Raw genomic sequence first — 907,942 nt, forward strand, 5'->3', positions numbered from 1 at the left:
CGCCACAAACGGGGCGCAGCGATACGGACATGTAGACGCGTGGAACCGCGCCAAGGAAACGATGAGCCAGCCGATGTCATTGCCGCCGGAACTGCCGGAAATCCGCACGAAGATCGTGCGTTCCCGGTTTGGCGCAAGGACGAAGGTTCGGCGCGGAATAGTAGAAGTGATGCCGAAGTCCGAGTTGATGCCGATGAAAGTAGTGGTATTGGGTCTTTGTCTTTCGCTCTCCTTCGGAGCGGCGTCCCAGGCTCTCGCATTCGATCCCCAGTCCGGCGTCAGCAAGGAAAGCGGGCCCTTCGATCTCTTCAAGTTCGGCTTCTTCTCCTACAAGGAGGGGCGCAAGAGCGACGCCGTCGAGGCCTATCGCTATGCCGCCGAAAAGGGCCATACGGGCTCGCGCTGGGCGCTCGCCAACATGTATGCCGACGGCGACGGCGTGCCGGAGAACGACCTCGAAGCCTTCAAGATGTACAGCGAGATCGCCCGGGCCGGCGTGGAGCCGGGCTCGGAGGATACGGGCTACTTCGCCAATGCGCTGATCGCGCTTGCCAGCTACTATCGCCGCGGCATTCCGGACAGCCCCGTCAAGGTCGACATGACGCAGGCCCGCCAGCTCTATTTCCAGGCTGCCTCCGCCTTCGGCATTCCCGAAGCCCAGTTCCAGCTCGGCCGCATGATGCTTTCGGGCGAGGGCGGCGGTGTCAGCGTGCACCAGGCCAAGAAATGGCTGAACCGTGCGCGCAACAACGGCCATGCCGGCGCCATGGGCCTTTTCGGCAACATCCTCTTCCAGGAAGGCCAGACGGCCCGCGGCCTTGCCTTCATGACTGCCGCGCTCGACCATTGCCCGCCGAAGGACTGCGGCTGGCTGCAGGCCACGCAGGAAGAAGCCTTCTCCGTCGCCAGCGAGGCCGACCGCCGCAAGGGCGTGGCACTCGCCCAGAGCATCCGGTTCAGCCCGGAAGAATAGCGGCAGGATAACAGCCCCTCATCCGGCCTGCCGGCCACCTTCTCCCCGCAGGCGGGGAGAAGGGACTTGTGGCAAGGCCGTGCGCCATCTTCCTTCTCCCCGCCTGCGGGGAGAAGGTCGCGGCAGCGGGATGAGGGGCGGCTCTGTCCCTTACGCCGCGTAATCCAGCACCGCCACGACCGGCACATGGTCGGACGGCTTCTCCCAGTTGCGCACATGCTTTTCGACCGCCGTCGAGACGAGGCGGTCCGCGGCTTCGGCCGACAGCATGAGATGGTCGATGCGGATACCGAAATTCTTCGGCCAGCAGCCGCCCTGGTAGTCCCAGAACGTATAATGCGGCACGGCATCGGTGGAGGCGCGCACGGCGTCCGTGAGGCCGAGATTTTCCAGGCGTCGGAAGGCCTGGCGGGTCGGCGGCAGGTAGAGCGCGTCCCGCTCCCAGACCTTCACGTCCCAGCAGTCGTGCGGCTCGGGAATGACATTGTAATCGCCGGCAAGGATCAGCGGCTCCTCGAGCGCCAGCCGGTCCTCGGCAAAGGCGATCAGCCGGTCCATCCAGGAAAGCTTGTAGGGATACTTGACCGGGTCGTCCGCCGGATTGCCGTTGGGCAGGTAGATGGAGCAGAATCGGATTGCGCCGCCCTTTACGGAGAACACACCCTCGATGAAGCGGGACTGCTCGTCGCCGTCACCGCCGGGAAGGCCCCGGTTCACCTCGTCCGGCCGGATCTTCGAGAGGAGGGCGACGCCGTTGAAGCCCTTCTGGCCGTGCGTTTCGACATGATAGCCGAGCGCCTCGATCTCGCCGCGCGGAAACCCTTCGTCGATCGTCTTGATTTCCTGGAGCCCGACGATGTCGGGATTGGAATCTTTCAGCCAGGCGACGAGATTGTCGATGCGCGCCCGCACGCCGTTGATGTTCCAGGTGGCAATCTTGATCGGCATGCGGGTTCCCGTGATTTTGATTGATTAGATCGAGAAACTGGTGCCGCAGCCGCAACTGGCGACGGCGTTCGGGTTCTTGATCTGGAAGGACTGGCCGAGCAGGTTGTCGACGAAATCGATCTCGGATCCGTCCATGTAGACGAGGGAGAGCTGGTCGATCAGCACCTTGGCATTGTCCCGTTCGAGCACCAGGTCGTCGTCCTGCTGGTCCTCGACGAGGTCGAATTTGTAGGAAAAACCGGAACAGCCGCCACCCTCGACGGAGACGCGCAGCGCCTGTTTTTCGGGCGAGGCCGTGAGGATCGACGCGATACGCCGGGCGGCGGCGTCGGAAATGGTAACGGACTTGTCGGTCATGTCTGCCTCCTGCCGGGGTCAAGATCCGGAGAGAATCGCTATCCTGCACGAACGGCGACTTTGCCGTTCCCGGCGCGGCCTGCTGCGAACCGTCTCACACAAATCCTTGAAAAGGCTTGTATTTCAAGCTCGGCTTGCAGCCGGACTTGCCGCTGTGCACACTATAGGTATGAAGGCATTGCGGCCGCGTCAATGGGCGGCGTGAATGCAGGTGAAGAATGACGTTCGACAGACATGCGCTGGGTTTCGGCGCGGGGCAACGCGCCATCTATGCCTCCGACCCCTGGGCGACCCGTGGACGGCTCCATCCCGAAGCGGAAAGCCCGACGCGGTCGGATTTCCAGCGCGACCGCGACCGCATCGTGCACACCACGGCGTTCCGCCGCCTCAAGCACAAGACGCAGGTCTTCATCGCCGCCGACGGCGACCATTACCGCACGCGCCTGACCCACACGATCGAGGTGGCGCAGATCGCCCGCGCGCTGGCCCGTGCCCTGAAGCTCGACGAGGACCTCGCCGAGGGCGTGGCTCTGGTGCACGATTTCGGGCACACGCCCTTCGGCCATACCGGCGAGGACGCGCTGCACGAGGTGCTGAAACCCTTCGGCGGCTTCGACCATAACGCCCAGTCGCTGCGCATCGTCACCAAGCTGGAGCGACGCTATGCCGAGTTCGACGGGCTGAACCTCACCTGGGAAAGCCTCGAAGGCCTCGTCAAGCACAACGGGCCGCTGATCGGCCCGACGGGCGAATGCACCCATGGCGACGAGGTGCCACGGCCGATCCTCGACTATTGCGCCACGCACGATCTGGAGCTCGGCAGCTTCGCCAGCATGGAGGCGCAGGTCGCGGCGATCGCCGACGACATCGCCTACAACACCCATGACATCGACGACGGCCTGCGCTCGGGCTATCTCACCTTCGAGATGCTGGAGGAGGTGCCGTTCCTCGCCAGGCTGATGCACGACGTGCGCGCGCGCTATCCGGGCCTCGAAGCCTCGCGCTTCACCCACGAGATCATGCGCCGCCAGATCACCGCCATGGTGGAGGACGTGATCGGCTATACCCAGCAGGCGATCCGCGAGGAGCGGCCGGAAAGCGCCGAGGACGTGCGCAGGGCGCGCCGCTGCCTTGCGACCTTCTCCGCGGAGATGGCGGTCACCGACAAGCAGATCAAGAAGCTGCTGTTCTCGCGCATCTACCGGCACCCGGAGGTGATGCGGGTGCGGGCGAACGCCGCCTCGATCCTCACGGACCTCTACCACGCCTATATGGACGACCCGCAGCTCATGCAGGGACACTACTGGGTGGACCGCATCGCGACCATGCCGGAATCGGCCCGCGCCCGCCATGTCGGCGACTATCTCGCCGGCATGACCGACAATTACGCGGTCAACACGCACCGTCGGCTGTTTGACCATACCCCCGATTTGCGATAGTCAGCCGGCCACCTGAACTTCTTCGCAGGAATGGCCCGGAAGGGCTTGCTGCGCGCGGATGGATGAGATGAACCTTTTTACAGACTTCGACAGCAGAATCAAAAACGTACTCGAAGGACTTGAGATCGTCCGTGAAAAGCGCGCCGACCTCGACTTCGGCCGTATCAGCGTCGAACCGCCGCGCGATGCGAGCCATGGCGATGTCGCGACCAATGCCGCGATGGTGCTGGCAAAGCCGCTCGGGCTCAACCCGCGGGCGCTGGCCGACCTCATCGTCGCCGAGCTGAAGAAGGATCCGGAAGTGGCTGATGTCGGCGTCGCCGGCCCCGGCTTCATCAATGTCCGCCTCTCCGTTCCCTATTGGCAGAAGCTGCTGGCCGCGATCGTCCGGGCCGGCACCGATTACGGCCGGGGTGCGCAGGGTGCCGGCCGCAAGGTCAATGTGGAATATGTCTCGGCCAACCCGACCGGCCCGATGCATGTCGGCCATTGCCGCGGCGCCGTCGTCGGCGATGCGCTGGCCAACCTGCTCGCCTTTGCCGGCTATGCCGTGACCAAGGAATATTACATCAACGATGCGGGCTCGCAGATCGACGTGCTCGCGCGCTCGGCCTTCCTGCGCTACCGCGAGGCGCTCGGCGAGACGATCGGCGACATCCCGTCGGGCCTCTATCCGGGGGACTACCTGGTGCCGGTCGGCGAGGCGCTGGCCGAGGAGTTCGGCACGACGCTGCGCGCCATGCCGGAGCACCAGTGGATGCCGATCGTCAAGGAAAAGACGATCGACGCGATGATGGCGATGATCCGCGAGGACCTGGCCGCCCTCAACGTCACGCACGACGTCTTCTTCTCCGAACGCTCGCTGCATGCCGGCAACGGCGCGCCGATCCGCACCGCGATCAACGACCTCACCTTCAAGGGCCATGTCTACAAGGGCGTGCTGCCGCCGCCGAAGGGCCAGTTGCCGGAAGACTGGGAAGACCGCGAGCAGACGCTCTTCCGCTCGACGGAGGTCGGCGACGACATCGACCGCCCGCTGATCAAGTCGGACGGCTCCTATACCTATTTCGCCGCCGACGTCGCCTACTTCAAGGACAAGTTCGACCGCGGTTTCGACGAAATGATCTATGTGCTCGGCGCCGACCATGGCGGCTACGTCAAGCGCCTGGAGGCCGTCGCGCGCGCCGTCTCCGAAGGAAAGTCGAAGCTGACCGTTCTGCTCTGCCAGTTGGTCAAGCTGTTCCGCAACGGCGAGCCCGTGAAGATGTCGAAGCGCTCCGGCGACTTCGTCACGCTCCGGGACGTGGTCGACGAGGTCGGCCGCGATCCGGTGCGCTTCATGATGCTCTACCGCAAGAACAGCGAGCCGCTCGACTTCGACTTTGCCAAGGTGACGGAGCAGTCCAAGGACAATCCGGTCTTCTATGTGCAATATGCCCATGCGCGCTGCATGTCGGTGTTCCGCCAGGCGGCCGAGGCGTTTGCGGACCTCGATCTCGCCGGGCTCGATCTCGCCGCCGCGATCGAGGGCAACATCGCCGATCCGGCCGAATTGCAGCTTCTTGCGAAGCTCGCAGAATATCCGCGTGTGGTGGAGGGCGCTGCACTGGCGCACGAGCCGCATCGCATCGCGTTTTACCTCTATGATCTTGCCAGTGCATTCCACGCGCACTGGAACAAAGGCAAAGAGCAGCCGGAATTACGGTTTGTTAACGATAAAAATAGAGAATTGAGTATCGCCAGACTTGGGCTGGTGCACGCTGTCGCCTCTGTTCTTAAGTCGGGCCTGTCCATTACAGGCACGGCTGCGCCGAACGAAATGCGGTAACGTCACCATTTGCCCACAATAAGCTGGCAAACGCGTTTTTGTAGCTTGTGAGTGGGAAGCAGTATGGCAGACAAGAACTTCGCGCGAAGCGGAACCGCTGACACGGATCTCCTGGCGGACGACGACCCGTTGGCCGAGCTTACCCGTCTCGTCGGCTACGAACCGCGTCCGGTCCAGGACGTCAGCAAGTCTTCCTCCGAGCCCGCTCACGCGGTCCCGCGGATGGACAATCCCGTGCTCGCCCTCGAGGACGAGCTGATGCGGGCCTTCGAGCAATACGATACGCCGCGCCGCGAGAGCGTCGAGCCGGTCGTCGCCGAGCGCGCCGCGCCGCACCATGTCGAGCCCGTCTTCGATATGCCCGAGCCGGTCGCCGAGGAGCGCGACGCCATTCTCGACGAGGTGCCGACGCGTGATACGACGCCGCGTGATGCCGCTCATCGCGACCCCTCCTTCGAGGAGCAGTTTTTCGGCGCCGAGCCTTCCTTCGAGGAGGAGCGCCCGGTCGAGGTGGAGCAGCCGGCTGTCGCCGTGAGCGATGCCGATCGTGCGCCGGCGTTCGAAGAGCCCGTGGTCGAACAGTCCTACGCCGAACGGTCCTACGTGGAAGAGGTCGCCGCCGACGCGGCGCCCGTCGAGGCCGAGCCGGAGCTGGAGTTCGATCCGGCCCTGCTTCTTGCCGACGAGCTCGAAGCGGCCGTACACGACGTGCCTGCCGTCGATGCCGAGCCGACGGTGCATGTCGGCCGCCAGTTCGTCGACCGGCTGGAGCCGCGCTTCGAGCCGCCCGTGCGCAGCGAACCCATCGTCGAGACCCCGCTTGCCGCCAGTGCCGACGAGCGCCAGCCCGTCGTCCTCGGCTTCCAGCCGCTCGCCCCGGAGGAAAACCCGATCGACGAGATCGGCCTCGATCTGGAACGCGAACTGGAGCTTTCGATCGGTGACGGCTTTGCCGACGACCTGCTCTCCGAAGTCCACGGCACCGATGCCAGGCAGGCCGGCAACGAGCCGACCCTGCAGGACTGGATGTCCGACGCGGCGAGCCACGCTGTTTCCGAGCCTTTCCATGCCGAGCCGGCCTATGCCCGGGACGAGCCGCACTTCGTCGCCGAAATGCCGTTCGAGACGCCGGAGGACCGCGCCCGCGCCGTGGCCGCAGCCGAGACGCAGTGGCAGGACGCCGAGCCGGTACACGATGCCGCGCCGGACTACCGGCTGGAATCGGTCGAGCCGGGCCGCAATTACGATGCGGATTCCCTTTTGGCCGAGGTCGAGCGCTATCCCGTTCCCGACAGCCGCTCTCCGCTCGGGACGGCCACGCTCGCTGCTGCCTCGCTCGCCGCCGTGAGCGCGACGCCGCGCAGCGGCATGGCCAACGTTTCCTCGATCTTCGGCCGCGCAACGCCCGTCGCGCATCGCCAGCCGTCCGTCGAGACGGCCCGCACGCCCGTGGTCGAAACCGCGCGTGAACCGGCGATCGAGCCCGTCCAGAGCCCGGCGGTGGAAGCCTATCGCGAGCCGGTCGTCGAAGCCCGCCGCGAGCCCGTTGCCGTGTCGACCCCGGCGGCAGCCGAGCCGGAACCCGATTTCGACAATCTGGAATTCGACCTCTCCGATATCGACCTCGATCTTTCCGATTTTTCGCTCGACGAGGAGCCGGTGCGCCAGGAGGCCAAGGTACCGGAGACGCGCCTTGAAGCCCGTCCGGAGCCTCGTATCGAGGCCGCAAGGTCCGTCGAGATGCCGACGCCCGTGCGCCGCGAGCCGGCCGTCGCCGTTCCCGTCTCGACCTACACCGCGCCGCAGCCCGTGATCGCCGAAACGGCCGATGGCGCGCTGCCGTTCGATCCGACGATGATCGCCGAGACGGACGAGGGCGTTTCCCCGGTCACCGAACTCGACGTGCCGCAGCTTCCCGTCATCGAGAAGGAAAAGCCGCCGGCCTACCAGCCCGACTACGATTTCGACATCGACGCGGAAATGGCGCAGCTCTTCACCGAGCCGGCCGCCAAGACGCGCGGCGAGGACCTGTCGGCGGGCGTTGCCGTCGGCGCGGTTGCCGCGGCCGCCAGCCAGCCGGTGGCACAGATCAACGATGTCGACGATTTCGAACGCGCCCTGGAAGAGGATTTCCGCCGCTCGCTGAACCAGCCTGAGCGCATGGCGATCCCCGTCGACCCGGGCCAGGCCAACACGCTCTATGCCGGCGACGGCTATGATGATGAACAGTCCCGCCCGCGGCGCGGCCTGCTGATCGCCGCTTCCATCGCGGCCCTGCTTCTGGTCGGCGGCGGGGGCGTCTATGCCTGGACGGCCTTTACCGGCGGCACGGCTGGCTCCGGTGAGCCGCGCGTCATCCTTGCCGACAAGGACCCGGTCAAGATCGTGCCCGAGGAGAAGGGCGGCAAGACCGTGCCGAACCAGGACAAGGCGGTCTATGACCGCGTTGCCGGCGATACGGCCGCAACGCCGCAGCAGGAACAGCTCGTCACCTCGACGGAAGAGCCCATCGATGTCGTGCAGCGCACGCTGACGCCGGAAACCCTGCCGTTCGACGGCCCGGAAGACGGCGTCGAGGCGGTCATCGCGGCGGAAAACGAAAACCGCGTCCTGCCGGGCGTCGACGAGCCGGAAACGGCGACGGCCGAAGGCGGCAACAAGCCGCTGGTCTCGCCGCGCAAGGTCAAGACGATGATCGTCAAGCCGGACGGCACGCTCGTCGCCCGCGAAGAGACGGTCGGCGAAGCAGCGACGGAAGTCGCCGGCCTCGACGCCAAGGCGACCGCCACCACCGGCAGCGCCTCGGGCGAGGCCGCCGCCACGGCCAATGCGACGGTCGACACCAATGCCTCGCTCAGCGCCGAGCAGGCGGCGAGCGAGGGCCAGCCGCGCTCCGTGCTGGCGGAAGTCGCCGATGCCGAGGTCGAAGACACCGCGCCGGTGCGCACCGTGAAGACGACGACGATCGGCGCCACGACCGGTTCGACGGACGGCAATGCGCCGGTTCCGGGCACCCGCCCGATCGACCAGCCGGTCACCGTGGTCGGCACCGTCACCGAAAACGGCAATGTCTCGGGCACCCAGACCGCCGAAGCCAGGCCGACGCAGACGGCGGAACAGACCCAGGTCGCGGCCGTCGCGCCGGGAAGCTACGTCATCCAGATCGCCTCGCTGCCCTCGGAGGCGGAAGCGCAGAAGAGCTACAATTCGCTCTCCTCGAAGTTCTCCTCCGTCATCGGCGGGCGCGGCGTGGACATCAGGAAGGCGGAGATCCCGAACAAGGGCACCTACTTCCGCGTCCGCATCCCGGCCGGCTCGCGCGAGGAGGCCAATGCGCTCTGCAACCGCTACAAGAGCGCCGGCGGCAGCTGCCTCGTCACCCGCTGAGGGGACACCGATTTCCTGGAGAGGCGCGGGCATGGTCCGCGCCTCTTCGATTCCGACCGGCCGCTGCCGCATGGGCGGGCAGGGCGCACCCTTCGTTTTCCCCACCGAACCTTTAAGATTGCGGACATGAGCGAATCGAAATCCTTCCTTTCCGGCTGCAAGGGCCTCAGCCTGACCGCCGACGAAAAAGCCTTCTTCCGCAGCGAGCGGCCCTGGGGCTTCATCCTGTTCGGCCGCAACATCGGCGAGCCGGCGCAGGTGGCGGACCTCACCGCGGAGATGCGCGACTGCCTCGGCGGCGGGGCGGACATTCCGGTGCTGATCGACCAGGAGGGCGGCCGCGTCCAGCGCATCAGGCCGCCGCATGTGCAGCAATATCCGAATGCCGCCGCGCTCGGCGCCATCTACCGCGCCGACGTGGAGAAGGGGCTGCGCGCCGCCTGGCTGATGTCGCGCCTGCACGCCTTCGATCTCCTGCGCCTCGGCATCAATGTCGATTGCCTGCCGGTGCTCGACGTTGCCGTGCCGGGCGTGCACGACGTCATCGGCAACCGTGCCTACGGGCAGGAGCCGGAGATCGTTTCGGCGATGGGCGGGGCCGCGGCCGAGGGCCTCAAGGCCGGCGGCCTGCTGCCGATCATGAAGCACATGCCCGGTCACGGCCGCACCATGGTCGATTCGCACCATGACCTGCCGGTGGTGCACGCGAGCCGCGCCGAGCTGGAGGCCTGCGATTTCGTGCCCTTCCGGCGCATGAAGGACGAGCTGATGGCGATGTCCGCCCACATCGTCTTCACCGCCATCGATGCCGACAACCCGGCGACCACTTCGGCGAAGGTGGTGAGCGAGATCATCCGCGGCCATATCGGCTTCGACGGGCTGCTGATGTCCGACGACGTGTCGATGAACGCCCTGAAGGGCGATATTGCCGCAAGAAGCCGGGGAATCATTGCCGCCGGCCTCGACATGGTGTTGCATTGCCATGGCATCATGGAGGAAATGATCGTGGTGACCGAGAACGTTCCGCCGCTCACCGGCGACAGCCTGCGGCGGGCGAATGCGGTGCGCGCGGGCTTCCCGGCGCCGGACGGGGCGGACGAGGCGGCGCTGCGCGAGGAATTCAACGCCATGATCGCGGTGGCCTGACGGTCGCCGCAAGCGGGGTCCCGCGGTCGCAGGCGCGCGGGACGAAGAAAGGGGCGACGTGCAGGGAACGGGGTCGAAGCCACCGAAGAAGGGACGCGGCGCAGGGGCGCCGATGGCCGACCTGTGGCAGGACGCCGAGGCGCGGGGCCTTTCCGAGGAAAGCCTCGTCGTCGATCTCGCCGGCTTCGAAGGCCCGCTCGACCTCCTCCTGCATCTTGCCCGCACGCAGAAGGTGGACCTCACCCGCATCTCCGTGCTGGCGCTCGCCGAACAATATCTCGTCTTCATCGAGCGGGCGCGCAAGATCCGCATCGAGCTTGCTGCCGACTATCTCGTCATGGCGGCCTGGCTTGCCTATCTCAAGTCGCGCCTGCTCATTCCCAGGCAGGCGAAGGACGACGGCCCCTCCGGCGAGGAGATGGCGGCCAGCCTCGCCTTCCGCCTGAAGCGGCTGGAGGCGATGCGCGATGCGGCGACGCGCCTCGTCAACCGCAACCGCCTCGGCCGCGACGTCTTTGCCCGCGGCATGCCGGAGCACATTCCGACCGAGCGGCGCTCGTCCTTCGAGGCCTCGCTCTACGACCTGCTCAGCGCCTATTCTTCGCTGCGCCAGCGCCACGCGGTCACCCAGGTCACCATCGAGAAGCGCACGGTCTGGTCGCTTTCCGATGCGCGCGAGATCCTGTCGCTGCTCATCGGCGGCTTCGAGGACGACTGGGCGGCGCTCGACAGTTTCATCCTGCGATACCTCAGCGACCCGGCGGAACGCACCACGGCGATCGCCAGTGCCTTCGCGGCGACGCTGGAGCTGGTCCGGGAAGGGCGCCTGGAACTGCGCCAGGACGGCGCCTTCCAGCCGATCTACCTGCGCCGCGGGCCGAAGCCCGAGGGCGACGATGACGGGGGCGACGGGCGTGGCTGAACCGGGGGACGACGCACCGCGCGAGACGGACGGCGGCACGATCGTCGATCCGCGCCGGCTGCACGAGGCGGCGCGCATCGCCGAGGCGCTGGTCTTCGCCTCCGCCGGGCCTGTGTCGCAAGCCTATATCGCCGAGCGCCTGCCGCGCGGCGTCGACGTGCTGCATGTCATGCGCGAGCTGAAGGCGCTCTATGCCGGCCGCGGCGTCAATCTCGTCCAGCTCGACGATAGCTGGGCCTTCCGCACGGCGCCGGACCTCTCCTTCGCCATCCGTACCGACGAGACGGAGGTGCGCAAATTGTCGCGCGCCGCGCTGGAGGTCCTGTCGATCATCGCCTATCACCAGCCCGTCACGCGCGCCGAGATCGAGGATATCCGCGGCGTGCAGACGTCCAAGGGCACGCTCGACGTGCTGATGGAAGCGGGCTGGGTGCGTTTCCGCGGCCGCCGCCGCTCGCCGGGCCGCCCGGTGACCTTCGGCACGACGCGCGATTTCCTCGATCATTTCGGCCTCGAAGACCTGCGCGACCTGCCGGGCCTCGAAGAGCTCAAGGGCGCCGGTCTCCTGTCCGGCCGCATCCCCTCCAATTTCCAGGTGCCCATGCCGCTGCGCGAGGACGAACTGGCGGAGGACGAGGACCCGATCACCCAGTTCGACCTCGAAGAACTCGGTCTCTTGACACCGGGCGGAAAAGAAGACGAATAGACGAAGCTTATAGAGCGGTTCCGGCAAAGCGCGTCGCGGTTTTGCGCGCGCAGCCGTGCCAGAACAAACGGTTGGAGCATTTTCGCGCTTCGAAGGCGCGCAGGATGCGCCCGCAGGACTGCATCGTCGGCCACGGCCGGCGACAGGGAAAGACTTCGGCCCATGGTTTTGGATCCGTCAGGCTCCAACGGTATCGAGACGAGGCGGGCATCGGCGGTGACCTTCGCGGCGCGCCTGTCCTTCGAGGATATCCACCACAGCTACCACAACAAGGAGACGATCCGCGGCATTTCGCTGACGGCGGAGCCCGGCGAGGTCCTCTGCCTGCTCGGCCCCTCCGGTTCCGGCAAGACGACGCTGCTGCGCATTGCCGCCGGCATCGAGGCACAGACGGCCGGCCGCGTGCTCCTGAACGACCGCGAGATTGCCGGCCCCGCCGTCTTCCTGCCGCCCGAGCGGCGCGGCGTCGGCCTGATGTTCCAGGATTTCGCGCTCTTCCCCCACATGACGGTGCTCGACAATGTGCGCTTCGGCCTGACGGCCCTGCCGCGCGCCGAGGCCGAGGCGGAGGCGCGGGTCGCGCTCGAACGCGTCGGTCTGTTGCACTACGCCCAGAAGTTTCCACATGTTCTTTCGGGCGGCGAGCAGCAGCGCGTGGCGCTCGCCAGGGCGCTCGCACCGCGCCCCTCGGTGCTTTTGATGGACGAGCCGTTCTCCGGGCTCGATTCGCGCCTCAAGGATTCGATCCGTGCCGATACGCTGGCGATCCTGCGCCAGTCGCGCGCCAGCGCCATCGTGGTGACGCACGATGCGGAGGAGGCGATGCGCATGGGCGACCGGATCGCGCTTCTGAAGGACGGCCGGCTCGTGCAGGTGGGCACGGCGGAAGAGCTCTATCTGCACCCGAAAAACATCTTCGCCGCCGCCTTTTTCTCCGAAATCAACGAATTTCCCGGCCGTGTGCGCGGCGGCGTGGTCGAAACGCCGCTCGGCAATGTCGACGGCACGCGGTTTTCCGATGGCCAGAAGGTCCATGTCGCGGTGCGCCTTTCGGGGCTGCGCGTGATGGAACGGGGTGGCGAGATCCCCGCGCGCATATTGTCGCGGCGCTTTCTCGGGGTGGTCGAGCTCCTCGATCTGGCCGTGCCCGGCACCGACCGGCCGATCCGGGCGCGCGTCAGGGCCGATCAATTGGCTTCCGGATTGCGCGACGTCACGCTTTCGGCTAACCACCGCGACATTCTAGTGTTTGAAAAAGACGGCTGAACGTCTTACATCGGGGTACGAGTTCGAAAGGGAGTCGAGATTATGGGTTCTTTCAGCATCTGGCATTGGCTGATCGTTCTGGTGGTGGTGCTGCTGCTGTTCGGCCGCGGCAAGATTCCGGAACTGATGGGCGATGTCGCCAAGGGCATCAAGAATTTCAAGAAGGGCATGTCCGACGAGGAAGCCGCCGCCGCCGACAAGGCCAAGACCGTCGACCACAAGGCTGACGAGGTCAAGTGACCGGCGCTCGGCCGCGGACGGTGGTTCGCGGCCCATGAGGACAGTACCCTATGCTTGATGTCGGCTGGACCGAAATACTCGTCATCGCGATCGTCCTGATCATCGTGGTCGGTCCGAAGGACCTGCCGCAGATGCTGCGCACGTTCGGCCGCATGATGTCGAAGATGCGCGGCATGGCGAGCGATTTCCGCCAGCAGTTCGACGAGGCGCTGCGCGAAGCGGACCTCGAGGACGTCAAGAAGACGATCGGCGAGGCGCAGAAGCTCAATCCGCTGAACACCATTCGCGATGCGGTCAATCCGCTGCGCCAGATGGGCGACGAGATCAAGGCGGACCTGCAGAAGTCGACGAGTTCCGTCTCCTCGGCAACGCCCGCGGCCGTGCCGGCCGAAAGCGTCACCGGCAGCACGCCGGTCGCCGTACCCTCCGAAGCGCAGAAGCCTGCCTCGGCCGAGCCCGTTGCCGCCGTTCCGCTGAAGGCGGGGCCGACCAGGAAGACGGCGACGAAAAAGCCTGCCGAGGGCACTGACAAGGCGGCAAAGCCGCGCAAGGCGCCCGCCAAGGCCGAGGGCGGCGTCAAGGCCGAGGGCGGCGTCAAGGCCGCCGCGAAGGCCTCCGGCGAGAAGAAGGCCGCGCCCGCCAGGGCCAGGACTGCAAAGACCAAGAAGGGCGACGCATGAGCGGCGACATCGAAGACAAGCCCCAGCCGCTCATCGAGCACCTGATCGAGCTTCGCCAGCGCCTGCTGTGGGCCGTCGGGGCGTTCTTCGTCGCCTTCCTCGTCTGCTTCTATTTCGCCAAGCAACTGTTCAACCTGCTCGTCCTGCCGTTCAAATGGTCGGTGGAATGGGCGGGGCTCTCGCACCGCAATGTCGAGCTGATCTATACGGCGCCGCAGGAATTCTTCTTCACGCAGATCAAGGTCGCCATGTTCGGCGCGCTGGTCATCGCGTTTCCGGTCATCGCCCAGCAGGTCTACAAGTTCGTCGCGCCCGGCCTCTACAAGAACGAGCGCGCCGCCTTCCTGCCGTTCCTGATCGCCTCGCCGATCCTCTTCCTCATCGGCGCCGCGCTGGTCTATTTCTTCTTCACGCCCATGGTCATGTGGTTCTTCCTGGCCATGGAGCAGGGCGGCGGCGAGGGGCAGGTCTCGATCCAGCTCCTGCCGAAGGTGTCCGAATATCTCAGCCTCATCATGTCGCTGATCTTCGCCTTCGGCCTCGTCTTCCAGCTCCCGGTGGTTTCCTCGCTCTTGGTACGGGCCGGCTTCATCGATTCGAAGGTGCTTGCCGACAAGCGCAAATACGCGATCGTCATCGCCTTCGTGGTCGCCGCCGTGCTGACGCCGCCCGATCCGGTTTCCCAGATCGGCCTTGCACTGCCGGCCATCCTTCTCTACGAGATTTCCATCTATACGGCCCGACTCATCGAACGGCAGCGGGCGAGCGCCTCGAACGCGCAGGATGCGGAGAACGAGGTCGTTGCAACGCCGGAAGAGGCCGACAAGGCCTGATCTTCGGCGTTGCCGCACTGTGCTGCCGGGCGCGGGTGGGCCTCAATCCACGGAACGCCTGGAACGACAATGCTTGATATCAAATGGATCCGCGACAACGCCGCCGCTCTCGACGCCGCCCTGGCAAAGCGCGGCGCCAGCCCCCTGGCCCAGGCCCTCATCGATCTCGACGAGAAGCGCCGCAGCGTCATCCAGAAGGCGCAGGACATGCAGTCGCGCCGCAACGCCGCCTCCAAGGAGATCGGCGCGGCGATGGCGGCGAAGAACAGCGAACTTGCCGACAGGCTGAAGGCCGAGGTCTCGGCCATCAAGGACCAGCTTCCCGCGGCGGAAGAGGAAGAGCGCCAGGTCACCGCCGAGCTCAACGACGCCCTGTCGCGCATCCCGAACATCCCGCTCGACGACGTGCCGGTCGGCACGGACGAGACCGGCAATGTGGAAAAGCTGAAATGGGGCGAAAAGCCCGGCTGGAACCACAAGGCGCTGGAGCACTACGAGATCGGCGAAGCCCTCGGCTACATGGATTTCGAGGCCGCGGCGAAGATCGCCGGCTCACGCTTCACCGTGCTGAAGGGCCAGCTCGCGCGCCTCGAACGCGCCCTCGGCCAGTTCATGATCGACGTGCATACCGGCGAGCATGGCTATACGGAAGTGCATGCGCCGCTGCTGGTGCGCGACGATGCCATGTTCGGCACCGGCCAGTTGCCGAAATTCTCCGAGGACCTGTTCCGCACCACGGACGGCCGCTGGCTGATCCCGACCGCGGAGGTCTCGCTCACCAACCTCGTGCGCGAGGATATCCTCGACCAGGAGAAGCTGCCGCTGCGCTTTACCGCGCTGACGCCGTGCTTCCGCTCGGAAGCCGGTTCGGCCGGCCGCGACACGCGCGGCATGCTGCGCCAGCACCAGTTCATGAAGTGCGAGCTCGTCTCGATCACCGATGCGGAAAGCTCGATCGACGAGCACGAGCGCATGACGGCCTGCGCCGAGGAGATCCTGAAGCGCCTCGGCCTGCACTACCGCATCATGACGCTGTGCACCGGCGACATGGGGTTCGGCGCCCGCAAGACCTACGACCTCGAAGTCTGGTTGCCGGGACAGGACACGTTCCGCGAGATCTCGTCCTGCTCGGTCTGCGGCGATTTCCAGGCGCGCCGCATGAACGCGCGCTACCGCGGCAAGGACGACAAGGCGACGAAGTTCGTGCACACGCTGAACGGCTCGGGCACGGCCGTCGGCCGCGCGCTGATCGCCGTTATGGAGAACTACCTCAACGAGGACGGCTCGGTCACCGTGCCGGACGTGCTGCTGCCCTATATGGGCGGCCTGAAGAAGATCGAGAAGGCCGCCTGAGGCGGAAGGCGGAGACGAGATGCGCATTCTTCTGACGAACGACGATGGTATCCACGCCGAGGGCCTCGCGGCCCTCGAACGGATCGCGCGCGAACTGACGGACGACGTCTGGATCGTCGCGCCCGAGACGGACCAGAGCGGCCTTGCCCATTCGCTGACGCTCTCCGAGCCGCTGCGCCTCAGGAAGATCGACGACAAGCGCTACGCGCTGCGCGGCACGCCGACGGACTGCGTCATCATGGGCGTGCGCGAAGTGCTCGACGAGAAGCCGGACCTCGTGCTGTCGGGCGTCAATGTCGGGGCCAACATGGCCGACGACGTCACCTATTCGGGCACGATCGCCGGCGCGATCGAGGGCACGCTGCAGGGCATCAAGTCCATGGCGCTGAGCCAGGCCTACAACCATGCCGGCGGCCGCGTCGTGCCGTGGGAGGTCGCCGAAAGCTTCGCGCCGAAGCTGATCCGCCAGTTGATGGATGTCGAGCTGCCGGACTGGACCTTCTTCAACATCAATTTCCCGAACTGCGCGCCTGCGGAGCTCAACGGCGTCGAGGTCACCAGCCAGGGCAAGCTCGATTTCGGCCTGACGATCGACGAGCGCATGGACGGCCGCGGCTACCCCTATTACTGGCTGCGCTTCGGCGAGCGGAAGGGCGATTTCCGTGCCGGAACGGATATCCATGCAGTGAAGAACCACAAGATCTCCGTGACGCCGCTCAAGCTCGACCTCACGGACTATACGGTGCTGGACCGCGTGCAGCGCGTGCTCAACGGCGAGGATGCGGATTGAACACGGGACGGGTGATCGAGAAAGAGGGTTTTGCCGCGCTGGCCCTGCGCCTGCGCGGCCAGGGCATCAACAATCTCGACCTGCTGACCGCCGTGGAGCAGACGCCGCGCACGCTTTTCGTGCCGCCGCAATTTGCCGGCGAGGCCTATTCGCGCCGGGTCCTGCCGCTCGACTGCGGGTCCTTCATGGAGGGGATCGACCTTTCCGTGCGGCTCCTGCACCTCCTGAACCTCAAGGCCGGCCAGCGCATCCTTGAGGTCGGCACCGGCTCCGGCTTCACCGCCGCGGTCATGGGACGCCTGACGGAGCGCGTGCTCACCGTCGACCGCTACCGCACGCTCGCCACCAATGCGCAGCAATCCATCGAGAAGGCCGGCATCCGCAATGTCATCGTGCGACAGGCCGATGGCAGCAACGGCATGCCGGGCGAGGGCACCTTCGACCGCATCCTCGTCACCGCTGCCTTTCCGGCCCTGCCGCGCTTCTTCGCCGAGCAACTGGTGTCCGGCGGCATGCTGATCGCCCCCGTGATGGTCAGCGAAACCGAATGTCGCATGCTGAAGCTGGTCAAGACCGGCAGCCGCTTCGATCGTGAGGACCTTTTCGAGGTGCCCTACCTGCCGATCGTTCCCCAGATGGCGCAGGCCCTCTGATCCACTTCCATAAACCGTTTCTTCTCGTCCACCAGGCGAACGCCCGCTGAGTCTTTCGGCATTTTTGCCGGAAAACCAGCGCATCCGTCCTGCGCGGTTGCTCGTTTCGCGCGAATTCCTCATGCGAATACAGCGCGTTAACCTTTTGTTAACCAGCGCAAGCTTCGCGCAAGCTTCGGGGCGTAGGCCGGTAGCGAAGCAGAAACTTCCACGCAGGACGCCGGTTTTCCAAGGGTGCGGCCGTTCCGATGGAGAGGGAAATGCACGTCTCGAACAGGATCGCCAGCAGCTCGACCAGCGACAGCCTCGCCTATCTCGCGACCAAGGCTGCGGGCAAGGTTGCCGAGGACAATGCCGAGACCGGCTCGACCGCGCAGTTGGCCGGCGGCAGCTACGATCCCTCCGCCCATGTCGGTCTTTCGGTCGATGCCCTGCTCGTCCTCAGCGTCGCCAAGGAAGAGACGGCTTACAGTCAGCCGGCGCTTACCGAGGCTGAGCGCGCGAACCTCGATACGGCAGCGCTGGAAAAGCGCGAATATACGGCCTTCGGCCACTTCCTGGAGGAGGGCGACCGCAAGGCCTATTACCGCGCCTATATCGAATATTTCGACAGCATGTCGGCCGAGGACCAGCGCAGCGCCCGCTATGCCGGCACGCGCGAGCCTGCCGTCGCCGCGCTCCGCGCCATCGCCTACAATGAGAGCGCCCTCGACATGACGGCGCCCGATGCCGCCCTCGAAAACGTGACGGCCGCCGACGACAGGGCGACCCGGCGTGCGACGCCCATCTCCGCGATCTTCCAGCCGAGCCAGGCGGATTTCGAGAATGCCGCCCGCGTCGTCACCAGCCGCATCTCGCGCGCCGACACCATGTACGCGACCGGCTTCTGAGCCGTCTCCATGGCTCTTCCGCCACGGTGCGGATGCGCCATGGTTATCAATTCATCAAAAAAACAATGCGGATAGGCCTGCTTTAACCGGGCAGTAACTCTAACGCGCTTTAATCGGTACTCATCAAGTAGCGTACCGATTGGGTAGTCACATGCGTAAGAGTGTATCGCCGAGTTTTGCCAGGACCGCGACCCGCCTCGTGGTTGCCGCCTTGCTGGCCAGCGTCGCGACCGGGTGCAGCTCGGACGTGTCCCGCTTTGGCGGCCTCTTCTCCTCCTCCGGTCAGGATAACATCACGACGAGCTCGGTCCCGCGCCGCACGCTGCTCGGCGGCAATCCGGTCCCGCGCGGCAATGTCGGCAACGGCCAGCAGTTCGCGACGGCCGACCAGCTCGGGTCGCGCGAGGAAGCGCTCAACCAGCCGTTCCCCGATCAGGGCGCCGTTTCCTATGATCCGATCAACACCGCGACCACCGGCGGCTCCGGCACGCGGCTGGCGACGACGCCGATGAGCGTGCAGCGCGGCGAGCTTGCCGACCCGACCGCCGGCGCCCGCCAGGCCGCCGAGCGCGAGGTCGCCCTCGGCCAGCAGCTTCCCGAACGCAAGGCGAAGGCCATCGCGGAGGGTGCCGACACCCTGACGACGTCGACCGTCAACAAGGGCAAGGCCGGCTGGTCGACGGCGAATGCGCCGGTCGTCATGCTGCGCCAGGGCGAAAGCGTGAAGACGCTCGCCAACCGTTATGGCGTGCCGGAAAAGGAAATCCTCGCCGCCAACAACCTCAAGCGCGCGTCGGATGCCGAGCCTGGCCAGAAGATCGTCATCCCGACCTTCAGCACCACGGCAAGCGCCGCCAAGGCCTCGACCGACAGCACGCTCAAGGTCGACAACAAGCTGCCGACGCCCGAGCGCAAGGGCGAGCAGAATGTCGCCATCCTGCCCACCACGTCCAGCCGTGAGAAGCTGAAGTCGGAAAGCGGCCAGACGAGTTCGAACGTCGCCGATGCCGGCGAAGGCAAGGGCAAGGGCAGCTATGAAGTGCAGCCGGGCGATTCGCTCGCCAAGATCGCCCGCAGCAACGGCGTCTCCGTCGATGCGCTGAAGAAGGCGAACGGGCTGACGACCGCATCGATCCGCATCGGCCAGAACCTCGTCATCCCGGCCGGCGGCAGCGTGGCCGCGGCCGAGACGACGACCGACAAGACGGTGACCGCATCGGTTCCGGCCAAGAAGGAAAAGGCCGTCGAGACGGCGGAGAAGAAGCCGGAAGCCTACAAGGCGCCGGTGAAGACCGTCTCGGTGACGGAAGTGGCGGAAAAATCCGATGTCACGGACGAAGCGCCCGAATCGACCGGCATCGGCAAGTATCGCTGGCCGGTGCGCGGCGCGGTCATCGCCGGCTACGGTGCGAATGTCGAAGGCAACCGCAACGACGGCATCGACATCTCCGTCCCCGAGGGCACGCCGATCAAGGCCGCCGAGAACGGCGTGGTCATCTATGCCGGCTCCAGCCTGAAGGAACTCGGCAACGCCGTCCTCGTGCGCCACGACGACGGCACGGTCACGGTCTACGGCCATGCCGGCGAGCTCAACGTCCAGCGCGGCCAGAAGATCCAGCGCGGCCAGACCGTCGCCACCTCCGGCATGAGCGGCAACGCCACCCGCCCGAAGGTTCACTTCGAAGTGCGCAAGAACGCCACCCCGGTCAACCCGATGACCTTCCTGGAATAGGGACGATCGTCCGCGAGAAAAACAGAAAGGCCCGGCTCGACCGGGCCTTTCTGTTTCCGACAATGCCGTCCGACCTCTCCTCCGTAACGTTCGGGCCTGCCGACCATCCACCCAAGGGTAAGTCGCGGATGTGGACCCTCGGCTCAAGGCCGAGGATGACGTCGGGGGGAGCGCCTCGGGCTGCCGACAAAGGCACCGAACCGCTCCTTCGTCATGGTCGGGCTTGACCCGACCATCCATGCCGCAGGCACGTCGGTTGATCCTTGGCGAAGGCCGAGGGTGACGGTCGAGGATAAGCGGCAGACGGAGGCCCGGCTCGCTGCCTTTCTCATTTGACGAGCGGCTTGCCCAGCCTGCCTGCAAGGTCCTGCACATATTGCCAGGCGACGCGGCCGGAGCGGGAGCCGCGGGTCGTCGACCATTCCAGCGCCTCGGCGTGCAACTGCTCTGCCGGGATGTCGAGGTCGAAATGCCGCGCATAGCCGTCGATCATTTCGAGATAGTCGGCCTGGCTGCACTTGTAGAAGCCGAGCCAGAGGCCGAAGCGGTCGGAGAGCGAGACCTTCTCCTCTACCGCCTCCGACGGGTTGATCGCCGTCGACTGCTCGTTCTCCATCATGTCGCGCGGCAGCAGATGCCGGCGGTTGGAGGTGGCGTAGAGCAGCACATTGTCCGGGCGGCCCTCGACGCCCCCGTCGAGCGCCGCCTTCAGCGACTTGTAGGACGTGTCGTCATGGTCGAAGGACAGGTCGTCGCAGAAGATGATGACCGGGCAGGGCGCTTCCTTGAGGATGTCCATCAAGGCCGGCAGCGTGGCGATGTCCTCGCGGTGCACCTCCACCAGCTTCAGCTTGCTGTCCGTCTCCCTGGCGGCCAGTGCATGGACGGATTTGACCAGCGACGACTTGCCCATGCCGCGCGCGCCCCACAGCAGCACGTTGTTCGCCGGCAGGCCGCGGGCAAAGCGCAGCGTGTTGTCGACGAGGATGTCGCGGACATGGTCGACGCCGCGGATCAGGTCGATCTCGATGCGGTTCGGCCGCCTGACCGGCTGGAGGTGCTGGCGGGCCGGCGACCAGACGAACACCTCCGCGGCATTCCAGTCGTTGACGGCGGGGGCGGGGCCGGCGAGGCGTTCCAGCGCGGCGTTGATGCGGCCGATTTCGGCGAGCAAGAGCTTGACGTGATCTTCCTGCAATTTCTCTCTCCTCATGCGTCCCTGCCGGGTAGCATGCGGCGGTGGGTCGCGAAAAGGGGGAAAGCGCTTGAAAACAGGCCGCTTCGCAAGGACGTGTGTTGCATTCAAGGCTCGCTTGCCTATATTCCGGCAACCGAAACGGCCCCGCAGGCCACCCGAATTCACGATTTCAAGGAGTAGTTGATGTTCATTACCGAGGCCTTCGCCCAGACGGCACCCGGCGGGGCAGGCGGCGCAGACATTCTCATGTCGGTCCTGCCGTTCCTGTTGATCTTCGTGGTGATGTATTTCCTCATCATCCGCCCGCAGCGCGCTGCCATGAAGCGTCGCGATGAGCTTCTGAAGAACATCCGCCGCGGCGACCAGGTCGTCACCGGCGGCGGCATCGTCGGCAAGGTCACCAAGGTCGTCGACGACAACGAACTCGAAGTCGAGATCGCCGAAGGCATCAAGATCCGCGTCGTGCGCAGCGGCGTCAGCGAAGTCCGCGTCAAGGGCGAGCCCGTCAAGGAATGACTTGGCCTGCCGCCTGGCCGGGCTGATCCCCGGCCGGACGGCCCGACTGGTTTTCAGCCGGCGGCGCGCCGGATTAGTCGAGATCGCGATGCAGCCATCCGCCCGCTGGAAGACCTTTTCCCTCTGGCTCGTCCTTGCGGCGAGCCTTCTTGTCCTTCTGCCGAGCCTTCTGCCTGCCCGCCTCACCGCAGGCTTTCCCGGCTGGATGACGGACCACCGCCTCGTTCCCGGCCTCGACCTCACCGGCGGCTCCCGCCTCGTGCTGGAGATCTCGCGCAGCGACATCGCCGCCGAGCACCTGCGCGCCGCCGTCGAGACCATCGGCAACACCCTGCGCGCCGCGCGCATTCCCCACAGCGACCTCAACGGCGCGGAAGACACGATCGACGTCACCGTGACGGCGCCCGACCGTCTCGACGCGGCCCGCACCGCGCTCACCGGCCTCGGCCTCGGCGCGCTCAGCGAGCCGGAAAGCGGCAAGTTCCGCATCGTGCTTGCCGCCGATGCCGTGGACAGCGCCGCAAGCGCGGCTTCGCTCGGCGCCGTCGATGCGGTGCGTCGCCGCGTCGAGAGCCTCGACATTCCCGAACTCCTCGTCGGGCGCGGCGAGCATGACCGCATCGTCGTCGCCATGCCGGGCCTCACCGACCCGCAGCGCGTCAAGGACATGCTGGCGACGGTCGGCAAGCTTTCCGCCCGCCTCGTCGACGACAGCGTGCCGGTCGACACGGCCATCGAGGACGGCGTGCCGGCGGGCTCCGAAGTGCTCTACTCCACCGGCGAGCCGCCGGTCGGCTATGTCGTGCGGCAGGACGATCTTTTCACCGCCGTGGATGTCGCCTCGGCCGAGCCTGCGGCCAATGACGAACCCTTCATCGAATTCGTGCTGAAGGCGGATGCCGCCGAACGGCTTGCCGCCTTCACGCGGGAGAACAGCGGGCGCACCATCGCCATCCTGCTCGACGGCCAGGTGATCTCGACCTCGCGCATCCAGGGCGCCATCACCGACGGCGTCGGCCGCCTTTCCGGCGATTTCGACGCGCAAGGGGCGGCGAACCTCGCGCGCATCATCGCGAGCGGTCCGCTGCCCGCCCCGCTCACCATCATCGAGGAGCGCTCGATCGAGCCGGCGCTCGGCACGACCTCCGGCACGACGGTCATCGTCGCGCTCACCGTCGCCATCGTCGCCGTCGTTGCCTTCATGACCTTCTTCTACGGCGTGCTCGGCGTCATTGCCTCCTTGTCGCTGGCCTTCGCCATGGTCCTCTCCTTCGCGGTGCTGGCGCTTGTTGGCGCGCCGGTCTCGCTGTCGATGATCGCAGGCATGGTGCTGACCGTCGGCATCGCGGTCGATGCCAGCGTGCTGATCTTCGAGCGCATCCGCGAGGAGGTGAAGGGCGGACGGGAGCTCTCCCGGTCGGTCTTGACCGGCTTCCGCCGTGCCCGTGCCACGGTGCTCGATGCCTCCGTCACCATGTTCATCGCCATCGCGGTCCTCTTCCTGCTTTCGGCAGCTCCCGTGCGCGCCTTCGCGCTTGCCGTCGGCATCGGCCTTTTCGCGACGCTCATCACCACCTTCACGCTGACGCGCCGCCTTGTCACCGTCTGGCTCAACCGCAGCCACGCGACGCACCTGCCGAAGGGCGTGCGCACCGGCCTCTTCGATCGCCTCAACCTGCGCTTCATGGCGGTGCGCAACGGCGTCTTCCTGCTGACTGCGGTGCTGTCGCTCGCCATTGCCGGCCTGCTCGTCGCCGGCAAGCTCAAGCTCGGCATCGATTTCACCGGCGGCGCGGCGCTGGAAGTGCAGGCGAAGGCCGGCAATGCCGATCTCGACGACATCACCGCCCGCCTGAACGATGCCGGCGTGGACGTGCTGACCGTCACGAAACGACGCGACGCGCGCCATGCACTGGTGCGGCTGACATCGGCGGGCGAGGGCGAGAACGCCGAGCAGACCTCCGTGCTGGTCGCCCGCGGCGAGCTGGAGGACGATTACGACTTCCGCCGCGTCGAGGTGGTCGGCCCGGCGATTTCCGGCGAGCTGATCGACACGGCGACGCTCGGCTTCGTCGTCGGCCTGCTTGCGCTTGTCGCCTATATCTGGATCCGCTTCGAATGGCATTTCGCCATCGGCGCGATCATCGCGCTGGCACATGATGTGTTCTTCACGCTCGGCTTCCTGGCGCTCGCCAAGATCGAGTTCAACGTGACCGCCGTCGCCGCGCTGCTGACGGTCGCCGGCTATTCGCTGAACGACACGATGGTCGTCTACGATCGCATCCGCGAGAATCTCCGGCATTTCAAGCAGATGCCGCTGCCGATCCTGATCGACGACGCGATCAACCGCACGCTGTCGCGCACCGTGCTGACATCGGCGACCACGCTGATCGCGCTGGCCGCGCTCGCGCTCTTCGGCGGCGAGGCGATCGGCACCTTCGCGCTGACGCTGCTCTTCGGGGTGGCGATCGGCACCATATCCTCTATCTACATTGCCGGACCGATCCTCATCCTGTTCCGCCTGCAGCCGGAGTGCTACCGCCCGGGCAAGGGCGGCAAGGGGCCGGTCACGGAGGCGACGGGAGCCAATGGCTAAAGGCATCGAAATCCGGGACGCGCATTTCCCCGGGCGTGCGCCGATCGACGCATATGGCAATGGCGGTTTCCGCTTCGCCGACATGTCGCATCGCGGCTCCATCCTCTGCCTGCCCTCGGGCATCCACGGCTGGGACAAGGAGGAGGGCACGCCGCTGACGGTGGCCGACCTCCAGCGCGTGCTGGACGAGGCCGGCGAGATCGAGGTGCTGCTCGTCGGCACCGGCAGGGAGATCCGTCCGCTCTCGGCCGAGATTAAGGCGGCCCTCACGGAGCGCAAGGTCCGCTCCGACCCGATGAGCACGGGCGCCGCCGTGCGCACCTTCAATGTCATGCTCGCCGAGAGCCGGGCCGTCGCCGCCGCGCTCATCGCGGTATGATACGGAAAACGGTATTCTCGACGTGACCGAAACGCGGCAAGCCCATTACGCGCACTGTCTGACGATGCTTCGCGAGACCGATCGCGACCGCTATCTCGCCTGCCTGCTGGCCCCGGCGGAAAAGCGCGGCGCGCTCGCCGCGCTCTACGCCTTCAATGCCGAGATCGCCCGCGTGCGCGACGTGGTGCGCGAGGCGCTGCCCGGCGAGATCCGCCTGCAATGGTGGCGCGACGTGCTTGACGGCACCGCCGAGGGTGACGCCATGGCCAACCCGCTCGCCGCGGGCCTGATAGCCTGCGTCGAGGAGCATCGGCTTCCCGTCGCCGTGCTGACGGACATGACCGAGGCGCGCATCTTCGACGTCTACAACGATCCGATGGAAAGCCGCGCGGCATTCGAAGGTTATGCCGGCGAAACCGCCTCGGCGCTGATCCAGCTCGCAAGCCTCATCCTCGATCCGGCAGGGGCGCCTGCATCGGCCGAGGCCGCCGGCCATGCCGGCGTGGCGCAGACCGTTGCGGGCACCCTCCTGATGCTGCCGATCCACCGGCGGCGCGGCCAGGTCTACCTGCCGGCCGATCTTCTCGCTGCCACGGGCCTAACGCCGGAAGCCCTGCTCGCCGGCAACGACGCGGCCGCGGCCGCGCGCGCGGTGGATGCCTTCGTCGGCCTCGGCCGGGAGCATCTCGCCAAGGCGCGGGCCGCAGGCGGCATTTCACCGGCCAATCGACCGGCCTTTTTGCCGGTCGCCCTCGTTTCGCCTATACTGGATGCAGTGGAGAAGGCCGGCGCGGCGGCACTGGAGCGTTCCCTCCAGCCCGCCCAGTGGCGGCGGCAGTGGTGGATGTGGCGGGCGCTGCGCCGCGGCCCGTTCTAAGGCGCGTCGCGATCCTTCGGACTTGTTGCCCGCTCAGGCACCTGGCAGGACGCAAAACTGGCGCAAGCCTTGTCCGCTACAGCGACAGGACGTTTTTCGGGAGGAGTCGCGCCGATGCTCTGGACCATCACCATCGTCTGCCTGCTTTTGGCCGGCCTCGTCTTCCGCCAGGTGTTTCGCCGGGAGGAGGAGCAGGAGATGGCCGGCGAGGATGCCGGGCTTGCGATCCTCGAATTCGGCCGGGCCTTCCCCGACGAGGCGATCCGCGAGGTCATCACCACGGCGGACGGCCGCACGGTGTTCCTGCGCCTGCACGACGGCAAGGCCGGCTGCATGCATGCTCATGGCCACCACTATTCCTGCCACCGGATCGAACCCGGCACCGTGCGCGTCGAAAGCGCCGGCCCGAAGCGCCTCACCGTGAAATTCGCCAATGCCGCCTTCGAGGGCGGCGTCTTCGAGTTCCGCGACGAGCGGGAGGCCGCGGAGGTCTCCCTCTGGCTGCTCGGCAGCTTCATGCCGGCGGTGGCCGGCCTTGGACCGGAGGCCGCGGGCCGACCGGTTTAAAGGCAGGGCAATCGCATATGGCACGTCGTTGCCGTCTTGCCTTCTCCCCCGCAGAGAGGTGGCCCGAAGGGCCGGATGAGGGCGCGCGTGCCATCTTTCGCCACTGCCGCGATGTTCTGCCCGCGCGGGAGGGGTAGGAGGCGCGCTCCGGGCCTTATATGCATATCCTGATCTCGAAGGTGAGGCAGCAGCCCCGCCCGGCCGGGAATCAGCGGCCGAGCCAGCGGGCGCAGTCTTCGAGCGCGCGGGCGGCCGTCGCCTGCTTCTTGGCGAGGGCCTTGTCCTTGCCGCGGAACCGCTTCATGCCTTCCGGCTTCGTCACCGTGCCCGGCTCCAGCGGCGGGAACAGACCGAAATTGATGTTCATCGGCTGGAAGGAGCGTTTGCCCGGCTCGTCGTCCGAAACGATGTGGCCGCCGGTGATGTGGCCGAGCAGCGAGCCGAAGGCCGTGGTTTCCGGCGGCAGCGACGGCGTTTCGCCGCGCCGTTCGGCAACCGCGAAGCGGCCGGCGAGCAGGCCGATGCTGGCGCTCTCCACATAGCCCTCGCAACCGGTGATCTGGCCGGCGAAACGCAGGCCCGGGCGGCCCTTCAGCGTCAGCGAGCGGTCGAGCAGCGTCGGCGAGTTGATGTAGGTGTTGCGGTGCAGGCCGCCGAGGCGGGCGAATTCCGCATTCTGGAGGCCGGGGATCAGGCGGAAGATCTCTGCCTGCGCGCCGTATTTCAGCTTCGTCTGGAAGCCGACCATGTTGTAGAGCGTGCCGAGCGCATTGTCCTGCCGCAACTGCACGACGGCATAAGGCTTGACCGTCGGATTGTGCGCATTGGTGAGGCCCATCGGCTTCATCGGCCCGTGGCGCAGCGTCTCGCGGCCGCGCTCCGCCATCACCTCGATCGGCAGGCAGCCGTCGAAATAGGGCGTGCCTTCCCATTCCTTGAAGCCCGTCGTGTCGCCGGCAATCAGGGCGTCGATGAAGGCATTGTACTGCGCCTCGTCCATCGGGCAGTTGATGTAGTCCTTGCCCGTGCCGCCGGGGCCGACCTTGTCGTAGCGCGACTGGAACCAGCAGATGTCCATGTCGACGCTGGCCGTGTGCACGATCGGCGCGATGGCATCGAAGAAGGCGAGCGAATCGGCGCCGGTGCGTTCCTGGATCGCTGCGGCGAGCGAGGGGGCGGTGAGCGGTCCGGTGGCGATGATCGCCTGGTCCCAATCATCGGGCGGCAGGCCGGTGACTTCCTCGCGCGTGATGGTGATCAGCGGGTGGCTTTCGAGCGCGGCGGTGACGGCGGCGGAAAAACCGTCGCGGTCGACGGCGAGCGCGCCGCCGGCCGGCACCTGGCTGGCATCGGCCGCGCGCATGATCAGCGAACCGGCGAGCCGCATTTCGGCGTGCAGCACGCCGACGGCATTGCTGGTCGCGTCGTCCGAGCGGAAGGAGTTGGAACAGACGAGCTCGGCAAGGCCGTCCGTCTTGTGGGCATCCGTGCCGCGCACGCCGCGCATTTCATGCAGGATGACGGGGACGTCGTTTTCGGCGATCTGCCAGGCGGCTTCCGAGCCGGCAAGGCCGCCGCCGATGACGTGGATGGGAGCGAGGGAGGAGGTCTGTGTCATGGGCGGTTCGTTACCATGCCCGCGGACTGCTTTCCATCACGGAGATGCAAAAGCCCGAATCAAAAACGGCACCGGATGGTGCCGTTTGAAGCGTCCCTCGCGCGTCGCCGTTTCCGGCCGCAGCGGCGGAAACCGGCTATGTCTTAGCGGAAGGAACGGGCTGCGATGTCGCGGATGTCGTAACGGGTCAGGCCGATGTCGGACAGCGTGTGGTTCGACAGGTTGCCCAGTTCGTTCATCGTGCGGCGGTAGGAAATCCAGTTCTTTGCAATGCGGATCGGGTTCATGGTCATCTCCTCGAAGGGTTGGCCGGGAGGTCTGTCTCACCGGTGTGTGAGCTCTATATAGGCGATGCCCTTGTTAATGTGCAGTGCAAAGAAAATGCAGCTGCTATGCATTTGTGCAATAAGACGACCACCAATCGGGCAGATGGATCGCCTGCAGGCAAAATGGGCAGAAAATGCCGCCATTCCAGGCAGATAGAAAAAACACTTGTCGGCGGAGGGGCGGCCCTGCATGTCGCGGAAGGAAAATCGCGACATTGTGCGGCGCAAAAAGACGCGCAAACGAAAACGCCCTCCGGCGGGAGCCGGAGGGCGTTCGAAACGGGACCGTTAAAGGTCGTTCGGCTTAGTTGGTGGCCTTGCGGGCGATGTACGGGATATCGCTGCGGCCGATGCCGAGGTCGCGCAGTTCACGGTCGCTCATGCGGCCGAGTTCGTTGACGGTCTGACGGTACTTGCGCCAGTTGTTGAAAGAGCGTGCCAGGTTCATGTTCTTACCCCTTTCTTGGGCTTCCTGCTGGGCGGCCGCTCGTCCTTGGCGCCGCCCCGATCTGATGTTTTGAAATATACGCTGTGCCGCCGAAAAGAACAGCGCTGTTACAGCACGGCACCTATGCGTTTTGAGCATGTCAAGCAGAAATTTTGACAAAATTCAGGCCAAATTCCGGGCGTTCGGCCACAAAGGTTAAGGCCGCTATGCATCACTGGTTGGGTGCGGTGCAAAAGAAACAACGCCCGCCGGGGGAGGAGATCCGGCGGGCGTTGCTGATATCGATTGGCAGCCTGGGAGGAGGAGGGAGGGCCGCCAATCCTGTCGGGGACGTTGGGAGGAGGAGATCGTCGCCCGACCGATGGGATTTATATAGACCGTGAGAGCCGTGCGCGGAAGCGCAGGATGGGAATGGCACCCATGCGTATAGTGCATGCGTCATGCGGCGCAACAGGGTTCTTTGCCCAGGCCTTGGGCAGAATGGCGGATCATCTGGGGTGTTTGGCCGCTTTGGCGCGGCCTGCCATGCGTCTTGCGCAAATAATAACGCCCGCTGGGGGAGGAGGTCCAGCGGGCGTCACTAAGATTGATTGGCAACTGGGAGGAGGAGTGTTGCCAATCGTATCGAAACGACACTGGGAGGAGGAGTGCGTCGTTCCGAATTCCTGTCGATCCCGTTTCCAGGGCTCGGGTCATTCGGCATCATGCCGGGCGTTCGACCAGTCCGCCTTTCCCGTTTGTCTGTCGCCTTACGTTACGCGGCGCCTTGATGTGCGGGCCGGATCGCTTCTGATCCGATGTCTGAACTATAGACCCGGCCGTCGATTTTGTGCAGTGCAATATGAGCATGGATGATATGCGCCATCTGCATGTCCGAAATCACCGGGCCGAACGGCCTTTCGAGGCCATTTTTATCAGGCCTTTCCTTGTTTTCCGTTAATCTTGGTGGCCGCAGGCCCGTCTTCAAGGGCGAGAGGAGCGAATAAATGCTCTTTTTGCGAATTTTTGCTCCGATTGCGAATTTCCGGCCGATCTGTATCGTTCCTGTTGACAAAGCCCGAATCGGCGTGAAGCACGGGCATTTTCCGAACGGAGCGGGAACGGATGTACAGAGGCAGGCTGGAGCGCGACCTCAAACACTGGACGGCACAGGGCCTGCTCGACGCCCCGACGGCCGGGCGCCTGCTGCAGGAGTATGATTCCCGTCCCAGTTCCTTCAGCCTCGGCCGCGTGCTGATGATCATCGCGGCGCTGCTCGTCGCCGCCGCGGTGCTGCTGCTCGTCGCGGCCAACTGGGAGGCCATCCCGCGGATCGTGCGGCTCGTCGGCATCGTCGGCCTGATCTGGGGCGCCTATCTCGGCGGCGCGGTTCTGATCGCTCGCGGCGCGGAGCGGCTGGCGGCCGCCTTCCTCGTCTTCGGCACGCTCGCCTTCGGCGGCGCGATCGCGCTCGTCGGACAGATGTACCATCTCTCCGGCGACACGTTCCAGGCGATGCTCGTCTGGTTCGCCGGCGCGGTCGCCGCCGCCGCGCTCTTCCGCTCCGGCGCCGTCACGGCCGTTGCCGGGTTCCTCGCCTTCGTCGTGTCCGGCGCGGACTGGACGTCGTCTTATAATGTCGACGAGACGGTGCTGCTCTGGCTGATGCCGCTGATGGCGCTGATCATCATCCTTCTGGTGCGTTATACCGGCGCGGCGCGGGTGCGGCATCTCGCCTATCTGCTGCTCGTCGCCTGGCTCGCCTTTATCTATGGCGAATACCAGACGCCCGAGACCGCCATCGCGATCGCGGGGTTCGGCGCGGTCGCCTATCTCCTTGCCGCCGTGCCGCAATCGCCGCTCCATGCGCTCGCCCGCAGCGCCGGCGCCGCGCCGGCCTTCTATTCCTATCTGGTGCTGGTGGTCGGCCTTCTCGTGCTGCATGCCGAATTCGACGACATGGCGAACCGGCTGTTGCTCGGCATCGTCACGCTCGCCGCCGCCATTGCCGGCATCGCGCTGTCCGGCAAGGAGAACGGCGCCGTGCGTTACCTCGGTTATGCGACCTTCGCCGCCGAGACGCTCTATCTCGCCTCCGAGACGATCGGCTCGATCATCGGCACGTCCGGCTTCTTCCTGGTGTCCGGCCTGGTGGTGGCGCTGGTCGCCTGGGCCGTGATCGCGCTGGAGCGGCGCTTTTCCAGGGCTGAAACCAAGGCGGAGGCCTGACCATGACGACATCCCGCTTTTTCCGCGTCCCTCCGCTCGTCGCCGGCATCCTCGCCGCCGCGCTGCAGACCGCCGTGCTCGGCTACATGGTCGAAAGCCGCGCCTCGATCCTGCGCAGCGGCGCCGACATCAGGCTGAAGACACTGCCGGTCGATCCGCGCGATCTCCTGCGCGGCGACTACGTCATCCTGTCCTATCCGATCTCGACCATCCCGAAGGCCATCGTCACCGGCGAGGTGCCGAAGGCAAGCGGCCGCCAGCGCCTCGCCGTGCGGCTGAAGCCCGGCGCGGACGGCCTGTGGACGGCGAGCGAGGCGCGCTTCGGCGACCTTGCGCCGGAGGCGGGCAGCGTCATCCTGCGCACACTGCCCTTCGACTACTATTCCGCCGGCGACGGCGGCCTGCCGGAAACCCTCTTCGTCACCTACGGCCTGGAGCGCTACTATGTGCCGGAGGGCGAGGGCAGGGTGCTGGAGGACGCCCGCAACCAGGAGGAACTGGAGGTGGAGGCGCGCGTCTCGAAGGACGGCACGCCGCAGATCGCCCGGCTGGTCCTTCGGGGCGAGCCCGTCTACGACGAACCGCTCTATTGAACGCGGCGCCCGAAAAACCCCGCATTTTTCCTTTGATCCGCCGGAAACGGGTGATATAGAGACGCCGCGCTCGGAAGGCGCCACGGTGCGCGGTTACGCTGCCCGTGGCATAGCGGTTTCTGAGACGCGGGTATGGTGAAATTGGTAGACACGCCAGATTTAGGTTCTGGTGCCGCAAGGCGTGGGAGTTCAAGTCTCTCTACCCGCACCAGAGCCACCAGACGTGGAAATGGAGGTTTCCGCGGCTGTTGGTGACCGCTGCATTATCCCTTAAATCGCCTGGGATTTAAGGGATAATGCAGCAGATTCTAGAGTATGACAGCGTCCTTTGCGCGCAGTGAATGGCGCGCGGCGCTGTCGAGAGCGCCATTTTGCTTGCCAAAAGGCCACCGAATTCAGTAAAGCCACTGCCGGCAAATGGACCGGCGGGGTGTTCGCCATAACCGGCAGGCCGGTTTGAGCACCGCCAACTCGAAATGAAGGTTTGAACATGCAGGTTATCGAAACGCTCGCTGAAGGGCTGAAGCGCGAAATCAAGGTCGTCATTCCGGCCAAGGACATGGAAGCTCAGATGAACGAGCGTCTTGAAGACGCCAAGGGCCGTGTCCGCATCAACGGCTTCCGTCCGGGCAAGGTGCCCTTCGCCCATCTCAAGAAGATGTACGGCAAGTCCATCATGGCCGAACTCGTCAACGAGATCGTCCGCGACCGTCCGTCGGCCATCCTTTCCGAGCGCGGCGAAAAGTCCGCGACGCAGCCGGAAATCGCGATGACCGAGGACCAGGCCGAGGCTGAGAAGATCCTCGCCGGCCAGGCCGATTTCGAATTCACGCTCTCCTATGAAGTGATCCCGGCCATCGACCTCAAGGACAATTCCGGCATCGCCGTCACGCGCGAAGTCGTCGAAGTCGACGCCGCCGAAGTCGACGAGCAGATCCTCAAGATCGCCGAAAGCGCCCGTTCCTACGAGACGAAGAAGGGCAAGGCCGCCGACGGCGACCGCGTCACCATCGACTATCTCGGCAAGGTCGACGGCGTGCCGTTCGACGGCGGCAAGGACGAGGACGCGGAACTCGTTCTCGGCTCCAACCGCTTCATCCCCGGCTTCGAGGAGCAGCTCGTCGGCCTGAAGGCCGGCGACGAGAAGGTCATCACGGTCACCTTCCCCGCTGACTACCCGGCCGCCAATCTCGCCGGCAAGGAAGCCACCTTCGACATCAACGTCAAGGATGTCGCCGCCCCGGCAGACGTCGAGATCAACGACGAGCTTGCCAAGAAGCTCGGCCTCGAATCGGCCGACAAGCTGCGCGAGATCGTCCGCGGCCAGATCGAGAGCCAGTACGGCTCGGTCACCCGCCAGAAGGTCAAGCGCCAGATTCTCGACCAGCTCGACGAGATGTACAAGTTCGACACGCCGGAGCGCCTGGTCGAAGCCGAGTTCGAGAACATCTGGCGCCAGATCAACACGGACCTCCAGCAGTCCGGCAAGACCTTCGCTGACGAGGACACGACGGAAGAGGCTGCGCGCGAAGAATATCGCAAGCTTGCCGAACGCCGCGTCCGCCTCGGCCTCGTTCTCTCGGAAATCGGCGAGAAGGCCGGCGTCCAGGTGAGCGACGAGGAAATGCAGCAGTCGCTCTACCAGCAGCTCCGCCAGTTCCCGGGCCAGGAAAAGCAGATCCTCGAATACTTCCAGAAGACCCCGGGCGCTGCCGCATCGCTGCGCGCGCCGATCTTCGAAGAGAAGGTCGTCGACCACCTGCTCGGCGAGATCAAGGTGACGGACAAGACCGTCTCCAAGGACGAGCTGATGGCGGACGACGAGGCCGAAGGTTCCGAGAAGGAAACCAAGAAGGCCGCGCCGAAGAAGAAGGCTGCCGCCAAGGCCGAAGCTCAGGACGGTGAAGACGCCGCCCCGAAGAAGAAGGCCCCGGCCAAGAAGAAGGCCGCCGAAGGCGACGCCGAATAATCGGTCCGACCGGATATCATGCGAAGAGGCCGTCCTTCGGGGCGGCCTTTTTGTTTGGCTCGGGTTAGGGCCGCGTCCCCGCTGTTTTCGCACCACCGTCCACGCAGCGGTTTCCGCCCGTGGTTTTTCAAAGAGCATCGGACGGGGCGCTGGAAGGGGCCGCGTCTGAATGTATATGTATGGCGCCTTTCAGCGCCCCGTTCGGCGGTTTCTGCCCGCGACTTGGGTCTCTCTGCAAAGGCCGGGCCGGGCGGACGTTTCCCGTCGGTTTCCGGGAGAAGGCCGTTTTCCGTTTTTGCATCCGCCATCGCGCGCCTTGGCGACGGGGGACGGAAAGGCAAGCCTTTCCGGACGGTCTTCATCCCGGCGGACGATGCCGACGCATCCGCCAGACCAGCCCCCTTGTGTGCCGCACAGGCACGCCCGGCGCGCCGTTCGGGGCGTGAAACGGAAGGCTCGGTCCGACGCCCGCCGCTTCCCCCGTGTCGCCGGAGGGAGACCATTTTCCGCAAGCCCGGTGCATGGGGTTCTGCGTCTTCCCCCCACGCCCCGCGCCGACCCCGCCTCGCCACGACGCCTCGCGGTGTATCCGCGGCGGGATGGAGGATTATAGGCATGGGTGGCGGGGGCGGGGAAAATGTGCGGCGGGAACGGGGATGAGAAAAGGGCGCGATGGAGGCCCGGATCCCCGAGGATCGCAGCGATCGTCTCAGGCAAAACTCTTCCGGCGCGGGGCGACGGCCTGGGTTTCGGTGACGGCGGGCAGGCTCTGCAGCACGCGCTTGGCCGGCAGGATGGCGATGGCCTCGGTGCCCTCGCGCAGCTTGGATTTCAGGATGAACTCGCCATTGTGCTTGGCGAGGATCGCCTGGACGATCGGCAGGCCGAGGCCGGTGCCCTGTTCGGCGCTCTTGATGGCGATGGAGCCCTGGCCGAAGGCGGAGAGCACGACGGGGATCTCCTCCTCCGGGATGCCGGGTCCGTTGTCCTTGATCGAGATGTACTGGCCGCCGCCGGCGGTCCAGCCGGCCTTGACGAAGATCTCGCCGCCCTGGGGCGTGAATTTCACGGCATTCGACAGGAGGTTCAGGATGACCTGGCGCAACGCCTTCTCGTCCGCCCAGACGGCCGGCATGTCGCCTTCGACCTGCTCGGAAATGGCGATGTTCTTCGCCCGGGCGCGCAACTGCACCATGCCGATGCAGTCCTCGGCGATGTCGACGAGATGCACGCTGTCCTCCGACAGGTCGTATTTGCCCGCCTCGATGCGCGAGAGGTCGAGGATCTCGTTGATGAGGTTGAGCAGGTGCTGGCCGGAGCGGTGGATGTCGGAGGTGTATTCCTTGTAGACCGGATTGTTGAGCGGCCCGAGCACTTCCGTCGACATGACCTCGGAAAAGCCGAGGATGGCGTTCAGCGGCGTGCGCAGCTCATGCGACATGGAGGCGAGGAAGCGGGATTTGGCAAGGTTCGCCTCTTCGGCGCGCCGGCGGGCCTCGTCCGACATGGACTTGGCCACTTCCAGCTCGGCGATCAGGTCGTCCTTCTCCGATTGCGAGGAGAGCAGCTGCGCGCTGGTGCGGTGCAGGCGGTTCGTCATGAAGATGAGGAAGATCAGCGCGGCGGAGATGATGGCCGCCATGCCGAAGGTCGCGGGGTCGGGGCGCAGCAGGACCGAGACGGAGAGCGCGACGACCGTCGGCAGGAAGGCATAGAGCACCGCATGGCGCAGCATCAGCGTGCTGATGGCGGTGACGGCCAGCGCCACGAGCAGGGCGGACCCCTTGTAGAAATCGAAGGTGACCTCGCCGCAGGGGCCGCAGGTCTGCAGGGAGAAGGCGGCCCAGGTGAGGCCCATGGCGACCTGCGCGGCCAGGAAGACGCGCTGCCAGCGGCGGGTGTTGTCGGCGGTGATCTCCTGCTTGTACGCGCGGCGGGCGACGATCATGCCGAGCGCATGCACGCTGAGGGCCAGGATCGCCCAGGCGAGAAGGCCGATCTCCTGCGTGAGGTAGACGCCGACGGCGGCAATCAGCATGACCACGACGGGAATGGCGAGCGCGCTCTGGGCGGCGGAGGCGACATGCAGTTGCAGCATCTCGCGCTCGAAGCCGGGCGCGATGCCCGTGGCGGTCTGCAGGCGTTCCCGGGTCGCGCGAACGGTGCGCGAAACAGCCTTGTTTCTATGGCTGCGCGACTTGTCGACGATGATCTTGTCGGTCGATGTACTGACGCCGGTACTCATCACGATTGCAACTGTTGCGGACGGCATTGAAGTCTAGGGGGGAATCCTTAAGAAGATGCTGCCGCGCATAAACCATTTGCGAACCATTCCGGCATTTTCCGGAACAGTCCGCCGGCAGCGCGCCAACATCGTGCCGTAACGGCATGACGCCGGGGTATTTGCGCCTTTCTCCGAATCGCGAAAACACCCTATCTCTTTCATCTTTCGCAGTTCCGGAGGCAGGCTGCCCGCGCGCTTCCGCTGGAACTGTTCTTCGCAAGGAACGGAATTCCATGGGGCTTACCAGGCGGGCGCGCGATGTCGGCGTGGCGGTGGCGATCCTGGCGCTGACGGCGCTGGTCGTGGCGCGCGTCGGCGGCGAGGGCGGCGAGACCTTCACCGGTGCGGCGCGGGCGGCGGACGGCGACACGCTGACGCTCGACGGCCACCGCATCCGGCTCGTCGGCATGGACTCGCCGGAGCTGACGCAGGTCTGCCGGCGCGACGGCGCGGACTGGCGCTGCGGCGTCGCCGCGCGCTCGCGCCTTGCCGAGCTGCTGCGCGCCGGACCGATCACCTGCCGGACGCAGGGCACGGACAGATACGACCGCTGGCTGGCGCGCTGCGAGAATGCGGCGGGTGACCTTGGGGCGCGCATGGTGCGGGAAGGGCTCGCGGTCGCCTATGGCGGCTACGAGGACGAGGAGCAGTTCGCGCGGGCGGAGCGCAAGGGCCTGTGGGGGGCGGAATTCGACATGCCGCAGCAATGGCGCAGGACGAACGGCCGGCCGCAGGAGGACGCCCATGACGCGGAACCGGGCATCCTCGACGGGATCCTGCGCGTGTTCGGGCTTTAAACCGCTTCGCACCTTTGCAGGATTTGCTTTAGAACGGAGGCATGATGGACGATGCGGAACCCGACGGCGCGATTGCCGCCCTTCGCGCGGCGATCGCGGCCTGCCGGCTCTGCCGCGACGCGCCGGCGAAGGGGCCTGAGGACCGGCTGCCGCACGAGCCGCGGCCCGTCGCCGTCCTCTCCGAGGCCGCGCGCATCCTGATCGCCGGCCAGGCGCCGGGGCTGCGGGTGCATGAAAGCGGCCTGCCGTTCAACGATGCCTCCGGCGACCGGCTGCGCGACTGGCTCGGTGTGACGCGCGAAGCGTTCTACGATCCGCGGAAATTCGCCATCGTGCCGATGGGCCTCTGTTTCCCGGGCTACGACGCCCATGGCAGCGACCTGCCGCCGCGGCGCGAATGCGCGCCGCTCTGGCGCGCCCGGGCGATCGCCGCCATGCCGCAGATCGAACTGGTGCTGGCGATCGGCCAGTATGCCCAGGCCTGGCATCTGGGGGCGGCGAAGGCCGCCAGCATGACGGAGACGGTGCGCGACTGGCGCCGGCACCTTCATCGCAATGCGGGGCCGGCCGTGCTGCCGCTGCCCCATCCGAGCTGGCGCAACACCGGCTGGTTGAAGCGCAATCCGTGGTTCGAGGCGGAGGTTCTGCCCGAGTTGCGAAAGCGGGTGAAAACCCTTACGGAATGAAATGCAATTCTTTCAATTTGTCGCCATCGCGGTATATGAGGGAATTAAATTTCTTAGGGGAAGTCAATGGACCGTCTGGACCGCAAAATCCTGCGCCTCTTGCAGGAAGATTCCACGCTCGCCGTGGCCGATCTCGCCAAGAAGGTGGGGCTCTCGACCACGCCCTGCTGGCGGCGCATCCAGAAGATGGAAGAGGACGGCGTGATCCGCAAGCGCGTCGCGCTGCTCGATCCGGTCAAGATCAACACCAAGGTCACGGTCTTCGTGTCGATCCGCACCAACGCCCATTCCACGGAATGGCTGAAGCGCTTTTCCGAGGTGATCGTCGAATTCCCCGAAGTGGTGGAATTCTACCGCATGAGCGGCGAGGTGGATTACCTGCTGCGCGTCGTCGTGCCCGACATCGCCGCCTATGACGCCTTCTACAAGCGCATGATCGCCCGCATCGAGATCCGCGACGTCTCCTCGGCCTTCGCGATGGAGCAGATCAAGTACACGACCGAGCTGCCGCTCGACTACATGGTCGTGGACAACCAGAAGAGCGGCGAGGAATAGGCGCTTTGCGCCGCTGCGGCCGGGCTTTCAGGAATCCGGCCGCCTGAAGGTCACGACCACCGTCTTCCACGAGTCATAGGGCGCAAGCTCCGACAGCCCGGCAAAGGGCGCGCAGCGCACGACCGCGCGCACCGCGCTGGCGGCGAAGGTCCTTGTCGCCGTATCGCCGCCGACCGGGCCGTCGATTTCCGGCGAGCCGTCGAGCGCGCCCGCTTCCGTCAGCGAGAATTTCACCCGGATCGCCTGCACATGGTCCGGCAGGTCCGCGGGCAGCACCCAGCACGCGGCGATCTTGCCGTGCAGGGCGGCGGCGAGCGCCTGCCGGCCCGCATCGTCCGCCAGCGCCGGGGCGGCAAGCGCGGCCCCGGCGATCAGGGAGACGAGGGCGCGGCGGAGCGCCACGTCATTTCCTCTGAAGGCGCGCGAGCAGCGAGGACGTGTCCCAGCGATTGCCGCCCATGTCCTGCACGTCGCCGTAGAACTGGTCGATCAGCGCGGTGACGGGCAGTTTCGCGCCGTTGAGGCGGGCTTCCGAAAGCACGATGCCGAGGTCCTTGCGCATCCAGTCGATGGCGAAGCCGAAGTCGTACTTGCCGGCGATCATCGTCTTGTGGCGGTTGTCCATCTGCCAGGAGCCGGCCGCGCCCTTGGAGATGACCTCGATGACCGCCTCCATGTCGAGCCCGGCCTTCATGCCGAAATGGATGCCCTCGGCAAGCCCCTGCACGACGCCGGCGACGCAGATCTGGTTGACCATCTTGGCAAGCTGGCCGGCGCCCGCCGGCCCCATCAGGCCGACCATGCGGGCATAGGCGTCGATGATCGGCCGCGCCTTGTCGAACGTGTCCTTCTCGCCGCCGCACATGACCGTCAGGACGCCGTTTTCCGCGCCGGCCTGGCCGCCGGAGACGGGCGCGTCGAGGAAGGCGAAACCCTTTTCGCGGGCCGCGGCGTCGAGTTCGCGCGCGACTTCCGCGGAGGCGGTGGTGTTGTCGATGAGGACGGCGCCGGGCTTCATGCCGTCGAAGACGCCGTCCTCGGCGGTGGTGACGGAGCGCAGGTCGTCGTCATTGCCGACGCAGGTGAAGACGAAATCGGCACCCTCGGCGGCTTGCGCCGGGGTGCGGAAGGCCTTGCCGCCGAATTGGGCGGCCCATGTCTCCGCCTTGGCGAAGGTGCGGTTGTAGACCGCGACCTCATGGCCGCCCTTGACCTTGAGGTGTCCCGCCATGGGATAGCCCATGACGCCGAGACCGATGAATGCAACCTTTGCCATGCTGTAACCTCCTGCAATCGTTGGCAGGAGGTGTAGCGGATCATCGGTTTTTGCGAAAGTGTTTCTCGATGAGTGTGTTCGATGAGAGCAGCGCGACAAGACAGACTTCGCCTGAACACAGCTGCCACGGTACCGGCGCCTCCAGGAGGAAACCGGGACATGGTTTCAGCCGGTGCTGAGAAGCAGCGCCCGATGATCCGATACCTCCGGCGATTCCACCACCGTGAAATCGGCAACGCGGACCGTCGCGTTCACCAGCATGTAGTCCGCATAGCGGCCGGGCTTCGTGTAGAGCGAGGTCCGCGTGTCGGTGAAGCCGCGGGTGGTGACGAGGTCGGTGAGGCCGATCTGTGCGAGTGTCTTGAAGGTATGGCTCTGCGGCAGCAGGTTGAAATCACCGCAGAGGACGAGGCCTTCGTCCTGGCGCTGCAGGCGCGCGATGAGGGCGGCGAGGGCTTCGGCCTGCGCCGCGCGCTCCGGCGTGTCGCCCTTGCCGTCGACGGTTCGAAGGCCGTGGAGCTGCGCGACGGTGAGCGCGCGGTCTGCGGCATAGTCGTAGAGGCGGAAGGCGTGGGCGTTGCGGGGACGGGGGTGGGGGCCGAAACCGTGCGGGGAGAACGCGCCGTGCACGAAATCGAGCGCCTGGCCGATCACGGCGATATCCTGGCGGATGAAGGTGGCGAGGCCGAATTCCTGCCAGCAAGGGCGGTCGCCATCCGTCAGCTCGCCGCGCATGGCCGGCGCGAAGAAGCCGTCATGGCCGGGCAGGGCGGCGGCGATATCCCGGTAGAGATTGGCGCGCTGCTGGAGCTCCACCGCGCCATCGCGATAGGTCAGCCATGCCGACCGCGCGGCGATGGCCCGCGGGACCTCCTGCAGGCAATAGACATCGGCGTCGACGGCCCTGAGATAGTCGATGAGCGGCGCGTGCAGCATGCCGCCCCAGACGTTCAGCGACAGGATCCTCATGCGTGCCGCTCCTCCCGCGCGTTTCCTGCGAACCCGGACGCATGATGTGGATCCGCATCGGCATGTGAACCGATCGTCTTGGCCGGCGAAGGATCACTTCGCCTGCGACAGGTCGCCCATGCGGTTCCAGGCGTCGAGGCCGGCGATCTTGTAGGCTTCGGCGAGCGTCGGATAGTTGAAGGTGTTTTCCACGAAATATTCGACGGTGCCCTTCAGGTTCAAGACGGCCTGGCCGATATGGACGAGCTCCGTCGCGCCTTCGCCGACGATGTGCACGCCGAGCAGGCGGCGTGTCTTCAGCGAGAAGATCATCTTCAGCAGGCCGGAATTGAGGCCCATGATGTGGCCGCGCGAGGTCTCCCGGAAACGCGCCATGCCGCATTCATAGGGGATGCCGCGTTCCTTCACCTCTTCCTCCGTCAGGCCGCAGGTCGAGATTTCCGGCACGGCGTAGATGCCGTAGGGGAAATATTTTGGCGGCTCCTTGGCGATGGCGCCGACAGCGACACGGGCGGCGATACGGCCCTGTTCCATCGAGGTGGAGGCAAGGCTCGGGAAGCCGACGACGTCGCCGGCGGCGTAGATATGCGGCACGTCGGTCTGGAAGGTTTCCGGGTTCACGCTGAGGCGGCCGCGCGAATCGGCCGTCAGGCCCGCTGCGGCGAGGTTCAGGCTGTCCGTCGCGCCGACGCGGCCGGCGGCATAAAGCACCATGTCGCAGGTGACGTGGCGGCCGTTGTCCAGCGTGATCTCGCATTTGCCGTTTTCCAGCTTCTCCACCTTGTCGGCCTTCTGGCCGAGGATGAGCTTCATGTTGCGGTCGCGCAGATCGTGGATGAATTCCTCGACGATCTCCCTGTCGATGAAATCGAGGATCGTCGGCTTGGGATCGATGACGGTGACCTGCGTGTCGAGCGCGGAGAAGATCGTGGCATATTCGATGCCGATGACGCCGGCGCCGATGACGGCCATGGAGCGCGGCAGGTCCTTGATATCAAGGAGCTCGTCGCTGTCGAGAACGCTGACGCCGTCGAAGGGGATGCTTTCCGGGCGGTACGGCTTGGTGCCGACGGCCAGCATGATGCTCTTGGCCTGGACGTGAACGGTCTCGCCGTCGTCCCTGGTGATCTCCATCGTCTCCGGCGTGACGAACTTCGCCTTGCCGCGCATGTGCTGCACGCGGTTGCGGGCGAACTGGTGCTCCAGCACCTCCACCTCGTGGTCGAGCGTGATGAGCAGGCGGCGGCGCAGGTCGTCGGCGCTGATCTCCTGCTTGACGCGGTAGGCGCGGCCGTAGAAGCCGCGCTCGCGCCAGCCGGAAAGGTTCAGCGCGGTCTCGCGCAGCGTCTTCGAGGGGATCGTGCCGGTGTGCACCGAAACGCCGCCGACGCGTTTTCCCTGTTCGATGACGAGGACTTTGCGCCCGAGCTTTGCCGCCTGGATGGCGCCGCGGCGGCCTGCGGGGCCGCTGCCCACGACGACGAGATCATATTCCTGCATGTAAGATGGCCCCAGCCTTTTGCGGGAAGAATCATATTGCGATGCAGCAATTGTCTTCGCCGTGCAAATTTTCGTCAACCGAATGTGGCAGCAAACCGTTTCAATCGGATGAAGGAACGCTCACCCGATTTCGTTGTTTTGTAACGCGATTCGGCGGTTCCCCACAGGGCGCCGCCCTTCCTTTCAGATCAGTCTCAGCCCCTTGAGGCTGGCATGCCCGTCCTTGCCGATGATGATGTGGTCATGCACCGTGATACCAAGCGGTCGGGCGGTCTCCACGATCGTCTTCGTCATATCGATGTCCGCGCGCGACGGCGTCGGGTCGCCGGACGGGTGGTTATGGATCAAAACAGCCAACAAAATAAGTCGTTGTTTATCAGGATGTTATGCATGCCTGCAGATAAACTGGGGTATGGGTTTGGTGTCTGAAACAAATGACATTCCGTGACCATCCCGCCGTATTCCGCCCGATCCTTCCAGCTTCCGGAAACGCATGCAGGAGCACGAGTTACTGTGGCCACTACGGTTATGCGTGACCAGCAATGAGCGCTTATGCGTCGAGTTATTTGGGCTCGACAAAGCCAACCATTCCGCTCAGCTCAACTCGCAATATAGACCGTTCCAGCAGGCCAGCAGGATCTGCGAACGGCTTTGCGACTGGATTTGTCGTGTGTGCTTCGTAGACACGCCAGAGAATGTATCGGTCTCGTTCACGAAGTGCTTTTTCAAACTCACGTTGCGACCATTCGAAACGGCCATCGACGCCCATCGTCGATTTCACTTCGAGCCAAAGCGGCTTTCCCTCCCTGTCGATGGATCGAATGTCGTGATCGGCACCAGGCAGGTCTTTTGACACCCAGATTACGTGCTTCTCGGGTTCTTCATAGCCAAGAAGCCGAACCCGCTCCAGCTCAGCGAGATATACAATTTCTTCGCCGCGGGTACCGACCTTTTGATCCCGTTCTATGTCGTAGGCATCCGGCGGACGCCAACCGCTCGCTCCGCCAGAATACCAGGTGCCGCCGGCGTCGGGGCGCGGTCTGGCCGCTACCGCCTGAGCGCTCGGCTGCTCGATGAGTGGGAGAACCGACTCAATAGGGGGCAAGGCAAATTGGGGCCTAGAGATCGGTGGGATCGAACGCACTGCCGGCAGTTGCGCCGGCGTTAGTGGCGACGGCAGTTGGTCTGGACCGGAGGCTTTGGCATGGTCGAACATCTCGGTCAAAAGTGACTGTATCATCGCCTGTTGTGGCGACTCTGCTGGCTCAAAGTGCGAAGCAGGTTCCTCAGGGTATACCGCGGTCTCGACCCAGGCTGGGGGCTTGAGCCCTTGGCGCTCCAGATAGGCGTACGTATCCGCGCCAGACTCGCACATCAGAAGTGGTAGAAGCGCGACCGACAATCGGCGCGCGTCGGTCATCTGAGTGGCGCCGAGAAGTTCGGCCAAGGCATAGGTTAAGTTCTGCTCAAACTCAAACTTGGTCCGCGTTGGCCTTAGCGCTATGTCGCCGTCGATTGCAGCGGCCTCAGTGGTGATCGCGACCGTCTTGCCGCCTACGCTGTACTGCCGATCAATGCCGGTCACAAAACGGACACGTTCGATGGAGGCGAGGCGTGTCATCACTTCTGATTGGCGAAGAATTCGCACGCTGCCGTACTCCCGCCGATAATCGTAGAACAGAAGGTCGACCGCGGTGCGAAAGTCATCGCGCCTTAGAATTGTCAGTATACGGTCCGAATGGCTACTCTTGAACCAAGGCGGCGGCTTGCTCTCGAGGCCGACAGCGAGCTTGGGCGCGCCCGAGATCGAGGTGAGCCGACGCAGTGATAGGGCACCAAAAAAATGTCGGGTATCTTCCGTGATCGCGGCAAACCCCGTGGTGGCGCCCGCCTTCGCGAGCGCGGTAGCAAGGGTAGGAAAGTCGTCTTCGACGAAGGCTCCGGAGCGAATGTCGGCGACACTGAACAGGCGGCCGTCCTGCCCGAGAAGGCAACGGGTGTCCTCTGGGAGAGATTCGGGCAAACCCGAGGAGCCACGCCGATGATACGCCTCACGTAGGATCTGACGGATCTCGGTGACCGCGATCGAGGTCCCTGCCACTTGCTCTTCAGCCCATTGAAGGAGCTTGATCCAGTGGTGGTCCAACGGCGTCGTAGCGGCGCCCAAGGCTTCGAAACTGTCGACTATTCCCGGGGAGCTGCGCAAGAGCGGCGTCGCTTTTTGAAACCACAAAGGTATGCGCATGCCTACGAGGAGGTCCTTTGGAGCGTGGTAGGCGCCATGGGCCCAGAGGATCGGTCGATCGGCGAGGCCGCCGAGGGAAATCTTTTCCGCTCGAAGTGCGTGAACAAGAGCCGCGTAGAACGTGGCGATATCATTCGGTGGACGAGCTTGGCGGTAGCGTCCGCGCAGATGGTGTAATTTCGGAGGCGCATTGAGGTGGAAACGGCGGTGGAGAATGGGCTGCCGTATTCGTTGAGCGCAAGGTGGGCACCGGGCCTGTCGGAGAAGGTGGAGTTGCAAAGCTTCAACCAGACCGAAAGGAACCCCGATGACCGACGATAGATTACCCCTTGCCGAGCTTGCCGCGAAGAGCGGCGACAGTGATTTTCTGCGAGCGATTGCCGAAAGCGTGCTGCAACTGATCATGGAAGCCGACGTTGACGGTCTGATCGGCGCTGGCCGCTATGAACGTGGTGACGGCCGCCAGACATGGCGCAACGGCTACCGCGACCGCTCGCTCGACACCCGGCTCGGCACGCTGAACCTGAAGATACCGAAGATGCGGCAGGGAGCCTACTTTCCCGGCTTCCTGGAGCCGAGGAAGATGGTGGAGAAGGCGCTGGTCGCCGTGATCCAGGAGGCGTGGATCAACGGTGTCTCGACGCGCAAGGTCGATGAACTGGTGCAGGCGATGGGCATGACGGGCATCTCCAAATCCTCCGTTTCCAAGCTCTGCAAGGACATCGACGAGCGGGTGAACGCCTTCCTCAAGCGCCCCCTTTCCGGCGACTGGCCATATCTATGGCTCGACGCCACCTATCTGAAGGTGCGCGAGGGCGGGCGCATTGTATCGGTGGCGGCGATAATCGCGGTGGCAGTCAACACGGACGGGAAAAGGGAAATCGTCGGCCTGCATATCGGCCCCTCCGAAGCCGAGCCGTTCTGGACGAGCTTCCTGCGCGATCTGGTGCGCCGGGGCCTCACCGGCGTCAAACTGGTGATCTCCGATGCTCATGAAGGGCTGAAGGCCGCCATCACCCGCATCCTCAGCGCGACATGGCAAAGGTGCCGCGTTCATGCAATGCGCAACGCGCTGGCCTACGTTCCCAAGGGCCAGCACACCATGGTCGCCGCCGCGATCCGCCAGGCCTTCATCCAGCCCGACCATGACAATGCCGTCCAGACCTGGCGGCATGTCGCCGACCAGCTCCGCGTCAGATGGCCCAGGCTCGGCACCTTCATGGACAACGCCGAGGCCGACGTGCTGGCCTACATGGCCTTCCCCGCGCAGCACCGCACGAAATTACATTCGACGAATCCGCTGGAGCGGCTGAACAAGGAGGTGAAGCGCCGCGCCGATGTCGTCGGCATCTTTCCCAACGAGGACAGCATCGTCCGGCTCATCGGCGCGGTCCTGCTCGAAGCCAACGACGAATGGCAGCTGCTCAGCCGATACATGCAGGTCGAGGCGATGGCCGAGCTGAATCCATCGACAGTCGAGGAGGAAACCACACTTCAAATTACACCCAGAGCCGCCTGATCATGACGGCCCGGAACCACACCCGAAATTACACCAACTTGACGGACGCGGCCGAGCTTGGCCCTTCAACTCCTCGATTGCGTTTAGCATGACGGCGGTGGAGGGGCGCTCCTGACATCCTAGGCGCATGTAGAGTGCATGATTTCGGCCCGCGACGATCCTGCTGTCATTTGCTGCACAGATTCGGTTGACCTCATTGTCGAGGAACAAATCTCGCGGGGGTGCCAGCCCGCCGGCGCGGGTCGTTAGGATTGGAATTGCCCTCAGTCGTTTCACTACGCCAGGGGTGAGATACTGAATGTTGTTCTTGAGTAGGGCTTCAAAGGCCGAAGCTTTTCCCGGCTCATTGGTGAGATGCTCCGCGAAATCCACGAGATCATTGCCCGTTAGCTTCTCCCGCAATCGAAGCGCAGCTAGTAAATTTGTGCGCTTGGCCACGGCAGGCGCAGGCGCGTGGATGGTCGGCGAGAGGAGCTGAGCCTGTGCGGCTGGGAGGACGACCATGTCGATGGGCGCTGTCCAGCCGCCACGATGATCACGGAGCACAGGGCTTGGCTTGATTGCCGCGATAAGCGACCGGCTGAGGGTTAGATCAGCGGAGAGTAGGTGATTGTATAGTTTCTGGCGCTCCTCTTCGTCGATCGTGCCAGTCCGTGCGCGCTCGGCGGCGGCACGCACCCAATTGTCGAGATCGAACGGCGTGCAAAGATCGGTCAGTGCTTTCTCGCCGTTCAACGAACGGTGTAGTCGCGTAGCGAGCGGTGCTTGGCAAATGTCCCAGATATCGTCTTCAACCACCACTAGCGTATCAGCCGCCTGCAGAGACCCATCGGCGGCCAAGGTCGACTTGGTGAACCGCAAATCCCGTCGGTTTTCATTTGATAGCCGCCGGCGTACAGCGGCTATAGCCTTGGCCATAGTGCGTTGTCGCTGCAGGTCTGAAAGCGTACTAGCATATTCTGAAAAGTGAAGGTTTGCGTCGTCCTTCGGGACCTTAGTTGCCAAGCCGGACAGATCCTTCCCAGCGCAGCGCAGGCGGATCATGGAGTTGCGAGTGAAGGGTTTGGCCCCACATTGCCGCACGAAATCACGTAGCTCGGGGACATCAGCCAAATCTGTACGAAGGTATCGTGATGCCGACAGCAGAGCTGCAAAGGTTGGATCCTCAGGAAGGACGAGGTCTGCGGCCTTTGCAAAGCGGCCCGATAATGAGGTTGGCCAGCATGCTTCCTCCTCGAGGTGCCTCCTCAAAGCAGACGCAAACGCTGCCGGCTTCGCCTCCGTGATACCCCTTATCGCGAGAAAGGCGTCTGATCCAAATCGGGCAATCCAGTCACCGGTTAACAATGCCACTGTTAGCTCGGCCGCCTGGCTCATCAGCCAGTTGTTCCACTCGCAGTCCAAGAGGGCCGAGCGATCCGCTACAAGCTCGAAGGGTGCGCTCACGCTTACGACGGACCCGGTTGCAGAGCTTGGCGCTTGTAACGGGTAAAAAAAGCGACCGGTGATAGTGAGGTCGGGGCGCTTAAGGCGAATGGGAAGCGAAATTCCGATCCGGGCGGTGCCTCCTGCCGCCGCGTAATAGGATCCTATAGCTTGATCGGCGAATTTCGCCGGCACCGGCACCGTGCGGGTGAACTCGATCTCCTCGAATCGCCGGGTTGCTGGCTTTCCGCCTCGGTCGGCTCGATCAGTCAGTCTACCGACCCGCCGAAGGGCGCTCACGCCCAACACTTTGCAGGGCTCGGGTTCGACGTCTTGGCGCCACGACAGGGTCCGCTCCTGCCGGTCAGAGCGCAGAGTCATCTCACGGATTCCGCGCTTTCGCCCCGGGAGCGCCAGCTTGACCATCGTCGCGAGGAGTCCGCTCGCCATCTTGTCAAAGGTTTCGGCCTCGCGTTCGGGCGTAAATGGTTGCAGCTTGGCGAAAGCCTTTGTGCGATAAGGGACGTGGATGCTGACGCCACGCTGTCCCTTCGATCCGACATCGGTTTCGATTTTTGTGGCCAACCGAATGAGATTCTGAACGGCGCGTCGACCGTTCGAACGAACATAGATCCGGTCACCGAAGAGAAAGAGTGATCGAAGGCCAAAATTCTTCGAGCCAATCCCATTTTCTTTTGGCTTGATCTCCGCGCCGCTTGTGTCGCCGGCCACCCTCCCGGTGCCGATCACAACATCTAGGCGCTCCCACCCCTTCTTGTTGATGGGCCTGCCAGAGCCCGAAATGGACAACTGGTCGGTTCCAAACGTCACGGCCATAACGTCGCCGTTGGCATCGAATTCATTCTGGACGAGCTCGCGCAACACGTCCGTCGGGTCGTGCCCGAGCACGAACTGATCAATGATGCTGCCGCCGATCTTGGTCTCGTAGCCGGCGTCGCTATCGTCGGGTGGAGACCAGTTTTGATGGGTCGGAGTTGCCGTCGTCGATACCGGTTTGGCTCGGCGCCTGCTGTTGGGAATTGAACCGGAACCTTCCATTCATCTCACTTGTCTTCGATGCAGACAGCGCTGATCTTCTTCGCTGCCAGAGGAATCTAAGGCGATCTGAATAATCGCTATTGGCTTGTACTTGAAAGATACTCGTGCGGTCCACATGTGCGTTAAAGGGGCGGCGAGGGGCCGGCCCCGCTGAAGGGCGCTGCCTGCGCACGAGCGGGAATGTAATTCCCTTCTTACGCAGCGCATAGGGAGCTATTTGTCTTGCCGACTGTCAGCGTCAGGCCTAATGATCTTATCGAGAGTTAGGAACAATGGTGCGGACACGGCTTCTCCTAAGGTCATGAAATTGTGCAACAGCTTGTTGCACAATTTTGAATGGCGGACCTTCACCGAGGCTGTGTGATTTACTCGCAATTGATGCTGAGCCGTGCATATCGTTGCGTTTCTCTTATCTAGGTGTTCGCCGGTATCGTCCTTTCCGGCGTGATCCGACATACTCAAGCAACTGGGCTTTCTGAAGAGCGCCTATGTCGCGTCGGGCGGTTTTCAGGCTCACCTGCCATACCGCTACGATCTCCCTAGCTCCGCACCGGCTTCCTTCTGCGACTCGAGCCAGAAACCAACGTTGTCGATCATTGAGTTCTATCGGATCAGGGACATTTATAGGGTCGCGTTCAAGGACACGTTCAGGGTCATTTTTTTGCGCAGCCGTTGCCGGTCCAAATCCAGCGGCTTCGCCGGCGGCGTAGGCTTCTCTGGCCTTGGCAAGCGAGAGGCGATCTACCGGAGCGGTGAGCGGATTTGCTGCTGGGCTTTCGATCAGACCGAGAACGAAGGCCCTGATGACTGGTGATGAGATCACGAGACGTAAGAAATATACTGTATCAGGGCCGTGTTGGGCCGAGAGCCAGTGCTTGACGGTTCTCTCGCTTGCGCCCGTCTGGCGCATGAGTTGCTTGATCGCGCGATGGCTATCGCCGTGCTCTTTGCGCAGCAGCCCGGCAATAGTCTTGGCATAGGCCTCACGTCCTCCAAGAACGCCCGTCCATAGGGGTAATTTCCTGCCCTTTTTCGGCAACATCTTCCGCTTCCTCCGCAGTTAGACTGACTTCAGTGCGGAGTGGCGGCAGAGCCCCGTCATGCGCTGCGGCGGTTGGTCGCCCGGACCACCGCAGTCCGGGGTCGGAGGGGCGAATTTTGACGATCCGGAAACTTTACGACGATGATCAATCGGAGCAACCGGAGCGTCCTGTTCGGGCTGCCGAATACGTCCGCATGTCAACGGATCATCAGAAATACTCAACGGAAAACCAGTCTGATGCGATCCGGAAATATGCGACCGAGCGCGGGATTGAGATCGTTCGGTCTTATGCGGACGCGGGCAAAAGCGGTCTCAAAATCGAAGGGCGTGACGCACTTCGGCAGTTGATTGAGGACGTGCAGACTGGCGTCACGAATTTCACAATGGTCCTCGTCTATGACGTCAGCCGTTGGGGCCGATTTCAGGACGCCGACGAAAGCGCCTACTATGAATATATCTGCCGACGCTCAGGCATCTCCGTAGAGTATTGCGCCGAGCAGTTCGAGAACGATGGCAGTCCGATTTCGACCATCGTCAAGGGCGTCAAGCGTGCAATGGCCGGCGAATATAGCCGCGAACTTTCGACCAAGGTGTTCGCGGGGCAGGGGCGGCTGATCGAAAAGGGCTATCGTCAGGGAGGCCCTGCGGGCTTCGGCCTTCGACGGACTCTGATCGACGAGCACGGCGTCATCAAGGGCGTGCTTCAGCGGGGTGAGCATAAGAGCATCCAGACCGACCGCGTGATCTTGACCCTCGGCCCCGCGGAGGAAGTCAATCTGGTTCGCGATATTTACCAGGCATTTGTTCATCAGGGGCGCGGTGAGAACGAGATCGCGGCCGATCTCAATGAACAGGGAATCCCAACCGATCTCGGACGTCCTTGGACCAGGGGCACGGTCCATCAACTCCTGATCAATGAGAAATATGTTGGAGACAACTGAATTAGCCCCCGAAAGGCCCGGACATGCTCCCCCACTTAGCTAAGTGGGTAGGAGTAATGTTGGTAATATGACTGGTAGCAATTTTAAGATGGAAGTTCTCTCCGGGCCGGAACGTCGGCGGCGCTGGAGCACGGCAGAGAAGCTGGCGATCATTCAAGAGACCTACGAGGCGGACGCAACGGTGAGCATCGTCGCGCGTCGGCACGGCATCCAGCCGAACCAGTTGTTCGCCTGGCGCAAGCTGGCATCCCAGGGAGCACTGACGGCGACGGCCGCCGAAGAGGAGGTCGTTCCGGCATCCGAATACCGGGCGCTTCAGGCCCAGGTTAAGGAGTTGCAACGCCTGCTGGGCAAGAAGACGATGGAGAGCGAAATCCTCAAGGAAGCCCTCGAAATCGCCGGTGGCCCAAAAAAACGGATGTTGCGCTCGATCTCTCTGCCGAGAGGGATTTTGGAATGAAGACCATCTGCGAAACCTTGGGTGTCGCCCGCTCGAATATCGCTGCGCGTGCCACGGGTTCCGCTTCCAGAGCCAGAGGACGGCCGCCACTCCCGGATCGGGAGCTGGTGGAAGAAATCAGGGCCGTCATTGCCGACATGCCCACCTACGGCTATCGGCGGGTCCATGCCATCCTGCGCCGGAATGCCCGGAAAGACGGGCGTTCGTGGCCCAACGCCAAGCGCGTCTATCGGGTCATGAAGCTGCACAACCTGCTTCTGGTGCGCCACACCGGAGCGGTCGATGATCGCCGCCACGATGGTCAGGTCGCTGTCGAACGCTCCAACATCCGATGGTGCTCGGACGGCTTCGAGATCGGCTGCGACAACAAGGAGAAGGTCCGTGTCGCCTTCGCCCTCGACTGCTGCGACCGTGAGGCAATCGCCCATGTCGCCACCACGGAGGGCATCAAGAGCCAGGACGTGCAGGACCTCGTGATCACCGCCGTCGAGAACCGCTTCGGTCGCATCAACATGTTGTCCGAGCCCATCGAATGGCTCACCGACAACGGTTCGTGCTTCGTCGCCAGGGATACCGCATCCTTGCTCCGCGACATCGGCATGGAGCCGTGCACGACGCCCGTGCGCAGCCCGCAATCGAACGGCATGGCCGAGGCCTTCGTCAAAACCTTCAAGCGCGACTACGTCGCGGTGAACCCCACCCCGGATGCCGAAACCGTCATCGCGCAACTGCCGCTCTGGTTCGAGCACTACAACAATCTTCACCCGCACAGTGCTTTAGGATATCAATCACCGCGCGAGTTCATCAGCTCGCAATCTCAAACCTGAGCATGTCCGGTCTTTTGGGGGCAACTCCAACAACATATGGAACCGCCGTTCCTTCAAGCTGAAAAAGATGCGTGTCCGCAATGGGCCTGAGATGTGGATCAAGGCTCAGGATGCATTCGAAGCCATCGTCGAGCGCGAGCTGTTCGAGGCAGCCAGAACCATCATCAATGCGCGCTCGTTTCGCCTGAGTGACGATGAGATGCTGGAATCCCTAAGGGCGCTCTACCGGCGGAGAGGTCTGCTGTCGGGCATTGTCATTGACGAATGCGACGATCTGCCGTCCAGCAGCACCTATAGCTCTCGCTTCGGCAGCCTGCTTCTGGCTTACCGCCTCGTCGGGTTCACGCCGGATCGCGACTATCGCTACGTCGAAATCAATCGCGAGCTGCGCAAGCTACATCCCGGCATCGTCCGTGAAGTACTCGACGGATTACGCGCCACCGGCAGCGATGCCTGGCAGAATCCTCAGACCGACCGGGTTAACGTCAACGGCGAATTCAACCTTTCGGTAATAGTGGCCCGATGCTTCGAAACCTCGACCGGGCTTTTGCGTTGGAAGCCGCGCTTCGACACTTCCCTCGCACCGGATATCACCATCGTCGTCCGCATGGACCGCACCAACCGCGTGCCGCTCGACTACTACCTATTTCCGCGCATCGACATGCTCTCCGAGAAGCTGCGGCTGATGGAGGATAACGCCCTTAGTCTCGACGCCTATCGCTTCGACGACCTCGATCTTCTCTACGACATCGCAACACCCATTCCCTTTTCGGAGGCCGCTTGATGCCTGCCGTTCATCTAAATCGGATCGAAATGATTCCGATCTCCCGGATCACGGTCCTGAATCCACGCGCGCGTAACAAGCGTCAGCATCGGGAGATCGTGAACAACATCGAAGCCATTGGCTTGAAACGGCCGATCACGGTGAGCCGTCGTGAAGGGGCCGGTGGTCCAAGATATGATCTTGTCTGCGGCGAAGGACGGCTGGAAGCTTTTCAGATGCTCGGCCAAACCGAGATTCCAGCCGTGGTGATCGAGGCCAGTGAGAACGAATGCCTGGTGATGAGTCTGGTCGAAAATATCGCCCGTCGCACGCCTCGTCCCATCGATATCATGCGTGAGATCGGCGCTCTGCGATCGCGCGGATATAGCGACGCCGCGATTGGCGAAAAGATCGGCGTCGGGGCATCCTGGGTCAACATGATCGCTTCGCTCCTCGAACGCGGCGAGGAGCGTCTGGTGGCTGCGGTCGAAACCGGCCTCATTCCGATCACTCTGGCGATGGAGATTTCCAAGGCGGAGACGGAGGAGGCGCAGAATCTGCTCCTTGACGCCTATGAAACCGGCAAGCTGAGAGGCAAGAAGCTCGCCGCCGTCCGGCGCATGCTCGATATGCGTATGCGGAGCCAACGCAAGGGACTGTTACCGACTGGGCGCCTCGGCAGGAAGGCTAACAGCCGGCGACTGACAGCTGCCGATCTCATGGAGATTTATCAACGCGAAGCCGAAAAGCAGCGCCTCCTGGTCAAAAAGTCTGATTTTACCCAAACCCGACTGCTGTTCATCGTTGAGGCGCTGAAGGATCTGCTCGCGGAGGACGGCTTCGTCAACTTGCTGCGAGCGGAAGGACTGGCAACTATGCCTCGGGCACTCGCCGCTCGGGTATCGGGAGGCGATCATGACTGACGGGCCGAGAGATCAGGAAGATGGCCATATTCATCTGGCTTTCGACCGAGACTTCCTAAAGATTCCGGTAGCTGCGATCGTGCCGCTCAAGACGTTGCCGGACGGCGCCAGAGCGAGCCGGTCGTATTCGCAGGTTCTCAGTTCCATCAAGGCTATCGGCCTGATCGAAGCGCCTGTCGTCTTGGCGGACCCCAACAACGCAGGAACATGGTTTCTCCTCGACGGCCATCTCCGGTTGGAGGCTCTCAAGGAACTTGGCGTCACGGAAGTCGAATGCCTGCTCGCCACCGATGATGATACCTACACTTACAATAAGCGCGTCAACCGTATTCCGCCGATTCAAGAACATCGAATGATCGTGCGTGCCATGGAGCGCGGTGTCTCGGCTACTGACATTGCTGATGCCCTGAATCTTCAGGCCGAATCTGTTCTGCGGCGATTTAAATTGCTCGAGGGGATCAGTCCCGAGGCGGCCGAGATGTTGAAAGATACACCTTGTTCGATGAAGGTGTTCGACATTCTGCGTCAGATGTCCGCAGTCAGGCAGATCGAGGCCTCCGATCTGATGATCGGTCAGAACAATTTCTCGATCATGTTCGCCCGTGCGATCCGCGCGGCCACGCCCGATAATCAACTTGTTGCCGCAAAAAAGGGAAAGGGAGCGGCAGTTCCCACCCCTTCCGGTCAGCAGATGGCCCGCATGGAGAGAGAGCTGGCGGCGCTTCAGACTCAGGTAGAGTCGGTTGAAGAAACCTATGGCATCGACAATCTGCATCTGACGGTGGCACGCGGATACATCGCCAAGCTTCTTGCAAACAATCGCGTCGTTCGCTGGTTGGCGACCCATCAGCAGGATTACCTGAGCGAGTTTCAGAAGATTGCAGAGATCGACATGCTCGGCCCGATCGGCGAAGCCCCGGACGCCTGAACAGAAAACGGGGACCCGGACCCGATAAGCGCGGGGACCATGGGAGAAGCCGCACTGTGAGGCGGATCAAGCATGGTGGTGGGAATGGCGGCGAACCCGCATGAAGCCCACTAGGCCGGCCGTCATATGGTCGGCCGCATGTGGGATTGTTACGTCGCATGATGTGACGGGCGAGCCGGGGTGCCGTCCGGCTCGCCCGTCGTTTGTCGCTTCCCTCTGGCGCCAGTTTGAATATTGCGTTTTTATACCTACCATTGATGGGTCGAAAGCGCGTAACTCCGAACTTGCCCCGCAGTTTGGACTCATGCTATTTTCACCCACTAATGGTAGGTCAAAAAAACGAAAAGATAAACCAACTTCATCGCCTGCTCCCCGAGGGGCTGGTGGTTGACACCGCTTGGCTGGAAAAACACGGATACCGTCGGCAGTGGCGCGAAAAATACGTAGCGCAAGGCTGGCTCGAAGGTGTCGTTCGTGGCGTCTATCAGCGACCGACCGGCAACGTTGATCAGGCGATAGCCTGGCAGCGCGTGATCATCTCGCTCCAGCGACTTCTGGACAAATCCGTGCACGTGGGCGGCCGCAGTGCCCTCGAGCTACAAGGCCTGACGCACTACCTCCGCTTTTCTGGCAAGCCAGAAATCCACCTCTATGCCTATGGCAGTCTGCCTGGCTGGGTCGAGCGGATACCGACCGACGCTCAGTTCGTCGAACACAAGGCAGAGAAGCTCTTCGATGCCGACGCACCTGGAAGGACACGCATCGTGTGGGGACATTGGGGATGGGAGCTCGATGTCTCCGCGCCCGAGCGCGCGCTTTGCGAACTTCTTGACCTGCTCCCGTCCCGGGAGACGTTCCATCAGGCCGACGTCCTAATGGAGTCGGTCCGCACACTGAGCCCGAAGCGGGTTCAGGCCGTGCTGGAAGCGTGCCGCAGCGTAAAGGTGAAGCGGCTGTTTCTCTGGTTCGCCGAGCGGCACGCCCATCCATGGTTCGGCCGGCTCGATCTCAAACGTATCGACCTCGGTCATGGCAAGCGTCAGATCGTGGTCGGCGGTCGACTGGACAGCAAGTATCAGATCACTGTGCCGGAGACACTCGATGCCGGCGTCTGAAGCCTATCGCGCGCAAGTCAGTCTCCTCGTTCGGGTTCTGCCGCTTGTTGCAGAGGAGAACGTCTTTGCGTTGAAGGGCGGCACGGCCATCAATCTCTTCGTCAGAAACCTTCCACGCCTGTCGGTCGATATCGATCTGACCTATCTGCCGGTCGAGGATCGCGCGACGTCCCTCGCCAATATCGATGCCGCCATACGACGGATTGCTGCTCGAATAGCCGAGAATGTACCGCGTAGCCGCACCCAGGCCGTGCCGTTGCACAGCGAAGGCGCTGCAACAAAGGTGCTGGTTGCCTCCGACGGCGTGCAGATCAAAATCGAGGTGACGCCCGTCATTCGTGGCTGCGTCTACTCTCCGGAGACACGGGCGGTTTGCGACCGGGTTGAAGAGCTCTTCGGATATGCCGAGGTGCCCGTTGTGTCCTTCCCGGACCTCTATGCCGGCAAGATCGTCGCCGCCTTGGATCGGCAGCATCCGCGAGATTTGTTCGATGTCAGGGATCTGCTCGCGAATGAGGGAATATCCGATGAGCTGCGGCGTGCCTTCATTGTCTACATTCTAAGCCACAACAGGCCGATGGGCGAGGTCTTGGCGCCGACGCGCAAGGATTTGCGCCACGAGTTTGACGCGGGGTTTGCCGGCATGACGGAAGAGCCCGTGACCCTCGAGGCGTTGTACGATGCTCGTGAAGCTTTAATCGCCGAGGTCGTTGGCAAGATGCCTGCCGAGCACCGGCGCTTTCTTCTCTCCTTCAAGGCCGGCGAGCCAGATTGGGACTTGCTTGGCGTGCCTGGAGCCGCGGACTTGCCGGCGGTGCGCTGGAAGATCGACAACTTGGCCAAACTTTCGGAGGGCCGACGCGAAAAGCTACTGTCTAATCTCAGGCGGGTGCTCGCGACATGAGATACGGAGGACGCATTGGGAACGCCGAAGTGAAAAGGAACAAGACGACGATCTGCAGGCTTCGCTCCGCAGTAGTTGGCTCTCGGGCTGCGGCGCTGACAATGTGGATTGCCAGAACGTCGGCGCTTCAAAACACAGCCGAGCTGAGAGGCTAGACCATGGTCCGTCTCTTCGTCGGTGTTACGGACAAGGCCTGGTTCGATCAGTTGAGCGCCTCTGTTCCACATGACGAAGTCAATTTCTGGCAACCCAGCGGGACGACGCAGTTTCGCGCGCTTCAGCCCGGCGAGCTATTCCTCTTCAAGCTGCATTCGCCAAACAACTTCATCGTTGGCGGCGGCATCTTCGGTCACGCGTCAATCGCGCCACTGTCTCTGGCCTGGGAAGCCTTTGGCCTTAAGAACGGCGTTTCCAGTCGCTCTGAAATGCGGGCGCGAATTGCGAGCTATCGCCGGGATCCAATTGCTCTGGATGATAAACAGGATCCCGTCATTGGTTGTCGAATACTGACCCAACCGTTCTTTTGGCCGAGGGAGCTCTGGCTGCCTGTTCCGGAGAGCTGGTCGCCAAACATCGTGACCGGCAAGGGATTCAGCGCGGAGGAAGGGGATGGGCAATATCTATGGTCAGCAGTCACAGAGCGATTGAACACGGTTCCTGAGATTCGCAATACAGAGCCGGTCATGGCTGAGCGCTTCGGCAAGCCGACGCTGATCAAGCCGAGATTAGGGCAGGGCGCGTTTCGCCTGACGATCACCGATAGCTATGAACGCCGTTGCGCTGTCTCGGGTGAAAAGACCCTGCCGATTTTGGATGCCGCCCACATCCGCGCTTTCGAGGCCGGCGGAGAGCACGCCGCTTCGAACGGTTTGCTCCTTCGCACTGACATCCACCGGCTTTTCGACCTCGGATATGTGACTGTCTCGACGGATGGCCGGTTCGAGGTCAGTGGCCGCTTGAAAGCTGACTTCGATAACGGTCGGCATTACTATGATCTTCACGGAACGCCCATTCGCCCTCCCAAGAACCGCCATGCGGCGCCATCAGTCGACGCCCTGTCGTGGCATCGAGAGCATCGGTATCTGGGATGAACACTTCTCTCACCCCTTTGCTACCGACTGGACGATGCCATGAGTGAAGCTCCGATAGATGCGCGCATTCGATTGGCAGCCGTCGAGCACATCCAACGTGCGAGCGCTGGTGGGGTAATCACGGCAGACGACCTACGGGCGGGATTCCTTGTAGACGGGCAGCGCGTTCCGCTGATCAACCCCCAGCGCGGAATATTCAAGCCCGCGTCCATGAAGTATTTGCTCAGTGTCCGAACCGTCTATCCGCGAACTGGCGCGCGTGTCTGGTATGACGATCAACGCACGGTTCATGCACAAATTGAGCGTGGCGATGAACTCATTGACTATGCATTCATGGGTAAGGACGCGGGTGCCGCGGACAATCGGTGGCTGCGCGAAGCACGAGATGGTCAAATTCCCATCCTCTACTTCCTTGGTGTAGCGCCTCTGCGCTACACATTCATCTGGCCCACTTATGTCGCCGAATGGTCAGCACCGGATTTGAAAGTACGCCTTGCTTTCGGCGCTCCAGCCACAACGAACAAGGATTGGTCCATTCCAGATGCACCGGAGCGACGATACGGTTTGCGGCTGGTTCGGCAGCGTCTTCATCAAGCTACTTTCCGTGAGGCCATTTTAAGCGCCTATGGCAATAGATGCGCGATCACCGGGTTGCCGGAGGCGCGACTGCTCGACGCTGCCCACATCATGCCAGACAAAGACGAAGATCTCGGACAACCGATCGTCCAAAACGGCCTTCCGCTTTCGAAAATTCATCATGCGGCGTTTGATGCCAATTTGATTGGCATCGATGCAGATTACCGGATCCACGTGAGCGACGCTCTGCTTTCGATAAACGACGGTCCTATGTTTGAGTATGGGCTTAAAGCGATGGCGGGGCAGCTTATCAAGCTGCCGACCCGTGGTCAGGACTATCCCGACAGAGGCCGTCTTGAAGAAAGGTTTTCTCAATTTGCCCGACGCTGACGTCAACGATTTTGGTGAAGGTTAAGCGGTATTAAGCAAATCATCGGCGCGCTTTATGGGCTGAAACTTACAAATCGCTACTTCTATGTAGACGCGCACAGCGAGCAGTCGATGAAGTAAATGGGTAAATTTATTGACGGGATCAGGTGTTGTTGCCTTTTTAAAATTGGGAGTTGCGCGATAATACTTAATTTACCAAGATCATGATTAGCTCTTCCGACGAAGATCGTAAGGGAGACCGACGTGCAGGTTGTTCAAACTGCGTTTGATACCTACAATGTTGAGACGCGTGCGCTTGCGACCCAATTCGGCGTCACTGAGGAGAGTTACTACCCCAGTATCCGGCAGCTTCTTACTACGGTTTTGGCGCATACGCAGCTTCCATTTGAGGTGCGAACTGGAACCAGTGAAGTCCGCCCTGGCAAGGGGCGCGATCGACCGGATTTCGTGGTTGCTGACGGTTCGCTCATTGTTGCATACGGTGAAGTGAAGGCTCCGGTCATCGATCTTGTCCAACTTGCTGGTTCAACGGAAAGAGACGACCAAATAGGTCGCTACCTTGCCAGAGTCGGAGTTGTGCTCGTCTGCAATGTGCGCGAAATCGGCATAGTACTATGCCGTAGCGGCGTCAGTCGGGTCGGATTGGATCGTGTGCCGCCAGTCGACCGAGAGCTTGTCCGCACAGCGCCGTTATGGTCCGCGGAGAGTGATAGGCCGCGCTTCGCGAACGAACTCATCGAAATGCTACAGGCAACATTGCTGGATAGCACTCCGATCGGGGAGCCGGCGACACTTGCTCGGATCCTTGCGTTGCAGGCCAAGGCCGCCAAGGCTGCCCTTCCAAGAGATTTGCGTGATCTTGAGTCACTACTTGAAGACTATAGGGATGCGCTGGGTCTTAGTTTCGATCTCGACGACGAGGACGGGCGTGAATTCTTCAAGTCGACGCTGATACAGACGGCCTTCTATGGACTTTTTGCTGCTTGGGCACTTTGGCAGCGTGATCGCGACGGGACCGCGTTTACCTGGGACCGGATAAATCGGTATCTTCGCATCCCATTCCTAGCGGGACTTTTTCACGAATTCCGAAACCCAAGCCGACTACGACATCTCGATCTCGAGCGGCATCTAGACCGTATCCATCCGGCGAAGGCCGCGGGGTTTATGATTTCGGCTCGTCTGCCATGATGCGTTCGATCCTTGCAGAATCGCATTGCTCGTCCACAAGGAACTGTCGGACACCGCCATCCCAGGTGCGGATATCGGCGAGGAATTCCTTTAGACTTTCGATGCCCCGGTCGGTGAAGGTCGTGATGCCCTCTTCGCTGCCGTCATAGGCATGGATCTGTTGGTTTCCACGCAGAACTGAGCCGGTTAGGCGCATAATTTCCATTGAGAATTGAGCCATGTGAACCTTCCCCCAACGCGGAGAGCGACGGGGGCAACGGAGTGATCCACATGGGACTTTTAAATATCATTCGTCGGATGGCGCTGCGTGAGAAGCAGTCGATCCGCGAGATCAGCCGGCGAACAGGGCTGTCGCGGAACACGATCGCGAAGTATCTGAACGCTGGTACAATCGAACCAACATTCACCGTACCGGAACGACCGAGCAAGCTTGATCCGTTTGCCGACAAGCTGGCGGCCTGGCTGAAGACCGAGGCCGGGAAGTCGCGCAAACAGCGACGAACACTGAAGCAGGTTCATGCCGACCTGGTGGCTCTCGGCTTTACCGGCTCCTATGGTCGGGTTGCCGCCTTCGCCCGTGATTGGCTGTGTTTCGGCATGGAATAAGGACCCCGCAAATGGGGTGATCGGCGTCCAAACGGGACCCCCATCTGCGATGGGGTTACAACAGCCTCCGGTTTCATTGGAGGCTTTTTATTTGGATGCTTGTTGTGGAGACAATTCTGAAGATACGTCGGCTTTCCCGTGTGCAGGGCAAGACGATCAAGGCGATCTGCCGGGAGTTGGGTGTATCGCGGAAAGTGGTGCGGAAGGTTCTGCGCAGCGATGAGACGGAGTTCAAGTACGAGCGGACCCGTCAACCTCAGCCGAAGCTCGGCCCCTGGCGCGATCAGCTCGATGGAATGCTGCTCGCCAATGCGGCCAAATCCTCTCGCGAACGGCTGACACTGATCCGGCTGTTCGAGGACTTGCGCGACCTCGGCTACGAGGGCGGTTACGACACCGTCCGGCGTTACGCCCGAACCTGGGCGAAGGAACGCGGCTCGGTTACGGCGGAAGCCTACGTGCCGCTCTATTATGCGCCGGGCGAGGCTTACCAGTTTGACTGGAGCCACGAGATCGTCGTGCTGAACGGCGTGACGACGACGGTAAAGGTGGCGCATGTCCGGCTCTGCCACAGCCGGATGATGTATGTGAGAGCCTATCCGCGCGAGACGCAGGAGATGGTCTTCGATGCCCATGACCGGGCATTTGCGTTCTTCGGCGGGGCCTGCACGCGCGGCATCTACGATAACATGAAGACGGCGGTGGAGACGGTCTTCGTCGGCAGGGAACGACAATACAATCGCCGCTTCCTGCAGATGTGTAGCCATTACCTGATCGAGCCGGTGGCCTGCACGCCGGCGTCGGGGTGGGAGAAGGGCCAGGTCGAGAACCAGGTCAACCTGGTGCGGGAACGCTTCTTCACGCCACGGCTGCGCTTCAAGTCCTACGATGAACTGAATGGCTGGTTGCTGGACAAGTGCATCAGCTATGCCCGCGCCCATAAGCATGTCGATCAAACGGAGCGCACGATCTGGGAGGTGTTCGATGGGGAACGGCCGCACCTGGTCGGCTATCCCGGCAAGTTCGACGGCTTCCACGCGGTGCAGGCCTCGATCGGCAAGACCTGCCTCGTGCGTTTCGACAACAACAAATACTCGGTGCTATCCACGGCAGTCGGCCGCCCGGCCGAGATACATGCCTATGCAGATCGCATCGTCATCCGGCAGGATGGCGTGGAGATCGGCCAACACGATCGCTGCTTCGGCCGTGGCGAGACGATCTATAATCCCTGGCATTACGTGCCGGTCCTGACCCGCAAGCCGGGAGCACTGCGCAACGGTGCGCCATTCCACGACTGGGTTTTGCCCGCCGCCATGGAGAAGGTGCGCCGCCGGCTGAAGTCCATGCATGACGGCGACCGGCAGATGGTGTCGATCCTCGAATGTGTGGGCCTGGACGGGCTCCCCGCCGTCGAAGCGGCCTGCCAGGAGGCGCTCGATCAGGGCGTGTTCTCGGCTGCCGTCATCATCAACATCCTGGCCCGCAAGCGTGATCCGCAGCCGGCCGCCATCCTTTCCATTCCCGATGCGCTTCGCCTGACCCACGAGCCTCTGGCCGATTGCGCGCGTTACGACAGCCTCAGGAGGGCAAGCTGATATGGAACGATCCCAAATCCTCGACATGATGGGCACGCTGAAGCTGTTCGGCATGCGCAGCGCTTATGACGAGATCATGGCCTCCGGCATCAAGCGGCAGCACGAACCGCCGCGCATCGTGGGTGACCTGCTACAGTCGGAGATCGCCGAGAAGCAAGCACGCTCCATCAAATACCAGATCACCGTCGCCAAGCTGCCGCTGGCCAAGGACATCGACGACTTCGACTTCACCGACACGCCGGTCAACGAAGGGCTCGTGCGCCAGCTTGCGACAGGAGCCTTCCTCGCCGAGCAGCACAATATCGTTCTGGTCGGCGGAACCGGCACGGGGAAGTCCCACTTGTCCATCGCCCTTGCTCGTGCTCTGATCCGCAACGGAGCACGCGGTCGCTTCTTCAACGTCGTCGACCTCGTCAATCGGCTTGAGACGGAGGCACGTAGCGGAAAGCAGGGGCGGCTGGCCGACTTCATCACCAGGCTCGACTTCGTCATCATGGACGAACTCGGCTACCTCCCATTCGCTCAGGCCGGCGGCCAGCTCCTCTTCCATCTGATCAGCAGGCTCTACGAGCGGACCTCGATCATCGTCACGACAAACCTGGCGTTCGGCGAGTGGCCCGCCGTATTCGGCGACGCCAAAATGACCGCCGCTCTGCTCGACAGACTAACCCACCATTGCGAGATCGTGGAAACCGGGAACGAATCCTGGCGCTTCAAAAACCGCTCTCAAAGCTAAAGCCGAAAAGACAAACAACCCGCGCCCGCAGGCCCCTGCGCTAAATGGAGAGCTCCGGGCCTACGCGCGCTGACCCGATGCAACCAGAGGCAGGGGTCCCTTTTGGGAGCCGATAGGGGGTCCCGTTTCGATGCCGATTGACATATCGGCCATCTCACGATCGCCGCCCAGGCGACGCAGCATCTGGTCCTGCAACTGTCGAAAGGCCAGCGGCAATTCCAGGAAAGGCGCACCATTGCGCAAGGCACCGGGCTTGCGCTGAATGACGGCAAGGTAGTGTCGCCAGTCGTAAATCGTCCGCGGCGGTTTGTCGTGGCTGCGCTCAATCACCCTCGGATGTTCGCATAGGACATTACCCTCGGCCGCAACGACCAGTCGCTCGGGATAGATTCGCAAGCTGACAGGCCGGTTCGCAAACGATGCAGGCACGCTATAGCGGTTCCGCTCGAAGGTGATCAGGCATGTCGGAGAGACACGTTTGCCCTGCTCGACGAAGCCGTCAAACGCAGCGGGGAGCGCCATCAATGCTGGCTGTTCCGCGGACCAGACGTCCGCGATCGTGCCGGGCAAGGTGCCGTGTGCTGTGTCGCGCCACAGGTCCTGGCAATGCTGTTCCAGCCAGGCATTCAATGCCGCCAGATCAGGAAAGTCCGGCATCTGTTGCCACAGTCGCGGCCGGGCATCCTGGACATTCTTCTCGACCTGGCCCTTCTCCCAGCCCGCGGCAGGATTGCAAAACTCAGGCGCAAAGACGTAGTGGTTCGTCATCGCGAGGAAACGGATATTGACCTGTCGCTCCTTGCCACGACCGACGCGATCGACCGCGGTTTTCATGTTATCGTAAATGCCGCGAGCAGGGACGCCGCCGAACACACGGAAGCCGTGCCAATGGGCGTCAAACAGCATCTCGTGCGTCTGCAGCAGATACGCCCTGACCAAAAACGCGCGACTGTGCGATAGCTTGATATGCGCGACCTGCAGCTTTGTGCGCTCGCCGCCAATGACGGCATAGTCCTCACTCCAATCGAATTGGAATGCTTCGCCTGGGCGGAAAGACAGCGGAACAAATATGCCGCGGCCCGTCGTCTGCTGCTCACGTTGTCGTTCCGCTCGCCAATCACGGGCGAAGGCGGCAACCCGACCATAGGAGCCGGTAAAGCCGAGAGCCACCAGGTCGGCATGAACCTGCTTCAGTGTTCGTCGCTGTTTGCGCGTAAGCGCCGTCTGCGTCCCATTGGGTTGGCTATATTTTGAGGCTTTCTGCGTGTGCGAGAAGGTTTCCAGGACTATCTGGAGATTGGCATGGCAGATGATGGATTTGTTGGGCGCTACGAGGTTGTCGAGCCGCGTCGTGGGAACCGGCGTTGGCCGGATGATATGAAGGCGCGGATTGTCGCGGAAAGCTTTGAGCCTGGTGTTCGAGTTGCTGATGTCGCACGCCGTCACGACGTTGTTCCGCACCAGCTTTCCTTCTGGCGCCGGCAAGCGCGTGAGGGCATTCTGGCCCTGCCTTTTGAGGCTATGTCGGGCCCGTCGGAGATCGGGGATGGCGAGCCTGCCTTTGTACCTTTGGCGATTGCGGTGGAGCCGAGCGAGACTGTGAATGTTTTGGCGCCGCCGCTGCCGGCGGCGGTTTTGCCGGTCTTGACGCTGGAGATCGGCCCGGACGTTGTGATGCGGGTTCCTGGCGATGTGCCGGTTGAGCGCGTAGCGGCTCTGGTGCAGGCAGTACGAGGGACGACATGATCGTCGCTGGCCAGCGACTGCCAATCCTGATCGCAACGCGTCCGGTGGACTTCCGCTGTGGGCATCAGGCGCTGGCTTTGATGGTGCAGACCGAATTGAAGCTCGACCCGCATTCCGGGGTGACGGTTATCTTCCGGTCGAAGCGCGGGGATCGCTTGAAGATCCTGGTATGGGATGGCACCGGAATGGTGCTGATCTACAAAATCCTTGAACAGGGAAGCTTTGCCTGGCCCAAGGTGCAGGATGGAACAATGCGTCTTTCCAGGGCTCAGTATGAAGCTTTGTTCGAAGGTCTCGACTGGCGACGGGTCATGGCGCAACGGGTGACGGCGCCGTTGGCGGCAGGGTGAGCATCCGGTTGTCTTTGCATTGTTTTGTTTGGTTTTTTTGTGCTGTCTTGCTATAAGATAGCATGTCATCGCCGCTTGATCTCAGCCTGTTCCCGGACCTTCCGCCAGAGGTGGTGAAGGCGTTCGATGCGATGCAGTTCGAGCTGTCGGTCGAGCGTGCTGCCCGTCAGCATGAGCAGGCTGTGGTGGCCGAAAAGGATGCGTTCATCGCAGAGCTGAAGGAACTGGTCGAGAAGCTTGAAGGTCAGGTTCACGACTATCGGCGCACGAAGTTCGGGCCGAAATCGGAAAAGCTCGATCCGGCGCAGATGGAACTGGCGCTGGAAGACCTTGAAACGGCGATTGCCGAGACACAGGCGCGGATCGCCGCCGTTGAGAAAAAGATCGAAGCCAGCGCACCCGATCCGGGCAAGGCTGCTCCTCGCAAGGAGCGTAAGGTCCGTGCACTTCCCGAACACCTGCCGCGGGTCGAGAGAGTGATCGAGCCCGAGAACATCGTTTGTCCCTGCGGTTGTGGCAACATGGTCCGGATCGGCGAAGACCGGACGGAACGGCTCGACCGGATTCCGGCACGCTATCAGGTGATCGTCACGATCCGCCCGAAATACGCCTGTCCCAAGGGTCGAACGGGCGTCGTCCAGGCCAGAGCGCCGGCACATCTTTTGGAAGGGAGCTGGCCGACGGAAGCCCTTCTGGCTGAGATTGCCGTCTCCAAGCATTCCGAACATATGCCGCTCAACCGGCAAGCTGAGGTCATGGCGCGACACGGGGTGCCGATCGACCGCACGGTCCTTTCCGACTGGATGGGGCGTACGGGTCGCGAAATCGCACCGGTGGTCGACCACATGGCCAAACGACTGCTGTGGGAAAGCACGCGCCTCTATGTCGACGAGACAACGGCTCCGGTGTTGGATCCGGGGCGAGGCAAGACAAAAACCGGCTATCTCTGGGCCGTGTTGCGTGACGACCGCGGCTGGAATGGTTCGGCGCCGCCGGGCGTGGTGTTCCATTACCGGCCCGGGCGTAAAGGCGAATATGCCGCTGAAATCCTCAACGGGTTCAACGGCACGATCCAGGTCGATGCCTACGGTGGCTACTCTCACCTCGCCACATCGGACCGCATCGGTGGCAAGCCCTTGAAGCTGGCTTTCTGTTGGGCACACGGGCGCAGGAAGCTGATCAAGGCCACACCGAAGAGCGGATCGCCCATCGTCGACGAGGCGCTGGTTCGCATCGCCGCGCTCTACAAGATCGAAGACAGTATCCGGGGCTCAGATCCCGAATATCGCCGGGCAGTTCGACAGGACCTGTCCCTCCCGCTGGTGGACGCGTTCTTCGCCTGGCTGGCAGCGCAAGCCAAGCGCATCTCACGCAAATCTGACCTTGGAAAAGCCTTGGCCTATATGCTGACGCGGCAGGACGGCTTCCGGCTGTTCCTGGACGATGGCCACGTCGATATCGACTCCAACCTCGTGGAAAACGCGATCCGCCGACCGGCCATGAATCGCCGCAATGCGCTCTTTGCCGGGCACGATGAAGGGGGCCGCAATTGGGCTCGGTTTGCCAGCCTCATCGGCACTTGTAAAATAAACGGCGTCGAGCCCTACGCCTACCTGTGCGACCTCTTCACCCGCCTCGCGAACGGCCACCTCGCCAAAGACATCGATGCTCTGATGCCTTGGGCTTACGCCGCCCGCGGCAAGGCCTCACAATGAGCTCGCCAGGTACTATTCGGTGAGCTCATTTGACGGCCGATATCGTCGTCAGATCGCTGCAACCGAAAAATCCATGGGGCGTGGACGCCGCATACGTTTGCGCGACTTCCCGGCCTCGGTCTTCAGCCAGGCCGCCAGCTTGTCGGCAAACGGATCAAGCTTGCTCGGTCGTTCCGGTACGGTGAATGTTGGTTCGATTGTACCAGCGTTCAGATACTTCGCGATCGTGTTCCGCGACAGCCCTGTTCGCCGGCTGATCTCGCGGATCGACTGCTTCTCACGCAGCGCCATCCGACGAATGATATTTAAAAGTCCCATGTGGATCACTCCGTTGCCCCCGTCGCTCTCCGCGTTGGGGGAAGGTTCACATGGCTCAATTCTCAATGGAAATTATGCGCCTAACCGGCTCAGTTCTGCGTGGAAACCAACAGCGAACCCCTTGCGACCAGTTGATTGCTCGCCAGAGCCGACCGCGCAGGAAGGCGGTCACCTGGGAGGCGCCGTCGCGTGTTGCGGGGACATAGATCATCTGAATGCGGGCGCGGTCTGTCGCCTTGAGCTCGGTGCAATCTGCGTCAGCGAATTGCCCGAAGGTCCGAATCGCCCAATATTTCTGCTCAATCGTTCCGTCGAGCGATCCGTCGTCAGTCCATGTCGCCTCGAGACGCAGACGGCATTTAAGCCTTCCAGCCTCGTCGGCGGCCATCTGGTGGAAGAACTCGGGAACGGCGGCCCCACCAGCGCCGCCGGCATCGAGTTCGGGAAAGGCGATAATGGCTTCCAGCGTGAAGCTTCGCTGCAGCGGGGAGGCGAGCTCGGCCGAAGGAATGTGAAAATCCTGGCGCCGAAGCCGTCGCTGATCGCCGGTCACGCCGAAGAGACGCTGCAGGGCCTGCATTACGGCAGTTTTTCCCGCGCCGTTGGCGCCGACAAAGGTTGTGAGACCGCTGGTTAAATCAATCGTTGTCGGAGCCGGCCCGAAGCAACGGAAATTGGTCAAGATAAGCTTTTCGATGAACATCGGGTGCGGTCCCCCAAGAGTTGTGCCCGAAGGCTGAATTGCTGATGGCAGGGGAGCGCGAGCATCATCTGGCGATGCGTTTCCGAACCACGGTTTGGCTCACGATCCGCCAGTTTGATGAGTAGTTGAGAGCTGATCGGCGGGCAGATGTTTGGAATGATCACGACCGCTCCTCACTGTCTGGCCAATTACCGCCAGTTCGAAGGTCAGCGATGTCGGTTGAGTTCTTGGGAATCTGCAATGAGATGCGCCAGTCCTTTTCCCTTGACCGGCGCGAAGCAAACTCGACACGCTGTATCGCCGACGTTTCGTCGGACGCGTATTCCATCTTCCTGGCGGCATCGAGAAGGACCTGCTCAGCCTCCATCCAAAGCGCCATGGTAACGATGACATCGCCAAGCAAGCAGGACCCATCCGCAGAAACGAGGGTCACTGTTCCAGGATAGGGAAAGCACGCGGTACGGAATGCGGGCGGCTGCGCCTTCTCAATCCCTTCAAATGGATCAGTAGCCTCTTGCAGTTGGTGCCAAAGATCGTTCAAAGACCAAGTCCCGCCGGTCTCATCGTTGCGGAAGATTGGCGCGAACGGATCGGTATTCTCGGGCAGGACGAAGTCGACATCTTCGGAGGAGGGCATTTTCCAATCGAGAGAACGAAATTTGCGAATGCCAACCCGCGAGACGGCGCAGGCTTTGTGCCAAAAGAGCACGAAGTCTAAACGCAACAGAGAATTTATATCGTCAGCGGTGATATCGGATAGTTTCCGAAGAGAAATGCCATTCTGATCGGCCAGTGATTTCGTGGATTCTGTGAAGCCTGCCGCACTCACCGCTATCGTTCGGTCGGCGCCGATCGCGCTCTTTTTGGTAGCAAGTTGTTCGATCCAGGTGATGTCTTGAATCTTCGTTCTCCGACGGCACTCTATGGTGACAAGCATTTCGGCCGTGCCGATCCGGCAGCGGATGCTTGCGTCGACCTCCCGCAGCCGACCAGTGATCTTACACCTGATGCGATCAGGGGATTTTACAACGATTCCACGCGGGCCAGCGTCCGTCTCGATGCGCGCAACCAAACGCTCGAATTCGCGCCATTCGGGATCTTGACGGCGCCGGGCGGTCACTGCTTGTCACTCTTCTCTGTTCCCGCGCCCAGGAACATGGGGAAGAAGCTTCGCTGCATCTTGACCTTAATGACGTCATTGACGGCAATTGTGTTGGCCTTCCGTCGCTCTCCACCTGCCGGCGTGATTACCTCAAGATCGGGGTTCTCGATGATTGCTGCATGCACATCATCCGCATGCGCAGGGGTGATGTTGTAGATGCTCCCGTAGAAGTCCATGACGGACATGGCATCGCCTGATTCCGTCACGAGGCGCGGAATATCCCCCAAGAGCTGGTTCTTCGCGGACGCGCGACCGCTCTCGTCAAAGAGATAGAGCATGCCCTCATCGTGCCTCGGATCGTAAGACAACATGTCGAGGCCGGACCGACCGAAATGAGCCTGAAGGCTCGCGTTGTCATGAAGGATGTTGTTGTAGACCTGCCTCGCGCGATAGGCGTTGGCAAAGTGGATCAACCAATACCGCCATCCGCCCGGATTGTTGATCGAGAAGGGGCTGACATAGGGAGCGCACAGGCGAAAGGTGTCAAAGACGATCTTCTCCGCCGTCCCGAGCCAGTCATTCTTGCTCATGAGTCCATTAAGCGCATCGACATTCGCGCTCGTTAGCCCAAGATGAGCAAGCCGCACCCTTAGCTGCTCCGGCTGGTTCTTCTGCAGGAACGCCAGAAGCGAACTGATCATAAAGGTGTAAAAGATCTCAGCGGCGGGATAGGAGCGCATAATGTCGAGAAGCGTATCTCGCTCGACGTGACTGTCTCCACATTGATCCAGATTGAAGAGGACGCTTTTGTAGCGCCCTTGCTCCAGAAAAGTCTTGATCTTTGGATAAGCGACCTCGAAAAACTCGTTTAGATACTCCACGCGAAGGTGTAGCTTCGGGCACGTCTGAACAATGTCGGCTTGCATCGGTCCGACATGTGTCTTCAGCAATTCTATGGCATCGCGGCTAGCATCGTTGAAGATAAGAAGACACTCGACCTCGATGGCGCCGAGGCCTTGAACTGCACGATGCGTATTCACTGCCTCGACGGCACGTTTCAGCTCTTCGATGAATATCAGTGGTGACCCAGGCGTGCCGCAGTGATATCGTCCACCACCGGCAAATCCATCGACAATTGCTAGCCGAAAGCGCTCCTGTTGCGGCAGCCTGCAGCGGACGGTCAGATAATCGAAGACGTATTCGCGCAGGATTTTATGTTTGCGCTTTGAATGCTCTTCGAGCTTTGCGCCATCAGCCCATTCATATCGTTTTTCGACCACGTCGCCCCCCGACCGTATTGCGCCTCAAGGAACAGCGGAGGGAACGGTGGGCATCTCATCCCAGGTCCGCCCCCTATATTCGCGTCCGTTGGCCTTTTTTGACCGCTTCTTGTTGTCTTTGCCCCAGGTGCCCCATTGTTTGAAAAAGAAGGCCGTCCCGGCTGATAGGCACTGCACATAAATTTCGTCGATCCACTCCTCACGGATTGGTCGCGCTGCCTTCCCACTTTCGCCACCGACGATCGCCCAATGGATGTCCGCGAGATCGACATTGCCAACGGCTCCGATAAGAGGCTCGAAGGAAATGAACCGAATGGCTGCCGGCACCTGGCGTAGGTGCTCTATGCGACCGACCACGTCCGCATTCTCGATGCTCGTCCCGAGCCAGACATTGGGCAGGACGTCGCCGATGAGGGTGGCGACCAACTTGGCCATGCGTTCGGGACGCTTCGTGAGGATCTGATAGTTGTGATGCGGTGTTTCGCGCATCACCTTCCAGACGTCTCGAATGAAGGCGTCGCTAACGCGCTCATGAAAGAGGTCGCTCATCGAGTTAACAAATATTTTGCGGGATTTGCGCCAGCGGTGCGGAATCGAGAGCGCATCGCGATCCTCGCGCACGACACCATTCCAGACGGTCCGTTTTCCGGTTCTGCGGGTCAGACCGGCATATTTCTGTACACCCATCGCTTCGAGGCGTTTGGCCATCTCCATGGCATAGCAATGCGTGCAGCCGGCGGTTACGATTGAGCATCCCGCGACGGGATTCCAAGTGGCGTCCGTCCACTCGATCTGAGTTTCAGCCATCTTGTCCCCCGTGCTGTTTTTGTGTCGGCCCGCGCATTAGACAGTTCTCAGTCATCGGGCGCCGGCTTGCTTTCGACGGCGCGCTACGGTGCGAACTGGGGCACTGCTCTCGACGCCGACATCGCCGAGGCTGTGCAGCCGAAGCGCAGGGCGCGCTGGAAGCTTAACCGTCAATTCGAGCTTCCCGCCGATCGCCTCGACATAACTGCGCAGCGTCGAGAGATACATATCCGCCTGCTTCTCGATCTTGGAGACCGAGGGCTGCTTGATGTTCAATGCGCTCGCGACGTCTTCCTGGGCTTTGCCGGCGATCTGGCGCAGTTCGCGGAGTCCTTCGACTTCCTGCCGGAGTTCGTCGTAGCGAGCCTCGATCTGCTCCTGCTGGTCGCGGGGCAGCGAAGCTATAACTTCATCCAGGCTCCGTCCCATAGGATCATCCCTTCTTTACGGATTTCAGGTTTTCCAGATGGTCGGAAAACCGGCTATCCGCCTTTGCGATAAGCTGCTTGTAGAAGCGCTTCTGGCTAACGCCCGACTTGTCGCCCGCGATCAGGAGGATAGCCTTCCGTTCGGGGTCAAACGCGAAGGCTGCGCGCCATTCGCCGTCGGCGGCCGAGAAACGCATCTCCTTCATGTTGGTGTGTTTCGAGCCCTTGAGCGTGTCGACATAGGGCCGACCGAGCTGCGGGCCGTATTCGGCGAGCAGCTTCGCGACGGCCAGCAATTCGGTCTGGACCCCGCGCTCGAAAGCCAGAAACTCCGCCTCGAAGGCATCATGCAGTCTGACGTCCCAGTTCATATAGCTTCCAAGCTATGTCGGGTCAAGAGCGAACGTGCTGGCATCAGTTGCCACCCGCGACGACGCCGGCCTGGCGAAGAAGATCTCCGATGCTGTCGGTGCCGATCCGGCAGCGCGCGATCACGCGATCGAATGAGACGACACGGCCGCTGCGGCCGCGCTCCGCGGTGCACGTGATCTCGCGATGTAAGGCTATGCGCTCAAGCGCCGCCTTGGCCGCTGCGCCGCCGGGTTGGTGAAGCTCAGGCGCGTCGAAATCGGCGAGGCGAACCTCGATCCACTCGTTGGGATCGGCCGTCCTGCCGACGCACAGGCCGTCGCCGTCGCCAACGTATTGGACCGTGCCGGAGAACCGCACACCGGGTTGGGCTGGCAGAGGCGCTTTGCACGGATCTGCAAAGGCGGGCGCGACCGAGCAGAAGAAGACAAGCACGCCGGCAAGAAGGAGAGACCGGCGGCTCACGCGGCAGCCTTCAACGTGCTGCTGCCCTTCTTCTTTTTCAGGAGCGCGCGGACGAACTTGTCCCAGCGCGCCATGCCGGCGCGCTTCTCGGGCATGTAGTTCCAGCGATCGTAGTTCTTGGAGCTGACGTCCTGCAGCGCGTGGTTCTGGAGGCGGTCCCGGATCTCTTTCGGCACCCCCGCCTTGCCGGCGAGCGTCTTGAACGTTCGCCGCAGGTCGCGGTTGGTCGCGTAGGGTATGACGCCGCGGTCGCGCTGCCGCCAGACGAAGCTGTAAAGCGTGCCGTGGCTGACCGGCTTCGACGGATCCTTCGCCGAAGGAAAGTACCAGCCGAATTCGTTCGGCTTAATCGACTCGATAAGCTCGGCTGCAAGCGATGGGACCGGGACGGCGTGCGGTTGAAGGTTCTTGGTCTTTGACCAGTCGATGATGCGCTCGGCCGCGTCCCACTGATCGATATGAAGTCGCGCGATCTCCTCCACGCGCTGGCCGGTGAGCATGATGAGCTGCACGGCGCGCGGATATGAGGGGTGGACAGGAGTGTCGGGGCAATCCAGCCAGCGATAGAGCTGGACGAACTCATCCTCGCTGAGCCAGCGTGTGCCCTGGACCTTCGGCTCAGTCGGGATGTCTGAGGCCGGGTTGAAGGGAAGCCGGAAGCGGCGAGGAGATGTGTTCCGGTAATCGTTGTCCGACTTCATCCCCCAGCTAAAGGCAGCATGGATATAGGACCGGACATGATCAGCCATCGATCGAGCGCCGCGCTCATAGATCGGCCGGATCAGCTCCACGATTTCATCGGCTTCGATCTCGCGGGCGAGGCGATTGCGTCCGAGCGTGTCGGCAATCTTGTTGAGGCCTTTCTCCGTTTCCTTCCAGGAGGGCTTGCCGGCAGCTTTCAGCCCTGCAACGTAGCCCTCGAATAGATCGGCGACGGTTCCCGGCCGAGTGTCGGTCGCGATCTTGATGCTGCGACCTTTCTGGATCACGTCGGCGAAGTCGCGTTTGAAAATCTCACGCGCTTGGGCGAGTGACATTGAGGGATACGAACCGAGCTTCTTCTTCGAGCGTTTCCCGTCTCGCCATTGCTGCGCCATCCAATCGGCCGTAACGCGCTTCGGCATAGGCTTGAGCACGAGCACCAGACGGCCAGTGCCGCGTCCTTCGCCGTCTGCGAGATTCTCCTGCTTCTGGCTCAGTTCGACGCGCTTCAGTGCGTGTCGGATCGTGGTGTCGGTCAGGCTTGGCATGGCGTTCCTCCTACTCCCCACAGGGATCGGTCGAGGAGAAACGGGGATCGTTTGCTGGGATCGGAAAGCCGTTTTCAATCCCTCTAACCGCCCCCAATTTGCCATAACCACCCCCTGTACGCAATGCGCAAAAAGCGGCTATGCGCTTGATGATTCAGCGGTATTGAGCGTGATCCAACGTGACGTTGGAGGGGGTAGTGGGGTGGTTGTGGACGAGGATGATCGCCGTCGACGACAGTTCCAGCGCGCGGCGCACCACCTCGCGCGGATAGACCGGCGTGTGGTCCACCGTGCCGTGGCCCTGCACCTCGTCGGCGATCAGCGTGTTGCGCTTGTCGAGGAAGAGGATGCGGAACTGCTCGCGCGGCTCGTGCGCCATGGCGGCGTGGCAATATTGAATGACCGAGGACCAGGAGGCGAGCACGGTCTTGTTGCGGATCTCGCTCTTCAGCGTGCGCTGGGCGACGGCCGAGACGAGCTTCAGGTCCAGCGCCACCGCCTCGCCGATGCCCTTCACCTCCTGCAGCAGGGCGGGTGTCGCGCCGAAGACGCCGGCCAGCGTGCCGAAGCGGTCGAGCAGGGCCTTTGCCACCGGCTTCGTGTCGCGGCGGGGGATGAGGCGGAAGAGGAGGAGTTCGAGGATCTCGTAATCGGCGAGCGCCCCGTCGCCGCTGTCGCGGAAGCGCAGGCGCAACCGCTCGCGGTGGCCGTGATAGTGCTTGTCTTCCGCTGCCGGAAGGGCCTTGGCGGGCGTCGCATGGGTGGGGCGCTCGAAGAAATGGCCCCGCTCGTCGAGCGCATCGAAAAGGTCGTCGGCGGTCGTCGGGGCGTTCCCCGTCCCATCGGGGTGTGTCGAGTCCGTGCGTCCGCGCGATCCCGTCATGGGCGGCCTTAAGCGGAAAGGCCGGGGCGGTCGAGGCCGCCGGGCGAAAGCGTGAAGATCTCGCAGCCATCCGCCGTGACGCCCACCGTGTGCTCGTACTGGGCGGAGAGCGAGCGGTCGCGCGTCACCGCCGTCCAGCCGTCGGAGAGCACCTTCACATGCGGGCGGCCGAGATTGATCATCGGCTCGATGGTGAAGATCATGCCCTCCTTCATTTCCGGCCCCTCGTTGGCGCGGCCGTAGTGCAGGATGTTCGGCGCGTCGTGGAAGAGGCGGCCGACGCCGTGGCCGCAGAAATCGCGCACCACCGAGCAGCGTTCGGCCTCGGCATAGGCCTGGATCGCCTCGCCGATGGCGCCGGTGCGCGCGCCGGGCCTGACGGCGGCGATGCCGCGCATCAGGCATTCGTGGGTGACTTCGAGCAGGCGCTCGGCGGCGCGCTTGATCTCGCCGACGGGATACATGCGGCTCGAATCGCCGTGCCAGCCGTCGAGGATGAAGGTGACGTCGATATTGACGACGTCGCCCTCGCGCAGCGGCTTCTCGTTGGGGATGCCGTGACAGACGACGTGGTTGATCGAGGTGCAGCTCGACCTGGTGTAGCCGCGGTAGTTCAGCGTCGCGGGCAGGGCGCCGTGGTCCATGCCGAATTCGAAGACGAAGCGGTCGATGACATCGGTGGGAACGCCCGGCTTGACCAGCGGGTAGAGCTCGTCGAGGCAGCGCGCCGTGAGCTGGCAGGCCTTGCGCATGCCGGCAAAGGCCTCGGCGTCGTAAAGGCGGATCACGCCCGTATTCTTCAGCGGCGCGGAGGTCGCGTCGATATAGGTCACCATGGTCGAACTTTCGCTAGTCTGTCCGCATGTTCATAGATCAGCCATACCGGGTTCGTCCATGGCGATCGACGCCACGGGCCGGATTTGCTGGGATGTAACGGCGCATTTGACCGCATAGGCCTCGACGCCGCGCGAAAGCGCCCGGCGGAAGCCGGCCGCATAGACGGGGTCGAGATCGGCGCAGATGCGGAACCGCGTGCAATCCTCCCGCTGGATCAGGTAGAGCATCACCGCGCGAAAACCCGCCTCGGCCATGTCGCCGAGCTCTTCGAGGTGTTTTGCGCCGCGCGCCGTCACCGTGTCGGGAAATTCCGCAAGGCCGGCGGCGCGGCGGAAATGCACGTTCTTCACCTCGACATAGGCGAGGGGACGGTCCGGGCCGGAGAGGAGGATGTCGATGCGCGAGTTGCGGCCGTATTTCTTCTCCCGGTCAAGAATGGGATAGCTGCCGAGATCGGCGACCAGGCCGGCGCGGATCGCCTCCTCCGCCAGCCGGTTCGGCAGGCCCGTATTGATGCCGACGACGGTGTTATCCGCCTCCACCAGTTCGAGGCGATGGCGGTGCTTGCGCGTCGGGCTGTCGCTCTGCGACATCCAGATGCGCGAGCCCGGCGCCGTCAGGCCGCGCATCGAGCCGGTATTGGGGCAGGAGCCGGTGATCGCCGAGCCGTCGTCGAGGATGGCGTCGAACAGGAAGCGCTTGTAGCGCTGCACAAGGGTGCCGGAAACGAGCGGCGGATCGAACTTCATGGGCGTCGACGGTCAGGCGCGCACGCGCACGTAGGAGCCGGGCGCCTCCTCGATCGAGTTCATCGTGCCGCCGGTCTTGCGTGCCGGCACCATGCGGTCGTCCTGCGCCTTGATCCAGTCGTGCCAGTGCGGCCACCAGGAGCCGGGCGTCTCCTTCGCCTTTTCCACCCAGTCCTCGAATTCGCCCTTCACCGGCCCGCCGGTCCAGTACTGGTATTTCATCTTGTCCGGCGGATTGACGACGCCGGCGATGTGGCCGGAGCCGGCCATCACATAGGTCACCTTGCCGCCGAAGAACTTGCTGCCGACGAAAACCGATTTCGCCGGCGCGATATGGTCCTCCCTGGTGGCGAGGTTGTAGATCGGGATCTTGACGTCCTTCAGCGACAGCGTCTTGCCGGCAAGCGTCATCTCGCCCTTGGCAAGGGTGTTGTTGAGATAACAATTCCTCAGGTAAAACGAGTGGTTGGCGGCGGGCATTCGCGTGGAATCCGAATTCCAGTAGAGCAGGTCGAAGGGCATGGGATCCTGGCCCTTCAGGTAGTTGTTGACGAAATAGGGCCAGATCAGCTCGGAGGCGCGCAGCATGTTGAAGGCGGTCGCCATCTTCGAGCCGTCGAGATAGCCGGTCGTCTTCATGCCGCGCTCGATGAGGTCGATCTGCTCCTCGTCGGCGAAGACCTTCAGGTCGCCGGCATGGGTGAAGTCGACCTGCGTGGTGAAGAGCGTCGCCGTGCGGATGCGCTTGTCGCCCTCCTGGCCGTGCAAGGCGAGGGTGGCCGCAAGCAGCGTGCCGCCGACGCAATAGCCGATGGCGTTCACCTCGTCCTCGCCGGTTGCCTGGCTGATCGTGTCGAGCGCGAAGCCGATGCCCTCGCGGGCATAGGATTCCCAGTCCTTGGTCGCATGCCGCTCGTCCGGGTTCACCCAGGAGATGACGAAGACCGTGTGGCCCTGGTCGACCGCCCACTTGATGAAGGATTTCGCCGGGTTGAGGTCGAGGATGTAGAACTTGTTGATCCAGGGCGGGCAGATGAGCAGCGGGCGCTTCAGCACCTTTTCCGTCGTCGCGTCGTACTGGATGACCTGGCAGACATCGCTCTGCGCCAGCACCTTGCCCGGCGTCAGCGCCATGTTCTCGCCGATGGCGAACTTGCTCGTGTCGGTCTGGCGCAGCTTCAGGTCGCCGCGGCCGGCGGCGATGTCCTCGGCCAGCATCTTCATGCCGCGCACGAGGTTGGCGCCGTTGGAAGCCACCGTCTCGCGGTAGAGCTGCGGATTGGTGGTGACGAAATTGCTCGGCGAGATCGCGCTGGCGATCTGCTTCACATAGAAGCCCGCCTTGTGGCGCGTGTGCTCGTCGAGCCCTTCGGCATCCGTGACCAGCTTCTCCGCCCAGTCGGAGGTGACGAAATAGGCCTGGCGCAGGAAATCGAAGAAGGGGTTCTTCACCCAGTCTTCGTCGGCAAAGCGCTTGTCCTTGCCGTGCGGATCGGGCGCGGCGTCCTGCGCCTCGCCGGAAAGGCGCCCCAGCGTGCGCGACCAGATGTTGAAATAGCCGCCGAGCAGCAGCGTCTGCGCCTCCAGCGTGCGGCGCGGGTCCGTCAGCCAGTATTCGGAGACTTTGGAGAGGGTTTTCACCATGTCGACCATCGGCTCGGAAACCGTGTCGACCTTCTCGCCGCTTTCGCGCGGGGCAAGCCAGGCGGAGGCGGCCTTGCCGAGCTGTTCGATGGTGCGCGCGAAGTTGACCGTCAGCGCCTCGGGATCCTTGACGATGTAGGGCTCGATCGTCGCGGGGTCGAAGGGCTGGAAACCGGGTTTGTTTCCGGCCGCATCGCGTTCATTCGCCTTGCGTTCGTCGGCCATGGTTCCCTCCCGATTTTATTGTTACTTTTGTATTTTTACATTCTCTACGAAACAGATTACAAGGGCCTGACAGCCGCACAAGGCAATATCGGGAACCGGTCGTTTCGACAGGAGCATACAGCCACATGGCGTTCGAAATCAGGCGCTTGCGCGCCGCTCTTCTCATGGCCGCCGCCGCGGCGGCGCTCGCCTCCTGCGCCTCGAGCGAGACGACGTCGACCGCGACGGTGAATGCCGGCGCGAACCGGGCCGACGTCTACCCCGACATCACGGCGATCGTCAGCGCCGAGACGCAGCAGATGAGCGACGAGGAGGCGGCCAGCTACAGCGCGCGCCTGACGGCGCTCTCGGGCAGCCGCCGCTCGGGCGCGATCTCGGAAGCCGAATACCGCCGTCAGCTCGCCGAATTGCAGGCGCTGCGCGACGGCCATGGCAAGGCGGCGCTTTCGCAAATCGAGAAGACGAATTAGCGCTTGCGTTTCTTGCCGTTTGGCAGCAAAGCGGATGACGGCCAATTGGCCGTCGGCCGGGCGGAGCGCCTTCATTTCGAACGCTTTCGTCCGTATCCGATTTCTTGATTCGCACGGAGTTTTGCGCCGTCCGGCAAGGCCGCCGGAGGGGCTTCGTGCCTAACGGGGTTGAAGATGGAAGAGTTTCACAAGGTCCGGCGTCTGCCGCCGTATGTTTTCGAACAGGTCAACCGTTTGAAAGCAAGCGCGCGAGCGGGTGGCGCCGATATCATCGACCTTGGCATGGGCAACCCCGACCTGCCGACCCCCAAGGCCATCGTCGACAAGCTCTGCGAGGTGGTCCAGGACCCGCGCACGCACCGCTATTCCTCGTCCAAGGGCATTCCGGGCCTGCGCCGCGCCCAGGCCGCCTATTACGCCCGTCGCTTCGGCGTGAAGCTGAACCCGGAGACGCAGGTCGTCGCGACCCTCGGCTCCAAGGAGGGCTTCGCCAACATGGCGCAGGCGATCACCGCGCCGGGCGACGTCATCCTCTGCCCGAACCCGACCTATCCGATCCACGCCTTCGGCTTCCTGATGGCCGGCGGCGTGATCCGCTCCATGTCGGTCGAGCCGGACGAGAGCTTCTTCCCGCCGCTCGAAAGGGCCGTGCGCCACTCGATCCCCAAGCCGCTGGCGCTGATCATCAACTATCCCTCGAACCCGACGGCGCATGTCGCCTCGCTCGATTTCTACAAGGACGTCATCGCGTTTGCGAAGAAGCACGACATCATCGTGCTTTCCGACCTTGCCTATTCGGAAATCTACTTCGACGACAACGCGCCGCCGCCCTCCGTTCTGGAAGTGCCCGGCGCCATCGACATCGCGGTGGAGTTCACCTCCATGTCGAAGACCTTCTCCATGCCCGGCTGGCGCATGGGCTTTGCCGTCGGCAACGAGCGGCTGATCGCCGCGCTGACCCGCGTCAAGTCCTACCTCGACTACGGCGCCTTCACGCCGATCCAGGTGGCCGCGACCCATGCGCTGAACGGCGACGGCTCGGACATCGCGGAAGTGCGCAACGTCTACAAGCGCCGCCGCGACGTGATGGTCGACACCTTCGGCAAGGCCGGCTTCGAGGTACCGCCGCCGGCCGCCACCATGTTCGCCTGGGCGAAGATCCCGGAAAAGTTCCGCCATCTCGGCTCGCTGGAATTCTCCAAGCTGCTCGTCGAGAAGGCGGATGTCGCCGTGGCGCCGGGCGTCGGTTTCGGCGAGCAGGGCGACGATTACGTCCGCCTCGCGCTGGTCGAGAACGAGCACCGCATCCGCCAGGCGGCGCGCAATATCAAGAAGTTCCTCTCCACGGCGGACGAGACGATGCACAACGTCATCTCGCTGAACGCCCATCGCTGAAAAATCCGCCCTCCGCGTCTCTGCGGAGGGCTTTCTTCCAAAACGTTATAGGACATGACCATGGCTGATGCCCTGAAGATCGGCATTGCGGGCTTGGGAACCGTTGGTGCCTCGCTCGCGAAGATTCTCGTCGAACGCAGGGACATGCTTCAGACGACGTGCGGCCGGCCGATCGAGATCGCCGCCGTGACGGCTCGCAGCAAGGGCCGCGACCGCGGCGTCGATCTTTCCGCCGCCGAATGGTTCGACGATCCGGTCGCGCTCGCCCGCGAGGCAAGGATCGACGTCTTCGTGGAACTGATGGGCGGGGCCGGCGATCCGGCCCATGCCGCGGTCAAGGCGGCGCTTTCGCGCGGCGTGCATGTCGTGACGGCCAACAAGGCGCTGCTCGCCGCCCATGGCGTGGAGCTTGCCGGCATCGCCGAGGAGAACGGCTGCATCCTCAACTACGAGGCGGCCGTCGCCGGCGGCATTCCGGTCATCAAGGCGCTGCGCGAGTCGCTGACGGGCAACACGATTTCCCGCGTCTACGGCATCATGAACGGCACCTGCAACTACATCCTGACCAAGATGGAGAAGGAGGGCCTCAGCTTCGAGGCGTGCCTCAAGGAAGCCCAGCGCCTCGGTTATGCCGAGGCCGATCCCGCCTTCGACATCGAGGGCAACGACACGGCGCACAAGCTGTCGATCCTGACGACGCTCGCCTTCGGCACGAAGATTTCGGCCGACGACATCTATCTCGAAGGCATCACCAACATCTCCATCGACGACATCCGCGCCGCCGCCGATCTCGGCTACCGCATCAAGCTGCTCGGCGTCGCGCAGAAGACGGATACGGGCGTCGAACAGCGCGTGCACCCGACCATGGTGCCGCTCGACAGCGTCATCGCGCAGGTGGACGGCGTGACGAATGCCGTGGCGATCGAATCGGACATTCTCGGCGAGCTGCTGATGGTCGGCCCCGGCGCCGGCGGCAATGCGACGGCCTCGGCCGCGCTCGGCGACATTGCCGACATCGCCAAGAGCCGCCCGGGCGCGCAGACCGTGCCGGCGCTCGGCCGCCCGGCCGCCTCGCTTGCCCCCTACAAGCGCGCGCAGATCCGCAAGCACCACGGCGGCTACTTCATCCGCCTTTCGGTGGAAGACCGCACCGGCGTCTTCGCCAGCATCGCCAAGCATATGGCGGAAAACGGCATATCGCTGGAATCCATCGTGCAGCGCGCGCAGTCGACGACCGAATCGACCGATCCGAAGACCATCATCCTCGTCACCCACGCGACGATGGAGGATTCCGTCCGCAAGGCCGTGGGGTCCGTCAAGGGCGAGGGCTATCTTGTCGGCGAACCGCAGGTGATCCGCATCGAGCGGCCGAAGACGGCCTGATTTGAGATCCTCTTGACGCGGCACAAGATTATCGAAGACCTCGGCAATGGTTTTCGGTAACCTGTGCGACACGCTCCGTCATCCTCGGGCTTGACCCGAGGATGACGAAGGAGAGGTTTTCGAGGGAAAGGTCTTCGCGACTTGTCTGCAGTCCAGAGCATTTCCAGCAAAAGTGCGAAGCGGTTTTGCGTCCGGAAATGCGGCAAAACAAGGAGATAGAGCGTTTTCGCGATTCGGAGAAAAGCGGAAAAGCTCTCGTTGCCGGAGCCGCCATGAGCATGCTGGAAAACGCCGACCCCGTCAGCCGGGCCTTCCTGAATGTCGAGCGCTCGGTGACCGGCCAGCGCTGGGTGGCGCGGCTCGACCAGGCGGGGGAGAACCGGGCGCTGGCAATGAGCCAGAGCCATGGCCTGCCGGATCTCATCGCGCGCGTGCTGGCGGGGCGGGGCGTGCCCTTCGAAGGCGCCGTCGAGTTCCTCGACCCGACGCTGCGCCGCCTGATGCCCGAACCCTACAGCCTGATGGACTGCGAGGCGGCCACGGAGCGGCTGGCGCTGGCCATCGAAAGGCGCCAGCGCGTCGCGATCTTCGGCGACTATGACGTCGACGGCGCATCCTCCTCGGCGCTCCTCTATCGTTTCCTCGCGCATTTCGGCGTGCAGGCGGAAATCTACATCCCCGACCGCATCTTCGAGGGCTATGGCCCGAACCCCAACGCCATCGCCCAGCTCATCGAGCGCGGCGCCGAGCTGATCGTCACGGTCGACTGCGGCTCGACCAGCCACGAATCGCTTGCCGTGGCGAAGGCGCGCGGCGTCGACGTGGTCGTCATCGACCACCACCAGGTGGGCGAGGCGCTGCCGCCGGCCCATGCGCTGGTCAATCCGAACCGCGAGGACGACCTGTCGGGGCAGGGGCACCTGTCGGCCGCCGGCGTCGTCTTCCTCGTCCTGGTGGCGCTGCAGCGCGTCATGCGGGAAAGGGGCGATGCACGGGCGAAGACCTTCGATCTCCTCGCCATGCTCGACCTCGTGGCGCTCTCCACCGTCTGCGACGTCGTTCCCCTGAAGGGGCTCAACCGCGCTTATGTGGTCAAGGGCCTCGTCGCCGCGCGCCATCTCGGCAATGCCGGGCTGACGGCGCTCCTGAAGCAGGCGGGCATCGGCGGGCCGGTGACGCCCTATCATCTCGGCTTCCTCGTCGGCCCGCGCATCAATGCCGGCGGGCGCATCGGCGATGCGGCGCTCGGCAGCCGGCTTTTGACGATCGACGAGCCGGGCGAGGCCGAGCGAATCGCAAAGCAGCTCGACGACCTCAACCGCGAGCGCCAGGCCATGGAGGCCGCCATGCTGGCCGAGGCGGAGGCCGAGGCGCAGGCGGAATACGGCACCGGCGAAAGCGCCTCCGTCATCCTGACGGCCCGCGAGGGCTGGCATCCGGGCGTCGTCGGCCTGCTCGCCTCGCGCCTCAAGGACCGATTCCGCCGGCCCGCCTTCGCCATCGCCTTCGATCCCTCCGGCAAGGGCACCGGCTCCGGCCGCTCGATCAGCGGCTTCGATCTCGGCCGCATGGTGCGCGCCGCCGTGGAGGAGGGCATCCTCGTCAAGGGCGGCGGCCATGCCATGGCGGCGGGGCTGACGGTGGAGCGGGAAAAGCTCGGCCGTCTGCGCGCCTTCTTCGAAGAACGCGCCGAGCGGACCGTGCGCGACCTGGTGGCCGTGGAAACGCTGAAGATCGACGGGGCGCTGAGCGCCGGCGGCGCGACGCTGGCGCTCGCCGACCAACTGGAGCAGGCCGGCCCTTATGGCTCCGGCCATCCCCAGCCGATCTTCGCGCTGCCGGCGCACCGGGTGCGCGACGTCAGGCCCGTCGGCGTCAATCACCTGCGCCTGGAGCTCGAAGGGCCCGACGGCGGGCGCCTCGGCGCCATGGCCTTCCGCGCGGCGGAAGCCGATCTCGGTCTTTTCCTGATGCAGCAGCGCGGGCAGGCGGTGCACATCGCCGGCACGCTTTCCGCCGATAGCTGGCAGGGCAGCCGGCGCATACAGTTCCGCGTTCTGGACGCCGCAAAGGCGTTCTGACGGGACGGTCTCGATTGTCGAATAAGGAGGAGGGGTGGCACGCCCTAGGGGAGTCGAACCCCTCTTTTCAGAATGAAAATCTGACGTCCTAACCGATAGACGAAGGGCGCGTGCGGTGGGCGTTATCTAGTCGGGACCGCTGATTTGCGCAAGCCCCAAATGCAGGAATTTTCAATTTTTCCCGCGGCTTGAAGAAACATGGCCGCCGGTCGTCGCGCTGCCCCCCGCAAGCACTTCGGGACTTCGATCGATATGTCTCAAGGGAGGGTGGCACGCCCTAGGGGAGTCGAACCCCTCTTTTCAGAATGAAAATCTGACGTCCTAACCGATAGACGAAGGGCGCGTGCGGTGGGCGTTATCTAGTCGGGCCCGACCGGATTCGCAAGACGGAAAATCGCGTCGGCGGCAACTTTTTCACAGGGCAGGAAAGACGCAGACGGGGGCCGTCGTTTCCATGCGGGCCAGCCCGCCCGAGGGGCAGGGGCCGGCCTGCCGGCGCGGCTTGCCGGCATCCCGATTTGACGACTGGCAATCCGGCGGGCGCCTTCCCATATATCTGGTGCTGAGGACCTGAGGCTGCCGCCGTTCGACCCTCCCGGTGGCGCCCGCTGGCTCAGCCCCGTTGCCCCGTGGGCAACACGCAGCCGCTCGTCCGGCAGCTGGGCCGGGCGGGCGGCGCGACCCCGCGCGGTTCGAGACCCCGGAGCGCTGGGCCAAGCTCGACGGGGCCTCTCGCCCGGCCGCGCAAGATCGCAGCCGTGGATCGTAAACGTTCCTGGCCATGCTTCGTTCCGCACGCCCTGCGGGCACTACGGTGCCTTGAGCGTCGAACAATCGGCGGCAATTCATTTCAGGGGGAGGGGGTGGCACGCCCTAGGGGAGTCGAACCCCTCTTTTCAGAATGAAAATCTGACGTCCTAACCGATAGACGAAGGGCGCGTGCGGTGGGCGTCTTATAGAAGGGCGTTTGGCCTTCTGCAAGCCGGAAAAAAGCCGTTGTGACAAAAAAATGAAAAGCCGCCCCGGGGGCGGCTCCTCATGCGAAAAGGCATCGATCACAGAGGGTTAGGGTACTGCCTACTTGCGCCGCCGGCAGCGCCAGTTCCAGTCCCGCTCCGGGCCGACGTCGATATGCACGGATTCGGTGTGGCAATAGGTGCCGACGCCGCCGCGGCCCGGCATGCTGCGCAGATATTCCGCAAGCTCCCATTTGCTGACGCCGGAAATCTGGATATCGGCCGCCTCGCAGCGCGTGTGCAGCGACTGCTTGGCGCGGTTGACCTTCAGGTCGCGCAGGCCCGATGTCACGATGATCGGCTTGTCGTAATGCTTCTCGATCGTCTTCAGCACCTGCAGCAGTTCCGGCTTGAAACAGCCGGTGCGCACCTTCTCCGTCTGCAGCCACAGGCCGTTCGGCGCAAGCCGGGCGAGGCCGGCGAGCGAGGCGACTTCCTTGAACTGCGGACCGTCGTCCTCGACCTCCTCGGCCTCCGAATGATCCGTCGAGAACATGGAACTGGCCACCGAAACGCCGGGCAGCGTGCCGAGCGAGGCCTTGCGGGTGGCGTTCGCGCTTTCCCGGTTGAGCACGCGGCGCGGCTGCTCGGCAAAACGATCGCCGTCGAACTGCGGCTTGGCCTCGCGCTTGTTGGCGAAGAGCGAGGCGAGCGTCACGGTCTTTCGCGGCTCGTCCTTCTTGATGTCGGTCGCGGTTGCCTGGCCGGCGGCGCCGTCGTTTGCCGGCGTCGCAAGCGCAAGATCGGCCGCGTTGCCCGCGGCGGCTTCCGCGGTGAGGGCCGTTCGCGCGGTCTTGGGGATCGGCCCGTTTTCCGGCAGCGTGATCTCCGCCTGCTCGTCGCCGAGCGTGGCGAGCGGCTGCTGGCCGGTCGATCCGACCGGCGGCATGTCCTCGACCGGCAGGCGGCCGGACTGGTCGGCCGCCTGTGCGGCGCCGGTCGTGGCATAGAGGCTGTTGACGGCGGCATTGGCGCCCACGGTCTGCGTCGCATAGGCATTGCCGGTCGCGACCGCCTCGCTGCCATTGCCGTAGATGCTGGCCCTGCCGGCATTCAGCGTCGTCGGCTGCAGGACGAGGCCCGCCCGCTCGGCGGCGGCATCGCCCGCGACCTGCTGGTCCGCCGCAACCGCCGCGGCGACATCGACAGGGGCGTCCCCGGTCGTCCGGCCGGCAGCGCCCGCGCTCACCACGGGCGTGGTGGTCTCGTCCGTGCTGCCTTCGGCAACCGTGTCTTCGCTTTCCTGCGCGCCCATGCTGTCCGCGCGCATATCCGTGGAGACTGCGGAAACGCAGCCCGAGAGCGTGGCGACCGAAACGGCCAGCAGCAATCCATACCGCAGCGCCTTCAGGCCTGGCCACTTTCCCTGCATGTCCTGCAAAGGCTTTCCCCCGCTTTCGACGTTCGTGCCCTCGGTCTTGCCGCCGATGGGGCCGTTTCTTCAAACAGTCGCAACCGCAATCGAGAAAAGCCACAGGCCAGGTTGCGGTTGCTGCGATGTTAACGTTTCGGCCGGTGGTGTAAAGGCCGAAGCGCGTAAAGCCGTGAAACGCAGAACGGGAAGCTGTCCGGCCCGAATCGGCCAAAGCACCCCTCTCGCTGGCGATCGACCGGATGGGCAAGAGATTTCCGGTCAAATACGGCGGAACGATGATCGTTGCACGGATGATAGGGCGCAAGCTTTGCCCGGAGCTTGCGTCCGGCTCTCGCCTACCAGGCGCCGGTATTGCCCATGGAGGCCCAGGGCTCGGCCGGCGGCAGGCTTTCGCCCTTCTGCAGGATCTCGATGGAAATGCCGTCCGGCGAGCGCACGAAGGCCATGTGGCCGTCGCGCGGCGGGCGGTTGATGGTGACGCCGTTGTCCATCAGCTTCTGGCAGGTCGCATAGATGTCGTCGACCTCGTAGGCGAGGTGGCCGAAATTGCGCCCGCCGGTATAATCCTCGCTGTCCCAGTTGTAGGTGAGCTCGAGGCAGGGCGCGGCGTTCGCCCGCGCGGCCTCGATATCCTCGGGCGCGGCGAGGAAGATCAGCGTGAAGCGGCCCTTTTCGTTCTCGTAGCGGCGCACTTCCTTGAGGCCGAACAGCGTCGAATAGAAGTGCAGGGACGTGTCGACGTCTTTGACGCGGACCATCGTGTGGAGATAACGCATTGGAATATCCTCTGAATGTGGAATCGTCCGAAAGAGTAGGGTTTTGTCAGCCTCAGGCAAGCCTTGCAGCCTACCAATGGGGCCGGCAAAACTTTCAAAGGGGCTTGCGCATTCGCATCGGGACAATGTTATTCTGGTTATCAAGAATCAGTTAACCGTAACTCATGTGACGCGTAAACGAGGGGCTGGCAGGTCATGGCGGATAGGGTGTCTTCAAAGGAAATCACGGGCCGTGATGACCAGAGCAATGACGCCGTCGATCTGATCGAGATCACCGGGGTCATCAAGTGGTTCGACGTTGCCAAGGGGTTCGGCTTCATCGTGCCCGACAATGGCATGCAGGACGTGCTGCTGCACGTCACGTGCCTGCGCCGCGACGGCTACCAGACGGTCCTGGAGGGCACGCGCGTCGTCGCGCTGATCCAGAAGCGCGACCGCGGCTACCAGGCCTTCCGCATCCTTTCCATGGACCAGACGACGGCCGTGCATCCCTCGCAGATGCCGCCGGTCAAGACCCATGTGCAGGTCACCCCGTCGAGCGGGCTGGAGCGCGTGCTGGTCAAGTGGTTCAACCGCACCAAGGGCTTCGGCTTCCTGACGCGCGGCGAGGGCACGGAGGACATCTTCATCCATATGGAGACGCTGCGCCGCTTCGGCCTGACGGAGCTGCGCCCCGGCCAGGTCGTTCTCGTGCGCTTCGGCGACGGCGAGAAGGGCCTGATGGCGGCGGAGATCCATCCGGACATGCCGGTTCCCGGCAACAGGGCCCACTAATGGGCCTTTTCGCGCGGGCGGCCGGTTTCGCGCGCCTCGCAAGCGCCGCCCTGGCGCTTTTCTTCTGTTTTTCCCTTTCGGTCCTTGCGGCGGAGACGTTCGACACGCAGCCGCTGACGATCGTCACGAAGGACGGCAAGCGCCACGCCTTCACGGTGGAGCTCGCCATCACGCCACGCCAGCGCGAGCAGGGGCTGATGCACCGCCGCGAGATGGCGCCGGACCACGGCATGCTCTTCGCCTTCGGCGAGACGCGGCAGGTTTTCATGTGGATGAAGAACACCTATCTGCCGCTCGACATGCTGTTCATCGCCAGGGACGGCAAGGTGCGCGCGATCAAGGAGAACGCCGAGCCGCATTCCGAATCGATCATCGATTCGCAGGGGCCGATCGACTACGTGCTGGAACTGAACGGCGGCACCGTCCGGCGTCTCGGCATCGGCGCGGGCAACCGCGTCGAGAACGCGCTGATGGATTCCCTGCGCAAGGCGCAGTAGCCCGCCATTTCCAGCGACAAGCGCTTGAAGACGCCCATTTCCTGTTGCGGCAGAGGGCGGATGCGTGTATCTCCCCATCGCCGGGACGGACGGAGTGTAGCGCAGTCTGGTAGCGCATCTGGTTTGGGACCAGAGGGTCGGGAGTTCGAATCTCTCCACTCCGACCACGTCCGACGGGCTGAAAAGCCCGGGTTCCGGCAGGTTCTGCCCAATTTTCTGTTGCGAACGGGCGCCGGCCGATGACCGCCAGCGACAACTCCCCCTTGAACTGCGGCGAACGCGAATTCGTCCCATGGCGATTGCGAAAGCGCTTCGCCCTTCCTCGACACCAGGACTGGATCTCGCTCGGCGCTGACCGGGCGTGGCGCAAGCGCGGTTTCTCGAATGCCGAGCGCAGAGATCAGAAAAATAAAGATATAAACATTTCTTTATGTCTATTGACATTCCCGTCGCGATGACGAGAACTGTCCTCGTCGTGGTTCCCTGGGGCGGTTTTGGCTGCTTCAGGGCTAAGAGGGAATCCGGTGCGCCGATCATTCGGCAAGGCCGGGGCTGCCCCCGCAACTGTGAGCGGCGAGCCGCTGTCCACCCATGTCACTGAGGCGAAAGCCTTGGGAAGACGGACAGCGGCGACGACCCGTGAGCCAGGAGACCTGCCAAGACGAAACAACGTCCACGGGCGGGGTGTCCCGGTGGTTGCTGCGGCCCGCCTCGCGCGGGTGCCTGCATGCGTCCGCTTACCCATGCCCCCAGAAACCAATGGGGTATGACAATGTCCAACAGAACTCTCCCGGTCGCCTCCCTCGGCTTCCCGCGCATCGGTCGCCATCGCGAATTGAAATTCGCGCTCGAAGGTTACTGGTCCGGCAGGATCGCCGAAGGCGACCTCCTCGAAACGGCAAAGACGCTGCGCGCCGAGAACTGGGCGCTCCAGCGCGACAACGGGATCACGCAGATCCCGTCGAACGACTTCTCCTTCTACGACCATGTGCTGGATACCGCCGTCATGGTCGGCGCGATCCCCGCCGTCTATGGCTGGACGGGCGGCGAGGTGCCGCTCTCCCTCTATTTCGCGATGGCCCGCGGCAGCGAGGGCGACGGTCCCGTCGGTTGCGGCCATGCCCATCGCGGCCATGGCGTTCCGGCGCTCGAAATGACCAAGTGGTTCGACACGAACTATCACTACATGGTTCCTGACATTGTCGAGGACCAGGTCTTCACGCTCACCTCGCAGAAACCCGTCGACCATTTCCTGGAAGCGAAGGCACTCGGCATCCATACGCGTCCGGTCGTGCTCGGCCCGGTCACCTTCCTCAAGCTTGCCAAGGCCCGGCCGGCGACGTTCAAGCCGCTCGACCTTCTCGCAAGTCTGCTCCCCGTCTACGAGGAACTGTTCCGCAGGCTCGCTGCGGCCGGTGCGGACTGGGTGCAGGTCGACGAGCCGATCCTCGCGCTCGACCTTACCGAAGGCGAACGCCACGCCTTCAAGCTTGCCTATGACCGCCTTGCCAAGGCTGCGCCCGGCCTGAAGGTGATGCTGACGACATATTTCGGTGCGCTGGCCGACAATCTCGAAGCGGCCGCCGCGCTTCCGGTGGCCGGCCTTCACATCGATCTCGCGCGCGCCCCGGAACAGCTCGACGCGGTCGCAAGGACGGTGCGGGCCGATCAGGTCCTGTCGCTCGGCGTCATCGACGGGCGCAACATCTGGCGTGCCGATCTTGCCGCCATTCTCGATCGGCTGGCGCCGGTCGTCGCCGCACGCGGGGCCGATGCCGTCGCGGTCGCGGCTTCCTGCTCGCTGCTGCATGTGCCGATCGACCTGGAGCTTGAAACCGCGCTGGATGCGGACCTCAGGACCTGGCTTGCCTTCGCCACGCAGAAGCTCGGCGAGCTTGCAACGCTCGGCAGGGGACTGGCGCAAGGCAAGGATGCCGTGCGGGAAGCGGTGAACGATGCCGCGCAGGCGATTGCCGCCCGCGCCTCCTCCCCGAAGGTGACGGATCCGCTCGTCCGGGGGCGCGTCGCCGGTATCGACGCGGGCATGAAGACGCGTGCAAGCGCTTTCGAGGACCGCCGCGCGGCGCAGGCGGATGCCATCGCCTTGCCGCTCTTCCCCACGACGACCATCGGTTCGTTCCCGCAGACCAGCGATGTCCGCAAGGCGCGCTCGGCCCATGCCGGGGGCGCGCTGAGCTACAAGGACTACGAGGCCTTCCTGCGCAGGGAAACGGCGGCCGCCATCCGCTGGCAGGAGGAGATCGGCCTCGACGTGCTGGTGCACGGCGAGTTCGAGCGCAACGACATGGTGCAGTATTTCGGCGAGCAGCTTTCCGGCTTCGCCTTCACCCGGCATGCCTGGGTGCAGAGCTACGGCTCGCGCTACGTCCGCCCGCCGATCATCTTCGGCGACGTCTCGCGCCCGAACCCGATGACCGTGCGCTGGTGGCAATATGCGCAGTCGCTCACCCGCAAGCCGGTGAAGGGCATGCTGACCGGGCCGGTGACCATCCTCAACTGGTCCTTCGTGCGGGACGACATACCGCGCAGCGAAACGTGCCGGCAGATCGCGCTTGCCATCCGCGACGAGGTGTCGGACCTCGAAAAGGCCGGCGCGAAGATGATCCAGATCGACGAGGCCGCCCTTCGCGAAGGCCTGCCGCTCCGCCACAAGGACTGGCGGCACTATCTGGACTGGGCGGTCGAAGCCTTCCGCCTGTGCTCCAGCGGCGTGGCGGACGGAACCCAGATCCACACCCATATGTGCTACTCGGAGTTCAACGACATCATCCCGGCCATCGCGGCGATGGATGCCGACGTGATCTCCATCGAGACCTCGCGCTCGAAGATGGAGCTTCTCGATGCGTTCCGGAACTTCCGGTATCCGAACGAGATCGGCCCCGGCGTCTACGACATCCACTCGCCGCGCGTGCCCGGGACCGAGGAGATGACCGGTCTCCTGTCGCTCGCCCGCCAGCGCCTTCAGGATCGCCAGCTCTGGGTCAATCCGGATTGCGGCCTCAAGACCCGCAAGTGGGAGGAGGTGAGGCCGGCGCTCGTCAACATGGTCGAGGCCGCTCGGCGCCTGCGCGATGCCGACGGCCCGCAGGACGCCGCGGTGACGGCGCGATGAGCCGCGCGCTCGAAGACACGGCGGTGCCGGGAGCGATCCCGGCACCGCCCAGCCGTCTCATCGCCCTGGTCTTTCCCGGCGATACGAACCATCACGGAACGCTCTTCGGCGGCGCGGGGCTCGCGCTGATGGACCGTATCGCCTTCATCGCCGCCACCCGCCACGGGCGCGTGCCTTTCGTGACGGCGTCCGTCGATCGCGTCGATTTCCAGGCCCCGGCGCGTGTCGGGGAACTGGTCGAACTCGTGGCACGCGTCACGCGCGTCGGCCGCAAATCCATGACGGTGGAGGTGGAGATGGTGGCCGAGGGCCTCGTCAGCGGCGAGCGGCGGCTGTGCACGCGGGGCAGCTTCAGCATGGTCGCCGTTCCGCCGCCGCATGCAGCGCCGGGCTGGTGCCTTCCGCCCGTGGCGGCGGTGCGGGAGGAGGCCGGCCTCGGCCCATGCGCGAGCGACATCGTTTTCGCCGACCAGGCGAACAGTTTCGGCCGCATGTTCGGCGGCGAGGCGCTCGCCGCCATGACCAGGGCGGCCTTCGTCGCGGCGACACGCCACGGCCGGCGCATCACGGTGCTCGCCGCTTCGGAACGGGTCGATTTCCGCGCGCCGGTCGCGGTGGGGGCGATCGTGGACACCGTCGCGACCGTCGTTCGCGTCGGGCGCACGTCGATGACCGTCGCGGTCGAACTGTGGTCGGAAGACCTGATGAGCGGCGCGCGCGCCTGCACGGCGAAGGGCCGCTTCGTCATGGTCGCGGTGGACGGCCGGGACCGGCCCGTTCCCGTCCGCCGTGACGAAACCGTTGATAAGCCATCATAGTGATTGACGCATTTTTTACCTCGTCTACTATATCTTGTGTTCGAGGTTCCTTCGATTCGAGAGGATCGAAGGCTAAGACGGGAATCCGGGGCGGCCATGATGGCCGCGATTGTCCGGAGCTGCCCCCGCAACTGTAAGCGGCGAGCATTCGTTCGAATAAGCCACTGAGGCGCCAATGCCTTGGGAAGGCGAACGGATGCGGCGACCCGCAAGCCAGGAGACCTGCCTCGTCCATGAACGTCCACGGGCGGGGTGTCCGGATGGCGAGCGTCGGGCTGCGGAAGGATGCCGCCCCGCCGTCTCCCCGATACCCTGCTGCAATGTCTCGGGGTGAGGTCATGTCGATCCTGTTTCCAGTTCCTCCGCGCGAGTAGGCGGCGCCCCGCGCCCGGCCGTCGGCAGACAGCCGCCCGTACCCTTTGAAATTCATCGCACGGCCATCGGCGGATGGCCGAACGATTTCCCATGCCTGATTGAAAAAAAACGAGGAAAGCCATGTCGATCACCGTCTATTCCAAGCCCGCCTGCGTCCAGTGCACCGCGACCACCCGCGCGCTCGACCGCCAGGGCATCGACTACAGCATCGTCGATATCTCCGAGAATGCCGAGGCCTTCGCCCTCGTGCAGGGCCTCGGCTACCGCCAGGTTCCGGTGGTCATTGCCGGCGAGCGGCATTGGGCCGGCTTTCGCCCGGACATGATCAGCGCGCTCGCCTGAGCCGGGGCCATGGCCGGGCTCGTCTATTTCTCCAGCCGGTCGGAAAATACCCGCCGCTTCGTGGCAAGGCTCGGCATCGACGCCCTGCGCCTGCCGGTCGATGCGGCGGAGGAACCGCCGGAAGTCGAGGAGCCCTTCGTGCTGGTCTCGCCGACCTATGGCGGGGGCGGGGAGAAGGGGGCGGTGCCGAAACCGGTCATCCGCTTCCTCAACAATCCGCGCAACCGAAGCCTGATCCGCGGCGTGATCGCGGCGGGCAACACCAATTTCGGCACGGGATACGCCGTCGCGGGCAACATCATCGCCGCGAAATGCGCCGTGCCGTTCCTCTACCGTTTCGAACTGCTCGGCACGGATGAGGACGTCGACAACGTCAGACAGGGACTGGAACGATTTTGGACACGATGAACTCTTTGGTGCCGCGCACGGGCGAGAAGCCGGCGAAGGTCCCGGAAATCACGGCGCTGGACTACCACGCGCTGAACGCGATGCTGAACCTCTACGACGAGGAGGGGAAGATCCAGCTCGACAAGGACAGGCAGGCGGCCAAGCAGTATTTCCTCCAGCACGTCAACCAGAACACCGTGTTCTTCCATAACCTCCGGGAGAAACTCGATTATCTGGTGACGGAGGGCTATTACGAGCAGGAGGTGCTCGACCAGTATGCCTTCAATTTCGTGCGCGATCTCTTCGACCGCGCCTACGACAAGAAGTTCCGCTTCCCGACCTTCCTCGGGGCGTTCAAGTACTACACGTCCTATACGCTGAAGACCTTCGACGGGAAGCGTTACCTGGAGCGCTACGAGGACCGCGTCTGCATGGTGGCGCTGACGCTGGCGCGCGGCAGCGAGGCGCTTGCCCGCGACCTCGTCGACGAGATCATGTCCGGCCGCTTCCAGCCGGCGACGCCCACCTTCCTCAATGCGGGCAAGAAGCAGCGCGGCGAGCTCGTGTCCTGCTTCCTGCTGCGCGTGGAGGACAATATGGAGAGCATCGGCCGCTCGATCAATTCGGCCCTCCAGCTTTCCAAGCGGGGCGGGGGCGTGGCGCTGTCGCTCACCAACCTTCGCGAGATGGGGGCGCCGATCAAGCAGATCGAGAACCAGTCCTCCGGCGTCATCCCCGTCATGAAGCTCCTGGAGGATTCGTTCTCCTACGCCAACCAGCTCGGCGCACGGCAGGGGGCTGGCGCGGTCTATCTCCACGCCCATCATCCTGACATCATGCGCTTCCTCGACACCAAGCGCGAGAATGCGGACGAGAAGATCCGCATCAAGACGCTGTCGCTCGGCGTCGTCATTCCCGACATCACCTTCGAGCTCGCCCGCAACAACGAGGACATGTACCTCTTCTCGCCGCATGACGTGGAGCGAGTCTACGGCGTGCCCTTCACCGAGATCTCGGTGACGGAAAAGTACCGCGAGATGGTCGAGGACGGCCGCATCCGCAAGAAGAAGATCAAGGCGCGCGACTTCTTCCAGATCATCGCCGAGATCCAGTTCGAGTCGGGCTATCCCTACATCATGTTCGAGGACACGGTGAACCGGGAAAACCCCATCGCCGGCCGCATCACCATGAGCAATCTCTGCTCGGAAATCCTGCAGGTCAGCGAGGCGAGCGAATTCAACGACGACCTGTCCTACGCCAGGATGGGCAAGGACATCTCCTGCAATCTCGGCTCGCTCAACATCGCCGCCGCGATGGACTCGCCGGATTTCGGCCAGACCATCGAGACGTCCATCCGCGCGCTGACGGCTGTTTCCGAGATGAGCCACATCTCCTCGGTTCCCTCTATCGAGAAGGGCAATGACGACAGCCACGCCATCGGCCTCGGCCAGATGAACCTGCACGGCTACCTCGCCCGCGAGCGCATCTTCTACGGCTCGCAGGAAGGCATCGACTTCACCAACATCTATTTCTACACGGTGACCTACCACGCCATCCGCGCCTCGAACCGGCTGGCGGTGGAGAAGGGCGTCAGCTTCAAGGGCTTCGAGAACTCGAAATACGCCTCCGGCGACTATTTCGACAAATATACCGAGGCCGAATGGCTGCCGGCGACGGAAAAGGTGAAGGCGCTCTTCGAAACGGCCGGCATCCATGTTCCGACCCGGGAGGACTGGCTGGAGCTGAAGGCCGCGGTCATGCAGGGCGGGCTCTACAACCAGAACCTCCAGGCCGTGCCGCCGACGGGGTCGATCTCCTATATCAACCACTCCACGTCCTCGATCCATCCGATCGTCTCGAAGATCGAGATCCGCAAGGAGGGCAAGATCGGCCGCGTCTACTACCCGGCCGCCTACCTGACCAACGACAATCTCGATTATTACCAGGACGCCTACGAGATCGGCCCGGAGAAGATCATCGACACCTATGCGGCGGCGACGCAGCATGTCGACCAGGGCCTGTCGCTGACGCTGTTCTTCCGCGACACGGCGACGACGCGCGACATCAACCGGGCGCAGATCTACGCCTGGAAGAAGGGCATCAAGACCATCTACTACATCCGCCTTCGCCAGATGGCGCTGTCCGGCACGGAAGTGCAGGGCTGTGTCTCCTGCGCCCTCTGATATCGGTGACGACCATGAACATCCAAGTGAAGACCAAGGCCCCGAAGGCCGCCAGCGCCGTGCGCGCCATCAACTGGAACCGCATCGAGGACGACAAGGACCTCGAAGTCTGGAACCGCTTGACCGGCAATTTCTGGCTGCCGGAAAAGGTGCCGCTCTCCAACGACATCCCGTCCTGGGCGACGCTCAAAGCCGAGGAGCAGAAGCTCACCATCCGCGTCTTCACCGGCCTGACCCTGCTCGACACGATCCAGAACGGCGTCGGCGCGGTGACGCTGATGGCGGATTCCGCCACGCCGCACGAGGAGGCGGTGCTCTCCAACATCGCCTTCATGGAGGCGGTGCATGCGCGCTCCTATTCCTCCATCTTCTCGACGCTGTGCCTGACGCCGGATGTCGACGACGCCTATCGCTGGTCGGAGGAGAACGAGTTCCTGCAACGCAAGTCCGCGCTGATCCTGGAGCAATACGCCTCCGGCGACCCGCTCAGGAAGAAGGTCGCTTCCGTCTTCCTCGAAAGCTTCCTGTTCTATTCCGGCTTCTACCTGCCCATGTACTGGTCGAGCCGCGCCAGGCTCACCAATACCGCCGACATGATCCGCCTCATCATCCGCGACGAGGCCGTGCACGGCTATTACATCGGCTACAAGTTCCAGCGCGGCATGGAGCGCCTGAGCGCCGAAAAGCGGCAGGAGATCAAGGACTTCGCCTTCGACTTCCTGCTGGAGCTCTACGACAACGAGGCCAAATACACCGAGGAGCTCTATGACGGCGTCGGCCTCACCGAGGATGTGAAGAAATTCCTGCACTACAATGCCAACAAGGCACTGATGAACCTCGGCTACGAGGCGCTCTTCCCGCCCGAGGCCTGCAAGGTCAATCCCGCCATCCTCTCGGCCCTCTCGCCGAACGCCGACGAGAACCACGACTTCTTCTCCGGCTCCGGCTCGTCCTATGTCATCGGAAAGGCGGTGGCGACCGAGGACGAGGACTGGGATTTCTGAGAAAAGGCGAGGGGGCGTCGCCAGATCGCTCCCGTCCCATGCGAACCTTCGCTCCGAACGCCTGTTCACTGGGCCGCGGCCTGGCGCGGAGGGAAGGAAGAGCGCAGGGCTGCGTAACTGAAATGCCTGCTTGACTCCCGCGGATCGAGCGGGCATTTCCACGGACAAGGAAGCAAAGCGTGCCCGGCACGGTTTGCCGCCGAAACAACGGAGCACAACGGGCATCAACGCTCGCCCGGTGTGGGCCGAAACTGAGAATCTGATACCTCGCATAGGCCGTGTCGGTCGTTTGGGACCACAGGCCGGGAGTTTGAATCTCTCCAGTCCGGCGGGCGTTTCGATGCCAAATGCGCTTTCGGTCATTCCCCCTTTACGGAATCCGGGTTATGCATTCTCGAACGCGCGCCGGCGGAACGGTGCGCCGCTATGCGAGAATTCTGGAGCCGCTTCGATGACCGCGAAGATCTATCGTCCCGCCAAGACCGCCATGCAGTCCGGCAAGGCCAAGACTCATCTCTGGGTCCTGGAGTTCGATGCCGAGAAGCCGCGGACGATCGACCCGATCATGGGCTATACGAGTTCCGGCGACATGTACCAGCAGGTCAAGCTGACATTCGAAACGAGCGAAGAGGCGATCGCCTATGCCACGCGCAAGGGCATCGACTTCCGCGTGATCGAGCCGAAGGAAGCGACCCGCAAGCGCGTCGCCTACCCGGACAACTTCCGCTTCAACCGCATGCAGCCCTGGACCCATTGAGGTTTCGCTGGCCCGCCAGCCCCGGCCCCTTAGCTCAGCTGGATAGAGCATCTGCCTTCTAAGCAGAATGTCGCAGGTTCGAGCCCTGCAGGGGTCGCCAAATCGCCTTCGCAAAAAAAGGGCAGCCGGATGGCTGCCCTTTCTGTTTGTCCACTTGCGTCTTGCTTACGAATAGGGCGAGACGCACTGCTGGCGCGGGCCGTTGTAAGGCTGGAACGTGTTGTCATAGGCCCGGTACGAGCGATAGCGGTTGGCACACCAGCTCTGGTGCGATCCGCTGCCGGCCTGCGGCTGGTTGGCGATCGCGCCGCCGATTGCCGCGCCGAGGCCGAAGGCGGCGAGCGGATACCACCAGCCGTCCGAATGGCGGCGATAGCCCGGGCGATAGTCGCGGGAGCCGCGATGACCGTGCCAGCGCCGCTCGGTGCGCCGCTCATAACGATCACGGCGGTCGCGGCGATCGGAACGATACTGCACCTTCTCGACGGCGGAGGCTTCCGGCACGGGCACCCGTGCGAAGGTCACCGCCTGGGCCGGGATGACGGAGGTCAGGGCCAGCGCGAGGGACAGCGCCCCTGCGGCAAGACCAGTCTTGAAATTCAACATGGCAAAAACCTTTCCTGCTTTTCCGAAGACAGAACGCGGGAAGGACGGGGTGGTTCCAGCCGCATGTGTGGAAAGCCATGATCCCGCAGGCAAAAAAAAAAAACGGGTTGGTCCGCCTTGTCGGCTCGCCAACCCGTTCCGGTAAAATGCGGATCAGGGTGTTCGGGGTACAGGGGTTCTCACCACAATCCGGCTGCATCTCCAGATATCCTGTGCGGCCGATCATGCCCGAACGCAATTTTCTCGATTGACATAATGCGCATACTTTTTGACGATTTCCACATGAGCAAAAAAGCGCCGCGGCAGGGGCCGCTCGACATCACGATTGTCCTTCTGCCGGAGTCCTCGATCATGTCGCTCGCCTCGGCGCTCGACCCGATGCGCGCGGCAAACCGCGTCGTGCCGGAGCCGGTGTTCCGCTGGACGATCCTGTCGCCGCTCGGCAAGCCGGTGCTGCTGACCTGCGGCGTGGAGATCCGCGTGGACGGCGCCTTTGCCGACGTGACGAGTGGCGACGCGCTGCTCGTCATCGCCGGCTTCAACCAGGAGCGCCATGCCGACCGGTCCTTCGTGTCGCGGCTGAAGAAGGTGGCGCGGCGGTTCGACGTGGTGGCCGGCATCGAATCGGGCTGCTGGCTGCTGGCGCGCTCCGGCCTGCTCGACGGGCGCGATGCGACGGCGCATTGGGAGGAACTGGAGGATTTCGCGGCGGCCTTTCCGGCGCTCAACGTGCGGGCCGACCGGTTCGTCACCGACGGGCCGCTCTGGACCTCGGGCGGCGCCTCGCCGACCTTCGACATGATGCTGCATCTGGTGCGCGAACGGTTCGGCTCGGCGGTGGCGCTCGATGTGGCGAGCGTCTTCGTCTATGACGAGACCCATGCGGCGACGGATGCGCAGCCGCTCGTCTCGCTCGGCCGGCTGGGCGAGCACCAGCCGGAGCTTGCCGCCGCGATCCGCCTGATGGAGCGCACGATCGACCGGCCGCTGACCATTGCCGCGCTTGCCCGGCGGCTCGGCTTTTCCACGCGCAAGCTGGAGACGCTGTTTACCGCGGGTCTCGGCACCGGGCCGGGGAAATATTACCTGCGCCTGCGGCTGACGGCCGCCCAGCGGCTGGTGCGCGATACGTCGCTTTCGATCCAGGACGTGGCGTTGCGCAGCGGCTTTGACAGCCTTTCCGCCTTTTCGCGCGCCTTTCGCAATCACTTCGGCGCAAGCCCGCTCAAACTTCGGGCCGAGCAGCGGGCCAAATAGAGCGCGGCCGGTTCCGGGACAGCAGAACCGGCCGCAGGGCCATGGTCGGGGACGGGGATTGGGGGACTGACCGGGCCCTTTCTCGCGCCCGGCGGGATCGCCGGGCAATCTCGTCATGCGGCGCCTTGCGGCGGCCGGATGTTACTTGACACTACCGACGGCGTCGGCACGACCGTCCTGAAGCTTGACCCACTTGCCGGCATTCACCGAGGACTGGCGCTTCAGGTAGCGGTATTCGGTCTGCGACCAGAGCAGGACCTTGTTGCGCATGTTGTCGAGCACGAAGTCGCCGCGGTCGGTGCGCACGGTCAGCACGGCATGGCCTTCGCCGTTCGGCTGCAGCACGACGGTGATCAGCAGGTTCGACGGCGAGATGCCGGCTTCCATCAGGCGCTTGCGCTTGATGAGCACGTAGTCCTCGCAGTCCGCCGCGCCGTCGGGATAGGTCCACTGTTCTTCCACGCCGTAGATCTCCATGTCCGTCAGCGGCATGAATTCGGTGTTGGCGGTGTAGTTGACGTTGAGGATCGTCTTCCAGTTTTCCTGCGTCAGCTTGAGCGGGCCGGTGTCCTTGCCGGTCGGGCCGCATTCGTCGCTGTACTTCTTGCAGAATTCATAGTGCCCGATGGGCTGGTTGGTCGCGCCGGCCAGCGGAATGTTGGCGGGCAGGGCCATCGCGGCGCCTGCGGCGGCAAGAGAGAAGAGGAATGCAAACGTCCCTGTCTTGATCGTTTTTGTCATTGTGTCCGTCCCCGTTTGATGAGGTCACAATGACAGCTATGTTTTGATCTTGCGCGAAAAGCCGAAGTATAACTTAGTTCAAATCAAGATGGTATAAGAATAAAATAAGAATAGAATTTGATGTTGTTTTGAACTGTATTTTAGGTGTATTTGACTAAAATTTGAACGAAATTCCGCCTGTGTCGAAGCCGCTGCAGGCGGTCTAATTTGCTGATTATAAAAGGGATATTTCGTTTTACGCCGCGCTTTTCAAGAGCCTGTTTGCGGTCTGGAGGCGATGGCGAAGGACGCAAGGCGCCAGCCGCGGCACCGATCGGGCCGACGGAAAACCGATGGAATCGCCAGAAAGGACAGCAGAACGCTTTGGCGGGCCGAAAATTTTTTTGAATCTATTTTCGCGACGATGGCCTGTGCCATGCTGAAACAGCAAAAGGCCCCGCAGGGCCCTCCTGGAACAGATCGGTGTCGTATCCGTCCCGGAATGTTACAGGAAGGCGGTCAGGGCTTCCTTCGACTGCACGGAGGAGAACTCGATGGCGACGCCCTCCTGGAAGTGGCGCACGACGCGGCCCTTCATGTTGCCGAGCTGTATGGGCGTGCCGAGGGCCGGCCGCACGTCGATATCGACGGCGGCGCCGGAGAGCGACAGGTCGATGATGCGGCAGGGATAGCGCCGGCCGTCGTCGAGTGTCAGTTCCGTGCGGGTGTTGCGCGGCGTCAGGCGGTTGTGGCGGCGGTCTTCCGGCAGGCCCAGTTCATGCTTGTTGGCGATCCAGGTGAGCTGCGCGGCGAGTTTCTCGCGCTTGCGGTCCGTGGCGGTGAGGAGGATGGCGAAGCCGTTGTCGTTGAGGACGGCCACGCTGCCCTCGATGCGGCCGAGGTGGTCGACATAGGCGATGATGCGCTCGCCCATGCGCGGGCGGGCGGCGCAGACGAAGCTGGCATCGCCGGGCGACATGTCGAGCACGGTGCACTCGTATTCGTCATGGTTGGGCAGCATCAGCCGGCCCGGCAGGTTCACCGAGACGCGCTGGAAGCTGCGCTGCTCGGGCTGCGGCTTGCGGGCGGCGGGCGATGCTTGCTGGAATGAGTACATGTGCGCGCTGGCCTGGTGATCCTATCTCTTTCCAACTCTTAATCTTTCTGGGTTAACAGAAGGTTTGTTGCCCCATGGAAAAGTCATCACGAGCGCGTTCTTCAACAACTCTGAGGCGTTTTCGGTTGTATTGGCGCCGCCAGCCTCACGCATCGTCAGCCGGACGGCCGCCCTCGAAGATGCGAAGATGCAGCACGCGGTTCACCGTCTGCCCGAGGCCGATCGGTCGCACGGCCATGACGGAGGTGGGCATGGGAACGGCCGGCCGGTTGCCCTTGAGGCTGCGCGCACGGTTCGGATCGATGACCGAGAGTGCGCCGAGCGTCGCATAGCGAAAGGCGCTCAGCGGCTGGCGCTGGCCGGGCAGGGGCGCGAAGGCGCCGATGATGCGGTCCGCCACCTTGCCCTTGCTGGCAAGCGGCAGCAGCACGATCTCGGCCTCGGTGGTCTCCAGCCGCCCGTCGACGAGCGCGACCTGCATGACGGCGGGCGCCGCATGCGCCATCACGTTTTCCGTGATCCGCGCGATGCGGGTGCGCTGGTCGGGGGCGAAGAGCGCGTCGAAGGCCGTCGCCTTCAGCTCCCGGCCGAACTGCGCGCAGAGGCGCGTGCCCGCCAGGCGAAAGCGCGGATCGTGCAGCCGGCCGTGTTCCAGGATGAAGACGTCGGGCAGGATCGGGGCGATGTCGGCGGGCTCGATGGCGCTTCGCAACGGCACGCTGCGCTCGCCGCGCCGGCGCGTCCAGTAATCGTAAAGGGCCGTGATGGCCTTCGTCTGCATGCTCATTTCCAATCGATTCTGTTCCGTTCCGGCACGAAAGGCCGGGCATACGGAGCTCATGCGGGGGAAGGAGCGAGTTTCGTGCCAGCGCAATGTTAAGGTTAACGATTGGTTTCGATTGCGCCGGTCGCCGGTTTGGGGGAACATCCGGGCATCCCTCCATGAGGGAATGGTTTACTGCACATCGATTTCAGCCCCGGGGATTGGGGGCGCCGGCCGTCAGCGAAAGCTGCACGGCCTTTCTTTTCTCTGTATAAGCGCGATTCGTATTTTATGAGTTTGGTGGTTCGGTCATGAGTAACGACGGCGTCGACGTGCAGGGTGGCAGTGCGGATATCCGCAAGCGGGAGCCGGCCTTCAACCTGCCGGGCAGTCTCGTCGCGGTCCTGGCATTCCTCACCGCCATCCATGTGATCCGCACCTATCTTCTCTCCGCCTCGGCGGACGAGTTCGTGCTCCTGCATTTCGCCTTCATTCCCGGCCGCTATGTCATTCCCTTCGCCGAGCAGGATCTCGGCTGGCTCTGGGGGCCGGTCACCTATTCGCTGCTGCACGGTAGCTGGGAGCACCTGATCTTCAACGCGTTCTGGATGGTCGCCTTCGGGGCGCCCGTGGTACGCCGCATCGGCCTCGCGCGTTTCTTCCTGTTCTGGTGCCTTTCGGCCATCGCCGCCGTCGCCTTCCACAGCGCGCTGCACTGGGGGGCGATGATCCTCGTCGTCGGCGCCTCCGGGGTCGTGTCCGGCCTGATGGGCGCGGCGGCCCGCTTCGTCTTCTCGCCGAGCGGGCGCATCAGCCGGCAGTTCGCCCATCTCAACCGCCGCCTGACGATAGCGGAGGCGCTGTCCAACCGCTCAGTTCTGGTCTTTTCCGGCATCTGGTTCCTGACGAACTTCCTGATCGGCTTCGGCCAGATCTTCGGCTCGGATGCCGGCGGGGCGATCGCCTGGGAGGCTCATATCGGCGGGTTCCTGTTCGGCTTCCTCTTCTTCCCGCTGTTCGACGTCGGGGTGGCGGAAAGCCGCCGGGATTAACGTTAGTTCATTAGCGGTCTTGCAATCGCCTCTTTCGTGGCGCACCATGGACGTGTTCCGGTTCGCACATGCACACCGGAACGGGGCGGCATCTTGCAGGAGGAAGCGGGTGTCGCCGGTACTGTGGCAGGGCAACCCCCGTGCGGGTGTCCCGCCTCTCTGCGTCATGATGCACACGGGAGGTACGCATGTATGTAAAGACGATACTGGACGAAAAAGGCCGCAACGTCGTTACCGGCGGCCCGCAGCTCACCGTCAGGCAAGCCGCCGTCTACCTGCATGAAAACCATATCGGCGCCATCGTCATCCTCGACCGCAACGACCGCATCGCCGGCATTGCCACCGAGCGCGACATCGTCGCCGCCGTCGCCCGCAACGGGGCCGAATGCCTGGACAAACCCATTTCCTCCATCATGTGGGGCAATGTCCATCGTTGCGGCGAGAACCAGACCGTCGACGAACTCATGGAAATGATGAGCACGCTGCGCGCCCGCCATATCCCGGTGGAGAAGGACGGCCGGCTCGTCGGTATCATCTCGATCGGCGACGTGGTGAAATCCCATATCCGGGCGATCCAGCACGAGGCGGATGCCATCAAGGCCTATATCGCCGGCTGACGGCCGATCTCCCGACGGTTTCGGGCGGAGCGATTTCTCGCCCCGCCCGCTCGACTATTGACGATGAAATCTCCTCTTCAGCGCATCAGCACCACTTCCTGCATGCGCTTGATCTCGGTAATGCGGGCCTTGGCTTCCAGGTAACCGCGATCGATCGCTTCGCCGGCGCGGTGGAACTCCGACAGGCCGATATCCGAAAGCTTGGGGTGCAGCGCGAGATCCGGCGGGTCGCCGGCAAGGCGTGCGCGGGAAATGCGGTCCTGGATGATGTTGAAGGATTGCACCATGACACCCGTCAGGCCGAGCCGGGCGGCGCTGTCCTCCTGCCTCGGTTCGTCGATCTTCTGCTCGCTGGCGCTGTGCTTGATCACCGCCGAGCGGCCATAGAGGTCGTAGTTGAGGTTGACGGCGACGACCAGCGGCTCCTCATGGGCGCGGCAGACCGACACCGGCACCGGATTGACCAGCGCCCCGTCGACCAGCGTGCGGTTGTTGCACTTGATCGGCTCGAAGATGCCGGGCAGCGCGTAGGAGGCGCGGATGGCGGTGATCAGCGAACCGCTGTTGATCCAGACCTCGTGGCCGCTGTTGACCTCGGTCGCGACGGCGACGAAGGGACGGTCGAGGCTCTCGATCGAGAGGTTCTCCAGATGCTCCTGCATGCGTTTGGTCAGCCGCATGCCGCCGAAGAGGCCCGAGCCGCGAATGGTGAAATCGAGGAGGCTGGCGATGCGCCGCATGGTGAGCGAGCGGGCGAAGGCTTCCAGCTCGTCCAGCTTGCCGGCGAGATAACAGCCGCCGACCAGGGCGCCGATGGAGGTGCCGGCGATCATCGAGACCTCGATGCCTTCCTCGTCCAGCGCCCGCAGCACGCCGATATGCGCCCAGCCGCGGGCGGCGCCGCCGCCCAGGGCCAGCGCGATCTTCGATTTGCGCGGCGGGGCCGGCGCAGGAATATGGGACATGTCGTTCATGGAAGGGCCGCCGGGGTCGGATGCATCCGCCGTTACAAGACTACGATTGAAACTCCAGTTCAACATTCCGGACCTCCATTACCAAGAGGAATTCGCGGCGGGGCAATCGGTTCCGGCGCCACGCCACCCTCGGCAACACAATAGATGACAGGATAGACGCACTCTGTGACCCGGGGAACTTTGCCGGAGGAAATCTGCCGGCGGGCGGTCCCGTGTGCGTCCGGTCGCGGCTGGAGGAGGGCCCGGGCCCGCAGGATCGTCGCCCCGGTGGGGGTGGCCTTGGAAACCGGTCGTGACGCACGAGAGCGATGGGGTTCCATGTCCTGATCCGCATGGCGGGGACAGAGGCCGCCATGCAGGACATTAGGCGTCGGGACCGGTTGCCAATTGGTGAATCCGTGCCGAAACCGGACGGAATTCGCCGGGATGCTTAATTTTTGCCGTAGATCGCCGCCGGGTCGAACTGCGGCGCGCCGCCCGTGATGGTCAGCACGGCGCCGTCGGGACCGTTCGAGACCGTGCGGTAGAAGCAGGAGCGGCGGCCGGTGTGGCAGGTCGCGTCATGGCCGGCGACCGAGACCTTCAGCCAGACGGCATCCTGGTCGCAATCCGTCCGCAATTCCACGACGGTCTGCAGGTTGCCCGACGTTTCGCCCTTCTTCCACAGCGCCTTGCGCGAGCGGCTCCAGTAATGCGCGATGCCGGTCTCGATGGTCAGCGCCAGCGATTCGGCATTCATGTGGGCGACCATAAGCAGTTCGCCGTCCTTCGCATCCGTCACCACGGCCGTCACCAGGCCGTGCTCGTCGAAGCGCGGCGTGAAGGCCGGGCCCGTTTCGAGCTCGGCCTTGTCCTTGGGCGGGGTCTTGAAGGTCATCGGCATCGCGGTCGACTCTGGAGCATTTCGTTTTCTTCGAAACGCGAAATGCTCCATCTTTCTGTTTGGCGCAATCCCGGACGCAAAACCGCTGCGCACTTTTGCTGGAATTGCTCGGAAGGAAGCCGGCCGTCGCCTAGCTCCGGATCATCGTCATGAACCGGACCTGTTCGGCCGGTTCGGTCTTGAAGGCACCGGTAAAGGTGGTGGTGAGCGTTGTCGAGCCCTGCTTCTGGATGCCGCGCATCGCCATGCACATATGCTCGGCCTCGATCATCACGGCGACGCCGCGCGGGTTCAGCGTCTCGTCGATCGATTTGGCGATCTGCGCCGTCATCGTCTCCTGCGTCTGCAGGCGGCGGCCGTAGATCTCCACCACGCGGGCGATCTTGGACAGGCCCAGCACCCGGCCGTTCGGCAGATAGGCGACATGCGCCTTGCCGATGATCGGCACCATGTGATGCTCGCAATGCGAGAAGAACGGGATGTCCTTCACCAGCACCATGTCGTCGTAGCCGGCGACTTCCTCGAAGGTGCGGCCGAGCACGTCCTCGGCGGCGAGGTCATAGCCGGAGAAGAGTTCGCGATAGGATTTTGCGACGCGGGCAGGGGTGTCGAGCAGCCCCTCGCGCTCCGGATCGTCGCCCGCCCAGCGCAGCAGGACGCGAACGGCATCCTCCGCCTCTTTTTGCGAGGGACGGCCCGACTGATCGTCGACGCGCGGAAAATTGGTGACTATGGCGTCCATGGACCCATTGACCTTTCTGCAGGTTACCTGACGTGTTTATCGGACTCGCCACTGGCCATTCGCCTAACCCTGCAGGCTTGGGTTCCGTTGGCGGGCTCCGGGGCTTTCGGGTCTTCGCTTCTCAGTGCGCATGACCGTCCGGCACGGTTTCCCAAACAACAGGTGAACGACTTGCCCTTTGCCTTCACAATTCCCGACGGAAACCGCTTCGCACGTTTCCTGGAATTGCCCGCATCTTGCAAAACGCTCACCCCAATACGAGTTATCATATAGTATCGGGCGAGGCCTGCGAAAGAGGCTTGAGACGACACGCCGTGCTTTTTTACCGACGAGGCCGGAATAATCTCCTCGGATCATTGAAGATTCCGCAAAAAATGCGGAAAACGGGACCATGATGGACGATATCTACAACAGCCGTATCCTCGAATTTGCCGGCAACATCCCGCGCATCGGCACGCTTGCCGATGCGGACGGCGAGGCCGGCGCCCATTCCAAGCTGTGCGGCTCGCGCGTCAAGGTCTACCTGAAGCTCGACGGCGACCGGGTCACGGATTTCGCCCATGAGGTGAAGGCCTGCGCGCTCGGCCAGGCCTCGTCCTCGATCATGGCGCGCCACGTCATCGGCGCGACGACGGCGGAAATCCGCGACGCGCGCGACAAGATGCTCGCCATGCTGAAGGCCGACGGCGAGGGGCCGGACGGCCGCTTCGAGGACATGCGGTTCCTGCGGCCCGTCAAGGACTACAAGGCCCGCCACGCCTCCACCATGCTGACCTTCGACGCCGTGGTGGACGCCATTGGCCAGATCGAGGCGAAGCGGCTGGAAAAGGCCGGGTGAGGGGCGATGTGCGATGCGCCCGACTGCCGGCATGCCGATGCGCTGCCTGCCCATAGGGGGCGCAACTGGCAGGGGCCGTTCCGCCGGACGCCGGGCCGCCTCCTCGGCATGGGCCTCATCCGGTTCTACCAGTTGACGCTTTCCGGTTTCATCGGCAATGGCTGCCGTCACCTGCCGACCTGCTCGGAATATGGCTACGAGGCCGTCGCCCGGCACGGCCTGTGGCGGGGCGGCTTCCTGGCGCTGTTCCGCGTCGCCCGCTGCGGCCCCGGCGGCACCCATGGCTTCGATCCCGTGCCGGAGGCGCTGGCGCCGCGCTTTCGCTGGTGGGCGCCCTGGCGGCTCTGGCGCGTTGCGGAAAAGAGGCGGTGACGCCATGACCGTGCCGATGGAATACCGCCAGGCTTCGCGCGATTTCGACGCCTTCCTCGTCGATGCGCGCGACACGGCCATGCTGCAGACCACCAACCAGGCATACACGATGATCGAGGCCGTGCTGACGGTGTTCCGCCGCCGGCTTTCGGTGGCGGACGCGCTTGCCTTTGCCGCCGTCCTGCCGCCGGTGCTGCGCGCGATTTTCGTGTCCGGCTGGGATATCGCCGAGCCGGTCCGGCCCTTTGCGGAACGGGACGTGCTGACCCGCGAGGTGCAGGCGTTTCGCGGCGACCACAATGTCTCCCCCGAGACGGCCATCGCCGATGTTGCCGCCGCCCTCGGCCGGCATGTCGATCCGGCGGCCTTCGCGCGCGTCCTCGACCGGCTGCCGCCTGCCGCACGGGAGTTCTGGCGCGCATGACGGTCTATGTCGCTCTTCTGTATTCCATCGTGCTCGGCCCCGGACGGCGGCTCGTGATGGCCGACCTCAGGGCCATGGCCGAAGGCCTCGGCTTGCGCGGCACGCGCACCCTGGTCGCCACCGGCAACCTGATCTTCGAGGCAGAGGACGAACCGCTTCGCGCCATCGAGGACCGGCTGGAAGCGGCGTTTCGCGCGCGCTTCGGAAAACATGTCGACATCATCCTGCGCACGGCGGAGGCCTGGCGGCGGCTGGCGGCCGGCAATCCTTTTCCGGGTGGCAACGGCGCGGATGTGGGCATCCGCGTCATGCGGACGCCGCTGGGGCCGGAGGTTCTGCCGGGGCTCGAAAGGATCGCCACGCCCGGCATCCGCCTTGCCGTCGTCGACGGCGATCTCTGGGTGGACTTCTCGCAAAAGCCGAGTGAGACGAAGCTCCTGTCGCACCTGACGACGAAGAAGCTCGGCATCGGCACCCTGCGCAACGCCAACACCGTCAACGGCCTTGCGGCCATGCTCGGCTGACGTCACAGCCACCGGGGCACCCCCGCTGCCGGTGGGCGCGATGGGCTGCCATGAGGGCCGCGGAAAGAACGGGCAACGGTATGTATCGGGCCTCCGGTCTTGGTCGCGGCTCCAGTGCCTGGAGGGTCAAGGCCCGCGCCGTGCGATCCAGTATGCGGCCGGCCGGCGGCGCGGGGAAAACGCAGTCGCGGTGCTCAGCGCCGGACGAGCCGGCGAAGCCTCTTGACTTCCGCCTCCGTCAGCGGGCGGACGGCGCCCTTTTCGAGATCCCCGAGCACGAGATCGCCGATGGCGACGCGCACGAGGCGAAGGCATGCGATATCGAGTGCTTCCAGCATGCGGCGGATCTGGCGGTTGCGGCCCTCGTCGAGCACGATTTCGAGCCAGGAGTTCCGTTCGCCGTCCCTGAGCCTGCGCACGGACCTTGCACGCAGGAATTCGCCGTCTTGGTGGACGCCCTTCTCCAGCGCGTCGAGGACCGGCCGGTCGGCGATGCGGTCGATCTGGACATGGTAGGTCTTGGCGACATGGGTCTTCGGATCGAGCAGGGCGTTGGCGAATTCCGTGTCGTTGGAAAAGAGCAGCAGGCCCTCGCTCGCCTTGTCGAGCCGGCCGACGGGGGAGAGATGCGCGGGATCGAGGTGCTTCAGGCAATCGAACACCGTCGGGCGGCCCTCCGGGTCGTGCCGGGTGGTGACGAGGCCGCGCGGCTTGTTCAGCATGAGGTAGACGGGTTTTTCCGCGACGACCGCCGCGCCGTCCACCGTGATGCGCGCGTCGGCAAGGTCGATCCAGGTCTCGGGATCGGTGACGATGCGGCCGGCGACGGCGACGCGGCCGGCCGAAATCAGCCCTTCCGCCTCCGTGCGCGAGCAGAAGCCGAGCTTGGAGAGGGCGCGGGGCAGGGTGACGCGCTTGCCGGCGGAGGGAGCCTTGGGCCTTGCGGCCGCACGGGCCTTCGGGGCGGTGTCCGCCCTGCGCGGGGGGGCCGGTATTGGCCGTTTGCGTGTGTCTTTCGCCATGCTGCCCGTAAAACCCCTGATCGCCGCGGTTGACCGGCCAGCCCATGCCATTCTAAAGCCGGGTCCGTCCAGAGCCTTTCCGCCGGCCCGCGGTTCGCGAAAAGGCTCCGCCCGTCCGGCAAGGCCGCCGCGCCTTTTGCCGGCCGGCTCCGATCCACTATAGCCGAAGCGAGGCCGCCGTTGACCAAGGACGACATCACAACCGAACTCGTCACGCTGCGCGACTACTGGCGCTATGCGATCTCCCGCTTCAACGCGGCCGATCTCAGCTACGGCCACGGCACGACGACGGCCGGCGACGACGCGGCCTTCCTCCTGCTCGACACGCTCGACCTGCCGATCGACACGCTCGATCCCTTTCTCGACGCCCGCCTGCTGCCGGCCGAGCGGCAACTGCTCGCGGCACGCATCGAGGCTCGCGTCACGACGCGAAAACCCTCGGCCTACCTTACCGGCCGGTCCTATATCCAGGGCGTGCGCTTCCATGTCGACGAGCGGGTGATCGTGCCGCGCTCGCATATCGGCGAGATCCTGTTCTCCGAATATCTGGGCGAGCACGGTTCGTCCTTCCTGCCCGATCCGATGCTGGTGGAAAGCGCCGTCGACATCTGTACGGGCTCGGGCTGCCTTGCGGTGCTGGCGGCAAAGTTCTTCCCGCAGGCGAGCGTGGACGCGGTGGACCTGTCGGCCGATGCGCTGGAGGTCGCCAGGCTCAACCTTGCCGAACACGACGTGGAGGACCAGGTGACGCTTATCGAGGGCGATCTCTTCGCCCCGCTTGCCGGCCGCACCTACGACCTCATCATCACCAATCCGCCCTATGTCGACCATGCGGCGCTCGCCGGCTACCCTCCGGAATTCCGCGCCGAGCCCGTCATGGCCCATGACGGCGGGGAAGACGGGCTCGACCTCGTTCGAAAAATCCTCGCCGAGGCGGCCGATCACCTCAATCCGGGCGGCGGCATGATCTGCGAGATCGGCTCGGGCCGCGAGATCCTGGAGGAGGAATTCCCGCATCTGGACTTCGTCTGGCTGGAGACGGCCGAATCGCAGGACGCGGTGTTCTGGATTTCTGCCGAAGCGCTCGGCGTGGCCTGATCGCCACGCCTCTCCTGGACCTTCGCATCCCCGTCCCGTGCGTTACGGTCCGCCGGTGTGGGCCGGGCGAGGTCGCGGAGCGCCGCAAGCAGCCCCAGCGCGTCGGCGTCGTCAGCGATGCAGGGCGGCAGCGCCGGGTCGAGGGCGTCGGGGCGGCATGCCTAGCCCGGGCGCCAGCCGATGCAGCGCCGCGCGCGCCGGCATTTGCGCCAAGAGCGGCCGCTTGCGCGAAGGCCCGTTCCGGCCCCGTTTATGGATCACTTGAAACTGGCGAGGATCGTTTCCTTTAATTATACGGCAGTTGATTCCGCGTCTGGCGAAAGCGTCGCGGCCAAATCGATTCTACGAGGCTGGAATGAACAATCGTTACGGAACACTCGCGTCCTGGGTCTATAATCTGGATAAGCCGGTCGGGCGTTCATTCGGAGATGTAGAATATTATCAGCAACGCCTTGGGGAATCCGAAGGCCCGATCCTGGAGCCTGCTGTCGGCAACGGTCGTATTCTTGTGCCGCTGCTCGAATCCGGGTTCTCGATAGAGGGGTTCGATGCGTCTGACGAGATGCTTGGCTACTGCCAGGAGGAATGCAGCAAGCGCAATCTTTCCGCGAACGTGACACGACAGACGTTCGAAGAGTTCTCCTATGGCAAAGGCTTTGCGGCCATCATCATCCCGGCGGGGTCGTTTCAGTTGGTCACGGATACGACATCGGCGACCGCTGTGCTGAGGCGGTTTTACGATCACCTGGTTCCCGGCGCGAAATTGATCATAGACCTCGATCCCATCGGCAGCTTCCTCGGGCCGACCGGCTCGGTTCGGCGTTGGACGACAGAGGACGGCGATCTGCTCACGCTCACAGATCATCGGGTTGAAACCGACTATGTCGCGCAGACCACACTGGCCCATCTCCGCTATGAACACTGGCGGGATGGAAACCTTGTGAAATCCGAACTCGATTTGTTCAAGTTGCGGTGGTGGGGCGTCGAAGAGTTCTTGATGGCGCTACAGCGCACGGGCTTCGTGGATGTCGTGGTGTCGGGCAACTACCAGCATGGAAGAGCGCCGCACAAGGACGACGAGATCATCAGTTTCGAGGCGCGGCGTCCCAGATAAGCCGAGAGGCGCTTTTTGGCTGCCCGGGGACTTGAATGTCCGCAATGGGCCGAACCAGGTCTTCGCGTTCCCCCTTCCAATCCCCCGATTTTCCCCGTATACCGCCCTCCGCAACGCGCCGGCGCATCCGGCCATTCCCCCGCATACCACCCGCATTCGTTGGCGGGACTGGATAGGAGATTTTTGATGTCTGCACCTGTTTCCCTGACTTTTCCCGATGGCTCCGTCCGCGATTATCCCGCGGGCTCGACGGGGCGTGACGTGGCCGAGGCGATTTCCAAGTCGCTGGCCAAGAAGGCGATCGCGATTGCGCTCGATGGCGAGCTGCGCGATCTCTCCGATCCGGTTTCGAACGGACGGATCGAGATCGTGACGCGCGAGGACGACCGGGCGCTGGAGCTGATCCGGCACGATGCCGCGCATGTGATGGCCGAGGCGGTGCAGGAGCTCTGGCCGGGCACGCAGGTGACCATCGGGCCGGTCATCGACAACGGTTTCTACTACGATTTTGCCAAGGACGAGCCTTTCACGCCGGACGATCTGCCGAAGATCGAAAAGCGCATGAAGGAGATCATCCAGCGCAACAAGCCGTTCACCAAGGAGGTGTGGTCGCGCGACAAGGCGAAGGAGGTCTTCTCCGGGAAGGGCGAGAAGTACAAGGTCGAGCTGGTCGATGCGATCCCCGAGGGGCAGGACCTCAAGATCTATTACCAGGGCGACTGGTTCGACCTGTGTCGCGGGCCGCACATGGCCGCGACCGGCCAGATCGGCACGGCCTTCAAGCTGATGAAGGTCGCGGGCGCCTATTGGCGCGGCGATTCGAACAATCCCATGCTGACGCGCATCTACGGCACCGCCTGGCGCACGCAGGAAGAGCTCGACACCTATCTCAACATCCTCGCCGAGGCCGAAAAGCGCGACCATCGCCGGCTCGGGCGCGAAATGGACCTGTTCCATTTCCAGGAGGAAGGGCCGGGCGTCGTCTTCTGGCACGGCAAGGGCTGGCGCATGTTCCAGACGCTCGTCGCCTATATGCGCCGTCGCCTCGCCGGCACCTATGAGGAGGTGAACGCGCCGCAGGTGCTCGACAAGTCGCTGTGGGAAACCTCCGGCCACTGGGGCTGGTATCGCGACAACATGTTCAAGGTGACCGTCGCGGGCGATGAGACCGACGACGAGCGCGTCTTCGCGCTGAAGCCGATGAACTGCCCGGGGCATGTGCAGATCTTCAAGCATGGCCTGAAGTCCTATCGCGAACTGCCTGTTCGCCTTGCGGAATTCGGCAATGTGCATCGCTATGAACCCTCGGGCGCGCTGCACGGGCTGATGCGCGTGCGCGGCTTCACGCAGGACGATGCGCATGTCTTCTGCACCGACGAGCAGATGGCGGCGGAATGCCTGCGCATCAACGACCTCATCCTCTCGGTCTACAAGGATTTCGGCTTCGACGAGGTCGTGGTGAAACTTTCGACCCGTCCGGAAAAGCGCGTCGGCTCCGATGCGCTGTGGGACCGGGCGGAGAGCGTCATGATGGACGTTCTCAAGCAGATCGAGGCGCAGTCCGGCGGGCGCATCAAGACCGGCATCCTGCCGGGCGAGGGCGCGTTCTACGGGCCGAAGTTCGAATATACGCTGAAGGACGCCATCGGCCGCGAATGGCAGTGCGGCACCACGCAGGTCGACTTCAACCTGCCGGAACGCTTCGGCGCCTTCTATATCGACCAGGCGTCGGAAAAGCGCCAGCCTGTCATGATCCACCGCGCCATCTGCGGCTCGATGGAACGCTTCCTCGGCATTCTCATCGAGAACTTCGCCGGGCACATGCCGCTGTGGATCGCGCCGATGCAGGTCGTCGTCGCGACCATCACCTCCGAGGCGGACGATTATGCCCGCGAGGTGGCGGAGAAGCTGCGCGATGTCGGCCTGACCGTCGAGACCGATCTTCGCAACGAGAAGATCAACTACAAGGTCCGCGAGCATTCGGTGACCAAGGTGCCGGTCATCATCGTCTGCGGCAGGCGCGAGGCGGAGGAGCGCTCCGTCAACATCCGCCGGCTCGGGTCGCAGAACCAGACGGCGATGTCGCTCGACGAGGCGATCGAGACGCTGTCGCTGGAGGCCATGGCGCCGGACCTGAAGCGCAAGCTCGGCAAGGCGTGAGCCTTCCCGGCAACTGTCGGAAAACTGCAATAATCCCGTGCTAGCCAGTGCGGGATCAGGCTGGCGACAGGCCGTGCTCCGCCGCCGTCATCCTCGGGCTTGACCCGAGGATCCAAACCCTTGAACGAAGGTGGATCCTCGGGTCAAGCCCGAGGATGACGGAGGAGAGGGCGCCGCAGGTCGAGGGTCGAAGGTCTCGTGCACCCGGCACGGGATTTCTTTTTTGGGGAACGCCGTGCGGTTCAAGGAACTGTCCTACGCCAACGAAAACGATCCGCGCCTCAAACGATGGTTCATCCGCTCCATGGAAGGCCTTGCCGGCCGTAACCGTTACGCCCGGCTCTACCATGTCTGGCGCAGCTCCGTCGTCGGGCAGAGCGCGCGGGTCTTCGGCGACATGCTCGACCTCATCGATGTCGGGCTGCGTGTCGAGGGCGCCTGGCCGCCGCCGGATCTGCCCGAGGGGCCGGTCGTCATCGTCGCCAACCATCCCTTCGGCATCGGCGACGGCATCGCGGTGCTGGCGCTCGCCGAGCAGCTCGGCCGGCCGTTCAGGGTGATGATCCACAACGACCTGCTGAAAGTGCCGGAAATGCAGCCCTATGCGCTGCCGGTCTCCTTCGAGGAGACGAAGGAGGCGCTGGCGCTCAACATGAAGACGCGGGCGGAGGCGGTGCGGCTTCTGAAAGAGGGCACGACGGTGATCGTGTTTCCGGCGGGGGGCGTCGCGACGGCAAGGAAGGTGTTCGGCCGGGCGGAGGACCTGCCGTGGAAGATGTTCCCGGCAAAGCTCATCCAGTCGGCCAGGGCCAATGTCATCCCCGTCTATTTCGAGGGGCAGAACGGCCGGCTCTTCCATCTCGCCAGCAAGGTCTCGCTGACGCTGCGCCTGTCGCTGCTGATTCGCGAGTTCCGCAAGCTCTCGGGCTCGACGATCGCCGCGCGCATCGGCGGCGTCATTGCCTGGGCGGAGCTGGATGCGGGCGACCGCAGGAACATCACGGCGCGGCTCCACGAGGCCGTCTTCGCGATGGCGCCCCGGCCGCGGTCGTTCCTGCGGCGCGCCGGCTGAGGGCCGGGCGGCAAGGGCGCGCTCTATTTTGAATCCGGAGCCTCTTTCCTGCACTCGGGCGATTTCGCCTGCGTGCAGCTTTAGTCCACCACGTCCTGGGCGGCGGCCTTTTCTCCGTTGGCGTTCTCGTCGAGCAGCACCTCGACATCAGTGTTGACGCCGGCCTTCACGGTGAAGTCGCGCTGGTAGATCTTGTTCTTGTTGCGGGCGACGGCGATGTAGCTGCCCTCGGCCAGCACCAGCGTCGGGAAGGCGCCGACGCTTTCGCTGACCGTGTCGCCCGAGGAGGTGAGGATCGACCAGGCCGTATCGGCGATCGCCTCGCCGCCGGGCTCGGAGACGAGCTTCAGCGTGAGCTTGGCGGCGCGGTGCTGGATCGTCGCGCGCGTCAGCTTGCCGGCCTCGACCTGGATGTCGGCGCGGATGACGGCGTTGACCGTGCCGTAATCGGAGACGACGTGGTAGGTGCCGGCATTGAGGCGCACGACGGAATTCGGCTTCACCTCGGCGACGACGAGGTTGCGCTCGCCGTCCTCGCGCACGTCGGCGGCGAAGATGGAGAAGCTGAGCTCCTTCGGCGGAATGCGCACGTCCGAGCCGGAGACGGCGTTCAGCATGATGCCGCCGGCATCGAGCACCATGACCTGCTTGTCGACATCGCCCGTATCGGGAACGACGAGCTTCTTGGTGGCGCCGGCGCGGCCGAAGGCGACATTGACGAAATATTCGCCGGGCACCAGCTGGAAGGCGGCCGAGCCGCCCTCGGAGGTGGCCAGCAGCGGCAGCTTGCCGTCGGCGCCGGGGATCGGCGAGAAGACGCGCCAGGTCAGCCCGTGCTGCATGGGGCTGCCGTCCTTCGTCAACAGCGCCTCGCAGGTCACGTCCCTGAGGTTCGCCGGCGTCGCCTCGCCCGTCACGATCGGGTTGAACGAGGTGAGCTTGCCGCCCTTCATGGGCGTGGTGACCTGCGAAAAGCTGTCCAGCGCCTCCTGCGCGCGGGCCGGAACGAGCGACGTGACGAGGCTGGCCACGGCAAGGCTCACGGCGATGGCGGGAGGGAGGGGCATGCGCATGGGGACGGTTGACTTCCTGACTGTAAGGCTCCACTTGAAGACCCGGCTAATGGCATTTTCAAGGCCGCGTCCGCGCGCCAAGGTATTGGAACTCCCACCCGATGAAAACCGAAATCAAGCTGATCGATTATCTTTCGACCCGCCGGTCGATCCCCGCCTTCCAGATGAGCGAACCCGGCCCCTCGAAAGGCGAGGTGGAGGAGATGCTGACGCTCGCCTCGCGCGTGCCCGACCACGGCAAGCTCGCGCCCTGGCGCTTCATCGTCTATCGCGGCGAGGAGCGCCGGCGGATCAGCGAGGCGCTGGCCGCCATCGCGATGGGCGACAAGCCGGACCTTTCGGACGAGATGGTCAAGGTGGAGAACACCCGGCTCACCCGCGCGCCCGTGGTGATCGCCGTCGTCAGCCGCGCGGCGCCGCATTTCAAGATCCCGGAATGGGAGCAGGTCATGTCGGCGGGCGCCGTCTGCCTCAACCTGGCGATGGCCGCCAATGCGCACGGCTTTGCCTCGAACTGGCTGACCGAATGGTACGCCTTCGACGAACGCGCCTATCCGATCCTCGGCGTGAAGCCGGGCGAGCGGATCGCCGGCTTCATCCATATCGGCACGCCCACCGTGCCGCCGACCGAGCGGCCCCGGCCGGAGCTTTCCGAGATCGTCACATGGGTCGGCGATGAGGCCTGACGCGTTGTTCTACGAGACCGCGGAGAACGCCCACGGCCTGAAGCACGATCCCTTCAAGGCGATCGTCGCGCCGCGGCCGATCGGCTGGATCGGCACGAAGGCGGCGGACGGGCGGCGCAACCTTGCGCCCTATTCGTTCTTCAACGCGGTGAGCGACAGGCCGAAGCTGGTGATGTTCTCCTCGAACGGCCACAAGGACAGCGTGGCGAATATCGAGGAAACCGGCGTCTTCACCTGCTCGCTGGCCGGCCGGCATCTCGCTGAGGCGATGAATGCCAGCTCCGCCGCCGTGCCGCGCGGCGTCGACGAGTTCGCGCTCGCCGGCCTCACGCCGGTCGCCGGCCGCCTCGTCGATGCGCCCTATGTGGGCGAGGCCCATGCGATGCTGGAATGCCGGATGACGCAGGCCCTCCGCCCGGTCGACATCGATGGGCGGGAATCGGACAACTGGGTGGTCTTCGGCCAGGTGCTCGGCATTCATATCAGCCCGGAGATCCTGCGCGACGGCATGATCGACATGGGCGTCGCGCGCCCGCTGGGGCGCATGGGCTACATGGATTACTGCGACGGCGGGGCGGAGGTTTTCGCCATGATGCGGCCGAAGGCGGGGTGAGGGGCGCGGGCGGTCATCGCCCGGGCCGATCCTCTCCGGTCAATCAGCTTCCCAGACGGTTCGGATCGTCGCTACCTGCGCCGCATCCGCCGCAAGCCCGCCGAAGAAGCCGTCGCCCCGCGACCGTTCGCACGCCGTCACCAACGCCCCGCCTGCCAGGTCCGGCAACGAATCATAGGCCGGTATGCCGGCTGCCGCGGCGGCAAGGAGGGTTGCGCTGCGGGCTGCGGCGAAGGCCGCGGTCCATTCGCCGGTTTCGGTGAGCGCGCGGCTTGCGTCGAGGGTCTGCTTCAAGAGCCCCTGGTCCCAGATGAGGGCGGCGAGGCGTTCGGATTTGCCGGCAAGGCCCTGCGGCGAGACGGGGGCCGGCAGGATGCCGTCGGTGATCGCGAGGATCCCGGTGCGGCCGTCTTCCCCGCCTTCCTCGGCCTCGGCGACGGACAGGAGGGTGGCGAGGCGCTGGAGGTCCGCGCCGGTCCGCCAGCCGGAAAGGGCAATGCCGGCCGCGCCGCCGGCGATGGCGCGGCGGAGGGTTTCAGCCTCGACCGCCCTATCAACGATGACGACGCTGCCTTTCATCCGTGAGTCGCCGGCGGTGCCGGCGCGCACCAGCACGCCGCAACCTTCGGGGAGGGCGGGAGGGGTGTCGGTCGCTTCGAAAAGGGCGCGGGGCAGCGGGTTCATGGCCCTTCATAGGCGCAGGCCCGCGGGAATGGCAATGACGATCCGGTTAACGGATATGGTGAACCAATCTTAAACACTTTGGCGCTAACGTGTTTCCAGTAGCGTTTTGCAGGCGTTTGGGGCGTCCATTGATCGTTCATGCTTTTCTCCGTTGGGTCGAGACCGCACGGGCAGCCGACCGGGCGAAGGCGGCCAGTGTGTTGGCGCGGGCTTACGCACGGGCGCGCATTTCGCCGGACGACCGCCGCGCCGCGGAAATGGCGATGATCTTCCTGCTCGACGATCCCGCGCCGCAGGTGCGGCTGGCGCTCGCCGAAACGCTCGCCGGCAGCGAGGATGCGCCGCGCGCCGTCATCCTGCCGTTGGCGGAAGACCAGCCGGAAATCGCCGCCCACATCATCCTGCGTTCGCCGCTGCTGACGGATGGCGACCTCGTCGATCTCGCCGCCAAGGGCAGTGCGACGACGCGCATGCTGATTGCCCATCGCGCCTTCGTTTCGCGCCCCGTTTCGGCGGCGCTGGCGGAAATCGGTGATGCGCCCGACGTGCTGGCGCTGCTGGAGAACGAGGGCGCCGTCCTTTCGCGGCGCAGCCTGGCGCGCATTGCCGACCGGCTCGGCGACGATGCGGAAATCCGCGCCCTGCTGCTCGACCGCGACGACCTGCCGAGCGATGCGCGCCATGCGCTCGTGGAGAAGATCGGCACGGCGCTGGCCGGCTTCGGGCTGATCCAGGCGGCTGTCGGCACGAGCCGCGTCGCGCGCATCACGCGCGAGGCCTGCGACGTCGCGACGATCGGCATGGTGGGCGAGGTTTCGGCTGCCGAAATGCCGGCGCTCGTCGAGCACCTGCGGCTGACCGGCCGGCTGACGCCGGTCTTCCTGATGCATGCGCTCTGCACCGGCCGGGTCGAGTTCTTTGCGGCCGCCATTACCGATCTCTCGGGCCAGGCGGAGCGGCGCGTCCGCTCGATCCTTTCCGACGGGCGCGAGGCGGCGGTGCGCGCGCTCTATGAATCCGCCGGCCTCGGCCGGGACATCAGTGCGCTTTTCGCCGAGGCGACGATGCTCTGGCGGCGCGAGGCCAAGGGCGGGGACGACGGGCTGTCGGTCTCCGAGCGCCTGCTTTCCCGAGCCCGCGCGGCGGGCGATGCCTCCTGCCAGTCCATGCTGGAACTCGTCGAGCGGCTCGCCATCGCCGAGCAGCGCCAGACGGCGCGCAGCTACGCCCTCATCGCCGCGCGCGACGCGGCGTAAGCCCACGCTGTCGGTGAACAATCCTTAGTCGGCAAAGCGTTTGACCACCCAGGAATAACCGTCCTCGGCATAGCGCACCGGCGTGGTGACGGCGGCTTTCAGGGCAGCCTTGTCAGGGATGGCCTTCTTCACGAAATCCAGCGTGCGGGCCGCAAGGCCCTGCCTGGTCTCGGCGGTCTCGGCCGGCACCGGGACTTCGGCCGCGGTTTTGGCCGGCGTCGCATCGGGTGAGGGCTTGGCGATGCCGGCGGTGATGCGGTCGCCGGCGCTTTCGCAGACGGCCACGATGACGGGGTAGTTCTTGTCCTGGTGGCGGTTGATGTAGGTCTCGGCCTGGGCATCGCACAGCGCCACGGTCTGCCAGCTCCTGCCGACCGTATCGATATAGTGGCACTGGGTCGCGCTGTCGTCGCAGCCCATGATCGTCATGACGATGAGCGCAGCTTTCATGGCCGTCCTTTCCCGGTTTGTTCCTGCCGGTTAGAGGCGTGCATTGCCGCGAAAATAAGGCGCGGCACCCTCAGATATCGAGGTTGTCGGCGAAGACGGCGCGCTCCTGGATGAAGCGGAAGCGGGCTTCCGGCTTGGTGCCCATCAGGTCGTCCACGGCGGTGCGCGTGCCCTCGAAATCGACGTCGTCGATCGCCACCTTCAGCAGCGTGCGCTTCGCCGGGTCCATCGTGGTTTCCTTGAGCTGCGCCGGCAGCATCTCGCCAAGGCCCTTGAAGCGGCCGATCTCCACCTTGCCGCGGCCGTTGAACTCGGTGCGCATCAGCTCCTCGCGGTGCGGGTCGTCGCGCGCATAGAGCGTCTTGCCGCCCTGGCTGAGGCGGTAGAGCGGCGGCACGGCGAGATAGAGATGGCCGCCGCGGATGAGGTCGGGCATCTCCTGGTAGAAGAAGGTGATGAGGAGCGAGGCGATGTGGGCACCGTCGACATCGGCATCGGTCATGACGATGACGCGCTCGTAGCGCAGGTCGTCCTCGCGGTATTTCGAGCGCGTGCCGCAGCCGAGCGCCTGCACGAGATCGGAGATCTGCTGGTTGGCGCCGAGCTTTTCCCGGCCGGCGCTGGCGACGTTGAGGATCTTTCCGCGGAGCGGCAGGATGGCCTGGTTGGCGCGGTTGCGCGCCTGCTTGGCCGAGCCGCCGGCCGAATCGCCCTCGACGATGAAGAGCTCGGCGCCCTCGGCGGAATTCTGCGCGCAGTCGGCGAGCTTTCCCGGCAGGCGCAGCTTGCGCACGGCGGTCTTGCGGCTGACTTCCTTTTCCTTGCGGCGGCGCAGGCGCTCTTCCGCGCGCTCGATCACCCAGTCGAGCAGCTTGGCGGCTTCGCCCGGATTGTCGGCGAGATAGTGGTCGAACGGGTCGCGCAGGGCGTTCTCGACGATGCGCTGGGCCTCGACGGTGGCAAGCTTGTCCTTGGTCTGGCCGACGAATTCCGGCTCGCGGATGAAGACGGAGAGCATGCCGACGGCCGAGATCATCACGTCGTCGGTGGTGATAGCGGCGGCGCGCTTGTTCTGCGTCAGCTCGGCATAGTTCTTCAGGCCCTTGGTGAGCGCGATGCGCAGGCCCGCCTCATGCGTGCCGCCGTCGGCCGTCGGGATGGTGTTGCAGTAGGAGTGGATCAGCGAATCGCCGCCATACCAGGTGACGGCCCATTCCAGCGAGCCGTGCCCACCGGATTTCTCGCTCTTGCCGGAGAAGATCTCGCGGGTGACGGTGTGCTCCTTGCCGAGCGTCGCCTGAAGGTAGTCCTTGAGGCCGCCGGGGAAGTGGAAGACGGCCTTTTCCGGCGTTTCTGAGCCTTCCGGCAGCAATGCGGGATCGCAGCTCCAGCGGATCTCGACGCCGCCGAAGAGATAGGCTTTCGAGCGGGCCATGCGGAAGACGCGTCCCGGATCGAAATGCGCGTGCGGGCCAAAGATCTCCGGGTCCGGGTGGAAGCGCACCTTCGTGCCGCGGCGGTTGTGCACGTCGCCGAGCTCTTCGAGCGGGCCGAGCGGCTTGCCGCGGGAGAAGCGCTGGCGGTAGAGCTTCTTGTTGCGCGCGACCTCCACTTCGAGAAGGTCGGAGAGGGCGTTGACGACCGAGACGCCGACGCCGTGCAGGCCGCCCGAGGTTTCATAGGCCTTGCCGTCGAACTTGCCGCCGGCATGCAGCACGGTGAGGATGACCTCCAGCGTGGATTTTCCCGGCATCTGCGGATGGTTTTCCACCGGAATGCCGCGGCCGTTGTCGGTGACGGTCAGAAAGCCCTCGGCGTCGAGATTGACCTCGATGAAATTGGCGTGGCCGGCGACGGCCTCGTCCATCGAGTTGTCGATGACTTCGGCGAAGAGGTGGTGCAGCGCCTTTTCGTCCGTGCCGCCGATATACATGCCGGGACGCATGCGGACCGGTTCGAGGCCTTCCAGCACGCGGATCGCCGAGGCGTCGTAGCCGCCGGTGCCTTCGCTCGGCGGCGCGGGGCGCGCCTCGCGGGTAGGGGCGGCCGCTGCTGCGGGCTTTTCGACCGGCGGCGTTGCGGGCTGGGAGGGCATGTTGGCGAAGAGGTCGTTGCTGTCGTCTTGCATGGGCCGTTCAGATTTTGTTCCGTTTGCCGGTTTCCCCGCCGGTCCATGGCGGACCGGGGTCTGGCGCAGAAGATGTCGTTACGCGAATCACTTGCGATCCTGCCAGATTCCGCGGGCTTTCGCGATGCCGCGGCGGCGTGCCGCCCCGTCCGTCCACGGCCGCTTTCGTGCGGTGCAGGATGCGCCAAGCCGCGCCAACCGCTGGCGGAGGATTGCGTTGCGGGCGGGCGGATGGCAAGTATCGCAGCCTCCAGGGAGCCACAGTTCATGCGTCAGTCCACAGTTCATTGCCTTTCCCGGCTGGTTTTGGCCGCGATCTTCACCGGTCTTGCCGCCGGAAACGCCGCCGCGCTGACGCTGAAGCCGTGGAAGGACGAGCTTTTCGGCTATGGCACCGTCATCGAGACGGCGGACGACGGCGCGCTCAGGGTCGTCGACTACCAGGAACTGCGCGACATCAACGGCCGCGACCAGGTGCCGGAGCGCCGGGTGAAGGCGGCCTATGTCTCGACGGCGGTGAAGAAGGCGCAGAAGAACGCGACGGTCGCCACGCCCGCCGGGCCGATCGACGTGGCGATGACCGGCAAGGCGGAGGGCGCGGCCTTCACCGTCATCTTCATCCATGGCCGCGGCGGCGACCGGCGGCTCGGCAACAACGACTGGAATTTCGGCGGCAACTTCAACCGGCTGAAGAACCTCGCCGTGCAGAACGGCGGCGTCTACTACGCGCCGAGCGTGCCTTCCTTCGACGACAAGGGCGCGGCGCGCATTTCCGGCCTCATCCTGACGGCCAAGGCGCTGTCGCCGGAGGCGCCGGTCATCCTCGCCTGCGCCTCGATGGGCAGCTTCATCTGCGCCCGCGTGGCGCGCGATCCGGCGGCGGTGAAGAGCCTTGCCGGCATGGTGCTGATGGGCGGGGCGGCCGACGGCGACTACGGCGGGACGCCGGCCTTCAAGGCGAAGCTGCCGGTCTTCTTCACCCATGGCGACAGCGACAGCGTCTACCAGGCGAACGACCAGATCGCGGTGTTCCGCCGGCTGCGCAAGGCCGGCGTGCCGGCGCGTTTCGTGCTGTTCCAGACGGGGGGGCACGGCACGCCCGTGCGCATGACCGACTGGCGCGAGACGCTGAACTGGCTGTTTGCGCAATAGGCGCCGATTTGCTACGCCGCAAGCCACGCGAATTTCAAGGACAGGGAGGTCTCATGACACCGGATGTAACCCCGCTCGTTGCCGGGAACTGGAAGATGAACGGCACGCGCGCATCGCTCGACCAGATCAAGGCGATGGCCGAAGGCGTGAAGGGGCCGCTTTCCGACAAGGTCGAGACGCTGATCTGCCCGCCGGCGACGCTGCTCTATGTGGCCACCGCGCTCTGCGACGACAGCCCGCTGATGATCGGCGCGCAGGACTGCCACGAGAAGGCCTCCGGCGCCCATACCGGCGATGTCTCGGCGGAAATGATCGCCGATTGCTTCGGCACCCATGTCATCGTCGGCCATTCCGAGCGCCGCACGGACCACAAGGAAAGCGACGCGCTGGTGCGCGCCAAGGCGGAGATCGCCTATGCGAACGACCTCGTTGCGATCATCTGCATCGGCGAGACCGGCGACGAGCGCAAGGCGGGCAAGACGCTCGACGTGCTGAAGGCGCAGCTTGCAGCCTCCGTGCCGGACGGTGCGACGGCGGAAAACACCGTCATCGCCTACGAGCCCGTCTGGGCGATCGGCACGGGGCTTACGCCGACGGCGGCCGATGTCGAGGAGGCGCACGCCTTCATGCGCGCGGAGCTGACCGGCCGCTTTGCCGGCGAGGGCGCCACGATGCGCATCCTCTACGGCGGCTCGGTGAAGCCGGGCAATGCGCAGGAACTGATGGGCGTCGCCAATGTCGACGGCGCGCTGATCGGCGGGGCGAGCTTGAAATCGGACGACTTCCTTGCCATCTACCGGGCATACGAAGCACTGACCGCCTGACGGCTTTGCGCCGGTCCCGCAAAAGGGCCGGCGGATTGGCCGGTAAGGGCTTGGAATGGTGCGCGGCTTGGTATATTGAGCCGCAAACCTGACATTTGGGCCATCTGGCCGGGATACCGAAAACATGCAGACCATCTTGCTCGTCATCTATCTCATGGTCGTCGTCGCGCTGATCGGCGTCGTGCTGATCCAGCGGTCTGAAGGCGGCGGCCTCGGCATCGGTGGCGGCTCCGGCTTCATGTCGGCGCGCGGCACGGCCAATGCCCTGACGCGCACCACGGCGATCCTCGCCACGCTGTTCTTCGTGCTGGCGCTCGGCATGGGCATCCTCGCCCGCTACGAGACGCAGCCGACCGACATCCTCGACCGCATCCCCGGCACGACCGGCACCGGCGGCGTGCTCGACGCGCTCGGCGGCGCATCGCAGGGCGAAGGCACCCAGAACAGCAACACGACCAACCAGACGCCCGCGACGACCGGCACCGACGCCGTTCCGACCGATGGCGGCACGACGACCGGCACCGGCGACACGCCCGCGACGGGCACCGGCACGGGCGCTGCAACGGGCACGGAGCAGAATTCCGGCGTCCCGAGCGGCCAGTAAGCCGCAAGGACCGAAAACGAACCGGCCGGTTGGCGAAATCCAACCGGCCTTCTTCTTGTGTAAAACGCCGATTGCGACTTCCGAAATCACGTCCAAGGTGATTTTTCGGTGGCGGAATCGATTTTGAAAAGGTATCCGGTGACTCCCATGGCGCGATATGTATTCATCACAGGCGGCGTGGTTTCCTCCCTCGGAAAAGGCATTGCCGCCGCTGCACTCGGAGCTCTCCTGCAGGCCCGCGGTTACCGCGTCCGCCTGCGCAAGCTCGACCCCTATCTCAACGTCGACCCGGGCACGATGAGCCCGACCCAGCACGGCGAGGTGTTCGTCACAGACGACGGCGCGGAAACCGACCTCGACCTCGGCCACTACGAGCGCTTTACCGGCCGCTCGGCCACCAAGACCGACAACATCACCACCGGTCGCATCTACAAGAACATCATCGACAAGGAACGCCGCGGCGACTATCTCGGCGCGACCGTGCAGGTCATTCCGCACGTCACCAACGAGATCAAGAACTTCGTCACCGAAGGCAATGACGACTACGACTTCGTGCTGTGCGAGATCGGCGGCACCGTTGGCGACATCGAGGCCATGCCCTTCATGGAGGCGATCCGCCAGCTCGGCAACGATCTGCCGCGCGGGACCGCGGTTTATGTGCACCTGACGCTGATGCCCTATATTCCGGCGGCGGGCGAACTGAAGACCAAGCCGACGCAGCACTCCGTCAAGGAGCTGCAGGCGATGGGCATCCACCCGGATATCCTCCTGGTGCGCGCCGACCGGGAAATCCCGGAAGCCGAGCGCAGGAAGCTCTCGCTCTTCTGCAACGTGCGCCCGACCGCCGTCATCCAGGCGCTCGACGTCGCGTCGATCTACGACGTGCCGCTCGCCTATCACAAGGAAGGCCTCGACGACGAGGTTCTCGCCGCCTTCGGCATCGAGCCGGCGCCCAAGCCGCGCCTCGAAGCCTGGCAGAACGTTTCCGACCGCATCAAGACGCCCGAGGGCGAGGTGACGATCGCCATCGTCGGCAAGTATACCGGCCTCAAGGACGCCTACAAGTCGCTGATCGAGGCGCTCTATCACGGCGGCATTGCCAACCACGTCAAGGTCAAGCTCGAATGGATCGAGTCGGAGGTCTTCGAGAAGGAGGATCCGGCGCCCTACCTCGAAAAGGTGCACGGCATCCTCGTTCCCGGCGGTTTTGGCGAGCGCGGGTCGGAGGGCAAGATCAATGCGGCGCGGTTCGCCCGCGAGCGCAAGGTGCCCTATTTCGGCATCTGCTTCGGCATGCAGATGGCGGTGGTGGAAGCGGCGCGCAACCTCGCCGGCATCGAGAAGGCCTCCTCGACCGAATTCGGCAAGACGGCGGAACCCGTCGTCGGCCTGATGACGGAATGGGTGAAGGGCAACGAACTGGAGAAGCGCTCGGCTTCCGGCGATCTCGGCGGCACGATGCGCCTCGGCGCCTATCGCGCGGCGCTGAAGGGCGGCACGAAGATCGCCGACATCTACAGCTCGACGGATATTTCCGAGCGCCACCGCCACCGCTACGAGGTGAATGTCGATTACAAGGACCGGCTCGAAAGCTGCGGCCTCGTCTTCTCCGGCATGTCGCCGGACGGCGTGCTGCCGGAGACGGTGGAATATCCCGACCATCCGTGGTTCATCGGCGTGCAGTATCACCCGGAACTGAAGAGCCGCCCGCTCGATCCGCACCCGCTCTTCGCGAGCTTCGTGGAAGCGGCGCTGGAACAGAGCCGCCTCGTCTGAGGAAAGCCTCCTCCGCGTCTGTCGGGCCAGACCGACCGGCCTCGCCGCGGGGGCGGCGGTGGATCCTCGGGTCGAGCCCGAGGATGACGGCAGAGGGCGGGGAGAGGCTTGTCAAAGAACCGAGCCCGGTGGCGACACCGGGCTCTTGCTTTTGGAAGGACCACCTTTCCCGTCATCCTCGGGCTTGACCCGAGGATCCACACGCACCCGTGGTTCGGAGAGGTTGATTGCCTTGGCGCTAGAAGGAGCCCGGCATTTTTGCCGGGCTTCCCGCTTTTGTCATTCGGCCGCCTGGGCGAGGGCGCCGATCCCGTCGTCGGGATCCTGGCCGGCGAGGACCCGCTGGCCGATGCCGATGGTGAGCGCAGCGCCGAGGCCGGCGGCGACGGAGACCCAGAAGCCGTTCTGGGCGCCGAAATTGTCCACCGCCCAGCCGGCGACGAAGGCGCCCAGCGCCATGCCGATGCCGATGCCGGTCGTCACCCAGGTGACGCCCTCCGTCAGCATGGCGGCCGGCACGCGGCGTTCGACGAGGCCGAAGGCCGTGATGAAGGTGGGCGAGATGGCGATGCCGCTGACGAAGACGGCGAAGGCCAGCAGCGGCACCGTGCCGGCGAAGGGCAGCGGCAGGGCGGTGAGCGCCAGCACGGCGACGGCGATCATCAACTGCTTCTGCAGCGCCATCCTCGGGTTCAGCGCGCCGAGGACGAGGCCGACGACGAAGGAACCGATGGCATAGACGCCGATGACGAGGCTGGCGGCATTCGGCTGGCCGAGATCCTTGGTGATCGCCACGGCCGAGACCTCGGCGGTGGCGAAGGTGGCGCCGACGAAGACGAGGGCGAGCGTGATGATCTGGACGGGGCGCAGGCGGATCGCCGATTTCTGCGGCGCGCTGCCGGCGACATGGCGCACCGCCGGTTCCGTCGCGCGCTGCAACACGAAGGCGAGGGTGCCGACGGCGAGGAAGGCGGTGCTGATCAGCATGCCGGCCTGCGGGAAGAGCGCGACGGCAAGGCCGACCGAGAGCGAGGCGCCGGCGATGTAGACCAGCTCGTCGGCGGCCGATTCGAAGGCGAAGGCCGTGTTGAGCTCGGGCCGGTCGCGGAAGAGCTCCGTCCAGCGGGCGCGCAGCATGGCGGGCATCGAGGGCATGGCGGCGGCGAGGAAAGCGGAGGCAAAGAGCGTCCAGACCGGCCAGCCCTGGTGGGTGGCCGCGATCAGCGCCAGGAAGGCAAGGACGGAGACGATCGTGGCGGGCGTCAGCACCGCGGCCTGGCCGAAGCGGTCGACGAGGCGGGAGACCTGCGGGGCGATGAGCGCATTGGTGAGCGCGAAGGTGGCGGAGACCGCGCCGGCGAGCCAGTATTCGCCATGGGTCTGCGAGAGCATGGCGACGATGCCGATCGGCGCCATGGCGATGGGAAGGCGGGCGAGGAAGCCGGCGGCGGAGAACGCCTTCGTTCCCGGCACGCTGAAAATTTCCTTGTAGGGGTTGGACATGGCCTGCTCCTGGAAAGGGACGGGTTCGATAATTACATACGCGGCGTATGTTGAAGAGATAGTTGCATACGTGGCGTATGTCAAATAAAATACGCGGCGTATGTGAATGAGGAGACGCCATGCGCAAGCCGCGTGAGGAAATGATCGCCGAGACACGGGCCAAGCTGATCGCCGCCGGGCGGCAGGCCTTTGGCACGGTGGGCTATGCCGCCGCCTCGATGGACGATTTCACCGCCGGGGCCGGGCTGACGCGCGGCGCGCTCTACCACCATTTCGGCGACAAGAAGGGGCTGCTCCAGGCGGTGATCCAGCAGATCGACGCGGAAATGACCTTGCGGCTCAACCGGATCTCGGCCGCAGCGCCCAACCGCTGGCAGGGTTTTGTCGCGGAATGCGTCGCCTATATCGAGATGGCGCTGGAGCCGGAAATCCAGCGCATCATGTTCCGCGACGGCCCGGCGGTGCTTGGCGACGTCTCGCAATGGCCGACCAGCAACGGCTGCATCGCCGCCCTCAGCCGCAGCATCGAGCAACTGAAGGCTGACGGCGTTATGGGGGACATCGACACGGAGGCGGCGGCCCGGCTGATCAACGGCGCGAGCAGCCATGCGGCGCTGTGGATCGCCAAGTCGGACGATCCGGAGGAGACCTCCAGGCGCGCGGTCAGGGGATTCCGAACGCTGCTGGAGGGGCTGCGCGTCAAGGGCTGAGGGGCCGCCTACGGCCCCGCCGGGGCTTCCTTCAATTCGCAGGCCGTCGTGCCTATCGTCATCGTGTTGCCGCGCCAGTCGATGGCGCCGCCGATCCAGGCGCGCAGCCAGATGGCCGGCATCATGGCGTCCCGCACCATCATCGCCGGCACGGACCACAGGGAAAGCCGCCAGCCCTTCGCAAGCGCAAGGGCGGCTTCCGGCAGGTAGAGGCCGGCGAGCACCAGCAGCACGGCGGGCAGGAGCGGCACATCGCCGAGAAGCACCGCGGCGAGCATGAGAAGCAGCGGCGGGACGGCGCCGAGCAGGATTTCCGGACTGAAGAAGGCGGGGAAGGTGACGCGGCGCAGGCGCGACCAGCGGCACTGGCGCGACCAGACCTCCTGCCCGGAGCGCCGCCCCAGCGGCTGCTCGAAGGGCGCGGAGACGAGGTGCACCTTGAGTCCGAGACGGCTGACCAGCTTGGTGGAGGCGGCGTCCTCGGCGATCTCGGCGTTCAGCGCCTGGATGCCGCCATTGGCATCGAGCATCGGCTTGTACCAGAGCATGCTCTTGCCCTGCGCGAAACCGAGGCCGAGTGCCTCGCCGGCATATTGCCAGCGGGCCTGCTGGGTGTTGAGGAACATGCATTCGACCTCGGCCCAGAAGCCGTCCGGCCGCGAGCCGAGCGGCGTCGAGCAGACGAGGCCCGAATCGCTGCGCCAGCCGCCCATCAGGTGCTGGATATAGTCGGGCGGCATCAGGACGTTCGAATCGGCGAGCACCACCCAGTCGTGCCGCGCCGCCTGCCAGCCCTTGACGCAATTGTTGAGCTTCGGATTGGCGCTGATGCGATCATCGCCGACGAGGATGCGCGCGGCGACATGGGGATGGGCGACGGCGGCCGCCTCGATCAGCGGGATGATGGGATCGCCCGCATGGGCGACGCAGAAGAGAAGCTCGTAGTCCGGCCAGGTGAGGCGGAAGGCGCGGTCCAGCGTCTCCGTGGAGAAATTCTCGATGCCGCGCACGGGGATGACGATGGAGACGGGCGGTCTCTCCTCGATCTCGGGCGGCGCCGCGCCCGTCGGCTTCAGCCGCCTTCCGGCGATGAGGATGCTGAGGAGATTGGTGGCGACGAGGGCGCCCGAGGCAAGGGCCAGGGCCTGAGCCGTATCCATTCACGCGTACTCCGCTGGGCGCCGGATCACGATGCGGCCGCCGGGGTGCATTCACGCGCGAAGAGACACCACCGTCCCATGACAGGGGAATGACGGGCGGCGCGACGGGCTCTGGTGGGGGCTGTCGTATAGGAAGGAAACCGTCGCCCCATCCCCTTCTCCCCCGCGGGGAGAAGGTGCCGGCAGGCGGATGAGGGGGATGGCGAAGGCGCAGACGATCCGTCAGAGCCACCCCCTCATCCGACCCGGAGCCTGTCCTCGGGCTCGCCCCTGGCGAGACCCGTGGGGACCACCTTCTCCCCGCGGGGGAGAAGGGAAGAACAGCAATGTCGAGCGCCAGATAAGATCGCCCTGCCGTCGGGGACTACGACAGGAAATCGGCGGTCGTGGTGACCTTGCCGTAGCCGAATTCCAGCGCCGACATGATGGTGGCGTGGACCTGGGCGGCCGGAACGAGCGAATCACCGAAGGCCTTGTCGCGCGTGGCGCAGGCATCGTGCACGACGGTGAGGTTGTAGCCGAGATCGGCGGCGGCGCGCGCCGTCGCATCGATGCAGACGTCGCTCATCGCGCCGACGACCACCACATCCTCGATGCCATTGTTCCGCAGCGTCTCGTCGAGCGCCGTCCCGCGGAAGGAATTCGGGTGGTTCTTGACGATGACCGTGTCGTCTTCCCGCGGCGTGACGGCCGGGATCGGCTCGATGCCCTCCGTGCCCGGGGCGAAGAGCGGCGAGGTGGCCTCCCTGGCGATATGGTGGACATGGATGATCCGGTCGCCCCTGCCGCGCCCGGCCTCGACGACGCGCGCGGCATTGGCGGCGGCGTCGTCGATGCCGGTCAGCGCGAAGCTGCCGGTGGCGAGATAGTCCTTCTGGAGGTCGACGATGATGATGGCGCGCTTGCTCATGGCGTTTCCTTCTTGCAGGCGATGGACGATGTGGACATTCTGACCCCGGCCTGCCACAGGCAAGAGACAGGGGGCAGATCGACTGATGGTTTGCCTTCATAGGAGAGGTACAATTAGCATCTTCGAACAAAAGTAGTTGCAGTGGCTATCTGGCTCGTGGCCAGATGATTTCACCAAGATCGAACAATGTCGTTGCCCGGCTTTGCCAACCGTCGATGTCAATCTTGCGCAGATCACTTTCCGCATGAAGAAACGTCAGCGTCAAAAGACGGCGGCGCATTGCGTCGTCGCATTCGCCATTCGCTATGCCGAACCCCCTTAGAAGAGACTGGGTTCGACCGTGCAACCCCGCACACATGAATGCAGTAGGAGCAAGAAGATCGTACTCGCCCAAACCCGTCATCACATCGCCGAAATCGATGACCCCTGCGAGTGTCCATCTACCGCGATCTTCTGAAAGCAAAATGTTCTGGGGAATCCAATCTCCGGTGAGGATGACATTTGGCGCATCGTGGGGAATGACCGATGGAGCGTCGGCAAGAAGTAGTCGGAGGTCGGAGAGAAAAGCCGGCGGCATTCCTAGGTGGCGATGACGCGCAAGGCAGATGTCGATTTGTTTTTCAATAAAATCCTGCCAAGAGGGTTTTTGCCCAATCAGGTCGCCGGGTGGAAGTGTCTGCAAATGGGAAATCGCGCGCCCGATTTGCTCAAGTACACGCTGTTTCTCCGCTTCTGGCAAAAGCGGCCAAGCCACTGAGCCAACCAGACCGTCCAGCTTGGTGATAATAAGCCAGCCCCATCCGTCGCATTCACCCTCGGCCTCGACCAGGGGAATAGCGATCTCCATTTTTCCTTCCAGATACCGAAGGGTTTTGCGCTCGCTATCGAACTGTACGCGATAGATGGGGGGGAATAGCTTCAATATCGACCGATCGTCGAGATTCACAACGAGGTTGGTGCTGTTGTCGAACTGGGCCAGAATTTCCGCTGTGATACTGGCCTCACGCGCAAGGTGGTGCACAACGGGCAACCATAGATCCGGGCGGGACATCCACCTGTCAAAGTCGGCTTCATCAGCGATAGGTGGCAGGCTAAGCATTCGAATCGCGTGCTCCTAGGGTGAGGTTTGAGAACGTACCGTATCGCCACCGTCTTTTGATGCCGCTACGGAACAATTCCGGTGAAGTCCGGATCCGACACGAAAGCAGCGCGGCGGCGGCTGGAAAGGCTTCAGGGTGCCGTTTCCAACGTGTGTAGACAAGAATGAAAATCAGCCTGAGCTTCGGGCAATTCGTTGTACAAATCGTCGAGCTCACGAAGCCGGCGAGAGGTGATTCTATCCTCGCAGTTACAGCTAATCCCTCGCTCCACCCGGCCGCGGGCGGTTGCGCACCACGGTGACGGTGCAGGGGGCGTGGGCGGCGACCTCGCCGGAGACGCTGCCGAGCATGGAGCGCATGGCCGATTCGGCGCGCGCGCCCATCACGATGTGGTCGACATGGTTTTCCCGGGCATAATCGAGGATGGCGTCGGCCGGCGAGACGGCCTCCAGCACATGGAAGGTGATGCCGCCGCCGGGGACGGCAAGGCCCGTCGACCAGGTGCGCAATTCGACGAGGCGCAGCACATGCTTGTTGCGGCCTTCCTCGTCCAGCGAGGTGTCGATGGCGATGCGGTTGATCTTCAAGACGTTGATGCAGGCGATGCGGGCGTCCGGCGTGTTCTCGATGACGCGCGCGACGGTCCTGTGCATGGCGTCGGCAAGGTCCGGCGTGCTGGCGGCAAGGTCGATCGCCACGGCGACGATCGGCGCATTGGCGAGCTGGGCTTCTGCCGTCTGCGGCTTGACGGTCTCGATAAGCACCGGGTTGAAGCGGCGGCGCAGCACCATGCCGAGCGGGTCCCGCTTCATCTTCTCCGCCCGCGCCGTCAGCTTGACGGCGGAAAGGTCCTGCAGGTCGAGCGCGAGCTGGGCGGCGCTCGGATAGCGCCAGGCGGGGTTGACCTCCAGGCAGCGCAGGATGACCTCCTGCAGGGCGGGCGGAATGGCGGCGTTGCGGGCGCGCGGCGGCAGCGGATCGCGCCACAGGCGGCGCTTCAGGCCCTTCAGGCGCTGCGGATCGCCGAAGGGACGCTCGCCGGTCGCGAAGAAGTACAGGAGGACGCCGAGGGCGAAGAGATCGCTGCGGAAATCGCTGCGCGTGCCGAGAACCTGTTCCGGCGCCATGTAGGGCGCGGTGCCGTAGGGCAGGCGGAACTGCTCGTCCATCAGGTCGGGCAGGTGGATGTGGCGGGCAAGGCCGTAGTCGATCAGCACGGCCTCGCCGCTTTCGCGGAACATGACGTTGGAGGGCTTCAGGTCGAGATGCACGACATGCTGGCGGTGCAGCGAATCGAGCGCGACGGCGATCTTCGCGCCGAGCGCGGCGACCTCCTCCGGCGGCAGCGGCAGGCGCTCCAGCAGCGGATAGAGCGAGGTGCCGGGCAGGCGCTCCATGACGATATAGGGCAGCGTCGCGAAATCGCCGTTGGCGACGAAGCGCGGCACATGCGGGCCGGACAGGCGCGGCAGGATCATCTGCTCCATCTCGAAGCCGACGATGGCGGCCGGATCGTCGCCCTCGCCGATGACCGGCACCTTCATCAGGATCGGGAAATCGATGTCGGGGCGCGACACGGTCCAGATGCGCGCCATGCCGCCATTGTGCGCGATGGCCTCGATGAGGAAGCCGTCGATGACGTCGCCGGGTTTCAGCCGTGCCTTGACCATCAGCGCCCCCTGAAAAGCCGGTCGGCGAGCGAGGCCGGCAGCCCGGCCGCGCGTATCTTCCCGGCCGCACGCTCCACGTCATAGGCGGCGCGCTGGAAGCGGAGCTCGGCGCTCTGCGTGTCGTAGAGCGCATAGGCGGCCGCGGGATCGCCGTCGCGCGGCTGGCCGACGGAGCCCATGACGGCGAGCCAGCGGCGCTGCGGCAGGAGCGGCACGGGGGTGGCGGCGACGGGGCGGAAATGCGTGACCCTGCCGCCCGGCGCCGTCGAATAGAGCGCCGGCTTGTGCACATGGCCGCAGAAGCTGACGCGGGCATCGCAGGCCGCAAGATGCCGTCCGGCATCGCTGGCGTCGAGCACATAGTTCCAGGCGGGCGGCGCGCTGGCATCGGCATGCACGAAGAGACAGTCGCCCTCGCGCGCCTCGAAGGGCAGGGCGGCGAGGAAGGCGCGGGTCTGGCTGCCGAGCTGGCGGCGCGTCCATTCGAGGGCGAAGGTCGCGGTCGGGTTCATCGAGACGGCGGGATTGCCGACCGCCTCGTCATGGTTGCCGCGCAGCACGATGGCGCCGCCTGCGGCAAGCGCCATCGCCCGTTCCGCACACCATTCCGGATCCGCCCCGTAGCCGACGATGTCGCCGAGCAGCACGAGGCGGTCGGCTCCGGCGCCTTCGACGGCGGCGAGCACGGCCTCGAAGGCTTCGCGGTTGGCGTGGATATCGGAGAGGATGGCAAGCAGCATGGCAGTCCGGCTTCATCGATGTCGGGCGAGCATAACCCGGCTTTGCGCCCGCAGCCATTCAACGGAAGGGGAATATCGGCCGGCCGGGCCTTCACTTCGTCAAGTCTGGCGGCTGGGGAAGGCGAAGAGGTCGGCATCCGGATCGGCATGGCCGGCGATGTCGGCGGTGACGATCTCGGCGGCGATCTGGCTGAAGGTGATGCCGTTGCCGCCGAAGCCCATGACGGCGAAGACATTTTCGAGGCCCGGCACGTGGCCGATCAGTGGCAGGCCCGTGCGCGTGGTGCCGAAGGGGGCCGCCCAGACATGGTCGGGCTCGGGCAGGGTGAGGCCGAGCAGGGTTTCGGCCTTGCGGCGGATGGTCGCCGCCTTCTTCCGCAGCGTCTTCTCGGACGCATAGGCCTCGGCGCTGTCCTCGTCCTCGCCGCCGACGATCAGCCGCCCGTCGCGCGTGCGGCGGAGATAGAGATAGGGATCGGCGCCCTCCCAGACGATGCATGTCTTCAGCCAGTCCGGCAGCGCCGTGCCGGGCGGCGTGGCGAGCGCCCAGGTGGAGACGATGGCATGCTCCTTGTCGGCGACGGCCTCCAGGAACTCGTAGCCGGAGCAGAAGACGGCGTGGCCGGCGGACAGGATCCGTCCCTCCGCCGTCGCGAGGAACACCCGGTCCGCCGTCGTGCGCAGGTCGGTGATCTCCAGCGGGCTGACGAGCTCCACGCCGCGCGTCATCGCCGCGCGCAGGACGCCGGCGGCCATCTGCGCCGGGTTCGCCGCGGCGGAGATGTCGCTGAGAATGGCGCCGGTGCGCGTGATCGCAAAGCGTTCGGCAAGGGTGGCGGCGTCAATATATTCGGCCGCGATGCCGGCGGCGCGGCGCGCCTCGGCCTCCGCCTGCAGGGCCCGGCGGCCATAGGCCTCGCCGGCGAGGAACAGGGTCTGCTTGCGCTCGAAGCTGCAGGACAGGCCGAGATCGGCGACGATGCCCGACAGGCGCTCGACGGCGCGGGCGGAGCGCTGCCAGGCGCGGCGGGCTTTTGGTGCGCCGATCATGCCGGAAAGCCGGGAAAGAGGAATGTCGATCTCGTGCTGGATCATCGCGGTGCTGGCAAGCGTGCTGCCATGCACGGGCACGCGCCGGTCGACGACGAGCACCGAGCGCGTGCCGTCCGCCAGCGCATGGGCCATCAGCGCCCCGGAAATGCCGGCGCCGACGATGATGACGTCGTAGTCGGCGCGCGACGGCCTTGGCCGCGCGCGAAGAGCAAGGCGCGGTGAACCGGCCCAGAGGGGGCGGGATTCGTGGAGGTCGCGCTGGCGGGTGATGTCGCGGGATCTGGGAATGGGCGGGCTCCGGTCGAGGGACGCTGCGGGAATGGCCGACGGGCGGAAAAGTTCCCGCAGGGCGCGGCGGACCTTGCTGGCGCTTGCATTGCGCGCCGAAAGCGGGCAAAGCACGGGGCGCCTGAAACATGCCGGATTTTTCGCCATGACCGTGAGTTCGAGAACGCCCCGCCCGATCGACCATCTGGTGCTGCCGGTGTCCGACCTCGGGGTGGCCCGCGCGCGCCTGACCGCGCTCGGCTTCACCGTCGCCGGGGACGCCCGCCATCCCTTCGGCACGGAGAACTGTTGCGTCTTCCTCGCCGACGGTTCCTATCTCGAGCCGCTCGGCATCGCCAATCGCGAGGAATGCGAGGCGGCGGCGCGTGGCGGCAATGTCTTCGTCGCGCGCGACCAGGCCTTCCGCTTCCGCCGCGGCCTCGAAGGCTTTTCCGCCATCGCCATGGCGAGCGGCGATGCCTGGGAGGACGACCAGCGCTACACCAATGCCGGCCTTTCCGGCGGCGAGGTGCTGGAATTCTCCCGCGACATGCTGCTGCCCGACGGGACCAGCGCGACCGGCAGCTTCCGCCTTGCCTTCGCCGCCGACCTGCGCAGCCCCGATTTCTTCTTCTTCGCCTCGCAGCGCATCCTGCCGCTGCCGGCCGACCGCGCGTCGCTGGAAACGCACGAGAACGGTGTGATCGCGCTGTCGGAGGTCGTCCTGTCGGAACAGAACCCGACGGATTTCCAGTATCTCGTGCAGGAGGCGGCCGACGAGCGCGAGGTCGAGGCCCTGTCCTTCGGCATGTCCGTCGATACGCCGCGCGGCCGCATCACCGTGCTCAACGATGCGGGCCTGGAGGGGTTTTACGGGGTCGCGCCGGTCGCCGGCACGGATCGCGGCCTGAAAGGGCGCGCGGTCGTCTTCAGGGTTGAAAATACAGCGGAATGCGAGCGTCTCCTGACGGAGCGCGGCGTCGCCTTCCAGAAACGGGACAACCGCCTCCTCGTGCCGCCGGCACCGGGGCAGGGCGTCCTCCTTGTCTTCGGAGAATGAGATGAACACCAATTCCACAGTCGTCGTCGGCGAAGGCGCCAAGAAGGTCACCTTCGCCCAGGACAAGCGCTTCTCGCTGATCGCTGGCCCCTGCCAGATGGAGAGCCGCGACCATGCCTACATGATGGCCGAGGCGCTGGTCGAGATGACCGAAAAGCTCGGCCTCGGCCTCGTCTACAAGTCCTCCTTCGACAAGGCGAACCGCACCTCGCTCTCCGGCAAGCGCGGCATCGGCCTTGAAAAGGCGCTGGAGATCTTCGCCGACCTCAAGAAGGATTTCGGCTTCCCGGTCCTCACCGACATCCACACGGAAGAGCAGTGCGCCATTGTCGCCGAGACGGTCGACATCCTGCAGATCCCCGCCTTCCTGTCGCGCCAGACGGACCTGCTCGTCGCCGCCGCCAGGACCGGCCGGGCGATCAATGTCAAGAAGGGCCAGTTCCTGGCGCCCTGGGACATGAAGAACGTGCTGACGAAGTTCACCGAGAGCGGCAACCCGAACGTCATGCTGTGCGAGCGCGGTGCCTCCTTCGGCTACAACACGCTCGTTTCCGACATGCGCTCGCTGCCGATCATGGCCTCGCTCGGCGCGCCCGTCGTCTTCGACGCGACGCATTCGGTGCAGCAGCCGGGCGGGCAGGGCGGTTCCTCCGGCGGCCAGCGCGAATTCGTCGAGACGCTGTCGCGCGCCGCGATCGCCGTCGGTATCGCCGGTCTCTTCGTCGAGACCCATGAGGACCCAGACAACGCCCCCTCCGACGGCCCGAACATGGTGCACCTGAAGGACATGCCGCGGCTTCTGGAAAAGCTCGTCGCCTTCGACGACATCGCCAAGGCCTGACGTTTCAAACGGATGACATGGAGACATGCCATCCGTCTTTCCCAGGGCGACGGACGCCATTGTAATTTCTGCATCCTCGATTAAAAGTGGATTTTAATCGATTTATAAACCCCGGAACAGGACGATCTCCATGACTGCAATCATCGACATCATCGGCCGCGAGATTCTCGACAGCCGCGGCAATCCCACCGTCGAAGTGGACGTGCATCTCGAAGATGGCAGCTTCGGCCGTGCGGCCGTTCCCTCGGGCGCCTCCACGGGCGCGCATGAAGCCGTCGAACTGCGCGACGGTGGCCAGCGCTACCTCGGCAAGGGCGTCGAGAACGCCGTCGCCGCCGTCAACGGCGAGATCTTCGAGGCGATCGGCGGGCTCGATGCCGAGGACCAGATCGCCGTCGACCAGACGATGATCGAGCTCGACGGCACGCCGAACAAGGCGCGCCTCGGCGCCAACGCCATCCTCGGTGTGTCGCTCGCCGTCGCCAAGGCCGCCGCGGAAGCCGCCAACCTGCCGCTCTACCGCTATGTCGGCGGCCCGAACGCCCGCGTCCTGCCGGTGCCGATGATGAACATCATCAATGGCGGCGCGCATGCCGACAACCCGATCGACTTCCAGGAGTTCATGATCGTTCCGGTCGGCGCCGACACCGTGCGCGATGCCGTGCGCATGGGCTCGGAAGTGTTCCACACGCTGAAGAAGCAGCTTGCGGCCGACGGCCACAACACCAATGTCGGCGACGAGGGCGGCTTCGCGCCGGGCCTTGCCTCCGCCCCCGCCGCCCTCGACTTCATCATGAAGTCGATCGAGAAGGCCGGCTACCGCCCGGGCGAGGACATGTTCATCGCGCTCGACTGCGCCTCGACCGAATTCTTCAAGGACGGCAAGTACGTGCTGGAAGGCGAAGGCCGCACGCTGGAGCCGGGCGCCATGGCGGACTATCTCGCCGAGCTTGCCGGAAAATACCCGATCTTCTCGATCGAGGACGGCATGGCGGAAGACGACTGGGACGGCTGGAAGGCGCTGACCGACAAGATCGGCAAGACGGTGCAGCTCGTCGGCGACGACCTGTTCGTGACGAATTCCGCGCGCCTTCGCGACGGCATCAAGATGGGCGTCGGCAACTCGATCCTCGTCAAGGTGAACCAGATCGGCTCGCTCTCCGAAACGCTCGACGCCGTCGAGACCGCGCACAAGGCGAGCTACACCGCCGTCATGTCGCACCGCTCGGGCGAGACCGAGGATTCGACGATCGCCGACCTCGCCGTCGCCACCAACTGCGGCCAGATCAAGACCGGCTCGCTCGCCCGCTCCGACCGTACCGCCAAGTACAACCAGCTCATCCGCATCGAGGAGCAGCTCGGCGCCCAGGCGAAATACGCCGGCCGCGGCATCCTGCGCGGCTGATCGGTCCCACGGCATCTTCCGGCGGCAGCGTGAACCAGCGCTGCCGCCGGTTTTTTTGTGAAGGGCAGGGCTGCGGCATGTGGCAAAGCACCCCCCTCTGCCCTGCCGGCCATCTCCCCCTCAAGGGGGGGAGATTGGCAAGACGTGCAAACCTAGCTTGATCAGCACCGTTGGACAGAGGCGAAGCGCTGCTCCATCCGATCTCCCCCCTTGAGGGGGAGATGGCCGGCAGGCCAGAGGGGGGTGCCACAGCCGCAGCCTGTCCATCCTTGTGCAATCCACCCCAAGCAAAGGGCAGGTCACCCCCGGGGCCGGGACGGCTCAGTCCGCCAGGGCCACGGCGATTTCCGCCGCCAGCCGTGCATTGTTCTCGACGAGCGCGATGTTGGTCTTGAGGCTGCGGCCGTCCGTCAGGCGGAACAGGCTGTCGAGCAGGTAGGGCGTCACGGCCTTGCCGGCGATCTCGTCGCGTTCGGCATTGTCGAGCGCGCGGGCGATGTAGATCTCCATCTCCTCGCGTTCGATCTCGTCGGCCTCCGGCACCGGATTGGCGATCAGCATGCCGCCGTCGACGCCGAGCTGGTCGCGCACCTTCTGGAAATTGGCGATGGCCGCCGGGCTGTTCAGCGTCAGCGGGCTCTTCAGGCCCGAATCGCGCGACCAGAAGGCCGGGAAGACCGGGCTGTCATAGGTGACGACGGGCACGCCGCGCGTCTCCAGCACTTCCAGGGTCTTGGGGATGTCGAGGATCGCCTTGGCGCCCGCGCAGACGACGATCACGCCGGTGCGCGACAGTTCATCGAGGTCGGCGGAGATGTCGAAGGTCTCCTCCGCCTTGCGGTGCACGCCGCCGATGCCGCCGGTCGCGAAGACCTTGATGCCGGCGCGTGCCGCGCCGATCATCGTCGCCGCCACGGTCGTCGCGCCGGTGCGGCGCTCGGCGATCGCGAAGGCAAGGTCGGCGCGCGAGAGCTTCATCGCACCCTCGGTCTGCGCCAAAGCTTCCAGCAGCGCATCGTCGAGGCCGATATGCAGGATGCCGTCGATGACGGCGATGGTCGCCGGCACGGCGCCTTCCTCGCGGATGATGCGCTCGACGCTGCGGGCCATGTTCAGGTTGCCCGGATAGGGCATGCCGTGGGTGATGATCGTCGATTCGAGCGCGACGATCGGCGCGCCGCGGGCCTTGGCGGCGGCGACTTCGTCCGAATACTGCATCGGCAGGAGGGCGGAAACGGGTCTGGTCATGCGAGGTCCTTGCAGGAATTTCGGCAAAAAAGTCTCATGCCATCCCTTCGGCCTCCGGCACAAGGGAAAGTGCGGCCTGAAGCGCCGCCTGCGACATTTCTTCGGCGACGGCAAGCGGCGAACGCACGGTGATCGCCGCGGCGGCGACCCCGTGGCGCAGCGCCTCGCCGATATCGTGGCCGGCCATCCAGGCATCGAGGAAGCCGGAGGCGAGCGAATCGCCCGCCCCGGTGACGTCGGCGAGCGCGGGCGCTTCCGGCGGCATGACGAGCACGGCCTTTTCCGCATCGAAGGCGACGACGCCCCGGCCGCCGCGCGTCACGACGCCGGCGCAAAGGCCGGCCGCGCGCAGCGCCTTCGGCCAGTCGGCCGGGTCTTCCGGCGCGACGCCCGCCAGCGTGCGCGCCTCCGCCTCGTTCATGAACAGGAAGGCGAGGGCGGAGAGGCTTGCCGCAAAGCGCGGCACCTTGGCCGGCGAAATGGCGATGCCGGCGATCGGCACGCCGGCCGCCCGCGCCGCCGCCGCCATGGCCGCCAGCGTCTCGGCCGGCAGGTTGGCATCGGTGAGGATCAGCCCCGCCGCCGCGACCGCCTCGCGCATCGCCCGCTGCTGCAGGCGGCGCGGCGAGAACAGGCGGTAGAGCTCCATGTCCGCCAGCGCGATGACGAGGTTGCCGTCCCGCTCGATGATCGCCGTATAGCTCGGGGTCGCCCGGTCGAGGAAGGTAAAGGGCGTGTCCTCGACGCCTGCCGCCTCCGCCGCCGCCGCGACGATGGCGCCGTCCGCATCGCCGCCGCGCGGCGAGACGAGCCGCACCGTCCGGCCGAGCCGGGCCAGGTTGCGCGCCGCATTGAAGGCACCGCCGCCCGCTTCCACGAACCAGGCGCCGGGATTGCTCGCCCCCGGCGCCGTCTCGCCGGCAATGCGCCCGCGCCTGTCCACATGGGCGCCGCCCATCACCAGTATCGTCTTTCCCGTCATCGTCTTCCTTCATTCCCGTGGGCGCGATTCGCCGGCAAGAGCGAAGCGTCCGCGCGGGTACATCCTTGTTCCGCCATGGCTTTCAGCAGTCGTAAACGAAAAGAGAACACACGCTCGATTCACGAAATCATTCAAATGGATGAATGGACCTTGCAAGAAGAGAACAAAATGTGTACATAGCTTTCATCGACGGCTTCGTTGCCTGTCTTGCTTCAATAACCTAAAGGTGGACCAAATGGCACAGAACACTTTGCGGCTCGTAGAGGATAAAGCAGTGGATAAAAGCAAGGCACTCGAAGCGGCACTCTCCCAGATCGAGCGCTCCTTCGGCAAGGGCTCCATCATGAAGCTCGGCTCGAAGGACAGCGTCGTCGAGATCGAGACGGTGTCGACGGGCTCGCTCAGCCTCGACGTCGCGCTCGGCATCGGCGGCCTGCCCAAGGGCCGCATCATCGAGATCTACGGTCCGGAAAGCTCGGGCAAGACGACGCTGGCGCTGCAGACCATCGCCGAGGCCCAGAAGACGGGCGGCATCTGCGCCTTCGTCGATGCCGAGCACGCGCTCGACCCGGTCTATGCCCGCAAGCTCGGCGTCGATCTCCAGAACCTGCTGATCTCGCAGCCCGACACTGGCGAGCAGGCGCTCGAAATCACCGACACGCTGGTGCGCTCCGGCGCGATCGACGTGCTGGTCGTCGATTCGGTCGCCGCGCTGACGCCGCGCGCCGAAATCGAGGGCGAGATGGGCGAGAGCCTGCCGGGCCTCCAGGCGCGCCTGATGAGCCAGGCGCTGCGCAAGCTCACCGCCTCGATCTCCAAGTCCAACACGATGGTGATCTTCATCAACCAGATCCGCATGAAGATCGGCGTCGTCTACGGCTCGCCGGAAGTGACGACGGGCGGCAACGCGCTGAAGTTCTATGCTTCCGTCCGCCTCGACATCCGCCGCATCGGCGCCGTCAAGGAACGCGACGAGGTGATCGGCAACCAGACGCGCGTCAAGGTCGTCAAGAACAAGATGGCCCCGCCCTTCAAGCAGGTCGAGTTCGACATCATGTACGGCGAGGGCGTCTCCAAGACCGGCGAACTCATCGACCTCGGCGTCAAGGCCGGCATCGTGGAGAAGTCCGGCGCCTGGTTCTCCTACAACAGCCAGCGCCTCGGCCAGGGCCGCGAGAACGCCAAGACGTTCCTGCGCGACAATCCGGATCTCGCCCGCGAGATCGAGATGGCGTTGCGTCAGAATGCCGGCCTGATCGCCGACCGCTTCCTGGAGAACGGCGGGCCGGATCCGAACGACGCCGACGACGCGGCCGGCCTGTAATCGCCGCGCAACGTTTTCGCAAAAACATGAAAGACCGGCCTCTTCTTCGCGGAAGGCCGGTTTTTTGATGTCTGGACAGGGGCCGAGGCGGGCGATAAAAGCCTTCAGTTCTCGCGCGCGCCAAGGTTTTCGACCTTTCCGCATCCCAGGCGGCAGGCGCGGGCAGTTTCGACGGAATTCGCGGAAGGGCGACCTTGAGGGGTCTTCCGGGCGGGCACTCCGGCCGGCGAGGCGGTTTCGCCATCGTTGCAGTGATATTGGGTGGGTGATGCGCCGGTCTTCCGGCGCAAAAGGGCACAGATGAAGGACGCGATATGAGCGGCGTGAATGAGATCCGGTCGACTTTCCTCGACTATTTCCGAAAGAACGGCCACGAGGTCGTGCCGTCCAGTCCGCTCGTGCCGCGCAACGACCCGACGCTGATGTTCACCAATGCCGGCATGGTGCAGTTCAAGAACGTCTTCACGGGCCTGGAATCGCGTCCCTATTCCACTGCGGTCACCGCACAGAAATGCGTGCGCGCCGGCGGCAAGCACAACGACCTCGACAATGTCGGCTACACCGCGCGCCACCACACCTTCTTCGAGATGCTCGGCAACTTCTCGTTCGGCGATTATTTCAAGGAGCGCGCGATCGAACTCGCCTGGAACCTGATCACCAGGGAATTCGGCATCGACAGGAACCGCCTGCTCGTCACCGTCTACCATACGGACGACCAGGCCTTCGACCTCTGGAAGAAGATCGCCGGCCTTGCCGACGACCGCATCATCCGCATCCCGACCAGCGACAATTTCTGGGCGATGGGCGATACCGGCCCGTGCGGTCCCTGTTCGGAGATCTTCTACGACCACGGCGACCATATCTGGGGCGGCCCGCCCGGCTCGCCCGAGGAGGACGGCGACCGCTTCATCGAGATCTGGAACCTCGTCTTCATGCAGTTCGAGCAGATCACGAAGGAAGAGCGCGTCGACCTGCCGCGCCCGTCGATCGACACCGGCATGGGTCTGGAGCGCATCGCGGCTCTGCTGCAGGGCAAGCATGACAATTACGACATCGACCTCTTCCGCGCGCTGATCGAGGCCTCCGTCGAGGCGACCGGCGTTCCGGCCGAGGGCGAGGCCCGCGCCAGCCACCGGGTCATCGCCGACCACCTGCGCTCCGCCGCCTTCCTGATCGCCGACGGCGTTCTGCCGGCCAAAGACGGCCGCGGCTACGTGCTGCGCCGCATCATGCGCCGCGCCATGCGCCATGCGCAGCTGCTTGGCGCCAGGGAGCCGCTGATGTGGAAGCTGCTGCCGACGCTGGTCGGCGAGATGGGCCGCGCCTATCCGGAGCTGCAGCGCGCCGAAGCGCTGATCTCCGAAACGCTGAAGCTCGAGGAAACCCGCTTCCGCACCACGCTGGAGCGCGGCCTGACGCTGCTGTCCGACGCGACGACGACGCTGCACAAGGGCGACACGCTCGACGGCGAGACCGCCTTCAAGCTCTACGACACCTACGGCTTCCCGCTCGACCTGACGCAGGACGCGCTGCGCGGCCGCGGCATCGGCGTCGACCTCACCGGCTTTACCGACGCGATGGAACGCCAGAAGGCGGAAGCGCGCGCCCATTGGGCCGGCTCCGGCGAGGCGGCGACGGAAACCGTCTGGTTCGAGCTGCGCGAGAAGCTCGGCGCGACCGAATTCCTCGGCTACGACACCGAGACGGCCGAGGGCGTCGTCCAGGCGATCGTGCGCGAGGGCAAGACCATCGATCAGGCTGCGGCCGGCGACACGGTGCAACTGGTGCTGAACCAGACGCCGTTCTACGGCGAATCGGGCGGCCAGATGGGCGATACCGGCACGATCACCACCGATGCGGCGCGCCTGCGGGTCACCGACACGCAGAAGAAGGGCGATGGCGTCTTCGTGCACAGCGCGGTCGTCGAGGAAGGCACGATCAAGGTCGGCGATGCGGTCGCGCTCGCCGTCGATCACGCCCGCCGCGCGCGCCTTCGCGCCAACCACTCCGCCACCCACCTCCTGCACGAGGCGCTGCGCGAGGTGCTCGGCACCCACGTCGCCCAGAAGGGTTCGCTGGTCGCGCCCGAGCGCCTGCGCTTCGACGTCTCGCATCCCAAGCCCATGTCGGCGGAGGAACTGCGCGTCATCGAGGACATGGCGAACGAGATTATCGTGCAGAACGCCCCGGTCACCACCCGCCTGATGACGGTGGACGATGCGATCGCGGAAGGCGCCATGGCGCTCTTCGGCGAGAAGTATGGCGACGAGGTGCGCGTGGTCTCCATAGGCACCGGCCTGCGCGGCGCCAAGGCGAACCGGCCCTATTCGGTCGAGCTGTGCGGCGGCACGCATGTGTCGGCGACCGGCGAGATCGGCCTCGTGCGCATCCTCTCCGAAAGCGCGGTCGGCTCCGGCGTGCGCCGCCTCGAAGCACTGACGGGCGAAGCGGCCCGGGCCTACCTTGCCGAACAGGACGAGCGCGTGAAGGCGCTCGCCACGACGCTGAAGGCGCAGCCGGGCGACGTGCTCGCCCGCGTCGAGGCGCTGGTCGAGGAACGCCGCAAGCTGGAACGCGAGCTGACCGAGGCGAAGAAGAAGCTGGCGCTGTCGGGCGGCACTGCCGGCGGCGATGACGGCGTCCGCGAGGTGTCGGGCGTGAAATATCTCGGCAAGGTCGTCACCGGTGTCGAGCCGAAGGACCTGAAGAGCCTTGCCGACGACGGCAAGAAGAGCCTCGGCTCCGGCATCGTCACCTTCGTCGGCGTTTCGGCCGATGGCAAGGCGAGCGCCGTGGTCGCCGTCACGGAGGATCTGACCGGCCGCTTCAGCGCCGTCGATCTCGTGCGCCGCGCCTCCGAAGCGCTCGGCGGCAAGGGCGGCGGCGGGCGTCCCGACATGGCGCAGGCCGGTGGCCCCGATGGCGCCAGAGCGGGCGAGGCGATCGAGGCGGTCGCCGGCGCCATCGCCGGCTGATCGGTCCGGCCGGAACGCGAAAGGATCACGGCGGCGGGCTTCGGTCCGCCGCTTTTGTTTGCGAAGTCTTCAGGGTTTGCCCCTAGCATTCTGCGCGAGCGGAGTGCTTGTTTTGATTGAAGACTTCATCAGTATTTCAACCTTGATGGTCTGTACCTTCCTGGCGACGACCGCCGTCGGGATCTTCATGCTGCAGGTTTGGCTGACCGACCGGCGGCACAGGGCGGCCGGCTATTGGTGCCTGTCCATGTGGGTCGGCTCGCTCTGCACGCTGCTGTTCGCGCTGCGTCCCATGGGCCTGCCCCTCCTGACCGTCGGCCTCGGCAATGCGCTCGCTGCCTTCGGCTATGCGTTCATGTGGGCCGGCTTCCGCGTCTTCGATCGCCGCCGCGTTTATCTTTCCGTCGTTCTGGCCGGTCCCGTCCTCTGGAGCTGCGTCTATCTTCTCGTCCCGCAGGTGTCGGAGGATGTGAACAACCGCATCATCGTCAGCTCGATCATCATCACCGCCTATTGCCTGTGGATCGGCGTCGACATCTGGCGCGGGCGCCGCACCGAGCCGCTGCCGACCCGCATGCTTGCCGCGGCCTTCTTCGTCAGCCACGGCATCATCTATGGCCTGCGCATTCCCATGGCGATCGCCCTGCCCACGGCGTTCGGCCACGGCACGGCCTATTCCGCCTGGTTCGCGCTCTTCTCGCTGGAGCTCTTCGCCCACACGATCCTGGCCGCCGTCGCCATGCTGGTGCTGATCAAGGAGCGGGGCGAGGCGCTCTACCGCCAGGCCTCGCGCACCGATGCGCTGACGGGCATCGCCAATCGCGGATCGTTCCTGGACGACATACAGAAGCTGCTGGCCGACCGGCCGCAGGGCACGCTGATGATCTTCGATCTCGACCGGTTCAAGGCGATCAACGACACCTACGGCCATGTCGCCGGCGATCTCGTGCTGAAACGGTTCGCCGCGCAGGTCGCCGCCCGGCTGGAGGCGAGCATGCTGTTCTGCCGCTTCGGCGGCGAGGAATTCGCGCTCTTCGCGCCGGGACGCGATGTGGCCGCCGCCGAGCCGTTTGCCGAAGGGCTGCGGCGCGCGGTGGAGGCCCTGCCGGTGCCTGCCGGAGACCAGGAGATCGCGGTCTCGGTCAGCATCGGCCTTGCCGATGTCGCGACCTTCGGGCCGGATTTCGACCGTCTGCATTCGGCTGCCGACGGCGCGCTCTATGCGGCCAAGGAGGCCGGCCGCAACCAGGTGAAGCGCGCGGCGCCTTCGCTGGGGCTTGCCGATGTCGCCGGGCGCATGAGAGCCTCCACCGCCGCGGACATCGCCCGCGCAGGCGAGGGCGCGTCGCGCTCTTTCAGCGTCGCGCCCTGATCTTCCGTCTGTCGTTCTCGCAAATCGCCGCACGCCTTTGCGCGGGCGCGCTTCAGTGCGCCGCCGCCGCGATCTCGTTCGTCGCGCTTTCCACCGTCGCCGCGAAGGTGACGCGCGGGGCGTGCAGCTCGTGGGCTTCCAGCAGGCGGCGCATGTCGGGCTTCAGCCCGGTGATGAAGACGCGCACGCCGGCCCGCTCGGCCTTGCGTACCAGGCCCTCGATGACGCTGGCGGCGGTGGAATCGAGCAGCGGCACGTCGGAGCAGTCGAGCACGAAGTTGCGCCGCTGGTCGGCGATGCGGTCGAGCACCGTGCCGACGCTGGCCGCCGCGCCGAAGAAGAAGACGCCGCTGATGCGGTAGATCACCGTGTCCGGATCGTCGCCGGCGACCGGCCGCTCGGGCAGGCCGCTGTCCTCGCCGGCATTCTCGATCGCCCGCACGACGCGCGGTACCGTCTCCTCGCGGATGTCGACGGATTTGCCCATGCGGTCGATGAACAGCACCGCGCCGAGCAGGAAGCCGACGACGATGCCCTCCGTCAGGTCGCGGAAGACGACGAGCAGGAAGGTGACGACGAGCACCGCCGCATCGCCGCGCGAGGAGCGGAAGAGGGCGGCGATGGCCGGGCGCTCCACCATGTTGAACGCGACGACCGCCAGCACGCCGGCAAGCGCGGCGAGCGGGATATAGCTGGCGAGCGGCGCGGCGACGAGCATGAAGAGCAGGAGGAAGAGCGCGTGCAGCATGCCGGAGACCGGGCTGGTGGCGCCGGAGCGCACGTTCGTGGCGGTGCGCGCGATGGTGCCCGTCACGCAGATGCCGCCGAACAGCGCCGAGCCGACATTGGCGACCCCCTGGGCGACCAGTTCCATGCTGGAGCGGTGCCTGCGCCCCGTCATGCCATCGGCGACGACGGCCGAGAGCAGCGATTCGATGGCGCCGAGCAGCGCGAAGGCGACGGCGTCCGGAAGCACGGCGAGCACGAGGTCGGGCGAGAAGGAAGGCAGCGCCGGCAGCGGCAGGCCGCGCGGAATGCCGTTGAAGCGGGTGCCGATCGTGTCTGCCGGCAGGGAGAGAAGCGCGGTGGCGAAGGAGGCGACGGTGACGGCGATGAGCAGGTTCGGCCAGCTCGGGCGGAAGCGGCGCAAAAGCAGGATGACGGCGATGGTGAGCCCGGCGACGCCGAAGGCGGCCGGGTTGAAGGTGGGGCGGGCGGCCCAGAGCGCTTCGAGCTTCTCGACGATCGGTCCCGGCTCGCGCCCGTCCAGCTTCAGGCCGAACAGTTCGCCGATCTGGCTGGCGAAGATGATGAGCGCGATGCCGGCCGTGAAGCCGACCGTGACGGGATAGGGGATGAACTTGATGTATTTGCCGAGCCTGAGATAGCCGGCCAGCGCGAGAAAGAGGCCGGAGAGCAGCGTTGCGAGCAGCAGGCCCTCGACGCCGTGGCGGGCGACCGTGGCCGAGACGAGCACGATGAAGGCGCCGGCCGGCCCGCCCACCTGGAAGCGGCTGCCGCCGAGCGCGGAAACCAGGAAGCCGCCGATGATGGCGGTGTAGAGGCCGCGATCGGGCGTCACGCCCGAGGCGATGGCGATCGCCATGGACAGCGGCAGCGCGACGATCGCTACCGTGAGGCCGGCCAGCGCATCGGCCTTGAAACGCGCGGGGCCATAGCCCTCCGCGAAAACGGTGGCGAGCTTCGGCGTCAAGGTATCGGTCATGGGTGCCTCGGAAGGCCGGAGGAAGGAGGAAGGGGGCCGGCGACGGCATCTCACGCCGAGTCGCCCGTTTTTGCAATGGCACAAGGTAAGGCCATGCATAAATTGCAGGGCACGGCAGAAGCGCAGGATTTGTGAAATCGCTTCGTGCTTGGTTGAATGCGTTCCGGCAAGAGGAAAACGGCATGAGCGAGAGCGAGATCTGGGCGGCCTATGAGAAACGCCTGCTCAGGGTTTCCGCCTATATCCACGAGCATCTGGAAGAGGATCTCGACCTCGACCGGCTGTCGGAGATCGCCTGCCTTTCGGCCCATCACTGGCACCGCGTCTACCGCGCCGTGCACAACGAGACGCTGGCGGCGACCGTCCGCCGGCTGCGTCTGCACCGTGCGGCGGGCGACCTGGTGCGCAGCGACCGCACCGTCCGGGACATCGCCGCGCGCTGGGGCTATCCCAACCTCCAGTCCTTCACGCGTGTCTTTGCGGCCGCCTACGGCCTGCCGCCGGCACGCTACCGCAGGGAGGGCTCCCACCGCGCCTACGAACCCGAAAACGCCAAGGAGTCTTCCCGCATGTTCGACGTGACCATCCGCACCATCCCCGAGCAGAGCCTGCTCGCCATTGCCCATACCGGGTCCTATATGGGCATCGGCAAGGCCTTCGAGACGCTCCATGGCACGCTCTTCTCGCGCAACCTCTTCCGCCCGGACATGCGCATGATCGGCGTCTTCCTCGACGATCCTGATCTCGTGGCGGAGGAGGAGCTTCGTTCCTTCGCCTGCGTGACGGCGGGCGAGGGCGTTCCCGCCGAGGCGCCGCTCGTGCGCCGAACGCTGGCAGGCGGCGACCATGCGGTGCTGCGCCACCAGGGCCCCTATGCCGATATGGGCGTGGCCTATCGCTGGCTCTACGGCACATGGCTGCCGGCGTCCGGCCGCTCGATTCGCGACGAGGTGATGTTCGAGGCCTATCTCAACAATCCGCGCGAGGTGCCGCCGAACGAGCTTCTGACGGAAATCTGCCTGCCGCTCCAGCCGGCGGCCGAAGCCGCGGCCTGAACGGCAGGGGGCGGGCGGTAAGCCCGCCCTAACCCTTCGCCGCCTGGAGCTGGCGGTGCATCTCCTCGTCGTCGAGGGCGGTCGCGCGCTTGCTGGCCGGCCGCTCCTTCAGGCGGTCCCAATAGGCCTTGAATTCCGGCCGAGGCTCCAGCGAGCCGAATTGCAGGCCCCAGCTGATATGGGCGCCGACATAGACATCGGCGGCGGTAAAGCTCTCGCCGGTGATGTAGGGCTGGCGCGTGACGGCCAGCGACAGGCTGTCCATCACCGCGCCATAGCTGCCGCAGCCGATGCTGCGCTCGCGCTCCCTGGGAACCTCGATGCCGAAGGCCTTCAGCGAGACCGCCATTTCCAGCGGGCCGGCGGCGAAGAAGAGCCAGCGGTAGTAATCGCCGCGCTTCTCGACCGGCGGGGCGAGGCCGGCTTCGGGGAAGGCATCGGCGAGATAGGCGCAGATCGCCGCCGCTTCCGTCACCACGGTCTCGCCGTGGCGGATGGTCGGTACCTTGCCCATCGGGTTGATCGCCAGGAATTCCGGCGACTTCATCGAGCCGTCGAAGGTCAGCCATTCGATGCGGTAGGGCGCGCCGACCTCCTCCAGCATCCAGCGGGCGATGCGTCCGCGCGACATCGGGTTGCTATAGAAAACCAGTTCCTCGGCCATGCCGTCCTCCTCTTGCAAGCGCGGTCGGGAGGATAGGGCAGACGGATCCCTCCGCAAGAGGCCGCAACGAAAAAGCCCGGCGCTCGGCCGGGCTTTCCCTGGTGTTTCTGCTTCAGGCCGCCATGGCCTTCCTGAGGTTCTCGTCGATCTTGTCGAGGAAGCCGGTGGTGGAGAGCCACGGCTGGTCGGGACCGATGAGGAGCGCGAGGTCCTTGGTCATGAAGCCCGATTCGACGGTCTCGACGCAGACGCGCTCCAGCGTCTCGGAGAACTTGGCCAGTTCCGCATTGCCGTCCAGCTTGGCACGGTGGGCAAGGCCACGCGTCCAGGCGAAGATCGAGGCGATCGAGTTGGTCGAGGTCTCCTCGCCCTTCTGGTGCTGGCGGTAGTGGCGCGTCACCGTGCCGTGCGCGGCTTCCGCTTCCACCGTCTTGCCGTCCGGCGTCATCAGCACCGAGGTCATCAGGCCGAGCGAGCCGAAGCCCTGGGCCACGATGTCGGACTGCACGTCGCCGTCGTAGTTCTTGCACGCCCAGACATAGCCGCCGGACCATTTCAGCGCCGAGGCGACCATGTCGTCGATCAGGCGGTGTTCGTACCAGATCTTGGCTTCCTTGAACTTTTCCGCGAATTCGGCGTCGAAGACCTGCTGGAAGATGTCCTTGAAGCGGCCGTCATAGACCTTGAGGATGGTGTTCTTGGTCGAGAGATAGACCGGCACCTTGCGCTGCAGGCCGTAGTTGAACGAGGCCCTCGCGAATTCGGTGATCGAATCGTCGAGATTGTACATGCCCATGGCGACACCGGCCGACGGCGCGTCGAACACGTCGTATTCGATCTCCTTGCCGTCCTCGCCGACGAACTTCATCGTCAGCTTGCCCTTGCCGGGGAACTTGAAGTCGGTGGCGCGGTACTGGTCGCCGAAGGCATGGCGGCCGACGATGATCGGCTTGGTCCAGCCCGGAACGAGGCGCGGCACGTTCTTGGCAATGATCGGCTCGCGGAAGATGACGCCGCCGAGGATGTTGCGGATCGTGCCGTTCGGCGACTTCCACATCTTCTTCAGCTTGAATTCCTCGACGCGGGCCTCGTCCGGCGTGATCGTCGCGCACTTGACGCCGACGCCGTGCTTCTTGATCGCGTTGGCCGCGTCGATCGTCACCTGGTCGTCGGTGGCGTCGCGGTTCTCCATGCCGAGGTCGTAATATTCGAGGTCGATGTCCAGGTACGGATGGATCAGCTTGTCCTTGATGAACTGCCAGATGATGCGCGTCATCTCGTCGCCGTCGAGTTCGACGACCGGGTTGGCGACCTTGATCTTTGCCATGGAGAGCCTCGTATTTTGTCGGGGCCTTGCGCCCCGGATCGTGGACTTGAAAGGAATGTTTGGCCCTATAGCACTCGCGGCCGGGAAGGCAAAGCCAACCAATTGCCGAGACGGTTTATTTTCGCCGGGGTTGAGAATAAGTTTCGCCGGAATTCCGTTTCAGGAAGGCTCTCGGGCGGCCGTTCCGGTCCGCCGCCATTCAATGGAGAACATGATGTCGCGTCTCGGCCTCGTTGCGCTTGCCCTTTTGCTTCCCGTTTCCGTGGAGGCTGCCGATTTCAAGGCACCCGTTTCGGAGGTCATGGCGGCCGCGGCGGCCAACTGGCAGGATCTCGGCGCGGACACCGATACGCCGCCGCCCTATGCCGACTACTTCTCCGAGGACTTCCTGAAGCGCCTCTACAGCAAGGATTTCGTCGCCAAGTACAAGGAAGCGGCGAAGTATCCCGCCTATGAGGACGACGGTTCGCCCTTCGACTACGATCCGGTCATCGGCGGCCAGGACGGCTGTGCGCTGAAGGACGTCACGACCACCGAGGGGCAGCCGGCGAACGGCGCGGAAGACGTGACCGTGACCTTCGACAACAGCCATTGCTTCGGCGAGCGGGCCGCCGACTGGCAGCCGGAAACCCTGGTCTTCAAGGTAATCGAGGAGGACGGCCGGGCGGTCATCGACGACATCGAGCGCCCGAGCTTCGAAGAAGGCGCCTCCCTGAAGAAGGAAATGGTGGAGATCGCCGAGGCCGGCGCCAATGACGGCAACGGCAGCGCTGCCGAATCCCCCGAATGAGCGGCTTCATGCTTTTCATTTGCTGCTTATTGTGCCAGTGAAGCCCGAACTTTCCAGGGATATTTGGGCATGGCAGGCACGAACAGCGAACGCACGCTGATCGCCGAGGGACCGGCGATCATCCTCGTTCATCCGCAACTCGGCGAGAATATCGGCATGGTGGCGCGCGCCATGGCGAATTTCGGCCTTGCCGAACTGCGCCTCGTCAATCCGCGCGACGGCTGGCCGAGCGAGAAGGCGATCTCCGCCGCCAGCAAGGCCGATCACGTCATCGAGGCGGCGAAGGTCTATCCGTCGCTGGAGGCGGCCGTCGCCGACCTCGAATTCGTCTATGCGACGACCGCGCGCGACCGCTACGGCTACAAGGAGGTCCGCTCGCCGGTCGTCGCCGCCGACGACCTGCGCGTGCGTTTCCGCGCCGGGCAGAAGACCGGCATTCTCTTCGGCCGCGAGCGCACGGGCCTCACCAACGAGGAGATCGCGCTCGCCGACGAGCTGGTGACCTTCCCGGTCAACCCCGCCTTCGCCTCGCTCAACCTCGCCCAGGCCGTGCTCCTGATGAGCTACGAGTGGATGAAGAGCGGCCTTGCCTCGGTCGAGGACACGCCCTTCGACGCGCTGCCGCAGCGCCCGGCCAAAAAGGAGGAACTGCAGGGGCTGTTCGACCATGTGGAGGAGACGCTGGAGGCGCGCGGCTACTTCCGGCCCGCCGAGAAAAAGCCCAAGCTGGTGGAGAACCTGCGCGCCATCCTGACGCGCCCGTCCTTCACCGGCACGGAGATCCAGGTCCTGCGCGGCATCATCTCCTGCCTCGATCGCTTCACCCGCGAATCGCCACGCGGCGTGACCAACCCCAACCGCACCCGCAACCGCCGGCCCAAGGTGCCCCGTGACGACGCATAGGCCCTTTCCGGAACAGGCGTCGGCCAAGCCCATCCTGATGTTCGACAGCGGCATCGGCGGTCTGACCGTGCTGCGCGAGGCGCGCGTGCTGATACCCGAGCGGCACTTCACCTATGTGGCCGACGATGCCGGCTTTCCCTATGGCGGCTGGGAAGAGCCGGCGCTGAAGGCGCATGTCATCGACCTCTTCGCAAGACTGCTCGCCGAACACGACCCGGAGGTCTGCGTCATCGCCTGCAACACGGCCTTCACGCTCGTCGGCGCGGACCTGCGCGCCGCATTCCCCCACATGCCCTTCGTCGGCACCGTGCCCGCCATAAAGCCCGCCGCCGAGCGCACGCGCTCCGGCCTCGTCTCGGTGCTGGCCACGCCCGGCACGGTGAAGCGCGCCTATACGCGCGACCTCATCCAGTCCTTCGCCAGCCAGTGCGACGTGCGCCTCGTCGGCTCTGAGAACCTCGCCCGCATGGCCGAGGCCTATATCCGCGGCGAGATATTCTCCGACGAGGCCGTGCGCGCCGAGATCATGCCCTGCTTCGTCGACGAGGACGGCCGCAAGACGGACATCGTCGTGCTCGCCTGCACGCACTATCCCTTCATGGCCAACCTCTTCCGCAAGCTCGCCCCCTGGCCGGTCGACTGGCTCGACCCCGCCGAGGCCATCGCCCGCCAGGCCCGCCGCCTCGTCCCCCCGCTGGAAACCCTCGCCCCGGGCGAGGACATCGCCGTCTTCACCTCCGGCAAGCCGGACTTTTCGACACGCCGGCTGATGCAGGGGTTCGGGCTTCGGGTCGTCTGAGGCTTGTATCGCGTATCGATACGCGATACACTGCGCCATGATCGTCAGTTTCCGACACAAGGGTCTGGAACTCTTCTACGCGTCGGGATCGACGAAAGGGATCCAGGCATCGCACGCCGCCAAGCTGGGACGCATCCTTGGCTTGCTGGATGTCGCGAGCGCACCTGCCGATGTCAACCTGCCGGGCTTCAGGCTTCATCCCCTCAAGGGGACGATGAAGGGACATTGGCTGGTTTGGGTGAATGGCAACTGGCGCGTGACGTTCCGCTTCGTCGGGACCGATGTCGAGCTGGTCGACTACCAGGATTATCATTGAGAGGAACACGGCGATGATGAGACTTCCGCCCCATCCCGGTGAATTGCTCCGCGAGGACGTGCTTCAGCCGCTCGGCCTTTCGGTGACGGACGCGGCCGGCCGGCTCGGCATGTCCCGGGTTGCGCTTTCGCGCGTGCTGCATGGGCGTGCCGCCGTCAGCCCCGATCTTGCCCTGCGCCTCGAACGGGCAGGGGTCAGCACGGCGCGCGCATGGCTCGCCATGCAGGCCAATTTCGATCTTGCGCAGGCGATGCAGCGCGCGCAGCCCGAGGTACAGCCACTCGATGACAAGGCCGCTTGAGCGCGGCCTCGGCGAGAACCTTGTGGATTTTTTCAAAAAGCCGGGCGTGACGGCTGAAGGTTTCGTGTTAGGGCTTGCCGGATATCCGGTGGCGGCCGGCGAATCAGGAATTTTGGAACGAGGAACGGGATGAAGGTCGGCATCGACATGGGAACGGTGCAGGGCGGCGCACCGGCCAGGCTCGATATCGAGGAACTGCTGGCGACGCGCCTGCTCGTGCAGGGCAATTCGGGCTCGGGAAAGTCGCATCTCTTGCGGCGCCTGCTCGAACAGTCCGCCCAATGGGTCCAGCAGGTCATCATCGATCCCGAAGGGGATTTCGTCACGCTTTCCGACCGGTTCGGCCATGTCGTGGTCGATGGCGAGCGCACGGAAGCCGAACTCGTCGGCATCGCCAACCGCATCCGCCAGCACCGCGTCTCCTGCGTGCTCTCGCTGGAGGGGCTGGAAGCCGACGAGCAGATGCGGGCGGCCGGCATCTTCCTCAATGCGTTGTTCGATGCGGACCGGGACTTCTGGTATCCGGTGCTCGTCGTCGTCGACGAGGCGCAGCTCTTTGCGCCCGCCGTCAGCGGCGAGGTCTCCGAGGAGGCGCGAAAACTGTCGCTCGGCGCGATGACCAACCTGATGTGCCGCGGCCGCAAGCGCGGCCTCGCCGGCGTCATCGCCACGCAGCGCCTTGCCAAGCTTGCCAAGAACGTCGCGGCTGAGGCCTCCAACTTCCTGATGGGCCGCACCTTCCTCGATATCGACATGGCGCGCGCCGCCGACCTGCTCGGCCTCGATCGCCGGCAGGCGGAGATGTTCCGCGACCTGCCGCGCGGTTCCTTCGTCGCGCTCGGCCCGGCGCTGTCGCGCCGCCCCTTGCCGGTGACGATCGGCGCGGTCGAGACCTCCGCGCGCTCGACCAGCCCCAAGCTGATGCCGCTTCCGGATGCACTGCCGGACGTGGAGGACCTGATCTTCACGCCCGATCCGGACGAGTTTTCCCGCCCGCTCGTCCGCCGCGCGCCGCCGGCGCCGCGCCCGACGACGGACATCCTCGCCGAACTGTCCCGCGCGCGTCCGGAGCCGGTGCAGGCGGAGGCGAAGGCCCCGGCGCCGGAAATCTCTGCCGAAGAGCGGGAAGGCCTTCTCGACCAGGCGCTCGCCGAAATCCTCGGCAATCCCGATGCGGCCTTCCGGGCCGATGCCGAACTGTTCCAGGATTTCCTCGTGCGCTGCCGCATCCGCCGCGTGCCGGGCGCGCCGCTGTCGCTGCCGGCCTTCCGCCGCAAGATGGCGGTCGCGCGCTCCGGCGTCGATGCCGAGACGGCGGCGAGCGAGATCTGGAGCAGGGCGCTCGACCTTTCCCGCAGTGTCACCGAGGATCTGCAGGGCGTGTTCCTGCTCGTCGCACAGGCGGCGGTGCGCGGGCTTGCCTGCCCCTCGGATGCCCGGATCGCGCGCGCCTACGGCACGCATTCCGCCCGCCGCGCCCGCCGGCTGCTCGGCTATTTCGAGGAGCAGGGGCTGGTGGTCGTGCACAGCGATCTTGCCGGCCACCGCATCGTCGCCTTCCCGGATCTGAACTGCGAGACGCTGCCGGGGGACGCCAACGGGCCGGACCTTGCCGATTCCCACCGCGATGCGGCGGAATTGGCGGATTTTCCGGGCCTTGCTCGTTGACAGTCCTGTAAAACTCCCCTAATGACCCCGCCAGCGCCGGGCAGAAATGTCCGGTGTTTCATTTGACATGTCCCGTGGATTCTCCGGTCGCGATCGTGAGAAGCCTGTCGGAACCCGAAAGGTTCAGAGGAGGGCGTGTTTCCTTCAGCCGGTCCGGCAACGGCCCGGCATAACAAGACCAAGAGGAAATGCGATGAGCAAGCGCGCTGCATCCAAGTACAAAATCGACCGCCGCATGGGCGAGAACATCTGGGGCCGTCCGAAGTCCCCGGTCAACCGCCGCGAATACGGCCCGGGCCAGCACGGCCAGCGCCGCAAGTCCAAGCTTTCGGACTTCGGTGTCCAACTCCGCGCCAAGCAGAAGCTGAAGGGCTACTATGGCGACATCCGCGAGAAGCAGTTCCGCGCGATCTTCGCCGAAGCCGAGCGCCGCAAGGGCGACACCCCGGAAAACCTGATCGGCCTGCTCGAATCGCGCCTCGACGCGATCGTCTACCGCGCCAAGTTCGTTCCGACGGTCTTCGCTGCCCGTCAGTTCGTCAACCACGGCCACGTCAAGGTCAACGGCGTGCGCGTCAACATCGGTTCCTACCGTTGCAAGCCGGGCGACGTCATCGAAGTCAAGGAAAAGTCCAAGCAGCTCGTCACGGTTCTCGAATCCGTGGGCCTCGCTGAACGCGACGTTCCGGACTATATCGAAGCCGACCACAACAAGATGACCGCGACCTTCGTTCGCGTTCCGATTCTCTCCGACGTGCCCTATGCCGTCGTCATGGAACCGCACCTGGTCGTCGAATTCTACTCGCGTTAATTCGCGGGCGACACCTTGCGCAATCCGGAAAAGCCGCCAAGAGATTGGCGGCTTTTTCGTTTCGGGGGAACGGGATGACGGACTTGCAGGGCATTGTCGAGGAGATCCACGCGAACCTGTCGCCACGATGCGGCGAGGGCAGGGTGGCGGACTACATTCCGCAGCTTGCCCATGTGGATCCCAAAAAGTTCGGCATCGCCGTGGTGACGGTCGATGGCGCGGTGCATCTTGCCGGCGACGCGGACGAGGCCTTTTCCATCCAGAGCATTTCCAAGGTCTTCACCCTCACGCTCGCCCTCGGCAAGCATGGCGAGGCGATCTGGAAGCGTGTGGGGCGCGAGCCGTCGGGCTCGGCCTTCAACTCCATCGTCCAGCTCGAGCACGAGGGCGGCATTCCGCGCAATCCCTTCATCAATGCGGGCGCCATCGCCATCACCGACCTCGTGCTCGCCGGCCATACGCCGAAGGAGGCGATCGGCGAGATCGTGCGGTTCCTGCGTTATCTCGCGGACGAGGACGACATCATCATCGACCAGGCCGTGGCGCGCTCGGAGCAGGCGACGGGCTTCCGAAACGTCGCGCTGGCCAATTTCATGCGCTCCTTCGGCAAGCTCGACCATGCGGCCGAACTGGTGCTCGGCGTCTATTTCCATCAGTGCGCGCTGGCGATGAGCTGCCGGCAGCTCGCCAAGGCGGGGCTGTTCCTTGCCAACAACGGCACCAATCCGCTGACCGGCCACCGCGTCGTCTCGCATCTTCGGGCGCGGCGTATCAACGCACTCATGCTGACCTGCGGCCATTATGACGGCTCGGGCGACTTCGCCTACCGCGTCGGCCTGCCGGGCAAGAGCGGCGTCGGCGGCGGGATCCTGGCCGTTGCGCCCGGAAAGGCCTCGGTCGCCGTCTGGTCGCCGGGGCTCAACGAGAACGGCAATTCGCTGATCGGCTCTCTGGCGCTGGAAATGCTGGCGGCGCGCACCGGCTGGTCGGTGTTCGGGGCTTGATTGTGCGGCCGGTTCGGGGCATTGCAGGCCCATGACCTTGGCCTTTGCTGATACCGACGACGACGCACCGGATGCCGGCCGCCATCCGCTCTTTGCGGATGCGCCTTCCAGCGTCTCCTTCAACAAGCTGCGCAAGCGCCTGCTCAGGCAGGTCCGGCAGGCGATGGACGATTTCGCGATGCTGAAGGGCCAGAGGCGCTGGCTCGTCGGCCTTTCGGGCGGCAAGGACAGCTACGGCCTGCTCGCCCTGCTGATGGACCTGCAATGGCGCGGCCTTTTGCCGGTGGAGCTCGTCGCCTGCAATCTCGACCAGGGCCAGCCGAATTTCCCGAAGCACATCCTGCCGGATTACCTGAAATCCATCGGCGTCAGGCACCGGATCGAATACCGCGACACCTATTCCATCGTGAAGGAGAAGGTGCCGTCGGGGGCGACCTATTGTTCGCTCTGCTCGCGCCTCAGGCGCGGCAATCTCTATCGCATCGCCCGGGAGGAGGGCTGCGATGCGCTGGTGCTCGGCCACCATCGCGAGGATATTCTCGAAACCTTCTTCATGAACTTCTTCCATGGCGGGCGGCTTGCCGCCATGCCGCCGAAGCTTCTGAACGACGAGGGCGACCTCATGGTGCTGCGTCCGCTCGCCTATGCGGCGGAGGACGATCTTGCCAAATTCGCCGTCGCCATGCGGTTCCCGATCATCCCCTGCGACCTCTGCGGCTCGCAGGACGGCCTCCAGCGCAATGCGATGAAGGCGATGCTGGCGGATATCGAGACGCGCATGCCGGGCCGCAAGGACGCCATGCTGCGCGCGCTCGGCCACACCAACCCCTCCCATCTTCTCGACCCGAAGCTTTTCGATTTCTCCTCCCTCGAAACGGTAAGGCCCCATGACGACGATTGACATCAATGCCCTCGCCCTCGTGCTTGCACAGGCGGCGGAGGCGGAAATCCGCCCGCGCTTCCGCGCGCTCGCCAAGGGCGACATCCGCACCAAGGCGGACGCCAACGACCTGGTGACGGAAGCCGACGAGGCGGCCGAACGCTTCATCAGCCGCGAAGTGAAGGCGCAGTTTCCGGGCGTTCTCTTCGTCGGCGAGGAATCGGTGGCGGCCGATCCGGCGCTCTTGCCGAAGCTCAAGGATGCGGATGTCGCGATCGTCGTCGACCCGATCGACGGCACCTTCAACTTCGCCGCCGGCGTGCCGCTCTTCGGCGTCATGGCGGCGATCGTCTCCGGCGGCGAGACGGTCGGCGGCATCATCTACGACCCGATGGGCGATGATTTCGTCATGGCGGAAAAGGGCGGCGGCGCCTGGCAGACCGGTGACCACCGCCCGGCCGTGCGGCTGAAGACGCGCGGCGGCGCGCCGCTCGAAGCGATGACCGGCATGGCCTCGACCAGCTTCCTCGACCGGGCGCGCCGCGCCCGCATCCTGTCGAACCTCGCCAAGGTCGCCTTCGTCTCCAACTATCGCTGCGCGGCGCACGAATACCGCACCCTTGCCGGCGGTCACCTGCATTACCTGATGTACAACAAGCTGATGCCCTGGGATCACCTCGCCGGCACGCTGATCGCGGAGGAGGCCGGCGCCTATGCCGCGCGCTTCGACGGTTCGGCCTACAAGCCGCACCATGTCGAGGGCGGCCTCCTGGTCGCGCCGGACAAGGAGAGCTGGGAAATGCTGCGCCGCGAGGTCTTCGTCGACTGAGGCGCGGTTCACATCAAGGAAAAGGCCCGGCTGCATCCGCAGCCGGGCCTTTTTCATGGGTAGCTCTCGCCTCAGCGCTTGGAGACCGGCAGGTAGTCCCGCTTCGGGGCGCCGATATAGAGCTGGCGCGGACGGCCGATGCGCTGTTCCGGGTCTTCGATCATCTCGTTCCACTGGGCGATCCAGCCGACCGTGCGGGCGAGCGCGAAGAGCACGGTGAACATGGTGGTGGGGAAGCCCAGCGCCTTCAGCGTGATGCCGGAGTAGAAGTCGATGTTCGGATAGAGCTTCTTCTCGATGAAATACTCGTCCGTCAGCGCGATGCGCTCCAGTTCCATGGCGACTTCCAGCATCGGATCGTCCTTGATGCCGAGTTCGCCGAGAACCTCGTGCGTCGTCTTCTGCATGATGCGGGCGCGCGGGTCGTAGTTCTTGTAGACGCGATGGCCGAAGCCCATCAGGCGGAACGGATCGTTCTTGTCCTTGGCCTTGGCGACATATTCCGGGATGCGCTCGACGGAGCCGATCTCGGCCAGCATGTTGAGCGCGGCCTCGTTCGCGCCGCCATGGGCGGGGCCCCAGAGGCAGGCGATGCCGGCGGCGATGCAGGCGAAGGGGTTGGCGCCGGAGGAACCGGCGAGGCGGACCGTCGAGGTGGAGGCGTTCTGCTCATGGTCGGCGTGCAGGATGAAGATGCGGTCCATGGCGCGCGACAGCACCGGGTTCACCACATAGTCTTCACACGGCACGGCGAAACACATGCGCAGGAAGTTCGACGCGTAGTCGAGGTCGTTCTTCGGGTAAACGAAGGGCTGGCCGATATGGTATTTGTAGGCCATGGCGGCGATCGTCGGCATCTTGGCGATCATGCGCAGCGAGGCGACCATGCGCTGATGCGGATCGGTGATGTCGGTCGAGTCGTGGTAGAAGGCCGACAGCGCGCCCACGACGCCGCACATGACGGCCATCGGGTGGGCGTCGCGGCGGAAACCGGTGAAGAACTTCGACATCTGTTCGTGCACCATGGTGTGGTGCGTGACGCGATAGTCGAAATCGTCCTTCTGCGACTTGGTCGGCAGTTCGCCGTACAGCAGGAGATAGCAGACTTCGAGGAAGTCGCCGTGTTCGGCCAGCTGCTCGATGGGGTAGCCGCGGTGCAGCAGGACGCCTTCATCGCCGTCGATATAGGTGATCTTCGATTCGCAGGAGGCGGTGGAGGTGAACCCGGGATCGTAGGTGAAGGCGCCTGTATTCTTGTACAGCGTGCCGATGTCGATCACATCGGGGCCGATCGTACCGGATCGCGTCGGCAACTCGATTGTCTTGCCACCGATCGATACATCCGCGCTTGTTCCTGTCATAACGATCCTCCGTTGTTTCCAATGGCGGCACGAGGTTGTGCCGGAACCATGAACATGCTCGTTTTGCTAGCCCATTTGCACCTGACTGCCAAGCGAGACGAAAGGCAAATTGTGCATTGCGGAAATGGGCTTTCCGGCAACGCAATATCTACCCTTTCCCGCAAGTTTCAAGCAACTTTTACGCGTGTTTCGCGAGATATGGAGGGGGCATCCTTTCTGCCTGGCTTAGCATTTTCCGCGCCTACTGTTGATTGAAGATTTTTCCGTTCGGTTGCACAATGGGACGGGAACGGGTGGGGCCGGGGTCATGGAGAAGGTCGGCGTCGCGGAACGGCGGGAAATGCCCGAGGCCGATGCCTGGCGGGTGGCGCCCGATGACGCCGCCGTCCCGCGCGCCCCGGTTCGCGATCCCGTGCGCCGGGGAGCGCTGGCCACACTGCGGCGGGCAGCGGGGCGCTTCAAGGCTGCGGTGGCTGCCAAGCAGCCAAGCGCGGCCGCATTCGCCGAAGAAAGGGCGCATGGCCACTTCTTCCTTTTCGTTCCGGTCTTCCTCGGCGCGGGGGCGGCGCTCTGGTTCGCCGCCGCCACCGATCCGCCGCTTGCCACCACGCTTTTCGTCATTGCGCTCGCGCTCTGGCCGGCCTGGCGCCTTCGCCATCGCGAGGACTGGATCGCGCTTGCGGCCGGCGCCGCGCTGCTCGTTCCAGTGGGCATGCTGCTGGCGGCGCTCGAAAGCGCCCGGCTCGCAACGGTCCTGCTCGACGCGCCTGTCACCACCGAGATCAGCGGGCGGGTGCTGGCGCGCGAAAGCGACGAGCGGGGTGCGATCCGCTACCGCATCGCACTGGAGGCGACGCGCGACCCGGTGCTGAAGCGGCCGCCCGGCATGGTGACGCTCCTGGCCCGCAGCCGGCACACGCCGATCCCGATCGGCGGCGGCATAACCGGGCGGGCGCGGCTCGGGCCGCCCTCCGGCCCGGCGCTGTCCGGCCTCAACGACTTCGCCTTCGATGCCTATTTCGCCGGCACCGGCGCTGTCGGCTATTTCTATCGCGCGCCGACCGCGATTGCGGTGGCCGGGCCGGGATTGGAGGGGCGGATCCGGCAGGAGATCGCGACCTGGCGCAACAACCTCACCGAGCATATCCGCGGCCGGATCGGCGGCGATGCCGGCGCGATCGCCGCGGCGCTGGTGACGGCCGAGCAGCGGGCGATCGGCGCGCAGACGGTGGAGGCGCTGCGGCAGGCGGGCCTTGCCCATGTGCTCGCCATTTCCGGGCTCAACATGGTGCTTGCCGCCGGCACCTTCCTCGTCGGCGCGCGTGTCCTGATGGCGCTCGTCCCGGGGTTCTCCGAGCGTTACCCCGCCAAGAAGATCGCCGCTGCCGGCGCGCTCGTCATGGTCACGCTCTACATCCTCGTTTCGGGCGGCGCGATCTCCGCGGTGCGCTCCTGGATCATGATCTGCATCATGCTGGTGGCGGTGCTGTTCGGCCGCGCGGCGATAAGCCTGCGCAATGTGGCGCTCTCGGCGATCCTCATCCTTGCCGTGACACCCTCTGCCGTCACCAATCCGGGGTTCCAGATGTCCTATGCCGCAACGCTCGGTCTCGTCGCCGGCTATGCGGCCTGGCGCGAGCGTCCGGTCCGCCGGGAGGGCGGGGGAGAGCGCCTGAAACTGTTCGGCGGCGCGCTCGGGCGCTTCTTCGGCGGGCTCATGCTGTCCTCGCTGATCGGCGGGTTCTCGACGCTGATCTATTCCATCGGCCATTTCCATCGCATTCCGGCCTATGGACTTGCCGGCAACCTGCTTGCCATGCCCGTCATCAGCGCCGTCGTCATGCCCTTCGGCCTCATCGCCGTGCTGCTGATGCCCTTCGGCCTCGATGCCGTGCCCTTCGCGATTATGGGCAAGGGCATCGACTGGATGATCGCGCTGTCGACATGGGTTGCAGGCTGGAAGGGCGAGATCGTCACCGGCCGCATTCCGCCGGCCGCGTTCCTGCTGGTCGGCCTCGGCGGCGGGCTTGTCTGCATCCTGCGCACGCGGCTGCGCCATGCCGGAACGCTGCTTGTCGGTCTCGGCCTCGCGCTTGCCTGCTTTCCGGTCGCAAGCGCCACGCCGGAAGTGCTGGTGTCCGAGGACGGCCGCCTCGTCGCCATCCTTCGCGGCGAAACCGTCGCGACCAACCGGGCGAGACCGCCGGACTTCATCTATGCCCAGTGGCGGCGCGCCCTCCGGCTCGGCGATCTCACGAAACCGGAGATCCGCAGGAGCGCCGGACTGACCCTCGAGGACGCCGGCGAAACCACCGGCATGACCGCGGGGCAGAAACGGCCGCGGCGCAAGGCCGACCGGCAGAAGGCGAAGGATGCCATGGTCTCAGCGCTCGCGGCGGCCCGGACCGGCAAAGGTTTCGTCTGTGAAGCAAAGGCATTCTGCGCCGCCGTCTCGCCGAGCGGCTGGCGGATCGTCACCCTGGACGACGTCGCCTTCCTGGGCACGGCCTGCGATGCGGCCGACCTTGTCGTCGTGTCCCTGGCCCTGCGGCTGGAGGCCTGCCGCTCCGGCGCGCGCCTTGTGACGGCGCGCCACCTGAGGCGAACCGGCGCCCTCGAAATCCAGCCGGCCGACGGGGACACATCCCGCGCCGTCTCCGAAGCGCGCATCCTGCCGGCCGTGGAAAGCCTCGACCGGCCCTGGACCCGCCACCGCACCTATGACTGGCGCACCGGCAGCTTCGATCCGTCTTGAGCATTTCCGCTTTTCCTCGAACCGCGAGAACACTCCAACTCTTTGTTTTAACGCAATTCCGGACGCAGGACCGCTTGGCACGTCTGCTGGAATTGTTCCCGGGATCAGTGATAGCGGCGGATGAGGCCGACCAGCTTGCCCTGGATCTTCACCCGGTCCGGCCCGAAGATGCGGGTCTCGTAGGCGGGGTTTGCCGCTTCGAGCGCGATGGAGGCGCCCTTGCGGCGGAAGCGCTTCAGCGTGGCCTCCTCGTCGTCGACGAGCGCGACGATGATCTCGCCGGGATTGGCGCTGCTCGCCGTGCGGATGATCACCGTGTCGCCGTCGAGAATGCCGGCCTCGATCATCGAATCGCCCTTGACCTCCAGCGCGTAGTGTTCGCCGTTGCCGATCATCTCGGCCGGCACGGTGATGTCATGGGTGTTGTTCTGGATCGCGGAGATCGGCACGCCGGCGGCGATGCGGCCCATGACCGGAACGGAGACGGAAGAGGAAACCTCCGCCACGGGCGTGCGCTGCGGCGGGGCGGCGACGGGCGGCTGCTTGCCGCGGCTGCCCTCGATGACGGCCGGCGAGAAGCCGCGGCGCGGCTGCAGGCTCTGCGTATAGGCTTCGGGGAGCTTTATCACCTCCAGCGCGCGGGCCCGGTTGGGCAGGCGCCGGATGAAACCGCGCTCTTCCAGCGCCGTGATGAGGCGGTGGATGCCGGATTTGGAGGCGAGATCCAGCGCATCCTTCATCTCGTCGAAAGAGGGGGGAATGCCGGATTCCTTCATCCGTTCATGAATGAACAGGAGGAGTTCCTGTTGTTTCCGCGTGAGCATGGCCCCTCCACCGAGAATCGTGAAACAAATCCAGAACAGACACTATCTGTTCCATATGTGTTCTGCAAGGGGCTGCTGAAACAATAATACCGTTCAGGCGGACGGTTCGCGCAGGAGCAGGACCGTGCAGGCCGCGCCCGCGGGGCCGCCGGGGCATGCGGCGGGCGGATGAGGAGGCCTTCGGCGGTGGCGAAGGCCTTCATCATGGAGGAATCCTGCTTTTCGAGGGGCGTGACGCGCAGTTCGCCGGCGGGGCCGCGGGTGATGCGCGCGCGGACATAATCCTGCCGGTGGTCGTTTTCCTTGAGCGGGACGACGGTGATGGCCGGATGCTCCAGGCTCTTCGCCGGCAGGTGGGCAAGACGGCGCACGAGAGGGACGAGGAAGAGGTGGGAGCAGACGAGGCTCGAAACGGGATTGCCGGGCAGGCCGATGACCTGGACGGCGCCGAGGCGGCCGACCATCAGGGGCTTGCCCGGGCGCATCGCGATTCGCCAGAAGTCGAGATCCATGCCGGCCGCGCCGAGCACGGGCTTCACGAGGTCGAAATCCCCGACGGAGGCGCCGCCGAGCGTGACGAGGGCGTCGATACCGAGCGTCAGCGCGTGGCGCACGGCCGCCAGCATCGCTTCCTTGTCGTCGGCGACGATGCCGAGGTCGATCACCTCGGCGCCGGCCGCGCGGGCGAGGGCCGCGACGCCGTAGGTGTTGGAGGCGATGATCTGGCTGGCGCCGGGCGGCGTACCTGCCGGCACGAGCTCGTCGCCGGTGGCGAGCAGGGCGATGCGCGGGCGGGCACGGACGGTCAGTTCCGCATGGTTCATGGCCGCCGCGACCGTCAGGCGGCCGGCATCGAGCACGTCCCCGGCCTTCAGGACGATCTCGCCTTCGGCAAAATCCTGGCCGCGCGGGCGGATGTGGCGGCCTTTCGGCGTGAGGAAGGTGGTGCGGATGCGGCCGTCTTCCAGCACCTCGGCATCTTCCTGCAGCAGCACGGTATCGGCGAAGGCCGGCAGCGGGGCGCCGGTGAAGATGCGCACGGCCTCGCCGGGACCGGCGGTGCCTTCGAAGGCGTGGCCGGCGGAGGAGAGGCCTGCGACCCTCAGGATCGCGCCGAGCGCGGCGATATCCGCGTGGCGCACGGCATAGCCGTCCATCGCGGAATTGTCGAAGGGCGGCTGCGTCAGCCGGGCGGCGACATCCTCGGCAAGCACGCGGCCGTCGGCCTCCTGCAGCCGGACCGTCTCCGTGCGCCGGATCGGACGGGCGGACAGAAGCAGGCGGTGGAGGGCGTCCTCGACGGGAAGCAGCGCCGCCATCAACCGGCGTCCCCGCGCCGGTAGTCGCCGGAGCGGCCGCCGGATTTTTCGACGAGGCGGATGCCGCCTATCTCCATTTCGCGGTCCGCGGCTTTCGCCATGTCGTAGATGGTCAGGCACGCGACGCTGACGGCCGTCAGCGCCTCCATCTCGACGCCGGTGCGGCCGGTGAGCCTGGCCATCGCCTCGACGCGCAGGCCCGGAAGGGCGCGGTCCTCGCGGATATCGACGGCGACCTTCGTCAGCATCAGGGGATGGCAGAGCGGGATGAGGCTGGCGGTCTGCTTGGCGGCCATGATGCCGGCAAGGCGCGCCGTGCCGATCACGTCGCCCTTCTTGGCATCACCCTTGAGGATGAGGTCCAGCGTTGCCGGCGCCATGCGGATGGACCCTTCGGCAACCGCGATGCGCACCGTCTCGGCCTTGTCGCCGACATCCACCATGCTGGCTTCGCCGGACGCGCCGATATGGGTGAGCGTGCGGGCCTCCTCGGCCATCATTCCGCTGCCAGCATGCCGGCCGAGCCGGTGAGGAGTTCGCGGGTCGCCGCCGCCACGTCATCCTTGCGCATCAGGCTTTCGCCGACGAGGAAGGTGGAGATGCCGACCTTGCCGAGCCGTTCGCAATCCGCATGGGTGAAGATGCCGCTCTCGCCGACCAGCAGCCGGTCCTCGGGCACCATGCCGGCGAGCTTTTCCGACACGGCGAGATCCACCTCGAAGGTGCGCAGGTTGCGGTTGTTGATGCCGACGAGCTTGGACCTGAGCTTCAGCGCGCGCTCCATTTCCGGGGCGTCGTGCACCTCGATCAGCACGTCCATGCCGAGCGAGAAGGCGGCGTCTTCCAGCATCTTCGCGTCGTCGTCGCTGAGCGAGGCCATGATGAGGAGGATGCAGTCGGCACCCCAGGCGCGGGCCTCCAGCACCTGGTAGCTGTCGAACATGAAATCCTTGCGCAGCGCCGGCAGGGCGCAGGCCGCACGCGCCGCCGTCAGGAACTCCGGTGCGCCCTGGAAGCTCGGCGTGTCCGTGAGCACGGAAAGGCAGGCGGCACCGCCGGCCTCATACGCCTTCGCCAGTGCCGGCGGATCGAAATCCGGCCGGATGAGGCCCTTGGACGGGCTCGCCTTCTTGATCTCGGCGATGAGGCCGAAGCGGCCCTCGGCCTTTTTCGCCTTCAGGCTGGCGAAGAAGCCGCGCGGCGGCTCCTGGTCGCGGATGCGGGCGCGAAGCTCGGCGGGGAAACGCGCGTCTTGGCGGCGGCAATCTCCTCCAGCTTGTAGGCTTCGATCTTCTTCAGGATATCGGTCATGGACAATCCTACTCCGCCTGGCCTTCGTTGGAAACCGCGACAAGGCGTTCCAGCACGGTGCGGGCGCGGCCGCTTTCGAGCGCATCGACGGCAAGGCGCATGCCGTCCTTCAGCGTTTCCGCCTTGCCGGCGACGACCAGCGAGGCCGCGGCATTGGCGAGCGAAATGTCCCGGTAGGGCATGTGCGCGCCGCCGAGCACGGAGAGGAGCGCGGCGGCATTGTGCGCGCCATCACCGCCGCGCAGGTCGTCGAGCGTCACCTGGGGCAGGCCGAAATCGGCGGGCGTCAGCTCGAAGGTGCGGATCTTGCCGTCTTCGAGCGCGGCGACCCGGGTGGTGCCCGTCGTGGTGATTTCGTCGAGGCCTTCGCCATGCACGACCCAGATGCTCTCCGAGCCGAGGTCGCGCATCACCTCGGCGATCGGCAGCAGCCAGTGCGGCGAGAAGACGCCGAGAAGCTGGCGCTTGACGCTGCCGGGGTTGGACAGGGGCCCGAGCAGATTGAAGATCGTGCGCGTGCCGAGCTCGACGCGCGACGGGCCGACATGCTTCATGGCGGGATGGTGCAACTGGGCGAACATGAAGCCGAGGCCGGCATCGTGCACGCAGCGGGCGATCTCGGCAGGGCCGATGTCCAGCTTGACGCCGAGGCAGGAGAGGGCGTCCGCCGTGCCCGACTTCGAGCTCAGTGCCCGGTTGCCGTGCTTGGCGACCGGAACGCCGGCACCGGCGACGATGATCGCCGCGAGCGTCGAGATGTTGTAGGTGCCGGCGCCATCACCGCCCGTGCCGACGATGTCGATCGCGTCGGCGGGAACATCGACCGGCAGCATGCGGGCGCGCATCGAGCCGACGGCGCCGTAGATCTCGTCGACGGTCTCGCCACGCACGCGCAGCGCCATCAGGAAGCCGCCGATCTGCGAGGGCGTGGCGGCGCCGGACATGATGATCTCGAAGGCGCCGCGGGCGTCCTCGCGGTCCAGCGCCGCGCCCCCGGCGACCTTGGCGATATAGGGTTTCAGGTCGGACATGCGGTTCCCGTCTCCCTATCGGGCGATGCTCTGCTCGGCGAGCGTGCGGTTGATCGAGACGCCGTAGGAGGCCTGCAGGGCGCTCACCATCTGGTCGAGGATGTCGTCGCCGCTGGCGCGGGCAACGGCGGCGATCTGCTGCTCGTCGCCCGACAGCGCGTCGGTGGCGGTCTCGGCGTTCACGTCCGTCACCTTCAGGAGGATCTGGCCCTCGCCATCGACGCCGGGCGTGTTGGCGACATGGCCGACGGGACCGGCGAAAGCGGCGGCGACGGCCGCCGGGCTCAGCACCGGATCCTGGGCGCCGCGGTTGAGGCCGGTCTTGTTCTCCACGACCATGCCGAGTTCCCCGGCAATGGCGGCAATGTCGCCGCCCTTGCGCACGCGCTCGGCCAGCTCTTCGGCCTTCCTGGCAAGCGTCTGGCGCTGCTGCTCGGCGGTCCAGTCGGCGATCACGCGCTCGCGCACCTCGTCGAGCGTGCGGTCACGGTCCGGGATCACGTCGAGCACCTCGAACCAGGCATAGCCCTCGCGGCCGACATTGATCGGCTGCGTTTCCGTGCCGACATCCGTCTTGAAGATCTCGGCGATGAGGGCGGCCTTTTCGGGCAGGCCGTCGATCTCCTCGCCCTTCTGGTCGTTGCCCTGGGCGTCGATGGCGTCGATCGTCACGGCCTTCAGGTTGTTCTTGGCGGCGGCTTCCGCAAGGGCGAGGCCCTCGGCACGCGCGTCTTCCAGCCGGTCGTGCACGGCGAGGATGCCGTTGGCGGCCTCGCTCAGCGCCAGCTCGTTGCGCAGCTCCTCCTTCACCTCGTCAAAGGTCTTGAGGTTTTCCGGGCGGATGTTCGTCACGCGCAGGATGATCGGGCCGAAGGTGCCGTCGATGACCGGCGTCGTGCCGCCGTTTTCGGCAACGGCGAAGGCGGGTTCCGCGAATTTCTGGTCCGGAACGTTCGCCTCGGTGAAATCGCCGAGCAGGACGTCAGCGGCCGTCTTGCCCTGTTCGGCGACGATCGCGTCGAAGGTCGTGCCGGCGGCGAGCCTGGCGGCGGCATCGTCCGCGCTCGCGCGGTCGGCGAAGGTCAGCTGCTCGATCGTGCGCGTGGCCGGCGTGCGGTACTTTTCCCTGTTCTTCTCATAATCGGCCCGGAGCGCCTCGTCGGTGATCGCGGCCGTATCGACGATGTCCTTCGGCTCGAGCGAGACATAGACGACCTTGCGGTATTCCGGCGCGCGGTACCTGGCCTTGTTCTCTTCGAACCAGGGGGAAAGCACATCGTCGCCCGGCGTCTTGACCGGGTCGATATTGGCATTGCTCAGGATGAGATAGTCGATGGTCCGGGATTCGTTGCGGTACTGGCGCAGCGCCGCCGTCAGCACGTCCGGGGCCTTGTAGCCGTCCGAAACCGCCTCGACGACCTGCGCGCGGATCGCCACCTGGCTGCGGTTGTTGATGTAGTCGTTCTCGCGAAGGCCCGCATTGCGCAGCACGGCGGAGAAGGCCAGGCGGTCGAACTGGCCGTTGACGCCGCGGAAGGCCGGATCGTCGGCAATCAACTGGGCGAGACGGCCTTCGGAAAGGCCGAGATTCATGTCGCGCGACAGCTGGTCGAGCGCGGCGCCGGCGACGAGTTCGGCGAAGACCTGATTCTCGATGCCGAAGGCGCGGACCTGCTCGGCGTTCAGCCGCATGCCGAAGCGCTGCGACATGGTCGCGACCTGGCGCTCGTAGGCCAGGCGGAAATCCGTCGGCGAGACGCTGACATCGCCGACCGTGACGACGGAATTGGCCGAGCCGGTGATGAGAGAGCTCGAAACGCCCCAGACAGCGAAGGAACCGACCAGAACGATCAGCAGGGCTTTTGCCACCCAGGTATGGGAGGCGCGTCTCAGGGCTTCGAGCATCGTCTAAATTTCCTCAATCTCGGCGGCCATGCGGCCGGAAATCGTCTCTTAACGGAAAGTTCGCGGGAATTGAAGTCCGCCCGGGGCGTGCAATGCTTGGGAAAAGCCGGCTTGACGCAAATGTGTCGGGCGTTGCCGATTTATTTTGCCGGCAAACAAAAGTTTTCTGAAATTATTGACGGAATGCCGCCAAAATGGCCTATCACGATAGGAAAGTTCGTGCTCGGATGCGCGATCAGGCCGGTGAGTCCCGTTTTCACTGGCCGGAAGGAGGACAGAACGTGGAATCCACGATCGTCATGATCAATCTTTTCGGCGCGGTCGCGCTGCTGCTCTTCGGCCTTGCACAGGTGAAGGACGGCATGACGCGCGCCTTCGGCGTACGCCTGCGCTCGGGCCTGGCGCTCGGCACGCGCGGGCCGTTCCGCTCCTTCTTCGCCGGTTTCGTCGCCACCGTCGCGCTGCAGAGCTCGACGGCCACGGCGCTGATGATCGCCTCCTTCGTCGAACGCAACCTCGTCAGGGCGCGCATGGCGCAGATCGTGCTGCTCGGCGCCAATGTCGGCACGGCGGTGACGGCCTGGCTGGTGGCGACGGGCATCGAATCGATCTCCCCGCTGATCATCCTCGTCGGCATCGTCTTCTACAAATCGAGCAGTTCCACGGCCCGGCAGGGCCTCGGCTCCGCGCTGGTCGGCATCGGCCTCATGCTGCTGTCGCTGCACCTGCTCAGCCTTGCGACCGAGCCGATGCGCCAGTCGCCCGCGCTCGGCGCCTTCCTGACGCTGCTCGACGGCGCCTGGCCCGTCGCGCTCGCCTTCTCGACGGTTCTCGCCATCATTTCCTCCTCCAGCCTCGCCGTCGTCGTGCTCATCCTCTCGCTGACGGCGATGGGCATCCTGTCGCCGGCGCTGACGGTCATCCTCGTGCTCGGCGCCAATCTCGGCGGCGCCGTGCCACCGGTCATCGCCACGCTGAAGGCGGCGGCTTCGGCCCGGCGCGTCACGCTCGGAAACCTTCTCGTACGCGGGGTCGGCTGCCTTGCCGTGCTGCCCTTCGCCGGACAGGTCGCCGAGCTGCTGGCGCTCCTGCCGATTCCGGCCACCAAGCTTCCCGTCGATGTGCACCTTGCGTTCAACCTCGTGGTGGCGTTGATCCTCTGGCCGCTGTCCGGCCCGCTTTCCAGGTTGATGGAAAAGCTCGTGCCGGAAGAAAAGCAGCCGGAGACGGGGCCGAAATATCTCGACGATTCCGCGCTTTCGAACCCGGTCGTGGCGCTGTCCGGCGCAACGCGCGAGGTGCTGCGCGTCGGCGACATCATCGAATCCATGCTGATCCGCACCATGCGGGCGTTCAACGACAACAACCTGGCGCCGCTGAAGGATGTCGGCGAACTGGAGCGGCAGGTCGACGTCCTGCAGCAGGAGGTGAAGATCTACCTCTCGCGCCTCGGCCGGCAGGGCATCACCGGCGAAAGCGCGGCGCGCTCCATCGTCATCATCGACTATGCGATCAACCTCGAACATGTCGGCGACATCATCGAGAAGGGCCTGCAGGAGCAGGTGCGCAAGAAGATCGCCAACGGCCTGAAATTCTCCGACGACGGCTACAAGGAGCTGGCCAACCTCTTCAACCTGACGATCGAGAACCTGCGCATCGCCCAGACGATCTTCGTCACGCGGGACGAGGGGCTGGCGCGCCAGCTCGTCGAGGTGAAGGTGGATGTGCGGCGGATGGAGAAGCAGTCCTCCGAGCGGCACCTGGAGCGCCTGCGCGACGGCCGGCTCGACAGCCTCCAGACGAGTTCGCTGCATCTCGACATGCTGCGCGACCTGAAGCGCGTCAACGCCCACCTCGTCTCGGTCGCCTACCCGATCCTCGACGAGAACGGGCTCCTGACGGAGAGCCGCCTGCGCAGCAGCGCCGGCTGAAACGGCCTCGGTCCAGGGGCGGGGTCGGGCGGCCTTTGCCGGCCCGCCTGAGAAATCCCTTTGTCTCCTGCGTTCCGTTTTTGCTAAGGAACGGCGTCTATTTCGGGTGAACGAGGATTCCCATGACTGCAACGAAGCGCACCTGCCTGGCCGTCATCCTGGCTGCCGGCGAAAGCACGCGGATGAAATCCTCCCGCTCGAAAGTGCTGCATCCCGTGGCCGGCCGGCCGATGATCGCCCATGTGGTCGACGCGCTGGCCAGGGCCGGCATTTCGGATATCGCGCTGGTGCTCGGCCGCGATGCGGAAAAGGTGGAAGCGGCGGCCCGCAATCCGGCGGTCGAAAACTCCGTGCATATCCAGACCGAACGGCTCGGCACCGCCCACGCCGTGCTCGCCGCCCGCGAGGCCATCGCCAAAGGCTATGACGACGTGCTCGTCATCTTCGGCGATACGCCGCTCATCACCGAAACGCCGCTGACGGCGGCGCGCGAAGGGCTTGCGGAAGGCGCCGACGTCGTTGTCATCGGTTTCAAGACGGCCGATCCGACCGGCTACGGCCGCCTGATCGTCGAAAACGGCGAACTGCTGGCGATTCGCGAGCAGAAGGACGCCAGCGAAGCCGAACGCGCCATCACCTATTGCAACGGCGGCCTGATGGCGATCGACGGGCGCAAGGCGCTCGACCTGATCGGCCGGATCGGCAACGGCAATGCCAAGGGCGAATATTACCTCACCGACATCGTCGAGGTGGTGCGCGCCGCGGGCAGCCATGCCATCGCCGTCGAGGCGCCCGAGGAGGAACTGACCGGCTGCAACACCCGCGCCGAGCTTGCCGTCATCGAGCGGCTCTGGCAGCAGCGCCGCCGCCACGAAATGATGCTCGCCGGCGTGTCGATGATCGCGCCGGAGACCGTCTTCCTCTCCTTCGACACCGAGATCGCGCAGGACGTGACCATCGAACCGAACGTCTTCTTCGGCCCCGGCGTCACCGTGGAAAGCGGCGCGCTCATCCATTCCTTCTCGCATATCGAAGGGGCGCATATTTCCGCCGATGCCGAGATCGGCCCCTATGCACGCCTGCGGCCGGGCGCCAATCTCGGCCCGCATTCCAAGGTCGGCAATTTCTGCGAGGTGAAGAAGGCGGAGATCGGCGCGGGCGCCAAGGTCAACCACCTTACCTATATCGGCGACGCCATCATCGGCGAAAAGACGAATATCGGTGCAGGCACCATCACGTGTAACTATGACGGCATCAACAAGCACCTGACCCGCATCGGCGCGCATGCCTTCATCGGCTCCAATACGTCGCTCGTCGCCCCCGTTTCGATCGGCGATGGCGCCTATATCGCCTCGGGCAGCGTCATCACCGCCGACGTGCCCGACGATGCCGTCGCCTTCGGCCGGGCCCGGCAGGAGAACAAGGAGGGCAGGGCCGTCCTCGTGCGCGAGCGAAACCAGGCGATCAAGGCCGAACGGAAGAAGGCCGCAGAATAGGCCGCTGCCCGCGTTAACGCTTGCAATCGAAAGTGAGTGCGGTCGTGTTGCACCGCCGCGAAAAACCACTACGAAACGAATGCAGTAGAACGAATTGAACCTGCGGAGCGCTCCATGTGCGGAATTGTCGGTATCGTCGGAATCCAGCCTGTTGCCGGCCGTCTCGTCGATGCCCTGAAGCGCCTTGAATATCGCGGCTATGATTCCGCCGGCGTCGCCACCATCGTCGAGGGCAAGCTGGTGCGCCGCCGCGCCGAAGGCAAGCTCTTCAACCTCGAAAAGCGCCTCGCCGAGGAGCCCCTGTCAGGCACGGTCGGCATCGCCCATACCCGCTGGGCGACGCATGGCGCGCCGACGGAGGCCAATGCCCATCCGCATTTCGTCGAGGGCGTCGCCGTCGTGCACAACGGCATCATCGAGAATTTTTCCGAGCTGAAGGACGAGCTGATCGCCGGCGGCGCGACCTTCGCCACGCAGACCGACACGGAAGTCGTCGCCCAGCTGGTGGCGAAGTACCGCCGCGACGGCCTTGGCCGGCGCGAGGCGATGCATGCCATGCTGCGCCGCGTCACCGGCGCCTATGCGCTCGCGGTGATCTTCGAGGACGACCCGTCGACCATCATGGCGGCCCGCAGCGGTCCGCCGCTCGCCATCGGCCAAGGCCGCGGCGAGATGTTCCTCGGCTCCGACGCCATCGCGCTTGCCCCCTTCACCAACGAGATCACCTATCTCGTCGACGGCGACTGGGCGGTGATCGGCCGCGACGGCGCGTTTCTCTTCGATATCGACGGCAACCGCGTCGAGCGGCCGCGCCAGGTCTCGTCCGCCGCCGCCTATCTCATCGACAAGGGCAATCATCGGCACTTCATGGAAAAGGAAATCCATGAGCAGCCGGAAGCGATCTCGCACGCGCTCAGCCACTATGTCGATTTCCTCGCCCATACGGTACGGCCGATCGCCTCGGAAATCGATTTCTCCAAGGTGCCGAGCCTTGCCATTTCCGCCTGCGGCACGGCCTATCTCGCCGGCCTCGTCGGCAAATACTGGTTCGAGCGCTATGCCCGCCTGCCGGTGGAGATCGATGTCGCATCGGAATTCCGCTACCGCGAGATCCCGCTGAACCCGGCCTCGGCCGCCCTCTTCATCTCGCAGTCCGGCGAGACGGCCGATACGCTCGCCTCGCTGCGCTACTGCAAGGAGAACGGCCTGAAGATCGGCGCGGTCGTCAACACGCGCGAATCGACGATCGCCCGCGAATCGGATGCCGTCTTCCCGATCCTCGCCGGCCCGGAAATCGGCGTCGCCTCGACGAAGGCCTTCACCTGCCAGCTCGCCGTGCTGGCCGCGCTCGCGGTCGGTGCCGGACGGGCGCGCGGCACGATCAGCGAAGCCGAGGAGAAGGCGCTGGTGCGCAATCTCGCGGAAATGCCGCGCATCATGGCCGGTGTGCTCAACACCATCCAGCCGTCGATCGAGCAACTGTCGCGCGAACTCTCCAAATGCAAGGACGTGCTCTATCTCGGCCGGGGCACCAGCTATCCGCTGGCCATGGAAGGCGCGCTGAAGCTCAAGGAAATCTCCTATATCCACGCCGAGGGCTATGCCGCCGGCGAACTGAAGCACGGACCGATCGCGCTGATCGACGAGAACATGCCGGTCATCGTCATCGCCCCGCATGACCGCTTCTTCGAGAAGACCGTGTCGAACATGCAGGAAGTGGCGGCGCGCGGCGGGCGGATCATCTTTATCACCGACGAGAAGGGCGCGGCCGCCTCGAAACTCGAAACCATGGCGACGATCGTGCTGCCGAATGTCGACGAGATCATCGCGCCGATGATTTATTCGCTGCCCATCCAGCTTCTCGCCTACCACACCGCCGTCTTCATGGGCACGGACGTCGACCAGCCGCGCAACCTCGCCAAATCCGTGACCGTCGAATGATCTTTCTGCGCCCGGAACGACCCGACGACGTGGACGCCATCCGCACGCTGACGGAGACGGCCTTCAGGACGGCGCCGCATGCCGACGGCACCGAACACCTCATCATCGACCGCCTGCGCGCCGCGGGCGCCCTGACGCTCTCGGTGGTGATGGAATCGGACGGCGTGATCGTCGGCCATGTCGCCTTCTCGCCGGTCACGGTTTCCGATGGCAGCGCGGGCTGGTACGGCCTCGGCCCGATTTCCGTCGATCCGGCCCGCCAGGGCGAGGGCATCGGCGGCAGGCTCGTCAAGGACGGGCTGGAGCGGCTGAAGGCGCTGGGTGCGGCGGGCTGTGTGCTGCTCGGCGATCCCGCCTATTACGGCCGGTTCGGCTTTGCGGCCGATCCGAAGCTGACGCTCGACGGCGTGCCGCCGGACTATTTCATGCGTGTGGCGTTTTCACCGGTTTACGGCGGAGGAACCGTTTCCTATCATCCGGGTTTCTACGGCTGAGTGCCCTCCCACGCTCGCCAGATGCTGGATATCCGATGACCGACCTTGTCCCGAGGCAGTCGCTTGCCATGCGGCTGCGCAACAATTTCCTGACCGGCCTCGTCATCTGCGCGCCGATCGCCATCACCATATGGTTGACCTGGACCTTCATCCGCTGGGCCGACAGCTGGGTGAAGCCCTATATTCCGGCGCAGTACAACCCGGAAAACTACCTCCAGTTCGCCATTCCCGGCTTCGGCCTCTTGACGGCGCTGGTGCTGATCACGCTCGTCGGCTTCCTCGGCAAGAACCTCATCGGCCGCACCATCGTCGAGTTCGGCGACGGGCTGTTCAACCGCACGCCGCTGGTGCGCACGGTGCACAAGAGCCTGAAGCAGATCTTCGAGACGGTGCTGAAGGACAAGGGCACCTCGTTCAACAAGGCGGCGATGATCGAATATCCGAGCCCGGGCCTTTGGGCGATCGTCTTCGTGGCGACGGATGCGCGCGGCGAGATCGCGACGAAGTTCAAGGCGATGGGCAAGGACATGGTCGCCTGCTTCCTGCCGCCGACGCCGTTCCCGACGGCCGGGTGGCTTGTCTATGTGCCGCGGGAGAAGATCGTGCCGCTCGACATGAGCGCGGAGGACGCCGCAAAGCTCATCATCTCCGTCGGCCTCGTCACGCCGCCGGAAAAGCCGCTTCAGCTCGTCGAGAGCGAGGAACAGAAGATCAAGGCGAAGAGCAAGAAGAAGGGCTGACGGACAAAGAGGTTCGTTTGCCGCGAGCCAGCCCCGCCCTCGACGTCATCCTCGGGCTTGACCCGAGGTCCACGCGTCAAGGCACGCCCCACTTTGCGGCATGAATCCTCGGGTCAAGTCCGAGGATGACGGAGGGCAGGTTTGCGCATGATATCGGCGTTCAGCCTTCGAGCCGCCCCGCGAAGGGGCGGCCGGAAAAGCCTATTCAGTGACGGCGGCGTCCGTCTGGTCTTCCAGAATGATCTTGCTTTCCTCCGCCGGCAGGCGGGACTGTTTCTGGGTGGTGGTAACGCTTGCGGTGGTGATCGTCTTGTCGACCTTGACCTCCGCATTGACCTTGTTGTGCCAGGCGCAATCCGCAAAGGCGGCGGACGCCGAAAGGCCGAGCGTTGCTGCGACTGCGAGAACTGTCTTCATGGCATTTCTCCTTCTTCGCTGAGGCAGGAGGAAGTATGCCTTCACGACGGATATCGGCGAAATCACGTTTTTGTGGCCGGAGCGTTTGCGGCTGGACTCTAGCCGGCGCGCAGGAACCGGATCGCCTCGTCGCGGCGGTAGAGATAGAGCAGCGTGCGGATCGCTTCGCCGCGTTCGCTGGTCAGGTCCGCATCGCGTTCCAGCACATAGGCGGCGTCCTTGCGGGCGATTTCGAGAAGGTCGCCATGCGCTTCGAGGCTGGCCACCAGGAAGCCGGGCGTGCCGGACTGGCGGGTGCCCAGAAGCTCGCCTTCGCCGCGCAGCTTCAGGTCCTCCTCGGCGATGCGGAAACCGTCCTCCGTCTCGCGCAGGATGGAAAGCCGCGCCCGGCCGTTCTCGCTGAGCGGCCCCTTGTAGATGAGGATGCAGCTCGACGCCTCCGCGCCGCGCCCGACGCGCCCCCGCAACTGGTGAAGCTGCGCGAGGCCGAAACGCTCCGCATGTTCGATCACCATGATGGAGGCATCCGGCACGTCGACGCCGACCTCCACCACGGTCGTCGCGACAAGCAGCCGCGTCTCGCCGTTCTTGAAGGCGAGCATGGCGGCATCCTTCTCCGGCCCGCTCATCCGCCCGTGCACGAGCCCGGCCGCATCGCCGAAGACGCTGGCGAGCGTTGCATGCCGTTCCTCGACGGACATCAGCTCGCTCTCTTCCGTCTCCTCCACCAGCGGGCAGATCCAGTAGGCCTTCTTGCCCTCGGCAAGCGCCGTGCGCAGCCGGTCGACGATGTCGCCGATGCGCTCCTGGGGCATGACGACCGTCTGGATCGGCTTGCGGCCGGCGGGCTTCTCCGTGAGCTTCGACACGTCCATGTCGCCGAAGGCGGCGAGCACCAGCGTGCGGGGAATGGGCGTCGCGGTCATGACGAGCATGTGGGGCGAGATGCCCTTGGCCGTCAGCCGCAGGCGCTGGTGCACGCCGAAACGATGCTGCTCGTCCACCACGGCGAGCACGAGGTCCCTGTAGGCGACATTGTCCTGGAAGAGCGCGTGCGTGCCGATGACGATCTGCGTCTCGCCGGAGGCGATGCGGTCCAAGATGGCGTCGCGCTCGCGGCCCTTGGTGCGGCCGGTCAGGACGTCGATGGTGACGCCAGCCGGCGCCGCCATGTGCGAGAGCGTGGCGAAATGCTGGCGCGCCAGGATTTCCGTCGGCGCCATCAGAACGGCCTGTCCGCCCGATTCGACGGCCGCCAGCATCGCCATCAGCGCCACCGCCGTCTTGCCCGCGCCGACATCGCCCTGGAGGAGCCGCAGCATGCGCTGCTCGCCCGCCATGTCCTTCAGCACCTCGGCGATCGCCGCCTGCTGGCTGCCGGTCAGCGAGAAGGGCAGGGCATCGATCACCGGGCGGCTCAGTTCGCCGGTCGCGATCACCGGCCGTCCCGCGACCTTGCGCAGGCGCTGGCGCACCAGAGCGAGCGAGATCTGGCCCGCCAGGAATTCGTCATAGGCGAGCCGGCGGCGGGCGGGGGCCTGCGGGTCGAGATCCGTCTCGTCGCGCGGATCGTGCAGGCGGTGGATGGCGTCGAAGGCGGAGGAGAAACCCTGCCGCTGCAGCAATGTCGGCTCGATCCATTCCGGCAGGTGCGGCACGCGCGCGACGGCCGCCTCCACCGACTTGCGCAGCACGCGCGCGGTGAGGCCGGCGGTAAGGCCGTGCACGGGCTCGACCAGCGGCACGCTGTCCGCCTCGCCGAGCCGGGCCATATAGTCCGGATGCACCATGGAGGGACGGCCGTTGAACCAGTCGACCTTGCCGCTCACCACCACCGTCTCGTCGATCGGCAGGGCCTTTTCCAGCCAGTTGCCCTTGACGCGGAAGAAGGTGAGCGCCAGCTCTCCGGTCTCGTCGTGCAGGAAGACGCGGTAGGGCTGGCTCGATTTGCCCGGTGGTGGCGGCTGGTGGCGGTCGACGCGGCCGGTGATGGTGACGATGACGCCCTGCGGCGCATGGGCGATGCCCGGCTGGTTGCGCCGGTCGACGATCGAGTGCGGGAAATGGAAGACGAGGTCGATGACCCGGCAGTCCTCGATGCTTTCCTGGCCGAGCAGGCGCGCGAAGAGATCGCCGAGCTTCGGGCCGATGCCCGGGAGCGAGGAGAGGGGAGCGAAGAGCGGATCGAGCAGTGCGGGTCTCATGGCGGCCAAAATCGCCGGACCAGGACGCTTTGGCAAGGCTGACAAGCGGCTTTTGCCGGTCTATAGAAACGCGGAATTATACCTGAGTGAAAGAAAAGCGAGCACGATCATGACGGGCACGACACGCTCCAGCGCCGAGATCGACCCGCGCCGCAAGCGCATCCTCTTCCGCTGCTGGCACCGCGGCATCCGTGAGATGGACCTGGTGCTCGGCGCTTTCGCCGATGCGGAGATCGAGACGCTTTCCGAGGCCGAGCTCGACGAGCTGGAGCGCATCATGGCCGAGGAGGACAACGACCTCATCAAGTGGGTGACGGGGGAAAAGCCGGTGCCGGAGGCGTTCCGCGACGGCCTCTTCCCGCGCATCGCCGCCTACCGCCCCGATTTCTCGCCGCTCTTCAAAGACATCAGCGCATGATCCCCGGATTTTCCCCCGAACGCATTGCGGCCGCCGGCCGGCCGATGACCATCGGCGCCGTGCCGTCCGGCGTCGAGCCGCTGATCCTTGCCGAACTTGCCCGCAGCTCCGGCCCGCTTGCCTATGTGCTGTCGGACGGCCAGCGCATCTCCGATCTCGAACAGATGCTCGGCTTCGTCGCGCCTGATATTCCGGTGCTGACGCTGCCGGGCTGGGACTGTCTGCCCTATGACCGCGTCTCGCCGAGCGCGGAAGTGTCCGCGCGTCGCCTTTCCGCCCTCTCGGCGCTGATCGCCCACCAGAAGAAGCCGCATGCGGCCATCGTGCTCGTCACCGTCAACGCCATGCTGCAGAAGACGGCGCCGCGCGCGATCATCGAGAGCCTTGCCTTTTCCGCCCGCCCCGGCAACCAGGTGCGCATGGACGACATCGCCGCCCGGCTGGAGCGCAACGGCTTCGAGCGCGTCGCGACCGTGCGCGAGGTCGGCGAATATGCGGTGCGCGGCGGCATCCTCGATGTCTTCGTGCCCGGCAGCGGCGAGCCGGTGCGCCTCGATTTCTTCGGCGATACGCTGGAGAGCATCCGCTCCTTCGATCCCGCCAGCCAGCGCACGACCGGCCAGGCGCGCTCCCTCGACCTCAACCCGATGAGCGAGGTGACGCTGACGCCGGAGACGATCTCGCATTTCCGCAAGCACTATCTCTCTTCCTTCGGCGCCGCGACGCGCGACGACGCGCTCTACCTGGCCGTTTCCGAAGGCCGGCGCTACGCCGGCATGGAGCATTGGCTGCCGCTGTTCTACGACGGCCTCGAAACCGCCTTCGACTATCTTGCCGGCTTCCGTATCGTCACGGACCATACGGTGCGTGAGGCGGCCGTCGAGCGCTCCCGTCTCGTGCGCGACTACTACGATGCCCGCGTGGCGTCCGCGACGCCCGGCAAGGGCCAGGTGGCGCAGGCGACGCCCTACAAGCCGGTGCCGCCGGGCCTTCTCTATCTCGATGCCGAGCGGTTCGCCCGCGAATTCGACGAACGCGACGCCATCCGCCTCTCGCCCTTCAACGAGCACGAGGGCGAGGCGCGGCATGTCGAGACCATCGCGGCGCGGCCCGGCATGCGCTGGGCACGGCCGGCCGGCAGCGAGGATGCGGACAGCGCCCGGGTCAATGTCTTCGACCAGGCGGTGAAACACATCGCCGACAAGCGGGCCTCCGGTGCCAAGGTGCTGGTCACCGGCTGGTCGGAAGGCTCGCTCGACCGCCTCTTGCAGGTGCTTGCCGAACACGGCCTCGGCAATGTCGTGCCGGTCGAGAGGTTCTCCGATCTCCGCAAGCTGAAGCCCGGCGAGGCGGGCTCGGCCGTGCTCAGCCTCGAAAGCGGCTTCGAGGCCGGCGACGTCGTCGTCATCGGCGAGCAGGATATTCTGGGCGACCGCATGGTGCGGCGCTCGAAACGGCGCAAGCGCGGGGCGGATTTCATCACCGAGGTCGCCGGGCTCGACGAGGGCTCGATCGTCGTGCATGCCGAGCACGGCATCGGCCGCTTCGTCGGCCTTCGCACCATCGAGGCCGCCGGCGCGCCGCATGCCTGCCTCGAACTCGTCTATGCGGACGAGGCCAAGCTCTTCCTGCCCGTCGAGAACATCGACCTCCTGTCGCGCTATGGCGGCGAGGGCACGGACGCGCTGCTCGACAAGCTCGGCGGCGTCGCCTGGCAGGCGCGCAAGGCCAAGCTGAAGAAGCGCCTGCTCGACATGGCCGGCGGACTCATCCAGATCGCCGCCGCGCGCCTCGTGCGCCATGCGCCGGTGCTCGTCTCCACGGAGGGCGTCTACGACGAATTCGCCGCCCGCTTCCCCTATGACGAGACCGACGACCAGGCGAACGCCATCGATGCCGTACGCGACGATCTCGGGGCCGGCCGGCCGATGGACCGGCTCGTCTGCGGCGACGTCGGCTTCGGCAAGACGGAAGTGGCGCTGCGCGCCGCTTTCATCGCGGCGATGAACGGCGTACAGGTCGCCGTCGTCGTGCCGACGACGCTGCTCGCCCGCCAGCATTTCAAGACCTTTTCCGACCGGTTCCGGGGGCTTCCCATCCGTGTCCAGCAGGCCTCCCGCCTGGTCGGCTCGAAGGAACTCGCGCTCACCAAGAAGGAACTGGCGGAAGGCAAGACGGATATCGTCGTCGGAACGCATGCGCTGCTCGGCTCGTCGATCAAGTTCGCCAATCTCGGCCTCCTGATCATCGACGAGGAGCAGCATTTCGGCGTCAAGCACAAGGAGCGGCTGAAGGAGCTGAAGAGCGACGTGCATGTGCTCACGCTCTCGGCGACGCCGATCCCGCGCACCCTGCAGCTTGCCATGACGGGTGTGCGCGAACTCTCGCTGATCACCACGCCGCCGGTCGACCGCATGGCCGTGCGCACCTTCATCTCGCCCTTCGATCCGCTCGTCATCCGCGAAACGCTGATGCGCGAGCACTATCGCGGCGGCCAGAGTTTCTATGTCTGCCCGCGCCTCAGTGACCTCTCGGAAATCCACGATTTCCTGCGCCAGGATGTTCCCGAACTGAAGGTCGCCGTCGCGCACGGCCAGATGCCGGCCACCGAACTCGAAGACATCATGAACGCCTTCTACGAGGGCCGCTACGACGTGCTGCTCTCGACGACCATCGTCGAATCCGGCCTCGACGTGCCGACGGCGAACACGATGATCATCCACCGCGCCGACATGTTCGGCCTTGCCCAGCTCTACCAGTTGCGCGGCCGTGTCGGCCGGTCGAAGGTGCGCGCCTTCGCGCTTCTCACGCTCCCGGTCAATCGAACGCTGACGGGTACGGCGGAGCGGCGCCTCAAGGTGCTGCAATCGCTCGATACGCTCGGCGCGGGCTTCCAGCTCGCCAGCCACGACCTCGACATCCGCGGCGCCGGCAACCTGCTCGGCGAGGAACAGTCCGGCCATATCAAGGAGGTCGGCTTCGAGCTTTACCAGCAGATGCTCGAAGAGGCGGTCGCGGAGATCAAGGGCGACGAGGAGGTTGCCGACAGCGGCTGGTCGCCGCAGATCTCCGTCGGCACGCCGGTGATGATCCCCGACGACTACGTGCCGGACCTGCACCTGCGCCTCGGCCTCTACCGCCGCCTCGGCGAAATCACCGAGCTCGGCGACATCGACGCCTTCGGCGCCGAGCTCATCGACCGCTTCGGGCCGCTGCCGGTCGAGGTGCAGCATCTCCTGAAGATCGTCTACATCAAGTCGCTCTGCCGCGTGGCCAATGTCGAGAAGCTGGATGCCGGCCCGAAGGGTGTCGTCGTGCAGTTCCGCCACAAGGAGTTCCCGAATCCGGCGGCGCTCGTCGGCTATATCGCCAAGCAGGGCACGCTGGCCAAGATCCGGCCCGACCAGAGCCTGTTCCTCGCCCGGGACTACCCGACGCCGGAAAAGCGGCTGACGGGTGCGGCGCAGGTGATGACGCAGCTTGCGGGACTGGCGAAGCAATAGGGCGTTTTCGCGGTTCGGAGAAAAGCGCACATGCTCCGGTGCGCTGCGCCGGGATGGAGGATGAAGATGTCTGCCGCCGATGCATCCGTCACCGTCTACGGCGCCACCTACAGCGTCTATGTCCGCATCGTGCGGATCGCCCTCCACGAGAAGGGCGTGCCCTACGATCTCGTACCGATCGACGTGTTCGCCGAGGGCGGATTGCCGGCGGACTATCGGGCGCGCCATCCGTTCGGCCGCATCCCCGCCTTCGAGCATGACGGTTTCGGCCTCTACGAGGCGAGCGCCATCACCCGCTATGTGGACGAGGCCTTCCCCGGCTCGCCGCTCCAGCCGCGTGGCCTGCGCGAGCGGGCACGGATGAACCAGATCATCGCCATGCTGGACAATTACGCCTATCGGCCGATGGTGTGGGACGTCTATGTCCAGCGCGTGGAAACGGCGCCTGCGGACGAGGCGCGCATCGCCGCCGGGCTGGAAAAGGCGCGCACCGTCCTTGCGGCGCTTTCCGGCCTATCCGGCAAGGGGCATTGGCTGGCCGGGCCGGACGCGTCGCTTGCCGATTTTCACGCCGCGCCGATGTTCGCCCTGTTCGGTCAGGCGCCGGAAGGCGCGGCGCTGCTTGCGGATTTTCCGGAAATCCACGCCTGGTGGGAGCGGGTCAAGGCCCGCCCCTCCGTCATCGCCGCCGGGGCGTGAGGCCGGTCAGTTCTTCCCGATGCGCTCCTGCGCCTTCAGGGCCGCGATCTCGCGGAAGGCATTGGTCAGCACGTCCACCGACTGCGCGCCCATCACGGCATATTTGTTGTCGATGATGAAGCAGGGCACGCCCGTCACGCCCATGTCGCGGGCCATGCCGATCTCTTCCTTGACCGAATCGACATCCGCGCCGGCCGAGAAGAGGGCGGTGACGACGGCCCGGTCCATGCCGCAGGCTTCGGCGATGTCGAGCAGGACGGTGCGGTCGCCGACATTGCGGCCTTCCTCGAAATAGGCCTTGAACAGGGCGAGCGCGACCCGGTTCTGCACCTCGGGACCTTCGATCATCGCCCAGCGCAGCAGCCGGTGGGCGTCGAGCGTGTTCGGGCTGATCTTCACCGCGGGAAAGTCGAAAGCGATGCCGGCTTCCTGGCCGAGGCCCGCCAGCATCTCGTGGGCGCGCGTCACGGCCTCGTCGCCGCCGAGCTTTTCGGCAAGGTGCGTCTTGTGGTCGACGCCTTCGGCCGGCATGTCGGGATTGAGCTGGTAGGGGCGGAACGTCACGGCGACGGCGAGATCGTCGCCGACGGCCTCGATCGCCTTGTCGAGCCGCTTCTTGCCGAGATAGCACCATGGGCAGACGACGTCGGAGACGACATCGATCGTAATGGCTTCCATCTGCGTTTCCTTTCAAGGCGCCGGACAATCCCGGCCGCCGCGCCGCCGCGTCCTGCGGGCTGCGTGGCAGTGTCTGACATCTGCGGCGGCGGCTCGGCGTGCCGCTCTCACCGCCGAGATAGGCCGGCTTGCGACGGCTTTCAACAGGTTACCTTGCGGTAACCCCAATTCTGGGGATAGCCCCTTTTCATTGCACCCGTTCATCCCACCAGACGGGGAGCTGGAAGCCCCAGAGCGGCGTCACCTCCGGACGGCCGATGGTCTTGTTGCGCGCGATCCATTGCTCCCCGAGGTGATAGAGCGGGACGACATAGTTGCCGGAGAGCAGCATCCTGTCCTGGGCCCGAACGGCCGAGCGGAAATCCTCTGCCGTGCGCGCGGAGAGAATGGCCGCCATGACGCGGTCGAGGTCGGGATCGGCAACGCCGGCAAAGCTCTCGCTGCCCTCGGTGTCGCGCGCCTGCGATCCCCAGCGCCGCACCTGTTCGAGCCCCGGCGACAGGGACGAAAGGAAGGCCTTCATGATGACGTCGTAGTCGAAGGTCTGGCTGCGGCTCTGGTACTGCGAATCATCGACGGTCCTGAGGGTGATGTGGATGCCGAGCGCGCCGAGGAAGCGCTGGTAGGCGAGGGCGAGTTTTTCCTGGTCGGCGTTCTGCGTCATGATCTCGAAGGCGAGCGGCGTACCCGACGCATCGACCATCCGGCCGTCCTTGATGGAATAGCCGGCATTCTTGAAGTGGTTCATCGCCTCGCGCAGCACCTTGCGGTCGCGGCCCGAACCGTCGGTCACCGGCAGGCGATAGGTGCCGTCGAGGATGGCGGGATCGATCCGGTTCACCGCCTCGCCGAGGATTTCGCGCTCACGCGCATCGATCGGCGCGTTCATCGAGGACAGTTCGGTGTTCTGCCAGAAGCTTTCCGTGCGCGTATAGGCGTTTTCGAACAGGCTGCGGTTGACCCATTCGAAATCGAAGGCATAGAGCAGCGCCTTGCGCAGTTCCGCGTTCTGGAAGACCGGGCGGCGCGTGTTGAAGACGAAGCCGAACATGACCGGTGGCAGCTTCGACTTCACCGCATCCTTGATGACCGTGCCGGACTGGACCGCGGGAAAATCGTAGCCGCGCGCCCATTTCGTCGGATTGCCTTCCTGGTAGACGTCGACGGCGCCCTTCTTGAAGGCCTCGAACAGCGAATTGTCCTGCAGGAAATATTCCACGGAGATTTCGTCGTAATTGTCGAAGCCGATCTTCGAGGGAATGTCCTTGCCCCAATAGTTCGGATCGCGCTCGTAGACGATGCGCTCGCCGGGCTTCACGGCCTTGACCTTGTAGGGACCGGAGCCGAGCGGGAAGGTGAGCGACGACCGGTCGAAGGTCTCCACTTCGGTGGCGTGCTTCGGCAGGATCGGCGACAGCGCGATCAGGAGCGGCGCTTCGCGGTCGCCCTTCTCGTTGAAGGTGAAGCGGACGCTGTTTTCACCGGTCTTTTCGAGTTTCTCCACGCCGTTCAGGCGGATGCTGAAGGGGGCGCGGCCCTTGTCCCGCATCAGCTCGAAGGTGAAGATGACGTCCTCGGGCGTCACCGGCTTGCCGTCCGCCCAGCGCGCCTTCGGGTTGAGGTGGAACTCGACGAAGCTGCGGTCGTCGTCCCATTCCACGCTTTCGGCGAGCAGGCCGTACATGGTGAAGGCCTCGTCGCGTGAGCGCACCATCAGCGATTCGTAGACGAGGTTGCCGAATTCCGGGTCCCACATGCCGCGCGCCGTGGTGCGCATGCTTTTCAGGATGAAGGGGTTGAGGCTGTCGAAGGTGCCGACGACGCCGTAGGAGATGCGCCCGCCCTTCTTCACGTCCGGATTGACGTAGCTGAAATGCTTGTAGTCCGCCGGCAGGGCCGGCTCGCCGTGCATGGCGATGCCGTGCACCGGGGCGGCATGGGCGAGGGGGGCGGGCAGGCCGAGAAGGCAGGCGGCAAAGGCCGTCAGGAAGGGGCGCAATTGTGTCTCCTCGTGGGGTCCGGATGATTCTCGTCCATTATACGCGCTCGAAACGGGACGGCAGCGTGGCAGGTGCGGGAAATCCGATGCACGCGGGAATTTCATCAAGAAAGGCTGGATATCCGGCGCGGCCCATTGTAACAGGGTTCCCCGAAGCGGGTCATGCAAATGCCTCATTTCGCCGACAGGAGAGCGCACGGCTGACCAAATCGCCCGAAAGGGCCCCAAGGGGGCGCTGTCGCTCCGGCACCGGATTTTCAGGAGACCGAACTCGTTATGATCTTCACATCGCACCTCATCAAGCGGACCGTGCTTTCCGCCTTTGCTGCTTCCGTTGCCCTGGCGGCTGCTCCTTCCGCTTCGCTGGCACAGCAGCAGGCTGCGCCGCCGAAGGGCTGGTTCAAGGTCTGCACCAAGCAGGAAGACAACGACGTCTGCATCGTGCAGAACCTGCTGACGGCCAACAGCGGCCAGCTCATCACCGCGGTCGGCCTCATCACCGTTGCCGGCAAGGCCAACCGCAAGATCATGCAGGTTTCTGTGCCGAGCGCCCGCCTGATCCCGCCGGGCGTCCAGATGCAGATCGACGGCGGCAAGGCCCAGAAGCTCGACTACGCCATCTGCATGCCCGACAAGTGCGTCGCCGAAGTGCCGCTGACCGACCAGATGATCTCCAGCCTCAAGAAGGGCGGCGAACTCGTCCTGACCTCGGTCAACTTCCAGCGCGCGCCGAACCCGATCAAGATCTCGCTCGAAGGCTTCACCGGCGTCTTCGACGGCGAGCCGATCGAACAGTCGCAGCTCGAAGAGCGCCAGCGCCTGCTGCAGGAAGAAATGCAGAAGAAGGCGGAAGAAGCCCGCAAGAAGCTCGAAGAGGCCCAGAAGGCCGCCAAGAGCCAGTAAGCGTCCCGCTTGATGCGATCACGAAAAACCCGGCCAAAGGCCGGGTTTTTTGTTGGGCGAAGCGGAAGCGCGGCGACGGGCGCGCTTCAGTGGAAAATGCCGCTCTGCTCCTTCCAGCGATAATGCCCCTTCTCCACATCCATCAGGGCGCGGACCTGCGGATGGCGGATCGGCTTGCCGCTGTCGTCGGGAACGAGGTTCTGCTCCGAGACATAGGCGACATATTCCGTATCCTCGTTCTCCGCGAAGAGATGATAGAACGGCTGGTCCTTGGACGGCCGGATTTCGGCGGGAATGGCGTTCCACCATTCCTCCGTGTTGGCGAATTCCGGATCGACATCGAAGACCACGCCACGGAAGGGGAAAACCCGGTGGCGGACGATGTCGCCAATGGCAAATTTTGCGTTACGCATCTTCATGTCGTACCTACCTTTCCTCCTATATTTGGGTAAATACGCCGAAACATCAATAGTTCGGCCATCTCGCACGTCTTTATCCAAGGGAGCGGGGCGCTTGCGCCACCGATGGTTTCGGCGTACCCCAAAGGGGGCGTCTCATGTGGGTCGGGTGGCATGAACAATCAGTGGGGCAGGAGCGGTAACGGACCGGCAGCAGGCGGCGGCATCGGAGGCATCCTGTTCGCCTCCGTGGTGTGCCTGGCGCTCGGCGCGGCCGGCGGCTACGGCGCCTTCCGCATGATGGACGACACGGTTCCGCACAGCGAGCTCGAAGCGCGCGACACGCGTATCGCCGACCTTCAGCGCGACCTCGACGCCCGCACCGCCGAGGTCGAGGAAAGCACCCGGAAGGCGCAGGCGCTGACGCAGGAGAACGGCACGCTCAAGCGCCAGCTCGAGACCCTGCGCAAGGATGCGAATACGTCGGGCGCGGATGTGGCGGCGATCGCCGCCGAACGCACCAGGCTTGCGCAGGAGGTTGTGCCCGCGCTCGAAGAAAAGCTCCAGCTGCTCGGCCAGCGCGTCGCGGATGCCGAAGCGCAGCAGAAGAAGGCCGAGGAGGCCGTCAAGGACCGCGAGCGCCGGCTTTCGCTCCAGACCGACAAGATCGCCGGCCTTGAAAAGTCCTGCACGCAAGAGGCCGCCGCACGCGGCGCGGAGGCCGAGGACCTGAAGACGCAGACCGCCGGCCTGCGCGCGGAACTGGACAAGGCCCGCACGGCCGAAGAGGCGCTGCGCACGAAAAACCTGCCGGCGCTTCAGGACGAGATCGACCGCAAGGACAAGGAGATCGCCGCCCTCGGCGAGCGCACCAAGGCGCTGACGGGGCAGGTCGAGGCTCTCGAGGCGGCCAACTGCATGCCGCTGCCGAAGGAGCCGAACGACAATGGCAGGAAGGCGGTGCCGGACAAGCAGGCGACCGACGATGCCGCCCGGGACATCACCATCCAGGCCCTCAACCCGCGCAACGGCGCGCGTGTGGCCGAGGTGATGCGCGAAACGCCCGGCCTCGATGCCCTTACCAGCGTGCAGCGCGAACAGCTCGAACGTTCGCTTGCCGCCGGCGAATGCGTGACCAGGGCGCTCGGCGGCGTCTTCCGGCGCATTCCGGTGCTTGCCCTCAGAAATCTCATGCGCGACCTCGATGCCGACTGCTGAACCCCTCACTGAACCTGCCTTGGATGGGAGAAAAGGAATGAAGCGATCTGTTCTTTTGGCCGCGCTCGGGCTGGCGCTTTCCACCGCAGGCGTCCTTGCCGCGGATTTCGAGCGCAACATCATGACCGGCGGCCCGCAGGGCACCTATATCAAGATCGGCCGCGACATCGCCGCGCTCGGCGCCGAATGCGGCCAGACGCTCAATGTCCTCGAAAGCGCGGGATCGCTGGAGAACTTCGTCGGCGTGCGCAACCGCCGCAACACCCAGTTCGGCATCGTGCAGAGCGACGTGCTCGAATACCTGAAGACCTTCGAGAAGAACGATCCGGAAGTGCAGAAGGCGGTCAAGGGCGTGCGCATCATGTTCCCGCTCTACAACGAGGAGATCCACGTCCTCGCCCGCACCGACATTGCGGGCCTCAAGGACCTCGCGGGCAAGAAGGTCGCCGTCGGCAAGAAGGATTCGGGCACCTTCCTCACCGCCACGCTCATCATGGACATCCTGCAGGTCAAGGCCGGCGAGCGCATGGACATCAACCCGGACGAGGCGCTGCCGAAACTCCTCTCCGGCGAGATCGACGCCTTCTTCTACGTCGCCGGCGCGCCGGCCTCGCTCTTTACCGGCAACACCATCGACAGGGCGAAGTTCCATCTCGTGCCGATCACCGAGGCGCCGCTGCTCGCCACCTACACGCCCTCGCGCATCGAGGCCGGCACCTATTCCTTCCAGGACACGCCGGTCGACCTCATCGCCGTCAAGGCCGTGATGATGACCTATGATTACGACACCAAGCGCAACGCCTATCACCGGGACAGTTGCAAGACGGTGGCGGATTTCTCCAACCTCATCGTCACCGGGCTCGACAAGCTGAAGACGACGGGCCATCCGAAATGGAAGACGGTGGACCTCACCGCGCTGCCGCCCGGCTGGCAGGTCGGCGTCTGCGTGAAGGCCGGCATGGCGCTCGATTACAAGCCCGCCTGCAAACCCGCCGCCGCTGCCGCCACGAGCGCCACGGACGACAGCAACGAGGAATATCTCAACCTGCTCAAGCAGCGGCTCCAGCCGTAGCGCGCGCCTTTCTCAAGACGGGCATCGCGCGTGTGGTTGGATCCTCGGGTCGAGCCCGAGGATGACGAAAGAAGGGATGACGGGCGAAAACAGGCGAGTGAACCGCATGCCGCGCCGTTCGATAGGCCGCCAGCTTCTCCTCCCCGCCGTCATCCTCGGGCTCGACCCGAGGATCCAAGCGCCACCCACAACGCTCCCCGACAAACAAAAAACCCGGCCAGAAGCCGGGTTTTTCGTCACAAAAACGCTGCCGATCAGGCGGAGTAGTACATGTCGAACTCGACCGGGTGCGGGGTCATTTCGTAGCGCATGACCTCCACCATCTTCAGCTCGATGTAGGAATCGATCTGGTCGTCGTCGAACACGCCGCCGGCCGTCAGGAACTTGCGGTCCTTGTCGAGGCTTTCCAGCGCTTCGCGCAGGCTGCCGCAGACGGTCGGGATCTTCTTCAGCTCCTTCGGCGGCAGGTCGTAGAGGTCCTTGTCCATGGCCTTGCCGGGATGGATCTTGTTCTTGATGCCGTCGAGGCCGGCCATCAGCATGGCGGCGAAGCCGAGATAGGGGTTGCCGAGCGGGTCGGGGAAGCGGATCTCGACGCGCTTGGACTTCGGACCGGTGCCGAACGGAATGCGGCACGAGGCCGAGCGGTTGCGGGCCGAGTAGGCGAGCAGGACCGGCGCCTCATAGCCCGGGACGAGACGCTTGTAGGAGTTCGTCGTCGGGTTGGTGAAGGCGTTGATCGCCTTGGCATGCTTGATGATGCCGCCGATGAAGTAGAGGCAGGTTTCCGACAGGCCGGCATATTCGTCGCCGGCGAACTGCGGCTTGGAGTCCTTCCAGATCGACAGGTGCACGTGCATGCCCGAGCCGTTGTCGCCGAAGACCGGCTTCGGCATGAAGGTCGCCGTCTTGCCATAGGCATTGGCGACCTGGTGCACGACATACTTGTAGATCTGCACCTTGTCGGCGCTGCGCACCAGCGTGTCGAACTTGACGCCGAGCTCGTGCTGGGCGGCCGCCACCTCATGGTGCTGCTTCTCGACGGTGACGCCCATCTCGGTGAGCACGGTCAGCATCTCCGAGCGCATGTCCTGGCAGCTGTCGACCGGGGGAACCGGGAAGTAGCCGCCCTTGACGCGCGGGCGATGGCCGAGGTTGCCGGTCTCGTAGTCGGTGTCGTCGTTGGACGGCAGTTCCGAGGAATCCAGCTTGAAGCCGGTATTGTACGGGTCGGCCTTGTACTTGACGTCGTCGAAGACGAAGAATTCCGGTTCCGGGCCGGCATAGATCGTGTCGCCGATGCCCGAGGCCTTCAGGTAGGCTTCGGCCTTCTTGGCCGTGCCGCGCGGGTCGCGGTTGTAGCTCTCGCCCGAGACCGGGTCGAGGATGTCGCACATGACGACCATGGTGGACTGCGCGAAGAACGGGTCCATGTGCACGGTCGCCGGGTCGGGCATCAGCACCATGTCGGACTCGTTGATCGCCTTCCAGCCGCCGATCGAGGAGCCGTCGAACATGACGCCATCGGCGAACATGTCTTCGTCGACGACGCCGACGTCCATCGTCACATGGTGCATCTTGCCGCGCGGGTCGGTGAAGCGCAGGTCGACGAACTTGACGTCGTTTTCCTTGATTTGCTTGAGGATTTCATTGGCAGTCGTCATTTTATGGAGTCCCTGTGTGAGATGACGAGGTGGAAGCCTCGGCCGGACGGCCGGGCGGGATCAGATGGCGTCGACGCCGGTTTCGCCGGTGCGGATGCGGATGACTTCTTCGACGTTGGAGACAAAGATCTTGCCATCGCCGATGCGGCCGGTCTGGGCCGCGTTGCGGATGGCCTCGATGACGGCCTCCGCGTTTTCGTCCGCCAGGACGACCTCGACCTTCACCTTGGGCAGAAAGTCGACGACGTATTCGGCCCCGCGGTAAAGCTCCGTGTGGCCCTTCTGGCGTCCAAAGCCCTTCGCCTCGGTGACGGTGATACCCTGCAGGCCAACTTCCTGGAGGGCTTCCTTCACTTCATCGAGCTTGAAGGGCTTGATGATCGCTTCGATCTTTTTCATGAGAAAATGTCTCTCCGCTTCTCCCGTTTGCGCGCGGTTTGCGCCCGCTGCACATTCAAATGCACGTATCATGCCAATTTGAGCAGGGTGCGTGCCGGATCAGATGAAATCCGCTTCCGGTGCGATCCTGCCCGTCCTCACACGGCGGATGATGCGGCTTTCCGGGCAAAAGGGCCAGCGGAATTTGCCTAAAAATTGTCACTTTCCACCCGGGCCGATGCCTCTGGAGGGCCGGGCCGGCGGACCTGCCGCGTAAAGCTGCAATGTTGAGCGCATGGAATGTGCAAATGCACAAAAAACGGTCGTTACGCCGGATCGATCCGCGGGCTTGTCTCCACCCCGGCTTTGCGCGCATGGTGGCGGCATGCACAAGGATATAGACACACTCATCGTCACGCCCGAGGACATGGGCCGGATCGACCGCGCCGCCGCCCTCGATCTTTCGAGCTACGGCCTGATGGAGCGGGCGGGACAGGCGGTTGCCGCCGCGGCGCTGCGCCGCTTTCCCGGCGCCCTGCGCTTTGTCGTCCTGTGCGGGCCGGGCAACAATGGCGGCGACGGCTATGTTGCCGCCCGCGCCTTGCAGGAGGCGGGGGCCGCGGTCGCCGTCCATGCGCTCGGGGAGACCGCGGTGCTGACGGGAGACGCGGCGAGCGCCTTCGCCTGTTTTTCCGGTTCCGTCGCGCCGCTTTCCGCCTATGTGCCCGCCGCCGGCGACGTGGTCATCGATGCGCTGTTCGGCGCGGGCCTGTCGCGCGACGTGCCGCAGGCGGTCGCCGATATCATCGAGGCCGTGTGCCGCAAGGCGGCGCTGCCCGTGCTGGCGGTGGACCTGCCCTCCGGCGTCGACGGCCGGACCGGGCAGGTGCGCGGCGCGGCCTTCGAGGCCAGCGCGACCGTCACCTTCATGTGCCGCAAGCCCGGCCACCTGCTGCTGCCCGGCCGCAGCCTCGCGGGCGACCTGGAGGTCTTCGACATCGGCATCCCCGCACGCCTGCTGGCCCGGCATGCGGACCACATGCGCGTGAATGTGCCGGCGATCTGGCGTCTCGCGCTGCCCGAACAGGAGGGGGCGATCCACAAATACGGGCGCGGCCATCTTGCCGTCTTCTCCGGCCCGGCGACGGCCACGGGCGCCGCGCGCCTCTCCGCCGCGGCCGGCCTTCGCGCTGGCGCCGGTCTCGTCACGCTGCTCTCGCCGCGGGAGGCGCTTTCCGTCAACGCCGCCCACCTGACCGCTGCGATGCTGAAACCCGTCGACGGCGACGATGACCTTTCGGCCCTGCTCGACGATGCGCGGTTGCAGACCTTCGTGCTCGGCCCCGGCTTCGGCGACGGCGCGCGGGCACGGGGCCACGTCCGCCTGCTTGCCGAAGGCGGCCGTCGCCTGGTGCTCGATGCAGACGGCATCAGCGCCTTCCGCGACGATCCGGCGGCGCTCTTCGCGCTCTTTTCCGGCGAAAGCCCGCGGCTGGTGCTGACGCCGCATGACGGCGAGTTCGCCCGCCTCTTTCCGGATCTTGCGCAAGACGGCGCCCTGTCGAAAATCGATCGCGCCCGGAAGGCGGCCGCGCGCAGCAACGGCATCCTGATCCTCAAGGGCGCCGACACCGTGATCGCCGCGCCGGACGGCCGGGTCCTCGTCAACGGGAACGCGCCGCCCTGGCTTGCTACGGCCGGCTCCGGCGACGTGCTCGCCGGCATCGTCGGCGCGCATCTCGCGCAGGGCATGCCCGCCTTCGAAGCGGCCGCCAGCGCCGTCTGGCGCCATGGCGAGGCGGGCCGGATCGCAGGCGAGGGACTGACGGCGGAGGATCTGCCGGACGCCATTCCGCCCTGGCCCGAATAGGACAGGCATCGCATCCCTGCATGGGATCAAACGCAACCAGACCCGGGGAGACCGGCATGATCGTTCAAGCCTGCATCAACGGCGCGCGCCCCGCCGACTACCATCCGCGCCTGCCCCTGACGGCACAGGCGATGGCGATCGACGCCGCCGCCTGCATTTCCGCCGGCGCGGCGGAACTCCATATCCATCCGCGCGGGCCGGACGGACGCGAGAGCCTGGCGGCTGTCGACGAGACGGTGCGCGCCGTGCGCGAGACATCCCCCGGCACGTTCATCGGCGTGTCGACGGGCGCGTGGATCGAAGGCGACGAGGAGCGGACGCGCGATCGCATCGCGGCATGGCGAGAACTCCCCGACTATGCCTCCGTTAACCTCTGCGAACCCGATGCGCCTGCCGTCATGGCCCTGTTGCACCGCATGGGCGTCGGCGTCGAGGCGGGGCTGGCCAGCGTGGCGGATGCCGAACGGTTCGTCGCCCTGCCGGATTGCCGACGGGCGCTGCGCGTCCTCATCGAGATCGATCACGAACAGGATTTTGGCGACGCGGACGCCACCGCCGACGGGATCGCAGAAGTTCTCGCAAGGGCGAATGTCCGCCGGCCGATCCTGCTGCATGGGGCCGATGCGACCGTCTGGCATTTCGTCCGGCGCGCCCACCGACAGCGCTGGTCCACCCGTGTCGGACTGGAGGACGGTTGCCTGCGCCTCAATGGCGAGACAGCGGCAGACAATGCCGACATCGTACGGGATGCCACCGGGCTCTTCCGCTCCACGGCTCCGGGCTGACGCCCGCGCCGAAAGACATGGGCGAAGGCGAGGGACCCGGCAGCCGGCGGCATCAGCCGGTGCGCCGCTGCAGCTCGCGCGCGCCGTTCGGCGCGTTCACCTTGCCCGACGTGATGAAGAAGGCAAAAACGTCGCGCGGTTTCTGCGCCGGCTTGGTCGCCGGGTCGATCTTCGGCAAATCGGCCGGCTCGCCGCCGCCGGACCAGGCCTTGAGCCGCTCCGCCCATTCATCGAGCGCTTCGGGCGGGTAGCAGGTCTTGATGTCGTCGGAGCCCTTCTGCAGGCGGGCATAGACGAAATCCGCCGTCACGTCGGCGATCTCGGGATAGTCGGCATGCTGGGCGTAGACGATCGCCGTCTTGTACTTGCGGGCGAGCGCCGCGAATTCCGGCACGAGGAACGTATCGTTGCGCACTTCCAGCGCATGTTTCAGCGCGAGGCCGTCCAGCTTTTCCGGCAAAAGCTTCAGGAAACCCTCGAAATCATCCGGCTCGAACTTCTTCGTCGGCGGGAACTGCCAGAGGATCGGGCCGAGATGGTCGCCGAGTTCGGTCAGCCCCTGCGTCAGGAACTTTTCGACGGATTCGCCGCCATCGGCCAGGACCTTGCGGTTCGTCGTGAAGCGGCTCGCCTTCAGCGAGAAGATGAAGCCGTCCGGCACTTCGGAGGCCCATTTGGCGAAGGTTTCCGGCTTCTGCGAGCCGTAATAGGTGCCGTTGACCTCGATCGCCGTCAGTTCGCGGCTGGCGAATTCGAGCTGGCGTTTCTTCGCCAGTTTTTCCGGATAGAACGTGCCTTCCCAGGGATCGAAGGTCCAGCCGCCGATGCCGGTTCTGATGGTGCCGGATGTGCTCATGTCAGTTCTCCTCGACAGACAGATGGCGGCGCCTCTCAGGCGGGCGCGATAAAGGGCTGGGAAATGTCCTGAAACACCGGCAGCGCCTCCATGCCGGCGCAATGGGCCGCGAGCGCGGGATAGGCGACGGAGTCGATGAGACCGGGATGGGCCTCGCCGACATGGCGCCAGGCGCAGGCGACCGCGATATCGGCATGGGTGATGCCGCCGAACCAATATGTTCCGGGCCGCGCGGCCCGCTCGGCCTCCAGCGCGGCAAGGACGGTTGAAATCTGCAAGCGGCAGCGCTCGACGAAAAAGGCCGAAGGCGTTTCGTGCAGGTGCAGCTCGTAGAACAGGCCGACGCCCTTGTCCGCAAGACCGGTCGCGAAGGTCATCACCTTCAGCGCCTGCCGCCGTGCAGGCTCGGCCTGCGGCAGGAGGCGCTTTTCCGGCGGCACGAGGCCGTCGAGATGATCGAGGATCGAGGAGCTGTCGGCCACCACGTCGCCATCGTCCAGCACCAGCGTCGGAACCCGCATCAGCGGGTTGACCGCCTGCACCTTGTCGCCCTCGCCGAACACCGACCAGGGCCGGTGCTCGAAGGGGAGGCCGTAGAGCCGCAGCGCAATGCCCACACGGCGCACAAAGGACGAATCGTACTGGCCGATCAGGATCATGGGTTACTCCGCCGCGACCTTCTTCATCGGCCGGCGTTCCAGCAATTCCCGGAGGAAGTGGCCGGTATAGGAGCGCTCCACCTTCACCACGTCCTCCGGCGTGCCCTCGGCGATCACCTCGCCGCCGCCGTCGCCGCCTTCCGGGCCGAAGTCGATGATCCAGTCGGCGGTCTTGATGACCTCCAGATTGTGCTCGATGACGACGACCGAATTGCCCTGGTTGACCAGTTCGTGCAGCACTTCGAGCAGCTTCGCCACGTCATGGAAGTGCAGGCCCGTCGTCGGCTCGTCGAGGATGTAGAGCGTGCGGCCGGTCGAGCGCTTCGACAGTTCCTTGGCGAGCTTGACGCGCTGCGCCTCGCCGCCCGACAGCGTGTTCGCCTGCTGGCCGACCTTGATATAGCCGAGGCCGACCTGATTCAGCGTCGTCAGCTTGTCGCGCACGGCCGGCACGGCGGCGAAGAACTCGACGCCTTCCTCCACCGTCATGTCGAGCACGTCGGCGATCGACTTGCCCTTGAAGGTGACGTCGAGCGTCTCGCGGTTGTAACGCTTGCCGTGGCAGACGTCGCAGGTGACGTAGACGTCGGGCAGGAAGTGCATCTCGATCTTGATGACGCCGTCGCCCTGGCAGGCCTCGCAGCGTCCGCCCTTGACGTTGAAGGAGAAGCGGCCGGGCTGGTAGCCGCGGGCCTTCGCCTCCGGCAGGCCGGCGAACCAGTCGCGGATCGGCGTGAAGGCGCCGGTATAGGTCGCCGGGTTGGAGCGCGGCGTGCGGCCGATCGGCGACTGGTCGATGTCGATGACCTTGTCGATATATTCGAACCCGTCGATGCGCTCATGCTCGGCCGGGATTTCGCGCGCGCCCATGATGCGGCGGGCGGCCGACTTGTAGAGCGTCTCGATGAGGAAGGTCGACTTGCCGCCGCCCGAAACGCCCGTGACCGCCGTGAAGACGCCGAGCGGGATCGATGCCGTGACATTCTTCAGATTGTTCGCTTTCGCGCCGACGACCTTGATTTCCTTCTTTTTCTTCGGTTTGCGGCGCTCCGCCGGAACCGCGACGGCAAGTTCGCCCGACAGGTATTTCCCCGTCAGCGAGGCCGGGTTGGCGATGACCTCGCCGGGCGTGCCCTGCGCGATCACCTCGCCGCCATGGATGCCGGCGGCGGGACCGATATCGACCACGTAGTCCGCCGTCAGGATCGCGTCCTCGTCATGCTCGACGACGATGACGGTGTTGCCGATGTCGCGCAGGTGCCGCAGCGTATCGAGCAGGCGCGCATTGTCGCGCTGGTGCAGGCCGATGGAGGGCTCGTCCAGCACGTAGAGCACGCCCGTCAGGCCCGAGCCGATCTGCGAGGCGAGGCGGATGCGCTGGCTCTCGCCGCCCGACAGCGTGCCGGAATTGCGCGAGAGCGAAAGATATTCGAGGCCGACATCGTTGAGGAAGCGCAGACGCTCGCGGATCTCCTTGAGGATGCGGACGGCGATCTCGTTCTGCTTGGCATTGAGGTGCTCCGGCAGCGCCTCGAACCAGTCGCGCGCGACGCGGATCGACATGGCCGTCGCCTCGCCGATATGCAGCCTGTTGATCTTCACCGCCAGCGCCTCCGGCTTCAGGCGAAAACCGTTGCAGGCCGGGCAGGGGGCGGCCGACATGTAACGCTCGATCTCTTCCCGCGACCAGGCGGAATCGGTCTCCTTCCAGCGCCGTTCGAGGTTCGGCACGATGCCCTCGAAGGTTTTCACCGTCTTGTAGGAGCGCGCGCCGTCCTTGTAGTTGAACTCGATCTTCTCCTTCGTGCCGTTGAGGATGGCGTCCTGCGCGGCTTCCGACAGTTCCGACCAGCGGCTGGAGAGCTTGAAGCCATAGGCGGCGCCGAGCGCTTCCAGCGTCTGGTTGTAATAGGGCGAGGAGGATTTGGCCCAGGGCGCGATGGCGCCGTCGCGTAGCGTGCGCTCCGCCTCGGGCACGATGAGGTCCGGGTCTATCTTCTGCTGGCTGCCGAGGCCGTCGCAGGTCGGGCAGGCGCCGAACGGGTTGTTGAACGAGAAGAGCCGCGGCTCGATTTCCGGGATGGTGAAGCCGGAAACCGGGCAGGCGAACTTTTCGGAAAACAGCACGCGCTCGTGCGTGTCGTTCAGCGACTTGTTGGCCGAGCCGCCGGCCGACGTCTCCTCGACGGGCAGCGGCTTGTCGGCGAATTCGGCGATCGCCAGGCCGTCTGCGAGCTTCAGGCAGGTCTCGAGGCTGTCCGCCAGGCGCGAGGAAAGGTCCGGGCGCACGACGACGCGGTCGACCACCACGTCGATGTCGTGCTTGTATTTCTTGTCGAGCGCCGGCACGTCGGCGATCTCGTAGAACTGGCCGTCGACCTTAACGCGCTGGAACCCCTTCTTCATCAATTCGGCGAGTTCCTTCCTGTACTCGCCCTTGCGGCCGCGCACGACGGGCGCGAGGATGTAGAGGCGCGTTCCCTCGCCGAAGTCGATGACGCGGTCGACCATCTGGCTGACCGTCTGGCTCTCGATCGGCAGGCCGGTCGCCGGCGAATAGGGCACGCCGACGCGCGCGAAGAGCAGGCGCATGTAGTCGTAGATCTCGGTGACCGTGCCGACGGTCGAGCGCGGGTTCTTCGAGGTCGTCTTCTGCTCAATGGAGATGGCCGGCGACAGGCCGTCGATCTGGTCGACATCCGGCTTCTGCATCATCTCCAGGAACTGGCGGGCATAGGCCGAAAGGCTCTCGACATAACGCCGCTGGCCCTCGGCATAGATCGTGTCGAAGGCGAGCGACGACTTGCCGGAGCCCGAAAGCCCGGTCATGACGATCAGCTTGTTGCGGGGCAGGTCGAGGTCGATGCCCTTGAGATTGTGTTCGCGCGCGCCGCGAATGGAAATGGTCTTGAGTTCGCTCATGGTATCCAGCGTCAGGGGTCGTTGCGCATCAATTTCGGATCTGGCCCCTATGTAGGGATGGGTTGGGGCGTGTCCATGCGCGGTCTTGAGAATTCCGTGCCCGTTTCCGATTCGGTTGACAAGAGTGTAGGGAATTATTAGAACAAAAAAAGAACGAATTTTTGCAATTGATCTGTGGATTACCACTCGTGCGGGGCGGCGCCGGCGATCGGCAGCCGATAAGATGCCGCATTCGTGTAGTGAAATGATGTCGGGCGCCATGTGCCCGGCGCGATAACGGGAAGTTACGGGTATGGCTGGAAGCGTCAACAAGGTGATCTTGATCGGCAATGTCGGGGCGGACCCGGAAATCCGGCGCACGCAGGACGGTCGGCCGATCGCCAACCTGCGCATCGCCACCTCGGAAACCTGGCGCGACCGCAACAGCGGCGAGCGCCGCGAGAAGACCGAATGGCACAATGTCGTGGTCTTCAACGAGGGTCTGTGCAAGGTCGTCGAGCAATATGTGAAGAAGGGCGCGAAACTCTATATCGAGGGCGCGCTGCAGACCCGCAAGTGGCAGGACCAGACCGGCAACGACCGCTATTCGACGGAAGTCGTGCTGCAGGGCTTCAACTCGACCCTGACCATGCTGGACGGCCGCGGCGAAGGCGGCGGCGAGCGCCGGGGCGGCGGCGACTTCGGCGCGGCGCCGAACTACGACGACTACGGCTCGCGTCCGGCTTCGGGCGGCGGCAGCAGCAGCAGCCGTTCGAGCGGCTCGCTCTCGCGCGACATGGACGACGACATCCCGTTCTGAGGATAGGGAGCGAGGCCGGCTGTCGCCGGCCTTCCCGGGCGCTTTCGACGGGCAGGCACGCCAGGAAAGGAAGCGTCATGGACTTTGAAAAGACGGCCGCAGACGTGTTGTTCCTGCGGCCGGGCGAGGGACGCAGCTATCCGCTCGGCCGCATGAGCGCGGTCTTCAAGGCGGACCATGGCGAGACCCGCAATGCCTACAGCGTCTCCGAATGGTGGCTGGAGCCCGGTGCTGCCGGGCCGGGCGCCCATTCCCATGCGGACAATGTCGAGCTTTTCTACGTGATCGCCGGTGTCGCCAGCATCCTGGCCGGCGAGGAGTGGCTGGAGGCGTCGGCGGGCAGTTTCGTGCGCATTCCGGCGACCGTGCTGCATGACTTCGAGAACCGCACGGACGAGCGCATCGGGCTGCTCAACGTGTTCCTTCCCGGCGGTTTCGAGGAGAACATGCCGGCCATCGCAAAATGGTTCGCCGAAAATCCCTGACCGGCGGACACCCGCACGAGGCGCCGGACTATAGCCTGTGGAATGACGACACCACGCCTCTCTCCCTGCGGGTGCCTCCCAGGCTTCTCCCAGGTGAGCGTATGGAATCCGACATCGCTGATCTTCCCTTCTCCCCTGGGAGAGAAGGTGGCCCGAAGGATCGGATGAGGGGCGGGTGAAATCCTTGGCTTTTCTTGCCTTCGGCATCCCCCTCATCCGCCTGCCGGCACCTTCTCCCCGCAAGCGGGGAGAAGGAGGATGTGGCGGCGGTTTCCTTCCCCGTGCGATCGCTCCGCGGGGAGCGGGGCATCCTCAGCCGATGAACACCGACTTCACGCCGTCCACCACGAACTGCACGGCGAGCGCGGCGAGGATGACGCCCAGCAGGCGTGTCAGGATGGCGCGGCCGGTCTTGCCGAGGAAGCGGTCGATGCGCTCGGCGATGACCAGCGACAGGAACAGGATGGCGATGCAGAGCGCGATGACGCCGATGAGGGCGCCGCGTTCGAGCGCCGAGGGGAAGGAGCCCGAGGTGAGGATCGTCGCGGAGATCGCGCCGGGGCCGGCGATCAGCGGCAGGGCGAGCGGGAAGACGGCGATGTTGTGGATGTGGTCGCGGGTAATCGCCACCTCGCTGGTCTTTTCCTTCCGCTCGTTGCGGCGCTCGAAGATCATCTCGAAGGCGATCCAGAACAGGAGCAGGCCGCCGGCGATGCGGAAGGCGCCGATGGAGATGCCGAGCAGCGAGAGCACGCCGGCGCCCGTCAGCGCGAAGACGGCGAGGATGCAGAAGGCGATGATGCAGCCGCGCAGCGCCACCTGCGTGCGCTGCGGGCGCGTCATGCCGACGGTGAGCCCCAGGAAGATCGGGGCGAGGCCCGGCGGATCGATGGTCACGAGCAGGGTCGTGATCGCATTGATCAGAAGATCGATATTGAGCATGTCGGGCGTTCCCCTCGCCGTTGCGCGGCCGATTTTTCCCGGCCTTGTCCGGCTATTGTTAGGGGAGGGCGCCGCGCAAGGGAAGGGCGGTCGGACCAATGCGGCGCCACGGCCATGAAAATGCGCAAATTGGCGGATTTTACTTGGAAAAGCCTGTTCAAAACCCCCGGCAAAATTGGCGCTCCCAGCGCCGGTAGGCTATAAAATTCCCTTCTGATTCTGAACAACGATCGTGACCGAAATTGACAGAGCAATCGACACCCGGCGGAAAAAACCCTCCCGGCATTGAGCCTATTTCCATCATCGAGGAAATGCAGCGGTCCTATCTCGACTACGCCATGAGCGTGATCGTGTCCCGCGCGCTGCCCGATGTGCGCGACGGCCTCAAGCCAGTGCACCGGCGCATCCTCTACTCGATGAGCGAGATGGGCGTCGACTGGAACAAGAAATACGTGAAGTCGGCGCGCGTCACCGGTGACGTGATGGGTAAATACCATCCGCACGGCGACGCGGCGATCTACGACGCGCTGGCGCGCATGGCGCAGGACTGGTCGCTCCGCCTGCCGCTGATCGACGGCCAGGGCAATTTCGGCTCCGTCGACGGCGACCCGCCGGCGGCCCAGCGTTATACGGAATGCCGCCTTGAGAAGGCCGCCCATTCCCTGCTCGACGACCTCGACAAGGAAACGGTGAACTTCCGCGACAACTATGACGGCACGATGAGCGAGCCTGTCGTCGTTCCCGCGAAATTCCCCAACCTGCTCGTCAACGGCGCGGGCGGCATCGCCGTCGGCATGGCGACGAACATCCCGCCGCACAATCTCGCCGAGGTCATCAACGGCTGTATCGCGCTGATCGACAATCCGGCGATCGAACTGCTCGACCTGATGCAGATCATTCCCGGCCCGGATTTCCCGACCGGCGCGCTGATCCTCGGCCGTGCCGGCATCCGCCAGGCCTACGAGACCGGCCGCGGCTCCGTCATCATGCGCGGCCGCGCCCGCATCGAGCCGATGCGCGGCGACCGCGAGCAGATCATCATCAACGAGATCCCGTTCCAGGTGAACAAGGCGACGATGATCGAGAAGATGGCGGAACTCGTGCGCGACAAGCGCATCGAGGGCATTTCCGACCTTCGCGACGAGTCCGACCGCGACGGTTACCGCGTCGTCATCGAACTGAAGCGCGACGCCAATGCCGACGTCATCCTCAACCAGCTCTACCGCTACACCCCGCTGCAGACCTCCTTCGGCTGCAACATGGTGGCGCTGAACGGCGGCAAGCCGGAGCAGATGACGCTGCTCGACATGCTGCGCGCCTTCGTCGCCTTCCGCGAGGAGGTCGTCAGCCGCCGCACGAAATACCTCCTGCGCAAGGCGCGCGACCGCGCCCACGTCCTGGTCGGCCTTGCGATTGCCGTCGCCAACATCGACGAGGTGATCAGCCTCATCCGCCGCGCGCCCGATCCGCAGACGGCGCGCGAGCAGTTGATGGAGCGCCGCTGGCCGGCCAAGGACGTCGATGCGCTGATCCGCCTCATCGACGACCCGCGCCACCGCATCAACGAGGACCTGACCTACAATCTCTCCGAAGAGCAGGCCCGCGCCATCCTCGAACTGCGCCTCGCCCGTCTCACGGCCCTCGGCCGCGATGAAATCGACGAGGAGCTGAACAAGATCGGCGAGGAGATCAAGGACTACCTCGACATCCTGTCCTCGCGCCTGCGCATCATGACCATCGTCAAGGACGAGCTCGGCGCGATCCGCGATGAATTCGGCACGCCGCGCCGCACCGAGATCGCCGAGGGCGGCCCGGACATGGACGACGAGGACCTGATTGCCCGCGAGGACATGGTCGTTACCGTGTCGCATGCCGGCTACGTCAAGCGTGTGCCGCTCGCCACCTACCGCGCGCAGCGTCGCGGCGGCAAGGGCCGCTCCGGCATGGCCATGAAGGACGAGGATTTCGCGACCCGCCTCTTCGTCGCCAACACGCACACGCCGGTCCTGTTCTTCTCCTCGCGCGGCATCGTCTACAAGGAGAAGGTCTGGCGCCTGCCGATCGGCACGCCGCAATCCAAGGGCAAGGCGCTGATCAACATGCTGCCGCTGGAGCCCGGCGAGCGCATCACCACCATCATGCCGCTGCCCGAGGACGAGACGACCTGGGAAAACCTCGACGTTATGTTCTCGACGACCCGCGGCACGGTGCGCCGCAACAAGCTCAGCGATTTCGTCCAGGTCAACCGAAACGGCAAGATCGCGATGAAGCTGGAGGAAGAGGGCGACGAGATCCTCAATGTCGAGACCTGCACGGAGAACGACGACGTGCTGCTGACGACGGCGCTCGGCCAGTGCATCCGCTTCCCGGTCGACGACGTGCGCGTCTTCGCCGGCCGCAACTCGGTCGGCGTGCGCGGCATCACGCTGGGCGCCGGCGACCGCATCATCTCGATGACGATCGTCAGCCATGTCGATGCCGAACCGTGGGAGCGCGCCGCCTACCTGAAGCGCTCCGCCGCGGAACGCCGCGCCAGCGGCGTCGACGAGGAGGATATCGCGCTGGTCGGCGAGGAGGTCGGCGAAGTCGGCGACCTCTCCGAAGAGCGCTACCAGGACCTGAGGTCCCGCGAGCAGTTCGTGCTGACGGTGTCGCAGAAGGGTTTCGGCAAGCGGTCGTCCTCCTACGACTTCCGCACCTCCGGCCGCGGCGGCAAGGGCATCCGCGCCACCGACACCTCGAAGACCAACGAGATCGGCGAACTCGTCGCCGCCTTCCCGGTCGAGGAGAAGGACCAGCTCATGCTCGTCTCCGACGGCGGCCAGTTGATCCGCGTGCCGGTCGACGGCATCCGCATCGCCAGCCGCGCGACGAAGGGCGTCACCATCTTCTCCACCGCCAAGGACGAGAAGGTCGTCTCGGTCGAGCGCATCAGCGAGCCGGAAGGCGAGGACGATGCGGACGGCAACGGCATCGAAGGCGATGTCGACGCCGGGGATGCGACGCCGCCGGCCGAGGAATAGGCCGGAAACGGTCCGGCCTTCGCAATCGAAACAAAACAGGGCCTTTCCGGCACGCGCCGGAAAGGCCCTGTTTTCTTGAAACGGAAAAGCCGGACGGGCAGGGAACGACCGTCCGGCTTTTCAATTTTGCGGGCAGCCCGGAGGAAAGGCTGCCCGCTCTGACGGCGGCATACGTGCTGCGGCAGGTCCGACGCCGGGGGCGGCGCGCCGCAGGGAGACGTTCTCAGACGCCGAAGCCGCCTGCTTGGGTTTTCAGCCTGGCCGCCTTCAGGGCTGCGCGGTCCCGTTTCAGTTCAAGGATCGTGCGCACGAAGTCGAAGGTGAAGACGGTGCTGATGAAGATCGTGAAGAAGATGGTGAGCGCGGCCATGGTGCTGTTCCGCTCAACGCAGCCACTTGCCGCGGGCGGCGATTTTCGGCGTTGCCGGGCGATCCTCTTCCCGCAGCGCATGGATGGTCGCGGCGGTAAGGGCGATGAACATGGTCATGCAGAGTAGAGCGAGGGCCATTTTCGTGTTCCTTCAAGCCTAAGGAAACGCATTACTTGTTTCACTGTATTCAGCCGGGAGAATGCGCGAGGGCGACCTTTGTTCCCGGCTCCGATGCTGCTATTTAGACATGGCCCGCCTGAAATGGTCTTGAACGGCCCGTTCATGCCGCGTTCATGTTCTTGGCAGGGGACAGTGCGGGCTGCGACGGGCCGCGCCCTTGCGGAAAGGGGCCGTCCGTGACAAAAGGCGGCAAACGGGACCCCGCCGATGACAGTCGCCTTCTACCCTGGCTCTTTCGATCCGATCACCAACGGCCATATCGACGTGCTCGTGCAGGCGCTGAACGTGGCGCCCGAGGTCATCGTCGCGATCGGCATCCATCCCGGCAAGACGCCGCTCTTCTCCTTCGAGGAGCGCGCGGACCTCATCCGCCGGTCGATCGCCGAGGCGCTGCCGGCGCGGTCAGGGGACGTCAGCGTCGTCTCCTTTTCCAATCTGGTCGTCGATGCCGCGCGCGAGCACGGTGCGCGCCTCTTGATCCGGGGCCTGCGCGACGGCACGGATCTCGACTATGAAATGCAGATGGCCGGCATGAACCGCCAGATGGCGCCCGACGTGCAGACCGTCTTCCTGCCGGCGGGCGTCGCCTCGCGGCCCATTACCGCCACATTGGTCCGCCAGATCGCGGCCATGGGCGGCGATGTCAGTGCCTTCGTTCCGGCGCCCGTCTTCACGGCGCTGAAAGCCCGCAAGACGGGCTGAGCCCATCATCCTGAACCCCTCAAGGGAGCTATCATGACCATCCTCCGTTTTGCCTTTGCAGGAGCCCTCTTCCTTGCGACCACGACGAGCGCCGTCGTTGCCCAGGCCGCCGAGTTCATCACGATCCAGCTCAAGGACGGCCCCGTCGTCGTCGAGCTGAACGATAAGGTCGCGCCCAAGCATGTCGAGCGCATCAAGGCGCTCGCCGCCGCCGGCGAATACGACAATGTCGCCTTCCACCGCGTGATCGAAGGCTTCATGGCACAGACCGGCGACGTGCAGTTCGGCGACATGGAAGACGGCTTCCAGCCGGGCGCGGCCGGCACGGGCGGTTCCAGCCAGCCGGACCTGCCGCAGGAATTCTCCGACGTGCCCTTCGAGCGCGGCACGGTCGGCATGGCCCGTTCGCAGGACCCGAACTCCGCCAATTCGCAGTTCTTCATCATGTTCGCCCCGGGCGACTTCCTGAACGGCCAGTACACGGTCGTCGGCAAGGTCGTTTCCGGCATGGAGAACGTCGACAAGATCAAGCGCGGCGACGAGGCCAATAACGGCGCGGTCACCGATCCCGACCGGATGATCAAGGTCACCGTCGGCAAGTAATCCACTTTTTGCTGTGTCGCCCGTTGCAATCGCAGAACGGCGACACACCTTTTGCGCAACATGCCTTTGAAGGAGAAAGACCATGGCCGAGATCAAGGATCCGGAAAACACCATCATCATGGAGACCACGAAGGGCAAGGTGGTCATCCAGCTGCTTCCGGATCTCGCACCGGGCCACGTCGCGCGCATCAAGGAGCTGACGCGCGAAGGCGCCTATGACGGCGTCGTGTTCCACCGCGTCATCGAGGACTTCATGGCCCAGACCGGCGACGTGCAGTACGGCAAGACCGGCGGCAAGGACTTCAACCCGGCCCGCGCCGGCATGGGCGGCTCGGAAAAGCCGGACCTCAAGGCCGAGTTCTCCAACATGAGCCATGTGCGCGGCACCTGCTCCATGGCCCGCAGCCAGATGCCGAACTCGGCCAACTCGCAGTTCTTCATCTGCTTCACCGACGCTCCCTGGCTCAACAAGCAGTATTCCGTCTGGGGCCAGGTCGTCGAAGGCATGGAAAACATCGACAAGATCAAGCGCGGCGAGCCGGTGCGCGATCCCGACACCATCGTCTCGATGAAGGTTGCCGCCGACGTGGCGGCCTGATAGAGAACCTTTCGTTTTCGACCGCGCTCGCCCCGGCGGGCGCGGTTTTTCTTTGTGCGCTTTTCAAGAGACAAGTCGATATGGCTGCTTTCCTCTGGGCGCTGCTCGGCATTGCGGCGGGCGCGTGCATCGCCATCCAGGCCCCCATCAATGCGCTGCTTGGCCGCGGGCTCGGCATGCCGGTCGCCGCCGCCTGCGTCTCGTTCTTCTCGGGCGCGCTCGTCCTCGCCCTCGTCGTCTTCGCCACCGCCGCCTTTGAGGGCCGGGCGCCGGACTGGCGCGGGCCGGATGCCTGGCTCTATTTTGCCGGCGGCGCGCTCGGCACGGTCTATGTGACGACCGCCATCTTCCTGACGCCGCGCATCGGCGCGGCCGCCGTCATGGCCTTCGCCGTTTCCGGTCAGCTCATGGCCGGCATCCTGCTCGACCGCATCGGCTTTCTCGGCATGGCCGTGCGCGAAATCTCCCTCGGCCGCATCGCGGGGGCCATGCTGCTCGTCGTCGGTGCGCTGCTGATCCGCTTGTATTGAGGCCGGGCATGCGCGTCGATCTCTTCGATTTCGATCTTCCGGAAGACAATATCGCGCTTCGTCCGGTGATGCCGCGCGAGGCGGCAAGACTGCTCGTCGTGCGCCCGGGGCAGGAGACGCCCTACGCGGACCGCACCGTCGGCGACCTGCCCTCGCTGCTCCGGCCCGGCGATGCGCTGGTCTTCAACGACACGCGCGTCATCCCCGCCCAGCTCGAAGGCATCCGCCATCGCGATGGCGCCGGTGGCCAGAAGGTGTCCGCGACGCTGCACATGCGCATCGCCGGCGACCGCTGGAAGGCCTTTGCCAGGCCCGGCAAGCGCATCAAGCGCGGCGACCGCATCACCTTCGGCGCGGCGGAGGCGCTTTCGGCGACCGTCGAGCAGAAAGGCGAGGGCGGGGAGGTCACCCTGCATTTCGACGTCTCCGGTCCCGATCTCGACCGCGCCATCGCCACCGTCGGCCATATCCCGCTGCCGCCCTACATCGCCTCCAAGCGCGAGGACGACGAGGCGGACCGCCGCGACTACCAGACGATCTACGCCCGCGAGGAGGGCGCCGTCGCGGCGCCGACGGCCGGCCTGCATTTCACAGACGCCCTCTTCGAAAAACTCGACGCGCTCGGCGTCGAACGGCATTTCGTGACGCTGCATGTCGGCGCCGGCACCTTCCTGCCCGTGAAGGCCGACGACACGACGGACCATGTCATGCACGAGGAGATCGGCCATGTCTGCGAGGCGACGGCCGCCGCGCTCAACGCCGTCAGGGCGAGGGGCGGGCGCATCGTTTCCGTCGGCACCACCTCGCTGCGCCTCCTCGAAAGCGCCGCGGACGAAGACGGCACGATCCGGCCCTGGTCCGGCGCGACGGGCATCTTCATCACGCCCGGCTACCGCTTCCGCACGGCCGACATGCTGATGACCAACTTCCACCTGCCGAAATCGACGCTCTTCATGCTCGTCTGCGCCTTTTCAGGCCTGGAGACGATGCGCGGCGCCTATGCCCATGCGATCGCCACCGGCTACCGCTTCTATTCCTACGGCGACTCCAGCCTGCTTTTCCGGAACGACCGATGACCGAAACCTTCCAGTTCAAACTGCTTGCGACCGATGGCAAGGCGCGCCGCGGCGAGGTCTCCATGCCGCGCGGCACGATCCGCACGCCGGCTTTCATGCCGGTCGGTACGGTGGGCACCGTCAAGGCGATGTATCTCGACCAGGTGCGCGACCTCGGCGCCGACATCATCCTCGGCAACACCTATCACCTGATGCTGCGCCCCGGCCCGGAGCGCGTCGCGCGCCTCGGCGGCCTGCACGAGCTCATCCGCTGGCCGCACCCGATCCTCACCGATTCGGGCGGCTTCCAGGTCATGTCGCTCGCGGGCCTGCGCAAGCTCGACGAGAAGGGCGTCACCTTCAAGAGCCATGTCGACGGCGCGCTGCACCATATGTCGCCGGAGCGCTCGATCGAGATCCAGGGCCTGCTCGACAGCGATATCCAGATGCAGCTCGACGAATGCGTGGCGCTGCCGGCCTCGCCGAAGGAAATCGAGCGCGCCATGGAAATGTCGCTGCGCTGGGCCGAGCGCTGCAAGACCGCCTTCGGCGACCAGCCGGGCAAGGCGATGTTCGGCATCGTGCAGGGCGGCGACATCCCGCATCTGCGCGTGCGCTCCGCGCAGGCGCTCGCCGAATTGAACCTCAAGGGCTACGCCATCGGCGGCCTTGCCGTCGGTGAGCCGCAGGAGGTCATGCTCGACATGATCGACACGACCGTGCCGCACATGCCGACCGAAAAGCCGCGCTACCTGATGGGTGTCGGCACGCCCGACGACATGCTGAAATCCGTCGCCCGCGGCATCGACATGTTCGACTGCGTGATGCCGACCCGCTCCGGCCGCCATGGCCTCGCCTTCACCCGCCGCGGCCGCATCAACCTGCGCAATGCGCGCCACGCCGAGGACATGCGCCCGCTCGACGAGGAATCGACCTGCCCGGCGGCGCGCGACTATTCGCGCGCCTACCTGCACCACCTCATCCGCGCCAACGAATCCCTCGGCGGCATGCTTCTGACCTGGAACAACCTCTCCTACTACCAGGACCTGATGGCCGGCATCCGCACGGCGATCGAGGAGGGGCGTTTTGCCGATTTCATGGCGGAGACGCAGGAGAACTGGGCGAGGGGCGATCTCGCCCCCCTCTGAGGGCGCTCCGGCGCGCCTCCCTGGTCAGATCTCCGGTTGGTCAGATTTCCGGCCCCGGCGCGGTGCGCACCATGTGCACGCCGTTGATCTTGTAGCTGCCGTCCGGCTGCTTCACGACCTGGTAGAGCGCCGTCCAGTCCTTGCCATCAGGCCCCGAGATCAGCACCTCCTGCACCACCGTGTCGTCCGCGACCTTGAAGCGGCCGAAGGCGAAATTGCCCGGGCGGTAGACCGGCGCGTAACCCTTCTTCACCATGTCGAAGAAGGCGTCCTCGGTCGGGAACTTCCCGCGGATGGTCGGCGAGGCGAAGGAATAGGCGGTCTTCGCGTCGTCGTTCAGGAAGGCGGTTATCTGGCTCTGGATGATGCCCTGAACCGTATCGACGGGTTCGTCCGCCCGGGCATTGGAAAGCGGGAACAGCGAAATGCAAAGGAACACGGCGGCAAGCATTTTCATGGCGCACTCTCCTTTTCGGACGAAACTAGAATAGCATGGACGTCGGAAAAGAACTGCCACGCGGCCATATGTGCCGGCCGTCGAATATTCAAGACAAAAATGTCTTTTGGAAACAGTGGTATGTCGTAAAAATCTAATAATTTGATTTAATATCACTTATTTGTGATATGCGCGCAACCCGCAGCAGCGGGTGGCGCGCAAACACCTATGACGGGACCTTCCGGAAGACGACGATCTCGGTTCCCTGATAGGTCGACCGGGCGAATTCGCGGAAGCCGTGCCGCTCGGCAAGCCGGATGGAGGCCGTGTTTTCCGGGTCGATGATGCAGGTCACCGGCAGGTCGCCGTGGTTCGCCGCCGCCCAGGGCAGCATCACATCCAGCGCCTCGCTGGCATAGCCGCGGCCGCGGAAATCCGGGAGCAGGCCCCAGCCGGCTTCCAGCGTGTTCTCGATGCTGGGCGACATCTCGCGGCGCATCTCATGGAACCCGGCTTCGCCGATGAGCCGGCCGGAGGTCTTTTCGGTGACCGCCCAGAAGCCGAAGTTCATGACGCTCCACATGCCGATCTGGCGCAGCAGGCGGGTCCACGACTGTTCGCGGGACAGCGGCACGCCACCGATATAACGCACGACCTCGGGCATGGCCCACATCGCGGTCATGGCATCGAGATCGTCCGGGCGAAAGCCGCGCAGGACGAGACGGTCGGTTTCAAGCACAGGGATATCGGGCATGGGATCGTGCGGGGTTGGACGACATGGCGAGCTGGAGCGGGTGTTCGCCTTGACGCCGAAGGCCGGGATTCGTGGCATTCTACTACGAATTGATCGGAACCGTCGATATCGCGTCAGCGAAAGGGGCGGCTATCCGCGCGGGCGGGATGCAAATGGCGTCGCGGTTCCAGCACGACGCCGTCCAATTCATGCGGGTGCAGCACCCGGAAGGAGGGCGTATTCGACCATATCCAAGTATCACATAAGATAGATTATGGAACTATACGATGCTCGCAAACGTCCCAAACCCTCTGGAAATCCGGTTTCCGCCTTGACCCTTCACCACCCGTGGCCTTAAGCGAAACGGCAGACGAAACCAACAGCGAAAGCCCGCCACGATGAGCGATTTGCGCATTCTCTCCGACGCCCATATCCCGGAACTGCCGAACCGCTACAACGGCAAGGTCCGCGAGAACTACGACCTTGCGGACGGCAGCCGCGTCATCATCGCGACGGACCGGCTCAGCGCCTTCGACGTCATCCTCACCGCCATTCCCTTCAAGGGCCAGGTTCTCACCCAGACGGCGCGCTACTGGTTCGAGGAAACCGCCGACATCTGCCCGAACCACGTCATCTCCTATCCGGACCCGAACGTCGTCATCGGCACGCGGCTCGACATCCTGCCGGTCGAGATCGTCGTGCGCGGCTATCTCGCCGGCACGACCAGCACCTCGATCCTGACGAAATACCGCAAGGGCGAGCGCGAAATGTACGGCATCACGCTGCCGGATGGCCTGAAGGACAACGAGAAGCTGCCCGAGCCGATCATCACGCCGACCAGCAAGGCCTTTGACGGCGGTCACGACGAACCGCTCTCCGGCGCAGAAATCCTTGAGCAAGGCCTGCTGACGCCCGAGCAATGGGAAACGGTGTCGCGCTATGCGCTGGCGCTCTTTGCGCGCGGACAGGCCCGTGCGGCCGAACGCGGGCTGATCCTCGTCGACACCAAATACGAATTCGGCACGGACAAGGACGGCCGCATCGTGCTGGCCGACGAGATCCACACGCCGGATTCGAGCCGCTACTGGATCGCCGACAGCTACGAGCAGAGTTTCGCCACGGGCGGCCGCCCGGCGAGCTTCGACAAGGATTTCGTGCGTGCCTGGGTCACCGAGCGCTGCGATCCCTACAAGGACCCGATCCCGGAAATCCCGCGCGAACTCGTCGAGCAGACCTCGAAGGTCTATATCCAGGCCTATGAGCAGATCACCGGCAAGACCTTCGTGCCCGACCTTTCGGGCGCGACGGTGCTGGAACGGATCCGCGAGAACCTGAAGCCCTATTTCGCCTGATCGTCCGGAAGTTCGATCTCGAAGCTGAGCCCGTCAAACGCCGGTTCCACATGGGCCGGCGTTTCCCTTTGCACCGTGTCGTAATCGAGCGGCACATGCATATGGGTCAGGATGGCGCGCGCCGGCTTCAGCCGCTCGATCCATTCCAGCGCCTGGCTGAGCGACAGGTGGCTGGAATGGAAGCGGTATTGCAGGGCATCGACGATCAGCATGTCGAGGTTTTCGAGCCGCGGGATCGTCTCGTCCGGGAAGTCGCTGATATCGCTGCAATAGGCGACGTCGCCGATGCGGAAGCCGAGGGAATGGATGGAGCCGTGCACCTGGAGGAGGGGCTGGAAGGTGATCGCGCCCCCTCGCCCGTCGATCGTCACCGGTGCATCCATCGGCTCGATCAGGTTTTCCGTCACGATGGGCGGATACATGCTGCCCGGCGGCGTCTTCAGGCAGTAGCCGAACCCCTCGCGGATGCGCTCCATCGTCACCGGATCGGCCCAGATCGGCACCTGTTTGTGGTTCTGCAGCACGAAGCCCCTGATGTCGTCGATGCCGTGGATATGGTCGGCATGGGCGTGGGTGTAGAGCACCGCGTCGATGCCTTCCACGCCCGCGGCGATCATCTGCATGCGGAAATCCGGCCCCGTGTCGATGACGACGGTCGTCCTGCCTTCCGGGCCGATCTGCTCGACGAGGAAGGCGGCGCGGGTGCGGCGGTTCTTCGGGTTGGCGGGATCGCAGGCGCCCCAGTCGCCGGTGATGCGCGGCACGCCGGGCGACGAACCGCAGCCGAGAATGGTGAAGCGCCGCGTCGTGGCCACGGCTACACCCGCGGCATCTTCGAGAAGATGCGGAAGGCGTTTTCGGTGGTGATGCGGGCGATCTCGTCCTCGCTGACGCCGACGGTCTCCGCCAGCACGGCGGCGGTGTGCGCCACATAGGCCGGCTCGTTGCGTTTTCCCCGATAGGGTTTCGGCGCAAGGTAGGGCGCGTCGGTCTCGACCAGCATGCGCTCCAGCGGCACGGTTTTCGCGATCTCCCGCAGCTCTTCCGATTTCGGGAAGGTCAGGATGCCGGAGAAGGAGACGTAGCCGCCGAGCGCCACGCCGGTGCGGGCAAGCTCCGGCCCGGAGGAAAAGCAGTGCAGCAGGAAGGGAAAGGCCCCCTTCCCCGTTTCCTCGGTCAGGATCGCCGCCATGTCCTCGTCCGCCGAGCGGCTGTGGATGACCAGCGGCAGGCCGGTTTCCCGCGCGGCGGCGATGTGGTTGCGAAGGCCGATGGCCTGCGCCTCGCGCGGTGCATTGTCGTAGAAATAGTCGAGCCCCGCCTCGCCGATCGCCACGACGCGCGGGTGCTTCGAGAGTTCGACCAGCTCCGAGACCGGAATGTCGAGCTCCTCGTCCGCATTGTGCGGATGGGTGCCGACCGAGCAGAAGACGGACGGGTATTTTTCCGCGATCGCCAGGATCGCGGGGAATTTCTTCACCCGCGTCGAGATCGTGATCATCTGCGTCACCCCGGCCGCGTGCGCGCGCGCGACGATAGCGTCGCGCTCCGCTTCGAAGTCGGGGAAATCCAGATGGCAATGGGTATCGATCAGCATTTACGCCTCGGGCGCGACGTAACGCGGGAAGACCGGGGTCGGCGCTTCCAGCGGCGTGCCGCTGACGAGACGACCGGCCTCGCCGAGCGCCGCGAAATCGCGTTTTTCGACGGGCGCGGCAACGAGATCGAGCAGCTTGCGGCCGGATTTCGGCATGAAGGGCTGCAGCAGGATCGCGATCTGCCGCACGACCTCCGCCGTGACATAAAGCACGGTGCCCATGCGGACGGGATCGGTCTTCTTCAGCGCCCAGGGCGCTTCGCCGGCGAAATAGCGGTCTGCCTCCGAGACGACGGCGATGATCGCGGCCAGCGCCTTGTGGATCTGCTGCCTGCCCATCTCCTCGCGGGTGATGGCGTGCAGCGCATCGACGGAGGCGAGCATGGCGCGGTCGGCGTCGGAGAGGTCGCCGCACTCCGGCACCTTGCCGTCGCAGTTCTTGACGATCATCGACAGCGAGCGGCTGGCGAGGTTGCCGATGCCGTTGGCGAGGTCCGAGTTGATGCGGGTCGCGATGCCTTCCTCGCTGTAGCTGCCATCCTGGCCGAAGGAGACTTCGCGCAGGAAGAAGTAGCGGATCGGGTCGAGGCCGAAATGATTGACGAGGTTGACCGGGTCGACCACGTTGCCGAGCGACTTCGACATCTTCTCGCCCTTGTTGAGCAGGAAGCCATGGGCGAAGACGCGGCCCGGCAGCGGCAGGCCGGCCGACATCAGGAAGGCCGGCCAGTAGACGGCGTGGAAGCGGATGATGTCCTTGCCGATGATGTGGATGTTGGCCGGCCAGTATTTGGCGCGCGGTCCCTCGGGATCGGTGAGGTAGCCGGTCGCGGTGATGTAGTTGGTCAGCGCGTCGACCCAGACATACATGACATGATCAGGGTCATCCGGAACCGGGATGCCCCAGTCGAAGGTGGTGCGCGAGACCGAGAGGTCCTTGAGGCCCGACTTGACGAAGGAGATCACCTCGTTGCGGCGCTCGGCCGGGCCGACGAAGTCCGGATTGTCCTCGTAATGCTTCAGCAGCCTGTCCTGGTAGGCGGAGAGGCGGAAGAAGTAGCTCTCCTCCTCCACCCATTCGACGGGCGTGCCCTGCGGGCCGTAGCGCACGCCGTCGTCGCGCATCTCCGTCTCGTTCTCCTGGTAATAGGCCTCGTCGCGCACCGAGTACCAGCCGGCATAGCCGCCCTTGTAGATGTCGCCATTGGCGGCCATGCGGCGCCAGATCTCGGCGCAGGCCTCGTAATGGCGCTCTTCCGTCGTGCGGATGAAATCATCGTTCGACGCATTAAGAAGAACAGCCATCTCCTTGAATTCTTTTGAATTCCGATCGGCGAGCTCGCGCGGCGAAATGCCTTCCTTGCGCGCCGTCTGCTGCATCTTCTGGCCATGCTCGTCCGTGCCGGTCAGGAAGAACACGTCGCGCCCGTCCAGCCGCTGGTAGCGCGCCATGGCATCCGTCGCGATCAGCTCGTAGGCATGGCCGATATGCGGCTTGCCGTTCGGATAGGAAATGGCGGTCGTGATGTAGAAGCGGGACGTGTCGGTCATGGGAGCGTTCTGTCTTCGGTTGTGCAATGCCGCAAGGTATTAGACCATGCGGGCGGCAAGGGAAACAGCAAGTTCACTTAAAGCGAGGCGCGAATGTCGTCGAGCACGGTGATGATCGTCTGCTTGCGATCGAGATTGTAGCCTTGCGCGACGGCGATGCGCTCGCCGAGCTGCGAGGAGAGCTGGGCGAGGCGGTCGGCGCGGGCGAGGTCGCCGGACAGCGCTGCGGAACGCGCGGCGTCGGTGACGAAATCGGTGGCGTGCTGGCAGAAGAAGGAGAAGACCGTGTCGCTGTCCTTCGCCGAAAGCACGTCGGCGAGCTTGTGCACGTCGCGGCGCGGCGGCTCGGCCGGGATGGCGACGATGGCGCGGAAGGCCTCCACGATGTCGAAGCCGCCATAATGGGTGAGCTTCAGCGCTTCGGAGACGCTGCCATGGGCGGCGGCAAGCACCTCCCCTGCCCGCGGGCCGGATGGCGATGCGCCCAGGCTGTCGAGGGCGGCGGCGAGATCGTCCTGCGACAACGGCGACAGCGCCAGCGGCAGGCAGCGCGAGCGGATGGTCGGCAGGAGCTTTCCGGGGGCGTGGGTCAGCACGAGGAAGAGCGAGCGCTTCGGCGGTTCTTCCAGGATCTTCAGGATGGCGTTGGCGGCGTTGCGGTTGAGGTCGTCGGCGGGGTCGATGATGACGATGCGCCAGTTGCCGGTGCCCGATGTCTGCGCCAGCAACTTTCCGGCCCTGCGCACCTCGTCGACCGTGATGAAGGCCTTCACCTTGCCGGTCTTCTCGTCGACCGGGCGGGTGAGATGCAGGAGATTGTGCGAGGCGCCGGCGGCAAGCTGCCGGGTGACCGGCGAGGCGGGCGACGGATCGGCGATCGTCTTCGGCGCCTCGGCGGGTTCCGGGTGGTGGAGAACGTGGTTGGCGAAGCGGAAGGCGAGCGTCGCCTTGCCGATGCCGTTCGGCCCCTCGATCAGGATGGCATGGTGCCCCTTGCCGGAGCGATAGGAGCGTGCAAGAAAAGCCTCCGCCTCGGCATGGCCGAAGAGTTTCGTCTGTTCGGCAGGATGCACCGCGCCGTCGAGAATGCCGGGCCGCTCCTCGCTCACGAGACGTGCTCCGGATCCTGCCGGCCATGGGCGGTGATGGGCAGCAGCGGTTCGACGAGGGCGAGCACCTGGGCGGCGATCGCCTCCGGGGCCTGCGTCGCATCCACGACGCGGCAGCGCAGCGGCTCGCGCTCGGCAATGTCGAGAAAGGCCTCGCGGCGCTTTTCGTGGGTCTCCAGCTCTTCCTTCTCGAAGCGGTCGGGCGCCGCGCTCTCGCCGGCGCCGCGCTTGCGGGCGCGCTCCAGGCCGATGGCGGCGGGCAGGTCGAAGACGATCGTGCAATCGGGCACGACGCCGTTGATGGCGACGCGCTCCAGCGCCTCGATGAAGGGCTGTTCCAGGTTGCCGGTAATGCCCTGGTAGACGCGCGAGGAATCCATGAAGCGATCGCACAGCACCACCGTGCCGGCGGCAAGCGCCGGGCGGATCACCTCTTCGACATGGTCGCTGCGCGCGGCGGCGAAGAGCACCGCCTCCATGCGGATGCCATAGGGTTCCGCGGCGCCCGAAAGCAGGACGTGACGCACCGCCTCCGCGCCCCTGGAGCCGCCCGGCTCGCGCGTCATCAGCACGGTGAGGCCGCGCGCGCGCAACGAATCGGCCAGAAGTCGGATCTGCGTCGACTTTCCGGCGCCCTCGCCGCCCTCGAACGTGACAAACAAACCCGGTGCGGCCGACAAATCCTGTTTCCGTTTTTACGCGCGATATCCGGCAGGGCCGGGATGACTCGGGACACTACTAACCCATGTTTCCGGCCGGCGAAACGCTTTTCGCCCCGCTCCGCCCCGTCAGATCCAGAAGAAGAACAGTTCGATCAGCGCATCGAGCGCGCGGGCGCGCAGCGTGCCGACGCCGACGGTGCCCGCCGTCTCCACCGGCACCTCGCGCAGGAGCTGCTTGTCGTTCCAGATCTTCAGCGTGCCGACCGCCTGCCCCGGCGTCACCGGCGCGCGCACCGGCCAGTTGTAGACGACGCGCGCAACGAGGCGCTGCGAATTGTCCTTCGGCAGGAAGACGTCGACCTGCTCGCCGGCGACCAGCGGCACCGTCGAGGCATCGCCGCCATAGACGCTGGCATCGGCGATCGCTTCGCCCTCCTTGAACAGCGTGCGGCGTTCGAAGGAGGAGAGCGCCCATTCGATGATGCGGCGGGATTCGTCGATACGCGTCTTGTCGTTTTCCATCCCGCCCATGGCGAGTACGAGATGCTTGCCGTCCCGGTTCACGGCGGCGACGATGGAGTAGCCGCCCTCCTCCGAAAACCCGGTGACGAAGCCGGTGACGCCGATATTGAGCGCCAGCAGCGGATTGCGGTTGCGCTGCCTGATCTTGTTCCACTCGAATTCCGGCTCGAGATAGTAGCCCATGTGCTGGGGATAGGTCGTCTGGAGGTGCCGGGCGAGCGCCACCATCTCGCGCATCGTCACCGTGTTGCCGGGGTTGGGCAGGCCGGTCGCGTTGGCGAAGGTCGCGTTTTCGAGGCCGAGCGCCCGCGCCTCCGTTGTCATCCGCTCGGCAAAGGCCGTCTCCGAGCCGGCAAGGCCTTCGGCGAGGATGATGCAGGCATCGTTGGCGAACTGCACCGTGACGCCGCGGATGAGGTCTTCCACGCGCGGCGTCGATTTCAGGGCGGCGAACATGGTGGAGGTGCGCGACGGCGCGCCGCCCGTGCGCCAGGCATGTTCGGTGACGGGATAGGTCGTGTCGAGCGTCGTCTCGCCGGCCGCGAGCGCCTTGAAGACGCTCGCCATGGTCATCAGCTTGGCGAGCGAGGCGGCCGGCACCGCCTCGTCTTCGGCGCGTGCGAACAGCACCGTGCCGGTTTCCGCCTCGATGAGGTAGACCTGCTTCGCCTTGACGTCAAAACCGGCCTGCGGCGCGGCCGACTGGGCAAACGCAAGGCTCGCGACGGACAGGAGGAGAACAAGGGCGGCGAAAAGGCGGCGATGCATGGCGACTCCGGATGTCGTCACACTCCCACAGCCGCCTGCCGAGCGCAAACGGCTTCGGGAACGCGGGCGATCAGCCCGCGTTGTCGGCAAGCGCCGAGAGCGGCGTCAGCTTGCCGTCGATCGTCAGGATGGCATCGAAGGCGCCGGCGGCATCCCGCACGCGCTCGTCCGCATAGGCTGCGGCATAGCTCGGATCGGCGGAAAGCTGCGGCACGAAATTCGGCCGCTCGATGGGCAGCGGGCCGATGTCAGGCAGCATGACGAACTGCTCCATGACCTGGAAGGCGTCGCTTGCCGGCGCTGTCTTGGCAAGGGCCGTCATCGTGCTTTCGGCGGGAACCCTGAGGATGCCCTCGCCCTGGCCGACGCCCGGCAGCATGCTGTTGTCGGCCGAGGCCACCATGACGCCCGTGGCGATCTGGCCGCCCGGATCGACCGCCGGAACGCGCGAGCCCTTGGTGACGTAGGACGCCATGAGATAGGGCATGTCGTTGCCCTCGAGCGGCGCCTTGCCGACATATTGAACGCGCACCTTGGCCGTGCCGGTACGCTTCATGTCGAGCAGGTCGGCCGTCTTGGAGGAAACGTCGATCACCCGGCCCTCATGATAGGGGCCGCGATCGTTGACGCGCACCACGACGGAGGTGCCGTTCTCCAGATTGGTGACGCGCGCGTAGCTCGGCAGCGGGAAGGTCGGATGCGCGGCGGAGAGATGATACTTGTCGTAGACCTCGCCATTCGCCGTCTTGCGGCCATGGAAGGCGGAACCGTACCAGGAGGCAAGGCCGGTCTTGTTGTAGCCCGGCTCTTCCTTCGGCTGATACCACTTGCCGCGAACCTGGTAGGCCTTGCCGACCTGGTAACGGCCGCCGCCCTTGGGCACGGGCTGGCCTTCCTCGACGACGCGCGGGCTGGCCTTCACACCGTATTCGGCCTCGGAGAAGTATTCCTTGCTGCGCACCTTCTTCTTGGGCGCCGGCGTGGTCGTCGCACAGGCGGCAAGACCCGCGCAGACCAGCGGAATAGTCAACAACCGCAGGCTCGTGCCGAACCGGGTCGCAATGATCTTCGATTTTTTATGTCCCACGCCGCTATTGTCCCCGACGGTGCGCCAGCCAACTGCCTTGCCCCTGCAAGTCGGCCGTCAATGCCACTCAGTAAATAACAGTCCGTTAATCATGCCAATAAGATGGCAAAATTGCGAATGGATGGGAACCCCGCCGCAAGCTTCCATGATTCATGGTTTATGTCCGGTTAATCCGGGGCCGACCCGCCCATCGTCTTCGGTCTCAGGAGGCCTGGACCTGCAGCACGTCGAAGAGTTGCTCAGGGTCGCGCACGCCGTGTCTATAGAGGGTGATGATCGACCGGGCCAGCGACCGGGCGCGGTCTTCGTCGAGACTGGGGGTTTTTGCCGCCGCCAATCGGGTGAAGACGCCTTGCAGGACGACAAGGTCCTGAGGCTCGAACATGCCGATATGCGTGGGGTCTCGAAGCACGTCCATGGCTGCCTCCCCTGTTCCGCATCCAGCCGGCAGGATTTCTGTCGGGTGCGCCGAGAAGTCTAGGTGCAGAATGCGTCAGCAACAAGTCGGGAAATCTTGCAGGATTGCGCCCCGGCGCCGGACGGATCTGATGCACCGGATCGCCGATCTCAACCAAAAATTAACCCTGTTCACAGAGGCTCCGCACAGGGTCGAGGCGGCGGAAGAAGCCGATTCCGGCCAGACCATCGAAGGCGGAAGAGATGACAGCGGCAGCGACCGGCAATGACGAACATGTCCCCCTCATCTCCCATCGCCTTCTGACGCGCCTGACGATCGGCGTCGCCGTGCTGGCGAGCCTGACGGTCGCGATCAGCGTCGCCGGCCGCGTTCTCGGTGAACGCATCGCGCTGGCGGGGCACACGGAGAATGCCGCACTCGTCGACATCGTCATCGGCCAGGACCAGATCCGCCTTCCCGCCAACACGATCCGCTTCGAGGAGCAGCGCCAGACGGGCCGCGCGGACCGGGTCGACCTCTATCTCACCTGGCCGGAAATGCGGGGCTATTCGAATGCCCAGCGCAGCCGTTTCAACGATGCCAGCCGCCCGGAAAGCCTGGTCTTCCTCAATCTTTCGCAAAGCACCATGTCGAAGGACATGTCCGGCCGGCTGGAGCCGATCTACGGCCATCTCTTCGCCGGCACGTTCGAGCCCGGCCCGGCCGGCCTCGTCCTGCGGCGCCTGAAGGAGAACTCCGGTTATGGCGACGAGGTGTTCTTCACGGGCCGCCTGCCCGACGGTTCCGACTATGCGGTGCGCTGCATGATCCCGGCCGAGGAGGCGCAGTCGACCAGCGCCGATTGCCAGCGCGATATCCACATCGGCGAGGACCTTTCCGTGCTTTATCGTTTTTCGAGCAGACTTTTGCCGCAGTGGCAGGCCATGGAGGCGCGCATTCGCGACTATCTCGGCCGGTCGCTGATCCGCAACGGCCGCCCCTCGTCCACCGGCCCCGGCCAATAAAACACCGCCAATCTCAGAAACCAATGATTCATCATAAACCGATTGGTAACGCTATCCCGCTACTGTCCCGGAAATGGTCGATCCGGCAGGTCACGCCCGGACAACATGTGCAATCCGAGAATGAAGAGTAACGTAGTGTCCCGTTCCGTATTCCTCGATTTCCTCCCCCGCTCCTGCCAGGCATTTGCCATTGCGGCGAAAGGTCTGGTGATGATCGGAATGGTCGCCACCGTCGCCGTCGCCACACCGGCAGAAGCCAATCCGAAATATTCCGGCATCGTCATCGACGCCAAGACGGGCAAGGTGCTCTACAGCGAGGATGCGGACGCGCTGCGTTATCCCGCATCGCTCACCAAGATGATGACGCTGTACCTCACCTTCGAGGCGCTGGAGGCCGGGAAGATCCGCCTCGACACCCGCGTCCCCTTCTCCAAGAACGCCGCGAGCGAGCCGCCGACGAAGCTCGGTGTCGGCGCCGGCAATTCGATCACCGTCGAACAGGCGATGCTCGGCCTCATCACCCGCTCGGCGAACGACGCCTCCACGGCGCTCGCCGAATTCCTCGGCGGTTCGGAAGAGCGCTTCGCCCGCATGATGACGCAGAAGGCGCGCGCGCTCGGCATGACGCGCACCGTCTACCGCAACGCCAACGGCCTTCCCAATACGGCGCAGGTGACCACCGCCCGTGACCAGGCCCGCCTCGGCATCGCGCTGCGCCAGCATTTCCCGCAATATTACGATTATTTCTCGGTCCGCAGCTTCCGCTTCGGCAAGCAGACCATCAACGGCCACAACCGGCTGCTCGGCACCGTGCGCGGCGTCGACGGCATCAAGACCGGCTATACCCGCGCTTCCGGCTACAACCTCGTGACCTCGGCCGTGGCCGACGGGCGCAGCGTCGTCGGCGTCGTCATCGGCGGCCGCTCGGGTGCGGCCCGCGACCAGCAGATGCGCAAGCTGATCGCCACCTACATGCCGAAGGCCTCGCGCCGCGGCAGCGGCGACCTGATCGCCGAAACCAAGGATGCGCCGACGTTGACCGCCGAAGTCGCCAGCAAGGCGACGACCGCATCGGTTTCCGGTAGCCTCGACCTGCCGGAGAACGGCCCGATCCCGACCTATCGCTACAACGAGGCCCGCATCGAGACGGCCTATGCCGCAACGTCGAGCTCGGAAGTCGTCGGCAAGCGTGCGCTCGCCGCAACGCTGAAGATCCAGCGCGACGCCGCCGTGCCGCCGGCGGACCTGACGGAACAGGGCGATACGGGCGGCTCGCTCGACGAGCTGACCACCTCCTCCACCGTCGTCTCGAATGCCGTGCCCTCCGGCTGGGTCATCCAGATCGGCGCGACGCCCGACAAGGGCCAGGCACAGGATCTGCTTGCCAAGGCGAAGAGCCAGGGTGGCAAGGCGCTTTCCAGCGCACAGCCTTTCACCGTCGCCGTCAACAGCGGCAGCCAGCAGCTGTTCCGCGCCCGCTTCGGCGGCTTCGACAACCAGAACGGCGCAACGGCAGCCTGCAACGCGCTGAAGCGCAAGGGTTTCGCCTGCTGGGCCAGCCAGCAGTAAGAACGACCGGACGCGCCGGCGGTTCGGCGCGCTCCCTCAACTACCGCCTTGCCCCAGCAACGTCACCGGACAGGTAGTGCGTCCCGGGACTGCGGAGCAAGGCAGGCGGAATGCCGCGAAAGCGGCTCTGCCATCCTCGATTGGGTAATGCGTACGAGGCAGATCATGGCGATGAACGAGAACCTGTTCGATGTCCCTCCCGCGGCCAGCGCGGAAAAGCGCAGGTCGCTGAAGGGCACGCTCCATCCGCTGCACGAGGCGGCGATGCGGATCGCGGATATCGGGCTCGGCCGTTCGCGCAACAGGACGAAGGATCTCGTCGGCATGCTGCTCGCCCACGGCGCCAGGGCCTGGCGCTCGGGCCAGCCGGCCGCCGGGATCCATCTCCATGTCGGCGTCAGCGAACGCCGCCATCCGGTTCGCCTGCGCCTGCGCTGAGCGCGGGATTCTTCAGAGCAGGCCGAGTTCGGCGAGTTCCCGCCGCAATTCCAGCGGCAGGTCGGCCGTCCCGTCACCCATGTTCTTCAGGTCGCGCGGCGCGTCGTCGTCCGTCAGGTAGCGCCAGCCCTGGAAGGCGCGGCGCGGCTGCAGCTCGGTCTCGACGACCTCCGGCCCGAGCACCAGCTCGCAGCGCGAAATGCCGTCGGCATCCGTGAAGGTCTTGATGTCGAGCAGGCGCTGGCGCGCCTGCACCTGGCCCTTGATCACCCAATAGAGCGAGCCGCCGTCGAGCAGGTCCTGCTCGCGCTTGGGCACCATGCGGGTGATGTGGCTCGAATGCGGTTCCATGCCCGCCGCGATCGCGATCAGCGAGCGTTCGGACACCCATTCGCGCAGGTCCTCGATCGAGTCCGCGCCGACACAGAGTTTGATGAGATGCAGGGCCATGCCCCTTTGAACGCTCTTGCGGCGGCCCGGTCAAGGGGCCGCCGTGTCGCACTCCACAGCGTTCGCGGCGAAAGCCTCAGCACTCCACCACATTGACGGCAAGACCGCCGGTGGAGGTTTCCTTGTACTTCTCGTTCATGTCGACGCCCGTCTGGCGCATCGTCTCGATGCAGGCGTCGAGCGGCACAAAATGCACGCCGTCGCCCTTGAGCGCGAGCGAGGCGGCCGTCACGGCCTTCACCGCGCCGAGCGCGTTGCGCTCGATGCAGGGCACCTGCACGAGGCCGGCAATGGGATCGCAGGTCATGCCGAGATGGTGTTCCAGCGCGATTTCCGCGGCATTCTCCACCTGCTCCGGCGTGCCGCCCATCACGGCGGCAAGGCCGGCGGCGGCCATGGCGGAGGCGGAGCCCACCTCCCCCTGACAGCCGACTTCCGCGCCCGAGATCGAGGCATTGTGCTTGATGATGCCGCCGACGGCGGCCGCCGTCAGCAGGTAGTCGCGAATGCCGTCCTGGTCGGCATCCTCATGGAAATGCAGGTAGTAGCGGATCGTCGCGGGCACCACGCCGGCCGCGCCGTTGGTCGGCGAGGTGACGACGCGCCCGCCCGCCGCATTCTCCTCGTTGACCGCCATGGCATAGACGGAAAGCCAGTCGTTGGCGAGCAGCGGGTTCGCCTTGTTGGAGCGCCACTCCTCCTGCAGCTTGTCATGGATCGAGCGGGCGCGGCGGCGCACCTTCAGCCCGCCCGGCATGATGCCCTCGTTCTTGAGGCCGCGGTCGATGCAGCTCTTCATCGCGCCCCAGATGCGGTCGAGGCCGGCATCCAGCTCCTCGCGCGACATGGTGGCTTCCTCGTTGGCGCGCTTCATCTGGGCGATCGTCATGCCGGAGCGTTCCGCCATATCCAGCATCTGCCTGGCCGAGGCGAAGGGGAACGGCACCTTCTTGTCGCTGGAGCGCGCCTTGCTGGCGCGCATCTGTTCCAGTTCGGTGTCGGTGACGACGAAGCCGCCGCCGACGGAATAGTAGATGCGCTTGAGGAGCAGCCGGTCGTCGCGGTCATAGGCCGAGAAGGTCATGCCGTTGGCATGGCCGGGCAGCGGGTTCTTCTTGTCGAAGATCAGGTCGTCCTTCGGCCGGAAGGCATAGCCGGGATGGCCCGGCGGGGTGATGCGGCCGGTGCGCTCCACCTCGGCGACGATCGCGTCCATGCGGTCCGGATCGACCGAATCGGGCCGCTCGCCCATCAGGCCGAGGATGACGGCGCGGTCGGAACCGTGGCCGACGCCGGTATAGGCGAGCGAACCGTGCAGGCTCATGCGGATCGCCGTGACCTGCGCGCCCGACGGGCGCGGCCAGTCGGCGGAGAGGATCAGGTCGAGAAAGCGGTTGGCGGCCGACATCGGTCCCATCGTGTGGGAGCTCGACGGCCCGATCCCGATCTTGAAAACATCGAATACCGAAAGAAACATGTCCCGAACTTCTCCCTTGCCTTGGCAGGCGCACTGATCCCTGAAGCTACGTCATCATGCGGCGCACTTAAGGCGATCTCCCGACATCGGGTTTTACCTGCGCGACATGTCCCTTCCAACAGGCCACGAAACAAAAACAGCGTGCTTCGCGGGGAAGCACGCTGTTCATGTAAGGATGCCAGACCGGTGTTTTCAGATGCCGCCGAAAAGATAGGCGATGACCAGAACTGCGCAAAAACCGAGGACTGCGCGGGCGGTGACGCCCCAGCAGGATTTCTGAACGGTACTTTCCATGATTTCCCCGATTGGAAGATGTCGTTGCAACGGCCGCGACGGCCCTGCACGGCGCCCTGTTTAATGAAGAATTCATGAAACCGCAATCGCGAAAGATGGCGAAACCAAGGCGTCCTGATCATAGGAGCCCCGCGCCAGGCGCATGACATATCGCAAAATCAGACGGTTGGACGGCACGGCCGCGGCGGCGGATTGCCGCCTTTTCGCCCAAGGTCTGAACAGGCCCGTGCGGGCGTCCGGGCGACGCTTGCAAAATGCCGAATCCGTGGCACAACGCTTGCCATGAGCATATCGGATCTTGTCGCCCTTGCCATCTTCCTCCTGCTGTGGACGGGATATTCCTGGATCACGGAGCGGGCGAAATTCTTCGACCGTGTCAGCCTCACCCGGGCGATGAGCTCGCAGCGCGCCGTCTGGATCCGCAACGCGATGCACCGCGACCTGCGCATGATCGACACGCAGATCATGGCCGGCCTGCAGAACGGCACGGCCTTCTTCGCCTCCACCTCGATCCTGGCGCTCGGCGGCTGTTTCGCGCTGCTCGGCGCCACGGAACAGGTCTTCGCCATCTTCAGCGACCTGCCGCTGGTCTTCCAGGGCAGCCGCGCCGGCTTCGAGCTGAAGGTCGGCGGGCTCGCAGGCATCTTCGGCTACGCCTTCTTCAAGTTCGGCTGGTCCTACCGCCTCTTCAACTACTGCACGATCCTGCTCGGCGCGATCCCGATGAGCGGCGACATCCACAAGGACCCGGCCGGCGCCGACCTTGCCGCCGACAAGGTCATCCGCATGAACATCCTCGCGGCGAAACACTTCAACATGGGGCTGCGCGCCATCTTCCTGTCGATCGGCTATCTCGGCTGGTTCGTCAGCCCCTATCTCTTCATCGCGACGACCGTCGGCATCATCATCGTGCTCGTGCGCCGGCAGTTCTATTCCGAAGCGCGGCTCGCCGTTCTCGAACGGATCGACTGACGTCCCCTCCCGACGGCCACCTTTCGGCCATCCGCCCGGCGCAAGCTTGGCGTGACATTCTCCCATGGACCAAAGCAATGCGGCGACCCCGACCCATGACGACGACGGTGATTGACGGCAATGTGGCAGGAGAAGGCGCGGCACCGCGCCGCCTTCCGCGCATCCCGCTGATCGACCAGCTCCGTGCCCTCGCACTGGTCGCCATGGCGGTCTACCACTTCACCTGGGACCTCGGCTTCTTCGGCTATATCGAACCGGACACGGCGACGACCGGCGGCTGGAAGATCTTTGCTCGGCTGATCGCCGGTTCCTTCCTGTTCCTCGTCGGCTTCAGCCTGGTGCTCGGCCATGTCCAGGGTTTGCGCGCAAGGCCCTTCCTCATCCGCCTCGGCAAGATCGGGCTGGCGGCGGCGGCGATCACACTTGCCACCTGGTTCGCCTTCCCGGAGACCTTCATCTTCTTCGGCATCCTGCATGCCATCGCCGCGGCGAGCCTCGTCGGCCTCTTCTTCCTGCGCCTGCCGCTCGTCGTGACGCTGCTTGCCGCCGCCGCCGCCGTCGCAGCGCCCTTCTATCTGCGCGCCCCACTCTTCGATCACCCGGCGCTCTGGTGGGTCGGGCTTTCGGTCGACATCCCGCGATCGAACGACTATGTGCCGCTGCTGCCCTGGCTGGCGCCGGTCCTCATCGGCATCGTGCTCGGCAGGCTCTTCGTTTCAAGCCCGCTTCCCGAGCGGCTCGCGGGCTTCGGAGGTCAGACGAAAGTCTGGTGGAAAAGCCTTCTGGAAAAGGCCGGCCGCCACAGTCTCGCCATCTACCTTATCCATCAGCCCGTGCTGATCACACTGGTCTACGGCTTCTCCCTCGTGGTGCCCGCGCCTGCAGCCGATCCCGTCGTCGGTTATACGAAGAGCTGCATGCGCGCCTGCGAAAGCGAGCGCGGCGACGGGTTCTGCCGGAGCTTCTGCGGCTGCACGCTGGACCGGCTGACGGAAGAGAACCTGTTCACCGACCTTGCGCGCGGTGCGATCGATGTGACGAAGGACGAGCGCATCGCCGCGATCTCGTCGCAATGCACGATGGATGCGGAAACGAAGACCGACCTGAAGGAGTAGGATCATGAATGCCTATCGCATGAAGCCACTCGCCTTTCCCTGGCCCCCGCTGATCTACGGCGCGGCGCTCGCGGCGGCCTTCCTGCTCCAGGCGTATTTTCCGCTCGCGGCGGCCGAGACGAACATCTGGATCGCCCGCACGGCCGGCGGTCTCCTGATCTTCATGGCCATCGTGCTGGATGTCTGGGCGATGCGCACGCTGCTCGACTGCCATACGACGATCCTTCCGAACCGCTGCTCGACCCATCTCGTGACGTCCGGCCCCTACCGCTTCACCCGCAACCCGATCTATCTCGGCTATACGCTGGCGACCGCCGGCATCGGCCTTGCGGTGCTCAATCCCTGGTGCATCGTGACGGCGATGATCGCCGCCGTGCTGACGAGCATCGTCGCCATCAAGCGCGAGGAGCTGCACCTGCTCTCGCGCTTCGGCATCGATTTCGAACGTTATTGCAACGGAACGACGCGCTGGATCTGACGAGGGTTCAGGTGCCGACGCCGATTTCGGCGAGGCGGGTGAGGCAGGCCTCCTCGACATTGTCGAGCTCGGCCAGCGTCTCCTCGATGTCGCGCCGCTTCTGGCGCAATTCGTCACGCTTTTCGCTGACCTTCGCCATCAGCAATTCCAGCTGCCCGACCTCGCCCGGCGGATCCTTGTAGACGCGGATGATGTCGCGGATCTCGGCGATGGTGAAACCGATGCGCCGGCCGCGCAGGATTTCCTGGATGAGGCGGCGGTCGGCCGGGCGGAAGAGACGCGTGCGGCCGCGGCGCTCGGGGTTGATCAGCCCCTCGTCCTCGTAGAAGCGCAGCGTGCGGGTGGAAACCCCGAATTCGCGCGTCAGCTCGGTTATGGTATAAAACTTGTCCACGCCTGCTCCGATCTCGTCTGGGCGGGCATTTTATTGACTTTTACGTATAAGTCAATTTTCGCTCTTTTCGACGTCTATCCGAACGCAAAATCGCACCGTGCGTTCCCGGAAAAGCCTCAGCGGATGGCGAACCACCAGGTCGCGATCCCGAGGAAGGCGAAGAACCCGACGATATCGGTGACGGCGGTCACGAAGACCGCGGAGGAGACGGCCGGATCCGCCCCCGCCTTGTCGAGGAAGAGCGGAATGGCGATGCCGGCGAGCGCCGCCGCGCTCATGTTGATCAGCATGGCCGCCGCGATGACGCCGCCGATATTGGCATCATGGAACCAGATGCCCGCCACAAGGCCGATCATCAGGCCGAAGGCGACGCCGTGCAGCAGGCCGACGCCCGCCTCGCGCCGCACGACGCGCCAGGCATTGTGGATGTCGAGATTGCGGGTCGCCAGCGCCCGCACGGTGACCGTCATCGTCTGCGAGCCCGCATTGCCGCCCATGCCGGCGACGATGGGCATCAGCACGGCGAGCGCCACGATCTCCTCGATCGTCGCCTCGAAGAGCGAGATCACCGAGGCGGCGATGAAGGCCGTCAGGAGATTGACGAGCAGCCAGGGCGCGCGCGAGCGCACGGTCTCGATGGTGGTGTCGGACAGCTCCTCGTCACCAACGCCGCCGAGGCGCATCAGGTCTTCCTCGGCCTCTTCCTGGATGACGTCGACCACGTCGTCGATGGTCAGGACGCCGACGAGGCGGCCGTTCTCGTCGACGACCGCGGCGGAGAGAAGGTCGTACTGCTCGAAGAGCTGGGCGGCCTCTTCCTGGTCCATCTCGGCCGGGATCGGATGGTTCGTCTCGCGCATGATCGCCTCGATCTTCGTGCCGCGCTTGGTGCGCAGCACGCGGTCGAGATCGATGGCGCCGAGCAGGCGGAAGGTCGGGTCGATGACGAAGATCTGCGAAAAACTTTCCGGCAGGTCGGCATCCTCGCGCAGGTAGTCGATCGTCTGGCCGACCGTCCAGAACGGCGGCACGGCGACGAATTCGGTCTGCATGCGGCGCCCGGCCGTGCTTTCGGGATAGTCCAGCGAGCGGCGCAGGCGGATGCGCTCGGTGAACGGCAGCTTGGAGAGGATCTCCTCCTGGTCCTCCTGGTCGAGGTCTTCCAGGATGTATACGGCGTCGTCCGAATCCATCTCGCCGAGCGCGGCGGCGATCTGCTCGTTCGGCATGTGCTCGACGATGTCGAGGCGGATCGCCTCGTCGACCTCGGTCAGCGCCGCAAGGTCGAAGTCGTCGCCGAGCAGGGAGACGAGCTGGCGGCGCTGCTCCGGCTGGATCGCTTCCAGCAGGTCGCCCATTTCCGATTCGTGCAGCCGCGCGACGTGCCGGCGCAGGAACAGCAGGTCGCGGTCGGCGATCGCCGCGCCGACATGCATGAGGAAGTCCGAGCGGATCGAACCGTCCTCGGCATAGATGTCCTCGCCGTCGAAGGTACTGTGCTCTGCCTGTCCCCGATGGATACGGTCGTCGTCGCCGGTGTCGTCCATCGGGCCGCTCCTTGTATCGGGCTCGTCCCGCCCGGCATGTCGGTGGCGCTGGGACGACAGGGATTGCGTAGAGGGTTCGGGTGCAGCGCGCCGCTCAAGCTTATGCGCTGCTTTGCTCGTGCTAAAGCAAAGAACGCGGTCGGTCCATCGCCGAAAGCGGCAAAAGCCGGCCGGATGCAAAATTTTCGCAAGCTGTTGCAATTTCACGAAAATCACACGAATCGCGACGCCTCGCGCCGGTGCAGCGTTTTCCCCTTGCCGCAAACGGGCTAGGAAAGCGGCTCAACCGGCATCCGGAGAAACCATGGCGATCCTTCCCATCCTGCGTTACCCCGATTCGCGCCTCCGCCTTCCCTGCCAGGCGGTCGAAACCTTCGATGCACGGCTGGCGAGGCTTGCCGACGATCTCGCCGCCACGATGCGGGCCGCCCCCGGCATCGGCATCACCGCGGCCCATGTCGGCATTCTCGAACGGCTGACGGTGATCGAGCTCGACGGACCAGGTTCGCTCAAGGCCTATGTGAACCCGCATATCGAATGGTTCTCGCCGGAAAAGCAGCGCCATACGGAAGGCAGCGTCTCCATGCCCGGCGTGACCGACGAGGTGGAGCGCCCTGCCCGCATCCGCCTTGCCTACCAGGATCTTTCCGGTGCCCCGCAGACGGAGGAGGCCGACGGCCTGCTCGCGGTCTGCCTGCAGCACGAAATCGACCAGCTCGACGGCATCTTCTGGATCGACCGCCTGTCGCGGCTGAAGCGCGAGCGCATCGTCAGGAAGTACAGCAAGGGCAAGGCCTGAGCCGCGCAAACCCTTCTGCACGAAGCGGAATCGCCTCGCATTTTTTTTTGGGAACCATCGGTCCCGCCCCGCATTCTAACGCGCGAATGCAAGGGACGAGACCAATGCCGACCACCCACTGGAACCGAAAATTGGGCATCCTGCTGCCGGGCGCCCTGCGCCCGCGTTTCATCGAGGATATCGGGAACGCGATGTATGTCCTGGCCGAACTCTGGCCGGTAACCTACGGCAAGGCCTACCAGCGGGCGCTCGCCTTCTGCGCCCGCGCGCTGGAGGGCCGCGGCAGTGCCGTCCGCGCCCGCCTCGCCTTCATTGCCGCAGCACGGGAAGCCCGCGTGCAGATCGTTTCCTGAGAAACGGTCCAGCGTTTCGGTGCCGTTGGACCACGCGCAAATCGAAACACGAAACGAAAACAAAAAACCCGGCTTTTCAGCCGGGTTTTTTTGGTGCGGTCGAGAAGACTCGAACTTCCACGGGTTGCCCCACAGCGACCTCAACGCTGCGCGTCTACCAATTCCGCCACGACCGCATCGTGGTAGGCGTCGTCTTGCGGCGACGGGGGTGCATGTAGCAAAAGCATTTGGGGTGCACAAGGCCGTCGCGAAAGAAAAATGACGAAAAGCGAACAATTTCAACAGAGCCTGTGCAAACACCCTGAAACCCCTGAAATCCTTGCAGGATCGCGCCTATATCTGGCACAAAGGAACGAAAAGGACGGCCCTCATGCAGCGTCAGGACATTTCCACCTCCCTTCTCGCCATTCCGGGCTCGCCGCCGGTGCGCTGGCGCGTCGCGCAGGACCTCGTCGCCTATGACGAGGCGGTCGAAACCATGGAAAGGGAGGCGGCGGCGATCGCGAACGGCGAGGCCGACGAGCTCGTCTGGCTGGTCGAACATCCCCCGCTCTATACGGCCGGCACCAGCGCCGACGCGGCCGACCTCGTGGCGCCCGATCGCTTCCCGGTGTTTTCCACGGGCCGCGGCGGCGAATACACCTATCACGGCCCCGGCCAGCGGGTCGTCTACGTCATGCTGGACCTCAAGCGGCGACGGCAGGACGTGCGCGCCTTCGTGGCGGCACTGGAGGAGGTCGTCATCGACGCGCTGTCCGCGATGAATGTCCGTGGCGAGCGGCGCGAGGACCGCGTCGGCGTCTGGGTGCGCCGGCCGGAGCGTCCGCCGCTGCCGGACGGTTCGCCGGCGGAGGACAAGGTGGCGGCCATCGGCATCCGCCTGCGGCGGTGGGTGAGCTTTCACGGCTTCTCGCTCAATGTCGACCCGGATCTCGACCATTTCTCCGGCATCGTGCCCTGCGGCATCCGCGGCTACGGCGTGACGAGCCTCGTCGACCTCGGCCTGCCCGTCATGATGAGCGATGTGGACATGCGCATCCGTGATTCGTTCGAGCGCGTCTTCGGCCCCACTGTTTCGGAGGCCGACTGTCAGCCCGTCAGCCTGTCGCAGGCGTAGATGATCGCATAACCGTGCAGGACGATGGCGGCGTAGAGGCCGAAGCCGGCGAGCAGGCGCTGCGGCGCCGTCATCGGGTCGAGCGCCATCCGCGGCTTCACGCCGCCCGCGCCGATGAGGCTCAGCACGGTGAAGACCGCAAGGCCGGCGATCAGCAGGCCGACCGGCAGGCCGATCCGCCAGCCCACCCAGAGGATCGCGAGCGTCACGAGAAAACTGGCCGCCAGAAGACCGAGCCTGCTCGAAAAGACCTGCCGCAGCACCTGCCCGCCGTCGAACCGGTGCATGGGCAGGAGGTTCAGGAGATTGAAGGCGCCGAGAATCAGCAGGAAGATCAGCAATACGGCATCCGACGGATGGCCCGCCGCATCGTGCAGCGCGATGAGCGGCGGCACGAGGAAAGCCGGCATGCCGGCGCCCATCAGGGCGCAGACCGCCACCTCGAATCGCGAATTGTACGGCCGCCCGCCGACGGCGATGCCGCCGAGCAGCGGCACGAAGATCATGCGCACCCGCCGGTGCCCGAAGGTGCGGTAGGCGGCCATGTGGCCGAGCTCGTGGAGGACGATCACCACCGTCAGCAGGGTCGACAGCAGCAGGCCCCGCGCGTTCAGCCCGAAGAACGGCCAGAGCAGCAGGGTGGAGAGCACCGCAAGCCCCGCCTGCGTCGCCGGGCGCTCCAGCACGCCCCGCACCTCGCCGCTCCCGGTCTCCAGCCATTGTTCGAGCGCCTTCATCTCCCGGCGGAGCTGGATGTAGCGGAAGAGGAGGAAGGCGACGCCGCGGTAGCGGTCGGTCTGCTCGACGGTCAGGGCCGTGCCGCCCGGCACCGGGCGCAGCGTGCGCCGCTCCACATAGTTTTTCCAGAAGGCGGCATCGAGCGCGCTGTCCTCGATCACCCGCGTTTCGCAGGCGATGTTGTCCGCCTCCGCCGCCTCGTTGACCGCCAGCGTGCGGATGATCGGGTTTCCGCGCCGGTCGGGATGGGAAAAGGTCTGCCGGACGCGGTCGGCCGACAGCCTTTCGCTGGAGATGACCGAGGGATGCCAGTCTGCCTGCCTGCCGAACGGGCTGACGAGGGCGGCGATTCGCGGTGGCGGGGCCTTGAAGATGCGGGTTATCTGCAATGTCCGGCGACCGACCGGTGCGGCGATCAGCAGCCAGATCAGGCCGAGATTGATCGCCAGAAGCAGGATCACCGAAACCGATGTCGACATGCCGTCCTCCCCGGCCGTCATGGCAGGTGGCATCGAGGCTAACGGCAATCTCCTAACAAATGTTAAGGTTCCCCGGCGTGAAAAACCTGTCAGTCGAAGGCGATGTCGGCCCTGAGCTTGCGGCTCCTGTGCTCGCGCCAGATGATGAAGAGGCCCGAGGCGACGATGATGGCGATGCCCAGCCATTTCGAGGGGGTCGGGAAGTCGCCGAAGATGGCATAGCCGAGCACGGTCGCCGAGATGATCTCGAAATACTGGAACGGGGCGAGCAGCGAGAGCGGCGCCATGCGGAAGGCGCGAACCACGAGCATGTGGGCATAGCCGGAGAGCGCGCCGAGGATGACGAGCAGGACGAGGCCGAAGAGCGAGCCCGGCAGCGAGGGTTCGAAATCGGCGATGCCGGCGGAGGAGCCGAGGAAGAGCGCCGCGCCCATGAAGATCGTGCCGCCGAAGCCCGCGATGGTCTGCATGGTCAGCGGCGAATCGGCATTGCCGATCGCGCGGTTCATGAAGAGATAGATGGAATAGAGGAAGGCGCAGGCGACCGGCAGCAGCGCCGTCCAGCCGAACAGCACGAAACTCGGCTGGATGACGATCAGCGCCCCGCCGAAGCCGACGACGATGGCGAGCCAGCGCCGCCAGCCGACCCTGTCGCCGAGGAAGGCCGCGGACATGGCGGTCAGGATGAAGGGTTCGACGAAATAGATCGCGAAGACGTCGGCAAGCGGCATGTATTTCACCGCTGCGAAGAAGAGAAGGCTCGCCGCCCCGTGGATCGCGCCGCGCAACAGGTTGAGCCACGGCCGCTTCGGCCGCAGCATGGCGCTGCCGGCCGCCGTGAAGATCAGCGGGATCGTGCAGACCACCTGGAAGAAGAAGCGGTAGAACGTCACCTGGCCCGGCGACATGTCTGCGAAGGTCGCCATGTATTTGGCGATGGCATCCATGCAGGGCAGGAGCAGCATGGCGACCGCCATCAGCGCCACGCCCTGCATCGTGCCGGCGCCCGACGGATCGGTGGTGCTGGCCGTGGTGTTCATGCTGCGACTCCTTCGTTCGCCTCTGCATAGTCCTTTTCCGCACACTGGCAATGCCGGAAATCGCGTCATCGGGGCGGCGCATTTGAGGTAGCCCGGCCTTGCGCCTTGCCTGTAGACTTGCGGCAAGGACAATGGAGGCCGCGATGACCTTTCCCGGCGAGAGCAACACCATCCCCTTCCCTTCGGGCCGCGCCGACGGCGACACGCTCGGCGGGCGCATCTGGCGCGCGCGCGATGCGCTGGGCCTCGGCCTGGAAGACCTCGCCGCCCGCCTCGGCCTGCCCGAGGGCACGGTGAGCGGCTGGGAGCGCGACCATGCCGAGCCGGAGACGAAGGCGCTGTTCATGCTGGCCGGCGTTCTCTCGGTCTCCCCCTCCTGGCTGATCGCCGGCATCGGCGAGGCGCCGTCGGACCCCTCCGGCGAGGAGCACCTGCATCCGCTCATGCGACAGTTGCAGGAAATCCATAAGTTGCACGACCAGGCCGGCAAGGCGATCGCCGTGCTCGAAGCCGAGGTCGCAAAATTGATCAAAAAAGATCAGGGCTGATTTTTTCCGGAAACCGCACTTGAGAGGCCGGACCTGCTCTGCAATGGTCGGCCCGACACAGAATCCGCATAGGGAGACGAAGATGGACGTACGCGCCGCCGTTGCCGTTCAGGCTGGAAAACCACTGGAAATCATGACCGTGCAGCTCGAAGGCCCGCGCGCCGGCGAGGTGCTGGTCGAGGTGAAGGCGACGGGCATCTGCCACACCGACGACTTCACCCTGTCGGGCGCCGACCCGGAAGGCCTCTTCCCCGCCATCCTCGGCCATGAGGGCGCCGGCATCGTCGTCGATGTCGGTCCCGGCGTCACTTCGGTGAAGAAGGGCGATCACGTCATCCCGCTCTACACGCCCGAATGCCGCGAATGTTATTCCTGCCTTTCCCGCAAGACGAACCTGTGCACCGCCATCCGCGCCACCCAGGGCCAGGGCCTGATGCCCGACGGCACCTCGCGCTTCTCCATCGGCAAGGACAAGATCCACCACTATATGGGCTGCTCGACCTTCGCGAACTACACGGTGCTGCCGGAGATCGCGCTCGCCAAGGTCAATCCGGACGCCCCCTTCGACAAGATCTGCTACATCGGCTGCGGGGTCACGACCGGCATCGGCGCCGTCATCAACACGGCCAAGGTCGAGATCGGCTCCACCGCCATCGTCTTCGGCCTCGGCGGCATCGGCCTCAACGTCCTGCAGGGCCTTCGCCTTGCCGGCGCAGACATGATCATCGGCGTCGACATCAACCCGGACCGCAAGGCCTGGGGCGAGAAGTTCGGCATGACGCATTTCGTCAATCCGAAGGAGGTCGACGGCGACATCGTGCCCTATCTCGTCAACCTGACGAAGCGGAACGGCGACCTGATCGGCGGGGCGGACTACACGTTCGACTGCACGGGCAACACGAAGGTGATGCGCCAGGCGCTGGAATCGGCCCATCGCGGATGGGGCAAGTCGGTGATCATCGGCGTTGCCGGCGCGGGGCAGGAAATCTCGACGCGTCCGTTCCAGCTCGTCACCGGCCGCCAGTGGATGGGTACGGCTTTCGGCGGCGCGCGCGGGCGCACGGACGTGCCGAAGATCGTCGACTGGTACATGGAGGGCAAGATCCAGATCGACCCGATGATCACCCACACCATGCCGCTCGACGACATCAACGAGGGCTTCGAGCTCATGCATTCCGGAAAGTCCATCCGCGGCGTCGTGGTCTATTGACGGACACGGTTCCCTATACAATCGACGTGCGGAGGATGGCAGCATTTTCCGCCGTCGAGCTTTATGCTCTCTTGAGGCTGCGCGTCGATGTCTTCGTCGTGGAGCAGGCCTGCGCCTATCCCGAACTCGACGGCAAGGATGAGGACGCGCTGCATCTGCGGCTGCTGATCAACGGCGAGACGGCCGCTTATGCGCGCCTGTGGCAACCGGAGAACAAGGCGCCGCGCATCGGCCGCGTCCTCGTTTCGCCCGGACACCGGGGCAAACGCCTCGGCGAGGCTCTGATGCACGAAGCGATATCGGCCTGCGAGGCGCATTTTCCGGGGCAACCCATCGCCCTTTCCGCGCAAGGCCATCTGGAGCACTTCTACCGATCCTTGGGTTTCGCGCCGACATCGGGGGAATATGTCGAGGATGGTATTCGCCATATCGACATGCAGCGTCCTGCCGGCCATTCTTGAGCCTGTGCGGAACCACGACATACAGGAAATTACGGCGCCATGATTTACGTTGACGCGGATGCGTGCCCGGTAAAGGCCGAAATCCTCAAGGTGGCGGAACGCCATGGCATGGCGGTGACCTTCGTCGCCAATTCGGGCCTGCGCCCGTCGCGCGACCCGATGGTGCGCAACGTCATCGTCTCGGGTGCCTTCGACGCGGCGGACAACTGGATCGCCGATCATGCCGGCGCCGACGACATCGTCGTGACGGCCGACGTGCCGCTGGCCGTGCGCTGCGTCGAGAAGGGCGCGCATGTCACCGGCCCCACCGGCCGCCTCTTCGACAAGACCAATATCGGCATGGCGAGCGCCATGCGCGACCTCGGCGCGCATCTGCGCGAAACGGGCGAGAGCAAGGGCTACAATGCCGCCTTCTCCCCGCGCGACCGCTCCGCCTTCCTCGAAATGCTCGACCGGCTCTGCCGCCGGGCAAAGAACGCGCAGGCTGGCCCGTCCCCATGAAAAGCGCGCCGGGGCCGAGGATCTACGGCAGGCACCTGCCCTTCTATGTCGGCATCGGCGCGGCGGCGCTCGGCCTTGCACCTGCGCTCTGGTTCGAGCCGGATTTCGCCATCGGTACCGCGGTTGTCGTCTTCTTCCTCTGCTATCTGCTCTTGACCGCCTGGCGCGTGCCGCGCCTGACCGCCGCCCATCTCGAACATTATGCGACGGACACGGACGAGCCGGTCGCGGTCATCTTCGCCGTCACCTTTGCGGCCGTCGCCGTTTCCACGGGCTCGCTCTTCGTGGTGCTCAACCGGCCCGCCGTCTCTAGCGGCGAATTCGTGCTCGCCTTCGCCTCCGTCGCACTCGGCTGGCTCACCATCCACACCATGGCGGCCATGCACTATGCCCATCTCTACTGGCGCCCCGGCAGCGCGGAAACGGACCCCGACACCGGCCGGGGCCTCGATTTTCCCGGCAAGGCCGCGCCCGGTGCCTACGATTTCCTCTATTTCGCCTTCGTGATCGGCATGACCGCGCAGACCTCGGACGTCGCCATCACCTCGACGGCGATGCGCAAGGTCAACCTGCTGCACGCGATCGTTTCCTTCTTCTTCAACACGGTGCTGGTCGCCGCCGCCGTCAATGCGGCGGTGTCGCTCGCTTCCTGAACCCATGCGGAGTTTCCAGATGAAAGTGCTTTCCCAGAACACGGCCTTCGGCGGCATGCAGGGCGTGTTCGCCCACGATTCCGAGGCGTGCAAATGCGAGATGACCTTCGCCGTCTTCGTGCCGCCGCAGGCGATCCACGAGCCGCGTCCCGTGCTCTGGTATCTGTCCGGCCTCACCTGCAGCCATGCCAATGTCATGGAGAAGGGCGAATACCGGCGCATGGCCGCCGAACTCGGCCTTATCGTCGTCTGCCCGGACACCAGCCCGCGTGGCAACGACGTACCGGACGAAATCACCAACTGGCAGATGGGCAAGGGCGCCGGCTTCTATCTCGATGCGACCGAGGCGCCCTGGGCGGAACACTACCAGATGTACAGCTACGTGACGGAGGAGCTGCCCAATTTCGTCAGCCAGCATTTCCGCATGGACATGGCGCGCCAGGGCATTTTCGGCCATTCGATGGGCGGCCACGGCGCCATGACGATCGCGCTCAAGAACCCGGAGCGCTTCAGGAGCTGCTCGGCCTTCGCGCCGATCGTCGAGCCGTCCACCGCCGACTGGTCGGCCCCGGCCTTCGAAAAGTATCTCGGCGCCGACAGGGCGGCGTGGCGGCAATACGATGCCTGCGCGCTCGTCGCCGATGGCGCCCGGTTTCCGGAATTCCTCATCGACCAGGGCAAGGCGGACGGCTTCCTGGAAAACGGCCTGCGCCCCTGGCTCTTCGAGGCGGCGGTCAAGGAGACGGATATCGGGCTGACGTTGCGCATGCACGAGCGCTACGACCACTCCTACTATTTCATCTCCACCTTCATGGACGATCACCTGAAGTGGCATGCCGAGCGTCTCAGCTAGAGCAATTCCAGCAAAAGTGCGGAGCGGTTTTGCGTCCGGAATTGCGTGAAAACAAACAGATAGAGCGTTTCGCGATTCGGAGAAAAGCGGAAATGCTCTAAGCCATCGCCATGGCGGGGGCGCATGGCTGGCATGCCGACCCCGTCCTTGCCCTTCCCCGCGACAGCGGTATAGTGCGTCCCGGTAGACGGCTACCGCCGGATGACATCCGGTCACGAATGCGGGGACGGCCTCGCTCCCTTGATACGGAGTGGGCAATGCCCTGGATCTACCTCACCCTCGCCGGCCTGTTCGAAATCGGCTGGGCGATCGGCCTCAAATATACCGACGGCTTCACCAGACCCCTGCCGACGGCCCTCACCGCCGGCTCGATGGTCGTTTCCATCGTCCTGCTCGGCCTTGCCGTGAAGACGCTGCCGATCGGCACCGCCTATGCGATCTGGACCGGCATCGGCACGGTCGGCACCGTGATGCTCGGCATCTTTCTCTTCGCCGAGCCGGTGACGGCCATCCGCATGGGCTGCATCGCCCTCATCGTCACCGGCATCCTCGGCCTGAAATTCGCGGCCTAGAGCAATCGTCCGCAGTTGTTCTAACGGCGATTGTCGAGGGCGAAGGCGCCCGGCCCTGCGGCTGTCAGGTAAAGGAAGACGAAGCAGAACAGGATCGCGGCGTCGCCGCGATTGTTGATCGGAAAGAAGCTCTGCGGCGCATGCGCCATGAAATAGGCGACCGCCATGAAGCCGCAGAGCACGAAGGCCGCCGGCCGCGTGAAGAGGCCGAGCAGGATCAAAAGGCCGCCGGCGATCTCCAGCGCGCCGGCCAGCCCGATCAGGTTCATCAGGTCGCCGAAGGGCTGATCCGACGGCGGGAAATTGAAGAATTTCTGCGTGCCGTGCTCGATGAAGAGCAGCGCCGTCATGATGCGCAGCGCCGCCAGCGCCTGCGGCCGATAGGCCGATAATCCCTCGAACATGCCGTTCACTCCCTCCGTTTCAACGAAAGGAGGATGCTATCACGCTTGCTGTCCGGTTTCGCCTGGTCGCCGCTCCCGGCCAGGCGATCAGTCGCAGCTGATCGCCTGCGTGACGACGCAGGGTGCAACCTTCTTCGTCGAGCCTTCCGGCAGCGCGCGCGAGCGCACGTTCAGCGCCGCCTCGGTGGGGATGACGAGCGGGCGGTCCTGCCCGCCCGAATAGGACTGGACGGACGTGGTGGTCGCCGTGCGGCGCTTGCCGCCGGCATGTTTGCGACCCTTGCCCGGGCGCTTGCCCTCGGGCGCCTTGGCACCTGCGACCGGCGCCAGATGATAGGCGAGCGCCACGCGCCTGGCGATGGCATCGCCCAGCGCCGCATCGCGGCCCTTCTGCTGCGGCATGAAGCTGTTGATCGTCAGCGTCCTCTTCGACGATGCGCCGGGGCCGGACAAGGTCACCGTCACCCGCGCAGTGCTCTGGCCATTGCTGCCCTCCCGGACGCCGGAGACCCGCACATCCATCGTCGCCGGGTCGATCGCGACGGTCCGGCGCGTCGCCCTGGCGGCCCGCTTCAGGTGCTCGCCGATGCGCTTCAGCACCGTGGCGGACGCGCTGTCGTCGCCGCTCACCACGATCTTGCGGATATCACGGACCGGAAAGGCCTCGTCGGCGCTGGCGGCAAAGGGCGTGGAAAGGAGAAGGGTGGCGGAAAGAAGCGTGCGAACAAGGAACTGCATGAACTCGATACCGGTATGCTGGAGCATTTCCCGCCGAGGCGGCATCGCTCCGGCGCAGGACAATGCGATAAAAACAGGCGTTTAGAGCAATTCCGGTAAACCGGATTTCACCGGAACTGCTCCATGTCGGATTTCGGCCGCGTGCCAAAATGGTGCGGACCTCTTAACAAAGTCTTTTCAGCGTGGAATTTCCGCAAGCACGGCGGCGGCGACGTCCATTTCCGCGCGGCGCAGCTCGCGCCGGCGGAAGGCCTCCTCGTCCGTGCCCCAATGCTCGATCTGCCAGTCCTCGTCGACATGGGCGAGCGTCCAGGCGCGGTCGGCGTCGACGACGTTCTCGGCAAGCGCCAGCGCCAGCAGCGCCGAGCCGGTGAGCGTCGTCACCGTGTGCAGGCAGGCGAGCGCCAGCGGATCGCGGAAGGCGGCAAGCGCGGCGGAAAAGGCCTCGATCGCCGGGGCCGGCTGTTCCTGGTGCATCACGCCTTCGACGAGGATGAAGCGCGCGCCCCTTGCATCGGCCGCCCAGCGGATGACCGGATCCCAGCCCTCGCGCTGCCGCTCGACCAGCCCGGCCGGCGAATCCGCGCGGTAGCAGAGCATGTCCGTGCCGGCAAAGCGCACGATCTCCTCGAAGACCGCATCGAAATTCTCCGCGACGCCGTCGACGGCCGTGTTGACGAGCCGCGTCACCGGCATCTTCGCCGGGTCGATCTCCTCGCCCTGCCCGTCCCATTCGGCAACGAGACGGTCGGCGATCGGCCTGGCCGGCACGGCGAGCAGCTTCTTGCCGGGCGTGCGCACCGGGCGGCCGTCGAGCAGGATGCGGTGGCCCTCCTCCGCCTCGTCCGTCGAGACGGCCTTGTAGAACCGCTTCGGCAACGGGCGCTTCATCTGGATCTGCGCGCGGCGCACCGGATCGGGATCGCTCATCGTATCGGAAAGGTCGCTCAGGATGTCACGCATCGGAAATCTCCAGCCATTCGAGAAGGTCGGCGGGCGTGCGCAGGATGTGGTCCGCGCCGGCCTCGACCAGTTCGGGCACGGTGGCATAGCCCCAGGAAACGCCGATCGCCTTCGCGCCCGCCGCCTTCGCCATCTGCATATCGTAGACCGCATCGCCGATGACAACCGTGCGCACAGCATCCACGCCCGCCTCGCTGCAGCATTCCGTCACCATGGCCGGGTGCGGCTTGGAGGGGCAGTCGTCGGCCGTGCGCGAGACGAAGAAGGTCTTGTCGAAGCCGTGTGCGGCGCGGATGAGATCGAGGCCGCGGCGGGACTTTCCCGTCACCGCGCCGAGGATCAGGTCGTCCTGCCGCTCCAGCCGCGCCATCATCGTGGCGATGCCCGGAAAGAGCGGCTCCTGGAAGCCGGGTTCGGCGCGCACGCCGGAATAGGCCGCCTTGTAATGCGCGGTCATCGCCAGCGCCTCGTCGTCGACATGCGGCTTGCCCTGCATGCGGGCGATGGCGATGTCGAGCGTCAGGCCGATGATCGCCTTGGTTTGCGCGATATCCGGCCGTGCGAAGCCGAAATCGACGAAGGTGCGCGCCATGACCTCATGGATCAGGTTGACGCTGTCGACCAGCGTGCCGTCGCAATCGAAAAGGACGAGCCGCATCAGTCTTCCTCGTCCGCCGCGTTCTGGTCGAAGCCGAAGAGGTTCCAGGTCTGCACCATGTGCGGCGGCAGCGGCGCGGTGACGCGCAGGCGCCCGCCGGACGGGTGCGGGATGTCGATATGGCGGGCATGGAGATGCAGGCGGTTCTGCACGCCGCCCGGAAAGCTCCAGTTGACGTCCGCGTCGAAATATTTCGGGTCGCCGAGGATCGGGTGGCCGATATGGGCGGCGTGCACGCGGAGCTGGTGCGTGCGCCCGGTATAGGGCTCCATCTCCAGCCAGGCAAAATTCTGCCCCGCCTGCTCGACGACGCGGTAGAAGGAAACGGCGTGGTCCGCACCGTCCTCGCCATGTTTGGCGATGCGCATGCGGTCGCCGTCAGGCGTCTGCTCCTTCACCAGCCAGGTCGAGATCTTGTCCTCGCGCTTCTTCGGCACGCCCTTGACCAGCGACCAGTAGGTCTTCTTGGTGTCGCGCTCGCGGAAGGCGGCGGTCAGCTTCTGCGCGGCGCCGCGCGTGCGGGCGATGACGAGCACGCCCGACGTGTCGCGGTCGAGGCGGTGCACGAGGCGCGGTTTCTCGCCCTTCTGGTTCGTCCAGGCTTCCAGCATCTTGTCGATGTGCCGGGTGACGCCCGAGCCGCCCTGCACGGCGATGCCCGCCGGCTTGTTGAGCACGAAGACCTTGTCGTCCTCATGCAGCAGCATGCGGGCGAGCAGTTCGCCATCGGGGGAATGTTTCAGGTCGCGGCCGGCGATGGGGCCGGCCTTCGGCCCCTTGGCATCCACGTCCATCGGCGGGATGCGGACCATCTGGCCGGGCTGGATGCGGGTGTCGCTCTTGGCGCGACCGCCATCGACGCGCACCTGGCCGGAGCGCAGCAGCTTCTGCAACTGGCCGAAGCCGAGGCCCGGATAGTGGACCTTGAACCACCGGTCGAGCCGCATGCCCGCCTCGTCATTCTCCACCTGCTTATGTTCGATGCCTGCCATCTTCGCCTTCTTTCGTTGCGCCGTGCTTTAGCGCAAGAACGGGCGAAGGGGAATATTGGAAACGGCGCGCGTCAGAATGCGCGGAAGGTCAGCGTCGTCAGCGAGCGCACGATGCCCGGGATGGAGGCAACGTGGTCGTTGATGAACTTGCCGATATCCTCCTCGCTGTCGACATAGATCTTCAGGAGAAGGTCGTAGTCGCCGCTCGTCGAATAGAGCTCCGAAATGAGTTCCGTAGCGTAAAGCGCATCGGCGACCTCGTAAGTCTTGCCCGGAGCGCATTGCAATTGCACGAAAATCGGCTTCATCGGTCCTCCCGCGCCATCGGCGGCATGCTTGTTCCCGCCCGATTCCGGCGGCGTTCCACATCTCTTATGGCGGAATTCCGCCGGCAAAGGCAAGGCCGGCCGATAATCGTACAGACCGTTAAAATTCGATGAAAATGCAACCATGGCAATTCATACACCGGAAAGATGCAACTGTTAAATTGCGACAACGAAAACCAACTCCGTTGAACGCCATGACACAGATCGTGACAGTTTCGCCGGCAACGGCCGCCTATGCATCGCAGGGGATGCGGTCGCAGACGCGTGCGAACACGCTTTTCGAGGAGCGCATCCACGCCTGGAGCGAGGATGCGAAGGTGCGCGGGGATGCCCGCGCGATCGCCGCGCTCAACGTCATCCATCCGCCGGCCCTCGCCCTGGCCTTGATCACCGGTCCCGGAGGCGCGCCGCAGGTGACGGTTGCCGAGGCGCAGCGCCTCTATGACGAGAACGAGCTGCCCGCCTTGCCGGAATCGGCCTGATCCTCCCCTCGGAAACAGCCGTCCTGCGACCTCAGGCCCCCTCGGGGCTTTTTCTTTTCGCAGCCTCTTTCCCCGGCCCTTTCCCGCTACGACAAAAATTCGCTTGGGAGCGACGCAACGCTCTTGCCAAAGCGCAGGCAACGCCGTTATCTGGGGGCGACCTCGCTGGGAGAAGCCGGCCGCCCGACCAAGGGCATGGCCGGTGCCGAAGGAGCAACCGCCCCGGAAACTCTCAGGCAAAAGGACCAGCAAGGTGCCGTCGGAACTCTGGAGAGAAGCGTTTTTCGAGCGCTCGCCGAAGGGATAACAATCTCAGGCGAAGGGACAGAGGGGGCTCAGGAGAGCGGCGCGAAAGCGCCGGGATTGTGAGCCGGTGCCCGTTGGATAGGGGGCGCCACAGGACTGGAGGGCGCCTTTTGGACGGATCGTCTGAACTCAAGAAAACCCCACTTCATGCGCTGAACATTTCGCTCGGCGCCCGCATGGTGCCGTTCGCCGGCTACGAGATGCCGGTGCAATATGCCGCCGGCGTGATGAAGGAACATCTGCATACCCGCGCGAGCGCCGGCCTCTTCGACGTGTCCCATATGGGCCAGGTCACCGTGCGTGCCCGCTCCGGCGACAATGCGGACGCCGCCCGTGCGCTGGAGACGCTGGTGCCGGTCGATGTCCTCGGCCTCGGCGAGGGCCGCCAGCGCTACGCCCTCTTCACCAATGACGCGGGCGGCATCCTCGACGACCTGATGATCGCCAATCGCGGCGACCATTTCTACGTCGTCGTCAACGCCGCCTGCAAGGAGGCGGATTTCGCCCATATGCAGGCGAAGATCGGCGACACCTGCGAGCTGACGCTACACGACGACCGCGCCCTCATCGCGCTGCAGGGCCCGCATGCCGAGGCCGTGCTCGCCGAACTGTGGGCGGACGTCTCCTCCATGCGCTTCATGGACGTGCGCGCCTGCGACCTGCACGATGCCGACTGCATCGTCTCGCGCTCGGGCTATACGGGCGAGGACGGGTTCGAGATCTCCATTCCCGCCAGCCTTGCCGAAGCGGTCTGTCGCCGCCTGCTCGACCATCCGGACGTGCTGCCGATCGGCCTTGGCGCGCGCGATTCGCTGCGTCTCGAAGCCGGTCTCTGCCTCTACGGCAACGACATCGACACGACGACGACCCCGGTAGAAGCCGGTCTCGAATGGGCCATCCAGAAGGTGCGCCGCACGGGCGGCGCGCGCGCCGGCGGCTTTCCGGGCGCGGCCGTCATCCTCGACCAGCTCGAAAACGGCGCATCCCGCCGCCGCGTCGGCCTGAAGGCGGAGGGCCGTGCGCCGGTGCGCGGCGGTGCGGTGCTCGCCACCGACGCCGAGGGCGAGGACGTCGTCGGCACCGTCACCTCCGGTGGCTTCGGCCCGAATGCCGACGGCCCCGTCGCCATGGGCTACGTTACCAAATCCGCCATCGCGCCCGGCACGCAGCTCTATGCCGGCGTGCGCGGAAAATTCCTGCCCATCACCGTGGCGGCGATGCCTTTCGTGAAAAACACCTTCAAGCGCTGACCATGACCCGATCCGCCCAGCTATTGCCCTCACCCCGCCCTCTCCCCGCAAGCGGGGCAAGGGAGACGCGAGGGCGCGGCAGGTTCCTTCGCACCGCTTGCGGGGCGAAGGTGCCGGCAGGCGGATGAGGGGCGAAAGAACAAACGACCCTTCCCATAGAGAGGAACGAACATGCTGAAATTCACCGAAGAACACGAGTGGCTGAAGATCGAAGGCGGCGTCGCGACCGTCGGCATCACGGTCCATGCGGCCGAACAGCTCGGCGACCTCGTCTTCGTGGAACTGCCCGAAGTCGGCGCGACCTTCGAGAAGGGCGGCGATGCGGCCACCGTCGAGAGCGTCAAGGCGGCCTCCGACGTCTATTGTCCGCTTGACGGCGAGATCGTCGAGGTCAACGAGGCGATCACCGCCGATCCCTCCCTCGTCAACAGCGACCCGCAGGGCGCCGGCTGGTTCTTCAAGCTGAAGCTCGCCAACCCGGCCGATGCGGACAGCCTGCTCGACGAAGCCGCCTACAAGGAGCTTGTCGGCTGATGTCTCTCCCCAAGGATTTCGCCTTCACCGATTACCAGCCCTACGACTTCGCCAACCGTCGCCATATCGGCCCCTCGCCGAAGGAGATGGAGGCGATGCTGAAGGTGATCGGCTATGACAGCCTCGACGCGCTGATCGACGACACCGTGCCGAAATCGATCCGCCAGGAAAAACCGCTCGAATGGGGCGCGCCGATGACCGAGCGCGAGGCGCTCGACAAGCTGCGCGAGACCGCCAACCAGAACAAGAAACTCGTCTCGCTGATCGGCCAGGGCTATTACGGCACGATCACCCCGCCGGTCATCCAGCGCAACATCCTGGAAAACCCCGCCTGGTACACGGCCTATACGCCCTACCAGCCGGAAATCAGCCAGGGGCGCCTGGAAGCGCTGCTCAACTACCAGACCATGGTCTGCGACCTCACCGGCCTCGATGTCGCCAATGCCTCGCTGCTCGATGAGGCCACGGCCGCCGCCGAAGCCATGGCCATGGCCGAGCGCGTCTCGAAGTCGAAGGCCAAGGCCTTCTTCGTCGACGAGAACTGCCACCCGCAGACCATCGCGCTTCTGAAGACCCGCTCCGAACCGCTCGGCTGGCAGATCATTGTCGGCGATCCCTTCACCGATCTCGACCCCGTCGACGTCTTCGGCGCGATCTTCCAGTATCCCGGCACCTACGGCCATGTGCGCGATTTCTCGGGCCTGATCGCCCGCCTGCACCAGACCGGAGCCATCGCCGTCGTCGCGGCCGATCCGCTGGCGCTCGCCCTCCTCAAATCGCCCGGCGACATGGATGCCGACATCGCCATCGGCTCCACCCAGCGTTTCGGCGTTCCGGTGGGCTATGGCGGGCCGCACGCGGCCTACATGGCCGTCAAGGATGCCTACAAGCGCTCCATGCCCGGCCGCCTCGTCGGCGTCTCCATCGATGCGCGCGGCAACCGCGCCTACCGCCTGTCGCTCCAGACCCGCGAACAGCACATCCGCCGTGAAAAGGCGACGTCGAACATCTGCACCGCGCAGGTGCTGCTCGCCGTCATGGCCTCGATGTACGCCGTCTTCCACGGCCCGCAGGGCCTGAAGGCGATCGCCCAGAGCGTGCACCAGAAGACCGTGCGCCTCGCCAAGGGCCTCGAAAAGCTCGGCTATACCGTCGAGCCCGACGTCTTCTTCGACACGATCACCGTGCATGTCGGCAAGCTGCAGGGCATCATCCTGAAGACGGCCGTCGCGGAAGAGGTGAACCTGCGCAAGATCGGTGACGACCGCATCGGCATCAGCCTCGACGAGCGCTCGCGCCCCGTCACGCTGGAAGCCGTCTGGCGCGCCTTCGGCGGGAATTTCGAGGTGGCCGAGTTCGAGCCGGACTACCGGCTGCCCGAGGACCTGCTGCGCACCAGCGAATACCTGACGCATCCGATCTTCCACATGAACCGAGCGGAAAGCGAGATGGTGCGCTACATCCGCCGCCTCTCCGACCGGGACCTGGCGCTCGACCGGGCGATGATCCCGCTCGGCTCGTGCACGATGAAGCTGAACGCCACGGCGGAAATGCTGCCGATCACCTGGCCGGAATTTGCGGAGATCCATCCCTTCGTTCCCGCCGACCAGGCGCAGGGCTACCGATACCTCATCGAGGACCTGTCACAGAAGCTCTGCGACATCACTGGCTACGACGCCGTCTCCATGCAGCCGAATTCCGGCGCGCAGGGCGAATATGCCGGCCTGCTGACGATCCGCGCCTATCACCTCGCCAATGGCGACACGCACCGCGACGTCTGCCTCATCCCGACCTCCGCGCACGGCACCAACCCGGCATCGGCCCAGATGGTCGGCATGAAGGTCGTCGTCGTGAAAGTGTCCGACAATGGCGACATCGACATGGAGGATTTTCGCGCGAAAGCCGAGCAGCATGCGGACAACCTGTCATGCTGCATGATCACCTATCCCTCCACGCATGGCGTCTTTGAAGAGAACGTGCGCGAGATCTGCGAGATCGTTCACAAGCACGGCGGCCAGGTCTATATCGATGGTGCCAACATGAACGCCATGGTGGGTCTGGCCCGTCCCGGCGATATCGGCGGCGACGTCAGCCACCTCAACCTGCACAAGACCTTCTGCATCCCGCATGGCGGCGGCGGTCCCGGCATGGGCCCGATCGGCGTCAAGGCGCATCTTGCGCCCTTCCTGCCGGGCAGCCCGACAACCGGCGAGGCGGGTGCGGTCTCGGCCGCCCCCTTTGGCTCGGCCTCCATCCTGCCGATCTCCTGGAGCTACTGCCTGATGATGGGCGGCGAGGGCCTGACGCAGGCGACGAAGGTGGCGATCCTCAACGCCAACTACATCGCCGCCCGCCTGAAGGGCGCTTACGACGTGCTCTATGCGTCCTCCAAGGGCCGTGTGGCGCATGAATGCATCATCGACACGCGCCCGCTCGCCGACAGCGCCGGCGTCACCGTCGACGACGTTGCGAAACGCCTGATCGACAGCGGCTTCCACGCCCCGACCATGAGCTGGCCGGTCGCCGGCACGCTGATGATCGAGCCGACCGAATCGGAGACCAAGGCCGAGATCGACCGCTTCTGCGAGGCGATGCTGGCGATCCGCGAGGAGGCCCGCGCCATCGAGGAAGGCCGGATGGACAAGGTCAACAACCCGCTGAAGAACGCCCCCCATACGGTGGAAGACCTCGTCGGCGAATGGGATCGCCCCTATTCGCGCGAGCAGGCCTGCTATCCGCCGGGCGCCTTCCGCGTCGACAAATACTGGTCGCCCGTCAACCGCGTCGACAATGTCTATGGCGACCGCAACCTCGTCTGCTCCTGCCCGCCGCTGGAGGATTATGCGGAGGCTGCCGAGTAGGACGTCGCTTCGACCCTTCCTTCGTCATGGTCGGGCTCGACCCGACCATCCCCTGGCCGACACGCCGCGGATGTGGATTCCCGGCTCAGGGGCGAGAATGACGACGGTGGAGGGGGCGAGGTTTTCCCTCAGCTTGATGAACCCCGGCCGATGCCATCGGCCGGGGTTTTTCATTGCGGGCAGGGAAGGATCAGGGCGAGACGGCGACGTCCACCCAAAAGCGGGTAAAGCCTTCGGCGAAATCGCGGTAGCCGCTCAGCGTCGAGGGTTTGACGGCATAGGCATTGGCGCCGTTCTCATAGGCGCGGTTGACGTCGGCGGTGCTGGAGGACGAGGACAGCATGATGACGGGCGTCACCGCCGTGCGGGCGCGCCCGCGCAGCCGCTTGAGCAGGTCCATGCCGCTGGTGCCGGGCATGTTGATGTCGAGAAGGATATAGTCGAAGGCCTCGCGGTCCAGCCGGTCGCTCGCCAGTTCCGCGTCGGCGACATGGGTGATCTCGATCATGCTGCCGGCATCGCTGAAGGCACGCATGACGAAGCGCACGTCCACCGGGTCGTCGTCCACGACGATCAGCTTTCTAGCCGAGCCTCCCACGATCGTTCCCCTTCGATTTTACGGGTTTCGGAAACGTCACGATGAAGCGTGCCCCCGGACCATACTGCGTGTCAAGCGTTATCACCCCGTTGTGGCTCTCGACGATCCGGCGCGCCAGCGCGAGTCCGACACCGGTGCCCTGATACACCGTCTCGTCGCGGTGAAGGCGTTGGAACACCTCGAAAATCCGCCCGACATGCTGTGGATCGATACCGATGCCGTCATCCTCGACGATGAACTGCGTGCCGTCAGCGCTCTCGCGGCAATAGACGCGCACGACGGGAGGATCGTCGGGCCGGCGATATTTCAGCGCATTGCCGATGAGGTTCTGCGCCAGCCGCTTCAGGAGCTCGGGATCGCCCATCACCTCCGGCATCGGCGCAACCTCGACGCGCCCGTCGGCCTCCCGCACATGGCTTTCCAGGAGTGCCAGCGCATCGCGCACCACGTCGGAGAGCGAAACCGGCTTCGGCGCGACGATGCGATAGGCGATCTGCGAGAATTCCAGCAGGCTGTCGATGATCCGGCGCATGCGCGCGGCGCTCTTGCGCACATGGTCGGCATAATGCGGCAGCTCGGCGATGTCGCCGCGATGCAGGTCCTCCGAGATCATCTCGGCGAACATGGACAGATGGCGCAGCGGCGCCTTCAGGTCATGCGAGACCGTGGCGGTGAACTGGTCCAGCGCCTCGTTCTTGCGGCGCAGCTCTTTCGTCTGGGCTTCCACCTGATGCTGCTGGCGCTTGGCCTCGGTGATGTCGCGCCCGACGCAGACGACCTCGCAGACACCCTCCCCGTCGAAGATCGCGACGGCGGTCCAGAGCATCCACATCATCTGGCCGTCATGCCCCTCGATGCAGATCTCCACGGTCTTGACGGGCGCGGCGCGGGTGTAGTTTTCAACGTCCATCAGCGCCGCGGTCGTTTCCGGTGCGCAGGCGATATCCGGCAGGTAACGGCCGATCAGCTCGTCCGTCGTCGAGCCGACGAAATGGGCGTACTTGTCATTGGCGAAACGGATCGTCAGGTCGCGATCGAAGCGCAGGATCATGTCGGGCAGGATCTGCAGCAGCGACAGGTATTCGCGCTGCTTCTTCTCCAGCGCCGCCTCGGCGCGCTTCAGTTCCGAGACATCGACGCGCAGCGCGACGATGTCGCCGGTCTCGGCCACATGGCTCTCGCCGCGGATCCACCGGTCCTTGCCGAATTCGAAGACCGTTCCGCCGCTGCCGGTCCGTCTGTGGCTTTCCAGGCGCGCCTGCACCATCGCCTCGGCCTCCGGCGTTCCCTCGCGGATGCCGGGAAACATGCCGGCGCGGATGTTGGCGCGCGTAATGCTTTCGAGGGTGACGCCGACGCGCACGGCGTCGCGGGCCGGCCCGCACCGCTCCTTGTAGGAGCGGTTGAACATGACCAGGCGCTCCGCCTCGTCGAAGATCGCAAACCCCTCGGTCATGGTGTCGAGCGCTGCGGCGATACGCTGGCCGAGCAGGATCTGCTCGCCATGGCTGCCCCCGCTCAGGAGGCTGCGCAGGAGGATCGCATAGGCCGGTCCGCCGGCTGCATCCGGCAGGGCGATCACATGGGCCGTCGCGTCGAAGGTGGTGCCGTTGTCGTGGCGGAAGCAGAGGGCATGGGTGTTTTCGCGTCCGCCCGCGGCCTGGCGGGCAAGGCGGGCAGCGGCCCCTTCGCCCGCGAGCACGGCCGTGCCCGCCGGATCCCGGTCGTCGCGATTCCAGCCGAAGGTGCGGGCGGCCGCATCGTTATGGGAAAGGAGACGCGCCTCGGCATCGACGAGGACGACGGGAAAGGGCAGGTTCTGGTACAGTGTCGCGGCAAAGCCGTCCATCGCTCGCGCCCCTCTCCCTGGCGATCACGCGGCACCGGATTTTCGGGCCGCGTGGGAGACTAGGCAAAACCGCCGCCAAAGAAAAGCCGCAAGGCGCGCTGTTCGCGCGTCCCCGGCGTGCCAGACTCAGCCGGCACGAACCGTCGGCTGGCCGGAGGCGGCAAGGGCCGCGAGATCGGCGGGCTTCAGCTCGACCGATTCGCCGCAGCCGCAAGCGGATGTCTGGTTCGGGTTGTGGAAGGTGAAGCCGGAGCGCAGCGTCGTCACCTCGAAATCCATCTGCGTGCCGAGAAGGTAGAGCACCGCTTCCGGCGCGACCCAGACGCTGGCGCCCTTGTGCTCGATCAGGTCGTCCTTGGCATTGGGCTCGGTGACGAGGTCGATGGCATATTCCATGCCGGCGCAACCGCCCTTCTTGATGCCGACGCGAATGCCTTTTGCATCGCCGCCGGCATTGTCGACGATCGCCTTGACGCGGTCTGCCGCCGCATCGGTAAGTGTCATCACTGCAAAGGCCATGGGCCGATTCTCCTTCGCCGGCCGGGTTCAAGGCCCGGCGGTCTGCGACTCTGAATCTAGTGTTGGCGGGTTAACGGATCAAGTCACAGCGCTGAGAGTTTGCCCCTCGCTTCAATACCAGCCGACGGCGACCTGGGCCTCTTCCGACATGCGGTCCGGCGTCCACGGCGGATCGAAGGTCATCTTGACCTCGACGCCGGACACGCCCTCGACCGCGCCCACGGCATTCTCCACCCAGCCCGGCATCTCGCCGGCCACGGGGCAACCGGGCGCCGTCAGCGTCATGTCGATCTTGACCATGCGGTCGTCTTCGATGTCGATCTTGTAGATCAGGCCGAGCTCGAAGATATCGGCCGGGATTTCCGGGTCGTAGACGGTCTTCAGCGCGGAAATGATATCGTCGGAAAGGCGCGCCAGCTCGTCGGCCGGGATCGCCGAATGCACGATGCCGTCGCGGACGTCGCTCTTGTCTTCCGTTGTGTCGAGGGACATGGGCCTACTCCTCAGGCGAAAAACTTGCGGGCATGGTCGAGCGCGTCGGCCAGGGCATCGACTTCGGCGCGCGTGTTGTACAGGCCGAACGATGCCCGGCATGTGGAGGTGACGCCGAAGCGTTTCAAGAGCGGCTGGGCACAATGGGTGCCGGCGCGCACCGCCACCCCTGCCCGGTCGATGACCATCGAGACGTCATGGGCATGGATGCCTTCCAGCTCGAAGGAGAAGATCGAGCCCTTGCCCGGCGCCGTGCCGAAGATCTTCAGCGAATTGATCGCCGACAGCCGCTCATGGGCATAGTCGCGCAAATCCGCTTCATGGGTGGCGATCGCCGCGCGGCCGATCTTCTCCATGTAGTCGAGCGCATGGCCGAGCCCGATCGCCTGCACGATCGGCGGCGTTCCGGCCTCGAAGCGGTGCGGCGGGTCGTTGTAGGTGACGATGTCCTCGGTCACGTCGACGATCATCTCGCCGCCGCCCTGGAAGGGCCGCATCTCCTTGAGGCGATCCATCTTGCCGTAGAGCACGCCGATGCCCGACGGGCCATAGAGCTTGTGGCCGGTCATCACGTACCAGTCGCAATCGATGTCGCGCACGTCCACCGGCATGTGCACGGCGCCCTGCGAGCCGTCGACCAGCACCGGAATGCCGCGCTCGCGGGCGATACGGCAAATCTCCTTGACCGGCACGATGGTGCCGAGCGCGTTCGACATATGCGTGATGGCGATGAGCTTGGTGCGCTCCGTCAGGCACTTCTCGAAGTCTTCGATGTGGAAGGCGCCCGTATCGTCCACCGGCGCCCAGACGAGTTTCGCGCCCTGCCGCTCGCGGATGAAGTGCCAGGGCACGATGTTGGAGTGGTGCTCCATGATCGACAGCACGATCTCGTCGCCCGCGCCGATCTTCGGCATGCCGTAACCGTAGGCGACCGTGTTGATCGCTTCGGTCGAGGATTTCGTGAAGATGATCTCGTCGACCGAGGAGGCATTCAGGAAACGGCGCACCTTCTCGCGCGCCGCCTCGTAGGCGTCCGTGGCGGCGTTCGACAGGAAGTGCAGGCCGCGATGCACATTGGCGTATTCGTTGGAATAGGCATATGCGATCGCGTCGATCACGGACTGCGGCTTCTGCGCCGAGGCGCCGTTGTCGAGATAGACCAGCGGCTTGCCGTAGACCGTCTTCGTCAGGATCGGGAAATCCTTGCGGATCGCCTCGACGTCGTAGGCCAGTGCGGGGGCGTGTTCCATCTCGTTCGTCCTATGTCAGGCGTGCCCTGGAGCGTTCCTGTTCCTCAGAACCGCGAAAACGCCCTTTGCTTGTTTGCGCGATCCCGGACCGGCCACCATGCGGGTCCCGCCGGGATCGCGACCGATCAGGCGTGCTTGTCGAGCCAGCCGGCGATGACGCCTTCCAGCGCCTCGACCAGCGGCTCGTCTTCCAGCTCCTCGACGATCTCGGCGACGAAGGCGTTGACCAGCATGGCGCGCGCCTTGTTTTCCGGGATGCCGCGGGCCATCAGGTAGAAGAGCTGTACGTGGTCGATGTCGATCACGGTCGCGCCGTGGCCGCACTGCACGTCGTCGGCGAAGATCTCCAGCTCCGGCTTGGCCGAGAAGTCGGCTTCGTCGGAAAGCAGCAGCGTGTTGCACGACATCTTGGCATCGGTCTTCTGGGCGTCCGGCGCCACGCGGATCTGGCCCTGGAAGACACCGCGGGCGCGATCGAAGATCACGTTGCGGATCACTTCCGTCGACGTCGTGTTCGGCACGTCGTGGCCGACCGTGAAGGTCACGTCGGTATGCGTCTCGCCGCCGAGCAGGTTGATGCCGCGCAGGATGAGGTCGGAGCCCTCGCCCGCCACCACGACATGGATTTCCTGCCGCACGAGCTTGCCGCCGGCATTGATCACATAAAGGCGCAGTTTCGCATCCGTGCCGAGCGTGACGCGGATCTGGCCGAGATGGGTGTCGGCCGCGCCCTGCCCCTGGAAGATGACCCAGGTGATATCGGCGCCCTCGGCAAGCGAGATGTCGCTGATCGTCGTGACAAAGGCGGCATTGTCGCCGGCCGCCGCATGGCGCTCGATGATGGTTGCCCTGGCGTTCGCGCCGAAGGTCACCGGGAAGCGCGTATGGACCTGGCCGGCATTCTGCACCGTCTGGATTTCGACCGGCGCTGCAAGTTCGGTGCCGGCGGGGAAATCCAGCACGAAACCGTCGCGCACGAAGGCACCGTTGATGCGGCCGATCGTGTCGTCGCTGTCGCGGGCGACGAGGCCGCCTGCGGCCGTGCCGTCGGCAAGCGCGTCGGCAAAGGTGCGCAGCGTCACGCCCTCGACCGAGCCCCGCCCATCCGCAACGCCGTTGACGACGGAGAGCACCGTCGAGCCTTCGACCAGCGGGTCGAACCTGGCGGCTGAGGCCGCCGGATCGAAGGCCGGCACGGCGCGCAGCAGCGCCTTGAGGTCCGTATAGTGCCAGGCTTCGACGCGGCGCGTCGGAAGGCCGGCATCCTTGAAGTCGCTGATGAGGACGTCGCGGGCGGCGAGCACGGCGCCATCGCCCGGCAGTTCGCCGATAGCGTGGTCGTAGGCTTCGCAGAGCGCCGTCTCGGCGACGGAGAGCTTCATGCCTGTCTGCATGTTCATGAGATCACTCCTTCGCCAAGCCGTCAGGCGGCGGCGCCGATGATGTCGGCGTAGCCGTTTGCTTCCAGCTCGTGCGCCAGCGTCTTGTCGCCGGACTTGATGACCTGGCCCTTGTAGAGAACGTGCACCGTATCGGGCACGATATAGTCGAGCAGGCGCTGGTAGTGGGTGATGACGACGACGGCGCGGTCGGGCGAACGCAGCGCATTGACGCCGTCGGCCACGATCTTAAGCGCGTCGATGTCGAGGCCGGAATCCGTCTCGTCGAGGATGCAGAGCTTCGGCTCCAGGAGCGACATCTGCAGGATTTCGGCGCGCTTCTTCTCACCGCCGGAGAAACCGACATTCAGCGGACGGCGCAGCATTTCCGGCGCGATCTTCAGTTCCGCGGCGGCGTCCTTGACGCGGCGCATGAAGTCCGGCGTCGTCAGTTCCGCCTCGCCGCGCGCCTTGCGCTGCTCGTTCATCGCGACCTTCAGGAACTGCATGGTGGCGACGCCCGGGATTTCGACCGGGTACTGGAAGGCGAGGAAGATGCCCTTGGCGGCGCGCTCGGACGGATCCAGTTCCAGGATGCTCTCGCCGTTGTAGAGGATGTCACCTTCGGTGACCTCGTAGTCCTCGCGGCCGGAGAGGATGTAGGAGAGCGTCGACTTGCCCGAGCCGTTCGGGCCCATGATGGCGGCGACTTCGCCGGCCTTCACGGAAAGGTTCAGGCCGCGGATGATCTCGGTGCCGTCCTCGGCGATGCGTGCGTGCAGATTCTTGATTTCAAGCATGTTCTCGATCCTGGCTTCGGAGCGCGTCCCGCGCTCCCGTCTTCGTTTCAGAAGCCGAGGAAGAAGTGGACCACCGGAAGGAGCGTCGCCGAAAGGGCACCCACCCCGAACCCCAGCGCCAACCGCACGATCCTGTTCGTGAGCGTCGGCGAATAGGCTGCAAGTCCACCGCAAACCACGGCGTAGTACGTCAGATTGACCGGATCCATGTCATCGCCTCCAGATGAGAGCCGCATCCGCTACTATAACGGATCACGCGGAAACTTCATCGAAAGGCCTGTCCGGCCCCCCGGCGGAACCCGCCGGGACATTCCTTCACCCGATCAGCCGACCGAGCCTTCCAGCGAGATGCCGATCAGCTTCTGCGCCTCGACGGCGAATTCCATCGGCAGTTCCTGGATGACTTCCTTGACGAAGCCGTTGACGATCAGCGCGATCGCCGCTTCGGTCGGGATGCCGCGCTGCAGGCAGTAGAACAGCTGGTCCTCGGAGATCTTCGAGGTGGTCGCCTCGTGCTCGAAATGGGCGGTCGCGTTCTTCGCCTCGATATAGGGCACGGTGTGCGCGCCGCACTTGTCGCCGATCAAAAGCGAGTCGCACTGGGTGAAGTTGCGCGCGTTCTCCGCCTTGCGGTGGGCCGAGACCTGGCCGCGATAGGTGTTGTTGGAGAAACCCGCGGAAATGCCCTTCGAGACGATGCGGCTCGACGTGTTCTTGCCGAGATGGATCATCTTGGTGCCGCTATCGATCTGCTGGTGGCCGTTCGAGACGGCGATCGAGTAGAACTCGCCGCGCGAACCGTCGCCGCGCAGGATGCAGGACGGGTACTTCCAGGTGATGGCGGAGCCGGTCTCGACCTGCGTCCACGAGATCTTCGAGTTCTTGCCCCGGCAATCGCCGCGCTTCGTCACGAAGTTGTAGATGCCGCCCTTGCCGTCCTTGTCGCCCGGATACCAGTTCTGGACGGTGGAATACTTGATCTCGGCATCATCGAGCGCCACCAGTTCCACGACGGCGGCGTGAAGCTGGTTCTCGTCGCGCTGCGGCGCGGTGCAGCCTTCGAGGTAGGACACATAGGCGCCCTCCTCCGCGATGATCAGCGTGCGCTCGAACTGGCCGGTGTTCTTCTCGTTGATGCGGAAGTAGGTGGACAGCTCCATCGGGCAACGAACGCCCTTCGGCACGTAGACGAAGGAGCCGTCGGTGAAGACCGCGGAGTTCAGCGTCGCGTAAAAATTGTCGGTCGTCGGCACGACGGTGCCGAGATACTTCTTCACGAGATCGGGATGCTCGCGGATGGCTTCCGAGATCGACATGAAGATCACGCCGGCCTTCTTCAGCTCTTCCTTGAAGGTCGTGACGACGGAGACCGAATCGAACACGGCATCGACGGCGATCTTCGAGGTCTGCACGCCGGCGAGGATTTCCTGCTCGCGCAGCGGAATGCCGAGCTTCTCGTACATCTTCAGAAGCTCGGGATCGACCTCGTCGATGGACTTCGGGCCGGTCTGGTTCTTCGGCGCGGCATAATAATAGAGGTCGTTGAAGTCGATCTTCGGATAGTCGACGCGCGCCCAGGTCGGCTCTTCGAGCGTCAGCCAGCGGCGATAGGCCTCCAGGCGCCATTCGAGCATCCAGTCGGGCTCGCTCTTCTTGGCCGAGATGAAGCGGATGATCTCTTCGGACAGGCCCTTCGGGGCCTTGTCCATCTCGATCGTCGTCTCGAAGCCGTATTTGTACTGGTCGACGTCTATCTGACGGACCTGATCGATCGTTTCCTGCACCGCAGGCATATCGTTCTCCAATCTTGCCGGATCCAAGGTCCGGCAGTTTGTCAACGTGTGGCGGGCCTCCCGCCGGTTATGTAAGCGCCAAAGGCGGCTTTTCCCACCCTTTGGCAAGCGAAAACTTGCGTTCTCGCAAGATTCCCGTCAGGCCGCCCGCCGTCGTGCCACGACGCGCGAAAAGGCAGCCAGAAAACGGTCTATATCCGCCTCGGTCGAGGCGGGGCCGAGCGACACGCGAAGCCCGCCGAGCGCCGCATCGAAACCCATGGCGACAAGCACATGGCTTTGCCCGACCTTGCCGGAGGAGCAGGCGGAGCCCGCCGAAAGCGCGATGCCTTCAAGGTCGAAGGCGATCTGCCCCGTCTCCGACTTCAGGCCCGGCAGGCTGAAGAACGAGGTGTTGGCGATGCGCTCGACATCCGCGCCATGGATGACGACGTCGTTCGTCGCCGCCCGCATGCCGTTCTCCAAGGCATCGCGCAGCGCGGCGATCCGCGCATTGCGCCCCGCAAGATCCGTCGCAGCGGCGCGGGCGGCCGCGGCAAAGCCGGCAAGCGCCGCCGGGTTTTCGGTGCCGGAACGGTGCCCCTTCTCCTGCCCGCCGCCGCGGATCAGCGGCACGGGCATCAGCACCTCGCCGCGCGAGACCAGCGCGCCGGCGCCCTTCGGGCCGCCCAGCTTGTGCGAGGAGACGATCAGGAAATCGGCGTCGAGCGCCGTCATATCGACCGGCATCCGCCCGGTAGCCTGCACCGCATCGACGACGAGGAGGCCGCCATGGCGGCGCACGATCTCGGCGGCCGCCTTCACCGGCTGGACGATGCCCGTCTCGTTGTTGGCGAGCATGACCGCCACCATCGGCAGGCCCTTCGCCTTGTCATGGCCCGCAAGAAGCGTTTCCAGCGCATCGAGATCGACGAGGCCGGCGCGGGTGACGGGGATCGTCGTCACGGCATCGCGCGCAAAGCGCCCGCCCTCGCGGATCGCCGGGTGCTCGATCTCGGACACATAGAGATGGCCGATGGCAAGCGGCGTGCGGCCCATGCGGTAATCGGGCGTCAGTACGAGGTTGGCCGCTTCGGTCGCGCCGCTCGTGAAGATCACATGGGCCGGAGCCGTGTTGACCAGCGCGGCGACGTCGCGGCGCGCGGCCTCCACCAGCATGCGCAGCGCCCGGCCCTCGCCATGCACGGAAGACGGGTTGCCGACGCTGTCGAGCGCGGCAAGAACGGCCTCGCGCGCCGCCGGCAGCAGGGGCGCCGTGGCGTTCCAGTCCAGATATGTGCGCTCCGTCTTCGTCATTTCTCACCCATGCACGCACGATACATTCGGTGCGGCGTGCATTTTCCTTGAATTTTCCGTCGGGCTTGCCTTATGACACCAAGCTCACGGCGTCCCCTGGACGCCTATACAGTTTCGAATGGTTCTAAACTAGGTTCTAGAAAAGCTGACTGGTTTCGTCAAGACTTCAGTTGACAAGAATCCGTTCCAGAACGCGAACTTGCCGGAGTAAGAATGCCCGAAATCATCTTCAACGGACCCGCCGGTCGCCTTGAGGGCCGTTACCAGCCGTCCAAGCAGAAGAACGCCCCGATCGCCATCGTGCTGCATCCGCACCCGCAGTTCGGCGGCACGATGAACAACCAGATCGTCTACCAGCTCTTCTACATGTTCCAGAAGCGCGGTTTTACGACGCTGCGCTTCAATTTCCGCGGCATCGGCCGCAGCCAGGGCGAATTCGACCACGGCGCGGGCGAACTGTCGGATGCGGCCTCGGCGCTCGACTGGGTGCAGAGCCTGCATCCCGATTCGAAGAGCTGCTGGGTCGCCGGTTATTCCTTCGGCGCCTGGATCGGCATGCAGCTCCTGATGCGCCGCCCGGAGATCGAAGGCTTCATGTCGATCGCCCCGCAGCCGAACATCTACGACTTCTCGTTCCTCGCCCCCTGCCCGTCGTCGGGCCTCATCATCAACGGCGATTCCGACAAGGTGGCGCCGGAGAAGGATGTCAACGGCCTCGTCGAGAAGCTCAAGACGCAGAAGGGCATCCTGATCACCCACCGCACGGTGGCGGGCGCCAACCACTTCTTCAACGGCCAGACGGAAACCCTGATGGCCGAATGCGAGGATTACCTCGACCGCCGCCTTGCCGGCGAACTGACGCCGGAACCGGCCGCCAAGCGCATCCGCTGACCGGCCGAGAAGAGAACAGAGAACAAAGAAGCCCGGTGACGTCCACCGGGCTTTTTCTTTGCCTTCCGGTCGCACGCCTCAGGTCGCGCGCTTGATTACCTCCAGCACCACCGCGGGCGGCTCCGCCTCGCGCACGCAGTCGCGCCCGGCATTCTTGGCCGCATAGAGCGCGTCGTCCGCCCGGCGCATGGCAAAGCGCAGCGGCTCGCCGCGCGTCACCTCGGCGACGCCGAAGCTGGCGGTGATGCGCACGGCCGGCGGCAGGCCGGGAATGGGGGCGACGGCGCGGGTGGCGCGCAGGGTCTGGGCGAAGAGCAGCGTCGCCTCCCTGCCTGTGTTCGGCAGGAAGAGCGCGAACTCCTCCCCGCCGATGCGCGCCGCGAGTGCACCTGGCGGCGCCGCGACACGCAGCGCCTCGCCGAAGGCGCGGATGGCACTGTCGCCGCCCTGGTGGCCATGGGTGTCGTTGACCGACTTGAAATGATCGATGTCGCACAGGATGAGGCCATGTGGCCCGGCGCCCGCAAGCAGCGCGTCGATGCGGTTGTCGAAGCCGCGGCGGTTGAGGAGGCCGGACAGCGGATCGACCTCCGCATTGCCCTTCTCCTCCGCGACGATCTCCAGCACGAGCACGCAGAGCAGCATCAGGCCGACCGCGACGATCAGCACCGCGCCCATGCTCTGCGAGACGAGCGCGAACTGGCTGGCGAGATAGTCCTCCGCCGTATTGCCCGCCCCGGCGAGCACGGCGGCGAAGGCTTTTGCGAGGAAATGCACGCTGGTCAGCGCAAGCAGGACGATGAGCGCCCGGTCGACGAAACTGGCCGGACGCGCCCGCCAGGCGGCGAAGGCGCTCATGCCGAGCGCCACCGCGAACGGCGTCTGGTAGGGCAGCGCATGGGCGAGCGTGCCGCGCGGCAGGTCGTAGATGGCATAATCGAGCGCGACGAAGGCGACGAAGATACCCGCCAGGCCCCAGCGGTTGGTGCGAAGGCCGTAGAGATGACCGATGCCGACGCGCAGCATCAGCATGCCGCCGAGCATGGCGGCGAAGGCGAGAATCGCCCAGAGCTTTGCCGGCGGCACATAGGCGACGAGGAATTCGAAGATGGTGGCGAGCGAGGCGACGGCATAGGTGCCGGCAAACCAGCGGGCGGCAACGCGGTTGCGGCTCCTGGCGGATACCGCCAGGAAAAACATGCAGAAACACTGCGCGATGAGAAAATTCACCGCCAGCAGGAAGCCCGCGCCACTCATTGGCCACCCTACGCAAGATAAAAGCCGCTCCGTGCAAAAGCGCCCGGAACGATCCTGACGAATCCTAGAAGGCGCCCGCGAAAAAAGCGTTAATCGCGGGCGGCGTGTTTCCGTAAGAGGCCACCGGAAACGGGCGCCGTCACGCCCGTCGTGCCCGGGAAGGTGAGCGGCAGGCCGCCGAGCGAGCGGACGGCGAGATAGGCCCAGGCCTCCGCCTCCATGCTGTCACCGTCGAGACCGAGCGCCTCGGCCGTCACCACCTCCGCCCCCTCCGTCTCGGCAAGCGCCGCAAGGTCGCCCATGATCACCCGGTTGAGCCGGCCGCCGCCGCACACGACATAGAGCTTCGGCCGCTCCGGCAGGTGGCGGGCCGAGCGCAGGATGGCCGCGGCCGTGACATGGGCCAGCGTGCGCGCACCGTCCTCAAGGCTCGCATCCGCACCCTCGGGCGGGCGGAAATCGTTGCGGTCGAGCGAGCGGCGCACCGGATCGGTGAAGAAGGCATGGCCAAGGTAACGCTCCGCAAGGCCGGGATCGACGCGGCCTTCCGAGGCGATCATGCCGCCCTGGTCGTAGGGAATGCCGGCATGGGCCTCGACCCATTGGTCGATCAGCGTGTTGCCGGGACCGCTGTCATAGGCGACGATCGCCCCGCCCGCGCCGATGAAGGTGATGTTGGAAATGCCGCCGATATTGACGAAGACGACCGCCTTGCCGGTGGCGCCGGAAAGGCCGGCGGCAAGCGCGGCGTGATAGGCGGGAATGAGCGGCGCGCCCTGCCCGCCATGCGCCATGTCGTTCGCCCGCATGTCGTAGACCACGTCGATGCCGGTCTCGCGGGCGAGCAGCCCGCCGTCGCCGAGCTGTACCGTCAGGCCGGCATCCGGCCGGTGCAGCACGGTCTGGCCATGAAAGCCGATGATGTCGATGTCGGATGCCGCGAGCCCGTTCTCCACCAGGAAGGCGCGCACGGCCTCGCCGTGGCGCAGCGTCAGCGCGCGCTCGACCGCGGCAAGATCGCCCGGCCGTTCGTCGCGCTTGCCGATCCCCTTGGCAGTCTCCAGCGCGCCCTGAAGGCGGCGGCGGAAGGCGGCATCGTAGGGCCGCGCAAGACAGGGGCCGCGCTCGACGACGGCCTCGCCATCCGTACGCAGCAGCGCGACGTCGATGCCGTCGAGGCTCGTGCCGCTCATCAGACCGATCGCCGTCCGCAGTCCCGTCATGCCATCCGCTCCAGAATCACTTTTGAAGTGATTATGCGGTGAAACAGTGCTAAACGCCCGGCGGTCCGCCGGAAAATTATCTCCGGCCGCCAACATCCCGCCCAAAGCATCCCGGCAAGAGAGACAGGCCATGTCCGAATTCAAATCCGATTTCCTTCGCACGCTGAAAGAGCGCGGCTTCATCCACCAGATCTCCGATGAAACCGGCCTCGACGACCTTCTCGCCAAGGAAACCGTGACGGCCTATATCGGCTTCGATCCGACGGCACCGAGCCTGCATGCCGGTGGCCTCATCCAGATCATGCTGCTGCACTGGTTCCAGAAGACCGGCCACCGCCCGGTCTCGCTGATGGGCGGCGGCACCGGCATGGTCGGCGACCCGTCCTTCAAGGACGAGGCGCGCCAGTTGATGACGCCGGACACGATCAACAGCAACATCGCCAGCATCAAGAAGGTCTTCTCGAACTACCTCACCTATGGCGAGGGCCCGAAGGACGCCCTGATGATCAACAATGCCGACTGGCTGCTCGGCATCAACTACCTCGAATTCCTGCGCGATGTCGGCCGGCATTTTTCCGTCAACCGCATGCTCTCCTTCGACAGCGTGAAGCTGCGCCTCGACCGCGAGCATTCGCTGTCCTTCCTCGAATTCAACTACATGATCCTGCAGGCCTACGACTTCGTCGAACTGAACAAGCGCTACGACGTGCGCCTGCAGATGGGCGGCTCGGACCAGTGGGGCAATATCATCAACGGCATCGACCTCGGCCACCGCATGGGCACGCCGCAGCTCTACGCGCTGACCTCGCCGCTCCTGACGACCGCGTCGGGCGCCAAGATGGGCAAGTCGCTCTCCGGCGCCGTCTGGCTCAACCCGGACATGCTGTCGGCCTATGACTTCTGGCAGTACTGGCGCAACACCGAGGATGCGGACGTCTCGCGCTTCCTGAAGCTCTACACGACGCTGCCGATGGACGAGATCGCCCGGCTCTCCGCGCTCGGCGGCGCCGAGATCAACGAGGTGAAGAAGGTCCTCGCCACCGAGGTGACGGCGATGCTGCACGGCCGCGAGGCCGCCGAGCAGGCCGCCGAGACCGCGCGCAAGACCTTCGAGGAAGGCGCGATCGCCGAAAACCTGCCGTCGATCGCGGTGTCCGCCGGTGAGCTCGAAGCCGGCATCGGCCTCCTCACCCTCATCGTCAAGGCCGGCCTTGCCGCCTCCAACGGCGAAGCCCGCCGCCATGTGCAGGGCGGCGCGGTGCGCATCAACGATGCCGCCGTTTCCGACGAGCGCCGCGTCATCGGCACCGCCGACGTTTCCGCCGACGGCGTCGTCAAGCTGTCGCTGGGCAAGAAGAAGCACATCCTGGTGCGTCCGGCCTGACCGGGCAAACGAAACTGAAGGCCCCTCCAGGCGGCCTTCAGTTTGATGGCAGACATCGCTCCAAGCACTCCGTCATCCTCGGGCTCGACCCGGGGATCCGTTCTTTTCAACGGGTTGTGGATGGTCGGGTCAAGCCCGACCATGGCGTAGGAGGAGAGGTTTGCGGACCTTGCCACCAGATCGAAGGCCGCCTCCGGGCGGCCTTTTTCATTGGAATTCGAAGATGTTGCGGAAGACGCCGGGGGCGATGATCGACAGCGGGTTGATCGTCAGCTTCGGCTTGTCGAAGGGACCGGAGAGCTTGAAGGTGATGCCGATCAGGCCGCGGTCGTTGCCGTTGCCGAGGAGGATGCCGATCAGCGGCAGTTCGGCGAACAGCCGGTTGAGGCCGTAGGCCGGCATGAAGGTGCCGGTCATGTCCGTGCGGCCATTGGCATCGCGCACCGTGCCCTGGAAGGTGGCGCCGACCGTTTCGCCGCGCACCACGCCGTTTTCGAGGCTCAGCGCACCGCCGCCGGTGCGTATCTGGGCAAAGCCGCGGGAGAATTTCACGGCGCTGACGTCGATCTCGCGGCGCACCGCTTCGTTGAGGCTGCGCCCGCTTTCGCCGGCCGGCGTCGAGACGAGCGAGCGCAGGCGCTCCTCTCCGACGAGCGAGAAGTTCCTGATATCGACGGATCCGCGCCAGCCGCTGCCCGCCGTCTCGCGCAGTCGGACATTGAGGAGACCGCCGCGCATGTGGCTGTAGACATCGGCAAAACGCGCGACAGCACCGGCATCGCCGCTGGTGAGCTGGATAGCGTCCGCGCCGCCATTGCTGGCAAGCTGCGCCACGACGGGCGCGCCGCTCTTCGTCACCGCCGAGAGGTCCACGCCCGAAATGCGGCTGCCCGCCGTGCTGTAGCGGAAGCTGACATTGGAGAGCGTTTCGCCGTTGAAGCCGACGGCCCGTGCGAGATCGGCCCGGATGGTGACGTCCTGCTTCTCGCCGCCACCGCCGGTCGCATTCTTGAGGCGCGCCAGTACGGCGCGCACATCGGCCGCCTCGCCATCCGCCACGACCGAATAGCCGGACTTTCCGCGCTCCACCTTCAGGCGGAACCGGTCGTCGGCCGAAAGCCGGACGGTGGAGAAGTTCGCCGCGTCAAGCCGCGCGCCGCGGAAGGTGAGATTGCCCGCCACGTTGAACCCGTCGCCGGCAAAGCGGAAATCGGAGACGCGGGTGACGCCCTCCTTCGTGTCCGCCGTCAGCGTGACCTTGCCGCCGATGCCCGCGCCCTTGGTCCAGCCGATCCACGGAATGGAGACCGCGGCGGAACCGACATCCGCCTCCACCGTGCGCGGCCCGTCGCCCTCCTGCTCCAGCCGCACCTCGACAGGCCCCTCGACCACGTCCTCAAGGCCCGGCAGCAGCTTGCGGCGGTCCTTGTTGTCGAGCGTGCCGGACAGCACCGTCCTGCGCTTGAAGCCGGCGGCCTTGCCGACGGGCTCGGCCAGTTCGAGGTCGAGCGTCACGCCATCGATATCGCCCCTGGCCTTGAGGTCGGCCTTCTGGGGATCGATGGCGAGAAGGCCGCGCAGGCCCGTCACGGTGCGCCCGGCGATCGGCTTGGCGAGGTCGACATCGTCGAGCGTCAGGGCCGCCGTCCATTGCGGCGGCGGCGGGTCGTGGGCGGCGATGACGCCGAAATGCGCCTGCACCTTGGCCTTCACCTCGCCGCTGAAATCATTTGGCGCAAAGCCGGTCGCCGGCAGGGCGCGGATCGGCCGGTAGGTCACCAGTTCGGCGATGGCGTCGGCATTGCCGGCGACATCGATGTCCATGTCCGCCATCAGCGGCTTGCTGTAGTTGTCGGGCAGCACGAAGGTGCCGCCGGTCAGCGCGACGGAGCGGCCGGACGGGAAATAGGCCGTGCCGCCGTTGATCGCGATCTCCGTGCGCGGCCCGCGCAGGCGGAATTTGCCGGACGTGTCGCGCAGCGGCGGGATCTCGCCGGCGACGTTCATGCGCGCACCCTCGATGTCGAAGTCGATCTTCAACTCCTCCGGACCGAGATGCATCGGCACGCCCGGCAGGCGCTCGCGGCCTTCGGCAAGGTAGAATTCGATGCGGCCATTGGTGACGGTGCCGCCGAAAATGTTCTTGATCACCCAGCTACGCGCCGTCTTGGCCATCCAGAACGGCCAGAACTGCTTGACGGCGGCCGATTCCAGCTCGCTGGCGATCATCACGAAGCTGATCTCCGGGTCCCGCTCGCCGAAGCGCATGGCCAGCGAGCCGGCGACATTGCCCTTCTCGCTGGAGACGGCCATCTCCTCGAACAGCAGGTTCTTCGTCTTCGGCAGATAGTAGCCGTTGACCTTGGCATCGAAACGGATCGGTGCCTCGCTGGAATCGACGGGACGGCTCACCGCATTGCTGAAGACGAGGTCGATGGCGAACCCCTTGTCCGGCCGGTCGGAGACCCGGTCGAGGTCGATGAGGCCGCCGGTGAAGGGAAAATGCGACTGGCCGACGCCGGCATCCTGGGAGGCGAGCTCGATCGAGCCCTTGTCGAAATTGTAGCCGACCGTGAGGGTGGACGGGCGCAGCTCCGCCGCAATGCCATCGCCATAGACGGAGCCCGCGGCGAGCGCGACGTCGAGGCCGAGTTCGGGCTTCGTCCCGTCGATCTCGCGCACCGCATGGACCGAGACATCCGCCGTCGTGTCGACGCCGGCATGCACATTGCCGTTGACATCGTTGCCGAGCAGGAATTTCCCGAGCGCCACATTGCGGATCGACCCGTCCAGCGTGCGCACGGATCCCTCGGCGCCCGAGGCGGTCAGGTCGATCTCGCCCTCGGCGCCATCCATCGTGAAATGCCCGTCGATCGACATGGTGCCGTCGCCGTCGCGGGTGAACTGCAGGCTGGCGATGGCCAGCGTCACCGCCTTGCCGTCCGGCCCCTGGAAGGTCGCGCCGAGGTCGGACGCCTTGACGGTCTGCATGCCGTTCGTGTCGATGAGGTGGCTGACGCCGTCGAGCCGCTCGAAGGTGGTTTCGAGATAGTCCGGCACGTCGGAAATGCGCAGCGCCGCCAGGTCGAGCGGCTTGCTCTTCGGCAGCAGCGCGGCATTGAACATCGCGCCGTCCACATCGAGCCGCGAGACGGCGATGCGGCCGGAGGCGAGCCCGAGCGGGTCGAGCACGATGCCGATCGAATCGGTCGTCGCCAGTTCCTTGCCGGATTCGACCTCGACGATGCGGACATTCTCCGCCTTCAGCGCGAACCCGTTGAAACCGGCAAGCCGCAGCACGGTGTGGTCGACGGAGGCGCGGTAGCGCGTGCCGAGTGCCTGGTTGAGCGCGGCGACGGCCCGTGCGTTCAGCGTGCTGTCGAAGAGGCCGGTCTCGACGAGGCCGATGAGCACGGCGCCGAGAAACAGGACGAGCGCGACGGTGGCGGCAATGATGCGGCAGGCGATGCCGGTGCGGCTCGCCTCGACCGCGTGCAGGACGATGGGGTCATGCGCCTGCGCAGACGGCAGTTCGTGCAGCGGAACGATGTCCTTTCTGCGGAACACGACCTTCTCGTCGCGGAGTTCTGCCATCTCGTGCTGGTTTCCTTTGCCCCATTGCGCAGCGTTATCCCATGGAATCGCTGCCTGCCGTCCGCTCGCCGCTGGACGATTCTGCCTGCCACTATATATCGGGAGGCCGGCTCCTTGACTCAAAAAGCCGGCCAAAGAAAGGAAATCCCATGGCAGAACTGGCTCCGGGCGTCGAAGCTCCGGACTTCACCCTTCCGCGCGATGGCGGCGGCACCATTTCGCTCTCCGCATTCCGCGGCCGGCCCGTCGTCCTCTTCTTCTATCCCAAGGATGACACGGAAGGCTGCACGACGGAAGCGAAGGATTTTACCGCCGCGAAAGCGGATTTCGAGGCCGCCGGCGTCGCCCTCATCGGCCTTTCGCCCGATCCGGTGAAGAAGCACGACAAGTTCGTCGCAAAACACGCGCTCGGCGTGCCGCTCGCCTCGGACGAGAGCCTCCAGACGCTGGAGGCTTACGGTGTCTGGAAGGAAAAGAGCATGTATGGCCGCACCTACATGGGCGTCGAGCGCACGACCGTGCTCGTTGACGCCAACGGCAAGATCGCCGAGATCTGGTCGAAGGTGAAGGTCAAGGGCCATGTCGAGGCCGTGCTGGAAGCCGCCAGAAAGCTTTAAATTTTCAAGGCAAATAATTGAAATGACGGAACTTCCCCATATCGAAAGCCTTCGGGGCGGCACCACGGCGGCCATTGCGGCCGCCGATCTCGACCTGAAGACGGCGCTCGCGCAGGAGACCGCGCGCCGCTGGTTCGCCCGCACACTTTCGATGCGCTCGCCGCGCGACCCGGTCCTGCCGGCGCGGCCCGGCCGGCCGGAAAGACCGGAGCTCATTCCGCCCAGGCACATGGAGAAGCGCTCGCTGCACACGCTCAAGGGCCGCATCGCGCTTCTCCATGCGCTGGCCCATATCGAGCTCAATGCCGTCGACCTCGCGCTCGACATCGTCGCGCGCTTCACGACGGAGCGCGTGCCGCATTCCTTCTTCGACGGCTGGATGCAGGTGGCCTTCGAGGAGGCCAAGCATTTCCGGCTGATCCGCGATCGCCTGCGCGAGCTCGGCGCCGATTATGGCGACCTGCCGGCCCATGACGGGCTCTGGCAGGCCGCGCACGACACGCGCAACGACCTGACCGCCCGCCTTGCCGTCGTGCCGCTCATCCTGGAGGCGCGCGGGCTCGACGTGACGCCGACGCTGCAGGCCAAGATGCGCGAGACCGGGGACGATGCCAGCGCCGACATCCTCGACGTCATCTACAACGACGAGAAGGGCCATGTGGCGGTGGGCGCCAAATGGTTCCGCTTCCTCTGCGCCCGCGAGAAGAAGGACCCTTCGGCCACCTTCAGGGAACTGGTGCGCACGAACTTCCGCGGGCCGCTCAAGCCGCCCTTCAACGATGTCGCACGGGCCGAAGCCGGCCTGACGCCTTCCTTCTACCGCTCGCTCGTTTCCGTCAGCCAAAGCTGATATTCCTCGCCCGCAACCCCGCCGGGAAAGCCTTTGTTAACCCTAACAATGTGTAATTCCGGCACGAGACCTTCAAGAATCGGTCGGGGAGCAAATGGTGGCGGAGCGTCCTGAAAACCGCGTCTTCGGAAAGCGTGCGCAGCAGCATATCGTGATCTTCGCGAGCGGCGACAAGATCCGCCACATGACCATCCGTCCCTGGATGGCTGCCGTCGCCTTCTGCTTTGCCGGCATGTTCACCGTCGGCTACCTTGCCGCCACCTCCTATCTCGTGCTGCGCGACGACCTGATCGGCGCCACCATGGCGCGCCAGGCCCGCATGCAGCACGACTACGAGGACCGCATCTCCGCGCTGCGGGCGCAGGTCGACCGCGTCACCAGCCGCCAGCTCCTCGACCAGCAGGTCGTCGAGGAGAAGGTCGAGAAGCTGATGCAGCAACAGCTCGCCCTCTCCGCCCGCCATGGCAAGCTCGACGCCCTGCTGAACCGCGCCGAAAATGCCGGCGCAACCGCCCCCGTTACCGATGGGATTTCCGTCACGGACGGGCGCCGGGCCGATGCGGTGGGCGCCATCAATGCCATCATGGGCGCGACCGGAAGCGCTTCGCAGAAGACGGCGCAGCTTGCCTATGCCGCGACGAACGAATCGGTCGCCGATCGCGCCGACCGGCTCTTCTCCAAGGTCACGCTCTCACTGAAGGACCTGGAACACGAACAGATCAACCGCATCCAGTCGCTGACGGCCGGCGCCTCGGAAACGGCCGACGCCATCCAGACCATCCTGCGCCGCACCGGCTTCGACGTCGCCGAAAAGGCGGAGGGCGGCGATTCGGAAACGGCGATCGGCGGCCCGTTCGTCGAGCCGGTCGATGTCACCGATCCGTTCGAAACCTCGATCAACGATCTCGACACCGCATTGGACCGCCTCGACAATGCCCGCCGCACCGCGCGAAAGCTGCCCTTCGGCAATCCCTCGCCCGCCAGCAGCATCACGAGCCGTTTCGGCAACCGCACCGACCCGTTCCTCGGCCGTCTCGCGCTGCATGCCGGCATCGACTTTCGCGCCCGCACCGGCACGCAGATCGGCGCAACCGGCGCGGGCACGGTCGTCGTGGCCGGGCGCAACGGTGGCTATGGCAATATGGTGGAAATCGACCACGGCAACGGCCTGACGACGCGCTACGCCCACCTTTCCCGCGTGCTCGTCAAGGTCGGCGACCATGTGGAAGCCTCCACCCCGATCGGGCTTTCCGGCACGACGGGCCGCTCCACTGGCCCGCATCTGCACTATGAAGTGCGCCGCGACGGCAAGGCGCTCGACCCCATGCGCTTCCTCACGGCCGGCATGAAGCTGACGACCTATATGGATTGACGTAACGCAAGGTGAAGCGCTCTGGTATGACAAAAATATCGGCCATGGGCTTCAAATCGCTCGCGCATTTACCAAATTCGCTGATTTCCTTGACTTTCCGGCACTTTCGGCATATTTGCGCTGCATCCTCGCGGCGATAGGGCCGCTGAAACCCATTGCGTTCGCAAGAACCGGAACGGAAACTGTTTTCCCTTTGACCACTTTTGCTGATCTTGGCCTGAGCCCGAAAGTCCTGTCCGCCGTCACCGACGCGGGATACACGATCCCGACCCCGATCCAGGCGGGTGCCATTCCGCCGGCGCTAGCGCGGCGCGACATTCTCGGCATCGCCCAGACGGGCACCGGCAAGACCGCGTCCTTCGTTCTGCCGATGCTGACGCTGCTCGAAAAGGGCCGTGCCCGCGCCCGCATGCCGCGCACGCTCATCCTGGAGCCGACGCGCGAGCTTGCCGCCCAGGTTGCGGAAAACTTCGAGAAATACGGCAAGAACCACAAGCTGAACGTCGCCCTCCTCATCGGCGGCGTCTCCTTCGACGAGCAGGACCGCAAGCTGGAGCGCGGCGCAGACGTGCTGATCTGCACCCCCGGCCGCCTGCTCGACCATTGCGAGCGCGGCAAGCTGCTGATGACCGGCGTCGAGATCCTCGTCATCGACGAGGCGGACCGCATGCTCGACATGGGCTTCATCCCGGATATCGAGCGCATCGCCAAGCTCATTCCCTTCACCCGCCAGACCCTGTTCTTCTCGGCCACCATGCCGCCGGAAATCCAGAAGCTCGCGGACCGCTTCCTGCAGAACCCCGAGCGCATCGAGGTGGCACCGCCCTCCTCCACGGCCAAGACCGTGACGCAGCGCCTCGTCGCCACGCACGGCAAGGACTACGAGAAGCGCGCGACGCTGCGCGATCTCATCCGCGCCCAGGACGACCTGAAGAACGCCATCATCTTCTGCAACCGCAAGGTCGACGTCGCCGAGCTCTTCCGCTCGCTCGACCGCCACGGCTTCTCCGTCGGCGCGCTGCACGGCGACATGGACCAGCGGGCCCGCACGACGATGCTGGCCAACTTCAAGGAAAACAAGCTTACCCTTCTCGTGGCATCCGACGTCGCGGCCCGCGGCCTCGACATTCCGGATGTGAGCCACGTCTTCAATTTCGACGTCCCGATCCATGCCGAGGACTATGTCCACCGCATCGGCCGCACCGGCCGTGCCGGCCGCTCGGGCGCCGCCTTCACCCTGGTATCCAAGCGCGACGGGAAGTTCCTCGACGCCATCGAGAAGCTGATCGATCAGAAGATCGAATGGCTGAGCGGCGGCATCGAAGACCTGCCGCCGCAGGCCGAGAGCGAGGAGCGCGAGCGTCCCCGCGGCGGCCGCGATCGGGGCGGTCGTGACCGCGACCGCGATCGTTCCCGTGGCCGCAAGGGCGAACCCCGCGCAACCGAAACGCGCATCGAGACCAGCGAGAGCGAAGAGAAGGTGGAAGCCGTGAAAGCTGAACGCAAGGCGGAAGGGCGGCCGCAGAATCCCGCTCGCAATCCGCGTGCCGCAAACCATGCCGCACCGCGTCCGGCCAATGACGACAGCCGCGATCGCCGCAGCCGTTACCGCCGCGACGACGATGACGGCCCGACGCCGCTCGGTTTCGGCGACGAGGTTCCGGCCTTCATGCTGATCGCCGGCAAGGCCTGATCTCCCGGAATGTCCATTCCAGGCATCGATGTGCCAGGCCTCGGTTGCGGCCTGGCGATTTTGCGTGAGGGCAAGCTCCTGCTCTACCGGCGCCTGCGCGCGCCGGAGGCCGGCGCATGGAACATCGTCGGCGGCAAGATCGACCACATGGAGCGCGCCGTGGATTCCGCCCGCCGGGAGGCGGAGGAAGAATCGGGGCTGACCATCGGCGCCGTCGATTTCCTGTGCATTTCCGAGCAGATCATCGCGGACGAACGCCAGCACTGGCTGTCGCTCATCTATGTGACGGAGGATTTTTCCGGCGAGCCGCGCGTCATGGAGCCGGAGAAGCTGCCGGAATTCGGCTGGTTCTCCCTCGACGCCCTGCCCGCGCCGCTCTCGCGCTTTGCCGCCGATGCGGTGAAAGCCTTGCGGAAATGATCAGAACCGGGCGGTCGCACCGATGATGAAGGTGCGGCCGCGGCCGTTCTTGACGCCGCCGTAATTGTCCATCAGGCCTGAATTCGCCTTCATGTAGGTCGTGTCGAAGACGTTCTCGACATTGAAGAAGATCTTGGCGTTCTCGTTGACCTGCCAGGAGGCATGCGCGTCGAACAGCGTATAGGCGTCGACGTCGAAGGCCATGCTCTGGTTGATATAGGCCTGCTTGCTCTTGCCGACATAACGCATCCGGCCGCCGACGGTGAGCGTTTCCTCCAGGAAGCGCATGCCGGCGTCGATGGTCAGGAAATCGTCCGGCAGCCGTCCCGTGTCGCTGCCGACGCCGGCGGCGGAACCTTCCGGCTGCTTGGTGTCGGCGAGCGTCAGCGAGAAGCCGGCATAGTAGCGGCCGGCATCGTAGCCGCCCTCCACTTCCAGCCCTTTCATCACCGTCGTGCCATCCACGTTGACCCAGCGCGCCGCGCCGTCCGTGTCGATGTCATAGGTGATGTAGTCGCGGATGCGGTTGTGGAAATAGCCGACCTTCAACCAGGCGGAATCGCCCGGCGTCAGGAGGTCGTCCGTCGTCATGTTGACGCCGAACTCCCAGCCGCGGCTCTTTTCGGGCACGAGGTTGGGATTGTTGTTGACCGGGTCGGAGGAGCCGTCGAAGCTGTGGCCGCCGGGATAGAACATCTCGGCCGCCGTCGGCGGGCGGGCGGTATGGGCATAGGTCACATAGGGCTGGAGCCATTCGAGTGGGCGCGCCGAGAGGGTGACCTTCGGGTTGAGGTCGCCGCCGTCGCGCGACAGCGTCTCCATCGGGCACGGATCACCGCCGGCAGCGCAGCCGTTCGTGCCCGGCGCGTCGTAGCCGCTGACGCCTTCGAGCGACCAGTAGTCGTAGCGCAGGCCCCCGGTCAGGTCGAAGATGCCGTGCGAGATCGTCGCCTCGCTGAAGACGCCCGCCTTCACCAGCGTCCCGTCCGGATTGGCGCCGCGCTTGGCGTTGCCCTCGTAGCGGTCGCGGCTGTAGGCGCCGCCATAGGTGAGCTTCAGCTCCGTTTCCTCGCCAAGATCGAAGCGCATGCGGTTGGAAATGTCGAAGCCGGCCGTCGTGTTGGTGCCCTTGCGGCCGTCGAACGTGCTGACATTGCCGTTGGTGCCGTCGAATTCGAGATCGGTGATGTTGAGATAGGCGTTGATCGAGAGGTCGATCAGGTCGCTGCCGGGCTGGTAGCTGTATTTTGCCGTATAGGTCTGGTTCTCGACGATCCAGTTGTAGCCGGAGCTGCCCGGCAGGAACTCGTTGCCGTACCAGATGCCGCCGAGCGACAGCTTGTGATCGGCGTTCGGCGACAGGTTGACCTTGAAGAGGCCCGATTTCGGATGCTGGTCGCCGGCATTCGGGTAGAGGATGCCCGAGCCGTTCTCGTAGGGGCTCTTCTTCGTGTCGCTGAGCGCGCCGACGATGCCGATCTCGCCCTCGCCCATCTCGGTGCGCACGGCGCCGCTGAGGAGGCGCGAATAGTCGAAGCCGTTGGTACCGGCGCGCACCGAGGTCATCACCCCGTAGTCCCTGCCGGGCAGCAGCACGTCGTCGACGTCGAGCGTGCGGAAATTGGCCGCGCCCGCCAGCGTGCCCATGCCCTCGGCACCCGAGACCGCGCCCCGCGTCACGTCGATGCCGACCAGCATGTTCTGTTCCACATAAAGCAGGCTGTCGAAGGTGCCGCCATGGCCGGACAGGTTGCTGAAGGTCTGCGGCACGCCATCGATCATGCTGTTGACGCGGCCCATGCCCTGCATGCCGCGGATGTTGACGGTGATGCCCGGCTGGTCCGCCGGCTCGCGCGTGAAGGTGCCCGGTGCGGAGCGCAGGACCTGCATCACGTCGCCGGCATAGCGGTCCTGGATCTTCTCGCGGTCGGCGGTCGAGACGCCGGCCGGAACGTCGACGATGCCGTCGCCATTGCCATCGCCTTCCACGTTGATCTGCTGGAGGTCGGTCGCCGTCGCGTCCTGCGCGGTGGCGGGTCCGGCGGCTGCCAGCAGCGCAAGCGCCATGGCCGTGCCCGCAAGAAGCGTTGACGCGTGAAAACGAACCTGTTTCATGGAGACCTCACCGCACTCTGCCCGCGCAATTTTGACGCGCGGACCGATCGGTAATGGACAACATGACAATATAAGTCAAGTTTTAATGCCGCGTTTTCCGGGCTGCGGTTATTTGGCCCGCAGCGCCGCCTCGTAGGCCCGGCGCACCCAGAGTGCCATGAGGTCGGGATCGTCGAAGGCCTCGTCCGGAATGGACCAGTAGGGCATCTTCACCGGCTTGCCGCTCTTGCCGTCATAGAACCATTGCCGGCAGCCGGCGGCCGCGAAATCCGGGGCGCTGACCGCGTCGGCCTTGAGCAGGATCTCGTCATAGACTTCCAGCGCCAGGATGCGGCCCTGGTGGTAGATGCCCTTGCCGCCGAACATGCGCTTGATCGTCACCGGTCCCAGCGCCTGGAACATCTCCTCGATCGCGTCCCGATCCATGCCCTACCCTTTCAGGACCCCGCCCGCGGCCAGCACCGCCTCCGGCGTGTCGACGTCGATATGCGCCGCCGCGCCGATCTCCACGTCGACGATGTCGAGCCCGGCGCTCTCGACGATATGGCGCGCGCCGACATCGCCTTCAAGCTGCAGGATCGCGGCGAAGGTGGTGCGCGGCAGCACGACGGGATTGCCGCGCTTTCCGCCGGAGACGGCCCGCACGATGGCATGGCCGCCGGCCGCGGCAAAGGCATCGAGCAGCCGGCGCACGTCCTCGCCGGTGACATGCGGCATGTCGGCCAGCATGACGGCGACCCCGTCGCAGCCCGGGCCGAGCGCGGCGACGCCCGCCCGCAGCGAGGTCGACATGCCCTGCGCATGATCGGGATTGCGCACGAGATCGACCTTGAGGCCGGAAAGCTCCGCCTCCACCTCCTGCGCCCGGTGTCCCGTCACCACCAGCACGCGCGCCGGCCGGGCTGCCAGCGCCGCCTCCGTCGAACGGCGGACGAGCGCCTTGCCGTCGAAGGCGGCGAGCAGCTTGTGGCGGCCGTGCATGCGGCTGGCGCGGCCGGCGGCGAGCACCAGTGCCGCGACGGAGAGCGGCCGTTCCTCTGCCCGGACATCGCGCGGCTGTGGCCGGCTCGGGATCTCGGCGAGAAGGCCGCCGACGCCCATGCCGGTGATCTCGGTGGGGCCGGGCGTTTCCCCGGCGAGGATGCGGGCGAGGATCCAGTCGAAACCGTTTTCCTTCGGGCTGCGCGCGCAGCCGGGCGCACCGATGACCGGCACCGCGCCCACGCGGCCGAGGACCAGCAGGTTGCCGGGATCGACCGGCATGCCGACATGCTCGACCACGCCGCCGGCGGCCCGGATGGCCGCGGGGATGACATCGTTGCCATCGGTGACGGCGGAGGCGCCGAAGACGAGCACGAGGTCGTTGTCTGCCACCGCCACACGGATCGCCTCGGCGACGCCGGATGCCTGGTGCGGCACCCGCACCTCGCCGGTCAAGCGGCTGCCGGAGGGATGCAGGCGCTGTTCGAGCAGCCGGCGCGTCTTGTCCATCACGGAGGGTTTCAGCGTCGGCAGTTCCGTCGCGACGAGCCCGACGCGGCGGGGCACGAACGGCTTGACCTCCAGCGCCCGGCTGGAGGCCAGCACCGCCGCCGCCTTGCGTGCGAGATCGCCGGCCACCGCCAGCGGAATGATCTTGATCGTCGCCACCATGTCGCCGGCCGTCACGCTGGCATGGTCCGGCAGGGTGGCGATGGTGATGGCCGGATCGACCCGGTTGAACCGGTCGATGGCCGCCCGGTCGGCGACGAAGAGCCCGTTGGCGGCGGCATGGAGATTGATGCGGCCGGTCGTGGGCGGGGTGAAGGTCAGGTGGTCCGGCGGTATCGCCTCGGCGATCAGCGCCGCCGCCGCGTCCTCGTCGAGATCGCCGGCTTCGAGGCGCACGGCGATGACGGTCGCGACACCGGCGGTAAGCAGCCCGTCGCAATCCGCCTGCGTCACCACATGCCCCTTGTGCAGCGACAGGCCCGCCACGCGCACGCCATGCGCCAGCCGCGCGCCCAGCGCCCCGGACACCGGAACCTCCCCGAAGATCATGGTCCGGCCCCGAGGAGGGGGCGCCGGCGCAGATGCGCCACGATGTCGGCCAGGATGGCGACGGCGATCTCCGCCGGGCTCGCGGCGCCGATATCGAGGCCGATGGGCGCCGAGATGCGGGCGATCTCCGCCGCGCCGTGCCCCAGCGCCGTCAGGCGCTCGACGCGCTTGGCATGGGTCTTCCGGCTGCCGAGCGCGCCGACATAGAAACAGCCGGTGGTGAGCGCCTGCGACAGCGGAAAATCGTCGATCTTCGGATCGTGCGTGACGGCGACGAGGGCGGTATAGGCATCGAGCGGCCGCACCTTCAGCACATCCTCCGGCCAGTCGGCGGCAAGGTCGATGCCGGCAAAGCGCTCTTCCGTGGCAAAGGCGGTGCGCGGGTCGATGATGGTGATGTCGAAACCGGCGACGCCGGCCATCCGCGCCAGCGCCTGGCTGATATGGACCGCGCCGATGGCGACGATGCGGGCGGGCGGCAGGTGGACATTGAGGAAGAATTTTCGATCCTCGACTTCCACAAGGCCGGACCGGCCGGAGCGGAAGGCGCGCGTGATCGCCTCGCCGAGCGGGCCGGCGACCGGATCGCCCTCGCGGATCACCCGGTCGCGGCCGTCGCCGAGATCGGTCAGGTGGATGACGGCACGGCGGGCGGCGCGCTCCGCGTTCAATTTGCGCAGGAGATAGGGATCCATCAGCCGACGCGCTCCACATAGACCCGGATGCGCCCGCCGCAGGACAGGCCGACGCGCCAGGCGGTCTCGTCGGCGACGCCGAATTCCAGGAGCCGCGGCTCGCCGTCCGCAATCACCTCCATCGCCTCGCCGATGACGGCGCCCTCGACGCAGCCGCCGGAAACCGAGCCGTGGAAATTGCCCTCGCCGTCGATCACCAGATGGCTGCCGACCGGGCGCGGCGCCGAGCCCCAGGTCTCGATGACCGTGGCGAGCGCCACCATGCGCCCGTCGTCCATCCAGCGTTCCGCGATGGCCAGCGGATCGAACACGTCGTTGGTCTCCATTCTCCCCTCCTCATGCCGCCGGCAGGAAACGCCGCGGATCGCCGGTGCCGCGCGGCGCCTCGCCGGAAAGCGCCGCCACCAGGTCGGCCATGGCCTCCAGATTGTGCACCGGCCGCAATTCGTCGACATGCGGCAGCATCGCCCGCACCCCGCGCGCCCGCGCCTCGAACCCTTCGAAGCGCAGGAGCGGATTGAGCCAGACGAGCCGCCGGCAGGAGCGGTGCAGCCGGTCCATCTCCCTTTCCAGGAGGTCGATGCCCTCACGCTCCAGCCCGTCGGTGATAAGCAACACGACCGCGCCCTGCCCCAGCACGCGGCGCGACCAGAGCCGGTTGAATTCCTTCAGCGTCTCGCCGATGCGCGTGCCGCCGGACCAGTCGCTGACCGACTGGCTGCACGCCTCCACCGCGATATCGGGATCGCGGTGGCGCATCTGGCGCGTGACATTGCTGAGCCGCGTGCCGAACAGGAAGGCGTGCAGGCGGCGGCGGTGTTCGCCGAGCGCATGCAGGAAATGCAGGAAGATGCGCGTGTACTGGCTCATCGAGCCGGAAATGTCGGCCAGCACCACGAGCGGCGGATGCACCGTCTTCGGCCCCCGGTGGCGCGGCAGGATCAGCGCGCCGCCGGTGCGCATGGCATGGCGCATCGTGGCGCGCGCGTCGATCGCCACCGGCCGGGTGGAACGGCGGAAGCGGCGCGTGCGCACCTCGTCGAGAGGCAGCACGAGGCCGGCGATGGCGCGCTTGGCGGCGGCAAGCTCGGCCGCGGACATCTGCGCGAAATCCGTCTTGCGCAGCACCTCGCTGCCGGAGGCGGTGAACCGGGCATCGACCTCGATGTCCGGCTCGTCGCGCAGGCGCCGCTCGTCCTGCCGGCCGCCGAACAGCGCATCGGAGACGCGCGTCTCGCCCGCCTTGCGCTTCTCCCGCTCCGCCTCGCGCCGCACCACCGGCGACATCAGCGCGATCATCTTGCCGACGAGCTCGCGCGAGCGCCAGAACAGCCGGAACGCCTCGTCGAAGACCGCGTCGTCCTCGTGCCGCTTGACCAGCGTCGCATGCAGCGCCGTATAGAATTCCTCGCGCTCGCCGATGCCGATCGCCCGCACCGCCTCGATGGCATCCGTCACCGCCGCCGGCCCGATGCGCAGGCCCGCCTTGCGCAACACGCGGGCGAAGAACACGATATTGTCGGCAAGCCGCCCCTCGAAGGCCGCGCCCGATAGGCCGTTGTCCGCCGCCGCCGTCATCGCTCAGCCCGCCGCCGCCAGATCGGCCTTCACGCCATCCAGCAGCCTGCGCCCCTCCGCGCCCTCGATGCGGGCGATGTCGTCCTGGTACTTGAGCAGCGTCCCGAGCGTGTCGGACACGGTTTCCGGGTCGAGCGCGACGCGGTCGAGCTCGGTGAGCGCGCTCGCCCAGTCGATGGTTTCGGCGACGCCCGGATTCTTGAAGAGATCGAGCCCGCGCAGCTTCTGTACATAGGCGACGACCTCCCGCGAGAGCGCCGCGTTGCAGCCCGGCACCTTGCGGCGGATGATCTCCAGTTCCTGCGCGGCGGCGGGATAATCGACCCAGTGGTAGAGACAGCGGCGCTTCAGCGCGTCGTGCACCTCGCGGGTGCGGTTCGTCGTGATGATGACGATGGGCGGCTCGGCGGCGCGGATGGTGCCGAGCTCCGGCACCGTCACCTGGAAATCGGACAGCACTTCGAGGAGGAAGGCTTCGAAGGCCTCGTCGGTGCGGTCCAGTTCGTCGATCAGGAAGACCGGCGCCCGGCCATCCGGCGAGGAGAGCGCCTGCAGCACGGGGCGGCGGATGAGATAGCGCTCGGAGAAGATGTCAGCCTCGATGCGGCCGCGATCCGTGGTTCCGGCAGCCTCGGCAAGGCGGATCTCCAGCATCTGCGCCGGATAGTTCCACTCATAGACCGCCGAGGAGATGTCGAGGCCCTCGTAGCATTGCAGGCGGATCAGCGGGCGGTCGAGTGCGGCGGCAAGCACCTTTGCGATCTCCGTCTTGCCGACGCCGGCCTCGCCCTCCAGGAAGAGCGGCCGCTTCATGCGCAGCGCGAGGAACAAGACGGTCGCCAGCGACCGTCCGGCGAGATAGTTGCCCGCCGCCAGCATCTCCACGGTTTCGTCGATGGATTGCGGGATGTTTCCGCGTTGATAGGCCACGCCGTTCCTCCGTCTGGAAGAACGAACTTATAGCGTGCGGTAGCCCCGGTCCATATAGAGAAGGGCCTCTCCGGGCTCGCCGAAGGAGACGCCCATCACCTCGCCGATCAGCACCATATGCGTCGCCATGACCTTGAGCTCGACAAGCCGGCAATCGAAGGCGGCCAGCGCATCCTTCAGCACGGGCGCGCCGGTCACCAGCTCCTGCCAGTTGCCCATGGAGAAGCGCTGCTCCGCCGTCAGCGCCGGGTCGCGGCCGGAAAAGGCGTTGGCAAGGTCGATCTGGCCGGCGGAAAGCGTGTTGAGCGCGAAATTGCCGCTTCTGGAGAAGATCGCGTTCTTCGGATTGGAGGCGTTGACGCAGGCGAGCACCATGGCCGGATTGTCCGACACCGAGCAGGCGGCGGTGATCGTCACGCCGCGCTTTTCGCCCGCATGCGCCGTCGTCACGATCTGCACATGGCCGGCATAGCGGCTCATCGCATCACGGTAGAGCGACGGGTCCAGCATCAATCTGTCCAACACGGCATTCTCCTTCACCACAGGAGATACATGGCGAAAATGAAGCAAAATGTAACCCCCGTTCCCGAATTTTCCTGTCCTGCCGGAGACGAGGCGGCCATATTTCTCTTTGACGCTGCCGGCCCGATCCTTACAAAGAGCGTCATCGCGATCGATGGATTGAGAATGAGAACCGCCTTCCTTGCCAGCCTGCTCGGCGCCTCGGTGCTTGCCGCCTCTCCCGCAGCCGCGGCCGGCCTCACCTTCGCCGTGGTCGCGCCGGCGGAAGGGCCGCTCGCCATCCTCGGCCAGCAGGTGCGCGACGGCGCCCGCTTCGCCGCGCAGGCGAACGGCGACACGGTGGTGGAAATTCCCGAGGCCTGCGATGAGAGCGACGGCGCGGCGATCGGCAAGGCGATCCTGGCGGCGGATGCCGTTGCCGCGGTCGGCTTCCTCTGCACGGAGGGGCTTGCCGCCGCCCTGCCCGCCCTTGCCGAGGCGAAGGTGCCGGCGATCACGCTTTCCGTGCGCTCGGGCATCCTCATGGAGGATGCGCTGAAGAAGAATTGGCCGCTCTTCCGCCTCGCCCCCGGCCCGAAGGCGGAGGCCGACAAGGCGGTCGAGATCATCGTCCGGGACTGGAAGGCCGAGCCCTTCGCGCTCATCGACGACGGCACGATCCATGCCCGCGAGCTGGTCGAGACGATCCGGCTGCGACTGGAGGAGGTCGGCATGAAAGCCGCCTTCGTCGACACCTATCGCCCGGCGCAGGAGCAGCAGCTCACCCTCGTGCGCCGCCTCGCCCAGACAGGCGTCACGCGCGTCTTCGTCGGCGGCGACCGGACGGATATGGCGGTGATCGCGCGCGATGCCGGGACGGAGAAGGTGGCGCTGGCGCTTATCGGCGGCGAGGCCCTGATGGGCGCCGATCCGCTCGTGCCGATGACCGACGGCGTCGGGGCGATCGCGCTGCCGGACTACCAGGCCTTGCCGGAGGGCGAGGCCGTCGCGGCGGCGATGAAGGAAAAGGATATTTTCGCGGAAGGCTATGTGCTGCCCGCCCATGCGGCCGTCACCATCCTTGCGACGGCGGCAAGCCGCGGCGGCGATCTTGCGGCGGCACTTTCCGGCACGCCCTTCGCGACGGCGATCGGCACCGTCGCCTTCGGGGCCGACCACGAACTCGCGGAAAATCCCTATCGCCTGCTCGTCTGGCGCGCCGGCGCCTTCGTGCCGGCCGACACGGCAACGGGGAGCGAATGATGCGGCCCGGCCCGAGAAACCGCCTGACGGATGTCGCCGGGCTCACGGTCGGCAACGCCACGGATCATGTGCTTCGCTCCGGCGTCACCGTCGTCCTCTGCGAGGAACCGGCGACGGCCGCCGTGCAGGTGCTGGGCGGCGCGCCCGGCACGCGCGAGACCGATCTCCTGGAACCGCACAACACGGTCGAGGCCGTCGATGCGCTGGTGCTGTCCGGCGGCTCGGCCTTCGGGCTCGATGCGGCATCGGGGGTACAGGCGGGCCTTCGCGAAAGGGGGCGCGGCTTTGCCGTCGGCCCGCACCGCGTGCCGATCGTGCCGGCCGCCATCCTCTTCGACCTGATGAACGGCGGCGCCAAGGACTGGGGCCGCTATCCGCCCTATCGCGAGCTCGGCCATACGGCGCTTGCCGAGGCGACGGCGGATTTTGCCACCGGCAGCGTCGGCGCCGGCACCGGCGCGCTGACGGCGACCTGCAAGGGCGGGCTCGGCACCGCCTCCAGCGTCGTCGAGGGCGGCTTCACCATCGGCGCGCTTGTCGCGGTCAATGCGCTCGGCTCCGCCACCATCGGCGATACGCGGCATTTCTGGGCGGCGCCGTTCGAGGAGGCGGACGAATTCGGCGGCCTCGGCCTGCCCTTCCCCTTCCCAGCGGATGCCCGCACGCCGCGCACGAAACTGTCCCGGCGGCAGAGCGGCACGGAAAACACGACGATCGCCGTCATCGCCACCGATGCGGTCCTCACCAAGGCCGAGGCCAAGCGGCTGGCGATCGCCGCCCATGACGGCTTCGCCCGTGCCCTCTGGCCGGCCCATACGCCGCTCGACGGCGACCTCGTCTTCGCACTTTCGACCGGCAGGAGCGGCCGCCGGCCGGCGCCGGAGGACTTCATCACGCTCTGCGCCACTGCGGCCGCCACCATGGCCCGCGCCATCGCCCGCGGCGTACACGATGCGACGCCGATGCCCGGCGACATGTTGCCGAGCTGGGCGCTGCGGTAATTCGACCGTTGTTCCCCCCTGCCGGGAATGGTATGGCGACGCCAAATTCCTTCTTGACGGAGCCTGACATGACCCTTCCCATCCGGATCGCGCCCTCCATCCTCGCCGCCGACTATGCCAAGCTGGGTCAGGAAGTGCGCGACGTCGTTTCGGCCGGGGCGGACTGGATCCATCTCGACATCATGGACGGCCATTTCGTGCCGAACATCTCCTTCGGTCCCGATGTCATCAAGGCGCTGCGCCCGCACACCGACGCCTTCTTCGACTGCCACCTGATGATCGCGCCCGCCGATCCCTATCTCGAAGCCTTCGCGAAGGCCGGCTGCGACGGCATCACCGTGCATGCCGAGGCCGGCCCGCACCTCGACCGCTCGCTGCAGGCGATCCGCGCGCTCGGCAAGCGCGCCGGCGTGTCGATCAACCCGGCCACCTCGGAAAGCGTGCTGGACTACCTGCTCGACAAGATCGACCTCATCCTCGTCATGACGGTCAATCCCGGCTTCGGCGGCCAGAAGTTCATCCCGGCCATGCAGGAAAAACTGCGCCGCGTTCGGAAAATGGTCGGCGACCGGCCGATCGACATTGAGGTCGACGGCGGCATCGCCGTCGATACGATCGCCCTGCCCGCCGCGGCCGGCGCCAATGTCTTCGTCGCGGGCTCGGCGATCTTCAGCGGCGGTCATGTTGACGCCTATCGCAAAACCATCGACACTCTGCGCAGCAATGCGGAGGGCGCGCGGGCGTGACGATGTTCCGGAAGGCGGCAAGCGCCCTTGCGGCATGCCTGCTGGCGGCGAGCGCGGCCACGGCCGGCGATTTCTCCACCTTCCAGTCGCTCGGCTTCTCGCCGGACGGCAAGGTCTATGCCTTCGAGGAATTCGGCGTCCAGGACGGCTCGGGCTTTCCCTATTCCAACGTCTATTTCATCGACACGGAAAAGGACACCTATCTCTCGGGCACGCCGATCCGCGTGCGGATCGACGACGAGGCGGCGGATATCGCCCAGGCGCGCGCGCAAAGCCGCGACAAGGCCGGGGCGCTGATCGAGACGCACAAGGTGCTCTCCCATCCCGGCGTGATGGCCGCCTTCAACCCGATGGGCGAAGTCGGCGCCGACAGGAGCCGCATAGAATATCTGAAACACGCCATCGAACCGACGCCGGGCGGCAGCTTCGCCCTCGCGCTGGAGGAAATCCCGCTTGCGCTCTCCGAAAAGTGCCGCGACATCACGCCGGAGGGCGGCAAGGGATTCCGCCTGACGCTCGTCAGGCGCGACGGCGAAGCGGCCGACACGGTGGTGCATGAGGATGCGCACGTGCCCGACAGCCGCGCCTGCCCGCTTTCCTACCAGGTTTCCGGCGCGTTCACCTTCAATCCGATCGACGGCGACCCGGTCCATGTCGCGCTCGTCCTGGTGCGCAGCTTCGGCTTCGAGGGCAGCGACGGCCGCTGGATCGCCGTGCCCTTCCGGCCCTGACCATGGAGCTGGCCGCGACGGGACGGGACGGGCCTGATGCCGCAAGGCGGCAGCCGTCCGCGCCGATCTTCCCGTCGCTGCCGGTCTGTCTCGGCGGCGCGCTTGGCTGGGGCGCGCTGATGGCGGCCGGCGCCCTTCTGTCGCTGACGCTGCAGGGGCGCGCCGAAAACTTCCAGCTCATGCGGATCCTCGTAATCTATTTTGCCGGCGGCCTTGCCGCCTGGCCCCTCGCCCTGCCGCTGGCGCGGTTCCTCACCCGCCACCGGCCGTTCGAAACCCGCTTTGCCGCCCATTTCGCGCTGCTCAGCCTCGGCACCATCGCCGTGACGGCCTTCCTCTTTGCCCTGGACTACCGGCTGTTCTACGCGCAATGGCACCATGCGCCCGGCACGCGCATCTGGATCTACCATTTCGTCTTCACCATTGCCGGCGCTGTCTACCAGTTCCTCGTCATGGGCCTTAGCCTGTACCTGCCGGTCGGATTGCCCGTCGTTGCGGGCGCCAGCCTGTGGCTCTCCCGATCCATCCCCCGATCCATACGTTGAGCTTGCCGGCCATCTTTGCTAAAGCGGCGGCAATTCCCACCCTGCCAAGGAAAGCCAAGAGCCGATGATCCCTCGCTATTCCCGACCGGACATGGTCGCCATCTGGTCGCCCGAAACGAAGTTCCGCATCTGGTTCGAAATCGAAGCCCATGCCTGCGATGCGCTCGCAGAGCTCGGCGTCATCCCGAAATCGGCCGCCGAGACGATCTGGGAGAAGGGCGGCAAGGCCGAATTCGACGTCGCCCGCATCGACGAGATCGAGGCCGTCACCAAGCATGACGTCATCGCCTTCCTGACGCACCTCGCCGAATTCGTCGGCCCGGACAGCCGCTTCGTGCACCAGGGCATGACCTCCTCCGACGTGCTCGACACGACCTTCAACATCCAGCTCGTGCGCGCCGCCGACATCCTGCTTGCCGGCATGGACCGCGTGCTCGCCGCGCTGAAGGCCCGCGCCTTCGAGCACAAGGACACGATCCGCATCGGCCGCAGCCACGGCATCCATGCCGAGCCGACGACGATGGGCCTGACGCTCGCCCGCTTCTACGCCGAGATGGACCGGGGCCGCGCCCGCCTCGTCGCCGCCCGCGCGGAAATCGCCACGGGCGCGATCTCCGGCGCCGTCGGCACCTTCGCCAATATCGACCCGCGCGTCGAGGAACATGTCTGCGCCAAGCTCGGCCTCGTGCCCGAGCCGGTCTCCACGCAGGTCATCCCCCGCGACCGCCACGCCATGTTCTTCGCCACGCTCGGCGTCATCGCATCGTCCATCGAGAACGTCGCGATCGAGATCCGCCACATGCAGCGCACGGAAGTGCTGGAGGCGGAGGAATTCTTCTCGCCCGGCCAGAAGGGCTCGTCCGCCATGCCGCACAAGCGCAACCCGGTGCTGACGGAAAACCTGACGGGCCTCGCCCGCCTCGTGCGCATGGCCGTCACCCCAGCCATGGAGAACGTGGCGCTCTGGCACGAGCGCGACATCTCCCATTCCAGCGTCGAGCGCGGCATCGGCCCGGATACGACGATCACGCTCGACTTCGCGCTGAACCGGCTTGCCGGCGTCATCGAGAAGCTGGTGATCTACCCGGACAACATGATGAAGAATCTCAACAAGTTCCGCGGCCTCGTTCACTCGCAGCGCGTCCTGCTTGCCCTTACGCAAGCCGGTGTGTCGCGCGAGGATTCCTACCGCCTCGTGCAGCGCAACGCCATGAAGGTCTGGGAACAGGGCAAGGACTTCCTGGAAGAACTGCTGGCCGACGCCGAGGTGCGCGCCGCCCTCACCGAAGAGCAGATCCGCGAAAAATTCGATCTTGGCTACCACACCAAGCACGTCGACACGATCTTCCGCCGCGTCTTCGGCACCGTGTAACCCACGCTTTCGCGATCGGCCGGCGAAGCCTCTTCGCCGGCCGGCCCCTCTGTATTAGACTTCCCTTGCGTGCAATGGCGCACGCCTTCCCGGGGGCTGAACATGAGGTTTCCTGCTGCCGTGCTTCTCGCCGTGGCTTTCTTCGCCGGAACGGCGCAGGCACAGACACCGCAATCCGTCGTCGAACTCCTGACCGCCGGCTACGACATCATCAATGTGTCGCCGATCGCCGAAAGCTATGCGGTCTTCCTGGAGAAGGACGACACGGTCGTCATCTGCCAGATCGGCTTCAAGGACGGCGCCTTTTCCACCGACAGGTGTTATCCGCTGGACAAATGAGGGCCGGAAACGGCGATGGCGCCATTGGCGCCATCGCTCCCCTCTGACGGGCGGCCTTGCACTCTCCTCCTGGCGCGTGCCGCCCGCAAAACGGCGTCATCGCTGCTCGTCGACGACGATCTTGCGATAGAGATGCCAGGTGGCATGGCCGAGGATGGGCATGATCACGGCGAGCCCCACGAAGACCGGGATGGAGCCGACGACCAGCAGCGCGGCGACGATCAGCCCCCAGCAGGCGACCGGCACCGGGTTCACCAGCGTGGCGCGCAGCGAGGTCTCGATGGCCGCCACGGCGCCGACATCCCGGTCGAGCAGCAGCGGAAAGGTGACCACCGTCGTCGCCAGGACGACGAGCGCGAAGCAGAAGCCGATGGTATTGCCGGCCAGCATCAGCAGCAACCCGTTCTCCGAACCGAAGACGGAGGCGAAGAACAGGGCGAGCGACTGCGGCGGCTCCGGCCCGAACAGGCTGGTATAGAGCAGTTGCGCGAAGACCAGCCAGGCGATGAACAGCGCCATCAGCATGGCGCCGACGGCAAGGATGGACGGCAGAGCCGGCGAGTTGCGCACCTCCAGCGCATGGCGCCAGGAGGCATCCATGCCGCGCTCGCGCCGCCGGCTGATCTCGTAGAGGCCGATGGCGAAGAACGGTCCGAGCAGCGCAAAACCGGCCACCAGCGGAAAGATCAGCGGCAGCATGTTGACGCCGGAACTCCAGGTGACGAGCACCACGCCCGCGATCGGATAGATGAGGCTGAGGAAGACGTAGTGCGACGGCTTGGCGCGAAAATCGTCGAAGCCGCGGCGAAGCGCATCCATCACGTCGGAAATGCCGATCCGCCGGATCGCCGGGCGCGCCGCCATCTGATCGTGGCCTGCCATCACATGAAAGGTCGCCATGACAATTCCTCCTTGCCGGTTCGAGACCGTCTCGGCGCGCGCGCATGGAAGGCAATCGTCCGCCACCAGGGCGTGCCGTGATTGGCATTGAAGGGATCGGATCATACACCCGGGCGGTTGATTTGTCCCTCCCCCTTGACTTCAGCACTTCGTGAACGCACATGCCGGCGCATGAAAGCCTCAGAAGCAGAAATCCTCATCATCCCCGGCTACACCAATTCCGGGCCCGAGCATTGGCAGAGCCGCTGGCAGTCCAAGCTCGGTTCGGCGCGGCGCGTCGAGCAGGCAGAATGGTCCAAACCCGTGCGCGAGGACTGGGTGCAGCGCGTGATCGAAGAGGTCGCGGCCGCCAGCAAGCCCGTCGTGCTCGTCGCCCATTCGCTGGGCGTGGCAGCGGCGATCCATGCCGCCCCGCATCTCGGCAACAAGGTGGCCGGCGCCTTTCTCGTCGCGCCGCCCGATGTCGCCAACGAGGGCATCCGGCCGAAGCACCTGATGACCTTCGGCCCCTATCCGCGCGAGCCGCTCCGCTTCCCCTCGCTCGTCGTCGCAAGCCGCAACGATCCCTTCGGCACCTACGAGCATGCCGACGACATCGCCGCCGCCTGGGGGGCGCTGCTGCTCGATGCGGGAGAGGCCGGGCATATCAACACGGAGTCCGGCCATGGCCCCTGGCCGGAGGGCACGATGGTCTTCGCCCAGTTCCTGAGCCGGCTCAAGGCGCCCGAATGACGGGCACCTTCCGGCCTCATTAAGAGGAATTTCATAGAAATCCTGCACGCTGGCCCCGTTGAGTTCCAAGCAGGCGCCGCGTTTCATGGCCAAACCATCCGGTTCGACCTCCATTGCCGTGCATGAAACGGAGCGCGAGCCGTTTTATCGCTGGCTTTTTGCGCGGTCCGGATTCGGTTTCGCCGCGCTCGATGCCGAGGGGCGCATCCTCGAGGCGAACGGGGCGTTCCTGCGGCCCTTCGGCGTCTCCTGCCCCTCCGCCCTTCCTCCCTTCCCCGATTGCGTCTCGCCCAAGGACCGCGCCGTCATCGCCTTTGCGATGCGTCCAGGCCCTGCCGAACAGGCGCCGTGGGAAATCCGCCTGCAGCGGCCCGATGGCACCGAATTCTGGGTGCTGGCATCCTTCGTCGAGGCGCCGGTCCTGCCCGGCGAGCCGCCAGCGCCCGCCCTCCTCATCCAGACCACCGACATCGACGAGCGCAAGCGCAACACGCTCGAACTGGCGGAGCGCGAAAGCCGCTGGAACCATGCGCTCGAATCCGCCGGCCAGGGCGTCTGGGACCATGATTTCGCCCGCGGCGACCTCTTCTATTCCCGCCAGTGGCGGGCGATCCGCGGCCTGCAGCCGGACGACCCCATCGAATCCTCCCTGGAGGACTGGCTTCAATGCGTGCATCCCGACGACCGGGCGCATGTCCTGGAGGAGATCCACAAGCAGGAAACCGGCCAGACGCCGTTCAACGTGTTCTCCTATCGCGAGCGTCACAAGGACGGTCACTTCGTCTGGATCGAGAGCCGCGGCGCCGTCGTCGACTACGGGCCGGACGGCAAGCCGAGCCGCATCGCCGGCACCGACACGGACATAACCGAGCGCAAGGAGGCGGAAGAGCGCCTCGCCCAGCTTTCCCGCCGGCTGGAACTGGCGCTCGGCGTCTCGCGCATCGGCGTCTTCGATGTCAACCTGCAGACCGGCGACGTGCGCTGGGACAATCGCATGATCGAGATGTACGGCGTGACGGAAAAGCCGGACGCAGGCACCTGGGAACGGGCGCTTCATCCGCAGGACCAGTCGAAGGCAAAGGCAAAGGTCAGCGACAGCCTCTTCCGCAGCCAGGATTTCGCCAACGAGTTCCGCATCATCCGCGGCGATGGCGAAATCCGCCACATCCGCAGCCGCGCGGCCCCCTATGTCGACATGGCAGGCGCGCCGCGCCTCATCGGCGTGAACTGGGACATCACCGACGACATGCGGCTCCAGGAAGAGCTGCAGCATGCCAAGGAACTGGCGGAAGCGCGCAATGCCGAACTGGAGGCCGCCCGGGCACGCATCGAATACACGGCCCTGCACGATCACCTGACCGGCCTGCCGAACCGCCGTTATCTCGACGCCGCCATCGAGGCGGCCGCACGGGAGGCAAAGCAGAGCGGCAGCCGCCTTGCCGTGCTGCATATCGATCTCGATCGCTTCAAGGAGATCAACGACACGCTCGGGCATCTTGCCGGCGACCAGATGCTCGTCCACGCCGCCGGCGTGCTCAATGAGCTGAAGGGCCCCGGTGATTTCGTCGCCCGCATCGGCGGCGACGAGTTCGTCTTCCTGTCGACCGGCTCGGCCGGACGCAACCTCGCCATGCTCGCCGAGGCGATCGTGGCGGCGATGCGCAAGCCCGTCACCTTCAACGGTCATATCTGCCGCTTCGGCGCGAGCGTCGGCATCGCCAGCCAGTCAGGCGACGCCATTGACGCCAAGCAGCTCCTCGTCAATGCCGATCTCGCGCTCTATCGCGCCAAGAACCGCGGGCGCAGCCGGCATGAATTCTTCACCAGCGATTTCCAGGCGCAGATCATCGTCAACAAGAAGACGGCCGACGAAATCCTCACGGGCATCGAGCAGCAGCGCTTCCTGCCCTACTATCAGCCGCAGTTCTGTGCCCGCACGCTCGACGTGGTCGGCGTCGAGACGCTGGCACGCTGGGACCACCCGACCCGCGGCATCCTCGCGCCCGATACCTTCCTGAAGATCGCCGAGGATCTCGACTGCGTGGCGATGATCGACCGCATCGTGCTCGAAAAATCGCTTGCCGACTATGCCTGCTGGCAGGCGCTCGACCTCGGCATCGAGAAGATCTCGGTCAATGTCTCCTCCAAGCGCCTGCACGATCCGGAGCTGGCCCGCTCGCTGCAAACGCTGGCCATCCGCCCGAAATCCCTGTCCTTCGAACTCCTGGAATCGATCTTCCTCGACGATTGCGACCGCACCGTGCTGGAAAACCTCGCCGAGATGCGCAAGCTCGGCATCGATATCGAGATCGACGATTTCGGCACCGGCCATGCCTCGATCATCAGCCTGATGAAGCTCTCGCCGCGCCGGCTGAAGATCGACCGGCAGCTTGTCAAGCCGGTCAGCCGCTCGCCCGGCCAGCGCAAGCTCGTCGGCACCATCGTCGAGATCGGCCGCTCGCTGAACATCGAGGTGGTGGCCGAAGGCGTCGAGACGCCGGCCCATGTCGCCATCATGCGCGATCTCGGCTGCGACATCCTGCAGGGCTATGCGCTCGCCCGGCCCATGCCGGCAGGCGCCATTCCGGAATTCGTGCAGCGCCAGGAATGGCGCCACCAGGGCGGCAATGCACGCGACCTCCAGAACGAGGTCCGCCGCGCCGTCACCCGCTAGAACGAGAAAAGCCGCCCGGCGGACCGGACGGCTTTGAATGGCACGGCCTGATGGCGGAAATGCCGTCAGCCCACTTCGAGCTGCGCGATGGCGACGGCCAGGAGCTCGATCATCTGGACGCGAATCTCGTCTTCGCTGCGGGCAACGCCGGCCGCGTCGAAATCGGCCTTGATCTTGCGCACGACGTCCTCATGGCCGACTTCCTCGAAATCGGCGGCAATGACTTCCTTGGCATAGGCGTCCGCATCGCTGTCCGTCTTGCCGAGCAGGCCGGCAGCCCACAGGCCGACCAGCTTGTTGCGGCGTGCTTCGGCCTTGAAGCGCAGCTCCTCGTCCAGCGCGAACTTGGCCTCGAAGGCCTTTTCCCGATCCTGCATGCTGGTCATCTATGGCTCCCGTAGATTCTCTGACCCGTTAGGCTTTCCGCCCATAAATCAAAACAACGGCAAAAGTGCAATGCGAACTTTCGTGAGGTCCGTACTTCCCGGAAAACGGGGGATCGGCCGTGACAGCGATTGTTAAACTGCGGCATTTCGTTTATGGGAGCGCAAACGAACGACACCTGCGCGGCCCAAGCGCGCCAACAACAGAGATAAAATCCATGAACCGTCGCCGCCGTATCTACGAAGGCAAGGCCAAGATCCTGTACGAGGGTCCCGAGCCGGGCACGCTGATCCAGTTCTTCAAGGATGACGCCACCGCCTTCAACAAGAAGAAACACGATGTCATCGACGGAAAGGGTGTGCTGAACAACCGGATCTCCGAGTACATCTTCACCCAGCTCAACAAGATGGGCATCCCGACCCACTTCATCCGCCGGCTCAACATGCGCGAGCAGTTGATCAAGGAAGTCGAGATCATCCCGCTGGAAGTGGTCGTGCGCAACGTCGCGGCCGGCTCGCTCTCCAAGCGTCTCGGCATCGAGGAAGGCACCGTGCTGCCGCGCTCGATCATCGAATTCTATTTCAAGGCCGATGCGCTGGAAGACCCCATGGTCTCCGAAGAGCACATCACCGCCTTCGGCTGGGCAAGCCCGCAGGAACTCGACGACATCATGGCGCTCGCCATCCGCGTCAACGACTTCCTCTCCGGCCTCTTCCTCGGCGTCGGCATCCAGCTCGTCGATTTCAAGATCGAGTGCGGCCGGCTCTACGAAGGCGACATGATGCGCATCATCATCGCCGACGAGATCTCGCCGGACAGCTGCCGCCTCTGGGACATCGCCACCCAGGAGAAGATGGACAAGGACCGCTTCCGCCGCGACATGGGCGGCCTGGTCGAGGCCTACCAGGAAGTGGCCCGCCGCCTCGGCATCATCAACGAGAACGAGCCCGTGCGCGGCACCGGCCCGGTTCTGGTGAAGTAACACGCCTTCCAAGGATGGACAGACAGACATGATCAAGGCACGCGTAACGGTTACGCTCAAGAACGGTGTTTTGGACCCGCAGGGCAAGGCGATCGAGGGCGCCCTCGGCAGCCTCGGCTTCGACGGCGTCGGCCAGGTCCGCCAAGGCAAGGTCTTCGACCTGGAGCTCGCCACCGCCGACCGCGCCAAGGCCGAAGCCGACCTCAAGGCCATGTGCGACAAGCTGCTGGCCAACACGGTAATCGAGAACTATACTATCGCCCTCGCCTGACGGTTGAAGGAGATGGCAAATGGCGGATGCGACAAACGACCTGCTCCATGAATTGCTGAAAAGCTTTCATGTCCGCATGGACAAGTTGGACAGGGGTTTGGCCGACCTCCGCAGCGAGATGATCACGATGCGCGGTAACATCGTGACCATCCAGCAGGATGTGCATCACATCTACTCGCGCCTGGACCGCGTGGACCAGCGCCTCGACCGTATCGAAAACCGCCTCGAACTGCGTGAACTCGCCGAGGCCCAGGCAAGGTTTGAACCACACCCATGAAGTCCGCCGTCGTCCAACTTCCCGGCCTCAACCGTGACCGCGACATGATCGCGGCGCTGACCAAGATCTCCGGCCAGGCGCCGGTCACCGTCTGGCAGACGGAAACGGAGCTGCCCGACGTCGACCTGATCGTCATCCCGGGCGGTTTCTCCTACGGCGACTACCTGCGTTGCGGCGCGATTGCCGCCCGCATGCCCGTCATGCAGGCGATCAAGGCGAAGGCCGAGGCCGGCGTGAAGGTGCTGGGCGTGTGCAACGGCTTCCAGATCCTGCTCGAATCCGGCCTCCTGCCCGGCGCGTTGATGCGCAATGCCTCGCTGAAATTCGTCTGCCGCGAGGTGAAGCTCGAAGTGGCCAATGCCGAGACCGACTTCACCCGCGCTTATGAGAAGGGCCAGATCATCCGCTGCCCGGTCGCCCATCACGACGGCAACTATTTCGCCGACGCCGAGACGCTGGCCGCCATCGAAGGCAATGGCCAGGTCGTGTTCCGCTATGCGCAAGGCACCAACCCGAACGGCTCGATCAACGACATTGCCGGCGTGATGAACGCAAGGGGCAACGTGCTCGGCCTGATGCCGCACCCGGAAAACCTCATCGAGGCCGCCCATGGCGGTTCCGATGGCCGCGGCCTCTTCGCCTCGGTGCTCGACGTCATCGCGGCCTGACAACCGCAGGAAATCTTCGGGCCGGGATGATCGCGGATCGTCACCGGCCCGCAGATGTATACCGATGCTGAGAGCATCGGCTCGGATGACGGAAACGGATGCCGCCGGCCCGCGCGCCGTTTCGTCAGGCTCTCTTAACGCCCTGTTGCTATCAAGGGCGCATGTCCACCCCCGAAAGGCCCTCCATGCACTCTTTTCCTGCCGCCAAGCTCTTCCTGCCGCTTCTCGCCGTTGCGGCTCTGGCGGCTTGCCAGGCGAAGACCCCGGCACCGCAGGTCAACGGCGCCGCCCTGCCGACCATGGAGCGCGTCGCGCTCGCGGCGAACAGCTGCTGGTTCAAGTCGGGCGACCCGGCCTTCAAGGCCTATCGCCTCGCGCCGGAGCTGAACTCCTTCTCCGGTCGCCCGCGCATCCTCGTCGTCCACCGCAATTCGCCGGAATCGCGCCCGCTGCTCGTCGTGCAGGCGGAGGGCAACCCGGCCAGGCTCGATACCTTCGGCCCGATGATGGGCGAGGCCGTCGGCCCGCGCATCGCGACCGACGTCAAGCGCTGGGCCGCCGGCGGCAAGGGCTGCTGACGGCAGCCGTCAATCCCAATAGATCGACTTGCGGATCTCCCGCGCTGCTTCGGCACGGCTGACGCCGATGTCGCGGAGCTGATCGTCCGTCATTTCCACCAGCGCGTGGCGCGTGCGCCGCGTGACGCTCCAGGCACGGCCTGCGTGCCAGGCGCGATGCAGCATCGCGCGCAGGCCGCCGGGCCTGCGGGGCCCTGCCGCGGTGAATATTGTATCGATTGCCATAGTCGTCTCTCCTGAAGCGTCACAAGCTCTCGTGACAAACGGTGCATTCAGGAAATAATTGACTTTCACTGCGGTGCAATCTAAGAATTGGCACCATGACAAATTGGCTTCCCGACCTCCAGGCCTCCGACGGCCCGCTCTATGTGCGCATTGCCGACCAGATCGAGCAGGCAATCAGCACCGGCGCGCTCGCCGCCGGCAGCAAGCTGCCGCCGCAGCGTAACCTCGCCTATGACATCGGCGTGACCATCGGCACCGTCAGCCGCGCCTATACGATGGTGCGCGAGCGCGGCCTCGTCAGCGGCGAGGTCGGCCGCGGCACCTATGTGCTCGGCTCGACGCAGGACAATGATCCGGCGGCCATGGATCCGGTCAGCGCCCGGCTGGTCGGCACCCGTGCGGCCAATGCACCACCCGGCAAACTGCGCTTCGACACGACGGCCGCCACCGATGTCGGCCAGTCGACCGCGATCACCGACATCCTCACGGACATCTGCCGGGAGCAGCCGAACGAGATCGCCAGCTACACCCGGAACTTCCCGGTCCAATGGCTGGAGGCCGGGCGGCGCTGGTTGAGGCGGGACGACTGGCAGCCGGCGATCGAGAGCATCGTGCCGACGCTCGGCGCCCATGCCGCCGTCATCGCCGCCGTCTCGGTCATCACCGCGCCCGGCGACCGCATCGTCTTCGAGCACGTCACCTATTCGCAGGTGAGCCGCGGCACCGCCCTCATCGGCCGCCAGACGGTGCTGGTCGAATCGGATGCCCATGGCGTGATCCCGGAGGATTTCGAGCGCGTCTGCGTGCAGCAGCATCCCAAGCTCGCCTTCCTGATGTCGTCGGGCCAGAACCCGACGCTCGCCGTCATGCCCGAAGAGCGGCGCCGCGCCATCGCCGCCATCGCCCGGCGGCACAATGTCTTCCTCATCGAGGACAATCTCTATGGCGGCACGATCGACGCCGGCATTCCGCTCCTGGCGGAAATCGCGCCGGACCGGACCTTCCTCGTCGGCGGCCTGTCGAAGAGCGTGGCGGCGGGCGTGCGCGGCGGCTGGATCGCCTGCCCGCCGCACCTTGCCCAGCGCGTGCGCATCGCCCACAAGATGGTGAGCGGCGGCCTGCCCTACCTGCTCGCCGAACTCGGCGCCCGGCTGGTGCTGTCCGGCATGGCGGACGCCATCCGCGCGAAGGTCTCCGCGGAGGTCGAGGCGCGCGAGGCGCATGCCCGCGACATCTTCGCGGGGCTCGATTTCAACTCGCACCCGCGCGTGCCCTTCCTCTGGCTGAAGCTGCCGGACCCGTGGCTGTCCGGCACGTTCCGCCAGGCGGCCTTCGCCGAAGACATCCTCATCGACGACGAGGACGAGTTCAAGGCCGGCCGTTCGGAGAAGACATTCTACCGCGTGCGTATTGGCCTCTCCTCGCCGGAAAGCCGTGCGGATGTCGTCACCGGCCTCTCGCGGCTGCGCCGCCTCATCGCCCATGGCCCGACGGGCTATGACAGCCCGGCCTGAAAACGCGCCGTTTCGCCTGTGATCGGGGACATTTTCCTGTCGCACTGCCGGGCGGCATAGGTTAAAGAGACCGCAATCCTGCCCTCCACGACAAGACGAGCGACGATGACCATTTCGAACACCCGCCCGATCACCCCGGAGCTGATTGCCGCCCATGGGCTGAAGCCGGATGAATACGACCGCATCCTCTCGCTGATCGGCCGCGAGCCGACCTTCACCGAACTCGGCATCTTCTCGGCCATGTGGAACGAGCACTGCTCGTACAAGTCCTCCAAGCGCTGGCTGCGCACGCTGCCGACCAAGGGTCCGCGCGTCATCCAGGGCCCCGGGGAAAATGCCGGCGTGGTGGATATCGATGACGGCGACTGCGTCGTCTTCAAGATGGAGAGCCACAACCACCCGTCCTATATCGAGCCCTACCAGGGCGCGGCGACGGGCGTCGGCGGCATCCTGCGCGACGTCTTCACCATGGGCGCGCGCCCGGTCGCGGCGATGAACGCGCTGCGCTTCGGCGCACCGGACCATCCGAAGACCCGCCACCTCGTTTCCGGCGTCGTCGCCGGTGTGGGCGGCTACGGCAATTCCTTCGGCGTGCCGACCGTCGGCGGCGAAGTGGAATTCGACCCGCGCTACAACGGCAACATCCTCGTCAACGCCTTTGCCGCGGGCCTTGCCAAGTCGAACGCGATCTTCCTGTCCGAAGCCAAGGGCGTCGGCCTGCCGGTCGTCTATCTCGGCGCGAAAACCGGTCGTGACGGCGTCGGCGGCGCCACCATGGCATCGGCCGAATTCGACGAATCCATCGAAGAGAAGCGCCCGACCGTGCAGGTCGGCGATCCCTTCACCGAAAAGTGCCTGCTGGAAGCCTGCCTCGAACTGATGCAGACCGGCGCCGTCATCGCCATCCAGGACATGGGCGCGGCCGGCCTCACCTGCTCGGCCGTCGAGATGGGCGCCAAGGGCGACCTCGGCATCGAATTGAACCTCGATCTCGTGCCGGTGCGCGAAGAGAGAATGACCGCCTACGAGATGATGCTGTCGGAAAGCCAGGAGCGCATGCTCATGGTTCTCGAACCTGCCAAGGAGGAGATCGCCAAGGCGATCTTCGTCAAGTGGGGCCTCGACTTCGCCATCGTCGGCAAGACGACGGACGACCTGCGCTTCCGCATCCTGCACCAGGGCGAGGAAGTCGCCAACCTGCCGATCAAGGACCTGGGCGACCAGGCGCCGGAATACGACCGCCCCTGGCGCGAGCCGGGCAAGCCCGCGCCGCTGCCGGCAAACCTCGTCGCCGAACCGGGCGATTACGGCCAGGCGGTGCTGAAGCTGGTCGGCTCGCCGAACCAGTCGAGCCGACGCTGGGTCTACGAGCAGTACGACACGCTGATCCAGGGCAATTCGCTGCAGATCCCCGGCGGTGACGCCGGCGTCGTGCGCGTCGAGGGCCATCCCACCAAGGCGCTCGCCTTCTCCTCGGACGTCACCCCGCGCTATGTCGAGGCCGATCCGTTCGAGGGTGGCAAGCAGGCCGTCGCCGAATGCTGGCGCAACATCACGGCAACCGGCGCGGAGCCCCTCGCCTCCACCGACAACCTCAACTTCGGCAATCCGGAAAAGCCGGAAATCATGGGCCAGTTCGTGAAAGCCATCCAGGGCATCGGCGAAGCCTGCCGCGCCCTCGATTTCCCGATCGTCTCCGGCAACGTCTCGCTCTACAACGAGACGAACGGCATCGCCATCCTGCCGACCCCGACCATTGCCGGCGTCGGCCTGCTGCCGGACTGGTCCGCCATGGCGAGGATCGGCGGCGCGAAGGACGGCAACCAGCTCGTGCTGATCGGCGTCGACGGCAGCCATCTCGGCCAGTCCGTCTATCTGCGCGACGTGCTCGGCCTTGTCGACGGCCCGGCGCCGGAGGTCGATCTCCACGCCGAACGCCGAAACGGCGATTTCGTGCGCTCGGCCATCCGCAACGGCCAGGTCACCGCCTGCCACGACATCTCCTCCGGCGGTCTCGCCGTCGCGCTCGCGGAAATGGCGATGGCCTCCGGCAAGGGCGCCAAGGTCGACCTTTCCGGAAGCAACGGCCCGGCCCATGCGCTGCTCTTCGGTGAGGACCAGGCCCGCTACGTGATCGCCGTCCCGGCCGATCTCGCCAACTTCCTGTGTGCCAATGCGGAAGGCGCGGGCGTGCCGTTCCGCCGCCTCGGCACGGTCGGTGGCGATGCGCTCGTGGTGGACGGCCTGCTGTCGCTGCCGATTGAACAATTGCGCGACACCCATGAATCGTGGTTCCCTGACTTCATGGATGGCAACGGCACCGTCGCTGCCGCCGCGGAATAACGATAAGGGAGCAGTTCACATGCCTATGTCACCCGGCGATATCGAAGACATGATCAAATCCGGCATTCCCGGAGCAAAGGTGGTCATCCGCGATCTTGCCGGCGACGGCGATCACTACGCCGCCGAAGTCGTCGCGGAAGCCTTTCGCGGCAAGACCCGCGTGCAGCAGCACCAGATGGTCTACGATGCGCTGAAGGGCAATATGGGCGGCATCCTGCATGCCCTTGCCCTGCAGACCTCGATCCCGGACTGATCTAGCCATGGCCGATCTCATCAAGGAACTCGTCAACGGCGTGGTCGATGCAGCCCTCAAGGAGGTGCTGAAGAAGACCGGCGTGCGCAAGGCCTCGACGAAGCGCACGCGCCGCAAGACGACGACGGGCAAGAAAGCGTCCGGCGGGCTCCTCGGTGACATCATAGAAGCCGTGCTGAAGCCGGAAAAGACGCCGGCCAAGCGCCCGCGCAAGCAGGTGAGCCGCCGTCGCACGGCGGCAAGCCGCAGCCGCCAGCGTGCCGGATAGGCCGCAAACCGGGCGCGGCGAACGCGCAACACCGCTGAAATGGTAAGGAAGCCCCGCACTTTTTTGTGGCGGGGCTTCTGGCATTTGTCACACGAGGTTGTTATCTAGGGCGAATGGTTCATCGCATCGGCCCTTGAAGCCGATTTGCTAGGGAATACGGCTATGAGTGGCATCCACGATTTCATTGAAAACGAAGTGAAGACGAACGACGTCGTCCTGTTCATGAAGGGCACGCCGGAATTCCCGCAGTGTGGGTTCTCCGGTCAGGTCGTACAGATCCTCGACTACGTGGGCGTGGGCTACAAGGGCATCAACGTGCTGGCCGACGCCGACATCCGTCAGGGCATCAAGGACTATTCCAACTGGCCGACCATCCCGCAGCTTTACGTGAAGGGCGAGTTCATCGGCGGTTGCGACATCGTGCGCGAGATGTTCCAGTCGGGCGAATTGCAGTCGCATCTGCAGGAACAGGGTATTTCGATCAAGGGCGCTGCCTGACGCTTAACGGTCTTCCCGAAGACCCCAAGCTTTTCAAAGGCGCCGCATCCAGCGGCGCCTTATCTCTTTCATGGAATATAGTGATTATGTCTGGACTTTCCCCTGAATCGGCCCAGCGCCTCAAAGGCATGGGCAAGATGGAATTCATTGCGCTCATGGCGCTCCTGATGGCGCTCAATGCACTTGCCATCGACATCATGCTGCCTGGCCTGCAGGAAATCGGCGCCAGCCTCGGCGTCGAGAACGAGAACCACCGGCAATATGTCATTTCCGCCTATCTGATCGGCTTCGCCTTCGCACAGTTGCTCTACGGACCGATCTCCGACCGGTTCGGCCGGCGCATCCCCATGTTCGTCGGCCTTGGCATCTATGTCGTCTCGTCGCTCGCCGCGATCCTCGTGCCGAGCTTTGCCGCGCTTCTTGCGCTGCGCTTCATCCAGGGCATCGGTTCGGCCGCCATGCGCGTCATCACCATCTCGATCGTCCGCGACATTTTCGGCGGCCGCGCGATGGCGGAAGTCATGTCGCTGATCATGATGGTCTTCATGGTCGTTCCGGTTCTGGCGCCAGGCACGGGCCAGGTCGTCATGCTGTTCGGCGACTGGCACCTCATCTTCGTCTTCATGGCGGTCATGGCCGCCATAATCTGGGCCTGGATGTATTTCCGCCTGCCGGAAACCCTGCATCCCGAAGACGTGCGGCCCTTCACGGTCCGCTCGATCCTCGGCGGCTTCCGCATCGTCCTGACGGACCGCGTGGCACTTTGCTACACGCTCGCCAGCACCTTCATCTTCGGCGCGCTGTTCGGCTTCATCAACTCGGCGCAGCAGATCTATGTCGGCATCTACGGCCTCGGCGTCTGGTTCCCGGTCGCCTTTGCCGGCGTCGCCGCCTTCATGGCGCTGTCGTCCTTCGTCAACGCCCGGCTCGTCGGCAAGTTCGGCATGCGGCGCCTGTCGCATGGCGCGCTGCTGGGCTTCCTCGGCGTCAACGCGCTGTGGCTGCTCTTGACGCTCGTCTGGATGCCGCACCTGCCCTTCCCGATCTTCATCGTGCTCTTCGCGCTGTCGATGTTCCAGTTCGGCTGGATCGGCTCGAACTTCAACTCGCTCGCCATGGAGCCGCTCGGCCACGTCGCCGGCACCGCCTCCTCGGTGCTCGGCTTCATGGGCACGGCCGGCGGCACGATCCTCGGCGCCCTCATCGGCCAGGCCTTCAACGGCACGGCCCTGCCGCTGGTCATGGGCTTCTTCGTGCTGTCGATCATCGGACTGATCTTCGTCTTGATCGCCGAGCGCGGAAAGCTGTTCCAGCCGCATAACAAGCCGGTTTGAGGAGGGCCATACCCCTCCCTCCGGCAAGGCGCGCGAGAGAAAGCCACCTTTCGGGCGCCTCAAGCCAAAGGGAAAGCCGGCAAAACTCGCTATCGTCGCCATGCGAGAACACGGAGCGGCGGTGCTTGACGTCTAACGGCCCTGCTTTTTCGTTGCGAGCAGATCGAGGATGACTGCCGCGCCGGTCTCGCCGGGTGGGCGGGTGGTCTGCATGCGCGCATGCACGAGGTCGTAGCCTTCCAGCATGGCGCTGCGCTGCGCGGTGTCGGTCGAAAGCCGCTCGAACCAGCGGGTCAGGCTGCCGGGGCGCACCATGTCGTTCAGGTATTCCGGCACGACGGCATAGTCGGCGATGATGTTGGGGATCGCCGCCGTCCAGATCTTCACCTTGCCGAGGAAGAGGTTGGCGAGCCAGTCGAAACGATAGGTCGAGACGACGGGCACGCGGGCAAGCGCCAGTTCGAGGATGACGGTGCCGGATGCCGCGATCGCCGCATCGGCATCGATGAAGGCCTGCCATTTCTGCGCGGTGGACACGGTGATCTGCGGCTTCACCGGCCAGTCGGCCGTCAGTTTGCGCACCAGCGCCTCCTGCCGCGGCACGGTGGGCAGGAGGAAGCGCGTGCCGGGGTTTCGTGCGGTGATCTCCTGCACGGCCTCGCCGAAGACCGGCAGCAGGCGGGTGATTTCGGTGCCGCGTGAACCGGGAAGCAGCAGGCAGACGCGCTCGCCGGGCACTTGCCCGGCGCGGGCAAGGCGCGCGGCGCGGATGTGCTGGATGTCGGGATCGCCGATCAGCCTGTGGCCGACATAGGTCGTCGCCGGGCCGCCGAGCCGCTCCATCACGGCGGGCTCGAAGGGCAGCAGGGCGAGTACATGGTCGACATAGGCGCGCATGCGCGGTGCGCGCTCTTCCTTCCAGGCCCAGACGCTCGGGCAGACATAGTTGACGACCGGCAGGCCTGGCAGCGCCTTGCGCACGCGGCGCGCCACGCGGTGGGTGAAGTCCGGACTGTCGATGATGAGAAGCACGTCCGGCCGTGCGGCGATCAGCGCATCGGCCGTCTGGCGGATGCGGCGGATGAGCGACGGCAGGCGTTTCAGCACCTGCGAGATGCCCATGATGGAGAGTTCGGAGAAATCGAACAGGGATGTGAGCCCCTGCCGCTCCAACGCCTCGCCGCCAACACCGACCAATGCCACCGGCCCGGCATGGGCGGCCCGCAGCGCCGCGATCAGATCGCCGCCGAGCAGATCGCCGGAAACCTCGCCGGCAACGACGCCGATCGTCAGGGGCCTTTCCGTCATCGTTGCATCTCCGTCCTGTCCGGCACGATGCCCGTCACGAACAGGCCATGGGCATCCGCTTCTGCAACGAGCGTCGCGCGCTCCAGCACCAGCGAGCGCCCCGCTTCCACCGCAATGCCGGCAAGGCCGGCAGCACGGGCGCGGTGCAGCGTTTCCATACCGATCGACGGCAGGTCGGCACGCAGGTCCTGCTCCGGCTTGCAGAGCTTGACGAGAACACCCTTGCGCCGCGCGGAGATGCGCCCAGCCGCACGCAGGCCCGCCACCCGCTCCAGCATCGCATCCGTGCCCTCCGCCCCCTCCAGCGCCACCACGCGCCCGCCGAGCGCGACGGCGCCCTGCCCCACGTCGAGGCGGCCGAGCGCCAGCGCGGCGGCGGCGGCGGCGGCGATATCGGCCTCGGCCGCCGCATCCGGCGCGACGGCGCCGAGTGGGCCTTCACTGCCGAGCAGGTCCGGCACGATCTCATGCGCGCCGACGACACGCACCCCTTCGGCCTCGATCAGCCGGATGACCATCTTCAGCACCGCGTCGTCGCCGCCCTTCAGCAGCGTGCGGATGATGGAGGGAACGGCGGCAAGGGCCTTCAGCGGCGCATGGATGTCCCGCCATTCCGGCCGGCGCCGGACGGAACCCGACAGCACGGCGCGGCCGATGCCCTTCGACCGGAAGGCGGCGCCGATGCCGGCATAGTCGCCGATGGAGGTGACCTGATGGTCGAAGCCGGACCAGTCCGGACCGGATTCGTCGCGCAGCGCCAGGATGTAGGGATCCTCGCCATGCGCGCGGGCCGCATCCGCGACGTAGCGCGGCAGGAGGCCGCCGCCGGCGATGATGGCCAGCCGGTCGCGCACGAGGGGCCGGCCGTCCGCCATGCCGCTCAGCCCTTGCCGCGGTTCGGGGACGAGAGCGCGCGGTCGCTTTCGGCCGCGATGAAATCGAGGATGTGCATGACGGGCACGCTGTCCGCATAATCCGCACGGATCGCGGCCGCATTGGCGCGGATCGAGCCCTCGCCGTCGAAGATCTGCTTGAAGGCGCGACGGACCGCGTGGATCGTCGCCTTCTCCATGCCGGCGCGGCTCATGCCCACGACATTGAGGCCGCCGAGGATGCCCGGATTGCCGTTCAGCATGCCATAGGGAATGACGTCGTAGGACACCGCCGAAAGGCCGCCGATGAAGGCCTGCCGGCCGATGCGAGTGAACTGGTGCACCGCCGAACCGCCGCCGAGGATCACCCGGTCCTCGACAGTCACATGGCCGGCGAGCATGACATTGTTCGACAGGATGATGTGGTTGCCGAGCTGGCAATCGTGCGCGACATGCGAATTGGCGAGGAACAGGTTGTTGCTGCCGACGACGGTCCTGCCGCCGCCCTCGGTCGTGCCGGTGTTCATCGTCACGCCTTCGCGGATGACGCACATCTCGCCGACGGAAAGCGTCGTCTCGGCGCCATCGTGATGCACGCTCTGCGGATCGCCGCCGATGACGGCATTGGCGAAGATGCGCGTGCCGCGGCCGATATCGGTACGGCCGGTGACCACCACATGCGTCAGAAGCTCCACGCCCTCGGCGAGAACGACCTTGGGCCCGACATGGCAGAAGGGTCCCACGACGACGTTCTCACCGATGACCGCCCCGTCCTCGATGACGGAGAGCGGGTGGATCTTCGCGCTGGCGGCAATCATGATCAGGCGTCTTCCTTCTTGACGATCATCGCGCCGATATCAGCTTCCGCGACGAGTTGCCCATCAACTTTTGCATCGCAGTGAAACTTCCAGATATTGCCGCGCTGCTTCTGCTTGACGACATGGAACTCGACGCGGTCACCGGGCACGACCGGCTTGCGGAAGCGGGCATTGTCGATCGTCATGAAGTAGACGAGGTTGGAGCCCGAGCGCGTCTTGCGGGCGCAGATCGCGCCGGCCGTCTGCGCCATGCCCTCGATGAGCAGCACGCCCGGCATGATCGGGTGGTCGGGGAAATGGCCCATGAACTGCGGCTCGTTGACCGTGACGTTCTTGATGCCGACAGCCGAATCGTCGCCGTCGATGTCGATGATCTTGTCGACGAGCAGGAATGGATAGCGATGAGGAAGCAGCGTCAGGATTTCACGCAGATCAGCCACGCCGAGCGTCGCCTTGGTCTCTTCACTCATCGTTGCCCCCCTTTTTCTGGACTCGAGTGCTGGAACGCATGGCGATCTCCGCCATGTCGCGCAGGAAATCGCGCATCGGGCGGGCGGGAATGCCGCCGTATTTCTCGCCCGGTGGAATATCGGCGACGACACCGCTCATGGCAGCAATCTGCACGCCGTCGCCAATGGTGATATGACCGTTGATGCCGGCCGCGCCGCCGATCATCACGCCGTCGCCGATGCGCGTGCTGCCGGCGATGCCGACGCCGCTGACGATGCCGCAATGGCGGCCGATGCGCACATTGTGGCCGACCTGCACCTGGTTGTCGATCTTGGTCCCCTCGCCGATGACGGTGTCGTCCATCGTGCCCCGGTCGACCGTCGTGTTCGCGCCGATCTCCACATGGTCCTGGATGATGACGCGGCCGATCTGGACGATCTTGATCATGCCGGGCTTGAGGCCGGGCGCATAGCCGAAGCCGTCCTGGCCGATGCGTGCGCCGGGATGGATGATGACATTGTTGCCGATCAGCGCGCACTGGATCGTGACGCCCGCGGCGATCGTGCAGTCACGGCCGATGCGCACGCCCGCGCCGATGATCGCGCCCGGGCCGATGCGGCTGCCCTCCCCGATCTCCGCACCCCTGCCGATCACCGCCATGGGTTCGACGGAGACATTGTCTTCGAGACGCGCCTGCGGATCGACATAGGCACCCTGTGCGATGCCGGCCGGCGCCGAGGTCATCGCCTCCGGCCGCATGGCCGAGGGGTGCAGCATTTCCCCGGCACGGGCAAAGGCGGTGTGCGGGCGGGCCGAAATCAGAACGGCGATCTTCGGCGGAACGAGCGAAGCCAGAGCCCGGTCGCACAGGATCGCCGTCGCTTCGCTCGTCTCGAGCTCGGCGCGGAATTTTCGGGACAGGATGTAACAGAGATCGCCGTCCTTCGCCCGGTTCACGGGCGAGACGCTGCGCACGACACGGTCGGCCTGCGCAGGATCGGCGAGTTCCGCCCCAAGCCGTGCGGCAAGGTCACCCAGGCGAATGCCGTCATGGGGCGGAAAAAACCAGTTATGCTCCATAGGCATGACTCCAGAACGTCCGTCTTCTCGCAGTTCTGGACTGCCTACCTCAGAACTGGGTCGCGATGCCGAACTTGAAGCGCTGCACCTCGTCGAAGGATTCCTTCTTGATCGGAACCGCATAGTCGACACGCAGCGGACCGAACGGCGACGCCCAGATGATCGAGGCACCGACCGAAGCGCGCAGGCTCATGTCGTCACCGCGAACCCTGTCGGCCGCCACGGTCTTGACGTCATTGCCGTAAAGCGTGCCGGCATCGACGAAGACAGCACCGCGGAAGCCCGAGTCACGGGCGATGAACGGCAGCGGGAAGGAGGCTTCCGCGGACGCCGTGAAGTAGGTCGTGCCGCCGAGCGAGTCGCGTGTCGAGGTCGCCCGCGGGCCGATACCGGCCGATTCGAAGCCACGCAGGTCGTTCGCCGACAGCGTGAACTGGTCGAAGACCTTCACGTCGTTGCGGCCCCACATGTGACCGCCGCTGACCGCGATCGAGCCGATGACGTCGGCGTCTTCCAGCAGCGTATGGAAGTAACGGGCCTTGCCCGAAATCTTGTAGAAATCCGAATCGCCGCCGAGGCCGGCAAATTCCTGCGTGATCTGGGCGAAGATACCTTCGCGCGGCAGCGTACGGTCGTCGATCGTGTCGTAGGTCAGGCTGTGCGAGATCGAAGAACGAACCCAGGGACCATTGACCACGGCATGCTGGTACGGCGAGGACAACTCGTCCAGGTCGCCCGAATTGTAGTCGAGCTTGGTGTAGTTGTAGCGCAGCGATGTCGACAGGTCTTCCGTGATCGGAGCCGTCACGCGCAGGGTGAAGCCCTGCGTATCGACGCTGTAGTAATCCTCGCTGTCGTCCTCGTTCTTGAAGACGTCGAAGCCGGCCGCCAGGCGGTAGCCGAGGAAATAAGGCTCGGTGAACGACAGGTTGTAGTCGCGCGAGTTCTCGCCACCACCGGCAGCAACACGGATATACTGGCCGCGGCCGAGGAAGTTCTTCTCCTCGATCGAGGCCTCCAGCTTGAAGCCGCCCTTGTTGCCCGTCTCGTAACCGGCGCCGATACCGAACGAACCGGTCGACTGGTCCTGGACGTCGACGACCAGAACCACGCGGTCCGGCGAGCTGCCCGGCGCCGTGGAGATGTTGACGGTCGAGAAGTAGCCGAGCGCCTCGAGGCGGCGCTTGGCGCGCGTGATGACTTCCTGGTTGAAGGCATCGCCTTCACCGATATCGAACTCGCGGCGGATGACGTAGTCGCGCGTGCGGGTGTTGCCGCGGATCTCGATGCGCTCGACATAGGCGCGCTCACCCTGGTCGACGAGGTAGTCGACGGCGATCGTGCCGTTGCCGAGGTCGCGGTTGCCGCGCGGCGTCACGCGGGCGAACGGATAGCCGTTGGCCGCAACGCGCCTGGAAATCTCGGACATCGTGTCCTGCACGTCGCGGGCGCGGTAGATCTTGCCCGGGCGCGATTCGACGAGGCCCTTCAGTTCGTCCCCGTCGATGCCCTCGACCGTCGATTCGACGTTGATCTCCCCGAAATCGTAACGCTGGCCTTCCTCGACCGTGAAGGTCACGACATATTCGTTGGACGCTTCGTTGAGGACGGCTTCCGACGAGACGACGCGGAAGTCGGCATAGCCGTTGTTGAAGTAGAACTGGCGCAGCGCCTCTTCGTCGGCGCGCAGCTTGTCTTCGCTGTAGACGTCCTTGCGGGTCAGGAACGACAGGAAGTTCGACTTCTTGGTGACGATGACGGCCTGCAGACGGCTGTTGCTGTAGGCCTGGTTGCCGACGAAATTGATCTGCGAGATCTTCGTGCGGTCACCTTCGTCGACGACGAAAGCGACGTTCACGCGGCCGTTGCCGAGCGGATAGACCTGCGTCGTGACGGTGGCGTCGGAACGGCCGATCGAGGCATAGGCATCGCGGATGGCCTGCTTGTCGGCCTCGATAGCGGTTTCGCTGTACGGGCCGAGCGACTGCGAGCGCAGAACGGGCGTGAGCTTCTCGTCCTTGATCTTGCGGTTGCCGTTGATGACGACCTGGTTGATCAACTGGTTTTCATCGACCGTGACGACGAGCGTGCTGCCGGAAACGGAGATCTTCACATCCGAGAAGTAGCCGGTCGCGAAGAGACGGCGCACGGACGCGTCGATATCGGTATTGGAGAAGTTCTTGCCGGGCGTGATGGTGATGTTCGCCTTGACCGTATCGGCGCTCACACGGCTGGCACCACGCACCTGAATGCTACGGATAACGGCCGCTTCCGCGACGGTGGCGGAGACAAGCGTGGCAAAAGAGCCGCCCGTGACAACCATACTGGCCGACAATGCAACGGCCGACACGGCGTTCAAAAAGTTTGAACCAGCTTTCATCTTCACTACTTACCTTCGTTTCAACGTCCCGGCAGGCGCGCGCCCGACTCCGGTCACGTTTGCCGTTTTAACCGCTTTTGCCATACAAGCAAGCGCACGCGTTAATTTCTGTTTACTTCAATTCCAACCGTGGCCCGAAGGCCACTACATCCGTTTCATTACGGTAAACAGAGCGTTAGCGCGACTGCCCCAGCGTAAGCGGCCCCCTTTTTTGATTCCCTGCCGGCAATGCGGCAAACCTCAGCCGAGGAGCATGGAAATGTCGTTCCAGGTCGCGAAAACCATCAGCATGAGCACCAGCGCCATGCCGATGCGGAATGCGATCTCCTGCGCCCCGGGCCCGACAGGCCTGCCCCGGATAGCCTCCACCGCATAGAACATCAGATGGCCGCCATCAAGTACCGGAACCGGCATCAGGTTCAAAAGTCCAATGGAAACAGACAGAACGGCGGCAAGCTGCAGCAGGGCGGCAACACCGAGCGTCGCCATCTGGCCGGAAGCCTGCGCCACGCGGATGGGCCCGCCGAGTTGGTCGGCCTTCATGCGCCCCATGACGAGGTTGGACAGATAGTCGAACGTCCCCGTCACGATGTGCCAGCTCTGCAGCGCGCCCTGCCCCACGGCCTCGACCGGACCGTATTCCACGACGCGGAAATTGCCGCTTTTCTGGTTGGTCACGATGCCGATCAGGCCGAGTTCGATCTTGTTGCCGAACTGGTCGGTGATCTCGGTGCGCTTGGGCACCATGGGCAGGTCGAGGTCCTGGCCGTCGCGGCGCACCGTCACCGTGATCGTCAGCTCCGGACGCACGCTGACATAGCGGCGCACGTCGTCGAAGGTCGCGACCGGGTTGCCGTCGAGCGCGACCAGCAGGTCGCCCGGCCGCACGCCCGCCTCCTGCGCGGCGCTGTCCGGCCGCACCTCCGCGACGATCGGATCGGCGATCTGGCGGCCGTAGATGGAGAACATCACGGCGAAGATGGCGATGGCGAGGATGAAATTGGCGATGGGACCGGCGGCGACCGTGACCGCCCGTTTCCAGAGCGCGGCGCCGAGGAAGGTGCGCTTGCGCACATCGTCCGGCAGCGCGGCGACGGCATTGTAGTCCGGTATGGAGGCCGGGTCGTCGTCGCCGAGGAACTTCACATAGCCGCCGAGCGGGATGGCGGAGAGCTTCCAGCGCGTGCCGTGGCGGTCGGTGAAGCCGAGAAGCTCCGGGCCGAACCCGACGGAAAAGGCCGTGATGCCGATGCCGGACCAGCGGCCGGCAAGGTAGTGGCCCATCTCGTGCACGAAGACGATGAGCGTCAGCACGACCAGGAAGGGAAGGATGTAGCCCGTCACGAATCCAACGGAGCCAGCCAGCATGTCCATGAACCCAATCCCCAATGTGTCGCCGCTACGGGCCGAAAAGGAACACGCCGGCCGGCGTGTTGACGGTGCCCGAAACGATCGCATCGCCAAACGCAATGAGGAACGCGGCGAAGCAGGCAAAAACAAGGCCGTCGACCCGGTCCATGACACCGCCATGTCCCGGAATGAGGCGGCTGGAATCCTTCACGCCGAAACGGCGCTTGATGAAGGACTCGAAAAGGTCGCCCACCTGGCTGAAGACCGACAGAACGAGCGCGATCGCCGGCACCCACAGGCCGTTCAGCGGGAAGAAGATCATGTGTACGAGCGTGCCGGCGATAACCGCCGAAATCGCCCCGCCGATCGCCCCCGACCAAGTCTTTCCCGGCGAGATGGGCGGGGCGAGCTTCGGCCCGCCGATCGCCCGGCCGACGAAATAGGCAAGGATGTCCGTCGCCCAGACGACGGCGAAGATGAACAGCATGGCGGCAAAGCCATGGCCGGTGTCGCCGCGGATGGCGGCGAGCGAGATCGCCGTCAGGCCGGAATAGACGATGCCGCCGGCAAGCCAGCCGCTGCCCTTCAGGGCAAAAGCATAGGCGATGCCGATCAGGGTGGCGCCGATCAGCGCCGGCAGCGCGAGCTCGTCGAAGCCGAAGAGCACCAGCGCCGCGACGAGCACGACCGACAGCCAACCGAAGGCGTTGGCGCGAAAATCCGTTTCCGGAAGGCGGATGATCGTCGACCACTCGTAGTAGACGAGCAGCGCGATGGCCGAGGCGAGCAGCCGGAAGGCAAGGCCGCCGAGCCATGTCGCGGCCAGAACGACGGCGGCAAGCACGATGCCGGAGAGGATGCGCAGGCGCAGTTCGCTATGCATCACGACCCCACCGCAAGCGTCTTTGCCGCCTGCAGGCCGCCGAAGCGGCGCTCGCGCATGGCGTAGCGCGACAGCGCGGCGACAAAGGTGTCGCGCGAAAAATCGGGCCAGAATTCGGGAATGAACATCAGTTCCGCATAGGCCGCCTGCCAGAGCAGGAAGTTGGACAGCCGTTCCTCGCCGCTGGTGCGGATGATGAGGTCGGGGTCGGGAATGCCCGACGTGTCGAGCGAGGCGCCGATACGGTCCGGGGTGATCTCGGAAGGATCGAGGCGGCCGGCGGCGACATCGGCCGCAAGCCGGCGCATGGCGCGGGCGATCTCGTCGCGCGCGCCGTAGTTGAAGGCGATGACGAGGGTGATGCCGGTGTTTGCCCGGGTCGTGTCCTCGGCCTCCAGCAGCAACGGCAGGATGTCGCTCGAAAGGTTCGACTTGTCGCCGATGACGCGGATGCGCACGTTCTCGCGGTGGAGGATCGCAAGATCGCGCCGGATGAAAGTCTTCAGCAACCCCATCAGGTCGGAAATCTCGCTCTCGGGCCGGCTCCAGTTTTCCGAGGAGAAGGCGAAGAGCGTGAGGTAGGAGACGCCGCATTCGGCGGCCGTGCGCACGGCCTCGCGCACCGCTTCGACACCCTTGCGGTGCCCCATGGCGCGCGGCAGGCCGCGTGCATTCGCCCAGCGTCCGTTGCCATCCATGATGATGGCGACGTGTGCCGGTGCGGTGCTGGGCGAGAGCTGGTTCATGAACGATCCGGAAAGGAGAAACGGAGGCAGGTGGCCGGAGCCCTAGACCTGCATGATTTCCTTTTCCTTCTCGGCAAGCAAGCGATCGACGTCCAAAATCGTCTCGTCCGTCATCTTCTGCACCTTTTCGGACTGGCTGCGGGAGAGGTCCTGCCCGATATCGCCATCCTTTTCGGCTTTCTTGAGGTCGTCCATACCGTCGCGGCGCACATGGCGGATCGCGACCTTGGCCTTTTCGGCATAGTCATGGGCGACCTTGACGAGCGACTTGCGGCGCTCCTCGTTGAGCTCCGGCAGCGGAATGCGCAGATTCTGGCCGTCGATGATCGGGTTGAGGCCGAGATTGGATTCGCGGATGCCGCGCTCGACGGCGCCGACCATGCCCTTGTCCCAGACGGAGACCGACAGCATGCGGGGCTCGGGAACGGAGATGTTGGCGACCTGGTTCAGCGGCACGCGCGACCCATAGGCCTCGACCTGCACCGGATCGAGCACGTTGGCCGAGGCGCGGCCGGTGCGCAGCGACGCGATGTCGTTCTTGAATGCGGTGATCGCGCCGTCCATGCGACGCTTCAGTTCCTTCAGGTCAATACCTTCACTCATCGGATGCTCCCGTTTTCATAGAGCGGCTGCACGCGCTCCGCGTGCGCGCCTCAAGAATCAGTTGTCGGTTACGATGGTCCCGCGTCCGCCACCGGTCAATATTTCGGCAAAGCCGCCTTTTTCATGGATGGAGAAGACGATGATCGGAATATGGTTTTCACGCGCCAGCGCGACGGCGGCGACGTCCATGACGGCAAGGCCCTTTTCCAGGACTTCGCTGTGGCTCAGGCGGTCGAAACGGGTGGCGGTCGGGTCCTTCTTCGGATCGGCCGAATAGATGCCGTCGACCTGCGTGCCCTTGAAGATCGCCTCGGCGCCCATTTCGGCGGCGCGCAGCGCGGCGGCCGAATCGGTCGTGAAGAACGGGTTGCCCGTGCCGCCGGCGAAGATCACCACGCGGCCGAGCGAGAGGTGATGAAGCGTCGCACGCTGGGAGAAGCTCTCGCAGATCTCCGGCATGGCGATCGCCGAGAGGACGACGGTGTCGATGTCGAGCTTGCGCAGCGAGGTGGCCAGCGCCAGGGCGTTGATGACGGTCGCCAGCATGCCCATGTGGTCGCCGGTGACGCGATCGCCCCCCTTGGAGGCGACAGCGACGCCGCGGAAGATGTTGCCGCCGCCGACGACGACGCCGACCTCCACGCCGAGCGCGCGGGCCTCGGCGATGTCGGAGGCGATGCGGTCGGCGACCGCCACGTCGATGCCGAAGCCCTGCGAGCCCATCAGCGCTTCGCCGGAGGCTTTCAACAGAACACGTTTGTAGATTGGCTTGGCCGTCATGATCGCTCCTGAACTCGTGCGCCTGCTCTCCCGAACCGGCAGCCGGGCGGAACCGGGGGCGGTCCCGCTTGAGGGCAGCCATCGCCGCTTGAGAATTTCGGGGCAGGCATTTCGGCAAGCCGGATACACGAAGGGCGCCGCGTTGTCACGCGGCGCCCCGTTCTTTTCCCTAACGGGATTAAGAAATCAGCCCTTGGCGACGGCTGCGACTTCGGCGGCGAAGTCGGTTTCTTCCTTCTCGACGCCTTCGCCGAGCAGCAGGCGGGCCATGCCGACGACTTCGATCGGCGCGCCGACGGTCTTTTCCGCTTCCTTGACGGCAGCGCCGACCGTGAGGTCGGGGTTCATGACGAAGGCCTGCGACAGCAGGGCGACTTCCTCGAAGAACTTGCGCATGCGGCCTTCGACCATCTTCTCGATGATGGCGTCCGGCTTGCCGGAGGCGCGCGACTGCTCGATGAAGACGTTGCGTTCACGCTCGGCGACGGCAGCGTCGACTTCTTCGGCGCGGATGGCGAGCGGCGCGGTGGCGGCGACGTGCATGGCGACCTGGCGGCCGATGGCGTTCAGGGCTTCCTTGTCGCCGGTCGACTTCAGCGCGACGAGAACGCCGAGCTTGCCGAGACGGTCGGCGGCGGCATTGTGGATGTAGGTCGCGACGACGCCGTCCTCGACCGACAGCAGGACCGAGCGGCGCAGGTTCATGTTCTCGCCGATGGTGGCGACGGCGTCCTTGATCGTATCGGTGACCGACTTGCCGGTTGCCGGGTAGGTGGCGGCGCCAACGGCTTCGACGGTGCCGTCAGTGGTGAGCGCCACGTCGGCAACGCCGCGAACCATGGACTGGAAGGCATCGTTGCGGGCAACGAAGTCGGTTTCGGAGTTGATCTCGACGACGACGGCCTTGGTGCCGGCGCTGGCGATGCCGATCAGGCCTTCGGCTGCGGTGCGGCCCGACTTCTTGTCGGCCTTGGCGATGCCCTTGGCGCGCAGCCAGTCGATTGCCGCTTCGATGTCGCCGTTGTTTTCCGCCAGCGCCTTCTTGCAGTCCATCATGCCTGCGCCGGACTTTTCGCGCAGTTCCTTCACCAGTGCAGCGGTGATTTCAGCCATTGTGAGCCTCTTGTCGGTTCTTGTTGCGTGTCGCCGGAAAACCTCGGCGAACTCAAGGTTTTGGGAACGAATGTACCCGGAAGTGTGACAGGGTGATGAAGATCACCGCCGACCTGTCGCCGCAAAAGCGATCCTTCGGGATCGTGGCAGACAGGGTCTTCAAACAAGCCGAGGCCAGGGATCGTCTCTCTGGCCTCGGTTGGATAGGAAAGCAGGAACGAAACCTCGCTCCGACCTCGGCCTTACGCTTCGGCTTCGAGAGCCGGCTCGACCGGAACCTCGGCGGACGCGCCAAGGTCACGGCCCGATGCGCCCTGCTGGCGGGCGATGCCGTCGATGGCGGCGCGCGCGATCAGGTCGCAGTAGAGGGCGATGGCGCGCGAGGCGTCGTCGTTGCCGGGGATCGGGAAGTCGATCGGGTCCGGATCGCAGTTCGAATCGATGATGGCGACGACCGGGATGCCGAGACGCTTGGCTTCCTGGATCGCGATCGATTCCTTGTTGGTGTCGATGATGAACATCAGGTCCGGCGTGCCGCCCATGTCGCGGATACCGCCGAGGGCCTTTTCAAGCTTCTCGCGTTCGCGCTCGAGGTTGAGGCGTTCCTTCTTGGAGTAGCCGGAGCCTTCCGAGGACAGGATCTCGTCGAGCTTGCGCAGGCGCTGAATCGAGTTGGAGATGGTCTTCCAGTTCGTCAGCATGCCGCCGAGCCAGCGGGCGTTGACGTAGTACTGGGCCGAACGCTTGGCGGCATCGGCGATGATGTCGGACGCCTGGCGCTTGGTGCCGACGAAGAGCACGCGGCCGCCACCGGCAACGGTGTCGGACACGACCTGAAGGGCGCGCGACAAGAGCGGAACGGTCTGTGCCAGGTCGATGATGTGGACGTTGTTGCGGTCGCCGAAGATATACGGCTTCATCTTCGGGTTCCAGCGGTGGGTCTGGTGGCCGAAGTGAACGCCGGCTTCCAGGAGCTGGCGCATAGAGAAATCGGGCAATGCCATGCCTTGTCATCCTTTTCCGGTTGAACCTCCGCAAGGCGATCAGCGCTTCCTTCGGAAACGCCACCGGCGGAACCGCCCGGATTTCTCCCGGACAATCCCATGCCTCACGTGTGGAATGGCTGCCCCTTAACCGCAGTTTCCCGGCAAATCAAGGGCAGCGGGGTAAAAAAGTGGGTATGCAGGACATTGCCCTTGGCATTTGCCCGGTAGTCGGCGCCCCTTTTGCGTCTCCAAAGAGGCCACATCGACAACGAACGTCGCCCATCCACTGTCGTCATCCTCGGGCTCGACCCGAGGATCCACCTGGCGCCCGCGGCGTGGATGGTCGGGTCAAGCCCGACCATGACGGAGGAGAGGTTGAGCGGACGTCCTTCGCCCGCCGCCCTATTTGCATTCCTGCGGCTTGAACATCTCAAGCTTGGCAAGCTTCCCGCTCAGCACGAACTCGCCGTAGTCCATGGTGAGGTCACGGGTGATTCCGTTCTCGTAGAGCTTGAAGGACATGCGGTAGACCGGCAGCGCGTCGCCTTCGCTCGTATCGTTGTAATAGGCGATCGACACCGGCCAGAACGCTTCCTTGGAGAAGCTGCCGGCCTTGTCGGCATCCGGATCGCCCGCCTTGGGCATTTCCTTCTTGCCGACGACGGCGGTCGTCATCAGCGTCTTGTCGCCGGCGTCCGAGCCGTCGAAGAGGCGCGCCTCGAAGAAACGCTCGCCCTTCCTGGCGTGTTCGATGACGTCGAGCATGTGCTCGGTCGGGAAACGGCTTGCGGCAAGCTCCACCTGCTTCGTGTCCGGCGCGGTGAGATCGACGCTGACGCCTTCCTTGTCCTCGCGCGCCGTGCCGCGCACCTCCTTGTCCAGCTTCTCGTCGGTGAAGGAGCGGGTGAGGAAGCGGAAGCTGCCGTTCTTCAGGTCCTCGTAGGTGGTCGTCTGCTGGTCGGTGAGGCGCGTTTCCTCGCCGGTATTGACCTGCGTGACGAAGCGGAAGCTCACCGTGTAGCCGTCGCACGGGCTGCCGTTGAACTCGTAGACCATGCGGCCGTACATGCCGGCGATGCCGGAGCGCTCGGTCGCGTCCTTCAGCTTGAGGTCATAGACGGCGCGGTGCGGCGCAAGCCCGGTCGCCGGCGTGGCAAAGGCGCTCGGAACGCCGCTGCCGGCGAAGCATGCCCCGGCCGTCAGGGCGGCGACAAAGGCTGAACGAAACATCCGTTTCCTCCTGTTGAAGTCGGTCGTGATGTTATATGAACTCTTCCGGCAAAAGCGAGGCAATATCCACGTCTTGCCAACTTCATTTCCACCATTGCGACGATCCGCGCCGCAATGCCCCTCACAGCCGCCCCTCGCCGCTCCTATCTATGGACCGGCGACAAGAAACGGAGACCGGAATGTCCGCTGAAATCGAAAACCGCGTCAAGGAACTGGGCTACGACATTCCCGTGGCCGCAGCGCCGGCCGCCAACTACGTGCCCTTCGTCATCAGCGGCAACGTGCTCCACATTTCCGGCCAGTTGCCGATGCTGGATGGCAAGCTCGCCGTCACCGGCCATCTCGGCAGGAATGTCGACGTACCCGGCGGCCAGAAGGCGGCGGAATTGTGCGCGCTCGGCCTTCTCGCCCAGGCCAAGGCCGCCCTCGGCGACCTCTCGCGCATCAAGCGCATCATCAAGATCAACGGCTTCGTCGCCTCCGCGCCGGATTTCGTCGAACAGCACCTCGTCATCAACGGCGCGTCGAACTTCCTCGTCGCGGCCCTCGGCGATGCCGGCAAGCATGCCCGCGCCGCCGTCGGCATGGCCGCGCTTCCCCTGAATGCGGCCGTCGAGATCGACGCCATCATGGAAATCGCCTGATGCAGAAATTCCACTGGCTGACCGAGCGGCCGATCGCCCATCGCGGCTATCACGATCTCAACCGCAAGGTCTGGGAAAACACGCTCTCCGCCTTCGCCCGCGCGGCCGATGCCGGCTTTGCCATCGAATGCGACCTGCACTATGCCGCCGATGCCATTCCCGTCGTGTTCCATGACGACGACCTGAAGCGGCTCTGCGGCATCGAGGGGGACGTGCGCCAGCGCACCGCCGCCGAACTCGGCCTCCTGAAGGTCGGCGGCACGCAGGACGGCGTGCCGACGCTCCGGCAGCTCCTCGACCTCGTGAAGGGCCGCGTGCCGCTCGTCCTGGAGCTGAAGGGGCGCGAGGGCGATGACGACGGCTTCGCCATGGCCGTGCTCGACACGATCGAGGACTATGACGGCCCCGTCGCGCTGATGAGCTTCGACCATTGGCTCTTGAAGGACCTCAAGGCGATCGGCACCAGCCGTCCCGTCGGCCTGACGGCGGAAGGCGCGCGGCCGGAAAACTTCGCCGTGCACGAGGAGGCGATGCAGCTCGGGCTCGACTTCATCTCCTATTATTACGGCCACCTGCCGAACGCCTTCGTCAGCCGGCAGCGCGACCTCGGCCGGCAGGTCATCACCTGGACCGTGCGCGACGACGAGGCGCGCACGATCACGGCGCTCAACGCGGACCAGATGACCTTCGAGGGCTTCGATCCGCGCGAGCCGCTGACGGCATAACATGGCCGGGACGGTGCGCATCCGTGTCGAAACCAGCTTCGCCGATATTCCGGCGGGCGACTGGGGGCGTCTTTCCGGCGCCTCCAGGGGCGACGCACAGGTGCCGTACAATCCCTTTGTCAGCCACGCCTTCCTCTCCGCGCTGGAAGAATCGGGCTGTGCCGTCGCCGAGACCGGCTGGCTCGGCCAGCACCTCCTCCTGGAGGGCGACGACGGCGCCCTTCTCGGCGCCCTGCCCGTCTATCTGAAGAACCACAGCCAGGGCGAATATGTCTTCGACCATGGCTGGGCCGACGCCTTCGAGCGTGCCGGCGGGCGCTATTATCCCAAGCTGCAGGCCTCCATTCCCTTCACCCCGGCCACCGGCCCGCGCCTCCTCCACCGGGCGGACCAGCCGGTCATCGCGACGCAGGCCGCGCTGGCCGAGGGACTGAAGGAACTGTCGAAACGACACGGCGTCTCCTCGGCGCATGTCACCTTCGTGCCGGAAGCGGAAATGCCGGTCTTCGAGGCCGCCGGCTACCTGCACCGCACGGACCAGCAGTTCCATTTCCTCAATGCGGGCTACGGCTCGCATGCGGATTTCCTGGAAACGCTCGCCTCCCGCAAGCGCAAGGCGCTGAAGAAGGAGCGCCGCACGGCGCTCGAGAACGGCATCGAAATCGACTGGCTGACCGGCGGGGACCTGACCGAAAAAATCTGGGACCAGTTCTTCACCTTCTACATGGACACCGGCAGCCGCAAATGGGGCCGGCCCTATCTCAACCGACGCTTCTACAGCCTGATCGGCGAGCGCATGGCGGACGACATCCTGCTCGTGATGGCAAGGCGCAACGGCCGCTACATCGCCGGCGCGATCAACTTTATCGGCGGCGGCACGCTCTTCGGCCGGCATTGGGGCTGCATCGAGGACCATGCCTTCCTGCATTTCGAGGTCTGCTACCACCAGGCCATCGATTTCGCGATCGAGAAGGGGCTGGCGCGGGTCGAGGCCGGCGCGCAGGGCGAGCACAAGCTGGCGCGCGGCTACCTGCCCGTCACCACCCATTCGGCCCACCACATCACCCATCCGGGCCTGCGGCGTGCCGTCGCCGATTATCTCGAGCGCGAGCGCCGTGACGTCGAGGCGACGGGCGAATATCTTGCCGAACACGGCCCCTTCCGCCGCATGAGCGACCAGGACGACCACGACTGAGCACATCGGAGACGAGCATGACCGCCTACGACACGAACAACATCTTCGCGAAGATCCTGCGCGGCGAGATCCCCGCGCACCGCGTCTACGAGGACGACGACACGGTCGCCTTCATGGACGTGATGCCGCAGGCGAACGGGCACACGCTCGTCATCCCCAAGACGCCGTCGCGCAACATCCTCGACGCCGCCCCGCAGACGCTGTCGCGCCTGCTGCCGGTGGTGCAGAAGGTGGCGGCCGCCGCCAAGGAGGCTTTCGAGGCCGACGGCGTCACCGTCATGCAGTTCAACGAACCGGCCGCCGGCCAGACCGTCTACCACCTGCATTTCCACGTCATCCCGCGCGTCGAGGGCCAGCCGCTGAAGCCGCATTCCGGCACGATGGAGGACCAGGGCGTGCTCGCGGCCAATGCGGAGAAGCTGCGCAAGGCGCTGAAGGGCTGACATATCCGCCGCGCCCCCTCATCCGGCCTGCCGGCCGCCTTCTCCCCGTAAACGGGGCGAAGAGGATATGCCGCGCCCGCTTCCCCAGCTCCTCACCGGTTCTTTGGGCAAGTCCCTCTCCGCGCGTGCGGGGAGAGGGACAGGGTGAGGGGCAAACCCCACACGGAATCGCCCGTTTCAAACACCCAGCAAGGCCAGCCCCGCGGCAAGGAACGCGATGGCCGCGGCGATGCCGGCGATCTGGCGGAAGCGGCCACCGATGAAGAAACAGAAACCGCCGAATACGACGGCCCCGAGCCGCAGCCAGAGAGGCGAGGCCTCCAGCGTGCCGGTCGGGAAGGCGATCAGCTTGGCGATGACCGCCGCCACCAGCGCCGTCGCCACTGCCCTCACCCAGTTCAGGAGCTCGGACCGTTCATCGATGCGGTTGCCAGCGATGACGCCTGCCCAGCGCCAGAGATCCGTCGCCAGCCAGCCGGCGATGGCGATGTAGATATAGGGCCAGAGACCGTCGAAGCTCATCGCGCCGCCTCCCGGCGGCGCAGCGCGCGCTCGCCCCACCAGGCCGCGGTGCCGCCGATGACGCCGGCCAGCAGGATGTCGTATTCGGGCGCGACCACCGCGAAGATGGTGCCGAGCGCGAGCCCGATGCCGAGCGCCCAGTAGATCACCCGGTGGCGCGCGGAAATCCAGATCGAGGTGAGGAAATAGACCGGCGTCAGGAAGAACAGGCAGCCGGAGACGATCGGCGGGAACTCCGAGACCGCGCCATAGACGAGGCCGACGAGCACGATATTGGTGAGCGTCAGCGTCACGCCGAAGCCGGCGAAGAAGGCGACGCGGCCGCCGCGCGGCACGTCCCGCACCTTCTCCATCGCGAAGACCCAAGCGGTGATGGCGACGAAATGCGAGACGATCAGCAGCAGCCAGGTCGGTGTGCGGCGGTCACGGATTTCCGGGATGAGCGCCGCCACCATCGGCATCATGCGCACCGAGGACAACGTCACCGCGAGGAACGCCGTCGCGATATGCGCGCCCGACAGCATGGAGCCGACGAGAATCACCTTGGCCGGCAGCGCCCAGACCATGCCGGTCATGAACATCACCTGGTCGACCGGCACCTTCGCCTCCGCCGTGAAGGCGGCGAACCCCACGAAGGACAGCATCAGGATGATCGCCGGCAGGCTGAAGATGCCGCGCATGCCGAGGAGGAACCAGTGGCTCTGGGATTGGGGTTCTGGCGGGGCGGTCATTCAATTCTCTTGCAGAAAAACAAAGCCGGACGGCTACCCCTCCGTCATGGTCGGGCTTGACCCGACCATCCACGCCCCGCCCGCGCTTGTGGATCCTCGGCTCGGGGCCGAGGATGACGGCAGAGGGTGGGCGCGGTTTGCGATCGTATGGGACCGGCTTGGCAGGATGGCTTGCGCCATTTCTTCAACAATATGGGCCGGGCAGTCGCCTGCCCGGCCCCTTCAATCTGCAAACCGTTATTTCTTGCGCGGCACCTTGGGAACGGCGCCGGACGCCTTGCGCGGCGGCTCGTCCTTCGGCTCCTCGGCCTTGGCCTCCACCGCCTTCTTCGAAGCGCGGGCCTTGGCGGGCGCGGCCTCGGCGGCGACGGTCTCCTTGGGCTTGCGGGGCTTGGCCTTCTTGGCGGCTGCCTCCTCGACCTCGGCCTTCGGCTTGATCGGCGCGGTTTCCGGCACGGCGTCAAGGATCAGGCCCTTCGAGCCGTCTTCCTTCAGGCCGACGGTGACGCGCACGACGCCGCCCTTCTTCAGCTTGCCGAAGAGGATCTCGTCGGCGAGCTTCTTCTTGATGTTCTCCTGGATGACGCGCGCCAGCGGGCGGGCACCCATCTTCTCGTCGTAGCCCTTCTCCGCCAGCCAGGAGATCGCCTCGGGCTGGAGATCGAAGGTGACGTTGCGCTCGGCAAGCTGGGTTTCCAGTTGCATGACGAACTTCTGCACGACCTGATGGATGACCGGCGTTGGCAGCGAGCCGAACGGGATGATCGCATCGAGGCGGTTGCGGAATTCCGGCGTGAACAGGCGGTTGATCGCCTCCATGTCCTCGCCCTCGCGCTTGGACGAGCCGAAGCCGATGGCGGCTTTCGCCATGTCGGAAGCGCCCGCATTGGTCGTCATGATCAGGATGACGTTGCGGAAGTCGATCTTCTTGCCGTTATGGTCGGTCAGCGAGCCGTGATCCATGACCTGCAACAGGATGTTGTAGAGGTCCGGATGCGCCTTCTCGATCTCGTCGAGCAGCAGCACGCAATGCGGATGCTGGTCGACGCCGTCGGTCAGGAGGCCGCCCTGATCGAAGCCGACATAGCCGGGAGGTGCCCCGAGCAGGCGGGAAACCGTGTGCCGCTCCATGTATTCCGACATGTCGAAGCGCAGGAGCTCCACGCCGAGCGACGCTGCGAGTTGCTTGGCGACTTCCGTCTTGCCGACGCCGGTGGGGCCGGAGAACAGGTAGCAGCCGATCGGCTTGTTCGGTTCGCGAAGGCCGGCCCGCGACAGCTTGATCGCCGACGACAGCGCCTCGATGGCGAGGTCCTGGCCGTAGACGACCGAGCGCAGCTCCTTGTCGAGGTTGGCGAGCACCTGCTCGTCGTCCTTCGACACGGTCTTCGGCGGAATGCGGGCCATGGTGGCGATCGTCGCCTCGATCTCCTTCTCGGTGATCAGCTTGCGGCGCTTGCCGGCGGGCAGCAGCATCTGGGCCGCACCGGTCTCGTCGATCACGTCGATCGCCTTGTCCGGCAGCTTGCGGTCGTTGATGTAGCGCGCCGACAGTTCCACCGCCGTCTTGATCGCCTCGTTGGAATAGCGGAGCTTGTGATACTCCTCGAAATAGGGCTTCAGCCCCTTCATGATCTCGATCGTGTCGTCGATGGTCGGCTCGTTGACGTCGATCTTCTGGAAGCGGCGGACAAGAGCCCGGTCCTTCTCGAAGAACTGGCGGTATTCCTTGTAGGTCGTCGAGCCGATGCAGCGGATCGCGCCGGAGGAGAGCGCCGGCTTCAGGAGGTTCGAGGCGTCCATCGCGCCGCCCGAGGTGGCGCCCGCGCCGATGACCGTATGGATCTCGTCGATGAAGAGGACGGCGCCCGGATAGTCTTCCAGTTCCTTGACGACCTGCTTCAGGCGCTCCTCGAAGTCACCGCGATAGCGGGTGCCGGCGAGCAGCGTGCCCATGTCGAGCGAGAAGATCGTCGCGTCGGCCAGCGCTTCCGGCACCTTGCCTTCGACGATGCGCTTGGCGAGGCCCTCGGCGATGGCCGTCTTGCCGACGCCGGGATCGCCCACATAGAGCGGGTTGTTCTTGGAACGACGGCACAGGACCTGGATCGTGCGGTTGACCTCGGCGTGACGGCCGATCAGCGGATCGATCTTGCCGCCCTTCGCCTTCTCGTTGAGGTTGACGCAATAGGCCGTCAGGGCGTCCTGCTTCTTGGCGGGCTCCTCCTGCTCGTTGGCGCCGCGGGTCTGCTTCTGTTCGTTCTCGGCGTCATCCGCGCCGCGCACCGGGCGCTGCTCGGAGGTGCCGGGGCGCTTGCCGATGCCGTGCGAGATGAAGTTAACGGCGTCGTAGCGCGTCATCTCCTGCTCCTGCAGGAAATAGGCGGCATGGCTCTCGCGCTCGGCGAAGATCGCGACGAGCACGTTGGCGCCGGTCACTTCCTCGCGGCCGGAGGACTGGACATGGATCACCGCGCGCTGGATGACGCGCTGGAAGCCGGAAGTCGGCTTGGAATCCTCCTCGTAACCTGTCACCAGGTTGGCAAGATCATGGTCGACATAATCGGTGACGGTCTTGCGCAGAACGTCGAGATTGACGTTGCAGGCGCCCATCACGGCGGCCGCGTCGCCGTCGTCGATCAGGGCGAGCAGGAGATGTTCGAGCGTCGCATATTCGTGATGGCGCTCGTTCGCATAGGTCAGTGCCTGGTGGAGGGCCTTTTCAAGGCTGGCAGAAAATGTTGGCACGTTCGTTCCTCATTTCTTTTCCATGACACATTGCAGCGGATGCTGGTGCTGGCGGGAGAAATCCATCACCTGTGTCACTTTGGTTTCGGCAACCTCGTAGGTGAACACGCCACACTCGCCTACGCCATGATTGTGCACATGCAGCATGATCCGCGTGGCCGCTTCCCGGTCCTTCTGGAAGAAACGTTCCAGGATGTGGATCACAAACTCCATGGGCGTATAATCATCATTGAGAAGCAGGACGCGATACAGGCTCGGCTTCTTCGTCTTAGGTTTCGTGCGGGTAATGACGGAGGTGCTGCGACCGGGAGTGTCGCCGCCGCCTTCCCCATCCTGCATTCGAACCCGTCTCACATCCATTTTCGTCTTCATTCCCTTGACTGTGCGGGCCCTTGATCGCGGTCGCTTACCTGTGGCGTACCGCCTGTCCGAGGTTGTCTTCTGGACCTGTTATCTAATGTCTCGGCACACGATTGTAAGACCCCCGCTTCGCACTGCAATCATAATCGCGGGTCATCCGAAGGAAATAGCGAAATTTGCTGCCGCTGCGTCAGCCTCGCGCAATCCCCGGAACGCGCGAAGGCCGGCTGCGGTTGCCCACAGCCGGCCCATGAACGCTATACGCGTACGCAGTACTCTGAAAGATCAGGCGGCGACGGCGGCCTTGGCGGCAGCAGTGGCCTTGGCGACCGGCGCTTCGTAGGGCTTGTAGGCGCCCTTGGCGAGATCGGCATACATTTCGCCAAGCTTGGTGGCTTCGGCGACGAAACCTTCATAGGAGGACTTCACGAAGGCGGTCTGCAGTTCGAGAGCGGCTTCGACGCTCTTGACGCCCGAGAGCTTCTCGAAGTGGGCGAGGCCGTTTTCGAAGGACTTCTTGGAATAGTCTGCCGTTTCGGTGGCGATCGCCTGCCAGCCCTGTGCGGCCGTCGTGTAGCTCTTGACGAACGTGTCCACGGCTTCCTTGCTCTTCTTGTTTGCCTCGTCGAAATTGAACATCGAAGTCTCCTTTGGATCCCGGTGATATGGTCCAAAATCTATATGCGATGCACAAAAAAGTCAATGAATTGCTGCGATGCAATATTTCGCAGGCAAAGCAAGACCTTGCGTCATAGGTATGATTATTGGGGCTGACAAAAGCCTAGTTGTCGCAAAATTATAATGAAAAGGCCCGGCGCCAAGGGCTACCGGGCCTTTATTCCGTGCGATTGCCGGCAGATCACAGATCGATGTCGAGGATCGCCATGGAGAAGTTGTAGGAGAGTTCCCCGTCCTCGTCGTCACGGAAGATGACGCCCAGGAATTCGTCGCCGAGATAGACTTCCGCGGACTCGTCCTTGCGCGGACGGGCCTTCACGACAATCTCCTTGTTGAGATTGCGCTTGAAATAGGCTTCGAGCTTCCTGATTTCTTCCGGCTTCACGATCTGTCTCCGTCATCGGTTGAGTTGCCGCGCTTCTCGCACCTGCTTCCGGTCCTGTAAACCCTCGAATTCCGGAAGAAAGCGACTTTTCCCGCGTTGGCGTGTTCGCGCAGCGCCGAGCGGCAAAACCGCCCGCCCGTGTTCCGCGGCCCGTCAGAGGTCGTAGTCGAAGGCGGCCAGAAGCTGGTCCATGGCGCGGGACGGCTCGTTGCAGCCCGCCTCGCCGATCACCTTGGCGGGCACGCCCGCAACGGTCGATTTCGGCGGAACAGGCTTGAGCACGACGGAACCTGCGGCGATGCGCGAGCAATGGCCGATATGGATGTTGCCGAGGATTTTTGCGCCCGCGCCGATCATCACGCCGTCGCCGATCTTCGGATGGCGGTCGCCGCCCTCCTTGCCGGTGCCGCCGAGCGTGACGTTGTGGAGGATCGAGACATTGTCGCCGATGACGGCCGTCTCGCCGACGACGAGGCCCGTCGCATGGTCGAGGAAGAAGCCCTTGCCGATGCGCGCGGCCGGGTTGATGTCCGTCTGGAAGACGCTGGAGGAGCGGCTTTGCAGATAGAGCGCAAGGTCGCGCCGCCCCTTCGCATGGAGCCAGTTGGCCAGGCGATGGGTCTGGATGGCGTGGAAGCCCTTGAAATAGAGCACGGCATCGAGGAAGCGCAGGCAGGCGGGGTCGCGGTCGTAGACGGCCTGGATGTCGACGCGCAGGATGCCGCCCCATTCCGGCCACTCGTCCAGCATCTCGTCGAAGATCTGGTGCAGGAGGTTGGCCTGCAGGTCCGGATGGTCGAGCCGTTCGCAGACGCGGTGGATCACGCTTTCCTCGAGCGACCGCTGGTTCAGCACCGTCGAATAGAGGAAGGCCGCCAGCAGCGGCTCGGCCTGGGCGGCGACGCGGGCTTCCTCGCGCAGGCTGTCCCAGATCGGATCCATGGCCTTGAGCTTCTCGCCGGCCCGCAGTTCGTTCATCGCGACCATCGCCGCACTCCTTGTCGTCTGTCCCACTCTATATAGAGCAAATGGCGCCGGCGCGAAATGGCCGGCGACCATCGTCGTAAACGGCCGCTCAGCGGTCGCCGATCTGCGCATAGAATTCCAGCACGGCGCGCTTGAAGACCTTGTCGCCGACGGCCAGCATGTGGTCACGGCCGGGAATGTCGAGCGCGCGTGCATCCGGCATGAGGTCGGCGAGCGGCTGCGGGCTGCCTGCAATGTCGTCCTTCGTGCCGACGCCGATCAGCGCGGGCATGTCGATGCGGGCCATGTCGGCTGCCGTCAGGAGATCGCGCGAGGTCATGATGCAGGCGGCAAGCGCCTGCCGGTCGGATTTCGTCTGGTCGGCGAAGGCGCGGAACATGCGGCCGCGATCATGCGTCACGGCGTCGAGCGAGGGCGCCAGCAGCGCGTCGGCGATCGGGTCCCAGTCGCCGACGCCTTCCACCATGCCGATGCCGAGGCCACCGAAGACGACGGAGCGCACGCGGTGCGGATGGGCGAGCGCCATGAAAGCGGTGATGCGCGCGCCCATGGAATAGCCGAAGACATGGGCTTCGGGGATCGCCAGGTGATCGAGCAGCGCGGCGGCGTCGCCCGCCATCAGCGGCGGCGTGTAGAGCGCGGGATCATGCGGCTTGGCGCTCCTGCCGTGGCCGCGATTGTCGAGCGCGATGACGCGGTAGCCGGCATCCCCCAGCGTCTTCAGCCAGCCGGGAAACACCCAGTTGACATTGGCACTGGAGGCAAAGCCGTGGATCAGCAGCACGGGAGGCCCCGACGGATCGCCCTCATCGAAGAAGGCGAGCTCAAGGCCGTCGTGGGTGAAACGGGAAAAGGGCGGGGGATCGAGGTTCATCGCGGGCCGTCTTTCGTTTGCATGTCCCCGCTCTTACTGCCCTTTGCCCGCGGAGAAAACGGCCGGCAGGCGGAAATCTCCCGGGGCGCGGCGGTTTTGCATCTACACATTTGCGGCGAAGGCGACTATGGTCCGCGCCAGAAAGACGGCATCCCAGGAGCATCGACATGGCTGGCCACAGCATTCCCCATTTCCAGAACGACGGCGGCCATCGCTCGATCGAGATCGGCGTGAAGGAATTCATGTGCGTCGGCGCTTCCGTGCCCTACGACCACCCGCATGTCTTCCTCGACATGGGCGACGACAACGAGAAGGTCTGCCCCTACTGCTCGACGCTCTACCGCTACAACCCGGCGCTCAAGGCCAGCCAGACCGACCCGGCGGGCTGCACCTTCACCAACCAGGTCGCGGCGTGACGGCCGGAAGGCCGCCGCAACCATGCCTTCCGTAAAATCCGCAAGCATCGTCGGCGCCGGCATTGCCGGCCTGACGGCGGCCCTTGCGCTCGCCCGCAAGGGCGTTGCGGTGCATGTCCTGGAACAGGCCCCCGCCCTCGAAGAGGTCGGCGCCGGCCTGCAGCTCTCGCCCAATGCCTCGCGCATCCTCGCCGAGCTCGGCCTGCTCGATGTCCTTGCCGCGCGCTGGAGCGAGCCGGACCATATCCTGCTGTCCTCGGGCCATGCGCTCGCCCCCCTCGCCTCCGTCCCGGCCGGCGCCGCCGCACGCGGACGCTGGGGGGCGCCCTACGGCGTGCTGCACCGCGCCTCGCTGCAGGCCGTGCTGTTCGACGCCGTCAGCCGGGAACCGCTCTGCACGCTGACGACCGGCCGGCGAATCGAAACGGCCGAGCATGCCCTGGAGCAAGTCCAGCAATGGCGCGCAGCGGCCTTGCATCCGGAATTGCGGGAAACCGAAGGGCCGGGGCGTTTTAACGGTTCGCAGAAAAGCGAGAATGATCTGGCCGCCGCACCGGCCGATCTGGTGATCGCCGCCGACGGTGTCTGGTCGCAGTTGCGCCAGGGGGTGCCCGGTGCCCTGCCCGCGCGCTATTCCGGCACCATCGCCTGGCGTTTCCTCGTGCCCTATGGCGCCGCGCCGCCCTTCCTCAATCCACGCACCGTTACGGCCTTCCTAGGCCCGCAGGCCCATCTCGTCGCCTATCCGCTTGTCGAAGCGCAGGCGTTCAACATCGTCGCCCTCCACGCGCATCGGCAGGCACCGGCGGCCGGCTGGTCCCGCAAGGGCGATGCCGCGGCCCGCGCCCGCCTGCTCGATGCCTTCTCCGGCTGGCATGCCGATATCCGCCAGTTGCTTGCCGAGGCGCGCGATCCGCTGATGTGGCCGCTCTTCGAATGCCCCGACGGGGCCTGGACCGATGGTGGGAAGACCGTGCTGATCGGCGATGCCGCGCATGCCATGACGCCCTTTGCCGCCCAGGGCGCGGCGATGGCGATCGAGGATGCGGCGCTGCTGGCAAACCGCCTCGCCCGGGCATCCGACACGGGACAGGCGCTGCGGCAATTCGAGGCGACCCGCCGCGAACGAATCGCCAGGGTGCGCAGCCGCGGCGCCTTCAACCGCTTCGCCTACCATGCCCGCGGCCCGATCGCGCTGACCCGCAATTTCATCCTGTCGCTGCGCGGCCCCGAAAGCCTCGCCGCCGATCTCGACTGGCTCTACGGCTACCGCACGCCGGACTGATCAGGCCCCTCAGACGGCCCGCGCCGCCGCGAGCCCGCGCTCGATATCAGCCTTGATGTCCTTCACGTCCTCAAGGCCGATCTGGAGACGAAGCACCGGGCCTTCCTCCGGCCCCTTGGCGACGCGGCGGTCGTTGAGATTGACATGCACGGCAAGGCACTCGAAGCCGCCCCAGGAATAGCCGAGGCCGAAAATGCCGAGCGCGTCGAGGAAGGCATGGGCCTTCGCCTTGTAGCGCTCCGGCGAACCGCCCTTGAGAACGATGGAGAAGATGCCGCTCGCGCCCTTGAAGTCGCGCTTCCAGAGCGCGTGGCCGGGAAAGCTCGGCAGGGCCGGATGCAGCACGCGGGAGACGTCGTCGACGCCCTCCAGCCAGCGGGCCAGCTCCAGCGCGCTTTCCTGGTGCCGCTCCAGCCTGACACCCATGGTGCGCAGGCCGCGCAGCACCTGGTAGGCGTCGTCCGGCGAGGCGCAGGTGCCGAGCGTGATCTGCGCGTCGTGCAGTTGGGCCCAATGGGCCGCATTGGCCGAGACGGTGCCGAAAAGGATGTCGGAATGGCCTGCCGGGTATTTCGTCGCCGCGTGGATGGAAATGTCGACGCCGAAATCCAGCGGGCGGAAAAAGAGCGGCGTCGCCCAGGTATTGTCCATGCTGACCACGGCGCCATGCTTGTGGGCCACTGCGGCGATCGCCGGGATGTCCTGCATCTCGAAGGTGTTCGAACCCGGCGCCTCGGTGTGCACCAACCTGGTGTTCGGCCGGATCAGCGCCTCGATGCCGGCGCCGATCGCCGGGTCGTAATATTCGACCGAAACGCCGAGGCGCTTCAGCATCGTGTCGCAGAAATGGCGGGTCGGGTGATAGACCGAATCGACGATGAGCGCATGGTCGCCGGCCGACAGGAAGGCGAGGAACGGCACCGTGACGGCGGCAAGGCCCGAGGGAACGAGGATGGTGCCGGCGGAACCCTCCAGTTCGTCGATAGCCGCGCAGAGCGCATCCGTCGTCGGCGTGCCGCGCGTGCCATAGGTGTATTTCTGCGCGCGGCTTTCCATCGTCGCCGCATCCGGGAAGAGCACGGTCGAGGCGTGCACGACGGGCGGATTGACGAAACCATGGTAGTCCGCCGGGTCGTTTCCGGCATGGGCAAGGCGGGTGTTCACGCCGGCGCCGGCGAGGATTTCGTCTCTGTTTTTCATGATCGATCCGAAGAAGATGCGAGGGGGTTTGTGGCGCCGACTTTTGGACAGGCGGGGCGACAGGTCAACCCCATGCGACGATGCGATCCCGGCTCCCAAAGCGCTTCAAGTGTTAAAGACGCGAATTTTTTGAGCGATTTACTGCACAAATCCCCGATCTTTCGCCCAAAATCCGGTCACAGGCCGACAAATTTAGGTTACCGACCGGAAAATGGCCGCCCTCACTTGACCCTGTGAAATTTTGAGCATGAGATAAGCAACCTCGCGCCGGGAGGGTGGCGAGTTCCATGGGCGCGCCCGACAAGGGCGCGGGACCTGCGGACAAAACAAAGACAACAGAAAAAGGTTGTGAAAAAATGGCAAAAAAAATCGTGACGGCGCTCGTCGGCGCTGCCGTACTGGGGCTTGGCGCAACGGCAGCACAGGCGGACACGCTCTCTGACGTGAAGGCCAAGGGCTTCGTGCAGTGCGGCGTGAACGGCTCGAACCTCGCCGGTTTCGGCGCGCAGGATTCGTCGGGCAACTGGGCGGGTCTCGACGTCGACCTCTGCAAGGCCGTGGCCGCGGCCGTCTTCGGCGATGCCACCAAGGTGAAATTCACCCCGCTTTCGGCCAAGGACCGCTTCCCGGCCCTTCAGTCGGGCGAAATCGATCTTCTGGCCCGCAACACCACCTGGAGCGTCAGCCGCGATTCGCAGCTCGGCTTCGATTTCCGCGCCGTGAACTACTATGACGGCCAGGGCTTCATGGTGAAGAAGGAACTCGGTGTGAAGTCCGCGCTGGAACTGTCCGGCGCCTCCGTCTGCGTGCAGTCCGGCACCACGACCGAACTCAACCTCGCCGACTACTTCCGCTCCAACAACATGGACTTCAAGCCGGTCGTCTTCGAAGCGCAGGACGAAGCGGACGCCGCCTACAATGCCGGCCGCTGCGACGCCTACACGACCGACGCCTCGGGCCTCTACTCGATCCGCCTGAAGATGGCCAACCCGGACGACCATTTGGTTCTGCCGGAAATCATCTCCAAGGAGCCGCTCGGTCCGGCCGTCCGCCAGAACGATTCGCGGTGGCTCGATATCGTGAGCTGGTCGCACTATGCGATGGTCGCCGCCGAGGAATTCGGCATCACGACGGCCAATGTCGAGGAAATGAAGGCATCCGCCAACCCGGATATCAAGCGCTTCCTCGGCGAAGAGGCTGACTCGTCGATCGGCGCCGACCTCGGCCTGCCCAAGGACTGGGCCGTGCAGATCATCAAGGCTGTCGGCAACTATGGCGAATCCTTCGAGCGCAATGTCGGCGAAGGCTCCCCGCTCAAGATCGCCCGCGGCCTGAACGGGCTGTGGACGAAGGGCGGCCTGCAATACGCGCCGCCGGTTCGCTGAGCGGCCTGCGCCAATCCTTCCGGGAGGGCGGATAACCGCCCTCCCCTTTGAACAAACGCCCGGAAAACAGGGCGAACCAACGTCAGGGGAAATGCATGGCTCTTGCGGATGCCCGAACAGGGTCCGGCGAACCGCCGAAGGTATCTCTTCTCTACAATCCGGCACTGAGAAGCATCGTCTATCAGGTCGTCACGCTCGTCGTGATCGTCGCGGTCGTCTGGTATGCGTGGAACAACGTCGTCCAGAACCTCGCGCGCGCCAACATGACGGCCGGTTTCGGTTTCCTGAACAGCCGCGCCGGCTTCGACCTCGCGCAAAGCCTGATCGACTATTCGAGCGACTCGACCTATTTCCGGGCGCTGCAGGTCGGTCTCATCAACACGCTTGTCGTCGCCGCCGCCGGCGTCATCACGGCGACGATCGTCGGCCTCCTGGTCGGCATCGGGCGCCTCTCGCACAACTGGCTGATCGCGCGGCTCTGCACGGTCTATGTGGAAATCTTCCGCAACATTCCGCCGCTGCTCGTCATCTTCTTCTGGTATCTCGGCGTTCTCGCCCTGCTGCCGTCGATCCGCTCCATCTTCCAGCACCTGGAGGAAAACCCGGACGCGGTCTTCTTCATCTCGAACCGCGGCATCTACATGCCGGCGCCGGTCTTCGGCGAAGGGTTCGGCGCGGTGGTCATCGCCTTCGCGATCGGCATCGTCGCGGCCATCGCCTTCACGGTCTGGGCCAATGCGCGCCAGCGCGCCACGGGCCTGCGCCCGCCGGTGCTCTGGGTCAATCTCAGCCTGATCGTGCTCCTCCCCTTCCTCGTCTTCCTCGTCATGGGCAGCCCGATGACGCTCGACTATGCGGTGCCGGGCTCCTTCAACATGCGGGGCGGCATGGTGATCGGGCCGGAGTTCCTGGCGCTCTACCTCGCGCTGTCGCTCTATACGGCCTCGTTCATCGCCGAGATCGTGCGCGCCGGCATCCGCGGCGTGTCCAAGGGCCAGACGGAAGCCTCCTATGCGCTGGGCCTTCGGCCCGGCCAGGCGACCCGCCTCGTCGTGCTGCCGCAGGCGCTCAGGATCATCATCCCGCCGCTCACCTCGCAGTATCTCAACCTCATCAAGAACTCCTCGCTCGCGGTCGCCGTCGGTTATGCCGACCTCGTCGCGGTCGGCGGCACCATCCTCAACCAGTCCGGCAAGTCGATCGAGATCATCTCGATCTGGATGCTGATCTATGTCTCGATCAGCCTCATCACCTCGCTGTTCATGAACTGGTTCAACGCCAAGATGGCCCTGGTGGAGCGCTGAGATGGCTGAAAGCATCACCTATGTCCGCGACCGCTTCATCGAAGCGGAAAAACCGCCGACCTCCGACAGTTCGGCCCTCGCCTGGATTCGTCACAACCTCTTCGCCTCGGCCACCGACGGCGCGATGACGATCATCGCCATCCTGGCGATCGTCTGGTACCTGCCGGCGGCCATCAACTGGCTGTTCATCTCCGCCGTGTGGACCGGCGCGGACCGTACCGTCTGCCTCACCACCGAACAGGGCGGGCAGCTTCCCGCCGGCTGGAGCGGCGCCTGCTGGGCCTATGTGAACGACCGCTTCGTGCAGTTCATGTTCGGCTCCTATCCGCGCGGCGAGCTGTGGCGGCCGCTGCTCGTCGTCGCCATGTTCGTCGGCCTGCTCATCCCGTTCCTGATCCCCAAGGTGCCGCGCAAGGGGCTGAACGCGCTCCTGCTGCTCGTCGTCTTCCCGATCGTCTCCTTCTTCCTGCTGCTCGGCGGCACGTTCGGCCTGCGCCATGTGGAGACCTCGCTGTGGGGCGGGCTGATGGTGACGCTCATCATCTCCTTCGTCGGCATCGTCGTCTCGCTGCCCGCCGGCATCCTCCTGGCGCTCGGCCGGCGCTCGCAGATGCCGATCCTGAAGACGGTCTGCATCGCCTTCATCGAGCTGATCCGCGGCGTGCCGCTGATCACCGTGCTCTTCATGGCGAGCGTGCTCCTGCCGCTCTTCCTCGAGCCCGGCAACAACATCGACAAGTTCCTGCGCGCGCTGATCGGCGTGTCGATCTTCGCGTCCGCCTATATGGCGGAGGTTATTCGCGGTGGTCTTCAAGCCATTCCGAAAGGGCAATATGAAGCGGCCGACGCTCTTGGTCTAAACTACTTCCACAAAATGACCTTCGTCGTGCTTCCGCAGGCCATCAAACTCGTGATCCCGGGCATCGTGAACACCTTCATCGGCATGTTCAAGGATACCTCCCTCGTCACGATCATTTCGATGTATGACCTGCTCGGCATCGTGAAGGCGAGTTTTGGGGATTCGGGCTGGATCACGCCGGTCACGCCGTTGACGGGTCTGATCTTCGCCGGCTTCGTGTTCTGGATTTTCTGCTTCGGCATGTCGCGCTATTCGGCCTTCGTGGAACGCCGGCTCGACACGGGCCACAAGAGATAACTGAGAGGAAACAACAACAATGGCAAACCAGGCCCAGGCGCAAAAGATGACGGTCTCCGCGACGGATGTCGCCGTCGAGATCGTCAACATGAACAAGTGGTACGGCGATTTCCACGTGCTGCGCGACATCAACCTCAAGGTCATGAAGGGCGAGCGCATCGTCATCGCCGGCCCGTCGGGCTCCGGCAAGTCGACGATGATCCGCTGCATCAACCGCCTGGAAGAACACCAGAAGGGCCAGATCGTCGTCGACGGCATCGAGCTGACCAACGACCTGAAGAAGATCGACGAGGTGCGCCGCGAGGTCGGCATGGTGTTCCAGCACTTCAACCTCTTCCCCCATCTGACGATCCTGGAGAACTGCACGCTCGCCCCGATCTGGGTGCGCAAGATGCCGAAGAAGGACGCCGAGGAAGTGGCGATGCACTACCTCAAGCGCGTCAAGATCCCCGAGCAGGCGAACAAGTATCCCGGCCAGCTCTCCGGCGGCCAGCAGCAGCGCGTGGCGATCGCCCGCTCGCTGTGCATGAAGCCGAAGATCATGCTGTTCGACGAGCCGACCTCGGCGCTCGACCCGGAAATGGTGAAGGAAGTGCTCGACACAATGGTCTCGCTCGCCGAGGAAGGCATGACCATGCTGTGCGTGACGCACGAAATGGGCTTTGCCCGCCAGGTCGCCAACCGCGTCATCTTCATGGACCAGGGCCAGATCGTCGAGCAGAACTCGCCGGCCGAGTTCTTCGACAACCCGCAGCACGAGCGCACCAGGCTCTTCCTCAGCCAGATCCTGCACTAACAGGCTGCCAAGCCCCGCGGCACGACACACGGCCGGAGCACTCTATGATGCTCCGGCCTTTTGCATCGCATGCCGACCCCGTGGTGTATCGGCGGCAATTCGCGCAGGAGCCTTGAGGACCGGCGACCACCATCCCGTTTCCTGGCGGTTCCGCGATATCGTATTCCATGGAAGACAATTGGCCGCCAATGGCGGAAGAGGTGGGATTCGAACCCACGGTACGGTTTCCCGCACGCCGGTTTTCAAGACCGGTTCCTTAAACCACTCGGACACTCTTCCCCTGTGAAGCGGCGCTTTCCGGTTTTGGGAAAGCGGCGGAACCTCGTTTCGAGCGGTTCCCCCTTCAGGCGATGCCGGCTTTGTAGCAGCTTTGGCTGCATCGTCAACGTGCGAGGAAGGGGCTTGCAGCAGACTTCGTCGCCGAGACCTTGTTTTGAACACAATGGCCTCCTATATAGCCGTCATCGGCATTGCTGATGAGCGCTGGAAAGCTTCTGCCGCTCGCAATTGCCGCATCACCTGATGCCTTTGACCACGGATGTACTGGCACTGGTGAAAAGGGTGATGATGAGGAAGGTCGGTGCGTTTTCGCCCCGGCCTTTTTTGTTGCCGGAACAATCGCCGGCGGGAGAGGTTTCGTTCCGACACCAGAGGAGACTGGTCATGGAACAGACACACACCGCAAGGCTGGCAGCCGAATATCTGCGCCTCGGCGGCGGCCGGCGCGCCAAGATCGACGACAACCTCGTCGGCACCCGCCAATGGTCGCACGATACACCGGCAGCCGAAGCGTTCTGGAACGAGCATATCGCCCCGCTGGACGACAGGCGCCGCGACGAGGTGATCACCCATCTGCCGACGATCAATCGCGTATAGGCCGTCGGCGCGCCTCCGGCATGTGATCGAAAAGCCGCGCCCGGCACGCGCCGTGCGGGGCCGTCGGCGCAATGTGTTATCAAACCGTTACCCGCCCACACTCTGCCACGATCTTCCCCATGAGATGACCTGCGGCCGGGAACCAATGCACCGGATTCGCCATTATCGTGCCAGTTAGAAGGAGTGCACAGATGAACACGAAGCTTGGAACTGTCCTTGCGCTGGGCCTTGCGCAGGCTTTCGCTACGACCGCTGGCGCGGCAGACATGGTCATCCGCGAGGAGGCGCCGACCTATGCCGAGCGCGGCGGCGATCGCGATGGCGTGAAGATCGGCATGCTGACCTGCGATGTCGGCGGCGGCGTCGGCTATGTCATCGGCTCGGCCAAGAACGTCGATTGCGTCTTCTCGTCCACCCGCGGCGAGCAGGACGCCTATAGCGGCGTCATCCGCAAGATGGGCGTCGACCTCGGCTTCACCACGCAGGGCCGCATCGTCTGGGCGGTCTTCGCGCCGACGGCCGGCTACCATCAGGGCTCGCTCGGCGGCCTCTATCAGGGCGCGACGGCCGAGGCGACGCTCGGCTTCGGCGTCGGCACCAATGTGCTCGTCGGCGGCACGTCCGGATCGATCCACCTGCAGACGATCAGCGTCAGCGGCCAGATCGGCCTGAACCTTGCGGCCACCGGCACATCGGTGACCCTCACGCCGCAGGGCTGAGACAGGGAGACGGGCGGCCTCGGCCGCCCTTTTCTTTTGCCGCGCGCCGGCGTTCTGCTAGAGTTGCACGGGAGGAGTTTACACATGACCCGCATCGCCCTCGCCTTTTTCGCCGCGCTTTTCCTTGCCGCCTGCACGACGGGCGGACCCCGCGCCGTCGAACCCATTCCCGGCAGCATTACCTATGGCGGCCAGCCGCGCACGAAGCTCACCAAGGCGCCGATCGGCAGCACGTTCGAACACACGTTCAACGACCGCTATGGCCGCCCCGTGGTGGAAACCTACCGCATCCAGCCGGATCGTTCGCTCCTCCTGATCCACCGCTACACGCGAATCGAGTATTTCTGATCTGAGGTGACGCAGGCCATGGAGACGACAATGCTGGAAAGCACCGACATCGAACTGGAAGACGAACGGCTGAGGCAGCTCGACATTCTGGCGCGGGAGCGCGCCATGACGCCGTCGGAGCTGCTGTCGCATTATGCGTCCGGCTCCTTCGGTTTCCACGAGGCGGTGCATACCGCCTCCATCGTGCTCGATCTCGTCGACGACCAGCTTCTCCATCACCCCGCCATCGCCGGCAACGACGAATGGTTCCGCCTGGCCGCCCGGGCGAGCGAAGCCCTGTTCAACCTCTACCAGTCGATGGGCGCGGCCCAGCTTGCCACCCGTACGGCGGACGAGGGCAAGCGGCCGGAAGAGCTGAATGCCAGCAACGACGACTGACACTTTTCCCGCCTTGCGCGACGGGGCCGGCGGCCCTACCCTATCCTCTTGAATTCTCACGGATTAAGGATAGACGCGCTTGCCCCATGCGACACCGCTGATCGCAACCCTCGTTGCCGGTATCTGCCTTGCCTTCCTGGCGGGCTTGGTGGCGCATCGTTTCCGCCTGCCGCCGATCGCCGGCTATCTTCTCGCCGGCGTCGTCATCGGCCCGTTCACGCCGGGTTTCGTCGCCAACCAGAATCTGGCGAACGAGCTCGCGGAAATCGGCGTCATCCTGCTGATGTTCGGCGTGGGCCTGCATTTCTCGCTGAAGGACCTCCTCTCCGTGCGGGCGATCGCCATTCCCGGCGCGATCGGCCAGATCGCCGTCGCGACCGTCTTCGGCCTGCTGCTTGCGCTGGCCATGGGCTGGTCCGCCGGCAGCGGCTTCGTCTTCGGCCTGTCGCTTTCCGTCGCCAGCACCGTGGTGCTGCTGCGCGCCCTGCAGGAACGCCGCCTGGTGGAGACGGAACGGGGCCGCATCGCGGTCGGCTGGCTGATTGTAGAGGACCTCGTCATGGTGCTGACCCTCGTGCTGCTGCCGCCGCTTGCCGGCGTGCTGGGCGGCACGGCGCAAACGGCCGATGTCGACCCGGACCTGACGCGGGCGCTCGGCATCGGCGCGGTCTGGACGGCGGTGGGCGTGACGGCGCTCAAGGTCTCGGCCTTCATCGCACTGATGCTCGTCGTCGGCCGCAAGGTCATCCCGATGATCCTGCATTACGTGGCGCATACGGGCTCGCGCGAACTGTTCCGCCTGTCCGTCCTCGCCATCGCGCTTGGCGTCGCCTACGGCTCGGCGAAGCTGTTCGGCGTCTCCTTCGCGCTCGGCGCCTTCTTTGCCGGCATGGTGCTGGCGGAATCGCAGCTCAGCCAGCAGGCGGCGCGCGAGACGCTGCCGCTGCGCGATGCCTTCGCGGTGCTCTTCTTCGTCTCCGTCGGCATGCTGTTCAACCCGCTCAACCTGATCGAGCGGCCGCTGGCGATCCTCGCGACCTTCGTCACCATCGTCTTCATCAAGTCGGCCGCCGCCTATCTCATCGTCAAGGCCTTCGGCTATCCGCGCACCATCGCGCTGGCCATTGCCGCAAGCCTGGCGCAGATCGGCGAATTCTCCTTCATCCTCGTCGTGCTCGGGGTCGGCCTCGATCTGCTGCCGGCCGTGGCGCAGGATCTCATCGTGGCGGGCGCGCTGTTTTCGATCCTGGTCAATCCCCTGCTCTTCATGGCGGTCGATCACTACGGCGCCAAGCTCGATGCCGCAGCGGCGCAGGAGCCGGACGGCAGCGCGGACGCAGCCCCCCAGCCGGAAGAGCCCGCCGACGACATGCCGGAACCGACGGCGCTCACCGACCATGCGATCGTCGTCGGCTACGGCCGGGTCGGCAGGCGCGTCGTCGAGCGGCTGCACGCCGCCGGCCTGCCCGTCCTGGTGATCGAGGAACGGGCCGGCGTTGCGGAAGCCCTGCGGGAAAGCGGCATCGAGGCGATCGGCGAGCCGGCAGGCGGCCGCGGCGTGCTGGCGCAGGCGAACATTGCCGGCGCGCGCTGGTTCGTGACGGCCATACCGGATGCCTTTGCGGCCGGCACGCTGATCGAGCAGGCGCGCTCGGCCAATGGCGCGATCCGCATCGTGGCACGGGCGACATCGCAGGCCGAAGCCGACCACCTGCGCCAGTTCGGCGCCAACCATATCGTGATCGCCAAGGAGGAGGTCGCCGCGGCCATGGCCGACCGGCTCCTTTCCGGAGAGGCGCGTCCCGTACCGAGCGGCGACAGCGCGCAAGGAGAACTCGACCTTCCCGCGCCGTCCCCGGTCTGACGGGCGCGCCTGTCGCCCCAAACGCAGCGCAAGGCTGCCGGACGCGCTATTTCCCCTCGCGCAGCGTCTGCACGACGCGCTCGCGCCCGACCTTGATGACATTCTCCATCGCCCGGCGCGCACCGTCCTCGTCCCGCTTGTCGATCTCCTCGACGATGCGGATATGGCTGGTCGAGACGTCGCCGATCTTGCCGCGGTCGGCAGCGGGGGAGGAAAGCTTGAAGGCACCGACGAGGCCGGCCTCGATGAGGCTGCCCAGCGTGCGCAGGAAGGGGTTGCGCGAGGCCTCGAGCACGGAGAGATGGAATTTCAGGTCGGCCATGGCCAGCGTCTCGGCCGTATGCTCCGGATCGCCCATCGCGACGGCAAGGCGCATCATCTGGCTGATATCGGCCTCCGTCGCATGGCGCGCCGCCAGCGCCGCCGCCTGCGGCTCGAAGGCAAGGCGCACTTCGGACAGGTGCAGCAGGAATTCCTCGTTGACGCCGACGGCGAAGTACCAGGTGAGGATATCGCTGTCGAAGAGGTTCCACTGGGTGTTCGGCGTCACGCGCGTGCCGATGCGCGCGCGCGGCACGACGAGCCCCTTGGCGGCGAGCGTCTTCATCGCCTCGCGCAGCACCGTGCGGGAGACCTTGAAGCGGGCGGCAAGCTCGGCATCGCCCGGCAAGGTCGCGCCCACCGGATAGTCTCCCGCGATGATCGCCCTGCCCAGCTCATTGACGACCTGCGCGTGACTGGTACGCGTGTTCATCCCGCTGATGACGGTTTCAAGCAAACCCCTGCGCAATGACGTCCCCTCCTCCGCCAAGGACCACCCATTTTGGTCCAAAGCCACCCGGCAGGTATAGAGCGCGCCGCCGATTCCGCAAAGGCCGTTCGCGTCATCGATCCTTTACAAACGAAAAAGGCGCCCCTCGCGGGGCGCCTCCTGTGCCGTCGCGGATCAGTTGCGGCTTACTTCGGCAGCTGGTCGTCGACGCCGGCGATGTAGAAGTTCATGCCGAGCAGCGTGCCGTCGTCGGAAACGGCGCCCTCCGCCAGCCAGTCCGAACCGTCCTGCTTCTTGATCGGGCCGGTGAAGGGGTGCAGCTCGCCGGAGCGGATCTTGGCTTCCGCCTCTTCCGCCAGCGTCTTCACGTCGTCGGGCATGTTGGTGTAGGGCGCCATGGTGAGGATGCCGTCCTTGAGGCCGTCCCAGACCTGCTCCGACTTCCAGGTGCCGTCGAGAACCGCCTGGGTGCGCTTGATGTAGTAGGCGCCCCAGGTGTCGACGATGGCGGTGAGCTGGGTGTTCGGGCCGGCGGCGATCATGTCGGAGGCCTGGCCGAAGGCCTTGATGCCGCGCTCGGAGGCGACCTGCATCGGCGCGGTCGTGTCCGTGTGCTGCGTCAGGATGTCGACGCCCTGGTCGATCAGCGCCTTGGCGGCATCGGCTTCCTTGCCCGGATCGAACCAGGTGTTGGCCCAGATGACCTTGACCTTGAAGTCCGGGTTGATCGACTGCGCGCCGTGCACGAAGGCGTTGATGCCCATCACCACTTCCGGGATCGGGAAGGAGGCGATGTAGCCGGCGACGCCCTTTTCGGACATCTTCGCGGCGATCAGGCCCTGGATATAGCGGCCTTCATAGAAGCGCGAATTGTAGGTCGCGACGTTCGGCCCCGACTTGAAGCCCGTGGCATGCTCGAATTTCACGTCGGGGAACTTTTCCGCGACCTTGATCGTGGCGTCCATGAAGCCGAACGAGGTGGTGAAGACCAGTGCGCAGCCGGAACGGGCCATGCGCTCGATCGCGCGCTCGGCATCCGGGCCTTCCGGCACGTTTTCGAGGAAGGGCGTTTCGATCTTGTCGCCGAAATGCGCCTGCAGTTCCTGGCGGCCGATATCATGCGCCTGGGTCCAGCCGCCGTCGGTCTTGGAGCCGACATAGATGAAGCAGATCTTCGTCTTGTCCTGGGCGCTGGCGGCGGCGGCAAAGCCGAGGACGGCTGCCGAGGTTGCGAGAGCGAGAATGATTTTCTTCATTTTATCCTCTGTAGGTTATCAGGAGTGGTTTTCCCGTCTTCTTGTTCTTGGTCACCGGTCGGGCACGAACGGTTTTCCGAGCGAGGCAGGCGTGTTGATCAGCGTCATCCGCCGATTGTGCGATATCAGGATGAGGACGACAACCGTGGCGATGTAGGGAAGCGCCGACAGGAACTGCGAGGGGATGCCGATGCCGAGCGCCTGGGCGTGCAGCTGGCTGATCGAGACCGCGCCGAAGAGATAGCCGCCCGCCAGCAGCCGCCAGGGCCGCCAGGAGGCGAAGACGACGAGCGCGAGCGCGATCCAGCCGCGCCCGGCGGACATGTTCTCCACCCATTGCGGCGTATAGACCAGCGAGAGCTGCGCGCCGGCAAGGCCCGCGCAGGCGCCGCCGAACATCACCGCGAGATAGCGCGTGCGGATGACATGGATGCCGAGGGCATGGGCGGAGGCGTGGCTGTCGCCGATCGCCCGCACCTTCAGGCCCGCGCGGCTGCGGAACAGGAACCAGTTGACGCCGAAGACGAGCGCGATCGACAGGTAGAAGATGATGTCCTGCCTGAAGAGCAGCGGACCGAGGAAGGGAATGTCCGACAGCAGCGGGATCGCGATCGGCTGGAGCTTGATGCCCGACATGCCGACATAGGGCTCGCCGATCTGGCCGGAAATGCCGAGGCCGAGAATGGTGAGCGCAAGGCCGGTCGCCACCTGGTTGGCGACGAGCGTCAGGGTCAGGAAGCCGAAGAGCAGCGAGAACAGCGCGCCGCAGGCAATGCCGGCGAGAACGCCGATATAGGGCGAGCCGGTCGCCTGCGTCACCGCGAAGGCCAGCACGGCGCCCATGACCATCATGCCCTCGACGCCGAGATTGAGCACGCCCGCCCGCTCGCTGACGAGCTCGCCGAGGGAAGCCAGCACCAGCGGCGTTGCCGCGGTGATGACGGTGAGAAGGATCGCTTCGATGATACCCATCAGTGCGCTCCCCCTTCGCTGGACTGACCGATCCGGGAGAAGACCAGCCGGATCTTGTACTGGATGAGCGTGTCGCAGGAGAGCACGAAGAACAGGAGCAGCCCCTGGAAGACGCGCGTCACCTTGTCGGAGACGCTGAGCGTCAACTGCACCGCCTCGCCGCCCACATAGGTGAGCGCCAGGAAGAGGCCGGCGGCGATGATGCCGAGCGGATTGAGTCGGCCGAGGAAGGCGACGATGATCGCGGTGAAGCCGTAGCCGGGCGAGATGATCGGCTGCAGCTTGCCGATCGTGCCGCTGACCTCGGAAATGCCGGCAAGACCGGCGAGCGCGCCGGACAGCAGCATCGAGAACCAGATCATGCGTTTCGACGAGAAGCCGGCGAAGCGCCCTGCCCGCTCCGACTGGCCGAGCACGGTGATCTCGAACCCCTTCAGCGTGTAGCGCATCATGAGCCACAGGCCGACGGCCGCGAGAACCGCGAAGGCGAAACCGAGATTGGCGCGGCCCGAGGCGATGAGCTCGGGAAGGATCGCTTCCGGCGCGAAATCGCGCGTCACCGGGAAATTGTAGGCGTCCGGGCTGCGCCAGGGGCCGCGCACCAGCCAGTCGAGGAAGAGCTGGGCGATATAGACCAGCATCAGGCTCGTCAGGATCTCGTTGGTGTTCATGTGCGCCTTGAGGAAGGCGGGGATGGCGGCGTAGAGCGCGCCGCCGATCATGCCGAAGACCAGCATCAGCGGCAGGACGAGCGGCGAATGCCAGTCATGGAAGACGACGGGCACGATGGCGCCGGCAATGGCGCCCATGATGAACTGGCCCTCGGCGCCGATGTTCCAGTTGTTCGAGCGGTAGCAGATCGAAAGGCCGGCGCCGATGAGGATCAGCGGCGCGGCCTTGATGGCGATCTCGTGCAGCGACCAGATATCGAGCAGCGGCTCGATGAAGAAGCTGTAGAGCGCCGAAACCGGATCCTTGCCGATCAGCGCGAACATGATGCCGCCGGCGATCACCGTCAGGCCGAGCGCGAGGAAGGGCGAGAGGATGGAGTAGGGCGTCGAGGGATTGGCGCGCTTTTCCAGTTCAATGCGCATGGGCTACCTCGCCTTCCGTCTTGCCGTACATGCCGCCCATCAGGAGGCCGATCTTCTCGCGGGTCAGGTCATGCGCCGGATAGGCATCGGACAGCCGCCCCTCGCTGATCACCGCGATCTCGGTCGCGACCTCGAAGATCTCGTCGAGGTCCTGGCTGATGACAAGCACGGCCGAGCCGGCCTTGGCGAGATCGACGAGCGCCTGGCGGATGCGGCTTGCCGCGCCCGCATCGACGCCCCAGGTCGGCTGGTTGACGATCAGCACGGCCGGCTGGCGGTCGAGCTCGCGCCCGACGATATATTTCTGCAGGTTGCCGCCGGAGAGCGAGCCGGCCGCCGGGTTCTCGCCGCTCTTGCGCACGTCCATCGTCTCGGAAATGCGCTTCGAGGCGATGCGCACGACCGCATGGCGGATGACGCCGAGCACGCCGCCGGCAAGGAACGTCTTGCGGTCCGACTGGTTGCGCGCCAGGACGAGATTGTCGGAGAGCGGCAGCGCCGGCACGGCGGCATGGCCGTGGCGCTCCTCCGGCACGAAGCCGGCGCCCATCAGGCGGCGCGCCGTGATGCCGAGATTGCCGGCCGCCTTGCCGCGGATGGAGACGGCGCCGGCATCCGGCACCGGATATTCGCCCGAGAGCGCATCGAACAGCTCGCCCTGGCCGTTGCCGGCAACGCCGGCGATCGCCAGAACCTCGCCGCCACGCACCTTCAGACAGACATTCTTCAGCGCGACGGCAAAAGGCGTGCGCGCGGGAACGCTGAGGTGCCGGGCTTCGAGCAGCACGTCGCCCTTCGTGTTGGTGCCGGCCGCGCTCACCGAGGCGACGTCGCTGCCGACCATCATGCGCGCCAGCGAGGCCGGCGTTTCCTGGCGCGGATCGCAGGCGCCCGTAACCTTGCCGTGGCGCAGCACCGTGGCACGGTCGCAGATGCGCTGCACCTCTTCGAGGCGGTGGCTGATATAGAGCACCGAACGCCCTTCGGCCTTCAGCTTGGCCAGCGTCTCGAACAGCCGGTCGGCCTCCTGCGGCGTCAGAACCGAGGTCGGCTCGTCGAGGATGATCAGTTCCGGGTTCTGCAGCAGCGCGCGCACGATCTCGATGCGCTGGCGCTCGCCGACCGAAAGGTCCGCGACATGCGCCTTCGGATCGAGCGGCAGGCCGTAGAGACGGGAGAGGCGCGAGGCCTCCTCCGCCACCTTGGAGAGCGAGATGCCGGGGCTCAGCGACAAAGCGATGTTCTCGGCGACCGTCAGCGCCTCGAACAGCGAAAAGTGCTGGAAAACCATGCCGATGCCAAGCCGGCGGGCAGCGCCCGGGCTCGGGATCCGCACGGGCTCGCCCTTCCACAGGATCTGTCCGCTGGTCGGCGCCAGCACGCCGAAGAGCATCTTGACGAGGGTGGATTTACCGGCGCCGTTCTCGCCCAGCAGGGCGTGGATTTCGCCCGGCTGGATATCGAGATCGATGGCGTTACACGCGGCAAACGAACCAAATAGCTTTGTCAGGCTGCGGACAGCCAGCAACGGACTGCCCCCGGACGCTCCAACGGCTGACACTCTTCCCCTCTTTCCTGCAAACCCATCCTGCCGCCCGTTCGGGTCGTGTCAGGGAATGAGCAGCGTCGTTCCACTCGTTTTTCTTGCTTCCAGATCCGTGTGCGCGCGTCCCGCCTCGGCCAACGGATAAGTCTGATGAATATTGATACGCACTTTGTTGCTTTGCACAACATCAAAGAGCGAGTTTGCACATGCATCCAGCGCCTCGCGCGTGGCGATATAGGCAAAGAGCGTCGGGCGCGTGGCGTAGAGCGAGCCCTTCTGCGAGAGCAGGCCCATGTTGAAGGCCTCGACCGGGCCGGAGGAATTGCCGAAGCTGACGAAGAGGCCGCGCGGCTTCAGGCAGTCCAGCGATTGCGGGAACGTGTCCTTGCCGACGGAATCGTAGACGACGTCGACGCCCGCCCCGCCCGTCAGTTCGCGCACGCGCGCGACGAAGTCTTCCTTCGTGTAGTCGATGACATGGTCGTAGCCATTCGCCAGCGCAAGTTCGACCTTCGCCTGCGACCCCGCCGTGCCGATCACCGTCGCGCCGAGCGCCTTCGCCCATTGCCCGGCAATGAGCCCGACACCGCCGGCCGCCGCATGGAACAGCAGCACGGTGCCCGGCTTCACCTGATAGGTCTGGAGCAAAAGGTATTGCGCCGTCATGCCCTTGAGCATCATCGCCGCCGCCGTTTCGAGCGAGATGCCGTCAGGCACCTTCACCAGATGTTTCGTCGCGACGTTGCGCTCGGCGGCATAGGCGCCGTCCGCCGAGGCATAGGCGACGCGGTCGCCGACGGCGAAATCCGTCACGCCCTCCCCGAGCGCGGTGATCGTGCCCGCCCCCTCCTTGCCGGGAATGAACGGCGGATCGGCCTTGTAGAGGCCCGTGCGGAAATAGACGTCGATGAAATTGAGCCCGACGGCGGCCTGCCTGATCTGCACCTCGCCCGGGCCCGGCGCATCCAGCGGCACGTCCTCAAGCTTCAATACTTCCGGTCCGCCGAGACTGCGGACGACGATCGCCTTGGTCATCAAAAACTCTCCCGATTGTTGTTTCTACCGGCCGAGATTGGGAAAGACCTGTAGAACGGCTCCGACGACATAAAGATAGATCCCCGTCGCCACCACGCCCCAGACCACCCAGGCCGGCGTATCGAAATGCAGGAGCAGCGCATAGCCGCCGAGCAGCGCCCAGAGGAAGAAAACGGCAAGGTTCAGCGCCCGCAGCCGCTCGACGCGCACCGGATGCAGGAAGTTGATCGGCATGAAGGTGAGGAAGACGGAGACGAAGACGATGATCGACGCCGTCAGTTCGCTCGCCTGGATGACGAACAGCGTGAACACCACCATGTTCCAGACGACCGGGAAACCGGAGAAGAAATATTCGTCCGTCTTCATGCCCATGTCGGCATAATAGATGGCGCTCGACACGACGATGGCCCCCGCGGCCACGAAGGACCAGGGCTCGCCGATCATGCCGCTCTGGTAGAGCGCAAAGGCGGGCAAAAGCACGTAGGTCACATAGTCGATGACATTGTCCAGCGTATCGCCGGACCAGTTCGGCAGCACTTCCTTGACCCGCACCTTGCGCGCGATCGGCCCGTCGATGCCGTCGACGAGCAGCGCCAGGCCAAGCCACCAGAACATGTCGACGAAACGATGCTCGCCCGCGGCCACCACGCCGAGAAAGGCGAGGAAGGAACCGGACGCCGTCAGGATATGGACGGAAAAGGCACGGATCTCCGCGTAGGGTACGCGTTTGTAGTTGAAAAACTTCATAGCCCTTCGCAGTCCATCCCTGGGGTTTTCATCGGCGGCGCGCCGACATGCCCTCTTACGCGGTCACTGCCCGTAATATGCATTGATTGCCCGGCATCGCCAGTGCAAATCGGCCACCCGTCCGGCGACTTGGCGCCCTGCGCCGATTCATCCCATGGAAATTGCCTCTTTCCCGGCCTAGATTCTGCCGGTAGAAGCGACCCCGATCCTGTGGGTAACGCTTGCCGCTTCGGAGGTCGGGCATGAGACAATTCGATATCGCGGTCGTCGGCGCCGGCCTTGCCGGCAGCCTCGCGGCGCTGGCGCTCGCCGATTCGGGCGCAAGCGTCGCGCTGATCGCCCCGCCCGCCCGCGCAAATGACGGCCGCACCACGGCGCTGATGGACCAGTCCATCGCCTTCCTCAAGACGCTCGGCCTGTGGGAGGAGATCGCCCGCCATGCCGCCGCGCTCGAAACCATGCAGATCCTCGACGGCACGGCGCGCCTGCTGCGCGCCCCGCCCGTCGCCTTCCGCTCCAGCGAGGTCGGGCTGGAGGCCTTCGGCTACAATATCCCGAACGCGCCCTTCCTCGCGGTGCTGGACGCCCGCATCGCAGCGACCGGCAATATCGCGCGGATCGAGAGCGGCGTGACGGCCGCCAATGCATTCGAAGAGGGCGTCGAGCTGACGCTTGACGACGGCGGGCGCGTCCTGGCCGGCCTTGTCGCCGGTGCCGACGGCCGGAAGTCGAAGATCCGCGAGAGCGCCGGCATCGGCGTCAAGGCCTGGTCCTATCCGCAGGCCGCCCTCGTGCTCAATTTCTCGCACGAACGGCCGCACGGCAATGTCTCGACGGAGTTCCACACCGAGAGCGGCCCCTTCACGCAGGTTCCCCTGCCCGGCCGGCGCTCCAGCCTCGTCTGGGTGCTGCCGCCGCAGGAGGCGGCGCGCCTCGGCGACCTGTCCGCCGCCGAACTTGGCCATGCGGTCGAGGCACGCATGCAATCCATGCTCGGCAAGGTCACCGTCGAGGGCGCGGCGCAGCGTTTCCCGCTTTCCGGCATGACGGCCGAGCGGTTCGGCAAGGGCCGCATCGTGCTCCTCGGCGAAGCCGCCCATGCCTTTCCGCCGATCGGCGCGCAGGGCCTCAATCTCAGCCTGCGCGACATCATGGCCTTGAAGGCGCTCATCCAGGGAGCGACACCGGCGAACGACGCGGGGATCGGCGAGCGCTTCGACCGCAAGCGGCAGGCGGACATCCGCTCGCGCACGCTCAGCGTCGACCTGCTCAACCGCTCGCTGCTCTCCGATTTCCTGCCCGTGCAGTTCCTGCGCTCGGCCGGCCTGCACCTGCTCTCCGCCCTCGGCCCCTTGCGCAGCATCGTCATGCGCGAAGGCATAGAACCGCTCGGCTCGCTGAAGGCCTTTCGCGACGGCCTACGGGAACGGGTCGCCCGGAAGCGCGCCTGACTTGATGAGATAGAGCAGGATCGTCACCGTCGCGACGGACAGCACCGTCGTGATGAGGATGGTCGCCGACGCCCGCTCCTGCCACACGCCATATTGCTGGCCGATGACGAAGACGTTGGTCGCCGTCGGCAGGGCCGCGAGCAGCACCGCGGTGAAGACCCAGACCGGATCGAAATTGCCGGCAAGTCCGAGCACCAGATACATGGCGACCGGCAGCAGCAGGAGTTTTGCCGGCACGATATAGCCGATCTCCACCGGTACCCGCTTCAGGGGCCGGAGCGCCAGCGTGACGCCCATGGCGAAGAGCGCACAGGGTGCCGCCGCCTGCGCCAGGTAATCGATCAGCCGCTGCAGCGGCGCCGGCGGCTCGAAGCCGGCAAAGGCCGCGACGAATCCGGCCGCCGTCGCGATGATGAAGGGATGGGTGACGATCTTGCGCAGCACCCCGCCGGCGATCTTGAGCGCCGGCTGCTTCTCCCCGCCGGCAAGCGCCATCAGCGCCGGCGCGACCATGAAATGCAGCATGTTCTCGAAGCAGAAGACCAGCGCCACCGGCACCGCCGCCGGCTCGCCGAAGGCGAGCAGCGCCAGTCCCGGCCCCATATAGCCGATATTGCCATAAGCGGCCGCCAGCCCCTGGATCGTCGCCTCGCTTATCGACGCCCGCCGCAGCCAGAGCCCGATCGCGAAGATCAGGCCGAAGACCAGGTAGGTCGCGCTGATATTGGCGAGGATGAAGTCGATGCGCGTCAATTGCTCGATCGGCGTCTTGGCGACCAGCTTGAAGAACAGCGCGGGCAGCGCGATGTAGATGATGAAGGTGTTGAGCCAGCCGAGCGCCTCGACCGGCTGCCGCGTGATGCGGGCGACCACGTAGCCGAGGAAAATCATGCCGAAGAACGGCAGCACCAGTCCGATGATGTCAGCCATGGGCCGAAGCCTGCTCCCGCTTGCCTGGGGCATATCGCGCAAGAGCGTGCGGCGGCTCTGCGCGACATGCGAAAAATCGAGGGCCTGACGCGTGACGGCGCGAATCCGGTGGGATCGCGGTGCCTCAAGCTTCGTCCCGACTAGCCGATTTGCGAGAGAATGGGAAACGTTTGCTGGAACCAGATGGCGACAGTGCTGATATAGCCGAAGATGAAGGCAAGGCCGGTGAGGACGAGCAGCACGCCCATCACCTTCTCCACCGTGCCGAGATGGCGGCGGAAACGCATGAGGAAGCGCATGAACGCGCCGGAAAAGCCGGCCGCGATCCAGAACGGCACCGCAAGCCCCAGAGAATAGATCGCAAGCAGGACGGCCCCGTCGCCGACCGTCTCGCGCGCCGCGGCGACGCCGAGGATCGCCCCCAGCACCGGCCCGATGCAGGGCGTCCAGCCGAAGGCGAAGGCAAGGCCCATGATATAGGCACCGGACGCCGTCGCCGGCTTGCCGCCGCCCTGGAAGCGCGCCTCGCGGGCAAAGAGCCCGATCCGCAGCACGCCGAGGAAATGCAGGCCCATCAGGATGATGATGACGCCGCCGACCTGCGCGAGAATGTCGAGATGCCGGCGCAGCACCATGCCGATCGTCGAGGCGCCGGCCCCGAGCGCCACGAAGACCGTGGCGAAACCGAGCGTGAAGCAGAAGGCCGCCAGGAGAACGGCCCCGCGCGTCTCGCGCCGCACCGCCACCGCATCCCCGCCCTTGAACTGCTCGACGGAAATGCCGGCCATGTAACAGAGATAGGGCGGAACGAGCGGCAGGACGCAGGGCGACAGGAACGAGAGGGCCCCGGCAAGAAGCGCGCTCAACAGGGAAATATCGGCGATCGACAAAGAACTACTCCGCAGCGGCGGGCAAAGGCGGCCAGGCCCGAAACCGGCCATACCCGCCCCTCCAATGGCGCTTCCTAGTATCCGCCGAAACCCTCTCCTGCCAATCACCTTTTGGAGAACGCGGCGAAATGCAGCAAAAGCTGTTTTTCGCCGCATTTTCCGGGTTGACCCGGCAAATCCTCCTGCCTATGTTCCGCGCACTTCCGCGGGGCGCCTTCGCACCGCCAGGGAGCGCGTAGCTCAGCCGGTAGAGCAACTGACTTTTAATCAGTAGGTCCAGGGTTCGAATCCCTGCGCGCTCACCACAGACGTCTCAATAAATTCGATGCGGTAAGCTATAATACCAGGGACACGTTACCTGAATTTGCCGTCGCTTTCCGCGTTTTTGCAAGCATTTGAGGCACATAGCGCACGCATGAGAAATCGCCCACCCCCTCAAGTCAGGCAGCTTGATATTCCCTGTCCGGTTGCGGCTCAATGCGTCGGATTTGCCGCAGCGGCCAAGCCGACCATCCCTGCCTGATCCCGACTCGCGGCTTCCGCCTCTTCTTCCTGGATTTCCCGTTCCGCCTGAAGCCAATGGCCCAGTGTGCGCCCGTCAGGCGACCCTTCCTGCTGCCATAGCTCGAAGGCGCGCGCCTTGATCCGCCTTTCGCGTTCGTCGTTCATGGCCGCTTACCTCAAGCCGAAGAAGGACAGGACGATCAGGACGATGACGACTAGTCCGACGATATAGATGATCCGGTTCATGGGAGCTCTCCTTTGCTGGGAGCGGAACTCTCACTGAAAACAGATGTTCCAACCGGATGCCGCCCACTCGGACCCTGAAGGCTAGAAATCCTCTGCTCCATCCATTGGGCTAGTGGGCCGGATCGGTCGGATCAAAGCGTCCGCACCAGATGCACGATGGTGATGCCGGCGCAGTATGCGGAAAACAGAACCACTTTTCATCAGATTACGACATGCGAACCGAGTTCCACCACGCGGTTGGTCGGCAGGCGGAAATAATCGGAGGGGTCGGTCGCGAGGTTGGCGAGCCCGATGAACAGCCGGTCCTGCCACATGGGCATGCCCGACTGCGCATCGGGCACCAGCTTGCGGCGGCCGAGATAGAAGGAGGTGGACATGATGTCGAACTTGTGCCCCGCCTTGCGCATCAGGCCGAGGGCCTGGGAGACGTTCTGCATCTCCATGAAGCCGAAGCGCATCTCGATGCAGGAAAAGCGCTCCGAGATCTTCTCGACCGAGAAGCGCTCGGCCGGCATGACCCGCGGCGTGTTGGCGGTCCGCACCGTCAGGATGAAGTTCCGCTCGTGAAGCACATGATTGTGCTTGATGTTGTGCAGCAGCGCGGCGGGGGCGAAGTCCGGATCGCTGGTCAGGAAGATCGCGGTGCCGGATACCTGCACGGGCGCATGCGCCCCCTGCTTCTCCACGGATTTCACGAAGGCCGGCAGCGGCACTTCGATACGGCGGGTCTTCTCGCGCAGGATGCGCGTGCCGCGCGTCCAGGTCCACATGACGAGGACGACGGCGGCTGCGATCGCCACCGGCACATAGCCGCCGTCATGCACCTTCAGGAGGTTCGCGCCGAGGAAGGTGAGCTCCAGAAGGAAGAGCGGCAACAGCACGGCGCCGGCGGCAAGCGGCGTCCAGCGCCAGCGCATGCGCAGGAACTCGAAGGCGAGCACGGTCGTCACCACCATCGCGCCCGTGACGGAAATGCCGTAGGCAGTCGCCAGCGCCTCCGAGGAGCCGAACAGGAAGACCAGCAGCATCACGCCGAAGAGCAGCACCGTGTTGACGGCCGGCAGATAGATCTGCCCGGTCTGGGTTTCCGAGGTGTGATAGATCTCCATGCGCGGCAGGAAGCCGAGATGGATCGCCTGGCGCGTCAGCGAGAAGGCGCCGGTGATGACGGCCTGGCTGGCGATGATCGTCGCGGCGGTGGCAAGGATGACGACCGGCAGCAGCGCCCATTTCGGGAACATCAGGAAGAACGGATTGCCAATCGTCTCCGGATGGGCGAGCACCAGCGCGCCCTGGCCGAGATAGTTCAGCGTCAGCGCCGGAAAGACCAGGCAGAACCAGGCCCACTGGATCGGCCGGCGGCCGAAATGGCCGAGGTCGGCGTAAAGCGCCTCCGCGCCGGTGACCGTCAGGAAAACCGCGCCCAGCACGACGAGGCCGAGATAACCCTCGTTATACATGAACATGACGGCGTAGTAGGGATTGAAGGCGGCGAGGATGCCGAGGTCGTCGCTGATATGGTTGAGGCCGGCAAGGCCCATGACGATGAACCAGATGGCGGTGATCGGCCCGAAGAACTTGGACACCGCTGCCGTGCCCCAGGACTGCACGGCAAACATCGCGACGAGGATGACGACGGAGATCGGCACCACGTAGTCGGCGAGTGTCGGCGTCACCAGCTTGGCACCCTCGACGGCCGAAAGCACCGAGAGCGCAGGCGTGATCATCGCATCGCCGATGAAGAGCGCGGCCCCGGCCGCCCCCAGGAAGAACAAGAGCGCCGTGCGGCCTTTCGTGGCTTTTGTCAGCAGGGCGAGGAGCGAGAGCGTGCCGCCCTCACCGTGGTTATCGGCGCGCAGCAGGAAGAGGACGTATTTGATCGTCACGATGACCGTCAGCGTCCAGATCATCAGCGAGATGAGGCCGATGACCTCCGTGCGCACGAGGCCGTTCTGCGAGATGGGGCGCAGCGCCTCGCGAAAAGCATAGAGCGGGCTCGTGCCGATGTCGCCATAGACGACGCCGACGGATCCGAGGGCGAGAAGGAACAGCGTGCGCGACCTGCTGCGGGAATGCGAGGCACTTGCGGCATGTGCTTGCATGGGCGTTCGGGCTCTAAAGCCAGCCTTTCAGCGGAAAAAGAAGAACGGGAGGATTGCCGACATCACGACAGCCCCCAGCGTGTGGGGGTGAGCGCAGGCGTTCTGCAGGACTCGAGCATCGACAGGCCCGGCAGGAAGTGCGCAAGCGCGAATGCGACATGAGGCTGTCGCAGGTCCTGGCGAGGAAAAACGGTGATCACCGGCGAATGGCTCCGCGGCGGACCATCGCTGACACTCCTGTTGAACGCCGCCCTTGAGCGGCCGGCCGCGCATATTGCGCGCCGCAACATAAAAAGCAAGGACCAGCCCCTCCTTGTCCGCCATGGAAATGGAGACAGGGGGCTCGTTGAAGCCGCCGGCAACCGGGGTGCCGTCTCAGCCGAAAGCGTCGATGATGACTTGAACATGGACAATCCGACCCTCGAGCCGGGGCCTTTGCCCACGTACCGCTTCAGCGTGATTGAACAGGCGTCGGTCGCGGCAGCGATGCCGTCGAGCGACTCCCGCCTGGCGAGCGCCTCTGGACAACCAAGTCTGGCGGTGAGAAGCTATTGCAATCAGAGGGAGGAAGAAATGTCGAACTACGTGGACGATATCGAGAGGGCGCTGGATCGCCTTGTTGAGGTACGACGCACACTCATTCCAAAGCTCGGAGACGACAAGGACGCATATGCCGAGCTGGCCGCCATCCAAAGTAGCCTGGTCCATTTGGTCAAGGCGCGTGACCAAGAGCGCAGCATCGCGAAGGGTTCGTCCGTGGCGCAGTCCATCGGGGTCGTGGCTTAGAAGCGGCGCCCGACGACATCGCCAGTCCGCACGCATTGCTGCGGGGTTGGATCGACCATGGTCGAAGAGCGCAACGAGGCCGTCATGGACAGGGAACGGCTCATTCTTCTGGTTACGGTTGTCGCTTTCGCACGCGGCGCAGGCCTCGTGATCGGCGGCGCTGTCAGTAGACCGCGTATTTCAAAAGCCCGAGCGACCAGTTGACGCTGCGGTTTTCCGTGTCGCGGGTCCAGGTCTGCTGCAAGGTGCCGGCGATGTCCGCGATGGTGGTGCGGGCGTCGAGTTCCTTGGTCAGGCCGTAGTCGTTGGGGGCGACCTTGGTGAGGTCGACGTCGTCGGCGATGACGATGGCGACCAGCACATTTTCGCTCGGGCCTTCCGCCTCGAAATCGAAGCCGTAATAATCGTCCGGAATGGTGAGCGGGGCATTGGCGGAGAGCGGCGTGATCTTGCGGGCCGCTTCGTTCGGGAAGATCTGGGTTGCCTTGCCCTCCTTGTCGACGTCGTAGAGGATGAGGTGCCCGCCCGTGCTGCTGGTCACGGTGATGCGGAAGACGTCGCCGGTCTTCAGGTACCCGGAGGAGAGCGCCACCTTGACGTCGCCGGTCTCGGCCTTGCCGAGGATATCGCCGACGGCATCCACCGGGTCGGCGGCGACATAGGCGGTCTGCTGGGTGTTCTCGACCTTCACCTCCTCGACCTTGCCGTAGTCGGGCGTCTGCTGCTGGGTGTCGCCGCCCGTCTGCGGCTGCTGGTATTGCTGGGCGTCGGCGGTCGGGGTGACGGCGCTGGCGCCGAGCAGGGCGTAGTTGACCTCCAGTTGCGGGTCGAGAGCCTGGCACTGGGTCTGTGCGGCGCAATAGGTCTGCGACTGCTTCTTCACATATTCGAGCAGTTCGGCATTGGAGACGATGCCGTTGCCGTTGCTGTCGCCCGCGGTGATCTCGTGGCCGTTCACATAGGAAAGCGTGAAGACGCCGTGGCGCTCGTCCGGCGGCAGGCGCGTGTCGTCCCAGGCGACCTGGTAGGAGGAGGCGGCGCTCCAGGCCTCCACCCCGTTCTGCTTGGCGATTTCGGGCTTGTCGACCACCGCGACGTCGATGCGCAGGCCGCGCGTCTTGACCGCCTCCACCGGCTTGGCGAAGGGGCGCGGCAGGAAGCGCGCGCTTTCCAGCACCTCGCCGACCTTGGGCGAGAGCGAGCGCGAGATCGTGCCCGAATGGCAGGCATCGATGACGATGGAGACGGCGCGGTCCTTGAGCTTGGCGAGCATCGCGTCGATCTCGTCGTCGAGGATGACATTGGTCCAGTCGCCGTCGCCAGCGGCGATGTCGAAGGTGGAGAGCGCCTCGTCCAGCCCGTCCTCTTCGTCGCCGCTCTGGTCCTTCACCTGCAGACCATGGCCGGAGAAGTAGAAGTAGACGCGGTCGCCGGGCTGGGTTCCGGCGATCAGCCATTCGTCGATGCTGGCGAGAATGGCGGCCCGGGTCGCGTCCGCGTCACGCAGGATGCGGATCGATTCGGGGGCGAAACCCTGCTTCTCCTTGAGCAGCTTCTCGATCAGCGGCACGTCGTTCTTCGGGCCTTCGAGGAACATCTTCTCGGGCAGCGTGGCATAGGTGCCGATGCCGATCAGAAGCGCCCGGTCGGCCGCCTTGGCGCCGGAAACGAGGCAGAGCGAGAGGAGAAGAGCGGCGGCATAACGGATCATCAGAGCGTTTCCCGCGTATAGAGGGGCTGGATGGCGACGCTCGCCTCCTTGCCGTCGAGCCGGGTCAGGAGCGCCTTCAGCAGGGTTTCGGATGTCACGGCCTTGTCGGCGAGCACCGCGCCGATCGCGTCGACCGGTTCCGCGGTCCAGATCGTGATCAGGTGATCGGCGCCGAAGGGCTTGACCACCTCGACATCGGTCAGCTTGAACTGCGAGCTGGCGGTGCCGGCCACCTGCATGTCGAGGAACTGCACCTCGCCCGTATTGGCAAGGTTGAAGACCAGCATGTTGGGATAGCGGCCGGGCGGGGCGTCGAAGCGCAGGCGGTTTCCGGCAGCGTAGATGTCTTTCACCGGCGTCAGCGAGACGGAGCCGGGGTTCTGGCTGGCAAGCGCCTTCAGGAAGTCGAGCAGGACATATTTGTCGACCACCGCCTGGATGCGGTCCGCCCCGACATTTTCCGCCGCCACGTCGCCGTTCGGGGTGTAGAAGACGCCGCTCGCCACATCCCAGCGATAGGGCGTGCCGGCGCCGTCCGCGTTCTTCGGCCTGTCGGCGGTGCCGTCGATCTGGAGCGCGATGCTGCCCGTCCAGCCGAGGTCCTTGGCCGGCTTGATGGTTTTCTGCGTGACGGTTGCGGTGCTGCCGGTATCGGTGGTCGTGTCGGTCGTGTTGGCCGCAATGGGAATGCCGCGTGTCAGGGTGACGACGACCTCGCTCTCCGAGCGGGCGACCTGCGGCATGAAGTTCGGCACCTGCAGGGCTTCCGAGCGGTTCTTCACGTTGGAGAAGATGTAGTCCTCCAGCTCGATGCGGGTGATGACGCCGTTGCCGTCGCGGTCGGCGCTGCCTTCCACGGCGCGGGCGAAACTCCAGCTGAGCGCGCCGCGCGGCTCGCCGTCGATGATGACCTCCGGCGTCGGCTGGCTTTCCAGCGAGGCGGCCAGCACCGTCACCTGCTTGAAATCGATCTCCTTGAGGTTGGCGCCGGCCAGCGCCTCCTGCGAGGGCGGCGCAAGCTTGACCGTGACGGCGGGCGCAAGCCGGCTCTTGCCGGTGACGGAACGGCTCATGCCGCCGGAAAAGCAACTGTCGGACACGAAGAGCACATGCACGCCCTTGCTTTCCGCCTCGCCGAACCAGGCGTTCATCTCGTTGTCGACGATGATCTCGTTCGAGGTCTCCGCATAGCGGTTGCGATCGAAGCCCGGCAGCTGGAGGAATTCGTCGAGCCCGTCGGCCTCGTCGCCGGCGACGAGCTCGGGCATCTGCGCGCCGTGGCCGGCATAGGTGAAGATGATCGTATCGCCCGCCGCCGCCGCCGCGACCATATCGATCCAGGCCTTGCGGATATCGTCCTTGCGCGCCTCGGCATTGGTGAATTTCCTGACGATGAAGCCCGCCGCGCTCATCGCGCGAGAGACGTCCTCCGCATCGCGCACCGCGCCGTCGAGGCTGACATCGTTGGGATACTGGTCGACCCCGACGACGAGCGCGTGGGTCTGCGCGGCAAAGGCCGGCACCGGCAGCGCGGCGGCAAGGGAAAGCGCAAAGGCGGCTCCGGCAAGGATGCGGCGCGGCCTTGCGCCCGGCCATGCGGGGAGCCGGGCGGTCAAGGCGCTTTCGCTCTTCGAGGAAAAGCGGGCATGCTCCGGCAGGGGAGGCAGCATCCTCATCACTCCACGTCCACTTCCACCCGGCGGTGCAACTGGTTCAGCGTTTCCGTGTCATAGGCACTGGCGTCGTCCGGCGTGAAGGGCTGGTCCTCGCCCTTGCCCACCACGGTGATCGCGCCGGCATAGCCGTTGCTGGAAAGATAGCCCTTCAGCGTCTCGGCGCGCGCGACGGACAGCCTGTAGTTGGCCTCCGCCGAGCCGACGGGGTCGGTATGGCCGATCAGCGTGATCGATGCGGGCTTGACCGCCTTCAGGCATTCCGCGAGGTCCTTCGCGGCCTCGACACCCTCCGGCGTGAAATCCGCCGTGCCGAAGACATAGCGCACGGGCGTCGACTTCTTCTTGATCTTCACGCCGCGGAAGGAGACCTTGCAGCCGCCGCGCATGGCAAGCTGCACGGGCCGCGGCGCGGCAAGGCGCATTTCGCTGGCGAGCTTGTCGAGGCGCAGGATGTACTGCTCGTCCGGTGCCATCCAGTCCGGCGTCATCGTCTCGTTCGAGCCGTCCTCCAAAGCGAGCTGGTAGAAGCGGGCGGCCTGTTCGTAATCCTTGCGCTCGCGCGCGAGATCGCCCAGCGCATCCAGCACCTGCCAGGGACCGCCATACCGGCGCTGCAGGTCTTCCAGCGCCTGCTGGTGGTCGGAAAGCTTTCCGCCGGCGCCGACAGCGGCGACGATGCGGTTGAAGGTGACGAGCGACGCGACACGGCCGGTGAGCGCGCGCTCGTTGGCGCTGCAATTGGCCGTGCTGGCCGTTTCGGCGAGCGCATGCGCCTTCTGTTCGTCCCCTGCATTGAGCGCCTCGACCACGCCGGTAAAGGAGTCGCAGGCCGCGGCAGCCGGAGCCGCTCCGGCCAGTACGAAAAGTGTCGCTGCAAGGGATCGCTTCAGCATTGTCGGTCCAGCCCTCATGTCCTCATGGAAGAAACGGACAGGGGCCCGAAGGCCCCTGCCCCATGCATCATTTGATCTCGAACGTCACCATCTGGACGCCGCTTGCCCCGTTGTCCTTCTCGGCCTGCTTGGCGAGATTGATGGCAAGGCCCCGCGTCACCGGCTGCTTCGTGCTTGCGGCCAGTTCCTTGGCCTTCTCGGCCGTCAGCTTCTGGTCGCCAAGGCCGCCGATGCGGCAATAGGCGATCATCGTTTCGCCGGGCGACGGCGAATCGAAGGTGAGGTTGCCCGTGCCCGGCTGCGGGATCAGGCGGCGTTCCCCGGCATTCAGCGTCGTATTGCCGATCATCACGTCCGGAATGATCTCCACGTTGCCGGTATCCTCCACATACATCACCTGCAGCTCGCAGGCATGGTTGGTGCTCAGTTCGAAGGCAAGGTAATCCCCAACCTTCGCACTTGTCGATGCCACATGCACGGCAAGCTTCACCTTCTCGGCCTGCGCCTTGTCGTCCTGCTTGTAGGCCGGGACATAGGCCTTCTCCTCGGGCTTGGCATACTGGTCGCCGCCCGCAGCCTGGTCGGCCGGCTTCTGCTGGTAGTCGGTGCCGGAGGCCTGTTCCTGCTTCTGTTCCGGCTGCTGCTGGTAGGCATCGTTGCCGGCCGCCTGCTCCTGCTTCTGCTCCGGCTGCTGGTAGCCGGACTGCTGCTGTTGCTGCTGGTAGGCCGAATTGTCGGCCGACTGCTGGCCGGCATAGGCATCCGAATTGACGCCGCGCTTCAGCGGTTCGAGCTGGAGCAGCGGCTGCAGCATGTAGGCATATTGCTCCTCCACCTCGACGCGCGGGATGGTGGCGCCTGCTTCAAGCGTCGCGACCCAGTCGAGGCCGATGCGCAGCGCATTGACGTCGGTGAGGCGGCGGATGTCGGACGAGAACTCCTCCGGCGTCATGTCGAACTCTGCCGCAAGCTGCTCGAAGTTCAGCTCGTCCTCGTACTTGTCGGCGAAGTAGGTGAAGATCTCCGCGCCGCCGGGGGCCTTCAGGCTGGTCTTGCCGCCGCCGGCCGTCGGCTCCGTAATGCCGAGGCGGTCGAGCGCGGCGACGAAGCGATCCGTGTCGCGCTTATAGACCTCGTTCAGCTCCTCCTGCGGCACGTAGACGGCGAGCAGCTCGTCCTGCTGGTCCTTGGAGAACAGCGTCGACGTCTCGATATGCTCGCGGATCTGGTCCCGCTTGGAGAGAATGCCGTCGAAATGGCAGTCGAAGCACGAGCGCGCATTGATGATCTCGACGCCCTTGCCGATCGGCCGCTTGCGGAAGGAGACGATCGACGTCGGACCGACATCGAGCTGGTCGCCCTTGTTGGTCGACAGGTAGTAGCCCTGCATGCCGTTCGGGAGCGAGAAGATCATTTCGCCGCCGTCATGCTCGAAGGCCTGGAGGCCGGCCTTGAGGCGAATACCCTCCGGTCCTGCCGGGAAGCGCTTCAGCACCTGCCGGCCGACATCGCCGGCGAAGTCGTAGGACTTCCAGTAATAGCCGCCGAAGGGCATGTCGTGCCGTTCCAGCATGCGGTTGTGGTCGGAAACGCCGGACGAACCGTCGGCAAAACCGGCACGGACGATGCGGCGGCGCTCGATGTTCTGCTCGACGGGCACGCCGAAGCGCTTTTCCAGCTCGGCAATGTTCGTCGGCAGCTTCATGAGGCGGTTATAGACCTTCGGCCGGGCGCCGTTGCTCATGAACCAGTCGACGCGCATGATCGGCAGTTGCGTCTGCGTCGCCTTGGCAAGCGAGTGCAACTGGGCATCGCTCACCGGATCGACGCCGTAGAAATACTCGTTGATCAGGAAGTCGTAGTCCTGCTGGCTCCATTCGAGATCGCGCAGGTCGACGCGCACGAGCAGGCCGTCGGAGCCTGCCACCTCTTCCGGAAGCACCAGGTCCGGCCCGTAGGAGAGCGAGTTGAGCAGCTTCTTGAAGCCGCCCGCCAGCACCCTCATGCGCTTCAGGAAGGTCTCATGGCTCTCGCAGCTCATCATGCCGTTGTACTGGTCGCGATAGCTGAAGTAGCGCATGAAGGGCTGGTCGTGCTCGTCGACCTTGGAGATGTCGCGCAGCGCCAGCTCGACGAAATCGAGATATTTCAGCATCGGCCGCGAGCGCTCGGTCTTCGTGGCGGAGACGGCCGTCGGGATGGCTTCCTTGTTCAGCGAGTTGATCCAGTTGGCAAGGCTCTGCACCTCCGCATCGTCCGGGCGCTTGCCGAGCGGCATGCGCCCGCTCGTGACACTGGTGTAGAGCAGCGACTTGGCGGCATCGCCCGGCGTCACGAAGGCCGGATTGGCGGCGATCGAGGCTAGGTCGCCCGCCGGGAACGAGCCCTGCGAGCTTTCGCCCGGGCCATGGCAGTTGCGGCAATATTTGCCGATGAAGGCATCGGCCGCCGAGGCGAACTCGGCGCTGCCGCCGCCGGCGGTCAGCGCGCTTTCGGCGGTCGCTTCGCTGCAGACAGGCGCGGTGCTGGTCTCGACCGGCGTCACCTTCACCTCGCGGTCGGCGAGGAAGGCGTACATCGCCTGCTTGTCCTCGTCGGAGAGCGTCGAAAGGCCCTGCGCGATGCGGCGCATGACCGGGTCGGACAGCGGCGAACCGGAGAGTTTCTTGCCCTCGTCGATCAGGCCCCTGGTGAAGACCTCATGCGAGGCAAGGCCGCTCATGCGCGCCTTGGTGATATCGGGTGCGACGGCGCCGGTCAGGCCCTTCTCGCCCTCATAGGCGCGGGCGAGATCGAGGCCGTAGGTCGTGGTGCGCGGCGTGTGGCAATCGCCGCAGCCGCCGACATTCTCGATCAGGTAGCGGCCGCGCTCCATCTGCGTCTCCTCGCGCGGCTGGTAGGCCGGCACGGTGAAATGGCTGCGCTTCCAGAGCGTGATCGTCGTCTGGCGGCTGAACGGGAAGGCGATCTCGTGTTCCTTCGAGGTGGCGTCGGATTGCGGCAGCGTCTCGATATAGGCCTTGATATCCAGCACGTCCTCCGGCTTCATGCCGCCATAGGAGGTGTAGGGCATGACCGGGTAGAGATTGTCGCCGTTCCTCTTGAGGCCGACCATCACGGCATTCAGGAAGTCCGCATTGGACCAGCCGCCGATGCCGTTCGGATGGGCGGAAATGTTCGGCGCGAAGAACTTGCCGATCGCCGTCTGCATCTCCATGCCGCCGGAGAGCAGCTCGATATTGTCGCCCGAGCCGTGGCAGGCGCCGCAGCCGGCGGCGTTGAACAGGAGCTTGCCGTTTTCCGCATCCGCCTTGTAGGTGCCGAAGGCATCCGGCGCGAACTGGTCGACGGCGAGCGCCCCGGTCGGACAGAATGCCGCCACGGCAAGGCCGAAGGCAGCGGCAAGCCGGGCGCCGGGGCTGAAGAATGATGTCCTGAACATGCGCATGGCTTGTTCCTTTCGCTCCATGGAGCCGGCGCACCGGCTGGAAATGCAATCCTTGAGACACAATTCCGAATGAGAAACCGCCTTGCAGTTTCCTCGGAAACTGTCCTAGCGAAATTCGAAACGCTCGAACTCGACACGGCGCGGTGCCTTGCCGAGTTCCTTCAAACCCTTTTCGATCGCCAGCCTGAGCGGCGGCGGACCGCAGAACCACAGATCGGCCTCGGCCGGGTTCATGCTGGTGCCGGAGACGAGCTTGGTCGCGTCGAAGCGCCCGTCCGTCGCCGAATTGTGCAGCACGAAGTTGAAGTTCTCGAGCTTTTCCGCCTGCGCCCGGAACGTGTCGAGGCCGATCGCCTCGGCCCCGTCGCGCACGCAGTAGACCATGTGGATGTCCTGCCCCTCATCGCCCTTCAGCCGGCTCGCCATGGCGAGGAACGGCGTGACGCCGATGCCGCCGGCAAGCCAGATCTGCTTCTTGCCGCCGCGCCTGTGGTTGAAATGCCCGTAGCCGCCCTCCAGCGTCAGCGCATCGCCGACCGCCACCGCCTCGCGCAGCGCCTTGGTGTAGTCGCCGAGCGGCTTGATGGCGAAGCGCACCGAGCCGTCGTCCTCGATGCCGGCGATGGTGAAGGGATGCGGCTCGCGCAGGCCCGGCTTGTCGACGCGGAAGAAACCGAACTGGCCGGGCATGGCCCTGAGCTTGCGGCCCGTCGGCTTCGCCGAGATGATCGTCGCCCCGTCATGGCGCTCGACATTCACCACCTCGTATTTGCGCGTGCGCAGCCAGGGCAGGAGCTGGGTATAGGCGTAGCTGAGGATGCCGAGCGCGGCGAAGAGGTTGAGATAGACCGCCAGCAGCACCGTGCCGTCATAGGGACGCTTGATGAACATCTGGTGGAAGGCGACGAGCACGAAGAGCAGGCCGATGAAGCGGTGCGTGATGCGCCAGTACTGGTAGGGGATCTGGAAGCGCGTCTTGGGGATCACCTTCACCAGGCTGAGGACGAGCAGGAAGACGAAACCGTAGAAGGCCCATTCGCCCGCCGTCCTGGCGAGCACGTTGAGGCCGCTCGTCACCGACAGGCCCTGGAAATCCGGCGCCACGAAATAGTGCACGAGGATGAGACAGAGCACCGCGATGCCGATCTTGCGATGGAACTGGTAGATGCGGTCGAGCCCGCCGAACAGCTTTTCGATGAAGGGCGGACGCGTCGCCATGAACTGCGCGATTCCCATGGCGACGAAGGCCATGGAGGAGGCCATCAGGGAGAAGGTGGTTCCCGCATTGGTATGGCTGACGGCCGGCACGGCCAGCAGCCCGGCAAAAATGATCAAGATCGTCGCGACGATGGAACCCGCAGTCAACGTATGCCCCCACAAATTCAACTGGCCCGGTCCGAAATCCAGGGGCATGCTGGCAAGGCCCATGACGTTCGTCAACCGCATTCCTCCTATCGACGGGCGGGCGCACGGCTTTATTCGGGATGGTTTATTAGGAAGGGGAAACATCTGGAAAGGGCGCACGGCGAATGCGCAAAGGGCGCCTTGCGGCGCCCCTTTTTCGGTCGGTCTTGCCGGTGCGGCTACCGGGCGAGCCCTTTGATCTCCTCGCGCGCCCGGTCGGCGAGCGGATGGTCGGGATGGCGCGCGATGAACAGTTCCAGCGCCTCGCGCGTGCCCTTCGACTTCAGGTTTTCATATTCCGCCTGTACGGCCTTCTCGGGGTCCGAGGGTCTCGCCATGATGCCGCCGGTGCCCGCGGGCGCTTCGCCGGCCGCTGCCAGGACAAGACTTATGGTCGCCACCATGGATATCTTTGACAACAATTTTAACCTCCGGTCGAGTAGCATTCGGCAACAATCCATCCTGCGCCACGGGGCTTTCATTGCATCACGGAATGCGGACATGTTTCAAGCATTCACAGAATCAACCTGAATTGCGGTCTATCCAAGGCACGCATCCAAGACATCCAGCATACGAGGACAATGCGACATGACAGGCATCGGCAAGACCACCAAGACGATCAGCAAGACGGGCATAGCGATGATTGACGGCGTCCTGTCGGGAACCGCCTGGTCGGGCGCGGTGACCTATGCGTTCCCCACCTCCTCATCCGCCTACACCTATGCAGGCGAAAAGGACAACGGCTTCGGCACGATCTCCTCGATGCAGCAATCGGCCGCCCGCTTCGCGCTCGACACGAGCTTCGGCAACAAGGCCAATGACGGCTTTTCGGTCGAAGGCTTCACCGGCCTTTCCATTTCGCAGGGAAGCACCACGAGCGCCAACCTGCGCTTCGCCGAATCGAACGATCCGGACACGGCCTGGGCCTACTATCCCGGAAGGACCGACGGCGACGGCGACCTCTGGTTCGGCCGCGAGTACGACTACCGCTCGCCCGTCGCCGGCAACTATGCCTGGACGACCATGCTGCACGAGATCGGCCACGCGCTCGGCCTCAAGCACGGCCATGAATCCGAAAACGGCTTCTCCAGCCTGCCGGGCAACAAGGATTCGATGGAATATTCCCTCATGACCTACCGGTCAGAGGTGGGCGGCTCGGCGAGCGACGGCTACATGAACGGCGAGTTCGACTATGCCCAGAGCTTCATGATGGCCGATATCGCCGCCCTGCAGCGCATGTATGGCGCCGACTTCTCGACCAATTCCGGCAACACCGTCTACAAATGGACGCCGGGCAGTGGCGATACGCTCGTCAACGGCAAGGTCGCCATCGATGCCGGCGGCAACCGCATCTTCGCCACCATCTGGGACGGCGGCGGGAAGGACACCTATGACCTCTCCGCCTACAAGACCGGCGTCAGCGTCGACCTTCGCCCCGGACAGCATTCGAAATTCAGCGACGTCCAGCTTGCCCTCCTGAACTACGAGACGGACGCCTATGCCCGCGGCAACATCTTCAACGCGCTCCTCTTCAAGGGCGATGTGCGCTCGTTGATCGAGAACGCCAAGGGCGGCAGCGGCAACGACCTGCTGCGCGGCAACCAGGCGAACAACACGCTGCAGGGCAATGCCGGCAACGACAAGCTCTTCGGCATGGCCGGTAACGACAAGCTCGATGGCGGCGCCGGCAACGACGTGCTCACCGGTGGCGCGGGCGCTGACGACTTCGTCTTCAAGAAGGGTTACGGCCGCGACACGATCACCGACTTCAAGGACAATGTCGACGACATCGACCTGCGCTCCTACAATTTCTCCACGGTGAGCAGCGTGCTCGGCAAGGCCTCGCAGGTCGGCGACGACGTGCATATCAAGCTCTCGGCCACCGACATCCTGATCCTCGACGACTTCAGGCTGAAGGATCTCGACGCGCGCGACTTCCTGCTCTGACTGCCGGCAGAATCCACGGACAGCACAGGCCGGAACCCCGGGTTCCGGCCTTTTTCATGTCATCTCCTCGCCCCGTGCCATTCCTGATATATCAGGATAATGGACAAGCGCATCATGGCGTGCCACCGTGTGATATATCAATCAGGGACCTGACATGACGGAAAGCGCGGCCTCGCAAGCCCACCTCGCCTATCTCGCCCTCGAAGGGCTGATCGTCACGCTCAAGCTGAAGCCCGGCTCGCTCGTCACGGAACGCCAGCTCATCGCGCTTGCCGGCCATGGCCGCACGCCGGTGCGCGAGGCGATCCAGAAGCTGGAATGGCAGGGCCTGATCGCCGTGCGCCCGCGCGCCGGCCTGCAGATCACCGCGATCAGGCCCGAGGACCATGCCGAGGTGATGGCGACGCGCCGCCAGCTCGAACCGCTTGCCGCCGATCTCGTCGCCCGCCATGCCGGCGGGGCGCATCGCGAACAGCTCGTCGCCTGCGCACAGGCGATGACCGCCTGTTCGATCCATTCCGACATGGAAGGCTTCCTGGCCGCCGACAAGGCGTTCGACGAGATCATGGAGGCGGCCTGCCCCAACCGCTTCCTGACGGCCGCCCTCGCCCCGCTGCAGACCCATGCCCGCCGCCTCTGGTTCGCCCGCGCCGACAACCGGCAGATGGACCGCTCGGTGGACCTGCATGTGAAGGTGATCCGCGCCATCCGCAACGCCGACGGCCCGGCCGCCGCCGCGGCCATGGCGACCCTCATCGACGACCTCACCGGCTGAAACGAAAAGGGCGGCCCGAAAGCCGCCCCGTCAATCCTCAAGGAACCGTTCGCTCAATCGACGAAGGCGCGCTCGATGACGAATTCGCCGGGCTTGTTGTTGGCGCCCTCGATGAGGCCTGCCTCTTCCAGCAGCGCCTTGGTTTCCTTCAGCATCGCCGACGAGCCGCAGATCATGCCGCGGTCGACCGCCGGGTCGAAATGCGGCACGCCGAGATCGGAAAACATCTTGCCGTTGCGGATGAGGTCGGTGATGCGGCCCTGGAACGGATAGTCCTCGCGCGTCACGGTCGCATAATGGCGCAGCTTGTTGCCGACGACTTCCGCCAGGAACTCGTGGTTGCGGATCTCCTCGACGAGGTCGAAGCCGTATTTCAGCTCGGCGACCTCGCGGCAGGTATGCGTCAGGATGACCTCGTCGAACTTCTCGTAGGTTTCCGGATCGCGGATGAGGCTGGCGAAGGGCGCGATGCCCGTGCCGGTCGAGAACATGTAGAGCCGCTTGCCCGGCGTCAGCGCATCGAGCACCAGCGTGCCGGTCGGCTTCTTGCGCATCAGCACCGTGTCGCCCGGCTTGATCTGCTGGAGATGGGAGGTCAGCGGACCGTCCGGCACCTTGATCGAGAAGAACTCCAGTTCCTCGTCCCAGGAGGGGCTGGCGATCGAATAGGCACGGTAGACGGGCTTGTCGCCGACCATCAGGCCGATCATCGCGAACTCGCCCGAGCGGAAGCGGAAGCTTTCCGGACGCGTCATGCGGAAGCGGAACAGGCGATCCGTATAGTGCTGCACGCTCGTCACCGTCTCGGCGAAAACGCCGGCGGGGATTGCGGAAGCGACAAAATCTTCGGTCTTGGCAGGTGCGTTCATTTCGGGATCGGTCCTGGCTTCGCGTCGAGAAAATTTGACGATAGGCAGATATTACAAGTCGAGCGGCAAAGGAAGGTATTCCGTTCCAATGCGCTGATTGGCCGCGCAATAGTTTGCCGTTCGCGCCGATTTTGCGCAAGGCCGGCCGCCCGGCCTTGATCTTGCGCAAACCTGCCACGAAATTGCGGCTATTCGCCGACCGGTCCCTGCCTTCAGGCCCGGCGGCGCCAGCTGTAGGAGCCGACGTCCTCGGAGGGACGGGCGGTCGGCTGGTAGTGGTTGTCGATGCCCGGCAGGCGGTTTTCCGCAAGCCGCTTCAGCGCCGTCGCATTGGTGACGGCAAAGCTGTCGATGCCACAGCGCAACATCAGCGGGATCTGGTCGATCAGCACGTCGCCGACCGCCCTCACCTCGCCCTTGAAGCCGAGGCGCGCGCGCAGCAGCGAGGCATGGCTGAAGGCCCGCCCGTCGTTGAAGGCCGGGAAGGCGACCGCGACCAGCGCGATGCGGCCCTGATGGCCTTCGAGCTTGCGCACGTCGTCCGCCGGGTTGATCAGCACGCCGAGGCCGGTCTCGTCGGTCTCGGAGACCTTGGCAAGGAAGTCGCCGAGGCCGAGGATCGCCTTCTCGTTCGAGCCCGCCTTGGTCTCTTCGCTTTCGATCACCCAGGGATCGTCGGTCACGAAACCGGTTTCGTTCCAGATTTTCGTCATCACCGGTCTCCTCAGGCTGCCGCGGCGGTCTTGTCGCCGTAGAGCGCATCCTTGAACGGCTGCGGCCCGACGCGGCGATAGGCCGTCAGGAAGGTCTCGGAGGGATCGAGGCGGAGGCCGAGATAGGTATCGACAATCACCTCGATCGCGTCCGTCACCTTCTCCGGCTCGAAGCCGCGGCCAATGATCTCGCCGATCGACGTGTTCTCGTCGCCGGAGCCGCCGAGGGTGATCTGGTAAAGCTCCTCGCCCTTCTTCTCCACGCCGAGCAGGCCGATATGGCCGACATGATGGTGGCCGCAGGCATTGATGCAGCCGGAGATCTTGATCTTCAGCTCGCCGATCTCGGCCTGGCGCTCGGGCGAGCCGAAGCGGGTGGAGATCTCCTGCGCGACCGGGATCGATCGGGCATTGGCCAGCGCGCAGTAGTCCAGCCCCGGACAGGCGATGATATCCGTGATGAGGCCGGCATTGGCGGTTTCGAGCCCGGCGGCGACGAGGCCGCGATAGATCGGTTCGAGGTCGGCCAGCGCCACATGCGGCAGGATGAGGTTCTGCTCGTGGCTCACGCGGATCTCGTCGAAGGCGTATTCCTCCGCGATATCGGCGACGGCCTCCATCTGCGCATCCGTCGCATCGCCCGGAATGCCGCCGATCGGCTTCAGCGAGATCGTCACGCTGGCATAGTCGGGGTGCTTGTGCGGATGCACGTTGTGCTGCACCCAGCGGGCGAAGTCGGCATCGGCCTTCTTCCACTGCGCAAGGCTCGCCCAGCCTTCGGCGCGGGCGGCAAGCGCCGGCGGCGCGAAATAGGCGGTGATGGCGGCGATGTCCTTTTCCGGCAGCTTCAGCTCGGTGTTCCTGAGCTCGGCGAACTCGACCTCCACCTGCCGCGCCAGTTCCTCCGCGCCCGTCTCGTGCACGAGGATCTTGATGCGCGCCTTGTACTTGTTGTCGCGCCGGCCGTGCAGGTTGTACACGCGCATGATCGCGGTCGTGTAGGACAAGAGATCCTCTTCCGGCAGGAAGTCGCGGATCTTCTTGGCGACCATCGGCGTACGGCCCTGCCCGCCGCCGACATAGACGGCAAAGCCGATCTCGCCGTTGTCGTTCTTCTTCAGATGCAGGCCGATGTCGTGCACCTGGATGGCCGCGCGGTCGCGCTCGGCACCGGTGACGGCGATCTTGAACTTGCGCGGCAGGAAGGAGAACTCCGGATGCACGGAGGACCACTGGCGCAGGATTTCCGCATAGGGACGCGGATCGGCGACCTCATCGGCCGAAGCGCCGGCGAAGTGGTCGGCCGTGACGTTGCGGATGCAGTTGCCCGAGGTCTGCAGCGCATGCATCTCGACCGTCGCGAGATCGGCCAGCGCATCCGGCAGTTCGGAGAGCTTCGGCCAGTTGTACTGGATGTTCTGGCGCGTGGTGAAATGGCCGTAGCCGCGGTCGTACTTGCGCGCGATATAGGCGAGCATGCGCATCTGGCGCGCATTCAGCGTGCCGTAGGGAATGGCGACGCGCAGCATGTAGGCATGAAGCTGCAGATAGACGCCGTTCATCAGGCGCAGCGGCTTGAAGGCATCCTCGGCCAGCTCGCCGGAGAGGCGACGGCCGACCTGATCGCGGAACTGCTCCACCCGGCTGGAAACAAAGGCGTGATCGAATTCGTCGTAGCGATACATAAGCGTTCCTCAGGCGGCCGGTACGGCCGTCGCAGTCAGGCCGGCATAACCGGCGGCATAGGCAATGGTCGGGCCGGCGGCGCGGATGCGCTCGCGCATGCGCAGCGGCCGCAGCACGCCATCCACTTCTTCGACGTCGACGACGTTGACGTCAACCACCTTGTTATCGGCAAAAGCCTGCTTGCCGGTGGCTTCCAGCGCGTCGACGGCTTCCTTGTGGCGCGCGACGAAGGCGGCCTGGAGGGATTCGTTCCAGTTGCCGGCGGCGTCCAGCCAGACGGAGATGCCGTCGGAAAGGCGGTTGGCTGTCAGAACCTTGTCGGCCATGTCATGCTCCCAATGCTGCTGTGTCGCGAACCGGCTCGTGCACGGCGAGCGGTTCGGAATGTTCGAAATTAGCGCCGGCGACGGCATCGCCGATGATCACCATGACGGGACCGGTCAGCTCGTCGCGATGCTCCAGGCCCGGCAGGTCCTTCAGCGTGCCGTGCAGCAGCCGCTTTTCCCGCCGGCTGGCATTCTCCACGACGGCGACCGTCGTCTCGGCCGGCAGGCCCGCCTCCATCAGCCGGGCGGCGACAGAAGCCGCGACCGTGCGGCCCATATAGACGGCGACGGTGGCGCCGGAAATCGCAAGCCGCGCCCAATCCGGCAGGACCGAGCCCGTCAGGTCGTGGCCCGTCGTGAAGACGAGCGAGGAGGCGACGCCGCGCAGCGTCAGCGGCAGTTCGAAATCGGCGGCCGCGGCGAAGGCGGAGGTGATGCCGGGCACGACCTCGTAGGTGACGCCCGCCTGGCGAAGCGCCGCCATTTCCTCGCCGGCGCGGCCGTAGACCAAGGGATCGCCGGATTTCAGGCGCACGACGCGCTTTCCCGCCTTGCCGAGTTCGACGATGAGGTCGTTGATCTCTTCCTGCGACTTGGAGTGACAGCCCTTGCGCTTGCCGACGGAAAGGCGCTCGGCATCGCGGCGCCCCATGTCGACGATGGCCTGCGGCACGAGCGCATCGAAGACGATGACATCGGCTTCCATCATCACGCGCTGGGCGCGCAGCGTCAGGAGATCCTCCGCGCCCGGGCCGGCGCCGACCAGCCAGACATGGCCGGCGGCCCTGCCCTGCGAGGTCAGGAGCGAATCGGCGGTGCGGTGCGCGAGATCGATATCGCCATTATTGACGGCATCGGCCACGGCGCCCTGGAAGAAGCGGCGCCAGAAGACGCGGCGCGTCACGCCGCGCGGCAGGAGACGATCGACGGCCTCGCGGTAGCCGTTGGCAAGGCTGGCGAGCCGGCCGAGCGAGGGCGAAAGGATCTGGTCGACCTGCGCGCGGATCATCTGCGCCAGAACGGGGCCTGCGCCCTCCGTACCGATGGCGACGGCGACGGGCGCCCGGTTGACGAGCGCCGGCGTGAAGAAATCGCAATGGTCCGGCTGGTCGACGGCATTGACCGGAATGCGCAGCGCCCGGGCCGCGGCGGAGATCGCACGGTCGGCGGCGGCATCCCCCGTCGCGGCGAAGACGAGCGCCGCATCGGCGATGGCATCGCTGGAAAAGGGCGCGCGCACCAGCTCCAGCCCCTTGTCGGCGATGAAGCGGGCGAAATCGGCCTCCGGCGCCTCGGCGAGCACGACGATCCGGGCATCCGTGTTGAACAGCAGCCGGGCCTTGGCGAAAGCCTCGTCGCCCTCGCCCACGACAACGACCGTCCGGCCGCTGACGCGGAAGAACGCCGGGAATGTCGAAAGCTTCTGGTTTGCTGCGGTCATGGTGTGGTCCGGTTGAAGTGTGCGCACTATCGCGAAAAATAGCCAGGAACAAAAGAAACAGAAATTCCAATGGCTCCGGGGGCGCGTATTGTTTTGCTCGCACCTCCCGCATTTTGAGCATAAGTCACCGGCCGCCCTTGCCTGCCCACCGCGGCGACCGCTAAGGAGGCATCATCACGCCAAAGGGGATTCCCATCATGGACCAGTCCGCCCTCGCAAAGCGCCTCCTCGACGTCATCGAAGCCGATATCCTGCCGCTGACGCGCGACGGCGTCGCCGCCGGCAACAAGGTTTTCGGCGCGGCGATCCTCAACAAGTCCGATCTGTCGCTGGTCATCGCCGAAACGAACAACGAGACGGAAAACCCGCTCTGGCACGGCGAGGTGCACACGCTGAAACGCCTCTACGAACGCATCGAGAAGCCGGATACCAGGGATTACGTCTTCCTCTCCACGCACGAGCCCTGCTCCATGTGCCTTTCGGCCATCACCTGGGCCGGCTTCGACAACTTCTACTATTTATTCAGTCACGAGGATTCGCGCGACAGTTTCGCGATCCCGCACGATCTGCGCATCCTCAAGGAGGTCTTCCGGCTCGATCCGGGCGGCTATGCCAGGACGAACGCCTTCTGGCACTCCGCCGCCATCGCCGATCTGATCGCCACGTCCGACGAGCCCGCGAAGGCGGCATTGAGGGCGCAGGACACGAGGATCCGCGCCGCCTATGACGACCTGTCGGGCGCCTACCAGTCCGGCAAGACCGGCAACAACATCCCGCTCAACTGAGAACCGCGATGGAACCGAGCCGCGACATCGAACGCCTGATCGAGATCATGGCCGCCCTGCGCCAACCCGAGACCGGCTGCCCCTGGGACGTCGTCCAGACCTTCGAGACGATCAAGCCCTACACGATCGAGGAAGCCTATGAGGTCGCCGACGCCATCGAGCGTAACGACATGGACGACCTGTGCGAGGAGCTGGGCGACCTCCTCCTCCAGGTGGTCTTCCATGCCCGCATGGCGCAGGAGCGCGGCGAATTCGACTTCGGCAACGTGGTCGAAGCCGTCACGCGCAAGATGATCCGCCGCCATCCGCATGTCTTCGCCCGCTCGGATGCGGAAACGCCCGAGGCGGTGAAGCTGCAATGGGATGCGATCAAGCAGGCGGAAAAGCGCGAGCGCAAGGAGCGCCGCGCCAGGCGCGGCCTGCCGGAGGATCCGCTCCGCGGCCATCTCGGCTCCGTGCAGCGCTCCTTCCCGGCCCTCGTCGAGGCGCTGAAGCTCCAGGAACGCGCCGCCAAGGTGGGCTTCGACTGGTCCGATCCGGCGCCGATCCTCGACAAGATCGAGGAGGAGGTCGGCGAGCTGCGCGAGGCGCTGCGCAACGACGACCAAAAGGCCGTCGCCGACGAACTCGGCGACCTCATCTTCGCGCTGGTCAATATCGGCCGCCATGTCGGCGCCGACCCGGAAATGGCCCTGCGCGGCACGAACACGAAATTCCGCAACCGGTTCTCGCATATCGAGGACAGCCTTGCAGCGAATGGCGAAAGCCTCGAAGCGGCAACGCTGGAGCGGATGGAAGCGCTTTGGCAGGCGGCGAAGCGGATCGAGCGGCAGCTGGAGACGTAAAGGGTCTCAAAGCCCCTCATCCCGCTGCCGCGACCTTCTCCCCGCAAGCGGGGAGAAGGGGCAAGACGAAAGGCCTTCTCTTCATCCGAGACGTTTCCGTTTGGGGAAACCGGCGCTGCATCCCCTTCGCCCCGCTTGCGGGGAGAAGGTGCCGGCAGGCGGATGAGGGGCTTTTCTGCAGACTTGCGCCCTTACCGCTCCCAATCCTCCCGCACCGCCTTCTGCCCGATGCCGAGCCGGCGGTCGAGTTCGGCGGCTTCCGTTTCGGTCAGCCGCAGGTCAAGCCGCACGGTGCCGTCTTCCAGGTCCTCGCGTCCATCGACGATCGAATGGTCGTAGACCCAGGGCAGAAGCTGCAGCAGCGTGACCGGCAGAATGACGTCGCGGTCGACCAGCACGCCGGAAAGCCGCTGGTTGATCTCGGAAAGCAGCCTGTCGACGCCCTCGCCGGAGATGGCGGAGACGGCGATGACGTTCGGCTGGCCCTCGGCCTTCTGCACCAGCGCCGCGCGCGCTTCGGGCTCCAGCCGGTCGATCTTGTTCCAGACCTCGAGGATGCGCTCGGCGCCGTCCTTCTCGTCGATGCCGAGATCGGCGAGGATGCGCAGAACGTCCGAGGACTGCGCGCCGTTGTCAGGGTCCGACATGTCGCGCACATGCAGGATCAGGTCCGCCTCCAGCACCTCTTCCAGCGTCGCGCGGAAGGCGGCGACGAGGTGGGTCGGCAGGTCCGAGATGAAGCCCACGGTGTCGGACAGGATGACGGTGCGGCCCTGCGGCAGCTTCATGCGGCGCAGCGTCGGGTCGAGCGTGGCGAAGAGCATGTCCTCGGCCAGAACCCCTGCCCCGGTGATGCGGTTGAACAGCGTCGACTTGCCGGCGTTCGTATAGCCGACGAGCGCGACGATCGGATGCGGCACCTTCTTGCGCTTGGAGCGGTGCAACTGGCGGGTGCGGCGCACCTGCTCCAGCTCGCGCTCCAGCTTGACGATCTTGTCCTGCAGGAGCCGGCGGTCGGCCTCGATCTGCGTTTCGCCCGGGCCGCCCATGAAGCCGGCGCCGCCGCGCTGGCGCTCGAGGTGGGTCCAGCTGCGGACCAGCCGGCCCTTCTGGTAGTTGAGATGGGCGAGCTCGACCTGCAGCGTGCCTTCCTTGGTGGAGGCGCGCCGGCCGAAGATTTCGAGGATGAGGCCCGTGCGGTCGATGACCTTGGCGCCCCACTCCTTTTCGAGGTTGCGCTGCTGCACCGGCGTCAGCGGATGGTCGACGATGACGAGGCCGGCATCGTGTTCGTCGAGCGCCGCCTTGATCTCCGCGATCTTGCCGGTGCCGAGCAGCGTGCCGGGCTTCGGCTGGCTGACGGGCACGATGGCCGAATGGGCGACGGTGAGGTCGATGGCGCGCGCAAGGCCGACGGCCTCTTCCAGCCGCGCCTCGTCGGACCGCGTGGTCACCGTCGGATCGGGTTTTCCGCGCGCGGCCTTCAGGACCGGCACGATGACGACGGCACGCATATCGTCCCGGTGCTTTTCAGCCTCCGGAACGATGGAATCCTTGCTTGTATCGGATTTTTTAATGATCTTGGGTCCTGTCAGGAGCCGCTTTCCTCGGTCTCGAACATCTGCAACGGCTGGCCGGGCATGATGGTCGAGATCGCGTGCTTGTACACGAGCTGCGAATGACCGTCGCGACGGAGCAGCACGCAGAAATTGTCGAAGGAGGTGACAACCCCGGTCAGTTTGACCCCGTTGATGAGAAAGATCGTCAGGGAAATCTTTTGCTTGCGAACGGTATTAAGAAAAAGATCCTGCAGGTTCTGAGAACGTTCCGCCATCGCGCCGCTTCTTTCTGATTGCCGGCCCTTGAGACCGGTTGACTAAAATAAAATGTCCCCATGCCCGACACGACGTGGCGGACCGTCGATTTTGGTATCAAATCGCGGTCTTCTCCGCAACGGCGAAAAAGGCCTCGCGGATTTTCTGTGCCGTCATGCCGGGATGGCCGTTGGCGATCGTGTGCCCGTCGATGGCGACGACCGGCAGGCAGATCGTCGTCGCCCCGGTCACGAACACTTCCCGCGCGTCCAGCATCTCCGCCACGGAAAACCGGCGCTCCTCGACGGCAAGCCCGAGCGTTCCGGCGACATCCATCAGCGTCGTGCGGGTGATGCCGTTGAGGATGCCGTGGTCGGCCGGCCGCGTGACGAGCGTTCCCGTCCTGTCGACGATCCAGAGATTCGTCGCGCCGCCTTCCGTCACATGGCCTTCGGCATCCACAAAAATCGCCTCCTGCGCGCCGGCCTCCTTCGCCTGCTGGCGGGCCAGGACGTTCGGCAGCAGGCCGACGGTCTTGATGTCCACCCGCCCCCAGCGGTTGTCGGCGACCGTGACCGCCTTGACGCCCGAGGCATACCGGGCGGCGTTCGCCGCGGGGTCCAGGCTTTTCGCCGTGACGACCAGCGTGGGGCGCACCTCCGGCGAGGGAAAGACATGATCCCGCTTGGCGACGCCGCGCGTCACCTGAAGATAGACCATGCCATTGGTCACGCGGTTGCGGCGCAGCACCTGCCGCAGGATGCCGGTCAGCGCCGCGCGCGGCATTGGCGGGCGGATGCGGATTTCCGCAAGCGACCGGTCGAGCCGGTCGAGATGACGCGACAGATCGACGATATAACCCTGCTGGACCTGGCAGACCTCGTAGACCGCATCGGCAAAGACGAAACCGCGATCCAGGATAGGCACCACCGCATCGGCATGGCGGACATAACGGCCGTTGACATAGGCGATGCGCGGCATGGGGTTTCCTAGAAATACTGGATGCTGACGCGGAAGAGCTGCTCGACATGGCGCACGGCCGCGGCGGCGGCGAACAGCACGACGCGATCCTTCGCCTTGATCTTCGTGCTGCCGTCCGGCCGGATCACCGCCTTGTCGCGGTAGATCGCGCCGATGCGGATGCCGGGCGGCAGCTCGATCTCGCGCAGCGGCCGGCCGACGAGCGGCGAGGTCTCCAGCGCCTCCGCCTCGATCACCTCGGCAGAACCCTTCTGCACCGCATAGACCGAGCGGATGCGGCCCTTGCGGACGTGCTGCAGGATGCCCGATATCGTCACCGCGCGCGGATTGATATGCGCGTCGATGCCAAGCGTCTTGGTGAAATCCTGATACATCGGATCGTTGATCAGCACGAGGTTCTGCTTGCAGCCGAGGCGCTTGGCCATCACGCTGCCTAGAATGTTGATCTGGTCGTTGTTGGTCAGCGCGACGATCAGGTCCGCATCCTGGATATCCGCCTGCAGCAGCATCTTCTGGTCGAGCGCCGAGCCGTGCAGCACGACGGTATTGCGCAGCTTGTCGGCGATCGCCACGGCGCGCTCGCGGTCGCTCTCGATGATCTTCAGCCGCGTCTTCGCCTGGTAGTCCTCGATCGCCTTGGCGACGAAATAGCCGATATTGCCGCCGCCGGCGATGACGATGCGCGCCGCCTCCTGCTCCTCATGGCCAAACAGCGCCAGCGTGCGCCGGACATGCTCCTTGTCGCAGACCACATAGGCGAGATCGCCCGAATGCAGCTGGTCGGTGGAGTTCGGCACGAACAGTTTTCCATTGGAAAAGATGCCGGTGACGGTGGCGTTGAGGTCGGGGAAGAGTTCGCTGAGCTGCTTCAGCGGCGTCTCGACGACCGGGCAATCCTCCATGCATTCGATCGCCACCATGACGATGCGGTCGTCGGCAAAGCGCACCACGTCGGTCGCGCCCGGGAAGGAAATGCGCCGCAGCACCATCTTGCCCACCTCGATTTCCGGCGAGATGGTGACGTCGATCGGCATGTCGTCGCGGGAATAGAGGTCGGAATATTCCGGTGCGAGGTAGCTCTGCGAGCGGATGCGGGCGATCTTCGTCGGCACGTTGAACAGCGAATGGGCCACCTGGCAGGCGACCATGTTGATCTCGTCGAACAGCGTGACGGCGATCAGCATGTCCGCCTGGTCGGCGCCGGCCTTGGCCAGCACCTCGGGATGCGCGCCGTGGCCGACAATACCGCTGACATCGAGCGTCTCGGTGATGGCCGATATCAGCGAGGGCTGCGTGTCGATCACCGAAACATCGTTGCCCTCTTGCGAGAGCCGTTCCGCAATCCCGTAGCCGACGCGTCCCGCACCGCAGATGATGACCTTCATGCCCCAGAATCCCTCACGTCGCTCGGCGCCTTATACGCCAAGCGACTTCAGTTTGCGATGGAGCGCGGAGCGCTCCATGCCGACGAATTCGGCCGTGCGGGAAATGTTGCCGCCGAAGCGGTTGATCTGGGCGATGAGATAGTCCCGCTCGAACATTTCGCGCGCCTCGCGCAGCGGCAGCGTCATGATGTGCTGGTCGCCCTGCGTGGAGATCTTCGGCAGCATGTCGCCCACTTCCGTCGGCAGCATGTCGGCGCTGATCGGCGTGTCCGGGCCGTCGCTGCGGGCGAGGATCATCAGGCGCTCGATATTGTTGCGCAACTGGCGGATATTGCCCGGCCAGTCGTGCGCCTGCAGCACCGCTAGCGCGTCGTCGCCGATCTTGCGGGAGCGGATGCCCGCCTGCTCGCTGATTTGGCGCATGAACATGTCGACGAGGAAGGGAATGTCCTCGCGCCGCTCGGCAAGCGGCGGCACGCGCACGGGCACGACCGCAAGCCGGTGATAGAGGTCCTCGCGAAAACCGCCCTCGGCGATCAGGCTTTCGAGATTGTAGGCGGTGGAGGAGATGATGCGCACATCCACCTTCACCCGCTTGGAGCCGCCGACGCGCTCGAACTGCTGGTCGACGAGCACGCGCAGGATCTTGTTCTGCGTCTCGCGCGGCATCTCGCCGATCTCGTCGAGATAGAGGATGCCGCCATGCGCCTCCTCCAGCGCCCCGGTCTTGCGCGGCTGGCCGGGCGTGCCCTCCGTGCCGAACAGCGCGATCTCCATGCGCTCGGGCGTGATCGCCGCCGCGTTCAGCACGACGAACGGGCCGTTCGCGCGGCTCGACTTGCGGTGGATCATGCGCGCCACCAGCTCCTTGCCGGAACCGGAGGGGCCGAGGATCATGATGCGGCTGTTGGTCGGCGAGACCTTCTCGATGTTCTGGCGCAACTGCGAGACGGCGACGGAGGTGCCGATCAGCTCCACCGGATCGCCGGAGCGCTTCTTCAGCTCCGTCACCTCGCGGCGCAGCTTGGAATTCTCCAGCGCCCGCTCGGCGATGAGGATCAGCCGGTCCGCCTTGAACGGCTTCTCGATGAAATCATAGGCGCCGCGGCGGATGGCCGAGACGGCCGTCTCGATATTGCCGTGGCCGGAGATCATCACGACAGGCAGGTCCGGATGGCGGCTCTTGATCTCGTCGAGCAGCGCAAGGCCGTCGAGCTTGCTGCCCTGCATCCAGATGTCGAGGAAGACGAGGCGCGGCACGCGGTCGCTGATGGCGGCGAGCGCGCTGTCGCTGTCATAGGCGGTGCGCGTCTCGTGCCCCTCGTCCGAAAGAATGCCGGAGACGATCTCGCGGATGTCCTCTTCGTCATCCACCACAAGAATATCAGACGCCATGGCTCACTTCCTTGCTCTTCTTGTCCGCATCGACGGCCGCCGTTTCCTCGTAGGGCAGGATCACGCGGATCATCGCCCCCTGGCCGTTGTCGAAATCCGCGGGGGCGTCATGCAGTTCCAGTTGCCCGCCGTGGTCCTCGATGATCTTCTTCACGATGGCGAGGCCGAGCCCCGTGCCCTTCTCGCGCATCGTCATGTAGGGTTCGAGAATCCGGTGCCGGTTCTCCGTCGGCAAACCCCTGCCGTTGTCAATCACGTCAACGACGAACCGCCGTCCTGCGTCGTCGGGCGTCGCCCGCACGAGGATCTTCCGCTCCTCGCGCGCCACGTCCGGCGGAAGCGCCTCGATGGCCTCCACCGCATTCTTGATGAGATTGCCGAAGGCCTGGCCGAGCATGCGCGTGTCGAACAGCCCTTCGAGCGGCACCTCGCCGAGATCCTTGCGGAAATCGACATGGGTATTGCCCATCTCGCGCAGGAAGACCGCGTCCTTCAGGATGTTGCGCAGGTCCGAACGCTCCTTCGTCGGCTTCGGCATGCGCGCGAAGGCGGAGAATTCGTCGACCATGCGGCCGATGTCCTCGACCTGCCGCACGATCGTGTCCGTACACTGGTCGAAGACCGCGCGATCCTCGGGATCGATCTGCTTGCCGTAACGGCGGCGGATGCGTTCGGCGGAAAGCTGGATCGGCGTCAGCGGGTTCTTGATCTCGTGGGCGATGCGCCGCGCCACGTCCGCCCAGGCGGTGGAGCGCTGCGCGATGACGAGATCGGTGATGTCGTCGATGGTGACGACATAGGATTCCTTTGCATCCTTCGCCTCCTCGCGCGTCACCTGCACGTTCAGCGTCCGCTCCTTGCCGCCGTGCATGATGTTGATCTGCTTGCGGTAATTGTTGCGGTGGCGGGTGGAGCCCTCAGCCAGCACCGCCGCAATCTCCGGCGCCACCTCGGTCAGCGGCTTGCCGATCAGCTCACTCGCGTTGCGCCCGAGCAGGATCTCGGCCGAAAGATTGGCGATGGTCACGCGCCCGTCCTCCTCGACGCCAATGACCGCCGCCGTCACGCCCGACAGCACCGCCTCGATGAAACGACGACGGTGATCGACCTCGTCCTTCGCGTCGAGGATCTGCTCCTGCTGCGCGCGGATTTCCGCGATCATCTTGTTGAAGGTGCGCGAGAGGTTGCCGACGTCGCCATCGACCGTGCGCACCGGCACGCTGACGTCGAGATTGCCCGAGGCGACGCTGTCGGCGGCGCCGATGAGCTGGCGGATCGGCCGGACGATGCGGTCGGCGACGGCGATCGCCGTCCAGATCGCGGCGAGCAGCACGATGAGGGCAAAACCGAGATAGAGCACGCCGAAGGCGATCTGCAGCGTCGTGCGCCCCGCCTCCAGCGCCCGGTACTCCGCCGTGTTCTCCTCCATCAGCCGCATGGAGCGCATGACCTCGGGGTCGACGGTGCGGATCGTATAGAGGAAGGCGTCGGAAATGTTGTCGAGCTTGATGATGGCGCCGACGAGATTCGTCGTGCCCGGCGGTATCAGCGTCGGCTGGCCGGCGGCAGAGGCCTTCAGCGCATCCTCCGGCACGGCCGGCAGCGGGTTCTCGATCTGGATATTGGCCTGCAGGATGGTCGAGCCGTCGGCACGCAGGAGGAAGGCGCCGAGCATGCCGCGCCCGCGCGCCTGCCGCGTCATCAGGTCGACGAAACCGGTGCGGTCGAGGCTGTAGAGCTGGCGGTTGCGGTCGAGGTCATTCGCCATCGAGGCGGTCTGGCCCTGGAGATAGCTCGCATTCTCCAGCACATAGGCCTGCGCCACATTGAGCGAGGAACTGACGATCGACTGGGTGCGGATGGAGAACCAGCGGTCGAGGCCGACATCGAGCGTGATGGAGGCGAAGATGGCGACGAGCACCGCCGGCGTGATCGCGACGATGGAGAACAGCGCCACGATGCGCACATGCAGGCGCGCGGCGGCGCGGCCGCGGCGACGGGCGCGCAACAGGCGCAGTATCTCGCGGCCGATCAGGAACATCAGGCCGACGATGAAGACCGCATTGATCGCCGCCGAGGCGATGACGACATTGGCCTCCGGCTTGATCGGCGTCAGGCCGAGCAGGATGAAGAGCGAGATCGTCGCGGCGACGAGGGCGCCGCCGGCCAGCACCAGGCCGGGCAAGGCGAAGGAAGCGCGCCGGTCGCCGCCCGCTCCCCTTCCATTTTCGCTCGAAAGCAGGCTCACGCCGTCCGTCATCTGCCGCATCGCTTCCCCGGCCGGGCATCCCGAAAGGCGCCGGCGTTCTTCTCGTGTTTTCCGGAGTAGCGCCGACCGCGCGAGGGACCGGCCGCATTCGCACCCGCATCCATGACGATCGGGCACGCGGACCTATTCGGCCGCAAACCCCTCTGTTACCCTCAAGCAACAGATTGTGGCCAAAATGCAACGCCTGCGGCCATCAAGTCAAGCAGAGCGCGAACTTCTGTATACAGACACACCCAGTTCGCGAATTTTCTTGCGCAGCGTGTTGCGGTTGAGGCCGAGCAGGTCGGCCGCCTTGATCTGGTTGCCGCGGGTGGCGGTGAGCGCGGCGAGAATCAGCGGATATTCCACCTCGGCAAGCACGCGGTCGTAAAGCCCGGTCGGCGGCAGGCCGTCGCCGAAGCTGGCGAAATACTGCCGCATGTTCTCCTCCACCGCCTGGGAGATGGACAGAGAGCCGCTGCGCACCACGGTCTTCTCGATCGGGCTGTCCGGGATATCGGCGCGCAGCTCCGTCTCTATGATCTCGCGGGTGATGACGTCCTGCGGATAGAGCGCGGTGAGCCGGCGCACGACGTTTTCCAGCTCGCGCACATTGCCCGGCCAGGGATGCGCCTTCATCAGCTCCAGCGCCTCCTGGTCGAAGCGCTTGGCGTCGAGCCCTTCCTTTTCCGCCTGCTGCACGAAATGGCGCACGAGGTCCGGAATGTCCTCCGCCCGGTCGCGCAGCGGCGGCAGGCGCAGCGGCACGACGTTAAGGCGATAGTAGAGGTCTTCCCGGAAAAGCCCTTGATTTATCGACTGTTTCAGGTCCTTGTTGGTCGCCGCGACAATGCGCACGTCGGTGCGGATCGGCGTGCGGCCGCCGACGGTGGTATATTCCCCCTGCTGGAGCACGCGCAGAAGGCGGGTCTGCGCATCCATCGGCATGTCGCCGATCTCGTCGAGGAACAGCGTGCCGCCCTCGGCCTGCTCGAAGCGGCCGGTCGAGCGGTTCTGCGCGCCGGTGAAGGCGCCCTTCTCATGGCCGAACAGTTCGGATTCGATGAGGTCGCGCGGAATGGCCGCCATGTTGATGGCGACGAAGGGGCCGTTGCGGCGCTTGCCGTAGTCGTGCAGCGCGCGGGCCACCAGCTCTTTGCCGGTGCCCGATTCGCCGGTGATCATCAGCGTCAGGTCCGTCTGCATCAGCCGGGCGAGCACGCGGTAGATCTCCTGCATCGCCGCCGATCGGCCGACCAGCGGCATGCCGTCCTGCGTGTCGTCGTCGAGCCGGGCGGGCTTGCGCTTCGGCTCGGACAGCGCCCGGCCGATGATCGCGATCAGCTCAGTGAGGTCGAAGGGTTTCGGCAGGTAGTCGTAGGCGCCCTTCTCCGAGGCCTTGATCGCCGTCATGAAGGTGTTCTGCGCGCTCATCACGAGCACCGGCAGGTCCGGCCGCGCCTTCTTGATGCGCGGCAGGAGGTCGAAGGCGTTCTCGTCCGGCATCACCACGTCGGTGACGACGATGTCGCCCTCGCCGGCGGCGATCCAGCGCCACAGCGTCGCCGCATTGGAGGTGATGCGCACGTCATAACCCGCGCGGCTGAGAGCCTGGTTGAGAACCGTGCGGATCGCGGCATCGTCATCGGCAACGAGGACTGTGGCGCCTGTCATCAATCATGTCCTTTGGTCTTGGGAAAGTCGTCGTCTTCGCTGACGCCGCGCGAGGCCGGCATCAGCACGCGGAAGGTGGTCCGGGATCCCTGGCTGTCGCATTCGACAATACCGCCATGCCCGCCGATGATCTTCGCCACCAGCGCAAGGCCGAGGCCCGAGCCGTTGGTCTTGGTGGTGATGAAGGGATCGAAGAGATGCGGCAGGAGGTCCGCCGGCACGCCCGGCCCGTTGTCGTGCACGCAGAATTCCAGCGGCAGCGAAATCTTCTCCCGCGTGCCGGCGACGGAGAGGCGGATGCCCGGGCGGTAGGCGGTCGTAAGCTGGATTTCGCCGTCCGGCCGGTCGCCGATCGCCTCGGAGGCGTTCTTGATGAGGTTGAGGAACACCTGCACCAGTTGGTCGCGATTGGCGAAGACCGGCGGCAGCGACGGGTCGTAGAGCTCGGTGATCTTGATGTTGCGTGCAAAACCCGCCTTGGCGACGATCTTCACATGGTCGAGCACGGAGTGGATGTTGAGCGGCACGCGGTCGACCGGCCGCTCGTCGGAAAACACCTCCATGCGATCGACCAGCGAGACGATGCGGTCCGTCTCGTCGCAGATGAGCCGCGTCAGCGCCCGGTCCTCGTCGCCCACGGACGTTTCGAGAAGCTGCGCGGCGCCGCGGATGCCGGAGAGCGGGTTCTTGATCTCGTGCGCCAGCATGGAGGCGAGCCCCGTCACCGAGCGGGCCGCACCACGATGGGTGAGCTGCCGGTCGATCTTGTCCGCCATCGAGCGTTCCTGGATGACGACCACCACCGAACCCGGCTCGGTCGTCACGGGCGCGACATAGATATCGACGAGCTTTTCCGCGCCGAGCCGCGGCGAGCTGAGGTCGACGCGGTATTCGCTGACCGGCGCCTTGCGCTCGCGCACCTGGTCGATCAGCGTCAGGAGCGGGCTGCCGAAGGGAATGAAGGTGGAAATGTCGTGCCGGGCGAGATAGCCGGCGCTCGCCCCGAAGAAGGATTCCGCCTCCCAGTTGGCAAAGGCGATCAGTCCGCCCGCATCGACGAGGATGACCGGGTTCTGGATGGCGTTGAGCACGGCGAGCGCCAGGTCCGGCGCCTTCGCGGCATTGGGGTCGACCGGCTTGCCTGTCATGCCGCTTCTCCGAATGCCGGCGCCGCGCCGGCCAGCAGCGCCTCGGCCAGCCTGCCGGCGACGAAGTCGCTGTCGCGCGCCGTCATGAGCTCGGCCTTGGCCGGGCCGGTGAAGCCGGGAGCGAAACGCTCCAGATACCAGCCGAGATGTTTTCGCGCATGGCGCAGCCCCGCCTCGGCGCCGTAGAAATCAAGCATCATGCGATAGTGCTCCACCGCAAGCGCGGCGATCTCCGCCGTCGAGGGATGCGTGCAGGCGCCGGCCAGCACCGCCGGATGCCACGGCCGGCCCTGCGCCGAGCGCCCGACCATCACCGCATCGGCGCCGGAACGCCGCAGGATGTCTTCGGCATCCTGCGCGGTATCGACATCGCCGTTGGCCACCAGCGGAATGGAGAGCACGTCGCGCACCGCGCGGATCGCGTCCCAATCGGCCCTGCCCTCGTAGAACTGCATGCGCGTGCGCCCGTGCACGGTGATCATCGCCGCTCCCGCCGCCTCGGCGCGGGCCGCGATATGCGGCGCATTGATCGAATCGTGATCCCAGCCGAGCCGCATCTTCACCGTCACCGGCACCTTCACCGCCTTGACGGTCGCCTCGATCAGGCCGAGCGCATGGTCGGGATCGCGCATCAGCGCCGAGCCGGAATAGCCGCCGATCACCTTCTTGGCGGGGCAGCCCATGTTGATGTCGATGATGTCGGCGCCCTCGGCTTCGGCGATCCTCGCCGCCTCGGCCATCCAGTGCGCTTCGCGGCCGGCAAGCTGCACCATGTGCGGGCGGATGCCGCAATTGCGGATGCGCGACCAGCTTTCCCGCGCGTTCAGCGCCAGCTCACGGCTCGCCACCATCTCGGTGACCACCAGCCCCGCGCCAAAACGCCAGGCGAGATCGCGGAACGGCAGGTCCGTGACGCCGGACATCGGCGCCAGAACCACCCGGTTGCGAAGGCTCCGGCCGCCGACATCGAGCGGCGCTGACAGGGAGGGGATCGTCAAATGCTCATCTTTCAAGCAAGTCATGTCTGTGCACTATTTTTAGCCATTCTTGTCGTTCTTGCCAAGCCGCAATCACATGCCGCCGCAATTTTCCAAAGGACGCTGGAATTGCGCCATCCTTCCGGCTAAACCACCTCAAAACGCTTTGAACCGGGAGGTGCGAGACCGAAATGCTGGCGGAAAATGCGCTATCCTGCGGTGTGGTGATCGTCGCCGCCGGGCGAGGCGAACGGGCCGGCAGCCATGCCGAAGGCCCCAAGCAGTACCGGCGCATCGGCGGAAGGCCGGTCATCTCCCATACGCTCGATCTCTTTGTCAATTGGCCGCACGCCCGGCATATCGTGGTCGTGATACACCCCGATGACGCGGCGCTGTTCGAAACGGCCCGCGCCGCCGCCCTTCCCGCCGGGGAGCGCCTCACCGTCGTCCATGGCGGCCCGACGCGCCAGCAGTCCGTGCTTGCCGGCCTGGAGGCCCTTCCGGCGGGCGAGGTCAGCCACGTTCTCATCCAGGATGCGGTGCGCCCCTTCGTCGAGCCCGCCATCCTGGAGCGCACCCTCGCCGCCTTCCAGCACGGCGCCCGCGCCGTGCTGCCGGCCGTTGCCGTCGCCGACACGCTGAAGCGGGCGGACGCCAACGGCAATGTCGCCGAGACCGTCTCGCGTTCCGGCCTCTTCGCCGCCCAGACGCCGCAATCCTTCCACCTCGCCACCATCCTGGAGGCCCACCGCCGCGCCAGCGCCTCCGGCCGCACCGATTTCACCGACGACGCCTCGATCGCCGAATGGGCGGGCGTGCGCGTGCATCTCGTCGAGGGCAGCGCCGGCAACGTCAAGCTCACCTTGCAGAAGGATATCGCCATGGCCGACCAACGCCTTTCCCACGGCCTGCCGGACGTTCGCACCGGCAACGGCTATGACGTGCACCAGCTCGTCGAAGGCGACGGCGTCACGCTCTGCGGGCTCTTCATTGCACACGACCAGAAACTCTCCGGTCATTCCGACGCCGACGTCGCGCTGCATGCGCTGACGGACGCGCTGCTCGCCACCTGCGGGGCGGGCGATATCGGCGATCATTTCCCGCCCTCCGATCCGCAATGGAAGGGCGCGGCCTCGCGCATCTTCCTCGAACATGCCGCCGGCATCGTGCGCGCGAAGGGCGGCACGATCATGAACGCCGACGTCTCGCTGATCGCCGAGGCACCCAAGGTCGGCCCGCACCGCGAGGCGATGCGCCGCAACCTTGCCGATTTCCTCGGCATCTCCATCGACCGTTGCTCGGTCAAGGCGACGACCAACGAGAAGATCGGCTTCATCGGCCGCCGCGAGGGCATCGCCGCCATCGCCACCGCCACCGTCGTCTACGGGGGAACCGACGCATGAGCCTCTGGCCAAGGGACATCGAAGACACCGCGCGAAAAATCGTCGCCGATTTCACGGAGCGCGGCCTGTTGATCGCCACCGCCGAATCCTGCACCGCCGGCCTCATCGCCGGCGCAATCACCGAGATATCGGGCTCGTCGAACGTCTTCGACCGCGGCTTCGTGACCTATTCCAACGAAGCGAAGCGGGAGATGATCGGCGTCGCCAATGCCACGCTGAAGGCGCACGGCGCCGTCTCCCGCCCGACCGCCATCGAGATGGCCGAAGGCGCCATCGGCAATTCCGCCGCGAACATCTCGGTTGCCGTGACCGGCATCGCCGGGCCTGGCGGCGGTTCGGAAGAAAAACCGGTCGGCCTCGTCCACCTCGCCGCCGCCCGCAGGGGGCATGAAACGCTGCACCGGGAAATGCGCTACGGCGATATCGGCCGCAGCGCCGTGCGCCTTGCGACCGTGCGCACGGCGCTCGAAATGCTGATAGAACTGTCGGAAGCGGACTGAGCTATTTCGCCGCTCCCGGCAGACAGAGCCCGGTAACGTTGAGCAAGGCCTCCATGCGGACCGCCGCGTCGTCCTGCTCCCACCAGGGAACGCCCGTCGCCAGATATTCCTTGGCCATCCAGGCATCGTTCGTCTCGTGCTCGCGGCGAACGGCGTCCTGATATTCCTTGCCGGCGCGCTTCTCCGCCATGCATGTGGCATAGTCGTCGCCCGCAAGCACGCGGCTGGCATAGATGCCCTCGAAATCCCCCGTGCTGCCGGCCTTGCCGGTCTCGATGTCGACGACGCGCGCCGCCTGCTCGCGGGAAATGTCGAGGTCGAGGGTCTCGATATAGACCCGCCGCCCCCAGTCCATCTCCTTGTTCGCCGGATCCACCGGCGCGATCTCGTAGATCCGGCTGAGGAGCTTTGCGCCCGCCATCGCCTCGGAGATGACAGCAACGGTGGTGAGCGTGTAGGTGAGGCTTCGCGCCTCGGCCTTTCCCGCCAGCTGCCCCAGCGGCTCGAACCTGCGCGTCACCGTCGCCGTCTCGCCGACGGGCACGGCCCTGATGTCCGGCGTCACGGTCTCCTTCCCGTTGAGGAACAGATACATGTTGGCGACGCGACCGGGCGGAAAATCCTGGTCGCTGTAAACAAGCGGCTCGGGATAGGATCCGGGATTGCGCGACCGCGTGCTCACCTTCAGCCCTTCGGAGAGCCAGTAATTGCCGGCGATCGGGCGCTTTTCCGCATCGAGCAGCAGCACGTAGCTTCCCGGCTTGCGCAGGAGCGCGAGGTCCGGCTCGGCGGAGGCGCCATGAGCCGCCAATATCGAAGACGCCAATAGAAAACAGCGCAAACGTCCCATCGCCCGCCTCCCGGCCGTTGATCCTCGGGTGAATGACGGATGGCCGCGCCGTTTTGTTCAGCCGCCGTAGATCGTCGAGGCGCGTTTCTCGAAGGCGTCGGTGAACATGCGGAAGGCACGATCGAACATCGAGCCCATCAGCGCGCCGAGAATGCGGCTCTTGAACTCGTAGTCGATGAAGAAATGCACGGAACAGCCACCGTCCGGCGCCGCCTCGAAGCGCCAGCGGTTGTCGAGATAGCGGAACGGCCCGTCGATATATTTGACGTCGATCGCCCGCTCGGCGCGGTTGAGGAGGACCTGGGTGGTGAAGGTCTCGCGGATCGCCTTGTAGCCGACGGTCATGTCGGCGACCAGGAGCTCCTTGCCGTCGCGCTCCTTGCGCGAACGAACGGTCAGCGCCTCGCAGAGCGGCAGGAATTCCGGATAGCGCTCGACATCGGCAACGAGGTCGTACATCTGTTCTGGCGTGTGGGGAACCGGACGGCGGGTTTCGAACTGGGGCATGGCCGAGAGCTAATATTGCCGCGCGAGGATGGCAAGTAGCCGGCGGTTCTCCGCCTTGGATTTCAACACGCAAACCGGCACATCAGGGCCATATGCCGCAAGGTTCTCCTCAATTTCCGGGCTCTGCGTCTTTTCGAAGTTCCAGATATAGGTGAGGAATTCGCGCGTCATCCGCTCCGGGCAGCCATCGGCCATTTCCGGCCGCGACCGGCCGCGGAATTTCAGCCAGCGCGAGAGCACGCCGTAAAGCGACGTCCAGCGCGGCGGGCGAAGCCAGAGGACGAGATGCGTGCGCGGCAGGCGCAATTCGAGCGTGCCGGGACTGGTGCCGTCGATGATCCAGTGCTCCTCCGCCAGGATCGCCCGCAGGCGCGCCAGGGCTTCCGCACGCGGACGCACCGTCCAGCCCGGCAGCCAGAAGATCTCGCGGTCCATCGAGACATAGGGCAGGCCCAGCCGCGCGCCGAGCTTTCGCGCCAGCGTCGACTTCCCGCTGCCCGAGCACCCGATGACCAGCACGCGCTGCGCGGTCTTCAGCCGTTCGGCAGCGTCCTCCATCGTGATCGAAACCGTCATCGCCGTCCCCGAAACGAAAAACCCCGCCGTCGGGCAGGACGGCGGGGCTTAAAGGAAGGCGGCGGAAAAGTCTATTCCGCGGCGGCAAGAAGTTTGCGCTCGCGCGCCGCCCGAAGCCGGGCGAAGTCATCGCCGGCATGGTGCGAGGAGCGCGTCAGCGGGCTGGAGGAGACCATCAGGAAGCCCTTGCTGTAGGCGACCGTCTCATAGGACTTGAACTCGTCCGGCGTCACGAAGCGGTCGACCTTGTGGTGCTTGCGGGTCGGCTGGAGATACTGGCCGATGGTCAGGAAGTCGACATCGGCGGTCCTGAGGTCGTCCATCAACTGGAGCACTTCGTTGCGCTCCTCGCCGAGGCCCACCATGATGCCCGACTTGGTGAACATGGTCGGATCCAGCTCCTTCACGCGCTGCAAGAGGCGCACGGAGTGGAAGTAGCGCGCGCCGGGGCGCACCGTGAGATAGTTGCCCGGCACGGTCTCCATGTTGTGGTTGAAGACGTCCGGCTTGGCCGCGACGACGCGCTCCAATGCCCCCGGCTTCTTCAAAAAGTCCGGCGTCAGGATCTCGATCGTCGTCGAGGGCGAAGCCGCGCGGATCGCCCAGATCACCTTTTCGAAGTGCTCCGCGCCGCCATCGGCAAGGTCATCGCGGTCGACGGAGGTGATGACGACATGCGACAGGCCCATCTGCCTGACGGCCTTGGCGACGTTTTCCGGCTCGTCCTGGTCGAGTGCATTCGGCTTGCCCGTCGCCACGTTGCAGAAGGCGCAGGCGCGCGTACAGATCTCGCCCATGATCATGAAGGTCGCGTGCTTCTTGTCCCAGCACTCGCCGATGTTCGGGCAGCCCGCCTCCTCGCACACCGTCACCAGCTTGTGCGAGCGCACGAGATCGCGCGTTTCCTGGTAGCCCTTGGAGACCGGCGCCTTGACGCGGATCCATTCCGGCTTGCGCAGCACTTCCGTATCCGGCCGATGGGCCTTTTCCGGATGGCGCACCCGCGGAGCGTTGGGATCGAGATTGGTGCGGTCGAGAATGGTGACCATGTCGTTTCCACTTTCCTGGCGGGCGGCGTCGCGCCCATCCTGCGGACCGAAAATAGGAGCCCGCCTCATGTGGAGGCGGGCTTTAGCATGTTCAAGCGTTCAGTGCACGCCCATAGGCATCGAGCACGCTTTCCTTCAGCGTTTCCGAAATGGTCGGGTGCGGGAAGATCGTGTGCATCAGCTCTTCCTCGGTCGTCTCGAGGTTCATGGCGATGACGAAGCCCTGGATAAGCTCGGTCACTTCCGCCCCGACGAGGTGGGCGCCCAGAAGTTCGCCCGTCTTCTTGTCGAAGATCGTCTTGACGAGGCCCTGGTCCTCGCCGAGCGCGATGGCCTTGCCGTTGGCGACGAAGGGGAAGCGGCCGACGCGGATGTCGCGGCCCTGCTCCTTGGCCTTGGCTTCCGTCAGGCCGACGGAGGCGACCTGCGGGTGGCAATAGGTGCAGCCCGGGATCTTCGCCTTGTCCATCGGATGCACGTTCGGCAGGCCGGCGATCTTCTCGATGCAGATGACGGCCTCGTGCTCGGCCTTGTGGGCGAGCATCGGGGGACCTGCGACGTCGCCGATCGCGTAGATGCCCGGCACGTTCGTCTTGCCGTAGCCGTCGATGGCGATGAAGCCGCGGTCGGTCTTCACGCCGATGGCTTCAAGGCCGATATTCTCGATGTTCGCCTGCACGCCGACGGCCGAGATCATGCGGTCGGCGGTGATCTTCTCGACCTTGCCGTCCTTCATCTCGACATGGGCGGTGATGGAGTTGGCGCCCTTCTCCACCTTTGCGACCTTGGCCTCCAGATGGATCTTCATGCCCTGCTTCTCGAACTGCTTCTTGGCGAGCGCCGAGATTTCCGCGTCCTCGACCGGCATCACCGTCTTCATCACCTCGACGACGGTCACGTCGACGCCGAGCGTGCGGTAGAAGGAGGCGAACTCGATGCCGATGGCGCCCGAGCCCATGACGAGCAGCGACTTCGGCATTTCCTCCGGCTTCATCGCTTCAAAGTAGGTCCAGATCAGCTTGCCGTCCGGCTCGATGCCCGGCAGCGCGCGCGGACGGGCGCCGGTGGCGATCACGATGTGCTTGGCCTTGTAGGTGCCCTCGGGCAGGACGTTCTTCGGCAGCGGCGCCTGCGGCTGCTGGATCGCCTTGGTCGTCTTGGAGACGACGATCTCGCCGGGCTTGGTGAGCTTGGCTTCGCCCCAGATGATGTCGACCTTGTTCTTCTTCATCAGGAAGCCGACGCCGCCGTTCATGCGGCTTGCGATGCCGCGCGAGCGGGCGACGATCGCCTTCAGGTCCGGCGTCACCGTGCCCTCGATCTTCACGCCGTAATCGCCCGGATGCTGGGCATAGTGGAAGATTTCGGCCGAGCGCAGCAGCGCCTTGGTCGGGATGCAGCCCCAGTTGGAGCAGATGCCGGCGAGATGCTCGCGCTCGACGATGGCCGTCTTCAGGCCCAATTGCGCGGCGCGGATCGCGGCGATGTAGCCGCCCGGACCCGAACCGATAACGATGATGTCGTAGGCATTCGACATGAGCGCTTCCACTCCTCTGTTGTTCTTCTGCGCCCGCGGTCGACTGGCGCCGCCGCGGCCTTGACGAGGAGCGGAAGCACTCCGCCCCTCAGGGAAGCTCGTCGACCTTTTCCGGCCGCGTCAGCATCCCGTAGATTTCATCCTTGAGCCGCATCCTTTCCTTCCGCATGTCGGCCATGTGGAAGTCATCGACCGGCTCGATATCCGTCTCGGCGCGGTGGATCGCGAGATTCACCGCCTGGTATTCCTCGGAAATCCGGTGGAAGTGGCCATCGATCTCGCGCAGGTGGCGGATCTTGGCCAGATGCTCCGGAAATTCCTCTGCCAGCTGGTGCGGGGTGTTCGGCATGTCCATCTCCTTCTTCTGATGATGGTGACAGCCTAGCGCGCCCGCGCCTTCCCTCCTTGATCCCGGTCAAAGCCCGAGCATCATGCGCACGACCGGCTCCAGCCCCTTGCCGATCGCCCGCGTGTTCCTCGCATCGAGATGCACGCCGTCGAGCGGTGTCGTCTCGGCCACCGAACCCGCATCGAAAAAGCCGCAGCCGCGCTCGTCCGCAAGATCCGCATAGAGCGTCGCCAGCATCGCCGATTGCTCCACGCCGCCGGCGAACATGGCCGCGAAGGCGGTGTTCGCCGTTTCGCAGAGCGGCGGCGGCGAGACGATCAGCACCTCCGGCCCTTCCGCCGCGTCGAACGACCAGGCGTGGTGGCGCACCAGCTCCACCAGCCGCTCCATGCCCTGCACCGCGCCGAAGGCCGTGCCGCAGATGGCGGGCTTCATGTCGTTGGCGCCGAGGAACAGGATGACGAGGTCGATCGGGTCGTGGCTGTGCAGGATCGTCGGCAGGATGCGCGCACCGTTGCGGTCGCAATCCGCCAGATGGTCGTCATAGGCGGTGGTGCGGCCGTTGAGGCCCTCCGCGATCACGGTGACGCCAGGCCCGAGGGCCTTGGCGAGCACGCTCGGCCAGCGATCCTCGAAGGCGTGCCGGTCGAGCGTTTCCGCATTGTAGCCCCAGGTCAGGCTGTCGCCGTAGCAGAGAATGGTTTTCACAGCATCCCCCGGGATATTCCCCTCCCCCTTGCGGGGAGGGGTCAGGGGTGGGGGTGGTTCCGCGGAGTTCCATGGCGATCCTTCTGAGGACAGACGTCATATCCAGCATCACTTCGCGGTTCTGGAAACGAATGACGCGAAAATTCTGTTCACGAAGATAAGCCTCCCGCTCGACATCTCGTCTTTTCCGTCCCGCATCGGCATGGATTTCACCGTCGACCTCGAGAACGAGCCTCCTGCCCAGACATACGAAATCCGCGACGTAACGACCGATTGGCACTTGTCGACGGAAATGAGTTCCCGGAATGCCCGGCAATTCCTTGCGAAGCGCGGCCCAAAGGCGGCGTTCCGCATCCGTCATCGAGCGGCGAAGGCGCGGCGCGTTCATCGCCGCTTCACGACTGGGCGGATTCGATTTTTCGCGATTCCAGACCATGTTCACCGTTCCTGCCCCAATCGGCACCCCCACCCGTCCGCTGCGCGGACACCCTCCCCGCAAGGGGGAGGGAAAGCGTCTCAGACGAGCATCCCCATCGGGTTCTCGATATAGCGCTTGAAGGCCCCGAGCAGCTCGGCGCCGAGCGCCCCGTCGACGCAGCGGTGGTCGGTGGAGAGCGTGACCGTCATCGCATTGACGATGACCATCTCCCCCTTCTTGACCACGACCCGCTCCGTGCCCGCGCCGACCGCCAGGATCGTCGCATGCGGCGGGTTGACGACGGCGGCGAAGTTCGAGACGCCCATCATGCCCATGTTCGAGACCGCGGTCGTGCCGCCCTGGTACTCCTCGGGCTTCAGCTTGCGTTCCTTGGCGCGCTTGCCGAGGTCCTTCATCTCGTTGGAGATGGCCGACAGGGTCTTCAGCTCCGCCTTGCGGATGATCGGCGTGATGAGACCGCCCGGAATGGAGACGGCGACGCCGACATCCGCATGCTTGTGCTTGACCATGTTCGTATCGGTCCAGGAGACGTTGGCGTCCGGCACGTCGCGCAGCGCGAGCGCCATGGCCTTGATCACCATGTCGTTGACCGAAAGCTTGTAGGCCGGCTTGTCTTCCTTGCGCGGCGCCGAATCGTTGAGCTGGGCGCGCAGCGCCAGCAGCGCGTCGAGCTCCACATCGACCGACACGTAGAAGTGCGGGATCGTCTGCTTGGATTCCTGCAGGCGCTTGGCGATGGTCTTACGCATGCCGTCATGCGGTACGAGCTCGTAGGAGCCCTCGTCGAAGAGCTTCAGCACGGCATCGTCCGACATGCCCTTCGGCGCGGCGGCCGGGGCGGCGGCTGCGGCAGCAGCCGGCGCTGCGGCGGCAGCGGGCTTGGCACCGCCGGAGGCCGCTGCCTTCTCGACGTCGCTCTTGACCACGCGGCCGTGCGGGCCGGATCCGGAAACCGCCGAAATGTCGATGCCGGCTTCCTTGGCGAGGCGGCGGGCAAGCGGCGAGGAGAACACGCGGTTGCCATCCTTGGCCGGAGCCGGACCTGCGGATGCGGTGGCAGCCGGGGCCGCAGCAGCCGGCTTTTCCGCGTCCTTCGGCGCTTCGGCCTTGGACTCGGCCGGCTTGGCTTCGGCGGGCTTGGCATCCGCCTTGGGCGCCGAACCGCCGTCGGCAGCGGCGGCGCTCACATCCTCGCCATCGGCGGCGAGAATGGCGATCAGGCTGTTGACCTTCACGCCTTCCGTGCCGGCGGGAACGACGATCTTGGCGACCGTGCCCTCGTCGACGGCCTCGACCTCCATCGTCGCCTTGTCGGTCTCGATCTCGGCGATGACGTCACCGGATTTCACGGCGTCGCCTTCCTTGACCAGCCACTTGGCGAGGTTGCCCTCTTCCATGGTAGGCGAGAGGGCGGGCATCGTAATGTTGATCGGCATTTCGGCGCCCTCCCCTTATTTGTAGCAGACGGTTTTGACCGCCTGGACGACTTCGCCGACATTCGGCAGCGCCAGCTTTTCGAGATTGGCGGCATAGGGCATCGGAACGTCCTTGCCGGCGATCGTCAGGATCGGCGCATCGAGATAGTCGAAGGCCTGCTGCATGACGCGGGTCGCGATCTCGGTGCCGACGGAGGACTGCGGATAGCCCTCTTCGACGACGACGAGGCGGCCGGTCTTCTTGACGGATTCGATGATCGTCGGCAGGTCCATCGGGCGGATGGTGCGAAGGTCGATCAATTCGACGTCGATGCCGTCCTTCTCCAGCTCCGCGATCGCCTTGATGGCATAGGTCATGCCGATGCCGAAGGAGACGACGGTGGCGTCGTTGCCCTTCTTGTGCACGCGCGCCTTGCCGATCGGCAGCACGAAATCGTCCATCTTCGGCACGTCGAAGCTCTGGCCGTAGAGGATTTCGTTTTCGAGGAAGATGACTGGGTTCGGATCGCGGATGGCCGCCTTCAGGAGACCCTTCGCATCGGCCGCCGTGTAGGGCATGACCACCTTGAGGCCCGGAATATGGCTGTACCAGGCGGCATAGCACTGCGAGTGCTGGGCGGCGACGCGCGCCGCCGCGCCGTTCGGGCCGCGGAAGACGATCGGCGCGCCCATCTGGCCGCCCGACATGTAGAGCGTCTTGGCGGCGGAGTTGATGATCTGGTCGATCGCCTGCATGGCGAAGTTGAAGGTCATGAACTCGACGATCGGCTTGAGGCCCGTCATCGCCGCGCCGACGCCGACGCCGGCAAAGCCGTGTTCGGTGATCGGGGTGTCGATGACGCGGCGGGCGCCGAATTCCTGCAGCAGCCCTTGCGTGATCTTGTAGGCGCCCTGGTATTCGGCGACTTCCTCGCCCATGACGAAGACGTCGTCGTCGCGGCGCATCTCTTCCGCCATGGCGTCGCGCAGCGCTTCGCGCACCGTCGTCGGGACCATTTCGGTGCCGGCCGGGATATCCGGGTCGGCGGCGATTTCACCCTTCGGCGCTGCCGGAACGGGCGCGGAAGCAGAACCCTGTTCGGTCGGCTTTTCCGCCTCCTCGACCTTCGGCGCGGCAGCTTCGGCCTGCTTTTCGGCGACCTTCGGCGCAGCCATCGCATCGGCGCTCTCGCCGTCCTGCAACAGCACGGCGATCGCCGTGTTGACCTTGACGCCTTCCGTGCCGGCCGGGATCAGGATCTTGCCGATCACGCCTTCGTCGACGGCCTCGACTTCCATCGTCGCCTTGTCGGTTTCGATTTCGGCGATCACGTCGCCGGACTTGACGGTGTCACCCTCGTTCTTGACCCATTTGGAGAGCGTGCCCTCCTCCATGGTCGGAGACAGGGCGGGCATGAGAATCTCGATTGGCATTGGTGTCCCTCCCCGGATTACAGCAGGATGTCGGTGTAGAGTTCGGATGCATCCGGCTCCGGATCGGCCTGCGCGAAATCGGCGCTGTCGGCGACGATGTCACGGACGTCCTTGTCGATCTGCTTGAGATCGTCCTCGCTTGCCCATTTGTTTTCCAGAAGGCGGGCGCGCACCTGCTCGATCGGGTCGTGCTCGGACCGCATCTTCTGCACCTCGTCCTTCGAGCGGTATTTCGCCGGGTCGGACATGGAGTGGCCGCGGTAGCGGTAGGTCTGCATTTCGAGGATGATCGGCCCCTTGCCGGAGCGGCAGTGCTCGACGGCCTCGTCGGCAGCGGCCTTGACCGCGCGCACATCCATGCCGTCGACCTGGAAGCCCGGGATGTTGAAGGAGGCACCGCGCTGGGAGAAGTCCGTCTGGGCCGAGGCGCGCGAGACGGCGGTGCCCATGGCGTAGCGGTTGTTCTCGATGATGTAGATGACCGGCAGCTTCCAGAGCGCGGCCATGTTGAAGCTTTCGTAGACCTGGCCCTGGTTGGCCGCGCCGTCGCCGAAATAGGCGAGCGAGACATTATCGTTGCCGCGGTACTTGTTGGCGAAGGCGAGGCCCGTGCCGAGCGAGACCTGGGCACCGACGATGCCGTGGCCGCCGTAGAAATGCTTCTCCTTGGAGAACATGTGCATGGAGCCGCCCTTGCCCTTGGAAAGGCCGCCGCGGCGTCCGGTCAGTTCCGCCATCACGCCGCGCGCGCTCATGCCGCAAGCGAGCATGTGGCCGTGGTCGCGGTAACCGGTGATGACCTGGTCACCTTCCTTCAGCGCCAGTTGCATGCCGACGACGACCGCTTCCTGGCCGATATAGAGGTGACAGAAGCCGCCGATGAAGCCCATGCCGTAGAGCTGGCCGGCCTTTTCCTCGAAACGCCGGATCAGCAGCATCTCGCGATAGGCCTTCAGGTCGTCTTCCTTGGAGAAATCGGCGATGGTGCCGCCGGTGAAGTCTTTCTTTGCAGGCTTTGCCGCCGTTTTGCGGCTGGACGTGGACGCGGTTTTACGCGGAGCCATTCGTTCCTCCCTATGTTTGCCTCTTGGAGGAAACCATAGGGGAGAAAGTCCGCCTCAGCAATGCCATAAATGCATGGCTTATATTCTTCGCAAGCCACTGATTAGTAAGGCATATTTACGATTAACTAGATTTCGGTTAATCCACTCTCTCAATGGAAAATCACGATTTCGTCGGCTCTGGACATGTTGAGATAGGAGCGTGCCTTTTCGTCGAGCATGTCGCGCTCGAGCGAGCCATCGCTCATCAGGGCCACCTCTTTTTCCAGGATCTGGCGCTGCCGCACGAGGACGTCCAGGCGCGCCTGACGCTGAACTCTCTGCCGTTCGAACTCCTCCATCCCCCTGAGGCCGAAATCGCCATGCACGGAATGATAGCCGAAGTAGGACAGGAATGCGACTGTAATTACCGGCAGCGTCAGCCGGCCGAATTTCCGCTTCTTATGGTGTTTGGTCCACATGCAAGGTCGCCCCGATACGCAATACGGGTTCGACACTAGCGGCAAGCGGTTAACCGACCATTGACCATGATCGACGGGCAAGGAGAAAACCGCACCTGCCGATGCGTTCAGCTTGATGACAAACTCACTCCCAATACTCCGTCATCCTCGGGCTTGCCCCGAGGATCCATTCTTTTCAACGGTTGTGGATGGTCGGGTCAAGTCCGACCATGACGAAGGAAAGGTTTGCGGACGTTGTCAGCGGCTTGGCCGCATCCGCCGACGCGGTCTTCATTTTCCTTGCGTGGCGGCGGTGCCGTCGTGCGCTCTGCCCCGGGGCGTACGACGAGCGGGAAGGCGTTCAGGCGTCGAGCATTTCCCGCACGGCCTCGGCGAGCTGCTTCAGCGAGAACGGCTTGGGCAGGAAGCCGAACTTGGCGTCCGCCGGCAGGTTGCGGGCGAAGGCGTCCTCGGCGTAACCGGAGACGAAGATGAACTTGAGGTCCGGATAGGACTTGCGCAGCTCGCGCAGCAGCGACGGGCCGTCCATCTCGGGCATGACCACGTCGGAGACGACGATGTCGACGGCACCGTTCAGCTCTTCCATGATGTCGAGCGCCTCGACGCCGGAACCGGCCTCGTGCACGGTATAGCCGCGGGTCTCCAGCATGCGCTTGCCGCCGCGCCGCACGGCCTCCTCGTCCTCCACAAGCAGCACCACGGCCGAACCGCCGGTAAGGTCGCGCGGCTCCTTGTCCGCCGCCTGCATCGCCACAGACTGGCCGCCGGCCTGCGGCAGCGCATGTGCCGTGCCCGCCGCCTCCGACGGCACCGCCTCTTCGGTATGGCGCGGCATGAGGATGCGGAAGGTCGTGCCCCGGCCGACCTCGGAATCGAGATAGATGTAGCCGCCGGACTGCTTGACGATGCCGTAGACCATGGAGAGGCCAAGCCCGGTGCCCTTGCCGACCTCCTTCGTGGTGAAGAAGGGCTCGAAGATCTTGTCGATGATCTCGGGCGGAATGCCGGTGCCCTGGTCGGCCACTTCCACTTCCACATAGTCGCCCGGCGGCAGGTCGCGCAGGTTCCGCGCCGCGGCCTCCTCGGCCTCCACATTCCGGGTGCGGAAGGTGATCGTTCCCCCTTCCGGCATGGCGTCGCGCGCGTTCACCGCAAGGTTGATCAACACCTGCTCGAACTGGCCGAGATCGGTCTTCACCGGCCAGAGGTCGCGGCCGTATTCCACGTCGATCTTGACGTTCGTTCCGGTCATGCGGTCGACGAGCATGCGCAGGTCGCCGATGACGTCGGTGAGGTTCAGGACGGTCGGGCGCATCGTCTGCTTGCGCGAGAAGGCGAGAAGCTGGCGCACCAGCACGGCCGCCCGGTTGGCATTGCGCTTGATCTCCATGAGATCGGCAAAGCTCGCATCGGACGGGCGGGCGGACAGAAGCAGGTGGTCGGAGGAGAGCAGGATCGCCGTCAGCACGTTGTTGAAGTCGTGCGCGATGCCGCCGGCGAGCGTGCCGACCGCGTTCATCTTCTGCGTCTGCGCCATCTGCGTCTCGAGCGCCTTCTGCTCGGTGATCTCGACGGCATAGACGATGGCCGCCTCCTCCGGCGCCTCGTCGCTCTGGTCGATGACGGCGTTCACATAGAAGCGGAAATGCCGGCCGTCATCGGCCGGGTGCAGCGAATCGAGCGGCGCGATGTCGCCCTGCCGGTCCTTCGCCGCGTCGAGCGCCGATTGCAGGCGCAGGCGGTCCGTCTCGTGCACGATGGTCTCGAGCTTGGCGCCGCGATCGATATCGTCGCGCGAGACGACGCCCGAAAAGAGTTTCAGGAACGGCGCATTGGTGCGCAGGATCCGGCCGTCGCCGTCGACGGAAGCGATCGCCATCGGCGTGTTGTTGAAGAAGCGCGTGAAGCGCATGGAGGCGATCGAGGCGGACTGGTCGTTCGTGCTGCCCTCCTCGCGCGCGAGAACGATGGTGCGGCTTTCGCCTGGCGCCCCGTCGCGCGTCGTGGAGACGCGGTGCACGATGCGCACCGGCAGGCTCTGGCCGTTGGTCTTGCGCAGGTCGAGGTCGAGCATTTCCGTGCGCTTCAGGCCGGGCTCGGCCTGCACGGACTGGATGAGGGCCAGCCCCTCGCCCGCCACCACCTCGGCGATCGACAGCGAGCCGGGATGGAATTTTGCAAGGTCGATGCCGAGCCATTCGGCGAGCGTCGCGTTCAGGTAGACGATCTCGCCCTTGCGGCCGGCGGAGAAGAAGCCGGCCGGCGCGTGGTCGAGATAGTCGATGGCGTTCTGCAATTCCTTGAAGAAGCGCTCCTGGTCGTCCCGCTCGGAGGTGATGTTGGAGATCTGCCAGATGTAGAGCGGCTGCTTCGGCTTGTCGCGGTTCGGCAGGATGCGCGCCTTGAGGCGATACCACTGCGCGCCGGAACCGCCAGCGGCAGCCGGGTTGAGCGATTTCTGGACGCGGAACTCCTCCGCCCCCTCCTTGCCCTCGTGCAGGCCGTTCGTCAGGCGATAGACGGCTTCGGTGGCGTCGCGATTGCGCGACAGCAGGGTTTCGAGCGTCTGCACCTCGGCAGCGCCGTTCGCCCCGGTCAGCGCGCCATAGGCGGCATTGGCATAGACGATGCGGCCCTTGCGGTCGGTGACGACCGTGCCGTCCGGATGGGAATCGAGAAAGGCGCGCGCCAGCTCGTCCGAGCGCGCCGCCTGCGGCATGACCTCGATGAAGCCGATCAGCGCGGAGACGACGAAGAAGATGCCGGCCATGGCGAGGACGCCGAGAACGCCGAGCACGAGCTCGTTGTCGAGCTGGTTCTTGAAGACGATGAACGCCCCGGCCGAAGCCGCCAGCACGATCGCGAGCAGCACGACGCGCAGCGCCACCGCCGGCCGCACCCCGCGGTCCACGATCGGCACATTATCCCCGTCCGGCCGCTTCATCGTCGTCATCAATCCCTCGTCTGCAACAGTCAGGGCCTTGCGCTTGACCCGAACCCGATGCCAGAATCATGTTTATCCGCACGAGGGAAGCGCAAAAAGCCGTCGAGGGGAAGCAAGGCCGCGAATTCACAGGGAATATTCCCGGCTCATACATCGCAATTTCCCTAACCTGCCATACTTACGCGACGATGACGACGGCAATACACGCTGGACAACCGGTGCGCCGCGCTTGTAGGACCCCGGGGAAAGCCGTCAAATGCAGCCAATCGGCCCGAGAGGCCAAGCTGCCGAGCCAAACTGCTGAGCCAAACTGCTGAGAAGGAGTGACCGCGCCATGTTCCAGGAGATTCTCGCAGAGAACGGCACGAAGTTCGTCATCGCCGCGGTGGTGGTGCTGCTCGGCCTTCTCTGCCTCGCGCTGGTGCTCTGGATCATCCGGGGCCGCCCCTCCTCGCCCTTCATCCGCGGCGGTCGCAACCGCGCGCCGCGCCTTGCCGTGCTCGATGCCGCCGCGATCGACACGCGCCGCCGGCTCGTGCTGGTGCGCCGGGACGACGTGGAACACCTCCTGATGATCGGCGGCCCGACCGACATCGTCATCGAGACGCGCATCGCCCCCGCATCGGCCGAAAGTGCCCAGCCCGCCACGAATGCCCAACCGGCTGAAAGGGCCATCCACAAGACCGAGCGCGCCGAACCTGCGCCGGTGCTGCAGGAAACACCGGTGAAGGCGGCGGAGACCGCGGTCGCGGCCCGCACCGCCGCCTCGGCCGGCGCGGTCGCGGCGACCGGCGGCACCGCGGAACGCCGGCCTGCAGCAACGCCGGAGGGCGTCTCGGCCATGGCCAAGGTGCTCTATGCCGGAGACGAAGACGCCGCCCCCCGCACCACACCCGTGCAGACCGTCGCCCAGCCGGTCCAGACGACCCAGCAGGTGCAGACGGGAACGCAGCAGCGCACGCCGGAGCGTCGTATCGAAGACGTCCTCGAACAGAACCGCCAGCGCGTCCTGCCCCAATCCACGGCGACGACCACCGCGCAGGCGACCGCCGGCCAGCCGGTGCAGCGCCCGATGGCCACCCCGACGCTCGCCAAGCCGACGCCCCAGCTCGCCGACAATCCGGCCCTGGTCAGCGAATTCGAAAAGATCCTGGAAGCCGAAATGGCCAGCAATGCCGCAGCCGGCACCACCGCCCGCACGGCCGCCCAGCCGACGCTCAACCCGACGCAGACCGCCGCAACGATCGGCCACGGGCAGCCCGTCGCGAAAAGCCGCGAGGAAACGGAAGCGGAAATGGCGCGCCTGCTCGGTGAAATCGCCGCCAGCCGCAAGGCATAAGATAGCCTCACCCGAACCGGACAAGAAAAAAGCCGCTGGAAACGCGCGGGTTTCCAGCGGCTTAATTTTGGTCTTGCCGGTGCCGGGCAGCACGAAACCTGCCAGCACCGGAAACATCCGGTGTTCGATCACCGCGAACCCTGCCTCGGACCTCCTCGGATCCGCGGAAAGGCCTACTCGTCGCGATACACCTTTTCCCGACGCTCATGGCGCTCCTGCGCCTCGATCGAAAGCGTGGCGATCGGGCGGGCGTCGAGACGCTTGAGGCCGATCGGTTCGCCCGTTTCCTCGCAGTAGCCGTAGGTGCCTTCGTCGAGACGCTGCAGCGCCGCATCGATCTTGGAGATCAGCTTGCGCTGGCGGTCGCGTGCCCGAAGTTCGATGGCACGGTCGGTTTCCGAAGACGCCCGGTCCGCAAGATCCGGATGGTTGGCGCTTTCTTCTGCCAGGTGGTCGAGGGTTTCGCGCGCTTCGCGCAGGATGTCGTTTTTCCAGGCGTTCAGCTTCGCTCGAAAGTAAGCCCGCTGGTTTGCATTCATGAATTCATCGTCCTCGTCGAGGACGAAATTGCTAAGATCGATCTTCTCACTCAACGCGATTCTCCTGAAGAACATCTCAAGGCGCGCTGTATATCCCCACGGGTAACGTGTTTCAAGCCTGCAGAAACTTACCCACGGTTTTTCACGCTTGCCTCTAATTTGAACCTTGCCTGACTAATATTTCATCAAGATTACAACGAGATGGCAAAACCGACCGCCGGATCGCCGGCCGGATCGCCCGCCTGCCGCTCCGTCCTGCCCCCAATATAGGTACGGACTCGCGATTGAGGATGGATGATAGGACGATTTTCTTTCGCGAACCTGTTGCGCCCGTGGATTCAGACTTATTTTAGCAACTCATGCTTCTCTCTTTCCGCAAGGGCAGGAGCACGCGCATCGATGTTCAGCAGGACGAAGGCCATTCTTTCGATCGAATCCGGCAATCCGGAGCTCGTCCAGGCGCAGCTTGCCGCCTTTACCAAGCAGGTGCCGCTGCTCTACTTCATGCTCGTGACGAATACTGTCGCCCTCACCATCACCCATTTCGGCGCGGCCCCCGCCTATCTCACCCTTTACGTTCCCGGCGCCCTCTATGCCGTCAGCCTGTTTCGCCTCGTGCACTGGTGGTTCAGCCGCAACCGGCGTTACACCCATGAGGAGGCGATCGGCCGGCTGCGCTCGACCTATCGCCTGACCGCGCTGCTCGGCGCCGGCTTCTGCGCCTGGTCGCTCAGCCTCTATCCCTATGGCGACGCCTACCAGCAGTCCCATGTCGCCTTCTACATCGCCAACACGGTCGTCGGCTGCATCTTCTGCCTGATGCACCTGCGCGCCGCCGCGCTGGCGCTGACGGCCATCGTGCTCGGGCCGTTCACGATCTTCTTCGGCACCTCGGGCAATCCGGTCTTCACCGCGCTCGCCCTCAACGTCGCGCTCGTCACCGTCGCCATGGTGTTCATCCTCTTCACCTACTACCGGGATTTCGGCGCCCTCATCCGGTCGCAGAAGGAACTGACGGCGCGCCAGGCAGAAACCCAGCGCCTCAGCGACGAGAACCATCGCCTTGCCAATCTCGACAGCCTGACCAACCTGCCCAACCGCCGCCAGTTCCGCGCCGAGCTCGAAACACGGATCGCACGGGCGGAGAAAAACGGCACCGGCCTTGCCCTCGGCCTCATCGACCTCGACGGTTTCAAGCCGGTCAACGACACGTTCGGCCACGGCATCGGCGACAAGCTGCTCATGGAGGTCGGCGAACGGCTCACCGCCTTTGCCGGCCAGGGCCTGTTTCCGGCCCGCCTCGGCGGCGACGAATTCGGCATCCTCTTCGAGGCAGGCGCCTGCGCGGAGCGGCTCCATGCGCTCGGCGAGGAGATCTGCGCCGCGCTCCAGGAGCCCTATGTCTTCAACGGCCAGACGGCGCGGGTCTCTGGTTCGCTCGGCATCTCCATCCTCGGCGAGGCCGGCACCACGGCCGACCGGCTGTTCGACCGCGCCGACTTCGCCCTCTACCTCGCCAAGCAGAATTTTCGCGGCACGGCGGTCGTCTTCTCCGCCGAGCACGAGGCCGAGATCAACGAACAGGGCCGCATCCAGCAGGCATTGTGCGCCGCCGACTTCGAAAAGGAGATGCACCTCGTCTTCCAGCCGATGGTCGATGCGGACACGAACGGCATTTTCGCCTACGAGGCGCTGGCCCGCTGGGAAAGCCCGGTCCTCGGCAACGTGTCGCCCGGCGTCTTCATCCGGGCTGCCGAGCGGACGGGCATCATCGGCCGCCTGACCGAGACCCTGATGCAGAAGGCGCTGGAGGCCGCGCAGAGCTGGCCGGATCACATCCGCCTCTCCGTCAACCTGTCGACCCGCGACGTCGTCTCCAACAGGACGGTCGATGCGCTGCTCGAGATCATCGCGCGAAGCGGCATCGATCCCGCCCGTCTCGACATCGAGGTGACGGAGACGGCCGTCATGCGCAATTTCGCGCTCGCCGCGGACAATATCCGGCGTCTGGCCGAACGCGGCATCGGCATCGCGCTCGACGATTTCGGCACGGGCCATTCCAGCCTCAGCTATGTGCACAGGCTGCCGCTCACCAAGATCAAGATCGACCGCAGCTTCATCGTCGATATCGCCACGAACGAACTCAGCCGCAGCATCGTCAAGACAATCGTCGACCTTTCCCGCAACATCGGCTGCGTCTGCATCGTCGAGGGCATGGAGACCCATGAGCAGGTGGCGGCGCTGCGCGGCCTCGGCTGCCGCATGATGCAGGGCTACTATTTCGCAAGGCCCGAGCGGCTGGAGGACACGCTGGCCTACCGGGCGCCATCCGACACGATCGTGAACGTGCCCGCGCGCAAAACCGGTTGATCTTTCCGGCAAGGACAGACATGAAGTCGGAACGCGGCTCGGATCGCTTGCCGCAGGTGGATGGAGGACACACTTGGCATCTCTCGGCACGCCGGCCTTCCGGCTCTACATCCTTCGTCATGCCCGCGCCGCCTGGGCCGAGCCCGGCCAGTCGGATTTCGACCGCGCGCTCGACGACGACGGCTTTGCCGAAGCCGAGGTGATCGCCGAGGAGGCGGCCGACCAGGGCTACCGGCCGGACCTCATCATCTCCTCCACCGCCACGCGCTGCCGCCAGACGGCCGAGCCCTTCCACCGCTCGGTCAGCGAGGACCTGACGATCGACTATGTCGATTCCCTCTATTCCGGCTCGGTCGATACCTATGCCGAACTCGCCTTCGCGGAGCGGCAGGAGAGCGCCGTGATGATCGTCGGCCACAATCCGATGATCGAGGAATTCTTCCATCGCCTCGTCGGCAAGGAGATCGCCGAGACCGCCGCACCCTTCGGCTATCCGACGGCCGGCCTCGCCATCCTCGATTTCGACGAACGCCCGACCGAGGACGATTATCGCGGCGCCTGCCTTGCCGGCTTCATGACGCCGCGCCCGGCGCACTGACGCGCATCGCGATCTTCCAGGCGGGCACCTTGATTTTCCGCATCGCATTGGCGCAAAACCGCTGCAGACGTGCGCGCGACATGGTTTGAGCGAAAGGGCCGGCCTCTTTTTCCGCCGGATTTCGTTTCCTATATCGCCTTCGATGCTGGAAAGAGACCTTGCCCCCTAGCCTGACCACCCTGACCGACGAAGCCCTGCTCGCGCTCGACGCGCTGACCGGCCGCGCCACCAATCTCGTCAACCCGTCGATCCGCCTCGGCGTGACGGGCCTGTCGCGCGCCGGCAAGACGGTGTTCATCTCCTCGCTCGTGCACAATCTCCTCAACGGCGGCCGCCTGCCGCTGTTCGAGGCGGGGCGCTCGGGGCGCGTGTCAAAAATCCGGCTGGAGCCGCAGCCGGACGACGCCGTGCCGCGCTTCCAGTACGAGGACCATATCCGCGCGCTGGTCGCCGACCGCCTCTGGCCGGATTCGACCCGCGCCATCTCGCAATTGCGCCTGACGCTCGACTATGAGAGCGCCTCCGGCTGGGGCCGCCTCTTCTCGCCCGGACGGCTGTCGATCGACATCGTCGACTATCCCGGCGAATGGCTGCTCGACCTGCCGCTGCTCGCGCAGGATTTCCGCGCCTTCAGCGCGAACACCGTGTCGCTGGCGCAGTCCGGCATCCGCGCGGAGCTGGCGCGCGACTGGCTGGCGCTGTCGGCCACCATGGATCCTGCCGCCGAAGCCGAGGAAGCGACGGCGCGCACGCTGGCGGAAGCGTTCACCGCCTATCTGAAGGCCTGCAAGTCCGACGAGCGCTCGCTCTCCACCCTGCCGCCCGGCCGTTTCCTGATGCCCGGCGATCTCGAAGGCTCGCCCGCCCTCACCTTCGCGCCGCTGCCGAACCTTCAGGAAGGCCGCCCCGCCAGGGGATCGCTGCATGCCATGATGGAGCGCCGCTACGAGGCTTACAAGACACATGTGGTGCGCCCGTTCTTCCGCGAGCACTTCGCCCGGCTCGACCGGCAGATCGTGCTGATCGACGCCCTGCAGGCAATCAACCGCGGCGCCGAGGCCGTGCACGACCTGGAGCGCGCGCTGGGCGACGTACTCGATTGCTTCCGCGCCGGAACGAACAGCTTCCTCTCCTCCTTCGTGACGCGCCGCATCGACCGCATCGTGATTGCCGCCACCAAGGCCGACCACCTGCACCACGAGAGCCATGCGCGGCTGGAAGCCGTCACCCGCCGCCTCGTCGAGCGCGCCATCGAGCGCATCGGCATGAGCGGCGCCGGCATCGAGGTGATGGCGCTCGCCTCCGTGCGCGCCACCCGCGAGGCGACCGTCAAGCACGACGGCGAGGAGCTGCCGGTCATCGTCGGCGTGCCCATGGCCGGCGAGCGGATCAATGGCGAGGTCTTCGACGGCGAACGGAAAACAGCCATATTTCCCGGGGACTTGCCGAAGGATCCGGATTCGCTTTTCAAGGAACTTGAATCCTTGCCTCAAGGCGAGGCGCCGCATCTCTTGAACTTCGTGCGCTTCCGCCCGCCGCATATCGAGGAGACGGGCGGCGGCCTGAAGCTTTCCGTGCCGCACATCCGCCTCGACCGCGCGCTGCAATACCTGATCGGAGACCGGCTCGCATGAACGACCGCCCGCGCAAGCCCGCCGCCTTCTCGCTGCCCGGCGGCTCCCCGCAGCCTCCAGAGCGCACGAGGCCCCGTGCTCCCGCCGCCTTCGACGACGCCGTCACGCTGACGCCGGATGCCGAGGATCCCTTCATCGCCACCACCGCCGACCTGCCGGACCTGACGCCGCCGGTCGCAACCCCGCGCAAGCGCCGCCTGACGCTCGGCCGCATCGCCCTCGGCGCGCTCGGGCTCCTCGTCTCGCTCGCCATCGGCCTCTGGGTCGATGCGCTGATCCGCGACCTCTTCAGCCGTAACGACTGGCTCGGCTATCTCGCGATCGCCGCCGCCGCCATCGCCGTTCTCGCCGTGCTCGGCCTCGTCGCGCGCGAGCTGATCGGCCTGCGCCGTCTCGCCGCCGTGCAGGACCTCAAGCGCGACGTCGCCGAGGCCGCCCTCTCGCCGAGCCCGTCGGTCGGCCGCGCCATCCTCGCCCGCCTCGTGCATCTCGCCGCCGCCCGGCCGCAGACGGCACGCGGGCGCGCACGCCTTGCCGAGACCGAAGGCGAGATCATCGACGCGGCCCACCTCGTCGACCTTGCCGAGCGCGAGCTGATGGCGCCGCTCGACCGCGAGGCGCGCGCGCTGATCCTCGGCGCCGCCAAGCGGGTCTCCATCGTCACCGCCGTCAGCCCGCGGGCGCTGGTCGATCTCGGCTATGTCGTCTACGAGAGCAGCCGGCTGGTGCGCGGCATGGCGGAGCTCTACGGCGGGCGCCCCGGCAAGATCGGCATGCTGCGGCTGATGCGCGACGTCATCGCCCATCTCGCCGTCACCGGCTCCATCGCCATGGGCGACAGCCTGGTGCAGCAGGTGCTGGGCCATGGGCTCGCCTCGAAACTCTCCGCCCGGCTCGGCGAAGGCGTCATCAACGGCCTGATGACGGCGCGAATCGGCATCGCCGCCATGGACCTCTGCCGGCCCATGCCTTTCCGCGCGCTGAAACGGCCCGGCATCGGCGATTTCATCGGCGACCTGACACCGAACATGGCGGGCGGCCGGCGCGAGGAGGCGTGACCTGCCGCGCCACGGTTCAATCACGACGCGCAAAGGACGCTGCAGAACTGTGGACTCGTTGCAACACCCCGGTTTTCCGGGCCTGCACCGCAGGTAAATGACGAAGGGCAAGACGGGCGGAAACCGTCCATTAACCATTTTCGAGCAAATCTCGTCGCACACAAGCAGGCCGGATGGCCGTCGCCCATCAAGGATCGTTCATGTACTCGCGCACTTCTTTGATCGCCCGCGTCTCCGTAGCGGCCTTCCTCGCAGCCACCGCCGTCGCCCTTCCGGCCTCCGCCGGCTCGCGCGACAAGGCCTTCTTCGAGCAGGTCACCGGCAGTTGGCAGGGCAAGGGCGAGATCGTCGCCGGCAAGTACAAGGGCACCAAGTTCGCCTGCGACCTGACGGGCGACACCGCGCCGGCCAAGGGCGCCGGCATCCAGCTCGACGGCTTCTGCCGCGTGGGCGTCTTCAAGCAGCCGATGTCCGCCCTCATCACCCGGTCGGGCAGCACCTACAAGGGCAAGTTCCTCGACGGCGCCGCCGGCAAGGGGCTCGACATCACCTCCGGCCAGGTCAACGGCAACAAGGTGGTCGTCGGCATCAACCGGCAGAAGCTGAACGGCGCGATGATCGCGCGCCTGGACGGCGACAACAAGATGAACATCACCATCTCGGTGAAGGTCGAGGACAAGATGGTGCCGGTCATCGGCGTCTCGCTCGACCGCAATCTCGACGACATCGCCGTCGGCTCGATCAAGTAGCCTTCCACCATTCCGGGCCGGCACTTGCCGGCTCGATGCCCGCGACATCCGCATCCTCCAGCCACGAGGCCACCGTGCGTCCCTCGACCGCGAGGTCGGGCGCCACGTCCGCGAGCGGCATCAGCACGAAGCCGCGCCCCGTCATGCGCGGATGCGGCAGGTCCAGCCGACCGCCGGATTGCGCCACGCCGTCGTAGGTCAGGACATCGATGTCGATGGTGCGCGGCCCCCAGCGATCCTTGCGCTCGCGCTTCATGTCGCGCTCGATGGCAAGGCAGGTGTCGAGCAGCGGCTCGGGCGCGAGCGTCGTCTCCACCAGCGCACAGGCGTTGAAGAACCAGTCCTGGTCGGTCTTTCCCCAGGGCGGCGTGCGGTAGAGCCGCGAGACGGCCGTCACGCGGCAATCGTCCCGTGCGTCCAGCGCCCGCAGCGCCTCGGCCATGGCGCGCACGGGATCGCCGATATTGCCGCCGAGGCCGAGCGCGGCCTGGCGGAAGGGCTCAAACGGCATGATCGACCGTCACCTGCACATGGTCCAGCACGCCGGGCACCGGCGCATTCGGCTTGCGCACCGTGATGCGTGCGCGCGAAATCTGCGGGAAGCGGGCACAGAGCACGGTGGCGATCTCCTGCGCCAGCGCCTCGATGAGATAGCGGCGCTGGCCGGTGACGATCTTCTCGATTTCCTGGAAAGCGACGCCGTAGTCGACGGTCGATTCGATCGCATCGTCGGAGAGCGGGCGCAGCGGCCTGACCTCCAGCTCCGCGTCGACGAAGAACCGCTGGCCGAGGAATTCCTCGGCATCGTGCAGGCCGTGGCGGGCGAAGAAGGCGCAGTTCTTGAGCGTGATCGTGTAGGTGGTGGTCATGGTCTTTCCTGTCTGGCTGCCTGTCAGGTGCGCGCCTCGCGCGCCGTCACCTTGCGCCCCGCAGCGAGCATAGCATCCGCCATCGCCAGCGCATCCCTGTTGATTGCGACATCGTGCACCCTGAAGACCGCCGCGCCGGCGACCCGCAGCAGCGCGGTGGTGGCGGCCGTGCCGGCATCGCGGCCTTCCGCCTCGCGCCCCGTGACGGCGCCGACGAAGCGCTTGCGCGAGGTGCCGGCCAGGATGGGCAGTTCGAAGCCGTAAAGCTCGCCGAAACGCGCCATCAGTTCGAGGTTTTCGTCCGTATCCTTGGCAAAGCCGAAGCCGGGATCGAGCACCATCGCCTCGCGCGCGATACCCGCCGCCCGGGCGATCTCCAGCGAACGGCCGAGGAAGAGATACTGGTCCTCCACCACATCCGGCCGCTTCTGGCGGTCGCGGCCGGTATGCATGATGCAGAGCCCCGCCCCGGTCCCGGCGGCAACGCCGGCAATGTCGGGTTCGCGCTGCAGGCCGTGCACGTCGTTGACGATATGGGCGCCGGCCGCAACGGCAAGCCGCGCCGTCTCGGCCCGGTAGGTATCGACCGAGATGAGCGCGTCCGTCGTGCCCGCAAGCGCCTCGATGACCGGCAGGATGCGGTCCTGCTCCTCCGCCGCCGACACGGGAGCCGCGCCGGGGCGCGTCGATTCCCCGCCGATATCGACGATCTCCGCCCCCTCTTCGAGACAGAGGACGGCCTGCGCCACGGCCTTGTCCGCGCTGTCGAACCGGCCCCCGTCGGAAAAGGAATCCGGCGTGACGTTGACGATCGCCATCAGGATGCCACGGGGGCCCAGCTCCAGCGACCGGCCATGGGCGAGCGCCCAGCGAAAGGGTTCGAATGGCGAGAACATGGCGGTTTCCTTCCGCAGTCAGCGACGGCGCCGCACGCCAGGGACGCTAGGACGATACTTTGAATCTTCTCGGCACCCTTAGCTTTAAATCAACGGGTTTGAAGCTAAGGGTATCGAGCGGCGTCCCGCAAAGGGTGTTGCGCTCGCCGAGCCTATGCCCCAAGCTTGGGGGAAGTTCAACCGGCGCCTTCAGCCGGCCTGTGTATCGGATCATCCGGTGGCGAAAGGAAAGCTGACTGAATGACGACCATCGCCCGCCTGATGGCCCTTGCCGCCCTCGCCTGCCTCGCGCTCCAGCCGGCCCGCGCCGAGACCATCACCTCCAAGACCTTCGCCTATTTTTCCGTCGGCGGGCGCACGGCGGCCGAACTCGACGAGGAGCTCTCGAAGCGCGGCCCGGTCATGAAACACAGCGGCGCGCGCCACCCCGGCGCCACCCGGATCAAATGGGGCGGCTCGGTGACCTATGTGCGCCGCGGCAGCCGCTGCGCGGTCGGCGAGGCGCGGGTGACGCTCTCCACCGAGATCATCCTGCCGCGCTGGAAGCACCGCAAGCGCGCCACCCCGTCGCTCGCGCTCATCTGGGACACGCTTTCGAGCGACATCAAGCGCCACGAGGAACGCCACGCCGAAATCGCCCGCACCCACGCCCGCAACCTGGAACGCACGCTGAAGACGCTGCGCCCCGAGGCCGACTGCGAGCGCATGCAGGCGCGCGTCGACCGGGCGACGGCCGACGCCGTGTCGAAGCACGACGCCGACCAGGCGCGCTTCGACCGCATTGAATCGAAGAACTTCAACGACCGGATGATGCGCCTGCTCGTACACCGGCTGAAGAGCCGCGCCGAGTAGACACGCCACCCCGGCAGGTATTTCTTGAAAGAGCTTTAATGGAACGGGACCGGGCCAAGGCCCGCGCGCATTCCCATGCATGAAATGACTGGTTAGTTTTAGCGATAGCGCAATTCCGCAAATCACCGTATTTTCATACCAACAGTGAACGGGAAGACGATTTTCCTTCCCGAAGTTGCATGAAACGGTTTGTAACAGGTTCTCCTGGCGCGTCCCAATCAAAGCAGCAGGTGTCTCCTCCCTCTCCTGTCTGCGATGCGCCCTCCTGGCCTCGCTCGTCCTGACCGACCGGCGAGGCTCTTTTTTTGTTCTTCTATTCTTCCGATCCCGCAGAACTTCGCGATCTCTTCTTCCTGCGGAAAGAAGAGACGACAAGATGCTGGCCGAAACCGGATCGGGTTCGGCCAGCGCTTCAGTCAGTCTGAAGGAAAAGATGTCAGGCCTGGCGTTCGGGAACGTGGACCACGAGCCCGTCGAGCGCATCCGACATCTTGATCTGACAGGAGAGCCGCGAGGTGGGACGCACCTCGTAGGCGAAGTCCAGCATGTCCTCTTCCATCGCTTCCGGCGGGCCGACGATCGCGCTCCAGGCGTCGTCGACATAGACATGACAGGTCGCGCAGGCGCAGGCGCCGCCGCACTCGGCCTCGATGCCGGGCACGGAGTTGCGCACGGCGTTTTCCATGACCGTGGAGCCGTTGGCGACATCCAGTTCGTGGCGCGTGCCGTCGAAGGCGACGATGGTGAGTTTGCTCATGATGGCTTCCGGATCCTCAAGACTGCCCGGGCGGGCGAACGAACGGCCGGCGGAAGGATGGTCGAACGCGCCGGTTTTCCGCGGACGTTTCCAACAAAACCCCTCCCCAGTCAACATCGCGCGCCCGGCGGGTTCCGGATGGTCCGGGCGCGGCGTCGGCTTTTCCCGCCGCGCCAGGGAAGACACGGCGGGGCCTGCGGCGATCAGCGGCAGAGCTTCAGGATGAAGTTTTCCGCCTCGACCACGGCGGCGGCGACGCCGGCAAGGGCGATGGCGTCGGCCGGATTGTCCTCGAGCGCGGCGGCCGTCCTGCTGACGGCGGTGGCGCCGACGGACTGGGCGGAGCCCTTGAGGCGATGGGCGACGGCAGCGCGGGCGGCGCCCTCGCAGATCGCCAGTTCCTTCATGCTTGCGCGCGCCTGGCGCGCGAACATCTGCAGCACGTCCAGTTCCAGCCCCTTGTCGCCCATGGTCTGGCGGGCAAGGTGTACCAGATCGATCGGCTTTTCCCCGGAATGGGACATGCCGCCTGCATTGTCGGGCGCCTCGAATGCGATGTTGAGCGCTGCCATTTGCCAATATCCTTATAGACGCGATGTACGCTTGTTTCCTTGTGGTGCACGCAGATGTCTGTGCGGCACGGATGTATCCGTCGTTCCGCACAGGGACATGGGACCGTCATTCTGCGCGGCCGGCGCGCCTATCCGATTAAAAGACGGCGCAAAATGGGCATGAATCGCAAACTATGGTTAACGGCTGAAAAATAGCCATTTTCGCAGGTTTTCCATCGCGATACAGAATCGCCCGATATTAACTTCCTGTTAAGTTTCGGGCGAAGGGAGATGGCAATGAATTGTGTGATACAGGCTAATGTGTCACTACGATACGGCCGGATAGTCCCGGTGGATAAGCCGTGGGCGGAGATACACCGCTTCGCCTTTTCGGTCTATCGAGCGAATTTGGAATGAACGGCGGCCCGGACGCTGCATGCCATGAGGGTATGCAGCAAGACCGGCCACCAACCGGACCGGTTCGAATGCGCCTGAGCAGCGGCAGCGCGCATGAAGCCCGATCCCGGACATGGTAACGAGGCGTATCCGCATGGCGACGAACAAGCCCACCGAGTCGATCGACGACAAGGCCTTCCAGGCCCTGGAAGAAGCACTGAAGATCGACTTTGATGATCTGGCGCCGGAGACGCCCTCGAAGAAGGACGCTTCGGAGGCCCATGTGTCTGAACCAGCAAGCCGCGCTCCCAACAAGACGCAGGAAAAACCTGCCAATCGCCCTGCATCCGGCGAAGCCGCACGCGGCCTCAGCCCCGAGCAGGCGCCGAAAACCCCGGCCTTCACGCCCGCCAATGACGGCTCGCGCAAGACGCCCGCCGCGATCCTGAAGTCGCTCGACGTGCGCTCCGGCCGCGCCTCGATCCGCATGGCCATCCTGATGTCCGTTCTCTGGGTCATCGGCGGGCTCGGTGTCGCCAATCTGCTCTATGCGCCCGAGATCTGGCAGATCCGCTCGGTCGCCGACCTCGTGGCGCTGCCCGGCGCCATCGGCATGGTCGTCGCCATCGTCATGCCGATCATGCTGTTCTTCGCCTTCGCGATCATGATTTCCCGCGCCCAGGAACTGCGCAGCGCCGCCCGTTCCATGGCGGAAGTCGCGCTCCGCCTTTCCGAGCCGGAAACCGTCGCCAGCGACCGCATCATGACCGTCGGCCAGGCCGTGCGCCGCGAAGTCTCCGCGATGAACGAGGGCATCGAGCGCACCATCGCCCGCGCCACCGAGCTCGAAACACTCGTGCATTCGGAAGTCAACGCCCTCGAGCGCAGCTATTCCGACAACGAGATGCGCGTGCGCACCCTCGTCCAGGAGCTCGGTGCCGAGCGCGAAGCCATCGTCAGCCACGCCGAGCGCATCCGCTCGTCGATCTCGGGCGCGCACGAGCAACTGAAGGACGAGCTGGCCAGCGCCGGCGACAACATCACCCAGCGCCTCGCCACCTCGGGCGAAGCCTTCGCCTCCATGCTCGACACCCGCGCCGCCATGCTGATGGAAAAATCCGACAGCGCGACGCAGACGATCGGCGCCATGCTGTCGGCCCGCACCGACAGCCTGCTGTCGACGCTGAGCTCGTCGGGCCTGGCGCTCGCCAACGAGTTCGACAGCCGCCTCGACCATCTCACCAAGACCCTCGATTCGCGCGGCCGTGACCTCTTGCAGCAATTCGAGACCCGCGCCACCTCGCTCGACACGAACACCGAAAAGCTGAATGCCGCGCTGAACGAGCGCGCCAAGCAGCTCAACGAGACGCTGATCGCCCGCACCCGCGAGATCAGCGAAAGCCTGTCGATCGGCCAGCAGGCCGTCACCGGCGGCCTCGACCACGTTCTCCAGTCGATGAACGCCGCGCTCGACGAGAAGGGCGCGCAGTTCCGCCAGAGCCTCAAGAACGCCGCCGACGACACGGTCATGGACCTCGACCTGCGCACCGGCTTCTTCGACGAGCGCATGCAGGCGACCGTCGGCCAAATCGCCAGCGCCTTCGACCACCGCGTCGAGGAATTCGCGCAGGCCTTCGACCAGCGCGCCGGCTCGCTCGACAGCAAGCTGATGGAGAGCCTTGCCCGCATCAACGAAACGGTCGCCAGCGGCCGCGACGCGATGGACGGCATCCTTACCTCCAGCATCGACCGCCTCGGCAGCACGCTCACCGACCAGTCCTTCGCCCTGGCGACGACGCTCGCCACCAGCCAGGAGGTCATCGAAAGCGCCGTCTCCGGCCATGCCGACGCCATCTCCAATGCCGTCAGCGGTGCGCATGAGCGCATGGGCGCGGTCCTCTCGGAAAAGTCCGCCGCGCTTCTCGGTGGCCTCGCCGAGGTGCAGAACCGCATCGAAAGCGGCTTCGGCACCCGTGCGGATGCGCTGGCGGAAAGCATTTCGAGCAGCGAACGCCGCCTGACGGACGCGCTCGATTCCCGCGGCTCGGCCATCGCCACCGATATCGAGGCCGCGCAGGCCCGCATGGAGGAAGCGCTCGGCGCCCGCGCCAGCGCGCTGGTGGAAAGCATCTCCGGCAGCGAACGCCGCCTGACGGAGGCACTCGATTCCCGCGGCACCTCAATCGCCAGCGGCATCGAGGCCGCCCAGGCCCGCATGGAAGAGGCGCTCGGCACCCGCGCCGACGAGATCGCGTCGACGATCGCCGCCAGCCACAACCGCATCGACAGCGCGCTTTCCGAGCGCACCGCCGCCCTCTCCTCCATGCTTAACGAGACGGGCAGCCAGCTCGAACAGTCCGTCGGCACCGCCGCCAGCCGTGTCGAGAACGCCCTGACGGGCGCCGCCCGCCAGATCGACGACGCCATCACGGGCCGCACGGCCAACCTCGCCTCGGTCCTGTCCAACAGCGCCGGCGCCATGCAGTCCGCCATCGATGCGGCGGCAGAGCGCGTCGAGACGGTCCTGTCCGAAGGCAACCAGCAGCTCACGGGCGTCCTGCACGGCCAGGCCGCCGAGTTCGCCGAAGCCTTCTCCGGCCGCGCCGCCACCATCGCCGAGCAGCTTTCGGGCCGCGCCTCGGAGCTCGCCGGCTCGCTCGTCTCTACCCATGAGCAGATCCGCGCGACGCTCGACGACCGCATCGACGCGATCAACCTCGCCATCACCGAGGGCCGCAACCAGCTCACCGAGACGCTGAACGACCAGGTCACCTCCATCGGCACCTCGATCGCCACCAGCACCGGCATGCTGGAACTGTCGATGGAACAGCTCTCGGACCGCGCCTCCGCGCTCACCGGCTCGCTCGTCACCACCCATGACGAGATCCGCGCGACGCTCGACGACCGCATCAATGCGATCAACCTCGCCATCACCGAGGGCCGCAACCATCTCACCGAGACGCTGAACGACCAGGTGACCACGATCGGCACCTCGATCGCCACCAGCGCCGGCATGCTGGAACTGTCCATGGAGCAGCACGAGGAAGCGCTGCGCCGCACCATCGACGGCAGCGGCGCCCTGCTCGACCAGCGCGTGCGCGAAAGCGTCGGCGCCGTCGCCGAACGCCTCGTCGAAACCTCGGCGAAGATCGTCCAGGCGGCCGATACCTTCGGCAACCGCATGGAGCAGACGGTCGACAGCGTCGCCAATCGCTTCGACACGACCGGCAGCCGCCTGGAGGAAAACCTCGGCAAGCTCGAATCCCGCATCGAGTACAGCGTCGACCACGTCTCCGGCCTCGTCGACACGGCCGCCTCGCGCATTTCCGACACGCTGTCGGAACGCCTCACCGATCTCGACCGCGTCGGCGGCGACGTATCGCTGCGCGTGTCCGAAGCCCTCTCCCGGCCGATGGCCGAGGTCGAGCGCATCGGCGACGAGACGACGGCGCGCATCGCGGCCGCCCTTGCCGGCCGCGTCACCGACATCGAGCGCCTCGGCGCCAGCGCGGCCGAGCGCATCGAAGGCGCCCTTTCCGGTCGCCTCACCGATATCGAGCGTGTCACCGGCGAAGCCGCCGAGCGCATCGACGGTACGCTGGCAAGCCGTGCCGACCAGATCGCCCGCATTGCCGGGGAAGCGGCGGACCGCATCGACGACACGCTGATTGCCCGCGCCACCCAGATCGAGATGACCGTCGGCAACGTCGCCGAGCGTATCGACGACACGCTGCTGGCCCGCGCAACGCAGATCGAACTGACGGTCGACAATGCCGCCGAGCGCATCGACGGCGCCCTTGTCGGCCGCGTCGACGAGATCAGCCGCACCGTCGGCGAGGCCGCCGAACGCCTCGACGGCACGCTCCTCAACCGGGCAAGCCAGATCGAGCGGTCCGTCGGCAATGCCGCCGAACGCATCGATGGTGCCCTCGTCAATCGCGCCGACGAGATCAGCCGCGCCGTCGGCGAGGCCGCCGAGCGCATCGACGGCACGCTGGCAAGCCGCGCCAGCGACATCGCCCGCATTGCCGGGGAAGCCGCCGAACGCATCGACGGCACGCTCACGGCCCGCACCGGCGACATCGAACGCATCACGGGCGAAGCCGCCGAGCGCATCGCCGGCACGATCGACGAGAAGACCGGCCGCATCGAGGAACGCCTCGGCACGATGGACCGGGCCCTGACCATCGGTCTCGACAGCGTCAACCGCACGATCGACGGCAAGGCCGCCGGCCTCGCCGCAACCCTGCGCGAAGCGGTTTCGCAGGCCGCCCAGGACATGGACGCCGAAGCGATCCGCTCCGCCCAGTCGCTCGCCAAGACCGGCGAGGAATTCGTCAGCCTCAGCTCGTCGCTGCGCGGCGCGGTTTCCCGCGCGGCCCAGGAAATGGGGGCCGAAGCCCAGCGCGCCGCCGAAAACATCGCCCGCACGGGCGAGGAGTTCGCCGGCAATCTTTCGGCCCGCAACGAAGCCTTCACCCGCGCCGTCGAGGAGACCACCGCGACCGCTGTTGCCCGCTTCGCCGAGACGGAAAACCGCCTCGCCGACCAGGCCCAGTCGCTGCGCGCCGGCCTCGGCGACGTCGAGAAGGCCCTGGAAGCCCGTGGCGCCTCCATTCGCTCGACGCTCGACGAGCGCACCCGCGAGCTCAACTCCATGCTGGCAAGCCGAACGGAAGAGCTTGCCCGCCTGATCGACGAGGAGGCCCGTCCGGTCATCGACAGCTATGCCGCCGTCGGCCGCGAGGCTGCCGAGGGCATCGGGGGTGTCGCCCGTGATGCTGCCGAGCGCATCAGCGGCGTCGCCCGCGAAAGCGCCGAACGCCTGCGCAACGAGAACGCCGCGCTCATCAACGCGATCTCCGCCCGCACGGCCGACACGCTCGCCGCCATCACCAGCCGCACGGAAGAAGCCGCCGGCACGATGCGCGAGATCGAAAGCGGCCTTGCGGCCAATGTCGAAAGCCTGATCGCCCGCCTTTCGGAAAGCAACGGCGCCATTGCCGGCATCGTCGATGCGGCCAGCCAAACGCTCGGCGCCATCGACAGCCGCCTGATGAGCACGGCCGAGCGCTTCTCCACCTCCGCCGAGCGCGCCTCCGACATGGTGTCCACCACGTCGCGCCTGCTCGAGGGCAAGGTGGACCGCCTGTCCGACATCTCGTCCGGCACGCTGTCGCAGATCGGCGGCATCGTCGGGCGCTTCGAGGACCACTCGAAGATCCTGTCGCAGGCCTCCGACCTGCTCGCCGCCGCCCAGTCGAACCTCGTCTCGACGCTGGAAGAGCGCCAGGACGCGCTGCGTTCGCTCTCCGTCGGCCTCGTGCAGCGCTCGGAGGAGATCGAGAAGACCATGCAGTCGCTCGAAGGCATGGTCGAGGGCGTCTTCAGCCGCGCCGAGGAGCGTTCGAACCTCATCGCCGGCAACCTGCGCGGCGGCATCCAGACCTCCTTCGCCGAAGTCGGCCGCATTCTCGGCGAGACCGAGAAACGCGCCGAGGCCGCGGCCAATATGTTGCGCGAGCAACTGGTCAAGGCCGGCGAGGAAGCGGGCCAGTCGGTCGAGGGCTCCTTCGCCCGTGCCGAGGAGCGGACCAGGGAAGTGGCGAACCGCCTGCGCGGCAGCGTCGGCGCCTCGCTCTCCGATGTCGATCGCATGCTTGCCGAAAGCGGCAAGAAGTCCGAGGCCGCCACGACCGTCATGCGCGAAACGCTGCGCGAAGCCGTCGAGGAAGCCGTCGGCAAGTTCTCCGGCGCGACCGAGGAAATCCGCCGCGCCGCCGCCGATATCCGCAAGGAGCTCGACCAGACCCGCGGCGAGCTGAAGCGCGGCGCCTTCGACCTGCCGGAAGAAGCCAAGGAAAGCGCCGCCCAGATGCGCCGCGCCGTCAGCGAGCAGATCAAGGCCCTGCAGGACCTGTCCGACATCATCAGCAAGTCCTCCTCGGCGCTGGAAGTCTCCCGCCCGGCCGTGGTCCAGGCCAGGGTCGTCCAGCAGGCACAGCCGGTGCAGGAAACCCGCGCCGAGCCCCGCCGCGAGGAACCGGCCCAACTGCGCGGCAGCCTCGGCCTGGAGCGTGCCGCGACGGCGACCGTGCCGCAGCGCGCACAGCCCCTGCCCGCGGAAGCCGAAGCCAGGACCACCGGTGGCGAAGGCGGCTGGATGCGGGATCTTCTGCGCGGCGCCGTCTCGCGCGAGGAGGCCCAGTTCGGCCAGCCGCGCACCGACGGCCAGGCCGCCCGCCCGGACAACCGCAACCCGCGTCATGTCGTCGAATCGCTGAACTCGCTTTCGGTCGACATCGCCCGCGCCATCGACCACGATGCCTCGGTCGACCTGTGGCGCCGCTACCAGCGCGGCGAGCGTGACGTCTTCACGCGCCGCCTCTACACGCTGAAGGGCCAGCAGACCTTCGACGAGATCAAGCGCAAGTACGAGCGCGAGCCGGAATTCCGCACCGCTGTGGACCGCTACATCTCGGATTTCGAGAAGCTGCTCGCCGATGTGGCCCGCAACGACCGCGACAAGGTGATGACGCAGACCTACCTCACCTCGGACACCGGCAAGGTCTACACCATGCTGGCCCATGCCGCGGGCCGCTTCAGCTAAGCGAAGCGGACAGAAGGGATCGAACGGCCGCCCGCAAGGCGGCCGTTCTGCGTTGAGGCTTCTGGCTGAAGGCGCCGATAACGCACCTTTGATGACGCCGACCGTCCCGGCCCGCCGATTTCCGGCCGCACAACCTTAAAATCCGGGCCGCCAGCCGCTATATGCGGTCCGTCGCGCCACAAGGCGCATGGGAAGAGAGACGGAAATGATCTTTATACAAGGCTTTGGACGCATTCTGGCGACGCTTGCGGTCGCGGTGATGGTGATGATGACGGTGGTGGACGTGGCGGAGGCCCGCCGCGCCGGCGGCGGTTTCGGCAGCCGCGGCAGCCGCACCTTCTCGACGCCCTCGACGACGCGCACCGCACCGACGGATGCCCAGCCGATCGACCGCACCATGACGCGCCAGCAGTCGGCCCAGCCCTCCGCCGGCCGCAACGCCACGGCCACCAATCCGCGCCCCGGCCTCTTCGGCGGATTCGGCGGCACGCTGCTCGGCGGCCTGATGCTCGGCGGCCTCGTCGGCATGCTGCTCGGCCAGGGCCTCGGCGGCGGCATCGGCTTCCTCGGCCTGATCCTGCAGGTGCTGCTGATCGCCGGCCTCTTCCTGTTCCTGCGCCGCATGTTCGCGCAGAAGAACGCGCCCGCCTATGCCGGCGCCGCCCATGCCCGCAACGCCGCGCCGAACAACGGCCCGGACTTCAAGATCCCGAGCATCGGCGGCGGCAGCCGCCAGGCCACGCCGCAGCCGAAGGGCGGCGACGAGATCGGCATCAAGCAGGCCGACCTCGAACAGTTCGAGAGCATGCTGAAGGAGCTGCAGGCAGCCTATGCGGCAGAGGATTTCCGCACGCTGCGCCAGATCACCACGCCGGAGGCGATGTCCTATCTCGCCGAGGAGCTCGGCGACAACGCCACCCAGGGCCTGAAGAACGAGGTGCGCGACATCCATCTCGTGCAGGGCGACATTGCCGAGGCCTGGCGTGAAGGCGCCGACGAATACGCCACCGTCGCCATGCGCTACGAGAGCATCGACGTGATGCGCGACCGCGCGACCGGCGCGCTCGTTTCCGGCGATCCGGACAACCTGACGGAAGCCGTCGAGATCTGGACCTTCGTGCGCCGCAACGGCAGCGACTGGAAGGTCTCGGCCATCCAGGGCGTCGAGAACGCCTGACGGGACGGGCTGCGCGTCGACGTGCGGCCCCTCATCCGCCTGCCGGCACCTTCTCCCCGCAAGCGGGGCGAAGGGGAGCGCCTTGTGGGTTTCCCCAAACAAATGACGTCGCGCTGATTTGGAAAGCCATGCCACTTGCCCCTTCTCCCCGCCTGCGGGGAGAAGGTCGCGGCAGCGGGATGAGGGGCTTTAGCACCCCCCGCATCACCAACCGAACGCATCAAGAAAATCAGATCGTGCCGAGCGTCCAGCCGACGATATCGGCCGTGACCGCGGCGAAGGCCGCGTCGAGCGCCCTCACGAAGGCCGGGTTGCCGGTTCCGCCGACCGGAACCGTCGCGCGAAACACCTTCTGCGCCCGCACCGTGCCGTTGCGGTCGTTGAGCAGCTTTGCGGAGATCTCCACCACCGCCGCATCGGCACCGGCCGTCTGCACCTCGAAGGCGCGGATGTCGGTGACGATCTGGTAGTCGATCGCGAGGCCCTGCCCCGGCATGCCGACGCCGCCGAGGCGGCCGGTGTTCTCGAAGGCCTGCACGAGCTTGGCCTGCACCATCTTGCTCAGGCTGTCGCTCCACTGCGCGCCCGCGAGATACTGGATTTCGGAGGCGGATGGGCGGATGACGATCTGCTCGCCGTCGAGCGCCTTCAGCGCCGAGGGCTGCGGCACGAGGATCTGCCGGCTCCTGACCGAAGGACCGTCGGCGGTGGCGACGGAGGTGAGCGCGAACGTATCGTTCCTGGCCTGCGTGCTGCCGCAGGCGGCGAGCATTGTCGCCAGAACGGCAACGAGCGCGGCGCGCGCCGCAGTCCCGTTCCGCAACAAACCCATACCCGAACCCGTCATGTCGCCCTCAAACCCGTGTACCGGCCTGTGTAGCAGCGGTACGGCATGCTGTCACCGCCGCGCGGACGGACAAATCTGCCATGAACCACCAGCGGTTGGCAGTTGTGGGGATAGGGCCACACCTTGCGGCCGGATCAGCGCCGGTTGCGGCCGTCATACTGCTTGACCGTCTCCCCGCCGAAGAGCAGGCGTTGCGGGTTGCGCTCGAAACCGGAGATCGCGCTGTCGAGATTCTGGATAGTGCGGCGCGTGTCGAGCACCAGCGCCTCGACATCGCGCAGGCCCGAGCCGGAGAATCGCTGCAGCCCGTCGGCGATCGGCCCGATCCGGCCGTTCAGCGTGTCGGCCGCCTGCTTGATCGATTGCAGCGTCGCCTTGGCTTCGGCGAAGAGCGATTCGGAATCCCCCTCGCCGAGGAAGCCGTCGAGCTTGGCGAGCACGCCGTCGACGCGCGTGGAGGCCGCGTTCAGCTTGTTGCTCATCTGCTGCACGTCGGTGATGATCTGGTCGATATCCTCCTCCCGCGCACCGATGCGGTTGGCGACGCCGGTGACGGAGGCGATGGCCTTGCGGGCATCGGCGGTCGCGACCGAAATGTCGTCGATCGCGCCGCCGACCTTCTGCGTATCGACCGCGGCGACGAGGCTGTCGACCTTGTCGAGCGTCACCGTCGCCTGCTTGCCGAAGGTATCGAAGGTCTCCGCCGTCTTGCGGAAGCCTTCGACGGTCGCCTTGATGTCGCCGGAGGCATCGGCGATATCCCTGCTGACCTTGTCGACATTGCCGACGAAATCCTCGACCTTCTTCGGGTCGACCGCCTTGATCAGCGCGTCGACCGAGGCGAGCGTCGAATCGAGCTGGCCGGAAAGATTGCGGAAGGTCTCCGAAAGCCCCCCGACGCTCTGCAGGAATTGATCCACCTTCTCGCCGTTGCGGGCGAGCGCGCCGGAGAACTGCTCGGCATTCTGGATCGTCGTCGTCAGCGGGCCGCGCGCATCGGCGACGAAGCCCTGGATGTCGGTGATCGCGGCATCGGCGCGCTTCAGGATCTTGTCGGCGGTGGACAGGATGTTCGTCACGCTCGACTGTTCCGCCTGCAGCACGGCCGGAACCTCGTTGTCGACGGCCTGGCGCAGGATGTTCGGATCGCCCGCGCTGCCGCCGGAAAGCTCGATATAGGCCGCCCCCGTCAGGCCCTGCACTTCAAGGACCGCGGTCGTGCTCTGCTTGACCGGCGCGCTGGTCGAGACCTCCGTCATGGCGACGGAGAAGCGCGGGTCGTCGGCATCGATGGCAAGGCTGCGCACGGAGCCGACCGGAATGCCATTGAAGCGCACGGGCGAGCCGATGCTGAGGCCGTTCGCCGAACCGGGAATGCGGATCGCAAGCTGCGCCATCTCGCCGCCACGGCCATATTGCGACATCCAGTAGACGAAGACGAAGGCGGCAGCCATGACGAGGACGGTGAAGAAACCGACGAGGGCGTAATTGGCTTTGGTTTCCATGCTTCGGGCTATCCTGCTCGCAGTTCCATCCGCCAGGGCCTGCCGGCCCCGGACACGTCCTCACGTTTTCCGCACGATCGATCGCGCGCGCTTGCCCCGGAAATAGGACTGCACCCAGGGATCGTCAAAGGCCAGCATGTCCTCGATCGTGCCTTCGACCATGACCTTCTTCTGCCCGAGAACGGCGATGCGATCGCAAACCGAAAACAGGCTGTCGAGGTCGTGAGTCACCATATACACGGTCAATCCGAGGGTGTCGCGCAGTTTGGCGATCAGCTCGTCGAATTCCGCCGCACCGATGGGGTCGAGGCCCGAGGTCGGCTCGTCGAGGAAGACGAGGGCCGGGTCGAGCGCCAGCGCGCGGGCCAGCGCCGCACGCTTGATCATGCCGCCCGAAAGCTCGGACGGATATTTGTTCGCCGCCTCCGGGGCGAGGCCCACCAGCTCGATCTTCAGCCGCGCCAGCTCGTCCATCATCGCCTGCGGCAGGTCGAGATATTCGCGCATCGGCACCTGGATGTTCTCCTTGACCGTCAGCGAGGAGAACAGCGCGCCATGCTGGAAGAGCACGCCGAGCTTCATGTCGAGCGCCAGGCGCTCCGCCTCGCTCGCCTTGTCGAAATCCAAGCCGAAGATGCGGATCGTACCCGAGCGGCGGCGCAAGAGGCGCAGCACCGTGCGCATCAGCACCGACTTGCCCGTGCCGGAGGCGCCGACGAAGCCGAGGATCTCGCCGCGGTAGATGTCAAGATTGAGCTTGTCGAGCACGATGTTGCTGCCGAAGCCGACGGTCAGGTCCTTGACCGAGAGCATCACGTCATCCGCCTTTGCCGAAACCTGCTCCATGGATGTCCTCAGAAATCGATCGCGGCGTAGAACATGGCGAAGAGCCCATCGACGAGAATGACGACGAAGATGGACTTCACCACGGCGGCGGTGACGTGGCGGCCGAGCGATTCGGCGCTGCCGCCGACCTTCAGCCCCTCCACCGAGGCGACGATGCCGATGATCAGCGCCATGAACGGCGCCTTGATCATGCCGGACACCACGGTCGACAGGTCGATCGCCTCGCGAAGGCGCGACAGGAAGGTGTCGAAAGTAATGCCGGAATAGGACCAGGCGACGAAGGCGGCCCCGCCGAGGGCGGCGAAGTTGGCGATGATGGTGAGCAGCGGCAGCGCGACCGTCAGCGCCACGAGCCGCGGGAAGACGAGCACGCCGATGGGGCTGAGGCCCATGACCTTCAGCGCGTCGATCTCCTCGCGCATCTTCATCGAGCCGATCTCGGCCGTGATCGCGCTGCCCGAGCGGCCGGCGATCATGATGGCGGTGAGCAGCACGCCGACCTCGCGCAACTGGAGGATGCCGACGAGGTCGACGACGAAAACCTCGGCGCCGAAATAGCGTAGCTGGAAGGCGCCCTGCTGGGCGATGATCGCGCCGATGAGGAAGGACATCAGCAGGATGATCGGCACGGCGCGCACGCCCATATGGTCGATCTGGTGCACGATCGCCGAGGGCGACACGCCGCTGCGGCGGCCAAGCTTCAACTGGGCCCCGCGCACCGCCGAGCCGAGGATGAACATGGCGGCGACCGCATCCTCCCAGATATCCACCACGGTGCGGCCGACGGGCTCGAAGATGCGCTCGAACAGCGTGCCTTTCCCGCCGCCCTCATCGCGCGGCTCGGCAAGCTTTTCCGGCAATGCCGAAATCAGGTCGGCATAGTGCGTGCCCTCGCGGTCGGTGAGGCTCACCGCGCCGCCGCCGCCCTGCCGCTCGGTGATGGCCCGGCGCAGCAGCCAGGCGCCGGCCGTATCCATGGCTGTAACGCCGCCGAGGTCGATTTCCAGGGCGCCGCCCTGCCCGCGGCCGATATCCGCAAGCCGCTTGCTCGCGGCAACCGCGGTCGTGTTCACCCATTCGCCGGAAAGGCGCCAGACCTCCCCGTCCTTGCCGGGCAGCTTTTCGATCGCGATGTCGAGGGGGGAACGGGCGCCGGTCAAGTCTCTTGCATCTTCCCGTGCTTGGGACAACATGCGCCTGTCTTACCGGCTCGCCGCCCGTCTGTCACCGAACGAACCCGCAAAAGCCCCTTCCCGCCGCGATTTTTTCAAGCCTGCCAGGATCAGTCCCATGCGCCGCACAATGCTCGCCACCGCCGAAAGCTTCCCGATTGCCGGCACATTCACCATTTCCCGCGGCGCCAAGACGACGGCCGAGGTGGTCACCTGCACGATCAAGGGCTCCGGCCTTTCCGGACGCGGCGAATGCGTTCCCTATGCGCGCTACGGCGAATCGGTCGCCGGCGTGCTTGCCGCCATCGAGGACATGCGCGGCGCCGTGGAGGATGGCATGGGCCGCGAGGAACTGGCGCGGATCATGCCCGCGGGCGCGGCGCGCAACGCCATCGACTGCGCGCTGTGGGACCTCGAAGCGAAGCTGTCCGGCGTGCCGACCTGGCAGGTGATCAACGCCGCGCCGCCGCAGGAGCTCGTCACCGCCTACACGCTCTCCCTCGGCGAGCCCGAGGCGATGCAGCGGCAGGCGGCGCAGGAGGCGGGCCGGCCCCTGCTCAAGGTCAAGGTCGGCACGGCGGACGATGCCGCCCGCATCCGCGCGGTGCGCGCCGGCGCGCCGGAAAGCGCCATCATCCTCGATGCCAACGAGGGCTGGACGCCGGAAAACCTCGCCCATCACCTCGCCCTGTGCGCCGAGGCGCGCATCGCCCTCGTCGAGCAGCCGCTTCCGGCCGGAAACGATTCGGCGCTGCGCGACCTTGCCCGCCCCGTCCCGATCTGCGCCGACGAGAGCGTGCACCGCACGCAGGACGTCAAGAGCCTCATCGACCGCTACGACGCGATCAACATCAAGCTCGACAAGGCCGGCGGGCTGACGGAGGCGCTGGCGCTACGCGAGGCGGCGAAGGAGCACGGGCTGAAGATCATGGTGGGCTGCATGGTCGGCACGTCGCTCGGCATGGCGCCGGCCGTGCTGCTCGCGCAGGGCGCCGATTTCGTCGATCTCGACGGCCCCCTGCTGCTTGCCCGCGACCGGGAGCCGGGCCTCCGCTACGAAGGCTCGACCGTCTATCCGCCGGACGCCGCGCTCTGGGGCTGAGCGCGCGGCGCGACGACGCGCCCGGCAATGACCGAGAGGAGGCCGGCCGCGGCGACGAGCGACATCAGGTAGAAGCCCTGGACGCCGTACCAGCTATAGGCATAGCCCGAAACGAAGGTGGCGAGCGCGGTGAAGACGCCGGTATAGAAGAAATAGAGCCCCTGCGCGGCCGCCTCCTGCTCCTCCGCCACGCGCTCCACGAGCCGGCTCTGCGCGCTCATATGGATGAGCGCATAGGTGAAGGCGTGCAGACATTGCAGCGCGAAATAGCCGGCGAAGGACATGTCCATCGGAAAGAGAACCCAGCGGCCGACCGCCACGGCGCCGCCGACCATCATCATGGACCAGAGATCGAAGCGCCGCCGCAACTGGACGGCGAAGAGGAAGAAGACCACTTCGGCCAGCACGCCGGCGCTCCACAGGATGCCGACGTCCACGCCGCTGAACCCCATCTTCTGCCAGTAGATCGCCGAGAAGGCGAACAGCATGGCGTGGCTCGCATTGACGAGCGAGACGCCGATCAGCATGAGCTGCACATCCGCCTGCCGCAGCGTGCTCTTCGTCGGCATGGTGGCGATCGCCGCGATCGGCGACGGGCGGCGCGGCTTGCCGATCCGCGGCGCGATCACCGCGCCGAGCACGGTCAGCACGAAGGCGACGGCCATGGCCGGCAGCACCATGGCGCCGCCGTAGAGGCCGGCGAGCCAGCCGCCGATCATCGTCGCGACGATGAAGGCGAGCGAGCCCCAGAGGCGCATCTTGCCATAGTCGAAATTCCAGCGCCGCACGCCGGACAGCATGATCGCCTCGGTGATCGGCACATAGGGCGAATAGACCGCGCCCTGCAGCGTATAGAGCAGCAGCACCGGCCAGAAGGACCCGGTCGCAAAGAGCGCGAGCGCCGTCAGAAGCGACAGCAGCGCCGACCAGAGCAGCACGATGGAACGCTCGCCGATCCGGTCCGCGATGATGCCGGCCACGGGCGCCGTGAAGACGCGCACGAACATCGGCACGGCGAGGACGATGCCGATCTGGAAATCGCTCATCGACAGCGTTTCCAGCCAGACCGGAAAGAACGGCAGGGCAATGCCGTTGACCATCATCGGCGCGCAGAAGACGAGAGCGATGCGCGCGGCAAAGAACGGCGGCGCGCCGGCGGTCACGGTAAAACCGGAGGGGGCATTCATTGGCGGGGAACCTGCATTGGAACGCCATCCGCTCTATCATGCCGATGTACGTACGCCAATCCGCTATTTCTGCCCGCCGGCGGGAATGCCGGATTTGTGAAAGCCGGCTAAGCGCATCGCGATCTTTCAGCTTCGCACCTTGCGCGCCGGCTCCCTGCCTGTTGCCCGTGTCGTTGCCGCAAAACCGCCGTGCACTCTGCGCGGCAGGCTCAGGCGGCCTCCGGCTCCCGGGTCTCGATCGCCAGCATCCGGCGCGAGACCGGAACCACCTCGGCGGGGTTGGCCGCGAGCTTCTGCCAGGTGATCAGTTCCATCTCGCCGTCATGGTGCTCGGCGATCGCCGTGCAGCTTTCCACCCAGTCGCCGCTGTTGATGTAGCGGATGCCGTCGATCTCGGTGATGACGGCATGGTGGATGTGGCCGCAGATCACGCCGTCGGCATCATGGCGCCGCGCCTCGTCGACGACGACCTTCTGGAACTCGCCGATGAAGTTCACCGCCGTCTTCACCTGCTGCTTGGCCCAGGAGGAGAAGGACCAGTACGGCAGGCCGAGCCGGCGGCGGATGGCGGCGAAGACGACGTTGATGGCGATGGCCGCGTCATAGGCCCAGTCGCCGAGATAGGCGACGACGCGGGCATGGCGCACGACGACGTCGAACTCGTCGCCATGCAGCACGAGGTAGCGCTTGCCGTCTGCCGCCTCGTGGATGATGCGGTCGGCCACTTCCACACCGCCGAAATGGGTGCCGGGAAAGTCGCGCAGGAATTCGTCGTGGTTGCCGGGAATGTAGATGATGCGCGTGCCCTTGCGCGCCTTGCGCAGGAGCTTCTGCGTGACGTCGTTGAAGGCCTGCGGCCAGTACCAGTTGCGCTTCAGGCGCCAGCCGTCGACGATGTCGCCGACGAGCACGATCGTCTCGGCTTCATGATGCCGCAGGAAGTCGATCAGGAAGTCCGCCTTGGCCGCCTTCGATCCCAGATGCACGTCCGAGATGAACAGCGTGCGGAAGTGGCGGACATTGGGGTCGGCAAGGGTCGCAGTCATGCGTCTTTCTCCGGGTGGCCGGCCGCCGCGGTGGTCGTCGGAAAGGGCGGCTTTCATCCCGTTGAAAACCAGACTCCTGTTTCAGATTGATGACACACCTATGCCTTTTTCGACGGCAAATAGGCATTGCACAGGCCGCTGATTGCGGCTTTATGGAAGACTCGGAAAACCTCACGTCGCGGCGTTTCGCAGAGCGAAGGGCCGCAACGAAAACAGCATATGGCAGGGAGCATCATGAGCACGGGTGACAAATCGCGGACGCAGGACGGTCCGGCAAGCGGCGACATCGACCAGCAGGCCCTCTTCTTCCACCGCCACCCCCGCCCCGGCAAGCTCGAGATCAACCCGACCAAGCCGCTCGGCAACCAGCGCGACCTGGCGCTCGCCTATTCGCCGGGTGTCGCCGCCCCCTGCATCGCCATCCGCGACGATCCGCAGACCGCCGCCGACTACACGGCCCGCGCCAACCTCGTCGCCGTCGTCTCCAACGGCACGGCCGTGCTCGGCCTCGGCAATATCGGCCCGCTCGCCTCCAAGCCCGTGATGGAGGGCAAGGCGGTGCTCTTCAAGAAGTTCGCCGGCATCGACGTCTTCGACATCGAGATCGACGCCCCGACCGTCGACGAGATGGTCAGCGTCGTCTCCGCGCTGGAGCCGACCTTCGGCGGCATCAACCTCGAAGACATCAAGGCGCCGGAATGTTTCGAGGTGGAGCGCCAGTTGCGCGAGAAGATGGACATCCCCGTCTTCCACGACGACCAGCACGGCACGGCGATCATCGTCGCCGCCGCGGTCCTCAACGGCCTGGAGCTCGCCGGCAAGGCGCTGTCGGACGCCAAGATCGTCGCCTCGGGCGCGGGCGCGGCCGCGCTCGCCTGCCTCAACCAGCTCGTCTCGCTCGGCGCGAAGGTCGAGAACATCTGGGTGCACGACATCGAAGGCGTGGTCTACAAGGGCCGCGAGGCCCTGATGGACCAGTGGAAGAGCGTCTATGCGCAGGAGACGGACAAGCGCCAGCTCTCCGAGACCATCGACGACGCCGACGTCTTCCTCGGCCTTTCGGCCGCCGGCGTGCTGAAGCCGGAACTGCTCGCCCGCATGGCGGAAAAGCCGCTGATCATGGCGCTCGCCAACCCGACGCCGGAGATCATGCCCGAGGAGGCGCGCGCCGCCCGCCCGGACGCGATGATCTGCACCGGCCGCTCCGACTTCCCCAACCAGGTCAACAACGTCCTCTGCTTCCCCTACATCTTCCGCGGCGCGCTCGATTGCGGCGCGCGCACGATCAACGAGGAGATGAAGATGGCCGCCGTGCGCGCCATCGCCTCCCTCGCCCGCGAGGAAGTGTCCGACGTCGCCGCCCGCGCCTATTCCGGCGAAACACCGAGCTTCGGGCCGAACTACCTCATCCCCTCGCCCTTCGACCAGCGCCTCATCCTGCGCATCGCGCCGGCCGTCGCGCGCGCGGCCGCCGAAACCGGCGTGGCGACGCGCCCGATCACCGATTTCGACGCCTATCTCGACCAGCTCAACCGCTTCGTCTGGCGCTCGGGCTTCATCATGAAGCCGATCTTCGCCGCCGCGAAGAACGCCGCCAAGAAGCGCGTGATCTTTGCCGAAGGCGAGGACGAGCGCGTGCTGCGCGCCGCCCAGGTGCTGCTGGAGGAGGACATCGCCAAGCCGATCCTCATCGGCCGCCCGCAGATCATCGAAACGCGCCTCAAGCGCTACGGCCTGCGCATCCGCCCGCAGGCGGACTTCGAGGTGGTGAACCCCGAGGACGATCCGCGCTACCGCGACTATGTCGACGACTATTTCCGCATCGTCGGCCGCCGCGGCGTCATTCCGGAAGCCGCGCGCACCATCGTGCGCACCAACCAGACGGTCATCGGCGCGCTCGCCCTCAAGCGTGGCGAGGCCGATGCGCTGATCTGCGGCGTCGAGGGGCGTTATGCCAAGCACCTGCGCGATGTCAGCCAGATCATCGGCAAGAAGGAGGGCGTGCTCGACTTCTCCGCGCTCAGCCTGCTGATCTCGCAGCGTGGCGCCACCTTCTTCACCGACACCTATGTCACCTTCGACCCGACGGCCGAGGAAGTGGCACAGATGACGGTGATGGCCGCGCAGGAGATCCGCCGCTTCGGCATCACGCCCCGCGCCGCCCTCGTCTCCCATTCGAACTTCGGCTCGCGCGATTCCGACAGCGCCTTCAAGATGCGCCGCGCCATGGAGATGGTGCACGAGATGGACCCGACGCTGGAGGCGGACGGCGAAATGCACGGCGATGCCGCGATCTCCGAGGCCCTGCGCCAGCGCGTCATGCCGAACTCGACGCTGTCCGGCGAGGCCAACCTCCTGGTCTTCCCCAATCTCGACGCCGCCAACATCACGCTCGGCGTGGTCAAGACCATGACGGACAGCCTGCATGTCGGCCCGATCCTGCTCGGCGCCGCCATGCCCGCCCATATCCTCTCGCCGTCGGTCACCTCGCGCGGCGTGGTGAACATGGCCGCGCTTGCCGTGGTGGAAGCCTCCAACCCGGCCTGACCGGTCATCCTAGAGCAATTCCAGCAAAAGTGCGTAGCGGTTTTGCGTCCGGAATTGCGTAAAAACAAACAGATAGATCGTTTTCGCGATTCGAAGAAAAGCGGAAATGCTCTAGCCTTACGAAACGGCCGCCGCCTCGGCGGCCGTCTTCATTTGCGGCGCCGGGCGCCTGGCATCCCGCGCCTCCCACCAGTCGCCGAGCGCATCGACCAGCGGCAGCAGCGTCAGGCCGGATGGCGTGAGGTCGTATTCGACCCGCAGCGGATAGCCGTCGAACACCGTCCGCCGCACGATGCCGGCCTTTTCCAGCTTGCGCAGTTCCAGCGTCAGGATGCGGTGCGAGACGGTCGGGTTGTCGCGCCTGAGGTCGCTGAAGCGCTTCGTGCCGTCCTTCAGGTAGTAGATCAGCAGGGTCGGCCAGCGGCCGCTCAGCACCTGCATGACCTCCTCGATCGGGCAACGGGAAACGAGATCCTTCATGGCGGGCTCCGGCGTGGTGACAAAAATGTGCGTAATTTACATGGGGGCCGGCAAGGCTTAGGTCCAGTGTCGCTGCGCAGCGTGGTCAACAGAAATCACGGAGAAGAACATTGGAACCGATCCTCGTCTACGGCTTCCCCGCCGGAAGCTCCATGGGCCTCGTCGCCGCGCTGGAATGGCTGGGAAAGCCCTATCGCCTCTGCCGCGTCGACATGCTGGGCGAAATGCGCGACCCTTCCTATGCCCGCCTCAACGCCCGGCACGAAACGCCCGCCCTCGTCACCGATGACGGCCGGGTGATCACCGAGACCATGGCCATCGCCCACTGGATCGCCGCACGCGACACGGAACGGCGCGTCAGCTTCGATCCCGCAACGCCGGAGGCCGACCGCATGGTCCAGCTCATGGCCTATATCAACACCGGCTTCACCGGCGCCTTCAGCCCGCTCTGGGCGGCGCTCGAACTGGAGACGCCGGACCCGGTGCTGGAGGATTCGCTCCGCCGCTGGGGCCGCAAGGGCGTCATCGAGCGGCACGACAAGCTGGAGGCGATGCTCGGGGACACGCCTTACCTTGCCGGCGACCGGCCGACGCTGGCGGACGGCGTGCTCATCGGCGTCGCCCGGTGGCTCGATTACCACGCGGTCGCCCCGGCGAGCCGCTGGCCCCGCATCGCGGCCATCCGCGGCCGGCTGGAGGCCGACCCTGCCGTCGTGTTCGCCACCGCGCTGGAAAGCGGCGAGACGCCGGCCGGCGCGGGCGCCTTCAAGGGCCATGTGCCGCTTGCCGAGGTCATCGCGCGCTACGGCAAGGCTTGAAGACGAAAGGCCGGGCGGCAAGCCCGGCCTCCCTATTGTCCCGCCGAAAGCGCCAGCCGGCGCGTCATGCCGATCGCCGCAAGAAACGCCTCGTCGTGGCTGACGACGAGGAGCGCGCCGTCATAGGCCCGCAGCCCCGCCTCCACCGCCTCGATCGAATCGATGTCCAGATGGTTCGTCGGCTCGTCGAGGATCAGCAGCGCCGGCGGCGTGGCTCCGCCGAGCACGCAGGCAAGGCCGGCGCGCAGGAGCTGCCCGCCCGAAAGGCTGCCGGTGACCTGCAGGGCGGCATCCGCGCGGAACATGAACCGCGCCAGCGCCGCCCGGCAGGCATTCTCGCCGGCCTCGGGATTGATCCGGCGAAAATTGTCGCGGATCGACAGGACCGGGTCGAGCAGGCTCACCTTCTGGTCGAGCATGGCGGCGTCCGCAAGGAGCCGCACGCTGCCCTGCCAGGGGGCGAGCGCGCCGGTGACGAGCGCCAGCAAGGTCGTCTTGCCAGAACCGTTCGGCCCCGTCACGGCCACCCGCTCCGGCCCGGTCATGGTGAAGGACAGGTCGCGGATGACCGGGTGATCCGCCCGGTACCCGGCGGTGACGCCGTCGATCCGGAGCACCGTCCTGCCGGCGGCCAGATGCGTCGGCGGCACGGCGACGGTCAGCGGCTGGAGGATCTCGATGCGCTCGCGCGCCGCCGCCACCGCCTCGCCCGCCTGCGCCTGCCGGTTTTCCGCCAGCCGCGCATTGGCGCCGCCCGTCAGTTCGCTGCGCTCCTTCATGGCGCCCAGCATGATGCGCGGAATGTCGCCGCGCGCCCGCTTGCGGCGGCCGGCGCTGTCCTTGCGCGCCTTGCGCTCGGCGACGACCTGCATGGTGCGCGCCACCTCGGCGGCATGTTTTTCCGCATCCGCAAGGTCGCGATGGGCGGCGGCAAGCTCCAGCATCTTGCGTTCGCGATAGGCGCTCCAGTTGCCGCCATAGCGGGTCGCGCCGAGCGTCGTCAGCTCCACGATGGCATCCATGGTCTCCAGCAGCGCGCGGTCGTGGCTGACGACGATCGCCCCGCCCGCCAGCCGGCGAGCAGGTCGATGACCGCCTGCTGCCCGTCCCGGTCGAGATTGTTCGTCGGCTCGTCGAGCAGCAGGAAGTCGGGCTCGCGGAAGATGAGGGCGGCAAGCGCCGCGCGGGTGCGCTGTCCGCCGGAAAGGGCGGCAAGCGGCGTCTGCGGCTCCGCCTCCAGCCCGACGCGGGCAAGCGCGGCGGCAAGCCGCGCCTCCAGCGTCCAGTCCGCATCGGCAAGGGCGTCGGCATCCGCCTCCCCGCGCGCGGCGCGGGAAAGCAGGTCGAGCGCCTCGACGATGCCGAACAGGCTGGCGACGGTTTCCTGCGGGCTGATCTGCACGCTCTGGCGCAGGAGCCCGAGCGTGCCGTTCACGGTGACGCTGCCGGCCTGCGGCACCAGCGCGCCGGTGACGAGCTTCAGCAGCGTCGTCTTGCCGACGCCGTTGCGGCCGATGAGGCCGGCGCGCTCGGCGCCGAAGGTCAGGTCGAGATCGGAAAGGAGGGTGTGGCCGTCAGGCGTGGACCACCGGATTTTCGAAAGGGTAATGGAATGCGGCATGGATACGGATTTCCCCGAGGACAAAACGAAGTCGGTTTGCGGTCGGGTTGAAATCCATGGTGCACCATCCGGTCGGCATTGCGTTGCCGGAAATCTAGGGACGGACCGGCCGCGTTGCAAGGGCGGCGACCGCTTCGTCCTGTCTTGAGGCTCAGGCCGAGGGCTGTTTCAGCCGCTTCGACCACTCATCGGCCTTGCCCCTGCCGGCATCCTTCCAGGGCGAGCCCTTGAGGCCGAGTTTGCCGCGCAGCCCCATGGCCGAGATGATCAGCCGGTTCATGCCGGAGGCGATGAAGGGCAGCGAGGCGATGTGCAGGCCGGTGAACGGCAGGAAGGGATTGCGGCGCAGCGAGCCGTAGATCTCGATGCGCGTCGTCGTCTTGTAGCTCGGGCTGCGGGCATGGAAGCCGTGCGTGTCGGCGACGATCAAGGTGTTCGCCTTCACCGTCATCTTGACCGGCTGGCCGTAGCCCAGCGCCGTCAGCTCGTCCGGCATGATGCGCAGCGAGCCGCGCGCGGAATACTTGTTCTCGATCGCATCGGCATTCTCGCTGATGCGGCGCTCCCAGGCGAGGCGCTGCGGCGTCATCTCGTGCGAGCCCGGCACATAGGCGAACGGACCGTCCTCTTCGCCGACATCGCGCAGGAAGAGCCAGGCCTTGGCCGTCGGCTGGAACGTGTCGCTGTGCAGCGCGGTCTGCGGATCGGTCGAGCCCTGCGTGACGACGGACGGCAGCGCCATCACCACCTGCACGACGAGCAGCGGCTGGCCGGCATGGGACGAGACGTAGCGCAGGAGATTGGTGATGCGCGGGTCGTTGCGCGCCGCCTTGAAGCCCGGCAGGCTTTCGAGGTCGCTGTCGTCGATGATCGCGCGGCGCGTGACGGTGTCGCCCTGCAGCATGTCGTAGCGCTCGAAATCCCGTTCGGCGATCTCGCGGGTGACCGCCTCGAAGACCTCCGGGGACAGGAAGTTCTCGATCTTCACGAAGCCGTTCTCGGCATATTGCCGGCGGTATTCCGGGGCGACGAGGTTCTCCAGCTTCCTGCGGCGCCAGGCGGCCATGCGCATGGCGAGCGAGACGCGCTTTTCGTGCAGGCCCTTCCGGTTCAGCCATTTGCTGCCGATGATGGGATTGTCCGCGAAGGACTTTGCGCCGGACGCGAGCTGGAGCGCGTACCAGGGGCTGAGCAAGATGGAGGAAATCCGCATGAGTACCTGCCTGCAAGGGCCGGTTCCGCCCGGGGCGGTGCGCGGCAAGGGCGCAGACCGGCTGTTGAGTTTGCCGAGAGTGCTACACCAAGGCCCAGGGGAGATCAATTGCGGGGCACGGCCAAAAAGATGAATACGCAACTCATATTTTGTGCCCGGCGTTAATCACAAATCCGGGAGCACGTTGCGCTTCCCCCGCCACGGCCTATGATATGGGCTGCACATGCGGCCGGATCGCGGCCCATCCACATTCACGGGATCGATGATTTGAAAGGGCCTGTCCGCCTCCTCCTTGCCATTGCGACCGGGCTGACGCTCACGTTTTCGGGCGGCACGGCGGCGGCGGGCGTGTGCGAGCGGCTGCAGGCGGAGCTTGCCAACCTGCCCAAGGTGGTTGTCGATACCGCAAGCGCCCGCAAATATGCCGGCGCCATCGCCCGCCAGAACATCCAGCTTCGCAAGGCCCGGAGCGACCAGCGCCGCCTCGGCTGCTCGAGCGGCAGCATCCTCGTCATCGGCGGCGCGAATGCCGAGGCCTGCGACACGCTCGCCACGGTCATCGGCAAGATGGAGCGCAACCTCGACATCCTCGACAGGAAGCGGCGCGAATTTGCCGGTGGCACGTCCTCGCAGGGCAAGCGCAACCGCCTCACCGCCCTGCTCAAGAACAACGGCTGCGGCGACGAGGCGAGGGTCATGCCGGTCGCGGCGACCGAGACGCTGCGCGCGCTCGACGAAAAGCGCACCCTGCCGCTCGGCACCGCGCCGGAAGGCAGCGGGCGGCTGCAATTGCGCTCGCTCGGCGGCAGCAACGGCCACGGCAACCTGCGCACCGTCTGCGTGCGCACCTGCGACGGCGGCTTCTTCCCCATCTCGTCGGGCGCGACGCCGCTCGACTTCCGGCGCGACCAGAAGGTCTGCGCGATGATGTGCCCGCAGACCGAGACGGAACTGTTCTACCAGTCGATGACCAGCGGCCAGGAAACCGAGCAGATGACCTCCACCGTCACCGGCCGGCCCTATTACGAGATGCCGAACGCCTTCTCCTACCGCACGCGCGACCTCTCCAAGCCCGGCACCTGCGGCTGCAATCTTACGGCCTATTACCAGGAGATGATCAAGCGCGAGAAGGCGCTGAAGGGCGAGGGCGAAACGGCGCGCGCCGGCGCGGGAGACGACGCGGAGACCGGCTCGATCACCACCATCCGCACCCTGCCGAAGAAGGAAGAGACCCCGGTCAAGCTGCCGGCGAAGGTCGAGGAACGCGACTACGACCCGGCCAGCAGCAAGGTGCGCACGGTCGGCCCGGTCTTCCTGCCGGCCAACGAATCCGCCATCGACCTCGGCCGCCCGGTGGATGCCGGCGTCAACTGACGCCCTCCCCCGGCCAGCGCTCCTCGAACACCAGCTCTTCCAGCGGCAGGCGCTGCCGCCATCCCTTCACCGCCAGTTCCGGCTCGCCATAGAGCCGGTCGACGAAGCCGACGCAGAGCCAGGCGACGATCTCGACATGCCCGGGGATGCTGAGGATCGAACGGATGTCGCTGTCGTGGAAGATGCTGACCCAGCCGACGCCCACGCCTTCCGCCCGCGCCGCCAGCCACAGGTTCTGCACGGCGCAGACCGTGGAATAGACGTCCATGCGCGGATTGTGCGTGCGCCCGAGCACCACGCCGCCGCCGCGGGTCGGATCGCAGGTGATGCAGATCGACAGCGGCGCCTTCAGGATGCCCTCGAGCTTCAGAGCGCGATACTGCGCCTGCCGCTCGCCTTCGAACATCGCCGCCGCCTCGGCATTGGCCTTCAGGAAGGCCGCATGCACCGCCCGCCGTGTCTCTACGCCGCGCACCAGCAGGAAGTTCCACGGCTGCATGAAGCCGACGGACGGGGCGTTGTGGGCAGCCTGCAGCAGGCGGCCGACGAGATCGTCCGGCAGGGGATCGGGCAGGAACTGGTCGCGCACGTCGCGGCGCGTTTCGATGGCACGGTAGACGGCCTGCCTTTCCTCACGGGAAAAGGCGCCCGCCCGGACCAGAGGGTCCAAGGGTTCGCTTCGCATCGTCATCTCCCCAACAATGCGTCACAACCTGCCGCCGTCCGCGCGGTTCGGTCTATCGTGCCAGGCCGGTCTTCTGACTTCGGGTCACGCGGCCTGCACCTGCCTTCCCGGTTGAAAAACCAGTGGCAAAAGCCTGAATCGATTCAGGCTTTCATGGCGCAGACCATCCCCGTCACAGCGTTGGGCACGTTCCGGACCTGGGCCTTCCGCCCGCACCGGATTCCCGATTCTCCCGCCGAAGCGGGCACCTGACGCGAAGGATATGCGCACGGCGCGCGGGCGCGATCAAGCCCCGCGCGCGCCGCAAGCCGGCGCGTCTGCGCCCCAGACAGGCCTTGCCGGAAAGCCTATGGAAACAGGGCGCTGGGGAATTTCGGCACAGGCGGGTGCGAGCGGCCTCAAGCGGCGCGCGCCGCGCCGGCCTCGGCCACCGCCTCGCTGCCCATGTCGCCGGCATGGACGGCGCGGTTGCGACCGCCATTCTTGGCCGCATAGAGCGCCGCATCCGCCATCACCATCACGTCATGCAGGCTGCCGCCGTGGTCGGGGAACTGGGCGATGCCCGCGCTGCCGCCGATGGCCAGCAACTGCCCGTCATGGGCGATCGGAACTTGCGCATCGCGCACGAGGCCCTCGGCGAGTTCGAGGAGCGCCTCCCGGCTGAAGGCGCCGGTGAGCAGCACGGAAAACTCGTCGCCGCCGAGACGCGCGACCGAGCCGAGCGTGCCGATGCGCTCGGAAAAGCGCCGGGCGACGGCCTGCAGCACCGCATCGCCTGCCGCATGGCCGTGCCGGTCGTTGACGGCCTTGAACCGGTCGAGGTCGAGCGCGAGGATCGAGAAGGGCTGGTTCTCGCCCTTGCGGACGGCGCGGCGCACCTCCTCGTCGAAACCGCTGCGGTTCTTCAGCCCCGTCAGCGGATCGTGCCGCGCGAGGAAGGCGTTCTGCGCCTCGCTGCGCTGCAGCGCCTTGACGAGCGCGGAAAAGCGCAGCGTGACGAAGAGCATGACGCCGGCGAAGACCAGCACGAACATCGCGATCTGCGGCAGCGCCGATTTCCACACGAAGGTGCCCGGCATGTTCGGCCGCCAGGAGGCGACCATCGGATTGTAGCTGTCCGCGCCGACCGGCGTCATCACCAGCCCCGGCTCCTGCGTCACGATGGGCGTGAAGCCGAGATCGTGCACGCCGAGCCGCCGCTCGGTATTGGCCAGCATCTTCTGCGAAACGGGCTTGACGGTGATCAGCAGCGTCGGCTGCATCCGGCTGGCGGGAACGTAGAGCGACTTCGGAATGACGGCCTGCACGACGACGATGCTCATGACCCGGTCGATGAGGCGCATGCCCGAGACATGGATTTCCGGCAGCGCCGGCGTCAGGAGATCGGGATCCTCCTTGGCGCCCTTGACCTGCCAGCCGCCGCGATCGGGCGACAGCGCCTCGCGGTAGGCGCGCTCGGCCTTGAGGGTAAGGTCGCTCACCCAATGCAGCTTTTCGCGCGCCTTGCGTTCGGAGACCTTCTCGCCGCGATGGACGCCGAGCACCTTCTCGCCGCCCGGCGTGGTGAAGATCATCCAGGAGAAACCGAAATCGGCCCACATCCAGTCGCGGATATGGTCCCTTACGAAGACATCGCCCGGCATGCCGTCCTTCAGTTCGGCGAAGGTCTTGTCCCAGAAGGACAACTGGCTCTGATACTGCACCACCTGGTCGATCTGGTGGCCGAACTCGTTGCGCACCAGCGTGCGCTCGGTCTCGGCGACAAAACTGTCGGCCCGCTCGATCGCATAGTCGAGGACGAGATAATTCGCGACGCCGAACAGGAGGACGATCATCACCGCCGCCGTCCGGATCGCCAAACCAACTCCGCGTCGCCGCCTCGCGCGGCCCCCTTGTGCCTTGCCCGTCATCGTTTCCCTGCCTGTCCCCCGCCGGTTTTCCCGGCTTTGTTGAACGAAGGCTAGTTGAGAGACGGCAAAATTCGCTTAAGCGGGCTGGTGAGCGAAAACTTAACTCCGGCTGGCCGGATCTGGGAAGCCCGCCGGCTCCGTCTCCTCGCCCGCCGAGAGTTTCCGGCAGATCGACTGCATCAGCACGAGATCGCGCTGGTCGCGCCAGGTGGTGACGAAACCCCAGGCGAGGAGGAGCAGGATGCAGAGGAAGGCGACGCCGAGGACGACGAAGCCGCCGGTGGCAAGGCCGTAGAGGCCGAAAACCGCCGGCGTCGCGAAATAGGCGATCTGCGCCGAAAGCTGCCGTCCGGCCGAAAGGTCGCTCAGCGACCACAGCCGGATCAGCCGCATTTCCTCCTCGGTGAAGGCCGGGCGAGCGGCCGGCGCGTCGGCAGGCCCGTCCACGCCCTACCCCCGGTCGCGATAGCGGTTGGTGATCGGGTAGCGCCGGTCGCGGCCGAAATTCTTCCTGGTGATCTTCACGCCCGGGGCGGACTGGCGGCGCTTGTATTCGGCGATGTAGAGCAGGTGCTCGACCCGGTGCACCGTCGCCGCGTCGTGCCCGCGGGCGACGATCTCCTCGGTACTCATCTCCAGCTCCACCAGGCATTCGAGGATGTCGTCGAGCACCGGATAGGGCGGCAGCGAATCCTGGTCGGTCTGGTTGGGGCGCAGCTCCGCGGACGGCGCCTTGTCGATGATGTTCTGCGGGATCACCTCCCCCGTCGGCCCGAGCGCGCCCGGCGGCACATGCGCGTTGCGCCAGCGCGAAATGGCGTAGACCTGCATCTTGTAGAGGTCCTTGATCGGGTTGAAGCCGCCGTTCATGTCGCCGTAGAGCGTCGCATAGCCGACCGACATTTCCGACTTGTTGCCGGTCGTGACGACCATCGAGCCGAACTTGTTGGAGACCGCCATGAGGATGGTTCCGCGCGCGCGGCTCTGGAGGTTCTCCTCGGTGATGCCTTCCTCGGTGCCTTCGAAGAGCTCCGAAAGCGAGGAGAGGAAGCCGGTCACCGGCGCCTCGATCGGCACGATGTCGTAGCGGCAGCCGAGCAGCCGGGCGCAATCGGCCGCGTCCTTCAGCGAATCCTTCGACGTATAGCGGTAGGGCATCATGATGCAGCGCACCCGCTCCTCGCCGAGCGCGTCGACGGCGATCGCCGCGCAGATCGCCGAATCGATGCCGCCGGACAGGCCGAGCACGACGTTCTTGAAGCCGTTCTTGTTGACGTAGTCGCGGAAGCCGAGCAGGCAGGCGCGGTAGTCCGCCTCCTCCTTCTCGGGAATGCGCGACGTCGGCCCGCCGTCGCAGATCCAGCCGTCCGCACGCTTCTTCCAGGTGGTGAGCGCGACCGTCTCCTCGAACTGGCTCATCTGGAAGGCGAGCGACTTGTCGGCGTTGAAGGCGAAGCTGGCGCCGTCGAAGACCAGCTCGTCCTGGCCGCCGAGCTGGTTGGCGTAGAGCAGCGGCAGGCCGGTCTCGATGACCTGCTTCAGGGCGACCTGGTGGCGGATGTCGACCTTGCCGCGATAATAGGGCGAGCCGTTCGGCGACAGCAGGATTTCCGCGCCGCTCTCGGCCAGCGTCTCGCAGACGCCAAGCTCGCCCCAGATGTCCTCGCAGATCGGGATGCCGAGGCGCACGCCACGGAAATTGACGGGACCAGGCATCGCGCCCTGGTCGAAGACGCGCTTTTCGTCGAATTCGCCATAGTTCGGCAGGTCCACCTTGTCGCGCACCGCGATCACCTTGCCACCGTCGATGACGGCGACGGCGTTGTAGCGCCCCGTCTCGTCCTGCCGTGGAAAGCCGACGATGACGCCGGGACCGCCCCTGGCGGTGTCAGCGGCAAGATCGTCGACGGCGCGCCGGCAGGCCTTCAGGAAGGCGGGCTTCAGCACGAGGTCTTCCGGCGGATAGCCGGAGATGAAGAGTTCGGTCAGCAGCAAAAGGTCGGCGCCCTGCCGGGCGGCGTCCTCGCGGGCGGCGCGCGCCTTGGCGAGGTTGCCGGCGACGTCGCCGACGGTCGGGTTCAATTGCGCAACCGCGATGCGCAGCGTCGCCCTGCCCTGATCGGAGGTCATGTCTTGATCGGAAGTCATGTCTGCGGACCCATCTCCTGCTGGTGTCCGAGCCTGCGGCCGCGCGTCGCTGTCGCACTCTCGAACGGTCGACAAGCTCTTTAGAGCATGACGGGCGTTTTGGGAATGAAGGGCGGAACCTTTGCCGGCGCTTTCGGCGGAAATGTCCGGTTTTCAAAGGGTTCGACGCGCCACCGCGACCCTGCGGCGCAGGAACCAAAACAGGGGAAGAACGTTGCAGAAAACGTTCATCTCCTGTTCAAGATGACAACCGTATGACAGATACACGAAACTTTCATGAAATCTGGAGACGGCCTTGGCCCTGCTCACCTCCGCCACCGTGGCGATCAATGCAAGCGAAGAGATCGCCGTCGAGGCAGGCTTCTTCGCGCGCCACGCCAAGGCGCTCGCCGTCCTGCGTTCGCTTGCCGTTTCCGGGCTTCTCGCGCTCCTCACCGTCGTCGTCGTCGAACTCGTCACGCGCGGCTCGCTCGACCAGACTTGGATCTATTTCACCAGCCTCGGCCGGCCGGCCTGGACCACGACCGGCGTCTTCTTCCTGCTCTATCTCGCCATCGACGCCCTGATCGGCCGCCAGCACAAGGCCGTCCTGCTCGTCTCGCCGCTCGTCGTGCTGATGGGCGTGATCTCCCAGCAGAAGCAGGTCTTCCTCACCGACCCGCTCTATCCGACGGACCTGCTCTTCGGCCGCCAGATCCTGGAGCTGATGCCCGTTCTCGTGCAGGACCGCCCGTGGACGGCCGCCCTCATGGCGGTCGCCGTGCTCGCCTCCGTCGTCGGCCTCGTCAGTCTCTGGGTCTTCGCCTGGCGCCGTTTCCGGCCGCTGACCAAGAAGGAACGCCTGACGCGGCTTGCCATCGCGCTGCCGCTTCTCGCCGGCTTCGTGTCCATCATGGACTACAACCAGTTCTCCTGGGTCCGCGACCGGCTGAAGATCTTCCCGATCATGTGGGACCAGGCGGAGAACTATCGTCACAACGGCTTCGTCATGGCCTTCGCCATCAACCTGCCGATGGCCAATGTACAGACGCCCGCCGGCTACATGATCGACGCGATCGACAAGATCCCCTCCAAGCCCGTGCCGGCCGGCACGAGCCATCGCAGCAAGCCCGATGTCATCGTCGTCATGAGCGAATCGCTGTGGGATCCGACACGCCTCGAAACCGTGAAGCTCTCGGCCGACCCGATGCCCGTCATCCGCGAGAACCAGGGCGGCAGCGTCTTCTCCCCGGAATTCGGCGGCCTCACCGCCAATGTCGAGTTCGAGGCGCTGACGGGCTTTTCCAACGCCTTCCTGCCGACGGGCTCGATCCCCTACCAGCAATATGTGCGCAAGCCGATCCCTTCGCTCGCCACCTTCTTCCGGGCGGAAGGCTATACGGCACGCGCCATCCACCCGTTCTCCGGCTGGTTCTGGAACCGCACGAGCGTCTACAAGGCCTTCGGCTTCGAGACCTTCAAGGACGTCGAGAAGATGCCGCCGCTGGCAAAGCGCGGCAACTTCACCTCGGACGAGGCGCTGACGCGGGAGCTCATCCGCCAGGCGGACATGCAGGAGGACCCGTTCTTCTTCTTCACCGTCACGCTGCAGGGTCACGGCCCCTATGACGACGGCCGCTACGCCAAGACCGACATCGATGTCGACGGCCAGCTCGACGCCCGCAGCAACCGCATGCTGGCGAGCTACGCCCAGGGCGTGAAGGAAGCCGACAGCAGCCTGAAGATGCTAATGGACTGGGCGAAGACGCGCGACCGCGAGACGATCATCGTCGTCTTCGGCGACCACCTTCCGCCGCTCAACACGGTCTACAAGAATTCCGGCTACATGAAGGGCGTCACTGCCTCGCGCAAGGGCTCTCCCGAGCAGATGAAGAAGGAGCACGAGACCCCGCTCGTCATCTGGTCGAACAAGTCCGGCGCGCAAAAGGAGATCGGCACGATCAGCCCGGCGTTCCTCTCCTACTACGTCCTCAAGGAAGCCGGCTTCGAGCATCCCTATTACACCGGCTTCCTCGGCGCGGTGCACGACAGGCTGCGCGTCATCGACCGCTACATGCTGATCGACGCCAAGGGCAACGGCACGGCCGACTGGGCGCGCAAGAAGACGATCGATCCGCTGGTGCGCGACTTCCGCTTCCTGCAGCACGACATCATGTTCGGCAAGCAGTACGGCCTGGAACGCTTCTTCAATTCCCATGCGGAACTGATGGCCGCGGGCTCCTGATTTTTCCGAAGCGACAGCACGCCCGGGTTCCGGCTCCCCTGTCGGAGCCTGCCGAGCCGATGGCGCAGCGCCGGAGGAAATGACAACCGGGCAAAGATCAACGGTTGCATGTTTTCAAGAAAATCAATCTATAGGAGAAATTAAGACTCTGGGCGCACGATAAAGCTGCATCCATCGGGATGCGCAACAGCCTTGTCGTCGGACAATCCCAAGAAGGAGATGTCATGTACGCCCTGTCCCGTCTGTCGAAGGATCGCGCCGGCACGTCGGCGCTGGAATTCGCGATCATCGCCCCTCTCTTCTTCCTCATCCTCTTCACGCTGATCGCCTACGGCATCTATCTCAGCGTCACCCATGCCGTGCAGCAGGTGGCCGCGGATGCCGCCCGCACGGCGGTCGCCGGCCTCAACCAGACCGAGCGCGTCTCGCTGGTCAACCGCTATCTCGACGCCTCGCGGTTCGACTATGCCTTCCTCAACCGGACGAAGATGCGGGTCGTCGTCACCGACGATCCGGCCAATCCGGAACAGTTCACCGTCACGATCACCTATGATTCGGGCGATCTGCCGATCTGGAATCTCTTCACCTTCGCCCTGCCGAGCCCGACGATCGAACGGTATTCCACCGTGCGCGTGGGAGGGCTGTGAGCATGAAACGCCCCCGCAGCCTTCTTCGCGAGCGCGACGGCAATATCGGCACGCTCGCCGCCATCAGCCTGCCGCTGCTCATCTTCTCGCTCGCCCTCGGTGTCGACTACGGCTACCTCACCGTGCAGCAGCGCACGTTGCAGGCCGCGGCCGACCTCGCCGCCATCGCCGCCGCCGCCAATGTCGGAGAAGCGGAAAAATCCGCCGCCGGCTATTTCGCGCTGAACAACCTGCCCGTCACGGTGACGGGCAAGGACGGCACCACCATCCCGGCCGTGATGACGGCGGTCAATTCCAGGGTGACGCCGGCGACCGCCCTCGTCGAGCGCGGGCGCTACACCGCCGATCCGGACATCGCACCGGAAGAACGCTTCAAACCGGCGAGCGCCGATGCGGACGCCGCGCGGGTGACGCTCACCCGCGCCTCGGACCTCTTCGTCGCCGCCCTCTTCACGCCCAGATCGCCGCTTCTCTCGGCGACCGGCGCGGCCGCCCGCTCCAAGACGGCGGCCTTTTCCATCGGCACGCGCCTCGCCAGCCTCAACGACGGCATCCTGAATGCGCTTCTGGGCAAGCTGCTCGGCACCAACCTCTCGCTCAACGTCATGGACTACCGGGCGCTGGTCGATACCGACATCTCCGTTCAGCCGTTCCTGAAAGCGGTCGCCGCGAAGCTCGACCTGACGGCGGGCACCTATGAGGACGTGCTGAATGCCGGCATCACCATGCCCCAGCTCCTCGCCTCCATGCGTGCCGTCGAAGGCCTTTCCGGCCCCGTGCGCTCGGCGCTCCATCTCATCGAGCAGGCAACCGCCGCCAGCAAGGCGAAGCTGCCGCTCTCGCGCATCCTCAACCTCGACCCGAAGAAGGGCCTTGCGGTGGCGACCGGCGGCGACTGGAAGATGTCGATCAACGCGCTGCAGATGATCACGTCCGCGGCGGCGCTCGCCAACGGCGCGAACCAGGTGGCGCTCGATGTCGGCGCCGTCGTGCCCGGCCTTGCCGCGGTGAAGGTGAACCTTGCGATCGGCGAACCGCCGGTGGAAACGCCGGCACATCGGCTCGGCGCGCCGGGCAGCGCGGTGCGCAGCGCCCAGACGCGGCTTTCCGTGGAAGTGGGCATCGACGGCCTTGCCGCGCTCGCCGGCCTGCGCATCAAGCTGCCGCTCTATGTCGAGGTCGCGGCCTCGGAGGCGAAGCTCAGCGATATCCGCTGCTTCGGCGGCTCGCCGGTGAACGCCAATGTGGTGGTCGAGGCGGTTCCCGGCGTCGCCGAGGTCGCCGTCGGCAAGGTCGACCCGTCCGTCCTCTCGGATTTTTCCGACAAGGCGCGCGTGCAGAGGGCCCGGATCGTCGATTCCGCCCTCCTGAGCATCGACGCCATCGCCCATGCCGAGGTGAAGAATCTCGGCCGGACCCGCCTCACCTATACGCCGACGGAGATCGCCGCCGGAACGACGAAATCCGTCTCGACGCGGGACAAGCTCACCTCCACGGTCCGCACCCTCTTCGGCAATCTCGACGTCGACATCAACGTCAAGCTGCTCGGCCTGTCGATCGGCATCCCGGGCATCACGTCGGCGCTCGGCAGCACGCTCGGCGCCGTGACGCCCGCCATCGACGAACTGCTCTACAACCTCCTGATCCTCGCGGGCGTCCGGGTCGGCGAGGCGGATATCCGCGTCACGGGTGTGCGCTGCCAGCGCCCGGCATTGGTTCAGTAGAGCGGGAAAAGCGGCAAGAGAGGAAAAAAGTGCGCCTCAATGGCCCTGCGCATATTGCGGCGCGCCGTCCTCGATCTCGTAATAGTCGCCCTTGTCGGCGCAGAAGATGTGCTTGCCGATAACCAGTCCGGTCGGCTGGTCGAAGGTGCCGGCCATGATCGAGGTATAATCCGTATTGTCGCCCTTCCAGAACAGGGCCGAACCGCAGATGCGGCAGAACCCCCGCCCCGCCGTGTCGCTCGCCCGGTACCAGGTGACATTCTCCCCGCCCTCGACCGCCATCGCATCGTCGCGCACATTGGTCGCGGCGTAGAAATGTCCGGTCTGGCGTCGGCACTGGCTGCAATGGCAGGCGATCACCTCGCGCAGCGGCCCGCGGGTGCGAAAGCGCACCGCGCCGCAAAGGCAATGCCCCGTATGCTCTTCACTCATGCATTCCCCCAAACGAAAACCGGGCCAGCTTTGCGAGCCGGCCCGGTCCTGTCAAATTCACATTCCTGAATGTTTGCATCAGTTCCGCTAATCTACGGGACCGAAGCATGAACGGATGGCGATCAGCCGTTCACAACCATACGTTTTTCATCACGGCCGCCCTTCATGCGCTCGGCAAGAAGGAAGGCGAGCTCCAGCGCCTGGTCGGCATTGAGGCGCGGATCGCAGTGCGTGTGGTAGCGGTCGGCGAGGTCGTCGCCCGACAGCGCCCGCGCGCCACCCGTGCATTCCGTCACGTCGTTGCCGGTCATCTCGACATGGATGCCGCCCGGATGCGTGCCTTCCGCGCGGTGGATCTGGAAGAAGCTTTCCACTTCCGACAGGATCCGCTCGAACGGGCGGGTCTTGTAGTTGTTGAGCGTGATCGTGTTGCCATGCATCGGATCGCAGGACCAGACGACCTTCTTGCCTTCCCGCTCGACGGCGCGGATGAGCTTCGGCAGGTTCTCGGCCACCTTGTCATGGCCGAAGCGGCAGATCAGCGTCAGGCGGCCCGCCTCGTTCTGCGGGTTGAGCAGATCGATCAGTTCCAGCAGGTTGTCGGCGGTCAGCGACGGGCCGCACTTGAGGCCGAGCGGGTTCTTGATGCCGCGGCAATATTCGACATGCGCATGGTCGGCCTGGCGCGTGCGGTCGCCGATCCAGATCATGTGGCCGGAGGTCGCGTACCAGTCGCCCGAGGTCGAATCGACGCGGGTCAGCGCCTGCTCGTAGCCGAGCAGCAGCGCCTCATGGCTGGTGAAGAAATCGGTCTCGCGCAGGCCCGGATGGTTTTCCGCGCTGATGCCGATCGCCTTCATGAAATCCATGGTCTCGGAAATCCGGTCGGCGAGCTTGCGGTAGCGCTCGGCCTGCGGCGAGTCCTTGACGAAGCCGAGCATCCACTGGTGCACGTTTTCCAGGTTGGCATAGCCGCCCATCGCGAAGGCGCGCAGGAGGTTCAGCGTCGCGGCAGACTGGCGATAGGCCATGATCTGGCGTTCCGGGCTCGGCACGCGGGCCTCTTCCGTGAACTCGATGCCGTTGATGATGTCGCCGCGGTAGGACGGCAGCGTCACGTCGCCCTGCTTCTCGATGCCCGAGGAGCGCGGCTTGGCGAACTGGCCGGCGATGCGGCCGACCTTCACGACGGGCTGCTGGGCGCCGAAGGTCAGCACCACGGCCATCTGGAGGAAGGCGCGGAAGAAGTCGCGGATCGTGTCGGCGCCGTGTTCGGCGAAGCTTTCGGCACAGTCGCCGCCCTGCAGCAGGAAGCCGTTGCCTTCCGCCACGCTGGCGAGCGAGGCCTTCAGGCGCCGTGCTTCGCCGGCGAAGACGAGCGGCGGAAACTTCGAAAGGCGCTCTTCTGTCGCCGCCAATGCGGCGAGATCGGGATAGTCAGGAACCTGCTGGATGGGCTTGTGCCGCCAGCTACTCGGGGTCCAATTCTCTGCCATGATGCTCACCTGTCCTGATGCGCCCGCAATGACCGGGGGCGCCACGTCCGTTTGAAGATGCGGGCTTATAAACCGTTAGATGGGTCTTGCATAGCCGCAGTTCCAGCAGCAAAGACGCATTTGCGACGGTTGCGCCCTCCGCTCCGGGACAGGCTGTAGAGCACCGGGGGCGACGGGTCTGGCCTAGAAGCGACGCAGGATTGCACGCGAGGCAACGCCCCGGTCCGGCAGGACCCGTCGCGTGCCCCTTGGCTCCGGCCGGCCGCGACCGTTGAGGAGGCGCGAAAGAAGCGCGCTCACCGTCTCCAGGCCCCGCCAGGCTTCCGCTTCCAGCGGATCGGACAAGGGATCCGTCCGGCGCCTCCGCATATCCGTCTCCGCCCTGTCGAGGGCGATCATCCATTCCGGGCTCATGATGGCCTCCTGTTTCGGTGTCCTTCCCGAGATAGCGACCGCTTCGCGGCGCGCGTAGAGGCGGAAATGAAACGCCCGTTTCACGGATGAGCGATGCCGGCCGGCGGCTTTTGCGCTAGAAAGGGGCATTCAACGGGAGCGATGCATGTCGGAAGTCGACTGGAGCGATCTGCAGCTTTTCTTCCATGTCGCGGCGGAAGGCGGGCTTGCCGGCGCCGCGGCGATCACGGGCGCCAGCGCGCCGACGATCGGCCGGCGCATGCTGGCGCTGGAGCGGGCCATGGGCCGCACGCTCTTCATCCGCAGCCAGCAGGGCTACCGGCTGGCGCCGGACGGCATGGTGCTGTTCGAGCATGTCCAGACGATCCGCCGCACGACCGCCGACATCACCCGCTGGCACGGCGACGCCTTCGCGCTGCCCATCGTCGCCATTGCCGGCGATATCTGGCTGATCGGCTTCGTCGCGGAGAACACGAGCGAGCTGCGCAGCCCCGCCGACAGCTTCCGCCTCTGCTGCAAGCAATTGCCGGCGGGTGGGGACCTGACCTATCGCCACGGCATGATCGCCCTCTTCCACAGCACGCCCAAGTCCGGCAATGTCGCCGTGCGCAAGTCGGTGACCGTCGCCTATGCGGTCTATCGCGCCGCGAACCTCGCCTTCGAGGCGGACCTGCCCTGGGTCTCGATCGGCACGGAGGTCGCCGTTTCCGATGCGGAAAAATGGGTCTTCCGCAACCACGAGCCGCAGATCCACACCTGGACGAACGCGCCGGCCGTGCTCGCCCGGCTGATCGCAAGCGGCGCCGGGCGCGGCGTGCTGCCGACCTTCGTGGGCGATGCCATGCCGACGCTCGTGCGCGAGGGCGAACCGATCGAGGCGCTCGCCCATCCGCTCTGGCTTGCCGTCAACGACGACGACCGCCACCGGCCGGAAATGCGGCTTGTCCTCGATCGCCTCGCAAGCCTCTTCAAGCGCCACGAGGATCGCTTCGCCGGCCGGCTGACCGACGAGAAAGAACCGTCCGTCAGACCCGCTGTCCGTTCCTGACGCGGTAGCTCGGCTGGTACATGGTCACCAGTTCCTCCGATGCCGTCGGGTGCACCGCCATGGTGCGGTCGAAGTCGTCCTTGGTGACGCCGGCCTTCAGCGAGATGCCGAGGAGCTGCGCCATCTCGCCGGCCTCGTGGCCGAGAATATGGGCACCCACCACCCTGCGGTCGGCCGCATTGACGATGAGCTTCATGATCATCTTCTCCTGCCGGCCGGAAAGCGTCGCCTTCATCGGTCGGAACTCGGCGCGATAGACCTCCAGTTCATCGAAGGCTTTTGCCGCCGCCTCCTCGCTGAGGCCGACGGTGCCGATCTCCGGCTGGGAGAAGACCGCGGTGGCGATGAGGTCGTGGTCCGGCGAAACGGGGTTGCCGCGGAACTCCGTCTCGATGAAGCACATCGCCTCGTGGATCGCGACGGGGGTGAGCTGCACGCGGTCCGTCACGTCGCCGAGCGCGAAGATGCCCGGCACGTTGGTGCGGGAATAGGCGTCGACGACGACCGCTCCCCGCTCGTCCATCGCCACGCCCGCCGTCTCCAGGCCGAGGCTGCCGGTGTTCGGCACCCGGCCGAGCGCCAGCATCACCTGGTCGACGGCAAGCGTCTCGCCCGCCTTGGTCGTGACGGTGCGCCCGCCGCCCGCCGCCTCGCTCACGCTGGTGATGATGTCCTCGCAGAGGATGCGGATGCCCTTGGCGATCATCGCCGCCTGCACGCCCTGGCGCATGTCCTGGTCGAACCGCGACAGGATCTGCCTGCCGCGGTAGATCAGCGTGGTCTCGACGCCGAGGCCATGGAAAATGTTGGCGAACTCGACGGCGATATAGCCGCCGCCGGAAATCAGGATGGATTTCGGCAGCTCCGGCAGGTCGAAGGCCTCGTTGGAGCTGATGCAGAGCTCATGGCCGGGAAGGTCGGCATGCGGCGTCGGATGGCCGCCGACGGCGATCAGGATGCGCTCGGCCGTCACCAGTTCGTCGGTCGCCGTCAGGCGCAGGGTGTTCGGCCCGACGAGCACGGCGCGGGTCGCAAGGATCGTCGCCCCGGCATTGTCGAGGCCCTTGCGGTAGAGGCCTTCCAGGCGGGTGATCTCCTTCTCCTTGGCGGCAACGAGCGTCTGCCAGTCGAAGCGCGTCTCGCCGACCTGCCAGCCGAAGCCGGCGGCATCCTCGAAATGCTCGGGGAACTGCGAGGCATAGACGTAGAGCTTCTTCGGCACGCAGCCGCGGATGACGCAGGTGCCGCCGAAGCGGAATTCCTCGGCGATACCCACCTTCTTGCCCATGCTGGCGGCAAGACGCGCGCTGCGCACGCCGCCGGAGCCTCCGCCGATGACGAAGAGGTCGTAGTCGAATGTCGGCATGGTGATCTCCTGCGGGCAAGCCTGGCCGGACGGCCGTCTGACGGGGGCCGGCGCTCGCGAATCCGTCGCCGGGCGCTACACATATAGGAACAGCCGGGCCAAAAGGGAAAGACCACGTCGCCGCAGCCCGGCATGCCGGCTTTCCCTCCCCTTCGCATCGCCAGAAGCGCGGCTCGGGCGCGACCGGCAGGAGATCGCTCAGCGCCGGAGACGGGGCGGCACAACGGAAAAGGGCGGCTTGCGCCGCCCTTTCGTCATTCGATCACTGCTGCGCAGGCTGCGCTTCGCCGCCCTCGGCCGGCGCGGCGGCGCCGAGGATCGGGTTGAGCTTCTTGGCGCTTTCGGCGCGCAGGTCGCGGTCGACGCCGACGGCCCAGATCTCGGCGGCCTTCATGACTTCGCGCGTGGCGATCGGGCCGTCCGAGAGCAGCTTCTTGCCGACGGGCGAGCTGTAGAAGTCGGCGATCGCCTTCAGCTCTTCCTGGGTGAAGGTCTTGGCATAGATCGTCGCGGCTTCCCGCTCCAGGTCGGCGCGGCGCGGCGCGAGCGCGAGCGCCTGCTCGTCGACGGTGGCGTTGATTTCCGTTTCGTGGTTCGGCGAGGCCTGGACGAGCGTCGCCTTGATGCGAACGGCAAGGCCCGGCAGGATGTTGTCGAAACCGTTCGTCGCGCCGATCGCGTCGATGGCGGCGCGGGCGGCCTTGACCTGCTCGTCGGTGACGTCCTGCGCCTTTGCGGCGCCGGCAAGCGCTGCCGAAACGATGAGGGTCGCCGCGAGGGTCCGGCCGAAACCAGCAAATTTGATCATGTCGGTCTGTGCTCCTGTCTAGTCTTTTGCCGTCAGCGTGCGCGCACCCGCGGGTCCCGCGATGATGGCCAGCGACGCCATGTTGATGAAGAGTCCGTGTTCGACGACACCGGGAATGTCATTGAGGCTGCTTGCGAGCGCATCTGCATCAGGAATGCGGCCAAAAGATGCGTCGAGAATGTAGTGTCCGCCATCCGTCATGAAGGTGCCGTCGCCCGAGGCGCGCAGCGCGATCGCCCCGGAAAGCCCGAGGCGGGCCGCCGTCTTCTCGATGGCGATGCGGGTGGCGGTGAGGCCGAAGGGATTGACCTCGATCGGCAGCTTGAAGGCGCCGAGCGTCTCGACCACCTTGCTCTCGTCGGCAATGACGATCATGCGCGTCGAGGCGCTGGCGACGATCTTCTCGCGCAGCAGCGCGCCGCCGCCGCCCTTGATGAGGCGCAGCCTGCCGTCGACTTCGTCGGCGCCGTCGATGGTGAGGTCGAGTTCCGGCAGCTCGTCGAGCGATTTCAGCGGCACGCCGAGCTCGACGCAGAGCCGCGCCGTGCGCTCGGAGGTGGGCACGCCCTCGACCTTCAGGCCGTCAGCGACCTTCTCGGCGAGGAGCCGCACGAATTCCTCGGCGGTCGATCCGGTGCCGATGCCGAGGCGCATGCCATCCTCTACATGGGTGAGCGCGACCTCTGCGGCCTTGATCTTCATTTCCCGGGCGTCCATGGCCCAAAACTCCTTGAATGGTCGTAGGCCGGCGCCGAAGCGGCCGGATTTCCGGTGAGACACTTACACGCCCCCGCCGGCAAACGAAAGCCAAAATCGCCGCCCGTCCCGCGCCGGCCGGGGCGGAGAAGGCGATTGCAAATGCCGCCGCCATCGCATACCGGAAGGGCCTGCCCGCCTCCTCCCCATACAAGGTTTTCCCATGTCCGCTTCTCTCGTAGTCTTCGATCTCGACGGTACGCTCATCGATACGGCGCACGATCTCGTGGCAAGCCTCAACCACACGATCGGCCTCGAAGGCCTCGATCCCGTCGGTTACGACGACCTTACCTATCTCGTCGGCCATGGCGGCCAGGTGATGATCAAGCGCGCCTTCGCGCTGCGCGGTCGGGAAATCTCGAATGAGGAGCTGCAGCGCATGCTTGCCGCCTTCGTCGAGCACTATTCCGAAGCCATGCCCGGCGTATCCGTGCCCTATCCGGGCCTTGTCGACGCCATGGATCGCCTTGCCGGCGCCGGCTACCGCCTCGCCGTCTGCACCAACAAGCTGGAAGGCCTCGCCCGGCGCCTGCTCGACGGCCTCGCCCTCACCCCGCGCTTTGCCGCGATCACCGGCGGCGACACCTTTGCCGTGCGCAAGCCCGATGCCGAGCACCTGCTGGGCACCGTCCGTCTCGCCGAGGCCGACCCGAAACGCACGGTGATGATCGGCGACAGCCTCAACGACATGCTCGTCGCGCGCAATGCCGGCGTGCCCTCGATCGGCGTTCCCTTCGGCTATTCGGACGTGCCCGTCGCCGCGCTTGAGCCGAACCACGTCATCAGCCATTTCGACGAACTGACGCCCGACCTGATCGAGCGCCTCATCGCCCGCTGAAACGGCGAAGGCGACGCATCCAGAGGATACGTCGCCTTTTTCCGGCGGCCTACGCGGGGTCGAAAACCCTCAGCCCTCGATCTGCCGCGCCTTCTGCGTGGCGGCAAAGGCCTTGCGCATGTAGCTGTCGCGATCATAGACGTCGTCGAAATACTCGACCACGCCGTCCTTGTTCGGCCAGGCGGTGAAGTAGGCGATGTAGATCGGGATATCGGCCTTGACGTTCAGCGCCTTGTTCTTGCCGGCGGCGATTTCCCTGCCGACCTCCTCCTCGCTGATGCCCAGCACGGCGGCCGCCATCTTGCGCGGCTCGGCAAGGCGCACGCAGCCATGGCTCAGCGCCCGCATGTCCTTCTTGAAGAAGCTCTTCGACGGCGTGTCGTGCATGTAGATGGCATGGCTGTTCGGGAACAGGATCTTCAGTTCCCCCAGCGCATTGTCGCCGCTTGGCGGCTGGCGCACGGAGACGCCCGCGGTCGAGCCGTACCAGTTGACCGAGGAGGACGCCACCGCGCGCCCCCCGACGGCGACCTCGTAGCCCATGCGGTCGAGATAGGACGGGTCGTTCCGGAGCTTCGGCAGCATCTCGTTGATGATGATCGACTGCGGCACGCCCCAATAGGGATTCACCTCGACGGTCTGCACCTTGTCCTCGAAGAAATAGGTCTGGTTCGACTTCGAGCCGACCACCGTGCGCATCGAGAATTTTTCCGCACCGTCCTCGTAGTAATAGACCTGGAAGGCCGGCTGGTTGATGAAGACGTGGCGAGCGCCGAGATCGACCGGCAGCCAGCGCGCCTGTTCCAGCGCCACTTCCAGCTTGGCGACCTTGTCGGCGACCGAATCGCCGCCCGTGAGCTTGCGGATCGACGCCTTGCCGACGACGCCGTCCGGCTTCAGCCCGTTCTCCTTCTGGAAGGCTTCGACGAGCGCGACCAGTTCGGGCGTGTATTCCGGCGTGTCCTTGTAGGTGGCGATGGCGAGCGAATGATCGGTCTTCAGCGCATCCGAACCGTGCTTGACGATGCCCTTGACGACATTGGCGAGCTCCGGATTGCTCTGGCCCGGCTTCAGCAGCGTGTCCTCGGCGATGACGACGCGGTCATCGCCCGCCGTCTCGGCCTTCAATTTGGCAAGCTCCGCCTTCAGCGCCTGGAAATCGGCGCTCGCCGGCGAGCGGCTTTCGAGATAGCCCCTGACATTGCTGCTCATCGCCACGTTCTTCAGCGCCGCGACGAGGTTGACGTCCTTGCGCTTGAAATCGTGGTAGCCGGAAATCCGGTTCGGATCGATGCGGCCGCGCACGGCGTCCTGCACATAGGTGGCAACGGCGGCGGAAAGGCCGACCTCGAAGGCGGCAAGCTCGCTGTAGCGCGCGCTCATGTCGGCGCCGTCGAAGCTTTCCGCCGGAATCTTGACCGCATAGTCCCAGGGGTCGAGGCCGACGGAGGCCGCGTCGGCCAGCACGGCGATGGCGGTCTTCGCCTTGTCGTTGATGCCGGTACCGTCGATCCAGACGAATTTCTTCTGCGTGCCGTAGAAGGTCTCGACCGCCTTGGCGGCATCGGGCGTCGCACGCACGTCGATGCTGGAGAAGGCGGCGCGCACGCCGGCATCGCCGGCCGGCGCGACATCGGCCGAGATGGAGCTGGTGACGACCGGGTCGGCCAGCTTGTCGACGGCGACGCGCTTCAGGGCGTCCGCCTTGTAGGTGTAGTAGCGCGGGCCGGTGACGCGCGGCAGCGGCTTGGCCTCCTGCTTCACCTCGGCGCCGGGCAGTGCAATACCGGTCGTGACGCCCGGAAGCGGCTCGGACTTCTGCTTCTTCTTGCCGTTCAGCCATTCCATCACGGTCAGGGCGTTGGCGGGTGTCGCATGGAGCGAAACGGTGGCGCAGGAAAGGGCCAGCGTGGCGGCCAGCACGGCAGTCTTGGTAAGCTTCATCTATATTCCATTCCCCGAATGAACCGTACGTCACGGTCTCTGGCGGCGCCCGAACCAGCAGGCCGGTAAGTTATAGGAAAGGATGGTTGATGAAAAGGAAACGCCCCTTCCCGCAGCCCCCGCAAAACCTCACGAATCCGTGACGCCAGCCCCTGGCAAGCCAGACGGACGAGGCCCCGTAAAAATTTGAATTGCCGTCGATTTTTTCTGCAGGAAACGCAAATCGGGAAAATTCCGCCTGGCGGGCGCGAAAAAACAAGCGGACGATTGTGATGGAAAAGGCACAGCGTCGAAAGCCCGGCCGGACCGTCGGCGGCCGTGCGCCGGCCTAATCGATTTTAACCGAAAGTCTCGTCCCGCAGGATCATTCCGCCCCTTGCAACCCCGTCGCAGATGGGCCAGAGATTTGCGCGATTTTTTCGCGCCAGCGCGCAGCCCCGGGGGCACGCGCGTTCCCGGCCTGCCGCCTCCCATGCGGCGGCATCGCCGGCGGCTCACCGAAGCGCATGGGTATTTAGCGGGAAGCACAATGACATCGACGCGCACGGAAACGGATACATTCGGCCCCATCGAGGTGGACAACAGCCGCTATTGGGGCGCGCAGGCCCAGCGCTCGCTCGGCAACTTCAAGATCGGCTGGGAAAAGCAGCCGCTGTCGGTCGTGCGCGCGCTCGGCATCGTCAAGCAGGCCGCCGCCCGCGCCAACATGGAGCTGAACCGCCTCGACCCCGAGATCGGCAAGGCGATCACGGAAGCCGCCCAGGAAGTCATCGACGGCAAGCTGAACGATCACTTCCCGCTCGTCGTCTGGCAGACGGGCTCGGGCACACAGTCGAACATGAACGCCAACGAGGTGATCTCCAACCGCGCGATCGAGATGCTCGGCGGCGTCATGGGCTCGAAGAAGCCGGTGCACCCGAACGACCACGTCAACATGAGCCAGTCGTCGAACGACACCTACCCGACGGCCATGCACATCGCCTGCGCCGAGCGCATCGTCCATGACCTCCTGCCGGCGCTGAAGCACCTGCATGCGGCCCTGGAAGCGAAGGTCAAGGCCTTCGACCACATCATCAAGATCGGCCGCACGCACACGCAGGACGCCACCCCGCTGACGCTCGGCCAGGAATTCTCCGGCTACGCCGCGCAGGTCGCCTCCTCCATCAAGCGCATCGAACTGACGCTGCCGGGCCTGTGCGAGCTCGCCCAGGGCGGCACCGCCGTCGGCACCGGCCTCAATGCCCCGGTTGGCTTCGCCGAAAAGGTCGCCGAGCACATCGCCGCGATCACCGGCATCGCCTTCAAGACCGCGCCGAACAAGTTCGAGGCGCTGGCCGCCCACGATTCCATGGTCTTCTCGCATGGCGCGATCAACGCGGCCGCCGCCGCGCTGTTCAAGATCGCCAACGACATCCGCTTCCTCGGCTCCGGCCCGCGCTCGGGCCTCGGCGAGCTGGCGCTGCCGGAAAACGAGCCCGGCTCGTCCATCATGCCCGGCAAGGTCAACCCGACCCAGTGCGAGGCGCTGACCCAGGTCTGCGCCCAGGTCTTCGGCAACCATGCCTCCCTCACCTTCGCCGGCAGCCAGGGCCATTTCGAGCTGAACGTCTTCAACCCGCTGATGGCCTACAACTTCCTGCAATCCGTCCAGCTCCTCTCCGACGCCGCGATCTCCTTCACCGACAATTGCGTCACCGGCATCGAGGCCCGCGAGGACAACATCAAGGCGGCGCTCGACCGCTCGCTGATGCTCGTCACTGCGCTCGCCCCGAAGATCGGCTACGACAACGCCGCCAAGATCGCCAAGACCGCCCACAAGAACGGCACGACGCTGCGCGAGGAAGCCGTCGGCGGCGGCTACGTCACCAACGAGGAATTCGACGCGGTTGTGCGTCCGGAAAAAATGATTATGCCGGGTTGAGGCAGAATTTTCGAACATTCTTCTACACGGGCCGCAGATCATTGAATCTGCGGCCTTTTTTACTGCCTGCTTTCCCCTGCGGCATCTACAACCGTTAATAATTCCCAAAGCATTTTAGTCTTATTTTGCGGGTCGGGAGCCAACGAAGGAAATCAGGAGCAGCCGACATGAACACGGCCGTTGCGCAAAAGGTCCAGGTGCCGGATATCGCCGCGCAAGTGACCTATGCGATGCGCATAATGGGTGTTTCGCCCATTCCGCGAAACTACGAGCTGTTCTATGAGGCCTATATCGGCTCCAATCCCAAGCTGACGCGGGAACTGGCGGCGCTCGGCAGCAAGGCCTCCCAGGAGGAACTGGACGAGATCGGCGCGCAATATTTCGGCCACCACCACGGCGCCAACGCCATCGACGGCGCGCATACCCGGATCGTCGGCGAGCTCGAAGGCCTGCTGCGCCTCCTCAAGCAGGAGCAGACCTCGCTCGAAAGCTACAACAAGCTGCTCGACGAGACCTTCGTGCGCATCACCGGCAAGAACGCCACCAGCGTCGACATCATCAAGAGCGTCATCGGCGTTCTGACGGAAGCGACCGGCGACACCATCAACCAGGGCAAGGAGATGGTGCAGAACGTCGCGCAGAAATCGATCGAGATGGACAATGTGCGCAAGGAGCTCGACGAGTACAAGCGCATCGCCAACACGGATTCGCTGACGCAGCTTTCCAACCGCCGCGCCTTCGACGACAAGCTCTCCGCCATCTACAATTCGACGATGTCGCGCAACGTGACCGCGCTGATCCTCGCCGACATCGATCATTTCAAGAAGATCAACGACACCTACGGCCACCCGGTCGGCGACAAGATCCTCGCCTCCGTCGGCAGCCTGATCCGCGCGAACGTGCGCAAGGACATCCTCGTCGCCCGCACCGGCGGCGAGGAATTCGCCATGATCGTCGAGGGCAATACCGAAGAAGAGGCGATGGCCATCGCCGAGCGCATCCGCGTCGCGCTGGAGCACACGCCCTTCAAGAATTCCAAGACCGGCGTCAATTACGGCCCGATCACCATCTCGCTCGGCTTCTGCATGGCCTCCTGGGCGGATGGCCCGGGCGAACTCTACTCCAAGGCCGACATCGCCCTTTATTGCGCCAAGAACGGCGGGCGCAACCGCACCATGCCCTTCGAGGACGGCATGAAGAAGGATTTCACGAAGAGCTGGCTGATCTACCGCAAGTAAGCGGGCCTGTTCCCCTCGAAAACGGCGCCTGCGGGCGCCGTTCTGCATTTTGCCTCCGACGGGAACCATGATGGCGCCCGCGCGTTCCGGGCGTGGGAGGATCGTGCCATGCAAACCGGATTTTTCGAACTGACGATGATCGCCGCGCTGATGCTGAGCAGCCTCGTCTGGATCCAGCCGTTCTGACGAACCTGTTCCCGCCGGAACATCGTGGCCGGCAGCGCTGTCCTACAACGTCCCTATCAGAACAAGGCGCCGGGCATGAAGCCGCCGGCCGACGACAGGGACCAGGACAATGAAAACGCTCGCCATCGCATTTATCGCAGGCCTCCTTTCCACCGCAGGCGCCGCCGTCGCCGCCGACAAGGCAGTAGATCCGATCGAGGTCGCCTCGCTCTCCTCCTCCGCCCAGAAGACGGGCTGGCTGCAGGTGCTCTCGGGCGGCACGCCGGTCAAGTCGGAGAAGAAGATCGCCGCCGTCTCCCGCGCGCCGATCGCCCGCGAACTCGTCGCCTTCAACGAGAAGGTCGCGCCGGGCACGATCATCGTCGACAATTCCGAACGCCGCCTCTACCACGTCCTCGGCTCCGGCCTTGCCATGAAGTACGCCGTCAGCGTCGGCCGCGAAGGCTTCCTGTGGACCGGCGTGGAAAAGGTGACGCGCAAGAGCGAATGGCCGACCTGGACGCCGCCGGAGGACATGCGCGCCCGCGAGGCCAAGAAGGGCAAGATCCTGCCGGTCTCGATGAAGGGCGGCCTCGACAACCCGCTCGGCTCGCGCGCCATCTATCTCGGCTCCACCATCTACCGCATCCACGGCACCAACCAGCCCTCCTCGCTCGGCAAGGCACAGTCGTCCGGCTGCATCCGCATGGCGAACGAGGATGTCGAGCACCTCTATGCCCAGGTCACGACGGGCGTGACGGTCATCGTCCGCGATTGATTTCCCGGAAGAGGCGGGCGGCCCCCACGATCCAATCAGCGGCAGGCGGAAGCGCCTGCCGCCTTTGCGATCGCGATGAGGTCCGGGCGGTACTCGAAATGCATCGTATCGTAGTGATACCAGCGCCCGCCCCAGACGAAGCCGTGCCGCTCGAAGATCTCGACGATCTCGAGCGGATATTTGTTGGCGTATGTCGGCACCCTGCCGGGCTTGCCGCCGGACCAGACCCAGTAGTCCGCGAACTTCGTGTTGAGATCGAGCGCCGCGCCGAAGCTGTGCACCGACATGTTCTTCGCCCCGGAGACCTTGCGCCAGTTGAACACGCCGGCCGAGGGCGAGAGGTAGCGCTTCAGCTCCGGCCTGCCGACAAGTTCGTCGCGCACCTTCTCCAAGGCCGCGGCCGCGCCCTGCCGCTTCGTCACGCGCAGCGTCTCGCCGAACCATTTGACCGGCACGAGATCGGCCGAGACCGCCTTCGCCGAGGCCCCGTAGAGCCGCATCATCAGCGCGTCGCTGCGGATGCGGCCGGGGTCGAAATCGACCTCCGGCGTCCTCTCGCAAGCCCCCAGCGGATAGATCTGCCGCAGGCTGTCCTCGACATCGCCGGCGGCGAGCGCCGCCTGGTGGTCCTTCGTCCTGCCGTCGTCGATCTGAAGCGGCGGCCCGCCGTCCTTGAAGAGGAGCGCGTTTCCCTCGATACCGGCAAGGCTTTCCGGATAGGCGGCCACCAGCAGCTCCAGGCGGGCCGCAAGATCGGGCTCCGCCGCGCCGGCCGGGGACGCGGCCAGCAGGAGCACGGCCGCAACGAGGCGGCGGCTAGTTGACCGAGATGTTGATATAGTCGCCTCCCGCCCCGCGCCAGATTTCGACGTAGATCTGCACGTCGCCATCGAGCAGCCGGCGGGCGGCGCTGCGCTCGATGCGGCCGGCGCGGATCATGCGCTCGGCAAGCTCGCGGTTGCGCGGGGAAGCGAAGAAGCTGTCGAGATCGTCGCCGGGCTGGCGCACGCCGAAGCGGTGCACGTTGGCGCGATCCTGGCGGATGACCTGCCAGGGCTGCGTCAGGCGCTCGTTGCTGGAATTGTAGAGATCGTCCTGGCCGATATAGGCGCCGTAGCTCTCAATCAGCTCGTCCGCCCTGGCCGCCCCGGTCGAAACCGCAAGCACGACGGCGAAAGCCGCCGCAAAAAGTCCTTTTCGCATTCCCTGCTCCACGTTCCGGCCAAGGCCGATCATCATCGAGAACAAGACGGGCGACGGCGGCGGGATATTCGCCGGCGCTCACCACATGGACTTGGCGGCGCGGCCCGGCCATTCCCGGTCATAGGCAGCGCCGTCAAACCCCTTCCTGGCCGAGGCGAGCATCTGCCCGACCGTCGGCAGGCACGCCGTATCGCGGAACTTTTCCGGATTCCAGAGGTCGGCGCGCAGCACGGCGCGAGCACATTGCGAATAGACCTCCTCGATGGTGATGACGACCACGGAGCGCGGATGTTTCCCGTCCATCACGAAGCGCCCGGTGATCTCGGCATCGATGCGCACCACGGCGCGGCCGTTGAGGCGCATGGTCGTGTTGGAGCCGGGGATGAGGAACATCAGCGCGACGCGCGGATCGCGCACGATGTTGGAGAGCGAATCGATGCGGTTGTTGCCGCGCCAGTCGGGCAGCATCAAGGTGCGCTCGTCCTCGACATGGATGACGGCGCCGGCATCGCCGCGCGGCGAACAATCGAGCCCTTCCGGCCCGACGGTGGCGAGCGCCATGAAGGGCGAGGCCTCGATCATCGTGCGGTATTCCGGCAGCAGGTAGTCCGTCACCTTGACGAGCGAGGCCTCGCCCGGGACCCCGTAAAGCGCGTTCAGTTCCTCGACCGAAGTGACGATGCTCATGCCTGTCTCCCGTGCTGTGCGACCGCTGCGGCGCATCGCACCCTTGCATGACAGGCGCGTGACGAAAAGTCCGTCAGGCGGCGATGCGCGCCGCATCCTCCGCAAGGAATTGCACGATGCGGTCGATCACCGGCTCGGCGGAAACGATGCGGCGATGGCCGAAACCGTTCGCCCATTCGAGCGTGACATTCGGGCCGGCGGCGGCGTAGCGCCGGGCGTGCAGCGCCGGCACCTCCTTGTCGTCCTGAGCATGGAGCACCAGCATGGGGGATTTCAGCCGCCCTGCCCCGTTGGCCGCGTCGAAGGCCGAAAGCGGCGCGCCGGCGATGCGCTCCACATGGTTCTCCAGCGCGACCTGCGCCTTCGGCCCGAGCTTGAGGAAACGGCCGAGGTCCTTGAACAGCCAGGTCATCTCGCTCGGCGAGCCGATGGTCACCAGCCGGCGCGGCCGGTGCGCCGGCACCGACGGCACGAGGCCGCTCGCCGCACAGGCGAGCGAGGCGCCGCCGAAGGAATGGCCGCAGAAATAGTCGAAGCCGCCGAAGCGCTGCCAGGCCGCATCGATCGCCCGGACGGCCATCGGCAGCGTCAGCGTGCGACCGCCCGAGGCGCCATGCCCCGGCAGGTCGAGCGCCACGACCTCGTGGCCGGCGGCGACCAGCGCTTCCGTCAGCGCCGTGAGATAGGCCGCGCGCGAGCCCCAGCCGTGCACCACGAGCACCCGGCCGGAAAAGCTCTGGCACGGGCGGGCGGCGAAGCGGTGCGCGACCGCCCTGCCGCCGGCAAAGGCGAGCGGCACGCGCTCCGCCTGCCGCATCCACCCCTCGGAACGCGCGAAAAGCTCCTTCTCCTTCGCCGTGCGCGGCCGGCGGCCGGGCGTCGTCGCGAAGAGGCGGAAGGCGGCGCGGCCGGCCGCATCGGGAGAAATCCTGGCCACGCCGGACAGCGCCAGCCGGATGACCTTCAAGCCAAAGGATGCCATAGTGGGATTCCAGAAAAATGTTCAATATTGAACAATAAAGTACAACGATGAACAAAAATCAAGCCTTCCCCTGGGATCATCCGCGCTTTCGCAGCTGGATCGGCGTGGGACGCGCCTGCCAGCTCATGCAGCAGGCGATGGGCCGGGCGATCGCCGACCTCGGCATCAAGCCGCCGCATCTCGACATCCTGATCAACCTCTACCGCTTCGACGGCATCTCCCAGCAGGACCTCGCCCGCAAGCTGCTCGTCGGCCGCTCCAACATGAGCATGCTGCTGCCGCAGCTCGAAAAGCGCGGCCTGATCGAGCGCCGGGCCGACGCCAAGGACAAGCGTGTGCTCCGCCTGTCGCTGACCGGGACGGGTCGCAGCCTGACCGAGGAGGCGATGGCCATCCAGACCGGCCTCATCGACCGCACCCTCTCGCAAGCACCGGCCGAGCGCTGCCTCGCGGTCGCCGAGGCGATGGAGGACATCATCCGCATTCTCCAGACGATGGAGAGCGATGAACCCGACGATACCCCCCTGGCGAAATTCCGGTGAACCGGAGACGGGTGCACGCCGACGCGCACCTGCGGGATTTCACAGGCGCCGGCGGCAAAGCAAGATCGCCGTCGCACCTATTGGGCAGGAGGCAAGACACGTTCCCATCGCCCCGGCGGATCTGGCGGCCTCAGCTCGCCTCTTCCTGCTCGCGGCGGTGCCGCTCCTCCTCCGCCGCCCGCTCGCGGGCGGTGCGCGCCGCGACGATGTCGGCCGGCTGGGCGTTGCCGCGGATGAGCTGGCGGCCGGCATAGATGCCGCCGACCATTTCCAGCTCCAGCCGCTCTCGGTCGACGTCGCGGAATTCCTCCACCACCTCGGCGGCAAGATCCTCGTCCTCGCCCAGCGCCTTCAGCGTCTCGCGGCTGAACACCATCGCCGATTCGAAGGTCTCGCGGATCTGGAAGTCGACGCCGGCATGGACGAGGTCGACGGCATGGCCGCGATCATAGGCGCGCGCCAGGATCGGCACGAGCGGGAACTCCTCGCGCACGATCTCGGCGATCTTCACCGCCGCCGCCTTGTCGTCGAGGCAGATGAGGATCGCCTTGGCGGTCGAGGCGCCGGCGGCATGCAGGATGTCGATGCGCGCGCCGTCGCCGTAATAGACCTTGAAGCCGAAATCGGCGGCATCGCGCACGAACTCGGCATCCTTGTCGATCAGCGAGAGCGTGTAGCCGCGGGCGAGCAGCGGCTGGCTGACGATCTGGCCGAAGCGGCCGAAGCCGATCATCAGCACCGTGCCCTCGACGTTTTCCGGCAAGGTCAGCCCCTCGGTGGACGGCTGCTGCTTCGGCACGATGCGGTCGTGCAGGATGACCATCAGCGGCGTCAGCACCATCGAGATGATGATCGTCGCCGTCAGGATGGCGTTCTCCTCGCCGTTGAGGATGCCGGCGGAAACGGCCGCGGCATAGAGCACGAAGGCGAATTCGCCGCCCTGCGCCATCAGCACGGCGCGCTCCAGGCTTTCGGCATGGCAGGTGCCGAGAAGGCGCGCGACCACGTAGATCAGGAGGAGCTTCGCGATCATGTAGCCGACGACGCTCGCCACCACGAGCTGCCAGTTGGCGGCGATCACCCCAAGGTCGATCGCCATGCCGACGCCGAGGAAGAAGAGGCCGAGCAGGATGCCGCGGAACGGCTCGATGTCGGCCTCGAGCTGGTGGCGGAAGCTCGATTCGGAGAGCAGCACCCCGGCAAGGAACGCACCCATGGCCATGGAGAGGCCGGAGACCTGCATGGCGAGCGCCGATCCGAGCACCACGAGCAGCGCCGCCGCCGTCATCACCTCGCGCGCGCCGGAGGCCGCCAGCACCCGGAAGAGCGGGTTGAGCAGGTAGCGCCCCGCCAGCACCAGCGCCACGATGGCGCCGATGGCGATGCCGATGGAAAGCCAGCGGTCGGAGGCATCCGTCGCCGCCGCCCCCGTGCCGAGCAGCGTGACGATCGCCAGCAGCGGCACGATGGCAAGGTCCTCGAAGAGCAGGATCGCGATGATGCGCTGGCCCTTCAGCGTCGACATCGTGCCGCGCTCCTGCAGCATCTGCATGACGATGGCGGTGGAGGTGAGGACGAAGCCGGTGCCGGCGACGAAGGAGGGAATGAGCGGAAAGCCCATCGACACGCCGATGCCCGTCAGCGCCGCCATGGCACCCATGACCTGGATCGCGCCGAGCCCGAAAATGTCCTTGCGCATGCCCCAGAGCCGGGAGGGCTGCATCTCCAGCCCGATGATGAAGAGGAACATCACCACGCCGAGCTCAGCGACATGGATGATCGCCTGCGGATCGGCGAAGAAGCCGAGCCCGAAGGGACCGATCACCAGCCCGGCGGCGAGATAGCCGAGCACCGAGCCGAGGCCGATCTTCTTGAAGACCGGCACGGCCGCCACGCCCGCCGCCAGGAGCACGACGACCTGGGTGAGATCATTTGCATTCGCTTCGCCTGCCAAGGGGCATCTCCCGTTCGTTTGTGGGTGGACGCTACCTTCGTCAGGCAGTCCGACATGTTACCGCGGTTTCTCCGAAATATCGCGGCTCATGCCTTTCTCCGCAAGCTCGCGCTCATAGGCGGCGAAGAGTTCCGCGCCTTTTTCCCCGAGTTCCCGGAGATAGGACCACGTATAGATGCCGGTATCGTGAAGGTCGTCGAAGCCGATGCGCACGGCATAATTGCCGGTCGGCGTCATCGAGATGATCGCGACATTGCGCTTTCCCGGCACCGTCACCTTCTGGCCCGGCCCGTGGCCCTGCACTTCCGCCGAGGGCGAGAGCACGCGCAGGAGTTCGGCGGAAAGATCGAAGCGCGCGCCGTCGTTGAAGGTCACGACGAGGCGCTGGCGGTCCTTCGTCACGCGCAGTTCTGTCGGCCACAGATCGCTCATCCCGTTTCCTTTCCCGTCTGTTGTCGCGAAGGACTATGCGCCAGATCGAGGATGCGCAAGGCGCAAAATGCTGTCATAATCGCCGCACCGGCTTGACGCTGCGCCCCGGGCACACGACATGTCGGCAATGGAGGACGTGTTTTGAATTCGTATGCAGGCCCGCTGGGTGGCGCGAACCCGATCGCGCAGTCCGACGCACCGATGATCGACCCCTTCGGGCGCGCCATCACCTATCTGCGCGTGTCGGTAACCGACCGCTGTGATTTCCGCTGCACCTATTGCATGGCGGAGAACATGACCTTCCTGCCGAAGAAGGACCTGCTGACGCTGGAAGAGCTGAACCGGCTCTGTTCCACCTTCATCGCCAAGGGTGTGCGCAAGCTCCGGCTGACCGGCGGCGAGCCGCTGGTGCGCAAGAACATCATGCATCTCGTGCGCGAACTCGGCCGCCAGGTGCATGACGGGCGCCTCGACGAACTGACGCTGACGACCAATGGCTCGCAGCTCGCCCGGCACGCGGCCGAGCTTGCCGATTGCGGCGTGCGCCGCATCAACGTCTCCCTCGACACGCTCGACGCGCAGAAGTTCCGGACCATCACCCGCTGGGGCGACCTCTCCAAGGTTCTGGAAGGCATCGACGCCGCGCAGGCCGCCGGCCTCCACATCAAGATCAACGCCGTGGCGCTGAAGGATTTCAACGACCGCGAGATCCCCGATCTGATGCGCTGGGCGCATGGCCGCGGCATGGACCTCACCCTCATCGAGACCATGCCGATGGGCGAGATCGAGGAAGACCGCACAGACCGCTACATGCCGCTGTCGGAGATGCGCGCCCGCCTCGAAGACGACTTCACCCTGACGGAGAACGCCTACCGCACCGGCGGCCCGGCGCGCTACGTCACGGTCGCCGAGACCGGCGGCCGGCTCGGTTTCATCACGCCGATGACGCACAATTTCTGCGAAAGCTGCAATCGCGTGCGCCTCACCTGCACCGGCACGCTCTACATGTGCCTCGGCCAGAACGATGCGGCGGACCTGCGCCTGCCGCTGCGGGCCTCCGACGACGACGCCCTGCTCTCGCAGGCGATCGACGAGGCGATCACCCGCAAGCCGAAGGGCCACGATTTCGTCATCGACCGCCGCAACCGCCCGGCCGTCGCCCGCCACATGAGCGTCACCGGCGGCTGACCCCGCCGAAAGCGAGGTTTTGGTGAACGTCCTTCCGGCCCTCCTCCCCGCCCTCCTTGTCGCCGCCCTTCCTTCCCTCGGCCTTGCCGCCGAGCGGCCGGAGGGCATCGCCGCCGCCGAGGCGGTCGCCAGGGCCGCCCTCGGCGCGGATTGCGACATGAACGGCATGGAGGACGTGCCGATGGTCGGTCCCGAGGCGGAAGGATTCGGCCACGCCCTCTACCGCTTCGCCTACAAGCCCGGCTACGATCCGAACGGTCCCGACATCGAGGCCGAGCTCTACCAGTTGTTCTGCGGCTCGGGCGCCTACAACATCCGCAATGCCTTCGTCCTGAAGACCGGCAACAGCGACACGCCGAAACTCATCGCCTTCGCCACGCCGGACCTTGCCTATGAATATGCGAACGGGGAGAACAGCCGGCTGACCGCCGAGCCGAAGATCCGCGGCTTCCGCGCCACCGCGCTGCTGGTCAATGCGAGCTTCGACGAGAAGACCCGCACCATCACCAGCCACACCGCCTGGCGCGGCATCGGTGACGCCTGGGACAGCGGCGAATGGGTCTTCCGCAACGGCGATTTCACGCTGACCCGCTTCGAGTTCGACCCCACCTACGGCGACCCGGACCCCACGGTGCCGGAGAGCTACGTAGTCTACGAGGCCGGCAAGTAAGGAAACGGCGCAAACGAAAACGGCCGGGCGTCCACCCGGCCGTTTTCGTTGATGGCAGGCGCATCACGCCGCGTGGTGCTGCCCGTAATAACCGCCCTCGCGCGTATCGAGGTCGCGCGTCTTGAAGTGGTCGATCTTCTGGTTGAGGACTTCGACGCGATGGCGCAGGCCGTGGATCTCGGCCGTGTTCTCCTCCACCATCGCCGCGTTCTGCTGCGTAATGAGCTCGACCTGGTGCACCGCCTGGTTCACCTCGTTGATGCCGTCATACTGCGCGGCGGCGGCCGCCTCGATCTGGCCGACCAGCGCATGGATCGAGGAGATGTGCTCGTTGATGACGGTCAGCGCCTCGCCGGTCTCGGTGACGAGCGCAACGCCGTTCCGGACCTGCGCCGAACTGTCGGAGATCAGGCCCTTGATCTCGCGGGCGGCACCGGCGCAGCGCTGGGCAAGCTCGCGAACCTCCTGCGCGACGACGGCAAAGCCGCGGCCCGCCTCGCCGGCCCGCGCCGCCTCGACGCCGGCATTGAGCGCGAGCAGGTTGGTCTGGAAGGCGATCTCGTCGATGACGCCGATGATCGTGCTGATCTTCTCCGACGACCGGTTGATCTCGCCCATGGCGTCCACCGCCTTGGCCACGACCTCGCCGGAGCGTTTCGCATAGCTGTGCGTCTCGTCGACGGACACCGCCGTCTTCTGGGCGCTTTCGGCCGTCGAACGCACGATGTCGGTGAGCTGGCGCAGCGCCCGCGAGCTTTCCTCCAGCGCCGCCGCCTGCTGTTCGGTTCGGCGGGCGAGATCGTCGGCGGAGGTGGCGAGGTTGCCCGTGCCGCCATTGATCTCCATCGTCGTCGCGCGCACGTCCGACAGGGTGACGCGCAGCGCCTCGACCGCATTGTTGTAGGTGCGCGCCATCGCGACATATTCGGCGGCCAGCGCCTCCGTCATGCTTTCCTCCAGGTTGCCGGCGGCAAGCTGGCCGAGCACATCCGACAGGGCCGTCAGCGCCTCGGTCTGCTCCGCCTCGATGCGGGCCTGCTCGCTGGCGCGGCGCGCCTGCTCCTCGGCCGTCATCTGGCGCTGGGCCTCGGCCTCCTGCTCCAGGCGGATGTTTTCCCGCGCCGCATCGCGGAAGACGGCGACCGAGCGCACCATGTCGCCGATCTCGTCGCCGCGGTTGCGGCCGTCGATGCTGATGTCGAGGTCGCCGCTCGCCAGCCGCGACATGGCTTCCGTCACCCGCTTCAGCGGGCCGCGCAGCGTTTCGACCAGCATCAGGCCGCCGATGATGGCGAGCAGCGTGCCGGCGACCATGGCGATGATCGAGACGTTGGCCGAGCGCTGGCTGTCCTTCTTGCCCGCCTCCTGGGCGCTGGAGACGAACTGCTCCAGCGTCTGGCTGGCATCGGCGACGGAGGCATAGGCGGCGGCGCGCGCGGCCTGCCACTTCTCGCCGACGGAGATGAGGTCCTGGGTGCCCTGCTCGATCCTGGCGAGCGACGGGGCGAGCTTCTGCGAGAGGTCGCGCAGGGCGGCGTTCTTCGTGCCAAGCTTGGCAAGCTCGGCGGCGCTGCCGGCGACGGCCTTCACGTCGGCCAGCACGGCGTCGCGGCTCGGCTGGTCGAGCTTGCGGTGCAGCTCGCTGATATGCAGGCGCGTCTCGTCGATGCCCTTGAACGTGTCGCCCATCAGCGTGATCAGCGTCTTCAGGAGCGCGATCTCGGCATCCATGCCGACGAAACGCTTTGCCGCCGTGTCGGAATTCTTGCCGGCCTCCTTGAGGAAGTCGGCGTCGAACTTGGAAAGCTTGGTCAGAACGGGCACGAACTTCGTCTTCTTGGCTTCCGCATCGTCGCTGCCGGCCAGGATGTCCTTGACCTTGGCGAGCTCGGCCTCGAAGGGCTTGATCTGCTCCAGCGCCTTCGGCGAGGCGATCGCCCGGGATTCGTCGAGCTGCTTGAGGAGCTGCGGCAGGTAGGTCTCGGCCGCCTTGACCTTGTCCTCCGCCTTCATGGCGAGCGCCACCGGCTTGCGGAACTTGCCGATGCGTTCGGCAAGGCCCTGATAGGCGGCGGCATCGAACAGCAGCGCCTTGGCGAAGGCTTCCTTCTCGCCCGATTCGTTGCGGATGACACCGATCTGCTTTTCGGCGAAGGCACCGTCCTTGGCCATCGTCGCCAGCGCCTCCTCCAGCCCCGCCGTCACGGCGTTGCGCTCCTGGTCGATCGACCAGAGCGTTTCGCTCTGCTCGCGCATGGTCCCGGCCAGCGCCACCACCGAGGCGATCTTCGCCTTCTCGGCCGCATCGGGCAGGAGGGCATCGAGATCGTTGATACCGGCCTCCTGCTCGTCGATGCGCGCGCCGAGCGCCGCCCGCGTCGCCTCGCCGGGCCTGTCGACGAAGTCCTGCAAGCCGGTGCGGAGATTCTGGAAATGCGACAGACTGTTGATCGTCTCGCGCGTCACCGTCATGTGGCCGTTCAGCGTGCTCGCGGTGAAGTAACCGACAAGGCCGATGCCCGCGATCAGCGCGACGAGAGGAATGACGAACAGCAGCACCTTGGTAACGATGCGGCGCTGCTGGAGCAGGCGGTCGATGAAGGACATGGGTTCCCCGACGTTTTTATGACGACCAAGATCCCGTCGGGTGTTCCTCAAAGCCGAAACGGCCGCTCAGGCTCGTCATCGGAGCGCGGCCGGTGCTGATTCAAGGCTTCGGCCGATCTTGCATCAGGCGGCCCGCCCTCACCCGTCGCATCATGCGATCGCTCATTGGGATGACGCAACGATAGGTGGGGAAGCTTAATGAATTCCTTCGGCAAAGCGGCAGGAATTCAAGCCTTTGCGCCCAAATCATCATACTTTTCTGCACGGATTTCGCGCAACTGCCGCTCCGTGCGGCAATCGCCCCGTTTGTTCCAGCCGCCAGGGTGATGGCATACGGCGGGCATTGTGCCTAAGAAGGGCGAAGACTCGCCTGGAATCACCTGCATGACCACCACCGCCAACGCCAAGGGCGCCCTGTTCATGGCCATCGCCATGATCGGCTTCACCTGCAACGACGCGCTCGTCAAGTCCGTCACCGGCGACATGAACACCGGCCAGATCCTCTTCGTGCGCGGGCTGATGACCACGGTGCTCGTCGTCGCCATCGCCCGGTGGATGGGCGCGCTCGGCTCCTGGCGGATCGTGCTGCAGCCGGCCGTGGCGCTGCGCATCGCCGCCGAAATCCTCGCCTCGCTCGCCTATGTCTCGGCGCTCGGCGCCATGCCGCTCGCCAACACGGCCTCGATCCTCCAGGCCCTGCCGCTCGCCGTCACGCTCGGCGCGGCGCTCTTCCTCAACGAGAAGGTCGGCTGGCGGCGGTGGCTGGCCATCATCGCCGGCTTTGCCGGCGTGCTGATCGTCATCCGCCCCGGCCCGGAGGGCTTTTCGCTCGCCGCCGTCTATGTCATCGCCTCGGTCGTCGGCGCGGCGGCGCGGGATCTGTGTACCCGCCGCATCGACCGGTCCGTGCCGTCGCTGTTCATCAGCGTCATCACCGCGGCGTCGATCACCGTCACCGGCGCGGTGATGATCGTGCCGATGGGCGGCTGGCAGCCGGTTTCCGGCGAAGCCTTCGTCCGCCTCGCCGCCGCCAGCGTGCTGCTGCTCGTCGGCTACCAGACCATCGTCATCGCCATGCGCACCGGCGAGATCTCCTTCATCGCGCCCTTCCGCTATACGAGCCTCATCTGGGCGATCGCCATCGGCTTCCTGTTCTTCGGCGAGGTGCCGGATTTCTGGATGACCGTCGGCGTTGGCATCATCGTCGCCTCCGGCCTCTACACCTTCTACCGGGAAAACCGCCGCCGGGACGTGGAGGCCGTGGCACAGGAATCGAAACCGGAATCGCCCTGACAGGGTTGCGCGCCGCCGCTGCCGCTCCATCTGTCTTCAGAGCGTGCCCGCGCAAAAACGCGCAGCGGTTTTGCGATGATGACAAGGGCAAGGTGATTACGCTCGGCCGCAAAATGCTCTAGACGAAAACGGCGAAACCTGCCGATGGGAGCGAAATGACAGCGACGCATGCGATAGTGGGCGTGATCCTGGCCGGCGGCCTCTCCTCCCGCATGGGGCAGGACAAGGCGCGCATCCGCCTCGGCGGCGCGGCCCTCATCGACCGTGCGGCGCGACGCCTCAAGCCGCAGGTCTCGGCCGTCGCCGTCAATGCCAACGGCCCGGTCCTCTTCGAGCGCGGCGAGGAACTGCCGGTCTTTGCCGATCTGGATGCCGCCCGCGCCGGCCCGCTCGGCGGCGTGCTCGCCGCCCTCGACTATGCGCGGCGCCACCATCCCGAGGCGAGCCACGTCGCCACCGTTCCGACGGACAGCCCCTTCTTCCCGACCGATCTCGTCGCTCGCCTGTCGCGCGTCGTCGACACGCCGGAGCGCATCGCGGTGGCACGCTCGGTCAGCGGCCTCCACCCCGTCTTCGCCCTCTGGCCCGTCACCCTCGCCACGGATCTCGCCGAATGGCTGGCAGGCGGCGGGGCGCTGCGCGTGCGCAGCTATCTCGAGCGCCACCAGGCCCGCGAAATCACCTTCCCGCTGATCGAGACCTCGCGCGGCGAGTTCGATCCCTTCTTCAACATCAACACGCCGGATGATCTCGACGAGGCGGAAAACTGGCTCTGGGTGCTGGAACGATGACACGACCGAAGATCTTCGGAATTGCCGGATGGAAGAATTCCGGCAAGACGGGCCTTGCCGTGCGCCTGGTGAGCGAACTCGTCGCCCGCGGCTACCGCGTCTCCACCATCAAGCATGCCCACCACGACTTCGACATCGACAAGGTCGGCGCCGACAGCTATCGCCACCGCCAGGCCGGCGCCCACGAGGTCACCATCGTCTCCGGCACGCGCTACGCCATCATGCACGAGCTGCGCGGCGCCCCGGAGCCGAGCTTCGAGGAAATCCTCGCGCGCCTGGCGCCCTGCGACCTCGTTCTCATCGAAGGCTACAAGCGCGAGCCGATCCCCAAGATCGAGGCCCGGCGGCTGGAGGCCGCCAACCGGACGCCGCTCGCCCCCGAAGATCCCCACATCACCGCCATCGCCGCCGACCACCCCGTCCCGGACGCGGGCCTGCCCGTCTTCGACCTCGACGACACGGCGACGATCGCCGACTTCGTCGTGGCGGTGACGGGATTGAAGACCCCGGAACATTGAGCCGCGACGAAAAAGGCCGCGGGCAAAACCCGCGGCCTTGCGTACGTCAGGGCCGACCGGTCACTCGGCCATCGCCACCGGCTTCACCAGCGGGGTGACGCGGCGGATGGTGACGCGACGGTTGAGCTGTTCGGCGGCGTCCGTGGCGATCTTCAGGAAGCGCTCGCCGTAGCCCTGGGTGGCCAGGTTCTCCGGCGGGATGTCGTAGACGTCGGTCAGGATGTTGGCGACGGCCTCGGCGCGCTCGTCGGAGAGCACGAGGTTCGATTCGTCCGACCCGACGGCATCCGTGTGGCCCTCGATCAGGAAGGTCTCGCCGGGATCCTTGTCGAGGATCTCGTTCATCGCCTCGGCCACCCTGCGCAGCGTCGCGGCCTGGTTCATCGAGATCTCCGCCGAGCCCGTGGCGAAGGTGATCGTGTCGAGGTCGATGCGGCGCACCTTGTCGCGGATACGGGCCGAATATTTCACCTCGTCGAGCGAATAGACACGCTCGACCGGCTCGACCGGGGGCCGTCCCAGGAAGTCGCGGTAGTCGATGCTTCCTTCCGCGGACGTGTCGACGATATAGTCATCGACCGGGATCGTCAGGCGCATCGGCGGCAGCCGCTCGCCGGGATCGACGAAGGTCGGCCGGCTGTCGCGGTCGATCTCCGGCGCGTAGAACATCACATATTCCCGGCCGCGGCCGTCGATGCGCGAGCGCTGGATGATCTCGCCGTAGCGGTTGCGGATGGTGACGACGCGGTCGCCGTTCGGCCGTTCGATCACCTCGCGCACCCGGCCGTTCGGCAGGTCCTCGTAATAGGTATCCGTGGCGCGGCGCGACAGGCGACGCCCGTCGTCGGAGCGCACGATGATGCGGTCGCCGAAATTGATCACGAAGCGGTTGTCGACCTCGCGCTGGACGCGCCAGCCGTCGCGTTCCTCGTAGCGCGGCCGGCGGTCGCGCCGCTCGCCGCGCTCCCGGTCGCCCGATTCGTAGCGGATGCGGTCACGCCCTTCCCAGCCGACCTGTGCATCGCGGTCGGATTCGGGGACGCGCACGCGCACGTCGCGGCGCTTTTCCTCGCGTTCGCGGCGCAGTTCCTCGCGCGAGCGGTCGCGGCGGTTGTCCCAGTCCTTGTCGCTGTCGAGAACGGCGGCGCCGTCGATGAACGGCAGCTCGATCGTCCCGGTCGTGCGCGACGGGTCGCGGGCGATGCGCTCGCGCTCCTTGTCCCGCTCGCGGCGCGGACGCCCCGCCGTCTCGTCCGGGCGCTTGCGCTCGCGCTCGGCCTCGCGCCTGCGTTCCTCGCGGTTGCGCTGCTGCTCCTCGCCCTGGCGCTGCTCTTCGCGCGCCGCATCGCGCTGCTTCTTGCTGCGCTCCTCACGCGCCTTCTGCTGCTCGTCCTGCCGGCGCTGTTCTTCCCGCTCGGCGTCACGCTGCTTCTTGCGGCGCTCCTCGCGGTTGCCTTGCTGGGTCTCTTCCTGGCGCTTGCGGTCACGTTCCGCATCGCGCTGGCGCCGCTCCTCGCGTGCCTTCTGCTGGTCGTCCTGCCGGCGCTGTTCCTCCCGCTCGGCGTCACGCTGCTTCTTGCTGCGCTCCTCGCGGTTGCGCTGCTGATTCTCTTCCTTGCGCTGCCGGTCGCGGTCCGCGTCGCGCTGGCGGCGCTCCTCGCGTGCCTTCTGCTGGTCATCCTGCTGGCGCTGTTCCTCGCGCTGCCTCTTGCTGCGCTCCTGCTGGCGGCGCTCCTCGCGCTGACGGTCGAGCTGTTCCTTGGCCTCGCGGTTGTTCTTGCCGCCGCCTTCGTCCTCGCGATTGCGCTTGCGGTCCTGCCGGCCCTCGTTGCCGTTGCCCTGGTCCTCGCGGTTGCGGCGCTTCGGGATGAGCAGGTCGTCGCCGAACTGGCCTTCCCCGGCCTGCACCGTCGTCACGTCGGATTTTTCGACCAGCGGCAGCACCGGCCGCATCACGGCGGCCTCGACCGGCTGCCAGATAAACGACAGCGACGCGATGGGCAGGGCCACCGTTGCCAGAAGTCTCGTTCTTTTAAGCATTGGCGTTTCCTCGTTTGCCAGCATTCCACGCTATTGCATCGGGGTTTGGGGCGGATTTGTGTTTGTACGCAAGACGCTAATCCATGGCAGATGAATCCGCGCTGAATGCACAAGGGCCGCCGGCAGCTTGCCGGCGGCCCCGTCGTAAACGCATGACGGTGCGATCAGTTCGCCCGCGCCATGGGACGCACCAGCGTGGTGACGCGGCGGATGGTGACGCGGCGGTTCTGCTGCTCGGCAATCTGCGTCTTCACCTTCAGGAAGCGTTCGCCATAGCCCTGGGTCTGCAGGTTTTCCGGCGGAATGCCGTAGACGTCCGTCAGGAGGCTGGCGACCGATTCGGCCCGCTCGTCCGAGAGGACCAGGTTGGACGCGTCGGATCCCACGGCATCCGTATGCCCCTCGATCAGGAAGGTCTCGCCCGGATCCCTGTCCAGCACCTTCTGCATGGCCTCGGCGACGGAGCGCAGCGTGCGGGCCTGCGACATCGGCACGTCGGCGCTGCCGGTGGCGAAGGTGATCGTGTCGAGGTCGATGCGGCGCACCTTGTCGCGCAGGCGCGCCGAATGCTTCACCTCGTCGATCGTATAGACCCGCTCGACGCGCTCGACCGGCGGCTCGGCGAGGAAGTCGTAGTAATCCCGGTCCGGATTGCTCGACGTGTCGATGATGTAGTCGCTGACGGGGATGCGCAGGCGCATCGGCGGCAGTTCATAGCCGATGTCGACGAGGCCCGGGCGCGGCGAATCGTCCTCCAGCTCCGGCGCATAGACGAGGATGTATTCCCGCCCGTCGAGGCCGACGCGCGAACGCTGGATGATGTCGCCGTAGCGGTTGTAGATCGTCACGATCCGGACGCCGCCGGGCCGCACGATCGTCTCGCGCACACGGCCGCGGGCGAGGTTGTCGTAATAGACCTCTTCCGAATCACGGCGCAGGCGCGGACGGTCGTCGCCGCGCACGATCAGCCGGTCGCCGACCTCCAGCACCGTGCGGTTCTCGAAGCGCTCAACGATGTTCACCTTGGTGGTGCTGTTGTCGATCGTCGTGTTGTTGACGGTGTTGTTGTTGATGACCGTGTTGTTGATCACGGTGTTGTTGATGATGTTGGTCGTCTCCGGCACCGCGAAGTCGGGCGCCGCGTCCACGCGCTGGCCCTCTTCCCTGATCGCGGCCTCGATCCTGCCGGGCACGGCCTCGCGCACCTCCTCGGAGATCGTCGCCTGGGCCGCGTCGTCGGTGTCGGGAACCGGCACCTCCTCTTCCTGCGCGCGCAGCTCCTCGCGCTTCCTGCGGCGGTCCTCGCGGCTGGTCTGGCCGCCGGCATTGTCGGCGTCCTTGTCGCTGTCGAGCACGGCGGCCCCGTTCTCGACCGGCAGCACGACCGTCTCGTCCGTCCTGGCCGGGTCCTCGGCGATCTCCTGCTTTTCTTCCTCGCTCATTGTGTCGACGATGTCGGGCACCGGCTCGGCCGCCGGCGTCTCGCCGGTCTCGGCCGTGGCAGGCTGGTCCGTGCCGGTTTCGGCCGGCGTTTCGACAATTGCCGGCTGTTCATCTTCGCCCGCGGCCGGCTGCTCGCCCGCCGTCGTTTGCGAAGCGCCGCCATCCGGCTGCTGCGCGGGCTGCTCGGCCTGCTGCTCTTCGGCCGGCGTCTGCTCCTCCTGTGCGTTCTGCTCCTCGGCGGCCTGCCGTTCATCCGCCTGCCGCTGCTGCTCTGCCTCGGCGGCGGCGCGCTGCGCTTCGTCCTCGGCCGCCCTCTGCTCGGCCGCGGCCTTCTCCGCCTCTTCGGCAGCCTGCTGCTCTTCGGCCTGGCGCTGCTCTTCTTCCGCGGCAGCGCGCTGCGCCTCGTCTTCGGCAGCCTTCTCCTCGGCTGCAGCCCTCTCGGCTTCTTCAGCCGCCTTCTGCTCCTCCGCCGCCGCGCGCTGGGCCTCCTCTTCCGCTGCCTTCTCCTCGGCGGCAGCGCGTTCCGCCTCCTCGGCGGCCTTCTGTTCCTCGGCCTGGCGCTGCTTTTCTTCCTCGGCGGCGCGCTCAGCCTCGTCCTGCTGCTGTTGCTGCTGCTGGAGCAGCAGCTCCTCCTCGCTCGGCTGGCCCTCGCCGGTGCTTTCCTGGGCAACCTCGAACGGCTTCATCAGGGCATCGGCCAGCGCCGGCGTCGCGATCAGCGCGGTCGACAGGACCGGGAGCGCCACGGTTGCAAAAAGTCTGGAGCGGAAAGTCATCGTTTTGTCCTCACGGTGTCCCGTCTTGTTCTCAAAAGAGGGGCAGCCCGGCTCTTCCGGCCGTTGACGTGCCCGTCACAATCCTTCCAAGGCCTGGCATTCGCCGCCTTAACCCCGCCTGAACGACGCCTGGTGAGACGCGAGATAGGCCGCGCCCGCCGCCCGGCCAGAGGGGGCGCATGAAATTGTCGGGGAAACCGGGCGGAAAGACGGCGCGAATCCAGTTGATTTTTGGGCGAAAACCGGTCGATTATCGCGCCAAGCGGGCAACCCTTGCCCGCTTCACTTCAAGGCCCGGACAACAAGAAAAACCCGAGCGCCTTCAACAGAGAGGATCAACATGCGTATTTCCAAACGTTTCACGCTCGCAGCCTCGGCTGCGGTCATCGCCCTCTTCGCGTCCTCCGCGATGGCTGAAGGCGAGAAGATCGTGATCGGCACGGAAGGCGCCTACCCGCCCTTCAACAACCTCGAATCCGACGGCACGCTGACCGGCTTCGACATCGACATCGCCAAGGCGCTGTGCGAGGAAATGAAGGCCGAGTGCACCTTCGTCACGCAGGACTGGGACGGCATCATTCCGGCGCTCATCGCCAAGAAGTTCGACGCGATCATCGCCTCCATGTCGATCACCGCCGAGCGCAAGGAGAAGGTCGACTTCTCCAAGAAGTACTACAACACGCCGCCGGCCATCGTCGTGCCGAAGGATAGCGAGATCACGGAAGCCACTCCGGAGGCCCTTGCCGGCAAGACGCTCGGCGCGCAGGGCTCGACGACCCACTCCAACTATGCCGAAGCGCACATGAAGGATGCCGAGGTCAAGCTGTATCCGACGGCCGACGAGTACAAGCTCGACATCGCCAACGGCCGCATCGACGCCGTCGTCGACGACGTGGTGGTGCTCTCTGAATGGCTGAAGTCCGATGACGGCGCCTGCTGCAAGCTGCTCGGCACGCTGCCGGTCGACCCGGTCATCAACGGCGAAGGCGCCGGCATCGCGGTGCGCAAGGGCGAAACGGAGCTGGCCGACAAGTTCACCGCGGCGATCGCGGCGATCCGCGCCAGCGGCAAGTACCAGGAAATCAACGCCAAGTACTTCCCCTTCGACGTCTACGGCGACTGATCCGCGGCACGTCCGTGTCATGCGGGTTTTTTCTGACCCCATCACGAGAATGCACGGGCGGGAGGGCTTGCTCTCCCGCTCCTTTTGTTTGAGAACTTGCACATAAGAAAAGGCGGGTGCATCACGCGCCCGGACAAGAAGCGCAAGGCGCATCGGGGGTTCTTCTGGCATGAGCGGGTTCTTCACCGCCATCGTCGAGGCGGTATCCGCAATTCTCGGGATCATCGATCCCCTCTGCGGACCGATCGGCATCTTCAATCTCTTTGCGGGCGGCACGCTGCTCGCCTGCGGCAATGCCGGATGGGGCGACGAGATCGCCTTCGGCTTCCTGGTGACGGCAAGCCTTGCCATCGCCACCCTGCCCGTCGGCCTCGTCGCCGGCTTCTTCATCGCGCTGGCCAAGCAGTCGGAAGAAAAGTCGCTGCGGCTGTCGGCCAATATCTACACGACGCTCTTCCGCGGCCTGCCGGAGCTCCTGACGCTCTTCATCGTTTATTACGGCCTGCAGATCCTCGTGCAGAACCTGGCGGCCGCGCTCGGCTATGGCGGCGCGGTCGAGATCAACGCCTTCTTCGCCGGCATGATCGCGCTCGGCGTCGTCTTCTCCGCCTATTGCTCGGAAGTGCTGCTGTCGGCCTTCAAGGCCATCCCGCGCGGCCAGTACGAGGCAGGCTATGCGCTCGGCCTGCACCATGGCCGCACCATGCGCCTCATCGTGCTGCCGCAGCTCATCCGCGTCGCCCTGCCCGGCCTCGGCAATCTGTGGATGGCGCTCCTGAAGGACACCGCGCTCGTCTCGGTCATCGGCCTGCCGGACATCCTGCGCCAGACCGGCGTCGCCGCGCGCGTGACGAAGGAAGCCTTCCAGTTCTACGCCATCGCCTGCCTGCTCTTCCTCGTCCTCGCCTTCCTCTCCTCGCTGGTCTTCTCCGCGATCGAAGGCTGGGCAAAACGTTCGGAGGTCGCCCGATGAGCGTCGTCACCACCCTCATCCCGCCGCAGGCCCCGCCGGAAACCCCGCCAAAGCCCTTCACCGCCAGCCGCTTCTTCGGCAACATCTTCATGGGCGTGTGGCTGGCGCTCACCGTCGGCGTCTTCCTGATGATCGTCGGCGGCTGGGATCCGGAAAAGTTCACCCGGTATGGGCCGAGCTACCTTTCCGGCCTCGGCGTGACGCTGTTGCTCGTCGGCCTCTCCGTCGTGCTCGGCGGCCTCATCTCGCTGCCGCTCGCCTTCGCGCGCATGTCGAAGAATCCGGTCTTCTCCTGGCTCGCCTACGGCTATGTCTACTTCTTCCGCGGCACGCCGCTGCTGACGCAGCTCTTCCTCGTCTATTACGGCCTCGGCAGCTTCTCCGCCGAGTTGAAGGCCTGGGGCCTGTGGTGGTTCTTCCGCGACGCCTGGAACTGCGCGCTCTTGACTTTCACGCTCAACACCGCCGCCTACCAGGCCGAGATCCTGCGCGGCGCCATCGAGAGCGTGCCGCGCGGCCAGCACGAGGGCGCCGACGCGCTCGGCCTGCCCAAGAAGGTCGCCTTCTTCAAGGTCATCCTGCCGCAGGCGCTCATCGTCGCGCTGCGCCCCTATGGCAACGAGATCATCCTGATGATCAAGGGCTCGGCCATCGTCGCCATCGTCACGGTCTTCGACCTGATGGGCGAGACCCGCCGCGCCTTCTCGCGCACCTTCGACTACCAGGCCTATCTGTGGGCCGCGCTGCTCTATCTGCTGATGGTGGAGCTCCTGCGCAACCTCTGGGCCTGGCTGGAACTGCGCCTGACGCGCCACCTGAAGCGCTGATACCTCTTGGCAGCACTCGCATGAACGTGCTGCCAAGCACCTGATTTCACAGAAATATTCCCGTTCCGGATCGAAATTAAACTTTTCATTAACCTTGCAGGCGCTCAATCATAGGGACCATCATTCATCACGCAATGAGGTCCCTATGACGAACGACATGGCAATGCAGCTCAAGGGCTACGGCATGACCACGGCCCAGATCCTCTACCGCATGCCGGATCACCCCCAGCTCCTGCAGACCTATATCTGGCAGCACTATGATCTCGCCCCGGATTTCCCGGAGATGAAGAGCTTCCTGAAGTTCTGGCAGGAGAAGCTGGACGGACCGCTGCACTCGGTGCGCTACGTCCACCGCCGGCTGATCTCGGCGACGGAATGGCGGGCGCTGAAGGGCGAGTTCATCCTCAACTGAGGCACCGCAACGGTCAGACGTGCACCGAGCCGTGCGACAGCTCGCTGTCGGACATGTCCACCTTCAGCGAGAAATAGAGGACGGCGGCATAGAAGAGCAGCACGAGCGCGATCACCACGCCGCCGGGCACCGGCCCGAGCGCCGCATTGGCGACCACGTGCTCGAAGGCGAGCGTCATGTCCTTGCCCGCCGTCGCCGGCCTCTGCATCATCGAGGACGAGATCTTCAGCGCCCAGGCGAGCAGCAGGATGAGGTAGAGCCAGCAGTAGTTGCGCCGCAGCCGCCGGCAGGCCGCGTCGCGGTAGCTGATCAGGAATTCCGGCTTGCGCAGACTCTTGGCGATCGGCGCGGCCCAGTCGCGGTCCAGCGTGGCGCGCGGATTGAGGATTTCGGCAAAGTAGAACCGCTCGAGCTGGCGCACCCGCGCCCGGTAGACGTCGAAGAACCGGTAGCGCCGCGCCTCGATCATCAGGAGCAGCGAGACGAGCAATATCGCGAAGAGCAGCACGCCATGATGCGAGGTCGGCGTGGAGAGCGAGACGGACAACAGCGCCGCCACCACCGTGATCGCCCAGTTCGAGGTGCGGTCGATGCGGTCGCGCCAGCCGGCCATGCGCCCGAGCTCGCCGCGATAGTAGTGCACCATCGTGTTGATCGTCTCCACGGGCGTCGCCGGCAGCGCCGGACTGCCGGTCCGTTTCGTGTCGGTGGAGAGCGGGAAAGGGGGCGTATCGGCGGGCATGTCATTCCTCCCAATGGTCTTTTTGGTTTTGGGAAGACGATCATGCGCCTCTTTCGGCAATTGATAAATGCCTATTTGCGCCCGAAGGGCGCCATTGCCAAAGCCCTGGCCGGGCCGTAAGACACGCCCATGAAGAAGATCGACGAAGACGCGCTCGCGGAAGCCTACAACCGCGCCCTTTCGCTGGAAAAATCCGGCGATTTCGATGCCGCCGCCAAGGCCTATGCCGAGGTCCTGGCGCTCGATCCGGACGACCATGGCGGCGCCGCCGTGCGCCTTGCCGCGATGGGCCGCGGCGACACGCCGGAAAAGGCGCCCGACGCCTATGTCACCACCCTCTTCGACCAGCATGCCGAGGTCTTCGACAACGTGCTCGTCGACCAGCTCGGCTATTGCGTGCCGCTCACCGTGCGCCAGCGCTTCCAGGCGCTGGGGATAGGCCCGTTCAAGCGCGTGCTCGACCTCGGCTGCGGCACGGGGCTGACCGGCGGCGCGCTGCGCGACATGGCGGAGGACATCACCGGCATCGACCTCTCGGAGAACATGGTCGAGATCGCCCATGACAAGGATCTCTACGAGACGCTCTACGTCGCCGAGGCCGTCGATTTCCTCGACGACAACGAAGAGGAGCCCTTCGACCTCATCACCGCGACGGACGTGCTGCCCTATCTCGGCGCGCTCGAACCGCTGTTCTTCGGCGCAGCCGAAAACCTCTTGCCCGGCGGCCATTTCATCTTCTCCTCCGAAACCCTGCCCGACGCGACCTTCGCCGGCCGCCCCTTCATGGTCGGCCCGCACCAGCGCTTCGCCCACGCCGCCGCCTATGTCCGCCAGCGCCTCGAGGAAACGGGCTTCGACATCGTCGAGATCACCGACATCACCGTGCGCCTCGAAGAAGGCGAACCCATCCCCGGCCATCTCGTGCTGGCGAAATACCGCGGCTGACGCTGGATCCTCGGGCCAGCCCGGGGACGACGAAAGGAGAGAGGTTGCGGCGAAGGCGACGCACCGCGCGCCGCATCCCACTCCTTAACCCGGCCATGCAGGCTGGTGGCCGAAAGACGCGGACTGGCCTGCCCGAAACCGCTCAGATGAACTTCGACGCCACCACATAGCCGGCATAGACGGCATTGGCGACGATGAGGCAGAAGACGGCGAAGGAGCCGAGGTCCTTGGAGTGCTTGCCCATCTCCGAGATTTCCGGCGAGACGCGGTCGACGATCTCCTCGATCGCCGTGTTGAGCGCCTCGAAGGCGATCATCAGCAGGAAGAGGATCGCCATGGCGACATACTGGAAAAACGAGGCGCCGACGACGGCGAACAGCACCATGGCGACACCGAAGGCGATCAGCTCGTGGCGGAAGGCGGATTCGCCGAGCAGCCGCCGCGCGCCGGCCGCCGAATAGGTCGCGGCCGCGAACAGATGGCTGATGCCGGTCTTCTTCTCGATTGGTGCCTGACCCATTCCCGCAATCCCGTTGTCGCCGCTCTCATGGAACACGCCCGTGTGACGGGCGTGTTTCGAGGTCTCAATCCTGCCATTGAGGCTTTTTGCCGGCCGCCCGTTACGTCCGGTTGCTGACGCCCGCCTGAACGAAGGTCGCCATGCCCGAATGGCAGGCCGCCGCCGCCTTGACGATGCCGGCGGCAAGCGCCGCGCCGGTGCCCTCGCCGAGCCGCATGCCGAGCGCGAGCAGCGGCGTCTTGCCGAGCTTCTCGATCGACTTCAGGTGCCCCGGCTCGGCCGAGACATGGCCGATAAGGCAATGGTCGAGCGCTGCCGGATTGGCCGCACGCAGGATCGCGCCGGCCGCCGTCGCCACATAGCCGTCGAGGATGACGGGGATCTTCTGCATGCGCGCGGCGAGGATGGCGCCGGCCATCGCCGCGATCTCGCGGCCGCCGAGGCGGCGCAGCACTTCGAGCGGGTCGGAAAGATGCGCGCGGTGCAAGTCGACGGCCTTCTTCACCGCCGCCACCTTGCGCTCCAGCACCGCGCCTTCCGAACCGGTGCCGGGCCCGACCCATTCCTCCGCCGTGCCGCCGTAGAGCGCCAGGTTGATCGCCGCGGCGATCGTCGTGTTGCCGATGCCCATCTCGCCGATGCACAGGAGGTCCGTGCCGCCGGCGACGGCCTCCATGCCGAAGGCCATGGTGGCGGCGCAGTCGCGCTCGGAGAGCGCCGCCTCTTCCGTGATGTCGGCGGTCGGATAGTCGAGCGCGAGGTCGAAGACCTTGAGCCCGAGATCGTGCGTCACGCAGATCTGGTTGATCGCAGCGCCCCCGGCCGCGAAATTCTCCACCATCTGCGCGGTGACGGAGGACGGATAGGGCGTGATGCCCTGCTTGGTGACGCCGTGGTTGCCGGCGAAGATGGCGACCAGCGGGCGCGTCACGGCCGGCGGACGGCCGGTCCAGGCGGCGAGCCAGAAGGCGATCTCCTCCAGCCGGCCGAGCGCGCCCGGCGGCTTGGTGAGCTGCCTGTCGCGTTCGCGCGCCGCCACCAGCGCGGCCGAATCGGGACCGGGCAGGTTGCGCAGCAATTCACGAAAATCATCGAACGGCAGGCCGCTGGCACTCATCTTGGGGAATTCCTTAAGTTTCGGCTTTCAAAGGCGGGTGTTTGGTGTCTCCTAATAGAGGCAGGGCGCGAATCCGACAACCGCATTTGCGGCGGCCGGCGGCGCGTTTTGCGGATGGGACGTCTGGCGGCGTGCCGTGCGGGTGGATTCTCGGGTCAAGCCCGAGGATGACGGAGTTTGGGGAAGTGCCAGGGCGGCCCGGAGACTTGTGCAGGCATGCGCAGGAACGGGCAAGGCTGGCGGCAGGGGTGAGGCACGGTCCAGACGGTCCGTAAGCGGTCAGGGAGCGCACAAGCGCCCGACGCAGCCTCGCAGCGGTCGTGGCATCGCTTTTGTCGCCGACCGCCCCCTCCTCCGTCATCCTCGGGCTTGACCCGAGGATCCACCCCGCACAGCACCCCCTTTCCATTAACGGGGACTCACTTGGCCATTCAGGACTATATCGACGACACCGCCCGCTCGGTCGCCTTCCTCTCGCGCGTGCCGGTGCCGCAGCGTCATTTCATCGGCCATGACGGGCGGCTGTCGCGCGCCGTGCGCGCCTTTCCGCTCGCCGGCGTCCTGATCGTGCTGCCCGCCGCGGCCCTTGCCGCCCTGCTCTCGGCCTTCCATGCGCCGCCGCTGCTCGTCGCCTTCGCCACGCTCGCCGTGCAGGTCCTCGTCACCGGCGCGCTGCACGAGGACGGGCTCTCCGACAGCGCCGACGGCATCGGCGGCGGGCGGGACCGCGAGAGCGCGCTCGCCATCATGAAGGACAGCCGCATCGGCTCCTATGGCGCCGTCGCGCTGATTCTCTCCTTCGGGCTGCGCGCCGCGGCCATCGCCGCCCTTGCCGCCGCCCTCAGCCCGTCCGGCCTCGGCATGGCGCTGCTTGCCGTCGCCGCGGCCAGCCGCACCGCCATGGTCTGGCACTGGTCGCTGCTGCCGCCCGCCCGGCAGGGCGGCGTCGCCGCCTCGGTCGGCGAGCCGGACGGCGGCGCGACCATCGTCGCGCTCGCAAGCGGCATCCTCCTCGCCTCCGCCCTCCTGCTGCCGCATGGCAGCGTGCTTGCCCTCGTTCTGGCGCTCGTCCTTGCCGTCGCGGCCGTCATCGCCTTCAACCGCCTCGCCCTCGGCAAGATCGGCGGGCATACGGGCGATACGATCGGCGCCACGCAGCAGCTCGCGGAAATGTCAGTGCTCTTCGCCCTTGCCTTGGCGCTCTGAGCTGCCGATATAGGAAAAGACAATTTTCAGGAGCCGCGATGGAATCGCCCTGCATCCTCGTCTGTTCGATCGACATGGTGACCGGCTACTGCTTCGGCTGCGGCCGCACGCGCGATGAAATCGGCGCCTGGACGCTCTATTCGTCCGATCAGCGCCGCGCCATCATGGCCGAGCTGCCGGCCCGCCTTGCCACCGTCGAGCGCAAGCCGCGGCGCGAGACCCGCCGCGCCCGCATGGCCCGGGAGCGCGACGAAGCATGAGGCTCTACGTCCTTCTCGGCATCCTCGCCGTCGGCCTCGGCGCCCTGGTCCTCAATCACGACAGCGGCCGCACCATGGGCATGGACAACAACGACTTCGGCCGCCTCGTCACCCTGTCGGCGATCGCCACCATGATGGCGGCGGGGGTCCTCGCCGGGCGGCGGCAATGGGGCGAAAGCATCCGCCAGGCCGGCATCTGGCTGGTGATCATCCTCCTGCTCGCCACCGGCTACCTCTACCGCTTCGACCTGCAGGAAGTCGGCAACCGCCTCACCGCCGGCCTCATCCCCGGCCGCGCCGTGGTGACGACCAGCGCCAGCGGCGAACAGATCCTCGTCATCCACAAGGGTGTTTCCGGCCATTACGAGGCCGACGTGACGATCGACGGCACGCCGCTGCGCATGCTGGTCGATACCGGCGCAAGCTCCGTCGTGCTGTCCTATGAGGACGCCATGCGCCTCGGCATCAACCCGGACAATCTCGTCTTCTCCATCGACGTGTCCACCGCCAACGGCCGGGCGCTCGCCGCGCCCGTCACGCTGCGCCAGGTCGCCATCGGCCCCATCCTGCGCGGCACCATCCGCGGCATGGTCACCGAACGGGGCCGGCTGGAGCAGAGCCTGCTCGGCATGAGCTTCCTCGAAACGCTCGGCTCGATCGAGATCACGCGCGACGAATTGCGGCTGAAGGACTAGTTCTTCAGCTTGTAGCCGGTCTTGAAGATCCAGGCCGTGATCGTCAGGCACACCGCCAGGAAGCCGAGCACCGTCACGAGGCTGACGACCGGGCTCACGTCGGCGATCTCGTAGAAGCTCCAGCGGAAGCCGGAGACGAGATAGAGCACCGGGTTGAAGTGGCTTACCGCCTGCCAGAAGGGCGGCAGCATGTCGATCGAATAGAAGCTGCCGCCGAGGAAGACGAGTGGCGGGATGATCAGCATCGGGAAGAGGTTGAGCTGCTCGAAGTCCTTTGCCCAGATGCCGATCATGAAGCCGAACAGGCTGAAGCTGACGGCCGTCAGCACGAAGAACAGCACCATCATGAACGGATGCTTGATCGAGATGTCGACGAAGAGCGAGGCGGTGACGAGGATGATCGTGCCGACGATCAGCCCCTTGGTCGCCGCCGCGCCGACATAGCCGATGACGATCTCGATCATCGAGATGGGCGAGGAGAGGATCTCGTAGATCGTGCCGGTGAATTTCGGGAAGTAGATGCCGAAGGAGCCGTTGCCGATGCACTGGTTGAGCAGCGTCAGCATGATGAGGCCGGGCGCGATGAAGGCGCCGTAGGAGACGCCCTGCACCTCCTGCATGCGCGAGCCGATCGCCGCGCCGAAGACGATGAAATAGAGCGAGGTGGTGATGACGGGCGACACGATGCTCTGCAGCAGCGTGCGGCGCGTGCGCGCCATCTCGAATGCGTAGATGGACTTGATCGCCTCGATGTTCATCGGCCCTCTCCCACCAGTTCCACGAAAATGTCTTCCAGCGAACTCTGCTCGGTGGAGATGTCCCTGACCCGAAGTCCCGCCTGCGACAGCGCGGAGAGGAGCGAGGATATGCCGGTGCGCTCGCCGGCGGCATCGAACTCGTAGACGAGCCGTCCGCCGCCCTCGGCCAGCGTCACCCCGTAGGACGACAGCGCGTCGGGCACGGCCGTCAGCGGCTCGGCCAGTTCCACGGTCATCTGCTTGCGCCCGAGCTTCGCCATCAGCGCCTTCTTGTCCTCGACCAGCAGGATCTGCCCGTGGTTGATGACGCCGATGCGGTCGGCGATCTCCTCGGCCTCCTCGATATAGTGCGTCGTCAGGATGATGGTGACGCCGGAGGCGCGCAGGCGCTCGACGAGCTGCCACATGTCCTTGCGCAGCGAAACGTCGACGCCCGCCGTCGGCTCGTCGAGGAACAGCACCTTGGGTTCATAGGACAGCGCCTTGGCGATCAGCACGCGCCGCCGCATGCCGCCCGAGAGGTGGCGCAGCATCGTGTCCTTCTTGTCGTAGAGCGAGAGGTCGCGCAGGATGCGCTCGATCAGCGCCGGGTTCGGCGAACAGCCGTGCAGGCCGCGCGAGAAGGCGACCGTGTTCCACACCGTCTCGAAGGCGTCGAGCGTCAGCTCCTGCGGCACGAGGCCGATGATCGCACGGGTCTTGCGATAGTCGGCGAGGATGTCGCTGCCGGCGACCGTGACCGTGCCGCCGCTCGGCGTGACGATGCCGCAGATGATCGAGATCATCGTCGTCTTGCCGGCGCCGTTCGGCCCGAGCAGCGCGAGGATCTCGCCCTCCTCGATGTCGAGGTCGACGCCCTTGAGCGCCTGGAACCCCGATGCGTAGCTCTTGGTGAGATTGCGAATGGAAACGATGGGCGCCATGGGAGGGTCCGGAGAGAGGGATTTCATGCGGAAGGACACCCTATATGGCGTGCCCTTCGCCGATTTTCACCCTGAGAGGGCAAAAAACTCGCTCAGCCGTAGATGCTGACGAGAAAGCGCAGCGAGACCAGGATGAGGAAGATGCCGAAGCCGATCTCGAGCTGCCGCTTGCTCATCGAATGCGCCAGCCGCACGCCCCAGGGCGTGACGACGAGCGCGATCGGCACGATGAGCGCGACGGCGACCCAGTTGATGAAGCCGGTGGAGAACGGCGGCAGGCCCGGTTCGCCCCAGCCGGCCCATATATAGCCGACGATGCCGGGAATGGAGATCAGCACGCCGACGCCGGAGGAGGTCGCCACCGCCTGGTGGATCGGCCGGCCGAAGGAGGTCATGTAGGTGTTGTTCAGCACCCCGCCGCCGATGCCCATCAGGCCGGAGAGCGTGCCGATGACGACGCCCGCCACCTGGTTGCCGATGCCCGTCGGCAACTCGTCGCCGACCCGCCAGGTATCGCGGTTGAACAGCATGCGCAGCGCGACCAGCAGCGCGATGGCGACGAAGACGAGGCGGAGGCCGACGCTGGAGATCACCGCCGCGATGACCGAGGCGAGGATCGCGCCGAGGGGCAGCGCGACGATCCAGCTCTTCAGGAGGTCCGTGTCGACCGCGCCGCGCAGCCGGTGCGAGGTGAAGGAGCGGAGCGAGGTCGGCACGATGATGGCGATGGAGGTGCCGATGGACAGGTGCATGCGCACCGCCTCCGGCACGTCGAGATAGCCGAACACCTGGTAGAAGACCGGCACGAGGATCGCCCCGCCGCCGATGCCGAAGATGCCGGCGAGCAGGCCGGACACGACACCCGCCGCAGCAAGCGCGAGGGCAAAAAGGGCAAGATCGATGAGGGGCGGCATGGCATACTCCTGGGGATCCGCCAGGGCGGCGGCGACTCGCGGAAATTTCGCATTTGCGAAATGCGCACTGTCATCAAACCGTGACCCATTTCAACCATTGTCTGCCGCGAGGCCGGCGGGAACGACCTGCACCCCGCTCACCCAACGTTCCCACTGCCCCGCGCAGCGGCCTTGCTCCCGGACCCTGAGGGAGCCTTCGGCGGCCCCATCCGCCCGCTTCCCTTGCGGAAGCACGCCTGGCATCTTCGCCGGTCCGCGCCGGCGCCGATGATGGAATGTGACGTTCCAGGCAGCCGCACCCTACGCGCTGCCACCCCTTTTCGACCGGCGCCCCGCCGGTCTTTTTTTGCCCCGGGATCAGGGCGCTACAGGCTGCAATGCCGGTAGCCGGATTTGCGCGCCCTGAGGTCGAAGTGGAAATGGTCCTTGTGGTAGCGGTCGCTGCCGGGGCCGAGCACGGTGGAGAAATACTTGCAGCTATCGCCGCGCACCGACTTCAGGAGGCCCTTCTCGCGGAAGGCGAAGAAACCCTTCTTCTCGATGGCGATCGCCTTGCCGTTCTTCAGCACGATCTTGCCGACGTCGATGGCGTTGCCCTTGGCGTGTTCCGACATGGCGGCGCCGCGCTGCGAGTTCATGGTGCGGCAGGAATAGGAGGACATCTGGTGGATGGCCGAGACGCCCGAGAGGTAGCGCGTGCGGCTGGAGGGAACGAGCTCGTTCTTCACCCAGCGCGCGAAGGCCTCGGTGATCTGGCAGTTGACCTGCGCGGCCGGCTTGATCTGGATGCCGCCGGAAAGGCCGGACAGCTCGATCGGCCAGGCGATGCCGCAGGAGTGCCCGCGGGAAATGCGCGGCACGTCGCGGAACGTGACGCCGAGCTTTAGCAGGCGTTGCCGGCAGGCCTTTTCCGAGGCCGGCATGCCGCCCATGGTTTCCGGCATCTGCATCGGGTTGTTGAGGCGCGGCAGGAAAGCGACCTGCTCGCCCTCGCTTGCCTGCCGGCGGCGGGTCGTCGCCTTGTCCGGCACCTGGAGATAGCCGCCGCCGTCCGGCGCCTCGCCAAGCTCGACGCCGGCCTCCGACATCGGGATCGTCGCCGGCTGGCCGATCTGCTGCGGCGTGTCCGAGCCGATACCGTCGACGACGACCTGCGTGGCGTTGCCTTCCGCGATCTCGCCCGCCTGCGCCTCCGCCAGCCCCTCGACGCGCCCGACGCCGAGGCCCGCATCCATGTTGACGCCGTCTTCCGGCACGGTCAGCACACCGGAGGCCTGGACGGGCTGGGCGATGCCCATCGCCTCGTCGCTGTCGATCATCGGCAGGCGCTTCTTCTCGGCGGGCGTGACCATCGCCGTATCGGCCTCGACCGGATAGTCCGCAAGATCCCCGCCCGTATCGCCCATGTCGGCGGCGGGACGCTGCGAGACCTCCGCCGACGGCCGGATGGCGCCGACGATGTCGTCGGGCGGGGTCATGCCCCCGGAACAGGCCGCCAGCATCGCCGGGACGAGGACCAGCCCGAGCGGCCGGCGCAGACGAGAAACAAACGCGATACCCATTGTCACTTCCGCCAGCCCTGCCCCCGTCCTGCGGGGTCCCGGTTGCGCACATTGTTGTCCGGTCATGGTGCAGGTCGCTTTTGTCCGCATTCGGACGGGAAAAGCCCGAAACCGGACGCGAAAAGCGATCGTCCTGCATTTCCAGAGGATTTTCGCACAACAGGGTAAAGGAACCGTTCCCAGGCGCCCCGCGAGATTAACGGGGGCGAAACCGCTCCGTGGCACCCCTCTGCCCTGCCGGGCATCTCCCCCTTGAGGGCAGGCGAATTGCATATGGAATGAGGCGACGCGTCTTGCCCCTTCTCCCCCGCGGGGGAGAAGGAGAAAGCAGCAGCGTGCTGTTATATGCAATTCGCCTGCCGCCCGGCAGGGCAGAGGGGGTGCTGCCACACAGGACAACATTGCTCTTATGGGGGAGACACAGGCCTTCCGGCTGACCTTCCCACTACAATTGCGCACGCCCCAACGAAAAACCCCGGCGCCTGGGGCACCGGGGCAAGCGTGTCCGGAGATCGTCTTTTGCGTTATGCCGCGCGGCGCCGGTGGTCCGCCGCTCCGGCTGCGGTCAGCCGGAAATTCCCGAGCAGGGCCTTGAGCTGCTCGCTTTCCTGGGTCAGCGTCTGGCCGGCCGCGTTGGTTTCCTCCACCATGGCGGCGTTCTGCTGGGTCATCTGGTCCATCTGGTTGACGGCCGTGTTCACCTCGGCAAGGCCGGTCGCCTGCTCGCGCGCGGCGGTGGCGATGGAGTTCACCTGGTCGTTCACCTTGTTGACCAGCGCCTCGATCTCGGTCAGCGCATCGCCCGTCGAGCGCACCAGCGCCACGCCGGTGCCGACCTCGGCCGCCGAATTGCTGATCAGCCCCTTGATCTCCTTGGCCGCGTTGGCCGAGCGCTGGGCAAGCTCGCGCACCTCCTGCGCCACGACCGCAAAGCCCCGGCCGGCCTCCCCTGCCCGCGCCGCCTCGACGCCGGCATTGAGGGCGAGAAGGTTGGTCTGGAAGGCGATCTCGTCGATCACGCCGATGATCTGGCTGATGCGGCTGGACGCGTCCTCGATGCGGCTCATCGCGGCGACGGCGTCGCGCACGATCGTGCCGGAGCGGCCGGTCGACTGCTTGGTCTCGGCCACCATGCGGCTCGCCTCGGCGGCGCGGTCGGAGGCGTTGCGCACCGTCGCGGTGATCTCGTCGAGCGCGGCGGCGGTCTCCTCCAGCGAGGCGGCCTGCTGCTCCGTGCGGTGCGACAGATTGTTGGCCGCCTCCGCGATGCCGCCGGCACTGCCGTGCACGATGTCGGTGGAGCGGGCAATGGCGGTGATGACGCTGGAGAGCGCATCGACGGCGCGGTTGAAGTCGTCGCGCAGCTTGGCATATTCCGGCGCGATCGCCTGGATCGAGACCGTCAGGTCGCCATTGGCAAGGCGCTCCAGCGCCTGGCCGACCGTGTTCATGGCGTCCGCCTGGCTCTGGCTGACGGCCCGCTGGCGGCGCTCGCCCTCGCTGCGCTCCTCGTCGAGGCGAAGCTGCTGCTCACCCTCGCGCAGGCGAAGCTCGGCGCGCTCGGCGACCGACTGGCGCAGGATCGACACCACCTTGGCCATCTCGCCGATCTCGTCCCTCCGGTCGGTCTCCGGCACGTCGCCGGAGACGTCCTCCTCGGCGATCGCCTGCATCGAGGCCTTCAGGCGCGAGACGGGGCCGGTCACGCTCTTCACGATGCCGTAGGCGGCAAGGATGATGGCGAGGCCCCCGAGGGCGAGGATGACCGCCGTTTCGATGGCGTTGCGGCGGAACATGGCGGCAAGGTCGTCCGCATAGACGCCCGTGCCGACGATCCAGCCCCAGGGGGCAAAGCCCGCGACATGCGAATATTTCAGCACCGGCTGCTCGAAGCCCGGTTTCGGCCACAGATAGTCGACGAAATCCTGGCCGGTCGGGCTCCCCTTCACGGCCTTCACGAATTCGATGAAGATCCTCTTGCCGGTCGGGTCGGCCATGCCGGACTGGTCCGTGCCGTCGAGCTCCGGCTTGATCGGATGCATGACGATCACGGCGTTCATGTCGTTGATCCAGAAATAGCCGCTGTCCTCGTAGCGCAGCGCCCGCACCGCGTCCTTCGCCCGCGTCTGCGCCTCTTCGCGGGTCAGCGTGCCGGCGGTCTCGAGCGCGTGGTAGTGCTGGAAGAGCGTCAGCATGCTCTCGTCCATCGCCGCCAGCTTCGACTTGCGCTCGGCCACCATCGCTTCCTGGTAATGATAGAGGCTGTAGACGAGCGCCGCGACGATGATGGTCAAGGCAAGACCGACCAGCAATGACAGGCGTGTGGATATTCTGAAATTCTTCACCGGGCTCTCCTCGACACGAATGCACGCAGCACTCCAATCTGTCCGAAAGTCCCGGAAACCCTTTAAGATCGCCTAAAATTGCAATCATCAATTTTTAGAGCTTGAAAATACTCGAAAATACCGATCGTCGGTTCCGGGCCGGCCGCGACTTGCCCTCTTCCGCCGTCGCACGCATTCCGCTAGACCGGTCTCAGCCAAGGAGAGGACGCGCATGACCGACACCAGCACGCCGAACGGACAACTCACCCTTCGCACGCTCGCCATGCCGGGCGATGCCAATGCCGCGGGCGATATTTTCGGCGGCTGGGTCATGGCGCAGATGGACCTTGCCTCGGGCATCCGCGCCGCCGAGCGCGCGCAGGGCCGCGTCGTCACCGCCGCCGTCAAGGAAATGGCCTTCGACCTGCCGGTGAAGATCGGCGACACGCTCAGCATCTACACGGATATCGTGCGCGTCGGCCGCACCTCGATCACGCTCTCCGTCGAGGCCTGGGCACAGCGCTATCTCACCACCACGCTGGAAAAGGTCACGGGCGCCACCTTCGTCATGGTCGCGCTCGACAAGGACGGCCACCCGACCCCCGTTCCGCTCGAATAGCGGCCGGGAGGCGTCGCGCGCTTCATCCGGCATCCCGGCAGGCTGTCCGGCCTATCCCTTGAAGACGAAGGCCGCGCCGGCGGCGATCAGCAGGAAGCCGATGGCGTGGTTCCAGGTCAGGCTCTCTTTCAGCCAGAACACCGAGAAGCCGGCGAAGACGAGAAGGGTGATCACCTCCTGGATCGTCTTCAACTGGGCCGCCGAATAGACCTCGTGGCCGATGCGGTTGGCCGGAACCGCCAGGCAATATTCGAAGAAGGCGATGCCCCAGCTGGCGAGGATCGCGACGAAGAGCGGCGCGGACTTGAACTTGAGGTGCCCGTACCAGGCGAAGGTCATGAAGACGTTGGAGAGGCAGAGCAGCACGATCGGCCAGACGGCCGCGGGCGAAAGGCTGGTAGGCATCGCGAATCCTGATTCCGGAAAAGGTCGGACAAGGGCATACCCGACCCGCCGGCCCCGTCAAGACCGCGGCCGCGCGCCTGCCGTCAGCCCTGCATCAGCCCGTCCCGCACCGCCCGCAGATAGGTCCGGCCGACCTTGATCTCGGTCTCGTCGCGCAGCACGACGTGCAGCACGTTCAGCGGCCCGCGCTTCACCCGCGCCACCTGGTCGCGCCGCACGATCGCGCTGCGGCTGATGCGCAGGAAATCCTCCCTCGGCAGGCGGCGCTCCAGCGCCGAGAGGCTCTCGTTGTAGAGAAAGCTGCCCTGATCGGCATGCAGTTGCACATAGTCGCCGTCCGCCTGGAAGCGCAGCACCCTTTCGGCGGGGATGCGGATCGTCTCCCGGCGCGACTTCACCCAGAACTGCGTCGGCCGCGTGGCCTGCTCGCGCAGCGCCTTGCGCAGCGCGGCGACGGTCTCGCGCAGTTCCGCCACCGTGTCCCGGTTCTCGCGGGCGACGATCATGTCGCGCGCCCGGTCGAGCGCCTGCCGCAGCCGCTCGGGCGTCACCGGCTTCGTCAGGTAGTCCACCGCATTGCACTCGAAGGCGCGGATGGCGTGATGGTCGAAAGCGGTGACGAAGATCGGCAGCGGCGCATGCGGGCCGGCCTGCTCCAGCACGTCGAAGCCGCTGCCGCCGGGCATCTGGATATCGAGCAGCAGCACGGAGGGCGCAAGGGCGGCGATCTTTTCGAGCGCCTGCGGCACGTCGCCGGCCTCGCCGGCAACGCTCACGCCCTCGACGGCCGCGAGCATGCGCACCATGCGACGGCGGGCGATGGGTTCGTCATCGATGATAAGGACGGAAATTTCGGTCATGCGGTCATGCGGTCCTGATGGGCATGGTCAGGGTCACGCGGAACCGGCCGTCGCTGGTCCGGCCGTGGTGAAACCCGCTTGCGTCGGGAAAGCGCCGCGACAGGCGTTCGCCGACATTCCTGAGGCCGATGCCGAAGCTCGCCCCGCCGGGCAGCCGGTCGGCAGGCGCCATGTCGTTTTCGACGACGAGCCACAGGCGTCCCGCCTCCTGCCGGGCGCGGATGGCGATGGTCACGCCCCCCGCCTTGCGGCAGGCGCCGTGCTTGACGGCGTTCTCGACGAGCGGCTGAAGGATGAGGCTCGGCACCGGCACCTTGCGCAGGTCCTCCGGCAGGTCGATCTCCACCGCCATGCGGTCGGAGAAGCGGCGCTGCTCGATGGTCAGATAGCCGGCCTGCAAGGCGACTTCATCTTCCAGGGGCAGGTCCTGCAAGGGATCGAGCGCCAGGGTCGTGCGCAGATAGGCCGAGAGGGAGAACACCATGTCCCGCGCGTCGTCGCGCTCGCCCTCCTCGATCAGCCCGGCCATCGAATTGAGCGTGTTGAACAGGAAATGCGGGTTGAGCTGGTAGCGCAGCGCGCGCATCTGCGCCGCCATCGCCTCCTCGCGCATCTGCGCCAGCCGCCGCTCGCGATCGCGCAGGTCGAAGCTGTAGGACAAGGCGAGGAACAGGCAGCTCCAGCCGAAATAGAGCGACGTCCCGTAGATCACGTTGTAGGCGATGTTCGTCATGTCGATGACCGGCGCCCCGGGATAGACGCAGATCGTGTAGATCGCATGGTCGATGCCGCAATAGAGCACCCCGCCGACCAGCGACAGCACGAAGCAGAGCGCGGCCTTGGCCGGCAGCGGCAGCGCCTTCAGCCGGACCAGCAGCATCGTCAGGACCGCCGCCAGCAGCGCGGCCCCCGACAGGAGAAAGACCTTGCCGATCGCCGAATCGATCGGGTCCGTGCCCGCCAGCCCCCACAGCAGGCTGGAGCTCAGGAAAACGGCGACGAGATACAGCCCGCCGAAGCGCAACGTGGCCCGTTGCAACTGCGATTCGCTCTGGTCGGCGTGAAAAACAAATGGCAGACTCGAAACAGTGCTCATTTCGCGAATAATCGTTTTTTCCCGGAAAACTGTCGAGTGCCGTTCACCGACGAAAATCAGCCGTTCGTCGAAAGTGCGACCGTTCGGCTGGTGCTTTGCGCCCCTTCGCCGCCCCCGCGCTTCACAAGCCGGGCGGCCCGCGAGCATTCATGCGCACCGGCTGGCTGAAAGGCCGCCGGCGTTTCATGATTCCGGAGATATTCTATGGCTACCCTCAAAGGTGACAACAAGAACAACTTCCTGATGGCGGACCCGATGAACGGCGATTCCGTCTACAATATCTATGGCTACGGCGGCAACGACCGGATTTTCGGCCATTCCAGCGCGCATAACAAGATCTACGGCGGCGACGGCAACGACATCATCTACGGCGGCGACTTCAAGAACACGATCGAGGGCGGCAAGGGCAACGACCAGATCCACGGCGGCGACGGCCGCGACGTCATCTATGGCGGCGCCGGTGTCGACAAGATGTGGGGCGGCGACGGCGGGGACCGCTTCGTCTTCAAGAGCATCTCGGAGATCGGCAAGGCGGAAGGCCGCCGCGACGTGATCGAGCAGTTCAAATCGAACACGTTCGACGGCCGCGACAAGATCGACCTGTCCGCCATCGACGCCATCGCCGGCACGAAGAAGAACGACGCCTTCACCTGGGTGGCCAAGGAAGGCGCGGCCTTCAGCGGCAAGAAGGGCGAGCTGACCTGGACGGAAACCAAGCTCGGCAACGGCCACTACACCAAGCTCGTCATGGGCGACGTCAACGGCGACAAGAAGGCCGACTTCATCCTCGAAGTCGATTCCTTCGGCGACCTCTACAAGGGTGACTTCATCCTCTGATCGCTCCTCCCAGGCGACGCGAAACGCCGGCCTCGCCGGCGTTTTGTGCTCCTAGCCTATCTTGCGCACGAGCTGCGCCGTCGCCAGCAGCGTGACGAGGTCGCGGATCATCGGCTTGATGTACCGGTCGAAATCGATGGGCGTGTCGACCGGCGGCAGCTCGAAGAAATCCTTCTTCGCCGGCACCAGCAGGTAGCATTCCCGGCCCTTGAGGGCGAGACGGACCACGTCGTCCCGCCACACGCTCGCGAGGTAGTCCAGTGCCTTCGCGAGCGTACCCTGCACGATGGGCGTCGCCGCCTCGGCCCGGTCGGTGCGGAATTCGTGCAAGGCGTCCACCTCCGGATTGCCGCTGGTGACCAGCGCCAGCGCCCCGCCGCCGAAGAGGTCGCGCATGAAGCGCTGCACCGCATTCGGCTTGCGCGCGGCGATCAGGAGGCCGGGAAACTCCTCCTCCCGCAGGAAATGGAAGATCACGCCCTTGAACGTGGTCTGCCGGCTCTTGCCGCTGCCCGTGCTGAGCTCCGTCTCCGAGAGCGTGAAGACCAGCCCTTCGTGTATCCCCGCGATCATGTCGCCATGCTGGGCGCGGTCGCGCGGCACGAATTCCTTGCCCGGCATGCCCGACAGGAAGCGCGGCGTCGCGCCGTGCACATACTGCACCTCGTCGACGAAGCCGAAGACCAGCGGCAGCAGGCGGTCGCGCAGGCCCTGCTGGAAGCGTTTCGCCGGCGCCACGGCGAATTTCCAGGCGAAGGTCGCCCCCGCGATCAGGATGAACAGCGTGAAGAAGGTCCAGTCCTCCTCGATCTGCGTCGCGACCAGATAGAGCACCAGCGCCGAGAAGAGCAGGTAGACGCCGAGCACCAGCGTGACGGTCAGATACATGTCGCGCGCCACCTTGGGCCGCGCCGCATTGTAGGCCTCGACCGCCGCCCGCACCTCCTCCAGCGCCGCATTGTCGGGCGTCAGCGCCGCTTCGTCCACCATCACGTCCATGACCGCCCCCTTTTCCGAAGCATAACGGCCCGGCCCGCCCGCAAATTCGTTTCCCTTTTGTACTCTTCACCCCTTTCCTTTCGGCATGACTCTCGCCATATTCCCCGCATGGCCAGATCACCGAAGAAATCCTCGCCCTCGAACACCGGTTTCGAGGAAGCCCCGCAATCGCCTTTCACCGGGACGCCCTTCGAGTGGAACGAGAAGGACAAGCGAGTCCCGGAAGAAAAGAGCGAGCCGCTTTCCGGCAGCGTCTCCGACTGGGTGAAGCAGCTCGAAGCCGAGGCGGAGGCCGCGAGCGTCGAAAGCCGCCGCGAGGTCGCCTCCAAGGCGGGCAAACACCGCAAGACGGTGGAGAACGCCGCCCGCCGCCATACCGAGCAGGTCACGGTCTCAAAAACGTCCCGCGGCGTCTCGATCGGCGGCTCGTCCGACCCGAAGACCCGCGCCGCCGCCGGCCTGATGCCCGTCTCCGGCCTCGACGTCTCGCTGGAGGACGCCGCCGCGCTGGAGAAGGGCTCCGGCGTCACCGCCACCGTGGAGGCCCTGTCGAAGCTCATCGAGAGCGGCAACCCGCTCTTCAAGGACGGCAAGCTCTGGACGCCGCACCGCCCCGCCCGGCCGGAAAAGTCGGAAGGCGGCATCCCGATCCGCATGATCAGCGACTACAAGCCCGCCGGCGACCAGCCGACCGCCATCAGGGACCTCGTCGACGGCCTTTCCGACGGCGAGCGCAGCCAGGTCCTGCTCGGCGTCACCGGCTCGGGCAAGACCTTCACCATGGCCAAGGTGATCGAGGAGACGCAGCGCCCCGCCGTTATCCTCGCCCCGAACAAGACGCTCGCTGCCCAGCTCTACAGCGAATTCAAGAACTTCTTCCCGGAAAACGCGGTCGAATACTTCGTCTCCTACTACGACTATTACCAGCCGGAAGCCTATGTGCCGCGCTCGGACACCTATATCGAGAAGGAATCGTCGATCAACGAGCAGATCGACCGCATGCGCCACTCCGCCACGCGCTCGCTGCTGGAGCGCGACGACTGCATCATCGTCGCCTCGGTCTCCTGCATCTACGGTATCGGCTCGGTCGAGACCTACACCGCCATGACCTTCCAGATGGAGGTCGGCGAGCGGCTCGACCAGCGCCAGCTCCTGGCCGACCTCGTCGCCCAGCAGTACAAGCGCCGCGAGATGGATTTCCAGCGCGGCTCCTTCCGCGTGCGCGGCGACACGATCGAGATCTTCCCCGCCCACCTGGAGGATGCCGCCTGGCGCATCTCGATGTTCGGCGACGAGATCGACGCGATCACCGAGTTCGACCCGCTGACCGGCCAGAAGACCGGCGACCTGAAATCGGTGAAGATCTACGCCAACAGCCACTACGTCACCCCCCGCCCGACGCTGAACGGCGCCATCAAGGCCATCCGCGAGGAGCTGAAGCACCGCCTCGTCGAGCTGGAAAAGGCCGGCCGCCTCCTGGAGGCGCAGCGCCTCGAACAGCGCACGCGCTACGACCTCGAAATGCTGGAGGCCACCGGCTCCTGCGCCGGCATCGAGAACTATTCGCGCTACCTGACGGGCCGCCGCCCCGGCGAGCCGCCGCCGACCCTCTTCGAATACGTGCCGGACAACGCGCTGATCTTCATCGACGAAAGCCACGTCACCATCCCGCAGATCGGCGCCATGTACCGCGGCGACTTCCGACGCAAGGCGACGCTGGCCGAATACGGCTTCCGCCTGCCCTCCTGCATGGACAACCGGCCGCTCCGCTTCGAGGAATGGGACGCCATGCGCCCGGACACCATCGCCGTCTCGGCGACGCCCGGCGGCTGGGAGCTGGAGCAGTCCGGCGGCGTCTTCGCCGAGCAGGTCATCCGCCCGACCGGCCTCATCGACCCGCCGGTCGAGGTGCGCCCGGCGAAGAGCCAGGTCGACGACGTCCTGGGCGAGATCCGCGAGACCGCGCAGGCCGGCTACCGCACGCTCGTCACCGTGCTCACCAAGCGCATGGCCGAGGACCTCACCGAATACCTGCACGAACAGGGCGTTCGCGTGCGCTACATGCACTCGGACATCGACACGCTGGAGCGCATCGAGATCATCCGCGACCTGCGTCTCGGCGCCTTCGACGTGCTGGTCGGCATCAACCTCCTGCGCGAGGGCCTCGACATTCCCGAATGCGGCTTCGTCGCCATCCTCGACGCCGACAAGGAAGGTTTTTTGCGCTCGGAGACGTCCCTTATCCAGACCATCGGGCGCGCGGCGCGAAACGTCGACGGCAAGGTCATCCTCTATGCCGACACGATCACCGGCTCCATGCAGCGCGCCATGGACGAGACGAGCCGCCGCCGCGAAAAGCAGGTGGCCTACAACGAGGCCAACGGCATCACCCCGGAATCGGTGAAGGCGAAGATCTCCGACATCCTCGATTCGGTCTACGAGCGCGACCACGTCCGCGCCGACATCTCGGGCGTCTCCGGCAAGGGTTTCGCCGATGCCGGCCACCTCGTCGGCAACAACCTGAAGGCCCATCTCGAAGCGCTCGAAAAGCAGATGCGCGACGCCGCCGCCGACCTCGACTTCGAAGCCGCCGCCCGCATCCGCGACGAGATCAAGCGCCTCAAGGCCGCCGAACTCGCCGTCATGGACGACCCGATGGCGCGGGACGAGGCGAAGGCGCAGGAAGGTGGAGCAAAGAGTGGGAAACCCCGCCGCGAGTCGATCTCCCCCTTGAGGGGGAGATGTCCGGCAGGACAGAGGGGGGTGCCGCTTCTGGCAAGACCGCGCCCAAATCCCTCTTCCAGAAACCCTCGCTCGACGACATGGGCCCGGGCACCGACACCGAGCGCCCCCTCTTCCGCAAGCCGCACCTGGACGAGATGGGCCGCGACGTCGCGACCCCGACGGGCAGATCCCTCTTCCGCAAGAACACGCTCGACGAAATGACCGTCGGCCGCACCGAAAAGCCCGTCACCGGCGACCTGCCGGACCGCCCCCCGGAAACCCTCGCCAGCAAGAAACGCCCCGCCCCCCTCCCCGAAGACCAGCCCGACCGTGCAAACGGCGTCGAGGACGCCAAACCGGTTCGGCGGGGGAAGATCGGCGTCGGGAGTTATGAGGACCCGGCGGAGGTAAAGCGCAAGGGGCGGACGAAGGGGAAAACGGGGCGGCCGGGGCGGTGAAACCGCCAGCGGCCGCAAATAGACGCCTTCTCCCGAAGCGAGTCGACAGGAAGAGAGTTCATGTAACCCCCAGACTGGGTACGGTTTTGATGCGTTCTCTAGTGAGGACGCTCAGAGAGCGGCGCTCAATCTCCGAGCAATTTCGATCAGGGATCGAAATTGCGGTATTCGACCGACAAATTTTCGGGCAAGGGTAGCCAAGCAGCCTCGTTAGTACCAACGTTTAGTCCTTACATTTTCCCCACCCCCTCCCACCCATGCCATACTCCCCTCATCCCGCCGCGGATACACCGCAAGGCGTTGCGGCGAGGCGGGGTCGGCGCTTTTGGCGGGGGACGGACGTAAGCCGTCGCCAAGGGGGCTCGCGGAAAATGGTCTCCCTCCGGCGACACGGGGGAAGCGGCGGGGCGTCGGACCGGCCCTGTCGTTTCAGCCCCGGACGGCGCGTCGGGCGTGCCTGTGCGGCACACAAGGAGGCCGGGCGTGACGGATGCGTCGGCATCGTCCGCCGGAGCGGCGTTTTCCCGGGAAAGGCGTCAAAAACCTTTCCGTCCGGGCCGGGCTCAAGGCGAGCCCGCCCGGCGCGCAAAACCGGACAGAACCCGCCCCGGAAACCGGCGGCCAACATTCCTGCGCCCGGCCTTTGCAGAGAGACCCAAGTCGCGGGCAAAAACCGCCGAACGGGGCGCTGAAAGGCGTCATATACAGATTTCTGACCCGGCGACTTCCAGCGCCCCGTCCGAAACCCGATGCGCAGACCCCGGCGTGACCCTTTTCCACGCGCGGCGATGCGGACCTGTGTCCACACGACTTCAAGGCCGGAGCGAGCGCCGGACGCGGCGTCTTTGCGCCCCCGGGCCCGCCTCCCCCATCTCAGAGGAGCCCCGATGCCCAGGACGTACCAGCTTCCCCCGCCCGACCGTCACCTGCTCGCCCGCGCGGCCGAGATGCTGGCCCTGCCGCAGCGCGTCTGCCGCAGCCGCGCCTGCCGCCGCCAGGGGCGCTGCGTCTGGTTCTTCCACGACACGCAGGAGCCCTGCTGCCTCGCCAATCTCGACGCGGCGCAACGGCGCCTCTTCGACGACTTCGTCGCGGTGGCGCGCGATATCAGGGATCTCGGCAATTCCCGGGGCAAGCTCTCCTTCGCCTCGCCCTACCGCGAGACCCGCGCCCTTCAGGACGCCGCGGTGGAGGTCGCCCGCCCGCTCCTGCGGGGCGCCGCGCTCGCCGAGTTCCGCGCCTTCGCCGCCGCGCGGGCGAAAAAGCCGCCGGTGCGATACGAGGGCGGCGAGCCGCCGCTGACGGTTTGAGATGCGCGGCCGGCCTATTCCGCCGCCTCGCCCTTCACCGCGACGGAAAGGGGTTCGAGCGCGACGGCCAGTTCGTAGGAATAGCCTTCCAGCATGGAATAGGCCTGCTCGATGGCTTGGATCTGCCCCTCCGCATTGCGGATCGCCTCGGTGATCGACTGCGAGCGGGCGCGCAGCATGGAGCCGAGAAAATCCGTGCCGGCCTTGCGGCCGAGCCGGTCGATATGCTGGCGCACGCGGTTGCGGTGGCGCTCCAGCTCGAGGATGTGGAAGCGGCTCTTGACGATGTCGTCGGAGAGCTTTCGCCGCATCGCCGCCAGCGGATCGAAGCTGCCGGGCTCGCGCTCGTCGAGAATCACGTCGTTGACCAGCGGTTCGAGCAGCATCAGGCCCTTGAGGTCGCGCGGATCGGCGAGCTGCGGGTCGAAGCCGGTGTCGTCGAAGACCTTGCGGCGCACAGGGTCGCGCAGGAGGTCGTAGCAGGTCTGCAGGCGGGCGAACTGGTCCGCGTCGCCGCCGGAATCGGGGTGCATGCCCTTGGCGGCCTTGCGGTAGGCCGCCTTCACCTGGTTGTCGTCGGCATCGCGCTCTAGTCCGAGCATGGCGTAGGGATCGATCACGCGGCCACCTGTCCGTCTTTTGTACTGCGTCGTCTGTCTAGCAAAGTCTCCGACCCCGAGGGGACGAAATTGTGGTCAGGCCAAGGCGATGCACAGAAAGCACTACTCCGCCGCCGCGGCCGTCTCGACCCGCGCCGACAGCACCGCCGCGAAGGCCGCGGCGATCACCTCCGGCCCCGCCCCCGGCTTCGTCGCGTCGGTCGAGAGAATCTGCCGGTATTTTCGCGCGCCCGGCATGCCCTGGAAGAGCCCGATCATGTGCCGCGTCACATGCGCTACCCGGCCGCCCCGGGCGATCACCCCGCCCGCATAGGCCATCATCGCATCCCGCACCGCCTCCCAGTCGTCAGCGGAAAGCGCCTGCGGACGGGCGACAGGACCGGACGGCTCATCGCCTGCCCGAAGCGGATGCGGAAAAAGATCGTCCACGCCCGTCAGGATGCCGCTATCCTGGTACGCAGCCCGTCCGAGCATGACGCCGTCCAGCCCCGTCATCTCTCCGAGCGCCTGGCCCAAAGTGTGGAGCCCGCCGTTGAGCCCGACGAAAAGGTTGGGGTTCTCCGCCTTCAGCCGGCGCACGAGGCCGTAGTCGAGCGGCGGGATGTCCCGGTTCTCCTTCGGCGAGAGCCCCTGCAGCCAGGCCTTGCGCGCATGGACCCAGACGGCGTCCGCCCCGGCGCGCGTCACGCGCGAGACGAGGTCGCGCAGCGCCACCTCGGGATCCTGGTCGTCGACGCCGATGCGGCACTTGACGGTGACGGGAATGGCGACCGCCGCCTTCATCGCCGCCACGCAGTCCGCCACGAGCTGCGGCTCGCGCATCAGGCAGGCGCCGAAGGTGCCGGATTGCACCCGGTCCGAGGGGCAGCCGACATTGAGGTTGATCTCGGCATAGCCGAACCCCTCGCCGATCCGCGCCGCCTCGGCAAGCTTCGCCGGATCGTTGCCGCCGAGCTGCAGCGCGACGGGATGCTCCACCGCGTCGAAGCCGAGCAGCCGGTCGCGATCGCCGCGCAGGATCGCATCGGCGACGATCATCTCGGTGAAGAGCAGCGCGTTCTTCGTGAGCTGCCGCGCGAAGACGCGATAATGCCGGTCGGACCAGTCGATCATCGGCGCGGTGGCGAAAATCTTCGTCCCCGTGCGCACGGCCTGCTGGTAGAATGTGGCTGCGTTCGTCATGGCCGGGCTCATACTCCATCCCAGGCCAAAAAACCACCCTCGCCTCTTTCCCCGCCCGCCCGGCGGGGTGCTAGAGTGGCGGCAGGAATCAGGACCGCCGGAGGATACCATGCCGCTCTATGCCCTCGACGACACGAAGCCGACGCTTCCCGAAGACGAGCGCTACTGGGTGGCGCCGGATGCGAATGTCATCGGCCGCGTGGTGCTCGGCGCGGATGTCGGCATCTGGTTCGGCGCTACGCTGCGCGGCGACAACGAGCCGATCACCGTCGGCGCGCGCTCGAACATCCAGGAGGGCGTCATCGTGCACACCGATCCCGGCAAGCCGGTGACGATCGGCGAAGGCTGCACGATCGGCCACGGCGCCATCATCCACGGCTGCACGATCGGCGACAACTCCCTGGTCGGCATGGGCGCGACGGTGCTGAACGGCGCCGTCATCGGCAGGAACTGCCTCGTCGGCGCCAATGCGCTGGTGACGGAGGGCAAGGTCTTCCCGGACAATTCCCTCATCGTCGGGTCCCCCGCCAAGGCGATCCGCACGCTGGACGAGGCGGCCATTGCCGGCCTCACCCGCTCGGCCGAAAGCTATGTGCGCAACTGGCAGCGCTTCAAGAACGGCCTCAAGGCGCTCTGACGCACGCATCCGACCGGAAAAAATCCACCGGCGAAACTTCCCCGCACGACAAGGTTGCGGCATACTTTCCCCGCCATGAAGGCCGCGTGAGGGGACCATGCTGCTTCGTCTCGCCATCCTGTTTCTTGCCGTCGTCATCGGCCAGCCGGCCCTTGCCGAGCGCAAGGCCGCCCTTTTGATCGGCAATGCCGGCTATGCCGCGCCGGCGACCGTGCTGAAGAACCCGCCCAACGACATCACGACCATGAAGGCGACGCTGGAAGGCGCCGGCTTCGAGGTGACGGTGCTGCAGGATGCCGGCCGCGCGGCGATGTCGGCGGCGCTCGCCGCCTTCGAGGAGAAAGTCACCGGCGCCGATATCGGCCTCATCTACTATTCCGGCCACGGCATCGAGGTGAACGGCGACAATTTCCTCATTCCGGTCGATGCGAAGCTCGCCTCGGACCGCGACGTCAAATACGAGACGATCCTGCTCGACGACCTGCTGCATGCGCTGGCAGGCGCCGCGAAGCTGAAGCTCGTGCTGCTGGATGCCTGCCGCGACAACCCGTTCCTGACCTCCATGAAGCGGATCTCCACCCGCGGCATCCCGACCCGCGGCCTTGCGCGGGTGGACAGTGCGGAAAGCAACATGCTGATCGGCTATGCCACGGCACCGGGCGAAGTGGCGCTCGATGGCGAGGGCACGATGAGCCCCTATGCGACGGCGCTCGCCCGCCACCTCGTCGTGCCGGGCCTCGAGGTCGAAGCGGCGCTGCGCGCGGTCGCCAAGGATGTGTTCGAGGCGACGGGCGGCAAGCAGCGCCCCTTCAAGACCGGCTCGCTGTTCGAAACGGTCATGCTCGGCAAGGGATTGGCGCCCGATGCCTCCGGCACGATCGGCCACAACGATCCCTGCCGGGATGCGGCGGCGCACTGGGCCGAGATCCGCGAGAGCAAGGACAAGGTGATGTTCGAGGATCACCTGCGCCTTTTCCCGACATGCGCCTTTGCCAACATAGCCCGCCAGCGCATGGCCGATCTCGCGCCCGTCGTCAGCGTGCAGGAGGCGACGGGCGAAACGGAGTGCGACCGCCTTGCGGCGGCCGAAAACGACCCGTTCAAGCTCGCCTCCGCCAAGCCGATAGGCTTCTATGATATAGACTTCGCCCGCGCCATCCCGGCCTGCGAGGCGGCGATCCGCGACAATCCGCAGGAAAAGCGATTCTTCTACCAGCTCGGCCGGTCGCTGGATCACGGCAACCGCTTTCCCGAAGCGCTGGCGGCATACCGCAAGGCGGCCGATCTCGGCAACCATCAGGCCATGCGCAACCTCGCCATCCTCTACGAGAACGGGGAAGGCACGTCGCAGGATTATGCCGAGGCCATGCGCTGGTTCCGCAAATCGGCCGAGCTCGGCAATGGCCTGGCAATGAACAATGTCGGCCTGCTCTACCGCAACGGCAAGGGCGTGCCGGAGGATCTGAACGCCGCGCTGGAATGGTACCGCAAGTCCGGCGATGCCGGCATCGCCGTTGCCATGCAGAACATCGGCGACTTCTACGACCTTGGCCTCGGCGTGAAACAGGACCTGAAGGAAGCGTTCGCCTGGTACAGGAAGGCCGCCGATGGCGGGAGCGCCGCGTCGATGACGAATCTCGGCTGGGCGCTGGCAAACGGCCGCGGCGTCAAGCGCGACGATGCCGAGGCCATGCGCTGGTACCGCAAGGCCGCCGCCGCGGGCGACGCGCAGGGCATGAACAATATCGGCACCTTCTATGAAAACGGCCGGACGGTGAAGAAGGACAAGGAAGAGGCGATGCGCTGGTATCGCATGGCCGCAGACAAGGGCAACACATACGGCGTCCACAATGTCGCCGCGCTTCTCGACGGGGACGTCAAGGACGCGGATCCGAAGGAGGCGGCCCGCTGGTTCGAACGGGCGCTTCGCCTCGGCCACCAGGATTCGCTTCGGCAGGTGAAGGAGAACAGCCGCGCCTGGTCGCTCGCCTTCCGCAAGGAGCTGCAGCGCATTCTGACCGATGCCGGCGTCTATACCGGCCAGCTCGACGGCCAGTTCGGCCCTTCGACCATTCGTGCCGTCGAAGCGATCTTCAACCAGAAGGCCAGTTGAACCGGGAGCAATCCCCGCAAGGGTGCGGAGCGGCTTTACGCAAAAACAAACGGACGCAGTTCGATGACAGCCATCGCTCCAAATGCTCCGTCATCCTCGGGCTCGACCCGATGATCCAAGCTCCACCCGCGGCATGGATGGTCGGGTCGAGCCCGACCATGACGGAGGAGAGGTTCGCGGACGTCGTCAGCTCAGCGTGAGCAGGGCATTTCCGCGATTCGAAGAAAAGCGGAAATGCTCTAGGCACAGCCCGCGCAGGTGCCGCGGATCTCGATCGTCGTCTTGCCGGTCTTGAAGTTGCAGTCCTTGGCAAAGCCCTTCAGCCGGTCCTCGATGACATGGTCGTGGAACTCGGTGACCTTGCCGCAGGTCTCGCAGATCGTGAAGGCGGTGATGCCGTGGGCGTGGCAGCCCTCCTCCGGATGGGCGCAGGCGACGAAGGCATTGATGCTTTCGAGCCGGTGCACGAGGCCGAATTCCAGGAGCTTGTCGAGGGCCCGGTAGACCTGCAGCGGCGCGCGAAACCCGTCGTCGCGCAGCTTGTCGAGGATCGAATAGGCGCTGAGCGGGCCTTCGGAATGCGTCAGCACGTCGAAGACGAGGCCCTGGTTGCGCGTCAATGGTTGCGTGGTCATGCCCGACCTCCCTGGCTTGCCGCCGAATGATCCGCTCCGCTCATCCTCGGCTTGGTGAGCAGGCTTAGAATGAACAGGGCCAGTGCTGCAACCACGATCGAGGGACCGGAGGGCGTGTCGAATTTCAAGGAACCGAAGAGCCCGCCGACGACGGCGAGCGCCCCGACGACGGAGGCGAGCACCGCCATGATCTCCGGGCTCGTGGAAAAGCGCCGGGCGGTGGCGGCGGGGATGATCAGCAGCGAGGTGATCAGCAGGATGCCGACGATCTTCATGGCGATGGCGATGACCAGCGCCATCAGAAGCATGAAGGCAAGCCGCGTGCGTTCGGGCTGCAGGCCTTCCGCCTCCGCCAGCTCCGGGTTGACCGTCGAGGCGATCAGCGGGCGCCACATCCAGACGATGGCGAAGGTGACGAGGATGCCGCCACCCCAGACGAGGTCCACGTCGGCGCGCGTGACGGCGAGAATGTCGCCGAACAGGAAGCCGACGAGGTCGATGCGCACCCAGGTCATGAAGGAGACGATGACGAGGCCGATCGCCAGCGTCGCATGCGAGAGGATGCCGAGCAGCGCATCGGTGGAAAGCGTGCCGCGCCGCTGCAACAGCAGGAGGAGGAGCGAGACGGACGCGGCGACGATGAAGACGGAGAGCAGCAGGTTGAACTCCATCAGCAGCGACAGCGCGACGCCGAGCAGGGCCGAATGCGCCATCGTGTCGCCGAAATAGGCCATGCGCCGCCAGACGACGAAACAGCCGAGCGGCCCGGCGGTGATCGCCAGACCCACGCCGGCAACGAGGGCACGGATGAAGAAATCGTCAAGCATTGCGCCGCTCCTCGTCGCGGCTGGTCGGCGCCGGTCCATGGTCGCAGCCGCAGTTCGGCCCATGCACATGGCCGATGCGCATCGGCCCCGCCCGCCCGCCGGTCGGCAGGATATCGACGGGGCGCCCGTCTTCCGGCCGGCAGTCGTCGGTGATCGAGCCGTCGGCATGCAGCACGCGGCCGTCCGGCAGGTGCGTATGGTCGTGGTTGTGGTTGTAGAAGGCGAGCGTCTGGCCGGCGCGGGCGCCGAAGAGCTTCAGATATTCCGGGCTCTGGCTGACGATCTCCGGCGTGCCCCGGCAACAGACATGGCCGTTGAGGCAGATGACCGTGTCGGTCTCCGCCATCACCACATGCAGGTCGTGCGAGATCAGCAGGATGCCGCAGCCGGTGGTGTTGCGGATCGTCTTGATGAGGTCGTAGAGTGCGATCTCGCCGGAAAAATCGACGCCCTGCACCGGCTCGTCGAGCACCAGGAGGTCCGGCCTGCGGGCGATCGCCCGGGCAAGCAGCGCGCGCTGGAACTCGCCGCCCGAAAGGTGCTGCACCTCGGCGCGGGCGAGATGGCGGATGCCGGTCGCGTCCAGCGCGGCGTCGATCTCCGCGCCCTTCAGCGGCGAGGTCAGCGTCATCAGCCGGTCGACGGTCAGCGGCATGGTCCAGTCGACCGACAGCTTCTGCGGCACGTAGCCGACCTTGAGGCCGGCCTTGCGCTCCACCCTGCCCTCGTCGGCCTTGAGCACGCCGATCGCCGTCTTGGCGGTGGTGGACTTGCCGGAACCGTTGGGGCCGATCAGCGTGACGATCTCGCCCGGCGCGATGGAGAATTCCACGCCGCGCACGAGCCAGCGGCCCTGGCGGCGAACACCGACGCCCGCAAGCGAGACGAGCGGCTGGACGGTCTTGGTCGGGGTCTGCAGCATCATTTTTCCAAAAGCCTGTTGCGTCTGGGTATGGCACACGTTATAGCATAACGCAATTGATGTAATAACATTACATTGCTATTCAAGACGGAGATCCCCATGCAAAAGGCCGTTCGCACCCTCCTCCTCACCACCGCGCTCTTTTCCGCCTGCACCATCGCCGCGCGGGCCGAGACGCCTGACGTGGTCGTGTCGATCAAGCCGATCCATTCGCTCGTCGCCGCGATCATGCAGGGCGTCGGCGAGCCGGCCTTGATCGTCGAGGGCGGTGCCTCGCCGCACACCTACGCACTGAAGCCGTCCAATGCCGCGGCGCTGCAGGATGCCGACGTCGTCTTCTGGGTGGGCCACGGCCTGGAAGCCTTCCTCGAAAAGCCGCTGGAAGCGCTCGGCGACAAGGCGACCGTCGTGGAGCTGGAGGACGCGCCCGGCCTCGAAAAGCTGCCCTTCCGCGAAGGCGGCCCGTTCGAGGCGCATGCGCATGAGGGCGAGGACGGCCATGATCACGCCCACGGCGAGGAAGGCCACGACCACGACAAGGAGGCCGAAGGCGACCATGCCGGCGAAGCCGGGCATGAAGGGCACGAACACGGCGCCTTCGACATGCATCTTTGGCTGAGTCCCGACAATGCCCGCGCCATCGCCGCCGAAGCCACCCGCGTCCTGTCGGAAAAGGATCCGGGCAATGCCGACGCCTACAAGGCGAACCTCGCAGCGCTGACGGAAAAGCTCGGCACGCTCGACAAGGAGATCGCCGCGACCATCGCCCCAGTGAAGGACAAGCCCTTCATCGTCTTCCATGACGCCTATCAGTATTTCGAGCACCATTACGGCGTGAACACCGCCGGCTCCATCACCGTCAGCCCGGAAACCATGCCCGGCGCCGCGCGCCTCACGGAAATCCGCGAGAAGGTGAAGACGCTCGGCGCGACCTGCGTCTTTGCCGAGCCGCAGTTCGAGCCCAAGCTGGTGAACGTCGTCATCGAGGGCACCGACGCGAAATCCGGCACGCTCGACCCGGAAGCCGCAACGCTGGAGCCCGGCGCGGACCTCTATTTCACCCTGATGCGAAGCATCGCGACGTCGCTGCGCGATTGCCTCGGACAGGCAAGCTGAGCGGGCAATCGCCCGTGGAGTTCGACGTTGCCGCCACACCCCCTTCTCCCCCGCGGGGAGAAGGTGCCGGCAGGCGGATGAAGGGGTGGCGCAGGCGCAACCGATTCGTACGAGGCGCGCCCTTATCCGACCCGGAGCCTGCCCTCGGGCTCGCCTTTGGCGAGACCCGTGGGGCCCATCTTCTCCCCGTGGGCAATCGCCCTGCCCCGGCCGGAGTGAGACGACGAGCAACCAAGCGGGAGCATCCCGCCTTTTTCGGCCTCACAGTTGTAATGGTATAACATTAAAGGCAATCACATCATGGACAACCGCCTTCCCGTCACCGTTCTCTCCGGCTTCCTCGGCGCCGGCAAGACGACGCTGCTCAATCATGTGCTGAACAACCGCAGCGGCCTGCGCGTCGCCGTCATCGTCAACGACATGAGTGAGGTCAACATCGACGCCGCCCTCATCCGCGATGGCGGGGCGGACCTTTCGCGCACCGACGAACAGCTCGTCGAGATGACGAACGGCTGCATCTGCTGCACGCTGCGCGACGACCTCCTCGCCGAGGTCCGCCGGCTGGCGGAGATGAACCGCTTCGACTACCTGCTGATCGAATCGAGCGGCATTTCCGAGCCGCTGCCCGTCGCCACCACCTTCGATTTCCGCGACGAGAACGGCCGGAGCCTTTCGGATGTCGCCCGGCTGGACACGATGGTGACCGTCGTCGACGCCGCCAACCTGCTGAAGGACTACGCTTCCGAGGACTTTCTCGCCGACCGCGGCGAGACGGCCGGCGAAGGCGATACGCGCACGCTGGTGGAGCTGCTCGTCGAGCAGATCGAGTTTTCCGATGTCGTCGTCATCAACAAGACCGGCGCGGCCAGCCCCGCCGACCTGCGCGCCGCGCGCCAGATCGTCGGCAGCCTCAACAGTTCCGCCCGCATCATCGAAACGGATTTCGGCCGCGTCGACCTCACCGACATCCTCGGCACCGGCCGCTTCGATTTCGAGAAGGCGAGCGAGCACCCGCTCTGGTTCAAGGAACTGCACGGCTTCGGCGATCATGTGCCGGAGACCGAGGAATACGGCATCCGCGCCTTCGTCTACCGCGCGAGGAAGCCGTTCCATCCGACCCGGTTCAAGGCCTTCCTTAACGAGAGCTGGCCCGGCGTCATCCGCGCCAAGGGCTTCTTCTGGCTCGCCACCCGGCCGCAGCATGTCGGCGAACTGAGCCAGGCAGGCGCGCTGGTCCGCAGCGGCCGGCTCGGCCTCTGGTGGGCCGCCGTGCCGCGCCCGCATTGGCCGCAGGACCCGGCGGCGGTCGAGGCCATCGTCCGCGCGTCGGACCCCGTCTGGGGCGACCGGCGGCAGGAGCTCGTCTTCATCGGCGCGGACCCGATGGATGAAGCCGCGCTCCGCCGCCGGCTCGATACCTGTCTCGTCGAGGCGGACACTTTCGAGCCGGCGCGCTGGGCGAACCTGCCGGATCCCTTCCCGCTCTGGGTCCGCCAGGCGGGATGAGAGGATGAGGAGCCCGCCCGGCCTTGCCGCCGGGCGAGCGATCCCGTCAGTCGAGTTCGGCGGACTTTTTCCAGAGGTTGATGTCCGCGCCCTGGCTGTAGGTGTCGATCGCCGCCAGTTCCTCCGCGGTAAAGTCCGGCTTCTCCAGCGCCTTGACGCAATCGACGATCTGCGCGGAGCGGCTGGCGCCGATCAGCGCGGAGGTGATGCGCCCGCCGCGCAGCACCCAGGCGATCGCCATCTGCGCCAGCGTCTGGCCGCGCCGCTCGGCGATCTCGTTCAGCTTGCGGATGTTGTCGATGATCTCGGGACGGATGAAATCCTTCTTGAGGAAGTGGTTCAGCGCCGCGCGGCTGTCGCCCGGGATGCCGCCGAGATATTTCGTCGTCAGCATGCCCTGCGCCAGCGGCGAGAAGACGATGGAGCCGATGCCGAGCTCGTCCAGCGTATCGACGAGGCCGTCCGTCTCGATCCAGCGGTTGAGCATGGAATAGCTCGGCTGGTGGATGATGCAGGGCGTGCCGAGGTCCTTCAGGATCGCCGCCGCCTCGCGGGTGCGCTGCGAATTGTAGGAGGAGATGCCGACATAGAGCGCGCGGCCGGAGCGCACGATATGGTCGAGCGCGCCGCAGGTCTCCTCCAGCGGCGTCTCCGGGTCGAAGCGGTGGGAATAGAAGATGTCGACATAGTCGAGGCCCATGCGCTTCAGGCTCTGGTCGCAGGAGGCGATCAGATACTTGCGGCTGCCCCACTCGCCATAGGGACCCGGCCACATGTCGTAGCCGGCCTTCGAGGAGATGATCAGCTCATCGCGCAGATGGGCGAAATCCGTGCGCAGGATCTCGCCGAAGGCGGTTTCGGCCGTGCCGGGCGGCGGGCCGTAATTGTTGGCGAGGTCGAAATGGGTGATGCCGAGGTCGAAGGCCGTGCGGCACATGTCGACCTTGCGGTCATGCGGCGTGTCGTCGCCGAAATTGTGCCACAGCCCGAGCGAGATCGCCGGCAGCTTCAGGCCGGACCGTCCCAGCCGGTTGTAGGTCATCGTGTCGTAACGGTTGTCCGCAGGCTGCCAGGCCATGATAAATTCCTTCGTTCTTTATGGGCAAGTCTCAATACCGCTCTCGCGCGCATCGCGACAAGAGGCATTCGCCCCTCACCCTACCCCTCTCCCCGCAGGCGGGAAAAGGGGACGTGCCTCACGAGCGGGTATTGCTTGGGGAAAACGGTGCGGCATATCCCCTTCTCCCCGCTTGCGGGGAGAAGGGGGCCGGCAGGCCGGTTAAGGGGCGGGCCGCAGGCGATATCATCGCAAAAGCGCCCGCGCCTCCTCGATGCCCAGCGCCGCGGGCTGCGTACAGGTCGTCACGATGTCGATCGCCCTGCCCTCCTCGGCCGAACGCAGGATCGCGGTCAGGACGTCGATCGTGTGCAGCGAGCGGTCGAGCGAGCAGCGATAGTCACGGCCGGTCGTCACCGCCTCCATCATGTCGGCAAGGCCGATGCCGCGGTAGTTCGCCTGCAGGCCCCAGTCGAACTCATAGTTCTGCGCCGTCAGCGGATGGTCCCAGACCTCCACCGCCTTCGGCTCGCGGTCCGTGCCGGCGACCTCAACGGTGCCGCCGAAGAAATTCGGGTCGGGCACGAAGACGGCGCCCGCAGTGCCGTAGAGCTCCATGTTCTGGTGGCGATGCGCCCAGACATCCCAGCTCGCCATCAGCGCGACCTGCGCGCCGCTGGCAAAGTCGAGGATGGCGTGGATGTTCGTCGCGACGGCCACCGGCACCCTCTCGCCGAGGCGCGGGCCGTTGCCGATGGTGCGCTCCTCATGCGCCCGGTTGGCGAGCGCCACGACGCGCCGCACCGGCCCGACGAGGTTGACGAGGTTGTTGACGTAATACGGCCCCATGTCGAGGATCGGCCCGCCGCCCGGCGCGAAGAAGAAGTCCGGGTTGGGATGCCAGCTCTCCATGCCCGGCCCCAGCACATGCGCGGTGCCGGACATGATCTTCCCCACCTTGCCGCTGTCGATGAGATGGCGCACGAACTGGTGCGCGCCGCCGAGATAGGTATCCGGCGCCGAACCAACCTTCAGCCCCCGCGCATCGGCGATGCGGCGCAGGTCCTCGCCCTGTTCCAGCGTCAGCACAAAGGGTTTTTCGGAATAGACGTGCTTTTCCGCCTCCAGCGCCCTTTTCGAGACCGGATAGTGCGCCTCCGGCACCGTCAGGTTGACGATGACGTCGACGGCGGGATTGGCGAGCAGCGCGTCGATCTCCTGCGCGTCCACGCCGAATTCCTCCGACCGCGCCCTGGACGCGGCGGGGTTGATGTCGGCGCAGGCGACCAGCTTCAGGTTCCTGAAGGTCGGGATCAGCCTGAAATAGGCGCTCGATATGTTGCCGCAGCCGATGATGCCGACTCCGTATTCCTTGCTCATGATGGTCAGTCCTCAGAATGCCTTGATGGTCGCGATCGAGCGCGTGGCGAGCCGGGTGATGTCCCTGGGATTGTCGTGCTCGACGATGAAGTGTTTGACGGGCGAGCCGGCGAGCGCCTTGGCGAGATCGCCCCAAGGCACCACGCCGTGGCCGACATCCGCCCAGCCGTCCTCCTCCGCATTCTCGCCCTTCGGCGCGATGTCCTTGACATGCACGGCGGTGATGCGGTCGCCGTATTTCCGGATCCAGGCGAAGGGATCGGCGCCGCCGCGGATGATCCAGGCGATATCCGCCTCCCAGGCAAGGTCCGGCCCGCCGGCGAACAGATGGTCCTGCGGCACGGTGCCGTCGGGCAGCGTGAAGAACTCGAAGTCGTGATTGTGCCAGCCGAAGGTAAGGCCGGCCTTGCGGATCGGTTCGCCGGCCTTCTGCAGACGCGCGCCGAAGGCGTGCCAGCCGGCGGCGTCCGTCGGGCGGTCCTCCGGCAGGAGATAGGGGCAATAGACCGCCGCAATGCCGAGCGTACGGCAGATGGCGAGCACCCGCTCCGGCTCCGCCTCCAGCATGTCGAGGCTGAAATGGGCGGTGGGCATGGTGAGGCCGTTCGCGTCGAGGTCGGCCTTCACCGCAAGGGTCGCGGCATCGTCGAGCTCGGCATAGAGGGCGCCGTAGCCTTCCACCTGCTTGTAGCCGGCCTCGGCAAGGATGCGGAAGACCTGCGAAAAAGGCTGGAAGTTGCGGGCGCTGTAAAGCTGGAAACTGACCGTCTGCATCAAGAACTCCTCGTCTTGCTGAAAGTGGAAATCGGTAGGCCTGAGAGGGAAGCCGTGCGACCCCTAGATCCGCTCCTCCGTCCCGGCATCGAACAGCGAGGCGAGCCCCATGTCGAAGGAGAGCTTCACCACTGTCCCCGGCGCAAAGCGCCGCGCGCCGCCGACGCGGACGGAGAGGGTGTGGCCCGCATGTTTGAGCCAGAGCAGGTTGTCGGCGCCCATCGGTTCCTCGATATCGACCGTCGCCTGGTGGGTTTCGGCGCCCTCCGCGTTGACCGCGACATGTTCCGGCCGCACGCCGAGCACGACCTTGCGCCCCGGCTGGAGCGCCTCGGACGCGTCGTAGCCGTCGAGCGCAAATTCCACGCCATTGGTGACGAAGACCGGGCGACCGTCCCGCCCTGCGATCTCACCGCGCAGGAAATTCATCGACGGGGAGCCGATGAAGCCGGCGACGAACATGTTCCGCGGCGCGTTGTAGATCGTGTTCGGATCGGCGAGCTGCTGGATGACGCCGCTTTTCATGATGGCGATGCGGTCGGCAAGCGTCAGCGCCTCGATCTGGTCGTGCGTGACGTAGATCATCGTGTTCCTCAGCGACTGGTGCAGCCGCTTGATCTCCACGCGCAGTTCCGAGCGCAGCTTCGCATCGAGGTTGGACAGCGGCTCGTCGAAGAGGAAGACGTCGACGTCGCGCACCAGCGCCCGGCCGATCGCCACGCGCTGGCGCTGGCCGCCGGAGAGCTCGGAGGGCTTGCGCTTGAGCAGCGGGCCGATCTGCAGGATCTCGGCGGCGCGGGCGATGCGCTTGTCGATCTCCGGCCGCGGCATCTTGGCGACCTGCAGACCGAAGGAGAGGTTCTTCTCCACCGTCATCTGCGGATAGAGCGCATAGGACTGGAACACCATGCCGATGCCGCGGTCCTTCGGCTCTTCCCAGGTGACGTTCTTGTTCTTGATGAAGATCTGCCCGCCCGTCGGCTCCAAGAGGCCGGCGATGCAGTTGAGCAGCGTCGATTTCCCGCAGCCGGACGAGCCGAGGAGGACGAGGAACTCGCCGTCGCCGATGTCGAGATTGAGGTTTTCCAGGACGTTGACCGCGCCGAAGCTGAGCGAAAGGTCTTTGATCGATACGGACTTCTGCATGGCTTACCCCTTCACGGCGCCGGCGGCGATGCCGCGGACGAAAAGGCGCCCCGACACGAAATAGACGATGAGCGGAACCGCGCCGGTGAGCAGGGTCGCGGCCATGTTGACGTTGTATTCCTTCACCCCCTGGACGGAGTTGACGATGTTGTTGAGCTGCACGGTCATCGGGTAGACCTCCGGACGGGTGAAGACGACGCCGAAGAGGAAGTCGTTCCAGATGCCGGTGATCTGCAGGATCATCGCGACGACGAAGATCGGCAGCGACATGGGCAGCATGATGCGCAGGTAGATCTGCCAGAAGCCCGCCCCGTCGATGCGCGCCGCCTTGAACAGTTCTTCCGGCAGGGCGGAGAAATAGTTGCGGAAGAGCAGTGTCAGGATCGGCATGCCGAAGATGGTGTGCACGATGACGAGGCCGGTCAGCGTGCCGTAGATGCCCATTTCGCGCAGCACGATGACGATCGGATAGATCATCACCTGATAGGGGATGAAGGCCCCGACGATGAGGATGGTGAAGAAGATGTCCGCGCCCCTGAACTTCCAGTTGGCCAGCGCATAGCCGTTGACCGAGGCGACGAGGATGGAGATCAGCGTCGAGGGCACGGTGATGCGCACGGAGTTCCAGAAGCCGCGCGACAGGCCGTCGCAGTTGAGGCCCGTGCAGGCGCTGGCCCAGGCCTTCGCCCAGGGTTCGAAGGTGATTTCCAGCGGCGGCGAGAAGATGTTGCCGAGGCGGATTTCCGGCATGCCCTTCAGCGAGGTGACGATCATCACGTAGAGCGGCAGCAGGTAATAGAGCGCCGCGACGATAAGCGTGCCGTAGAGCATGATGTTGCGGCCGGAAAGCGCGCGGCGGGGTTTGGCGCCCCAGGGTTCGGCTTTCGACGCGGCGGCGGGGGCGGATTTGAGAGCAACGCTGTCAGACACGCTTGCGCCCTCCGAATTCGAGATAGGCCCAGGGGACGATGATGATGGCGACCGTGACGAGCATCATGGTGGAGGCGGCAAAGCCCTGGCCGAGGTTCTGCGCCTGGAACATGTAGTCGTAGACATATTTCGCCGGCACTTCGGAGGCGATGCCCGGCCCGCCGCTCGTCTGCGCCACCACGAGGTCGTAGACCTTGACGATGCCGCTCGCGATGATGACGAGCGTGGTGATGAAGACGGGGCGCATCATCGGGATGATGATGAAGAGATAGGTCTTCCACATCGGGATGCCGTCGACGCGCGCGGCCTTCCAGATGTCCTCGTCGATGCCGCGCAGGCCCGCCAGCAGCAGGCACATGACGAGCCCGGTGCCCTGCCAGAGGCCGGCGATCAGGACGCCGTAGATGACGATGTCGGCATTGTAGAGCGGATCGAAGGTGAAACTCGTCCAGCCGAGCGCGCGCACGACGGACTGCACGCCGAACTCCGGGTTGAGGATCCACTGCCAGACGAGGCCGGTGACGATGAAGGAGAGCGCGAAGGGATAGAGGAAGATCGTGCGGAAGGTGTTTTCGAAACGGATCTTCTGGTCCATCAGCGCCGCCAGCACGAAACCCATCACCAGGCTGAAGACCAGCGTCAGCGCGCCGTAGATCGCCAGGTTCTGGATCGAGACGATCCAGCGCGGCGCGTCCCACAGGCGTTCGTACTGGTCGAGACCGACGAAATTCGCCCGCGGCAGCAGCTTCGAATTGGTGAACGAATAGACGACCGTCCAGGTCGTGCCGCCGAGAAAGATGACGACGGCGGTGAGCATCATCGGAATGGAGGCAATCTTGGAACTGAGATTGCGCAGCAGTCTACGGGGACGACCGGTGTGTGCCTGGCCCGTCATGGGTCACTTCCTCCTTGGTCTCGATCAGGGGCAGCGCCCAGGGGGCGCCGCCTGGCCGGCGGCGAACCGCCGGCCGATGCCTTCTCCCGCAATTCCGCATGCAAGGCCGCCGCGCAGCCGTGCTGGAACTGCCCGCCTGATCAGTCCGCCGACGCGATGATGGCGGCGAAACGCTTCTGCGCGTCTTCCGGCGTCATCGAGGGATTGGCGAAGAATTCGGAGAAGAGATCCTCCTTCTGCTTCTGGCTGTCGGCCGAAAGCAGTTGGTCGGTGCCCTCGATCACGTTGCCCTTGGCGAGGATGTCGAGGCCCTTCTTCATGCAGTCGTTCGCCGCGGCGAGGTCGACGTCGCCGCGCACGGGCAGCGAACCCTTCTTGAGGTTGAAGGCGACCTGGGTGGCCGGTGCGAGCAGCGTGGAGGCCAGCACCTCCTGCGCCTTGGATTTCTCCTCGTCCGCCAGAACCGGGAAATAGAAGGCGTCGCCGCCCGTCGATATGACCTCGTTCACGCCGAGGCCCGGAAGGCAGGTATAGTCCTTGCCGGCGACCTTGCCGGCGAGCGCGAACTCGCCCTGCGCCCAGTCGCCCATGATCTGGCCGCCGGCCTTGCCGGTTATCACCATGTTGGTCGCCTGGTTCCAGTCCTGCACGTTGGTGCCCCTGGACATGCGCCGCGCATCCTCGGCCGCCTTGAAGACCCTGGCCATGTCGGGTCCCGCCGCGACGTCGGCATCCTTGTCCTTGAACACCTTGTTGAACGTGTCCTTGCCGGCGATGGCCACCATCAGCACGTCGAAGGCGCCGGCCGCCTGCCAGGCCTGCCCGCCGACGGCGAGCGGCACAATGCCGGCCTTCTCCAGCGCCGGCGCGGCGGCGACGAACTCGTCCCAGTTCTTCGGCACGGGCACGCCCGCCGTTTCGAACGCGGCGTTCGACAGCCACAGCCATTGCCAGGAATGGATGTTGACCGGCGCGCAATAGATCTTGCCGTCGACCGTGCAACTGTCGAGCAGGCTGGCCGGCTTGATGATCTCCTTCCAGTTCTCGCGCGTCGCCACGTCGGTGAGATCACGCAGCAGGCCGGCCTCGACCAGTTCCTCCGCCTGGCGTCCATGGTTGAATTGCGTGGCGCCCATCGGGTCTCCGCCGGTCAGCCGGCTGACCATGATCGGGCGGGCCGTGCTGCCGGCGCCGGCGATCGCACCGTCGATCCACTTGTTGCCCGTGGCGTCGAACGCCTTCGCGAACTCGGCGACCGCCGCGGCCTCCCCGCCGGACGTCCACCAATGGGTCACCTCCAGGTCGGTCGCATAGGCGGCGGCGGACGGCAGGACCACGGTCGCTGCCAGCGCAGCAGCCATAAAGCGCATTTTCATGAGTCTCCTCCCTCACTGAAACGTTGCAGTAAAAACGTAGCCCAATCGATTTCATCGTGCAACGGGGGTCGAGGCACAAAATCGGTTTTTCCTCCATGTGCCGGTTCTTTGGTGCAAAATGGGCGACGCAAAAAGAGCGGCACGCCATCAAACCCGTCGTGAAATTGCGAGTTAATGGTTTGAATTTCCTTGAATATAAGCAGAGAAAAGAAAACACGACCCAAGCCATTTTTCGCAGATGCATAATTTATGACTTTGCGGCGCAATACAGGCCTGATTGCCCTCCCGGGCGACTGACGATGCACTTTTCACTCGACAAAACGCCTGCATCGTTACAGCTTCAAGCGATCGATCGTGAGGGAGTGGCGGGCGAGGGTAAAAAATGTATAACCGGTCCAAGGGGCGCAGAGGTGACAGGCAGGGGATGGACAAGACGATGAGCGAGGGCCCGGCGGCGGCACTTCCGCATCCGAGCGAGCGGCCGACGCTGAAGACGATCGCCTTCATGACCGGTCTCGGCATCACCACCGTTTCGCGGGCGCTCAAGGATGCGCCTGATATCGGCGCGGAGACGAAGGAGCGCGTGCGCCTCGTCGCGCGCCAGATCGGCTACCAGCCGAACCGCGCCGGCGTGCGCCTTCGGACCGGCAAGACGAACGTCATCAGCCTGATCCTCAGCCTGGAAGAGGAGATCATGGGCCTGACCAGCCCCATGGTCATCGGCATTTCGGAAGTCCTCGCCACGACGCAATACCATCTCGTGGTGACGCCCTACCGGGCGCAGGGCAATGCGCTGGATCCGGTGCGCTACGTGCTGGAGACGGGGGCGGCCGACGGCGTGATCATCTCGCGCACCGAACCGAAGGACCCGCGCGTCGCGCTGATGATGGAGCGCAACTTTCCCTTCGCCACGCACGGGCGCACGGAAATGGGCCTCATCCATCCCTACCACGATTTCGACAACGAGCGTTTTGCCTATGAGGCCGTGCGCAAACTGGTGGAGCGCGGCCGCAAGCGGCTGATCCTGCTGCAGCCGCCGCCCTATCTCACCTTCTACCTGCACATGCGGGCGGGGTTCGAAAAGGGCATCCGCGATTTCGGCGCGATGGCCCTGCCCTTCAACCAGGTGAATCTCGACAACAATCTCGTCGACATCCGCAAGGCCGCCGAATCCCTGTTCAGCGCGCCGGACGGGCCGGACGGCATCGTCTCGGGCAGCGGCGGCGGCGCGGTAGCGCTGATCGCCGCGCTGGAGGCGAAGGGCCGCAAGCTCGGCCACGACATCGACATGGTGTCGAAGGAGCCGCACATGTTCCTGCAATGGCTGCGGCCGGAGGTCGTGACCATGCGCGAGGACATCCGCCTTGCCGGCCGGGAACTCGCCAAGGCCGTCATCGGCCGCATCGAGGGGACGGCGGCCGCGGAATTGCAGACGCTGAGCTATCCGATCCCGACAGAAGGATGAGACCGGGCTCCCGCCTTTCGGCCAGCGGCAAGTCCCGCCCCTCACCTGCCTGCCGGCATCCTCTCCCCGCAAGCGGGGCGAGGAAGGCTGGGCGAACCGGTTTCCTCCCTTCGGCAGAATGAAGGAAAACGGTTCGGCACCCCCTTCTCCCCGCTTGCGGGGAGAAGGTCCCGGCAGGGGGATGAGGGGCAGATCCATAACATCGAAAGCAAACGGCCCGGTCTTGGACCGGGCCGTCTGTTGGCGTCAACCGTTGAGGCCGGAGCCCCACGGGCCGTGATGGCTGTCGGCGCCGTCGACGCGGTCGAAGCCGTGGGCGCCGAAGAAGTCGCGCTGGGCCTGGATGACGTTGGCCGTGCCGCGGGCGCGGCGGTAGCTGTCGAAATAGCCAAGCGCCGAGGCGAGCGCCGGGACCGGCAGGCCATGCAGCGCGGCAGCGGCGACGACGCGGCGCAGCGCCCCGTCGGTTTCCTTGACCATGGCGGCAAAGGCCGGGGTGACGATGAGGTTCGCCGCATCCGGCGCCTTGGTGAAGGCGCTGGTGATCTCGTCGAGGAACTGCGAGCGGATGATGCAGCCGGCGCGCCAGATCTTGGCGATGGTCGGCATCGGCAGGTTCCAGCCATATTCCTTCGAGGCGGCGGACATCACCGCAAAGCCTTGCGCATAGGCGCCGATCTTGCCGGCGAGCAGCGCGCTTTCGAGGTCCTTGACGAAGGCGGCCTTGTCGGCGACCTCAAGTGCCGGCACGTCCGGCAGGCCGAGGATCTTTTCGGCGGCTTCGCGCTCCGTCTTGAACGAGGAGATCGAACGGGCGGCGACGGCGGCCTCGATGCCGGTCGCCGGCACGCCCATGTTCTGCGCCTCGATGGCGGACCATTTTCCCGTGCCCTTCTGGCCGGCCTTGTCGAGGATCATGTCGACGATCGGGTTGCCGCTGATCGGGTCCTTGGCGGCAAGCACCTTCTCGGTGATCTCGATGAGATAGGATTCAAGGCGCCCCTTGTTCCATTCGCCGAAGACGGCGCTGATCTCGGAGGCGCTCATCTTCAGGCCGTCGCGCAGGATGCCGTAGATCTCGGCGATCATCTGCATGTCGGCATATTCGATGCCGTTGTGGATGGTCTTGACGAAATGGCCGGCGCCGTTCTCACCGAGCCAGGCGACGCAGGGCTCGTCCTTGTACTTGGCGGCGATCGAGGTCAGCACCTTCTCGACGCGCGTCCACGAATCCTCCGTGCCGCCGACCATGATGGAGGGGCCGTGACGTGCGCCCTCCTCACCGCCGGAAACGCCCATGCCGATGAAGGTGAGGCCGCTGTCCTTCAGCGCATCGAAGCGGCGCATCGTGTCGCGGAAATTCGCGTTGCCGGCATCGATCATGATGTCGTTCTGTTCGAGATAGGGGCGCAGCAGATCCATCTGCTGGTCGACCGCGGCGCCGGCCTGGATCATGATGATGATCGGCCGCGGCGGGCGGATGGCGGCGACGAACTCTTCGATCGTCTCGCAGGGCACGATCTGGCCCTGGAGCGCGCCGGCCTCTTCATAGAACTCCTTCGTGCGCGCCACCGTGCGATTGAAGACCGCGATCTTGTTGCCCTTTTCGGCAATGTTGAGCGCAAGGTTGGACCCCATCACGCCGAGACCGATGAGACCGATTTCCGCCTGTGCCACGTTCATACCTCCGTAGGATGGCGCGGCGTGGGATGCTTCCGGACCCATGCCGGAAACGCCGCGCAGAAAGAGAGTGAGGAGCTCCGCTCCAGCGGTGGTGTTTTGGCATTCAAATCGATTTACGACAAGGGATTGTTTGGCTTCGGCGGGATTTTCACCGCCACTTGCATGGTTTCTATGACCCCATATCCGCGCGCCGTCAGCGCTGCGGCTTGTCGTCGCCATCGTCGAGGACACGCCAGGCGGCGCCCTCGACATCGTCATACTGCCCGCTCTTCAAAGACCAGAGGAAGGCGGCGAGCCCGAGCCCGCCGAGGAAGAGCGCGATGGGGATGAGGAAGATCAGCGTGTTCATGCCGCGCGCACCAGGACATCGGCCGGACGGGCCTCGTCCGCCGCCCGCGCGGCGAAGGCCGGCATCTGCCCGCGCAGGCGCAGCGAGTTCACCACGACGATGATCGACGAGGTCGACATGGCGATGGCGGCGATCAGCGGCGTCGCGTGGCCGAGGATGGCGATCGGCACGGCAATGACATTGTAGCCGATGGCGAGCGCGAAATTCTGCCGGATGAGCCGGCCGGCACGGCAGGCGGTCTCATGCGCGAAGGGCACGGCCTCCAGGCTCTCGTGCAGGAAGACGAAGTCCGCCGCCTGCCGGCCGACATCCGCCGCCGTCGCCGGGGCGATGGAGACGTGGGCGGCGGCGAGCGCCGGCGCATCGTTGATGCCGTCGCCGACCATCAGCACGCGATGGCCGGTGGCCGCCCGTTCGGCGACCGCTTCCGTCTTCTCACGCGGCGACAGCGCCGCACGCCAACGGGCAATGCCGAGCAGGCCGGCAATGCGGGCGACCGCGGGGGCGCGGTCGCCGGAAAGGATCGCCATCGCGATATGCGCGCGCTTCAACGTGGCGACGGCCTCGCCTGCCCCGGCCCGCAGGGTATCCTCGAAACGGAAGGTTTCCAGCACCTTGCCATCGCGCGACAGCACGACCTCGGAGAGCCCGTGCTCCTCTTCCCCGGCCGCGGCGCTGCCGCCGGCGAAGGCGCGGTTGCCGAGGCGATAGAGGCCCTGGGGCGTCTCGGCCTCAAGGCCGCCGCCGGCCACTTCCGTCACGCTTTCGACAAGCGGCAGCGGCCCCGGCCAGGCGCCCGCCAGTGCCATCGACAGCGGGTGGCGCGAATGGGCGGCGAGCGCCGCGGCCAGCGCGAGATGGGTGCGGTTGAGCCTTTCCCGATCGACGAGGCGCGGCTTGCCGAGCGTCAGGGTGCCGGTCTTGTCGAAGACGGCGGTGTCGATCTCGGCAAGGCGCTCCATGGCCGAACCGTCCTTGACCATCACGCCGCCGGCAAACAGGCGCCCCGCGGCCACCACCTGCACCACCGGCACGGCAAGGCCGAGCGCGCAGGGGCAGGTGATGATCAGCACCGCGATGGCGACGAGCATGGCATGCTTCCAGTCGCCGTCGTAAAAACCCCAGCCGAGGAAGGAGGCGAGCGCCAGCAGGTGCACGGCCGGCGAATAGATCTGCGCGGCGCGGTCGGCGATGCGGCGATAGCGCGCCCTTCCCCCTCGGCGGCCTCCATGAGGCCGATGACCTCCGACAGGAACGAATCGCGCGCCGTAGCGACGGCCTCGACGGTGAGCGAACCGGTGAGGTTCATCGCGCCCGCTTCCAGCCGCGTGCCCGGCACGGCGGCGAAGGGATCGCTCTCGCCGTTGACGATCGATCGGTCGATGTCGCTTGCGCCCGAAAGCACGCGGCAATCGACCGGGATGCGCTCGCCGGCGGCGATGGAAAGGTGTTCGCCGACGGCGATCTCCTCGACGGGCCGGTAGTCGCGGCTGCCGTCCGGCCGGATGACCATCGCCCCGCGCGGCGAAAGGCGGGCAAGGCCGGTGATGGCCGAGCGGGCGCGGTCGCGCATGACGTGGTCGAGCGTGCGGCCGATGAGCAGGAAGAAGAGCAGGCTCACCGTGGCGTCGAACCAGGCGTGCTCGGCGCTGTGCAGCGTTTCCCAGAGCGAGACGACATAGGAGAGCGTGATGGCGAGCGCGATGGGCACGTCCATGTTGGTGCGGCCGTGGCGCAGCGCATTCCAGGCCGACTGGTAGAAGAAGCGCCCGGCATAGATCAGCGTCGGGCCGGCGATCAGCGCGGAGATCCAGTGGAAGAGGTCGCGCGTCGCGGCCTCGGCACCCGACCAGACGGAGACCGAGAGCAGCATGATGTTCGTCGCCGCAAATCCCGAGACGGCGACGGCGCGGATCAACTGGTTGCGCAGCCGGTCGTCGCCTTCCGCCGCCAGCGAGAAGAGATGCGTGTCATAGCCCGTGGCGCGGATGGCGGCGGCGATCTCCTGCGGATCGGTGCGCCGGCCCGCGACCTCCTCCTTCCAGACCACCGAAACGCGGCGGGTGGAGAGGTTGACGCGCGCCCGCTCCACGGCCGGCAGCGCGTTCAGCGCGCCTTCGACGGTGGTGATGCAGGTGCCGCAATAGACGCCCGGCACGCTGAGATCGCTCTGGCGCAGGCCCTCGCCGACCGGGCGGCTCGCCAGCATCAGCTCCTCCGAGGAGGGCAGTGCCACGCGCTGCGCCTCGACGGCGCCTTCCGTGCCGGGTGCGCAGCAGCTCATTTCGCCCCTCCCGCAACGACTGTCCGCACGGTCTGGTGGAAGACCTTCTCGCCGTCGCGCTTCGTGCTGATATCGACGATCCACTGGCCGGCCGGCACCGGCCGGTCCGCCACGAACAGCCCCTCGCCCGCCGGCTCGAGCGCGACCGTGAAATCCTTGCGCTCGTCGACGGGCCGCTTGAAGACCGCCGAAACGTCGTCGGCGACAAGGGGGGCGCCCTTCGCATCGGTGACGCGGTAGGCGATGCGGCCTTCCTTCACGGTGAGGTCGCCCTCGATGCCGCTGGCCGCGAGCGCCCGCGCCTGCGCCACCTTGCCGTTGAACTGCTGGCTGGCGACATAGGTGTTGGGCACGACGAGGCCGCTCCAACTGTTCGAGGCATTCCAGGCCATGATCAGGTTGACCGTGATGATCGTGCCGAAGAACAGCACCATGACGCCCGCCATGTGCCAGCCGGTGAAGACGAATCCCTGTTCCTTGCGTTCCATGGCCATCACTTTGCTCCCGGCGTGTTGAAATTGGCGGAATAGACGTCGCGCTCGTGGCCCTGCCGGTCTTCCGCGACAATCTGGAAGCCTTCGGCCGCTTCTGCAAGCCGATCCTTCGGCAGGGTGACGAAAACACGCAGCGCCGTCACCTTGTCCGGATCGGCCGGCACGTCGACGCTGCGGCCGTCGGCGCTGTCATGGCCGGCGATCTTCATCGTTGCGCCGGGCATGCCCTCGATCGACACGGTGATGACGCGCGGCTCGGGAATCATGTTGAGCAGCTTCACCGCATAGCCGTTGCGGACCGAGCCGTCCGATTCGACGACGAACTGCGGATTGCGGTCGTGGATGACGTTGAGGTCCAGCCGGTCGCGCGAGAGGAGCGCGAAGAGCAGCGCCAGGCCCGCCAGCGACCAGACGCCGAAATAGAGCAGCGTGCGCGGGCGGAAGATGATGCGCCAGTCGAAATGCCGGATCTTGCCGTCGAAGGCGCCATCGGCACCGCGCACGCGCTTCGGATCGACCGGCACGGTGCCGCCCGCCGTGGCGAGCGCCATGTTGGCCGAATAGTCCGACAGCGTGGCATAGGCGATGAGGCCGCGCTCCTTGCCGATCTTGTCCATCACGTTATCGCAGGCATCGATGCACAGCGCGCAGGTGATGCATTCGAGCTGCTGGCCGTCGCGGATGTCGATGCCCATGGGACAGACGACGACGCAGGCATTGCAGTCGACGCAGTCGCCGACGCTCTCGCCGGCGGCGATCGCCTTCTTGGCATGGCGGGTGCGCGGCTCGCCGCGCCAGTCGTTGTAGGTGACGACCAGCGAGCTCTCGTCGAGCATCGCCGCCTGGATGCGCGGCCAGGGGCACATATAGGTGCAGACCTGCTCGCGCATCAGCCCGCCGAAGATGTAGGTGGTCGCGGTCAGGATGGCGACGGTGATGTAGGCGACCGGCGGCGCCTTGAGCGTCGCGAAATTGACGAGCAGCGTCGGCGCGTCGGCAAAATAGAAGATCCAGGCGCCGCCCGTCGCCACCGCGATCACCAGCCAGACGGCGTGCTTGCTGACACGCTTCCAGACCTTGCCCAGCGTCCACGGCCCGGCATCGAGCTTCATGCGCGCATTGCGGTCGCCCTCGATCGCCCGTTCCACGACGAGGAAGAGATCGACCCAGACGGTCTGCGGACAGGCATAGCCGCACCAGGCGCGCCCGACGGCCGAGGTGACGAGGAAGAGCCCGAAGCCAGCCATGACGAGCAGCCCGGCGACGAAAAAGAATTCCTGCGGCCAGATCTCGATGAAGAAGAAATAGAAGCGGCGCCCGGCAAGGTCGATGAGCACGGCCTGGTCCGGCGCATGCGGCCCCCGGTCCCAGCGGATCCACGGCGTCAGGTAGTAGATGCCGAGCGTGATCAGCATCACCAGCCACTTGAACTGCCGGAAGCGACCTTCCGCCCGCTTGGGGAAGATCTTCTTGCGTTTTTCATAGAGCGGCTTGCGAACCTTCGCCGAATTGACGGGTTCCGCCTCATGGCGCTCGATGGAATTGTAGATCGTCGTGGTATTCTGCTGCATGTTTGCCGGCCGCACCTGTCGTTGTGCCGGCACAATGACGCCAACGACGGCCTCCATCGTTGATCTACGTCAAGTTTTGGATATGGCAGGGCGTGGCGGGTTGCCGCACGGAGAGGACACGATGACGGAGACCATCCTGGCGAAGCGCTACGGCGACTACCGCGAATATGCCGCGGCCGGCGCGCTCTCGGCCGTCATACGCTGTAGCTGGATGCACCATGCGCCGGAAGGCCCGCCCGCCCCGCGCATCGCCGTGGTGCCGGATGGCTGCGTCGACCTGCTGTGGACGGAAGCCGGTTTCCTCATTGCCGGGCCGGACCGCACGGCCGCCTTTCCAAGGCTCCGGCCGGGCGAGACGATCCTCGGGCTGCGCCTGCGCCCCGGCATCGCGCGCCACCTGCTGCGCTGCGACCTCGACGCGCTGACCGGCAAGGTCGTGCCTCTCGCCGATATCCGCGCGCACGGGCTGAGCGCCCACCACGATCGCCTGCTTGCAGCTTCCGGCCCGCGGCAAAGGCTGCGGCTTCTTCAGGCGCTTTTCGCGGCCGGGATGGCAGAGCTGCCTGCCCTGCGGCCCGACGCCGCGGCCCTGCATGCGCTCGGCGCAAGCCGGCCGCCGGACGCCATCGCCGCCGAGATCGGCGTGACGACGCGCACGCTGCGGCGCATCAGCATCGCCGAGTTCGGCTACGGGCCGAAGACGCTGGCCCGCATCCTCCGGCTGCAGGACCTGCTCGGCCGGATCGCAAGCCCCGCGGCCTCCCTCGCCGGCCTTGCCGCCGAGGCGGGCTTTGCCGACCAGGCGCACATGAACCGGGAGGTGCTGGCGCTGACCAGCCTGACGCCCGGCGAGATCCGGCGGCAGATGCGCGGCTGACTGTCCGTTTTGTTCAAGACTTCGACGCGGGACCGCGTATCGTGGCACCGAATGGAGAAAGCCGATGACCACCCTGCCCGCCCGTATCATCCACCGCACCATCCGGCGCGACTGGCGCGCGGTCCACGCTTTTGCCGCCCGACCGGAAAACATGCCGCTCTGGGCCTCGGGCCTTGCCGCCGGGCTGACGCGCGACGGAGAGGACTGGATCGCCGATGGCGGGCCGATCGGCAATGTGCGCGTGCGCTTCGCCCCGCCCAACGATTTCGGCGTCGTCGACCACCGGGTGACGCTGCCGGACGGGCGCGTGGTGGACAATGCGCTGCGCATCGCGCCGAACGGCGACGGCGCGGAGGTGATGTTCCTGTTGCTGCGGCAACCGGATATGGACGACGAAGCCTTCGAGCGGGATGCGGCGCATATAGCGCAGGACCTCGAGACGCTGGCGGGGCTGATGGAAGACAAGGACGTGCAGGAATGAGCACCAGGGGCGCGGATCGCAAGATCGACTACATCGAGTTCAACGTCGCGGACATCGCGGCGAGCAAGGCCTTCTACGGCGGCGCCTTCGGCTGGACCTTCACCGATTACGGCCCGCAATACTGCGAGTTCCAGGACGGCCGCCTCACCGGCGGCTTCACGACGCTCGCCCCGGTCAACGCCAAGGGCGGCCCGCTCGTCATCCTCTTTGCCGATGCGCTGGAAGAGGTGCTGGAGCGGGTGACGGCGGCCGGCGGGACGATCGTCAAGCCGATCTTCGACTTTCCCGGCGGCCGGCGCTTCCAGTTCGCGGACCCCGACGGCTACGAGCTGGCGGTCTGGTCCGACCGCTGATGTGCCTGCCGTAACGTCAATGTGAACGGCCGGGCGCCTTTTACCGAACGAATTCAGGCTTTTTCAATAAGACGCTCCTAGTCAGGGCCTGCGATCAAAACGGACGCAGGCTTTTTCCATGTACAAAATCCTCGGCAAGGCATTGGCGGTCGGCGGTCTCTCGACACTGGCATCCCTCGCCATCAGCTTCGCCCTCGTGCCGCTCATGGGCGGCGAAGTGGCCGGCGCCGGCCTCGTCATGACCATCGTCTGCCCGGTCGCCATCTCCATTCCGGTCTCGATCCTGCATTTCTACCAGGCGGACCGGCTGCGCGCCGCCAATGCCGCCCTCGCCTGTGCCAAGGACGACCTTGCGCAAGCCTATGCCCGCCTCAAGCACCAGGCGCAGCGCGACGCGCTGACGGGCGTGCTCAACCGCGCGACCTTCATGGCCGAGCTCCAGGCCCACAGCCGCGGCGGCCGTTCCGGTGGCCTGCTCTTCCTCGACCTCGATCACTTCAAGTCCGTCAACGACCGTTTCGGCCATGCCGCCGGCGACGAGGCACTGCGCCTCGTCGGGGCGGTGCTGCACGACCTTACGGGCAGGAACGACCTTGTCGGCCGGCTCGGCGGCGAGGAGTTCGCCGTCTTCCTCGACGAGGCCTCGCCGGCGCACATGCTCGACCATTCCCAGACGATCCGCGAGGCGGTGGAGGCGATCAACCTCCACGCGCCGTCGGGCGTGCGGATCGCGCTCGGCATCAGCATCGGCGTCTTCCATTGCGCGCCGCGCTTCGATCCCGTCGAGGCGCTCGCGGCCGCCGACCGCAACCTCTACCGTGCGAAATCGATGGGCCGGAACACGGTCGTCGCCTGAGCGCCATGCCGCCAGCCGGATTGCCCGAAAAAGAAAAGGCCGCGGTTTCCGCGGCCTTCGTCGTTTGAGAGGTCCGGCGCTACTCGCCGCCGCCCAGCGAATGCACGAAGACGGCAAGCTGCTTGACGGCCGGATCGCCGAGGCGGGGAAGCCAGGCGGGCATGACGCCGTGCTTCGGCGAACGGACCTGCTGGGCGATGGCGGCCTCGCCCTCGCCCTTCAGCCAGATGGCGTCGGCAAGGTTCGGGGCGCCCATCTCGCGGTTGCCCCTGGCGTCATCGCCGTGGCAGGCGGCGCAGTTGTCGGCGAAGATCTGCTTGCCGGGCTCGACGAGGCCGGCATTCGACGGCGTGCCCGTCAGGCTGACCACATAGGCCGCGACCTGCTTGATCTCCTCCGGCTGGAGGATATCGCCATAGGCCGGCATGTCCGAGATGCGGGTCTCGTCGTCGCCGGCATGGCGGATGCCGTGGGCGATCGTGTGGTAGATGTCGTCCACCGTGCCGCCCCAGACCCAGTCGTCGTCGTTGAGGTTGGGGAAGCCCGCCGCACCGGCCGCGCCCGAACCGTGGCACTGGGCGCAGTTGACCTTGAAGGCCGAGGCGCCGCCGGCGATCGCGAACTGCGAGAGCTGCGGGTCGGCCATGATCTCCTGCAGGGAGGATTTGGCGATGCGGTCGACGAAGCCGGCCTGCGCCTGCTTGGCCTCGGCCAGCTCGACGGCGACATTGGCGCGGCTCGACCAGCCGAGCATGCCGGTCGTCGCATCGGAGATCAGCGGCCAGGCCGGAAAGGCGATCGTGTAACCGACCGCCCAGACGATCGTGGCGTAGAACGTCCAGACCCACCAGCGCGGCATCGGGTTGTTCAGTTCGCGGATGCCGTCCCATTCGTGGCCGGTGGTTTCGACGCCCGAGATTTCGTCAATGTGTTTCTCGGCCATGATCAGTCCTCCTTGAGAGGGATTTCAGCGGCCCGTTCGGCCGCCTTGCGGGCGCCGGGGCGAAGGGTGAAGACGACGACGGCGAGGAAGAACAGCGTCATGGCGAGCAGTCCCCAACTGTCGGCGAAGTGCCGCATGGCGGTATAGGTTTCCATGGGCGTCCTCCTCAGCGGTAACCGGCGGCGTCGTCATAGGTGGAGAAGTCCACCAGCGTGCCGAGCATCTGCAGATAGGCGACGAGCGCATCCATTTCGGTGAGCTTTGCCGGGTCGCCGTCGAAATCGCCGAGCTTGGCCTTCGGGTAGCGGGCCTCGATGCCGGACGTATCGGCATTCGGGTCGGCCTGCGCCTTGAGGTCGGCCTCGGCGTTTTCGAGCATCTCGTCCGTATAGGGCACGCCGACGGCGCGGTTGGCCGACAGGTGCATCGAGACGTTCCGCACCTCCAATGGCGTTTCCTTGAGGAAGGAATAGCTCGGCATCACCGATTCCGGCACGACCGAGCGCGGCTCGATCAGGTGCTGGACGTGCCATTCGTTCGAATAGCGGTCACCCACGCGGGCAAGGTCCGGGCCGGTGCGCTTGGAGCCCCACTGGAACGGATGGTCGTACATCGATTCCGCCGCCAGCGAATAATGCCCGTAGCGCTCCACCTCGTCGCGGAACGGCCGGATCATCTGGCTGTGACAGGTATAGCAGCCCTCGCGGATGTAGATGTCGCGGCCGGCGAGCTCCAGCGGCGAATAAGGCCGCATGCCCTCCACCTTCTCGATGGTGTTCTCCAGGTAGAACAGCGGGGCGATCTCGACGATGCCGCCGATGGTGACAACGAAGAGCGAGCCGACGAGCAGAAGCGTCGCGTTGCGCTCGAGGATCGCGTGTTTGTCAAGAATGGACATCGGGTCCCTCCTATTCGGCCGGCTGCAGCTTCGGCGCGGCGCCCGGGATCGGGGCCTCGTCGCGCTGGTAGCCGAGGATTGTCATGGTCACGTTGTAGGCCATGATGAGCGCCCCCAGGAGGAACAGCCCACCGCCGACGGCGCGCAGCACGTAGTACGGGAACATGGCGGCGATCGTTTCGGCGAACGAATAGACCAGGAAGCCCTGCTCGTCGTATTCGCGCCACATCAGGCCCTGCTGGATGCCGGCGACCCACATGACGGCGGCGTAGACGACGATGCCGAGGGTGGCGAGCCAGAAGTGCCAGTTGACCATGCGGATCGAATAGAGCCGCTCGCGGTTCCACAGCTTCGGGACGAGGAAGTAGATCGCGCCGAAGGTGATGAGGCCGTTCCAGCCGAGCGCGCCCGAATGCACATGGCCGATGGTCCAGTCCGTATAGTGGCTGAGCGAGTTGACCGACTTGATCGACATCATCGGGCCTTCGAAGGTCGCCATGCCGTAGAAGGCGACGGCCATGACCATCATGCGCACGATCGGGTCGGTGCGGATCTTGTCCCAGGCGCCCGAGAGCGTCATCAGGCCGTTGATCATGCCGCCCCACGAGGGCATCCAGAGCATGATCGAGAAGACCATGCCGAGCGTCTGCGCCCAGTCGGGCAGCGCCGTATAGTGCAGGTGGTGCGGGCCGGCCCAGATATACATGAAGATCAGGGCCCAGAAGTGGATGATCGACAGGCGGTAGGAATAGACCGGACGGTTCACCTGCTTCGGGATGAAGTAGTACATCATGCCGAGGAAGCCGGCCGTCAGGAAGAAGCCCACGGCGTTGTGGCCGTACCACCACTGCGTCAGCGCATCCTGCACGCCGGAGAAGGCCGAATAGCTCTTCACGCCGAGGAACGAGACCGGGACGGCCAGGTTGTTGACGACGTGCAGCATGGCGATCGTGACGATGAACGACAGGAAGAACCAGTTCGCCACGTAGATGTGCGGCTCCTTGCGCGTCATGATCGTGCCGAGGAAGGCGATCAGATAGGCGACCCAGACGATGGTGAGCCAGATATCGACATACCATTCCGGCTCGGCATATTCCCGGCTCTGCGTGATGCCGAGCAGGTAGCCGGTGGCGGCCATGACGATGAAGAGCTGGTAGCCCCAGAACACGAACCAGCCGAGATTGCCGCCGAAGAGACGGGCGCGCGAGGTGCGCTGCACGACGTAGAAGGAGGTCGCGATCAGCGCGTTGCCGCCGAAGGCGAAGATCACCGCCGAGGTGTGCAGCGGACGCGTGCGGCCGAAATTGAGCCAGGGCTCGATGTTGAGATCGGGGAAGGCCAGTTGGAGCGCCACGACGACGCCGACCAGGAAGCCGACGACGCCCCAGAACACCGTCGCGATGACGCCGTACTTGACGACCTCGTCGAAGTATCCTTCGTCATCCTGCGATGATCCGGTCGCGACGGCCGGCGCGAAGGAGATGCGCCGGACCATGAAGAGCGTGCTGGCGAGCAGCACGAAGAAGAGGACCCACATATGGGCCTCGAAGAGCCTGTCCTGGGCAAACGCCGCGCCGAGCAGCGCGATGAACGCCCCCACGGCCAGGACGATCATTTCCGTTACATATTTCATCGTTGGCATCCCCCAACTCGTCAATTTCCCGCAACGGCCGGTTCCCTCGCGGAATCGGCCCTTGCGCTCGACTTGAGCCTTCGCAGATGCGGCCGGAAGCATCCTTGACTTGGATCAAGGCGAAGCGCGGTTGCCGGCGGCATCAAGGGACAGGTTGACGCAGCCGCGCGTCGAAACGCTCGCGGCACTCCCGAACCGAGGGAACAGGACATGACGGATTATACAGGGATCGCCCGGCTGCTTTCCGATCGCCCGACGGACGCCGTTTCGCTGGACTGGTTGAAGAAGGCCCATGACGCACAACTGACGCTCTGCTCGGCGCTGGAGGACATCGCCGACAGCCTGCCGGCAAACGTCAACCGGCAGAAATGCATGTACGCGGCCAAGTCGCTGATTCCGCTGGTCAACGGCATCCATCGCTATGAAGAGGAAACCGTCTTCCCCCTGCTGGAGCGCATGGCCTCCGGCGACCGGGAACTCATCGATTCCATCGCCCGGCTGAAGTTCGAGCATGTCGAGGACGAATGCTTTGCGGAGGAGCTGACCGACACGCTGACCCGGCTCGGCAGCGGCGACGGCACGGTGAACGCGGAAGCCGCGGGCTACATGCTCCGCGGCTTCTTCGAATCGATCCGGCGCCATATCGCCTTCGAACAGCAGTTCATGCTGCGCGGCACCGGCCTCACCTCCTGACGGATCAGGCGGCGAGCGGCCCCTGCTGCGCCGTTTCCTGCAGGACCAGAATGGCGCCGAGCACGTTTCCGGCCGCCGACAGGCAGGGCGTCATGCGGCAGCGCGTGATCGCCTGGCCGCGGCGCGGGGACACATAGTCGTATTCCACCACGTCGCCGGCGAAGCAATGGTCGAGATTGCGCTTCACGCGGCTCTCGAATCGCTGCACGCCGATGAACTCCACGATGTGCCGGCCGACGAGGTCTATGGGCTTCTCGCTGAAGCGTTCGGCATTGAGCGGGTTGGAATAGAGATAGCGGTAATCCGTCGTGATGACGGCGACGCGGTCGGGAAGGCTGTCGAGGATCGCCTCGTTGAGCAGCCCGTCCTCCGCCACACGCGGCGTGATGGCGGGACGCCCGGCCCCCGGCATGTCGATCCGGAAGGGCGCGGCGGCCTCCTCGGTCCCGAAATACCGATCCAGCAGCAGCTTGAAATGATGCGCCTGCCGGAGCACGCAGGCCTTGTCATCCGCCTCTTCCCGAAGCAGGTCCACCACGAATTGGAACTGGGAACGAAGTTCGGAAGCGTCGCTCGCCTCCTTCCGCAGCACGGCCGCCAGGGCCGGCTCGATTTCCCTGTCCAGCATGGAAACGAGCCTTTCGTTCCCGGCCCTCACGGCATGCTGGAGTTGTGAATACTTAAACCAGAACAACTCTACAAGAGCTTTCAATTCATGCTCCCCGAATTGCTGAAATCTACAGCAATTGCACCACTACACTATTTGAAATGTTCAGAAACGAGATAAAGCTTTGACCCTCTCCTCCCGAAATATGCTGTCGAAAGCACTTACATTAGCAAAATGGTAACAGCGTACGGAAGGATGTCAAACCCCAAATTAGCCTAAAGTCGCATATTCCGGGAAACTGAACGTATTCAAAATTGAGGTGGAAAGAAACGATCGTAAGCAGTCAAGTAATAAGGCCGCGCTTGATATTCCACCGGTCGTGATACCAGAGCCACTGGCCGGGATATTCGCGCACCCATTGCTCGACCTTGTCGTTCAGCATCTGCGCGGTCGCATCGACGTCGACGGCGCCGTTCTCCTTGCGGGGGATGTCCATCGCCGGCTCCAGCTCCAGGCGGTAGCGGTTGCCGGGCAGGCGGATGCAGCGGGCGGGATAGACCTCGCAATCGAACTGGCGCACCAGCTTGGCGAGCAGCGGGTTGGTCTGCACCTTCCGGCCGAAGAATGTCGTGTGCAGGCCCTTGTTGAACTTCTGGTCGACCAGCACGCCGACCGGACCGCCTGCCTCCAGCTTGCGGGCAAGCGTGAAGGACGAACCGGCATGGGAGGGCACGAGGTCGCCCATGCGTGCGCGGCGGAACTCGAAAACCTTGTCGGCGACGTAGGGGTTGTTCGGCGGACGGAAGAGCACCGTCACATCGAGGCCAAAGGACGCGCCGGCAACCGGCAGCAGCTCGAAATTGCCGGTATGGGCGGTGAAGACGATGAAGGGCCGCGGATTGTCGCGCAGGTCCACGAAGAGCGGAATGCCGGAGACCTCGATGCGGCCAGGCGCCGTGCGCGCGGGATCGAAGTCGAACAGACGGTCGAGAAAGACATATTCGGCCGCAAGCCGGCCCATATTGCCCCAGGCATCGAGCGCGATCGCCGCGATCTCCGCCTCGGTCTTTTCCGGAAAGGCATTCCTGAGATTGGTGAGCGTCAGCGTGTGGCGGCGCGTCTTCGGGCCGATCCAGCGCGCCGCGCGATCGGCGAAGTTGATCGCACCGTCCGCCGGCAGGAGCTTCAGGAGGCTGAGCAGGCCGAAGACGAACTGCGCCACCAGCCATTGCTTGAACTTCCTGAGCGCCAGGACGAGGCGTGTGACGATCATCCGCACGGCATCAATCCAGCTTCAGGACGATCTTGCCGAAGATCTGGCGCGATTCCATGCGCTCCAGGGCCGTCGCGATGCCGTCGAAGGTCACTTCGGTATCGATGACCGGGTGGACGAGGCCCCGCGCCATCTTCTGCATGGCATTCGCCATGTTCTCCATGCGGCAGCCGAAGGAACCGAAGAGCTTCAATTGCTGCTGGAACAGCATCATCAGGTTCATGTCGGTGGAAACGCCGGAGGTGGAGCCGCAGGTGACGAGCCGCCCGCCGCGCTTCATGCAGAGCATGGAGCCCGCCCAGGTGTCCTTGCCGACATGTTCGAAGACGACGTCGACGCCCTTCTTCCTGGTCAGCTTGCGCACGACGCCCTCGAAGCGGTCCTCGCGGTAGTTGATGACGTGGTCGGCGCCGAGCGCCTTGGCCTTCTCGATCTTGTCGTTCGAGCCGACGGTGGTGATGACGGTGCAGCCGATCTTCTTGGCAAGCTGGATCGCCGCCGTGCCGATGCCGGAGCCGCCGGCATGGACGAGGATCGTCTCGCCGGATTCGAGTTTCGCATTGTCGAACAGCATGTGCTCGACCGTGCCGAAGGTGACGGGAGCGAGCGCCGCACCGACCGCATCGACGCCGGGCGGGGCCTGCACGAGCAGGCGGGCGGGAAGGTTGACCTTCTCCTGCGCAAAGCCGTCGAGATGGAAACCGTGCACGCCGCCGACATGTTCGCAGAGATTGTCGCGGCCTTCGCGGCAGGGCTTGCAGAGGCCGCAGGTGCGCGCGCCGTAGATCGAGACGAGTTGGCCGGGCAGGACATTCGAGACGCCCGGACCGAGCGTTTCGACGACGCCGGCCGCTTCCGCGCCGATGACGAGCGGCATCTTGCGCTTGGCGAAGGCCATGCCGCGCCAGCCCCAGACGTCGATATGGTTGAGCGCGACGGCCTTGACCCGCAGCGTCACTTCGCCGGGGCCGGGCGCCTCCGGCTCGGGGATATCGGTCAGTTCGAGCTTGCGGTCGTCGAGAAGCTGGAGGGCGCGCATGGCAAAATTCCTATCAGGCGGGTTCGGCCGTCATGACGAGGCTGGCGTTCTGGCCGCCGAAGCCGAAGGAGTTGGAGAGAACCGCGGAAACGCGCGCATCGCGCTTCACGTTCGGCACGACGTCGAGCACGATGGCCGGGTCGGGGTTCGTGTAGTTGATCGTCGGCGGCAGGGTGCCGGTCAGCATGGTCTGGATGGAGAACACGGCCTCGACCGCGCCGGCCGCCGTCAGCGTGTGGCCGATCATCGACTTGTTGGAGGAGACCGGGATGTTCGCCAGCGTGTCGCCGAAGACGGTCGACATGGAGAGATATTCCATCTTGTCGTTTTCCGGCGTCGAGGTGCCGTGGGCGTTGATATAGCCGATGCCGCTCTCGTCGATGCCGGCATCTTCGAGCGCCGCGCGGATCGTCGCGATGGCGGGGCCGCCATCCGGCGAGGAGCGGGTGCGGTGGAAATGATCGGCCTTCTCGCCGCAGCCCTTGAGGATGCCGAGCACCTTCGCGCCGCGGGCGACGGCGGATTCGAGCGATTCCAGCACCAGCGTCGCCGCGCCTTCGGCGATGACGAAGCCGTCGCGATCCTTGCTGAACGGCTTGGAGGCCTTGGTCGGCGGGTCGTTCTGGGTCGAGAGCGCGGAGAGCAGCGCGAAGCGGATCAGCGCCTCCGCCGTCACCGAGCCATCGGTGCCGATGGTGAGCGCGCGGTCGGTGCGGCCCTGGCGGATCGCCTCGACGCCGAGCTGGATGGCCGTCGCGCCGGAGGCGCAGGCGGTCGACAGCGTGACGGGCAGTCCGCGGGTGCCGAAACGGTCGGCGAGGCGTTCGGAGATCGCGCCGAAGGCCCAGGCTTCGTGCAGAGCGGGTTCGGCCTTTTCACGCAGCACCGCGAGGAAGCGGTCATAGGCATCGCCCGGACGCTGCGACGGCGGGGCACGGTCGGCGAGCGCGAAGCGGTCGCGCCAGTCAGGCTCGATCGGCGGGGCGGCAAGGAAGAGCGGACCGCCGAAATCCCCGGAAAGGCCGGCTTGCGCCAGTGCCTCGTCCGCCGTCTCGCGGGCATAGGCATAGGAGCGCTCGACCGGGTTCTCGACGGGCAGCTCGATGAAATCGACCGTGCCGGAAATGCGGGTGTTCAGCCCGTCGACCGGAAAGCGCGTGATGCCGTGGATGCCCGACACGCCGCCGACGAGCGCGGTCCAGTTGTCCTTGAGGCCCTGCCCCAGCGAGGTGATGACGCCCATGCCCGTGACGGCGACGATCGGGCGGCCGAGATGATCCCTGTAAGCGGCTTTCGTCATGGCCGGCTCCTACTTCTCTGCGGAAAGGATTGCGACGCCTTCGCCGCGCGCATGGCCGACCGTGGTGACCACGGCGCTTTTCGCCGCTGCGGTCATCGCGGCCTCGGCCGTCGTATCGAACGGCGCGACCTTGACGTCCGCGCCGAGCGTCAGGGCGGCGATGGCAAGGCCGAGCGGGAACTGCGCTTCCAGCGCCTGGCCGGTGACCGCGCTGAAGCCGCGCACCGGACTGCCGGAAAAACGCGTGTCGAGCCAGGCTTTTTCGCGCGCCGTCACGCCATGCTGGCCGGACGCGCCCGAGAAGACGACGGTCCCGGCACCGGCCGCAGCGCCGTCGGCCAGCCGTTCGAGGCGGGCTTCCAGCCGACCCTCGTCCCGCGGGCCGCGGTCGCCGCCGATGGCGTCGATGGTCGCGTAGATGCGTGCGCCCCGCGCTTCGGCATGGGCGCGCGATTCCAGCACGAGGAAGGCCGCAGCCGTGCCGGTGACGATGCCGCCGCCGGCCTTCTCGTCGCGCGACCAGAGCGGCGTCCAGCCGCCCGTCGCATGCGCGCCGATCGCTTCGTAAAGCAGGATGACATCCTGCCGCTCGGCCACCAGCGCGCTGCCGACGAGCGTGTGCGTCGACTGGCCGGAGCGGATGCGGTGGAAGGCAGTCTCGATGGCGGAAATGCCGGCCGCCTCCTCGCCCATGAAGGTGCGGGAGGAGCCGGTGACCTTGTGCACGATGGAGATATTGCCGGCGAGCAGGTTGGAAAGCTGCGCGAGGAATAGCGTGGGCCGCAGCTCGGTGGTCAGCTTCTCGTTGAGCAGGCGCTCGCGGTCGTTGCGCTTCAGGCCCTCGTCGACGATCAGCGAATCGACCGCGATATCGCGCTCGCCGCCGCCGGCCGCCACGATCATGTCCATCGTGCCGCAGGCCTCCGCGTCGTCCTTGAAGCCGGCATCGTCGAGCGCGAGGCCGGCGGTGAACACGCCGAGGCGCTGCCAGTTCTCCATCTGGCGCTGGTCGCCGCGCTTGGGGATCTGCTGGTTCCAGTCAATGTCAGGCATCGGGTGCACCGGATAGGGCGCGAAGCGCTCCGTCTCGATCTTCAGCGCCGGCGCGCGCGCGCCGCCAAGGATTTCCACATGCGCCGCCGCGCCGACACCCTGACAGGTGACGATGCCGACGCCGGTGATCACCACATCGTTGTTCGCCTTCGCCATGCTCACTTTCCTTCCGCCGACGCGTCGAGCGCCTCGAACAAACCCACCTCGCCCGCGCGCGCCCGCACGATATCGGCAAGCGGCACTTCGGCAAACGGCATGGTGCGCAGCTTCAGTTGCGCATCGCAGACCTTCTTGCCGGAACACGAGATCTTCGCCTTGGTGACGGCATAGCCCGACCCGTCATGCTCCAGCACCGCCTCGATGTCGAGCACGGCATCCGGCTCGACGAAGCTGCGCATCTTGGCGCCATCGACGCTCATCAGGAAGGGCATGGCGGCAAAATCCGTCGCGGCGAGCACGAGGAAGCCGGAGGCCTGCGCCATGGTCTCGATGAGCAGCACGCCCGGGACGAGCGGCATGCCGGGAAAATGGCCTTCGAAAACAGGGCTTTTCGCGGGCACGACAGAGCGGGCCTTCAGCACGCGGCGCGCGCCGTCGACAGCCTCCACGCGATCGATCATCTGGAAATATTCGAGCAGCATCGGGATACCTCCGGCAGGTTCCGGAAATCGAAAGGCCTGCCGGAAACGGCAGGCCGTGCGCCACAAGCACCGGGATCGTCTGGAGCACGGCCGCGAGAGCGGCCGACGCCGTTGCCTCAGGCCTTGGCGGCCCGCAGGTCGTCGATCTTGGCGCAAAGGTTCTTCAGGACGAAATACTCTTCCGTCGCGACCTTGCCCTCGTTGACATCCTGGGTCCACTGTTCCAGCGGGATCTTGATGCCGAATTCCTTGTCGATCGCAAAGACGATGTCGAGGAAGTCGAGGCTGTCGATGCCGAGATCGTCGATCGTGTGGCTGTCGGGCGTGATCGTCTCGCGGTCGATCTCGCTCGTCTCAGCAATGATGTCGGCAACCTTGTCGAATGTAGCAGTCACGCCCATACCTCATGAATCTATAGTCGGGCGATCCTATATGGAAATAAGACGCAATTGCCAATGGGTTTGATGAGGGCCCTGCGCAGTCGGCGATGCTGTGTTGCGCAAACAGCATGGCCGTGGGCCGCCGGTCAGACCGCGATGGAATGCCGTCCGCGCCCGCTCGCCAGATGCGCATCGAAGACCGCGGCGACGGTGCGCGCGAAGGGCCGCCCCGCCGCGGTCAGGACGAACCGGTCGCCCTCGATGCGGGCGAGCCCGTCGCGGTCCGCCGCGGCAAAGCCGACCGCTTCCGCCCGGATGATGCCGGAGAAGGCCGGATGGCACGCGGCAAGGGCAGCGAAGGAAAAGCCGAAATCGCACATGATCTTCTCGATCACGAAGGCGCGGGCACGGTCCTCCTCGGTCAGTGCATAACCGCGGACGGCGGCAAGACCGCCCTCCTCCACCCGGCGCAGGTATTCGCCCGTCGCCGGCATGTTCTGGATATAGCCTTCGGGAAGCTGGCCGATGGAGGAGGCACCGAGCCCGACCAGCGCATCCGCCTGGTCGTCAGTATAGCCCTGGAAATTGCGGCGCAGCGTGCCCTGCCGTGCCGCCGCGGCGAGCCGGTCGGCGGGAAGCGCGAAATGATCGATGCCGATGGCCTCGTAGCCGGCCGAAACCAGCATGTCGGCCGCCAGCGCCATCTGCTCGAACCGCGCGACGACACCCGGCAACGCCGCCTCGTCGATCATCGTCTGGTGCTTCTTCATCCACGGCACATGGGCATAGCCGAAGAGCGCGATGCGGTCGGGCGCAAGCGAAAGGACGGCCCGGACCGTCTCGGCCAGCGTCTCCAGCGTCTGGTGGGGCAGCCCGTAGAGGATGTCGCAATTGACCGAGCGCACGCCCCGCGCCCGCGCGGCCTCCACCACGCCGCGGGTCTGCTCGAAGGTCTGGATGCGGTTGATCGATTTCTGGACCTTGGGATCGAAATCCTGGATGCCGAGGCTGGCGCGCGTCATGCCGATATCGGCCAGCGCATCGTGCCGGGCTTCGTCCAGATCGTTCGGATCCATCTCCACGGAGATTTCCGCATCCGCCGCGAAGGAAAAATTCTTCTCCAGACAGGCCTTCAGCGCCCGCATGTCATCCGGTCGCAGGAGGGTCGGCGAACCGCCGCCGAAATGCAGCGCCGTGACCGGCACCTCCCGCAACACCCGTGCGCCGATCGCGGCGATCTCCGCATGGAGGCCCTTGAGATAGGCCTCGACAGGCTCGTAGCGCAGCGTCTGCTTGGTGTGACAGGCGCAGAACCAGCACAGCCGGTCGCAATAGGGTATATGGGCATAGAGCGAGAGGCGATTCTCCGCCGCAAGACGCCCCAGCCAGTCCGCATAGACCTCCGGCCCGATACTTTCGTTGAAATGCGGCGCGGTCGGATAGCTTGTATAGCGGGGAACCGGCGACGAAAGGCGTTCGACGAGGGCGTGCTGCATGGTCATCTCCTTGCTCACACGGCAAATAAACCCGAAACGGTCGTCACCATTTGATTTTGATCAAGTGAAAGCCGGAATGAGTGCGCTAGGATTTGACAATAGTCAGGAAGCGCTATTTTGCCGCGAGGCGGCACGCTTTATGTTCACGGTCGCGTGCGGTAGCACGGCATTGTTGCGCCGCGGGAACCGCCGGGCGAAAGGAAAGCCGACATGGAAATTCGCCGCCAAGATATCCATAATTCCGACATTCCTCTTGTCTGCCGTGCCTGCGAGGCGCGCCATGGCGGCGTGTGCGGCGCGCTGACCTCCGAGCAGCTCTCCGAACTCAACAAGCATTCCTTCCGCAACCGCCTGGAAACCGGCGCCGAAGTCATTGGCCAGGGCGAGACGGTGGTGAACTATTCCAACATCATGCGCGGCGTCGTGAAGCTGACCAAGGTGATGGCGGACGGCCGCCAGCAGATCGTCGGCCTGCAGTTCGCCCCCGATTTCCTCGGCCGCCCGTTCCTGGAAGAAAGCGCCATCACGGCGGAAGCGGCGACGGAAAGCGAAGTGTGCAACTTCCCGCGCCATGTGCTGGACCGGCTGGTCAAGAGGACGCCGGAGCTGGAGCACAAGCTGCACCAGCAGGCCCTGAAGGAGCTGGACGAGGCGCGCGACTGGATGCTGACGCTCGGCCGCAAGACGGCGCAGGAGAAGGTGGCGAGCTTCCTCTACCTGATCGCCACCCATATCGACCCGGAAAGCGTCGACAGGTCGGCCTTCGAGCTGCCGCTCTCACGCGCCGACATCGCCGATTTCCTCGGGCTGACGATCGAGACCGTCAGCCGGCAGTTCACCAAGCTGCGCAAGGAAAACGTCATCCGCATCGAGAACAACCGTCACGTCACCGTTCCCGACATGGACCGGCTGATGCGCTACGCCGGCAACGACTGAGCGAAACGCTCAGCGCGTGATGACGATGCGCGTGTTGGACAGCCCGTTGCGGTTGGCCATCTGGAAGAAGGTCGCCGCATTGTCCGGGTGCAGGCGCACGCAGCCATGCGAGGCCGGGCGGCCGAGGCGCTTCGTCTCATAGGTCGCATGCACGGCATATCCCCCCTTGAAGAAGATCGCATAGGGCATCGGCGCATTGTTGTACTTGCGCGAGCGGTGGTTGCGCGAGGCCCATTTCGCCGACCAGGCGCCCGTCGGCGTGCCATAGCCCTTGCGACCGGTCGAGACGGGCCAGCGATATTTCACCGCGCCGTTCTGAGTAACGACCATGGTCTGCGAAGAAAGGCTGATCCGGGCGGTCAGATTGGCCGACTGAGCGGTCTGGGTCTGGAACAACACAAGAAGGAACGCGACAGCGGTCGCAAAGAAGATACGCATGACTTCCCCTCTATTCGTTTGCGCATGGCTTTGATGCCAGTCTCGCGTCGAGACAGAATATAGACGTTTCAGCCTTCCACAATATTGGCGGGGCCAAGAAAAGAAAACGAAGTTAAGATGTAAAATTCTATTGAATGCCGCGCGGCGCGCTCACAACAAAGCGGCAAGAAGCGCGGCCAGCAATACAGCGGCAGCAAGAGCAGCACAGGCGGCCGAGAAGATCCGCAAGGACAGATCGATATCCGCCACCGTCGCGACGGTGCGGCCGCTCGCGTTCATCATCGGTTCGTCAACGCGCGTGCCGCCATAGATGCGCGGGCCGGCAAGGCTGATGCCGAGCGCGCCGGCCATGGCCGCTTCCGGCCAGCCGGAATTGGGCGAGCGGTGGAGGCCCGCATCGCGCAGCGCCGTGCCGATCGCATGGCGCGCCGCCGCCCTGCCCTTCACCGCCCATGCGCCGGCGGCGAGGAAGAGGATGGAGAGGCGTGCGGCGGGCCAGTTGGCGAGATCGTCCAGCCGGGCGGAGGCCCGGCCGAAATCGAGATATTTCGCGTTTTTGTGGCCGATCATCGAATCGGCCGTGTTCAGCATCTTGTAGGTGAACAGGCCCGGCAGGCCGAAGAGCGCATACCAGAGCGCCGGCGCCACCACGCCGTCGGAAAAATTCTCCGCCAGGCTCTCGATGCCGGCGCGGCAAATGGCCGGCTCATCGAGCGTCGCCGGATCGCGGCCGACGATCATCGACACGGCCTGCCGCCCGCCCGCAAGGCCGCCGCGCTTCAGGCCGCTGGAGACGGCACGCACATGATCGTAAAGGCTCTTCTGCGCCAGGAAGATCGCGACGATGACGATCTCGACGAGGGCGCCGACGATGCCGAGCGGCGCGAGCAGCCGGTGCACGAAGAAGCCGAGGAAGGCGCTGGCGGCGAGCAGCACGGCAATGCCGGCGGCACCGTTGAAGCGCTTCGTATCGGCCGAGAGGCGCTTGCCGTTGAAGAGCTTGTCCATCAGCCCGATCGCCCGGCCGAACAGCACGACCGGATGCGGCACGCGTCGCCAGAGCCTGTCCGGGTCGCCGACAAGGCGATCGAGCAGCAGGGCCAGGAAAAGGAGGAGAAGCGTTTCGCTCATCGCCCGGCCATCACCTCCGCCAGCGCCGCCGCCAGCCGGGCATCCGAGGCGGCATCCGGCGCAAGGCCGAAGCGCAGCCAGCGCGCATTGTAGTCGAAGGGACGAACGAGGATATGGCGGCGGCAGAGCCCTTCGTGGATGGCGGTTGCATCCGCATGGTCGACCAGCGCGAAAAGGCCGGTGCCGCCGACGATATCGAGGCCGGCGGCGGCAAGGACGGATTCGAGCGCCGCCTTGCGCGCGTCGATCGACCGGCGGATGGCGGCGGTGTCTGATGTCATCAGGCCGGTGGCGATGGTGAGCGCCGGGCCGGACACGGCCCAGGGGCCGAGCCCGTCCTCGATCCGATCGACGACCGGCGCCTCGCCGATCACGAAACCGAGGCGCAGGCCGGCAAGGCCGAAGAACTTGCCGAAGGACCGGAAGACGAGAAGGCCCGGCATGTTGTCGCCGGCCAGCGGCGCGATGGCGGCTTCGGGGCGCATGTCGCCGAAGGCCTCGTCGACGACGAGAAGGCCGCCGCTGCCGGCAACGCGCCGGTGAAGGTCGAGCAGCGCCTCGCGCGAGAACAGCCGGCCGTCCGGATTGTTCGGGTTGACGACGACGACCAGGCCATGGGCATCGCTCACGGCATCGAGGCCTGCAATGCGATCCACCGCCACGCCGGCATTTTCCAGCACGCGGGCATATTCGCCATAGGTCGGCGAGACGACGGCGGCGCGCCGGCCGGCGGCGACGAAACGCGGCAGGAGCTGGATGACGGACTGCGTGCCGGGAACAGGAAAGGGCAGCGCGCCCGATGTGCCGTAATAGCGGGCGGCGGCAGCGCGGGCGGCATCCTGGCGATGGCGGTCCGGCAGGCGGTGCCAGGCGGCGGCATCCACTGCGGGCAACGCCGCGGGATTGGGGTTGATGCCGGTGGAAAGGTCCAGCCAGTCCTCCGGCCTGCCGCCGAAGCGCTGGGCGGCGGCGGCGATACCGCCGCCGTGAACGATGCGCGGCGCGGTCATGCCGCCTCCGGCGCAAGATCGATGAGATGCATGTAGGAGCCGCTGACGGTTCCGCGGCGAAGGCCCGCCTCGCCGAGGTCCTCGCCGATCGCGTCCGTGACGGCAAACAGGCGCTCCGCGGCGCCCTCGCTGGCGACGGTCGAATAGTGAAATTCGTGGGCGGTCATCGGCGCCGAAAAGCCCGCGCCGGCAAGCGGCGTCACGCGGCGGTAGCCGAGATGACGACGGCGCGCGGCAAAGCTGGTGACGAGCGGCAGGAGGCCGAGCATGCCGTAGCGGGATCCATCCGCCGCAACCAGAGCCTCCCCCAGAGTCATATAGCCCCCGCATTCACCATAGATGCGCGCCCCCCGGCGCGCTGCCTCCTGCATGCCTAGACGGAAGGCAGCGGCATTGGCAAGAGCGGCCCCGTGCAGTTCCGGGTAGCCGCCGGGCAGATAGACGGCGTCCGCATCGGCCGCGGGCGCCTCGTCGGCCAGCGGCGAGAAGAAGGAAAGACTCGCCCCCGCCATGCGCCAGCCCATCAGGAGATGCTCGTACGTGAACGCGAAGGCGACGTCGCGGGCGATCGCGATGCGCTGGCCGAGCGGCGGCAGGCGCGGCACGGCGCCCTCCATCCGCGCCCCTCCCTGCCGCGCGGCGACGGCGACCAGGCGCTCCAGATCGCAGCACCGCGTCACCACGGCGGCGGCATGGGCGATGAAGGTCTCCAGCATGCCATGCTCGCCGGCCTGCACGAGGCCGAGATGCCGTTCCGGCAGGGCAAGCAGCGGATCGCCCCGCAGCACGCCGAAGATCTCGATGCCGCTCGCCTCCAGCGCGCCGCGCAGCATGGCCTCGTGCCGGGCACTGCCGACCTTGTTGAGGATGACGCCGGCGACGTGGACATCGCCGCGATGGTCCCGGTAGCCCTTCACCAGCGCGGCGACGGACTGGGACATGCGGCTGCAATCGACGACGAGCACGACGGGCAGGCCGAGCATCGCCGCAAGGTCGGCGGGCGCGCCGGTGCCGTCGGCGGCGGCGTCGAAAAGGCCCATCATCGCCTCGACCAGCAGGAAATCCCCCGCGCCGGCCTGCTGCGCGGCATTGGCGCGGATGAGCTCCGGACGCATCGCCCAGGGATCGTAGTTGAGGCAGGCCTTGCGGCTGGCGGCGGCGTGGAAGGCCGGATCGATGTAATCCGGCCCCGCCTTGCCGGAAACGAGGCCGAGACCGGCATCGGCGAAGGCGCGCGCCAGGCCCAGCGTCACCGTCGTCTTGCCGGAGCCGGAGGCGGGCGCGGCGATGAGCAGTCCGCTCATGCCAGATCCTTCAACTCGCGCGAGCCGAACGGGTCGGGCGCCAGCGCGCGACCCTGCGTCAGCGCACCGAGCCAGTCGAGCGAGGCGCGCAGGCGCACGACCTCGCCGACGACGACGATGGCCGGCGGTTCGAGGCCGGCGGCCGTGACATCCGCCTCCGCGCGCGCCAGCGTCGTTTCCAGCACCTGCTGTTCGGCGGTCGCGGCATTGCAGACAAAGGCGACGGGCTCCTCCGGCGCGCGGCCGCCGGCGATGAGGTTGCCGGCGATCTGGCCGATATGCTTCATCGCCATGTACATGACGATGACGGGCGAGCCCTTGGCGATGCCCTCCCAGTTGATGCGGTCGGGCACGAGGCCGGAGGAATCATGGCCGGTGAGGAAGGTGACGGCATGGTTGACCTCGCGATGCGTCACCGGGATGCCGGCATAGGCAAGGCCGCCGATGCCGGCCGTGATGCCCGGAACGATGCGGAAGGGAACGCCGTGCTCGATGAGGGTCAGCGCCTCCTCGCCGCCGCGGCCGAAGACGAAGGGATCGCCTCCCTTCAGCCGCAGCACGCGGTTGCCGGCGCGTGCCAGCTCGACGAGCCGCAGCGAAATGTCCCGCTGCTTGTGCGAGGGCTTGCCGCCGCGCTTGCCGGCGAATTCCAGCACCGCGTCCGGGCCGGCAAGCGACAGGCACTCGGCATTGACCAGCGCGTCATGCACGATGACATCCGCCTGCTGGAGGGCATGGGCGGCGTGCAGCGTCAGGAGGCCGGGATCGCCCGGGCCTGCGCCGACGAGCCAGACGCTGCCTCTTTCCATGGGCGGGAGGGCGGCAAACAGGGTATGCATCAGGCAGGCTCCCGGCTTGAATCAGAAAACGAAGGCGCGGAATCGATGCCGCAGGAAAATGCCGCAAGCGGCTGGAAAGATTCAGCGATCGCCGCCGTGGCATGGGCCGATTTCGTCTTTTCCACGACGAGCCTGCCGCCGCTGCCCGCCTGCGCCAGCGCCGCCGCCTCTGCGACGCCGTGGCAGCCGGTGATGGCGAAGACGCGGTCGGAAGGATTGGCAAGCCGCGGCGTCTCGGCTTCGAGCCGGGCGGCCGGAAAGGTCACGAGCGGCACGCAGAAATGCCGGGCGACGGCATGCATGGCCGGCTCTTCCGCGCGTGCGTCCAGCGTCGCGACGAAGGCGATGTCCTCAGGGTCCGGAATGACGGAGAGGGCGAGATCGAGCAGCTCTGCCGGCGGCGTGCCGCGTTCGCAGCCGAGGCCGAGGACGAGCAGACGTCGTCCGGTGTCAGGGGATGGGGCCTTGGCGCGCATGGCGGTCTCTCGCAAAATTCCACGCGAAAGGGCCCGGCCTTGCCGTCCACCGACGGTTCCGGATGAAGCCCCTCTGGGTCGGCCGCACCGGACACCGCTCGGCCCGCCCTGCGGGCACCGTCGCTAGGCTTCTTAGTACCGGAGGGCGTGAAGCCGGTCAAACCGGATTGCGGCATCGCCCGCGCCGGATGCGCCACGCCGCAGGCCGAGACGAGATTGGCCGGCACGCTCTCCCGCCGCGGGCGCACCGGGCTTTGCTTTTGCCGCGCAGTCTGACAGAAGGGCTGAAAATCCGCTCCTCGCATTCCCCCGAGTCCCGCCTTGGCCGATATCGCCCTTCATATCCTCGTCTTCCTGTTCCTTGCCGCCTTCCTCGCCGGCTTCATCGATTCCATCGCCGGCGGCGGCGGCATGATCACCATTCCGGCCATGCTGATCGCCGGAATTCCGCCGCTCGAAACGCTCGGCACGAACAAGCTGCAATCCCTCTTCGGCTCCGGCTCGGCGACGCTCGCCTATGCCCGCGCCGGCCATGTCCGGCTGCGCGAGCAGATGCCGATGGCCGTGGTCTCGGCGGTGGGGTCGGCCTTCGGCGCCCTGCTCGCCACCGTGGTGCCGGGCGACGTGCTGAAGGCGATCCTGCCCTTCCTGCTGGTGGCCATCGCCGTCTATTTCGGGCTGAAGCCGAATATCGGCGATGTCGACAAGCATCGCCGCATGAGCGTCTTCCTGTTCACCGCCACCATCGTGCCGCTGATCGGTTTCTATGACGGCGTGTTCGGCCCGGGCACCGGCTCGTTCTTCATGCTGGCCTTCGTGACGCTGGCGGGCTTCGGCGTGCTGAAGGCGACGGCGCACACCAAGCTGCTGAACTTCGGCTCGAATGTCGGCGCCTTCGCCGTCTTCCTCGCCTATGGCGTCGTCCTGTGGAAGGTCGGCCTCGTCATGGGCGCCGGCCAGTTCCTCGGCGCGCAGGCGGGCTCGCGCGTCGCGATGAAGAACGGCGCCAGAATCATCAAGCCGCTCCTCGTCGTCACCTCGATCGCGCTCGCCATCCGCCTGATGGCCGATCCGAGCCATCCGCTGCGCGTCTGGCTGGGGTGGTGAAAGGCGAGCGACCAACCAAAGCCCCTCACCTGCCTGCCGGCATCCTCTCCCGCAAGCGGGCGAGGAGCGATGGGCGCGCCGTTTTCCTCCTTCTCCCCGCCTGCGGGGAGAAGGTCCCGGCAGGGGGATGAGGGGCAACGCCCCCGGGGGTTCAGTATTCCACGCCCTGCTGTGCCTTGATGCCCGAGCGGAACGGGTGCTTCAGCAGCTCCATCTCGGTGGCAAGATCCGCGATCTCGATCAGCTCGTCCTTGGCGTTGCGGCCCGTCAGGACGACATGCGTCATGTAGGGTTTTTCCGTCTTCAGGAACTCGATCACCTCGCCCACATCGATATAATCGTAGCGCAGCGCGATGTTGATCTCGTCGAGCAGCACCATCGAATTGCGCTCGTCGCGGATCAGTTCCTTCGCCTTCTCCCAGGCCTTCTGGGCCATCGCGACATCGCGCGCGCGGTCCTGCGTTTCCCAGGTAAAGCCCTCGCCGAGCGTGAAGAACTGGCAGAGATCGGAGAAATGCGCCTCGATGAGGTCGCGCTCGCCCGTCGCCATGGCGCCCTTGATGAACTGCACGACGGCGCAGGGCTTCTTGTGCGCGATATGGCGGAAGATCATGCCGAAGCCGGCGGTCGACTTGCCCTTGCCCTTGCCGGTATGGACGATGACGAGGCCCTTCTCGTCCGTCTTGGTCGCCATGATCTTTTCGCGCGCCTGCTTCTTCTTCGCCATCTTCTCCGCGTGGCGGGCGAGCTCGGCTTCGGTCATGCCGGCGGTTTCGTCGTGGTTGTCGCTCATCGTTCTTCCCTTCGTCTCAATCGCAGTCACGAGGCCCTGCGGGCGCCCAGCATGTCCAGTTCGAAGCGTGCCGAGTTCGAGCGCGGCGTCCACAGGCCCCGGTCGATCGCCTCGGCGAACCGCGCCGCCATTTCGGCCAGCGCCGCCGGGTTCTTCTCCATCAGGAAATCGCGCACCCGCTCATCGAGCACATAGGCCTGATAGGCGGCCTCGAAATGGTGGTCCTTCACCGCACCGGTCGTGGCGGCGAAGGCGAACATGAAATCGACCGTCGCGGCGATCTCGAAGGCGCCCTTGTAGCCATGGCGCATGACGCCGTCGATCCATTTGGGATTGACGACGCGGGCGCGCACGACACGGCCGATCTCGTCCTCCAGCGTGCGCACGACCGGCTTTTCCGGCCGCGACAGGTCGTTGTGATAGACGACCGGCTGCTTGCCGGAAAGATGCTCCGCCGCCGCGGCCATGCCGCCCTCGAACTGGTAGTATTCATCGCTGTCGAGCAGGTCATGCTCGCGGCTGTCCTGGTTCTGCACCACGGCCTGGAGGCTCTTCATGCGCGCCTCCAGCCGCTCGCGCATCGGCACGCCGTCGCTCGTCCCGTCATAGGCATGCGCGCCCCAGGCGAGCCAGGCCTCGGCAAGGTCGCCGCGCTCCGTCCACAGCCCCTCGTCCATCATCGTCTGCAGGCCGGCGCCGTAGCCGCCGGACTTGGCGCCGAAGATGCGGAAGCCGGCCTGCTTCAGCGCCTCGTCCTGCGACGCGCCCCTGGCCGCCAGCGCCGCCGCCTCCGCCCGCATGCGGGCGGCGATCGGGTTGTCGGCATCGTCCTCGTCCAGCGCGCCGACGGCGCGCACGGCCCGGTCGAACAGCGCGATCTGCTCCGGGAAGGCATCGCGGAAGAAGCCGGAAATGCGCAGCGTCACGTCGACGCGCGGATGGCGCAGCACGGCCGGCGGGATGATCTCGAAGCCGGTGACGCGGCGCGAGGCCATGTCCCAGGTCGGCTTGACGCCGATCAGCGCCATGGCCTGCGCGATGTCGTCGCCGCCGGTGCGCATGTTGGAGGTGCCCCAGGCCGTGATGCCGAAGGAGGTCGGCCATTCGCCGTGATCCTGCGCATAGCGGGTGACGATGAGCTCGGCGGATTTCCGGCCAAGCTCCCAGGCCGCCGGCGTCGGCACCGCGCGGCTGTCGACGGAGTAGAAGTTGCGGCCCGTCGGCAGGACGTCCGGCCGCCCGCGCGTCGGCGCGCCGGAAGGGCCCGGCTCGATGAAGCGCCCGTCGAGGCCGCGCAGCAGCGCGGCGATCTCGGCCGGGCCGCAGGCGGCGATGGCGGGGCGGATGGTGGTCTCGATCACATCGAGCACGGCGCGGGTGGCGTGCCAGCCATCGGGGCAGGCGGTCGCGCCCTCCACCAGTTTGGCGGCGAGCAGTTCGATCCGCTCGACCGTGTCGCCCTTGCTGCGCCAGGGGGCGTCGGTCTGCGTGGCGAGGATGCCGGGGCGCGGGCCGGTCCAGGGATCGGAGGGGGTGCAGTCGAGTGGGTCGAAGGCGTATGGTGCGCTACCCCCCTCTGCCCTGCCGGGCATCTCCCCCTCAAGGGGGGAGATCGGCTGGGAGCCTGTTTCCGTTTTCCCCGCCGCGTCGAAGCCAACCGCCTTGGCTGCTGATGGAACAGGGTGCGTGCCCCCATCGATCTCCCCCTTGAGGGGGAGATGGCCGGCAGGCCAGAGGGGGGTAAGCCCCGGAACGCATCCGCCGCGATCGCCCGCTGCAGGCTCGCCTCGCCGCCCTCGCCGAGGCCGCGCGGCACGCGGGCGAGCGCCAGCGTCAGGTCGGTCAGAAGCCGCCCCTCGGGCGAAACGCCGAAGACGTGCAGGCCGTCGCGGATCTGCATTTCCTTGAGGTCGCAGAGATAGGCGTCGAGCTTCTGCAACGCCGTCTCCTCGCCATCGCCCCGGGCGATGCCGGCGTCGCGGTCGAGGCCGATATCGCGCACGAGGTCAAGGATCTGCTTCGTCAGCAGCTTGATGCGCCGCGGATCGCCGCCGGAGGCGTCGTAATATTCGTCGACCAGCGCTTCGAGGTCCTTCAGCGGGCCGTAGGTCTCCGCGCGGGTCAAGGGCGGCGTCAGGTGATCGATGATGACGGCGGCGGAACGGCGCTTGGCCTGCGTGCCCTCGCCCGGATCGTTGACGATGAAGGGATAGAGATGCGGCACCGGGCCGAGCACGGCTTCCGGATAGCAGGCCTCCGATAGCGCCAGCGCCTTGCCCGGCAGCCATTCGAGATTGCCGTGCTTGCCCATGTGCACGATGGCATGCGCGCCAAAGTGCCGGCGCAGGAAGGCATAGAAGGCGAAATAACCGTGCGGCGGCACGAGGTCCGGCGAATGATAGGTGTCCTTCGGGTCGATATTGTAGCCGCGCGCCGGCTGGATGCCGACCAGCGTCTCGCCGAAACGGGCGAGCGGCAGGGCGAAGACGTCGCCGATGACGAAGGGATCGTCCTCCGGCGCGCCCCAGCGGGCGGTCATCTCCGCCTGAATCCCTTTCGGAAGGGAGGCGAAGAAAGCCTTGTATTGCTTCAGGGAAAGCGTTTCGCGGATTTCGCGCCCGTCGCCCGCCGCATTGGTCGGGCCGGCCATCAGGTGGGCGATCAGCGCGTCGCCGTCGGCCGGCAGGCCTTCGACCGCATAGCCCTCCACCGCCATCGCGCGCAGCACCTCCATCGTGCCGGCGGGCGTGTCGAGGCCGACGCCGTTGCCGAGGCGCCCGTCGCGGTTCGGATAGTTCGCCATCACGAGCGCGATGCGGCGTTCCGCCGGCGCCGCCCGCCGCAGCCGCGCCCAGCCGGCGGCCAGCCGGGCGGAAAAGCGGATGCGGTCCTCGACCGGATCGAGGCTGACGATGTTCGTCTCGACGCGCTCGTCGTAGCGCGCGGCGGCCTTGAAGGAGACGGCCCGGGCGAGCACGCGGCCGTCGACTTCCGGCAGGGAGACGTTCATGCCGAGGTCACGCGCCGTCAGCCCCTGGCCGGAGGCCTCCCAGGCCGCGCGCGAGGAGCCGGAGAAGATGACCTGCAGGACCGGCGCCCCCGTCTCGTCGAGCACGGTCGGCTTGCGGCCGGCGCCGGGGGCGGACACGGCAAAGCTGGTGGCATTCAGCACGACCTCCGGCCGGGCCGTGGCGAAGGCGGCCCGCACCGTCTCGATGGAGACGGGCTCCTTGAGGCTGGAGACGAAAATCGGCAGGGCGCGGACACCCTCGGCGGCCAATGCCTCGATCAGCATTTCGACGGGGCGTGTCTCGCCGCTCTGGACATAGGCGCGGTAGAAGCAGATGGCGGCGGTCGGAGGTTCGAATCCCTCCTCCCGGTCCGTGCCGACAATCCCCCCTCTGGCCTGCCGGCCATCTCCCCTCCGGGGGGGAGATCGGCAGGAAGCGAGGTCTTACGCCCGCAATTCCGTCCGGACCTGCCGGGCCGGCAGATGGGAAGGAAACCGCTGCCCCATCGATCTCCCCCCCGGAGGGGGAGATGGCCGGCAGGCCAGAGGGGGGAGCGCCGCCAGCACCCGCCACGCCTCGATATCGACCACGCCCCGCCCCGGCCACCAGATGCCGGCCTTTTCCAGCGGCGTGGCCGGTTCCGGCCTGTCGCCGCCGAAGACCAGGGCGTCGGCATAGGCGAGGAAGCGGTCCGCATTGTCGGCGCCACCCTCGTTGAGATAGGCCCAGAGGGTCTGGCGGTCGGTGTCGTCGATGCGGTTGAAGGGCGCGAGGCCCTCGTCCGGCCGGTCGTCGCCGGGCAGCGCCACGAGCCTGATGCCGTTGGCAACGGCGGTCGCCAGCAGCGCTTCCAGCACGTAGCGGAAATAGCTGGCGCCGCCGAGGGCGCGGATGACGATGAGTTTGGCGTGGCGGGCGGTGCGCTCGATATAGGTGTCCACCGACATCGGATGGGAGAGCGTGGCGAGGCTGGCGAGCCGCAGCCGCGTTTGCGTGTCGCGCGCGCGATGGGCGGCGGCGATGGAGGCGAGCTCCGTGTCGGCGGCGGAAAGAAAGAGGATGTCGCCCGGCGTCTGGCCAAGGTCGATCGCCTCGCTGCCGTCGGCGATGGTGCCCTTCTGCGCTAGGAGGAGGTGCATGCGGCGCCTCCCCTTTGCCGGCGTGCCGGGAGGGTGGATCCTCGGGTCAAGCCCGAGGATGACGACAGAAGGACGGGGCGGCGGACAACAGCCGCGGTTGTCCCTGCCGCACCGATCGACAGGCTCTGCGGCCTCTCCTCCCCTCCGTCATCCTCGGGCTTGACCCGAGGATCCACCGGCACGGCACGCCCAAAAAGGCCAAACCGTACCTGAAACGCCGAGGAAGGGAACCGCCGCATGCTCATGCCGAAACTCACACCGCCGCGGCGATGGCCGCGCGCACGGCGGCCTCGTCCATGTCGTGCAGGCCGATGACGACGAGGCGGGTGCCGCGGGTCTCGCCGGGGGCCCAGGCGCGCTCGAAATAGTGGTCGATGCGGCTGCCGACGGCCTGGACGAGCAGGCGCAGCGGCTTGCCGGGCACGTCGGCGAAGCCCTTGACGCGCAGCACGTCATGTTCGGCGATCACGCCCTTGAGGCGCTCGATGAAGGCGGCCGGCTCGGCGATGGCGGGCAGCTCGACGACGAAGCTGTCGAATTCGTCGTGGTCGTGCTCCTCGCCGTTCTCGTGCTCCAGTTCGTGGTGCGACTTGCGGTTGGCGATGTCGTCCTCCGTGCCGACGCCGAGGCCGAGCAGCACGGCGGCGGCGACCTCGCCGTTCTTCGCCTCGATCATCGAGGGCTTGCGGGCGGTGCGGGAGGCGACCTCGTCACGCACCGACTTCAGGCCGTCGGCATCGATCAGGTCGGTCTTGTTGAGCACGATGAGGTCGGCGGCGGTGAGCTGGTCCTCGAACAGTTCTTCCAGCGGGCTTTCATGGTCGAGGTTTTCGTCTTCAACGCGCAGCGCATCCACCTTGTCGTGATCGTCGGCAAAGCGGCCGGCGGCGACGGCGGCGCTGTCGACCACGGTGATGACGCCGTCGACCGTCACCTGCGTCTTGATCTCCGGCCAGTTGAAGGCGGCGACGAGCGGCTGCGGCAGGGCAAGGCCCGAGGTCTCGATGACGATGTGGTCCGGCCGGTTCTCCCGCTCCAGGAGCTTCGTCATGGTGGGGATGAAGTCGTCGGCGACGGTGCAGCAGATGCAGCCGTTGGTGAGCTCGATGATATCGTCCTCGCTGCAGGCCTCCGCGCCGCAGCCCTTCAGCACGTCGCCGTCGACGCCGAGATCGCCGAACTCGTTGATGATGAGCGCGATGCGTTTCCCCCCCGCATTCTGCAGGAGGTTGCGGATCATCGTCGTCTTGCCCGCGCCGAGGAAGCCGGTGATGACGGTGGCGGGGATCTTCTGTTGCAGCATGGCTCAACCCTTCATTTTCAGCGGCAGTCCGGCCGCGACAAAATAGACTTCAGGCACGAGGGCGGCGACCTGCTGGTGCAGCCGCCCGGCATGGTCGCGGAATTCGCGCGCCATGCGATTGTCAGGCACGATGCCGAGGCCGACCTCGTTGGAGACGAGGACGATGCGGCCGGGCGCCTGCCGGATGGCCTCCAGGAGGCCGGAGGATTCGGCGGCGATGTCCCGCTCTTCCAGCATCAGGTTCGTCACCCACAGCGTCAGGCAGTCGACGAGCACGGCCCTGTCGGCCCGCGCCACGTCCCTTATGCGCGCGGCGAGCGCCAGCGGCTCCTCATGCGTCTGCCAGCCATCGCCGCGATCCTCCCGGTGCCTTGCGATGCGCGCGCGCATCTCGTCGTCGAAGGCGCGGCCGGTGGCGATATAATGACGCGAGAGGCCGGTCTTAGCGACCAGCCTCTCGGCAAAAGCGGATTTTCCGGAACGCGCACCGCCCAGAACCAGGACGGCTCCGGGCGATGTCGATGTCATGTCAGGCAGCCTTGGCGATCTTCTCGTTGGCAAAGCCGAGCGAGAGGCCGAGCACGATCCAGAAGAACAGGGTCGTGGCCAGGGCGGCGACGGCGAATTCCGCGCCGAGCACGGCCGGAACGTTGCTGGAGATGTCGCCCGGCTGCGGCGCGCCATAGACCTGCGGCGCCGCGATCAGCACGATGCCGATGACCTTGGCGACGATGTTCTGCTTGAGGAACAGCAGGTAGAGGCCGGCCGCCGACAGGATGACGGTCGCGATCCACCAGACCTGGCGGTCGCCGAGATCGGCGGCGGGGAAGCCCGGAAGCTCCGGCGGCAGGCCGATGGCCGGCAGCATGTGCACGGCAAGCCACCCCGCCGCGCCCCAGAGCGCGCCGTTCGCCACCGTGATCGGATGGCCGGAAACGAGGCTGAGGCCGGCGAGCAGCAGGCCGAAGCCGGCGCCCGTGACGAGGTTGGCGAGCAGCGTGCCGGAGAACCGGCTCATGCCGAACATGATGCCGCCCTCCTCGTGGTCCTCGCCCTCGTGGGCATAGGCGACGGAGACCGGCGAGAGCGCCGAGGCGACGTCCAGGATGACCGCGCCGAGCGAAGAATGGTCCTGCGTCTGGGCGGCGCCTTCCGTGCCGGGCGTCGTGCCTTCCGCGGCGGGCGCGGCTTCGTCGCCGCCCTCGAACTCCTCGGCATGCAGGATGAGCGGAACGACACGGGCCTCCTGGGCGGCCGTCATCAGCACGCCGGAGAACAGCCCGGCCACCAGGGCGGCCAGGAGATAACGAACGATCATGTCAAGAACTCCTTAGTGGCAGGGAAAGCCGTAGGAGTGACGCGTATCGTGGGCCGTGTCGTGCAGCACGGCGGAATTCGCAAGGCCGGCACCGAAGACCAGGAAGGCGCCGAGCAGGAGAGCGAGGACACCGGCGACGAGACGATCGTTTGCGGAAAGGGTAACAGAAGACGTAGTCGAAACAGCCATGACAACCTCCGTGCAGGCAGCGGGGAAACCTCCCCAGGTCGGACGAAATGCCCTTACATTGGCTGGCAGGTCTCCTGGCTCGCAGCGTCCGGCGTCCAAAACGCCTGCGGGGCACCCTCGCCTTCCCAGGCTCCGGCATCGCGAAAAGGCGGACGATTCGTAGAGAAAGAGGCGTCCAACCTCTGCTGATCGCGATGCCACCCAGTGGCTTTTCCGGCTGGTCGTCAAGACGCGGGGCGAAGGCACCATTGCCCCTTTCCGCGCAGATCCTCCCGTCCGGATGGGCGTCCCTCGCCACTCTACAGTCGCGGGGTCGGCCGTGATTGCAGCGCCCTGATTGGGTCCGCCGCGTCACATTCCCATTTACTCCCCGATCCGTTTCCGGATCCGGGAACCATCCAATATTCCGGATGATTATGCTTCCGCCCCTGCGAAGTCAATCGACCGGCAGCGTCATCACCTGTGCTGAAACCGCCGTCCGGCCGTCGCGATCTCAATAGCCGGGGATGATCACCACGCCACCGCCGCCATTGTAATAGCCGTCGTCGCGGTAGTAGCGCTCGTAATAGCCGTCGACCGGGCCTTCGAGCACGTCATAGTCCTGCTGGTAGCGGCGCTGGCGATTCTGCCGGGCCTCGGCATATTGCGCCGCCTGCCGGAGGGCGCGGTACTGCTGGCGGGAGAGGTAACCGTCGGCGCGGTAACCGGACGAGCCCTGCCAGGCGGCGATCGCGGCGCGGGTGCGCGAGCCGAAGACGCCGTCGACGCCATAGGTGTTGAAGCCGAGCATGCTCAGCCAGCGCTGCGCCTGCACGCGGGTCGATCGATCCATATAGGCCTCGCGGCGATCGACGACCGGCTGCTCGGCCTTGCGCTCGGTCTCGACGGTGGCCGTTTCGCTTTCCTGCTTCGGCTTGGCCGCCTGCCGGGCCGTGTCTGCCAGCGCCGCAAGGCGCTCGCGCGCATCAGCGACGAAGCGGCCGTCCGGATATGCGTCGAGATAGGCGCGGAAGGCCTTTTCCGAACCGTCGAGCACGGCCTTCTGGAAGGTCTCCTCCTCGCGTTTCGCCGCATCGTCGGCCTGTTCTACGGCAAGGCCGCGGTTCTTCGTGTCCGCGTCCTGCGCTTCGTTTTCGCGGGCCGCGGTGTCGTTCGCCTGCGCGGCCCGTTCGGCGGCGGCCGCTTCCTCGGCGCGTTTTTCGGCTTCCTCGGCAAGGCGGGCCGCCTCGGCAGCCTTGGCCTCGGCGTCGGCAGCGGCCTTGGCGGCTTCCGCCTTCAGCCGTTCCACCTCGGCGGCCTTTTCCTCTGCAAGCTTGCGGGCAGCGGCGGCCTCCTCCTCGATCCGCGCCTTCTCGGCCGCGGCAGCCTTTTCCGCTTCTACGCGCCGGGTCTCGGCCTCGCGCCGGGCAGCGGCTTCCTCCTCCGCACGCGCCTTTTCCGCGGCGGCGGCCTCTTCGGCCTTCTGGCGCTCGGCCTCGGCCTTCAGGCGGGCGGCTTCCTCCGCCTTGGCCTTCTCGGCAGCGGCAGCGGCCTCCGCCTTCAGCCGCTCGGCCTCGGCGGCCTGCTCCTCGGCAAGCTTGCGGGCGGCCGCTTCCTTCTCTTCCGTCTCCGCCTTCAGGCGGGCGGCCTCTTCGGCGCGGGCCTTTTCCGCCGCAGCGGCTTCCGCGCGCGCCTTCTCCTCGGCCGCAGCCTTTTCCTCGGCAAGCTTGCGCGCCGCGGCGGCTTCCTCCGCCTTCTTGGCGTCCGCTTCCGCCTTCAGCCGCGCCGCCTCCGCCTCGGCTTTCACCTTCTCGGCTTCCGCCGCTTTCTGCGCGTCCTCTTCGGCCTTCAGGCGCGCGGCTTCCGCCTCGGCCTTCGCCTTCTCGGCGTCCGCCACCTTCCGCGCCTCTTCCTCCGCCTTCACACGCGCCGCTTCCGCATCCGCCTTGGCTTTCTCGGCTTCTGCGGTCTTGCGGGCCTCTTCTTCGGCCTTGGCCTTTTCCGCGGCAGCCTGTTCCTCAGCCTTCGCCTTTTCGGCGGCCGCCGCCGCGTCGGCCTTGGCCTTGGCATCCGCCTCGGCCTGCTCGGAGGCGCCCGTCGCCGGCTTCGCCTTGGCGGCGGCCTGCAGTTCGGCGATGCGCAGGCGCGCCATGGAGGCGAAGGTACCGTTCGGATATTGCTTCAGATAGCCTTCATATTGCGCGACATCGCTGCCGGCCGAGACCTTCTGCCAGAGCGAGAACTCCTCTTCCCAGCGTTTGCCGGCGCTGCCGGCCTCCTTGCCGGTCGCAGCCTGGGCAAAGGCGACCGCCGGCTGGCCGGCGAGCGACAACCCGACGATGCCGGCAATGCCGAGCCGCACCAGAACGGAGCGTGCGAGAGGTCCAGAACCCATATATCCCACCCTTTCGGATCGCGCGAAGGCGCAAGCGCCCGGCGATCCCGGGCGGATTTCCGTCACTCCTCGCACCGAATTCTGGCGCAACTTTGGTGCGGCAGGCCGGCAGCGGAGGAACCCGATGTCTGAACGTTTCAGAAGGCCGGTTTAATCAGGCCATCGAGCCAGCGCGGATCGAGAACCGCCTCCAGCTCCGCCGCCACGCCGTCGAGCGCCGCATCGACGCTCGCCCGGTAATCGAAGCCGCCGCCCTCGATGCCGAAATCGGCAAGCAGCCCGGCGCGATAGGCGTCGCTCGACAGAAGGCCGTGCAGATAGGTGCCCATCACCCGCCCGTCGGGCGAGAGCGCGCCGTCCGGCCGCCCGTCGATGCTGACGGAGGGACGCAGCGCATCCGGCCCGGTGGTGCGGCCGAGATGGATCTCATAGCCTTCGAGCGGCACGTCATATTGCAGCGAGCGGGCCGTGCTGTTGCGCACAGTCTTTTCCGGCGCCATCTCGGTCTCGACCGCCAGCAGGCCGAGCCCCTCGACCTCCCGTTCACTGCCCTCGATGCCGAGCGGGTCGGTGACACGGCTACCGAGCATCTGGTAGCCGCCGCAGATGCCGATGACCCGGCCGCCGCGGCGCATGTGCAGGGCAAGGTCGCGGTCCCAGCCGGCGGCACGGAAATCCCTGAGATCCGCGATGGTCGATTTCGAGCCCGGCAGGACGACAAGGCCGGCATTGGCCGGAAGCCGTTCGCCCGGCCGCACGAAGACGAGGTCCACCTCCGGCTCGGCCTTCAGCGGATCGAGATCGTCGAAATTGGCAATGCGGGAGAGAACGGGCACGGCGACCTTCAGCGCCCCGCCCTCGCCCCTGGCCAGCCGCTCCAGCACCACCGAATCCTCGGCCGGCAGGCGCGCCGCCTCTCTCAGCCACGGCACGACGCCGAAACAGGGCCAGCCGGTGAAGCGGGCGATCTCGGCAATGCCGCTGTCGAACAGCGTCACATCGCCCCGGAACTTGTTGATGAGATAGCCGGTGACCATGCGCCGGTCCTCTTCCGGCAGGATGGCATGGGTGCCGACCAGCGAGGCGATGACGCCGCCGCGGTCGATGTCGCCGACGAGCACGACCGGCACGCCGGCGCGCGTGGCAAAGCCCATATTGGCGATGTCCCCGGCCCGGAGGTTGATTTCCGCCGGCGAGCCCGCACCCTCGACGACGACGAGATCGGCGCCGTCCGCGATCGTCTCGAAGCTTTCCATGACGGCGCCCATCAGCTTCGGCTTCAGCGCCTGGTAGTCGCGCCCCTTCGCCTGGCCGAACACCCTGCCCTGCACGATGATCTGGCTGCCGACGTCCGATTGCGGCTTCAGGAGCACCGGGTTCATGTGCACGGAGGACGGCACGCGGGCGGCCAGCGATTGCAGCCACTGGGCCCGGCCGATCTCGCCGCCATCGGCCGAAACGGCGGCATTGTTCGACATGTTCTGCGGCTTGAAGGGGCGCACCTTCAGCCCGCGATTGGCGGCAATGCGGCACAGCCCCGCCACCAATACCGTTTTTCCGACATCCGAGCCGGTGCCCTGGAGCATGATCGTTCTGGTCATGCGGTCCTCGTAGCATTCCCGCCCATTGCCGAAAAGCCCTGACCTACCGCAATTTAGCCGCAATCCGCGCCCGGCCGCTCGCGCCTTTTCCCGGCGAACCGTCATGCGCCGGGAGCATGGCTGTCATGCTGTTCCTTTTGCGACATATTGCGCCGTGAACAACCATGGTTTTCCGCATGGAGAACGCCTATATCAACGCTATCACACAGCCGAGGCGCGTGGCTTCGGGTTTCAAGGACAAAGACAATGCTGTTCATCTTCAGCAAGCCGAACTTCGTACAGATCGCCTGGAACGGCGAAGCCCCCCAGAGCCAGTCCCGCGTGCGCAACGTCGTCATGGACGCGCCGCTCGGTCCCCTCGGCTTCATCCGCACGCGCAACGTCGGCTGATCCTTCGAGCGCGACGTCAGGTCCCGCTCGCATCCAGCGCCGTCTCTCTCCGGGAGGCGGCGTTTTTTATTGCCCTGAAACGGCGAAAGCCGTGCATCCCTTCCGGTGATGCACGGCTTGCCAAAATACGCATGGCGGCGTCCGACAAAAACGCGTCGGAGCCCAGGCACCCCGGTACGCAATACCTTTCCGGAGCAGGCGGCGATGTCCCCCGCCGTGAGAGAACCAATAGCGGTACATCCTTACCGGACCGTTATCGGGAGCTTAAGCAAAGATGAATCGCGATTATTTTTGAAAATTTTTGCGATAATTTTCCGAAGGCCCGAAGCGGCGCATTCGGAACAGGATTTGTCCGCTTTCAGCGACCATCGCGCCTTACCGTGCGAACCACCCCCCTGATCATTTGCCCTGATGCGAGCAAACGCCCATTTTTTCCACCGCAAGGTTGCTGGAATTTCAGCCTTTCGGGCGGCCGGAGCAGCCCGTCGGCCATATGCCGGCCGCGCAGGAGGTTGATTTCTCTATGAGAACCCGTAGGCTGCCCTTGTGACGCACGAAGATAGGTTGTCGGTGACAGGGTTCCGCCGGCAAACCAGAAAAAGGCTCGGCGTCGCTGCAGCAGGGGGATTGGCTCGCCTCACCTGGCATCGGATCCCCGTGGCTGTCGCAAAACTTTCGGGCAGTCGGGACAACGCAGTAGCCTGCGCTGCCTTCCGGGTTGATCGCTGCATCCAAGACTGGGAGGTCTTAATCCATGAAGAAGCTCCTTGCTTCCACCATCCTTGCCGCCGGCCTTTACGGCTTTGCCGGTTCTGCCCAGGCGGCAGACTGCGGCGACGTCTCGATCGCCGAAATGAACTGGGCCTCGGCGGGCGTCGCCGCCCATGTCGACAAGCTCATCCTCGAAAACGGCTATGGCTGCTCGGTCACGCTGGTGACCGGCGACACGATGCCGACCTTCACCTCGATGAACGAGAAGGGCGAGCCGGACGTCGCGCCCGAAATGTGGGTCAATGCCGTGCGCACGCCGCTCGACGCGGCGATCGCCGAAGACCGCCTGATCCAGCTTGCGCCGCTGCTTTCGGAAGGCGGCGTCGAAGGCTGGTGGATCCCGAAATTCCTCGCCGACGCGCATCCCGACATCAAGACCGTGCAGGACGCGCTGAAGCATCCGGAACTCTTCCCCGCGCCGGAAGACTCCTCCAAGGGCGCCGTGCACAACTGCCCCTCGGGCTGGAACTGCCAGGTCTCGACGGACAATCTCTACCGCGCGCTGGATGCCGACAAGGACGGCTTCACGCTCGTTGACACGGGCTCGGCGGCGGGCCTCGACGGCTCGATCGCCAATGCCTTCGAGAAGAAGAGCGGCTGGCTCGGCTACTACTGGGCGCCCACCGCCATTCTCGGCAAGTACGAGATGACCAAGCTCTCCTTCGGCGTCGAACACGACAAGGCCGACTGGGACGCCTGCACCGCCGTGCCGGACTGCCCCAACCCGAAGGTCAACTCCTATCCGACCTCCGACGTCTTCACCGTCGTGACCAAGGCCTTCTCCGAAAAGGCCGGCGTTGCCATGGACTACATGAAGACGCGCCAGTGGGACAACGGCACGGTCGGCAAGGTTCTCGCCTGGATGGACGAGAACCAGGGCACCAACGAGGACGCCGCCAAGCACTTCCTCGAAACCTATCCGGACATGTGGACCAAGTGGGTCGCTCCGGATATCGCGGAAAAGGTCAAGGCCGCGCTCTGACGACGGCCTGCCGGCAGCCCTTCACGGCTGCCGGCTTTCCGGCGACCTGAACGAGGGTGCAGGCAAACCGCCCGACGCCCGCTCAAGAAACTGCAGAGGTCGCAAACAGCACAGTATCAAGCGGCAGTTCGTGAGAAGACGGACTGCAAGCCGGGAACCAGAACAAGAATATCCCTGTGCGCGCCGTCCCGTTCGCAAGGCAAGAAAGCGCTCTTGCGGTGCGGGACAATAACTTCCGGTAGAAGAGGGGAAGAGGATGGCAGGCCTATGCGAACTGTTGCCAGGCTTTCTTTGCAAGTTTCCAGCCTTCAGTGACGCCAGCATCCGCGGCGCAAGAAAAGTCATAGACGACGGCTTCAAGAGCCTCGTCAGGAGTTACGTCAACATCATCGATGCAATGGTCCAGCCATTGCAGTGGTTCCTGAACTACCTGGAGCGGCTGTTCGTCAGCTCGCCCTGGCCGATCATCCTGATCGCGATGCTGGCCATCGTCTATTTCGGCAGCCGCAACATCAAGATCACCGTCGGCACCGCCCTCTCCATGTTCGCCATCGGGCTGCTCGGCCTGTGGAACGACACGATGGTGACGCTCGCCATGGTGACGGTCTGTACGCTGATCGCCGTCATCGTCGGCATCCCGATCGGCATTCTCATGGCCCGCTCCGACCGGGTGCAGTCCTTCGTCAACCCGGTCCTCGACGTGATGCAGACGATGCCGAGCTTCGTCTACCTCATCCCCGTCGTCATGATCTTCGGCATCGGCAAGGTGCCGGGCCTCATCGCGGTCGTCATCTATGCCGTGCCGCCGATGATCCGCCTCACCAATCTCGGCATCCGCCTCGTCGACAAGGAGGTGCTGGAAGCGGCCGACGCCTTCGGCTCCTCCGGCTGGCAGAAGCTGAGGAACGTGCAGATGCCGCTCGCCCTGCCCACCATCATGGCCGGCATCAACCAGACCATCATGATGTCGCTCGCCATGGTCGTCGTCGCCTCGATGGTCGGCGTCGGGGGGCTCGGCAAGAACGTGCTGCAGGCCATCAACAACCAGTTCTTCACGGTCGGGTTCCTCAACGGGTTCGCGCTCGTGGCCATCGCCATCATCTTTGACCGTACAAGCCAGGCCTATGGCAAGCGGCTGCAGAAGCATTCGGAGGTAATTCATGGTTAGTCATGCAATCGAGGTCCGCAATCTCTACAAGATCTTCGGCCCGCGGGGCGGCGACTATGTCGATGCGGTCAAGAACGGCCTCGGCAAGGCGGAACTGAACCAGAAATACGGCCATGTGCTGGGCCTGCGCGACATCAACATCTCCATGCCCGCCGGCGGCATCATGGTGGTGATGGGCCTGTCCGGCTCGGGAAAATCGACGTTGATCCGCCACATCAACCGGCTGATCGACCCGACCGCCGGCGAGGTGCTCTATGACGGCGTCGACGTCTGCAAGATGAGCGAGAACGACCTGCGCGAATTCCGCCGGCACAAGACGGCGATGGTGTTTCAGAAATTCGCGCTGCTGCCGCACCGCACGGTCCTGGAAAACACCGTCTACGGCCTGGAGATCCAGGGCGTGGCGCAGGCGGAGCGTGAGAAGCGCGCCAGGCAGTGGATCGCCCGCGTCGGCCTCGCCGGCTTCGAGAACCACTATCCGAACCAGCTTTCGGGCGGCATGCAGCAGCGCGTGGGCCTTGCCCGGGCGCTGACCAACGACGCCGACATCCTCTTGATGGACGAAGCCTATTCGGCGCTCGACCCCTTGATCCGCGTCGACATGCAGACCGTGCTGCTCGACCTGCAGAAGGAGCTGAAGAAGACCGTGGTCTTCATCACCCACGATCTCGACGAGGCGCTGCGCCTCGGCGACAAGATCGCGATCCTGCGCGACGGCATGGTCGTGCAGCAGGGCACCGGGCAGGAGATCGTGCTGAACCCGGCGGACGAATACATCACCGCCTTCGTGAAAGAGGTGAACCGCGGCCGCGTCGTCAACGTCGAGACGATCATGGCGCCGCTCTCGGGCAATCCCGAGGGCATGCCGATCGCCAAGGGCACGGTGCTCGAAATGGCCGCCCGCGCCATGACGGCGGCCAACCAGACGCTCGCCCATGTCGTCGACGAAGCCGGCCGGCCGATCGGCGCGCTCAGCCTCAGCGCCATCATCTCCAGCATGGTGACGCCCACGAGCCACGAGGCGCAAGCGGCCTGAACCGCCCGGCAGACGAACAGAGAGGGCGCCCGGGGCGCCCTCTCCTTCGTCACCCTCGGGCTTGACCCGAGGGTCCACTCGGCACCCGGGTGTGGATGGTCGGGGCAAGCCCGACCATGAGGGAGGAGAGGGAGTCACCCGGCTTCCCGTCGACTGGAAGCGTCCTCCGGAACACCCTCTTCTTTGCCGCCAATCCATCATTGCAATCACATAAAGAAATCTTTATATGATGTGACAAACAGAAGGATATGCCGATGACCGCGACGAACCCGCTTGCCCAGCTTCTTGCCGAAAAGCCCTTCCTGCTCGCCGATGGCGCGACCGGGACCTCGCTCTTCGCCATGGGCCTCGAAGCCGGGGAAGCGCCGGAACTGTGGAACGAGGCCAGGCCGGAGAACATCACGAAGCTGCACCAGGACTTCGTCGATGCCGGCGCGGACATCATCCTCACCAATACTTTCGGCGGCACGCGCCATCGCCTGAAGCTGCACCATGCGCAGGACCGCGTCTTCGACCTCAACAGGAAGGCCGCCGAGATCGCCCGCGCGGTCGCCGACAAGGCGCCGCGCACGGTGATCGTCGCCGGCTCCGTCGGCCCGACGGGCGAACTGCTCGTGCCGCTCGGCGCGATGACCTATGACGACGCCGTTTCCGCCTTCGCCGAGCAGATCGAGGGCCTGAAGGCCGGCGGCGCGGACGTCGCCTGGATCGAGACCATGTCCTCGCCGGAGGAAATCCGCGCCGCGGCCGAAGCCGCCACCAAGGTCGGCCTGCCCTTCGTCTATACCGGCTCGTTCGACACGGCCGGCAAGACGATGATGGGCCTGCATCCGCGGGACATCCACGGCGTTGCCGGCGATATCGGCGCAGGTCCCCTCGCCGTCGGCGCCAATTGCGGCGTCGGTGCGTCCGACATCCTCTCCTCGCTGCTCGACATGACCGGCGCCGACCCGTCCGCGACCGTCGTCGTCAAGGGCAATTGCGGCATCCCGGAATATCGCGGCGCAGAAATCTACTATTCCGGCACGCCGCCGCTGATGGCCGAATATGCCCGTCTTGCCCGCGATGCCGGCGCACGCATCATCGGCGGCTGCTGCGGCACGTCCTGCGAACACCTTGCCGCCATGCGCGTGGCGCTCGACGCGCACGAGCCGCGCGAACGCCCGACGCTCGCCGCGATCATCGAGACGATCGGCCCGCTGCGCAACAAGACCGCCGACGAAAGCGCCGCCGCGCCCGCCCGCGAACGCAGCCGCCGCCGCGGCTGAGGCCAGCCGCCGGCACGAAGGATCATCAGCCGCCCCGGCCACGCCGCGGGCGGCTTTCCTTTGCCCCGACCTTTGGACGCGGATAGGTGCCGGCATTACCTGCAAGGTAATCGATCTGCTGCGGAAGGCGCCGTAGGGTTCTCCCATACCGCCACGCACAGGAGAGACCCATGACCACCTACGCGCTCGCCCACCTTCGCAATGTCGCCTTCGGCGCGGAAATCATCGCCTATCTCGAGGCGATCGACGCCACCATGGCGCCCTTCGGCGGCCGGTTCGTGCTGCACGGTGACGGCAACAAGCGCGTGCTGGAAGGCAGCTTCTCCGGTGACGTCGTCATGCTGTCCTTCCCGAGCCGCAGCGCCGCCGAGGCCTGGTACGCGTCACCCGCCTACCAGGCGATCCTGCCGCTGCGCACCCGCAACGCGGATGGCGACGTGCTGCTGATCGACGGCGTCGACGACGACCACAAGGCGACCGACATCCTGCAGAAGGGCTAGCGCGCTTCCCCAGCAAGAAACGCCCGCCAGGCCGCCAGCCCCGCCTCCATGTTGCGCCGGCCGAAGCCGACGCGGAAACGATCCGGCGGCACGGGCAGGAGGTCCGAGACGTAGAGGCTGGAGGGCAGCAGCAGCACGCCCTTCTCCTCCACCAGCCGGCGGCAATGCGCCTCGACGCCGTCGGCGCCGCGATAGCGCGGAAAGGCGACGCAGCCGCCGTCCGGCTCGGCCCATTCGTAGAGATCCGGATAATCGGCGAAGAAGGCGCCGAGCCTTGCCATGTTCTCCGCGCAGAGCGCGCGGTTGCGGGCGAAGATCGTTTCGCGCACCTTGATCGCGATGCCGGCCAGCACCTCGGAGGGGCGCGCATTGCAGATGGAGAGGTAGTGCTTCATCTTCTCCATGCGCGCCAGCAGGGCATGGTCCTTGCTGGCGATCCAGCCGATGCGCAGACCTGGCAGGCCGTAGGCCTTGGACATCACGTTGAGCGAAATGCCCTTGTCGAACAGGTCGGCCGCCTGCGGCAGGCGTTTTGCGGCGTCGATCTCCAGCCCGCGATAGACCTCGTCGGAAAAGAGATGGATGCCGCGCCCGGCGCAAAGATCGACCAGGCCGCGGAAGATTGCCTGGTCGGCGATGGTGCCCGTCGGGTTGTTGGGGAAATTGACGGCGATGAGTTTTGTTTCGGGGCGCAGCGCGGCGCGCACGTCGTCGAGATCGAGCTGCCAGCGGTTTTCCGGCCGGAGCGCGATGCCCGTGACATGGCCTGATATGGTGACCGGCATCGTCTCCATCGACTGGTAGTTCGGCACGGTGACGATGGCATGGTCGCCGGGCGCAAGCAGCGCCAGCATGGCGCAGTAGAGCCCCTCCTCCGCACCGGCGAAGGTGAGGATATCGGCGCCTGACAGCGTGTCATAGGTCGTCGCGATGGTCTCGCGCAGTTCGGGCGCACCCCAGGTCTCGGTATAGCCGAGCGCAACGCGCTCCCAGGCCTCGCGATCCTCCGGACCGGCCAGCGCCAGGAGGTCCGACATGGTCATCGTCTCGGCATCGCTTGCCGTCATGTGATGGCGCGCCTTGAATTCCCAGCGCGAGAAATGGGTTTCGAGGCGGAAATCCGGCAGCGTGGTCACGGGGTCCTGTCCTTCTGGCTCTGGCGCCGGGCATCGGCGAGGTAATTGTAGATCGAGGCGCGCGAGGCACCGATGAGGCCGGCGAGATGGTCGACGGCATTGCGGGTCTGGAACAGGCCGCGCTCGTCGAGCGCGGCGACGAGCGCCACCCGGTCGCCCTTCTTCAGCGCCGTCAGCGCCAGCCCGCGGGTGCGCAGCCAGTCGTGCAGCGCCGTGTTGATCTCCTCGCGCCAGTCGCCGGCGAAAAGCGATGCCGGGCGGGCGGCCGCCGCGCCGGCAAAGGCCGAAAGCAGCTTGGCCGCGGCGTCGAAATGCGACACGTCCATGTTGATGCAGAAGAGGCCGAGCGCCCGGCCGAAATCGTCCTTCAGCACCGCCGTCACCGATTTCAGGCGCCGCCCGTCCTCGCCGGTCTTCTCGTAGGGGCCGTAGATGCCGCCCTCGCCGGCCTCCTCCAGCGCCTCCTCGACGAGCGATTCCATGCCCGCCTTGCGGCCGGAAAAGGCGTTCCAGATACCGGCGATCAACCCCGTTTCGAGATCGTGCAGCACGACCTCGGCATGGGGATAGAACAGGGTCGAGATGGCCGCGGCCGTCGCGGTGTGCTGGCGAAGCAGCAGGTCGGCGTTTGATGAGTCGTACATGCGGGCAAACAATCCAAAGATAGATAATTTGTCAATATTGGATTTTTAGTCCAAACATTCGGTCACAGGCTTGCGACCCGCTTTCTCCCTGTCCTATCCAGAGAAATTCCAGCAAGAGTGCGCAGCGGTCTTGCGTCCGGAATTGCGTTAAAAATAGAAGTCAGAACGATTCTTGGGAGACGATCATGAGTGCCGATCTTGCAGCCTTTCCCGACCGGGAGACCGTGGCCGACAAGCTGGCTGTCCTCGGCGAGGCCGACCAGGCCTATCTGCGCCTCCTGATGGAAAATCCCAAGCAGGACGAGAACCTGCTCGAAGGCCTCGACCTGTATCTCGACCGCGCCGCCGCCGCCCGTTTCCTCAATTCCCTTAAGCTGGAAAGGCTCGGCGAATGGCTGGGCGAGACGGCGCCGGCACGCCTGCAGATGCGGCTGACCGAGGCGGCCCGCTCCAGCCAGCATGCCGCCCATGCCGCCTTCCGCGCGGGCCTCACCCGCTCCGGTGGCCTTGAAAGGGCCTATCCGAAGGCCTGATCCGCCGGCACCGCCAGCGGGCCGAAGGATTTGCGGATCATGTCGGCCATGCCGTCGATGGTCGGCCCGCCGCGCCGCGGATTGCGCTTCAGCACGACGCGGGAGGAATCGATCGGCGGGAAGCCGTCCGCCGCGGTCAGCTCGCGCGTGCCGGGCGGGATGTTGCTGCGGGAGAGCGGCGCGACGGCAAGCCCGCTTGCCACCGCCGAGCGCAGCCCGCCGCTGGTGTCGCAGGTATAGGCGATGCGGTAGGGGATCGCGTGCCGCTCCAGCGAGCGCAGGGCAAAGTCCCGGCACCAGCTCGAGCGCCAGTAGACGGCGATCGGCATGGGGCGCTCCAGATGCCGGTTGTGCGCCACGGAGGTGACCCAGACCGTCGGATCGATCGCCAGAAGCTCGCCGGAAACCCCGTCGCACCAGTCGAAGATGATGGCAAGGTCCAGTTCGTCGGCCTCAAGCGCTGCCATCTGCTGGGCGGTGTAGCCGCACAGCACCGTCACCTCGGTATCCGGATGGATTTCCGCGAAGGCGGCCAGCGCATTGGGCAGGACCGTCTGGTTGTATTCCTCGGGGATGCCGACCCGCACCGGCCCGTCCAGCGGCACCGTGCGCATCGCCGCCGTGGTCTCGTCGACGAGCCCGACGATGCGCCGCGCATAGGGCAGCAGCCGCTGGCCCTCCCGCGTCAGGGCGACGCCGCGCGGGCCGCGCTCGAAGAGCGTCGCGCCCACCGAGTCCTCCAGCTTGCGCACCTGCATGCTGATCGCCGACTGCGTTCGCCCGAGCCTGTCGGCGGCATGGGTGACATTGCCGGCCTGGGCGACGGCAACGAAGATGCGGAGCAGGTCGCTTTCGAGAGGTGGATACATTGGCGCCATCGCTTTTCCTGATGCCTGCCATAATCGCTATTCGTTTGTGAAATGTCTACGGTTTTGCTTGGCTTTGTCCTGAAAGGGAAGGCAAGGCCATGGGAATCATCGCAAAACTCTTGAAACAATGGATGCGGTTTCGCCGCAGGCAGGCGGAGCGGGAAGCCTTGCGGCTGCTCGTTGCGCGGCGGGATATACGGCTGCTGCGCGATGTGGGGCTGACCTTGGTCGAAGGCAGCGAGCGCGGCTATGCCCTGCTGCCACAGGTCAGGGAGCGCCGCTGGACCGCGCCCCTCATCCGGCTGCCGCCGCCTTCTCCCCGCAGGCGGGGCGACGGCGATGCCGCGCCCGCTTCCGCAAGCAACATTCACAATGTGAAGGAAAAGCCCGCTGCGTAGGTCGTTTCCTCGGCTTGCGGCATATGGCGAGATCCCCCTCTGGCCTGCCAGCCATCTCCCCTTGAGGGCAAGGGATTCGCGCATAGGGGCAGAACGATGCCACAACTCCCTTCGCCCCCTGGCGGAGAAGGGAGTTGTGGCGACGATTGCATTTCATAGGCGAATCCCTTGCCCTCAAGGGGAGAGGGCCGGTGGGGCAAAGGGAGTACCGATTGCCTCTGCCCGCGAGGACAAGGGCCGGTGGGCCAGGGGCAAGGCGGCCTGCCCTATTCCGCCTTCTCGCCGGAAAGGCCGCCGGCGAGCTGGACGAGCCTCAAGAACTCCGCGCGATAACCGAAGGGGTCGTTGCCCTTCGCCGCTTCCGCAAGGCCGAGGATCGAGCCATAGGCATAGTCCTGCAGGGCGCTCACGCCCTTCAGCTTCTGGCCGAAGGCGGCGACGGCGACGGAGAAGCGCACATCCGGCGCAGCGGCGTTCACGTCGGCGACGGCATCGGCATCGGTCACCGGCAGGGTGGCGAGCTCGCTCGTGTCGCCATCCGGCTTCTTCCAGCGCATCTTCAGGAAGGCGAGCTCGCCGCTCTCGGCCACAGGCGCCGCTGCCGCGTTCTCCTTGCCGTAGCGCAGCGGATCGTTCAGCACGGCGGGGCTGCCCTTCGGCGTCACCTCGTAGATCGCCGTCACCCGGTGGCCGGAGCCGATGTCGCCCGCATCCACCTTGTCGTTGTTGAAATCTTCGCGGTTGAGCACGCGGGTCTCATAGCCGATCAGGCGGTATTCGGCGATGCGCTCGGGGTTGAACTCGATCTGGAACTTGACGTCCTTGGCGATGGGGAAGAGCGAGGCGCCCGCCTCCTCCACCAGCGTCTTCTGCGCCTCGGCCAGCGTGTCGATATAGGCGGCCGTGCCGTTGCCGTTCTGCGCCAGCGTCTGCATCATGCCGTCATTGTAGTTGCCGCGGCCGAAGCCGAGCACGGAGAGGAAGATGCCGCTCTTGCGCCGCTCCTCGATGATGCGCTTCAGGTCGTCGTCGCTTGCGGGGCCGACGTTGAAATCGCCGTCCGTCGCCAGCATGACGCGGTTGACGCCATCCGTCTTGAAGGCTTTTTCAGCCAGCCGGTAGGCCGCCTCGATTCCCTCCGCGCCTGCCGTCGAGCCGCCCGGCTGCAGCGTGTCGATGGCGTCGAGGATCTTCTGCCGGTCCTTCACCGCGGTCGGCTCCAGCACCACGCCGGCATTGCCGGCATAGGTGACGATGGAGACGGTGTCCGTGTCCTTCAGCTTGCCGACCAGCAGGCGGAAGGCACCCTTCAGGAGCGGCAGCTTGTCCGGCGCGTCCATCGAGCCGGAGACGTCGATGAGGAAGACGAGGTTGGCCGCGGGCTGCGCCGTCGCCGCCGTATCGAACCCCTTGATGCCGATATGCAGCAGCTCGGTGTCCTTGTTCCACGGCGTCGGCAGGACGGTGACGGTGGCGTTGAACGGCTTTTCCGCCGTCTCCGGCCCCTTCCAGTCATAGGGGAAGTAGTTGACCAGCTCCTCCACCCGAACGGCCTCCCGGTCCGGCAGGCTGCCGCCGAGCAGCGCGCGGCGCACATAGGAATAGGACGCCGTGTCGACATCGGCGGAGAAGGTCGAGACCGGATCGGTGGCGACGCTCTTCACCGGGTTGGGATCGGCCGAGGCGAAACGCTCGCGGTCCTCCGCGGGCACGGGCATCGCGATGGCGTCCGCCGTCGCGGAGGGCTGCGTGATGGCGCGGCTCAGCGGCTGCGTGGCGACCGCCCCGCCCAGCGCAAAGGAATCCGGCGCGGCGGCGAGGGCCTCCTCTTCCCGGCTCTCGGCAAGCGGCACAGGCTCGGCAGCCAGCATGCCGGTCGGCTGCGCGGCCTCCGCGTTCGGCGTGGTCTTCTTGGCCTCCTGCTGGCGGGTGCGCAGATCCTGGTCGCCGGACGTTTCGGCGACCTCCGTCGTCACGGTGAGCGGCACCGTGCCGTTGGTCACCAGTTCATAGGTCACGAGGCCGGCGACGGGCACGACGAGCAGCGTGGCAAGGGCCGAGCCGGCGAGAAGTCTGCGGTTCATGATGGGGCTCCATATCCGGTTGAAGATGGAGCTTTGACGCCCGCCTGCGGACGATCCTTGGGAGCTGGCCGCATTTTTTTCCGCGCCGTCGAACGCCTCCATGGCGGCGGCGAGCGCACAGGCACGGGCCGCGGGGTCGGCGGCCGGCGCCCTGTCGCGGGCGAGTTTTTCGAGGTCGAGATCGCTCATCGTCTGTCCTTCCGTCACGCGGCCGCATCGCGCAAGAGCACCTTCAGGCGCTTGCGGGCCTCGTGCACATGCCAGGAAATCGTCGTTTCGGCGCAGCCGAGCACGTCGGCGGCGGCCGCATGGCTGAGGCCTTCGCCGTAGATCAAAAGCACCGCGTCGCGCTGCTTGTCGGGCAACTGGCGCACCGCCTGCCAGAGCTCCTCGTTACCGTCCTCCGCGGGGGTGCCGTCGAGCACCGCCTGTTCGCGCAGATAGGCGGCGTCGCGCCATTCGGCCCGGCGCCGCTTGCGTAGCTGGTCGCGCGCGGCATTCAGCGTCACCGTATAGAGCCAGGTACCGAAACGGCTCGCGCCCTTGAAGCCGCGGATGGCGCTTGCAAGGCGTATGCAGACCTCCTGCGCCACGTCCTCGGCATCCTGCCGGTCGCCGCACCACCGCCAGGCGACGGCATGGATGAAATCATAGCGGCTTTCGACAAGCGCGGCGAAAGCCTGCCTGTCGCCCGATGCCGCCTTTTCGACGAGTTCTGTTTCCACGGGTCCATCCCGATTGCTGTGCACTGTCCTTTCAGACGTGCGTCGGGCCGCGATCCTTGGGTGCCCTTCCAAAAAATTTTCTCACCAGGGCAGATTTTTCACGACGGCGATGATGGTGCCCATCACGGCATCCCGGTCGTGGCGCCGGATTTCCGGGGCGTAGAGGCTGGAAATGCTACCATCGAGGAAAAGCGCGTTGCGGCTGTGCAGCCGGTCCCGGAAGAGCGTCGCGAAGTCGTGGAACCGGACGGGATCGTTCGAGATGACGAAGGCGATCCGCCCGTCGGGAAGGCTGCCGACCCCGTTGCGGATCTGCAGGCTCGTGCCATCGGCAAGGAACCGCGGATGGATGTTCCCGTCGATGACCAGCATCGGCCCGGATTGCGTCGCCTCGCGCGGCGAAAGCCCTGCCCTGGCAAAAGCCTCCGTCTCCATCACGCCGGCCCTGCCCTCGCCAACCCAGAACACGCCGTTCGGCTTGAGGAAGAAATTGCCGAACGCATCGCCCCGGTTGAGCGCGCCGGCCTCCCGCCCCCCTTCCACCAGAAGGCCGACCGGCCCGTAATCGGGGTGATACATGCCGCCGTTCATGGCGAAGGTCATGTGCTGCCCGTTGCGCAGGAGATGGGTGTTGAGCTGGTCATAGCGCGCGCCGCGGCTGACGAGCGTGGCCGCACCGAAGAGCCGGATCGTCTCTTGCGCCGGGTCGAATGTGCAGACGGTGTAGCGGCCGGAGAGATGCTCGATCTCGGTACATTTCGGCGGTTCGGCCATGGCAATGCTCCGCAGGGTCAGGGCGGCAAGAAGAAGAAAGAGGAACAGAAGGACGCGCATGCCCCTGGCTCCGCCGGCAATGCGGCGAATTTAGCAGCAGGCCCGACAAAAGATCAAAGCGACAGCGCCGCCATGTGAAAGCGAAGCTGGGCCTCGTCATAACGATAGGCCGCCCCCACGGGACAGGCCGCGCGGGAAAGGCAGCCGGCGACCATGCAGCCGCCCTGCCCCGCCGGCATGCGCAGATGCGCCCGGCAGGCGGGCACGTCGAACATGTCGAGACGGACGGCACCGGCGGGACAGGCCGCCAGGCACGGCTTGTCGGGACAGTGCGCACAGGGGTGCGGCGCGGTGCGCAGGGGGGCGTCCGCGATCGGCATCGAAAAGCCGAGCGCGCCGCGATAGCCGTGCCAGAGGCCGTAGACGGGATGGATGAGGATGCCGAGCGGCGAGGCCTTCAGGCCTTCCGCCCGCATCGCCCAGCGCTGGAACGGCTGCCAGGGCGGATCGGAGGGAAACCAGGCGGTCGCGCCGGCCGCCGCGGCGACGGTCCGGATGACCTCTTTCGACCAGGCGTCGAGCGGGTCCGGGCCGTCGCGATCCGCCTGTTCGGCCCGCCAGCGCGAAAAGGCCGGCCAGATCGAGCTGCCGATATTGCCGACGAGCGCGACGCCGGCCGCAGGGCGGCCATCCGCAAGGTCTGGTGCCGTCTCGTCCCCGGACAAATCGACGGTGCCGCGCAAAAAAAGACCGTGCGGCTTCAGAGCCGCACGGATCGTATCGAGATCGGGGCGACGCCCCCTCACCGGGTCACGTCCCCCTTGAGTTCATAGTGGGGACGCCAGACTTCCTTCTGGATCATGTCCGCCACCCGCGTTGCTCCGCCTTGCTCCCTGGCGCGATCGGGACCCTTTCAGGTGAAGGCGTCCGGCATCGAGTCCTTGCGGCTCTTGACGTAGGCGAGCAGCGCCTCGTCGATCGCCGGATCGAGATAGGGCGCCTCGTAGCTCTCCAGCCAGGTGCGGCAGAGCGCGTTGGCGCGGTCCTCGATGCGCTTCTGGCCCTCGATCTCCCACTGCTCGAACGAGTTGTTGTCGGCGAGCGGCGAGCGGTAGAAGGCGGTCTGGAAGTTGGCCTGGGTATGGGCGCAGCCGAGATAGTGGCTGCCCGGGCCGACCTCGCGGATCGCATCGAGCGCCTGCGCATTCTCCGAAAGGTCGATGCCCTCGGCGAACTTCTGCTGCATGCCGAGCTGGTCCTGGTCGATCATGAACTTTTCGTAGGAGGCGACGAGGCCGCCTTCCAGCCAGCCTGCTGCATGCAGCACGAAGTTCGTGCCGGCGAGCAGCGTCATGTTCAGCGTGTTGGCCGATTCGTGGGCAGCCTGCGCATCCGGGATCTTCGAGCCGCAGAGCGAACCACCGGTCCGGAACGGAATGCCGAGGCGGCGGGCAAGCTGCGCCGCGCCGTAGGAAACGAGCGAAGGTTCGGGCGAGCCGAAGGTCGGCGCGCCCGACTGCATGGAGATCGAGGCGGCGAAGGTGCCGAACAATACCGGCGCACCCTTGCGGATGAGCTGGGTGAAGGAGGCACCGGCGAGAACCTCGGCCAGGATCTGCGTCAGCGTGCCGGCGACCGTCACCGGGCTCATCGCGCCCGACAGGATGAACGGCGAGACGACGCAGGCCTGGTTGTGCCGCGCATAGACCTTCAGCGCGCCCACCATGGTCTCGTCGAAGACCATCGGCGAGTTGGCGTTGATGAGGTTCATCATGACCGTGTTGTTTTCGACGAACTCGTCGCCGAAGACGATCTTGGCCATGGCGATCGAGTCTTCCGCGCGTTCCGGCGCGGTGACCGAGCCCATGAACGGCTTGTCGGAATATTTGATGTGGCTGTAGACCATGTCCAGGTGACGCTTGTTCACCGGAACGTCCACCGGCTCGCAGACCGTGCCGCCGGAAGAATGCATGGACGGCGCCATATAGGCGAGCTTCACGAAATTGCGGAAATCCTCGATCGTCGCATAGCGGCGGTTGCCTTCGAGGTCGCGCACGAAGGGCGGGCCGTAGACCGGCACGAAGACGGTGGCCTTGCCGCCGATATGCACGCTGCGCTCGGGATTGCGGGCATGCCAGGTGAAGCTGGACGGCGCGGTCTTCAGGAGCTCGCGGCAAAGGCCCTTCGGAAAGTGGACGCGCTCGCCCTTGACGTCGGCGCCGGCTTCCTTCCAGAGCTGGAGCGCTTCCGGATCCTCGCGGAACTCGATGCCGATCTCCTCCAGCACCCGGTCGGCATTCGCCTCGATGAGCTGCAGGCCTTCCTCGTCGAGGACCTCGTATTCCTTGATCTTGCGGGTGATGTAGGGCAGCGACGGGCCCGGACCGCCCCCCGTGCGCGAGGCACGCCGCGCGGCCGCACCGCGCCCCTCACGCGAGCGGCGACCACCACCCTCGCTTGCCACCTGCTGAATGTCCTCGCTCATGATCCGTCTTTCCTTGTTATCCCGGTGCCGAAAGCACCGCGGGCCTTGTTCTTCCGGCGCCCGAACGCGCCTTTCTTTCTATGCTAGCAAGCCGCCGGGGCGGGGCGGTTCTCAATGCGCCAAGCGGTGGCGCACGCGGGATACCGGCTCGCCTGGAACTATAGCGGGATTGCGACGGGCAGCGTAGCGGCATTCGCGTGTTTGCACTGTCAATTCACGGCTTTACCGGCTATGCATGCAAGAAGTGGGAGGCTGGTCGCTTTTCACCATATGCGACGTCGCTTTCAAAATCAGGTTCGCGCAAGAGGAAGGTTATTCCTTGTGGTGAGAGCCTGCCGCCGCAGCGCCACTGGAGACGAGGAAACACAATGTCTGACGACGAAATCATTCTCGCCGATCTCTCCGACGAAGAGCTCGTGCAGCAGATGCACGACGACCTCTACGACGGCCTGAAGGAGGAAATCGAGGAAGGCACCAACATCCTGCTCGAGCGTGGCTGGGCCCCTTACGACGTCCTGACCCAGGCCCTCGTCGAAGGCATGCGCATCGTCGGCGTCGATTTCCGCGACGGCATCCTCTTCGTGCCGGAAGTTCTGCTCTCGGCCAATGCGATGAAGGCCGGCATGGCGATCCTGCGCCCGCTGCTCGCCGCCACCGGCGCGCCGAAGCAGGGCAAGATGGTCATCGGCACCGTCAAGGGCGACATCCACGACATCGGCAAGAACCTCGTCGGCATGATGATGGAAGGCGCCGGCTTCGACGTCATCGACCTCGGCATCAACAACCCGGTCGAGAACTATCTCGAAGCCATCGAGCGCGAGCAGCCGGACATCCTCGGCATGTCGGCCCTGCTGACGACCACCATGCCCTATATGAAGGTCGTCATCGACACGATGAAGGAAAAGGGCCTGCGCGACGACTACGTCGTTCTCGTCGGCGGCGCGCCGCTGAACGAGGAATTCGGCAAGGCCGTCGGCGCCGATGCCTACTGCCGCGACGCGGCCGTGGCCGTGGAAACCGCCAAGGAATTCATGAAGCGCAAGCACAACATGCTTGCCGGCTGATACTGAATTCGACGGCGCCGGTCTTGAATCGGCGCCGTCCGCTGACGACCTTTAGTTTGCGGCGTTGTCGATGTCCTGGCCGGCGGCCTGCGTCGCATCCACGGCATTGGCCGTATCCCGACCCATGCCGCGAATGGTGTTGCCGCAGGCGCTGAGCGCCAGGAGGGCGGCGAGAACGATGGTCATACGGGTCAGGTTCGTCCCAGTCATGATTGGAGTCCCTTTTCATGGATGTGGTTGACGCAGAACTTCGGGATGGAAGTCCCACCGGTGAACGCATGAACGCGGAAAAGGTTCGCGTCATCGCCTGCGGCGCCATCGCCCGCGAGGTCCTCGCCATCCGCGAGGCGAACGGCCTTTCCCATATCGACCTCCTCTGTCTTCCCGCCATCTGGCACGCCCATCCGGAAAAGATCGCCCCCGGCGTGGAGCAGGCGATCGTCGAAGCGCGCGCCGAGGGGTTTTCGCGCATCTTCGTCGGCTATGCGGATTGCGGCACCGGGGGCCTTCTCGACCGGCTCTGCGAGCGCGAGGGCGTCGAGCGCATCGCCGGCCCGCACTGTTATTCCTTCTTCGCCGGCAACGAGGCCTTTGCGGCCAAGGACGACGACGTCACCTCCTTCTTCCTCACCGATTTCCTCGCCCGCCAGTTCCGCGCCTTCGTCATCGAGCCGCTCGGCCTCGACCGCTACCCGCAGCTGAAGGACATGTATTTCGGCAACTACACCAAGCTCGTCTATCTCTCGCAGGTCGAGGACGAGGGCCTGCAGCAGAAGGCGAAGGAGGCGGCGGACTATCTCGGCCTCGCCTACGAATATCGCTTCACCGGCTATGGCGACCTGACGGGCGAGCTTTTGCGCGCGCGGTAAGGAAGCGTTATCCAATCCGGCCGGATTCCCCCTCCCCTTAAGACGGCGATAAACTCCGCGCGCGACAGTGTCGGCCGAAATTGCCCCTCACCCTTACCCTCTCCCCGCAAGCGGGGAGAGGGAACGTGCCCGACGAACCGGTCATGATCGAGGAAACCGACGCGGCATTTCCTTCTCCCCGCTTGCGGGGAGAAGGTGGCGGCAGCCGGATGAGGGGCGGACGCAAATGCATAGGCTCCTCGATGACGGCACCGACCATCGCCATTCTGATCCAGCCCGGCCCCAACCCGGAAATCGTCGTCAACGCCCTCAAGGCCGCTTTCCCGAACCTCGTCGTCATCGAGGAACAGCCCGAATCGAAAAAGCTGTTCATCCGGCGGCGGGCGAAAAAGCTCGGCTGGGTACAGGCCCTCGGCCAGCTCGCCACCATGGTCGTCTCCCGATACGGCAAGCGCTTCACCACGAAACGCGCCGCGGAAATCCTTGAGCAATTCGCTGCAAACCCCTCGGTGGACCCGGCAATCCGCCGCATCGCCGTCCCCTCGGCCAACAGCCCGGAACTGCTGAAGGCGCTCGAAGAGATCCGGCCGGCCGCGCTGCTCCTCGTGAGCTGCCGCATGATGAAGGCGCAAACGCTTGCCGCGATCCCCTGCCCCGTCCTCAACTTCCACGCCGGCATCAACCCGCAATATCGCGGCCTGCAGGGCGGCTACTGGTCGCGCATCGAGCGCGACGAGGAGAATTTCGGCGGCACCGTGCACCTCGTCGATCCGGGCGTCGACACCGGCGACGTCCTCTACCAGCAGCGCGTCAAACCTTCCAAACGCGACACGATGCACACCTATCCGCTGCTCCAGACGGCAGCCTCGACCGGCATCATCGTCGAGGCGATGCGCGATGCGGCGGCCGGCAATCTCAAGCCCTTGAAAATAGCGGCGCCCTCGCGGCAATGGTATCATCCGCCGATCTGGAGCTGGCTCTGGAACGGCGTGACCCGCGGCATCTGGTAAAAGCTTCTGTATAGTCGAATCCCGCGTCGTTTTTGAGCATGGGGCAGTCGTGGCGGGTGAAGCCCGCGACGCGGCAAGATCGCATTGTCAGCGCGAGGAGAATTTTCGACATGGCAGACCGCATCATCGTCTACTGGCGCGACATCCCCGCCCAGGTCATCATCAAGAAGGGCCGCACGAGCGCCAAGCGGGAACTGTCGCTGCGCTTCACCGAGGCGATCGACATGTGCGCCATGCGCACCGGCGCGGCCGAAACGGACGACTACCTCGCCGAATGGCGCAAGGCCGATCCCGTTCCGGTCTCCGACGACCTGGAGGCGGAAGCCGACAGGGCCGCGGCCGAGCTGGAAGCCGCCTATGACCGCGAGCGGCTCGTCGCCCTCGTCAAGGCCGGAGGCCGCGACAATGGCTGACACCGTCCAGAAACCGGGCAATGCCGCCCCCGCCAAGAAGGCCGCCACCGGCGCCTTCACGCCGGCCGGCGTCTCGCCGAGCCGTCGGGCCCGGCACAAATACACCGTCCGCCTGTGGGCCGTGCGCCATTCCCGCTTCTTCGAGTGGTTCTACCACCGCTTCGCCCAGGGCTTCCTGCTGCTGCACCCGGTCTGGAAGCTTTTCGGCTACCAGCGCGTCGAGCGGCCGATCACCTTCGTCGAGCGCCATGTGAAGGGTTTTCTCTTCGACTGTCGCATGTGCGGCCAGTGCGCGCTGTCGTCGACGGGCATGTCCTGCCCGATGAACTGTCCCAAGCAGCTTCGCAACGGCCCCTGCGGCGGCGTTCGCGCCAACGGCAATTGCGAAGTGGAGCCGGACATGCCCTGCGTCTGGGTCCAGGCCTGGAAGGGATCGCAGAACATGGCGAAGGGGGATGCCATCATGAACGTGCAGAAACCGGTGAACCAGTCGCTGCGCGAAACCTCCTCCTGGCTGCGCGTGACGGCAGAGGCCGCCGCCGCCAGGGAAGCCGCCGCTGCCGGAAAGGACGCCTGATCCATGGCGCATATCGATGAAAACCCGCTCGGGCCCCACCTGCCGCTCGATCCCCTGCCCGGCCATTCCTCGCTCGGCCGGCTGGAGCGCGTGCTGCGCCGCGGCGAATTCGCCGTCACGACGGAACTCAACCCGCCCGACAGCGCCAATCCGGAAGACGTCTACGAGCGCGCCGCGATCTTCGACGGCTGGGTGGACGGCATCAACGCGGTCGACGCGTCGGGCGCCAACTGCCACATGTCCTCCGTCGGTATCTGCGCGCTGCTCACCCGCATGGGCTATGCGCCGATCATGCAGATCGCCTGCCGCGACAAGAACCGCATCGCCATCCAGGGCGACGTCCTCGGCGGCGCTGCCATGGGCGTGTGCAACATCATGTGCCTGACCGGCGACGGCGTGCAGGCCGGCGACCAGCCCGGCGCAAAGCCTGTCTTCGACCTCGACTGCATGTCGCTGCTCGAAACCGTGCGGATCATGCGCGACAATTCGAAGTTCCTCTCCGGCCGCAAGCTGACGACGCCGCCGAAGGTCTTCCTCGGCGCGGCGATCAACCCCTTCGCCCCGCCCTACGACTTCCGCCCCTATCGCCTCGCCAAGAAGATCGAGGCCGGCGCGCAGTTCGTGCAGAGCCAGTACTGCTTCGACGTGCCGATGTTCCGCGAATACATGAAGAAGGTGCGCGACCTCGGCCTGCACGAGAAATGCTACATCCTCGTCGGCGTCGGCCCCATGGCCTCGGCCAAGACGGCGAAGTGGATCCGCTCCAACGTGCCGGGCATCCACATTCCCGATTCCGTCATCGCGCGGCTTGAGGGCGCCCAGGACCAGAAGAAGGAAGGCAAGCAGCTCTGCATCGACATCATCAACGAGGTGAAGGAGATCGAGGGCGTTTCCGGCATTCACGTCATGGCCTACCGGCAGGAAGAATATGTCGCGGAGATCGTGCATGATTCCGGCGTGCTGAAGGGCCGCCAGCCCTGGAAGCGCGAGCCGAACCCGGTCGACCAGCTCGTCGCCGAACGCATCGAAAGGACCCGCCAGGGCGTCGAACAGAACCAGCAGCAGATGGCCGAGACCGCCGCCCATCACCCCCATTGATCCCATGCCGGCCGCCGCCGGGCATGCCGCTTGTAACACCGGAAATCGCGCGCTAGACCAGACCCAGCGCCCCGCCCCAGAGGACCCTATATGACACGCACCATCGTCGCCTCGGCCACCCGCGAAATCGTCATCGGTTTCGACCAGCCCTTCTGCGTCATCGGCGAACGCATCAACCCGACCGGCCGCAAGAAGCTGGCCGCGGAAATGCAGGCCGGCAATTTCGAGACCGTCATCAAGGATGCGCTGGAACAGGTCGCCGCCGGCGCCACCATGCTCGACATCAATGCGGGCGTGACCTCGGTCAACCCGAACGAGACGGAGCCGGGCCTTCTGGTGCAGACGCTGGAGATCGTCCAGGGTCTCGTCGACATCCCGCTCGCCATCGACAGTTCGGTCACCGCCGCCATCGAGGCCGGCCTGAAGGTCGCCAAGGGCCGTCCGCTGGTCAACTCCGTCACGGGCGAGGAGGAGAAGCTCGAAGCCATCCTGCCGCTCGTCAAGAAGTATGATGTCCCGGTCGTCGCCATCTCGAACGACGAGACCGGCATTTCCATGGACCCGGACGTGCGCTTCGCCGTCGCCAAGAAGATCGTCGAACGCGCCATGGACCACGGCATCAAGCCGCATGACATCGTCGTCGACCCGCTCGTCATGCCGATCGGCGCGCTGGGCGATGCCGGCCGCCAGGTCTTCCAGCTGCTCTATCGCCTGCGCAACGAGCTGAAGGTCAACACGACCTGCGGCCTCTCCAACATCTCCTTCGGCCTGCCGCACCGCCACGGCATCAATGCCGGCTTCATCCCCATGGTCATCGGCGCCGGCATGACCTCGGCCATCATGAACCCCTGCCGCCCGCAGGAGATGGAAGCCGTGCGCGCCGCGAACGTGCTCAACGGCACGGATGCGAACTGCACCAACTGGATCATGACCTACCGCGACCACAAGCCCGCCGAAGGCGGCGCCGTCGCGGCCGCATCCGCAGCACCGGCAGCCGGCGGTGGTCGCCGCGGCGGCCGCGCAGCCCGCGCCGGCGCCGGCGCGGCGCGAGAATAACGTGGCCGGCGGGCGCCAGTTTCGTCGCGATGCCTTCAGCCTCTGGCTGCAGGCGCCGCTGGTCATCGCCATGCGCTGCCACGAGATGCAGATGGCGGCGCTGACGGGCTCGACGCAGAACACGGCCGAAATGACCCGGATGGTCACCGAAAAGATGGCTGCCACGGCGGAGAGCGTCGTGGCAGCCAATTTTGCCGTTGCAAAGGCCGTGATGACGGCGGCCTCGCCGCAAGCCACGGCCCGCGCCGTCTCCGAGGCCGCGCTGAAACCCTACGGCAAGCGCGTGCGCCGCAATGTGCGACGTCTCTCGGCCAGGAAGGGCTGAGGAACGCCGTTTCAGGCCGAAAAAAGAGAGTACGACCGATGCGCATCGAAGGTGAGAACGAGACCAACATGACCGAAACGTCGGTGAAGGAGCCGCTCGTCCTCTTCATGCCCTCGGGCAAGCGCGGCCGCTTCCCGGTCGGCACCCCCGTCCTCGAAGCGGCGCGCAAACTCGGCGTCTATGTCGAGAGCGTCTGCGGCGGGCGCGCGACCTGCGGGCGCTGTCAGATCGAGGTGCAGGAAGGCAATTTCGCCAAGCACAAGATCGTCTCCTCGCTCGACCACATCTCGGAAAAAGGCCCGAAGGAAGAGCGCTACGAAAAGATCCGCGGCCTGCCGGAAGGCCGCCGCCTCTCCTGTTCCGCCCTCATCCTCGGCGACCTCGTCGTCGACGTGCCGCAGGACACCGTCATCAACGCGCAGGTCGTACGCAAGGCGGCGTCGGACCGCGTCATCGAGCGCAACGCCGCCGTCCAGCTCTGCTATGTCGAAGTGGACGAGCCCGACATGCACAAGCCGCTCGGCGATCTCGACCGCCTGAAGGTGATGCTGGAGAAGGACTGGGGCTGGAAGGACCTCCTGATCGCCCCGCACCTCATCCCGCAGGTACAGTCGATCCTGCGCAAGGGCAACTGGGGCGTCACCGCCGCCATCCACCGCGACATGGATTCATCGCGCCCCTTCATCGTCGCCCTCTATCCGGGCCTGAAGAACGAGGCCTACGGCATTGCCTGCGATATCGGCTCGACGACCATCGCCATGCATCTCGTCTCGCTGCTGTCGGGCCGCATCGTCGCCTCGTCCGGCACGTCCAATCCGCAGATCCGCTTCGGCGAAGACCTGATGAGCCGTGTCTCCTATGTCATGATGAACCCGGACGGAAGGGAAGCCATGACGAAGGCGGTGCGCGAGGCCGTCAACGGCCTGATCGGCAAGGTCTGCGCCGAAGGCGAGGTCGACCGGCACGACATCCTCGACATGGTGTTCGTCGCCAACCCCATCATGCACCACCTCTTCCTCGGCATCGACCCGACGGAGCTCGGCCAGGCGCCCTTCGCGCTCGCCGTGTCGGGCGCGCTGCAATACTGGGCGCATGAACTCGACATCGAGGTGAATCGCGGCGCCCGGCTCTACACCCTGCCCTGCATCGCCGGCCATGTCGGCGCGGATGCGGCGGGTGCCACCTTGTCCGAAGGCCCCTACCGGCAGGACCGCATGATGCTGCTGGTCGATGTCGGCACCAATGCGGAAATCGTGCTCGGCAACAAAGACCGCGTCGTCGCCGCCTCCTCGCCGACCGGCCCCGCCTTCGAGGGCGCGGAAATCTCCTCCGGCCAGCGCGCCGCCCCCGGCGCGATCGAGCGCGTGCGCATCGATCCCGCGACGCTGGAGCCGCGCTTCCGCGTCATCGGCGTCGACAAGTGGTCGGACGAGGACGGTTTCGCCGAGGCCGCCGCCAGCGTCGGCGTCACCGGCATCTGCGGCTCGGCGATCATCGAGGTCGTCGCGGAGATGTATCTTTCCGGCATCATCTCCGAAGACGGCGTGGTCGATGGCGCGATGGCGGAGAAGAGCCCGCGCATCCTTGCCAACGGCCGCACCTTCTCCTACCTGCTGCATGACGGCGAGCAGCGCATCACCGTGACGCAGAACGACATCCGCGCCATCCAGCTCGCCAAATCCGCGCTCTATGCCGGCATCAAGCTGCTCATGGAAAAGCAGGGCATCGACCATGTCGACACGATCCGCTTCGCCGGCGCCTTTGGCTCCTTCATCGATCCGAAATACGCCATGGTGCTCGGCCTCATTCCGGACTGCGATTTGAACGAGGTGAAGGCGGTCGGCAATGCCGCCGGCACCGGCGCGCTGATGGCCCTCCTCAACCGTGACCACCGCCGCGAGATCGAGCGCACCGTCGCCCGCATCGAGAAGATCGAAACCGCACTGGAGCCGAACTTCCAGCAGCTCTTCGTCAACGCCATGGCGCTGCCGAACAAGGTGGATCCCTTCCCGGAGCTCGCCAAGGTGGTGACCCTGCCGGAACGCAAGGTGCTGGCCGACGACGGCGGCGAAGGCGGCGGCCGGCGCAGGCGGCGCAGCAGGGAATAGGCCTTCGACGTTTTTCCCAGCCTCCCGCCCCCTGAGGATTGCCGATTGTCGGGTTTTCCCTCTCTCCCCGCAAGCGGCAGGGCCTTCGTACAAGCAGCGACGTTGCCGCTCGTCTTCTTCTCCCCCGTGGGGAGAAGGTGGCCCGAAGGGTCGGATGAGGGGGGATTTGCACGGCGTCTCAACGTCTGCGCCACCCGCCTCATCCCGCTGCCGCGACCTTCTCCCCACAGGGGAGAAGGGGCAGGAGGCACCCTCAGAATTCCATAGGCGATTTCCCTCAGCAGGCGACCTGCAGCATGTCCATCGGCCGGCGCTCGATGCGGGCGAAGGCGGCGCGGATGTAATCCGCCACGGCGAGCGCCGGCGTATCAGCCTCCTCGCTGACGACGAGGCCGATGAGATAGTGGCCGAGGTCCGGCAGGCCGTCCTTCTCGCCGAGCGCCACCATGTCGTCCCCGACCAGGAAGCGCGCGAGCGGCGCGACCGCAAGATCGGCGCGGATGGCGGCGCGCTGGCCCATGTGATGGGCGCAGAAATAGGCGACGCGGAAATCGCGGCCTGAACGGCTCAGTTCCTCCAGCGCCCGCGCCCGCCAGATGCAGCCCTCTTCCCAGACCGACACCGGCAGCGGGTTCTTCAGATGCGCATTGCCGCAGTTCTTGCCGGCCCAGACGAGCTGTTCCTTGAGCAGGATCTCGCCCGGAACGGGGAGCGTGCCGTCGGAGGCATTGAAGATGGCAAGGTCGAGCCGGCGCTCGGCGACGGCGCGGCGCAGGTTGCCGCTCGTCTCGATCGACACGTTGACGGCGATCGACGGATAGGTATCGGCAAAGCGGCGCAGCACTTCCGGCAGGATGAGTTCGCCCACGTCGTCGGGCGCGCCGAGCCGCACCACGCCGTTCATTTCCGGCATCATGAAGCGCGACACCGCCTCGTTGCTGAGCGCGATCAGCCGGCGCGCATAGGAGAGCAGCACTTCGCCATGATGCGTCAGCACCACGGAGCGCGCATCGCGGCGGAACAGCGTGCAGCCGAGCAGTTCCTCCAGCTTCTTGATCTGCATGGAGACGGCGGACGGCGTGCGGTGCACCGTTTCGGCGGCGGTGGTGAAGTTGCCGGTCTCGGCAATCGCCACGAAGGTTTTCAGGATATCGAGTTCCAGCAAGGGGAGCGTCTGGCGCATCAGCAGGTTCATGCCTACCTCCATGGATCAGAAAATCTGAAGCAAAGCGTCACTTCATTTCGTTTGATTGAAAACCGAGACGGGCGGATAGTCAACCTCACAAGCCAACGAGTGGAAGGAAAAACGCCATGGATACGCAGAAATCGTACAAAAACGGCGCCGATCTCGCCGTTACGGTTCGTGGAAACGGATTTTACTACGCAATACGGCGCTTCGTGGGCGAGGCGATCGAAGCCCGCCGCCGGCGCAATGCGGTCCGCCACACGGCCAAGGAACTGGCCCAGCTACCGCCGTACCTCAAGGACGACATCAACTGGCCGGCCATCACAAACCATGAGGAAGGCTGATCAATCCAATCAAATATATTCGTTTGATTGATGCATGAGGTTGCGACATAGTCACGATCAAGGTCGCGACCTTTCGAAACCTCCCAAGCTCGAAAGGACCCTGAAATGGCACTAGCATTGGAACATCGTCCGGTACGGCATGCGTCTCGCACCCGTCACGCCGGCAGCCCGTCCCATCCCCTGCGGGACACCTTCGAACGGATCGTCTCCGCCTGGCGGCGCTATCGTATCGCGCGCGAACTGGAAGGCCTGTCCTTCGACCAGCGCAAGGATATCGGCTTCCGTTCGTCGGACAAGACCACACGATGACGGACGACTGTAGCGGCAACACGCCGAAGGAAGACGACGCCACATACCGCCGGAGCTGACCGTAAAACGTCCCTCCGGCGGTTTTCTTTCATGGCCGCAGGATCGGCACCTGGGGCGCCACGGTTTCCGGCAGGATGCCCGTCACCCGTGGATCGTCGAAGACCTCCACCTGGCGCTTCACCGGCGTAAAGCCGGAGCGGATATAGAACGACAGGGCCTGCGGCGCATCGAGCGTGCAGGTATGCACCCAGAAGCGGCGGATCGGCGGATGCCCGTACCGCGACCAGGCCCGCGCGATCGCCCGGTTCATCAGCCAGCGCCCCGTTCCATTGCCGATCGTCGCCGGCGTCAGGCCGAAGAAGGCGAGCTCGCAGACGCCCTCCTCGCGAAAATCCAGTTCCAGCAGCCCCTCGCCCCGCCCGTCCTTCATCACGGCATGGACCTCGACATCCGGGTGATGGAGGATTTCGGTCAGATCGGCCTCGGCCATGGCGAGACGCGAGGCCCAGAGCCATTCGGCGCCGATGCGGCCATAGAGGTCGCGATACCAGGCGATCTCCGGCCGCACGATGCGTTCGAGCGTGATGCCGGCCTGTCCGGGATCGGCGCGCTCGGGCGGCGGCGCCCGCATTTCAAGGCAGGTCACCACGGCGGCGAGCTTTCCCGCCGGCACATCCGAATATCCATCTGGCAGCATCGACATCACCCTGCAAAAATCCTGCTTCCTATGTCGCGAGGCGGGCCTGGTTGTCAAACGGAACGACGCGGTTCCCGTATATCGGGGCAAGCTGTCGCAATCGGACGATGCCGGCGGCAGGGTCGCAAATGTGCAAGTGCGAAGGCATGGACACAATTCCGCCGGAAGGCACTGGCATTTCAGCGATACGTAGCGGGATTCAGTCGTAACCATCCCTTTCGGTGTCGCAAAAATACTAGCGCGACTGCCGGACTGCCTGCAACGATTGCGACATCGCGCCTCCAGCATGGACACTCCGATGAACAAGCCAAACGTCAAGAAGCGTTCTCTCGTTTTCTTCCTGGTGCCCAACTTCTCCATGCTGCCCTTCTCGGCGGCGATCGAGACCCTGCGCATCGCCAACCGCATGCTCGGCTACGAGGCCTATACCTGGCGCCTCGCCTCGACGGACGGCCAGCAGGTGCTCTCCTCCAGCGGCATCGGCATCGAGGTGAACTCCTCGCTCGCCGACGAGCGCAAATATCTCGGCGGCGAGAACCGGCCCTCCATGGTGCTGGTCTGTTCCGGCATCTATGTCGAGGACTTCTCCAACAAGTCGGTCAATGCCTGGCTGCGCGAGGTCTACAACCGCGGCATCGCCGTCGGCTCGCTGTGCACCGGCGCCCATGTGCTCGCCCAGGCGGGCCTGCTCACCGGCAAGCGCTGCGCGATCCACTGGGAGAACCTGCCGGGCTTTGCCGAGGCCTTCCCGCAGGCCGACGTCTATGCCGACCTCTACGAGATCGACAGCAACATCTATACCTGCGCCGGCGGCACCGCCTCGCTCGACATGATGCTGAACCTGATCGACCAGGATTTCGGCGAGAATCTCGTCAACCGCGTCTGCGAACAGGCGCTGACCGACCGCGTGCGCGGGCCGCACGACCGCCAGCGCCTGCCGCTGCGCGCCCGCCTCGGCGTGCAGAACGCCAAGGTGCTGTCGATCATCGAGCTGATGGAGAGCAACCTCTCCGAGCCGCTGTCGCTGCTGGAGATCGCCGACAGCGCGGACCTCTCGCGCCGCCAGATCGAGCGGCTGTTCCGCCAGGAGATGGGCCGCTCGCCCGCCCGCTACTATCTCGAGATCCGGCTCGACCGGGCGCGCCACCTGCTCGTACAATCCTCGATGCCGGTGGTGGAAGTGGCGGTCGCCTGCGGCTTCGTCTCCGCCTCGCACTTCTCCAAGTGTTACCGCGAACTCTACAACCGCTCGCCCCAGCAGGAGCGCGCCGAGCGCAAGCTGACGCTGTCGGCCATCGCCCGCTGATCGACCAAAGGCCCCGCCACGGCGGGGCTCAGCTTGCCAGCGCGCTCATCAGCGACAGTTCGGAGAAGACGCGGTTCCGGCCGGCATGCTTGGCCATGTAGAGGAACTGGTCGGCAGCGTTCAGATAGTTGTCGAAGGTTTCCCGGCCGGAGATCGCCGCAAGACCGGCGGAGACGGTGATCGTCAGGGGCTCGCCATCCGCATTGATCGGCTGGGCCGCCAGTTCCAGGCGCAGCTTTTCGCAATATTCCAGCGCCCCTTCCAGCTCCAGGCCGTGGAAGATGATGCCGAACTCCTCGCCGCCGAGCCGCGCCAGGAGATGGCGGTCGCCGACCCGGTGCTTGAGCCGGCGCGAGACGGCCTTCAGCACGATGTCGCCGACCTCGTGGCCGTAGGTGTCGTTGAGACGCTTGAAATGGTCGATGTCGAGGATGGCGATCGACATGGGCTCGCCCCGGCGCAGCGCCTGGTCGACGAGCCGCGGCCCTGCCTCGAAAAAGTAGCGCCGGTTGTAGATGTCGGTGAGATAGTCCCGCGCGGCGATGCGGTGCAGCGACTGGACACGCTTCTGGATCGCCGCGACGTGGAAGATGCGGCTGTTGAACTCTTCGATGAGGAACGGCTTCTGGATATATTCATCGCCGCCGGCGCGCAGGAAGCGGGCGGCGACCATGCGGTCCTCCGAGGTCGATAGGCCGACGACCCGCACGGCATCGTCGCCGTGGCGCTGGCGGATCTCGCTCAGGAGGTCGAATCCGTCCATGTCGGCAAGCGCGAGATCGCAGACCACCATGTCGATGCCGCCATGCGAATCCAGCGCATCGAGCGCCGCCGCACCGCTTTCGACCGCGATGATCTGGAACCGCTGCTTAGCGATCAGGCTCACCTGCCGCTGCAGGCTCTCCGGATCGGAATCGACGACGAGCACCTGCGTCTTGCCGCTCGTCAGGATGCGATCGACGGCAAGCACCAGTTGCTGGATCGCTGCCGGATTGTCCTTGACGACATAGTCCAGCACGTTCTTGGCGAGGATATGGTCGCGGGTGGCATCGCTGAAGGAGCCGGTGAAGACCAGCGGCGCGATGCCCTTCGAGATCACATAGTCGAGCGCTTCGCAGTTCGGCGCGTCGGGAAGGTTGAGGTCGAGAACGGCCAGAACGAATTCCGGCGCCTCGCCCTGGAAGATCGCCCGGACGGCGGCCATGCTGGAACAATGGGTGACGGAAAGGCCGAGCTCCCGCTCAAGCCGGTACTTGAGCGCGGTGGAAAACATGCGCGAGTCTTCCACAAGCAGCACCTGCTGGCCTGAATGGCGCAGAAATGCAGGCCCTCGCTGCGGATTTGGATCCACTCCCACGTCGTCCAGTACCCTGATGATGTTCCGGTCTGGAACGCATTACAAACCACCGGTTTTACCAACTGGTTAATCCGCAAAGAAATATCTTACGCTACGTAAGGGACATATAAGGGTGGATTGCCGAAACAGCAGGGAAATCAAGCCGTAAGACGCCGCTGGGCCGTCTTGATCTGGGTCAGCGTGTCGAGGTTCTGATTAACGCGGCAGTAGAATTCCTCATCGATGAACGGGCGCATGATGAAGTCGTTGCCGCCGGCCTTCAGGAAGCGGGCGGACAGCAGGCGATCGGTCGAGGACGACACGCCGATGATGCGCAACTGGTGCGATCCGATCGTGCCGCGGATGCGCCGCGTCAGCTCGAAACCGTCGATGTCGGGCATGTTGTAGTCGGTGATCATCAGGCCGATATCGGGATTGGCCTTGAGCAGCGCGAGCGCAGCCGAACCGTTCTCCGCCGTGCTGACGCGGAAGTTGTAGCGCTTCAGGCGCGTCGTCAGCAACGCCCGGGCCGTCGCGCTGTCGTCGACGATCAGGACGTGGTGGTTGTGGTTGGTGAGGAAGCGGCAGACCGATTCGGCCAGCATGTCGACGGCGAAGATATTGTCCTTCAGGATGTAGTCGACGATTTCCTTGGAGAGTAACTGGTCGCGCGTCGTCTGCTGGAACGTGCCGGTGAAGACGATCGTCGGAATGCTGAGGTCGACCAGGTAGTTCAGCGCCTCGCCGTTCTCGGCACCCGGCAGGTTGATGTTCGAGATCGCGAGCGTGATCTTCTCGCTGGACTTGTCATAGGCAAGCTCCAGTTCCTCGAAGCTGCGGCAGATCTCGACATCGATGTCGAAAAGCTCCTTCAGGCGCTTGGAGATCATGGAGGTGAAGACATTCGAGTCCTCGGCAACAAGAATACGGTGATGCGAGAGAGACGCGCCGGAATACTGCATTCCGGAAATGCCGATAAACGCCATGATATGCCTTCGTAACAGAATGTTCCCCAAGTTAAGACCTAGCGGCAACCCTTTGCGAAAGCGTTAAATTTAGAGGGCATGAAAAGGCGGGAGGCGAAACTCGGCCGCATCGCGCAAAACCAACCGCACAAAAGCAAAACGGCGCGGTTCGACTTCCGCGCCGCAGCAAACAACCGTCCCGAAGCTTACTTGACCGAGGCTGAACCGCCCTCGATCTCGACATTCTCGCCGCCGTTCAGGGCGATGCGGTCGCCGTTCGGCAGGGTGACGAAGCAGCCGGACGGGCAGATCGTCTCCGTCGCACCGGGCTCCAGCGCGACCTCCATGCGGCTGCCGCCCTCCACGATGACGAGCACCTGGGTGTCGCCGTCCTTGTTGGTCACCGAGGCAGCCATGGCCGGAGCGGACACAGCGGCCGACACCAGCAGCATCATGATCATTCGCTTCATCTTCGCCCGGCGCTTTAGCGCCGCCCCTGTTCACAAGCCCTTGCGGAACACTATCGTTCCTCGCCGGGATTTGCATGTGTTTTATGGGGCCACGGCTGAATGCAGCGTGAATGCGGCGTTCATGTGCCGCAAATCGGGCGCGGCGGTCAGGTGCCGGATGCGTCGTCCGCCGGCTTGCCGCGCCGGCCTGCCGCTGGCGGGCGGACCTTCTGCGTCGCCTGGTCGAGCAGCGCGGTGATGAGATCGGCCCCTTCCGGCGAGATCTTGATCGGCACCTCCGCCGCCGCCGGCGCGCCGATGGCGATGCCTTCGGCCCGGAACCGTTCGAGGATGGCGGCGCGCAGATCGGATTTCACGCCCGTGCCGTTGAGGATATCCGCAAGGAAGGCCCGGATCTCGAAGTCGAGCGTCGCCGAGGAGAACGCCTGGAAGACCACCATCGGCTCGGGATTGCGCAGCAGCCCCTGCTGCCCGCGCACGACCTCGACGAGGATCTCCTGCACCCGGCGCGGATCGTTGCCGCCATGCACGCTGATCGCTATGTCGATGCGGCCGAGCTTGTTGCGGTGCGTCCAGTTGCCGACCTGCCCGTTGATCAGCACCGAGTTCGGCACGATCACCGTCTGGCGCTGGAAGGTCTCGATCTCGGTGGCGCGCACGGAGATGCGGCGCACGAAGCCCTCGGTCGTGCCGGCCACCACCCAGTCGCCCACCTTGAACGGCCGCTCGGCGAGCAGGATGAGGCCCGAGACGAAGTTCGAGACGATGTTCTGCAGGCCGAAACCGATACCGAGCGAGAGGGCGCCGGCAACGAGCGCGAGGCTGGACAGGTTGATGCCCGCCGCCGATATGCCGACAAGGCCGGCCAGCGCCACGCCGGCATAGCCGACGGCGGTGCGGACGGAATTGCGCACGCCGGCATCGACCTGGCTGCGCGCCAGGACATTGCCGTCCACCCATTTCTGGAACCAGCGCGTGACGACGAGGCCGGCGACGAAGAGCAGGATGCCCGCAAGGATGCCGATCAGCGAGATGGTGATGCTGCCGATGCGGATTTCCGTGAAGATGCGGTAGGTCCAGGATTCGATATCCGCGACCTGGAAGCCCCATTGCAGCAGCACCATCGGCACGAAGACGACGAAGATCAGCAGATAGATGCTGAGCCCCGCGGCAAGCCCGACCTGGTCGAGCGCCACCTGGCCGAGGCCGAAGCGCTGCTCCAGCCGCTTGCCGACCGCCGTTTCGGCAAAGGCATTGGGCGCGGAGACGGCGCGGCCGGACAGGAAGCCGATATACATGGTCACGACGATCGCGCCCGTCACGACGATCTGCGTGGCGATGAAGCGCGCCATGCCGACATAGCCGAGCAGCGAGGCGAAGATGAGCCCGAGGCCGGTCAGCATCAGGAGGATGAAGATCGACCGCGGCCACGGGCGCCCCTGCGAATCGTGCGCTTCCCCCTGGTGCAGCACCGGCTTGATGAAGGCGGTGACGACGAGCAGCGCGCCGATGACGATCGAGGCGAAGAAGCTCTTCACCACCGTGAGGACGACCGGGGAGCCCAGCACCTCGCTGATCGTGCCGAGGAAATAGTCGGCGCCGTTGACGATGGCCATGCTGAAGATCAGCAGCCACAGAAGCTGCGCGCCGCGATCGGACACCCGCACCAGCCGCCAGTGCCCGTCGCCGGGCGAAAGCACCGCATTGGCAAGCTGGGCGACGAAGAAGATCGCCACCATCACCGCCAGCGCGATCGAGATGATCGGCGCGATGTCGGAGCGCAGCACGTTGAACGTATCGAGGAAGAAATAGCTCGTGCCGGCAAAGGCACCCGCCGCCATGCTCGGCAGGATCGTCGACCAGAAGGCGACGGAAAGCCGCGTGATGTAATGCGGCTTCTCCTGCTGCACGGCGCGCGTGATGAAGGGGGAGAACAGCCGGTAGCTGCCGGACAGCAGCACCAGCGCGGCCACCAGCGACAGGGCGACGGCGCCCAGAAGCTGCATGCGCTTGAATTTCCAGACGAATTGCAGCCACGCCGTCACCGTGCGGCCGAACGTCGCCGCCTCGTGGGTCAGCGCACCGGAGGCCTCCGTGAAGAGCGCGGTGTTGACGCCCGTGCGCTTGAGGATGGCGTCGGTGAAGAGCTGCCGTCGGATTTCCGTGATGCGGTTCGAAAGCTTCGTCGCCTCGATGGAGAGGTTTTCCGCCTCGCCGGTCAGCGCGTTGATTTCGTTGCGCTCTACGGCAAGCTTCTTGCGCTCCTCCACCACGACGGCGCCTTCGGCCGGCGCACCCTCGGCCGGCGGGTCGCCAAGTTCGGCCTGGCGCGCCTTGATCGCCTCCAGCCGCGGCCGCGTCGCGACGGAAATGGCCAGGATCGTCCGGTTCAGCGCCTCGGCCTCGATCTTCAGCTCCACGAGCCGCGCATCGTCGTCCTTGTGGCGCTCCACCCGCTCGCGAATCGCATTGAGCTGGCCGCTGGCACGGTCGAGATCGTTGCTCGCCTGCTCGATCTGCGTCGCATCGACGAGGGCGGGCGCCGCGGCGGTCTGCGCCGCGGCGGGCGCGGCCGCAAGCAGGAGGACCGTGAGAAGGACGCAGAGAAGGCGGAAGGTCGGCAACAGGCCATCCTCGATTGAACGGAAACAGACGATGCAGCGCGGGACACGCGATTGCGCCCCCGTTCTACCCGCGAATGCGGCCATTTTAAACCGGCCTGCCCGTGTTGCTAGAATCCGGCGCCCGGCTCGGCGAGATAGGCCGCCTCCTCCCGGGTCGAGACACGGCCGAGGAAGGCATTGCGATGCGGAAAGCGGCCATATTCGACGATGACGTCCCGGTGGCGGACGGCATAGTCGAGATACATCTCGTCGCCATGCGCCTCGAAGAGCGCGACGGAGAGGTCCTGGTCCGCAAGATCCTCGGAATGTTCAAGCGGCATGTAGAAGAAATGGCGGCGGTCATAGGGGACGGCCTTGTCGGCGCCGGCCTCCAGCGCAAGGCGCGCTTCGCGCCGGGCGATCCAGTCCGTGGCGAAGGCCAGCGGCGAGGCGCGGTACATGTTGCGGGGGAACTGGTCGAGCACGATGATGGCGGCAAGCCGCGCCTCCGGGCTTGCCTGCCACGGCGCCGTCACCGCCTGAGAGAGGGCGAAATGGGTTTCGGCGAAGGTCTCGCGCACATGCGCGTCGAGCGCCGGCGTCGATTGCCACCAGTCCTTGGCCGTCAGCGTCTCGCACCAGAAGTCGACGACCTCCAGCGGTGTCCTGATCCTGCTCTCGCCCATGCCATCCGTCTCCATTCGTCCTGGCGGCAATATGGCGGTGTGCGACCGGGTTGCAAGGGGGCGGCGTTAGCAAAGCGTTTCCCCTTTTCGTGAGCGGTGCCTTTACCTCGCCCGCGCTAGGCTGTGCGCACGCGACGAAAGCAGGGCAAGCGATGCTGAAATTCACCGGTCTTTCCACCTCCGCCTATCGGAAGACGGGTTTCGACCTGCTCCTTGCCCTGGAGGGCTCGACGCGGCGGGCCTATCTCGACACGGCGGCCGATCCGGCGCCGACGATCGGCATCGGCTTCAACCTGCGCTACAATCTCGAACCCGTGCTGAAGGCGATCGCCGGCAGCGGCTGGAGCGCGGCGCTGCAGGCGAAGCTGAAGGCCGTCATCGACCAGGGCTACGCCAGGGACGAGACCGCGCTGCTCAACAGCCGGCTCGACAAGGTCATGGCCGACTGGAACGCCACGCGCGATCCGGGCGTGCCGAAGACCTTCGCCTTCTCCTCCGATGCCGAGATCCAGACGGCGCTGGCCGCGCTCTCGCCGCGCTACGAGGCGGCGATCGACAAATGGCTCGCCGGCATCCCGAACTCCACCGAGCGCGCCGTGCTCTTCAGCATGGCCTACAATGCACCCGCCCTGCTCGGACCGAAGCTGAAGGCCGCGATCCTTGCCGGCGACCGGGCCGAGGCCTGGTACGAGATCCGCTACAATTCCAACGGCAGCGGCCATGCCGGCATCGCCAACCGGCGTTATGTCGAGGCCGAGCAATTCAAGCTCTTCGCCAGAGAGGGCATGGCGACGACGGCGGAGGCGCTCGACGCGGGCCGCATGTACGCCGCGCACCGGGAAAAGATCCTCTCCTATGAAAGCCGCTTCGACGCTGACGCCGCCGGCCGCATCAAGGGCTTTTCCGGCATCGATTCGATCTTCGAGGAATATGCCCCCGCCATCGCCCGGCTGAAGGCCGCCTACGGCATAACCAGGGGCATGGCGCTTGAGGAACTGCAGGTCGCCTCCGCCACAGCGCGCAATCTTACAGGCGACGGCACGGCGCATGATTCGGCCGCCAACGACGCCGACCTCCTCGTCGGATCCTCGCACGCCAACACGCTTTCCGGCGGCCGCGGCGATGACGCGCTCGTGGGCCTTGCCGGCAACGACCGGCTCGACGGCGGCGCCGGCAACGACTGGCTGAACGGCGGGGCGGGTGCGGACCGGCTGACGGGCGGGGCGGGCGCCGACACCTTCGTCTTCCGCAGCGCCGCCGAGATCGGCCTTGCGACGCGCGACCGCATCACGGATTTCGAGCCCGGCCGCGACCGCATCGACCTTTCCGCCATCGACGCCAACGGTCCCGAGGCCGGCCACAGCTTCACCCTTCTTGCGCGGGGCAAGGCCTTCACGGGCGATGCCGGCGAATTGCGCTGGTACACGACGACGGCAAACGGCAAGGCCGTCAACATCGTGGAAGGCGACATCGACGGCGACAAGGCCGCCGATTTCCGCCTCGACCTCGACGGCAAGCTGGCGCTGAGCAAAGGCGACTTCCTGCTCTAGGACATGCCCTGACCCGAAGGCCTTTGGCGCGGCGCAGGGTAATCGCATATGGCGCAACAAAAGGTCTCCGGGCGGCCACGCTGTTCCCCAGGGAACAGCGCGACGCGGATGGTGCAATAGAACAGCGGTTCAGCCCCGCCGATTGCATGGATCCCCGGCCACCGGCGGCATGACCATAACGCCCAAACCGCACAGTTCATTCGATGACGAACGAAATTCTGACCATGGGTCTGTTGCTGTGCGCAGGGCACTGGCTGGCCGACTATCCCCTGCAATCGGACTTCCTGGTGAAAGCGAAGGTCGAGGGCCCCTTGCGGGCCTACCACCTCGTCGCCCATGCCGGCATCCACGGCGCCGTGGTGCTGCTGGTGACGGGAAGCGCCCTGCTCGGCCTTGCCGAATGGGTCCTGCATGTCCTGATCGACGAGACCAAGATCAGGCGGAAGATCAGCTTCGCGCAGGACCAGGCCCTGCATCTCCTGTGCAAGCTCGTCTGGCTGGTTGCAAGCCTGGCCCTGATGGCGCCATGACGGGGACGGGCGCCCTTCCGGGACGCGCCCGCCCGCTCATGCCTGCTTCTTCAGGCCGGTATCGCGGACGATCTCGGCGATCGTGGCGAACTGCGCCGAAAGCGGGTTGCTCTTGCGCCAGACCATGCCGATCGTCCGCGTCGGCCGGGGTTCGGCCAGCGACGATATGCAGACCGATGCGGACCGGGTTTCCGTATCGACCGCCATCTGCGGAATGAGCGTCACGCCGATGCCCGCCCCGACCATCTGCACCAGCGTCGAGAGCGAGCTTCCCTCCATCAGGTCGCGCACCGAGGATGCCCCGATATTGCAGACCGAAAGGGCCTGGTCGCGGAAGCAGTGCCCCTCCTCCAGCAGCAGCAGGCGCATTTCATGCAGCCTGTCGGAACTCGGCACCGGCTTTCCGGCGTCCTCCAGAGGCCGCACCAGCACGAACTCCTCGTCGAAGAGCGCGATCTCCTTGAGGGCCGGCTCCGAAATCGGCAGCGCGACGATGGCAGCGTCGAGCTTTGCCTCCGTCAGGTCCTCGATCAGCCGCTGCGTGATCGCCTCGCGCGGCCGCGGATCGATACCGGGATAGAGCCGCGCCAGCGCCTTGATGATGTCGGGCAGGAGATAGGGCGCGACCGTCGGGATGACGCCGAGGCGAAGGCGGCCGGCGATCGGCCCGTGCGCCGCCCGCCCGAGATCCTCCAGCTCGTCGACCGAGCGCAGGATCGCCCGCGTCCGCTCGGCGAATTCCTCGCCAAGCCCCGTCAGCCGGATGCGCCGCCCGCCCCGCTCGACGAGCGGCACGCCCACCAGTTCCTCCAGCTCGCGGATCTGCACGGAGAGCGCCGGTTGCGAAATGGCGCAGCTCTCCGCCGCCCGGCCGAAATGGCCGATGCGGGCAAGCGCCTCGAAATAGCGCAGATGTTTCATGGTCAGGCCATTCATAACCTGAGCATATCGGAGCCTTTAGTTTTTACAATTGGAATTTATGACTGGCCTTTGCTACGCCTTGGCAACCCGGAAGACGCTTCACCGCGGCGCCGACCCAAGAGGCGCGCCTGCAAGTCCCCTTCCGGTGACCTGTCGAATCAAGAAAATCCGTTGGAGGACCAAATGGATACGAAGACGACGACGACCGGCAAGTGTCCGGTCATGCACGGCGGCGCCACCGCCCTCAACAATTCCGTCATGGACTGGTGGCCCAACGCGCTCAACCTCGACATCCTGCACCAGCACGACACGAAGACCAATCCGCTGGGCAAGGGCTTCAACTACCGCGAAGAGCTCAAGACACTGGACGTGGAGGCGCTGAAGGCAGACCTGCGCGCCCTGATGACGGACAGCCAGGACTGGTGGCCGGCCGACTGGGGCAGCTATGTCGGCATGATGGCGCGCGTCACCTGGCACGCCGCCGGCTCCTATCGCGCCGCGGACGGCCGCGGCGGCGCCAATACGGGCAACCAACGCTTTGCCCCGCTCAATTCCTGGCCGGACAACGTCAACACCGACAAGGGCCGCCGCCTGCTCTGGCCGATCAAGAAGAAATACGGCAACAAGATCTCCTGGGCCGACCTGATCGCGCTCGCCGGCACCATCGCCTATGACGTGGCGGGCCTGAAGACCTTCGGCTTCGCCTTCGGCCGCGAAGACATCTGGGCGCCGGAAAAGGACGTCTACTGGGGTGACGAAAAGCAGTGGCTCGCCCCGAGCGACGGCCGTTATGGCGACGTCTCCAAGCCGGAAACGCTGGAAAACCCGCTCGCCGCCGTTCAGATGGGCCTCATCTACGTCAACCCGGAAGGCGTCAACGGCAAGTCCGACCCGCTGGCGACGGCCGCGCAGATGCGCGAGACCTTCGCCCGCATGGGCATGGACGACGAGGAAACCGTCGCGCTGACGGCCGGCGGCCACACGATCGGCAAGTCGCACGGCAATGGCAGCGCGGGCGATCTCAGCCCGGATCCGGAAGCCGCCGGCCCGGAATTCCAGGGTCTCGGCTGGATGAACACGAAGGGCCGCGGCATCGGCCGCAACACGGTCGTCTCGGGCATCGAAGGCGCATGGACCTCCGAGCCGACGAAGTGGGACAACGGCTTCTTCGAAATGCTGTTCAAGCATGAATGGACGCTGACCCACAGCCCGGCCGGCGCATCGCAGTGGGCGCCGATCGTCATTGCCGAGGAAGACAAGCCGGTCGACGTGGAGGATCCCTCGATCCGCACCATCCCGATGATGACCGACGCGGACATGGCGCTCAAGGTGGACCCGATCTACCGCGAGATCTCGCTGCGCTTCAAGAACGACTTCGCCGCGTTCTCCGATGCCTTCGCCCGCGCCTGGTTCAAGCTGACCCATCGCGACATGGGCCCGAAGTCGCGTTACTTCGGCCCGGACGTGCCGGCGGAAGACCTCGTCTGGCAGGATCCGATCCCGGCCGGCCGCACGGACTATGACGTCGCCGCCGTCAAGGCGAAGATCGCCGCCTCCGGCCTGTCGGCCGCGGACCTCGTCGCCACCGCCTGGGACAGCGCCCGCACCTTCCGCGGTTCCGACTTCCGTGGCGGCGCGAACGGCGCGCGCATCCGCCTTGCCCCGCAGAAGGACTGGGAAGGCAACGAGCCGGCGCGTCTCGGCCGGGTGCTTGCCGTCCTGGAGCCGATCGCGGCCGCCTCGGGCGCAAGCCTTGCCGACGTCATCGTGCTCGCCGGCAACTGGGGTGTCGAGCAGGCGGCGAAGGCCGCGGGCTTCGACGTCACGGTCCCCTTCGCACCGGGCCGCGGCGATGCGACGGCCGAGCAGACCGATGTGGACGGCTTCGCCCCGCTGGAACCGCTCGCCGACGGTTTCCGCAACTGGCAGAAGAAGGACTATGTGGTGAGCCCGGAAGAGCTGCTGCTCGACCGCGCCCAGCTCATGGGCCTGACGGCACCGGAAATGACGGCCCTCGTCGGCGGCCTGCGCGTCATCGGCACCAACCATGCCGGCACCGCCCATGGCGTCTTCACCGACCGCGTCGGCGCGCTGACGACGGACTTCTTCGTCACGCTCACCGACATGGCCTATTCGTGGATCCCGACGGGCAACAACCTCTACGAGATCCGCGACCGCAAGTCGGGCGCCGCCAAATACTCGGCGACGCGCGTCGACCTCGTCTTCGGCTCGAACTCGATCCTGCGCGCCTATGCGGAAGTCTATGCCCAGGACGACAGCAAGGAAAAGTTCGTCAACGACTTCGTCGCCGCCTGGGTCAAGGTCATGAACGCCGACCGGTTCGATCTGGCCGCCTGACCGGCAGGCCATCAGACGCACACCTTCCCCCGCGCGAGCGGGGGAAGGTTTCGGCAGGAATGCAAGGCCGCAAGGCTAGAGCAATTCCGGCAAAAGGGCGGAAAAGCGGAAACGCCCTACGACGGATTTGCCGGGCTCTTCGGCTGCACGTCCCCGGATTTCGGCTTGCGCCCCTCCGGCGCCTTTCCGGCGCGCTCGCGCGCATGGGCCTCCGGGCCGGCAACGATCACGCCGGGCTTCTTCTCCTCCCGGCGCCTGTCTTCCTTCGACTTCGAAACCTGTGACTTCTCGTCCATGGCAACCTGTTCTCCATTGAAAGATGAGAGACGAACGATTCTGCCGGACGCTGGTTCCCGGAGATTCTTCGCTAGAGCCGCCAGGCGGACGTGATCGTCACGGATACGGTGTCACCCGGCATCGGCCTTTCGCGGCTGAAGGCCCGGAGGGTCTGGCCGTCCGCCAGGTCCAGCGTCACGCTATAGCGCTCCCCCTCATAGAGCGATGAGCGGACACGCGCGGCAGCCCCCTCGCCGCCCAGCCTGACATCCTCCGGCCGGACCAGGACGTCGGCCAGAACCCCGCCGTCAGGCGCGGATGCGCCCAGCAGCGCGCAGATCGCGTCCCATTCGAGCTTGCGTGGCGCCGCCGCGGGCACGGCGAGCGAGAGGATGGCGCCGCGGCCGATCAGGCTGCCGACAAGCCGCCCTTCCGGACGCGCATAGATCTCCTGCGGCGGCGCGACCTGCAGCAGCTCGCCCCGGGACATGACCGCGATGTCGGTGGCGAGCGCCATGGCCTCGCTCTGGTCATGCGTGACATAGACCATCGTCGCGCCGGAGCGCTGATGGAACTCGCGGAAGGTCTCCTCCATCTCCTGGCGCAGATGCCGGTCGAGATTGGCGAGCGGCTCGTCGAGCAGCACGACATCCGGCTGGGTGACGAGGCAGCGCGCGAGCGCGACGCGCTGGCGCTGGCCGCCGGAAAGCTCCGCGGGGCGACGGTCGGCGAGATCGGCAAGGCGCACCGTATCGAGTGCCTCGCATATCCGGCGGCGGCGGACATCCTTCGAAACGCCGCGCACCTTCAGCGGATAGCCGACATTGTCGGCGACGCTCATATGCGGCCACAGCGCATAGGACTGGAACACCATCGCCATGTTGCGCCGCTCGGGCGGCAGCGACTGGGCGGGATCGGCCAGGAGCCGTTCGCCGAGGAAGATCGCGCCGTCGCTCGGCGCCTCGAAGCCGGCGATCATCCGCAGCACGGTCGTCTTGCCGCAGCCGGACGGGCCGAGCAGCGCGAGGAAACCGCCCTCGCGCACGTCGAGCGAAACGCGGCTCACTGCCGGCTGGCCGGTGCCGAAGTCCTTGCTGACATGGTTGAGGATCAGCTTCGCCACGGCACCGCCCCCTTCGGCAGGTGCTTCGCCATCGCTTCGAGCAGCAGCATCATGGCGACGACCATGAGGACCACGAGCACGGAAAGCGCGGAGGCGAGATCCGAGCCGCCGCTGTCGTCGAGATTGTAGATCACGACGCCGAGCGTCTGCGTGCCCGCGGACCAGAGCAGCGCCGAAACCGTCAGTTCGTTGCAGGCGATAAGGAACACGAGGATGACGGAAGCGCCCGCGGCGGGCGCGACGAGCGGTATCAGGATATCCCTGAGGCGCGTGAAGAAGCCGGCGCCGGCAAGGCGCGCCGCCTCCTCCAGCGCCGGGTCGAGCTGGCGATAGGCGCTGACGACGGGCTTGAGGCTGACCGCGAAGAAGCTCGCGAAATAGGCGACGAGGATGATCCAGATCGTGCCGTAGAGCGTCACGTTGAAGACCGGCAGCGGGGCCGCGAAGACGAGGATGAACGCCACGGCGACGACGATGCCGGGAAGCGCATAGGGGATCTCGATCAGGCTCGCCACCATGCGCGATGCCGCATCCCGCCGGCGCGTCAGCAAATAGCCCGCAAGCACCGACAGGACGAGCAGGCCGATGGCGGTGGCGGCGGCGAGGAACAGGGAATTGGCGAAGGCGGTCCGGGTGATCGCCTGCCGCAGCAACACCTCCTCGAAGGCGTGGAAGGACAGGGTCTCGACTGTCAGCGGCACGCCATAGGCCGGCACCAGCGAACCCGCGAGCAGCGCGAGGAAGGGCGCGACCAGCATGAAGAAGAGCAGGATCACCAGCACGGGTAGGAAGACGAACCGCCACCGGCCGACGGGAAGGCATGCCGCCGCGCCGGACTGGCCGAGAATGCGATAATCCCGGCCGCCGAGCGCGCGCTCCTGCACGGCAAGCCCCGCCACCGAGATCAGCGCGATGACGCCGGAAAGCAGCGCGACCTCGCCGAAGGTGCGATCCGTGAAGGCCGCGAACTTGGTGAAGACGAGGGTTGAAAGGGTGTAGATCGAGGCGGGGATGCCGAGGATCGCCGGGATGCCGAAATTGCCGATGCAGGAGACGAAGGCGATGGCGGCACCCGCGATCATGCCGGGCAGCGCCAGCGGCAGGACGATATCCCGGAACGTGCGCAGGGCCGAAGCGCCGGAAAGCCGCGCCGCCTCCATCCCGTCGCGGGGCACGTTCATCAGCCCCGCCCTGAGGGCGAGATAGACGAGCGGCGCATGCTGCACGCCGTAGAGCAGCGCGATCCCGCCCACCGAATAGAGCGGCTGCGGCGAGCCGAGGGGCGGCGCGATGTGCAGCGCCTTCAGGAGCGGGCTAGATGGGCCGGACATCTGCACCCAGGCGAGCGCCGTCACCTGCGGCGGGATCATCATGGGCAGCACGAAGAGAAAGCTCAGCGCCCCCCGGGCCGGCATGTCGGTCAAGGTCAGCAGGAAGGCGAAGAGCGAGCCGATCGCCAGCGAGACGAGGGTGCCGATGATGGCGGTGACCAGCGTGAAATAGGTTGCCGACCAGAGCGTGCGATCGGAAAGCACCTCGATGGCGCCGCCATCGGCAAACGCGGCGATGCCGGTCACCGCCAGCCGCATGAGGGGCAGCACGCTGAGGACGACGACCACGCTTGCGATGAACGGAAACAGCCAGATGGGCTGGCTGTTTCCCGGACGAACATATCCATGCATGAAGCTGGCGGCGTGCCTCAGTTCGAGCCGAAATAACCGGAGAACGTCTTCAGGTCCGCATCGGTGTTGTTCAGCGCCGTCGCCGCATCGAGCGGCAGCACGCGGATCGTCTCGCGCGCCGGGAAACCGTCCGGCATGGCGATGCCGTTGCGGGCCGGAATATAGCCGAGCTTGACGAAGCCTTCCTGGCCCTCGACCGAAAGAACGTAATCGACGAACTTCTTCGCCGCCTCGGCATTCTTCGAGGAGGCGAGGATGCCGACGGGCTCGGTGACGGCGGAAACGCCTTCGGCCGGGAAGACGAACGCGACCGGCGCGCCCTTCGCCTTTTCCCGGATCGGCATGTAGTCGACGACCATGCCATAGGCCTTCTCGCCCGAGGCGACGGCCTTCAGCACTGCGCCGTTGCCGCCCGCCGCCGTCGCGCCGTTTTCGGCAAGCGCCTTGTAGTAGTCCCAGCCGAGGCCGTCGACAGAGGCCAGCGTCTGGGCGTGGATGAGGGCGGCGCCCGAGGTCAGCGGGCTCGGCATGGTGGCAAGGCCCTTGGCCTCCGGCTTTGCGAGGTCCTGCCAGCTTGCCGGCTTCATCGCGGCCGCGGTATTATAGACGATGCCGGTGGTGATCAGCTTGGTCGAATAATAGTAGCCGTCCTTGTCGTAGAGGCTGGCATCGTAGTTGCCGGCTTCCGGCGAGGCATAGGCGAGCAGCTTGCCGTCCTGCTTCAGGCGCTCCAGCGTGACGGTGTCGGCGATCAGCAGCACATCGGCAACCGGATTGCCGGCCGCGATCTCGGCCTGGAGCTTGGCCATGATCTTCGGCGTGCCGTCGCGCACCCAGTCGACCTTGATATCGGGGTTGGCGGCCGTGAAGCCGTCGACGGTCGCCTGTGCGTCCTCGTTCGGCTGGCTGGTGTAGAGCACGAGATTTGCGGCAGAGACCGGCAGGGCGGCAAGGCCGGCGGCGAGAAGGGCGAAGGCGGAAACAAGGGTTTTCATGAGAGCATCCTTCCGGGAACGTCATCGCTCCCTACCCCCATCGCTTGACACCTATGTGACACTTTTCCCGCATCGAGGTTCCGCGAACAGGACGCGAAGGCGGCTGGGAAGGCCAAGACCAGCGACGACATTGAGCCGGCTAATGATTGCCAAAGCCGGCAAATCCGCCATTCGCCCCCCTGATCTCCCCGTCTCCGGCAAATTTTGTTTCGCCGGCACAGGGTCGTGTCTTCGGCGAGGTCGTCATCCCCCCGATCGAAAGTCCCTGTTGACGGACACAGGCAGCTCTGGACGAAAGCCGCGCGATCCCGCTTTAACGGCGTGACACGCAATCATCTCCCGGACCGTCCTTCACCGATCGGAAAGCCATGCCAATCCACGAACTTGCCGCGCTGGGCGCCGCGACCTGCTGGGCCTTGACCGGACTGATCTCGGCCGGTCCCGCAGGCCATCTCGGCGCACCGGCCTTCAACCGGGCCCGCCAGGTCTTCGTCACCGGGCTCCTGGCATGCTACGTCCTGCTCACGGGCGTCTGGCGCGAGCTGGACATGGGGAGCGCCGGGCCGCTGCTTTTGTCCGGGCTGATCGGCATCTTCGTCGGCGACACGCTGCTCTTCGAAACGCTCAACCGTCTCGGCCCGCGCCGCTCCGGCATCCTCTTCGCCCTGAACGCGCCCATCACCGCCCTGCTCGGCTGGCTGGTGCTCGGCGAAACGCTGTCGGCCTTCGCGGTGACGGGCATCCTGCTGACGGCATCGGGCGTGTTGCTCGCCATCGTCTTCGGCAAGCGCCGGGCGCAGATGCATCAATGGGAAACGATCAAGGGGCCGCTGTCGATCGGCGTGCTGCTCGGCATCGGCGCGGCGACGGGCCAAGCCATCGGCTCGATCCTCGCCCGGCCGGTCATGGCGACCGGCATCGATCCCTTCCTCGCCTCGCTCCTGCGCGTCGGCGTCGCCGCCTTCTGCCTCAGCATCCTCATCCAGTTGCCCATCCCCTCCATAAAACCGAAGGGACCGCTGACGCTCAAGGTCGCGGCGATGACCGCCCTGACCGGCATCCTCGCGCTCGCCATCGGCATGACGCTGCTGCTGTTTGCGCTGTCCGGCGGAAAGGTCGGCATCGTCTCGACGCTGTCCGCCACCTCGCCGGTTATGATCCTGCCCATGCTCTGGCTGAAGACCGGCGAACGGCCCGCCGGCGGCGCCTGGGCCGGCGCCGTCCTCGTCGTCATCGGCATGGGGCTGATCTTCATGTGAAAGGCGCCGGAGGCACGAGCAGAAGCATCACCACTGCCGGCGCGGCCGCGCAGAACTCGCGGACCGGTCGACGACCGTGCCGCAGTGCCGAAAGGCAGGTGCCTGGTTCGAAGTCTAATCTTCGGGGCCGTAGCCCGGCATCCGGTAGATCGTATCGGGCCGCTGCTGAATATCAGGCACATAGACCCTGGCCATCCATTCCGCATCCTTGAAGTCCTCGATCGCGACCGATACGAGGTCTTCGCCGCATCCGAGCGTCGTCGTCACGGCCCGGGTGAGCGCCTCGGCGAGCGCCTTTTTCTGCTCTTCAGTGCGCCCCTCGACCATCTTGAGAATCACATGCGGCATTGCTGTCTCCCCGTTGCGATCTGCCCGCCATCCTTCGCCGTGCTCACGGCCATGGCCTTGCCCATTCCTTCACCCACGCCAATCCCTCACGGAAACGCGAAAAAACGCTTCGCCCTTTTGCCGGAATTGCTCTAGCCGACCGCCAGATAGGGCATCACCTCCATCGCGCCGCGATAGATCATGTCGAGCGCGACATAGAGAATGATCGCAAGACCGATATAGGCGATCCAGCGGTGCTTGTTGAGCAGGTTGGCGATGAAGTTGGCCGCGATGCCCATCAGCGCGATGGAGAGCGCAAGGCCGATGATCAGCACGCTCGGATGCTCCCGCGCCGCACCGGCGACGGCCAGCACATTGTCGAGCGACATGGAAACGTCGGCGACGACGATCTGCGTGGCGGCCTGCAGGAAGGTCTTTTTCGGCGTGTCCTGAAGGCTCACCTCCTCCTCGCCGCCATGACCGGCATGCAGCTCGCGCCACATCTTCCAGCACACCCAGAGCAGCAGCAGGCCGCCGGCGAGCAGGAGACCGATGATCGCGAGCAGATGCACCGCAACCGTGGCGAAGGCAATGCGCAGCACGGTCGCCGCAAGGATGCCGACCAGGATCGCCTTCTTGCGCTGCTCGGCCGGAAGGCCCGCCGCCGCAAGACCGATGACCACCGCATTGTCGCCGGCAAGGACAAGGTCGATTGCGATGACCTGCAAAAGCGCCGTCAGGCCGGCGGCCGTCAGAATTTCCATGCTCCGTCACCCATTGGTATGCACCGGCTGGCGAGTACCGCGAAGACGGCCGGCGATTGTCTCTTTCATGCGCGAACGGATTGGATGCCGTAGCGGTCCCGCCCCTTCCCGCCCGTCCATTCATCGCCGAAAGCCGGGAAGAGGTCAAAGCGTCACGCCGACAATCCCCTGCCCCTTTTTCATTGCGGCAGGACGGCCGGTTCCGGAGCGCTTCCCGGATGCATCATCCCGATTGCAGGCGGCCGGCTGCTCCCCTATTGCATCGTCAAGACGTCTCATCGGGAGGACACCGCTTGGCCCTGTCTCACAATCTCATTCGCCGCCTGCAGAACCCGGCGCTGTTCGAAGCGATCGCCGACCCCGCCTGGCTTGGCCTTGCCGCCGACAATCCCACGTTCGCGGTCTTCAATCCCGCCACCGGCGCGCTGCTGGCCGACATTCCCGACATGGGCACCGCCGAGGCGCGCGCGGCGATCGACCGGGCCGGCGAGGCCCAGACCGAATGGGCCGCGCGCACGGCGCGCGAGCGCTCCGATACGCTGTGGCGCTGGCACCAGCTCATCGTACAGCACACGGACGACCTCGCCATCATCCTGACCGCCGAGATGGGCAAGCCGCTTGCCGAAGCGAAATCCGAGGTCTCGCATGCTGCGGCCTATCTGCAATGGTATGCGGAGGAAGCGAACCGGGTCTATGGCGAGACGATCCCGGCCCCTTCCCGCGACCGGCGCATGATCGTCATCAAGCAGCCGATCGGCGTTGTCGGCGCCATCACGCCCTGGAACTTCCCCGCCTCGATGGTGGCGCGAAAAATCTCGCCGGCGCTTGCGGCCGGCTGCACGGTCGTGCTCAAGCCGGCCGAACAGACGCCGCTGGTGGCGGGCGCGATGTTCGCGCTTGCCGAAAAGGCCGGCTTTCCGGCCGGCGTCGTCAACCTGGTCTATGCCTCCGAGGGGGATGCCATCGGGCGAGAGCTCTGCGCCAATGCCAAGGTGCGCAAGATCAGCTTCACCGGCTCGACGGAAGTGGGGCGGCTCCTGATGCGGCAATGCGCCGACCAGGTGAAGAAGCTCAGCCTGGAGCTCGGCGGCAACGCACCCTTCATCGTCTTCGACGATGCCGATGTCGAGGCTGCCGTGGACGGCGCCATCCAGGCCAAATTCCGCAATGCCGGCCAGACCTGCGTTTCCGCGAACCGGCTCTACGTCCAGGCCGGCGTGCACGACGAATTCGCGCGGAAATTCACCGAGCGGGTGCGCACGCTCTCCGTCGGCGACGGTTTCGATCCCGATGTCGCGATCGGCCCGCTGATCGACACGCGGGCGCTCGCCAAGATCGAGGCGCATGTCGCCGATGCGGTCGAGCGCGGCGGCAGCGTCCATTGCGGCGGAAGACGCATCGCGGGCGCCGGCACCTTCTTCGCGCCCACCGTGCTCACCGGCATCTCCCGCGACATGCGCATCGCGCAGGAGGAAACCTTCGGCCCGCTCGCCCCGATCATCCGCTTTACGGATGCCGATGCGGTGGTGCGCGAGGCGAACGACACGATCTACGGCCTCGCCGCCTATTTCTACGCCTCCAATCTCAGCCGCGTCTGGCGGGTGGCCGAGGCCCTGGAATACGGCATGGTCGGCATCAATACCGGCCGCATGTCCTCGGAGGCCGCTCCCTTCGGCGGCGTCAAGCAATCCGGCATGGGCCGCGAGGGCTCCCGCCACGGCCTGGAGGACTATCTGGAGATGAAGTACCTCTGCATGGGCGGCATCTGACGACCGGCCCCGGCGGCGCGCCGGGGCGCATCCGGCAAGACCCCGTCAATCCACCGGCGCCACGGAGGGCCCGGCAAAACGCGCGCAGCTTAGCGGCCGCCTAATCAGCGCTGAATCAAACGCTCATGTCGGCGCTTTCCGCCTTCCACTACACATCGACCCCGACACAGCGGTAAGGGCCGGTCGCCGGGCCGGTGCTCCGGAAACGGGAAGGAAAGCGGCATGGCAGTGGAAAAAGTGGATACGCTCGTCATCGGCGCCGGTCAGGCGGGCGTGGCGATGAGCGAACATCTCGGCAGGCGCGGCATTGCCCATCTCGTGCTCGAAAAGGCCCGCATCGCCGAAAGCTGGCGCACCGCCCGCTGGGACAGCCTCGTCGCCAACGGCCCGGCCTGGCACGATCGTTTCCCCGGCCTGACCTTCGCCGGCCTCCACGACGACGCCTTCGCCCCGAAGGAGCAGGTGGCGGACTACTTCGTGACCTATGCGGAAAAGATCAAGGCGCCGATCCGCTGCGGCGTCGAGGTGCGGTCCGTGCGCAAGGAGGGCGACACCTTCCGCGTCGAAACCTCCGACGGCGTGATCGAGGCGCGGAACGTGGTCTCCGCCACCGGCGCCTTCCAGCGCCCGGTCATGCCCGCCCTCGTACCGGCGCAAGCGGGCCTCACGCAGATCCATTCCAACGCCTACCGCAATCCCGGCCGGCTGCCCGAGGGCGCGGTGCTGGTGATCGGCGCCGGCTCCTCCGGCACGCAGATCGCCGAAGAACTGCTGCGGTCCGGCCGGCGCGTCTACCTTTCCATCGGCCCGCACGACCGGCCGCCGCGGCGCTATCGCGGCAAGGACTTCTGCTGGTGGCTCGGCGTGCTCGGCATCTGGGACCTCAAGGTGCCCGCGCCGAACACCGAACACGTCACCATCGCCGTCAGCGGCGCCTACGGCGGCAACACCGTCGATTTCCGCCGCCTCGGCAATCGCGGCATGACGCTGCTCGGCCGGGCGGAGCGGTTTGCGGGCGGCGTGCTGCATGTCGCCGCCGATCTTGAGGAGAACATTGCGCGGGGCGATGCCAATCATCTCTCCCTGCTCGATCGCGCCGACGCCTATGTGGCCGAAAACCATCTCGACCTGCCGGAGGAACCCGAGGCGCGCCGCAAGGAGCCGGATCCGGCCTGCCTGACCGATCCGATCCTTGCGCTGGACCTCAAGGAAGCCGGCATAAGCACCATCATCTGGGCGACGGGCTATGCGGTCGATTACGGCTGGCTGAAGCTCGACGCGCTCGACGAGAAGGGCCGCCCCATCCACGACCGCGGCATCTCCAAAGTGCCCGGTCTCTTCTTCGTCGGCCTGCCCTGGCTCTCGCGCCGTGCCTCCTCCTTCATCTGGGGCTGCTGGCACGATGCGGACTACCTTGCCGGCTACATCGCCGAGCATCGCAGCGCAGAGAGAACCGCCGCCGCCGCGGCCTCCTGAAAGGCACCGGCACCGGCCGCCCGCAAGGAGGAAGCGAGCATGCCATGAACCGACATCCCGCCCCCGAGGACGACCCTGCCGTCCACAGCCCCGAGGCGCGCACCCTTTCCGCGCGTGCGAATCTGTTCCTTAATTGGCGCCTCAACAGGGGAACAGACATGGTGTTGCGCTTCACGCTCCGGCAACTGGAATATCTCGTCGCGGTCGGGGAATTCGGCTCGGTCACGGAGGCGGCCGAACGGGTGAACGTATCCGCCCCGTCGGTCTCGGCGGCGATCTCGCAGCTCGAGAAGGAATTCGGCATCAATCTCTTCGTGCGCCGCCACGCCCATGGCCTGTCGCTGACGCAGGCCGGCCACAGCTTCGTCGCGCAGGCGCGGCAGATCCTCTCGGAAGCCGCAAAGCTCAACGCCCTTTCCAACGAGCTGACCGGCCAGGTGCGCGGGCCGCTGCATGTCGCCTGTCTCGTCACCTTCGCGCAGGCCGTCATCCCCTCGCTGCGCCGCGCCTTTTCCGATGTCTATCCCGACGTCGATTTCTTCCAGTACGAGCGCGACCAGGCGCGCATCCTCGAAGGCCTGCGCATGGCGCGCTTCGACATCGCGCTCAGCTACGACCTCGACATTCCCGCCGACGTGACCTTCCACGAGCTTGCCGTGCTGCCGCCCTACGCGGTGCTGCACGAGGACCATCCGCTGGCCGGCCGCCGCGGCGTGACGGTGGAGGAGCTCGCCCCCCATCCGATGATCCTGCTCGACCTGCCGCACAGCTCTGCCTATTTCCTCTCGCTCTTCCGCGAGGCCGGCGTCACGCCCCATATCGCCGAGCGCACGCGCGACATGTCCGTCATGCGCGCCATGGTCGCCAACCGCTTCGGCTATTCCATCGCCAATATCAGGCCGGTTTCCACCTATGCGCTGGATGGCGGCCGGCTCACCTTCGTGCCGCTGACCGGGAACCTGCGCCCCATGCGCATGGGCATCCTCTCGATGGCCGGCGCGACCCCGGCGCTCACCGTCCGGCGCTTCATCGATTTCTGCGGCGAGACGATCCGCGGCATGGGCATGGACCTGCCGGTTTGCGCCGACGACCCTCAGCAAGAGAAAGGCAGTTCATGACGACGACCACCGATTGGCGCGAACGCGCGGCACGCCTGAAATTCCGCAACGGCCTCTATATCGACGGCGGCTTTCGCGACGCGGCGAAGGGCGGCCGGTTCGAGACCGTGAACCCGGCCAATGCCGAAGTCCTGACCGCCGTTTCCCGCGGCACCGCCGAGGATATCGACATCGCCGTGGCATCCGCCCGCCGCGCCTTCGACGACGGCCGCTGGTCGGGCAGGTCGCCGGCCGAGCGCAAGGAGGTGCTGCTGCGCCTGGCCGCCCTCATCCGCGACAACATTCCGGAACTGGCCCTTCTCGAGACGCTCGACGTCGGCAAGCCGATCGGCGACAGCTCGACCATCGACGCCCCCGGTTCGGCCCATTTCTTCCAATGGCACGCCGAGGCCATCGACAAGCTCTATGACGAAATCGCCCCCACCGGCCGTGGCGATCTCGCCCTGATCCGCCGCGTGCCGCTCGGCGTCATCGGCGCCGTGGTGCCGTGGAACTTCCCGCTCGACATGGCGACGTGGAAGCTCGCGCCGGCGCTCGCCACGGGCAATTGCGTGGTGCTGAAACCGGCCGAACAATCGCCGCTCTCCGCCCTGATGCTGGCCGAACTCGCCTCCGAGGCCGGCCTGCCGGACGGCGTGCTCAACGTCGTGCCCGGCTATGGCGAGGATGCCGGCCGGGCGCTCGGCCTGCATGCGGATGTCGATGCGCTGGTCTTCACCGGCTCGACCAAGGTCGGCAAGCTCTTCATGACCTATGCCGGGCAAAGCAACATGAAGCAGGTCTGGCTGGAGACCGGCGGCAAGTCGCCGAACCTCGTCTTCGCCGACGCCGATCTCGACAAGGCGGCCGAGATGGCGGCCTTCGGCATCCTGTTCAATTCCGGCGAGGTGTGCTCGGCCAATTCGCGCCTGCTGGTGCACCGCTCCGTACAGGAGGAATTCACGCAGAAGGTGATCGCCGCCACCGCCGCCTGGCCGCTCGGCGACCCGCTCGACCCGGCGACCCGCATGGGCCCGCTCGTCGAAAAGGCCCATGCCGACCGCGTCGCCTCCTATATCGAGATCGGCCGCAAGGAGGCCCGCCTCGCCCATGGCGGCCAGCGCGAGACGCGCGACGGCTCGGATTGCTATATCCGGCCGACGATCTTCAACGAGGTCGCGCCGGATGCCCGCATCGCGCGGGAGGAGATCTTCGGCCCCGTGCTCGCCATCACGCCCTTCGACAGCGATGAGGAGGCGCTGCGCATGGCCAACGACAGCGAATACGGCCTGGCCGCCTCCGTCTGGACGAAGGACCTTTCGCGCGCGCTCTGCGTTTCCGATCGCCTCCATGCCGGGACGGTTTCGGTCAACACGGTCGACGCGCTCTCGGCCATGACGCCCTTCGGCGGCATGAAGCAGTCCGGCTTCGGCCGCGACCTTTCCCTTCACAGCTTCGACAAATACTGCGCGCTCAAGACCGTGTGGGTGAAATACTAGGCATCGATCCACCGGGCCTTCGCCGCGCCCGGATCTCAGCCATCAAGGGCGCCGGTTCTCCACCGCGGAATCCGGCGCCCATCCTTTTCATAATTGACTGAAATCAAAAGATATTTTTCAAGCCGCTGAATAATCTCGCCCCGATCGGGAAAACCGGGCCGCCGCACGGGCGGTCTCGATTAGCCTGAACCTAATCCATGCTTCCGGAACGCATCATTTACCCGAAGCCCTTCCGCCAATCCTATAGCCGCACAAACCCCGAGGATTGCCATGCGTGACGCCAAATACGACATCCTGTTCGAGCCCCTCGCGATCGGCCCGCATGTCGCGAAAAACCGGTTCTATCAGGTGCCGCACTGCAACGGCGGCGGCTATCGCGATCCGTCCGCGGCCGCGGCCATGCGCGGCATCAAGTCCGAGGGCGGCTGGGGCGTCATCTTCACCGAGCAGACCGAGATGCACCACACCTCGGAGATCACGCCCTTCATCGAACTGCGCCTGTGGGAAGACAAGGACATTCCGGGCCTGCGCCGCATGTCCGACGCGATGAAGGTGCATGGCGCCCTCGCCGGCATCCAGCTCGCCTATTCCGGCATCAACGGCCCGAACTTCTATACGAAGGAAGTGCCGCTCGCCCCCTCCGCGCTGCCGATCCGCACCTTCACCAACGATCCGGTGCAGGCCCGCGCGCTCGACCGCACCGATATCAGGAATCTGCGTCGCTGGTTCGTCAACGCGGCCAAGCGCTCGAAGATCGCCGGCTTCGACCTCATTTGTCTTTACGGCGCGCACGGGTTCGGCATCTTCCAGCACTTCCTGTCGCGCGCCACCAACCAGCGCACCGACGACTATGGCGGGAGCCTGGAAAACCGCTCGCGCTTCGCCCGCGAGGTGGTGGCCGATATCCGCGAGGCCGTCGGCGACACGACCGCGATCACCATGCGCGTCAGCCTCGACGAGACCATCGGCGAGCTCGGCTTTTCCAATGCCGAGGTGCGCGAATTCGTCGAGATGAACGCCGACCTGCCGGATCTCTGGGACCTCGCGCATGGCGCCTGGGAGGACTGTTCCGGCCCCTCCCGCTTCAAGGAGGAGGGGGCGCAGGAAATCCTGGTGAAGGGCATCCGGGAACTCTCGACGAAACCCGTCGTCGGCGTCGGACGCTTCACCTCGCCGGATGTGATGGCGCGCATGATCCGCCAGGGCGTGCTCGACTTCATCGGCTGCGCCCGCCCCTCCATCGCCGATCCCTTCCTGCCGAAGAAGATCGAGGAGGGTCGCATCGAGGACATCCGCGAATGCATCGGCTGCAACATGTGCATCACCGGCGACATGACCATGTCGATCAGCCGCTGCACGCAGAACCCGACCTTCATGGAGGAATGGCGCAAGGGCTGGCATCCCGAGCGCATGAACGCGAAGGGCGAGAGCCAGACCGTGCTCGTCGTCGGCGCCGGCCCGGCTGGGCTGGAGGCGACAAGGGCGCTCGCGCTGCGCGGCTATGACGTGACGCTGGCCGAGGCCACCACCACGCTCGGCGGCCGTGTCGCCCGCGAACGCCTGCTGCCCGGCCTTTCCGCCTGGGGCCGCGTCGTCGATTACCGCCAGTACCAGATTTCCCAGCGCACCAATGTCGAGACCTATTTCGACAGCCGCCTGACCGCCGAGGACGTGCTGGGCTTCGGCTTCGAGCATGTCGCCATCGCCACCGGTTCGCACTGGCGCCGCGACGGCGTCGCCCGCCAGCATGTCGTGCCCATGCCGATCGACCCGGGAATGACGCTCTGGACGCCCGACGACATCATGGCGAAGGTCCATCCCGAAAACCTCGCGGGCAAGACCGTCGTCGTCTATGACGACGACCACTACTACATGGGCGGCGTCATGGCCGAGGTGATGGCGAAGGCCGGCGCGACGGTCATTCTCGTCACGCCCTCGGCCTATGTCTCCGACTGGACGCGCAACACGCTGGAACAGGGTGCCATCCATGTGCGCCTCGACGATCTCGGCGTCGACATCCGCCTCAACCGCGGCGTCACCGCCATCCGCGCCGGCGAGGTCGAGACGAACTGCACCTATACCGGCCGCCGCAAGGCCATCGGCTGCGACGCCGTCGTCATGGTCGCCTCGCGCCTTTCCGAGGACGCGCTCTACAACGACCTCCTCGCCCGCCAGGCGGACTGGGCCGATGCCGGCATCAGGACGGTCAAGATCATCGGCGATGCAAGCGCCCCCGCACCGATCGCCTGGGCGACCTATGCCGGCCATCGCTATGCGCGGGAACTGGACACGCCCGACATCGGCGATGCCCTGCCCTTCCGCCGCGAAGTCACCCAGCTCGAACCGGCGTGAGGAACACGGCATGACCCAGCCCCATTCCACTGGAGCCCAAAAGGCCATCGAAGTGAAATCGGTCTCCAAGAGCTTCGGGGCCTACCAGGCGCTGAAATCGGTCAGCTTCGACATCGGCAGCAACGAGTTCTTCACGATGCTCGGCCCGTCCGGCTGCGGCAAGACCACGCTCTTGCGCATGCTGGCCGGTTTCGAAAGCCCGGATTCGGGCTCGATCCTCCTCAACGGCAAGGAGGTCGTCGCCATCCCGCCGCACAGGAGGCGGGTCAACACCGTGTTCCAGAGCTACGCGCTCTTCCCGCACATGACGCTGGAGCAGAACGTCGCCTACGGCCTCGAAAACCTCGGCTGGGAGCAGGCGCGCATCAAAAACCGCGTCGGCGAGATGCTGGAGCGCGTGCATATGGGCCCGATGGCCAGACGCAGGCCCGCCCAGCTTTCCGGCGGCCAGCGCCAGCGCATCGCGCTCGCCCGCGCGCTTGCGCCCGAGCCGGAGGTGCTGCTGCTCGACGAGCCGCTTTCTGCGCTCGACCTGAAGCTGCGCCAGGCGATGCGCGACGAGCTGCGCACGCTCCAGCGCGACACCGGCATCACCTTCGTCTTCGTCACGCACGATCAGGAAGAAGCGCTCGACATGTCCGACCGCATCGCGGTTCTCGGCGGCGGCGAGGTGCAGCAGATCGGCACGCCGACGGAAATCTACGAGGAGCCGGTGAACCGCTTCGTCGCCGATTTCGTCGGCGAGACGAATTTCCTGGAAGTCGAGGTGCTGGAGACCGCTGGCGGAGAGGCGACCATCCGCACGCCCTTCGGCCTGTCGATCACCGTGCCGGCCACCGGCCCCACCGCCCGGGGCCGCGCAACGCTCTCCGTGCGCCCGGAAAAGATCAATCTCGGCAACCAGGCCCAGGGGCTCATCTTCGAAGGCCGCATCGTCAACAAGAACTATATGGGCGGCTACACCCATTACACGCTCGACGTTTCGGGAACGGAGCTGCGCGCCTCGCGCCGCAACGCCTCGCGCGAGGGCGACACGATCCCGCTCGGCGCGACGGTTCCGGTCGGCTTCGTGGCGGGTTCGGCGCGGGTGCTGGCGGCATGACGGACAGCGCCCTCCACGCCCCCGCCGAAACGGAGCACGCGCCCCGCGCCCGTTTCTGGCACGACCTCTCCTTCTGGGGGCTGTTGCCGTCGCGGCTGCTGATGGGCTTTGCGCTGATCCTGCCGATCTTCATCATCGCCGCCGTCTCGCTCGCCACGCGCGGCGCCCATGGCGGCTTTGCCTGGGACCTCAACCTTGCCGGCTACCGCCAGATCCTCTTCAACGAGGGCTGGACGGGCGAGCTGGAATTCACCCCGCAATACCTCCTGATCATCGGGCGCACCTTCCTGCTCGCCGGCGCGACGACGGTGATCTGCCTCCTCTTCGCCGTGCCGGTCGCCTATTTCATCTCGCGCCAGCCGCCCGGCCGCAAGGCGGCGCTCGTCTACCTCGTGACGCTGCCGTTCTGGGTCTCGATGATCCTGCGCGTCTATGCCTGGATGATCATCCTCGGCAAGGACGGCACCCTGCCGCGCCTCTTAGAGACCCTTGGATTTCCCGCCGGCATGAGCTTCATGTTCAACGACGGCGCGACGCTGACGGCGATGGTCTATACCGCCATGCCGCTGATGGTCCTGCCGGTCTTCGCCTCCATCGAGAAGCTGGACGGCACGCTGATCGAGGCCTCGCACGACCTCTACGGCGACCGCTGGGTGACGCTGCGCCGGGTGATCCTGCCGTTGACCGCCCCCGGCCTTACGGCCGGTGCCATCCTCGTCTTCGTGCCCTCGCTCGGCGCGGTGCTGGAACCGACGCTGATGGGCGGCGGCAAGCAGATGATGATGGGATCGCTGATCCAGTTGCAGTTCGGCGGCGGCCGCAACTGGCCTTTCGGCGCGGCGATCGCGATGACGCTGATGGCTCTCGTCATGATCTTCCTGATCGTCACGGCGCTGCGCGCCGCCCGTAGGGAGGTGGCGCCATGAGTATCAGCCACGACGTCAAGCGCTATCCGGGCCTCAGGGCCCTCACCGCCGTCTTCTTCCTCTATCTCTATGCCCCGCTCGCGGTCATCGTCGTCTATTCCTTCAACGCCAACCGCGTGGCCGGCGTCTGGACGGGCTTTTCGCTCAAATGGTACGGCTCCGCACTCGACAATGCCGCGCTGGTGAACGCGCTGAAGACCTCGCTGACGGTGGCCGCCGTCGCGACCGCCGTCTCCACCCTCATCGCGCTTTCCGCCGCGCTCGCCATCATCCGCGGCAAGAACCTGCGCTTCCGCAAGCTTTCCGAGACCATCGTCAACCTGCCGCTGCTCCTGCCGGAAATCGTGCTTGCCGTCGCCACGCTCATCCTCTTCTCGCTGCTCGACATCCAGAACGGCATGCTGCGGCTCGTCGTCGCCCACACCGCCTTCTGCACGCCCTTCGCCTTCCTGCCGATCCGCGCCCGCCTGCAGGGCATGTCGCTCGATCTGGAAGAGGCGAGCGCCGACCTCTATGCCGATCGCTGGACGACCTTCCGCCGGGTGACGCTGCCTTTGATCTTCCCGGGCGTCTTCTCCGGCGCGATGCTCGCCTTCCTCATCTCGATGGACGACTTCATCACCTCGAACCTGCTTGCCACCGGCGGCTCGACGACGCTGCCCGTCTACATCTTCTCGCTGATCCGCGCCGGCACCTCGCCGGAACTGAACGCCATCGCGACACTGCTGATCCTTGCCTCGCTCGTCCTTGCCACCGTCGCGCTGCTGGTCGCTGCGCGCGGCGCCCGTGAAGAAGCCGAACCATGACAGGCCAAACCATAATCAAAGAGAGGAACAGACAATGAAGACATATCTCGCAGCCACGGCCCTTGCCCTCTGCTTCGCCACCGGCGCACAGGCGGCAGGAGAGCTGAACATCTACGCCTGGGCCGAATCCATCTCGCCGGCCCTCATCGAAAAGTTCTCCAGGGAGAACGACGTGAAGGTGAACGTCGACAGCTTCACCTCCAACGAAGACCTCCTGACCAAGCTGCAGGCCGGCTCTTCCGGCTACGACATCGCCACGCCCTCGCAGCACTTCCTGCGCGTGATGATCGACGAAGGCCTCATCGAGAATTTCGAGGCCAGCAAGCTGAAGGCCTTCGAGAGCATCGAGGAGAAATGGCGCAACCAGTGGTGGGATGAGGAACAGGCCTATTCGATCCCGCTCGCCTACGGCACCGCCGGCTTCGTGGTGAACACAGCCGAGTACAAGGGGCCGACCGACAGCTTCAGATATTTCTTCGAGCCGGACGGCGAACTCAAGGGCAAGATCGCCATGCTCTCCTATCCCGACGAGGTGATCGGCGCCGCCCAGCTCTATCTCGGTGTGCCCTTCTGCTCGGAGGACCAGGCCGAGATGAAGAAGGTGCTGGACCTGCTGATGGCCCAGAAACCGTCCGTCGCCGCCTATTCCTCCGACAATATCGCAAGCCGCCTCGCTTCCGGCGAGGTCTCGGCCCATTTCTGGTGGGACGGCGATTCGCTGAAGGCGCGCAAGGCCGGCTCGCCCGTCAGCCTCGCCATGACCAAGGAAGGCCTCGTCGGCTGGATGGACAGCCTCGTCATCCCCAAGGGCGCGCCGAACCGCGACAATGCCGTGAAGTTCATCGAATTCCTCTCCACGCAGGAGAATGCCACCGACCAGATGAACTTCTACGCCCATTCCTCGCCGATGAAGGTCATCCAGGAAAAGGTCGTCTACACCAGAGACGAGGCGCCGGAACTCTATCCCGAGGTGCCGATCACCTTCTCGCGCACCTGCTCGGCCACCGCGCAGGATCTCGTGACCCGCGTCTGGACGCAGCTTCTGCAATAGCCCCGCCGTCGCGCCGCGGGCGACCGCGGCGCTTGCCGCCATCATCAAGGAGACATCCATGCCCGTGCACACCCGCATCCGCCCCTTCAACACGAAGGACACCTATCCCGAGCAAAAGCTGAACAACGACCTCTGCCAGGCGGTGGTGGCGCGCGGGGCGACGGTGTTCGTGCGCGGGCAGATCGCGCAGGATCTCGACACGCGCGAGAGCCTGCATATCGGCGATGCCGGCGCGCAGGCCCGCAAGGCCATGGAAAACATCAAGATGCTGCTGGAAGAGGCAGGCTCCGACCTCAGCCATATCTGCCGCGTCGTCGTCTACCTCGTCGACATCCGCTACCGCGAGGCCGTCTATACGGAGATGGGAAAATATCTCCAGGGCGTGTTCCCCGTCTCCACGGGCCTCGTGGTCTCGGCGCTCGCCCGGCCGGAATGGCTGGTCGAGATCGAGGCGACCGCCGTCATTCCCGACGAAGCCTGACGGAGGGCGGCATGACCTTTTCCGTCTCCGGCCGCTGCGCCGACACCGGGATGTTCGGCATCGCCGTCTCCTCCTCCTCGCCGAGCGTTGCGGCGCGCTGCGCCCATGTGCGCGCCGGCGTCGGCGCCGTCTCGACGCAGAACGTCACCGATCCCCGCCTCGGCCCGAAGGGGCTCGACCTGATGGCGGGCGGGCTCTCGGCGGAGGCGGCGCTCGACCGTCTCGTCGCGGAAGCCCCGCACATCGAATACCGCCAGCTCGCCCTCGTCGACGCGGCCGGCCGCACGGCCGCCTATTCGGGCGCAAGGACCCTCGGCACGCACGCGACAGCGCGCGGGAAGGACGTGGTCGCCGCCGGCAACATGCTGACGACGACGGAGATCCCGCGAAAGATGGTCGAGGCTTTCGAGGCCACGGCGGGGCAGCATCTCGGCGACCGGCTGATCGCCGCGATGCGCGCGGCCGTCGCCGCCGGCGGGGAGGAAGGACCGGTCCATTCCATGGGCCTCGTCATGGTCGACAAGGTGTCCTGGAACGTCGCGGACCTGCGCATCGACTGGACCGACGGCGACCCGATCGAAGACTGCGCCGCGCTGTGGGAGCGCTGGCGCAGCGAGATGGACGCCTATGTCACGCGCGCGCTCGACCCTTCGGGAGCCCCCAGCTACGGCGTGCCGGGCGACCTGTGAACCATGATCCCCGCAACCCCTGACATCCTCGCCCGCCTCGTCGCAGAACCGACGATCTCCCGCCGCTCCAATCTTGCGCTGCTCGATCATGTGGAAGGGTTGCTGCACCCGGCGGGCGCGCGCATCGAGCGCTTCGCCCATCCGGACGGCAGCCGCGCCAACCTCTGGGCGAGCATCGGCCCGGAAGGACCGGGCGGCGTGGTCCTGTCGGGCCATACGGATGTGGTGCCGGTCGAGGGACAAGCCTGGAGCAGCGATCCCTTCACGCTGACGGAGCGGAACGGGCGTCTTTACGGCCGCGGCACGGCGGACATGAAGGGCTTCGTCGCGGCAGGCCTGCGGGCCGCGCTCCTTGCCGCCGGCCGGCCGCTGAAACGCCCCCTGCATCTCGCCCTTTCCTACGACGAGGAGATCGGCTGCATCGGCGTGCGCGGCATGATCGCGGCGCTGGCGGGACGGGCCGAGCGGCCGGCGCTCTGCATCGTCGGCGAACCGACGCAGATGCGCATCGCCACCGGCCACAAGGGCAAGCAGGCGCTGCGGGCCTGCTGCCACGGGCAGGAGGGCCATTCCGCCCTCGCCCCGAACGCCCTCAACGCGCTGCATCTCGGCGCCGCCTTCATAAGCGCGCTCCAGGCGCGGCAGGAGGCCCTCGCGGCAAGCGGCGTCCGCGACCCCGGCTACGACATCCCCTATTCCACCATCCATGCGGGCATGATGCGGGGCGGCACCGCGCTCAACATCGTGCCGAACCGCTGCGAGATCGATTTCGAGATCCGCACCATCGCCGAGGACGATCCGCGCGCCATCCTCGCCGGCATCGCAGCCGATGCCGAGGCCATCGCAAGGCCCTATCGCGACCGGTTTCCCATGGCCTGCATCGAGATCGAGCCCGTCTCGGACTATCCCGGCCTCGACACCCGCGCGGACGCGCCCGCCGTGCGCCTCCTGAAACGGATTCTCGATGACGACGGCACGCACAAGGTCGCCTTCGGCACCGAGGGCGGGCTTTTCCAGCAGGGCCTTGGCCTTTCCACCGCGATCTGCGGCCCCGGCTCGATGGAGCAGGGCCACAAGCCGGACGAGTTCGTCAGCCGCGCCCAGCTCGATCGTTGCGATGCGGCGCTGGTTCGCCTGTTGGCCGAACTCGAAACGGCTTTTTAGAGAATTCCGCTTTTCTTCGAAGCGCGAGAACGCTCCAACTCTTTGTTTTAACGCAATTCCGGACGCAAACCGCTTCGCACTTTTGCTGGAATTGCTCTAGGAACGCAGCCTCAGATAAACCGCCGGCAGCAGACGATCGAGCCGGTCGATCGTATCGATGACGGTCGCGCCGCGCGGGCCGAAAATGCGCTGGGCGTAGGAATCCGCATCGCAGTCCAGCGCCACGCAGAAAGTGTCGATGCCCTCGCGGCCGAGTTCATGCACCGCCATCCGGGCGTCCTCCACCAGATAGCGCCGGTCGTCGACGTCGATGTCCGAGGGTTCGCCGTCCGTGACGACGAGCAGCAGCCTGCGATAGCTCCGCTGCCGGCGAAGATCGCGGCCGGCGTGGCGGATGACCGCGCCGAGCCTCGTCGAATAGTCGCCGGCAAGCCCCGCGAGGCGGGCCATGGCGAAGCGGTCGAGGGGACGGTCGAAATCCTTGACGCGCACATAGCGCACGTCCTCCCGCCCGTTGGAGCAGAAGGCGGCGATGGCGAAGGGATCGCCGACATCCGTCATCGCGCGGGCGAGCAGCGCCGTCGACAGCCGCTCCATCTCCAGCACGGAACCTTGCGATCCCCGCACCCTCTCCGTCGTGGAGCGCGAGGCATCGATCAGCACGAGCACCGACATGTCGCGCGAACGCCGCTCGTAGCGGCCGTAGACCCGCGTATCCGGCACCTCGCCAGCCCGCCGCGCGATCATGGCGGCGATGCTCGCGTCCATGTCGAGGAACTCCCCCTCGGTCTGGCCGCGGACCCGCTGCTGGCGGCTGATCCGCGACGCCTTGATCAGCGTCGAAAGCCGCTCGACGATGTCGGAGCGCGCCTCGCCAAGCGCCGACGCCACGCGGGGCGCGCCGATCCCGCCCGGCATCTCGCGCACCCGGCACCATTCGGGCCGGTAGCGGCCGGTGACGTGATCGTATTCCGGATAGCGGGCGACGAGCAGGCCGTCCTCGTCCTGCGCCTCGGCCAGCCGCCCGCTCGCCGTGTCGCCGTCCTCGCCCTCCTTGCGGCGGCCGTCGTCGCCGGCCTGCTGCTCGATCCGCGCCCCTTCGAGCATGGCCTCGATCTCGACCGGCGCCTGGCTGTCATCCGGGCCGAAATCCCAGATGCCCATATTGTCGTCGCGATAGGCCGGCTGGACCACATAGGCCCTGGCGTCGAACTGCAGGCGCATCTGGCCGATATCGTTGCCGAGCAGCCCGCCGATGCGCCGGCTGAGCTGCTGGTCGCCGATATTCTCGCGAACGGCCTCGGCAAACAGCGCCCGCCCCTTTTCCACCCAGCCATGCGGATCGGCGTAGTCGGGGTCCGCCAGCGCCCGCGAGAGCCGGGTCATCAGGGCGATCGCGATGGGCGGGCCGTCCGGCCGGGCGACGTGGAAGCGCCGCCAGAGGGCGGCGAGACCGGGCATCGTCCGGGCGGCGAGCCTTTCGACGCGCGCATCCTCGATGAGGGAAACGAGGGCGATCTGCAGGGGTTTCAACCCGGTTGCGGGGAATTTCTCCCGCGTGAAACGGTGATGGGCGCCGATATGGGCGACGGCGGCGCGATAGAGCAGCTTGGCCTCGCCATCCTCGAAGCCGGCGAAGGCGGCCGGCAGGCGCACGCCGCCGCCGCCGAAACCGGGCCTGCGCCGCATCTGGTCCGGCGCATCCGGGGGCGCCTCGGCGATCGGCGGCGCAAGGCCCCAGAGCGCATTGAGATAAAGGCCAAGGCCGTGGCGCAGACCGGCAAGGCCGCCATCGGCGCCACGCCCCTCGACCAGGCGGATCGCCTCGCCGCTTTCCAGTGCGAAGAAGGCGCGCCGGCGCCCGGCATCCTTGTCCCCGAGATGGAGGCCCATGCGCACGAAGGCGATGAAGTCCGGCGGAGCCAGCGCCTGGGCGAGCCGGCCGGTGTTTTCCAGAAGGGCAAGCACGGCCTCCGGCGCCCGGCGCGCGACATCCTCCACCGCCGCCGCCCAGGAATTCAGCGCCGCCTCGTCAAAATGCCGCGAGGCGGCCCGCGCCGCCTGCGGCACGAGGCTGGCGGCAAGCCGGCCCGAGCGGATCGCGACGTTCGAGATCGTGGCGGCGAGCCGTATGGCAAAGGCCGGGCCGACCTCGGCGGCAAGGGCCGGACCGGCGCGGCGATAGGCATCGGCGACGAGGTCGCCGTAGCCGGCCTGGTCGATGCGACCATGCGCGACATGCCAGCGCTCCCGCCATTCCGGCGGAAACCCATCGGGCGCATTCATGGTTGCGGCCTCCTGCATGGCGCGCCTCAGAGGCAGGCGGCGATCGCGCCGGTGAGCGCGTCGCGCAGGTCCGGGTCGTCGGTGATCGGCACGACCATCGCCACCTGGCAGGCCGCCTCGATGGCGATGCCGGCGGCAACGAGCAGGCCGGCATTGATGAGCATGCGCGTGGAGGCCCCTTCTTCGAGGCCCTGCCCCTTGAGATTGCGCGACCGCTCGGCGATGCGCACCAGCACCTCCGCCGTGCGACGGTCGATGCCCGCCTCCCGGGCGACGATCTCCGCCTCGATATCCGGCGACGGATAGCCGAAGGCGATGGCACCGAAGCGCTGCTTGGTCGATTCCTTCAGGTCCTTGAGCACGCTCTGATAGCCCGGATTGTAGGAGATGACGACCTGGAAATCCGGGTGCGCCCGTACCACCTCGTTCTTCTTCTCGAGCGGCAGGATGCGCCGGTCGTCGGTCAGAGAATGGATGACGACGGTCGTGTCCTGCCGTGCCTCGACGATCTCGTCGAGATAGCAGATGGCGCCCTCGCGCACGGCGAGCGTCAGCGGCCCGTCGTGCCAGACCGTGCCGTCCGTATCGAGCAGGTAGCGGCCGACGAGGTCGGAGGCGGTCATGTCCTCGTGGCAGGAGACGGTGATCAGCGGCTTGCCCAGCCGCCAGGCCATGTGCTCGACGAAGCGCGTCTTGCCGCAGCCGGTCGGCCCTTTCAGCATGACGGGCATGCGGCTCTTGTGGGCGGCCTCGAACAGCGCGATCTCGCTTTCGACCGGCCGATAGAAGGGTTCGCTGGAAATGCGATAGGCATCCAGGTTCGTCACGATCAGACCTCATGGAGTTGGCGCCGCGATGCTCCCGGCCATCGCGGCGCGGGAAAATTCAGGACGCCAGCAGTTCCTTCAGCTTGTCGTCCAGGAACTTGACGTCGACGGGGTTGGTGCCCGGCCCGCCGGCAAAATGCCCCCAGATCGAGGGGATCGGCACATAGGTCGCGTTCGGCATGTTCGCGACCTCGTTCTCGCTGTCCTCCGGCGGGAAGTAGAGGTCGGTTCTGCCCGGCATGACATAGGTCTTCGCCTTGATCGCGCCGAGCGCGGCCTTGTAGTCGCCGTTGTAGAGTTCGTTTGCCGAGATGTCGCCATTCTGCCAGGTCCACAGCATGGCGAGCAGGTTGTTCGGATCCTTCGGCAGGAAGAAGCCCTCCCAGAAGGAGACGAGGAAATCCTCCAGCGAGGCGTAGCCCAGCGTCTTCAGGTCGAGCTCCTCGCGGTAGAAGGATTGCGAGAAGCCCCAGCCGGCATAGACACGGGCGGCGGCGCGCAGGCCCTTGTGCGGCTTTTCCGTATACCAGCCGTCCTGGAAGGCACCGTCCGCCGTCAGGGCCGCCTTCACGCCTTCGAGGAAGACGAAGTTGTGGCGCGAGCATTTCGCCGAGCCGCAGAAGGGCGCCAAAAGGTCCATCATGTCGGGATACATCGCCCCCCAATGGAAGGTCTGGAGCCCGCCCATGGACCAGCCTGTCACCAGGCGCAGATGCGAAATCCCCAGATGCTCCGTCACCAGCCGGTGCTGGGCGCGCACATTGTCATAGGCCGTCACCTTCGGGAAGCGCGCGGCATTGTAGGGCTCCGGCGTGTTGCTCGGCGAGGAGGACAGGCCATTGCCGAACATGTTGGGGATGATGATGAAATACCTGTCGGGATCGAGCGCCATGCCCCGGCCGACCAGCCATTCGTTGTCGTAGTGCTGGCCGGAATACCAGGTCGGGTAGAGGATGGCGTTGTCCTTCGTGGCATTGAGGCTGCCGAAGGTCTTGTAGGCGAGTTTGGCATCGCGCAGGATCGCGCCGTTCTGCAGGGCGAAATCGCCGAGTCCGAGGATTTCGTAATCGAGCGTCATGTCTGTTTTCCTTCATTGAAATTGCGCGTTCAGCACGCCGCCGCTTTCAGACGGATGCATCCACGGCGCGCCGCCGGTCCTTCAGCGAGGAGAGCGCGAAATGGGCGATGCCGGCGACGATGCCCGCGCTGATCGCGGTGGAAAGCTGCGGCGCATAGAACTCGACGAGGAAGCCGACCGCCGCGCCGATCGCCCAGGAGATGAAGGGCGTCGAACGCCATTCCCTGTCCGCCATGCCGCCGCTCTTGAAGATGTAGGCTTCGACGAGGAGGATCATGCCGATGGGCGGGACCACGATGCCGAGCAGCGACAGCCACTGGATGAAGAAGGCCCAGACATTGCCCGCGGCGATGACGATGCCGAGGATGCCGAGCACGACGGCGAGCAGCCGCATCTTCGAGCCGAGGATGCGCGACCAGCCTGTCGCCGCATTGTAGAGGCAGTGCGAGCAGACCGAGCCGAGGTTGATGTAGAGGAACAGGAAGGCGAGCGCGCTGAGCCAGCCGATCTGCAGCGTGTTCATGTAGCCGAACATGTTGTCCGCCCCGAACGGGTTGGCGTCCGGCACGGCGAGGGCCGCCGTCAGGATGCCGCCGACAAGCATGGCGACAAGGTTGGAGACCGGAAAGGCCGAGAAGGTTGCGATGAGGGAATGGGTGCCGGTCCGGGCCCAGCGGTTGAAGTCGGCGGTGACCGTGCCGGCATCGATGAAGAGGGCGATGACGACCGTCAGCCCGACGCCCATCGACATGGTGGCGACGCCGTTGTTGCCGGCATAGTTCCAGATCGCATCGAAGGTGGTGGTCGAGGCGGAATGCATGACGACGAAGAGGCCGAGCACGAAGAACAGCGGCACCGAGACGAGGCCGATCAGGTGCAGGCCGCGCACGCCGATGAAGGTGATGGCGATGTAGAGCAGGCCCGCCACGATGGTCATCGCCACATAGTTCATCTCGTAGGTGCTGGCGATGAGCGCGCCGGTAATGCCGGTCTGCACGGCGAACCAGCCGAGCAGCAGCGTCGAGAGCAGGCCCGAGGCGAGCGCATAGCCCTTCGTGCCGAAGACCCCGGAGGCGATCAGCGCGAAATTCCGCCCGCTCCGCGTCGCCGAAAGCCCGAGCGCGCCGACATAGGCGAACATGATCAGGTTGCCGATGACCATTGCCGCGAGCGCGCGGGAAAAGCCCATGCCGAGCACGAGGATCGAGCCGGTCATGGAGCCGGTGATGATCGCCGGGAAGCCGGCCCAGACCGTCACCATGGAAAACAGGCTGTGCCGGGCCGAAAGCGGCACCGGCGCATGTTCATATTCCTCGCCGAGCACATGGCCGGCATCGAGCGGCGACGGATCGCCAGGCCCTTTGGAGTGTGTAGACATGTTCGTTCCCCTCATGTCTTTCTTGTTGAGGAAGGCCATCCGGTTCCCAGGACCGGATGGCCCGGTTGGCATCAGCGATGGGCGGTGGCGTGCGGGATGCCGTCGATCGGGCATTCGTCGGTGCCGACCGTGCCGCGGGTCATGGCCTCGACCATCTCGCGCGTCCCGTCCGGATCGTTCACCCACCTGGCGTAGAAGTTGTAGGGGCAGGCCGCCACGCCGCGGTCGCCGTCGCCGGAATTGATCGTGCCGGTGTAGCCGCGGTGCAGGAGCTTGAAGAGATGGTTCTGCGACTGGCCGTTGCGGCGGGCGTCGCGGATGGCCGAGACGGAGAGCTGGGCATATTGGATGCCGTTCTCCTCCGTGCCGCATTCGCCGAGCGTGCGCCCGTCGAAGCCGATGATCGCGGAATGGCCGAAATAGGAATAGACGCCGTCGAAGCCGGCGGCATTGGCGACCGCGACATAGACATTGTTCGCCCAGGCCATCGACTTGGAGATCTGCACCTGCTGCTCCTTGGCCGGATACATGTAGCCCTGGCAGCGGATGATGAGCTCGGCGCCCCGCATCGCGCAGTCGCGCCAGATTTCCGGATAGTTGCCGTCGTCACAGATGATGAGGCTGATCTTCAGGCCCTTCGGCCCCTCGGAGACATAGGTGCAGTCGCCGGGATACCAGCCCTCGATCGGCACCCAGGGCATGATCTTGCGGTATTTCTGGACGATCTCGCCCTTGTTGTTCATGAGGATGAGCGTGTTGTAGGGCGCCTTGTTCGGGTGCTCCTCGTGGCGCTCGCCCGTCAGCGAGAAGACGCCCCAGACATTGGCCTTGCGGCAGGCCTCGGCGAAGATCGCCGTCTCCTCGCCCGGAATCTGCGAGGCGGTCTCGTACATCTCCTTGGAATCGTACATGATCCCGTGGGTCGAATATTCCGGGAAGACGACCAGATCCATGCCCGGCAGGCCGATCTTCATGCCCTCGATCATGGCGGCGATCTTGCGGGCATTGTCCAGCACTTCGGCCTTGGTGTGCAGCCGCGGCATCTTGTAGTTCACGACAGCAACGCCGACGGTATCTTTGCTGCTGCTGATGTCACCATGGTACATTTCAAGTCTCCTTAGACGACGAGGTGGCTCTGGATGAGCTCATCGCTGAGCGCGCCGATGTCGTCGGACAGGGCCACGCTTCCGCGATTGAGGATCGCGAAGCGGTGCGAGGCCCGCCGCGCGAATTTGATGTTCTGTTCGACGAGGATCACGGCGAGGCCGTGCTTGCGGTTGAGATCGATCAGCACGTCCTCGATCTGCTCGACGATGTTGGGCTGGATGCCCTCCGTCGGCTCGTCGAGCAGCAGGATCTTCGGCTCCGACAGGAGCGCCCGCGCGATGGCGAGCTGCTGCTGCTGGCCGCCCGAGAGATTGCCTCCGCGCCGGCCGAGGAACTCCTTGAGGATCGGGAAGAGATCGAAGATGTGGTCGGGGATCGTGCGGGCAGGCTTTTCCGCGGCGAAGGTGCCGATGAGAAGGTTCTCGCGCACGGTGAAGCTCGGCAGGATGCCCCGCCCCTGCGGCACGTAGCCGAGCCCGGCGCGGGCCCTCATATGCGTGGGGAGATGATTGATCTCCGCCCCGTCGAGCCGGATCGAGCCGGCGCAGCGCGACATGAGGCCGAGGATGGTGCGCAACAGCGTCGTCTTGCCGACGCCGTTGCGCCCGAGCACCGTCAGGAATTCCCCCTCCCGCACCGAGAGCGAGACGGACTGGAGCGCGCGGCTGCGGCCGTAGAAGCCGTCGACATCGGAAAGCTCAAGCATGGCCGATGCCTCCCGAACCGAGATAGGCCTCGCGGACCTTCGCATCCTGCGAAACCTCGTCGGCGGTGCCCTGCGCCAGCAGCTTGCCCTGATGCATGACCGAGATCGTCTCGGCGATGTCGCGCACGAAGCCCATGTCGTGCTCGACGACGATCAGCGTGTGCTTGCCGCGCAGCCGGTTGAAGAGCTCGGCGGTCATATTGGTCTCATGCGCCGTCATGCCGGCCGTCGGCTCGTCCATCAGGATGAGCGCCGGGTCCTGGGCGAGGATGAGGGCGATCTCCAGCCACTGCGTCTGGCCGTGCGAGAGTTGCGCCGCCTGGGTTTCGAGATGATCCTCCAGCCCGACGAGGACGGCGAGGCGTTCCAGCCGCTCGGTATCCACCCCGCCGGTGAAGCGGAACAGGTTGCGCCAGACGCCCGGATCGCGCGAGCAGCCGATCTCCAGGTTTTCCCGGACGGTCAGTTCGCGAAAGACGCTCGGCACCTGGAACTTGCGGCCGATGCCGGTGCGCGCGATCCGGAACTCCCGGAAGGCATGGATCGGCGCCCCCCGGAAGGCGATCTCGCCGGCCGTGATGCGGGACTTGCCGCAGATGAGGTCAAGCGTCGTGGACTTACCCGCGCCGTTCGGCCCGATCAGGCAGCGCAGTTCGCCCGATGCCACCTCGAAGTCGAGCCGGTCGACCGCGATGAAACCGGAAAAGGCCACGGTTACCTGTTTAAGCGCAAGGAGCTGTTCGCGGGCGGCCGTCATAGCGCACCTCCGAGATGGGGTTGGGATTTGGAGGATTGTTCGGCGGCATGGCGGGCGCCGCCCTCGCGCGCTGCCTTAGGGAAGCGGCGCACGAGGGCTTCGAAGGCGCCCGCCAGCCCCTTCGGCATGAACAGCACGATGAGGACGAAGAGGCCGCCCATGACGAGGGTCCAGGTTTCGAGGAAGGCCTCGGTTTCCGACAGCGCGCCCTGCACGCCGGTGACGAGCACCGCGCCCAGCATGGCGCCGAGAAGGCTCTGCCGGCCGCCGACGGCGACCCAGATCACGATGGAAAGGCTGAGCGGCACGCCGAGGAAGGTCGGCGAGGCGAATTCCATGATGATCGTGTAGAGCATGCCCGCAAGGCCGGCGATGGCGGCCGAAAGCGCGAAGACGAAGGTCTTGTAGAGCGCCACGTCATAGCCGAAGAAGCGCACCCGCTCCTCCTGGTCACGCACCGCCTGCAGGATGAGGCCGGTCTTGCTGCGCGAGACGGCGAGCGCGAGGAACAGCGTGACCGTGAGGCAGATCGCGACGAGATAGTAGGTCGAGGCCGAATAGGCGTCGAAAGTCAGGCCGAAAATCTCGAACCGCGCGAGGTCGGTGATGCCGTTGAAGCCGCCGGTATAGCTCTGCTGGTCGATGATGATGAGATTGACCACCACCATGGCGGCAAGCGTGATGATCGCCGCATAGACGCCGGCGATGCGCCCGCCGAACATGAACCAGCCGAGCAGCGCCGCGAAGAGCGCCGGGACCAGGATGCCGGCAAGGAGCGCAACGGGCATGGAATGGAACGGCACCCAGATCCACGGCAGTTCGGTGACGTTGTTCCAGACCATGAAGTCGGGAAGACCGTCGCTGCCGGTGTGGATCGGCACCGTCTTCAGCTTCAGGAACATGGCCATGCAGTAGGAGCCGAGGCCGAAGGTCGTCGCCTGGCCGAGATTGAGGATGCCGGCATAGCCCCAGGACAGGCTGAGCGCGATCGCCAGCATGCCGAAGATCAGGTAGCGGGCATATTTGTTGAGCAGGAAGGCGTCGTCGACCAGCACGGGCACGATGAGGATCGCCAGACAGACGACGCCGTAGAGGAGGATTTGGCGGGAGACTTTTCCAGACAAGACGGAACCTCTCGTTGACGCAGGCGGTCAGGCGCGCACACGCGGGGCGAACAAGCCCTGCGGCCGGAACCGGATGATGATGACGATGGCGACGAGGACGAGCGCCTTGGCGATCGTGTCGTTGCTGTAATAGGCAAGGAGCCCGGAGGTCTCGCCGAGCACGGCGGAACTCGCGAGCGTGCCGACAAGGCTCTGCACGCCGCCGAGCACGACCACCATGAAGGCGTCGACGACATAGGTCGTGCCCATCTCGGGCGAGACGCTCTTCAAGGGCGAGATCAGCGCGCCGGCGAGCCCGGCGATGCCCGCCCCATAGGCAAAGGTCAGCCGGTAGGCTCTGGCGGAATTGATGCCGAAGCTCGACGCGATGGCGCGGTTCTGGGTGATGGCCCGGAGCTTCAGGCCAAAGGACGTGTAGCGGTAGATGCACCAGGTCAGCACGAAGAGGCCGAGCGCCACGGCGAGCACGAAGAGCCGGTAGGCCGAGTCGGTCGCACCGAGGATGTCGACGCTGCCGGACAGCGACGGCGGCATCTGGACGTAGCGCAGCTCGCCGCCGGCCGTGAGGCGCACGATCTGCTGGGTCATCACGCCAAGACCCCAGGTGGCAAGGATCGTGTCCAGCGGCCGGTCGTAGAGATGGCGGATGACGGCGACCTCGATCAGCCAGCCGAGCGCGGCGATCAGGAGGAAGATCACGGCAAGGCTCGCCAGCAGGCTCCAGCCGAACTGGCCCTGCAGCAGCCAGGCGCAGTAGGCGCCGAGCATCACGAACTCGCCGTGGGCGAGATTGATGACCCCGGTCACCCCGTAGATGATCGCAAGCCCGAGGGCCACGAGAAGCAGGATCGACGACAGGCTGAGGCCCGTCAGGATTTGCGAAACGACGAAGTCCATATGCACCTTCTCCGCAGGTTGGGCCGGCGGCCGACCGACAGACGGCCGCCGGCTGCTTGGGGGGATCAGACCTCCTTGAGGCCTTCGGCGGTGCACTTCTGGTTGGGATAGGCGCTGTACGGGTTGGGCTCCAGCCAGTCGGCGGACTGCGTCAGGATCTCGAACTGCCCGTCCGCCTTACATTGCCCGATCTTCGGGCGCAGCCAGCAATGCAGGTTCTCCGGCTCCACCTTCACGAGCCCCTGCGGCGCCTTGTATTCCTCGCTCTTCACCGCCTCGCGGATGGCGAGCGGGCTGATGTCGCTCGCCGCAAGCTTGGCGACCGCCTGCTTGAAGAGGTGGATCTGGAAGTAGGAGGATTCCGACACGAAATGCGTGACCTTGTCACCGCCCCAGCGGGAGCGATAGGCCTCGACGAAACGCTGGTTCTCCGGGGAATCGAAAACCATGAAATAGGGCGCGGAGGTGAAGTGGCCGGCGGCGGCGTCACCGCCCATCGCCGCGACCTCGTTCTCCGAGGTGGTGAGGCTCGCCATCGGCATGGTCGCCGGGTCGAGGCCGGCCGCACGGTACTGCCGGTGCAGCGCCACGACGGAATCGCCGACCACCGTCGAGAAGATGACGTTCGGCTTTTCCGAGCGGAACTTGTTGATGACGGAGGAGAATTCCGAATGGCCGAGCGGCACGTATTCCTCGGCGATGACCTCCGCGCCGAGCCCTTCGAGCAGCTTCTTGCAGTAGTTGTTCTCTTCCTTCGGATAGATGTAGTTCGAGCCGATCAGGTACCAGCGCTTGCCGAACTTCTCGACGAGCCAGGGGATGAAATCGTCCTGCTGCTGGTTCGGCACGGCGCCGGTATAGATGACGTTCTTGGAGCATTCGCGGCCCTCGTAGAGCGTCGGATACCAGAAGAGGTTCTCCTGCTTCTCGAAGACCGGCAGCACCGCCTTGCGGCTCGCCGAGGTATAGGAGCCGAAGACGGAGACGCAGCGGTCGGAGAGCACCAGCTTGCGGGCCTTCTCGGCGAAGGTCGCCGGGTCCGAAGCGGGGTCCTCCACGACCGGCGTGATCTTCAACCCGTTGATGCCGCCATTGGCGTTGATCTCCTCGATCGCCATCAGCGTCGCCTTGTTCAGCGACTCCTCGATGATCGCCGTCGTGCCGGTCAGCGAGAAGAGCACGCCCACCTTGATCTCGCCGTCCTGTGCGAAGGCCAGCGAGGAATTCTTCGACCAGATATGGGGAAAGCCGACCAGCGACACCGCGCCCGCTGCAGCTCCAACTTTCAGAAATTCGCGCCTGTTCTTGTTCACCCTCTGTCTCCATCAAAAAACAAAGGCCCCGAAGCGCTCCGCCGGTTCCGGCAGATCGTTTCGGGGCCTCTTCGCCTCTGGATTTGTTTGCGGCGTCCTCGCCGCGGGGAATGCGCTTCGTCTGGGCACGGTCCGGATGCAACGCTGTTGCGTGCCTTCACCGGCTGTGCGTCAGGCCATGCAGAAAAACAAAAAACCCCACGTTCCGCTTTCGGCGGACCCGCGGGGTTTCGTCACCCTTTATGTGCGCAGCGTCTTTGCCGCGGACAATTCCGAAACGCTAACTGAGAAGTTCGTGCGAGTCAATCACCGCCGCAGCGACGGCGCCGATCGTCACGCGCTTCTCCATCGCCTGCTTGCGCAGGAAGTTGTAGGCCTCCTCTTCGCTCAGGTTTTTCAAGCGGATGAGCAGCGCCTTCGCCCGCTCGACGAGGCGCATGGTGCGCAGGTTCTCGTCGAGCTTGTCGATCCGCCCGCGAAGGCGCCGCTCATATTGGAAATGCTCGCGCGCCATCATCAGCACCGACTGGATCATCCGGGCGGTGGCCGGATAATGCAGCATGCCATGCGCCGCGCAGTTGTGGACGAGCTTGAGGTTGAGCGGTGCCTTGCCGTCATCCACGAGGATGAGCGCCGAGGACGGCTCGCCCGGCACCCAGGGGATGCGCTGGGGAAGATCGTCCGACAGGAGGCAGAAGATCGCATCATATTGCAGGGGGATCTGCGCCGGCTTCGGCCAGATGTGCCGGACGGCGACGCGCTGGCGCTGCAATTCCCGGATCAGGAACTCGCCGTTGTCGTCCCGCTCGACGATGACGGCGACCGTGAACTCGGCCGGCAGGCCGGCCTGCCGCGGGCGCTCCTCCACGGCAACGCGATTTTCCGGTCTTTGCCCACCGATCCAGCGGTCGTGTCCATAGTCCGCCCTCGACATGTCCGGCACCTGCTCCTCCCGCGCGGGATAGCGCGTTCCTGTACGCTGCATTCAACAATTCTCCAGACAACGGCCGTAGCCGATGAGATAGGGATCGGCTTTCACGCTCGCCTGCGACTCGAAGACGATGTCGAACTGGCCCTGGCGGTTGGCCCGCCCGATGCGCGTCCAGACATCCGCATGGCCCCAGACGGGATTGATCGACACGCTGCCCTGCGGCGCCTCGAACTCCGCGCCCATGACGAAGGTGCGCAATTGCCTGGTGTCAAGGGAATTGGTCTCTTCGAGCGTGCGCGCGAAGAGGTTGACCTGAAAATACGAGGCTTCGAGGCACATATTGGTCGGCTCGTCGCCGCCGTAGCGTTTCTGGTAATGGCTGACGAAGCTGTTGTTGCGCGCCGTCTCCACGCCCTGGAAATAGGACGCGGCCGTATAATGCCCCTCCCCGACATCATATCCCATGGCGCGGATCTCCGCCTCGGTCGTGGTGAGGCTGGCGATGGGCACCGTCTTCGGGTTGAGCCCGAGATCGTGATAGGCCTGATAGAGGAAGGTGGTGGATTCGCCGACGACGGTGGAAAAGATCACGTCCGGCTGCGCCTCCTTGATCTCGCGAACGAGCGGCACGAATTCGCTGCGGTCCGCCTCGAGACGCAGATATCGCTCGCCCACGACCGTTCCGCCGTTGTTGCGCACCAGTTCCCGCATCACCCGGTTGGATTCACGCGGATAGACATAATCCGACCCGACGAAGAAGAAGCGGTTGCCGAACTGGCTCATCAGCGCCTTGCAAAGCTGCACGGAGTTCTGGTTCGGCGTGGCGCCCGTATAGATCACATTCGGCGAGAACTCGAAGCCCTCGTAGAGCGTCGGATACCACAGAAGGCCGTCCAGCCGTTCCACGACCGGCAGAACCGCCTTGCGGCTCGACGAGGTGTAGCAGCCGAAGATCGTGCTCACGCCGTCCTCGACCATCAGGCGCTTGGCATATTGTCCGTAGGACCGGATCTCCGAGCCGGGATCGTAGACGATCGGCTCGATCGGGCGTCCGTTGACACCGCCCCGGTCGTTGATTTCATCGATGGCGATCAGCGTGCCGCGCAGTTGTGTTTCCTCTATGACCGACATGAAGCCGGTCTTGGAGAACAGAACCCCGACACGCCATGGCGCAGAAGTCCGTTGGTTTCGGTTTAGAGCTCCCATTGTCTCGGTTCATCCCTTTACTTGACCCCTCTTTTTATCGGTCACCGCTGGTGAGGTCTGATCGCCTCTTCGCCCCAGCTCGCCGAAGTGCCGCCCGTCCGCGTACCCCGGATGCGCCCGTTTTCTTTCTCCCGCCAGAAAACAAAAAACCTCCCAGCCTCGGAACGATGCGAGGCACGGGAGGCGACATTGCGCTCAGAAGTCCTGCGGCAACATTGCCGCCCCGTCAGCGGACTGACGTGTCGTCACGATAAGATCGACAAAGACGGAATGTCAACATGCGGCCCTTCGAGACCCCGTCCGCGGCCGTCGATGGACCGGCTATGTCTCGGCGGAGGCGGAGAGCACCGAACCGATCAATCCCGGAAACCGCGCCTCCAGATCGTCCCGCCGGAGGCTGAGGCGGCGGCCGCGTCCCAGGGGTTCGTTCCGGATGATGCCGGCCTCGCGCAGCACCTTCATCAGATGCGACTTGGTCGATTTCGGCATCGAGGGGTCGGAAAGATGGCATTGGGCCATTTCGAGCGGACCGCCGGCGAGCTGGCGCACGATGGCCAGGCGCTCGGGATCGCTCAGCGCAAAGAGCACGTCGGTCAGCAGCAGGTCGCTGCGGTCGGGATGCGAAAGTTCTGGGATCTCGGTTGCCATGGTTCGAATTTAGTTGAACCGTCACGAAAATGATAGTAGGGATTGGTTCGAAATTATTCGAACAATCAGGTGCCCCGTGATCGATACGACGCTCTCCCTGGCGATGCGCAACCTAGCGGGCTTCCGCATCACGCTTGCCGGCATGGCGGTGATGATGGCCGGCGCCAGCGCGCCCTCGCCCTTCTATCCCTCGCTGCAGCAGGAGATCGGCTTTTCGGCGGCAACGCTGACCGGCATCTTCGCGGTCTACACCATCACGCTGCTGGCCTCTCTGCTCGTCACGGGCTCGCTGTCGGACCATGTCGGCCGGCGACCGGTGATCTCGACCGGCTTTGCCCTGTTGGCGCTGAGCCTGCTGTTGTTCTGGCAGGCGGGCGACGTGGCCGGATTGATCGTGGCGCGGGCGCTGCAGGGCGTCGCGGCAGGCCTGCTGCTCTCCGCCCTCTCGGCCGCCGTTGTCGACCTCGAGCCGAAGGACAGGCCGGGCAGCGCCTCGGTCTGGAACGCGGTCATTCCGCTGGGCGGGCTTGCCGTGGGTGCCCTTGCGGCAGGCATCCTGATGGACGTGACGGACATGGCGGAAGCGGATGTGTTCGGCACGCTGGTCGCCGCCTATGCGCTGTTTGCCGCTGCGATCTGGCTCATCCCGGAGACCGCGCCGCGGCATGAGGGCGTCTGGGCCTCGCTCCGGCCGCGGGTCGGCATACCGGCCACCGCCGCCAGCTCCTTCTGGCGCAGCGCGCCGGCCGTCATCGCCGGCTGGGCGACGGGCGGGCTCTACCTCTCGCTCGGCGCACCGATCATCCGGCACGTCTTCGGCGCGAAGGATCATGTGACCCAGGCCAGCGTGATCGTGCTGCTCTGCGCCGCCGGCGCCGTCGCCTGCTATGTCGCGCGCGGGCATTCCTCGCGGCGGGTGACGCTCTACGGAACCGCGGCGCTTTCGATCGGCACGGCGCTGACGCTCGCGGCGATCGGCTGGCAATCCCTGCCCGCCTATCTCGCGGCCCTGGTGATTGCCGGAACGGGCTTTGGGACCTGCTTCTACGGCGTGCTGCGCTCGATCGTTCCGACCGTGCGTCCGGACGAGCGCGGCGAACTCTTCGCCTCGCTGTTCACGCTGAGCTACCTCGCATTCGGCCTGCCCACCCTGCTCGCCGGCATCGCGGTCGGCATCTTCGGGCTGACGGCGACGACGCTGGCCTACGGCACGCTGATCGCCCTGTTCTCGGCGACGGCGGGTCTGTTGCGAAGGTTCGGCACATCGGATTGAATTTGCCCGGCCAGGCCGGCGCCGTCTCCTGTCAGGCCGTCGATGATGGCGGAACCGTCAAGGCCCCGCGCCGACGCGGCTTTCGAAGCCGTGCCGCACCAGAAGCTGCTCCGCATGGTCCGACATCAGGAAATCGCGCAGGGCAACGGCTTCGTCCGCCGCCCCGTTGCGGAGCACGAGGCCATATTCGATGTTCGGCGAATATTCGGGCGGGATGTCCACGATGCCAAGTTCCGGGTCTTTTTCATGGAGACGGGCATTCGAGGCATAGCCGAGGAAAAGATCGACCACGCCGCCGGCGATCAGACCGGCCGCGCTCCGTCCCGCCGGCGTGTGACGGCCGCCGACCAGTTGCAGGGCGCGGGTCTTGAGCGCGTCGCCAAGGCCCGGATGGCCGACCTCCAGTCGGTCGAACATTTCGAACGCGTAGTCGCCCGACGGGTCGTCGCCCGGCGTCGACGTGCCGATCCGGGTCGAGGGAGCCGAAAGCACGGTTACGAGATTTTCCATGGTCAGCCCGAGGCCGGCGCGCGCGAGGATGACAAGCCGGTTGCGTGCGAAACAGACCGCCTCCTTCGCCAGTCCGATCGAAACGAGATGCCGCGGATGAGCCATGTTGGCGGACGCGAAGAGATCGAACGGGTCCCCCGCCTCGATCCGTTCGCGCAGCAGCCCGGCGGGTCCCAGCGACAGGGAGACCGGAATGCCGGTGGTTTCCTCGAAGGCGGCGGTGATGTCCGGCAGGACATGCCGCAGGCTGCCGGCGGCGAGGATTCGGACGGGCTCAGCCATGGCGCCCGCTCCTGCGCGCCCGTTGCCGGAAGAGCGGCACGAAAGCGGTCTCCTCCCGGTCGCCGCTGCCGAGCCGCACCGCGCTGACGGGAACGCCATAGAGCGATTCCAGGCTCGATTCCGTCATGACGACCTCCGTCGGGCCGAAGAGGGTCTGCGTGTCCGGAAGCATCAGCAGGACCCTGTCCGCAATCGCCGTGGCATGGTTCGGCTGGTGCGTGGTGAAGGCGATCGCCAGCTTCTGGCCGTCGGCCAGCCTGCCGAGCAGGGAAAGCACGATGTCCTGGTTCTTCAGGTCGAGCGCGGAGGCCGGTTCGTCGAGCAGCAGGACGTCGTTCTCGCCGGCCAGCGCACGGGCGATCAAAACGAGCTGGCGCTCCCCGCCGGAGAGCGACCCGATGCTGCGCGCCGCGTAATCCGCCATGCCCGTGGCGTCCAGCGCCGCCATCGCCTTCTCGACATCGGCGGGGCCGGGCGTGCCGAAGAGCGCGATGTGCCGGGCACGCCCCATCAGCACGATGTCCAGCACCGAATAGGGAAAGGCGCCGGAAAACTCCTGCGGCACGAAACCGGTGCGCGGATTGCAATCGACGACACCGGAGGTCGGCTTCAGCAGCCCGGCAAGCACGCGCAAGAGCGTGGATTTGCCGCGGCCGTTCGGACCGAGGATGGCGGTGATCTCGCCCGCACTGAGGCCGAGGTCGAGCGCGCGGAACTGCCAGCGCTCGCCGTCGTAGGAATGACCGGCCTTGTCGAGGCGGAGCATGACGAGGTCAGAGGCCATGGTTGCCCCGCTGCGTCTGCCGCAGCACCAGCGCGAAGACCGGCGTGCCGATCAGCGCGGTCAGGATGCCGAGCGGGATCTCCGTGCTGGTGGCGGTGCGGGCGACCGTGTCGATCACCAGCAGGTAGAGCGCGCCCGTGATCAGCGAGGCCGGCATCATCACACGATGATCCGGCCCGACCAGCAGGCGCGCCATATGCGGCACGACGAGACCGACCCAGCCGATGACGCCGCTGACGGCGACCTGCGCGGCGACGATGCACGAGACGAGCACCAGCACCAGCCAGCGCAGCGGCTCGACGGGAACGCCGAGGGTGCGGGCGTCCTCGTCGCCCATCGACAGGAGATTGATGCGCCAGCGCAGGCCGATCAGCAGCAGGCCGCCAAGCACGACCGGCGCGGCGACCAGCAGAAACTTGTCCCGGTTCGCCGTGGCGAAACTGCCGAGCAGCCAGAACACCATGACCGGAAGCTTGTCCTCGGTATCGGCGAGATATTGCACAAGGCTCACCAGCGCGCCGAAAAAGCCGGTGACGACGACACCGGCGAGGACGAGGGCGAGAATGTTGCGGCGCGCGACGATGCCGTTGAGGGCGTAGACGAGGACGATGGCCGACAGTCCGAAGGCGAAGGCCGAGGCGAGAAGCCCATAGCGCGGGAGACCGAGGAGGATGGCGAGCGTGCCGCCGAAGGCGGCGCCCGAGGAGACGCCGACCACCTGCGGCCCGACCAGCGGATTGCGGAACACGCCCTGCAGCGCCGCGCCGGACAGGGCAAGCCCCGCCCCCGCCAGCACCGCCATGAGAATGCGGGGCAAACGCACCGTGAACACGACATTCGCCTCCATCGGCGTGACGGCGATATCCGGCGGACTGACGGGCGCAAGCAGGATGGCGATCACGCGTAGAAAGGGAATGTCGTAGCGGCCGATGCCGAGCGCGGCAACGGCGGTGACCGCCAGCGCGATCACGAGAAGGACAATCGTTGCCCGGGCCGGCCGCCGCGCGGCACCCTCACCGCTCATTGCACGGCGCGGTAGTCGGTGCGGTAGAACTCCTTGTAATAGGCGTCCGCCTCCTTCTGCATGTCGATGTCGGCGAAACGCTCCGGATAGAGCGTCTTCGCCATCCAGAGTTCGCCGAGCGCCATGGCTTCCGGCATCGGATAACCCCAGGCCTTGGCATATTGCGGCATCAGGTGGATGCGGCCGTTCCTGACGGCGTCGATCGTCTGCCAGGATGCCGTCGTCTTGATCTCGTCGACCACGGCCGGATAACGCTCCTGCACGAAGATGACCGACGGGTTCCATTTGAGCACATCCTCCATCGTCACCTGCTTGAAGCCGGCAATCTCGTTGGCGACGTTGCGGGCGCCGGCGCGCTCCATCATCAGCCCGGTATATTTGCCGCGGCCATAGGTCGAAAGATCCGGATTGGCCATGTAGACCGGCACGCGCTGATCCTCGGGAATGTCGGCAAGACGCTCGGCGACGAGGGCGCGGGTCTTCTTGGTGACCGCGATCATCGCCTCGCCCTTCTCCTTTTTATCGAGGATGTCGGCGATCAGCCGCACGCCCGCGGCAAAACCGGCATCGATCGCCGCCGGCTCGTCCGCGACGCTCGGGTTCATCTTGACGGCCTCTTCCGGCGGCACGTCGAGCAGCGAGATGGCGACGACGGCAAGCCCGGCATCCTCGATCTGCTTGACCATGTCGGCCGGCGCATAGTTCGTGACGAACACCACGTCCGGCTTCAGCGTCAAGAGCTCCTCGATGTTCACCTTGGTCAGGCCGCCCGGCATGGCAAGGTCCGGAAGGTTCGGCGCCAGCCGCACATAGTGCGCGCCGAGCTGCTTCTTCCACTCGTCGAGCACGCCGACGACCTTGTCCATGGCATCGAGCTGCACCGCGATGTTGAGGGTCTGGTGCTGCAGGATGACGACGCGGTTCACCTGATCGGGAACGTGCACCTCGCGGCCGATCTGGTCGGTGACGACCCGATCGGCCCAGGCGGGCGTGGCGAAGAGAAGGCCGGCGATCGCGAGCGCGATCTTCGGGGTTGCGGCAAGGCGAGCGAGCATGAAGAAATCCTCCCGTTAAGGCGCAGGGATAGCAGGTAGCCCCGGCAAGCGACAACGTTATATTTTCAGAAATATTACGTTGAGCGGCTTGCGGGAAAATGCCGGCAAATCTGGAGGTGTTTTCCCGGTTTGCATGGTAGTCACCGGGTGGCCCGGCATATTATGGCGCGCCGTCAACACACCAGCACAGGAGAACCCGATGAAAATCAGCGCACGCAACCGCCTCAAGGGCAAGATCGTCGAAGTGACCAAGGGCGCGACCACCGCCCATGTGCGCATCGAAGTCGCCGGCGGTGCCATCGTCACCGCGTCGATCACCAACGAATCCGTCGACGAGCTGGGCCTTGCCGTCGGCGGCGAGGCCTATGCGGTCGTCAAGGCGTCCGACGTGATGGTCGCGGTCGACTGAAACCTGCCTGGAAGATCGCTTGCCGCGACGCAGAGCGCGGCGAGCGGCCCCCTCACCAGCCCCGCTTTCCGGCGATCAGCAGCCACAGGAAGAAGGGCGCGCCGACCGTGGCCGTGAGAATGCCGAGCGGCACCTCGATGGCGGCGATGGAGCGCGCCAGCATGTCGACGACGAGGAGATACGCCGCCCCGAGCAGCATGGCGGCCGGCAACAGGCGGCGGAAATCCGGCCCGACGAGCATGCGGGCGATGTGCGGGATGACGAGGCCGATCCAGCCGATGATGCCCGTCACGGAGACCGTCGCCGCCGTCACCAGCGTCGCGCCGGCGATGAGCACGATGCGGGTCTTGCGCGTATCGATGCCGAGCGCGCGCGCCTCCTCCTCGCCGAGCGTCAGGATGTTCATGCGCCAGCGCAGCAGCACCAGCGGCACCAGGCCGACGACGACGGCGGGCAGGATGGAGACGACGTCGAAGCGGGTGATCGCCGTCATGCTGCCGAGCAGCCAGTAGGTGATGGCCGGCAACTGGTCGTAGGGATCGGCCAGCACCTTGATGAGCGAGATGCCGGCGCCGATCAGCGCCTGGATGGCGATGCCGGCCAGCACCAGCGTCAGCACCGGGTCCCGCTCGCGCACCAGCGCGCCGATGCCGGCGACGACAAGCACGGCCATGAGCCCGCCGGCAAAGGCGGCAAGCTGGATGGCGAGCACCGGCAGCGACAGAAAAATGCCGAGCACCGCCCCGAGGCTGGCGCCGACCGAGACGCCGAGCAGGTCCGGCGAGACGAGCGGATTGCGGAACAGCCCCTGATAGGTCGCCCCCGCCGCCGCCAGCCCCGCGCCGACGACCACCGCCGCCATGACGCGCGGCAGGCGCACGTTCCACAGCACGGTGGCAAGCAGCGGGTCCGTCGTCTCGCCCGTCACGAGCTGCCGCAGGGCCGAAAGCAGCGGCTGCGGCCCGTCGCCATATTTGCCCACCATCATCGACAGGAGGACCAGCGCGAGAAGGCCGCCAAGGCCGAGCCCTGCCGCCAGCCGGCCCGGCAGGGCGCGCACCCGCATCTACTTCGCCGCGCCTTCCCCGAGCAGCGTCCCGAGCTGTTCGTCGCTGAGCTCCACCTGGTAGAACAGCTTGAAGAAGGTCCGCACCTCCTCGTCGAGCGCGGCGGGAAACACGTCCGGATAGAGCGTGTGCTCCAGCCAGGCGACACCGATCAGGCGGTTGATGCCGGGCGGGGAATCGATCCAGCCGAAGGGCAGCGTCGGCGTCGCGTGGATGCGGCCGGCCTTCACCGCCTCCAGCCCCGCCCAGAGCGGATCGTCCTTCACGGCTTTCGCGAATTGCGGCGAGGCGGCGAGGATGACATCCGGCTTCCAGGAGAGCACCTGCTCCAGCGAGACCTGGGTGAGCCCGCCCGCGCCCGCGGCGGCCGCGACATTGCGCGCGCCGACCGCCTCGAGGATCTCCATGTTGATCGAGCCGGCAAGACCGGTTTCCAGCCCTTCCGCGCCGCGGCCGTAATAGACCGATGGGCGCCTGCCTTGCGGAAGGCCCGCAAGGCCTTTTTCCAGGGCGGCAAGCGTCTCGTCCGCATAGGCCGCCAGCGTTTCCGCCCGCGCCTCGGCGCCGAGCAGGACACCGGCCTCGCGCAGCATCGCCCCGGTTCGGGCAAAGGCACCGTCGACGAGCACATAGGGAATGCCGGTCTGCGCCTGCACCTTGTCGGCGAGCGAGGCATAGGTCGGGTTCACCGTGCCCACATCGATGATGATGTCGGGCTTGGCCGCCAGCACCGCCTCGATATTGGCCGTGCCGCCCTTGCCGGTCAACTGGCCGAAGGTCGGGAGGTCGCGCGTGGCGGGCAGCAGGAAGGCCTTCTCCTCCGCCTTCGGTTCGCGCACCCAGCCGGCAAGTTTTTCCGGCGCCAGCACGTAGACGAGCACCGAAGCCGGCGGGCCGGCGGCAAGCACCCGCTCCACCTTGTCCGGAATATCCACGACGCGCCCGGCCGCATCGGTGATCGAGCGCGCCGCAGCGGGCAGGACCGAGAGGAGCAGGGCAAGAAGAACGGCAAGGCAGCGCAGGGCCGGCATGAATCTCTCCCACGATATGTTCCGGGGAATATATCCGTGCTTTGCGTCCACATGGCAACAGCGCGGATTCTCGCACACGTCCGATCAGCCGGCAAAACCCTGCCAGACCGGCAGGATGTCGACGAGTTCGCCCGCGCCGATCTCCGCCTCCCCGGGCTGGAGAAGGATCATGACATCCGCAAGCGCGAGAAAACGCAGGCCCGCCGATCCGGCATGAGGCAGCGGCTCCACCGTCGTCGCCCCGCCCTGCGGATCGAAGCGGAAGCGCCCCAGGCGCACATCGATCCGCCCGACGGGCCTTGCGAGCGGACGATCGACCGGCAGGCGCAGGAAGCCGCCCTCATTCGCCGGCCGCCCTTCGAGCCGCGCGAGGATCGCCCGGCCCACCAGCGCGAAGCCGACGGCGGCGGCAAGCGGGTTTCCCGGCAGGAGGAGGATCGGACAGTCGTCGATATCGCCGAAGCCGATCGGCTTTCCCGGCCGCATGTCCAGCTTCCAGAATTCGAGAAAGCCGCGGCGGGCGACGATTTTTGTCAGGTGATCGGCAAAACCGACCGACGCGCCGCCGGACGACAGCAGGAGATCATGATCGGCCGACGCCTCGACGAGCCGCGCAAGGATCGCCTCCGGATCGTCCCGCGCGATGCCGAGATCCGTCACCTCGGCGCCGGCCGCAAGCAGCATGTGCGACAGCATGGGGCGGTTGGTATCGAAGATCTGGCCCGCCGCCAGCGCGCCGGGATTTTCCATAAGCTCGTCGCCGGTGGAAAGCACGGCCACCTTCGGCCGGGGCGCCACCAGGACGGAGCGCAGGCCAAGGGCGGTGAGGAGCGCCATCTGGGCCGGACCGATGCGCATGCCGGCCCTGAGCAAGGTGTCACCCCGCGAAACGTCCTCGCCGACATGGCGGATATGCGGCCTGGCGCCGGCCTGCACGAGAAGGCGCACCGTGTCGCCATCGACCGCAGCGGCTTCCTGCACGACGATGCGGTCGGCCCCCGGCGGGACCGGCGCACCGGTCGTGATGCGCGCCGCCTCGCCCGGGCGAAGCTCGGGCACGGTGGCCTCGCCCGCCGTGATCGTCTGCGCGATCCTCAGAACGGCCGTCCCGTCGGAACCGATATCGCCGGAGCGGATGGCAAAACCGTCCATCGCGGCATTGTCGAAGCGCGGCAGGAAGACGGATGCGACGATATCCTCCGCGAGGACATGGCCGAAGGCAGCGGACAATGCCATCCGAACGGGCGGTAACGGCGTTTCGATATAGCCGGCGATGAAGGCCCGTGCGTCCTGCAGCGATTTCGGTGCATCCTCGGTCATGCGCTGCTCCTACGCCTTCACGTAGACGAAGGCCCGCCGGCCCGATTTCAGGGTCACCTCGACGCGCTTGTAGTCCGAGACCTCATAGGCATCCGCCGCCGCCAGCTCTCGCGCGGTGATGCGAAAGACCTTGCCCGGCACTTCGTCTGCGGCTGTGCCCGAGGGCACGACGAGCGGATGAAAGCGCTCGCCGCTCCGGCGCAGCACGTCGGGATCGGTGATCTCGACCATGTCCTTGCGATAACCGGTCATCGCATCGTCCTCCCCGTCGAGCAGGCGGCCGAAGGAGGAGAGCTGGACGCTTTCCAACTGCAGCGTGCCGTAGGAAAACAAGAGGATATCGGCGGGTTCGGTCATTCCAGGGGCCTTTGCACGACGGGTCATTGCGAAAGCGCGGAACGTCTTTCCCGTTGACAAGACGGCCGCGGTCGCCTTTTCGGTGGCGCGCTATATTCGCAACGATATAGCGATGACAATGCCTCTACAAACCGAATCCGTCCCTCATGGCCGAACGACGACCGCCGCGCCGCCGCCCGGGGACTGCTGCCCATGATCATCCGCCCCGGCCTCATGCGCCGCCGGCGTTCAGGCCGCGTTCGCAACATTTCCTGGGTCAGTGGCAGCCATCGCCCTGATCGGCTGAAGCGACCGTTCCGGCCGGATGTCTATTCGGCAGCCATCGCAAGCGGGGCGTAGGTTCCGGCTGCGCCCTCCTCGCTCTCCGCCGGCTCCGGGTTTTCGCCCGCCTTCTGCCGCTCCCGGCCGAAGAACAGCGCATAGCCGGCGGGCAGGACGAGGATGGTCAGCACGGTCGCGACCAGGATGCCGCCCATCATCGCATAGGCGAGCGGCCCCCAGAAGACGCCGCGCGAGATCGGGATCAGCGCCAGCACCGCCGTCAGCGCGGTCAGCATGATCGGCCGGAAGCGCCTGACCGCCGCGCCGACGATCGCCTCGGCGCGCGCCACGCCCGCGGCGATGTCCTGGTCGATCTGGTCGACGAGGATGATGGAATTGCGGATGATGATGCCGAGCAGCGCGATGACGCCGAGGATGGCGACGAAGCCGAAGGGCGCGCCGCTGACCAGCAGGGCCGCCGCCGCGCCGATGATGCCGAGCGGCCCGGTGGCGAGCACCAGCATCGCCTTGCCGAAATGCTGGAGCTGCACCATCAGGAGCACGACGATGACGAGCAGCATGACCGGCGCCTTGGCCGCGATCGAGGCCTGGCTTTCCGCCGCGTCCTCGGCCCCGCCCTGGATCTCGATCCGATAGCCTTCCGGCAGCCGGTCGCGCAGGTCCTGCATGCCGGCATGGAGCCGCATGGCGACGTCGTTGGCCTGCACGCCGTCGGGCAGCGTCGCCCGCACGGTGATCGTCGGCAGCCGGTCGCGCCGCCATTCGATACCGGGTTCGAGCACCGGCACGACGCGGGCGACCTGCGACACCGGCACGAAGGCGCCCGTGTCGGTCGGCACATAGACCGAATTGACGGCAGACAGCAGCGAGCGGCTCTCCGCCGGCTCGCGGGCGATGATCGAGACGGTCTCCTCCCCGTCGCGGAACGTATCCAGCGGCACGCCGGTCATCGCCGCCTGCAGCATCTGGCGCACGCGCTGCGAGGTGACGCCGAGCGCGCGGGCGCGGTCCTGGTCGATCACCAGGCGCATGGCCGGCACCGGCTCCAGCCAGTCGTCATGCACGGCGCCGAGCAGCGGTTCGGCGTCGAAGCGCGCCTTCACCGCATCGGCGATCCGGCGCACCTCGGTGCGGTCCGGCCCCATGACGCGAAGCTGCACCGGCCAGCCGGTGGGCGGGCCGAGGAACAGGCGGTCCACCTTGGCGCGCACCGAGGGGAAGTCGGCGGCGAGGATGGTGCGGAGTTTCGTGATCAGCCGCTCGCGGGCCGGCTCGTCCTTCGCCATGACGAGAAGCTGGGCGAAATTCGGATTGCGCAATTGCTGGTCGAGCGGCAGGAAGAAGCGCGGCGCGCCCTCGCCGACATAGGTGGCGATGAAACGCTTGTCCCCGTCGTCCATCATCCGCGCCTCCAGCGCCTTGGCCTGGGCTTCGACCTCCTTGATGCTCGTGCCCTCGGGCAGCCAGAGATCGACGAGGATTTCCGGCCGCTCGGACTGCGGGAAGAAATTCTGCGGGATGAACTGGAAGCTCCAGAGGCTGGCGGCGAAGACGGCGAGCGTCAGGGCGAGCACGGCGATGCGGTGGCGCACCGCCCAGCCGACGGTCGCACCGAGGCGTCGGTAGAAGGGCGTGTCGAAGACGTCGTGATGCCCGCCGGCATGGCGGCGCTCCTTCAGGATCATGTGGCCGAGCCAGGGCGTGAAATAGACCGCCACGAACCAGGATACGACCAGCGCGATGCCGACCACGAAGAACAGCGAGCGGACATATTCGCCGGCGGTCGATTCGGCAAAGCCGACCGGGATGAAGCCCGCCGTGGTGATCAGCGTGCCGGTCAGCATCGGGAAGGCGGTGGAACGATAGGCGAAGCTCGCCGCATCGAGCTTGCCGAGCCCTTCCTCAAGCTTGCGCTCCATCAGTTCCACGACGATCATCGCGTCGTCCACCAGGAGGCCGAGCGCGATGATCAGCGCGCCGAGCGAGATGCGCTGCAGGTCGATGCCGAGCTGGTACATGACGGCGAAGGTGGCGGCCAGCACCAGCGGAATGGTGATGGCGATGACCAGCCCCGAGCGCCAGCCGATCGACAGGAAGGAGACGATGAGAACGATCAACAGCGCTTCGCCGAGCGCCTTCATGAATTCGCCGATCGCGTCCGTGACCACCTCGGGCTGGTTGGCGATCTGCTCGATCTCGACGCCGTAGGGCAGCGCCTGCTCGAAGCGGCGGTAGGTCGCCTCCACCTCCGCGCCGACATCCGTCACCTTGAATCCCTTGGCCATGACGACGCCGATCTGCACGCTGTCCTTTCCGTTGAACCGGAACTTGCGCTGGTAGGGGTCTTCGAGGCCGGCCGTCACCGTGGCGATATCGCCGAGCCGCGTGACGCTTTCCCCGGCACGAAGGCGCAGCTCCCGGATGTCCTCGACCCGCGTGACGTCGCCCGCGACGGAGATGCGCACGGAGCGCGTGCCGGTGTCGACGGAACCGGCCGGATCGACGCTGTTCTGCCCCCTGATGGCGTTCTGCACGTCCATCAGCGTCAGGCCGCGCTCGGCCAGCACCTTGGATGAGATGTCGATATGGATCGCCTGCGGCTGGTCGCCGATGACGACGGCCTTCTCGACGCCGGGCGTCGTCAGCAGCATGTCGCGCGCCTCGATGGCGAACCGCTTCAGCTCCGGATAGGAATAGCCCGCGCCGCTCACCGAGTGCAGCGTGATGAACGTGTCACCGAATTCGTCGTTGAAATAGGGGCCGAGCAGGCCCGGCGGCAGGTCGCCTTCGATATCGCCGACCTTCTTGCGCACCTGGTAGAAGGCGTCCGCGACCTCGTCGGCGTCGGTATCGCCCTTGACCTGCAGCATGATGACGGCGCTGCCGGCGCGCGTGTAGGAGCGCACGAAATCGAGATGCGGCGTTTCCTGCAGCTTGCGCTCGATCTTGTTGACCACCTGGTCCTGCATGTCCTCGATGGAGGCGCCCGGCCAGACGGCCTGCACGACCATGACGCGGAAGGTGAAGTCCGGATCCTCGCTCTGGCCCATGCGCAGGAGGCCGAAGCCGCCGGCGACGATGATCAGCGCGAAGAGGAAACGCGCGATGCTCGGATGGCCGATCGCCCAGCGCGACAGGTTGAAACGTGTCTTCTCGCTTGCAGACGCCGTCATGGCCGCCTCCATCGGGTTCGGGGAAGGTTTCCGGAGCGCCGTCTAGGGCAGCTTCACCTTCATGTTTTCCTGCATGAACTGCGTGCCGGCGGCGACGACGAGGTCGTTTTCCGCAAGGCCCTTCGATATCCGCACGCCGTCCGGCCCGAAATCGGCCACCTCGACGGCGCGGGCATGCACGGTCGCGCTCGCAGGGTCCGCCACCCAGACGATCTTGCCGCCATTCTTCTCGGCCAGCGCCTCCAGCGGAACGGAAACCAGCGGCGCGTCCGCGCCCACGCTTGCCCTGATCGTCGCCGTCATGCCGAGCAGGATGCGCGGATCGTCCGGCAGGCTGACGCGCACGCCGAATGTCCGCGAGCGCGGATCGGCGCTGCCGGCGATCTCGCGCACCTTGCCGTCCAGCTTCAACGTGTCGTCGGTCCACAAGCCGACCTCGACCGCCATGCCGGGTGTGAAGGAGCGGATCTCCGTTTCAGGCACGGCGACCTCGATCTCCTTCTCGCCGTCGACCGCCACCGAGACGACGGGCGTGCCGATGGCGACGACCTGGCCGCTATCCGCGCCGATCGCGGTGACGATGCCGCTGCGATCCGCCCGCAACTCCGTATAGCCGACCTGGTTCTTCGCCTGTTGCAGCGAGGCCGCCGCCGCATCGCGCGTCGCGATCGCCTGGTGATGGGCGAGCACCGCTTCGTCCAGGGCCGACTGCGAGGCAACGTTTTTCGCCGAAAGCCGCTCGGCGCGCCCGCGCGTCAGGGCGGCCGTCTCGACCTGTTTTCCGGCCGCCGCGAGGCTCGCTTCGGCGGCCGTCACCGCGAGCGTGTAGTCGGTGGCGTCGATCCGGGCAAGCAGGTCGCCGGCCTTCACGCGGTCGCCGATATCGACCGCCCGCTCGACGAGCTTGCCGGCCACGCGAAAACCGAGATCGGCCTGTCTGCGGGCCTTCACGGCACCGGAATACTCCACCACCCGCGCCGTCTCCGCCCGGCCGATCTCGACGACCTTGACGGGGCGTTCGGCGGCGGGGACGGTTTCGCTCTGCGCTTCGGTGCAGGCGGCAAGGGTCGCACCGAGCGCGGCGACGAGCGCCAGCCTTGCCAGCGTACCCCTGAAAGAAAACTGCAACGCCATCATGGCATCAACTCCCATTGCCGGTTGGTTGCGTCATCTCAGTGCCCTGAGGGCGAATTCGATCAGCTCCTCGGGCGTCGCGCGGTTGGCCTTGCGCGCGCACTGGGCCACCATCTGCGGGTGGCACAGCATCGCGGTGCCCGCGCCGAAGCATTTCGCCGCGACATCCACATCGCGGTCGGCGAACTCGCCCGCCACGATGCCTTGGCGGATGATCTCCGCATAGACGGCATGGACCTGATCGATATGGCGCTCGATGACATGCCAGTCGCGCTCGATGGCGACGATCACCATCTCGTGCACCTTTTCCTGGTCGAGCATGGTTTCGACCGTCACGCGATGCTGCTCGGCAATGCAGCGGCGCAGGCGCTCCTCCGCCGGGAGCGGCAGCCGCGCGATGCCGGAAAGGGCCTCAAGCACCGCCGCCAGCATCCGGCCGCAGATCGCCTGGTGGATTTCGACCTTGGAGGCGAAGAACCGGTAGATATTGGCCGGCGACATGCCGAGGTCGCGGGCGATGTCGGCCACCGTGGTCTTCGAATAGCCGTAGTGCCGGAACAGCCGCTCGCCCGCCTCGAGAATGCGCTCCACGGTGCCCTGCCGATCGGGTTCCAACACTGCTTCCCGTGTCTCGCTCATGGCCTTGCCCATCGGTTATGAATTACGACTGACGATTTTAGAATTTCGTCAGTCGTAATTCAAAAGCCTTCACATGTCAATCTTTACGAGCGTCTGTGAAACGGCGGCAGATCGTGCGGTCCCTGTCCGGGATGCCACACCGGGACATGATCATCTGGACGGATAGGCAGCCGGCACGCTTTTGGTCAGCACCGCGTTCTCGTCAATTCATTCGGCCACGGATGGACCTCCAGCGGCCTTCGAGCGTCATGGCACAAGAAAATGAAAAGACTCGGCATTCCACGATCGCCGGCGGGACGGCGAACACCTTCGCATAGGCGCACCTTGACCGGGCGCGCGAAGAGAAAATCAAGCTGATGTCGGAGGTTTCCGGGCACTCTACGGATGAGTCGATCATCCGCAAGCGCTATCGCGCTGGTCGGGAGGCTGTTGACGCCATCGGCCGGGGAACAGATCGGAAATGGACCTGTAAGTTTCCGTCTTGCTGTAGAACGCGGGTTGGTAGAATTCCGCTAAGTAATTGTATTTGGTGGGTGATCACGGGCTCGAACCGTGGACCCGCTGATTAAGAGTCAGCTGCTCTACCAACTGAGCTAATCACCCACTTGACCGCTCCAGCGGTCTGACGGGGCGTATAAAGGCCTTCGTGGAGCTTGTCCATAGCGATCCGGAAAAAAATGCGTTTGCGGATAAATTTCTTCCGCAGCGCAAAAAAACCATCACAAATCCAGCACCCCGGACGCAATGCGGATGGCCTCGCCGCCGATGCGCGCGCCGGCGATCGCCCCACCCGCGATATCGAGATGCAGGTGGATGAACGAGGGGCGGCCCATTTCGACGCCCTGCTCGATCAGCAGCGGATGGTGGCCGTCCACCAGCTTGTCGAAGAAGTGGATGGCGCCGGACATGGCGGCGACCGCGGCCCCCGTCGCCGGATCCTCGGCGATGCCCATGTCGGGCGCGAACATGCGGGTATGGAAGCGGGCGACGTGATTGACCCCGCCGCGGCGATAGAGATAGGCCGAGGCAAGCCGCCCCTCGGCGAAGGGCGCGCAGCGCTCCCAGAGCGCCGGGTCGAATTCCACCGCGGCGGCCGCCGCAAGGTCGTGCACCGGGATCATCACGAAGGCGACACCGGCGCTCCACAGCGAGGGAACGTGATTCTCGAAGCCGATCTGGCCGGGCTTCAGGCTGAAGGCATCGGCAAGTGCCTGCCGGTCGAACGCGGCCTCCAGGCGCGCCGCCTTGCGCGGCACGTCGAATTCGGCAAAGGCGGCCTTGCGCGCGCCGAGCTTCACCGCGCAGCGCACCGGTCCGACATTTTCCTCCAGAACGCTGACGAGATCGCGCGGCACGGCCGCGTCCCCCTCGCCCGCCTCGGCAATGGCGATCGCCGCGCCCACCGTCGGATGGCCGGCAAAGGGCAGTTCCCGGCCGGGCGTGAAGATGCGCAGGCGCGCGCTGTGCGCCGGGTTTTCCGCCGTCCTGACGAAGACGGTCTCGGAAAGATTGAACTCGCCGGCAATCCGCTGCATCGTGCCGTCGTCGAGATCGTCGGCGTCGAAGACGACGGCCAGCGGATTGCCGGCGAGCCGCGTGTCGGTGAAGACGTCATAGATGGCATAGCGACGGGACAAGGCATTCTCCCTGTTCAGTTTTTGCCCGAGAGCATTTTGCTAGAATTGCCCGAGGCCCATCCCGCGGGCAAGGGAAAATGACGCCGCCCGCCGCCCGGGCACTTCGCCGACGGCCGCAAGCCGGGGCTTCACAGATCGAGCGTCATCACGATGGGGCAATGGTCGGAGGCCTTCGGCCGGTCCCAGCCGACGCGGGGATACCGCTCCACCTCCTGCCCCGGCGGGAAGGGCGTGCGGAAGGGCTGGCCGGCGCGGATGATGTCGGGAACGCGCTGCGCGTTGCGCTCGGCAAGCGAGGGCGAGAGCCAGATATAGTCGAGCTGGCAGAGATGGCGCTCCTCCGGCCCCCGGCTGTGATAGAGCGTCCAGCGATCGTCCACCGGCCGGCGCAGCATCGGATTCACGGCGAAGCCGTCCGCGCTGAAGGCATCGAGCGCGCTCACCGCCTCCTTGCGGGGGATGAAGCGAAAGCCGCTGCGCTTGTCGCCCTCGATCGCCAGCTTCTCCTGATAGTCGTTCATGTCGCCGCAGATGGCGAAGGCCTTGCCCGCCGTATGGCCGGCGCCGAAGCGATCCTCGATGATCCGGCGCACCGCCTTCGCCTCGGCCATGCGCACCGGCATGGTCGACTGGCGCCCGTCCATGCCCTCCCTGCCCGGCCCCATCGACTTGAAATGCACCACATAGAGCGTCAGCGGCAGGCCGCCGATGCGCAGGTCCATCTCCAGGCAATCGCGCTTGAAGATCCTGTCGTCCGGATTGAGCCCCTGCCCGAGATCCGGCGTATGGAGGTCGAAATCGCGATAGGTGACCGCGGCGTGGCTGCGGATGTCGACGCATTCGATGCGCTGGCCGTCGCGCGTTTCCTCGCGCATCAGCACGGAAACGTCGATTCCGCGGCTGTCATTGCCCTCGATCAGGTATTTCTGCCGGTAGCCGTTGCCGACCATGCGGAAGAGATAGCCGTATTCGAACGCCTGCAGGGCCGCCATGTTGTCGGTTTCCTGCAGGCAGAGGATGTCGGCATCCGCATCAGCGATGGCAAGTGCCGTATGCTGGCGGGTATCGTCCGTATGCGCGATGGTGCGCGCTTCCTCCAGCCGCTGGTATTCCGCCTCGTTGCGGATATCGAAGAGGCGCAGCACACGGTCCTGGCGAAGCTGGTTGCGAAAGCCCGTGAAATCGAAACGGGTCATGAGGTTTTCGATATTGAAGGTGGCGAGGCGTAGCGACATGGGGGCTTTCAAGGGTCCTTCCGGCAATGCCGGGCGAGTGTAACCGGCTGACCGGCAATGGAAAGCCGCTTTTCGTCCCGCCACCTGCCATTGCCGGAATAAACCGGCTTGCCATGCCGTTATCCAGCACGGATGATGCGCATCCGGTGGCGGGCGGAGGATCGCTCATGGCTTTTGTTTCCAGCATCGTGCGGGCGTTCCTGGCCGCGTGGCTTACCCTGCTGCTTCTTGCCTGCCTGCCCGCCCGTGCCGCGGAAAGCTACATCACCAGCCCCGGCGAGGCCGCCCGTGCGGTGGGGCGCGTCGCCGAAGCGCTCGGCAGGACGCCGCAGGTGCACACGATCCGAATCACCGAGAAGGAAGTGAACCTCGTCGTCCAGGGGGCTGGCACCGGCGACGTGGACGAATGGCGGGTGCGGCAGGCGCCCCGCCTCCTGTTCTTCGAAGCGGAGATCGTCAGCGGCCCCTCGGCGCGGTCCGCGCCGGCCATGGTCGCCGATCTGGCGAGCGGCCTCTTCCCGCTCGACGCGATCCCCCTTGCGAAGGCCGACCAGGTCGCCACCCGCGCCATCGGCTATGCCAGGCTGGAGGGCGGCGGCGCGGTGCAGTCGATCGAGATCTCGAAGCGCGTGAATCTTTTGCCGACACCCTCCTACGGCGATATCCGCTGGGCGATCTACGTCGCCTCGCCGCGCGAAAGCGCCACGGTCTATGCCGATGCCGCAGGCACGATCATCGGCGGCGACCTCTCCAACACCAACCGCGCCCGCCAGATGGATTTCTTCAAGGACGAGGACTGGCCGAAGGAGGCCGCGCTGGAAAGCCTCGCCTCCGTCATCGGCAACAAGCCCGTCGTCCGCGACCTGACGATCTACCCGAAATCCGTGCAGGTGAAGGCCGACCATCCCAGCCTGCCGGAAACCACGGTCGGCTATTCCTGGGATATTTCCGGCGTCACGCGCTCGCCCATCACCTCGCCGATGTTCCCGGGCACATCGGCCCTTCCCGGCTTTTCGATCGGCGATGTCGACCTCTCCAAGCTCACGATGATCCGCGACAAGGCGAAGGCGGCCTGGCAGAACGACAAGTCGACGATGAGCTACATGATGCTGAAACTCTCGACCGACGGGCCTGGCAAGCCGGAACTGCGCTGGGTGGTGAATCTCACCGATCTCGGCCAGCCGGGGGAAATGACGCTGTTTACCGCCAGCGGCACCGTGGAATTGACGACGGACGGCACGGTGCGCGTCGCCAACCTGCCCGACGCCCGCAAGCCGAAGCGCAACTGGCTCGACCCCGCCATGACCTGGCAGACGTTCGGCACGATCGGCGAGCAGTTCGGCAAGAACGCCCGCTTCGCCGAGATCACCGTCAGCAAGGATTCGATGAGCCTGCTTGCCGAAGTGCCCGACACGCCCGGCACCATGCGCGATTACAACGCCAACGACCGCGGGATCACCGCATCGAGCATGATGATGCCCTGGGATGCGGAATTCCGGCCGGAGCGGCTCTTCCGCATGGAGGACCTCGCCTTCTTCTCCGCCGAAAAGCTCGGCGAGCTGACGGCACGGACCTTCACCCGCCTGCAGGTCGGCACGGAAATGGCGGTGGCGCGCTACACCTTCTCCATCGGCCAGCTCATGTCGCCGGACGGCAGATTCATGGTGCCCTCGCCGGACGGCAAGGTGACGCTCGAAATCCGGCTGGAGGCCGCCGACGGCTGGAAGGGCGGGCGCATCACCTATTCCTCGACCGGCGAGGAAATCGACATCGTGATGCCGTAGGCCTCACAAGGTCGTCAGCAGCAGGCTGGTTTCCGATTTCGAGACGCCGTCCATGGCGCGGATGCCGCGCAGCACGCGCTCGAATTCCACGAGATTGTCCGCATGGATCTCCGCCACGAGGTCCCAGGCGCCGTTCGTCGTGTGCAGGGCGCGCACTTCCGGCAGGCCGCGCAACGCCTGAATGGCGGCCAGCGTCTTCTGGCCGGTGATCTCGATCATCATGATGGCGCGCACGGCATGCGGGTCGTCGGCCTCTGTCACGCGCACGGAAAAGCCGGCGATGACCCCGTCGCGCGTCAGGCGCTCGATCCGGTTCTGCACCGTGCCGCGCGAGACCTTCAGCTCTTCCGCGAGGGCCGAGAGCGAGGCGCGGCCGTCCTTGCGCAGGAGGGCCAGGAGCTTGCGGTCGATCGTATCCATCATACCTGCCGAATTGTCAGTCTTCGCTGGCGAAACGGCAATAGGACCTGCAATTTTTCCAAAAAATTGCCGTTTCGTCTGCCGTCGTCCTTGGCTAGCCTTGCGCTTCCCTCAATGCAACCGCTTTCGGCAGGCCCCATGACGAACGACACCGCACATGCCATCGCAACCGCGCGAACCCGCGACCTCTCGCTCCTGATGACCTGCTGGCCGAGCGTGACGGGTTCGCCGGACGAGGCGCATTTTTCAAGGACACTGCGGGCGCATCTTGCCGAAACGCCCTATTTCACCCGCCATCCCGACCAGCTCTTTACCGTGGACAGCCATGGCGAACCGTTGACGCAAAGCGTCGCAGCGCTGGTGCGCGGCAGCGGACGGCGCACGGTGGTGCTGGCGGGCCATTTCGACACCGTCTCGATCGCCAATTACGGCACGCTCGCGCCGCTCGCCTGCGATCCGGAACCGCTGACCGAGGCGCTTGTGAAGGAGCTGAGAAGCCGGCCGCTGAACGCCGCGGAAGCCAGGGCGCTGAAGGATTTCGAAAGCGGCGATTTCATTGCCGGGCGCGGCCTGCTCGACATGAAGAGCGGCCTTGCCGCCGGCATCGCGGCGCTGGAGCGTTTTGCCGGACTGGAGGCCAGGGAGGGCAACATCCTCTTCGTGGCGACGCCCGACGAGGAGAACCGTTCGCGCGGCATGCGCAGCCTGCGCAATGCCCTGCCGGAGATCGCCCGGCGCTTCGACCTCGACATTGTCGGCGGCATCAACCTCGATGCCTCGAGCTGCGAGCGCGACGGGGCGGAAGGCCGCGCGGTCTATCTCGGCTCCATCGGCAAGTTCGCGCCCTTCGCCTTCGTCATCGGCCGGCCGACCCATGCCGGCTATCCGTTCAACGGCACGAGCGCCCATCGCATCAGCGCCGAGATCGTGCGCGCCATGGATACGGTGCCGGAGCTGAGCGACGAGGCCTTCGGCGAACGCTCCCCGCCGCCCGTCTGCCTGGAGGCGCGCGACATCCGCGACGGCTACGACGTGACGACACCGGATCGCGTCTGGCTCTCCTTCAACTGGCTGACGCACCGGCGCAGCGCCCGCGATATTCTCGGCGACTTCCAGGCCATCGTTTCCGATGCGCTGGAGACCGCGCTTCGAGCGCAGGACGACCACGCCACCCGCTACCGCGGGCGCGACGCCGGGAAGACGGAAGGGCTCGTGCTCGACTATGCCGAACTGCTGGAGCGGGTCACCGCGCGCGGCGGCCATGCGGCGCTCGCCCGGCTCAAGGCCCTCGACGACTCGCTTGCCGGCAGCACCGATCCCCTGAAGGTCAGCCGCGAGATCGTCTCCGCCGCGGCGACCGAGGCCGGCATCGAAGGGCCGGCGGTGATCATCGGATTCGGCAGCCTGCATTATCCGCTGGTGCATCTCGACCAGTCCGAGGCCGGCCGCCGGATGCAGGCGCGTCTTCAGCCCGTGATGGAAGAGGCCGCAGCCCGGCACGGCACCTCGATCAAGTTCAAGCAGATCTTCGCCGGCATTTCCGACATGAGCTTTTTCGGCCATCGGCCGGAGGCCGGCGAGACGGGCCTGCTGACCGCCAATACCCCCTCGGCGGCCTTCACCGACGATGCGCCGGACGGCCTGCTCTCCTTCCCGACGGTGAATATCGGCCCCTGGGGTCGCGACTATCACCAGAAATGGGAGCGCGTGCATGCGCCCTATACGTTCGGGGTCTTACCGGACCTGGTGTTCGCATCGGCGCTGGCCTGCCTTGGGGAATAGGACCTAACGCCCCTCATCCGGCCTGCCGGCCACCTTCTCCCCGCAGGCGGGGCGAAGGGATATGCCGCGCCGGCTTCCCCAACCAATGCCCGTTCATAGGGCGCGTCCCCTCTCCCCGCTTGCGGGGAGAGGGCTGGGGTGAGGGGCAAACCCCACCCGCATCGAACGCGCCCCATTCAGGCCGCAAGGCGCTCGCTGGCGAGCAGCCGGCCGAGGCGGGAAATGCCTTCCTCGATCGTCGCATCATCGGCGCAGGAGAAGCTGAGGCGCAGCGTGTTCGCGCCGCTGCCATCCGCATGGAAGGCCTGGCCAGGCACGAAGGCGACCTTTTCCGTCTCGATGGAGCGGGCGAGCAGCTTTGCCCCGTCCATGCCGGCCGGCAGCGTGACCCAGACGAACATGCCGCCTTCCGGCTTCGTCCAGGTAACGCCCTCGGGCATGTATTTCTGCAGGGCGGCGAGCATGGCGTTGCGGCGCGCGCTGTAGGCCGCCTTGATCTTCGCCACCTGCGCATCGAAGCCGCGCTCGGCGACATGGGCGATGGCCATCTGGTTGATGGTCGAGGAATGCAGGTCCGCCGCCTGCTTCATCAGCACGAGCTTGCGGATGACGGGCGCGGCCGCGACGATGTAGCCGACGCGCAGGCCCGGCGCGAGCGTCTTAGAGAAGCTGCCGCAATAGATCGTGCGCGCCGCGTCGATGCTGCCCTTGCGGGCGATCTCCAGCGCCAGGATCGGCGGGATGGCCTCGCCGTCATAGCGCAGCGACTGGTAGGCGGCATCCTCGATGACGGGAATTTCCAGCTCTTCGGCGAGGTCGAGCAACCTTTCGCGGCCCGCCCGGTCGACCGTCTCGCCGGTCGGGTTGGCGAAATCGGCGGAGAGATAGGCGAACTTGACGCGACCGCCGGCCTCCGCCGCCGTCGCGCGATAGGCATCCGGCGTGCGGTTGCCGGAAAGGTTCAGCCGGTCGTAGGTCGGCTCATAGGCGTTGAAGGCCTGCAGCGCGCCGAGATAGGTCGGCCAGGTGACGAGCGCGGTGTCCTTGGGCGAGAGGAAGAGCTTTCCGAGATAATCGAGGCCCTGCTGCGAGCCGGAGACGATGAAGACGTTTTCCGCCGTGCAGGCGATGCCGATCTTGCCCATCTCGCCGGCGAGCCAGTCGCGCAGCGGCTTGTAACCCTCGCTGACGGAATATTGCAGGCCCGCCGCGGCGCTGTCGCCGGACAGCACGTCGGCATAGGCGGCGGAGAAGGCTTCCTTGGGAAACAGCGCCGGATCCGGAATGCCGCCTGCGAACGAGATGATGTCGGGCCGTTCCAGGAGTTTCAGCAATTCACGGATTTCGGACGCCTTCATGCGCGACGCACGCGTCGCGAAGGCTTGTTCCCATTTGAACATAGGGGTTTCCTCGGGCTTGTTGTTTGAACGCACCTCATCACGGCGCGGTTTTTATGTCAATAATGCTGACCTAAATATTCGCACCAATAAAAGACACCGGCGACCCAAGGTTTCGCGCGGCTCTAATCTCGCCGGAGCGCCCATGCCCCGGCAGCCGTTTCAGGCGCCCATGGCGCTCAGGTGGCGCGATCGCTGTAAAGGCTGAGCAGCACCAATGTGGCTATACTGCCGAGGATCAACAGATCGAACCAGGCGAAGTATTGGATAATGGTGGACATCGCATTTTCCTCCCGATATCGGAACGAAACACGCGCGTATTTTGTTCCTGTTCGCCCTCCGGCGCAAGTTCATTACTTGCTGCACCGCAAGAGATGGGAAGGATGCACTGCATTATTTCAGGAAGCCTGAAATAGAAAGCCGGGCGGAAATCCGCCCGGCCCCTGCCCCTGCAAAGGCAGAGGCAATCTGTTGACGGCCTTGTCGGCAAGCCGTTAGTTGACGGCCTTGTCGACCAGCTTGTTCTTGCCGATCCACGGCATCATGCCGCGGAGTTTCGCGCCGACTTCCTCGATCTGGTGCGAGTCGTTGTTGCGGCGGATACCCTTGAAGCGGGCGCCGCCGGCCTTCCATTCCTGCATCCACTCGGAGGTGAACTTGCCGGTCTGGATGTCGTGGAGGACGCGCTTCATCTCGGCCTTGGTCTCGGCGGTGATGATGCGCGGGCCCGTGACGTATTCGCCCCACTCGGCCGTGTTGGAGATCGAGTAGTTCATGTTGGCGATGCCGCCTTCATAGATCAGGTCGACGATCAGCTTCACTTCGTGCAGGCACTCGAAATAGGCCATTTCCGGTGCGTAGCCGGCTTCGACCAGCGTTTCGAAACCGGCGCGGATGAGCTCGACGAGGCCGCCGCACAGGACGACCTGTTCGCCGAAGAGGTCGGTTTCGCACTCTTCCTTGAAATTGGTCTCGATGATGCCCGAACGGCCGCCGCCGACGCCGCAGGCGTAGGAGAGCGCGAGGTCAAGCGCGTTGCCGGAAGCGTTCTGGTGAACGGCGACGAGGCAGGGAACGCCGCCGCCCTTCTGGTATTCGCCGCGAACCGTGTGGCCCGGGCCCTTCGGCGCGATCATGACGACGTCGACCGAGGCCTTCGGCTCGATGAGGCCGAAATGGACGTTGAGGCCGTGCGCGAAGGCGATGGCGGCGCCGTCGCGGATGTTGCCGGCAATCTCGCCCTTGTAGATGTCGGCCTGGAGCTCGTCCGGGGTCGCCATCATCAGGAGGTCGGCCCAGGCGGCGGCTTCGGCGACGGTCATGACCTTGAAGCCGTCGGCTTCGGCCTTCTTGATGGTCGGCGAGCCGGCCTTGAGGGCGATCACGAGGTTCTTGGCGCCGGAATCCTTGAGGTTGAGGGCGTGGGCACGGCCCTGCGAGCCGTAGCCGACGACGGCGACGTTCTTCGCCTTGATGAGGTTGAGATCGGCATCACGATCGTAATAGACGCGCATCGATGGTTCCTTCCCTTCGCTAGTCTGTTTGCGTTGAACCGGCGGGTTGCTGCCGGCTTATCCTTTCGCGCCATGAAGCGTCAGGAAGGCGTCGACCGCCTTCTCCGCGCGGGGCGAGAATTCCTTCTTGAGCGCTGCGGCATTCTCGCCGAGCAGCATGCGCAGATGCATGTCGGAGACGATCAGGCCGTAGAGCGTGCCGTATGCCTCGTCCGCACTGTCAAAGGCAAGCAGCTTCGCCTTGCGGCCCGCCTCCAGGAGAGCGGCGGCGCGCTTGCTGATCTGCCGGCGGCCGCGCTCCTGCAGAAGGCGGCCGAGACCGGCGCCCTCGCGGCTCGCCTGGCCGATGGCAAGGCGGTTCAGCGCCAGCGACACATCGCCGGAAAGCACATCGATCAGGTCGCAGGCGAAGGCGATGAGGTGCTTGCGCAGCGTCTCGGCCGTCAGCGCGCCGGCGCTCACCTCGACCGTGCGCACCTTGCCGGCCTGGTAGGTGATCATCGCCGAGATCAGCCCGTCGCGGTCGCCGAACCACTTATAGAGGCTTTCCTTCGAACAGTTCGCCGCGCGGGCGACACCGGCCGTCGTCAACGCCCGCTCGCCGCCCTCCACGAGCAGGCCCAGCGCACGCTCCAGCACCGCGCCCTGACGTTCCGTCAGTCCCGCGGCCGCAGCCCCCGCCTTTGCCTGTTCGAACCCCTGCAAGATATCCATCCATCCGATTGCGTACCGTACCGTACGGTTCGGCTCCTTCTAGCGATCTCCGCACGGCCGGTCAACAGCCTTCTGCCAATGAAGGAAAGATAAGTGATTTGCCGTGCTAAATCCCGTTTAGAACCGCGACATCCGGCATGCAATAATCGCTGCAATGCACAATGAAGTCGAAATTTTCTTTCCGCTATGTCGCTGATTTGAAACATATCTCTACGCCAAACCGGCAAGAGGCCCGCCCGGCACAAAATTTTTCGCTTCCCAATCCGTTTCCGCTTGTTAAGATTTGTGAGACCTGCGGTGCAGCAGGCCGTTCGCATCACGCGTCGGCACGCCGGCATCGGGGCTCTTAGTCAGGAGTATGAAGCCAATCGCCCTTACGCCAAGGAGACAGAAGATGATGAATTTCCTGCCAGACCTTCACGAAGGACATGCGCCCATCACTCTGCAGCAGCTGTTCGGCGCCGCTTTTGAAGCGCTCGACGCCTGGGAAGACGAACCCGCCGAACCGATGGTGATCTACGAGGACCAGATCGTTCCGATCGGCATCGTTTTCGAAAGCATGCGGGCGTGCACCGATATCCTGCCGCGTACCTTGTCGGACATCGTTTCCGACACGCTCGCCCGCAATCCGGCAGCGGCCGGCACGGAGATCAGCACCTTCGGCGATGCCGCCCAGCTTGCCGGCGCCCTCGTCGAACAGCGCCGCCTGTGCGGCGAGACCGCCATCGCCGCCTTCCTCGACCATCACCGGGTCGACAAGCGCCGCCCGGCCTGATTCCCAGAAACCCCGCCCGGGGCGGAAAAAAGAGGCAGGCGCTGCACGTCATGGCAGCGCCTGCACGAAGGTGAAGGTCGACGCCTCGCAAGGCCGGGTCGTCGTCATTCACAGCGTCCGGCAACCGCGGGTCTTGCAGCGCGGACGATGCGGCGCTGCCGCCAGTCGAATGAAAACCTTGGGCGATCCCCGCTGCACGCATCTTGACCCGGACCACCGAACCACTTATTTCTCCCCACATCGAGATTTGAACGTTGACTTCTGCATTTGCAGGCGCTTACGCCTGCAGTTACGAACCTACCCTTCAAATTCGACCTCCCATGGTTGCCGTCCCGGCGACCGAAGATTGATTTGACGGCTTAGGAAAGGTTTCGTCATGGCAACTGGTACCGTAAAGTGGTTCAACACGACCAAGGGTTACGGCTTCATTCAGCAGGACAGCGGTGAGCCGGACGTTTTCGTCCACATCTCCGCCGTTCAGCGCGCTGGCCTTGCAGCGCTCAACGAAGGTCAGAAGGTCAGCTTCGAGCTGGTTCGCGACCGCAAGTCCGGCAAGATGTCGGCTGACCAGCTCGTCGCAGCCTGATCGGCCGCGACAGCATTGAAATCGGAAAGGCCGGAGCAATCCGGCCTTTTTCGTGCCCGCCCCCTGGCACATTTGGCCACGCAACGGCAGCGACGCAAAATACTTGACTCAGTCAAATAAATAGCGACCATGGTGATCGAAGGAGATCATCATGACGGCCATTGCCCCTGAGGAAACCGGTTCGGACACGATCGAAGCGGTCCGCGCTTTCAACCGCTTCTACACGAACCGCATCGGCGTGCTCGACCGCGCCTATCTCGACACGCCCTATACGCTGACCGAGGCGCGCGTCATCTACGAACTCGCCAATGGCGGCGCGACCGCCGCCTCGCAGCTGACGACGGAACTGTCGCTCGATCCCGCCTATGTCAGCCGCATGCTGAAGGGCTTTTCCGGCACGGGTCTGGTCGACATCCGCAAGGACCCTGCCGATGGCCGGGGACGGCTGCTGAGCCTCACGGAGAGCGGCCGGGCCGTCGCCGCCGACCTCGCCACGCGGTCGCGGGCGAGCATCGCGACCCTGATCGATCCGCTGGACGAAGCGGCGCGGCACAGGCTGACGGCGGCGCTCCGCGACGTCACGGCTCTCCTTGCCGGCGAAAGCCTTTCTGGCCCGATCCGGATCCGCCCCCACCGGGCCGGCGACATGGGCAGGGTGATCGCCAGCCAGGCCCAAAGCTATGCGGAAAGCTACGGCTGGAACGAGGAATACGAGGCGCTCGTCGCCGAGATCTGCGCGAAGTTCCTGCGCGACTTCGATCCGGCCCGCGAGCACTGCTGGATCGCCGAGCAGGACGGCGCGCTCGTCGGCAGCATCTTCCTGCTGAAGGGCAGCGAGACGACGGCCAGGCTGCGCCTGCTGCATGTCGCCGAGGCCGCGCGCGGCCATGGCCTCGGCACCCGGCTGGTGACGGATTGCATCCGCTTTGCGCAAGGTGCCGGCTACAGGCGGCTGGAACTCTGGACGAACGACATCCTGACGGCGGCCCGCCGCATCTACCAGGCCGCCGGCTTCACGCTGGAGAAGGAGGAGGCGCACCACAGCTTCGGCCAGGACCTCGTGGGGCAGACCTGGGCACTCGACCTGGCCGGCTGGCAGGAATCGCTCACGCCTCCTGCAGCGCGCGCTCCGGCCAGCGGCACTCCTGAAGCCCCGCCCGCGTGAACGGGTCGGCAAGCGTGCCGGAGACGATGGCCGCAAGGATCTGCGGTGCCGGCGGGACTTTCGCGACGGTCGCCACCAGCCGGTCGCGCAGCCAGGCGATCGCCCGCGAATCCGACTGGTAGAAGGGCGTGAAGACGTAGGAGAGGAGCTGGAACAGCCGGACATGGTTGCGCCGGGCGGCCGCATAGGCCGCCAGCCCTTCCTCCAGGGTGGAAGCCGCGGACAGGGCATGGGCCAGCGCCGCCGCATCGAGCAGCGCCATGTTCGCCCCCTGCCCGAGCTGCGGGCTGGTCGAATGGGCGCTGTCGCCGATGAAGGCGATGCCGTCCGCCACGGGCGGCAGCGTGGTGCGGTGGGCATAGCGGGCGAGCGTCAACTGGTCCCAGTCCGTGATCTGGTCGAGGAAGGGCGCGGTCTCGGGCCAGTAGTCGAGGATGCGCGCCTTCCAGCGCTGCAGGCCGGCCCGCTGCACCGCGTCCGCGTCGGCCACCTTCAGGCTCCAGAAGAAGGCGACCTTCTGCCCCTCGCCCGCATGGGCCCGGCCGACCGGCAGCACGCCGATCATCACCTTCGCCGCGTCATAGCGTTGCACGAGCGCCCGCGCATCATGCGCGATGCCGTCGCAATCGAGCGTCGCCCAGAAGGCGCCCCAGGGCAGTTCGCGCACAGCGGGCGCGACGACGGACGCGGCGGCAAGCTGCGACCGGGCGCCCGTCGCGTCGACCACCAGGTCGTAGTCGCCTACGATCTCGCCCTCTGGATCGTGCAGGGCCGTGCGGGCCTGCCGCGTCTCGGCCTTGGCGAGCGTGATGCCGGTTCGGATGGGCAGGCCCGCGGCCGCCACCGCATCATGCAGGGTCGCAAAGAGCGCCGCCCGGTGCACGGCAAGGCCATAGCGGCCGCCGGCCAGCGCATCGTAGCGCACGTCGAGCACCGTCCGCCCGCTGCGCGCGTCGGCGCCGTGCAGCCGGTCGATACGGTTGCCGAGCGCGTGAATGGCCGGGGAAAGGCCGAGCGCATCGAGCACGGTGAGCCCCGTCGGCTGCATCAGCAGGCCGGAGCCGACCGGGGACGGCTGCTCGAAGCGTTCGATCAGCTCCACCCGGTGGCCGGCGCGCGACAGAAACAGCGCCGCCGCAAGCCCCGCAGGCCCCGCGCCGGCGATAGCGATATCGAGTGGCTTCATGACCCGCCTTCCCTGCATGCGGCTCCAGAGCGCCAGAGCCGGAGCGTCAGTCCTGAGCCGCGTCGTAGACCTGCCGGGCGGCCCGGATCGCGGCGTGGTTCTCGGAAGACCACTGCACGAGGGAGCGCAGAAGCGCAAGGAAGGAATGGCCGAGCGGCGTCAGGCAATATTCGACGCTCGGCGGCTGGGTGGGGTAGACGGTGCGGGTGAGATAGCCGTCGCGCTGCAGGTCGCGCAGCGTCTGGGTCAGCATGCGCTGCGAAATGTCGGGAATGAAGCGGCGCAACTGCGAAAAGCGGCGCGGCCCGTCGGCAAGGCCGAGGATCATCAGCGACGTCCACTTGCCGCCGACGCTGTCCAGCACGTCGCGCACCGGACAATCGTCCATCGACATGGCGATGCCGTCGATGAGAATGACGCGCTCGCCCTCGGCACGGTCGACGATCCTGTTCATGGCCGGTTCCCTCCAGGTAACCACCGCAGAAAAAACTGCCTTCTTTACAGCTCATAGCAGATTACCAGATAAGAGCAAGTCTCGATTAGAGACCAATCGCAGCAGGACCAGGGCGCCTCCCCGCCACGCCTGCAGGAACGGTCCGCAAGGGCCTAGAAAGGCAAAGACATGACCGACACAGTTCTCGTTACCGGCGCCTCCGGCCAGCTCGGCCGCCTCGTCATCGACGCGCTCCTTGCCTCCGGCAAGCTCGCGCCCGCCGATATCATCGCCACAACCCGCGACGTCTCCAAGCTCGCCGCCTATGCCGACAAGGGCGTCACCGTGCGCGCCGCCGACTTCGACGATCCCGCCTCGCTCGACGCGGCCTTCGCCGGCGCCGGCAAGGTGCTGATCATCTCCACCGACGCGCTAGACACGCCCGGCAAGCGCCTCGCCCAGCACAAGGCCGCCATCGCCGCCGCCGCCAAGGCGGGCGCGAAGCACATCCTCTACACGTCGATGCCGCAGCCGGACGATTCGCTCGTCACCTTCGCCCCCGACCATCTCGGCAGCGAGGAGGCCATCAAGGCGACCGGCATCCCCTACACGATCCTGCGCGACGGCTGGTATGCGGAAAACCTCTTCATGTCGCTGCCGCATGCGCTGCAGACGGGCTCCTGGTACACCTCGACCGGCGCGGGCCGGATCGCCCACATCACCCGCGCCGACACCGCGGCCGCCCTTGTCGGCGCCGTGCTGAAGGCCGGAAACGAGAGCCGGACCTACACCCTGACCGGCACGAAGACGCACACGGCCGAGGAGATCGCCGCCATCGTCTCCGCGGCGACGGGCAAGCCGCTCGCCGTCGTGCATGTCACGGATGCCCAGCTTGCCGAGGGGCTGAAGGCCGCCGGCCTGCCGGAAGGCTTCGTGCCGACCATCGTCTCCTTCGACGCCAACACGCGCGAAGGCAAGATCGCGATGGTGACGGAAGACGCCGAGGCGCTTTCCGGCCGCACGCCGACATCCCTTGAGGACTTCGTCGCCGCGAACAAGGCCGCGTTTCTCGGTTGATGCTATTCAAGGTGCGGCGCTCGACCGGGCGCCGCACGGACTTGTCAGACGTCCTGGCCGCAGGCGCGGCAGAAGCGCCGCACGGTTTCCGCCATGCCGTATTCCAGCGCATCGGCGGTCAGGCCATGGCCGATCGACACTTCGGCAAGGCGCGGGATGCGCGCGACGAGCGCCGGCAGGTTGGCGACCGTCAGGTCATGGCCGGCATTGACGTCGAGGCCGAGCTCGAAGGCGATATCCGCAGTCTCTCCAAGCCGCTCGACGAGCCGCGCCGCCTCGGCCGGATCGTCGTAGCAGCCGCCATAGGGGCCGGTGTAAAGCTCGATCCGGTCCGCGCCGACCTCCTTCGCGATGGTCAGCGCCTCGCGGTCCGGCTCGCCATCGGCAAAGACCGAGACGCGCAGGCCGAGCGCCTTCAGCCGGCCGACGATGTTGCCGAGGAGATTGTGGTTCGCACGGAAGTCCCAGCCATGGTCAGAGGTCGCCTGGGAGGGATCGTCGGGCACGAGCGTCACCTGCTCGGGACGATGCTCCTCGACGAGCCGCATGAACCCCTCTTCCGGAAAACCCTCCATGTTGAATTCCGTGCCGGAGAACTCGGTGTCGATGAGGCTGCGGATCGGCGCGAGATCGGAGAAGCGTATATGGCGCTGGTCGGGCCTTGGGTGCACGGTGAGACCGCTCGCACCCGCCTGAAGGGCGATCCGGCCAAGGCCGGTGACGCTCGGCCAGGGCAGATCCCGCCGGTTGCGCAGCATGGCAATGGCATTGAGATTGACCGACAGTTTCGCAGGCATGGCGACGCACACTCCTCTTGCAGGCCACAAGCTCTAGCCTGTTGTTTCCACAAGGGCAATCGCCTCGAGGGCCCGCCTTGCCGCCGCCTTGCGGCTTTGTGGCGGGAGCCTGTGCATGCCCTCTTGCCGTTGCGCAAGAATCACCGGTAGAATCCCCCGTGATTTTGGGGGATGCCGCGCCGGCGTCCCGTCGTGGGGAACGGGAAAGGAATCGGGCAGCAGCGATGGTCTCCTCTGTGGTGGCACCATGAGCAGGACCGACAGGCCGGCGTGCGAACGTGTGCGGCGCGCGCTCGATGCCATCATCGCAAGCGAAGCGTTCGCCCGGTCCGAGCGGTTGCGCTCGTTCCTTTCCTATATCGTCGAAAACGAGCTTTCCGGCAAAGCCGCCCAGTTGAAGGGCTACACCATCGGCATCGACGTCTTCGGCCGCCCGCCGGGCTTCGATGCCGGCAACGATCCGCTCGTGCGCGTCCAGGCCGGCAAGCTCCGGAAATTGCTGGAGCAGTATTACGAGACGGAGGGCGCGGCAGACCGCCTGCGCATCCGCGTGCCGCTCGGCAGCTACGTGCCGGAATACAGCGCCGCCGAGGACGAGCCGGAGACCGCGGGCAAAGCCCCGCACACACCGCCTTCCACCGTGCGGCCGCTCCGGCAGAAGCCGGCAGTGCGCCGCTCCTGGCTTCCCGCGCCGATCTCCTCGCCGCTCGCTCTCTTCTCGCTGCTGCCGCTCTTCTTCCTGGCCCCTTCGATCTATCCGGATGCCTCCAGCACGGCGATCGCCAAGGCCCAGCTCGTGCTGTCGGTGCAGAACAAGCTCGCGGGGCGCGTCCAGGCGCTGCCGAGCCTCCACATCATGCAATGCTGGCCATCGGGCGGCGAATGCAATGCGCTGGCCCGCGCCATCGCCGGATCCGCCGGCTACCACAGGACCGTGCATCTCGTCGATTCGCGCGATGCAGCGGAACCGCACGCGCTTTCCTATGCCATCCGCATCGAGAGCCAGCCGAACGGACAAGGCATCTATGCCCGACTGGTCCACCAACCATCCGGCACCACGGTCTTCACCCGCCATTTTTCACGCGAGCAGCTGCGCGGCGAAGGCGGCATCGCCTATGAGGCGGTCACCTTCACCGCCCGCGCCCTCACCGCCACCGGCCCGCTGTATCGCCATGCCATGCGCACGGGTGTGGCCAGCAACCTCATGGAATGTCTCGCACAAGGGGAACAGGATCCGCCGCGCGGAACACCCGTTGCCGGCGAGCCGGCAGCCTGCAGCCATCTGCCCGCGGCACTTGCCGACGTCTCGCCGGAAGAAGGCCCTGACATCACGCTGACACGTTGAACGCCCTTTCTCCAGCCCGCAGGCAACGCCAGAAAATACATCCCTAGATATAACGATAGGCACATCCCCCCCTTGGGTTTATTTTAGAATGCAGGGCGGATTGGTAATGTGTGCCGCTCGGATTCACGATCCCGCACAATTAAATCGCGAAAAGGATCTGGAATCCCTGCACGATCGTATACAGTTTCACCGGCATGCACAGCCGGCGAAACAGGGGCATTGTCCGCCGGCTTGTCATCCAGCCTTCGCAATGAGGCTGGCCACGGGCTGGCGACCGGGGGTTAAGCACATGACCAATCTACTTGTTTGCGGGCTGCTTTCATGATGACCAATGAGTCGAAGAAGGCCGACAGCCGTTCGGGCACGCGCAAATCCATCCGTTTCCTGCCGGTCGCGCCCGTGCCGGAGAACCTGCCCGAAGGACGCCTTGCCATCGCCGACATGGCCAATGCCTTCGGCGTGACCCATCGCACGCTGCATTTCTACGAGGAGAAGGGCCTTCTGACCGCGGCCCGCGTCGGCCCCATGCGGGTCTACGGCCCGGATGAAATCCAGCAGATGGCGGTGGTCAACACCTGCCGCGAGACGGGCATGCCCGTCGCGGTGATCCAGGAATTGCTGGAGCGCCTTTCGTCCGCCGAAAGCCAGGAGGAGGCCGACGGCGTCTTCCGCAACGCCATGATCGCCCGCAAGCGCGAACTGGTGGCGCAGCAATCGACGATCCGCCGGCAGATGCAGCAGATCAACGAATTGCTCGATTTCAGCTCCGCCCATGAGCCGGAGACGAACGACAACACCCCCTGCGCCAACCTGGCGCCGGCCGAACTGCGCTGCCTCGCCCTGATGGCGGAAGGTTATCCGACGAGCCGCATCGCCCGCGCGCTCGAGATCGAGCCCGGCGAAGTGCAGGTGATGGAAAAGAACATCATCGCGAAATTCGACAGCAACAACCGTTTCCAGGCCGTCGCCAAGGCGGTCATGCTCGGCATCGTCGGCCACTGAGACCGATGAGACGGGCCGGACATGACGACCGGCCCCTTCCATCCGCTTCCTGAGGAGCGGTCCGCCGTGCGGGTCCCAACTATCGCACGACGGTAAGCGTTTCCGCGGCGCGCGTAATGGCGGTGTAGAGCCAGCGTTCGCGCGTGTCGCGGAAAGCATAACTTTCATCGAACAGCACGACATTGTTCCACTGCGAGCCCTGCGCCTTGTGCACGGTCAGCGCATAGCCGAAATCGAACTCGTCATAGCGCTTGCGCGTCGACCAGGGGATTTCCTCGTCGAGATTCTCGAAGGCGGCCTTCAGGAGCTTGATCTTGGCCGCGCCGCGATCCATGTCGTCGTCCTCCGGCCGGATCATCAGGTTGATGCCGGGCTTCACCGTCTCCTTGGAGGAGCTCATCACCTGCCAGAGCGAGCCGTTGAGCAGGCCCTTGGCCGGGTCGTTGCGCAGGCACACCAGCTTGTCGCCGGATTGCGGATAATCGGTGGTGAATCCCTTCAGCTCGCGCAGGCGCTGGTTGTAGCGCCGCCGCGTCCTGTTCGTGCCGACGAGCACCTGGTCGGCATCGAGCACGAGCGTCTGGTCCACCTCGTTGCGTCCGATGACGCGTGCGGCGCCATAGTCGCCATAGGCGATATCGCTGCCTTCGCGCACCTGCATGGCGAGCTGGATGATGGGATTGTCGCGCGCCTGCCGGTGGATGTCCGTCAAAAGGTAATCCGGCTCCTGGTTGGTGAAGTAGCCGCCACCGGAAACCGGCGGAAGCTGGCCGGGATCGCCGAGCACGAGGATCGGCGTGCCGAAGCTCATCAGGTCCTTGCCGAGCGCCTCGTCGACCATCGAGCACTCGTCGACGACGACGAGGGCGGCCTTGGCCACCGGGCTCTGGCGGTTGATGGAGAACATCGGCGAGATCGAGGTCTTGCCCGTCTCCTCGTCCGACACCTCTTCCTCGCCGCGCGGGCGGTAGATCAGCGAATGGATCGTCTTGGCATTGGTCGCGCCCTTGGAGCGCAGCACCTGGGCCGCCTTGCCGGTGAAGGCCGCGAACAGCACCTCGCCGTCGACATTTTCCGCAAAATGGCGCGCCAGCGTCGTCTTGCCCGTGCCGGCATAACCGAACAGGCGGAACAAAGGCTCGCGCCCGTCCTTCAGCCACCGCGCGACGGCCTTCAGCGCGTCATCCTGTTGGGGTGCAAATTCCATGACCGGACTTGGCAGGATTCGGCGCCGTGAAGCAAGAGAAACGTGCCCCTTTCACGGTTCGACGGACGGAATCGGCCCCCGGGCGATTTTCCCCTGTTCGCCGGTGCGCTGTCGCGCTATTGAGGGCCCAGTTTTCCGGAGCGATCCTTGTCCCGCGCCTCCCCTTCCACAAAGAACACCGCCGTGCCGACGGGGATCGGCAAGCTGTCCGCCGTCCTGCAATGGGCCGCGGTCGGCGCGCTCTCGATCGTCATCACGGTGCCGCTGGAACTCGGGGGCTTTCCCGCCGCCCTGCTGATGGGACCGATGCTGGCCGGCATCGTCGTGGCGCTGGGCGGCGGAACGATCCGCCTGCCGCGCATCTTCTTCTTCATCGTCCAGGTCGTGCTGGCGCTGATGATCGCCACCACGGTCTCCGAGGATTTCCTCGGGACCTTCCAGCGCAACTGGCCGCTGATGCTGTTCGTCGTGGTCTCCGTCATCAGCGTCAGCACGCTGTGCGGCTGGCTGATCACGCGGACCGGCATCCTGCCCGGCACGACGGCGATCTGGGGCTCCTCCGCCGGCGCCGCCTCGACCATGATGATGATGGCGGAAGCCTATGGCGCCGATGCCCGGCTCGTCGCCTTCATGCAGTATCTGCGCGTTGTCTTCGTTGCCAGCCTCGCCACGCTCGTCGCCCATTTCGGCGGGCACGACGGCGCGGCCGTGCCGCCGCATGCCTGGTTCGAGCCGGTGCCGCTGCCGCCGCTCGTCCTGATGCTGGCGGTCGGCATCGTCTGCGGCCTCGCCGGCCAGAAGCTGCGCATCCCGGCCGGCGCCTTCCTGGTGCCCTTCGCGCTCGCCGCCGTGCTCAACGCCTCCGGCACGATCAGCATCGAACTGCCGCAATGGCTGCTCGTCATCGCCTTCACGCTGCTCGGCTGGAACATCGGCCTCGGCTTCACCCGCGCCATCCTCCTGCATGCACGCCGGGCGCTCCTGCCGACGGTGCTCTCCATCCTCGCGCTGATCAGCTTTTCCGGCCTGCTTGCCGGCCTGCTGATCCTCGTCCTCGGCATCGACCCGCTGACGGCCTATCTCTCGACCAGCCCCGGCGGCCTCGATTCCATCGCCGTCATCGCCGCCTCCAGCAAGGTCGACATCGCCTTCGTCATGACGCTGCAGACGGCCCGGCTCATCCTCGTGACCTTGTTCGGCCCGTGGCTCGCCCGCTTCGTCGCCGACCGGGCTTAGGATCAATCGACATCCAGCCCAGGCCGGCATGGGCTGAAGGGCGACTGGCCCTGGTCGACCGCGTTTTCAAGAAGGATGGGCTTTCCGTGCGGCGTCGCCTCGGCGGCGCGGGCCCAGCGATCGGACAGCGCGACCTGCTCCGCCTCGCTCGCAACGCCCCTTTCGGCCAGCAGCGAGGACAGCGCGGCAACCCAGCAGTCGAAATAATCGGCACCATCGGCCGCCCTTGCGGGCCGGTGAACCTCGCGCGACAGGGCCTCGGCCCACTCGCTCCAGGTGAAGACGCCCCGTTCATGGAGGCGCACCGTCATCGCGAAGGCCTGCGCCTGCCAGGGTTCGGCAAAGACCGGGTCGCCTTCCCGGGATTTCGGCAGGCCGGGCGAATCGGCGGGCGTCTCACACCGGCTCAAGATAGCTCTCCCAGGCATCGATCGAGACGGTGAGGCCGGGCGCGGCCCCCTCGCCCCAGATCTCGCCGCCGTCGAAGACGACGGTATAGACCCATTGCGGGTTCTCGCCCTTGCCGTGTGCGCTGTCATCCGGAAAGACGAAGGAGCCCTGCACGGTCTCGACCATGCCGACCTTGCCGCGGGCATAGCGCGGCAGGCGGGTATGCGTCGCCGGATTGACATTGCGAGTGCGCACGCGCGCGCCGGCGGCAAACCGCGGCGCCGTGTCGAGCGGCCGGTCGCACGGCCCGCCCCTCGCAAGAACGGCCGGCACCATCTCCGCCGTCAGCACGCGCTTCGGCGTCGCGCCCTTCTCCAGCGTCCGGCCCTCGGCAAGCTCCGCCCCGCTGACGAAGCCGTGGCGCGCAAGCAGCGTCTCCAGCGCCCGGATCCAGATCTCGTAATAGCTTGCGGCAAGATAGGTGGCCGGCGGAATGTTTTCCCGCGCATGGCGGCTTTCGTCGATGGTCCAGGCGCCGAAGGCGCCGCAGGAGAGCGTCACGCCGAGCGCCCGCTTTTCCCACTCGGCATGGAAATACGGCTCGTCAGCCTTCGGCGCGACGGGGCCGAAGCCGTGCAGGCCGCCGAGATCGTGCGGCCCGTTCATGCCCGCGCCTCGGGGGAAAGCGCCAGCCCGGTGCCGATCATGGCATCGCGCGTCACGAGATCGGCGAGCGCTTCCTGGTCGAGCCCCTCGCTGCCCGCCGGCCGCTCCGGCACGACGAGATAGCGCAGCTCCGCCGTCGAATCCCACACGCGGATCTTCCGGCCGGCCGGCAGCGTGACGCCGAATTCCTCCAGCACGCCGCGCGGGTCCATCACGGCGCGCGCGCGATAGGCCGGCGCCTTGTACCAGACGGGCGGCAGGCCGAGCACGGACCAGGGGTAACAGGAGCAGAGCGTGCAGACGACGAGGTTGTGCGTCTCGCCGTCGTTGAACACCGCCCGCATATGCTCGCCCTGCCGGCCGGTATAACCGAGGCTGGCGATCGCCGCCGTCGCATCCTGCTTCAGCCAGGCGGCGAAATCCGGCTCCGCCCAGGCCTTGGCGACGACGCGCGCGCCGTTGCGCGGGCCGATCTTCGTCTCGTAGGTCTCCACGATGACGTCGATGGCCTTCGGATCGATCAGGCCCTTCTCCGTCAGGATGGTTTCGAGCGCGCGCACGCGCGCTTCCATCGGCGAGAAATGGTTGTCGTGATGATGGTCGTCGTCGTGGTCATGGATGTGCATGGCGGTCCCTCCGCTCCGGCTTTCCTTTTACGCGCCTAGCGCAGCATCGGCCAGAGGCTTGCGACGAGCAGCAGGGCCATCGTCATGTTGAACCATTTCAGCCGCACCGGATCGGAGAGCCACTGGCGCAGCGCCGAGCCGAAGCCGGCCCAGGTGGAGACGCTGGGGAAATTGACGATGGCGAAGGCGATGCCGACGATCAGCACGCTCATCGTGTAGTTCGCCGCGTTCGTATAGGTCGCCATGGCGGACACAGCCATCACCCAGGCCTTCGGGTTGACCCACTGGAAGGCGGCTGCCTCAAGGAAGCTCATCGGCCGCGCGCCCGCCTTGCCTTCGCTTAGCGAGCGCGACGTGCCGATCTTCCAGGCGATCCAGATGAGATAGGCGCCGCCCGCGAATTTCAGCAGCGTATAGACCAGCGGGACGGCCTCCAGCAGCGCGCCGAGCCCGAAGCCGACGGCGAGCAGCAGCACGAGGAAACCGACGCCGATGCCGCACATATGCGGGATCGTGCGCACGAAACCGAAGTTCACGCCGGAGGCGAAGAGCATCATGTTGTTCGGGCCGGGGGTGATGGAGGTGGTGAAGGCGAAGACCAGAAGCGCCAGAAAAATCTCGATCTGCATGGGAGGTCCTGAATAACCCGGTTGTTTTTTTCGATTGATAGTCCATCTCCTTGCAACGACCAGCCAATTCTTGTCATGCATGCAATTCGGATGGCTGATGCATGGCCCTTGCAAGCGGAGCGCACCATGAAAGCGGAACTACCGGCAGTCACCTTCCCCGGCGGTCGGCAGGTGCCGGCCCTTGGCCTCGGCACCTGGCACATGGGCGAAGGCGATGCCTCGATGGCCGAGGAGGTAAACAGCCTGCGCGCCGGCATCGACCTCGGCATGACGCTGATCGACACGGCGGAAATGTATGCCGACGGCGGCGCGGAGACCGTGGTCGGCGAGGCGATCCGGGGGCGGCGCGATGCGGTGTACCTCGTCAGCAAGGTGCTGCCCTACAATGCCAGCCGCAGCGGCACGATCGCCGCCTGCGAGGCAAGCCTGAAGCGCCTCGGCACCGACCATGTCGACCTCTACCTCCTGCACTGGCGCGGCCGCCATCCGCTCGCCGAGACGGTCGAGGCCTTCGAGATACTGAAGGCTGAGGGCAAGATCGGCGCCTGGGGCGTCTCCAACTTCGACAAGGACGACATGCTGGAACTGCTCGACGTCGCCGAGCCCGCCCGTCCCGCCGCCAACCAGGTGCTCTACAACCTGTCCCGTCGCGGCATCGAGTTCGATCTCCTGCGCTGGAGCCAGGTGCAGGGCATCCCGATCATGGCCTATTCACCGCTCGACGAGGGCCGACTCGTCGGCCATCCGGTGCTGGAGGAGATCGGCCGCATCCACAAGGCGAGCGCCGCCCAGGTCGCCCTCGCCTTCCTCCTGACGAGGCCCGGCGTCATCGCCATCCCGAAATCCGGCTCGCCGGACCGCGTGCGCGAAAATTTCAACGCCGCCGAAATCCGCCTGACCTCGGAAGACCTCCGCCTCCTCGACGACGCCTTCCCGCCGCCGACGCGCAAGCGTCCGCTGGAGATGATCTGATCCGCATGAAAAAGGGCTTTCCCGTTTCCCGAAAAGCCTTCCCCACCCGCGACGTCATCCTCGGGCTTGACCCGAGGATCCATGCCACAAGTGAGGGCGTCCGGTGACGTATGGATCCTCGGGTCAAGCCCGAGGATGACGAAGGAGAGGTTTTCGGGCCTTGTCGCCGGTCAAAACAGGCCTCCGCTTGAAGGCTCCGCCGGCAGGCTTGAAAGCGTTGGCCCCCTACCCGCTCACATGCCCTGCGGACCGCGATTCATCGCGGCGATGCCCGTGCGGCACACTTCGCTGAGGCCGAGCGGCTTCATGACCGCCACGAACTGATCGACCTTGGACGACTTGCCGGTGATCTCGAAGATGAAATGCTCGGTGGTCGCATCGACGACCTTGGCGTGGAAGGCATCGGCAAGGCGCAGGGTTTCCGCGCGCAATTCGCCGGCCCCCGTGACCTTGACCAGCGCGACCTCTCGCTCGATCGGCCGTTCCTGGCCCATCGTCTTGGCGCGGACGGTGAGGTCGACGACCCGGTGCACCGGCACGATGCGCTCGAGCTGCGATTTGATCTGTTCGAGAACACCGGGCGTGCCGCGCGTCACGATGGTGATGCGCGAAAGGTGCGCCTCGTGCTCGGTCTCGGAAACCGTGAGGCTCTCGATATTGTAGCCGCGGCCGGAGAACAGGCCGATGACGCGGGCAAGCACGCCCGGCTCGTTGTCGACCAGCACGGAGAGCGTGTGGCTCTCCGCGACCTGGGTTTCCTTGGCGATGAAATAGGCGGAGCCCGTGGGCTGAAGGTGTGCGTTCATGATGTTCTTTCCTCACGCAATTCCAAACGCAAAGCCGCTTCACGCTTTTGCTGGAATTGCTCTCCTTTCCATCAAACGAGCTGGCGGCCCTTGGCGTCGATCGCATTGGCGACCGCTTCGTCCGTGGCCTCGTCGGGCAGCAGCATTTCATTGTGCGCCTTGCCCGAGGGGATCATCGGGAAGCAGTTGGCGAGGTTCGCCACGCGGCAGTCGAAGATGACCGGGCGCTTGACGTCGATCATCTCCTGGATCGCGCCGTCGAGATCGCCGGGCTTGTCGCAGGCGATGCCGACGCCGCCATAGGCTTCCGCGAGCTTGACGAAGTCAGGCATCGCCTCCGTGTAGGAATTCGACAGGCGGTTGCCGTGCAGGAGCTGCTGCCACTGGCGCACCATGCCCATATACTGGTTGTTCAGGATGAAGATCTTGACCGGCAGGTTATACTGGACCGCACAGCTCATCTCCTGGATGCACATCTGGATCGAGGCATCGCCCGCGATGTCGATGACGAGGCTGTCGCGGTGCGCGACCTGCACGCCGATCGCCGCCGGGAAGCCGTAGCCCATCGTGCCGAGGCCGCCCGAGGTCATCCAGCGGTTCGGCTGCTCGAAGCCGTAGAACTGCGCCGCCCACATCTGGTGCTGGCCGACTTCCGTCGTGATGTAGGTGTCGCGATCCTTGGTCAGCTCGTAGAGCCGCTGGATCGCATATTGCGGCATGATCACGTCGTCGCTCGCCTTGTAGGCGAACGAGTTGCGCGCGCGCCATTTGGCGATCGACGTCCACCAGTCGTTCTGGACCGCCTTGTCGTAATCCTTCGCGGCAGCACGCCACTGGCGGACCATGTCCTCCAGGATCGCGCCGACATCGCCGAGGATCGGAACGTCGACACGGACGTTCTTGTTGATCGAGGACGGGTCGATGTCGATGTGGATCTTCTTCGAGTTCGGAGAAAAGGCGTTGAGGCGGCCGGTGATGCGGTCGTCGAAGCGCGCGCCGATGCAGACCATGACGTCGCAGTCATGCATCGCCATGTTCGCCTCGTAGGATCCGTGCATGCCCAGCATGCCCAGCCAGTTCTTGCCGGAGGCCGGATAGGCGCCGAGGCCCATCAGCGTCGAGGTGATCGGGAAGCCGGTGATCTCGACCAGCTCGCGCAGGAGGCGCGAGGCTTCCGGCCCGGAATTCACGACGCCGCCGCCGGAATAGATGATCGGCCGGCGGGCCGAGCGCATCAGGCTGACGGCAGCCGCGATCTGGTTCGCATCGCCCTGCAGCTTCGGCTGGTAGCTCTTCTGGATGGGCGCTGCGGAGGGCGGCGTATAGGTGCCGGTCGCGAACTGGACGTCCTTCGGGATATCGACGACGACGGGACCGGGACGGCCGGACTGCGCGATGCGGAAGGCCTCGTGGATGATGCGGGCGAGATCGTTGACGTCCTTGACCAGCCAGTTGTGCTTGGTGCAGGGGCGCGTGATGCCGACCGTGTCGCATTCCTGGAAGGCGTCCGATCCGATGAGCGTGGTCGGAACCTGACCGGTGAGGCAGACGAGCGGGATGGAATCCATCAACGCGTCCTGCAGCGGCGTGACGGCATTGGTCGCGCCCGGACCCGAGGTGACGAGCATGACGCCGACCTTGCCGGTGGAGCGGGCATAGCCTTCGGCCATGTGGCCGGCGCCCTGCTCGTGGCGCACCAGGATGTGCTCGATGTCGTCCTGCTGGAAGATCTCGTCATAGATCGGCAGGACGGCACCGCCCGGATAGCCGAAGATATGTTCCACGCCATTGTCTTTCAGGGCCTGCAAGACAATTTCGGCGCCCGTCATCTGATTTTCTGTTCCGCTCATCGGATTTCCGTCCGTCTCTTTCGTATTTCGGGTGATTATCGAATTTCTGGGCATAAAAAAAGGCCCCTTGGAGGAGCCTGCTTACCGCGCATGGGTGCTTTCGCCGGGTGGTTACACCACCCTGCCCATGCGCGTTCCCACCACAAGAATGATAGAGGTCAGATTTTTCATGGGGCGAAGTGTTAACGGCAAAGCCCACGCGCGTCAACGCCTTTCCGTCTGTTTCGAAACGGCACGGATTCGCGCATATCCGCGAAATTGCAATCCAGGGATGCATCATGACGAAACGTCTTATTAAGCGCCAGCCGTTAGACTTCGCCTTTGATGGCAAGGAGTGCCGTGATTGCTGAACAGTGATTTTCAAAGTTCCATCGTGGCTGGGGAGCAGGAGCGCCGGGACGGCGTTTCGACGGGCAACCGCCTGCTCGGCCGCGTCGTCGCCTGCAACGGCTCGCATGCCACCATCAGCGCCGTCGCCGAAGGCGGGGAAACGGCGCTTACGGAACTGTGGGCCGTCGGCCGTCTCATCTCCATCTCCGTCGGCCGCAACCGGATCGTCGCGCTCGTCTATTCCATGTCCACCGACCAGCAGAGCTGGGTGGAGAACCACGACACGGTCTTCCGCATCGAGGTCGAGCTGCTGGGCGAAGTGCATGTCAGCGCCGATGGCCGCGAGGAGTTTTCCGCCGGCATCACCGACTATCCGCATCTCGGCGCCATCGCCCATCGCATCCGCGCTTCGGATCTCGCCAAGGTCTACGACACCGGCAAGAACGATGTCTGCGCCATCGGCAAGCTGACGCAGGACGAGACGATCGACGCGACGATCCACGTGCCCTCCATGCTGGAGAAGCACTTCGCCATCGTCGGCACGACCGGCGTCGGCAAGTCCACCGCCGTCACGCTGCTGCTGCACAAGGCGATCCAGGCCGATCCGCGCCTGCGCGTGCTCATTCTCGACCCGCACAACGAATTCGCCTCCGCCTTCGGCGATCTTGCGGTCATCATCGACACCGACACGCTGGACCTGCCCTTCTGGTTGTTCCGGCTGGAGGAATTCGCCGAAGTCGTCTTCCGCGGCCGCCCGCCGGTGCCGGAGGAGATGGACATCCTGCGCGACCTGATCCCGGAGGCCAAGCGCGCCTTCCGCGGATCGAGCGACAACGGCCTTATGCGCCGCAGCAGCGAGAAAAGCTCGGTGACGGCCGACACGCCGGTACCCTTCCGCATTGCCGACCTGCTCGCCCTCGTCGACGAGCGCATCGGGCGCCTGGAGGGCCGGGCGGAAAAGCCGCACCTGCGCTCGCTCAAGGTCAAGATCATGTCGGCGATCAACGACCCGCGCTACCATTTCATGTTCTCCTCGAACACGATCACCGACACGATCCTCGATACGATCGCCCGCATCTTCCGCATTCCCGGCGACGGCAAGCCGGTGACAACCTTCCAGCTCGCCGGCATTCCTTCCGAAGTCGTCAATTCGGTCGCCTCCGTGCTCTGCCGCATGGCCTTCGAGATCGGCCTTTGGAGCAATGGCGGCGTGCACATGCTCGTCGTCTGCGAGGAGGCGCACCGCTACGTGCCGGCCGACATGAAGCTCGGCTTCATGCCGACGCGCCAGGCCATCGCCCGCATCGCCAAGGAAGGCCGCAAATACGGCGTCTCGCTCGGCATCATCACCCAGCGCCCCGGCGAGCTCGACCCGACGATCCTCTCCCAGTGCTCGACGATCTTCGCCATGCGCCTTGCCAACGAGCACGACCAGGAGATCATCCGCTCGGCGATCCCCAACTCATCGTCCTCGACGACCAGCTTCATCTCCTCCATCGGCAATGGCGAGGCGATCGCCTTCGGCGAAGCCGTGGCCGTGCCGATGCGCATGCGCTTTTCGCGCGTCGAGGCCAATCGTCTGCCGAAGGCGAACGGCACCGGCGTCAAGATCAGCGACGAGACGCCGCAAAGCGTCGACCTGCGCTCCATCGTCGCCCGCATGCGCGCCATCACCGGGCCCGACATTTCCGGCTTCCAGAGTTCCTACCTCGCCGCCCAGGGCCAGAACACCCCGTTGCCGACCGGCTACGAGGATGCGCCCTACGAGGACGAGGAAGACTATGTCGAGACGCTGCGGGCAGCAGAGGCCGCGCGTCCCGCCGCCCAGCCGCTCCAGCACGAGCCGTACCGGCCCGACATGCTGCCGGGCGCCCAGGGCGCCTACGACCCCTCGCCCCAGGAACGGTTCGAGGCGATCCGCCGGGAATTGACCTCCGAGCCGCAGCGTCCCGCCGCCGATCCCTATCGCCAGCCGGCAGCACGCCCCGCGCCCGCCTTCGGCGAGCAGCAGGAGCCGCGGCGCGAGGGCTCCATCCGCGAACAGCTTCTCAAGAAGCCGCTGAGCAGCCTGATCCGGCGCTGAGACGCTTCCACCGACCGCTACGCACCCGCGCCGGGCGTGCCTTCTGCGGCCAGCGGATCGATGCGCCGCCAGCTCTCGTCGAGCTGGTTGCGGAACCAGGTCATCTGGCGCTTGGCATATTGCCGCGTCGCCGCTGCGCCACGCTCGACAACCTCCGCCGCACTCATCGTCCCGGCCAGCATCGCCGTGATCTGCGGCACGCCGATCGCCTTCATGACGGGCATGGCGGGGGAAAGATCGAGCGCCAGCAGCGCCTGCACCTCCTCCACCGCGCCGGATGCCAGCATGTCTGCGAAACGCCGGTCGATGCGGGCGGCAAGCACTGCCCGGTCCGGCAGGACGACGATCTTCTCCGCCCGGTCCGCATCGATGACGGCCGGTCCTGTCGCCGCCTGGAAGGCCGAGATCGACTGCCCCGTCGCCTCCAGCACCTCCAGCGCCCGCACGATGCGCTGGCCGTCGCCCGGCTTCAGGCGCGCCGCCGTCTGCGGATCGCGCGCCTCCAGATCACGGTAGAGGGCTTCGGCCCCCTCGTCCGAGAGCCGGCCGCGCAGGTGGGCGCGGACAGCCTCTGGTATGGCGGGCATGTCGGAGAGCCCGCCCGTCAGCGCGCGGAAATAGAGCCCCGTGCCGCCGACGAAGACAGGCAGTTTTTTCCGCTGCCGCAATTCCGCGACAACCGCCGCCGCCTCGCGCAGCCAGTCGCCGGTGGAATAGGCCGCGCCGGCCGGCACGTGGCCGTAGAGCCGGTGCTCGATGCCGGCCATATCCGCCGGCTGCGGGCGGGCGGTGAGCAGGTTCAGCGTGTCGTAGACCTGCATGCTGTCGGCGTTCACCACCACGCCATCGTGCTCGGCCGCCAGCCGTACGGCGAGCGCGGACTTGCCGCTGGCCGTCGGGCCCGTTATCAGGATCGCGTCCCGCTTTCGATCAAGGTTTCTCATCATGGCTTTCGTTGCCACGCTTGTCGCCAATCCGTCAAATCCCGTCCTGACGCCCAGCCTTGCCGAAAAGGCCGCCGATGCGGTCAACGCATCCGGGCTTTACTGGCTTGCCGACGGCGTCGCCTGCGACATCGCGCTGCGCGACGGCAGCGACCTTGGCGCCGCTGAGGCCGCAATCCGCGCCGTCATCGGCGGCGAGCCGGTCGATCTTGCCATCCAGGAAGCGGAAACGCGGCGCAAGAAACTGCTGATCGCCGACATGGATTCGACGATGATCGGCCAGGAATGCATCGACGAACTGGCCGCCGAAGTCGGCCTCAAGGACAAGGTCGCGGCGATCACCGCGCGCGCCATGAACGGCGAGATCGCCTTCGAGCCCGCGCTTCGCGAGCGCGTCGCCCTTCTCAAGGGGCTCCCGGTCTCCGTCATCGACGAGGTCATCGAAAAGCGCATCACGCTGACGCCGGGCGGACGCGAACTGATCGCGACGATGAAGGCGAAGGGGTATTATACCGCCCTCGTCTCCGGCGGCTTCACCGTGTTCACGAGCCGCATCGCCGCCATGCTCGGCTTCGACGAGAACCGCGCCAACCTGCTGCTCGACGCCGACGGCAAGCTCACCGGCGCGGTCGCCGAGCCGATCCTCGGCAAGCAGGCCAAGGTCGACGCCCTCACCGAGATTTCCGAACGGCTCGGCATCTCGCCGGACGAAGCCATGGCCGTCGGCGACGGCGCCAACGACCTCGGCATGCTGCACCTGTCGGGCGCCGGCGTCGCGCTGCACGCCAAGCCGGCCGTCGCGGCGGAGGCGAAGATCCGCATCGACCACGGCGACCTCACCGCCCTGCTCTACCTCCAGGGCTACCGCAGATCCGATTTCGTGACCGGCTGATGCCCATCGCCACGACCAGGCGCCTGACGCTCCGGAACTGGGAGGAAAAGGACCGGGACCTCTTCCACGAGATCAATTCCGATCCCGTGGTGATGGAATTCTTCCCGTTCCTGCGCACGCGCGCCCAGTCCGACGAGCTCTTCGAGCGCATCCGCGGCATCATCGCCGAGACCGGCCTCGGCTTCTACGCGCTCGCCGAGCGGGAAAGCGACCTCGCCCTCGGCTTCTGCGGCCTCTCGCGCACGACGGAGCGGCTGGAACCTCACCTGCCGGCCGGCACGGTGGAGATCGGCTGGCGGCTGGCGCGGCGCCATTGGGGCCGGGGCTACGTCACCGAGGCCGCCGAACGGCTGCTCGCCTTCGGCTTCGAGGAGAAAGGCCTCGCCGAGATCGTCTCCTTCGCCGTCGCTGGCAACACGCGCTCCGTCGCTGTCATGCAGCACATCGGCATGCGCGCCGTACCGGAGCGGAATTTCGACATGCCAGGCCTCGACGACCCCACCCTTCGCCCGCATGTGCTCTACGCGCTGGATCGCGCCGGCTGGCAGCGCCGCTGAGAGAAATCCCCTCATCCGGCCCTTTCGGCGACCTTCTTCCCGACGGAGAGAAGGAAAAGGAGACGCCGGCGATCTCCCTCCGACGGGAGGAAGGTGCCGGCAGGCGGATGGCGGGCTTTTCATGCAGCCCCCATAAAACGACCGCTGAAGCAATACTCCAGCGGCCCGATTCCATCTCGCAGCTTTCGCCCGCAAGCCCCTGAAGGGACTCGCCTTAATCGATGCGCACGGTGATGTAGCGCAGCGCCCCCGTGCGGTTGGCGATCATCATCAGCGCGTTGCGGCGGTCTTCCGACTTCAGCTTGGCGATGCGGCTCTTGACCTCCTCCGCCGTCGTCACCGCCTCCTGGCCGATCTCGACGATCACGTCGCCGGGCACGATGCCGCGCTCGGCGGCGGCCGAATCGGGCGCCACCTCGGTGATGACGACGCCCTTGACGCTTTCGACGATCTCGAAGGTCTTGCGCGCCTCTTCCCCGAGGTCGCTGATGCCCATGCCGAGCACCCTGTCGACCTTGCTGGGCTGGGCTTCGCCGGTCTCGGGCGTCGTGCCCTCGTCCGGCGTGTCCTCGCCCTCGGTCACCTCGTCGTCGTCAGCCTGCTTCTCGCCGTCCTCGAGGCGGCCGAGCGTGACCTTGATGGTCATCTCCTTGCCGTCGCGCAGCAGCACGACGTCGACGGCCTTGCCGACCGGGCTTTCGGCGACGACGCGCGGCAGGTCGCGCATCTCGTCGACATCCTTGCCGTCGAAGCGGATGATGACGTCGCCGGTCATGATCGAGCCGTTGTCGACCGGGCCGCCCTTGATGATGCCGGCGACGAGCGCGCCCTTGGCCTCGCTCATGCCGATGCTTTCGGCGATGTCGTCGGTGACCGGCTGGATGCGCACGCCGAGCCAGCCGCGCCGCGTCTCGCCGAAATCGCGCAATTGCAGGAAGATGTTCTGCGCGAGCTCCGTCGGCACGGAGAAGCCGATGCCGATCGACCCGCCGGAGGGCGAGATGATCGCCGTGTTGATGCCGATGACCTCGCCCTTCATGTTGAACAGCGGGCCGCCGGAATTGCCGCGGTTGATGGCCGCGTCCGTCTGGATGAAGTTGTCGTAGGGACCGGCATTGATGTTGCGCCCGCGCGCCGAGATGATGCCGACCGTCACCGAGCCGCCGAGGCCGAACGGGTTGCCGATCGCCATCACCCAGTCGCCGATGCGCATGGTGCGCGAATCGCCGAAGGGCACCGCCTTCAGCGGCGCCTTCGGCTCGACCTTCAGGAGCGCAAGATCTGTCTTCGGATCGGTGCCGACGAGCTTCGCCTTCAGCTTGGAGCCGTTGGCGAAGTTCACCTCGATGTCGTCCGCGCCCTCGATGACATGGTTGTTGGTGGCGATGTAACCCGTGGGATCGATGACGAAGCCGGAGCCGAGCGAATTGACGGTCTGGCCCTGGTTGCCGCCTTCGCCGCCCTCGCCCTTGAAGAACTCGTCGAAGAAATCCTGGAAGGGCGAGCCTTCAGGCACTTGCGGAACGGGCGCCTTGTCATCGCTCTTGACGTTCTGCGAGGTGGAGATGTTCACCACGGCGTCGAGCAGGCTTTCGGCGAGGTCGGCAACCGATTCCGGGCCGTTCGGCTGGACCTGCGCCGCCGCCGGGACGACGAACGGTCCCCCCGCGACCAGCGAAAAACTCACCGCGAGCGCGAGTGCCGCATGGGCAACGCTGGACCTCATCTTCAAAGCCATGGTCGGCATCCTCTTTCGTCTGGATTGTCGCGGCGAGTGTTTGCCCCGGATACGGCAAAAATCAGTCCGCCGCGCTGAAATCATGTGAAGTCTTGCCCGTCTTCGCGGGCAGCCGCAAGGGCCGCGTTCACGCGCCGCGGACGAACCACACCATGGCGACGCCGAGCGCCACGGCAACGAGCCCGGAGGCACGCAGCTGGCTTTCCGGAATCTGCGGCAGCATTTCCGCCATGCGCTTCAAAATCGAAGGGGCCAGTGCGTACACCAGCCCCTCGATGATCAGGAAGAACGCGATCCCCGTCAGGAAATCGGACATGGCGTTCTCAGTCTGCGGTCGACGGCGTCGTCGTCGTGCCGGTGCCCGTTGCCGCACCCGAGGTTGCGGGCGCCGTGCCGGCGGCGTCCTCGAAGTAACGGAAGAACTCCGACTGCGGCGACAGCACCAACGTGGTGTCGGACGCGGTCATCGAGGTCCGGTAGGCGCTCATCGACCGGTAGAAGTCGAAGAAGGCCGGATCCTGCGAGAAGGCTTCGCCGAAGACGCGGTTGCGCTCGCCTTCACCCTCACCTCTGAGGATTTCCGAATCGCGCTGTGCGGCCGCGAGGAACTCGACGACCTGGCGATCCGCGATGGCGCGGCGGCGCTGGCCGGCCTCGTTGCCGCGCGCGCGGATGAGTTCGGCTTCGGCAAGGCGCTCGGCCTTCATGCGCTCGAAGGTCTGTTGCGAGACTTCCTGCGTGAGATCCGTCCGGCGGATACGCACGTCGGAGATCGTGAGACCGAGGTTCGACGCGTCGTTCGTCAGCTCGCCGCGCACTTCGCGCATCATCGACGCGCGCTCTTCGGACAGGGCGGATTCGAAGCCGCGCAGACCGTAGACGCGGCGCAGAGCCGCATCGAGACGGGTGCGCAGGCGCGCTTCGGCCGATTCCCGGTCGCCCGAGACGGCCTCGCGGAAGCGGCGGGCATCCGTGATCTTGTAGACCACGAAGGCATCGACCTCGTAGAACTTGCCGCCCGAGACCTGGACGCGGATGTCGTCGAGATCGAAGCGCAGCGCCTGGTCCTGGATGTACTGCACGCTGTCGGCATCCATGAAGCCGAAGGGCAGCTTGAAGTAGAGGCCCGGCTCGGACTTGACGTCCTGGATCTGGCCGAAGCGGATGACGATCGCCTGCTGGCGCTCGTTGACGACGAACACCGAGGAATAGGCGATGAAGAGAAGAACGCCGACGGCGATCAGAATGGTCGGTATCCGGTTGCCCATTACTGCGTGCCTCCTACGCTCTGCTGCTGCTGGGTCGCGTCACGGCCCAGTTCGTGCAGCGGCAGGAAGGGAACGACACCCTGTCCGCCCTGCTTCTCGTCGATGATGACCTTCTTGGAGTTCTTCATCACGCCTTCCATCGTTTCGAGGAAGAGACGCTTGCGGGTGACGTCGGGAGCGACCTTGTACTGTTCGTAGATAGACAGGAAGCGGGCTGCTTCACCTTCGGCTTCCTTGACGACGCGGTCCTTGTAGGCGGCCGCCTCTTCGCGGACCTGCGCGGCCTGACCGCGGGCAAGACCGAGCTTCTGGTTGGCATACTGGTTGGCTTCTTCGAGGAAACGGTCCTCGTCCTGCTCGGCGCGCTGCACCTCGTCGAAGGCATCGGCCACTTCGCGCGGCGGGGCCGCGTCCTCGATCGCGACGGTGTTGATCGAGATGCCGGAGCCATAGGCGTCCATGGTCGCCTGGATCGTCGTCTTCACCCCTTCCGCGATCGCCTGACGGTTGTCGCGGAAAATGTCCTGGGCGGGACGGCGGCCGACGACCTCGCGCATGGCGCTTTCGGCAACCTGCTGCAGCGTCTCGGCAGGATATTCGAGGTTGAAGAGGTAGGCCTGCGGATCCGTGACCGAGTAGAGCACCGAGAACTGCACGTTGACGATGTTCTGGTCGCCCGTCAGCATCAGGCCGGAGCTGTCGGAACTGGAAGCGGCCGTGCGGCGGCCGATATTCTGCTGCTGCTCGGTGATCTTCACGAGTTCGACGGTTTCCAGCGGCCAGAGGTGGAAATGCAGGCCGGGCATGGAGACTTCCTGCTTCGGCTTGCCGAAGCGCAGCTCGACGCCGCGCTCGTCCGGCTGGACGGTGTAGATGGAGTTCATCAGCCAGAAGACGCCGACGAGAAGCAGCGCGATGACCACGACGCCGCCGTTGATGCCGCCAGGCATGACGTTCTTCAGCTGGTCCTGGCCGCGCCGGATGATGTCCTCAAGGTCGGGCGGCCCGCCATTGCCGCCGCCGCCGCGGGGGCGGTTCGGTCCCTGCCCCCATGGCCCCTGATTGTTTCCGCCGCCGCCGCCCCAAGGGCCGCCGCCGCCGTTCTGATTGCTCCAGGGCATCAATACCTCTTTCTTTTTATCCCTACGTGCCGCATTTCGCGGAGTGTTTCACCGCGCAACGCGAGGTGAACCCGTTATAGGTATCCCTCCGGCACCTTTCAACAAATCCGCGTGTGCTTGCGGGCTTGTGCGGCAAAATAGTTCGTGATCGGGGCCTATGCGGCCGCTTTTCGGCGCCAGGTGACGAAATGCATGGCGTGGCTGTCCTTCTCGCCCTGCGGAATGGGCTCTTCCGCCACCTTCTCGAAGATGGCCGGATCGATGTCGGGAAAGCGCGTATCGCCCTCCACCTCCGCCTCCACACGGGTGACGTGCAGGATATCCGCCCGGTCGAAGGCCTGGGCATAGATCTGCCCGCCGCCGATGACGCAGACCTCGTCGACCCCGAGTTTTTCCGCCTCGCGGCGGGCGGCATCCAGTCCCTCGTCGAGCGAGGAGACGACCGCGGCACCGTGCGCGGAAAACGTCGTGTCGCGGGTGATGACGATGTTCGGCCGGCCGGGCAGCGGCTTGCCGATCGAATCCCAGGTCTTCCGCCCCATCAGCACCGGCTTGCCGAGCGTCAGTTGCTTGAAGCGCTTGAGGTCCGACGGCAGGTGCCACGGCAGGTCGCCGTCGCGGCCGATGACGCCGTTCCGGGCGACGGCCACGACGAGGACGATCTTGGCTTCAGTCATGCGGATACCCGAAAATCAGACGGCGATGGGTGCCTTGATGGTTGAATCGGCTTCGTAGCCGATCAGGGTGAAGTCCTCGAACTTGAAGGAGAAAAGGTCCTTCACATCGGGGTTGAGCTTCATGAAGGGCAAGGGCTTCGGGCGGCGCGTCAACTGGGTGCGCACCTGCTCGAAATGGTTGGAATAGATATGCGCGTCGCCGAGCGTGTGCACGAAATCGCCCGGCTGCAGGCCGGTCGCCTGCGCCACCATCATGGTCAGCAGCGCATAGGAGGCGATGTTGAAGGGCACGCCGAGGAAGATGTCGGCGGAACGCTGGTAGAGCTGGCAGGAGAGCTTTCCGTCCGCCACGTAGAACTGGAACAGGCAATGGCAGGGCGGCAGCGCCATCTCGTCGACCAGCGCCGGGTTCCAGGCCGAGACGATATGGCGGCGCGAATTCGGATTGCGCCTGATGCTGTCGAGGACGGCGACGATCTGGTCGAGATGGCGCCCGTCATGGGTCGGCCAGGAGCGCCACTGGTAGCCGTAGACCGGGCCAAGCTCGCCCTCGGCATCGGCCCATTCGTCCCAGATGGTCACGCCGTTCTCGTGGAGATAGGCGATGTTGGTGTCGCCCTTCAGGAACCACAGGAGTTCATGGATGATCGAGCGCAGGTGCAGCTTCTTGGTGGTCAGAACCGGAAAGCCTTCCGAAAGGTCGAAGCGCATCTGGTAACCGAAGACGCCGCGCGTGCCCGTACCGGTCCGGTCGCCGCGGTCGGTGCCGTTTTCCATGACATGGGCGAGAAGGTCGAGATATTGCTGCATGGTCGCCGCCGATTCGTTGTCCAGCGTAAGATACTAGAGCGGTAACGGCGGCGGCCAAAGCGTGAAATCGGGTTGTCCCGGTTTTCCTCAGGCGAGCGCGCCGAGCGTGCCGAGCTCCTTGGCCGTCAGATAGTAGAAGGTGACGCGCGATTTCGTGCGGTCGTCGGCCATGGTCTTGCAGACGGCCTCCACCGCCTTGTCGGCGGCCTCGCCCGTGATGCCGAACTTCTTGGCGCACCACTTTTCCTTGACGCGGTTCAGCTCTTCCGGGTCCGAGCAGGAGACGAGCGAGGAGTCGCGGTTGCGCAGCGCGATGCCGAGATGACTCACGATCTTCTTGACGATGGCCTCGTCCGCACCGCTGTCATACTTGCGGACGTCTGCGAGATAGTCGGTCATGGTATCCCCTCTCCGATTGCCCGGCCGCCGCCCTCATGACGGACCTGCCGCGCCGCCATGTTTTTCATGCGGCCTCGGCAAGTCAAGCGCTAATAAAGCACGACCGGAAGCCGCCGGCTTGCGCAAGCTCCGCCCGCCTGGGTTACAACGGGCAACATTTTTGCACTTTCTGAAGGAATTTCCGCTACAGCTATCCGGCGAAAAGCCCGATGGACCAATCCGCAGCGAGCACCCCCGCATGTGAGACACACTGACGACTATTCCGATCGCTTCCGGCTCGTCTATGCCACGGCCTCGCTCGCCGCGGGCGTGCTGACGGCCGGCTGGGGCGTCGTCTTCGCGGCGATGCAGGAATGGTCGATGGTCGCCATGGATATCGCGCTGGTCACCGTCGCCGTCGCGAGCTTCGTGCTCGTCCGCCGCCGCCAGTTGACCGCCGCCATCCTCTTCTCCCAGGTCGCCTTCCTCGTCATCATCGCCGCCTTCTGCCTGCTGTTCGATGTGCCGAACGATGTCGCCCCGCGGGTCTCGCATCTCTTCCTGCTCGTGCTGGCGATGATCGGCTACATCAACTACCAGCAACGCCCCTCGCGCCGGCAGATGGCCATCGTCGCGCTCTCGCTCGCCGCCTTCGTCGTCTTCGCCAGCACGCAGCTCGCCCTGCCCTTCGCCCGGCCGATCTCCGATGATTTCCGCTTCGTCGGCGCATGGGTCAACGTGACGATCGCGGTCGCCATGCTGTGCGGCTGCCTCTACATGATGCGGCAGGAATTCGCCCGCAATCTCGGCCGGGAGCGCGACATCGCCGCCGCGCTGAAGAACCGCGAGTTCGAGCTCTTCTACCAGCCGCAGGTGGACCAGGCGGGCGCGGTCACCGGTGCGGAGGCGCTGCTGCGCTGGCGGCGGCCGGACGGCAGCTTCGTCTCGCCCGGCGACTTCATCCCCGTCGCCGAGCAGGCCGGCCTGATGCCCGCCATCGGCGACTGGGTGCTGAACGAGGCGCTCAAGACGCTGTCCTTCTGGCAGCAGGATGACGGAACGCGCCATCTGAGGCTCGCGGTCAATGTCAGCGCCGACCAGTTCATGAAGGCCGATTTCGCCGACGCCGTGCTCGCCCGGATCCGCGCGCAGGACATCGACCCCGCACGCCTCAAGCTGGAACTGACCGAAAGCATGATGGCGAACGATGTCGACGCCATCGCGGAAAAGATGGGCGTGCTGCGTGCGGCCGGCCTCACCCTCTCGCTCGACGATTTCGGCACCGGCTATTCCTCGCTCAGCCACCTGCGCCGCCTGCCGATCCAGGAGATCAAGATCGACCGCTCCTTCGTCAAGGATGCGCCGGAGAGCAAGCGCAACCACCTGCTCCTGAAGAGCATCTTCGACATCGCCCGCACGCTCGACCTTGCCGTCGTCGCCGAAGGCATCGAGACGAAGGAACAGTTCCTGCTCCTGCAATCCTTCGGCGGCATGGCCTTCCAGGGTTTCTATTTCGGCCGCCCCGTGCCGCTGGCCGACTTCCAGACGCAATGGGCCGCGGAAACCCCGCCGCCGCTCGCCGAAACCGCCTGAACCTGAAAACTTTGCCAAATCCCTGTCACAAAGCCCTTTTCTTGGGAGCAGAGAGCGCCTATATGAAGGGTGCTGCCTCGGCAGCTATGGCAATAAACGGGCGGTGTAATAAACCCATTGGACCCGGGGGCGGTACCCGGCGCCTCCACCAAAAACCGGTCTTGAAGCGGACCGGCTTTTGATGGGGGCGAAATAGGATCGACAAGGGCGTAAAGATCGACTTTTTGCTCGGCATTGTACCACCGTTATCGGGCTAAACTTGTAGTTGCAAACGACAACTATGCGGAAGCTCGTCTCGCTGCCTAATGGCGGTGTGACACTTCACTCAAAGTCCTGACGGGTCGCACCGGCAGGCGGGGTCCGAAGGCACCTGGCAACAGAAGCCTTCACCTTCTCCAATCTCTTGAAATGGTCTATAGCTGTGCCAGATGACTCGTGCCGGAAGGTGTGAGTAGACAAGCAATGCCTGAACACAAAGGCTGGAAGAAAGACAGGAACGGATGGCGCAAGACCACATTCGCTACGACATTCTCGCCCAGGACGCGCTGCGCAGCGTCATCCGCAAGGTTTTGTCCGAGGTCGCCGTCACCGGGCACCTGCCGGGCGAGCACCACTTCTTCATCACCTTCCTCACCAACGCCCCCGGCGTGCGCATCTCGCAGCACCTGAAGGCGAAATATGCCGAGCAGATGACCATCGTCATCCAGCACCAGTTCTGGGATCTCAAGGTCACCGAGAGCCTGTTCGAGATCGGCCTTTCCTTCTCCGACACGCCGGAAAAGCTCGTCATCCCGTTCAACGCCATCCGCGGCTTCTATGACCCGTCGGTAAGCTTCGAGCTGGAATTCGACGTGCCGGCCGTCGAGGAAGACGAACACTCCGCCGAGATCACCGCCTATCCCGCCGTGGCGGAAAAGACCGAGGAAACCACCGAGGATCCGGCACCGCCGACCGGTGGCGACGACAACAACAAGGGTGGTGGTTCCGTCGTCTCGCTCGATTCCTTCCGCAAGAAGAACTGAGGCCGCGCGATGAGCGGCGACGTCGTCAATCTCCGTCAGGTCCGCAAGCAGAAGGCCCGCTCCGAAAAGGAGAAGCAGGCCGAGCAGAACCGCATAAGCTTCGGCCGCACCAAGGCGGAGAAGGCATTGACGCGCGCGCTGAACGACAAGGCGCAGAAGGCGTTCGAACAGGGCCACTTGGAACGGCCGGAAGACGGCCCCAAGGACGGCAAAGACTGATCTTTCAAGCCCCTGCCGGCAGGAGCGGAATCGATTTCAAAGAGCGTTCCGGCGTTTCTCGGGTCAGAGAGCGCCCCTTGGCTCCCGCGCTTTCGAGCACGCAACAGCCGTGCTCTGCTGGAATGGCTCCAACCGGACGGCGGTGTGTGCAGGGATGGCCATGATCCGAAAATATTCGACCACCCTGCACGGCCACCGCACGAGCTTCTCGCTCGAACCCGCCTTTCATGACGAACTGAAGGCCATTGCCGGCGAGCGCGGCCTGCCGCTCGCCGCCCTCATCCGCGACATCGACGACACGAGGGGTGTCGAGGGCAACCTGTCCTCGGCCCTTCGGCTGCATGTGCTGGACTGGCTGAAGCACAAGGCGGGGGGCGCGGCGTAGCGCAGAAGCCGCAAAAGCATCGTCGGCCGCCCTTTCCCGGGATTGGCGCGACCCGCCGGCTTCGCCCCCCTTTGCCGGAACGGCTCAGTTGACGCCCGGCAGCGTATCGAAATTCAGGTTCTGCCCGCTGTCGAGGGGCGGCAGTTCGCCGCCGCGCTCGACGCCCTCGCCCCGCAGTGCGGGCAGGCGGCGACGCTCGGCCTCTTCCTCGGCCCGGCGGGCTTCCTCCGCGGCACGCTGCTCGGCAAGGCGGCGGGCCTGTTCCTCGGCCGCCTGCAGGCGGCGCGCGTCGTCCGCGGCCTTGCGGCGGGCGCGCTCGGCCGCTTCGGCCGCCTCCCGCGCGGTCCGTTCCCGCTCGGCGCGATCGCGGGCCTCGGTGCGGCGGCGCTGTTCCTCCTCCATCTGCAGCCGCATCGCCTCGGCAAGTGCGGCCCGCGCCTCGGCGCGCGAACGATAGAGCGCCGCCTCGCGCCGCAGGCGCTGCTTTTCCAGCACATTGGCCTGCAGGGTTTCCACCCGGCGGCGCTCCGTCTCGAAGCGGCGCAGCGAGAGGTAGTTGGCAAGCGGCTGCACGTCGAGCGTCACGCCCGGCGCCTCCACGAGGCCGCGATAGTCGAGCACCACTTCGGGCTCCGCCCCCGCAAGCGCCTCCTCGCCGGCCGCATAGGTGACGGACAGACGGCCCGTCATCGCATCGCCGGCAAGATCGATATCCGCATCCCCGGAAAAGCCGGCCTTGCCGTCCCCGGCGGTCACGTTCTGGACGCGCAGCTTGCCGCCGGCAAGCGCGAAGGGCATGCGCACCGCGCCCAGCGCCGCCTCGCCCCTGAGGATCGCATCCGCCGCGAACCCGGCCACGCGCTCGGGCGTGATGTCGCCCTCGATGTCGTCCGCCGCCTTCAGCAGCGCCGGCAGCGCGCCCGTATCGAGCCCGCGCAGGGTGAGATCGGAGATCCGCGCCTCGCCCGAACCGCTGGCCCCCTCGACCATGGCGCGCACGCTTTTACCCGAGGCATCGACGGCCAGCGTCACATCCGCCTTGCCCGCGGCGACGGCGCCCTCGGGGCCGGCCCAGACGATCCTGGCGAGATCGACACCCGACAGTTCCGCCCGCGCCTCGAACAGACCGTTCTCCTCGGCATTGGCGACCTTGAGGCGTCCGGCCAGCCGGCCGCCCAGCCAGTCGCCCGCCATGTCGGTCAGCGTCAGCTCGCCGCCCTTCCAGACGAGGTTGCCCGAAAAACCCTCAACCGCGCCGTAAAGGCCCGGCCAGAACGAACCGGCCTCCAGCGCGACGGATAGATCGGCTGCATCCTGAAGCGGCTGCACGAGCGGCGCCGCATTCAGCCCGCCTTCGAGGAGATCCGTCACCGGCCCGGCGACGGCCTCGGCGAGGAAGGCGAAGTCGACCGTATCGAAACGCAGCGCGCCCGTGCCCTTGAGCGTCGGCGCCGTGCGGTCGAGCGTCAGGCGGCCGGAAAAGGCGTTGCGGTCGGCCTCCCCTGCAATGTCGGTGATCGTGATCGCCTCGGCGCTCGTGGCGACGGACGCCTGCAGCGCAAGCGGCAGGCCCGCGCCGGCCTGCGGCACGGCGATGCCGTTCATCATCAGATAGGGCTCGATGTCGTCGCTTTTCGCCGAAAGCGCGAGCGTACCGGCGGGGAAATCGGCGGCGTTGAGCGCAGCGGTGCCCTTGACGGAGATCGTCGTGCTGCCGGCGTTGAAGGCCGCCGAGACATCGGCCGGGCCGTCCTCCGGCTGCTTCACGCGGAAGGTGACGCTGCCGTCGGGGTCCGCATCGAAGGGCAGCGGGTCGAGCCCGACCTGTCCGGCCAGCACGACCGACTGCGGATTGAAGATGCTGCCCTCGATCTCGAAATTGCGCCCCTCCAGCAGATCGACGGGCGTTGCGGCCGAGAGCTTCATCTCGACCCGCCCGTCATTGACGGGACCGCTGAGCGTCAGCGTCGCCGGATTTCCCGCCTCGCCGGAAAAGGCCAGCCGGACGGCAAGGTCCGCATCGTCATAGTAGCCGGCATTGGCGAGGAAACGGGCAAGCACCGGATGGGCCGGCAGGTGCCGCGCCAGGAGCTCGGCCACCGGGCGCATCGCGGCCGCCTTCACCCTCATGTCGAGCCCGGCGCTCGGCGCCAGAAGAGAGCCGCCGAGCGTGCCGCTGGCCGAAAGCGCCGCACCGTCCAGCGAGGCGATGTTCAGGCGGCTCAACGTCATGAGGCCGTCCTTGACGGACAGCGCCGCATTGACGCCGGACGCGCTCTCGCCGAAGGCGAGGAAATGGTCGGCCTTGATGTCGAGCGCGATCGAATGCTCCAGCACGGCCGAAAGCGAGGCATCGCCCGCCACGAGGCCGACAAGCGCCTGGAGCGATTCCAGCGCGATCTCGTTGCCGCGCAGTTGCAGCGACAGGGTGGGCACGGCATCCGCGCGCGATTCGCGCTCCATGCGGCCGAGCAGCGAGGCGGCGCCGATGGCGATTTCGAGATTTTCGAAGCGTTGCAGCTCTTCGGTCAGGTTCACCTCGGCGGAAAAACCGGCCGTCTTGAGCTTGCGGATTTCCGGATCGACGGATCCGGCAAGCCAGGTCGCCAGTCCCGAGGGCTGGTTCGAGGCGACCAGCAGGTCGCCGACGAAGCCGCGGTTCTCCTTGAGCCGCAGCCGGCCCTTGGCCTCCAGCGTGGTGCGGCCGGGCAGAATCGCATCCGCCCGGTCGATCCGCCAGCCCTCGCCGTCCGGCTTCACGTCGAGGCGCACCTCGCGCACCGTCGTGTCGCCGACCACCACGGCCGGCAGGAACAGGCTGGCGCGGCCCGGCACCTGCGGGATCGGGATGTCGGCGGCGATCGCCAGCAGCGCCTGGAGCCGCTGGCGCACGGAGACCTGCGGGTTGCGGCCGGTCTTGCCGCCCTCGCCGCTGTTGCCGATGCGCGAGACGTCGATCTGCTGGCCGTCGGCGATCAGGAGGAACTCCGGCGCGCGGCCGGTATCGAGCGTCGCCTCGCCGGTCACCACATAGGGGTCCTCGTGCGGGCCGGCTTCGAGGCGGTATTCCGGCACGCGGATGCGCTCGTTGGAAAGCTCGAATTTTCCCGCGACGCGGATCGGATCGGCCGGCCCCTCGCCCTTCGGCCGCGGCTTTTCCGAGACGGTGAAGTCGCCGTGATATTGCGGGCGGAAATCGACGACCTTCAGCGCACCGTCGAGATCGGCGGTGAAGGCGAGCCGGTCGGGCACGATGCGGGCGCGCAGGGAAAGCGCGCCGTTCTCCACCTGGCCGCTCGAAAGCTGGAAGGCGCCGCTCTCGCCATCGAGCGCCGCGCGCCCGTCGATGCGCCAAGGGCCGGCGAGCGACTTTGCCGAGACCTGCGCATCGAGGCCGGTGACATGGCGGGTGCGGCCGGTCTGCGCATCGACGAACTCGATCTCGCCGCCTGATATCGCGACATTTTCGAGGATGACGGTGCGGGCCGGGATATCGGACTTGCGGCCGCGCGCCCAGTCCAGCGTGCCGTCCTCGAAAAGCTTGATGCGCGCCTTCGGCTCCTCGATGCGCATGTCGAAGATCAGCGCCTCGCCGGAGAGGAACGGCGCCAGCTCCGCATCCATGGAAAAGCGTGCGACCTCGACCAGCGGCTGCCCGTCGTCGGGCGCCCCGACCCGCACGTCGTTGAGCGTCACGGAGGGGAACGGGATCAGACGGGCATCGACGCTGCCATGCACCACGACGGTGCGGCCCATGATGCGGCTCGCCTCGCGCTCGAAATCCTGGCGGAAGCTGGTCCAGTCGACGAAGAGCGGCGCGAGCAGCGCCGCAAAGAGCGCCACGACCACCAAGCCGCCAACGAAGAGCATGATTCTCGAAAGCACGCCGCCTGCCTTGAATTTCGTTTCACCGCCTCAGGATAACGACTAATTGCCCGAGAGGGTCGAAAAAATCTTGCCGGGGTTCAGAATGTTGTCCGGGTCGAGCGCCTGCTTGATCTGCCGCATCAACTGGACCGTGCCGCCGAGCTCGCCCGGCAGGAAGCCCTGCTTGCCCTGGCCGATGCCGTGTTCGCCGGTGCAGGTGCCATCCATGGCGAGCGCCCGGGCATTGAGCCGGCCGACGAAGGCCTCCACCTCGGCGACATGCGCCGGGTCCTTGTCGTCGAAGACGAGGCTGACATGGAAATTGCCGTCGCCGGCATGGCCGACGATCGGCGCCAGCAGCCCGTGCTCCTCGATATCCACTTCCGTTTCGGCCACGCAATCGGCAAGGCGGGAGATCGGCACGCAGACATCGGTCGCGATCGCCTCCCAGCCGGGCCGCAGCGCCTTGGCCGACCAGTAGACATTGTGCCGCGCCTTCCAGAGCTTCGCCCGTTCCTCCGCGTCCGCGCTCCACTGGAACGCCCCGCCGCCGCATTCGGCGGCGATCGCGCCGAACTCTTCCGACTGCAGGCGCACGCTCTCCTCGTTGCCGTGGAACTCCACGAAAAGCGTCGGCTGCTCCGGCAGCGTCAGGCCGGAATAGGCGTTGCAGGCCTTGATCTGCAGCGTGTTGACGAGCTCGATGCGGGCGACGGGAATGCCGAGCTGGATGGTCATGATGACGGCATTGCAGGCGTCCTTCAGCGTCGGGAAGCCGCAGATGCCGCCGGCGATGACCGCGGGGATGCCCTGGAGGCGCAGCGTGATCGAGGTCAGCACGCCGAGCGTTCCCTCGGCGCCGACGAAGAGCCGCGTCAGGTCGTAGCCGGCGGAGGATTTTCGTGCGCGGCGGGCGGTGCGGATCTCCTCGCCGGTGGCGGTGACGGCGGTCACGGCGAGCACATTGTCCTTCATCGTGCCGTAGCGCACCGCATTGGTGCCCGAGGCGCGCGTCGAGGTCATGCCGCCGATCGAGGCGTTCGCGCCGGGATCGATCGGGAAGAAGAGACCGGTATCGCGCAGGTAGACGTTCAGCTCCTCGCGCGTGATGCCGGGCTCGACGGTGCAGTCGAGGTCTTCGGCATTGACCTCAAGGACCCGCTTCATGTTGCTGAAATCGATGGAGATGCCGCCGTTCGGCGCGTTCACCTGCCCCTCCAGCGAGGAGCCCGTGCCGAAGGGGATGACCGGCACCTTCAGTTCGGCGCAGAGGGAGACGACGGCCTTCACCTCCTCGGCATTCTCGACGAAGACGACGCCGTCCGGCAACTGGGCGGGAATATAGGTGGTGGTGTGCGCATGCTGGGCGCGGATCGCCTCGCCCGTCTGGAACCGCGCGCCGAAGCGCCCGGCAAGCCGCGGCAGCGCCGCGGCGATGCCCTCCTCGTTGCGCGCGCCGCCCCTGATATCCGCCAAAGCCATCGTAAGGTCCTCAATTCCGTGAGGATTTACTCAGCAAATTGGCGGGCGGCTGTCCAGCCGCAATTGCGCGAAGGATAAAAGTCTTGGTAGCCCCTCATCCGGCCTGCCGACCACCTTCTCCCCGCAAGCGGGGCGAAGGGATATGCCGCACCGATTTCCCCAATTCCTCAACGTTTCGCAGGGGCAAGCCCCCTCTCCCCGCTTGCGGGGAGAGGGTTAGGGTGAGGGGCAATCGCCACAGGGGACAGCGCCGCCGGCCTTTACTCCGCCGCCTGCGGCAGGACTTCCGCCGGCGGCGGCAAGGCCTCGTCCTTGCGCCTACCGAGCGTCTCGGCATGGGCCAGCTCGGCGGCGAGGCGCTTCTCCTCGTCGGCATGCGGGCTGGTGAAGCCGGCGATGACCAGATAGGCGACGGGGGTCAGGTAGAGCGTGACGACGGTGGCAAGGCCGAGGCCGCCGACCAGCACCCAGCCGAGCGAGATGCGCGCCTCCGCGCCCGCCCCGCTGGCGAGGATCAGCGGCAGGGCGCCGACGACGGTGGCGATCATCGTCATCAGGACCGGGCGCAGGCGGATGTTCGAGGCATCCTCGATGGCGCTGCGGATATCCTGCCCGCGGTCGCGCAACTGGTTGGCGAATTCGACGATCAGGATGCCGTTCTTCGCCATGATGCCGACGAGCAGCACGAGCCCGATCTGGCTGTAGATGTTCAGCGTCGTGCCCGTAATGATCATCGCGAAGACCGCGCAGGCAAGCCCCAGCGGCACCGTCACCATGATGATGATCGCGCTGACGAAGCTCTCGAACTGCGCGGCGAGCACGAGGAAGATGATGGCGAGCGCGAAGCCGAAGGTGATGAAGAGCCCGTTGGAATTCTCCTGCAGCGTCGCCGCCTCGGCCATCGGCAATACGCGGGAGCCTTCCGGCAGCAGCGGCGCGGCCATCTCCTGAACCAGGGACAGCGCCTCGCCGAGCGCCAGGCCGTCCTTGAGGCCGGCCGACAGCGAGACGGCGCGCAACTGCTGTTCGCGCGAAAGCTGCGGGGCGACGGCCTTTTCCTCCAGCGAGGCGATGGACGACATGGGCACGATCTTGCCGTCGCCGGTCTTGAGGAAGATGTTCTCCAGGTCCATCGGGTCGTTGATCGGCTGCGTCGTCGAGGACAGCTTGACGGGATAGGCCTGCCCCTCGACATAGATGTCGACGACGCTCGTGCCTTCCAGCATGGCCTGCAGCGCCGCGGAAAGACCGGTGATGTCGATGCCGAGATCGGCGGCGCGCTCGCGGTCGACGCTTACGGAAAGCTGGGCCTGGTTGGCCTCGTAGTTCAGCCGCACGTTCTGGAAGCGGCCGCTGTCCTCGATCTGGCGCACGAGTTCGGCCGCCGCATTGCCGAGCTTGGTATAGTCGTTGCCGACCAGCGCGACCTGCAGGCCGTTGCCGGCGCCGCGGATGCCGAGGCTGTTCGGCTGCATGGCGAAGGCGCGCACCGAGGGCACGGAACCGACCGCCGCGTTGATGTCCTGCACGATCTCCTGCTGCGTGCGCTCGCGCTCGCCCCAGGGCGCCAGCGTCAACACCATGAAGCCGCTGTTCGTCGAGCCGCCCTGGCCGGAGATCGAGAATATGTTGACGATCTCGCCGTCCTCGTAGAGCGGGCGCAGCTTGTTCTCGATCAGCTTCATCTGGTCCTGCGCATATTCCAGCGACACGCCCTGCGGCGCGTTTACGCGCAGCATGACCATGGACCGGTCCTCGCTCGGCGTCAGCTCGGACTTGATGGTGAAGAAGGAGGTGGCGCCCGCCGCGGTGAAGATGAGCGCCACGACGAAGACGATGACGGGCGCACCGAGGCAGGCGTGCAGGGTCGAGCGGTAGAGGCGCGAGGCCGCGCCGCCGATGCGGGCGAGAAGGCCCGTATGCCCGTGCGTCATGTCCTTGGTCAGCATGCGCGAGGCGAGCATCGGGCAGAGCGTCAGCGCGACGAAGGAGGAGAGCAGGATGGCGAAGGCCAGCACGAAGCCGAATTCGCGGAAAAGCCGGCCCGCCTGCCCCGGCAGGAAGGAGAGCGGCACGAAGACGGCGGCAAGCGTCGCCGTCGTCGCGATGACGGCGAAGAACACTTCCAGCGTGCCGAGGATGGCGGCGGCGCGCGGTTTCAGGCCCTCGGCCCGGCGGCGCACGATATTTTCCAGCACCACGATGGCGTCGTCCACCACGAGGCCCGTCGCCAGCACGATGGCGAGCAAGGTCAGGATGTTGACGGAGAACCCGGCCATGTAGATGGCGGCGATCGTGCCGATGAGCGCGATCGGCATGCTGATCGTCGGGATCAGCGTCGCGCGCCAGTCGAGCAGGAAGAGATAGATGACGAGCGTGACGATCGACACCGCGACGATGAGCGCGATCTCCACCTCGTGGATCGCGCCCTCGATGAAGACGGCGTCGTCGCTGGTGATCTTGATCTCGGTGCCCTCGGGCAGGATGCTCCCGAACTGCGCCACCATCTGCTTCACGCCGGCCGAGATATCGAGCGTGTTGGACTGCGCCTGGCGGATGATGCCGAGGCCGATGCCCTGGCGGCCATTGGAACGCAGCGCGGTGGAGCCCTCGTCCGGGCCCATCGTCACCATGGCCACGTCGCCGATACGCACGCGGTTCTTCAGGATCAGGTTCTCGAAATCGGCGGGCGTCTTCAGGTCCGCCGTCGCGCGCACCGTGATGTCCTGGCTCTGGCTCTTCAGCGAGCCGGCGGGCACGTCGAAGGCGGCGGTCGCCAGCGCGTTGCGCAGGTCCGCGACCGTCAGGCCGCGCGCGGCGAGCTTCGACTGGTCGACATCGACGCGAAAGATCTTCTCCTGGTCGCCATAGGCGACGACGTCGGCGACGCCCTCGACGGAGGCGAGACGGTCGGTGATCTCGTTCTCGGCGAGCAGCGTCAGGTCTTCGAGCGAGAGCGTGTCGGAGGTCAGCGCCAGGCGCATGATCGGCTGGCTGTCCGCATCGGCCTTCACGACGCGCGGCTCGTCGGCACCGTCGGGAAGCTGGTTGGCCACGCGGCCGAGCGCGTCGCGCACGTCGTTGGCCGCCTGGTTGACGTCGGTCGTGTCGGAGAATTGCAGGGTGACGCGGCTGCGGCCGAAGGAAGAGGACGAGGAGATGTCCTTGATGCCCTGGACGCGCGAGACGGCGCCCTCGATCGCATCGGTCAGCTCGCGGTCGACGGTTTCCGGCGAGGCGCCGTCGAAGGTGGTCGAGACGCTGATGACCGGCTGGTCGACGGACGGCAGCTCGCGGATCTCCACGCCGTTGAAGGCGGCAAGGCCGGCGACGACGATCAGCGTGTTGAGCACGAGGGCGAAGATCGGCCGGCGGATGAAGAGCGCGGTGAACCCCGCCTTGCCGGAAGTGTCGAGCGCGTTCGTCTCCCCCGACATTACGACCCCTCCGTCACGGAGGAGGTCGTCTGCTGGTCGCGCTCCCGGGCGGCCGTGCGCACCGCGCCGCCCGGCCTCAGCGTCTGCACGCCCTCGGTGACGATCTGGTCGCCCTCGGCGATCTCGGCCTTCACCAGAACCTTGTCCGGGTTGCGCTGCACGATATGGACCGGCACGCGCTCGACCTTTTCGTCCTTCACGCGCCAGACATAGGAACCGTCGGCGCTCCACTGCACGGAAAGCGGATCGACGCTCGGATAGAGGTCGCCGGCAAAGCGCATGGTCACCTGGAAGGACATGCCCGCGCGCAGGAGATCCTCGGGATTGTCGATCTGGGCGCGCACGCGCAACGTCCGGCTCTCCTGGTCGATGCGGTTGTCGATCGCCTGCACCTCGCCGGTGAAGGTCTCGCCCGGCCGCGCGACCGCCGTCGCCGTCACGGCGCCGCCGACGCGCACGCTCGTCGCAAATCGCTCCGGCACCCAGAAATCGACGAGGATTTCCGAACGGTCGTCGATGCGGGCGATCGCCGACGACGTGGTGACGTAGTCGCCGCGATTGACGGAGATGATGCCGACGACGCCGCTATAGGGCGCGGTGATGTCCCGGCGGCGCAGCGTCAGCTCCGCGTTCTGCAAGGCGAGTTCGGCAGCCTGCAGCGCCGTCTGGGCGTCCTGCAGCTCGGCGGTGCTCATGGTGGATTTCAGGTTCTCGATGCGCGTCAGCTTCTGCCGGGCGCTGTCGCGCGCCACGCGCGCCTGGTCGGCGGCGATGCGCTGCTCGTCGCTGTCGAGGCGGGCGATCACCTGGCCCTGCTCCACCCGTTCGCCGGATTTCACCAGAACCTCCGTGAGGTTCCCGGTGGCATAGGGCGTCACGGTCACGGTGCGGATCGCCTCGCCGTCGCCGATGGCGTTCAGCCGGTCGTTGACGACGGACATGGCCACCTTCTTGGTGGCGACCAGTGCCGGCCCGCCGCCGAAGCCGCCGCGGCGGCCACCCTCGCGGCCGCCCTGCGCCTCGCCGTCGCCGGCCGGCGCGATGGCCGCCACGAGCGTGCCGGGCAGGCCCGTGGCCTCCAGCATGGCATTTGCCCCGGGCACGAAGCGACCCCAGAGCAAGACCCCCGCCGAAATGACGCCAAGGCTTATGAGGAGCTGTTTCCAAACCCGCATGCAATCTGTCTCCGAAGGAAGCGAACCGTCATCTGTTGCGGCGCGACTTAGGCCAAGTATCCCGCTTTGAAAATGAACGGGCAATGAAAGAATGCGTTCATTACGGAAATGTAAGGTTGTCGGCCCGCTCTGTTACCGAAATGTAAGAAAAGGCGGAGAAATCTTCCCTCGCCGCCCCTTCTGCGAGCATGCGCATGACTGGACGCTTCCTCCACTTGTGATAGCTTTTTCCCGGCCACAGCGGCCGAGCCCTATTTCAGTATTCTTTCATCAACGCATTGAACGACAGGGGGAATTCCATGTGTGACGCCTGTGTCATCGATACCGTCAAGAACCGCATGCTTTCGAGGAGGAGCTTTTTCCGCGCCGCCGCAGCGGGCGCTGCCACGGTCGCCGCCGCAAGTTCCGGCGCGCTCAGCCCGGCGCTCGCCCAGGCGCCGACGAAGGCAACGGACCTCACCCATGAACTCTACGAGGAATTTCCGACCTTTTTCGGAGAGCAGCAGTTCTGGCGCGAGCAGAAGTTCAACTACAAGGAACACAAGTTCAATCTCTTCGAACTGCGCGTGAACGAGCATACCGGCACCCATCTCGACGCACCGCTGCATTTCTCCGAGGACGGCAAATCGGTGGCGGAAATCCCGGTCTCCGATCTCGTCGTGCCGCTCGCCGTCATCGATATCAGGGAAAAGGCCGCCGCCAATGCCGATGCGCAACTGACGCCGGACGACATCAAGGCCTGGATCGCGGCCAATGGCGAGCTGCCGGAAAGGGCCTGCGTCGCGCTGCTGTCCGGCTGGGACAAGCATCTCGGCACAGACAAGTTCCGCAATGCCGATGGCGAGGGCAAGATGCACTTCCCCGGCTTCCATGTCGAAGCGGTGCAATACCTCGCGGAAAATTCGAGCGCGGTCGGCATCGCCGTCGATACGCTTTCGCTCGACTACGGCATTTCCCCGGATTTCGCGACGCACTATTCCTGGCTTGCCTCCGGCCATTGGGGGCTTGAGGCGGCCGCCAATCTGGATCAGCTTCCGGCCAGGGGCGCGACCCTCATCGTCGGCGCGCCCAAGGTGCGCGGCGGCACGGGCGGCCCGACCCGCGTCATCGCGCTGGCCTGATCCCCATCCGGCCGGCGGTTCCGCCGCCGGCCCTTCTCCCGGAGGAACCATGAGCACCGTCAAGCCCGCCGACGATCTGGAAGCCGACCCGCGCGTCAAGGCGGTGTTCGACGACATCCGCGCCACCCGCAAATCGGACTTCGTCAACAATATGTGGCGCTACCTCGCCTTCGACCCGGCGCTACTGGAGCGCACCTGGGCGGAGGTGAAGGCCGTCATGGCGACGCCCTCGGCGCTCGATCCGCTGGTCAAGGAAATGCTCTACATCGCCGTCTCGGTGACGAACGGCTGCAGCTACTGCGTCCATTCCCACACCGCCGCCGCGAAAGCCAAGGGCATGACGGATGCGCACCATGCCGAGCTGCTCGCCATCGTCTCGCTCGCCGGCAAGACGAACCAGCTCGCCACCGCCCTGCAGGTGCCCGTGGACGACGTCTTCGACGCCGACCGCCGAAAGCCCTGAACGGCGCCGCTTTCCACAATCTTCCGGCCAATCTTTTTCCCCGCGGAATAAAAGCAGAACGGAAAACTGGCCTTTCGGGACCGAATCACTACATTGAGCCGCATGATCAGCGGTTACGACGACATTCCCTTCTTCGACGAGGACCCGCAACTGGCCGGCAAGCCCGCGGCGCCGGCCAAGCCGACGGGCGGCATCGCCGCGCGCGCCATGGCGGCGCGCGATGCGCACCGGGCGCCGGATTATCTCTCCGGCCTCAACCCCGAGCAGCGCGAGGCGGTGGAAACGCTCGACGGCCCCGTGCTGGTGCTCGCCGGCGCCGGCACCGGCAAGACGCGCGTGCTCACCACCCGCATCGCCCATATCCTCGCCACCGGCCGCGCCTTCCCCAGCCAGATGCTGGCCGTGACCTTCACCAACAAGGCCGCGCGCGAGATGAAGGAGCGCATCGGCCTCCTCGTCGGCGGCGCCGTCGAGGGCATGCCCTGGCTCGGCACCTTCCATTCCATCGGCGTCAAGCTTTTACGCCGCCATGCCGAACTCGTCGGCCTCAGGTCGGATTTCTCCATCCTCGACACCGACGACGTGGTGCGGCTGATCAAGCAGATCATCCAGGCCGAGGGCATCGACGACAAGCGCTGGCCGGCCAAGCAGTTCGCCGGCATGATCGACACCTGGAAGAACAAGGGCCTCGACCCGGCGCAGATCCCGGAAGGCGACGCGCGCGCCTTCGCCAACGGCAAGGGCCGCGAACTCTACGTCGCCTACCAGAACCGCCTGAAGACGCTGAACGCCTGCGATTTCGGCGACCTCCTGCTGCACCCGATCCGCCTGTTCCGCGCCAATCCGGATGTGCTCGCCGAATACCACCAGAAATTCCGCTACATCCTCGTCGACGAATACCAGGACACCAACACCGCGCAGTACATGTGGCTGCGTCTTCTCGCCCAGCGGCCGAAGGGCACGCCGCAGAACGTCTGCTGCGTCGGCGACGACGACCAGTCGATCTACGGCTGGCGCGGCGCGGAGGTGGACAACATCCTGCGCTTCGAGAAGGATTTCCCGGGCGCCAAGGTCATCAAGCTGGAGCGCAACTACCGCTCCACCGCCCATATCCTCGGCGCCGCCGGCCACCTGATCGCCCATAACGAGGATCGTCTCGGCAAGACGCTCTTTACCGACCGGCACGATCCCGACGACGACAAGGTCGTGGTGCACGCCGCCTGGGATTCGGAGGAAGAGGCCCGCGCCGTCGGCGAGGAGATCGAGCAGCTCCAGCGCAAGGCGCACAAGCTGAACGACATGGCGATCCTCGTGCGCGCCTCCTTCCAGATGCGCGAATTCGAAGACCGTTTCGTCACGCTCGGGCTCAACTACCGCGTCATCGGCGGCCCGCGCTTCTACGAGCGGCTCGAGATCCGCGACGCGATGGCCTATTTCCGCCTGGTCAGCCAGCCGGCCGACGACCTCGCCTTCGAGCGCATCGTCAACACGCCGAAGCGCGGCCTCGGCGACACGACGATCCGCAACCTGCACGACTATGCCCGCGCCCGCGACATCCCCATGCTCGCCGCCGCGGCCGACATCATCGAGACGGACGAACTGAAGCCGAAGGCGCGCAAGGCCCTCTTCGACGTCGTCACCGATTTCCGCCGCTGGCAGTCGCTGCTGGAGACCATGCCGCACACCGAGCTTGCCGAGCAGATCCTCGACGAGAGCGGCTACACCGCCATGTGGCAGGCCGACAAGTCGGCGGAGGCGCCCGGCCGCCTCGAAAACCTCAAGGAACTCATCCGCTCGATGGAAGCCTTCGAATCGATGCGCGGTTTCCTCGAACATGTCTCGCTCGTCATGGATGCCGAGCAGAACGAGAATCTCGACGCCGTCTCGATCATGACGCTCCATTCGGCCAAGGGCCTCGAATTCGAGACCGTCTTCCTGCCCGGCTGGGAGGAAGGCCTGTTCCCGCACCAGCGCTCGCTCGACGAGGGCGGCCGCTCGGGCCTGGAAGAAGAACGCCGCCTCGCCTATGTCGGCATCACGCGGGCCAAGCGACGCTGCCATATCTGGTTCGTCTCGAACCGTCGCATCCACGGTCTCTGGCAGACGACCCTGCCCTCGCGCTTCCTCGACGAACTGCCGGAAGCCCATGTCGAGGTGGCGGAGGTGGAGCAATCCTATGGCGGTTACGGCCGCGGCGGCTACGGCCAGTCCCGCTTCGACAAGCAGGAGCCCTTCCAGAACGCCTATTCGACGCCCGGCTGGCGGCGTGCCCAGGCAAACCGCACCGACGCGACGCGCGACAACTGGGGCTCACGCTCCGGCCACGCCGTCGAGCGCATCGGCTATGGGGAAAGCGGCCCGCGGGCAAAAACCATCGACGGCGAGCTCGTGGCGAAATCGACCGTGAGCGAGCCGTCGAAATTTGCGGTCGGCGACCGGGTCTTCCACATCAAGTTCGGCAACGGCAACGTGGCGGCGATCGAGGGCAACAAGCTGACCATCGATTTCGACCGCGCCGGCCAGAAGCGCGTGCTGGACGGCTTTGTCGAGCGAGCCTGATACCGGCGGCATCTGATTATTAGCGTGTCCGGTACACCCCCCTCTGCCCTGCCGGGCATCTCCCCCTCAAGGGGGGAGATCGGCAAGACGCGAAAACCTTGCTCGATCAGCAACGTCTTGATTTGACGAAACGGTCCTCCATCCAATCTCCCCCCTTGAGGGGGAGATGCCCGGCAGGGCAGAGGGGGCCACCGCCGAGGATGAGAGCAATCAGGCGCCGGCCTTTCGATAGAGCGCGGCAAGCTGGGTGCGCGAGGACGGCAGTTCAGGGACCACGACCATCATCGTGACATGGCCGCGCTTGAAGGCGTTAAGGAACGGCTCGTAGTTCTGGAAGGCCACGCAGCCATGCGAGCCCTTCTGGCCGCGCAGCAGGTTGGTGTGCGTCAGAAGGCCCGTGCGGTTCTTCGGGTCCCGCCCGTCGATCGAGGTCATGCGGATCGCCTCGACGCCGTGGAAGCGCCGCTCGCGCATCTTCAGGCGATAGATGCCGGCCGGGGTCGGGCCGTTCATCTTGACGTGCTCATAGCGCGGATTGTCGCGCATCTTGCCGATGCCGGAATGGGCGCGCAGCTTCGTGCCGTCGGGCATGTAGACCGTCGCGTTGGAGACGTCGTAGATCGCCACCTTCGTGCCGCGGCCCGGCCAGCCGGTGCTGCTGCCGCCCTTGCCCTTGAAGAGATCGCCGAACAGCGAGCGCTCGGGCTTGACGAGGGCGACGTCTTCCTTGTCCTTCGCCTTCTCGCGCCGGCTGCGCGCGACAGGCTTTTCCTCGACCACCGGCTTTTCGATGGCGACCGTCTCCAGCGCGGGTTTTGCTTCCGGCAGCGGGATCACGCTGAGAAGATTTTCCTCCTCTTCCTCCGGCTTCTGCATGACGAGGCCGAAGGGCTGGATGTCCTTGCGGGCCGAAACGTCCTCGACCAGCGCGGTCACCATGGTCGGCTGGCCGGTGATCCGCTTCTCGTCCTCGACGGAGCGCTCGGCACGGGCGATGGCCGCCTCGATCATCGCGGCCTTGGCCTTCTCGCGCTTGACGGCGGAGGCGAGCTGGACGGAGATGCGGCGCTGGTGCGCGATCTGGATCGCCTCGGCGGTCAACTGCTTCTGGCGGATCTCGCTGTCCGAGGGCTGCGAAAGCCGCGAGAATTTTGCGACCTTCACCACGCGCTCGGCAAGCCTCTCCGTGGTAGCGGGCTTTTCGTGCAGCGAGCCGGCAAGGGTCTTGCTGCCCTCGGAGAGCGTCGACGCCGCCCCCTGCATCGCGCCGAGCGTCGAGACGACGGCCCAGACGGAGCCGGCGATGACGCCGCAGGCAAGGATTGTGCTAAGAAGGATACCCCCGGAACGACCCCGACGGGATTTGGACGCGGAACGCGCGGAACCGTATACAGACGCCATGATACTCGTTACCCGATACTCGTTACTCGACGCGGCCGCGGAAAACACGCTCCGGAAGCCGTTACGCTTGCGGCAGGCGGCGGGATCACGCGTCCCGGGCTTCTGCCGAACAAGCAAAGAATGACGAAATATGGTAAGCAATTCCTAAACGGCGCCTCGCGTTTTTGAAGGAGTCCGCCGGCAGGTCCTCAACATCCGGCAAGGCTGCCTGTCACGAGAATGCGGCGCTGGCGTGTCGAAAGCCCCCGTATCCCTAGAACTGGGGATGCCGGGCGAGCCAGTCGGTCGCCGTTTCGTAGCGCGCGGCGACCGCCAGCACGCCGCTGTCAGCCCGCGGACGGCCGATGATCTGGATGCCGGCGGGCAATCCCCCCGCCCCGAAACCGGCCGGCATGGCAGCGACGGGAAGGCCGGCCAGCGTCGGCCCGATGACCACCTCCATCCAGCGATGATAGGTGTCCATCGCCCGTCCCGCGATCGCCTTCGGCCAGTCGAGTTCGGCCTCGAAAGGGAAGACCTGGGCGGTGGGCAGGATGAGGAAATCGTAGCGTTCGAAGAGGCCGGAGACGTGGCGCAGCCAGTCGCTGCGGCCGAGCGAGGCGGCATAGACCTCCGCCGCCGAGAGGTTCTGGCCGTTCTCGATTTCCCAGATCATCTCCGGCTTCATGCGCGCGCGCCGGTCCGGATCGGCATAGTCGGCCGCCTGGCCGTTGGCGACGAGGAAATGGCGCAACGTGCGCCAGGTCTGCCAGAGCCGCGCCATGTCGAAGCCCGGCGGCACCTCCTCCACGCGGCATCCAAGCCGCCGGAAGACGTCGAGCGAGGCGCGGCAAAGCTCCAGCACGCCGGGCTCGAAGGGAAGGTAGCCGCCGAAATCACCGAGCCAGCCGATGCGGGCACCGGAGAGATCGCGGTCGGCATCGAACGCGAGGCCTTCGTCGGGAAGCGACAGCGGGTCGCGCGGATCGTGGCCGGATTGCGTCGCCAGGAGGGCAGCGACATCGGCGACGCTGCGCCCCATCGGGCCGTTGACGGCGAGCTGGCCGAGGAAGAGCTCGGTGTTGAGCGAGGGCACCCGGCCGAAGGACGGGCGGAAGCCGACGACATTGTTGAAGCCGGCGGGATTGCGCAGCGAGCCCATCATGTCGCTGCCATCGGCGACCGGCAGCAGCCGCGCCGCCAGCCCCGCCGCCGCGCCGCCCGAGGAGCCGCCGGCGCTCCTGCCGGTATCGTAGGGATTGCGCGTGACGCCGAAGACCGGGTTGTAGGTGTGCGAGCCGAGGCCCATTTCCGGCGCATTGGTCTTGCCGATGACGATGGCGCCGGCGGCACGGATGCGCTCGACATGGATGTCGTCGTAGTCGGGCACGAAATCCGCATAATTGGCCGAACCGAAGGAGCAGAGGATGCCCTTCGCCTCGGAAAGGTCCTTCACCGCGAAGGGCATGCCGTGCAGCCAGCCGTGACGGTCCCCCGCCGCGAGCGCCCGGTCCGCCGCCTCCGCCTCGGCCAGCAGCACATCGGCCGGGCGCAGGCTGACAAGGGCGTTGAGGCGCGGGTTGATCGCCTCGATGCGGGAAAGATAGGCCGCCATGACGCTGCGGCAGTCGAGCCGGCGCTCGGCGATGGCGGCGGAAAGGGCAAGGGCGGAAAGGTCGGTGATGTCCTGCAAGGTCGGCTCCGGCATTCGTCTGGAACAGAGCTAGCAGGCGGAAGGAAGGAGCGCCAGCCCGGTCCTAGCCAGGCGGGACGCCCTGGCGGAAGGCGAGCGCGAAGAAACCGACGGCAGCGAGCGAGCCGACCGTGCGCACGTGGTTCCACATCGTCCAGACGCCGAGATAACGCTGCCAGAGGGCCGCCTGTTCAGGGCTGCCGGCGGGTGCGGCGGCGAGCGCATCGTTGAGCGGCACGTTGAAGACAACGGTCACGCCGATGACGGCGACAAGGAAGACGACACCGCCCGCCGCGGCCAGCAGACCGCCGGCTCCGCCCTGCAGGAAGCCGAGGACCGCCAGCACCAGCGACAGCAACGCCCCGCCGAAGAAGGCCGAGAAGAACCAGGGGTTCTGGATGACGGCATTGATGGCGTTCATCGCCGCCGCCCCTTCCGCAGGCGAAAGACGGGCAAAGGCCGCCATGATGCAGACCGAGAAGATGAAGAACAGCCCGGCATTCAGCGCCGCGGCGAGAATGGAAAGGAAGGTCAGGATAGGAAAGGCGCTTGCCATGGTCGGGTCCTCCGGAAGCCGTTTCGTCCGCATCACGGGCGAACTTCGAAAAATCGCGTGGCGGTCGGCCGGCCACACGCGGCATCACCGCCCTGTCATTGCCGCCCAAAAATATGAGCAATCCTCATATTTGCAAAATGTGAGGAATCCTCGTATTTGTCAAGACCAATCGAAAGTCCTCTCGGAAAGACCGATGGCCGAACCGCAGACCCGCCGCGCACCGACCCAGAAACGCAGCCGCGAACGGGTGGACGCCATCCTCGCCAATGCGACGGACATGATCGCGCAGGCGGGCAGCGACGCCCTGCGCATGAGCGAGCTCGCCCAGCGCACGGGCATCTCGATCGGCTCGCTCTACCAGTATTTTCCCGACAAGAGCGCCGTGGTGCACGCGCTTGCCGAACGCTGCAATGCGGAAAGCCGCGCCTGCATCGCCGAAGGCCTTGCCGCCGTCGGCAGCATGGAGGCGCTTGCCGACGCCTTCGGCAGCCTGATCGACACCTATTACGCGCTCTTCCTCGCCGAACCGGTCATCCGCGACATCTGGTCCGCCGTGCAGGCGGACGGGGCGCTGCGGGCCATGGAGGCGGAGGAGAGCCGCCGCAACGGTGCCCTGCTCGCCGCCCGGCTGCGGATGTTGCGCCCCAAGGCCGATGCCGCCCGGATCGAGGCGAACGCCCTCCTCGTCATGCATCTCGGCGAGGCGACGATGCGCCTTGCCGTCTCGGTCGACCGGGCGGAGGGCGACAGGCTGGTCGAGGCCTACAAGCGCATGGCGATCCGGGAGCTGACGGCGCTGTAGCCTATCGGGCGCGCCGCGCCTCCAGCACCTCGGCCGCCTCGAGCAGCGTGGCGAAGAGATAGGCGATCTTGTCGCTGCGCGTATCGCCGTACCAGATCTGCGGCACCATCACGCGGAAGCGGGTTTGGAGCAGATCCGCCAGCGCCTTGATGTCGCCCATCCATTCCAGCATGTCGGCATAAAGGTTCATCACGCTCGGCGCGGGAAAGCGCGACAGGAGGTCCTCGAAACCCTGTTTCGCCATGTCCGGATCGCAGAGCGTATCGGCAAGCGCGTGGTCGCCGACCTCGGTGTTGGCCTGCTGGATCAGCGCGTAGAAGCCGAGGCCGAAACGATCCTGCGTCAGTGCCGCCGCCCGGCGGGCGAAGTTTTCGAGATCCTGCGCATCGCGCCCCAGCCAGCGCGGCATGATCATGCGGGCATGCGCGCGACAGAGGTCGATATTGTAGCGATCGAGCCGCCAGGCCTGCTCGAAGCGCGCCGCGAATGTCTCGAAATCGCCGTCATTGGCCGAGCGGCGGTAGTCGCTCATCCGCCAGCAGAAATTGTCCGGGTCGACCTGGCTGTCGAGCACGTCGTCCGCCGCCTTCAGCAACGCCTCGCAGCTCTGCCACTGCTCCGCCCGCACGAGGTGCCCATAGGCAGTGCCGCGCTGCACGAAGGCCGCCACGCGCAGGGCATCGGCATAGGTCGCGGCGGAAAAGGCCGACGGGCTGCGCTCGAAGAAGGCCCGGAAGGGTTCCAGCCCGGCGACATGCGCCGCCGCCTCGTCGTCCGGCAACTCCAGGAACGGTTCGAGGAACCATTCCTTGACCAGCGAATAGAGCGGCCGGCCGCTTTCCGTGATGACGCCGCTCGCCCGCGCCGCCTCGAAGGCCCGCTGATAGGCCTCGAAATCGCCGTTGCGCCAGGCCGCGCGCAGGGCGTCGCGCTGCGGCACGAGGGCCGGCATCTCGTCGTGGAGATCGACGAGATAGAGGTCGTAGTCGCGCACCAGCCGCTCCTCCGGCGACAGGAGTTCCTGCGGCGCCGCGCTCGCCCGGCCGAACATCCTGTTGCGCAAAGTGGCAAGAATATCCCTGAAAACCATGTCGATCCGCTTTCTCAGCCCCCGGTCCACCCGCATGCGGCGGGAACCAGCGGAAGACGGCTGCAGCCCGGCGGCTATTCGCCTGTCATCACCGATTTTTGAAGAGCGCATGCCCTTTCCCTCCGCCGGTCGTGATACATTTCCAAACCCCGGATGCACGGATGGGTGACGGCCATGCTGACAACGCTTGCCTTGCTGATGAGCCTGATGCCCGGCGCGGAACTCGCCGCCGGGGACGTTGAGGTGGATGTGGAACTGGTGCTGGCGGTCGACGTCTCCGGCTCCATGGACCTTGAGGAGGCGCAGGTGCAGCGCGCCGGCTACGTCGATGCCCTGCGCCACCCCGACTTCATCAATGCCGTGCGCGACGGGCTGACCGGCCGCATCGCCATCAGCTATTTCGAATGGGCCGGCACGATCCGCGACAATTCCCTCGTGCCCTGGCAGCTCATCTCCGGCCCGGAGGACGCCGACGCCTTCGCCGCCCAGCTCGAAGCCCGCCCGATCGCCACGCGGCGCGGCACGTCGATATCAGGCGCCATCGCCTATGGCGCGCAACTCTTCGATGCCAACGGCTATACCGGCCTGCGCCGCGTCATCGATGTATCCGGCGACGGCCCGAACAATTTCGGCCCGCCGGTGACGCCGGCGCGCGACGCGGCGACCGCGCTCGGCATAATCATCAACGGCCTTGCCATCATGATCCGCCCCTCCGCCGCCTATGGCTCGCTCGACGACTACTATGCCAACTGCGTCATCGGCGGCCCCGGCGCCTTCGTGCTGCCGGTGCAGGAGCCGGAGGATTTCGCCATCGCCATCCGCCGCAAGCTGATCCTCGAAGTCAGCGGCATCGAGCCGCCTGCCCGCATCATTCCGGCCGCCGGAGGGCCGGCCGATTGCCTGATCGGCGAAAAGCTGAGGCCCAGCTACATGGAGCGCTTCTATCCGGAACTCGACCGCTGAGCCCTGTTCCAACCGAAACAGCGCCGCCCGATCCCCCATGCGACAGTCCCCCTGCTGGATGAAATGGTTCGTCCATTGACTGGTAGAGAGGAGACTGAAATGCGCAAGTTCATCATGTCCGCCGTTGTCGCGACCGTCGCAGCGGTGTCCTTTGCCGCCCCCTCGCAGGCCGGCGGCTTCTATATCGGCTTCGGCCATGGCTGGGGCGGCCATCACCACGGCTATGTCAGCCACTACTACGGCCATCACCGCCATTGCTTCTGGAAGAAGGTCAAGCGCTACAACAAGTGGGGACACGTCGTCTACAAGCGCGTGAAGGTCTGCCGTTAAGCACCGGCACCGGCGCGGTTTTCCGCGGAGAATCCGCCCTGCCCCGGCCGCCTCGCGGCCGGGGTTTTGCCATTGTGAAAACACACGGCGTTCGCAACCTATTCCTTTTGAACGGAAATCGTGCTTATATTGAATGAACGTTCAGCAAAAGACAGGGGAGCGACATGAACGAGATGATCCGCGATATCAGCGTTCCGAACGACTGGGACAGGAGCGGACTTCCCGGCTGGTGTTATCACAGCCCCGCCCTCCTCGAATTGGAGAAGCAGCATGTCTTCCGCGAGCACTGGCAGATCGCCTGCCATGTCTCCGACATTCCCGAGCCCGGCAACTACCTCGCCATGGACGTCGTCGGCGAGCGCGCGCTCGTCCTGCGCGGGCAGGACGGCGCGGTGCGTGCCTTCCACAACATCTGCCGCCATCGCGGCTCGCGTCTCGTCGCCGACGAGAAGGGCAGTTGCCGCAACGCACTGGTCTGTCCCTTCCACGGCTGGGTCTACAATCTCGACGGCACGCTGCGCGGCGCCGCGCGCCCCCGCAGCTTCCCGCCGCTCGACAAGAACGAGTTCGCGCTGAAGGCGCTGGAATGCGAGGTCTGGCAAGGCTTCGTCTTCATCCGCTTCGCGCCCGGCCCGCAGCCTTCCGTCGCCGAGCTGATGAAGCCCTTCGAAGAGGAGCTGGCGCATTACCGCACCGAGGAGATGATCCCGGCGGGCGAGATCTGGACCCAGGAGACGCCCGTCAACTGGAAATCCGTGCGCGATGTCGACAACGAGGGCTACCACGTCGCCATGGCGCATCCCGCCCTGCAGGACCTCTACGGCTCGACCTACTACGACGAGCCCTTCGTCGACGGCCTCTGCCGCTCCTTCGCCACCTACAACCCGCATGCCGGCCGGCGCTGGAGCGTGCGCAACTATGTGAAGATCTCGCCGGAGAACCATGCGCTGCCGGAGCGGCTGCGCAAGGCCTGGATCTATTTCGGCCTGTTCCCGAACGCCGTCATCGCCGTCACGCCGGAGACCGTGCAGTTCTACCAGGAATTCCCGCTCGGCGTCGGCCGCACGCTGCTGCGCGGCGGCATCTACCGTTACCGGCAGGAGGAGCGCGCCCACCGCCTCGCCCGCTACCTCGCCTTCCGCATCGACCGCGACACCCAGGCCGAGGACGTGCAGCTCACCGTCTGGTCGAACGAGGCGATGACCTCCAACGCCTTTGCCGGCTTCTACCTCTCCGACCTCGAATACGGCGTGCGCACCCATCACGACCATCTGCGCAAGGTGCTGCCGGTGGTGACGCTGAAGGACGCGCCGGAGGAGAAGGCGATGGCGGAGGTCAATGCCGGGCTGCGGCAAGGCTAGGCTTCTCCGGCAGGGCCGTGGGTGCCGCGCGGATCCTCGGGTCAAGCCCGAGGATGACGATGGAAGAGAAGCACGGCGGGCAAAAGCGACATGGCCATATGCTGCACCGCTTGACGGGTGGGAGCCTCCTCCCCGTCATCCTCGGGCTTGACCCGAGGACCCACATCACACGGCAGGCCCAACGCGAAGAGCCTCAGCCCTTCCAGAGCCCTTCGCGCGTCAAGTCGTCCATCGTCAGCTCGATGCCACGACGCAGGATCGATGCCATGTCGTCGATCTGTTCCAGCGAAATGGTGAGCGGCGGCGACATCACGCACATGTTGATGAGCGGGCGCACCAGCAGGCCGAGGTCCTGGCAATGCCGGTCGATGCGCTTGCCGACTTCCAGATCAAGCGTCAGCGGGTTCTTGCTGACGCGGTCGGCGACGCATTCCACGCAGGCCATCAGCCCGAGGCCGCGCACCTCGCCGACCAGCGGCAGCTCCTCCAGCGCCTTCAGGCTCGCCTGGAAATGATCGGTGACGGTGCGCGCATGGTCGAGTAGCCCGTCCTCCAGGATGTCGAGATTCTTCAGCGCCACCGCGCAGCCGACCGGATGGCTGGAATAGGTGAGGCCATGCGCGAACATCGCCTCCGAATGGTTCGAACGGCGCAGTTCCTCGAAGAGGCGCCCGGCGATCATCACCCCGCCGAGCGGGAAATAGCCCGACGTCACGCCCTTGGCGAAGGTGATCATGTCCGGGTCGATGCCGAAGACGTCCTGCGAGGCGAAGACATGGCCAAGGCGGCCGAAGGCGGTCACCACCTCGTCGGCGATGAAGAGGATGTCGTTGGCGCGGCAGAGCGCGTGCATGCGCTTGAGGTAACCGGCGGGCGGCACGATGACCCCGCCGGACGCCATGACCGGCTCGGCGATGAAGGCGCCGATATGTTCCGCCCCCCTCTCCTCGATGACCGCGCGGAACTCCTCGACGAGGAAATCGCAGAAGGCCTCGACGCTCATGCCCTCCGGCCGACGGAACGGATCGGGGCAGGAGAGCTTGACGACGAGATCGGCGGCGCTGTCCATCCAGTCATGATCGCGCGGCCGGCCGTTGAGCGAGGCGGAGAGGTATGTCGAGCCGTGATAGCCGCCCTGGCGCGAGACGATCAGCTTCTTCTCCGGACGGCCCTTCACATTGTTGGCGAACTGCATGAAGCGCAGCGCCGTCTCGACCGCCGACGAGCCGCCGGTCGTGTAGAAGACGTGATCGATCCCGTCGGGCGCATGTTCGGCAAGGCGGGCGGAGAGCACGGCGGACGGCGTGTTGGTCGTGTACCAGGGCGAATTGTAGGAGAGCTCCATCGCCTGCGCAGCCATGACGTCGGCCAGTTGCCTGTTGCGATGCCCCGCATTGACGCACCACATGCCGGCAGGCCCGTCGATCAGGCGGCGACCGGCGGCGTCGGTCACATAGATGCCCTCGCCCGCCTCGATGCGCCCGCGCGCTTCCGCGCCGATGGAGCCGGAAACCGGCCAGGGCTGCACCAGGTGGCGCTCGGCCAGCCGGGTGAGTTCGTCGCCGGCCGCCTCGTCGGCACGCAGGTCCTCGTTCGCCGTCTTCGGAATTGCCGCCATGTCCCTCTCCATCGATTATTTACCAGAAAGAATCTCGGAACAACGATATGAAAGATTTTGGTTTTCCCAATCATATTGAATGTTCGTTCAATCAATATTGCAGAAACAGGGCTTGATTTCAACGGGGATTTCGGCGCATGCTGTCCATCAGGGAACAGCAGCGTGCCCAAAAACGAGCACGCAGAGGCCGAAAAGGCGCAAGCGCATGGGAACGGGAAATCTCACGCTCCATGAGAGTTGTCGCGGCAGGAGGTACGGCCGATGACGGCGGCGGCGTTCGGCGCGCTTGCCGACACGCCCTCCTCCGGGAGGCGCAAGGCCTGGATGCGCAGCGAGGAGGCCCGCGGCCTCGCCCTGATCTCGCCGACCTTCCTCTATGCGCTGGCGCTGCTCTTCCTCCCGGTCCTCATCGTCATTGCCTACAGTTTCTGGACCCAGGACTATCTCGACATCGACCGCACCTTCACGCTGGAAAACTACCGGCAGGCCCTCACCGAGCCGATCTATCGTGACCTCTTCATCCGCTCGCTGTGGATCTCGCTGACGGTCAGCATCGTCACCGTCGTCTTCTCCTATCCGATCGCCTGGTTCATCTCCTTCCATGGCGGGGTGCACAAGAACCTCTGGCTCTTCCTCGTCACCGTGCCCTGCTGGACGAGCTACCTTTTGCGCGTCATGTCGTGGAAGGTCATCCTCGGCTATGGCGGCGTCATGAACACCGGCCTCATCTCGATGGGCCTGATCGACAAGCCGCTGACCTCGCTGCTCTACAATTCCAACGCCGTCGTCATCACGCTGGTGCATAGCTGGGCGGCCTTCGCCATCCTGCCGATCTACGTCTCGCTGCAGAAGATCGACCGCACGCTGATCGAGGCGGCGCGCGATCTCGGCGACAGCCGCCTGAAGGCTTTCCTGCGCATCACCCTGCCGCTCTCGCTGCCCGGCATCATCTCCGCCTTCCTGATCGTGATGATCCCGACCGTCGGCGACTATGTCACGCCGCGCCTCGTCGGCGGCAAGGACGGCGTGATGATCGCGACCGCCATCCAGGCGCAGTTCGGCAAGGCCGCCAACTGGCCGCTCGGCGCCGCCCTCTCCGTCACGACCATGGTGCTCGTCTCGCTGACGGCGGCGGCCGTTGTGCTGGCGCTGAAATTCACCGTCAGGAGGATCAGATGAGCCTCCTCACGCAGCGCCTGCGCGTCCTTCCGTTCCTGCCGGCCTATGTCGCGCTCTATTTCCTCTTCCTCTACCTGCCGATCCTGCTTCTGCCGGTCTTCTCCTTCAACGATGCGGCGACGACCACCTTCCCCCTCGCCGGCTTCACCACCAAGTGGTACGCCTCGCTCGCCGGCAATTCGGTCATGCTGCAAGCGGCGTGGAACAGCCTCGTCGTCGGCGTCGCCGTCTCGCTGCTCTCCACTGTGCTCGGCATTTGCGCCGCCCGCGCCATCACGCGCTACCGCTTCCGCGGCCAGAGGGCGGCGGCCGGCCTCATCATGGCGCCGCTCTTCCTGCCGGAGATCATCGTCGCCGTCTCGCTCTTGATGATCGTGCTGGCGATGGGCGTCGAACTGTCGCTGATCACGGTCATCCTCGGCCAGACGGTGTTCTGCGTGCCCTATGCCATGTCGGTGCTGGTCTCCGGCTTCGAGGGGTTCGACCGCAGCCTGGAGGAGGCCTCCTACGATCTCGGTGAGACCGCCATCGGCACCTTCCGGCGCGTCACGCTGCCGGTCGTCGCGCCGGCCATCGTTTCCAGCCTGCTCGTCACCTTCACCATCTCGCTCGACGAGTTCATCCTCGCCTTCTTCCTTTCCGGCACCGAGCCGACGCTGCCGGTCTATATCTGGGGGCAGTTGCGCTTCGCGGCGAAGCTGCCGGGCGTGCTGGCGCTCGGCACCGTCATGCTCGTCGCCTCCATCCTCATGCTCACCCTTGCCGAAATCCTGCGCCGCCGGGCCGAACGCCGCACGCAGATGGCCTTCACGCTGCCCTAGGAAGAGGAACCGGACATGGCCGACCGCCCGATGATCGAGATCGCCAACGTGTCGAAGTTCTACGGCATCTACAAGGCGCTCGACGATGTCTCGCTCACCATCGGCGAAGGCGAGTTCTTCTCGCTGCTCGGCCCGTCCGGCTGCGGCAAGACCACGCTGCTGCGCTCGATTGCCGGCTTCGAGACGCCGACGGCGGGCGAGATCTTCATCGACGGCGTGCCCTCCCTCGCGCTGCCGCCGAACAGGCGCCCGACCAACATGGTCTTCCAGAACTACGCCATCTTTCCCCATCTCGACGTCGCCGAAAACGTCGCCTACGGCCTGAAACGGCTGAGGCTTTCGGCAGAGGACGAGAGGAAGCGAGTGGGCGACGCGCTCGACCAGGTGCGCCTCACGGGCCTCGGCCAACGCAAGGCGCATGAACTCTCCGGCGGCCAGCGCCAGCGCGTGGCGCTCGCCCGCGCGCTCGTCATGCGGCCGAAGGTGCTGCTGCTCGACGAACCGCTCTCGGCCCTCGACAAGAAGCTGCGCGAGGAAATGCAGGTGGAGCTGCGCACGCTGCAGAAGGCCGTCGGCATCACCTTCATCCTCGTCACGCACGACCAGTACGAGGCGCTGGCGCTCTCCGACCGCATCGCCGTCATGTTCGGCGGCCGCATCGCGCAGATCGCCAGCCCGAAGGAAATCTACCAGCGTCCGCGCACCCGCAAGGTCGCCGATTTCCTCGGCGGCATGAATTTCTTGAAAGCGAAGGTGCTGGGAGAACAGGGCAACGCCGTCTCCGTCGACGCCGCGCGCTTCGGCGCGGTCAATCTCGACAAGCCGCAGGGCTTCGCTGCCACGAACGGCCACGTCACCGTCGGCATCCGCCCGGAACGGCTGCGGCTCCTGTGGGACGACGACCGCGCCCCGCACGAGCTTGCCGGCCGCATCGAGAACCGCGCCTATTTCGGGGAGGTCACCCATCTGACGGTCGGCGTGGACGGGCTGGAACAGCCGCTCTCCATGGTCGAGACGAACAATTTCGGCGCCGACGACCTGCCGGTCGGCGCGGAGATCCGGCTGGCCTATGATCCGGAGGCGTTCGTGCTCTTGGCGGAGGATCCGCCGGTTACGCGCGTGTGACCTAGCCCCTCATCCGGCCTGCCGGCCACCTTCTCCCCGCAAGCGGGGAGAAGGGACATTGCCGCAAGGCTTTCCTTCGATCAACGTGAAGACATCGCCACAGCCTCCTTCTCCCCGCTTGCGGGGAGAAGGAGGCTGTGGCGGGATGAGGGGCCGCCGCCGCCCCTCTCAATACCCCGATTTGATCTTCTCGAACTCCGCGATCATCTTCTGCCGCAACTCCGTCGGGATCGGTGCCTGGAACAGCGTGTTGGCGACGAAGGCGTCGACATCCGCATAGCCCTTGTCGGCGAGGACCCCGGCATCGACCGCGGCCATGCCCTTGACGTTGGAATGGCCGTAGCCCCAGCTCTCGACCATGTAGGCGGCGACGGCCGGATCGGTGACGGCGTTGAGGTAGTCATAGGCAAGGTCGGGGCTGCCTTCGCCGCCCTTCAGCCGCGAATAGCCGCAGACCCAGGTGGAAAGCCCCTCCTTGGTGTCCTTCTTGATGGCGACGGGCTGATCTTCCGCCTGCAAGGTGGTCGCCGTCTCGTTCCAGGCCCAGGCGAGATCGACCTCGCCGCTCGCCAGCGCCTGGCTGAGGTCGGTATTGTCCGTCCAGTAGAGCCGCACGTTCTTGTGCACCTCGCGCAGGAAGGCGGAAGCCTCCTCGAACTGCGCGTCCGTCAGGCTCGCCCAGTCCTTGACGCCGATGGCAAGGCTCGCCAGCGCATAGGCGTCGTCGACATTGTCGCCGATCGAGACGCGATCCTTGAACTTCGGATCGGCAAAGGCCCTGAGCGAGGCGATTTCTTCCGGCTTCACCGTGTCGGTGCGGTAGGTCAGCACCGTGTTGCCCCATTCGAAGGGCAGGAACCAGGCCGTTCCGTCGTCCGAGGTCATCAGGTTCTTCATGTCCTTGAAGGCCGGCAGGATATCGTTCCACGCGGCCAGCCTGGCGGTGTCGAGCGGCTCCAGCAGCCCGGCCTCGCGCCATTTGACGATGCTTTGCGCGCAGGGATGCGCGACATCGGCCTTGAAGCCGGAGCGCAGCTTCTGGAAGGCCTCCTCCTCGTCGCCGAAGAACGAGAAGTCCGGCGAGCCGCCGTGCTTTTCCGTATAGGCGGGGTGGAAGGCGGGGTCCTCGTAGCCGGACCAGTCGAAGACGGTGAGCGTATCGGCGGAAAAGGCTGGAAGGGCGGTTCCGAGGGCGAGGAAGGCGGCCAATGCCGCCAGTGTGGTGCGCCTGGCCGTGTGTGCAGTCTTCATGCCCTACTCCTTCCCCGTTTCGGGTTCCCTATTGTGATTGTGGTCCTTGCAAGGTGAGATGCTTCGGGAAGATCGCGACGACGAAGGCGATGGCCGCCTCCAGCGCCTTTTCCCGCGTTGTGCCGTCGCCCATCATCAGGCGCAGCCACAGGCCCTCCAGCATGGCGCAGAGCGAGAGCGCCATCGGCTCCGGCTCGTAGGCATAGCCGCCCTCCGCCTTCAGCGCGGCGCAGAGCGAGATCACGGTCTCCTGGTACTTCACGTCGCGCGCGCCGCACAGCGCCTGGTAGGTCGGCCGCGACTTGGCCTCGCCCCAGAAGGCGCACCAGGCGGCAAGCTTGCGCTTGGTGCAGATCTTGCGGTCGAAATCCGCATGCACGAGGGCCCAGACGCGGCTCGCCGCGCTCGGGCCGGCCTTTTCCAGCGCCGCGTTCCAGTGGTCCGCATATTCCTCGGACATGAACTGCAGCGTGGCGATGAGCAGGTTTTCCTTGCTCTCGAAATGGAAGTTGACGATGCCGCGCGAAAGGCCGGCGCCGTCGGCGACGTCGGCAAGCGTCGTGTCGGAATAGCCGCGCCTTGCGAGCGAATCGATCGTCGCCTCGACGAGCTGCTGCCGCCGCGTCTCCTTGGAGGCCTTGCGCCCCCGCTTCTCGCCGTCGCCCGAGCCCTGTTCAGCCCCGCCTGCCCGCATCTTCACCGCCACCTTGCCTTTGGGATTGCGCATCGTCACGGTCACGGGCGAACTCCCGCGGCCGGCCTGACGCCGCGCAGATGAGCCGGACAATGCTCCCCGCTGTCAAGAACCTTCTGCATGGCCGTCCAGGTGCGGATGTTCTTGGCGACATAGGCTTCGCCGACCGCCGCCACCGCCTCGGCATGGAGCGGCCCTTGCAGCCGCGCCAGTTCCCCGCGCGCCACCTCGCGATACCAGGCATTGCGGCTCTCCACCCTGCCATCGGCAAAGCCCGCCGCCGCCATGGCCTCAAGATAGCGGCGCGGCGAGGCCATGCCGAAGCTCAGCCCTTCGGCGGCGATGTAGTCCTGCATGTCCGGGCTCGGCGCGCCGTCATGGCCGATCAGCCAGTCGGACGCGGCCAGAACGCCGCCCGGCTTCAGCACGCGGAAAAGCTCGGCGAACAGCGCCTCCTTGTCCGGCACATGGATCATCGCATCCTTGGAGAAGACGACGTCGAATTCACTATCGTCGAACGGCAGGCGGCCCGGAGGACTGGAGACGAAACGTGCGAGCGCGCAAAGCCCTGCTTTGGCCGCCGCCGCCCGCGCCCGGTCGATGACCGGCTGCTCCACGTCGTAGCCGACGATCTCGGCCGGACCATGGGTCCTTGCGATATGCAGCGTGATGCCGCCGGCCCCGCAACCGAAATCGAGGACGCGCCGGCCCTTGAGGTCGACGCCCGCAAGGACACGGTCGACCTCCGCCGGGCCGCCCGGCGAAAGATAGCCCTCGCCCCACAGGACCGCGAGGAAGCGGATCGCCGCCTCGTCATATTCCGGCTCCGCCGCCGCACCGTCCCTGCCCGTTGCCGTCATGGCCTCCGTCACCCTTCGGCCGCATGGCCGGCGCGCTTTTTCCCTGGCCGAAATTCTAGCGCATAATCAGGCGATTGCAAGATACTTGCTGAATGATCATTCAGAATATCTGGACAACATTTTGCTTTTGATGCAGCTTTTAGAAACAAGGGAGACATCAAAAATGCAAAAGTACGATGCCCTGATCGTCGGCGGCGGCCATAACGGGCTGGTTACCGCCTGTTATCTCCAGCGCTCCGGCCTCAATGTCGCGGTGCTTGAAAAGAACGGCTGGGTCGGCGGGGCGGCGACGAGCCGCGAACTGACCCCGGGCTTCCTCTACTCCAACTGTTCCTATGTCTGCTCCCTCTTCCGGCCGGAGATCATGCGCGACCTGGAACTGCCGAAACACGGCCTCCAGGTCATCGCCTACGAGGGCGGCGCGGTCTTCACCCGCGACGGCGACTACCTCGCCTCCTACCGTGACCACGACAGCCACCGCCGCGAATTCGCGCGCTATTCGAAACGCGACGCCGAGGCCTACGAGCGCTACGCCCGCGACGTGACGCGCCAGTGCCGCTTCATCCAGCCGCTCCTGATGCGCACCGCGCCCGACCCCTTCGGCTTTCGCCCGCGCGACATTTCCGAATTCTTGTATCTCGCCAAGAAGTTCGGCGAGTTCAGCCCGCAGGAAATGGCCGAGACGCTGCGCTTCTGGACCATGTCGATCTCCGACTTCCTCGACGAATATTTCGAGACCGACGTCATCAAGGCCTATCTCGCGCTCTCGGGCATCATCGGCACCGCGCTCGGCCCCATGTCGCCCGGCACCGCCTATGTCCTGCTGCACCACTATATGGGCGAGGTGGACGGCTCCGTCGGCGCCTGGGGCTATGCGCGCGGCGGCATGGGCGCGGTGACGCAGGCGCTCGCCCGCTCCTTCGAGGCCGCCGGCGGCACGATCCGCACCGACGCCGAGGTCGCGAAGATACTCACCCGCGGCGGACGCACCACCGGCGTCGTGCTCGCCAACGGCGACGAGGTGCGCGCCGACCTCGTCGTCTCGAATGCCGATGTGAAGCGCACCTTCCTCAAGCTCGTCGACGAAGACACCCTGCCCGGCGACTTCGTCCACCGGGTCAAGCATTTCAAGATGCGCGGCTCCTCCGGCAAGGTGAACATCGCGCTCGACAGCCTGCCGGAGTTCCCGGCCCTGCCGGAAGGCTCCTCCTGCATACGCGGCGACATGCATTTCACCGATTCGATCGAGCGCATGGAACGTGCCTATGACGACTGGAAGGCGGGCCGCTGGTCGGCCGATCCCTTCCTCGACATGGTGATCCCGACGACGCTCGACCCGACCATGGCCTCGCCGGGAAAGCACTTCATGAGCTGCTTCGTGCAGTATTGCCCGCCAAAACTTCAGGGCCGCGACTGGACGGATGCCGACCGCGACGCCTTCGCCGAGACGGTGATCGGCCAGATCGCGGACTATTCGCCGGGCTTCCGCGAGCGCATCGTGCATATGGAGGTGCGCACGCCGCGCGAGATCGAGAACGAGGTCGGCCTGACGGAAGGCAACATCTTCCAGGGCGAGCTCACCTTCGACCAGCTTCTCTTCAACCGGCCGGTGCCCGGCTACGCCCAGTACCGCAGCCCGATATCCGGCCTCTACATGTGCGGCTCCTCCACCCATCCGGGCGGCGGGGTGATGGGCGCGCCCGGCCGCAACGCCGCCGCCGAGATCCTGCGCGACCTGAAGCGTTCCCCCGAGCAGATGAGCAAAGCCCATGACGTCATTTGATGCCATCGTGATCGGCGCCGGCCACAACGGCCTTGCCGCCGCCACCCGCCTCGCCAGGGGTGGCCGCAAGGTCCTGGTGCTGGAGGCGGCGAACGAGCCGGGCGGGGCGACGCGCGGCCGCGAATTCGCGCCAGGCTTCCGCTCCGCCGGCCTTGCCCATCTCGTCAACCGGCTCGACGCGGACATGGCGCGCGACATCGGCCTTGAGCTTGCCGGCACGGACGCCTTGCTGCCGACGACGGTTCTCGACGGCTCGGGAAAGGCCGCCGTGCTGCACGGCGCCTATGGCGAGCGCATCGAGGGCGTGTCGCCCGAGGAGGCCGAGGCCTTCGCGGCGCTGCGCGCGAAGCTGGTCTTCCAGGCGGGCATCCTGAAGCGGTTCCTCCGCCGCCCCCCGCCGCAGATCGGCGCGCTCTCGCTCGGCGATCTCTCCACCTTCGCTTCCGCCGGCTTCGGCCTCATCCGCAAGGGGCGCGGCGAGGGCCGCGATTTCCTGCGCATGCTGCTGATGAACGTCGCCGACGTCGCCGACGAATATCTTTCGGACGACCGGCTGAAGGGCCTCCTCGCCTTCGATGCGACGCTCGGCATCCATCTCGGTCCCCGCTCGCCGACCTCCCTGCTCGGCCTCTACTATCGCCTGACCGGCGAGGTCGCGGGCAAGGCCGGCGGCCAGTTCGTGCCGGCGGGCGGCATGGCGAGTGTCGCGCCCGCCTTCCTGCGCGCCGCGGAAAAGGCCGGCGTCACCCTTCGCTGCGGCACGCCCGTCGGCCGCATCCTCGCCGATCGCGGCCGGGCGAGCGGCGTGGCCCTCGGCGACGGCACGGAGATCACCGCCCCCGTCATCGTCTCGGCGATCCACCCGCAGACGACCTTCCTCCACCTCGTCGATCCCGCCGAAAGCGGCACCGGCTTCGTGCGCTCGGTGAAGAACGTGCGCAGCCACGGCAATGTCGCCAAGCTCGACCTCGCGCTCGACCGCATCCCCGATTTCACCGACCTGCCGGCGGAAGCCCGCGGCGGGCGCATCGTGCTGGTGCGCTCGATGGAGCAGGTCGAGGAGGCCTTCAACCCGGCGAAATACGGCGAATTCTCCAGCGATCCCGTCATGGAGGTGACGTTGCCGAGCCTTGCCGACCCGTCATTGTCCCCTGGCGGCGCCTGCACGCTCTCGGCGCTCGTGCAATATGCGCCCTATCGCCTCAAGGCAGGCTGGGAGAGCGGCAAGCCGGCCTTCCTCAAGATCGTGCTCGACACGCTGGAGCGCCATGCGCCCGGCCTCGAAAAGTCCGTGGTCGCGGCCAGCCTGATGACGCCGGTCGATATCGAGGCGGAATACAACCTGCCCGGCGGCCACTGGCATCACGGCGAGCTGCAGGCCGACCAGCTCCTCGTCAACCGGCCGACCAGCGCCGCCTCCGGCTACCGCACGCCCATCGAGGGCCTCTATCTCGCGAGCGCCGGCGCGCATCCGGGCGGCGGCATTTCCGGCCTGCCGGGCTGGAACGCGGCCCGCCACATCCTTTCGGGAGCGAGCGCATGAACGCCATGACGAAATCCACCGCGGACCTGCGCCGCGCCGCCCGCAACCATATCCTCACGCCGCGGCTGGAGAGCCCGTTCCATGACCGCCTGATGGCGCTGAGCGAGGTCAACGACTGGTACAACTGGGCCGGCTACAAGGCGCCGCATGCGCTGTTCGACGGCGAGCTCGAATATTTCGCCATCCGCTCCACCGCCGCCCTCTTCGACATCTCGCCGATGGTGAAGTACCGCATAACCGGCCCGGATGCCGAGCGCTACCTCAACCGGCTGACCCTGCGCGACGTGCGCAAGCTCGGCGTGAACCGCGTGCACTACACCGCCTGGTGCGACGACCACGGCCATGTGCTGGACGACGGCACGCTCTTTCGCCTCGGCGAGAACGAATTCCGCCTCTGCTGCCAGGAACGCCACCTACCCTGGCTGCTCGACAGCGCCTTCGGCTTTGCGGTCGACATCCACGAGGAGACGGAGGAGATCGCCGGCCTCGCCCTGCAGGGGCCGACGAGTTACGCGGTGCTGCGCGATGCCGGCTTTGCCGGCGTGGAGGCGTTGAAACCCTTTCATATCGGCACCTTCCCGCATGAGGACGGCGACGTGACCATCTCACGCACCGGCTTCACCGGCGATCTCGGCTACGAACTCTTCGTGCCCCGCGCGAACGCGCTATCGCTGTGGGACCGGCTGTGGCGCGCCGGCGCGCCGCACACGATCCGCGCCATCGGCTACGGCGCGCTCAATCAGGCGCGCATCGAGGCCGGCTTCATCGTCGCCAACACGGATTTCGTCACCGCCGAGGGAGCGCTGCGCGCCGACCGGGTGCGCATGCCCGACGAGATCGGCCTCGACTGGCTGGTCGATCCGGACAAGCCGAATTTCAACGGACGCCGGGCGATCCTCGACGCACGGCGGAATCAATCTCTCAAGCACGTCCTCGTCGGCCTTGAAATCGAAGGGAATATTCCCGCCGAGCATGCCATCGTCTACCATCGGAAAAAGCACGAGGCGGGCCTCGTCACCGCCGCGATCTGGTCGCCGACAGCCAAGCGCAACATCGCCATCGCCAGCCTCGAACGGCCCTACGGATCGAAGTTCACGGAGGACCTCTGGGTGGAGATCTATGCGATGCGGGAGCTGAAATACCAGAAGCTGATGAAACGGGCGAAGATCGTGCCGCGCCCCTTCGTCAGGCTCGCCCGGCGCACGGCGAGCCCGCCGGGCCTCACCTGACATGGACGAGGAGACCCGCCGCAACTGGGAGATCATCACCATGCCGCCCGGCACCGAATGGTCCGGGCGCGCGCGCTATGCGGCGGCCATGTATTTCTGCCAGCGCGGCGAAATGGCGTCTGACGTGCTGGAGGTCTACCGCATCTGCTCGCGGCTCGATGCGGAGGATCCCGTTTCGGTGCTCAAGCGCTGGCAGATCGGCGCGGAATGGATCGCGCGGCTCAAGGCCTATCGGTCAGAGTGACGGAACGTGGGAGGCGTAGGTGCGGAACAGGCGCCGCAGCGCCTCCTTGCCTTCGATCGCGATGTCGAACCGCCGCCCGAACAACAGCCACTCCGAACACAGGCCCTTGATGACCCAGCGCAGCATGGAAGCGGCGGACCGTGGCGTCCAGCAGGCGCAGAGCTTGCCCTGCCCCTGCGCCTTGGCGAACGCGGCTTCCAGCGCCTGCATGTGCTCATCGTTGATGTCGTTCTGACGCTCCGAGATGGCGGCGAATTCGCCCGACGTATCGCAACGCAGGAGGATCGACAGGATGCGCTGGCGGTGTTCGTCCGTGGCGAGCAGTTCGAGCCATTCCCGTCCGACCCGTTCCAGAACGGCGAAGACGTCGGCGTTCTCCGCCTCCAGCTCGCGGGCGATCAGCTCTTCCTGCGGCATGGGCAGTGAATTGTAGAGTTCCAGCACGAGATCCGCCCGGTTGGCGAAGTGCCAGTAGATGGCGCCGCGGGTGACCCCCGCGGCGCGCGCCACATCCGCCATGGAGGCGTGGGCGACACCCTTTTCGTAGAAGACCTTCTCCGCCGCCAGCAGGATCTGCTGGCGGGTTTCCTCGGCCTCGGCCTTGGTCCGGCGCATGGCGGCCTACTCCGCCGGGCTTGCCGCCGGAGCCGCCTCCTTCTTCTTGCCGTAGCCGAACAGCTTCATCACGAAGACGAAGAAGATGGGCACGAAGAAGATGGCGAGCACCGTGGCCGTGATCATACCGCCCATCACGCCGGTGCCGATGGCGCGCTGGCTGCCCGAGCTTGCGCCCGTGGCGATCGCGAGCGGCAGAACGCCGAGCGTGAAGGCGAGCGAGGTCATCAGGATCGGGCGGAAGCGCAGATGGCAGGCCTCGATCGTCGCCTCGATCAGCGACTTGCCATCCTCCATCAGTTCCTTGGCGAACTCGATGATCAGGATCGCGTTCTTCGCCGAAAGGCCGATGATCGCGATCAGGCCCACCTTGAAGTAGACGTCGTTCGACATGTCGCGCAGGGTGACCGCGATGACCGCGCCGATGACGCCGAGCGGCACGACGAGGATGACCGCGAACGGGATCGACCAGCTTTCATAGAGCGCCGCAAGGCACAGGAAGACCAGCAGGATCGACAGGCCGACGAGGATCGGCGCTTGCGAACCGGACTGGATCTCCTGCAGCGACTGGCCCGTCCATTCATAGCCGAAGCCCGGCGGAAGCTGGGCGGCGAGCCGCTGCATTTCCGCGATCGCGTCGCCGGACGAGAAGCCCGGCTTGGTGTCGCCGCTGAAGCGGACGGACGGGTAGCCGTTGTAGCCGACGGTCTGCGTCGGCGCCATCGTCCACTCCGCGGTCGCAAAGGCCGAGATCGGCACCATGCCGCCCGAAGCGTTGCGCACGTTGAGCTTCATCAGGTCGGCCACCTGCATGCGCTCGTTCTGGTCCGCCTGGACCGTCACGCGCTGCATGCGCCCGGCATTCGGGAAGTCGTTGACATAGGTCGAGCCGAGATTGGTCGAGATCGTCGTGTTGATGTCGGCGAAGGTCACGCCGAAGGTGTTGGCCTTCTCGCGGTCGATCGTGACATTGACCTGGGCCGCATCCGGCATGCCTTCGACGCGCACGCCCGCCACGACATTGCTCTGGGCGGCAAGGCCGAGGAGCTGGGCGCTCGCGGCCGACAGCGCCTGCTGGCCGAGGCCGCCACGGTCCTGCAGGCGGAACGAGAAGCCGCCCGTCGTGCCGAGGCCCTGGATCGGCGGCGGCGACAGCGCGAAGCTGATCGCATCCTTGATCTGGCTCATGGCCATGCTGGCCCGCCCGGCGATCGCCTGTGCCGAATTCTCCGGCCCGCGCTCGCTCCAGTCCTTCAGCGTCACGAAGGCAAGGCCCGCGTTCTGCCCCGAACCGAAGAAGGAGAAGCCGTTGATGCCGACGATCGTGTTGACCGCGGGTTCCTGGCCGAAGATCTGCTCGACCTGGGTCAGAACCTCGTCGGTCCGGTGGCCCGTCGCCTCGGAGGGAAGCTGCATCATGACGATGGCAAAGCCCTGGTCCTCGTCCGGCAGGAACGACGACGGCAGCTTCACGAACAGGTAGCCGAGGCCCGCGAGGATCGCGAGGTAGATCACCATGAAGCGGCCCGCCCGGTGCACCAGCCAGCCGACGCTGCGGCTATAGCCTTTCGACGAGCGGTCGAAGCCGCGGTTGAACCAGCCGAAGAAGCCGCGCTTGGTGTGATGATGGCCCTTGGGAACCTGCTTCAGGAAGCTGCCGGCCAGCGCCGGCGTCAGCGACAGCGCGAGGAAGGCCGAGAACAGGATCGACACGACCATCGTCAGCGAGAACTGCTGGTAGATGACGCCGACCGCGCCCGGGAAGAAGCCCATCGGGATGAACACCGAGGCGAGCACCAGCGTGATGCCGATGACGGCGCCGGTGATCTGCTTCATCGCCTTGCGGGTCGCCTCCTTCGGCGGCAGGCCCTCTTCCGACATGATGCGCTCGACGTTCTCCACGACGATGATCGCGTCGTCGACGAGGATGCCGATGGCGAGCACCATGGCGAACATGGTGAGCACGTTGATCGAGAAGCCCATGGCGAGCATGACGGCACAGGTGCCGAGCAGCGCGACCGGGACGACGAGCGTCGGGATGATGGTGTAGCGGATGTTCTGCAGGAACAGGAACATCACGAGGAAGACGAGGCCGACGGCTTCGAGCAGCGTGTGCAGCACCTTCTCGATCGACACCTTGACGAAGGGCGAGGTGTCATAGGGCGTCGAATATTCGAGGCCCGGCGGGAAGAACTGCGCAAGCTCGTCCATGCGGGCCTTGATCGCCTCGGAGGTCGCCATGGCATTGCCGGTCGGCGAGAGCTGCACGGCGACGGCGGCCGAAGGCTGGCCGTTGAGGCGCGTCGAGAACGAATAGGTCTCGCCGCCCACTTCGATGCGCGCGACGTCGCGCAGGCGCACGGCCGAACCGTCCGCATTGGCGCGAAGCACGATGGCGCCGAACTCTTCCGGCGTCGTCAACTGGCCCTTGATGTTGACGGGGGCCGCGATCTGCTGGGTGATCGGGTTCGGCTGCGCGCCGATGCTGCCGGCCGCGATCTGGGCGTTCTGCGCCTGAACGGCGGCGGTGACATCGGCAGCCGTCAGGTTGAGGCCGAGCATCTTGGCGGGATCGAGCCAGATGCGCATGGAGCGCTGCGTGGCAAAAAGCTGCGCACGGCCGACGCCGGGCACGCGCTGGATTTCCGAGAGGATGTTGCGGTTGACGTAGTCGCCGAGGCTGATGGCGTCCATCGAGCCGTCGGTGGAGGTCAGCGCGACGATCAGGAGGAAGCCTGAACCGGCCTCCTCGACCTGCACGCCCTGGCGGCGCACGGAATCGGGCAGGCGCGGCTCGACGCGGCTGACGCGGTTCTGCACGTCGACCGAAGCCTGGCTCGGATCGGTGCCCGGCGCGAAGGTGATGTTGATTTCGGCCGAACCCGAGGCACTCGAGGTCGATTCGAAATAGAGCATGCCCTCGACGCCGTTCAGCTCATCCTCGATGAGCTTGGTGACGCTCTGGTAGGTGTCCTGCGAGGACGCGCCGGAATAGGTCGTCGACACCGTGATCTGCGGCGGGGCGACGTCGGGATATTGCGCGATCGGCAGGAGGGGAATGGAGATGGCGCCGGCGATCATGATGAAGATCGCGACGACCCAGGCGAAAATCGGCCTGTCGATGAAAAAACTGGGCATCCTTCAGATCCTCACTTCGCCTGCTCGGCCTTGGCGGCATCCTCGCCGCCCTCCGCCGTGCCGGTCTCGCCGGTCTGCGCGGCGCCGGCATCGCCAGCCTCAGCCGCGCCGCCTTCGGCAGCCGACTGGGCGGCCTTCGCCCCCGCATTCGGGTTCCACTCGGTCGGCACGACTTCGCCGCCCGGCTGAACCTTCTGGAAACCTTCGACGATGATCTTCTCGCCGTCCTTCAGGCCGTCGGGAATGACCCAGTTCGTGCCGATGGCCCGCCCGACGCGCACAGAGCGGGTGCCGGCCTTGTTGTCGGCGGAGACGACATAGACGAGCGCGCTGCCCGAGCTGTCGCGCTGCACGGCCTGCTGCGGCACGATGACGGCATTCTTCTCGATGCCCTGCTCGATCTGCACGCGCACATACATGCCCGGAAGCAGGTCGCCGTCCGGGTTCGGGAACTCGCCGCGCAGCGTCACCTGGCCGGTCGTCTCGTCGACCGCGGCTTCGGAGAACAAGAGCTTGCCCGAATGCGGATAGGCGGAACCATCGTCCAGCACCAGCTTGACGTCGGCCGAATTGTTGTCGGCCATCAGGGCGCCGTCCTGCAGTGCCTTGCGCAGGCGGATGAGATCGGTCGCCGACTGGGTGAAGTCGGCATAAACAGGGTCGAGCTGCTGGATCGTCGCAAGGTTTTCCGTGCCGTTGGCCGAAACCAGCGCACCCTCGGTGATCAGCGCGCGGCCGATGCGGCCGCTGATCGGCGCCTTGACCTCGGTATATTCGAGATTGAGCTTCGCGGTCGCAAGGCTCGCCTCGGCGATCGCGACATCCGCATCCGCCTGCGCGAGCTGGGCGACGGCATCGTCATAGGTCTGCACGGAGGCGACGTTCGACTTGCGCAACTGCTCCTGGCGCTCGGCGGTGTTGCGCGCCTGGGCCTGAACGGCCCGGGCACGGCGCAGCGTCGCCTCGGCGCTGTCGACCTGCACCTGGAACGGCGCGGGATCGATGCGGTAGAGCACGTCGCCTTCCTTGACCTGCGAGCCCTGCTCGAAGATGCGCTCGATGACGATGCCGGTCGCACGCGGGCGGACTTCCGCCGTGCGGGTCGCGGCGATGCGGCCCGGCAGGTCGTTGGTGATCGGCACATCCTCTGCCTTCACGGTGATGACGGCCACCTGCGGCGGCGGAAATGCAAAGCCGCCCTGCGCCGCCTGCTCGTCCTGGCAGCCGGCGAGAATCAAAAGGGCGCCGAAGGTCGCAATCGAAATCGGTCTCGTGAAACGCATGGGTTCTTCCATAAGCGGTGCCGCCCGAAGCGCGGCAGGGTGCTGAAAACGTGAAGATGCGGTGATCGCAGGACCACCGCATCGCAACATACAAACAAGGCTGTATGTTAGTTTCCGATCTTTGACAATCGTCAGCGCGACACCAGTCACGGAATTGTGATGAGGGGCCTCATCGTATGGCTTGGCCATTTGCATCGAAGCGATGCATCTGGTCCGCCGCCGGCGTGGCGAAGACCACGTCATCAGGCTGATAGTGATGCTCCCCGAACAGGCGGACGGTGAAGGCACCGACCTTTTCCGATTCGAGATAGACGATCGTGTCCGCACCCAGATGCTCGACATGCACGGCTTTCGCCTGCCAGTCGCCGCTCTCGCGCGACAGCGTGATGTGCTCCGGGCGCACGCCGATGGTCCTGGCATCGGAGATGCCGAGGCGCTCGGCGTCGATGAAGTTCATGCCGGGCGAGCCGATGAAGCCGGCGACGAAGAGGTTGGCCGGCCGGTTGTAGAGCTCCATCGGCGAGCCGACCTGCTGGATGACGCCCGCATCCAGCACCACGATCTTGTCCGCCAGCGTCATCGCCTCGACCTGGTCGTGCGTGACGTAGATCATGGTGGCCTTCAGCTCGCGGTGCAGCCGGGCGATCTCCAGGCGGGTGTTGACGCGCAGCGCCGCATCGAGGTTGGAGAGCGGCTCGTCGAACAGGAACAGCTTCGGCTCGCGCACGATGGCGCGGCCGATGGCGACGCGCTGGCGCTGGCCGCCGGACAGTTCCGCCGGGCGACGGGCGAGGTACTTTTCCAGCGACAGCATGCCCGAGGCCTTGGCGACGCGCTTTTCGATTTCGTCCTTCGGGGCGCCCGCCTGCTTGAGGCCGAGGCCCATATTGTCCTTGACCGTCAGGTGCGGATAGAGCGCGTAGGACTGGAACACCATGGCGATGCCGCGCTTTGCCGGCGGCACGGTCACGACTTCCGCGCCGTCGATGGTGATCGAGCCGGAGGTCGCATCCTCGAGGCCCGCGATGATGCGCAGCAGCGTGGACTTGCCGCAGCCCGAGGGGCCGACGAAGATGACGAACTCGCCGTCCTTCACGTCGAGGTCGATGCCCTTGATCACGTCGACAGTGCCGAAGGACTTGCGTACGGATTTGAGTTGAAGAGAGCCCACTGATATCCCCTTAAAGCTTGACCGTTTGACCGGTTCTGACACTTTCATCGGCCGCCAGGCAGATCCGCAGCGACTGCACCGCATCGTCCATGTGCCGCGTGAGGTCGATGTCCTCGCGGATCGCCTTCAGCACATAGGCCTGTTCGCGGTCGCACAGTTCCTGGTGGCCGGGCTCGCCGGCCATCCTCAGGTCCTCGTCCGGCGACAGGAACCTGCCGTCCGGGCCGGTGGCCGCGTTGTGCAGGCGGATGACCGCCGTCTTGGTGTGGGTGTCGATGTCGTCCGACTTGGCGTTCGGATCCATGACGATCGAGACGGAGCCGTTCGGCGACATGACGTCCTTCACGAAGAAGGCCGTTTCCGAGATCATCGGCCCCCAGCCCGCCTCGTACCAGCCGAGCGAACCGTCGTCGAAGAGCACCTGGAGATGGCCGTAATTGTACATGTCCGGCGCGATCTCGTCGGAGAGGCGCAGGCCCATGCCGCGCACCTCGACCGGCTTGGCATCGGTGATCTGGCACATCACGTCGACATAGTGCACGCCGCAGTCGACGATCGGCGGCGTCGTCTGCATCAGCGCCTTGTGGGTCGCCCAGGTCGGCCCGCTCGACTGCTGGTTCAGGTTCATGCGGAAGACATAGGGCCCGCCGAGCTTGCGCGCTTCCTCGATCAGCCGCATCCAGGAAGGATGGTGGCGCAGGATGTAGCCGACGACGAGCTTGCGGCCGTTCGCCTTGGCGCAGGCCACCACCCGCTCGGCATCCGCCACGGTCGTCGCCAGCGGCTTTTCCACGAAAACGTGGGCGCCCGCTTCCATCGCGGCGATCGCATACTCGGCATGGCTGTCCGAATAGGTGTTGATCGAGCAGAGCTCCGGCTTCAGCTCCTTCAGCGCCTCGTGGAAGGACGGCAGGATCTCGTAGCCTTCGAGCCCGGCCGGAACCGGAACCTTCGAGCGGTTGACCAGCCCGACGATCGTAAAGCCCGGATTTTCATGATAGGCAAGCGCATGGCTGCGGCCCATATTGCCGAGGCCGGCGGAAAGAACGCGAATGGCAGAACTCACTTGACTGCTCCCGAGGTGATGCCGCGGATCAGTTGCCGCGAGAAGATGAAGTAGAGGATGAGGACGGGCAGGATCGCGAGCGAGAGCGCGGCGAGCACTGCGTTCCAGTTGGTGACGAACTGGCCGATGAAGATCTGCGAGCCCAGCGTCACCGTCTTGGTCGCCTCGCTCGGCGCCAGGATCAGCGGAAACCACAGGTCGTTCCAGATCGGGATCATGGTGAAGACCGCGACCGTCGCCATGGCCGGCCGCACGAGCGGCAGGACGAGGCGGAAGAAGATCGCATATTCCGAAAGACCGTCGATGCGCCCGGCATTCTTGAGGTCGTCGGAGACGGTCCGCATGAACTCGGAGAGGATGAAGACGGCGAGCGGTATGCCCTGCGCGGTGTAGACGAGGACCAGCGCCGTCAGCGTGTTGACGAGCCCCGTCGCGACCATGCCCTGCAGGATCGCCACCGTGCCGAGACGGATCGGGATCATGATGCCGATGGCAAGGTAGAGGCCCATCAGCGTGTTACCGCGGAAGCGGTATTCCGAGAGCGCGAAGGCGGCCATGGCGCCGAACAGCAGCACCAGCGCGATGGAGGCCACCGTGACGATGAAGCTGTTCTGGAAGTAGGTCGCGAAATCCCCCTGCCCCAGCACCGTCGTATAGCCGACGAGGTCGAAGGTCTCCGGCGTCGGAAGCTGCATCGGGTTGCGGAAGATGGCGTTGCGGTCCTTCATCGAGTTGATGAGCGTCAGGAACACCGGGAAGACCGAGATGATCGCGTAGCCGATCAGCGCCAGGTGGACGAGCGACGTGCGGGTCAGCGAAGTGCGTGCTTTGGACATGTCCGGCCCTCCCGATCAGAACTGGTAGCGACGCATGCGCCGCTGGATGGCGAAGAGATAGAGCGAGACGCCGGCGAGGATGATGAGGAACATGACCGTCGCGATCGTCGCGCCCATCGAGCGGTCACCGAGCTGGAGCTGGAAGCCGAAGAAGGTGCGGTAGAGCAGCGTGCCGAGGATGTCGGTGGACTTGTCTGGCCCCGCCAGCGCGCCCTGCACGGTGTAGATCAGGTCGAAGGCGTTGAAGTTGCCGACGAAGGTGAGGATCGAGATGATGCCGATGGCGGGCAGGATCAGCGGCAGCTTGATCTTCCAGAACTGGCTCCAGCCGGTGACGCCGTCACATTCGGCCGCCTCGATCACCTCTTCCGGGATGTTGAGCAGCGCCGCGTAGATCAGCATCATCGGGATGCCGACATATTGCCAGACCGAGATCAGCGACACGGCAATCAGCGCCGAACCCGGCTTGCCGAGCCAGGGCGAGAAGAAGGACTTCAGGCCGACGAGATCCATCAGGTAGGGCGAGACGCCCCAGATCGGCGAGAGGATCAGCTTCCAGATGAAGCCGACGATCACGAAGGAGAGCAGCGTCGGCAGGAAGATCGCCGTGCGGTAGAAGGCGGCAAAGCGCAGCTTCGGGATCGACAGCATGGCCGCGAGCGCCACCCCGATCGGGTTCTGCACCAGCATGTGGATGATGAAGAAGATGACGTTGTTCTTCAGCGCGTTCCAGAAGTCGGCCGCCCAGCGCTCGTCGCCGAACAGCACCATGAAGTTGCCGAGGCCGACGAAGGCCGGCTGGCCGTCCACCGTGTTGAACAGCGACAGGCGCAGCGTCTCGATGAGCGGCAGGATCATGACCGCCGAATAAACGATGAAGGCCGGCAGCAGGAAAACGCCGATATGCCAGCGCCTTGGCCGCCTGATCGGTCCTGTTGCCTCATGGGAAGAAGGTATGTCGCTCATGGCCCAGCGTGCCCCGTCCGGTTGTTATTGGTTAGGTCCGCATGCACGGACGCGTTGCGCGGCCGGTTGTGCCGCACATGACAAATTCAGCATACACGATAGTGCCGGGGTCGCTCCCCGATTTTGCCTTGCGGCGTCCTGACCTCTCCACCTTCGGAAAGATCGGGGGCACCCAGCCCCTCATCCGGCCTGCCGGCCACCTTCTCCCCGCAAGCAGGGAGAAGGAGACTTGCCGCAACGTCTCAGTCCCCTCTCCCCGCCTGCGGGGAGAGGGCTAGGGTGAGGGGCATTCCCCTCTCCCGCGCATCCATTTGTCCCAGTCTTAATTGGCCGGCTTGTACCAGCTATCGAGGCCCTTCTGGAGCTTCTCGCCGGCCACCTCAGGCGTATCCGTGCCGTTGATGACGTTGGCCGATTCGGTCCAGGTCTCGTTTTCGAGGTTCGGCGTGCCGCGCGACAGGATCTGGTAGGTCGAGCGGATCGTCGGCTGGCACTTCTCGCGCCAGGAGACGAATTCCTGCGCCAGCGGGTCGTTCATCTTCACGGCCGTCGAATTCAGGCTGAAGAAGCCCGGCAGCGAGTTGGCGTAGATGTCGGCGAATTCCGGCGAGGCGACGAAGCTGAGGAACGTCTTGGCAGCCTCCGCATTGCCGCCCTTGGCGTTGAGGCCGATGCCGATGTCGTTGTGGTCCGAGATGTAGCAGGTGTCGCCGGCATTCTTCACCGGCGGCGGGAACGCGCCCATCTTGAACTGCGCCTGCGTGTTGAACAGGCCGATTTCCCACGAGCCGGCCGGGTAGATGGCAGCGCGGCCGAGCGTGAAGAGGTTCTGGCTGTCCGGATAGGTCTGGGCTTCGAAACCGTCGCCGAGATAGTCCTTCCACTTGGCGAGAACGCGGTAGGGCTCGACCCAGGCGTCGTCGGTCAGCTTCTGCGTGCCGGCGATCAGCGCCTTGCGGCCTTCCTCGCCCTTCCAGTAGGTCGGGCCGATGTTCTGGTAGCCCATGGTCGCGGCTTCCCAGAGGTCCTTCGTGCCCATGGCCATCGGGATGTAGCTGCCCTCTTCCTTGATCTTGTCGAGCGCGGCGAAGAATTCGGCTTCCGTTGCCGGAACGGCGATGCCGAGCTGGTCGAAGGCATCCTTGTTGTAGATGAAGCCGTGGATGACCGAGGCCATCGGCACGCAGAAGGTCGTCGCGCCGTCGTCCGTCGTCCAGGCGGACTTGGCGACGTCGGAGAAGTTCTCCATGCCCGGCAGGTCGTTCAGGCCGGCAAGGTGCCCCTTGTTGAAGAGTTCGAGCGAGGCGTCGAACGGACGGCAGGTGATGAGGTCGCCGGCCGAACCGGCGTCGAGCTTGGCGTTCAGCGCGGCGTTGTATTCGGTCGGCGCGGTCGGCGAGAAGACGACCTTGATGCCGGGATTCTTGGCTTCGAAGGCCGGGATGATCTTTTCCTGCCAGATGGACAGGTCGTCGTTGCGCCAGCTTTCGACCGTCAGCGTGACGTCCTGCGCCTGGGCAAGCCCGGCCGTGCCGAGGATGCTCGTGGCGAGCAACAGGCCTTTGATTGCGGTGCGTGTCATTTCATTCTCCCCTTTTATGCGCCGCGGCGCGTTTTGAGACCAGTTTATCCAAGGGCTTTCAGGGCGCGCCGGAGGCTCTGCCCCGAGCGGTCCAGCGCCGCCTGCGCCGCGCCGGCATCCCGCGCCCCCGCAGCGAGCAGCACGGCCGTCTTGACCGAGCCTTCGGAGCGCTGAAGGAGGCGTTCCGCCTCGTCGAGCCCGACACCGGAAATGTCGGAGACGATGCGGCAGGCACGCCCTCTCAATTTGATGTTGTCGGCCTTGAGATTGACCATGTGGCCATCGTGCACATGGCCGAGATGCACGCCGACGAGCGTGGAAAACATGTTGAAGGCGATCTTCTGCGCCGTGCCGGCGCCCATGCGCGTCGAGCCGGAAATGACCTCCGGCGGCGTTTCGAGCAGGATCGCAACATCGGCGCCCTCGAACAGCGCGGCGCCGGGATTGTTGGCGAGCGCCACGACCCGGGCGCCCTTCTCCTTCGCATGGGATGCGATCGCCAGCGCATAGGGCGTGCTGCCGCTCGCCGAAACGGCAACAACGCAGTCGCGCGGGCCGATATCGGCCGCCGCGGCGTCGCCGACGGCGAGCGCGCGGTCGTCTTCGTAGCCGCCCGCCAGGTCTTCGAGGCTCGCGGCCCCGCCGGCGAGCAGGATGACGATGCGATCGCGGGAAATGCCGTAGGTGCCGGGAAGTTCGAGCGCGTCGGCCATGGCCATCAGGCCGGAACTGCCGGCACCGACATAGACGAGGCGTCCGCCGGACAGAAGCGCATCGGCCGCAAGACGGGCGGCAGTGGCGATATCGGCAAGCGCCGCATCGACGGCGCCGGCCGCGGCCTTCTGGGCATCCGCAAGCACTTTCAGCACATCCACGGGCTGACGCTCGTCCAGCCCGCTTGCCTGATCGTGTCTGCCTTCTGTCCTGCCTGCAGCCATCGCCGTGTCTCCTCTGGCCGGAATTAATGCCAAAAAAATACCAATTGTCCATAGGAAATTAATTTTTGAGACCACTTTTTTGGTATCAAATATTTTTATCATTTAAAAACAGCAGTTTGAACGAAAGCTTATTTTCGATACCACCATACCCCTTGGTTAATGGTATTTTTTTGGTATCGTTGTGCTCGGAGGTGCCCATGACAGATCTTATTCTCGGTATCGACGGCGGGGGAACGAGTTGCCGCGCAGCGGTCGCACGCCCGGACGGCACCATCCTGGGGCGCGGCAAGAGCGGCGCGGCCAATATCCTGACCGATCCCAACAATGCGATCATCTCCATCACCGAAGCGGCCAGGGCCGCCTATCGCGACGCAGGGCTCGACGAGGCCGGCATCGACGGCGCCTCCGCCTTCCTCGGTCTTGCCGGCACCAATGTCGGCGATCTTACCCGCTACGTGCATGACCGCCTGCCCTTCCGCCATACGGACATCGATTCCGACGGCCTGATCGCCCTGCAGGGCGCGATCGGCGACACGGACGGGGCCGTCGCGATCCTCGGCACCGGCTCCATCTATATGGGGCGCAAGAACAATGTGGTCCGCTATGTCGGCGGCTGGGGTTTTACCGTCGGCGATCTCGGCGGCGGCGCGCGCATCGGCCATGCGGCGCTCCAGGAAGCGCTGCTGGCCCATGACGGCGTGCATCCGCGCTCGGGCCTCACGGATGCCATTCTCGACGAATTCAAGCACGATCCGCGCGGCATCGTCGAATTCGCCCGCCTCTCCAAGCCCGGCGATTTCGGCCGTTATGCCCCCCTCGTCTTCACCCGCGCGAAGGAGGGCGACCCGCAGGCGATCGCCATCGTCACGGCGGGGGCGGCAAGCGTCAACGAATCCCTCGACGCCATCATGGCGCTGGCCGGCGCGCCGCGCCTCTGCCTGCTCGGCGGCCTTGCGCCGCTCTATCCGCAATGGCTGTCCGAACATCACCGCGCGATCCTGGTGGAGGCCGAGGCGGACGCCCTGACCGGCGCCGTGGCGCTGGCCGCCAAGGGTTACAGAGAGCGAACGGGAGCTGCCGCATGACCACGCCCCTTGCCGCGATCCTCACGCCGGAAAGCCTGCAGTCGGGCGTACCCGGCCCGCTCTATGTCAAGCTGCGCCAGATGCTGGAGGAGGCGATCACCTCGGGCAAGCTGAACTACGGCGACGCCCTGCCCGCCGAGCGCGACCTCGCCGACCACGCCAATGTCAGCCGCGTCACCGTGCGCAAGGCCGTCGACGACCTCGTCAAGGACGGCCTGCTGGTACGCCGCCACGGCTCCGGCACCTTCGTCGCCAAGCCCGTTGCCAAGGTGCAGCAGTCGCTCTCCCGCCTCACCTCCTTTACCGAGGACATGGCCCGCCGCGGCCTCGTCACCCGCGCCGAATGGCTGGACCGCGGCCTGTTCCACCCCTCGCCGGACGAGATGATGATGCTCGGCCTTCCTGCCGATGCGCTCGTCGCGCGGCTCGGGCGCCTGCGCGTCGCCGACGACATGCCGCTCGCCATCGAGCGCGCCTGCATCTCGGCGGAATTCCTGCCGGATCCGATGCAGGTCACGACCTCGCTCTATGCCGCGCTGGAAAAACGCGGCTGCCGGCCGGTCCGCGCCGTGCAGCGCATCTCCGCCTACAACATGAAGGATCCGGACGCGGCCATGCTCGGCGTGCCCGCCGGCTCCGCCGGGCTTTCCATCGAGCGGATCTCCTATCTGCGCTCCGGCCGGGTGGTCGAGTTCACCCGCTCCATCTATCGCGGCGATGCCTACGATTTCGTCGCCGAACTGACGCTTTCCGAGACGTGACCAACCGCAAAGGCAATTCCATGCAGACCAACATGCGCAAAGAGATCAACGAAATCCCGGAAGCGGCGGCGCGGCTGCTCGAAAATTCCGCCAGCGCCGTCACGGCGGCCGGCAAGGCGCTCCGGGAGCGTGATCCGCAGTTCTTCGTCACCGTCGCCCGCGGCTCCTCCGACCATGCCGCGCTCTTCCTGAAATATGCGATCGAACTCACCGCCGGCCGGCCCGTCGCCTCGCTCGGCCCGTCGCTCGCCTCCATCTACGGCGCGAAGCTGAAGCTCGGCGGCGCGGCCGCCATCGCCATCTCCCAGTCCGGCAAGAGCCCCGACATCGTCGCCATGGCCGAGGGCGCGACCAAGGGCGGCGCGATCTCCATCGCGCTCACCAACACCCTGCCCTCGCCGCTGGCGGATGCCTGCACGCACTCGCTCGATCTTTCCGCCGGCCCGGAACTCAGCGTCGCCGCGACGAAATCCTACGTCAACTCCATCGTCGCCGGCCTTGCCGTGCTCGCCGAATGGACGGGCGATTCCGACCTCGACCGCGCCGTGAAGACCCTGCCGGAACAGTTCGCGAAGGCCGTCGCGCTCGACTGGTCCGACCTTGCCGGCGACCTCAAGGACGCCCAGTCGCTCTACGTGCTCGGCCGCGGCCCGGGCCTTGCGATCGCCAGCGAGGCGGCGCTGAAGTTCAAGGAAACCTCCGGCATGCACGCCGAGGCCTATTCCTCCGCCGAAGTGCTGCACGGCCCGGTCGCCCTCGTCGGCCCGTCCTTCCCGGTCATCGCGCTTGCCGCGCGCGACGCGGCGGAAGCCTCGGTCACCGGCATGGCCGACAGCCTCGCCGATCGCGGCGCCTATGCCTGCGTCACAGCCGCCGGCGCGAAAAGCGCGCGAAAACTCCCCTTCGTCGCCACCGGCCATCCGATCACCGATGCGCTCGCCCTCATCGTGCCGTTCTACGGCTTCGTCGAGGCCTGGTCGCGCGGCAAGGGCCTCGATCCCGACAAGCCGGTCAACCTGAAGAAAGTGACGGAAACCCGATGACAGCACTCACCGCCCTTACCGGCGCCCGCATCTTCGACGGCGATCTGTGGCATGAGGACAGCGTGCTGCTGGTCGCGGACGGCAAGGTCGCGGCCATCGCGCCCCTTCGCGATGTGCCGGCCGACGCCCGCGCCGTGCCGATGGACGGGCTCTCGCTCGTTCCCGGCTTCATCGACCTGCAGGTCAATGGCGGCGGCGGCGTGCTGCTCAACGAGCGGCCGGACCTCGAAGGCATCCGCACGATCTGCGCCGCCCATGCCCGCTTCGGCACGACGGCCCTCCTGCCGACGCTGATCACCGACACTGTCGAGGTGACGACGGAAACCATCGCCGCCGGCCTTGCGGCGCAGCAGGCGAAGGTGCCGGGCTTCCTCGGCCTCCATCTCGAAGGCCCGCACCTTTCGGTCGCCCGCAAGGGTGCGCATGACCCGAACCTCATCCGCCCGATGGAAGAAGCCGACCTCGCCCGCACCATCGCGGCGCGAAAGGGCCTCGATGCCCTCCTGATGACGCTGGCGCCGGAAAACGCCACCAACGAGCAGATCGCCGCGCTCCATGCGGCGGGCGTCACCGTCAGCCTCGGCCATTCGGATTGCGGCTACAGGACCGCCGCCGCCGCCGTCGAGGCCGGCGCCAGCATGATGACCCATCTCTTCAACGCCATGAGCCCGCTCGGCCACCGCGAGCCCGGCATGGTCGGCGCGGCGCTCGATCTCGGCCACCTCAATGCCGGCCTGATCGCCGACGGCTTCCATGTCGATCCGGCCTCCATCGGCGTGGCGCTGAGGGCCAAGCGCGGCCCCGGCCGGATCTTCCTCGTCACCGACGCGATGTCGACCATCGGCACCGACATGACGAGCTTCTTCCTCAACGGCCGCGAGATTTTTCGCGAAGGCGGGCGCCTGACACTGGCCGACGGCACGCTCGCCGGCGCCGATATCGACATGGCCTCCTGCATCCGCTTCATGCGCGACCATGTCGGCCTCGACCTGGAGGAGGCGCTGCGCATGGCCTCGCTCTACCCGGCCGAGGCAATCGGCATGACGGGCCGCAAGGGCCGCCTCACCCACGGCCACGATGCCGACTTCGCGGTCATAGACGGCAATATCAACGTCCTCTCCACCTGGATCGCCGGCACGCCGGTCTTCGCCGCCTGATGTCGCCGCCACGGTTCTTGCGGGCCGCGGCGGAATCGGCTCTACCCCGTCGGATGATCTGACGTATCGATCCGGGAGCGCTCCATGCAATTGATCTTCGACGGCCACAACGACGTCCTCCTGCGCCTGTGGGAGAATGCCCGGAAGGGCGCCGACCCGATCGCCGAATTCATCGACGGAACGGACCAGGGCCATATCGACGCCCCGCGCGCGAAGAAGGGCGGCCTTGCCGGCGGCTTTTGCGCCATGTTCATTCCGCCGGTGGAGGACTATCCGCCGCGCGAGATCGACGAGAACGGTCACTACAACATCCCGATGGTCGGACCGCGCGAGCATGCAGACGCACTGAAGATCGCGCTCGACATGGCCGACATCGCCGCCCGGCTGGAACAGGCCGGCGGCCTTTCGATCTGCCGCTCCACGGCGGCGATCCGCGCGGCCATGGATGCCGGCCGCTTCGCCGCCGTGCTCCATATCGAAGGCTGCGAGCCGATCGCCGAGGACCTGTCGAACCTCGAAAGCCTCTATGACAACGGCCTGCGCTCGCTCGGCCCCGTCTGGAGCCGCCATAACCTGTTCGGCCATGGCGTGCCCTTCGCCTATCCCTCCTCGCCCGATACCGGCCCGGGCCTGACGGCGGCCGGCGTCGAACTGGTGAAGGCTTGCGACCGGCTCGGCATCATGATCGACCTCGCCCACATCACCGAACAGGGTTTTTGGGACGTGGCGCGCGAAAGCAGCCAGCCGCTCGTCGCCACCCATTCCAATGCCCACGCCCTGACGCCGATCTCGCGCAACCTCACCGACCGCCAGCTCGACGCGATCCGCGAGCGCAAGGGCATTGCCGGCCTCAACTACGCCACGACCATGCTGAGGGCCGACGGCCTCGAAAACCCCGAAACGCCGCTTTCCGACATGGTGCGCCACATCGACCACATGGTGGAGCGCATGGGCATCGATTGCGTGGCGCTCGGCTCGGATTTCGACGGCGCGACCATTCCCGGCGCGATCCACGACGCCGCCGGCAGCCAGGCGCTCGTCGAGGCGCTGCGCCAGGCCGGCTACGGCGAGGACGACCTCGCAAAGCTCTGCCGGGAAAACTGGCTGCGGCTCCTCAAGACCGTCTGGCACGAAGCCTGACCAGAACAACCGGAAGGACACCATGGCCAAGCCCCTCATCGAACTCTGCGTCGAAGGCATCGACGGTTTCCTCGCCGCCCAGGATGCCGGCGCCGACCGCGTGGAACTCTGCGCCAGCCTGGTGGAGGGCGGCCTGACGCCGAGCCTTGCGACGATCCGCGCCGCGGTGACGGCGGCCAAGATCCCCGTCCATGTCATCATCCGCCCGCGCGGCGGCGACTTCCTCTATTCGCAGACGGAATTCGAGACGATGGTGGAGGACGTCACCGCCCTTAGGGACGAAGGCGTTTCCGGCGTCGTCATCGGCTGCCTGACGCCCGATGGCAGGATCGACGAGGCGCGCACGAAGCGGCTGGTCGAGGCCGCCCGGCCGATGTCCGTCACCTGCCACCGCGCCTTCGACATGACGGCCGATGCCGGCGAGGCGCTGGAGGCGCTCATCCGCTGCGGCGTCGATCGCGTGCTGACCTCCGGCCAGCGCGACAGCGCGCTGGAGGGCCTCGCCATCCTGAAGGCCGCCAACGAGCAAGCCGCCGGCCGCATCGTCATCATGGGCTGCGGCGCGCTCGATGCGGACAACATCCGAAAGGTCCGCGACGGCGCCAATCTCACCGAGCTGCACTTCGCCGCGCTGAAGACCGTGCCAAGCGGCATGGCCTTCCGCAACCCGCATGTCGGCATGGGCGGTACGCAGAAGGATCGGGAATACGAGGTGACGCTGACCGACGGGGACGCGGTGCGCGCCACCATCGCCGCGGCAAAATCGTAAGAGCAAGTCCGGCAAAAGCGAAAATGCTTCAAGGGCCGGCTTGCAAGCGGCCGGCGCCTTCTTACGTTGAAGACGGAACAAGGAGACCTGCCATGCCGCTGACGATTTCTGCCGCCCCCCGCCTTCGCACGGCCATCGCCGCCGGCCTGATGGCGCTTGCCGCCCTGCCCGCCGCCGCCGAGACGGTCGGCAAGGTCGGCGTCGACTGGATCGGCAACGACATCTATATCGACGCGGTGACCGATCCTAAGGTGTCCGGCGTCACCTGCCACGTCACCTATTTCGACCGCAGCGTCATCGACCGGCTGAAGAAGGGCAACTGGTTCGAGGACCCCTCGAACAATGCCATCTCCTGCCAGCAGACCGGCCCGATCACAATCGGCGACATCGACCTCGACCGCGGCGGCGAGGAGGTCTTCAAGTCCGGCCTGTCGCTGATCTGGAAGTCGCTGATCGTCACGCGCATCTATGACAGGAAGAACGACACGCTGATCTATCTCGCCCATTCGCGCGAACTGACCGAGGGATCGGCGAAGATGTCGATCTCCACCGTGCCGCTCTATGGCGAGACCGTCACCTGGACCAACGGCAAGCCCTGAAAAAACGCCCCGGCACCTGAAGAGGTCCGGGGCGTTTTCGTTGATGGGACAGCGGTTTACTTGACGTAGACAACCTTGCCGCCATCACCCGATGTCTGGATTTCGATGACGTTCTGCAACTGGACGTTCTTGGAAGCCAGCGCTTCGGCCAGGCCCGGTTCGCCCTGCAGCTCGGCCTGGACCTTCTCCATCGTGGCCGGGTCGTTGGCCTTGAGGCTGAGGCGTTCGGCTTCGCCGCGCTTGCTGTCGTCAGCCTCCAGCGAGGACAGCGTGACGACATTCACATTGTCCGCGCTGATCGAGCCCGTGGACATGCTGTCCGAGGTCATGGGCATCGTGGCGTCCTGGGCATAGGCGATGCTTGCCGCCGGCGCGGCGACAAGAAGCGAAGCAAGGGCAATCGTAACGGTCTTCTTCATGAGAATTCTCCATGTTGTCTTTATGGGTAGCATGGAGGAAACGGGGCGGGCTTCGCATGGTTCCTGACAAATCGCCGCGAAACCGCGCATTATTAAATTTTAATTTAGGATAATATACCGGAATTGTCTTCGGACGGCCGAAGGCACCCGGCCGGAAAACCGGCCAGGTGCCCGAAATCGGAACGCTCTTCCTGCTGCGATCAGGCGGCCTGGGCGAGTTCGTCGGCGATGACGGTGTCGAGGTTGAGGAAGCAGACCATCGACTTCTCCAGCGCGACGATGCCGCGGCAGAATGCACGCTGGGCTTCCGGGATGATTTCCGGCGCCGGCTGGAGGGCTTCGCTCTTGATGGTCATCATGTCGGAGACCTGCTCGACGAGCAGGCCGACGAGCTTGCCGGCAATGTCCGTGACGATGATCGCCGAACGCTCGGACGGCTCCGTCATCTTCATGCCAAGGCGGCAGGCCATGTCGATGACCGGGATCACCGCACCGCGCAGGTTGATGAGGCCGAGCACATAGGGCGGCGTGTGCGGCATCGGCGTCACCGGCGCCCAGCCGCGGATTTCGCGGATGGCCATGATGTCGATGCAGAATTCCTGCTCCCCGAGATGGAAGGAGACGATTTCGAGATAGGCGCCGGACTGTTTCAGGGCGTTGGACATGGGTGAGGCTCTTTCCAATCGACGATGGACTTGTTGGAATGCGCTGCACGGCGGACATCATGTCCAGCGGGTCTGACCGGCCCTTTGCGCGTTGTCCGAAAGTGGCAAAGAGAGATTAAACAATGGCTAAGGAACGGCACCGGAAACTGCTATTTTAGCCTCTTTCGATAAAATCCGACCGGCAAACCGCCTTCCGTTACGGCAGTCCGCCCCGGTTTGAAATCCCGCGATTCCGGGCTATACTTGCCGGCATGGACAAGACCGCCCGCCGATACACCGCCCTGCCCGCCGCGCTCCTCGTGCTCGGCCTCGGCGTGATGGCCGCCACCGCCGCCTTTGCCGGCTGGCTGGAGCATGGCACGGCGATCTTCCTCAGCCTTGCCGAATCCGGCATGGCCTGGTGCTTCTGATCACAATTCCGCGAGACGCCGATCCCGCTTCGCATTGCGGCAATTGGCCCGTTTGCGCGCGTCCGACCGAAGGACTATGACACCGGCAGACCTCGGGACCTTGCTTATCGAAGGACTGCCATGAAGACCCTGCGCCTCGTACTGTGGATCGCCGTCGCGCTCGTCGCGGCCCTGCTCGGCTGGCTGACGCTGGAAATGACCAGGACGAAGGACGAGGTCGCGGGCGGCCCGTTCGGCGTGCCCTTCGAGCTCGTCGCGCAGGATGGCAAGCCGATCACCGAAAAGGCCTTCACCGGCAAGCCCACCGCCCTCTTCTTCGGCTTCACCCATTGCCCGGAAGTCTGCCCGACGACGCTGTTCGAGATGAACGGCTGGCTCACCAAGGTCGATCCCGACGGCTCGAAGCTGCAGGCCTATTTCGTCACCGTCGATCCCGAGCGCGACACGCCGGAGCTGATCGGCCAGTATGTCGGCAACGTCTCCAAGCGCATCACCGGAATTTCCGGCCCGGTGGACAAGGTGCTGGACATGGTCAAGGGCTACCGCGTCTACTATCGCAAGGTGCCGCTCGACGAAGAAAAGCCCGACGGGGACTACACGATGGACCACACGGCCTCCGTCTTCCTGCTCGACGCGACCGGCCGCTTCGTCGGTACCATCGCCTATGGCGAGAACCCCGAGGTCGCCGAGCAGAAGCTTGCCAACCTGATCAAGGGATAAGGCTGCCGGCGGGCGATCCACCTTTGCCCTCGGCTTTCGGACATGCTAGGCGGACCTGAAACAACAGGGACCCCGAGCCGTGAGCGAAATCCGCCTCTACATCACCACGACCGAGAAGCGGGCCGAGATCGCCCTCTCGCTGATGACCGACGTCTTCGAGGACGAAGGCTATGCCATCGCGACGATGGAGATCGACGAGAAGAAGGACATCTGGGAAGCCTCCGTCTACATGTTCCGTAAGGACGAGGCGGAGGTCCACGCGCGTTTCGCCGCGCTGCTTGCGGACGAGTTTCCCGATGCGACGATCGAGCGCGAGGAACTGCCCGACATCGACTGGATCGCCAAGTCGCTGGAAGGCCTGAAGCCCGTGCGCGCCGCCCGTTTCGTCGTTCATGGCTCGCATGACCGCGGCAAGGTGCGGGCCGGCGAGATCGCCATCGAGATCGACGCCGGCCAGGCCTTCGGCACCGGCCATCACGGCACGACGGCGGGCTGCCTGGAGGTGATCTCCGACGTGATGCGCGCACGCAAGGTCAGACGCGTGCTCGACCTCGGCACCGGCAGCGGCGTGCTGGCGATCGCCGCGCGCAAGCTTGCACCGGTCACGGTGCTGGCGACGGATATCGACCCGGTCGCCACCCGCGTCGCGCGGGAAAACGTCCGCCTCAACGGCATCGCCTCCGGCATCACGCTGGAGACGGCGCCGGGCTTCCACTCCACCGCCTTCGGCCGCCACGGCCCCTTCGACCTCATCATCGCCAACATCCTCGCCCGGCCGCTGATGCGCATGGCCCCGCAGCTCGCCGCCCAGTTGGCGCCGCAGGGCGACGTCATCCTGTCCGGCATCCTCGCCTCGCAGCGCTGGAAGGTGCTTGCCGCCTATAACGGCGCGGGCCTGCGCCATGTGCGCACGATCTGGCGCGAAGGCTGGGTGACGATCCATCTCGACAATCGTCGGTGACGAGGCTGGCTTGAAGCGGGGTGGCAACATCCCGCTTCAACGCGCGGGAATCGCAAGCAAAATAAAAGGCGGTGCCAGAGGCACCGCCTATGGGCCGGCGAACCGGCCTGCCCGCGAGCTTGAGGAGGAGGAGTGCTCAAGCGGGCCTATGTGTTCCGAGCGCCTTCCCGGAGGAGGGAGGAGGAGTGACCGGCAAGACGCCTGATCGGAACACCTAGTCTTTTGCCTTTCGGCAGTTCATTTTGCGATCCGAAGGACTGGAGGAACTTTCACTTCGTTTCGCTTGAAGCGCGTTTTGTTTCGCTTCGTTGGCGCCGCTTATACAGGATTCGAAAATTCGCGACAGGGCCTTTGAGACATGGGTGCCATGCACGAAACGCATAAGTCCAATTGCAGACCTCTTCGCGATGCCGCAGGGTTTTCCTGAGCATGGCCGCCACCGTCATCCCGCTCATCGCGCTTGCGGTCATCGTCTTCGTGCTGTGGATCGCGATCCGCGCCAATATCGAGGCACGCAAGAACCCCTACCGGGTCGAAAGCGCCACCCGCACCGAGGCGGAGCGCCGCCGCATCGCCGAATCCCTGCGCGATGCCCTCAGTCGCAAGCCGCTCGGCGCGGCGCTGGCCGAACGGCTCTGGCACAAGCTGACGAACGAGATGCCCGGCAATGGCGTGATCTACGACCATCACCGGGATTTCTGCGGCCAGGGCCTCATCCGCACCGAGGACGGCGTGATGCTGGCCGACGTACAGGACGGCGGGGCCTATTTCGGCCCGCCCATCGCGGCGTGGAAGACCGAGGAGGACTTCGTCGCCTTCCTCGCCCGCCAATCGGATTTCTCGATGAGCGGCTGGGATGCCGGCGAACCCGCCTTCTTCACCGAGGACGACTGGTATCGCAACAACCAGCGCCTGACCCGCGCGGTGCTGGAACGCTATCTCGCCCGCCTTTGACGCGGCCGGCGGGTCGGCTAAAGCGCGTCGCGATCTTCCAGATTCGCTCCTTGCGCCTTAGCTCTTTGGTTTTTCGCATGTCGTTGCCGCAAAACCGCTGCACACTTTTACGCGACATGCTTTAGATTGCCGGCACGATTCATCGCCATACCGGAAGTCTTCCATGTTCCAGAGTTTCGACGTCACCTCCACGCCCCAGTTCGGCCGCGAACGCGCCGATGCGCTGCGCGCCACCTTCGATGCGCTCGGCATCGACGGCTTCCTCGTGCCCCGCGCCGACGAATACCAGGGCGAATACGTGCCCGCCTCGGCCGAGCGCCTTTCCTGGCTGACGGGCTTCACCGGCTCGGCCGGCGTGGCGCTCGTCATGCGCGCCAACGCCGTGGTCTTCGTCGATGGCCGCTATGTCACGCAGCTCGCCGAGCAGGTGGACGGCAGCGTCTTCACCGGCGGCGACCTCGTCGGCGAACCGCCCCATCTCTGGCTGCAGAACCACGCCCCGAAGGGTTTCCGCCTCGGCATCGACCCGTGGCTGCACACCGGCGCGGAGGTGCGCCGGCTGGAAAAGGCGCTTGCCGGCCTCGGCGGCGCCCTCGTCCTCCTGCCCCACAACCCGCTCGACAAGGCCTGGACCGACCGTCCGAGCGAACCGCTCGGCCGCGTGACGATCCAGGCGATCGACCAGGCCGGGGAACTGGCCAGGGACAAGCTCGCCGAGATGGCGGAGGCGACCGCCAAGGCCGGCGCCGATGCCCTCGCCGTCACCGACCCCTCCTCCATCGCCTGGATCTTCAACATCCGCGGCAGCGACGTGCCGCACACGCCGCATCCGCTGGCCCGCGCCATCATTCCGGCAGAGGGTCGCCCGCAGCTCTTCCTCGACAAGCGCAAGACCGGCATCGAGCCCGAGGCCTACCTCACCCAGCTCGCCGACCTCGTGCCGCCGTCGCAGTTCGACGAGCGCATCGCGGCGCTCGCCGCCGATGGCAAGCGCATCCTGATCGATCCCGACCAGGCTCCTTTCGCGCTTGCCGAGATCGTGCGCCGCAAGGGCGGCACGCTGGTCGAGGCCAACGACCCCGCCCGCCTGCCCCGCGCCTGCAAGAACGCCGTCGAGCTGCAGGGCTCCGCGCGCGCCCACCTTCAGGACGGCGCGGCCATGGTGGAATTCCTCGCCTGGCTCGACGGGACGACGCCGGGCACGCAGACCGAGATCGCCGTCACGAAGAAGCTGGAGGCCGTGCGCGCCAGCGTCGGCGAGCGCCACCAGAACAGGCTGAAGGACGTGTCCTTCGACACGATTGCCGGCGCCGGCGCCCATGCCGCCATCATGCACTATCGCGTCACCACCGCGTCGGACACCGTCATCGAGCCCGGCACGCTCTTCCTGATCGATTCCGGCGCGCAATATATCAACGGCACGACGGACATCACCCGCACGGTGGCGATCGGCACGGTGCCGGAGGAGCAGAAGCGCTTCTTCACCCTGGTGCTGAAGGGCATGATCGCGATCAGCACCGCACGCTTCCCGAAGGGCACGCGCGGCTGCGACCTCGATCCGCTCGCCCGCATCGCGCTGTGGAAGGCCGGCGCCGATTTCGCCCACGGCACCGGCCACGGCGTCGGCTCCTATCTTTCCGTGCATGAGGGCCCGCAGCGCATCTCGCGACTTTCGACGCAGGAGCTGCTTGCCGGCATGATCCTGTCCAACGAGCCCGGCTACTATCGCCCCGGCGCCTTCGGCATCCGCATCGAGAACCTGATCCACGTCCTGCCGGCGGCTCCGGTCGAGGGCGGCGACATGGACATGCTCGGCTTCGAGACGCTGACCTTCTGCCCGATCGACCGCCGGCTCGTCGTGCCCGCGCTGATGACGGACGAGGAGCTTGCCTGGCTCAACGCCTACCACGCGGATGTGCGCGAAAAGATTACGCCGCTGCTGGCGGACGACACGACGAAGCGCTGGCTGGAAAAGGCGACGGCGCCGGTCAGCCGATAAACTGACGCAGGACCATCACGACGACCCAGCCGATGGCCAGCACCGGAAGCAGCGAAAGACGCAGGCCAACAAGGAGGGCGACCGCCATCGTCAGGCTGACATCCAGCCCGCCCGTCACGGCTGCCGGTGCCACCAGCGTGGTGAGCACGGCGGCCGGAACGGCATTCAGCGCCGCTTCGGCGCGCGGCGGGATGCGCTTCATGCGCGTGATGAAGACATAGCCGCCGACGCGCGTGAGATAGGTCGCGATCGCGCCGGCGGCGATGATCAGCAGCGTCTGCATATGGAACAGCGTATCCATGCTCACGCCTCCCCTTCCACGACATCGCCGACCGTTGCCTCGTCGCCGTCGAGCGGCATGAGCGCGGCAACGAGGATGCCGGCCAGCGCCCCCAGGCTGACATGCCAGGGCGAACCGACGAAATGCAGCGCCAGGATCGAGCCCGCCGAGGAGGCCAGCACCACCGGCAGCCAGTTCGCCCGGCTGCGGAAGCCGAGCACGAGGCCCATGAAGTAGATAGGCAGCAGCACGTCGATGCCGATCGCCTTGGGATCGCTGATCAGGTTGCCGAGCAGGCCGCCGACGACCGTCAGGCAGAGCCAGGGCACATAGACGCTGAGGCCTAGCACAAGGGACCAGATATAGCTGACGCGGATGCCCGCATCGGCGCGGCGTTCGGTCTCGGCGAACTGCGGATCGGTGAGGAAGAACAGCGACGTCGCCTTCTGCCAGAAGGTAAGATGCCGGATATGGGCGGCGATCGCCGCCGAATAGAGCACATGCCGGAAATTCACGGCGAAGATCGACAGCACCACCAGCCAGGGCGCGACATTGTGATCGAAGAGCTCGACGCCGACGAGCTGGCTGGCGCCGGCATAGAGCGTCGCGCTCATCAGCGCCGCTTCCGCGATCGTCAGGCCGTTGTCGATGGCGACGGCACCGAACAGGACGGCAAACGGTGCCGCGGCGATCGCCACGGCGCTGCCACGCCGGAAGGCATCGCGGATTTCATCTTTTGTGGCGGGGGTCATGGGTCTGCTCTATCTTGGGATCGTACAGCCATAGAGCAGCAAGGGTCCACCTGCAAACCAATATGGCTGATGGATCGTTCAGCGCCATTGATCGATCGGCGTCGAATTTCGTCTGATGCTGATGGATGTCGCCCCTTCTACTCCGTCATGGTCGGGCTTGACCCGACCATCCACGCGGCAGCACCCGGGGCTGTGGATGGTCGGGTCAAGCCCGACCATGACGAAAGAGAGATAGAGCCAAGCGAAAGAGAGATGGCGCCGGGCGGAAGAGAGGTGGAGTCATGGATATGGCGCCAGACGAATGGAGAGCTGGCGCCCAGCCGAAAGAGAGGTAACGCCGGTCGACGCCGATCACCCTTTCTTGAGCTGGAACGTGTGCTCCGGCCCCGGGAAGCTGCGCGCCTTCACCTCTTCGGCATAGGTCGCGAAGGCCTCGCTCATGACGGGCGCGAGGTTGGCGAAATGCTTGACGAAGCGCGGCTTGAAATCCGTGAAGATGCCGAGCACGTCGTCGACGACCAGCACCTGGCCGTCGCAGGCCGGCGAGGCGCCGATGCCGATGGTCGGCACCTTGACCTTGCCGGTGATCTCGCGCGCCAGCGGCTCGACCGTGCCTTCGATGACGATGGCGAAAGCGCCGGCTTCGTCGATGGCCGCGGCGTCCCGGCGGATCTTCTCGACCTCCTTGTCATTGCGGCCGAGCGAACGGTAACCGCCCGTCGTATTGATGAGCTGCGGCATCAGGCCGACATGGCCGAGCACCGGAATGCCGCGCTGGGTGAGGAAATGCACCGTCTCGGCCATTTCCGCCCCGCCCTCCAGCTTGATCGCCGAACAGCCGGTTTCCTTGAGCACCCGGGCGGCCGTCGCAAAGGCCTGTTCCTTCGACTGCTGGTAGGAGCCGAAGGGCAGGTCGACGACGACGCAGGCATTGGACGAGCCGCGCATGACGGCCTGGCCATGGGCGATCATCATCTCGATCGTCACGCCGACGGTGGAATCGAGGCCGTAGAGCACCATGCCGAGGCTGTCGCCGACCAGCATGAAATCGACATGGGGATCCATGAGCTTGGCGACCGGGGTCGTATAGGCGGTGAGGCTGACGATCGGGCGCTCGCCCTTGAGGGCCCTGATATCGGCGGGCGCCAGACGGCGCTTGGCGGTGTGTACGCTCATGTCACGCTACCTTTTTCGCGTTTTTCGGGCCAAGAACCCGGTTATCGAGGAGTTTCGTGCTCCCAAAGCGCACGAAAAGCAACAAAAGAACCGGCCTGTCGCCGACCGTGTCGATCTTGGCGAGCGTCTGCGGATCGCGGATCGCGACCACTTCAGGCCTTGCCAGCGGCTCGCTGGCAAGGAAGGCGGCAACGCTCGCCTCCAGCCGTTTCGCATCGGTCTCGCCGGCCATGATCAGCCGCTCGGCCTCCTCCAGCGCGCGCGGCACGATGACGGCAGCGGCGCGCTCCTCGGCCGAAAGGTAGACATTGCGGGAGGAACAGGCGAGCCCGTCCGCCTCGCGCACCGTCGGCACGCCGATCACCTCGACCGGCTGCGCCAGGTCCTCGGCCATGCGGCGGATGATGGTGAGCTGCTGGAAATCCTTCTCGCCGAAATAGGCGCGGTCCGGCTGGGCGATGTTGAAGAGCTTGGTGACGACGGTGGCGACCCCCGCGAAATGCCCGGGCCGGACGGATCCTTCGAGCTCCGAGCCGAGCGTCGGCACATCGACGACGGTCTCCATCGGCCGCGGATACATGTCCGCGACGCCGGGCGCGAAGAGATAGTGCACGCCTTCCGCCTCCAGCATCGCCTGGTCGCGGGCAAGATCGCGCGGATAGCGCGCCAGGTCCTCGTTGGCGCCGAACTGCAGGGGATTGACGAAAATGGTGGCGACGACGACGTCATTGTCGGCGCAGGCCCGCCGGGCAAGCTCCATATGGCCGACATGAAGATAGCCCATGGTGGGCACGAGGCCGATCGTGCGGCCGTCCAGCCGGTGGGGCGCCAGCGCCGCGCGCAGGTCCGCGATGGTGGTGAAGGTCTGCATCGGCGGTTCCTCCTTGCTCTCGCCCTCTCCCGCGGGCGATGCCCCCGCACGATCTCTGCGGATCGTTCCAGGAGGCGCCGTTTTCTATCTTGTGCAGCGCAAAAAGACAATCGGCAAACACCTTTGGCGGCTATCGTCCGCCCCGCTCGGCAGCATTGCATTTTGCGCACTGTACATTTCGCTCAATGCCCAGTAGAGAGCGCGTTGACACGCCCGTCGCATACGAGCGCAGAGTGCGACGCCAGATCGTCGCGGAACCCGAATTCCGAAAGACCCTACATGACGAGTTTTGAAGGCCTCGCTCCGGCGATGGCAAAGGCGTTGGAAAAACGCGGCTATACCACTTTGACGCCGGTGCAGGTCGCCGTCTCCGACCCCAAGATCGGCGATGCGGATGCGCTGGTCTCCGCCCAGACCGGCTCCGGCAAGACCGTCGCCTTCGGCCTCGCGCTCGCTCCGACGCTGCTTCAGGGCGAAGAGCGTTTTGCCCGCGCCGGGAACCCGCTTGCCCTCGTCATCGCCCCGACGCGCGAACTTGCCATGCAGGTCAAGCGCGAGCTGGAATGGCTCTACGAGATGACCGGCGCCGTCATCGCCTCCTGCGTCGGCGGCATGGACGTGCGCAACGAGCGGCGCGCGCTGGAGCGCGGCGCCCATATCATCGTCGGCACGCCGGGGCGTCTGCGCGACCACATCACCCGCGGCAATCTCGATCTGTCCGAGATCCGCGCCGTGGTGCTCGACGAAGCGGACGAGATGCTCGACCTCGGTTTCCGCGAAGACCTCGAATTCATCCTGGAAGCCGCGCCGGAAGAGCGCCGCACGCTGATGTTCTCGGCCACCGTGTCGAAGGAGATCGCCACGCTCGCCAAGAACTACCAGCGTGATGCGCTGCGCATCTCGACCGCCGCCGAGCGCGAACAGCATGTCGACATCGACTATCGCGCCCTGCTGGTCGTGCCGGCTGACCGCGAGAACGCCATCATCAACGTGCTGCGCTACTACGATGCGCAGAACGCCATCGTCTTCTGTTCGACGCGCGCGGCGGTGAACCACCTGACCGCCCGCTTCAACAACCGCGGCTTCTCGGTCGTCGCCCTCTCCGGCGAACTCAGCCAGAACGAACGCACCCACGCGCTGCAGGCCATGCGCGACGGCCGCGCCCGCGTCTGCATCGCCACGGACGTCGCCGCGCGCGGCATCGACCTGCCGAATCTCGAACTGGTCGTGCATGCCGACCTGCCGACCAATCCGGAAACGCTGCTGCACCGCTCGGGCCGCACCGGCCGCGCCGGTCGCAAGGGCGTCAGCGCGCTCATCGTGCCGCTCAGCGCCCGCCGCAAGGCCGAGCGCCTGCTGCAGGCGGCGAACCTCAAGGCCAACTGGGCGACCCCGCCGTCCGCCGAGGACATCCTGCGCCGCGACGACGAACGCCTGCTCGCCGACCCGATGCTGACCGATACGATCGGCGAAGACGAGATCGAGACGATCGACGCCCTCGCCGCACGCTTCGATGCCCGCCAGCTCGCCGCCGCCGTCGCCCGCTTCTTCAAGGCCGGCCACTCGGCGCCGGAAGACCTGGTCGAGGTCTCGCTCGAGCAGCGCAAGCCGCGCGAGCGTGGCAACGACTTCATCCCGGCCGAAACCAAGCGCCCGCGCGAGGGTTTCGGATCGAGCGTGTGGATCTCCGTCTCGGTCGGCCGCAAGCAGCGCGCCGAGCCGCGCTGGCTGATCCCCATGCTCTGCCGCAACGGCAGCATCACCAAGAACGAGATCGGCGCGATCAAGATGCAGCCGGAGGAGACCTATATCGAACTCTCCGCCGATGCCGCCGACGGCTTCCTCGGCCATCTCGGCCCGAACAGCATGCTGGAGCGCGGCATCCGCGTCACCGTGCTGGAGGGCCAGCCCGACCTGACGCCGCAGCCCTATACGCGCACGCCCGGCGAGAAGACGCAGCGCTACGACCGGCCGGAACGCCGTGCCGACTGGAAGCCGAAGGGCGACTTCGACAAGAAGCCGCGTTTCGAGAAGAAGCGCGATTTCGACAAGCCCGAAGGCGCCGCCGCCAAGCCGCACTGGAAGGACCGCGAGGACGGCGGCAAGAAGCCGGCCAAGCCGTTTGCCGGCGCCAAACCCTTCAAGGGCAAGCGCGACGAGAAGTTCGCCAAGCCCGACGGCGCCCCGCGCAAGCCGAAGGCCAAGAAGCCGGACCGCTTCTGACGCGGCCGGCGCGTTTGGCCGTGGCTTGGCGACACACCGCGCGCCATTCTCAACGTCATCCACGGCGTGCCGGTGGGATGGATGCTCGGGTCAAGCCCGAGCATGACGGAGGAGAGCGTAGCAGGAGCCAAGGCCAACAGGCCTGTCGATCCAGCGCGGAACTTTCATCACCGCGCCGCATTACCCTCGCGCTTTTGCGAGGGGATTTTCATGACACGCGCCGAGGGCGACAAGGACGAGTTCAACCGCTTCGTGACCGGCCTCGGCCGGGGCGTCGCCGGCGCCCTCTTCCTCGCACTGCCCATGCTGATGACCATGGAAATGTGGTATCTCGGCTTCTACATGGCGCGCGAGCGCCTGTTCCTGCTGCTGCTCCTCAACATCCCCCTGCTGATCCTGCTCGCCCACCGCATCGGCTTCGAGAAGACCTTCAGCTGGCGCGAGGCGACACGCGACGCGGCGATCGCCTACGGCATCGGCATCCTGACCAGCCTGGTGGTGCTGACGGCGCTCGGCCTCCTGCGCGGCGGCATGCCGGCGAGCGAACTTGTCGGCAAGGTCGCGCTGCAATCGGTTCCCGCCAGCATCGGCGCCATGCTCGGCCGCAGCCAGCTCGGCCACAGTGAGGACGATGCCGACACCAGGGAGACGAGCTATCCCGGCGAACTGCTCCTGATGGCGGCCGGCGCGCTCTTCCTCTCGCTCAACATCGCGCCGACCGACGAGATGATGGTGCTCGCCTACAAGATGACGATCTGGCATGCCCTCGTCGTCGCCCTCCTCTCCATCGCCCTCATGCACGGCTTCGTCTATGCATTGTCCTTCATCGGTGGCCACGAGCTTTCGCCGCAGACACCCTGGTGGCACGCCTTCGTGCGCTTCACCCTGCCCGGCTACGTCGTCGCACTGGCGATCAGCGTCTTGGCGCTATGGATCTTCGAACGCCTCGGCGACAGCTCGCCGGTCGAGATCATGCTGTCCGTCATCGTGCTCGGCTTTCCCGCCGCGCTCGGCGCCGCCGCCGCGCGGCTGATCCTGTGAGGCCGCCATGACCCGATCCGAACAGGGCCGCCACAGGGAAAGTCACGATCCGCACTGGATCGAGTGGCTGACCGGCCTCGTTTCCGCCCTGCTGATTGCCGGCATGCTCGGCTGGATCGGCTGGGAGGCCTTCACGCGGGAAGCGACACCGCCGGACCTTTCCATCGTGGTGCTGGCGACGGAGAAGACCGGCGCCGGATATCGCGTCACCTTCGACATTGCCAATTCCGCGACCACGACCGCTGCGGCGGTCACCGTCATCGGCCGGCTGACGGAGGGAGAGAAGATCGTCGAGGAGAACCATGTGATCTTCGACTATGTCGCCGCGGAATCGAAATCGACAGGCGCCCTCCTGTTCGCAAACGATCCGGCCGGGCGGCGGGTGGAGATCCGTGCGGCCGGCTACACCGATCCGTGACGGCCGGCGTGAAAACGGGAACCAATTTCGCATCTGGGGATTGAACAAACGCAAGTATCCGTGTCCGCATCGAAATGGGCATTCGACCGACCCTGCAAGGCTCCACCATGGCATGGCCCATTCTCATCCTGCTGATCACCCAGGTCCTCCTGCCGGCCTTCTTCCTTTCCTGGCTCTGGCTGCCGCGCCCGGTCGACCGGCTCGGCTGGTTCACGCGCGCCGCCTATGGCGCCGCCTATTTCTCCTTCATCGCCGTCATCGGGCGCTGGGATTTCCTGGGGGCGGCGCTCGCCTTCCTCCTGCCGGCCGCCTACGTCGTGGCGGCCGCCCTTTCCTATCTGCGCGTTCGCGACCGCCCCTGGAACGCGTCGTCCTCCCTGCTGCGCACGCACGGCTTCACCGCGGCCATGGCGGTCTTCTTCCTGGCGCTGACGGCCCGGGCCCTTTCCGGCTACGGCTATCAGGAGACGGCAGTGGAACTCGCCTTTCCCTTCACCGCCGGCACCTATTATATCGGCCAGGGCGGCGGCACGGCCTCGATCAACCACCACCACGGCAACCAGAGCCAGCGCTTCGCGCTCGACATCGTCGCGCTCAACACGTTCGGCATGCGGGCGAACGGGCTGCTGCCGGAGGACCTTGCGGACTACGTGATCTATAACCAGGAGGTGGAAAGCCCCTGCAACGGCATTGCCATCTCGACCCATGACGGCATCGACGACAACCGCATTTCCGAGACGAACACCGAGGAGCCGGCAGGCAACCACGTCATCCTCGCCTGCGGCACGGCGCGCATCCTGCTCGCCCATTTCCGCAAGGGCTCGATCGCGGTTGCCGCCGGCGCGATCGTCACGAAAGGGCAAGCGCTCGGCCGGGTCGGCAATTCCGGCAATTCATCCGAGCCGCACCTGCACATGCACGCCTATCTCGGCGGCACGCGAGACTATAACGAAGGCCAGGGCGTCCCCATGACCTTCGATGGCCGCTTCCTCGTGCGCGGCTCGACCGTCACGGTGCCTTGATCCGCTCGAACCAGCCGTCTTCGTCGATCACCTCGACATTGAATTCCCGTGCCTTGTCGAGCTTGGAGCCGGCGCCCGGCCCCGCCACCACGAGGTCGGTCTTCTTGGAGACCGAGCCCGCCACCTTGGCGCCCAGCCGCTCGGCCATGGCCTTCGCCTCGTCGCGCGTCATCTTTTCCAGCGAGCCGGTGAAGACCACCGTCTTGCCGGCGACCGGGCTCGAGCTTGCCACGACCGCCTCGGCCGCCTCCGGCGTCACCTCCTGCAGCAGCCGGTCGATCACGTCGAGATTGCGCGGCTCCTTGTAGAATTCAACCATCGCCCGGGCGACGACCTCGCCGATGCCGTCGATGCTGTTCAGCTCGTTCCAGGCCTCGCCGGAGAGCGAGACGGAGGCCTTCATCGCCTCCTCGAAGGCCGCATAGGTTCCGTAGGCGCGCGCCAGGAGCTTGGCGTTGGTCTCGCCGACATGGCGGATGCCGAGGGCATAGATGAAGCGGTTGAGTGCGATCGACCGGCGGGCACCGATGGCATCATAGAGCTTGCGCACGCTGACCTTGCCGAAACCGTCGATGTTCTCCAGCTTGGTGAGCGAATCGGCCTGCCGCTTCTCCAGCGTGAAGATGTCGGGCGCGGTGCGGATCGTCAGCGACGGATCTTCCGCCGCGAAGAAGAAATCGATCTGCTTGGCGCCCAGCCCCTCGATGTCGAAGGCATTGCGCGAGACGAAATGCTTCAGGTGCTCCACGGCCTGCGCGCGGCAGACGAAACCGCCCGTGCAGCGCGTGACGGAATCGAGCCGGCCCGTCTTCTCGTTGCGCTCGCGCACGGCATGGCTGCCGCAGACCGGGCAGGTCTTCGGGAATTCGTAACGCTGCGCCTCCGCCGGCCGCTTTTCCATCACCACGTCCAGCACCTGCGGGATCACGTCACCCGCGCGCTGCACGATGACGGTGTCGCCGATGCGGATGTCATGATCTTCCGCGCGGATGCGCTCGCCGCTGTTGCCGATGCCCTCGATATAGTCGGCATTGTGCAGCGTCGCGTTGGTGACGACCACGCCGCCGACCGTGACGGGCGTCAGCCGCGCGACGGGCGTCAGCGCGCCGGTGCGGCCGACCTGGATGTCGATCTTCTCGACGGTGGTGAAGGCCTGCTCGGCCGGGAACTTGTGCGCCGTCGCCCAGCGCGGCGAGCGGGAGCGGAAACCGAGGCGTTCCTGCAGCGCCAGCTCGTCCACCTTGTAGACGACGCCGTCGATATCGTAGTCGAGGTCTGGGCGGGCAAGGCCGATCTCGCGGTAATGCGCGATGATGTCGTCGACGCGGCAGAGCCGTTGCGTCAGCGGATTGACGGGAAAGCCCCAGGCCTTCAGCACCTCGATCATGCCATATTGCGTATCGGCCGGCATCGCCGACATCTCGCCCCAGGCATAGGCGAAGAAGCGCAGCTTGCGGCTTGCCGTCACCGTGGCGTCGAGCTGGCGCAGCGAGCCCGCCGCCGTGTTGCGCGGGTTGACATAGGTCTGCTTGCCCTCCGCCGCCATCTTCTCGTTGAGCGCCAGGAAGTCGCTCTTGGCCATGTAGACCTCGCCGCGCACCTCGACGACGGCGGGCGCGCCGGCCGGCAGGCGGTTGGGGATCTCGGCGATGGTCAGCACGTTGGCGGTGACGTTCTCGCCCGTCGTGCCGTCGCCGCGCGTCGCCGCCGTCGTGAGACGCCCGTTCTCGTAGCGGATCGACATGGAAAGGCCGTCGATCTTCGGCTCGGCGGTAAAGGCGATCGAATCGTCCGGCAGGCGGCCGAGGAAACGGTAGACGGAGGCGACGAAATCCCGAACGTCCTCGTCGGAGAAGGTGTTGTCGAGCGAGAGCATCGGGCGCGCATGGGTGATCGGCGCGAAGGTCGGCAGCGGGGCGGAGCCCACCCGGCGCGACGGGCTGTCGTCGCGGACGAGTGCCGGAAACCGCGCCTCGATCGCCTCGTTGCGCCGCTTCAGCGCATCGTAGTCAGCGTCCGAGATCTCCGGCGCGTCCTGGCCGTGATAGAGCTCGTCATGGCGCGCGATTTCCGCCGCCAGATAGGCAAGCTCGGCCGCGGCCTCTTCCTCGGTGAGATTGTCGACGGGGTTTTCACATTTGCCATGGTCTGCTCCGGATCAGGCCACCGGTTTTAGAGAAAAGCTGACGAAAGGAAAGATGGAACAACCCCTCATCCCGCTGCCGCGACCTTCTCCCCGCAAGCGGGGAGAAGGGGAACGCCGCCCGGGCTTCCCAGATTTTCTCCGCCGACTGTTTGGGAACGGAGCCACATCGCCCTTCGCCCGCTTGCGGAAAGAAGGTGCCGGCAGGCGGATGAGGGGCAGCCTCGCTACACCCCGCCTGAAAGCAGCCGCGCCGCGGCCGCCCTCGCCTCGTCGGTCACCGAGGCGCCGGCGAGCATGCGGGCGATCTCCTCGGTGCGGGCGCCGTCATCCATCCGGGCGACGCGGGTGGCGACCGTCTCGCTGCCTTCGACCGGTCCCTTGGAGATGAGCAGATGCGTCGCCGCGCGGGCCGCGACCTGCGGGGCGTGGGTGACGGAGAGCACCTGCACGGTCGAGGAGAGCCGCTTCAGCCGCTGGCCGATCGCATCGGCCACCGCGCCGCCGACGCCGGTGTCGATTTCGTCGAAGACGAGGGTCGGCGCGGAGCCGCGATCGGCGAGCGCCACCTTCAGCGCCAGCAGGAAGCGCGAGAGTTCGCCGCCGGAGGCCACCTTCATGATCGGGCCGGGGCGCGTGCCGGGATTGGTCTGGACATGGAATTCGACCGTGTCGATCCCCTCCTCCGCGCCGCCCTCCGGATCGGTGGCGATCTCGACGGTGAAGCGCGCACGCTCCAGCTTCAGCGCCGGCAGTTCCGCCATCACGGCGGCGGCGAGCGCCTCGGCCGCATGGTGCCGCTTGTCGGAGAGCGCGCGGGCGGCCTGGTCGAATGCGGCGCGCGTCTCGGCAAGATGGACCTGAAGCCGCACCAGCTTCTCCTCGCCGGCATCGAGATCGGCAAGATCGGCGATCATCTTGGCGGCAAGCGCCGGAAGGCCGGTGACGGGCACGGAATATTTGCGGGCGGCGGCGCGCAGCGCGAAAAGACGCTCCTCCGTGCGCTCCAGCTCCTTGGGGTCGTATTCGGTCTTGCGCAGCGCCACCTCGACGGCCATCTGCGCATCGGAAAGCTGGTTCAGCGCCTGGTCGAGCAGTTCGACCGTCTCCTCCAGGAGGCCCGGCGCCTCGTGGCTCTTGCGCTCCAGGCGGCGCACGAGCGCCGCGATGAGCGGCACGGGCGAGGCATTGCCGTTCAGGAACTCGCTCGCCTCGTTGATGTCGCCGGCGATGCGCTCGGCCTTCATCATGCGGGCGCGGGTTTCCGCCAGCGCATCCTCCTCGCCGTCCTGCGGCGAGAGGGTTTCCAGTTCCTCGACGGAGGAGCGCAGGTAATCGGCCTCGCGGGCGGCGGCCTCCACCTTTTCGCGGTGGCGGCGCAGCGTGCGCTCGGCCTCCTTCCACTGGTGATAGAGCGTGCCGACATCGCCCGCCGCCTCGCCGAGGCCGCCGAAGGCATCGAGCAGCAGGCGGTGCGCATCGGTGTCGACGAGCGCGCGGTCATCGTGCTGACCGTGGATCTCGACGAGACGCTGGCCGGCCTGCCGCATCAACTGCACGGAGACCGGCTGGTCGTTGACGAAGGCTTTGGTGCGCCCGTCGGCGGATTGCTGGCGGCGGAAGATGAGGTCGCCGTCGTCGTCTATGCCGTTGTCGCGCAGCAGCGCGCGGGCGGCATGGCCGGGCGGCACGTCGAAGACGGCCGTCACCTGGCCGCGCTCCACGCCGTGGCGCACCAGAGAGCCGTCACCCCGCCCGCCAAGGGCGAGCGACAGGCTGTCGAGAAGGATGGACTTGCCGGCGCCCGTCTCGCCCGTCAGCACGGAGAGACCCGGCTCGAAAGCGAGGTCGAGCCGTTCGATCAGGACGATATCGCGGATCGAAAGCTGCGCCAGCATGCCGTGTTTGCTCTTCGGTCAGACGCCGAGCAGGTTCTTGCCGGCGCGCGAAATCCAGGATCCGCTGTTTTCACGCGGCTCAAGCCCCTTCGACTGAAGCAGCTTGTAGCTGTCGGCATACCACTGGCTGTCGGGATAGTTATGGCCGAGCACCGCCGCGGCCGTCTGCGCTTCCGTATCAACGCCCATGGCGTAATAGGTCTCGACGAGACGGGCGAGCGCTTCCTCGATCTGGTTGGTCATCGGATATTTCTCGACGACGACGCGGAAACGGCTGGCGGCCGCGATATATTCCTTGCGCTCGAGATAGTAGCGGCCGACCTGCATTTCCTTGCCGGCGAGCTGGTCGCGGGCAAAGCGCATCTTGGTCTGCGCGTCCTCGACATATTCCGAATCGGGATAGTTCTCGACGACGGCCTGCATGGCTTCCAGCGTCTGCTGGGAGGCACGCTGGTCCTGCGTCACGCTCGGGATCTGCTTCCAGTAGGCAAGGCCGACGATGTACTGCGCGTAGGCCGCATCGGAAGAGCCCGGATACAGGTTGAGATAGCGCTTGCCGGCGGCGATCGCCTCTTCGTTGCGACCCTGGCGATAATTCGTGAAGGCCGACATGACGAGCGCCTTGCGCGCTTCCTCGGAGAAGGGATGCTGGCGGTCGACGGCCTCGAACTTGCGGCTCGCCTCCCCCACCTTGCCGGCATTGAGGTTGGCAAGGCCCTGGTTGTAGAGCGTGTCGGCGGGTTCGGTCTCGCCGGTCAGCTTGGTGATGTCGATGTCCGGATCCGACTGGCACGCGGAAAGAACGACAGGCGAAGCTGCCGCAAAAAGCGTAAGATAGACAATGCGCGCCGTCTTCTTCACACCAACAGACCCTGCAACAACCATGTGACAATCCCAGTTCAACGGACGCGATGCAGTGACCCGCCGCGCGCGCCACGCGTTGTATCTCCAAATGCCTGAAGACCGCAACGCCATGCCGACGCATTAACGCATTTTTATGGCAAGGCTGGCTGGAAAGCGGCGGCCGGGAAAGTTCCCCTCAAAGGGACCAGGGTGCGAATTCCGGCGCATTGACGGCGATCAGCTCGCGCTGGCCGGGGCGCGAGCGCGGCGCGGCGGCTTCGACGACCTCATAGGCCGTGCGGTCGCTGAGCAGCGCCTTCAGCGCATGGGCGTTCATCTTGTGGCCGCCGCGATAGGAGCGGTAACAGCCGATGAACTGCGCGCCGGCAAGCGCAAGGTCACCGACCGCGTCGAGCGTCTTGTGGCGCACGAACTCGTCCTTGGCGTAGCGCAGGCCCTCGACATTGATCACAGCGTTGTCGTCGGAGATGACGACGGAGTTTTCCAGCGACGAGCCGAGCGCAAAGCCGGCCGCCCAGAGCTTTTCCACGTCGCGCATGAAACCGAAGGTGCGGGCGCGCGACAGTTCGTTGCGGAAGGTCATCGGCGTCAGGTCGCCCTTCCAGGACTGGCGGCCGATCAGCGGGCAGTCGAAATCGATCTCGACCTCGAATCGCGTGCCGTCATAGGGCGAGAACTCGGCCCAGGAGGCGCCGGCCTCGACGCGCACCGGCTTGACGATGCGGATATAGCGGCGCTTGACGGCGAGCGGGATGAGGCCGACCTGGTCGATCGCGTCGATGAAGGGCGCGGAGCTACCATCCATGATCGGCATTTCGGCGCCGTGGACTTCGATGAGGACATTGTCGAGGCCGAGCGCATAGAGCGCGGCCATGACGTGCTCGACGGTGGCGATCGACGTCGCGGGCGTGAAGCCGAGCACGGTGCACAGATCCGTGTTGCCGACCTGCGCGGAGACCGCGCGGTATTCGCTGACGGTGCCGTCGTTATGCAGGCGCTGGAAGACGATGCCGCTGTCGGCTTCGGCCGGGTTGAAGATGATCGACACGGCAGCGCCGGAATGGACACCCGTGCCCGAAATGGTCACAGGGCTCGCAATCGTCGTCTGGAAACCGAGCATACCGATCGTCATGTGCATTCGCCTCGTCTTACTGTCGGCTCATTTCTCGCCGACATTCCGTCTTTCATGGGCTCGCGGGAGCCCCCGGTATTTCATTGGCCCAAGGATACCCTTGGCCGGGCGCGCTGCGCCCACCGACAAGTCCGCCTCAACGTCTGGAGTGATTTGATGCGCTCCGGCGTGACGCCGGCATCCGATCCCTGACTGGCCCCTGTGCCTAGGCTGAATGTAGTAGGTCCCTCAGGGCTACACAAATCACTGTTTCTTTCGCTTTGTTACGCTTTATTCCAGCGGCAAGCTCTTGATATCAGACGGGAATCAAAAATGCCCGGACGAGGGTCCGGGCATTTTGAAAACGGGCTCCGAAGAAGGCCTCAGTTCGACTGGCGGCGCAGGAAGGCCGGGATTTCGAGCTGGTCGTCCTCACCGAGCGAACGCGGCTGCGGGTTGGCGCGGCCGTGGTCGTCGAGCTGGCCGCGACGCGGGGCGTAGAGGCTGGCTTCGGCCGAGAGCGGGCGGCGCTGCTGCTGCGGCTGGGCGACCGGCTCCTGGGCGGCCTGCGGCTCCTCGTGACGGCCGAGCGAGGACGTCAGGCGCTTGAGCAGGCCCATCGGGCCCCGCTCTTCGCTGTGCGCGGCGGCCGGCTGCTGGGCGGAGCGGTGGTCGATCTCGGCCTGCACGACCGGCGGGAAGTCCTCGATCTTCGGCATGCGCATGGTCTGCGGCTCCTGGCGGATGATCGGAGCGGCGGGCTCGACGCGCTGCTGCATGACCGGGGCCTGCTGCACCGGCTGCTGCTGGACCGGACGCTGCACCGGCATCTCGGCCGGGGCGGCGAAGAGGCGGTTCTGCAGGCGCGGCTCTTCCTGGACGGAAGCGACCGGCTGCTGGACCGGAGCCGGGCGGTTCACCGGAATGGCGAGTTCCCGCTCCAGGCTCTCTTCCGAGGCGCGGATGGCTTCGGCGATCGGGTCGACGACCGGCTGCTGGGCGACCGGCTGCTGCATGACGGGCTGCTGCTGGACCGGCTGCGGCTGGGGCGCGGCGGCCTGAACCTGCGGCTGGACCGGAACGGCGGCGGAGGGGCGGACTACCGGCTTGCTGTGGCTGCGAAAGTCAGCATGACGCGCAGCCACCTCCGAGGCCGCGCGGTCGATACCGGTTGCAACAACGGAGACGCGGATGAGGCCTTCGAGCTCTTCGTCGAAGGTTGCGCCAAGGATGATGTTTGCGTCCGGATCGACTTCCTCGCGGATGCGGGTCGCGGCTTCGTCGACTTCGAAGAGGGTGAGGTCACGACCGCCGGTGATGGAGATCAGCAGGCCCTGCGCGCCCTTCATCGAGGTCTCGTCGAGCAGCGGGTTGGCGATCGCCGCTTCCGCGGCGGCCATGGCGCGGCCTTCGCCCGACGCTTCGCCCGTGCCCATCATGGCGCGGCCCATCTCGCGCATCACCGAGCGGACGTCGGCGAAGTCGAGGTTGATGAGGCCTTCCTTGACCATGAGGTCGGTGATGCAGGCGACACCCGAATAGAGCACCTGGTCGGCCATCGCGAAGGCGTCGGCAAACGTGGTCTTGTCGTTGGCGATGCGGAACAGGTTCTGGTTCGGGATGACGATCAGCGTGTCGACCGACTTCTGCAGTTCCTGGATGCCCTCTTCGGCAAGACGCATGCGGCGGCCGCCTTCGAAGTGGAACGGCTTGGTAACGACGCCGACGGTCAGGATGCCCTTGTTGCGGGCCGCCTGCGCAACGACCGGCGCTGCGCCCGTGCCCGTGCCGCCGCCCATGCCGGCGGTGACGAAGCACATGTGGGTGCCGTTCAGGTGATCGATGATCTCGTCGATGCACTCTTCCGCGGCGGCGCGGCCGACTTCCGGCTGCGAGCCGGCGCCGAGGCCTTCCGTGACGGCGACGCCCATCTGGATGATCCGCGAAGCCTTGGTCATCGTCAGCGCCTGGGCGTCGGTATTGGCGACGACGAAGTCGACGCCTTCCAGGCCCGCGGTGATCATGTTGTTGACAGCATTGCCACCACCCCCGCCGACACCGAAGACGGTGATGCGGGGCTTCAGCTCGGTGATGTCCGGCTTCTGGAGCTTGATAGTCATTGCAGTGTTCCTTTCGTTTCCGGCTGCTTCGCCCAGCCGGTCTATTCCCAAAACTCAAGTGTCGGTCTTTCCCGGCCGTAACGCCGCCGGGAAACCCGTCAGAAACTCTCCTTCAGCCACTGGCCCATGCGGGCAATGCGGCCGTTGCCACCCGTGAGCTGCGAGAGCATGCCGCCCTGCACAGCGTGTTCTTCCAGTTCCGCGACCTGCGGATAGATCATCAGGCCTACCGCCGTCGAAAAGGCCGGGCCCTTGGCCGCCGTCGGCAGGCCGGAGACGCCGAGCGGGCGGCCGATGCGGACGTTGCGGGCGAGGATGCGGCGGGCCGCTTCCGGCAGGCCGGTGAGCTGGCTGGCGCCGCCCGTCAGCACTATCCTTTTCCCGACGATCGGCGAGAAGCCGGAGCGCTGGATGCGGTCGCGGATGAGTTCGAGCGTCTCCTCGATGCGGGCACGCACGATGCGCGACAGCAGCGCGCGGGGCACATGGGTCGGCTGGTCGCGGTCGTCCTCGCCGATCGGCGGGACGGTGACGATATCGCGTTCGTCGCCGGCGTTCGGCAGGGCCGAGCCGTGCACGACCTTCAGGCGTTCGGCATCCTCGATGCGGGTCGACAGACCGCGCGCAAGATCCGTCGTGACGTGGTGGCCGCCAAGCGAGACGGCGTCGGAATGCACCAGCTTGCCTTCGGCGAAGACGGAGATCGTCGTCGTGCCGCCGCCCATGTCGATGGAGGCGCAGCCGAGCTCGACCTCGTCGTCGACGAGGGCCGAAAGGCCGCTGGCATAGGGCGTCGCCACCATGCCCTCGACGGAGAGGTGGGCGCGGTTGATGCACAGTTCGAGGTTCTTCAGCGCGGCACGTTCGGCCGTCAGCACATGCATGTCGACGCCGAGCACGTCGCCGAACATCGAGAGCGGATCGCGGATGCCGCGCTCGCCGTCGAGCGAGAAGCCCGTCGGCAGCGAGTGGAGGATGGCGCGGTCCTGGCGCAGCGACTGCTGGCCGGCGACGGCGAGCACCTTGCGCAGGTCGTTGGCGTCCACTTCCTGGCCGCCGAGATCGATGGTGGCGGTGTAGACGTCGCTCTGCAGGCGGCCGGCCGAGACGTTGACGATCAGGCTCTCGATGGTAAGGCCCGCCATGCGCTCGGCGGCATCGACCGCGAGGCGAACGACGCTTTCGGCGGCATCCAGATCGGTGATGACGCCGTTCTTCACGCCGCGCGACTTCTGGTGGCCGATGCCGATGACCTCCACATTGTGCGTGCGGCCCGGAAGGATCTCGCTTTCGGCGCGCGGCGTCAGCCGGCCGATCATGCAGACGATCTTGGTGGAACCGATGTCGAGGACCGAAACGACATGCGCCCGCTTGGAGGAAAGCGGCTTCAAGCGCGGCAGGCCGAAATGGGACGAACCGAAAATGCTCATGTGCGCTTCGCTGCCTTCTTCAGGTCCTTCGTTCTCTGCTCGACCGCCGCATTGCGGCGTTCCAGCGCCCCTTCCGTCAAACGGACCGTCGTGCGGTCTTCGAGCCGCAGATCGACGGCCGCGATGTCGCGCTCCAGTATCCCCTGCTCCGCTTCCAGCGTCGCCAGCGTGTCCATGGCGCGCGGCACGTTGTGCTCCGGCAGCTTGACGACGATGCCGTTGTCGAGCCTCAGGTCCCAGCGCCGGCCGGCGACCCGAATATAGGCCTTCACCCGCGCCTTGATTTCCGGCCAGTTGTCGAACTCGTCGGCAAAGCCGGCCGCCGCCGTCTCCGCGTCGCGGCCGACGAACAGCGGCAGCGTCGAAAACTTGTTGTCACGCAGCGGCGCGATGACGCTGCCGTTCTTCTCGATCAGCGACAGGTCGCTGCCGTGCTGCCAGATGGCGAAGGCTTCCCGCTCCTTCAGCGCGATCTCGATCGTGCCCGGATAGACTTTCCGCACGGATACATCCTCGACCCAGGGCAGCTCCGTGAGCTGCTTGCGCGCTTCCTTGACGTCGAGGGCGACCAGCGAGGTTGTGCCGTCGAGGCCGAGGCGTTCGAGAATGTCGATTTCCGAGGTCTCGCGATTGCCGGAGACCTTGACGTCCTCGATGGCAAAGCCGATCGCCGTCGTCGAGGCCTGCGCGACATCCTGCGAATGGCCGCCGAGCGACATGCCGTAAAGGCCCGTCGCGCCGATGAACAGCGCGGTCGCGATGCTGCCGGTGTGGCGCGGAATATGGATGCGGCCGGCCGCCAGGCTGACCAGGAACCGGACGATCCGGCGCAGCGGGCGCGGCAGCACGCGACCGGCTTCCGCTTCCGGAAGCCCGACGGGGCGCACCCTGCTCTTCTTGACGCTCAACGCAAACACGACGCGTCCTCCACCATCCACCGCAAGAATTCACCAAAGGAATGGCCGGCATGGACGGCCATTTCGGGCACCAGGGAGGTCGGGGTCATGCCGGGCTGGGTGTTGATCTCCAGCCAGATAAGCTCGCCATTCTCGGAGAATCGGTCGTCGTAACGGAAGTCGGAACGGCTGACGCCACGGCACCCGATCGCTTGATGCGCCTTGAGGGAGAGTGTTTGTACTTTTTGGTAAATATTCGGTGAAATTTGCGCCGGGATGACGTGTTTCGAGCCGCCTTTCACATATTTGGAATCATAGTCGTAGAAGGCGTGGCCCTGCGGCACCACTTCGGTGACGCCGAGCGCGACGTCGCCCATGACGCCGCAGGTCAGTTCCCGGCCGTAGATGTAGCGCTCGACCATGACGCTGTCGCCATAGCGCCATTCCGGGGACGTGATGATCTGCGGGGGATGCGACTGGTCTTCCTTGACCATGACGACGCCGAAGGAGGAGCCTTCGCGCACCGGCTTGACCACGTATGGCGGCTTCATCGGATGCGCCGAGGTGAAATCGAATCGATCCATCAGCCGCTGCTCGGCGATCGGAATGCCGGCAGACTTGGCGATGATCTTCGCCTGCGCCTTGTCCATTGCAAGAGCGGAAGCGAGCACGCCGGAATGGGTATAGGGGATTTCGAGATATTCGAGGATGCCCTGGATGGTGCCGTCCTCGCCGAAGGGCCCGTGCAGCGCGTTGAAGGCGACATCCGGCTTCAGTTCGGCAAGCACGCTGGCGACGTCGTGGCCGACATCGACGCGGGTGACCTTGTAGCCCTCGGCCTCAAGCGCGTCGGCGCAGGCGTTGCCCGACGAAAGGCTCACCGGCCGTTCCGACGAAAAACCACCCATCAGCATCGCGACATGCTTCACGCTCATAGAACCCCCAACTGAATTCCGCACACTGCCTCTCGTCCCTTGCGCGGACCTGATTTGCCTCTGCGATCCGACTCGGCGAGCGAGATGGGACCACTAGAGCGTCATTAAGGTTAATGAAGCGTTTACTTTCGTTAACCGGAGCCGCCCGGAGGCGAATTTTCCTGTCCCGAATCAAGTCGCGCTTCGATTCTCTCTCTGGAATCAGAGAGTTGTGGCCGGCGCAAGAAAAAGAAGAATTTAGAATTCTCTAAAACGGGGTCGCAGGACGGCCCCATGGCCGCAAAGCCTTGGTAAACGCGGGCTCGCCCGCACGCGCACGAAAAGTACGATTTTTTACCGCCCGGTATACTTTTATTGTTTCGCTGACCGCTCGGTTGGCGTAATAAACCGCCGCTGCCTCCCAAGACAGCTTCAAGAACCAAGAAAAAGGCACCCATGATGAGTGATATGCTCGCTTCCGGGTCGCCGACCGCAACGCATTCCAACCGCGCTGGGCTCAACTCCCCGGCGCGCGTTCTTTTTGCAAGCCTGGTCGGAACGACCATCGAATTCTTCGATTTCTGTAGCTCGCCGCGAATTTTCGGAATTTTGACACGAGAAATCGGAATTTTCGAAATTCCAGACGCGGTGTCAAAAAATGGGTTTGAAGACGAATCAAAGCCCCTTTGAAGGGCCGCTGAACTTAACCTTAACGCCAGCTTCCATTTGAGCCGCTCACCTATGCGGCTAGACTTGTCGAGCGCGTATCCGGCTGGCACCGGATGACGCGCTCTAACCAGCCGAACCTATAGGGAGGCCAAGATGGCTGATGTGCATTCTATTGCCCGCGCTAAGCGCCGGCAATGCGCAAACTATTGCGCAGAGCAACCAGCAGATCCTGCCGGCAGGCTGTACGTTCGCTGAGGCGGCGAAGAGCTATGACCACCACAGCGATGGAGGCCGCTGAGTTTGTAAGTCCCTTCGGCACCTTTACGTAGTTCCCACTGGGCGGAGGTCGGAAACCTTTCTGAATATCAGCAGAGGAGTGGCTCCGAACTGGCTCTCTCTCCGGCCAATCAGGATTTTTGCAAACGGAACGACAGCATCAATTAGCGCGGCGAAACCATGCGTGCCGAAGTCAACGCCGCCGTTGCCGATCGCTCCGAGATTTTGAGACGCCTGAGCGTATTGCGACAATGCGCTAAAGGGATCATTTGGCATCGTCGGAAGGGCGTCCACCACGCCAAGGACATACCAATCACCGGGTACGTCTATCCCGTGCTTAAGAAAGAGGTCGCTGGAGCTAACGACCATAGATTCCTCTTGCAGGGTTGCCCACACCGAGGCTCCCTCTGCACTAACCTCCAGCTGCACTGCATGGGGTAATAGGGAGAAAAGCTCCAGTCCAAACTCCGTCGACGCAATCTCGGTGCCTTTTCGGACCTGCTGCCGCCTAACCTGTCGGCTTGTGCCGCTCTCGTCTCCTTTGCCCAGAGCTCCTTTCATAGATGGCAAGGCTAGAGCCTTCTGGATCAACCGCATGTCGCGGATTTTTAGGCTTCCGGTGAAAAGGGCAAGATGACCAATCCGGCATTCGGAAACGTTAGTGCTGAGCATTCCATGCTCTTGCAAAACATCCAAGAGGGTTAACGCGTTAATCCAATAGGGGTCGTAAGTTGAGGAGGCTTCTTCAATTTTCCCGGTAGTCGCAGTGTTGAGGTACTTTGCTCTTCCCTTCGCTATGGCAGGGAGGCCACCTGACGCTTCCATCTCTGCGCCGTCTACATGGTTAGCCTGCCTGCCCTCTTTGCGAGAGAAGCCCTGAAGGAGGCCGGAATCATCAAATTGTGAAAGAAAGGAGCCTACGCGTCGAGCGTCGTAGTAGAGAAAATCATAGACGGAACCGATGTTTTGATCGGCGAGCTCCTCGCTTGAGGCTCTCTTCTGTATCTCTGATGTCGCGCTCAATGTCTTGTCCCTTACGCTCGGTTTCGGCCATTTTTTTTGCGAGCTCCGCGGGCACCGCCTTAAGCAATTTTGACACCGAGGCTACAAACCTCCGCGCACTTCGCTTATCGCTTTCGTTTCGCTTATTGTTCACGATCGCCTCGACACCCAGATCCCTAGCGTAACCTATTCAAACTCGAGAAAATGACAACGTGTAAGGTTCAACTTTATCGCGAGCATCCCAACTCCATATTTCGCGGGCAGCCCAGTGACAAACTACATAATACGCTTTGTGAGCGAAGATAGGGAGCGTGTCGACGGCGTAGTCCGAACGTCCGTTGGTCGTTTCACCATTTCCGAAGACTACGAAGACGCGATGGGCGAGATGGAGTTCTACGTTACTACCGAAGACCAGAAAGTCGCCACCTACCTGAAGATTTTCAGCTGGAAGCATTTCGAATGTTTATGAGTGCAGTCCTGCACGACGCCTCGTGCCCTTAAACCGGCATGCCGCGGCCGATCTCGTCGCGGCGCTCCTGGGTGAGGATCGTCGCAGTCACGAGCATGTCGAGGCCGGTCTGGGTTTGGGAAAGGCCGAGGTCGACCATGGTGAGGCGGGGATCGTCCACGATCGACCACCAGTCGTCGATCAGCCAGGCTGTCGTCTTCTGGGGTTCCTCTTCGCCCTGGTACTCGCGCGCCTGGCGGATAGCGAGGCGCTCTTCGGGCGCGAAGAGCAGCTTGAACTCGACCGGCGTGACCTGGAGGCGATACTGCTGTTCAGGCTCGGGTGCCGGCTCGATGGGCGGCGGGGCCGTCCACTCATCGTCCTCCAGCCGCCAACCCTGGGCGACTTCATCGGGCACCTCGACGAACTCGGCTGCGATCTGCGGATGGAACTGCGAAGCCGGATCGGTCGAAACGTCGACGGCCACGCCGCCAATGATGCGTGCGTAATTGCTCATCTCACCACTCCACGATTATGAGACCGCGGCCACCCGGTGCACCGGGCTTGGACGCGCCCGACGCTGCTCCTGCGCCGCCACCGATGCCACCTTCTCCGCCCCGATGAGCGCTGCTGCCGATGAGCACACCGCCGCCGCCGCCATGACCGCCCGGTGAGGCCGAGAAAGACGTGCTCTGTATGCCGGGACCGCCAGCGCCGGCAGCGCTGCGAGCACCACTCGGCATCCCCCCGGAATATGAGGCTGCACCGGTGAAGATGTCGAAGGGGAAGCGGCAGACGGCATCGATCGGGTTCTCGACAAGAAGAGCGGCCGTGGTGTTGAAAATCCCCCGTATGTCCGGACCGCCGGCATATTTGTCCGAAAGCAACCCGCCCGGCCCGAATGCAGAGCCGGCAGCGTTCGCGCTGGCATGGTTCCCTCCAAGGCCGCCGCCACCCGGGCAGTCGTTAGGATCGACGCCGGTCGCGCCGTTGCCGCCGGGGCCAAGCTGGCTGCCAGAGGCGCCGCCGCTGCCGGGGCGTCCTGCGGCAGTGCCGTCGCCTCCCTTGCCGCCGGGTGCCTGGAAGTCACCGCCGATGCCGATGCCGCCGATGCCGCCTGGAACGGTGCCGGCAGCCGCCGTGGCGCCGGGTTGACCACCCGTGGCAGAGATCAGCGACCCAAATGACGTGGTGCCCCCTGCTGTACCGGGGTTGCTGCCGGGGGCGCCTCCCGTGCCTGGCGCACCGATGACGAGAGAGAAAACGTCCCCCGGCACGACGTCGAACACACCGTGAGCATAACCGCCCCCGCCAGCGCCGCTGCACACCCACCCTCCACCGGATGTCGACACCCCCGTCGTTCCGCCGCCAGCTCCGATGACGCGAACGCGGATCCGCTTCACATTGGCCGGGATAGTGAAATTGTCATTGGCGTTGAAGACCCGAAACATCCCGCGGCCGAAGATGCCGAGGAAGCCAACGCCGATCATGCCGGCATTGACGGTCTCGCCGTCGCTGCCAAGGCCAAGCAGGCCGGACTGACCGTCCCGTCGCTGAACAACACGGCTCATACCTGCGCTCCTTCAAAACCGTTGACGCGCCAGCTGACCGCTGCGCCGTCCGACCAGACGATGATATTCTCCCCGGCGCCAACGATCAGACCGAAGCGCTCCAGGATCGCGCCCTTGCCGGAAAGCAGGGCGTCGTACTCGATCCAATCCTCATCGGCCGGCACGGCGGCATGGGTGATCGCGACCCGCGCCGAGACGGCTGCGTTGGCGCGATTGACGGCCAGCACGTTGAGAGTGCCGACCTTGCCGGCCGGCATGGTGTATACGGTGGTAAGGGTGTTGGCGGCCGGAGCCGCCCTTCCGAGATCGCCGCTTGCCATCAGAATTGTCCCACGAAGAAGCTGTAGAGCCGGTTGAACTGGGTCTCGAAGGCCGTGTAGACCCCCGCGATCCTGGTGAACTGGACGCCGTCAGGGGTGCCGACGACATGGCCGTCCGGGGCATCGAGGTAGCGCCAGGCATTGCCGGTCCATTGCGCGATCTGTTGTTCGCGGCCGGCCCAGGCGTCGGTGGCGCCCGGCGGAACGACGTAGGCCTCGGCAACGGCTGGCGCGCCGGGCGGCGCGGTGACGTCGACGGCGGTGACAGGGATGAACGGGATGGTCCTGGACGCATCCCGCCAGGCGAGCGCCTGCAGGAGCTGGGTGTTGTCGCCGGCATCGGGCACGATGCCGGCGTCCTCGATGACGGCGAGCACCTCTTCCTGGACGCCGTTGAGCCAGTCGTCGGTGACCTCGGTTCCCGGCACGCCGTTCGGCAGGTCCTCGCCGACGAAGCCCCGCTTGCCGCCGCCGATATCGACGAAATCCGCGCCGTTGACACGATCCATCAGGCTTCCTCGAAGTTGAAGACGATAAGGGTGTGGGCAGGCTTGATCCGGCGCAGCTCGCATTCGACGGCCGCGACCTCGAAGCTGCCGGCGGCGGGCACCTGGACGCGCCAGACGAACTGCGAGCCTTCCGGGCGAAGGCGCTGGCCGGCGCGCAGCACGTTGGCCCGGCTCGGCCAGAACTCCTCGATCGAAATGGTGACGCCGAGCTTTGCCGCGACGGCGGACAGATAGGGGATCGATTGGCCGCCGAACGCCGTCCAGCGCTGATGCGCCAGCTTCTGGCGCTGCTCGATGGTGGTGGCGGCAAGGTCACGCCCGCAACGATCGGGACCAAGGCACCGCTCGAAATCCGGCAGGAGATCGACGGCGGTGCGCGGGTCGATCTCGTCCATCAACCGCTCGGCGCTCGCCTCGGCGTCGTGAAGAAGAACGGCGGCCGCGCCGAGCAGCGTATCGAGCACCTGGCCGCGCCGGCCGAGCGCAAAGCCGGTCGGAAGCTTTTTAACGAGGCTTTGAAGGACGGTTTGAAGGGCGCGTGCCATGGTCACGCCTCGAAGGTCGGGATGCCGGCAACCGGGAATTCGGTGCGGTCGAGGGTATAGGGCGCGGCGGGCACGATGAGGTCATGGGCATATTCGCCCGATGCGGCCGAGATCGCCTCGGAGATCCGCGAGGGTTCGATGCGTGCGCCGATCGGGCCGGCATTCTCGTCGTCGTCGGCATCGCCGAGGGTGGAGACGAAACGCTGCCAGGCCTCGGTGACGGCGGCGCGCGTGCGGGGCGTGTCGGGACGGATGCGAACGGTCAGGGGCAGCGTGACGATCTCGCCGGCGACGACGACGATACGGGCCGTCACGGGACGAACGCCGGTTCCGCTGCCCTGGTCGCCGAGAAAGGCCTGCATGGCCTCGATCTCGCCGGAGGACGGCACGCGTGGCGTACCGTCCGGGTCGCGCATGATGGCGACGATGCCGACCGAACCGCGGCCGATCCAGTCCTCGACGACATTGACGGCTGCGACCGAGAAGCGCTGGGCGAGCCAGACGGGATAGTCGAAGGCGGCCCCGCCATGGGGACGCTGGCGGATATGGGCAAGCACGGCGGCCGCCAGCTCGTCCATCGTCCACTCGCCGACGCCGCCGACAAAGGCACTCTCGACGGTGATGCGGTCGATCTCGGGAACGGCGACGACGGTCGCAAGGCGAATGCCGGCTTCGAGATTGCCGGCCGGTCCCGGCGCGATCGCAGCGGCCGCCACGGTGGCAAGGCCGTCCTCGTCGAGGATAGCCGCGACCGTCGTCTCATAGAGCACGCCGTTCGACGCGGACAATTCGGTCGCGATCGGAACGGCGAAGCCGGGATCGCCCTCGATGAGCACCGTGCCGATCGCGGCGACCGGCTGGCGCTGATCGACGCCCCAGATGCCGGCATGGCGCAGGACATTCTCGTCCTCGGCCGTATCGACGAAGATCTGCCGCGACCAATAGCCGACATGTTCATGGATCTCGGAGACGACGAGGACGACGGCGCGGCCGATCTGGGCGAAGACGCCGCGCGGGGAGCGCACGGCGCGGGAAAGGGCGATCGGATCGAGGGTCGAGCGGATCGTGAGGAGCCCGTCTTCGAGCGAGGAGGCGAAGCGCTCGGCAAGCTGCCTGCCTTTGGGAGCGATCCAGGGCATCAGGCCTCCAGTCTGCGCGAAAGCGCAAGGCTGACGTCATCGACCTGGACGCGCCAGGCGAGACGGGACGAGGACTGCCATTCGACCTCGACGATGGCCGGCACGCCGGTCTCCCGCGCCACCCAGGCAAGCCCCTCCTTCAGCCAGAATTCGTAGAGCTGACGGGTGGTCTCTGTCTCCTTGGCGCGGGACAGCAGCCAGGTGCGGCAACCGGTGAGATCGCCGAAGGGATCGAGCGCATCGCCGGGGCAACCGCGCCGCTCGGAAAAGCTGACGGGGGCAAGGAAGATGGAACGGCCTTCGGGCAGTTCGTCGTCGGGCGCGGCGCGCCGGTCGAGGCCGACCGACATGAGCATGGCCGTCACCGGCGTCTCGTCGATCAAGAGGTCGCAATCGTCCCCGAGCGCCAGATCGCACTGGCGCGTCTCGGGATCGAAGGCGAGAGCGAGATCGAAGAACATGGCGCGAAGCTATCGCGCGCGCGCAAGGTCGTTCATGCCCGCCATGGCGGGCGGCAAGTTGAGCGTCAGCCGCCAACCGGTGGGCCGGGCGCACCGGGCGGTGCGCTGACATGACCATGGGTCTTGTCGATGACCACGCCGTCATGGGTGATCGCGCCGCCGGCGAAGGCGAAGCCGTCAGCGGAGATCGTCAGGCTGCAGCCACCGACCTTGAGCACGATCGCGCCCGCCGAAGCAATGTCGATGGTGCCGTTCGGCTGCACCACAACCTTGTCGCCGTTGGCGTTGGAGACACCGACCGCACCCTTCGGCAGCTTGCCCATGCGGGCGGAGGGATTGCCGGTCGGCAGGATGACGGCATCGCCCTGGTCGCCGCCGATGGCGATCATGATGCCGAGTGCGCCGTCGACCGGCGGGTTCGACCCGAACCCGTAAGGCTGCGCAACCTCGACGTCCTCGCGCACGATGCCGTCCGCCACCTCGACCGAGGCTGTCTGCATCTCGCCTTCGTCGTTGACAGTCTTCAGCGTCACGCGCCGGATCATGCCGCGAAGGGCGTCTGCCGTTTCCTTATCCATCAAAGACCCTCCGCCGTCGTATCCATGGTGCCAGAAGGCCGCGAGCGCTTGCGACCAGGCGCATTGGTGCGGCGCGAGCCGGTCGCGCCCTTGTCGAAGGCCTCCGGCGACGTGACGGTCAGCGCCGTCGTCCTGCCGCTGTCGTCCTCGCGCATGGTGAGCTTGGAGATCAGCATGTCGCGGTTGATGCCCATGAAGGCGTCCTCGACCGTGACCAATTCGTTGACGCGCCAGAGCCGGCCGCCGGCGCCGAAGCCGTGGACGGTGTAGCTGATCTGCTCGCCCTTGGCGCGCGCCGTCCTCATGCGCCAGTCGGCTTCGTCCTCAGCGCTCACCTGGTCGGCCTTCGAGCGCGTCAGGTGGGCGATGGGGCGATAGCGCTTGATCTCGCCGTCCTCGGCAATGCCCGTCGCAGCCGTGCCCTTGCGCTCGCGTTCCGTCGCGCTGCCGTCCGTCGTCTCGCGGTCATCCACGGCGATGGGCTCGGCGGTGACATCGAGCTTCGCGCCCTTGCGCTCCTTTGCGGCGCGCTCCGACTGGCCGCGCACGATGGTCTTCGAATAGCGACCGGAATGGTCGAAGGACCCTTCGGCCGTAAGGACGTTGCCCGGCAGGGTGAGGCTTGCCGGCGCGCGGTTCGCGCCGGTGCGGGTGATCACGATGCCGCCGATGCCGTCCGACAGGATCAGCGCATGGCGCGAGCGTGCGCCTTTCTCGATGGCCGAATGGGCGGTCTCGACAAGATCGAGCGAATAGCGCTGGAAGGGCTCGCCCGTGTCGATCTCGCTCTTTACGGAGAGGCCGAAGGGCGCTGCAATGCGCTTCACGGCGTCTTCGAGCTTCACGTTCTTGAACTCGGCTACCTTGCCGTCGCCGATCGCATCGCAGTCGACGAGGTCGCCCGTCTTGTCGCGGCCGGTGATCTTGACGTTGGCCTCGCCCTCGCTGATCGACGGGCTGACATTGTCGACATAGCCTTCAAGGCACGGTTCGCCGTCGACCGAGATCGAGACGGCCATGCCGGGCTGCACGGCCCTTGCCGCGGCGAAAGTGGAGCTGGGCAGCGCATCGGTGGTGCGCGCATCCCGTAGCTCGATCGAGAAGCTGCCGGACAGGTCCTCCATGTCGCGGCTCACCTCGGCCGATGTCCAGGCCGTGAAGGGCGCGTCATCGATGGACACTTTGATCCCGCTCATTTGAGCACCTCGACCGGGCCTTCCAGAAAGGCGGGATGGCGGGGCCGGTTGCGCCGCACGATGTCACGAAACGCGGGCTCGACGCGCTGCGGATCATCGCCGAAGAGATGATGGGCGATCTGCCAGGCTTCCACCGGCAGGTACGGACGCAGGACCAGGACGTCCGGCAGGCGGCCGATGCGCTCGTTGATATCGGCCGAGACGGCTGTCTTCAGGTCGGCGAGGACAAGGCGCAGGCTGCCGGTCTCGCCGGCATAAATCGAGCTGCTCATGCCTTCCAGCCGTTCGGCCGCATCGCCGATCGCAACCACCGCGCGGCCGCGGAAGGACAGCGCCTCTCGGCGGCTCTCGTAGGAGGCGAAGACGGACTGGCCGGCGGCGGCGGCAAGCGTGCGTCCGGTCGCAAGGGCAAGGAGGAGGCCGTCTGTCGGCGATGGCGCAAGCGCGACCTCGGCCGCGAGCGCAGAAGCGAGGTCGAAGCCGATCGTCATCAGGGCGAGCGGGGACGGCGGAGCCTCGGCGGTTGCGCCGGCGGCGGGAGAAACAGCAGGCGTCGGGCTGGACGAGGCGAGAATGGCGACAGTCGCCTGAACCATCTGATCGAAGGCATAAGCACCGGTCGGGGCGAGATCGGGAACCGAAGCGATGAGGCGCGGCAAGGTGCGCCGTGCGCCGGTCGGCGGCGAGAGGGCGGCGATCGAGGCGCGGAAGACGCGATGGGCGCGGTTGACGGAGAGTTGCCGGGCGACGGAAATTGCCCGCTGTTCGTGTGCCTTGGCGAACGTGCTGAGCGCCGCGCTGACGGCGCCGATCGCAGTCGTGAGGGTCGAGAGGCTGCCGCCCGTACGGCCGAGGCCTGCAAGGCCGGAGAGCCCGCCGAGCGCACCGGCTGGCAGGCGTTTGAACTGGATCGAAAAGCGCGTGACGCGCAGCTCGCGGTCGGAGAAGAAGACCTGTCCCGGCTCTTCCAGGATGACGGTCATCGGGCCGAGCCACGGATGCACCAGCGTCGACGGCCCCGGCGTTTCCATCGCCGCCTGGAGCGCGACGGCCTGGGCGATATAGTCGTCACCGACAATCAGCCCCTCGATCGAGATGACAGCCGGCGCCACCCCGAAATCGTCATAGGCCGGGACATCGACGCCGGGGAAGAGCTGCTCGGCGATCCGCCGGCCGGCCGCCGTCGATGCATCGGGAACGTGGAACCGGATGCCCCGCCAGAAGCCGGGCAAGAGGCCGGGAAGAAGATCGCGATCGCCGCCGAACATGATCAGACCCTTCCGACGGCGCGGCCGGTATTCGCCGTGGTAAGCGCGACCTTTTTGTTGTCGGATTGGGCACCAACGACTTTGCCAGGTCCCTCAACCGCGATCCTGACGGAACCGCCGACCTCGACCTGTTGGCGCGGAAGCGCCTGGGCGAAGCGTGTCGCTGGAGCATTCGAGTTGGCCGCCTTCTTGAACGGAAGCTTCGGGGGCCCGTCGAGATAATCATCAAGTGAGTTGCCGCGGTCGCTACCGTCCTCGCTGGAGCCGGCCGTGCCGCCGTTCGGCAGCATGTCGCCGGGCTGCGCCGTGCCCTTGAAACGGGCAAGTGCATCTGCCGCGGTGCTGATCGCATTCGCGACGGCATTCCAGGCGTTGACGATCGTTTCTGGAAGGAGTGCCGCCCAGTTGATCGTGGCGCTAGCTATCCATTTGATGCCGCTGACGACGCGGTCGATGAAGCCGGCGACACTACTGAGCGTTTCCATGAAACTTTTCGGCATGATTTCCGCCCAGGTCTTCTTGCCCTCAGCAACATCGGCGAGGTTGGTCGCGACATCGGCCAGGAAGCCAGCGAGATCGCCGAGCATATTGATCGCTTTCGAGACGGCCGTTCCCGCAAGGTCGCCCAGCGAGTGGAAGAAGCCGAAGAACTTCTCGCTATCGAATTCAACCATGCCACCGAGCGCGCGGCCGAGGCGGCCGAAGGCGTCGGCAAGGCGGCCGATCTCGCTGAATGTCTTGCCGAGCCCGACGCCGATATCCTTGAGATGCGGCGCAAAGCCGCTTCCAAACGACTTCAGCGTTTCCCAACCGAACTTCACCTTCTCGATCGCGCCGTCCAGCAGCTTCCAGCCTTCGAGCTTGGCATTGTCGATGGTCAGCCAGGAGAGGTCCGGCGCGCCGCCCATGCCCTCCTTGATGCCGTCGAACAGCGTCTTGAAGTTCTCCCAGCCGCCCTGCACGTCGCGCCAGGCGCTGGCAAGACCGCGCCGCACGATCGGGCCGTAACGGTCCCACGTCTCACGGCCGGCCTGGACGATGCGACGGCCGCGATCGCGCATGTCGTCGGCAAGGTTGCGGAAGCCCGTCTTGGCCCGGTCCCAGATCCGCATGACGCGCGGTCCATAGGTGTTCCAGTTCCGGTAGACATGCACGCCGGCCGCGGCGATGAGCGCAATCGCGATACCCACCGGCGAGATCAACGCGGCGAGCATGGCAAAGCCGGCGCCTATGATCGGGAGCACGATACCGAGGGCACCGAAGGCCGCGGCGAGCAGCACGCCCCCGCCCGCGATGGCGATGATCTTGCTGCCGAGCCCGTCGCTTTCCTTGTTCCACTCGCGATACCACTTCAGGCCATCCATCAGATAGTCGTTGATGGTGGGCAACCAGGTGCCGAAGCCGAAGCCGACCTCGCGGGCGGCCTGCGTGCCGATTTCCTGGAAGGTCATGAGCTGGCGGTTGAGGCCGGCCATCTGGGTTTCGAAGTCCTCGTCGATGATCGCGCCGGTCGCCTTCGCCACCTCGTCCTTGATCCGCTTGTATTCGTCGACGTTCGTCAGGAAGGGGATGAGGAAGTCCATGACCTGCTGGTCGGAGAAGAGATTGCCGAGGGCGCCGGCGCCGTGGATCGCTTCGAGCTGCTCGCGTACGAAGCCGAGCGCATCGGCCCCTTCCAGGCCATTGGCCTTGGCCTTCTTCATCAGCTTTTCGATCTCGCCGCCGGACACACCCGTCAGCTTGACGATCTTCTGCATGACGGCCTCGATCGGGTTGATGCCCTTGACGGCCGCATCGGCCATGACCGCCTGGATATCGACGCCGGCGTCCTTGAAGTTCTTGATCGTCGCGGGCGCTGCGATCTTCGACAGGAAGTTCTTCAGGTTGTTGGCGGCTTCGCTCGGGTCGGCGGTGCCCTTGCGGGCGATCTGGAGCGCCGCGCCGAGGAAGTTTACGGCTTCGCGGCCGGTGACACCGTATTTCGCCATCTGGCTGGTCAGCGTCGGGAAGTAGCGCGCCATGTCCTTCAGCTCGAACGCGCCTTCCTTGCCGGAAACGACGAGTGCGCCGAGCGCATCGCTCAACTGGTCGGCGGGGAGCTTCAGCGTCTGGAGCATGGCGGTCGCGACCTTCGACATGTCCGAGAATTCGGCATTGGCGGCCGTCGCCGATCTGCCGATCGTGCCGATCGACTGGTCTATGAGATCGCGGCTGAGGCCGGCCGCGATCATCTCGCCGGCGCCAGCCGCAACGATGTCGGAATACTGGCCAACGGCAAGCGCCAGTTCCTCGTATTCGGATCGCGCTTCCGCCACGAAGCTGAAGGCCGCCTTGCCGGAGAGATTTGCCGTTGAGGCGATGTCGAGCAGCTTTTGCTCGAAAGCGGCGGCTTCACGGATCGGCCCCATGAAGGAGATGGCGGCGACGGCCGTGCCGAGCACCCCGATCTTCGTGGCAAAGGACGCGATACCCTTCAGCGTGCCGGTCAGCCGGCGCAACGGCCCGGTGAGGCGATCGCGCAGGCGGACCAGGACGTCGAGGTTCATCGACCTTGCCATGTCAGTCTCCGTTCGAGAGTTTGCGCTCTTCCTCGCGCCAGGCCATCAGGCAGTTCCACCAGAAAGAAACGCGGCCGACATCGAAGGTCTCGATCTCGGCCGCGCTGAACCCGGTCCCGTCCGCCAGGGCCCCGAGTTTTACCGGCCAGTCTTCCGGCCACTCGCCAAAAAATGGTTCAGCACCTGTCCCGCGTTGGCGATGTCCGAGGCGTCCATCTTGTCGTAGAGCCGGTTCATGACGGCCTGGTTGACCTTGGTGGACTGCGCGATCGCCACCACGGCCATCATCTCTTCGCTCGCCGCCTGGATGGCGCGCTGGTCGGCGCCGTTGAGGCGGTGGAAGACGAGCTGGTCGAACCTGCGCTCGCGGATCTTGCCGTCCTTGCGCGAGGTGATCGTTTGCGGATAGGCGAGCGGCAGGGTGACCGTGCCGTCGAGATTGCGGACAGCCTGGGGCGGAAGGCGGTCAGCCGGGGCGAAGTCCTCGTCGACAATGTCGCCGTCGATCGGGGCCGAGGCCGGAACCTTGGTGTCCTCTTCGACAATATCGGGAGCGGCGGGGCGCGGTTCGTCTTCATCGAGGTCGATTGCGATTTCCGTTGCCATCAGCCTACGATCTCCTCTGCCGCCGAGCCTTCCCATTTCAGTTCGATCTTGCCGCCTTCGCCGCCGGTGACCTCGGGGATGTCATCGGAGAGGAAGGCGTCGGCGATGACGAAGGTCTGCCCGGTGTCGCACAACACCTGCAGTTCACCTTCGCCCGGAACGAGCAGGTTGCCGAGACGCTGGCCCCGTTCGAGGTTCGTCGTCGCCGTGACCTGCGATCCCTGGAATTCCTGGGCGCGCCCGACCTTGCGGCCGTAGGTGACGGCATTGTTCTTCATGCCGCCCTTGCGCAGCTTCGCGCCCTTTTCGACCGGCAGGTTGCGCCCCCGCCAGACGATATCGACAATGCCCAATACCTGAGCCATGTGGGTTCCCTTTCTCCTTCAGCCGGCCGTGCCGGTCAGACCTGGAATTCGAGCGAGCCGGCAGAAACCATGAGGTTCCCGACGATCACGACCTGCTGGCGCGAATTGAGGCGGTTGCGATCGTCCTCGTCGATCTCGAACTGGCTCTCCTTGATGGTGCGTTCGACGTCGGTGAGCCAGGCGCGCTGGGCGTAGAGCCGGCAGCGCGCCGCCCACGAGCCGTGCACGCGCCGCGGCGAGGCGACGGTGTTGCCGGGCTCCTCGTCATCGTCGTCTCGCGTGGCGAAGGCCGCCTCGCTCTCGTCCTCGATGAGCTTGGCGCGCGGATACATCAGCGCCATGTAGCCACGCCAGTCGTAGCGCACGCGGCTCATGGTCTTCGGCACCATGATATCGAGCCAGGCGCGGTCGGCGATGCCGAGCGTCGAGGTGCGATAGGTGGTGATGACGCGTGCCAGCGTGACGGTCCCGTCCGGCAGGCATTCGAGCATGCTGACGCCGGAGCGCAGCAAAAGCTCGGCTTCCGTCTCGGAGTAGAGGTCGGCAGGATCGGGCGCCATGATGCCTGGCAGGACGAGCGAGCGGAGCTGGCGCGCCGGATCGTTGGTGAGGTGGAAGGCGGCGATCGCATGGGCGGCGGCCGCGATCGTCCAGCTCGACGACGGCGAGGCCTTGAGCGTGAAGGCGCTGAGGAACGGGCAGTTGGTGAGCTGCCCGAAGGTGCCGGCCTGGCCATAGGTGGCGCGCTTGGCGACATAACCGTGCACGTCGAGGCGCGACATCGCCTTGAAGCGGTCGATTGCCCAGGCGGCGAAGGCCTGCACGTTGGTCGCATCGTTCCAGGGGAAGGAGACGTCCGTGTACCAGGCGCCCGGTAGGAGATCGAGCGCGTCCGTGATGTCGGGATTGCCCGTCCCGCCCGCCATGGCGACGATGGCGATGGTGAGGCCGGAGGGGATCGCCTGGGCGGCGACGTCGACGCGAAGGTCGATATCGTTGCCCGCCTCGCCGCCATGACGCGCGGTGCAGGTGACGACGCCCAGCGCCGAGGCGGCCGTGACGGCGCAGGCCGTGTCCGCCGTAATGGCGGCGGCAAGCTTCGTGGCGAGCTGCGTCACCGTGTCGGCCGGGGCTGCCGTGATGCGAACCTGACGGCCGCCGACGCGAAAGCGCAGCACGACCGGCTGCGGGACGGCGCCCGTGAAGGTGAAGGTGCCCGTCGCCTTGACGGCATCGCCGGCGTCGGCGAGCGCCGTGACGAAGAGCGGCTGCGTCTTGTTGGCCTTGCGGAAGCTTGCCACCATCTCGGCGCCGATCGAGCCGAGGCCGAACAGCGCGATGGCCTCTTCGGGCCGGGTGATCTCGACGATCTGCCCGGGCGCGAGCGTGCCGGCGGCCAGCTTCTGGCCGATGATCAGGTTGCGCACCGGCCAGGGCAGGACGCCGAGCGTGCGATAGTTCGGCTTGGCTTCGAGGAAGTTGCCGGGGGCGAGCCAGTCGCTCGGGATTTCGTCAAAGGTGATCGTCATTTTGCGGAAGCCTCCTTCGGCGCGGTTTTCTGGGTGGCCGGCACGAGATCCTGGTCAGCGATCCGGCGGCGCACGAAGGCCGTGTCCGGCGCCTCCATGCCATCGGCCGGCCAGGGCTCGCCGCCCTCCTGGAGGACGGTGCGGCCTCCGCCGGGTTTGAGATAAAGCGGCTTCTTCGCCATGGTGTCCTCTCGGGTCAGGGGAAAGTGTCTTCGGTGACCGGCAGGCCGGTTTCCGGCGGCGGCTCTTCCTCGGGCGGGTTGGTGATCCAGGTGATGCCGAGCGCCCGGAAATCTTCCAGCGTCTTCAGCTTGAACGTCGCCGGCGTGGCCGTGAACCGGAACTCGAAGTCGACCTGGGCGATGACGATGGCGTCATCCGTCCAGCCGTCCGCGATCACCGAATTGGCGAGCGTCACATGCGAGGTGCCGAGGCCCGGATATTCCGCGCCGTTCATCAGCACCATCGAGACATCCACCATGGCGTCGAGGCCGAGGCCGCGGGTGTCCCCTTTAAAGCGGGTTTCAAGGGCGTTCGAAGCCTTGAACAAGAGTATGAGCCGCCAGAGCATCGCGCCCTTGGTGATGCGGTTGTTGTCGCCGTCCGGCTTGAAGCCCGTCCAGGCAAGGCCGATGAAGGGCGTCAGCCGTGAAAGGCGCTCGAACTCCTTCAGCGTCAGCGTCTGCGGAATGCGCTCGATCGTGAAACCCTTCTCAGGGAAGGCAAGCCGCAGCCGCTCGATGATGACAGGCTCCATCGTGCGGATCGGCTGGCGGGCGAGATCGAGCGCCATCACATGCCCCGCAAGGTTTCATCGGTGAAGATGCGCGGGCGATCCGACATGCGCGGGCCAGAGCCGACTGCGGGCCCTGCCGGTGCTGCGGCGGGCAGGTCGAGGTGCACTAGCTCCTTGGCGATGTTTTCCAGCCAGGTGATGACGTCCTTGCGGCCCCTGCTCATCTCCTCGGACGGATCGGTGTGCTCGCCCTGGGCGAGGTCGTAGCGGGCAAGGGTGCAAGTGGCGCGGACGATCTCTACCGGCGGCGCCGCGATCGGCACCATATAACGACCACGCACATAGCCGTTGATCACGCCCGTCGCATCGGCCAGCGCCGTCATCACCTTGTCGACGTCGACGGTCTCGGCCGTCCGGTCCTCGGGCCGAGACAGGCGGATCATCTGCGTCTCGCCAAAGCGGGCAATCATGTCGGCGACGGTGGCGTACATATAAAGTGTCTCTCAGGTTCGGGATGAGGCCGGCCGCTGGGCCGGCCCCAGTATGCGAATTGTGCGGGAGGCGGGCTGAACCCCTACGTTCGCAACGTCCCCTGGCCGGATCTCTGACCTCCGGATCAATGGGTGCTGACGGCCTCGCGAGCCGGACCAGACCTCCCTCTCGGGGGTTATTTCTTCGGCGCCGTCTTCGCCTTCGCCTCGTCGGCCGCGGCGGTCAGCTCGGCGACCTTTCCGTTGGCGGCCTCAAGTTCCTTGCGGAGCGCGGCGATCTGTTCGTTCGGCTCCTTCAGGGCCTTGGCGACCGCCTCGTCCAGCTTCTCGGCGACCTGGTCGGCGACGGCCTTGCCGAACTTCGCCTGAAGCTCCTCTGACACGATCTTCACGCGGGCCTCGACGGCCTCTTCGATATCGCCGCCGTCGACCTGGACGCCGTCGCGCGCGACCGGCTGTACGATGAAGGACGGGTCGGCGCGGAACGCGTCCAGCTCCGTCTCGCTCCAGCGGTCCTTGCCATAGATGGCCGAAGCGGGATGTTCGATGCCGTTCCGGCGCATGCCGGGCTTCGTGCAAATGATCTGGATATGCGACATGCTTTTCTCCTTCGGGACTTGCCGGAGCCGCACGCATGCGGTTCGGGAAAGTCCCGCCCGACCTTGGGAGACGCCGGGCGGGTGACGGCCTAAAGTCGGCCGCCGTAGCTGGTCAGGTGAGGTACGGGATCTCGACCACCTCGCAGGTGCCCTTCCAGATGTTGCTTTCGCCGCCGTTCACCAGCTCGGCGTTGAGCAGCTTGCGGGCGGTCGGGGCGAGTGACGGGGGAACGAGCAGTTTGGTCGGGCGGATGTTGATGATCTCGCCAGAGCGCTTGCGCAGCGACTGCATGGCCGTGCGGGCCGCCGCGAAGTTCGCCTCGTCGAGCGTGGCCTTGGACTTGAAGGCGAGCTGCCACAGGCCATAGCCGGCATTGCAGCGGCCATCGACGCCCCAGACGAACTCGCCTTTCCAGAAGACGTTCGCGTCCTTCTCGTCCTGGAACGAGACGAGCTTGAACTCCTTGCGCTTCTGGAACACGAGCGGCTTCACGACCTGGCTGTCATCGATCAGATACCAGGCCGCGCCGGCGCCCGACTGGAAGTTCGAGACCGAGATCGTGTTGCCCTGCTCATTGAAGCCGGGATGGTCGGTGTCGAAGAAATACTGGCCGTCATAGCAGACGGTCGTGTCGCCGTTCTTCAGGAGCGGGAAGACGAGTAAATCGGGGAACTGCGCGACGTCCTGGCCGATCTGGCCGGCGACGGGGCTGTAGATGCCGAGATTGTCGTCATCGATATTCTTGCGCGGGATCGCGATGGTCTTTTCGAACTCGCGGTTGCGGATGACATAGGTCTGTGCGCCGAGGCGGTGCACAAGGCGCTCGCCGACCCATTCGCGGATGCCGGGCATGTCGTCGAGGCGCGGATATTCGTTCTGCGCCGTGGTCGAGGTCACCGTCATGGCGACGGTGTTGTAATAGGTCTGCGCGGACGCAAAGCGCGTGTTGAACAGCGTCGAGAGCGACGTGTAGATCCCGCGCAGGGTGGCAGCATTAATGTCCATTCGAAGGCTCCTTAAAGCGTCTTCAGCCAGACGCCATCCGCATCCACGGCGTCGATCGTGCCGATCTGCAGATTGGTCGAGGCCGTGAGGGTGAAGGTGTCGTCGGCCGTCATGTAGACGGGCGCCTGGATGTTGGCGGCCGTGGCACCTGCGAGCGGAATGCGGAAGACGCCCTTCTTGACGCGCACGCGCTGCGCGCCGGCGGCGCCGCCCCGGTTGTCCACCCGCTCGGCGGCAAAGCCGACAAGCTTGACCGCATTGACGTGTCCGGCGGGAACGGCAACGCCGGCGGCCGTGACGCCGATGCCGGCGCGGCCGTAGTAGAGGGTGTCGGCGAGGGCCGGGAATTCGTAGGCGAGGCCCTGGCGCTCGGTGTAGTCGAGATCGTTCGACGCGGCCATGTTACTGATCCTTCCCGTTGAGCGCCTTGGCGGTTTCCGCGTAGGCCTTTTCCTCGACGCCCATCATCGAGCGCACCTGGTCCTCTTCGGCCGCGATGACCTGGCCGCTCTCCGGAACCTTGCGGCCGCCAAGACCGCCGGCATTGAGCGAGACGAGATGCTTGATCTCGGTCTCGACCTCGGCCGGCGCCTTCATGTGGCGGGCGATCATGTGGTCGCGCAGCGCCGGCACGATCTTGCCGGCGTGGATGGCGCCATCGATGGCGGCCTCGGCCTTCTCGCGGGCGGTGTTGGTGGCGAGCGTCGAGATCTGCGATTGGAGCGAGATGACCTGCGCCTTGAGATCGGCGTTCTCGGTCTCGGCGGTGCTCGCCGTGCCGCGCGACTGGACGGCCTTCACCAGATCGTCGGCGCCGGTTTCCTTGGCGACACCGGCCGCCTCGGCGATGCGGGAGATGGTGGCGGCGTGTCCGCTGGAGGCGGAATGCGCGGCCTTGACGGCATCGACAACGGCCGCTTCGTCTGCGGTCTCGGGAAGGCCAAGCGCCTTCCGAAGCTCTTCAAGCATCGGTTGATCCTCGTTTCTGGTGTGAAGGGATTTCAGGAAAGGCAAGTTCGGATCGTTCGTCAGCGCGACACGCTCGACGCTGCTGATCCGGTAGGGCTTGCTGCGCGAATGCAGGAAGACGGGCGAGATGAAGCCGTAATCCTTGCCCTGCACCAGGGCGCGGCCGGCCTCGGTCCATTCGACCTTGCCCCAGACACCATCGGCGCGCGCCTGAAGCTCGACGATCCAACCGCGCGCGGGCGACGGATGACCGGCCTTGCCGGCCAGATCGATAGAATGGTTTTCGTCGACCGGCAGACGGCGGCCTTCAGCCTGAAAGCGCGCGACCAGGGCGTTGGCGTCGGGGGCCTCGTAGGGCCCGCGGCCATCCACGCCACTGAACGATGTGGCCGGCAGAAGCTGAAGCCACTCGTGCGCGTCGGCGCCGGCGGCATTGAGAGCAAGGATGTGGGTTCCGAGGATGTTCGACATGGCCGGAAAGTGCCACGTCGCGAACGGCGCGTTCATGCCCGCCATGGCGGGCGGCAGAAAACATCAGGGAGAGGAAGGGACGTACCGGTCGAGGAAATCGAAGATCGTCTCGGCGATCATGGTCTCGTCGTCACTGGAGATACCAAGGAACGGGCGGGGCGGCAAGGTGACACTGGCGACGGTGACGAGGGTGTCGCCGATGAAGAACCGCAGATGCGAGGCGCTCTTCGGCTTGATCGTCCCGCCGAACTGATGGATCGCGGCGTAGATCACATTCGTGCCGACGCGAACTTCCGTCGCGCCGGCGCGAGAATTGATGCTGTCGCGAAGTCGGCCGCTCTCGGTGAGGATACGGGTATTGCGCTTCGTCGCCGCGTAATCGGTGTTGAGTGCCCGCCACGCCGCGCCGTCGGGATCGGTTTGGGTGACGAAGCGCATATGCGTCGAGCCGACAAGGCCCGTGCCGATCGCCGCCATGACCGGCGTCGTGTTGTCCATTACCCGTTCGAGCTGCCGAAACCCGCGCAGCGCCGAGCCCGACAGAGTGATGGAGATCGACGCGCCGCTCATTTCCGGGCCCGCCGCCTGACCGGACGAACGTCGAGAAGTTTCAGGTGGCTGCGGGCAGTTCGGCCGCTGCCCGTCCGGATGATATCGACCCGCGCCCGGTAGGTCCGCCCCTCATACTCGCCGACGAACGCCCATCCGCCATCGGCCTCCTTGACGAGATCGCCATGCTTGACCAGCCATCGCGGTATCACGCCCAGCTCGGCCGGCGTGGCGAGCGTGCCCTTGTCGAGATCCCGGATCGTCTCTGCCGTGAGGCGCACCTCCGCTCCCGCGGCAACGTCGAGCACGGTCGCCTGCGCCTTCGGCACGACGGCGACGGGCGTCCAGCTGCCATCGGGCCACTTGCCGCGAAGCGCAGACACGACGAAGGCGGCGACCGTCGCTTCGTCGGCCGTGACGGGCTTCGGCCCTGGCGCGGTCTGCTGAAGCCACGCCTGGCCGGGATTATAGGCAAAGGACGGATCGACGCCGAGGGGCTGGTCCGTGCCGAGCTGGTCGAGATCGGGCGCGCGATCGGGGCTGGCCTTGCCCTTGCGGCGAAGACCAGGCCGAGAAACCGGCGTGACGAAGCAGCCGCAACCGAACCCGTTCGGCGGATACATCACGCTCCAGGCCGGATCATCGGCGGCAAGGCAGAGCCCGTTCCAGTCCTTGTGCTGGAGGCGCGGATGGAGGGCGCCCGAATGGTTGTATTGCCAGAAGGGGAAGGTCGCGAGCGTGTCCGGCGCGGTGAGCTGCGCATAGCGGCCGGCGGCATAGGCTGTGCGCATATTCGTTTCGAAGATCGTGCGGGTCCGCCAACCGCGCTCGCCGCGATAGCTCCAGCCGTGCTTCTTCACGATGACGTCGAAATCATCCTGGAAGGTTTTGAGCGTGGTGCCGTCCGTCGCAGCCTTCAGGATCGCCGCCTGGAAGTCGTCGACGATGGCCTTGCTGTTCGCTCCGGCCACCATGAACATCTTCGAATGGGCGCCGTCCCAGACCTCGCGCCAGCTCTTCGTCGGCACGGCCGTCTTCTGGCGAAGGAAGTCGATCGCCTCATCGAACGGCAGATCGATCGCGCCGAGCGTCGTCGTCATGCTCGCCCGCCTTGCGCCTTCGAATTTAAAGGTGGTTTAAAGCCCGTGGACGCGCATTCAGGGTGCCGCACGCGCAACCGGTCATCCGAACCGCTCGACGGCGCTCTGAGCGCCGCTGTCACGAGCGCCCCGCCATGTCGTCTATCAGGGCCGCCTGGCCTGCAAGATGGGCGAGCGCCATGGCCCGCGCCATCGCCTCGGCAAGATCGTCCGGCGAAAGCTGGAGACGGGCGAGCCGGTCGGCCGCATCCCGCAAATCGCTCGCCGCCATCAGCTCCTTGCGCACGTCGTCGATGAGCCCGCCCATCGCGCCGGCCGCATCCTCCTCCAGGCGGGCGACCATCCGGTCCACGATCTCGTCGCCGTCACCACGCGCATGCAGCGAGCCGATCAGCCGGGAGACGTGAAGGGTTCGCTCCTTCGTGTCCTTGCGGAGCTGGGCGCGTGTGCCCTTCCCAGGAGCGGGCGGCGTTTCAGGATCTTCGAGCGCGCCAGGTGCCGACGCCGCCTTCCCGCCGATCAGATCATCGCCGTCCTTGGGCGCGGGGATGCCCATGCGATCACGCATATAACTGGCGCTCGCCGTCAGCCCCTGCGGTGCGAGCTTGGCAAAGGCGTTGGCAAACTGTTCGAGCGGCACCTCGTCGGGCCGGCCGATATGGATGGTCGGATAGGCGTCCTGCGGGCCGAAGTTGAAGGCGACGATGTTCGGGATGACCTGCTCGTTGGCCGTGCCCGCGACGTCGGCCGCGTCCGCCCGCTCGATGTCCTCCTGCACCAGACGGTGCTCCTGGCTGACAGCATGGCCGCCGGAAACCGCGTCCGTCGTCGTCGTCTGGCCGAGCACCAGTTTCGATATCTGCCGGTCATGCCAGTCGGCACGCCGTTCGAACATATCGGTCGAGCTGCTCTTCGAGCCGACCTCGTGGAACTCGATCAGCATCTCGCGCGGCACGATCGCGGCGCAATCGCCGGCAATGCCGGTGACGGCACGCCACAGAACGTCCTTCTCGGCCTCTGTCGCGCCGCGGCCGTATTTGCCGATCCGGATCGGCTGGCCGTAGTTCTGCACGAAGATCGCCCAGTCCTTCGTGGTGAAGGATTTGAACATCCATGCCCAGAGCGCCACGCGGGCAACGCCGCTGCGGATCGTCAGGCCTGATTTCGTCTTGTGCCGGTGTACGACGAACTTGTGCGCCGGCAGAGGCACGCCTGTCACGCCCTCCCGAAGCAACACGGTCTCGCCGTCATCCGGATCGAAGGTGAACCAGCGCTGCGTGCGCCAGACGAGCTTGCGCGGCAGGAGCCGCCCGCCCTGCGCCTGCCAGTCGATCTCCATGATGGAGATGCCCTTGCCGATCGCATCGAGCATGTCGAAGAGGGCGGCACGGAGCACGCCCGTATCGAGCCAGGCCTGGACGAGTTCGGCGTGCTTCTTGTGCTCGGGACTGTCGGATGCCGCCTTCACGGTGATCGGCAGCTGCGCCACCGATCGCTTGCGCGTGGCCATGACAGCCGCATAGTGCAGGTCGCGCTCCTCGATGTCTTCAGCCAGCTCGAAATAGGCCTCCGGCTCTCCCTGCGCCGCGGCGCGCAGGATCGACGCCAGGCGCTGCGGCGTCAGCCCCTCGGCCGGATGCCCGGAGATCACCTGCCGAACGCCGCCGATCTTCGGCCCGGCAACCATCTCCTTCAGGCTGGTCGAGTTGACGAGGTGGTTCATCCAGTCGCGCAGGGATGCCATCACAATGATCCTCTGAGAGAGACGTCGACCGAGCGGCGGGGTTCATCGTCGTGACGCCGGCGCGTCTCCTCCGCCATCGCCGGCGCCGGCCGATGGGTCTCATACTCATAGGCGACGAAGTCCTGATTGCTGGCGAAGTACATGAGCGCGCCGGCCGGCGCTGTGTCACCGTGACGCTCATAACCATCCGCTCCGACCGTCCTGTGATCGTCAGGAATTCGAATGATCCCCTTGACGTAGGAAAGCCCCTGATGGTCCGCCAACACATCGGCGTCCCGGGCAAGCAGAATGGTCTTGTCGCTGAAAGCCTCGATGTAGGCGGGCATATTGAGCGAATACCATTTCTGACTCAGCCAAACCTCGACGATGCACTCGCCGTAGCGCTGTCGGGCCTTCTCGGCGAGGAAGTTGCCATTGCCGGTGGCATCTAATGCGCCGCCCATCAGCCGCGGCAGGCGATCGACGATATAGAAGAGAATGTCGCGCTGCTGATCGAACGGGATGTTCTTCAGCTCCAGAATGAAGCAGGCCCTGCGCACGAGGTCCGTTCCGATCTCGGCGGGGATGATGGCCGTCTTGTCGCCCTTGCGGGCGAAGTCCTCGCCGAAGCAATGTTCACGTTCGGGGTCGAGACGTTCAAGGAGCGGCTTCAGGACCGTTTCGCAGAAGTCCCGCGCCTGCTCCTCCCGCTCGAAATCGCCCAATTCCTTGAACTCGTCCGGCCGGTCCCATCGAATGACGGGAATATTCGCAGACATGCAGCTTTCGATGAGAACACGGGTGAGCGCCGCCCCCTCTGCCTCCGCCGGGATTGCGTCCAACTCCTGGCGCATCTTGGCGGTGCGGTTGCCATAGGCGCTGCGGATTTCCGCCTCCCAAGCCGCTTCCTTCTCCGCGCTCCAGTCGTCACCCTTCATCAGGCAGACACGCTTGTAGAGCCCATTCTTGACGGCATCGCCGAAGCTGTAGGTATGCACCTTGAAACCGTTCTTCCCCGCCTCGGCCTCCTTGATCAGCTCATTAAAGGGGTTCGATACGCCGTTATGAGACGAGATGATGCGGATCTTGCCACCCCATATGAGCAGCGCGCCGACGGCGTCGATGACCTCGCGAACATCACGATGGAAAGCGGCCTCGTCGATGACGACAGTGCCCTGCAGGCCGCGAATATTCTCTGGTCGGGAGGACAAGGCCTCGATCCGAAAGCCGGATGCAAAGCGGATGATGTAGCTGGAGATCGCCTTCGTCGACCCGTCAGCCTTCTGATCGAAGAAGATGCCGTCCTCGATCGTAAGCAGCTCGCCGGCCACCGTCTTGGCAAAATGCGCCGCGTAGCCGATGAATTCACGCCCCTTCGGCTTTGTGTCCGGAATATAAAAGACGTTCTGTCCGCCGCCGGACCGCTGCGCCGCAGCGATCAGCGTGCAGTCGAGCGCCTCGGCAAAGGTGATACCAGTGCGCCGGCCCTTGGCGCAAATCTTCAACGTACTTTCGTCGCCGATCCAGTCCGCCTGATGTGCCATCAATACGCCTTCGGCCAGGGGATCGAGATCGTCGGGAATGTCCGCACCGCGCGGCAACTCCTGCGGCAGTCCCTCCGGGTCCGTCGCCATGATCGGAGGATCGCGCCATTCACCTTTCGGCAGTTCAACCATTGTTGTCCTCAGCCCTCTTTGTCTTGGGCCGAACGCCCAGGAACTTCTCGCGGGCGCGCCTGATCGCCGCCTTCGACACACCGGGTTCATTTTCCAAGAGGTCGAGCGCCGCTTCCGCCTTGGCTTTCATCTCGGCTTCAATGCGTTTCGCCTGTTGCTCTGCCTGAAGCTTCTGGCGGCGGTTCGTTGATGCGATTTCGGCTGCAGCAAGGTGCCGCACCGCCACTGCGGCATTGGCGGCTTCCTTCGGCTTGAAGCCGCCATCGGCTGCATTCTCCATCATCTCGACGATCAACGTCTTGAGCATGCGGGTGGAGGCCTGCGTCAACCGATCCGCATCCTGTCCGTCACTGCTAGTGATGACGGCATCTGCGATCATCTGCGCGCGGCGCTGGCGATCCATCAGAGCCTTCAGGCGCATGTTATGCCGAGTGAAGGATGAGTAGTGCGGGATGTCGAAGCCAATACCGAGCTCGCCCTGCAGCGCGATAAGCTTCGTGCGGAACTCTGCATAGATGTCCGTCTGCGCGCGGCCCGTTTTCGCCAGTTCTTGCGCGGCCCAGGCAACGATGCCTTCGCATTCGTCGGGCAGCTGGTCGACCGCGGTCGGTCTCGGCCTGGTGTGCGGAGCCATGGCGCGCTACTCCGCGTCGCCGGGCGCCTGCACGCCAGCAAGGATCGTTCGCCGCTCGACATGGTCGCGGCCGCGGCGGGTGATCTCGGCGGAGGTCTCCGTGCCTTCAGTGCGGGTCCGGAGGGCGCCGGCCTCGTTCTCCAGCCACAGGAGCTGGTTGCGGATGTAGTCGCGGCTCTTGCGGTACGAAAAGCGCTCAAGGCTTTTCTGGACGAGGAACGTGTTTGTGCTTCCGCCCGATTTCGGGTCGGCGAGGTCCTTCAGGATGATGAGGCGGATATTCTCTTCCACCCACTTTGCGTAGTCTTCAGCCGCCATGTCCCGCCCCTCAGGATTTGCTCATAAGAAAGTCTTCCACGCGCCTGGTGGCGCGCTCCGTGGCCTCGGAGGATTTCACCATCGTCGCGATCTGCCCCTCCATCTTCGTCAGCGCGAGCTGGAGATTATGGACTGTCTCCTTGTCCGGCAGGTGCCGCATCTCGTCTTCGAGCTTCTGAATCCGGCTCGAATGCAGGCCGAGCGTCTCGATCGCCTTCTTGGCGTCGGACTTGAAATAAAGAACCAGAGGCGTGCCGACCGAGATCAGCAACGCGATCAGGCCGAGCCAGTCCTTGAGGGGGGAGACGTCCATCAGGGATTTCCTTCGCTTGCATCGACGGCCGCGACCGCAGCCGCCCGTCTCGTTTCACAGGTAGTCAGGGCCGCCCGATCGGCGCCCCAGTTGGTCGCAACCTCCCGCGAGGAAAGATCGCGGTCGGGAAGTGCGCGGGGGTCGGCGCAGGGCTGACGGGCGACCTCAGGCAGCACGACGGGGCGCTGTTCGACACGCACGAGCGGCGCGGGCTCAGTTGGGGAGCAGGCGGACGCGATCACGGCCGAGGCCGCAAGCATCGCCAAGAGGCAAGGCCGCATTCGCAATCTCCATGTTGGTGAGCTGCTCCTCGACGAGGCGCACACGCGCGTTCGCATCCGTCTCAATGGCCAGCGCCGCCTTCGCCTGGTCGGCGATCCGGCGGTTTGCGTCGGCATTCGCCCGCTCGATCTGCGCGGCCCAATGGGCGTCGCGCGCTTCCGCCGCCGCCCTGGCCGCCCGCTCAACCATGCCGTCGAATCTGGCAAGGATGAGCCAGAGCAGCAACAAGCCAATAACGAGCAGCGCCCCGGCGGTGATGACGGGGAGCGCTGCCCGACGAATGAACCCAGCAATCACAACTCTTCTCCTGACGGCTGATCGCGCGGCGGATTGGAAGCGCGAAAATCCATCGAGCCGGAGATGCGATGGATGCCGAGCATGGCCGCAATGAGCGCGACCATGGAAGGCACGGCGATCGTCCCGAAGGCGACGGCCTCTGGCCGGCCCATGACGGCGCCGATCGCGCAGATCAGGATGACTGACCAGGCCAGCACCGACGAATAGAGCAGATGCCGCTTCGACGTGGAGTAAGAGGGCTTCACCGGGGACATGGGTCAGCGCTCGTTCGAGGATGCCGGCGTGCCGGCGGCGGTCAGATAGACGCGGCCAGGGCGTTCGGGCTCGCCGGTTTTCGGCCAGCGGGTATCGGAAAGGCGACCCTTCTCGATACGCGAGATCCGCACGCTGTTCGACTGGTTGCCGCCGAGGATGTGAAAGTGGGTCGCGTCCTCGCCGACATAAAGGCCGACATGCCCACCGCCGTCGCGGGTGAAGGTCATGATGGCGCCGAGGGCGGGCGCGGCGAGCTGGCGGCCGAACTTGTTGTACTGGAGCGCGCCGAGCGGGTTGGCCGGCAGGGGCTCGCGCGGCAGCGTCAGGCCGAGCACGTGCGCCATGAACAGGCCGCACCAGGCAATGTCGTCATCCTTGAAGAAGCTGGCAACCCAGCCGCCAAGACGCCCTGCCCAGGACATGATGGTCGGGTTGCTGCCCTTGCCGACAACTTCGCGCACGCCGATCAGACGGCGGGCCTCGCGCATCCACACCGGCTCGGCCGGCACTTCGGGGGATTTCTCATAAACGGTCAGGCCGCTGGGGCGCGCACTGGGAGCTTTGCGAAGCGCGTTTACGGTGGCCTGATCGGCGACCCCCGAGACCGGAATGTGCTCGCTCGCCTGAAATCGCTCTAACGCGCGGTAGAGTTCGCGACCGGGAACGCCGTCCATTGCGCCGCCATAGGCACCGTAGACACGCAAACGCGAAATCAGCCACTCGTCAAAGGTCATGTCCATCCATCCGGTAGAGGTGTGATGGAGGGACGTTAATCGTTTAGGGGATTTGCCTTCATGCCCGCTTTGGCGGGCGGCAATCATTAATCCTCGTCGAGCAGGTCGAGAATGTCGAGTTGCCGGGTATCCTTCGGCTTGGCGAAGGCCTTGGGGTTTCGCCGCTTTCCGCGCCGGACGATCTTGTCGACGGAGCTTTCGGCGATACGTAGCCTATGAGCAATATCGCGATTGCTTGCACCTGATGCGCGATACCGCGCTGCGCGAATCTCTCGGGCCAGCGGGACACGTATATAGCCTCCTGGATAAAGCTTGGAAAGCTTCATCGCCGCGGCGCCGCCAATCACGTCTGGCAATTCGGATTTGTCGATATCGCCGGGAACATAGAGCCGCAAACCGCCGAAAGCTTCTGCCAGACGGATGAAGTCATCCTCGCCCAGCGCGGTCAGCAACTCTTCCTGAAGCCTGCTCAAGGTCGCACTCCCATGACGCTATTCCATCGCCTCCATGCCGCAGCCGCCGTCGCAAGCCATGCGCAGATGCTTGCGCGCGCCCACGAGGCCGAGATGAAGGTTTCCGCCGCAGCGCGGGCATTCGATGGTGCGGCGGTCCTCGCCGGCCGCCGCCATGTCCGCCTTCTGCATCAGGCCAACGAGCAGCGCCTCGAAAATGGCGGCGTGCGATTCCGGGATCTCGGTCATGCCCGACCTTTCGGCATCTTGCGGATGCGCTGTCCGAGCAGGTTCATGACGGTGATCCACTGCTCGTCGGTGAGATCGCGGACGGTCTCGTCCAGGTCGAGAAGGTCCGTGACAACCTTCCAGAAATCCCGGCTGCCGTTCGGGCTGAGCTTCGCCCATTGCGCGCGGGCAATCTTGTAGCCGTGTCGCGTTTCCCAAACCGGGCAAGGCTTGCGATCAGCCCAGTCAACGCCATGGCGGGCAAGCATGGCTTTCATCGCCTCGATGACCGACTGGCCGTCACTGTGCGCATGGATGAACCGTACGTCGTCGATGCCCTTGACCTGGTGGCCGAGCGCGAAGCTCTCGATGGCGCTGTCACGCCGATCGGCGATGGCGCCGAGATTGTAGAGCGCGATCCACAGCGCCCGCATCTTCGGCACATACTTGCCGGTAAAGGGCGATTTCCGGGTCCGGCCGTCGACACGCGGCGATTTGCGCGAGGCATATCCCTCGTTTTCGAAGGTTTGCAGCACCTTCCAAAGCTCGGCGTCGGTCATGTCCTTGGTCGAGGGCTTTCCGACAAGGACCATGCATTTGGCGCGGCGGGTGTCGTCATCGAGACCGGCCTGTTTCGCGGCGGCGTGAATGCGTCCGACAAGGCTCATGGCTCTGCTCCTTCTGTGTCGGGTTTCGTGGTGAAATACTGCGGCACGAAAATGCGGGCGTAGACGAACTGGACGGTGCAGCCATACGCCTCGAACGCCTGCCAACGATCGGGATCGTCCGGCGTGGCAATCGTCGCGATCGCCTCCTCAGGCGTCCGGCGGTAGGTGTGCTCGATGATCGACCCGCCCGGGGTCATGATCGCATAGCCCTGGGTGAATGAAGGCGGGATGGGACGCTGGGTCAAAGCAAACGCCCTCCACGCAAACGGCGGTGAGGGCCGCGCGCGAGGATCTCGCGCACAGACCCGACGAACGCTTCGATCGCGACAATTGCCGCGCGATCGTCAAGGGCAGTCTGAAGGGTGGGCAGCAGGTAGGCGTGGCCACTGCGTTCGATGCTGCCATGCTGGCGCAGGACGCGATGCAGGCGATTGCCATGGCCTGTCACGACGCCCATGGCGCCCTTCGGCACTCGTCGCGATACGCTGATCTTCCCAGATCTCCAGCACACGATGTAGCCCATCACCGGCCCCGTCTGTTCTTGAAACCACGCGCAGCGGAGAGCGTCCGGCCGAGCGCTTCACCGAAGACGCCGGCGTCCACCTCGGAAACCTGCTCACCCTTGACGACGGCCGTCGTGCCGATCGCCCTGAGGCGCGCGGATACCTCGTCCCAGTTGCGGGCGTGGCAAGTGAAGTCGATCTGACGACCTTCGAACTGGTACGAGCAGGTGAAGGGTTTCAGTTCATCGGCCATGAATGCCTCCGCCCGTGCTTGTGGAGGTGAGCAATTCGACGGTCGCGATCACCACCGCAATGGCCGCGTTTGGCGCGTTGTTCGCGCGGGCCTCTCCGTCGTCGCTCTCGACCTCACAATGGTGGAACTCGCCGCCGGTGTACGTCTCCACCTGAATTTTTGTCAGGGGCGGCAAGACTGCTTTCGCAAGGGTGATTGCGTCCTGGACCGATGTGCTGAACGCGCCTATCCCGAGGAACCCGGCGAAGGCCGGAACCCCATCTGAGCGGGCCGGCGATCCAAAGCCTTCCCAAATGGTTCGGTCTAAATCGCGGCCGCCCGCCTTCGCCTGCCGCAACGTGTCGAGAAGAACATCAAGCGACATCGTTTGTGCCTCCGGTGCCAGAAGATGATGGGGCGGATGCACCTTCGATCTCGTCAGGCGCGAGGAAATCCAGTTCCATCGGATGGCAAAGACCGGGCTGATCGCATCCGTCGAAGCGCACATGCACATAGTGCTTGTGCGTGTCAGCCTCCTTCAGGATCGTGCCGAACTCGCCGGTGACTGTATGCTCCACGCGGCCGCCGACAACCGGGCGGACGCCGTAATGCCTGAAAATGTAGTCATATTGACCGATCATGGGGGAAGCCCTCACGCGTCGGCGATGTTGAGCGAGATGCGGATCCAGTCGGCGTCGTGGCTCTCGCGGAAGCTGAAGTGCAGGTATTCTTTCGAGCCGATCACCCGCACAGCGCCCTCGATCGCCTCCATGGCCTTGAGCCAGCGGCTATCGGTGCTCTCGACCTTGAAGAGTTCGAAGACGGCGTCCTTGCTGATCTGGCCGGCCTTATCGACCTTGAACGCCCGGGTGACGAGGCTGCGAACCTCGGCGCGGCCGTCCTCGGTCCACTCATTGAGGCACTCGTCGATCAGGCCCTTGGCGACCTGCAATTGCGGGCCGAACTCGATGAGCTTGTTCACCCGCGTCTCGACCGTCATCAACCCGTCGATCGTGCGGTACTTCTGGTTGCCGGCGCCGGCCCGGCCTTTCTTGACGAGGCCGTATTTCGCCTCGAGCAGCCGATCGAACTCCGCGATATCGGCGCGCGTGTGCTTTTTGAACCGCGCCAGCTCGGCCGAGAGCGGCTTGGCAAAGCCGATGATCTTGCGGACCATCTGGTCTTCCATGAAGTCCTCGGCCTTGACGAGTTCCAGCGGCGTCAGCCCGCCCTCCGCATTGGTCACGTAGTCGCGGCCGTTAACGACGGTGATGCCGGCGGCTGCCTTTTCTTCCAGAATGGTGACGTCCATCGTAAAGTCCTTTCAAAGGTCGGTTAGGGCGGTGTTGGGCGCGGCCTGGTCGCCGCCGTCATGCTCGGCGTAGAGCCGTTGGCACTCGGCGGCGTAGTGGGTGACGCCAAAGCAAAGCGCGCGGATTTCCTCCATCGAGGGCAACACGTCGCGAAATGCCGAGGAGAGGATGCGTTCCGCCACATCGAGCGGATCGATATCGTTGAAGCACTGGCGAAGACGCTCGGCGCTCTGCCCGGCATCGGCCAGGAGCGTGACCGCATCGACAAGCGCCTGGTAATTGGTCGCGATCTGCGCGTCCGTTTCCAGCGCCGCCCTGATCTTGGCGACCCCATGCATGACGGTGGCGTGGTCGCGACCGCCCATGTGTCGCCCGATCGCGGAATAGGATTGCGTGGTCAGGCGGCTGGCCAGCGTCCAGGCCATGTGGCGCGGCAGCACCGTCCCCGCATCGCGGCGACGGGAATAGAGCTGCAGCACCGGGACGGAATAGGCCGCCGCGACGGCTTCGGTGATGAGGCGGCAAGTGATCACGGCTTGCCTCCGAAATCCGGCCGGAGGACATTGTCGCCCGGCCTGCTTTCCACCGCCGCCTTCAGCTCGCTGGACACGACCTTGCGAAGTTCGCGGGCGTCATCCAAACGGCGCAGCGCGCCGAGTTCCCGTTCCTGAAGAATGGCCAGGTGCCGAAGGGTGCGAATGATCTTCAGCAGCGAGCGGACCTCTTCGCCGCCGAGGACGACGGTTTCGTCCTCGGTGATATCGCGGTGAGGAGCGAAGGCGTCAGAAAGCATCTGCAGGCCGCCGCTCAAGGAGAACGATTGAGCCGCCCGCATTAGAAGTCCTCGACGTCGCGGTTGCGCCAGGCGGCTTCCAGGTGCTTCTTCTCCAGCTCAGATGCCGGCCGTCCCGCCGCAAAGCACGCGATCTTGATCGTGCGGTCGATCTGCCGAAGGGCGCCGCCCTTCATGCCGATACCGAACAGGAAGCGGTTGCAGGAAGGATCGACGATGCCCCATTGCTCGATGAAGGCGCGCACGTCGCCTTCCCGGCCGTGGTCGCGTTTCAGGTTCTTGTCGATCCGGCTGACGATCTGGTCGCGACTGGCCGCGTTCGGCCCGTCCTGGCTGATGCGGCGGCGGATGCCGGCATTGCCGACAAGGGCCACGCCGCAATCGTATTTGTCCGAGAAGTGTCGGAACTGGTTGACCGCGCGGCCGTCGGCGTGCTGCGCCTCATCGATGATGAGAAGCGAATTGCCGCTGCGCTTCAGGCGCTCGCCGATCGTCTCGACGATTTCGCCCTGGTTGAACACCCGCACGCCGAACTGACGGGCGAGCATGTTCATGGCGCCGGTCACGGTGGTCGCCTTCTCGTGCAGCGTGACCATGTGGACGTGCGGCTTTACCCGGCGGTACGCTTCGCAGGCGATGGTTTTACCCCGGCCGGCGTCGAGGGTGATCGTCACGAAGCCCGAGATCGTCTGCGCCAGCAGGAGCGTCTTGTGGATCTCGGCGGAGGCGTGGGTTGCGAAAAAGTCCGGCGAGCGGGGAAGGGACGAGGCCACATCGGCGGCATCTTCGACCGCATCCAGCCAGCGCGCGACGGTCGCATTCGCGTTTTCAAGGATGCCGTCCAGCGTGCCTGACATCCACAGCGAGAACGAACTGTCGGCCATGCCGATGCGCTTGCTGGTCTCGGTCTTCGTCCAGCCGTTCTTCGCGGCGATATCGACGACGCGGCTGCGCAGATCCCGCCAGGCGCCCACTTCGTCGGCGGGGTGCTTTGCCAGAAACTTCGATGAAGGCTCCAGCTCGGGCCAACGCGCATTCGCGCTTGTGCTCACATTCATGTTCATTACAATGGTTCCTTGTGGAGTGCCCTTAGGGGCTGTTGTGCGGCCGGGTTGTCCCCGGCCGCTTTTTTGTCAGGAACCGTACTCACTACTTTTCGGCTCTATGCTTCCGGCCGGCGACAGATGCCGGAGGGAATGGGATGATCGAGCTGTCGCCCGAAATCTTGGAAAGGGTGGCGGTGATGCCGGCCTCGAACTCCTCGTCCGACATGACGTCGTCGTCGGTCTCCACGGCGAGGTTGCCGGTGACGAGGCGCGTGACGGCCGGGCGGATTTTCTGCTTCGGCGCCGGCGTATCCTCGACGCTGTAGAGGTCGGCCAGCTCGTCGGCCGAGAACCTCCGTTCCATGTCCAGCAGGGTCTTTTTGCTCTTCAGCCAGGCCTTGCGGTTGCGGTTGTGGATGTTCGCGGCTTCGACGTCGCGGAACTTGCCCTTTTCGGTGCAGGGCGCCGAGCAGATGAGGTGGCCGTCGGGCGCGTAGACCTTGATGGGATCGTGCAGGGCGTCGGGATCGAAGCGGATCTTGACCTTCCGGCCGGCCCACTCGATGAGCGCGTCCGACCAATAGACGTTCTTCTGATAATGGATGGCGCCGCGATCCTTGCGGGCATGCAGCACCTTCTCGGCCAGCAGCCAGAAGTCGCGTTGCGCCTGTGTAGCCTGGCGGATGATGGTTGCAGGATGGCGGAAGCTCGCCTCAAACGTCTCGTCGAAGCTCCGACCCTTGGCGGTTTCCGATTTCCGGCCGGTGCGCGCATTGTGCTCGGCGATGCGGTCGGCAACGTGCTTCTGCAGAACGTCGAGCTGGACGGCGCGCTTGCGGTAGTTTTCGGGCTTTTCGTTGGTGTTGCGGCCGGTATAGCAACCGGACATCGCCGGGTGCTTCGAGATCTCCTCGGCCAGATCCTTCCAGGCGCGCTCGATCGGCTTCGACTGGCCGGCATAGGGCCGCGTGAAATGCGGCTCGACGCCGAAATTCACAAGGATGCCGGCAACTTCGTCCTCGTCGATGCCAAACCGATTCACCTTCTTCGGCTTCTTTCTGAAGCGGTTGCGATAAGCGGATCGACCGGAAATGGCTTCGCTGGCAAAGGCGCGGCCGTTGTCCATGTAGAAGTGTTCGGGGATCCCGAAATCCTCGATCATGTCGCCGATGCAGGCGCGAACCACGTCCCATGTCTCGGCCGAGGCGAGCCGCCATGACAGGATCTTGCCGGAGAAAATGTCCTGGATCCCGAGCAGGATCACACGAACCGGGTTCTTGGCGTTCCAGGGAGCCCATACGAAAAGGTCGAGCTGGTGGCCGTCCGTATTGACGATCTCCAGCGCGTGCAGGTGATCCTTCGTGCGCACCTGCGGCGGATAGAGCTGCTCGGCCTTCTTCTTGCCGAGCCGGGCATAGACCTGGACGGCCTTCTCCACCTCGGCGTCGAGCCGGCGGCGCAGCGCGCGCTCGGAGGGGATCGGCGACCAGTTGTGGAGCTTGGCGGCCGCCTCCATGCGGCGATAGCACGAGGAGAAACCCGAGCCCTCCGGGCGCAGATAGTCCGACTTCAGCGCCGCCCAGGCGTCGGGATGGCATTCGGCGCGGTTCTCGTGAACGACGCCGTCTTCCGTGTATTTCGGGGCGAGGGCGGGGAGCCAGTCCTCCTGGTCGACACCCTTCAGCCTGGCGCGCCACTCATAATAGGTCGACGCGGATACGCCGTGGCGATCGAGGACGCGGGCGAGGGCCGCTTCGACCGGTTCCCGGTCGCACGCCGCGATGCGCGCCGAAAGCGCCTTCTCTACATCCATGATGACGTTGAGGCGGGCGTAGCAAATCGCGCGGTGTTCGTCGGTCATCGCTTCGAACGCGGCCCAATACAAGCGCTTGCGCTTCTCGCGGGTCTCTGTGCGCGCCGCCTCCTCGCCGGCGATGACGGCGAGCTTCAACTGCGCGGCGCGCGGCAGGAGCGAGACATGATATTCGAAGCCGCCGCCGCGTCGGTCGAGCTTGCGCACTCGCTCGACGTTGCTCTTCCATCCGCAACGGTTCGCCAGGTCGTGGATGCCACGTTCTGTTGTCGGCATAGCCGGCAGGCGCAACTCGGCGAGCATCGGGATTGTGAACCACTCACCGCTCATTTGCGCCCCCGCCGGATGGTTACGGGGGTGGCCTGAAGCACCTTTAACTCGGCCGTAAGCGCGCGGCGCTCCTGCTGGATGCGGGCAATCTCCGCCAGGCGCGCTTCGTCGCCTTCGAGCAGCAGGAGCCCGTCATCGGAAACGATGCTGTCCCAGAGCCAGACAGCACCGGTGGCGCGCACGAAGGCCTTGAAGCGAACAAGGCTGATGTCGTGGCTGGCTGCGCTCTCGGCGGTGTAGGCGTCGAGCGTGGCCTTGGAGACACCGGCGACGGCGAGATAGTCGGCCATGCGAGCAGCAATGGTCGGCCGGTCGAAGGGGCACTCGCGAATGGCACGGGCCATGTCGCGCTTCAGGCGGGCGCGGAAGCGGTCTATATCGATCCGATCGGCAGCTGCGCGAACCGGAAAGAGCTGCTCCTTGAAGAAATCGAGCTGGGACGGATCGCGCTTGGTCATGCCGCGACGGCCTCCCGCCTGGCTTCGTCCATCATGTCGCCGAGCGCCGTGCCGGAAATGTCGAGCGTATCGATGCCGGCATGGACGAGGAACTCATATCGGGTCTGTTCGTCGGCCTCGTCCCAGGCGGCGGTGAGCTTCTTCAGCAACGCGGCCTGGACGTCGACTGGCGGCGGGGCCGGCTTGTCGATCTCCATGACCTTCCGCACGTCGGGCTCGATCTTCAAGCCGGCGGCAATGCCGGCCTGCTTGGCCTCGGGGAGGCCGGCGAGCTTCAGGAGGAGCTTTTGATCATCCTCGGCCTCGGTCCCGCGCAACGCGTTGCGTAGGGCGGGATGGAGCTTCAGCCCGATCTTGGTCACATTAAAATATGTGCGGCGGCCAAAACCAAACCTGTCCTGAACCCTTTCAGAGAGTTCTCGACCGGGCGTGAAGACCAAAGTGCAATCGTTGCACTTTGATTTTCGATCGCCGCCCTGGCTGATCTTTCCGAATTTTTCCTCGTAAAGCTCGCGGAACTTCGCGACGAAGATGCCGCGATCGAGCGCAGTCAGATCGTTGCGGTAGAGATTTTCCGAGATCTCGATCAGCTGCGCCTCTTCGGCGTCGGCCGACACGACGATGACGTCGATCTCCTCCCACTTGTTCAGCTTGGCGCCGAAGAGGCGGTGCCCGCCGGCGATCAACGTCCACGGCGTTGCGCCGCCATTAGCGGCCGGCGTCGAGCGCACGGTGAGCGGGTTGATGAGCCCGCGATCGGCCATGGAGGCGGCGATCGCGGCTGCAACCTCTTCATCGACGGGGCGGGCGCGTTCGCCGACGAAGATGGAGGAAACGGGTATGGTCTTGAAGGATGCCATCAGGCGACCTCGTGATAGGGCTGCTCTTCGTCGGTCATGCGCAGGAACAGAAGCACCCGCGCGCGTTCGGCCATCGTCTGGTAGTGCAGGGCAAACCGGTCATGCGCGACACGGGCGTCCACGGTGCGCAGCGCCCGGTTGATCGCCTCGCGGGAGCGATCCTCCATCTCGACCACCCGCCGCTTCGGCCAGCCGAACTCGCGGATGACCAGGTGCATGGCGATCTGCCGCGCCAGGGCGGCATCGAACCACTCATGCGGCGGGTCGACGATGTCGCGGATTGCAAGGTGCGGGAAACCCTCCCGCACCGCGCAAAGGCAGGCATGCACCGTGGCGTCATAGACCTGCTTCTGGTCGTACTGGTTCAGCATGCGACCTTGCTTTCCATCTCGTCGGCAAGGGCGCGCAGCTGGCCGGCAACGATCGCCTCCGCCTTCCGGCGCATTTCGGCCTGCAGGCGCAGCATTGTTTCGGTGACCATGCGATCGCGGATCGCGTGGAGCTGCGAGACCACCGCATCGGTGGGCGCCTCCGGCGATATCGCCGTTGGAAAGTTCTGCGGTGTCAGGTGAACGAAGCCATGGCCGTCCTCGACCGTGAGGTCATGGAGGGGTGGTTCGACCGTGACATCGACGATCTTGCCGGTCGCCGCGTCCTGGTCCGCGACGATCTCCGGGCGGAAGACGGTCCCGCTGTCCGGATCAGCGACGAAAACGTCAGCTTTCACCCGGCGACGGCGCGGCTCGGGCTTTTCCTCCGCCGGTTTCTGTTCGGGGGCAGTATCGGCAACTGCCGCCTCGGCGACCTGCCGTGCCGGGCGCTCAATCTCGCCGCGGCGAACGCCCTTGGCATAGGCGACGAAACCGCGCCACGAGGGCTCCATGTGGCCAAGGGCAAGAATGGCGTCGAAAAAGACCTCAAAGGCCTTTTCATCCGCGTCGTCGGTGTCGTCACCCGCCGCCTGGATGGCATCCCATGCCGCCATCAATGCCGGCTGTGCCGCGTCGGGCAGGTTCTCGAAATACCCCGGCGTCGGAGCAAGCGCCGAAACCGGCGTTTCCACCGGGGCCGGAAGCTCCGGGCGCCCGGCCATGCCAATCTTCACCGCGGCCAGCCACTGGACAACATACTTGCGAGCCGGGGGGGCGACGCCGGCCTTGTTGAGGCTGGAAACGAGATTGGAATAGGACTTCGGAAGGCTGTACCCGGGTTCCTGCGCCTCGTCATAGAGCCGCTGCACCGCCGGAATGGCCTTGATGTGTAGGTCGGAGAAGAAGGGGATGACGTCATTCATTGCACGTTTTCCTTCGGGCTGGATTTGACGATCGCCTGCGCCAGCTCGCGCTGCATGTGCATCGCGAACACGTCGAGCAGCTTGGCGTTCTGGTCGCCGTCGTGGGTGGAAAGCAGGCTCATGGCCATTTCGCCGGGCGAATAGGGGAGGTTCATCGCCTCGCTCCAACCTTCCGCCTCGGCGCTCAGCCACTCCTTGATGGCCTCGGCGACGATCTGGTTTTCCATTTCGACGCTATCGGGGCTGTAGCCCGCGTCGATCATCGCCTGCTGCAGCCGCACGGCCATGGCCACGATCCTGTATGCCGCCCGCGCCTTCGCGGCGGGCATGGGCATGCCGGCCGGCAACTCGCACGTCGCTTCCGCCAGCTCGGCCTGCACATCGCGAACCCATGAGACCCACTCGTCGAAGGACGGGCCGGTAATGTCGATCGCCCGAAGCTCCGTGCAGAACAGGTTGTGGCTGAACTCATTGGCTTGCGAGCCGAGATCCTGCCGGCGGATGCGGTCGAGGGCGCGCCGCACCACCGGGATGGCGCGCGGCGGGATGCGCTCGAAGAAGGGAATTACTGCAGCATTTGCCAGTGCGATCATTGAAGGCCTCCTGAGACCTGGTTGAGCAGGCAGATCAGCGAGGCGGCGAGGCCGAGGAACGCGGTACTGAAAATCAACACGGTCTGAGCCGCCCCGCAGATCGGCGAGCGGGCGGGGATGAAAAACGGGTTGGGCATGTCGATTTCGCGCTGTCGTTTCGACATTGGCGAAGCTCCGGAAATGCGGGAGGGTGAGGTCAACGCAAACGAATTGAGGGCACTGAAGATGGATGTTCGGGAATTGACGCTCACCACCGCGCTGACAGCCGCAGAGGCGCGCTTTTCGGCGTTGCTGATGAAGCAGCTCGTTGCAGCTTTGATCGCGAACGGCGCTTTAAGCAGGAGGGAGGTGGCCGGCAGCCCTCTCCGGGCGGAGAAGGAAGCGACGGTCGGAGAGGAGGACGATGCGATCATCGACGAGGCCCGCACGGAAACAGCGCGCGAAGCCATCCGAGAATGGAGCGCTTACTTTGAAATCGAGGCGCCGCTTGACGCGCTGCGCCAAGAGGTGCGGCGTTGGGAGCAAGATGGTTGCAAGGGCACTGACCCGCTTCATGAAGTGCTGATTGCGGCTCAGCGGGACGCGCGCCGGTAGCGCGCAGGAGCACAATGCGGCTCTGGATAAAGTCTCTTCGCCAGACCCGATGTAGTCGCGCAGCCTCTTCGTCGCGGAATTTGCAGACGTTACTCATGCTGCCGCTCCGCAGGACATGCCATCGGCTGCCGTCTGACGACGGGCATAGCGATAGTTCTCGGCAGGCTGCGGGCTCTTCCGCGTGCCGTCGGCGTGATAGCGGGAGAACCAGAGATGCTCGGGACGCCGCCCGAGCGCGGCGGCAATCGCCCGCTCCCCGGCAAGATGGGGTTCATGAACCGCATTTCCTGCGGTTCCGCGAGGCAGATGGTAGTCCTCGTCGATTTGCGCGAGCGTCAGCTCTTTGCGTGCCAGCAGGTCGCGGATGCGGCCTACCTCTTTCAGTCGGCGGTCCTTGGCGCGGTCCCGCTTGCCGGTGACGGTGTCACTGTGCATAAAATCCTCGATCCAGAAGGGAGGCCCTGGCCGGCCTCCTTTTTTGGGGTGTTGAAATCTGCGAACACAGAAAGGAATAGTCCAAATAATTGGACATATCAATATGGGAGAGAATGATAACTCCAAAAAATTGGCGTCCAAGATTGACGCAGCGCTGATTAAATATCGGCCACAGCACGAGAACCTTGGTCAGGCAGAAAAATCCCTTGCAGAACAGGTAATTGCCTTGGTTGAAAAGGCCGGCGGCCGAGCGGCCGCTGCTGAAAAAATGGGCGTAGGAGCAACGACGTTAGACAATTATCGAGCCGGCAAGACGCAGCCCAAAATATTGGAGTTGATTGCTCTCTGTGAGGCAGCGGGGGTAGCGCTTAGCGATATCTTTGAACGGGACGCAGGTTTCGGACCGGACACAATTCGAGTTGTCGTGTCGCCAGAGCGTTTTGCTGGGCCGGAATTGTTCGATGATCTCTTCGCCGAGATTGGTGAAATGGTCGCGGATTTACACAAGAGCGCAGGGCTATCACTCACGAGGAACAACGAGTATCGCCTCGCTGCCGAAGGATATAACCGCCTAACGGATCGCGCATTTGATCCGTACAACCTCGAAGAGCTTCGCAGCATGCTGCCTTGGCTGAGGGTGAGCTTTAAGCGCGATATTGAGCAACAGCGGAGTAAGCCCGGTTCTGGGAAACACTCGGCCTGATGATCGTCGAGATGACCGACGAACAGCGAAAAAAGACTGCAGGATCGACGGCGCCCGGAAACGCGCACCAGGTGCTACTGTCGAAGATGTTGTTTGAAGCCGGTGGAGAGTTTCCTAAATCCTCAGCCCCGGGATAATCGTCCCATCTGCATCAAATCAAAACACAACCCCAAAAAGCACAAACCAATACAGCCATAAAGCTACTGGTTGAGCGGCGATGGTACAAACAATCCCTACTGCAAGTGCAATGATGGTAAATTCCGGTCGCCGCGATCCCGGCGGTCGGCGCCGGAGCCGGGGGTTGAACACGCGCTTCACAGACACGCCGATGCGCTTTTAGCCGGAGCTTGGACATGGCACATCGCCCCCGGCCGAAAAGGCCACGGCGAATGCGCCAGCCGCCAGGCTGCGCATGTGTTCGGCGACCGCTATGGCGGCGCGCCTATGTGAAGTCAGGGTGTTCAAGCCCGCTACCGTTATAGTTGCCCGCCCCGCGTGCGAGCAAACGGATTATTGCCTTCCAACCGGTTTTCGGGCACTGGCGAGCGGGCCCTCGTCGAGCGACCTGCAGGGCGAATGTGTGTCCGCTTCCTGCACCCAAACCCGAAACACACTTCATTCTTGGAAATTGCCGTTTCCGTCGTCGAACGGCTGGATTCCCAACCTTTCCCGGCAGGAGTGAAGGAACTTCATTCTTGGATTTGATTTTGCAGCTAGATCGGAGGCCTGGAAGCCGAAAATAACGCTTGGCCTTAAAGGCGGTGCCTTCGTTAAGTTTCAATGGTTTGAAGCCGCTTTAAAGCCGTTCTGGGGATTTCTAAAAGGCGCTTTACCGCCCGCCGCCATTTCGCCCGCGTCGCCCTCGTCGATACCCACCGCGCCCCGTTCTGCTGTCAAAACGCGCCGCGCCTCGCCTCTCGCCACCCACCACCTAACGCGTTGAACTTCCCGCGCTTTCTCAGATATTCCGGCGACTTCCTAGATATTCCTAGAATTCCGGATACCCGTGTCAGACAACAATTTCTACGTCTATGCCACGGCCGCCGTGCTGGTCTTCCCGACGCTGTTCTTCCCGAACAGCGATCCGACGACGGCGCTCCTCGCCTCCTTCGCAACCTTCTCGATCGCCTTCTTCGCCCGCCCGCTCGGCGCGATCGTCTTCGGGCATTATGGCGACCGCATCGGCCGCAAGACGACGCTCGTGGCGGCGCTTCTGACCATGGGCGTCTCGACCGTGATCATCGGCCTGCTGCCCTCCTACGAGACGATCGGCGTTCTTGCGCCGCTGCTCCTGGCGCTTTGCCGCTTCGGCCAGGGTTTCGGCCTTGGCGGCGAATGGGGCGGCGCGGTGCTGCTGGCGACGGAAAACGCCCCGCCCGGCAAGCGCAGCTGGTACGGCATGTTCCCGCAGCTCGGCGCGCCCGTCGGGCTCTTCCTCTCCTCCGGCGTCTTCTGGCTGCTGCTGCATGTCATGTCGCAGGAATCGCTGCTCGCCTGGGGCTGGCGCATCCCCTTCGTCGCCTCGATCGTGCTGATCGCCGTCGGCCTCTGGGTCCGCCTGTCGATCACCGAGACGCCGGCCTTCCAGAAGGCCATCGAGAAGCAGGAGCGCGTCGAGGTCCCGGTCGTGGAGCTCTTCCGCAACCACAAGCGCAGCCTCGTGCTCGGCACCTTCGTGGCGCTCGCCACCTTCGTGCTGTTCTATATCGGCTCGGCCTACCTGCTCTCCTACAATGTTAAGGTCCTGAAGCTGCCCTTCGTCGAGGCGCTGGAGATCCAGTTGCTCGGCTCAGTGCTGTTCGGCCTCTTCATCCCCTTCGCCGGCAAGCTCGCCGAAAGGTTCGGCCGCCGGGAGGTGCTGATCCTCACGACCGTGCTGATCGGCGCCTTCTCCTTCGTCCTGCCGGGGCTGATGACCAGCGGCGAGAGCGGCATCTTCGTCTTCGTCATCCTCGCCATGGCGCTGATGGGCATGACCTACGGTCTCATCGGCACGGCGCTCGCCGCACCCTTCCCCACCAAGGTGCGCTATACGGGTTCGTCGATCACCTTCAACTTCGCCGGCATCTTCGGCGCCTCGCTCGCGCCCTATATCGCGACGTGGCTGCAGGCGAACTACGGCATGACCTATGTCGGCTACTATCTCGGCATATCGGCCGTGATCACGCTGGCCTGCATCCTGCTTTCGGGTAAGGAAGAGGTCTGAGCCCTTCAGGGCCTTCGAGAGAGAACCCGCCGCGGCGACGCGGCGGGTTCTTTTTGCCCGCGATCAGTCGTCCTCGCCGACGACCTTCCAGATCACCGCGCCGATGACGGCCCCAAGCACCGGGGCGAGCCAGAATAGCCAAAGCTGCGAGAGCGCCGCCGTATCGGCAAAGAGCGCGACGCCGGTCGAGCGGGCCGGATTGACCGAGGTGTTCGTCACCGGGATCGAGATGAGATGGATCAGCGTCAGGCCGAGGCCGATGGCGATCGGTGCGAAGCCGACCGGCGCACGGCCGTGGGTCGAGCCGAGGATGATGATGAGGAAGAAGGCCGTCAGCACCACTTCTGCAACCAGCGCCGCCGTCAGCGAATAGCCGCCGGGCGACAGGTCGCCATATCCGTTGGAAGCGAATCCGCCCGCCTGGAAGCCCGTCTTGCCGGAAGCGATGAGATAAAGCACCACCGCCGCGACGACCGCACCCACGACCTGCGCCGCGATATAGGGCACAAGGCTGGACGCCGGGAACTTGCCGGCCACCGTCAGGCCCACGGAGACGGCCGGGTTGAAGTGCCCGCCGGAAATGCCGCCGACCGTATAGGCCATGGTGAGCACCGTAAGGCCGAAGGCGAAGGCGACACCGAGATGGCCGATGCCGACCTCCGGGAAGGCGGCGGCCAGCACCGCGCTGCCGCAACCGCCAAAGACGAGCCAGAACGTGCCGAGGAATTCGGCTGAGAGTTTCTTGAACATGAATGCCCCCTGGTCAAAACCCCGCTGGAGCGGGGCTCCATCGCGCAACCATCGCGCGACCGAGCATAGCCTTCGCTAAACCCCTATGAACAGGGGCTGAACGAAGAAAATGAATCTGCGCGCCTGCTGATCAAGCACGCAGATTCGCCTTCAATGCAAGGGCGGGGTCGGCCTGCGCCGCACCGCTTTCGCCGACGAGCCTCCAGACCACCGCGCCGGCGACGGCGCCGAGAACAGGGGCGAGCCAGAACAGCCAGAGCTGCGAGAGGGCCGCCGTCTCGGCAAAGACGGCGACGCCCGTCGAGCGGGCCGGGTTAAGGGAGGTGTTGGTGACCGGGATCGAAACGAGGTTGATCGCCGTCAGGCTGAGGCCGATGACGACGGGCGCGACATCCACCGGCGCGCGGCGACGGGTCGCGCCGAGGACGATGAAGAGGAAGAGCGCCGTCAGCACCACTTCGCTCACCAGGCCGGCCGTCAGCGAATAGCCGCCCGGGGAGAGATCGCCATAGCCGTTCGCGGCAAAGCCGCCCGGCTGGAAGCCCGCCTTGCCGGAGGCGATGAGATAGAGAACGGCGCCCGCAGCCGTCGCCCCCACGACCTGCGCCACTATGTAGGGCAGGATATGACCGGCCGGAAACCGGCCGGCGACGGCAAGGCCCACGGAAACGGCCGGGTTCATGTGCCCGCCGGAAATGCCGCCGATCGTGTAGATCATCGCCATCAGCGCGATGCCGGCGGCAAGGGAGACGCCGGCAAGGCCGATGCCGGCCTCCGGAAACGTCGCGGCCAATATGCCGCTGCCGCAGCCGCAGAAGACGAGCCAGAACGTGCCGATGAACTCGGCGGCAAGTTTCCTGTTCATAGATACCCCCATCAGGACCCTGGCATGCAGGGCCGCGTCGCGCGCTGGAGGCGCGACGTCACACGGTTTCGTTTCGGTGAACTTGCCTGTGGGGGAGAGGGCGTTTGTCGAACGCCCCAGCAAGAGTCGTGTCGGATCAGGCCGTTGCGCGGCCCAGGAACTCCTTGACCTCGTAGCCCGGCATGAAATTGCCGAGGCGCTTGATTTCCCATTGCAGCATGATGCCGGAATGCTCCAGCACGCGGCTGCGCACGGTCTCGCCGAGATATTCCAGCTCGTAGCCGGTGGCCTGGCCCGTGTTGATCATGAAGTTGCAGTGCATCGGCGACATCTGCGCGCCGCCGATCATCATGCCGCGGCAGCCCGCCTCGTCGATCAGCTTCCAGGCCGAATGCCCTTCCGGGTTCTTGAAGGTCGACCCGCCGGTCTTCTCGCGGATCGGCTGCACGGTCTCGCGATGCTGGCGCACGGCATCCATCCTGCCGCGGATATCCGTCTTGTCGCCTGCCTCGCCCTGGAAGATCGCATGGGTGAAGATCAGGTCGGACGGCGCGGCGGAATGGCGATAGGTATAGCCCATGTCCGCATTGGACAGCACATGCGGATTGCCCTTGCGGTCGATCGCGTGCACCTCCACGACGAGATCCTTGGTCTCGCCGCCATTGGCGCCGGCATTCATGCGCAACGCGCCGCCGATCGAGCCGGGAATGCCGTAATAGAACTCGAAGCCGGCAATGCCGTGGTCGAGCGCCATGGCGGCGATGTTCTTGTCCGGGCAGATCGCGCCCGCCTTGATCCGGTTCTCGCCGACGAGCTCGACATCGCCGAAGCCCTTGGCCGAGAGGCGGATGACGACGCCGGGAATGCCGCCGTCACGCACCAGAAGGTTCGAGCCGACGCCGGTCACGGTGATCGGCACCTCCTCCGGCACGAGCTTGAGGAAGGTCGCGAGATCCTCGGTGTCATGCGGATGGAACATCAGCTCGGCAAGGCCGCCGGCGCGGAACCAGGTGACGCGGTCCATCGGCGCATCCGGCGTCAGGCGTCCGCGGACCTCTTTGATCCCCTCGCCCAACGACGCCAGAAGTTTTTCCCCGTCCACCTGCTTCATGCCACCTGCCCCGAAATGCCTGCCAAGTCCTTCGGCAGCGTCTGCGCCCAATACGTGATGCTGCCAGCCCCCAAGAGAACCACAAAGTCACCGGGCTTTGCAATGCCGGCGACGACGGGCGCCAAAGCTTCCGGCGACGGCAGGAAGCGCGCATCCCGGTGACCGGCGGATTTGATGCGGGAAACCATCTCCTCCGCGGTGACGCCGTCGACCGGGTCCTCGCCCGCCGCATAGATCGGGGCGATCATCACCGTGTCGGCCTCGTTGAAGCAGCCGGCGAACTCCTCGAAGAGGCTCGCGACGCGGCTGTAGCGGTGCGGCTGGTGAACGGCGATGACACGGCCCGCGCAGGCCTCGCGCGCCGCGCGCAGCACGGCCTTGATCTCGACCGGGTGGTGGCCGTAGTCGTCGTAGACATTGACGCCGTTCCAGCTACCGGTCAGCGTGAAGCGGCGCTTGACGCCGCCGAAGCCGGCGAGCCCCCGGGCGATCGCCTCCGGCGACATGCCGAGACGCTGGGCGACGGCGATGGCCGCGGTGGCGTTGGAAACGTTGTGGCGGCCCGGCATCGGCAGGCGCAGGTCCTTCAGCGCGATGACCTGGCCGGTGCGGCGGCGGCGGATTTCGACGTCGAAGACGGAGGTCGCGCCGTCCATGCGGATATTGGAAAAGCGCACGTCGGCCTGCGGGTTCTCGCCATAGGTGATGACCTTGCGGTCCTCGATGCGGCTGACCATGGCCTGCACCTCCGGATGGTCGAGGCACATGACGCCGAAGCCGTAGAACGGCACGTTCTCGACGAACTGGCGGAAGGCCGCGCGCACGGCATCGAAATTGCCGTAGTGGTCGAGATGTTCGGGGTCGATGTTGGTGACGACGGCGATGTCGGCGGGCAGCTTCAGGAAGGTGCCGTCCGATTCGTCCGCCTCCACCACCATCCATTCGCCCTCGCCCATGCGGGCGTTCGTGCCATAGGCGTTGATGATGCCGCCGTTGATGACGGTCGGGTCGAGGCCGCCGGCTTCCAGCAGCGTCGCGACCATCGAGGTCGTCGTCGTCTTGCCGTGGGTGCCGCCGATGGCGATGGCATTGCGGAAGCGCATCAGCTCGGCGAGCATTTCCGCCCGGCGCACGACCGGCAGCAGCTTTTCGCGCGCGGCCACCAGCTCGGGATTGTTCTTCCTGATGGCGGTGGAGACGACGACCACTTCGGCATCGCCCAGGTTTTCCGCCCTGTGGCCGACGAAGACCTCGATGCCCTTCTCGCGCAGGCGCTGCACATTGGCGCTGTCCGCCTGGTCGGAGCCCTGCACCTTGTGGCCGAGATTGTGCAGCACCTCGGCGATGCCGCTCATGCCGATGCCGCCGATGCCGATGAAATGAACGAGCCCTATGCTTTGCGGCATCTTCATGGCCGTTCTCCCTTGAATTGTGCGCCCTTGAACTGTGCAATGGGCCTGCCGCCCGCAATAGCCTCAACCATCAAGGCGAGCAAGCGCGCGGCGTCCGGTTTGCCCGCCTTTCTGGCGTTTGCGGCCATGGCCGCCATGCCCGCCGGGTCATGCATCGCCTTGGAGACGATGCCTGCCAGGCGCTCCGTCGAAAGCTCTCCCTGCGCGATCACCTTCGCCCCGCCGCCCGAAGCCAGCGCAGCGGCATTCGCCGCCTGATCGTGATCAAGCGCATAGGGATAGGGCACAAGGATGGCGGGACGGCCGATGACCGAGACTTCGGAAACGGTCGAGGCGCCGGAACGGCTGATGACGAGATGGGCATTGCCGATGCGCGACGCCATATCGGTGAAGAAGGGCGAGACGTCGGCCGGAATGCCGAGCTCGTCATAGGTGCGCACCACCTCGTCGCGGTCTTCCGGACGCGCCTGCTGGGTGATTCTGAGCCGCGCCCGGTCGGCAGGTTCGAGCGCCGCGATCGCCGAGGGAATGGCCTTGGAGAAGAACTGCGCGCCCTGGCTGCCGCCGAAGACGACGAGGCAGAATTCGCCATCCGTCGAGGCCTCATAGGGAATGGTCGCCGCTTCGAGCACGGCGGGGCGGACCGGGTTGCCCGTCGTCACCGTCTTTGCCGCATATTGCCCGCCCGTCTCCGGCAGGAAGCCGCCGGCAATCGCCTTCACGCGGTTCGCCAGCGCCTTGTTGGCGCGGCCCATCACGGCATTCTGCTCGTGGATCATCGAGGGGATGCCCATGCCCGTCGCGGCGAGAAGCGGCGGAACGGTGGGATAACCGCCGAAGCCGACGACCACCTTCGGCCGCAGGCGCGCCATCAGTTTGCGCGCGACGCGAATGCCCTTCCACAGCGTGAAGAGCGATTTCACGACGCTGACCGGGTTCTTCGAGCCGATCGTCGCGGAGGGAACGACATGGATCTCGTCCGCCGGAAATTTCCCGGCAAAACGCTCGGCGCGGCTGTCGGTGACAAGATGCACCGACCAGCCGCCGGCCTTCAGCTCATGCGCCAGCGCCTCTGCGGGAAAGAGATGGCCACCGGTGCCCCCGGCGGCGAGAAGAACGATGCCTTTGCTCATGAGGTGCATGCCTTGTGCGTTGCGGAGGCATTACCCCCCTCTGCCCTGCCGGGCATCTCCCCCTCAAGGGGGGAGATCGATTCGTGGCACCGCCTTGCTTCCAGCCAATCTCCCCGCTTGAGGGGGAGATGCCCGGCAGGGCAGAGGGGGGTGAAACCCGCATACGCCATCGAACCGATCACTCCGCAGGCGCCACGATGCCGCCGCGGAAGAGGCTGCGCTCGGAGGCGCGCTTTTCCGGGCGGTGGCGGGTCAGCGCCAGGATGAAGCCGGCCGTCACGCAGATCGCGATCATCGACGAGCCGCCATAGGAGATCAGCGGCAGCGTCATGCCCTTGGCCGGCAGCAGCTCCAGGTTCACGCCGATATTGATCATCGACTGCGTGCCGATCTGCAGCACGAGGCCGGCGACGGCGAAACGCGTGAAATCGTTGCGCTCCTTGAAGGCATGGTTGAGGCCGCGCATCACCACGAAGGCGAAGATCATGACGATGACCATGCAGAAGAGGATGCCGAACTCCTCGGCCGCGACGGAGAAGATGAAGTCGGTATGGCTGTCCGGGATGATGCGCTTGACCGTGCCCTCGCCCGGCCCCTGGCCGAACCAGTCGCCGCGGATGATGGCCTCGCGCGCCGTGTCCATCTGGAACGTGTCGCCCTCGCCGGTCAGGAACTTGTCGATACGGCCCGCCACGTGCGGCAGGAACGTATAGGCCGTCAGGAGGCCGCCGACGGCCGCGCCGCCGAGCACGATGATCCACAGCCACGGCATGCCGGCCATGAAGAACATGCCGCCCCAGACGGCGGCCGTCAGGATGGTCTGGCCAAGGTCGGGCTGGGCGACGAGCAGCGCCGCGACGATGCCGAAGAGGATGATGGCGAAGAGGTTGCCGGGAATTTCCGGCTGTCGGGCATGTTCGGCAAAGAGCCAGGCGCAGATGACGACGAAGGCCGGCTTCATGAATTCGGACGGCTGGATGGAGAAGCTGCCGATGGAGATCCAGCGCCGCGAGCCCTTGACCTCGACGCCGAAGAACAGCGCCAGCACCATGGCAGCAAGCGAGACGACGAGCAGGATCATCGCCGCGCGCCGCACCTGCCGCGGCGACATGAAGGAAATGCCGAACATCACCGCGATGGCCGGGATCAGGAACATGGCGTGACGCTTGACGAAGTGGAAGCTGTCGAGCCCGAGGCGCTCGGCAACCGGCGGGCTGGCCGCGAAGGACAGCATGAAGCCGAGGCCCATCAACAGGATGAAGGCCGCCAGGAAGAACCGGTCTATCGTCCAGAACCAGTCCGCCAATGCACCACGTTCGGCACGACTAACCATGTCTCGTTCCTCTCGCTGAGCGGTTCGGGATCCGCTGCGTCCACTCCCTCCCCTCCGCCATCCTCGGGCTTGACCCGAGGATCCACGCGGCACGCACGGCGCAAATGGATCCTCGGGTCAAGCCCGAGGATGGCGGAGAGGCAGGGAGCAAGGTCGCAAATCCCGACACCATCCTAAACCTCGACCAGCATGGACACGCCCGGCAGGGCCGAAACGTGCTTCACGAAGGCATCACCCCTGACTTCAAAGTTCTTGTACTGGTCGAAGCTTGCGCAAGCCGGGGAAAGCAGAACGGCAACGGGGCCGTTTCCATCCCGCTCGGCATCCGCCGCCGCGTCCCGGACCGCCCGTTCCAGCGTGCCCGACATCGCGAAGGGCACGGCCTCGCCGAGCGTCGCCGCGAAGGCGGGCGCCGCCTCGCCGATGAGATAGGCCTTGGCGATCTTCGGGAAGAACGTGCCGAGCGAGGAAATCCCGCCCTCCTTCGGCACGCCCCCGGCGATCCAGTAGATGCGCTCGAAGCTCGACAGGGCCGGCGCGGCCGCATCGGCATTCGTCGCCTTGGAATCGTTGACGAACAGCGTCTCGCCCTTGCGCCCGACCGGCTGCATGCGGTGCTTCAGGCCCGGGAAGGACGCAAGGCCGGCGCGGATCTCGTCTTCGACGACACCGACCGCAAGGCAGGCCGCGACGGCGGCGGCGGCGTTCTGCGCATTGTGGGCGCCGCGCAGGGTCTCGATCGGGGAAAGGTCCGCGATCACGCGGGTCGCCCCGCCCTGCGCCAGGACGAGGCGCGGGCCATCGGCATAGATGCCGTCGGCCAGCACGTTGCGCTTGGAGATGCGCACGACTTTCGTGCCGGCCCGCTCGACGCGGTCGGCGATGCGCTCGCAGAAACTGTCGTCGACGCCGACGATCGCCGTCCGGCTGCCGGCGACAAGGCGTTCCTTGACATCGGCATAGTGCGCCATCGAGCCGTGGCGGTCGAGATGGTCGGGCGTCAGGTTGAGAAGGATGCCGGCGGACGGGTTCAGCGTCGGCGCCAGGTCGATCTGGTAGGAGGAGCACTCCACCACATAGAAGCGGCCGGCCTTCGGCGGATCGAGCGTCAGCACCGCGGTGCCGATATTGCCGCCGAGCTGGGTGTCGCGCCCGCTCGCCTTGAGGATATGGGCGATCAGCGCCGTCGTGGTCGACTTGCCGTTCGTGCCTGTTATGGCGACGAAGGGGCAATCGGGCGCATGCGCCCGGCGCTCGCGCACGAAAAGTTCGACATCACCGATGATCTCGACGCCGGCTGCGCGGGCAAGCTCCGCGCTCCAATGGGGTTTCGGATGGGTGAGCGGCACGCCGGGCGAAAGCACCAGCGCATCCACGGCCTTCCAGTCGAGCCTGCGCAGGTCGCCCGTCCGGATGCCGGCGGACGACGCGTTCTCGACGCTCGCCGCGCTGTCGTCCCAGGCGATGACCTCGGCGCCGCCCGCGGCAAGCGCCAGCGCCGTCGCAAGGCCGGAGCCGCCGAGCCCGAAGAGCGCGACCGTCTTTCCCTTGAAGCTGGTGACGGGGATCATGACCTCTTCACCGCAGCTTGAGCGTGGAGAGGCCGACCAGCGCCAGCACGACGGCGATGATCCAGAAGCGCACGACGACCTGGCTTTCCGTCCAGCCCTTCTTCTCGAAATGGTGGTGGATCGGCGCCATCAGGAAGACGCGCCTGCCCGTGAGCTTGAAGGAGGCAACCTGGATGATGACCGACAGCGTCTCCATGACGAAGAGGCCGCCGATGATCGCCATGACGATCTCGTGCTTGGTGGCGACGGCGACCGTGCCGATGAGGCCGCCGAGCGCCAGCGAACCGGTGTCGCCCATGAAGATGGCGGCCGGCGGGGCGTTGAACCACAGGAAGCCGAGGCCGGCGCCGATGACCGCACCGAGCACGACGGCAAGCTCGCCCGTGCCGGGCACGAAATGGATCTGCAGATAGTTCGCGAAGACCGCGTTGCCGGCGAGATAGGCGATGACGCCGAAGGAGGCGGCCGAGATCATCACGGGAACCGTGGCAAGGCCGTCGAGCCCGTCCGTCAGGTTCACCGCATTGCCGGCCGCCACGATGACAAAGCCGCCGAACAGCACGAAGAAGAGGCCGAGATTGATCAGGAAATCCTTGGCGAAGGGAAAGGCGATGGAGGAGCCGAAGGTCGAGCCGGCCGCCCCCGCGGACAACGAGGCGCGCATCATGAAATAGGTCGCAGCCCCCGCGATGATGAATTCGAGGCCGAGGCGCGCCTTGCCGGAAAAGCCCTTCTCCGTCTGCTTGGTGACCTTGAGATAGTCGTCGTAGAAGCCGATCGCCCCGAAGCCGAGCGTCACGAGCAGGGTCGCGACCACATAGACGTTGGAAAGATCGGCCCAGAGCAGCGCGCTGCCGACGATGCCGGCGAGGATCATCAGGCCGCCCATGGTGGGCGTGCCGGCCTTCTTGAAATGCGTCTGCGGCCCGTCGGCACGGATCGGCTGGCCCTTGCCCTGGCGGATGCGCAGCGAGGAGATGATCATCGGTCCGAAGAGGAAGACGATGGTGGCCGAGGTGAACAGCGCAGCGCCCGTCCTAAAGGTAATGTAGCGGAACAGGTTGAACACCTGCACGGTGTCAGCCAGCTCGACGAGCCAAAGCAGCATTGTCACCCTTTCCCCAAAAGGTTCCCCGCATCATCCGCGGCGTGACCGACCGCGGACGGAGATGTCGATTCCATAAAAAAGAAGGCCCGGCGGGCATCTGCCCGGCCGAACCTCCCTCAAAGCTCGCGTTCCCTCTCCGGGAACGTCGGATATTTGTCAAGCAGGGCCGCCACGATACGGCTGAATCCCGTGCCCTTCGACGATTTCACGACCAGAACATCGCCCGGCTGCACCGCATCGAGCGCATGGGCGGCAAGCGCGTCCGCCGTGTCGCGGTATTCCGTCGCCACGCCCTCCGGCAGCACATCCCGCAGCGCCGCCATGTCCGGTCCGCCGAGCCAGACGTCGCCGATACCCGCCTCCAGAAGCGGTTCGGCAAGGCCGGCATGGACGAGCGGCGAATGCTCGCCCATTTCCAGCATGTCGCCGAGCACGGCGATGCGCCGGCCCCGGCCATGCGGCTCGGCGTCGCGCAACAGCGCGATCGCCGCGCGCATCGAGGCAGGGTTGGCATTGTAGCTCTCGTCGATCAGCGTGAACCAGCCGCCGTCCTTGGCGAGCCGGTAGCGGCGTCCCCGCCCCTTCTCCGCCTGCATGGTGGCAAGCCCCGCCATCGCCTTCTCGATATCGCCGCCGGCAAGATGCACCGCGCCGAGCACGGCGACGGCGTTTTCGGCGATGTGCCGCCCGGGCGCGCCCATCGGCACTTCCAGCGTCTGTCCGCCGACCGCGGCGCGCAACAGTCCGCCCTCGGCACTCGGGATGAAATCGAGCAGGCGGAACTCCGCCGTCGGATCGGCACCGAAACTGTGGACATGCGAGACGCCGGCCGCCTGCGCCGCCTTTTCGAGGAAGGCGAACTGCTCGTTGTCGCGGTTGAGAAGGGCGTGCCCCCCCGGCACGACACCCTCGAAAATCTCCGCCTTGGCGGCGGCGATCTCCTCCAGATCACGGAAATTGCCGAGATGGGCCGGCGCGATCGTCGTGATCATCGCCACATGGGGGCGCACCATGGCGACCAGCGGGCGGATCTCGCCGGGATGGTTCATGCCGATCTCGAAGACGCCGTAGTCGGTGGTCTCCGGCATGCGGGCGAGCGTCAGTGGCACGCCCCAATGGTTGTTGAAGGAGGCGACGGAGGCGTGCACGCTGCCGGAAGGCGAAAGCGCCTGGCGCAGCATCTCCTTGGTCGTCGTCTTGCCGACGGAGCCAGTGACGGCGACGATGCGGGCCGCCGTGCGGTCGCGCGCCGCGCAGCCGAGGTCGACGAGCGCCTGGAGCACGTCCGGCACCACGATCATCGGCGTGACGAGCCGGCCGAGCGCCGGCAGCTTGCCTTCGCTGACAACGAGCAGCGCCGCGCCGTTGGCGACCGCGAAGCTTGCGAAATCATGGCCGTCGACGCGATCGCCCTTGATGGCGAAGAAGGCTTCGCCGGGCGCGATGTTGCGGCTGTCGATGGAAATGCCGGTGACGCCCTGCGGCAGGTTGCCGATGGGGCGGCCGTGCAGGGCGGCGACGAGATCAGGCGTGGTCCAGAGCCATTTCAACGGTCGAGTTCCTCCAGGGCCTTCAGCAATTCCGCGTGGTCGGAGAACGGCAGCGTCACGGTGCCGACGGTCTGCCCCTCCTCATGCCCCTTGCCGGCGACGATCAGCGTGTCGCCGGACTGCAGCATGCGGACGGCGCTGCGGATCGCCTCGGCGCGATCGCCGATCTCGGTCGCGCCCCTGGCCGCCGCCATGATCTCGGAGCGGATGACTTCGGGCACCTCGGAGCGCGGATTGTCGTCGGTGACGACCACCACGTCGGCAAGGCGCGTGGCGATCTCGCCCATGATCGGCCGCTTGCCCTTGTCGCGGTCCCCGCCGCAGCCGAAGACCACGATGACACGGCCCGTCGTGAAGGGGCGCACGGAGGTCAGCACGTTTTCCAGCGCATCCGGCTTGTGGGCATAGTCGACATAGGCGAGCGCGCCGTTCCTGGCGTGGCCCACCAGTTCGAGCCGGCCGGAGGCGCCGATCAGCTTTTCGAGCGCGGCCATGGCAACGGCGGCGGGGACGCCGGTCGACATGGCAAGACCTGCCGCCACGAGCGCGTTCGCCACCTGGAAATCGCCGGCGAGCGGGATATGCACTTCATAGATGGCATCGCCGACATGCACCTCGGCCGTCTGCTTGTGGCGGAAATGCTCGACGCGCTTCAGCGTCAGGTATTCGCCCTTGCGGCCGACCGTGCGCACGTCGAGCCCGGCCTTCCGCGCCGCCTCGATCGCAACGCCCGACCATTCGTCATCGGCATAGATGACGGCGGGGGCGCCCTTGGCGAGCAGCGTATCGAACAGCCGCATCTTCGAGGCCATGTAGTGCTCGACCGTCGGGTGGTAGTCCATGTGGTCGCGGCCGAGATTGGTGAAGGCAGCGGCGGAGAGCTTCACGCCGTCGAGACGCGCCTGGTCGAGGCCGTGGCTGGACGCCTCCATCGCGGCATGGGTGACGCCGGCATCGGCAAGCTCGGCGAGCAGTTCGTGCAGCGACACCGGATCGGGCGTCGTCAGCGAGCCGTAGTCGTTGCGGCCGGGCGCGACGACGCCGGTCGTGCCGATCATCGCGGCGGCATGGCCGGCATGGGCCCAGATCTGGCGGGTGAAGGAGGCGACGGAGGTCTTTCCGGCCGTGCCCGTCACGGCAACCATGGTTTCCGGCTGACGGCCGTAGAAGCGGGCGGCGGCAAGCGCCAGGAACCGGCGCGGCTCGGCGACGGGGATGACCGGGACGGAGGCTTCGGCCTTGCTGCCGGCGGCAACGGCAACCGCGGCGGCGCCGCGCGAGACGGCATCGGCGATGAAGGCGCTGCCATCGGCCCTGGTGCCCGAGAGTGCAACGAAGAGATCGCCCGGCTTCACCTTCCGGCTGTCGCTGGCAATGCCGCCGATGTCTATCGCGGCTGCGGCGGAAAGGTCTTCGGTTTCGGGTCCGGCGAGGTCACTGATCTTCATTGTCCGCTCTGCTGCTTTCCAGTGGAAGCCGTTTCCATTCGAATCGGCCTCCCGTCTTCTCCATTCAATAAGACACAAGCAAGGCAGACCCGTCCTCACCAAATTTCGGCTTTACACCGAGAAGGGCGGCCGAGCGGCGGATGATCTCGCCGACCATCGGCGCGGCGTTGAGGCCGGCGGTGCGCCCCCCGCCCTCGCCCGTCTGCGGCGCGTCGATGAAGGTGAGGACCACATATTTCGGGTCGTCGATCGGGAAGGCGGAGAGGAAGGCGTTGAAGTTCTGGGTGTTGGAATAACGGCCGCCGACGACCTTGTTGGCCGTGCCCGTCTTGCCGCCGACATTGAAGCCCGGAACGAGCGCGCGGCGGCCGGAACCGTCGTTCGCGTTGAGCTTGAAGAGGTAGCGCATCTTGTCGCCGGTCTCCGGCTTGACGACGACCTTAGCCACCTCGTTCGCCTCCTCCACCGTGCGCGGCAGGAAGGTCGGGTTGATCAGGAGGCCGCCGTTCATCAGCGCCGCCGCGGCCACCGCCGTCTGCAGCGGCGTCGTCGAGACGCCGTGGCCGAAGGAGATGGTGATCGAGTTGATCTTCTTCCATTCACGCGGCTGCGTCGGGGTCTTCACCTCCGGCAGCTCGGTTTCGAGCCGGGTCAGAAGGCCGAGCCGCGTCAGGAACTCCTTGTGGCCGGCGATGCCGACGACGTCGGCCATCTTGGCCGTGCCGATGTTGGAGGAATACTGGAAGATCTCCGGCACGGTCAGCACGCGGTGCTTGCCGTGGAAGTCCTTGATGGTGAAGCCGCCGATGCGGATCGGCGCGCGGGCGTCGAAGCTGTCGGTGATCTTCACCTTGCCCGAATCGAGCGCCATCGCCGTCGTGAAGCTCTTGAAGGTGGAGCCCATCTCGAACGTGCCGTTCGACATGCGGTTCATCCAGCCTTCCTTGGCGCCTTCGGCCGGGTTGTTGGGATCGTAGTCCGGCACCGAGGCCATGGCGAGGATCTCGCCCGTATGCACATCCATCACCACGGCGCCGGCGGCGATCGCCTTGTATTTCTCCATGCCCGTCGCCACGACGTCGCGCACGATGGCCTGGACGCGCAGATCGATGGACAGGCGCACCGGCTCCAGCTTGGCATCGCTCGTCATGCCGATCGCGGCAAGGTCGGCGAGACCCTGGTTGTCGATGTAGCGCTCCATGCCGGCAATGCCGCGGTTGTCGATGTTGACATGGCCGACGATATGCGAGGCGGTGACGCCGCCCGGATAGAAGCGGCGCTTTTCCGGCCGGAAGCCGACGCCGGGAATGCCGAGCGCCAGGATGCGGCTCTGCTGCTTGGGCGTCAGCTGGCGCTTCAGCCACTGGAAGCGGGATTTCGAGGTGAGCTTGCGGTAGATGCCGCGCCGGTCGAGGTCGGGCATGACGGTGGCGAGCATTTCCACCGCCTCGTCCGCATCGACGATCTTGTGCGGCTCGGCATAGAGCGAGACGGTGCGGATGTCGGTGGCGAGGATCTCGCCGTTGCGGTCGACGATGTCGGGACGCGAGGCCATCAGGTGGTCGGCGGGGCCGATCGAGGACACGGTTTCGGGCGAGGCCATGCCATATTGCACGAGGCGGCCGCCGATGACCGCATAGACCATGCCGAAGCAGCAGATGATGACGGCGACGCGGCTGCGGGCCTGCGAGCCGGAGCGCTTGCGCGTGCCCTCGAAAGCATGGCCGCCATGGCTGCCGGCCCGGTTGTTGTTGCCGCCGGCGCTGAAATGCGCCTTGCTCTTGAGGTCCATGATGCGGGAGAGAAACGACATCAGTTTGCCACCGATCCGGTTTGGATTGCGTCCGTGCCTTTGGCTTTCTTCTGGCTCTTGGCGACCTTCTCGTCCTTCTCCGGCGCCAGCGCCGGCAGTTCGGCCGTCGGCATGGGCAGCTCGTTCGGCTGGGCGAGCTGGATCGATTCGGTCGGCACGAGCTTCAGGTCGGCCTCGAAGGTCTTCACCAGGCGGTTCAGGCGGTTCGGCTGGGTGAGCAGCGCCCAGTCGGCCTTGAGGAGGTCGATCGTGTCCTCCTCCAGCTTGATCTCGGCGTCGAGCTTGCGCACCTCTTCCAGCTTGTTCTCGGCCTGGTGCTTGATCGAATAGGTGACGGTGGCTGCTGCGGTCATGACGGCGATCATCACGACATCAAGGGTACGGAACATCACTCAGCTTCCCATCTTCGCAAGGTCGGCAAGGTTCGGCAGGTTGAAAATGGACAGATCATCCGTCCCGGCGGGGGCGCTCGTGCGCTCGCCCGCCCGCAGCTTCGCGGATCGGGCGCGCGGATTGACCGCGCTCTCCTCGTCGCCGGCCGCCACCATAGGGCGCCCGACTGGTGCGAAGGTTGCGGCCTTGTCGTGGACTTCCGGCAGATGCCGCGAGCCCGCCGCCTTTCCGGCGCGGTCCTGGAAGAATTTCTTGACGATCCGGTCCTCCAGCGAATGGAAGGAGACGACGACCAGCCGCCCGCCCGGCTTCAACACACGCTCGGCGGCGAACAGGGCTTCGGCAAGTTCGCCGAGCTCGTCGTTGACGAAGACGCGCAGCGCCTGGAAGACGCGCGTCGCCGGGTGGATCTTGTCCTTGGCCTTGCGCGGCGTCGTCAGCTCGATGAGGTTGGCGAGCTGGCGCGTCGTGGTGAAGGGTTCCTTCTCGCGCGCCTTCTCGATGGCGCGGGCGATGCGCCCGGCCTGCTTCTCCTCGCCGAGGAAGCCGAAGATGCGGATGAGGTCGGAGACCTTTGCGCGGTTCACCACATCGGCAGCCGAGACGCCGGTGGCCGACATGCGCATGTCGAGCGGCCCGTTCTTCTGGAACGAGAAGCCGCGCTCGGCCTCGTCGATCTGCATGGAGGAGACGCCGATATCGAGCACGACGCCGTCGAGCCCGCCCGCGGGCGCATGCTCGGCAAGCTCGGAAAAGCGCGAATGGATGAGGGTCAGCCGGCCGCCGGACGCTTCGGCCAGCGCCTTGCCGCCCGCAATGGCGTTGGGATCGCGGTCGAGCGCGATGACATTTGCCCCCTCGGCGAGGATGGCGGACGTATAGCCGCCTGCCCCGAACGTGCCGTCGAGGATGACCTGGCCGGGTTTCGGCGAAAGCGCCGCGAGGACCTCGGAGAGAAGAACCGGAATGTGACGGACCGGTCCGCCATCGGCATCAGAAAAACCTCCGCCAAGATCCGCCGCCATTCCGATTCTCCGTCTTACCCCAAGCCCAGACCTCGCGTCCTGAACTCTTCCCGGGCAGCCGCCTGCGTGGCTAGGAATGTCTGCGGTGCCCAGAGCTGAAAATGATCCGCCCGACCGACAAAGGTCACCTCCGTGGTGATGCCCGTATAGTCGCGGATGAAATCCGTGACCGGCAGGCGCCCCTCCGAATCGAGCTTCATGAAGACCCCGCCCCCGTGGACCAGGAGCGACATCCGGTTGGCTTGCGGCGAAAGAACGTCCTCGCTGGCGATCTGGCGCTCGAAACGATCGAGCAGATCCAGCCCGCCGACGCTGATCGCCGGAAACAAGAAGTCCTGGAAGCAGTACAGCTCCCGGATGTCGCGCTGCGACAGGACGGAGCGAAAGGCCGACGGAACGGAAACCCGCCCCTTGGCATCGATCCTGTTTGTCGCATTCGACAGGAACCGGTTCATGACGCGATACAGCCGCTTCCAGAGCCATGGCGCTGTGCATCCGCCCCGGCTCACCCAACACAACACCGCACACGCAAGCCAGCCCTGATACGTCGCCTACGCGCCGTACCATCCCCAGCCGGTCAGCCTCAAAGCTTTGCGATGATCGGACGCTCATGCGTCCTTGTGCAGTGTGAGTTTGGGATACCATGGGACCATATGGGCGTCAATGGGAAGTGACCTCGTTCCCGGTAATGAGACCGTCAAATGCGAACAGTTGCGTCGCGCAAATCCACATCCTCTCGGCAGCCTGAATTGCGGGCGAAAACAGTTTGTTAACCCTACATTCCGAGGGTTAACACGAGGTTAAAAACGACGCCCGAGGAACAAAACAGGAAACCCGCAGCCTGCGCCTACATCCGCCTGAGTTCACAGCAGCAATTGATGGGAGACGGACAGCGAAAGGGATGGAATTGGCGCAGGCATAGGCCCGGGAACACGAATTGTTATAGGGAGACACATTCCGTAATATCGGCGTGAGCGGTTCCGGAGGAAGTCGGGCACAGGTTCGGTGAGAGCCACGAGGGCCGGCGCGAACGGCGCTTCCCATAGGCCGGCAAGACCCCGGATTGCGCCAATCCGACCGCACGCCCGAAATCCGTCCCTGAACTAGAGAGGATGAATCACGAAATCGTTGGGGAAGGTCAGAATCCTGGGCTGATACGGCTGGATGGAGCCGTCCGCTCGCTTCGCGTCAAGGATGTCAAGGAACTCTTCCACCTTCGTGAAAGGCAGTCCTTGGAACGACGTGAAGGAGTAGTCGTGCCATCGGCTGGCGAGAAGGCGTGCGATGATCTTTTCCGCAAAGCGCATCTTCACCACGCGCCCCGGATTGCCGACAACCACCGCATAGGACGGCACGTCCTTGGTCACGACCGCATCCGTGCCGATGATGGCGCCATCGCCGATGTGAACCCCGCCGCGGATATAGGCGCGGTCGCCGATCCAGACATCGTTGCCGATCGTGATGTCCCTGTATCGCGGATGCGAGACGTCCTGGTCGACCGGGTCGAAACCGCCGTTCTGCTCGGCAAAGCCGCTGCCCAGGAAGGACCGGGCGTAAAAGGCGCTTGATGTGCTGATCCAGTCCGTCGGGTGTTCCCCCGCACCGAAGGCGACATTCGTCGCGATCGAGCAGTACCGACCGACGCGGCTGACGCGCGTGAGCATGGACCAGGAATAGGAGAACGCGCCGAACGTCAGCGGGTTGTCCACGGAGACGCCGCCGAAAAGCCCGCAGGGCGCTTCCATCCTGATGCCGTCTTGCGCCCTGAAGAGCCCGCCTATCTGGACGCTGACATGCTGCTCCTTCAACCGCTGCGCAAGTTCCGGAGAGATCGAAAGGACATGCATGTTTGTTTCCCTATGGTCGGCCAGAAGGTGTTTTTCCTCGAAGAGGACTCACCTGACAAGGCCCCCCCGGGACAAACTCACACTCATCCCCTTCGAGGGGCCCTGGCCACCCGTATTCGGGAGGAGAACCGGCAGGCACCCGCATCTGCCCGGAGTGCCCGGTCGCAGGCGCAACCCTTCGGATTTCAGCGCATTGGCGCGTCGTGAAGAACCGTCCTGCGGAAAAGGTTTTTGCCAGTTGGCCTGTAAGCCGGGTTCTGTATGGCTCCGGCTTTCGCCGGAACGTGGCAGCCATTCATCTGGGACCGGACTTGCGCCCGGCCTCTTGCAACCCACCCGGATGACCGGCCCGGAAACGGGCTGAAGCGCTTGCGCGCTTCGCGTCATCCCTATTCGGTTTTGCTCCCGGTGGGGTTTACCGTGCCGTCCATGTCGCCATGGCCGCGGTGGGCTCTTACCCCACCCTTTCACCCTTACCTTCCGGAGAAGGCGGTTTGCTTTCTGTGGCACTTTCCCTGGGGTCGCCCCCGCCGGACGTTATCCGGCACCGTGTTTCCGTGGAGCCCGGACTTTCCTCACCCTGCGGCCTTTCGACCCTTGCAAGGCGCGGCTGCCCGGCCAACTGGCAGGCGCTGACTAACCGATACCGAGAGGAAAGACCAGTGTCTTATCGGAAATGAACCGCGAAATCCGTCGTGTAGTGCGGTTCGTCCATCTTTCCGCGAATCACCAGGTCCGCGCCGATGCGGCCGATCTCGTCGGAACTCTTCGCCGCCGCCCCGTTGCCGCCGGTCAGGAGCGCGACACGATCACCCTCCACGAAGCCGGCATAGGGATAGCCGTGCACCGTATAGGTCGTGACGCAGGGTGCGGAGACAAGACGCACAGGATCGAGATCGGGAATGGACCGCACAAGCAGGCGCTTCAGATGCACGATCGCCTCCGGCCGCCCCTCGCCACGGAACCAGTCGCGAATCGCCTGCTCCTCCTCGATCGCGACCTCCGTCGGATCGCCGCCGATCTTGAGATAGGAATGGCCGTCCGGATAGACGATCGGCGGCAGGAAGTAGAAATGGTCGGCCGGATCGGCGCTCTCGTCGATCCAGGACGGCATGGCGCGATAGCCCTCGGCCTGTTCGGGCGACAATTGCGCCAGCACGACGGTGCGTGCCTTGACGACAAGGGCCGGCACCTTCGGCAACAGCCCGGGCGCACGGGAGAAACCGCCGGTCGCCACCAGCACGCGCCCGCCGGTGACCGCACCGCCCGATTTCAGCGCCACCGCGGCACGGCCGCCGGCATCCGTCACCGAAAGGGCGTCGTCGGGGATGGAAACGCCGCCGGCCTTTTCCATGCAGGCGACCTGTGCCGCGACGAGCTTGCGCGGATCGATATAGCCGGCACCCTTCACCTCGAAGACGCCGGCCGAGCTCTCCGGCAGGTCGAACCAGGGAAACCGCGCCCGCAGCGCCGCCCGGTCGAACAGGGGCGCCTCCAGCGCATAGCGCTTCGCCACGGCCTCGACGGCAGTAAGGAAATCGCCGCCGGCAGGACCGCTGATCAGGCAGCCCGTCTCGCCGTAGAAGTCTATGCCGCTCTCGGCCTCGATGGTGCGGTAGCGGGCGATCGACCGCTTGGCGAGCAGGGCCCAGTCCGGGTCCTGGTCGATCGTGCGGGTGATGCGGCCGCTGTCATAGTGGCTGGCGAAGACGCCGTCGTGCTTCTGCCAGTCGGCCGGTTCCCCCCGCCCGACGAGCGCCACGGAGGCGCCCGTTGCGGCAAGGTGGCGTGCGGCCGCCGCCCCCATCATGCCCCTGCCCACGACGACGAAATCGAAATGCCGATCCATGCCCTACCCTCGCTTTTCACCGATGGCATAGCATGACCGCGGGCCGATTCCAGCCCGCGAAACGTCGCGCCGGTCAGTCGATGATGCTCTGCACCTTGCCGCAATAGCGCTTGGAGACCGGGTTCATGCGCTTGGCGCCATGGCCGGCATTGTAGCGCAGGATCGTGCCGCAGGTCGTGCCGCCGCTGAGATCGTGCGCCATGGCGAGATACTTCATGCCGAACTTGATGTTGGTCTCGGGATCGTAGAGGCCCTTGGCGCCGCCGCGATACCCCATCATGCGGGCCGTGGCCGGCTTGATCTGCATGAGGCCGATCTCGCCGGCGCTGCCGCGGGCCTTCGGGTTGAAGTTGCTCTCGACGCGCACCACCGCATGGGCGAGGTCGACGGGCACGCCATAAGCCTTGGCATAGGTCTGGATCAGGCCGGAATAGCCGGCCGTCTTGCGCTCCGCCGACAGCGGATTCTCCGCCTTGGGGTAGCCGGTCGTGCTCTTGTAGGTCTTCAGCTTGCCGACGACCACGCCGTCCTTGTCGATGACGGTCGTGCGCTTGTTGCTGCGCTTGCTGGAAACCTTGCGCGGCTTCTGCTTGCCGGCGGCCTCCTGTTTTTCGGAAGTCTGGAACAGATACTGTTTCTTGGCCGAGCCCCGGGAAGGTTCGGCATAGGCCGTGGCGGCGGAAAAAACGGACACACAAAAGCAGGCCGCACTGAAGGCGGCAAGAAGTCTTCTCATCTAGTCATCGTCTCCAAAAGGCGCAAAGGCAGAGCCTTGGCCCGCGGCATCTCAAGCCGCGCAGCCCGCGCAACCGTCTCGATCCTCGTTGATTGCGGTCAGGCCCTGACCGCATGCTGCGCTGCGATGAACGCAAGCGGAAAGAACATGCCCAATCGGGTCAGGATGTGGCGAAATGGTAAACTTCTGTTACAGACCGTAATATTCGAATATTCGGATAGGCTGTCAGGCCGCCAGTCGCGGCAGCGCGGAAAGCAGCCGGTGCAGCGTGTCGATGGTCGAGAAATCGGCGATGCCATCGACCCGCCGGGGCCGGAAATGGCGCTGGAAAGCGGCGACGGCGCCTTCCGTTTTCTCCGAATAAACCCCATCGATTTCAGTGCCATAACCGTAGAGCGACAGCATGGTCTGCAGGGCCTCGACCGGCTGGCCGGCGTCCCCCTTCTGGAAGAACCGCCCGCCGGCGATCGGCGATGGCGCTACCCAGTGCCCGACACCCCCGGCATGGAGGCGCTCCCACGGGAATTTTTCACCCGGATCGACCTTGCGAACGGGGGCCACATCGGAGTGCGCGAGCACCCGTTCCGGGGCGATTTGCCACCTCTTGCCACAATCGCGACACAGTTCGACGACCGCCGCGACCTGCGCATCGGGGAAATCCGGCAGGCCGCCGGGATGCCCGGCATTGGCGATCTCGATGCCGATCGAGGCCGAGTTGATGTCGGTCTCGCCCTTCCAGAAGCTCTTTCCCGCGTGCCAGGCGCGGTCCGCCTCGCGCACGAGCTGCTCGACGCGCCCGTCCTCGTGCACGAAGTAATGACAGGAAACCTGGCTTTCCGGCGCGCAGAGCCATTTCAGCGCGCCGTCAGCCGTTTCCATGCCGGTATAATGCAGGAGGATGATATCCGGCGTGCGCCCGCCTGCCCGCTCGCCGAAATTCGGCGACGGCGCGGCCGTCGCGCCGGCATAGTCACAGATGAATGCGCTCATGCAGCGCAGCGTTCCTTCTCGATCGCCTCATAGGCAGCGTTGAGCGCGGCCATGCGGTCGTTCGCGATCTGATGGAACTCGGCCGGCACGCCACGCGCCACCAGCCTATCAGGATGGTTCTCCGAGGCAAGCACCCGGTAACGCTTGCGGATTTCCGCAAAGTCGTCGCTCGGCTTGACGCCCAGCACCTTGTAGGGGTCCCGGCCGCTGACATGGACATGCCGCGCCGTGATCTGCTCGAAACGCTCGTCGGCCATGCCGAAGATCTCGGCGACGCGGCCGAGGAAGGCCATTTCCTTCTCGTGGATCAGGCCGTCGGCCTTGGCGATATGGAACAGGCCGTCGACGATGTCCTCGAGGATCGGGCAGTTCTTCTCGCAGGAGACGCAGAGCGCCTTCATCTTCTCCGCATAGGCCTCGTAGCCGGCGACATCCTGGCGCGCGAGGTTGTAGAGCCGGGCGACATTGGCCGCCTGGTTGTCGGGATACTTGAAGATGTCCTTGAAGGCATCGACCTCGGCGGTCGTCACGACGCCGTCCGCCTTCGCCATCTTGGCGGAAAGCGCGATCATCGCCACGGAAAAGGCGACCTGCTTGCGGGTTTCCGGATCGCCTTCGAACAGCGTGCGCACGGCCTCGACCACGCCGGACAGCACATTGCTGGCGGTATCCGAGACCATGCCGACGAGGCGATCCCACACGGCACTGATGAAGCAACTGGGCGAATTCTGGAACATAAGGTGATCTTGATCAGACAATTGCAGGGAAAGCAAGGCGGGAAATGCTTGAATGACAAAATTTTGATGGCCCTCATCAAGTGGAGGCATCGAAATTTTCCGGCCAAAACATTTTCCCCGCCATGCATGAAAGACAATCCGTCATGGAGTGCGGATAAGTTCGCCGCGCCGTTCCCCTTCCGGGGATTCTGCGCTAGAGCAACTGCACATCGAGACGGGCTGACGCCGAGGAGGAAACATGGCCAAGCAGAAAGTCGCAATGCTGACCGCGGGCGGGCTCGCCCCCTGTCTGTCGTCCGCCGTCGGAGGCCTCATCGAACGCTACAGCGACATCGCGCCCGACATCGAGCTCGTCGCCTATCGTTCGGGTTATCAGGGCCTCCTGCTTGCCGACCGCATCGAAATCACGAAGGACATGCGCGAAAAGGCGCCCCTTCTCCATCGTTATGGCGGCTCGCCGATCGGCAACAGCCGCGTCAAGCTGACCAACGCCGCCGACTGCGTGAAGCGCGGCCTCGTCAAGGAAGGCGAGAACCCGCTGCGCGTGGCGGCCGAACGGCTCGCCAAGGACGGCGTCACCATCCTGCACACGATCGGCGGCGACGACACCAACACGACGGCGGCCGACCTTGCCGCCTATCTCGGCGCCAACGGCTACGACCTTACTGTCGTCGGCCTGCCGAAGACGGTCGACAACGACGTCGTGCCGATCCGCCAGTCGCTCGGCGCCTGGACGGCCGCCGAAGTCGGCGCCGGCTTCTTCGACCATGTCAGCAACGAGCAGAGCGCCGCACCGAAGACGCTCGTCGTGCACGAGGTGATGGGCCGCCATTGCGGCTGGCTCACCGCCGCGACGGCGCGTGCCTATATCGAGAAGACCAGCGGCAACGACTATGTCGACGGCTTCATGATGAACACGCAGCTCAAGAACATCGACGGCCTCTACCTGCCGGAGCTGGACTTCAACCTGGAAGCCGAGGCCGAGCGCCTCAAGGGCATCATGGACCGCGCCGGCTTCGTCACCCTCTTCGTTTCGGAAGGCGCCTGCCTCGATGCGATCGTCGCGGAACGGGAAGCCTCCGGCGAAACCGTCAAGCGCGACGCCTTCGGCCACGTGAAGATCGACACGATCAATGTCGGCAACTGGTTCTCCAAGCAGTTCGCTGCCCTTCTCGGCGCCGAGCGCTCCATGGTGCAGAAGTCCGGCTACTACGCCCGCTCCGCCCCCGCCAACCGCGATGACCTGCGCCTCATCCAGAGCATGACCGACCTTGCCGTCGAAAGCGCGCTCAACAAGGTCTCCGGCGTCACCGGCCATGACGAGGGCCAGGGCGGCAAGCTGCGCACCATCGAGTTCCCGCGCATCAAGGGCGGCAAGCACTTCGACACGTCGGCAAAATGGTTCGGCGAGGTGATGGACGTCATCGGCCAGAAGTGGAAGCCGGCCGCCTGACGCCTGCCGCGCAAAACGGCGCAGCGGTTTTGCGATAGCGCCCGGTGCGGAACGAATCCTGGACGCAGGAGCGCATTCGAAAGATCGCGATACGTTCCAGAACCCGCTTGACGGCGAAAATTCGTGATGGCTTGCTCCCCGGATTGTACTCGATCCGGGGAGTTTTCATGTCCTTCGAACATTGGCTTGCCTTCGCCGCCGCCTCCGCCATCATGCTGGCCATTCCGGGCCCGACCATCCTCCTCGTGATCTCCTATGCGCTCGGCCACGGGCGTCGCACGGCCGGCGCCACCGTCGCCGGCGTCGCGCTCGGCGACTTCACCGCCATGACCGCCTCCATGCTCGGCCTCGGCGCGCTGCTCGCCACCTCGGCGACGATCTTCACCGTGCTGAAATGGGTGGGTGCGGCCTATCTCGTCTGGCTCGGCATCAAGCTGTGGCGCGCGCCCGTCGCGGCCGGCGCCGAGGGTGCGGCACCGGCGGAGGAAAGGCCCGTCCGCATCTTCGCCCATGCCTATGTGGTGACCGCGCTGAACCCCAAGAGCATCGTCTTCTTCGTCGCCTTCCTGCCGCAGTTCCTCGATCTCTCGCAGCCGGTCCTGCCGCAGATGGTGATCTTCGAGATCACCTTCCTCGTGCTCGCGACGCTGAACGCCTTTTCCTATGCCCTGCTCGCCGCCGCGGCCCGCAAGACCATCCGCAAGCCCTCGGTCCAGAAGGTCGTCAACCGCACCGGCGGCACGCTGCTGGTCGGCGCCGGACTGCTCACCGCCGGCCTCAAACGGGCAGCCGCCTGACGCTTGGCAAGGCCTACGGGTTGCCGCTTCGCGCCCGATCGGCTATGGACGGGGAACGGCCACGGCCGATTGATTTGCAAAGAAGCGGGCGTTCCGACGCCCGCGCACCCCGGCAAACCGAGAGCGACGACCATGGCTGATACCCCCGTTTCCCGTCCGGCACGCATTGCCACGCTTGCCTGCGCAGGCCTTCTTGCGACGCTGGCCGGCTGCGCCAGCGTTGCCGACGACGCGACCTCGGCCAGGACCGTGACGCCCGCATCGGCGGAAACCACGGATATCGCCGCCGCCGACGGCGCGACGACGGAAGTCTCCTACGCCGCCCTGCCCGACGCCAAGCCGGGCACGGAAAACACGCCGGACGCCCTGCCGACGCCGATCGCCGTCGCAGGCGACACCACGGACGCTGCCGTCCCCGTCTCGGCCCTTGCGGAAGCCAGGCCCATGACCGGCGCCGCGGCCGCCACCGCCGCGCTTGCCGGCAACGACGTCGCCGGCGTCGCGACCGAAACGCAGCAGGGCTACGACACCGTCATCGGCGTTTCCGTCATGGAACCCGGCTTCGACAGCGGCGAGCCCGAAGGGCTCGAACAGCTCGTCGCCAGCCGCAAGATCGTACCGATGGCAAAACCCGCACTGGCGGGCAATGCCGTGCTGACGACGGAGACCCGTCTTGTTGTTCCGCAGGCCGAGCAGCCGTTCACGAAGTCGGGCACGCCGATCGACGCAATCATCAGCAAATATGCCGCGCTCTACGGCATACCGGAATCGCTCCTGCACCGCGTCGTCAAGCGCGAAAGCACCTACAATCCCAAGGCCTACAACCGTGGCCATTACGGGCTGATGCAGATCAAGTACGCCACGGCCAGGAGCATGGGCTACGAAGGCCCGCCCGAAGGCCTGTTCGACGCCGAGACGAACATCAAATATGCCGGAAAATACCTGCGCGGCGCCTGGATGGTGGCCGACGACAAGAATGACGGCGCCGTGCGCCTCTATGCGGCCGGCTACTACTACCATGCCAAGCGCAAGGGCCTGCTGGACGAGACCGGCCTGAGGTAAGGATTTGCCCCTCATCCGCCTGCCGGCACCTTCTCTCCGCAAGCGGGGCGAAGGGGGTTGCGGAGCGCGTTTCCTCCCCATTGTCGTCTGAATACTGACGTCCTTGCGATTTGCAGGAAGCCGGATCGGCATGGTCGGCAGCCGGTTGAGGGGCTACCGTGCCGGCTTCAGCCAGAACGTCATCGGCTTTTCCGTCTCCTCCGCCGCGCCGATATCCTGCCAGGCGAGCAGGGTGCCGAGGTCCGCGCGGCGCTGATAACCGCGTTTGCCCCAGAATTCATCGAGCGGCACGTACTCCGCCGGCCGCAGCGGGTGGTCCTTCGGGCGATCGACGGCGCAGAAGGCGCACCAGTCGAAACGGCCGAGGCGCCGGGCATAGGCCTCGCGCTCCTCGAAGAACCGCACGCCGAGCCCCCTGCCCCGATAGGCCGGAAGCAGCACGGATTCGCCGAAATAGAAGACTTTTGCCGGATCTATGCCGGCGGCAACGAACGGCGCCTGGAAAACCTCCGAGGCGTCCGCCATCGGCACCCCCGTCGAGGCGCCGACGATGCGCGCGCCGTCCAGCGCCAGCACGAAAAGGCTTTCGGGCGATTGCGCATAGGTCGTGAGATAGGACGCCTCGTAGTCCTCGCTGCCCTCGTAGAGATAGGGGAAGGCGCGGAAGACGTCGATGCGCAGGCGCGCGAGATCGGCGATATGCGGCGTCACGGCCGCGCCATGGACAATCTTGATCTGCATGATCCGCGAATATTCCCAACGATTTGAACAATGCTATAAGGCGGACGGGCTCCGCCCGGAAGACAACGATATGAGGGATGACATGCCAGCAAAAGAGACGATCCGCGCCTATTACGATGCTTTCAACAGGCAGGACATGGAGGCCTTCTTCGACCTCCTGCACGAGGACGTCATCCACGACATCAACCAGGGCGGCCGCCAGGTCGGCAAGGACGCCTTCCGCGACTTCATGGCGCATATGAACCGCAGCTACCGCGAGACGCTGACGGACATCGTCATCATGTCGAACGACGACGGCACGCGCGGGGCGGCCGAGTTCACCGTCAACGGACAGTACCTCGCCACCGACGAGGGCCTGCCGGAAGCCAACGGCCAGACCTATGTGCTGCCCGCCGGCGCCTTCTTCGAGATCCGCGACGGCAAGGTCGCGCGCATCTCCAACACCTACAACCTCAATGACTGGATCGCTCAGGTCGGCGCCTGACCGGCCTCCAGCTTCGCTGCGTCCAGGATGTCGAGGACGCCTTTCACCAGCGGCTGGGGCCGGTAGCCGAGTTTCGACGGCGTCAGCCCCAGCCGGATCACCGCAAGCCTCTTCGAGGGAATGACGGCGGCCGACTGGCCGTCATGGCCGAGGATCCAGAACGCCTCGTCCGGCAGGCCGTAATCCGCATCGCTCCTGTCGCCCGGCCCTTTCGCCCAGGTCTGCATGTGGCTGTAGGCGCCGCCGGACGCCTTCGTCGGCATCGCCATGGCCCCGACGAACCCGACCGGCAGCAGCCGGTCGCCCTTCCACACCCCGTCGTCGAGCAGGAAGAGCGCAAAGCGCGCCCAGTCGCGCGCGGTGGCATACATGTAGGAGGAGCCGACGAAGATGCCGGTCTCGTCCGGCTCCATCACCGCGCTCGCCATGCCGAGCGGCGCAAAGAGCGCCCGCGCCGGGAAGGACAGCGCCTGGCTGCGCCCGCCGAGCGCGCCCATCCAGATGCGCGACAGGAGCACCGCCGTGCCGCTCGAATAGGTGAAGCGCTCGCCCGGATTGGCCTCCAGCGGCAGCGACAGAACGAAGCGCGACATGTCCGGCTCTAGAAACAGCATGCGCGTGACGTCCGCCACGCTGCCGTAGCTCTCGTTGAAGGCGAGCCCGCTCTCCATGGCGAGGAGGTGGGCGAGCGTGATCTGCGACCGCGCATCGCCGCGCCATTCCGGAAAGAGATCGTCCATGCCCGGCGCCAGGGCGCCGGCCTGCATCAGCCGGCCGACCAGCGCCGCATTGACCGTCTTGGTCATCGACCAGCCGAGCAGCGGCACCGTCTCGGAAAAACCGTCCCCATAGGCCTCCGCGACGATGCGCCCGTCATGCACGACGACGATCGCCCGCATGCCCGGACCGGCAAGCGCGGGATCGGCGAGAAGCGCGGCGATGCGCGCGTCCTCCGTCACCGCCTCGCCATCGGGCCAGGCGACGGCAGGATCCCCGGGCGGGACCTTCGGCAAGGCGACATCGGAGACCGCCTGCCGCGCCGCCTCGAAATCGCCGTCCGGCACGCCGGAGCAGCCGAAACCCTCATGCCAGACGGCATAACCCGGCGCGAAGAGGCCGAGAAGGCGCGTCGTCACCGTCTTGCCGGCAAGATCGACATCCTGCCGCATGAGTTTCAGGAGAGGATGGCCGGGGGCCTGCACGTCCTCGGCCAGCACCTGCTGCGGATCGCGGCCGGAGATGAAGACGCTGGAGCAGACGATCTTGGCGGCATAGCCGGAGCCGACGCTGAGCAGCGCGGGCGGCGACACGATGAGCCAGCTCGCCCCCACCAGCACGACGAGGGCAAGGACGGAAAGCGTCCAGGCGGCAAGCCTGTAGAATCGTCTCATACCGGCCTCTCCTTCGAGCCCCGAGACAATCAGGATTTGCCTGTCATGAAAAGACCTTTCGCAGTCACGCCGAAAGCCTGTCGTCGGATTGGGAAAGGAAGCGCATCACGTCGGACGCCGCCACCGGCCCGGAGATCAGGTAGCCCTGCGCCTCGGAGGCGCCGCGCTGGCGGATGAAGTCAAGCTGCCCTTCGGATTCGATGCCCTCCACCGTCGTCGTCACCTGGAACGTCCGTCCGAGCTTCAGGATGATGTCGACGAGGTCGGCATCGCGCTTGCTCTCCATCATGGCCTGCGCGAAGGAACGGTCGATCTTCAACTGATCGATCGGGAAGGCGCGCAGGTTGTTGATCGAGGAAAAGCCGATGCCGAAATCGTCGAGCGCCACGCGCACGCCATGGCTGCGCAGCTCCGACAGGCTCTCCCGGATGACCGTCTCGTCGACCGAGAAGACCGATTCCGTCACCTCGATCGTCAGGCGTCCCGGGGCAAGCCCCGTCTCCATGAGGCATTGCTTGACATAGCCGACGAAGGCGCGGTCCTTGAACTGGTCGCCGACGACATTGATGGCGACGCCCGCCGGCGCCGGCCAGGTCGCCGCCTCGCGGCAGGCCTCGCGCACCACCCAGTTGCCGAGCGGCAGGATGAGGCCGGTCTTCTCCGCCGCCGGAATGAAGACATCGGGCATGATCCGCCCCTTCTCGGGGTGCCGCCAGCGCAGCAGCGCCTCGAAGGCGCGCACCGTGCGGCTCTCCACGCCGACGATCGGCTGGTATTCGAGGAAGAATTCCTCGGCGCGGATCGCGCGCGCAAGATCGTTCTCGATGGCCGAGCGGGCCTGCACATCGGCCGCCAGCGCCGCATCGAAGAAGCGGAAGCCGCTGCCGGGCATCGCCTTCGCCTCGTAGAGCGCGAGATCGGCGCGCTTCAGCAGCTCGGACATCGACGTGTCGCCCGCATCCATGAAGGTCACGCCGATGCTGCAGCCGCTGGCGACCCGGTGGCGCTTCAATTCGAACGGTTCGGCAAAGAGGTCGCAGATCGTGCGGCAGACATCCTCGATCTTGCCCGCGGACGGCCGCCCGGCGATCGTCACGACGAATTCGTCGCCGCCGAGCCGGTAGACGCCGGTCGTCGCGCACAGCGCGCGCCGCAGCCGCCCGGCAATGGCGGCCAGCAGCGCATCGCCCGCGTCGTGGCCGAGGCTGTCGTTGACGAACTTGAAGCGATCGAGATCGAGCAGCAGGAGCGCCGGCCGGTCCGCGTCCTCGCTCCTCTCGACGATCGCCTGGATGTCGCGCTCGAGGCAGAACCGGTTGGCAAGCCCCGTCAGCCGGTCGTGATAGGCATCGTGCGTCAGCCGCTGTTCCGTCTGCCGGCGCTGGCTGAGTTCGGCGATGAGCAGCGCCTTCGACCGGCCGATCTGGTAGAAGCCGACGCCGAAGAAGACCGGCATGAGCGCAAGCGCCGTGGCGGTCGGCGCGGAAAAGCCGAAAAGGCTTGCCTGCGCGCTGTCGCGCAGCAACTGGTCGGCGGCAAAGCAGATGGTCGGCAGGAAGGCTCCGAAAATCGACCCCGTCAGCGCATAGCGCTGCTCGATCCTCGGCAACAAGGTTTTCAACATCATGTAACCCTAAACCGTTGTTATCATGACAACAGGGTGCATCGGGCCGGCACCGGCCCCGCGGATGTTTCTAGCGGACAAAGAATGACAGAGTGTTAAGGGAGCGTTGGCATCCGCCCCCAAGATTCAAGGGGTTCCTTTTCTTCGGAACCATCGGGGCCTTCAGACGTTCGAAACCTGTTGTCATTCGTGCGTGGGGCTTCGTGCGAGTATTCGAGTGGGAAGGACCATCAGATGAAATCCATGATATTCGGTGCCGCCGGCATCCTCGTCACCGCCGGTGCGCTCCCGGCCTTCGCGGCCGACATGACCATTGCCGAACCGCCGATGGAAACGCCGATCGTCGAGACGGCCGCCGGCGTCTATGACTGGGGCGGCTTCTATGTCGGCGTGAACACCGGCTACGCCTGGACGAATGCCAGCTCCGGCGGCCCGGCGCCCGCCATAGACGAGGGCCTCGACGATTTTGCGCTCGGCGCCTATGCCGGCTACAACTTCTTCAACGACGGCTGGGTCTACGGCGTGGAAGCCGACATCAAGCACGACTTCAACAATGAACGCTTCTCCTCGGGCGGCACGCGCTACGAGGCGGAGACGAACTGGGGCGGCTCGGTGCGCGCCCGTCTCGGCTATGCCTTCGACCGCACCCTGATCTACGGCACGGGCGGCTGGGCCTTCACCCGCGCGGAGCTTGAGAACCGCGATGCCGGCGTGAAGGAGAAGGACACGGTCCACGGCTGGACGATCGGCGCGGGTGTCGAGCAGGCCTTCACCGACACGGTGGCGGGCCGCGTCGAATACCGCTACACCGGCTACGGCAAGTCCGACATCTTCGATGCCGCCGGCCGGCGGGGCGACCTCGATTCGCACTCGATCATGCTCGGCGTGAGCATGAAGTTCTGACGCAAGCCGGATTCGGCCGCCAAAACCCCTCCCCGTGCTGAACGGTGAGGGGCTTTCGCGCGCGGCTTAACGGCCCGCTAACCATAATTTTACGGAAACATGCGAGTGGTGTTCGATCCGTCTCGCGCGTCCGCCCTTTACGACCCGCCCCGTTCGAGGCAGGATTAGGAAACGCGCAACAACGGGACCTCCATGCGTCGGCTCATTCTGGCTCTGCTGCCCCTCGCCCTTCTCGCCTCGTCCTGTTCCACCACCGACTACGACCTCGTGTCGACCGCCTCCGTGCCGCCCCGTTTCGACGATAAGGACCCGCAGGATTTCGGCGCGCGCACTCCGCACCGCCACGATATCCACGGCATCGACGTTTCCAAGTGGAACGGCGACATCGATTGGCAGGCCGTGAAGAAGAGCGGCGTCTCCTTCGCCTTCCTGAAGGCGACCGAGGGCACCGACCGCCTCGACAGCCGCTTTGCCGAATACTGGCGCGGCGCGCGCGCGGCCGGCGTGGCCCATGCGCCCTACCATTTCTACTATTTCTGCTCGACGGCGGACGCCCAGGCCGACTGGTTCATCGCCAACGTGCCGAAGGAGGCCGTGCAGCTTCCGCCGGTGCTGGACGCCGAATGGAACCCCGTCTCGCCGACCTGCAAGCTGCGCCCGCCTCCGGACGAGGTGCGCACGGTCCTGCAACGCTTCATGGACCGTATCGAAAAGCACTACGGCAAGCGGCCGATCATCTACACCACGGTCGATTTCCACCGCGACAACCTCGTCGGCCATTTCGAGGGCTATCCCTTCTGGCTGCGCTCGGTGGCGAACCATCCGGAGAACATCTATTCGGCGCGCAAGTGGGCGTTCTGGCAATATACGTCGACAGGCGTCGTGCCGGGCATATCGGGCAATACCGACATCAACGTCTTCGCCGGCTCCGCGAAGAACTGGAACAGCTGGGTCAAGACGGTTTCCCGCTGAACCCGGGCAGGTCACAGGCGGTCTTGCATCTCGAAGACGAAGGTCGCCCGAAAGGCACAATCGCGTGAAAAGGGTGGCTGCACGCCGCAGCCGCCTTTTTCTTCTTGCTTTCGTCACATTCACCTGAGACAGCCGGGCCAGCAACGGACCAAGGAGCATTCGAGATGCGGCTAAACCTGAAGACGAAACTTGGTGTGGGCCTCACGGCCCTTCTTCTCGCCGGCAACGCACATGCCCAGTCGACGGCAGCCTGCGGCGGCGACTTGAACGCCTTCCTCCAGGGCGTGAAGGCCGAGGCGCTGACGCGCGGCGTTTCCGCCGAGGTCGCGGACCGGGCGCTCGCCGGCGCCGCCATCGACCAGAAGGTGCTGTCGCGTGACCGCGCCCAGGGCGTCTTCCGCCAGACCTTCCTCGAATTCTCCAAGCGCACGGTCAGCCAGTCGCGCCTCGACATCGGCCGCAAGAAGCTGAAGGACCTCGCCCCGGTCTTCCAGCGCGCCGAGCAGGAATTCGGCGTGCCGGGCCCGATCATCGCCGCCTTCTGGGCGATGGAAACCGATTTCGGCGCCGTGCAGGGCGATTTCAACACCCGCAACGCGCTGGTCACGCTCGCGCACGATTGCCGCCGGCCGGAGCTCTTCCGCCCGCAGCTTCTCGCCGCCATCGAGATGGTCGGCCATGGCGACCTCGACCCGAACGGCACGACGGGCGCCTGGGCCGGCGAGATCGGCCAGGTGCAGATGCTGCCCAAGGACATCATCGAATTCGGCGTCGACGGCGACGGCGACAACCATATCAACGTCAAGCAGTCCTCGCCGGACGCCATCCTGACGGCCGCCAAGTTCATCCAGCATCTCGGCTTCGTGAAGGGCCAGCCCTGGATCCAGGAAGTCTCCGTGCCCGACGTGCTGCCCTTCGAGAAGACCGGCCTGCAGCCGGGCATGACGGCGGCCGACTGGTTCGCCCTCGGCGTGACGCCGCGCGACGGCGACACCTCCTTCGGCAACCTGGAAGCCTCGCTGGTGCTGCCGCAGGGCCGCAAGGGCCCGGCCTTCATCACCTACCCGAACTTCAACATCTATCTCGAATGGAACCAGTCGTTCATCTACACGACGTCGGCGGCCTATTTCGCGACCCGCCTTGCCGGCGCCCCGCCCTATGAGCGCGGCACGCCGGAGGAAGGCCTGTCCGAGGACAGCATGAAGCAGTTGCAGACCAAGTTGCAGGGCCTCGGCCACGATGTCGGCAAGATCGACGGCATCCTCGGCTCCGGCACGCGCGCCGCGATCCAGAAGGAGCAGCTCCGCCTCGGCCTGCCCGCCGACGGCTGGGCGACCCAGGCTCTCCTCTCCGCGCTCTGACGGAAATCGGGTGGCGGCGCGCCGCCACGATGATATAGGCACGAAGAGACCCAGAGCGGCAGCCCGGTCGAGACCCGGCTGCCGCTCTGTCTTTTTGCCTGGCCGCTTGTAGGGTAGACGAGCGGGCGGCGGGATGCCCGGGAGAACGCGAAATGAAACAGCAGGCGGCAACGCGCATGAGCGCACAGACCTGGGGCCTGCTCGCGCTCCTCGGCATGATCTGGGGCGGCTCCTTCTTCTTCGCCCGCGTCGCCGTCGCCCATGTGCCGCCGGCGACCCTCGTGCTGCTGCGCGTCGGCATCGCCGCGCTTGCGCTGCACATCTATATTGCCGGCCGGTTCGACATCTATGCGACGCTACGGGCCCGCTGGCGCGAATTCCTGCTGCTCGGCCTCATCAACAATGCCGTGCCGCACATGCTGATCTTCCTCGGCCAGACGCAGATCGGCGCGGGTCTCGCCTCCATCCTCAACGCGACGACGCCGATCTTCACCGTGCTCATCGCCAACCGGTTCACGCTGGACGAAAAGCTCTCCTCGGAAAAGATCGCCGGCTGCCTCATCGGCCTCGTCGGCACCGCGGTGCTGATCGGCCCGCGCGCGCTCGCCCCCTTCACCGGCGACAGCGGCCCGCCGCTCTGGGCCGTCGTCCTGCCGGTGCTCGCCGCCGTCTCCTACGGTTTTGCCGCGACCTACGGCAAGCGCTTCCGCGGCACCGCCGCGCCCGTCACCGCCGCCGGCCAGCTCACCGCATCGACGCTGCTGATGCTGCCCGTCTCCCTGGCGCTCGACACGCCCTGGCAGCTCCCCCTGCCCCCGCTGCCGGCCATCCTCGCCGTGCTGGCACTGGCGCTCGTCTCGACCGCCTATGGCTACATCCTGTTCTTCCGGATCATGGCGGCCGCCGGCGCCACCAACACCTCGCTCGTCACGTTGCTCGTGCCGCCGAGCGCCATCCTCGCCGGCATGCTCTTCCTCGGCGAAACCCTGACGCCGCTCGGCATGCTCGGCATGGTGCTCGTCCTCTTCGGCCTCGTCGTGCTCGACGGGCGTGTTTTCGCCCGTTTCCGTAGTGCCTGAGAAAGCCGGGAACAAAGCGCCTTCCCGGCCGTTTCATGGCAATCCGCCGGATTGTCCGCCCGACTTTCGCCATACTGGTAAATGCACAATGTCGGCATTCGTCATCTGGTAGGGATTGTGAATTTTTTGTGGCATTCGCAATAGAGGAGTAAATTCAGCAGGTTAGCGCTGTGAATAAGTGCCCGTCGACGGACCGATGTTGCGGCGCAGCAACAAAACACCTTTCCAACACGCTTTTTTCGGTCGTAATATCGCACCGTAAACGCAAGGAGGTAGCCATGGGACTCACACATTCCTTGAATGTTCTGATGATCAGTGCAGCGTTCCTCTTCATCGCAACGATGATCTTCATCTGAGGCGATCAAAGCGCAGTCCGGGAGGTCAGGGACAAAAGCAACAAACCCTGCCGAAACCTATTCAGGAAAAATGCATGGCCCCGGAAACGGCGCCATGCATTTTCGTTTCGGGCACAGATTTATCGGACGGTGCCGGCGGTCAGGCCGCCGCCCCTGCCGTGTGGCGGTCGTTGCGGGCAAAGCCGACGCGATCGCAGACGGCCGAGACCAGTGTGGCGCGGTTCATCGTGTAGAAATGGAACTCGCCGATGCCGCGGGCGATGAGATCCTCCACCTGCCGGGCGGCAAGGTCGATCGCCACCGCCGCGCGCTCCTGCGGCCGGTCGTCGACGGGCGCCAGCCGGTCGGCGAGCCAGCCGGGCACGGAAGCCCCGCACAGGCCGGCGAACTTCTGCACCTGGGAAAGATTGTGCACCGGCAGGATGCCCGGCACGACCGGGATCGCGATGCCGGCCTTGCGCACGCGCTCCAGGTAGCGCTCGAAATCGTCGTTCTCGAAGAAGAACTGGGTGAGCGCGCGCGTCGCGCCGGAATCCACCTTGCGCTTGAGCATGTCGATGTCGGCGGCGACGTCGGGGCTCTGCGGATGCTTTTCCGGATAGGCGGACACGGAGATCTCGAAATCGGCAAGGCTGCGCAGGCCGGCGGTCAGTTCCGCCGCATTCGCATAGCCGCCGGGATGCGGCCGGTAGGCCGTGCCGACGCCGCCCGGCGGATCGCCGCGCAGCGCCACGAAATGCCTCACGCCGACCGCCTGGAACTCGGCGACGACGGCATGCACCTCCTCCTTCGTCGCCCCGACGCAGGTGAGGTGCGAAGCGGCCGGAAGGCCCATTGCAAGGAGATGGCGGACGGTGGCGAGCGTCGGCGCCTTGGTGGAGCCGCCGGCGCCGTAGGTCACCGACATGAAACCCGGCTCATAGGCCGAAAGCGCGGCGGCCGTCTCCCACAACTGGCCTTCGGCTTCCGCCGATTTCGGCGGGAAGAATTCGAACGACAGGCGGATGTCCTTGCGGGCTGGGCTGGCGGTCGCCGGTTTCATGTCAACTCCTCCTGCGGATGGCGATGGTGTCGGCCGCCCGCGCACGCTGGTCGCGGGCAAGCCAGATGGTGACGGTCAGCGCATCGGCGGCCGAATGCGCGGGCTTGAGGTCGACGATCTCCTCGACGGCGAGCCCCGCCTTTTCCAGCCACTCGGCAAGCGTCTGGTGCGAGAAGCCGAGGCGGATATGGGCGTGCTCGTCGCGCAGGTGTTCGAGCGCGTGCGGGGCAAGGTCGATGATGGCGAGGCGCCCGCCGGGGGCGAGCATGCGTGCGGCCTCCGCCACCGCCGCCTCCGGCTCGTCGAGGAAGTGCAGCACCTGGTGGATCGTCACGACATCGAACTCGTCGCGCTCCAGCGGCAGGTTGAAGATGTCGCCGTGCCGGATCGAGGCCTTGGTGATGCCGGCGCGGTCGAGATTGGCGCGCGCCACCGCCAGCATGTCGCGGCTGGCATCGACGCCGACGCCGCGCCTATAGAGCCCTTCGAAGAGCTGCAGGATGCGCCCCGTGCCCGTGCCGAGATCGAGGAAGGCGTCCACCGGCTCGGTGCCGATCATCGCGGCAAGCTTCGCCTCCACCTCCGCCTCGCTGACATGCAGGCGGCGCACGGCGTCCCATTCGGCGGCGTTGCGGCTGAAATAGGCCTGCGCCTTGTCGGCGCGGATCTTCTTCAGCACCCGCAGCCGCTCGTCGTCGCGCGCGAAAACCGCATCCGCCGGATCGGCGGCCTCGAGGAGCTGGCGGGCGAGCGCCACGGCCGGGCCGCCCTGGCTCAGCCGGAAGAAGGCCCAGGCGCCCTCCTGGTAGCGATCGACCAGCGCGGCCTCGGCGAGCAGCTTCAGGTGGCGCGAGATGCGCGGCTGGGACTGGCCGAGGATGTCGGTCAGGTCGGTCACGGTCAGGTCGCCATGCGAAAGCAGCGCGAGGAGGCGAAGGCGCGTCGGCTCGCCCGCCGCCTTCAGGATCTCCACGATGTCGTCCAGTCCGAGTTTCTGCGTGTCGCCCATGGCCTATCCAATCAAGACATAAAGATATGTTTATGTGATTAACCCGCATCGCGCAAGGGCAAATCCGTGTCGTCGATCTTCCCACCGATACGCCCAAAGAAAAACCCCGGCGAACCGGGGTTTGTCAAAGCGCGGGAAGCAACGTCCGTCAGCGCGTCAGCCGCTTGTAGGTCACGCGCTTCGGGTTGACGGCATCCGCGCCGAGGCGGCGGATCTTGTCCTGCTCGTAATCCTCGAAGTTGCCTTCGAACCATTCGACATGGCTGTCGCCCTCGAAGGCGAGGATGTGGGTCGCAAGGCGGTCGAGGAACATGCGGTCGTGCGAGATGATGACGGCGCAGCCGGCGAAGTTCTCCAGCGCATCTTCGAGCGCGCCCAGCGTTTCGGTGTCGAGGTCGTTGGTCGGTTCGTCGAGCAGGATGACGTTGCCGCCGGCCTTCAGCATCTTGGCGAGGTGCACGCGGTTGCGCTGGCCGCCCGAGAGCGTGCCGACCTTCTGCTGCTGGTCGCCGCCCTTGAAGTTGAAGGCGCCGCAATAGGCGCGGCTGTTCATCTCGTGCTTGCCGAGCTTGATGATGTCGTTGCCGCCGGAAATCTCCTCCCAGACGGTCTTGTCGCCGGCGAGCGCATCGCGGCTCTGGTCGACATAACCGAGATCGACGGTCTCGCCGACGGTGATCGAGCCCGAATCCGGCTGTTCCTGGCCGGTGATCATGCGGAAGAGCGTCGTCTTGCCGGCGCCGTTCGGGCCGATGACGCCGACGATGCCGCCGGGCGGCAGCTTGAACGTCAGGTTCTCGATCAGCACGCGGTCGCCGTAGGACTTGGTGAGGTTCTCCGCCTCGATGACCACGTTGCCGAGGCGCTCGCCGACCGGGATGACGATCTGCGCGTCGCCGGGACGGCGATCGGCCGCGGCCTGCACCAGTTCGTCATAGGCGCGGATACGGGCCTTGGACTTGGCCTGGCGGGCCTTCGGCGAGGAGGCGATCCACTCCTGCTCGCGGGCGAGCGCCTTCTGCCGGGTCGCCTCTTCGCGGCCTTCCTGCTGCATGCGCTTGGCCTTGGCCTGCAGGTAGGCGGAATAGTTGCCCTCGTAGGGGATGCCGCGGCCGCGGTCGAGCTCGAGGATCCAGCCGGTGACATTGTCGAGGAAGTAGCGATCGTGCGTGATCATCAGCACGGAGCCCGGATATTCGCGCAGGTGCTTTTCGAGCCAGGCGATCGTCTCGGCGTCGAGATGGTTGGTCGGTTCGTCGAGCAGCAGCAGGTCCGGCTGCGAGAGCAGCAGCTTGCAGAGCGCGACGCGGCGCTTTTCACCGCCCGAGAGATTGTCGACCGAGGCGTCACCCGGCGGGCAGCGCAGTGCGTCCATCGCCATCTCGACCTGGCTTTCGAGGTCCCAGAGGTTCTGGCTGTCGATGATGTCCTGGAGCTTCGCGCCCTCTTCCGCCGTCTCGTCGGAATAGTTCATCATCAGTTCGTTGTAGCGGTCGAGGATCGCCTTCTTGGAGGCGACGCCCTCCATGACGTTCTCGAGCACGGTCTTGGAGGCATCGAGCTGCGGTTCCTGCGGCAGGTAGCCGAGGGTCGCGCCGTCGGCAAGCCAGGCCTCGCCCGTGAACTCCTTGTCGAGGCCGGCCATGATGCGCAGCACGGTCGACTTGCCGGCGCCGTTCGGGCCGAGGATGCCGATCTTGGCATCCGGATAGAACGACAGATGGATGTTCTCGAGGATCTTCTTGTTGCCATAGGCCTTGTTGAGCCCCGACATGTGGTAGATGAACTGACGTGCCATGAAAACGCGCTCCGGATCGGACAAATTTGCCCGCTATGTAGGCGAATTCTCCGCCCGCGGCAATCTGGGAAAGCCGCATCGCGCCCCGGGGCGGAAACACCGCCCCGCATCGCCGCGAACCCTCCGTGGCAGCACGGCAGTCCAGATCGGCGCGGCACCCTGCCCGCATGCCGGGCGGGATGGCAGCCCGCCCGGCCGCCGCCCCTACCCCGCCTGCCCCGCGCCCGTCGCCCCCTCGGTGCAGCGGGATTTCGTCGGCGAGGCGGCGGCGATGCGGTCCGCGAGCGTCGGCGCGTCGCCGGCAAGGCCGATGGTGAGGCCGGTCACGACAGGCCCGCCGTCCGTCTTGCGGCAGATGAGGCGCACCCGCTCGCCGGCCCCCGTCCCGAAGGCGGCGTCGAAGGCGGCGCGGACTTCGGCAAGGGTGATCGCCGCCCCCGCCTTCTGCGCGAAGAGCGCGCGCACCGGCGAGGCGTTGAGCGCATCCAGCAGGTCGAGCGAGCGGCTGTAATAGACCTCCGGCGAGGCGGCGACGCAGCTACCGCTGCGCAGCCATTGCTGGCGGTCGAGGCCGAGGCGCGCGGTGGGCATCGCAGCCATCAGGCGCGCCTTCGTGCCGGAAGCGAGCACGATATCCGGCAGCTCCGTCCACTTGCCCTTGCGCGCCTGCTGCTTGAGCCCCGCCTCAACGCCGCAATAGCTCTTGCGCAACTGGAAGCGGCTGAGCAGTGAGAACTGCCGGGCGGCCGGCGCGTCCACGGAGAAATCCGCGCAGCCGCGGCTTTTCGGCCGGGCGGCGCAGTAGCCGGCCTGCCAGCCGAGGGAAAGGACCTCGCGCGCGCCGGCGCCCGCCGGCGCCGTCTGCGCGGCGGCAGGACGGAAACCGGCAGCCAGCGCGAGACACAACGGCAGGACGGCAAGGAAAAGGGCGGCTTTGAAAGTCAGTGCGGCATTGGTCGTCATGACCGGCTCCCTAACGAGAACAAAACGAGATCATTTACAACCATAAATCCAGAAAATGCAACCGTGAATCGGAAAAATCGCGACATGCGGGAGAAAATCGAAAAATACACGCCGCATCCCATTGTCTTTCAACGGCAAATCGCGTTGACCTTGCCAGAACGGGAGGGCCGAAACGGGAGGATGGACCGGTGTTTTCGCAGGCTTCCACGCTGCAAAGCCCGAGCGGGGCGAGCCTTGCGCTGCGGCACGAGGCTGCCCGGGGCGTTCCCCGCGGCATCCTGCTGATCAGCCACGGCCTTGCCGAGCACAGCGCGCGATATGCGGCGTTCGCCGCGCGCCTGGCGGCGGAGGGGTTTCATGTCTATGCCCACGACCATCGCGGCCACGGCTTCACCAGCGCGCCGGATGCCCCGCGCGGCCAGTTCGCGCCGAAGGGCGGCATTGCCCGGGTGATCGCGGACATGCGCGCCGTGCGCGACCATGCGACGGCACAGCATCCCGGCCTGCCGGTCGTGCTCTTCGGCCACTCGATGGGCGGGCTCATGGCGCTCGCCTTCGCTGAGGCGCATCCAAGCGATATCGACGCGCTCGCCGTGTGGAATTCCAATCTCGCGCCGGGGTTTGCCGGGCGCGTGGCACAGGCCGTGCTGGCGGCGGAGCGCATGCTGAAGGGATCGGACGTGCCGAGCGACGTGCTGCCGCGCCTGACTTTCGGGGCGTGGGGCCGCTCCATCGCGAACCGCCGCACGGATTTCGACTGGCTGTCGCACGACCCGGCCGAGGTGGACGCCTATATCGCCGATCCCCATTGCGGTTTCGACGTCAATGTCGCGATGTGGATCGACATCTTCGCCGTCACCTTCGCCAATGCCTCGGCGCAAGGGCTTGCCCGCCTGCCGAGGCGGCTGCCGATCCATCTCGTCGGCGGCGAGGAGGACCCGGCGACGGATTTCGGCCGCGCCGTGCACGCCTTTGCCGGGCGACTGAAAAAATCGCGGCTTGAGGACGTCACCACAACCGTCTATCGCGGCATGCGTCACGAAACGCTCAAGGAGAGCCGGCCGCTCCGCGATCCCGCCGTCGACGCCTTTGCCGGCTGGTGCCGGCGGGTGGCCGAAGCCTGGACCCGCGCCCCGGAACACGCATGACCACATCCGCCACCATCGCCCCGCTGCGCAACGAGGTCGGCCTCGGGCTCCTGCTCATGGTGCTCTCGGTGCTCATCTCGCCGATCATCGATATCTTCGCCAAGCTCGCGGTCACGTCGGTCCCCGCGACCGAGATCACCTTCGTGCGCCTGCTCTTCCAGATGACCGTGCTGGGGCCGATCTGTCTCCTGCGCGGCACGCTTTTGGACGTGACCTTCCGGAAGATGGGCCTGCATGCCGCCCGCGGCCTGCTGATGGCCATCACCATGATCACCTTCGTCACGCCGCTCGCCGTCATGGAAGTGGCCGATGCCATCGCCATCTTCTTCGTCGAGCCGATCATCCTGACCATCCTCGGCTCGATCTTCCTGAAAGAGACCATCGGCTGGCGGCGCTACACGGCCTGCGGCGTCGGTTTCCTCGGCTCGCTGCTGGTCATCCAGCCGAGCCTGCAGGAGGTCGGCCCCATCGCGCTGCTGCCGGTGGTGGCGGCCTTCTCGCTCGCGCTGTTCTTCCTCCTCACCCGGCTCGTCGCCCAGAAGGAGGATCCCTGGTCCATGCAGTTCTATGCCGGCCTCTGGGGCGCGCTGTTTTCCGGCCTGCTCCTTCTTGCCGGCGGCAGGCTCGGCATCGCCATGCTGACGCCCGTCGTGCCGGACATGGCGAACACGCTCTACATCGCCGGCGCCGCCGTCGCCGCCACCATTGCCGGCGTGCTCGGCGTCTATGCCTATCGCTCGGCACCCGCCTCCACGCTCGCCCCGCTGCAATATCTGGAGATCGTCTCGGCGACGATCCTCGGCTGGTTCGTGTTCGGCCATCTGCCGGATGCCGTGAAATGGCTCGGCATCGCCATCATCATCGCCTCCGGCCTCTATGTCATCTGGCGCGAACGCAAGCTCAACAAGACGGCGACGATACCGCCCGTCTCCACGCCGATCTGACGCCGCCCGGCCGCGCGGGCGGCGCGGCAGGCATCATGTCAGTCTGAGCCGTCATGATCTCCCCTCGGGCGCCGTCTATCGTGCCCGGCAGCTTTTTGTTATCCAAAGGGAAACGGGCGAAAGGCCCGGCGGCCGGCTGCGTTCCGGCACCGCCGGGAAGGGAGTGCACGATGGAAAAGTCGAACCTGCCGCTGTCAGGCATAAGGGTCATCGAGCTGGCGCGGGTCCTCGCCGGTCCCTGGGCCGGGCAGATGCTGGCCGATATGGGCGCAGACGTCATCAAGATCGAGAACCCCGAGGGCGGCGACGACACGCGCGCCTGGGGCCCGCCCTTCGTGACCGGCAAGGACGGCGAGAACCTATCGGCCGCCTATTACCACTCAACCAACCGCGGCAAGCGCTCGATTGCCGTCGACCTCAAGACCGAGGAAGGCCGCGCCGTCGTCCACCGCCTCATCGCGACGGCCGACGTGGTCATCGAGAACTTCAAGGTCGGCGGCCTCGTCAAGTACGGGCTCGATTACCAGAGTCTTGCCAAGGTGCATCCGAAACTCGTCTACTGCTCGATCACCGGCTTCGGCCAGGACGGCCCCTATGCCGCCCGCGCCGGCTACGACTATATCGTGCAGGGCATGTCCGGCTTCATGTCGGTGACGGGCGCGCCGGATGGCGAGCCGATGAAGGCGGGCGTCGCCATCGCCGATATCTTCACCGGCATCTATGCCGTCGCCGCCATCCAGGGCGCGCTCATCCATGTCATGAAGACCGGCCAGGGCCAGCATGTCGACATGGCGCTGCTCGACGTGCAGTCGGCCGTCATGGCGAACCAGAACATGAACTTCCTCGCCTCCGGCAATGCGCCGACGCGGCTCGGCAATGCGCATCCGAACATTTCGCCCTACGAGGTGGTGCCGGCGTCCGACGGGCACATCATCCTCGCCGTCGGCAATGACGGGCAGTTCCGCAAGCTCTGCGGCATCCTGAAGCTCGAGGGCGTCGCCGACGACGAGCGCTTTGCCACCAACCGGGCGCGCGTCGCCCATCGCGGCGAGGTGCGCCGCCTCGTCACCGGGGCGACCGCCGGTGTCAGCAAGGCCGAGCTTCTCGCCGCCTGCGAGCGCGAGGGCGTGCCGGCCGGGCCGATCAATTCCATCGCCGAGACCTTCGCGGATCCGCAGGTGAAGGCGCGGGGCTTGCGCATCGACCTGCCGGATGCCGACGGCAACCGCATTCCCGGCGTGCGCACGCCGATCGTCTATTCGGGCACGCCCCTTGCCTATGACCGGCCGAGCCCGCGGCTCGGCGAACATACCGACGCCGTGATGGCGGAACTCGACATCCTCGAAGCAGGAAAGAAAAGCGCATGAAGACCGGTGGCCAGTTGATCGTCGACGCCCTCGTTGCCAATGGCGTCAAGCGCGTCGCCTGCGTGCCGGGCGAAAGCTACCTCGCCGTGCTCGATGCGCTGCACGACACCGATATCGACGTCCTTGTCTGCCGCCAGGAAGGCGGCGCGGCGATGATGGCGGATTGCTGGGGCCGGCTGACGGGCGAGCCCGGCATCTGCATGGTCACGCGCGGGCCTGGCGCCACCAATGCCTCGGCGGGCCTGCACATCGCGCGGCAGGATTCGATCCCGATGATCCTCTTCATCGGCCAGGTGCAGCGCGATGCGCGCGAGCGCGAGGCCTTCCAGGAGGTGGAATACCGCCGCGCCTTCACCGAGGTCGCCAAATGGGTGGCGGAGATCGACGATGCCCGCCGCATTCCCGAATTCATCACCCGCGCCTTTGCCGTCGCCACCTCCGGCCGTCCGGGCCCGGTGGTGCTGGCGCTGCCCGAGGACATGCTGACGGACACGGTCGAGGCAGTCGAGGCGAAGGCCTATGCGCCGGTCGAGGCCCATCCGGGCCGCAGGCAGGTGGAGGAACTGGCACGCCGCCTTGAAGCCGCCGAGCGCCCGCTCGTCATCCTCGGCGGCACGCGCTGGTCCGAGGAGAGCGTTGCCGGCTTCAAGGCGTTCGCGGAGCGCTGGTCCCTGCCGGTCGCCTGTTCCTTCCGCCGCCAGATGCTGTTCGATCATCGGCACCCGAACTATGCCGGCGACAGCGGCATCGGCATCAACCCGGCGCTCGGCAGGGAGATCCGCGAGGCGGATCTCGTCATCCTGCTCGGCGGCCGCTATTCGGAAATGCCGTCCTCGACCTACAGCCTGCTCAAGGTGCCCTACCCGCAGCAGACGCTGGTGCATGTCTATCCGGATCCGTCCGAGCTCGGCCGCGTCTACCGGCCGGACCTTGCGATCTGCGCCGCGCCGGAGGATTTCGTCGCCGCGCTCGACGGCCTCGCGCCGAAGGCCGCCCCGCGCTGGGCCGCGCGCACCGCCGCCATGCACGAATCCTACCTGAAATGGTCGACCCCGCCGGAAACCGGCCCGGGCGGCGTGCAGATGGGCCCGATCATGGCCTGGCTGGAGGAAAACACGCCTGACGATACGATCTTCACCAACGGCGCCGGCAACTATGCCACCTGGGTGCATCGCTTCCACCGCTTCCGCCGCTTCGCGACGCAGGCCGCCCCCACCTCCGGCTCGATGGGCTATGGCCTGCCGGCCGCGGTTGCCGCCAAGCAGCTCTTCCCGGAGCGTGAGGTCATCTGCTTTGCCGGCGACGGCTGCTTCATGATGCACGGCCAGGAATTCGCCACCGCCGTGCGCTACAACCTTCCGATCATCACCGTCGTCGTCAACAACGGCATCTACGGCACGATCCGCATGCACCAGGAGCGGGAATATCCCGGCCGCGTCAGCGCCACGGACCTCACCAACCCGGATTTCGCCGCGCTCGCCCGCGCCTATGGCGGACATGGCGAGACGGTGGAGGCGACGGAGGACTTCGCGCCCGCCTTCCTGCGCGCCCGCTCGAGCGGCAAGCCTGCGATCATCGAGGTGAAGCTCGACCCGGAAGCGATCACGCCGACGCGCACGCTCTCGGATATCCGCAGCGGGACGTGATGTTTTTAAGGGCGTGAAAGCCCCTCATCCCGCTGCCGCGACCTTCTCCCCGCAAGCGGGGAGAAGGCGGATGGGGCAATGCCTCGCCCTCCAAATATCGTCGATGCTTTGGGAAACCGGTGCAGCATTCCCCTTCGCCCCGCTTGCGGGGAGAAGGTGCCGGCAGGCGGATGAGGGGCCAGGCCCTCAGCCGCGGATATGCTGCGTCTGCTCGTAGATCTTCGTCGAGCGCATGCCGGAGCGGCAATAGCCGAGCATCGGGCGCGGCAGCTCGTCGAGCGCGTCGACCATGCCGTGCACGGCCTCGGCCGTCACGCCCATCGGGCCGACCGGCACATGGGCGACCTCGATGCCGAGTTCCTTCGCGCGCGCCGCGATGACGGAGAATTCCGGCTGGTCGGGCTGCTCGTGGTCCGGGCGGTGGCAGACGATGGATTTGAAGCCCAGGGCGGCGATGGCGTCGAGATCCTCGACGGCGATCTGGCCGGAGACGGAATATTCGTCGTTGATCTCGCGGATATCCATGGGCGGTTCCTTCTAGAAAACAGGGGTGCTCACCGTTTAAGCCCGCACCGCGAGAGCGTCAATCACGCAAAATCTATAGCAATTCCCGAAAAGGCGCGAAGCGTGCCACCCCCGGAACGCGCGAACGCCCCTCTCCGCTCGAAAAGCGTGCAAATATCCTAGCGGACCTCGAAGGCGAGGCCGTAGCCGACGCTTTCGCCGGGCGCGAAATCGGCGGCCTCGCCGGAGGCGATCAGCGCGGCGCGCGGCGCGAGCCGGTGCGAGACGGGCTCGATGCCGAGCACCGCCGAGCCCGGCGACAGGTTCCGCCAGACCTGGAGATGCGGCAGCGTATCCGTGCGGAAGCGGATATGGACACTGCGCCCGGCAAGCGCGGCGATCGGGCCGATGGCAATCTCGGCCCAGCCATGCGTTGCCGTTTCAGCCGCCGGCACGCAGAAGAGCTCGCGGTCGCCCTCCCCGAAGCGCCACGGCAGGCTGCTGCCGGGCAGCATCGCCCCGGTCAGCCGCGTGTCCGCATCGAAGAGGCCGGTGCCGAAATTGATATGATACATGCCGAAGGGCGGCCAGGGCGTCTCGCCCGTATTGGTGACGACATCGTCGAGCGTGATATGGCCGGTGCGCCGGTCGGCGCGCCATCGGCGCGCGAGATCGGCCTTGCCGCCATGGGCGAGCGAAACGGCGACGCGCCCCTCGCAGACCACCTCCCCCTCGTCCTCCTCGATCAGCACGTCCCGCGCCGGCGAGGACGAGAGCGAGCCGTGCAATGGATAAAGCCGCCCGTCGGCCGCACCCTCGACCGGCACCGGATGGCGGATGTGATCCGGACCGCAAGTGAACAGGAAGCCGGGCAGCGCCTTGTCGATGCGCGGATCGCCATCCGACGGCACGGCCGCCCCCGGCGCGAGATCGACGCCATGGAAGACGGCGCCGGCGACGTCGAGCACCGATTGCGGCGTCAGGTCGAGGCGGAAGGACTGGTCGGGGGTTTGGGCGGTAAGGGAAAAGGTCATCCGGGACTCCGGCAAGGGGCAATCAATCGGCGGCATGCTAGGGTCTGTACTCCATCAGCACAGACCCTAGAGCAATTCCCGCAAAAGTGCGAAGCGGTTTTGCGTCCGGAACCGCGGCAAAACAAAAGGATAGCGTGTTTTCGCGATTCGGCGAAAAACGGAAACGCTCCTACGGCAGGGCGCCGGTCGGCCATGACCCGCAGGCCTCGCCTCTCACCGCCTCCACGGAACCTCACGGCCGGTCACAAGTTTTTGCACGGCGCGTTGACCTTCCGTTCACCATCGATTCAGTTTTTTCATATTAAGGTCTGAATTGAAGTGTTCCGTCCGCGCGACATGGGCAAGCAGGCAGGTCAAGAGTCGTGAATTCTATTTTTAAAACAAGCGTTTCGCTCCTTACCGCGGCCTCCGTCCTCGGATTCGCCATCTTGCCGGCGCAGGCCCAGCAGCGGTTCTTCGCGCGCGACACGGTCCTGGTTTCGCCGGAAGGCGACATCCTCGACTACATTCCGGACGACGGCAGCGTGCGCGTGATGCGCGACAACCGCGGCCGCACCGTCTATGTCGACGGCTGGGGCAACATCGTTGCCACCGCCATGCAGGCCGACCGCTACTTCGCCCGCGGCGACGATTACCGCCCGCGCCGCGACCGCTATCGCGAGATGCGCGGCTATCCGGAAGCGAACCCCGACTATTTCCCGCCGGCGCCCGAGGCCGACTATGGCGACGAGCTGACGACGAGTTCCGTGCCGGAAATGCGCGAGGGCCTGCCGGGTGGCATCGAGCGCCAGCCCCTGCCGGATGCCGATTTCGGCGGCTCGCAGGCCCTGCCCGATTTTTCCGGCGACAGCGCGGCCCTGCCGGAAAACGGCACCGATCCCGATGCGGAATTCGTGCCCGGCCCGAAATTCGACCCGGCGATCGCGATCGGCAAGATGTCGTCCGCCGAGATCACCGCGCTTCAGGTCTTCCTCGACCGCGAGGGCTTTTCGCCGGGCGTGATCGACGGCAAGAAGGGCTCGAACGTCACCAAGGCGATCGAGGCCTGGCAGCAGGCGACGGGCGAGACGCTCGACCCGAACAATGCCGACGACATCCTGGAGCGGCTGCGCCTGTCCGGCGGCCTTGCCTTCACCACCTACGAGATCACCGCCGCCGACGCGGCCGGCCCCTATGTCGCCGCCATCCCCGACGACTATGCCCAGAAGGCGGCGCTGCCGCATCTCTCCTTCACCTCGACCACCGAGATGCTGGCCGAGAAGTTCCACATGGACGAGGCCTATCTGAAGGAGATCAATCCGGGCGTCGATTTCACCATTCCCGGCACGATCATCAAGGTCGTCGACACGGGCGAGCGGAAGACCGGAAAGGTCGCCAAGATCCTCGCCGACAAGGGCCGCAAGCAGGTGCTCGCCTATGACGAGAACGGCACGCTGATCGCCGCCTATCCGGCCAGCATCGGCTCGGCCGACACGCCCTCTCCATCAGGCACGGTGACGGTCGAGCGCATCGCGCTCAATCCGGGCTATACCTACAATCCGAAGATCAATTTCCAGCAGGGCAACAACAACAAGGTGCTGACCCTGCAGCCCGGCCCGAACGGCCCGGTCGGCACGGTCTGGATCGCGCTGTCGAAGCCGACCTACGGCATCCACGGCACGCCGGAACCCTCGAAGATCGGCAAGACCCAGAGCCACGGCTGCATTCGCCTCACCAACTGGGACGCGACGGAGCTCGCCAAGATGACCAGCGCCGGCGTGACGGTCGAATTCGTCGACTGACGATCGGGGGGTAGCCCCTCATCCGGCTGCCGCCACCTTCTCCCCGCAAGCGGGGAGAAGGGATATGCCGCGCCGGCTTCCTCGCCCAATGACCGCTTGTAGGTAAGCCTCTCCCGCTTGCCAGTAATCGGATATGAATGAATCGTTGCTCCATCCCCTTCTCCCCGCTTGCGGGGAGAAGGTGCCGGCAGGCGGATGAGGGGCAGCCCGACGGCAGAGAAGGCCAGCGGTCAAGCCGCCCGCACATACCCCGATCCCTGGGCCGGGCGGGCGTCGCCGCTGGTGCGGAAGGCGCTGAGCTGGGCGGCAATGGAGGCGGCCTCCTGCGTCAGCGCCTGGCTGGCGGCATTCGCCTCCTCCACCATGGCGGCGTTCTGCTGGGTGATCTGGTCCATGGCGTTGACCGCCTGGTTGACCGCCTGCAGGCCCGTCGCCTGTTCCGCCGTGCTGGCGCGGATCGTGTTGAACACGGCGCTGACCTCCACGACCTGGGTGACGATCTGGCGCAGCGACTGGGCGACCTCACCCACCGAGCGCACGCCGTCCTCGACCTGGCCGTGCGACTTGGCGATGAGGTTCTGGATGTCCTTCGCCGCATCGGCGCAGCGCTGCGCGAGCGCCCGCACTTCCGAGGCCACGACGGCAAAGCCGCGCCCCGCCTCGCCGGCCCGCGCCGCCTCGATGCCCGCATTGAGCGCGAGCAGATTGGTCTGGAAGGCGATCTCGTCGATCACCTCGATGATGTTGGCGATGGCCGAGGAGGAAGCCTGGATCTCGCCCATGGCGACGATCGCGTGTTCCACCACCTCGCCGCCGCGCTGCGCATTGTCGCGCGCCGCCATGACGAGGGCGTTCGCCTCGTTGGCGCTCTGGGCGGTCTGGCGCACGGTGGTGGTCACCTGCTCGACGGCGGCCGCCGTCTCCTCCAGGTTCGCGGCCTGTCGCTCCGTGCGCTTGGCAAGGTCGTCGGAGGCCGCTGCGATCTCCTGCGCGCTCAGATGGATGGAGCCCGCGCCGGCGCCGATATTGCCGATCGCCTGCGAGAGCGTGGAAATGGCGTGGTTGAAGTCGTCGCGCAGCGCCTCGTAGGCCTCCGGCAGCGGGCCGGTGATGCGCGCGGTGAGGTCGCCGTCGGAGATGCGCTTCAGCGCGGCGCCGAAACTGTCGCTGACGATCTTGCGCTCCTCGGCGACGACCTGCGCCTGCACCGCCTGCTGCTTGGCGAGGTCCGACATGTCGTTGTAGACGGAGATGGAGAGGTCCATGTCGAGGAACATGGCCTTGAGCAGGCTGGAGAACCGCGCCGCAAATTCCTCCGGCCCGATTTCCTGGCGGGCAAAGAGCCCCTGCTTCGGCCAGAGCGATTTCACGGCCTCCGTCAGGAGATGCTCGACGATCAGCGCATAGCCGCCGATATACCAGCGCGGCTCAAGGCCGATGCGCGCATGCACATGGCCGATCGTCTGCACCTTGGAAGCATAGTCGCCGGTGAAATCGCCGGCCGCGATATTCGCCCAATGGCCGAGCTGGGCATTCTTCGCCCGATTCATGTGGGCGTCGTTGGAGAAGAGGTGGTTCACCTCCGGGCTCTTGCGCACGATCGCATAGAACTTGTCCAGCGCCGGGCCGAGCTCCTTCTCGATGAAGGGTTTGAGCGTGCGAAGCCGCTTCAGCGCTGCCTCGTCGAGGCCGAGATAGTCCAGACGGCGCGCGATGTCGTGGTTCTGGCTGGCGGTCTGCGGGGCTGGCTTCATTCCGGGGGTATCCTGGCAACTCGAGAAAACGGGGAAAGCAACGGAAAATCGGGGCAGCAGCGCCGGGCAGCACCGCATCTTGCCCGTAACCCTTCATGGGTCCCCATGGCGACGCATCGCCGAAGGGGTGGCTTTCTGACGCGATATCATTAGGTTAAGCGTGGTAAATTGTTCATTACCAACCTTGCATTGCGACGCAAAAAACGGCCGCGCCATTCGTCGCAGCCGTTCTTGTCATTCGTCAATCCGGAAGGTTCAGGCCGCCCGCTGCAGCGTGCGGAAGAAGCCGCGTTCGGTGGCGATGCGCTTGCGCACCGGCAGGAGGCGCAGGACCTCGTCGGCAAAGAGGCGCGCATTCTCGCAGGCCTTGTCGAGATTGCTCACCCTGGCCGCATCCATCGTATAGAGCGTGCCGCCGCAATCGAAGATGTCGCGGAAGGCGGTGCGCTCGCCGATCGGCGTATCGAGCACGGCAACGCCGCGGGCGGCGAGCAACGCCTTGATGGCGCTCATCGCGCGCGTCGTCACCAGCGAATTCATGCGGGTGAGCACGACCGAATGGTTGATGCGGATGCCCGCCTTCTCGTCGAGCTGCTTCAGCAGTTCGAGGATATGCGCCGCCCCGCGCGCATCCATGGCACAGCCCTGCACCGGGATCATCACATGGTCGGACAGGCCGATGGCGGTGGCGACCAGCGCATCGCGCGCGCCGGCAAGGTCGATGATGAAATAGTCGGTCGTCTGCCGGTTCTCGCGGATATGGCACTGGAGGGAGGCCATCGAGACTTCGGAGATGACGGCGATGTTGCGCTGGCGGCCGGAAACCTCGTGCCAGTGGCTGATCCAGCGCTGCGGGTCCGCATCGAGAATGGTGATGCGGTGGCCGCGGCTCGCAAGCTCGGTGGCGAGAATGAGCGCTGCGGTGGTCTTGCCCGCGCCGCCCTTGGCATTGGCAAATGTGATGACTGGCATGTCTTTCCTCATGAATGCTGCGAGCTTTGCATCGCTCTCGTCAGACGGCCCGGTGAGAATGGCGCCCGCTTGCTCAAACCTTTCAAAACATGGTTAACGAAATGGAAACATGCGCATGGCGAAGATTAACGAGAACGGCGCCGAATTTGCGCTTTCTCAAGCAAAAGGCCCGGAAAACGGCGGTTTTCCGGGCCTCTGTCATTTGTTAACGGCAAGAATTCAGATGCACTCGACGAAGAGGCGCTTGGCCGCATCCAGCGTCAGCTCCACCGGATTGCCGCCGGCCGTCGGGTCGACGATCGCCATGGCGGCCATCTCGTCGATCCGGTCCGTGCCGACGCCGAGCGCCGACAGCTTGTCCGGCACGCCGAGCTCCTCGCGCAGGCGCAGCACATAGTCGAAGAAGCCGTCGAAGCCGCCCTCTATGCCGAGATAGGCGGCGGCGCTGGCGATCTTCGCCTCGATGGCCGGGCGGTTGAAGGTCAGCACCGGCGGCATCACGACGGCATTGGTCATGCCATGGTGCGTGTTGTAGATGGCGCCGACCGGATGCGACAGCGAGTGGATCGCGCCGAGGCCTTTCTGGAAGGCAACGGCGCCCATGGCGGCGGCCGACATCATGTTGGCACGGGCCTCGATATCGGTCCCGTCCCTGTAGGCGCGCGGCAGGAATTCCTTGACGAGACGCATGCCTTCGAGCGCGATGCCCTGGCTCATCGGGTGGTAGAACGGCGAGGAATAGGCTTCCAGGCAATGGGCGAAGGCGTCCATGCCGGTGCCGGAGGTGATGACCTTCGGCATGCCGACCGTCAGCTCCGGATCGCAGATCGTCACCGAAGGCAGGAACTTCGGATGGAAGATCACCTTCTTGGTATGCGTCTCCGAATTGGTGATGACCGAGGCGCGGCCGACTTCCGAGCCGGTGCCGGCCGTCGTCGGCACGGCGACGATCGGCGCGATGCCGTCGGAATTGGCGCGGGTCCACCAGTCGCCGATATCCTCGAAATCCCAGACCGGCCGCGTCTGGCCGGCCATGAAGGCGACGGCCTTGCCGAGGTCGAGGCCCGAGCCGCCGCCGAAGGCGACGACGCCGTCATGGCCGCCGTCGCGGAACGCCTTGACGCCGGCTTCGAGGTTCCTGTCGGTCGGGTTCGGATCGACCTCGGCGAACATCGCCCGGCCGAGGCCGGCGGCGTCGAGAATGTCGAGCGCTTCCTTCGTGATCGCCATGGTCGAAAGGCCGCGGTCGGTGACGAGCAGCGGCTTCTCCATGCCTACGGCCTTGCAGTGGTCGGCGAGTTCCTTGATGCGGCCGGCCCCGAACTTGATCGCGGTCGGGTAGCTCCAGTTGGCGGTGATGGTCATGCTCTTCAAGCTTTCCTGAAATGGTAGGACTTCGGTCGGGTGAGATTGTGGAAGCCGATGACGGAGAGCGAGCCGCCGCGGCCCGTTTCCTTGACGCCCGTCCAGCAGAGCGCCGGGTCGAGATAGTCGGCGCGGTTCATGAAGACGGTGCCGGTCTCAAGGTCGTGGGCGATGTTCGCCGCGCGGTCCGCGTCCTTCGTCCAGAGCGAGACGGTGAGGCCGTATTTGCAATCGTTCATCAGGGCGAGCGCTTCTTCGTCGCTCTTGACCTTCATGATGCCGACGGCGGGGCCGAAGGTCTCCTCGGTCATGAACTCCATCGAATGGTCGACATCGACGAGGATCTGCGGGGCGACATAGGCGCCGCCGTCATCGGCCGGGAAGAGCTTGGGATCGACCAGCGCCCTGGCGCCCTTCGCGACCGCATCGGCGATCTGCGAACGCACGGTGGCGGCGAAACGCTTGTGCGCCATCGGGCCGAGGGTGGTTTCCGGATCGAGCGGATTGCCGAGCTTGTAGTTGGACACCCAGGCGACCGACTTTTCCACGAAGGCGTCGTAGAGCTTCTCGTTGACGTAGATGCGCTCGATGCCGCAGCAGCACTGGCCGGAATTGTAGGTCGCGCCGTCCATCAGCGTGTCGACGGCGGCATCGAGGTCGGCGTCTTCCATGACGTAACCCGGATCCTTGCCGCCGAGTTCGAGGCCGACCGGCGTGAAGGTGCCGGCCGCCGCGCGCTCGATCGACCGGCCGCCTTCGACCGAACCGGTGAAGTTGACGAAGTCGAACGCGTTGCCGGCAATCAGCGCCGAGGTCGTGTCATGGTCGAGGAAGACGTTCTGGAAGACATCCTCCGGCACGCCCGCCTCGTTGAAGGCGCGCACCAGCCGTTCGCCGACGAGCAAGGTCTGGGCGGCGTGCTTGATGATGACGACATTGCCGGCCATCAGCGCCGGCGCGACCGTGTTGATCGCGGTCATGTAGGGGTAGTTCCACGGCGCGATGACGAAGACGACGCCATGCGGCTCGCGCTCGATGCGGCGCTCGAAACGCTCGCTGTTCTCGATGACGATCGGCGCCAGCGACGAGCCGGCGATCTCGGCGACATAGTTGGAACGCTCGTTGAAGCCCTTGAACTCGCCGCCGTAACGGACCGGGCGGCCCATCTGCCAGGCGATTTCCGGCACGATCTCGTCGGCCATCTCGTTGACGCGGGCAACGCCCTTGAGGACGAGCTGGACGCGCTCTTCGAGCGGGCGCCTGGCCCAGGCCTTCTGCGCCTTCTTCGCACGGGCGACGGCCTCTTGCGCGGCCGCCAGCGGCATCGCCTCGCGCTCGGCATAGACCGAGCCGTCCACGGGGGATATGCATTTGATCACAGTCATGATCGACTTCCTGTTGGTTCTATTCGGAATTTCAGTTCTGGCGCAGATGCCGCCCCTCATCCGCCTGCCGGCACCTTCTGCCCGCAAGCGGGGAGAAGGGATTTGCCGCGCCGTCTCGTCTCCCTCTCCCCGCTTGCGGGGAGAGGGCGGGGTGAGGGGCAAATCTGCACACGCTTCTACGCCCTCTCGAAGCCGCGCGCCACCTCCCAGTCGGTGATGCGGCGGTCGTATTCTTCCTGCTCCCATTCGGCCGCGCGCACATAGTGGTCGACGACGTCGTCGCCGAAGGCCTCGCGCAGCATGTCGGATTCCTTCAGCGCGGCGGCCGCGCCGCGCAGGGTCTTGGGGATCTCGCGGATGTCCTTGCCGCCATAGGCGTCGCCCTCGAAGGGCGCCTCCAGCTCCAGCTTCTGCTCGATGCCGGCCATGCCGGCCGCCAGCAGCGCCGCCATGGCGAGATAGGGGTTGAGGTCGGAGCCGCCGACGCGGCATTCGATGCGGATGCCCTTGGTGCCCTCGCCGCACAGGCGATACCCGGCGGTGCGGTTGTCCTTGCTCCAGATCGCCTTGGTCGGCGCGAAGGTGCCGGCGACGAAGCGCTTGTAGGAATTGATGTAGGGCGCGAGGAAATAGGTGATCTCGCTGGCATGGGCGAGCAGGCCCGCCACATACATGCGCATCAGCTCCGACATGCCGTACTTGCCGTCCCTGTCGAAGAACTTCGGCTCCTTGCCGTCGAGGCTCCACAGCGACTGGTGGATATGCGAGGAGGAGCCGGCCAGGTTGTAGTTCCACTTGGCGAGGAAGGTAACGGCCTTGCCGCGCTGCCAGGCGATCTCCTTGGTGGCGTTCTTGATGATCGAATGCCGGTCAGCCATGGTCAGCGCCTCGGCATACCGCACGTTGATCTCCTCCTGGCCAGGCGAGGCCTCGCCCTTGGAATTCTCGACCGGAATGCCGGCGCCCTGCAAGCCGTTGCGCAGCGCCCGCATGACATCCTCTTCCTTGGTGGTCTGGAAGATGTGGTAGTCCTCGTTGTAGCCGGACGCCGTGCGCAGGTCGCGGTAGCCGCTCTCGCGCGCATCGTCGAAGGTCTGGTCGAACAGGTAGAATTCGAGCTCGCTCGCCATGAAGGGCTTCAGGCCCAGGGCCTCCAGCCGCTTGACCTGCTTCTTCAGCACGGCGCGCGGCGAATGCGGAACCTCGGCATGGGTGTGGTGGTCGAGCACGTCGCAGAGCACCAGCGCCGTGCCTTCGAGCCAGGGCAGCTTGCGCAGCGTCGCAAGGTCAGGCTTCATCGTGTAGTCGCCATAGCCGGCGGCCCAGCTCGTCGACTTGTAACCCGAAACGGTCTCCATCTCCATGTCGGTCGCCAGCAGGTAATTGCAGCTATGCGTCTCTTCATAAGCGCTGTCGATGAAATACTGCGCGTGGAAACGCTTGCCCATCAGGCGCCCCTGCATGTCGACGAGGCATGCCAGAACGGTATCGATGCGGCCCTCGGCCACATCCTTCTTCAGGTCGTCAAAACTATAGGTCATGGTCATCGGTGGCGGTCCTGGGGGTTGCTGCGTTCATGCCGGACCGGGCCTTGCCGGCCCGGTCCGAAGGGACTGGATGCGGTCAGCCGTTGACGTAGGGCGGGCCGGCCTTGGTGATGATGGCGTTGTAGTCCTCGAAGATCTTCACGACCTTGGCGGCCGTCTCGCTCTGGCCGGCGATCTCCTTCCAGAACACCTTCGCCGCATCCTCGACGACCTTCCATTCCTCGGTCGGGATGCTGGTGAGCTTCAGCTTGGTGCCTTCGGCGCGCAGCTTGGCCTCACCGCCCCAGTACCACTGGTCGCGGTAGTTGTTGCCGGCCTCGATGGCCGTCATGACCAGCTTCTTCAGGTGGTCCGGCAGTTCCGCCCACTTCTGCTCGTTGACGAAGAAGGAGCCGATCCAGGCGCCCGAGATGTTGTTGGTCAGGAAGTGGTCCGTCACGTCGGCCCAGCCGACCGTGTAGTCCTCGGTGATGCCCGACCAGGCCATGCCGTCGAGTTCGCCGGTCTGCACGGCGACCTGCGCGTCTTCATAGGGGATCGTCACCGGCACGACGCCGAACTGGCTGAGGAAGCGGCCGGCCGTCGGGAAGGTGTAGAGGCGTAGGCCTTCGAGATCCTTGACGGAGGTGATCGGCTTCTTGGTGTTGAAGTGGCACGGGTCCTGCCCGGAGGAGGAGAGCCACACGACGCCGCCGACCTTCTCGTAGGACGACTTCCAGATCTCGGCGAGGCCGTACTGCTTGAAGAGCACCGGCACGTCGAGGATCTGCTTGGTGGCGAGCGGGAAGTAGCCGCCGAAGGTGGCGACGTCCGCCGGGGACGCCATGGAATCGTCGTCCGAATGCACGGCGTCGATCGTGCCGGCCTGGAGCGCGCGGAACAATTCACCCGTCGGCACGATCTGGTCGGAGAAATAGAGCTCGATCTCCAGTTCGCCCTTGGCGGCGGCGTTGATCGCATCGACGATCGGCTTGGTGACGTGCTCGCCGAGCGCGGCGCCCGCATAGGTCTGGAAGCGCCACTTGATGGCGGTCTGCGCCTTCACGATGGCGGGGGCGGAAAGCGTGGCGGCACCGGCCCCGATCGTGACTGCCCCGGCGCGTGTCAGAAATTGCCGTCTGTTGGTCATATCTCTATCCCTCTGGTTAAACGTCTCGCTTTTGCCGGGAACGGCCGTTCATCCCGGTCGGTCGATCATTTCTTCTTCTGTCGGCCTCATTGCTCCTTGATGCCGGCGGCCTTTGCCGCCGGCCAGTTCCTCACTTGGCGTAGTAGTTGTTCGGCAGCCACGTCGCGATTTCCGGGAAAACGCCGATGATGATCAGACTCGCCAGCATGATGCCGACGAAGGGCCAGATCGAGCGGTAGATGTCCCGCATGCCGATCTCGGGCGGCGCCATCGCCCGCATCATGAACAGGTTGTAGCCGAAGGGCGGGGTGATGTAGGCGATCTGGCAGGTGATCGTGTAGAGGATGCCGTACCAGACGAGGTCGAAGCCGAGCTTCTGCACCAGCGGGATGTAGAGCGGCGCGACGATGACGAGCATGGCCGTGTCGTCGAGGAACATGCCCATGACGAGGAACGAGATCTGCATCAGCACCAGAACCTGCCAGGGTTCGAGGCCGAGGTCGCCCAGGAAGAAGCGCTCGATCGACTTGACCGCGCCGAGACCGTCGAAGACGGCGCCGAAGCAGAGCGAGGCGATGAGGATCCACATGAACATGCAGGTGATGCCGAGCGTCTTCTGCAAGACGTCGTTCCACAGCCGCACGCTGAGGCGGCCGCGCCACCAGGCGACCAGCGCCGAGCAGATGGCGCCGATGGCGGAGCTTTCCACCAGGCTCGCAATGCCGCTGAGGAACAGCCACATCATCAGCACGAAGATGCCGAGCGGCACGATGCCGGCAGACAGGAGCGCCACTTTCTCGCGCAACGGCACGTTGCGCTCCTCGACCGGCAGGGCCGGGCCGAGCGACGGGTTGATCCGGCAGCGCACATAGACGTAGATCGCCATCAGCGCCGCCATCATCAGGCCGGGGAACACGCCGGCGAGCCAGAGCTGGCCGACCGGCACGCGGGCGATCATGCCGTAGAGCACGAGCACGACGCTCGGCGGCAGGAGGATGCCGAGCGTCGAGCCGCCCTGCACGACGCCCGTCATCATGACCTTGTCGTAGCCGCGGCGCAGCAACTCGGGCAGCGCGATGGTGGCGCCGATGGCCATGCCGGCGACCGACAGGCCGTTCATGGCGGAGATGATGACCATGAGGCCGACCGTGCCGAGCGCAAGGCCGCCGTTGATCGGCCCCATCCAGACGTGGATCGCCTTGTACATGTCCTCGGCGATGCCCGATTCCGACAGCATGTAGCCCATGAAGACGAACATCGGCACCGTCAGCATCGGGTACCATTTGACGAGCTTCATGGCCGAGGCGAAGCCCATTTCCGAGCCCCCCGTGCCCCACAGCAGGAAGGCCGCGACCACGCCGACGAAACCGATGACGGCAAAGACGCGCTGCCCGGTGAGCAGCAGCACCATCATGCCGGCGAACATCGTTATAGCGATGAATTCATAACTCATGCGATGGGCCTTCCCCGCAGCTCGGCGATGTCCTTGAAGAGCGAGGAGATGGCCTGCGCGAGCATCATCAAGACGCCGAAGGTCATGACGATCTTGATCGGCGCCATGTAGGGCGCCCAGGCGGTAAAGCTCTTTTCCTTGAACTGGATGGCGTAGGTCGTGCTGGTGATGCCGCCATAGAGCATGAAGCCCAGGAACACGATCAGCGCGACGGCCGTGACCGTGTCGAAGATCGCACGCTTGCGCACCGACCAGGTGCCGTAGAACAGGTCCATGCGCACATGGTCGCCGGTCTGCATGGCGAAGGCGCCGCCGAGCATGTAGTAGGCCGCCATGGTGAACTGCGCCGATTCCAGCGTCCAGTTCGCCGGCAGGTGGAAGGCCTTCGAGACGGAGGAATACAGCAGGATCGCGAACATCGCGAAGATCAGGTACATCGCAAAAAGGCCGACACGCCGGTTGAACGTGTCGACGAAGCGAACATAGGTCTTGATGACATCAGGCATGGCCCCGACCTCCACCGACGGCGGTCTTCTCAACCGGGCCACACCCCTCGTGTAACAACGCAAGCATCCGCTTGGCCTCTCCTGTTTATGGTCTTGTCCGTCTCCACGGATGCCGTTCCCCGGGGTCTTGTCATTGGATTGCCGGAAGGCTCTTTTCGAGCAGTCCCGCCAGATAGCCGGCCACGACCCCTTGGCCGGCTTCGTCTTTTATGAGGTCGTTGCGGACCTCGATCATCACATTGGCAAGGCCGTTGGCAAGGCCGTGCTCCTTCAGCGTATGCGTCACGCCGTCTTCCGGTCCATAGGGTTCGTTGCGGCGGATGTCGTAGGGGCCGGCGCTGCCGGCCGCGGCCAGCATGGCGTCGGCAAGGCGCGTGTCGGCGTCGTGCAGGATGCCGATCTCGACGGCGCGCGGCTTGCCGAAATAGACCGGCGTGAAACTGTGCATGGTGACGATGACCGGCGCCCTGCCCTCTGCGATCCGGCCCTTCACCAGGCCGGACAGCCTGTCGCGGAACGGCAGGTAGAGCGCCTCGGTGCGGGCATCGCGCGCTGCCTGGTCGAGGCCGGCATTGCCGGGAACCGCGAAGACCTCGCTCTTTTCCGGCATGGCGGCCGGCGATTCCGGCGGGCGGTTGCAATCGTAGACGAGGCGCGAGAAACGCTGGAAAACCAGCGTCGCATCCAGGCTTTCCGCCATCAGGCGCGCAACGGCGAGCGCGCCCGGATCCCAGGCTATATGGCTTTCAAGCGCCTCCTCGGTGAGGCCGAGCGTACCGAGCGCCTTCGGAAGCAGGCGGGAAGCATGCTCGCAGACCAGGATGACCGGGCCGCGGGCAATACTATTCTCCAGGGCGACGGGGTCGCCCTCCTCTCCAGTCAGAATTCCCATCAGCCTGATCCCCTCGACCGGCTCTTATCGTTAATGAAGAGAATTCTTCACAGTCTTGCCGCTGTCAACGGGGTATTGAAAAAATCTCTTCAAAAAAACATTTGACTCGAATTGTGACAGCGATGTTTAATTTCCCGAACTCCGGCGAAGACCGGAGCGCAGGGGAACAATTTGACACTCAACCAAGCATCCATGACGGTGTCGGATGTGATCAGTGCCCATTTCGACGCGTTGACGCGCGCCGAAAAGCAGCTGGCCACGTCATTGCTCGACAACTATCCCGTCTCCGGCCTCGGCAGCATCACGACGGTGGCGGAAAACGCCGGCGTGTCGACGCCGACGGTCGCCCGCATGGTGCAGAAGCTGGGATTTCGCGGCTTCCCGGATTTCCAGGCCCGCCTGCACCACGAGCTGGAAGCCACCCTGTCGAGCCCGATCAGCAAGCACGACCGCTGGGCGGCCAGGGCGCCCGGCACGCATATCCTCAACCGCTTCGCCGACGCGATCATGACCAACCTGCGCCAGACGCTCTCGCAGGTCGAGACCGCCGACTTCGACAGCGCCAGCGCCCTCCTCGCCGACCGCCAGCGTAGCATCTACATCATCGGCGGGCGCATCACGAAGGCGCTGGCCGACTACCTCTTCACCCATCTCCAGGTCATCCGCCCGAACGTCACGCAGATCGCCGCCAATCCCAGTTCCTGGCCGCACTACGTCTTGAACATGAAGGCCGGCGACGTGCTCGTCATCTTCGACATCCGCCGCTACGAGCAGGAGATGGAGACGCTGGGCCGCGTCGCGCGCGAGCGCGGCGTGGAGATCGTGCTCTTCACCGACCAGTGGGCCTCGCCCGTCGCCAAGGTCGCGGCGAAGGTCTTTCGCGTGCATATCGAGGCGCCGTCGGCCTGGGACTCGTCCGTCGTGACGCTGTTCATCGTTGAGGCGCTGATCGAAGCCGTCCAGAGTTCGGGCTGGGAGGAAACCAGCGGCCGAATGAAGACGCTGGAGGGCCTCTTCGAGGCCAGCCGGCTTTTCCGCAAGCCCCGGCCGGAGGTTCCCGGCAAACCCTGATAGACATCCGAAAAAAACGAAATAAAACTGTCACATAAGCTTCATCTGCCGCCAGTATCAGCTTCGCCGAAGTTGACTGACTCACAAAAGGAGAACACCCGTGATGTCACATACGAAACGTCTGCTTTCGCTCTCCACCGCGCTGGCGATTGCCGTCCCCTCGCTCGCCTTCGCCGAGCCGAGCGCCGAACTGATCGAAGCCGCCAAGAAGGAAGGCATGCTGACGACGATCGCACTGCCGCACGACTGGTGCGGCTATGGCGACGTCATCGCCTCCTTCAAGGCCAAGTATCCGGAAATCCAGGTCAACGAACTGAACCCGGACGCCGGCTCGGCCGACGAGATCGAAGCCATCAAGGCCAACAAGGACAATACGGGCCCGCAGTCGCCCGACGTGATCGACGTCGGCCTCGCCTTCGGCCCGTCCGCCAAGGCCGAAGGCCTGCTGCAGCCCTACAAGGTCTCCACCTGGGACGAGATCCCGGACACCATCAAGGACGCCGAAGGCTACTGGTATGGCGACTATTACGGCGTGATGTCCTTCCTCGTGAACAAGGACCTCGTCGAGAACACGCCGAAGGACTGGGCGGACCTCCTGAAGCCGGAATATGCCGGCCAGGTCGCGCTTGCCGGCGACCCGCGCGCCTCCAACCAGGCGATCCTCGGCGTTCTCGCCGCCGGTCTCGCCAAGGATGCCAAGTCCGGCAAGGAAGCCGGTGAAGCGGGCCTTGCCTACTTTGCCGAGCTGAACAAGGCCGGCAACTTCGTTCCGGTCATCGGCAAGTCCGGTACGCTGGCGCAGGGTTCCACCCCGATCGTCATCGCCTGGGACTACAACGCCCTCGGCTGGGCCAAGACCCTCAACGGCAACCCGCCGACGGAAGTCGTCGTTCCGGAGAAGGGCGTTCTCGCCGGCGTCTACGTCCAGGCCATTTCGGCCTATGCGCCGCACCCGAACGCCGCCAAGCTGTGGATGGAGCACCTCTATTCCGACGAAGGTCAGCTCGGCTGGCTGAAGGGCTATTGCCATCCGGCGCGCTTCAACGCCATGGTCAAGGCCGGCAAGGTTCCGCAGGACCTTATCGACGCGCTGCCGCCGGCAGAATCCTATGAAAAGGCCTACTTCCCGACGCTCGAGGAAGTCGACGCCAACAAGGCGGCCGTGACCGGCGCCTGGGATTCCGTGGTCGGCGCCAACGTGCAGTAAACGACATCCCCGTCGCCCCGGCTGCACGGCCGGGGCGACGATTGCGGTGTGCCAATGACGGCAACCCCATGAGGCCAACTTAATGTCATCAGACAGCTCAGCAGCACCGCCCCCCGCGCGGGCGCCCTTCCGCCTCCCGCTGCACTGGCTCGGCGCCGTGCCGTTCGCGATCTTCGTCCTGTTGTTCCTGATCATGCCGACGATGCGCATCGTCATCGGCGCCTTTCAGACGCCGGAGGGCAGCTTCACGCTCGACAACATCCGGGGCCTGTTCACCACCTCCATCCTCTCGGCCTACTGGATCTCGATCAAGATCTCCATCGCCTCGGCGCTTCTCGGCTGCCTGATCGGCTTTTCCGTCGCATCCGCCGCGGTGCTCGGCGGCCTGCCGAAATGGATCCGCGGACCGCTCCTGACCTTTTCCGGCGTCGCCTCCAACTTCGCCGGCGTGCCGCTCGCCTTCGCCTTTCTCGCGACGCTCGGCCCGGTCGGCCTCATCACGGTGTTCCTGAAGAGCCAGCTCGGCATCGACCTGCGCGCGCTCGGCTTCAACATCCTGTCCTTCTGGGGCCTGACGATCACCTATCTGTTCTTCCAGATCCCGCTGATGATCCTCATTATCACGCCCGCGCTCGACGGCCTGAAGCGCGAATGGCGGGAAGCGGCGCAGATCCTCGGCGCGACGAACGCGCAGTACTGGCGCCTGGTCGCCTTCCCGATCCTGCTGCCCTCCTTCCTCGGCACGCTGGCGCTGCTCTTTGCGAACGCCTTCGGGGCCGTCGCCACCGCCATCGCCCTCACCGGCTCCTCGCTCTCCATCGTGCCGATCCTGCTCTTCGCGCAGATCCGCGGCGACGTGCTGGGCAATCCGCATCTCGGCTATGCGCTCGCCTTCGGCATGATCGTCGTGACGGGCATCGCCAACACGATCTACATCTGGCTGCGCGCCCGCAGTGAAAGGTGGCTGAAATGAAGAAGTTCTGGGCCTGGGGCGCCCTCATCTTCGGGCTGCTCTATTTCATCCTGCCACTCATCGGCATGACCAACTTCTCCCTGAAGATGCGCCGCGGCGTCTATTCGCTCGATGCCTATGCCGTCGTGCTCGGCGATCCGCGCTTCCAGCAGACCTTCACCTATTCGATCCTGATGGCGCTCGCGACCATCGTCTTCGGCGTGCTGCTCGTGGTGCCGACCGCCTACTGGGTGCGGCTGAAGCTGCCGGGCCTGCGCCCCTATATCGAATTCGTCACGCTGCTGCCGCTCGTCATCCCGGCCATCGTCATCGTCTTCGGCTACATCAGGCTCTACAACACGTCGAGCTGGCTGCCGCTGACCGGTTCGATCACCGGCACGAACATCCTCTTGATGTTCGGCTATGCAACGCTGGCGCTGCCCTACATGTACCGCTCCGTCGACACGGGCCTGCGTTCCATCGACATCGCAACGCTGACGGAAGCGGCCCAGAGCCTCGGCGCCGGCTGGACGACGATCCTCGCGAAGATCATCCTGCCGAACGTGCTGGTCGCGGTGCTGTCGGGCGCCTTCCTCACCTTCGCCATCGTCATCGGCGAATTCACCATGGCCGCCCTGCTCAACCGCCCGGCCTTCGGCCCCTACATGCAGTTGCTCGGCGCCAACCGCGCCTACGAGCCGGCTGCGCTCGCGGTCATGTCCTTCGCGCTGACCTGGGGCTGCCTCGGCCTGATCCAGCTTGTTTCCCGTTTCCAGAAGGGCGCGCAGAGCGCGACTTAAGGATTTTCCATGAGCTTTCTCACCCTCACCAGCCTCCAGAAGTCCTTCGGCCCCGTTCAGGTGGTCAAGGATTTCAACATGTCGATCGAAAAGGGCGAGTTCATCTCGTTCCTCGGCCCGTCGGGCTGCGGCAAGACCACGGTGCTGCGCATGATCGCCGGCTTCGAGACGCCCTCGGGCGGCGCGATCACCATCGACGGCAAGAGCCAGCAGAACCTGCGCCCCAACCAGCGCAATATCGGCATGGTGTTCCAGGCCTATGCCCTCTTCCCGAACATGAACGTCGCCGAAAACGTCGCCTTCGGCCTCAAGGTCGCCGGCCGGCCGAAGGCCGAGATCGACGCGCGCGTGAAGGAGATGCTCGGCCTCATCAAGCTCGACCACCTCGCCGACCGCTACCCCTACCAGATGTCCGGCGGCCAGCAGCAGCGCGTGGCGCTCGCCCGGGCGCTGGCGCCTAAGCCCCAGGTCCTCCTGCTCGACGAACCGCTCTCCGCCCTCGACGCCAAGATCCGCGTGTCGCTGCGCGAGGAAATCCGGCAGATCCAGCAGCAGCTCGGCATCACCACGGTCTTCGTCACCCATGACCAGGAAGAGGCCCTGTCGATCTCCGACCGCATCGTCGTGATGAATGCCGGCAAGGCGGACCAGATCGGCAAGCCCGCGGACATCTACAACCGCCCCGCCACCCGCTTCGTCGCGGGCTTCGTCGGCACGCTGAACCTCATCGAGGCGAAGGTCGTCGACCCCGCCGCCAACCGCATCTCGATCGGCGACCAGGGCGTGACGCTGCGCGAGCCGCTCGGCAATGCGAAGGCCGGCGACACCGTCTCGCTGGCGCTGCGCCCGGAGGCCGGTTCCATCGCCCCCGACGCCAAGGGCGACACGGCGCTGACGGGCGAGGTCGTCTCCTCGAACTTCCTCGGCTCGGTCATCCGCACGCGCATGAAGGTCGGCGAAAGCATCATTTCCTTCGACATGTTCAACAGCCCCGGCCTCGTGCCCCCGACGGTCGGCGAGACGGTCACGCTGCGCTTCACGGCCGGCGATCTGCTGGTCATCCGCGACTGAGCGTTCCGGCCCGGCCGCGAAGAAGTTTTCCAAGCTTCGGTCGCGCTTTGGAAAAATCTGTCGTGAATTGCGTCTTTTGCGTCGCCCGCGGATTTGATCTGCGGGCTTTCGCCGGCTAGTCTCCCATCGTTCTCAGGGCGGGGTGAAACTCCCCACCGGCGGTATCGGGCGTCAAAACCCGGAGCCCGCGAGCGCCTTGCCCCAAAGGCAAGGGTCAGCAGATCCGGTGCGATGCCGGAGCCGACGGTCACAGTCCGGATGGAAGAGAGCAAGCAGGAGCCACCCGCCGTCAGCGGCGGGGTCGCGTCCTGCGTGTTCGCCCAAGGGGACCGTTGCAAAATGGCTCAACCCTTGAAAGGCCTAGACATGAATGTGAATGCCACCCCCGCCGCCCGCATCGCCGTCATCCGTGCCCGCTGGCACGCCGGCATCGTCGACCAGGCGGTCGATTCCTTCGTCGCCGAATGGACGGCGCTCGGCGGCCGCGCCGAAGAGGTCGACATCATCGACGTGCCCGGCGCGCTCGAAATCCCGCTGCACGCCCGGCTCCTCGCCCGCACCGGCCGCTACGCCGCCATCCTCGGCGTCGCGCTCGTCGTCGACGGCGGCATCTACCGCCACGATTTCGTCGCCGGCACCGTCGTCGACGCCCTCGTGCGCGTCGGCCTCGACACGGACGTGCCGGTGCTTTCGGCGGTGCTGACGCCGCACAATTTCCAGGAATCGGAAGCCCACATCGCCTTCTTCCGCGACCACTTCGTGCTCAAGGGTAAGGAAGCCGCCAACGCCGCCCGCCAGATTCTCGACGCACGGGCGCAGGTGGCGCTGGCGACGGTCGCTTGAATCACTGTCTCAAGCAGCGGAATCGATCTTTCAGGAGGATATAGCAAGCCTTTGAAAAGATTAGACGGAGCCACGTACCCACAAGCCTCCTTCGCTCCCGCCTGGGGCCGTGCTTCCGCCCCTGCCGCTGCTTCTGTCTCTGCCCTCTCCATCGTCACCCTCGGGCTTGACCCGAGGGTCCACTCACCAAGGCACATCTTCACGCGTGGCATGGATCCTCGGGTCAAGCCCGAGGATGACGGTGGGGGGTGAGGCGCTTTCCCGCCTATCGGCCGATGCGGTTGCTGCCCAGCCTAAGAGCGCCTGACAAAACTTCCGGGCGGAGGATTGGCGACGACGCGAAGGCAAAAAGCACCGGCAAGCCGACCCCGCGAGGTTTTGGCAGGCACTCTAAGACTGAAGATTCTTCAGGTAGATCGACAGCAATTGTATCTGCGAGGAGATGCCGAGCTTGCGGTAGACGTTGCGGCGGTGGACCTTCACCGTTCCGGTGGAGATATCGAGCTTCAGGCCGATCGATTCCGACGAATGCCCCTGCAGGACGAGTTCGATGATCGAGGCCTCGCGGTCCGTCAGGTTCAGCTTGCGCCACACCCTGTCGGCCGCGCTCAAGGGTTCGCTCCGTCGCCCCCGCCCCTGGCCCGTCTCCGCGAAGCGCCCGGCAAGCCCGCTCCAGGCGCGACGCACCACGGCGGCGACGAAGGGCTCGGCGTCGCCGAGCAGGGCGAATTCCGGGGCGGGGAAGACGCCGGTCTTCTCGCGCCGCATCAGCGAGACCACCACCGTCACGCCATCCTCCACCGGCACGAAGAAACCGATCTCCTCGGCAAGCCGGGTCTGCGAATAATAGGTGCGGAAATATTCGCTGGAGAAGAACCGGTCCGGCGCCAGCTCCCGCATGCGGAAGATGCCGGCGCGACCGGCGCGCGTCGTGCGGTAGAACGGATCGAGCAGGTAGGGCCCGGCCTGGTAGAGCGTCACGAAGACGTGGTGGTCGTCCGCATCGAAGGTGCTGAAGAGGTCGATCGGCCGCGCCTTCTCGTGATAGGCGAAGATGACGATGTCGTCGAAGCGCACCAGCGCCCGCATCATCGCAAGCAGGGTCTCTCCGGTCTGCCGGTCGGAGCTCTCCGGTGCGCCGGCCCAGTCGGCCAGGGTGCGAAAAAGTGCCGTGAAATCGACCCGCATGGCGCCGCTGCTCCCCCGATTTCCCCCGCGGCAGCCGGAATGGACTGCCGCCGGATATACTCCTTCCACAGCCGATTTACGGATAAAATACCTCTCTCGGGGTATATACCACCCATCGGCTGCTGACTAGCATCTCCCTCGACGGTGGCCAGGGCGGCAGAGATCGCCAAGAGACCAACAACCGCAGGGAACAGACGTGACATCCGCCCCAACGAACGACATCGAGTTCCGTTCGGTGACCAAGCGCTATGGCGCGGTGACCGCGGTCTCCGACATCAATCTTTCCGTGCCGAAGGGCGCCTTCGTCGCGCTTCTCGGCCCGTCCGGCTGCGGCAAGACCACCTGTCTTCGCATGATCGGCGGCTTCGAGCAGCCGAGCGAGGGCGAGGTGCTGATCGCCGGAAAGGTCGCCAACGGCGTTCCGGCCTATCGCCGCCCCGTCAACATGGTCTTCCAGCACTATGCCCTCTTCCCGCATTTCGACGTGGAGAGGAACGTCGCTTACGGGCTGAGGCAGTTGCGCCCGAGGCTGCCGGCGGCGGAGATCGCCCGCCGCGTCGGCGAGGCGCTGGAAATGGTGCGCCTCACCGGTTTCGCCCGGCGCCGCATCCACGAAATGTCCGGCGGCCAGCAGCAGCGCGTGGCGCTCGCCCGCGCGCTCGTCAACAAGCCCTCCGTGCTCCTGCTCGACGAGCCGCTCGCCGCGCTCGACAAGAAGCTGCGCACCGCCATGCAGATCGAGTTGCAGACGCTGCAGCGCGATCTCGGCATCACCTTCGTGCTCGTCACGCACGACCAGGAGGAGGCGCTGTCGATGAGCGACCTCGTCTGCGTGATGAGCGCCGGCCGCATCCGCCAGCTCGCGACGCCGCAGGAGGTCTACGACCGGCCTGCCGATCTCTTCGTGGCCGATTTCGTCGGCAAGACGAACCGTTTTGCCGGCACGCTGGAAACCGGCGGCACCGTGCGCCTCGGCAATGGCGCGGCCCTGCCCGCCGCGCGCGCCGATCTTGCGCCGGGCGCGGTCACGGTCGCGCTCCGCCCGGAGGCGATCCGCCTTTCGCGCGGCGCGGCCGGCGCGACCACGCTGGAAGGCACGGTCACGCATCGCATCTTCCTCGGCTCGGCCGCCGAATATTCCGTCGCCGTCGATGGGCTCGGCGACCTGCTCGTCACCGCCGAACGCCACAGCCAATCGCAAAACGACCTCGTCGCGCCGGGCGAACGGGTCGCCATAAGCTTCGATCCCGGCCAGACGCATATCTTTCCGGCCTGAGGGAAACAGGCCCAACAGGGGAACAGCATCATGTCGAAATGGTTCAGAGAGAATGCCCCGATCAGCGCTCGGGAACTGACGGACGAGTTCATGCGGCTGAAGCGCGGCTCCGTCACGCGCCGCCACTTCCTCGCCGTCACCGGCCTCGGCCTTGCCGCCGCCGTGCTGGCGCGCCAGCCCGGGCTCTTCACCGGCGAGGCACACGCCCAGGAAGACCTCGGCTCCGCCATGTCGCTCGCCACCTGGCCGAACTACCACGACCCGGCGACCTTCGAGGCCTTCACCGCCGCGACGGGCGTCGCCGTCGAGGTCAACGTCTTCGGCTCGAACGAGGAGATGCTGGCCAAGCTCCAGGCCGGCGGCACCGGCTGGGATCTCTTCGTGCCGACCAACTACACGATCTCCACCTATGCCGGCCTCGCCCTGATCGACCCGCTCGACCTTGCCAAGGTGCCGAACTTCGACCCCGGCACCCAGAACACCCGCTTCACCAACGAGGGCACGGTCGACGGCAAGATCTATGCGCTGCCGAAGAACTGGGGCACGACGGGCATCGCCGTCAATGCCGACAAGGTGAAGGCGAAGGTGACGAGTTGGAAGGAATTCTTCGAGGTCGCCATGACCGAGGCGGACGGCCGGGCCATGGTGCACGACTACCAGCTCACCACGATCGGCAACGCCCTCGTCTCGCTCGGCTTCTCCTTCAATTCGGTCAAGCCCGAGGAACTGGCCAAGGCCGAGGAGCTGCTGATCAGGGTCAAGCCGCATCTCTACGCCATCAACAGCGACTACCAGCCCTCCATGCGCGCCTCCGACGCCTGGATGACCATGTGCTGGACGAATGACGGCGCGCAGCTCAACCGCGACATTCCGGAAATCCAGTTCGCGCTCGGCTCCGACGGCGGCGAGATCTGGTCGGATTTCTACGCGGTGCCGACGAGCGCGGCCAACAAGCCGGCCGGCTACGCCCTGCTCAACTTCCTGATGGACCCGCAGAACGCGGTGAAGGAGCACATCGCCAACGGCGCGCCGACGACGGACAGCCGCGTGCTCTCGCTGCTGCCGGCCGAAATCACCGGCAACAGGATCGTCTACCCGGACGAGGCCGCCCTGACCCCGCTCGAATTCGGCGCCGCCGTGACGCTGACGGACCCGGCGCGGGCAGAGCTGATGGCGCGGTTCAAGTCGGCTTAGCGGAAAGCCCCTCATCCGGCTGCCGCCACCTTCTCCCCGCAGGCGGGGCGAAGGGGTACGCGGCACCGCATCATTCCTTTCGAGAGGGAACGGGACGCAGCCACGCATTTCCTTCTCCCCGCCTGCGGGGAGAAGGTGGCCGGCAGGCCGGATGAGGGGCAACCCACCAATACGCAACAGGACAACCGCAATGCCCCTGACGATGACGACGAAGAGACGGCTGGTGACGGCGGCGCTGCTGGCGCCGGCCTCCGCCTGGCTGTTCGTCTTCCTCGTGCTGCCCTTCATCGCCATGCTGGTCTTCTCCGTCGGCGAACGAGGGCCGGCGGGCGGCTACCAGGCGGCGTTCACCTTCGCGCAATATGCCAACCTGCCGGCCCGGTCCGCCGCCTACTGGAACACCCTCATGCTGGCGCCGGCCGGCGCCTTCCTGTGCCTTCTCGTCGCCTATCCGACGGCCTATTACCTCGCCGTCAAGGCGAGCCCGCGCCACCGGCTGCTGCTCGTCTCGCTGGTCGTCGTGCCGTTCTGGACGAGCCTGCTCGTGCGCACCTATGCCTGGATGTACATCCTCGGCTCGCGCGGCATTCCCAATCTGCTCGACATGATCGGTATTGCCGACGTGCGCCTGCTCAACACGCCCGGTGCCGTGCTGCTCGGCATCGTCTACGGCTACCTGCCGCTGATGATCATGCCGATCTATGTCAGCCTCGAAAAGCTCGACCGCCGCCTGCTCGAAGCCTCCGCCGACCTCGGCGCAAGGCCCCTGTCGACCTTCTTCTCCGTCACCCTGCCGCTGTCGCTGCCCGGCGTCATGACGGGCGTCGCGCTCGTCACCATCCTGCTACTCGGCGAATATCTCATCCCGCAGCTCCTCGGCGGCGGCAAGGTCTTCTTCATCGGCAATGCGCTGGTCGATCTCTTCCTGCAGTCGCGCAACTGGCCCTTCGGCTCGGCCATCGCCGTCACGCTGGTCGCCATCGTGGTCGTGGTGCTGATGGTCGCCATGCGCATCGCCTGGCGAATTTCCGGCACGAGACAGGTGGACCTCGTCTGATGCGCGCGCTGATCACCGCCGTCTATCTCTTCCTCTACGCGCCGATCGCGCTCATCGTGCTGTTCTCCTTCAATGCGGGGCGCAATGCCAGCGAGTTCACCGGCTTTTCCGTCGAATGGTACGGCAAGGCGCTCGCCAATCCGTTCCTCATCACGGCCTTGCAGAACAGCCTGATCATCGCCCTCGTCAGCGCCTCGCTCGCCGCCGTCTTCGGCACCATGGCCGCGCTCGGCCTCGAACGGCTGGGCAGCCGCGCCCGCGCGATCTTCGACGGCCTGCTCGCCGCCGCCATCGTCGTGCCGGGCGTCGTCATCGGCATCGCGACGCTCGTCGCCCTCGTCGCCGTCTTCGGCGCGATCAACCCGGCGATCGCCGCCATCTGGCCCGGCGAAAGGCCACCGCAGCTCGGCCTCGGCTACGGCTCGATCATCGCCGCGCACGGCCTTTTCACCATGGCGCTCGTCACCATGATCGTGAAGGCGCGCATCGCGACGCTCGGGCGCGACATCGTCGAGGCCTCGGCCGATCTCTACGCGACGCCGCTCACCACCTTCCGCGATATCGTGCTGCCGCAGATCCTGCCCTCGGTGCTGGCCGGCTTCCTCCTCGCCTTCACCTTCTCTTTTGATGATTTCATCGTGGCTTTCTTCGTCGCGGGCTCCAAGACGACGCTGCCGATCTACGTCTTCGCCTCGATCCGCCGCGGCGTGACGCCGGAGGTGAACGCCATCGCGACGATGGTGCTGGTCGCCTCGCTGCTCCTGATCCTCATCGCCCGCCTGCTGATGCGGGAGAAAACCCGAAAATCGCCTGCCGGAGAGTAAGACCGATGATCCTGAAGAACCGTGTCGCCATCGTCACCGGAGCGGGCTCCGGCATCGGCCGGGCCGGCGCGCGCATCATGGCGCGCGAGGGCGCCACGGTCTGCGTCGCCGACCGCGACGAGGCACGCGCGGCCGAGACCGTCGATTTCATCCGCGCCGACGGCGGCAAGGCCGAGGCCGTCATCGTCGACGTCACCGACGACGTGGAACTGAAGATGGCGGTCGCGTCCGTGCTGTCGCGCCACGGCCGCATCGACATCCTGCACAACCATGCCGGCGCGCAGGTCGCCGGCGATCTGGAAAGCGTGCCGCTCGACGGGCTCGACCTCTCCTGGAACCTCAACGTGCGCGCGCACCTGATCGCCGCCCGCCTCGTCATGCCGGCCATGAGGGCGCAGGGCAAGGGCGTCATCCTCAACACGGCCTCCTCCTCCGGCGTGCTCTACGACCGCGAGATGATCGCCTATACGACGACGAAACACGCCGTCATCGCCATGACCAGGCAGATGGCCGGCGACTATGCCCGCCACGGCATCCGCGTCAACGCGCTCTGCCCGGGCTGGGTGGACACGCCCTTCAACGCCCCGTTCATCAGCCAGATGGGCGGGCGCGAGGCGATCGAAGGCTATATAAGGGAAAAGGTGCCGATGGGGCGCTGGGCGGATGTGGAGGAGATCGCCGAGCCGATCCTCTTCCTCGTCTCCGACCGGTCAAGCTACATGACCGGCCAGATTCTCGTGGTCGACGGCGGCGAGACCGTCACTTAGGTTCAGACGGACGCCATCGCCCCCTGATGCACGACGATGCGGGCGTGATAGGGCACGCGCTTGTAGAGGTCGAGCACATCCTGGTTGATCAGCCGCACGCAGCCGGACGAGGTCGCCTTGCCGATCGACTTCCACTCCGGCGAGCCATGCAGGCGGTAGAGCGTGTCCTTGCCGTTCTGGAAGATGTAGAGCGCCCGCGCGCCGAGCGGGTTCTTGATGCCCGGCTCCATGCCGCCGTTCTCGACGGAATATCTGGCAAGGCTCGGCGTGCGCGCGATCATGTCGGCCGGCACCTTCCAGCGCGGCCAGGGCTGGCGCCAGTGGATGATGCCCTCGCCCTCCCAGGCGAAACCCTCGCGGCCGATGCCGACGCCGTAGCGCATCGCCGTGCCGCCCGGCTCCACCACATAGAGGAAGCGGCCGGGCGTATCGACGACCACCGTGCCCGGCGTCTCGCCGGTCGGGTCCTTCACGCGCTGGCGATAGTATTTCGGATCGATTTCCCGGTAGGGAATGGCGGGGATGAGATGGCCGCCATCCTCGACGGCGGCGTAGCGCGCGGCCAGCTCCTCGTCGCTCGCCGGCACGATCGGATAGCTGACCTTCTGCGGAACCGGGGCATTCCTGACCGACGTTTCCGTGGTTGCGCATCCCGCAAGCGTCGCGGCGGCGCCCAGGAAAAAGGCTCTGCGCGACAATGTGCACACCGTAGGCATTCTCTTTACGATCTCCTTGGGAAGAAAAGGAAGGTTTGTCAGATGGCTAGCCAAACCGCGGGCGGGCTGGCAAGAAACATCGGGATCACTTCTTCGGCATTAGTCCCTGCCCGGCCGGGCGGCCAGTGCACGAAGGACACGGCTCACCGGAAAACGGGGGAAACACGATGGCGCCTGTGGAAATCAACCCTGCCCATGTCCGCGAATTTCCCGGGCAGGAAGAATTCTATCGCTGGCTGGCGGAAAACCACGCCACGGCGCCCGAGGTCTGGATAAGGATCCACAAGCGCGCCTCCGGCCTTGCCTCCATCAATCCCGAAGAGGCGATCGAGGTTGTGCTCTGCTGGGGCTGGATCGACGGCATCCGCAAGGGGCTCGACGAGAAGAGCTTTTTCCAGCGCTACAGCCCGCGGGGCAGGAAGAGCGTGTGGAGCAAGAAGAACGTCGAGACGGTGGGCCGGCTGATTAAGGACGGGCGAATGACCGAACACGGCCTGAAACAGGTGGAAGCCGCCAAGGCGGATGGCCGCTGGGACAAGGCCTATGGCAGCGGCAAGGACATGAAGATTCCGCCGGACCTGCAGGCCGCGATCGACGCCGAGCCGGCCGCAAGGGCGATGCTCGGCAGGCTCACGGAGCAGAACCGCTTCGCCCTCGCCTTCCGCGTCCACACGATGAAGACCGAGGCCGGCCGCAGGCGGAAGATAGAGACCTTCGTGGAGATGCTGAAGCGCGGCGAGACGATCTATCCGCAGAAGCGGAGATAGATCGTCCGGCTCATCCGCCTGCCGTCGTCGACAATCAGTCGCGGCTGGCCGAGCGCTGGCCGGCAAGCCAGTTGTGCCAGTCGTTCACGCTGCCGTAGAAGACGTTGAGGTCGATCTTGCCGGTGACGCCATGCGACAGGCCCGAGCCGGAATACTGCCAGAACACCCAGCGGCGGTTCGGATAGCGCTTGGACGGATGGGCGGCGACCGAGCGCAGCCAGAACGGATGGTTCGTCAGTTCGCCGGAAAGATTGTCCTCGTAGAAATCCGGCGCCGTATAGATGATGGGCCGCTTGCCGTAATGGCGTTCCAGCATCTCGGAGAAGACGCGGATCTTCTCGACATACTGGGCGCGCGTCAGGCGCTTCTTGCAGCGCGATTCACCGTTGTATTCCGCATCGATGACCGGCGGCAGCGCGTCGGGATCCTTCGGCACGTTGCGGATGAACCATTCGGCCTGCGAGCTTGCGGCACGGCACCAGTAGAAGAAGTGATAGGCACCGCGCTTGATGCCGGCTTCCTTGGCCTTGCGCCAGTTCTTCTGGAACATCGGATCGAGATGGTCGCCGCCATCCGTCGCCTTGATGAAGGCGAAGTTGGCGCCCTGCATGCGCAGCTTCGTCCAGTCGATGTCGCCCTGCCAACGCGACACGTCGACGCCGTGCACCTGATAATGCTGGGGGGCGCGCTTGCCGAAATTGATTGGCTTGGCATCGCGGAACTGCTGGCTGTAGACGCGCGAGCGCTTCCGCGAGCCGCCTTCGGACGCGGGCTCCTCCGCCGTCGCGGCCTCCGCCGGCCGCTCGGCGGGAATGGCCGATTGCTGGGTCACGCTCTCGAAGACGTGGGTTCCCGCCGCCGGGCCGGCCCAGGCGAGCATCTCCGCGCCGTCCGCCGTCACCTTGCTCTCGCCGACGGCGACTTCCGGCACGGGGCCGCTCGCCTTCGAAACCGAGGCGGTGGTCTCCGCGGACGGCTTGATGGCGAGCGCCGACACGGGGTTGGAGCTCGACGCACACCCCGTCATGGCGGCACAGGCAAGGAGGACCGTTGTAAGGACCGAAAGACGCATAGGCACCCGCACGCAAAACAAACCGAAGCCCCGCCCTTTCGACACATGGACGGAATTACTAACGGAAGATTACCGCGAAATGTTAAATGCAACGTTTACGGCATCAGCGACATTTCAGGGAGTTAGCCCCGCCCGCATCACGATTCCGGCCGGCTCGCCTTCACGAAAGCGTGTCCGCGCGGCGAAAGCCGGTAGCCGACGGCAAGGCTCTCCGTCAGCCCCAGTTCCTTGAGCTGCCGGATCTTCCGCTTGAGCGCCAGCTTCTCCACGCCGAGCCGCTCGGCCATGTCGGCGGCGGTGCGCCCGTCCCTTTCCGCGATCATCGCGAGCACCGCGCGCGTCCACGGTGCCACACGGTCGAGCGCGTCCAGCCGGGCGTCCAGCGCGGCGATATCGGACGGACCGACCGTATCGTTTTCACGCAGGCTTTCCCGCGGGTCCCTGCCCGCGACATGGAAGGCGATCCGGTAAAGCTGCCCCTCCGGCCGGAGGTCGCCGAGCAGGTCGGCCCGCGCGGCATAACCGGCCGCCTGCACATCCGCGTCGGGAACAGTGTTGATATCCGCGGCCTCGACACTGTCGATGGCGAGCACGCCCGCGGCGGTGCGCAGCGTGCCGCCGGCCCTGACCGTCGGCTTCAACCAGCGGCGGAAGGCGAGCGTCACCTCGCCCCTGCCGATCCTTTCAAGTACGTCCGCCTTGAACAGCATCGCCCCTCGCCGCAATCAGCCCACCGTCACGTAGCCGATGCCCTTCTTCGCGATCTCGTCGAGCGATTCGTCATAACCGGCATCGGCATAGCGGATGACGCCGAGCGACGTGTCGTTCGTCAAGGCGTGCTCCAGCCGTTCCGCACCGTCCGCCGTGCCGTCGGCGACGAGCGTCACGCCGCAGCTCGTCATATAGCCCGCATAACCGCCGCCGCCCGAATGGATGACGACGAGATCGGCCATGGAGGAGGAGAGCAGCATGGCGTCCAGCAACGGCCAGTCGGCAATGGCGTCCGAGCCGTCCTTCATGCGCTCGGTCATGATGTTCGGGTGCGCCATGGCCCCGGCATCGAGATGGTCGCGCGAAAAGGCGACCGGCCCCTTCAGTTCGCCGGCCGCCACCAGCCGGTTGACCGCCAGCGCCAGCGCCGTGCGCTCGCCGTGGCCGAGCCAGGCGATGCGCGCCGGCAGGCCCTCGAAGGGCACGTTTTCCCGTGCCAGCCGGATCCAGTTGGTGACGATCCCGTTGTCCGGGAACATCTCCAGGACGAGGTCGTCGATCCGCGCGATGTCGCTCTCCGCGCCGGACAGCGCCATCCAGCGGAACGGCCCGATGGCCCGTGCGAAGAGCGGCCGCAGATAGGCCTCGGTGAAGATCGGGATGTCGAAGGCATTGGCGACGCCCCCTTCCCGCGCCTGCGTGCGGATCAGGTTGCCGTTGTCGAACACCTCGGCGCCCTGCCTCTGGAATTCCAGCATGGCCGAGACATGCTCGACGATGGAGGCGCGGCTTGCCGCCATCAACTGCCCCTGCCCGTCGTCGCGCAGGCCCCGCACCTGGTCGAGGCTCATGCCCTTCGGCACATAGCCGTAGACGAGATCGTGCGCCGAGGTCTGGTCGGTGACGATGTCGGGCACGATTCCGCGCCGGGCGATCTCCGGGTAGATCTCCGCCGCATTGCCGACGAGCCCGATCGAGGTCGCGCGCTTCTCCTTCACGGCTTGGTCGATCATCCCGAGCGCCGTATCGAGATCCGGCGCGACATGCTCCAGATAGCCGACGGCCTTGCGCGCCGCCGCGCGCGCCGGATCGATATCGACGCAGAGGATGGCCGCCCCCGCCATGCGCCCGGCGAGCGGCTGCGCCCCGCCCATGCCGCCGAGGCCGGCCGTCAGGATGAAGCGGCCGGCGAGGCTGCCGCCGAAGCGCTTCTCCGCGATGCGCATGAAGATCTCGTAGGTGCCCTGGATGACGCCCTGGCTGCCGATATACTGCCAGGCCCCGGCCGTGAGGCCCCCCCAGCAGATCAGCCCCTTGCGCTGGAGCTCGTAGAAAACCTCGGCCTTCGCCCATTGCCCGACGATGTTGCAATTCGCCATGATGACGAGCGGCGCCTTGGCATGGGTCTTCAGCAGGCCGACCGGCTTGCCGGACTGGATGATGAGCGTCTGGTCCTCGTCCATCTCCGTCAGCGCCTTGACGATGGCCCTGTGCGCCGCCCAGTTGCGCGCCGCCTTGCCGAGCGCGGCATAGACGATGAGATTGTCCGGATCCTCGCCGACCGACAGAACGTTCTCGAGGAGCCGCAGCAGCGCCTCCTGCCGCCAGCCCTTCGCGCGCAAAACGTCGCCGCTCGGGATCGGATGGTTCGGATGGCGCGGATTGGGCTTGGGCATGGTCGTCTCCTGTTCGTTCGTGGGGCGCGGCCCCTCATCCGCCTGCTGGCATCTTCTCCCCGTAAACGGGGCGAAGGAATATGCCGCGCCGATTTCCCCAATCAGTACCCGTTCGTGGGGCAAGTCCCCTCTCCCCGCTTGCGGGGAGAGGGTTAGGGTGAGGGGCAGCCTGCATCAGCCACCAAGCGCATACCGCGCCAGCTCGATCCCCATCGCCTTCTCGACGGAGGGATAGACGGTAGGATCGAGCACGCTGGAGGCGAGCGGGATGATCGTCTTCGGCACATGCAAGACGAAGACCGTCATGCCGACCTCAAGCTGGCCGACGCTGAGCGGCTCGCCCTCGGGCGAGAGCGTGGTGATGACGTCGGGGAACGTGGCGAGGCGCTTGCCGCCCGCCAATTCCACCGCCATGTACTCGTTCATCACATGCAGCACGGAGGCATCGTCCCCCCTGCCGACCGTCACCGTGCCGATGTCGAAGGCTTCCCTGGTGTAGACCACCGACTTGTCCGTGATGACACCCTCTGCGAGGATCGAGCCGCCCGTCGTCCTGACGATGGCGTCGATGATCGCCGCACCGCCCTTGCCCTCGGCGGCGATGATCGCCTCGCCGAGTTCCAGGGCCAGCGAGATGCCGCCGAGCGCCGCGTTCCTGCGCACATAGGAGGCGCGCAGCGGATTGCGGCAGGAGGCGATGAAGCCGCCGGACATGTCGGAGGCCGTGCGCAGGATCGGCGAGACCTTCGCGGTCGCGCCGCGCACGACGAGCTCGATATAGCGGTTCTCGTCGCGGTTTCCCCCGACGGCGGTCTGGATCATCTGCTCGGGCGAGCCCGCCATGCCGATCGACCCCATGTCCCCGGTCGGATGCGCCCGCATGTCGCCGACGGCGTCGAGCACCTTCGTGCCGAGGATCGCCGCGGGCAGCCAGCCGTTGAGCGTCGAGGACTTGCCGTTCTGCCCGACCATCAGCGCCGCGACCTTCTCGCCGAGCGCGTCCTGCAGAAGCTCCACCGCCTTCACATAATCGACGCCGCGCATTTCCCAGGGCGTGGTGGAGGCCGGCGCGCCGATGGCGGCGGCGGTCGCCACCCAGTCGTCATCGGACAATTCATCGATGGAGACCAGCTCCGGCTTGCCGATCGAGACGGCGGCATAGCCGAGCATGCGGCCATGGTCCGCCCAGCCCCCGCCGCCGGCGGCATAGACCGAGCCGCCCTTGACCGCCGCCTCGACGTCTTTTTCCTTTAAGATCCGGCCCATCGGTCTTCCTCCTGACTCAATGTCTTATCCAGTTGAATCACCGCGTTAAAAAGCACCGCCGCGCCGAGCGCGATATCGTCCGTCTCGGCGAACTCCTCCGGCGCATGGCTGCGCCCGCCGAGGCAGGGGACGAAGATCATCGCCGCCCGCGTCACCTTCGCCAGGAAGGCCGTGTCATGCCCGGCGCCGGAGGCCATGCGGCGATGGCGCGCGCCGGCCATCTCGCAGGCTGCATCCAGCACATCGAGCAGCAGCGGATCGCCGGGCGTCGGCATGTTGTCGGAGAGGCGGCGCGGCGGCGCGATGAGCGTGCCGGTCTCCCGCGCGAGCTGCTCCGCCATCTGCTCGACGGAGGCGGCAAAAACATCCATCGTGGTGCGGTGCTCGGCCCGCGCGTCGATCAACAGGCGCGCGCGCGACGGCACGACATTGGCCGCGTTCGGCGCGATGGAGAATTCGCCGACGGTCGCCGTGAAATGCCCCGGCCCTTCCGAGAGCGACTTCGCCAGCGCCTCGATGCCCGTTACCAGCCGCGCGGCGGCCGCCAGCGCATCGGCGCGCGCGCCCATCGGCGTCGTGCCGGCATGGTCCGCCCGGCCCTCGACGATGATCTCGATGCGCGTGATGCCTGAAATCGCCGTCACCACGCCGATATCCAGTTTCTCCGTTTCCAGCACCGGCCCCTGCTCGATATGCAGTTCGAGGAAGGCCGCGATGTCCCGGCGCGCCTCCGCCTGCAGGCGCGCCGGATCGCCGCCGACATCGCGAATGCCCTGCTCCAGCGTCAGGCCGCTGCTCTCGCGCGCCAGCCAGTCCGCCGGCAGGACGCCGGCCATGCCGCGGCTGCCGATGCAGGAGACGCCGAAGATCGACACTTCCTCGGCAAGGAAATCGACGACCTCCAGGTCATGGTCGAGTTCGATCCCCTGGTCGGCAAGGGCGCGGGCGACTTCCAGCGCCACCGCCACGCCGGCAATGCCGTCGTAACGCCCGCCATCCGGCACCGTATCGGAATGGGAACCGAGCATGATCGTGCCGAGACCCGGTTTCCTGCCCGGTCGCCGGGCGATGAGATTGCCCGCGGCGTCGATGCGCGTTTCGAGCCCGGCCGCCCGAAACCTCTGGTCAAGAAAATCCCGCCCCGCCGGGAACAGAGCGGTAAAGGCACGCCGTGTGTAGGGCCGGCCGGGCTCGGTGAGCCGGGCAAGCCCGTCGATCACATCCTCTATGCGGGCGGGATCGACCGGCAGATTGGTTCGCGCCGCCGCCATCAGCGGCCACCTGCGGAAACGAGCGTCGGCAACGGGCGCACGAAGGCGCCGGACCCGGGTTCGGCGAGCACCCGTTTGCCGTCGAAGGCGAGCCTGCCGCGCAGCCAGGTCGCCGAGACGCGCCACGGCAGGCGGATGCCATTATAGGGCGACCAGCCGACGACGTTGTGGCCGCTCGCCGCCGCGTCATAGCTATAGGGCTCGGGCGTCAGCACGGTGATGTCCGCGTCCTTGCCCGCTTCGAGCGCGCCCTTCACATGATCGAGCCGGAAATGCCGGGCGGGGTTCAGCGCCATCAGCTCGGCCGCCCGCGTCAGCGGAATGCCGCGCTCCAGCGCGCCCTTGACGAAGAGCGGCACCATGACCTCCAGCCCCGGCACGCCGGAGGCGTTGGCCAGCATGTCCGGATTGGTCTTTCGGTCCTCCGACCAGCTCACATGGTCGGTGGAAACGAGCGTCACATTGCCCGCGGCGACATGCCGCCAGAGCTTTTCGACCTCGGCGCGCGGGCGGATCGGCGGATTGATCTTCGCCTTGCCGCCGAGCCGGGCGACGTCGTTCTCCTCGTCGAGCGTCAGGTAGTGGATGCAGCACTCGATGGTCGCCCGAAAACCCTGCGCGCGATAGGCGCTAGCGATCTCGTAGCCCCGGCCGAGCGAGCAATGCACCACATGGGCCGGGCAGCCGGTTGCCGCGCCGGTCTCGTAGATCTGGTTGGAGGCGATGAGCTCCGTCAGCGGCGGGCGCGACAGGCCATGGGCGCGGTAATCCGTGATGCCGGCTGCCTTCACCCGGGCGATTGCGGCGCGCACCGCCTCGTCGTCCTCGTTGTGCACGCCGGCCGTCAGCCCGGTCGGGGCGATGGCGCGGAAACAATCCTCAAGGAGTGCCGCCGGGATGCGCGGGAAGCGCTTCGGGTCCGTGCCGAAGGTGGAGAACTTGAAGGCCGCCACACCCGCCTCGACCATTTCCCCGATCCGCGCCGGCCCCTCCTGCGGATCGACCGTGCCGTAGAGCGCGAAATCGACGCGTGCCTGCGGCCCGGCATGGTCCACCTTGCGCCGCACCGCTTCCGCCGATGACACGAGATTGCCCTCGTCATAGGGCATGTCGACGATGGTGGTGACGCCGCCGGCCGCCGCCGAGCGCGTCGACCAGATGAAATCCTCCTGGCTCTTCTGCGACAGCGAATGCACCTGTGCGTCGATCGCGCCGGGCAGGATGAGCGCGCCCGAAAGGTCGTGCCGCTCCTTCGCCGCCGGCATGGCTCCCTGGCCGACATGCGCCACCTTGCCGTCACGCACCGCGACATGGCCGCCGTCGACGATACGATCCGCCAGAACCACGGTGCCTTTCAGGACGAGATCGAAATCGGCCATGGTCTGTCTCCGTCAGGGTATGAGGGCGAAGAAGGCGTCGAATTGCGCCATGGGCGCGGCCTCGACGAAGGCGGCAAGCGCCTCGGGACTGGCAAGATCGCGGTCGAGCGCCTCGATCTCGGCGGAAAGCGGCCGGTCCTTGCGGTAGAACGGGCTGATCGCCCGCGTGCGCTGGTAGGCGATGGCGACGACGCCCTCGACATTGTCGCCGGCAAGGTCGATCGCCTGGGCGGAGAGCATGGCTTCGAGGGCGGCGAGCTGGCGCAGGTCCCGCACCTGGCTCTCCATGCGCTCGACGATCAGCGGCAGGAAGGTCGCCTCCTCCTCCAGCCCGCCGGCGACAACGATGGACTGCGCCGAGATCGGCACCGCCAGCGACTGGATGCGCATGTAGAGCTCCACCGCAAGCTTCAGCAGCGGCCCGAAGCCCGTCGCCGTCTCACCGGGCGCCACGAGGTTGACCGGCAGGTTGCGGCGCACGCCGTTGGCAAGCAGCACGCAGCGGTTCAGCACGTTGCGGGCAAGATGGGCAAAACCCGTCTGCGCCGCCTCGACATAGAGCGTCGTCGAGAGCGGTAGCGAGCCGCCGGACGCCATGACATGGTTGTCGAGCACGACCGGATTGTCGTCGGACTGCGCCGTCGCCTCGACGATACGCTCGGCGGCGTTCATCAGCGTATCGAGGCAGGCGCCGAAGACCTGCGCGGTCATGCGCAGGCTGAGCGGATCGTGGATCGCCGACGGTTTCGGCCAATGGCCGGAGGCGGCCTGCGCCTCGAACCAGGTGCCGGCAAGCGCCTCGCCATGGGCCGAGAGCCGTGCCGCCACGCGCCAGGGATCGGCCGAGGCGCCGAGCGCCAGCGAGGAGAGAACGCCCGTCACCATGAGATTGCGGATCGCCATCGCCGCCTCGCGCACCACATTGGCCGCCGCGGCATGCGAGATGGCATTGACGCTGAGGGCGGCCAGCGCATCGCGCGGCTGCATGCGATAGGGCTGGAGGCCGGCGCGCTTCAGCGCCTCCAGGGCCGGCAGGCGTTCGCCGCCGTACCACGCCTCGCCCTCGCCGGTCAGGACCGCCGCGATCTGGCCCATCAGGCCGATATCGGCGCAACCCATCGAGCCATGGCGGCGCACGACGGGCACGACATCCCGTTCGAGCAGCCCGAGCAGGGCGTCGATCAGCTCCGGGCTGCAGCCGGAATAGCCGCCGAGCGCGGTGTTGACGCGAATGCCCATCGCCTTGCGCACGATCGGCAGCGTGAACGGCTCGCCGGTGCCGAAATGGTGGGCCCGCACCAGGCTGTTGTTGAACTCGATGAGGTCGTCGGCCGTCCAGAGCTTGTCCTTCATCGAGCCGACGCCGGTATTCGCGCCATAGATCGGCAGGCCCGTGGCGAGGCGGTCGGTGATGACGCGGCGCGACGCGCCGACACGCCCCATGCCGATCTCGCAGGCCACCGGCCGCCGCGCGGCCGTGCCGATCGCCTCCAGCGTCGCGAAATCGAGCGGCTGGCCGGTCAGATAGAGCGTGTCGGCGGAAGCGAGCATTTTCAATAAGCCTGTCTCGAACAGCAATTCCGGCAAAAGCGCCTGTCCGGAATGCACAAACCGAATGCGGATGTTATGCGGAACGCGGCCCGAACCCATATCCCAAAATCCGTACGGTTCATGCTATGAATCGAACAGTTGGGAAAACCCGAAGGAGCCGCCCGTGGATTTATCCACGCTTCGCCTTGTGCACAGCATTCTCGAAGAACGCGGCATCCGCAGGGCGGCGGCCGCGGAAGGGCGCCCCGCCTCCAGCGCCAGCGCGGCGCTGCGCCGGGTCGAAGCCGTGCTCTCGGTGCCGCTGGTGCGGCGCGACGGGCAGGCGCTCGTTCCGACGCTCGATGCCGAGGCTCGCCTGCCGCGCTTTGCCGAAATCGCCGAAGCGGCCGCCGCACTGGCCGCCCTCGGCAAAGGCGGGGAAACGAGGCCGGCCGTCTCGCTCGCCGCCCTCGCCCGCTTCGCCGCCACGGCCCGCGCCGGCAGCATCAACGGCGCCGCCAAGACCCTCGGCCTCGGCCAGCCGCAGCTCACCCGCCAGCTCAGCCATCTGGAGGCGGCGATCGGCTGCAAGCTCCTCGCGCGTTCGGCGACGGGCATCGCCTGCACGCCCGCGGGCCTGGAAGCGCTGGCGCTCGCGGAACGCATCGGCGCGGCCTGGGAGTCCCTTTCCACCGCCTCGGCCGAACGGTTCCGCCGCAGCGCCGCCACCTGGCGGCTCGGCGCGATCATCCCCTTCGGCCATGAAAGCGAGATCGCCGCCATGCTCGCCCGCCTCGCCGTGGCGTGGCGCGCGGCGCGGCCGCGCCAGCCGCTCTTCCTCTCCTCCACCACGGCGGACGAACTGGTCTCGGGCCTGAAAAACCGCCGCTTCGACCTGATCCTGCTCGACACCGACCGCTACCCAGCCGAATTCGAAGGCAGCCTGATCGGCCGTTCCCGGCTGGCGCTTGCCGGGCCGCGCAGGCTGGACAGCGCCGAAAAGCAGGATTTCGCAACGCTGCTATGCCAGTACCCGATCGCCGTGCCGAGCCCGCGCAGCGGCCTGCGGCAGATGACCGACCGCTTCCTCGAAGCAACGCTCTCTCCCGCCGAGCGCACCCGCCTGACGCTGGTCGAGGTGGATTCGATCCCCGTCATCATCAACCTCGTGCTCGACCACGGCCATCTCTCGGTGCTGCCGGAGCACTCCGTCGCCAACATCAAGCCGCCGCCGACGCTGCTGCCGCTCGATGACGCCTACCAGCAATCGCTGAGCCTCGTCTGGCCGCGCGACGCGCTTTCCCGCAAGGCCGCCGAGACGATGCTCGCGCTCCTGACGAAAACCTAGCCCTTCGCCCCGGCCCTCAGCCGCCGGCGCGTTTCCGTCGGGCTCTCGTGATAGTGCGCCCGGTAGCTGCGCGAGAAGGCGGAGGAGGAGTTGAAGCCGGTGAGCGCCGCGATGTCGGCGAACTCGGCCCTCGTCTCGATGACCTTGCGCCGGGCGGCATTGAGGCGGAGCGCAAGATAGTGCTGGTGCGGCGCGACGCCCATCGTCTCCTGGAACAGGTCCTGGAGATGGCGCGCGCTGACGCCGACGCGCTTTGCAAGCCGCGTCAGGGTGAGCGGCGCGTCCACCGTCTCCTCCATCAGCCGCACCGCCTGGCTGACGCGCTGGTCGGCGACGCGCATGTTGCCGAGCGCCGGCACCTGCAACAGGCCGCCGGTGCGCTCGTGCTCGTAGATGAAGAGCCGCGAGACTTCGAGCGCCAGCGAATAGCCCTGCCGGCGGCGGATGATTTCCAGCATCAGGTCGAGCGTCGGCAGGGAGCCGCCGGTGGTGATGCGCTTGCCGTCGATGACGTAGCGCTGCCGCTCGACGTCGATCTGCGGATAGGCGGAGGCGAATTCCTCCATGTCCTCCCAGTGGATCGTCACGGAGTGGCCGTCGAGCAGGCTCGCCTCGGCGAGCAGCCAGCTACCCGACTCGATGCCGGCCATGGCGATGCGGTGGCGGGCGGTCTGGGAGAGCTGGCGGCGCAACAAAGGCGTCGCACTCATCTGCCATTGATAGCTCGACAGCACGAAAAGCGGCTGGGTCTCCCGCTCCGGCCGGAACGGACCGTCCACGGGCACGGGGATGCGGCTGCGCGTTTCGACCGGCAGGCCGTCGGGCGAAAAAATCCGCCAGCGGTAAAGGTCCTGGCCGGAGATGCGGTTGGCGGCGCGCAGGGGCTCGATGACCGAGGCGACAAGGATGAGGTTCGTCTCGGGCAGGACGAGAATATCGATGTCGAGTGTTTCGGAGGAGGGATCCAGCATGCGGCGATCCTGTGATCCCGTCTCCCGAATTGTCAAGGATGGATCCGAAAAGTGAAAGCACTGCGCCTTCTCTTGGCTCGTAATGGCTTCAACGAGAATACTGGGAGAACGACAATGCCCCTAGCGATGAACCGCGACGTTTTCATCACCTGCGCCGTCACCGGCTCCGGCGACACCGCCGGCAAATCCCCCCATGTGCCGCGCTCGCCGAGAGAGATCGCCGAATCGGCGATCGAGGCCGCCAAGGCCGGCGCCGCCGTCGTGCACTGCCATGTGCGCGATCCGGAAACCGGCGCGCCGAGCCGCCGCAACGACCTCTACCGCGAAGTGACCGAGCGCATCCGCGACGCGGAAGTCGACGTGGTGCTGAACCTCACCGCCGGCATGGGCGGCGACATGATCTTCGGCAACACCGAGCAGCCGCTGCCGCTCAATCCCAACGGCACCGACATGGCCGGCGCGACGGAGCGCGTTTCCCACGTCGCCGAATGCCTGCCGGAAATCTGTACGCTCGATTGCGGCACGATGAACTTCTCGCTCGGCGACTACGTGATGACCAACACGCCGTCCATGCTGCGCGCCATGGGCCGGATGATGACCGATCTCGGCGTGCGTCCGGAGATCGAGGCCTTCGACACCGGCCATCTCTGGTTCGCCAAGCAGCTCGTAGAGGAAGGCGTCATCGAGGATCCCGTGCTCATCCAGCTCTGCATGGGCATTCCGTGGGGCGCGCCCGACGACCTCAACACCTTCATGGCGATGGTCAACAACGTGCCCTCGAACTGGACCTTCTCGGCCTTCTCCATCGGCCGCAACGCCATGGCCTATCCGGCCGCGGCGGTGCTTGCCGGCGGCAATGTCCGCGTCGGCCTGGAGGACAACCTCTATGTCGGCAAGGGCCAGCTCGCCACCAATGCGCAGCTCGTCGACAAGGCGGTCAACATCATCGAGAGCATGGGCGCACGGGTCATCGGCCCGGCAGAGGTGCGCGAGAAGCTGAAGCTTACGAAGCGGGCACCGCGCGGCTGACGGGAACGAGGCACGAGGGCGCAACGCGTTTACCCCCCTCTGCCCTGCCGGGCATCTCCCCCACAAGGGGGGAGATCGGCAAGAAGCAAGTTCCTTGTCTCAACCGCAACGTCTGTAGCGGGCAAGGCATCTCCCCATCCGATCTCCCCCCTTGAGGAGGAGATGCCCGGCAGGGCAGAGGGGGGTGCCGCATCTAGACACCAAGAGTTATGAAGGCAGCATCTCTATGACCACCATCAACAAGGCAGCCTGTGTCGGCGGCGGCGTCATCGGCGGCGCATGGGTCGCCCGCTTCGCGCTGGCCGGCATCGACGTGAACATCTTCGATCCGCATCCGGAAGCCGAGCGCATCATCGGCGAGGTCATGGCCAATGCCGAGCGCGCCTATGGCATGCTCACCATGGCCCCGCTGCCGCCGAAGGGGAAGATCATCTTCTGCAAGAGCCTGGAAGACGCCGTACAAGACGCTGACTGGATTCAGGAAAGCGTGCCCGAGCGGCTGGAGCTGAAACGCGGCGTGCTGACGAAGATCGACGCGGCGGCAAAGCCCGACGCCCTCATCGGCTCCTCGACGTCCGGCCTGATGCCGACGGACCTCCAGCGCGACATGAAGCATCCCGAGCGCCTGTTCGTCGCGCATCCCTACAATCCCGTCTACCTGCTGCCGCTCGCCGAACTCGTCGGCGGTCAGAAGACGTCGCGCTCCGTCTTGGAAGACGCCAGGGCCAAGCTCGCGCCGATCGGCATGAAGGGCGTGATCATCAACAAGGAGATCGAAGCCTTCGTCGGTGACCGCCTGCTGGAAGCCGTCTGGCGCGAGGGCCTCTGGCTCATCAAGGACGACATCTGCGACACGGAAACGCTGGACGACGTGATCCGCTATTCGTTCGGCATGCGCTGGGCGCAGATGGGCATGTTCGAGACCTACCGCATCGCCGGCGGCGAAGCGGGCATGCGCCACTTCCTCGCCCAGTTCGGCCCCTGCCTCTCCTGGCCCTGGACGAAGCTGACCGACGTCGTCGACCTCGACGACGAACTTGTCGAAAAGATCGCCGGCCAGTCGGACGCCCAGTCCGGCGCGCGCGGCATCCGCGAGCTGGAACGCATCCGCGACCAGAACCTCGTCGGCATCATGCACGCGCTGAAGGCGGGCGACGAAGGCCGCGGCTGGGGTTCGGGCAAGCTGCTCGCCGAGTTCGAGGCGCATCTCTGGGCGAAGGCCGGCAAGGCGAAGGTCGAGGTCTCCGCCACCGAGCCGCTGCGCCTCGTCGACACCAAGGTCAACGCCGCCTGGGTCGACTACAACGGCCACATGACGGAGCACCGCTATCTCCAGCTCTTCGGCGACACGACCGACGCGCTGCTGCGGCTGGTCGGCGTCGACTTCGCCTATGTCGAGGCCGGCCACAGCTACTACACGGTGGAGACCCATATCCGCCATCTCGGCGAGGCCAAGCTCGGCCAGGCGCTCTACACGACGCTCCAGTTGCTCTCCTTCGACAACAAGCGCATGCACTACTTCACCCGCATCCACGACGCGGCGACGGGCGACGTCATCGCGACGGCCGAGCAGATGGTGCTGCATGTCGATTCGAAGGCCGGCAAGAGCGTCGACGCGCCCGCCGAGGTGCTGGCGAAGATCGCGCCGATCGCCGAAGCCCATGCCGGGCTGCCGAAGCCGGACGGCGCAGGCCGCAGCGTCGGGCAAAGAAAGAACTGACGGCGCGAGACGCCACCCCCCTCTGCCCTGCCGGGCATCTCCCCCTCAAGGGGGGAGATCGGCAGGGGGCAAGCCTGCCGCCCATACGGCGGCGGTTCGAGGGAAGCGACGAGCAAGCCACAACCGATCTCCCCCTTGAGGGGGAGATGCCCGGCAGGGCAGAGGGGGTAGCCACACGCGCCTCCCGTAAAAGAAATACCGGGAGGACTTTTCCATGAATTTCGCATTGACCGACGAACAGCAGATGATCGTGGATACCGTCCGCGCCTTCGTCGAAACGGAAATCTATCCGCATGAAAACGAGGTCGAGCGCACCGGCCATGTGCCGCCGGAGCTCGGCCAGGAGATCGCCCGCAAGTGCAAGGAGATCGGCTTCTTCGGCTGCAACATGCCGGAGGAAGTGGGCGGCGCCGGTCTCGACCACACCTCCTTCACCCTCGTCGAGCGCGAGCTTGGCCGCGGCTCCATGGCGCTCACCGTCTTCTTCGGCCGCCCCTCCGGCATCCTGATGGCCTGCAACGACGAGCAGCGCGAAAAATACCTGCTGCCCGCCGTCAGCGGCGAGAAATTCGACGCCCTCGCCATGACCGAGCCGGACGCCGGCTCGGACGTGCGCGGCATGAAATGTTTCGCCCGCAAGGACGGCGACGACTGGGTGGTCAACGGCACGAAACACTTCATCAGCCACGCCAACATCGCCGATTTCGTCATCGTCTTCATCGCCACCGGCGAGGAGGACACGCCGCGCGGCAGGAAGAAGCTGATCACCTGCTTCCTCGTCGACCGTGGCACGCCGGGCTTCGAGATCCGCGACGGCTACAATTCCGTCTCGCACCGCGGCTACAAGAACTGCATCCTCAATTTCGACGAATGCCGCCTGCCCTCCGCCCAGATCCTCGGCGAGGTGCACAAGGGCTTCGACATCGCCAACGACTGGCTCTATGCGACCCGCCTGACGGTCGCCGCCACCTCGGTCGGCCGCGCCCGCCGCGCCTTCGACTATGCCCTCAACTACGCCGCCGAGCGAAAGCAGTTCGGCAAGCCGATCGGCGCGAACCAGGGCGTCTCCTTCAAGCTCGCCGACATGATCACCGAGATCGACGCCGCCGACCTCCTGACGCTGTCGGCCGCCTGGCGCCTCGACCAGGGCCTGCCGTCGAACCGCGAGATCGCCTCGGCAAAGGTCTACGCCACGGAAATGCTCGCCCGCGTCACCGACGAGGCGATCCAGATTTTTGGCGGCATGGGCCTGATGGACGACCTGCCCCTCGCCCGCTTCTGGCGCGATGCGCGTGTGGAGCGCATCTGGGACGGCACGTCGGAAATCCAGCGGCACATCATCAGCCGCGATCTGCTTCGGCCGCTGGGGGCGTGAGGATGGCAGGCGTGGCCCGCATCACCCCCCTCTGCCCTGCCGGGCATCTCCCCCTCAAGGGGGGAGATCGGCAGGAGGCGAAAACCTCGCTTGATCGGCAACGCCGGCGGTGGGTGAAACGGTCCCCCATCCAATCTCCCCCCTTGAGGGGGAGATGCCCGGCAGGGCAGAGGGGGGTATCCTCGTGACCCGCTCCCTCGACCGCCTCATCCGCCCGAAATCCATCGCCGTCTTCGGCGGCAAGGAAGCCCGCCGCGTCATCTACCAGTGCGACAAGATGGGCTTTTCCGGCGATATCTGGCCGGTGCATCCGCGTGAGGACGAAATCCTCGGACGCAAATGCTACCGTTCCGTCGCTAATCTCCCCGGCGCGCCGGACGCCTCCTTCGTCGGGGTCAACCGGGAGCTCACCATCGGCATCATCCGCGATCTTGCGGCCCGCCGCGCGGGCGGGGCCGTCTGCTACGCCTCCGGTTTCCGCGAGGCCATCAGCGAGCTTGCGGACGGCGACGACCTGCAGAAGGCGCTCGTTGCGGCCGCCGGCGACATGCCGATCCTCGGGCCCAACTGCTACGGCTTCATCAACATGCTGGACGGCGCCCTGCTCTGGCCCGACCAGCACGGCATGCTCAGAATCGAAAAGGGCGTCGCCGTCCTCACCCAGTCATCCAACATCGCCTGCAACATCTCCATGCAGCAGCGCGGCCTGCCGCTCGCCTATATCCTGACCGCCGGCAACCAGGCCCAGACAGGCCTTGCCGACCTCGCCTGCGCGGTCCTCGAAGACCCGCGCGTCACCGCCGTCGGCCTCCACATCGAGGGCTTCGACAGCCTCGAAGCGCTGGAACGCCTCGGCCAGCGCGCGCGCGACCTGAAGAAGCCGGTCGTCACGCTGAAGGTCGGCAAGTCGGAACAGGCGCAGCTGGCCACCGTCTCGCACACCGCCTCGCTCGCCGGCAACGACGCCGTCTCCTCGGCCCTCCTCGCCCGCCTCGGCATCGGCCGCGTCGAGACGCTGCCGGAGCTTCTGGAGACGCTGAAGCTGCTGCATGTCGCCGGCCCGCTGCCAAGCTACGACATCTCCTCGATGAGCTGCTCCGGCGGCGAGGCCTCGCTGATGGCCGATGCCGGCGTGAAGCGGAAGGTGAACTACCGCGCGCTCGAAGATTTCCAGCGCCAGCCGCTGCGCGAAACGCTCGGCCAGATGGTGACGATCTCCAACCCGCTCGATTACCACACCTTCGTCTGGGGCAACCGCGAGAAGCAGACCGAAGCCTTCACGACGATGATGCAGGGCGGCTACGGCCTCAACCTCGTCGTGCTCGATTTCCCCCGCCTCGACCGCTGCGATGCGGCCGACTGGATCACCACCTGCCACGCCGTCATCGACGCCGCGAAAACCTCCGGCGCGAATGCCGGCATCGTCGCCAGCATGGCGGAAAACATGCCGGAGGAGACCGCCGAGATGCTGATGCGGAACGGCGTCGTGCCCTTCTACGGCATCGAGGAGGCGCTCGCCGCCGCCGATGCCGCCGCCGGCATCGGCGAGGCCTGGGCCAAACCGCAATCCGCCCCGCTTCTCAAGGCCGCCGCCGGCGAAGGCGCGCCCGTCACCCTCACCGAGCACGCGGCCAAGCAGGCGCTCGCCGCCCATGGCCTGCCGGTCCCGAAGGGGGTTTCCGCCGAGACGGCGGCCGCCGCCGCGGACGCCGCCGAAGAGCTCGGCTTCCCGGTCGTGCTCAAGGGCCTTGGCGTCGCGCACAAGACCGAGGCGGGGGCGGTGAAGCTCAATCTCGCGAACCGCGAGGCGGTGCTGGAGGCCGCGAACGCCATGGCCGGCGTCGCCGCCGGCTTCCTCGTCGAGAAGATGGTGGGCAAACCGGTCGCCGAGCTCATCGTCGGCGCCATGCGCGATCCGGTCGCCGGCCCCGTCCTGACGATCGGCGCGGGCGGCATCCTCGTCGAACTGCTCGAAGATTCCGCGATCCTGACCCTGCCGACGGACGAAAGGACGATCCGCGAGGCGATCTCCGGCCTGAAGATCGCAAAACTGCTGGGCGGCTATCGCGGCGGTCCGAAGGGCGATATCGATGCTCTCGTCGCCGCCGTCGCATCAGCGGCATCCTATGTCGTTTCAAACGCTTCAATAGTCGAAGAACTGGACGTTAATCCCATAATGGTGCTGCCGGAAGGCGACGGTGTCGTCGCGGCCGACGCGCTGATCCGTCTGAGGAAGAACCCATGACCGGACCGATAAGACAGCGCCGCGAAGGCGGCATCCTGGAAGTCACCATCGATCGCCCCAAGGCGAACGCCATCGACCTTGCGACCAGCCGCATCATGGGCAAGATCTTCGCCGATTTCCGCGATGACGAAAGCCTGCGCGTCGCCATCATCACCGGCGCGGGGGAAAAATTCTTCTGTCCGGGATGGGACCTGAAGGCCGCCGCGGCGGGCGACGCGGTCGATGGCGACTACGGTGTCGGCGGTTTCGGCGGCATGCAGGAGCTGCGCGACCTCAACAAGCCGATCATCGCGGCCGTCAACGGCATCTGCTGCGGCGGCGGCCTCGAGATCGCGCTCTCCACCGACCTCATCCTCGCCGCCGAGCACGCGACCTTCGCGCTGCCGGAAATCCGCTCCGGCACGGTGGCCGATGCCGCCTCGATCAAGCTGCCGAAGCGCATCCCCTATCACATCGCCATGGACATGCTGCTCACCGGCCGCTGGCTGGACGTGCAGGAGGCGCACCGCTGGGGCTTCGTCAACGAGATCCTGCCGGCCGACAGGCTGCTGGACCGGGCCTGGGAGCTGGCGCGCCTGCTCGAAAGCGGCCCGCCGCTCGTCTACGCCGCCATCAAGGAAGTGGTGCGCGCCGCCGAGGGCGAGACCTTCCAGACGACCATGAACAAGATCACCCGGCGGCAGTTCCGCACGGTCGACATTCTCTATTCCAGCGAGGACCAGCTCGAAGGCGCCCGCGCCTTCGCGGAAAAACGCAATCCCGTCTGGAAGGGACGATGAGGAGCGCGCCCCTGCATCGGGCGCAATCCGCATTCTTCCATAAGCTCCGCTTGTGGCAGAAATAGATAATTTAGGGCGTTACATATAGCTTGTGCGTGGCTAATTTATGGGAAAACGAGCCGCATCGCGGCGCAGGGAGGAGGCTTTCGGAACACGGGAATGCACTGCCGCCGGCAAAAATCGCCGGCTGTAAGGTTGCCTTAGAGGCGAAAAACAGAAATTCTGCCAATCATAACGACAAATGCCCACTTAATGGGCCAGCAAAAGGGAACAGGGGAATGACTGATTACACCAGATACCTCACCAGCCAGGTCACGCTCGGCAAGATGAACCGCCGCGAGTTCATGGGCCGCGCCGCCGCCTTCGGCATCACGCTCGCCGCCGCCGGCACGATGTTCGACACCGCCGCCAAGGCCCAGGAGCCCAAGCGCGGCGGCCATCTGAAGCTCGGCCTCGAAGGCGCGGCCGCGACCGATTCGAAGGATCCCGCCAAGGCGCTCTCGCAGTTCATGTTCGTCGTCGGCCGCAACTGGGGCGACATGCTCGTCGAATCCGAACCGCTGACCGGCCAGCCCGTGCCGGCGCTCGCCGAATCGTGGGAACCGTCCGCCGACGCCGCCACCTGGACCTTCACGATCCGCAAGGGCGTGAAATTCCACGACGGCAAGGAACTGACCGTCGACGACGTCATCAAGACCCTGCAGCGCCACACCGACGAGAAGTCGGAATCCGGCGCCCTCGGCGTCATGAAGTCGATCAAGGAGATCAAGGCCGACGGCGACAAGCTGGTCCTCGTGCTGAGCGAAGGCAATGCCGACCTGCCGCTGCTCCTGACCGACTACCACCTCGTCATCCAGCCGAATGGCGGCCTCGACGATCCGAACGCCATGATCGGCACCGGCCCCTACAAGGTCACCAGCTTCGAGGCCGGCGTGCGCGCCACCTTCGAGCGCAACACGGACGACTGGCGCCAGGACCGCGGCTTCGTCGATTCGATCGAGATGATCGCGATGAACGACGCGACGGCCCGCATCGCCGCGCTCTCCTCCGGCCAGGTGCACTATATCAACCGCGTCGACCCGAAGACGGTCGACCTCCTGAAGCGCGCGCCGACGGTCGAGATCCTCTCCACCTCCGGCCGCGGCCACTACGTCTTCATCATGCATTGCAACACGGCGCCGTTCGACAACAACGACCTGCGCCTGGCGCTGAAATATGCGATGGACCGCGAGACCATGCTGGAAAAGGTCCTCGGCGGCTACGGCAAGGTCGGCAACGATTTCCCGATCAACGAGACCTATGCCCTCTTCCCGGAGGACATCGAGCAGCGCACCTACGATCCGGACAAGGCCGCCTTCCACTACAAGCAGTCGGGCCACAGCGGCTCGGTGCTGCTGCGCACCTCGGACGTCGCCTTCCCCGGCGCGGTCGATGCGGCGGTGCTCTACCAGGAAAGCGCCAAGAAGGCCGGCATCGACATCGAGGTGAAGCGCGAACCCGGCGACGGCTACTGGTCGAACGTCTGGAACGTGCAGCCCTTCTCGACCTCCTACTGGGGCGGCCGCCCGACGCAGGACCAGATGTATTCCACCGCCTATCTCTCGACGGCGGACTGGAACGACACCCGCTTCCTGCGCGAGGATTTCGACAAGCTGCTGCTCGAAGCCCGCTCGGAACTCGACGAGACCAAGCGCAAGGACATGTACCGCACCATGGCCATGATGGTGCGTGACGAGGGCGGCCTGATCCTGCCGATGTTCAACGACTTCGTGAACGCCTGCGGCAAGAACGTGAAGGGCTATGTCCACGACATCGGCAACGACATGTCGAACGGCTATGTCGCAACCCGCGTGTGGCTCGACGCCTGATGACCGGCGGCGGACCGGCGCACGGTCCGGAGCTGACGGCAAAGGCGGCTGCGGGTGAAGTCCCGCAGTCTGCCGGCGCCGCCGGGTCGGTTGCGTCCACTGGAACCCCCGTGATCGAGGGCACGCCTTCGTTCTGGGCGAAATTCAGCAAGAGCAGCCCCCTGGTTGCGCTCATCCTGCAACGCCTCGCGCTCAGCGTGGCCTTGCTCTTCGCCGTGTCCCTGATGATCTTCGGGGGCGTGGAAGCCCTGCCGGGCGATTTCGCCACGACCTATCTCGGCCAGTCCGCAACGCCGCAGGCGGTGGAGAACATCCGCAAGGACCTCGGTCTCGACCAGCCCGCCACCACGCGGTACTTCAAGTGGCTCGGCGGCGCGATCCAGGGCGATTTCGGCAATTCCTGGGCGTCGAAGAACTCGGTCAGCGAACAGATCGGCAAGCGCCTCGGCAATTCGCTGTTCCTCGCCTTCTTCGCGGCGATCATCTCGGTGCCGCTGGCGGTCGGCCTCGGCATGCTCGCGGTGCAATACAGGAACCGCCTGCCCGACAAGATCATCAACGTCATCTCGCTGGCGGCGATCTCGCTGCCGGAATTCTTCGTCGGCTATCTCCTGATCCTGTTCTTCGCCGTGCAACTGGGCATCGCGACCTTCCCGGCGACGGTCTATGACTCGATGACGATCGGCCAGCGCCTCTCGGCCATCGCCCTGCCGACCGCCACCCTCGTCCTCGTCGTGCTCGCCCACATGATGCGCATGACGCGGGCGGCGATCCTCAACGTCATGTCCTCGGCCTATGTGGAAACGGCGGAACTCAAGGGCCTCTCCAGCCTGCGCATCATCGCCAAGCATGCGGCGCCGAACGCCGTCGCCCCGGTCATCAACGTGATTGCGCTCAACCTCGCCTATCTCGTGGTCGGCGTCGTCGTCGTGGAGGTGGTTTTCGTCTATCCCGGCATGGGCCAGTACATGGTCGACGCCGTGACGGTGCGCGACATGCCCGTCGTGCAGGCCTGCGGCCTGATCTTCGCCGCCTTCTACATCTTCCTCAACATGTTCGCCGACATCCTCGCGATCGTCGCGAACCCCAGATTGAGGCATCCGCGATGAGACTTTCCACCATCCCCATCAGCGCCTGGGTCGGCATCCTTGGCATCGCGCTCGCGATCTTCTGCGCCGTCTTCGCCCCGCTCATCGCCCCCTATGGCGAAAGCCAGATCGTCGGCGCCGTCTGGCAGCCGATGGGTGGCGACCATCTGCTCGGCACCGACAATCTCGGCCGCGACCTCTTCTCGCGGCTGATCTTCGGCGCGCGCACCACGATCTTCGTGGCGCTGGCGGCCACCGTGCTGTCCTTCTCGCTCGGCATGCTGCTCTCCTTCACGGCAGCGGTGACGGGCGGGTTCATCGACCAGGCCTTCTCCCGCTTCAACGACCTGATGATGGCGATCCCGACGCTGATCTTCGCCCTCGTCGTGCTGGCCGTGCTGCCGCAGCAGCTCTGGATCCTCATCCTCGTCATGGCGGTGCTCGACTCGACGCGCGTCTACCGCATCGGCCGCGCCGTCGCGCTCGATGTGGCCGTCATGGAATTCGTGGAGGCGGCAAGGCTGCGCGGCGAAGGCACGGGCTGGATCATCTTCCGGGAGATCCTGCCCAACACGCTCTCGCCGCTGCTCGCCGAATTCGGCCTGCGCTTCGCCTTCTCGATCCTGTTCCTCTCCACCCTCTCCTTCCTCGGCCTCGGCATCCAGCCGCCGGCGGCGGACTGGGGCGGCATGGTGAAGGACAACAAGGACGGCATCATCTTCGGCATTTCGGCCGCCCTCATTCCGGGCGGCGCGATCGCGGGGCTCGCCATCTGCGTCAACCTCGTCGTCGACTGGCTGATGAAACGGACTTCCAGCCTCAAGGGGGCCGCGGCGATGCCTGATCTTCTTTCCGTCAAGAACCTCAAGATCGAGGCGACCAGCTACCCGCCGGGCGAGCCGCCCCGGACGGTGACGCTCGTCGAAGGCGTCTCCTTCGACGTCGAGAAGGGCAAGGTGCTCGGCCTCATCGGCGAATCGGGCGCGGGAAAATCGACCATCGGCCTCACCGCGCTTGCCTATGGCCGCGGCGGGGTGCGGATCACCGGCGGCGAGGTCAAGCTCAACGGCGAGGATATTCTAAAGCTCTCACCGGCCGGCATCCGCAAGGTGCGCGGCTGCAAGGTCTGCTACGTCGCCCAGTCGGCGGCAGCGGCTTTCAACCCCGCCCACCGGCTCGGCGAACAGGTGATCGAGGCCTCGCTGAAACACGGCATCATGAGCCGTGCGGAGGCGGAAAAGCGTGCGCTCTACCTCTTCAAGGTGCTCGGCCTACCGAACCCCGAAACCTTCGGCCAGCGCTACCCGCACCAGGTCTCCGGCGGCCAGCTCCAGCGCGCCATGACCGCCATGGCGCTCTGCCCGAACCCGGAACTCATCGTCTTCGACGAGCCGACCACCGCGCTCGACGTGACGACCCAGATCGACGTGCTCGCCGCCATCAAGCACGCCATCGAGGAGACGCATACGGCCGCGCTCTACATCACCCACGACCTCGCCGTCGTGGCGCAGATCACGGACGACATCCTCGTGCTCCGCCACGGCAAGATGGTGGAATACGGCTCGGTGAAGCAGATCATCGAAGCCCCGACGCAGGACTATACCCGCGCGCTGGTCAACGTGCGCGGCACCAAGCGGGACGAGGCGCCCGACCAGTCGGACACGCTCCTCAAGGTCGACAACATCACCGCCGGCTATTCCAACGGCTTCAAGGTGCTGCAGAACGTCTCGCTGCACCTGCCGAAGGGCCAGACACTGGCGGTGGTGGGCGAATCGGGCTCCGGCAAGTCCACCCTCGCCCGCGTCATCACCGGCCTCTTGCCGCCGCAGGAGGGCACGATCAGCTTCGACGGCAAACCCTTGCCGCGGGCGCTGAAGGGCCGGTCGAACGACGAGCTGCGCCGCATCCAGATGATCTACCAGATGGCCGACACCGCGATGAACCCGCGCCAGACGGTGCGCGACATCGTCGGTCGTCCGCTCACCTTCTACTATGGCATGCGCGGCCAGCAAAAAACGGAGCGGGTGAAGGAACTGCTGGAGCAGATCGAGATGGGCGGCCGCTTCGCCGACCGCTACCCGGCGGAACTCTCCGGCGGCCAGAAGCAGCGCGTCGCCATTGCACGGGCGCTGGCGGCCCAGCCCGAGCTCATCCTCTGCGACGAGCCGACCTCCGCGCTCGATCCGCTGGTGGCCGAAGGCATCCTGAAGCTGCTCCTGAAACTGCAGGACGAGACCCACGTCTCCTACATGTTCATCACCCACGACATCGCCATCGTCCGCGCGATTGCCGATTCGGTGGCCGTGATGCATCGGGGAAAGCTCGTGCGTTTCGGCCCGAAATCGAAGGTGCTCTCGCCGCCCTTCGACGATTACACCGACCTCCTGCTGAAATCCGTTCCCGAAATGGAGATCGGCTGGCTGGAGAAGGTGCTGACGACACGGCGCATGGAAAGCGCCGGCAACTGACAGGAGTGGGGCGGCAATTCCCCGGGCCGCCCCTCATCCGGCCTGCCGGCCACCTTCTCCCCGTAAACGGGGCGAAGGGGATATGCCGCACCGGTTTCCCCAGCCAATACCCGTTAGCAGGGCAAGTCCCCTCTCCCCGCTTGCCGGGAGAGGGTTAGGGTGAGGGGCAAATCCTGCGAACATTCAATTCTGCGTGCAGGTCACATCGCCGAGCCGGCTGGCCGATTCGCCCTCCACCGACACCGTCTCCTCGCCACGCGCCGTGCAATTGCCCTTCTCGCCGACGCCCGTGCGGAATTTCACCATGGGCTGGCCCTCGATCATGATGCTCGGCACGATCTCGTAGAGTTCCGGCGGGCAGTTCACCACGTCGGAGAGGCGCAGCGCCGGCGCACCGCCGATGAAGACGCTCTTCGAACCGGACATGGCGCAGGATGGAATGGGCTGGGGCGCATCCTCAGCGACGGAAACGGACGGCCCCGCCGCCCCGAGAGCGAAGGCCAGAAAGGCACCAGCAAACCGCAAAGATTTCATCACCTGTCTCCCTTTTCACGCGCCGCACGCGACAGCGCACGCAACGTTTTCAATGCCCGTTCGCCGTCCCGCTCCGGCACGAATATATGGTCATGATGGTAGCCGGCAACCACGTTGGCGCTGATGCCTTCCGTCGTCAGCGCCGTGGCGAAGGCCGCCGTCAGCCCCACTGCCTCCAGCGAGGAGTGCACGGTGAGCGTGATCATCCGCATCGGCGGGCTTGCCGCCAGCCCTTCCGCCGCCTCGGCCGGCAGGATCAGCGTCACGCCCTCCACCTCGCGGAAGAAGCCGACCGGCCCGCGAGAAAGATGGCCTTCCAGATCCCCGGCCGGCACGCAGGCATAGACGAAGGCCCCGTCCGCCAGCGCCGGCTCCATCGTCGCCAGCAATTCATCGAGATCGGTGATCCCGCTCATGGATGGGCCATCCGGCGCACGGCATCGCACAGCGCCGCAAAACCGGCCTTCGCGCCCGCGCTCATGAATCGCGCGCGCAGCCAGGCGTGGATCATCTGCCTCTCCTCGCGAAACTCCACCGCAACACCGGCAAGCGCCAGCCGCGCCGCATAGGCCCGCGCATCGTCGCGCAGCGGATCGAAATGAGCGCCGGTGATGAAGGCGGGCGGCAGGCCGGCAAGGTTTTCCGCCCGCAGCGGGAAGGCATGCACGGCCTCCTCCGGCGCCTTGTAGACCTCCCGGTAATAGGCGACGTCGGCGGTCGAAAGGCCCGGCGCCTCGGCCATCTCCAGGTAGGAGCCGGAGGCAAGGTCGCCGCCAAGGCCCGGATAGACCAGCGCCTGCCCGGCAATGCCCGTCAGCCCCTCGTCGCGCGCCTTCAGCACGATGCCGGCCGCAAGGTTGCCGCCCGCGCTGTCGCCGACCACCACGACCGGATGGCTTTCCAGGAGAAGCTCGATCAGCACGGCCCAGCAATCGTCGAAAGCGGCGGGCCAGACATGCTCCGGCGACAGGCGGTAATCGACGGACACGAGTTCGGCGCCCGCGGCCTCGGAAAGCTCGGCACAGATCGCATCATGGCTGTCGAGCGAGCCGACGACGAAGCCGCCGCCGTGGATGTAGAAAAGCCGCGTCGCACTCGTCACCGCCGCCGGGCGGTAACGGCGCACCGGGATGCGCCCCGCGATGACGCCGTCCTGCTTGATCATGCCCGCCGGCGGCGGCGCGTCGAAGGCAGCGCAGAGCGCATCGTACCAGCCGCGCTGCCGCCCGATATCCGCGTCGACGGCATCGGCGGGATAAAAATCCTCGCAGCGCTTGTGGAAGGCCAGGATGCCCTCCTCGGTCGGCATGGGGCGTTCGGTCATGGCGGCTCCTCGTTGCCGGCGCCGTTCCGGCGTGACGGAACTGGCACCAGGACGTATCCTGTCGCATTGTCAGGTGCCGGAGCGACGCTGCCCCGGCTGGAAATGGCGGGGATCATAGCAGCGCACACCCCGCGCGCCTGTCCCGTCCGCGGCTTTCCCAAGGAATTTTCGGCGCTTGCCTCGCCCGCGCCGGGCATATTAACTGCCGCCATGGCGTTCACCTTCCGGCAATTGCAATATTTCGTCGCCGTCGCGGAGCAGGGTTCCGTGACGCGCGCGGCGCAAAACCTCTCGATCTCGCAATCCTCGGTCACCGAGGCGATCAAGGAGCTCGAATCCGACCTCGGCGTCGAGCTGTTCGAGCGCCATCCGCGCGGCCTCACGACGACGCACAACGGCCACCAGTTCCTGCGCCACGCCACCAAGATCCTGGCGAACGTCTCGGATGCCCGTCGCTCCTTCTCCGACAACCGCACGGCGGAAAAGGGCCAGCTCAATCTCGGCGTCACCTCCCTCGTCGCCGGCTACGTGCTGTCAGACCTGCTCTCGCGCTATCGTCGCGCCTTTCCCGGCATCGAGGTGAGCGCCATCGAGGACAACGGCTCCTATCTGGAGCATCTCCTGGTCGGCGGCGAGCTGGACGTCGCCGTCATGGTCATCTCGAACCTGCGCGACCGTATGGCGCTGCAGGCTGAAATCCTCGAAACCTCGCCCTACCGCCTCTGGCTGCCGATCGGCCATCCGCTCGTCTCGGCCGACATCATTTCCGTCAGCGACATCGCCAAGGAGCCGCTGATCATGCTGACGGTGGACGAAATCGAGGAGAACACCGGCAAGCTGCTGACCGCGCTCGGCGCCCGCCCGCATGTCGCCTTCCGCACCCGCTCGGTGGAGGCGGTGCGCAGCCTCGTCGCCACCGGGGCCGGCATCGCGCTGCTGCCCGACCTCGTCTATCGCCCCTGGTCGCTGGAAGGCGATCGCATCGAAAGCCGCGACGTGTCGGGGGCGCTTCCCGTCGTGCAGGTCGGCATGGTCTGGCGCAAGGGCTCCAGCCTGCCGCAGGCGGCACGGGATTTCGTCGGGCTGGCGGAGGCGCTGCGAAGCGGTCGGGGGCGGTAGCGGCGGCATCGAACCTCTTCCTGCAGCTTCATCCCCACACGCCAGCGCGCCGGGGTTTGCGGGAGCATTCGGACGGGGCGCTGGAGGCTGCCTCGACTGAATGTTTGTATGCGGCACCGTCCAGCGCCCCGTTCGGCGGTTTTTGCCCGCGACTTCGGCCTCTCTGCGATGGCGGGGTGCGTGGGAACGGTGGCGCGCCCTTCCGAAGAATGGGTCATGCACGCCCTCAGGATCACGGTGCCGCAGCCATGACTGCCGGTTGGTACCGTCTTCCACTGCGCCGCACGAACCGGGTCCGAACCCTCGGACGCCGCACGGTGCAGCCGCCATGTTGTGTGCCACACAGGCACGCCCGGCGACGTGATCGGGGCAAAACGGCGGGGCATGTTTTTTGGTGGCGAGGGTGTGCCGTGTCTTGTGGATCCTCGGGTCAAGCCCGAGGATGACGGAGAGGAGGAGAGGTTGCCAGCCCCTTGGCCGGTGCGGCACGCGGGACCCTCTCTTTGTCTGACGCCCTCTCTTCTGTCGTCATCCTCGGGCTTGACCCGAGGATCCACAAGACACGGCACACCTCCGCCGCTTTCGGAATTTCCGATACCGACATTCTGATTAATGAATTTGCGAAAGCGGCGAAAGCGCGGCACCTTCTCGTCCGGGAACAATACCGCAGACAAGCGGACCAAACCGGGAGACTGTCATGAAGCGACTTCTGCATTCCTGCACCGCGCTTACCCTTTCGCTCGCCTTCGCCACCGCCGCCATCGCCCAGGAGCCGCTGAAGGAGCTTGGGCCAGGCGAGGGCGAAGTCTCCATCGTCGCCTGGGCCGGCTATATCGAGCGCGGCGAGACGGACAAGAACTACGACTGGGTCAGCGAATTCGAGAAGAAGACGAGCTGCAAGGTGACGGTGAAGACCGCCGCCACCTCGGATGAAATGGTGGCGCTGATGAACGAGGGCGGCTTCGACCTCGTCACCGCCTCGGGCGATGCATCGCTGCGCCTCGTCGCGGGCAAGCGCGTGCAGCCGATCAACACCGACCTCATCCCGAGCTGGAAGACCGTCGACGAGCGTCTGCAGAACGCGCCCTGGCACACGGTGAACGGCGTGCACTACGGAACGCCCTATCTGTGGGGGCCGAACGTGCTGATGTACAACACCGAGGCCTTCAAGGACGCGGCGCCGACGAGCTGGAAGGTCGTCTTCGAGGAGATGACGCTGCCGGACGGCAAGTCGAACAAGGGCCGCGTGCAGGCCTATGACGGCCCGATCCACATCGCGGACGCGGCGACCTACCTGATGGCGCACAAGCCGGACCTCGGCATCAAGGACCCCTACGAACTCAACGAGGACCAGTACAAGGCCGCACTCGACCTCTTGCGCGTCCAGCGCACGCTGGTCGGCCGCTACTGGCACGACGCGATGATCCAGATCGACGACTTCAAGAACGAGGGCGTCGTCGCCTCCGGCTCCTGGCCGTTCCAGGTGAACCTGATGCAGGCGGAAAAGCAGCCGATCGCCTCGACCTTCCCGGAAGAGGGCGTGACGGGCTGGTCGGACACGACCATGCTGCACGCCGAAAGCCAGCATCCGAACTGCGCCTATATGTGGATGGAACATTCGCTTTCCGCCAAGGTGCAGGGCGATGCCGCCGCCTGGTTCGGCGCGGTTCCCTCGGTCCCGGCGGCCTGCAAGGGCAATGCGCTCCTGACCGACGAGGGATGCTCGACCAACGGTTTCGACAATTTCGAAAAGATCCGCTTCTGGCGCACGCCGGTGACCAAGTGCGAAAGCCAGGGGGAATGCGTGCCCTACCACCGCTGGGTCTCCGACTATATCGGCGTGATCGGCGGGCGTTGATAGAATAGCCCCTCACCCTAGCCCTCTCCCCGTGAACGGGGAGAGGGGACGTGCCCCAAGTCGCGTTTCGTTTCCCGGTGATCCATGGGAGCGGAAAACGCCGTCTCATGCCGTCTTCTCCCCGCCTGCGGGGAGAAGGTGTCGGCAGGCGGATGAGGGGCAAGAACACAAACTCCCCGGGAGTCCCCCATGACCGCCGTCCTGTTCCAGCAAGTCTCCCGCCATTTCGGCACTGTCCGCGCCGTCGACAGCGTGGATCTCGCCATCGCCGAGGGCGAATTCTTCGCCATGCTGGGGCCGTCCGGTTCCGGCAAGACGACGTGCCTGCGCCTGATGGCCGGCTTCGAGCAGCCGACGTCGGGCCATATCGAGATCTTCGGCGAGACGGCGGAGGGCGTGCCGCCCTACCGGCGCAACGTCAACACGGTGTTCCAGGACTATGCCCTCTTCCCGCATCTCTCGATCCTTGAAAACGTCGCCTACGGGCTGATGGTCAAGGGCGTCGGCAAGGCCGAGCGGCTGAAGGCGGCCGAGGAGGCGCTCGCCATGGTGAAGCTGCCCGGCTACGGCGCGCGCCGGCCCGGCCAGCTCTCCGGCGGCCAGCGCCAGCGCGTGGCGCTCGCCCGGGCATTGGTCAACCGGCCCCGCGTGCTCCTTCTTGATGAACCCCTCGGCGCCCTCGACCTCAAGCTGCGCGAGCAGATGCAGGAAGAGCTGAAATCGCTGCAGAAATCGCTCGGCATCACCTTCGTCTTCGTCACGCACGACCAGGGCGAGGCGCTGTCGATGGCCGACCGCATCGCGGTGTTCAGCGATGGCAGGATCCAGCAGCTCGGCACGCCGGAAGAGGTCTACAAGAAGCCGAAAACGCGTTTCGTCGCCGATTTCGTCGGCTCCTCCAACGTGCTGCCGCCGGATTTCGTTCGCACCCTCGGCTTCGGCGATAGCTATGCCAGCCTGAGGCCGGAGGCGATCACGCTCGGGGATGGCCTCGGTCGCAAGAATTTTGCCGGCCGCGTCGTCGCCACCAGTTTTCTGGGCGCGGCGAACCGCGTGACGGTCGAGGCCGCGGGGGCGCGCATTGCGGCCATGACACCGGCCTCCATCGCCCCGCCGGCGCTCGGCGAGACGGTGACCCTGTCCTTCCTGCCGGAAGACCTGCACCCGATGGATGGCGCCCGATGAGCATCGTCGCCGACACCTCCATCCTCGCGCGCCGCGAAGGCACCTCCGGGCGGCTTTCCGATTTCTTCTGGCGCAACCCGAAGATCCTGCTGCTCTTGATGCTGACGCCGCCGCTGCTCTGGCTCGGCGTCATCTATCTCGGCTCGCTCTTCGCGCTGCTCCTGCAGAGCTTCTTCTCGATCGACGACTTTTCCGGGCTGATCAACTACGAGTTCACGCTCGCCACCTACCGGCAACTGCTCATACCCTCGAATTTCGACATCATCCTGCGCACCGTGCTGATGGCCGCGCTCGTGACGCTCGCCTCCGCCGCCATCGCCTTTCCGATCGCCTATTACGCGGCGCGCTATGCCAAGGGCAAATGGAAGGTCGTCTTCTATCTCGGCGTCATGCTGCCGCTGTGGTCGAGCTATCTGGTCAAGGTCTATGCCTGGAAGCTGATCCTCGCCAAGGAGGGCATCGTCACCTGGGCCTTCGCCAAGCTCCACCTTTCCTGGCTGCTCGATGCGTGGCTTTCGCTGCCTGTCGTCGGCGGCTCGTCGCTGTCGATCAGCTATACCGGCACCTTCATCGTCTTCATCTATGTCTGGATGCCCTTCATGATCCTGCCGATCCAGGCGGCGCTGGAGCGCGTGCCCGGCAACCTGATCGAGGCCTCCGCCGATCTCGGCGGCCACCCGGCGCAGACCTTCCGCCACGTGCTCTTCCCGCTCGCCCTGCCCGGCATCATCGCCGGCTCGATCTTCACCTTCTCGCTGACGCTGGGCGACTACATCATCCCGCAGATCATCGGCTCGTCGCGGCTTTTCATCGGCCAGGCGGTCTATGCCCAGCAGGGCACGGCCGGCAACATCCCGCTCGCGGCCGCCTTCTCCGTCGTGCCGATCGTCATCATGGGCCTCTATCTCTGGATGGCCAAGCGACAGGGGGCCTTCGATGCGCTCTGACAGAAACACCTCCGCCCCGCTCGGCCTCAAGATCGCCGCAGGCCTCGGCCTCGCTTTCCTGCACCTGCCGATCCTGCTGATCTTCCTCTACGCCTTCACGACGGAGGAGAAGAGCTACCAGTTCCCGCCGCCGGGCTACACGCTCAAATGGTTCGCCGTCACCTGGAACCGGCCGGACGTCTGGGAGGCGATGGGGCTTTCCGTGCGCGTCGCGTCGATCTCCACCGCCGTCGCCCTCGTGCTCGGCACGCTGTGCGCCGCCGCCGTTTCCCGCACGAAATTCTTCGGCCGGGAGACGATCTCGCTGCTCGTCATCCTGCCGATCGCCCTGCCCGGCATCATCACCGGCATCGCGCTGCGCTCGGCCTTCTCGTTCGCGGAGATCCCCTTCTCCTTCTGGACGATCGTGCTCGGCCACGCCACCTTCTGCGTCGTGGTCGTCTACAACAACGCCGTCGCCCGCTTCCGCCGCGTCTCGGGCTCGCTGATCGAGGCCTCGATGGACCTCGGCGCCGACAGCTTCCAGACCTTCCGCTATGTCATCCTGCCGAACATCGGCACGGCCCTGCTTGCCGGCGGCATGCTCGCCTTCGCGCTGTCCTTCGACGAGGTGATCGTGACCACCTTCACCGCAGGCCAGCAATCGACCCTGCCGATCTGGATGCTGGAGGAGCTGGTGCGCCCGCGCCAGCGCCCGGTGACCAATGTCGTCGCCATGGTCGTGGTGCTCGTCACCTTCCTGCCGATCCTCGGCGCCTACTACCTCACCCGCGACGGCGACCAGGTCGCCGGCGCCGGAAAATGAACATGAGCGAATAGGGAGTAGCGAACAGCGAATAGAGGAAAATGACGGCCCGCCGGCCCGAAACTATTCGCTACTCGCTATTCGCCATTCGCTCCTCAACAACGGAGAACACGCCATGGACACCCAGATGCTGATCGGCTCGCGCTTCGAAGCCGGCACCGAGGCCGAGGAGCACATCCTGAACCCGAAGACCGGCGCGAAGATCGTCGACCTGCCGGAGGCCTCCCATGCGCAGATCGACGCGGCCGTCGACGCCGCCGAAAAGGCCTTCGTCTCCTGGGCGACCACCACGCCCGCGGAGCGCTCCGGCTATCTCCTGAAGATCGCCGACGCGATCGAGAAGGACGCCGATGCCTTCGCGGCCCTCGAAGCGCTCAATTGCGGCAAGCCGATCAACGCCGCCCGCAATGACGAGCTGCCGGCCATCGTCGACTGCTGGCGCTTCTTCGCCGGCGCGATCCGCTCGCTGCATGCGCCGGTCGCCGCCGAATACCTGCCCGGCTTCACCTCCATGGTGCGCCGCGATCCGATCGGCATCGTCGGCTCGATCGCGCCGTGGAACTATCCGCTGATGATGATGGCCTGGAAGCTGGCGCCGGCGATTGCCGGCGGCAACACCGTCGTCTTCAAGCCTTCCGAGCAGACGCCGCTGACGGCGCTGAAGATGGCCAAGCTTTTGGCCGACATCCTGCCGGAAGGCGTGGTCAACATCGTGCTCGGCCGCGGCGAGACGGTCGGCAATGCGCTGATCAACCATCCGAAGATCAACATGGTCTCGATCACCGGCGATGTGGCGACCGGCAAGAAGGTGCTGGCCGCGGCGGCGAAGACCGTCAAGCGCACCCATCTGGAGCTCGGCGGCAAGGCCCCGGTCGTCGTCTTCGACGATGCGGATCTGGAAGCCGTCGTCTCGGGCATCCGCGCCTTCGGCTACTACAATGCCGGCCAGGACTGCACGGCCGCCTGCCGCATCTATGCCGAGGACGGCATCTACGAGAAGCTGGTCGCCGACCTCTCGGCCGCCGTCTCCACCATCAAATACAACGAACCCGACGACACGCTGAACGAGATCGGCCCGCTGATCTCCAAGCGCCAGCGCGACCGGGTGGCGAGCTTCGTCGAGCGCGCCGCCGAGGTGAAGCACATCGAGATCACCACGGGCGGCCGGGCCGGCAGCGACGACGGCTACTTCTTCCAGCCGACGGTGGTGGCCGGCGCCACGCAGGACGACGAGATCGTGCGCCGCGAAGTGTTCGGCCCCGTCGTCTCCGTCACCCGCTTCTCCGAGGCGGACCAGGCCATTGCCTGGGCCAACGACAGCGACTACGGCCTCGCCTCCTCCGTCTGGACGAAGGACATCGGCAAGGCGATGAAAGCCGCCGCCCGCCTGCAATACGGCTGCACCTGGATCAACACCCACTTCATGCTGACGACGGAAATGCCGCATGGCGGCGTCAAGCAGTCGGGCTACGGCAAGGACATGTCGATCTATGCGCTGGAGGATTATACCGCCGTGCGCCATGTGATGGTCAGCCACGGCTGATCCCAGAGGGCTGACAACCTTTGGAGAGGCCTCCCCCCTCTGCCCTGCCGGGCGTCTCCCCACAAGGGCCGGGCAATCGCCTACGGGGCAGGACGATGCCGCATCCCCTTCTCCCCCGCGGGAGAAGGTGGCCCGAAGGGTCGGATGAGGGGGTGAGGCAGATGCGGTATTGCAATCATTCAAGCCTTCGCCATCCCCCTCATCCGCCTGCCGGCACCTTCTCCCGCGGGGGAGAAGGGAGTCGCGGCGACGA

At 65.7% G+C, this 907,942-nt stretch carries 840 protein-coding genes, 10 tRNA genes, 2 other RNA genes, 17 pseudogenes and 6 riboswitches; of the genes and pseudogenes, 375 read left to right on the forward strand and 494 right to left on the reverse strand.

Annotation, left to right across the window (positions count from 1 at the left end):
* Nucleotides 1–169: 169 nt before the first annotated feature.
* The gene (gene exoR, locus shn_RS07875; protein WP_064329912.1) at nt 170–973 is read left to right on the forward strand and encodes an exopolysaccharide production regulator ExoR; all 804 of its coding nucleotides are present in this window, start codon (nt 170–172) and stop codon (nt 971–973) included.
* A gap of 150 nt (nt 974–1,123) precedes the next feature.
* Here exoR and xth read toward each other — a convergent pair whose 3' ends face one another.
* Together xth and erpA are read right to left on the reverse strand one after the other, a co-directional pair.
* On the reverse strand, nt 1,124–1,915 hold the full coding sequence (gene xth / locus shn_RS07880) for an exodeoxyribonuclease III (protein WP_064332485.1): 792 nt from the start codon (nt 1,913–1,915) through the stop codon (nt 1,124–1,126).
* Between the two features lie 30 nt (nt 1,916–1,945).
* Complete coding sequence (gene erpA / locus shn_RS07885; RefSeq protein ID WP_064329913.1) at nt 1,946–2,278, reverse strand: iron-sulfur cluster insertion protein ErpA; 333 nt, start codon at nt 2,276–2,278, stop codon at nt 1,946–1,948.
* A 218-nt stretch (nt 2,279–2,496) separates the two neighbouring features.
* Between erpA and shn_RS07890 the strand changes: the two genes are divergently transcribed.
* The 15 genes from shn_RS07890 to shn_RS07960 all read left to right on the forward strand — a co-directional run bounded on the left by shn_RS07890 (nt 2,497) and on the right by shn_RS07960 (nt 20,143).
* A complete protein-coding gene (locus shn_RS07890; RefSeq protein ID WP_064329914.1) occupies nt 2,497–3,717 on the forward strand; it encodes a deoxyguanosinetriphosphate triphosphohydrolase in 1,221 nt (406 codons plus the stop codon).
* A gap of 67 nt (nt 3,718–3,784) precedes the next feature.
* Nucleotides 3,785–5,545, forward strand: coding sequence for an arginine--tRNA ligase (gene argS, locus shn_RS07895; RefSeq protein WP_064332486.1), 1,761 nt, complete (start codon nt 3,785–3,787; stop codon nt 5,543–5,545).
* A gap of 63 nt (nt 5,546–5,608) precedes the next feature.
* Nucleotides 5,609–8,932 carry an SPOR domain-containing protein gene (locus shn_RS07900; protein ID WP_064329915.1) on the forward strand — a complete coding sequence of 1,108 codons (3,324 nt, stop codon included), beginning with the start codon at nt 5,609–5,611 and terminating at the stop codon, nt 8,930–8,932.
* A 126-nt stretch (nt 8,933–9,058) separates the two neighbouring features.
* A complete protein-coding gene (gene nagZ / locus shn_RS07905) occupies nt 9,059–10,078 on the forward strand; it encodes a beta-N-acetylhexosaminidase (protein ID WP_064329916.1) in 1,020 nt (339 codons plus the stop codon).
* Between the two features lie 112 nt (nt 10,079–10,190).
* Nucleotides 10,191–11,000: a ScpA family protein gene (locus tag shn_RS07910; RefSeq protein WP_064329917.1), complete on the forward strand. Its 810-nt coding sequence runs from the start codon at nt 10,191–10,193 to the stop codon at nt 10,998–11,000.
* A complete protein-coding gene (scpB, locus tag shn_RS07915) occupies nt 10,975–11,706 on the forward strand; it encodes an SMC-Scp complex subunit ScpB (protein ID WP_084437839.1) in 732 nt (243 codons plus the stop codon). The genes shn_RS07910 and scpB overlap by 26 nt, the downstream gene beginning before the upstream one ends.
* A 162-nt stretch (nt 11,707–11,868) precedes the next feature.
* The gene (locus shn_RS07920; protein ID WP_064329918.1) at nt 11,869–12,972 is read left to right on the forward strand and encodes an ABC transporter ATP-binding protein; all 1,104 of its coding nucleotides are present in this window, start codon (nt 11,869–11,871) and stop codon (nt 12,970–12,972) included.
* Between the two features lie 42 nt (nt 12,973–13,014).
* Nucleotides 13,015–13,212: a twin-arginine translocase TatA/TatE family subunit gene (locus tag shn_RS07925; protein ID WP_023511864.1), complete on the forward strand. Its 198-nt coding sequence runs from the start codon at nt 13,015–13,017 to the stop codon at nt 13,210–13,212.
* A gap of 50 nt (nt 13,213–13,262) precedes the next feature.
* Nucleotides 13,263–13,892 (forward strand): Sec-independent protein translocase protein TatB, encoded by a 630-nt coding sequence (tatB, locus tag shn_RS07930; protein WP_064329919.1) that lies wholly within the window; start codon nt 13,263–13,265, stop codon nt 13,890–13,892.
* Nucleotides 13,889–14,725 carry a twin-arginine translocase subunit TatC gene (gene tatC, locus shn_RS07935; RefSeq protein WP_064329920.1) on the forward strand — a complete coding sequence of 279 codons (837 nt, stop codon included), beginning with the start codon at nt 13,889–13,891 and terminating at the stop codon, nt 14,723–14,725. The genes tatB and tatC overlap by 4 nt, the downstream gene beginning before the upstream one ends.
* A gap of 69 nt (nt 14,726–14,794) precedes the next feature.
* Complete coding sequence (gene serS, locus shn_RS07940) at nt 14,795–16,078, forward strand: serine--tRNA ligase (RefSeq protein ID WP_064329921.1); 1,284 nt, start codon at nt 14,795–14,797, stop codon at nt 16,076–16,078.
* A gap of 19 nt (nt 16,079–16,097) precedes the next feature.
* Nucleotides 16,098–16,868 carry a 5'/3'-nucleotidase SurE gene (surE, locus tag shn_RS07945; RefSeq protein WP_064329922.1) on the forward strand — a complete coding sequence of 257 codons (771 nt, stop codon included), beginning with the start codon at nt 16,098–16,100 and terminating at the stop codon, nt 16,866–16,868.
* Complete coding sequence (locus shn_RS07950) at nt 16,865–17,521, forward strand: protein-L-isoaspartate(D-aspartate) O-methyltransferase (protein WP_064329923.1); 657 nt, start codon at nt 16,865–16,867, stop codon at nt 17,519–17,521. The genes surE and shn_RS07950 overlap by 4 nt, the downstream gene beginning before the upstream one ends.
* 260 nt (nt 17,522–17,781) lie before the next feature.
* A complete protein-coding gene (locus tag shn_RS07955) occupies nt 17,782–18,411 on the forward strand; it encodes a hypothetical protein (RefSeq protein WP_064329924.1) in 630 nt (209 codons plus the stop codon).
* Nucleotides 18,412–18,562: 151 nt separating this feature from the next.
* Complete coding sequence (locus shn_RS07960) at nt 18,563–20,143, forward strand: peptidoglycan DD-metalloendopeptidase family protein (RefSeq protein WP_064329925.1); 1,581 nt, start codon at nt 18,563–18,565, stop codon at nt 20,141–20,143.
* A gap of 328 nt (nt 20,144–20,471) precedes the next feature.
* Here the strand turns inward: shn_RS07960 and shn_RS07965 are convergent, their stop codons facing one another.
* Nucleotides 20,472–21,341, reverse strand: a complete 870-nt coding sequence (locus tag shn_RS07965) for an ATP-binding protein (RefSeq protein WP_064329926.1) — start codon at nt 21,339–21,341, stop codon at nt 20,472–20,474.
* Between the two features lie 183 nt (nt 21,342–21,524).
* Between shn_RS07965 and yajC the strand changes: the two genes are divergently transcribed.
* The 5 genes from yajC to shn_RS07990 all read left to right on the forward strand — a co-directional run bounded on the left by yajC (nt 21,525) and on the right by shn_RS07990 (nt 26,276).
* On the forward strand, nt 21,525–21,857 hold the full coding sequence (gene yajC / locus shn_RS07970; RefSeq protein ID WP_064329927.1) for a preprotein translocase subunit YajC: 333 nt from the start codon (nt 21,525–21,527) through the stop codon (nt 21,855–21,857).
* Nucleotides 21,858–21,945: 88 nt separating this feature from the next.
* The gene (locus shn_RS07975) at nt 21,946–24,453 is read left to right on the forward strand and encodes a protein translocase subunit SecDF (protein ID WP_064332488.1); all 2,508 of its coding nucleotides are present in this window, start codon (nt 21,946–21,948) and stop codon (nt 24,451–24,453) included.
* Nucleotides 24,446–24,832: an Mth938-like domain-containing protein gene (locus shn_RS07980; RefSeq protein ID WP_064329928.1), complete on the forward strand. Its 387-nt coding sequence runs from the start codon at nt 24,446–24,448 to the stop codon at nt 24,830–24,832. Before shn_RS07975 ends, shn_RS07980 begins: the two co-directional genes overlap by 8 nt.
* Nucleotides 24,833–24,896: 64 nt before the next feature.
* A complete protein-coding gene (locus shn_RS07985; RefSeq protein WP_064332489.1) occupies nt 24,897–25,709 on the forward strand; it encodes a phytoene/squalene synthase family protein in 813 nt (270 codons plus the stop codon).
* A gap of 114 nt (nt 25,710–25,823) precedes the next feature.
* Nucleotides 25,824–26,276 (forward strand): hypothetical protein, encoded by a 453-nt coding sequence (locus shn_RS07990; protein ID WP_064329929.1) that lies wholly within the window; start codon nt 25,824–25,826, stop codon nt 26,274–26,276.
* Nucleotides 26,277–26,484: 208 nt separating this feature from the next.
* Here the strand turns inward: shn_RS07990 and trmFO are convergent, their stop codons facing one another.
* The 3 genes from trmFO to shn_RS34805 all read right to left on the reverse strand — a co-directional run bounded on the left by trmFO (nt 26,485) and on the right by shn_RS34805 (nt 28,668).
* The gene (trmFO, locus tag shn_RS07995) at nt 26,485–27,894 is read right to left on the reverse strand and encodes a methylenetetrahydrofolate--tRNA-(uracil(54)-C(5))-methyltransferase (FADH(2)-oxidizing) TrmFO (protein WP_064329930.1); all 1,410 of its coding nucleotides are present in this window, start codon (nt 27,892–27,894) and stop codon (nt 26,485–26,487) included.
* A 143-nt stretch (nt 27,895–28,037) separates the two neighbouring features.
* A complete protein-coding gene (locus tag shn_RS34800; protein ID WP_023511883.1) occupies nt 28,038–28,181 on the reverse strand; it encodes a DUF1127 domain-containing protein in 144 nt (47 codons plus the stop codon).
* Nucleotides 28,182–28,524: 343 nt separating this feature from the next.
* Nucleotides 28,525–28,668, reverse strand: a complete 144-nt coding sequence (locus shn_RS34805; RefSeq protein ID WP_064496054.1) for a DUF1127 domain-containing protein — start codon at nt 28,666–28,668, stop codon at nt 28,525–28,527.
* 1,104 nt (nt 28,669–29,772) lie between these two features.
* Here shn_RS34805 and shn_RS08000 point away from each other — a divergent pair.
* From shn_RS08000 to tig, 4 genes are all read left to right on the forward strand, one after another.
* A complete protein-coding gene (locus shn_RS08000; RefSeq protein WP_064329931.1) occupies nt 29,773–30,876 on the forward strand; it encodes a DUF2157 domain-containing protein in 1,104 nt (367 codons plus the stop codon).
* Between the two features lie 2 nt (nt 30,877–30,878).
* The gene (locus shn_RS08005) at nt 30,879–31,469 is read left to right on the forward strand and encodes a GDYXXLXY domain-containing protein (protein ID WP_064329932.1); all 591 of its coding nucleotides are present in this window, start codon (nt 30,879–30,881) and stop codon (nt 31,467–31,469) included.
* 126 nt (nt 31,470–31,595) lie between these two features.
* Nucleotides 31,596–31,680 (forward strand) — tRNA-Leu (locus shn_RS08010).
* Nucleotides 31,681–31,959: 279 nt separating this feature from the next.
* Nucleotides 31,960–33,438, forward strand: a complete 1,479-nt coding sequence (tig, locus tag shn_RS08015) for a trigger factor (protein WP_064329933.1) — start codon at nt 31,960–31,962, stop codon at nt 33,436–33,438.
* 709 nt (nt 33,439–34,147) lie between these two features.
* On the opposite strand, the gene shn_RS08020 is transcribed toward tig, so the two are convergent.
* Entirely contained in the window at nt 34,148–35,683 is a 1,536-nt protein-coding gene (locus shn_RS08020) for a HAMP domain-containing sensor histidine kinase (protein WP_064329934.1), read from the reverse strand.
* 272 nt (nt 35,684–35,955) lie between these two features.
* Here shn_RS08020 and shn_RS08025 point away from each other — a divergent pair, with 272 nt between their 5' ends.
* The 3 genes from shn_RS08025 (at nt 35,956) to shn_RS08035 (ending at nt 37,760) form a co-directional block, all read left to right on the forward strand.
* Nucleotides 35,956–36,519 (forward strand): thermonuclease family protein, encoded by a 564-nt coding sequence (locus tag shn_RS08025; RefSeq protein WP_064329935.1) that lies wholly within the window; start codon nt 35,956–35,958, stop codon nt 36,517–36,519.
* Between the two features lie 41 nt (nt 36,520–36,560).
* Nucleotides 36,561–37,205 (forward strand): uracil-DNA glycosylase family protein, encoded by a 645-nt coding sequence (locus shn_RS08030; RefSeq protein ID WP_064329936.1) that lies wholly within the window; start codon nt 36,561–36,563, stop codon nt 37,203–37,205.
* 66 nt (nt 37,206–37,271) lie between these two features.
* Nucleotides 37,272–37,760, forward strand: coding sequence for an Lrp/AsnC family transcriptional regulator (locus tag shn_RS08035; RefSeq protein WP_064329937.1), 489 nt, complete (start codon nt 37,272–37,274; stop codon nt 37,758–37,760).
* A 27-nt stretch (nt 37,761–37,787) separates the two neighbouring features.
* Here the strand turns inward: shn_RS08035 and shn_RS08040 are convergent, their stop codons facing one another.
* From shn_RS08040 to shn_RS08060, 6 genes and pseudogenes are all read right to left on the reverse strand, one after another.
* Entirely contained in the window at nt 37,788–38,162 is a 375-nt protein-coding gene (locus shn_RS08040) for a hypothetical protein (protein ID WP_064329938.1), read from the reverse strand.
* A 1-nt stretch (nt 38,163) separates the two neighbouring features.
* Entirely contained in the window at nt 38,164–39,036 is an 873-nt protein-coding gene (locus shn_RS08045; RefSeq protein WP_064329939.1) for an NAD(P)-dependent oxidoreductase, read from the reverse strand.
* 165 nt (nt 39,037–39,201) lie between these two features.
* Nucleotides 39,202–40,005, reverse strand: a complete 804-nt coding sequence (locus tag shn_RS08050) for an endonuclease/exonuclease/phosphatase family protein (protein WP_064329940.1) — start codon at nt 40,003–40,005, stop codon at nt 39,202–39,204.
* Nucleotides 40,006–40,098: 93 nt separating this feature from the next.
* Nucleotides 40,099–41,505 carry a Si-specific NAD(P)(+) transhydrogenase gene (gene sthA, locus shn_RS08055; protein ID WP_064329941.1) on the reverse strand — a complete coding sequence of 469 codons (1,407 nt, stop codon included), beginning with the start codon at nt 41,503–41,505 and terminating at the stop codon, nt 40,099–40,101.
* 183 nt (nt 41,506–41,688) lie between these two features.
* Nucleotides 41,689–41,856: pseudogene (locus tag shn_RS34925) on the reverse strand (JAB domain-containing protein); the annotation flags it as partial.
* 211 nt (nt 41,857–42,067) lie between these two features.
* On the reverse strand, nt 42,068–43,750 hold the full coding sequence (locus shn_RS08060; RefSeq protein WP_064329942.1) for a DUF3883 domain-containing protein: 1,683 nt from the start codon (nt 43,748–43,750) through the stop codon (nt 42,068–42,070).
* A gap of 307 nt (nt 43,751–44,057) precedes the next feature.
* Here shn_RS08060 and shn_RS08065 point away from each other — a divergent pair, with 307 nt between their 5' ends.
* Nucleotides 44,058–45,269 carry an IS256 family transposase gene (locus shn_RS08065; RefSeq protein WP_064329943.1) on the forward strand — a complete coding sequence of 404 codons (1,212 nt, stop codon included), beginning with the start codon at nt 44,058–44,060 and terminating at the stop codon, nt 45,267–45,269.
* Here shn_RS08065 and shn_RS08070 read toward each other — a convergent pair whose 3' ends face one another.
* On the reverse strand, nt 45,270–47,753 hold the full coding sequence (locus shn_RS08070; protein WP_064329944.1) for a hypothetical protein: 2,484 nt from the start codon (nt 47,751–47,753) through the stop codon (nt 45,270–45,272).
* A 409-nt stretch (nt 47,754–48,162) separates the two neighbouring features.
* Nucleotides 48,163–48,795 carry a hypothetical protein gene (locus shn_RS34930; RefSeq protein WP_084437849.1) on the reverse strand — a complete coding sequence of 211 codons (633 nt, stop codon included), beginning with the start codon at nt 48,793–48,795 and terminating at the stop codon, nt 48,163–48,165.
* A 194-nt stretch (nt 48,796–48,989) separates the two neighbouring features.
* Between shn_RS34930 and shn_RS08080 the strand changes: the two are divergent.
* The 10 genes and pseudogenes from shn_RS08080 to shn_RS36775 all read left to right on the forward strand — a co-directional run.
* A pseudogene (locus shn_RS08080) lies at nt 48,990–49,733 on the forward strand (recombinase family protein); the annotation flags it as partial.
* A gap of 70 nt (nt 49,734–49,803) precedes the next feature.
* Nucleotides 49,804–51,023, forward strand: a protein-coding gene (locus shn_RS08090) for an IS3 family transposase (protein ID WP_145925838.1) whose coding sequence is annotated in 2 segments (ribosomal slippage) — nt 49,804–50,140 and nt 50,140–51,023 — 1,221 coding nt in all. Because the reading frame shifts where the segments join, the coding sequence is not laid out codon by codon here.
* Between the two features lie 91 nt (nt 51,024–51,114).
* Nucleotides 51,115–51,807, forward strand: coding sequence for a hypothetical protein (locus shn_RS08095; protein ID WP_206362201.1), 693 nt, complete (start codon nt 51,115–51,117; stop codon nt 51,805–51,807).
* Entirely contained in the window at nt 51,807–52,709 is a 903-nt protein-coding gene (locus shn_RS08100) for a plasmid partitioning protein RepB C-terminal domain-containing protein (RefSeq protein WP_064329946.1), read from the forward strand. Before shn_RS08095 ends, shn_RS08100 begins: the two co-directional genes overlap by 1 nt.
* Nucleotides 52,702–53,637 carry a plasmid partitioning protein RepB C-terminal domain-containing protein gene (locus tag shn_RS08105; protein ID WP_064329947.1) on the forward strand — a complete coding sequence of 312 codons (936 nt, stop codon included), beginning with the start codon at nt 52,702–52,704 and terminating at the stop codon, nt 53,635–53,637. The genes shn_RS08100 and shn_RS08105 overlap by 8 nt, the downstream gene beginning before the upstream one ends.
* Nucleotides 53,638–54,020: 383 nt before the next feature.
* A complete protein-coding gene (locus tag shn_RS08110; protein WP_371328591.1) occupies nt 54,021–54,752 on the forward strand; it encodes a type IV toxin-antitoxin system AbiEi family antitoxin domain-containing protein in 732 nt (243 codons plus the stop codon).
* On the forward strand, nt 54,739–55,656 hold the full coding sequence (locus shn_RS08115) for a nucleotidyl transferase AbiEii/AbiGii toxin family protein (protein WP_064329949.1): 918 nt from the start codon (nt 54,739–54,741) through the stop codon (nt 55,654–55,656). The genes shn_RS08110 and shn_RS08115 overlap by 14 nt, the downstream gene beginning before the upstream one ends.
* Nucleotides 55,657–55,814: 158 nt before the next feature.
* Nucleotides 55,815–56,747, forward strand: coding sequence for an HNH endonuclease (locus shn_RS08120; RefSeq protein ID WP_064329950.1), 933 nt, complete (start codon nt 55,815–55,817; stop codon nt 56,745–56,747).
* A 39-nt stretch (nt 56,748–56,786) separates the two neighbouring features.
* Nucleotides 56,787–57,713: an HNH endonuclease gene (locus shn_RS08125; protein WP_064329951.1), complete on the forward strand. Its 927-nt coding sequence runs from the start codon at nt 56,787–56,789 to the stop codon at nt 57,711–57,713.
* A gap of 243 nt (nt 57,714–57,956) precedes the next feature.
* On the forward strand, nt 57,957–58,901 hold the full coding sequence (locus shn_RS36775) for a hypothetical protein (protein WP_064329952.1): 945 nt from the start codon (nt 57,957–57,959) through the stop codon (nt 58,899–58,901).
* On the opposite strand, the gene shn_RS37590 is transcribed toward shn_RS36775, so the two are convergent.
* Entirely contained in the window at nt 58,876–59,121 is a 246-nt protein-coding gene (locus shn_RS37590) for a hypothetical protein (RefSeq protein WP_064329953.1), read from the reverse strand. The two genes, shn_RS36775 and shn_RS37590, sit on opposite strands and share 26 nt — an antisense overlap.
* Before the next feature lie 50 nt (nt 59,122–59,171).
* Between shn_RS37590 and shn_RS08140 the strand changes: the two are divergent.
* The 3 genes and pseudogenes from shn_RS08140 to istB all read left to right on the forward strand — a co-directional run.
* Nucleotides 59,172–59,486 (forward strand): annotated as a pseudogene (locus shn_RS08140) (IS21 family transposase); the annotation flags it as partial.
* Nucleotides 59,487–59,602: 116 nt separating this feature from the next.
* A pseudogene (istA, locus tag shn_RS08145) lies at nt 59,603–61,171 on the forward strand (IS21 family transposase).
* Entirely contained in the window at nt 61,104–61,838 is a 735-nt protein-coding gene (istB, locus tag shn_RS08150) for an IS21-like element helper ATPase IstB (RefSeq protein WP_003501246.1), read from the forward strand. The pseudogene istA (shn_RS08145) and the gene istB overlap by 68 nt, the downstream one beginning before the upstream one ends.
* A 141-nt stretch (nt 61,839–61,979) precedes the next feature.
* On the opposite strand, the pseudogene istA (shn_RS08155) reads toward istB, so the two are convergent.
* Nucleotides 61,980–63,053: pseudogene (gene istA / locus shn_RS08155) on the reverse strand (IS21 family transposase); the annotation flags it as partial.
* Between the two features lie 87 nt (nt 63,054–63,140).
* Between istA (shn_RS08155) and shn_RS08160 the strand changes: the two are divergent.
* The 3 genes from shn_RS08160 to shn_RS08170 all read left to right on the forward strand — a co-directional run bounded on the left by shn_RS08160 (nt 63,141) and on the right by shn_RS08170 (nt 65,649).
* Nucleotides 63,141–63,584, forward strand: a complete 444-nt coding sequence (locus shn_RS08160) for a transposase (RefSeq protein ID WP_010891468.1) — start codon at nt 63,141–63,143, stop codon at nt 63,582–63,584.
* Entirely contained in the window at nt 63,581–63,934 is a 354-nt protein-coding gene (gene tnpB, locus shn_RS08165; protein WP_064329397.1) for an IS66 family insertion sequence element accessory protein TnpB, read from the forward strand. The genes shn_RS08160 and tnpB overlap by 4 nt, the downstream gene beginning before the upstream one ends.
* A 62-nt stretch (nt 63,935–63,996) precedes the next feature.
* Nucleotides 63,997–65,649 (forward strand): IS66 family transposase, encoded by a 1,653-nt coding sequence (locus shn_RS08170; RefSeq protein ID WP_064329396.1) that lies wholly within the window; start codon nt 63,997–63,999, stop codon nt 65,647–65,649.
* Nucleotides 65,650–65,721: 72 nt separating this feature from the next.
* On the opposite strand, the pseudogene shn_RS08175 reads toward shn_RS08170, so the two are convergent.
* The 13 genes and pseudogenes from shn_RS08175 to shn_RS08235 form a co-directional block, all read right to left on the reverse strand.
* Nucleotides 65,722–65,976 (reverse strand): annotated as a pseudogene (locus tag shn_RS08175) (IS21 family transposase); the annotation flags it as partial.
* 46 nt (nt 65,977–66,022) lie between these two features.
* The gene (locus shn_RS08180; RefSeq protein ID WP_245337377.1) at nt 66,023–66,670 is read right to left on the reverse strand and encodes an AAA family ATPase; all 648 of its coding nucleotides are present in this window, start codon (nt 66,668–66,670) and stop codon (nt 66,023–66,025) included.
* A gap of 160 nt (nt 66,671–66,830) precedes the next feature.
* Entirely contained in the window at nt 66,831–67,790 is a 960-nt protein-coding gene (locus tag shn_RS08185) for a restriction endonuclease (protein WP_064329955.1), read from the reverse strand.
* On the reverse strand, nt 67,787–69,052 hold the full coding sequence (locus tag shn_RS08190; protein ID WP_064329956.1) for a three-Cys-motif partner protein TcmP: 1,266 nt from the start codon (nt 69,050–69,052) through the stop codon (nt 67,787–67,789). The genes shn_RS08185 and shn_RS08190 overlap by 4 nt, the downstream gene beginning before the upstream one ends.
* A gap of 24 nt (nt 69,053–69,076) precedes the next feature.
* A complete protein-coding gene (locus tag shn_RS08195; RefSeq protein ID WP_064329957.1) occupies nt 69,077–69,859 on the reverse strand; it encodes a DUF5131 family protein in 783 nt (260 codons plus the stop codon).
* A 51-nt stretch (nt 69,860–69,910) separates the two neighbouring features.
* Nucleotides 69,911–70,288, reverse strand: a complete 378-nt coding sequence (locus shn_RS08200) for an XRE family transcriptional regulator (RefSeq protein ID WP_084437855.1) — start codon at nt 70,286–70,288, stop codon at nt 69,911–69,913.
* Between the two features lie 4 nt (nt 70,289–70,292).
* Complete coding sequence (locus shn_RS08205) at nt 70,293–70,658, reverse strand: type II toxin-antitoxin system RelE/ParE family toxin (RefSeq protein ID WP_064329958.1); 366 nt, start codon at nt 70,656–70,658, stop codon at nt 70,293–70,295.
* Between the two features lie 43 nt (nt 70,659–70,701).
* Entirely contained in the window at nt 70,702–71,121 is a 420-nt protein-coding gene (locus shn_RS08210) for a thermonuclease family protein (RefSeq protein ID WP_064329959.1), read from the reverse strand.
* Entirely contained in the window at nt 71,118–72,371 is a 1,254-nt protein-coding gene (locus shn_RS08215) for a site-specific integrase (RefSeq protein WP_064329960.1), read from the reverse strand. Before shn_RS08215 ends, shn_RS08210 begins: the two co-directional genes overlap by 4 nt.
* Before the next feature lie 172 nt (nt 72,372–72,543).
* Nucleotides 72,544–73,182 (reverse strand): annotated as a pseudogene (locus shn_RS08220) (RadC family protein); the annotation flags it as partial.
* Nucleotides 73,183–73,262: 80 nt separating this feature from the next.
* Nucleotides 73,263–74,090, reverse strand: a complete 828-nt coding sequence (map, locus tag shn_RS08225) for a type I methionyl aminopeptidase (RefSeq protein WP_064329961.1) — start codon at nt 74,088–74,090, stop codon at nt 73,263–73,265.
* A gap of 30 nt (nt 74,091–74,120) precedes the next feature.
* On the reverse strand, nt 74,121–74,840 hold the full coding sequence (sfsA, locus tag shn_RS08230; protein WP_064329962.1) for a DNA/RNA nuclease SfsA: 720 nt from the start codon (nt 74,838–74,840) through the stop codon (nt 74,121–74,123).
* A gap of 12 nt (nt 74,841–74,852) precedes the next feature.
* Complete coding sequence (locus tag shn_RS08235; protein WP_064329963.1) at nt 74,853–76,709, reverse strand: alpha/beta hydrolase; 1,857 nt, start codon at nt 76,707–76,709, stop codon at nt 74,853–74,855.
* 125 nt (nt 76,710–76,834) lie between these two features.
* Between shn_RS08235 and shn_RS08240 the strand changes: the two genes are divergently transcribed.
* The 4 genes from shn_RS08240 (at nt 76,835) to recJ (ending at nt 82,038) form a co-directional block, all read left to right on the forward strand.
* Nucleotides 76,835–77,179 (forward strand): hypothetical protein, encoded by a 345-nt coding sequence (locus shn_RS08240; protein WP_245337378.1) that lies wholly within the window; start codon nt 76,835–76,837, stop codon nt 77,177–77,179.
* A gap of 174 nt (nt 77,180–77,353) precedes the next feature.
* Complete coding sequence (locus tag shn_RS08245) at nt 77,354–78,574, forward strand: LL-diaminopimelate aminotransferase (protein ID WP_064329964.1); 1,221 nt, start codon at nt 77,354–77,356, stop codon at nt 78,572–78,574.
* A gap of 60 nt (nt 78,575–78,634) precedes the next feature.
* Nucleotides 78,635–79,957 (forward strand): homoserine dehydrogenase, encoded by a 1,323-nt coding sequence (locus tag shn_RS08250; RefSeq protein WP_064332493.1) that lies wholly within the window; start codon nt 78,635–78,637, stop codon nt 79,955–79,957.
* A gap of 278 nt (nt 79,958–80,235) precedes the next feature.
* Nucleotides 80,236–82,038: a single-stranded-DNA-specific exonuclease RecJ gene (recJ, locus tag shn_RS08255; RefSeq protein WP_064332494.1), complete on the forward strand. Its 1,803-nt coding sequence runs from the start codon at nt 80,236–80,238 to the stop codon at nt 82,036–82,038.
* Between the two features lie 35 nt (nt 82,039–82,073).
* On the opposite strand, the gene shn_RS08260 is transcribed toward recJ, so the two are convergent.
* The 5 genes from shn_RS08260 to gloA form a co-directional block, all read right to left on the reverse strand.
* Nucleotides 82,074–82,148 (reverse strand) — tRNA-Glu (locus shn_RS08260).
* Nucleotides 82,149–82,306: 158 nt separating this feature from the next.
* A tRNA-Glu gene (locus shn_RS08265) sits at nt 82,307–82,381 on the reverse strand.
* 521 nt (nt 82,382–82,902) lie between these two features.
* Nucleotides 82,903–82,977, reverse strand: a tRNA-Glu gene (locus shn_RS08270).
* Between the two features lie 138 nt (nt 82,978–83,115).
* On the reverse strand, nt 83,116–84,426 hold the full coding sequence (locus shn_RS08275; protein WP_064332495.1) for a YcbK family protein: 1,311 nt from the start codon (nt 84,424–84,426) through the stop codon (nt 83,116–83,118).
* Between the two features lie 338 nt (nt 84,427–84,764).
* Nucleotides 84,765–85,205, reverse strand: a complete 441-nt coding sequence (gene gloA, locus shn_RS08280) for a lactoylglutathione lyase (protein ID WP_064329965.1) — start codon at nt 85,203–85,205, stop codon at nt 84,765–84,767.
* 195 nt (nt 85,206–85,400) lie between these two features.
* Here gloA and shn_RS08285 point away from each other — a divergent pair, with 195 nt between their 5' ends.
* The 11 genes from shn_RS08285 to shn_RS08335 all read left to right on the forward strand — a co-directional run bounded on the left by shn_RS08285 (nt 85,401) and on the right by shn_RS08335 (nt 95,575).
* Complete coding sequence (locus shn_RS08285) at nt 85,401–85,979, forward strand: cold-shock protein (RefSeq protein WP_064329966.1); 579 nt, start codon at nt 85,401–85,403, stop codon at nt 85,977–85,979.
* Nucleotides 85,979–86,476, forward strand: a complete 498-nt coding sequence (locus tag shn_RS08290; RefSeq protein WP_064329967.1) for a DUF192 domain-containing protein — start codon at nt 85,979–85,981, stop codon at nt 86,474–86,476. Before shn_RS08285 ends, shn_RS08290 begins: the two co-directional genes overlap by 1 nt.
* Before the next feature lie 90 nt (nt 86,477–86,566).
* Nucleotides 86,567–86,643, forward strand: a tRNA-Pro gene (locus shn_RS08295).
* A gap of 292 nt (nt 86,644–86,935) precedes the next feature.
* A riboswitch (cobalamin riboswitch) is annotated at nt 86,936–87,152 on the forward strand.
* Nucleotides 87,153–87,248: 96 nt separating this feature from the next.
* Nucleotides 87,249–89,609, forward strand: coding sequence for a 5-methyltetrahydropteroyltriglutamate--homocysteine S-methyltransferase (gene metE / locus shn_RS08300; protein ID WP_064329968.1), 2,361 nt, complete (start codon nt 87,249–87,251; stop codon nt 89,607–89,609).
* Nucleotides 89,606–90,427, forward strand: coding sequence for an acyl-CoA thioesterase (locus tag shn_RS08305; protein WP_064329969.1), 822 nt, complete (start codon nt 89,606–89,608; stop codon nt 90,425–90,427). Before metE ends, shn_RS08305 begins: the two co-directional genes overlap by 4 nt.
* A 26-nt stretch (nt 90,428–90,453) precedes the next feature.
* A riboswitch (cobalamin riboswitch) is annotated at nt 90,454–90,672 on the forward strand.
* Nucleotides 90,673–90,922: 250 nt separating this feature from the next.
* Nucleotides 90,923–91,144, forward strand: a complete 222-nt coding sequence (nrdH, locus tag shn_RS08310) for a glutaredoxin-like protein NrdH (protein WP_064329970.1) — start codon at nt 90,923–90,925, stop codon at nt 91,142–91,144.
* Between the two features lie 9 nt (nt 91,145–91,153).
* Nucleotides 91,154–91,552, forward strand: coding sequence for a class Ib ribonucleoside-diphosphate reductase assembly flavoprotein NrdI (gene nrdI, locus shn_RS08315; protein WP_064329971.1), 399 nt, complete (start codon nt 91,154–91,156; stop codon nt 91,550–91,552).
* Nucleotides 91,549–93,714, forward strand: a complete 2,166-nt coding sequence (gene nrdE / locus shn_RS08320; RefSeq protein ID WP_145925885.1) for a class 1b ribonucleoside-diphosphate reductase subunit alpha — start codon at nt 91,549–91,551, stop codon at nt 93,712–93,714. Before nrdI ends, nrdE begins: the two co-directional genes overlap by 4 nt.
* A gap of 14 nt (nt 93,715–93,728) precedes the next feature.
* Nucleotides 93,729–94,718 (forward strand): class 1b ribonucleoside-diphosphate reductase subunit beta, encoded by a 990-nt coding sequence (gene nrdF, locus shn_RS08325; RefSeq protein ID WP_064332496.1) that lies wholly within the window; start codon nt 93,729–93,731, stop codon nt 94,716–94,718.
* 451 nt (nt 94,719–95,169) lie between these two features.
* Nucleotides 95,170–95,475, forward strand: coding sequence for an ETC complex I subunit (locus tag shn_RS08330; RefSeq protein WP_064329973.1), 306 nt, complete (start codon nt 95,170–95,172; stop codon nt 95,473–95,475).
* 23 nt (nt 95,476–95,498) lie between these two features.
* A tRNA-Arg gene (locus shn_RS08335) sits at nt 95,499–95,575 on the forward strand.
* A 65-nt stretch (nt 95,576–95,640) separates the two neighbouring features.
* On the opposite strand, the gene shn_RS08340 is transcribed toward shn_RS08335, so the two are convergent.
* Nucleotides 95,641–96,081, reverse strand: a complete 441-nt coding sequence (locus tag shn_RS08340; protein WP_064329974.1) for a BA14K family protein — start codon at nt 96,079–96,081, stop codon at nt 95,641–95,643.
* Nucleotides 96,082–96,363: 282 nt separating this feature from the next.
* Between shn_RS08340 and shn_RS08345 the strand changes: the two genes are divergently transcribed.
* A complete protein-coding gene (locus shn_RS08345) occupies nt 96,364–97,338 on the forward strand; it encodes a GlxA family transcriptional regulator (RefSeq protein ID WP_064329975.1) in 975 nt (324 codons plus the stop codon).
* Nucleotides 97,339–97,479: 141 nt separating this feature from the next.
* Here shn_RS08345 and shn_RS08350 read toward each other — a convergent pair whose 3' ends face one another.
* The 3 genes from shn_RS08350 to shn_RS08360 all read right to left on the reverse strand — a co-directional run bounded on the left by shn_RS08350 (nt 97,480) and on the right by shn_RS08360 (nt 99,956).
* Nucleotides 97,480–98,079 carry a transglutaminase-like cysteine peptidase gene (locus shn_RS08350; RefSeq protein ID WP_064329976.1) on the reverse strand — a complete coding sequence of 200 codons (600 nt, stop codon included), beginning with the start codon at nt 98,077–98,079 and terminating at the stop codon, nt 97,480–97,482.
* 484 nt (nt 98,080–98,563) lie between these two features.
* The gene (locus shn_RS08355; protein WP_064329977.1) at nt 98,564–99,175 is read right to left on the reverse strand and encodes a PilZ domain-containing protein; all 612 of its coding nucleotides are present in this window, start codon (nt 99,173–99,175) and stop codon (nt 98,564–98,566) included.
* A 145-nt stretch (nt 99,176–99,320) separates the two neighbouring features.
* Complete coding sequence (locus shn_RS08360) at nt 99,321–99,956, reverse strand: PAS domain-containing protein (protein ID WP_064329978.1); 636 nt, start codon at nt 99,954–99,956, stop codon at nt 99,321–99,323.
* Between the two features lie 293 nt (nt 99,957–100,249).
* Between shn_RS08360 and shn_RS08365 the strand changes: the two genes are divergently transcribed.
* Both shn_RS08365 and shn_RS08370 read left to right on the forward strand, forming a co-directional pair.
* Complete coding sequence (locus tag shn_RS08365) at nt 100,250–100,990, forward strand: rhomboid family intramembrane serine protease (RefSeq protein ID WP_064329979.1); 741 nt, start codon at nt 100,250–100,252, stop codon at nt 100,988–100,990.
* Between the two features lie 188 nt (nt 100,991–101,178).
* A complete protein-coding gene (locus shn_RS08370) occupies nt 101,179–101,607 on the forward strand; it encodes a CBS domain-containing protein (RefSeq protein ID WP_023516762.1) in 429 nt (142 codons plus the stop codon).
* A 77-nt stretch (nt 101,608–101,684) separates the two neighbouring features.
* On the opposite strand, the gene shn_RS08375 is transcribed toward shn_RS08370, so the two are convergent.
* The 3 genes from shn_RS08375 to folE all read right to left on the reverse strand — a co-directional run bounded on the left by shn_RS08375 (nt 101,685) and on the right by folE (nt 104,206).
* Nucleotides 101,685–102,647: a patatin-like phospholipase family protein gene (locus shn_RS08375; RefSeq protein WP_064329980.1), complete on the reverse strand. Its 963-nt coding sequence runs from the start codon at nt 102,645–102,647 to the stop codon at nt 101,685–101,687.
* Nucleotides 102,648–103,011: 364 nt separating this feature from the next.
* Nucleotides 103,012–103,464: a phosphoribosyl-AMP cyclohydrolase gene (gene hisI, locus shn_RS08380; RefSeq protein ID WP_064329981.1), complete on the reverse strand. Its 453-nt coding sequence runs from the start codon at nt 103,462–103,464 to the stop codon at nt 103,012–103,014.
* A gap of 130 nt (nt 103,465–103,594) precedes the next feature.
* Nucleotides 103,595–104,206: a GTP cyclohydrolase I FolE gene (folE, locus tag shn_RS08385; RefSeq protein WP_064329982.1), complete on the reverse strand. Its 612-nt coding sequence runs from the start codon at nt 104,204–104,206 to the stop codon at nt 103,595–103,597.
* Between the two features lie 391 nt (nt 104,207–104,597).
* On the opposite strand from folE, the gene shn_RS08390 reads away from it, so the two are divergent.
* From shn_RS08390 to shn_RS08405, 4 genes are read left to right on the forward strand one after another with little or no spacing between them, the layout of a single operon-like run.
* The gene (locus shn_RS08390; protein WP_133035393.1) at nt 104,598–105,044 is read left to right on the forward strand and encodes an iron-sulfur cluster assembly scaffold protein; all 447 of its coding nucleotides are present in this window, start codon (nt 104,598–104,600) and stop codon (nt 105,042–105,044) included.
* Between the two features lie 6 nt (nt 105,045–105,050).
* Nucleotides 105,051–105,416, forward strand: a complete 366-nt coding sequence (gene yidD / locus shn_RS08395) for a membrane protein insertion efficiency factor YidD (protein ID WP_064329983.1) — start codon at nt 105,051–105,053, stop codon at nt 105,414–105,416.
* Nucleotides 105,417–105,420: 4 nt separating this feature from the next.
* Complete coding sequence (locus shn_RS08400; RefSeq protein ID WP_064329984.1) at nt 105,421–105,840, forward strand: DUF2267 domain-containing protein; 420 nt, start codon at nt 105,421–105,423, stop codon at nt 105,838–105,840.
* Complete coding sequence (locus tag shn_RS08405; protein ID WP_064329985.1) at nt 105,837–106,364, forward strand: DUF1697 domain-containing protein; 528 nt, start codon at nt 105,837–105,839, stop codon at nt 106,362–106,364. The genes shn_RS08400 and shn_RS08405 overlap by 4 nt, the downstream gene beginning before the upstream one ends.
* Before the next feature lie 194 nt (nt 106,365–106,558).
* Here the strand turns inward: shn_RS08405 and shn_RS08410 are convergent, their stop codons facing one another.
* The gene (locus shn_RS08410; RefSeq protein ID WP_084437861.1) at nt 106,559–107,386 is read right to left on the reverse strand and encodes a pseudouridine synthase; all 828 of its coding nucleotides are present in this window, start codon (nt 107,384–107,386) and stop codon (nt 106,559–106,561) included.
* A gap of 180 nt (nt 107,387–107,566) precedes the next feature.
* Between shn_RS08410 and prmB the strand changes: the two genes are divergently transcribed.
* The 4 genes from prmB to shn_RS08430 all read left to right on the forward strand — a co-directional run bounded on the left by prmB (nt 107,567) and on the right by shn_RS08430 (nt 112,830).
* Nucleotides 107,567–108,484: a 50S ribosomal protein L3 N(5)-glutamine methyltransferase gene (prmB, locus tag shn_RS08415; protein WP_064329986.1), complete on the forward strand. Its 918-nt coding sequence runs from the start codon at nt 107,567–107,569 to the stop codon at nt 108,482–108,484.
* Between the two features lie 355 nt (nt 108,485–108,839).
* A complete protein-coding gene (locus shn_RS08420) occupies nt 108,840–109,598 on the forward strand; it encodes a bifunctional 2-polyprenyl-6-hydroxyphenol methylase/3-demethylubiquinol 3-O-methyltransferase UbiG (RefSeq protein WP_064329987.1) in 759 nt (252 codons plus the stop codon).
* Nucleotides 109,599–109,784: 186 nt separating this feature from the next.
* The gene (thrS, locus tag shn_RS08425; protein WP_064329988.1) at nt 109,785–111,758 is read left to right on the forward strand and encodes a threonine--tRNA ligase; all 1,974 of its coding nucleotides are present in this window, start codon (nt 109,785–109,787) and stop codon (nt 111,756–111,758) included.
* A 235-nt stretch (nt 111,759–111,993) separates the two neighbouring features.
* Nucleotides 111,994–112,830 (forward strand): lysophospholipid acyltransferase family protein, encoded by an 837-nt coding sequence (locus shn_RS08430; RefSeq protein WP_064329989.1) that lies wholly within the window; start codon nt 111,994–111,996, stop codon nt 112,828–112,830.
* 80 nt (nt 112,831–112,910) lie between these two features.
* Here the strand turns inward: shn_RS08430 and shn_RS08435 are convergent, their stop codons facing one another.
* A complete protein-coding gene (locus shn_RS08435; RefSeq protein ID WP_064329990.1) occupies nt 112,911–113,903 on the reverse strand; it encodes a hypothetical protein in 993 nt (330 codons plus the stop codon).
* A gap of 101 nt (nt 113,904–114,004) precedes the next feature.
* On the opposite strand from shn_RS08435, the gene shn_RS08440 reads away from it, so the two are divergent.
* Together shn_RS08440 and shn_RS08445 are read left to right on the forward strand one after the other, a co-directional pair.
* A complete protein-coding gene (locus tag shn_RS08440) occupies nt 114,005–114,589 on the forward strand; it encodes a nitroreductase (protein ID WP_064329991.1) in 585 nt (194 codons plus the stop codon).
* Nucleotides 114,590–114,593: 4 nt separating this feature from the next.
* Nucleotides 114,594–115,202, forward strand: a complete 609-nt coding sequence (locus shn_RS08445) for a flavin reductase family protein (RefSeq protein WP_064329992.1) — start codon at nt 114,594–114,596, stop codon at nt 115,200–115,202.
* Between the two features lie 39 nt (nt 115,203–115,241).
* Here shn_RS08445 and shn_RS08450 read toward each other — a convergent pair whose 3' ends face one another.
* Nucleotides 115,242–115,886: a hypothetical protein gene (locus shn_RS08450; protein WP_064329993.1), complete on the reverse strand. Its 645-nt coding sequence runs from the start codon at nt 115,884–115,886 to the stop codon at nt 115,242–115,244.
* Between the two features lie 128 nt (nt 115,887–116,014).
* Between shn_RS08450 and shn_RS08455 the strand changes: the two genes are divergently transcribed.
* Nucleotides 116,015–117,142, forward strand: coding sequence for a DUF2336 domain-containing protein (locus shn_RS08455; RefSeq protein ID WP_064329994.1), 1,128 nt, complete (start codon nt 116,015–116,017; stop codon nt 117,140–117,142).
* A 24-nt stretch (nt 117,143–117,166) separates the two neighbouring features.
* On the opposite strand, the gene shn_RS08460 is transcribed toward shn_RS08455, so the two are convergent.
* Together shn_RS08460 and parE are read right to left on the reverse strand one after the other, a co-directional pair.
* A complete protein-coding gene (locus tag shn_RS08460; protein ID WP_064329995.1) occupies nt 117,167–117,592 on the reverse strand; it encodes a hypothetical protein in 426 nt (141 codons plus the stop codon).
* 70 nt (nt 117,593–117,662) lie between these two features.
* Nucleotides 117,663–119,720 carry a DNA topoisomerase IV subunit B gene (parE, locus tag shn_RS08465; protein WP_064329996.1) on the reverse strand — a complete coding sequence of 686 codons (2,058 nt, stop codon included), beginning with the start codon at nt 119,718–119,720 and terminating at the stop codon, nt 117,663–117,665.
* Between the two features lie 267 nt (nt 119,721–119,987).
* Between parE and shn_RS08470 the strand changes: the two genes are divergently transcribed.
* The 4 genes from shn_RS08470 to shn_RS08485 all read left to right on the forward strand — a co-directional run bounded on the left by shn_RS08470 (nt 119,988) and on the right by shn_RS08485 (nt 124,076).
* Nucleotides 119,988–120,872: an alpha/beta hydrolase gene (locus shn_RS08470; RefSeq protein ID WP_064332499.1), complete on the forward strand. Its 885-nt coding sequence runs from the start codon at nt 119,988–119,990 to the stop codon at nt 120,870–120,872.
* Between the two features lie 53 nt (nt 120,873–120,925).
* Nucleotides 120,926–121,696, forward strand: coding sequence for a triose-phosphate isomerase (gene tpiA / locus shn_RS08475; RefSeq protein ID WP_064329997.1), 771 nt, complete (start codon nt 120,926–120,928; stop codon nt 121,694–121,696).
* Between the two features lie 124 nt (nt 121,697–121,820).
* Complete coding sequence (gene secG / locus shn_RS08480; RefSeq protein ID WP_064329998.1) at nt 121,821–122,300, forward strand: preprotein translocase subunit SecG; 480 nt, start codon at nt 121,821–121,823, stop codon at nt 122,298–122,300.
* 147 nt (nt 122,301–122,447) lie between these two features.
* Complete coding sequence (locus shn_RS08485) at nt 122,448–124,076, forward strand: CTP synthase (RefSeq protein ID WP_064329999.1); 1,629 nt, start codon at nt 122,448–122,450, stop codon at nt 124,074–124,076.
* Between the two features lie 279 nt (nt 124,077–124,355).
* On the opposite strand, the gene shn_RS08490 is transcribed toward shn_RS08485, so the two are convergent.
* Nucleotides 124,356–125,579 (reverse strand): MFS transporter, encoded by a 1,224-nt coding sequence (locus shn_RS08490; RefSeq protein ID WP_064330000.1) that lies wholly within the window; start codon nt 125,577–125,579, stop codon nt 124,356–124,358.
* A 119-nt stretch (nt 125,580–125,698) separates the two neighbouring features.
* Between shn_RS08490 and shn_RS08495 the strand changes: the two genes are divergently transcribed.
* Nucleotides 125,699–126,289, forward strand: a complete 591-nt coding sequence (locus shn_RS08495) for a TetR/AcrR family transcriptional regulator (RefSeq protein ID WP_064330001.1) — start codon at nt 125,699–125,701, stop codon at nt 126,287–126,289.
* A gap of 8 nt (nt 126,290–126,297) precedes the next feature.
* Here the strand turns inward: shn_RS08495 and shn_RS08500 are convergent, their stop codons facing one another.
* The 6 genes from shn_RS08500 to shn_RS08525 form a co-directional block, all read right to left on the reverse strand.
* Nucleotides 126,298–127,449: a ceramide glucosyltransferase gene (locus shn_RS08500; protein WP_064330002.1), complete on the reverse strand. Its 1,152-nt coding sequence runs from the start codon at nt 127,447–127,449 to the stop codon at nt 126,298–126,300.
* A 364-nt stretch (nt 127,450–127,813) separates the two neighbouring features.
* A complete protein-coding gene (locus tag shn_RS08505; protein ID WP_064330003.1) occupies nt 127,814–128,359 on the reverse strand; it encodes a cysteine hydrolase family protein in 546 nt (181 codons plus the stop codon).
* Between the two features lie 145 nt (nt 128,360–128,504).
* A complete protein-coding gene (locus shn_RS08510) occupies nt 128,505–129,458 on the reverse strand; it encodes a phosphotransferase (protein ID WP_064330004.1) in 954 nt (317 codons plus the stop codon).
* Nucleotides 129,459–129,713: 255 nt separating this feature from the next.
* Nucleotides 129,714–131,129 (reverse strand): bifunctional serine/threonine-protein kinase/universal stress protein, encoded by a 1,416-nt coding sequence (locus tag shn_RS08515; RefSeq protein ID WP_064330005.1) that lies wholly within the window; start codon nt 131,127–131,129, stop codon nt 129,714–129,716.
* The gene (locus shn_RS08520) at nt 131,129–131,869 is read right to left on the reverse strand and encodes a metallophosphoesterase (RefSeq protein ID WP_064330006.1); all 741 of its coding nucleotides are present in this window, start codon (nt 131,867–131,869) and stop codon (nt 131,129–131,131) included. Before shn_RS08520 ends, shn_RS08515 begins: the two co-directional genes overlap by 1 nt.
* A gap of 99 nt (nt 131,870–131,968) precedes the next feature.
* Nucleotides 131,969–133,210 carry an FAD-binding oxidoreductase gene (locus tag shn_RS08525; protein WP_064332500.1) on the reverse strand — a complete coding sequence of 414 codons (1,242 nt, stop codon included), beginning with the start codon at nt 133,208–133,210 and terminating at the stop codon, nt 131,969–131,971.
* A 145-nt stretch (nt 133,211–133,355) separates the two neighbouring features.
* On the opposite strand from shn_RS08525, the gene shn_RS08530 reads away from it, so the two are divergent.
* The 3 genes from shn_RS08530 (at nt 133,356) to eno (ending at nt 136,495) form a co-directional block, all read left to right on the forward strand.
* Nucleotides 133,356–134,249, forward strand: coding sequence for a VOC family protein (locus shn_RS08530; RefSeq protein WP_064330007.1), 894 nt, complete (start codon nt 133,356–133,358; stop codon nt 134,247–134,249).
* 1 nt (nt 134,250) lies between these two features.
* Nucleotides 134,251–135,090 carry a 3-deoxy-8-phosphooctulonate synthase gene (kdsA, locus tag shn_RS08535; protein ID WP_064330008.1) on the forward strand — a complete coding sequence of 280 codons (840 nt, stop codon included), beginning with the start codon at nt 134,251–134,253 and terminating at the stop codon, nt 135,088–135,090.
* A gap of 130 nt (nt 135,091–135,220) precedes the next feature.
* Nucleotides 135,221–136,495, forward strand: coding sequence for a phosphopyruvate hydratase (eno, locus tag shn_RS08540; RefSeq protein ID WP_064330009.1), 1,275 nt, complete (start codon nt 135,221–135,223; stop codon nt 136,493–136,495).
* 321 nt (nt 136,496–136,816) lie between these two features.
* Here the strand turns inward: eno and shn_RS08545 are convergent, their stop codons facing one another.
* On the reverse strand, nt 136,817–137,743 hold the full coding sequence (locus shn_RS08545) for a pseudouridine-5'-phosphate glycosidase (RefSeq protein WP_064330010.1): 927 nt from the start codon (nt 137,741–137,743) through the stop codon (nt 136,817–136,819).
* A gap of 34 nt (nt 137,744–137,777) precedes the next feature.
* A complete protein-coding gene (locus shn_RS08550; RefSeq protein ID WP_064330011.1) occupies nt 137,778–138,725 on the reverse strand; it encodes a carbohydrate kinase family protein in 948 nt (315 codons plus the stop codon).
* 235 nt (nt 138,726–138,960) lie between these two features.
* On the opposite strand from shn_RS08550, the gene recA reads away from it, so the two are divergent.
* From recA to shn_RS08565, 3 genes are all read left to right on the forward strand, one after another.
* Nucleotides 138,961–140,049 (forward strand): recombinase RecA, encoded by a 1,089-nt coding sequence (gene recA, locus shn_RS08555; RefSeq protein WP_064330012.1) that lies wholly within the window; start codon nt 138,961–138,963, stop codon nt 140,047–140,049.
* Nucleotides 140,050–140,363: 314 nt separating this feature from the next.
* Nucleotides 140,364–143,024, forward strand: coding sequence for an alanine--tRNA ligase (gene alaS / locus shn_RS08560; protein ID WP_064330013.1), 2,661 nt, complete (start codon nt 140,364–140,366; stop codon nt 143,022–143,024).
* A gap of 145 nt (nt 143,025–143,169) precedes the next feature.
* Nucleotides 143,170–144,396 (forward strand): GGDEF domain-containing protein, encoded by a 1,227-nt coding sequence (locus shn_RS08565; protein ID WP_064330014.1) that lies wholly within the window; start codon nt 143,170–143,172, stop codon nt 144,394–144,396.
* 52 nt (nt 144,397–144,448) lie between these two features.
* Here the strand turns inward: shn_RS08565 and shn_RS08570 are convergent, their stop codons facing one another.
* Complete coding sequence (locus shn_RS08570; protein ID WP_064330015.1) at nt 144,449–146,122, reverse strand: SulP family inorganic anion transporter; 1,674 nt, start codon at nt 146,120–146,122, stop codon at nt 144,449–144,451.
* Between the two features lie 182 nt (nt 146,123–146,304).
* On the opposite strand from shn_RS08570, the gene shn_RS08575 reads away from it, so the two are divergent.
* On the forward strand, nt 146,305–147,177 hold the full coding sequence (locus shn_RS08575; protein ID WP_064330016.1) for a GyrI-like domain-containing protein: 873 nt from the start codon (nt 146,305–146,307) through the stop codon (nt 147,175–147,177).
* Nucleotides 147,178–147,205: 28 nt separating this feature from the next.
* Here shn_RS08575 and shn_RS08580 read toward each other — a convergent pair whose 3' ends face one another.
* Nucleotides 147,206–147,841, reverse strand: a complete 636-nt coding sequence (locus tag shn_RS08580; protein ID WP_064330017.1) for a glutathione S-transferase family protein — start codon at nt 147,839–147,841, stop codon at nt 147,206–147,208.
* A 112-nt stretch (nt 147,842–147,953) separates the two neighbouring features.
* Nucleotides 147,954–149,168 carry an NADP-dependent isocitrate dehydrogenase gene (locus shn_RS08585; RefSeq protein WP_064330018.1) on the reverse strand — a complete coding sequence of 405 codons (1,215 nt, stop codon included), beginning with the start codon at nt 149,166–149,168 and terminating at the stop codon, nt 147,954–147,956.
* 211 nt (nt 149,169–149,379) lie between these two features.
* On the opposite strand from shn_RS08585, the gene shn_RS08590 reads away from it, so the two are divergent.
* The 11 genes from shn_RS08590 to shn_RS08635 all read left to right on the forward strand — a co-directional run bounded on the left by shn_RS08590 (nt 149,380) and on the right by shn_RS08635 (nt 157,469).
* On the forward strand, nt 149,380–149,958 hold the full coding sequence (locus shn_RS08590) for a hypothetical protein (RefSeq protein WP_145925886.1): 579 nt from the start codon (nt 149,380–149,382) through the stop codon (nt 149,956–149,958).
* A 69-nt stretch (nt 149,959–150,027) separates the two neighbouring features.
* Nucleotides 150,028–150,861: an RNA methyltransferase gene (locus shn_RS08595; RefSeq protein WP_064330019.1), complete on the forward strand. Its 834-nt coding sequence runs from the start codon at nt 150,028–150,030 to the stop codon at nt 150,859–150,861.
* Nucleotides 150,862–150,898: 37 nt separating this feature from the next.
* Entirely contained in the window at nt 150,899–151,660 is a 762-nt protein-coding gene (gene murI / locus shn_RS08600; protein WP_064330020.1) for a glutamate racemase, read from the forward strand.
* A gap of 37 nt (nt 151,661–151,697) precedes the next feature.
* On the forward strand, nt 151,698–151,976 hold the full coding sequence (locus shn_RS08605) for a type II toxin-antitoxin system RelE/ParE family toxin (protein WP_064330021.1): 279 nt from the start codon (nt 151,698–151,700) through the stop codon (nt 151,974–151,976).
* A gap of 13 nt (nt 151,977–151,989) precedes the next feature.
* Nucleotides 151,990–152,277: a HigA family addiction module antitoxin gene (locus tag shn_RS08610; RefSeq protein ID WP_064330022.1), complete on the forward strand. Its 288-nt coding sequence runs from the start codon at nt 151,990–151,992 to the stop codon at nt 152,275–152,277.
* Nucleotides 152,261–152,410, forward strand: coding sequence for a hypothetical protein (locus shn_RS36360; RefSeq protein ID WP_168168899.1), 150 nt, complete (start codon nt 152,261–152,263; stop codon nt 152,408–152,410). The genes shn_RS08610 and shn_RS36360 overlap by 17 nt, the downstream gene beginning before the upstream one ends.
* On the forward strand, nt 152,407–153,945 hold the full coding sequence (locus tag shn_RS08615) for an ATP-binding protein (protein ID WP_064330023.1): 1,539 nt from the start codon (nt 152,407–152,409) through the stop codon (nt 153,943–153,945). Before shn_RS36360 ends, shn_RS08615 begins: the two co-directional genes overlap by 4 nt.
* Before the next feature lie 193 nt (nt 153,946–154,138).
* The gene (gene rpsD / locus shn_RS08620) at nt 154,139–154,756 is read left to right on the forward strand and encodes a 30S ribosomal protein S4 (RefSeq protein WP_064330024.1); all 618 of its coding nucleotides are present in this window, start codon (nt 154,139–154,141) and stop codon (nt 154,754–154,756) included.
* Between the two features lie 74 nt (nt 154,757–154,830).
* On the forward strand, nt 154,831–155,760 hold the full coding sequence (locus shn_RS08625; RefSeq protein WP_064330025.1) for a glutaminase: 930 nt from the start codon (nt 154,831–154,833) through the stop codon (nt 155,758–155,760).
* A 31-nt stretch (nt 155,761–155,791) separates the two neighbouring features.
* Nucleotides 155,792–156,661 (forward strand): tRNA 2-thiocytidine(32) synthetase TtcA, encoded by an 870-nt coding sequence (gene ttcA, locus shn_RS08630; protein ID WP_064330026.1) that lies wholly within the window; start codon nt 155,792–155,794, stop codon nt 156,659–156,661.
* The gene (locus shn_RS08635) at nt 156,648–157,469 is read left to right on the forward strand and encodes an inositol monophosphatase (RefSeq protein ID WP_064330027.1); all 822 of its coding nucleotides are present in this window, start codon (nt 156,648–156,650) and stop codon (nt 157,467–157,469) included. Before ttcA ends, shn_RS08635 begins: the two co-directional genes overlap by 14 nt.
* 71 nt (nt 157,470–157,540) lie before the next feature.
* On the opposite strand, the gene gltA is transcribed toward shn_RS08635, so the two are convergent.
* Entirely contained in the window at nt 157,541–158,830 is a 1,290-nt protein-coding gene (gltA, locus tag shn_RS08640) for a citrate synthase (protein WP_064330028.1), read from the reverse strand.
* Nucleotides 158,831–159,137: 307 nt separating this feature from the next.
* Here gltA and shn_RS08645 point away from each other — a divergent pair, with 307 nt between their 5' ends.
* On the forward strand, nt 159,138–161,585 hold the full coding sequence (locus shn_RS08645; RefSeq protein ID WP_245337379.1) for a ComEC/Rec2 family competence protein: 2,448 nt from the start codon (nt 159,138–159,140) through the stop codon (nt 161,583–161,585).
* Nucleotides 161,586–161,689: 104 nt separating this feature from the next.
* Here the strand turns inward: shn_RS08645 and lexA are convergent, their stop codons facing one another.
* From lexA to shn_RS08675, 6 genes and pseudogenes are all read right to left on the reverse strand, one after another.
* Nucleotides 161,690–162,409 (reverse strand): transcriptional repressor LexA, encoded by a 720-nt coding sequence (lexA, locus tag shn_RS08650; protein WP_064330029.1) that lies wholly within the window; start codon nt 162,407–162,409, stop codon nt 161,690–161,692.
* Nucleotides 162,410–162,502: 93 nt separating this feature from the next.
* A pseudogene (gene glp, locus shn_RS08655) lies at nt 162,503–163,728 on the reverse strand (gephyrin-like molybdotransferase Glp).
* Nucleotides 163,728–164,225, reverse strand: coding sequence for a cyclic pyranopterin monophosphate synthase MoaC (gene moaC / locus shn_RS08660; RefSeq protein WP_064330030.1), 498 nt, complete (start codon nt 164,223–164,225; stop codon nt 163,728–163,730). Before moaC ends, glp (shn_RS08655) begins: the two are co-directional and overlap by 1 nt.
* Nucleotides 164,225–165,039, reverse strand: a pseudogene (gene trpC / locus shn_RS08665) (indole-3-glycerol phosphate synthase TrpC). The gene moaC and the pseudogene trpC overlap by 1 nt, the downstream one beginning before the upstream one ends.
* 8 nt (nt 165,040–165,047) lie before the next feature.
* Complete coding sequence (gene trpD / locus shn_RS08670; protein ID WP_064330031.1) at nt 165,048–166,070, reverse strand: anthranilate phosphoribosyltransferase; 1,023 nt, start codon at nt 166,068–166,070, stop codon at nt 165,048–165,050.
* A gap of 15 nt (nt 166,071–166,085) precedes the next feature.
* On the reverse strand, nt 166,086–167,975 hold the full coding sequence (locus tag shn_RS08675) for a peptidylprolyl isomerase (protein WP_064330032.1): 1,890 nt from the start codon (nt 167,973–167,975) through the stop codon (nt 166,086–166,088).
* Between the two features lie 281 nt (nt 167,976–168,256).
* Between shn_RS08675 and shn_RS08680 the strand changes: the two genes are divergently transcribed.
* From shn_RS08680 to shn_RS08700, 5 genes are all read left to right on the forward strand, one after another.
* The gene (locus shn_RS08680) at nt 168,257–169,906 is read left to right on the forward strand and encodes a Na/Pi cotransporter family protein (RefSeq protein WP_064330033.1); all 1,650 of its coding nucleotides are present in this window, start codon (nt 168,257–168,259) and stop codon (nt 169,904–169,906) included.
* Nucleotides 169,907–170,028: 122 nt separating this feature from the next.
* Nucleotides 170,029–171,402, forward strand: a complete 1,374-nt coding sequence (glmU, locus tag shn_RS08685; protein ID WP_064330034.1) for a bifunctional UDP-N-acetylglucosamine diphosphorylase/glucosamine-1-phosphate N-acetyltransferase GlmU — start codon at nt 170,029–170,031, stop codon at nt 171,400–171,402.
* A 114-nt stretch (nt 171,403–171,516) separates the two neighbouring features.
* Nucleotides 171,517–173,343 carry a glutamine--fructose-6-phosphate transaminase (isomerizing) gene (glmS, locus tag shn_RS08690; RefSeq protein WP_064330035.1) on the forward strand — a complete coding sequence of 609 codons (1,827 nt, stop codon included), beginning with the start codon at nt 171,517–171,519 and terminating at the stop codon, nt 173,341–173,343.
* The gene (locus shn_RS08695) at nt 173,343–173,837 is read left to right on the forward strand and encodes a GNAT family N-acetyltransferase (RefSeq protein WP_206362214.1); all 495 of its coding nucleotides are present in this window, start codon (nt 173,343–173,345) and stop codon (nt 173,835–173,837) included. Before glmS ends, shn_RS08695 begins: the two co-directional genes overlap by 1 nt.
* A gap of 35 nt (nt 173,838–173,872) precedes the next feature.
* Complete coding sequence (locus tag shn_RS08700; RefSeq protein ID WP_064330037.1) at nt 173,873–174,577, forward strand: DUF502 domain-containing protein; 705 nt, start codon at nt 173,873–173,875, stop codon at nt 174,575–174,577.
* A 201-nt stretch (nt 174,578–174,778) separates the two neighbouring features.
* On the opposite strand, the gene shn_RS08705 is transcribed toward shn_RS08700, so the two are convergent.
* Together shn_RS08705 and recG are read right to left on the reverse strand one after the other, a co-directional pair.
* Nucleotides 174,779–174,994, reverse strand: coding sequence for a hypothetical protein (locus tag shn_RS08705; protein ID WP_064330038.1), 216 nt, complete (start codon nt 174,992–174,994; stop codon nt 174,779–174,781).
* A 98-nt stretch (nt 174,995–175,092) separates the two neighbouring features.
* Nucleotides 175,093–177,198, reverse strand: coding sequence for an ATP-dependent DNA helicase RecG (gene recG / locus shn_RS08710; RefSeq protein WP_064330039.1), 2,106 nt, complete (start codon nt 177,196–177,198; stop codon nt 175,093–175,095).
* Nucleotides 177,199–177,307: 109 nt separating this feature from the next.
* Between recG and shn_RS08715 the strand changes: the two genes are divergently transcribed.
* Genes shn_RS08715 through shn_RS08725 form a run of 3 tightly spaced genes read left to right on the forward strand, consistent with a single transcriptional unit; the run spans nt 177,308 to nt 181,818 of the window.
* On the forward strand, nt 177,308–177,616 hold the full coding sequence (locus tag shn_RS08715) for a succinate dehydrogenase assembly factor 2 (protein WP_064330040.1): 309 nt from the start codon (nt 177,308–177,310) through the stop codon (nt 177,614–177,616).
* Nucleotides 177,613–181,119: a transcription-repair coupling factor gene (gene mfd / locus shn_RS08720; RefSeq protein ID WP_064330041.1), complete on the forward strand. Its 3,507-nt coding sequence runs from the start codon at nt 177,613–177,615 to the stop codon at nt 181,117–181,119. Before shn_RS08715 ends, mfd begins: the two co-directional genes overlap by 4 nt.
* A gap of 60 nt (nt 181,120–181,179) precedes the next feature.
* Entirely contained in the window at nt 181,180–181,818 is a 639-nt protein-coding gene (locus shn_RS08725) for a glutathione S-transferase family protein (RefSeq protein WP_371328592.1), read from the forward strand.
* A 6-nt stretch (nt 181,819–181,824) separates the two neighbouring features.
* Here the strand turns inward: shn_RS08725 and shn_RS08730 are convergent, their stop codons facing one another.
* Complete coding sequence (locus tag shn_RS08730) at nt 181,825–182,496, reverse strand: DsbA family oxidoreductase (protein WP_064330043.1); 672 nt, start codon at nt 182,494–182,496, stop codon at nt 181,825–181,827.
* Between the two features lie 187 nt (nt 182,497–182,683).
* Nucleotides 182,684–184,483 carry an extracellular solute-binding protein gene (locus tag shn_RS08735; protein ID WP_064332503.1) on the reverse strand — a complete coding sequence of 600 codons (1,800 nt, stop codon included), beginning with the start codon at nt 184,481–184,483 and terminating at the stop codon, nt 182,684–182,686.
* 288 nt (nt 184,484–184,771) lie between these two features.
* Between shn_RS08735 and shn_RS08740 the strand changes: the two genes are divergently transcribed.
* Nucleotides 184,772–185,398 (forward strand): invasion associated locus B family protein, encoded by a 627-nt coding sequence (locus tag shn_RS08740; protein ID WP_064330044.1) that lies wholly within the window; start codon nt 184,772–184,774, stop codon nt 185,396–185,398.
* Nucleotides 185,399–185,484: 86 nt separating this feature from the next.
* Here shn_RS08740 and hspQ read toward each other — a convergent pair whose 3' ends face one another.
* Nucleotides 185,485–185,817: a heat shock protein HspQ gene (gene hspQ / locus shn_RS08745; protein ID WP_064330045.1), complete on the reverse strand. Its 333-nt coding sequence runs from the start codon at nt 185,815–185,817 to the stop codon at nt 185,485–185,487.
* 153 nt (nt 185,818–185,970) lie between these two features.
* On the opposite strand from hspQ, the gene shn_RS08750 reads away from it, so the two are divergent.
* Together shn_RS08750 and shn_RS08755 are read left to right on the forward strand one after the other, a co-directional pair.
* Nucleotides 185,971–187,014, forward strand: coding sequence for a hypothetical protein (locus shn_RS08750; protein ID WP_064330046.1), 1,044 nt, complete (start codon nt 185,971–185,973; stop codon nt 187,012–187,014).
* A 37-nt stretch (nt 187,015–187,051) separates the two neighbouring features.
* A complete protein-coding gene (locus tag shn_RS08755) occupies nt 187,052–188,086 on the forward strand; it encodes a TAXI family TRAP transporter solute-binding subunit (RefSeq protein ID WP_064330047.1) in 1,035 nt (344 codons plus the stop codon).
* Nucleotides 188,087–188,340: 254 nt separating this feature from the next.
* On the opposite strand, the gene glnA is transcribed toward shn_RS08755, so the two are convergent.
* Together glnA and shn_RS08765 are read right to left on the reverse strand one after the other, a co-directional pair.
* Complete coding sequence (glnA, locus tag shn_RS08760) at nt 188,341–189,750, reverse strand: type I glutamate--ammonia ligase (RefSeq protein ID WP_064330048.1); 1,410 nt, start codon at nt 189,748–189,750, stop codon at nt 188,341–188,343.
* 60 nt (nt 189,751–189,810) lie between these two features.
* Nucleotides 189,811–190,149, reverse strand: coding sequence for a P-II family nitrogen regulator (locus tag shn_RS08765; protein ID WP_003515720.1), 339 nt, complete (start codon nt 190,147–190,149; stop codon nt 189,811–189,813).
* A 364-nt stretch (nt 190,150–190,513) separates the two neighbouring features.
* Here shn_RS08765 and shn_RS08770 point away from each other — a divergent pair, with 364 nt between their 5' ends.
* On the forward strand, nt 190,514–191,998 hold the full coding sequence (locus shn_RS08770; protein ID WP_064330049.1) for a bifunctional ADP-dependent NAD(P)H-hydrate dehydratase/NAD(P)H-hydrate epimerase: 1,485 nt from the start codon (nt 190,514–190,516) through the stop codon (nt 191,996–191,998).
* Between the two features lie 56 nt (nt 191,999–192,054).
* Nucleotides 192,055–192,783, forward strand: coding sequence for a 3-keto-5-aminohexanoate cleavage protein (locus tag shn_RS08775; RefSeq protein WP_064330050.1), 729 nt, complete (start codon nt 192,055–192,057; stop codon nt 192,781–192,783).
* A gap of 52 nt (nt 192,784–192,835) precedes the next feature.
* Here shn_RS08775 and shn_RS08780 read toward each other — a convergent pair whose 3' ends face one another.
* Genes shn_RS08780 through uvrA form a run of 3 tightly spaced genes read right to left on the reverse strand, consistent with a single transcriptional unit; the run spans nt 192,836 to nt 197,220 of the window.
* Nucleotides 192,836–193,639: a DUF72 domain-containing protein gene (locus shn_RS08780; protein ID WP_064330051.1), complete on the reverse strand. Its 804-nt coding sequence runs from the start codon at nt 193,637–193,639 to the stop codon at nt 192,836–192,838.
* A 35-nt stretch (nt 193,640–193,674) separates the two neighbouring features.
* The gene (locus tag shn_RS08785; protein ID WP_064330052.1) at nt 193,675–194,298 is read right to left on the reverse strand and encodes a glutathione S-transferase family protein; all 624 of its coding nucleotides are present in this window, start codon (nt 194,296–194,298) and stop codon (nt 193,675–193,677) included.
* 3 nt (nt 194,299–194,301) lie between these two features.
* Complete coding sequence (gene uvrA / locus shn_RS08790; RefSeq protein ID WP_064330053.1) at nt 194,302–197,220, reverse strand: excinuclease ABC subunit UvrA; 2,919 nt, start codon at nt 197,218–197,220, stop codon at nt 194,302–194,304.
* A 292-nt stretch (nt 197,221–197,512) separates the two neighbouring features.
* Here uvrA and shn_RS08795 point away from each other — a divergent pair, with 292 nt between their 5' ends.
* Complete coding sequence (locus shn_RS08795; RefSeq protein ID WP_064330054.1) at nt 197,513–198,019, forward strand: single-stranded DNA-binding protein; 507 nt, start codon at nt 197,513–197,515, stop codon at nt 198,017–198,019.
* A gap of 77 nt (nt 198,020–198,096) precedes the next feature.
* A complete protein-coding gene (locus tag shn_RS08800) occupies nt 198,097–198,504 on the forward strand; it encodes a cupin domain-containing protein (protein WP_064330055.1) in 408 nt (135 codons plus the stop codon).
* 312 nt (nt 198,505–198,816) lie between these two features.
* Here the strand turns inward: shn_RS08800 and shn_RS08805 are convergent, their stop codons facing one another.
* Nucleotides 198,817–199,446, reverse strand: a complete 630-nt coding sequence (locus shn_RS08805; RefSeq protein ID WP_064330056.1) for a MarC family protein — start codon at nt 199,444–199,446, stop codon at nt 198,817–198,819.
* Nucleotides 199,447–199,688: 242 nt separating this feature from the next.
* Between shn_RS08805 and gyrA the strand changes: the two genes are divergently transcribed.
* A complete protein-coding gene (gene gyrA, locus shn_RS08810) occupies nt 199,689–202,469 on the forward strand; it encodes a DNA gyrase subunit A (protein ID WP_064330057.1) in 2,781 nt (926 codons plus the stop codon).
* A gap of 223 nt (nt 202,470–202,692) precedes the next feature.
* Here gyrA and shn_RS36365 read toward each other — a convergent pair whose 3' ends face one another.
* Complete coding sequence (locus tag shn_RS36365) at nt 202,693–202,839, reverse strand: hypothetical protein (protein ID WP_162853123.1); 147 nt, start codon at nt 202,837–202,839, stop codon at nt 202,693–202,695.
* A gap of 13 nt (nt 202,840–202,852) precedes the next feature.
* The gene (locus shn_RS37420; RefSeq protein ID WP_256388514.1) at nt 202,853–202,978 is read right to left on the reverse strand and encodes a hypothetical protein; all 126 of its coding nucleotides are present in this window, start codon (nt 202,976–202,978) and stop codon (nt 202,853–202,855) included.
* 249 nt (nt 202,979–203,227) lie between these two features.
* Here shn_RS37420 and coaD point away from each other — a divergent pair, with 249 nt between their 5' ends.
* From coaD to tgt, 6 genes are all read left to right on the forward strand, one after another.
* Entirely contained in the window at nt 203,228–203,722 is a 495-nt protein-coding gene (coaD, locus tag shn_RS08815) for a pantetheine-phosphate adenylyltransferase (RefSeq protein ID WP_064330058.1), read from the forward strand.
* A 33-nt stretch (nt 203,723–203,755) separates the two neighbouring features.
* Nucleotides 203,756–204,325, forward strand: coding sequence for a peptidylprolyl isomerase (locus shn_RS08820; RefSeq protein WP_064330059.1), 570 nt, complete (start codon nt 203,756–203,758; stop codon nt 204,323–204,325).
* 82 nt (nt 204,326–204,407) lie between these two features.
* Complete coding sequence (locus shn_RS08825) at nt 204,408–204,923, forward strand: peptidylprolyl isomerase (RefSeq protein WP_064330060.1); 516 nt, start codon at nt 204,408–204,410, stop codon at nt 204,921–204,923.
* An 80-nt stretch (nt 204,924–205,003) separates the two neighbouring features.
* Complete coding sequence (locus tag shn_RS08830; protein WP_064330061.1) at nt 205,004–205,453, forward strand: DMT family transporter; 450 nt, start codon at nt 205,004–205,006, stop codon at nt 205,451–205,453.
* An 8-nt stretch (nt 205,454–205,461) separates the two neighbouring features.
* Nucleotides 205,462–206,529 carry a tRNA preQ1(34) S-adenosylmethionine ribosyltransferase-isomerase QueA gene (queA, locus tag shn_RS08835; protein ID WP_064330062.1) on the forward strand — a complete coding sequence of 356 codons (1,068 nt, stop codon included), beginning with the start codon at nt 205,462–205,464 and terminating at the stop codon, nt 206,527–206,529.
* A complete protein-coding gene (tgt, locus tag shn_RS08840; protein ID WP_064330063.1) occupies nt 206,526–207,656 on the forward strand; it encodes a tRNA guanosine(34) transglycosylase Tgt in 1,131 nt (376 codons plus the stop codon). The genes queA and tgt overlap by 4 nt, the downstream gene beginning before the upstream one ends.
* Nucleotides 207,657–207,696: 40 nt before the next feature.
* Here tgt and shn_RS08845 read toward each other — a convergent pair whose 3' ends face one another.
* Both shn_RS08845 and shn_RS08850 read right to left on the reverse strand, forming a co-directional pair.
* A complete protein-coding gene (locus shn_RS08845) occupies nt 207,697–208,113 on the reverse strand; it encodes a DUF4864 domain-containing protein (RefSeq protein ID WP_064330064.1) in 417 nt (138 codons plus the stop codon).
* Nucleotides 208,114–208,318: 205 nt separating this feature from the next.
* Complete coding sequence (locus shn_RS08850; RefSeq protein WP_064330065.1) at nt 208,319–208,846, reverse strand: GNAT family N-acetyltransferase; 528 nt, start codon at nt 208,844–208,846, stop codon at nt 208,319–208,321.
* A 386-nt stretch (nt 208,847–209,232) separates the two neighbouring features.
* Between shn_RS08850 and shn_RS08855 the strand changes: the two genes are divergently transcribed.
* Nucleotides 209,233–210,177 carry a phosphoribosylaminoimidazolesuccinocarboxamide synthase gene (locus shn_RS08855; RefSeq protein WP_064332504.1) on the forward strand — a complete coding sequence of 315 codons (945 nt, stop codon included), beginning with the start codon at nt 209,233–209,235 and terminating at the stop codon, nt 210,175–210,177.
* Here the strand turns inward: shn_RS08855 and shn_RS08860 are convergent.
* The 8 genes from shn_RS08860 to shn_RS08895 all read right to left on the reverse strand — a co-directional run bounded on the left by shn_RS08860 (nt 210,165) and on the right by shn_RS08895 (nt 217,891).
* Nucleotides 210,165–210,992: an MBL fold metallo-hydrolase gene (locus shn_RS08860; RefSeq protein WP_064330066.1), complete on the reverse strand. Its 828-nt coding sequence runs from the start codon at nt 210,990–210,992 to the stop codon at nt 210,165–210,167. The two genes, shn_RS08855 and shn_RS08860, sit on opposite strands and share 13 nt — an antisense overlap.
* Nucleotides 210,993–210,994: 2 nt before the next feature.
* Entirely contained in the window at nt 210,995–211,774 is a 780-nt protein-coding gene (locus shn_RS08865) for a TatD family hydrolase (protein ID WP_064330067.1), read from the reverse strand.
* Nucleotides 211,775–213,325 (reverse strand): methionine--tRNA ligase, encoded by a 1,551-nt coding sequence (gene metG, locus shn_RS08870; protein ID WP_064330068.1) that lies wholly within the window; start codon nt 213,323–213,325, stop codon nt 211,775–211,777. It lies immediately after the preceding gene.
* Nucleotides 213,326–213,402: 77 nt separating this feature from the next.
* Nucleotides 213,403–214,434 (reverse strand): DNA polymerase III subunit delta', encoded by a 1,032-nt coding sequence (locus tag shn_RS08875; RefSeq protein WP_064330069.1) that lies wholly within the window; start codon nt 214,432–214,434, stop codon nt 213,403–213,405.
* Nucleotides 214,431–215,114 carry a dTMP kinase gene (tmk, locus tag shn_RS08880; RefSeq protein ID WP_084437870.1) on the reverse strand — a complete coding sequence of 228 codons (684 nt, stop codon included), beginning with the start codon at nt 215,112–215,114 and terminating at the stop codon, nt 214,431–214,433. Before tmk ends, shn_RS08875 begins: the two co-directional genes overlap by 4 nt.
* Before the next feature lie 108 nt (nt 215,115–215,222).
* Nucleotides 215,223–216,386: a D-alanyl-D-alanine carboxypeptidase family protein gene (locus shn_RS08885; protein WP_064330071.1), complete on the reverse strand. Its 1,164-nt coding sequence runs from the start codon at nt 216,384–216,386 to the stop codon at nt 215,223–215,225.
* 70 nt (nt 216,387–216,456) lie between these two features.
* Nucleotides 216,457–217,473, reverse strand: a complete 1,017-nt coding sequence (locus shn_RS37520) for a septal ring lytic transglycosylase RlpA family protein (RefSeq protein WP_281048270.1) — start codon at nt 217,471–217,473, stop codon at nt 216,457–216,459.
* A 202-nt stretch (nt 217,474–217,675) separates the two neighbouring features.
* The gene (locus shn_RS08895) at nt 217,676–217,891 is read right to left on the reverse strand and encodes a hypothetical protein (RefSeq protein ID WP_064330072.1); all 216 of its coding nucleotides are present in this window, start codon (nt 217,889–217,891) and stop codon (nt 217,676–217,678) included.
* A 130-nt stretch (nt 217,892–218,021) separates the two neighbouring features.
* On the opposite strand from shn_RS08895, the gene shn_RS36370 reads away from it, so the two are divergent.
* The 4 genes from shn_RS36370 to shn_RS08910 all read left to right on the forward strand — a co-directional run bounded on the left by shn_RS36370 (nt 218,022) and on the right by shn_RS08910 (nt 220,902).
* The gene (locus shn_RS36370) at nt 218,022–218,159 is read left to right on the forward strand and encodes a hypothetical protein (protein WP_168168900.1); all 138 of its coding nucleotides are present in this window, start codon (nt 218,022–218,024) and stop codon (nt 218,157–218,159) included.
* Nucleotides 218,134–218,895: a hypothetical protein gene (locus shn_RS08900; RefSeq protein ID WP_064330073.1), complete on the forward strand. Its 762-nt coding sequence runs from the start codon at nt 218,134–218,136 to the stop codon at nt 218,893–218,895. Before shn_RS36370 ends, shn_RS08900 begins: the two co-directional genes overlap by 26 nt.
* A gap of 120 nt (nt 218,896–219,015) precedes the next feature.
* On the forward strand, nt 219,016–220,464 hold the full coding sequence (locus shn_RS08905) for a D-alanyl-D-alanine carboxypeptidase (RefSeq protein WP_084437872.1): 1,449 nt from the start codon (nt 219,016–219,018) through the stop codon (nt 220,462–220,464).
* Nucleotides 220,465–220,629: 165 nt separating this feature from the next.
* Nucleotides 220,630–220,902: a hypothetical protein gene (locus tag shn_RS08910; protein WP_064332506.1), complete on the forward strand. Its 273-nt coding sequence runs from the start codon at nt 220,630–220,632 to the stop codon at nt 220,900–220,902.
* A gap of 12 nt (nt 220,903–220,914) precedes the next feature.
* Here the strand turns inward: shn_RS08910 and shn_RS08915 are convergent, their stop codons facing one another.
* Both shn_RS08915 and shn_RS08920 read right to left on the reverse strand, forming a co-directional pair.
* On the reverse strand, nt 220,915–221,352 hold the full coding sequence (locus tag shn_RS08915; RefSeq protein ID WP_064330075.1) for a DUF1489 family protein: 438 nt from the start codon (nt 221,350–221,352) through the stop codon (nt 220,915–220,917).
* A 76-nt stretch (nt 221,353–221,428) separates the two neighbouring features.
* Complete coding sequence (locus tag shn_RS08920; protein WP_064330076.1) at nt 221,429–222,829, reverse strand: L-serine ammonia-lyase; 1,401 nt, start codon at nt 222,827–222,829, stop codon at nt 221,429–221,431.
* Between the two features lie 576 nt (nt 222,830–223,405).
* Between shn_RS08920 and shn_RS08925 the strand changes: the two genes are divergently transcribed.
* The 3 genes from shn_RS08925 (at nt 223,406) to shn_RS08935 (ending at nt 225,688) form a co-directional block, all read left to right on the forward strand.
* A complete protein-coding gene (locus shn_RS08925; RefSeq protein ID WP_064330077.1) occupies nt 223,406–224,095 on the forward strand; it encodes a DUF599 domain-containing protein in 690 nt (229 codons plus the stop codon).
* Between the two features lie 95 nt (nt 224,096–224,190).
* The gene (locus shn_RS08930) at nt 224,191–225,210 is read left to right on the forward strand and encodes a DUF1624 domain-containing protein (protein ID WP_084437874.1); all 1,020 of its coding nucleotides are present in this window, start codon (nt 224,191–224,193) and stop codon (nt 225,208–225,210) included.
* A 4-nt stretch (nt 225,211–225,214) separates the two neighbouring features.
* Nucleotides 225,215–225,688: an isoprenylcysteine carboxylmethyltransferase family protein gene (locus shn_RS08935; RefSeq protein ID WP_064330078.1), complete on the forward strand. Its 474-nt coding sequence runs from the start codon at nt 225,215–225,217 to the stop codon at nt 225,686–225,688.
* A 7-nt stretch (nt 225,689–225,695) separates the two neighbouring features.
* Here shn_RS08935 and shn_RS08940 read toward each other — a convergent pair whose 3' ends face one another.
* Nucleotides 225,696–226,082: a MerR family DNA-binding transcriptional regulator gene (locus shn_RS08940; protein WP_023514262.1), complete on the reverse strand. Its 387-nt coding sequence runs from the start codon at nt 226,080–226,082 to the stop codon at nt 225,696–225,698.
* Nucleotides 226,083–226,198: 116 nt separating this feature from the next.
* On the reverse strand, nt 226,199–227,629 hold the full coding sequence (mgtE, locus tag shn_RS08945) for a magnesium transporter (RefSeq protein WP_064330079.1): 1,431 nt from the start codon (nt 227,627–227,629) through the stop codon (nt 226,199–226,201).
* A 304-nt stretch (nt 227,630–227,933) separates the two neighbouring features.
* Between mgtE and shn_RS08950 the strand changes: the two genes are divergently transcribed.
* Complete coding sequence (locus tag shn_RS08950; RefSeq protein WP_064330080.1) at nt 227,934–228,428, forward strand: peptide deformylase; 495 nt, start codon at nt 227,934–227,936, stop codon at nt 228,426–228,428.
* 104 nt (nt 228,429–228,532) lie between these two features.
* On the forward strand, nt 228,533–228,781 hold the full coding sequence (locus tag shn_RS08955) for a DUF982 domain-containing protein (RefSeq protein ID WP_064330081.1): 249 nt from the start codon (nt 228,533–228,535) through the stop codon (nt 228,779–228,781).
* A 91-nt stretch (nt 228,782–228,872) separates the two neighbouring features.
* Here shn_RS08955 and shn_RS08960 read toward each other — a convergent pair.
* A tRNA-Leu gene (locus shn_RS08960) sits at nt 228,873–228,957 on the reverse strand.
* A 194-nt stretch (nt 228,958–229,151) separates the two neighbouring features.
* Between shn_RS08960 and lipB the strand changes: the two genes are divergently transcribed.
* On the forward strand, nt 229,152–229,898 hold the full coding sequence (gene lipB, locus shn_RS08965; protein ID WP_064332508.1) for a lipoyl(octanoyl) transferase LipB: 747 nt from the start codon (nt 229,152–229,154) through the stop codon (nt 229,896–229,898).
* Here lipB and shn_RS08970 read toward each other — a convergent pair.
* Together shn_RS08970 and shn_RS08975 are read right to left on the reverse strand one after the other, a co-directional pair.
* The gene (locus shn_RS08970; protein ID WP_064332509.1) at nt 229,871–231,115 is read right to left on the reverse strand and encodes a hypothetical protein; all 1,245 of its coding nucleotides are present in this window, start codon (nt 231,113–231,115) and stop codon (nt 229,871–229,873) included. The two genes, lipB and shn_RS08970, sit on opposite strands and share 28 nt — an antisense overlap.
* Before the next feature lie 89 nt (nt 231,116–231,204).
* On the reverse strand, nt 231,205–232,155 hold the full coding sequence (locus shn_RS08975; RefSeq protein WP_064330082.1) for a DMT family transporter: 951 nt from the start codon (nt 232,153–232,155) through the stop codon (nt 231,205–231,207).
* 143 nt (nt 232,156–232,298) lie between these two features.
* Between shn_RS08975 and shn_RS08980 the strand changes: the two genes are divergently transcribed.
* The 7 genes from shn_RS08980 to shn_RS09010 all read left to right on the forward strand — a co-directional run bounded on the left by shn_RS08980 (nt 232,299) and on the right by shn_RS09010 (nt 236,953).
* Nucleotides 232,299–232,703, forward strand: coding sequence for a helix-turn-helix domain-containing protein (locus tag shn_RS08980; protein ID WP_064332510.1), 405 nt, complete (start codon nt 232,299–232,301; stop codon nt 232,701–232,703).
* An 82-nt stretch (nt 232,704–232,785) separates the two neighbouring features.
* Nucleotides 232,786–233,913 carry an S-(hydroxymethyl)glutathione dehydrogenase/class III alcohol dehydrogenase gene (locus tag shn_RS08985; RefSeq protein WP_064332511.1) on the forward strand — a complete coding sequence of 376 codons (1,128 nt, stop codon included), beginning with the start codon at nt 232,786–232,788 and terminating at the stop codon, nt 233,911–233,913.
* A 35-nt stretch (nt 233,914–233,948) separates the two neighbouring features.
* Nucleotides 233,949–234,374 carry a GNAT family N-acetyltransferase gene (locus tag shn_RS08990; protein ID WP_064332512.1) on the forward strand — a complete coding sequence of 142 codons (426 nt, stop codon included), beginning with the start codon at nt 233,949–233,951 and terminating at the stop codon, nt 234,372–234,374.
* Between the two features lie 39 nt (nt 234,375–234,413).
* A complete protein-coding gene (locus tag shn_RS08995) occupies nt 234,414–234,875 on the forward strand; it encodes a YaiI/YqxD family protein (RefSeq protein ID WP_064330083.1) in 462 nt (153 codons plus the stop codon).
* A complete protein-coding gene (locus shn_RS09000; RefSeq protein ID WP_064330084.1) occupies nt 234,872–235,528 on the forward strand; it encodes a DUF1345 domain-containing protein in 657 nt (218 codons plus the stop codon). The genes shn_RS08995 and shn_RS09000 overlap by 4 nt, the downstream gene beginning before the upstream one ends.
* A 19-nt stretch (nt 235,529–235,547) precedes the next feature.
* Complete coding sequence (gene fghA / locus shn_RS09005) at nt 235,548–236,381, forward strand: S-formylglutathione hydrolase (protein WP_064330085.1); 834 nt, start codon at nt 235,548–235,550, stop codon at nt 236,379–236,381.
* Nucleotides 236,382–236,638: 257 nt separating this feature from the next.
* A complete protein-coding gene (locus tag shn_RS09010) occupies nt 236,639–236,953 on the forward strand; it encodes a multidrug efflux SMR transporter (RefSeq protein WP_064330086.1) in 315 nt (104 codons plus the stop codon).
* A 20-nt stretch (nt 236,954–236,973) separates the two neighbouring features.
* On the opposite strand, the gene shn_RS09015 is transcribed toward shn_RS09010, so the two are convergent.
* The 6 genes from shn_RS09015 to shn_RS09040 form a co-directional block, all read right to left on the reverse strand.
* Entirely contained in the window at nt 236,974–237,357 is a 384-nt protein-coding gene (locus shn_RS09015) for a DoxX family protein (protein ID WP_064330087.1), read from the reverse strand.
* Between the two features lie 87 nt (nt 237,358–237,444).
* Nucleotides 237,445–238,095: a hypothetical protein gene (locus shn_RS09020; RefSeq protein ID WP_145925887.1), complete on the reverse strand. Its 651-nt coding sequence runs from the start codon at nt 238,093–238,095 to the stop codon at nt 237,445–237,447.
* A 177-nt stretch (nt 238,096–238,272) separates the two neighbouring features.
* Complete coding sequence (locus shn_RS09025) at nt 238,273–239,058, reverse strand: ATP12 family chaperone protein (protein ID WP_064330089.1); 786 nt, start codon at nt 239,056–239,058, stop codon at nt 238,273–238,275.
* Complete coding sequence (locus tag shn_RS09030; protein WP_064330090.1) at nt 239,051–239,716, reverse strand: HAD-IA family hydrolase; 666 nt, start codon at nt 239,714–239,716, stop codon at nt 239,051–239,053. The genes shn_RS09025 and shn_RS09030 overlap by 8 nt, the downstream gene beginning before the upstream one ends.
* Entirely contained in the window at nt 239,716–240,708 is a 993-nt protein-coding gene (locus shn_RS09035; RefSeq protein ID WP_064330091.1) for an RluA family pseudouridine synthase, read from the reverse strand. The genes shn_RS09030 and shn_RS09035 overlap by 1 nt, the downstream gene beginning before the upstream one ends.
* Nucleotides 240,709–240,779: 71 nt before the next feature.
* Nucleotides 240,780–241,016: an Lrp/AsnC ligand binding domain-containing protein gene (locus shn_RS09040; protein ID WP_024271053.1), complete on the reverse strand. Its 237-nt coding sequence runs from the start codon at nt 241,014–241,016 to the stop codon at nt 240,780–240,782.
* Between the two features lie 224 nt (nt 241,017–241,240).
* Between shn_RS09040 and shn_RS09045 the strand changes: the two genes are divergently transcribed.
* The 4 genes from shn_RS09045 (at nt 241,241) to gcvP (ending at nt 246,467) form a co-directional block, all read left to right on the forward strand.
* Nucleotides 241,241–241,516 carry a hypothetical protein gene (locus tag shn_RS09045; protein WP_145925888.1) on the forward strand — a complete coding sequence of 92 codons (276 nt, stop codon included), beginning with the start codon at nt 241,241–241,243 and terminating at the stop codon, nt 241,514–241,516.
* Nucleotides 241,517–241,672: 156 nt separating this feature from the next.
* Nucleotides 241,673–241,774: riboswitch (glycine riboswitch) on the forward strand.
* A 224-nt stretch (nt 241,775–241,998) separates the two neighbouring features.
* Complete coding sequence (gene gcvT, locus shn_RS09050) at nt 241,999–243,072, forward strand: glycine cleavage system aminomethyltransferase GcvT (protein WP_371328604.1); 1,074 nt, start codon at nt 241,999–242,001, stop codon at nt 243,070–243,072.
* Between the two features lie 171 nt (nt 243,073–243,243).
* Complete coding sequence (gene gcvH, locus shn_RS09055; RefSeq protein ID WP_064330094.1) at nt 243,244–243,606, forward strand: glycine cleavage system protein GcvH; 363 nt, start codon at nt 243,244–243,246, stop codon at nt 243,604–243,606.
* The gene (gcvP, locus tag shn_RS09060) at nt 243,606–246,467 is read left to right on the forward strand and encodes an aminomethyl-transferring glycine dehydrogenase (protein WP_064330095.1); all 2,862 of its coding nucleotides are present in this window, start codon (nt 243,606–243,608) and stop codon (nt 246,465–246,467) included. The genes gcvH and gcvP overlap by 1 nt, the downstream gene beginning before the upstream one ends.
* Nucleotides 246,468–246,657: 190 nt before the next feature.
* On the opposite strand, the gene shn_RS09065 is transcribed toward gcvP, so the two are convergent.
* The 10 genes from shn_RS09065 to shn_RS09110 form a co-directional block, all read right to left on the reverse strand.
* Nucleotides 246,658–247,065, reverse strand: coding sequence for a response regulator (locus tag shn_RS09065; protein ID WP_064330096.1), 408 nt, complete (start codon nt 247,063–247,065; stop codon nt 246,658–246,660).
* A complete protein-coding gene (locus tag shn_RS09070; RefSeq protein WP_064330097.1) occupies nt 247,049–248,914 on the reverse strand; it encodes an ATP-binding protein in 1,866 nt (621 codons plus the stop codon). The genes shn_RS09065 and shn_RS09070 overlap by 17 nt, the downstream gene beginning before the upstream one ends.
* 126 nt (nt 248,915–249,040) lie before the next feature.
* A complete protein-coding gene (gene sufA / locus shn_RS09075) occupies nt 249,041–249,433 on the reverse strand; it encodes a Fe-S cluster assembly scaffold SufA (protein ID WP_064330098.1) in 393 nt (130 codons plus the stop codon).
* Between the two features lie 111 nt (nt 249,434–249,544).
* Entirely contained in the window at nt 249,545–249,925 is a 381-nt protein-coding gene (locus shn_RS09080) for an SUF system Fe-S cluster assembly protein (protein WP_064330099.1), read from the reverse strand.
* 11 nt (nt 249,926–249,936) lie between these two features.
* Nucleotides 249,937–251,175 (reverse strand): cysteine desulfurase, encoded by a 1,239-nt coding sequence (locus shn_RS09085; RefSeq protein WP_064330100.1) that lies wholly within the window; start codon nt 251,173–251,175, stop codon nt 249,937–249,939.
* A gap of 125 nt (nt 251,176–251,300) precedes the next feature.
* Nucleotides 251,301–252,575, reverse strand: a complete 1,275-nt coding sequence (gene sufD, locus shn_RS09090; protein WP_064330101.1) for a Fe-S cluster assembly protein SufD — start codon at nt 252,573–252,575, stop codon at nt 251,301–251,303.
* 23 nt (nt 252,576–252,598) lie between these two features.
* Nucleotides 252,599–253,354 carry a Fe-S cluster assembly ATPase SufC gene (gene sufC, locus shn_RS09095; RefSeq protein ID WP_064330102.1) on the reverse strand — a complete coding sequence of 252 codons (756 nt, stop codon included), beginning with the start codon at nt 253,352–253,354 and terminating at the stop codon, nt 252,599–252,601.
* 47 nt (nt 253,355–253,401) lie between these two features.
* On the reverse strand, nt 253,402–253,563 hold the full coding sequence (locus shn_RS36375) for a hypothetical protein (protein WP_162853120.1): 162 nt from the start codon (nt 253,561–253,563) through the stop codon (nt 253,402–253,404).
* Between the two features lie 114 nt (nt 253,564–253,677).
* Nucleotides 253,678–255,147 carry a Fe-S cluster assembly protein SufB gene (sufB, locus tag shn_RS09105; protein WP_064330104.1) on the reverse strand — a complete coding sequence of 490 codons (1,470 nt, stop codon included), beginning with the start codon at nt 255,145–255,147 and terminating at the stop codon, nt 253,678–253,680.
* Nucleotides 255,148–255,285: 138 nt separating this feature from the next.
* Nucleotides 255,286–256,443 carry a cysteine desulfurase family protein gene (locus tag shn_RS09110; protein WP_064330105.1) on the reverse strand — a complete coding sequence of 386 codons (1,158 nt, stop codon included), beginning with the start codon at nt 256,441–256,443 and terminating at the stop codon, nt 255,286–255,288.
* Between the two features lie 213 nt (nt 256,444–256,656).
* Between shn_RS09110 and shn_RS09115 the strand changes: the two genes are divergently transcribed.
* Nucleotides 256,657–257,334 carry an alpha/beta hydrolase gene (locus shn_RS09115; RefSeq protein ID WP_064330106.1) on the forward strand — a complete coding sequence of 226 codons (678 nt, stop codon included), beginning with the start codon at nt 256,657–256,659 and terminating at the stop codon, nt 257,332–257,334.
* A 78-nt stretch (nt 257,335–257,412) separates the two neighbouring features.
* Here the strand turns inward: shn_RS09115 and shn_RS09120 are convergent, their stop codons facing one another.
* Nucleotides 257,413–258,591, reverse strand: coding sequence for a diguanylate cyclase (locus shn_RS09120; protein ID WP_064330107.1), 1,179 nt, complete (start codon nt 258,589–258,591; stop codon nt 257,413–257,415).
* Nucleotides 258,592–258,680: 89 nt separating this feature from the next.
* Nucleotides 258,681–259,814, reverse strand: a complete 1,134-nt coding sequence (locus shn_RS09125) for an anhydro-N-acetylmuramic acid kinase (RefSeq protein WP_064330108.1) — start codon at nt 259,812–259,814, stop codon at nt 258,681–258,683.
* A gap of 130 nt (nt 259,815–259,944) precedes the next feature.
* Here shn_RS09125 and tyrS point away from each other — a divergent pair, with 130 nt between their 5' ends.
* Nucleotides 259,945–261,198: a tyrosine--tRNA ligase gene (gene tyrS / locus shn_RS09130; protein ID WP_064330109.1), complete on the forward strand. Its 1,254-nt coding sequence runs from the start codon at nt 259,945–259,947 to the stop codon at nt 261,196–261,198.
* Nucleotides 261,199–261,405: 207 nt separating this feature from the next.
* On the opposite strand, the gene shn_RS09135 is transcribed toward tyrS, so the two are convergent.
* The gene (locus tag shn_RS09135) at nt 261,406–264,792 is read right to left on the reverse strand and encodes a DUF3971 domain-containing protein (RefSeq protein ID WP_064330110.1); all 3,387 of its coding nucleotides are present in this window, start codon (nt 264,790–264,792) and stop codon (nt 261,406–261,408) included.
* Nucleotides 264,793–264,941: 149 nt separating this feature from the next.
* Here shn_RS09135 and shn_RS09140 point away from each other — a divergent pair, with 149 nt between their 5' ends.
* The 5 genes from shn_RS09140 (at nt 264,942) to shn_RS09160 (ending at nt 269,744) form a co-directional block, all read left to right on the forward strand.
* Nucleotides 264,942–265,409: a peroxiredoxin gene (locus shn_RS09140; RefSeq protein WP_064330111.1), complete on the forward strand. Its 468-nt coding sequence runs from the start codon at nt 264,942–264,944 to the stop codon at nt 265,407–265,409.
* Nucleotides 265,410–265,431: 22 nt separating this feature from the next.
* Nucleotides 265,432–266,259: a ferritin-like domain-containing protein gene (locus tag shn_RS09145; RefSeq protein ID WP_064330112.1), complete on the forward strand. Its 828-nt coding sequence runs from the start codon at nt 265,432–265,434 to the stop codon at nt 266,257–266,259.
* Nucleotides 266,260–266,353: 94 nt separating this feature from the next.
* The gene (locus shn_RS09150; protein ID WP_064330113.1) at nt 266,354–267,631 is read left to right on the forward strand and encodes a M23 family metallopeptidase; all 1,278 of its coding nucleotides are present in this window, start codon (nt 266,354–266,356) and stop codon (nt 267,629–267,631) included.
* Between the two features lie 193 nt (nt 267,632–267,824).
* Nucleotides 267,825–269,324, forward strand: coding sequence for a DEAD/DEAH box helicase (locus tag shn_RS09155; RefSeq protein ID WP_064330114.1), 1,500 nt, complete (start codon nt 267,825–267,827; stop codon nt 269,322–269,324).
* 9 nt (nt 269,325–269,333) lie between these two features.
* Nucleotides 269,334–269,744 (forward strand): NUDIX domain-containing protein, encoded by a 411-nt coding sequence (locus shn_RS09160; RefSeq protein ID WP_064330115.1) that lies wholly within the window; start codon nt 269,334–269,336, stop codon nt 269,742–269,744.
* Here shn_RS09160 and shn_RS09165 read toward each other — a convergent pair whose 3' ends face one another.
* The 8 genes from shn_RS09165 to shn_RS09200 all read right to left on the reverse strand — a co-directional run bounded on the left by shn_RS09165 (nt 269,745) and on the right by shn_RS09200 (nt 277,612).
* Nucleotides 269,745–271,859, reverse strand: coding sequence for a TonB-dependent receptor domain-containing protein (locus tag shn_RS09165; RefSeq protein ID WP_064330116.1), 2,115 nt, complete (start codon nt 271,857–271,859; stop codon nt 269,745–269,747). It lies immediately after the preceding gene.
* A 108-nt stretch (nt 271,860–271,967) separates the two neighbouring features.
* Nucleotides 271,968–272,285: a TfoX/Sxy family protein gene (locus shn_RS09170; RefSeq protein WP_064330117.1), complete on the reverse strand. Its 318-nt coding sequence runs from the start codon at nt 272,283–272,285 to the stop codon at nt 271,968–271,970.
* 3 nt (nt 272,286–272,288) lie between these two features.
* Nucleotides 272,289–273,899 carry an NTP transferase domain-containing protein gene (locus shn_RS09175; RefSeq protein WP_064330118.1) on the reverse strand — a complete coding sequence of 537 codons (1,611 nt, stop codon included), beginning with the start codon at nt 273,897–273,899 and terminating at the stop codon, nt 272,289–272,291.
* Nucleotides 273,896–274,594 (reverse strand): XdhC family protein, encoded by a 699-nt coding sequence (locus shn_RS09180; RefSeq protein WP_064330119.1) that lies wholly within the window; start codon nt 274,592–274,594, stop codon nt 273,896–273,898. Before shn_RS09180 ends, shn_RS09175 begins: the two co-directional genes overlap by 4 nt.
* Entirely contained in the window at nt 274,594–274,920 is a 327-nt protein-coding gene (locus tag shn_RS09185; RefSeq protein WP_064330120.1) for an XdhC family protein, read from the reverse strand. Before shn_RS09185 ends, shn_RS09180 begins: the two co-directional genes overlap by 1 nt.
* Before the next feature lie 10 nt (nt 274,921–274,930).
* A complete protein-coding gene (locus shn_RS09190; RefSeq protein ID WP_064330121.1) occupies nt 274,931–276,172 on the reverse strand; it encodes a VWA domain-containing protein in 1,242 nt (413 codons plus the stop codon).
* A gap of 3 nt (nt 276,173–276,175) precedes the next feature.
* Nucleotides 276,176–277,051 (reverse strand): MoxR family ATPase, encoded by an 876-nt coding sequence (locus tag shn_RS09195; protein ID WP_064332513.1) that lies wholly within the window; start codon nt 277,049–277,051, stop codon nt 276,176–276,178.
* Between the two features lie 78 nt (nt 277,052–277,129).
* Complete coding sequence (locus tag shn_RS09200; protein ID WP_084437879.1) at nt 277,130–277,612, reverse strand: flavin reductase family protein; 483 nt, start codon at nt 277,610–277,612, stop codon at nt 277,130–277,132.
* Nucleotides 277,613–277,789: 177 nt separating this feature from the next.
* Between shn_RS09200 and shn_RS09205 the strand changes: the two genes are divergently transcribed.
* From shn_RS09205 to shn_RS09235, 7 genes are all read left to right on the forward strand, one after another.
* Nucleotides 277,790–278,866, forward strand: a complete 1,077-nt coding sequence (locus shn_RS09205; protein ID WP_064330123.1) for an ABC transporter substrate-binding protein — start codon at nt 277,790–277,792, stop codon at nt 278,864–278,866.
* A complete protein-coding gene (locus shn_RS09210) occupies nt 278,863–279,867 on the forward strand; it encodes a P1 family peptidase (protein ID WP_064330124.1) in 1,005 nt (334 codons plus the stop codon). The genes shn_RS09205 and shn_RS09210 overlap by 4 nt, the downstream gene beginning before the upstream one ends.
* 68 nt (nt 279,868–279,935) lie before the next feature.
* On the forward strand, nt 279,936–280,613 hold the full coding sequence (gene rpe / locus shn_RS09215; protein ID WP_064332514.1) for a ribulose-phosphate 3-epimerase: 678 nt from the start codon (nt 279,936–279,938) through the stop codon (nt 280,611–280,613).
* A 2-nt stretch (nt 280,614–280,615) separates the two neighbouring features.
* On the forward strand, nt 280,616–281,344 hold the full coding sequence (locus tag shn_RS09220) for a DUF2259 domain-containing protein (RefSeq protein WP_064330125.1): 729 nt from the start codon (nt 280,616–280,618) through the stop codon (nt 281,342–281,344).
* 2 nt (nt 281,345–281,346) lie between these two features.
* Nucleotides 281,347–281,889, forward strand: a complete 543-nt coding sequence (locus shn_RS09225; protein ID WP_064330126.1) for a hypothetical protein — start codon at nt 281,347–281,349, stop codon at nt 281,887–281,889.
* 64 nt (nt 281,890–281,953) lie between these two features.
* Nucleotides 281,954–283,261 (forward strand): adenylosuccinate lyase, encoded by a 1,308-nt coding sequence (gene purB, locus shn_RS09230; protein ID WP_064330127.1) that lies wholly within the window; start codon nt 281,954–281,956, stop codon nt 283,259–283,261.
* Between the two features lie 102 nt (nt 283,262–283,363).
* A complete protein-coding gene (locus tag shn_RS09235; RefSeq protein ID WP_145925890.1) occupies nt 283,364–283,600 on the forward strand; it encodes a hypothetical protein in 237 nt (78 codons plus the stop codon).
* 96 nt (nt 283,601–283,696) lie between these two features.
* Here the strand turns inward: shn_RS09235 and shn_RS09240 are convergent, their stop codons facing one another.
* On the reverse strand, nt 283,697–284,500 hold the full coding sequence (locus tag shn_RS09240) for a DUF2189 domain-containing protein (RefSeq protein WP_064330129.1): 804 nt from the start codon (nt 284,498–284,500) through the stop codon (nt 283,697–283,699).
* Between the two features lie 171 nt (nt 284,501–284,671).
* Between shn_RS09240 and shn_RS09245 the strand changes: the two genes are divergently transcribed.
* Both shn_RS09245 and shn_RS09250 read left to right on the forward strand, forming a co-directional pair.
* Nucleotides 284,672–285,232 carry an alpha/beta hydrolase gene (locus shn_RS09245; RefSeq protein WP_064330130.1) on the forward strand — a complete coding sequence of 187 codons (561 nt, stop codon included), beginning with the start codon at nt 284,672–284,674 and terminating at the stop codon, nt 285,230–285,232.
* An 85-nt stretch (nt 285,233–285,317) separates the two neighbouring features.
* Nucleotides 285,318–287,906 (forward strand): bifunctional diguanylate cyclase/phosphodiesterase, encoded by a 2,589-nt coding sequence (locus shn_RS09250; RefSeq protein ID WP_145925891.1) that lies wholly within the window; start codon nt 285,318–285,320, stop codon nt 287,904–287,906.
* A gap of 65 nt (nt 287,907–287,971) precedes the next feature.
* Here the strand turns inward: shn_RS09250 and shn_RS09255 are convergent, their stop codons facing one another.
* The gene (locus tag shn_RS09255) at nt 287,972–288,292 is read right to left on the reverse strand and encodes a DUF1476 domain-containing protein (protein ID WP_064330131.1); all 321 of its coding nucleotides are present in this window, start codon (nt 288,290–288,292) and stop codon (nt 287,972–287,974) included.
* A 215-nt stretch (nt 288,293–288,507) separates the two neighbouring features.
* On the opposite strand from shn_RS09255, the gene purC reads away from it, so the two are divergent.
* The 5 genes from purC (at nt 288,508) to shn_RS09280 (ending at nt 291,066) form a co-directional block, all read left to right on the forward strand.
* The gene (purC, locus tag shn_RS09260) at nt 288,508–289,272 is read left to right on the forward strand and encodes a phosphoribosylaminoimidazolesuccinocarboxamide synthase (protein ID WP_064330132.1); all 765 of its coding nucleotides are present in this window, start codon (nt 288,508–288,510) and stop codon (nt 289,270–289,272) included.
* 28 nt (nt 289,273–289,300) lie between these two features.
* Nucleotides 289,301–289,543: a phosphoribosylformylglycinamidine synthase subunit PurS gene (purS, locus tag shn_RS09265; RefSeq protein WP_023517061.1), complete on the forward strand. Its 243-nt coding sequence runs from the start codon at nt 289,301–289,303 to the stop codon at nt 289,541–289,543.
* Between the two features lie 19 nt (nt 289,544–289,562).
* Entirely contained in the window at nt 289,563–289,820 is a 258-nt protein-coding gene (locus shn_RS09270) for a hypothetical protein (protein WP_064330133.1), read from the forward strand.
* On the forward strand, nt 289,817–290,488 hold the full coding sequence (purQ, locus tag shn_RS09275; protein WP_064330134.1) for a phosphoribosylformylglycinamidine synthase subunit PurQ: 672 nt from the start codon (nt 289,817–289,819) through the stop codon (nt 290,486–290,488). Before shn_RS09270 ends, purQ begins: the two co-directional genes overlap by 4 nt.
* Nucleotides 290,489–290,673: 185 nt before the next feature.
* Nucleotides 290,674–291,066 carry a hypothetical protein gene (locus tag shn_RS09280; protein WP_145925892.1) on the forward strand — a complete coding sequence of 131 codons (393 nt, stop codon included), beginning with the start codon at nt 290,674–290,676 and terminating at the stop codon, nt 291,064–291,066.
* A gap of 9 nt (nt 291,067–291,075) precedes the next feature.
* Here shn_RS09280 and shn_RS09285 read toward each other — a convergent pair whose 3' ends face one another.
* Nucleotides 291,076–291,291: a DUF1127 domain-containing protein gene (locus shn_RS09285; RefSeq protein ID WP_064330136.1), complete on the reverse strand. Its 216-nt coding sequence runs from the start codon at nt 291,289–291,291 to the stop codon at nt 291,076–291,078.
* Between the two features lie 95 nt (nt 291,292–291,386).
* Between shn_RS09285 and shn_RS09290 the strand changes: the two genes are divergently transcribed.
* The 6 genes from shn_RS09290 (at nt 291,387) to shn_RS09315 (ending at nt 297,501) form a co-directional block, all read left to right on the forward strand.
* Nucleotides 291,387–292,805 carry a PLP-dependent aminotransferase family protein gene (locus shn_RS09290; RefSeq protein ID WP_064330137.1) on the forward strand — a complete coding sequence of 473 codons (1,419 nt, stop codon included), beginning with the start codon at nt 291,387–291,389 and terminating at the stop codon, nt 292,803–292,805.
* 105 nt (nt 292,806–292,910) lie between these two features.
* A complete protein-coding gene (gene purL / locus shn_RS09295) occupies nt 292,911–295,148 on the forward strand; it encodes a phosphoribosylformylglycinamidine synthase subunit PurL (RefSeq protein WP_064330138.1) in 2,238 nt (745 codons plus the stop codon).
* A gap of 19 nt (nt 295,149–295,167) precedes the next feature.
* Nucleotides 295,168–295,401 (forward strand): BolA/IbaG family iron-sulfur metabolism protein, encoded by a 234-nt coding sequence (locus tag shn_RS09300; RefSeq protein WP_064330139.1) that lies wholly within the window; start codon nt 295,168–295,170, stop codon nt 295,399–295,401.
* A gap of 7 nt (nt 295,402–295,408) precedes the next feature.
* Entirely contained in the window at nt 295,409–295,669 is a 261-nt protein-coding gene (locus shn_RS09305; RefSeq protein ID WP_064330140.1) for a hypothetical protein, read from the forward strand.
* Nucleotides 295,670–295,831: 162 nt separating this feature from the next.
* Nucleotides 295,832–296,167 (forward strand): Grx4 family monothiol glutaredoxin, encoded by a 336-nt coding sequence (gene grxD, locus shn_RS09310; RefSeq protein ID WP_064330141.1) that lies wholly within the window; start codon nt 295,832–295,834, stop codon nt 296,165–296,167.
* 128 nt (nt 296,168–296,295) lie between these two features.
* Nucleotides 296,296–297,501 carry a multidrug effflux MFS transporter gene (locus shn_RS09315; RefSeq protein WP_064330142.1) on the forward strand — a complete coding sequence of 402 codons (1,206 nt, stop codon included), beginning with the start codon at nt 296,296–296,298 and terminating at the stop codon, nt 297,499–297,501.
* Nucleotides 297,502–297,633: 132 nt separating this feature from the next.
* On the opposite strand, the gene lpxB is transcribed toward shn_RS09315, so the two are convergent.
* The 14 genes from lpxB to shn_RS09385 all read right to left on the reverse strand — a co-directional run bounded on the left by lpxB (nt 297,634) and on the right by shn_RS09385 (nt 312,100).
* Nucleotides 297,634–298,809, reverse strand: a complete 1,176-nt coding sequence (lpxB, locus tag shn_RS09320; protein WP_064330143.1) for a lipid-A-disaccharide synthase — start codon at nt 298,807–298,809, stop codon at nt 297,634–297,636.
* A complete protein-coding gene (locus shn_RS09325) occupies nt 298,806–299,684 on the reverse strand; it encodes an LpxI family protein (protein ID WP_064330144.1) in 879 nt (292 codons plus the stop codon). The genes lpxB and shn_RS09325 overlap by 4 nt, the downstream gene beginning before the upstream one ends.
* A 5-nt stretch (nt 299,685–299,689) precedes the next feature.
* Nucleotides 299,690–300,499, reverse strand: coding sequence for an acyl-ACP--UDP-N-acetylglucosamine O-acyltransferase (lpxA, locus tag shn_RS09330; protein WP_064330145.1), 810 nt, complete (start codon nt 300,497–300,499; stop codon nt 299,690–299,692).
* 2 nt (nt 300,500–300,501) lie between these two features.
* Entirely contained in the window at nt 300,502–300,969 is a 468-nt protein-coding gene (gene fabZ / locus shn_RS09335) for a 3-hydroxyacyl-ACP dehydratase FabZ (RefSeq protein WP_064330146.1), read from the reverse strand.
* Nucleotides 300,962–302,029, reverse strand: coding sequence for a UDP-3-O-(3-hydroxymyristoyl)glucosamine N-acyltransferase (gene lpxD / locus shn_RS09340; RefSeq protein WP_064330147.1), 1,068 nt, complete (start codon nt 302,027–302,029; stop codon nt 300,962–300,964). Before lpxD ends, fabZ begins: the two co-directional genes overlap by 8 nt.
* Before the next feature lie 49 nt (nt 302,030–302,078).
* On the reverse strand, nt 302,079–304,409 hold the full coding sequence (gene bamA, locus shn_RS09345; RefSeq protein ID WP_064330148.1) for an outer membrane protein assembly factor BamA: 2,331 nt from the start codon (nt 304,407–304,409) through the stop codon (nt 302,079–302,081).
* A gap of 240 nt (nt 304,410–304,649) precedes the next feature.
* Complete coding sequence (gene rseP, locus shn_RS09350) at nt 304,650–305,777, reverse strand: RIP metalloprotease RseP (RefSeq protein WP_371328605.1); 1,128 nt, start codon at nt 305,775–305,777, stop codon at nt 304,650–304,652.
* 31 nt (nt 305,778–305,808) lie between these two features.
* Nucleotides 305,809–306,642, reverse strand: a complete 834-nt coding sequence (locus shn_RS09355) for a phosphatidate cytidylyltransferase (protein WP_064330150.1) — start codon at nt 306,640–306,642, stop codon at nt 305,809–305,811.
* Nucleotides 306,642–307,388, reverse strand: coding sequence for an isoprenyl transferase (locus tag shn_RS09360; protein ID WP_064330151.1), 747 nt, complete (start codon nt 307,386–307,388; stop codon nt 306,642–306,644). The genes shn_RS09355 and shn_RS09360 overlap by 1 nt, the downstream gene beginning before the upstream one ends.
* A 42-nt stretch (nt 307,389–307,430) precedes the next feature.
* Nucleotides 307,431–307,991 carry a ribosome recycling factor gene (gene frr, locus shn_RS09365; protein ID WP_064330152.1) on the reverse strand — a complete coding sequence of 187 codons (561 nt, stop codon included), beginning with the start codon at nt 307,989–307,991 and terminating at the stop codon, nt 307,431–307,433.
* A gap of 57 nt (nt 307,992–308,048) precedes the next feature.
* A complete protein-coding gene (pyrH, locus tag shn_RS09370) occupies nt 308,049–308,771 on the reverse strand; it encodes a UMP kinase (RefSeq protein WP_064330153.1) in 723 nt (240 codons plus the stop codon).
* A gap of 186 nt (nt 308,772–308,957) precedes the next feature.
* Nucleotides 308,958–309,884, reverse strand: a complete 927-nt coding sequence (gene tsf / locus shn_RS09375; RefSeq protein ID WP_050744016.1) for a translation elongation factor Ts — start codon at nt 309,882–309,884, stop codon at nt 308,958–308,960.
* A gap of 242 nt (nt 309,885–310,126) precedes the next feature.
* Entirely contained in the window at nt 310,127–310,888 is a 762-nt protein-coding gene (gene rpsB / locus shn_RS09380) for a 30S ribosomal protein S2 (RefSeq protein WP_064330154.1), read from the reverse strand.
* A gap of 384 nt (nt 310,889–311,272) precedes the next feature.
* Nucleotides 311,273–312,100: a cell envelope integrity EipB family protein gene (locus tag shn_RS09385; RefSeq protein ID WP_064330155.1), complete on the reverse strand. Its 828-nt coding sequence runs from the start codon at nt 312,098–312,100 to the stop codon at nt 311,273–311,275.
* Nucleotides 312,101–312,279: 179 nt separating this feature from the next.
* Between shn_RS09385 and shn_RS09390 the strand changes: the two genes are divergently transcribed.
* The 4 genes from shn_RS09390 to shn_RS09405 are packed head-to-tail and all read left to right on the forward strand — an operon-like array spanning nt 312,280 to nt 315,107.
* The gene (locus tag shn_RS09390; RefSeq protein ID WP_064330156.1) at nt 312,280–312,744 is read left to right on the forward strand and encodes a RidA family protein; all 465 of its coding nucleotides are present in this window, start codon (nt 312,280–312,282) and stop codon (nt 312,742–312,744) included.
* Nucleotides 312,744–313,469, forward strand: a complete 726-nt coding sequence (locus tag shn_RS09395; RefSeq protein ID WP_064330157.1) for a glycerophosphodiester phosphodiesterase — start codon at nt 312,744–312,746, stop codon at nt 313,467–313,469. The genes shn_RS09390 and shn_RS09395 overlap by 1 nt, the downstream gene beginning before the upstream one ends.
* Nucleotide 313,470: 1 nt before the next feature.
* Nucleotides 313,471–314,664: a GNAT family N-acetyltransferase gene (locus shn_RS09400; RefSeq protein ID WP_064330158.1), complete on the forward strand. Its 1,194-nt coding sequence runs from the start codon at nt 313,471–313,473 to the stop codon at nt 314,662–314,664.
* A gap of 17 nt (nt 314,665–314,681) precedes the next feature.
* Complete coding sequence (locus tag shn_RS09405) at nt 314,682–315,107, forward strand: HIT family protein (protein WP_064330159.1); 426 nt, start codon at nt 314,682–314,684, stop codon at nt 315,105–315,107.
* 177 nt (nt 315,108–315,284) lie between these two features.
* Here the strand turns inward: shn_RS09405 and shn_RS09410 are convergent, their stop codons facing one another.
* From shn_RS09410 to shn_RS09445, 8 genes are all read right to left on the reverse strand, one after another.
* Nucleotides 315,285–315,629: an AzlD domain-containing protein gene (locus shn_RS09410; RefSeq protein WP_064330160.1), complete on the reverse strand. Its 345-nt coding sequence runs from the start codon at nt 315,627–315,629 to the stop codon at nt 315,285–315,287.
* Nucleotides 315,626–316,360, reverse strand: a complete 735-nt coding sequence (locus tag shn_RS09415; RefSeq protein WP_064330161.1) for an AzlC family ABC transporter permease — start codon at nt 316,358–316,360, stop codon at nt 315,626–315,628. Before shn_RS09415 ends, shn_RS09410 begins: the two co-directional genes overlap by 4 nt.
* 237 nt (nt 316,361–316,597) lie before the next feature.
* On the reverse strand, nt 316,598–319,108 hold the full coding sequence (gene clpA, locus shn_RS09420) for an ATP-dependent Clp protease ATP-binding subunit ClpA (RefSeq protein ID WP_064330162.1): 2,511 nt from the start codon (nt 319,106–319,108) through the stop codon (nt 316,598–316,600).
* Between the two features lie 9 nt (nt 319,109–319,117).
* Nucleotides 319,118–319,468: an ATP-dependent Clp protease adapter ClpS gene (clpS, locus tag shn_RS09425; RefSeq protein ID WP_037408383.1), complete on the reverse strand. Its 351-nt coding sequence runs from the start codon at nt 319,466–319,468 to the stop codon at nt 319,118–319,120.
* 285 nt (nt 319,469–319,753) lie between these two features.
* Nucleotides 319,754–320,107, reverse strand: coding sequence for a phasin family protein (locus tag shn_RS09430; RefSeq protein ID WP_064330163.1), 354 nt, complete (start codon nt 320,105–320,107; stop codon nt 319,754–319,756).
* Between the two features lie 220 nt (nt 320,108–320,327).
* The gene (locus shn_RS09435; protein ID WP_064330164.1) at nt 320,328–320,531 is read right to left on the reverse strand and encodes a DUF3126 family protein; all 204 of its coding nucleotides are present in this window, start codon (nt 320,529–320,531) and stop codon (nt 320,328–320,330) included.
* A 153-nt stretch (nt 320,532–320,684) separates the two neighbouring features.
* The gene (gene cysE / locus shn_RS09440) at nt 320,685–321,518 is read right to left on the reverse strand and encodes a serine O-acetyltransferase (RefSeq protein WP_064330165.1); all 834 of its coding nucleotides are present in this window, start codon (nt 321,516–321,518) and stop codon (nt 320,685–320,687) included.
* A gap of 88 nt (nt 321,519–321,606) precedes the next feature.
* Nucleotides 321,607–322,392, reverse strand: coding sequence for an alpha/beta fold hydrolase (locus shn_RS09445; protein WP_064330166.1), 786 nt, complete (start codon nt 322,390–322,392; stop codon nt 321,607–321,609).
* A gap of 167 nt (nt 322,393–322,559) precedes the next feature.
* Here shn_RS09445 and shn_RS09450 point away from each other — a divergent pair, with 167 nt between their 5' ends.
* Nucleotides 322,560–322,808: a zinc-finger domain-containing protein gene (locus tag shn_RS09450; protein WP_064330167.1), complete on the forward strand. Its 249-nt coding sequence runs from the start codon at nt 322,560–322,562 to the stop codon at nt 322,806–322,808.
* A gap of 22 nt (nt 322,809–322,830) precedes the next feature.
* A complete protein-coding gene (locus tag shn_RS09455) occupies nt 322,831–324,093 on the forward strand; it encodes an FAD-dependent monooxygenase (RefSeq protein WP_064330168.1) in 1,263 nt (420 codons plus the stop codon).
* Between the two features lie 9 nt (nt 324,094–324,102).
* On the opposite strand, the gene shn_RS09460 is transcribed toward shn_RS09455, so the two are convergent.
* Nucleotides 324,103–325,293 (reverse strand): cystathionine beta-lyase, encoded by a 1,191-nt coding sequence (locus shn_RS09460; RefSeq protein ID WP_064330169.1) that lies wholly within the window; start codon nt 325,291–325,293, stop codon nt 324,103–324,105.
* A 356-nt stretch (nt 325,294–325,649) separates the two neighbouring features.
* On the opposite strand from shn_RS09460, the gene shn_RS09465 reads away from it, so the two are divergent.
* The 4 genes from shn_RS09465 (at nt 325,650) to shn_RS09480 (ending at nt 329,934) form a co-directional block, all read left to right on the forward strand.
* Entirely contained in the window at nt 325,650–326,678 is a 1,029-nt protein-coding gene (locus shn_RS09465; RefSeq protein WP_064330170.1) for an amino acid ABC transporter substrate-binding protein, read from the forward strand.
* 95 nt (nt 326,679–326,773) lie between these two features.
* On the forward strand, nt 326,774–327,982 hold the full coding sequence (locus shn_RS09470; RefSeq protein WP_064330171.1) for an amino acid ABC transporter permease: 1,209 nt from the start codon (nt 326,774–326,776) through the stop codon (nt 327,980–327,982).
* 1 nt (nt 327,983) lies between these two features.
* Nucleotides 327,984–329,138 (forward strand): amino acid ABC transporter permease, encoded by a 1,155-nt coding sequence (locus shn_RS09475; protein WP_064330172.1) that lies wholly within the window; start codon nt 327,984–327,986, stop codon nt 329,136–329,138.
* 19 nt (nt 329,139–329,157) lie between these two features.
* Nucleotides 329,158–329,934 carry an amino acid ABC transporter ATP-binding protein gene (locus tag shn_RS09480; protein ID WP_064330173.1) on the forward strand — a complete coding sequence of 259 codons (777 nt, stop codon included), beginning with the start codon at nt 329,158–329,160 and terminating at the stop codon, nt 329,932–329,934.
* A 189-nt stretch (nt 329,935–330,123) separates the two neighbouring features.
* Here the strand turns inward: shn_RS09480 and shn_RS09485 are convergent.
* Nucleotides 330,124–330,213, reverse strand: a tRNA-Ser gene (locus shn_RS09485).
* A 384-nt stretch (nt 330,214–330,597) separates the two neighbouring features.
* On the opposite strand from shn_RS09485, the gene shn_RS09490 reads away from it, so the two are divergent.
* From shn_RS09490 to ybaL, 5 genes are all read left to right on the forward strand, one after another.
* Complete coding sequence (locus tag shn_RS09490; RefSeq protein ID WP_064330174.1) at nt 330,598–330,810, forward strand: hypothetical protein; 213 nt, start codon at nt 330,598–330,600, stop codon at nt 330,808–330,810.
* A gap of 191 nt (nt 330,811–331,001) precedes the next feature.
* Nucleotides 331,002–331,529 (forward strand): DUF992 domain-containing protein, encoded by a 528-nt coding sequence (locus shn_RS09495; RefSeq protein ID WP_064330175.1) that lies wholly within the window; start codon nt 331,002–331,004, stop codon nt 331,527–331,529.
* A gap of 84 nt (nt 331,530–331,613) precedes the next feature.
* Nucleotides 331,614–331,877, forward strand: a complete 264-nt coding sequence (locus shn_RS09500; RefSeq protein ID WP_064330176.1) for a hypothetical protein — start codon at nt 331,614–331,616, stop codon at nt 331,875–331,877.
* A 30-nt stretch (nt 331,878–331,907) separates the two neighbouring features.
* Nucleotides 331,908–332,255: a hypothetical protein gene (locus tag shn_RS09505; protein WP_064330177.1), complete on the forward strand. Its 348-nt coding sequence runs from the start codon at nt 331,908–331,910 to the stop codon at nt 332,253–332,255.
* 79 nt (nt 332,256–332,334) lie between these two features.
* Entirely contained in the window at nt 332,335–334,119 is a 1,785-nt protein-coding gene (gene ybaL, locus shn_RS09510) for a YbaL family putative K(+) efflux transporter (RefSeq protein WP_064330178.1), read from the forward strand.
* 46 nt (nt 334,120–334,165) lie between these two features.
* On the opposite strand, the gene shn_RS09515 is transcribed toward ybaL, so the two are convergent.
* The 7 genes from shn_RS09515 to pcsA form a co-directional block, all read right to left on the reverse strand.
* A complete protein-coding gene (locus shn_RS09515; protein ID WP_084438304.1) occupies nt 334,166–334,873 on the reverse strand; it encodes a FadR/GntR family transcriptional regulator in 708 nt (235 codons plus the stop codon).
* 203 nt (nt 334,874–335,076) lie between these two features.
* Nucleotides 335,077–336,147, reverse strand: a complete 1,071-nt coding sequence (locus tag shn_RS09520; RefSeq protein ID WP_064330180.1) for a BMP family ABC transporter substrate-binding protein — start codon at nt 336,145–336,147, stop codon at nt 335,077–335,079.
* A gap of 51 nt (nt 336,148–336,198) precedes the next feature.
* Nucleotides 336,199–337,119: an ABC transporter permease gene (locus shn_RS09525; RefSeq protein ID WP_064330181.1), complete on the reverse strand. Its 921-nt coding sequence runs from the start codon at nt 337,117–337,119 to the stop codon at nt 336,199–336,201.
* Nucleotides 337,119–338,213 (reverse strand): ABC transporter permease, encoded by a 1,095-nt coding sequence (locus shn_RS09530; protein WP_064330182.1) that lies wholly within the window; start codon nt 338,211–338,213, stop codon nt 337,119–337,121. The genes shn_RS09525 and shn_RS09530 overlap by 1 nt, the downstream gene beginning before the upstream one ends.
* Entirely contained in the window at nt 338,203–339,774 is a 1,572-nt protein-coding gene (locus shn_RS09535; RefSeq protein ID WP_064330183.1) for an ABC transporter ATP-binding protein, read from the reverse strand. Before shn_RS09535 ends, shn_RS09530 begins: the two co-directional genes overlap by 11 nt.
* A gap of 48 nt (nt 339,775–339,822) precedes the next feature.
* Nucleotides 339,823–340,794 carry a quinone oxidoreductase gene (locus shn_RS09540; protein WP_064330184.1) on the reverse strand — a complete coding sequence of 324 codons (972 nt, stop codon included), beginning with the start codon at nt 340,792–340,794 and terminating at the stop codon, nt 339,823–339,825.
* A gap of 24 nt (nt 340,795–340,818) precedes the next feature.
* On the reverse strand, nt 340,819–341,541 hold the full coding sequence (pcsA, locus tag shn_RS09545; RefSeq protein WP_064330185.1) for a phosphatidylcholine synthase: 723 nt from the start codon (nt 341,539–341,541) through the stop codon (nt 340,819–340,821).
* A 242-nt stretch (nt 341,542–341,783) separates the two neighbouring features.
* Here pcsA and shn_RS09550 point away from each other — a divergent pair, with 242 nt between their 5' ends.
* Entirely contained in the window at nt 341,784–342,992 is a 1,209-nt protein-coding gene (locus shn_RS09550) for a UbiH/UbiF family hydroxylase (RefSeq protein ID WP_064330186.1), read from the forward strand.
* On the opposite strand, the gene shn_RS09555 is transcribed toward shn_RS09550, so the two are convergent.
* On the reverse strand, nt 342,960–343,922 hold the full coding sequence (locus shn_RS09555) for an AEC family transporter (protein ID WP_064330187.1): 963 nt from the start codon (nt 343,920–343,922) through the stop codon (nt 342,960–342,962). The two genes, shn_RS09550 and shn_RS09555, sit on opposite strands and share 33 nt — an antisense overlap.
* 140 nt (nt 343,923–344,062) lie before the next feature.
* Nucleotides 344,063–344,812, reverse strand: coding sequence for a cytochrome c biogenesis CcdA family protein (locus shn_RS09560; RefSeq protein WP_064330188.1), 750 nt, complete (start codon nt 344,810–344,812; stop codon nt 344,063–344,065).
* 229 nt (nt 344,813–345,041) lie between these two features.
* Here shn_RS09560 and shn_RS09565 point away from each other — a divergent pair.
* Nucleotides 345,042–345,117: transfer RNA gene (locus shn_RS09565), tRNA-Lys, on the forward strand.
* Nucleotides 345,118–345,286: 169 nt separating this feature from the next.
* On the opposite strand, the gene shn_RS09570 is transcribed toward shn_RS09565, so the two are convergent.
* Nucleotides 345,287–345,481, reverse strand: a complete 195-nt coding sequence (locus shn_RS09570; protein ID WP_064330189.1) for a DUF2934 domain-containing protein — start codon at nt 345,479–345,481, stop codon at nt 345,287–345,289.
* A gap of 281 nt (nt 345,482–345,762) precedes the next feature.
* On the reverse strand, nt 345,763–347,664 hold the full coding sequence (locus shn_RS09575) for a potassium transporter Kup (protein ID WP_064330190.1): 1,902 nt from the start codon (nt 347,662–347,664) through the stop codon (nt 345,763–345,765).
* Nucleotides 347,665–347,856: 192 nt separating this feature from the next.
* Here shn_RS09575 and shn_RS09580 point away from each other — a divergent pair, with 192 nt between their 5' ends.
* Complete coding sequence (locus tag shn_RS09580; protein ID WP_064330191.1) at nt 347,857–348,450, forward strand: hypothetical protein; 594 nt, start codon at nt 347,857–347,859, stop codon at nt 348,448–348,450.
* A gap of 163 nt (nt 348,451–348,613) precedes the next feature.
* Here the strand turns inward: shn_RS09580 and shn_RS09585 are convergent, their stop codons facing one another.
* The 6 genes from shn_RS09585 to shn_RS09610 form a co-directional block, all read right to left on the reverse strand.
* Entirely contained in the window at nt 348,614–350,161 is a 1,548-nt protein-coding gene (locus shn_RS09585) for a caspase family protein (protein WP_064330192.1), read from the reverse strand.
* Nucleotides 350,161–351,831 (reverse strand): caspase family protein, encoded by a 1,671-nt coding sequence (locus shn_RS09590; RefSeq protein ID WP_168168901.1) that lies wholly within the window; start codon nt 351,829–351,831, stop codon nt 350,161–350,163. Before shn_RS09590 ends, shn_RS09585 begins: the two co-directional genes overlap by 1 nt.
* Nucleotides 351,832–351,836: 5 nt before the next feature.
* Entirely contained in the window at nt 351,837–352,730 is an 894-nt protein-coding gene (locus shn_RS09595; protein ID WP_064330194.1) for an OmpA family protein, read from the reverse strand.
* A 67-nt stretch (nt 352,731–352,797) separates the two neighbouring features.
* Nucleotides 352,798–356,178, reverse strand: a complete 3,381-nt coding sequence (locus shn_RS09600) for a c-type cytochrome (protein ID WP_064330195.1) — start codon at nt 356,176–356,178, stop codon at nt 352,798–352,800.
* Between the two features lie 105 nt (nt 356,179–356,283).
* A complete protein-coding gene (locus shn_RS09605; protein WP_245337380.1) occupies nt 356,284–357,618 on the reverse strand; it encodes a ferric reductase-like transmembrane domain-containing protein in 1,335 nt (444 codons plus the stop codon).
* Nucleotides 357,619–357,761: 143 nt separating this feature from the next.
* Complete coding sequence (locus shn_RS09610; protein ID WP_064330196.1) at nt 357,762–357,986, reverse strand: hypothetical protein; 225 nt, start codon at nt 357,984–357,986, stop codon at nt 357,762–357,764.
* A gap of 184 nt (nt 357,987–358,170) precedes the next feature.
* On the opposite strand from shn_RS09610, the gene shn_RS09615 reads away from it, so the two are divergent.
* Nucleotides 358,171–359,529: a M10 family metallopeptidase gene (locus shn_RS09615; RefSeq protein ID WP_064330197.1), complete on the forward strand. Its 1,359-nt coding sequence runs from the start codon at nt 358,171–358,173 to the stop codon at nt 359,527–359,529.
* A 154-nt stretch (nt 359,530–359,683) separates the two neighbouring features.
* The gene (locus tag shn_RS09620) at nt 359,684–360,304 is read left to right on the forward strand and encodes a GntR family transcriptional regulator (RefSeq protein ID WP_064330198.1); all 621 of its coding nucleotides are present in this window, start codon (nt 359,684–359,686) and stop codon (nt 360,302–360,304) included.
* A 53-nt stretch (nt 360,305–360,357) separates the two neighbouring features.
* On the opposite strand, the gene shn_RS09625 is transcribed toward shn_RS09620, so the two are convergent.
* The 5 genes from shn_RS09625 to cysG form a co-directional block, all read right to left on the reverse strand.
* The gene (locus tag shn_RS09625; RefSeq protein ID WP_064330199.1) at nt 360,358–361,173 is read right to left on the reverse strand and encodes a ferredoxin--NADP reductase; all 816 of its coding nucleotides are present in this window, start codon (nt 361,171–361,173) and stop codon (nt 360,358–360,360) included.
* Between the two features lie 212 nt (nt 361,174–361,385).
* Nucleotides 361,386–361,886 carry a DUF934 domain-containing protein gene (locus tag shn_RS09630; protein ID WP_064330200.1) on the reverse strand — a complete coding sequence of 167 codons (501 nt, stop codon included), beginning with the start codon at nt 361,884–361,886 and terminating at the stop codon, nt 361,386–361,388.
* Nucleotides 361,887–361,897: 11 nt separating this feature from the next.
* Nucleotides 361,898–363,571 carry a nitrite/sulfite reductase gene (locus tag shn_RS09635; protein WP_064330201.1) on the reverse strand — a complete coding sequence of 558 codons (1,674 nt, stop codon included), beginning with the start codon at nt 363,569–363,571 and terminating at the stop codon, nt 361,898–361,900.
* A gap of 9 nt (nt 363,572–363,580) precedes the next feature.
* Nucleotides 363,581–363,898: a DUF2849 domain-containing protein gene (locus tag shn_RS09640; protein WP_064330202.1), complete on the reverse strand. Its 318-nt coding sequence runs from the start codon at nt 363,896–363,898 to the stop codon at nt 363,581–363,583.
* 1 nt (nt 363,899) lies between these two features.
* Nucleotides 363,900–365,339, reverse strand: a complete 1,440-nt coding sequence (gene cysG / locus shn_RS09645; RefSeq protein WP_064330203.1) for a siroheme synthase CysG — start codon at nt 365,337–365,339, stop codon at nt 363,900–363,902.
* A gap of 197 nt (nt 365,340–365,536) precedes the next feature.
* Between cysG and shn_RS09650 the strand changes: the two genes are divergently transcribed.
* The gene (locus tag shn_RS09650) at nt 365,537–366,124 is read left to right on the forward strand and encodes a deaminase (protein ID WP_064330204.1); all 588 of its coding nucleotides are present in this window, start codon (nt 365,537–365,539) and stop codon (nt 366,122–366,124) included.
* Between the two features lie 8 nt (nt 366,125–366,132).
* Nucleotides 366,133–366,969 carry a nucleoside triphosphate pyrophosphohydrolase gene (mazG, locus tag shn_RS09655; protein ID WP_064330205.1) on the forward strand — a complete coding sequence of 279 codons (837 nt, stop codon included), beginning with the start codon at nt 366,133–366,135 and terminating at the stop codon, nt 366,967–366,969.
* A 191-nt stretch (nt 366,970–367,160) separates the two neighbouring features.
* Here the strand turns inward: mazG and hflX are convergent, their stop codons facing one another.
* The 9 genes from hflX to dusB all read right to left on the reverse strand — a co-directional run bounded on the left by hflX (nt 367,161) and on the right by dusB (nt 378,636).
* Nucleotides 367,161–368,483 carry a GTPase HflX gene (gene hflX, locus shn_RS09660; RefSeq protein WP_064330206.1) on the reverse strand — a complete coding sequence of 441 codons (1,323 nt, stop codon included), beginning with the start codon at nt 368,481–368,483 and terminating at the stop codon, nt 367,161–367,163.
* A 77-nt stretch (nt 368,484–368,560) separates the two neighbouring features.
* On the reverse strand, nt 368,561–368,803 hold the full coding sequence (gene hfq / locus shn_RS09665) for an RNA chaperone Hfq (protein WP_023514954.1): 243 nt from the start codon (nt 368,801–368,803) through the stop codon (nt 368,561–368,563).
* Between the two features lie 97 nt (nt 368,804–368,900).
* A complete protein-coding gene (locus shn_RS09670; RefSeq protein ID WP_064330207.1) occupies nt 368,901–369,764 on the reverse strand; it encodes a D-amino-acid transaminase in 864 nt (287 codons plus the stop codon).
* Between the two features lie 8 nt (nt 369,765–369,772).
* Entirely contained in the window at nt 369,773–371,149 is a 1,377-nt protein-coding gene (trkA, locus tag shn_RS09675) for a Trk system potassium transporter TrkA (RefSeq protein ID WP_064330208.1), read from the reverse strand.
* Between the two features lie 30 nt (nt 371,150–371,179).
* Nucleotides 371,180–372,544, reverse strand: coding sequence for a sigma-54 dependent transcriptional regulator (locus tag shn_RS09680; RefSeq protein WP_064330209.1), 1,365 nt, complete (start codon nt 372,542–372,544; stop codon nt 371,180–371,182).
* Complete coding sequence (locus shn_RS09685; protein ID WP_064332517.1) at nt 372,534–374,804, reverse strand: PAS domain-containing sensor histidine kinase; 2,271 nt, start codon at nt 374,802–374,804, stop codon at nt 372,534–372,536. Before shn_RS09685 ends, shn_RS09680 begins: the two co-directional genes overlap by 11 nt.
* A 207-nt stretch (nt 374,805–375,011) precedes the next feature.
* On the reverse strand, nt 375,012–376,466 hold the full coding sequence (gene ntrC / locus shn_RS09690) for a nitrogen regulation protein NR(I) (RefSeq protein ID WP_064330210.1): 1,455 nt from the start codon (nt 376,464–376,466) through the stop codon (nt 375,012–375,014).
* Nucleotides 376,466–377,614 carry a nitrogen regulation protein NR(II) gene (locus tag shn_RS09695; protein ID WP_064330211.1) on the reverse strand — a complete coding sequence of 383 codons (1,149 nt, stop codon included), beginning with the start codon at nt 377,612–377,614 and terminating at the stop codon, nt 376,466–376,468. Before shn_RS09695 ends, ntrC begins: the two co-directional genes overlap by 1 nt.
* Complete coding sequence (dusB, locus tag shn_RS09700; RefSeq protein ID WP_064330212.1) at nt 377,611–378,636, reverse strand: tRNA dihydrouridine synthase DusB; 1,026 nt, start codon at nt 378,634–378,636, stop codon at nt 377,611–377,613. The genes shn_RS09695 and dusB overlap by 4 nt, the downstream gene beginning before the upstream one ends.
* A 146-nt stretch (nt 378,637–378,782) precedes the next feature.
* Between dusB and shn_RS09705 the strand changes: the two genes are divergently transcribed.
* Both shn_RS09705 and shn_RS09710 read left to right on the forward strand, forming a co-directional pair.
* Nucleotides 378,783–379,994: a bifunctional 2-C-methyl-D-erythritol 4-phosphate cytidylyltransferase/2-C-methyl-D-erythritol 2,4-cyclodiphosphate synthase gene (locus tag shn_RS09705; protein ID WP_064330213.1), complete on the forward strand. Its 1,212-nt coding sequence runs from the start codon at nt 378,783–378,785 to the stop codon at nt 379,992–379,994.
* The gene (locus tag shn_RS09710; RefSeq protein WP_064330214.1) at nt 379,991–380,494 is read left to right on the forward strand and encodes a CinA family protein; all 504 of its coding nucleotides are present in this window, start codon (nt 379,991–379,993) and stop codon (nt 380,492–380,494) included. Before shn_RS09705 ends, shn_RS09710 begins: the two co-directional genes overlap by 4 nt.
* Nucleotide 380,495: 1 nt before the next feature.
* Here shn_RS09710 and shn_RS09715 read toward each other — a convergent pair whose 3' ends face one another.
* The 13 genes and pseudogenes from shn_RS09715 to cckA form a co-directional block, all read right to left on the reverse strand.
* Nucleotides 380,496–381,344 (reverse strand): hypothetical protein, encoded by an 849-nt coding sequence (locus shn_RS09715; protein ID WP_145925894.1) that lies wholly within the window; start codon nt 381,342–381,344, stop codon nt 380,496–380,498.
* A gap of 57 nt (nt 381,345–381,401) precedes the next feature.
* The gene (locus tag shn_RS09720) at nt 381,402–381,851 is read right to left on the reverse strand and encodes a type II toxin-antitoxin system RatA family toxin (protein WP_064330216.1); all 450 of its coding nucleotides are present in this window, start codon (nt 381,849–381,851) and stop codon (nt 381,402–381,404) included.
* A 9-nt stretch (nt 381,852–381,860) separates the two neighbouring features.
* The gene (locus shn_RS09725; protein ID WP_064330217.1) at nt 381,861–382,427 is read right to left on the reverse strand and encodes a hypothetical protein; all 567 of its coding nucleotides are present in this window, start codon (nt 382,425–382,427) and stop codon (nt 381,861–381,863) included.
* A 71-nt stretch (nt 382,428–382,498) separates the two neighbouring features.
* The gene (gene lipA, locus shn_RS09730; protein ID WP_064330218.1) at nt 382,499–383,476 is read right to left on the reverse strand and encodes a lipoyl synthase; all 978 of its coding nucleotides are present in this window, start codon (nt 383,474–383,476) and stop codon (nt 382,499–382,501) included.
* Nucleotides 383,477–383,567: 91 nt separating this feature from the next.
* Entirely contained in the window at nt 383,568–385,013 is a 1,446-nt protein-coding gene (gene lpdA / locus shn_RS09735) for a dihydrolipoyl dehydrogenase (RefSeq protein WP_064330219.1), read from the reverse strand.
* A gap of 88 nt (nt 385,014–385,101) precedes the next feature.
* A complete protein-coding gene (locus shn_RS09740) occupies nt 385,102–385,362 on the reverse strand; it encodes a YdcH family protein (RefSeq protein ID WP_064332518.1) in 261 nt (86 codons plus the stop codon).
* A 66-nt stretch (nt 385,363–385,428) separates the two neighbouring features.
* Complete coding sequence (locus shn_RS09745; RefSeq protein ID WP_064330220.1) at nt 385,429–386,070, reverse strand: SGNH/GDSL hydrolase family protein; 642 nt, start codon at nt 386,068–386,070, stop codon at nt 385,429–385,431.
* A 124-nt stretch (nt 386,071–386,194) separates the two neighbouring features.
* Nucleotides 386,195–386,506: pseudogene (locus shn_RS37595) on the reverse strand (endonuclease domain-containing protein); the annotation flags it as partial.
* An 80-nt stretch (nt 386,507–386,586) separates the two neighbouring features.
* Nucleotides 386,587–387,945: a pyruvate dehydrogenase complex dihydrolipoamide acetyltransferase gene (locus shn_RS09755; RefSeq protein ID WP_064330222.1), complete on the reverse strand. Its 1,359-nt coding sequence runs from the start codon at nt 387,943–387,945 to the stop codon at nt 386,587–386,589.
* A 15-nt stretch (nt 387,946–387,960) separates the two neighbouring features.
* Nucleotides 387,961–389,358 carry a pyruvate dehydrogenase complex E1 component subunit beta gene (locus tag shn_RS09760; RefSeq protein ID WP_064330223.1) on the reverse strand — a complete coding sequence of 466 codons (1,398 nt, stop codon included), beginning with the start codon at nt 389,356–389,358 and terminating at the stop codon, nt 387,961–387,963.
* 17 nt (nt 389,359–389,375) lie between these two features.
* Entirely contained in the window at nt 389,376–390,422 is a 1,047-nt protein-coding gene (gene pdhA, locus shn_RS09765) for a pyruvate dehydrogenase (acetyl-transferring) E1 component subunit alpha (protein WP_064330224.1), read from the reverse strand.
* A 149-nt stretch (nt 390,423–390,571) separates the two neighbouring features.
* Nucleotides 390,572–390,880, reverse strand: a complete 309-nt coding sequence (locus shn_RS09770; protein WP_064330225.1) for a septum formation initiator family protein — start codon at nt 390,878–390,880, stop codon at nt 390,572–390,574.
* 340 nt (nt 390,881–391,220) lie between these two features.
* Nucleotides 391,221–393,833, reverse strand: coding sequence for a cell cycle histidine kinase CckA (cckA, locus tag shn_RS09775; RefSeq protein ID WP_064330226.1), 2,613 nt, complete (start codon nt 393,831–393,833; stop codon nt 391,221–391,223).
* Nucleotides 393,834–394,158: 325 nt separating this feature from the next.
* Between cckA and shn_RS09780 the strand changes: the two genes are divergently transcribed.
* The gene (locus shn_RS09780) at nt 394,159–395,163 is read left to right on the forward strand and encodes a flagellar biosynthetic protein FliO (protein WP_064330227.1); all 1,005 of its coding nucleotides are present in this window, start codon (nt 394,159–394,161) and stop codon (nt 395,161–395,163) included.
* 173 nt (nt 395,164–395,336) lie between these two features.
* Here shn_RS09780 and dksA read toward each other — a convergent pair whose 3' ends face one another.
* Nucleotides 395,337–395,756, reverse strand: a complete 420-nt coding sequence (gene dksA / locus shn_RS09785; protein ID WP_064330228.1) for an RNA polymerase-binding protein DksA — start codon at nt 395,754–395,756, stop codon at nt 395,337–395,339.
* A gap of 345 nt (nt 395,757–396,101) precedes the next feature.
* Between dksA and shn_RS09790 the strand changes: the two genes are divergently transcribed.
* From shn_RS09790 to shn_RS09810, 5 genes are all read left to right on the forward strand, one after another.
* Nucleotides 396,102–398,072: a bifunctional diguanylate cyclase/phosphodiesterase gene (locus tag shn_RS09790; RefSeq protein ID WP_064330229.1), complete on the forward strand. Its 1,971-nt coding sequence runs from the start codon at nt 396,102–396,104 to the stop codon at nt 398,070–398,072.
* A gap of 73 nt (nt 398,073–398,145) precedes the next feature.
* The gene (locus shn_RS09795) at nt 398,146–398,670 is read left to right on the forward strand and encodes a histidine phosphatase family protein (protein WP_064330230.1); all 525 of its coding nucleotides are present in this window, start codon (nt 398,146–398,148) and stop codon (nt 398,668–398,670) included.
* A 158-nt stretch (nt 398,671–398,828) separates the two neighbouring features.
* On the forward strand, nt 398,829–400,304 hold the full coding sequence (locus tag shn_RS09800; RefSeq protein ID WP_064330231.1) for a YcjX family protein: 1,476 nt from the start codon (nt 398,829–398,831) through the stop codon (nt 400,302–400,304).
* Nucleotides 400,301–401,362 (forward strand): YcjF family protein, encoded by a 1,062-nt coding sequence (locus tag shn_RS09805; protein ID WP_064330232.1) that lies wholly within the window; start codon nt 400,301–400,303, stop codon nt 401,360–401,362. The genes shn_RS09800 and shn_RS09805 overlap by 4 nt, the downstream gene beginning before the upstream one ends.
* 200 nt (nt 401,363–401,562) lie before the next feature.
* Nucleotides 401,563–402,111, forward strand: coding sequence for a hypothetical protein (locus shn_RS09810; RefSeq protein ID WP_064330233.1), 549 nt, complete (start codon nt 401,563–401,565; stop codon nt 402,109–402,111).
* On the opposite strand, the gene folK is transcribed toward shn_RS09810, so the two are convergent.
* Genes folK through folP form a run of 3 tightly spaced genes read right to left on the reverse strand, consistent with a single transcriptional unit; the run spans nt 402,104 to nt 403,876 of the window.
* Entirely contained in the window at nt 402,104–402,622 is a 519-nt protein-coding gene (gene folK, locus shn_RS09815) for a 2-amino-4-hydroxy-6-hydroxymethyldihydropteridine diphosphokinase (protein ID WP_064330234.1), read from the reverse strand. The two genes, shn_RS09810 and folK, sit on opposite strands and share 8 nt — an antisense overlap.
* A complete protein-coding gene (gene folB / locus shn_RS09820) occupies nt 402,612–402,980 on the reverse strand; it encodes a dihydroneopterin aldolase (RefSeq protein ID WP_064330235.1) in 369 nt (122 codons plus the stop codon). The genes folK and folB overlap by 11 nt, the downstream gene beginning before the upstream one ends.
* A 23-nt stretch (nt 402,981–403,003) precedes the next feature.
* On the reverse strand, nt 403,004–403,876 hold the full coding sequence (folP, locus tag shn_RS09825; RefSeq protein ID WP_064330236.1) for a dihydropteroate synthase: 873 nt from the start codon (nt 403,874–403,876) through the stop codon (nt 403,004–403,006).
* A gap of 240 nt (nt 403,877–404,116) precedes the next feature.
* On the opposite strand from folP, the gene shn_RS09830 reads away from it, so the two are divergent.
* Nucleotides 404,117–404,728 (forward strand): DUF922 domain-containing Zn-dependent protease, encoded by a 612-nt coding sequence (locus shn_RS09830; protein WP_064330237.1) that lies wholly within the window; start codon nt 404,117–404,119, stop codon nt 404,726–404,728.
* A gap of 436 nt (nt 404,729–405,164) precedes the next feature.
* Here the strand turns inward: shn_RS09830 and shn_RS09835 are convergent, their stop codons facing one another.
* On the reverse strand, nt 405,165–405,485 hold the full coding sequence (locus shn_RS09835) for a 2Fe-2S iron-sulfur cluster-binding protein (protein ID WP_064330238.1): 321 nt from the start codon (nt 405,483–405,485) through the stop codon (nt 405,165–405,167).
* Between the two features lie 203 nt (nt 405,486–405,688).
* A complete protein-coding gene (locus shn_RS09840; RefSeq protein ID WP_064330239.1) occupies nt 405,689–406,057 on the reverse strand; it encodes an Hpt domain-containing protein in 369 nt (122 codons plus the stop codon).
* Nucleotides 406,058–406,586: 529 nt separating this feature from the next.
* Between shn_RS09840 and shn_RS09845 the strand changes: the two genes are divergently transcribed.
* Both shn_RS09845 and shn_RS09850 read left to right on the forward strand, forming a co-directional pair.
* Nucleotides 406,587–413,042 carry a hypothetical protein gene (locus shn_RS09845; protein ID WP_064330240.1) on the forward strand — a complete coding sequence of 2,152 codons (6,456 nt, stop codon included), beginning with the start codon at nt 406,587–406,589 and terminating at the stop codon, nt 413,040–413,042.
* A 205-nt stretch (nt 413,043–413,247) separates the two neighbouring features.
* A complete protein-coding gene (locus shn_RS09850; RefSeq protein WP_168168902.1) occupies nt 413,248–414,219 on the forward strand; it encodes a Tim44 domain-containing protein in 972 nt (323 codons plus the stop codon).
* Nucleotides 414,220–414,448: 229 nt separating this feature from the next.
* Here shn_RS09850 and shn_RS09855 read toward each other — a convergent pair whose 3' ends face one another.
* From shn_RS09855 to shn_RS09870, 4 genes are all read right to left on the reverse strand, one after another.
* Nucleotides 414,449–415,051, reverse strand: coding sequence for an ABC-type transport auxiliary lipoprotein family protein (locus shn_RS09855; RefSeq protein ID WP_168168950.1), 603 nt, complete (start codon nt 415,049–415,051; stop codon nt 414,449–414,451).
* A gap of 149 nt (nt 415,052–415,200) precedes the next feature.
* Complete coding sequence (locus shn_RS09860; RefSeq protein ID WP_064330242.1) at nt 415,201–416,571, reverse strand: MlaD family protein; 1,371 nt, start codon at nt 416,569–416,571, stop codon at nt 415,201–415,203.
* Between the two features lie 60 nt (nt 416,572–416,631).
* Nucleotides 416,632–417,417 (reverse strand): ABC transporter ATP-binding protein, encoded by a 786-nt coding sequence (locus tag shn_RS09865; RefSeq protein WP_064330243.1) that lies wholly within the window; start codon nt 417,415–417,417, stop codon nt 416,632–416,634.
* An 8-nt stretch (nt 417,418–417,425) separates the two neighbouring features.
* The gene (locus tag shn_RS09870; protein WP_084437892.1) at nt 417,426–418,610 is read right to left on the reverse strand and encodes an ABC transporter permease; all 1,185 of its coding nucleotides are present in this window, start codon (nt 418,608–418,610) and stop codon (nt 417,426–417,428) included.
* Between the two features lie 97 nt (nt 418,611–418,707).
* Here shn_RS09870 and dgcA point away from each other — a divergent pair, with 97 nt between their 5' ends.
* Nucleotides 418,708–419,691, forward strand: coding sequence for an N-acetyl-D-Glu racemase DgcA (gene dgcA, locus shn_RS09875; protein WP_064330245.1), 984 nt, complete (start codon nt 418,708–418,710; stop codon nt 419,689–419,691).
* Here dgcA and shn_RS09880 read toward each other — a convergent pair.
* A complete protein-coding gene (locus shn_RS09880; RefSeq protein WP_064330246.1) occupies nt 419,661–420,878 on the reverse strand; it encodes an MFS transporter in 1,218 nt (405 codons plus the stop codon). The two genes, dgcA and shn_RS09880, sit on opposite strands and share 31 nt — an antisense overlap.
* A 209-nt stretch (nt 420,879–421,087) precedes the next feature.
* Nucleotides 421,088–421,924 (reverse strand): UDP-2,3-diacylglucosamine diphosphatase, encoded by an 837-nt coding sequence (locus shn_RS09885; RefSeq protein ID WP_064330247.1) that lies wholly within the window; start codon nt 421,922–421,924, stop codon nt 421,088–421,090.
* A 234-nt stretch (nt 421,925–422,158) separates the two neighbouring features.
* On the opposite strand from shn_RS09885, the gene shn_RS09890 reads away from it, so the two are divergent.
* Nucleotides 422,159–424,471 (forward strand): NADP-dependent malic enzyme, encoded by a 2,313-nt coding sequence (locus shn_RS09890; protein WP_064332520.1) that lies wholly within the window; start codon nt 422,159–422,161, stop codon nt 424,469–424,471.
* 117 nt (nt 424,472–424,588) lie between these two features.
* Here the strand turns inward: shn_RS09890 and shn_RS09895 are convergent, their stop codons facing one another.
* Nucleotides 424,589–424,951, reverse strand: coding sequence for a helix-turn-helix domain-containing protein (locus tag shn_RS09895; protein ID WP_064330248.1), 363 nt, complete (start codon nt 424,949–424,951; stop codon nt 424,589–424,591).
* Between the two features lie 110 nt (nt 424,952–425,061).
* On the opposite strand from shn_RS09895, the gene shn_RS09900 reads away from it, so the two are divergent.
* Nucleotides 425,062–425,769: a glutathione S-transferase family protein gene (locus shn_RS09900; RefSeq protein ID WP_064330249.1), complete on the forward strand. Its 708-nt coding sequence runs from the start codon at nt 425,062–425,064 to the stop codon at nt 425,767–425,769.
* Nucleotides 425,770–425,801: 32 nt separating this feature from the next.
* On the opposite strand, the pseudogene shn_RS09905 reads toward shn_RS09900, so the two are convergent.
* Nucleotides 425,802–427,390: pseudogene (locus tag shn_RS09905) on the reverse strand (ABC-F family ATP-binding cassette domain-containing protein).
* Between the two features lie 151 nt (nt 427,391–427,541).
* A complete protein-coding gene (locus shn_RS09910; RefSeq protein ID WP_064330250.1) occupies nt 427,542–428,603 on the reverse strand; it encodes a phytanoyl-CoA dioxygenase family protein in 1,062 nt (353 codons plus the stop codon).
* Nucleotides 428,604–428,870: 267 nt separating this feature from the next.
* Here shn_RS09910 and shn_RS09915 point away from each other — a divergent pair, with 267 nt between their 5' ends.
* Entirely contained in the window at nt 428,871–429,977 is a 1,107-nt protein-coding gene (locus tag shn_RS09915; RefSeq protein WP_168168903.1) for a DUF2865 domain-containing protein, read from the forward strand.
* On the opposite strand, the gene bluB is transcribed toward shn_RS09915, so the two are convergent.
* From bluB to shn_RS09935, 4 genes are all read right to left on the reverse strand, one after another.
* Entirely contained in the window at nt 429,970–430,662 is a 693-nt protein-coding gene (gene bluB / locus shn_RS09920) for a 5,6-dimethylbenzimidazole synthase (RefSeq protein ID WP_064330251.1), read from the reverse strand. The genes shn_RS09915 and bluB overlap by 8 nt on opposite strands.
* 45 nt (nt 430,663–430,707) lie before the next feature.
* Nucleotides 430,708–430,929: riboswitch (cobalamin riboswitch) on the reverse strand.
* A 131-nt stretch (nt 430,930–431,060) separates the two neighbouring features.
* Nucleotides 431,061–432,521: a diguanylate cyclase domain-containing protein gene (locus tag shn_RS09925; protein WP_064330252.1), complete on the reverse strand. Its 1,461-nt coding sequence runs from the start codon at nt 432,519–432,521 to the stop codon at nt 431,061–431,063.
* A 150-nt stretch (nt 432,522–432,671) separates the two neighbouring features.
* Nucleotides 432,672–433,019 (reverse strand): ammonium transporter, encoded by a 348-nt coding sequence (locus shn_RS09930; protein ID WP_145925896.1) that lies wholly within the window; start codon nt 433,017–433,019, stop codon nt 432,672–432,674.
* A 3-nt stretch (nt 433,020–433,022) separates the two neighbouring features.
* On the reverse strand, nt 433,023–434,702 hold the full coding sequence (locus shn_RS09935; protein WP_064330254.1) for an NAD+ synthase: 1,680 nt from the start codon (nt 434,700–434,702) through the stop codon (nt 433,023–433,025).
* A 313-nt stretch (nt 434,703–435,015) separates the two neighbouring features.
* Between shn_RS09935 and shn_RS09940 the strand changes: the two genes are divergently transcribed.
* The 3 genes from shn_RS09940 to shn_RS09950 all read left to right on the forward strand — a co-directional run bounded on the left by shn_RS09940 (nt 435,016) and on the right by shn_RS09950 (nt 439,315).
* Nucleotides 435,016–436,944: an LTA synthase family protein gene (locus shn_RS09940; protein ID WP_084437901.1), complete on the forward strand. Its 1,929-nt coding sequence runs from the start codon at nt 435,016–435,018 to the stop codon at nt 436,942–436,944.
* 224 nt (nt 436,945–437,168) lie between these two features.
* Complete coding sequence (locus tag shn_RS09945; protein WP_064330255.1) at nt 437,169–437,591, forward strand: TadE/TadG family type IV pilus assembly protein; 423 nt, start codon at nt 437,169–437,171, stop codon at nt 437,589–437,591.
* A gap of 2 nt (nt 437,592–437,593) precedes the next feature.
* Nucleotides 437,594–439,315, forward strand: coding sequence for a pilus assembly protein TadG-related protein (locus shn_RS09950; protein WP_064330256.1), 1,722 nt, complete (start codon nt 437,594–437,596; stop codon nt 439,313–439,315).
* Nucleotides 439,316–439,351: 36 nt separating this feature from the next.
* Here the strand turns inward: shn_RS09950 and shn_RS09955 are convergent, their stop codons facing one another.
* The 3 genes from shn_RS09955 to shn_RS09965 form a co-directional block, all read right to left on the reverse strand.
* Nucleotides 439,352–439,747 carry a GFA family protein gene (locus shn_RS09955; RefSeq protein WP_064330257.1) on the reverse strand — a complete coding sequence of 132 codons (396 nt, stop codon included), beginning with the start codon at nt 439,745–439,747 and terminating at the stop codon, nt 439,352–439,354.
* Between the two features lie 122 nt (nt 439,748–439,869).
* On the reverse strand, nt 439,870–441,243 hold the full coding sequence (locus shn_RS09960; RefSeq protein ID WP_064330258.1) for a class II 3-deoxy-7-phosphoheptulonate synthase: 1,374 nt from the start codon (nt 441,241–441,243) through the stop codon (nt 439,870–439,872).
* Nucleotides 441,244–441,426: 183 nt separating this feature from the next.
* Nucleotides 441,427–441,657, reverse strand: a complete 231-nt coding sequence (locus shn_RS09965) for a hypothetical protein (protein ID WP_145925897.1) — start codon at nt 441,655–441,657, stop codon at nt 441,427–441,429.
* Between the two features lie 145 nt (nt 441,658–441,802).
* Here shn_RS09965 and shn_RS09970 point away from each other — a divergent pair, with 145 nt between their 5' ends.
* Complete coding sequence (locus tag shn_RS09970) at nt 441,803–442,705, forward strand: LysR family transcriptional regulator (RefSeq protein WP_064330260.1); 903 nt, start codon at nt 441,803–441,805, stop codon at nt 442,703–442,705.
* Here the strand turns inward: shn_RS09970 and gor are convergent.
* From gor to rpiA, 3 genes are all read right to left on the reverse strand, one after another.
* Nucleotides 442,683–444,071: a glutathione-disulfide reductase gene (gor, locus tag shn_RS09975; RefSeq protein WP_064330261.1), complete on the reverse strand. Its 1,389-nt coding sequence runs from the start codon at nt 444,069–444,071 to the stop codon at nt 442,683–442,685. The genes shn_RS09970 and gor overlap by 23 nt on opposite strands.
* Before the next feature lie 262 nt (nt 444,072–444,333).
* Nucleotides 444,334–444,879: a DUF2059 domain-containing protein gene (locus shn_RS09980; protein WP_064330262.1), complete on the reverse strand. Its 546-nt coding sequence runs from the start codon at nt 444,877–444,879 to the stop codon at nt 444,334–444,336.
* Nucleotides 444,880–444,897: 18 nt separating this feature from the next.
* Nucleotides 444,898–445,596: a ribose-5-phosphate isomerase RpiA gene (gene rpiA, locus shn_RS09985; protein ID WP_064330263.1), complete on the reverse strand. Its 699-nt coding sequence runs from the start codon at nt 445,594–445,596 to the stop codon at nt 444,898–444,900.
* A 202-nt stretch (nt 445,597–445,798) separates the two neighbouring features.
* Between rpiA and shn_RS09990 the strand changes: the two genes are divergently transcribed.
* On the forward strand, nt 445,799–446,473 hold the full coding sequence (locus shn_RS09990; protein WP_064330264.1) for an HAD family hydrolase: 675 nt from the start codon (nt 445,799–445,801) through the stop codon (nt 446,471–446,473).
* 69 nt (nt 446,474–446,542) lie between these two features.
* On the opposite strand, the gene shn_RS09995 is transcribed toward shn_RS09990, so the two are convergent.
* A complete protein-coding gene (locus shn_RS09995) occupies nt 446,543–448,417 on the reverse strand; it encodes a murein L,D-transpeptidase (RefSeq protein ID WP_064330265.1) in 1,875 nt (624 codons plus the stop codon).
* Nucleotides 448,418–448,889: 472 nt separating this feature from the next.
* Between shn_RS09995 and fumC the strand changes: the two genes are divergently transcribed.
* The 3 genes from fumC (at nt 448,890) to shn_RS10010 (ending at nt 452,519) form a co-directional block, all read left to right on the forward strand.
* On the forward strand, nt 448,890–450,338 hold the full coding sequence (gene fumC / locus shn_RS10000; protein WP_371328593.1) for a class II fumarate hydratase: 1,449 nt from the start codon (nt 448,890–448,892) through the stop codon (nt 450,336–450,338).
* A gap of 167 nt (nt 450,339–450,505) precedes the next feature.
* Nucleotides 450,506–451,576, forward strand: a complete 1,071-nt coding sequence (locus tag shn_RS10005; protein WP_064330267.1) for a GGDEF domain-containing protein — start codon at nt 450,506–450,508, stop codon at nt 451,574–451,576.
* A gap of 295 nt (nt 451,577–451,871) precedes the next feature.
* On the forward strand, nt 451,872–452,519 hold the full coding sequence (locus shn_RS10010; protein WP_064330268.1) for a L,D-transpeptidase: 648 nt from the start codon (nt 451,872–451,874) through the stop codon (nt 452,517–452,519).
* A gap of 35 nt (nt 452,520–452,554) precedes the next feature.
* Here shn_RS10010 and shn_RS10015 read toward each other — a convergent pair whose 3' ends face one another.
* The 4 genes from shn_RS10015 to shn_RS10030 form a co-directional block, all read right to left on the reverse strand.
* On the reverse strand, nt 452,555–453,316 hold the full coding sequence (locus shn_RS10015) for a M15 family metallopeptidase (protein ID WP_245337381.1): 762 nt from the start codon (nt 453,314–453,316) through the stop codon (nt 452,555–452,557).
* Nucleotides 453,317–453,335: 19 nt separating this feature from the next.
* Nucleotides 453,336–453,722: a hypothetical protein gene (locus shn_RS10020; protein ID WP_064332523.1), complete on the reverse strand. Its 387-nt coding sequence runs from the start codon at nt 453,720–453,722 to the stop codon at nt 453,336–453,338.
* Nucleotides 453,723–453,800: 78 nt separating this feature from the next.
* Nucleotides 453,801–454,409: a pyridoxamine 5'-phosphate oxidase family protein gene (locus tag shn_RS10025; RefSeq protein WP_064330269.1), complete on the reverse strand. Its 609-nt coding sequence runs from the start codon at nt 454,407–454,409 to the stop codon at nt 453,801–453,803.
* 73 nt (nt 454,410–454,482) lie between these two features.
* A complete protein-coding gene (locus shn_RS10030; RefSeq protein ID WP_064330270.1) occupies nt 454,483–455,391 on the reverse strand; it encodes an alpha/beta hydrolase in 909 nt (302 codons plus the stop codon).
* A gap of 47 nt (nt 455,392–455,438) precedes the next feature.
* On the opposite strand from shn_RS10030, the gene shn_RS10035 reads away from it, so the two are divergent.
* The gene (locus tag shn_RS10035) at nt 455,439–455,933 is read left to right on the forward strand and encodes a MarR family winged helix-turn-helix transcriptional regulator (RefSeq protein ID WP_064330271.1); all 495 of its coding nucleotides are present in this window, start codon (nt 455,439–455,441) and stop codon (nt 455,931–455,933) included.
* Between the two features lie 130 nt (nt 455,934–456,063).
* On the opposite strand, the gene shn_RS10040 is transcribed toward shn_RS10035, so the two are convergent.
* Nucleotides 456,064–457,887 (reverse strand): monovalent cation:proton antiporter-2 (CPA2) family protein, encoded by a 1,824-nt coding sequence (locus tag shn_RS10040; protein WP_064330272.1) that lies wholly within the window; start codon nt 457,885–457,887, stop codon nt 456,064–456,066.
* Nucleotides 457,888–457,944: 57 nt separating this feature from the next.
* On the reverse strand, nt 457,945–458,319 hold the full coding sequence (locus shn_RS10045; protein WP_064330273.1) for a gamma-butyrobetaine hydroxylase-like domain-containing protein: 375 nt from the start codon (nt 458,317–458,319) through the stop codon (nt 457,945–457,947).
* A gap of 201 nt (nt 458,320–458,520) precedes the next feature.
* On the opposite strand from shn_RS10045, the gene moaA reads away from it, so the two are divergent.
* Entirely contained in the window at nt 458,521–459,507 is a 987-nt protein-coding gene (gene moaA / locus shn_RS10050; RefSeq protein WP_245337403.1) for a GTP 3',8-cyclase MoaA, read from the forward strand.
* 22 nt (nt 459,508–459,529) lie between these two features.
* The gene (locus tag shn_RS10055) at nt 459,530–460,177 is read left to right on the forward strand and encodes a DUF1176 domain-containing protein (RefSeq protein WP_145925898.1); all 648 of its coding nucleotides are present in this window, start codon (nt 459,530–459,532) and stop codon (nt 460,175–460,177) included.
* A gap of 63 nt (nt 460,178–460,240) precedes the next feature.
* Here the strand turns inward: shn_RS10055 and shn_RS10060 are convergent, their stop codons facing one another.
* A complete protein-coding gene (locus shn_RS10060; protein WP_064330276.1) occupies nt 460,241–462,784 on the reverse strand; it encodes a methyl-accepting chemotaxis protein in 2,544 nt (847 codons plus the stop codon).
* A 384-nt stretch (nt 462,785–463,168) separates the two neighbouring features.
* Between shn_RS10060 and shn_RS10065 the strand changes: the two genes are divergently transcribed.
* The 3 genes from shn_RS10065 to mobB all read left to right on the forward strand — a co-directional run bounded on the left by shn_RS10065 (nt 463,169) and on the right by mobB (nt 465,386).
* Nucleotides 463,169–464,077, forward strand: a complete 909-nt coding sequence (locus shn_RS10065) for a DMT family transporter (RefSeq protein WP_064330277.1) — start codon at nt 463,169–463,171, stop codon at nt 464,075–464,077.
* Nucleotides 464,078–464,232: 155 nt separating this feature from the next.
* Nucleotides 464,233–464,868 carry a molybdenum cofactor guanylyltransferase MobA gene (gene mobA / locus shn_RS10070; RefSeq protein WP_064330278.1) on the forward strand — a complete coding sequence of 212 codons (636 nt, stop codon included), beginning with the start codon at nt 464,233–464,235 and terminating at the stop codon, nt 464,866–464,868.
* Entirely contained in the window at nt 464,865–465,386 is a 522-nt protein-coding gene (gene mobB, locus shn_RS10075) for a molybdopterin-guanine dinucleotide biosynthesis protein B (RefSeq protein ID WP_064330279.1), read from the forward strand. The genes mobA and mobB overlap by 4 nt, the downstream gene beginning before the upstream one ends.
* 60 nt (nt 465,387–465,446) lie before the next feature.
* Here mobB and shn_RS10080 read toward each other — a convergent pair whose 3' ends face one another.
* Together shn_RS10080 and shn_RS10085 are read right to left on the reverse strand one after the other, a co-directional pair.
* Nucleotides 465,447–467,426, reverse strand: coding sequence for an OmpA family protein (locus shn_RS10080; protein ID WP_064330280.1), 1,980 nt, complete (start codon nt 467,424–467,426; stop codon nt 465,447–465,449).
* Between the two features lie 164 nt (nt 467,427–467,590).
* Nucleotides 467,591–469,645 (reverse strand): OmpA family protein, encoded by a 2,055-nt coding sequence (locus shn_RS10085; protein ID WP_064330281.1) that lies wholly within the window; start codon nt 469,643–469,645, stop codon nt 467,591–467,593.
* Nucleotides 469,646–469,985: 340 nt separating this feature from the next.
* On the opposite strand from shn_RS10085, the gene shn_RS10090 reads away from it, so the two are divergent.
* The 4 genes from shn_RS10090 to shn_RS10105 all read left to right on the forward strand — a co-directional run bounded on the left by shn_RS10090 (nt 469,986) and on the right by shn_RS10105 (nt 472,980).
* Nucleotides 469,986–470,768, forward strand: coding sequence for an ABC transporter substrate-binding protein (locus shn_RS10090; RefSeq protein ID WP_064330282.1), 783 nt, complete (start codon nt 469,986–469,988; stop codon nt 470,766–470,768).
* 169 nt (nt 470,769–470,937) lie between these two features.
* Nucleotides 470,938–471,741: an ABC transporter permease gene (locus tag shn_RS10095; RefSeq protein WP_064330283.1), complete on the forward strand. Its 804-nt coding sequence runs from the start codon at nt 470,938–470,940 to the stop codon at nt 471,739–471,741.
* Complete coding sequence (locus tag shn_RS10100; RefSeq protein ID WP_064330284.1) at nt 471,738–472,568, forward strand: ABC transporter permease; 831 nt, start codon at nt 471,738–471,740, stop codon at nt 472,566–472,568. Before shn_RS10095 ends, shn_RS10100 begins: the two co-directional genes overlap by 4 nt.
* Before the next feature lie 145 nt (nt 472,569–472,713).
* Nucleotides 472,714–472,980, forward strand: coding sequence for an usg protein (locus shn_RS10105; RefSeq protein ID WP_064330285.1), 267 nt, complete (start codon nt 472,714–472,716; stop codon nt 472,978–472,980).
* Between the two features lie 13 nt (nt 472,981–472,993).
* On the opposite strand, the gene shn_RS10110 is transcribed toward shn_RS10105, so the two are convergent.
* Nucleotides 472,994–473,722, reverse strand: a complete 729-nt coding sequence (locus shn_RS10110) for a DUF2270 domain-containing protein (RefSeq protein ID WP_064330286.1) — start codon at nt 473,720–473,722, stop codon at nt 472,994–472,996.
* A gap of 129 nt (nt 473,723–473,851) precedes the next feature.
* Here shn_RS10110 and shn_RS10115 point away from each other — a divergent pair, with 129 nt between their 5' ends.
* Entirely contained in the window at nt 473,852–474,667 is an 816-nt protein-coding gene (locus tag shn_RS10115) for a methyltransferase (protein WP_064330287.1), read from the forward strand.
* A gap of 142 nt (nt 474,668–474,809) precedes the next feature.
* Here the strand turns inward: shn_RS10115 and shn_RS10120 are convergent, their stop codons facing one another.
* Both shn_RS10120 and cobT read right to left on the reverse strand, forming a co-directional pair.
* Nucleotides 474,810–475,187, reverse strand: coding sequence for a diacylglycerol kinase (locus tag shn_RS10120; RefSeq protein ID WP_064330288.1), 378 nt, complete (start codon nt 475,185–475,187; stop codon nt 474,810–474,812).
* A 100-nt stretch (nt 475,188–475,287) separates the two neighbouring features.
* Nucleotides 475,288–476,304 carry a nicotinate-nucleotide--dimethylbenzimidazole phosphoribosyltransferase gene (cobT, locus tag shn_RS10125; RefSeq protein WP_064330289.1) on the reverse strand — a complete coding sequence of 339 codons (1,017 nt, stop codon included), beginning with the start codon at nt 476,302–476,304 and terminating at the stop codon, nt 475,288–475,290.
* Between the two features lie 423 nt (nt 476,305–476,727).
* Between cobT and shn_RS10130 the strand changes: the two genes are divergently transcribed.
* From shn_RS10130 to shn_RS10140, 3 genes are read left to right on the forward strand one after another with little or no spacing between them, the layout of a single operon-like run.
* Complete coding sequence (locus tag shn_RS10130; RefSeq protein WP_064330290.1) at nt 476,728–477,510, forward strand: adenosylcobinamide-GDP ribazoletransferase; 783 nt, start codon at nt 476,728–476,730, stop codon at nt 477,508–477,510.
* A 38-nt stretch (nt 477,511–477,548) separates the two neighbouring features.
* On the forward strand, nt 477,549–477,770 hold the full coding sequence (locus tag shn_RS10135) for a DUF1289 domain-containing protein (RefSeq protein ID WP_064330291.1): 222 nt from the start codon (nt 477,549–477,551) through the stop codon (nt 477,768–477,770).
* Nucleotides 477,767–478,465: a TIGR02281 family clan AA aspartic protease gene (locus shn_RS10140; protein ID WP_064330292.1), complete on the forward strand. Its 699-nt coding sequence runs from the start codon at nt 477,767–477,769 to the stop codon at nt 478,463–478,465. The genes shn_RS10135 and shn_RS10140 overlap by 4 nt, the downstream gene beginning before the upstream one ends.
* On the opposite strand, the gene shn_RS10145 is transcribed toward shn_RS10140, so the two are convergent.
* The 5 genes from shn_RS10145 to shn_RS10165 all read right to left on the reverse strand — a co-directional run bounded on the left by shn_RS10145 (nt 478,462) and on the right by shn_RS10165 (nt 484,967).
* On the reverse strand, nt 478,462–479,223 hold the full coding sequence (locus tag shn_RS10145; protein WP_064330293.1) for an ABC transporter permease: 762 nt from the start codon (nt 479,221–479,223) through the stop codon (nt 478,462–478,464). The two genes, shn_RS10140 and shn_RS10145, sit on opposite strands and share 4 nt — an antisense overlap.
* Nucleotides 479,220–480,146: an ABC transporter ATP-binding protein gene (locus shn_RS10150; protein WP_064330294.1), complete on the reverse strand. Its 927-nt coding sequence runs from the start codon at nt 480,144–480,146 to the stop codon at nt 479,220–479,222. The genes shn_RS10145 and shn_RS10150 overlap by 4 nt, the downstream gene beginning before the upstream one ends.
* A 92-nt stretch (nt 480,147–480,238) precedes the next feature.
* Nucleotides 480,239–481,060, reverse strand: a complete 822-nt coding sequence (locus tag shn_RS10155) for a sulfite exporter TauE/SafE family protein (RefSeq protein WP_064330295.1) — start codon at nt 481,058–481,060, stop codon at nt 480,239–480,241.
* Between the two features lie 365 nt (nt 481,061–481,425).
* Nucleotides 481,426–482,616, reverse strand: coding sequence for an extensin family protein (locus shn_RS10160; protein WP_064332525.1), 1,191 nt, complete (start codon nt 482,614–482,616; stop codon nt 481,426–481,428).
* 530 nt (nt 482,617–483,146) lie between these two features.
* Entirely contained in the window at nt 483,147–484,967 is a 1,821-nt protein-coding gene (locus shn_RS10165) for a methyl-accepting chemotaxis protein (protein WP_064330296.1), read from the reverse strand.
* Between the two features lie 211 nt (nt 484,968–485,178).
* Here shn_RS10165 and shn_RS10170 point away from each other — a divergent pair, with 211 nt between their 5' ends.
* Nucleotides 485,179–485,565 (forward strand): acyl-CoA thioesterase, encoded by a 387-nt coding sequence (locus tag shn_RS10170; protein WP_064330297.1) that lies wholly within the window; start codon nt 485,179–485,181, stop codon nt 485,563–485,565.
* Between the two features lie 51 nt (nt 485,566–485,616).
* Here the strand turns inward: shn_RS10170 and shn_RS10175 are convergent, their stop codons facing one another.
* The 3 genes from shn_RS10175 to shn_RS10185 form a co-directional block, all read right to left on the reverse strand.
* On the reverse strand, nt 485,617–485,970 hold the full coding sequence (locus shn_RS10175; RefSeq protein WP_064330298.1) for a DMT family protein: 354 nt from the start codon (nt 485,968–485,970) through the stop codon (nt 485,617–485,619).
* A gap of 83 nt (nt 485,971–486,053) precedes the next feature.
* The gene (locus shn_RS10180) at nt 486,054–486,830 is read right to left on the reverse strand and encodes a LytTR family DNA-binding domain-containing protein (RefSeq protein WP_064330299.1); all 777 of its coding nucleotides are present in this window, start codon (nt 486,828–486,830) and stop codon (nt 486,054–486,056) included.
* A gap of 4 nt (nt 486,831–486,834) precedes the next feature.
* Nucleotides 486,835–487,869: a sensor histidine kinase gene (locus shn_RS10185; protein WP_245337382.1), complete on the reverse strand. Its 1,035-nt coding sequence runs from the start codon at nt 487,867–487,869 to the stop codon at nt 486,835–486,837.
* A 261-nt stretch (nt 487,870–488,130) separates the two neighbouring features.
* Here shn_RS10185 and shn_RS10190 point away from each other — a divergent pair, with 261 nt between their 5' ends.
* Nucleotides 488,131–488,763: a M10 family metallopeptidase C-terminal domain-containing protein gene (locus tag shn_RS10190; protein ID WP_064330301.1), complete on the forward strand. Its 633-nt coding sequence runs from the start codon at nt 488,131–488,133 to the stop codon at nt 488,761–488,763.
* Between the two features lie 51 nt (nt 488,764–488,814).
* Here the strand turns inward: shn_RS10190 and shn_RS36780 are convergent, their stop codons facing one another.
* Complete coding sequence (locus shn_RS36780) at nt 488,815–489,762, reverse strand: DUF3137 domain-containing protein (protein WP_084437904.1); 948 nt, start codon at nt 489,760–489,762, stop codon at nt 488,815–488,817.
* Nucleotides 489,763–489,870: 108 nt separating this feature from the next.
* On the opposite strand from shn_RS36780, the pseudogene uvrB reads away from it, so the two are divergent.
* A pseudogene (gene uvrB / locus shn_RS10200) lies at nt 489,871–492,944 on the forward strand (excinuclease ABC subunit UvrB).
* A gap of 887 nt (nt 492,945–493,831) precedes the next feature.
* The gene (locus tag shn_RS10205) at nt 493,832–494,254 is read left to right on the forward strand and encodes a hypothetical protein (protein WP_064330302.1); all 423 of its coding nucleotides are present in this window, start codon (nt 493,832–493,834) and stop codon (nt 494,252–494,254) included.
* 14 nt (nt 494,255–494,268) lie between these two features.
* On the opposite strand, the gene shn_RS10210 is transcribed toward shn_RS10205, so the two are convergent.
* Both shn_RS10210 and dusA read right to left on the reverse strand, forming a co-directional pair.
* Nucleotides 494,269–494,856, reverse strand: coding sequence for a J domain-containing protein (locus shn_RS10210; RefSeq protein ID WP_133035306.1), 588 nt, complete (start codon nt 494,854–494,856; stop codon nt 494,269–494,271).
* 120 nt (nt 494,857–494,976) lie between these two features.
* Nucleotides 494,977–496,056 carry a tRNA dihydrouridine(20/20a) synthase DusA gene (gene dusA, locus shn_RS10215; RefSeq protein WP_064332527.1) on the reverse strand — a complete coding sequence of 360 codons (1,080 nt, stop codon included), beginning with the start codon at nt 496,054–496,056 and terminating at the stop codon, nt 494,977–494,979.
* Between the two features lie 109 nt (nt 496,057–496,165).
* On the opposite strand from dusA, the gene shn_RS10220 reads away from it, so the two are divergent.
* Both shn_RS10220 and shn_RS10225 read left to right on the forward strand, forming a co-directional pair.
* Nucleotides 496,166–496,693, forward strand: coding sequence for a gamma carbonic anhydrase family protein (locus shn_RS10220; protein WP_064330304.1), 528 nt, complete (start codon nt 496,166–496,168; stop codon nt 496,691–496,693).
* Between the two features lie 97 nt (nt 496,694–496,790).
* Nucleotides 496,791–498,806, forward strand: coding sequence for a caspase family protein (locus shn_RS10225; protein ID WP_064330305.1), 2,016 nt, complete (start codon nt 496,791–496,793; stop codon nt 498,804–498,806).
* A 239-nt stretch (nt 498,807–499,045) separates the two neighbouring features.
* Here the strand turns inward: shn_RS10225 and shn_RS10230 are convergent, their stop codons facing one another.
* The 3 genes from shn_RS10230 to shn_RS10240 are packed head-to-tail and all read right to left on the reverse strand — an operon-like array spanning nt 499,046 to nt 501,190.
* The gene (locus shn_RS10230) at nt 499,046–499,441 is read right to left on the reverse strand and encodes a Fur family transcriptional regulator (RefSeq protein ID WP_064330306.1); all 396 of its coding nucleotides are present in this window, start codon (nt 499,439–499,441) and stop codon (nt 499,046–499,048) included.
* Nucleotides 499,438–500,268 carry a zinc ABC transporter permease subunit ZnuB gene (znuB, locus tag shn_RS10235; protein WP_064330307.1) on the reverse strand — a complete coding sequence of 277 codons (831 nt, stop codon included), beginning with the start codon at nt 500,266–500,268 and terminating at the stop codon, nt 499,438–499,440. Before znuB ends, shn_RS10230 begins: the two co-directional genes overlap by 4 nt.
* On the reverse strand, nt 500,261–501,190 hold the full coding sequence (locus tag shn_RS10240) for a metal ABC transporter ATP-binding protein (RefSeq protein WP_064330308.1): 930 nt from the start codon (nt 501,188–501,190) through the stop codon (nt 500,261–500,263). Before shn_RS10240 ends, znuB begins: the two co-directional genes overlap by 8 nt.
* Nucleotides 501,191–501,289: 99 nt before the next feature.
* On the opposite strand from shn_RS10240, the gene znuA reads away from it, so the two are divergent.
* A complete protein-coding gene (gene znuA / locus shn_RS10245) occupies nt 501,290–502,306 on the forward strand; it encodes a zinc ABC transporter substrate-binding protein ZnuA (RefSeq protein ID WP_064330309.1) in 1,017 nt (338 codons plus the stop codon).
* A gap of 300 nt (nt 502,307–502,606) precedes the next feature.
* On the forward strand, nt 502,607–503,812 hold the full coding sequence (gene zigA, locus shn_RS10250) for a zinc metallochaperone GTPase ZigA (RefSeq protein WP_064330310.1): 1,206 nt from the start codon (nt 502,607–502,609) through the stop codon (nt 503,810–503,812).
* Between the two features lie 46 nt (nt 503,813–503,858).
* Here zigA and mgrA read toward each other — a convergent pair whose 3' ends face one another.
* The 7 genes from mgrA to shn_RS10285 form a co-directional block, all read right to left on the reverse strand.
* Complete coding sequence (gene mgrA, locus shn_RS10255; RefSeq protein WP_064330311.1) at nt 503,859–504,890, reverse strand: L-glyceraldehyde 3-phosphate reductase; 1,032 nt, start codon at nt 504,888–504,890, stop codon at nt 503,859–503,861.
* 225 nt (nt 504,891–505,115) lie between these two features.
* Complete coding sequence (locus tag shn_RS10260; RefSeq protein WP_064330312.1) at nt 505,116–506,249, reverse strand: Gfo/Idh/MocA family protein; 1,134 nt, start codon at nt 506,247–506,249, stop codon at nt 505,116–505,118.
* A 12-nt stretch (nt 506,250–506,261) separates the two neighbouring features.
* Nucleotides 506,262–507,023 (reverse strand): sugar phosphate isomerase/epimerase, encoded by a 762-nt coding sequence (locus shn_RS10265; protein WP_064330313.1) that lies wholly within the window; start codon nt 507,021–507,023, stop codon nt 506,262–506,264.
* 63 nt (nt 507,024–507,086) lie between these two features.
* Nucleotides 507,087–508,169 (reverse strand): ABC transporter ATP-binding protein, encoded by a 1,083-nt coding sequence (locus tag shn_RS10270; protein ID WP_064330314.1) that lies wholly within the window; start codon nt 508,167–508,169, stop codon nt 507,087–507,089.
* 3 nt (nt 508,170–508,172) lie between these two features.
* Nucleotides 508,173–509,099 carry a carbohydrate ABC transporter permease gene (locus tag shn_RS10275; protein ID WP_064330315.1) on the reverse strand — a complete coding sequence of 309 codons (927 nt, stop codon included), beginning with the start codon at nt 509,097–509,099 and terminating at the stop codon, nt 508,173–508,175.
* The gene (locus shn_RS10280) at nt 509,092–509,994 is read right to left on the reverse strand and encodes a carbohydrate ABC transporter permease (RefSeq protein ID WP_064330316.1); all 903 of its coding nucleotides are present in this window, start codon (nt 509,992–509,994) and stop codon (nt 509,092–509,094) included. The genes shn_RS10275 and shn_RS10280 overlap by 8 nt, the downstream gene beginning before the upstream one ends.
* 140 nt (nt 509,995–510,134) lie before the next feature.
* The gene (locus shn_RS10285; protein ID WP_064330317.1) at nt 510,135–511,370 is read right to left on the reverse strand and encodes an ABC transporter substrate-binding protein; all 1,236 of its coding nucleotides are present in this window, start codon (nt 511,368–511,370) and stop codon (nt 510,135–510,137) included.
* Between the two features lie 436 nt (nt 511,371–511,806).
* On the opposite strand from shn_RS10285, the gene shn_RS10290 reads away from it, so the two are divergent.
* Nucleotides 511,807–512,835, forward strand: a complete 1,029-nt coding sequence (locus tag shn_RS10290; RefSeq protein WP_245337384.1) for a LacI family transcriptional regulator — start codon at nt 511,807–511,809, stop codon at nt 512,833–512,835.
* A gap of 246 nt (nt 512,836–513,081) precedes the next feature.
* On the opposite strand, the gene gndA is transcribed toward shn_RS10290, so the two are convergent.
* From gndA to ccoG, 5 genes and pseudogenes are all read right to left on the reverse strand, one after another.
* Nucleotides 513,082–514,512, reverse strand: coding sequence for an NADP-dependent phosphogluconate dehydrogenase (gndA, locus tag shn_RS10295; protein WP_064332528.1), 1,431 nt, complete (start codon nt 514,510–514,512; stop codon nt 513,082–513,084).
* 199 nt (nt 514,513–514,711) lie between these two features.
* Nucleotides 514,712–514,867, reverse strand: a complete 156-nt coding sequence (gene ccoS, locus shn_RS10300) for a cbb3-type cytochrome oxidase assembly protein CcoS (protein WP_064330319.1) — start codon at nt 514,865–514,867, stop codon at nt 514,712–514,714.
* Nucleotides 514,864–517,151, reverse strand: a pseudogene (locus shn_RS10305) (copper-translocating P-type ATPase). Before shn_RS10305 ends, ccoS begins: the two are co-directional and overlap by 4 nt.
* Nucleotides 517,148–517,648: a FixH family protein gene (locus shn_RS10310; RefSeq protein ID WP_371328594.1), complete on the reverse strand. Its 501-nt coding sequence runs from the start codon at nt 517,646–517,648 to the stop codon at nt 517,148–517,150. Before shn_RS10310 ends, shn_RS10305 begins: the two are co-directional and overlap by 4 nt.
* A complete protein-coding gene (gene ccoG / locus shn_RS10315; protein ID WP_064332529.1) occupies nt 517,645–519,216 on the reverse strand; it encodes a cytochrome c oxidase accessory protein CcoG in 1,572 nt (523 codons plus the stop codon). The genes shn_RS10310 and ccoG overlap by 4 nt, the downstream gene beginning before the upstream one ends.
* A gap of 121 nt (nt 519,217–519,337) precedes the next feature.
* On the opposite strand from ccoG, the gene shn_RS10320 reads away from it, so the two are divergent.
* The 4 genes from shn_RS10320 to shn_RS10335 all read left to right on the forward strand — a co-directional run bounded on the left by shn_RS10320 (nt 519,338) and on the right by shn_RS10335 (nt 521,783).
* A complete protein-coding gene (locus tag shn_RS10320; protein ID WP_064330321.1) occupies nt 519,338–520,093 on the forward strand; it encodes an AraC family transcriptional regulator in 756 nt (251 codons plus the stop codon).
* Between the two features lie 64 nt (nt 520,094–520,157).
* A complete protein-coding gene (locus tag shn_RS10325) occupies nt 520,158–520,574 on the forward strand; it encodes a hypothetical protein (protein WP_064330322.1) in 417 nt (138 codons plus the stop codon).
* Nucleotides 520,571–520,927 (forward strand): VOC family protein, encoded by a 357-nt coding sequence (locus shn_RS10330; RefSeq protein ID WP_064330323.1) that lies wholly within the window; start codon nt 520,571–520,573, stop codon nt 520,925–520,927. The genes shn_RS10325 and shn_RS10330 overlap by 4 nt, the downstream gene beginning before the upstream one ends.
* A 118-nt stretch (nt 520,928–521,045) precedes the next feature.
* Nucleotides 521,046–521,783 carry a GGDEF domain-containing protein gene (locus shn_RS10335; RefSeq protein WP_064330324.1) on the forward strand — a complete coding sequence of 246 codons (738 nt, stop codon included), beginning with the start codon at nt 521,046–521,048 and terminating at the stop codon, nt 521,781–521,783.
* Between the two features lie 79 nt (nt 521,784–521,862).
* Here the strand turns inward: shn_RS10335 and ccoP are convergent, their stop codons facing one another.
* Genes ccoP through ccoN form a run of 4 tightly spaced genes read right to left on the reverse strand, consistent with a single transcriptional unit; the run spans nt 521,863 to nt 525,257 of the window.
* Nucleotides 521,863–522,726 carry a cytochrome-c oxidase, cbb3-type subunit III gene (gene ccoP, locus shn_RS10340; protein ID WP_064330325.1) on the reverse strand — a complete coding sequence of 288 codons (864 nt, stop codon included), beginning with the start codon at nt 522,724–522,726 and terminating at the stop codon, nt 521,863–521,865.
* A 2-nt stretch (nt 522,727–522,728) separates the two neighbouring features.
* On the reverse strand, nt 522,729–522,881 hold the full coding sequence (locus shn_RS10345; RefSeq protein ID WP_064330326.1) for a CcoQ/FixQ family Cbb3-type cytochrome c oxidase assembly chaperone: 153 nt from the start codon (nt 522,879–522,881) through the stop codon (nt 522,729–522,731).
* 11 nt (nt 522,882–522,892) lie between these two features.
* Nucleotides 522,893–523,624, reverse strand: coding sequence for a cytochrome-c oxidase, cbb3-type subunit II (gene ccoO / locus shn_RS10350; RefSeq protein WP_064330327.1), 732 nt, complete (start codon nt 523,622–523,624; stop codon nt 522,893–522,895).
* 10 nt (nt 523,625–523,634) lie between these two features.
* Nucleotides 523,635–525,257 carry a cytochrome-c oxidase, cbb3-type subunit I gene (gene ccoN, locus shn_RS10355; protein WP_064330328.1) on the reverse strand — a complete coding sequence of 541 codons (1,623 nt, stop codon included), beginning with the start codon at nt 525,255–525,257 and terminating at the stop codon, nt 523,635–523,637.
* Between the two features lie 210 nt (nt 525,258–525,467).
* Between ccoN and shn_RS10360 the strand changes: the two genes are divergently transcribed.
* On the forward strand, nt 525,468–525,950 hold the full coding sequence (locus shn_RS10360; RefSeq protein WP_064330329.1) for a hemerythrin domain-containing protein: 483 nt from the start codon (nt 525,468–525,470) through the stop codon (nt 525,948–525,950).
* Nucleotides 525,951–525,954: 4 nt separating this feature from the next.
* On the opposite strand, the gene shn_RS10365 is transcribed toward shn_RS10360, so the two are convergent.
* The 8 genes from shn_RS10365 to hemN all read right to left on the reverse strand — a co-directional run bounded on the left by shn_RS10365 (nt 525,955) and on the right by hemN (nt 533,739).
* Complete coding sequence (locus shn_RS10365; RefSeq protein ID WP_084437910.1) at nt 525,955–526,578, reverse strand: PAS domain-containing protein; 624 nt, start codon at nt 526,576–526,578, stop codon at nt 525,955–525,957.
* 322 nt (nt 526,579–526,900) lie between these two features.
* Nucleotides 526,901–527,830: a lipid A biosynthesis lauroyl acyltransferase gene (locus shn_RS10370; protein WP_064330331.1), complete on the reverse strand. Its 930-nt coding sequence runs from the start codon at nt 527,828–527,830 to the stop codon at nt 526,901–526,903.
* Between the two features lie 10 nt (nt 527,831–527,840).
* Nucleotides 527,841–528,869, reverse strand: coding sequence for a zinc-binding dehydrogenase (locus shn_RS10375; protein WP_064330332.1), 1,029 nt, complete (start codon nt 528,867–528,869; stop codon nt 527,841–527,843).
* A gap of 13 nt (nt 528,870–528,882) precedes the next feature.
* Entirely contained in the window at nt 528,883–530,169 is a 1,287-nt protein-coding gene (locus shn_RS10380; RefSeq protein WP_064330333.1) for a beta-ketoacyl-ACP synthase, read from the reverse strand.
* Nucleotides 530,170–530,178: 9 nt separating this feature from the next.
* Nucleotides 530,179–531,378, reverse strand: coding sequence for a beta-ketoacyl-ACP synthase (locus shn_RS10385; RefSeq protein ID WP_064330334.1), 1,200 nt, complete (start codon nt 531,376–531,378; stop codon nt 530,179–530,181).
* Nucleotides 531,379–531,380: 2 nt separating this feature from the next.
* On the reverse strand, nt 531,381–531,863 hold the full coding sequence (locus shn_RS10390; RefSeq protein ID WP_064330335.1) for a 3-hydroxyacyl-ACP dehydratase FabZ family protein: 483 nt from the start codon (nt 531,861–531,863) through the stop codon (nt 531,381–531,383).
* Nucleotides 531,864–531,979: 116 nt separating this feature from the next.
* Nucleotides 531,980–532,264, reverse strand: a complete 285-nt coding sequence (locus tag shn_RS10395; RefSeq protein ID WP_133033009.1) for an acyl carrier protein — start codon at nt 532,262–532,264, stop codon at nt 531,980–531,982.
* Nucleotides 532,265–532,389: 125 nt separating this feature from the next.
* Entirely contained in the window at nt 532,390–533,739 is a 1,350-nt protein-coding gene (gene hemN, locus shn_RS10400; protein WP_064332531.1) for an oxygen-independent coproporphyrinogen III oxidase, read from the reverse strand.
* A gap of 210 nt (nt 533,740–533,949) precedes the next feature.
* Between hemN and shn_RS10405 the strand changes: the two genes are divergently transcribed.
* Nucleotides 533,950–534,675, forward strand: coding sequence for a Crp/Fnr family transcriptional regulator (locus tag shn_RS10405; RefSeq protein WP_064330336.1), 726 nt, complete (start codon nt 533,950–533,952; stop codon nt 534,673–534,675).
* A gap of 9 nt (nt 534,676–534,684) precedes the next feature.
* Here the strand turns inward: shn_RS10405 and shn_RS10410 are convergent, their stop codons facing one another.
* The 6 genes from shn_RS10410 to shn_RS10435 form a co-directional block, all read right to left on the reverse strand.
* Nucleotides 534,685–535,113 (reverse strand): L,D-transpeptidase, encoded by a 429-nt coding sequence (locus shn_RS10410; protein ID WP_064330337.1) that lies wholly within the window; start codon nt 535,111–535,113, stop codon nt 534,685–534,687.
* Between the two features lie 150 nt (nt 535,114–535,263).
* Entirely contained in the window at nt 535,264–536,244 is a 981-nt protein-coding gene (gene cbiB / locus shn_RS10415; RefSeq protein WP_064330338.1) for an adenosylcobinamide-phosphate synthase CbiB, read from the reverse strand.
* Nucleotides 536,241–537,254 carry a threonine-phosphate decarboxylase CobD gene (cobD, locus tag shn_RS10420; RefSeq protein ID WP_064330339.1) on the reverse strand — a complete coding sequence of 338 codons (1,014 nt, stop codon included), beginning with the start codon at nt 537,252–537,254 and terminating at the stop codon, nt 536,241–536,243. The genes cbiB and cobD overlap by 4 nt, the downstream gene beginning before the upstream one ends.
* Nucleotides 537,251–538,558 (reverse strand): cobyrinate a,c-diamide synthase, encoded by a 1,308-nt coding sequence (locus tag shn_RS10425; RefSeq protein ID WP_064330340.1) that lies wholly within the window; start codon nt 538,556–538,558, stop codon nt 537,251–537,253. Before shn_RS10425 ends, cobD begins: the two co-directional genes overlap by 4 nt.
* A complete protein-coding gene (gene cobA / locus shn_RS10430; protein ID WP_064330341.1) occupies nt 538,555–539,397 on the reverse strand; it encodes a uroporphyrinogen-III C-methyltransferase in 843 nt (280 codons plus the stop codon). The genes shn_RS10425 and cobA overlap by 4 nt, the downstream gene beginning before the upstream one ends.
* The gene (locus tag shn_RS10435; protein WP_064330342.1) at nt 539,397–539,873 is read right to left on the reverse strand and encodes a cobalamin biosynthesis protein; all 477 of its coding nucleotides are present in this window, start codon (nt 539,871–539,873) and stop codon (nt 539,397–539,399) included. Before shn_RS10435 ends, cobA begins: the two co-directional genes overlap by 1 nt.
* Nucleotides 539,874–540,194: 321 nt before the next feature.
* On the opposite strand from shn_RS10435, the gene shn_RS10440 reads away from it, so the two are divergent.
* Nucleotides 540,195–540,980 carry a TSUP family transporter gene (locus shn_RS10440; RefSeq protein ID WP_064330343.1) on the forward strand — a complete coding sequence of 262 codons (786 nt, stop codon included), beginning with the start codon at nt 540,195–540,197 and terminating at the stop codon, nt 540,978–540,980.
* A gap of 151 nt (nt 540,981–541,131) precedes the next feature.
* Here shn_RS10440 and cobO read toward each other — a convergent pair whose 3' ends face one another.
* The 8 genes and pseudogenes from cobO to shn_RS10490 all read right to left on the reverse strand — a co-directional run bounded on the left by cobO (nt 541,132) and on the right by shn_RS10490 (nt 552,708).
* Nucleotides 541,132–541,773, reverse strand: a complete 642-nt coding sequence (gene cobO, locus shn_RS10445; protein WP_064330344.1) for a cob(I)yrinic acid a,c-diamide adenosyltransferase — start codon at nt 541,771–541,773, stop codon at nt 541,132–541,134.
* A gap of 26 nt (nt 541,774–541,799) precedes the next feature.
* Nucleotides 541,800–545,923 (reverse strand): annotated as a pseudogene (gene cobN / locus shn_RS36985) (cobaltochelatase subunit CobN).
* A 253-nt stretch (nt 545,924–546,176) separates the two neighbouring features.
* Nucleotides 546,177–547,226 (reverse strand): cobalamin biosynthesis protein CobW, encoded by a 1,050-nt coding sequence (cobW, locus tag shn_RS10465; RefSeq protein ID WP_064330346.1) that lies wholly within the window; start codon nt 547,224–547,226, stop codon nt 546,177–546,179.
* A gap of 3 nt (nt 547,227–547,229) precedes the next feature.
* Nucleotides 547,230–547,754, reverse strand: coding sequence for a bifunctional adenosylcobinamide kinase/adenosylcobinamide-phosphate guanylyltransferase (cobU, locus tag shn_RS10470; protein WP_064330347.1), 525 nt, complete (start codon nt 547,752–547,754; stop codon nt 547,230–547,232).
* 1 nt (nt 547,755) lies between these two features.
* Nucleotides 547,756–548,544 (reverse strand): CbtA family protein, encoded by a 789-nt coding sequence (locus tag shn_RS10475; protein WP_064330348.1) that lies wholly within the window; start codon nt 548,542–548,544, stop codon nt 547,756–547,758.
* A 12-nt stretch (nt 548,545–548,556) separates the two neighbouring features.
* Nucleotides 548,557–548,733: a CbtB-domain containing protein gene (locus shn_RS10480; protein ID WP_064330349.1), complete on the reverse strand. Its 177-nt coding sequence runs from the start codon at nt 548,731–548,733 to the stop codon at nt 548,557–548,559.
* Between the two features lie 46 nt (nt 548,734–548,779).
* A riboswitch (cobalamin riboswitch) is annotated at nt 548,780–549,147 on the reverse strand.
* 79 nt (nt 549,148–549,226) lie between these two features.
* On the reverse strand, nt 549,227–551,107 hold the full coding sequence (locus tag shn_RS10485; RefSeq protein ID WP_145925899.1) for a peptidoglycan-binding protein: 1,881 nt from the start codon (nt 551,105–551,107) through the stop codon (nt 549,227–549,229).
* Nucleotides 551,108–551,244: 137 nt separating this feature from the next.
* Nucleotides 551,245–552,708, reverse strand: coding sequence for a cobyric acid synthase (locus shn_RS10490; protein ID WP_064330351.1), 1,464 nt, complete (start codon nt 552,706–552,708; stop codon nt 551,245–551,247).
* A 246-nt stretch (nt 552,709–552,954) separates the two neighbouring features.
* On the opposite strand from shn_RS10490, the gene shn_RS35775 reads away from it, so the two are divergent.
* The 6 genes from shn_RS35775 (at nt 552,955) to shn_RS10515 (ending at nt 558,823) form a co-directional block, all read left to right on the forward strand.
* The gene (locus tag shn_RS35775; RefSeq protein WP_023517380.1) at nt 552,955–553,098 is read left to right on the forward strand and encodes a hypothetical protein; all 144 of its coding nucleotides are present in this window, start codon (nt 552,955–552,957) and stop codon (nt 553,096–553,098) included.
* A gap of 754 nt (nt 553,099–553,852) precedes the next feature.
* Nucleotides 553,853–554,851, forward strand: a complete 999-nt coding sequence (locus tag shn_RS10495; protein WP_064330352.1) for an ABC transporter substrate-binding protein — start codon at nt 553,853–553,855, stop codon at nt 554,849–554,851.
* Nucleotides 554,852–555,107: 256 nt separating this feature from the next.
* Nucleotides 555,108–556,019 (forward strand): proline/glycine betaine ABC transporter permease, encoded by a 912-nt coding sequence (locus shn_RS10500; protein ID WP_064330353.1) that lies wholly within the window; start codon nt 555,108–555,110, stop codon nt 556,017–556,019.
* Nucleotides 556,012–557,055, forward strand: a complete 1,044-nt coding sequence (locus tag shn_RS10505) for a glycine betaine/L-proline ABC transporter ATP-binding protein (RefSeq protein ID WP_064330354.1) — start codon at nt 556,012–556,014, stop codon at nt 557,053–557,055. The genes shn_RS10500 and shn_RS10505 overlap by 8 nt, the downstream gene beginning before the upstream one ends.
* Nucleotides 557,056–557,309: 254 nt before the next feature.
* Complete coding sequence (gene bmt / locus shn_RS10510) at nt 557,310–558,323, forward strand: betaine--homocysteine S-methyltransferase (protein ID WP_064330355.1); 1,014 nt, start codon at nt 557,310–557,312, stop codon at nt 558,321–558,323.
* Between the two features lie 170 nt (nt 558,324–558,493).
* Nucleotides 558,494–558,823: a DUF1330 domain-containing protein gene (locus shn_RS10515; protein ID WP_064330356.1), complete on the forward strand. Its 330-nt coding sequence runs from the start codon at nt 558,494–558,496 to the stop codon at nt 558,821–558,823.
* On the opposite strand, the gene shn_RS10520 is transcribed toward shn_RS10515, so the two are convergent.
* On the reverse strand, nt 558,820–559,959 hold the full coding sequence (locus shn_RS10520; RefSeq protein WP_064330357.1) for an aminotransferase class I/II-fold pyridoxal phosphate-dependent enzyme: 1,140 nt from the start codon (nt 559,957–559,959) through the stop codon (nt 558,820–558,822). The genes shn_RS10515 and shn_RS10520 overlap by 4 nt on opposite strands.
* Nucleotides 559,956–560,603: a transcriptional regulator gene (locus shn_RS10525; protein ID WP_064330358.1), complete on the reverse strand. Its 648-nt coding sequence runs from the start codon at nt 560,601–560,603 to the stop codon at nt 559,956–559,958. Before shn_RS10525 ends, shn_RS10520 begins: the two co-directional genes overlap by 4 nt.
* A 185-nt stretch (nt 560,604–560,788) precedes the next feature.
* Here shn_RS10525 and shn_RS10530 point away from each other — a divergent pair, with 185 nt between their 5' ends.
* Nucleotides 560,789–561,136 carry a hypothetical protein gene (locus shn_RS10530; RefSeq protein WP_064330359.1) on the forward strand — a complete coding sequence of 116 codons (348 nt, stop codon included), beginning with the start codon at nt 560,789–560,791 and terminating at the stop codon, nt 561,134–561,136.
* Here the strand turns inward: shn_RS10530 and shn_RS10535 are convergent.
* Nucleotides 561,121–562,005, reverse strand: a complete 885-nt coding sequence (locus shn_RS10535) for a LysR family transcriptional regulator (RefSeq protein ID WP_064330360.1) — start codon at nt 562,003–562,005, stop codon at nt 561,121–561,123. The genes shn_RS10530 and shn_RS10535 overlap by 16 nt on opposite strands.
* Nucleotides 562,006–562,103: 98 nt before the next feature.
* Here shn_RS10535 and shn_RS10540 point away from each other — a divergent pair, with 98 nt between their 5' ends.
* Nucleotides 562,104–562,403, forward strand: a complete 300-nt coding sequence (locus shn_RS10540) for a hypothetical protein (protein ID WP_064330361.1) — start codon at nt 562,104–562,106, stop codon at nt 562,401–562,403.
* Between the two features lie 266 nt (nt 562,404–562,669).
* Here the strand turns inward: shn_RS10540 and shn_RS10545 are convergent, their stop codons facing one another.
* The 5 genes from shn_RS10545 to shn_RS10565 form a co-directional block, all read right to left on the reverse strand.
* Entirely contained in the window at nt 562,670–564,676 is a 2,007-nt protein-coding gene (locus tag shn_RS10545) for a VWA domain-containing protein (protein WP_064330362.1), read from the reverse strand.
* A 14-nt stretch (nt 564,677–564,690) separates the two neighbouring features.
* Nucleotides 564,691–565,212, reverse strand: a complete 522-nt coding sequence (locus shn_RS10550) for an RNA polymerase sigma factor (protein WP_064330363.1) — start codon at nt 565,210–565,212, stop codon at nt 564,691–564,693.
* Nucleotides 565,213–565,293: 81 nt separating this feature from the next.
* Nucleotides 565,294–566,046, reverse strand: a complete 753-nt coding sequence (locus tag shn_RS10555) for a phosphodiester glycosidase family protein (RefSeq protein ID WP_064330364.1) — start codon at nt 566,044–566,046, stop codon at nt 565,294–565,296.
* 53 nt (nt 566,047–566,099) lie between these two features.
* Nucleotides 566,100–566,792 carry a 4Fe-4S dicluster domain-containing protein gene (locus shn_RS10560; RefSeq protein WP_064330365.1) on the reverse strand — a complete coding sequence of 231 codons (693 nt, stop codon included), beginning with the start codon at nt 566,790–566,792 and terminating at the stop codon, nt 566,100–566,102.
* Between the two features lie 107 nt (nt 566,793–566,899).
* Complete coding sequence (locus shn_RS10565; protein ID WP_064330366.1) at nt 566,900–568,471, reverse strand: trimethylamine methyltransferase family protein; 1,572 nt, start codon at nt 568,469–568,471, stop codon at nt 566,900–566,902.
* A 368-nt stretch (nt 568,472–568,839) separates the two neighbouring features.
* On the opposite strand from shn_RS10565, the gene shn_RS10570 reads away from it, so the two are divergent.
* The gene (locus shn_RS10570; protein ID WP_064330367.1) at nt 568,840–569,535 is read left to right on the forward strand and encodes a B12-binding domain-containing protein; all 696 of its coding nucleotides are present in this window, start codon (nt 568,840–568,842) and stop codon (nt 569,533–569,535) included.
* Nucleotides 569,536–569,586: 51 nt separating this feature from the next.
* On the opposite strand, the gene shn_RS10575 is transcribed toward shn_RS10570, so the two are convergent.
* Nucleotides 569,587–569,721 (reverse strand): entericidin, encoded by a 135-nt coding sequence (locus tag shn_RS10575; protein ID WP_244769674.1) that lies wholly within the window; start codon nt 569,719–569,721, stop codon nt 569,587–569,589.
* Between the two features lie 92 nt (nt 569,722–569,813).
* Between shn_RS10575 and shn_RS10580 the strand changes: the two genes are divergently transcribed.
* From shn_RS10580 to shn_RS10615, 8 genes are all read left to right on the forward strand, one after another.
* A complete protein-coding gene (locus shn_RS10580) occupies nt 569,814–570,404 on the forward strand; it encodes a DUF1638 domain-containing protein (RefSeq protein ID WP_145925900.1) in 591 nt (196 codons plus the stop codon).
* A 242-nt stretch (nt 570,405–570,646) separates the two neighbouring features.
* Nucleotides 570,647–571,414, forward strand: a complete 768-nt coding sequence (locus shn_RS10585; RefSeq protein WP_064332533.1) for a formyl transferase — start codon at nt 570,647–570,649, stop codon at nt 571,412–571,414.
* Nucleotides 571,415–571,524: 110 nt separating this feature from the next.
* Nucleotides 571,525–571,827: a virulence factor gene (locus shn_RS10590; RefSeq protein ID WP_064330369.1), complete on the forward strand. Its 303-nt coding sequence runs from the start codon at nt 571,525–571,527 to the stop codon at nt 571,825–571,827.
* Nucleotides 571,820–572,404 (forward strand): methylenetetrahydrofolate reductase C-terminal domain-containing protein, encoded by a 585-nt coding sequence (locus shn_RS10595; protein ID WP_064330370.1) that lies wholly within the window; start codon nt 571,820–571,822, stop codon nt 572,402–572,404. The genes shn_RS10590 and shn_RS10595 overlap by 8 nt, the downstream gene beginning before the upstream one ends.
* Nucleotides 572,405–572,407: 3 nt before the next feature.
* Nucleotides 572,408–573,502, forward strand: a complete 1,095-nt coding sequence (locus shn_RS10600; protein ID WP_064330371.1) for a methylenetetrahydrofolate reductase — start codon at nt 572,408–572,410, stop codon at nt 573,500–573,502.
* Between the two features lie 90 nt (nt 573,503–573,592).
* The gene (locus shn_RS10605; RefSeq protein WP_064330372.1) at nt 573,593–574,558 is read left to right on the forward strand and encodes a methyltetrahydrofolate cobalamin methyltransferase; all 966 of its coding nucleotides are present in this window, start codon (nt 573,593–573,595) and stop codon (nt 574,556–574,558) included.
* Between the two features lies 1 nt (nt 574,559).
* Nucleotides 574,560–574,883, forward strand: coding sequence for a hypothetical protein (locus tag shn_RS10610; RefSeq protein WP_064332534.1), 324 nt, complete (start codon nt 574,560–574,562; stop codon nt 574,881–574,883).
* Between the two features lie 38 nt (nt 574,884–574,921).
* Nucleotides 574,922–576,991 carry an ASKHA domain-containing protein gene (locus shn_RS10615; protein ID WP_064330373.1) on the forward strand — a complete coding sequence of 690 codons (2,070 nt, stop codon included), beginning with the start codon at nt 574,922–574,924 and terminating at the stop codon, nt 576,989–576,991.
* A gap of 277 nt (nt 576,992–577,268) precedes the next feature.
* On the opposite strand, the gene shn_RS10620 is transcribed toward shn_RS10615, so the two are convergent.
* Nucleotides 577,269–578,186 carry a LysR family transcriptional regulator gene (locus tag shn_RS10620; protein ID WP_064330374.1) on the reverse strand — a complete coding sequence of 306 codons (918 nt, stop codon included), beginning with the start codon at nt 578,184–578,186 and terminating at the stop codon, nt 577,269–577,271.
* Nucleotides 578,187–578,302: 116 nt separating this feature from the next.
* On the opposite strand from shn_RS10620, the gene shn_RS10625 reads away from it, so the two are divergent.
* Both shn_RS10625 and shn_RS10630 read left to right on the forward strand, forming a co-directional pair.
* Nucleotides 578,303–578,521 (forward strand): hypothetical protein, encoded by a 219-nt coding sequence (locus shn_RS10625; RefSeq protein WP_064330375.1) that lies wholly within the window; start codon nt 578,303–578,305, stop codon nt 578,519–578,521.
* Between the two features lie 105 nt (nt 578,522–578,626).
* Entirely contained in the window at nt 578,627–578,830 is a 204-nt protein-coding gene (locus shn_RS10630; RefSeq protein ID WP_145925902.1) for a hypothetical protein, read from the forward strand.
* Between the two features lie 88 nt (nt 578,831–578,918).
* On the opposite strand, the gene shn_RS10635 is transcribed toward shn_RS10630, so the two are convergent.
* Nucleotides 578,919–579,527, reverse strand: coding sequence for a GNAT family N-acetyltransferase (locus shn_RS10635; RefSeq protein WP_064332535.1), 609 nt, complete (start codon nt 579,525–579,527; stop codon nt 578,919–578,921).
* Nucleotides 579,528–579,825: 298 nt separating this feature from the next.
* Between shn_RS10635 and shn_RS10640 the strand changes: the two genes are divergently transcribed.
* The gene (locus shn_RS10640; protein ID WP_133032976.1) at nt 579,826–580,833 is read left to right on the forward strand and encodes a GlxA family transcriptional regulator; all 1,008 of its coding nucleotides are present in this window, start codon (nt 579,826–579,828) and stop codon (nt 580,831–580,833) included.
* Between the two features lie 28 nt (nt 580,834–580,861).
* Here shn_RS10640 and shn_RS10645 read toward each other — a convergent pair whose 3' ends face one another.
* The 5 genes from shn_RS10645 to shn_RS10665 form a co-directional block, all read right to left on the reverse strand.
* Nucleotides 580,862–582,106 (reverse strand): diguanylate cyclase, encoded by a 1,245-nt coding sequence (locus shn_RS10645; RefSeq protein ID WP_064330377.1) that lies wholly within the window; start codon nt 582,104–582,106, stop codon nt 580,862–580,864.
* A gap of 221 nt (nt 582,107–582,327) precedes the next feature.
* Nucleotides 582,328–583,155 carry a response regulator gene (locus tag shn_RS10650; RefSeq protein WP_064330378.1) on the reverse strand — a complete coding sequence of 276 codons (828 nt, stop codon included), beginning with the start codon at nt 583,153–583,155 and terminating at the stop codon, nt 582,328–582,330.
* A 185-nt stretch (nt 583,156–583,340) separates the two neighbouring features.
* Complete coding sequence (locus tag shn_RS10655) at nt 583,341–583,604, reverse strand: hypothetical protein (protein WP_064330379.1); 264 nt, start codon at nt 583,602–583,604, stop codon at nt 583,341–583,343.
* Nucleotides 583,605–583,750: 146 nt separating this feature from the next.
* Complete coding sequence (locus shn_RS10660; RefSeq protein WP_064330380.1) at nt 583,751–586,228, reverse strand: mechanosensitive ion channel family protein; 2,478 nt, start codon at nt 586,226–586,228, stop codon at nt 583,751–583,753.
* A 107-nt stretch (nt 586,229–586,335) separates the two neighbouring features.
* Nucleotides 586,336–586,893: a DUF924 family protein gene (locus shn_RS10665; protein ID WP_064332537.1), complete on the reverse strand. Its 558-nt coding sequence runs from the start codon at nt 586,891–586,893 to the stop codon at nt 586,336–586,338.
* 152 nt (nt 586,894–587,045) lie between these two features.
* Here shn_RS10665 and shn_RS37525 point away from each other — a divergent pair, with 152 nt between their 5' ends.
* Together shn_RS37525 and shn_RS10675 are read left to right on the forward strand one after the other, a co-directional pair.
* Nucleotides 587,046–588,443 (forward strand): calcium-binding protein, encoded by a 1,398-nt coding sequence (locus shn_RS37525; RefSeq protein ID WP_064330381.1) that lies wholly within the window; start codon nt 587,046–587,048, stop codon nt 588,441–588,443.
* Nucleotides 588,444–588,646: 203 nt separating this feature from the next.
* The gene (locus shn_RS10675; RefSeq protein WP_064330382.1) at nt 588,647–588,973 is read left to right on the forward strand and encodes a DUF3307 domain-containing protein; all 327 of its coding nucleotides are present in this window, start codon (nt 588,647–588,649) and stop codon (nt 588,971–588,973) included.
* A 36-nt stretch (nt 588,974–589,009) separates the two neighbouring features.
* Here the strand turns inward: shn_RS10675 and shn_RS10680 are convergent, their stop codons facing one another.
* On the reverse strand, nt 589,010–589,909 hold the full coding sequence (locus tag shn_RS10680) for a hydrogen peroxide-inducible genes activator (protein WP_064330383.1): 900 nt from the start codon (nt 589,907–589,909) through the stop codon (nt 589,010–589,012).
* Between the two features lie 168 nt (nt 589,910–590,077).
* On the opposite strand from shn_RS10680, the gene katG reads away from it, so the two are divergent.
* Nucleotides 590,078–592,252 carry a catalase/peroxidase HPI gene (katG, locus tag shn_RS10685; protein ID WP_064330384.1) on the forward strand — a complete coding sequence of 725 codons (2,175 nt, stop codon included), beginning with the start codon at nt 590,078–590,080 and terminating at the stop codon, nt 592,250–592,252.
* A 116-nt stretch (nt 592,253–592,368) separates the two neighbouring features.
* On the opposite strand, the gene shn_RS10690 is transcribed toward katG, so the two are convergent.
* The 4 genes from shn_RS10690 to shn_RS10705 all read right to left on the reverse strand — a co-directional run bounded on the left by shn_RS10690 (nt 592,369) and on the right by shn_RS10705 (nt 596,328).
* Entirely contained in the window at nt 592,369–592,548 is a 180-nt protein-coding gene (locus tag shn_RS10690) for a hypothetical protein (RefSeq protein WP_064330385.1), read from the reverse strand.
* Nucleotides 592,549–592,619: 71 nt separating this feature from the next.
* Nucleotides 592,620–593,651 carry an ABC transporter ATP-binding protein gene (locus shn_RS10695; protein WP_064330386.1) on the reverse strand — a complete coding sequence of 344 codons (1,032 nt, stop codon included), beginning with the start codon at nt 593,649–593,651 and terminating at the stop codon, nt 592,620–592,622.
* Nucleotides 593,639–595,333, reverse strand: coding sequence for an iron ABC transporter permease (locus shn_RS10700; protein WP_064330387.1), 1,695 nt, complete (start codon nt 595,331–595,333; stop codon nt 593,639–593,641). Before shn_RS10700 ends, shn_RS10695 begins: the two co-directional genes overlap by 13 nt.
* 17 nt (nt 595,334–595,350) lie before the next feature.
* The gene (locus shn_RS10705; protein WP_064330388.1) at nt 595,351–596,328 is read right to left on the reverse strand and encodes an ABC transporter substrate-binding protein; all 978 of its coding nucleotides are present in this window, start codon (nt 596,326–596,328) and stop codon (nt 595,351–595,353) included.
* A gap of 368 nt (nt 596,329–596,696) precedes the next feature.
* Between shn_RS10705 and shn_RS10710 the strand changes: the two genes are divergently transcribed.
* A complete protein-coding gene (locus tag shn_RS10710) occupies nt 596,697–597,587 on the forward strand; it encodes a DMT family transporter (RefSeq protein ID WP_064330389.1) in 891 nt (296 codons plus the stop codon).
* A gap of 114 nt (nt 597,588–597,701) precedes the next feature.
* On the opposite strand, the gene shn_RS37530 is transcribed toward shn_RS10710, so the two are convergent.
* Nucleotides 597,702–597,935, reverse strand: coding sequence for a tautomerase family protein (locus shn_RS37530; protein WP_064330390.1), 234 nt, complete (start codon nt 597,933–597,935; stop codon nt 597,702–597,704).
* Between the two features lie 131 nt (nt 597,936–598,066).
* A complete protein-coding gene (locus shn_RS10720; protein WP_064330391.1) occupies nt 598,067–598,678 on the reverse strand; it encodes a TerC family protein in 612 nt (203 codons plus the stop codon).
* Nucleotides 598,679–598,971: 293 nt separating this feature from the next.
* On the opposite strand from shn_RS10720, the gene shn_RS10725 reads away from it, so the two are divergent.
* The 12 genes from shn_RS10725 to argE all read left to right on the forward strand — a co-directional run bounded on the left by shn_RS10725 (nt 598,972) and on the right by argE (nt 613,090).
* Entirely contained in the window at nt 598,972–600,447 is a 1,476-nt protein-coding gene (locus tag shn_RS10725; protein WP_064330392.1) for an NAD-dependent succinate-semialdehyde dehydrogenase, read from the forward strand.
* A gap of 222 nt (nt 600,448–600,669) precedes the next feature.
* A complete protein-coding gene (locus tag shn_RS10730) occupies nt 600,670–601,923 on the forward strand; it encodes an NAD(P)/FAD-dependent oxidoreductase (RefSeq protein WP_064330393.1) in 1,254 nt (417 codons plus the stop codon).
* 158 nt (nt 601,924–602,081) lie between these two features.
* The gene (locus shn_RS10735) at nt 602,082–603,041 is read left to right on the forward strand and encodes a LysR family transcriptional regulator (RefSeq protein ID WP_064330394.1); all 960 of its coding nucleotides are present in this window, start codon (nt 602,082–602,084) and stop codon (nt 603,039–603,041) included.
* Nucleotides 603,038–604,519 (forward strand): aldehyde dehydrogenase, encoded by a 1,482-nt coding sequence (locus shn_RS10740; protein WP_064330395.1) that lies wholly within the window; start codon nt 603,038–603,040, stop codon nt 604,517–604,519. The genes shn_RS10735 and shn_RS10740 overlap by 4 nt, the downstream gene beginning before the upstream one ends.
* A 270-nt stretch (nt 604,520–604,789) precedes the next feature.
* Complete coding sequence (locus shn_RS10745) at nt 604,790–606,871, forward strand: FAD-dependent oxidoreductase (RefSeq protein WP_064330396.1); 2,082 nt, start codon at nt 604,790–604,792, stop codon at nt 606,869–606,871.
* A gap of 10 nt (nt 606,872–606,881) precedes the next feature.
* On the forward strand, nt 606,882–607,973 hold the full coding sequence (locus tag shn_RS10750) for an ABC transporter ATP-binding protein (RefSeq protein WP_064330397.1): 1,092 nt from the start codon (nt 606,882–606,884) through the stop codon (nt 607,971–607,973).
* Complete coding sequence (locus tag shn_RS10755; protein WP_084437921.1) at nt 607,970–608,899, forward strand: ABC transporter permease; 930 nt, start codon at nt 607,970–607,972, stop codon at nt 608,897–608,899. The genes shn_RS10750 and shn_RS10755 overlap by 4 nt, the downstream gene beginning before the upstream one ends.
* Nucleotides 608,896–609,705 (forward strand): ABC transporter permease, encoded by an 810-nt coding sequence (locus shn_RS10760; protein ID WP_064330398.1) that lies wholly within the window; start codon nt 608,896–608,898, stop codon nt 609,703–609,705. The genes shn_RS10755 and shn_RS10760 overlap by 4 nt, the downstream gene beginning before the upstream one ends.
* Nucleotides 609,706–609,739: 34 nt before the next feature.
* Nucleotides 609,740–610,756 (forward strand): extracellular solute-binding protein, encoded by a 1,017-nt coding sequence (locus shn_RS10765; protein ID WP_064330399.1) that lies wholly within the window; start codon nt 609,740–609,742, stop codon nt 610,754–610,756.
* Between the two features lie 58 nt (nt 610,757–610,814).
* Nucleotides 610,815–611,237 (forward strand): RidA family protein, encoded by a 423-nt coding sequence (locus shn_RS10770; protein WP_064330400.1) that lies wholly within the window; start codon nt 610,815–610,817, stop codon nt 611,235–611,237.
* Between the two features lie 11 nt (nt 611,238–611,248).
* Entirely contained in the window at nt 611,249–611,926 is a 678-nt protein-coding gene (locus shn_RS10775) for a DUF1028 domain-containing protein (RefSeq protein ID WP_064330401.1), read from the forward strand.
* A 3-nt stretch (nt 611,927–611,929) separates the two neighbouring features.
* Nucleotides 611,930–613,090, forward strand: coding sequence for an acetylornithine deacetylase (argE, locus tag shn_RS10780; RefSeq protein ID WP_064330402.1), 1,161 nt, complete (start codon nt 611,930–611,932; stop codon nt 613,088–613,090).
* Nucleotides 613,091–613,186: 96 nt separating this feature from the next.
* Here the strand turns inward: argE and shn_RS10785 are convergent, their stop codons facing one another.
* The 13 genes from shn_RS10785 to shn_RS10845 form a co-directional block, all read right to left on the reverse strand.
* Entirely contained in the window at nt 613,187–615,376 is a 2,190-nt protein-coding gene (locus shn_RS10785) for a nitric oxide reductase activation protein NorD (protein ID WP_145925904.1), read from the reverse strand.
* Between the two features lie 26 nt (nt 615,377–615,402).
* On the reverse strand, nt 615,403–616,203 hold the full coding sequence (locus tag shn_RS10790) for a CbbQ/NirQ/NorQ/GpvN family protein (RefSeq protein ID WP_162852946.1): 801 nt from the start codon (nt 616,201–616,203) through the stop codon (nt 615,403–615,405).
* A gap of 58 nt (nt 616,204–616,261) precedes the next feature.
* Complete coding sequence (locus shn_RS10795; protein WP_064330405.1) at nt 616,262–617,281, reverse strand: alpha/beta fold hydrolase; 1,020 nt, start codon at nt 617,279–617,281, stop codon at nt 616,262–616,264.
* A gap of 46 nt (nt 617,282–617,327) precedes the next feature.
* Nucleotides 617,328–618,659: a cytosine permease gene (locus shn_RS10800; RefSeq protein ID WP_064332539.1), complete on the reverse strand. Its 1,332-nt coding sequence runs from the start codon at nt 618,657–618,659 to the stop codon at nt 617,328–617,330.
* Between the two features lie 71 nt (nt 618,660–618,730).
* Nucleotides 618,731–619,765: an aliphatic amidase gene (locus tag shn_RS10805; RefSeq protein ID WP_064330406.1), complete on the reverse strand. Its 1,035-nt coding sequence runs from the start codon at nt 619,763–619,765 to the stop codon at nt 618,731–618,733.
* An 11-nt stretch (nt 619,766–619,776) separates the two neighbouring features.
* Nucleotides 619,777–620,472, reverse strand: coding sequence for an urea ABC transporter ATP-binding subunit UrtE (gene urtE, locus shn_RS10810; RefSeq protein WP_064330407.1), 696 nt, complete (start codon nt 620,470–620,472; stop codon nt 619,777–619,779).
* Nucleotides 620,465–621,229 (reverse strand): urea ABC transporter ATP-binding protein UrtD, encoded by a 765-nt coding sequence (urtD, locus tag shn_RS10815; protein WP_064330408.1) that lies wholly within the window; start codon nt 621,227–621,229, stop codon nt 620,465–620,467. Before urtD ends, urtE begins: the two co-directional genes overlap by 8 nt.
* Nucleotides 621,226–622,353: an urea ABC transporter permease subunit UrtC gene (urtC, locus tag shn_RS10820; RefSeq protein ID WP_064330409.1), complete on the reverse strand. Its 1,128-nt coding sequence runs from the start codon at nt 622,351–622,353 to the stop codon at nt 621,226–621,228. Before urtC ends, urtD begins: the two co-directional genes overlap by 4 nt.
* A 27-nt stretch (nt 622,354–622,380) precedes the next feature.
* Nucleotides 622,381–623,250: an urea ABC transporter permease subunit UrtB gene (gene urtB / locus shn_RS10825; RefSeq protein ID WP_064330410.1), complete on the reverse strand. Its 870-nt coding sequence runs from the start codon at nt 623,248–623,250 to the stop codon at nt 622,381–622,383.
* A gap of 65 nt (nt 623,251–623,315) precedes the next feature.
* On the reverse strand, nt 623,316–624,563 hold the full coding sequence (locus tag shn_RS10830) for a transporter substrate-binding protein (protein ID WP_064330411.1): 1,248 nt from the start codon (nt 624,561–624,563) through the stop codon (nt 623,316–623,318).
* Between the two features lie 280 nt (nt 624,564–624,843).
* Nucleotides 624,844–625,548 (reverse strand): ANTAR domain-containing response regulator, encoded by a 705-nt coding sequence (locus shn_RS10835; RefSeq protein ID WP_084437922.1) that lies wholly within the window; start codon nt 625,546–625,548, stop codon nt 624,844–624,846.
* Nucleotides 625,549–626,625 (reverse strand): transporter substrate-binding domain-containing protein, encoded by a 1,077-nt coding sequence (locus tag shn_RS10840; protein WP_245507634.1) that lies wholly within the window; start codon nt 626,623–626,625, stop codon nt 625,549–625,551.
* Nucleotides 626,626–627,021: 396 nt separating this feature from the next.
* A complete protein-coding gene (locus shn_RS10845) occupies nt 627,022–627,348 on the reverse strand; it encodes a helix-turn-helix transcriptional regulator (RefSeq protein WP_064330413.1) in 327 nt (108 codons plus the stop codon).
* 76 nt (nt 627,349–627,424) lie between these two features.
* Between shn_RS10845 and shn_RS10850 the strand changes: the two genes are divergently transcribed.
* Entirely contained in the window at nt 627,425–628,621 is a 1,197-nt protein-coding gene (locus tag shn_RS10850; RefSeq protein WP_206362203.1) for an MFS transporter, read from the forward strand.
* Nucleotides 628,622–628,678: 57 nt separating this feature from the next.
* Here shn_RS10850 and shn_RS10855 read toward each other — a convergent pair whose 3' ends face one another.
* From shn_RS10855 to shn_RS10870, 4 genes are read right to left on the reverse strand one after another with little or no spacing between them, the layout of a single operon-like run.
* Nucleotides 628,679–629,413, reverse strand: a complete 735-nt coding sequence (locus tag shn_RS10855; protein ID WP_064330414.1) for a molybdate ABC transporter substrate-binding protein — start codon at nt 629,411–629,413, stop codon at nt 628,679–628,681.
* On the reverse strand, nt 629,406–630,197 hold the full coding sequence (locus tag shn_RS10860; RefSeq protein ID WP_064330415.1) for an ABC transporter ATP-binding protein: 792 nt from the start codon (nt 630,195–630,197) through the stop codon (nt 629,406–629,408). Before shn_RS10860 ends, shn_RS10855 begins: the two co-directional genes overlap by 8 nt.
* Nucleotides 630,187–631,221, reverse strand: a complete 1,035-nt coding sequence (locus shn_RS10865; protein WP_064330416.1) for an iron ABC transporter permease — start codon at nt 631,219–631,221, stop codon at nt 630,187–630,189. The genes shn_RS10860 and shn_RS10865 overlap by 11 nt, the downstream gene beginning before the upstream one ends.
* A complete protein-coding gene (locus shn_RS10870) occupies nt 631,218–632,276 on the reverse strand; it encodes an ABC transporter substrate-binding protein (RefSeq protein ID WP_064330417.1) in 1,059 nt (352 codons plus the stop codon). The genes shn_RS10865 and shn_RS10870 overlap by 4 nt, the downstream gene beginning before the upstream one ends.
* Before the next feature lie 199 nt (nt 632,277–632,475).
* Between shn_RS10870 and shn_RS10875 the strand changes: the two genes are divergently transcribed.
* Nucleotides 632,476–632,685 (forward strand): molybdopterin-binding protein, encoded by a 210-nt coding sequence (locus shn_RS10875; RefSeq protein ID WP_064330418.1) that lies wholly within the window; start codon nt 632,476–632,478, stop codon nt 632,683–632,685.
* 52 nt (nt 632,686–632,737) lie between these two features.
* Here the strand turns inward: shn_RS10875 and shn_RS10880 are convergent, their stop codons facing one another.
* The 10 genes from shn_RS10880 to shn_RS10925 form a co-directional block, all read right to left on the reverse strand.
* Complete coding sequence (locus shn_RS10880) at nt 632,738–633,751, reverse strand: iron ABC transporter permease (RefSeq protein ID WP_064330419.1); 1,014 nt, start codon at nt 633,749–633,751, stop codon at nt 632,738–632,740.
* Nucleotides 633,752–634,783 (reverse strand): iron ABC transporter substrate-binding protein, encoded by a 1,032-nt coding sequence (locus shn_RS10885; protein ID WP_064330420.1) that lies wholly within the window; start codon nt 634,781–634,783, stop codon nt 633,752–633,754.
* An 84-nt stretch (nt 634,784–634,867) separates the two neighbouring features.
* Nucleotides 634,868–636,103, reverse strand: a complete 1,236-nt coding sequence (gene glp / locus shn_RS10890; RefSeq protein ID WP_084437923.1) for a gephyrin-like molybdotransferase Glp — start codon at nt 636,101–636,103, stop codon at nt 634,868–634,870.
* Nucleotides 636,104–636,112: 9 nt separating this feature from the next.
* Nucleotides 636,113–636,460 (reverse strand): gamma-glutamylcyclotransferase family protein, encoded by a 348-nt coding sequence (locus shn_RS10895; RefSeq protein WP_064330421.1) that lies wholly within the window; start codon nt 636,458–636,460, stop codon nt 636,113–636,115.
* A gap of 308 nt (nt 636,461–636,768) precedes the next feature.
* Nucleotides 636,769–639,915 carry an efflux RND transporter permease subunit gene (locus shn_RS10900; protein ID WP_064332543.1) on the reverse strand — a complete coding sequence of 1,049 codons (3,147 nt, stop codon included), beginning with the start codon at nt 639,913–639,915 and terminating at the stop codon, nt 636,769–636,771.
* Between the two features lie 42 nt (nt 639,916–639,957).
* Entirely contained in the window at nt 639,958–641,052 is a 1,095-nt protein-coding gene (locus shn_RS10905; protein ID WP_064330422.1) for an efflux RND transporter periplasmic adaptor subunit, read from the reverse strand.
* Between the two features lie 30 nt (nt 641,053–641,082).
* Nucleotides 641,083–641,688 (reverse strand): TetR family transcriptional regulator, encoded by a 606-nt coding sequence (locus tag shn_RS10910; protein ID WP_064332544.1) that lies wholly within the window; start codon nt 641,686–641,688, stop codon nt 641,083–641,085.
* A gap of 527 nt (nt 641,689–642,215) precedes the next feature.
* Nucleotides 642,216–642,291: transfer RNA gene (locus tag shn_RS10915), tRNA-Lys, on the reverse strand.
* Nucleotides 642,292–642,407: 116 nt separating this feature from the next.
* Nucleotides 642,408–643,325, reverse strand: a complete 918-nt coding sequence (locus tag shn_RS10920) for a PhzF family phenazine biosynthesis protein (protein ID WP_064330423.1) — start codon at nt 643,323–643,325, stop codon at nt 642,408–642,410.
* Nucleotides 643,326–643,453: 128 nt separating this feature from the next.
* Nucleotides 643,454–644,560, reverse strand: a complete 1,107-nt coding sequence (locus shn_RS10925; RefSeq protein ID WP_064330424.1) for an endonuclease/exonuclease/phosphatase family protein — start codon at nt 644,558–644,560, stop codon at nt 643,454–643,456.
* 167 nt (nt 644,561–644,727) lie between these two features.
* Between shn_RS10925 and shn_RS10930 the strand changes: the two genes are divergently transcribed.
* Nucleotides 644,728–646,344: a hypothetical protein gene (locus shn_RS10930; protein ID WP_064330425.1), complete on the forward strand. Its 1,617-nt coding sequence runs from the start codon at nt 644,728–644,730 to the stop codon at nt 646,342–646,344.
* Nucleotides 646,345–646,347: 3 nt separating this feature from the next.
* On the opposite strand, the gene shn_RS10935 is transcribed toward shn_RS10930, so the two are convergent.
* Entirely contained in the window at nt 646,348–646,764 is a 417-nt protein-coding gene (locus tag shn_RS10935; RefSeq protein WP_084438308.1) for an Lrp/AsnC family transcriptional regulator, read from the reverse strand.
* Nucleotides 646,765–646,902: 138 nt separating this feature from the next.
* Between shn_RS10935 and shn_RS10940 the strand changes: the two genes are divergently transcribed.
* Nucleotides 646,903–648,546, forward strand: coding sequence for a M20/M25/M40 family metallo-hydrolase (locus shn_RS10940; RefSeq protein ID WP_064330427.1), 1,644 nt, complete (start codon nt 646,903–646,905; stop codon nt 648,544–648,546).
* A gap of 176 nt (nt 648,547–648,722) precedes the next feature.
* On the opposite strand, the gene shn_RS10945 is transcribed toward shn_RS10940, so the two are convergent.
* The 3 genes from shn_RS10945 to shn_RS10955 form a co-directional block, all read right to left on the reverse strand.
* Entirely contained in the window at nt 648,723–649,946 is a 1,224-nt protein-coding gene (locus shn_RS10945) for a PLP-dependent aminotransferase family protein (protein WP_064330428.1), read from the reverse strand.
* A gap of 491 nt (nt 649,947–650,437) precedes the next feature.
* Nucleotides 650,438–651,457, reverse strand: a complete 1,020-nt coding sequence (gene ilvC / locus shn_RS10950) for a ketol-acid reductoisomerase (RefSeq protein ID WP_064330429.1) — start codon at nt 651,455–651,457, stop codon at nt 650,438–650,440.
* A gap of 57 nt (nt 651,458–651,514) precedes the next feature.
* Nucleotides 651,515–652,162 (reverse strand): TetR/AcrR family transcriptional regulator, encoded by a 648-nt coding sequence (locus shn_RS10955; RefSeq protein ID WP_245337385.1) that lies wholly within the window; start codon nt 652,160–652,162, stop codon nt 651,515–651,517.
* 403 nt (nt 652,163–652,565) lie between these two features.
* Here shn_RS10955 and shn_RS10960 point away from each other — a divergent pair, with 403 nt between their 5' ends.
* The 3 genes from shn_RS10960 to shn_RS10970 all read left to right on the forward strand — a co-directional run bounded on the left by shn_RS10960 (nt 652,566) and on the right by shn_RS10970 (nt 654,697).
* Nucleotides 652,566–652,946: a hypothetical protein gene (locus shn_RS10960; protein ID WP_064330431.1), complete on the forward strand. Its 381-nt coding sequence runs from the start codon at nt 652,566–652,568 to the stop codon at nt 652,944–652,946.
* Nucleotides 652,947–653,322: 376 nt separating this feature from the next.
* Nucleotides 653,323–653,532 carry a cold-shock protein gene (locus shn_RS10965; RefSeq protein ID WP_064330432.1) on the forward strand — a complete coding sequence of 70 codons (210 nt, stop codon included), beginning with the start codon at nt 653,323–653,325 and terminating at the stop codon, nt 653,530–653,532.
* Nucleotides 653,533–653,683: 151 nt separating this feature from the next.
* Nucleotides 653,684–654,697 carry a helix-turn-helix domain-containing GNAT family N-acetyltransferase gene (locus shn_RS10970; protein WP_064330433.1) on the forward strand — a complete coding sequence of 338 codons (1,014 nt, stop codon included), beginning with the start codon at nt 653,684–653,686 and terminating at the stop codon, nt 654,695–654,697.
* Here the strand turns inward: shn_RS10970 and shn_RS10975 are convergent.
* Together shn_RS10975 and shn_RS10980 are read right to left on the reverse strand one after the other, a co-directional pair.
* Nucleotides 654,639–655,883, reverse strand: a complete 1,245-nt coding sequence (locus tag shn_RS10975; RefSeq protein ID WP_064330434.1) for an NAD(P)/FAD-dependent oxidoreductase — start codon at nt 655,881–655,883, stop codon at nt 654,639–654,641. The genes shn_RS10970 and shn_RS10975 overlap by 59 nt on opposite strands.
* 46 nt (nt 655,884–655,929) lie before the next feature.
* A complete protein-coding gene (locus shn_RS10980) occupies nt 655,930–656,337 on the reverse strand; it encodes a helix-turn-helix domain-containing protein (protein ID WP_064330435.1) in 408 nt (135 codons plus the stop codon).
* A gap of 168 nt (nt 656,338–656,505) precedes the next feature.
* Here shn_RS10980 and shn_RS10985 point away from each other — a divergent pair, with 168 nt between their 5' ends.
* Entirely contained in the window at nt 656,506–657,393 is an 888-nt protein-coding gene (locus tag shn_RS10985) for an SDR family oxidoreductase (RefSeq protein WP_064330436.1), read from the forward strand.
* A gap of 44 nt (nt 657,394–657,437) precedes the next feature.
* On the opposite strand, the gene shn_RS10990 is transcribed toward shn_RS10985, so the two are convergent.
* Complete coding sequence (locus shn_RS10990; protein ID WP_064330437.1) at nt 657,438–658,190, reverse strand: pyridoxine 5'-phosphate synthase; 753 nt, start codon at nt 658,188–658,190, stop codon at nt 657,438–657,440.
* A 247-nt stretch (nt 658,191–658,437) separates the two neighbouring features.
* Between shn_RS10990 and shn_RS10995 the strand changes: the two genes are divergently transcribed.
* On the forward strand, nt 658,438–659,535 hold the full coding sequence (locus shn_RS10995; RefSeq protein WP_145925905.1) for a hypothetical protein: 1,098 nt from the start codon (nt 658,438–658,440) through the stop codon (nt 659,533–659,535).
* Between the two features lie 321 nt (nt 659,536–659,856).
* Nucleotides 659,857–660,537 carry a MerR family transcriptional regulator gene (locus tag shn_RS11000; RefSeq protein ID WP_245337386.1) on the forward strand — a complete coding sequence of 227 codons (681 nt, stop codon included), beginning with the start codon at nt 659,857–659,859 and terminating at the stop codon, nt 660,535–660,537.
* A gap of 79 nt (nt 660,538–660,616) precedes the next feature.
* Here the strand turns inward: shn_RS11000 and shn_RS11005 are convergent, their stop codons facing one another.
* Nucleotides 660,617–661,744 (reverse strand): ATP-dependent RecD-like DNA helicase, encoded by a 1,128-nt coding sequence (locus tag shn_RS11005; protein ID WP_064330439.1) that lies wholly within the window; start codon nt 661,742–661,744, stop codon nt 660,617–660,619.
* 147 nt (nt 661,745–661,891) lie between these two features.
* Here shn_RS11005 and shn_RS11010 point away from each other — a divergent pair, with 147 nt between their 5' ends.
* A complete protein-coding gene (locus shn_RS11010; protein ID WP_064330440.1) occupies nt 661,892–662,980 on the forward strand; it encodes an AbrB family transcriptional regulator in 1,089 nt (362 codons plus the stop codon).
* A gap of 2 nt (nt 662,981–662,982) precedes the next feature.
* Here shn_RS11010 and shn_RS11015 read toward each other — a convergent pair whose 3' ends face one another.
* From shn_RS11015 to shn_RS11030, 4 genes are read right to left on the reverse strand one after another with little or no spacing between them, the layout of a single operon-like run.
* On the reverse strand, nt 662,983–663,390 hold the full coding sequence (locus shn_RS11015) for a nitrile hydratase accessory protein (RefSeq protein WP_064330441.1): 408 nt from the start codon (nt 663,388–663,390) through the stop codon (nt 662,983–662,985).
* On the reverse strand, nt 663,377–664,036 hold the full coding sequence (gene nthB / locus shn_RS11020; RefSeq protein ID WP_064330442.1) for a nitrile hydratase subunit beta: 660 nt from the start codon (nt 664,034–664,036) through the stop codon (nt 663,377–663,379). The genes shn_RS11015 and nthB overlap by 14 nt, the downstream gene beginning before the upstream one ends.
* Nucleotides 664,033–664,662 carry a nitrile hydratase subunit alpha gene (gene nthA / locus shn_RS11025; RefSeq protein ID WP_064330443.1) on the reverse strand — a complete coding sequence of 210 codons (630 nt, stop codon included), beginning with the start codon at nt 664,660–664,662 and terminating at the stop codon, nt 664,033–664,035. The genes nthB and nthA overlap by 4 nt, the downstream gene beginning before the upstream one ends.
* 35 nt (nt 664,663–664,697) lie before the next feature.
* Nucleotides 664,698–665,291 (reverse strand): LysE family translocator, encoded by a 594-nt coding sequence (locus tag shn_RS11030; protein WP_064330444.1) that lies wholly within the window; start codon nt 665,289–665,291, stop codon nt 664,698–664,700.
* A gap of 126 nt (nt 665,292–665,417) precedes the next feature.
* Here shn_RS11030 and shn_RS11035 point away from each other — a divergent pair, with 126 nt between their 5' ends.
* Nucleotides 665,418–666,263 (forward strand): aldo/keto reductase, encoded by an 846-nt coding sequence (locus shn_RS11035; protein WP_064330445.1) that lies wholly within the window; start codon nt 665,418–665,420, stop codon nt 666,261–666,263.
* 233 nt (nt 666,264–666,496) lie between these two features.
* Here the strand turns inward: shn_RS11035 and ilvN are convergent, their stop codons facing one another.
* Nucleotides 666,497–667,069 carry an acetolactate synthase small subunit gene (gene ilvN / locus shn_RS11040; RefSeq protein WP_064330446.1) on the reverse strand — a complete coding sequence of 191 codons (573 nt, stop codon included), beginning with the start codon at nt 667,067–667,069 and terminating at the stop codon, nt 666,497–666,499.
* Nucleotides 667,070–667,140: 71 nt separating this feature from the next.
* Entirely contained in the window at nt 667,141–668,919 is a 1,779-nt protein-coding gene (locus shn_RS11045; protein WP_064330447.1) for an acetolactate synthase 3 large subunit, read from the reverse strand.
* A gap of 343 nt (nt 668,920–669,262) precedes the next feature.
* On the opposite strand from shn_RS11045, the gene shn_RS11050 reads away from it, so the two are divergent.
* A complete protein-coding gene (locus shn_RS11050; RefSeq protein ID WP_064330448.1) occupies nt 669,263–671,332 on the forward strand; it encodes an ATP-binding protein in 2,070 nt (689 codons plus the stop codon).
* A 17-nt stretch (nt 671,333–671,349) separates the two neighbouring features.
* Here shn_RS11050 and miaA read toward each other — a convergent pair whose 3' ends face one another.
* The gene (gene miaA / locus shn_RS11055) at nt 671,350–672,279 is read right to left on the reverse strand and encodes a tRNA (adenosine(37)-N6)-dimethylallyltransferase MiaA (protein WP_064330449.1); all 930 of its coding nucleotides are present in this window, start codon (nt 672,277–672,279) and stop codon (nt 671,350–671,352) included.
* On the opposite strand from miaA, the gene serB reads away from it, so the two are divergent.
* On the forward strand, nt 672,278–673,168 hold the full coding sequence (serB, locus tag shn_RS11060; protein ID WP_064330450.1) for a phosphoserine phosphatase SerB: 891 nt from the start codon (nt 672,278–672,280) through the stop codon (nt 673,166–673,168). The two genes, miaA and serB, sit on opposite strands and share 2 nt — an antisense overlap.
* Nucleotides 673,168–673,725 (forward strand): GNAT family N-acetyltransferase, encoded by a 558-nt coding sequence (locus shn_RS11065; RefSeq protein ID WP_064330451.1) that lies wholly within the window; start codon nt 673,168–673,170, stop codon nt 673,723–673,725. Before serB ends, shn_RS11065 begins: the two co-directional genes overlap by 1 nt.
* A 214-nt stretch (nt 673,726–673,939) precedes the next feature.
* Here the strand turns inward: shn_RS11065 and shn_RS11070 are convergent, their stop codons facing one another.
* The 7 genes from shn_RS11070 to shn_RS11100 form a co-directional block, all read right to left on the reverse strand.
* The gene (locus shn_RS11070; protein WP_064332546.1) at nt 673,940–675,463 is read right to left on the reverse strand and encodes a DegQ family serine endoprotease; all 1,524 of its coding nucleotides are present in this window, start codon (nt 675,461–675,463) and stop codon (nt 673,940–673,942) included.
* Nucleotides 675,464–675,590: 127 nt separating this feature from the next.
* Nucleotides 675,591–675,779, reverse strand: coding sequence for a DUF2065 domain-containing protein (locus tag shn_RS11075; protein WP_064330452.1), 189 nt, complete (start codon nt 675,777–675,779; stop codon nt 675,591–675,593).
* 7 nt (nt 675,780–675,786) lie between these two features.
* On the reverse strand, nt 675,787–676,731 hold the full coding sequence (hflC, locus tag shn_RS11080) for a protease modulator HflC (protein ID WP_064330453.1): 945 nt from the start codon (nt 676,729–676,731) through the stop codon (nt 675,787–675,789).
* Nucleotides 676,731–677,852, reverse strand: coding sequence for an FtsH protease activity modulator HflK (hflK, locus tag shn_RS11085; protein WP_064330454.1), 1,122 nt, complete (start codon nt 677,850–677,852; stop codon nt 676,731–676,733). The genes hflC and hflK overlap by 1 nt, the downstream gene beginning before the upstream one ends.
* A gap of 155 nt (nt 677,853–678,007) precedes the next feature.
* Nucleotides 678,008–678,529 carry a dihydrofolate reductase gene (locus shn_RS11090; RefSeq protein ID WP_064330455.1) on the reverse strand — a complete coding sequence of 174 codons (522 nt, stop codon included), beginning with the start codon at nt 678,527–678,529 and terminating at the stop codon, nt 678,008–678,010.
* A gap of 15 nt (nt 678,530–678,544) precedes the next feature.
* Nucleotides 678,545–679,339, reverse strand: coding sequence for a thymidylate synthase (locus shn_RS11095; RefSeq protein ID WP_064330456.1), 795 nt, complete (start codon nt 679,337–679,339; stop codon nt 678,545–678,547).
* 87 nt (nt 679,340–679,426) lie between these two features.
* Nucleotides 679,427–679,738, reverse strand: coding sequence for a DUF2853 family protein (locus shn_RS11100; protein WP_064330457.1), 312 nt, complete (start codon nt 679,736–679,738; stop codon nt 679,427–679,429).
* A 240-nt stretch (nt 679,739–679,978) separates the two neighbouring features.
* On the opposite strand from shn_RS11100, the gene shn_RS11105 reads away from it, so the two are divergent.
* The 5 genes from shn_RS11105 to shn_RS11125 all read left to right on the forward strand — a co-directional run bounded on the left by shn_RS11105 (nt 679,979) and on the right by shn_RS11125 (nt 682,936).
* A complete protein-coding gene (locus shn_RS11105) occupies nt 679,979–681,310 on the forward strand; it encodes a bifunctional diguanylate cyclase/phosphodiesterase (RefSeq protein WP_064330458.1) in 1,332 nt (443 codons plus the stop codon).
* Between the two features lie 32 nt (nt 681,311–681,342).
* Nucleotides 681,343–681,701: a transfer-messenger RNA gene (gene ssrA / locus shn_RS11110) on the forward strand.
* Between the two features lie 109 nt (nt 681,702–681,810).
* Nucleotides 681,811–682,332 carry an SspB family protein gene (locus tag shn_RS11115; RefSeq protein ID WP_064330459.1) on the forward strand — a complete coding sequence of 174 codons (522 nt, stop codon included), beginning with the start codon at nt 681,811–681,813 and terminating at the stop codon, nt 682,330–682,332.
* Between the two features lie 9 nt (nt 682,333–682,341).
* Nucleotides 682,342–682,551: a DUF4169 family protein gene (locus shn_RS11120; protein WP_064330460.1), complete on the forward strand. Its 210-nt coding sequence runs from the start codon at nt 682,342–682,344 to the stop codon at nt 682,549–682,551.
* 160 nt (nt 682,552–682,711) lie between these two features.
* Nucleotides 682,712–682,936, forward strand: a complete 225-nt coding sequence (locus shn_RS11125) for a ribbon-helix-helix domain-containing protein (RefSeq protein WP_064332547.1) — start codon at nt 682,712–682,714, stop codon at nt 682,934–682,936.
* 84 nt (nt 682,937–683,020) lie between these two features.
* Here the strand turns inward: shn_RS11125 and shn_RS11130 are convergent, their stop codons facing one another.
* The 4 genes from shn_RS11130 to shn_RS11145 form a co-directional block, all read right to left on the reverse strand.
* Nucleotides 683,021–686,821 (reverse strand): AsmA-like C-terminal region-containing protein, encoded by a 3,801-nt coding sequence (locus tag shn_RS11130; RefSeq protein ID WP_064330461.1) that lies wholly within the window; start codon nt 686,819–686,821, stop codon nt 683,021–683,023.
* Nucleotides 686,822–686,863: 42 nt separating this feature from the next.
* A complete protein-coding gene (locus shn_RS11135; RefSeq protein ID WP_064330462.1) occupies nt 686,864–688,285 on the reverse strand; it encodes an FAD-binding oxidoreductase in 1,422 nt (473 codons plus the stop codon).
* Nucleotides 688,286–688,545: 260 nt separating this feature from the next.
* Nucleotides 688,546–691,722 (reverse strand): efflux RND transporter permease subunit, encoded by a 3,177-nt coding sequence (locus tag shn_RS11140; protein ID WP_064330463.1) that lies wholly within the window; start codon nt 691,720–691,722, stop codon nt 688,546–688,548.
* On the reverse strand, nt 691,722–692,897 hold the full coding sequence (locus shn_RS11145; RefSeq protein WP_064330464.1) for an efflux RND transporter periplasmic adaptor subunit: 1,176 nt from the start codon (nt 692,895–692,897) through the stop codon (nt 691,722–691,724). Before shn_RS11145 ends, shn_RS11140 begins: the two co-directional genes overlap by 1 nt.
* 299 nt (nt 692,898–693,196) lie before the next feature.
* Between shn_RS11145 and shn_RS11150 the strand changes: the two genes are divergently transcribed.
* The 3 genes from shn_RS11150 to shn_RS11160 all read left to right on the forward strand — a co-directional run bounded on the left by shn_RS11150 (nt 693,197) and on the right by shn_RS11160 (nt 697,040).
* Nucleotides 693,197–694,018 (forward strand): cyclase family protein, encoded by an 822-nt coding sequence (locus shn_RS11150; protein ID WP_064330465.1) that lies wholly within the window; start codon nt 693,197–693,199, stop codon nt 694,016–694,018.
* Between the two features lie 49 nt (nt 694,019–694,067).
* Nucleotides 694,068–694,481, forward strand: coding sequence for a carboxymuconolactone decarboxylase family protein (locus shn_RS11155; protein WP_064330466.1), 414 nt, complete (start codon nt 694,068–694,070; stop codon nt 694,479–694,481).
* A 102-nt stretch (nt 694,482–694,583) separates the two neighbouring features.
* Nucleotides 694,584–697,040 (forward strand): ATP-dependent helicase, encoded by a 2,457-nt coding sequence (locus shn_RS11160; RefSeq protein WP_064332548.1) that lies wholly within the window; start codon nt 694,584–694,586, stop codon nt 697,038–697,040.
* 210 nt (nt 697,041–697,250) lie between these two features.
* Here shn_RS11160 and shn_RS11165 read toward each other — a convergent pair whose 3' ends face one another.
* The 3 genes from shn_RS11165 to shn_RS11175 all read right to left on the reverse strand — a co-directional run bounded on the left by shn_RS11165 (nt 697,251) and on the right by shn_RS11175 (nt 700,669).
* Complete coding sequence (locus shn_RS11165) at nt 697,251–698,441, reverse strand: DUF2778 domain-containing protein (protein ID WP_064330467.1); 1,191 nt, start codon at nt 698,439–698,441, stop codon at nt 697,251–697,253.
* Between the two features lie 253 nt (nt 698,442–698,694).
* Nucleotides 698,695–700,113 (reverse strand): amidase, encoded by a 1,419-nt coding sequence (locus shn_RS11170; protein WP_245337387.1) that lies wholly within the window; start codon nt 700,111–700,113, stop codon nt 698,695–698,697.
* A gap of 64 nt (nt 700,114–700,177) precedes the next feature.
* Nucleotides 700,178–700,669, reverse strand: a complete 492-nt coding sequence (locus shn_RS11175; protein WP_064330469.1) for a DUF1772 domain-containing protein — start codon at nt 700,667–700,669, stop codon at nt 700,178–700,180.
* 193 nt (nt 700,670–700,862) lie between these two features.
* On the opposite strand from shn_RS11175, the gene shn_RS11180 reads away from it, so the two are divergent.
* Nucleotides 700,863–701,471, forward strand: a complete 609-nt coding sequence (locus tag shn_RS11180) for a TetR/AcrR family transcriptional regulator (protein ID WP_064330470.1) — start codon at nt 700,863–700,865, stop codon at nt 701,469–701,471.
* 1 nt (nt 701,472) lies between these two features.
* On the opposite strand, the gene shn_RS11185 is transcribed toward shn_RS11180, so the two are convergent.
* Nucleotides 701,473–702,561, reverse strand: a complete 1,089-nt coding sequence (locus shn_RS11185; RefSeq protein ID WP_064330471.1) for a hypothetical protein — start codon at nt 702,559–702,561, stop codon at nt 701,473–701,475.
* Nucleotides 702,562–702,735: 174 nt separating this feature from the next.
* Here shn_RS11185 and shn_RS11190 point away from each other — a divergent pair, with 174 nt between their 5' ends.
* From shn_RS11190 to shn_RS11200, 3 genes are all read left to right on the forward strand, one after another.
* On the forward strand, nt 702,736–703,524 hold the full coding sequence (locus shn_RS11190; protein ID WP_064332549.1) for a DUF1194 domain-containing protein: 789 nt from the start codon (nt 702,736–702,738) through the stop codon (nt 703,522–703,524).
* 99 nt (nt 703,525–703,623) lie between these two features.
* Entirely contained in the window at nt 703,624–703,854 is a 231-nt protein-coding gene (locus shn_RS11195) for a hypothetical protein (protein WP_064330472.1), read from the forward strand.
* A 164-nt stretch (nt 703,855–704,018) separates the two neighbouring features.
* Nucleotides 704,019–705,215, forward strand: coding sequence for an aromatic ring-hydroxylating dioxygenase subunit alpha (locus shn_RS11200; protein WP_064330473.1), 1,197 nt, complete (start codon nt 704,019–704,021; stop codon nt 705,213–705,215).
* Between the two features lie 193 nt (nt 705,216–705,408).
* Here the strand turns inward: shn_RS11200 and shn_RS11205 are convergent, their stop codons facing one another.
* Nucleotides 705,409–706,833, reverse strand: coding sequence for an aminotransferase (locus tag shn_RS11205; protein WP_064330474.1), 1,425 nt, complete (start codon nt 706,831–706,833; stop codon nt 705,409–705,411).
* Nucleotides 706,834–707,094: 261 nt separating this feature from the next.
* Between shn_RS11205 and shn_RS11210 the strand changes: the two genes are divergently transcribed.
* The 3 genes from shn_RS11210 to shn_RS11220 are packed head-to-tail and all read left to right on the forward strand — an operon-like array spanning nt 707,095 to nt 709,958.
* Nucleotides 707,095–708,012, forward strand: coding sequence for an ABC transporter permease (locus shn_RS11210; protein WP_064330475.1), 918 nt, complete (start codon nt 707,095–707,097; stop codon nt 708,010–708,012).
* Entirely contained in the window at nt 708,009–708,833 is an 825-nt protein-coding gene (locus shn_RS11215; protein ID WP_064330476.1) for an ABC transporter permease, read from the forward strand. The genes shn_RS11210 and shn_RS11215 overlap by 4 nt, the downstream gene beginning before the upstream one ends.
* 30 nt (nt 708,834–708,863) lie before the next feature.
* A complete protein-coding gene (locus tag shn_RS11220; RefSeq protein WP_064332550.1) occupies nt 708,864–709,958 on the forward strand; it encodes an ABC transporter ATP-binding protein in 1,095 nt (364 codons plus the stop codon).
* 168 nt (nt 709,959–710,126) lie between these two features.
* Here shn_RS11220 and shn_RS11225 read toward each other — a convergent pair whose 3' ends face one another.
* Genes shn_RS11225 through shn_RS11235 form a run of 3 tightly spaced genes read right to left on the reverse strand, consistent with a single transcriptional unit; the run spans nt 710,127 to nt 712,763 of the window.
* On the reverse strand, nt 710,127–711,209 hold the full coding sequence (locus shn_RS11225; RefSeq protein ID WP_064330477.1) for an extracellular solute-binding protein: 1,083 nt from the start codon (nt 711,207–711,209) through the stop codon (nt 710,127–710,129).
* Between the two features lie 28 nt (nt 711,210–711,237).
* A complete protein-coding gene (locus shn_RS11230; protein WP_064332551.1) occupies nt 711,238–711,903 on the reverse strand; it encodes a TetR family transcriptional regulator C-terminal domain-containing protein in 666 nt (221 codons plus the stop codon).
* 41 nt (nt 711,904–711,944) lie between these two features.
* A complete protein-coding gene (locus shn_RS11235; protein ID WP_064332552.1) occupies nt 711,945–712,763 on the reverse strand; it encodes a methyltransferase domain-containing protein in 819 nt (272 codons plus the stop codon).
* 163 nt (nt 712,764–712,926) lie between these two features.
* Here shn_RS11235 and shn_RS11240 point away from each other — a divergent pair, with 163 nt between their 5' ends.
* From shn_RS11240 to shn_RS11255, 4 genes are read left to right on the forward strand one after another with little or no spacing between them, the layout of a single operon-like run.
* A complete protein-coding gene (locus tag shn_RS11240; protein WP_064330478.1) occupies nt 712,927–714,546 on the forward strand; it encodes an NAD(P)/FAD-dependent oxidoreductase in 1,620 nt (539 codons plus the stop codon).
* Nucleotides 714,533–716,089 carry an NAD(P)/FAD-dependent oxidoreductase gene (locus shn_RS11245; protein WP_064330479.1) on the forward strand — a complete coding sequence of 519 codons (1,557 nt, stop codon included), beginning with the start codon at nt 714,533–714,535 and terminating at the stop codon, nt 716,087–716,089. Before shn_RS11240 ends, shn_RS11245 begins: the two co-directional genes overlap by 14 nt.
* Entirely contained in the window at nt 716,086–717,318 is a 1,233-nt protein-coding gene (locus tag shn_RS11250; protein ID WP_145925907.1) for an aminomethyltransferase family protein, read from the forward strand. Before shn_RS11245 ends, shn_RS11250 begins: the two co-directional genes overlap by 4 nt.
* A 1-nt stretch (nt 717,319) precedes the next feature.
* Nucleotides 717,320–717,562 carry a hypothetical protein gene (locus shn_RS11255; RefSeq protein WP_064330480.1) on the forward strand — a complete coding sequence of 81 codons (243 nt, stop codon included), beginning with the start codon at nt 717,320–717,322 and terminating at the stop codon, nt 717,560–717,562.
* Here shn_RS11255 and shn_RS11260 read toward each other — a convergent pair.
* The 9 genes from shn_RS11260 to shn_RS11300 form a co-directional block, all read right to left on the reverse strand.
* Nucleotides 717,554–718,177 (reverse strand): TetR family transcriptional regulator, encoded by a 624-nt coding sequence (locus tag shn_RS11260; protein WP_064330481.1) that lies wholly within the window; start codon nt 718,175–718,177, stop codon nt 717,554–717,556. The two genes, shn_RS11255 and shn_RS11260, sit on opposite strands and share 9 nt — an antisense overlap.
* A 6-nt stretch (nt 718,178–718,183) precedes the next feature.
* Entirely contained in the window at nt 718,184–721,315 is a 3,132-nt protein-coding gene (locus shn_RS11265; protein ID WP_064330482.1) for an efflux RND transporter permease subunit, read from the reverse strand.
* An 11-nt stretch (nt 721,316–721,326) separates the two neighbouring features.
* A complete protein-coding gene (locus shn_RS11270; protein WP_064330483.1) occupies nt 721,327–722,610 on the reverse strand; it encodes an efflux RND transporter periplasmic adaptor subunit in 1,284 nt (427 codons plus the stop codon).
* Between the two features lie 157 nt (nt 722,611–722,767).
* Nucleotides 722,768–723,769: an ABC transporter ATP-binding protein gene (locus tag shn_RS11275; RefSeq protein ID WP_064330484.1), complete on the reverse strand. Its 1,002-nt coding sequence runs from the start codon at nt 723,767–723,769 to the stop codon at nt 722,768–722,770.
* Between the two features lie 10 nt (nt 723,770–723,779).
* A complete protein-coding gene (locus shn_RS11280) occupies nt 723,780–724,793 on the reverse strand; it encodes a Gfo/Idh/MocA family protein (protein ID WP_064332554.1) in 1,014 nt (337 codons plus the stop codon).
* Nucleotides 724,794–724,831: 38 nt separating this feature from the next.
* Nucleotides 724,832–725,671 (reverse strand): carbohydrate ABC transporter permease, encoded by an 840-nt coding sequence (locus shn_RS11285; protein WP_064330485.1) that lies wholly within the window; start codon nt 725,669–725,671, stop codon nt 724,832–724,834.
* A gap of 15 nt (nt 725,672–725,686) precedes the next feature.
* The gene (locus shn_RS11290; protein WP_064330486.1) at nt 725,687–726,637 is read right to left on the reverse strand and encodes a carbohydrate ABC transporter permease; all 951 of its coding nucleotides are present in this window, start codon (nt 726,635–726,637) and stop codon (nt 725,687–725,689) included.
* Between the two features lie 322 nt (nt 726,638–726,959).
* Nucleotides 726,960–728,219: an ABC transporter substrate-binding protein gene (locus shn_RS11295; protein WP_064330487.1), complete on the reverse strand. Its 1,260-nt coding sequence runs from the start codon at nt 728,217–728,219 to the stop codon at nt 726,960–726,962.
* Between the two features lie 44 nt (nt 728,220–728,263).
* Nucleotides 728,264–729,157, reverse strand: a complete 894-nt coding sequence (locus shn_RS11300; protein WP_064330488.1) for an N-acetylmuramic acid 6-phosphate etherase — start codon at nt 729,155–729,157, stop codon at nt 728,264–728,266.
* 197 nt (nt 729,158–729,354) lie between these two features.
* Between shn_RS11300 and shn_RS11305 the strand changes: the two genes are divergently transcribed.
* The 7 genes from shn_RS11305 (at nt 729,355) to shn_RS11335 (ending at nt 735,711) form a co-directional block, all read left to right on the forward strand.
* Complete coding sequence (locus shn_RS11305) at nt 729,355–730,242, forward strand: N-acetylglucosamine kinase (protein ID WP_064330489.1); 888 nt, start codon at nt 729,355–729,357, stop codon at nt 730,240–730,242.
* Nucleotides 730,239–731,003 (forward strand): GntR family transcriptional regulator, encoded by a 765-nt coding sequence (locus tag shn_RS11310; protein ID WP_064330490.1) that lies wholly within the window; start codon nt 730,239–730,241, stop codon nt 731,001–731,003. Before shn_RS11305 ends, shn_RS11310 begins: the two co-directional genes overlap by 4 nt.
* 20 nt (nt 731,004–731,023) lie before the next feature.
* Nucleotides 731,024–732,046, forward strand: coding sequence for an SIS domain-containing protein (locus shn_RS11315; protein ID WP_064332555.1), 1,023 nt, complete (start codon nt 731,024–731,026; stop codon nt 732,044–732,046).
* A complete protein-coding gene (gene nagA / locus shn_RS11320) occupies nt 732,043–733,203 on the forward strand; it encodes an N-acetylglucosamine-6-phosphate deacetylase (protein WP_064330491.1) in 1,161 nt (386 codons plus the stop codon). Before shn_RS11315 ends, nagA begins: the two co-directional genes overlap by 4 nt.
* Nucleotides 733,204–733,287: 84 nt before the next feature.
* Nucleotides 733,288–734,343, forward strand: coding sequence for a dipeptidase (locus shn_RS11325; RefSeq protein ID WP_064330492.1), 1,056 nt, complete (start codon nt 733,288–733,290; stop codon nt 734,341–734,343).
* A gap of 22 nt (nt 734,344–734,365) precedes the next feature.
* Entirely contained in the window at nt 734,366–735,112 is a 747-nt protein-coding gene (locus shn_RS11330) for a copper homeostasis protein CutC (protein ID WP_064330493.1), read from the forward strand.
* A gap of 92 nt (nt 735,113–735,204) precedes the next feature.
* Complete coding sequence (locus shn_RS11335) at nt 735,205–735,711, forward strand: CreA family protein (protein ID WP_064330494.1); 507 nt, start codon at nt 735,205–735,207, stop codon at nt 735,709–735,711.
* A 56-nt stretch (nt 735,712–735,767) separates the two neighbouring features.
* Here the strand turns inward: shn_RS11335 and shn_RS11340 are convergent, their stop codons facing one another.
* Nucleotides 735,768–736,130: a hypothetical protein gene (locus tag shn_RS11340; protein ID WP_064330495.1), complete on the reverse strand. Its 363-nt coding sequence runs from the start codon at nt 736,128–736,130 to the stop codon at nt 735,768–735,770.
* A 200-nt stretch (nt 736,131–736,330) separates the two neighbouring features.
* Complete coding sequence (locus tag shn_RS11345) at nt 736,331–736,795, reverse strand: chemotaxis protein CheW (RefSeq protein ID WP_023514279.1); 465 nt, start codon at nt 736,793–736,795, stop codon at nt 736,331–736,333.
* Nucleotides 736,796–737,046: 251 nt separating this feature from the next.
* Here shn_RS11345 and shn_RS36380 point away from each other — a divergent pair, with 251 nt between their 5' ends.
* The 5 genes from shn_RS36380 to shn_RS11365 all read left to right on the forward strand — a co-directional run bounded on the left by shn_RS36380 (nt 737,047) and on the right by shn_RS11365 (nt 741,839).
* Nucleotides 737,047–737,205 (forward strand): hypothetical protein, encoded by a 159-nt coding sequence (locus shn_RS36380; protein ID WP_162852945.1) that lies wholly within the window; start codon nt 737,047–737,049, stop codon nt 737,203–737,205.
* Nucleotides 737,206–737,325: 120 nt separating this feature from the next.
* Entirely contained in the window at nt 737,326–737,925 is a 600-nt protein-coding gene (locus tag shn_RS11350) for an SCO family protein (RefSeq protein WP_064330496.1), read from the forward strand.
* 79 nt (nt 737,926–738,004) lie between these two features.
* Nucleotides 738,005–738,886 carry a 50S ribosomal protein L11 methyltransferase gene (locus shn_RS11355; protein WP_064330497.1) on the forward strand — a complete coding sequence of 294 codons (882 nt, stop codon included), beginning with the start codon at nt 738,005–738,007 and terminating at the stop codon, nt 738,884–738,886.
* Between the two features lie 429 nt (nt 738,887–739,315).
* Nucleotides 739,316–739,840: a hypothetical protein gene (locus tag shn_RS11360; RefSeq protein ID WP_064330498.1), complete on the forward strand. Its 525-nt coding sequence runs from the start codon at nt 739,316–739,318 to the stop codon at nt 739,838–739,840.
* Between the two features lie 163 nt (nt 739,841–740,003).
* Nucleotides 740,004–741,839, forward strand: coding sequence for an aminopeptidase P family protein (locus tag shn_RS11365; protein WP_064330499.1), 1,836 nt, complete (start codon nt 740,004–740,006; stop codon nt 741,837–741,839).
* On the opposite strand, the gene shn_RS11370 is transcribed toward shn_RS11365, so the two are convergent.
* From shn_RS11370 to panC, 4 genes are all read right to left on the reverse strand, one after another.
* Nucleotides 741,829–742,140, reverse strand: coding sequence for an AzlD family protein (locus tag shn_RS11370; protein WP_064330500.1), 312 nt, complete (start codon nt 742,138–742,140; stop codon nt 741,829–741,831). The genes shn_RS11365 and shn_RS11370 overlap by 11 nt on opposite strands.
* Nucleotides 742,141–742,142: 2 nt before the next feature.
* Complete coding sequence (locus shn_RS11375) at nt 742,143–742,871, reverse strand: AzlC family ABC transporter permease (RefSeq protein ID WP_064330501.1); 729 nt, start codon at nt 742,869–742,871, stop codon at nt 742,143–742,145.
* A gap of 351 nt (nt 742,872–743,222) precedes the next feature.
* Nucleotides 743,223–744,047, reverse strand: a complete 825-nt coding sequence (gene panB / locus shn_RS11380; protein WP_064330502.1) for a 3-methyl-2-oxobutanoate hydroxymethyltransferase — start codon at nt 744,045–744,047, stop codon at nt 743,223–743,225.
* Nucleotide 744,048: 1 nt separating this feature from the next.
* Nucleotides 744,049–744,918 carry a pantoate--beta-alanine ligase gene (panC, locus tag shn_RS11385; protein ID WP_064330503.1) on the reverse strand — a complete coding sequence of 290 codons (870 nt, stop codon included), beginning with the start codon at nt 744,916–744,918 and terminating at the stop codon, nt 744,049–744,051.
* 279 nt (nt 744,919–745,197) lie between these two features.
* Here panC and shn_RS11390 point away from each other — a divergent pair, with 279 nt between their 5' ends.
* The 4 genes from shn_RS11390 (at nt 745,198) to shn_RS11405 (ending at nt 749,622) form a co-directional block, all read left to right on the forward strand.
* A complete protein-coding gene (locus shn_RS11390) occupies nt 745,198–747,141 on the forward strand; it encodes a DEAD/DEAH box helicase (protein ID WP_064330504.1) in 1,944 nt (647 codons plus the stop codon).
* A gap of 210 nt (nt 747,142–747,351) precedes the next feature.
* Nucleotides 747,352–748,182 carry a TIGR02587 family membrane protein gene (locus shn_RS11395; RefSeq protein WP_064330505.1) on the forward strand — a complete coding sequence of 277 codons (831 nt, stop codon included), beginning with the start codon at nt 747,352–747,354 and terminating at the stop codon, nt 748,180–748,182.
* A 7-nt stretch (nt 748,183–748,189) separates the two neighbouring features.
* Nucleotides 748,190–748,600: a TIGR02588 family protein gene (locus tag shn_RS11400; protein WP_064330506.1), complete on the forward strand. Its 411-nt coding sequence runs from the start codon at nt 748,190–748,192 to the stop codon at nt 748,598–748,600.
* Between the two features lie 107 nt (nt 748,601–748,707).
* Complete coding sequence (locus tag shn_RS11405) at nt 748,708–749,622, forward strand: M23 family metallopeptidase (protein ID WP_168168904.1); 915 nt, start codon at nt 748,708–748,710, stop codon at nt 749,620–749,622.
* Here shn_RS11405 and ligA read toward each other — a convergent pair.
* From ligA to shn_RS11445, 8 genes and pseudogenes are all read right to left on the reverse strand, one after another.
* Nucleotides 749,609–751,747, reverse strand: a pseudogene (gene ligA / locus shn_RS11410) (NAD-dependent DNA ligase LigA); the annotation flags it as partial. The gene shn_RS11405 and the pseudogene ligA overlap by 14 nt on opposite strands.
* 245 nt (nt 751,748–751,992) lie before the next feature.
* Complete coding sequence (gene recN, locus shn_RS11415) at nt 751,993–753,663, reverse strand: DNA repair protein RecN (RefSeq protein ID WP_064330507.1); 1,671 nt, start codon at nt 753,661–753,663, stop codon at nt 751,993–751,995.
* An 18-nt stretch (nt 753,664–753,681) separates the two neighbouring features.
* On the reverse strand, nt 753,682–754,548 hold the full coding sequence (locus shn_RS11420; protein WP_064330508.1) for an outer membrane protein assembly factor BamD: 867 nt from the start codon (nt 754,546–754,548) through the stop codon (nt 753,682–753,684).
* Between the two features lie 154 nt (nt 754,549–754,702).
* The gene (gene lpxC, locus shn_RS11425) at nt 754,703–755,659 is read right to left on the reverse strand and encodes a UDP-3-O-acyl-N-acetylglucosamine deacetylase (protein ID WP_064332557.1); all 957 of its coding nucleotides are present in this window, start codon (nt 755,657–755,659) and stop codon (nt 754,703–754,705) included.
* Between the two features lie 362 nt (nt 755,660–756,021).
* Entirely contained in the window at nt 756,022–757,758 is a 1,737-nt protein-coding gene (ftsZ, locus tag shn_RS11430; RefSeq protein ID WP_064330509.1) for a cell division protein FtsZ, read from the reverse strand.
* A 98-nt stretch (nt 757,759–757,856) separates the two neighbouring features.
* Nucleotides 757,857–759,188, reverse strand: a complete 1,332-nt coding sequence (gene ftsA, locus shn_RS11435) for a cell division protein FtsA (RefSeq protein ID WP_064330510.1) — start codon at nt 759,186–759,188, stop codon at nt 757,857–757,859.
* Nucleotides 759,185–760,105, reverse strand: coding sequence for a cell division protein FtsQ/DivIB (locus shn_RS11440; RefSeq protein ID WP_064330511.1), 921 nt, complete (start codon nt 760,103–760,105; stop codon nt 759,185–759,187). The genes ftsA and shn_RS11440 overlap by 4 nt, the downstream gene beginning before the upstream one ends.
* On the reverse strand, nt 760,093–761,019 hold the full coding sequence (locus tag shn_RS11445) for a D-alanine--D-alanine ligase (protein ID WP_064330512.1): 927 nt from the start codon (nt 761,017–761,019) through the stop codon (nt 760,093–760,095). Before shn_RS11445 ends, shn_RS11440 begins: the two co-directional genes overlap by 13 nt.
* Nucleotides 761,020–761,454: 435 nt before the next feature.
* Here shn_RS11445 and shn_RS36785 point away from each other — a divergent pair, with 435 nt between their 5' ends.
* Nucleotides 761,455–761,688 (forward strand): hypothetical protein, encoded by a 234-nt coding sequence (locus tag shn_RS36785; RefSeq protein WP_084437927.1) that lies wholly within the window; start codon nt 761,455–761,457, stop codon nt 761,686–761,688.
* A gap of 300 nt (nt 761,689–761,988) precedes the next feature.
* Here the strand turns inward: shn_RS36785 and shn_RS11450 are convergent, their stop codons facing one another.
* The 51 genes from shn_RS11450 to shn_RS36390 form a co-directional block, all read right to left on the reverse strand.
* The gene (locus shn_RS11450) at nt 761,989–762,966 is read right to left on the reverse strand and encodes a hypothetical protein (protein ID WP_064330513.1); all 978 of its coding nucleotides are present in this window, start codon (nt 762,964–762,966) and stop codon (nt 761,989–761,991) included.
* Between the two features lie 476 nt (nt 762,967–763,442).
* Entirely contained in the window at nt 763,443–763,910 is a 468-nt protein-coding gene (locus tag shn_RS11455) for a hypothetical protein (protein ID WP_064330514.1), read from the reverse strand.
* Nucleotide 763,911: 1 nt separating this feature from the next.
* On the reverse strand, nt 763,912–764,964 hold the full coding sequence (locus tag shn_RS11460; RefSeq protein ID WP_064330515.1) for a hypothetical protein: 1,053 nt from the start codon (nt 764,962–764,964) through the stop codon (nt 763,912–763,914).
* Entirely contained in the window at nt 764,961–765,284 is a 324-nt protein-coding gene (locus tag shn_RS11465; protein WP_064330516.1) for a hypothetical protein, read from the reverse strand. Before shn_RS11465 ends, shn_RS11460 begins: the two co-directional genes overlap by 4 nt.
* Nucleotides 765,284–765,793 carry a DUF2793 domain-containing protein gene (locus shn_RS11470; RefSeq protein WP_064330517.1) on the reverse strand — a complete coding sequence of 170 codons (510 nt, stop codon included), beginning with the start codon at nt 765,791–765,793 and terminating at the stop codon, nt 765,284–765,286. Before shn_RS11470 ends, shn_RS11465 begins: the two co-directional genes overlap by 1 nt.
* Nucleotides 765,793–766,338, reverse strand: coding sequence for a putative phage tail protein (locus shn_RS11475; RefSeq protein ID WP_064330518.1), 546 nt, complete (start codon nt 766,336–766,338; stop codon nt 765,793–765,795). The genes shn_RS11470 and shn_RS11475 overlap by 1 nt, the downstream gene beginning before the upstream one ends.
* 2 nt (nt 766,339–766,340) lie before the next feature.
* Entirely contained in the window at nt 766,341–767,477 is a 1,137-nt protein-coding gene (locus tag shn_RS11480) for a baseplate J/gp47 family protein (protein WP_064330519.1), read from the reverse strand.
* The gene (locus tag shn_RS11485) at nt 767,477–767,938 is read right to left on the reverse strand and encodes a phage GP46 family protein (RefSeq protein ID WP_064330520.1); all 462 of its coding nucleotides are present in this window, start codon (nt 767,936–767,938) and stop codon (nt 767,477–767,479) included. The genes shn_RS11480 and shn_RS11485 overlap by 1 nt, the downstream gene beginning before the upstream one ends.
* A 65-nt stretch (nt 767,939–768,003) precedes the next feature.
* Nucleotides 768,004–768,516 carry a phage baseplate assembly protein V gene (locus shn_RS11490; protein ID WP_064330521.1) on the reverse strand — a complete coding sequence of 171 codons (513 nt, stop codon included), beginning with the start codon at nt 768,514–768,516 and terminating at the stop codon, nt 768,004–768,006.
* Complete coding sequence (locus shn_RS11495; RefSeq protein ID WP_064330522.1) at nt 768,516–769,712, reverse strand: phage baseplate assembly protein; 1,197 nt, start codon at nt 769,710–769,712, stop codon at nt 768,516–768,518. The genes shn_RS11490 and shn_RS11495 overlap by 1 nt, the downstream gene beginning before the upstream one ends.
* Entirely contained in the window at nt 769,709–770,980 is a 1,272-nt protein-coding gene (locus shn_RS11500; protein ID WP_064330523.1) for a DNA circularization N-terminal domain-containing protein, read from the reverse strand. The genes shn_RS11495 and shn_RS11500 overlap by 4 nt, the downstream gene beginning before the upstream one ends.
* 2 nt (nt 770,981–770,982) lie before the next feature.
* Nucleotides 770,983–773,538 carry a phage tail tape measure protein gene (locus tag shn_RS11505; protein WP_064330524.1) on the reverse strand — a complete coding sequence of 852 codons (2,556 nt, stop codon included), beginning with the start codon at nt 773,536–773,538 and terminating at the stop codon, nt 770,983–770,985.
* 138 nt (nt 773,539–773,676) lie between these two features.
* Nucleotides 773,677–774,144, reverse strand: a complete 468-nt coding sequence (locus shn_RS11510) for a hypothetical protein (protein WP_064330525.1) — start codon at nt 774,142–774,144, stop codon at nt 773,677–773,679.
* Complete coding sequence (locus shn_RS11515) at nt 774,144–774,509, reverse strand: phage tail tube protein (RefSeq protein ID WP_050746290.1); 366 nt, start codon at nt 774,507–774,509, stop codon at nt 774,144–774,146. Before shn_RS11515 ends, shn_RS11510 begins: the two co-directional genes overlap by 1 nt.
* A 35-nt stretch (nt 774,510–774,544) precedes the next feature.
* Nucleotides 774,545–776,038: a phage tail sheath subtilisin-like domain-containing protein gene (locus shn_RS11520; RefSeq protein ID WP_245337283.1), complete on the reverse strand. Its 1,494-nt coding sequence runs from the start codon at nt 776,036–776,038 to the stop codon at nt 774,545–774,547.
* Nucleotides 776,035–776,220 carry a DUF2635 domain-containing protein gene (locus tag shn_RS11525; protein ID WP_064330526.1) on the reverse strand — a complete coding sequence of 62 codons (186 nt, stop codon included), beginning with the start codon at nt 776,218–776,220 and terminating at the stop codon, nt 776,035–776,037. Before shn_RS11525 ends, shn_RS11520 begins: the two co-directional genes overlap by 4 nt.
* A 14-nt stretch (nt 776,221–776,234) precedes the next feature.
* Nucleotides 776,235–776,831, reverse strand: a complete 597-nt coding sequence (locus tag shn_RS11530) for a hypothetical protein (protein WP_064330527.1) — start codon at nt 776,829–776,831, stop codon at nt 776,235–776,237.
* Nucleotides 776,831–777,265 carry a gp436 family protein gene (locus tag shn_RS11535; RefSeq protein WP_064330528.1) on the reverse strand — a complete coding sequence of 145 codons (435 nt, stop codon included), beginning with the start codon at nt 777,263–777,265 and terminating at the stop codon, nt 776,831–776,833. Before shn_RS11535 ends, shn_RS11530 begins: the two co-directional genes overlap by 1 nt.
* A gap of 176 nt (nt 777,266–777,441) precedes the next feature.
* Nucleotides 777,442–777,864: a hypothetical protein gene (locus shn_RS11540; RefSeq protein ID WP_064330529.1), complete on the reverse strand. Its 423-nt coding sequence runs from the start codon at nt 777,862–777,864 to the stop codon at nt 777,442–777,444.
* A 112-nt stretch (nt 777,865–777,976) separates the two neighbouring features.
* A complete protein-coding gene (locus tag shn_RS11545; protein ID WP_064330530.1) occupies nt 777,977–778,870 on the reverse strand; it encodes a Mu-like prophage major head subunit gpT family protein in 894 nt (297 codons plus the stop codon).
* Nucleotides 778,871–778,881: 11 nt separating this feature from the next.
* A complete protein-coding gene (locus shn_RS11550; protein WP_064330531.1) occupies nt 778,882–779,271 on the reverse strand; it encodes a hypothetical protein in 390 nt (129 codons plus the stop codon).
* A gap of 1 nt (nt 779,272) precedes the next feature.
* Nucleotides 779,273–780,346, reverse strand: a complete 1,074-nt coding sequence (locus tag shn_RS11555; protein ID WP_245337284.1) for a phage protease — start codon at nt 780,344–780,346, stop codon at nt 779,273–779,275.
* A 27-nt stretch (nt 780,347–780,373) separates the two neighbouring features.
* Nucleotides 780,374–780,880, reverse strand: coding sequence for a phage virion morphogenesis protein (locus tag shn_RS11560; protein ID WP_064330532.1), 507 nt, complete (start codon nt 780,878–780,880; stop codon nt 780,374–780,376).
* Nucleotides 780,877–781,959: a phage minor head protein gene (locus shn_RS11565; protein WP_064330533.1), complete on the reverse strand. Its 1,083-nt coding sequence runs from the start codon at nt 781,957–781,959 to the stop codon at nt 780,877–780,879. The genes shn_RS11560 and shn_RS11565 overlap by 4 nt, the downstream gene beginning before the upstream one ends.
* 118 nt (nt 781,960–782,077) lie before the next feature.
* Complete coding sequence (locus shn_RS11570) at nt 782,078–783,703, reverse strand: DUF935 domain-containing protein (protein WP_064330534.1); 1,626 nt, start codon at nt 783,701–783,703, stop codon at nt 782,078–782,080.
* Nucleotides 783,703–785,316 carry a hypothetical protein gene (locus tag shn_RS11575; protein ID WP_245337408.1) on the reverse strand — a complete coding sequence of 538 codons (1,614 nt, stop codon included), beginning with the start codon at nt 785,314–785,316 and terminating at the stop codon, nt 783,703–783,705. The genes shn_RS11570 and shn_RS11575 overlap by 1 nt, the downstream gene beginning before the upstream one ends.
* A gap of 34 nt (nt 785,317–785,350) precedes the next feature.
* Nucleotides 785,351–785,992: a phage protein Gp27 family protein gene (locus shn_RS11580; protein ID WP_064330536.1), complete on the reverse strand. Its 642-nt coding sequence runs from the start codon at nt 785,990–785,992 to the stop codon at nt 785,351–785,353.
* Between the two features lie 6 nt (nt 785,993–785,998).
* Nucleotides 785,999–786,310, reverse strand: a complete 312-nt coding sequence (locus tag shn_RS11585) for a hypothetical protein (protein ID WP_064330537.1) — start codon at nt 786,308–786,310, stop codon at nt 785,999–786,001.
* Nucleotides 786,311–786,320: 10 nt separating this feature from the next.
* Nucleotides 786,321–786,623, reverse strand: coding sequence for a DUF2730 family protein (locus shn_RS11590; protein WP_064330538.1), 303 nt, complete (start codon nt 786,621–786,623; stop codon nt 786,321–786,323).
* 213 nt (nt 786,624–786,836) lie between these two features.
* The gene (locus shn_RS11595; RefSeq protein WP_064330539.1) at nt 786,837–787,202 is read right to left on the reverse strand and encodes a hypothetical protein; all 366 of its coding nucleotides are present in this window, start codon (nt 787,200–787,202) and stop codon (nt 786,837–786,839) included.
* Nucleotides 787,199–787,456: a hypothetical protein gene (locus shn_RS11600; protein ID WP_064330540.1), complete on the reverse strand. Its 258-nt coding sequence runs from the start codon at nt 787,454–787,456 to the stop codon at nt 787,199–787,201. Before shn_RS11600 ends, shn_RS11595 begins: the two co-directional genes overlap by 4 nt.
* Nucleotides 787,457–787,459: 3 nt before the next feature.
* Nucleotides 787,460–788,191: a TIGR02594 family protein gene (locus shn_RS11605; protein WP_064332560.1), complete on the reverse strand. Its 732-nt coding sequence runs from the start codon at nt 788,189–788,191 to the stop codon at nt 787,460–787,462.
* 86 nt (nt 788,192–788,277) lie between these two features.
* Nucleotides 788,278–788,664, reverse strand: coding sequence for a response regulator transcription factor (locus shn_RS11610; protein WP_064330541.1), 387 nt, complete (start codon nt 788,662–788,664; stop codon nt 788,278–788,280).
* An 18-nt stretch (nt 788,665–788,682) separates the two neighbouring features.
* Nucleotides 788,683–788,892: a hypothetical protein gene (locus shn_RS11615; protein WP_064330542.1), complete on the reverse strand. Its 210-nt coding sequence runs from the start codon at nt 788,890–788,892 to the stop codon at nt 788,683–788,685.
* Complete coding sequence (locus tag shn_RS11620; protein ID WP_064330543.1) at nt 788,889–789,539, reverse strand: regulatory protein GemA; 651 nt, start codon at nt 789,537–789,539, stop codon at nt 788,889–788,891. The genes shn_RS11615 and shn_RS11620 overlap by 4 nt, the downstream gene beginning before the upstream one ends.
* Nucleotides 789,536–789,784: a hypothetical protein gene (locus tag shn_RS11625; RefSeq protein WP_084437931.1), complete on the reverse strand. Its 249-nt coding sequence runs from the start codon at nt 789,782–789,784 to the stop codon at nt 789,536–789,538. Before shn_RS11625 ends, shn_RS11620 begins: the two co-directional genes overlap by 4 nt.
* A complete protein-coding gene (locus shn_RS11630) occupies nt 789,781–790,062 on the reverse strand; it encodes a hypothetical protein (RefSeq protein WP_145925909.1) in 282 nt (93 codons plus the stop codon). The genes shn_RS11625 and shn_RS11630 overlap by 4 nt, the downstream gene beginning before the upstream one ends.
* Complete coding sequence (locus tag shn_RS11635; RefSeq protein ID WP_064330545.1) at nt 790,062–790,295, reverse strand: hypothetical protein; 234 nt, start codon at nt 790,293–790,295, stop codon at nt 790,062–790,064. Before shn_RS11635 ends, shn_RS11630 begins: the two co-directional genes overlap by 1 nt.
* Nucleotides 790,285–790,659 (reverse strand): hypothetical protein, encoded by a 375-nt coding sequence (locus shn_RS11640; protein WP_064330546.1) that lies wholly within the window; start codon nt 790,657–790,659, stop codon nt 790,285–790,287. Before shn_RS11640 ends, shn_RS11635 begins: the two co-directional genes overlap by 11 nt.
* Nucleotides 790,649–790,915: a hypothetical protein gene (locus tag shn_RS11645; protein ID WP_064330547.1), complete on the reverse strand. Its 267-nt coding sequence runs from the start codon at nt 790,913–790,915 to the stop codon at nt 790,649–790,651. The genes shn_RS11640 and shn_RS11645 overlap by 11 nt, the downstream gene beginning before the upstream one ends.
* Before the next feature lie 11 nt (nt 790,916–790,926).
* On the reverse strand, nt 790,927–791,586 hold the full coding sequence (locus shn_RS11650; protein ID WP_064330548.1) for a DUF3164 family protein: 660 nt from the start codon (nt 791,584–791,586) through the stop codon (nt 790,927–790,929).
* A gap of 12 nt (nt 791,587–791,598) precedes the next feature.
* Entirely contained in the window at nt 791,599–792,120 is a 522-nt protein-coding gene (locus tag shn_RS11655; protein ID WP_064330549.1) for a helix-turn-helix domain-containing protein, read from the reverse strand.
* Entirely contained in the window at nt 792,117–792,422 is a 306-nt protein-coding gene (locus shn_RS11660; protein WP_064330550.1) for a hypothetical protein, read from the reverse strand. The genes shn_RS11655 and shn_RS11660 overlap by 4 nt, the downstream gene beginning before the upstream one ends.
* Nucleotides 792,422–793,444 carry an AAA family ATPase gene (locus shn_RS11665; protein WP_064330551.1) on the reverse strand — a complete coding sequence of 341 codons (1,023 nt, stop codon included), beginning with the start codon at nt 793,442–793,444 and terminating at the stop codon, nt 792,422–792,424. The genes shn_RS11660 and shn_RS11665 overlap by 1 nt, the downstream gene beginning before the upstream one ends.
* Nucleotides 793,445–793,529: 85 nt before the next feature.
* Complete coding sequence (locus shn_RS11670) at nt 793,530–795,569, reverse strand: transposase domain-containing protein (protein ID WP_145925910.1); 2,040 nt, start codon at nt 795,567–795,569, stop codon at nt 793,530–793,532.
* Nucleotides 795,566–796,027: a hypothetical protein gene (locus shn_RS11675; RefSeq protein WP_064330552.1), complete on the reverse strand. Its 462-nt coding sequence runs from the start codon at nt 796,025–796,027 to the stop codon at nt 795,566–795,568. The genes shn_RS11670 and shn_RS11675 overlap by 4 nt, the downstream gene beginning before the upstream one ends.
* A complete protein-coding gene (locus tag shn_RS11680; protein ID WP_064330553.1) occupies nt 796,024–796,887 on the reverse strand; it encodes a ParB/RepB/Spo0J family partition protein in 864 nt (287 codons plus the stop codon). The genes shn_RS11675 and shn_RS11680 overlap by 4 nt, the downstream gene beginning before the upstream one ends.
* On the reverse strand, nt 796,887–797,258 hold the full coding sequence (locus tag shn_RS11685) for a hypothetical protein (protein WP_064330554.1): 372 nt from the start codon (nt 797,256–797,258) through the stop codon (nt 796,887–796,889). The genes shn_RS11680 and shn_RS11685 overlap by 1 nt, the downstream gene beginning before the upstream one ends.
* Nucleotides 797,252–798,181 (reverse strand): hypothetical protein, encoded by a 930-nt coding sequence (locus tag shn_RS11690; protein WP_064330555.1) that lies wholly within the window; start codon nt 798,179–798,181, stop codon nt 797,252–797,254. Before shn_RS11690 ends, shn_RS11685 begins: the two co-directional genes overlap by 7 nt.
* Nucleotides 798,178–798,774 carry a hypothetical protein gene (locus shn_RS11695; protein ID WP_064330556.1) on the reverse strand — a complete coding sequence of 199 codons (597 nt, stop codon included), beginning with the start codon at nt 798,772–798,774 and terminating at the stop codon, nt 798,178–798,180. The genes shn_RS11690 and shn_RS11695 overlap by 4 nt, the downstream gene beginning before the upstream one ends.
* Nucleotides 798,771–798,911, reverse strand: coding sequence for a hypothetical protein (locus tag shn_RS36390; RefSeq protein WP_168168905.1), 141 nt, complete (start codon nt 798,909–798,911; stop codon nt 798,771–798,773). The genes shn_RS11695 and shn_RS36390 overlap by 4 nt, the downstream gene beginning before the upstream one ends.
* On the opposite strand from shn_RS36390, the gene shn_RS11700 reads away from it, so the two are divergent.
* The gene (locus shn_RS11700) at nt 798,910–799,368 is read left to right on the forward strand and encodes a hypothetical protein (RefSeq protein WP_064330557.1); all 459 of its coding nucleotides are present in this window, start codon (nt 798,910–798,912) and stop codon (nt 799,366–799,368) included. The two genes, shn_RS36390 and shn_RS11700, sit on opposite strands and share 2 nt — an antisense overlap.
* Before the next feature lie 93 nt (nt 799,369–799,461).
* On the opposite strand, the gene shn_RS11705 is transcribed toward shn_RS11700, so the two are convergent.
* Complete coding sequence (locus shn_RS11705; protein WP_064330558.1) at nt 799,462–799,803, reverse strand: helix-turn-helix domain-containing protein; 342 nt, start codon at nt 799,801–799,803, stop codon at nt 799,462–799,464.
* Between the two features lie 103 nt (nt 799,804–799,906).
* On the opposite strand from shn_RS11705, the gene shn_RS11710 reads away from it, so the two are divergent.
* Both shn_RS11710 and shn_RS11715 read left to right on the forward strand, forming a co-directional pair.
* Entirely contained in the window at nt 799,907–800,506 is a 600-nt protein-coding gene (locus shn_RS11710; RefSeq protein ID WP_064330559.1) for a helix-turn-helix transcriptional regulator, read from the forward strand.
* Nucleotides 800,507–801,524: 1,018 nt separating this feature from the next.
* A pseudogene (locus shn_RS11715) lies at nt 801,525–802,712 on the forward strand (MFS transporter); the annotation flags it as partial.
* Nucleotides 802,713–802,775: 63 nt separating this feature from the next.
* On the opposite strand, the gene aqpZ (shn_RS11720) reads toward shn_RS11715, so the two are convergent.
* The 20 genes from aqpZ (shn_RS11720) to shn_RS11815 all read right to left on the reverse strand — a co-directional run bounded on the left by aqpZ (shn_RS11720) (nt 802,776) and on the right by shn_RS11815 (nt 824,326).
* Entirely contained in the window at nt 802,776–803,462 is a 687-nt protein-coding gene (gene aqpZ, locus shn_RS11720) for an aquaporin Z (protein ID WP_064330561.1), read from the reverse strand.
* 130 nt (nt 803,463–803,592) lie between these two features.
* The gene (gene aqpZ, locus shn_RS11725) at nt 803,593–804,327 is read right to left on the reverse strand and encodes an aquaporin Z (RefSeq protein WP_064330562.1); all 735 of its coding nucleotides are present in this window, start codon (nt 804,325–804,327) and stop codon (nt 803,593–803,595) included.
* A gap of 136 nt (nt 804,328–804,463) precedes the next feature.
* Entirely contained in the window at nt 804,464–805,438 is a 975-nt protein-coding gene (gene murB, locus shn_RS11730) for a UDP-N-acetylmuramate dehydrogenase (RefSeq protein WP_064330563.1), read from the reverse strand.
* Complete coding sequence (gene murC / locus shn_RS11735; protein ID WP_064330564.1) at nt 805,435–806,850, reverse strand: UDP-N-acetylmuramate--L-alanine ligase; 1,416 nt, start codon at nt 806,848–806,850, stop codon at nt 805,435–805,437. The genes murB and murC overlap by 4 nt, the downstream gene beginning before the upstream one ends.
* The gene (gene murG / locus shn_RS11740) at nt 806,847–807,983 is read right to left on the reverse strand and encodes an undecaprenyldiphospho-muramoylpentapeptide beta-N-acetylglucosaminyltransferase (protein ID WP_064332562.1); all 1,137 of its coding nucleotides are present in this window, start codon (nt 807,981–807,983) and stop codon (nt 806,847–806,849) included. Before murG ends, murC begins: the two co-directional genes overlap by 4 nt.
* A gap of 178 nt (nt 807,984–808,161) precedes the next feature.
* Nucleotides 808,162–809,316, reverse strand: coding sequence for a putative lipid II flippase FtsW (ftsW, locus tag shn_RS11745; RefSeq protein WP_064330565.1), 1,155 nt, complete (start codon nt 809,314–809,316; stop codon nt 808,162–808,164).
* A gap of 173 nt (nt 809,317–809,489) precedes the next feature.
* On the reverse strand, nt 809,490–810,887 hold the full coding sequence (murD, locus tag shn_RS11750) for a UDP-N-acetylmuramoyl-L-alanine--D-glutamate ligase (RefSeq protein WP_064330566.1): 1,398 nt from the start codon (nt 810,885–810,887) through the stop codon (nt 809,490–809,492).
* A 7-nt stretch (nt 810,888–810,894) separates the two neighbouring features.
* Nucleotides 810,895–811,995 carry a phospho-N-acetylmuramoyl-pentapeptide-transferase gene (gene mraY / locus shn_RS11755; RefSeq protein WP_064330567.1) on the reverse strand — a complete coding sequence of 367 codons (1,101 nt, stop codon included), beginning with the start codon at nt 811,993–811,995 and terminating at the stop codon, nt 810,895–810,897.
* 116 nt (nt 811,996–812,111) lie between these two features.
* The gene (locus shn_RS11760) at nt 812,112–813,545 is read right to left on the reverse strand and encodes a UDP-N-acetylmuramoylalanyl-D-glutamyl-2,6-diaminopimelate--D-alanyl-D-alanine ligase (protein WP_064330568.1); all 1,434 of its coding nucleotides are present in this window, start codon (nt 813,543–813,545) and stop codon (nt 812,112–812,114) included.
* The gene (locus shn_RS11765; RefSeq protein WP_064330569.1) at nt 813,542–814,993 is read right to left on the reverse strand and encodes a UDP-N-acetylmuramoyl-L-alanyl-D-glutamate--2,6-diaminopimelate ligase; all 1,452 of its coding nucleotides are present in this window, start codon (nt 814,991–814,993) and stop codon (nt 813,542–813,544) included. Before shn_RS11765 ends, shn_RS11760 begins: the two co-directional genes overlap by 4 nt.
* A 64-nt stretch (nt 814,994–815,057) precedes the next feature.
* Nucleotides 815,058–816,806 carry a penicillin-binding protein 2 gene (locus shn_RS11770; protein ID WP_064330570.1) on the reverse strand — a complete coding sequence of 583 codons (1,749 nt, stop codon included), beginning with the start codon at nt 816,804–816,806 and terminating at the stop codon, nt 815,058–815,060.
* The gene (locus shn_RS11775) at nt 816,806–817,195 is read right to left on the reverse strand and encodes a hypothetical protein (protein ID WP_064330571.1); all 390 of its coding nucleotides are present in this window, start codon (nt 817,193–817,195) and stop codon (nt 816,806–816,808) included. Before shn_RS11775 ends, shn_RS11770 begins: the two co-directional genes overlap by 1 nt.
* Before the next feature lie 3 nt (nt 817,196–817,198).
* Entirely contained in the window at nt 817,199–818,224 is a 1,026-nt protein-coding gene (gene rsmH / locus shn_RS11780; protein WP_064330572.1) for a 16S rRNA (cytosine(1402)-N(4))-methyltransferase RsmH, read from the reverse strand.
* Nucleotides 818,225–818,238: 14 nt separating this feature from the next.
* Complete coding sequence (mraZ, locus tag shn_RS11785; RefSeq protein WP_064330573.1) at nt 818,239–818,679, reverse strand: division/cell wall cluster transcriptional repressor MraZ; 441 nt, start codon at nt 818,677–818,679, stop codon at nt 818,239–818,241.
* Between the two features lie 648 nt (nt 818,680–819,327).
* A complete protein-coding gene (locus shn_RS11790) occupies nt 819,328–820,071 on the reverse strand; it encodes a CatB-related O-acetyltransferase (RefSeq protein WP_064330574.1) in 744 nt (247 codons plus the stop codon).
* A 230-nt stretch (nt 820,072–820,301) separates the two neighbouring features.
* Nucleotides 820,302–820,697: RNase P RNA component class A (rnpB, locus tag shn_RS11795), an RNA gene on the reverse strand.
* 41 nt (nt 820,698–820,738) lie between these two features.
* A complete protein-coding gene (locus tag shn_RS11800) occupies nt 820,739–821,920 on the reverse strand; it encodes an FAD-binding oxidoreductase (RefSeq protein WP_064330575.1) in 1,182 nt (393 codons plus the stop codon).
* 73 nt (nt 821,921–821,993) lie between these two features.
* Nucleotides 821,994–822,656: a lytic transglycosylase domain-containing protein gene (locus shn_RS11805; RefSeq protein ID WP_245337285.1), complete on the reverse strand. Its 663-nt coding sequence runs from the start codon at nt 822,654–822,656 to the stop codon at nt 821,994–821,996.
* Nucleotides 822,657–822,881: 225 nt separating this feature from the next.
* Complete coding sequence (locus shn_RS11810; protein ID WP_064330576.1) at nt 822,882–823,646, reverse strand: N-acetylmuramoyl-L-alanine amidase; 765 nt, start codon at nt 823,644–823,646, stop codon at nt 822,882–822,884.
* Nucleotides 823,643–824,326 (reverse strand): TerB family tellurite resistance protein, encoded by a 684-nt coding sequence (locus shn_RS11815; RefSeq protein ID WP_371328606.1) that lies wholly within the window; start codon nt 824,324–824,326, stop codon nt 823,643–823,645. Before shn_RS11815 ends, shn_RS11810 begins: the two co-directional genes overlap by 4 nt.
* Nucleotides 824,327–824,621: 295 nt before the next feature.
* Between shn_RS11815 and shn_RS11820 the strand changes: the two genes are divergently transcribed.
* From shn_RS11820 to shn_RS11830, 3 genes are all read left to right on the forward strand, one after another.
* Entirely contained in the window at nt 824,622–825,836 is a 1,215-nt protein-coding gene (locus shn_RS11820; RefSeq protein ID WP_064330578.1) for a pyrophosphate--fructose-6-phosphate 1-phosphotransferase, read from the forward strand.
* 167 nt (nt 825,837–826,003) lie between these two features.
* Entirely contained in the window at nt 826,004–826,633 is a 630-nt protein-coding gene (locus tag shn_RS11825; RefSeq protein ID WP_064330579.1) for a LysE family translocator, read from the forward strand.
* Between the two features lie 132 nt (nt 826,634–826,765).
* Nucleotides 826,766–827,695 (forward strand): lytic transglycosylase domain-containing protein, encoded by a 930-nt coding sequence (locus shn_RS11830; RefSeq protein WP_064330580.1) that lies wholly within the window; start codon nt 826,766–826,768, stop codon nt 827,693–827,695.
* A gap of 153 nt (nt 827,696–827,848) precedes the next feature.
* On the opposite strand, the gene shn_RS11835 is transcribed toward shn_RS11830, so the two are convergent.
* Nucleotides 827,849–828,436, reverse strand: a complete 588-nt coding sequence (locus tag shn_RS11835) for a GNAT family N-acetyltransferase (RefSeq protein ID WP_064330581.1) — start codon at nt 828,434–828,436, stop codon at nt 827,849–827,851.
* An 82-nt stretch (nt 828,437–828,518) separates the two neighbouring features.
* Here shn_RS11835 and shn_RS11840 point away from each other — a divergent pair, with 82 nt between their 5' ends.
* A complete protein-coding gene (locus shn_RS11840) occupies nt 828,519–828,920 on the forward strand; it encodes a ketosteroid isomerase-related protein (RefSeq protein WP_064332563.1) in 402 nt (133 codons plus the stop codon).
* Here shn_RS11840 and shn_RS11845 read toward each other — a convergent pair.
* Nucleotides 828,905–830,311, reverse strand: coding sequence for a serine hydrolase (locus tag shn_RS11845; protein WP_064330582.1), 1,407 nt, complete (start codon nt 830,309–830,311; stop codon nt 828,905–828,907). The two genes, shn_RS11840 and shn_RS11845, sit on opposite strands and share 16 nt — an antisense overlap.
* A 64-nt stretch (nt 830,312–830,375) precedes the next feature.
* The gene (locus tag shn_RS11850) at nt 830,376–831,938 is read right to left on the reverse strand and encodes a bifunctional diguanylate cyclase/phosphodiesterase (protein ID WP_084437935.1); all 1,563 of its coding nucleotides are present in this window, start codon (nt 831,936–831,938) and stop codon (nt 830,376–830,378) included.
* A gap of 231 nt (nt 831,939–832,169) precedes the next feature.
* On the opposite strand from shn_RS11850, the gene shn_RS11855 reads away from it, so the two are divergent.
* The 4 genes from shn_RS11855 (at nt 832,170) to shn_RS11870 (ending at nt 836,250) form a co-directional block, all read left to right on the forward strand.
* Nucleotides 832,170–832,838, forward strand: a complete 669-nt coding sequence (locus shn_RS11855; protein ID WP_084437937.1) for an outer membrane protein — start codon at nt 832,170–832,172, stop codon at nt 832,836–832,838.
* Nucleotides 832,839–833,030: 192 nt separating this feature from the next.
* A complete protein-coding gene (locus tag shn_RS11860; RefSeq protein ID WP_064330584.1) occupies nt 833,031–833,810 on the forward strand; it encodes a GH25 family lysozyme in 780 nt (259 codons plus the stop codon).
* Nucleotides 833,811–833,974: 164 nt separating this feature from the next.
* Complete coding sequence (locus shn_RS11865; RefSeq protein ID WP_084437939.1) at nt 833,975–835,171, forward strand: lytic murein transglycosylase; 1,197 nt, start codon at nt 833,975–833,977, stop codon at nt 835,169–835,171.
* Between the two features lie 152 nt (nt 835,172–835,323).
* Entirely contained in the window at nt 835,324–836,250 is a 927-nt protein-coding gene (locus shn_RS11870; protein ID WP_064330585.1) for a DMT family transporter, read from the forward strand.
* 495 nt (nt 836,251–836,745) lie between these two features.
* On the opposite strand, the gene metF is transcribed toward shn_RS11870, so the two are convergent.
* The 4 genes from metF to shn_RS11890 form a co-directional block, all read right to left on the reverse strand.
* Nucleotides 836,746–837,648, reverse strand: coding sequence for a methylenetetrahydrofolate reductase [NAD(P)H] (gene metF, locus shn_RS11875; RefSeq protein ID WP_064330586.1), 903 nt, complete (start codon nt 837,646–837,648; stop codon nt 836,746–836,748).
* Between the two features lies 1 nt (nt 837,649).
* A complete protein-coding gene (locus shn_RS11880) occupies nt 837,650–838,657 on the reverse strand; it encodes a metalloregulator ArsR/SmtB family transcription factor (RefSeq protein WP_064330587.1) in 1,008 nt (335 codons plus the stop codon).
* A gap of 148 nt (nt 838,658–838,805) precedes the next feature.
* Nucleotides 838,806–840,455, reverse strand: a complete 1,650-nt coding sequence (ettA, locus tag shn_RS11885; RefSeq protein ID WP_064332566.1) for an energy-dependent translational throttle protein EttA — start codon at nt 840,453–840,455, stop codon at nt 838,806–838,808.
* 204 nt (nt 840,456–840,659) lie between these two features.
* Nucleotides 840,660–841,418: a hypothetical protein gene (locus shn_RS11890; RefSeq protein WP_064330588.1), complete on the reverse strand. Its 759-nt coding sequence runs from the start codon at nt 841,416–841,418 to the stop codon at nt 840,660–840,662.
* Between the two features lie 188 nt (nt 841,419–841,606).
* On the opposite strand from shn_RS11890, the gene shn_RS11895 reads away from it, so the two are divergent.
* The 4 genes from shn_RS11895 to shn_RS11910 all read left to right on the forward strand — a co-directional run bounded on the left by shn_RS11895 (nt 841,607) and on the right by shn_RS11910 (nt 846,523).
* The gene (locus shn_RS11895) at nt 841,607–842,566 is read left to right on the forward strand and encodes an alpha/beta fold hydrolase (protein ID WP_064330589.1); all 960 of its coding nucleotides are present in this window, start codon (nt 841,607–841,609) and stop codon (nt 842,564–842,566) included.
* Complete coding sequence (locus shn_RS11900; RefSeq protein WP_064330590.1) at nt 842,563–843,510, forward strand: DMT family transporter; 948 nt, start codon at nt 842,563–842,565, stop codon at nt 843,508–843,510. The genes shn_RS11895 and shn_RS11900 overlap by 4 nt, the downstream gene beginning before the upstream one ends.
* Before the next feature lie 170 nt (nt 843,511–843,680).
* A complete protein-coding gene (locus tag shn_RS11905; protein WP_064330591.1) occupies nt 843,681–844,877 on the forward strand; it encodes a CaiB/BaiF CoA-transferase family protein in 1,197 nt (398 codons plus the stop codon).
* Nucleotides 844,874–846,523: a thiamine pyrophosphate-binding protein gene (locus tag shn_RS11910; protein WP_064330592.1), complete on the forward strand. Its 1,650-nt coding sequence runs from the start codon at nt 844,874–844,876 to the stop codon at nt 846,521–846,523. Before shn_RS11905 ends, shn_RS11910 begins: the two co-directional genes overlap by 4 nt.
* A gap of 186 nt (nt 846,524–846,709) precedes the next feature.
* Here shn_RS11910 and shn_RS11915 read toward each other — a convergent pair whose 3' ends face one another.
* Nucleotides 846,710–847,048 carry a TIGR01244 family sulfur transferase gene (locus shn_RS11915; RefSeq protein ID WP_064330593.1) on the reverse strand — a complete coding sequence of 113 codons (339 nt, stop codon included), beginning with the start codon at nt 847,046–847,048 and terminating at the stop codon, nt 846,710–846,712.
* 158 nt (nt 847,049–847,206) lie between these two features.
* The gene (locus tag shn_RS11920) at nt 847,207–848,061 is read right to left on the reverse strand and encodes a DUF4432 family protein (RefSeq protein WP_064330594.1); all 855 of its coding nucleotides are present in this window, start codon (nt 848,059–848,061) and stop codon (nt 847,207–847,209) included.
* A gap of 428 nt (nt 848,062–848,489) precedes the next feature.
* On the opposite strand from shn_RS11920, the gene shn_RS11925 reads away from it, so the two are divergent.
* Entirely contained in the window at nt 848,490–849,842 is a 1,353-nt protein-coding gene (locus shn_RS11925; RefSeq protein WP_371328561.1) for a L,D-transpeptidase, read from the forward strand.
* Nucleotides 849,843–850,072: 230 nt separating this feature from the next.
* Here the strand turns inward: shn_RS11925 and shn_RS11930 are convergent, their stop codons facing one another.
* The 9 genes from shn_RS11930 to shn_RS11970 form a co-directional block, all read right to left on the reverse strand.
* Nucleotides 850,073–851,596, reverse strand: coding sequence for a globin-coupled sensor protein (locus tag shn_RS11930; RefSeq protein ID WP_064330596.1), 1,524 nt, complete (start codon nt 851,594–851,596; stop codon nt 850,073–850,075).
* A gap of 255 nt (nt 851,597–851,851) precedes the next feature.
* A complete protein-coding gene (locus shn_RS11935) occupies nt 851,852–852,568 on the reverse strand; it encodes a ParA family protein (RefSeq protein ID WP_064330597.1) in 717 nt (238 codons plus the stop codon).
* A gap of 219 nt (nt 852,569–852,787) precedes the next feature.
* A complete protein-coding gene (locus shn_RS11940) occupies nt 852,788–853,933 on the reverse strand; it encodes an iron-containing alcohol dehydrogenase (RefSeq protein WP_064330598.1) in 1,146 nt (381 codons plus the stop codon).
* Between the two features lie 5 nt (nt 853,934–853,938).
* On the reverse strand, nt 853,939–855,318 hold the full coding sequence (locus tag shn_RS11945) for an aldehyde dehydrogenase family protein (protein WP_064330599.1): 1,380 nt from the start codon (nt 855,316–855,318) through the stop codon (nt 853,939–853,941).
* 176 nt (nt 855,319–855,494) lie between these two features.
* Nucleotides 855,495–856,859 (reverse strand): glutamine synthetase family protein, encoded by a 1,365-nt coding sequence (locus tag shn_RS11950; protein WP_133033058.1) that lies wholly within the window; start codon nt 856,857–856,859, stop codon nt 855,495–855,497.
* A gap of 82 nt (nt 856,860–856,941) precedes the next feature.
* Nucleotides 856,942–857,994, reverse strand: a complete 1,053-nt coding sequence (locus shn_RS11955; RefSeq protein ID WP_064330601.1) for a TRAP transporter substrate-binding protein — start codon at nt 857,992–857,994, stop codon at nt 856,942–856,944.
* Nucleotides 857,995–858,124: 130 nt separating this feature from the next.
* The gene (locus shn_RS11960; protein ID WP_064330602.1) at nt 858,125–859,447 is read right to left on the reverse strand and encodes a TRAP transporter large permease subunit; all 1,323 of its coding nucleotides are present in this window, start codon (nt 859,445–859,447) and stop codon (nt 858,125–858,127) included.
* Nucleotides 859,444–859,953, reverse strand: a complete 510-nt coding sequence (locus shn_RS11965) for a TRAP transporter small permease subunit (RefSeq protein ID WP_064332567.1) — start codon at nt 859,951–859,953, stop codon at nt 859,444–859,446. The genes shn_RS11960 and shn_RS11965 overlap by 4 nt, the downstream gene beginning before the upstream one ends.
* 130 nt (nt 859,954–860,083) lie before the next feature.
* On the reverse strand, nt 860,084–860,845 hold the full coding sequence (locus tag shn_RS11970) for an N-formylglutamate amidohydrolase (protein ID WP_168168906.1): 762 nt from the start codon (nt 860,843–860,845) through the stop codon (nt 860,084–860,086).
* A gap of 192 nt (nt 860,846–861,037) precedes the next feature.
* Here shn_RS11970 and shn_RS11975 point away from each other — a divergent pair, with 192 nt between their 5' ends.
* The 6 genes from shn_RS11975 (at nt 861,038) to shn_RS12000 (ending at nt 866,789) form a co-directional block, all read left to right on the forward strand.
* Entirely contained in the window at nt 861,038–861,916 is an 879-nt protein-coding gene (locus tag shn_RS11975; protein WP_064330604.1) for a MurR/RpiR family transcriptional regulator, read from the forward strand.
* 100 nt (nt 861,917–862,016) lie between these two features.
* The gene (locus shn_RS11980) at nt 862,017–863,123 is read left to right on the forward strand and encodes an ABC transporter substrate-binding protein (RefSeq protein WP_064330605.1); all 1,107 of its coding nucleotides are present in this window, start codon (nt 862,017–862,019) and stop codon (nt 863,121–863,123) included.
* 82 nt (nt 863,124–863,205) lie between these two features.
* Nucleotides 863,206–864,096: an ABC transporter permease subunit gene (locus shn_RS11985; protein WP_064330606.1), complete on the forward strand. Its 891-nt coding sequence runs from the start codon at nt 863,206–863,208 to the stop codon at nt 864,094–864,096.
* Nucleotides 864,093–864,875 (forward strand): iron ABC transporter permease, encoded by a 783-nt coding sequence (locus shn_RS11990; protein WP_064330607.1) that lies wholly within the window; start codon nt 864,093–864,095, stop codon nt 864,873–864,875. Before shn_RS11985 ends, shn_RS11990 begins: the two co-directional genes overlap by 4 nt.
* 9 nt (nt 864,876–864,884) lie before the next feature.
* Entirely contained in the window at nt 864,885–865,946 is a 1,062-nt protein-coding gene (locus shn_RS11995) for an ABC transporter ATP-binding protein (protein WP_064330608.1), read from the forward strand.
* Between the two features lie 124 nt (nt 865,947–866,070).
* A riboswitch (FMN riboswitch) is annotated at nt 866,071–866,220 on the forward strand.
* A gap of 92 nt (nt 866,221–866,312) precedes the next feature.
* Nucleotides 866,313–866,789: a 6,7-dimethyl-8-ribityllumazine synthase gene (locus shn_RS12000; RefSeq protein WP_064330609.1), complete on the forward strand. Its 477-nt coding sequence runs from the start codon at nt 866,313–866,315 to the stop codon at nt 866,787–866,789.
* A gap of 390 nt (nt 866,790–867,179) precedes the next feature.
* Here shn_RS12000 and shn_RS12005 read toward each other — a convergent pair whose 3' ends face one another.
* Nucleotides 867,180–867,977, reverse strand: a complete 798-nt coding sequence (locus tag shn_RS12005) for a helix-turn-helix transcriptional regulator (protein WP_064330610.1) — start codon at nt 867,975–867,977, stop codon at nt 867,180–867,182.
* A gap of 196 nt (nt 867,978–868,173) precedes the next feature.
* Between shn_RS12005 and shn_RS12010 the strand changes: the two genes are divergently transcribed.
* The 5 genes from shn_RS12010 (at nt 868,174) to shn_RS12030 (ending at nt 873,095) form a co-directional block, all read left to right on the forward strand.
* Nucleotides 868,174–869,253 (forward strand): ABC transporter ATP-binding protein, encoded by a 1,080-nt coding sequence (locus shn_RS12010; protein WP_064330611.1) that lies wholly within the window; start codon nt 868,174–868,176, stop codon nt 869,251–869,253.
* 30 nt (nt 869,254–869,283) lie between these two features.
* On the forward strand, nt 869,284–870,447 hold the full coding sequence (locus shn_RS12015) for a spermidine/putrescine ABC transporter substrate-binding protein (RefSeq protein WP_064330612.1): 1,164 nt from the start codon (nt 869,284–869,286) through the stop codon (nt 870,445–870,447).
* Nucleotides 870,448–870,637: 190 nt separating this feature from the next.
* On the forward strand, nt 870,638–871,504 hold the full coding sequence (locus shn_RS12020) for an ABC transporter permease (protein ID WP_064330613.1): 867 nt from the start codon (nt 870,638–870,640) through the stop codon (nt 871,502–871,504).
* Nucleotides 871,504–872,328, forward strand: coding sequence for an ABC transporter permease (locus shn_RS12025; protein ID WP_064330614.1), 825 nt, complete (start codon nt 871,504–871,506; stop codon nt 872,326–872,328). The genes shn_RS12020 and shn_RS12025 overlap by 1 nt, the downstream gene beginning before the upstream one ends.
* A gap of 5 nt (nt 872,329–872,333) precedes the next feature.
* The gene (locus shn_RS12030) at nt 872,334–873,095 is read left to right on the forward strand and encodes an SDR family NAD(P)-dependent oxidoreductase (protein WP_064330615.1); all 762 of its coding nucleotides are present in this window, start codon (nt 872,334–872,336) and stop codon (nt 873,093–873,095) included.
* Between the two features lie 2 nt (nt 873,096–873,097).
* On the opposite strand, the gene shn_RS12035 is transcribed toward shn_RS12030, so the two are convergent.
* Nucleotides 873,098–873,811 carry a L,D-transpeptidase gene (locus shn_RS12035; protein WP_064330616.1) on the reverse strand — a complete coding sequence of 238 codons (714 nt, stop codon included), beginning with the start codon at nt 873,809–873,811 and terminating at the stop codon, nt 873,098–873,100.
* Between the two features lie 167 nt (nt 873,812–873,978).
* Here shn_RS12035 and shn_RS12040 point away from each other — a divergent pair, with 167 nt between their 5' ends.
* A complete protein-coding gene (locus shn_RS12040) occupies nt 873,979–874,578 on the forward strand; it encodes a YdeI family protein (RefSeq protein ID WP_064330617.1) in 600 nt (199 codons plus the stop codon).
* A gap of 34 nt (nt 874,579–874,612) precedes the next feature.
* On the opposite strand, the gene shn_RS12045 is transcribed toward shn_RS12040, so the two are convergent.
* From shn_RS12045 to shn_RS12075, 7 genes are all read right to left on the reverse strand, one after another.
* On the reverse strand, nt 874,613–875,650 hold the full coding sequence (locus shn_RS12045) for a GH25 family lysozyme (protein WP_064330618.1): 1,038 nt from the start codon (nt 875,648–875,650) through the stop codon (nt 874,613–874,615).
* Nucleotides 875,651–875,787: 137 nt separating this feature from the next.
* Nucleotides 875,788–876,360: a helix-turn-helix domain-containing protein gene (locus shn_RS12050; RefSeq protein WP_064330619.1), complete on the reverse strand. Its 573-nt coding sequence runs from the start codon at nt 876,358–876,360 to the stop codon at nt 875,788–875,790.
* A 15-nt stretch (nt 876,361–876,375) separates the two neighbouring features.
* Entirely contained in the window at nt 876,376–878,037 is a 1,662-nt protein-coding gene (locus shn_RS12055) for a urocanate hydratase (RefSeq protein WP_064330620.1), read from the reverse strand.
* A gap of 174 nt (nt 878,038–878,211) precedes the next feature.
* Nucleotides 878,212–879,303, reverse strand: a complete 1,092-nt coding sequence (locus tag shn_RS12060) for a DUF917 domain-containing protein (RefSeq protein ID WP_064330621.1) — start codon at nt 879,301–879,303, stop codon at nt 878,212–878,214.
* Complete coding sequence (locus shn_RS12065; protein ID WP_064330622.1) at nt 879,288–880,574, reverse strand: Zn-dependent hydrolase; 1,287 nt, start codon at nt 880,572–880,574, stop codon at nt 879,288–879,290. The genes shn_RS12060 and shn_RS12065 overlap by 16 nt, the downstream gene beginning before the upstream one ends.
* The gene (locus shn_RS12070; protein ID WP_064330623.1) at nt 880,574–881,953 is read right to left on the reverse strand and encodes a dihydroorotase family protein; all 1,380 of its coding nucleotides are present in this window, start codon (nt 881,951–881,953) and stop codon (nt 880,574–880,576) included. The genes shn_RS12065 and shn_RS12070 overlap by 1 nt, the downstream gene beginning before the upstream one ends.
* A gap of 12 nt (nt 881,954–881,965) precedes the next feature.
* Entirely contained in the window at nt 881,966–883,504 is a 1,539-nt protein-coding gene (locus shn_RS12075) for an aromatic amino acid lyase (protein WP_064332568.1), read from the reverse strand.
* Between the two features lie 163 nt (nt 883,505–883,667).
* Here shn_RS12075 and shn_RS12080 point away from each other — a divergent pair, with 163 nt between their 5' ends.
* On the forward strand, nt 883,668–884,831 hold the full coding sequence (locus tag shn_RS12080; RefSeq protein WP_064330624.1) for a LysR family transcriptional regulator: 1,164 nt from the start codon (nt 883,668–883,670) through the stop codon (nt 884,829–884,831).
* Here the strand turns inward: shn_RS12080 and shn_RS12085 are convergent.
* Nucleotides 884,828–885,802, reverse strand: coding sequence for a GlxA family transcriptional regulator (locus tag shn_RS12085; protein WP_064330625.1), 975 nt, complete (start codon nt 885,800–885,802; stop codon nt 884,828–884,830). The genes shn_RS12080 and shn_RS12085 overlap by 4 nt on opposite strands.
* Nucleotides 885,803–885,916: 114 nt before the next feature.
* Between shn_RS12085 and shn_RS12090 the strand changes: the two genes are divergently transcribed.
* The 9 genes and pseudogenes from shn_RS12090 to shn_RS12125 all read left to right on the forward strand — a co-directional run bounded on the left by shn_RS12090 (nt 885,917) and on the right by shn_RS12125 (nt 898,374).
* Nucleotides 885,917–886,831 (forward strand): 3-keto-5-aminohexanoate cleavage protein, encoded by a 915-nt coding sequence (locus shn_RS12090; protein WP_064330626.1) that lies wholly within the window; start codon nt 885,917–885,919, stop codon nt 886,829–886,831.
* Nucleotides 886,832–887,057: 226 nt separating this feature from the next.
* Entirely contained in the window at nt 887,058–888,551 is a 1,494-nt protein-coding gene (locus shn_RS12095) for a carnitine 3-dehydrogenase (RefSeq protein WP_064330627.1), read from the forward strand.
* 214 nt (nt 888,552–888,765) lie between these two features.
* A complete protein-coding gene (locus tag shn_RS12100) occupies nt 888,766–889,926 on the forward strand; it encodes an acyl-CoA dehydrogenase family protein (RefSeq protein WP_064330628.1) in 1,161 nt (386 codons plus the stop codon).
* A 154-nt stretch (nt 889,927–890,080) separates the two neighbouring features.
* Nucleotides 890,081–892,171 carry an acetate--CoA ligase family protein gene (locus shn_RS12105; RefSeq protein ID WP_064330629.1) on the forward strand — a complete coding sequence of 697 codons (2,091 nt, stop codon included), beginning with the start codon at nt 890,081–890,083 and terminating at the stop codon, nt 892,169–892,171.
* Nucleotides 892,168–892,950, forward strand: coding sequence for a carnitinyl-CoA dehydratase (locus shn_RS12110; RefSeq protein WP_064330630.1), 783 nt, complete (start codon nt 892,168–892,170; stop codon nt 892,948–892,950). Before shn_RS12105 ends, shn_RS12110 begins: the two co-directional genes overlap by 4 nt.
* A 278-nt stretch (nt 892,951–893,228) precedes the next feature.
* The gene (locus shn_RS12115) at nt 893,229–894,818 is read left to right on the forward strand and encodes an ABC transporter substrate-binding protein (protein WP_064330631.1); all 1,590 of its coding nucleotides are present in this window, start codon (nt 893,229–893,231) and stop codon (nt 894,816–894,818) included.
* A complete protein-coding gene (locus shn_RS12120) occupies nt 894,818–895,927 on the forward strand; it encodes an ABC transporter permease (RefSeq protein ID WP_064330632.1) in 1,110 nt (369 codons plus the stop codon). Before shn_RS12115 ends, shn_RS12120 begins: the two co-directional genes overlap by 1 nt.
* 257 nt (nt 895,928–896,184) lie before the next feature.
* A pseudogene (locus shn_RS37005) lies at nt 896,185–896,658 on the forward strand (ABC transporter permease); the annotation flags it as partial.
* Between the two features lie 84 nt (nt 896,659–896,742).
* Nucleotides 896,743–898,374, forward strand: coding sequence for an ABC transporter ATP-binding protein (locus tag shn_RS12125; RefSeq protein ID WP_064332569.1), 1,632 nt, complete (start codon nt 896,743–896,745; stop codon nt 898,372–898,374).
* Between the two features lie 183 nt (nt 898,375–898,557).
* Here shn_RS12125 and shn_RS12130 read toward each other — a convergent pair whose 3' ends face one another.
* From shn_RS12130 to shn_RS12140, 3 genes are read right to left on the reverse strand one after another with little or no spacing between them, the layout of a single operon-like run.
* Nucleotides 898,558–898,908: a PAAR domain-containing protein gene (locus shn_RS12130; RefSeq protein WP_084437949.1), complete on the reverse strand. Its 351-nt coding sequence runs from the start codon at nt 898,906–898,908 to the stop codon at nt 898,558–898,560.
* Nucleotides 898,908–899,324 (reverse strand): ACT domain-containing protein, encoded by a 417-nt coding sequence (locus tag shn_RS12135; RefSeq protein ID WP_064330634.1) that lies wholly within the window; start codon nt 899,322–899,324, stop codon nt 898,908–898,910. The genes shn_RS12130 and shn_RS12135 overlap by 1 nt, the downstream gene beginning before the upstream one ends.
* Nucleotides 899,321–900,232, reverse strand: a complete 912-nt coding sequence (locus tag shn_RS12140; RefSeq protein ID WP_064330635.1) for an alpha/beta hydrolase — start codon at nt 900,230–900,232, stop codon at nt 899,321–899,323. The genes shn_RS12135 and shn_RS12140 overlap by 4 nt, the downstream gene beginning before the upstream one ends.
* A 210-nt stretch (nt 900,233–900,442) precedes the next feature.
* Here shn_RS12140 and shn_RS12145 point away from each other — a divergent pair, with 210 nt between their 5' ends.
* The 6 genes from shn_RS12145 to shn_RS12175 all read left to right on the forward strand — a co-directional run bounded on the left by shn_RS12145 (nt 900,443) and on the right by shn_RS12175 (nt 907,689).
* Nucleotides 900,443–901,351: a LysR family transcriptional regulator gene (locus shn_RS12145; protein WP_064330636.1), complete on the forward strand. Its 909-nt coding sequence runs from the start codon at nt 900,443–900,445 to the stop codon at nt 901,349–901,351.
* A gap of 697 nt (nt 901,352–902,048) precedes the next feature.
* Entirely contained in the window at nt 902,049–903,209 is a 1,161-nt protein-coding gene (locus shn_RS12155) for an ABC transporter substrate-binding protein (protein ID WP_064330638.1), read from the forward strand.
* 189 nt (nt 903,210–903,398) lie between these two features.
* A complete protein-coding gene (locus shn_RS12160; RefSeq protein WP_064330639.1) occupies nt 903,399–904,394 on the forward strand; it encodes an ABC transporter ATP-binding protein in 996 nt (331 codons plus the stop codon).
* Nucleotides 904,391–905,341, forward strand: a complete 951-nt coding sequence (locus tag shn_RS12165) for an ABC transporter permease (RefSeq protein ID WP_064330640.1) — start codon at nt 904,391–904,393, stop codon at nt 905,339–905,341. The genes shn_RS12160 and shn_RS12165 overlap by 4 nt, the downstream gene beginning before the upstream one ends.
* Nucleotides 905,331–906,146: an ABC transporter permease gene (locus shn_RS12170; RefSeq protein ID WP_064330641.1), complete on the forward strand. Its 816-nt coding sequence runs from the start codon at nt 905,331–905,333 to the stop codon at nt 906,144–906,146. Before shn_RS12165 ends, shn_RS12170 begins: the two co-directional genes overlap by 11 nt.
* Before the next feature lie 115 nt (nt 906,147–906,261).
* Nucleotides 906,262–907,689: a gamma-aminobutyraldehyde dehydrogenase gene (locus tag shn_RS12175; protein WP_064330642.1), complete on the forward strand. Its 1,428-nt coding sequence runs from the start codon at nt 906,262–906,264 to the stop codon at nt 907,687–907,689.
* The last annotated feature ends 253 nt before the right edge of the window (nt 907,690–907,942 follow it).

It is taken from the genome of Shinella sp. HZN7 (assembly GCF_001652565.1).
GTDB lineage: Bacteria > Pseudomonadota > Alphaproteobacteria > Rhizobiales > Rhizobiaceae > Shinella > Shinella granuli.

Excerpts from the sequence above, each read along its gene's own strand:
- murB (WP_064330563.1), bottom strand. The coding sequence starts at position 805,438 with ATGAAGCAGGTGGACGGGGAAAAACTTCTGGCGTCGTTGGGCGAGGGG.
- murC (WP_064330564.1), bottom strand. The coding sequence starts at position 806,850 with ATGAAGATGCCGCAAAGCATAGGGCTCGTTCATTTCATCGGCATCGGC.
- shn_RS08885 (WP_064330071.1), bottom strand. The coding sequence starts at position 216,386 with ATGCATCGCCGCCTTTTCGCCGCCCTTGTTCTCCTCCTGTCCGTCGCG.
- shn_RS09525 (WP_064330181.1), bottom strand. The coding sequence starts at position 337,119 with ATGGGTATCATCGAAGCGATCCTTCTCACCGTCATCACCGCGGCAACG.
- panC (WP_064330503.1), bottom strand. The coding sequence starts at position 744,918 with ATGCAGACCTTCACCACCATCGCGGACCTGCGCGCGGCGCTGGCGCCC.
- shn_RS08575 (WP_064330016.1), top strand. The coding sequence starts at position 146,305 with ATGAGCGAGAGCGAGATCTGGGCGGCCTATGAGAAACGCCTGCTCAGG.
- tig (WP_064329933.1), top strand. The coding sequence starts at position 31,960 with ATGCAGGTTATCGAAACGCTCGCTGAAGGGCTGAAGCGCGAAATCAAG.
- yajC (WP_064329927.1), top strand. The coding sequence starts at position 21,525 with ATGTTCATTACCGAGGCCTTCGCCCAGACGGCACCCGGCGGGGCAGGC.
- shn_RS12125 (WP_064332569.1), top strand. The coding sequence starts at position 896,743 with ATGCCTGATCTTCTTTCCGTCAAGAACCTCAAGATCGAGGCGACCAGC.
- shn_RS09970 (WP_064330260.1), top strand. The coding sequence starts at position 441,803 with ATGTCGGAAGTCGACTGGAGCGATCTGCAGCTTTTCTTCCATGTCGCG.
- shn_RS09395 (WP_064330157.1), top strand. The coding sequence starts at position 312,744 with ATGCAGAAATTCCACTGGCTGACCGAGCGGCCGATCGCCCATCGCGGC.
- shn_RS09070 (WP_064330097.1), bottom strand. The coding sequence starts at position 248,914 with ATGGACGGCTTTGCCGCGACACTGTACCAGAACCTGCCCTTTCCCGTC.
- shn_RS10190 (WP_064330301.1), top strand. The coding sequence starts at position 488,131 with ATGGCTACCCTCAAAGGTGACAACAAGAACAACTTCCTGATGGCGGAC.
- shn_RS10110 (WP_064330286.1), bottom strand. The coding sequence starts at position 473,722 with ATGCCCGCCGATACGCCCCCTTTCCCGCTCTCCACCGACACGAAACGG.
- shn_RS12000 (WP_064330609.1), top strand. The coding sequence starts at position 866,313 with ATGAATGTGAATGCCACCCCCGCCGCCCGCATCGCCGTCATCCGTGCC.
- shn_RS11030 (WP_064330444.1), bottom strand. The coding sequence starts at position 665,291 with ATGCAGATCGAGATTTTTCTGGCGCTTCTGGTCTTCGCCTTCACCACC.
- shn_RS10380 (WP_064330333.1), bottom strand. The coding sequence starts at position 530,169 with ATGACGAAAGCCGCTTACAGGGATCATCTCGGCCGCCCGATCGTCGCC.
- shn_RS11665 (WP_064330551.1), bottom strand. The coding sequence starts at position 793,444 with ATGAACATGAATGTGAGCACAAGCGCGAATGCGCGTTGGCCCGAGCTG.
- mazG (WP_064330205.1), top strand. The coding sequence starts at position 366,133 with ATGGAACCGAGCCGCGACATCGAACGCCTGATCGAGATCATGGCCGCC.
- shn_RS11390 (WP_064330504.1), top strand. The coding sequence starts at position 745,198 with ATGACGAGTTTTGAAGGCCTCGCTCCGGCGATGGCAAAGGCGTTGGAA.
- shn_RS08105 (WP_064329947.1), top strand. The coding sequence starts at position 52,702 with ATGACTGACGGGCCGAGAGATCAGGAAGATGGCCATATTCATCTGGCT.
- shn_RS08980 (WP_064332510.1), top strand. The coding sequence starts at position 232,299 with ATGACCTTTCCCGGCGAGAGCAACACCATCCCCTTCCCTTCGGGCCGC.
- shn_RS08900 (WP_064330073.1), top strand. The coding sequence starts at position 218,134 with ATGACAGCGGCAGCGACCGGCAATGACGAACATGTCCCCCTCATCTCC.
- shn_RS08365 (WP_064329979.1), top strand. The coding sequence starts at position 100,250 with ATGAGTAACGACGGCGTCGACGTGCAGGGTGGCAGTGCGGATATCCGC.
- shn_RS08245 (WP_064329964.1), top strand. The coding sequence starts at position 77,354 with ATGGAAGAGTTTCACAAGGTCCGGCGTCTGCCGCCGTATGTTTTCGAA.
- shn_RS11555 (WP_245337284.1), bottom strand. The coding sequence starts at position 780,346 with ATGAACGCGCCGTTCGCGACGTGGCACTTTCCGGCCATGTCGAACATC.
- panB (WP_064330502.1), bottom strand. The coding sequence starts at position 744,047 with ATGAGCGTACACACCGCCAAGCGCCGTCTGGCGCCCGCCGATATCAGG.
- shn_RS10485 (WP_145925899.1), bottom strand. The coding sequence starts at position 551,107 with ATGGGTTCTGGACCTCTCGCACGCTCCGTTCTGGTGCGGCTCGGCATT.
- shn_RS10865 (WP_064330416.1), bottom strand. The coding sequence starts at position 631,221 with ATGAGCGGTGAGGGTGCCGCGCGGCGGCCGGCCCGGGCAACGATTGTC.
- lexA (WP_064330029.1), bottom strand. The coding sequence starts at position 162,409 with ATGCTCACGCGGAAACAACAGGAACTCCTCCTGTTCATTCATGAACGG.
- shn_RS08570 (WP_064330015.1), bottom strand. The coding sequence starts at position 146,122 with ATGACCGATACCTTGACGCCGAAGCTCGCCACCGTTTTCGCGGAGGGC.
- coaD (WP_064330058.1), top strand. The coding sequence starts at position 203,228 with ATGACAGTCGCCTTCTACCCTGGCTCTTTCGATCCGATCACCAACGGC.
- shn_RS10545 (WP_064330362.1), bottom strand. The coding sequence starts at position 564,676 with ATGAGCGATCTCGACCTCGAAAAACTCGCCCGCGACAGGGCGCCGGCC.
- shn_RS09840 (WP_064330239.1), bottom strand. The coding sequence starts at position 406,057 with ATGGCAGCGCTCAACATCGCATTCGAGGCGCCCGACAATGCAGGCGGC.
- shn_RS08115 (WP_064329949.1), top strand. The coding sequence starts at position 54,739 with ATGCCGGCGTCTGAAGCCTATCGCGCGCAAGTCAGTCTCCTCGTTCGG.
- shn_RS10580 (WP_145925900.1), top strand. The coding sequence starts at position 569,814 with ATGAACGCGGAAAAGGTTCGCGTCATCGCCTGCGGCGCCATCGCCCGC.
- gor (WP_064330261.1), bottom strand. The coding sequence starts at position 444,071 with ATGCCGACATTCGACTACGACCTCTTCGTCATCGGCGGAGGCTCCGGC.
- shn_RS11955 (WP_064330601.1), bottom strand. The coding sequence starts at position 857,994 with ATGACCAACAGACGGCAATTTCTGACACGCGCCGGGGCAGTCACGATC.
- shn_RS09860 (WP_064330242.1), bottom strand. The coding sequence starts at position 416,571 with ATGGAAACCAAAGCCAATTACGCCCTCGTCGGTTTCTTCACCGTCCTC.
- tatB (WP_064329919.1), top strand. The coding sequence starts at position 13,263 with ATGCTTGATGTCGGCTGGACCGAAATACTCGTCATCGCGATCGTCCTG.
- shn_RS09480 (WP_064330173.1), top strand. The coding sequence starts at position 329,158 with ATGGCAAACCAGGCCCAGGCGCAAAAGATGACGGTCTCCGCGACGGAT.
- shn_RS11690 (WP_064330555.1), bottom strand. The coding sequence starts at position 798,181 with ATGAATGACGTCATCCCCTTCTTCTCCGACCTACACATCAAGGCCATT.
- shn_RS08275 (WP_064332495.1), bottom strand. The coding sequence starts at position 84,426 with ATGCAGGGAAAGTGGCCAGGCCTGAAGGCGCTGCGGTATGGATTGCTG.
- mobA (WP_064330278.1), top strand. The coding sequence starts at position 464,233 with ATGACAGCGACGCATGCGATAGTGGGCGTGATCCTGGCCGGCGGCCTC.
- shn_RS10370 (WP_064330331.1), bottom strand. The coding sequence starts at position 527,830 with ATGATCGTCACACGCCTCGTCCTGGCGCTCAGGAAGTTCAAGCAATGG.
- shn_RS12165 (WP_064330640.1), top strand. The coding sequence starts at position 904,391 with ATGAGCATCGTCGCCGACACCTCCATCCTCGCGCGCCGCGAAGGCACC.
- shn_RS11350 (WP_064330496.1), top strand. The coding sequence starts at position 737,326 with ATGAAGACCCTGCGCCTCGTACTGTGGATCGCCGTCGCGCTCGTCGCG.
- shn_RS12060 (WP_064330621.1), bottom strand. The coding sequence starts at position 879,303 with ATGGGCCGGATCTTAAAGGAAAAAGACGTCGAGGCGGCGGTCAAGGGC.
- shn_RS11545 (WP_064330530.1), bottom strand. The coding sequence starts at position 778,870 with ATGGACATTAATGCTGCCACCCTGCGCGGGATCTACACGTCGCTCTCG.
- shn_RS11940 (WP_064330598.1), bottom strand. The coding sequence starts at position 853,933 with ATGACCATCACCGCCAACTGGAGCTACCCGACCGCGATCAAGTTCGGG.
- shn_RS07910 (WP_064329917.1), top strand. The coding sequence starts at position 10,191 with ATGGCCGACCTGTGGCAGGACGCCGAGGCGCGGGGCCTTTCCGAGGAA.
- shn_RS08755 (WP_064330047.1), top strand. The coding sequence starts at position 187,052 with ATGAAGCGATCTGTTCTTTTGGCCGCGCTCGGGCTGGCGCTTTCCACC.
- ccoO (WP_064330327.1), bottom strand. The coding sequence starts at position 523,624 with ATGTCCATTCTTGACAAACACGCGATCCTCGAGCGCAACGCGACGCTT.
- shn_RS11420 (WP_064330508.1), bottom strand. The coding sequence starts at position 754,548 with ATGGTTGTTGCAGGGTCTGTTGGTGTGAAGAAGACGGCGCGCATTGTC.
- glmU (WP_064330034.1), top strand. The coding sequence starts at position 170,029 with ATGACTGCAACGAAGCGCACCTGCCTGGCCGTCATCCTGGCTGCCGGC.
- shn_RS08370 (WP_023516762.1), top strand. The coding sequence starts at position 101,179 with ATGTATGTAAAGACGATACTGGACGAAAAAGGCCGCAACGTCGTTACC.
- shn_RS09085 (WP_064330100.1), bottom strand. The coding sequence starts at position 251,175 with ATGGAACACGCCCCCGCACTGGCCTACGACGTCGAGGCGATCCGCAAG.
- shn_RS08565 (WP_064330014.1), top strand. The coding sequence starts at position 143,170 with ATGGTCTGTACCTTCCTGGCGACGACCGCCGTCGGGATCTTCATGCTG.
- shn_RS09220 (WP_064330125.1), top strand. The coding sequence starts at position 280,616 with ATGTTCCGGAAGGCGGCAAGCGCCCTTGCGGCATGCCTGCTGGCGGCG.
- shn_RS10225 (WP_064330305.1), top strand. The coding sequence starts at position 496,791 with ATGCTGCTTCGTCTCGCCATCCTGTTTCTTGCCGTCGTCATCGGCCAG.
- shn_RS11695 (WP_064330556.1), bottom strand. The coding sequence starts at position 798,774 with ATGATCGCACTGGCAAATGCTGCAGTAATTCCCTTCTTCGAGCGCATC.
- shn_RS09390 (WP_064330156.1), top strand. The coding sequence starts at position 312,280 with ATGTCCGCTGAAATCGAAAACCGCGTCAAGGAACTGGGCTACGACATT.
- shn_RS11180 (WP_064330470.1), top strand. The coding sequence starts at position 700,863 with ATGGCCGAACCGCAGACCCGCCGCGCACCGACCCAGAAACGCAGCCGC.
- shn_RS10985 (WP_064330436.1), top strand. The coding sequence starts at position 656,506 with ATGACCGACACAGTTCTCGTTACCGGCGCCTCCGGCCAGCTCGGCCGC.
- shn_RS10495 (WP_064330352.1), top strand. The coding sequence starts at position 553,853 with ATGAAGAAGCTCCTTGCTTCCACCATCCTTGCCGCCGGCCTTTACGGC.
- tyrS (WP_064330109.1), top strand. The coding sequence starts at position 259,945 with ATGTCCGAATTCAAATCCGATTTCCTTCGCACGCTGAAAGAGCGCGGC.
- uvrA (WP_064330053.1), bottom strand. The coding sequence starts at position 197,220 with ATGAGCGAACTCAAGACCATTTCCATTCGCGGCGCGCGCGAACACAAT.
- nrdH (WP_064329970.1), top strand. The coding sequence starts at position 90,923 with ATGTCGATCACCGTCTATTCCAAGCCCGCCTGCGTCCAGTGCACCGCG.
- shn_RS10650 (WP_064330378.1), bottom strand. The coding sequence starts at position 583,155 with ATGGCGTTTATCGGCATTTCCGGAATGCAGTATTCCGGCGCGTCTCTC.
- shn_RS10645 (WP_064330377.1), bottom strand. The coding sequence starts at position 582,106 with ATGTTTTCCACCGCGCTCAAGTACCGGCTTGAGCGGGAGCTCGGCCTT.
- shn_RS10905 (WP_064330422.1), bottom strand. The coding sequence starts at position 641,052 with ATGATGGCGTTGCAGTTTTCTTTCAGGGGTACGCTGGCAAGGCTGGCG.
- shn_RS11515 (WP_050746290.1), bottom strand. The coding sequence starts at position 774,509 with ATGGCTCAGGTATTGGGCATTGTCGATATCGTCTGGCGGGGGCGCAAC.
- shn_RS09305 (WP_064330140.1), top strand. The coding sequence starts at position 295,409 with ATGGCCGATCTCATCAAGGAACTCGTCAACGGCGTGGTCGATGCAGCC.
- shn_RS36375 (WP_162853120.1), bottom strand. The coding sequence starts at position 253,563 with ATGGATCCGGTCAATCTGACGTACTACGCCGTGGTTTGCGGTGGACTT.
- shn_RS08830 (WP_064330061.1), top strand. The coding sequence starts at position 205,004 with ATGGCTGCTTTCCTCTGGGCGCTGCTCGGCATTGCGGCGGGCGCGTGC.
- shn_RS09715 (WP_145925894.1), bottom strand. The coding sequence starts at position 381,344 with ATGGGACGTTTGCGCTGTTTTCTATTGGCGTCTTCGATATTGGCGGCT.
- shn_RS11115 (WP_064330459.1), top strand. The coding sequence starts at position 681,811 with ATGGCGCAAGACCACATTCGCTACGACATTCTCGCCCAGGACGCGCTG.
- shn_RS10095 (WP_064330283.1), top strand. The coding sequence starts at position 470,938 with ATGAGCGGGTTCTTCACCGCCATCGTCGAGGCGGTATCCGCAATTCTC.
- shn_RS07960 (WP_064329925.1), top strand. The coding sequence starts at position 18,563 with ATGCGTAAGAGTGTATCGCCGAGTTTTGCCAGGACCGCGACCCGCCTC.
- shn_RS10960 (WP_064330431.1), top strand. The coding sequence starts at position 652,566 with ATGATGAATTTCCTGCCAGACCTTCACGAAGGACATGCGCCCATCACT.
- shn_RS08205 (WP_064329958.1), bottom strand. The coding sequence starts at position 70,658 with ATGAACTGGGACGTCAGACTGCATGATGCCTTCGAGGCGGAGTTTCTG.
- shn_RS08805 (WP_064330056.1), bottom strand. The coding sequence starts at position 199,446 with ATGCTCAATATCGATCTTCTGATCAATGCGATCACGACCCTGCTCGTG.
- mgtE (WP_064330079.1), bottom strand. The coding sequence starts at position 227,629 with ATGGACGACACCGGCGACGACGACCGTATCCATCGGGGACAGGCAGAG.
- shn_RS10575 (WP_244769674.1), bottom strand. The coding sequence starts at position 569,721 with ATGACCATCGTTCTCGCCGCCCTCCTGGCGCTCAGCGCCTGCGGCAAC.
- lipB (WP_064332508.1), top strand. The coding sequence starts at position 229,152 with ATGCAGCGTCAGGACATTTCCACCTCCCTTCTCGCCATTCCGGGCTCG.
- shn_RS11580 (WP_064330536.1), bottom strand. The coding sequence starts at position 785,992 with ATGGCTCCGCACACCAGGCCGAGACCGACCGCGGTCGACCAGCTGCCC.
- surE (WP_064329922.1), top strand. The coding sequence starts at position 16,098 with ATGCGCATTCTTCTGACGAACGACGATGGTATCCACGCCGAGGGCCTC.
- shn_RS07925 (WP_023511864.1), top strand. The coding sequence starts at position 13,015 with ATGGGTTCTTTCAGCATCTGGCATTGGCTGATCGTTCTGGTGGTGGTG.
- shn_RS10290 (WP_245337384.1), top strand. The coding sequence starts at position 511,807 with ATGAGCGAGGGCCCGGCGGCGGCACTTCCGCATCCGAGCGAGCGGCCG.
- shn_RS08920 (WP_064330076.1), bottom strand. The coding sequence starts at position 222,829 with ATGTTTCTTTCGGTATTCGATGTTTTCAAGATCGGGATCGGGCCGTCG.
- purL (WP_064330138.1), top strand. The coding sequence starts at position 292,911 with ATGACCATTTCGAACACCCGCCCGATCACCCCGGAGCTGATTGCCGCC.
- shn_RS09515 (WP_084438304.1), bottom strand. The coding sequence starts at position 334,873 with ATGAACACGCGTACCAGTCACGCGCAGGTCGTCAATGAGCTGGGCAGG.
- metF (WP_064330586.1), bottom strand. The coding sequence starts at position 837,648 with ATGAAACCGGCGACCGCCAGCCCAGCCCGCAAGGACATCCGCCTGTCG.
- hspQ (WP_064330045.1), bottom strand. The coding sequence starts at position 185,817 with ATGAAGATGCGTAACGCAAAATTTGCCATTGGCGACATCGTCCGCCAC.
- shn_RS11565 (WP_064330533.1), bottom strand. The coding sequence starts at position 781,959 with ATGACGACGACGCTCGGCGCGATCGATCTGCCGTTCGATGAGGCGATC.
- shn_RS11075 (WP_064330452.1), bottom strand. The coding sequence starts at position 675,779 with ATGTCCGATTTCCTGACGGGGATCGCGTTCTTCCTGATCATCGAGGGG.
- shn_RS09270 (WP_064330133.1), top strand. The coding sequence starts at position 289,563 with ATGGCGGATGCGACAAACGACCTGCTCCATGAATTGCTGAAAAGCTTT.
- shn_RS08490 (WP_064330000.1), bottom strand. The coding sequence starts at position 125,579 with ATGTCCAACCCCTACAAGGAAATTTTCAGCGTGCCGGGAACGAAGGCG.
- shn_RS11510 (WP_064330525.1), bottom strand. The coding sequence starts at position 774,144 with ATGGCAACGGAAATCGCAATCGACCTCGATGAAGACGAACCGCGCCCC.
- shn_RS12070 (WP_064330623.1), bottom strand. The coding sequence starts at position 881,953 with ATGGCCGATTTCGATCTCGTCCTGAAAGGCACCGTGGTTCTGGCGGAT.
- shn_RS10220 (WP_064330304.1), top strand. The coding sequence starts at position 496,166 with ATGCCGCTCTATGCCCTCGACGACACGAAGCCGACGCTTCCCGAAGAC.
- shn_RS07990 (WP_064329929.1), top strand. The coding sequence starts at position 25,824 with ATGCTCTGGACCATCACCATCGTCTGCCTGCTTTTGGCCGGCCTCGTC.
- shn_RS09855 (WP_168168950.1), bottom strand. The coding sequence starts at position 415,051 with ATGGGTTTGTTGCGGAACGGGACTGCGGCGCGCGCCGCGCTCGTTGCC.
- shn_RS09650 (WP_064330204.1), top strand. The coding sequence starts at position 365,537 with ATGGACCAGTCCGCCCTCGCAAAGCGCCTCCTCGACGTCATCGAAGCC.
- shn_RS11460 (WP_064330515.1), bottom strand. The coding sequence starts at position 764,964 with ATGAGCCGTGTTGTTCAGCGACGGGACGGTCAGTCCGGCCTGCTTGGC.
- shn_RS08050 (WP_064329940.1), bottom strand. The coding sequence starts at position 40,005 with ATGAGGATCCTGTCGCTGAACGTCTGGGGCGGCATGCTGCACGCGCCG.
- shn_RS09755 (WP_064330222.1), bottom strand. The coding sequence starts at position 387,945 with ATGCCGATCAACATTACGATGCCCGCCCTCTCGCCTACCATGGAAGAG.
- shn_RS09810 (WP_064330233.1), top strand. The coding sequence starts at position 401,563 with ATGTACTCGCGCACTTCTTTGATCGCCCGCGTCTCCGTAGCGGCCTTC.
- shn_RS07980 (WP_064329928.1), top strand. The coding sequence starts at position 24,446 with ATGGCTAAAGGCATCGAAATCCGGGACGCGCATTTCCCCGGGCGTGCG.
- shn_RS10425 (WP_064330340.1), bottom strand. The coding sequence starts at position 538,558 with ATGAGCGGACTGCTCATCGCCGCGCCCGCCTCCGGCTCCGGCAAGACG.
- shn_RS08390 (WP_133035393.1), top strand. The coding sequence starts at position 104,598 with ATGATGGACGATATCTACAACAGCCGTATCCTCGAATTTGCCGGCAAC.
- shn_RS09910 (WP_064330250.1), bottom strand. The coding sequence starts at position 428,603 with ATGCGGATTTCCTCCATCTTGCTCAGCCCCTGGTACGCGCTCCAGCTC.
- shn_RS37530 (WP_064330390.1), bottom strand. The coding sequence starts at position 597,935 with ATGCCGCATGTGATTCTCAAGATGGTCGAGGGGCGCACTGAAGAGCAG.
- shn_RS09300 (WP_064330139.1), top strand. The coding sequence starts at position 295,168 with ATGCCTATGTCACCCGGCGATATCGAAGACATGATCAAATCCGGCATT.
- shn_RS11960 (WP_064330602.1), bottom strand. The coding sequence starts at position 859,447 with ATGAGTTATGAATTCATCGCTATAACGATGTTCGCCGGCATGATGGTG.
- urtE (WP_064330407.1), bottom strand. The coding sequence starts at position 620,472 with ATGCTTGAGCTTTCCGATGTCGACGGCTTCTACGGCCGCAGCCGCGCG.
- shn_RS09705 (WP_064330213.1), top strand. The coding sequence starts at position 378,783 with ATGCTGGCGGAAAATGCGCTATCCTGCGGTGTGGTGATCGTCGCCGCC.
- shn_RS08610 (WP_064330022.1), top strand. The coding sequence starts at position 151,990 with ATGATGAGACTTCCGCCCCATCCCGGTGAATTGCTCCGCGAGGACGTG.
- sufA (WP_064330098.1), bottom strand. The coding sequence starts at position 249,433 with ATGGCCTTTGCAGTGATGACACTTACCGATGCGGCGGCAGACCGCGTC.
- cobA (WP_064330341.1), bottom strand. The coding sequence starts at position 539,397 with ATGCATACCCTGTTTGCCGCCCTCCCGCCCATGGAAAGAGGCAGCGTC.
- shn_RS11675 (WP_064330552.1), bottom strand. The coding sequence starts at position 796,027 with ATGACCAAGCGCGATCCGTCCCAGCTCGATTTCTTCAAGGAGCAGCTC.
- shn_RS09405 (WP_064330159.1), top strand. The coding sequence starts at position 314,682 with ATGACCGCCTACGACACGAACAACATCTTCGCGAAGATCCTGCGCGGC.
- shn_RS10175 (WP_064330298.1), bottom strand. The coding sequence starts at position 485,970 with ATGCCTACCAGCCTTTCGCCCGCGGCCGTCTGGCCGATCGTGCTGCTC.
- shn_RS08785 (WP_064330052.1), bottom strand. The coding sequence starts at position 194,298 with ATGATCCTGATCGGCCAGTACGATTCGTCCTTTGTGCGCCGTGTGGGC.
- shn_RS08705 (WP_064330038.1), bottom strand. The coding sequence starts at position 174,994 with ATGAAGACAGTTCTCGCAGTCGCAGCAACGCTCGGCCTTTCGGCGTCC.
- shn_RS09950 (WP_064330256.1), top strand. The coding sequence starts at position 437,594 with ATGAAACGCCCCCGCAGCCTTCTTCGCGAGCGCGACGGCAATATCGGC.
- shn_RS11045 (WP_064330447.1), bottom strand. The coding sequence starts at position 668,919 with ATGAGCGGAACAGAAAATCAGATGACGGGCGCCGAAATTGTCTTGCAG.
- shn_RS11865 (WP_084437939.1), top strand. The coding sequence starts at position 833,975 with ATGCGGCTAAACCTGAAGACGAAACTTGGTGTGGGCCTCACGGCCCTT.
- shn_RS10705 (WP_064330388.1), bottom strand. The coding sequence starts at position 596,328 with ATGAAAACCCTTGTTTCCGCCTTCGCCCTTCTCGCCGCCGGCCTTGCC.
- shn_RS08590 (WP_145925886.1), top strand. The coding sequence starts at position 149,380 with ATGATGTCGCGTCTCGGCCTCGTTGCGCTTGCCCTTTTGCTTCCCGTT.
- shn_RS11860 (WP_064330584.1), top strand. The coding sequence starts at position 833,031 with ATGCGTCGGCTCATTCTGGCTCTGCTGCCCCTCGCCCTTCTCGCCTCG.
- ftsW (WP_064330565.1), bottom strand. The coding sequence starts at position 809,316 with ATGGTTAGTCGTGCCGAACGTGGTGCATTGGCGGACTGGTTCTGGACG.
- shn_RS09885 (WP_064330247.1), bottom strand. The coding sequence starts at position 421,924 with ATGACTGCGACCCTTGCCGACCCCAATGTCCGCCACTTCCGCACGCTG.
- serB (WP_064330450.1), top strand. The coding sequence starts at position 672,278 with ATGGCTTTCGTTGCCACGCTTGTCGCCAATCCGTCAAATCCCGTCCTG.
- lpxC (WP_064332557.1), bottom strand. The coding sequence starts at position 755,659 with ATGACGATCGGTATGCTCGGTTTCCAGACGACGATTGCGAGCCCTGTG.
- shn_RS11300 (WP_064330488.1), bottom strand. The coding sequence starts at position 729,157 with ATGGCTGCAGGCAGGACAGAAGGCAGACACGATCAGGCAAGCGGGCTG.
- shn_RS08915 (WP_064330075.1), bottom strand. The coding sequence starts at position 221,352 with ATGGCCCTGCATCTCATCAAACTCTGTGTCGGCGCGGACTCGATCGAG.
- shn_RS09385 (WP_064330155.1), bottom strand. The coding sequence starts at position 312,100 with ATGTTTCGTTCAGCCTTTGTCGCCGCCCTGACGGCCGGGGCATGCTTC.
- shn_RS10570 (WP_064330367.1), top strand. The coding sequence starts at position 568,840 with ATGTCTGACGACGAAATCATTCTCGCCGATCTCTCCGACGAAGAGCTC.
- shn_RS11930 (WP_064330596.1), bottom strand. The coding sequence starts at position 851,596 with ATGAAGCCAGCCCCGCAGACCGCCAGCCAGAACCACGACATCGCGCGC.
- shn_RS11245 (WP_064330479.1), top strand. The coding sequence starts at position 714,533 with ATGACGTCATTTGATGCCATCGTGATCGGCGCCGGCCACAACGGCCTT.
- shn_RS10375 (WP_064330332.1), bottom strand. The coding sequence starts at position 528,869 with ATGCGCGCCCTCCAGCTTCTCGACGACCGCAAGCTCGAACTGACCGAT.
- shn_RS09255 (WP_064330131.1), bottom strand. The coding sequence starts at position 288,292 with ATGACCAGCATGCAGGATCGGGAAAAGGCCTTCGAGGCCAAGTTCGCG.
- lipA (WP_064330218.1), bottom strand. The coding sequence starts at position 383,476 with ATGGTCACCATTCTCGACCGCACCAATCTCGATCCCAACGCTCCGCGG.
- shn_RS09210 (WP_064330124.1), top strand. The coding sequence starts at position 278,863 with ATGATGCGGCCCGGCCCGAGAAACCGCCTGACGGATGTCGCCGGGCTC.
- moaA (WP_245337403.1), top strand. The coding sequence starts at position 458,521 with ATGATCGACCCCTTCGGGCGCGCCATCACCTATCTGCGCGTGTCGGTA.
- shn_RS09615 (WP_064330197.1), top strand. The coding sequence starts at position 358,171 with ATGACAGGCATCGGCAAGACCACCAAGACGATCAGCAAGACGGGCATA.
- shn_RS09285 (WP_064330136.1), bottom strand. The coding sequence starts at position 291,291 with ATGGCAATCGATACAATATTCACCGCGGCAGGGCCCCGCAGGCCCGGC.
- nthB (WP_064330442.1), bottom strand. The coding sequence starts at position 664,036 with ATGAACGGGCCGCACGATCTCGGCGGCCTGCACGGCTTCGGCCCCGTC.
- shn_RS11630 (WP_145925909.1), bottom strand. The coding sequence starts at position 790,062 with ATGGGCTACATCGTGTGCTGGAGATCTGGGAAGATCAGCGTATCGCGA.
- shn_RS10750 (WP_064330397.1), top strand. The coding sequence starts at position 606,882 with ATGACCCAGCCCCATTCCACTGGAGCCCAAAAGGCCATCGAAGTGAAA.
- shn_RS09450 (WP_064330167.1), top strand. The coding sequence starts at position 322,560 with ATGGCTGGCCACAGCATTCCCCATTTCCAGAACGACGGCGGCCATCGC.
- shn_RS09895 (WP_064330248.1), bottom strand. The coding sequence starts at position 424,951 with ATGAAGGATCTCGTTTCCCGTTGCCCGATCGAGGAGGTCATGCAGGTG.
- exoR (WP_064329912.1), top strand. The coding sequence starts at position 170 with ATGCCGAAGTCCGAGTTGATGCCGATGAAAGTAGTGGTATTGGGTCTT.
- glmS (WP_064330035.1), top strand. The coding sequence starts at position 171,517 with ATGTGCGGAATTGTCGGTATCGTCGGAATCCAGCCTGTTGCCGGCCGT.
- shn_RS11270 (WP_064330483.1), bottom strand. The coding sequence starts at position 722,610 with ATGGAAGAACCCATGCGTTTCACGAGACCGATTTCGATTGCGACCTTC.
- shn_RS11345 (WP_023514279.1), bottom strand. The coding sequence starts at position 736,795 with ATGTCCAACGCCCTGAAACAGTCCGGCGCCTATCTCGAAATCGTCTCC.
- shn_RS10740 (WP_064330395.1), top strand. The coding sequence starts at position 603,038 with ATGACGACGACCACCGATTGGCGCGAACGCGCGGCACGCCTGAAATTC.
- shn_RS11805 (WP_245337285.1), bottom strand. The coding sequence starts at position 822,656 with ATGAGAAGACTTCTTGCCGCCTTCAGTGCGGCCTGCTTTTGTGTGTCC.
- shn_RS11090 (WP_064330455.1), bottom strand. The coding sequence starts at position 678,529 with ATGACTGAAGCCAAGATCGTCCTCGTCGTGGCCGTCGCCCGGAACGGC.
- shn_RS08925 (WP_064330077.1), top strand. The coding sequence starts at position 223,406 with ATGAGCATATCGGATCTTGTCGCCCTTGCCATCTTCCTCCTGCTGTGG.
- shn_RS08345 (WP_064329975.1), top strand. The coding sequence starts at position 96,364 with ATGAGCAAAAAAGCGCCGCGGCAGGGGCCGCTCGACATCACGATTGTC.
- shn_RS11840 (WP_064332563.1), top strand. The coding sequence starts at position 828,519 with ATGCCAGCAAAAGAGACGATCCGCGCCTATTACGATGCTTTCAACAGG.
- shn_RS08195 (WP_064329957.1), bottom strand. The coding sequence starts at position 69,859 with ATGGCTGAAACTCAGATCGAGTGGACGGACGCCACTTGGAATCCCGTC.
- rseP (WP_371328605.1), bottom strand. The coding sequence starts at position 305,777 with ATGCTGGCTGGCTCCGTTGGATTCGTGACGGGCTACATCCTTCCCTTC.
- shn_RS08030 (WP_064329936.1), top strand. The coding sequence starts at position 36,561 with ATGATGGACGATGCGGAACCCGACGGCGCGATTGCCGCCCTTCGCGCG.
- lpxB (WP_064330143.1), bottom strand. The coding sequence starts at position 298,809 with ATGACGGAAAGGCCCCTGACGATCGGCGTCGTTGCCGGCGAGGTTTCC.
- shn_RS09995 (WP_064330265.1), bottom strand. The coding sequence starts at position 448,417 with ATGAAGCTTACCAAGACTGCCGTGCTGGCCGCCACGCTGGCCCTTTCC.
- shn_RS12120 (WP_064330632.1), top strand. The coding sequence starts at position 894,818 with ATGACCGGCGGCGGACCGGCGCACGGTCCGGAGCTGACGGCAAAGGCG.
- shn_RS12170 (WP_064330641.1), top strand. The coding sequence starts at position 905,331 with ATGCGCTCTGACAGAAACACCTCCGCCCCGCTCGGCCTCAAGATCGCC.
- shn_RS09460 (WP_064330169.1), bottom strand. The coding sequence starts at position 325,293 with ATGAAAAACAGAGACGAAATCCTCGCCGGCGCCGGCGTGAACACCCGC.
- murD (WP_064330566.1), bottom strand. The coding sequence starts at position 810,887 with ATGATCCCCGTCACCAGCTTCAAGGGAAAGACGGTCGCGCTCTTCGGG.
- shn_RS11215 (WP_064330476.1), top strand. The coding sequence starts at position 708,009 with ATGAGCCTCCTCACGCAGCGCCTGCGCGTCCTTCCGTTCCTGCCGGCC.
- map (WP_064329961.1), bottom strand. The coding sequence starts at position 74,090 with ATGGTGACCTATATCGACGCGACCTCCGCGCCGCTGAAGAATACGGGC.
- shn_RS09625 (WP_064330199.1), bottom strand. The coding sequence starts at position 361,173 with ATGAACGCACCTGCCAAGACCGAAGATTTTGTCGCTTCCGCAATCCCC.
- shn_RS10180 (WP_064330299.1), bottom strand. The coding sequence starts at position 486,830 with ATGACCGAAATTTCCGTCCTTATCATCGATGACGAACCCATCGCCCGC.
- shn_RS12110 (WP_064330630.1), top strand. The coding sequence starts at position 892,168 with ATGACCGGACCGATAAGACAGCGCCGCGAAGGCGGCATCCTGGAAGTC.
- shn_RS12035 (WP_064330616.1), bottom strand. The coding sequence starts at position 873,811 with ATGCCTACGGTGTGCACATTGTCGCGCAGAGCCTTTTTCCTGGGCGCC.
- dusB (WP_064330212.1), bottom strand. The coding sequence starts at position 378,636 with ATGACTTGCTTGAAAGATGAGCATTTGACGATCCCCTCCCTGTCAGCG.
- shn_RS11585 (WP_064330537.1), bottom strand. The coding sequence starts at position 786,310 with ATGGCGGCTGAAGACTACGCAAAGTGGGTGGAAGAGAATATCCGCCTC.
- shn_RS12140 (WP_064330635.1), bottom strand. The coding sequence starts at position 900,232 with ATGACCGAACGCCCCATGCCGACCGAGGAGGGCATCCTGGCCTTCCAC.
- shn_RS10870 (WP_064330417.1), bottom strand. The coding sequence starts at position 632,276 with ATGCTCGCTCGCCTTGCCGCAACCCCGAAGATCGCGCTCGCGATCGCC.
- folB (WP_064330235.1), bottom strand. The coding sequence starts at position 402,980 with ATGACCACCACCTACACGATCACGCTCAAGAACTGCGCCTTCTTCGCC.
- lpdA (WP_064330219.1), bottom strand. The coding sequence starts at position 385,013 with ATGTCGAATGCCTACGACATCATCGTTATCGGTTCGGGTCCGGGCGGC.
- shn_RS11825 (WP_064330579.1), top strand. The coding sequence starts at position 826,004 with ATGTCCTTCGAACATTGGCTTGCCTTCGCCGCCGCCTCCGCCATCATG.
- shn_RS08820 (WP_064330059.1), top strand. The coding sequence starts at position 203,756 with ATGACCATCCTCCGTTTTGCCTTTGCAGGAGCCCTCTTCCTTGCGACC.
- sufB (WP_064330104.1), bottom strand. The coding sequence starts at position 255,147 with ATGCCTGCGGTGCAGGAAACGATCGATCAGGTCCGTCAGATAGACGTC.
- shn_RS10925 (WP_064330424.1), bottom strand. The coding sequence starts at position 644,560 with ATGTCGCTACGCCTCGCCACCTTCAATATCGAAAACCTCATGACCCGT.
- shn_RS08410 (WP_084437861.1), bottom strand. The coding sequence starts at position 107,386 with ATGGCGAAAGACACACGCAAACGGCCAATACCGGCCCCCCCGCGCAGG.
- shn_RS10735 (WP_064330394.1), top strand. The coding sequence starts at position 602,082 with ATGGTGTTGCGCTTCACGCTCCGGCAACTGGAATATCTCGTCGCGGTC.
- shn_RS09495 (WP_064330175.1), top strand. The coding sequence starts at position 331,002 with ATGAACACGAAGCTTGGAACTGTCCTTGCGCTGGGCCTTGCGCAGGCT.
- shn_RS09120 (WP_064330107.1), bottom strand. The coding sequence starts at position 258,591 with ATGAGTGGCGCGGGCTTCCTGCTGGCGGTGAATTTTCTCATCGCGCAG.
- shn_RS11465 (WP_064330516.1), bottom strand. The coding sequence starts at position 765,284 with ATGGCAAGCGGCGATCTCGGAAGGGCGGCTCCGGCCGCCAACACCCTT.
- shn_RS11395 (WP_064330505.1), top strand. The coding sequence starts at position 747,352 with ATGACACGCGCCGAGGGCGACAAGGACGAGTTCAACCGCTTCGTGACC.
- shn_RS10765 (WP_064330399.1), top strand. The coding sequence starts at position 609,740 with ATGAAGACATATCTCGCAGCCACGGCCCTTGCCCTCTGCTTCGCCACC.
- shn_RS09540 (WP_064330184.1), bottom strand. The coding sequence starts at position 340,794 with ATGACCAAGGCGATCGTCGTCCGCAGTCTCGGCGGACCGGAAGTATTG.
- shn_RS10855 (WP_064330414.1), bottom strand. The coding sequence starts at position 629,413 with ATGGCTGAGCCCGTCCGAATCCTCGCCGCCGGCAGCCTGCGGCATGTC.
- shn_RS09185 (WP_064330120.1), bottom strand. The coding sequence starts at position 274,920 with ATGGAGACCAACGACGTGTTCGATCCGCTGGCCATCGCGGAACGCTGG.
- shn_RS10205 (WP_064330302.1), top strand. The coding sequence starts at position 493,832 with ATGCCCAGGACGTACCAGCTTCCCCCGCCCGACCGTCACCTGCTCGCC.
- shn_RS10990 (WP_064330437.1), bottom strand. The coding sequence starts at position 658,190 with ATGCCTGCGAAACTGTCGGTCAATCTCAATGCCATTGCCATGCTGCGC.
- shn_RS09570 (WP_064330189.1), bottom strand. The coding sequence starts at position 345,481 with ATGAACGACGAACGCGAAAGGCGGATCAAGGCGCGCGCCTTCGAGCTA.
- shn_RS08025 (WP_064329935.1), top strand. The coding sequence starts at position 35,956 with ATGGGGCTTACCAGGCGGGCGCGCGATGTCGGCGTGGCGGTGGCGATC.
- shn_RS10045 (WP_064330273.1), bottom strand. The coding sequence starts at position 458,319 with ATGAGCGATCTGTGGCCGACAGAACTGCGCGTGACGAAGGACCGCCAG.
- shn_RS12085 (WP_064330625.1), bottom strand. The coding sequence starts at position 885,802 with ATGCTGGATCCCTCCTCCGAAACACTCGACATCGATATTCTCGTCCTG.
- trpD (WP_064330031.1), bottom strand. The coding sequence starts at position 166,070 with ATGTCCGACCTGAAACCCTATATCGCCAAGGTCGCCGGGGGCGCGGCG.
- shn_RS11525 (WP_064330526.1), bottom strand. The coding sequence starts at position 776,220 with ATGGCGAAGAAGCCGCTTTATCTCAAACCCGGCGGAGGCCGCACCGTC.
- shn_RS10730 (WP_064330393.1), top strand. The coding sequence starts at position 600,670 with ATGGCAGTGGAAAAAGTGGATACGCTCGTCATCGGCGCCGGTCAGGCG.
- shn_RS08730 (WP_064330043.1), bottom strand. The coding sequence starts at position 182,496 with ATGGAAGCCATTACGATCGATGTCGTCTCCGACGTCGTCTGCCCATGG.
- ettA (WP_064332566.1), bottom strand. The coding sequence starts at position 840,455 with ATGGCACGTCAGTTCATCTACCACATGTCGGGGCTCAACAAGGCCTAT.
- shn_RS09630 (WP_064330200.1), bottom strand. The coding sequence starts at position 361,886 with ATGACGAAAATCTGGAACGAAACCGGTTTCGTGACCGACGATCCCTGG.
- shn_RS11125 (WP_064332547.1), top strand. The coding sequence starts at position 682,712 with ATGATCCGAAAATATTCGACCACCCTGCACGGCCACCGCACGAGCTTC.
- shn_RS09195 (WP_064332513.1), bottom strand. The coding sequence starts at position 277,051 with ATGCTGGCGGCGGGCAACTATCTCGCCGGACGGTCGCTGGCGACCGTC.
- shn_RS08290 (WP_064329967.1), top strand. The coding sequence starts at position 85,979 with ATGGGCCTTTTCGCGCGGGCGGCCGGTTTCGCGCGCCTCGCAAGCGCC.
- shn_RS09850 (WP_168168902.1), top strand. The coding sequence starts at position 413,248 with ATGATCTTTATACAAGGCTTTGGACGCATTCTGGCGACGCTTGCGGTC.
- argE (WP_064330402.1), top strand. The coding sequence starts at position 611,930 with ATGATCCCCGCAACCCCTGACATCCTCGCCCGCCTCGTCGCAGAACCG.
- shn_RS10360 (WP_064330329.1), top strand. The coding sequence starts at position 525,468 with ATGACGGATTATACAGGGATCGCCCGGCTGCTTTCCGATCGCCCGACG.
- shn_RS09200 (WP_084437879.1), bottom strand. The coding sequence starts at position 277,612 with ATGCTGGACCCGTCGCTCTACCGTGATGCGATGAGCCGCTATGCCGGC.
- nrdE (WP_145925885.1), top strand. The coding sequence starts at position 91,549 with ATGAACTCTTTGGTGCCGCGCACGGGCGAGAAGCCGGCGAAGGTCCCG.
- shn_RS10065 (WP_064330277.1), top strand. The coding sequence starts at position 463,169 with ATGACCACCACCGCCAACGCCAAGGGCGCCCTGTTCATGGCCATCGCC.
- shn_RS08975 (WP_064330082.1), bottom strand. The coding sequence starts at position 232,155 with ATGAACACCACGGCCAGCACCACCGATCCGTCGGGCGCCGGCACGATG.
- shn_RS09610 (WP_064330196.1), bottom strand. The coding sequence starts at position 357,986 with ATGGTGGCGACCATAAGTCTTGTCCTGGCAGCGGCCGGCGAAGCGCCC.
- shn_RS11255 (WP_064330480.1), top strand. The coding sequence starts at position 717,320 with ATGGACGAGGAGACCCGCCGCAACTGGGAGATCATCACCATGCCGCCC.
- shn_RS09980 (WP_064330262.1), bottom strand. The coding sequence starts at position 444,879 with ATGATCAAATTTGCTGGTTTCGGCCGGACCCTCGCGGCGACCCTCATC.
- shn_RS07975 (WP_064332488.1), top strand. The coding sequence starts at position 21,946 with ATGCAGCCATCCGCCCGCTGGAAGACCTTTTCCCTCTGGCTCGTCCTT.
- shn_RS10390 (WP_064330335.1), bottom strand. The coding sequence starts at position 531,863 with ATGCTGCTCGAATATTTCCAGATGATCGATCGCGTGGAGGCTGTCGAC.
- shn_RS08715 (WP_064330040.1), top strand. The coding sequence starts at position 177,308 with ATGACGGGCACGACACGCTCCAGCGCCGAGATCGACCCGCGCCGCAAG.
- shn_RS11185 (WP_064330471.1), bottom strand. The coding sequence starts at position 702,561 with ATGGTTTTCAGGGATATTCTTGCCACTTTGCGCAACAGGATGTTCGGC.
- shn_RS08825 (WP_064330060.1), top strand. The coding sequence starts at position 204,408 with ATGGCCGAGATCAAGGATCCGGAAAACACCATCATCATGGAGACCACG.
- shn_RS10970 (WP_064330433.1), top strand. The coding sequence starts at position 653,684 with ATGACGGCCATTGCCCCTGAGGAAACCGGTTCGGACACGATCGAAGCG.
- shn_RS08100 (WP_064329946.1), top strand. The coding sequence starts at position 51,807 with ATGCCTGCCGTTCATCTAAATCGGATCGAAATGATTCCGATCTCCCGG.
- shn_RS11195 (WP_064330472.1), top strand. The coding sequence starts at position 703,624 with ATGCGCAAGTTCATCATGTCCGCCGTTGTCGCGACCGTCGCAGCGGTG.
- shn_RS09150 (WP_064330113.1), top strand. The coding sequence starts at position 266,354 with ATGGTGGCGGAGCGTCCTGAAAACCGCGTCTTCGGAAAGCGTGCGCAG.
- shn_RS11325 (WP_064330492.1), top strand. The coding sequence starts at position 733,288 with ATGCAATTGATCTTCGACGGCCACAACGACGTCCTCCTGCGCCTGTGG.
- rsmH (WP_064330572.1), bottom strand. The coding sequence starts at position 818,224 with ATGGCGGCGGATCTTGGCGGAGGTTTTTCTGATGCCGATGGCGGACCG.
- shn_RS11710 (WP_064330559.1), top strand. The coding sequence starts at position 799,907 with ATGGGAGAGAATGATAACTCCAAAAAATTGGCGTCCAAGATTGACGCA.
- shn_RS11560 (WP_064330532.1), bottom strand. The coding sequence starts at position 780,880 with ATGAGCGGCGCGTCGATCTCCATCACTCTGTCGGGCTCGGCGCTGCGC.
- shn_RS11240 (WP_064330478.1), top strand. The coding sequence starts at position 712,927 with ATGCAAAAGTACGATGCCCTGATCGTCGGCGGCGGCCATAACGGGCTG.
- shn_RS10655 (WP_064330379.1), bottom strand. The coding sequence starts at position 583,604 with ATGAAGCGAATGATCATGATGCTGCTGGTGTCGGCCGCTGTGTCCGCT.
- shn_RS11260 (WP_064330481.1), bottom strand. The coding sequence starts at position 718,177 with ATGCGCCGGACCAAGGCCGAGGCCGAGGAAACCCGCCAGCAGATCCTG.
- shn_RS11575 (WP_245337408.1), bottom strand. The coding sequence starts at position 785,316 with ATGGCGACGGACCCGGAGGGACTGCCGCAGGAGTTGCCGCGCGGTGCG.
- sfsA (WP_064329962.1), bottom strand. The coding sequence starts at position 74,840 with ATGAAGTTCGATCCGCCGCTCGTTTCCGGCACCCTTGTGCAGCGCTAC.
- shn_RS12155 (WP_064330638.1), top strand. The coding sequence starts at position 902,049 with ATGAAGCGACTTCTGCATTCCTGCACCGCGCTTACCCTTTCGCTCGCC.
- shn_RS09315 (WP_064330142.1), top strand. The coding sequence starts at position 296,296 with ATGGGCAAGATGGAATTCATTGCGCTCATGGCGCTCCTGATGGCGCTC.
- shn_RS10475 (WP_064330348.1), bottom strand. The coding sequence starts at position 548,544 with ATGATCGTTCGTTATCTCCTGGCCGCCCTGGTGGCCGGGCTGTTCTCC.
- shn_RS10265 (WP_064330313.1), bottom strand. The coding sequence starts at position 507,023 with ATGCAGACGGTCAGTTTCCAGCTTTACAGCGCCCGCAACTTCCAGCCT.
- shn_RS11230 (WP_064332551.1), bottom strand. The coding sequence starts at position 711,903 with ATGCGGGCAGGCGGGGCTGAACAGGGCTCGGGCGACGGCGAGAAGCGG.
- shn_RS09595 (WP_064330194.1), bottom strand. The coding sequence starts at position 352,730 with ATGCTGAAGCGATCCCTTGCAGCGACACTTTTCGTACTGGCCGGAGCG.
- nagA (WP_064330491.1), top strand. The coding sequence starts at position 732,043 with ATGACAGCACTCACCGCCCTTACCGGCGCCCGCATCTTCGACGGCGAT.
- ccoS (WP_064330319.1), bottom strand. The coding sequence starts at position 514,867 with ATGAACACGCTGATCTTCCTCATCCCCATCGCGCTCTTCCTCGGCGGG.
- shn_RS09175 (WP_064330118.1), bottom strand. The coding sequence starts at position 273,899 with ATGATCTTCGGGGAGGTTCCGGTGTCCGGGGCGCTGGGCGCGCGGCTG.
- cbiB (WP_064330338.1), bottom strand. The coding sequence starts at position 536,244 with ATGAGCGAAACGCTTCTCCTCCTTTTCCTGGCCCTGCTGCTCGATCGC.
- purS (WP_023517061.1), top strand. The coding sequence starts at position 289,301 with ATGATCAAGGCACGCGTAACGGTTACGCTCAAGAACGGTGTTTTGGAC.
- shn_RS10135 (WP_064330291.1), top strand. The coding sequence starts at position 477,549 with ATGGAATCGCCCTGCATCCTCGTCTGTTCGATCGACATGGTGACCGGC.
- shn_RS10270 (WP_064330314.1), bottom strand. The coding sequence starts at position 508,169 with ATGCAGAAGTCCGTATCGATCAAAGACCTTTCGCTCAGCTTCGGCGCG.
- shn_RS36780 (WP_084437904.1), bottom strand. The coding sequence starts at position 489,762 with ATGGACGTGATGGTGGACGAAGCGGCGCTGACGCCCGACAATGCGGCG.
- shn_RS37590 (WP_064329953.1), bottom strand. The coding sequence starts at position 59,121 with ATGGCTCAATTCTCAATGGAAATTATGCGCCTAACCGGCTCAGTTCTG.
- shn_RS08510 (WP_064330004.1), bottom strand. The coding sequence starts at position 129,458 with ATGCTTAGCCTGCCACCTATCGCTGATGAAGCCGACTTTGACAGGTGG.
- shn_RS11160 (WP_064332548.1), top strand. The coding sequence starts at position 694,584 with ATGATCAGCGGTTACGACGACATTCCCTTCTTCGACGAGGACCCGCAA.
- serS (WP_064329921.1), top strand. The coding sequence starts at position 14,795 with ATGCTTGATATCAAATGGATCCGCGACAACGCCGCCGCTCTCGACGCC.
- shn_RS11850 (WP_084437935.1), bottom strand. The coding sequence starts at position 831,938 with ATGATGTTGAAAACCTTGTTGCCGAGGATCGAGCAGCGCTATGCGCTG.
- shn_RS12130 (WP_084437949.1), bottom strand. The coding sequence starts at position 898,908 with ATGAAATCTTTGCGGTTTGCTGGTGCCTTTCTGGCCTTCGCTCTCGGG.
- sufC (WP_064330102.1), bottom strand. The coding sequence starts at position 253,354 with ATGCTTGAAATCAAGAATCTGCACGCACGCATCGCCGAGGACGGCACC.
- shn_RS08585 (WP_064330018.1), bottom strand. The coding sequence starts at position 149,168 with ATGGCAAAGATCAAGGTCGCCAACCCGGTCGTCGAACTCGACGGCGAC.
- shn_RS10980 (WP_064330435.1), bottom strand. The coding sequence starts at position 656,337 with ATGAACAGGATCGTCGACCGTGCCGAGGGCGAGCGCGTCATTCTCATC.
- shn_RS07890 (WP_064329914.1), top strand. The coding sequence starts at position 2,497 with ATGACGTTCGACAGACATGCGCTGGGTTTCGGCGCGGGGCAACGCGCC.
- shn_RS08725 (WP_371328592.1), top strand. The coding sequence starts at position 181,180 with ATGAAGATGTCTGCCGCCGATGCATCCGTCACCGTCTACGGCGCCACC.
- shn_RS10840 (WP_245507634.1), bottom strand. The coding sequence starts at position 626,625 with ATGTCGGTCATAGAGGAAACACAACTGCGCGGCACGCTGATCGCCATC.
- shn_RS11540 (WP_064330529.1), bottom strand. The coding sequence starts at position 777,864 with ATGTCGCATATCCAGATCATTTGCACGAAGCCCGGCATGCGCCGGAAC.
- kdsA (WP_064330008.1), top strand. The coding sequence starts at position 134,251 with ATGAACACCAATTCCACAGTCGTCGTCGGCGAAGGCGCCAAGAAGGTC.
- ilvN (WP_064330446.1), bottom strand. The coding sequence starts at position 667,069 with ATGAACGCACACCTTCAGCCCACGGGCTCCGCCTATTTCATCGCCAAG.
- shn_RS11005 (WP_064330439.1), bottom strand. The coding sequence starts at position 661,744 with ATGGAATTTGCACCCCAACAGGATGACGCGCTGAAGGCCGTCGCGCGG.
- queA (WP_064330062.1), top strand. The coding sequence starts at position 205,462 with ATGCGCGTCGATCTCTTCGATTTCGATCTTCCGGAAGACAATATCGCG.
- shn_RS08910 (WP_064332506.1), top strand. The coding sequence starts at position 220,630 with ATGGCGATGAACGAGAACCTGTTCGATGTCCCTCCCGCGGCCAGCGCG.
- cobT (WP_064330289.1), bottom strand. The coding sequence starts at position 476,304 with ATGAGTGCCAGCGGCCTGCCGTTCGATGATTTTCGTGAATTGCTGCGC.
- shn_RS11145 (WP_064330464.1), bottom strand. The coding sequence starts at position 692,897 with ATGCGGGTTTGGAAACAGCTCCTCATAAGCCTTGGCGTCATTTCGGCG.
- glnA (WP_064330048.1), bottom strand. The coding sequence starts at position 189,750 with ATGACGACTGCCAATGAAATCCTCAAGCAAATCAAGGAAAACGACGTC.
- shn_RS08360 (WP_064329978.1), bottom strand. The coding sequence starts at position 99,956 with ATGCAGACGAAGGCCATCACGGCCCTTTACGATTACTGGACGCGCCGG.
- shn_RS11920 (WP_064330594.1), bottom strand. The coding sequence starts at position 848,061 with ATGACCTTTTCCCTTACCGCCCAAACCCCCGACCAGTCCTTCCGCCTC.
- shn_RS09240 (WP_064330129.1), bottom strand. The coding sequence starts at position 284,500 with ATGGCGACCTTTCATGTGATGGCAGGCCACGATCAGATGGCGGCGCGC.
- shn_RS08930 (WP_084437874.1), top strand. The coding sequence starts at position 224,191 with ATGACGACGACGGTGATTGACGGCAATGTGGCAGGAGAAGGCGCGGCA.
- shn_RS11830 (WP_064330580.1), top strand. The coding sequence starts at position 826,766 with ATGGCTGATACCCCCGTTTCCCGTCCGGCACGCATTGCCACGCTTGCC.
- shn_RS09805 (WP_064330232.1), top strand. The coding sequence starts at position 400,301 with ATGAACGACCGCCCGCGCAAGCCCGCCGCCTTCTCGCTGCCCGGCGGC.
- shn_RS09935 (WP_064330254.1), bottom strand. The coding sequence starts at position 434,702 with ATGACCTCCGATCAGGGCAGGGCGACGCTGCGCATCGCGGTTGCGCAA.
- shn_RS10230 (WP_064330306.1), bottom strand. The coding sequence starts at position 499,441 with ATGACCACGCAACCATTGACGCGCAACCAGGGCCTCGTCTTCGACGTG.
- istB (WP_003501246.1), top strand. The coding sequence starts at position 61,104 with ATGGAACGATCCCAAATCCTCGACATGATGGGCACGCTGAAGCTGTTC.
- shn_RS11455 (WP_064330514.1), bottom strand. The coding sequence starts at position 763,910 with ATGAGCAATTACGCACGCATCATTGGCGGCGTGGCCGTCGACGTTTCG.
- ttcA (WP_064330026.1), top strand. The coding sequence starts at position 155,792 with ATGACCTTGGCCTTTGCTGATACCGACGACGACGCACCGGATGCCGGC.
- shn_RS12065 (WP_064330622.1), bottom strand. The coding sequence starts at position 880,574 with ATGGCGGCGGCGCGAACCAATCTGCCGGTCGATCCCGCCCGCATAGAG.
- shn_RS08865 (WP_064330067.1), bottom strand. The coding sequence starts at position 211,774 with ATGCTGATCGATACCCATTGCCATCTGGATTTCCCCGACTTCGAAGCG.
- shn_RS11235 (WP_064332552.1), bottom strand. The coding sequence starts at position 712,763 with ATGACGGCAACGGGCAGGGACGGTGCGGCGGCGGAGCCGGAATATGAC.
- shn_RS10240 (WP_064330308.1), bottom strand. The coding sequence starts at position 501,190 with ATGCTGCAGACCCCGACCAAGACCGTCCAGCCGCTCGTCTCGCTTGCG.
- shn_RS11335 (WP_064330494.1), top strand. The coding sequence starts at position 735,205 with ATGCCGCTGACGATTTCTGCCGCCCCCCGCCTTCGCACGGCCATCGCC.
- shn_RS11120 (WP_064330460.1), top strand. The coding sequence starts at position 682,342 with ATGAGCGGCGACGTCGTCAATCTCCGTCAGGTCCGCAAGCAGAAGGCC.
- shn_RS11280 (WP_064332554.1), bottom strand. The coding sequence starts at position 724,793 with ATGGGCCGCAGCCATGCGCTTGCCTATCATGAAAATCCGGGCTTTACG.
- shn_RS10155 (WP_064330295.1), bottom strand. The coding sequence starts at position 481,060 with ATGCCGCCCCTCATCGATCTTGCCCTTTTTGCCCTCGCGCTTGCTGCG.
- shn_RS10585 (WP_064332533.1), top strand. The coding sequence starts at position 570,647 with ATGACGGCACCGACCATCGCCATTCTGATCCAGCCCGGCCCCAACCCG.
- rpsB (WP_064330154.1), bottom strand. The coding sequence starts at position 310,888 with ATGGCATTGCCCGATTTCTCTATGCGCCAGCTCCTGGAAGCCGGCGTT.
- shn_RS08495 (WP_064330001.1), top strand. The coding sequence starts at position 125,699 with ATGCGCAAGCCGCGTGAGGAAATGATCGCCGAGACACGGGCCAAGCTG.
- shn_RS08435 (WP_064329990.1), bottom strand. The coding sequence starts at position 113,903 with ATGCGCATGCCCCTCCCTCCCGCCATCGCCGTGAGCCTTGCCGTGGCC.
- shn_RS11660 (WP_064330550.1), bottom strand. The coding sequence starts at position 792,422 with ATGCGGGCGGCTCAATCGTTCTCCTTGAGCGGCGGCCTGCAGATGCTT.
- shn_RS10140 (WP_064330292.1), top strand. The coding sequence starts at position 477,767 with ATGAGGCTCTACGTCCTTCTCGGCATCCTCGCCGTCGGCCTCGGCGCC.
- shn_RS10690 (WP_064330385.1), bottom strand. The coding sequence starts at position 592,548 with ATGGACGAGAAGTCACAGGTTTCGAAGTCGAAGGAAGACAGGCGCCGG.
- shn_RS11945 (WP_064330599.1), bottom strand. The coding sequence starts at position 855,318 with ATGACTGTGATCAAATGCATATCCCCCGTGGACGGCTCGGTCTATGCC.
- shn_RS08545 (WP_064330010.1), bottom strand. The coding sequence starts at position 137,743 with ATGACCAGACCCGTTTCCGCCCTCCTGCCGATGCAGTATTCGGACGAA.
- shn_RS11480 (WP_064330519.1), bottom strand. The coding sequence starts at position 767,477 with ATGCCCTGGATCGCTCCCAAAGGCAGGCAGCTTGCCGAGCGCTTCGCC.
- shn_RS11205 (WP_064330474.1), bottom strand. The coding sequence starts at position 706,833 with ATGGCGGCAATTCCGAAGACGGCGAACGAGGACCTGCGTGCCGACGAG.
- shn_RS11935 (WP_064330597.1), bottom strand. The coding sequence starts at position 852,568 with ATGCCAGTCATCACATTTGCCAATGCCAAGGGCGGCGCGGGCAAGACC.
- shn_RS08970 (WP_064332509.1), bottom strand. The coding sequence starts at position 231,115 with ATGTCGACATCGGTTTCGGTGATCCTGCTTCTGGCGATCAATCTCGGC.
- shn_RS08645 (WP_245337379.1), top strand. The coding sequence starts at position 159,138 with ATGGAGAAGGTCGGCGTCGCGGAACGGCGGGAAATGCCCGAGGCCGAT.
- parE (WP_064329996.1), bottom strand. The coding sequence starts at position 119,720 with ATGCAAGACGACAGCAACGACCTCTTCGCCAACATGCCCTCCCAGCCC.
- shn_RS11905 (WP_064330591.1), top strand. The coding sequence starts at position 843,681 with ATGGAAAAGTCGAACCTGCCGCTGTCAGGCATAAGGGTCATCGAGCTG.
- shn_RS07900 (WP_064329915.1), top strand. The coding sequence starts at position 5,609 with ATGGCAGACAAGAACTTCGCGCGAAGCGGAACCGCTGACACGGATCTC.
- tsf (WP_050744016.1), bottom strand. The coding sequence starts at position 309,884 with ATGGCTGAAATCACCGCTGCACTGGTGAAGGAACTGCGCGAAAAGTCC.
- shn_RS11490 (WP_064330521.1), bottom strand. The coding sequence starts at position 768,516 with ATGGATAAGGAAACGGCAGACGCCCTTCGCGGCATGATCCGGCGCGTG.
- shn_RS11535 (WP_064330528.1), bottom strand. The coding sequence starts at position 777,265 with ATGTACGCCACCGTCGCCGACATGATTGCCCGCTTTGGCGAGACGCAG.
- shn_RS08285 (WP_064329966.1), top strand. The coding sequence starts at position 85,401 with ATGGCGGATAGGGTGTCTTCAAAGGAAATCACGGGCCGTGATGACCAG.
- purC (WP_064330132.1), top strand. The coding sequence starts at position 288,508 with ATGAACCGTCGCCGCCGTATCTACGAAGGCAAGGCCAAGATCCTGTAC.
- shn_RS09430 (WP_064330163.1), bottom strand. The coding sequence starts at position 320,107 with ATGTTCAATTTCGACGAGGCAAACAAGAAGAGCAAGGAAGCCGTGGAC.
- shn_RS36380 (WP_162852945.1), top strand. The coding sequence starts at position 737,047 with ATGGACAAGACCGCCCGCCGATACACCGCCCTGCCCGCCGCGCTCCTC.
- bmt (WP_064330355.1), top strand. The coding sequence starts at position 557,310 with ATGACCGCGACGAACCCGCTTGCCCAGCTTCTTGCCGAAAAGCCCTTC.
- shn_RS09455 (WP_064330168.1), top strand. The coding sequence starts at position 322,831 with ATGCCTTCCGTAAAATCCGCAAGCATCGTCGGCGCCGGCATTGCCGGC.
- shn_RS10285 (WP_064330317.1), bottom strand. The coding sequence starts at position 511,370 with ATGAAAATGCGCTTTATGGCTGCTGCGCTGGCAGCGACCGTGGTCCTG.
- shn_RS11975 (WP_064330604.1), top strand. The coding sequence starts at position 861,038 with ATGACGGTGTCGGATGTGATCAGTGCCCATTTCGACGCGTTGACGCGC.
- hflC (WP_064330453.1), bottom strand. The coding sequence starts at position 676,731 with ATGGGCAACCGGATACCGACCATTCTGATCGCCGTCGGCGTTCTTCTC.
- shn_RS36365 (WP_162853123.1), bottom strand. The coding sequence starts at position 202,839 with ATGGCCGCGCTCACCATCTTCTTCACGATCTTCATCAGCACCGTCTTC.
- shn_RS10785 (WP_145925904.1), bottom strand. The coding sequence starts at position 615,376 with ATGAATGCGCCCGATGGGTTTCCGCCGGAATGGCGGGAGCGCTGGCAT.
- hflK (WP_064330454.1), bottom strand. The coding sequence starts at position 677,852 with ATGCCCTGGAGCAATCAGAACGGCGGCGGCGGCCCTTGGGGCGGCGGC.
- shn_RS12105 (WP_064330629.1), top strand. The coding sequence starts at position 890,081 with ATGCCCGGCAGGGCAGAGGGGGGTATCCTCGTGACCCGCTCCCTCGAC.
- sufD (WP_064330101.1), bottom strand. The coding sequence starts at position 252,575 with ATGAACATGCAGACAGGCATGAAGCTCTCCGTCGCCGAGACGGCGCTC.
- shn_RS09360 (WP_064330151.1), bottom strand. The coding sequence starts at position 307,388 with ATGAACCAGCTCTCGCCCAGCACCGCACCGGCACACGTCGCCATCATC.
- erpA (WP_064329913.1), bottom strand. The coding sequence starts at position 2,278 with ATGACCGACAAGTCCGTTACCATTTCCGACGCCGCCGCCCGGCGTATC.
- shn_RS11475 (WP_064330518.1), bottom strand. The coding sequence starts at position 766,338 with ATGGCACGCGCCCTTCAAACCGTCCTTCAAAGCCTCGTTAAAAAGCTT.
- shn_RS10600 (WP_064330371.1), top strand. The coding sequence starts at position 572,408 with ATGGCGCATATCGATGAAAACCCGCTCGGGCCCCACCTGCCGCTCGAT.
- shn_RS34800 (WP_023511883.1), bottom strand. The coding sequence starts at position 28,181 with ATGAACCCGATCCGCATTGCAAAGAACTGGATTTCCTACCGCCGCACG.
- shn_RS12135 (WP_064330634.1), bottom strand. The coding sequence starts at position 899,324 with ATGAGCGGGATCACCGATCTCGATGAATTGCTGGCGACGATGGAGCCG.
- shn_RS09670 (WP_064330207.1), bottom strand. The coding sequence starts at position 369,764 with ATGCCGCGCATCGCCTATGTCAACGGCCGTTATGTCCGCCATGCCGAT.
- shn_RS09325 (WP_064330144.1), bottom strand. The coding sequence starts at position 299,684 with ATGGCGGACGGCCGGCCCCTCGTGCGCGACCGGCTGGCCATCATCGCC.
- yidD (WP_064329983.1), top strand. The coding sequence starts at position 105,051 with ATGTGCGATGCGCCCGACTGCCGGCATGCCGATGCGCTGCCTGCCCAT.
- cobO (WP_064330344.1), bottom strand. The coding sequence starts at position 541,773 with ATGAGCGACAACCACGACGAAACCGCCGGCATGACCGAAGCCGAGCTC.
- shn_RS10930 (WP_064330425.1), top strand. The coding sequence starts at position 644,728 with ATGGCTTTTGTTTCCAGCATCGTGCGGGCGTTCCTGGCCGCGTGGCTT.
- metG (WP_064330068.1), bottom strand. The coding sequence starts at position 213,325 with ATGACCGACACGTCCCGCTTCTACATCACGACCGCCATTTCCTATCCG.
- shn_RS10010 (WP_064330268.1), top strand. The coding sequence starts at position 451,872 with ATGAAAACGCTCGCCATCGCATTTATCGCAGGCCTCCTTTCCACCGCA.
- shn_RS12050 (WP_064330619.1), bottom strand. The coding sequence starts at position 876,360 with ATGCTGTTCAAGGCGGACGTACTTGAAAGGATCGGCAGGGGCGAGGTG.
- shn_RS11770 (WP_064330570.1), bottom strand. The coding sequence starts at position 816,806 with ATGTCGTTTCTCTCCCGCATCATGGACCTCAAGAGCAAGGCGCATTTC.
- frr (WP_064330152.1), bottom strand. The coding sequence starts at position 307,991 with ATGAGTGAAGGTATTGACCTGAAGGAACTGAAGCGTCGCATGGACGGC.
- shn_RS08240 (WP_245337378.1), top strand. The coding sequence starts at position 76,835 with ATGGCGTTCGAAATCAGGCGCTTGCGCGCCGCTCTTCTCATGGCCGCC.
- shn_RS10080 (WP_064330280.1), bottom strand. The coding sequence starts at position 467,426 with ATGCTTAAAAGAACGAGACTTCTGGCAACGGTGGCCCTGCCCATCGCG.
- shn_RS08065 (WP_064329943.1), top strand. The coding sequence starts at position 44,058 with ATGACCGACGATAGATTACCCCTTGCCGAGCTTGCCGCGAAGAGCGGC.
- mraZ (WP_064330573.1), bottom strand. The coding sequence starts at position 818,679 with ATGAACCGGTTCCTGTCGAATGCGACAAACAGGATCGATGCCAAGGGG.
- shn_RS08180 (WP_245337377.1), bottom strand. The coding sequence starts at position 66,670 with ATGTTCATCGAAAAGCTTATCTTGACCAATTTCCGTTGCTTCGGGCCG.
- hflX (WP_064330206.1), bottom strand. The coding sequence starts at position 368,483 with ATGCGTGCCGTCGTCATCGTGCCGGTCCTGAAGGCCGCGCGCGGAAAA.
- recJ (WP_064332494.1), top strand. The coding sequence starts at position 80,236 with ATGCTGGAAAACGCCGACCCCGTCAGCCGGGCCTTCCTGAATGTCGAG.
- shn_RS11340 (WP_064330495.1), bottom strand. The coding sequence starts at position 736,130 with ATGAAGAAGACCGTTACGATTGCCCTTGCTTCGCTTCTTGTCGCCGCG.
- katG (WP_064330384.1), top strand. The coding sequence starts at position 590,078 with ATGGATACGAAGACGACGACGACCGGCAAGTGTCCGGTCATGCACGGC.
- shn_RS09575 (WP_064330190.1), bottom strand. The coding sequence starts at position 347,664 with ATGCAAGCACATGCCGCAAGTGCCTCGCATTCCCGCAGCAGGTCGCGC.
- shn_RS12090 (WP_064330626.1), top strand. The coding sequence starts at position 885,917 with ATGCCCCTAGCGATGAACCGCGACGTTTTCATCACCTGCGCCGTCACC.
- cobD (WP_064330339.1), bottom strand. The coding sequence starts at position 537,254 with ATGACCGCGCCGCGCATCGTTCACGGCGGCGGTATCGCCGCCGCCGCC.
- shn_RS08340 (WP_064329974.1), bottom strand. The coding sequence starts at position 96,081 with ATGTTGAATTTCAAGACTGGTCTTGCCGCAGGGGCGCTGTCCCTCGCG.
- znuA (WP_064330309.1), top strand. The coding sequence starts at position 501,290 with ATGCAAAAGGCCGTTCGCACCCTCCTCCTCACCACCGCGCTCTTTTCC.
- shn_RS11225 (WP_064330477.1), bottom strand. The coding sequence starts at position 711,209 with ATGAAGACTGCACACACGGCCAGGCGCACCACACTGGCGGCATTGGCC.
- secG (WP_064329998.1), top strand. The coding sequence starts at position 121,821 with ATGCAGACCATCTTGCTCGTCATCTATCTCATGGTCGTCGTCGCGCTG.
- rpiA (WP_064330263.1), bottom strand. The coding sequence starts at position 445,596 with ATGGACGCCCGGGAAATGAAGATCAAGGCCGCAGAGGTCGCGCTCACC.
- shn_RS34805 (WP_064496054.1), bottom strand. The coding sequence starts at position 28,668 with ATGAACCTGGCACGCTCTTTCAACAACTGGCGCAAGTACCGTCAGACC.
- shn_RS08995 (WP_064330083.1), top strand. The coding sequence starts at position 234,414 with ATGATTTACGTTGACGCGGATGCGTGCCCGGTAAAGGCCGAAATCCTC.
- shn_RS10620 (WP_064330374.1), bottom strand. The coding sequence starts at position 578,186 with ATGAACCTGCTGATGCGCCAGACGCTCCCCTTGCTGGAACTCGATATC.
- shn_RS11645 (WP_064330547.1), bottom strand. The coding sequence starts at position 790,915 with ATGATCGGTCAATATGACTACATTTTCAGGCATTACGGCGTCCGCCCG.
- shn_RS10280 (WP_064330316.1), bottom strand. The coding sequence starts at position 509,994 with ATGACGGGCCAGGCACACACCGGTCGTCCCCGTAGACTGCTGCGCAAT.
- shn_RS08020 (WP_064329934.1), bottom strand. The coding sequence starts at position 35,683 with ATGAGTACCGGCGTCAGTACATCGACCGACAAGATCATCGTCGACAAG.
- shn_RS11220 (WP_064332550.1), top strand. The coding sequence starts at position 708,864 with ATGATCGAGATCGCCAACGTGTCGAAGTTCTACGGCATCTACAAGGCG.
- shn_RS10900 (WP_064332543.1), bottom strand. The coding sequence starts at position 639,915 with ATGACGGCGTCTGCAAGCGAGAAGACACGTTTCAACCTGTCGCGCTGG.
- argS (WP_064332486.1), top strand. The coding sequence starts at position 3,785 with ATGAACCTTTTTACAGACTTCGACAGCAGAATCAAAAACGTACTCGAA.
- shn_RS11530 (WP_064330527.1), bottom strand. The coding sequence starts at position 776,831 with ATGGCGCTCGATCTCGCCCGCCAGCCGATCCGCACGATGGAGCCTGTC.
- shn_RS11700 (WP_064330557.1), top strand. The coding sequence starts at position 798,910 with ATGTCGATTTCGCGCTGTCGTTTCGACATTGGCGAAGCTCCGGAAATG.
- shn_RS10515 (WP_064330356.1), top strand. The coding sequence starts at position 558,494 with ATGACCACCTACGCGCTCGCCCACCTTCGCAATGTCGCCTTCGGCGCG.
- shn_RS11360 (WP_064330498.1), top strand. The coding sequence starts at position 739,316 with ATGGCCGCCACCGTCATCCCGCTCATCGCGCTTGCGGTCATCGTCTTC.
- shn_RS08200 (WP_084437855.1), bottom strand. The coding sequence starts at position 70,288 with ATGGGACGGAGCCTGGATGAAGTTATAGCTTCGCTGCCCCGCGACCAG.
- shn_RS12075 (WP_064332568.1), bottom strand. The coding sequence starts at position 883,504 with ATGCTCGCTTCCGCCGACACGCTCTATCTGACCGGCCAGCCGCTCGAT.
- shn_RS11035 (WP_064330445.1), top strand. The coding sequence starts at position 665,418 with ATGAAAGCGGAACTACCGGCAGTCACCTTCCCCGGCGGTCGGCAGGTG.
- shn_RS11815 (WP_371328606.1), bottom strand. The coding sequence starts at position 824,326 with ATGGTCTCGGATACCGCCAGCAATGTGCTGTCCGGCGTGGTCGAGGCC.
- shn_RS08985 (WP_064332511.1), top strand. The coding sequence starts at position 232,786 with ATGGACGTACGCGCCGCCGTTGCCGTTCAGGCTGGAAAACCACTGGAA.
- scpB (WP_084437839.1), top strand. The coding sequence starts at position 10,975 with ATGACGGGGGCGACGGGCGTGGCTGAACCGGGGGACGACGCACCGCGC.
- shn_RS08045 (WP_064329939.1), bottom strand. The coding sequence starts at position 39,036 with ATGGCAAAGGTTGCATTCATCGGTCTCGGCGTCATGGGCTATCCCATG.
- shn_RS11285 (WP_064330485.1), bottom strand. The coding sequence starts at position 725,671 with ATGTCCAAAGCACGCACTTCGCTGACCCGCACGTCGCTCGTCCACCTG.
- ilvC (WP_064330429.1), bottom strand. The coding sequence starts at position 651,457 with ATGCGCGTCTATTACGATCGTGATGCCGATCTCAACCTCATCAAGGCG.
- shn_RS36390 (WP_168168905.1), bottom strand. The coding sequence starts at position 798,911 with ATGCCCAACCCGTTTTTCATCCCCGCCCGCTCGCCGATCTGCGGGGCG.
- shn_RS11370 (WP_064330500.1), bottom strand. The coding sequence starts at position 742,140 with ATGGATACGCTGTTCCATATGCAGACGCTGCTGATCATCGCCGCCGGC.
- folP (WP_064330236.1), bottom strand. The coding sequence starts at position 403,876 with ATGTTCTCGCCATTCGAACCCTTTCGCTGGGCGCTCGCCCATGGCCGG.
- shn_RS08405 (WP_064329985.1), top strand. The coding sequence starts at position 105,837 with ATGACGGTCTATGTCGCTCTTCTGTATTCCATCGTGCTCGGCCCCGGA.
- shn_RS11635 (WP_064330545.1), bottom strand. The coding sequence starts at position 790,295 with ATGGCCGATGAACTGAAACCCTTCACCTGCTCGTACCAGTTCGAAGGT.
- shn_RS08740 (WP_064330044.1), top strand. The coding sequence starts at position 184,772 with ATGATCTTCACATCGCACCTCATCAAGCGGACCGTGCTTTCCGCCTTT.
- shn_RS10325 (WP_064330322.1), top strand. The coding sequence starts at position 520,158 with ATGACCACCCTGCCCGCCCGTATCATCCACCGCACCATCCGGCGCGAC.
- shn_RS09250 (WP_145925891.1), top strand. The coding sequence starts at position 285,318 with ATGGCCAAACCATCCGGTTCGACCTCCATTGCCGTGCATGAAACGGAG.
- shn_RS10760 (WP_064330398.1), top strand. The coding sequence starts at position 608,896 with ATGAGTATCAGCCACGACGTCAAGCGCTATCCGGGCCTCAGGGCCCTC.
- shn_RS08125 (WP_064329951.1), top strand. The coding sequence starts at position 56,787 with ATGAGTGAAGCTCCGATAGATGCGCGCATTCGATTGGCAGCCGTCGAG.
- shn_RS08550 (WP_064330011.1), bottom strand. The coding sequence starts at position 138,725 with ATGACGGGAAAGACGATACTGGTGATGGGCGGCGCCCATGTGGACAGG.
- folE (WP_064329982.1), bottom strand. The coding sequence starts at position 104,206 with ATGGACGCCATAGTCACCAATTTTCCGCGCGTCGACGATCAGTCGGGC.
- recN (WP_064330507.1), bottom strand. The coding sequence starts at position 753,663 with ATGCTGGCGCAGCTTTCGATCCGCGATATCGTCCTGATCGAACGGCTC.
- lpxA (WP_064330145.1), bottom strand. The coding sequence starts at position 300,499 with ATGATTGCCGCCAGCGCGAAGATCCACCCGCTCTCCGTCATCGAGGAC.
- tgt (WP_064330063.1), top strand. The coding sequence starts at position 206,526 with ATGACCGAAACCTTCCAGTTCAAACTGCTTGCGACCGATGGCAAGGCG.
- shn_RS09530 (WP_064330182.1), bottom strand. The coding sequence starts at position 338,213 with ATGCGCATTGAACTGGAAAAGCGCGCCAATCCCTCGACGCCCTACTCC.
- shn_RS08625 (WP_064330025.1), top strand. The coding sequence starts at position 154,831 with ATGACGGACTTGCAGGGCATTGTCGAGGAGATCCACGCGAACCTGTCG.
- murG (WP_064332562.1), bottom strand. The coding sequence starts at position 807,983 with ATGAGCAAAGGCATCGTTCTTCTCGCCGCCGGGGGCACCGGTGGCCAT.
- shn_RS11790 (WP_064330574.1), bottom strand. The coding sequence starts at position 820,071 with ATGCATGTCCTTTCGATCTCTCCGGAACTTGCGCAGCGGTTGAAGGAG.
- shn_RS09290 (WP_064330137.1), top strand. The coding sequence starts at position 291,387 with ATGACAAATTGGCTTCCCGACCTCCAGGCCTCCGACGGCCCGCTCTAT.
- shn_RS09245 (WP_064330130.1), top strand. The coding sequence starts at position 284,672 with ATGAAAGCCTCAGAAGCAGAAATCCTCATCATCCCCGGCTACACCAAT.
- shn_RS09225 (WP_064330126.1), top strand. The coding sequence starts at position 281,347 with ATGGAGCTGGCCGCGACGGGACGGGACGGGCCTGATGCCGCAAGGCGG.
- shn_RS11155 (WP_064330466.1), top strand. The coding sequence starts at position 694,068 with ATGAGCACCGTCAAGCCCGCCGACGATCTGGAAGCCGACCCGCGCGTC.
- shn_RS10115 (WP_064330287.1), top strand. The coding sequence starts at position 473,852 with ATGAAGAAGATCGACGAAGACGCGCTCGCGGAAGCCTACAACCGCGCC.
- shn_RS10085 (WP_064330281.1), bottom strand. The coding sequence starts at position 469,645 with ATGACTTTCCGCTCCAGACTTTTTGCAACCGTGGCGCTCCCGGTCCTG.
- shn_RS10625 (WP_064330375.1), top strand. The coding sequence starts at position 578,303 with ATGGATACGCAGAAATCGTACAAAAACGGCGCCGATCTCGCCGTTACG.
- shn_RS11485 (WP_064330520.1), bottom strand. The coding sequence starts at position 767,938 with ATGTTCTTCGATCTCGCTCTCGCCTTCGATCCCGAGACGCGCCAGTGC.
- shn_RS10035 (WP_064330271.1), top strand. The coding sequence starts at position 455,439 with ATGAACAAAAATCAAGCCTTCCCCTGGGATCATCCGCGCTTTCGCAGC.
- shn_RS10365 (WP_084437910.1), bottom strand. The coding sequence starts at position 526,578 with ATGCTGGACAGGGAAATCGAGCCGGCCCTGGCGGCCGTGCTGCGGAAG.
- shn_RS11890 (WP_064330588.1), bottom strand. The coding sequence starts at position 841,418 with ATGACGACCAATGCCGCACTGACTTTCAAAGCCGCCCTTTTCCTTGCC.
- shn_RS10150 (WP_064330294.1), bottom strand. The coding sequence starts at position 480,146 with ATGGCGCCCATCGTTTCCATTCGCAATCTCACCAAGAGCTACGCATCG.
- shn_RS09170 (WP_064330117.1), bottom strand. The coding sequence starts at position 272,285 with ATGGATCGGGACGCGATCGAGGAGATGTTCCAGGCGCTGGGACCGGTG.
- shn_RS08470 (WP_064332499.1), top strand. The coding sequence starts at position 119,988 with ATGCGTCAGTCCACAGTTCATTGCCTTTCCCGGCTGGTTTTGGCCGCG.
- shn_RS09585 (WP_064330192.1), bottom strand. The coding sequence starts at position 350,161 with ATGATCCGTTATGCCGCCGCTCTTCTCCTCTCGCTCTGCCTCGTTTCC.
- shn_RS09415 (WP_064330161.1), bottom strand. The coding sequence starts at position 316,360 with ATGACCGCCCCGCCAGAACCCCAATCCCAGAGCCACTGGTTCCTCCTC.
- shn_RS08500 (WP_064330002.1), bottom strand. The coding sequence starts at position 127,449 with ATGGATACGGCTCAGGCCCTGGCCCTTGCCTCGGGCGCCCTCGTCGCC.
- shn_RS10385 (WP_064330334.1), bottom strand. The coding sequence starts at position 531,378 with ATGGCGAAGGCGAACAACGATGTGGTGATCACCGGCGTCGGCATCGTC.
- shn_RS10090 (WP_064330282.1), top strand. The coding sequence starts at position 469,986 with ATGCGTATTTCCAAACGTTTCACGCTCGCAGCCTCGGCTGCGGTCATC.
- ccoP (WP_064330325.1), bottom strand. The coding sequence starts at position 522,726 with ATGGCCGAGAAACACATTGACGAAATCTCGGGCGTCGAAACCACCGGC.
- shn_RS09990 (WP_064330264.1), top strand. The coding sequence starts at position 445,799 with ATGTCCGCTTCTCTCGTAGTCTTCGATCTCGACGGTACGCTCATCGAT.
- shn_RS11685 (WP_064330554.1), bottom strand. The coding sequence starts at position 797,258 with ATGCTGAACCAGTACGACCAGAAGCAGGTCTATGACGCCACGGTGCAT.
- shn_RS08770 (WP_064330049.1), top strand. The coding sequence starts at position 190,514 with ATGCACAAGGATATAGACACACTCATCGTCACGCCCGAGGACATGGGC.
- pdhA (WP_064330224.1), bottom strand. The coding sequence starts at position 390,422 with ATGGCTCCGCGTAAAACCGCGTCCACGTCCAGCCGCAAAACGGCGGCA.
- shn_RS09955 (WP_064330257.1), bottom strand. The coding sequence starts at position 439,747 with ATGAGTGAAGAGCATACGGGGCATTGCCTTTGCGGCGCGGTGCGCTTT.
- shn_RS12175 (WP_064330642.1), top strand. The coding sequence starts at position 906,262 with ATGGACACCCAGATGCTGATCGGCTCGCGCTTCGAAGCCGGCACCGAG.
- shn_RS11970 (WP_168168906.1), bottom strand. The coding sequence starts at position 860,845 with ATGGGAATTCTGACTGGAGAGGAGGGCGACCCCGTCGCCCTGGAGAAT.
- shn_RS08775 (WP_064330050.1), top strand. The coding sequence starts at position 192,055 with ATGATCGTTCAAGCCTGCATCAACGGCGCGCGCCCCGCCGACTACCAT.
- shn_RS09880 (WP_064330246.1), bottom strand. The coding sequence starts at position 420,878 with ATGAATGCCCCCTCCGGTTTTACCGTGACCGCCGGCGCGCCGCCGTTC.
- shn_RS11200 (WP_064330473.1), top strand. The coding sequence starts at position 704,019 with ATGAACGAGATGATCCGCGATATCAGCGTTCCGAACGACTGGGACAGG.
- shn_RS08305 (WP_064329969.1), top strand. The coding sequence starts at position 89,606 with ATGAGCCGCGCGCTCGAAGACACGGCGGTGCCGGGAGCGATCCCGGCA.
- pcsA (WP_064330185.1), bottom strand. The coding sequence starts at position 341,541 with ATGAAGTTTTTCAACTACAAACGCGTACCCTACGCGGAGATCCGTGCC.
- pyrH (WP_064330153.1), bottom strand. The coding sequence starts at position 308,771 with ATGACGGCCAAGCCAATCTACAAACGTGTTCTGTTGAAAGCCTCCGGC.
- shn_RS08895 (WP_064330072.1), bottom strand. The coding sequence starts at position 217,891 with ATGGACGTGCTTCGAGACCCCACGCATATCGGCATGTTCGAGCCTCAG.
- shn_RS12025 (WP_064330614.1), top strand. The coding sequence starts at position 871,504 with ATGCGCGCGCTGATCACCGCCGTCTATCTCTTCCTCTACGCGCCGATC.
- recA (WP_064330012.1), top strand. The coding sequence starts at position 138,961 with ATGGCACAGAACACTTTGCGGCTCGTAGAGGATAAAGCAGTGGATAAA.
- shn_RS11570 (WP_064330534.1), bottom strand. The coding sequence starts at position 783,703 with ATGGCATCCCTGCGCGACTGGATGAACCACCTCGTCAACTCGACCAGC.
- shn_RS09015 (WP_064330087.1), bottom strand. The coding sequence starts at position 237,357 with ATGTTCGAGGGATTATCGGCCTATCGGCCGCAGGCGCTGGCGGCGCTG.
- shn_RS08780 (WP_064330051.1), bottom strand. The coding sequence starts at position 193,639 with ATGAGCACATCCGGCACCATCAGAACCGGCATCGGCGGCTGGACCTTC.
- shn_RS10720 (WP_064330391.1), bottom strand. The coding sequence starts at position 598,678 with ATGGAAATTCTGACGGCCGCCGGCCTGACGGCGCTTTTGCAGGTCATC.
- mobB (WP_064330279.1), top strand. The coding sequence starts at position 464,865 with ATGACACGACCGAAGATCTTCGGAATTGCCGGATGGAAGAATTCCGGC.
- shn_RS09400 (WP_064330158.1), top strand. The coding sequence starts at position 313,471 with ATGGCCGGGACGGTGCGCATCCGTGTCGAAACCAGCTTCGCCGATATT.
- shn_RS11505 (WP_064330524.1), bottom strand. The coding sequence starts at position 773,538 with ATGGCAAGGTCGATGAACCTCGACGTCCTGGTCCGCCTGCGCGATCGC.
- shn_RS09025 (WP_064330089.1), bottom strand. The coding sequence starts at position 239,058 with ATGCGTGACATCCTGAGCGACCTTTCCGATACGATGAGCGATCCCGAT.
- shn_RS37420 (WP_256388514.1), bottom strand. The coding sequence starts at position 202,978 with ATGGCCCTCGCTCTACTCTGCATGACCATGTTCATCGCCCTTACCGCC.
- shn_RS10880 (WP_064330419.1), bottom strand. The coding sequence starts at position 633,751 with ATGCGGGTGCGCGCCCTGCCGGGCCGGCTGGCGGCAGGGCTCGGCCTT.
- shn_RS09030 (WP_064330090.1), bottom strand. The coding sequence starts at position 239,716 with ATGCGGCTCGTCCTTTTCGATTGCGACGGCACGCTGGTCGACAGCGTC.
- shn_RS09280 (WP_145925892.1), top strand. The coding sequence starts at position 290,674 with ATGCACTCTTTTCCTGCCGCCAAGCTCTTCCTGCCGCTTCTCGCCGTT.
- shn_RS12160 (WP_064330639.1), top strand. The coding sequence starts at position 903,399 with ATGACCGCCGTCCTGTTCCAGCAAGTCTCCCGCCATTTCGGCACTGTC.
- shn_RS10755 (WP_084437921.1), top strand. The coding sequence starts at position 607,970 with ATGACGGACAGCGCCCTCCACGCCCCCGCCGAAACGGAGCACGCGCCC.
- shn_RS11670 (WP_145925910.1), bottom strand. The coding sequence starts at position 795,569 with ATGAGCGGTGAGTGGTTCACAATCCCGATGCTCGCCGAGTTGCGCCTG.
- shn_RS09845 (WP_064330240.1), top strand. The coding sequence starts at position 406,587 with ATGGCGACGAACAAGCCCACCGAGTCGATCGACGACAAGGCCTTCCAG.
- shn_RS10535 (WP_064330360.1), bottom strand. The coding sequence starts at position 562,005 with ATGTATCCACCTCTCGAAAGCGACCTGCTCCGCATCTTCGTTGCCGTC.
- znuB (WP_064330307.1), bottom strand. The coding sequence starts at position 500,268 with ATGCTTGACGATTTCTTCATCCGTGCCCTCGTTGCCGGCGTGGGTCTG.
- shn_RS10530 (WP_064330359.1), top strand. The coding sequence starts at position 560,789 with ATGAGTGCCGATCTTGCAGCCTTTCCCGACCGGGAGACCGTGGCCGAC.
- shn_RS11775 (WP_064330571.1), bottom strand. The coding sequence starts at position 817,195 with ATGTTCCGTACCCTTGATGTCGTGATGATCGCCGTCATGACCGCAGCA.
- shn_RS11870 (WP_064330585.1), top strand. The coding sequence starts at position 835,324 with ATGAAACAGCAGGCGGCAACGCGCATGAGCGCACAGACCTGGGGCCTG.
- shn_RS10965 (WP_064330432.1), top strand. The coding sequence starts at position 653,323 with ATGGCAACTGGTACCGTAAAGTGGTTCAACACGACCAAGGGTTACGGC.
- shn_RS10555 (WP_064330364.1), bottom strand. The coding sequence starts at position 566,046 with ATGCGCGTCCTTCTGTTCCTCTTTCTTCTTCTTGCCGCCCTGACCCTG.
- urtD (WP_064330408.1), bottom strand. The coding sequence starts at position 621,229 with ATGACGGCCGCCCGCGAACAGCTCCTTGCGCTTAAACAGGTAACCGTG.
- shn_RS11315 (WP_064332555.1), top strand. The coding sequence starts at position 731,024 with ATGCAGACCAACATGCGCAAAGAGATCAACGAAATCCCGGAAGCGGCG.
- shn_RS08530 (WP_064330007.1), top strand. The coding sequence starts at position 133,356 with ATGACCGTGAGTTCGAGAACGCCCCGCCCGATCGACCATCTGGTGCTG.
- shn_RS08095 (WP_206362201.1), top strand. The coding sequence starts at position 51,115 with ATGTGGATCAAGGCTCAGGATGCATTCGAAGCCATCGTCGAGCGCGAG.
- shn_RS12005 (WP_064330610.1), bottom strand. The coding sequence starts at position 867,977 with ATGCGGGTCGATTTCACGGCACTTTTTCGCACCCTGGCCGACTGGGCC.
- shn_RS10500 (WP_064330353.1), top strand. The coding sequence starts at position 555,108 with ATGGCAGGCCTATGCGAACTGTTGCCAGGCTTTCTTTGCAAGTTTCCA.
- shn_RS10805 (WP_064330406.1), bottom strand. The coding sequence starts at position 619,765 with ATGTACCATGGTGACATCAGCAGCAGCAAAGATACCGTCGGCGTTGCT.
- shn_RS11590 (WP_064330538.1), bottom strand. The coding sequence starts at position 786,623 with ATGGACGTCTCCCCCCTCAAGGACTGGCTCGGCCTGATCGCGTTGCTG.
- shn_RS10565 (WP_064330366.1), bottom strand. The coding sequence starts at position 568,471 with ATGAGCGAGGACATTCAGCAGGTGGCAAGCGAGGGTGGTGGTCGCCGC.
- murI (WP_064330020.1), top strand. The coding sequence starts at position 150,899 with ATGTTCGACAGCGGCATCGGCGGTCTGACCGTGCTGCGCGAGGCGCGC.
- shn_RS11845 (WP_064330582.1), bottom strand. The coding sequence starts at position 830,311 with ATGAGACGATTCTACAGGCTTGCCGCCTGGACGCTTTCCGTCCTTGCC.
- shn_RS10320 (WP_064330321.1), top strand. The coding sequence starts at position 519,338 with ATGACGGAGACCATCCTGGCGAAGCGCTACGGCGACTACCGCGAATAT.
- shn_RS08120 (WP_064329950.1), top strand. The coding sequence starts at position 55,815 with ATGGTCCGTCTCTTCGTCGGTGTTACGGACAAGGCCTGGTTCGATCAG.
- shn_RS10490 (WP_064330351.1), bottom strand. The coding sequence starts at position 552,708 with ATGACCAGAACGATCATGCTCCAGGGCACCGGCTCGGATGTCGGAAAA.
- shn_RS10395 (WP_133033009.1), bottom strand. The coding sequence starts at position 532,264 with ATGGGCGTGACTGCTACATTCGACAAGGTTGCCGACATCATTGCTGAG.
- shn_RS10875 (WP_064330418.1), top strand. The coding sequence starts at position 632,476 with ATGAAAATCAGCGCACGCAACCGCCTCAAGGGCAAGATCGTCGAAGTG.
- shn_RS11400 (WP_064330506.1), top strand. The coding sequence starts at position 748,190 with ATGACCCGATCCGAACAGGGCCGCCACAGGGAAAGTCACGATCCGCAC.
- shn_RS09110 (WP_064330105.1), bottom strand. The coding sequence starts at position 256,443 with ATGACGAAGACGGAGCGCACATATCTGGACTGGAACGCCACGGCGCCC.
- shn_RS08935 (WP_064330078.1), top strand. The coding sequence starts at position 225,215 with ATGAATGCCTATCGCATGAAGCCACTCGCCTTTCCCTGGCCCCCGCTG.
- cysE (WP_064330165.1), bottom strand. The coding sequence starts at position 321,518 with ATGGTCGCGATGAACGAACTGCGGGCCGGCGAGAAGCTCAAGGCCATG.
- shn_RS07955 (WP_064329924.1), top strand. The coding sequence starts at position 17,782 with ATGCACGTCTCGAACAGGATCGCCAGCAGCTCGACCAGCGACAGCCTC.
- alaS (WP_064330013.1), top strand. The coding sequence starts at position 140,364 with ATGAGCGGCGTGAATGAGATCCGGTCGACTTTCCTCGACTATTTCCGA.
- shn_RS11500 (WP_064330523.1), bottom strand. The coding sequence starts at position 770,980 with ATGTTCGGCGGCGATCGCGATCTTCTTCCCGGCCTCTTGCCCGGCTTC.
- shn_RS12095 (WP_064330627.1), top strand. The coding sequence starts at position 887,058 with ATGACCACCATCAACAAGGCAGCCTGTGTCGGCGGCGGCGTCATCGGC.
- shn_RS10405 (WP_064330336.1), top strand. The coding sequence starts at position 533,950 with ATGGAAATTCGCCGCCAAGATATCCATAATTCCGACATTCCTCTTGTC.
- shn_RS08795 (WP_064330054.1), top strand. The coding sequence starts at position 197,513 with ATGGCTGGAAGCGTCAACAAGGTGATCTTGATCGGCAATGTCGGGGCG.
- shn_RS09490 (WP_064330174.1), top strand. The coding sequence starts at position 330,598 with ATGGAACAGACACACACCGCAAGGCTGGCAGCCGAATATCTGCGCCTC.
- shn_RS10005 (WP_064330267.1), top strand. The coding sequence starts at position 450,506 with ATGAACACGGCCGTTGCGCAAAAGGTCCAGGTGCCGGATATCGCCGCG.
- glp (WP_084437923.1), bottom strand. The coding sequence starts at position 636,103 with ATGACCGAGGATGCACCGAAATCGCTGCAGGACGCACGGGCCTTCATC.
- shn_RS10860 (WP_064330415.1), bottom strand. The coding sequence starts at position 630,197 with ATGGCCTCTGACCTCGTCATGCTCCGCCTCGACAAGGCCGGTCATTCC.
- shn_RS11140 (WP_064330463.1), bottom strand. The coding sequence starts at position 691,722 with ATGTCGGGGGAGACGAACGCGCTCGACACTTCCGGCAAGGCGGGGTTC.
- shn_RS11835 (WP_064330581.1), bottom strand. The coding sequence starts at position 828,436 with ATGCAGATCAAGATTGTCCATGGCGCGGCCGTGACGCCGCATATCGCC.
- shn_RS08750 (WP_064330046.1), top strand. The coding sequence starts at position 185,971 with ATGAACAATCAGTGGGGCAGGAGCGGTAACGGACCGGCAGCAGGCGGC.
- trmFO (WP_064329930.1), bottom strand. The coding sequence starts at position 27,894 with ATGACACAGACCTCCTCCCTCGCTCCCATCCACGTCATCGGCGGCGGC.
- shn_RS09780 (WP_064330227.1), top strand. The coding sequence starts at position 394,159 with ATGTTCCAGGAGATTCTCGCAGAGAACGGCACGAAGTTCGTCATCGCC.
- shn_RS09770 (WP_064330225.1), bottom strand. The coding sequence starts at position 390,880 with ATGTGGACCAAACACCATAAGAAGCGGAAATTCGGCCGGCTGACGCTG.
- grxD (WP_064330141.1), top strand. The coding sequence starts at position 295,832 with ATGAGTGGCATCCACGATTTCATTGAAAACGAAGTGAAGACGAACGAC.
- shn_RS08990 (WP_064332512.1), top strand. The coding sequence starts at position 233,949 with ATGGCAGCATTTTCCGCCGTCGAGCTTTATGCTCTCTTGAGGCTGCGC.
- shn_RS11190 (WP_064332549.1), top strand. The coding sequence starts at position 702,736 with ATGCTGACAACGCTTGCCTTGCTGATGAGCCTGATGCCCGGCGCGGAA.
- shn_RS11495 (WP_064330522.1), bottom strand. The coding sequence starts at position 769,712 with ATGAGCGGGATCAAAGTGTCCATCGATGACGCGCCCTTCACGGCCTGG.
- hisI (WP_064329981.1), bottom strand. The coding sequence starts at position 103,464 with ATGCCGATGACCTTCAAGACCCCGCCCAAGGACAAGGCCGAGCTCGAA.
- shn_RS09695 (WP_064330211.1), bottom strand. The coding sequence starts at position 377,614 with ATGACAGGCAAGCCGGTCGACCCCAATGCCGCGAAGGCGCCGGACCTG.
- shn_RS10640 (WP_133032976.1), top strand. The coding sequence starts at position 579,826 with ATGAACAAGCCAAACGTCAAGAAGCGTTCTCTCGTTTTCTTCCTGGTG.
- tnpB (WP_064329397.1), top strand. The coding sequence starts at position 63,581 with ATGATCGTCGCTGGCCAGCGACTGCCAATCCTGATCGCAACGCGTCCG.
- shn_RS11765 (WP_064330569.1), bottom strand. The coding sequence starts at position 814,993 with ATGAAGATCAGTGACCTCGCCGGACCCGAAACCGAAGACCTTTCCGCC.
- shn_RS10630 (WP_145925902.1), top strand. The coding sequence starts at position 578,627 with ATGGCACTAGCATTGGAACATCGTCCGGTACGGCATGCGTCTCGCACC.
- shn_RS11135 (WP_064330462.1), bottom strand. The coding sequence starts at position 688,285 with ATGGCTTTGGCGGATATCAGGGGCGGCGCGCGCAACGAGGAGGGCATC.
- shn_RS10335 (WP_064330324.1), top strand. The coding sequence starts at position 521,046 with ATGTACAAAATCCTCGGCAAGGCATTGGCGGTCGGCGGTCTCTCGACA.
- shn_RS10665 (WP_064332537.1), bottom strand. The coding sequence starts at position 586,893 with ATGGGCGAGAGCAGGATCAGGACACCGCTGGAGGTCGTCGACTTCTGG.
- shn_RS09555 (WP_064330187.1), bottom strand. The coding sequence starts at position 343,922 with ATGGCTGACATCATCGGACTGGTGCTGCCGTTCTTCGGCATGATTTTC.
- shn_RS11000 (WP_245337386.1), top strand. The coding sequence starts at position 659,857 with ATGATGACCAATGAGTCGAAGAAGGCCGACAGCCGTTCGGGCACGCGC.
- shn_RS11600 (WP_064330540.1), bottom strand. The coding sequence starts at position 787,456 with ATGTCCCCGGTGAAGCCCTCTTACTCCACGTCGAAGCGGCATCTGCTC.
- shn_RS09135 (WP_064330110.1), bottom strand. The coding sequence starts at position 264,792 with ATGGCAGAACTCCGCGACGAGAAGGTCGTGTTCCGCAGAAAGGACATC.
- shn_RS09190 (WP_064330121.1), bottom strand. The coding sequence starts at position 276,172 with ATGACGGCGGCGGCGGACAACGGCCTATCGGGCGCGGCCTTCGAGGGG.
- shn_RS10885 (WP_064330420.1), bottom strand. The coding sequence starts at position 634,783 with ATGCCGGCCCTGCGCTGCCTTGCCGTTCTTCTTGCCCTGCTCCTCTCG.
- shn_RS08905 (WP_084437872.1), top strand. The coding sequence starts at position 219,016 with ATGAAGAGTAACGTAGTGTCCCGTTCCGTATTCCTCGATTTCCTCCCC.
- shn_RS11990 (WP_064330607.1), top strand. The coding sequence starts at position 864,093 with ATGAAGAAGTTCTGGGCCTGGGGCGCCCTCATCTTCGGGCTGCTCTAT.
- dusA (WP_064332527.1), bottom strand. The coding sequence starts at position 496,056 with ATGACGAACGCAGCCACATTCTACCAGCAGGCCGTGCGCACGGGGACG.
- shn_RS11065 (WP_064330451.1), top strand. The coding sequence starts at position 673,168 with ATGCCCATCGCCACGACCAGGCGCCTGACGCTCCGGAACTGGGAGGAA.
- shn_RS08955 (WP_064330081.1), top strand. The coding sequence starts at position 228,533 with ATGCCGACCACCCACTGGAACCGAAAATTGGGCATCCTGCTGCCGGGC.
- shn_RS09635 (WP_064330201.1), bottom strand. The coding sequence starts at position 363,571 with ATGTATCGCTACGACGAATTCGATCACGCCTTTGTTTCCAGCCGGGTG.
- shn_RS08505 (WP_064330003.1), bottom strand. The coding sequence starts at position 128,359 with ATGAGCAAGCGCGCCATCATCATCGTCGACCTCCAGAAGGACTATCTC.
- moaC (WP_064330030.1), bottom strand. The coding sequence starts at position 164,225 with ATGGCCGAGGAGGCCCGCACGCTCACCCATATCGGCGCGTCCGGCGAA.
- shn_RS09725 (WP_064330217.1), bottom strand. The coding sequence starts at position 382,427 with ATGACGGTTTCGATCACGATGGAGGACGCTGCCGAACGGCTGAAGACC.
- shn_RS10330 (WP_064330323.1), top strand. The coding sequence starts at position 520,571 with ATGAGCACCAGGGGCGCGGATCGCAAGATCGACTACATCGAGTTCAAC.
- shn_RS09965 (WP_145925897.1), bottom strand. The coding sequence starts at position 441,657 with ATGAGCCCGGAATGGATGATCGCCCTCGACAGGGCGGAGACGGATATG.
- shn_RS08460 (WP_064329995.1), bottom strand. The coding sequence starts at position 117,592 with ATGAAAGCTGCGCTCATCGTCATGACGATCATGGGCTGCGACGACAGC.
- mgrA (WP_064330311.1), bottom strand. The coding sequence starts at position 504,890 with ATGGCCTGGCAGCCTGCGGACAACCGTTACGACACGATGACCTACAAC.
- shn_RS11950 (WP_133033058.1), bottom strand. The coding sequence starts at position 856,859 with ATGACCTATAGTTTTGACGACCTGAAGAAGGATGTGGCCGAGGGCCGC.
- gcvP (WP_064330095.1), top strand. The coding sequence starts at position 243,606 with ATGTCTCTCCCCAAGGATTTCGCCTTCACCGATTACCAGCCCTACGAC.
- ftsZ (WP_064330509.1), bottom strand. The coding sequence starts at position 757,758 with ATGACTATCAAGCTCCAGAAGCCGGACATCACCGAGCTGAAGCCCCGC.
- shn_RS08635 (WP_064330027.1), top strand. The coding sequence starts at position 156,648 with ATGACGACGATTGACATCAATGCCCTCGCCCTCGTGCTTGCACAGGCG.
- shn_RS36360 (WP_168168899.1), top strand. The coding sequence starts at position 152,261 with ATGACAAGGCCGCTTGAGCGCGGCCTCGGCGAGAACCTTGTGGATTTT.
- shn_RS09960 (WP_064330258.1), bottom strand. The coding sequence starts at position 441,243 with ATGGCAGAGAATTGGACCCCGAGTAGCTGGCGGCACAAGCCCATCCAG.
- shn_RS12055 (WP_064330620.1), bottom strand. The coding sequence starts at position 878,037 with ATGCCCAAGCCCAATCCGCGCCATCCGAACCATCCGATCCCGAGCGGC.
- shn_RS08350 (WP_064329976.1), bottom strand. The coding sequence starts at position 98,079 with ATGACAAAAACGATCAAGACAGGGACGTTTGCATTCCTCTTCTCTCTT.
- shn_RS11250 (WP_145925907.1), top strand. The coding sequence starts at position 716,086 with ATGAACGCCATGACGAAATCCACCGCGGACCTGCGCCGCGCCGCCCGC.
- shn_RS10935 (WP_084438308.1), bottom strand. The coding sequence starts at position 646,764 with ATGGATACGATCGACCGCAAGCTCCTGGCCCTCCTGCGCAAGGACGGC.
- shn_RS10975 (WP_064330434.1), bottom strand. The coding sequence starts at position 655,883 with ATGAAGCCACTCGATATCGCTATCGCCGGCGCGGGGCCTGCGGGGCTT.
- nrdF (WP_064332496.1), top strand. The coding sequence starts at position 93,729 with ATGAACATCCAAGTGAAGACCAAGGCCCCGAAGGCCGCCAGCGCCGTG.
- shn_RS09115 (WP_064330106.1), top strand. The coding sequence starts at position 256,657 with ATGCCCGAAATCATCTTCAACGGACCCGCCGGTCGCCTTGAGGGCCGT.
- shn_RS08450 (WP_064329993.1), bottom strand. The coding sequence starts at position 115,886 with ATGAACCCGCTGCCCCGCGCCCTTTTCGAAGCGACCGACACCCCTCCC.
- shn_RS12015 (WP_064330612.1), top strand. The coding sequence starts at position 869,284 with ATGTCGAAATGGTTCAGAGAGAATGCCCCGATCAGCGCTCGGGAACTG.
- shn_RS10120 (WP_064330288.1), bottom strand. The coding sequence starts at position 475,187 with ATGGGTCAGGCACCAATCGAGAAGAAGACCGGCATCAGCCATCTGTTC.
- shn_RS08170 (WP_064329396.1), top strand. The coding sequence starts at position 63,997 with ATGTCATCGCCGCTTGATCTCAGCCTGTTCCCGGACCTTCCGCCAGAG.
- shn_RS11810 (WP_064330576.1), bottom strand. The coding sequence starts at position 823,646 with ATGAGCGCATTCATCTGTGACTATGCCGGCGCGACGGCCGCGCCGTCG.
- shn_RS11290 (WP_064330486.1), bottom strand. The coding sequence starts at position 726,637 with ATGAGCGACATACCTTCTTCCCATGAGGCAACAGGACCGATCAGGCGG.
- hfq (WP_023514954.1), bottom strand. The coding sequence starts at position 368,803 with ATGGCGGAACGTTCTCAGAACCTGCAGGATCTTTTTCTTAATACCGTT.
- shn_RS09125 (WP_064330108.1), bottom strand. The coding sequence starts at position 259,814 with ATGACGGGACTGCGGACGGCGATCGGTCTGATGAGCGGCACGAGCCTC.
- shn_RS10770 (WP_064330400.1), top strand. The coding sequence starts at position 610,815 with ATGCCCGTGCACACCCGCATCCGCCCCTTCAACACGAAGGACACCTAT.
- shn_RS09865 (WP_064330243.1), bottom strand. The coding sequence starts at position 417,417 with ATGGAGCAGGTTTCGGCAAAGGCGGATGACGTGATGCTCTCGGTCAAG.
- shn_RS09355 (WP_064330150.1), bottom strand. The coding sequence starts at position 306,642 with ATGCATAGCGAACTGCGCCTGCGCATCCTCTCCGGCATCGTGCTTGCC.
- clpS (WP_037408383.1), bottom strand. The coding sequence starts at position 319,468 with ATGGATGTGAGACGGGTTCGAATGCAGGATGGGGAAGGCGGCGGCGAC.
- shn_RS07920 (WP_064329918.1), top strand. The coding sequence starts at position 11,869 with ATGGTTTTGGATCCGTCAGGCTCCAACGGTATCGAGACGAGGCGGGCA.
- shn_RS36370 (WP_168168900.1), top strand. The coding sequence starts at position 218,022 with ATGCACCGGATCGCCGATCTCAACCAAAAATTAACCCTGTTCACAGAG.
- shn_RS09475 (WP_064330172.1), top strand. The coding sequence starts at position 327,984 with ATGGCTGAAAGCATCACCTATGTCCGCGACCGCTTCATCGAAGCGGAA.
- shn_RS08800 (WP_064330055.1), top strand. The coding sequence starts at position 198,097 with ATGGACTTTGAAAAGACGGCCGCAGACGTGTTGTTCCTGCGGCCGGGC.
- shn_RS11100 (WP_064330457.1), bottom strand. The coding sequence starts at position 679,738 with ATGACCGACTATCTCGCAGACGTCCGCAAGTATGACAGCGGTGCGGAC.
- shn_RS09890 (WP_064332520.1), top strand. The coding sequence starts at position 422,159 with ATGAGCACGGGTGACAAATCGCGGACGCAGGACGGTCCGGCAAGCGGC.
- shn_RS10260 (WP_064330312.1), bottom strand. The coding sequence starts at position 506,249 with ATGAGCAAGGAATACGGAGTCGGCATCATCGGCTGCGGCAACATATCG.
- shn_RS08035 (WP_064329937.1), top strand. The coding sequence starts at position 37,272 with ATGGACCGTCTGGACCGCAAAATCCTGCGCCTCTTGCAGGAAGATTCC.
- cckA (WP_064330226.1), bottom strand. The coding sequence starts at position 393,833 with ATGACGACGATGAAGCGGCCGGACGGGGATAATGTGCCGATCGTGGAC.
- shn_RS08060 (WP_064329942.1), bottom strand. The coding sequence starts at position 43,750 with ATGCGCATACCTTTGTGGTTTCAAAAAGCGACGCCGCTCTTGCGCAGC.
- fghA (WP_064330085.1), top strand. The coding sequence starts at position 235,548 with ATGAAAGTGCTTTCCCAGAACACGGCCTTCGGCGGCATGCAGGGCGTG.
- shn_RS11470 (WP_064330517.1), bottom strand. The coding sequence starts at position 765,793 with ATGGATCGTGTCAACGGCGCGGATTTCGTCGATATCGGCGGCGGCAAG.
- tatC (WP_064329920.1), top strand. The coding sequence starts at position 13,889 with ATGAGCGGCGACATCGAAGACAAGCCCCAGCCGCTCATCGAGCACCTG.
- shn_RS08375 (WP_064329980.1), bottom strand. The coding sequence starts at position 102,647 with ATGTTGAACTGGAGTTTCAATCGTAGTCTTGTAACGGCGGATGCATCC.
- shn_RS09500 (WP_064330176.1), top strand. The coding sequence starts at position 331,614 with ATGACCCGCATCGCCCTCGCCTTTTTCGCCGCGCTTTTCCTTGCCGCC.
- mfd (WP_064330041.1), top strand. The coding sequence starts at position 177,613 with ATGATCCCCGGATTTTCCCCCGAACGCATTGCGGCCGCCGGCCGGCCG.
- sthA (WP_064329941.1), bottom strand. The coding sequence starts at position 41,505 with ATGCAGGAATATGATCTCGTCGTCGTGGGCAGCGGCCCCGCAGGCCGC.
- tpiA (WP_064329997.1), top strand. The coding sequence starts at position 120,926 with ATGACACCGGATGTAACCCCGCTCGTTGCCGGGAACTGGAAGATGAAC.
- shn_RS11070 (WP_064332546.1), bottom strand. The coding sequence starts at position 675,463 with ATGGCTTTGAAGATGAGGTCCAGCGTTGCCCATGCGGCACTCGCGCTC.
- ccoG (WP_064332529.1), bottom strand. The coding sequence starts at position 519,216 with ATGCAGCAGAATACCACGACGATCTACAATTCCATCGAGCGCCATGAG.
- shn_RS10895 (WP_064330421.1), bottom strand. The coding sequence starts at position 636,460 with ATGACCGAACCCGCCGATATCCTCTTGTTTTCCTACGGCACGCTGCAG.
- bluB (WP_064330251.1), bottom strand. The coding sequence starts at position 430,662 with ATGCGAAGCGAACCCTTGGACCCTCTGGTCCGGGCGGGCGCCTTTTCC.
- aqpZ (WP_064330561.1), bottom strand. The coding sequence starts at position 803,462 with ATGTTCAAGAAACTCTCAGCCGAATTCCTCGGCACGTTCTGGCTCGTC.
- shn_RS11605 (WP_064332560.1), bottom strand. The coding sequence starts at position 788,191 with ATGACCTTTGACGAGTGGCTGATTTCGCGTTTGCGTGTCTACGGTGCC.
- shn_RS37525 (WP_064330381.1), top strand. The coding sequence starts at position 587,046 with ATGCTGAAATTCACCGGTCTTTCCACCTCCGCCTATCGGAAGACGGGT.
- shn_RS09040 (WP_024271053.1), bottom strand. The coding sequence starts at position 241,016 with ATGAAGCCGATTTTCGTGCAATTGCAATGCGCTCCGGGCAAGACTTAC.
- shn_RS10170 (WP_064330297.1), top strand. The coding sequence starts at position 485,179 with ATGACCGACACCAGCACGCCGAACGGACAACTCACCCTTCGCACGCTC.
- cobU (WP_064330347.1), bottom strand. The coding sequence starts at position 547,754 with ATGACATCGACATCGCCCGGAGCCGTCCTGGTTCTGGGCGGTGCGCGT.
- ccoN (WP_064330328.1), bottom strand. The coding sequence starts at position 525,257 with ATGAAATATGTAACGGAAATGATCGTCCTGGCCGTGGGGGCGTTCATC.
- shn_RS09720 (WP_064330216.1), bottom strand. The coding sequence starts at position 381,851 with ATGCCCCAGTTCGAAACCCGCCGTCCGGTTCCCCACACGCCAGAACAG.
- shn_RS11165 (WP_064330467.1), bottom strand. The coding sequence starts at position 698,441 with ATGGCGTCTGTATACGGTTCCGCGCGTTCCGCGTCCAAATCCCGTCGG.
- shn_RS09235 (WP_145925890.1), top strand. The coding sequence starts at position 283,364 with ATGAGGTTTCCTGCTGCCGTGCTTCTCGCCGTGGCTTTCTTCGCCGGA.
- shn_RS08215 (WP_064329960.1), bottom strand. The coding sequence starts at position 72,371 with ATGCCAAGCCTGACCGACACCACGATCCGACACGCACTGAAGCGCGTC.
- shn_RS11880 (WP_064330587.1), bottom strand. The coding sequence starts at position 838,657 with ATGGGCGACACGCAGAAACTCGGACTGGACGACATCGTGGAGATCCTG.
- nrdI (WP_064329971.1), top strand. The coding sequence starts at position 91,154 with ATGGCCGGGCTCGTCTATTTCTCCAGCCGGTCGGAAAATACCCGCCGC.
- shn_RS10540 (WP_064330361.1), top strand. The coding sequence starts at position 562,104 with ATGGGAATCATCGCAAAACTCTTGAAACAATGGATGCGGTTTCGCCGC.
- shn_RS08400 (WP_064329984.1), top strand. The coding sequence starts at position 105,421 with ATGACCGTGCCGATGGAATACCGCCAGGCTTCGCGCGATTTCGACGCC.
- shn_RS08250 (WP_064332493.1), top strand. The coding sequence starts at position 78,635 with ATGGCTGATGCCCTGAAGATCGGCATTGCGGGCTTGGGAACCGTTGGT.
- shn_RS10590 (WP_064330369.1), top strand. The coding sequence starts at position 571,525 with ATGGCAGACCGCATCATCGTCTACTGGCGCGACATCCCCGCCCAGGTC.
- shn_RS09870 (WP_084437892.1), bottom strand. The coding sequence starts at position 418,610 with ATGTTGTCCCAAGCACGGGAAGATGCAAGAGACTTGACCGGCGCCCGT.
- cobW (WP_064330346.1), bottom strand. The coding sequence starts at position 547,226 with ATGCTGCAACAGAAGATCCCCGCCACCGTCATCACCGGCTTCCTCGGC.
- shn_RS10710 (WP_064330389.1), top strand. The coding sequence starts at position 596,697 with ATGCCAATCCACGAACTTGCCGCGCTGGGCGCCGCGACCTGCTGGGCC.
- shn_RS08950 (WP_064330080.1), top strand. The coding sequence starts at position 227,934 with ATGGCGATCCTTCCCATCCTGCGTTACCCCGATTCGCGCCTCCGCCTT.
- shn_RS11615 (WP_064330542.1), bottom strand. The coding sequence starts at position 788,892 with ATGACCGAGATCCCGGAATCGCACGCCGCCATTTTCGAGGCGCTGCTC.
- shn_RS12045 (WP_064330618.1), bottom strand. The coding sequence starts at position 875,650 with ATGCGTCTTTCGGTCCTTACAACGGTCCTCCTTGCCTGTGCCGCCATG.
- shn_RS08700 (WP_064330037.1), top strand. The coding sequence starts at position 173,873 with ATGACCGACCTTGTCCCGAGGCAGTCGCTTGCCATGCGGCTGCGCAAC.
- rpe (WP_064332514.1), top strand. The coding sequence starts at position 279,936 with ATGACCCTTCCCATCCGGATCGCGCCCTCCATCCTCGCCGCCGACTAT.
- shn_RS10345 (WP_064330326.1), bottom strand. The coding sequence starts at position 522,881 with ATGGAAACCTATACCGCCATGCGGCACTTCGCCGACAGTTGGGGACTG.
- shn_RS08160 (WP_010891468.1), top strand. The coding sequence starts at position 63,141 with ATGGCAGATGATGGATTTGTTGGGCGCTACGAGGTTGTCGAGCCGCGT.
- shn_RS11985 (WP_064330606.1), top strand. The coding sequence starts at position 863,206 with ATGTCATCAGACAGCTCAGCAGCACCGCCCCCCGCGCGGGCGCCCTTC.
- shn_RS09465 (WP_064330170.1), top strand. The coding sequence starts at position 325,650 with ATGGCAAAAAAAATCGTGACGGCGCTCGTCGGCGCTGCCGTACTGGGG.
- shn_RS08000 (WP_064329931.1), top strand. The coding sequence starts at position 29,773 with ATGTACAGAGGCAGGCTGGAGCGCGACCTCAAACACTGGACGGCACAG.
- ftsA (WP_064330510.1), bottom strand. The coding sequence starts at position 759,188 with ATGAGCATTTTCGGTTCGTCCCATTTCGGCCTGCCGCGCTTGAAGCCG.
- nagZ (WP_064329916.1), top strand. The coding sequence starts at position 9,059 with ATGAGCGAATCGAAATCCTTCCTTTCCGGCTGCAAGGGCCTCAGCCTG.
- shn_RS10800 (WP_064332539.1), bottom strand. The coding sequence starts at position 618,659 with ATGTCTACACACTCCAAAGGGCCTGGCGATCCGTCGCCGCTCGATGCC.
- shn_RS09145 (WP_064330112.1), top strand. The coding sequence starts at position 265,432 with ATGACGGAACTTCCCCATATCGAAAGCCTTCGGGGCGGCACCACGGCG.
- shn_RS09470 (WP_064330171.1), top strand. The coding sequence starts at position 326,774 with ATGGCTCTTGCGGATGCCCGAACAGGGTCCGGCGAACCGCCGAAGGTA.
- shn_RS08005 (WP_064329932.1), top strand. The coding sequence starts at position 30,879 with ATGACGACATCCCGCTTTTTCCGCGTCCCTCCGCTCGTCGCCGGCATC.
- shn_RS08605 (WP_064330021.1), top strand. The coding sequence starts at position 151,698 with ATGATCGTCAGTTTCCGACACAAGGGTCTGGAACTCTTCTACGCGTCG.
- nthA (WP_064330443.1), bottom strand. The coding sequence starts at position 664,662 with ATGCACATCCATGACCACGACGACGACCATCATCACGACAACCATTTC.
- shn_RS11330 (WP_064330493.1), top strand. The coding sequence starts at position 734,366 with ATGGCCAAGCCCCTCATCGAACTCTGCGTCGAAGGCATCGACGGTTTC.
- shn_RS09010 (WP_064330086.1), top strand. The coding sequence starts at position 236,639 with ATGCCCTGGATCTACCTCACCCTCGCCGGCCTGTTCGAAATCGGCTGG.
- shn_RS09505 (WP_064330177.1), top strand. The coding sequence starts at position 331,908 with ATGCTGGAAAGCACCGACATCGAACTGGAAGACGAACGGCTGAGGCAG.
- shn_RS11295 (WP_064330487.1), bottom strand. The coding sequence starts at position 728,219 with ATGACACGCACCGCAATCAAAGGCCTGTTGCTCGCCACGAGCATCCTC.
- shn_RS36785 (WP_084437927.1), top strand. The coding sequence starts at position 761,455 with ATGATGAGTGATATGCTCGCTTCCGGGTCGCCGACCGCAACGCATTCC.
- shn_RS12115 (WP_064330631.1), top strand. The coding sequence starts at position 893,229 with ATGACTGATTACACCAGATACCTCACCAGCCAGGTCACGCTCGGCAAG.
- shn_RS09760 (WP_064330223.1), bottom strand. The coding sequence starts at position 389,358 with ATGCCAATCGAGATTCTCATGCCCGCCCTGTCTCCGACCATGGAGGAG.
- shn_RS09550 (WP_064330186.1), top strand. The coding sequence starts at position 341,784 with ATGAGACAATTCGATATCGCGGTCGTCGGCGCCGGCCTTGCCGGCAGC.
- shn_RS10020 (WP_064332523.1), bottom strand. The coding sequence starts at position 453,722 with ATGCGAAAAGGACTTTTTGCGGCGGCTTTCGCCGTCGTGCTTGCGGTT.
- shn_RS11550 (WP_064330531.1), bottom strand. The coding sequence starts at position 779,271 with ATGGCCGCGTCGAACGATCTCGACTACACCGAGCGCCAGGGCCTCGCC.
- shn_RS10945 (WP_064330428.1), bottom strand. The coding sequence starts at position 649,946 with ATGTTCAAATGGGAACAAGCCTTCGCGACGCGTGCGTCGCGCATGAAG.
- eno (WP_064330009.1), top strand. The coding sequence starts at position 135,221 with ATGACTGCAATCATCGACATCATCGGCCGCGAGATTCTCGACAGCCGC.
- shn_RS08070 (WP_064329944.1), bottom strand. The coding sequence starts at position 47,753 with ATGGAAGGTTCCGGTTCAATTCCCAACAGCAGGCGCCGAGCCAAACCG.
- shn_RS09835 (WP_064330238.1), bottom strand. The coding sequence starts at position 405,485 with ATGAGCAAACTCACCATCGTCGCCTTCGACGGCACGCGCCACGAACTG.
- shn_RS10795 (WP_064330405.1), bottom strand. The coding sequence starts at position 617,281 with ATGACGCTCGATTACGAAATCCTCGGACTCGGCGATTTCGCCCTGCAG.
- fabZ (WP_064330146.1), bottom strand. The coding sequence starts at position 300,969 with ATGAGTGAAGAGACCAAGGCGACGCTCGGCGTGGCTGATCTGCGTGAA.
- shn_RS09740 (WP_064332518.1), bottom strand. The coding sequence starts at position 385,362 with ATGCCGAACACCCCGCACCAGCTGGCAGAGGAATTTCCGGAGCATCTG.
- shn_RS10675 (WP_064330382.1), top strand. The coding sequence starts at position 588,647 with ATGACGAACGAAATTCTGACCATGGGTCTGTTGCTGTGCGCAGGGCAC.
- shn_RS11375 (WP_064330501.1), bottom strand. The coding sequence starts at position 742,871 with ATGACCCCCGCCACAAAAGATGAAATCCGCGATGCCTTCCGGCGTGGC.
- shn_RS10060 (WP_064330276.1), bottom strand. The coding sequence starts at position 462,784 with ATGTCCTTCATCGACCGCCTGCTCCAGCAGCGCCGCATCGTTACCAAG.
- gloA (WP_064329965.1), bottom strand. The coding sequence starts at position 85,205 with ATGCGTTATCTCCACACGATGGTCCGCGTCAAAGACGTCGACACGTCC.
- shn_RS11915 (WP_064330593.1), bottom strand. The coding sequence starts at position 847,048 with ATGGATATCCGCGAGATCAACGACGAATATTCCGTCTCCGGCCAGATC.
- ntrC (WP_064330210.1), bottom strand. The coding sequence starts at position 376,466 with ATGACAGGCGCCACAGTCCTCGTTGCCGATGACGATGCCGCGATCCGC.
- shn_RS11855 (WP_084437937.1), top strand. The coding sequence starts at position 832,170 with ATGAAATCCATGATATTCGGTGCCGCCGGCATCCTCGTCACCGCCGGT.
- hemN (WP_064332531.1), bottom strand. The coding sequence starts at position 533,739 with ATGCAGCACGCCCTCGTCGAACGCCTTTCGTCGCCGGTTCCCCGCTAT.
- shn_RS10910 (WP_064332544.1), bottom strand. The coding sequence starts at position 641,688 with ATGAGCGAGACACGGGAAGCAGTGTTGGAACCCGATCGGCAGGGCACC.
- shn_RS11210 (WP_064330475.1), top strand. The coding sequence starts at position 707,095 with ATGACGGCGGCGGCGTTCGGCGCGCTTGCCGACACGCCCTCCTCCGGG.
- shn_RS08420 (WP_064329987.1), top strand. The coding sequence starts at position 108,840 with ATGAACAATCGTTACGGAACACTCGCGTCCTGGGTCTATAATCTGGAT.
- shn_RS08515 (WP_064330005.1), bottom strand. The coding sequence starts at position 131,129 with ATGGTCAAGGCACGGCTGAAACCCGGCGACGTCATCGACGGCTTCCTC.
- shn_RS10410 (WP_064330337.1), bottom strand. The coding sequence starts at position 535,113 with ATGCGTATCTTCTTTGCGACCGCTGTCGCGTTCCTTCTTGTGTTGTTC.
- shn_RS10635 (WP_064332535.1), bottom strand. The coding sequence starts at position 579,527 with ATGCTGCCAGATGGATATTCGGATGTGCCGGCGGGAAAGCTCGCCGCC.
- shn_RS10030 (WP_064330270.1), bottom strand. The coding sequence starts at position 455,391 with ATGGCATCCTTTGGCTTGAAGGTCATCCGGCTGGCGCTGTCCGGCGTG.
- shn_RS11640 (WP_064330546.1), bottom strand. The coding sequence starts at position 790,659 with ATGTCGCTTGATGTTCTTCTCGACACGTTGCGGCAGGCGAAGGCGGGC.
- miaA (WP_064330449.1), bottom strand. The coding sequence starts at position 672,279 with ATGATGAGAAACCTTGATCGAAAGCGGGACGCGATCCTGATAACGGGC.
- shn_RS09180 (WP_064330119.1), bottom strand. The coding sequence starts at position 274,594 with ATGGATCCCTATCTCCTGCGCAAATTGAACGCGGAGCGCGCCGCCCGC.
- shn_RS10435 (WP_064330342.1), bottom strand. The coding sequence starts at position 539,873 with ATGCGCGCCAAGGCCCCATCCCCTGACACCGGACGACGTCTGCTCGTC.
- shn_RS35775 (WP_023517380.1), top strand. The coding sequence starts at position 552,955 with ATGCTGTTCATCTTCAGCAAGCCGAACTTCGTACAGATCGCCTGGAAC.
- shn_RS09945 (WP_064330255.1), top strand. The coding sequence starts at position 437,169 with ATGTACGCCCTGTCCCGTCTGTCGAAGGATCGCGCCGGCACGTCGGCG.
- shn_RS10025 (WP_064330269.1), bottom strand. The coding sequence starts at position 454,409 with ATGAGCATCGTCACTTCGGTCGAGGAACTGAACGCGCTTTACGGGGTC.
- shn_RS11680 (WP_064330553.1), bottom strand. The coding sequence starts at position 796,887 with ATGGCATCCTTCAAGACCATACCCGTTTCCTCCATCTTCGTCGGCGAA.
- cysG (WP_064330203.1), bottom strand. The coding sequence starts at position 365,339 with ATGACCGCAGCAAACCAGAAGCTTTCGACATTCCCGGCGTTCTTCCGC.
- shn_RS08850 (WP_064330065.1), bottom strand. The coding sequence starts at position 208,846 with ATGCCCGATATCCCTGTGCTTGAAACCGACCGTCTCGTCCTGCGCGGC.
- shn_RS09080 (WP_064330099.1), bottom strand. The coding sequence starts at position 249,925 with ATGTCCCTCGACACAACGGAAGACAAGAGCGACGTCCGCGACGGCATC.
- shn_RS11445 (WP_064330512.1), bottom strand. The coding sequence starts at position 761,019 with ATGAGCGTGAAGCATGTCGCGATGCTGATGGGTGGTTTTTCGTCGGAA.
- dgcA (WP_064330245.1), top strand. The coding sequence starts at position 418,708 with ATGCGCCGCACAATGCTCGCCACCGCCGAAAGCTTCCCGATTGCCGGC.
- shn_RS11995 (WP_064330608.1), top strand. The coding sequence starts at position 864,885 with ATGAGCTTTCTCACCCTCACCAGCCTCCAGAAGTCCTTCGGCCCCGTT.
- shn_RS10480 (WP_064330349.1), bottom strand. The coding sequence starts at position 548,733 with ATGGCTGTTTCGACTACGTCTTCTGTTACCCTTTCCGCAAACGATCGT.
- shn_RS12100 (WP_064330628.1), top strand. The coding sequence starts at position 888,766 with ATGAATTTCGCATTGACCGACGAACAGCAGATGATCGTGGATACCGTC.
- lpxD (WP_064330147.1), bottom strand. The coding sequence starts at position 302,029 with ATGGAGCATAACTGGTTTTTTCCGCCCCATGACGGCATTCGCCTGGGT.
- shn_RS10835 (WP_084437922.1), bottom strand. The coding sequence starts at position 625,548 with ATGCAGCGTACAGGAACGCGCTATCCCGCGCGGGAGGAGCAGGTGCCG.
- shn_RS10845 (WP_064330413.1), bottom strand. The coding sequence starts at position 627,348 with ATGGCAACCGAGATCCCAGAACTTTCGCATCCCGACCGCAGCGACCTG.
- shn_RS07985 (WP_064332489.1), top strand. The coding sequence starts at position 24,897 with ATGCTTCGCGAGACCGATCGCGACCGCTATCTCGCCTGCCTGCTGGCC.
- shn_RS11650 (WP_064330548.1), bottom strand. The coding sequence starts at position 791,586 with ATGGACGTCACCATTCTGGAAGAAAAGGCAGCCGCCGGCATCACCGTC.
- shn_RS08355 (WP_064329977.1), bottom strand. The coding sequence starts at position 99,175 with ATGTACTCATTCCAGCAAGCATCGCCCGCCGCCCGCAAGCCGCAGCCC.
- shn_RS11620 (WP_064330543.1), bottom strand. The coding sequence starts at position 789,539 with ATGAGCCTTGTCGGACGCATTCACGCCGCCGCGAAACAGGCCGGTCTC.
- thrS (WP_064329988.1), top strand. The coding sequence starts at position 109,785 with ATGTCTGCACCTGTTTCCCTGACTTTTCCCGATGGCTCCGTCCGCGAT.
- shn_RS12040 (WP_064330617.1), top strand. The coding sequence starts at position 873,979 with ATGGCGCCTGTGGAAATCAACCCTGCCCATGTCCGCGAATTTCCCGGG.
- shn_RS11910 (WP_064330592.1), top strand. The coding sequence starts at position 844,874 with ATGAAGACCGGTGGCCAGTTGATCGTCGACGCCCTCGTTGCCAATGGC.
- shn_RS09160 (WP_064330115.1), top strand. The coding sequence starts at position 269,334 with ATGTCCATTCCAGGCATCGATGTGCCAGGCCTCGGTTGCGGCCTGGCG.
- gltA (WP_064330028.1), bottom strand. The coding sequence starts at position 158,830 with ATGACAGGAACAAGCGCGGATGTATCGATCGGTGGCAAGACAATCGAG.
- shn_RS10145 (WP_064330293.1), bottom strand. The coding sequence starts at position 479,223 with ATGAACATCGAGGCGATCAAGTCCATCTACGCATTCGAGATGGCGCGC.
- shn_RS09165 (WP_064330116.1), bottom strand. The coding sequence starts at position 271,859 with ATGAAACAGGTTCGTTTTCACGCGTCAACGCTTCTTGCGGGCACGGCC.
- shn_RS10615 (WP_064330373.1), top strand. The coding sequence starts at position 574,922 with ATGCGCATCGAAGGTGAGAACGAGACCAACATGACCGAAACGTCGGTG.
- shn_RS11175 (WP_064330469.1), bottom strand. The coding sequence starts at position 700,669 with ATGGCAAGCGCCTTTCCTATCCTGACCTTCCTTTCCATTCTCGCCGCG.
- shn_RS12030 (WP_064330615.1), top strand. The coding sequence starts at position 872,334 with ATGATCCTGAAGAACCGTGTCGCCATCGTCACCGGAGCGGGCTCCGGC.
- shn_RS10505 (WP_064330354.1), top strand. The coding sequence starts at position 556,012 with ATGGTTAGTCATGCAATCGAGGTCCGCAATCTCTACAAGATCTTCGGC.
- shn_RS11310 (WP_064330490.1), top strand. The coding sequence starts at position 730,239 with ATGACCACGCCCCTTGCCGCGATCCTCACGCCGGAAAGCCTGCAGTCG.
- recG (WP_064330039.1), bottom strand. The coding sequence starts at position 177,198 with ATGAGACCCGCACTGCTCGATCCGCTCTTCGCTCCCCTCTCCTCGCTC.
- shn_RS09035 (WP_064330091.1), bottom strand. The coding sequence starts at position 240,708 with ATGGCAGGCATCGAACATAAGCAGGTGGAGAATGACGAGGCGGGCATG.
- shn_RS09000 (WP_064330084.1), top strand. The coding sequence starts at position 234,872 with ATGAAAAGCGCGCCGGGGCCGAGGATCTACGGCAGGCACCTGCCCTTC.
- shn_RS09140 (WP_064330111.1), top strand. The coding sequence starts at position 264,942 with ATGGCAGAACTGGCTCCGGGCGTCGAAGCTCCGGACTTCACCCTTCCG.
- trkA (WP_064330208.1), bottom strand. The coding sequence starts at position 371,149 with ATGAAGGTCATCATCTGCGGTGCGGGACGCGTCGGCTACGGGATTGCG.
- shn_RS09680 (WP_064330209.1), bottom strand. The coding sequence starts at position 372,544 with ATGGCGTCTGATATTCTTGTGGTGGATGACGAAGAGGACATCCGCGAG.
- shn_RS11705 (WP_064330558.1), bottom strand. The coding sequence starts at position 799,803 with ATGCACAGTGACACCGTCACCGGCAAGCGGGACCGCGCCAAGGACCGC.
- shn_RS08595 (WP_064330019.1), top strand. The coding sequence starts at position 150,028 with ATGGCAGGCACGAACAGCGAACGCACGCTGATCGCCGAGGGACCGGCG.
- shn_RS09830 (WP_064330237.1), top strand. The coding sequence starts at position 404,117 with ATGACGACCATCGCCCGCCTGATGGCCCTTGCCGCCCTCGCCTGCCTC.
- fumC (WP_371328593.1), top strand. The coding sequence starts at position 448,890 with ATGCGGCGGCATCGCCGGCGGCTCACCGAAGCGCATGGGTATTTAGCG.
- shn_RS10210 (WP_133035306.1), bottom strand. The coding sequence starts at position 494,856 with ATGCTCGGACTAGAGCGCGATGCCGACGACAACCAGGTGAAGGCGGCC.
- shn_RS10100 (WP_064330284.1), top strand. The coding sequence starts at position 471,738 with ATGAGCGTCGTCACCACCCTCATCCCGCCGCAGGCCCCGCCGGAAACC.
- shn_RS09205 (WP_064330123.1), top strand. The coding sequence starts at position 277,790 with ATGAGAACCGCCTTCCTTGCCAGCCTGCTCGGCGCCTCGGTGCTTGCC.
- bamA (WP_064330148.1), bottom strand. The coding sequence starts at position 304,409 with ATGAAAGCTGGTTCAAACTTTTTGAACGCCGTGTCGGCCGTTGCATTG.
- shn_RS08765 (WP_003515720.1), bottom strand. The coding sequence starts at position 190,149 with ATGAAAAAGATCGAAGCGATCATCAAGCCCTTCAAGCTCGATGAAGTG.
- shn_RS08330 (WP_064329973.1), top strand. The coding sequence starts at position 95,170 with ATGACCGCGAAGATCTATCGTCCCGCCAAGACCGCCATGCAGTCCGGC.
- shn_RS09520 (WP_064330180.1), bottom strand. The coding sequence starts at position 336,147 with ATGAAGAAAATCATTCTCGCTCTCGCAACCTCGGCAGCCGTCCTCGGC.
- shn_RS09685 (WP_064332517.1), bottom strand. The coding sequence starts at position 374,804 with ATGACGGACGGCGTGAGCCTGCTTTCGAGCGAAAATGGAAGGGGAGCG.
- shn_RS09640 (WP_064330202.1), bottom strand. The coding sequence starts at position 363,898 with ATGGCCGACAAGGTTCTGACAGCCAACCGCCTTTCCGACGGCATCTCC.
- shn_RS08235 (WP_064329963.1), bottom strand. The coding sequence starts at position 76,709 with ATGGCCGACGAACGCAAGGCGAATGAACGCGATGCGGCCGGAAACAAA.
- shn_RS09790 (WP_064330229.1), top strand. The coding sequence starts at position 396,102 with ATGTTCAGCAGGACGAAGGCCATTCTTTCGATCGAATCCGGCAATCCG.
- shn_RS10680 (WP_064330383.1), bottom strand. The coding sequence starts at position 589,909 with ATGAATGGCCTGACCATGAAACATCTGCGCTATTTCGAGGCGCTTGCC.
- shn_RS11820 (WP_064330578.1), top strand. The coding sequence starts at position 824,622 with ATGGCCAAGCAGAAAGTCGCAATGCTGACCGCGGGCGGGCTCGCCCCC.
- shn_RS08580 (WP_064330017.1), bottom strand. The coding sequence starts at position 147,841 with ATGGCCGAGGAACTGGTTTTCTATAGCAACCCGATGTCGCGCGGACGC.
- folK (WP_064330234.1), bottom strand. The coding sequence starts at position 402,622 with ATGCCGTTTGAGCCCTTCCGCCAGGCCGCGCTCGGCCTCGGCGGCAAT.
- shn_RS11265 (WP_064330482.1), bottom strand. The coding sequence starts at position 721,315 with ATGCCCAGTTTTTTCATCGACAGGCCGATTTTCGCCTGGGTCGTCGCG.
- shn_RS10605 (WP_064330372.1), top strand. The coding sequence starts at position 573,593 with ATGACACGCACCATCGTCGCCTCGGCCACCCGCGAAATCGTCATCGGT.
- rpsD (WP_064330024.1), top strand. The coding sequence starts at position 154,139 with ATGAGCAAGCGCGCTGCATCCAAGTACAAAATCGACCGCCGCATGGGC.
- shn_RS10700 (WP_064330387.1), bottom strand. The coding sequence starts at position 595,333 with ATGCATGGATATGTTCGTCCGGGAAACAGCCAGCCCATCTGGCTGTTT.
- shn_RS11520 (WP_245337283.1), bottom strand. The coding sequence starts at position 776,038 with ATGACGATCACCTTTGACGAAATCCCGAGCGACTGGCTCGCCCCCGGC.
- shn_RS09710 (WP_064330214.1), top strand. The coding sequence starts at position 379,991 with ATGAGCCTCTGGCCAAGGGACATCGAAGACACCGCGCGAAAAATCGTC.
- purQ (WP_064330134.1), top strand. The coding sequence starts at position 289,817 with ATGAAGTCCGCCGTCGTCCAACTTCCCGGCCTCAACCGTGACCGCGAC.
- shn_RS10995 (WP_145925905.1), top strand. The coding sequence starts at position 658,438 with ATGAGCAGGACCGACAGGCCGGCGTGCGAACGTGTGCGGCGCGCGCTC.
- shn_RS08520 (WP_064330006.1), bottom strand. The coding sequence starts at position 131,869 with ATGCTGCTTGCCATCCTCTCCGATATCCACGCCAACCGCGAAGCCTTC.
- shn_RS08615 (WP_064330023.1), top strand. The coding sequence starts at position 152,407 with ATGAAGGTCGGCATCGACATGGGAACGGTGCAGGGCGGCGCACCGGCC.
- shn_RS08440 (WP_064329991.1), top strand. The coding sequence starts at position 114,005 with ATGAAAACCGAAATCAAGCTGATCGATTATCTTTCGACCCGCCGGTCG.
- shn_RS09600 (WP_064330195.1), bottom strand. The coding sequence starts at position 356,178 with ATGCGCATGTTCAGGACATCATTCTTCAGCCCCGGCGCCCGGCTTGCC.
- mraY (WP_064330567.1), bottom strand. The coding sequence starts at position 811,995 with ATGCTGCTTTGGCTCGTCGAGCTGGCTGACACCGTGCAGGTGTTCAAC.
- shn_RS11965 (WP_064332567.1), bottom strand. The coding sequence starts at position 859,953 with ATGCCTGATGTCATCAAGACCTATGTTCGCTTCGTCGACACGTTCAAC.
- shn_RS10775 (WP_064330401.1), top strand. The coding sequence starts at position 611,249 with ATGACCTTTTCCGTCTCCGGCCGCTGCGCCGACACCGGGATGTTCGGC.
- shn_RS11900 (WP_064330590.1), top strand. The coding sequence starts at position 842,563 with ATGACCACATCCGCCACCATCGCCCCGCTGCGCAACGAGGTCGGCCTC.
- shn_RS10105 (WP_064330285.1), top strand. The coding sequence starts at position 472,714 with ATGACGAACGACATGGCAATGCAGCTCAAGGGCTACGGCATGACCACG.
- metE (WP_064329968.1), top strand. The coding sequence starts at position 87,249 with ATGTCCAACAGAACTCTCCCGGTCGCCTCCCTCGGCTTCCCGCGCATC.
- shn_RS09590 (WP_168168901.1), bottom strand. The coding sequence starts at position 351,831 with ATGCTGCCTCCCCTGCCGGAGCATGCCCGCTTTTCCTCGAAGAGCGAA.
- zigA (WP_064330310.1), top strand. The coding sequence starts at position 502,607 with ATGGACAACCGCCTTCCCGTCACCGTTCTCTCCGGCTTCCTCGGCGCC.
- gcvT (WP_371328604.1), top strand. The coding sequence starts at position 241,999 with ATGGTGCCGTTCGCCGGCTACGAGATGCCGGTGCAATATGCCGCCGGC.
- shn_RS11150 (WP_064330465.1), top strand. The coding sequence starts at position 693,197 with ATGTGTGACGCCTGTGTCATCGATACCGTCAAGAACCGCATGCTTTCG.
- shn_RS10595 (WP_064330370.1), top strand. The coding sequence starts at position 571,820 with ATGGCTGACACCGTCCAGAAACCGGGCAATGCCGCCCCCGCCAAGAAG.
- shn_RS11800 (WP_064330575.1), bottom strand. The coding sequence starts at position 821,920 with ATGGATCGGCATTTCGATTTCGTCGTCGTGGGCAGGGGCATGATGGGG.
- shn_RS09620 (WP_064330198.1), top strand. The coding sequence starts at position 359,684 with ATGACGGAAAGCGCGGCCTCGCAAGCCCACCTCGCCTATCTCGCCCTC.
- shn_RS10940 (WP_064330427.1), top strand. The coding sequence starts at position 646,903 with ATGACGAACGACACCGCACATGCCATCGCAACCGCGCGAACCCGCGAC.
- shn_RS09445 (WP_064330166.1), bottom strand. The coding sequence starts at position 322,392 with ATGAACCTCGATCCCCCGCCCTTTTCCCGTTTCACCCACGACGGCCTT.
- shn_RS08675 (WP_064330032.1), bottom strand. The coding sequence starts at position 167,975 with ATGCTCGAAGCCCTGAGACGCGCCTCCCATACCTGGGTGGCAAAAGCC.
- shn_RS09020 (WP_145925887.1), bottom strand. The coding sequence starts at position 238,095 with ATGCAGTTCCTTGTTCGCACGCTTCTTTCCGCCACCCTTCTCCTTTCC.
- shn_RS11405 (WP_168168904.1), top strand. The coding sequence starts at position 748,708 with ATGGCATGGCCCATTCTCATCCTGCTGATCACCCAGGTCCTCCTGCCG.
- shn_RS34930 (WP_084437849.1), bottom strand. The coding sequence starts at position 48,795 with ATGTTGCCGAAAAAGGGCAGGAAATTACCCCTATGGACGGGCGTTCTT.
- shn_RS11095 (WP_064330456.1), bottom strand. The coding sequence starts at position 679,339 with ATGCAGCAATATCTCGACCTTCTCGCCCATGTCATGGAAAACGGCACC.
- shn_RS08845 (WP_064330064.1), bottom strand. The coding sequence starts at position 208,113 with ATGAAAATGCTTGCCGCCGTGTTCCTTTGCATTTCGCTGTTCCCGCTT.
- purB (WP_064330127.1), top strand. The coding sequence starts at position 281,954 with ATGATCCCTCGCTATTCCCGACCGGACATGGTCGCCATCTGGTCGCCC.
- shn_RS10525 (WP_064330358.1), bottom strand. The coding sequence starts at position 560,603 with ATGTACGACTCATCAAACGCCGACCTGCTGCTTCGCCAGCACACCGCG.
- urtB (WP_064330410.1), bottom strand. The coding sequence starts at position 623,250 with ATGGACTTCGTCGTTTCGCAAATCCTGACGGGCCTCAGCCTGTCGTCG.
- shn_RS12145 (WP_064330636.1), top strand. The coding sequence starts at position 900,443 with ATGGCGTTCACCTTCCGGCAATTGCAATATTTCGTCGCCGTCGCGGAG.
- shn_RS10745 (WP_064330396.1), top strand. The coding sequence starts at position 604,790 with ATGCGTGACGCCAAATACGACATCCTGTTCGAGCCCCTCGCGATCGGC.
- aqpZ (WP_064330562.1), bottom strand. The coding sequence starts at position 804,327 with ATGAACAGGAAACTTGCCGCCGAGTTCATCGGCACGTTCTGGCTCGTC.
- gcvH (WP_064330094.1), top strand. The coding sequence starts at position 243,244 with ATGCTGAAATTCACCGAAGAACACGAGTGGCTGAAGATCGAAGGCGGC.
- shn_RS12020 (WP_064330613.1), top strand. The coding sequence starts at position 870,638 with ATGCCCCTGACGATGACGACGAAGAGACGGCTGGTGACGGCGGCGCTG.
- shn_RS08485 (WP_064329999.1), top strand. The coding sequence starts at position 122,448 with ATGGCGCGATATGTATTCATCACAGGCGGCGTGGTTTCCTCCCTCGGA.
- shn_RS09410 (WP_064330160.1), bottom strand. The coding sequence starts at position 315,629 with ATGAGCTTCGACGGTCTCTGGCCCTATATCTACATCGCCATCGCCGGC.
- shn_RS11305 (WP_064330489.1), top strand. The coding sequence starts at position 729,355 with ATGACAGATCTTATTCTCGGTATCGACGGCGGGGGAACGAGTTGCCGC.
- shn_RS11365 (WP_064330499.1), top strand. The coding sequence starts at position 740,004 with ATGTTCCAGAGTTTCGACGTCACCTCCACGCCCCAGTTCGGCCGCGAA.